The sequence below is a fragment of the Jannaschia sp. GRR-S6-38 genome, from assembly GCF_029853695.1.
Taxonomy (GTDB): Bacteria; Pseudomonadota; Alphaproteobacteria; order Rhodobacterales; family Rhodobacteraceae; genus Jannaschia; species Jannaschia ovalis.
In genome coordinates this window covers 2232676-3112332 of sequence record NZ_CP122537.1, presented here as the reverse complement: position 1 = coordinate 3112332, position 879657 = coordinate 2232676, and the positions used below count along the sequence as shown (strand labels likewise).

905 protein-coding genes, 20 tRNA genes, 2 other RNA genes and 8 pseudogenes (2 of these 935 cut by a window edge) are annotated in these 879657 nt (G+C 69.8%); 434 read left to right on the top strand and 501 right to left on the bottom strand.

Annotation, left to right across the window (positions count from 1 at the left end):
• Positions 1–1476, top strand: the 3' portion of a protein-coding gene (guaA, locus tag P8627_RS16025; protein ID WP_279965253.1) for a glutamine-hydrolyzing GMP synthase. The gene continues 99 nt to the left of window position 1, outside the view; 1476 of the gene's 1575 nt are visible here — the last part of the coding sequence; the start codon falls outside the window, past its left edge; it ends in the stop codon at positions 1474–1476.
• Positions 1477–1506: 30 nt separating this feature from the next.
• Here the strand turns inward: guaA and P8627_RS16020 are convergent, their stop codons facing one another.
• The 3 genes from P8627_RS16020 to P8627_RS16010 are packed head-to-tail and all read right to left on the bottom strand — an operon-like array spanning position 1507 to position 5166.
• Positions 1507–3072 (bottom strand): acyl-CoA dehydrogenase family protein, encoded by a 1566-nt coding sequence (locus tag P8627_RS16020; protein WP_279965252.1) that lies wholly within the window; start codon positions 3070–3072, stop codon positions 1507–1509.
• A 49-nt stretch (positions 3073–3121) separates the two neighbouring features.
• A complete protein-coding gene (locus P8627_RS16015; RefSeq protein ID WP_279965251.1) occupies positions 3122–3625 on the bottom strand; it encodes a GNAT family N-acetyltransferase in 504 nt (167 codons plus the stop codon).
• Positions 3622–5166: a helicase HerA-like domain-containing protein gene (locus P8627_RS16010; RefSeq protein ID WP_279965250.1), complete on the bottom strand. Its 1545-nt coding sequence runs from the start codon at positions 5164–5166 to the stop codon at positions 3622–3624. The genes P8627_RS16015 and P8627_RS16010 overlap by 4 nt, the downstream gene beginning before the upstream one ends.
• Before the next feature lie 393 nt (positions 5167–5559).
• Here P8627_RS16010 and P8627_RS16005 point away from each other — a divergent pair, with 393 nt between their 5' ends.
• On the top strand, positions 5560–6219 hold the full coding sequence (locus P8627_RS16005) for an invasion associated locus B family protein (RefSeq protein ID WP_279965249.1): 660 nt from the start codon (positions 5560–5562) through the stop codon (positions 6217–6219).
• Positions 6220–6289: 70 nt separating this feature from the next.
• Here P8627_RS16005 and P8627_RS16000 read toward each other — a convergent pair whose 3' ends face one another.
• The 4 genes from P8627_RS16000 to P8627_RS15985 are packed head-to-tail and all read right to left on the bottom strand — an operon-like array spanning position 6290 to position 10461.
• Complete coding sequence (locus tag P8627_RS16000; RefSeq protein WP_279965248.1) at positions 6290–7498, bottom strand: beta-ketoacyl-[acyl-carrier-protein] synthase family protein; 1209 nt, start codon at positions 7496–7498, stop codon at positions 6290–6292.
• A complete protein-coding gene (locus P8627_RS15995; protein ID WP_279965247.1) occupies positions 7495–7761 on the bottom strand; it encodes an acyl carrier protein in 267 nt (88 codons plus the stop codon). The genes P8627_RS16000 and P8627_RS15995 overlap by 4 nt, the downstream gene beginning before the upstream one ends.
• Positions 7754–8851 (bottom strand): UDP-3-O-(3-hydroxymyristoyl)glucosamine N-acyltransferase, encoded by a 1098-nt coding sequence (gene lpxD / locus P8627_RS15990; protein WP_279965246.1) that lies wholly within the window; start codon positions 8849–8851, stop codon positions 7754–7756. The genes P8627_RS15995 and lpxD overlap by 8 nt, the downstream gene beginning before the upstream one ends.
• A gap of 38 nt (positions 8852–8889) precedes the next feature.
• On the bottom strand, positions 8890–10461 hold the full coding sequence (locus tag P8627_RS15985) for a L,D-transpeptidase family protein (protein WP_279965245.1): 1572 nt from the start codon (positions 10459–10461) through the stop codon (positions 8890–8892).
• A gap of 284 nt (positions 10462–10745) precedes the next feature.
• Between P8627_RS15985 and P8627_RS15980 the strand changes: the two genes are divergently transcribed.
• Positions 10746–11312 (top strand): YcbK family protein, encoded by a 567-nt coding sequence (locus P8627_RS15980; RefSeq protein ID WP_279967501.1) that lies wholly within the window; start codon positions 10746–10748, stop codon positions 11310–11312.
• Between the two features lie 71 nt (positions 11313–11383).
• Here P8627_RS15980 and P8627_RS15975 read toward each other — a convergent pair whose 3' ends face one another.
• The 5 genes from P8627_RS15975 to ypfJ form a co-directional block, all read right to left on the bottom strand.
• Entirely contained in the window at positions 11384–12469 is a 1086-nt protein-coding gene (locus tag P8627_RS15975) for an ABC transporter ATP-binding protein (RefSeq protein ID WP_279965244.1), read from the bottom strand.
• 67 nt (positions 12470–12536) lie between these two features.
• On the bottom strand, positions 12537–12968 hold the full coding sequence (locus tag P8627_RS15970) for a hypothetical protein (RefSeq protein ID WP_279965243.1): 432 nt from the start codon (positions 12966–12968) through the stop codon (positions 12537–12539).
• A gap of 114 nt (positions 12969–13082) precedes the next feature.
• Positions 13083–17285: a Hint domain-containing protein gene (locus P8627_RS15965; protein ID WP_279965242.1), complete on the bottom strand. Its 4203-nt coding sequence runs from the start codon at positions 17283–17285 to the stop codon at positions 13083–13085.
• Between the two features lie 781 nt (positions 17286–18066).
• Positions 18067–18151, bottom strand: a tRNA-Leu gene (locus P8627_RS15960).
• 46 nt (positions 18152–18197) lie between these two features.
• The gene (ypfJ, locus tag P8627_RS15955) at positions 18198–19055 is read right to left on the bottom strand and encodes a KPN_02809 family neutral zinc metallopeptidase (protein ID WP_279965241.1); all 858 of its coding nucleotides are present in this window, start codon (positions 19053–19055) and stop codon (positions 18198–18200) included.
• 70 nt (positions 19056–19125) lie between these two features.
• Between ypfJ and P8627_RS15950 the strand changes: the two genes are divergently transcribed.
• Together P8627_RS15950 and P8627_RS15945 are read left to right on the top strand one after the other, a co-directional pair.
• Positions 19126–19704 (top strand): YqaA family protein, encoded by a 579-nt coding sequence (locus P8627_RS15950; protein WP_279965240.1) that lies wholly within the window; start codon positions 19126–19128, stop codon positions 19702–19704.
• On the top strand, positions 19701–20183 hold the full coding sequence (locus P8627_RS15945) for a disulfide bond formation protein B (protein ID WP_279965239.1): 483 nt from the start codon (positions 19701–19703) through the stop codon (positions 20181–20183). The genes P8627_RS15950 and P8627_RS15945 overlap by 4 nt, the downstream gene beginning before the upstream one ends.
• A gap of 37 nt (positions 20184–20220) precedes the next feature.
• On the opposite strand, the gene P8627_RS15940 is transcribed toward P8627_RS15945, so the two are convergent.
• Positions 20221–20487, bottom strand: a complete 267-nt coding sequence (locus P8627_RS15940; protein ID WP_279965238.1) for an usg protein — start codon at positions 20485–20487, stop codon at positions 20221–20223.
• 195 nt (positions 20488–20682) lie between these two features.
• Here P8627_RS15940 and gyrA point away from each other — a divergent pair, with 195 nt between their 5' ends.
• The 6 genes from gyrA (at position 20683) to gluQRS (ending at position 28087) form a co-directional block, all read left to right on the top strand.
• The gene (gyrA, locus tag P8627_RS15935; RefSeq protein WP_279965237.1) at positions 20683–23442 is read left to right on the top strand and encodes a DNA gyrase subunit A; all 2760 of its coding nucleotides are present in this window, start codon (positions 20683–20685) and stop codon (positions 23440–23442) included.
• A gap of 79 nt (positions 23443–23521) precedes the next feature.
• Positions 23522–24358 (top strand): LysR family transcriptional regulator, encoded by an 837-nt coding sequence (locus P8627_RS15930; RefSeq protein ID WP_279965236.1) that lies wholly within the window; start codon positions 23522–23524, stop codon positions 24356–24358.
• A gap of 57 nt (positions 24359–24415) precedes the next feature.
• Positions 24416–25249: a LysR family transcriptional regulator gene (locus P8627_RS15925; protein WP_279965235.1), complete on the top strand. Its 834-nt coding sequence runs from the start codon at positions 24416–24418 to the stop codon at positions 25247–25249.
• 45 nt (positions 25250–25294) lie between these two features.
• Positions 25295–26644: a methylenetetrahydrofolate--tRNA-(uracil(54)-C(5))-methyltransferase (FADH(2)-oxidizing) TrmFO gene (trmFO, locus tag P8627_RS15920; protein WP_279965234.1), complete on the top strand. Its 1350-nt coding sequence runs from the start codon at positions 25295–25297 to the stop codon at positions 26642–26644.
• Positions 26645–26648: 4 nt separating this feature from the next.
• Complete coding sequence (locus P8627_RS15915; protein ID WP_279965233.1) at positions 26649–27266, top strand: class I SAM-dependent DNA methyltransferase; 618 nt, start codon at positions 26649–26651, stop codon at positions 27264–27266.
• A complete protein-coding gene (gluQRS, locus tag P8627_RS15910) occupies positions 27263–28087 on the top strand; it encodes a tRNA glutamyl-Q(34) synthetase GluQRS (protein ID WP_279965232.1) in 825 nt (274 codons plus the stop codon). Before P8627_RS15915 ends, gluQRS begins: the two co-directional genes overlap by 4 nt.
• 7 nt (positions 28088–28094) lie before the next feature.
• On the opposite strand, the gene P8627_RS15905 is transcribed toward gluQRS, so the two are convergent.
• Positions 28095–28436 carry an SH3 domain-containing protein gene (locus P8627_RS15905; protein WP_279965231.1) on the bottom strand — a complete coding sequence of 114 codons (342 nt, stop codon included), beginning with the start codon at positions 28434–28436 and terminating at the stop codon, positions 28095–28097.
• Positions 28437–28515: 79 nt separating this feature from the next.
• Positions 28516–29679 (bottom strand): M20 aminoacylase family protein, encoded by a 1164-nt coding sequence (locus P8627_RS15900; protein WP_279965230.1) that lies wholly within the window; start codon positions 29677–29679, stop codon positions 28516–28518.
• 56 nt (positions 29680–29735) lie between these two features.
• Between P8627_RS15900 and mazG the strand changes: the two genes are divergently transcribed.
• From mazG to P8627_RS15845, 11 genes are all read left to right on the top strand, one after another.
• On the top strand, positions 29736–30557 hold the full coding sequence (gene mazG / locus P8627_RS15895; protein ID WP_279965229.1) for a nucleoside triphosphate pyrophosphohydrolase: 822 nt from the start codon (positions 29736–29738) through the stop codon (positions 30555–30557).
• 52 nt (positions 30558–30609) lie between these two features.
• Positions 30610–31623, top strand: coding sequence for an extracellular solute-binding protein (locus P8627_RS15890; protein ID WP_279965228.1), 1014 nt, complete (start codon positions 30610–30612; stop codon positions 31621–31623).
• Between the two features lie 144 nt (positions 31624–31767).
• The gene (locus P8627_RS15885; RefSeq protein ID WP_279965227.1) at positions 31768–32700 is read left to right on the top strand and encodes a nucleoside hydrolase; all 933 of its coding nucleotides are present in this window, start codon (positions 31768–31770) and stop codon (positions 32698–32700) included.
• 201 nt (positions 32701–32901) lie between these two features.
• Positions 32902–34290: a protein adenylyltransferase SelO gene (locus tag P8627_RS15880; protein ID WP_279965226.1), complete on the top strand. Its 1389-nt coding sequence runs from the start codon at positions 32902–32904 to the stop codon at positions 34288–34290.
• A gap of 36 nt (positions 34291–34326) precedes the next feature.
• Positions 34327–34737, top strand: coding sequence for a Fur family transcriptional regulator (locus P8627_RS15875; RefSeq protein WP_279965225.1), 411 nt, complete (start codon positions 34327–34329; stop codon positions 34735–34737).
• Between the two features lie 7 nt (positions 34738–34744).
• Positions 34745–35626, top strand: coding sequence for a DMT family transporter (locus tag P8627_RS15870; protein ID WP_279965224.1), 882 nt, complete (start codon positions 34745–34747; stop codon positions 35624–35626).
• Between the two features lie 44 nt (positions 35627–35670).
• On the top strand, positions 35671–36948 hold the full coding sequence (gene eno / locus P8627_RS15865) for a phosphopyruvate hydratase (protein WP_279965223.1): 1278 nt from the start codon (positions 35671–35673) through the stop codon (positions 36946–36948).
• 70 nt (positions 36949–37018) lie between these two features.
• Positions 37019–37897, top strand: a complete 879-nt coding sequence (locus P8627_RS15860) for a DMT family transporter (RefSeq protein WP_279965222.1) — start codon at positions 37019–37021, stop codon at positions 37895–37897.
• Positions 37894–38322 (top strand): cupin domain-containing protein, encoded by a 429-nt coding sequence (locus P8627_RS15855; protein WP_279965221.1) that lies wholly within the window; start codon positions 37894–37896, stop codon positions 38320–38322. The genes P8627_RS15860 and P8627_RS15855 overlap by 4 nt, the downstream gene beginning before the upstream one ends.
• A gap of 4 nt (positions 38323–38326) precedes the next feature.
• Positions 38327–39571, top strand: coding sequence for a cation:proton antiporter (locus tag P8627_RS15850; RefSeq protein WP_279965220.1), 1245 nt, complete (start codon positions 38327–38329; stop codon positions 39569–39571).
• 62 nt (positions 39572–39633) lie between these two features.
• The gene (locus P8627_RS15845) at positions 39634–40128 is read left to right on the top strand and encodes a hypothetical protein (RefSeq protein ID WP_279965219.1); all 495 of its coding nucleotides are present in this window, start codon (positions 39634–39636) and stop codon (positions 40126–40128) included.
• Here the strand turns inward: P8627_RS15845 and P8627_RS15840 are convergent.
• The 5 genes from P8627_RS15840 to P8627_RS15820 form a co-directional block, all read right to left on the bottom strand.
• Positions 40101–40706, bottom strand: coding sequence for an HNH endonuclease (locus P8627_RS15840; protein WP_279965218.1), 606 nt, complete (start codon positions 40704–40706; stop codon positions 40101–40103). The genes P8627_RS15845 and P8627_RS15840 overlap by 28 nt on opposite strands.
• Before the next feature lie 162 nt (positions 40707–40868).
• A complete protein-coding gene (locus P8627_RS15835) occupies positions 40869–41522 on the bottom strand; it encodes an alpha/beta hydrolase (protein WP_279967500.1) in 654 nt (217 codons plus the stop codon).
• Between the two features lie 2 nt (positions 41523–41524).
• Positions 41525–42145 (bottom strand): DNA-3-methyladenine glycosylase family protein, encoded by a 621-nt coding sequence (locus P8627_RS15830; RefSeq protein WP_279965217.1) that lies wholly within the window; start codon positions 42143–42145, stop codon positions 41525–41527.
• Positions 42123–42845 carry a precorrin-6A/cobalt-precorrin-6A reductase gene (locus tag P8627_RS15825; RefSeq protein WP_279965216.1) on the bottom strand — a complete coding sequence of 241 codons (723 nt, stop codon included), beginning with the start codon at positions 42843–42845 and terminating at the stop codon, positions 42123–42125. The genes P8627_RS15830 and P8627_RS15825 overlap by 23 nt, the downstream gene beginning before the upstream one ends.
• A complete protein-coding gene (locus P8627_RS15820; protein WP_279965215.1) occupies positions 42835–43860 on the bottom strand; it encodes a cobalt-precorrin-5B (C(1))-methyltransferase in 1026 nt (341 codons plus the stop codon). Before P8627_RS15820 ends, P8627_RS15825 begins: the two co-directional genes overlap by 11 nt.
• Before the next feature lie 85 nt (positions 43861–43945).
• On the opposite strand from P8627_RS15820, the gene cobA reads away from it, so the two are divergent.
• From cobA to P8627_RS15805, 3 genes are all read left to right on the top strand, one after another.
• Positions 43946–44791 (top strand): uroporphyrinogen-III C-methyltransferase, encoded by an 846-nt coding sequence (gene cobA, locus P8627_RS15815; RefSeq protein ID WP_279965214.1) that lies wholly within the window; start codon positions 43946–43948, stop codon positions 44789–44791.
• 97 nt (positions 44792–44888) lie between these two features.
• Positions 44889–46136, top strand: a complete 1248-nt coding sequence (locus P8627_RS15810) for a cobyrinate a,c-diamide synthase (protein WP_279965213.1) — start codon at positions 44889–44891, stop codon at positions 46134–46136.
• A 51-nt stretch (positions 46137–46187) separates the two neighbouring features.
• A complete protein-coding gene (locus tag P8627_RS15805; RefSeq protein ID WP_279965212.1) occupies positions 46188–47405 on the top strand; it encodes an MFS transporter in 1218 nt (405 codons plus the stop codon).
• A gap of 51 nt (positions 47406–47456) precedes the next feature.
• On the opposite strand, the gene P8627_RS15800 is transcribed toward P8627_RS15805, so the two are convergent.
• The 3 genes from P8627_RS15800 to P8627_RS15790 all read right to left on the bottom strand — a co-directional run bounded on the left by P8627_RS15800 (position 47457) and on the right by P8627_RS15790 (position 50616).
• The gene (locus tag P8627_RS15800; RefSeq protein WP_279967499.1) at positions 47457–48707 is read right to left on the bottom strand and encodes an ABC transporter permease subunit; all 1251 of its coding nucleotides are present in this window, start codon (positions 48705–48707) and stop codon (positions 47457–47459) included.
• 10 nt (positions 48708–48717) lie between these two features.
• Entirely contained in the window at positions 48718–49521 is an 804-nt protein-coding gene (locus P8627_RS15795; RefSeq protein WP_279965211.1) for a taurine ABC transporter ATP-binding protein, read from the bottom strand.
• A gap of 81 nt (positions 49522–49602) precedes the next feature.
• Positions 49603–50616: a taurine ABC transporter substrate-binding protein gene (locus P8627_RS15790; RefSeq protein WP_279965210.1), complete on the bottom strand. Its 1014-nt coding sequence runs from the start codon at positions 50614–50616 to the stop codon at positions 49603–49605.
• A 293-nt stretch (positions 50617–50909) separates the two neighbouring features.
• Between P8627_RS15790 and P8627_RS15785 the strand changes: the two genes are divergently transcribed.
• From P8627_RS15785 to P8627_RS15745, 9 genes are all read left to right on the top strand, one after another.
• On the top strand, positions 50910–51431 hold the full coding sequence (locus tag P8627_RS15785; protein ID WP_279967541.1) for a hypothetical protein: 522 nt from the start codon (positions 50910–50912) through the stop codon (positions 51429–51431).
• A 129-nt stretch (positions 51432–51560) separates the two neighbouring features.
• Entirely contained in the window at positions 51561–52955 is a 1395-nt protein-coding gene (locus tag P8627_RS15780; protein WP_279965209.1) for an aminotransferase family protein, read from the top strand.
• A 61-nt stretch (positions 52956–53016) separates the two neighbouring features.
• Entirely contained in the window at positions 53017–54483 is a 1467-nt protein-coding gene (gene pdxR / locus P8627_RS15775; RefSeq protein WP_279965208.1) for a MocR-like pyridoxine biosynthesis transcription factor PdxR, read from the top strand.
• Positions 54484–54522: 39 nt separating this feature from the next.
• Positions 54523–54771: a hypothetical protein gene (locus P8627_RS15770; RefSeq protein ID WP_279965207.1), complete on the top strand. Its 249-nt coding sequence runs from the start codon at positions 54523–54525 to the stop codon at positions 54769–54771.
• Positions 54772–54873: 102 nt separating this feature from the next.
• Positions 54874–56646, top strand: a complete 1773-nt coding sequence (gene xsc, locus P8627_RS15765; protein ID WP_279965206.1) for a sulfoacetaldehyde acetyltransferase — start codon at positions 54874–54876, stop codon at positions 56644–56646.
• Positions 56647–56671: 25 nt separating this feature from the next.
• Positions 56672–57781: an acetate/propionate family kinase gene (locus P8627_RS15760; protein WP_279965205.1), complete on the top strand. Its 1110-nt coding sequence runs from the start codon at positions 56672–56674 to the stop codon at positions 57779–57781.
• 79 nt (positions 57782–57860) lie between these two features.
• Positions 57861–60686 carry a molybdopterin oxidoreductase family protein gene (locus tag P8627_RS15755; protein ID WP_279965204.1) on the top strand — a complete coding sequence of 942 codons (2826 nt, stop codon included), beginning with the start codon at positions 57861–57863 and terminating at the stop codon, positions 60684–60686.
• Positions 60686–61477: a 4Fe-4S dicluster domain-containing protein gene (locus tag P8627_RS15750; RefSeq protein WP_279965203.1), complete on the top strand. Its 792-nt coding sequence runs from the start codon at positions 60686–60688 to the stop codon at positions 61475–61477. The genes P8627_RS15755 and P8627_RS15750 overlap by 1 nt, the downstream gene beginning before the upstream one ends.
• On the top strand, positions 61477–62382 hold the full coding sequence (locus P8627_RS15745; RefSeq protein WP_279965202.1) for a dimethyl sulfoxide reductase anchor subunit family protein: 906 nt from the start codon (positions 61477–61479) through the stop codon (positions 62380–62382). Before P8627_RS15750 ends, P8627_RS15745 begins: the two co-directional genes overlap by 1 nt.
• A gap of 4 nt (positions 62383–62386) precedes the next feature.
• Here P8627_RS15745 and P8627_RS15740 read toward each other — a convergent pair whose 3' ends face one another.
• The 6 genes from P8627_RS15740 to P8627_RS15715 form a co-directional block, all read right to left on the bottom strand.
• Positions 62387–63019 carry an ATP-binding cassette domain-containing protein gene (locus P8627_RS15740; protein ID WP_279965201.1) on the bottom strand — a complete coding sequence of 211 codons (633 nt, stop codon included), beginning with the start codon at positions 63017–63019 and terminating at the stop codon, positions 62387–62389.
• On the bottom strand, positions 63012–64676 hold the full coding sequence (locus P8627_RS15735) for an ABC transporter permease (protein ID WP_279965200.1): 1665 nt from the start codon (positions 64674–64676) through the stop codon (positions 63012–63014). The genes P8627_RS15740 and P8627_RS15735 overlap by 8 nt, the downstream gene beginning before the upstream one ends.
• Positions 64677–64686: 10 nt before the next feature.
• On the bottom strand, positions 64687–65886 hold the full coding sequence (locus P8627_RS15730) for an ABC transporter substrate-binding protein (RefSeq protein WP_279965199.1): 1200 nt from the start codon (positions 65884–65886) through the stop codon (positions 64687–64689).
• A gap of 6 nt (positions 65887–65892) precedes the next feature.
• Positions 65893–66498 carry a CDP-alcohol phosphatidyltransferase family protein gene (locus tag P8627_RS15725; RefSeq protein WP_279965198.1) on the bottom strand — a complete coding sequence of 202 codons (606 nt, stop codon included), beginning with the start codon at positions 66496–66498 and terminating at the stop codon, positions 65893–65895.
• An 85-nt stretch (positions 66499–66583) separates the two neighbouring features.
• On the bottom strand, positions 66584–67747 hold the full coding sequence (arsJ, locus tag P8627_RS15720) for an organoarsenical effux MFS transporter ArsJ (protein WP_279967498.1): 1164 nt from the start codon (positions 67745–67747) through the stop codon (positions 66584–66586).
• Between the two features lie 47 nt (positions 67748–67794).
• On the bottom strand, positions 67795–68784 hold the full coding sequence (locus tag P8627_RS15715; protein ID WP_279965197.1) for an ArsJ-associated glyceraldehyde-3-phosphate dehydrogenase: 990 nt from the start codon (positions 68782–68784) through the stop codon (positions 67795–67797).
• 102 nt (positions 68785–68886) lie between these two features.
• Here P8627_RS15715 and P8627_RS15710 point away from each other — a divergent pair.
• Positions 68887–68976 (top strand) — tRNA-Ser (locus tag P8627_RS15710).
• 84 nt (positions 68977–69060) lie between these two features.
• On the opposite strand, the gene P8627_RS15705 is transcribed toward P8627_RS15710, so the two are convergent.
• The 6 genes from P8627_RS15705 to P8627_RS15680 all read right to left on the bottom strand — a co-directional run bounded on the left by P8627_RS15705 (position 69061) and on the right by P8627_RS15680 (position 76476).
• Positions 69061–69753, bottom strand: coding sequence for a transglutaminase-like domain-containing protein (locus P8627_RS15705; protein ID WP_279965196.1), 693 nt, complete (start codon positions 69751–69753; stop codon positions 69061–69063).
• Between the two features lie 185 nt (positions 69754–69938).
• A complete protein-coding gene (locus P8627_RS15700) occupies positions 69939–70301 on the bottom strand; it encodes a response regulator (protein ID WP_279965195.1) in 363 nt (120 codons plus the stop codon).
• Positions 70302–70323: 22 nt separating this feature from the next.
• Positions 70324–72405: an ATP-binding protein gene (locus P8627_RS15695; protein ID WP_279965194.1), complete on the bottom strand. Its 2082-nt coding sequence runs from the start codon at positions 72403–72405 to the stop codon at positions 70324–70326.
• A gap of 36 nt (positions 72406–72441) precedes the next feature.
• Entirely contained in the window at positions 72442–73494 is a 1053-nt protein-coding gene (locus P8627_RS15690; protein WP_279965193.1) for an HlyD family secretion protein, read from the bottom strand.
• A 4-nt stretch (positions 73495–73498) separates the two neighbouring features.
• Positions 73499–74749, bottom strand: coding sequence for a glycosyltransferase family 2 protein (locus P8627_RS15685; RefSeq protein ID WP_279965192.1), 1251 nt, complete (start codon positions 74747–74749; stop codon positions 73499–73501).
• Positions 74746–76476, bottom strand: a complete 1731-nt coding sequence (locus P8627_RS15680) for a TackOD1 domain-containing metal-binding protein (protein ID WP_279965191.1) — start codon at positions 76474–76476, stop codon at positions 74746–74748. Before P8627_RS15680 ends, P8627_RS15685 begins: the two co-directional genes overlap by 4 nt.
• 127 nt (positions 76477–76603) lie before the next feature.
• Between P8627_RS15680 and P8627_RS15675 the strand changes: the two genes are divergently transcribed.
• The gene (locus P8627_RS15675; RefSeq protein WP_279965190.1) at positions 76604–76963 is read left to right on the top strand and encodes an Hpt domain-containing protein; all 360 of its coding nucleotides are present in this window, start codon (positions 76604–76606) and stop codon (positions 76961–76963) included.
• A gap of 45 nt (positions 76964–77008) precedes the next feature.
• On the opposite strand, the gene P8627_RS15670 is transcribed toward P8627_RS15675, so the two are convergent.
• The 15 genes from P8627_RS15670 to P8627_RS15600 form a co-directional block, all read right to left on the bottom strand.
• On the bottom strand, positions 77009–77644 hold the full coding sequence (locus tag P8627_RS15670) for a dienelactone hydrolase family protein (RefSeq protein ID WP_279965189.1): 636 nt from the start codon (positions 77642–77644) through the stop codon (positions 77009–77011).
• Positions 77645–77729: 85 nt separating this feature from the next.
• Positions 77730–78449, bottom strand: coding sequence for an alanyl-tRNA editing protein (locus tag P8627_RS15665; protein WP_279965188.1), 720 nt, complete (start codon positions 78447–78449; stop codon positions 77730–77732).
• Positions 78449–80770: a DUF3772 domain-containing protein gene (locus P8627_RS15660; protein ID WP_279965187.1), complete on the bottom strand. Its 2322-nt coding sequence runs from the start codon at positions 80768–80770 to the stop codon at positions 78449–78451. The genes P8627_RS15665 and P8627_RS15660 overlap by 1 nt, the downstream gene beginning before the upstream one ends.
• Positions 80767–81795, bottom strand: a complete 1029-nt coding sequence (locus P8627_RS15655; RefSeq protein ID WP_279965186.1) for a cysteine synthase A — start codon at positions 81793–81795, stop codon at positions 80767–80769. The genes P8627_RS15660 and P8627_RS15655 overlap by 4 nt, the downstream gene beginning before the upstream one ends.
• A gap of 55 nt (positions 81796–81850) precedes the next feature.
• Entirely contained in the window at positions 81851–82951 is a 1101-nt protein-coding gene (locus P8627_RS15650; protein ID WP_279965185.1) for an NUDIX domain-containing protein, read from the bottom strand.
• Positions 82948–83409: a TrgA family protein gene (locus P8627_RS15645; protein WP_279965184.1), complete on the bottom strand. Its 462-nt coding sequence runs from the start codon at positions 83407–83409 to the stop codon at positions 82948–82950. Before P8627_RS15645 ends, P8627_RS15650 begins: the two co-directional genes overlap by 4 nt.
• 12 nt (positions 83410–83421) lie before the next feature.
• Positions 83422–84633, bottom strand: a complete 1212-nt coding sequence (locus P8627_RS15640) for a cyclopropane-fatty-acyl-phospholipid synthase family protein (protein ID WP_279965183.1) — start codon at positions 84631–84633, stop codon at positions 83422–83424.
• Positions 84634–84712: 79 nt separating this feature from the next.
• On the bottom strand, positions 84713–86092 hold the full coding sequence (locus tag P8627_RS15635) for a cryptochrome/photolyase family protein (RefSeq protein WP_279965182.1): 1380 nt from the start codon (positions 86090–86092) through the stop codon (positions 84713–84715).
• A gap of 96 nt (positions 86093–86188) precedes the next feature.
• Positions 86189–87829 carry a BCCT family transporter gene (locus P8627_RS15630; protein ID WP_279965181.1) on the bottom strand — a complete coding sequence of 547 codons (1641 nt, stop codon included), beginning with the start codon at positions 87827–87829 and terminating at the stop codon, positions 86189–86191.
• Between the two features lie 49 nt (positions 87830–87878).
• On the bottom strand, positions 87879–88298 hold the full coding sequence (locus P8627_RS15625; protein ID WP_279965180.1) for a universal stress protein: 420 nt from the start codon (positions 88296–88298) through the stop codon (positions 87879–87881).
• Between the two features lie 191 nt (positions 88299–88489).
• Positions 88490–89470, bottom strand: a complete 981-nt coding sequence (acuI, locus tag P8627_RS15620) for an acryloyl-CoA reductase (protein ID WP_279967497.1) — start codon at positions 89468–89470, stop codon at positions 88490–88492.
• 16 nt (positions 89471–89486) lie between these two features.
• Positions 89487–90566, bottom strand: a complete 1080-nt coding sequence (locus P8627_RS15615) for a dimethylsulfoniopropionate demethylase (RefSeq protein WP_279965179.1) — start codon at positions 90564–90566, stop codon at positions 89487–89489.
• Positions 90563–91075 (bottom strand): DinB family protein, encoded by a 513-nt coding sequence (locus P8627_RS15610; RefSeq protein WP_279965178.1) that lies wholly within the window; start codon positions 91073–91075, stop codon positions 90563–90565. Before P8627_RS15610 ends, P8627_RS15615 begins: the two co-directional genes overlap by 4 nt.
• The gene (locus tag P8627_RS15605; RefSeq protein WP_279967495.1) at positions 91072–91716 is read right to left on the bottom strand and encodes a DUF1326 domain-containing protein; all 645 of its coding nucleotides are present in this window, start codon (positions 91714–91716) and stop codon (positions 91072–91074) included. The genes P8627_RS15610 and P8627_RS15605 overlap by 4 nt, the downstream gene beginning before the upstream one ends.
• A 35-nt stretch (positions 91717–91751) precedes the next feature.
• Complete coding sequence (locus tag P8627_RS15600) at positions 91752–92462, bottom strand: DUF2182 domain-containing protein (RefSeq protein WP_279965177.1); 711 nt, start codon at positions 92460–92462, stop codon at positions 91752–91754.
• Between the two features lie 203 nt (positions 92463–92665).
• On the opposite strand from P8627_RS15600, the gene P8627_RS15595 reads away from it, so the two are divergent.
• Positions 92666–93700: an ABC transporter substrate-binding protein gene (locus P8627_RS15595; RefSeq protein ID WP_279965176.1), complete on the top strand. Its 1035-nt coding sequence runs from the start codon at positions 92666–92668 to the stop codon at positions 93698–93700.
• A gap of 87 nt (positions 93701–93787) precedes the next feature.
• Here P8627_RS15595 and P8627_RS15590 read toward each other — a convergent pair whose 3' ends face one another.
• A complete protein-coding gene (locus P8627_RS15590; protein WP_279965175.1) occupies positions 93788–95191 on the bottom strand; it encodes a pilus assembly protein TadG-related protein in 1404 nt (467 codons plus the stop codon).
• Between the two features lie 4 nt (positions 95192–95195).
• On the bottom strand, positions 95196–95576 hold the full coding sequence (locus tag P8627_RS15585) for a TadE/TadG family type IV pilus assembly protein (RefSeq protein WP_279965174.1): 381 nt from the start codon (positions 95574–95576) through the stop codon (positions 95196–95198).
• Positions 95577–95741: 165 nt separating this feature from the next.
• On the opposite strand from P8627_RS15585, the gene P8627_RS15580 reads away from it, so the two are divergent.
• Entirely contained in the window at positions 95742–96095 is a 354-nt protein-coding gene (locus P8627_RS15580; RefSeq protein WP_279965173.1) for a DUF4345 family protein, read from the top strand.
• Positions 96096–96110: 15 nt separating this feature from the next.
• On the opposite strand, the gene P8627_RS15575 is transcribed toward P8627_RS15580, so the two are convergent.
• A complete protein-coding gene (locus P8627_RS15575; protein WP_279965172.1) occupies positions 96111–96941 on the bottom strand; it encodes a hypothetical protein in 831 nt (276 codons plus the stop codon).
• A 79-nt stretch (positions 96942–97020) separates the two neighbouring features.
• Between P8627_RS15575 and ssrA the strand changes: the two genes are divergently transcribed.
• Both ssrA and P8627_RS15565 read left to right on the top strand, forming a co-directional pair.
• Positions 97021–97374: a transfer-messenger RNA gene (ssrA, locus tag P8627_RS15570) on the top strand.
• A 103-nt stretch (positions 97375–97477) separates the two neighbouring features.
• A complete protein-coding gene (locus tag P8627_RS15565; RefSeq protein ID WP_279965171.1) occupies positions 97478–97996 on the top strand; it encodes an SspB family protein in 519 nt (172 codons plus the stop codon).
• Positions 97997–97999: 3 nt separating this feature from the next.
• Here the strand turns inward: P8627_RS15565 and P8627_RS15560 are convergent, their stop codons facing one another.
• Entirely contained in the window at positions 98000–98581 is a 582-nt protein-coding gene (locus tag P8627_RS15560) for a VPLPA-CTERM sorting domain-containing protein (protein ID WP_279965170.1), read from the bottom strand.
• 124 nt (positions 98582–98705) lie between these two features.
• Here P8627_RS15560 and fumC point away from each other — a divergent pair, with 124 nt between their 5' ends.
• Positions 98706–100271 (top strand): class II fumarate hydratase, encoded by a 1566-nt coding sequence (fumC, locus tag P8627_RS15555; protein ID WP_279965169.1) that lies wholly within the window; start codon positions 98706–98708, stop codon positions 100269–100271.
• Positions 100268–100498, top strand: coding sequence for a ribbon-helix-helix domain-containing protein (locus P8627_RS15550; protein ID WP_279965168.1), 231 nt, complete (start codon positions 100268–100270; stop codon positions 100496–100498). The genes fumC and P8627_RS15550 overlap by 4 nt, the downstream gene beginning before the upstream one ends.
• Before the next feature lie 33 nt (positions 100499–100531).
• Here the strand turns inward: P8627_RS15550 and P8627_RS15545 are convergent, their stop codons facing one another.
• The 3 genes from P8627_RS15545 to P8627_RS15535 are packed head-to-tail and all read right to left on the bottom strand — an operon-like array spanning position 100532 to position 103345.
• The gene (locus tag P8627_RS15545) at positions 100532–101653 is read right to left on the bottom strand and encodes a mechanosensitive ion channel family protein (protein ID WP_279965167.1); all 1122 of its coding nucleotides are present in this window, start codon (positions 101651–101653) and stop codon (positions 100532–100534) included.
• 37 nt (positions 101654–101690) lie between these two features.
• Positions 101691–102785: a 3-dehydroquinate synthase gene (gene aroB / locus P8627_RS15540; RefSeq protein ID WP_279965166.1), complete on the bottom strand. Its 1095-nt coding sequence runs from the start codon at positions 102783–102785 to the stop codon at positions 101691–101693.
• Positions 102782–103345 (bottom strand): shikimate kinase, encoded by a 564-nt coding sequence (locus tag P8627_RS15535; protein ID WP_279965165.1) that lies wholly within the window; start codon positions 103343–103345, stop codon positions 102782–102784. The genes aroB and P8627_RS15535 overlap by 4 nt, the downstream gene beginning before the upstream one ends.
• A gap of 94 nt (positions 103346–103439) precedes the next feature.
• Between P8627_RS15535 and P8627_RS15530 the strand changes: the two genes are divergently transcribed.
• Genes P8627_RS15530 through P8627_RS15510 form a run of 5 tightly spaced genes read left to right on the top strand, consistent with a single transcriptional unit; the run spans position 103440 to position 108060 of the window.
• The gene (locus tag P8627_RS15530) at positions 103440–103568 is read left to right on the top strand and encodes a hypothetical protein (protein WP_279965164.1); all 129 of its coding nucleotides are present in this window, start codon (positions 103440–103442) and stop codon (positions 103566–103568) included.
• Complete coding sequence (locus P8627_RS15525; RefSeq protein WP_279965163.1) at positions 103558–105063, top strand: hypothetical protein; 1506 nt, start codon at positions 103558–103560, stop codon at positions 105061–105063. The genes P8627_RS15530 and P8627_RS15525 overlap by 11 nt, the downstream gene beginning before the upstream one ends.
• Positions 105060–105980 (top strand): site-specific tyrosine recombinase XerD, encoded by a 921-nt coding sequence (locus tag P8627_RS15520; protein WP_279965162.1) that lies wholly within the window; start codon positions 105060–105062, stop codon positions 105978–105980. The genes P8627_RS15525 and P8627_RS15520 overlap by 4 nt, the downstream gene beginning before the upstream one ends.
• A 54-nt stretch (positions 105981–106034) precedes the next feature.
• A complete protein-coding gene (locus tag P8627_RS15515; RefSeq protein WP_279965161.1) occupies positions 106035–107348 on the top strand; it encodes an HlyC/CorC family transporter in 1314 nt (437 codons plus the stop codon).
• Positions 107349–107403: 55 nt separating this feature from the next.
• A complete protein-coding gene (locus P8627_RS15510; protein WP_279965160.1) occupies positions 107404–108060 on the top strand; it encodes a hypothetical protein in 657 nt (218 codons plus the stop codon).
• 7 nt (positions 108061–108067) lie between these two features.
• On the opposite strand, the gene P8627_RS15505 is transcribed toward P8627_RS15510, so the two are convergent.
• The 3 genes from P8627_RS15505 to P8627_RS15495 all read right to left on the bottom strand — a co-directional run bounded on the left by P8627_RS15505 (position 108068) and on the right by P8627_RS15495 (position 112183).
• On the bottom strand, positions 108068–109129 hold the full coding sequence (locus P8627_RS15505) for a DUF2235 domain-containing protein (protein ID WP_279965159.1): 1062 nt from the start codon (positions 109127–109129) through the stop codon (positions 108068–108070).
• Positions 109130–109133: 4 nt separating this feature from the next.
• Complete coding sequence (locus P8627_RS15500) at positions 109134–111431, bottom strand: xanthine dehydrogenase family protein molybdopterin-binding subunit (protein ID WP_279965158.1); 2298 nt, start codon at positions 111429–111431, stop codon at positions 109134–109136.
• A 95-nt stretch (positions 111432–111526) separates the two neighbouring features.
• Entirely contained in the window at positions 111527–112183 is a 657-nt protein-coding gene (locus tag P8627_RS15495; protein WP_279965157.1) for a TetR/AcrR family transcriptional regulator, read from the bottom strand.
• Positions 112184–112333: 150 nt separating this feature from the next.
• Between P8627_RS15495 and P8627_RS15490 the strand changes: the two genes are divergently transcribed.
• The 3 genes from P8627_RS15490 to P8627_RS15480 all read left to right on the top strand — a co-directional run bounded on the left by P8627_RS15490 (position 112334) and on the right by P8627_RS15480 (position 117324).
• A complete protein-coding gene (locus P8627_RS15490) occupies positions 112334–113119 on the top strand; it encodes a hypothetical protein (RefSeq protein ID WP_279965156.1) in 786 nt (261 codons plus the stop codon).
• Positions 113120–113209: 90 nt separating this feature from the next.
• Positions 113210–116323 carry a valine--tRNA ligase gene (locus tag P8627_RS15485; protein WP_279965155.1) on the top strand — a complete coding sequence of 1038 codons (3114 nt, stop codon included), beginning with the start codon at positions 113210–113212 and terminating at the stop codon, positions 116321–116323.
• An 11-nt stretch (positions 116324–116334) separates the two neighbouring features.
• A complete protein-coding gene (locus P8627_RS15480; RefSeq protein ID WP_279965154.1) occupies positions 116335–117324 on the top strand; it encodes a hypothetical protein in 990 nt (329 codons plus the stop codon).
• Positions 117325–117355: 31 nt separating this feature from the next.
• Here the strand turns inward: P8627_RS15480 and P8627_RS15475 are convergent, their stop codons facing one another.
• Complete coding sequence (locus P8627_RS15475; RefSeq protein ID WP_279965153.1) at positions 117356–118039, bottom strand: ArsR/SmtB family transcription factor; 684 nt, start codon at positions 118037–118039, stop codon at positions 117356–117358.
• 192 nt (positions 118040–118231) lie between these two features.
• Between P8627_RS15475 and P8627_RS15470 the strand changes: the two genes are divergently transcribed.
• The 8 genes from P8627_RS15470 (at position 118232) to P8627_RS15435 (ending at position 126653) form a co-directional block, all read left to right on the top strand.
• A complete protein-coding gene (locus P8627_RS15470; protein ID WP_279965152.1) occupies positions 118232–118870 on the top strand; it encodes an ATP-dependent Clp protease proteolytic subunit in 639 nt (212 codons plus the stop codon).
• Between the two features lie 217 nt (positions 118871–119087).
• Positions 119088–120353, top strand: a complete 1266-nt coding sequence (gene clpX, locus P8627_RS15465) for an ATP-dependent Clp protease ATP-binding subunit ClpX (protein ID WP_279965151.1) — start codon at positions 119088–119090, stop codon at positions 120351–120353.
• Positions 120354–120444: 91 nt separating this feature from the next.
• On the top strand, positions 120445–121650 hold the full coding sequence (locus tag P8627_RS15460) for an FAD-binding domain-containing protein (protein WP_279965150.1): 1206 nt from the start codon (positions 120445–120447) through the stop codon (positions 121648–121650).
• 102 nt (positions 121651–121752) lie between these two features.
• Entirely contained in the window at positions 121753–122883 is a 1131-nt protein-coding gene (locus P8627_RS15455) for an SPOR domain-containing protein (RefSeq protein WP_407932952.1), read from the top strand.
• 51 nt (positions 122884–122934) lie between these two features.
• Positions 122935–124095: a D-alanyl-D-alanine carboxypeptidase family protein gene (locus P8627_RS15450; RefSeq protein ID WP_279965149.1), complete on the top strand. Its 1161-nt coding sequence runs from the start codon at positions 122935–122937 to the stop codon at positions 124093–124095.
• 63 nt (positions 124096–124158) lie between these two features.
• Complete coding sequence (gene tmk, locus P8627_RS15445; protein WP_279965148.1) at positions 124159–124755, top strand: dTMP kinase; 597 nt, start codon at positions 124159–124161, stop codon at positions 124753–124755.
• The gene (locus tag P8627_RS15440) at positions 124752–125807 is read left to right on the top strand and encodes a DNA polymerase III subunit delta' (protein WP_279965147.1); all 1056 of its coding nucleotides are present in this window, start codon (positions 124752–124754) and stop codon (positions 125805–125807) included. Before tmk ends, P8627_RS15440 begins: the two co-directional genes overlap by 4 nt.
• A gap of 51 nt (positions 125808–125858) precedes the next feature.
• A complete protein-coding gene (locus tag P8627_RS15435; protein ID WP_279965146.1) occupies positions 125859–126653 on the top strand; it encodes a TatD family hydrolase in 795 nt (264 codons plus the stop codon).
• A gap of 9 nt (positions 126654–126662) precedes the next feature.
• Here the strand turns inward: P8627_RS15435 and P8627_RS15430 are convergent, their stop codons facing one another.
• Both P8627_RS15430 and P8627_RS15425 read right to left on the bottom strand, forming a co-directional pair.
• Positions 126663–126986, bottom strand: coding sequence for a lysozyme inhibitor LprI family protein (locus tag P8627_RS15430; protein ID WP_347882302.1), 324 nt, complete (start codon positions 126984–126986; stop codon positions 126663–126665).
• A gap of 113 nt (positions 126987–127099) precedes the next feature.
• Positions 127100–127378, bottom strand: a complete 279-nt coding sequence (locus P8627_RS15425; RefSeq protein ID WP_279965145.1) for a hypothetical protein — start codon at positions 127376–127378, stop codon at positions 127100–127102.
• Positions 127379–127512: 134 nt separating this feature from the next.
• On the opposite strand from P8627_RS15425, the gene pyrC reads away from it, so the two are divergent.
• From pyrC to P8627_RS15375, 10 genes are all read left to right on the top strand, one after another.
• Positions 127513–128523, top strand: a complete 1011-nt coding sequence (gene pyrC / locus P8627_RS15420; RefSeq protein ID WP_279965144.1) for a dihydroorotase — start codon at positions 127513–127515, stop codon at positions 128521–128523.
• A gap of 48 nt (positions 128524–128571) precedes the next feature.
• Positions 128572–129249, top strand: a complete 678-nt coding sequence (locus P8627_RS15415) for an orotate phosphoribosyltransferase (protein ID WP_279965143.1) — start codon at positions 128572–128574, stop codon at positions 129247–129249.
• A gap of 128 nt (positions 129250–129377) precedes the next feature.
• Entirely contained in the window at positions 129378–130856 is a 1479-nt protein-coding gene (locus P8627_RS15410; RefSeq protein ID WP_279965142.1) for a replicative DNA helicase, read from the top strand.
• Between the two features lie 51 nt (positions 130857–130907).
• Positions 130908–131957, top strand: coding sequence for an alanine racemase (gene alr / locus P8627_RS15405; RefSeq protein WP_279965141.1), 1050 nt, complete (start codon positions 130908–130910; stop codon positions 131955–131957).
• Positions 131958–132125: 168 nt separating this feature from the next.
• On the top strand, positions 132126–132908 hold the full coding sequence (locus tag P8627_RS15400; protein ID WP_279965140.1) for a DNA repair protein: 783 nt from the start codon (positions 132126–132128) through the stop codon (positions 132906–132908).
• Between the two features lie 77 nt (positions 132909–132985).
• On the top strand, positions 132986–134353 hold the full coding sequence (gene radA / locus P8627_RS15395; RefSeq protein ID WP_279965139.1) for a DNA repair protein RadA: 1368 nt from the start codon (positions 132986–132988) through the stop codon (positions 134351–134353).
• A gap of 20 nt (positions 134354–134373) precedes the next feature.
• Positions 134374–134937, top strand: a complete 564-nt coding sequence (locus tag P8627_RS15390) for a CvpA family protein (protein ID WP_279965138.1) — start codon at positions 134374–134376, stop codon at positions 134935–134937.
• A gap of 91 nt (positions 134938–135028) precedes the next feature.
• Positions 135029–136501 (top strand): amidophosphoribosyltransferase, encoded by a 1473-nt coding sequence (purF, locus tag P8627_RS15385; RefSeq protein ID WP_279965137.1) that lies wholly within the window; start codon positions 135029–135031, stop codon positions 136499–136501.
• 55 nt (positions 136502–136556) lie between these two features.
• Positions 136557–137021: a DUF1284 domain-containing protein gene (locus tag P8627_RS15380; RefSeq protein ID WP_279965136.1), complete on the top strand. Its 465-nt coding sequence runs from the start codon at positions 136557–136559 to the stop codon at positions 137019–137021.
• A gap of 35 nt (positions 137022–137056) precedes the next feature.
• On the top strand, positions 137057–138082 hold the full coding sequence (locus tag P8627_RS15375; protein ID WP_279965135.1) for a D-alanine--D-alanine ligase family protein: 1026 nt from the start codon (positions 137057–137059) through the stop codon (positions 138080–138082).
• Between the two features lie 4 nt (positions 138083–138086).
• Here the strand turns inward: P8627_RS15375 and P8627_RS15370 are convergent, their stop codons facing one another.
• Positions 138087–138674, bottom strand: coding sequence for a biotin transporter BioY (locus P8627_RS15370; RefSeq protein ID WP_279965134.1), 588 nt, complete (start codon positions 138672–138674; stop codon positions 138087–138089).
• Positions 138675–138782: 108 nt separating this feature from the next.
• Between P8627_RS15370 and P8627_RS15365 the strand changes: the two genes are divergently transcribed.
• On the top strand, positions 138783–139439 hold the full coding sequence (locus P8627_RS15365) for an SDR family NAD(P)-dependent oxidoreductase (RefSeq protein WP_279965133.1): 657 nt from the start codon (positions 138783–138785) through the stop codon (positions 139437–139439).
• On the opposite strand, the gene P8627_RS15360 is transcribed toward P8627_RS15365, so the two are convergent.
• From P8627_RS15360 to P8627_RS15350, 3 genes are read right to left on the bottom strand one after another with little or no spacing between them, the layout of a single operon-like run.
• Positions 139424–140092 carry a DUF2306 domain-containing protein gene (locus tag P8627_RS15360; RefSeq protein ID WP_279965132.1) on the bottom strand — a complete coding sequence of 223 codons (669 nt, stop codon included), beginning with the start codon at positions 140090–140092 and terminating at the stop codon, positions 139424–139426. The genes P8627_RS15365 and P8627_RS15360 overlap by 16 nt on opposite strands.
• Positions 140079–140492, bottom strand: coding sequence for a cell division protein ZapA (locus P8627_RS15355; protein WP_279965131.1), 414 nt, complete (start codon positions 140490–140492; stop codon positions 140079–140081). The genes P8627_RS15360 and P8627_RS15355 overlap by 14 nt, the downstream gene beginning before the upstream one ends.
• A complete protein-coding gene (locus tag P8627_RS15350) occupies positions 140485–140925 on the bottom strand; it encodes a hypothetical protein (protein WP_279965130.1) in 441 nt (146 codons plus the stop codon). The genes P8627_RS15355 and P8627_RS15350 overlap by 8 nt, the downstream gene beginning before the upstream one ends.
• A 150-nt stretch (positions 140926–141075) precedes the next feature.
• Here P8627_RS15350 and tkt point away from each other — a divergent pair, with 150 nt between their 5' ends.
• Positions 141076–143112 carry a transketolase gene (tkt, locus tag P8627_RS15345; protein WP_279965129.1) on the top strand — a complete coding sequence of 679 codons (2037 nt, stop codon included), beginning with the start codon at positions 141076–141078 and terminating at the stop codon, positions 143110–143112.
• A gap of 83 nt (positions 143113–143195) precedes the next feature.
• Here the strand turns inward: tkt and P8627_RS15340 are convergent, their stop codons facing one another.
• Both P8627_RS15340 and P8627_RS15335 read right to left on the bottom strand, forming a co-directional pair.
• Entirely contained in the window at positions 143196–144857 is a 1662-nt protein-coding gene (locus tag P8627_RS15340; protein WP_279965128.1) for an ABC transporter substrate-binding protein, read from the bottom strand.
• A 222-nt stretch (positions 144858–145079) separates the two neighbouring features.
• Positions 145080–146039 (bottom strand): DUF808 domain-containing protein, encoded by a 960-nt coding sequence (locus tag P8627_RS15335; RefSeq protein ID WP_279965127.1) that lies wholly within the window; start codon positions 146037–146039, stop codon positions 145080–145082.
• Positions 146040–146163: 124 nt separating this feature from the next.
• Between P8627_RS15335 and P8627_RS15330 the strand changes: the two genes are divergently transcribed.
• From P8627_RS15330 to P8627_RS15290, 9 genes are all read left to right on the top strand, one after another.
• Positions 146164–146307, top strand: a complete 144-nt coding sequence (locus tag P8627_RS15330) for a hypothetical protein (RefSeq protein ID WP_279965126.1) — start codon at positions 146164–146166, stop codon at positions 146305–146307.
• A 114-nt stretch (positions 146308–146421) separates the two neighbouring features.
• Complete coding sequence (gap, locus tag P8627_RS15325) at positions 146422–147423, top strand: type I glyceraldehyde-3-phosphate dehydrogenase (protein ID WP_279965125.1); 1002 nt, start codon at positions 146422–146424, stop codon at positions 147421–147423.
• Between the two features lie 60 nt (positions 147424–147483).
• Positions 147484–148665: a phosphoglycerate kinase gene (locus tag P8627_RS15320; RefSeq protein WP_279965124.1), complete on the top strand. Its 1182-nt coding sequence runs from the start codon at positions 147484–147486 to the stop codon at positions 148663–148665.
• Between the two features lie 74 nt (positions 148666–148739).
• Positions 148740–149633, top strand: a complete 894-nt coding sequence (locus P8627_RS15315) for a fructose bisphosphate aldolase (protein WP_279965123.1) — start codon at positions 148740–148742, stop codon at positions 149631–149633.
• Positions 149634–149712: 79 nt separating this feature from the next.
• Positions 149713–150015, top strand: coding sequence for an FtsB family cell division protein (locus P8627_RS15310; protein WP_279965122.1), 303 nt, complete (start codon positions 149713–149715; stop codon positions 150013–150015).
• Between the two features lie 106 nt (positions 150016–150121).
• Entirely contained in the window at positions 150122–151135 is a 1014-nt protein-coding gene (gene pdhA, locus P8627_RS15305) for a pyruvate dehydrogenase (acetyl-transferring) E1 component subunit alpha (protein WP_279965121.1), read from the top strand.
• Positions 151135–152526: a pyruvate dehydrogenase complex E1 component subunit beta gene (locus tag P8627_RS15300; RefSeq protein WP_279965120.1), complete on the top strand. Its 1392-nt coding sequence runs from the start codon at positions 151135–151137 to the stop codon at positions 152524–152526. Before pdhA ends, P8627_RS15300 begins: the two co-directional genes overlap by 1 nt.
• A 12-nt stretch (positions 152527–152538) precedes the next feature.
• Positions 152539–153897: a pyruvate dehydrogenase complex dihydrolipoamide acetyltransferase gene (locus P8627_RS15295; RefSeq protein ID WP_279965119.1), complete on the top strand. Its 1359-nt coding sequence runs from the start codon at positions 152539–152541 to the stop codon at positions 153895–153897.
• A gap of 69 nt (positions 153898–153966) precedes the next feature.
• Positions 153967–154383, top strand: a complete 417-nt coding sequence (locus tag P8627_RS15290) for a hypothetical protein (RefSeq protein ID WP_279965118.1) — start codon at positions 153967–153969, stop codon at positions 154381–154383.
• A 6-nt stretch (positions 154384–154389) separates the two neighbouring features.
• Here P8627_RS15290 and cysE read toward each other — a convergent pair whose 3' ends face one another.
• The 26 genes and pseudogenes from cysE to P8627_RS15160 all read right to left on the bottom strand — a co-directional run bounded on the left by cysE (position 154390) and on the right by P8627_RS15160 (position 177424).
• Positions 154390–155211, bottom strand: coding sequence for a serine O-acetyltransferase (gene cysE, locus P8627_RS15285; RefSeq protein ID WP_279965117.1), 822 nt, complete (start codon positions 155209–155211; stop codon positions 154390–154392).
• A gap of 63 nt (positions 155212–155274) precedes the next feature.
• A pseudogene (locus P8627_RS15280) lies at positions 155275–159166 on the bottom strand (baseplate multidomain protein megatron).
• An 18-nt stretch (positions 159167–159184) separates the two neighbouring features.
• Complete coding sequence (locus tag P8627_RS15275; RefSeq protein WP_279965116.1) at positions 159185–159619, bottom strand: C40 family peptidase; 435 nt, start codon at positions 159617–159619, stop codon at positions 159185–159187.
• Positions 159616–160485, bottom strand: a complete 870-nt coding sequence (locus P8627_RS15270) for a DUF2163 domain-containing protein (RefSeq protein ID WP_279965115.1) — start codon at positions 160483–160485, stop codon at positions 159616–159618. The genes P8627_RS15275 and P8627_RS15270 overlap by 4 nt, the downstream gene beginning before the upstream one ends.
• Positions 160482–161114 carry a DUF2460 domain-containing protein gene (locus P8627_RS15265; RefSeq protein ID WP_279965114.1) on the bottom strand — a complete coding sequence of 211 codons (633 nt, stop codon included), beginning with the start codon at positions 161112–161114 and terminating at the stop codon, positions 160482–160484. Before P8627_RS15265 ends, P8627_RS15270 begins: the two co-directional genes overlap by 4 nt.
• A 13-nt stretch (positions 161115–161127) precedes the next feature.
• Positions 161128–161772, bottom strand: coding sequence for a phage tail tape measure protein (locus P8627_RS15260; RefSeq protein WP_279965113.1), 645 nt, complete (start codon positions 161770–161772; stop codon positions 161128–161130).
• Positions 161759–161965 carry a rcc01693 family protein gene (locus tag P8627_RS15255; RefSeq protein ID WP_279965112.1) on the bottom strand — a complete coding sequence of 69 codons (207 nt, stop codon included), beginning with the start codon at positions 161963–161965 and terminating at the stop codon, positions 161759–161761. Before P8627_RS15255 ends, P8627_RS15260 begins: the two co-directional genes overlap by 14 nt.
• Positions 161962–162282, bottom strand: coding sequence for a gene transfer agent family protein (locus P8627_RS15250; RefSeq protein WP_279965111.1), 321 nt, complete (start codon positions 162280–162282; stop codon positions 161962–161964). The genes P8627_RS15255 and P8627_RS15250 overlap by 4 nt, the downstream gene beginning before the upstream one ends.
• A complete protein-coding gene (locus P8627_RS15245) occupies positions 162283–162696 on the bottom strand; it encodes a phage major tail protein, TP901-1 family (protein WP_279965110.1) in 414 nt (137 codons plus the stop codon).
• Positions 162697–162721: 25 nt separating this feature from the next.
• Positions 162722–163135, bottom strand: a complete 414-nt coding sequence (locus tag P8627_RS15240) for a DUF3168 domain-containing protein (RefSeq protein WP_279965109.1) — start codon at positions 163133–163135, stop codon at positions 162722–162724.
• Complete coding sequence (locus tag P8627_RS15235; RefSeq protein WP_279965108.1) at positions 163132–163473, bottom strand: head-tail adaptor protein; 342 nt, start codon at positions 163471–163473, stop codon at positions 163132–163134. The genes P8627_RS15240 and P8627_RS15235 overlap by 4 nt, the downstream gene beginning before the upstream one ends.
• Entirely contained in the window at positions 163470–164024 is a 555-nt protein-coding gene (locus P8627_RS15230; RefSeq protein WP_279965107.1) for a hypothetical protein, read from the bottom strand. Before P8627_RS15230 ends, P8627_RS15235 begins: the two co-directional genes overlap by 4 nt.
• A 155-nt stretch (positions 164025–164179) precedes the next feature.
• Positions 164180–165325 (bottom strand): phage major capsid protein, encoded by a 1146-nt coding sequence (locus P8627_RS15225; RefSeq protein WP_279965106.1) that lies wholly within the window; start codon positions 165323–165325, stop codon positions 164180–164182.
• 27 nt (positions 165326–165352) lie between these two features.
• The gene (locus tag P8627_RS15220) at positions 165353–165880 is read right to left on the bottom strand and encodes an HK97 family phage prohead protease (RefSeq protein WP_279965105.1); all 528 of its coding nucleotides are present in this window, start codon (positions 165878–165880) and stop codon (positions 165353–165355) included.
• An 11-nt stretch (positions 165881–165891) separates the two neighbouring features.
• Positions 165892–166125, bottom strand: a complete 234-nt coding sequence (locus tag P8627_RS15215) for a GTA head formation protein, RCAP_rcc01685 family (RefSeq protein ID WP_279965104.1) — start codon at positions 166123–166125, stop codon at positions 165892–165894.
• Entirely contained in the window at positions 166122–167267 is a 1146-nt protein-coding gene (locus P8627_RS15210) for a phage portal protein (protein WP_279965103.1), read from the bottom strand. The genes P8627_RS15215 and P8627_RS15210 overlap by 4 nt, the downstream gene beginning before the upstream one ends.
• Before the next feature lie 69 nt (positions 167268–167336).
• Positions 167337–168680 carry a DNA-packaging protein gene (locus P8627_RS15205; RefSeq protein ID WP_279965102.1) on the bottom strand — a complete coding sequence of 448 codons (1344 nt, stop codon included), beginning with the start codon at positions 168678–168680 and terminating at the stop codon, positions 167337–167339.
• Positions 168637–168963: a hypothetical protein gene (locus tag P8627_RS15200; protein WP_279965101.1), complete on the bottom strand. Its 327-nt coding sequence runs from the start codon at positions 168961–168963 to the stop codon at positions 168637–168639. Before P8627_RS15200 ends, P8627_RS15205 begins: the two co-directional genes overlap by 44 nt.
• 201 nt (positions 168964–169164) lie before the next feature.
• A complete protein-coding gene (gene mltG, locus P8627_RS15195; protein WP_279965100.1) occupies positions 169165–170328 on the bottom strand; it encodes an endolytic transglycosylase MltG in 1164 nt (387 codons plus the stop codon).
• Positions 170329–170348: 20 nt separating this feature from the next.
• Positions 170349–171605, bottom strand: a complete 1257-nt coding sequence (gene fabF, locus P8627_RS15190) for a beta-ketoacyl-ACP synthase II (RefSeq protein WP_279967490.1) — start codon at positions 171603–171605, stop codon at positions 170349–170351.
• 97 nt (positions 171606–171702) lie between these two features.
• Entirely contained in the window at positions 171703–172479 is a 777-nt protein-coding gene (locus tag P8627_RS15185) for an enoyl-CoA hydratase-related protein (protein WP_279965099.1), read from the bottom strand.
• Positions 172480–172548: 69 nt separating this feature from the next.
• Positions 172549–173016 (bottom strand): cytochrome c-type biogenesis protein, encoded by a 468-nt coding sequence (locus tag P8627_RS15180; protein WP_279965098.1) that lies wholly within the window; start codon positions 173014–173016, stop codon positions 172549–172551.
• Positions 173013–174986, bottom strand: a complete 1974-nt coding sequence (locus P8627_RS15175; protein WP_279965097.1) for a heme lyase CcmF/NrfE family subunit — start codon at positions 174984–174986, stop codon at positions 173013–173015. The genes P8627_RS15180 and P8627_RS15175 overlap by 4 nt, the downstream gene beginning before the upstream one ends.
• A gap of 63 nt (positions 174987–175049) precedes the next feature.
• Complete coding sequence (locus P8627_RS15170; RefSeq protein ID WP_407932951.1) at positions 175050–175547, bottom strand: holin family protein; 498 nt, start codon at positions 175545–175547, stop codon at positions 175050–175052.
• The gene (locus tag P8627_RS15165) at positions 175538–176149 is read right to left on the bottom strand and encodes a holin-associated N-acetylmuramidase (RefSeq protein ID WP_279965095.1); all 612 of its coding nucleotides are present in this window, start codon (positions 176147–176149) and stop codon (positions 175538–175540) included. The genes P8627_RS15170 and P8627_RS15165 overlap by 10 nt, the downstream gene beginning before the upstream one ends.
• A 63-nt stretch (positions 176150–176212) precedes the next feature.
• The gene (locus tag P8627_RS15160; RefSeq protein ID WP_279965094.1) at positions 176213–177424 is read right to left on the bottom strand and encodes a cytochrome b/b6 domain-containing protein; all 1212 of its coding nucleotides are present in this window, start codon (positions 177422–177424) and stop codon (positions 176213–176215) included.
• A 142-nt stretch (positions 177425–177566) separates the two neighbouring features.
• Between P8627_RS15160 and fabD the strand changes: the two genes are divergently transcribed.
• From fabD to P8627_RS15090, 14 genes are all read left to right on the top strand, one after another.
• Entirely contained in the window at positions 177567–178505 is a 939-nt protein-coding gene (gene fabD / locus P8627_RS15155; RefSeq protein ID WP_279965093.1) for an ACP S-malonyltransferase, read from the top strand.
• A 13-nt stretch (positions 178506–178518) separates the two neighbouring features.
• A complete protein-coding gene (gene fabG / locus P8627_RS15150; RefSeq protein ID WP_279965092.1) occupies positions 178519–179256 on the top strand; it encodes a 3-oxoacyl-ACP reductase FabG in 738 nt (245 codons plus the stop codon).
• 167 nt (positions 179257–179423) lie between these two features.
• On the top strand, positions 179424–179660 hold the full coding sequence (locus P8627_RS15145; RefSeq protein WP_279965091.1) for an acyl carrier protein: 237 nt from the start codon (positions 179424–179426) through the stop codon (positions 179658–179660).
• Between the two features lie 306 nt (positions 179661–179966).
• Positions 179967–180779, top strand: a complete 813-nt coding sequence (locus P8627_RS15140; RefSeq protein ID WP_279965090.1) for a glutamate racemase — start codon at positions 179967–179969, stop codon at positions 180777–180779.
• Positions 180779–181222 (top strand): cytochrome c maturation protein CcmE, encoded by a 444-nt coding sequence (gene ccmE / locus P8627_RS15135; protein ID WP_279965089.1) that lies wholly within the window; start codon positions 180779–180781, stop codon positions 181220–181222. The genes P8627_RS15140 and ccmE overlap by 1 nt, the downstream gene beginning before the upstream one ends.
• Positions 181223–181225: 3 nt before the next feature.
• A complete protein-coding gene (locus P8627_RS15130) occupies positions 181226–182113 on the top strand; it encodes a DMT family transporter (RefSeq protein WP_279965088.1) in 888 nt (295 codons plus the stop codon).
• A gap of 209 nt (positions 182114–182322) precedes the next feature.
• On the top strand, positions 182323–183519 hold the full coding sequence (locus tag P8627_RS15125; RefSeq protein WP_279965087.1) for an outer membrane protein transport protein: 1197 nt from the start codon (positions 182323–182325) through the stop codon (positions 183517–183519).
• A 111-nt stretch (positions 183520–183630) separates the two neighbouring features.
• Positions 183631–184548 (top strand): DMT family transporter, encoded by a 918-nt coding sequence (locus P8627_RS15120; RefSeq protein WP_279965086.1) that lies wholly within the window; start codon positions 183631–183633, stop codon positions 184546–184548.
• Positions 184545–185396, top strand: coding sequence for an ATPase (locus P8627_RS15115; protein WP_279965085.1), 852 nt, complete (start codon positions 184545–184547; stop codon positions 185394–185396). The genes P8627_RS15120 and P8627_RS15115 overlap by 4 nt, the downstream gene beginning before the upstream one ends.
• 30 nt (positions 185397–185426) lie before the next feature.
• The gene (locus tag P8627_RS15110; protein ID WP_279965084.1) at positions 185427–186341 is read left to right on the top strand and encodes a homoserine O-succinyltransferase; all 915 of its coding nucleotides are present in this window, start codon (positions 185427–185429) and stop codon (positions 186339–186341) included.
• Positions 186316–187314 carry an alpha/beta fold hydrolase gene (locus tag P8627_RS15105; protein WP_279965083.1) on the top strand — a complete coding sequence of 333 codons (999 nt, stop codon included), beginning with the start codon at positions 186316–186318 and terminating at the stop codon, positions 187312–187314. The genes P8627_RS15110 and P8627_RS15105 overlap by 26 nt, the downstream gene beginning before the upstream one ends.
• Before the next feature lie 57 nt (positions 187315–187371).
• Complete coding sequence (gene ppk2, locus P8627_RS15100; RefSeq protein WP_279965082.1) at positions 187372–188244, top strand: polyphosphate kinase 2; 873 nt, start codon at positions 187372–187374, stop codon at positions 188242–188244.
• The gene (locus P8627_RS15095; RefSeq protein WP_279965081.1) at positions 188237–188854 is read left to right on the top strand and encodes a TetR/AcrR family transcriptional regulator; all 618 of its coding nucleotides are present in this window, start codon (positions 188237–188239) and stop codon (positions 188852–188854) included. Before ppk2 ends, P8627_RS15095 begins: the two co-directional genes overlap by 8 nt.
• Positions 188855–189078: 224 nt before the next feature.
• Complete coding sequence (locus P8627_RS15090; RefSeq protein ID WP_279965080.1) at positions 189079–189411, top strand: hypothetical protein; 333 nt, start codon at positions 189079–189081, stop codon at positions 189409–189411.
• A 116-nt stretch (positions 189412–189527) separates the two neighbouring features.
• Here P8627_RS15090 and P8627_RS15085 read toward each other — a convergent pair whose 3' ends face one another.
• The gene (locus P8627_RS15085; protein WP_279965079.1) at positions 189528–190904 is read right to left on the bottom strand and encodes a M20/M25/M40 family metallo-hydrolase; all 1377 of its coding nucleotides are present in this window, start codon (positions 190902–190904) and stop codon (positions 189528–189530) included.
• A gap of 136 nt (positions 190905–191040) precedes the next feature.
• Here P8627_RS15085 and P8627_RS15080 point away from each other — a divergent pair, with 136 nt between their 5' ends.
• From P8627_RS15080 to ispG, 4 genes are all read left to right on the top strand, one after another.
• Complete coding sequence (locus tag P8627_RS15080; RefSeq protein ID WP_279965078.1) at positions 191041–191601, top strand: 5-aminolevulic acid synthase; 561 nt, start codon at positions 191041–191043, stop codon at positions 191599–191601.
• 77 nt (positions 191602–191678) lie between these two features.
• Complete coding sequence (hemA, locus tag P8627_RS15075) at positions 191679–192905, top strand: 5-aminolevulinate synthase (RefSeq protein ID WP_279965077.1); 1227 nt, start codon at positions 191679–191681, stop codon at positions 192903–192905.
• A gap of 133 nt (positions 192906–193038) precedes the next feature.
• Positions 193039–194364 (top strand): helix-turn-helix domain-containing protein, encoded by a 1326-nt coding sequence (locus tag P8627_RS15070; protein ID WP_279965076.1) that lies wholly within the window; start codon positions 193039–193041, stop codon positions 194362–194364.
• 75 nt (positions 194365–194439) lie between these two features.
• Entirely contained in the window at positions 194440–195573 is a 1134-nt protein-coding gene (gene ispG, locus P8627_RS15065; RefSeq protein ID WP_279965075.1) for a flavodoxin-dependent (E)-4-hydroxy-3-methylbut-2-enyl-diphosphate synthase, read from the top strand.
• Between the two features lie 296 nt (positions 195574–195869).
• Here ispG and P8627_RS15060 read toward each other — a convergent pair whose 3' ends face one another.
• The 14 genes and pseudogenes from P8627_RS15060 to P8627_RS14995 all read right to left on the bottom strand — a co-directional run bounded on the left by P8627_RS15060 (position 195870) and on the right by P8627_RS14995 (position 208719).
• Positions 195870–197162, bottom strand: a complete 1293-nt coding sequence (locus P8627_RS15060) for a branched-chain amino acid ABC transporter permease (protein WP_407932950.1) — start codon at positions 197160–197162, stop codon at positions 195870–195872.
• Positions 197159–198169: a branched-chain amino acid ABC transporter permease gene (locus P8627_RS15055; protein ID WP_279967486.1), complete on the bottom strand. Its 1011-nt coding sequence runs from the start codon at positions 198167–198169 to the stop codon at positions 197159–197161. The genes P8627_RS15060 and P8627_RS15055 overlap by 4 nt, the downstream gene beginning before the upstream one ends.
• 9 nt (positions 198170–198178) lie before the next feature.
• A pseudogene (locus tag P8627_RS15050) lies at positions 198179–199000 on the bottom strand (ABC transporter ATP-binding protein); the annotation flags it as partial.
• The gene (locus P8627_RS15045; protein ID WP_279965074.1) at positions 198997–199788 is read right to left on the bottom strand and encodes an ABC transporter ATP-binding protein; all 792 of its coding nucleotides are present in this window, start codon (positions 199786–199788) and stop codon (positions 198997–198999) included. The gene P8627_RS15045 and the pseudogene P8627_RS15050, both read right to left, overlap by 4 nt.
• A 69-nt stretch (positions 199789–199857) precedes the next feature.
• The gene (locus P8627_RS15040) at positions 199858–201048 is read right to left on the bottom strand and encodes an ABC transporter substrate-binding protein (RefSeq protein ID WP_279965073.1); all 1191 of its coding nucleotides are present in this window, start codon (positions 201046–201048) and stop codon (positions 199858–199860) included.
• Positions 201049–201154: 106 nt separating this feature from the next.
• The gene (locus tag P8627_RS15035; protein ID WP_279965072.1) at positions 201155–201982 is read right to left on the bottom strand and encodes an ATP-binding protein; all 828 of its coding nucleotides are present in this window, start codon (positions 201980–201982) and stop codon (positions 201155–201157) included.
• Complete coding sequence (gene tatC, locus P8627_RS15030) at positions 201979–202842, bottom strand: twin-arginine translocase subunit TatC (protein WP_279965071.1); 864 nt, start codon at positions 202840–202842, stop codon at positions 201979–201981. The genes P8627_RS15035 and tatC overlap by 4 nt, the downstream gene beginning before the upstream one ends.
• Positions 202839–203426 carry a Sec-independent protein translocase protein TatB gene (gene tatB / locus P8627_RS15025; protein WP_279965070.1) on the bottom strand — a complete coding sequence of 196 codons (588 nt, stop codon included), beginning with the start codon at positions 203424–203426 and terminating at the stop codon, positions 202839–202841. Before tatB ends, tatC begins: the two co-directional genes overlap by 4 nt.
• A 26-nt stretch (positions 203427–203452) precedes the next feature.
• Positions 203453–203689: a twin-arginine translocase TatA/TatE family subunit gene (locus tag P8627_RS15020; RefSeq protein ID WP_279965069.1), complete on the bottom strand. Its 237-nt coding sequence runs from the start codon at positions 203687–203689 to the stop codon at positions 203453–203455.
• Positions 203690–203747: 58 nt separating this feature from the next.
• Entirely contained in the window at positions 203748–205250 is a 1503-nt protein-coding gene (locus P8627_RS15015; RefSeq protein WP_279965068.1) for a flavin-containing monooxygenase, read from the bottom strand.
• Positions 205247–206416, bottom strand: a complete 1170-nt coding sequence (locus P8627_RS15010) for a peptidoglycan DD-metalloendopeptidase family protein (protein ID WP_279965067.1) — start codon at positions 206414–206416, stop codon at positions 205247–205249. The genes P8627_RS15015 and P8627_RS15010 overlap by 4 nt, the downstream gene beginning before the upstream one ends.
• Positions 206417–206454: 38 nt before the next feature.
• On the bottom strand, positions 206455–207093 hold the full coding sequence (locus P8627_RS15005; protein WP_279965066.1) for a protein-L-isoaspartate(D-aspartate) O-methyltransferase: 639 nt from the start codon (positions 207091–207093) through the stop codon (positions 206455–206457).
• Between the two features lie 3 nt (positions 207094–207096).
• Positions 207097–207891, bottom strand: coding sequence for a 5'/3'-nucleotidase SurE (gene surE, locus P8627_RS15000; protein ID WP_279965065.1), 795 nt, complete (start codon positions 207889–207891; stop codon positions 207097–207099).
• A gap of 42 nt (positions 207892–207933) precedes the next feature.
• Complete coding sequence (locus P8627_RS14995) at positions 207934–208719, bottom strand: enoyl-CoA hydratase (protein ID WP_279965064.1); 786 nt, start codon at positions 208717–208719, stop codon at positions 207934–207936.
• Between the two features lie 54 nt (positions 208720–208773).
• Here P8627_RS14995 and P8627_RS14990 point away from each other — a divergent pair, with 54 nt between their 5' ends.
• Entirely contained in the window at positions 208774–209205 is a 432-nt protein-coding gene (locus P8627_RS14990; protein WP_279965063.1) for a PaaI family thioesterase, read from the top strand.
• Positions 209206–209223: 18 nt separating this feature from the next.
• Here P8627_RS14990 and P8627_RS14985 read toward each other — a convergent pair whose 3' ends face one another.
• Positions 209224–209535: a hypothetical protein gene (locus tag P8627_RS14985; RefSeq protein WP_279965062.1), complete on the bottom strand. Its 312-nt coding sequence runs from the start codon at positions 209533–209535 to the stop codon at positions 209224–209226.
• Positions 209536–209651: 116 nt separating this feature from the next.
• Positions 209652–209870: a DUF1127 domain-containing protein gene (locus tag P8627_RS14980; protein ID WP_279965061.1), complete on the bottom strand. Its 219-nt coding sequence runs from the start codon at positions 209868–209870 to the stop codon at positions 209652–209654.
• A gap of 113 nt (positions 209871–209983) precedes the next feature.
• Between P8627_RS14980 and P8627_RS14975 the strand changes: the two genes are divergently transcribed.
• From P8627_RS14975 to P8627_RS14940, 8 genes are all read left to right on the top strand, one after another.
• Positions 209984–211372: an aminotransferase-like domain-containing protein gene (locus tag P8627_RS14975; protein WP_279965060.1), complete on the top strand. Its 1389-nt coding sequence runs from the start codon at positions 209984–209986 to the stop codon at positions 211370–211372.
• Between the two features lie 149 nt (positions 211373–211521).
• Positions 211522–211983 carry a 50S ribosomal protein L13 gene (gene rplM / locus P8627_RS14970; RefSeq protein ID WP_279965059.1) on the top strand — a complete coding sequence of 154 codons (462 nt, stop codon included), beginning with the start codon at positions 211522–211524 and terminating at the stop codon, positions 211981–211983.
• Between the two features lie 2 nt (positions 211984–211985).
• The gene (rpsI, locus tag P8627_RS14965) at positions 211986–212486 is read left to right on the top strand and encodes a 30S ribosomal protein S9 (protein WP_279965058.1); all 501 of its coding nucleotides are present in this window, start codon (positions 211986–211988) and stop codon (positions 212484–212486) included.
• A 214-nt stretch (positions 212487–212700) separates the two neighbouring features.
• Positions 212701–213012: a hypothetical protein gene (locus P8627_RS14960; RefSeq protein ID WP_279965057.1), complete on the top strand. Its 312-nt coding sequence runs from the start codon at positions 212701–212703 to the stop codon at positions 213010–213012.
• Between the two features lie 69 nt (positions 213013–213081).
• Positions 213082–213939, top strand: a complete 858-nt coding sequence (locus P8627_RS14955; protein WP_279965056.1) for an ABC transporter permease — start codon at positions 213082–213084, stop codon at positions 213937–213939.
• Positions 213939–214736 carry an ABC transporter permease gene (locus P8627_RS14950; RefSeq protein WP_279965055.1) on the top strand — a complete coding sequence of 266 codons (798 nt, stop codon included), beginning with the start codon at positions 213939–213941 and terminating at the stop codon, positions 214734–214736. The genes P8627_RS14955 and P8627_RS14950 overlap by 1 nt, the downstream gene beginning before the upstream one ends.
• Positions 214733–215806 carry an ABC transporter ATP-binding protein gene (locus tag P8627_RS14945; protein WP_279965054.1) on the top strand — a complete coding sequence of 358 codons (1074 nt, stop codon included), beginning with the start codon at positions 214733–214735 and terminating at the stop codon, positions 215804–215806. The genes P8627_RS14950 and P8627_RS14945 overlap by 4 nt, the downstream gene beginning before the upstream one ends.
• A gap of 13 nt (positions 215807–215819) precedes the next feature.
• The gene (locus tag P8627_RS14940; protein ID WP_279965053.1) at positions 215820–216281 is read left to right on the top strand and encodes an SH3 domain-containing protein; all 462 of its coding nucleotides are present in this window, start codon (positions 215820–215822) and stop codon (positions 216279–216281) included.
• Positions 216282–216288: 7 nt separating this feature from the next.
• On the opposite strand, the gene rnd is transcribed toward P8627_RS14940, so the two are convergent.
• From rnd to purM, 3 genes are read right to left on the bottom strand one after another with little or no spacing between them, the layout of a single operon-like run.
• Positions 216289–217446: a ribonuclease D gene (gene rnd, locus P8627_RS14935; protein WP_279967485.1), complete on the bottom strand. Its 1158-nt coding sequence runs from the start codon at positions 217444–217446 to the stop codon at positions 216289–216291.
• A 45-nt stretch (positions 217447–217491) separates the two neighbouring features.
• On the bottom strand, positions 217492–218097 hold the full coding sequence (gene purN / locus P8627_RS14930) for a phosphoribosylglycinamide formyltransferase (protein WP_279965052.1): 606 nt from the start codon (positions 218095–218097) through the stop codon (positions 217492–217494).
• Positions 218094–219143 (bottom strand): phosphoribosylformylglycinamidine cyclo-ligase, encoded by a 1050-nt coding sequence (gene purM / locus P8627_RS14925; protein WP_279965051.1) that lies wholly within the window; start codon positions 219141–219143, stop codon positions 218094–218096. Before purM ends, purN begins: the two co-directional genes overlap by 4 nt.
• Before the next feature lie 139 nt (positions 219144–219282).
• Here purM and P8627_RS14920 point away from each other — a divergent pair.
• Positions 219283–219359: transfer RNA gene (locus P8627_RS14920), tRNA-Ile, on the top strand.
• Positions 219360–219365: 6 nt separating this feature from the next.
• On the opposite strand, the gene P8627_RS14915 is transcribed toward P8627_RS14920, so the two are convergent.
• Positions 219366–220640 (bottom strand): ATP-binding protein, encoded by a 1275-nt coding sequence (locus tag P8627_RS14915; RefSeq protein ID WP_279965050.1) that lies wholly within the window; start codon positions 220638–220640, stop codon positions 219366–219368.
• Between P8627_RS14915 and P8627_RS14910 the strand changes: the two genes are divergently transcribed.
• The 5 genes from P8627_RS14910 to P8627_RS14890 all read left to right on the top strand — a co-directional run bounded on the left by P8627_RS14910 (position 220639) and on the right by P8627_RS14890 (position 222809).
• Positions 220639–221523, top strand: a complete 885-nt coding sequence (locus tag P8627_RS14910) for an MBL fold metallo-hydrolase (protein WP_279965049.1) — start codon at positions 220639–220641, stop codon at positions 221521–221523. The two genes, P8627_RS14915 and P8627_RS14910, sit on opposite strands and share 2 nt — an antisense overlap.
• Before the next feature lie 58 nt (positions 221524–221581).
• Positions 221582–221656, top strand: a tRNA-Asn gene (locus P8627_RS14905).
• A gap of 222 nt (positions 221657–221878) precedes the next feature.
• Positions 221879–221952, top strand: a tRNA-Gly gene (locus P8627_RS14900).
• 57 nt (positions 221953–222009) lie between these two features.
• Positions 222010–222327 carry a hypothetical protein gene (locus tag P8627_RS14895; protein WP_279965048.1) on the top strand — a complete coding sequence of 106 codons (318 nt, stop codon included), beginning with the start codon at positions 222010–222012 and terminating at the stop codon, positions 222325–222327.
• Positions 222324–222809, top strand: a complete 486-nt coding sequence (locus P8627_RS14890) for an acyl-CoA thioesterase (protein WP_279965047.1) — start codon at positions 222324–222326, stop codon at positions 222807–222809. Before P8627_RS14895 ends, P8627_RS14890 begins: the two co-directional genes overlap by 4 nt.
• A gap of 34 nt (positions 222810–222843) precedes the next feature.
• On the opposite strand, the gene pgi is transcribed toward P8627_RS14890, so the two are convergent.
• Genes pgi through P8627_RS14870 form a run of 4 tightly spaced genes read right to left on the bottom strand, consistent with a single transcriptional unit; the run spans position 222844 to position 227749 of the window.
• Positions 222844–224433: a glucose-6-phosphate isomerase gene (gene pgi, locus P8627_RS14885; RefSeq protein ID WP_279965046.1), complete on the bottom strand. Its 1590-nt coding sequence runs from the start codon at positions 224431–224433 to the stop codon at positions 222844–222846.
• An 11-nt stretch (positions 224434–224444) separates the two neighbouring features.
• The gene (gene pgl / locus P8627_RS14880; protein WP_279965045.1) at positions 224445–225116 is read right to left on the bottom strand and encodes a 6-phosphogluconolactonase; all 672 of its coding nucleotides are present in this window, start codon (positions 225114–225116) and stop codon (positions 224445–224447) included.
• Between the two features lie 14 nt (positions 225117–225130).
• Complete coding sequence (zwf, locus tag P8627_RS14875; protein WP_279965044.1) at positions 225131–226582, bottom strand: glucose-6-phosphate dehydrogenase; 1452 nt, start codon at positions 226580–226582, stop codon at positions 225131–225133.
• A gap of 18 nt (positions 226583–226600) precedes the next feature.
• Positions 226601–227749, bottom strand: coding sequence for an anhydro-N-acetylmuramic acid kinase (locus P8627_RS14870; RefSeq protein WP_279965043.1), 1149 nt, complete (start codon positions 227747–227749; stop codon positions 226601–226603).
• 64 nt (positions 227750–227813) lie between these two features.
• Here P8627_RS14870 and tyrS point away from each other — a divergent pair, with 64 nt between their 5' ends.
• Together tyrS and P8627_RS14860 are read left to right on the top strand one after the other, a co-directional pair.
• Positions 227814–229067, top strand: coding sequence for a tyrosine--tRNA ligase (tyrS, locus tag P8627_RS14865; protein WP_279965042.1), 1254 nt, complete (start codon positions 227814–227816; stop codon positions 229065–229067).
• Between the two features lie 78 nt (positions 229068–229145).
• Positions 229146–229337 carry a hypothetical protein gene (locus P8627_RS14860; protein WP_279965041.1) on the top strand — a complete coding sequence of 64 codons (192 nt, stop codon included), beginning with the start codon at positions 229146–229148 and terminating at the stop codon, positions 229335–229337.
• Between the two features lie 57 nt (positions 229338–229394).
• Here the strand turns inward: P8627_RS14860 and P8627_RS14855 are convergent, their stop codons facing one another.
• The 8 genes from P8627_RS14855 to P8627_RS14820 form a co-directional block, all read right to left on the bottom strand.
• A complete protein-coding gene (locus P8627_RS14855) occupies positions 229395–230348 on the bottom strand; it encodes a DUF3179 domain-containing protein (protein ID WP_279965040.1) in 954 nt (317 codons plus the stop codon).
• Between the two features lie 62 nt (positions 230349–230410).
• Entirely contained in the window at positions 230411–230962 is a 552-nt protein-coding gene (locus tag P8627_RS14850) for a peptidylprolyl isomerase (RefSeq protein WP_279965039.1), read from the bottom strand.
• Positions 230955–231455: a peptidylprolyl isomerase gene (locus P8627_RS14845; protein WP_279965038.1), complete on the bottom strand. Its 501-nt coding sequence runs from the start codon at positions 231453–231455 to the stop codon at positions 230955–230957. The genes P8627_RS14850 and P8627_RS14845 overlap by 8 nt, the downstream gene beginning before the upstream one ends.
• A 78-nt stretch (positions 231456–231533) precedes the next feature.
• Entirely contained in the window at positions 231534–232670 is a 1137-nt protein-coding gene (locus P8627_RS14840) for a sensor histidine kinase (protein WP_279965037.1), read from the bottom strand.
• Between the two features lie 138 nt (positions 232671–232808).
• Complete coding sequence (locus tag P8627_RS14835) at positions 232809–233219, bottom strand: hypothetical protein (RefSeq protein WP_279965036.1); 411 nt, start codon at positions 233217–233219, stop codon at positions 232809–232811.
• A gap of 198 nt (positions 233220–233417) precedes the next feature.
• Positions 233418–235775 carry a TRAP transporter large permease gene (locus P8627_RS14830; RefSeq protein ID WP_279965035.1) on the bottom strand — a complete coding sequence of 786 codons (2358 nt, stop codon included), beginning with the start codon at positions 235773–235775 and terminating at the stop codon, positions 233418–233420.
• Between the two features lie 111 nt (positions 235776–235886).
• Positions 235887–236804 (bottom strand): TRAP transporter small permease subunit, encoded by a 918-nt coding sequence (locus P8627_RS14825; RefSeq protein WP_279965034.1) that lies wholly within the window; start codon positions 236802–236804, stop codon positions 235887–235889.
• Positions 236805–236951: 147 nt separating this feature from the next.
• Positions 236952–238034, bottom strand: a complete 1083-nt coding sequence (locus P8627_RS14820; protein WP_279965033.1) for a TRAP transporter substrate-binding protein — start codon at positions 238032–238034, stop codon at positions 236952–236954.
• A gap of 173 nt (positions 238035–238207) precedes the next feature.
• Here P8627_RS14820 and P8627_RS14815 point away from each other — a divergent pair, with 173 nt between their 5' ends.
• Both P8627_RS14815 and P8627_RS14810 read left to right on the top strand, forming a co-directional pair.
• Complete coding sequence (locus tag P8627_RS14815) at positions 238208–239608, top strand: cache domain-containing protein (protein ID WP_279965032.1); 1401 nt, start codon at positions 238208–238210, stop codon at positions 239606–239608.
• A gap of 62 nt (positions 239609–239670) precedes the next feature.
• Positions 239671–240312, top strand: a complete 642-nt coding sequence (locus P8627_RS14810; RefSeq protein ID WP_279965031.1) for a response regulator transcription factor — start codon at positions 239671–239673, stop codon at positions 240310–240312.
• Positions 240313–240349: 37 nt separating this feature from the next.
• Here the strand turns inward: P8627_RS14810 and P8627_RS14805 are convergent, their stop codons facing one another.
• On the bottom strand, positions 240350–240946 hold the full coding sequence (locus P8627_RS14805; protein ID WP_407932949.1) for a lytic transglycosylase domain-containing protein: 597 nt from the start codon (positions 240944–240946) through the stop codon (positions 240350–240352).
• 213 nt (positions 240947–241159) lie between these two features.
• Between P8627_RS14805 and ssb the strand changes: the two genes are divergently transcribed.
• The 4 genes from ssb (at position 241160) to trpE (ending at position 246431) form a co-directional block, all read left to right on the top strand.
• Positions 241160–241666 (top strand): single-stranded DNA-binding protein, encoded by a 507-nt coding sequence (gene ssb, locus P8627_RS14800; RefSeq protein ID WP_279965030.1) that lies wholly within the window; start codon positions 241160–241162, stop codon positions 241664–241666.
• 130 nt (positions 241667–241796) lie between these two features.
• Entirely contained in the window at positions 241797–242996 is a 1200-nt protein-coding gene (locus P8627_RS14795; RefSeq protein ID WP_279965029.1) for an aminotransferase, read from the top strand.
• 74 nt (positions 242997–243070) lie between these two features.
• Positions 243071–244912, top strand: coding sequence for a peptidylprolyl isomerase (locus P8627_RS14790; RefSeq protein WP_279965028.1), 1842 nt, complete (start codon positions 243071–243073; stop codon positions 244910–244912).
• Between the two features lie 16 nt (positions 244913–244928).
• Positions 244929–246431, top strand: coding sequence for an anthranilate synthase component I (gene trpE / locus P8627_RS14785; protein WP_279965027.1), 1503 nt, complete (start codon positions 244929–244931; stop codon positions 246429–246431).
• A 48-nt stretch (positions 246432–246479) separates the two neighbouring features.
• Here the strand turns inward: trpE and P8627_RS14780 are convergent, their stop codons facing one another.
• From P8627_RS14780 to P8627_RS14770, 3 genes are read right to left on the bottom strand one after another with little or no spacing between them, the layout of a single operon-like run.
• Positions 246480–246938: a YaiI/YqxD family protein gene (locus P8627_RS14780; RefSeq protein WP_279965026.1), complete on the bottom strand. Its 459-nt coding sequence runs from the start codon at positions 246936–246938 to the stop codon at positions 246480–246482.
• The gene (locus P8627_RS14775) at positions 246935–247924 is read right to left on the bottom strand and encodes an aldose epimerase family protein (RefSeq protein WP_279965025.1); all 990 of its coding nucleotides are present in this window, start codon (positions 247922–247924) and stop codon (positions 246935–246937) included. The genes P8627_RS14780 and P8627_RS14775 overlap by 4 nt, the downstream gene beginning before the upstream one ends.
• Positions 247921–248637, bottom strand: coding sequence for an HpcH/HpaI aldolase family protein (locus P8627_RS14770; RefSeq protein WP_279965024.1), 717 nt, complete (start codon positions 248635–248637; stop codon positions 247921–247923). The genes P8627_RS14775 and P8627_RS14770 overlap by 4 nt, the downstream gene beginning before the upstream one ends.
• A gap of 116 nt (positions 248638–248753) precedes the next feature.
• Here P8627_RS14770 and P8627_RS14765 point away from each other — a divergent pair, with 116 nt between their 5' ends.
• From P8627_RS14765 to P8627_RS14755, 3 genes are all read left to right on the top strand, one after another.
• The gene (locus P8627_RS14765; protein ID WP_279965023.1) at positions 248754–249761 is read left to right on the top strand and encodes a C4-dicarboxylate TRAP transporter substrate-binding protein; all 1008 of its coding nucleotides are present in this window, start codon (positions 248754–248756) and stop codon (positions 249759–249761) included.
• A 125-nt stretch (positions 249762–249886) separates the two neighbouring features.
• Positions 249887–250552, top strand: a complete 666-nt coding sequence (locus tag P8627_RS14760; RefSeq protein ID WP_279965022.1) for a TRAP transporter small permease subunit — start codon at positions 249887–249889, stop codon at positions 250550–250552.
• Between the two features lie 10 nt (positions 250553–250562).
• Positions 250563–251960 carry a TRAP transporter large permease gene (locus P8627_RS14755; protein WP_279967483.1) on the top strand — a complete coding sequence of 466 codons (1398 nt, stop codon included), beginning with the start codon at positions 250563–250565 and terminating at the stop codon, positions 251958–251960.
• Here the strand turns inward: P8627_RS14755 and P8627_RS14750 are convergent.
• Positions 251957–252814 carry a LysR family transcriptional regulator gene (locus P8627_RS14750; protein WP_279965021.1) on the bottom strand — a complete coding sequence of 286 codons (858 nt, stop codon included), beginning with the start codon at positions 252812–252814 and terminating at the stop codon, positions 251957–251959. The two genes, P8627_RS14755 and P8627_RS14750, sit on opposite strands and share 4 nt — an antisense overlap.
• A gap of 95 nt (positions 252815–252909) precedes the next feature.
• Here P8627_RS14750 and P8627_RS14745 point away from each other — a divergent pair, with 95 nt between their 5' ends.
• From P8627_RS14745 to P8627_RS14735, 3 genes are all read left to right on the top strand, one after another.
• Positions 252910–253962, top strand: a complete 1053-nt coding sequence (locus P8627_RS14745) for a sodium-dependent bicarbonate transport family permease (protein WP_279965020.1) — start codon at positions 252910–252912, stop codon at positions 253960–253962.
• Positions 253963–254288: 326 nt separating this feature from the next.
• Positions 254289–254510, top strand: a complete 222-nt coding sequence (locus P8627_RS14740) for an EF-hand domain-containing protein (RefSeq protein ID WP_279965019.1) — start codon at positions 254289–254291, stop codon at positions 254508–254510.
• A 308-nt stretch (positions 254511–254818) separates the two neighbouring features.
• Complete coding sequence (locus tag P8627_RS14735; RefSeq protein WP_279965018.1) at positions 254819–256576, top strand: acetolactate synthase 3 large subunit; 1758 nt, start codon at positions 254819–254821, stop codon at positions 256574–256576.
• 3 nt (positions 256577–256579) lie between these two features.
• Here the strand turns inward: P8627_RS14735 and P8627_RS14730 are convergent, their stop codons facing one another.
• The 3 genes from P8627_RS14730 to P8627_RS14720 form a co-directional block, all read right to left on the bottom strand.
• Complete coding sequence (locus P8627_RS14730) at positions 256580–256903, bottom strand: hypothetical protein (RefSeq protein ID WP_279965017.1); 324 nt, start codon at positions 256901–256903, stop codon at positions 256580–256582.
• A gap of 78 nt (positions 256904–256981) precedes the next feature.
• Positions 256982–257362: an EF-hand domain-containing protein gene (locus tag P8627_RS14725; protein ID WP_279965016.1), complete on the bottom strand. Its 381-nt coding sequence runs from the start codon at positions 257360–257362 to the stop codon at positions 256982–256984.
• A gap of 274 nt (positions 257363–257636) precedes the next feature.
• Positions 257637–258056 carry an EF-hand domain-containing protein gene (locus P8627_RS14720; RefSeq protein ID WP_279965015.1) on the bottom strand — a complete coding sequence of 140 codons (420 nt, stop codon included), beginning with the start codon at positions 258054–258056 and terminating at the stop codon, positions 257637–257639.
• 164 nt (positions 258057–258220) lie between these two features.
• Between P8627_RS14720 and ilvN the strand changes: the two genes are divergently transcribed.
• From ilvN to P8627_RS14705, 3 genes are all read left to right on the top strand, one after another.
• Complete coding sequence (ilvN, locus tag P8627_RS14715) at positions 258221–258787, top strand: acetolactate synthase small subunit (protein WP_279965014.1); 567 nt, start codon at positions 258221–258223, stop codon at positions 258785–258787.
• 87 nt (positions 258788–258874) lie between these two features.
• Positions 258875–259993, top strand: coding sequence for an aromatic ring-hydroxylating oxygenase subunit alpha (locus P8627_RS14710; protein ID WP_279965013.1), 1119 nt, complete (start codon positions 258875–258877; stop codon positions 259991–259993).
• Positions 259990–260214, top strand: a complete 225-nt coding sequence (locus P8627_RS14705; RefSeq protein WP_279965012.1) for a hypothetical protein — start codon at positions 259990–259992, stop codon at positions 260212–260214. Before P8627_RS14710 ends, P8627_RS14705 begins: the two co-directional genes overlap by 4 nt.
• A 13-nt stretch (positions 260215–260227) precedes the next feature.
• Here the strand turns inward: P8627_RS14705 and coaD are convergent, their stop codons facing one another.
• The 4 genes from coaD to P8627_RS14685 are packed head-to-tail and all read right to left on the bottom strand — an operon-like array spanning position 260228 to position 262485.
• Positions 260228–260722 (bottom strand): pantetheine-phosphate adenylyltransferase, encoded by a 495-nt coding sequence (gene coaD, locus P8627_RS14700; RefSeq protein ID WP_279965011.1) that lies wholly within the window; start codon positions 260720–260722, stop codon positions 260228–260230.
• Positions 260723–260774: 52 nt separating this feature from the next.
• Positions 260775–261068, bottom strand: coding sequence for a hypothetical protein (locus P8627_RS14695; RefSeq protein WP_279965010.1), 294 nt, complete (start codon positions 261066–261068; stop codon positions 260775–260777).
• A gap of 37 nt (positions 261069–261105) precedes the next feature.
• Entirely contained in the window at positions 261106–261543 is a 438-nt protein-coding gene (locus P8627_RS14690) for a CBS domain-containing protein (RefSeq protein WP_279965008.1), read from the bottom strand.
• A 54-nt stretch (positions 261544–261597) separates the two neighbouring features.
• Entirely contained in the window at positions 261598–262485 is an 888-nt protein-coding gene (locus P8627_RS14685; RefSeq protein WP_279965006.1) for a LysR family transcriptional regulator, read from the bottom strand.
• 108 nt (positions 262486–262593) lie between these two features.
• On the opposite strand from P8627_RS14685, the gene P8627_RS14680 reads away from it, so the two are divergent.
• From P8627_RS14680 to mmsB, 7 genes are all read left to right on the top strand, one after another.
• Positions 262594–264090 carry a CoA-acylating methylmalonate-semialdehyde dehydrogenase gene (locus P8627_RS14680; RefSeq protein WP_279965004.1) on the top strand — a complete coding sequence of 499 codons (1497 nt, stop codon included), beginning with the start codon at positions 262594–262596 and terminating at the stop codon, positions 264088–264090.
• Positions 264091–264170: 80 nt separating this feature from the next.
• Positions 264171–264503 carry a cupredoxin domain-containing protein gene (locus tag P8627_RS14675; protein ID WP_279965003.1) on the top strand — a complete coding sequence of 111 codons (333 nt, stop codon included), beginning with the start codon at positions 264171–264173 and terminating at the stop codon, positions 264501–264503.
• A gap of 217 nt (positions 264504–264720) precedes the next feature.
• Positions 264721–265296: a L,D-transpeptidase gene (locus P8627_RS14670; protein ID WP_279965002.1), complete on the top strand. Its 576-nt coding sequence runs from the start codon at positions 264721–264723 to the stop codon at positions 265294–265296.
• A 78-nt stretch (positions 265297–265374) separates the two neighbouring features.
• Entirely contained in the window at positions 265375–266502 is a 1128-nt protein-coding gene (locus tag P8627_RS14665) for a carboxylate-amine ligase (protein ID WP_279965000.1), read from the top strand.
• Between the two features lie 104 nt (positions 266503–266606).
• Positions 266607–267746 carry an acyl-CoA dehydrogenase family protein gene (locus P8627_RS14660; protein WP_279964998.1) on the top strand — a complete coding sequence of 380 codons (1140 nt, stop codon included), beginning with the start codon at positions 266607–266609 and terminating at the stop codon, positions 267744–267746.
• A gap of 94 nt (positions 267747–267840) precedes the next feature.
• Positions 267841–268884, top strand: coding sequence for an enoyl-CoA hydratase/isomerase family protein (locus P8627_RS14655; RefSeq protein ID WP_279964996.1), 1044 nt, complete (start codon positions 267841–267843; stop codon positions 268882–268884).
• Positions 268881–269753, top strand: coding sequence for a 3-hydroxyisobutyrate dehydrogenase (gene mmsB / locus P8627_RS14650; protein WP_279964994.1), 873 nt, complete (start codon positions 268881–268883; stop codon positions 269751–269753). The genes P8627_RS14655 and mmsB overlap by 4 nt, the downstream gene beginning before the upstream one ends.
• A 99-nt stretch (positions 269754–269852) precedes the next feature.
• Here mmsB and P8627_RS14645 read toward each other — a convergent pair.
• The 4 genes from P8627_RS14645 to P8627_RS14630 all read right to left on the bottom strand — a co-directional run bounded on the left by P8627_RS14645 (position 269853) and on the right by P8627_RS14630 (position 271193).
• Positions 269853–269929, bottom strand: a tRNA-Asp gene (locus P8627_RS14645).
• A 29-nt stretch (positions 269930–269958) separates the two neighbouring features.
• Positions 269959–270035, bottom strand: a tRNA-Asp gene (locus tag P8627_RS14640).
• A 29-nt stretch (positions 270036–270064) separates the two neighbouring features.
• Positions 270065–270141: transfer RNA gene (locus tag P8627_RS14635), tRNA-Asp, on the bottom strand.
• Positions 270142–270254: 113 nt separating this feature from the next.
• On the bottom strand, positions 270255–271193 hold the full coding sequence (locus P8627_RS14630) for a pirin family protein (RefSeq protein WP_279964993.1): 939 nt from the start codon (positions 271191–271193) through the stop codon (positions 270255–270257).
• Between the two features lie 125 nt (positions 271194–271318).
• Between P8627_RS14630 and P8627_RS14625 the strand changes: the two genes are divergently transcribed.
• A complete protein-coding gene (locus P8627_RS14625) occupies positions 271319–272074 on the top strand; it encodes an SDR family NAD(P)-dependent oxidoreductase (protein ID WP_279964992.1) in 756 nt (251 codons plus the stop codon).
• A gap of 90 nt (positions 272075–272164) precedes the next feature.
• Here P8627_RS14625 and P8627_RS14620 read toward each other — a convergent pair.
• The 3 genes from P8627_RS14620 to P8627_RS14610 all read right to left on the bottom strand — a co-directional run bounded on the left by P8627_RS14620 (position 272165) and on the right by P8627_RS14610 (position 272914).
• Positions 272165–272240: transfer RNA gene (locus P8627_RS14620), tRNA-Val, on the bottom strand.
• Positions 272241–272292: 52 nt separating this feature from the next.
• Positions 272293–272814, bottom strand: a complete 522-nt coding sequence (locus P8627_RS14615; protein ID WP_279964991.1) for a histidine phosphatase family protein — start codon at positions 272812–272814, stop codon at positions 272293–272295.
• 25 nt (positions 272815–272839) lie between these two features.
• A tRNA-Val gene (locus tag P8627_RS14610) sits at positions 272840–272914 on the bottom strand.
• A 166-nt stretch (positions 272915–273080) separates the two neighbouring features.
• On the opposite strand from P8627_RS14610, the gene P8627_RS14605 reads away from it, so the two are divergent.
• On the top strand, positions 273081–275288 hold the full coding sequence (locus P8627_RS14605) for a fused MFS/spermidine synthase (protein ID WP_279964990.1): 2208 nt from the start codon (positions 273081–273083) through the stop codon (positions 275286–275288).
• A 61-nt stretch (positions 275289–275349) separates the two neighbouring features.
• Here P8627_RS14605 and P8627_RS14600 read toward each other — a convergent pair whose 3' ends face one another.
• The 4 genes from P8627_RS14600 to tgt form a co-directional block, all read right to left on the bottom strand.
• Complete coding sequence (locus tag P8627_RS14600) at positions 275350–275637, bottom strand: sll1863 family stress response protein (protein ID WP_279964988.1); 288 nt, start codon at positions 275635–275637, stop codon at positions 275350–275352.
• A gap of 185 nt (positions 275638–275822) precedes the next feature.
• Positions 275823–278222 (bottom strand): endopeptidase La, encoded by a 2400-nt coding sequence (gene lon / locus P8627_RS14595; protein WP_279964986.1) that lies wholly within the window; start codon positions 278220–278222, stop codon positions 275823–275825.
• Between the two features lie 226 nt (positions 278223–278448).
• A complete protein-coding gene (locus P8627_RS14590) occupies positions 278449–279099 on the bottom strand; it encodes a hypothetical protein (protein WP_279964985.1) in 651 nt (216 codons plus the stop codon).
• 218 nt (positions 279100–279317) lie between these two features.
• Positions 279318–280448 (bottom strand): tRNA guanosine(34) transglycosylase Tgt, encoded by a 1131-nt coding sequence (tgt, locus tag P8627_RS14585; RefSeq protein ID WP_279964983.1) that lies wholly within the window; start codon positions 280446–280448, stop codon positions 279318–279320.
• A 234-nt stretch (positions 280449–280682) separates the two neighbouring features.
• Between tgt and P8627_RS14580 the strand changes: the two genes are divergently transcribed.
• The 9 genes from P8627_RS14580 to P8627_RS14540 all read left to right on the top strand — a co-directional run bounded on the left by P8627_RS14580 (position 280683) and on the right by P8627_RS14540 (position 287626).
• Positions 280683–281423 (top strand): helix-turn-helix transcriptional regulator, encoded by a 741-nt coding sequence (locus P8627_RS14580; RefSeq protein ID WP_279964981.1) that lies wholly within the window; start codon positions 280683–280685, stop codon positions 281421–281423.
• Between the two features lie 234 nt (positions 281424–281657).
• Positions 281658–282365 carry an outer membrane protein gene (locus P8627_RS14575; RefSeq protein ID WP_279964979.1) on the top strand — a complete coding sequence of 236 codons (708 nt, stop codon included), beginning with the start codon at positions 281658–281660 and terminating at the stop codon, positions 282363–282365.
• Between the two features lie 94 nt (positions 282366–282459).
• The gene (locus P8627_RS14570; RefSeq protein ID WP_279964978.1) at positions 282460–282828 is read left to right on the top strand and encodes an SUF system Fe-S cluster assembly protein; all 369 of its coding nucleotides are present in this window, start codon (positions 282460–282462) and stop codon (positions 282826–282828) included.
• Positions 282829–283217: 389 nt separating this feature from the next.
• Complete coding sequence (locus P8627_RS14565; RefSeq protein ID WP_279967481.1) at positions 283218–284429, top strand: glycerophosphodiester phosphodiesterase family protein; 1212 nt, start codon at positions 283218–283220, stop codon at positions 284427–284429.
• A gap of 124 nt (positions 284430–284553) precedes the next feature.
• Complete coding sequence (locus P8627_RS14560; RefSeq protein WP_279964976.1) at positions 284554–285171, top strand: MarR family transcriptional regulator; 618 nt, start codon at positions 284554–284556, stop codon at positions 285169–285171.
• A 67-nt stretch (positions 285172–285238) separates the two neighbouring features.
• Positions 285239–285922 carry a DUF3307 domain-containing protein gene (locus tag P8627_RS14555; protein WP_279964975.1) on the top strand — a complete coding sequence of 228 codons (684 nt, stop codon included), beginning with the start codon at positions 285239–285241 and terminating at the stop codon, positions 285920–285922.
• Positions 285923–285971: 49 nt separating this feature from the next.
• A complete protein-coding gene (locus P8627_RS14550) occupies positions 285972–286340 on the top strand; it encodes a HesB/IscA family protein (protein ID WP_279964974.1) in 369 nt (122 codons plus the stop codon).
• Between the two features lie 38 nt (positions 286341–286378).
• Positions 286379–287104 (top strand): triose-phosphate isomerase, encoded by a 726-nt coding sequence (gene tpiA, locus P8627_RS14545; RefSeq protein WP_279964972.1) that lies wholly within the window; start codon positions 286379–286381, stop codon positions 287102–287104.
• 105 nt (positions 287105–287209) lie between these two features.
• Positions 287210–287626 (top strand): VOC family protein, encoded by a 417-nt coding sequence (locus tag P8627_RS14540; RefSeq protein ID WP_279964970.1) that lies wholly within the window; start codon positions 287210–287212, stop codon positions 287624–287626.
• Between the two features lie 84 nt (positions 287627–287710).
• On the opposite strand, the gene P8627_RS14535 is transcribed toward P8627_RS14540, so the two are convergent.
• The 5 genes from P8627_RS14535 to P8627_RS14515 all read right to left on the bottom strand — a co-directional run bounded on the left by P8627_RS14535 (position 287711) and on the right by P8627_RS14515 (position 294039).
• Positions 287711–289141 (bottom strand): TRAP transporter large permease, encoded by a 1431-nt coding sequence (locus P8627_RS14535; RefSeq protein ID WP_279964968.1) that lies wholly within the window; start codon positions 289139–289141, stop codon positions 287711–287713.
• A 3-nt stretch (positions 289142–289144) separates the two neighbouring features.
• Entirely contained in the window at positions 289145–289879 is a 735-nt protein-coding gene (locus tag P8627_RS14530) for a TRAP transporter small permease (protein ID WP_279964966.1), read from the bottom strand.
• A 73-nt stretch (positions 289880–289952) separates the two neighbouring features.
• Entirely contained in the window at positions 289953–290960 is a 1008-nt protein-coding gene (locus P8627_RS14525; protein WP_279964964.1) for a DctP family TRAP transporter solute-binding subunit, read from the bottom strand.
• Between the two features lie 206 nt (positions 290961–291166).
• Positions 291167–292375 carry a sigma-54-dependent transcriptional regulator gene (locus P8627_RS14520; protein WP_279964962.1) on the bottom strand — a complete coding sequence of 403 codons (1209 nt, stop codon included), beginning with the start codon at positions 292373–292375 and terminating at the stop codon, positions 291167–291169.
• Positions 292372–294039 carry an ATP-binding protein gene (locus P8627_RS14515; RefSeq protein ID WP_279964961.1) on the bottom strand — a complete coding sequence of 556 codons (1668 nt, stop codon included), beginning with the start codon at positions 294037–294039 and terminating at the stop codon, positions 292372–292374. The genes P8627_RS14520 and P8627_RS14515 overlap by 4 nt, the downstream gene beginning before the upstream one ends.
• A 78-nt stretch (positions 294040–294117) precedes the next feature.
• Here P8627_RS14515 and P8627_RS14510 point away from each other — a divergent pair, with 78 nt between their 5' ends.
• Positions 294118–295278: a cytochrome P450 gene (locus P8627_RS14510; RefSeq protein WP_279964960.1), complete on the top strand. Its 1161-nt coding sequence runs from the start codon at positions 294118–294120 to the stop codon at positions 295276–295278.
• A gap of 151 nt (positions 295279–295429) precedes the next feature.
• The gene (locus P8627_RS14505; protein ID WP_279964959.1) at positions 295430–295636 is read left to right on the top strand and encodes a YgaP family membrane protein; all 207 of its coding nucleotides are present in this window, start codon (positions 295430–295432) and stop codon (positions 295634–295636) included.
• A 75-nt stretch (positions 295637–295711) separates the two neighbouring features.
• Here P8627_RS14505 and uvrA read toward each other — a convergent pair whose 3' ends face one another.
• The 3 genes from uvrA to P8627_RS14490 all read right to left on the bottom strand — a co-directional run bounded on the left by uvrA (position 295712) and on the right by P8627_RS14490 (position 300692).
• Entirely contained in the window at positions 295712–298594 is a 2883-nt protein-coding gene (uvrA, locus tag P8627_RS14500; protein ID WP_279964958.1) for an excinuclease ABC subunit UvrA, read from the bottom strand.
• 94 nt (positions 298595–298688) lie between these two features.
• The gene (locus P8627_RS14495; RefSeq protein ID WP_279964956.1) at positions 298689–299840 is read right to left on the bottom strand and encodes an MFS transporter; all 1152 of its coding nucleotides are present in this window, start codon (positions 299838–299840) and stop codon (positions 298689–298691) included.
• 45 nt (positions 299841–299885) lie between these two features.
• Positions 299886–300692, bottom strand: a complete 807-nt coding sequence (locus tag P8627_RS14490) for a methyltransferase domain-containing protein (RefSeq protein ID WP_279964955.1) — start codon at positions 300690–300692, stop codon at positions 299886–299888.
• A 204-nt stretch (positions 300693–300896) separates the two neighbouring features.
• On the opposite strand from P8627_RS14490, the gene P8627_RS14485 reads away from it, so the two are divergent.
• The 3 genes from P8627_RS14485 to P8627_RS14475 all read left to right on the top strand — a co-directional run bounded on the left by P8627_RS14485 (position 300897) and on the right by P8627_RS14475 (position 302402).
• A complete protein-coding gene (locus P8627_RS14485) occupies positions 300897–301199 on the top strand; it encodes a hypothetical protein (RefSeq protein WP_279964954.1) in 303 nt (100 codons plus the stop codon).
• 121 nt (positions 301200–301320) lie between these two features.
• Positions 301321–301611, top strand: coding sequence for an antibiotic biosynthesis monooxygenase family protein (locus P8627_RS14480; protein ID WP_279964951.1), 291 nt, complete (start codon positions 301321–301323; stop codon positions 301609–301611).
• 122 nt (positions 301612–301733) lie between these two features.
• Entirely contained in the window at positions 301734–302402 is a 669-nt protein-coding gene (locus P8627_RS14475) for a hypothetical protein (protein WP_279964949.1), read from the top strand.
• 118 nt (positions 302403–302520) lie between these two features.
• Here P8627_RS14475 and lpdA read toward each other — a convergent pair whose 3' ends face one another.
• The 6 genes from lpdA to P8627_RS14445 all read right to left on the bottom strand — a co-directional run bounded on the left by lpdA (position 302521) and on the right by P8627_RS14445 (position 308473).
• Complete coding sequence (gene lpdA, locus P8627_RS14470; RefSeq protein WP_279964948.1) at positions 302521–303915, bottom strand: dihydrolipoyl dehydrogenase; 1395 nt, start codon at positions 303913–303915, stop codon at positions 302521–302523.
• A 136-nt stretch (positions 303916–304051) separates the two neighbouring features.
• A complete protein-coding gene (locus tag P8627_RS14465) occupies positions 304052–304258 on the bottom strand; it encodes a hypothetical protein (RefSeq protein ID WP_279964947.1) in 207 nt (68 codons plus the stop codon).
• Positions 304259–304321: 63 nt separating this feature from the next.
• Positions 304322–304894, bottom strand: a complete 573-nt coding sequence (locus P8627_RS14460) for a DUF924 family protein (protein ID WP_279964945.1) — start codon at positions 304892–304894, stop codon at positions 304322–304324.
• Positions 304895–304909: 15 nt separating this feature from the next.
• Entirely contained in the window at positions 304910–306196 is a 1287-nt protein-coding gene (locus P8627_RS14455; RefSeq protein ID WP_279964943.1) for an MFS transporter, read from the bottom strand.
• A gap of 141 nt (positions 306197–306337) precedes the next feature.
• Positions 306338–307285 carry an Acg family FMN-binding oxidoreductase gene (locus tag P8627_RS14450; RefSeq protein ID WP_279964941.1) on the bottom strand — a complete coding sequence of 316 codons (948 nt, stop codon included), beginning with the start codon at positions 307283–307285 and terminating at the stop codon, positions 306338–306340.
• A 465-nt stretch (positions 307286–307750) separates the two neighbouring features.
• Positions 307751–308473 carry a hypothetical protein gene (locus P8627_RS14445; protein WP_279964939.1) on the bottom strand — a complete coding sequence of 241 codons (723 nt, stop codon included), beginning with the start codon at positions 308471–308473 and terminating at the stop codon, positions 307751–307753.
• Between the two features lie 294 nt (positions 308474–308767).
• Between P8627_RS14445 and P8627_RS14440 the strand changes: the two genes are divergently transcribed.
• Positions 308768–309625, top strand: coding sequence for a PhzF family phenazine biosynthesis protein (locus tag P8627_RS14440; RefSeq protein ID WP_279964938.1), 858 nt, complete (start codon positions 308768–308770; stop codon positions 309623–309625).
• Positions 309626–309673: 48 nt separating this feature from the next.
• Here the strand turns inward: P8627_RS14440 and queA are convergent, their stop codons facing one another.
• Together queA and P8627_RS14430 are read right to left on the bottom strand one after the other, a co-directional pair.
• The gene (gene queA, locus P8627_RS14435; protein WP_279964937.1) at positions 309674–310726 is read right to left on the bottom strand and encodes a tRNA preQ1(34) S-adenosylmethionine ribosyltransferase-isomerase QueA; all 1053 of its coding nucleotides are present in this window, start codon (positions 310724–310726) and stop codon (positions 309674–309676) included.
• Between the two features lie 13 nt (positions 310727–310739).
• Positions 310740–314033, bottom strand: a complete 3294-nt coding sequence (locus tag P8627_RS14430) for an AsmA-like C-terminal region-containing protein (RefSeq protein ID WP_279964936.1) — start codon at positions 314031–314033, stop codon at positions 310740–310742.
• Positions 314034–314115: 82 nt separating this feature from the next.
• On the opposite strand from P8627_RS14430, the gene bcp reads away from it, so the two are divergent.
• The 5 genes from bcp to P8627_RS14405 all read left to right on the top strand — a co-directional run bounded on the left by bcp (position 314116) and on the right by P8627_RS14405 (position 318853).
• A complete protein-coding gene (bcp, locus tag P8627_RS14425; RefSeq protein ID WP_279964935.1) occupies positions 314116–314580 on the top strand; it encodes a thioredoxin-dependent thiol peroxidase in 465 nt (154 codons plus the stop codon).
• A gap of 14 nt (positions 314581–314594) precedes the next feature.
• Positions 314595–315386, top strand: coding sequence for a ferritin-like domain-containing protein (locus tag P8627_RS14420; protein WP_407932986.1), 792 nt, complete (start codon positions 314595–314597; stop codon positions 315384–315386).
• 207 nt (positions 315387–315593) lie between these two features.
• On the top strand, positions 315594–316922 hold the full coding sequence (locus P8627_RS14415; protein WP_279964932.1) for a M23 family metallopeptidase: 1329 nt from the start codon (positions 315594–315596) through the stop codon (positions 316920–316922).
• The gene (locus P8627_RS14410) at positions 316912–317469 is read left to right on the top strand and encodes a bactofilin family protein (RefSeq protein WP_279964931.1); all 558 of its coding nucleotides are present in this window, start codon (positions 316912–316914) and stop codon (positions 317467–317469) included. Before P8627_RS14415 ends, P8627_RS14410 begins: the two co-directional genes overlap by 11 nt.
• 7 nt (positions 317470–317476) lie before the next feature.
• A complete protein-coding gene (locus tag P8627_RS14405; protein ID WP_279964928.1) occupies positions 317477–318853 on the top strand; it encodes a glycosyltransferase in 1377 nt (458 codons plus the stop codon).
• Positions 318854–318887: 34 nt separating this feature from the next.
• On the opposite strand, the gene prfB is transcribed toward P8627_RS14405, so the two are convergent.
• The 4 genes from prfB to P8627_RS14385 form a co-directional block, all read right to left on the bottom strand.
• Positions 318888–320009 (bottom strand): peptide chain release factor 2, encoded by a 1122-nt coding sequence (gene prfB, locus P8627_RS14400; RefSeq protein ID WP_279964927.1) that lies wholly within the window; start codon positions 320007–320009, stop codon positions 318888–318890.
• A gap of 71 nt (positions 320010–320080) precedes the next feature.
• Positions 320081–322594 (bottom strand): penicillin-binding protein 1A, encoded by a 2514-nt coding sequence (locus P8627_RS14395; protein ID WP_279967479.1) that lies wholly within the window; start codon positions 322592–322594, stop codon positions 320081–320083.
• 199 nt (positions 322595–322793) lie between these two features.
• Complete coding sequence (locus P8627_RS14390; protein WP_279964926.1) at positions 322794–323960, bottom strand: N-acetylmuramoyl-L-alanine amidase family protein; 1167 nt, start codon at positions 323958–323960, stop codon at positions 322794–322796.
• A complete protein-coding gene (locus tag P8627_RS14385; RefSeq protein ID WP_279964925.1) occupies positions 323957–325120 on the bottom strand; it encodes a pyridoxal phosphate-dependent aminotransferase in 1164 nt (387 codons plus the stop codon). Before P8627_RS14385 ends, P8627_RS14390 begins: the two co-directional genes overlap by 4 nt.
• Before the next feature lie 88 nt (positions 325121–325208).
• Between P8627_RS14385 and P8627_RS14380 the strand changes: the two genes are divergently transcribed.
• On the top strand, positions 325209–326516 hold the full coding sequence (locus tag P8627_RS14380) for a M48 family metalloprotease (RefSeq protein WP_279964924.1): 1308 nt from the start codon (positions 325209–325211) through the stop codon (positions 326514–326516).
• Positions 326517–326592: 76 nt separating this feature from the next.
• On the opposite strand, the gene P8627_RS14375 is transcribed toward P8627_RS14380, so the two are convergent.
• The 8 genes from P8627_RS14375 to P8627_RS14340 all read right to left on the bottom strand — a co-directional run bounded on the left by P8627_RS14375 (position 326593) and on the right by P8627_RS14340 (position 338166).
• Positions 326593–329682, bottom strand: coding sequence for an Rne/Rng family ribonuclease (locus P8627_RS14375; protein ID WP_279964923.1), 3090 nt, complete (start codon positions 329680–329682; stop codon positions 326593–326595).
• A gap of 414 nt (positions 329683–330096) precedes the next feature.
• Positions 330097–330900 carry an endonuclease/exonuclease/phosphatase family protein gene (locus P8627_RS14370; protein WP_279964922.1) on the bottom strand — a complete coding sequence of 268 codons (804 nt, stop codon included), beginning with the start codon at positions 330898–330900 and terminating at the stop codon, positions 330097–330099.
• A gap of 7 nt (positions 330901–330907) precedes the next feature.
• The gene (locus P8627_RS14365; RefSeq protein WP_279964921.1) at positions 330908–332242 is read right to left on the bottom strand and encodes a sigma-54-dependent transcriptional regulator; all 1335 of its coding nucleotides are present in this window, start codon (positions 332240–332242) and stop codon (positions 330908–330910) included.
• A 147-nt stretch (positions 332243–332389) separates the two neighbouring features.
• The gene (locus P8627_RS14360; protein ID WP_407932948.1) at positions 332390–334189 is read right to left on the bottom strand and encodes a sensor histidine kinase; all 1800 of its coding nucleotides are present in this window, start codon (positions 334187–334189) and stop codon (positions 332390–332392) included.
• Positions 334190–334277: 88 nt separating this feature from the next.
• Positions 334278–334946 carry a phosphoribosylformylglycinamidine synthase subunit PurQ gene (gene purQ / locus P8627_RS14355; protein WP_279964920.1) on the bottom strand — a complete coding sequence of 223 codons (669 nt, stop codon included), beginning with the start codon at positions 334944–334946 and terminating at the stop codon, positions 334278–334280.
• A 134-nt stretch (positions 334947–335080) separates the two neighbouring features.
• The gene (locus P8627_RS14350; protein ID WP_279964919.1) at positions 335081–335659 is read right to left on the bottom strand and encodes a c-type cytochrome; all 579 of its coding nucleotides are present in this window, start codon (positions 335657–335659) and stop codon (positions 335081–335083) included.
• Entirely contained in the window at positions 335656–336825 is a 1170-nt protein-coding gene (locus P8627_RS14345; RefSeq protein WP_279967475.1) for a PQQ-dependent sugar dehydrogenase, read from the bottom strand. Before P8627_RS14345 ends, P8627_RS14350 begins: the two co-directional genes overlap by 4 nt.
• Positions 336826–337131: 306 nt before the next feature.
• Positions 337132–338166, bottom strand: coding sequence for an alcohol dehydrogenase catalytic domain-containing protein (locus P8627_RS14340; RefSeq protein ID WP_279964917.1), 1035 nt, complete (start codon positions 338164–338166; stop codon positions 337132–337134).
• Positions 338167–338300: 134 nt separating this feature from the next.
• On the opposite strand from P8627_RS14340, the gene P8627_RS14335 reads away from it, so the two are divergent.
• Both P8627_RS14335 and P8627_RS14330 read left to right on the top strand, forming a co-directional pair.
• Positions 338301–339332 (top strand): NADP-dependent oxidoreductase, encoded by a 1032-nt coding sequence (locus tag P8627_RS14335; protein WP_279964915.1) that lies wholly within the window; start codon positions 338301–338303, stop codon positions 339330–339332.
• A gap of 48 nt (positions 339333–339380) precedes the next feature.
• Complete coding sequence (locus P8627_RS14330) at positions 339381–339755, top strand: VOC family protein (protein WP_279964913.1); 375 nt, start codon at positions 339381–339383, stop codon at positions 339753–339755.
• Positions 339756–339770: 15 nt separating this feature from the next.
• On the opposite strand, the gene purS is transcribed toward P8627_RS14330, so the two are convergent.
• From purS to purC, 3 genes are all read right to left on the bottom strand, one after another.
• A complete protein-coding gene (purS, locus tag P8627_RS14325) occupies positions 339771–339998 on the bottom strand; it encodes a phosphoribosylformylglycinamidine synthase subunit PurS (RefSeq protein WP_279964911.1) in 228 nt (75 codons plus the stop codon).
• Between the two features lie 63 nt (positions 339999–340061).
• Positions 340062–340430, bottom strand: a complete 369-nt coding sequence (locus tag P8627_RS14320) for a hypothetical protein (RefSeq protein ID WP_279964909.1) — start codon at positions 340428–340430, stop codon at positions 340062–340064.
• A 101-nt stretch (positions 340431–340531) separates the two neighbouring features.
• Positions 340532–341293 carry a phosphoribosylaminoimidazolesuccinocarboxamide synthase gene (purC, locus tag P8627_RS14315; protein WP_279964907.1) on the bottom strand — a complete coding sequence of 254 codons (762 nt, stop codon included), beginning with the start codon at positions 341291–341293 and terminating at the stop codon, positions 340532–340534.
• A gap of 130 nt (positions 341294–341423) precedes the next feature.
• Between purC and P8627_RS14310 the strand changes: the two genes are divergently transcribed.
• Together P8627_RS14310 and bmt are read left to right on the top strand one after the other, a co-directional pair.
• Positions 341424–341744, top strand: a complete 321-nt coding sequence (locus P8627_RS14310; RefSeq protein WP_279964906.1) for a DUF1476 domain-containing protein — start codon at positions 341424–341426, stop codon at positions 341742–341744.
• A gap of 96 nt (positions 341745–341840) precedes the next feature.
• Positions 341841–342857 carry a betaine--homocysteine S-methyltransferase gene (gene bmt, locus P8627_RS14305; protein WP_279964905.1) on the top strand — a complete coding sequence of 339 codons (1017 nt, stop codon included), beginning with the start codon at positions 341841–341843 and terminating at the stop codon, positions 342855–342857.
• Positions 342858–342867: 10 nt separating this feature from the next.
• Here bmt and P8627_RS14300 read toward each other — a convergent pair whose 3' ends face one another.
• Positions 342868–343932, bottom strand: coding sequence for a PA0069 family radical SAM protein (locus P8627_RS14300; protein WP_279964904.1), 1065 nt, complete (start codon positions 343930–343932; stop codon positions 342868–342870).
• Positions 343933–344084: 152 nt separating this feature from the next.
• Between P8627_RS14300 and P8627_RS14295 the strand changes: the two genes are divergently transcribed.
• The 3 genes from P8627_RS14295 to P8627_RS14285 all read left to right on the top strand — a co-directional run bounded on the left by P8627_RS14295 (position 344085) and on the right by P8627_RS14285 (position 346100).
• Complete coding sequence (locus P8627_RS14295) at positions 344085–344786, top strand: corrinoid protein (protein ID WP_279964902.1); 702 nt, start codon at positions 344085–344087, stop codon at positions 344784–344786.
• Between the two features lie 87 nt (positions 344787–344873).
• Positions 344874–345497, top strand: a complete 624-nt coding sequence (locus P8627_RS14290) for a glutathione S-transferase family protein (RefSeq protein WP_279964901.1) — start codon at positions 344874–344876, stop codon at positions 345495–345497.
• 93 nt (positions 345498–345590) lie between these two features.
• A complete protein-coding gene (locus P8627_RS14285) occupies positions 345591–346100 on the top strand; it encodes a superoxide dismutase family protein (protein WP_279964900.1) in 510 nt (169 codons plus the stop codon).
• A 42-nt stretch (positions 346101–346142) separates the two neighbouring features.
• Here P8627_RS14285 and P8627_RS14280 read toward each other — a convergent pair whose 3' ends face one another.
• Positions 346143–346643: a gluconokinase gene (locus tag P8627_RS14280; protein ID WP_279964899.1), complete on the bottom strand. Its 501-nt coding sequence runs from the start codon at positions 346641–346643 to the stop codon at positions 346143–346145.
• Between the two features lie 112 nt (positions 346644–346755).
• On the opposite strand from P8627_RS14280, the gene P8627_RS14275 reads away from it, so the two are divergent.
• From P8627_RS14275 to grxD, 9 genes are all read left to right on the top strand, one after another.
• Positions 346756–346968 carry a hypothetical protein gene (locus P8627_RS14275; protein WP_279964897.1) on the top strand — a complete coding sequence of 71 codons (213 nt, stop codon included), beginning with the start codon at positions 346756–346758 and terminating at the stop codon, positions 346966–346968.
• Positions 346968–347288, top strand: a complete 321-nt coding sequence (locus tag P8627_RS14270; protein ID WP_279964896.1) for a YbjQ family protein — start codon at positions 346968–346970, stop codon at positions 347286–347288. The genes P8627_RS14275 and P8627_RS14270 overlap by 1 nt, the downstream gene beginning before the upstream one ends.
• A gap of 23 nt (positions 347289–347311) precedes the next feature.
• Entirely contained in the window at positions 347312–347968 is a 657-nt protein-coding gene (locus P8627_RS14265) for a DUF1638 domain-containing protein (protein WP_279964895.1), read from the top strand.
• Positions 347969–348024: 56 nt separating this feature from the next.
• Positions 348025–350199, top strand: coding sequence for a phosphoribosylformylglycinamidine synthase subunit PurL (gene purL / locus P8627_RS14260; RefSeq protein WP_279964894.1), 2175 nt, complete (start codon positions 348025–348027; stop codon positions 350197–350199).
• 800 nt (positions 350200–350999) lie between these two features.
• Positions 351000–351371 (top strand): DUF7668 domain-containing protein, encoded by a 372-nt coding sequence (locus P8627_RS14255; RefSeq protein WP_279964893.1) that lies wholly within the window; start codon positions 351000–351002, stop codon positions 351369–351371.
• A gap of 256 nt (positions 351372–351627) precedes the next feature.
• Positions 351628–351792 carry a hypothetical protein gene (locus P8627_RS14250; RefSeq protein ID WP_279964892.1) on the top strand — a complete coding sequence of 55 codons (165 nt, stop codon included), beginning with the start codon at positions 351628–351630 and terminating at the stop codon, positions 351790–351792.
• A 103-nt stretch (positions 351793–351895) separates the two neighbouring features.
• Positions 351896–352138 (top strand): BolA family transcriptional regulator, encoded by a 243-nt coding sequence (locus tag P8627_RS14245; protein WP_279964891.1) that lies wholly within the window; start codon positions 351896–351898, stop codon positions 352136–352138.
• Positions 352135–352392, top strand: a complete 258-nt coding sequence (locus P8627_RS14240; RefSeq protein WP_279964890.1) for a hypothetical protein — start codon at positions 352135–352137, stop codon at positions 352390–352392. The genes P8627_RS14245 and P8627_RS14240 overlap by 4 nt, the downstream gene beginning before the upstream one ends.
• Before the next feature lie 2 nt (positions 352393–352394).
• The gene (gene grxD / locus P8627_RS14235) at positions 352395–352766 is read left to right on the top strand and encodes a Grx4 family monothiol glutaredoxin (protein WP_279964889.1); all 372 of its coding nucleotides are present in this window, start codon (positions 352395–352397) and stop codon (positions 352764–352766) included.
• A 38-nt stretch (positions 352767–352804) separates the two neighbouring features.
• On the opposite strand, the gene P8627_RS14230 is transcribed toward grxD, so the two are convergent.
• From P8627_RS14230 to P8627_RS14215, 4 genes are all read right to left on the bottom strand, one after another.
• The gene (locus P8627_RS14230) at positions 352805–352960 is read right to left on the bottom strand and encodes a hypothetical protein (RefSeq protein ID WP_279964888.1); all 156 of its coding nucleotides are present in this window, start codon (positions 352958–352960) and stop codon (positions 352805–352807) included.
• A 197-nt stretch (positions 352961–353157) separates the two neighbouring features.
• A complete protein-coding gene (der, locus tag P8627_RS14225) occupies positions 353158–354612 on the bottom strand; it encodes a ribosome biogenesis GTPase Der (protein WP_279964887.1) in 1455 nt (484 codons plus the stop codon).
• Between the two features lie 111 nt (positions 354613–354723).
• The gene (locus P8627_RS14220) at positions 354724–356043 is read right to left on the bottom strand and encodes a PQQ-like beta-propeller repeat protein (protein WP_279964886.1); all 1320 of its coding nucleotides are present in this window, start codon (positions 356041–356043) and stop codon (positions 354724–354726) included.
• Between the two features lie 41 nt (positions 356044–356084).
• Complete coding sequence (locus P8627_RS14215) at positions 356085–356756, bottom strand: hypothetical protein (RefSeq protein ID WP_279964884.1); 672 nt, start codon at positions 356754–356756, stop codon at positions 356085–356087.
• A gap of 228 nt (positions 356757–356984) precedes the next feature.
• Between P8627_RS14215 and P8627_RS14210 the strand changes: the two genes are divergently transcribed.
• From P8627_RS14210 to P8627_RS14180, 7 genes are all read left to right on the top strand, one after another.
• Positions 356985–358301 (top strand): efflux RND transporter periplasmic adaptor subunit, encoded by a 1317-nt coding sequence (locus P8627_RS14210; RefSeq protein ID WP_279964883.1) that lies wholly within the window; start codon positions 356985–356987, stop codon positions 358299–358301.
• Complete coding sequence (locus tag P8627_RS14205) at positions 358298–362029, top strand: efflux RND transporter permease subunit (RefSeq protein ID WP_279964881.1); 3732 nt, start codon at positions 358298–358300, stop codon at positions 362027–362029. Before P8627_RS14210 ends, P8627_RS14205 begins: the two co-directional genes overlap by 4 nt.
• A 203-nt stretch (positions 362030–362232) precedes the next feature.
• The gene (locus P8627_RS14200; protein ID WP_279964880.1) at positions 362233–363114 is read left to right on the top strand and encodes a metal ABC transporter substrate-binding protein; all 882 of its coding nucleotides are present in this window, start codon (positions 362233–362235) and stop codon (positions 363112–363114) included.
• On the top strand, positions 363111–364031 hold the full coding sequence (locus tag P8627_RS14195; protein ID WP_279964879.1) for a manganese/iron ABC transporter ATP-binding protein: 921 nt from the start codon (positions 363111–363113) through the stop codon (positions 364029–364031). Before P8627_RS14200 ends, P8627_RS14195 begins: the two co-directional genes overlap by 4 nt.
• A gap of 12 nt (positions 364032–364043) precedes the next feature.
• Positions 364044–364883, top strand: a complete 840-nt coding sequence (locus P8627_RS14190; RefSeq protein ID WP_279964877.1) for a metal ABC transporter permease — start codon at positions 364044–364046, stop codon at positions 364881–364883.
• Positions 364880–365740, top strand: coding sequence for a metal ABC transporter permease (locus P8627_RS14185; RefSeq protein WP_279964875.1), 861 nt, complete (start codon positions 364880–364882; stop codon positions 365738–365740). Before P8627_RS14190 ends, P8627_RS14185 begins: the two co-directional genes overlap by 4 nt.
• Before the next feature lie 402 nt (positions 365741–366142).
• Positions 366143–366508, top strand: a complete 366-nt coding sequence (locus tag P8627_RS14180; RefSeq protein ID WP_279964873.1) for a TfoX/Sxy family protein — start codon at positions 366143–366145, stop codon at positions 366506–366508.
• Here P8627_RS14180 and P8627_RS14175 read toward each other — a convergent pair.
• The 7 genes from P8627_RS14175 to P8627_RS14145 form a co-directional block, all read right to left on the bottom strand.
• Entirely contained in the window at positions 366505–367386 is an 882-nt protein-coding gene (locus P8627_RS14175) for a hypothetical protein (RefSeq protein WP_279964871.1), read from the bottom strand. The genes P8627_RS14180 and P8627_RS14175 overlap by 4 nt on opposite strands.
• 79 nt (positions 367387–367465) lie before the next feature.
• A complete protein-coding gene (gene upp, locus P8627_RS14170; RefSeq protein WP_279964870.1) occupies positions 367466–368095 on the bottom strand; it encodes a uracil phosphoribosyltransferase in 630 nt (209 codons plus the stop codon).
• A complete protein-coding gene (locus P8627_RS14165; protein WP_279964869.1) occupies positions 368083–369066 on the bottom strand; it encodes an adenosine deaminase in 984 nt (327 codons plus the stop codon). Before P8627_RS14165 ends, upp begins: the two co-directional genes overlap by 13 nt.
• Positions 369063–370244 carry a phosphopentomutase gene (locus tag P8627_RS14160; protein ID WP_279964868.1) on the bottom strand — a complete coding sequence of 394 codons (1182 nt, stop codon included), beginning with the start codon at positions 370242–370244 and terminating at the stop codon, positions 369063–369065. Before P8627_RS14160 ends, P8627_RS14165 begins: the two co-directional genes overlap by 4 nt.
• Positions 370241–371557, bottom strand: coding sequence for a thymidine phosphorylase (locus P8627_RS14155; RefSeq protein ID WP_279964867.1), 1317 nt, complete (start codon positions 371555–371557; stop codon positions 370241–370243). Before P8627_RS14155 ends, P8627_RS14160 begins: the two co-directional genes overlap by 4 nt.
• Positions 371554–371943 (bottom strand): cytidine deaminase, encoded by a 390-nt coding sequence (locus P8627_RS14150; RefSeq protein ID WP_279964865.1) that lies wholly within the window; start codon positions 371941–371943, stop codon positions 371554–371556. The genes P8627_RS14155 and P8627_RS14150 overlap by 4 nt, the downstream gene beginning before the upstream one ends.
• A 167-nt stretch (positions 371944–372110) precedes the next feature.
• On the bottom strand, positions 372111–373037 hold the full coding sequence (locus tag P8627_RS14145; RefSeq protein WP_279964864.1) for an MBL fold metallo-hydrolase: 927 nt from the start codon (positions 373035–373037) through the stop codon (positions 372111–372113).
• Between the two features lie 129 nt (positions 373038–373166).
• On the opposite strand from P8627_RS14145, the gene gltX reads away from it, so the two are divergent.
• Complete coding sequence (gene gltX, locus P8627_RS14140) at positions 373167–374498, top strand: glutamate--tRNA ligase (RefSeq protein WP_279964862.1); 1332 nt, start codon at positions 373167–373169, stop codon at positions 374496–374498.
• 19 nt (positions 374499–374517) lie between these two features.
• On the opposite strand, the gene P8627_RS14135 is transcribed toward gltX, so the two are convergent.
• Entirely contained in the window at positions 374518–375183 is a 666-nt protein-coding gene (locus P8627_RS14135) for a hypothetical protein (protein ID WP_279964860.1), read from the bottom strand.
• Between the two features lie 236 nt (positions 375184–375419).
• On the opposite strand from P8627_RS14135, the gene P8627_RS14130 reads away from it, so the two are divergent.
• Positions 375420–376631, top strand: coding sequence for a bifunctional alpha/beta hydrolase/OsmC family protein (locus P8627_RS14130; RefSeq protein ID WP_279964858.1), 1212 nt, complete (start codon positions 375420–375422; stop codon positions 376629–376631).
• Positions 376632–376639: 8 nt separating this feature from the next.
• Here P8627_RS14130 and P8627_RS14125 read toward each other — a convergent pair whose 3' ends face one another.
• Both P8627_RS14125 and P8627_RS14120 read right to left on the bottom strand, forming a co-directional pair.
• Entirely contained in the window at positions 376640–378085 is a 1446-nt protein-coding gene (locus P8627_RS14125) for a hybrid sensor histidine kinase/response regulator (RefSeq protein WP_279964856.1), read from the bottom strand.
• Positions 378082–379974, bottom strand: a complete 1893-nt coding sequence (locus P8627_RS14120; RefSeq protein WP_279964854.1) for an AMP-binding protein — start codon at positions 379972–379974, stop codon at positions 378082–378084. The genes P8627_RS14125 and P8627_RS14120 overlap by 4 nt, the downstream gene beginning before the upstream one ends.
• 118 nt (positions 379975–380092) lie before the next feature.
• Between P8627_RS14120 and P8627_RS14115 the strand changes: the two genes are divergently transcribed.
• The 5 genes from P8627_RS14115 to nthA all read left to right on the top strand — a co-directional run bounded on the left by P8627_RS14115 (position 380093) and on the right by nthA (position 383379).
• Positions 380093–381454 carry a TrkH family potassium uptake protein gene (locus tag P8627_RS14115; protein WP_279964853.1) on the top strand — a complete coding sequence of 454 codons (1362 nt, stop codon included), beginning with the start codon at positions 380093–380095 and terminating at the stop codon, positions 381452–381454.
• An 82-nt stretch (positions 381455–381536) separates the two neighbouring features.
• Positions 381537–381968: a TIGR01244 family sulfur transferase gene (locus tag P8627_RS14110; RefSeq protein WP_279964851.1), complete on the top strand. Its 432-nt coding sequence runs from the start codon at positions 381537–381539 to the stop codon at positions 381966–381968.
• On the top strand, positions 381965–382318 hold the full coding sequence (locus P8627_RS17030) for a ScnB-like protein (RefSeq protein WP_347882278.1): 354 nt from the start codon (positions 381965–381967) through the stop codon (positions 382316–382318). Before P8627_RS14110 ends, P8627_RS17030 begins: the two co-directional genes overlap by 4 nt.
• A gap of 138 nt (positions 382319–382456) precedes the next feature.
• Entirely contained in the window at positions 382457–382735 is a 279-nt protein-coding gene (locus P8627_RS17025; RefSeq protein WP_347882277.1) for an SH3-like domain-containing protein, read from the top strand.
• Positions 382735–383379: a nitrile hydratase subunit alpha gene (nthA, locus tag P8627_RS14100; protein WP_279964848.1), complete on the top strand. Its 645-nt coding sequence runs from the start codon at positions 382735–382737 to the stop codon at positions 383377–383379. Before P8627_RS17025 ends, nthA begins: the two co-directional genes overlap by 1 nt.
• A gap of 135 nt (positions 383380–383514) precedes the next feature.
• Here nthA and P8627_RS14095 read toward each other — a convergent pair whose 3' ends face one another.
• Complete coding sequence (locus P8627_RS14095; protein ID WP_279964846.1) at positions 383515–383973, bottom strand: hypothetical protein; 459 nt, start codon at positions 383971–383973, stop codon at positions 383515–383517.
• Here P8627_RS14095 and P8627_RS14090 point away from each other — a divergent pair.
• Together P8627_RS14090 and P8627_RS14085 are read left to right on the top strand one after the other, a co-directional pair.
• On the top strand, positions 383953–384366 hold the full coding sequence (locus tag P8627_RS14090; protein WP_279964845.1) for a hypothetical protein: 414 nt from the start codon (positions 383953–383955) through the stop codon (positions 384364–384366). The genes P8627_RS14095 and P8627_RS14090 overlap by 21 nt on opposite strands.
• 95 nt (positions 384367–384461) lie before the next feature.
• Positions 384462–385283, top strand: coding sequence for an outer membrane protein (locus P8627_RS14085; RefSeq protein WP_279964844.1), 822 nt, complete (start codon positions 384462–384464; stop codon positions 385281–385283).
• Between the two features lie 21 nt (positions 385284–385304).
• Here the strand turns inward: P8627_RS14085 and P8627_RS14080 are convergent, their stop codons facing one another.
• The 5 genes from P8627_RS14080 to P8627_RS14060 form a co-directional block, all read right to left on the bottom strand.
• Positions 385305–386282 carry an ABC transporter permease gene (locus tag P8627_RS14080; protein WP_279964842.1) on the bottom strand — a complete coding sequence of 326 codons (978 nt, stop codon included), beginning with the start codon at positions 386280–386282 and terminating at the stop codon, positions 385305–385307.
• A gap of 6 nt (positions 386283–386288) precedes the next feature.
• Positions 386289–387296, bottom strand: a complete 1008-nt coding sequence (locus P8627_RS14075; protein ID WP_279964841.1) for an ABC transporter permease — start codon at positions 387294–387296, stop codon at positions 386289–386291.
• A 103-nt stretch (positions 387297–387399) separates the two neighbouring features.
• A complete protein-coding gene (locus tag P8627_RS14070) occupies positions 387400–389115 on the bottom strand; it encodes a peptide ABC transporter substrate-binding protein (protein WP_279964840.1) in 1716 nt (571 codons plus the stop codon).
• 91 nt (positions 389116–389206) lie between these two features.
• Complete coding sequence (locus P8627_RS14065) at positions 389207–390220, bottom strand: ABC transporter ATP-binding protein (protein WP_279964839.1); 1014 nt, start codon at positions 390218–390220, stop codon at positions 389207–389209.
• Entirely contained in the window at positions 390217–391251 is a 1035-nt protein-coding gene (locus P8627_RS14060; RefSeq protein WP_279964838.1) for an ABC transporter ATP-binding protein, read from the bottom strand. The genes P8627_RS14065 and P8627_RS14060 overlap by 4 nt, the downstream gene beginning before the upstream one ends.
• A gap of 195 nt (positions 391252–391446) precedes the next feature.
• Between P8627_RS14060 and argE the strand changes: the two genes are divergently transcribed.
• From argE to P8627_RS14045, 3 genes are all read left to right on the top strand, one after another.
• Positions 391447–392613, top strand: coding sequence for an acetylornithine deacetylase (gene argE, locus P8627_RS14055; protein ID WP_279964837.1), 1167 nt, complete (start codon positions 391447–391449; stop codon positions 392611–392613).
• A 130-nt stretch (positions 392614–392743) separates the two neighbouring features.
• Entirely contained in the window at positions 392744–393670 is a 927-nt protein-coding gene (locus tag P8627_RS14050; RefSeq protein WP_279964835.1) for a mechanosensitive ion channel family protein, read from the top strand.
• A gap of 55 nt (positions 393671–393725) precedes the next feature.
• A complete protein-coding gene (locus tag P8627_RS14045) occupies positions 393726–394886 on the top strand; it encodes a M20 aminoacylase family protein (protein ID WP_279964834.1) in 1161 nt (386 codons plus the stop codon).
• A gap of 48 nt (positions 394887–394934) precedes the next feature.
• On the opposite strand, the gene P8627_RS14040 is transcribed toward P8627_RS14045, so the two are convergent.
• Positions 394935–395513 carry a helix-turn-helix transcriptional regulator gene (locus tag P8627_RS14040; RefSeq protein ID WP_279964833.1) on the bottom strand — a complete coding sequence of 193 codons (579 nt, stop codon included), beginning with the start codon at positions 395511–395513 and terminating at the stop codon, positions 394935–394937.
• 608 nt (positions 395514–396121) lie between these two features.
• On the opposite strand from P8627_RS14040, the gene P8627_RS14035 reads away from it, so the two are divergent.
• Both P8627_RS14035 and P8627_RS14030 read left to right on the top strand, forming a co-directional pair.
• The gene (locus P8627_RS14035) at positions 396122–398062 is read left to right on the top strand and encodes a beta strand repeat-containing protein (protein ID WP_279964832.1); all 1941 of its coding nucleotides are present in this window, start codon (positions 396122–396124) and stop codon (positions 398060–398062) included.
• An 84-nt stretch (positions 398063–398146) separates the two neighbouring features.
• Positions 398147–399316 (top strand): hypothetical protein, encoded by a 1170-nt coding sequence (locus P8627_RS14030; protein ID WP_279964830.1) that lies wholly within the window; start codon positions 398147–398149, stop codon positions 399314–399316.
• Here the strand turns inward: P8627_RS14030 and P8627_RS14025 are convergent, their stop codons facing one another.
• The 7 genes from P8627_RS14025 to P8627_RS13995 form a co-directional block, all read right to left on the bottom strand.
• On the bottom strand, positions 399317–399760 hold the full coding sequence (locus P8627_RS14025) for a hypothetical protein (protein WP_279964829.1): 444 nt from the start codon (positions 399758–399760) through the stop codon (positions 399317–399319).
• Positions 399757–400062, bottom strand: coding sequence for a hypothetical protein (locus P8627_RS14020; RefSeq protein WP_279964828.1), 306 nt, complete (start codon positions 400060–400062; stop codon positions 399757–399759). The genes P8627_RS14025 and P8627_RS14020 overlap by 4 nt, the downstream gene beginning before the upstream one ends.
• Positions 399995–400654: a CsgG/HfaB family protein gene (locus tag P8627_RS14015; RefSeq protein WP_279964827.1), complete on the bottom strand. Its 660-nt coding sequence runs from the start codon at positions 400652–400654 to the stop codon at positions 399995–399997. The genes P8627_RS14020 and P8627_RS14015 overlap by 68 nt, the downstream gene beginning before the upstream one ends.
• Positions 400654–401073 (bottom strand): hypothetical protein, encoded by a 420-nt coding sequence (locus tag P8627_RS14010; RefSeq protein ID WP_279964826.1) that lies wholly within the window; start codon positions 401071–401073, stop codon positions 400654–400656. The genes P8627_RS14015 and P8627_RS14010 overlap by 1 nt, the downstream gene beginning before the upstream one ends.
• A gap of 291 nt (positions 401074–401364) precedes the next feature.
• On the bottom strand, positions 401365–402927 hold the full coding sequence (locus P8627_RS14005; protein ID WP_279964825.1) for an AMP-binding protein: 1563 nt from the start codon (positions 402925–402927) through the stop codon (positions 401365–401367).
• Positions 402927–403391 carry a hypothetical protein gene (locus P8627_RS14000; RefSeq protein WP_279964822.1) on the bottom strand — a complete coding sequence of 155 codons (465 nt, stop codon included), beginning with the start codon at positions 403389–403391 and terminating at the stop codon, positions 402927–402929. The genes P8627_RS14005 and P8627_RS14000 overlap by 1 nt, the downstream gene beginning before the upstream one ends.
• Before the next feature lie 71 nt (positions 403392–403462).
• Positions 403463–404356, bottom strand: coding sequence for an NAD-dependent epimerase/dehydratase family protein (locus P8627_RS13995; protein ID WP_279964821.1), 894 nt, complete (start codon positions 404354–404356; stop codon positions 403463–403465).
• Positions 404357–404475: 119 nt separating this feature from the next.
• On the opposite strand from P8627_RS13995, the gene moaA reads away from it, so the two are divergent.
• The 5 genes from moaA (at position 404476) to P8627_RS13970 (ending at position 407642) form a co-directional block, all read left to right on the top strand.
• Positions 404476–405477: a GTP 3',8-cyclase MoaA gene (gene moaA / locus P8627_RS13990; RefSeq protein ID WP_279964820.1), complete on the top strand. Its 1002-nt coding sequence runs from the start codon at positions 404476–404478 to the stop codon at positions 405475–405477.
• A gap of 502 nt (positions 405478–405979) precedes the next feature.
• Positions 405980–406351 carry a hypothetical protein gene (locus P8627_RS13985; RefSeq protein ID WP_347882276.1) on the top strand — a complete coding sequence of 124 codons (372 nt, stop codon included), beginning with the start codon at positions 405980–405982 and terminating at the stop codon, positions 406349–406351.
• Complete coding sequence (locus P8627_RS13980) at positions 406348–406803, top strand: SixA phosphatase family protein (RefSeq protein WP_279964819.1); 456 nt, start codon at positions 406348–406350, stop codon at positions 406801–406803. The genes P8627_RS13985 and P8627_RS13980 overlap by 4 nt, the downstream gene beginning before the upstream one ends.
• Positions 406804–406878: 75 nt before the next feature.
• Positions 406879–407400 (top strand): hydrolase, encoded by a 522-nt coding sequence (locus tag P8627_RS13975; RefSeq protein WP_279964817.1) that lies wholly within the window; start codon positions 406879–406881, stop codon positions 407398–407400.
• A gap of 14 nt (positions 407401–407414) precedes the next feature.
• Positions 407415–407642: a YdeI/OmpD-associated family protein gene (locus tag P8627_RS13970; RefSeq protein ID WP_279964816.1), complete on the top strand. Its 228-nt coding sequence runs from the start codon at positions 407415–407417 to the stop codon at positions 407640–407642.
• Here the strand turns inward: P8627_RS13970 and P8627_RS13965 are convergent.
• Positions 407639–407803 (bottom strand): hypothetical protein, encoded by a 165-nt coding sequence (locus tag P8627_RS13965; RefSeq protein WP_279964815.1) that lies wholly within the window; start codon positions 407801–407803, stop codon positions 407639–407641. The two genes, P8627_RS13970 and P8627_RS13965, sit on opposite strands and share 4 nt — an antisense overlap.
• 299 nt (positions 407804–408102) lie before the next feature.
• Here P8627_RS13965 and P8627_RS13960 point away from each other — a divergent pair, with 299 nt between their 5' ends.
• Positions 408103–409824 carry a helix-turn-helix domain-containing protein gene (locus P8627_RS13960; protein WP_279964813.1) on the top strand — a complete coding sequence of 574 codons (1722 nt, stop codon included), beginning with the start codon at positions 408103–408105 and terminating at the stop codon, positions 409822–409824.
• Between the two features lie 117 nt (positions 409825–409941).
• Here the strand turns inward: P8627_RS13960 and P8627_RS13955 are convergent, their stop codons facing one another.
• A complete protein-coding gene (locus tag P8627_RS13955) occupies positions 409942–410403 on the bottom strand; it encodes an Lrp/AsnC family transcriptional regulator (protein WP_279964812.1) in 462 nt (153 codons plus the stop codon).
• Positions 410404–410540: 137 nt separating this feature from the next.
• Here P8627_RS13955 and cysG point away from each other — a divergent pair, with 137 nt between their 5' ends.
• Genes cysG through P8627_RS13925 form a run of 6 tightly spaced genes read left to right on the top strand, consistent with a single transcriptional unit; the run spans position 410541 to position 415959 of the window.
• A complete protein-coding gene (gene cysG, locus P8627_RS13950; protein ID WP_279964811.1) occupies positions 410541–411923 on the top strand; it encodes a siroheme synthase CysG in 1383 nt (460 codons plus the stop codon).
• On the top strand, positions 411920–412243 hold the full coding sequence (locus tag P8627_RS13945; RefSeq protein WP_279964810.1) for a DUF2849 domain-containing protein: 324 nt from the start codon (positions 411920–411922) through the stop codon (positions 412241–412243). The genes cysG and P8627_RS13945 overlap by 4 nt, the downstream gene beginning before the upstream one ends.
• Position 412244: 1 nt before the next feature.
• Positions 412245–413897, top strand: a complete 1653-nt coding sequence (locus P8627_RS13940) for a nitrite/sulfite reductase (protein WP_279964809.1) — start codon at positions 412245–412247, stop codon at positions 413895–413897.
• On the top strand, positions 413887–414627 hold the full coding sequence (locus tag P8627_RS13935) for a phosphoadenylyl-sulfate reductase (protein WP_279964808.1): 741 nt from the start codon (positions 413887–413889) through the stop codon (positions 414625–414627). The genes P8627_RS13940 and P8627_RS13935 overlap by 11 nt, the downstream gene beginning before the upstream one ends.
• Positions 414628–414638: 11 nt before the next feature.
• Positions 414639–415064, top strand: a complete 426-nt coding sequence (locus tag P8627_RS13930) for a DUF934 domain-containing protein (protein ID WP_279964807.1) — start codon at positions 414639–414641, stop codon at positions 415062–415064.
• A 52-nt stretch (positions 415065–415116) separates the two neighbouring features.
• Entirely contained in the window at positions 415117–415959 is an 843-nt protein-coding gene (locus tag P8627_RS13925) for a ferredoxin--NADP reductase (protein WP_279964806.1), read from the top strand.
• A gap of 21 nt (positions 415960–415980) precedes the next feature.
• On the opposite strand, the gene P8627_RS13920 is transcribed toward P8627_RS13925, so the two are convergent.
• Together P8627_RS13920 and P8627_RS13915 are read right to left on the bottom strand one after the other, a co-directional pair.
• Positions 415981–416670 carry an RraA family protein gene (locus tag P8627_RS13920; protein ID WP_279964804.1) on the bottom strand — a complete coding sequence of 230 codons (690 nt, stop codon included), beginning with the start codon at positions 416668–416670 and terminating at the stop codon, positions 415981–415983.
• Positions 416671–416773: 103 nt separating this feature from the next.
• Positions 416774–417655 carry a hypothetical protein gene (locus tag P8627_RS13915; RefSeq protein ID WP_279964803.1) on the bottom strand — a complete coding sequence of 294 codons (882 nt, stop codon included), beginning with the start codon at positions 417653–417655 and terminating at the stop codon, positions 416774–416776.
• A 176-nt stretch (positions 417656–417831) separates the two neighbouring features.
• Between P8627_RS13915 and infC the strand changes: the two genes are divergently transcribed.
• On the top strand, positions 417832–418386 hold the full coding sequence (infC, locus tag P8627_RS13910) for a translation initiation factor IF-3 (RefSeq protein WP_456237546.1): 555 nt from the start codon (positions 417832–417834) through the stop codon (positions 418384–418386).
• 285 nt (positions 418387–418671) lie between these two features.
• Here infC and P8627_RS13905 read toward each other — a convergent pair whose 3' ends face one another.
• Complete coding sequence (locus P8627_RS13905; protein ID WP_279964802.1) at positions 418672–419709, bottom strand: permease; 1038 nt, start codon at positions 419707–419709, stop codon at positions 418672–418674.
• Between the two features lie 16 nt (positions 419710–419725).
• Entirely contained in the window at positions 419726–420043 is a 318-nt protein-coding gene (locus P8627_RS13900; RefSeq protein ID WP_279964801.1) for an ArsR/SmtB family transcription factor, read from the bottom strand.
• Positions 420044–420170: 127 nt separating this feature from the next.
• On the opposite strand from P8627_RS13900, the gene P8627_RS13895 reads away from it, so the two are divergent.
• On the top strand, positions 420171–420608 hold the full coding sequence (locus tag P8627_RS13895) for a lipocalin-like domain-containing protein (RefSeq protein ID WP_279964800.1): 438 nt from the start codon (positions 420171–420173) through the stop codon (positions 420606–420608).
• 86 nt (positions 420609–420694) lie between these two features.
• Here the strand turns inward: P8627_RS13895 and P8627_RS13890 are convergent, their stop codons facing one another.
• The 6 genes from P8627_RS13890 to P8627_RS13865 all read right to left on the bottom strand — a co-directional run bounded on the left by P8627_RS13890 (position 420695) and on the right by P8627_RS13865 (position 427027).
• A complete protein-coding gene (locus tag P8627_RS13890; protein WP_279964799.1) occupies positions 420695–421489 on the bottom strand; it encodes an FAD binding domain-containing protein in 795 nt (264 codons plus the stop codon).
• A 10-nt stretch (positions 421490–421499) separates the two neighbouring features.
• Positions 421500–423863 carry a xanthine dehydrogenase family protein molybdopterin-binding subunit gene (locus tag P8627_RS13885; protein ID WP_279964798.1) on the bottom strand — a complete coding sequence of 788 codons (2364 nt, stop codon included), beginning with the start codon at positions 423861–423863 and terminating at the stop codon, positions 421500–421502.
• A gap of 59 nt (positions 423864–423922) precedes the next feature.
• Positions 423923–424321 carry an MAPEG family protein gene (locus P8627_RS13880; protein WP_279964797.1) on the bottom strand — a complete coding sequence of 133 codons (399 nt, stop codon included), beginning with the start codon at positions 424319–424321 and terminating at the stop codon, positions 423923–423925.
• A 194-nt stretch (positions 424322–424515) separates the two neighbouring features.
• Positions 424516–425001: a (2Fe-2S)-binding protein gene (locus P8627_RS13875; protein ID WP_279964796.1), complete on the bottom strand. Its 486-nt coding sequence runs from the start codon at positions 424999–425001 to the stop codon at positions 424516–424518.
• Positions 425002–425057: 56 nt separating this feature from the next.
• Entirely contained in the window at positions 425058–426062 is a 1005-nt protein-coding gene (locus P8627_RS13870) for a molybdopterin-binding protein (protein WP_279964795.1), read from the bottom strand.
• Positions 426059–427027 carry an XdhC family protein gene (locus P8627_RS13865; RefSeq protein ID WP_279964793.1) on the bottom strand — a complete coding sequence of 323 codons (969 nt, stop codon included), beginning with the start codon at positions 427025–427027 and terminating at the stop codon, positions 426059–426061. Before P8627_RS13865 ends, P8627_RS13870 begins: the two co-directional genes overlap by 4 nt.
• Before the next feature lie 108 nt (positions 427028–427135).
• Between P8627_RS13865 and P8627_RS13860 the strand changes: the two genes are divergently transcribed.
• A complete protein-coding gene (locus P8627_RS13860; RefSeq protein ID WP_279964792.1) occupies positions 427136–427483 on the top strand; it encodes a hypothetical protein in 348 nt (115 codons plus the stop codon).
• A gap of 57 nt (positions 427484–427540) precedes the next feature.
• On the opposite strand, the gene P8627_RS13855 is transcribed toward P8627_RS13860, so the two are convergent.
• The 5 genes and pseudogenes from P8627_RS13855 to P8627_RS13835 all read right to left on the bottom strand — a co-directional run bounded on the left by P8627_RS13855 (position 427541) and on the right by P8627_RS13835 (position 432905).
• Positions 427541–429664: an OmpA family protein gene (locus tag P8627_RS13855; RefSeq protein WP_279964791.1), complete on the bottom strand. Its 2124-nt coding sequence runs from the start codon at positions 429662–429664 to the stop codon at positions 427541–427543.
• A 108-nt stretch (positions 429665–429772) separates the two neighbouring features.
• Positions 429773–431027: pseudogene (locus P8627_RS13850) on the bottom strand (vWA domain-containing protein).
• A gap of 3 nt (positions 431028–431030) precedes the next feature.
• On the bottom strand, positions 431031–431324 hold the full coding sequence (locus P8627_RS13845) for an Imm53 family immunity protein (protein ID WP_279964790.1): 294 nt from the start codon (positions 431322–431324) through the stop codon (positions 431031–431033).
• The gene (locus P8627_RS13840; RefSeq protein WP_279964788.1) at positions 431321–432208 is read right to left on the bottom strand and encodes an AAA family ATPase; all 888 of its coding nucleotides are present in this window, start codon (positions 432206–432208) and stop codon (positions 431321–431323) included. The genes P8627_RS13845 and P8627_RS13840 overlap by 4 nt, the downstream gene beginning before the upstream one ends.
• Before the next feature lie 112 nt (positions 432209–432320).
• Positions 432321–432905 (bottom strand): YceI family protein, encoded by a 585-nt coding sequence (locus P8627_RS13835; protein WP_279964787.1) that lies wholly within the window; start codon positions 432903–432905, stop codon positions 432321–432323.
• Between the two features lie 229 nt (positions 432906–433134).
• Here P8627_RS13835 and P8627_RS13830 point away from each other — a divergent pair, with 229 nt between their 5' ends.
• The 4 genes from P8627_RS13830 to rplI all read left to right on the top strand — a co-directional run bounded on the left by P8627_RS13830 (position 433135) and on the right by rplI (position 435129).
• Complete coding sequence (locus tag P8627_RS13830) at positions 433135–433671, top strand: PRC-barrel domain-containing protein (RefSeq protein ID WP_279964786.1); 537 nt, start codon at positions 433135–433137, stop codon at positions 433669–433671.
• Between the two features lie 215 nt (positions 433672–433886).
• Positions 433887–434240 (top strand): 30S ribosomal protein S6, encoded by a 354-nt coding sequence (gene rpsF / locus P8627_RS13825; RefSeq protein WP_279964785.1) that lies wholly within the window; start codon positions 433887–433889, stop codon positions 434238–434240.
• A gap of 12 nt (positions 434241–434252) precedes the next feature.
• Positions 434253–434480, top strand: coding sequence for a 30S ribosomal protein S18 (gene rpsR / locus P8627_RS13820; protein WP_279964784.1), 228 nt, complete (start codon positions 434253–434255; stop codon positions 434478–434480).
• Positions 434481–434490: 10 nt separating this feature from the next.
• Entirely contained in the window at positions 434491–435129 is a 639-nt protein-coding gene (gene rplI / locus P8627_RS13815; RefSeq protein ID WP_279964783.1) for a 50S ribosomal protein L9, read from the top strand.
• Positions 435130–435198: 69 nt separating this feature from the next.
• Here the strand turns inward: rplI and P8627_RS13810 are convergent, their stop codons facing one another.
• Positions 435199–436701 (bottom strand): malonate--CoA ligase, encoded by a 1503-nt coding sequence (locus tag P8627_RS13810; RefSeq protein ID WP_279964782.1) that lies wholly within the window; start codon positions 436699–436701, stop codon positions 435199–435201.
• A 168-nt stretch (positions 436702–436869) separates the two neighbouring features.
• On the opposite strand from P8627_RS13810, the gene P8627_RS13805 reads away from it, so the two are divergent.
• Positions 436870–438078 (top strand): PQQ-dependent sugar dehydrogenase, encoded by a 1209-nt coding sequence (locus P8627_RS13805; protein ID WP_279964781.1) that lies wholly within the window; start codon positions 436870–436872, stop codon positions 438076–438078.
• Between the two features lie 68 nt (positions 438079–438146).
• Here P8627_RS13805 and tig read toward each other — a convergent pair whose 3' ends face one another.
• The 4 genes from tig to P8627_RS13785 form a co-directional block, all read right to left on the bottom strand.
• Positions 438147–439472 (bottom strand): trigger factor, encoded by a 1326-nt coding sequence (gene tig, locus P8627_RS13800; RefSeq protein ID WP_279964780.1) that lies wholly within the window; start codon positions 439470–439472, stop codon positions 438147–438149.
• A gap of 604 nt (positions 439473–440076) precedes the next feature.
• A complete protein-coding gene (locus tag P8627_RS13795) occupies positions 440077–440574 on the bottom strand; it encodes a MarR family winged helix-turn-helix transcriptional regulator (protein WP_279964779.1) in 498 nt (165 codons plus the stop codon).
• Positions 440575–440658: 84 nt separating this feature from the next.
• A complete protein-coding gene (locus P8627_RS13790; RefSeq protein WP_279964778.1) occupies positions 440659–440919 on the bottom strand; it encodes an FAD assembly factor SdhE in 261 nt (86 codons plus the stop codon).
• The gene (locus P8627_RS13785) at positions 440916–441323 is read right to left on the bottom strand and encodes a helix-turn-helix domain-containing protein (protein ID WP_279964777.1); all 408 of its coding nucleotides are present in this window, start codon (positions 441321–441323) and stop codon (positions 440916–440918) included. Before P8627_RS13785 ends, P8627_RS13790 begins: the two co-directional genes overlap by 4 nt.
• Positions 441324–441396: 73 nt before the next feature.
• On the opposite strand from P8627_RS13785, the gene P8627_RS13780 reads away from it, so the two are divergent.
• Both P8627_RS13780 and P8627_RS13775 read left to right on the top strand, forming a co-directional pair.
• Positions 441397–442608, top strand: a complete 1212-nt coding sequence (locus P8627_RS13780; RefSeq protein WP_279964776.1) for a pyridoxal phosphate-dependent aminotransferase — start codon at positions 441397–441399, stop codon at positions 442606–442608.
• A gap of 2 nt (positions 442609–442610) precedes the next feature.
• The gene (locus P8627_RS13775; RefSeq protein ID WP_279964775.1) at positions 442611–443018 is read left to right on the top strand and encodes a hypothetical protein; all 408 of its coding nucleotides are present in this window, start codon (positions 442611–442613) and stop codon (positions 443016–443018) included.
• A gap of 22 nt (positions 443019–443040) precedes the next feature.
• Here the strand turns inward: P8627_RS13775 and P8627_RS13770 are convergent, their stop codons facing one another.
• On the bottom strand, positions 443041–443259 hold the full coding sequence (locus tag P8627_RS13770; RefSeq protein ID WP_279964774.1) for a hypothetical protein: 219 nt from the start codon (positions 443257–443259) through the stop codon (positions 443041–443043).
• 287 nt (positions 443260–443546) lie between these two features.
• On the opposite strand from P8627_RS13770, the gene xth reads away from it, so the two are divergent.
• Positions 443547–444329 carry an exodeoxyribonuclease III gene (gene xth / locus P8627_RS13765; RefSeq protein WP_279964773.1) on the top strand — a complete coding sequence of 261 codons (783 nt, stop codon included), beginning with the start codon at positions 443547–443549 and terminating at the stop codon, positions 444327–444329.
• A 42-nt stretch (positions 444330–444371) separates the two neighbouring features.
• Entirely contained in the window at positions 444372–445400 is a 1029-nt protein-coding gene (locus tag P8627_RS13760) for an aldo/keto reductase (protein WP_279964771.1), read from the top strand.
• 21 nt (positions 445401–445421) lie between these two features.
• On the opposite strand, the gene P8627_RS13755 is transcribed toward P8627_RS13760, so the two are convergent.
• The 4 genes from P8627_RS13755 to P8627_RS13745 form a co-directional block, all read right to left on the bottom strand.
• Positions 445422–445883, bottom strand: a complete 462-nt coding sequence (locus P8627_RS13755; RefSeq protein ID WP_279964770.1) for a DUF1499 domain-containing protein — start codon at positions 445881–445883, stop codon at positions 445422–445424.
• Between the two features lie 9 nt (positions 445884–445892).
• Positions 445893–446288, bottom strand: coding sequence for an MOFRL family protein (locus P8627_RS17020; protein ID WP_347882275.1), 396 nt, complete (start codon positions 446286–446288; stop codon positions 445893–445895).
• The gene (locus tag P8627_RS13750; protein ID WP_347882274.1) at positions 446255–447106 is read right to left on the bottom strand and encodes a glycerate-2-kinase family protein; all 852 of its coding nucleotides are present in this window, start codon (positions 447104–447106) and stop codon (positions 446255–446257) included. Before P8627_RS13750 ends, P8627_RS17020 begins: the two co-directional genes overlap by 34 nt.
• A gap of 70 nt (positions 447107–447176) precedes the next feature.
• Positions 447177–447261 (bottom strand) — tRNA-Leu (locus tag P8627_RS13745).
• Positions 447262–447393: 132 nt separating this feature from the next.
• Here P8627_RS13745 and P8627_RS13740 point away from each other — a divergent pair.
• The 3 genes from P8627_RS13740 (at position 447394) to P8627_RS13730 (ending at position 449019) form a co-directional block, all read left to right on the top strand.
• Positions 447394–447912: a Hint domain-containing protein gene (locus P8627_RS13740; RefSeq protein WP_279964769.1), complete on the top strand. Its 519-nt coding sequence runs from the start codon at positions 447394–447396 to the stop codon at positions 447910–447912.
• Between the two features lie 185 nt (positions 447913–448097).
• Entirely contained in the window at positions 448098–448595 is a 498-nt protein-coding gene (locus P8627_RS13735; protein WP_279964768.1) for a Hint domain-containing protein, read from the top strand.
• A 127-nt stretch (positions 448596–448722) separates the two neighbouring features.
• Positions 448723–449019 (top strand): hypothetical protein, encoded by a 297-nt coding sequence (locus tag P8627_RS13730; protein ID WP_279964767.1) that lies wholly within the window; start codon positions 448723–448725, stop codon positions 449017–449019.
• A 25-nt stretch (positions 449020–449044) separates the two neighbouring features.
• Here the strand turns inward: P8627_RS13730 and P8627_RS13725 are convergent, their stop codons facing one another.
• Positions 449045–450547: an NAD(P)H-hydrate dehydratase gene (locus P8627_RS13725; protein ID WP_279964766.1), complete on the bottom strand. Its 1503-nt coding sequence runs from the start codon at positions 450545–450547 to the stop codon at positions 449045–449047.
• A gap of 153 nt (positions 450548–450700) precedes the next feature.
• Here P8627_RS13725 and P8627_RS13720 point away from each other — a divergent pair, with 153 nt between their 5' ends.
• From P8627_RS13720 to aroQ, 6 genes are all read left to right on the top strand, one after another.
• Positions 450701–451039, top strand: a complete 339-nt coding sequence (locus tag P8627_RS13720) for a P-II family nitrogen regulator (protein ID WP_279964765.1) — start codon at positions 450701–450703, stop codon at positions 451037–451039.
• 40 nt (positions 451040–451079) lie between these two features.
• Positions 451080–452486, top strand: coding sequence for a type I glutamate--ammonia ligase (gene glnA / locus P8627_RS13715; protein WP_279964764.1), 1407 nt, complete (start codon positions 451080–451082; stop codon positions 452484–452486).
• Positions 452487–452611: 125 nt separating this feature from the next.
• Positions 452612–452989 (top strand): carboxymuconolactone decarboxylase family protein, encoded by a 378-nt coding sequence (locus P8627_RS13710; RefSeq protein ID WP_279964763.1) that lies wholly within the window; start codon positions 452612–452614, stop codon positions 452987–452989.
• Positions 452986–453702: a protocatechuate 3,4-dioxygenase subunit beta gene (gene pcaH / locus P8627_RS13705; RefSeq protein WP_279964761.1), complete on the top strand. Its 717-nt coding sequence runs from the start codon at positions 452986–452988 to the stop codon at positions 453700–453702. Before P8627_RS13710 ends, pcaH begins: the two co-directional genes overlap by 4 nt.
• Positions 453653–454255, top strand: coding sequence for a protocatechuate 3,4-dioxygenase subunit alpha (gene pcaG, locus P8627_RS13700; protein WP_279967470.1), 603 nt, complete (start codon positions 453653–453655; stop codon positions 454253–454255). Before pcaH ends, pcaG begins: the two co-directional genes overlap by 50 nt.
• Before the next feature lie 7 nt (positions 454256–454262).
• Entirely contained in the window at positions 454263–454676 is a 414-nt protein-coding gene (gene aroQ, locus P8627_RS13695; RefSeq protein ID WP_279964759.1) for a type II 3-dehydroquinate dehydratase, read from the top strand.
• Here the strand turns inward: aroQ and ccoS are convergent.
• The 4 genes from ccoS to ccoG are packed head-to-tail and all read right to left on the bottom strand — an operon-like array spanning position 454643 to position 459033.
• Positions 454643–454849: a cbb3-type cytochrome oxidase assembly protein CcoS gene (ccoS, locus tag P8627_RS13690; protein WP_279964758.1), complete on the bottom strand. Its 207-nt coding sequence runs from the start codon at positions 454847–454849 to the stop codon at positions 454643–454645. The genes aroQ and ccoS overlap by 34 nt on opposite strands.
• Positions 454846–456957 (bottom strand): heavy metal translocating P-type ATPase, encoded by a 2112-nt coding sequence (locus tag P8627_RS13685; protein WP_279964757.1) that lies wholly within the window; start codon positions 456955–456957, stop codon positions 454846–454848. The genes ccoS and P8627_RS13685 overlap by 4 nt, the downstream gene beginning before the upstream one ends.
• On the bottom strand, positions 456954–457427 hold the full coding sequence (locus P8627_RS13680; RefSeq protein ID WP_279964756.1) for a FixH family protein: 474 nt from the start codon (positions 457425–457427) through the stop codon (positions 456954–456956). The genes P8627_RS13685 and P8627_RS13680 overlap by 4 nt, the downstream gene beginning before the upstream one ends.
• Position 457428: 1 nt before the next feature.
• Positions 457429–459033 carry a cytochrome c oxidase accessory protein CcoG gene (ccoG, locus tag P8627_RS13675; protein WP_279964755.1) on the bottom strand — a complete coding sequence of 535 codons (1605 nt, stop codon included), beginning with the start codon at positions 459031–459033 and terminating at the stop codon, positions 457429–457431.
• Positions 459034–459173: 140 nt separating this feature from the next.
• Here ccoG and P8627_RS13670 point away from each other — a divergent pair, with 140 nt between their 5' ends.
• Positions 459174–459710, top strand: a complete 537-nt coding sequence (locus P8627_RS13670; protein ID WP_279964754.1) for a CBS domain-containing protein — start codon at positions 459174–459176, stop codon at positions 459708–459710.
• Positions 459711–459760: 50 nt separating this feature from the next.
• On the opposite strand, the gene ccoP is transcribed toward P8627_RS13670, so the two are convergent.
• The 5 genes from ccoP to fnrL all read right to left on the bottom strand — a co-directional run bounded on the left by ccoP (position 459761) and on the right by fnrL (position 464141).
• Positions 459761–460639 (bottom strand): cytochrome-c oxidase, cbb3-type subunit III, encoded by an 879-nt coding sequence (ccoP, locus tag P8627_RS13665; protein WP_279964753.1) that lies wholly within the window; start codon positions 460637–460639, stop codon positions 459761–459763.
• Positions 460632–460859, bottom strand: a complete 228-nt coding sequence (locus P8627_RS13660) for a cbb3-type cytochrome c oxidase subunit 3 (protein ID WP_279964751.1) — start codon at positions 460857–460859, stop codon at positions 460632–460634. Before P8627_RS13660 ends, ccoP begins: the two co-directional genes overlap by 8 nt.
• 11 nt (positions 460860–460870) lie before the next feature.
• Positions 460871–461707 carry a cytochrome-c oxidase, cbb3-type subunit II gene (gene ccoO / locus P8627_RS13655; protein WP_279964750.1) on the bottom strand — a complete coding sequence of 279 codons (837 nt, stop codon included), beginning with the start codon at positions 461705–461707 and terminating at the stop codon, positions 460871–460873.
• Between the two features lie 6 nt (positions 461708–461713).
• Positions 461714–463312, bottom strand: a complete 1599-nt coding sequence (ccoN, locus tag P8627_RS13650) for a cytochrome-c oxidase, cbb3-type subunit I (RefSeq protein WP_279964749.1) — start codon at positions 463310–463312, stop codon at positions 461714–461716.
• Between the two features lie 94 nt (positions 463313–463406).
• The gene (fnrL, locus tag P8627_RS13645) at positions 463407–464141 is read right to left on the bottom strand and encodes a transcriptional regulator FnrL (RefSeq protein ID WP_279964748.1); all 735 of its coding nucleotides are present in this window, start codon (positions 464139–464141) and stop codon (positions 463407–463409) included.
• Positions 464142–464210: 69 nt separating this feature from the next.
• Between fnrL and hemN the strand changes: the two genes are divergently transcribed.
• Both hemN and mnmH read left to right on the top strand, forming a co-directional pair.
• Positions 464211–465566 (top strand): oxygen-independent coproporphyrinogen III oxidase, encoded by a 1356-nt coding sequence (gene hemN, locus P8627_RS13640; protein ID WP_279964746.1) that lies wholly within the window; start codon positions 464211–464213, stop codon positions 465564–465566.
• Between the two features lie 45 nt (positions 465567–465611).
• Positions 465612–466655 carry a tRNA 2-selenouridine(34) synthase MnmH gene (mnmH, locus tag P8627_RS13635; protein ID WP_279964744.1) on the top strand — a complete coding sequence of 348 codons (1044 nt, stop codon included), beginning with the start codon at positions 465612–465614 and terminating at the stop codon, positions 466653–466655.
• On the opposite strand, the gene selD is transcribed toward mnmH, so the two are convergent.
• The 3 genes from selD to P8627_RS13620 all read right to left on the bottom strand — a co-directional run bounded on the left by selD (position 466652) and on the right by P8627_RS13620 (position 470700).
• The gene (selD, locus tag P8627_RS13630) at positions 466652–468826 is read right to left on the bottom strand and encodes a selenide, water dikinase SelD (protein WP_279964743.1); all 2175 of its coding nucleotides are present in this window, start codon (positions 468824–468826) and stop codon (positions 466652–466654) included. The genes mnmH and selD overlap by 4 nt on opposite strands.
• Before the next feature lie 42 nt (positions 468827–468868).
• Complete coding sequence (locus tag P8627_RS13625; protein ID WP_279964742.1) at positions 468869–469243, bottom strand: response regulator; 375 nt, start codon at positions 469241–469243, stop codon at positions 468869–468871.
• Between the two features lie 419 nt (positions 469244–469662).
• Positions 469663–470700, bottom strand: a complete 1038-nt coding sequence (locus P8627_RS13620) for a LacI family DNA-binding transcriptional regulator (RefSeq protein ID WP_279964741.1) — start codon at positions 470698–470700, stop codon at positions 469663–469665.
• 156 nt (positions 470701–470856) lie between these two features.
• Here P8627_RS13620 and P8627_RS13615 point away from each other — a divergent pair, with 156 nt between their 5' ends.
• From P8627_RS13615 to P8627_RS13585, 7 genes are all read left to right on the top strand, one after another.
• Positions 470857–471072: a hypothetical protein gene (locus P8627_RS13615; RefSeq protein WP_279964740.1), complete on the top strand. Its 216-nt coding sequence runs from the start codon at positions 470857–470859 to the stop codon at positions 471070–471072.
• The gene (locus tag P8627_RS13610) at positions 471072–472217 is read left to right on the top strand and encodes a TRAP transporter substrate-binding protein (RefSeq protein ID WP_279964739.1); all 1146 of its coding nucleotides are present in this window, start codon (positions 471072–471074) and stop codon (positions 472215–472217) included. Before P8627_RS13615 ends, P8627_RS13610 begins: the two co-directional genes overlap by 1 nt.
• A gap of 105 nt (positions 472218–472322) precedes the next feature.
• Positions 472323–472838 carry a TRAP transporter small permease gene (locus P8627_RS13605; RefSeq protein WP_279964738.1) on the top strand — a complete coding sequence of 172 codons (516 nt, stop codon included), beginning with the start codon at positions 472323–472325 and terminating at the stop codon, positions 472836–472838.
• A gap of 12 nt (positions 472839–472850) precedes the next feature.
• Positions 472851–474182, top strand: a complete 1332-nt coding sequence (locus P8627_RS13600; protein ID WP_279964737.1) for a TRAP transporter large permease — start codon at positions 472851–472853, stop codon at positions 474180–474182.
• Between the two features lie 12 nt (positions 474183–474194).
• Entirely contained in the window at positions 474195–475502 is a 1308-nt protein-coding gene (hisD, locus tag P8627_RS13595) for a histidinol dehydrogenase (protein WP_279964736.1), read from the top strand.
• A 1-nt stretch (position 475503) separates the two neighbouring features.
• The gene (locus P8627_RS13590; protein WP_279964735.1) at positions 475504–476268 is read left to right on the top strand and encodes an SDR family NAD(P)-dependent oxidoreductase; all 765 of its coding nucleotides are present in this window, start codon (positions 475504–475506) and stop codon (positions 476266–476268) included.
• Positions 476265–477242, top strand: a complete 978-nt coding sequence (locus P8627_RS13585) for a zinc-dependent alcohol dehydrogenase (protein WP_279964734.1) — start codon at positions 476265–476267, stop codon at positions 477240–477242. Before P8627_RS13590 ends, P8627_RS13585 begins: the two co-directional genes overlap by 4 nt.
• Here the strand turns inward: P8627_RS13585 and P8627_RS13580 are convergent.
• A complete protein-coding gene (locus P8627_RS13580) occupies positions 477239–478069 on the bottom strand; it encodes a BKACE family enzyme (protein ID WP_279964733.1) in 831 nt (276 codons plus the stop codon). The genes P8627_RS13585 and P8627_RS13580 overlap by 4 nt on opposite strands.
• Before the next feature lie 129 nt (positions 478070–478198).
• On the opposite strand from P8627_RS13580, the gene P8627_RS13575 reads away from it, so the two are divergent.
• From P8627_RS13575 to P8627_RS13565, 3 genes are read left to right on the top strand one after another with little or no spacing between them, the layout of a single operon-like run.
• A complete protein-coding gene (locus P8627_RS13575) occupies positions 478199–479173 on the top strand; it encodes a quinone oxidoreductase family protein (RefSeq protein WP_279964731.1) in 975 nt (324 codons plus the stop codon).
• Between the two features lie 53 nt (positions 479174–479226).
• Positions 479227–481260: an aspartate/glutamate racemase family protein gene (locus tag P8627_RS13570; RefSeq protein ID WP_279964730.1), complete on the top strand. Its 2034-nt coding sequence runs from the start codon at positions 479227–479229 to the stop codon at positions 481258–481260.
• Positions 481257–482183, top strand: coding sequence for a dihydrodipicolinate synthase family protein (locus P8627_RS13565; RefSeq protein WP_279964729.1), 927 nt, complete (start codon positions 481257–481259; stop codon positions 482181–482183). The genes P8627_RS13570 and P8627_RS13565 overlap by 4 nt, the downstream gene beginning before the upstream one ends.
• Before the next feature lie 127 nt (positions 482184–482310).
• Here P8627_RS13565 and P8627_RS13560 read toward each other — a convergent pair.
• The 3 genes from P8627_RS13560 to P8627_RS13550 form a co-directional block, all read right to left on the bottom strand.
• A tRNA-Gln gene (locus P8627_RS13560) sits at positions 482311–482385 on the bottom strand.
• Between the two features lie 71 nt (positions 482386–482456).
• Positions 482457–484610, bottom strand: coding sequence for a methylmalonyl-CoA mutase (gene scpA / locus P8627_RS13555; RefSeq protein ID WP_279964728.1), 2154 nt, complete (start codon positions 484608–484610; stop codon positions 482457–482459).
• Positions 484522–485514 carry a hypothetical protein gene (locus P8627_RS13550; protein ID WP_279964727.1) on the bottom strand — a complete coding sequence of 331 codons (993 nt, stop codon included), beginning with the start codon at positions 485512–485514 and terminating at the stop codon, positions 484522–484524. Before P8627_RS13550 ends, scpA begins: the two co-directional genes overlap by 89 nt.
• A gap of 166 nt (positions 485515–485680) precedes the next feature.
• Between P8627_RS13550 and P8627_RS13545 the strand changes: the two genes are divergently transcribed.
• On the top strand, positions 485681–486154 hold the full coding sequence (locus P8627_RS13545) for a DUF4174 domain-containing protein (RefSeq protein WP_279964725.1): 474 nt from the start codon (positions 485681–485683) through the stop codon (positions 486152–486154).
• A gap of 27 nt (positions 486155–486181) precedes the next feature.
• Here P8627_RS13545 and P8627_RS13540 read toward each other — a convergent pair whose 3' ends face one another.
• From P8627_RS13540 to P8627_RS13495, 10 genes are all read right to left on the bottom strand, one after another.
• Positions 486182–486382 carry a hypothetical protein gene (locus P8627_RS13540; protein WP_279964722.1) on the bottom strand — a complete coding sequence of 67 codons (201 nt, stop codon included), beginning with the start codon at positions 486380–486382 and terminating at the stop codon, positions 486182–486184.
• A gap of 177 nt (positions 486383–486559) precedes the next feature.
• Positions 486560–488557 carry an acetyl/propionyl/methylcrotonyl-CoA carboxylase subunit alpha gene (locus P8627_RS13535; RefSeq protein WP_279964720.1) on the bottom strand — a complete coding sequence of 666 codons (1998 nt, stop codon included), beginning with the start codon at positions 488555–488557 and terminating at the stop codon, positions 486560–486562.
• Between the two features lie 112 nt (positions 488558–488669).
• Complete coding sequence (locus P8627_RS13530) at positions 488670–488864, bottom strand: hypothetical protein (protein WP_279964719.1); 195 nt, start codon at positions 488862–488864, stop codon at positions 488670–488672.
• Between the two features lie 90 nt (positions 488865–488954).
• A complete protein-coding gene (locus P8627_RS13525) occupies positions 488955–489161 on the bottom strand; it encodes a hypothetical protein (protein WP_279964718.1) in 207 nt (68 codons plus the stop codon).
• Positions 489162–489474: 313 nt separating this feature from the next.
• Positions 489475–489864 (bottom strand): hypothetical protein, encoded by a 390-nt coding sequence (locus tag P8627_RS13520; RefSeq protein WP_279964717.1) that lies wholly within the window; start codon positions 489862–489864, stop codon positions 489475–489477.
• A 174-nt stretch (positions 489865–490038) separates the two neighbouring features.
• Positions 490039–490170, bottom strand: a complete 132-nt coding sequence (locus P8627_RS13515) for a hypothetical protein (protein WP_279964716.1) — start codon at positions 490168–490170, stop codon at positions 490039–490041.
• Between the two features lie 118 nt (positions 490171–490288).
• Entirely contained in the window at positions 490289–490678 is a 390-nt protein-coding gene (locus P8627_RS13510; protein ID WP_279964715.1) for a DUF6497 family protein, read from the bottom strand.
• Positions 490679–490686: 8 nt separating this feature from the next.
• Positions 490687–490950 carry a DUF7218 family protein gene (locus P8627_RS13505; protein WP_279964714.1) on the bottom strand — a complete coding sequence of 88 codons (264 nt, stop codon included), beginning with the start codon at positions 490948–490950 and terminating at the stop codon, positions 490687–490689.
• A gap of 57 nt (positions 490951–491007) precedes the next feature.
• Positions 491008–491778: a hypothetical protein gene (locus P8627_RS13500; protein WP_279964712.1), complete on the bottom strand. Its 771-nt coding sequence runs from the start codon at positions 491776–491778 to the stop codon at positions 491008–491010.
• A 16-nt stretch (positions 491779–491794) separates the two neighbouring features.
• A complete protein-coding gene (locus P8627_RS13495) occupies positions 491795–493327 on the bottom strand; it encodes an acyl-CoA carboxylase subunit beta (RefSeq protein WP_279964710.1) in 1533 nt (510 codons plus the stop codon).
• Positions 493328–493573: 246 nt separating this feature from the next.
• Between P8627_RS13495 and P8627_RS13490 the strand changes: the two genes are divergently transcribed.
• Together P8627_RS13490 and P8627_RS13485 are read left to right on the top strand one after the other, a co-directional pair.
• Complete coding sequence (locus tag P8627_RS13490) at positions 493574–494785, top strand: multidrug effflux MFS transporter (RefSeq protein WP_279964709.1); 1212 nt, start codon at positions 493574–493576, stop codon at positions 494783–494785.
• Positions 494786–494852: 67 nt separating this feature from the next.
• Positions 494853–495323, top strand: coding sequence for a CoxG family protein (locus P8627_RS13485; RefSeq protein WP_279964708.1), 471 nt, complete (start codon positions 494853–494855; stop codon positions 495321–495323).
• Between the two features lie 4 nt (positions 495324–495327).
• Here P8627_RS13485 and P8627_RS13480 read toward each other — a convergent pair whose 3' ends face one another.
• From P8627_RS13480 to P8627_RS13460, 5 genes are all read right to left on the bottom strand, one after another.
• Positions 495328–495984 carry a thermonuclease family protein gene (locus P8627_RS13480; RefSeq protein ID WP_279964706.1) on the bottom strand — a complete coding sequence of 219 codons (657 nt, stop codon included), beginning with the start codon at positions 495982–495984 and terminating at the stop codon, positions 495328–495330.
• A gap of 76 nt (positions 495985–496060) precedes the next feature.
• Complete coding sequence (locus P8627_RS13475) at positions 496061–496957, bottom strand: DMT family transporter (RefSeq protein ID WP_279964704.1); 897 nt, start codon at positions 496955–496957, stop codon at positions 496061–496063.
• Positions 496958–497015: 58 nt separating this feature from the next.
• Positions 497016–497615 carry a LysE/ArgO family amino acid transporter gene (locus tag P8627_RS13470; RefSeq protein ID WP_279964703.1) on the bottom strand — a complete coding sequence of 200 codons (600 nt, stop codon included), beginning with the start codon at positions 497613–497615 and terminating at the stop codon, positions 497016–497018.
• A gap of 49 nt (positions 497616–497664) precedes the next feature.
• Positions 497665–498336: a DUF998 domain-containing protein gene (locus P8627_RS13465; RefSeq protein WP_279964702.1), complete on the bottom strand. Its 672-nt coding sequence runs from the start codon at positions 498334–498336 to the stop codon at positions 497665–497667.
• 74 nt (positions 498337–498410) lie between these two features.
• Positions 498411–499151 (bottom strand): YebC/PmpR family DNA-binding transcriptional regulator, encoded by a 741-nt coding sequence (locus P8627_RS13460; protein ID WP_279964701.1) that lies wholly within the window; start codon positions 499149–499151, stop codon positions 498411–498413.
• A gap of 151 nt (positions 499152–499302) precedes the next feature.
• On the opposite strand from P8627_RS13460, the gene P8627_RS13455 reads away from it, so the two are divergent.
• From P8627_RS13455 to P8627_RS13445, 3 genes are all read left to right on the top strand, one after another.
• Complete coding sequence (locus tag P8627_RS13455) at positions 499303–501084, top strand: SLC13 family permease (RefSeq protein ID WP_279964700.1); 1782 nt, start codon at positions 499303–499305, stop codon at positions 501082–501084.
• A 175-nt stretch (positions 501085–501259) separates the two neighbouring features.
• On the top strand, positions 501260–502060 hold the full coding sequence (locus tag P8627_RS13450; RefSeq protein ID WP_279964699.1) for an MBL fold metallo-hydrolase: 801 nt from the start codon (positions 501260–501262) through the stop codon (positions 502058–502060).
• A gap of 14 nt (positions 502061–502074) precedes the next feature.
• Positions 502075–503001, top strand: coding sequence for an AEC family transporter (locus P8627_RS13445; protein ID WP_279964696.1), 927 nt, complete (start codon positions 502075–502077; stop codon positions 502999–503001).
• Here P8627_RS13445 and P8627_RS13440 read toward each other — a convergent pair.
• Both P8627_RS13440 and P8627_RS13435 read right to left on the bottom strand, forming a co-directional pair.
• Positions 502928–504040, bottom strand: a complete 1113-nt coding sequence (locus P8627_RS13440; protein WP_279964695.1) for an acyltransferase family protein — start codon at positions 504038–504040, stop codon at positions 502928–502930. The two genes, P8627_RS13445 and P8627_RS13440, sit on opposite strands and share 74 nt — an antisense overlap.
• Positions 504041–504158: 118 nt before the next feature.
• Positions 504159–505043 (bottom strand): transglycosylase SLT domain-containing protein, encoded by an 885-nt coding sequence (locus tag P8627_RS13435; RefSeq protein WP_279964694.1) that lies wholly within the window; start codon positions 505041–505043, stop codon positions 504159–504161.
• A gap of 276 nt (positions 505044–505319) precedes the next feature.
• Between P8627_RS13435 and gatB the strand changes: the two genes are divergently transcribed.
• Positions 505320–506834 (top strand): Asp-tRNA(Asn)/Glu-tRNA(Gln) amidotransferase subunit GatB, encoded by a 1515-nt coding sequence (gatB, locus tag P8627_RS13430; RefSeq protein WP_279964693.1) that lies wholly within the window; start codon positions 505320–505322, stop codon positions 506832–506834.
• A 104-nt stretch (positions 506835–506938) separates the two neighbouring features.
• Positions 506939–507850 carry an alpha/beta fold hydrolase gene (locus tag P8627_RS13425; protein ID WP_279964691.1) on the top strand — a complete coding sequence of 304 codons (912 nt, stop codon included), beginning with the start codon at positions 506939–506941 and terminating at the stop codon, positions 507848–507850.
• 39 nt (positions 507851–507889) lie between these two features.
• On the opposite strand, the gene P8627_RS13420 is transcribed toward P8627_RS13425, so the two are convergent.
• The gene (locus P8627_RS13420; RefSeq protein ID WP_279964690.1) at positions 507890–508150 is read right to left on the bottom strand and encodes a BolA family protein; all 261 of its coding nucleotides are present in this window, start codon (positions 508148–508150) and stop codon (positions 507890–507892) included.
• A gap of 79 nt (positions 508151–508229) precedes the next feature.
• Between P8627_RS13420 and P8627_RS13415 the strand changes: the two genes are divergently transcribed.
• Positions 508230–508838: a J domain-containing protein gene (locus P8627_RS13415; RefSeq protein ID WP_279964689.1), complete on the top strand. Its 609-nt coding sequence runs from the start codon at positions 508230–508232 to the stop codon at positions 508836–508838.
• Here the strand turns inward: P8627_RS13415 and P8627_RS13410 are convergent.
• The 4 genes from P8627_RS13410 to P8627_RS13395 form a co-directional block, all read right to left on the bottom strand.
• Positions 508831–510018 carry a DUF2235 domain-containing protein gene (locus P8627_RS13410; RefSeq protein ID WP_279964688.1) on the bottom strand — a complete coding sequence of 396 codons (1188 nt, stop codon included), beginning with the start codon at positions 510016–510018 and terminating at the stop codon, positions 508831–508833. The two genes, P8627_RS13415 and P8627_RS13410, sit on opposite strands and share 8 nt — an antisense overlap.
• Before the next feature lie 145 nt (positions 510019–510163).
• Positions 510164–510721 carry a fasciclin domain-containing protein gene (locus P8627_RS13405; protein WP_347882273.1) on the bottom strand — a complete coding sequence of 186 codons (558 nt, stop codon included), beginning with the start codon at positions 510719–510721 and terminating at the stop codon, positions 510164–510166.
• Between the two features lie 98 nt (positions 510722–510819).
• On the bottom strand, positions 510820–511494 hold the full coding sequence (locus P8627_RS13400; protein ID WP_279964686.1) for an anti-sigma factor: 675 nt from the start codon (positions 511492–511494) through the stop codon (positions 510820–510822).
• Entirely contained in the window at positions 511491–512045 is a 555-nt protein-coding gene (locus P8627_RS13395; protein WP_279964684.1) for a sigma-70 family RNA polymerase sigma factor, read from the bottom strand. Before P8627_RS13395 ends, P8627_RS13400 begins: the two co-directional genes overlap by 4 nt.
• A gap of 107 nt (positions 512046–512152) precedes the next feature.
• Between P8627_RS13395 and cobS the strand changes: the two genes are divergently transcribed.
• From cobS to P8627_RS13370, 5 genes are all read left to right on the top strand, one after another.
• Positions 512153–513139: a cobaltochelatase subunit CobS gene (gene cobS / locus P8627_RS13390; RefSeq protein ID WP_279964682.1), complete on the top strand. Its 987-nt coding sequence runs from the start codon at positions 512153–512155 to the stop codon at positions 513137–513139.
• 122 nt (positions 513140–513261) lie between these two features.
• Positions 513262–513654, top strand: coding sequence for a hypothetical protein (locus P8627_RS13385; protein WP_279964680.1), 393 nt, complete (start codon positions 513262–513264; stop codon positions 513652–513654).
• Between the two features lie 104 nt (positions 513655–513758).
• Positions 513759–515630 carry a cobaltochelatase subunit CobT gene (gene cobT, locus P8627_RS13380; RefSeq protein WP_279964679.1) on the top strand — a complete coding sequence of 624 codons (1872 nt, stop codon included), beginning with the start codon at positions 513759–513761 and terminating at the stop codon, positions 515628–515630.
• A 100-nt stretch (positions 515631–515730) separates the two neighbouring features.
• Positions 515731–517509, top strand: coding sequence for an aminopeptidase P family protein (locus P8627_RS13375; protein ID WP_279964677.1), 1779 nt, complete (start codon positions 515731–515733; stop codon positions 517507–517509).
• A 60-nt stretch (positions 517510–517569) separates the two neighbouring features.
• The gene (locus tag P8627_RS13370; RefSeq protein ID WP_279964676.1) at positions 517570–517911 is read left to right on the top strand and encodes a DUF427 domain-containing protein; all 342 of its coding nucleotides are present in this window, start codon (positions 517570–517572) and stop codon (positions 517909–517911) included.
• 6 nt (positions 517912–517917) lie between these two features.
• Here P8627_RS13370 and P8627_RS13365 read toward each other — a convergent pair whose 3' ends face one another.
• Positions 517918–519291, bottom strand: a complete 1374-nt coding sequence (locus tag P8627_RS13365) for an FAD-binding oxidoreductase (RefSeq protein WP_279964674.1) — start codon at positions 519289–519291, stop codon at positions 517918–517920.
• A 230-nt stretch (positions 519292–519521) separates the two neighbouring features.
• Here P8627_RS13365 and P8627_RS13360 point away from each other — a divergent pair, with 230 nt between their 5' ends.
• The 6 genes from P8627_RS13360 to P8627_RS13335 all read left to right on the top strand — a co-directional run bounded on the left by P8627_RS13360 (position 519522) and on the right by P8627_RS13335 (position 525968).
• Positions 519522–521162 carry a chloride channel protein gene (locus P8627_RS13360; RefSeq protein ID WP_279964673.1) on the top strand — a complete coding sequence of 547 codons (1641 nt, stop codon included), beginning with the start codon at positions 519522–519524 and terminating at the stop codon, positions 521160–521162.
• 100 nt (positions 521163–521262) lie between these two features.
• On the top strand, positions 521263–522165 hold the full coding sequence (locus P8627_RS13355; protein WP_279964672.1) for a LysR family transcriptional regulator: 903 nt from the start codon (positions 521263–521265) through the stop codon (positions 522163–522165).
• Positions 522166–522224: 59 nt separating this feature from the next.
• A complete protein-coding gene (locus P8627_RS13350; protein WP_279964669.1) occupies positions 522225–523046 on the top strand; it encodes a putative hydro-lyase in 822 nt (273 codons plus the stop codon).
• Positions 523047–523090: 44 nt separating this feature from the next.
• On the top strand, positions 523091–524119 hold the full coding sequence (locus tag P8627_RS13345; protein WP_279964667.1) for a TRAP transporter substrate-binding protein: 1029 nt from the start codon (positions 523091–523093) through the stop codon (positions 524117–524119).
• Positions 524120–524142: 23 nt separating this feature from the next.
• A complete protein-coding gene (locus P8627_RS13340) occupies positions 524143–524685 on the top strand; it encodes a TRAP transporter small permease subunit (protein WP_347882272.1) in 543 nt (180 codons plus the stop codon).
• Positions 524682–525968 (top strand): TRAP transporter large permease, encoded by a 1287-nt coding sequence (locus P8627_RS13335; RefSeq protein WP_279964665.1) that lies wholly within the window; start codon positions 524682–524684, stop codon positions 525966–525968. Before P8627_RS13340 ends, P8627_RS13335 begins: the two co-directional genes overlap by 4 nt.
• A 3-nt stretch (positions 525969–525971) precedes the next feature.
• Here the strand turns inward: P8627_RS13335 and P8627_RS13330 are convergent, their stop codons facing one another.
• The 15 genes and pseudogenes from P8627_RS13330 to P8627_RS13265 form a co-directional block, all read right to left on the bottom strand.
• Entirely contained in the window at positions 525972–527273 is a 1302-nt protein-coding gene (locus P8627_RS13330) for a TRAP transporter large permease (RefSeq protein WP_279964663.1), read from the bottom strand.
• Positions 527273–527794: a TRAP transporter small permease gene (locus P8627_RS13325; RefSeq protein ID WP_279964662.1), complete on the bottom strand. Its 522-nt coding sequence runs from the start codon at positions 527792–527794 to the stop codon at positions 527273–527275. Before P8627_RS13325 ends, P8627_RS13330 begins: the two co-directional genes overlap by 1 nt.
• 37 nt (positions 527795–527831) lie before the next feature.
• Positions 527832–528791 carry a TRAP transporter substrate-binding protein gene (locus tag P8627_RS13320; RefSeq protein ID WP_279964661.1) on the bottom strand — a complete coding sequence of 320 codons (960 nt, stop codon included), beginning with the start codon at positions 528789–528791 and terminating at the stop codon, positions 527832–527834.
• Positions 528792–528923: 132 nt separating this feature from the next.
• Positions 528924–528998: transfer RNA gene (locus tag P8627_RS13315), tRNA-Phe, on the bottom strand.
• Between the two features lie 88 nt (positions 528999–529086).
• On the bottom strand, positions 529087–529278 hold the full coding sequence (locus tag P8627_RS13310; RefSeq protein ID WP_279964660.1) for a DNA gyrase inhibitor YacG: 192 nt from the start codon (positions 529276–529278) through the stop codon (positions 529087–529089).
• Positions 529275–530288, bottom strand: coding sequence for a ribonuclease E/G (locus tag P8627_RS13305; protein WP_279964659.1), 1014 nt, complete (start codon positions 530286–530288; stop codon positions 529275–529277). The genes P8627_RS13310 and P8627_RS13305 overlap by 4 nt, the downstream gene beginning before the upstream one ends.
• A complete protein-coding gene (locus tag P8627_RS13300; RefSeq protein WP_279964657.1) occupies positions 530285–530851 on the bottom strand; it encodes a Maf family protein in 567 nt (188 codons plus the stop codon). Before P8627_RS13300 ends, P8627_RS13305 begins: the two co-directional genes overlap by 4 nt.
• The gene (gene infA, locus P8627_RS13295) at positions 530852–531070 is read right to left on the bottom strand and encodes a translation initiation factor IF-1 (RefSeq protein WP_007205486.1); all 219 of its coding nucleotides are present in this window, start codon (positions 531068–531070) and stop codon (positions 530852–530854) included.
• A gap of 69 nt (positions 531071–531139) precedes the next feature.
• Positions 531140–531595 (bottom strand): RHS domain-containing protein, encoded by a 456-nt coding sequence (locus P8627_RS13290; RefSeq protein WP_279964637.1) that lies wholly within the window; start codon positions 531593–531595, stop codon positions 531140–531142.
• A gap of 54 nt (positions 531596–531649) precedes the next feature.
• Positions 531650–531895: an Imm32 family immunity protein gene (locus P8627_RS13285; protein WP_279964636.1), complete on the bottom strand. Its 246-nt coding sequence runs from the start codon at positions 531893–531895 to the stop codon at positions 531650–531652.
• The gene (locus tag P8627_RS13280) at positions 531879–532613 is read right to left on the bottom strand and encodes an RHS repeat-associated core domain-containing protein (protein ID WP_279964635.1); all 735 of its coding nucleotides are present in this window, start codon (positions 532611–532613) and stop codon (positions 531879–531881) included. The genes P8627_RS13285 and P8627_RS13280 overlap by 17 nt, the downstream gene beginning before the upstream one ends.
• 166 nt (positions 532614–532779) lie before the next feature.
• Positions 532780–533190, bottom strand: coding sequence for a hypothetical protein (locus P8627_RS13275; RefSeq protein ID WP_279964634.1), 411 nt, complete (start codon positions 533188–533190; stop codon positions 532780–532782).
• Between the two features lie 2 nt (positions 533191–533192).
• Positions 533193–533798, bottom strand: a complete 606-nt coding sequence (locus P8627_RS17090; protein ID WP_407932937.1) for an RHS repeat-associated core domain-containing protein — start codon at positions 533796–533798, stop codon at positions 533193–533195.
• Positions 533799–533908: 110 nt separating this feature from the next.
• The gene (locus P8627_RS13270) at positions 533909–534289 is read right to left on the bottom strand and encodes an arsenate-mycothiol transferase ArsC (protein ID WP_279967469.1); all 381 of its coding nucleotides are present in this window, start codon (positions 534287–534289) and stop codon (positions 533909–533911) included.
• A 78-nt stretch (positions 534290–534367) separates the two neighbouring features.
• Positions 534368–534838 (bottom strand): annotated as a pseudogene (locus P8627_RS13265) (UPF0262 family protein); the annotation flags it as partial.
• Positions 534839–534932: 94 nt separating this feature from the next.
• On the opposite strand from P8627_RS13265, the gene P8627_RS13260 reads away from it, so the two are divergent.
• Both P8627_RS13260 and P8627_RS13255 read left to right on the top strand, forming a co-directional pair.
• Complete coding sequence (locus tag P8627_RS13260; RefSeq protein WP_279964632.1) at positions 534933–535841, top strand: BKACE family enzyme; 909 nt, start codon at positions 534933–534935, stop codon at positions 535839–535841.
• An 82-nt stretch (positions 535842–535923) separates the two neighbouring features.
• The gene (locus P8627_RS13255) at positions 535924–537261 is read left to right on the top strand and encodes a carnitine 3-dehydrogenase (RefSeq protein WP_279964631.1); all 1338 of its coding nucleotides are present in this window, start codon (positions 535924–535926) and stop codon (positions 537259–537261) included.
• Between the two features lie 3 nt (positions 537262–537264).
• Here the strand turns inward: P8627_RS13255 and hisD (P8627_RS13250) are convergent, their stop codons facing one another.
• From hisD (P8627_RS13250) to P8627_RS13235, 4 genes are read right to left on the bottom strand one after another with little or no spacing between them, the layout of a single operon-like run.
• The gene (gene hisD / locus P8627_RS13250; RefSeq protein WP_279964628.1) at positions 537265–538569 is read right to left on the bottom strand and encodes a histidinol dehydrogenase; all 1305 of its coding nucleotides are present in this window, start codon (positions 538567–538569) and stop codon (positions 537265–537267) included.
• Positions 538570–538626: 57 nt separating this feature from the next.
• On the bottom strand, positions 538627–539085 hold the full coding sequence (locus P8627_RS13245; protein WP_279964626.1) for a DUF2948 family protein: 459 nt from the start codon (positions 539083–539085) through the stop codon (positions 538627–538629).
• Positions 539078–540352, bottom strand: a complete 1275-nt coding sequence (murA, locus tag P8627_RS13240; RefSeq protein WP_279964625.1) for a UDP-N-acetylglucosamine 1-carboxyvinyltransferase — start codon at positions 540350–540352, stop codon at positions 539078–539080. Before murA ends, P8627_RS13245 begins: the two co-directional genes overlap by 8 nt.
• The gene (locus P8627_RS13235; RefSeq protein ID WP_279964623.1) at positions 540345–540503 is read right to left on the bottom strand and encodes a hypothetical protein; all 159 of its coding nucleotides are present in this window, start codon (positions 540501–540503) and stop codon (positions 540345–540347) included. Before P8627_RS13235 ends, murA begins: the two co-directional genes overlap by 8 nt.
• Positions 540504–540621: 118 nt before the next feature.
• On the opposite strand from P8627_RS13235, the gene P8627_RS13230 reads away from it, so the two are divergent.
• Positions 540622–540696: transfer RNA gene (locus P8627_RS13230), tRNA-Thr, on the top strand.
• A 132-nt stretch (positions 540697–540828) separates the two neighbouring features.
• Here P8627_RS13230 and P8627_RS13225 read toward each other — a convergent pair.
• Genes P8627_RS13225 through pgsB form a run of 3 tightly spaced genes read right to left on the bottom strand, consistent with a single transcriptional unit; the run spans position 540829 to position 544464 of the window.
• Complete coding sequence (locus P8627_RS13225; protein WP_279964622.1) at positions 540829–542094, bottom strand: HlyD family secretion protein; 1266 nt, start codon at positions 542092–542094, stop codon at positions 540829–540831.
• A 1-nt stretch (position 542095) separates the two neighbouring features.
• Entirely contained in the window at positions 542096–543223 is a 1128-nt protein-coding gene (locus P8627_RS13220) for a poly-gamma-glutamate biosynthesis protein PgsC/CapC (protein WP_279964621.1), read from the bottom strand.
• Positions 543223–544464, bottom strand: coding sequence for a poly-gamma-glutamate synthase PgsB (gene pgsB / locus P8627_RS13215; RefSeq protein ID WP_279964620.1), 1242 nt, complete (start codon positions 544462–544464; stop codon positions 543223–543225). Before pgsB ends, P8627_RS13220 begins: the two co-directional genes overlap by 1 nt.
• Positions 544465–544732: 268 nt before the next feature.
• On the opposite strand from pgsB, the gene P8627_RS13210 reads away from it, so the two are divergent.
• Entirely contained in the window at positions 544733–545107 is a 375-nt protein-coding gene (locus P8627_RS13210; protein WP_279964619.1) for a rhodanese-like domain-containing protein, read from the top strand.
• A gap of 3 nt (positions 545108–545110) precedes the next feature.
• On the opposite strand, the gene P8627_RS13205 is transcribed toward P8627_RS13210, so the two are convergent.
• Both P8627_RS13205 and dksA read right to left on the bottom strand, forming a co-directional pair.
• Positions 545111–546217 (bottom strand): FAD-dependent monooxygenase, encoded by a 1107-nt coding sequence (locus P8627_RS13205; protein WP_279964617.1) that lies wholly within the window; start codon positions 546215–546217, stop codon positions 545111–545113.
• Positions 546218–546268: 51 nt separating this feature from the next.
• Positions 546269–546691, bottom strand: a complete 423-nt coding sequence (gene dksA, locus P8627_RS13200; protein WP_279964615.1) for an RNA polymerase-binding protein DksA — start codon at positions 546689–546691, stop codon at positions 546269–546271.
• A gap of 188 nt (positions 546692–546879) precedes the next feature.
• Here dksA and P8627_RS13195 point away from each other — a divergent pair, with 188 nt between their 5' ends.
• From P8627_RS13195 to P8627_RS13180, 4 genes are all read left to right on the top strand, one after another.
• Complete coding sequence (locus tag P8627_RS13195) at positions 546880–547719, top strand: AAA family ATPase (protein WP_279964614.1); 840 nt, start codon at positions 546880–546882, stop codon at positions 547717–547719.
• A gap of 197 nt (positions 547720–547916) precedes the next feature.
• Complete coding sequence (locus P8627_RS13190; RefSeq protein WP_279964612.1) at positions 547917–549278, top strand: DUF2927 domain-containing protein; 1362 nt, start codon at positions 547917–547919, stop codon at positions 549276–549278.
• A 9-nt stretch (positions 549279–549287) separates the two neighbouring features.
• Positions 549288–549449 (top strand): hypothetical protein, encoded by a 162-nt coding sequence (locus tag P8627_RS13185; RefSeq protein ID WP_279964611.1) that lies wholly within the window; start codon positions 549288–549290, stop codon positions 549447–549449.
• A gap of 65 nt (positions 549450–549514) precedes the next feature.
• Positions 549515–550699 carry a vWA domain-containing protein gene (locus tag P8627_RS13180; protein WP_279964610.1) on the top strand — a complete coding sequence of 395 codons (1185 nt, stop codon included), beginning with the start codon at positions 549515–549517 and terminating at the stop codon, positions 550697–550699.
• Here P8627_RS13180 and P8627_RS13175 read toward each other — a convergent pair.
• Positions 550696–551187, bottom strand: a complete 492-nt coding sequence (locus P8627_RS13175) for a DUF421 domain-containing protein (RefSeq protein ID WP_279964609.1) — start codon at positions 551185–551187, stop codon at positions 550696–550698. The genes P8627_RS13180 and P8627_RS13175 overlap by 4 nt on opposite strands.
• Positions 551188–551264: 77 nt before the next feature.
• On the opposite strand from P8627_RS13175, the gene P8627_RS13170 reads away from it, so the two are divergent.
• From P8627_RS13170 to P8627_RS13160, 3 genes are all read left to right on the top strand, one after another.
• Positions 551265–551960, top strand: coding sequence for a M48 family metallopeptidase (locus P8627_RS13170; protein ID WP_279964608.1), 696 nt, complete (start codon positions 551265–551267; stop codon positions 551958–551960).
• Positions 551961–552005: 45 nt separating this feature from the next.
• Positions 552006–552869, top strand: coding sequence for a PfkB family carbohydrate kinase (locus P8627_RS13165; protein WP_279964607.1), 864 nt, complete (start codon positions 552006–552008; stop codon positions 552867–552869).
• Positions 552870–553072: 203 nt separating this feature from the next.
• Complete coding sequence (locus tag P8627_RS13160; RefSeq protein ID WP_279964606.1) at positions 553073–553783, top strand: DUF502 domain-containing protein; 711 nt, start codon at positions 553073–553075, stop codon at positions 553781–553783.
• Between the two features lie 52 nt (positions 553784–553835).
• On the opposite strand, the gene murD is transcribed toward P8627_RS13160, so the two are convergent.
• From murD to P8627_RS13100, 12 genes are all read right to left on the bottom strand, one after another.
• Positions 553836–555218 carry a UDP-N-acetylmuramoyl-L-alanine--D-glutamate ligase gene (murD, locus tag P8627_RS13155; protein ID WP_279964605.1) on the bottom strand — a complete coding sequence of 461 codons (1383 nt, stop codon included), beginning with the start codon at positions 555216–555218 and terminating at the stop codon, positions 553836–553838.
• Positions 555215–555424, bottom strand: a complete 210-nt coding sequence (locus tag P8627_RS13150) for a hypothetical protein (RefSeq protein WP_279964603.1) — start codon at positions 555422–555424, stop codon at positions 555215–555217. The genes murD and P8627_RS13150 overlap by 4 nt, the downstream gene beginning before the upstream one ends.
• Complete coding sequence (locus tag P8627_RS13145; protein ID WP_279964602.1) at positions 555421–555801, bottom strand: ACT domain-containing protein; 381 nt, start codon at positions 555799–555801, stop codon at positions 555421–555423. The genes P8627_RS13150 and P8627_RS13145 overlap by 4 nt, the downstream gene beginning before the upstream one ends.
• Entirely contained in the window at positions 555801–556883 is a 1083-nt protein-coding gene (gene mraY / locus P8627_RS13140) for a phospho-N-acetylmuramoyl-pentapeptide-transferase (RefSeq protein ID WP_279964601.1), read from the bottom strand. The genes P8627_RS13145 and mraY overlap by 1 nt, the downstream gene beginning before the upstream one ends.
• 13 nt (positions 556884–556896) lie before the next feature.
• Positions 556897–558276, bottom strand: a complete 1380-nt coding sequence (locus P8627_RS13135) for a UDP-N-acetylmuramoyl-tripeptide--D-alanyl-D-alanine ligase (protein WP_279964600.1) — start codon at positions 558274–558276, stop codon at positions 556897–556899.
• Positions 558273–559727, bottom strand: coding sequence for a UDP-N-acetylmuramoyl-L-alanyl-D-glutamate--2,6-diaminopimelate ligase (locus P8627_RS13130; RefSeq protein ID WP_279964598.1), 1455 nt, complete (start codon positions 559725–559727; stop codon positions 558273–558275). Before P8627_RS13130 ends, P8627_RS13135 begins: the two co-directional genes overlap by 4 nt.
• Positions 559728–559799: 72 nt before the next feature.
• Positions 559800–561596 (bottom strand): peptidoglycan D,D-transpeptidase FtsI family protein, encoded by a 1797-nt coding sequence (locus P8627_RS13125; RefSeq protein ID WP_279964597.1) that lies wholly within the window; start codon positions 561594–561596, stop codon positions 559800–559802.
• Positions 561593–562045: a cell division protein FtsL gene (ftsL, locus tag P8627_RS13120; RefSeq protein ID WP_279964595.1), complete on the bottom strand. Its 453-nt coding sequence runs from the start codon at positions 562043–562045 to the stop codon at positions 561593–561595. The genes P8627_RS13125 and ftsL overlap by 4 nt, the downstream gene beginning before the upstream one ends.
• Positions 562045–563016 carry a 16S rRNA (cytosine(1402)-N(4))-methyltransferase RsmH gene (gene rsmH / locus P8627_RS13115; RefSeq protein ID WP_279964594.1) on the bottom strand — a complete coding sequence of 324 codons (972 nt, stop codon included), beginning with the start codon at positions 563014–563016 and terminating at the stop codon, positions 562045–562047. The genes ftsL and rsmH overlap by 1 nt, the downstream gene beginning before the upstream one ends.
• Positions 563013–563522, bottom strand: a complete 510-nt coding sequence (locus P8627_RS13110) for a division/cell wall cluster transcriptional repressor MraZ (RefSeq protein ID WP_279964592.1) — start codon at positions 563520–563522, stop codon at positions 563013–563015. The genes rsmH and P8627_RS13110 overlap by 4 nt, the downstream gene beginning before the upstream one ends.
• 689 nt (positions 563523–564211) lie before the next feature.
• Positions 564212–565297, bottom strand: coding sequence for an Mrp/NBP35 family ATP-binding protein (locus P8627_RS13105; protein ID WP_279964591.1), 1086 nt, complete (start codon positions 565295–565297; stop codon positions 564212–564214).
• A 32-nt stretch (positions 565298–565329) separates the two neighbouring features.
• On the bottom strand, positions 565330–566526 hold the full coding sequence (locus P8627_RS13100; protein ID WP_279964589.1) for an MFS transporter: 1197 nt from the start codon (positions 566524–566526) through the stop codon (positions 565330–565332).
• 223 nt (positions 566527–566749) lie between these two features.
• Here P8627_RS13100 and P8627_RS13095 point away from each other — a divergent pair, with 223 nt between their 5' ends.
• Positions 566750–566980, top strand: coding sequence for a DUF1127 domain-containing protein (locus P8627_RS13095; RefSeq protein WP_279964588.1), 231 nt, complete (start codon positions 566750–566752; stop codon positions 566978–566980).
• 436 nt (positions 566981–567416) lie between these two features.
• Here P8627_RS13095 and P8627_RS13090 read toward each other — a convergent pair whose 3' ends face one another.
• Together P8627_RS13090 and P8627_RS13085 are read right to left on the bottom strand one after the other, a co-directional pair.
• Positions 567417–569837, bottom strand: a complete 2421-nt coding sequence (locus P8627_RS13090; protein WP_279964586.1) for an ATP-dependent helicase — start codon at positions 569835–569837, stop codon at positions 567417–567419.
• Positions 569838–569981: 144 nt separating this feature from the next.
• Positions 569982–570287, bottom strand: a complete 306-nt coding sequence (locus P8627_RS13085) for a hypothetical protein (protein ID WP_279964585.1) — start codon at positions 570285–570287, stop codon at positions 569982–569984.
• 142 nt (positions 570288–570429) lie between these two features.
• On the opposite strand from P8627_RS13085, the gene P8627_RS13080 reads away from it, so the two are divergent.
• The 3 genes from P8627_RS13080 to P8627_RS13070 all read left to right on the top strand — a co-directional run bounded on the left by P8627_RS13080 (position 570430) and on the right by P8627_RS13070 (position 575021).
• On the top strand, positions 570430–573870 hold the full coding sequence (locus P8627_RS13080; RefSeq protein WP_279964584.1) for a pyruvate carboxylase: 3441 nt from the start codon (positions 570430–570432) through the stop codon (positions 573868–573870).
• 159 nt (positions 573871–574029) lie between these two features.
• On the top strand, positions 574030–574800 hold the full coding sequence (locus P8627_RS13075; protein WP_279964583.1) for a hypothetical protein: 771 nt from the start codon (positions 574030–574032) through the stop codon (positions 574798–574800).
• 146 nt (positions 574801–574946) lie between these two features.
• Positions 574947–575021 (top strand) — tRNA-Gly (locus P8627_RS13070).
• A gap of 69 nt (positions 575022–575090) precedes the next feature.
• Here P8627_RS13070 and P8627_RS13065 read toward each other — a convergent pair.
• The gene (locus P8627_RS13065; protein WP_279964582.1) at positions 575091–577652 is read right to left on the bottom strand and encodes a Hint domain-containing protein; all 2562 of its coding nucleotides are present in this window, start codon (positions 577650–577652) and stop codon (positions 575091–575093) included.
• A 228-nt stretch (positions 577653–577880) separates the two neighbouring features.
• Between P8627_RS13065 and hisB the strand changes: the two genes are divergently transcribed.
• Both hisB and hisH read left to right on the top strand, forming a co-directional pair.
• A complete protein-coding gene (hisB, locus tag P8627_RS13060) occupies positions 577881–578468 on the top strand; it encodes an imidazoleglycerol-phosphate dehydratase HisB (RefSeq protein ID WP_279964581.1) in 588 nt (195 codons plus the stop codon).
• Position 578469: 1 nt separating this feature from the next.
• Entirely contained in the window at positions 578470–579108 is a 639-nt protein-coding gene (gene hisH, locus P8627_RS13055; protein ID WP_279964580.1) for an imidazole glycerol phosphate synthase subunit HisH, read from the top strand.
• Between the two features lie 138 nt (positions 579109–579246).
• Here the strand turns inward: hisH and P8627_RS13050 are convergent, their stop codons facing one another.
• Positions 579247–579636 carry a DUF2147 domain-containing protein gene (locus P8627_RS13050; protein WP_279964579.1) on the bottom strand — a complete coding sequence of 130 codons (390 nt, stop codon included), beginning with the start codon at positions 579634–579636 and terminating at the stop codon, positions 579247–579249.
• A 145-nt stretch (positions 579637–579781) separates the two neighbouring features.
• Between P8627_RS13050 and hisA the strand changes: the two genes are divergently transcribed.
• On the top strand, positions 579782–580501 hold the full coding sequence (hisA, locus tag P8627_RS13045) for a 1-(5-phosphoribosyl)-5-[(5-phosphoribosylamino)methylideneamino]imidazole-4-carboxamide isomerase (RefSeq protein ID WP_279964578.1): 720 nt from the start codon (positions 579782–579784) through the stop codon (positions 580499–580501).
• Positions 580502–580639: 138 nt separating this feature from the next.
• On the opposite strand, the pseudogene P8627_RS17085 reads toward hisA, so the two are convergent.
• The 3 genes and pseudogenes from P8627_RS17085 to P8627_RS13030 form a co-directional block, all read right to left on the bottom strand.
• A pseudogene (locus tag P8627_RS17085) lies at positions 580640–581296 on the bottom strand (sensor histidine kinase); the annotation flags it as partial.
• The gene (locus P8627_RS13035; protein ID WP_279964575.1) at positions 581182–581847 is read right to left on the bottom strand and encodes a GAF domain-containing protein; all 666 of its coding nucleotides are present in this window, start codon (positions 581845–581847) and stop codon (positions 581182–581184) included. The gene P8627_RS13035 and the pseudogene P8627_RS17085, both read right to left, overlap by 115 nt.
• 95 nt (positions 581848–581942) lie before the next feature.
• Positions 581943–582398, bottom strand: a complete 456-nt coding sequence (locus P8627_RS13030) for a DUF302 domain-containing protein (RefSeq protein WP_279964573.1) — start codon at positions 582396–582398, stop codon at positions 581943–581945.
• 99 nt (positions 582399–582497) lie between these two features.
• Between P8627_RS13030 and hisF the strand changes: the two genes are divergently transcribed.
• The 3 genes from hisF (at position 582498) to P8627_RS13015 (ending at position 584885) form a co-directional block, all read left to right on the top strand.
• Positions 582498–583262, top strand: coding sequence for an imidazole glycerol phosphate synthase subunit HisF (gene hisF / locus P8627_RS13025; RefSeq protein ID WP_279964572.1), 765 nt, complete (start codon positions 582498–582500; stop codon positions 583260–583262).
• A gap of 2 nt (positions 583263–583264) precedes the next feature.
• Entirely contained in the window at positions 583265–583579 is a 315-nt protein-coding gene (locus tag P8627_RS13020) for a phosphoribosyl-ATP diphosphatase (RefSeq protein ID WP_279964571.1), read from the top strand.
• Positions 583580–583793: 214 nt separating this feature from the next.
• Positions 583794–584885 carry a hypothetical protein gene (locus P8627_RS13015; protein ID WP_279964570.1) on the top strand — a complete coding sequence of 364 codons (1092 nt, stop codon included), beginning with the start codon at positions 583794–583796 and terminating at the stop codon, positions 584883–584885.
• Between the two features lie 53 nt (positions 584886–584938).
• On the opposite strand, the gene P8627_RS13010 is transcribed toward P8627_RS13015, so the two are convergent.
• The 3 genes from P8627_RS13010 to P8627_RS13000 all read right to left on the bottom strand — a co-directional run bounded on the left by P8627_RS13010 (position 584939) and on the right by P8627_RS13000 (position 586640).
• Positions 584939–585415 carry a CoA-binding protein gene (locus tag P8627_RS13010; RefSeq protein WP_279964569.1) on the bottom strand — a complete coding sequence of 159 codons (477 nt, stop codon included), beginning with the start codon at positions 585413–585415 and terminating at the stop codon, positions 584939–584941.
• 177 nt (positions 585416–585592) lie between these two features.
• On the bottom strand, positions 585593–585859 hold the full coding sequence (locus P8627_RS13005) for a hypothetical protein (RefSeq protein WP_279964568.1): 267 nt from the start codon (positions 585857–585859) through the stop codon (positions 585593–585595).
• Positions 585852–586640, bottom strand: a complete 789-nt coding sequence (locus P8627_RS13000) for a TrmH family RNA methyltransferase (RefSeq protein WP_279964567.1) — start codon at positions 586638–586640, stop codon at positions 585852–585854. Before P8627_RS13000 ends, P8627_RS13005 begins: the two co-directional genes overlap by 8 nt.
• A gap of 99 nt (positions 586641–586739) precedes the next feature.
• On the opposite strand from P8627_RS13000, the gene P8627_RS12995 reads away from it, so the two are divergent.
• Positions 586740–586823: transfer RNA gene (locus P8627_RS12995), tRNA-Tyr, on the top strand.
• A gap of 96 nt (positions 586824–586919) precedes the next feature.
• Positions 586920–587402 carry a hypothetical protein gene (locus P8627_RS12990; protein WP_279964566.1) on the top strand — a complete coding sequence of 161 codons (483 nt, stop codon included), beginning with the start codon at positions 586920–586922 and terminating at the stop codon, positions 587400–587402.
• Between the two features lie 19 nt (positions 587403–587421).
• Here the strand turns inward: P8627_RS12990 and P8627_RS12985 are convergent, their stop codons facing one another.
• The 5 genes from P8627_RS12985 to P8627_RS12965 form a co-directional block, all read right to left on the bottom strand.
• Positions 587422–587709, bottom strand: coding sequence for a DUF4387 family protein (locus tag P8627_RS12985; RefSeq protein ID WP_279964565.1), 288 nt, complete (start codon positions 587707–587709; stop codon positions 587422–587424).
• Entirely contained in the window at positions 587702–589042 is a 1341-nt protein-coding gene (locus P8627_RS12980; protein ID WP_279964564.1) for an acyclic terpene utilization AtuA family protein, read from the bottom strand. The genes P8627_RS12985 and P8627_RS12980 overlap by 8 nt, the downstream gene beginning before the upstream one ends.
• A gap of 154 nt (positions 589043–589196) precedes the next feature.
• The gene (locus P8627_RS12975; protein ID WP_279964563.1) at positions 589197–590717 is read right to left on the bottom strand and encodes a tripartite tricarboxylate transporter permease; all 1521 of its coding nucleotides are present in this window, start codon (positions 590715–590717) and stop codon (positions 589197–589199) included.
• Between the two features lies 1 nt (position 590718).
• Positions 590719–591171: a tripartite tricarboxylate transporter TctB family protein gene (locus tag P8627_RS12970; RefSeq protein WP_279964562.1), complete on the bottom strand. Its 453-nt coding sequence runs from the start codon at positions 591169–591171 to the stop codon at positions 590719–590721.
• Positions 591172–591232: 61 nt separating this feature from the next.
• Complete coding sequence (locus P8627_RS12965) at positions 591233–592192, bottom strand: Bug family tripartite tricarboxylate transporter substrate binding protein (protein WP_279964560.1); 960 nt, start codon at positions 592190–592192, stop codon at positions 591233–591235.
• Positions 592193–592341: 149 nt separating this feature from the next.
• Between P8627_RS12965 and P8627_RS12960 the strand changes: the two genes are divergently transcribed.
• Both P8627_RS12960 and P8627_RS12955 read left to right on the top strand, forming a co-directional pair.
• Positions 592342–593274 (top strand): TAXI family TRAP transporter solute-binding subunit, encoded by a 933-nt coding sequence (locus P8627_RS12960; protein WP_279967468.1) that lies wholly within the window; start codon positions 592342–592344, stop codon positions 593272–593274.
• Between the two features lie 51 nt (positions 593275–593325).
• Positions 593326–595125, top strand: coding sequence for a TRAP transporter permease (locus tag P8627_RS12955; protein ID WP_279964559.1), 1800 nt, complete (start codon positions 593326–593328; stop codon positions 595123–595125).
• Here P8627_RS12955 and P8627_RS12950 read toward each other — a convergent pair.
• From P8627_RS12950 to P8627_RS12935, 4 genes are all read right to left on the bottom strand, one after another.
• A complete protein-coding gene (locus P8627_RS12950) occupies positions 595107–596384 on the bottom strand; it encodes an AI-2E family transporter (RefSeq protein WP_279964558.1) in 1278 nt (425 codons plus the stop codon). The two genes, P8627_RS12955 and P8627_RS12950, sit on opposite strands and share 19 nt — an antisense overlap.
• Positions 596365–597357: a YihY/virulence factor BrkB family protein gene (locus tag P8627_RS12945; RefSeq protein ID WP_279964556.1), complete on the bottom strand. Its 993-nt coding sequence runs from the start codon at positions 597355–597357 to the stop codon at positions 596365–596367. Before P8627_RS12945 ends, P8627_RS12950 begins: the two co-directional genes overlap by 20 nt.
• A 66-nt stretch (positions 597358–597423) precedes the next feature.
• Positions 597424–598380, bottom strand: a complete 957-nt coding sequence (locus P8627_RS12940) for an endonuclease/exonuclease/phosphatase family protein (RefSeq protein WP_279964555.1) — start codon at positions 598378–598380, stop codon at positions 597424–597426.
• Positions 598377–598784, bottom strand: a complete 408-nt coding sequence (locus P8627_RS12935) for a DUF4112 domain-containing protein (protein WP_279964554.1) — start codon at positions 598782–598784, stop codon at positions 598377–598379. Before P8627_RS12935 ends, P8627_RS12940 begins: the two co-directional genes overlap by 4 nt.
• 154 nt (positions 598785–598938) lie before the next feature.
• Between P8627_RS12935 and P8627_RS12930 the strand changes: the two genes are divergently transcribed.
• Positions 598939–599676 (top strand): SDR family oxidoreductase, encoded by a 738-nt coding sequence (locus P8627_RS12930; protein ID WP_279964552.1) that lies wholly within the window; start codon positions 598939–598941, stop codon positions 599674–599676.
• Between the two features lie 3 nt (positions 599677–599679).
• On the opposite strand, the gene P8627_RS12925 is transcribed toward P8627_RS12930, so the two are convergent.
• Positions 599680–599811 carry a hypothetical protein gene (locus P8627_RS12925; RefSeq protein WP_279964551.1) on the bottom strand — a complete coding sequence of 44 codons (132 nt, stop codon included), beginning with the start codon at positions 599809–599811 and terminating at the stop codon, positions 599680–599682.
• A 155-nt stretch (positions 599812–599966) separates the two neighbouring features.
• Between P8627_RS12925 and P8627_RS12920 the strand changes: the two genes are divergently transcribed.
• Positions 599967–601325, top strand: coding sequence for an outer membrane protein (locus P8627_RS12920; protein WP_279964550.1), 1359 nt, complete (start codon positions 599967–599969; stop codon positions 601323–601325).
• 125 nt (positions 601326–601450) lie between these two features.
• Positions 601451–602026, top strand: coding sequence for a BBE domain-containing protein (locus P8627_RS12915; protein WP_279964548.1), 576 nt, complete (start codon positions 601451–601453; stop codon positions 602024–602026).
• 117 nt (positions 602027–602143) lie between these two features.
• On the opposite strand, the gene P8627_RS12910 is transcribed toward P8627_RS12915, so the two are convergent.
• Positions 602144–602219: transfer RNA gene (locus P8627_RS12910), tRNA-Thr, on the bottom strand.
• Between the two features lie 8 nt (positions 602220–602227).
• On the bottom strand, positions 602228–603886 hold the full coding sequence (locus P8627_RS12905; RefSeq protein ID WP_279964547.1) for an ABC transporter permease: 1659 nt from the start codon (positions 603884–603886) through the stop codon (positions 602228–602230).
• An 84-nt stretch (positions 603887–603970) separates the two neighbouring features.
• Between P8627_RS12905 and P8627_RS12900 the strand changes: the two genes are divergently transcribed.
• On the top strand, positions 603971–604846 hold the full coding sequence (locus P8627_RS12900; protein WP_279964545.1) for a hypothetical protein: 876 nt from the start codon (positions 603971–603973) through the stop codon (positions 604844–604846).
• Positions 604847–604880: 34 nt separating this feature from the next.
• Here P8627_RS12900 and P8627_RS12895 read toward each other — a convergent pair whose 3' ends face one another.
• The gene (locus tag P8627_RS12895) at positions 604881–605165 is read right to left on the bottom strand and encodes a DUF2312 domain-containing protein (protein WP_279964544.1); all 285 of its coding nucleotides are present in this window, start codon (positions 605163–605165) and stop codon (positions 604881–604883) included.
• A 79-nt stretch (positions 605166–605244) separates the two neighbouring features.
• Here P8627_RS12895 and P8627_RS12890 point away from each other — a divergent pair, with 79 nt between their 5' ends.
• A complete protein-coding gene (locus P8627_RS12890; RefSeq protein ID WP_279964543.1) occupies positions 605245–605460 on the top strand; it encodes a hypothetical protein in 216 nt (71 codons plus the stop codon).
• Positions 605461–605520: 60 nt separating this feature from the next.
• Here P8627_RS12890 and P8627_RS12885 read toward each other — a convergent pair whose 3' ends face one another.
• Together P8627_RS12885 and P8627_RS12880 are read right to left on the bottom strand one after the other, a co-directional pair.
• Positions 605521–606054, bottom strand: coding sequence for an ester cyclase (locus tag P8627_RS12885; RefSeq protein WP_279964542.1), 534 nt, complete (start codon positions 606052–606054; stop codon positions 605521–605523).
• A gap of 56 nt (positions 606055–606110) precedes the next feature.
• Positions 606111–607163 (bottom strand): ABC transporter ATP-binding protein, encoded by a 1053-nt coding sequence (locus tag P8627_RS12880; RefSeq protein ID WP_279964541.1) that lies wholly within the window; start codon positions 607161–607163, stop codon positions 606111–606113.
• A gap of 82 nt (positions 607164–607245) precedes the next feature.
• Here P8627_RS12880 and P8627_RS12875 point away from each other — a divergent pair, with 82 nt between their 5' ends.
• Positions 607246–608238, top strand: coding sequence for an ester cyclase (locus P8627_RS12875; RefSeq protein ID WP_279964540.1), 993 nt, complete (start codon positions 607246–607248; stop codon positions 608236–608238).
• On the opposite strand, the gene P8627_RS12870 is transcribed toward P8627_RS12875, so the two are convergent.
• Complete coding sequence (locus P8627_RS12870; RefSeq protein WP_279964539.1) at positions 608235–609242, bottom strand: phosphotransferase family protein; 1008 nt, start codon at positions 609240–609242, stop codon at positions 608235–608237. The two genes, P8627_RS12875 and P8627_RS12870, sit on opposite strands and share 4 nt — an antisense overlap.
• A gap of 59 nt (positions 609243–609301) precedes the next feature.
• On the opposite strand from P8627_RS12870, the gene P8627_RS12865 reads away from it, so the two are divergent.
• On the top strand, positions 609302–610540 hold the full coding sequence (locus tag P8627_RS12865) for an acyl-CoA dehydrogenase family protein (RefSeq protein WP_279964538.1): 1239 nt from the start codon (positions 609302–609304) through the stop codon (positions 610538–610540).
• Between the two features lie 170 nt (positions 610541–610710).
• Positions 610711–611058 (top strand): hypothetical protein, encoded by a 348-nt coding sequence (locus tag P8627_RS12860; RefSeq protein WP_279964537.1) that lies wholly within the window; start codon positions 610711–610713, stop codon positions 611056–611058.
• A gap of 154 nt (positions 611059–611212) precedes the next feature.
• On the opposite strand, the gene P8627_RS12855 is transcribed toward P8627_RS12860, so the two are convergent.
• The 3 genes from P8627_RS12855 to P8627_RS12845 all read right to left on the bottom strand — a co-directional run bounded on the left by P8627_RS12855 (position 611213) and on the right by P8627_RS12845 (position 614521).
• Complete coding sequence (locus tag P8627_RS12855; protein WP_279964536.1) at positions 611213–611437, bottom strand: 2TM domain-containing protein; 225 nt, start codon at positions 611435–611437, stop codon at positions 611213–611215.
• A gap of 184 nt (positions 611438–611621) precedes the next feature.
• Positions 611622–613910: an NADP-dependent malic enzyme gene (locus tag P8627_RS12850; RefSeq protein WP_279964535.1), complete on the bottom strand. Its 2289-nt coding sequence runs from the start codon at positions 613908–613910 to the stop codon at positions 611622–611624.
• A 119-nt stretch (positions 613911–614029) separates the two neighbouring features.
• Complete coding sequence (locus tag P8627_RS12845; RefSeq protein WP_279964534.1) at positions 614030–614521, bottom strand: hypothetical protein; 492 nt, start codon at positions 614519–614521, stop codon at positions 614030–614032.
• Positions 614522–614710: 189 nt separating this feature from the next.
• Between P8627_RS12845 and P8627_RS12840 the strand changes: the two genes are divergently transcribed.
• On the top strand, positions 614711–615604 hold the full coding sequence (locus P8627_RS12840; RefSeq protein ID WP_279964533.1) for a DMT family transporter: 894 nt from the start codon (positions 614711–614713) through the stop codon (positions 615602–615604).
• Between the two features lie 24 nt (positions 615605–615628).
• On the opposite strand, the gene P8627_RS12835 is transcribed toward P8627_RS12840, so the two are convergent.
• Positions 615629–616219, bottom strand: a complete 591-nt coding sequence (locus P8627_RS12835; RefSeq protein WP_279967467.1) for an NUDIX hydrolase — start codon at positions 616217–616219, stop codon at positions 615629–615631.
• A 44-nt stretch (positions 616220–616263) separates the two neighbouring features.
• Positions 616264–616680 (bottom strand): DUF983 domain-containing protein, encoded by a 417-nt coding sequence (locus P8627_RS12830; RefSeq protein ID WP_279964532.1) that lies wholly within the window; start codon positions 616678–616680, stop codon positions 616264–616266.
• Between the two features lie 150 nt (positions 616681–616830).
• On the opposite strand from P8627_RS12830, the gene P8627_RS12825 reads away from it, so the two are divergent.
• The 4 genes from P8627_RS12825 to P8627_RS12810 are packed head-to-tail and all read left to right on the top strand — an operon-like array spanning position 616831 to position 618665.
• Entirely contained in the window at positions 616831–617313 is a 483-nt protein-coding gene (locus tag P8627_RS12825) for an EF-hand domain-containing protein (protein ID WP_279964531.1), read from the top strand.
• 52 nt (positions 617314–617365) lie between these two features.
• Entirely contained in the window at positions 617366–617920 is a 555-nt protein-coding gene (locus P8627_RS12820) for a sigma-70 family RNA polymerase sigma factor (RefSeq protein WP_279964530.1), read from the top strand.
• Complete coding sequence (locus P8627_RS12815) at positions 617920–618228, top strand: hypothetical protein (RefSeq protein WP_279964529.1); 309 nt, start codon at positions 617920–617922, stop codon at positions 618226–618228. Before P8627_RS12820 ends, P8627_RS12815 begins: the two co-directional genes overlap by 1 nt.
• Positions 618225–618665: a periplasmic heavy metal sensor gene (locus P8627_RS12810; protein ID WP_279964528.1), complete on the top strand. Its 441-nt coding sequence runs from the start codon at positions 618225–618227 to the stop codon at positions 618663–618665. Before P8627_RS12815 ends, P8627_RS12810 begins: the two co-directional genes overlap by 4 nt.
• 5 nt (positions 618666–618670) lie before the next feature.
• Here P8627_RS12810 and P8627_RS12805 read toward each other — a convergent pair whose 3' ends face one another.
• Positions 618671–620059 (bottom strand): diguanylate cyclase, encoded by a 1389-nt coding sequence (locus tag P8627_RS12805; protein ID WP_279964527.1) that lies wholly within the window; start codon positions 620057–620059, stop codon positions 618671–618673.
• 92 nt (positions 620060–620151) lie between these two features.
• Here P8627_RS12805 and P8627_RS12800 point away from each other — a divergent pair, with 92 nt between their 5' ends.
• Positions 620152–620427 carry a DUF3572 domain-containing protein gene (locus P8627_RS12800; protein ID WP_279964525.1) on the top strand — a complete coding sequence of 92 codons (276 nt, stop codon included), beginning with the start codon at positions 620152–620154 and terminating at the stop codon, positions 620425–620427.
• Positions 620428–620458: 31 nt separating this feature from the next.
• On the opposite strand, the gene P8627_RS12795 is transcribed toward P8627_RS12800, so the two are convergent.
• Positions 620459–622207 carry an extracellular solute-binding protein gene (locus P8627_RS12795; RefSeq protein WP_279964523.1) on the bottom strand — a complete coding sequence of 583 codons (1749 nt, stop codon included), beginning with the start codon at positions 622205–622207 and terminating at the stop codon, positions 620459–620461.
• Between the two features lie 393 nt (positions 622208–622600).
• On the opposite strand from P8627_RS12795, the gene P8627_RS12790 reads away from it, so the two are divergent.
• The 5 genes from P8627_RS12790 to P8627_RS12770 all read left to right on the top strand — a co-directional run bounded on the left by P8627_RS12790 (position 622601) and on the right by P8627_RS12770 (position 625451).
• Positions 622601–623374 carry a 3-hydroxybutyrate dehydrogenase gene (locus P8627_RS12790; protein WP_279964522.1) on the top strand — a complete coding sequence of 258 codons (774 nt, stop codon included), beginning with the start codon at positions 622601–622603 and terminating at the stop codon, positions 623372–623374.
• Positions 623371–623646, top strand: coding sequence for a pentapeptide repeat-containing protein (locus P8627_RS12785; protein WP_279964521.1), 276 nt, complete (start codon positions 623371–623373; stop codon positions 623644–623646). Before P8627_RS12790 ends, P8627_RS12785 begins: the two co-directional genes overlap by 4 nt.
• On the top strand, positions 623639–624655 hold the full coding sequence (locus tag P8627_RS12780) for a patatin-like phospholipase family protein (protein WP_279964520.1): 1017 nt from the start codon (positions 623639–623641) through the stop codon (positions 624653–624655). Before P8627_RS12785 ends, P8627_RS12780 begins: the two co-directional genes overlap by 8 nt.
• Before the next feature lie 65 nt (positions 624656–624720).
• Positions 624721–625068: a hypothetical protein gene (locus tag P8627_RS12775; RefSeq protein ID WP_279964519.1), complete on the top strand. Its 348-nt coding sequence runs from the start codon at positions 624721–624723 to the stop codon at positions 625066–625068.
• Positions 625065–625451 (top strand): hypothetical protein, encoded by a 387-nt coding sequence (locus P8627_RS12770; protein WP_279964518.1) that lies wholly within the window; start codon positions 625065–625067, stop codon positions 625449–625451. The genes P8627_RS12775 and P8627_RS12770 overlap by 4 nt, the downstream gene beginning before the upstream one ends.
• A 54-nt stretch (positions 625452–625505) precedes the next feature.
• On the opposite strand, the gene P8627_RS12765 is transcribed toward P8627_RS12770, so the two are convergent.
• Entirely contained in the window at positions 625506–625793 is a 288-nt protein-coding gene (locus tag P8627_RS12765) for a DUF1330 domain-containing protein (protein WP_279964517.1), read from the bottom strand.
• Between the two features lie 104 nt (positions 625794–625897).
• Between P8627_RS12765 and P8627_RS12760 the strand changes: the two genes are divergently transcribed.
• Genes P8627_RS12760 through preA form a run of 5 tightly spaced genes read left to right on the top strand, consistent with a single transcriptional unit; the run spans position 625898 to position 630662 of the window.
• Complete coding sequence (locus P8627_RS12760) at positions 625898–627220, top strand: NAD(P)-dependent oxidoreductase (protein ID WP_279964515.1); 1323 nt, start codon at positions 625898–625900, stop codon at positions 627218–627220.
• A 42-nt stretch (positions 627221–627262) separates the two neighbouring features.
• Positions 627263–628099 (top strand): class I SAM-dependent methyltransferase, encoded by an 837-nt coding sequence (locus P8627_RS12755; protein WP_279964514.1) that lies wholly within the window; start codon positions 627263–627265, stop codon positions 628097–628099.
• Positions 628096–628545, top strand: a complete 450-nt coding sequence (locus P8627_RS12750) for a GFA family protein (protein ID WP_456237541.1) — start codon at positions 628096–628098, stop codon at positions 628543–628545. Before P8627_RS12755 ends, P8627_RS12750 begins: the two co-directional genes overlap by 4 nt.
• Positions 628538–629329, top strand: coding sequence for an Fpg/Nei family DNA glycosylase (locus P8627_RS12745; RefSeq protein ID WP_279964511.1), 792 nt, complete (start codon positions 628538–628540; stop codon positions 629327–629329). Before P8627_RS12750 ends, P8627_RS12745 begins: the two co-directional genes overlap by 8 nt.
• A gap of 31 nt (positions 629330–629360) precedes the next feature.
• Positions 629361–630662 (top strand): NAD-dependent dihydropyrimidine dehydrogenase subunit PreA, encoded by a 1302-nt coding sequence (gene preA, locus P8627_RS12740; protein ID WP_279964510.1) that lies wholly within the window; start codon positions 629361–629363, stop codon positions 630660–630662.
• A gap of 86 nt (positions 630663–630748) precedes the next feature.
• Here the strand turns inward: preA and P8627_RS12735 are convergent, their stop codons facing one another.
• Both P8627_RS12735 and P8627_RS12730 read right to left on the bottom strand, forming a co-directional pair.
• Positions 630749–631228, bottom strand: a complete 480-nt coding sequence (locus P8627_RS12735) for a hypothetical protein (RefSeq protein ID WP_279964509.1) — start codon at positions 631226–631228, stop codon at positions 630749–630751.
• 214 nt (positions 631229–631442) lie between these two features.
• The gene (locus tag P8627_RS12730; RefSeq protein ID WP_279964508.1) at positions 631443–632057 is read right to left on the bottom strand and encodes a TetR family transcriptional regulator C-terminal domain-containing protein; all 615 of its coding nucleotides are present in this window, start codon (positions 632055–632057) and stop codon (positions 631443–631445) included.
• A 142-nt stretch (positions 632058–632199) separates the two neighbouring features.
• Here P8627_RS12730 and P8627_RS12725 point away from each other — a divergent pair, with 142 nt between their 5' ends.
• The 15 genes from P8627_RS12725 to P8627_RS12655 all read left to right on the top strand — a co-directional run bounded on the left by P8627_RS12725 (position 632200) and on the right by P8627_RS12655 (position 642966).
• Positions 632200–633459: a Zn-dependent hydrolase gene (locus P8627_RS12725; RefSeq protein WP_279964507.1), complete on the top strand. Its 1260-nt coding sequence runs from the start codon at positions 632200–632202 to the stop codon at positions 633457–633459.
• The gene (locus P8627_RS12720; protein ID WP_279964506.1) at positions 633459–633653 is read left to right on the top strand and encodes a hypothetical protein; all 195 of its coding nucleotides are present in this window, start codon (positions 633459–633461) and stop codon (positions 633651–633653) included. Before P8627_RS12725 ends, P8627_RS12720 begins: the two co-directional genes overlap by 1 nt.
• The gene (locus P8627_RS12715) at positions 633650–633838 is read left to right on the top strand and encodes a hypothetical protein (protein ID WP_279964505.1); all 189 of its coding nucleotides are present in this window, start codon (positions 633650–633652) and stop codon (positions 633836–633838) included. Before P8627_RS12720 ends, P8627_RS12715 begins: the two co-directional genes overlap by 4 nt.
• Entirely contained in the window at positions 633835–634083 is a 249-nt protein-coding gene (locus tag P8627_RS12710; RefSeq protein WP_279964504.1) for a hypothetical protein, read from the top strand. Before P8627_RS12715 ends, P8627_RS12710 begins: the two co-directional genes overlap by 4 nt.
• 174 nt (positions 634084–634257) lie before the next feature.
• Positions 634258–635721 (top strand): dihydropyrimidinase, encoded by a 1464-nt coding sequence (gene hydA, locus P8627_RS12705; RefSeq protein ID WP_279964503.1) that lies wholly within the window; start codon positions 634258–634260, stop codon positions 635719–635721.
• Between the two features lie 573 nt (positions 635722–636294).
• Positions 636295–636720, top strand: coding sequence for a VOC family protein (locus P8627_RS12700; protein ID WP_279967466.1), 426 nt, complete (start codon positions 636295–636297; stop codon positions 636718–636720).
• Entirely contained in the window at positions 636717–637154 is a 438-nt protein-coding gene (locus P8627_RS12695; RefSeq protein ID WP_279964502.1) for a hypothetical protein, read from the top strand. The genes P8627_RS12700 and P8627_RS12695 overlap by 4 nt, the downstream gene beginning before the upstream one ends.
• Complete coding sequence (locus P8627_RS12690) at positions 637147–638058, top strand: dihydrodipicolinate synthase family protein (RefSeq protein ID WP_279964501.1); 912 nt, start codon at positions 637147–637149, stop codon at positions 638056–638058. Before P8627_RS12695 ends, P8627_RS12690 begins: the two co-directional genes overlap by 8 nt.
• A complete protein-coding gene (locus P8627_RS12685) occupies positions 638055–638828 on the top strand; it encodes an ABC transporter ATP-binding protein (RefSeq protein WP_279964500.1) in 774 nt (257 codons plus the stop codon). Before P8627_RS12690 ends, P8627_RS12685 begins: the two co-directional genes overlap by 4 nt.
• Positions 638825–638986 (top strand): hypothetical protein, encoded by a 162-nt coding sequence (locus tag P8627_RS12680; RefSeq protein ID WP_279964499.1) that lies wholly within the window; start codon positions 638825–638827, stop codon positions 638984–638986. The genes P8627_RS12685 and P8627_RS12680 overlap by 4 nt, the downstream gene beginning before the upstream one ends.
• Entirely contained in the window at positions 638983–639411 is a 429-nt protein-coding gene (locus tag P8627_RS12675) for a GNAT family N-acetyltransferase (RefSeq protein ID WP_279964498.1), read from the top strand. The genes P8627_RS12680 and P8627_RS12675 overlap by 4 nt, the downstream gene beginning before the upstream one ends.
• On the top strand, positions 639408–639833 hold the full coding sequence (locus tag P8627_RS12670) for a GNAT family N-acetyltransferase (protein WP_279964496.1): 426 nt from the start codon (positions 639408–639410) through the stop codon (positions 639831–639833). The genes P8627_RS12675 and P8627_RS12670 overlap by 4 nt, the downstream gene beginning before the upstream one ends.
• A 280-nt stretch (positions 639834–640113) precedes the next feature.
• Positions 640114–641112, top strand: coding sequence for an ABC transporter permease (locus tag P8627_RS12665; RefSeq protein ID WP_279964495.1), 999 nt, complete (start codon positions 640114–640116; stop codon positions 641110–641112).
• A complete protein-coding gene (locus tag P8627_RS12660) occupies positions 641109–641945 on the top strand; it encodes an ABC transporter permease (protein ID WP_279964494.1) in 837 nt (278 codons plus the stop codon). Before P8627_RS12665 ends, P8627_RS12660 begins: the two co-directional genes overlap by 4 nt.
• A 25-nt stretch (positions 641946–641970) precedes the next feature.
• Entirely contained in the window at positions 641971–642966 is a 996-nt protein-coding gene (locus P8627_RS12655; protein WP_279964493.1) for an ABC transporter substrate-binding protein, read from the top strand.
• Positions 642967–643325: 359 nt separating this feature from the next.
• On the opposite strand, the gene P8627_RS12650 is transcribed toward P8627_RS12655, so the two are convergent.
• The 4 genes from P8627_RS12650 to P8627_RS12635 all read right to left on the bottom strand — a co-directional run bounded on the left by P8627_RS12650 (position 643326) and on the right by P8627_RS12635 (position 649220).
• The gene (locus P8627_RS12650; protein ID WP_279964492.1) at positions 643326–643757 is read right to left on the bottom strand and encodes an ion channel; all 432 of its coding nucleotides are present in this window, start codon (positions 643755–643757) and stop codon (positions 643326–643328) included.
• Between the two features lie 22 nt (positions 643758–643779).
• Positions 643780–646752 (bottom strand): efflux RND transporter permease subunit, encoded by a 2973-nt coding sequence (locus P8627_RS12645; protein ID WP_279964491.1) that lies wholly within the window; start codon positions 646750–646752, stop codon positions 643780–643782.
• A 58-nt stretch (positions 646753–646810) separates the two neighbouring features.
• A complete protein-coding gene (locus P8627_RS12640) occupies positions 646811–647902 on the bottom strand; it encodes an efflux RND transporter periplasmic adaptor subunit (protein WP_279964490.1) in 1092 nt (363 codons plus the stop codon).
• A gap of 652 nt (positions 647903–648554) precedes the next feature.
• Positions 648555–649220 carry a sulfotransferase family protein gene (locus P8627_RS12635; protein ID WP_279964489.1) on the bottom strand — a complete coding sequence of 222 codons (666 nt, stop codon included), beginning with the start codon at positions 649218–649220 and terminating at the stop codon, positions 648555–648557.
• Positions 649221–649320: 100 nt separating this feature from the next.
• Here P8627_RS12635 and P8627_RS12630 point away from each other — a divergent pair, with 100 nt between their 5' ends.
• Positions 649321–650286 (top strand): LysR family transcriptional regulator, encoded by a 966-nt coding sequence (locus tag P8627_RS12630; RefSeq protein ID WP_279964488.1) that lies wholly within the window; start codon positions 649321–649323, stop codon positions 650284–650286.
• A 303-nt stretch (positions 650287–650589) separates the two neighbouring features.
• Positions 650590–651231 carry a sulfotransferase family protein gene (locus P8627_RS12625; RefSeq protein ID WP_279964487.1) on the top strand — a complete coding sequence of 214 codons (642 nt, stop codon included), beginning with the start codon at positions 650590–650592 and terminating at the stop codon, positions 651229–651231.
• Between the two features lie 51 nt (positions 651232–651282).
• Here the strand turns inward: P8627_RS12625 and P8627_RS12620 are convergent, their stop codons facing one another.
• Entirely contained in the window at positions 651283–652188 is a 906-nt protein-coding gene (locus tag P8627_RS12620) for a LysR family transcriptional regulator (protein ID WP_279964486.1), read from the bottom strand.
• 24 nt (positions 652189–652212) lie between these two features.
• A complete protein-coding gene (locus P8627_RS12615) occupies positions 652213–653169 on the bottom strand; it encodes a LysR family transcriptional regulator (RefSeq protein WP_279964485.1) in 957 nt (318 codons plus the stop codon).
• A 278-nt stretch (positions 653170–653447) separates the two neighbouring features.
• On the opposite strand from P8627_RS12615, the gene P8627_RS12610 reads away from it, so the two are divergent.
• The 5 genes from P8627_RS12610 to P8627_RS12590 all read left to right on the top strand — a co-directional run bounded on the left by P8627_RS12610 (position 653448) and on the right by P8627_RS12590 (position 657149).
• A complete protein-coding gene (locus tag P8627_RS12610; RefSeq protein ID WP_279964484.1) occupies positions 653448–654272 on the top strand; it encodes a class I SAM-dependent methyltransferase in 825 nt (274 codons plus the stop codon).
• A 72-nt stretch (positions 654273–654344) separates the two neighbouring features.
• Positions 654345–654794, top strand: coding sequence for a hypothetical protein (locus tag P8627_RS12605; protein WP_279964483.1), 450 nt, complete (start codon positions 654345–654347; stop codon positions 654792–654794).
• Between the two features lie 242 nt (positions 654795–655036).
• Positions 655037–655522, top strand: a complete 486-nt coding sequence (locus P8627_RS12600) for a hypothetical protein (RefSeq protein WP_279964482.1) — start codon at positions 655037–655039, stop codon at positions 655520–655522.
• A 10-nt stretch (positions 655523–655532) separates the two neighbouring features.
• A complete protein-coding gene (locus P8627_RS12595) occupies positions 655533–656189 on the top strand; it encodes a hypothetical protein (protein WP_279964481.1) in 657 nt (218 codons plus the stop codon).
• A 327-nt stretch (positions 656190–656516) separates the two neighbouring features.
• Positions 656517–657149: a tyrosine-type recombinase/integrase gene (locus P8627_RS12590; RefSeq protein WP_279967465.1), complete on the top strand. Its 633-nt coding sequence runs from the start codon at positions 656517–656519 to the stop codon at positions 657147–657149.
• A gap of 327 nt (positions 657150–657476) precedes the next feature.
• Here P8627_RS12590 and P8627_RS12585 read toward each other — a convergent pair whose 3' ends face one another.
• From P8627_RS12585 to P8627_RS12575, 3 genes are all read right to left on the bottom strand, one after another.
• Positions 657477–658037 (bottom strand): hypothetical protein, encoded by a 561-nt coding sequence (locus P8627_RS12585; RefSeq protein WP_279964480.1) that lies wholly within the window; start codon positions 658035–658037, stop codon positions 657477–657479.
• Between the two features lie 612 nt (positions 658038–658649).
• Positions 658650–659141: a hypothetical protein gene (locus P8627_RS12580; RefSeq protein WP_279964479.1), complete on the bottom strand. Its 492-nt coding sequence runs from the start codon at positions 659139–659141 to the stop codon at positions 658650–658652.
• A gap of 268 nt (positions 659142–659409) precedes the next feature.
• Positions 659410–659712, bottom strand: a complete 303-nt coding sequence (locus P8627_RS12575; protein WP_279964478.1) for a hypothetical protein — start codon at positions 659710–659712, stop codon at positions 659410–659412.
• Between the two features lie 649 nt (positions 659713–660361).
• Between P8627_RS12575 and P8627_RS12570 the strand changes: the two genes are divergently transcribed.
• Together P8627_RS12570 and P8627_RS12565 are read left to right on the top strand one after the other, a co-directional pair.
• Positions 660362–660997 carry a DUF5343 domain-containing protein gene (locus tag P8627_RS12570; RefSeq protein ID WP_279964477.1) on the top strand — a complete coding sequence of 212 codons (636 nt, stop codon included), beginning with the start codon at positions 660362–660364 and terminating at the stop codon, positions 660995–660997.
• A 189-nt stretch (positions 660998–661186) separates the two neighbouring features.
• Positions 661187–661594, top strand: coding sequence for a Swt1 family HEPN domain-containing protein (locus P8627_RS12565; protein ID WP_279964476.1), 408 nt, complete (start codon positions 661187–661189; stop codon positions 661592–661594).
• Positions 661595–661692: 98 nt separating this feature from the next.
• On the opposite strand, the gene P8627_RS12560 is transcribed toward P8627_RS12565, so the two are convergent.
• A complete protein-coding gene (locus tag P8627_RS12560) occupies positions 661693–662067 on the bottom strand; it encodes a hypothetical protein (protein WP_279964475.1) in 375 nt (124 codons plus the stop codon).
• 144 nt (positions 662068–662211) lie between these two features.
• A complete protein-coding gene (locus P8627_RS12555) occupies positions 662212–663087 on the bottom strand; it encodes an NAD(P)-dependent oxidoreductase (RefSeq protein ID WP_279964474.1) in 876 nt (291 codons plus the stop codon).
• 74 nt (positions 663088–663161) lie between these two features.
• Between P8627_RS12555 and P8627_RS12550 the strand changes: the two genes are divergently transcribed.
• Positions 663162–665621: a penicillin acylase family protein gene (locus P8627_RS12550; protein ID WP_279964473.1), complete on the top strand. Its 2460-nt coding sequence runs from the start codon at positions 663162–663164 to the stop codon at positions 665619–665621.
• A 57-nt stretch (positions 665622–665678) separates the two neighbouring features.
• Here the strand turns inward: P8627_RS12550 and P8627_RS12545 are convergent, their stop codons facing one another.
• From P8627_RS12545 to P8627_RS12505, 9 genes are all read right to left on the bottom strand, one after another.
• Positions 665679–666218 (bottom strand): RSP_2648 family PIN domain-containing protein, encoded by a 540-nt coding sequence (locus P8627_RS12545; protein WP_279964472.1) that lies wholly within the window; start codon positions 666216–666218, stop codon positions 665679–665681.
• A complete protein-coding gene (locus P8627_RS12540) occupies positions 666215–667408 on the bottom strand; it encodes an RSP_2647 family RNA methyltransferase (RefSeq protein ID WP_279964471.1) in 1194 nt (397 codons plus the stop codon). Before P8627_RS12540 ends, P8627_RS12545 begins: the two co-directional genes overlap by 4 nt.
• Positions 667409–667506: 98 nt before the next feature.
• Positions 667507–667638 (bottom strand): RSP_7527 family protein, encoded by a 132-nt coding sequence (locus P8627_RS12535; protein ID WP_279964470.1) that lies wholly within the window; start codon positions 667636–667638, stop codon positions 667507–667509.
• Positions 667639–667747: 109 nt separating this feature from the next.
• A complete protein-coding gene (locus P8627_RS12530) occupies positions 667748–668515 on the bottom strand; it encodes an HpcH/HpaI aldolase family protein (RefSeq protein ID WP_279964469.1) in 768 nt (255 codons plus the stop codon).
• A gap of 66 nt (positions 668516–668581) precedes the next feature.
• Entirely contained in the window at positions 668582–669886 is a 1305-nt protein-coding gene (locus P8627_RS12525; RefSeq protein WP_279964468.1) for a flagellar motor switch protein FliM, read from the bottom strand.
• Positions 669887–669957: 71 nt separating this feature from the next.
• Positions 669958–672612 carry a sensor histidine kinase gene (locus tag P8627_RS12520; protein WP_279964467.1) on the bottom strand — a complete coding sequence of 885 codons (2655 nt, stop codon included), beginning with the start codon at positions 672610–672612 and terminating at the stop codon, positions 669958–669960.
• The gene (locus P8627_RS12515) at positions 672609–672887 is read right to left on the bottom strand and encodes a hypothetical protein (protein ID WP_279964466.1); all 279 of its coding nucleotides are present in this window, start codon (positions 672885–672887) and stop codon (positions 672609–672611) included. Before P8627_RS12515 ends, P8627_RS12520 begins: the two co-directional genes overlap by 4 nt.
• Entirely contained in the window at positions 672884–673324 is a 441-nt protein-coding gene (locus P8627_RS12510) for a response regulator transcription factor (RefSeq protein WP_279964465.1), read from the bottom strand. Before P8627_RS12510 ends, P8627_RS12515 begins: the two co-directional genes overlap by 4 nt.
• Positions 673325–673342: 18 nt before the next feature.
• Positions 673343–674653, bottom strand: a complete 1311-nt coding sequence (locus P8627_RS12505) for a short-chain fatty acyl-CoA regulator family protein (RefSeq protein WP_279964464.1) — start codon at positions 674651–674653, stop codon at positions 673343–673345.
• Between the two features lie 247 nt (positions 674654–674900).
• On the opposite strand from P8627_RS12505, the gene P8627_RS12500 reads away from it, so the two are divergent.
• The 11 genes from P8627_RS12500 to aat all read left to right on the top strand — a co-directional run bounded on the left by P8627_RS12500 (position 674901) and on the right by aat (position 686037).
• A complete protein-coding gene (locus P8627_RS12500) occupies positions 674901–676277 on the top strand; it encodes a substrate-binding protein (protein ID WP_279964463.1) in 1377 nt (458 codons plus the stop codon).
• Positions 676278–676356: 79 nt separating this feature from the next.
• Positions 676357–677388, top strand: coding sequence for a branched-chain amino acid ABC transporter permease (locus P8627_RS12495; RefSeq protein WP_279964462.1), 1032 nt, complete (start codon positions 676357–676359; stop codon positions 677386–677388).
• A 4-nt stretch (positions 677389–677392) separates the two neighbouring features.
• The gene (locus tag P8627_RS12490) at positions 677393–678676 is read left to right on the top strand and encodes a branched-chain amino acid ABC transporter permease (RefSeq protein ID WP_279964461.1); all 1284 of its coding nucleotides are present in this window, start codon (positions 677393–677395) and stop codon (positions 678674–678676) included.
• Between the two features lie 5 nt (positions 678677–678681).
• Positions 678682–679443 (top strand): ABC transporter ATP-binding protein, encoded by a 762-nt coding sequence (locus P8627_RS12485; protein ID WP_279964460.1) that lies wholly within the window; start codon positions 678682–678684, stop codon positions 679441–679443.
• 13 nt (positions 679444–679456) lie between these two features.
• Positions 679457–680212 (top strand): ABC transporter ATP-binding protein, encoded by a 756-nt coding sequence (locus P8627_RS12480; protein ID WP_279964459.1) that lies wholly within the window; start codon positions 679457–679459, stop codon positions 680210–680212.
• A 76-nt stretch (positions 680213–680288) separates the two neighbouring features.
• A complete protein-coding gene (gene acs / locus P8627_RS12475; protein ID WP_279964458.1) occupies positions 680289–682244 on the top strand; it encodes an acetate--CoA ligase in 1956 nt (651 codons plus the stop codon).
• Positions 682245–682372: 128 nt separating this feature from the next.
• On the top strand, positions 682373–682789 hold the full coding sequence (locus P8627_RS12470; protein WP_279964457.1) for a hypothetical protein: 417 nt from the start codon (positions 682373–682375) through the stop codon (positions 682787–682789).
• 120 nt (positions 682790–682909) lie between these two features.
• Positions 682910–683326, top strand: coding sequence for a hypothetical protein (locus tag P8627_RS12465; RefSeq protein ID WP_279964456.1), 417 nt, complete (start codon positions 682910–682912; stop codon positions 683324–683326).
• Between the two features lie 111 nt (positions 683327–683437).
• Positions 683438–683929: an acetyl-CoA carboxylase biotin carboxyl carrier protein gene (gene accB / locus P8627_RS12460; protein WP_279964455.1), complete on the top strand. Its 492-nt coding sequence runs from the start codon at positions 683438–683440 to the stop codon at positions 683927–683929.
• A gap of 13 nt (positions 683930–683942) precedes the next feature.
• Positions 683943–685289: an acetyl-CoA carboxylase biotin carboxylase subunit gene (gene accC / locus P8627_RS12455; RefSeq protein WP_279964454.1), complete on the top strand. Its 1347-nt coding sequence runs from the start codon at positions 683943–683945 to the stop codon at positions 685287–685289.
• A gap of 100 nt (positions 685290–685389) precedes the next feature.
• Positions 685390–686037 carry a leucyl/phenylalanyl-tRNA--protein transferase gene (gene aat / locus P8627_RS12450; RefSeq protein ID WP_279964453.1) on the top strand — a complete coding sequence of 216 codons (648 nt, stop codon included), beginning with the start codon at positions 685390–685392 and terminating at the stop codon, positions 686035–686037.
• On the opposite strand, the gene P8627_RS12445 is transcribed toward aat, so the two are convergent.
• Positions 685995–686366, bottom strand: coding sequence for a DUF2155 domain-containing protein (locus tag P8627_RS12445; protein ID WP_279964452.1), 372 nt, complete (start codon positions 686364–686366; stop codon positions 685995–685997). The two genes, aat and P8627_RS12445, sit on opposite strands and share 43 nt — an antisense overlap.
• On the bottom strand, positions 686363–686740 hold the full coding sequence (locus P8627_RS12440) for an NADH:ubiquinone oxidoreductase subunit NDUFA12 (RefSeq protein ID WP_279964451.1): 378 nt from the start codon (positions 686738–686740) through the stop codon (positions 686363–686365). The genes P8627_RS12445 and P8627_RS12440 overlap by 4 nt, the downstream gene beginning before the upstream one ends.
• Before the next feature lie 178 nt (positions 686741–686918).
• On the opposite strand from P8627_RS12440, the gene P8627_RS12435 reads away from it, so the two are divergent.
• From P8627_RS12435 to P8627_RS12425, 3 genes are all read left to right on the top strand, one after another.
• Positions 686919–687431 (top strand): EF-hand domain-containing protein, encoded by a 513-nt coding sequence (locus P8627_RS12435; protein WP_279964450.1) that lies wholly within the window; start codon positions 686919–686921, stop codon positions 687429–687431.
• An 89-nt stretch (positions 687432–687520) separates the two neighbouring features.
• The gene (locus tag P8627_RS12430) at positions 687521–688828 is read left to right on the top strand and encodes an O-acetylhomoserine aminocarboxypropyltransferase/cysteine synthase family protein (protein ID WP_279964448.1); all 1308 of its coding nucleotides are present in this window, start codon (positions 687521–687523) and stop codon (positions 688826–688828) included.
• A 1238-nt stretch (positions 688829–690066) separates the two neighbouring features.
• A complete protein-coding gene (locus P8627_RS12425; RefSeq protein ID WP_279964447.1) occupies positions 690067–691413 on the top strand; it encodes a hypothetical protein in 1347 nt (448 codons plus the stop codon).
• Here P8627_RS12425 and P8627_RS12420 read toward each other — a convergent pair.
• The gene (locus P8627_RS12420; protein ID WP_279964444.1) at positions 691410–691754 is read right to left on the bottom strand and encodes an arsenate reductase family protein; all 345 of its coding nucleotides are present in this window, start codon (positions 691752–691754) and stop codon (positions 691410–691412) included. The two genes, P8627_RS12425 and P8627_RS12420, sit on opposite strands and share 4 nt — an antisense overlap.
• Positions 691755–691904: 150 nt before the next feature.
• Between P8627_RS12420 and P8627_RS12415 the strand changes: the two genes are divergently transcribed.
• Positions 691905–692114, top strand: a complete 210-nt coding sequence (locus tag P8627_RS12415; RefSeq protein WP_115383994.1) for a cold-shock protein — start codon at positions 691905–691907, stop codon at positions 692112–692114.
• Between the two features lie 109 nt (positions 692115–692223).
• Here the strand turns inward: P8627_RS12415 and P8627_RS12410 are convergent, their stop codons facing one another.
• The 5 genes from P8627_RS12410 to P8627_RS12390 form a co-directional block, all read right to left on the bottom strand.
• Positions 692224–692520, bottom strand: coding sequence for an antibiotic biosynthesis monooxygenase family protein (locus tag P8627_RS12410; RefSeq protein WP_279964442.1), 297 nt, complete (start codon positions 692518–692520; stop codon positions 692224–692226).
• Between the two features lie 147 nt (positions 692521–692667).
• On the bottom strand, positions 692668–694557 hold the full coding sequence (locus P8627_RS12405) for an acyl-CoA synthetase (RefSeq protein WP_279964441.1): 1890 nt from the start codon (positions 694555–694557) through the stop codon (positions 692668–692670).
• A gap of 105 nt (positions 694558–694662) precedes the next feature.
• Positions 694663–694881, bottom strand: a complete 219-nt coding sequence (locus P8627_RS12400; protein ID WP_279964440.1) for a GDCCVxC domain-containing (seleno)protein — start codon at positions 694879–694881, stop codon at positions 694663–694665.
• Positions 694845–695087, bottom strand: coding sequence for a mercury resistance system transport protein MerF (merF, locus tag P8627_RS12395; RefSeq protein ID WP_279964439.1), 243 nt, complete (start codon positions 695085–695087; stop codon positions 694845–694847). The genes P8627_RS12400 and merF overlap by 37 nt, the downstream gene beginning before the upstream one ends.
• A gap of 34 nt (positions 695088–695121) precedes the next feature.
• The gene (locus tag P8627_RS12390) at positions 695122–696903 is read right to left on the bottom strand and encodes an ABC transporter transmembrane domain-containing protein (protein WP_279964438.1); all 1782 of its coding nucleotides are present in this window, start codon (positions 696901–696903) and stop codon (positions 695122–695124) included.
• Positions 696904–697025: 122 nt separating this feature from the next.
• Between P8627_RS12390 and P8627_RS12385 the strand changes: the two genes are divergently transcribed.
• Entirely contained in the window at positions 697026–697199 is a 174-nt protein-coding gene (locus P8627_RS12385) for a hypothetical protein (RefSeq protein ID WP_279964437.1), read from the top strand.
• Positions 697200–697209: 10 nt separating this feature from the next.
• On the opposite strand, the gene P8627_RS12380 is transcribed toward P8627_RS12385, so the two are convergent.
• Positions 697210–697283, bottom strand: a tRNA-Gly gene (locus P8627_RS12380).
• 128 nt (positions 697284–697411) lie between these two features.
• On the opposite strand from P8627_RS12380, the gene gatC reads away from it, so the two are divergent.
• From gatC to P8627_RS12345, 7 genes are all read left to right on the top strand, one after another.
• Entirely contained in the window at positions 697412–697699 is a 288-nt protein-coding gene (gene gatC, locus P8627_RS12375) for an Asp-tRNA(Asn)/Glu-tRNA(Gln) amidotransferase subunit GatC (RefSeq protein WP_279964436.1), read from the top strand.
• Positions 697696–699174: an Asp-tRNA(Asn)/Glu-tRNA(Gln) amidotransferase subunit GatA gene (gatA, locus tag P8627_RS12370; protein ID WP_279964435.1), complete on the top strand. Its 1479-nt coding sequence runs from the start codon at positions 697696–697698 to the stop codon at positions 699172–699174. Before gatC ends, gatA begins: the two co-directional genes overlap by 4 nt.
• Before the next feature lie 32 nt (positions 699175–699206).
• Entirely contained in the window at positions 699207–700007 is an 801-nt protein-coding gene (locus P8627_RS12365; RefSeq protein ID WP_279964434.1) for a hypothetical protein, read from the top strand.
• Positions 700008–700084: 77 nt separating this feature from the next.
• The gene (locus P8627_RS12360) at positions 700085–700708 is read left to right on the top strand and encodes an N-acetylmuramoyl-L-alanine amidase (protein ID WP_279964432.1); all 624 of its coding nucleotides are present in this window, start codon (positions 700085–700087) and stop codon (positions 700706–700708) included.
• A gap of 12 nt (positions 700709–700720) precedes the next feature.
• Positions 700721–701091: RNase P RNA component class A (gene rnpB, locus P8627_RS12355), an RNA gene on the top strand.
• Between the two features lie 117 nt (positions 701092–701208).
• The gene (gene rpmG / locus P8627_RS12350) at positions 701209–701376 is read left to right on the top strand and encodes a 50S ribosomal protein L33 (protein WP_055661766.1); all 168 of its coding nucleotides are present in this window, start codon (positions 701209–701211) and stop codon (positions 701374–701376) included.
• Between the two features lie 98 nt (positions 701377–701474).
• On the top strand, positions 701475–701969 hold the full coding sequence (locus P8627_RS12345) for a GNAT family N-acetyltransferase (protein ID WP_279964431.1): 495 nt from the start codon (positions 701475–701477) through the stop codon (positions 701967–701969).
• Between the two features lie 54 nt (positions 701970–702023).
• Here P8627_RS12345 and aspS read toward each other — a convergent pair whose 3' ends face one another.
• The gene (gene aspS, locus P8627_RS12340; RefSeq protein WP_279964430.1) at positions 702024–703796 is read right to left on the bottom strand and encodes an aspartate--tRNA ligase; all 1773 of its coding nucleotides are present in this window, start codon (positions 703794–703796) and stop codon (positions 702024–702026) included.
• 89 nt (positions 703797–703885) lie between these two features.
• Positions 703886–704569, bottom strand: a complete 684-nt coding sequence (locus P8627_RS12335; RefSeq protein ID WP_279964429.1) for an HAD-IA family hydrolase — start codon at positions 704567–704569, stop codon at positions 703886–703888.
• A gap of 178 nt (positions 704570–704747) precedes the next feature.
• On the opposite strand from P8627_RS12335, the gene P8627_RS12330 reads away from it, so the two are divergent.
• The 4 genes from P8627_RS12330 to P8627_RS12315 all read left to right on the top strand — a co-directional run bounded on the left by P8627_RS12330 (position 704748) and on the right by P8627_RS12315 (position 711445).
• A complete protein-coding gene (locus tag P8627_RS12330; RefSeq protein WP_279964427.1) occupies positions 704748–705965 on the top strand; it encodes a cyclopropane-fatty-acyl-phospholipid synthase family protein in 1218 nt (405 codons plus the stop codon).
• A gap of 212 nt (positions 705966–706177) precedes the next feature.
• Positions 706178–709495 (top strand): carbamoyl-phosphate synthase large subunit, encoded by a 3318-nt coding sequence (gene carB / locus P8627_RS12325; RefSeq protein ID WP_279964426.1) that lies wholly within the window; start codon positions 706178–706180, stop codon positions 709493–709495.
• A 148-nt stretch (positions 709496–709643) separates the two neighbouring features.
• Positions 709644–710225 (top strand): DUF2726 domain-containing protein, encoded by a 582-nt coding sequence (locus tag P8627_RS12320; protein WP_279964425.1) that lies wholly within the window; start codon positions 709644–709646, stop codon positions 710223–710225.
• Between the two features lie 125 nt (positions 710226–710350).
• Positions 710351–711445, top strand: coding sequence for a beta-ketoacyl-ACP synthase III (locus P8627_RS12315; protein ID WP_279964424.1), 1095 nt, complete (start codon positions 710351–710353; stop codon positions 711443–711445).
• On the opposite strand, the gene P8627_RS12310 is transcribed toward P8627_RS12315, so the two are convergent.
• On the bottom strand, positions 711409–711867 hold the full coding sequence (locus P8627_RS12310) for a hypothetical protein (RefSeq protein ID WP_279964423.1): 459 nt from the start codon (positions 711865–711867) through the stop codon (positions 711409–711411). The two genes, P8627_RS12315 and P8627_RS12310, sit on opposite strands and share 37 nt — an antisense overlap.
• 92 nt (positions 711868–711959) lie before the next feature.
• Between P8627_RS12310 and P8627_RS12305 the strand changes: the two genes are divergently transcribed.
• Positions 711960–712562, top strand: coding sequence for a thymidine kinase (locus P8627_RS12305; protein ID WP_279964422.1), 603 nt, complete (start codon positions 711960–711962; stop codon positions 712560–712562).
• Positions 712563–712572: 10 nt separating this feature from the next.
• Here P8627_RS12305 and P8627_RS12300 read toward each other — a convergent pair whose 3' ends face one another.
• From P8627_RS12300 to P8627_RS12290, 3 genes are read right to left on the bottom strand one after another with little or no spacing between them, the layout of a single operon-like run.
• Positions 712573–713907, bottom strand: coding sequence for an 8-oxoguanine deaminase (locus tag P8627_RS12300; protein ID WP_279964421.1), 1335 nt, complete (start codon positions 713905–713907; stop codon positions 712573–712575).
• The gene (gene hisN, locus P8627_RS12295; protein WP_279964420.1) at positions 713900–714682 is read right to left on the bottom strand and encodes a histidinol-phosphatase; all 783 of its coding nucleotides are present in this window, start codon (positions 714680–714682) and stop codon (positions 713900–713902) included. The genes P8627_RS12300 and hisN overlap by 8 nt, the downstream gene beginning before the upstream one ends.
• Before the next feature lie 58 nt (positions 714683–714740).
• Positions 714741–715100 carry a helix-turn-helix domain-containing protein gene (locus P8627_RS12290; protein WP_279964419.1) on the bottom strand — a complete coding sequence of 120 codons (360 nt, stop codon included), beginning with the start codon at positions 715098–715100 and terminating at the stop codon, positions 714741–714743.
• A 154-nt stretch (positions 715101–715254) separates the two neighbouring features.
• Here P8627_RS12290 and P8627_RS12285 point away from each other — a divergent pair, with 154 nt between their 5' ends.
• Both P8627_RS12285 and P8627_RS12280 read left to right on the top strand, forming a co-directional pair.
• Complete coding sequence (locus P8627_RS12285; RefSeq protein ID WP_279964418.1) at positions 715255–716217, top strand: NADPH:quinone oxidoreductase family protein; 963 nt, start codon at positions 715255–715257, stop codon at positions 716215–716217.
• 191 nt (positions 716218–716408) lie between these two features.
• Positions 716409–717191, top strand: coding sequence for a Bax inhibitor-1/YccA family protein (locus tag P8627_RS12280; protein WP_279964417.1), 783 nt, complete (start codon positions 716409–716411; stop codon positions 717189–717191).
• Positions 717192–717246: 55 nt separating this feature from the next.
• Here P8627_RS12280 and P8627_RS12275 read toward each other — a convergent pair whose 3' ends face one another.
• The 8 genes from P8627_RS12275 to P8627_RS12240 form a co-directional block, all read right to left on the bottom strand.
• The gene (locus P8627_RS12275; protein ID WP_279964415.1) at positions 717247–717846 is read right to left on the bottom strand and encodes an alpha/beta hydrolase; all 600 of its coding nucleotides are present in this window, start codon (positions 717844–717846) and stop codon (positions 717247–717249) included.
• On the bottom strand, positions 717843–718757 hold the full coding sequence (locus tag P8627_RS12270) for a ring-cleaving dioxygenase (protein ID WP_279964414.1): 915 nt from the start codon (positions 718755–718757) through the stop codon (positions 717843–717845). The genes P8627_RS12275 and P8627_RS12270 overlap by 4 nt, the downstream gene beginning before the upstream one ends.
• A gap of 89 nt (positions 718758–718846) precedes the next feature.
• Positions 718847–720013: a rod shape-determining protein RodA gene (gene rodA, locus P8627_RS12265; protein WP_279964413.1), complete on the bottom strand. Its 1167-nt coding sequence runs from the start codon at positions 720011–720013 to the stop codon at positions 718847–718849.
• Entirely contained in the window at positions 720010–721953 is a 1944-nt protein-coding gene (gene mrdA / locus P8627_RS12260; RefSeq protein WP_279964411.1) for a penicillin-binding protein 2, read from the bottom strand. Before mrdA ends, rodA begins: the two co-directional genes overlap by 4 nt.
• Before the next feature lie 28 nt (positions 721954–721981).
• Positions 721982–722509, bottom strand: coding sequence for a rod shape-determining protein MreD (locus P8627_RS12255; protein WP_279964410.1), 528 nt, complete (start codon positions 722507–722509; stop codon positions 721982–721984).
• Between the two features lie 3 nt (positions 722510–722512).
• Positions 722513–723412 (bottom strand): rod shape-determining protein MreC, encoded by a 900-nt coding sequence (gene mreC, locus P8627_RS12250; protein WP_279964409.1) that lies wholly within the window; start codon positions 723410–723412, stop codon positions 722513–722515.
• Between the two features lie 17 nt (positions 723413–723429).
• The gene (locus P8627_RS12245; RefSeq protein ID WP_279964408.1) at positions 723430–724467 is read right to left on the bottom strand and encodes a rod shape-determining protein; all 1038 of its coding nucleotides are present in this window, start codon (positions 724465–724467) and stop codon (positions 723430–723432) included.
• 170 nt (positions 724468–724637) lie between these two features.
• Complete coding sequence (locus tag P8627_RS12240) at positions 724638–726233, bottom strand: 2-isopropylmalate synthase (protein WP_279964407.1); 1596 nt, start codon at positions 726231–726233, stop codon at positions 724638–724640.
• A gap of 197 nt (positions 726234–726430) precedes the next feature.
• Between P8627_RS12240 and P8627_RS12235 the strand changes: the two genes are divergently transcribed.
• From P8627_RS12235 to P8627_RS12220, 4 genes are all read left to right on the top strand, one after another.
• Positions 726431–727153, top strand: a complete 723-nt coding sequence (locus P8627_RS12235; RefSeq protein WP_279964406.1) for an SDR family oxidoreductase — start codon at positions 726431–726433, stop codon at positions 727151–727153.
• Positions 727143–727796, top strand: coding sequence for an SDR family NAD(P)-dependent oxidoreductase (locus P8627_RS12230; protein WP_279964404.1), 654 nt, complete (start codon positions 727143–727145; stop codon positions 727794–727796). Before P8627_RS12235 ends, P8627_RS12230 begins: the two co-directional genes overlap by 11 nt.
• Positions 727790–729322, top strand: a complete 1533-nt coding sequence (locus tag P8627_RS12225) for a cryptochrome/photolyase family protein (protein ID WP_279964403.1) — start codon at positions 727790–727792, stop codon at positions 729320–729322. The genes P8627_RS12230 and P8627_RS12225 overlap by 7 nt, the downstream gene beginning before the upstream one ends.
• A gap of 96 nt (positions 729323–729418) precedes the next feature.
• Entirely contained in the window at positions 729419–730033 is a 615-nt protein-coding gene (locus P8627_RS12220) for a hypothetical protein (RefSeq protein ID WP_279964402.1), read from the top strand.
• 12 nt (positions 730034–730045) lie between these two features.
• Here P8627_RS12220 and P8627_RS12215 read toward each other — a convergent pair whose 3' ends face one another.
• A complete protein-coding gene (locus P8627_RS12215) occupies positions 730046–731554 on the bottom strand; it encodes an MORN repeat-containing protein (protein ID WP_279964401.1) in 1509 nt (502 codons plus the stop codon).
• Positions 731555–731707: 153 nt separating this feature from the next.
• Between P8627_RS12215 and P8627_RS12210 the strand changes: the two genes are divergently transcribed.
• From P8627_RS12210 to P8627_RS12195, 4 genes are all read left to right on the top strand, one after another.
• Entirely contained in the window at positions 731708–733372 is a 1665-nt protein-coding gene (locus tag P8627_RS12210; RefSeq protein WP_279964400.1) for an NAD+ synthase, read from the top strand.
• 120 nt (positions 733373–733492) lie between these two features.
• The gene (locus P8627_RS12205; protein WP_279964399.1) at positions 733493–734422 is read left to right on the top strand and encodes a 2-hydroxyacid dehydrogenase; all 930 of its coding nucleotides are present in this window, start codon (positions 733493–733495) and stop codon (positions 734420–734422) included.
• Positions 734419–735522, top strand: a complete 1104-nt coding sequence (locus P8627_RS12200; protein ID WP_279964398.1) for a pyridoxal phosphate-dependent aminotransferase — start codon at positions 734419–734421, stop codon at positions 735520–735522. The genes P8627_RS12205 and P8627_RS12200 overlap by 4 nt, the downstream gene beginning before the upstream one ends.
• 48 nt (positions 735523–735570) lie before the next feature.
• Positions 735571–735807: a hypothetical protein gene (locus P8627_RS12195; RefSeq protein ID WP_279964396.1), complete on the top strand. Its 237-nt coding sequence runs from the start codon at positions 735571–735573 to the stop codon at positions 735805–735807.
• Between the two features lie 7 nt (positions 735808–735814).
• Here P8627_RS12195 and P8627_RS12190 read toward each other — a convergent pair whose 3' ends face one another.
• Together P8627_RS12190 and P8627_RS12185 are read right to left on the bottom strand one after the other, a co-directional pair.
• Positions 735815–736063: a hypothetical protein gene (locus P8627_RS12190; RefSeq protein WP_279964395.1), complete on the bottom strand. Its 249-nt coding sequence runs from the start codon at positions 736061–736063 to the stop codon at positions 735815–735817.
• 85 nt (positions 736064–736148) lie between these two features.
• Complete coding sequence (locus tag P8627_RS12185; protein WP_279964394.1) at positions 736149–737372, bottom strand: pyridoxal-phosphate-dependent aminotransferase family protein; 1224 nt, start codon at positions 737370–737372, stop codon at positions 736149–736151.
• A gap of 111 nt (positions 737373–737483) precedes the next feature.
• Between P8627_RS12185 and ygfZ the strand changes: the two genes are divergently transcribed.
• The 7 genes from ygfZ to P8627_RS12150 all read left to right on the top strand — a co-directional run bounded on the left by ygfZ (position 737484) and on the right by P8627_RS12150 (position 744559).
• Complete coding sequence (gene ygfZ / locus P8627_RS12180) at positions 737484–738206, top strand: CAF17-like 4Fe-4S cluster assembly/insertion protein YgfZ (RefSeq protein ID WP_279964393.1); 723 nt, start codon at positions 737484–737486, stop codon at positions 738204–738206.
• Between the two features lie 71 nt (positions 738207–738277).
• Positions 738278–740095, top strand: a complete 1818-nt coding sequence (locus tag P8627_RS12175) for a M3 family oligoendopeptidase (RefSeq protein WP_279964392.1) — start codon at positions 738278–738280, stop codon at positions 740093–740095.
• Positions 740092–741144, top strand: coding sequence for a zinc-binding dehydrogenase (locus tag P8627_RS12170; protein ID WP_279964391.1), 1053 nt, complete (start codon positions 740092–740094; stop codon positions 741142–741144). The genes P8627_RS12175 and P8627_RS12170 overlap by 4 nt, the downstream gene beginning before the upstream one ends.
• A gap of 62 nt (positions 741145–741206) precedes the next feature.
• A complete protein-coding gene (gene pth, locus P8627_RS12165) occupies positions 741207–741893 on the top strand; it encodes an aminoacyl-tRNA hydrolase (RefSeq protein ID WP_279964388.1) in 687 nt (228 codons plus the stop codon).
• A complete protein-coding gene (locus tag P8627_RS12160) occupies positions 741890–742909 on the top strand; it encodes a DUF2332 domain-containing protein (RefSeq protein ID WP_279964387.1) in 1020 nt (339 codons plus the stop codon). Before pth ends, P8627_RS12160 begins: the two co-directional genes overlap by 4 nt.
• A 58-nt stretch (positions 742910–742967) precedes the next feature.
• Positions 742968–744122, top strand: a complete 1155-nt coding sequence (locus P8627_RS12155; RefSeq protein ID WP_279964386.1) for a serine hydrolase domain-containing protein — start codon at positions 742968–742970, stop codon at positions 744120–744122.
• 50 nt (positions 744123–744172) lie between these two features.
• On the top strand, positions 744173–744559 hold the full coding sequence (locus tag P8627_RS12150) for a DUF2237 family protein (protein WP_279964385.1): 387 nt from the start codon (positions 744173–744175) through the stop codon (positions 744557–744559).
• A gap of 17 nt (positions 744560–744576) precedes the next feature.
• Here P8627_RS12150 and P8627_RS12145 read toward each other — a convergent pair whose 3' ends face one another.
• The 5 genes from P8627_RS12145 to trpB all read right to left on the bottom strand — a co-directional run bounded on the left by P8627_RS12145 (position 744577) and on the right by trpB (position 747945).
• On the bottom strand, positions 744577–745065 hold the full coding sequence (locus tag P8627_RS12145; protein ID WP_279964384.1) for a hypothetical protein: 489 nt from the start codon (positions 745063–745065) through the stop codon (positions 744577–744579).
• Between the two features lie 91 nt (positions 745066–745156).
• On the bottom strand, positions 745157–745633 hold the full coding sequence (locus tag P8627_RS12140) for a helix-turn-helix transcriptional regulator (RefSeq protein ID WP_279964382.1): 477 nt from the start codon (positions 745631–745633) through the stop codon (positions 745157–745159).
• Between the two features lie 33 nt (positions 745634–745666).
• Entirely contained in the window at positions 745667–746056 is a 390-nt protein-coding gene (locus tag P8627_RS12135) for a hypothetical protein (RefSeq protein ID WP_279964381.1), read from the bottom strand.
• A 69-nt stretch (positions 746057–746125) separates the two neighbouring features.
• Positions 746126–746584: a PepSY domain-containing protein gene (locus P8627_RS12130; RefSeq protein ID WP_279964380.1), complete on the bottom strand. Its 459-nt coding sequence runs from the start codon at positions 746582–746584 to the stop codon at positions 746126–746128.
• Between the two features lie 128 nt (positions 746585–746712).
• Positions 746713–747945, bottom strand: a complete 1233-nt coding sequence (trpB, locus tag P8627_RS12125; protein ID WP_279964379.1) for a tryptophan synthase subunit beta — start codon at positions 747943–747945, stop codon at positions 746713–746715.
• A gap of 265 nt (positions 747946–748210) precedes the next feature.
• On the opposite strand from trpB, the gene rpsA reads away from it, so the two are divergent.
• From rpsA to P8627_RS12105, 4 genes are all read left to right on the top strand, one after another.
• Positions 748211–749890 (top strand): 30S ribosomal protein S1, encoded by a 1680-nt coding sequence (gene rpsA, locus P8627_RS12120; protein ID WP_279964377.1) that lies wholly within the window; start codon positions 748211–748213, stop codon positions 749888–749890.
• 268 nt (positions 749891–750158) lie between these two features.
• Positions 750159–750443 (top strand): integration host factor subunit beta, encoded by a 285-nt coding sequence (gene ihfB / locus P8627_RS12115; RefSeq protein WP_279964376.1) that lies wholly within the window; start codon positions 750159–750161, stop codon positions 750441–750443.
• A gap of 60 nt (positions 750444–750503) precedes the next feature.
• Entirely contained in the window at positions 750504–750851 is a 348-nt protein-coding gene (locus tag P8627_RS12110; protein WP_279964375.1) for a LapA family protein, read from the top strand.
• A 19-nt stretch (positions 750852–750870) separates the two neighbouring features.
• Positions 750871–751536 carry a phosphoribosylanthranilate isomerase gene (locus P8627_RS12105; protein WP_279964374.1) on the top strand — a complete coding sequence of 222 codons (666 nt, stop codon included), beginning with the start codon at positions 750871–750873 and terminating at the stop codon, positions 751534–751536.
• A 4-nt stretch (positions 751537–751540) separates the two neighbouring features.
• Here P8627_RS12105 and P8627_RS12100 read toward each other — a convergent pair whose 3' ends face one another.
• The 5 genes from P8627_RS12100 to P8627_RS12080 all read right to left on the bottom strand — a co-directional run bounded on the left by P8627_RS12100 (position 751541) and on the right by P8627_RS12080 (position 755087).
• A complete protein-coding gene (locus P8627_RS12100) occupies positions 751541–752230 on the bottom strand; it encodes a dienelactone hydrolase family protein (protein WP_279964373.1) in 690 nt (229 codons plus the stop codon).
• Positions 752230–753435, bottom strand: a complete 1206-nt coding sequence (locus P8627_RS12095; RefSeq protein WP_279964372.1) for a DUF2130 domain-containing protein — start codon at positions 753433–753435, stop codon at positions 752230–752232. Before P8627_RS12095 ends, P8627_RS12100 begins: the two co-directional genes overlap by 1 nt.
• A 57-nt stretch (positions 753436–753492) precedes the next feature.
• Positions 753493–753996: a hypothetical protein gene (locus P8627_RS12090; protein ID WP_279964370.1), complete on the bottom strand. Its 504-nt coding sequence runs from the start codon at positions 753994–753996 to the stop codon at positions 753493–753495.
• Positions 753997–754074: 78 nt separating this feature from the next.
• Positions 754075–754689, bottom strand: coding sequence for a (d)CMP kinase (locus tag P8627_RS12085; RefSeq protein WP_279964369.1), 615 nt, complete (start codon positions 754687–754689; stop codon positions 754075–754077).
• Positions 754686–755087 (bottom strand): GFA family protein, encoded by a 402-nt coding sequence (locus P8627_RS12080; protein WP_279964368.1) that lies wholly within the window; start codon positions 755085–755087, stop codon positions 754686–754688. Before P8627_RS12080 ends, P8627_RS12085 begins: the two co-directional genes overlap by 4 nt.
• An 89-nt stretch (positions 755088–755176) precedes the next feature.
• Here P8627_RS12080 and P8627_RS12075 point away from each other — a divergent pair, with 89 nt between their 5' ends.
• Both P8627_RS12075 and P8627_RS12070 read left to right on the top strand, forming a co-directional pair.
• Entirely contained in the window at positions 755177–755722 is a 546-nt protein-coding gene (locus P8627_RS12075) for a P-loop NTPase family protein (protein ID WP_279964367.1), read from the top strand.
• Between the two features lie 75 nt (positions 755723–755797).
• A complete protein-coding gene (locus P8627_RS12070) occupies positions 755798–756265 on the top strand; it encodes a DUF1203 domain-containing protein (RefSeq protein ID WP_279964366.1) in 468 nt (155 codons plus the stop codon).
• A gap of 45 nt (positions 756266–756310) precedes the next feature.
• Here the strand turns inward: P8627_RS12070 and aroA are convergent, their stop codons facing one another.
• Positions 756311–757645, bottom strand: coding sequence for a 3-phosphoshikimate 1-carboxyvinyltransferase (gene aroA, locus P8627_RS12065; RefSeq protein WP_279964365.1), 1335 nt, complete (start codon positions 757643–757645; stop codon positions 756311–756313).
• A gap of 97 nt (positions 757646–757742) precedes the next feature.
• Between aroA and P8627_RS12060 the strand changes: the two genes are divergently transcribed.
• Complete coding sequence (locus P8627_RS12060; protein WP_279964363.1) at positions 757743–758786, top strand: MBL fold metallo-hydrolase; 1044 nt, start codon at positions 757743–757745, stop codon at positions 758784–758786.
• A gap of 34 nt (positions 758787–758820) precedes the next feature.
• Here P8627_RS12060 and trmB read toward each other — a convergent pair whose 3' ends face one another.
• From trmB to P8627_RS12040, 4 genes are all read right to left on the bottom strand, one after another.
• Positions 758821–759516 carry a tRNA (guanine(46)-N(7))-methyltransferase TrmB gene (trmB, locus tag P8627_RS12055; RefSeq protein WP_279964362.1) on the bottom strand — a complete coding sequence of 232 codons (696 nt, stop codon included), beginning with the start codon at positions 759514–759516 and terminating at the stop codon, positions 758821–758823.
• 72 nt (positions 759517–759588) lie between these two features.
• The gene (locus P8627_RS12050) at positions 759589–760662 is read right to left on the bottom strand and encodes a 5-(carboxyamino)imidazole ribonucleotide synthase (protein WP_279964361.1); all 1074 of its coding nucleotides are present in this window, start codon (positions 760660–760662) and stop codon (positions 759589–759591) included.
• A gap of 113 nt (positions 760663–760775) precedes the next feature.
• Complete coding sequence (gene purE, locus P8627_RS12045; RefSeq protein ID WP_279964360.1) at positions 760776–761264, bottom strand: 5-(carboxyamino)imidazole ribonucleotide mutase; 489 nt, start codon at positions 761262–761264, stop codon at positions 760776–760778.
• Positions 761265–761271: 7 nt separating this feature from the next.
• Positions 761272–761493 (bottom strand): YdcH family protein, encoded by a 222-nt coding sequence (locus P8627_RS12040; RefSeq protein ID WP_279964359.1) that lies wholly within the window; start codon positions 761491–761493, stop codon positions 761272–761274.
• Positions 761494–761663: 170 nt separating this feature from the next.
• Here P8627_RS12040 and P8627_RS12035 point away from each other — a divergent pair, with 170 nt between their 5' ends.
• Both P8627_RS12035 and P8627_RS12030 read left to right on the top strand, forming a co-directional pair.
• Positions 761664–762122, top strand: a complete 459-nt coding sequence (locus P8627_RS12035) for an Hsp20 family protein (RefSeq protein ID WP_279964358.1) — start codon at positions 761664–761666, stop codon at positions 762120–762122.
• Entirely contained in the window at positions 762119–762349 is a 231-nt protein-coding gene (locus tag P8627_RS12030) for a DUF1150 family protein (protein ID WP_279964357.1), read from the top strand. The genes P8627_RS12035 and P8627_RS12030 overlap by 4 nt, the downstream gene beginning before the upstream one ends.
• A gap of 72 nt (positions 762350–762421) precedes the next feature.
• Here the strand turns inward: P8627_RS12030 and P8627_RS12025 are convergent, their stop codons facing one another.
• The 4 genes and pseudogenes from P8627_RS12025 to trxB all read right to left on the bottom strand — a co-directional run bounded on the left by P8627_RS12025 (position 762422) and on the right by trxB (position 766191).
• Entirely contained in the window at positions 762422–762796 is a 375-nt protein-coding gene (locus P8627_RS12025) for a response regulator (RefSeq protein WP_279964356.1), read from the bottom strand.
• 248 nt (positions 762797–763044) lie between these two features.
• Positions 763045–764764 (bottom strand): annotated as a pseudogene (locus P8627_RS12020) (bifunctional sulfate adenylyltransferase/adenylylsulfate kinase).
• A gap of 114 nt (positions 764765–764878) precedes the next feature.
• A complete protein-coding gene (locus P8627_RS12015) occupies positions 764879–765175 on the bottom strand; it encodes a hypothetical protein (RefSeq protein ID WP_279964355.1) in 297 nt (98 codons plus the stop codon).
• Entirely contained in the window at positions 765172–766191 is a 1020-nt protein-coding gene (trxB, locus tag P8627_RS12010) for a thioredoxin-disulfide reductase (protein ID WP_279964354.1), read from the bottom strand. The genes P8627_RS12015 and trxB overlap by 4 nt, the downstream gene beginning before the upstream one ends.
• Before the next feature lie 187 nt (positions 766192–766378).
• Here trxB and P8627_RS12005 point away from each other — a divergent pair, with 187 nt between their 5' ends.
• Both P8627_RS12005 and P8627_RS12000 read left to right on the top strand, forming a co-directional pair.
• Positions 766379–766879, top strand: a complete 501-nt coding sequence (locus P8627_RS12005) for an Lrp/AsnC family transcriptional regulator (protein WP_279964353.1) — start codon at positions 766379–766381, stop codon at positions 766877–766879.
• A gap of 207 nt (positions 766880–767086) precedes the next feature.
• Positions 767087–767245 (top strand): hypothetical protein, encoded by a 159-nt coding sequence (locus P8627_RS12000; protein ID WP_279964351.1) that lies wholly within the window; start codon positions 767087–767089, stop codon positions 767243–767245.
• A 25-nt stretch (positions 767246–767270) separates the two neighbouring features.
• Here P8627_RS12000 and P8627_RS11995 read toward each other — a convergent pair.
• A pseudogene (locus P8627_RS11995) lies at positions 767271–768192 on the bottom strand (manganese-dependent inorganic pyrophosphatase).
• Positions 768193–768274: 82 nt separating this feature from the next.
• Here P8627_RS11995 and P8627_RS11990 point away from each other — a divergent pair.
• Positions 768275–768922, top strand: a complete 648-nt coding sequence (locus P8627_RS11990) for a DUF2161 domain-containing phosphodiesterase (RefSeq protein ID WP_279964350.1) — start codon at positions 768275–768277, stop codon at positions 768920–768922.
• 45 nt (positions 768923–768967) lie between these two features.
• Positions 768968–769816, top strand: coding sequence for a DMT family transporter (locus tag P8627_RS11985; RefSeq protein WP_279964349.1), 849 nt, complete (start codon positions 768968–768970; stop codon positions 769814–769816).
• Here P8627_RS11985 and P8627_RS11980 read toward each other — a convergent pair.
• Entirely contained in the window at positions 769786–770241 is a 456-nt protein-coding gene (locus tag P8627_RS11980; protein WP_279964348.1) for an NUDIX hydrolase, read from the bottom strand. The genes P8627_RS11985 and P8627_RS11980 overlap by 31 nt on opposite strands.
• A gap of 45 nt (positions 770242–770286) precedes the next feature.
• On the opposite strand from P8627_RS11980, the gene P8627_RS11975 reads away from it, so the two are divergent.
• On the top strand, positions 770287–771015 hold the full coding sequence (locus P8627_RS11975) for an esterase/lipase family protein (protein ID WP_279964347.1): 729 nt from the start codon (positions 770287–770289) through the stop codon (positions 771013–771015).
• Here P8627_RS11975 and P8627_RS11970 read toward each other — a convergent pair.
• Complete coding sequence (locus tag P8627_RS11970) at positions 771012–773171, bottom strand: tetratricopeptide repeat-containing sulfotransferase family protein (protein ID WP_279964346.1); 2160 nt, start codon at positions 773169–773171, stop codon at positions 771012–771014. The two genes, P8627_RS11975 and P8627_RS11970, sit on opposite strands and share 4 nt — an antisense overlap.
• A gap of 142 nt (positions 773172–773313) precedes the next feature.
• On the opposite strand from P8627_RS11970, the gene P8627_RS11965 reads away from it, so the two are divergent.
• Positions 773314–774072, top strand: a complete 759-nt coding sequence (locus tag P8627_RS11965; protein ID WP_279964345.1) for a Hint domain-containing protein — start codon at positions 773314–773316, stop codon at positions 774070–774072.
• A gap of 4 nt (positions 774073–774076) precedes the next feature.
• Here the strand turns inward: P8627_RS11965 and P8627_RS11960 are convergent, their stop codons facing one another.
• From P8627_RS11960 to P8627_RS11950, 3 genes are read right to left on the bottom strand one after another with little or no spacing between them, the layout of a single operon-like run.
• Positions 774077–774718, bottom strand: a complete 642-nt coding sequence (locus P8627_RS11960; RefSeq protein WP_279964344.1) for a DUF1523 family protein — start codon at positions 774716–774718, stop codon at positions 774077–774079.
• A gap of 9 nt (positions 774719–774727) precedes the next feature.
• Positions 774728–774994: a hypothetical protein gene (locus P8627_RS11955; RefSeq protein WP_279964343.1), complete on the bottom strand. Its 267-nt coding sequence runs from the start codon at positions 774992–774994 to the stop codon at positions 774728–774730.
• A 53-nt stretch (positions 774995–775047) separates the two neighbouring features.
• On the bottom strand, positions 775048–775359 hold the full coding sequence (locus P8627_RS11950) for a hypothetical protein (protein ID WP_279964342.1): 312 nt from the start codon (positions 775357–775359) through the stop codon (positions 775048–775050).
• 97 nt (positions 775360–775456) lie between these two features.
• Between P8627_RS11950 and P8627_RS11945 the strand changes: the two genes are divergently transcribed.
• Positions 775457–776725 carry an acetylornithine deacetylase/succinyl-diaminopimelate desuccinylase family protein gene (locus P8627_RS11945; RefSeq protein ID WP_279967464.1) on the top strand — a complete coding sequence of 423 codons (1269 nt, stop codon included), beginning with the start codon at positions 775457–775459 and terminating at the stop codon, positions 776723–776725.
• 4 nt (positions 776726–776729) lie between these two features.
• Here P8627_RS11945 and P8627_RS11940 read toward each other — a convergent pair whose 3' ends face one another.
• Both P8627_RS11940 and P8627_RS11935 read right to left on the bottom strand, forming a co-directional pair.
• A complete protein-coding gene (locus tag P8627_RS11940; RefSeq protein ID WP_279964341.1) occupies positions 776730–776948 on the bottom strand; it encodes a helix-turn-helix domain-containing protein in 219 nt (72 codons plus the stop codon).
• Positions 776948–777484, bottom strand: coding sequence for a DUF2975 domain-containing protein (locus P8627_RS11935; RefSeq protein WP_279964340.1), 537 nt, complete (start codon positions 777482–777484; stop codon positions 776948–776950). Before P8627_RS11935 ends, P8627_RS11940 begins: the two co-directional genes overlap by 1 nt.
• A 265-nt stretch (positions 777485–777749) precedes the next feature.
• Between P8627_RS11935 and P8627_RS11930 the strand changes: the two genes are divergently transcribed.
• The 7 genes from P8627_RS11930 (at position 777750) to P8627_RS11900 (ending at position 782740) form a co-directional block, all read left to right on the top strand.
• Positions 777750–778052 (top strand): hypothetical protein, encoded by a 303-nt coding sequence (locus tag P8627_RS11930; RefSeq protein WP_279964338.1) that lies wholly within the window; start codon positions 777750–777752, stop codon positions 778050–778052.
• Positions 778053–778077: 25 nt separating this feature from the next.
• Positions 778078–778716, top strand: coding sequence for an endonuclease III domain-containing protein (locus P8627_RS11925; RefSeq protein ID WP_279964337.1), 639 nt, complete (start codon positions 778078–778080; stop codon positions 778714–778716).
• Positions 778717–778773: 57 nt separating this feature from the next.
• Positions 778774–779217, top strand: coding sequence for a hypothetical protein (locus P8627_RS11920; protein ID WP_279964336.1), 444 nt, complete (start codon positions 778774–778776; stop codon positions 779215–779217).
• Positions 779214–779789: a hypothetical protein gene (locus P8627_RS11915; protein WP_279964334.1), complete on the top strand. Its 576-nt coding sequence runs from the start codon at positions 779214–779216 to the stop codon at positions 779787–779789. Before P8627_RS11920 ends, P8627_RS11915 begins: the two co-directional genes overlap by 4 nt.
• A complete protein-coding gene (locus P8627_RS11910; RefSeq protein WP_279964333.1) occupies positions 779789–780367 on the top strand; it encodes an SCO family protein in 579 nt (192 codons plus the stop codon). The genes P8627_RS11915 and P8627_RS11910 overlap by 1 nt, the downstream gene beginning before the upstream one ends.
• A gap of 76 nt (positions 780368–780443) precedes the next feature.
• The gene (locus P8627_RS11905; protein WP_279964332.1) at positions 780444–781901 is read left to right on the top strand and encodes an ABC transporter substrate-binding protein; all 1458 of its coding nucleotides are present in this window, start codon (positions 780444–780446) and stop codon (positions 781899–781901) included.
• A 131-nt stretch (positions 781902–782032) separates the two neighbouring features.
• Entirely contained in the window at positions 782033–782740 is a 708-nt protein-coding gene (locus P8627_RS11900) for a hypothetical protein (RefSeq protein WP_279964330.1), read from the top strand.
• Positions 782741–782758: 18 nt separating this feature from the next.
• On the opposite strand, the gene P8627_RS11895 is transcribed toward P8627_RS11900, so the two are convergent.
• On the bottom strand, positions 782759–783538 hold the full coding sequence (locus P8627_RS11895; protein ID WP_279964328.1) for an SDR family oxidoreductase: 780 nt from the start codon (positions 783536–783538) through the stop codon (positions 782759–782761).
• Positions 783539–783683: 145 nt separating this feature from the next.
• Between P8627_RS11895 and P8627_RS11890 the strand changes: the two genes are divergently transcribed.
• Positions 783684–784673, top strand: a complete 990-nt coding sequence (locus P8627_RS11890; protein WP_279964327.1) for a Hint domain-containing protein — start codon at positions 783684–783686, stop codon at positions 784671–784673.
• Between the two features lie 4 nt (positions 784674–784677).
• Here P8627_RS11890 and P8627_RS11885 read toward each other — a convergent pair whose 3' ends face one another.
• From P8627_RS11885 to P8627_RS11800, 18 genes are all read right to left on the bottom strand, one after another.
• Entirely contained in the window at positions 784678–785112 is a 435-nt protein-coding gene (locus tag P8627_RS11885) for a molybdenum cofactor biosynthesis protein MoaE (RefSeq protein ID WP_279967463.1), read from the bottom strand.
• An 8-nt stretch (positions 785113–785120) separates the two neighbouring features.
• The gene (gene moaD, locus P8627_RS11880; RefSeq protein ID WP_279967462.1) at positions 785121–785366 is read right to left on the bottom strand and encodes a molybdopterin converting factor subunit 1; all 246 of its coding nucleotides are present in this window, start codon (positions 785364–785366) and stop codon (positions 785121–785123) included.
• A 2-nt stretch (positions 785367–785368) separates the two neighbouring features.
• Positions 785369–786037 carry a CDP-diacylglycerol--glycerol-3-phosphate 3-phosphatidyltransferase gene (gene pgsA / locus P8627_RS11875; protein ID WP_279964326.1) on the bottom strand — a complete coding sequence of 223 codons (669 nt, stop codon included), beginning with the start codon at positions 786035–786037 and terminating at the stop codon, positions 785369–785371.
• Between the two features lie 42 nt (positions 786038–786079).
• Positions 786080–787945, bottom strand: a complete 1866-nt coding sequence (gene uvrC, locus P8627_RS11870; RefSeq protein ID WP_279964325.1) for an excinuclease ABC subunit UvrC — start codon at positions 787943–787945, stop codon at positions 786080–786082.
• A gap of 320 nt (positions 787946–788265) precedes the next feature.
• The gene (locus P8627_RS11865; RefSeq protein ID WP_279964324.1) at positions 788266–789036 is read right to left on the bottom strand and encodes an SDR family oxidoreductase; all 771 of its coding nucleotides are present in this window, start codon (positions 789034–789036) and stop codon (positions 788266–788268) included.
• Positions 789037–789046: 10 nt separating this feature from the next.
• The gene (locus tag P8627_RS11860; RefSeq protein WP_407932985.1) at positions 789047–789970 is read right to left on the bottom strand and encodes a calcium/sodium antiporter; all 924 of its coding nucleotides are present in this window, start codon (positions 789968–789970) and stop codon (positions 789047–789049) included.
• An 8-nt stretch (positions 789971–789978) separates the two neighbouring features.
• On the bottom strand, positions 789979–790140 hold the full coding sequence (locus P8627_RS11855) for a hypothetical protein (RefSeq protein ID WP_279964322.1): 162 nt from the start codon (positions 790138–790140) through the stop codon (positions 789979–789981).
• Positions 790141–790947, bottom strand: a complete 807-nt coding sequence (locus tag P8627_RS11850) for a S49 family peptidase (RefSeq protein WP_279964321.1) — start codon at positions 790945–790947, stop codon at positions 790141–790143.
• A gap of 1218 nt (positions 790948–792165) precedes the next feature.
• A complete protein-coding gene (locus P8627_RS11845) occupies positions 792166–793224 on the bottom strand; it encodes a flagellar basal body P-ring protein FlgI (RefSeq protein ID WP_279967461.1) in 1059 nt (352 codons plus the stop codon).
• Between the two features lie 65 nt (positions 793225–793289).
• Entirely contained in the window at positions 793290–794291 is a 1002-nt protein-coding gene (locus P8627_RS11840) for a flagellin (protein ID WP_279964320.1), read from the bottom strand.
• A 1-nt stretch (position 794292) separates the two neighbouring features.
• Entirely contained in the window at positions 794293–795723 is a 1431-nt protein-coding gene (locus P8627_RS11835; protein WP_279964319.1) for a FlgK family flagellar hook-associated protein, read from the bottom strand.
• A 19-nt stretch (positions 795724–795742) separates the two neighbouring features.
• Positions 795743–797044 (bottom strand): flagellar hook protein FlgE, encoded by a 1302-nt coding sequence (locus P8627_RS11830; RefSeq protein WP_279964318.1) that lies wholly within the window; start codon positions 797042–797044, stop codon positions 795743–795745.
• Between the two features lie 126 nt (positions 797045–797170).
• Entirely contained in the window at positions 797171–797962 is a 792-nt protein-coding gene (locus tag P8627_RS11825) for a flagellar motor protein MotB (RefSeq protein WP_279964317.1), read from the bottom strand.
• A 49-nt stretch (positions 797963–798011) separates the two neighbouring features.
• On the bottom strand, positions 798012–798557 hold the full coding sequence (locus tag P8627_RS11820) for a pyridoxamine 5'-phosphate oxidase family protein (protein ID WP_279964316.1): 546 nt from the start codon (positions 798555–798557) through the stop codon (positions 798012–798014).
• On the bottom strand, positions 798550–799566 hold the full coding sequence (locus P8627_RS11815; RefSeq protein WP_279964315.1) for a lipocalin-like domain-containing protein: 1017 nt from the start codon (positions 799564–799566) through the stop codon (positions 798550–798552). The genes P8627_RS11820 and P8627_RS11815 overlap by 8 nt, the downstream gene beginning before the upstream one ends.
• Positions 799556–801934, bottom strand: a complete 2379-nt coding sequence (locus P8627_RS11810; RefSeq protein WP_279964314.1) for an ABC transporter permease — start codon at positions 801932–801934, stop codon at positions 799556–799558. The genes P8627_RS11815 and P8627_RS11810 overlap by 11 nt, the downstream gene beginning before the upstream one ends.
• Positions 801931–802584, bottom strand: coding sequence for an ABC transporter ATP-binding protein (locus P8627_RS11805; protein ID WP_279964313.1), 654 nt, complete (start codon positions 802582–802584; stop codon positions 801931–801933). Before P8627_RS11805 ends, P8627_RS11810 begins: the two co-directional genes overlap by 4 nt.
• 72 nt (positions 802585–802656) lie before the next feature.
• Complete coding sequence (locus P8627_RS11800) at positions 802657–803391, bottom strand: proteasome-type protease (protein ID WP_279964312.1); 735 nt, start codon at positions 803389–803391, stop codon at positions 802657–802659.
• Between the two features lie 93 nt (positions 803392–803484).
• Here P8627_RS11800 and P8627_RS11795 point away from each other — a divergent pair, with 93 nt between their 5' ends.
• Positions 803485–804018: a 2'-5' RNA ligase family protein gene (locus P8627_RS11795; RefSeq protein ID WP_279964311.1), complete on the top strand. Its 534-nt coding sequence runs from the start codon at positions 803485–803487 to the stop codon at positions 804016–804018.
• On the opposite strand, the gene P8627_RS11790 is transcribed toward P8627_RS11795, so the two are convergent.
• From P8627_RS11790 to P8627_RS11755, 8 genes are all read right to left on the bottom strand, one after another.
• Positions 803984–804805: a transglutaminase family protein gene (locus tag P8627_RS11790; protein ID WP_279964310.1), complete on the bottom strand. Its 822-nt coding sequence runs from the start codon at positions 804803–804805 to the stop codon at positions 803984–803986. The genes P8627_RS11795 and P8627_RS11790 overlap by 35 nt on opposite strands.
• On the bottom strand, positions 804802–805743 hold the full coding sequence (locus P8627_RS11785) for an alpha-E domain-containing protein (protein ID WP_279964309.1): 942 nt from the start codon (positions 805741–805743) through the stop codon (positions 804802–804804). Before P8627_RS11785 ends, P8627_RS11790 begins: the two co-directional genes overlap by 4 nt.
• Positions 805743–807170, bottom strand: a complete 1428-nt coding sequence (locus P8627_RS11780) for a circularly permuted type 2 ATP-grasp protein (RefSeq protein WP_279964308.1) — start codon at positions 807168–807170, stop codon at positions 805743–805745. The genes P8627_RS11785 and P8627_RS11780 overlap by 1 nt, the downstream gene beginning before the upstream one ends.
• Before the next feature lie 184 nt (positions 807171–807354).
• Positions 807355–807525: a hypothetical protein gene (locus P8627_RS11775; protein WP_279964307.1), complete on the bottom strand. Its 171-nt coding sequence runs from the start codon at positions 807523–807525 to the stop codon at positions 807355–807357.
• A 91-nt stretch (positions 807526–807616) separates the two neighbouring features.
• A complete protein-coding gene (locus P8627_RS11770) occupies positions 807617–809206 on the bottom strand; it encodes a phospholipase D family protein (protein WP_279964306.1) in 1590 nt (529 codons plus the stop codon).
• Between the two features lies 1 nt (position 809207).
• Complete coding sequence (locus P8627_RS11765; protein WP_279964303.1) at positions 809208–810920, bottom strand: sensor histidine kinase; 1713 nt, start codon at positions 810918–810920, stop codon at positions 809208–809210.
• Complete coding sequence (locus tag P8627_RS11760) at positions 810921–811478, bottom strand: RNA polymerase sigma factor (protein WP_279964302.1); 558 nt, start codon at positions 811476–811478, stop codon at positions 810921–810923.
• Positions 811475–811672 carry a NepR family anti-sigma factor gene (locus tag P8627_RS11755; RefSeq protein ID WP_279964301.1) on the bottom strand — a complete coding sequence of 66 codons (198 nt, stop codon included), beginning with the start codon at positions 811670–811672 and terminating at the stop codon, positions 811475–811477. The genes P8627_RS11760 and P8627_RS11755 overlap by 4 nt, the downstream gene beginning before the upstream one ends.
• A gap of 113 nt (positions 811673–811785) precedes the next feature.
• Between P8627_RS11755 and P8627_RS11750 the strand changes: the two genes are divergently transcribed.
• Positions 811786–812577: a response regulator gene (locus tag P8627_RS11750; protein ID WP_279964300.1), complete on the top strand. Its 792-nt coding sequence runs from the start codon at positions 811786–811788 to the stop codon at positions 812575–812577.
• Positions 812578–812631: 54 nt separating this feature from the next.
• Here P8627_RS11750 and P8627_RS11745 read toward each other — a convergent pair whose 3' ends face one another.
• Positions 812632–812967, bottom strand: a complete 336-nt coding sequence (locus P8627_RS11745; protein WP_279964299.1) for a hypothetical protein — start codon at positions 812965–812967, stop codon at positions 812632–812634.
• 142 nt (positions 812968–813109) lie between these two features.
• Between P8627_RS11745 and P8627_RS11740 the strand changes: the two genes are divergently transcribed.
• A complete protein-coding gene (locus P8627_RS11740) occupies positions 813110–813784 on the top strand; it encodes a Crp/Fnr family transcriptional regulator (RefSeq protein ID WP_279964298.1) in 675 nt (224 codons plus the stop codon).
• Between the two features lie 4 nt (positions 813785–813788).
• On the opposite strand, the gene P8627_RS11735 is transcribed toward P8627_RS11740, so the two are convergent.
• Entirely contained in the window at positions 813789–814004 is a 216-nt protein-coding gene (locus P8627_RS11735; RefSeq protein ID WP_279964296.1) for a hypervirulence associated TUDOR domain-containing protein, read from the bottom strand.
• Positions 814005–814063: 59 nt separating this feature from the next.
• A complete protein-coding gene (locus P8627_RS11730; protein ID WP_279964295.1) occupies positions 814064–814933 on the bottom strand; it encodes a formate/nitrite transporter family protein in 870 nt (289 codons plus the stop codon).
• A gap of 101 nt (positions 814934–815034) precedes the next feature.
• On the opposite strand from P8627_RS11730, the gene P8627_RS11725 reads away from it, so the two are divergent.
• From P8627_RS11725 to P8627_RS11690, 8 genes are all read left to right on the top strand, one after another.
• Positions 815035–816240, top strand: a complete 1206-nt coding sequence (locus P8627_RS11725) for a DUF2254 domain-containing protein (protein ID WP_279964294.1) — start codon at positions 815035–815037, stop codon at positions 816238–816240.
• A 130-nt stretch (positions 816241–816370) separates the two neighbouring features.
• Positions 816371–818158, top strand: a complete 1788-nt coding sequence (locus tag P8627_RS11720; RefSeq protein ID WP_279964292.1) for an autotransporter assembly complex protein TamA — start codon at positions 816371–816373, stop codon at positions 818156–818158.
• The gene (locus P8627_RS11715; protein ID WP_279964291.1) at positions 818159–822757 is read left to right on the top strand and encodes a translocation/assembly module TamB domain-containing protein; all 4599 of its coding nucleotides are present in this window, start codon (positions 818159–818161) and stop codon (positions 822755–822757) included.
• A gap of 1 nt (position 822758) precedes the next feature.
• Complete coding sequence (locus P8627_RS11710; RefSeq protein ID WP_279964290.1) at positions 822759–823400, top strand: paraquat-inducible protein A; 642 nt, start codon at positions 822759–822761, stop codon at positions 823398–823400.
• Positions 823367–824014, top strand: a complete 648-nt coding sequence (locus P8627_RS11705) for a paraquat-inducible protein A (protein WP_279964289.1) — start codon at positions 823367–823369, stop codon at positions 824012–824014. Before P8627_RS11710 ends, P8627_RS11705 begins: the two co-directional genes overlap by 34 nt.
• 55 nt (positions 824015–824069) lie before the next feature.
• The gene (locus P8627_RS11700) at positions 824070–826451 is read left to right on the top strand and encodes an MlaD family protein (RefSeq protein ID WP_279964288.1); all 2382 of its coding nucleotides are present in this window, start codon (positions 824070–824072) and stop codon (positions 826449–826451) included.
• Between the two features lie 5 nt (positions 826452–826456).
• Positions 826457–826993 carry a PqiC family protein gene (locus P8627_RS11695; protein WP_279964287.1) on the top strand — a complete coding sequence of 179 codons (537 nt, stop codon included), beginning with the start codon at positions 826457–826459 and terminating at the stop codon, positions 826991–826993.
• A 70-nt stretch (positions 826994–827063) separates the two neighbouring features.
• On the top strand, positions 827064–827843 hold the full coding sequence (locus P8627_RS11690) for a histidine phosphatase family protein (RefSeq protein ID WP_279964286.1): 780 nt from the start codon (positions 827064–827066) through the stop codon (positions 827841–827843).
• A 46-nt stretch (positions 827844–827889) separates the two neighbouring features.
• Here the strand turns inward: P8627_RS11690 and P8627_RS11685 are convergent.
• The 4 genes from P8627_RS11685 to P8627_RS11670 all read right to left on the bottom strand — a co-directional run bounded on the left by P8627_RS11685 (position 827890) and on the right by P8627_RS11670 (position 831915).
• A tRNA-Thr gene (locus P8627_RS11685) sits at positions 827890–827965 on the bottom strand.
• A gap of 54 nt (positions 827966–828019) precedes the next feature.
• Positions 828020–829630: a heme biosynthesis protein HemY gene (locus tag P8627_RS11680; RefSeq protein ID WP_279964284.1), complete on the bottom strand. Its 1611-nt coding sequence runs from the start codon at positions 829628–829630 to the stop codon at positions 828020–828022.
• Between the two features lie 11 nt (positions 829631–829641).
• The gene (locus tag P8627_RS11675) at positions 829642–831150 is read right to left on the bottom strand and encodes a hypothetical protein (RefSeq protein ID WP_279964283.1); all 1509 of its coding nucleotides are present in this window, start codon (positions 831148–831150) and stop codon (positions 829642–829644) included.
• Positions 831151–831240: 90 nt separating this feature from the next.
• Positions 831241–831915 carry a uroporphyrinogen-III synthase gene (locus tag P8627_RS11670; RefSeq protein ID WP_279964282.1) on the bottom strand — a complete coding sequence of 225 codons (675 nt, stop codon included), beginning with the start codon at positions 831913–831915 and terminating at the stop codon, positions 831241–831243.
• A 55-nt stretch (positions 831916–831970) separates the two neighbouring features.
• Here P8627_RS11670 and tsaD point away from each other — a divergent pair, with 55 nt between their 5' ends.
• From tsaD to pyrF, 6 genes and pseudogenes are all read left to right on the top strand, one after another.
• Positions 831971–833056, top strand: a complete 1086-nt coding sequence (gene tsaD, locus P8627_RS11665; protein ID WP_279964281.1) for a tRNA (adenosine(37)-N6)-threonylcarbamoyltransferase complex transferase subunit TsaD — start codon at positions 831971–831973, stop codon at positions 833054–833056.
• The gene (locus P8627_RS11660) at positions 833053–834012 is read left to right on the top strand and encodes an NAD(P)H-dependent glycerol-3-phosphate dehydrogenase (RefSeq protein ID WP_279964280.1); all 960 of its coding nucleotides are present in this window, start codon (positions 833053–833055) and stop codon (positions 834010–834012) included. The genes tsaD and P8627_RS11660 overlap by 4 nt, the downstream gene beginning before the upstream one ends.
• Positions 834012–834287 (top strand): YciI family protein, encoded by a 276-nt coding sequence (locus tag P8627_RS11655; protein WP_279967460.1) that lies wholly within the window; start codon positions 834012–834014, stop codon positions 834285–834287. The genes P8627_RS11660 and P8627_RS11655 overlap by 1 nt, the downstream gene beginning before the upstream one ends.
• Positions 834284–834710: pseudogene (locus P8627_RS11650) on the top strand (EVE domain-containing protein). The gene P8627_RS11655 and the pseudogene P8627_RS11650 overlap by 4 nt, the downstream one beginning before the upstream one ends.
• 66 nt (positions 834711–834776) lie before the next feature.
• A complete protein-coding gene (locus P8627_RS11645) occupies positions 834777–834968 on the top strand; it encodes a hypothetical protein (RefSeq protein ID WP_279964279.1) in 192 nt (63 codons plus the stop codon).
• Between the two features lie 65 nt (positions 834969–835033).
• On the top strand, positions 835034–835717 hold the full coding sequence (gene pyrF / locus P8627_RS11640; protein ID WP_279964278.1) for an orotidine-5'-phosphate decarboxylase: 684 nt from the start codon (positions 835034–835036) through the stop codon (positions 835715–835717).
• 3 nt (positions 835718–835720) lie between these two features.
• Here pyrF and P8627_RS11635 read toward each other — a convergent pair whose 3' ends face one another.
• The 4 genes from P8627_RS11635 to P8627_RS11620 form a co-directional block, all read right to left on the bottom strand.
• Positions 835721–835933, bottom strand: a complete 213-nt coding sequence (locus P8627_RS11635; protein WP_279964277.1) for a hypothetical protein — start codon at positions 835931–835933, stop codon at positions 835721–835723.
• A 60-nt stretch (positions 835934–835993) separates the two neighbouring features.
• Positions 835994–836236 (bottom strand): hypothetical protein, encoded by a 243-nt coding sequence (locus P8627_RS11630; protein WP_279964276.1) that lies wholly within the window; start codon positions 836234–836236, stop codon positions 835994–835996.
• The gene (locus P8627_RS11625; protein ID WP_279964275.1) at positions 836233–836436 is read right to left on the bottom strand and encodes a hypothetical protein; all 204 of its coding nucleotides are present in this window, start codon (positions 836434–836436) and stop codon (positions 836233–836235) included. The genes P8627_RS11630 and P8627_RS11625 overlap by 4 nt, the downstream gene beginning before the upstream one ends.
• Positions 836437–836541: 105 nt before the next feature.
• Complete coding sequence (locus P8627_RS11620) at positions 836542–836772, bottom strand: hypothetical protein (RefSeq protein ID WP_279964274.1); 231 nt, start codon at positions 836770–836772, stop codon at positions 836542–836544.
• An 85-nt stretch (positions 836773–836857) separates the two neighbouring features.
• Here P8627_RS11620 and P8627_RS11615 point away from each other — a divergent pair, with 85 nt between their 5' ends.
• Complete coding sequence (locus P8627_RS11615; RefSeq protein ID WP_279964273.1) at positions 836858–838111, top strand: DNA polymerase IV; 1254 nt, start codon at positions 836858–836860, stop codon at positions 838109–838111.
• 13 nt (positions 838112–838124) lie between these two features.
• Here P8627_RS11615 and P8627_RS11610 read toward each other — a convergent pair whose 3' ends face one another.
• On the bottom strand, positions 838125–838982 hold the full coding sequence (locus P8627_RS11610) for an N-formylglutamate amidohydrolase (protein ID WP_279964272.1): 858 nt from the start codon (positions 838980–838982) through the stop codon (positions 838125–838127).
• Between the two features lie 144 nt (positions 838983–839126).
• Here P8627_RS11610 and P8627_RS11605 point away from each other — a divergent pair.
• From P8627_RS11605 to P8627_RS11595, 3 genes are all read left to right on the top strand, one after another.
• Positions 839127–839201, top strand: a tRNA-Val gene (locus P8627_RS11605).
• A 67-nt stretch (positions 839202–839268) separates the two neighbouring features.
• On the top strand, positions 839269–839394 hold the full coding sequence (gene ykgO / locus P8627_RS11600; RefSeq protein WP_028287243.1) for a type B 50S ribosomal protein L36: 126 nt from the start codon (positions 839269–839271) through the stop codon (positions 839392–839394).
• A gap of 70 nt (positions 839395–839464) precedes the next feature.
• The gene (locus P8627_RS11595; protein ID WP_279964268.1) at positions 839465–839995 is read left to right on the top strand and encodes an AAA family ATPase; all 531 of its coding nucleotides are present in this window, start codon (positions 839465–839467) and stop codon (positions 839993–839995) included.
• A 16-nt stretch (positions 839996–840011) separates the two neighbouring features.
• Here the strand turns inward: P8627_RS11595 and P8627_RS11590 are convergent, their stop codons facing one another.
• From P8627_RS11590 to yghX, 4 genes are all read right to left on the bottom strand, one after another.
• On the bottom strand, positions 840012–840674 hold the full coding sequence (locus P8627_RS11590) for a peroxiredoxin (protein WP_279964266.1): 663 nt from the start codon (positions 840672–840674) through the stop codon (positions 840012–840014).
• Positions 840675–840804: 130 nt separating this feature from the next.
• Entirely contained in the window at positions 840805–841476 is a 672-nt protein-coding gene (locus P8627_RS11585) for an RluA family pseudouridine synthase (RefSeq protein ID WP_279964264.1), read from the bottom strand.
• Positions 841477–841487: 11 nt separating this feature from the next.
• On the bottom strand, positions 841488–841688 hold the full coding sequence (locus P8627_RS11580) for a hypothetical protein (RefSeq protein ID WP_279964263.1): 201 nt from the start codon (positions 841686–841688) through the stop codon (positions 841488–841490).
• A 3-nt stretch (positions 841689–841691) separates the two neighbouring features.
• Positions 841692–842576 (bottom strand): YghX family hydrolase, encoded by an 885-nt coding sequence (gene yghX, locus P8627_RS11575; RefSeq protein ID WP_279964261.1) that lies wholly within the window; start codon positions 842574–842576, stop codon positions 841692–841694.
• A 96-nt stretch (positions 842577–842672) separates the two neighbouring features.
• Here yghX and P8627_RS11570 point away from each other — a divergent pair, with 96 nt between their 5' ends.
• Positions 842673–843146 (top strand): CreA family protein, encoded by a 474-nt coding sequence (locus P8627_RS11570; protein ID WP_279964259.1) that lies wholly within the window; start codon positions 842673–842675, stop codon positions 843144–843146.
• Here the strand turns inward: P8627_RS11570 and P8627_RS11565 are convergent.
• Positions 843138–843740, bottom strand: a complete 603-nt coding sequence (locus tag P8627_RS11565) for a LysE family translocator (RefSeq protein WP_279964258.1) — start codon at positions 843738–843740, stop codon at positions 843138–843140. The two genes, P8627_RS11570 and P8627_RS11565, sit on opposite strands and share 9 nt — an antisense overlap.
• A gap of 356 nt (positions 843741–844096) precedes the next feature.
• Here P8627_RS11565 and P8627_RS11560 point away from each other — a divergent pair, with 356 nt between their 5' ends.
• The 7 genes from P8627_RS11560 (at position 844097) to fdhF (ending at position 851945) form a co-directional block, all read left to right on the top strand.
• Complete coding sequence (locus P8627_RS11560; protein ID WP_279967459.1) at positions 844097–845329, top strand: NAD(P)/FAD-dependent oxidoreductase; 1233 nt, start codon at positions 844097–844099, stop codon at positions 845327–845329.
• Positions 845326–846090 carry a DUF1365 domain-containing protein gene (locus P8627_RS11555; protein WP_279964257.1) on the top strand — a complete coding sequence of 255 codons (765 nt, stop codon included), beginning with the start codon at positions 845326–845328 and terminating at the stop codon, positions 846088–846090. The genes P8627_RS11560 and P8627_RS11555 overlap by 4 nt, the downstream gene beginning before the upstream one ends.
• Positions 846087–847316, top strand: a complete 1230-nt coding sequence (locus P8627_RS11550; protein WP_279967458.1) for an MFS transporter — start codon at positions 846087–846089, stop codon at positions 847314–847316. Before P8627_RS11555 ends, P8627_RS11550 begins: the two co-directional genes overlap by 4 nt.
• Positions 847313–847885: a DUF3833 family protein gene (locus P8627_RS11545; RefSeq protein ID WP_347882270.1), complete on the top strand. Its 573-nt coding sequence runs from the start codon at positions 847313–847315 to the stop codon at positions 847883–847885. The genes P8627_RS11550 and P8627_RS11545 overlap by 4 nt, the downstream gene beginning before the upstream one ends.
• Positions 847878–848618 (top strand): SDR family NAD(P)-dependent oxidoreductase, encoded by a 741-nt coding sequence (locus tag P8627_RS11540; protein ID WP_279964255.1) that lies wholly within the window; start codon positions 847878–847880, stop codon positions 848616–848618. The genes P8627_RS11545 and P8627_RS11540 overlap by 8 nt, the downstream gene beginning before the upstream one ends.
• A 57-nt stretch (positions 848619–848675) precedes the next feature.
• The gene (locus tag P8627_RS11535) at positions 848676–849095 is read left to right on the top strand and encodes a cupin domain-containing protein (RefSeq protein WP_279964253.1); all 420 of its coding nucleotides are present in this window, start codon (positions 848676–848678) and stop codon (positions 849093–849095) included.
• Between the two features lie 90 nt (positions 849096–849185).
• Positions 849186–851945 (top strand): formate dehydrogenase subunit alpha, encoded by a 2760-nt coding sequence (gene fdhF / locus P8627_RS11530; RefSeq protein WP_279964252.1) that lies wholly within the window; start codon positions 849186–849188, stop codon positions 851943–851945.
• A 19-nt stretch (positions 851946–851964) separates the two neighbouring features.
• On the opposite strand, the gene P8627_RS11525 is transcribed toward fdhF, so the two are convergent.
• From P8627_RS11525 to P8627_RS11370, 32 genes are all read right to left on the bottom strand, one after another.
• Positions 851965–852441 carry a hypothetical protein gene (locus P8627_RS11525; protein WP_279964251.1) on the bottom strand — a complete coding sequence of 159 codons (477 nt, stop codon included), beginning with the start codon at positions 852439–852441 and terminating at the stop codon, positions 851965–851967.
• A 14-nt stretch (positions 852442–852455) separates the two neighbouring features.
• Positions 852456–854129, bottom strand: a complete 1674-nt coding sequence (locus P8627_RS11520) for a ribonuclease J (RefSeq protein ID WP_279964250.1) — start codon at positions 854127–854129, stop codon at positions 852456–852458.
• Positions 854130–854900, bottom strand: coding sequence for a type III pantothenate kinase (locus P8627_RS11515; protein ID WP_279964249.1), 771 nt, complete (start codon positions 854898–854900; stop codon positions 854130–854132).
• Complete coding sequence (locus P8627_RS11510; RefSeq protein WP_279964248.1) at positions 854891–855646, bottom strand: biotin--[acetyl-CoA-carboxylase] ligase; 756 nt, start codon at positions 855644–855646, stop codon at positions 854891–854893. The genes P8627_RS11515 and P8627_RS11510 overlap by 10 nt, the downstream gene beginning before the upstream one ends.
• Before the next feature lie 3 nt (positions 855647–855649).
• Positions 855650–857083: an NADH-quinone oxidoreductase subunit NuoN gene (nuoN, locus tag P8627_RS11505; RefSeq protein ID WP_279964247.1), complete on the bottom strand. Its 1434-nt coding sequence runs from the start codon at positions 857081–857083 to the stop codon at positions 855650–855652.
• A 10-nt stretch (positions 857084–857093) separates the two neighbouring features.
• Complete coding sequence (locus tag P8627_RS11500) at positions 857094–858641, bottom strand: NADH-quinone oxidoreductase subunit M (protein WP_279964246.1); 1548 nt, start codon at positions 858639–858641, stop codon at positions 857094–857096.
• 9 nt (positions 858642–858650) lie between these two features.
• The gene (gene nuoL / locus P8627_RS11495) at positions 858651–860720 is read right to left on the bottom strand and encodes an NADH-quinone oxidoreductase subunit L (RefSeq protein ID WP_279964245.1); all 2070 of its coding nucleotides are present in this window, start codon (positions 860718–860720) and stop codon (positions 858651–858653) included.
• Between the two features lie 4 nt (positions 860721–860724).
• Positions 860725–861030 (bottom strand): NADH-quinone oxidoreductase subunit NuoK, encoded by a 306-nt coding sequence (gene nuoK, locus P8627_RS11490; protein WP_092780793.1) that lies wholly within the window; start codon positions 861028–861030, stop codon positions 860725–860727.
• 142 nt (positions 861031–861172) lie between these two features.
• Positions 861173–861787: an NADH-quinone oxidoreductase subunit J gene (locus tag P8627_RS11485; RefSeq protein ID WP_279964244.1), complete on the bottom strand. Its 615-nt coding sequence runs from the start codon at positions 861785–861787 to the stop codon at positions 861173–861175.
• A complete protein-coding gene (locus P8627_RS11480; RefSeq protein WP_279964243.1) occupies positions 861784–862179 on the bottom strand; it encodes a carboxymuconolactone decarboxylase family protein in 396 nt (131 codons plus the stop codon). Before P8627_RS11480 ends, P8627_RS11485 begins: the two co-directional genes overlap by 4 nt.
• Complete coding sequence (gene nuoI, locus P8627_RS11475) at positions 862176–862670, bottom strand: NADH-quinone oxidoreductase subunit NuoI (protein ID WP_279964242.1); 495 nt, start codon at positions 862668–862670, stop codon at positions 862176–862178. The genes P8627_RS11480 and nuoI overlap by 4 nt, the downstream gene beginning before the upstream one ends.
• Complete coding sequence (gene nuoH, locus P8627_RS11470) at positions 862667–863713, bottom strand: NADH-quinone oxidoreductase subunit NuoH (RefSeq protein ID WP_279964241.1); 1047 nt, start codon at positions 863711–863713, stop codon at positions 862667–862669. The genes nuoI and nuoH overlap by 4 nt, the downstream gene beginning before the upstream one ends.
• Positions 863714–863722: 9 nt before the next feature.
• A complete protein-coding gene (locus P8627_RS11465; RefSeq protein ID WP_279964240.1) occupies positions 863723–864115 on the bottom strand; it encodes a hypothetical protein in 393 nt (130 codons plus the stop codon).
• Positions 864115–866127, bottom strand: a complete 2013-nt coding sequence (gene nuoG / locus P8627_RS11460) for an NADH-quinone oxidoreductase subunit NuoG (protein WP_279964239.1) — start codon at positions 866125–866127, stop codon at positions 864115–864117. The genes P8627_RS11465 and nuoG overlap by 1 nt, the downstream gene beginning before the upstream one ends.
• Before the next feature lie 78 nt (positions 866128–866205).
• The gene (locus P8627_RS11455) at positions 866206–866598 is read right to left on the bottom strand and encodes a DUF5333 domain-containing protein (protein ID WP_279964238.1); all 393 of its coding nucleotides are present in this window, start codon (positions 866596–866598) and stop codon (positions 866206–866208) included.
• Positions 866599–866705: 107 nt separating this feature from the next.
• Complete coding sequence (locus P8627_RS11450; protein ID WP_279964237.1) at positions 866706–867080, bottom strand: hypothetical protein; 375 nt, start codon at positions 867078–867080, stop codon at positions 866706–866708.
• A complete protein-coding gene (locus tag P8627_RS11445) occupies positions 867077–867466 on the bottom strand; it encodes a DUF5333 family protein (RefSeq protein WP_279964236.1) in 390 nt (129 codons plus the stop codon). The genes P8627_RS11450 and P8627_RS11445 overlap by 4 nt, the downstream gene beginning before the upstream one ends.
• Positions 867463–867876, bottom strand: a complete 414-nt coding sequence (locus tag P8627_RS11440; RefSeq protein ID WP_279964235.1) for an MAPEG family protein — start codon at positions 867874–867876, stop codon at positions 867463–867465. Before P8627_RS11440 ends, P8627_RS11445 begins: the two co-directional genes overlap by 4 nt.
• Before the next feature lie 115 nt (positions 867877–867991).
• Complete coding sequence (gene nuoF / locus P8627_RS11435) at positions 867992–869287, bottom strand: NADH-quinone oxidoreductase subunit NuoF (protein ID WP_279964234.1); 1296 nt, start codon at positions 869285–869287, stop codon at positions 867992–867994.
• 3 nt (positions 869288–869290) lie between these two features.
• On the bottom strand, positions 869291–869518 hold the full coding sequence (locus P8627_RS11430) for a DUF5337 family protein (protein WP_279964233.1): 228 nt from the start codon (positions 869516–869518) through the stop codon (positions 869291–869293).
• An 81-nt stretch (positions 869519–869599) separates the two neighbouring features.
• Positions 869600–870670: a hypothetical protein gene (locus tag P8627_RS11425; RefSeq protein WP_279964232.1), complete on the bottom strand. Its 1071-nt coding sequence runs from the start codon at positions 870668–870670 to the stop codon at positions 869600–869602.
• A gap of 42 nt (positions 870671–870712) precedes the next feature.
• Complete coding sequence (locus tag P8627_RS11420; RefSeq protein ID WP_279964231.1) at positions 870713–872029, bottom strand: NADH-quinone oxidoreductase subunit E; 1317 nt, start codon at positions 872027–872029, stop codon at positions 870713–870715.
• Positions 872030–872101: 72 nt separating this feature from the next.
• Positions 872102–873334, bottom strand: coding sequence for an NADH-quinone oxidoreductase subunit D (locus tag P8627_RS11415; RefSeq protein WP_279964229.1), 1233 nt, complete (start codon positions 873332–873334; stop codon positions 872102–872104).
• A gap of 10 nt (positions 873335–873344) precedes the next feature.
• Positions 873345–873734, bottom strand: a complete 390-nt coding sequence (locus tag P8627_RS11410; protein ID WP_279964228.1) for a nuclear transport factor 2 family protein — start codon at positions 873732–873734, stop codon at positions 873345–873347.
• Positions 873734–874339: an NADH-quinone oxidoreductase subunit C gene (locus P8627_RS11405; protein WP_279964227.1), complete on the bottom strand. Its 606-nt coding sequence runs from the start codon at positions 874337–874339 to the stop codon at positions 873734–873736. The genes P8627_RS11410 and P8627_RS11405 overlap by 1 nt, the downstream gene beginning before the upstream one ends.
• A gap of 11 nt (positions 874340–874350) precedes the next feature.
• On the bottom strand, positions 874351–874884 hold the full coding sequence (locus P8627_RS11400; protein ID WP_055084349.1) for a NuoB/complex I 20 kDa subunit family protein: 534 nt from the start codon (positions 874882–874884) through the stop codon (positions 874351–874353).
• Between the two features lie 201 nt (positions 874885–875085).
• Entirely contained in the window at positions 875086–875451 is a 366-nt protein-coding gene (locus P8627_RS11395) for an NADH-quinone oxidoreductase subunit A (RefSeq protein ID WP_279964226.1), read from the bottom strand.
• Positions 875452–875502: 51 nt separating this feature from the next.
• On the bottom strand, positions 875503–876153 hold the full coding sequence (locus tag P8627_RS11390) for an SH3 domain-containing protein (RefSeq protein WP_279964225.1): 651 nt from the start codon (positions 876151–876153) through the stop codon (positions 875503–875505).
• Between the two features lie 79 nt (positions 876154–876232).
• A complete protein-coding gene (locus P8627_RS11385; protein ID WP_279964224.1) occupies positions 876233–877357 on the bottom strand; it encodes a lytic murein transglycosylase in 1125 nt (374 codons plus the stop codon).
• 85 nt (positions 877358–877442) lie between these two features.
• On the bottom strand, positions 877443–878225 hold the full coding sequence (locus tag P8627_RS11380; RefSeq protein ID WP_279964223.1) for a crotonase/enoyl-CoA hydratase family protein: 783 nt from the start codon (positions 878223–878225) through the stop codon (positions 877443–877445).
• Positions 878222–879085: a hydroxymethylglutaryl-CoA lyase gene (locus P8627_RS11375; protein WP_279964222.1), complete on the bottom strand. Its 864-nt coding sequence runs from the start codon at positions 879083–879085 to the stop codon at positions 878222–878224. Before P8627_RS11375 ends, P8627_RS11380 begins: the two co-directional genes overlap by 4 nt.
• Positions 879082–879657 carry the 3' portion of a glutathione S-transferase family protein gene (locus P8627_RS11370; RefSeq protein WP_279964221.1) on the bottom strand. It continues 111 nt past the right edge of the window, so the window shows 576 of its 687 coding nt (coding positions 112–687); the start codon falls outside the window, past its right edge — the gene reads right to left on this strand; it ends in the stop codon at positions 879082–879084. The genes P8627_RS11375 and P8627_RS11370 overlap by 4 nt, the downstream gene beginning before the upstream one ends.

Below are 879657 nucleotides of genomic sequence, written 5' to 3'. Positions count from 1 at the left end.
TGCGAGATCTGGCCTTTCCAGCGCGTGACGCCGGAGAGCCTGCGCGAATTCGCCCCCCGCGCCGTCATCCTCTCGGGCGGCCCGGCCTCCGTGCCCGAGGCGGGCTCACCCCGCCCGCCGGCCGAGATCTTCGAGCTGGGCGTCCCGATCCTCGGGATCTGCTACGGCCAGCAGGTCATGCAGCAGATGCTGGGCGGTCGCGTCACGCGCGGCGAGGGTACCGCGGAGTTCGGGCGCGCCTGGGTGTCGCCCGAGGGCAAGCTCGACCTGCTGGAGGGCTGGTTCGACGGGCTGGAAGCCACGGGCCGCGAACAGGTCTGGATGAGCCATGGCGACCACGTCGCCGAACTCGCCCCCGGCTTCGAGGTGTTCGGCACCTCGCCCGGCGCGCCCTTCGCCATCACCGCCGACACGGCGCGCCATTTCTACGCCGTGCAATTCCACCCGGAGGTGCATCACACCCCAAAGGGCGCGCGGCTTTACGAGAACTTCATCCGCATCGCCGGGTTCGACGGCGACTGGACGATGGCGGGCTACCGCGAACAGGCCGTGCAGGCGATCCGCGACCAGGTGGGCGACGCCAAGGTGATCTGCGGGTTGTCGGGCGGCGTCGACAGCTCGGTCGCCGCGGTCCTGATCCACGAGGCGATCGGCGACCAGCTCACTTGCGTCTTCGTCGATCACGGCCTCCTGCGGCAGGGCGAGGCCGACGAGGTCGTGACCATGTTCCGCGACCATTACAACATGCCGCTGATCCATGCCGACGAGCGCGAGCTGTTCCTGGGCGAGCTGGAGGGCCAGTCCGACCCCGAGACGAAGCGCAAGATCATCGGCAAGCTTTTCATCGACGTGTTCCAGAAACACGCGGGCGAGGTCGGCGGCGCGAAGTTCCTCGCGCAGGGCACGCTCTATCCGGACGTGATCGAGTCGGTGTCCTTCAGCGGCGGGCCCTCGGTCACCATCAAGTCGCATCACAACGTGGGCGGCCTGCCCGAGAAGATGGGCCTGAAGCTCGTCGAGCCGCTGCGCGAGCTCTTCAAGGACGAGGTGCGCGCGCTGGGCCGCGAGCTGGGCCTGCCGCCCAGCTTCATCGGCCGCCACCCCTTCCCTGGCCCCGGCCTCGCCATCCGCTGCCCAGGCGAGATCACGCGCGAGAAGCTCGACATCCTGCGCCGCGCCGATGCCGTCTATATCGACCAGATCCGCCGGCACGGCCTCTATGACGAGATCTGGCAGGCCTTCGTCGCCATCCTGCCCGTCCGCACCGTGGGCGTCATGGGCGACGGCCGCACCTACGACTTCGCCTGCGCGCTGCGCGCGGTGACCAGCGTCGACGGCATGACGGCCGACTACTATCCATTCACTCACGAATTCCTCGGCGAGACGGCGACCCGGATCATCAACGAAGTTCCGGGCATCAACCGCGTCACCTACGACATCACCTCGAAGCCGCCGGGCACGATCGAATGGGAATGAGTCGGGTCTGAGCCCCGGCGACCTCCTCCCTCAGCCCAGCGCCGCCGCCGGCATCGCCCGCTCGATCAGCCGCTCGGTATGCGGCACCTCGGCCCCGCCATAGGCCAGACCGGTCCCGCCCAGCCGGGCGACGCAGAACGCCTCGAACACGGCCGGATCACCCTCCGACAGGGCCTCCGCCTGGAATCCCAGCGCCAGCCGTTCGGCGAAGCCGCGGGCATCGGCCTCGTCCGGCGCGTGGTCGAAGCCCGCGAGATGCGCATCCAGCGCCGGATGCAGACCGCGCAGGGCCGCGAACCGCTCCGCCACGGCGTCGGTCACGGCCGGATCCCGCAGCGCGCGCAGAAGGTCGAGCGCGATGACGTTGCCCGAACCCTCCCAGACCGCGTTGAGCGGCGCCGCCCGGAACAGCCGGCCCATCGGCGCCTCCTCGACATAGCCCGCGCCGCCATGCGCCTCGAGCGCCTCGTGCACCACGCCCACCTGCCGCTTGCAGACCCAGTATTTCGCCGCCGGCACCGCGACGCGGGCCAGCGGGTCCCCCGCATCCATCAGGGCCGCCCCCCGCAGCGACAGCGCCACCGCCGCCTCGACCTCGAGGCAGAGATCGGCCATCAGCACCCGCATCGCGGGTTGGTCGATCAGCCGGCGCTGGAAGGCCCGGCGATGCGCGACATGCCAGAGCGCCTCGCGCAGCGCCGCGCGCATCCCCCCGGCCGACCCCGCCACGCAATCGAGCCGCGTCTCGGCCACCATTGCGATGATCGTCGCGATGCCGCGCCCGGGCGGGCCGACGGCGATGGCGCGGGCGCCGTGATACTCGATCTCGGAGGAGGCGTTGGCCCGGTCGCCCATCTTGTCCTTCAGCCGCATGATGCGCATGCCCTGCGCCCGGCCCTCCGGCAGGACCCGCGGCACGAGGAAACAGGACAACCCCTCGGGGCCCTGGGCCAGCGTCAGGAACCCGTCCGACATCGGGGCCGAGCAGAACCATTTATGCCCGTCCAGCACCCACCAATCGCCATCGGGGCGCGCCGTCGTCGTGTTAGCCCGCACGTCCGAGCCGCCCTGCTTCTCGGTCATCGCCATGCCGAGCGTCAGGCCTTCCTTCTCGGGCGCGGGCAGGTGGCGCGGGTCGTAGCGCGCGGCGCGGACGCCCGCGGCCCAATCCTCCAGCCCCGCCGCCGCCAGCACCGGCATGGCGGCATGGGTCATCGACATCGGACAGACCACGCCCGCCTCGGCCTGGGTCATCAGGTAGAGCCGCGCGATATGGCCCGCCCGTCCCTCGCCCGTCCAGGCCGCGGCGGCGACGCGACCCGTCTCCAGCCCCAGCCCCATCAGCTCGTGATAGGCGGGGTGGAACTCGACCCGGTCGATCCGGTGGCCGTAGCGGTCATGGCTGTGCAGGACGGGCCGGTTCTCGTTGGCGAGCCGCGCCAGCTCTCGCGTCTCCGCCCGGCCCGCGGCATCCCCGAACGACGACAGGGCGGCGGGGTCGCCCCCGGCCCGCGCCAGCGCGTCGCACAAAGCGGCGTCGTCCGCCAGATCCAGGTCCGGCACGGGCGGCGGCTGGTTCGTGACCTCGTGGTTCATGCCGCCAAGCCTGCCCCCGCCGCGCGGATCGGGCAAGCGAAGCCTCGCGTCAGCGCCCCGCCACGCGGCTGCGCCGCTCCAGCATCACGACATCGCGCCATTGCCGCGCCATCGGCCCGTGCGACATGCGGCCCAGCCGCTTGCGCAGTCCCAGCCGCGCGAAGCCGCAGCGCTCGTGCAGGCGCAGGCTCGCGGTGTTCTCCGGAAAGATCTGCGCGACCAGCGTCCACCAGCCCGCCGCCTCGCTCTGGGTCACCAGCCGTTCCAGCAGGTGCCGCCCGATCCCCTGCCCCCCTGCCGCGGCCGCGACATAGGTGCTGACCTCGCCCACCCCCGCGTAGACCGCGCGGTCCGAGGTGGGCGAGATCCCGGCCCAGCCCAGCACCGCGCCGCCGCGCTCGGCGACCAGCGCCAGCGCGAAGGCGTCCTGGAAGCTGTCCCAGTCATGCGGCAGGTCGCGAAACGAGGCATGGCCGGTCGCCAGCCCCTCGGCATGGATCGCGCCGATCTCCATCCCGTCCCGCGGCCGCGGCGGGCGCAGCGTCACGCTCATCGCCCGCGAAACAGCCCGCCCAGCACGCCGCGCACCAGCGACCGGCCCGCCCGCGTGCCGAGCGAGCGCGCGAAGGACTTGGCGAAGGCCTCGCCCACGCTGTCGCCCCGCCCCGACCGGCGCGCGGTGGACCGCCCCACCCGCTCGCCCGAGTAGCGCCGCCCGGCGCGGTATTCCCGTTCCGCCGTCTCGGCCTCCGCCTCGGCGCGCTCGGCGGCCTCGGCCTCCTTCGCGGCGGTCTCGGCGCGCGCGGCCAGCACCTCGAACGCGCTCTCGCGGTCCACCTCCGCCTCGTATTTGCCGTCGATGCCGCTGCCGCCCAGCACGCGCCGCCGTTCGCCGGGCGTGATCGGGCCCAGCTGCGAGGCGGGCGGGCGGATCAGCGTGCGCTCGGCCACGCCGGGAATGCCCTTCCGCTCCAGGAGCGACGTCACGGCCTCGCCCACCCCGACCTCGCGAATCGCGTCCTCGATCTCGAAGCGCGGGTTCTCGCGGTAATTCTGCGCCGCCTGGCGCAGCGCGGTGCGGTCCTTGGCGGTGAAAGCGCGCAGCGCGTGCTGCACCCGGTTGCCCAGCTGGCCCAGGATATCCTCGGGGATGTCCTCGGGGTTCTGCGTCACGAAATAGACGCCCACCCCCTTGGAGCGGATCAGCCGGGCGACCTGCTCGACCTTGTCGACCAGCGCCTTCGGAGCGTCGTCGAAGAGCAGATGCGCCTCGTCGAAGAAGAAGACGAGCTTCGGCTTCTCCGGGTCGCCCACCTCGGGCAGCTCCTCGAAGAGCTCCGAGAGCAGCCACAGCAGGAAGGTCGCATAGAGGCGCGGCGAGCCCATCAGCCGGTCGGCGGCGAGGATGTTGACCATCCCGCGGCCGTCCGGATCGTGGCGGAACAGGTCGGCCAGCTCCAGCGCCGGCTCCCCGAAGAGCTGCGCGCCGCCCTGCCCCTCGAGCTGCAGCAGGCTGCGCTGGATCGCGCCCACGCTGGCGGTCGAGACGTTGCCGTAGCGCAGGCTCAGATCCTTGCGGTTCTCGCCCACCCAGACCAGCAGCGACTGCAGGTCCTTGAGATCCAGCAGCGCCAGCCCCTGCTCGTCGGCCACGCGGAAGGCGATGTTGAGTACGCCCTCCTGCGCGTCGGTCATCTCCATCAGCCGCGCCAGCAGAAGCGGCCCCATCTCGCTGATCGTTGTTCGGACCGGATGGCCCTGCTCGCCGTAAAGATCCCAGAAGGTCACCGGCGCCTCGCGATAGGCGAGGTGCAGCCCGATCTTGCCGGCCCGCTCCATGAAGGGGGCATGGAGCTTGTGCTCGGACGTGCCCGGCATCGCCATGCCCGACAGGTCGCCCTTCACGTCCGACAGGAAGACCGGCACACCCGCATCCGAGAAACCCTGCGCGAGGATCTGCAACGTGACCGTCTTGCCGGTTCCGGTGGCGCCCGCGATCAGCCCGTGGCGGTTGGCATAGTCCAGCCGCAGGTGCTGCGGCGTGCCGTAATCGGGGCCGCCGCCCCCGATGAAGATCCCCGTCGTGTCGTCCATGCCGTCCCCGTCCCGTTTACGCGGTGTTAATGCTCCGCACGGCATAACAGGTCGCACGGCGGCGCGTCACGCGCAGCCGTTCTTTCCCTCCCTGTCGACTGGCCGCGCGACGCTCCCGTCGCGCGGCCCTTTTCCGGCCGCGGACCGTGGGTCCGGGCCCGGAAAAAAGGGCGTTGACGGCTCGATGCGGCCTGCGTAGGGTCCCGCTCATATCAAGTCGGCCAGTCCGACGGGGAGAGAAAGAAGACGGAAAAGGACCTTCTCACGGGTCCTTTTCTGCGTTGGGGCTCCGCCTCGCTCCGGCCCGCGCAGGATCCCGCCATCTGCCCCCTGCACCCCGCCGCGCAGCCGTGCTAGAGCGGCGCAAATCATACCGACAGGAGTGATGCCGACATGATGGCCCTGCAACCGAACGCCACCCGTTTCGCGACGATCTTCGCCCTGACCGCCGCCCTCGCGATGCCCGCCCTCGCGCAGGACGAGGGCGCCCCCGCCGAGGCGCCCGCCGCCGAACAGCCCGCCCCGACCCCGGCCCCGGCCGCGCCGGGCGGTGGCCTGGCGACCGGTGAGGCGGTCGGCGCGGCCGGCGGCACCGGCCCCGAGATCTATGTCCGCGAGGAGCACGGCGCCTGGGAGGTCCGCTGCCTGCGCGCCCCCGAGGGCCAGACCGATCCCTGCCAGCTGTTCCAGCGGCTCGAGGATCAGAACGGCAACCCGACCGCGGATATCAACTTCTTCGACCTGCCCGATGGCAACGAGCTGGTCGCGGGCGCGACCGTTCTGACGCCGCTGCAGACGCTGCTGACCGCGCAGGTCCAGCTCAGCGTCGATGGCGGCCAGCCGCGCCGCTACCCGTTCAGCTTCTGCGACGCGCAGGGCTGCTACTCGCGCATGGGCTTCAACGCCGCCGATATCGAGGCGTTCAAGCGCGGCGCCAGCGCGACGCTGGTCGTCGTGCCGGCGCTGGCCCCCGATCAGCCGGCGCAGCTGACCATGTCGCTCTCGGGCTTCACCGCGGGCTACGCCGCCATCGAGGTCGCCAACCCCGAGTGACGCGCGGGGATACTTTCACAGGAAGGGCGCCCAGCGGGCGCCCTTTTGCGTGCCGCAGGGCGAATGCCGGTCAGACCGCTTTCAGCGCCAACACCGCGTTCATGCCCCCGAAGGCGAAGGCGTTGGAAAGGCAGGCCCGCACCGGGCTCCGGCGCGCCGTGTTCGGGACCACATCGAGGTCGCAAGCCGGGTCCGCCGCCTGCCAGTTCGCCGTCGGCGCGATCACGCCCTCGCGCAGCGCCATCAGGCAGGCCAGAAGCTCGATCGCGCCGGTCGCGCCGATGCAATGGCCGTGCATCGCCTTGGTCGAGCTGACCGCCAGCCGGTCGGCGGCGGGGCCGAAGACCTCCCGGATGGCCGCCGTCTCGACCCGGTCATTCGCCGTCGTCCCGGTGCCGTGGGCATTCACGTATCCGACATCCTCCGCGGCGAGGCCCGCGTCGCGCAACGCCCCCGCCATCGCCCGCGCCGCGCCGTCCTGCGCGGGCTGCACGATATCGGCGGCGTCCGACGACATGGCCGCGCCCGCGATTTCCGCCAGGATCTCGGCCCCGCGCGCGCGGGCGCGCTCGTAGTCCTCCAACACAAAGACCGCCGCGCCTTCGCCCTGCACCATGCCTGAGCGCGTGGCGCAGAAGGGCCGGCAGGTATCGCGCGACATGACGCGCAGCCCCTCCCAGGCCTTCACGCCGCCGAAACACAGCATCGCCTCGGCCCCGCCCGTCAGCATCACGTCGGCCTGCCCCGCCCGGATCGCCAGCGCCGCCTGGGCGATGGCGTGGTTCGACGAGGCGCAGGCCGAGGAGACCGTGAAGGACGGCCCCTTCAGCCCCCATTCCATCGACAGATGCGCGGCCGCGGCGGAGTTCATCAGCTTCGGCACGGTGAAGGGATGGACGCGGTTCTTCCCGGCCTCGTAGACGGCGCGGTAATTGTCGTCCTGGGTCTGCAACCCGCCGCCCGAGGTGCCCAGGATCACGCCGGCGCGCAGCGCGTCCCCTTCGCTCAAGCCCGGCGCGGCCTGCGCCATCGCCTCGCGCGCGGCCAGCACGGCGAATTGCGTGTAGCGGTCGAACAGCGTCAGCTGGCCCCGGTCGAAATGCGCGCCCGGGTCGAAGCCCTTCACCTGCGCGCCGATGCGGATGTCCAGCCGGTCAAGATCGCGCAGCTCCAGCGCCCCGATGGCCGAGCGCCCGTCCCGCATGGCCGTCAGCGTCGCGGGCACGTCGCGGCCCAGCGCGTTGACCGTCCCCGCGCCGGTCACGACGACGCGCCTCATCCGGCCTGCTCGGCCCTCAGCCGCGCCACGGCATCGACCACCGCCCCCACTGACGAGATGTCGAAGCCCGAGGCCTCGGGCGCGTTCGCGTTGAAGGGCACGCGGATGTCGAACGCCTCCTCGATCGCGAAGATCGCCTCGACCACGCCCATCGAGTCGATGCCGATCTCGCCGAGGCTCTGGTCGTCGGTGACGTCGGCTGGGTCGATCATCGCCTGCTCGGCCAGGATCGCGTGAACGCGTGCGCGGGTGTCGTCACTCATCGCGCTTGCCCGGCACCAGACCGGCCACGGTCTTGCGCAACTCGGCCACCTGCTCCGACAGGCGCGGCAGGCGGCGCAGCGCGCGGTACATCGCCATGTTGGTGTCCATCTTCGTGGCCGGGTAGCCCAGGATCACCTCGCCTGCCGCGACGCGGGTGAAGATCTTGGTGCCGCCGCCGGCCACCACGTCATTCCCGACCGTGATGTTGTCGTTGACGCCCACCTTCCCGGCCAGCACGACGCGGTCGCCGATGGTGCAGCCGCCGGCCACCCCGACCATCGAGCAGAACAGGCAGTCCTCGCCCACGACGTTGTTGTGTCCGATCATCACGAGGTTATCGATCTTGGTGCCCCGCCCGATCACGGTGTCGGCCACGGTGCCGCGGTCGATGGTGGTATTCGCCCCGATCTCGACATCGTCGCCGATGCGGACCGCGCCCAGCGAATGGATCCGTGTCCAAGCCTGTTCGCGGATATCACCCTGATCGCCCAAGGTCTTCCGAGCCCGCTCGACGCCCGACTCCTCGGGGGTGACGAAGCTGAACCCGTCGCCGCCGATCACGACGCCGGGCTGCGCGATGAACCGGTCGCCGATCACGACGCGCTCGCACAGCACCACGCGGGGCTGCAGCAGCGCATCATCGCCGATGACAACGCCGTCGCCGATGGCGCATCCCGCCCCGATCCGGGCATTCGCACCGATGCGCACATCGGCCCCGATCGTCACGAAGGGCCCGATCCGCGCGCCCGGGCCCAGCGCGGCGCTGGCATCGACGACCGCACTGGGGTGGACGCCCTCCGGCAGGCGCGGCCCGGGATCGAGGGCCGCCGTGATGCTGGCCATGGCCAGCCGCGCCCGCGGCACGAGCACCGCGCCCTTCAGCCCGAAGCCCTTCCAGTCGGCGCCATCCCACAGGATCGCCGCCCGCGCCTGGCCCGCGCGCAGCGCGTCGCCATAGGCGGGCGACATCGCCAGCGCCAGGTCGTCGGGCCCGGCCGCGTCCGGCTCGGCGGCGCGCGCGAAGCGGAGCGTGCCATCGCCCTCGACGGGACGGCCGAGCGTCTCGGCGATCTGCTGAAGCGTGAACATCTGGGCTCCTCCGGGGCGCGGCTGCCTCCGGGGGCGACTTAACTCCGCTCCGCGTCCAGTTCCACCCCGGCAGCGCGAAGCGCGTCGAGCACGCGTGCGTCGCGGCCATAGGGATCGCCGCGATAATTCACGCGCCCGGTGGGCGTCACCCAGGCCGACCAGTAGACGAGATGCACGCCGATCGGCTGCTCCAGGTTCACCCGCCGCTCGCGCCCGGCATTCAGGACGGCGCTGAAGTCGCCCACGGGGTCGGCGGTCTGCGGCGCGAGCAGGTGATAGGCCAGCTCGAGGGGGCGGGCCACGCGGACGCAGCCATGGCTGAAGGTCCGCAGGTCGCGCGCGAAGAGGCTGCGCGACGGCGTGTCGTGCAGGTAGATGTTGTAGCGGTTCGGGAACATGAACTTCACCCGCCCCAGCGCGTTCTTCGGCCCCGGCGGCTGCTTCAGGCTGAAGGGGAAGTTCGACGCGTTGTAGCGGCTGAAATCGATCAGCGCGCGGTTCACCGGGCCGTTGCGGCCATAGACCTGCAGGTGCCGCGCCCCGCCCCGGCGCAGGACGGGCAGGTATTCGTTGACGGTGATCGAGCGCGGGACGTTCCAGGTGGGATTGATGACCATATGGGTCATCGTGTCGCTGAACTCGGGCGTGCGGCGGTCGGGCGTGTCGGCACCGACCACGACGACGGTGTCGAAGGTGACCTTGCCGTCATCGACGACATAGGCGTGTTGCTCGGCCAGGTTCACCAGGATGTGGCGCGGCTCCAGTTCCTTGTTCATCCAGCGCTGGCGCTCGAGCCCGACGAGGATCTGGCCCATCCGGTCGGCCAGCGGCACGTTCACCGCGGCCAGCGTGGCCGCGCCTGCTTGGCCGTCGGGGCTGAGCCCGTGATCGATCTGGAAGGCGCGCACGGCGGCCTCCATCTCGGCGTCGTAGACAGCCACGGCCGAGCGACGCAGATAGCCCATGCGGATCAGCCGGTTGCGCAGCGCGATGACCGCCTCGCCCTGGTCGCCGGGTTCGAGCCCGCCGCCCGGCACCGCGTCGCCCCAGCCGCCCGCGGCGCGCGCCTCCTCCAGCCGCAGCTTCTCGCGCAGGAGGCGGGTATAGGCGGGTGATGTCGGCCAGAGGCCCTGCACGAAGGCGTAAGGGTCGCCCTCGGTGAAGGCGGTGATCTGCTCCAGCCAGTCGCGACGCGGCAGATCGACCACGATCCCACGATCCACCTGGCGCGGGTCCAGCACGCCCGAGCTCACGTCCTGGGCATAGCGCAGGAAGCGCCGCGTCATCTCGACTTCCAGCAGGCCGCGCTCGGACCCGGTGGCTGCGGCGGCGAATTCGGCGCGGATCGTCGCGGCGTCATAGCGGCCCTCGGGCAGCCCGTGATCATGAGCGGCGTCTAACGCCCAGAGGAAGGCCGCGCGCCGATGCTCGGCCCCCTCGCCCATCCAGATCGGGGCGAAATCGCGGGCGCGATAGAAGGCGGCGATCGATTCGTCTTCCGCGGCGGCCTGGGCCACCGCCTGCTTGAAGGGCGTGACCAGCGGTTTCGCGAAGGCGGGCGCGGTGGCCAGCAGCAGCGCCAGCACCGCGGCGGTCGGTCTGAGGATCATGATGCGGTCCTTCATGTCGGTCGCCGCAAGACGCTATCGCAGAAGTCCCTCAAGTCCATTCACCTTTTCCCAATCCTCGCGCTTTAGGCAGGCCTGCAACAGGTCGGAGATTGGTTTCCGAAAATCGTCCGATTGGCGGAAACCCGCCAAATCGTGCACCGCCCGGCAACCCGGATCGGGGAATCGCCAAACTTATGCCACATGAGGACCGTCACATGGGGATGAGACACCTGAGGCCGCGAAGACGGTCCAAGACGAATGGGGCAACAGTGGTACATCACGAAATGAAGGCGCGTGCGCCCGCTCTGACGCGGCGTGGACTCCTCGGTGCGTTCGCCGCGACGGCGGTCACGGCGGCACCGACCTACGCCAACGCGGTCGGGTTCCTGCGCGGCGCCGGCGACGTCCGCCGGCTCAGCATGCACAACGCCCGCACCGGCGAGAGCATGAACACGATCTACTGGATCGAGGGCGAGTATATCCGCGACGCGATGAACGAGATCAGCTTCTTCTTCCGCGACTGGCGTCGCAACGAGGTCAAGCCGATCGACAATCGCACGCTCGACATCATCGCCGCGACCCACAACCTCGTCGACGCGCGCGAGCCGTTCCTGCTGCTGTCGGGCTATCGCTCGCCGGCGACGAACGCGGCTCTGCGCAGCCGGTCGGGCGGGGTGGCGCGCAACTCGCTGCACCTCAAGGGTCAGGCCGCCGATCTGCGGCTCAGCTCCCGCTCGGTCAGCCAGGTGGCACGCGCCGCGGCCAGCTGCGGCGCGGGCGGGGTCGGAAAATATTCCGGCTCGAACTTCACCCATGTCGATTGCGGCCAGGTGCGCAGCTGGGGTCGCTGACCCGCGGCACCGCCCGACCGACCGATCGCCCGACGTGACCGCCGCCCCAGCCCCGGGGCGGCCGTCGGCGTTCAGGCGTGGGCTTTCTCGGGCTGCCGGAACACGAAGCAGCGGTCGCGGCGGATCGACAGCCACATGACCGTCCCGGCCCGCGGCAGGAAGACGGCCGGCACCGTCGCCGTCACCCGCGTCCGGCCGTCATCCATCACGAACTCGACCAGGCTCTCCTTGCCCATGAACCGCGCCCGCTCGACCGTGCCGCGCGCCGGCGTGCCCTCGGTCTCGGTCGGGCTCGGCCCGCGCCCGTTGCGGTCGAAATCCAGGCGGACATGCTGCGGGCGGAAGACGATGTCGACCATCGTGCCGTCGGCATGGCCGGGGGCCAGGAACTGCCCGAAGGGCGTATGCGTGAGCGCGCCGTTCACTTCGGCCGACAGCGTGTTGATATCGCTGAAGAAGGCCGCGGCCTCGCGGTCCACCGGCGCGTTGTAGATGTTGTAAGGCGCCGCGCGCTGCACGATCCGCCCGTCGCGCATCAGCGCGATCTCGTCGGCCATTCGCATCGCCTCGTCGGGCTCGTGCGTGACCAGAAGGACGGCCGTCCCCTCCTCCTTCAGAACGTTCAGCGTCGCGTCGCGGATGCCGTCGCGCAACCGGTTGTCGAGACCCGAGAAGGGCTCGTCCATCAGCATGATCCCCGGACGCGGCGCCAGGGCCCGCGCCAGGGCCACCCGCTGCTGCTCGCCGCCCGAGAGCTCGTGGGGATGCTTGCGCCCGTAGCCCGCGAGGTCGACGCGGATCAGAAGCTCCTCCACCCGCGCGTCCGAGACGCCGTCGCGCCGCAGCCCGAAGCCGATATTCTGCGCCACCGTCAGATGCGGGAACAGCGCGAAATCCTGAAACATCAGGCCGACGCCGCGATCCTCGGGCGGGATATGGACGTGATCGTCCGCCACGACCTTGCCGTTCAGCGTGACGGTCCCCGCATCCTGCCGGTCGACGCCCGCGATGATCCGCAGCGTCGTCGACTTGCCGCAGCCCGACGGGCCCAGAAGGCAGGTCACCTGCCCCGCCGCGACCGACAGATCGATCCCGTCGACCACGCGGCGGCCGCCCAAAATGCGGGTCAGCCCCTCTGCCTTAAGCCGTGGGATCATGCGCGGCGAATATCCGAGTGTTACAGTCGGGATCGGTTAGCAGCCGCGCGACCGGGGGTCCACCCGGTCAGAGAACCTCGCCGGTCTGCTTCTCCTGCCGGGCGTAGAGATAGATCAGGAAGGACAAGAGCAGCACCAGACCGATCGACACCCAGGGCAGCCAGCCCCCGCCCACCAGCGCGATGACGCTCGGCTCGGCCACGAAGACCATCCAGGCGCAGAGCACGACCAGCGACAGGAACGCGAAGGCCAGCATCCAGACCGCGGCCCGCAGATGCGCCAGCAGGCTCAGCGCCCCGATCAGCGCCAGCGTCGCGTGCAGACCCCAGAGGCCGTGGACCCAGTCGGGCAGCGTCGTCAGGAACGCGATCTGGTCGGCGGGATACATCTCCAGCCAGCCGTCGATCAGCCCGTAGGAGATCATCACGTATTCGGCCATGCCCAGCAGGCCGTAAAGCAGGGCGATGAACCCCATGACGTAGAAATGCATGCGCCGCATGTCCGCTCCCTCGAAATCGATCTTGCCCGGTTAGCACGGATCGGCGGGGTGGCAAACGCGAAGGGAGCGCGGTCGCCCGCGCCCCCCGGCCGCCCCCTTACGGCTCCTTGCGCGTCAGCCGCGCAGGAGCTCGGCCTCCCTGCGTTTCAGCATCCGCCGCGCGGCGGCATAGGCCGCGCGCCCTTCCGCGTCGCGCAGGTCGGGGAAGATCGCGAAGATCTCCTCGCGCTGCGCGGCGCCCAGCCCCTTGAGGCTGTGATCGCCGGGCTGGAAGCTCTCGGTCCAGGCGCCGTTCGACAGGATCACCTCGTGATTGTCGAACATCACGTGGATGTAGCTAATGTCCTCGGCCTCGGCCCGCGTGATGCCGGGCCGGCCGACGAGATGCTTGGCCGCCACCAGGACCTCGCGCTCGTCGAAATAGAGCATCGTCTCGTCATTAGCGATCAGCACCCGGTGCTGCGGCGAGACCGTCATGTCGCGCTCGGGCAGGCCGTGGCCCAGCGCGCCGGCGGCGATCCGAACGGCGCGCAGCGCGCCGTTCGCGGCCATCTCGGCGCGCGTCAGGTCGCGGCGGCCCGTCCAGCGGACCACTTGGATCCCGTTGTCGCGGGTGATGACGCGGTCGCCCGGCTCCAGCGCCTCCACCGGCACCTCGCCGCGCGGCGTCGCGATCAGCGTGCCGGGCGTGAAGCAGGGGATGACGGTCTCGATATTCTCGAAGCGGGCCGTCTCGCCCGTGCGGTTGCCGTCCCCGTCGAGGAAGAAGACGACGCCGTTCTCGGCATTGTCGGCATCCTTCTCGATCTCGGCATCGATGCCGGTGAGGTCCAGCGTGTCCTGGTCCACGCCGCCCTCGCCGCCGTCGATGAAATCGCCGGCGCTTGCGCCCAGAAACAGGTCCTGGTCGTCGCCGCCGAAGGCTTCGTCGGCGCCCGCGCCCGAGACGATCGTGTCCATCCCCGCGCCGCCGAGGATCGAGTCGGCCCCCGCCCCGCCCAGCAGGCTGTCATCGCCCGCGCCGCCGTCGATCGTGTCCTCGTCGATGCCGCCGTCGATCGTGTCGTCGCCCTCGCCGCCCAGGATCGAATCGTCGTCGTCCTGCCCGAAGATCAGGTCGTTGCCGACCCCGCCATCGATCACGTCGCGGCCATTGTCGGGCACGAGGTCGATATCGTCGGGGATATTCAGCGGATCGAGCGCGGGATCGCCCCCCAGACCGCCGTAGATCGTGTCGTTCCCCGACCCGCCGAAGATCGTGTCCGACCCCTCGCCGCCGATGATGCTGTCATTGCCGTCATCGCCGAAGACGAGGTCGCGGTCGAAGCCCGCGTCGATCGTGTCGCGGCCCGAGCCGCCGTTGATCGTATCGTCGTCGTCGCCCGTCGTGATGAAATCGCTGCCGCCCCGGGCCTCGACGTAATCGCGGTCGTCATCGGGGTCATCATCGCCCGCGAAGAGGCCCGGATAGCCCAGGTCGGGCCGGCCGGTGATCCCGGCATCGATCGTGTCGTTGCCGCCATTGCCGGTGATGAAATCGTTGCCGGCCCCGCCGATGATCGAATCGTCGCCGAAGCCCGACAGCAGCGTGTCGTCGCCATCGCCCCCGTCAAGCGTGTCTTTCCCGTCCTTGCCGGTGATCAGGTCGTCGCCCGCGCCGCCCAGCAGCGAATCGTCGCCCGCGCCGCCGCGCAGCGTGTCGTCGCCGGCCTCGCCCTCCAGCGTGTCGTTGCCGCCCCCGCCCAGAAGCGAGTCGTCGCCCGCACCGCCCAAGACCGAGTCGTCGCCCTCGCCCGCATCGACCTCGTCATCGCCCGCGCCCGCGAGGACGGTATCGTCGCCGCCCTTGGCCAGGATGATGTCGTCGTCGCCCACCTCGCCGGGCAGGAGCGCGTCGCCCGCATCGACGAAATCGCCGTTCGGATCGCCGTCATAGGCGGCGTCGATCAGATCGCCGCCTTCGGTGCCCTCGACGATGCCGTCGCGCGGATCGACGCCGCCGATCACCGTCTCGATATTGACGAAGCGTGCGGTCTCGCCCGTGGGCGTGCCGTCATCGCCCAGGAAGATGACCGTCCCGCTTTCCGCGCCGGGCGCGTCTAGCTCGAACGTCGCATTGGCGCCGGTTAGGTCGAGCGTGTCGAAATCGTCGCCGCCCTCGCCGCCGTCGATCACGTCGCCGGGCGTGACGTTGATGAAGCTGTCGCGGTCGTCGCCGCCCGACATCTCGTCGGCCCCGGCCCCACCATCCAGCGTGTCGTCCCCCGCCTCGCCGAAGATCGTGTCGAGGCCCGCGCCGCCCAGCAGGCTGTCCGCGCCCGACCCGGCCGGATCAGGCTCGTAGCCGATGACGGGCGAGAAGAAGATATCGGTGATGTTGATGCCCGAGTCGTTCGCGCCGTCCTGGTCATGCGTGATCTCGATCCGCGCGACCGGGCCTGCGATCGCGACCGTGGTCGAATAGGCGTCGGAGCTGTCGGGCGCGTAGCCGCCCTTGCTGTCGATCGTGCTGCCGGTGACGCTGACGCCGCTGCCGCCCTCCAGCGTGACGGGAAGCTCCTGGCCGAACTCGTCATAGGCGCGGACGGTGACGACGCCGTCGCCGTCCACATCGTTGATGTTGAAGGACACGTCGCAGACCGGCTGCGAGAAGGCGACGCGGTAGGCGCCCGCCTCCTCCGGGCTGGACAGCACCGATTCGAAGGACGCGTCGGCATCGACGGCCTCGGGCCCCGACTGGATCCCCGTGACGTTCTGGGCCGAGGCCTCGAACGCGTTCACGACATCGCCCGTCTCGCGGGTCGTGGTGAAGCTGACCTCGACGGTGCCGGTGTTCTGCGCGGCCGTCTCGACCGCGACGCCGTCGCCGTAGCCCGGGACCTGCGCCCAGTTGAAGCTCTCGCGCGGGCCGCAGATCGGGGCGCCGCGTTCGCCGCCCGTGTCGCCATAGATCAGATCGTCGCCATCGCCGCCCGCGACGGTGTCGTCGCCCGCGCCGCCCGACAGCGTATCGTCGCCCGTGCCGCCCGCGATCTCGTCCGCGCCGGCCTCGCCCAGCACCTCGTCGGCCCCGGCCCCGGCATCGACCGTATCGTCGCCCGCGCCGGCCGAGACGAGGTCGTCGCCCGCGCCCGCAAGGACCGAATCGTCGCCGCCCTTGGCCAGGATGATGTCGTCGTCGCCGACCTCGCCGGGCAGCAGCGCGTCGCCCGCATCGACGAAATCGCCGTTCGGATCGCCGTCATAGGCGGCATCGATCACGTCCGCGCCCTCGGTGCCCTCGACGATGCCGTCGGGCTGCGGCGGGACGAAAGGGTCGAAGACGATCTTCTCGATATCCTCGAATGTGGCCGTCTTCCCGGTGCGGATGCCGGATTCGTCGAGGAAGAAGATCGTACCGTCCTCGTCCTCCGTGTCCGGTGCGTATTCGATCTCGACCCGCAGGCCGGTCAGGTCGAGCGTGTCGAAGTCGGAGGCCGCGCCCGAGCCCGAGCCGCTGCCCGAGCCCGACCCGCCCGACAGGCGCGAGCCGCCGTCGATATGGTCGCCATGCGTCGCGCCGAGGATCAGGTCGTCGTCATTGCCGGCATCGATCGTGTCGGCCCCGTCGCCGCCCGTGATCGTGTCCGCGCCGTCCCCGCCGAAGACGATGTCGTCGCCGGCCGCGGACTTGACGATATCGTCGCCGGCCCCGGCATAGACGAGGTCGTCGTCGCCCACGGTCCCCATCACGCCCTGCGCGTCGTTCGCATCGATCCGGTCGCCCTGCGCATCGATATAGGCGAGGTCGATCACGTCGTCCTGGTCGGTGCCGTCGACGATGCCGTCGCCGCCCGCCGCTGGGGCGGTGAAGGAAAGGTTGTCTACCGCGCCCGAGCCGCAGAGCTCGACGACCATGAAGGCGACCTCGTCGACATTCATGTGCAGGACGGTCTGCCCGTTATCGGCGGTCTGCGCGTGGAACGTGTCGATAAGGTTGCCATGCGCGTCGTAGAGCTTCACCGACGCGCCCTCCTCGATGTCGAGGAAGGTCAGCGAATGCACCGTCGCGGGGGCGTCGAAGGCGAATTTGAACTGCGCCCCGCCCGCGTTGTCGTCGGGATCGGTGCTGTCGCCATCCTCGGAGGCGATCAGGACGCCGCCGAGATTCGAGCTGGCGAGGTCGCTGTCGCCGCCCGTCGGATGGGCGGTGTCGAAGATCATCGCGGGGCGGTGCGGGTCGAGGCTGCTGATCGTTACGCCCTGGGCGCTGTATTGGCCGTCGATCACCGTTCCGGCGGGGAGATCGTTGAAATCGATAAGGGTCTTCTCGGTCATCACCAATCTCTCCTCATGCCGCGCCGTAACATTCGGGCCGCGCGGCGAACGGGCCCTCGATCCGTTCCGGGCCGGGCCCCACGGCCGCCGCGCCTGGGGCGCGGGCGGTTGGACCGGGGCTGTCGGTCATCCACAGGGATGATTCCTCCGTCAGGTCCCGGTCAGGGGCCCGATCGTGGAGCGATGGCTGAAGGTTCTGGGATCGGCGGGCGCAGTCGGTCGGCGGCCTGGGGCATGCCATGCGCGTGAAACCCGTCCGGTCGGACGGCCCGCGACAGGCCCGTGACGGACCCGCGCAGTCGCGCATGTTCGGCATCCCCCCGGACGCTTTCTTCGTGCGGCCGCCCCCGTGGCCAGCAGACATCACCCCCCAGTCGGGTGTAGCCGGACACTAGCGAATTCCCGCCGACGGGCAAACGGAATTGCGGCGGAAAAACGGTCGCGACGGGGCGCCGGGCGCCGCTCGCGCCGCATTTACCGTGACTCGTGCCACATTTCAGCCGCATTCTGTTGACGATTCGGAAACGGCTGCCCCCCAATGCAAACCACATCCGGGTCGTGCATGGATGCACTTTCGGCGCCGCGCCCCTCCCCCCGGGGCGCGGCGTCGCTTGTTTCGATCGTTTCGAAATCGGCAAAGATACTGTGGCCGGATTGCGACGGGTAAGGATGCTGTGTTTCGCAAGGCCGAACGATGGCGGGGCGGGTCATTGGGACGCCGCGGCGAACGATCCCGCGGACGGGGTGCGATCGTCTCCGATCGCGCGTCGATGCTGCCGGATGGTACCCGTGGCCGGACTCGAACCGGCAAGCCTCGCGGCGGCGGATTTTGAATCCGCTGCGTCTACCAATTCCGCCACACGGGCAGCCCCAGCGGCCTAGCCCCCTGCCCCGCCGCCGTCAATCGGGCCGCTAGAGCCGGGTCGCCGAGAATGTGTCGCAGTCGCGCAGATCGCCCGATCTCAGCCCGCGCATGAACCAGCGCGCGCGCTGTTCGCTGGTGCCGTGCGTGTAGGTGTGCGGCCGCGGCGGGCGGCCCGCGGCGCCCTCCAGGCGGTCGTCGCCGATCTCGCGCGCGGCATTCACCGCCTCGGCGATGTCGCCCGGCTCCAGCGTGCCGAAGCGCGCCTGCGCCGCGCGCGCCCAGATCCCGGCGTAGCAATCGGCCTGCAGCTCGATGCGGACCGAGATGGCGTTGGCCTGCACCTGGCCCGATTGCGCGCGGAGCGCGTTGGCTTGGCCGAGGATGCCCAGCTCGTTCTGGATGTGATGGGCGATCTCGTGGGCGACCACATAGGCGGCGGCGAAATCGCCCGTGGCGCCGAACCGCTGGGCCAGCGTCGTGAAGTAGGCCGTGTCGAGATAGGCCTTCCGGTCGGCCGGGCAGTAGAAGGGCCCCGTCGCGCCGGACGCTCCGCCGCAGGGGCTGGAGGTCACGCCGGAAAACAGCACGAGCGTGGCCGGGTCGTAGCGCTCGCCCAGCTGGCGGCGGAAGATCTCTGTCCAGATCTCTTCGGTATCGGCCAGGACGACCGAGACGAACTCGCCCTCCGCGCGCTCGGCCTCGGACAGCGGGCGCGACTCGACCGCCCCGCCGCCCCCGCCGCCCGACAGGAGCGGCGAGACGTCGACGCCGAAGACCCAGCCGATCAGCAGCACCGCGAGCAGGCCAAGCGCGCCCGCGCCGCCGACGCGGCCCGTGGTCCCCGCCCCGCGCCGTCCGCGGCGGTCCTCGATATTGGCGCTGCCGCGCCGGCCTTTCCAGCGCATGGCCGCGCCCTCCGGTTGATCTGTCCCAATCTGGCTTGACCCGGCCGGGGTTCCAAGGAAAACGCAATCCATGTTGCGCCGCCTCTATGACTGGACCCTGCACTGGGCGGGGCATCGCCACGCGATCTGGGTGCTGGCCGCGATCAGCTTCATCGAATCCTCGGTCTTCCCGATCCCGCCCGATGTGTTGCTGATCCCGATGGTGCTGGCCGCGCCGCAGCGCGCCTTCTGGATCGCGCTGGTCTGCACGGTCTCCAGCGTGGCGGGTGCGCTGCTGGGCTACGGCATCGGCTATTTCGCCTGGGAGGCGCTGGGCGAGCCGATCCTGACGGCGCTGGGCAAGGCCGACAGCTTCGACGGCTTCCGCGACCGCTACAACGCCTGGGGCGCCTGGGCCGTGCTGATCGCCGGGATCACGCCCTTCCCCTTCAAGGTCATCACCATCCTGTCGGGCACGACCGGGCTGTCGCTCCCGGTCTTCGTGGTCTCCTCCATCGTGGCGCGGGGGCTGCGCTTCTTCATCGTCGCGGGGCTTCTGTGGAAATTCGGCCCGCCGATGCGGGACTTCATCGAACGCCGTCTCGGGCTTATGTTCAGCCTAGCCCTTGCCGCGCTTCTGGGCGGCTTCGTCGCGCTGAGGTACCTATGACCCGACTGATCGCGCTGGCCACGATGGGCCATATCGGACTTCTGGGCGGGGCCTTCCTGTTCCAGCTCGCGGGCTACGCGCCCTGCGCGATGTGCCTTTGGCAGCGCTGGCCGCATGCCGCGGCGATCGTCTTCGGCGTGATGGCGCTGGGCGGGCTGGCGCCGCGGGCGATGGCGGGGCTGGGCGCGCTGGCGGCGGCGACGACCTCGGGGCTCGGCGCTTTCCATGCGGGGGTCGAGCAGGGCTGGTGGGAGGGCCCCTCCTCCTGCACCGGGACGGGCGATCTGGGCGGCATGACCGGCGGCGATCTCCTGGCGACCGACATTCCCGAGGCGCTGGTTTTGTGCGACGACATTGTCTGGCAACTGGGCCTGACCATGGCGGGCTGGAACGCCGTGCTGTCGGCGGGTCTGGCCGGGATCTGGCTTCTGGCCGCGCTGCGCGCCCCCGCGGCGGAGCGATTGCCAACTGGCAATTAGTCGTTACGTTTGTGTTAATTGCGCGGCGCTGGCCGGCTCAGTGCAGCTTGAACTCGCCCACCACGTTGCGCCATTCGCCGGGCGAGATCATCTTGCGGTGGCTGAAGCGGACCGAGTGCAGCGGCCCCTCGATCTCCTCGCCCCAGAACTCGATGAACTTGAACAGCCTTGGATGGTCCGGGGCGAGGTCGTAATCCTGCCAGATGAAGGTGTTCAGGACATGCGGATGGTCGGGCATGTGGTAGAACATCTCGGCCACCGTCAGCCCGTATCCCTTCAGCATCAGCTCGGTTTCGTTACCCATTCTGACCCCTTTCACACGTCCCCCCTGGCGGAAATTGTGCCACGGATCGCGGGTCACGCAACGAAAACAAATCGTTGGCCACCGTGAAGGCCGGCTGCCATGCCTTTTGGCAACACGGCGTTGAGCCCATATCGAGGGGGTGATAGAAGCGCGGCTGACTACATATAGAACCCGGAACGCCGGGCGGAGACCGCGATGAGCGATACGCCAGAGACCCCCGAGAACGACGACGATCAGCCCGTCCACCGCGAGCCGATGGCCCATGACGGGCCGAAGATCTCGATCGTCGACGAGATGCGGACCTCCTTCATCGATTACGCGATGTCGGTGATCGTCAGCCGGGCCATCCCGGATCTGCGCGACGGGCTGAAGCCCGTGCACCGCCGCATCCTCTACGCGATGAGCGAGACCGGGAACACGCATGACAAGCCCTATCGCAAATCGGCCCGGCCGGTCGGCGACGTGATGGGCAAGTACCACCCGCATGGCGACTCGGCGATTTACGAAGCGCTGGTGCGGATGGCGCAGGATTTCTCGATGTCGCTGCCGCTGCTCGACGGGCAGGGCAATTTCGGCTCGATGGACGGCGATAACGCGGCCGCCATGCGCTACACCGAAGTGCGGATGGACAAGCCCGCCGGCGCGCTCTTGGCCGATATCGACAAGGACACGGTCGATTTCGCGCCCAATTACGACGGCAAGGACCGCGAGCCCACCGTCCTGCCCGCCCGCTTCCCCAACATGCTGGTCAACGGCGCGGGCGGCATCGCCGTCGGCATGGCCACCAACATCCCGCCGCACAACCTGGGCGAGGTGATCGACGCCTGCCTCGCGCTGATCGAGAACCCCGACCTGTCGTCGGAGGACCTGATCGACTACGTGCCCGGGCCCGACTTCCCGACCGGCGGTCTGATCCTCGGCCGCTCGGGCATCCGGAAGGCGTATCTTGAGGGTCGCGGCAGCGTGATCCTGCGCGCCAAGACCCGGGTCGAGGAGATCCGCAAGGACCGCTACGCCATCGTGGTCGACGAGATCCCCTACCAGGTCAACAAGGCCACCATGGTCGAGCGCATCGCCGAGGCCGCCAAGGAAAAGCGGATCGAGGGCATCAGCCACGTGCAGGACGAATCCGACCGCGTCGGCGTCCGTGTGGTGATCGAGCTGAAGCGCGACGCGACGGCCGAGGTCGTCCTGAACCAGCTCTTCCGCTTCACGCCGATGCAGACCTCGTTCGCCTGCAACATGCTGGCGCTGAACGGCGGCCGGCCCGAGCAGCTGACCCTGCGCGGCTTCCTCACCGCGTTCCTGTCCTTCCGCGAGGATGTCGTTGCCCGGCGCACGGCCTTCCTGCTGCGCGAGGCGCGCGACCGCAGCCACGTGCTCTGCGGCCTGGCCGTCGCGGTGAGCAACGTGGACGAGGTCGTGGCGACGATCCGCGCCTCCGAGGACGCCGCCGACGCCCGCGCCAAGCTGATGGAGCGGCGCTGGCCCGCGCAGGACATCGCCGATTACATCCGCCTGATCGACGACCCGACCCACACGATCAACGATGACGGCACCTACAACCTGTCCGAGCGGCAGGCCCGTGCGATCCTCGAGCTGCGGCTGCAGCGCCTGACGCAGATCGGCGTGAAGGAGGTCACCGACGAGCTCCAGTCGCTGGCCGAGAAGATCAAGGACTACCTCGACATCCTGGGAAGCCGCGCGCGGATCCTGGCGATCATCTCGGACGAGCTGCGCGAGGTGCGCGAGCAATTCGCCGTGGATCGCCGCACCGAGATCACCGACTGGTCCGGCGATATGGAAGACGAGGACCTGATCGAGCGCGAGGACATGGTCGTGACGATCACCCAATCGGGCTATGCCAAGCGCACCCCCCTGGCCGATTTCCGCGCTCAGAAGCGCGGCGGCAAGGGGACCGCGGGGATGGCCACCAAGGAAGAGGATGTTGTCACGACCCTCTTCGTGGCCAACACGCACACGCCCCTTCTGTTCTTCACGACCGACGGCATGGTGTACAAGCTCAAGACCTGGCGCCTGCCGCAGGGCGGGCGCACGGCGAAGGGCAAGGCGCTGGTGAACCTGCTGCCGATCCAGCCGGGCACCGGGATCGCCGCGATCCTGCCCATCGACCGCGACGAGGATCACTGGGACGAGCTGCAGGTCGTCTTCGCCACCGATCACGGAACCGTCCGGCGCAACGCGCTGTCGGATTTCGCCAATGTCATGCGCAACGGCAAGATCGCCATGAAGTTCGAGGGCGAGAGCGAGGGCTGGACCCTGATCAACGCGCGGATCGCGTCGAATGACGACGACGTGATGCTGGTTACCCGTTCGGGCCGCGCGATCCGCTTCCCGGCGACCGCTGTGCGGGTCTTCAACTCGCGCGCGTCGGTTGGCGTGCGCGGCATCCGGCTGGGCAAGGACGACGCCGTGGTTTCGATGGCCGTGATCCGCCATTTCGAGGCGACCTCCGACGAGCGCGCGGCCTATCTGAAGATGCGCCGCGCCATGGCGGGCCTCGCCGACGACGCCGAGATGGAGAGCGACGAGGAGGGCGACGCCAACGCCGCTCTGCCGCAGGAGCGCTATGCCGAGATGTCGGCGGCCGAGGACCTGATCGTCACGCTGACCGAAGCCGGGACCGGCAAGCTCAGCTCGTCGCATGACTACCCGGTCCGCGGGCGCGGCGGTATGGGCGTGAACGCGCAGGACAAGGCGGCGCGCGGCGGGCCCATCGTCGCGGCCTTCCCGGTCGAACCCGACGACCAACTGATGCTGGCCACCTCGACCGGCCATTCGATCCGAACGCCGGTCGACGGAATCAGCTTCCGCTCGCGCTCCGCAGGTGGGGTGAAGGTCTTCAACACGCGGAAGGGCGAGCGTGTGGTCTCCGTCGCACGGATCGCGGATCAGGGCGCGGAATCAGAGCCTTCGGAAGACGCAGCGGGTTGACCTGAGGCCGGTTTGCGCCTTTGCAATGGCGCGTGTGCGCTTACGGATCCGATTTTGCGTCCTTGCGGAGTCGCCGGACATGACGATCGAGAATTGGGACGATCTGAAATACGTGCTCGCCGTGCAGCGGCACGGCACGATGTCCGCGGCCGCGCGGTTCCTGACGACCAACGTCGCGACCGTCTCGCGGCGGATCGACCGGATCACGCAAGAACTGGGCCGTCCGCTCTTCGAGAAGCGCGGCAAGAGCCTCGTGGGGACCCCCGCGGCGCGCCGGCTGGCCGATCTGGCCGAGGCGATCGACCAGCGCCTGCGCGCCGAACTGGCGCAGCTGCATAGCGGCGCGACGGCCGCGCCGGTGACCCTCGAGATCGCGGCGCCGCCCGCGGTCCACACCCATTACATCCTGCCGCGCATCGGCGACCTCATGGCCACGCTGCCCTCGGTGTCACTGACCCTGACGGACAAGGCTTTCGCGCAAGGCCTGGGCGAGGCCGATCTGCAGATCCGGCTGGGCCGGCCCGAAGGCGGGCGCCTGCGCGCGCGCAAGTTCCGCGACGTGCCCTTCCGCGTCTATCATCGCAAGGACCGGCCGCTGAACGGCGACTGGGTGACCCTGACCCACCGCTATCCCGGCAGCGACATCCTGCGCAGCATCTATCCCGAGGCCCGCGCGGAGCCGCGCCTGCGCGTCGAGGATCTGCGCCTCGTCCACCGGATGGTGCAGGAGACGGGGCTCGCGGGGTTCCTGCCGGGTTTCCTGATCGAGCCGGGCGACGGGCTGGTGGCCGCAGAGCTGCCCGACAACCTGCGGGTGTTCGAGCTGTGGATCGCCTATCACGAGACGCGCCATGGCGACCCGCTGCTGCGCTCGGTGGTGGACTGGTTCTGCGAACCCGCCGCCGCGGCCGCGTGACGCGCCGCGAAGGATGACGCCGCGCCCCGCGGGGGCGCAACAGAACGGGAGCCGGCGATGGCCTTGGACAATTGGGACGACCTGCGCTTCGTGCTGGCGATGACCCGCCACGGCACAATGTCTGCGGCGGCGCGCTTTCTCGACACCAATGTCGCCACCGTGTCGCGGCGGATCGACCGGATCAGCCAGGAGATCGGCCTGCCGCTCTTCGAGAAGCGCGGCAGCGCCTTCGTGGCCACCGCCGCGGCGAAACGGCTGGCCGAGATCGCGGAGGGCATCGACCACCGGCTGCGCGGCGAGCTGCCGGCGCTTGCGACCGAGACCGCGTCCGAACCGGTCCTGATGGAGGTCGCGGCCCCGCCCGCGGTGCATTTCCACTACGTGATGCCGCACACGGCCGAGCTGTCATCGCGGCTGCCCAACGTGCGCCTGACCCTCACCGAGAAGGTCTTCGCCCAGGGCCTGGGCGAGGCCGACATCCAGATCCGCGTGGGCCGGCCCGAGGGCGGCCGCCTGAAGGCGCGGAAGTTCCGCGACTACGCGCTCTGCGTCTTCCATGGCAAGGATCACAGGCTCAACGGCGACTGGATCGGCCTGTCGCATCGCTACCCAGATGCCGACATGCTCCGTGACGTGTATCGCGACGCCAATTCCGACCCGAATTACCGGGTCGAGGAGATGCCGATGGTCCTCGACATGGTGCGGGCCACGGGCATGCCCGGGATGCTGCCCGATTTCATGGTGCTTCCGGAGCACGGCCTCGTCCGCGCCGACCTGCCGGACAACGCGATCCCGGGCGAGCTGTGGATCGCCTATCACGAGACGCGGCATGGCGACGCGACGCTGCGCGCGCTGGTCGACTGGTTCTGCGAAAGCGCCGAAGCGTCCTGAGCCCAGCCCTTTCGTCACCTGCGCGAAGGGCGTATTGAGGCCACCATGACAGACAGATTGCACATCGTGGGCGGCGGCATGGCCGGGTCCGAGGCCGCGTGGCAGGCGGCGCAGGCGGGCGTGCCCGTCACCATCCACGAAATGCGCCCGAAGGTCGGGACCTTCGCGCATCGCACCGGGTCGCTGGCCGAGATGGTCTGCTCGAACTCCTTCCGCTCCGACGATGACGAGCAGAACGCCGTGGGCCTTTTGCATTGGGAAATGCGCGCCGCGGGCGGGCTGATCATGGAGATGGCCGATGCCCACCGCCTGCCCGCGGGCGGGGCGCTGGCCGTCGATCGCGACCCCTTCGCCGAGGCCGTCACCGCGCGGCTGCGGGCCCATCCCCTGATCGAGGTGGTGGGCGAAGAGGTCACCGCCCTGCCCGATGCGGGCCACTGGATCATCGCGACCGGGCCGCTGACGGGCTCGGGCCTGGCGCAGGCCATCGCCGCCGAGGCCGGGCAGGACAGCTTGGCCTTCTTCGACGCCATCGCCCCCATCGTGCATGCCGACACGATCGACATGTCGGTGGCCTGGCGCCAGTCGCGCTACGACAAGGGCGAGACGGAAGACGAGCGCACCGCCTATATCAATTGCCCGATGACGAAGGCCGAATACGAGGCCTTCATCGACGCGCTGCTCGCCGCCGACAAAACCGAGTTCAAGCCGGGCGAGACCGCCGGCTATTTCGACGGCTGCCTGCCCATCGAGGTCATGGCCGAGCGCGGGCGCGAGACGCTGCGCTTCGGGCCGATGAAGCCGGTGGGCCTGACCAACCCGCACAATCCGACCGAGAAGGCCTATGCCGTGGTGCAGCTGCGCCGCGACAACGCGCTGGGCACGCTCTACAACATCGTGGGCTTCCAGACCAAGATGACGTACGGCGCGCAGAAGTCTGTTTTCGCGATGATTCCCGGGTTGCAGGATGCCAGTTTCGCGCGGTTGGGCGGGATCCACCGCAACACCTTCATCAACTCGCCCACGCTGCTGGACGCGCAGATGCGGCTGCGCTCGAAGCCGCATATCCGCTTCGCGGGCCAGATCACCGGGGTCGAGGGCTATGTCGAGTCGGCCGCGATGGGCCTGCTGGCCGGCCGGATGGCCGCGGCCGAGATGCGGGGCCACGCCCTGCCCCCAGTGCCGCAGACGACCGCGATGGGCGCGCTGGTCACCCACATCACCGGCGGCGCGGAGGCCAAGACCTTCCAGCCGATGAACGTCAATTTCGGGCTGTTCCCACCGGTCGACGCGCGTGGCGGCCGGCGCAACCGGGCGGCGCGCTACAAGCTTTATACCGACCGGGCCAAGGCCGACTGGACGGGCTGGCTGGGCTTGCGCGAAGCGGCGGAGTGAGGCGATGAGCGATCCGAAGATGCCCGAGGGCCTGTGGCAGCCCCGCTCCGTCGAGGAGACGATGGAGATCTACGCCGATTGGGCCACGCGCTACGACGCCGACCTGATCGCCGCCGGCTACGCCACGCCCGCGCGCGTCGCCGCCGCCTTGGCCGCGCAGCTCTCCGACCGGGCCGCGCCGGTGCTGGATTTCGGCTGCGGCACGGGGCTGTCGGGCATGGCGCTGGCCGAGGCGGGCTTCACCACGCTGGACGGGATCGACGTGTCGGCCGAAATGCTGGAACAGGCGCGCGCCAAGGGCGTCTACCGCGACCTGACGCTGGGAACACCGGGCGCGGTGCCCGAGGCCCGCGCCTACGCAGCGGTGGTCGCGACGGGCGTCATCAGCACGGGCGCGGCCCCGGCCGGGGTGCTCGATGACGTGCTGGCGGGCATGGCTGCGGGCGCGCTGCTGGCGCTGAGTTTCAACGAGGCGGCCCTGCGCGAGCGGTCCTATTTGCAGGCGCTGACCGATGCGCAGCTCGACGGCCGCGTGCTGCTGCTCTCGGCCGAACACGGGCCCCACGTGCCCACGAAGGACGGCGCGCGCAGCTCGACGGTCTACGTCCTGCGGCGGACGTGACGCGCACGCGTTTCGCGCCCTCGCCCACCGGGCCGCTGCATCTGGGCCATGCCTGGGCCGCGCTGGTCGCCGCCGATCACGGGCGGATGCTGCTGCGGATCGAGGATATCGACCAGGCGCGCGCCCGCCCCGAATGGGAGGCCGCGATCTATGACGACCTGCGCTGGCTCGGCCTCGACTGGCCGGAGCCGGTGATGCGCCAGTCCGAGCGGATGGCGGCCTATGGCGCGGCGCTGGACCGGCTCTGGGCGCGCGGGCTGCTCTATCCGTGCAGTTGCAATCGGCGCGACATCCTCCAGGCCGCCGCGGCCCCGCAGGAGGGCGCGCCGCTGCTGGGCCCGGACGGCGTGGTCTATCCCGGAACCTGTCGCGGCGCCTCGCGCGCGGGGCCGCGGCCCGCGGGCGTTGCGCTGCGCCTCGACGCGGCCGCGCTGGGCAATCTGCGCTGGACCGAGCGGGGCGCGTCGCGCGGGATGGATGGCGCGACCTTCCGCCGGACGATCGGCGATCCAGTGCTCGCGCGGCGCGACATGGGCACGTCGTATCACCTGGCCGTGGTGGTCGACGACGCGGCGCAGGCCATTGACCTCGTGACACGCGGCGAGGATCTGGCCGAGGCGACGCCGATCCATGTCGCGCTGCAGGGCCTGCTGGGCCTGCCGACGCCCGATTACCTGCATCACGACCTCGTCCGCGACGCGGCGGGCAAGCGGCTGGCCAAGCGCGACGACGCGCGCAGCCTCGCCAGCTACCGCGCCGCGGGCTGGACGGCCGACGCGCTGATCGCGCGGCTGCGGGAGAGCCGGATCGCGCCGGACTGAGACGCGGTCAGGGGATCCAGTTCCCGATCCAGTTGCCATGCGCCCAACCCTTGCGGTCGTCGCGATAGACGAGGCCGACCCAAGGCCCCTGCTGGGTGATGCCCATCACCCGGTCGCCATTCACGAGCTTATCGATCATCCGGAAATCCGAGCCCGGCCCGCTGCGCACCGCGAGGAAGCCGTCGCCGTTCGGATCGAGCCCCATCACCGTGCCGACGGAGTAGCAGGCCGCCTGTTCCTGCGACTGGTCGCAGTCGATCACGATGGGCACGTCGAGCTGCTGGGCCCGCAGGGCGGGCGCGGCGAGGATGGTGGCGCACAGGAAAGCGGACAGCGAAAGGCGGCGCATCGGCGAACTCCCGGAGACTGGTTAAACGCGGCGGGCCGGGATCCGTGGCCCGCGCGCCAGCCTAGCATGCGCGCCCGATTCACCCCACCGGTTGCGCCGTCTCCACCAGCCGGGCGAAGAAGCTCGCCCCGATGGGCGCGATGCGGTCGTTGAAGTCGTATTCCGGGTGGTGCAGCCCCGCCCCCTCGCCCGCGCCGAGGAACAGGTAAGCGCCCGGGCGGGCCTGCAGCATGTAGGCGAAATCCTCCGCGCCCATCTCGCGCATGACGTCCGGATCGACCTTGCCGTCGCCCACCACGTCGCGCGCCACGTCGGCGGCGAAACCCGCGCGGTCCGGGTCGTTGATCGTGGGCGGGTAGCCGCGGTCGTAGTGGAGCTCGACCTCGACATCGTAGGTGGCCGCGATCCCGTCCCCGATGGCGCGGATGCGCCGTTCGGCCATGTCGCGCACCGCGTCGTCGAAGGTACGGACCGTGCCCGACAGAAGCGCCTCGGCCGGGACCACATTATTGGCCGAGCCCGCATGGATCTGGGTGATCGACAGGACGAGGTCGTCGGTGGCGCGGTGGTTGCGGCTGACGACCGTCTGGAGCGCATGGCCGAGGCCCAGCGCCGCGACGACCGGGTCGCGCGTCTCGTGCGGCAGGGCGGCGTGGCCGCCAAGCCCGCGGATCGTGAAGTTGAACTCGTCCACCGAGGCCAGAAGCGGGCCCGGGTTGACGAAGAATTCGCCCTCGGGCCGGCCGGGCGCGTTGTGGATGCCGAAGACCTGGCCGATGCCGAACCGGTCCAACACGCCTTCCTGCACCATGACCTCGCCGCCGCCGCCGGATTCCTCGGCCGGTTGGAAGATCAGCGCGACGCGGCCCGAGAAGTTGCGCGTCTCGGCGAGGTATTTCGCGGCGCCCAGCAGCATCGTCGTGTGCCCGTCATGGCCGCAGGCATGCATCTTGCCCGGCGTCTCGGAGGCGTGCTCCGCGCCCGTCGCCTCGGGGATGGGCAGCGCGTCCATGTCGGCGCGCAGCCCGATGGTCGGGCCGTCGCCCCGGCCCTCGATGATGGCGACGATGCCGGAGGTCGCGATCCCCTCGTGGATCTCGTCCACGCCGAATTCGCGCAGCTTGCGCGCCACGAAGCCCGAGGTCTTCGGCAGGTCGAATTGCAGCTCCGGGTTGCGGTGCAGCCAGCGGCGCCAATCCTGCATCTCGGGTTGCATGGCGGCGATCGAGTTGATGACGGGCATGGCTTGTCCTCCGGCTGGGCTTCGGCCCACATGACGGCAACGGAAGGGGCTTCGCAATGGACGACATCTGCAGGACACCGGGCGGCGGCCTGCCGCGGCTCCTGGCGATCATGGCGCGGCTGCGCGATCCGGAAACGGGCTGCCCTTGGGATATCGAGCAGGATTTCGCCTCCATCGCGCCCTACACGATCGAGGAAGCCTACGAGGTGGCCGACGCGATCGAGCGCGACGCGTGGGACGAGATGGAGGGCGAGCTGGGCGATCTGCTGCTGCAGGTCGTCTACCACGCCCAAATGGGCGAGGAGGAGGGCCGCTTCGACTTCCACTCCATCGCCGAGCGCGTGGCGCAGAAGATGGTGGACCGGCATCCGCATATCTGGGGCGACGCCTCGCGTGAGAAATCGGCCGAACAGCAGATCGCCGATTGGGAGGCCGCCAAGGCGAAGGAACGCGCGGGCCGGCGCACGCTGGACGGGGTGGCGCTGGGCCTGCCGGCCCTGCTGCGCGCGGTGAAGCTGCAGAACCGCGCGGCGCGGGTCGGGTTCGACTGGCCCGAGACCACCGCGGTGCTGGACAAGCTGCGCGAGGAGGCCGCCGAGCTGGTCGAGGCGCGCGACCGGCTGGGCCCGGCCGCGCTGGCCGAGGAGATGGGCGACATGCTCTTCGTCATGGCCAACCTCGCGCGCCATCTGGGCGTCGACCCCGAAGAAGCGCTGCGCGGTGCCAACGCCAAGTTCACCCGTCGCTTCGCCGAGATCGAGGACGCGCTGGCCCGGCTCGGCCGCAGCCCGGCGGAAAGCGACCTAGCCGAGATGGACGCGCTCTGGGACGCGGCGAAGGCACGCGAAAAAATGTCCGACAAGAAAAGTCGGGATTGACCTGACAAAAAGACTCGGAAATATCGGGGTCACCAACAGAACGGAGGCCCGAATGCTTCGCACGTCCATCCTCGCCACCACCGCCCTGACGCTGGCCGCCCCCGCGCTCGCGGGCGAGGTCAATGTCTATTCCTATCGCCAGCCCGAGCTGATCCAGCCGCTCGTCGACGGCTTCGAGGCCGCGACCGGCCACACCGCCAACGTCGTCTATATCGACAAGGGCATCACCGAGCGGCTGGTCGCCGAGGGCCCGCGCTCGCCCGCCGACCTGGTCTTCACCGTCGACATCTCGCGCCTGGCCGAGGCCAAGGAGGCGGGGGTGACGCAGGCGGTCGAAAGCGAGGTGCTGAACGCCAACATCCCCGACGCGCTGCGCGACGATGACGGCCATTGGTACGGGCTGACCACTCGCGCGCGCATCGTCTATGCCAGCAAGGACCGCGTGGCGCCGGGCGAGGTGACCACCTACGAGGACCTGGCCGACCCGAAATGGCAGGACCGGATCTGCACCCGCTCGGGCACGCATGTCTACACGATCGGCCTGATCTCGGCGATGATCGAGCATAACGGCGTCGAGGCGACCCGCGACTGGCTGGAAGGCGTGAAGGCCAATCTCGCCAAGGCGCCCGAGGGCAACGACCGCGCGCAGGTCAAGTCGATCTGGGCCGGCGAATGCGACATCAGCCTGGGCAACACCTATTACATGGGCGCCATGCTGAACGACCCCGAGCAGGAAGCCTGGGCCAATTCGGTCCGCATCGCCTTCCCGAGTTTCGCCGATGGCGAAGGCACGCATGTAAACATCTCGGGCGTGGCGATGGTCGAGGGCGCGGCGAACCGCGAGGAGGCGCTGGCCTTCATGGAGTATCTCTCCTCGCCCGAGGCGCAGTCCATCTATGCCGACGTGGTCTACGAGTATCCCGCCTCGCCCGAGGTGGCGCCCTCGGATCTCGTCGCGGGCTGGGGCGAGCTGGCGGCCGACACGACCGACCTGACCGCCATCGCCTCGCACCGCGCCGAGGCGCTGAAGCTGGTCGAGGAGGTCGATTTCGACGCCGGCAGCTAAGGTCCGCGCGAAAGGGCCGCGCCGGCGGGGCCCGGTCCCGCGAACGGGCGGCGCTTCGGCGCGCTCCGGGCGACCGGGGCGCGCCATCCGCATTCGGCGGCGCGCGCTCTGGACATTCGCGCGCCCGTGGTCAGGTTGGCGGCCATGACGCGCAAGATCATCATCGACACCGATCCCGGCCAGGACGACGCCGTCGCCATCCTGCTGGCGCTGGCCTCACCCGAGCTGGATGTGCTGGGCCTGACCGCCGTCGCGGGCAATGTGCCGCTCGACCTGACCGCCCGGAACGCGCGAATCGTCTGCGAGCTGGCCGGGCGGAGCGATATCCCGGTCTTCGCGGGCTGCGACCGGCCGATCGCGCGCGATCTGGTCACCGCCGAGCACGTGCATGGCAAGACCGGGCTGGACGGGGCCGAGCTGCCCGACCCGGCGATGGCCCTGCAGGACGCCCATGCCGTCGACTGGATCATCGAGACGCTGCGCGCCGAGGCGCCGGGCGCGGTCACGCTCTGCCCGCTTGGCCCGCTCACCAATATCGCGACCGCGCTGGCCCGCGCCCCCGACATCGCGGGCCGGATCGACCGCATCGTGCTGATGGGCGGTGCCTATTTTGAGGTGGGCAACATCACGCCCGCGGCCGAGTTCAACATCTTCGTCGACCCCGAGGCGGCGCGGGCCGTATTTCGATCGGGCGTGCCGCTGACCGTCCTGCCGCTCGACGCCACCCACAAGGCGCTGACGACGCGGGCGCGCAACGCGGGCTTCGCCGCGGCGGGCCGCGTGGGCGAGGTCGTCGCGGGCTGGACCGGCTTCTTCGAGCGCTTCGACCGGGAGAAATACGGCTCCGAGGGCGCGCCGCTGCACGATCCCTGCGTGATCGCCTGGCTGCTGAACCCGGATCTGTTCAAGGGCCGCGAGGTCAATGTGGAAGTCGAGGTCGAGAGCCCGCTGACCCGGGGCATGACCGTCGCCGACTGGTGGCGCGTGACCGACCGGGCCGCCAATGCGCTGTTCATCGGGGATGTGGACGCCGACGGGTTCTACGCGATGCTGACCGAGCGGATCGCGCGGTTGTGAGATCGCGCCGTCGGCGCGCGTCCGCCGTGAGTATTTTCGGACCCGTGATTGACGGGGCCCACGTTAACCTTAACGCGCCGCCAGGGGCATCACGGGTCTGCAAATACTCAGGTCCCGTCCCCGGCGGTCTGCGCGCCGTCCCGGACGGGTCGCATCGCGCGCGGTCGCGCTTACATGACATAGTGAGAGACAGGAGCCGCGATGTTCGCCTTCGACAATAGCTACGCCCGCCTGCCCGCGCGCTTCTACACGAAGATGGCGCCCACGCCCGTGGCCGCGCCCGGCTGGATCGCGCTGAACGAAGGCCTCGCGCGCGAGATGGGGCTCGACCCCGAGGCGCTGCGCGTGGCGCCGGAGGTCTTCGCGGGCAACCGCGTGCCCGAGGGGGCGGTGCCGCTGGCGCAGCTCTATGCCGGGCATCAGTTCGGCGGCTGGTCGCCGCAACTGGGCGACGGGCGCGCGATCCTGCTGGGCGAGCACGTGGCGGACGGGCGGCGCTGGGACGTCGCGCTGAAGGGCTCGGGGCCCACGCCCTACAGCCGGATGGGCGACGGGCGCGCGGCGATCGGGCCGGTGATCCGCGAATATCTCGTCTCTGAGGCGATGCACGCGCTGGGCGTGCCCACCACCCGCGCGCTGGCCGCCGTCACGACGGGCGAGACGGTGCTGCGGCAGGAGGGCCCCCTGCCCGGCGCGGTGCTGACCCGCGTGGCCGCCAGCCATATCCGCGTGGGCACCTTCCAGGTCTTCGCCGCGCGCGACGACACCGAAGCGCTGGGGTCCCTGCTGGACCACGCCATCGCCCGCCACGCGCCGGGCGCCGACGGACCGATGGGCCTGTTGCGCGCGGTGATGGAAAAGCAGGCGAGGCTCGTCGCGCAATGGATGGGCCTGGGCTTCGTGCACGGCGTGATGAACACCGACAACATGACGATCTCGGGCGAGACCATCGATTACGGGCCCTGCGCCTACATGGAGGCCTATCACCCCGACACCGTCTTCAGCTCGATCGACCAGTTCGGGCGCTATGCCTGGTCAAAGCAGCCCGACATCGCGCTGTGGAACCTCGCGCAGCTGGCCACGGCGCTGCTGCCGCTGATGGGCGCGCGCGAGGCTGCCGTGGCGGAGGCGACGGAGGTGCTGGAGGGGTTCCGCGACCTCTATACCGCCGCTTGGGAGGACGTCATGTCCGCGAAGATCGGGCTGCGCGACATGGAGCTTGCGATGGAGCTGCTGGCGATCCTGGCCGAGGGACAGGGCGATTTCACCAACAGCTTCCGCGCGCTCAGCGTCGATCCGGGCGCGGCGCGCGACCAGGTCCTGAACCGCGGCCGCTTCGACGACTGGTTTGCGCGCTGGCGGGCCCGCGGGCCGGATTTCGATGCGATGGCCCAGGCCAACCCCGCGCTGATCCCGCGCAACCACCAGGTCGAGGCCGCCATCGCCGCCGCCGAGACGGGCGACCTGGCGCCGTTCCACGCGCTGGGCGCCCAGCTTGCGGATCCCTGGCACGAGACTGAGGCCAACGCCCCCTACCGCGTCCCCGCCACGCCCGCGGAGCGCGTGACGCGAACCTTTTGCGGGACCTGATTGCCCCCGGCTGCCGCGCGTCCTAGACCCGGTCGCATGACGACGCCCAGCATCATCGAGCGCTGCGAGGCCGCCGGATTGCGCCTGACCGGCCAGCGCAGGATCGTGGCGCAGGTGCTGGAGGATTCGCCCGATCACCCGGATGTCGAGGCGATCCACGCCCGCGCGGCCGCGCGCGACGCCTCGATCTCGGTGGCCACGGTCTATCGCACCGTGAACCTGTTCGAGGAGGCGGGCATCCTGGAGCGGCGCGAGTTCGGCGACGGGCGCGCCCGCTGGGAGGATGCCGAGCGTGAGCATCACGACCACCTGATCGACATGCAGACCGGCGAGGTGATCGAGTTCGTCGATCCCGAGATCGAGGCCCTGCAGGAGCGGATCGCCGAGCGGCTGGGCTACGAGCTGCGCGGCCACCGGCTGGAGCTGTTCGGCGTGCGCCGCAAGTGAGCCGGCGATGAGCGACACGCTGCGCGGCGCGGCCCTGATGGTCGTGGCGATGGCTTGCTTCGCGGTCGAGGACGCGCTGATCAAGGGGCTGACGGCGACCCTGCCGGCGACCCAGATCATCTGGATGCTGGGCCTCGGCGGGGCGCTGGCCTTCGCGGCCTGGCTGGCGGCGACGGGCCGGGGTGTCTGGTCGGCGCAATACCTGCATCGCACGGTGCTCATGCGGTCGGGCTGCGAGGTGTTCGGCACGCTCTGCTTCGTCTCGGCGCTCGCGCTCATCCCGCTCGCACTGGCCTCGGCGGTGATCCAGGCGACGCCCCTCGTGGTCGCGATGGGGGCCGCGCTGTTTCTCGGCGCGCCCGTCGGCTGGCGGCGCTGGGCGGCTATCGCGGTGGGCTTCGCGGGCGTGATGCTGATCATCCGGCCCGGGGCCGCGGGGGTCGAGCCGGGCGTGCTGCTGGCGGTGGGCGGCATGCTGGGCCTTGCCGCGCGCGACCTGGTGACCCGCACGATGCCCGGCGCGGTGTCGGGGCCGCGCCTGTCGCTCCACGCCTTCGCGGCGCTGGTGCCCACGGGGCTCGCGCTGCAACTGCTGCTGGCCGCGCCCTTCGTCATGCCCTCGGGCGCGGAGATCGGCATCCTCGCGATCGGCGTCGCCATAGGCATGGGCGCCTACCTGACCATCGTCGCGGCGACGCGGATGGGCGATATCGCGGTGATCTCCTCGTTCCGCTATTCGCGAATGCTCTTCGCGCTGCTGCTGGGCGTGACCTTCTTCGGCGAGCGCCCGGACGCGGCGACGCTGGCGGGCGTGACGATCGTGATCGCCTCGGGGCTCTATACCCTGATCCGCGAGGCGCGGCTGCGGCGGGCGGCTTCCCAAGCGTGAGGCCGCGCGCTAGACGAGGCGCAATCAATTCCCCGGAGGCCGCCATGTTCACCATCACCGACATCCACGCGCGCGAGATCCTCGACAGCCGCGGCAACCCGACGGTCGAGGTGGACGTCACGCTGGAGGACGGCTCGATGGGCCGCGCGGCGGTGCCCTCGGGGGCCTCGACGGGCGCCTACGAGGCGGTGGAGATGCGCGACGGCGACAAGGGGCGCTACAAGGGCAAGGGCGTGCGCGAGGCGGTCGAGGCCGTCAACGGCGAGATCATGGGCACGATCACCGGCTTCGACGCCACCGAGCAGCAGGCCATCGACGCCGTGATGATCGAGATGGACGGCACGCCCAACAAGTCGCGGCTGGGCGCGAATGCCATCCTCGGCGTGTCGCTGGCCGTCGCCAAGGCCGCGGCCGAGGCCAGCGCGCTGCCGCTCTATCGCTATGTGGGCGGCACTTCGGCGCGCATGTTGCCGGTGCCAATGATGAACATCGTCAATGGCGGCGAGCATGCCGACAACCCGATCGACATCCAGGAATTCATGATCATGCCCGTCTCGGCGGACAACCTGGCCGAGGCGGTCCGCATGGGCTCGGAGGTGTTCCACACGCTCAAGGGCGAGCTCTCAGCGGCCGGGCTGTCGACGGGCCTGGGCGACGAGGGCGGCTTCGCGCCCAACCTCTCGGGCACGCGCGACGCGCTGGATTTCGTGCTGAAGGCGGTCGAGAAGGCCGGCTACCAGCCGGGCGAGGATATCTGGCTGGCGCTGGATTGCGCGGCCACGGAATACTTCAAGGACGGCGCCTATCACCTTGAAGGCGAAGGCAAGGTCCTCAGTTCCGACGAGAATGTGGACTACCTGACCGCGCTGGTGCGCGACTATCCGATCCTGTCGATCGAGGACGGCATGTCCGAGGATGACTGGGAAGGCTGGGTCGCGCTGACCGAGGCGCTGGGCGACCAGGTCCAGCTCGTGGGCGACGACCTTTTCGTGACCAACCCGGCGCGCCTGGCCGACGGGATCGAGAAGGGCGCGGCCAACTCGCTCCTGGTGAAGGTCAACCAGATCGGCACCCTCTCCGAGACGCTGGAGGCCGTGGATCTCGCGCATCGCAACCGCATGACCTGCGTGATGTCGCATCGCTCGGGCGAGACCGAGGACGCGACCATCGCCGATCTCGCGGTCGCCACGAATTGCGGGCAGATCAAGACCGGGTCGCTGGCGCGCTCGGACCGGGTGGCCAAGTACAACCAGCTGATCCGCATCGAGGAGATGCTGGGCGAGACGGCGCTCTATGCCGGGCGCTCGATCCTGCGGGGATGAGGCGCTGACCGCATCCGGGCGCAGCCGGGCCGCCGCGCCCTCCCCCGCTGTCGCGCCCCTGGCGGAGGGCATGGGGCGGCTGGACCGGCCGGCGCTGGGCATGGTCCTGATGCTGGGCTTTTGCGCCACCGCGCCCTTCTCGGACGCGATGGGCAAGATCGCCGCGCAGGACTTCCCGATCCTGCAACTGGTCGCGATCCGCTTCGTCGTGCAGGCCGCGATCCTGGTGCCGCTGGTCTGGGTGCTCGGGCAATCCTGGCGGATGTCGCGGTTGGGCTGGGGCCTGACCTTGACGCGGACGCTTCTGCAGATCGCGGGCATCTGGCTGATGACCAAGGGCCTGACCTACCTGCCGCTGGCCGATGCCATCGCCATCGCCTTCGTGATGCCCTTCATCCTGCTGCTGATGGGCCACTGGATCCTGGGCGAAACGGTGGGCCCGCGGCGGATGGCGGCTTGCGCGGTGGGCTTCGTCGGCACGCTGATGGTGATGCAGCCCTCCTTCCGGGAGGTCGGCTGGGCCGTCCTCTACCCGCTGGCCGTGGCCTTCGTCTTCGCCGCCTTCATGCTGGTCACCCGCCGCCTGTCGGCCGAGGCCGAGCCGATGCCGATGCAGGCGACCTCGGGGCTGATGGCCCTGGCGGGCCTCGCGGCCGTCTACCTCCTCCTGCCCGATGCCGGGCCGTTCGCGCTGCGTCCCGTCGCGGGCCACCTGCCCATCCTGCTGGCGATGGGCATCGCGGGGACCTGCGCGCATCTGCTGATGACCTGGTCGCTGCGCTTCGCCCCTTCGGCCACGCTCGCGCCGATGCAATATCTCGAGATCCCGATGGCCGCGCTGATCGGGCTGGCGATCTTCGGCGACTGGCCCAACGGGCTGGCGCTGGCGGGGATCGGCGTGACCGTGGCAACCGGGCTCTACATCCTCTGGCGCGGGAGGGCCGCATGACCGCCGACGACATCATCGCCATGCTGGGGCTCGCGCCGCATCCCGTGGGCGGCTGGTACCGCCAGACCTTCGCCTCCGACGCGCCCGGGAGCGACCGGCCCGCCGCCACCGCGATCCATTTCCTGCTCAAGGAGGGCGAGGCCAGCCACTGGCACCGCGTGGATGCCGACGAGATGTGGTTCTGGCATTCCGGCGCACCGCTGGTCCTGTCGGTCTCGCCCGACGATCTGGGCCCGGCCCGGGCCCTCGTCCTCGGCCCCGATCTCGAGCGGCAGGCGCTGCAGGGCTTCGTCCCCGCGGGCCACTGGCAGGCCGCGCGCACGACCGGCGCCTGGACGCTGGTCAGCTGCGCCGTGGCGCCGGGCTTCCGCTTCGACGGGTTCGAGCTTGCCGCGCCGGGCTTCGACATCCCGCCGGGGCCTTGAGCGCATGGACCTTCTCGCCCTCGCCTCCCTCCTCCTGGTGCTCGCCGCCGGCTTCGGCGCAGTGAACGCGCTGGTGCTGCGCCTGCCCTCGGCCATCGGAATCCTGGTCGTGGCCCTGGCCGCCTCCTTCGCGATCATGGTGCTTGATATTCTCCTGCCGGGCCTCGGGGTCGCCGGCGAAGTCCGCACCGTCGTCCTGGAGTTCGAATTCTCGGAGACGCTGCTCGAGGGGATGCTGGGCCTTCTGCTCTTCGCGGGCGCGCTGCATGTGAAGCTGGCCGATCTCAAGCGCGAATGGCCGCTCGTCCTGCTGATGGCGACGATCGGGGTGGCGCTGTCGACCGCTATCGCCGGGGTGGGCTTTTCCTGGATCACCGGCGCGCCGCTGCTGATCGCGCTGGTCTTCGGGGCGCTGATCTCGCCCACCGACCCGGTCGCCGTGCTGGGCGTGCTGCGCGCGGCGAAACTGCCCAAGACGCTGGAGACCAAGATCGCGGGCGAATCGCTCTTCAACGACGGCGTGGGCTATGTCGTCTTCCTGGTACTGGTCGGGCTGGCCTATCCCGCGGGCGACGATCATGGCCGGGGGCTCTCGGGCGCGGCGACCCTGTTCGCGCAGGAGGCGTTCGGCGGCGCCGCGCTGGGGGCGGCGCTCGGCTTCGTGGCCTTCCGCGTCATGCGCCGCATCGACGACCCGCCGATCGAGGTGCTGATCACGCTGGCCCTGGCCTTCGGCGGCTACCAGCTCAGCCTCTGGCTGCATGTCTCGGCCCCGATCATGGCGGTGGTGGCCGGGCTGCTGATCGGCGATGTCGGCACGAAATACGGGATGTCCAAGGCGACCCGCGCCCATGTCGACACGTTCTGGACGCTGATCGACGAGATCCTAAACGCCGTCCTCTTCCTGCTGATCGGCGTCGAGGTCTTCGCCGTGGCCTTCGACGCGAGCTACCTCCTGGCCGGTCTCGCCGCGATCCTGCTGCACCTGCTGGCGCGCTTCGCCGCCGTGATCGTGCCGGTCACGCTGCTGCGTCCCTTCGGGCGCGATTTCGAGGCCGGGCTGACGCGGATCATGACCTGGGGCGGGCTGAAGGGCGGCATCTCGGTCGCGCTGGTCCTGTCGCTGCCGGAGGGCGAATGGACGCCGGTGATGCTGACCGCGACCTATATGGTCGTGCTGTTCTCGATCATCGTGCAGGGCCTGACGGTCGCGCCGCTGGCCGCGCGGTTGAACGGCACGGGATCGTGACGACGGATCGCCCGGCGCGGCGCTAGAATAGTCGGGCCCGTCCCCGCAGGAGTTCCCCGCCGATGTCCCTGTCCGCCGCCACGACGGCGCCGCTCTCGCGCCGGCTCAGCCTGGTTCTGTTGCGCGTCACGACCGGCTTCCTGCTCATCTGGTTCGGGCTCGACAAGATCGTGTCGGGCTCCGCCCCGCTCTTCGTCCGCCGCGCGTTTGAGCTCTCGGACGGCGCGGCGGCGACGATCGGCCTGCTGACCGGCGGGGCCGAGGTCGCGATCGGCGGGCTCTGCGTGCTGGGGCTGTTCCGTTCGGTGGCGCTGCCGTTGCAGGCCGTCATCAACGGCATCACGGCCGCCGGGGTCTGGTGGGCGATCGTCGATCCGTTCCGGTGGTGGGTGACGGGCGTGGACCGGATCGTGTTCAACAGCCACGTCTTCTATCCGACCAGCATCACCTTCGCGGCCTGCCTGCTGCTCATCGCATTCCGGGCCGAGGATCGCTTCGCGCTCGACACGCTGCGCGCGGGCGCGCGGCGTCAGGCCTCCAGTTCGGCATCCCAGTAGAGGAAGTCCATCCAGCTTTCGTGCAGGTAGTTTGGCGGGAATTTCCGGCCCATGTTCATCAGCTCGCCCGGGCCCGGCTGGCGCGGCGGCTTGCGCAGGTGGAAGCCCACCTGCTTGAGCGAGCGCGACCCCTTCCTGAGGTTGCAACGCCCGCAGGCGGCGACGACGTTTTCCCAGCTGGTGATCCCGCCCCGCGCGCGCGGCACGACATGGTCGAAGGTCAGGTCGCCCTTCGAGCCGCAATACTGGCAGCAGAACTCGTCGCGAAGGAACAGGTTGAACCGCGTGAAGGCCACGCGCTTCTGCGGGGCGACGTAATCCTTCAGCACCACGACGGAGGGGATGCGGATCGTCATCGAGGGCGAGCGCACCACCTCCTCGTATTCGCTGACGATGGTCACGCGGTCGAGGAAGGCCGCCTTCACCGCGTCCTGCCACGGCCAGAGCGACAGCGGGTAATAGCTGAGCGGACGGTAATCGGCGTTCAGCACCAGGGCGGGGAAATGCTTCAGCCCCGCCGGGTCGCGCGTGAACTCGGTCCGGAAATCGGTCTGGTCGGCTTCGGTCAAGGCGTTCATCCGGTCGCTTCCCTGATCGGAGAGCGGCCCGCCCGGCCCTCGGGCGCGCGGCCCTCTAAGCCGGACTATATATGGGGAAGGACCGCAGGCAAGCCTCAAGATGCTGCCGGGCGAAGGCGGGTGAAAGCCGGTGGCGGCGCGGCCCGCCGCGCCGGGCGCCGCTCAGGTCTCGATCCCGAAGACGTCGCGCAGGAAGGCCAGCGCGACCTGCAGCCCGTCGGGCGCGATGCCGTGGCCGGTGCCCTTCATCACATGGGCATAGACCTGCTCGAACCCCGCGGCCTCCAGCGCCTCGGCGGCATGGGGCAGCGACTGGACCGGCACGACCTCGTCCTGGTCGCCATGCACGAGCAGGACGGGCGGTTTGGTCGCGGCCTCCTCGGTCAGCTCCTCGGGCTTGAGCAACCGCCCCGAGAAGCAGACGAGGCCGGCATAGCCGGGTGTGCTGCGCGGGCCGACATGCAGCGCCATCATCGTGCCCTGGCTGAAGCCGAAGAGCACCGTCTCGGCCTGCGAGACGCCCTCGGCCGCCATGACCTCGTCCAGCCAGGCGGTCAGGTCGGCGACCGCGCGGTCCATCCCCTGCTCCGCCGCCTCCTCGGAGGAGCCGTCGATCCAGGGGATCGGGAACCACTGAAACCCGCCGGGCAGACCGGGCAGCGCCTCGGGCGCATCGGGCGACAGGAAGGCCGTGTCGGGCAGATGCGGCATCAGCGGATCGGCGAGCCCGATCAGGTCGGCGGCATTGGCGCCGTAGCCGTGCAGGAACACCACCAGCCGCTTGGGCGCCTCCGGCCCCCGCCGTTCATGTCTCAGCGTCACGCGATGCCCTCCCGTTCCTTGGCCACGCGGTAGTAGGACCACAAAAGCCGCGCCGCAACCGCACGCCAGGGCGACCAGGCCTCGGCCATCTCGCGCAGCGCGCGCTCCTTCGGGCGGTCGGGCAGCTCGAACAGGATACGGGCCGATTCCTGCAGCGCCAGATCGTTGGGCGCGAAGACATCGGCATGGCCCAGCGAGAACATGGCGTAGATCTCGGCCGTCCAGCGCCCGATCCCGGGCACCTCGACCAGCGTGGCGACGACCTCCTCGGTGGGCGCGTCGCGCAGGGCGTCGAAATCGATCCCCGCTTCCGCCAGCGCCCGCAGGTAGCGGACCTTCTGGCGGCTGAGCCCGCAGGCGCGCATCGCCTCGTCTTCGAGCCGCAGCGCGGTCTCGGGCTCGTGCAGCCCCGCCGCCTCGCAGCGCGCGAGGATGGCGCGCGCGGCGGCGACGCTGACCTGCTGGCTGACGATGGCGTTCAGAAGCGCCGGATAGCCGTCGCCGCGCCGCCGCAGCGGCAGCGGGCCCGTCACCTCGAGTGCGCGGGCGAAGCGCGGCTCGGCCGCGGCCAGCCACTCGGCCCCGCGGGCGACGTCAGCCTCGGTCTCGATCCGCATGCCGGCGGAGGAAGGCGAGGGCGTGGTCGATGTCATGCGTCTCCTCTCCCCCCGGCGGGGGCGGTCTGTCGATCAGGTGGACGGCTACCCCGAGCGTGTCGGCCGCGTCCAGCTTCGCGCGGTCGCCGCCCGCGTTCTTGGCGACGAGATGGGTGATCGCGTGCTCGCGCATGAGCGCCGTCTCGGCGGCGATGGCGCCGGGCAGCCCGGTGAGCCACGTCACGCCCGGCTGCGCGGGCGCCGGATCGACGCGCCGGCAGATCAGGTGCAGCCCGCGGCCGAGGAATGGCGCGACCGATCCCGGCCCAGTGGCCAGTAACACGCGCGCGCCGGCCGGCAGGGCGGCGGCGCAGCGCGCCGCGTCGGGATGCGCGGTCCAATGCGGTGCAAGGGGCCAGGGCGGGCGGGAGAGCCGCAAATAGGGCGTTCCGGTCTCGGCGCAGAGCCGCACGGCCCGCGCCGTCATCGCCTGCGCGAAGGGATGGGTCGCATCCAGCACCGCCCGCGCCGCGCCCAGCGCCGCGCGGAAACCGTCCTCGCCGCCGAAGCCGCCGACGCGCGTGGGCACGCCCAGATCGGCGGGTGCGGCGGTGCGCCCGGCCAGCGAGGCCAGAACCGGCAGCCCGGCGGCGCGCGCCAGCACCGCCCGCGCCTCGCGCGTTCCGGCCAGCACGAGGACGTGGCCGCGCTCAGCCGGCATGGGCCAGCACGGTGCCCGCCCGGTCGATCACGACCACGTCGACCTCGGCGTCGATCACCTCGCGGATGCGGGCGCGGGCGCGTGCGGCCACGATGGGGGCCAGCCCGGGCGCGCGGGTAACGGCCTCGAGCGCGGTGTTGCAGCCCGTCAGATCCTGGCCCGCCCAGTCCGAGAGCGCGGCGAAATCCACCTGGCTGCGGGCCGAATGCAGGTCCATCGCGCCCTGCGCCAGCTTCGTCAGCTTGCCGATCCCGCCGCCCACGGTGACGCGCGGGATCGGGTGCCGGGCGAGGTATTTCAGCATCCCGCCCGCGAAATCGCCCATGTCCAGCATCGCGTGGTCGGGCAGCCCGTGCAGCGCCTGGACCACCCGCTCGGAGGTGGCGCCGGTGCAGCCCGCGACATGGGTCAGCCCACTCGCGCGGGCCACGTCCACGCCCCGGTGGATCGACGCGATCCAGGCCGCGCAGGAGAACGGCCGGACGATCCCCGTCGTCCCGAGGATCGACAGCCCGCCCGCGATGCCCAGCCGGGGATTCCAGGTGCGCTCCGCGATTTCGGCCCCGCCGGGGATGCTGACGGTGATCTCGATATCGGGGCGGCGCGCGTGCCGGGCGGCGACCTCGGCCACGATCTCGTCCATCATGGCGCGCGGGACCGGGTTGATCGCGGGCTCGCCCACCGCGATGGGCAGGCCGGGCTTGGTCACGCGCCCCACCCCTTCGCCCGCGCGGAACAGGACGCCGCCAGCGGAGGCCGCGACCCGCACGCGGATCGTCGCGCCATGGGTCACGTCGGGGTCGTCGCCCGCGTCCTTGATCACCCCCGCCTCGGCCCAGCCGTCGCCAACCGCGCCGCCCACGACCGCGAATTCGGGCGTCTCGCCCTTCGGCAGCGTGATCGAGACCCGCTCCGGCACGCCCGCGCCCCACAGCCCTTCGAGCGCCGCCTTGCAGGCGGCGGTGGCGCAGGCGCCGGTGGTCCATCCCCGGCGGAGCTTCGGTGTCTCGCCCATGCGCCAAGCCATGCCACGGCGCCCGGGCGCCGCCAATGGTCGCGCGCCGTCTTTCCACGCGCGCCGCGGGGTGGCATGGAGGGGCATGACCGATCTCCCGTCCTCCCATGACTGGCCCCGGATGCAGCCCGGCTGGGTCTGGCTGTGCGGGGCGGGTCCGGGCGACCCGGGGCTTCTGACGCTGCACGCGCTCAACGCGCTGCGGCAGGCCGACGTCATCGTCTACGACGCGCTGGTTGGCGAGGCGGTGCTGGACTGGGCGCCGCAGGCCGAGCTGATCTATGCCGGCAAGCGGGGCGGCAAGCCGTCGGCCAAGCAGCGCGACATCTCGCTGCGCCTGGTCGAGCTGGCGCGGGCCGGGCGCCGGGTGCTGCGCCTGAAGGGCGGCGATCCCTTCGTCTTCGGCCGCGGCGGCGAGGAGGCCCAGACCCTGGTGCAGCACGGCGTGCCGATCCGCATCGTGCCAGGCATCACCGCGGGGATCGCCGGGCTGGCCTATGCGGGCATCCCGGTGACCCATCGCGACGTGAACCAGTCGGTCACCTTCGTCACGGGCCACGATGCCAGCGGCAACGCCCCCGCCGCGCTCGACTGGGCGGGGATCGCGCGGGGCAGCCAGGTCATCGTAATCTACATGGGCATGAAGCATATCGGCCAGATCGCCGCCCGGCTGATCGAGGCCGGGCGCGCGCCCTCCGAGCCGGTCGCCGTCACCACGACCGCGACGCTGGAGGGCCAGCGCACCATCGAGACGACGCTCGCGCGGGTCGAGGCCGATATCGCCGCGGCGGGGCTGGAGCCGCCCGCGATCATCTGCGTGGGCCTCGCGGTGGCGCTGCGCCAGGCGCTGGACTGGCAGGCGCAGGCCCGCGGCGAGGGCCCGCGCGACACCGACCCGCTGGATCGGCGCCGTCCGGCGGAAAGCGCGTGACCCGCGGCCCGCGCCCCGCGCGCCGGTCGATCCATGAATCCGCTGCCGCGCGGCGCGACCTGTCGCCGCCGCATCGCGCCGCATCCGGAGGCCGATCATGCCGGGCCTGATCCTCGCCGCCCCGAGCTCCGGCGCGGGCAAGACGACCGTGACGCTGGGCCTTCTGCGCGCCTTCCGGGACCGGGGCGAAGCGGTCCGGGGCGCGAAATCCGGACCCGACTATATCGACCCCCGCTTTCACGAGGCCGCCTGCGGCGCGCCCTGCCCCAATCTCGATGCCTGGGCGATGACGCCCGAGGCCATCGCGGGCCTCGCCGCCGGGCCGGGCCTTCTGCTGATCGAGGGCGCGATGGGCCTTTTCGACGGCGCGCCGCCCGCGGGCCGCGGGTCGGTGGCCGATCTCTCGCGGATGCTGGACCTGCCGGTGGTGCTGGTGGTCGACGCGGCTCGGATGGCCCAGTCCATCGGCCCGCTGGTCGCGGGGTTCGCGGGGCACGATCCGCGGGTTCGGGTCGCGGGCGTCATCCTGAACCGGGTGGGGTCCGACCGGCACGAAACGATGCTGCGCGCCGCCTGCCCCCTGCCCGTCCTCGGCGCCGTTCCGCGCGACCCGGGCCTCGCCGCGCCCGCGCGCCATCTGGGGCTGGTCCCGGCGGGCGAGCGGCCCGATCTCAACGCCTATCTCGCCCATGCCGGCGCCACCATGGCGCGCGATGTCGACCTAGAAGCGCTGGCGGCGCTCGCCGCCCCCCTGCCCGAGGCGGCGCCGCCCGTCTTCGCCCCGCCGGCGCAGCGCATCGCAATCGCCCGCGACGCCGCCTTCGCCTTCGCCTATCCGCATCTCTTGGACGGCTGGCGCCGCGCGGGGGCGGAGATCGTCGCTTTCGCCCCGCTGGAGGACGAACCCGCCCCGGAGGCCGATCTCGTCTACCTGCCCGGCGGCTATCCCGAGCTTCATGCCGGGCGCATCGCCGCCGCCGGGCGCTTCCTCGCCTCGCTCAAGGACCGTCCCGTCTTCGGCGAATGCGGCGGCTACATGGTGATGGGCGACGGGCTGGTGGATGCCGAGGGCACCCGTCACGCGATGGCGGGGCTTCTGCGGCTGGAGACCAGCTTCGCCGAACGCCGGCTGCACCTGGGCTATCGCCATCTGCACGCGTTGCACGGCCCGTTCGCGGGGCATTGGGCGGGGCACGAATTCCATTACGCCACGACGCTGCGCGCCGATGGCCCGCCGCTTTTCGAGGCCGCGGATGCCGAGGGCGTGGCGCTGCCGGCGATGGGCCTGCGCGACGGCGCGGCCATGGGGTCCTTCGCGCATCTGATCGCGCCGGAGGCGATGTAGCGGCACAAAGCCGCTCTGGTCCGGGCGCGCGCCGCGGGCTAGACGATCCGCATGACGGCCATCCCCGACACCCCGCTCGCGGACACCCGCGCCAAGCGCAACGTCGCCGTACTTGTCGCCGCGCAGGCGATCCTCGGCGCGCAGCTTCCGGCGAATTTCGTCGTGGGCGGGCTGGCCGGCATGACGCTCGCGCCCACGCCGCTGCTGGCGACGCTGCCGATCAGCCTGATCGTCTTCGGTTCGATGACGACGGCGCCCTGGATCAGCCCGCTGATGCAGGCGAAGGGCCGCCGCTTCGGCTTCGTGCTGGGCGCCCTGGCGGGGGCCTGCGGTGCGGCGCTGTCGGTGACGGGGCTTCTGTTCTCCAGCTTCCTGGTCTTCCTGGCCGGCGCTTTTCTCACCGGCATCTTCATGTCGACGCTGGGCTTCTACCGCTTCGCGGCGACCGACACGGCCTCGGACGCGTTCCGGCCCAAGGCGATCAGCTACGTGATGGCGGGCGGGCTGATCTCGGCCTTCATCGGGCCGCAGATCGTCAAATGGACCGCGGATGCCACGGTGATCCCGTTCCTCTACACCTATGGCGCGGTGATCGTGCTGAATCTGCTGGGCCTGTGGCTGTTCTTCCTGCTCGACATCCCGAAGCCGCCCAAGCCCGCCCATGACGCGCCGCGCGGGCGCACGCGGCTGGAGCTTCTGCGCGAGCCGGCGATCGTCGTGTCGGTGATCTGCGCGATGGTCAGCTACGCGCTGATGAACCTGGTGATGACCTCGACGCCGCTGGCCGTCGTGGGCTGCGGCTTCGCCACGGCGAACGCGGCCGATATCGTCTCGGCCCACGTCATCGCGATGTACGCGCCCAGCTTCTTCACCGGCCACCTCATCGCGCGGTTCGGCACGACGCGGATCATCGGCGCGGGCCTTCTGGCGCTGGCCGCGGCGGGCGGCGTCGCGCTGACGGGGGTCGAGCTGGTGAATTTCTACGGCGCGCTGATCCTGCTGGGGCTCGGCTGGAATTTCGGCTTCATCGGCGCGACCGCCATGCTGACCGCCAATCACCGCCCCGAGGAGCGGGGGACCGTGCAGGGCCTGAACGACCTGATGGTCTTCGGGATGGTCACGCTGGCCTCGCTGTCCTCGGGCGGGCTGATGGGCTCGGCCGGCGATGCGGTGTCGGGCTGGACGGCGGTGAACCTCGCCATGCTGCCCTTCCTGACGCTGGCCGGCGCCGCGCTCATCTCGCTGAAGCTGCGCACGCGGGAGGCCTGACCGGGCGGGCGGGAGCTTCGCCGCCCAGCCGAGGCTACAAGGCCGGCCCGCTCAGCTCCGCCCCTTCCACGGGACCAGCCAGTTCTCGGCCTTGCGCATCAGGATATCGATGCCGTAGCCGATCAGGCCGATCAGGATGATGCCCATCAGCACGATATAGGTCTGCTGGAACTTGGACGCGGCGATGATCATCATGCCCGCCCCCTTCTGCGCGGCGACCAGCTCGGCGGCGACCACCGTGCCCCAGCACACTCCCATCGCCACCCGCGCGCCGGTGAAGATCTCGGGCAGCGAGTTGGGGATGATGACGTGGCGCAGGATCTGCCACTTGGAGGCGCCCAGCGAATAGGCCGCGTGGACCTTGGTGATGTTCACCCCCGACACGCCCGCCCGCGCGGCGATCGCCATGATCCAGAGCGCGGCGAGGAACAGGAGCACGATCTTGCCCGTCTCCCAGATGCCGAACCAGATGATGACCAGCGGGATCAGCGCCAGCGGCGGCACCGGGCGCATGAATTCGACGATCGGGTCGAACCAGCCGCGGAACCAGCCCGAGAGGCCCATCGCATAGCCCAGCGGGATGCCGACGGCGGCCCCGATGGCAAAGCCCACCAGAACGCGGATCAGCGACCAGCCCAGATGCTCGGCCAGGGTGAAGTTCTGGTAGCCGTCCGAGGCGATCTCGATGAAGGCGGCGACGACCTCCTCGGGGGCGGGCAGCCAGATCGACTCCATCTGCAGGCCCGTCGCGGGCGCGACGTTGAGCGAGCCGCGCGGTGTCATCGTCACCGAGGCGCGCTCGACCTGCACGGTCTGGCCCGGCGCGATGGGCTGGCCCTCGACGGCCACGACTTCGACGCCTTCGCCGTCGTTGCGCGTGACGCGGAACAGCTCGGACCGGTAGGCCCCGATCAGGCCCGCGTCGTTCTTGGCGAAGCCGTCGCCCTCGGGGATCTGTGGCGCTTCGACATCCGCCCCGACCTCGTGGACGATGAAGGTGACCATCGCGTCGTCGGTCGCGCCGCCGGCATCCTGCGCCGTGTAGGTGAAGCTCGACTCGCCCGTGAAGGCCCCGGGCACGTGGATTGGCGCCCATCGCGAGCCCGTGAAGGCCCCCCAGAGCAGGAAGATCACCACGACCGAGATGATCGAGGCGGCGCGGTTGGGGCGCACGGCGGTCTCGTCGCCGAAAGTTACCGTCTTGAGCGCCGTGAAATCCCGGGGCTTGCGGTTGCGCGTGGCGAAGCCCACCGCGACCATCGAGGCGATGAAGAGCGCGACATAGAGGGCGAGAAGGATCAGTCCGGTCATGTCAGGCGTTCTCCGTCCGGCCCATGATCTCTTCTTCCATCTCCCAGATCATCGACAGGATCTCCTCGCGGCGTTGGCCGAATTCGGGCATCTTCTTCACCTCGCGCAGATCCGCGCCGACCCCGGCCTCGGCGAAGGGCAGGCGGTATTCGCGGTGGATGCGGCCGGGCCGCGGGGCCATGACGATGAGCCGCTCGCCCAGAAGCAGCGCCTCCTCGACGGAGTGGGTGATCAGGATGACGGTCTTGCCGGTCTCCTTCCAGAGCCGCAGCACCAGGCCTTGCATCTTCTCGCGCGTCAGCGCGTCGAGCGCGCCCAGCGGCTCGTCCATCAGGATCACGTCGGGATCGTTGGCGAGGCAGCGCGCCAGCGCCACGCGCTGCTGCATCCCGCCCGACAGCTCGTAGATGGCCTTATCCTTGAAATCCTTCAGCCCCGTGATCTCGAGCAGGTGATCGGAATTGGCGCGCCGTTCCGAGGCGGGGGTGCCCTTCATGCGCGGGCCGAACTCGACATTCTCGCGCACGCTCATCCATTCGAAGAGGGCGCCTTGCTGGAACACCATGCCACGCTCGGCATCGGGCCCCTTCACTTCGTGCCCGTTCAGCACGATCCGCCCCTCGGTCGGCGCGAGGAAGCCCGCCACGATGTTGAGAAGGGTGGTCTTGCCGCAGCCCGACGGCCCCAGCACGCTCATCAGCTCGCCCGCCTTCAGATCCAGCGAGACGTCCTGAAGCGCCTGCACGAAACTGCCATTGGGCAGGTCGAACCGCATCGAGATGTTCTCGATCGACAATCCCGTCATGGGCGGGCTCCGTTTCTCGTTGGTCTGTCCGTCCCGGGGGATCCGGGGGCGGCGCACCGCCCCCGGGGCATGGTCATCGGGTCACATGGCCTGCGCGGTGGAAAGCGGGCCGGTATCGACCGCGTTCTCGTAGGTATCCAGCGCCTCGGGGATCGAGCCGGCCTCGGTGAAGACGCCCGCGACGCCCTTCATGAAGTTCTGCGCGCCGCCGCCGAGCCACTTCTCGGTCAGCTGCTCCTCGACCGAGGGGAAGACGAAGGTCGCCATCGTGTCGCGGGTCGCCTGCTCGTCCATGCCCGCATCCTGCGCGATCACCGGGATCATCGCCTCGGCCTCGGGGCCGCCGGCGTTCCAGGTGGCGTTGGCCTCGGCCGTCACTTCCAGGAATTTGGCCAGCAGGTCCGGGTTCTCGGCCACGAAATCGGCCGGCGCCGAGGTCACGTCGAAGACCAGGATGCCCAGCTCTTCCTTCTCGGCGCCGGTCAGCAGAACGTTGCCATGCTCCTTCATGCGGCGCAGCGCCCCGCCCCAGCCGCAGGCCATGTCGAGCGAGCCCTGCGCCAGCGCCGCGGCGCCCTCGGCGGGGGCCATGTCCACGACCTCCATGGTCGAGATGTCGACGCCGAAATGGTTCATCTGGCTCAGGAAGCCGTAATGCGCCGCGGTGCCGATCGGCACGGCCACGCGCTTGCCGGCGAGGTCGGACGCGGTGTCCTTGTCGATCTCGAGCGCGGAGGCGACGACGCAATTGTCGTTGTCGGAATAGCTGACGGCCACGTCCACGGCCTTCAGGTCCTGCCCGGCAGAGGTCGCGACGACGAAGGGCGGCACGCCCTGACTTACGGCGATCTGCACGTCGCCCGAGGCCATCGCGGCGGACATCGCGGTGCCGGTGTCGAAGGCCACCCAATTGATGTCGACGCCCATCTCCTCTTCGTAGGTGCCCGCGACCTTTGCGGCCTGGAACGGCATCGGCCATTCGAGGAAATAGGCGACGGTGATCTCGGTCATATGCGCGTCGGGCAGCGCGCTCTGGGCGCCGGTCAGCGCGGTCAGGGCGGCGGTCGCGCCCAGCAGTTTCGATTTCAGGGTCATGATGACGTCTCCCGGTTGGTGTTCGGCTTTGGACGGCATCGATGCGGCCATCCTTGGCGCGGTCGCAGCCATGGGCGCGCGATCACGCAGGGGAAGCCTAGGCGGGGGCGAAGCGATCTGACAACCGACCGGGGGTTCTGGACTTAACACGCGGGGGCCTCTGGCCTCATTCCCGTGGGCGCGGATCGGCGCGTATTAACCTTAACGTCAAGAAAACGCCGCCTTTCCCGCCGTTCTTCCGCCCGATGCCCTTCCCAGGAGCGATGCCACCATTCATCAAAAGGCCTGCCGAAATGCCCGATCCCATCCAGCCCTCCTTCCTCGAAGCCGAATCCGGCGCCGTCACCGTCGACTGGGTCGTGCTGACCGCCGCCCTCGTGGGCCTCGGCCTCGCCGTGATGGGCGTCGTCTCGACCGGCGTGCAGGACGTCTCGGGCGACATGCAGAGCCAGCTGGAAGCCGACGACATCATCGCGACGTCGTTCGGCGCCATCGCCGATGCCGCGGGCTCGGCCTACTCCGCCTTCAACCAGCTGCACTACGACGGCCAATACAGCGGCCTGATGACCTATGCGGATGGCGTCGGCGGCGCCTACGCCTTCTCGGACGCGGACGTCCTGGCTTTCGTCGCCAGCGGCGCGGCCGACGCCGCCGAGGCCCTCAGCTCGGGCAATCAATCCCTGGCGCAGGAATACATCGACTACGCCGCGGCCTCCCGCGACGTCGCCGTCGCGCGCGGCATCGAAATCCCGGAGGAGCACGCGACGATTGATGCGACCATCGCCGCCTATCACGAGGCCTACCCTGAAGGCTGATCCCTTCCATATCTGGCCATAGGGCCAGCCCCGCGCTGGCCCTATCCGCCCCTTGCAATCCATGTGCTTATCCGGCGATCGTAAACGACACGCGCCCGCGCGGCGCGACCGCGCCCCGGAGGTTGCATCATGGATCACCTGACCCCCAACGACATGTCCGCCGTGGTCGAGGCCGACCGCGCGCATATCTGGCACCACCTGATGCCGCACAAATCGCTCGAGACGACCGATCCCCGGATCATCGTCGAGGGCAAGGGCATGCGCGTCTGGGACCAGCACGGCAAGGAACATCTCGACGCCGTCTCGGGCGGGGTCTGGACGGTCAACGTGGGCTACGGGCGCGAAAGCATCGCCAACGCCGTGCGCGACCAGCTGGTGAAGATGAACTTTTTTGCGCAGACGCTGGGCTCGATCCCCGGCTCGCGCTTCGCCGAGCGGCTGATCGCCAAGATGCCGGGCATGAGCCGCGTCTTCTATGCAAATTCGGGCTCCGAGGCGAACGAGAAGGCGTTCAAGATGATCCGCCAGATCAGCCATCGGCAGCATGGCGGGCGGAAGTGGAAGATCCTCTACCGCGAGCGCGACTATCACGGCACGACCATCGCCAACCTCTCCGCCGGCGGACAGGACGAGCGCAACGCGCAATACGGGCCCTTCACGCCAGGCTTCGTGCGGGTGCCGCATTGCCTGGAATACCGTGCCTCCGACCAGGGATGGGGGGACCTGTCGGGCGAGGATTACGGCCGCCGCGCCGCCGACGCCATCGAGGAGGTCATCCTCGCCGAAGGTCCCGACACCGTCGGCGCGCTCTGCCTCGAGCCGATCACGGCCGGCGGCGGCGTGATCGTGCCGCCCCCGGGCTACTGGGAGCGGGTGGCCGAGATCGTGAAGAAATACGACCTGCTGCTGCATATCGACGAGGTCGTCTGCGGCGTGGGCCGCACCGGCGAATGGTTCGGCTACCAGCATTACGGCATCCAGCCCGATTTCGTGACCATGGCGAAGGGCGTCGCCTCGGGCTACGCGGCGATCTCCTGCATGGTGACGACCGAGGCCGTGTTCGAGATGTTCAAGGATAAGCCCGACGACCACCTGGGCTATTTCCGCGACGTCTCGACCTTCGGCGGCTGCACCGCGGGCCCGGCGGCGGCGCTGGAGAACATGGCGATCATCGAGCGCGAGGACCTGCTGGCCAATTGCGCCGCGATGGGCGAACGGCTGGTGGGCAATCTCGAGGCCCTTTCCGAGAAACACGCGGTGATCGGCCAGGTGCGCGGCAAGGGGCTTTTCGCAGGCGCCGAGCTCGTCTCCGACCGGGCCGCGAAGACGCCGGCCGACGAGGCGAAGGTGAAGGCCGTCGTCGCGGATTGCATGCAGCAGGGCGTCGTGATCGGCGCCTCGAACCGCTCCCTCCCCGGCTTCAACAACACGCTCCTGTTCAGCCCGGCGCTGATCGCCACGGCGGACGATATCGACGCGATCACCGCCTCGGTCGATGCCGCGCTGGGCCGCGTCTTCGGCTGACGGCCCTTGCACCAACGCGGGAATGGGATAAGTCCAGGCTGAGCCGCCGATAGGTCCAGCCATGCCCATTCCCGTCGAGACCTTCCAGCTCGATCCCGCGCATCCCGGCACCCTGCAGCGCCAGCTGCAGGAGCTGGTGACCGCCGGCATCCTGTCGGGACGGCTGCGGCCCGGCGACCGCATGCCCTCGACCCGCGGGCTGGCCCGGCATCTGGGCATCAGCCGCATCACCGTGACGCTGGCCTATACCGAGCTCGTCGCGGGCGACTACCTGACGGCGCGAGGCCGCTCGGGCTATTTCGTGTCCGAGACCGCGCCGCAGCCGCCGGTCTTCCCCGACCCGCCCGAGCCGGTGCCGAGCCAGGTCGACTGGACCCGCGCCATCGGCCAGCGCTTTCCCGAGGCGCCCGTCCTGTCGCGCCCGGAGGATTGGCGCCGCTACCGCTACCCGTTCATCTACGGCCAGACCGATCCGCGGCTCTTCGATCATTCCTCCTGGCGGCGCTGCGCGTTGCAGGCGCTGGGCGCGCGGGATTTCGAGGTCCTGACGGCCGACAGCTACGGGCGCGACGACCCGCAGCTTCTGGACCAGATCACCCGCCAGATCCTGCCGCGCCGCGGCATCCGGGCCGAGCCCGGCCAGGTTTTGGTTACGATGGGGGCGCAGAACGCGCTCTGGATCGTGGCGCAGATCCTGCTGACGCAGCGGCGCAACGCGGTGATGGAGCATCCCTGCTATCCCGCGCTGCGCGAGGTGCTGCACCTGTCGCGCTGCAACACCGCCGCCGTCGAGGTCGACGCGCAGGGCCTGCCGCCCGATGCCGTGCCGGCCGGGACCGACGTCCTGTTCGTGACGCCGTCGCATCACTGCCCCACCTCCGCGACGATGCCGCTGGAGCGACGGCGCGCCTTGCTGGAGCGGGCCGAGCGCGACGATTTCATCGTCGTCGAGGACGATTACGAGTTCGAGCTGGCCTTCGCCGCCTCGCCCGCGCCGGCGCTCAAATCCCTCGATACCGGCGGGCGCGTGGTCTATATCGGCAGCTTTGCCAAATCGCTCTTCCCCGGTCTGCGGCTGGGCTACATGGTCGCACCCGAGCCGCTGATCCGCGAGGCGCGGACGCTGCGGTCGCTGATCCTGCGCCACGTGCCCGGGCACACGCAGCGCGCCGCCGCCTATTTCCTGGCGCAAGGCCATTACGACGCGCAGGTCCAGAAGATGGCGCGCGCCTATCGCGACCGCCGTTCCGTGACCGAGGCCGCCATCGCCGAGCACGGGCTAAGCCTCGCCGGGGCGAGCAATTTCGGCGGCTCCTCCTTCTGGATGCGCGCGCCCGACGGCGTGCGATCCGACGAATTGGCGGCGCGGCTGCGCGAGCGGCAGGTCCTGATCGAGCCGGCCGGCGCCTTCTTCGGGCCGGGGCGAGATCCGGGCACGCATTACCGGCTGGCCTATTCCTCCATCGCCAGCCCCGACATTCCCGAGGGCATCCGCCGCATCGCCGAGGCCGGGGCGGAAATGCGCTGACCCGCTTGCCGGCATGAGGCGGGCCGCTACCTCCCCGACATGACACCGAAGCCCCATCAATTCTGGCTCGACGCGCTGGCCGCAGGCCTGATCCTCGCGACCGCCGAAGTCTGCGCGCTGGTCTGGTTCGACATCGGCCGGCTGGGCTCGCTCTTCGCGACGGTAGAGGGCGGGCAGATCGCGCTCTGGGTGCTGTGGGTCGCGCTGGTCTCGGTGATGACGCCGGCGGCGGCGGCGACGCGGCTTCTGGCGATCCGCGACCGCAATCACGATCCCGACCGCGACTGACGCTCGGGCAGGACTGGCCCTAAGACCGCGTTGCGTCTGGCCCTACGCGCGCATCTCCGGCAAGACTACCGAAGCGGCGAAGCCGCCAGGGGAGGACGCGCCATGAAGATGACCACCGAGGAAGCCTTCGTCAAAACGCTGCAGCGTCACGGGATCCGTCACGCCTTCGGCATCATCGGCTCGGCCATGATGCCGATCTCCGACATCTTCCCCTCCGCCGGCATCACCTTCTGGGACGCCGCGCATGAGGGCTCGGCCGGGTTCATGGCCGACGGCTACACCCGCGCCACCGGCGAGATGTCGATGATGATCGCCCAGAACGGCCCCGGCATCACCAATTTCGTGACCGCGGTGAAGACCGCCTACTGGAACCACACCCCGCTCCTGCTGGTCACGCCGCAGGCCGCCAACAAGACCATCGGCCAGGGCGGCTTCCAGGAGGTCGAGCAGATGAAGCTGTTCGAGGACATGGTCGCCTACCAGGAGGAGGTGCGCGACCCGTCCCGCATCGCCGAGGTGCTGGCGCGCGTGATCTCGAAGGCCAAGCGCCTTTCGGGGCCCGCGCAGATCAACGTGCCGCGCGATTTCTGGACCCAGGTCGTCGATATCGAGATCCCCGACCCGATCGAATTCGAGGTCTCGCCCGGCGGCGAAAACAGCGTGAAGACCGCCGCGCAACTGATTGATAGTGCGAAGAACCCAGTCATCCTGAACGGTGCGGGCGTGGTGCTGTCCGAGAGCGGGATCGCCGCCTCGATGGCGCTGGCCGAGCGGCTCGATGCGCCGGTCTGCGTCGGCTATCAGCACAACGACGCCTTCCCCGGCACCCACCCGCTTTTTGCCGGCCCGCTGGGCTATAACGGCTCGAAGGCGGCGATGGAGCTGATCCGCGACGCCGATGTCGTCCTGGCGCTCGGGACCCGGCTGAACCCCTTCTCGACCTTGCCGGGCTACGGGATGGATTACTGGCCGGCGGATGCGAAGATCATCCAGGTCGACATCAACCCCGACCGGATCGGGCTGACGAAGAAGGTCACCGTCGGCATCGTCGGCGACGCGGCCAAGGTCGCGCATGGCATCCTCGCGAACCTGTCCGACCATGCCGGCGACCACGAGCGCCAGGCGCGCCGCGACCGGATCGGGCAGGTGAAATCGGCCTGGAAGCAGCAGCTCGCCTCAATGGATCACGAGGAGGACGATCCCGGCACTACCTGGAACGAGCGCGCCCGCGCCGCCAAGCCCGACTGGATGAGCCCGCGCATGGCGTGGCGCGCGATCCAGTCCGCCCTGCCGCGCGAGGCGATCATCTCCAGCGACATCGGCAACAACTGCGCCATCGGGAACGCCTATCCCGATTTCGACGCGGGCCGGAAATATCTTGCCCCCGGCCTCTTCGGGCCCTGCGGCTACGGCCTGCCCTCGATCGTGGGCGCCAAGATCGGGCAGCCGGACGTGCCGGTCGTGGGCTTCGCGGGCGACGGCGCCTTCGGCATCGCGGTGACCGAACTGACCGCGATCGGCCGCGAGGAATGGCCCGCGATCACGCAGGTCGTGTTCCGCAACTACCAATGGGGCGCCGAGAAGCGGAACTCGACGCTCTGGTTCGACGACAATTTCGTGGGCACCGAGCTCGACACCAAGGTGAGCTATGCCGGCATCGCGCAGGCCTGCGGCCTGAAGGGCGTGCAGGTCCGCACCATGGAGGAGACGACCGAGGCGCTGCGCGAGGCGATCCGCGCGCAGATGCAGGACAACACGACCACGCTGATCGAGGTCATGCTCAACCAGGAGCTGGGCGAGCCCTTCCGCCGCGACGCGATGAAGAAGCCGGTGCGCGTGGCCGGCGTGGCGGCGGCGGACATGGCGGCGGAGTGATCCCGGAGGCCGCGGGACTTGCGCCATGATGCTGGTCGTCAATGCCGGCTCCAGCAGCGTGAAGTTCGCGCTCTACGATGCTGATCTGAAAGACATCCTCTCCGGCAGCGTCACGGAGATCGGCGGCGCGGCCCGGCTGCGGGTCGGCCCGGAGGAGGCCGCCGCGGCGGCGCCGGACCATGACGGCGCGATCGCCCTGATCCTCGACGTGCTGGCGGTGCGCGGCCATGGCCCCGACCGCCTGACCGCCGCCGCGCATCGCGTCGTGCATGGCGGCGACCGCTTCACCGGCACGGTCCGCGTCACGCCCGAGATCATCGACGGCATCGCGGCCTGCATCCCGTTGGCGCCGCTCCACAACCCGCACAACTTGGCCGCGATCCGCGCGCTCGGGTCGCTAGCCCCCGATCTGCCGCAGGTCGCGGGCTTCGACACGGCCTTCCACGCCACCCAGCCCGAGGTCGAGCGGATCTACGCCATTCCCGCGGAGGATCGCGCGCGCGGGCTGCGCCGCTACGGCTTCCACGGGATCAGCTATGCCGGGCTGGTCGACAGCCTGCGTGCGGCGGGCCGCCTGCCCCGGCGCCTCCTGGCGCTGCATCTGGGCAACGGCGCCTCGGCTTGCGCGATCCGCGACGGGGCGTCGGTGGCGACGACGATGGGCTATTCGCCGACCTCGGGCCTGACGATGGGCACGCGCTCGGGCGATATCGACCCGATGGCGGTGCTCGAACTGGCGCGCGTCCACGGCATCGACGGCGCGGCCGCGCGGCTCAATCGCGGCGCGGGCCTCCTGTCGCTGGGCGGCGCGTCGGACATGCGCGCGCTGGCCGCCCGCAAGGACCCCGCGGCCCGGCTGGCCCGCGCGCATTTCACCCATGCCTGCATCCGCCACGCCGGCGCGCTTATCGCGGCGATGGGCGGGCTGGACGCCGTGGCCTTCACCGGGGGCATCGGCGAGAACGATGCCGGGCTGCGCCGCGCGATCCTCGACGGGCTGCGCTGGACGGGCCTCGTCCCCGGCGGCGCGCCGCCCGCGCTGCACGCGCCCGAAAGCCCCGTCGCCGCCTGGATCGTCCCGGCCGAGGAGGAGCGCACGCTCGCCCGCGACGCGCGCGCCCTGCTGGCGTCTTGAATCCGGCCCCGCGACATCCCCGGCCCTTGCAAGCGCTTTCATGGGCTGGTTCTGTGATCCCGGGACCGGGGAGGACGCCATGAACCAGCCGAAGGTGAACCTGCATCCGAAGGTGGGTGACGAGGTCCGCAAGACGACCTGCTACATGTGCGCCTGCCGCTGCGGGATCGACGTCCACGTCAAGACCGATGGCGGGCGCGACCGCGTCGCCTATATCGAGGGCAATCGCGACCACCCGGTCAATCGCGGCGTGCTCTGCGCGAAGGGCTCTGCGGGCATCATGCAGCACAACGCCCCCGCCCGGCTGCGCGCGCCGCTCAAGCGCGTGGGCGAGCGCGGCGAGGGCAAGTTCGAGGAGATCTCCTGGGACGAGGCCTACGAGATCGCGGCCTCCTGGCTCAGGCCGATCCGCGAGACCGATCCGTCGAAGCTCGCCTTCTTCACCGGCCGCGACCAATCGCAGAGCTTCACCTCCTGGTGGGCGCAGGCCTTCGGGACGCCCAATTACGCCGCGCATGGCGGCTTCTGCTCGGTCAACATGGCGGCGGGCGGCATCTACACGATGGGCGGCGCCTTCTGGGAATTCGGTCAGCCCGACTGGGAGCGCACCAAGCTCTTCATCCTGTTCGGCGTGGCCGAGGATCACGACAGCAACCCGATCAAGATGGGCATCGGCCGGATGAAGGGCCATGGCGGCCGTGTCGTCGGCGTGAACCCCGTGCGCTCGGGCTACAATGCGGTGGCCGACGACTGGTTCGGCGTGACGCCGGGCACCGACGGGCTGCTGATCCTGAGCCTGGTGCATTGCCTGCTGAAGGCCGGCAAGATCGACCTCGACTACCTCGCGCAGTTCACCGACGCGCCGGTGCTGATCGACGCGCGGCCCGGCCCGACCGAGGGCCTGCCGCTGAAGGATGATGACGGCCACGCGCTGGTCTGGTGCCGCAAGGAGAACCGGCCCCGCTGCTACGATGCCGAGGACGTGGAGCCCGCGCTCAACGGCGCGTGGGAGCAGGACGGCGTCACCCACCGCACGGTGTTCCACCACCTCGCCCACAAGTACCTGACCCCCGAATACGCGCCCGAGGCCGTGGCCGAGCGCACCGGCATCCCCGCCGGCCGGATCCACGCCCTGGCCGCCGCGATCGCGCGCGTCGCCTTCGACGAGGCGATCGAGCTGCAGCAGGAATGGACCGATTTCCGCGGCCGCGTGCACAAGACGATGACCGGCCGCCCGGTCAGCTTCCACGCGATGCGGGGCATCTCGGCCCATGCCAACGGCTTCCAGACCTGCCGCGCGCTGCACCTGCTGCAGATCCTGATCGGCTCGGTCGAGACGCCGGGCGGCTTCCGCTTCAAGCCGCCCTACCCCAAGCCCGCCACCGCCCATCCCAAGCCGCATTGCAAGGTGACGCCCGGCGCGCCGCTGGACGGCCCGCATCTGGGCTTCGTGCACGGCCCCGACGACCTGTGCCTGCGCGAGGACGGCAGCCCCGCGCGCATCGACAAGGCCTTCACCTGGGAAAACCCGATGTCGGCCCACGGGATGATGCACATGGTCATCTCGAACGCCCATGCGGGCGATCCCTACGAGATCGACACGCTGCTCCTCTACATGGCGAACATGGCGTGGAACTCGTCGATGAACACGTCCGGCACGATGAAGATGCTGGCCGACAAGAAGCCCGACGGCTCCTACGTCATCCCGCATATCATCTATTCCGACGCCTATTCCTCCGAGACGGTCGCCTTTGCCGACCTCGTCCTGCCCGACACGACCTATCTGGAGCGGCATGACTGCATCTCGCTGCTCGACCGCCCGATCTGCGAGGCGGAGGCGGCGGCGGATGCGATCCGCTGGCCGGTGGTCGAACCCGACCGCGACGTGAAGGGCTTCCAGACCGCGCTGATCGAGCTGGGCGCGAAGCTGGGCCTGCCGGGCTTCGTGACCGAGGACGGCAGCCAGAAATTCGCGGATTACGCCGATTACATGGTCAACCATGAGCGCCGGCCCGGGGTCGGCCCGCTGATGGGCTGGCGCGGCAATGGCGAGGAGACCGGGCGCGGCGCGCCCAACCCCGCGCAGCTCGACCGCTACATCGCGAATGGCGGCTATTGCGTGGCCCACATCCCGGACGCGGCGCAGTTCTATAAGCCGTGGAACCGCGCCTACCAGGATTGGGCCGTCGAGCTCGGCCTCTACGACAAGGCCGCGCCCTACATCTTCACGCTTTGGTGCGAGCCGCTGCGCCGCTTCCAGCTGGCCGCCGAGGGCCATGGCGACCGCCAGCCGCCCGACCACCTGCGCGCCCGCATCAAAGCGACGATGGATCCGTTGCCGATCTGGTGGGACCCGACCGCGGCGCATGGCGGCGACGGCAAATACACGATCACCGCGCTGACGCAGCGTCCGGCCGCGATGTATCACAGCTGGGGCTCGCAGAACGCCTGGCTGCGCCAGATCCACGGGCGCAACCCGCTCTACCTGCCGACGAACCTGTGGGAGGCGCATGGCTTCACCGATGACGACTGGGCCCGCGTGACCTCGCCCCATGGCGAGATCGTGGTGCCGGTCGCGCATATGCCCGCGCTCAACGCCAACACGGTCTGGACCTGGAACGCCATCGGCAAGCGCAAGGGCGCCTGGGCGCTGCGTGACGATGCGCCCGAGACCGAGAAGGGCTTCCTGCTGAACCACCTGATCCACGAGCTTCTGCCGCCCAAGGCGGACGGGATGCGATGGTCGAATTCGGATCCGATCACCGGCCAGGCAGCCTGGTTCGACCTGAAGGTCGCGATCGAGAAGGTCGCGCCGCCCGCCGACGGGCGCGCCCGGCCCGATACGGGGCGGCAGGCCAGCCCGGTGGGCGAAGGCCCCGACGACCTGCGCTGGGAGGTGACGTGATGACCACGCTTCCCGCATCCACCGAGCGCAGCCTCGGCCTCGTCATCGACCTCGACACCTGCGTCGGCTGTCACGCATGCGTCACCGCCTGCAAGGGCTGGAACACGCAGAATTACGGCGCACCGCTATCGGACCAGGATGCCTATGGCGACGCCTCGGGCACGTTCCTGAATCGCATCCACTCCTTCCAGGTCACGCCCGACGCGCAGCCCATCTCGGACGTGGTGCCGCCGCGGCTGGCGCAGACGGTGCATTTCCCGAAATCCTGCCTGCATTGCGAGGACGCGCCCTGCGTCACGGTCTGCCCCACCGGCGCCAGCTACAAGCGCGTCGAGGACGGGATCGTGCTGGTGAACGAGGATGCCTGCATGGGCTGCGGCCTCTGCGCCTGGGCCTGTCCCTACGGCGCGCGCGAAGTGGACGAGGCGGCGGGCGTGATGAAGAAATGCACGCTCTGCGTCGACCGCATCTACAACGAGAACATCCCCGAGACCGAGCGTCAGCCCGCCTGCGTGCGCACCTGCCCGGCGGGTGCGCGGCATTTCGGGGACCTGTCCGATCCCGACAGCGATGTGAGCCGGCTTGTCGCCGCGCGCGGTGGCGTCGACCTGATGCCTGAGCAGGGCACCGTCCCGGTCAACAAGTACCTGCCGCCCCGCCCCAAGGACACTATCGCCGCGCCCGAGATGACGGATGAGGGCGAGGACGTTCTCGCGCCCTTCCTCGCGCCGGTGGCCGAGACGCCGCAGGGCTTTCTCGGCTGGCTCGACCGCACGCTGGAGAAAATCTGATGCATCCCGCGCCATCCGTCATCATCTTCTCCTCGCTCTCGGGCGCGGGTTTCGGCCTCCTCGTATTCCTCGGGCTGGGCCTGCCGACCGTCACCGGCTGGGTCGCCTTCGTCTTCTACGCGATCGCCTATCTGTTGTCGGTAGGCGGGCTGCTGGCGGCGGCGGCGCATCTGAAGAACCCGAAGAACGGCTACAAGAGCTTCCGCGAATGGCGCTCCTCCTGGCTCTCGCGCGAGGCGTGGGCGGCCGTCGCGGCGCTTCTGGTTATGGCGGTCTACGCGGGGGCCCAGGTCTTCGCGGGGGTCACGCTGGCGCCGCTGGGCTGGCTCGGCGCGGCGCTGTCGCTGGTCACGGTCTTCACAACCTCGATGATCTACACCCAGCTCCGGACCGTGCCGCGCTGGAACCAGTGGGGCACGCCGGTCCTGTTCCTATTGGCGGCGCTCGCGGGGGGCGCGCTTCTGTCGGGCAACCCGAATGCCGCAGGGCTCCTGCTGCTGGCTGCCGGGGCCGCGCAGCTTTGGCATTGGTGGAAGGGCGACCGGCGCTTCGCCGAGGCGGGCACGACGATGCGCACGGCGACGCGGCTGAAGGGCCAAGTTTCGCTGTGGGAAAAGCCGCATACCGGCGAGAACTACCTGACCCGCGAGATGGTCTATCAGGTCGGGCGCCGCCACGCGCTGAAGCTGCGCGTCATCGCCATCCTCGCGATGGCGGCGATCCCCGCGGCGCTGACGGTGATCCCGATGCATCACGGCACGGCGGCGCTGGCGATCCTGCTGCATCTGGGCGGGGTCCTCACCTCGCGCTGGCTGTTCTTCGCGGAGGCCGAGCACGTGGTCGGGCTCTATTACGGCGCGCATGGCAACCTGCTCGCCAATTCGGCGGAGCGGTCGCTGGCCTGACGGCTCAGCCCAGCCGCACCGCCGCGCCGCCTGCCGCCGCCGCGTCCGCCGCGTCATGGGTGACCAGCAGGACCGGCACGCCCGCCGCGCGGGCCGCGTCGAAGACGAGCTTGCGCATCCGCGCGCGCAGCTCGGCATCGAGCTTGCCGAAGGGCTCGTCCAGCAGGAGCGCCCGCGGCCGCGACAGCAGCACCCGCATCAGCGCCACCCGCGCCGCCTGCCCGCCCGACAGCGTCGCCGGATCGCGCGGGCCGTAACCCTCCAGCCCGATGCGGGCCAGCGCCGCCTCGACCGCCGCGCGCCGCTCGGCCCGGGTGCCGCCGCGGGGCAGACCGAAGGCGAGGTTTGCGGCCACGTCGAAATGCGGAAAGAGCAGCGGGTCCTGGTAGAGAAGGCCGACATGGCGCGCCTCGGGCGGCAGGCCCGCAAGGTCGCGCCCGTCCAGCGCCGCGCGCCCGGTCGCGGTGAAGGGCGCGCGCAGGTCGCCCATCACGAAGGCCAGCAGGGTCGACTTGCCGACGCCCGAGGGGCCCATGATCGTGAGCACCTCGCCGGGCGGCACATGGGCCGAGACGTGCAGCAGCTCCGCGCCGCCCTTGGCGATGCGCACCTCGTCCAGCGTCAGCCCCTCAGCCATGCCGCATCCCCCTGCGGTCGCGGAACCAGATCGCGGGCAGGGCCAGCGCGAAGGCAAAGGGCAGAAGCGCCGCCGCCCCCTGCCCCAGGCCCCAGACGCCGATCGCGCGGCGGTCGCCGCCGGCCGCCAGGGCGACGGCCTCGGTCGCCAGCGTGTCGATCCGGCCGCCGCCCAGCAGCAGCGTCGGCAGGTACTGCCCGACCGAGACCGCGATCCCGACCGCCGCCGCCACCAGCAGCGGCGCGGCCAGCATCGGCAGGCGCAGCCGCCAGAGAACCCGGTCGGGCCCGGCCCCCAGCCCCGCCGCGACCCGCGCCAGCCGGCCGTCCCAGGCGCGGAACGGACCCGACAGCGACAGGAAGACGTAAGGCAGCACGAAGACGACATGGCCGGTCAGCACCATCGCCCATTCCCAGCCCGTGCCCGCGAGCGCCGGGATCAGCTGGAGCCCGGGCAAGAAGGCCACCTGCGGCACCAGAAGCGGCAGGTAGAGCAGCCAGAGCGCGCGCTGCCCGACCGTCAGCCCGAAGCGGTGCTCGGCCTCGAGGCAGCCGATCACCAGCAGGAGCGAGACGCCCGTCGCCGTCAGCGCGATGACCATCGTGTCGCCCGCCGTGGCCAGCATCTCGGGCCCGAAGCGCGCCCAGCTGCGCGCGGTCAGGCCCTCGGGCGCGAGGGCCGGGAAGCGCCACCGCGCGGCCACCGACCAGACCGCCAGCGCCGCCATTCCGAGCAGCACCGCCAGCGCCGACAGAAGGCCCAGCCCGAAGCCCGCGGCGCGGGCCGGAGCCTCCGGCAGGCCGCGCCCCGACCAGACCCAGCGGCGGCCGACTCGCGCGACCAGCCGCTCGCCCGCCCGCCAGGCGGCCAGCACCGAAAGCGTCGCGACCAGCTGCACCAGGGCGCCCGCGGCGGCGGTAGCGCGCAGGCCCAGATCCGGGTCCAGCATCCACCGCGTGACCTGCACCGACAGCGTGGGCGGCGTGTTCGGCCCGAGGATCACCGCCACGTCGACATTGGTCATGCCGTAGACCAGCACCACCAGCACTGGCAACCGCACCTGGGCATAGACGCCGGGGAAGACCGCCTTCAGCCAGCCCGCGACCCGGCCCGCGCCGAGGCTGCGCGCGACGCGCAGGCGGCCCGGCGGGATCTGCGCCTGCGCGGCCAGCATCATCAGGACGAGAAAGGGCAGCTCCTTTGCGATCAGCCCGGCGGTGAGGCTGAGCCCCCAGCGGTCCTGCAGGATCAGCAGGTCCGGCGGCACGTCCCAGCCCAGCGCGAGGGCCGGCAGGCGCATCAGCCAGCCTGAGGGCGCAATGAGGAAGGCGAGGCCGAGCGCCGCGGCGGCATGCGGCACGGCCAGCAGCGGCGAGAGCAGGCGTTCGAGCCAACCGAAGGTGCGCGTCCCGTGCCAGCCCGCGAAGATCAGCGCGGCGACGCCCAGCGCGCCCAGTGTCGACAGCACGCCGCTCAGGACCGAGACGGCCAGCGCCCGCGGCAGGCCCGGCCAGTCCAGCACGTCGCGCCACGGCGCCAGCGACGCACCCGGCCCCGGCAGGCCCAGCCCGAAAGCCGGGAGCAGCGTGCCCGCCAGCCCCAGGAGGACCGGCCCGGCGAGGACCAGCGCCGTCAGGAGCGGCAGCGGGCGCAGCATGGCGGCGGCGCTACTGCGCGACCCCGTAGCGCGCCACCCAGTCGGCGGCGAGGCGCTCGGCCCAGCTCGGATGCGGCTCGGGCTGGGCCTGGCCCAGCTCGGCCGGGCTCAGCGTCGCGGGGCCGAGATCGAGCGCCGCGAAGGCCGCGCGGCCCTCCTCCGACAGCTTGTCCATGGCCAGGACGGTGCCGTAACCCAGCACGTCGGGATCCTGCGCGCGAAGCTGCGCCGCGGGCGACAGGATGATGTTGGCCACCACCATCGCGCCCTCCTTGGCGGCCGAGTTGTAGGGAATGGCCAGGAAGCTCGCATTGCCCAGCGTGCCCTTCGTCAGGACCGTGGTGCGCGCCGTCTCGGGCAATTCGTAATTGGCGATCGCGGTCGAGGCTTCGCCCGGCGAGAAGCTGATCGCGAGGTCGATCTCGCCGTCGTTCATCAATTGCAGTTGCCGCGGCCCGGTCTGCGGATAGGCCCGCCCCTGACGCCAGAGCGTCGGCGTCAGCGCGTCCATGAAGGCCCAGAAGGGCGCGGTGACGATCTCGTAATCCGCGCCCACCGGCTCCTGCAGCACGCTGGGGTCGGCCAGGAGGTCGATCAGCATCTGCTTGAGGAAGGTCGTGCCGAGGAAATCGGGCGGCTGCGGGAAGGTAAAGCGGCCCGGGTTCTGGGTCGCGAAGTTCAGGATCTCCTGCGCGCTGTCGGGCGGGTCGGGCAGCCGCGCGCTGTCGTAGATGAAGACGACCTGCGCCATGGCCCAGGGGCTCTCGTAACCCTCGGTCGGCACGGTGAAATCGGTGGTGACGGTCTTGCCCTCGACATCGACCAGCGACCAGTTCGGCAGATCCTCGGCCCAGGGCCCGAAGAGCAGCTCGGCCTCCTTCATCGCGGCGAAATTGGCGCCGTTGATCCAGATGAGATCGACCGAGCCGTCATCGTCGTTGCCGGCCTGTTTCTCGGCCAGCACCGCGCCCACCGCGTCGGCGGTGTCCGACAGCTTCACATGCTCGAGCGTGACGCCCTGGGCCGCCGCCTGTTCGCCCACCCAGGCGATGAAGTCGTTGGTCGTCGTCGACCCGCCCCAGGCGTGCCAGTAGACGGTCTGGCCGTCGGCGGCGGCGGTGACGGCGTCCCAGTCGGAGGGATCGGTCTGCGCGGCCGCGGGAAGGGCCAGCGCGGCGGTCAGGGCGGCGGTCAGAAGCTGTCGGGTCATGGTCTCTCAGTCGGTCAGGATGAAGCGGGCGTTCAGGATGCGGGCGGTCGCCGTCCACAGGCAGAGCGCGCCGAAGCCCCAGGCGAGCGGCGCGAAATACTGCGGCAGAAGGCAAAGCAGGCAGAAGAAGATGATGGTCTCGGTGCCCTCCAGCAGGCCCGCGCTGTAATAGAGCGACTTGGCCCCGCGCGCGGTCGTGTCCAGCCCGCGCTTGCCCGCCATCACGGCGAAGCCCAGGAAGCTGGTGCCGTTGACGTAGAAGGTCAGCAGCAGGAAGGCCGCGGGCAGCGCATTGGCGGGATCGGCCAGCGCGAAGGCGAAGGGGACGGCGCCGTAGAAGATGAAATCCGCCCAGATATCCAGGTATCCGCCGAAATCGGTCTTGCGGGTGGCGCGCGCCACCGCCCCGTCGAGCCCGTCCATCAGGCGCGAGGCGAGCAGCGGGATCAGCGCCCAGCCCGGCGCGCCCAGCGCGATCACCAGCGCCGAGAGCAGGCCCAGCGCGAGGCCCAGCAACGTCACGGCATTGGCCGATGCCCCCCGCGCGGCGAGCGCGTGGCCCAGCCGGTTGAGCGGCGGATCGATCAGGCGGCGGGCGGCGGGGTCGAGCATCGGGAGCCTTCGGCTGGGTCTGGGGCCCTGCCTGCCGCGAAGGGCGCGGGGGGCAAGGCACAACGGTGTGAGCCCGGCCCCGGGTCTAGGCCGCGTCCGGCGCGCGTATGCCGCGAAGCGTGCCGACGACCCCGCCCGAGACCAGCAGCAGCGCCGCCGAAACCGCCAGCGCCAGCGGCAGGCCCCCCGCCATGTAGGTCAGCCCCGAAAGGACCGTGCCCAGCAGGCGCCCGCCGGCATTGGCCATGTAGTAGAAGCCCACATCCATCGTCACCCGCCCGGCCCCGGCGTAGTCGAGAATGAGGAAGCTGTGCAGCGCTGAGTTCACGGCGAAGGCCGCGCCGAAGACCATCAGCCCGGCCAGGACGGGCCAGGCGGCCTCCGGCAGGCTCAGCACCAGTGCGGCGAGCGCCGCGGGCACCGCGGCCAGCGCCAGCACCCAGCCCGTCGCCGCGCCCGCGCTGCCATCCCGGATGAGCCGCGGGGTCAGCGCCTGCACCGCGCCGTAGCCGATGATCCAGAGCGCCATGAACCCGCCCACTAAGAAGAACGCGTCCCCCGCCCCCATCGTCCGCGACAGCAGGTCGTGCAGCCAGATCGGCAGCGCCACGACGAACCAGACGTCGCGCGCCGCAAACAGGAATAGCCGCGCGAGGCTGAGCCGGTTGACCCGCCCGTCCCGCGCGAAGATCTGCGCGAATTTCGCGCCCTTCACCTTCGCCGACAGCCCCTCCGGCAGGGCCAGCACCACCGCGAGCAGGATCGCGGCCAGCCCGGCGGCCATGATCCAGAGCGCGGGGCCGAAGCCCACCGTCGCCAGAAGCCCCGCCCCGAGGAAAAAGCCCGCGCCCTTCACCGCGTTTTTCGAACCGGTCAGCACGGCCACCCAGCGGAACAGGCCCCGGCCCTCGGGCGCGAGCAGCTTGACGGCGGATTTCGCGGCCGTCTTGGACAGGTCCTTGGCCACGCCCGACGCGCCCTGCACCGCCATCACGAACAGGACCGAGGCCCTGACGCTCCAGCCCGGGTCGAGCCGCGTCAGCGCGACCAGCGCCGCGACCTGGAGCGCAAGCCCCGCCTTCAGCGTCAGCGCCAGCCCGAACCGCGTGCCCAGCCAGCCCGCCACGAGGTTCGTCGCGATCCCCGCGACCTCGTAGAGCAGAAAAAGCCAGGCCAACTGCAGCGGCGTGAAGCCCAGCTCGTGGAAATGCAGCAGCACCAGCATCCGCAGCGCGCCGTCGGTCAGCATGAAGGCCCAGTAGGCCGCGGTGACCGCCGCGTATCCGCGCAACGACGTCACGCCGCGATCATGCGCACGATATCGGCCAGCCGCACGGCGTAGCCGAATTCGTTGTCGTACCAGGCGCAGAGCTTCAGATGCGTGCCCTGCACCACGCGCGTCGACAGCGCGTCGATGACGGCCGAGCGCCGGTCGCCGCGGTAATCGGTCGAGACGAGCGGGCGGTCCTCGATTCCCAGGATGCCCGCCATCGGCCCGGCCTCAGCGGCGCGGAAGGCGGCGTGGACCGCGTCCGCGGTGACCGGCCGCGCCATCTCGAAGGCGCAATCGGTCAGCGACGCGTTGAGCAGCGGCACGCGCACGGCGTGGCCGGTCAGCCGGCCCTCGAGCTCCGGAAAGATCGCCATGATCGCCCGGGCCGAGCCCGTCGTGGTCGGGATCAGGTTCTGCAGGGCCGAGCGCGCGCGCCGTGGGTCCTTGTGCGGGCGGTCGACGATGGTCTGCGTGTTGGTCACGTCGTGGATCGTCGTGAAGCTGCCATGCCGCATGCCGAATTCCGACATCAGCACCGAGATGACCGGCGCCAGGCAATTCGTCGTGCAGGAGGCGGCGGTGACGATCCGCTGGCTGCCGTCGAAGGCGTCCTGGTTGACCCCGTAGACCAGGTTCAACCCGTCCGCGACGGGCACAGGCGCCGAGACGACGACATGGGCCACGCGCTCCGCCAGCGGGGCCAGCGCCGCGGCCGTCTTGAAGCGTCCGGTGCAGTCGATCACCAGGTCGACCCGGTCGAGCGGCAGATCCTCGAGCCGGGCGTGGGCCGTCAGCGGCAGCCTGGTGTCACCGATGGCCAGCGTGTCGCCTTCAGCCCGCACGTCCCGCGGCCAGCGGCCGTGGACCGAGTCGACTTCCAGCAGCAGCGCATGCTGCGCGGCGTCGCCCGCCACGTCGTTCAGGCCCACGATCTCGACGCTATTCGGATGGTCCAGCAGCTCGCGCAGCACCAGCTTGCCGATCCGCCCCAGCCCGTTGAGGAATACCTTCATCCCGCGCCCCCTCGTGTCCCGCATCACGCCAGCTAGGCCGCGCGTGTAACCGTTCCATGACGCTTCCCAACCGCGCTGCCCCCGTGTAGTCCGAGCGCGCCCGGGGGTGTGGCCGAGCGGTCGAAGGCACCGGTCTTGAAAACCGGCAGGCGGGAAACCGTCTCGTGGGTTCGAATCCCACCGCCCCCGCCATCGAACGCGACTGGGACCGACTCCGAATGCCTGCGATACGCCGGGCGCGGTCGGATGACCGACCTTCGCTCCGGGCCCGCGGCTCTAGGCGGGAGCAGTCAGACGAAGGGCGCGGACCCGCTTGTTGATCCGTCCGATCATCAGCCGATAGGCCATGAGCCTCAGCAATCCGGGGCGGTTCCGGTAATGTGGGCTTGCGTAGTAGTCGGCGGGATCGTCCCATGTTCCATTGTCGCGCGTGACGGCGTCCATCTGCTGAAACGCCTCGTGATCGAGGTTCAGATCGGCGCTCGCCTCGCCATCCCCCAGCGCCAGCGAGTAGCCCGTCTGCCAGCCGCGGCTCCGCAACGCCCGCTTCGCCGCATGGAAGAGCGGAAGATCGTTGATGAACGTGTCGATCCGTCGCCAGCGGCCCTCGAGTTCGACCTCGATCCAGGAATGCGAGAGCTCCTCGGGCAGGAGCCGGTAGGCCAGCCCCGTGAAGAAGCCTTTCTGGATGTCCTTGCGGATCAGCGAGAAATGGATGCGCGCCGGGATCCCGCAAGTCTTGCAGAGCGCAAGGAGCAGCGTCGCCTTGGTGTTGCATTGCCCGTAGCCCAGCCGCAGCGTCTCCGACGCCGCCACGAGGTCGCCGCCGGGCGGAAAGCCGAAGGCGATGTCGTCGCGAACGAAGGGGAACAGGCGCTCCAGCTTTTCGCGCGCCGTCACCGCGCCGCGCGTCAGGGACGCGGCCCTCTCGCGGACGGTGCTCGTCTCGAAATCTGCGAGGTTCTCCATGCGGGAATGAAGGCATGTCGGCGCGTCGCGTCCTTGATCCATCTCAACGGTCGGGGGCACCGAGGAGTCTGCACGACACATGGAGGCACACGCATGTCTTCGGTGTCGCGATCGTCCCATCCCGGTCCGGGCCTTCCCGCCACCATCCGGCGACGCGCGCGACGCGCCGGACGGTCGGGGCCGCGTCAGCCCATCATCGCATGGACATCCGCCGACAGCGCCATCGGGTCGAAGGGTTTCTCCAGCACGCCCCGCGCGTCGAGCGCCATCAGCTCGGCCTTGGTCTCGGCGCGCGCGGCGGCGGTCATGAAGATCACGGGGATGCTCCGCATCGCCGCGCAGCCGTTCATCCGCGTCTTCAGCTCCGGGCCCGACATGCCCGGCATCATCACGTCGAGAAGGACGAGGTCGGGCGCGGCGGCGGCGATCCGGTCCAGCGCCGCCTCGCCGGAGGGCACGGAGTCCACGATCGTGTCGCCGCCCATCTCGAGCGCCAGCTTCACGATCTCGCGGATGTCGGGCTCGTCGTCCACATGCAGGATGTTCATGCCATGCCTCCTGTTCTCCCGGTCAGGCCACCGCCCGGGCGCGGCCGGGGCGGACGGATTCGATGGCGGCGAGCACGGCCGCGACGACCTCGCCCTCCGGCACGCGCGATTTCGTCATCACGCGCGCCCGCCGCGTCGTCGCCTCGGCATCCACCTCGAAGGCCGAGAAGACGATCACCGGGATCCGGGCGGGGATCCGGTTGAGGAAATTCGTCGCCATCCCGTCGGGCAGGTCGAGATCCAGGAGCAGCACGTCCACGCATTCGCGGCGGAAGACGGCCTCGGCCTCCTCCAGCGTGCGGGCGGCGCTGATCCGCACGGTGCTGTCGATCCGCGAGCGGATGATCTGTTGCAGGGAGTCGTCATCCTCGACATAGAGCAGATGCGGCACCCAACCCTCGGTCGCGCCGCGGGGCGTCCGGAGCGGCGCATCATCGGCCGCCGGCGGGGCGGCGGCGCAGGGCAGCGCGACGTGGAAGGTCGTCCCCGCCCCCTCGACCGTGTCGAACCATATGCGGCCCGACATGGCCTCGACCAGGCTCCGCGCGATGCTCAACCCCAGGCCGGTCCCCCCGGTGCTGCGATTATGCGCCGATTGCGCCTGCCGGAACCGGTCGAACACGTGCTCGTGGAAATCGGCCGGGATGCCCGGGCCGGCATCGGCGACGGAGATGCGGATCTCGGACCCGACGACCCGACTCGTGACCGTCACGCGGCTGTCGGGCGGCGCGAATTTCAGCGCGTTGGAAAGCAGGTTCTCGAAGACCAGCGCCAGCCGGGTGTCGTCGATCAGGGCCGCGGCCTGCGGGGCCTCGTCCTCGAAATGGACGGCGATCCGCTTGCCGGGCGCGAATTCCGACACCGCGGTGATCGCGGCCTCGACGACCGGGCGGATCGGCCCGGTTTCCAGGACCAGCTCCATCTGCCCGGCCTGGATCTTCTGCGAATCGAGGATCTCGTTCACCAGATCGACCAGCCGTTCGGCGTTGCGGTTCGCGATGCGCAGCATGTTCTCGACGGGCCCGGGCAGAGGCGGGTCCTTGCTGTTGAGCGCCAGTCCGAGCGCGCCGCGGATCGAGGTCAGCGGCGTGCGCAATTCGTGGCTGACGACGGAGACGAAATCGTCCTTCATCTGATCGGCTTCGCGCTGCGCGGTGATGTCGATGATGGTGCCGTCCCAGACCAGCGCGTCGTGGACATCGCGACGCCCCCCGGCGTCGAGGCGCAGCCAGCGCGGCCCGTCGGGATGCGCATAGGCAAGGTCCAGAGGCCAATTCGCCTCCGCGTCGGGATCGGCCAGCCGGGCCCGCAGATCGGCCTGGTCGAGCTCGGGGAACAGGGTGAAGAGCGTCCGCCCCTCGCCCATCATCGTCTCCGGCGGGCGGCCGAGGATTCGTTCGGCCGCCGCCGACAGATAGGTGAAGCGCGGAAGGCCCGACGCGTCCTGCACGAGCTGGAAGAACACCGCCGGCGCGTTCTTCGCGATGGCGTTGATCTGCGCCTGTTTCTCGCTGCGGTGCAGGATCGCGATCTCGCGTTCGCGGTCACGGACCAGAAGCGCCCCGACCAGCATCACCACCAGGAAATTCGTCGGCATCGACAGCGCATTCGACATCAGGAAGACCGACCATGAGGCCTTCGACACGAAGAGAAGGACGACCACGGGCGTCACGCTCGCCACCGCCGCCGCCAGCCTGACATGCCGGTTGGTGATGCGCCTGCGGCCGCCGCGATGGACCCAGAGCCAGAGCGCCAGCGTCGCGGCCCCCGTCCCGAAGATGTAGATCGCCCCCGGAACGGCCCCCATCCCGCCCTGCGCCAGTCGGAACCCCGCCAGCGCAGCGGAGGTGATGATCAGGCTGATCGGGCCGCCGAAGAGCCCCGATAGCGTGACGACGGCGGCGCGCGGATCGGTGCGTATTCCGGGCACCAGCTCCACCCCGCCCGCCATCACGACGAGGCCGACCGTCGCGAAGACCGCCCCCAGGAGCGCGTCGCGCAGGACGCGGCGACGTTCGAACTGTCCGCGGATCGCGGTGATGAGCAGAACGGGAAGCAGCATCACCGATCCGGTCTGGATCAGGTCGAGAAACAGCGAGAACATCGTCGGTCCTTTCGGCGTGGCGGGCTGGCCGCCGGATCAGGAAGGGGTTTCCGGGCTGCCGGGCGGCTCGGAGCCGCGCCGGTCCAGCCAGGCCGCGATGCGGCCGTCGGAGCGGATGCGAACGGTCGAGCGGGTCGGGAAGACGCCGTCGGGGATGGAGATCCGGGCCAGCTGCCGGCGTTCGCGGGCGCGGAAGCTGTTGTGGAATTCGTCGGGGACCGAGGCGGAGACCGGCAGGATCGCCTCGATCGTCCCCGCGACCGTGGTCTTGCCCGCCGCGACCCGGACCGCCTGCCCCGGCTTGAGGTCGAACAGATAGACGCGCGGCAGATAGGCCAGGACGTATTGCGACCCCGAGAGGACGGCGGCGATGGGCTCGCCCGGGCTGAAGACCTGCCCCGCCGAGGGGATGACCTCGTCGATGATGCCGGCCCGGGGCGCCCGCTGCAGCCCCTCGTCGTAATGGCTGCGCAGCCGCGTCACGGCGGCATGGGCCATTCCGGAGGCGCGGCTCACCGCGGCGATCTCCTCCTCGAGCCCGGCCGAGATCGCGGCCAGGCGCCCGAACTCCATGCGGGCCTCGTCGCGGCGGGTGTCGACCTCCTCGCGCTGGGTGGCGGTGATCAGGCCCTCGCGTGCCGGTCCCTCCAGACGGTCGGCGGCCGCGTCGAGACGGGTCAGGCGGTCGCGCGCGATGGGCAGCAGCCGGTCGGCGACGCGCATCTCGCGCGCCAGGGCGGCGCGGCGGCGGTCCAGCTCGGCGCCGCGGACGGCCAGATCGGCCAGCCGGTCCAGCACCGAGGTCGACTCGGCCCGCAAAAGGACATCGCCCGCCGCGACCCGCTGGCCGGGGCGGACGCGGATATCGGTGACGCGCACGGTGGAGGTCGCCGCGATCATGCTGCGGTCGCGCAGCACCAGCCCATCGGCGCGCAGGACCACGCGGTCGCCCAGGGCATAGTCGAGAAGAAGCAGCGCGAAGCCGGCCAGCAGAACGAGATAGATCGCGCGGTCCCAGGCGCGGCGTTGGACGCGCGTCTCGGTGCGATGGCTGTCGGGGCGCGGGCGCCGCTTGAGCTTGGCGATCATGCGCTCACTCCCGCACCCGGTGGACCTTGTCGGGCACGTAGCTGTCCGCATAGGAGGCGTGAAAAATCCACTCTTCCGCATAGGCGGCGAGGCGGACGAAGCGCATGAACAGGCCGTTGAACAGGCTGTAGCCCGGCAAATCCGCGAAGAGCCGCCAGGCCCCGCTGCCCGGGCTGAGCGCCGCGGCCATCGCCAGCACCGCGGCATCGAGGCCCAGCAGTCCGATCTGTGCTGCCAGCAGGATGGTCCAGGCCCCCGTCCCGTAGATCGAGACGAGCCAGGCCAAGTAGACCGGCAACGCGATCGCGGCGACGACGTTGAAGAGCAGGAACTCGACCTCGTTGAAGAGCCCGCTCAGCCGGAAGCGGTTCGAGAACGGGTTCATGAGGCCCCGATGCTTGCGATAGCGCAGCCTGATCGCGTCGCGCTCCCAGCGGAAGCGCTGGCGCACCAGCGCCCGCAGCGTGGCGGGCACGTCGGTGTAGCAGATCGCCGCGGCCGCGAAGCGGATGGCCCAGCCGCGCTGCCGAAGCCGCAGCGTCAGGTCCAGATCCTCGCCGCCGCCGGCATCGAGCCCCCCGGCCGCCAGGTAGGCGTCGCGCCGGAACGCACCGAACGCCCCCGACACGCAGGAGACCTGCCCGATCCGGTCGGCGGCCTGCCGGCCCAGCGAGATCGAGGTCAGGTACTCGATGGCCTGGAACCGGGTGACGAGGCCGTGGGTCCGGTTGCGCGGGCGAATGCAGCCGCAGACCGCGCCCACGGCCGGGTCGTTGAAGGGGCGGACCAGTTCGCGCAGGGCGTGGCGGTCGAAGCTGCAGTCGCTGTCGACATTCACCAGGATGTCGCCGGTGCAGCTGCGCGCGGCCATGTTGACGCCCGCCGACTTGCCCGAGCGCAGGTCCGTGGCGTGCGCCTCGTCGATGAGACCGCGCCGCAGCATGTCGCGCATGACACCCTGCATCGCGTCGCTGGAGCCGTCGCTGACGACGACGATCTGGTCGGGCGGGCGGCTCTGTTCGCGCAGCGCGGCCACGCAGCGCTCGATCGTCTCCGCCTCGCAATGGCCGGCGATCATCACGCTGAGTGCGCCCTCGAATTCGGGATGGGGGCGCGGCCGGGGCAGGATCGTGATGGTGGCGAAGAGCAGCAGGTAGCGCGGCATCTCGATGACCACGACGAACCAGAAGAGCGCGAAGAGCGTCTCGCCGCTCTGCGCGCCGAGGAAGTCGATCGCCAGGCCGAGCTCGCTCATCGGGCCAGATCCTCGGGGCCGAAGACCCGGACGGTGCTGCCCAGATCGAAACGGATGTCGCGATCGGCGCGCGCGCGGGCCGCCTCCAGCCGGCGCTCCGCCGCATCGGTGTCCTTTCCCGCCAGCAGCGCATAGTCGTCGTTGCGCCCCGTCGCGCAGACGCTGCCCTCGCCCAGCGCCTCGCGGAGCGAGGAGAGCCACAGGCGCCGCGCCTCGGCCACTTGCCGCGCGCCCTGCGTCTCCTGCAGCTCGAAGAGGCGGTCATGCGCGATCCGGGCGAGCGCGAAGGGGGTCCGGTGCTCGTTCCAGGCGCTGGCCGCGCGGTTCAGGGCCACGATCATGTCGAGGGGCAGGTCCGAGAAGCGGAACATCGCGCGCTGGCGGCCGAGCCCGGCATGGCCGGAGCGGAGATAACCGGCGCCGCGATCGGTGATCTGCGCCGCGGTCACGTCGCGCACCCGCGCCGCGTCGGTGCGGCACCGGGCGTCGCAATCGGCGCAGACGAAGCCGACCTCGGGCTCCGAAGTCGCGCCGTCGCAGGCGTGGCAGATGACCAGCTGGCCCGGCCGGTCGTAATCCTGTCCGAAATGCGCGAGCCGGCGGCGGCATTTCGGGCAGATCAGTTCCGAGCCCTGGGCGAATTCGCGCTCGACGCCCTGATGGGCGCAGCGGAAATGGTGCAGGTAGCTTTCCTCGCCCAGATGCGCGGAGCCGCAGGACGGGCATTCCTCGCGCGCGATGAGGCGGGCCGAACCGCAGGCCTGGCACTGGTGGATGCGCTCGAAGAAGGATCGACGCACCAGCTCGTCACCCTCCAGCCGGGCGAGCGCGGCATCGACGGACGCATCCGGCATCAGCGCGTTCCAGGCGACGAGCGACGGGCGCGCGCCGTCCCGCTTCGGCACCAGGCTGCCGCCCGCCACGTGCATCCGCGCTAAAAGCCGGTCGCCCGGATCCTCGGCCAGCAGGAAATCGGGATGCAGCGCGCCGCGGCGGGCATGAAACGCCTCGACCAGTTCGTGCATCGCCTCGACGGCCTTGGGGCCCGCCCGGGTCAGGTCGAGATCGGCGGCGGCGCCCAGCTCTCCGGTGTCGTCGAGGACGGGCAGCAGATGCGCCCCCGGGATCGCCCACAGGCCTTCGAGGTCCTGCGCCGTCTCGACCAACACGGCGTCGATCCCGGCCAGGCCCGGCGTCAGCGCGCCGCGCGCGCGCAGCGGCCAATGCAGGAGGGCGAAGGGCAGATCGGCGATCTCGTCCCGTCGCGGGGTGGCGCGGACGGCGGCGGGGGCCGGCAGGTCCAGACGGGGGATCGGGCTTTCGACCAGCTTGCAGACCGCGTCGATATCCAGCGGCTTCGGCACGACCCGGTCGAAGACCTCGCAATCGCTCGCATCGTTGAGCAGGCCGCGGACATCGCCGGTGATCGCGATGAAAGCCGGCGACGGCCCGCCGGGATGGTTTTCGCGGTAGCGTCGCACCACCTCGATCCCGGTGATGTCGGGCAGGTGGAAATCGGACAGGACGACGTCGAAATCCTCGTCCTGCAGCGCCTCGAGCGCGGAGAGCCCGTCCGCGGCGCAGCTGACCCGGTGCCCGGCCTGGCTGAGCACGAGGGTCACGAGCTCCGTCGTGACCGAGCTGTCCTCGACGAGGAGGACGCGCCGGGCCTTCGGGCCCGGCAGCGACGCCTCGTCCGGTGTTATCGCGTCGGCGTTTCCGTCCATTCCCCGTCACCCAGCCTCAGGCGGGGCTCTAGGGGCCAGGCGTTAAGGTCGGGTGAAGCCGCGCCTTCACCGAAGCTTAACGGCGGGCTGGTCTACGAGGTGCGATCCGATGCCGGGAAGGCGCGCCGTGAACCGACAGATCATCGAATTGGTGGAGCGTCATTGCGACACCCTGCGCGTCGAATTCGCGGCGGTCGAGGACGCCTTCGCGGAGCTCGGGCGCGGCGCGGAGACGGGGGCGTTGGACCGGCTGGTCGCCGCCACGCACAAGATCAAGGGCAGCAGCGGGACGCTGGGCTTCGCGGAGATCTCGGCGCGGGCGGCCCGCTACGAGCACGCGCTGCGCGACGCGGTTGCGGCGGCGCCCTTCGGGTCCGATCCGCACGCGTTCCGCGCCCTGCATGACGGGTTGGCCCGCGCCGTGGCCGAGATTCACCCCGCGCAATCGACGCTCCATGCGCGGTTCAGCCAGACGGGGACGGGGTGAGGCACCCGCCCGGTCGTCGCAGGGCGGCGGCGCCAGGGCGTTAGATCAGGCTCCAGCTCCCGGCCCGAGTGCGGCGCGCAGAAACGCCGCGTCGCGTCGCAAGGCCAGCCGCGCCGCCTCGGACCGATAGTCCGCGGGGCGGGCGCTTTCGGCGAACCAATGGCCGGTGTCGGGATAGTCGAAAGCGCGGTAAGGGCGGCCCGCCGCCGCGATCGCCCGCTCCATCCGCTGCCGCGCCGCCGGGCGGACCCAGGGGTCCTCGGCCGCGAAATGTGCGAGGAAGCGCGCCGTCGAGCGCCCGAAATCCCCGCCCCGCGCGGCGTAGTAGAGGATCGCGGCAGACAGGTCGTATTCCGCCCGCTGCGCCAGCCAGACCGCCCAATGCCCGCCCATCGAGAAGCCGGCGACCGCCAGCCCGGCGCCCGGTGCCGCATGGCGCAGATCCGTCAGACAGGCCTCCAGCCGGCGGTAGATCGGCACCCGGCGCGGGGCCGCCCGCAAGGCCCGGGCCGCCGCCTGCGTCCGCGCAGTCCGGCCATCGAAGAGATCGGCCAGCCCGACCACGAAGCCCTGCCGCGCCAGCGCCGCCCCGTAGTCGCGAAACGAATCCGTCAGCCCCCACCAGGAGTGGATGACGAGGACGGCCCCCAGGGCCGTGCCGTCGGGTGCGATCCGCTCCATCGCCTCCCTCCCTCGGGGTCGATGCATGGGGCCATCATAGCGAAGGGCCGAAATCGGCCAAGGAACGCCGGGTGCGCGCCGCGCCCTACCCGCCCAGCACCAGCGAGATGCGGCGGTTGGATTTGCCCTTGTTCTCGATCTTGCCCACCCGCACCGCGCCGATTTCCGCGGTCGAGCGGACATGCGTGCCGCCGCAGGGCTGCAGGTCGACTGGCGTCTCGTCCGCGCCGATGCGCACCAGCCGGATCCGGCCCGCGCCCCGGGGCGGCTGGACCGACAGCGTCTTCACGAGGCCCGGATTGGCGTCGAGCTCAGCCTCGGTGATCCAGCTTTCGGTGACGGGGTGATCCGCGGCGATCAGGCTGTTCAGTCGGGCCTGGATGTATTCCCGGTCGTGGACGATTTCGGGCATGTCGAAATCCAGCCGCGACTTCTCCGCGCCGATCTGCCCGCCGGTGACCGGCAGGGGCACGACGACCGACAGAAGGTGCAGCGCGGTGTGCATCCGCATGAAGCGGTGGCGGCGGTCCCAGTCGAGCCGTGTCTCGAGCGTCGCGCCGACCGGCGGCAGGGGCGCGGCCTCGGCGGGGACCAGCACGATGGCATCGCCCTCGCCCTTCACGGCGCCCGCGATCTCGGCGCGCCCGCCGGCCCAGCGGATCACGCCGCTGTCGCCCGGCTGCCCGCCGCCCTTGGCGTAGAAGATCGTCCGGTCGCAGACCACGCCGCCTTCGGGCGTGACGGCGGTCACCACGGCCTCGGCGGTCTTGAGATAGGGGTCGGTGCGGAACAGCGCTTCGGTCATCAGGCCTCCGGGGCGGGTCGCAGGGTCTCGGGGTTGCGCAGCCAGACGTCGCGCTGCGCGAAGGGGATCTCGATGCCCTCCTCGCGGAAGCGCTCGGCGATGGCGTGGTTCAGCTCGGTCCGGGTCGCGACGATGAACAGGATGTCGCGCAGCACCACGCGCATCTGGAAATCCAGGCTGTCGGCGCCAAACCCCTCGAAGCTGATGACCGGCGGCGGGTTCAGCACCACCATCGGATGCGCCTCGGCGATCTCCCGCAGGACGGCCTCGACTCGGCGTGTGTCGGTGCCGTAGGCCACACCCACGGGGATGATCAGCCGCCCCGAGGAATTGCCCAGCGTGTAATTCGTCACCACGCCCGAGATCAGGTCGGCATTCGGGATGATCACGTCCTGGCGGTCGAAGGTCTCGATCCGGGTCGAGCGGACCGAGATCTGACGCACGAAGCCGTTCATTCCGTTCACGTTTATCCAGTCGCCCAGCTTGATGGGGCGCTCGATCAGCAGGATGATCCCCGAGACGAAGTTCTGCACCACGGTCTGCAGGCCGAAGCCCACGCCGACCGACAGGGCGCCCGCGACGATGGCCAGCCCGCCGAGGTTGATGCCCGCGGTCGTGATCGCGAGGAGCGCGGCCAGCGTGATGCCGAGATAGCCAGTGCCCGACAGGATCGCGTTGGTTCCGCCGGTGTCGAGCCGCGTCTTGGGCAGGACCGAGCGGCGCAGCACGCCCTTCACCATCCGCGTGATCAGGTAGCCGATCACGAAGACGATGATGAAGGTCAGGAAGCTGCCGGGCGAGATCTGCGTCTCGCCCAGCCGGAAGCCGCGCAGGAAGGTCTCCCACCATTCGCCCAGCGTGGAGGGCCGCACGCCCCAGATCAGGGCCAGGACCGGCACCGCGGCCACGGCCAGCGCGAAGCCCACCAGCGTGGGCGCCAGGGCGTCGGTCGCGGCCTCGCGGCGGCGGGTCAGCACGGCCCAGGCGTCGAAGATCGCGGTCTGCAACGTGCCGATCAGCGCCAGCAGGGCCAGCGTCAGAAGCGTGGACCACATCAGAACCGTGCCCAGATTGACGAAGCCCAGCCCCGTCGCGACCGGCGCGACGAGACCCACCAGCAGCATCAGCCGGGCGAGCAGTTGCAGCGGGCCCAGCCAGAAGCTGTCATCCTCGGGGCCGGCGGCGAGCTGGCGGCTTTCGGCGAGGATCAACTGGCCCAGTCGCAGCAGCGTCAGCCCCGCTGCGACCATCAGCGCGAATTGCAGCACGCCCGCGACATCCGCCAGAAGATCGCTGGCGTAGACCGCGAGCGAGAGCGCCAGAACGATGCCCAGCGTGACGGCGTGGACGCGCCCCTCGCGGCGGCGGCGGGCGGGGATCGGCAGGAGCGTGACCGAGGCGTCGCGTTCGGGGAAAGCCTGCAGCGACAGCCAATGGGCGCCGAAGATCAGAAGGCCCGCCGCGGGCAACAGCCATTCCGCCGTTTCCAGCCACAGCCCGCCGGTGCCCAGAAGGCGCAGGATCTGGGCCACCACGCCCAGGCCCACGACCGGAAGGATCGCCCGCGCCAGCGAGATGGCGAGGAGGCCCAGCCGGGCCGGCGGGCTCTCCTGCTCGTGGCGAGCCACGCGATCGCGCAGATGGCCCAGCCAGACGCGCGAGCGCCAGAGCAGCAGCACGGCGGCGAAGACCAGAATGCCCAGCTGCACGCCCCGGCCCATCCAGGCGGCGCGTTCGGTCGGCGTCGCGAAGGGCTCGGCCAGGTCGGTGCCCAGGTCGGTCAGCACCTCGCCGCCCCGGCGCAGGGCGGGCGGCCAGAGCACCGGGTTGATGGGCGGCGCATCCTGGCGCAACAGGTCTTCGGTCCGGGCCTCGGAGATCAGCGCGTCGGTCTCTGCGATCAACCCGTCGGCCGCGGTGAAATTGGCCTGCGCCTCGCGCACCGGGATGAGCAGCTCGTCGAGCTGCGCGGTCAGGTCCTCGCGTTGCGCGGCGAGCTCGGGCGCCTCGGTCTCGCCCTCGGGCGGCGGCTCGCCCAGCGAGGCCAACTGCCCGCGCAGCGTTTCGATGCGCGCGGAATTGACCTGCTGTGCCTCGGCGAAACGCGCGCGGGCCCGGACCAGCTCGGCGCGCAGCGACTCCAGCGCCTCGGGCGAGGCGCGCGCCGCCTCCAGCACCTCGACGGCGCGGGCGTTGAGCGCGGCCCATTCGTCCGCGAGCGCAGTCTCGCCCGGGCCCGGGTCCGGGGCCGCGGCCTCCTGCGCCAACCCCGGCAGGGCCAGCGCCAGGACCAGCAGGAGCGCGGCGAGGGCGCGGGTCATTCGAAGACCGAGGGGACCTCGCGCCCGGGCCCGTCCAGCCAGTCGGGCACGGGCAGGTTCTTCGAACGCAGGAACTCGGGGTTGTAGATCTTGGACTGGTAGCGCGTGCCGTAGTCGCACAGGATCGTCACGATCGTGTGGCCGGGCCCGAGATGCCGGGCCATCTTGACCGCGCCGCCGATATTGACGCCGGTCGAGCCGCCCATGCAGAGCCCTTCCGCCTTCAGCAGGTCGAAGACGATGGGCAGCGCCTCCTGGTCGGTGACCTGGCAGGCGAAATCGGGCGTGAACCCTTCGAGATTGGCGGTGATGCGCCCCTGGCCGATGCCCTCGGAGACCGAGTCGCCCTCGGCTTTCAGCGCGCCCTCGGCGTAGAAATTGTAGAGCGCCGACCCCATCGGATCGGCGATGCCGCATTTCACGCCCTTGGGCTGCAGCACCTGCGCCACGCCCGCGGCCGTCCCGCCCGATCCGACGGCGCAGATGAAGCCGTCGACCTTGCCGTCCGTGTCGGTCCAGATCTCTGGCGCGGTGCTTTCGACATGGGCCTGCCGGTTAGCCACGTTGTCGAACTGGTTGGCCCAGATCGCGCCGTTGGGCTCGGTCCGGTTCAGCGCCTCGGCCAGCCGGCCGGAATAGCGCACGTAGTTGTTGGGATCGCGGTAGGGCTTGGCGGGCACCTGCACCAGCGTGGCGCCGGCGAGGCGCAGCATGTCCTTCTTCTCCTCGGACTGGGTCTCGGGGATGACGATGACGGTGCGAAAGCCCAGCGCCGCGCCGACCAGCGACAGCCCGATCCCGGTATTGCCCGCGGTGCCCTCGACGATGGTGCCGCCGGGCTTGAGCGTGCCGCGCTTGATCGCGTCGCGGATGATCCAGAGCGCGGCGCGGTCCTTCACCGACTGGCCAGGGTTCATGAACTCCGCCTTGCCGAGGATCTCGCAGCCGGTCTCCTCCGAGACGGCGTTGAGCCGGATCAAGGGCGTGTTGCCGATGGCGTCGACGAGGTTCTGGTGGATGGTCACGGCGGCGCCCCCTTCGGCATGTTCCGCCTTGGTCTAGTGCCCGGCCCGCCCGGCTTCAACCGGCGCGCAGCCGCTCGCGGTTCAGCGCGAGCCATTGCGCGCTGGCGACCAGCGGCGCGTTCGCCGCCTCGCCCGAGGGGATCATCGCCAGCAGATCGTCCAGCGCCAGGAGATGCAGGCGCAGGTCCTCGTGCTCCGCGTCGAGCCCGCCCAGCCCCGCCGCGCCGTCGGGCAGGTCGCAGGTCACGACGTAGCTGTGCAGGAGCTGCGCCAGCACGCCGGGGCTGGGGTAGTAGCGGGCCACGAAATGCAGCGCCTCGGGCGGGGCGCGCAGGCCTGCCTCCTCCTCCAGCTCGCGCAGCGCGCAGGCCTCGGGCCCCTCGCCGGCGTCGATCATCCCGGCGACCGGCTCGATCATCCAGGGTTGCGGATCGCCGTTGGCGAGCGCCCCCATGCGCACCTGCTCGACCACCAGAACGCGGTCGCGGACCGGGTCGTAGGGCAGGACCGTCGCCGCGTCCGTGGTCGTCGCCACCGTCCGCGTCAGCGGCCCCGAGCGGCTGCCGTCGAAGCGCGGATGGTCGATGCGCCATTCCTCGATCCCGGTGAAGCCGTCATGGGGATGGCGGCGGCCCAGCACCTCGATGTCATCGACGGTGAAGCTCGGGCCGGTCGTCACCGGGCGGCGCGTGCCGCGCACCCGCAGCGTGCCGTCGGCGCGAGCGTGGATCATGCCGCGTCGGGCGGCCAGGTCGGTCTGGCTGACACGACCGAGGCCGCGCATCACCTCCGCCGCGGCGAGCCGGGTGCGCGCGCCATGCGCGGCGATCCACGCGTCGAGATCCCAGCCCTCGCCCGCCCCCGCGTCATCGGCGCGGTAGACCAGCGCGGGCTCGGCCCCCACGGTCACGGCCTCGGGGGCGTAGTCGAAGGCGGTTTCATACCAATCGAGGCGGGCCCGCGGCCCCGCGTCCAGCGGCTCGGTCAGAAGCCCCGTGCAGGACCCGCCCTCCACCAGCACCGGCCAGTCGCCGCGCGCCGCGCGCTCGACGGACCAGCCGGTCAGGGTCGCGGGGGTGCAGGCGACGGGCCGCCCCGCCACCTCGGTCAGCAGGGTCTGCCAGCGCAATGTGCCGAACAGGAAGTAGCGGCTCACCGCGTCACGCGGCCGACGATCCCCGCCAGGAGGCCGACCACCGCGCTGCCCGCGAAGAGCGTGGCCAGCACGATCGGATGGGCGGCGAGCTGGAAATCCTTCAGCGCGTATTCCATCCACGCCTCGGCGGCGAGCCCGACCTCGGTGTATTTCGAGCTCAGCGACTCCTCCAGCGTGGCGGCCGCCGAATGCAGCGCCAGCGTGAGGATCAGCATGATGACGGCCGCGCCCACGCCCGCCGTGATGACATAGGCGATGCGGTTGCCGCGCCCGGTCTGCCCGGTCGCGGCCTTGCCGATGTATTTCCAGCCCACGATCAGCCCGCCCAGCGCCAGAACCTCGCGCATCCGGCCGACGGTTTGCCCCTCGGGCAACGAATGGCGCACGACCATCTCGCCCACCCACCAGCACAGGGCGGCGAACAGGATGGCACTGACGAGTTTCGCGGGGGTGGGCATGGGTCCGTCTCCTCAGGCGGGCTTTCTCACGGTCATCTGCACCACGTCGCAGAGCCCGTATTCGAAGGCGCCCGCGGTGCTGGTCAGGTAGAGGTTCCACATCCGGCGGAAGCGGTCGTCGAAGCCCATCGGCGCGATCTCGGACCAGCGCGCGTTGAACCGGTCGAACCAGCGGCGCAGCGTGATCGAGTAGCCTTCGGCGAGGCTCAGGCTGTCGCCCTCCTCCAGCCCGGCGCGCGCGACCTCCTCGGACAGCTTCTTCGGCGCGGGCAGCATGCCGCCCGGGAAGATGTATTTCTGGATGAAGTCGATCGAGGTCGAATAGCTCTCCCAGCGGCGGTCGGGCACGGTGATGATCTGCAACGAGGCGGATCGCCCGGGCCGCAGCCGGTCGCGCAGCGTGGCGAAATAGGTGGGCCAGTATTTCTGGCCCACCGCCTCGAACATCTCGATCGAGGCGATGCCGTCATAGGTACCGGTCTCGTCGCGGTAATCCTGCAGCTTCAGCTCGACGCGGTCGGACAGGCCCGCCTTCTCGATGCGCGCGCGCGCATAGGCCAGCTGCTCGCGGCTCAGGGTCAGGCCCGTCACGCGCAGCCCGCGCGTGCCCGCGGCATATTCCGCGAAGCCCCCCCATCCGCATCCGATCTCCAGCACGTGGTCGCCTTCCTTCACGTCCATACGGTCGACAATCGAGGCATATTTGGCGATTTGGGCGTTTTCGAGGCTTTCCTGGCCGGTCGGATACAGCCCCGCCGAATAGGTCATCGTCTCGTCCAGCCACGCGCCGTAGAAGGCGTTCCCCAGGTCGTAATGCGCGGCGATGTTGCGCCGGGCCTGCTGCCGCGAGTTGCGCCGCAGCCAGAAGCGTAGCTTCTCGACGAACTGCACGAGCTTCGCGCCGGTGAAGCCCTGGATGATCCGGTCGCCTTCCTTGCTGATCCAGTCGAACACGGCCTGCAGGTCGGGCGTGTCCCATTGCCCGTCCATGTAGCTTTCCATGAAGCCCACGTCGCCGTCGCGCAGAAGCCGCCCGAACACCGCCGGATCGCGGATCTCGATCTCGGCCATCGGGCCCGGCGCCGCGCCTTGCTGACGGAACCGCCGCCCGTCGGGCAGGATGACGTCCAGCCGCCCGCTCTGCGCGCCCCCGGCGATGGCGAAGGCCATGCGGAAGAAGCGGGGCAGGTTGCGCTGTCCCTGTGTCGTCGTGAGTGCAGTCATCGAGTCCCCCGGATTTCGCGCGGGACAAGACCATCCCCCGCGCCTCGCAGCAAGATACGGGCCGCAGCCCGGTTCGGTTTCAGTCCTTGAAGTCGCGATAGGCGTCGAGCGCCCGCTCGCGGCCTTCCTTCAGCCCGACGATGGGCGCGGGCCGCGGGTCGTCCGGCGACAGGCCCCAGCTCTCCGGGATCGCGGCATAGAAGTCGTCGGATTGCAGCCAGCGATCGCGGTATTCGTGCCTGGGGTCGAATTTCTCGCCCTGCGTCTCGGGATTGAAGACGCGGAAGAAGGGCGTGGCGTCGGGGCCCGAGCCCGCGCTCCACTGCCAGCCCATCGCGTTCGAGGCCGGATCCCAGTCGACCAGCGTGTCCGCGAACCAGTCGCAGCCGACGCGCCAATGCGTCATCAGGTGCTTCGTGAGCAGCGAGGCGACGAGCATCCGGGCACGGTTATGCATCCGTCCGGTGACGTAGAGCTCGCGCATGGCGGCATCGACCACGTCGATGCCGGTCTGCCCGCGCCGCCAGGCCTCGGCGTCCGGATTGTCGTCGCGCCAGGGGAAGCCGTCCCACTCCTCGCGCCAGTTCTCGGTCGTCAGGCGCGGCGTGTGATAGGCGAGATGGTGGGCGAAATCGCGCCAGACCAGTTCCGACAGGAAGGTCTCCGCGCCCTTCGAGCCGTCCTGCAGGGCGCGCTGGCCCGCGTGCCAGCAGGACCGGGCCGAGATCTCGCCCCAAGTCAGGTTTTCCGACAGCCCCGAGGTGCCGTTGACGGCCAGCTTGTCACGGGCGCTGTCATAGGCGTCGATCCGGTCGGCCACGAAGGCCGACAGGCGCGAGCGGGCCGAGGTTTCGCCCACCACGACATGCTTGGCGACGATCTCGGCCCCGCGCCGCATCGCGCGGCCCAGCTCCCAATCGGCCAGAACGTCGCTCTCGGGCCAGGATGACGGCGTGGCGAGCGCCGACGGGGCGGAGAGCGTGTCGCCCACCTCGCGGCCGCGGACGTTCTTCCAGAACGGCGTGTAGACCTTGTAGAACCCGCCCGATCCGGTCTCGACGGTCCAAGGCTCGAAAAGGACGTGGCCGTGATGCGACCGCGCCTCCAGCCCGTCCTCGCGCAGCGCTTCCTTCACCTCGGTGTCGCGGGCGCGCTCGTCGGGCACGTAGAGGCGGTTCCAGGTCACCGTCTCGGCGCCGGTCTCCTGAACCAGCGCGCGCAGCACCTCCAGCGCGCGGCCCTGCCGCAGGATCAGCCGGCTGCCGATCCCCTCCAGCCGCTCGGCCAGCGCCTCGAGGCCCAGGCCCAGCCGCCAGGTCGGCGCGGCGCCCCAGCCCTCGACCACCTCGTCGCGGATGAAGACGGGGATCACGGGCCGGCCCTGTTCGGCCGCCCATGCCAGGGCCGGGTTGTCGCTCAGCCGGAAATCCCGGCGCATCCAGAGAATGATCGGTGCCATGGTGCGCAACCTAAGCGGGGGCCGGCCCGGGGCAACGGCCCGGAACGCGATCGGGGGCCCGAAGGCCCCCGATCCGTGGCGCGCGCGGCGGTCGCATCACGCCTTGGCGCGCTCGTCCTGCAGCCCGCGGAAGATGCACCAGCACATCACCAGCAGCACCAGCGTGAACAGAAGGCCCGTCGAGATCACCATCGACTGCAGCGCCGCGAGGCCCCCGCCGATCAGCAGCGCGACGGCCACCGCGCCCTCGAAGATGCACCAGAACACCCGCTGGGGCATCGGCGCGTCGACCTTGCCGCCGGCGGTGATGGTGTCGATCACCAGCGAGCCCGAGTCCGACGAGGTCACGAAGAACACGATCACCAGGATGATCCCGATGAAGGAGGTGATCGAGGCCAGCGGCAGCGGATCCAGCATCCGGAAGAGCTGCAGCGGCAGGTCCGCGTCCTGCGCGCCCGTGTAGCCCTCGGTCAGCACCTGGTTGATCGCCGTGCCGCCGAAGATCGACATCCACATCACGCAGACCAGCGAGGGGATCAGCAGCACGCAGATGACGAATTCGCGCACCGTGCGGCCTCGGCTGACGCGGGCGATGAACATGCCCACGAAGGGGGACCAGCTGATCCACCACGCCCAGTAGAAGGCCGTCCAGCCCTGGCTGAAGTTCACGTCCTCGCGGCCGAAGGGATTGGCCAGCGCGGGCATGAACTGGAAATATGCCAGCAGGCTGTCCCAGAAGAAGGACAGCAGGAAGGCGGTCGGCCCGACGACCAGCACGAAAAGCGCCAGCAGACCGGCGAGCCCCATGTTGATCTCGGACAGCACCTTCACGCCGCCGTCGAGGCCCCGCATGACCGAGACCAGCGCCACGGCGGTGATGACGGTGATCAGGACCACTTCGGTCGTGTTGCCGATGGGCACGCCGAACAGCTCGTTGAGGCCAGCATTGGCCTGCGTGGCGCCGAAGCCCAGCGAGGTGGCGAGACCGAACAGCGTCGCGAAGACCGCGATGATGTCGATCACGTGGCCCGGCCAGCCCCAGATGCGCTCGCCCAAGAGCGGGTAGAAGGCCGAGCGAATGGTCAGCGGAAGGCCCTTGTTGAAGGTAAACAGCGCCAGCGCCAGCGCGACGGTGGCGTAGATCGCCCAGGGGTGCAGGCCCCAGTGGTAGATCGTTGCGGCCATGCCGAGCCGGATCGAGCCTTGCTGGTCGTCCAGCGCGCCGGTCAACGGCGCCCAGTCGGTGCGCAGGTCGCCTTCCGCCGTGGTGCCGCCGAAGGCGGTCGAAAAATGGCTCAACGGCTCGGACACGCCGTAGAACATCAGCCCGATGCCCATGCCCGCCGCGAACAGCATCGCGAACCAGCCGAGATAGGTGTAGTCCGGCACCGCGTCCGAGCCGCCCAGGCGAACCGAGCCGAAGGGCGTCACGATCAGCAGGAGCGCGAAGATCACGACCAGGTCGGCCGATCCGATCAGGAACCAGTCGAAATTCTTCGTGGTGAAGCTGAACATGGCCGAGAAGACCGACGCCGCCTGTTCGGGCAGCGCCAGCGTGTAGAAGACGAAGGCCACGATCGCGGCGGCCGAGATCGGGAAGACCGGGTTGTGGATGTCGAACTTGGCGCGCAGGAGCGAGCCTTCGACATTGTCCTGGCCGATCTCGTAATCGGTCTCGATGCCGGCGACGGTGCCCTCCGGCTCGGGTATCCCGTGTTGCTGGGTTGCGTCTGCCATCTCTGTCTCTCCTGTCGGTCGTTCGTATTCGGTCTTCCGTCTCATCCCGTCAGTGATCGCGGACGACGAAGACCGATGCTTTCGAATGCGCGGCGACCTTGCCGCCGTTCGAGGGCCAGAAATACTCGGCCAGCCCCGGCGGGTGGGATGCCATGACCACGACGTCGGCCTGCAGCTCCTCGGCGGCGTGCAAGAGCCCGTCATCGACCTCGGCGGTGGGGTCCGGGACGACGATCATATGGGCATCGGCCTCGATCCCGTGGCTCTTCGCCTGCGCCTCGGCGAAGGCCTTGAGCTTGGCCTCGAATTCCTTGGGCGTATGCGCCAGCTTGCCGGGCGTGTTGGCGGTGACCGAGACGAAGGTGACGGTCCCCCCGGCCATCCGCGCCAGCGCCGCCGCCACGTCGATGGACTTCCCCAGCTTGTCGACATGTCCCAGGTCGACCGGTGTCATGATCCGTTTGAACATCGTTGCCCCCTCGTTCTTTTCTCGTTCGGTCGCATGCGAAAGCCGCGCCGCGGCTGCGGGGCCAGGCCTGCGCCCGGCAAGCCTAACACGGTCATCACCGAGGGCAAAACGAACGGTTCGGGAAGGACGGGGGCCGGATTTCGACCCCGGGCCGCCGGTTTCACGCGGCGGCCCGGGGCGCGGAAGCAGGGTCAGGCGTTGACGTCGACGACGACGCGGCCGCGCACCCGGCCCTTCAGGATGTCCGCGCCCAGCTTGGGCAGATCGGCGAGCGTCGCCTCGGTCACCATGCCTTCGAGCTTGTCCATCGGCAGAAGCTCCGCCAGCCGCTTCCAGGCGCGGACGCGGTTGTCGTAGGGCTGCATCACGCTGTCGATGCCGAGAAGGTTCACGCCGCGCAGCAGGAAGGGGATGACCGTCGCGGGCAGGTTCGCCCCGCCCGCAAGCCCGACCGCCGCGACCGAGGCGCCGTATTCCATCTGCCCCAGCAGCCGGGCCAGCATCGGGCCGCCGACGGCGTCGACGCAGCCGCCCCAGGTCTCGCTTTCCAGCGGACGCTTGACCGTCTCGGCCAGCTCGGCGCGGGGCACGATCTGCGTGGCGCCGAGCCCGCGCAGATACTCCTCCTGCTCGGGCCGGCCGGTCACCGCGGCGACCTCCTTGCCCAGTGCGGCGAGGAGCGCCACGGCCACCGAACCCACGCCGCCCGCGGCCCCGGTGACCAGCGCGGGGCCGGCCTTGATCCCGTGATCCTCCAGCGCCTGCACGGCCAGCATCGCGGTGAAGCCCGCCGTGCCCACCGCCATCGCCTGCCGCGTGGTCAGCCCGTCGGGCAGCGGCACCAGCCAGTCGGCGCGCACCCGGGCCTTCTGACTGTAGCCGCCCCAATGCGCCTCGCCCACGCGCCAGCCGGTCAGCACGACCTTGTCGCCGGGCGCGTAGCGATCGTCCGAGGAGGTCTCGACCGTGCCGGCGAAATCGATGCCCGGCACATGCGGATACTTGCGGACCAGCCCGCCGCCCGGCCCGATGCAGAGCCCGTCCTTGTAGTTCACCGTCGAATATTCGACCGCGACCGTGACCTCGGTCTCGGGCAGGTCGTCCAGCGTCAGATCCTTGACCGCCGCGTGGGTGCCGTCATCGTCCTTCTCGACCACCAGTGCCTTGAACATCATCTCGCAATCCCCCTCATCTCCAGAATTTCTCTCGCAACACCGCCTTGCGCGGGCCGTCCTGCGTGCGCACCTCAACGGTCTCGCCCGCGTTCCAGCGGCGGTCCACCATGCCGATGGCCACGCCGCAGCCGAACTCCAGCGACCAGGCCGCCGAGGTGACGACCCCGATCCGCGTGTCGCCCAGCATGATCGGCCAGAGCCGGTCGCAAGACGGCACCGGGCCGGCCATCTCGACCGCCATCAGGCGCCGGTTCGACACGTGGTCGCGCAAGGCGGGTCCGCCGATGCAATCATACACCTGCACGTATTTGTCCAAACCCACCTCGAAGGGCGTGTCCAGATCGGTCATGTCGTTGCCGTAGCTGAGCATGCCGCCCTCGATGCGCTCGACCAGGTTCGGACAGCCCGCGCGCACGTCGAGGTCGCGCCCCGCCTCGAACAGCGCATCCCAGAGCGGCATGGCGTCGGCCTGCCGCTCGACATAGATCTCGAACCCGCCCTGCTTGGAATAGCCCGTGCGGCTGACGATCATCTCGGTGCCGTTGAAGGCGAAGCGCCCGTAACGGAAGAAGCGCAACTTGCGCACCGCCTCGCCGAAGACCCGCCCCGCCAGCTCGTCGGCCAGCGGGCCCTGCACGGCCAGCGGCTGCACGTCGGCCTCGAAGACCTGCACGCCGTAGCCGCCCGCCTCGGCCATGCCCTCGATCCAGAGGCGCAGCTCGCCATCGGCCACGCTGACCCACCAGGTGTCGGGCCGCGGCTTCAGCGCGACGGGGTCGTTCAGCATGCCCCCGTCGTGATTGCAGATCGGCACGTAGGCGCATTGGTCCAGCTGAAGCTGCGACAGGTCGCGCGGGGTCAGGCGCTGCATCAGGGTGTCGGCATCGGGGCCGGTGATCTCGACCTGACGTTCGCAGGCCACGTCCCAGACCTGCACCGCGCGCTTGAGATGCGCCGCGTCCACATCCGTGCCGGCGAAGGCGGCCGGCAGCATCATCCGGTTGTAGACCGTGTAGGCCGTGCACCCGGCCCGGTCGACGGCATCGGTCCACCAGGTGCGGCGGACACGGTTGGATCGGGCGAGCGCCGTCACGCGTCCTCCGGCATGAAGATGAGGTCGGTGGCCTCGGTCGCAGCGCCCGCCGCGGTCAGCATCGCGTGATTCTGCCCGCGGTGATGCGTCTGGTGATTGAAGAAATGCGTGTAAAGCACGGGCTTGGGCTTCGTGACCTCGCGGCCCAGAACGCCCGACCACCAGGCGACCTCGCCCGTGCAGTCGGTCATCGCCTCGGCCCAGGCCCGGATCGCCGCATCCGTCTCGCGCCGCGCGGACGCCCATTCGCCCACATTCGCGGTCATCCCGGTCCCGCCGTCCGTGTAAATCTCGGGCATGGCACCGTCCGAGAGCCGCGACATCCAGACCCGGTCGCCCCAGAGCACATGGTTCGCCGTCCCGAGGATCGAGCCGAAGAACGCGCCCCGGTCACGCTTGGCCTCGCCCTCGGGCAGGCCCGCCATCGCCTCGGCCATCCAGCCGTTCTGCCAGGCGTTGTAGCCCGCCATCATCCGCACCCAGTCGGGCGTGATCGGCGCTGCGCTCATTTCGGCACCTCGGGCCCGGACCAGTCGATCTGGCAGATCTCGGCGGATCGGCCCTCGAAATCCCAGACCCGGCCGAAGGCGCGGACGCGGCCCTTGGTGGCGGTGGCGACGGTGATATCGGCGCCCATCCAGTATTCGGTATTGGTGGCCACGATGTCCTTCTCGGGGTCCTTGCCCTGCACCGGCACGATCTCGCCCTGGATCTTCTTGCCGACCATCAGGCGGCGGGTCTTGCCCTCGTTCTCGTAGGTGATCTTGGCGCGCTCGGCACCCAGGAACTCCGAGACGAGCAGCTTGAACAGCCCCGTCGTGCCCTTGGCGCGGCCCGAGAAGATCTCGATCAGGCCCAGATATCCGGCCTGGTCGGCGCGGTCGTCGATGAAGGCCGCGGCCTTCCAGTTGCCACGCGCCATCAGGCCCGGGATCTCGAGCAGAAGGCCCACGTTCAGCCCCGACAGGTCGCTGTCGCCGTAATGCCCCTCGTCGATGCGGATCCCCGACCAGGCCTGGCAATAGCCCTCGGTCGGCGCGTGCTTGCCCAGTGAGACCACGCAGGGGCAGAAGACCGTGCAGTTGCAGTTCAGGATCAGCTCGCCCTTGATGGCCCAGGGCGTGCGCCCCCCGCCGGCGGCGGGCGACATGCGGCTGGACACCACGGGGGCGGGGATCTTCACGTTCATAGGATTCCTCCGGTCAGGTAACCCGCCCCGGCCAGACAGCCGAGCGCGATGGCGCGGGGCACGAGGACCCCGCGGGACAATTTTTCGGCCGTCATCAGCAGCGTGGCCAGCGCCATGAAGCCCAGCGACATCGCGCCGCCGATCAGCCCCAGCGCCATCAGCGCCCAGCAGCAGCCCAGGCAGGTCGCGCCCAGGCGCAGGCCCATGCGCCAAGGCCCCTCGGCCCAATGCGACATGAAGAAGGTCAGCGGCCGGCGGCACTTGCTGAGGCAGGCTTCCTTGAGCGTCGAGACTTGGTAGCCCGCCGCCAGCACCAGGAGCGCCGGCGCCAACGCCGGATGCGCCAGACCGCCCGCCCGCGCGAGCGCCAGCTGCAGCGCGGCCGCGGCCAGCGCGAAGCCGACCCAAACCGCGGCGTAGCCCGCGACAAGCGCGACGCCGCCCCCGGTGCCGTGGGCATCGGCGACCTCGTCATGGGTGGCGAAGGCCGGAAGCGCGGTGGGCAGCATCATCGCCGCCGACATCAGCAGCCACATCGCCGCGAGGCCCGGCAGCCCCGCCGCCTCGGGCGCGGTCAGGCAGAGGTCGCGCAGGGCGTGGCCCCAATCCACCGGGGTCGAGATCGCCCAGACGCCCGTCCAGGCCGCGATCAGCCCGGCATAGAGCGCCAGCCAATGCGGCGCGGTCATGCGTGACAGATGCCTCACCGCACCTCCCCAGGCTCCCGGTCGATCCGGAAAACAGCACTGTCAGGATTTCGCGCGCGGGGCAATCCGTCCGGACGCCATGCCGCGGCCCCGGATCGCGGGCCCTCGGACGACGAGTTCCGGCCGCGCGCGACCCCGCTTGCCGCCCGACGCGACTGCTCCTAGCTTCCGCGCCAAGAAACGATCCAACACGGGAGTTCACCATGACCATCAAGACCGCCCTCTGGGCCGGCACCGCAGCGCTGTTCGCGCTGCCTGCCGCCGCGCAGGACCTGACCGTCTTCGACTACGCGGGATTCGAGGATCCCGCCTTCCATTCCACCTATGTCGCGGCGCGCGGCGGCTCGCCGGAATTCGCCTTCTTCGGCGACGAGGAGGAGGCCTTCCAGAAGCTCTCCTCCGGCTTCCGGTCGGACGTGACCCATATCTGCGCGGGCAGCGTGCCGAAATTCGTCGAATCCGGCCTGCTGGAGCCCTGGGACACCGCGCGCATCGCGAATTGGGAAAACCTCAACACCGACCTGACCGGCCAGCAGGTCGCGGGCGAAGGCGAGGTCTATTTCCTGCCCATCGATTACGGCTCCACCGCCATCGCCTACAATTCCGAGGAGGTGCCCGCCGAGGACGTGGCCTCGCTCGACGTGTTCCTGGACCCGAAATACCAGGGCCGCATGGCGATCCCGGACAACGTGGACGACGCCTACGCGCTGGCCTATCTCGCGACCGGCACGACCAACTGGCAGGACGCCACCGAGGCGCAGTTCCAGGCCGCCTCGGACTGGCTGCGGCAGGTGCATCCGAACCTGCGGACCTATTGGGTCGATCCGGGCGAGCTGTCGCAGCTTCTGGCCTCGGGCGAGGTGCTGGTGAGCTGGGCGTGGAACGAGACGCTGCCGACCATGGTCGAGGAGGGCTTCCCCATCGGCTTCCAGCGCGAGGCGGCGGAAGGCTCGTCGCTGTGGCTCTGCGGCTACGTGAACATGGCCGAGGGTCCGGGCTCCGAGGATGCCGCCTATGACTACGTGAACGCCATGCTCGACGCGAGCGCGACGCAGCCGCTACTCGACTCGGGCTACGGCCAGGCGAACGCGGTGGCGATGGCCGACCAGGGCGAGGAGGCGCTGACCGCCTCGGGGCTCGGCCAGATCGACGCGCCGGTCCTCGCGCAATTGCCGATGGATGGCGAGCTGCGCCAGAAGCAGGCCGAAGAGTTCGAGCGCATCAAGGCCGGCTTCTGACCCGCGCCCGCCGGGGCGCAACTGATGAAACGCAAAGCCCCCGCCGGCGCGAACCGGCGGGGGCCTTACTTTGCGCGTCGCGCCGCGTCAGCGAAGCAGGCGCGCCGGCGTCAGCCCCGCGACCGGGCCCGAGGGATCCTCGGTCAGCTCGTAGGGCTGGGGGATCGGAAAGTGGGTCTGCAGCGGGTCGGGGCAGACGGTCATATTGTTCGATCCGCGGATCTTGATGTCGTTTCCGGCCTCCAGATAGAGCCCGCCATCGACCTGCAGATCGCCTGTCGTGTCCATCACCGGCGAGGCGGTGACCACGCCGTTGAGATTGGCGCTGCCGCGCCATTTCACCGAGACTGGCGAGAGGATGTAGCTGTCGAAGGCGCCCGTGCTGCAGAAGCCCGGCGCACCGATGGTCGAGCTGCCCATCACGTCCACGGCCTGTTCGGCCAGCGCGTAGATCGTCCGGATGTCGGAATTGCTGCCGCCCATCTGCATCGTGCCGCGGACGATGAAGGCGACGTTGCTCAGGTCGATGCCGTTCTTCACCTTCATGCCGTGATTGACGAGGTAGATGGTGTTCGGCGCGATCTCGCTTTGCTTCTTCACCTGCCACCACCAATCGTCGACCTTGCGGATCGTCATCGGCCCGCCCGTCGACGAGATGCTCGCCGGGATCAGCGGGCCCTGGTAGGTCGCGCCGTCCGGCATCGCCCAGAGGGTCGACCAGGTGTCCACGAAGGTCTGCGCGATGACCGGCAGGATCTCGGTGTCCATATGCGCCTCGACCTTGATCTCCTCCAGCGGGTCGGAGCCGCCGCGCAGCGTCGTGATCGAAATGCTGTCGAGGCTCGGGGCCGAGACCTTCGCCCCGCTCGCGATCAGGTTGTTGTTGCTGGCCGAGGCGCCGGTGGTGCCGTGCAGGCAGACCGGGCCCACCAGCTCGGCGTTTCCGACCAGCTCGGAAAAGCCTTCCGAGATCACCGTGATGTTGCCGCAGGTGTGCAGGGGCGAGGGCACGGCCGTGGGCGGCGCGATCGCCTCGGCGATGGAGAAGGTGTTCAGATCCATGTCGTCCTGGCCGACCATGCCCAGCAGCGCCATGCGGATCGGGTTGCCCCGCGCCACGCTTCGCTGACCGTCCACCTTCACGGCAGTCGGGCTGACCTCGTCGATGACGAAGAAGCCGCTGTCGGAGTCGAAATGGCCGAAGGACACGTCGGTCGCGTTGATGACCGAGCCGTGCATGCCGGAGTCGAGGTTCATCCCGCCGATCTGCACCGCGGCCGCACGTGCCGCAGGCACGTCGTCGAGGCGCTGCGCCGCCGCCAGCGCGGCGGCATCGGTGGCCGAACGGACCTGGTTCTTGACGCGCCAGCTATTGGCCCCGTCCACTGCGATCCCGCCGATTACCAACATGCCCAGCAGCCAGTAGAGGCCGTGGATTGTCGCGGCGCCGTCGTCGCGGCTCAGGAAACGGGTGAGGATGGAATGGGGCATGGTTTCAAACCTCGCTGGCCATGACGACGCGGCCTTCCATGGTGCGCCCCGTCAGGAAGGCGCGCCCGAAGATCAGAACGTCGGAGAATTCGACCGAGACCGTCGCAGTGACGTAGGTCCCGTCATTGACGACATCGAGCGTGTAGTCGCCGGGGCTCGTGAAGCGGCCCAGAAGCGCGGGCGTCTCGGCCTCGGTCAGCGACCCGGTCGCCACCGCGCGCGCCACGTCGCGGGACACGTCGTAGAGCTGCGCGTGCTTGTAGAGAAGGACGGAGGTGTCCGCCGACACCATGAGCATCAGCGTCATGGCGATCATCCAGATGGAGTATTCGACGGACATCGCGCCCGTCTCGTCCCGTGCCCATCTGCTGAAGAATTGTTTCATCTGCCCACTCTTGCGACTCATCGACGAAGCTAAATTCGCCCGGCAATGCGTCGCAGTCCGGAGCGCAAAGGCGACATCATTTGGGCAATCGCGGCTTTGCGGCGTCGCCGGCCCCGCCGATCGGTCTAACTGGACGCGAAATCGAAACAGTCCGGAGACACCGCCATGGACCTCGTCACGATCCTCAACATCCTCATCGCCGCGCTCTCGATCGGCTTCGGCGCGGCGGGCTGGCTGGCGCCCGGCTACACGATGAAGACGCTCGACCTGGCGGATGGCGGCTCGACCATGGGGACGTCCGAGACGCGCGCCGCCTCGGGTGCGCTCTTCGTGTCGGCGGGGATCGGCGCGATGCTGCTGGGAAGCCCCGCGGGCTACGCCATGCTGGGCTTCATCTGGGCGGGCGGCGGTGTGGGCCGGCTCACGTCGCTGATCGTGGACGGGCAGACGCCGCTGAAGTGGAAATTCTTCGCCGCCGAGGCGGTGATCGGCGGGCTGGGCATCGCGATCAACATCTGAGCGGGCGCGCCCGGCCTAAGGCCCGGCGAAGAGCCCGTCCGCGATGGCCATCCCCAACCGCAGGATGGCGGCGGCGAGCCCTTCCTCGGAGGGCCCGCCCGCGTCGATCGGCGACGGATCGTAGCCCAGGTCCGCCTGGTTGAAGGCGAAGCCGAGCGCGCCCAGCCCCATGACCGGCTCGCCGGGCCTGAAATCGGACCAGTCCTCGCCCTCGGCCGAACTGTATTGGCCCAGCACATGGTTGATGGCCGCGAAGGCGTCCTGCGGGGTCTGCACGGCAGGGCCGAAGCGGATCCCGAAGAGCACGGTCCCCCTGCGGTCGAACAGGTAGAGCTGCGCGTCGCGCTCGACCTCGCCGTTGATCGTCCGCTCCATCGCGAAATAGACGGCTGGCTTGAAGAAATCGACGGTGAAGGGCAGCAGCATCTTGTCGAGCGACATCTCGAGATCCGCGTGCCGCGCGGACATCGAGATCGCGTGACGGACCTGCTGGATCTCGCTCATCGTCTTCAGTTCGGCCGCCCAGACCGGATCCCAGGTCAAGTCCCCGATCCAGCCCGTCCGTTGCGGCTGCAGGATGGCCATCAGCTCGATCTGATCGCTCAGACCGGTCAGGAAGACCTCGATCCCGTCGCAGCTGTTCCACCGCCGTTCGATCGCCACATGCTGGCAGGCCGGCCCGTATTCGAGGCGCTGCAGCGCGCGGCTGTCCGCCCGCGCGAGGATCGTCCCCTGCGACAGCGTGATGGTCCCGTCGGGCTGTTCGGGATCGAGCGGAAGGGCGTCGCCCCCGGCGTGAGCGGTCGTGGCGCAGAGGCAGAGAACAAGGGCGGCGAGACGGTTCATGCGAAGGCTCCGGATCGTTTCGATCCGAAACCTGCCGACCGGATGCGGCGAAAACATGGAGACGCCCCAGCCTCCGTCGCATCTTGATCCCGAGGGCCGCAGCGCCTACCTTTCATCCTGTTCGGGCAACCGGACTATGGCGATAAACGCGCCCGTAATAAGCGGATCGGACCCGGGGGCGGTACCCGGCGGCTCCACCAGACACCCTCGTTGGGGGACCATGGGGCCGAAACAGGATCGACGGACGTCTAAAGGGGATAGCTTTCGCTCGGTGAGATACCACCGTTATCGGTTCACAATGTACAGTTGCCAACGACAACCGTGCTCCGGTGGCGATGGCCGCGTAAGCGGTCGGAACTACCGAAACTTTAAGCCCTTGCGCCTAGCAGCGTAAGGCGGGGTTCGCAGGCACCTGGCAACAGAAGCCTGCATTTCCCCTCCCTCCCGGCGACGCGGTGCCCTGCGCCAATTGCGGACTTGTTCCCTGCCCCGGCCTCTGGTCTATCATCGAGATAGCTTAGGCCCGGAGGACGCGGATGTCCGACACGCCCGACACGATCGACTACGGCACGATGATGCACGACGCGATGCGCGGGCTGATCGCGCGGGTCCTGCGGCGCGTCGCGCGCGATGGGCTTCCGGGCGAGCATCATTTCTTCATCTCCTTCGACACCAACCATCCGGGCGTGCAGGTGGCCGACTGGCTGCGCGAGCGTTACCCCGAGGACATGACCATCGTGCTGCAGCACTGGTACGAGGGGCTGGAGGTGCGCGAGGACGATTTCTCCGTCACGCTGAATTTCGGCGACCATCCCGAGCCGCTGATCATTCCCTTCGACGCGCTTCGCACCTTCGTCGACCCCTCGGTCGAGTTCGGGCTGCGCTTCGAGCGGCGCGACGATGACGACCTGTCCGAGATCGATGCGGATGCGCTGGACGGCGAGGCGGAGGCCCCCTTCGCCGAGATCGATCCCGATGGCGACGATGACGCCAAGGACGGCAAGGGCGAACGCCGAGAGGCCGAAATCGTCAGCTTGGACCGGTTCCGGAAATAGGTTTCAGGCGGTGGCGGCGCGCCGGCGCTGGCGCCAGCCCAGCCCGCCGAGGCCGCCCAACGCAGCCAGCAGCATCCAGACGCCCGCCGGAAGCGGCACCGCGATCAGCGGATTGCCCGGCCGCGTGACCAGCCCGCCGATCACCGCGTTCTGTCCGGCCTTGTCGAAGATCAGGTCGCCCGCCCCCGCCCACAGGACCCAGAGGCCCTGCCGGTAGGTCCGCTTGCCGCTGGTCAGCGTGAAGGGCACGCCGCCGGGATCGACCCGGTCGAATTCGTTGAGAAGGGGCGAGAGCTCGGCGATGTGCCGGCCCGCATAGATGCCCAGGACCGTCTGGTCGGTGAAGCTGTCGAACAGGGCGGTGTCGATCTGGTCCCCGAAGGCGGAGTCGCGCAGCGTGATCAGACCCAGCCGGTTGCCGCCCACGTTGTAGACGAGCGGGTCCTGGCCGCGCTCCGGAACGTCGATTTGCCCGTCCCACGGGTTCAGAAGCGCCGCCTGCGCGGGCAGCGCGACGGCGGCCAGCACGACGCAGGCGACGAACAGGCGCAAGACGCGCGCGAGATATGGGCGGGAATCGGTCATGTGCACGGGCGTCTGGATGACACCCAAAGATGGCATCATGTTGACGGCGCGGGGCCCGGATGGACGCAGCCGCGCACCTTCGCTACACCGCTGCCGACCCCTGCCCGAGCCTTTGGAGCGCCGCATGACCGAGACCCGTACCGAGACCGACAGCTTCGGCCCGCTCGAGGTCCCCGCCGACAAGTACTGGGGCGCTCAGACCCAGCGCTCGATCCTGAATTTCCCCATCGGCTGGGAACGCCAGCCGGTGCCGATCATCCGCGCGCTCGGCGTGGTCAAGAAGGCCGCTGCCGCCGTCAACGAGGGCTTCGGCGACCTGGACAGCCCGCGCGCCAAGGCCATCGCGCAGGCGGCCTCCGAGGTGATCGAGGGCAAGTTCGACGACAATTTTCCGCTGGTCGTCTGGCAGACGGGCTCGGGCACGCAATCGAACATGAACGCCAACGAGGTCATCGCCAATCGCGCGATCGAGATCATGGGCGGCACGCTGGGATCGAAGGACCCGGTCCATCCCAACGATCACTGCAATATGGGCCAGTCCTCGAACGACACCTTCCCGACCGCGATGCACGTGGCCATCGGCATGGTGGCCCGCGACACGCTCCTGCCCGGGCTGCGCAAGCTGCACCAGGCGCTGGCGGCCAAGTCCGACGAATTCAAGGACATCATCAAGATCGGCCGCACGCATACGCAGGACGCGACGCCGCTGACGCTGGGCCAGGAATTCGGCGGCTATGCCCACCAGGTCGCCAAGGGGATCGAGCGGGTCGAGGCCTGCCTACCCGACATCTACGAGCTTGCGCAGGGCGGCACGGCGGTGGGCACCGGGCTCAACACCCGCAAGGGCTTCGCTGAGAAGGTCGCCGCCGAGATCGCGACCATCACCGACCTGCCCTTCGTTACCGCGCCCAACAAGTTCGAGGCGCTGGCCGCGCATGACGCGATGGTCATGTTCTCGGGCGCGCTGAAGACCGTGGCGGCGAGCCTCTTCAAGATCGCCAACGACATGCGGCTCCTAGGCTCGGGGCCGCGCTCGGGCCTGGGCGAATTGATCCTGCCGGAGAACGAGCCCGGCTCGTCGATCATGCCGGGCAAGGTGAACCCGACCCAGGCCGAGGCGCTGACCATGGTCTGCGCCCATGTCATGGGCAACGACGCCGCCGTGGGCTTCGCCGGCAGCCAGGGCCATTTCGAGCTGAACGTCTACAACCCGATGATGAGCTACAACGTCCTGCAGAGCATGCAGCTTCTGGGCGACGCGGCCGGCAGCTTCACCGACAACATGGTGCGCGGCACGCAAGCCAACGTGGAACGCATCGATAAGCTGATGAAGGAGAGCCTGATGCTGGTCACCGCGCTCGCCCCCACCATCGGCTATGACAACGCCACCAAGGTCGCCAAGACCGCGCATAAGAACGGCACGACCCTGCGCGAAGAGGCGATCAATCTGGGGCTGGTGGATGCCGAGACCTTCGACCGCGTCGTCCGCCCCGAGGACATGATTGGCCCGGAAATGACCGGGAAGGTCGTCAACCTGAAGGCCGCCCGGAAGGCCCGCGCCCGCGACGAGGCCCGCGCCGCGGCCGACGCCAATGCCGCGCGGCACGGGCGCAGCAAGGCCGAGCGCCTTCGCGCGGCGGCGGAGGAGGACAAGGCGGCGCGCGACCACGAAGGCCACAAGCGCGAATGACCGATGCCCGGCCCCGCAAACGCTCGCTGACGCTGCACGGCCATCGCACCTCCGTCTCGATGGAGGAGGCCTTCTGGACCGCCTTCGTCGAGATGGCCCGCGCCGAGGGCCTGTCGATCAACGCGCTGGCCGCCCGCATCGACCGCGAGCGCGGCGTCTCGGCCGGGCTGGCCTCGGCGATCCGGGTGGCGGTGCTGCGCCACGCGCAATCGCTGTCGAGGGACTGACCCGGGCCCGGCGGCCGGGGGTCGCCGTATCCCCTAGCGCGCCGCCGGGTCCGGTCCGCCATCCATCGCCCAGGGGTCGCGCATCGCCACCTCCCCGCGCAGACGCGGCAGGCTCTCGGGATGCGCCTCCTGAAGCCAGGCGAGCACCTTCTCGCGCACCTCGCAGCGCAGGTTCCAGTTGGTGGGCGAATCCTTCGACGACATCAGCGCGCGCAGGTGCATCGTGTCCTTGTCGGTGTCCACAACCTGCAAGACCTTCACTTGGCCGTCCCAATGCGGGCTGTCGGCGATGGTGCGCTCGACGACCTGCCGCATCTCCTCGACCGGCATCGTGTAATCGACATACCAGAAGACCGAGCCCATGATCGACGCGCTCTCCCGCGTCCAGTTCTGGAAGGGCTTCTCGATGAAATAGCTCAGCGGCACGACCAGCCGGCGCCAGTCCCAGATGCGGACGACAACATAGGTGGCATAGATCTCCTCGATCCAGCCCCACTCGCCCTCGACGATCACCACGTCCTCCAGCCGGATCGGCTGGGTCAGCGCGATCTGGATCCCCGCGATCAGGTTGGCCAGCACCGGCCGGGCCGCGAAGCCCAGCACCAGCCCCGCCGCCCCCGCCGAGGCGAAGAGCGACACGCCGTATTCGCGCACCCCCTCGAAGGTGATCAGCACCGCCCCCGCCGTCAGGATCACCGTGACGATGGTCACCGCGCGCTTCAGGATCCGAAGCTGCGTCAGGTACTTGCGGGCCATCAGGTTGTCGGCCTCGTCCAGCCGGTGGGTCCGCATCGCGCGCGCCGCCAGGATGTCCGAGGCGATCAGGACGAACCAGCCGACCAGCACGATGATCGCGATCAGGGCGCCGTGTTCGAGGAAACCCACCACCTGCGGCGGAAGCCGCGTCGCCTGCACCGAAAGCCCGATCGCGACGAGGATCGAGACCAGCCGCAGGGGCCGCCGGGCGCGCGTCAGGAACCGGGCCCAGAGGCTCTCGACGCCCCGAAGCCGGCGCAGGATGATCCGGAAGGCGAGCCCGTGGATCAGCAGCGCCAGCGCGATGGCGAGCGCGACGATCGTCAGCGGTTCGACGAAGGCGGGCAGGCCGCCGAGCACGTCGTCGATCCGGTCCAGGGCGGTGTAGACGGGTTCCATGGTGCTGCAACGCAGCGAAGGCCGGGATCGTTGCGCCTCAGCGCGCGGCGTCCAGCGTCTCGATCACGGCCTCGGGCGGCACGTCCGAGGTCACGAAGGCCGCGCCGATGTCGCGGGCCAGCACGAAGCGCAGTTTGCCAGCCACCACCTTCTTGTCCTGCCCCATCAGCTCCAGCAGCGCGGCCGCGTCCGGCAGGTCGCCGGGAATGTCCGACAGCCGCCGCGTCATGCCCATGGCTTGCAGATGCGCGCGCAGCCGGCTCGGCGCCTCCTGCGGGCACAGGCCCAGCCGCGCCGACAGATCGAAGGCCAGCGCGCAGCCCAGCGCCACCCCCTCGCCATGCAGCAGGCGGTCGGAATAGCCCGTCGCCGCCTCCAGCGCATGACAGAAGGTGTGGCCGAGGTTCAGAAGCGCGCGGTCGCCCTGCTCGGTCTCGTCGCGCGCGACGATCGCCGCTTTCATCTCGACCGAGCGGCGCACGGCGCGGGCGCGCAGCTCCGGGTCGGCGGCCAGGTCCGGGCCGTGCGCCTCCAGCCAGGCGAAGAACTCGGCATCGCCCAGCAGCCCGTATTTCACCACCTCGCCATAGCCCGCGCGGAAGTCGCGCGGGGCCATCGTCTCCAGCACGTCGACATCGGCCAGCACCAGGCTCGGCTGGTGAAACGCGCCCACGAGGTTCTTGCCGTGCCGCGTGTTGATCCCGGTCTTGCCGCCCACCGAGCTGTCGACCTGCGCCAGAAGCGAGGTCGGCACCTGCACGAAGCGCACGCCGCGCCGAAGTATCGCCGCGGCGAAGCCCGCCAGGTCGCCGATCACGCCACCGCCCAGCGCCACCACGACGTCGCCGCGCTCGCAGCGCTGGTCCAGCAGCCATTCGACCGCGCGCTGCAGGTTGGCCCAGTCCTTGGTGCCCTCGCCCGGCTCCAGTTCAAGCGCGGGCGCCGCGATCTCGCCCAGCCCCGCGCGCAAGTCGTCGAGATGCAGCCCGGCCACCCGGCTCTCGGTCAGTACGAAGACGCGCGGCCGCGACAGCAGCGGCGCGATCATCGCGCCCGCCCGCGGCAGCAGCCCGCGGCCGACATGCACGTCATAGGCGCGCGCGCCCAGCTCGACCCGGACCGGCGCGCTCATGTCACGACGCCCGCGCGGCGCAGCGCGCGCAGGACCCGGTCCACCATCTGCGCGATGGAGAAGGCCGGATCCGCCTCGACCACCAGCTCGGCTTGGGCATAGGACGGCTCGCGCTCGGCCAGCAGGCGGATCAGGGTGGCCTTCGGGTCGTCGGTGAGCAGAAGCGGCCGCGTCGTCTTGTGGCGCACCCGGTTCCACAGAAGCTCCGCATCGGCCTTCAGCCAGACCGACAGGCCCGCCGCGGCGATGGCGGCGCGGTTCTCGGGGCGCAGGAAGGCCCCGCCGCCGGTGGACAGCACGCCTGGCCCCTCGGCCAGCAGGCGTTTCAGCACCTCGGTCTCGCGGCGGCGGAAGAAGGCCTCGCCGTCGCGCGCGAAGATCTCGGGGATGGACATGCGGGCGGCGGTCTCCATCGCGGCATCGGTGTCGCGGAAGGGCACGCCCAGCCGTTCGGCCAGCGCCGTGCCCACGGCGGTCTTGCCGCACCCCATCATGCCCACCAGCACGACCGGCCGCGTCAAGCCGGCCTCGGCCGCGCTTGGCATGTTCTCGCCCATCATGCCGATCGCCCCCTCTCCCGGGCCTGCCCTCACTGCGATTGCCAACTATAGAGCGACCCGCCAGAATGGAAGCAACGACAACAGGCAGGCAGGCATGTTCCGATTTCTGAAGTATCTTCTGATCCTCGCTGTCATCGGGGCGATCGGCCTGTTGGGCTATTCCTACCTGATGGAGCCCGAGACCGCGCCGCGAAGCGACCGGATCGAGATCGATGCGGGCTAGCGCCGCGGCGCTGGCGCTGATCCTCGCCGCGCCGGCTCCCGCGCAGGAGGCCCCGGCCTCGGCGATCCCCTGGCTGTCCGACAGCCTCGCGAATCGCGGCGCCGCCCCGCGCGCCGACGAGCCGGAGGCGACGCCGCTGACGCAGACCGACGTCACCGTCTCCTCGCTCGCGGGCACGCGCCGCGACGCCGTTGGGCTGCTGCCGGTCGCGCTGACCGGCCTGCCGCGCGAAACCTTCGCGGGCTCCGACCCCGCCCGGCTCGAGGCGCTGCTGCGCGCCCAGCCCGGCGGCGCGTTGCCCGCGATCCGCGAACTGGTCCTGATGCTGCTCTTGGCCGAGCTCGACGGGCCGCGCGCCGCCGCCGATCCCGATCGGCTGTTCCTAGCGCGCATCGACGCGCTTCTCGAGATGGGCGCGCTGGACCAGGCGCAGGCGCTGCTCGAACGCGCGGGCGCCACTGATCCGGCCGCGTTCCGGCGCTGGTGGGACACCTCGCTCCTGACCGGCTTCGACACCCGCGCCTGCGACGCGATGGCGGCCAATCCCGGCGTCGCCCCGACCCTGCCCGCGCGCATCTTCTGCCTGGTGCGCGGCGGCGACTACCCGGCGGCGCTTCTGACGCTGGACACCGGGCGCGCCATCGGCGCCATCTCGGCGGAGGAGGACCTGCTGCTGGCGCAGTTCCTCGACCCCGAGCTTTTCGAGGGCGAACCGCCACCCCCCGCCCCGCGCCCGATGACGCCCTTGGCCTTCCGCCTGCTCGACGGGATCGGCGAGACGCCTGCCACGCGCGACCTGCCGCTGGCCTTCGCAGCCGCCGACCTGCGCCCTACGACCGGCTGGAAGGCGCAGATCGAGGCGGCGGAGCGGCTGGTCCGCGCCGGCACGCTCGACCCCAATCGGCTGCTCGCGCTCTATACCGAGCGGCGGCCCGCGGCCTCGGGCGGGGTCTGGGACCGCGCGGCGGCGATCCAGCGCCTCGATACCGCGCTGCTCTCGGGCGAGACGGACAAGGTCGCGGACGCGCTGCCCGAGGCGATGGCGCGGATGCGCGACGCGGGGCTTCTGGTGGCCTTCGCCGAGCTCTACGGCGCGCGGCTCGCCCGGCTGGACCTGCCGCGGGAGGCGGCGGCGCTGGCGCTGCGCGCGGGGCTTCTGTCGGAAAGCTACGAAGCCGCCGCCCGCGGCGCGGCGCCCGCCGATCCGCGCGACGCCTTCGCCGCCGCCATCGCCCGGGGCGAGATGCCCTCTCCCCCGCCGGGTGTCCTGCCCGCCGCCATCGCCGACGGCCTGACCGGCGACCCGCCCGGAGACCTGTCGCGCCTGGTGGCCGAAGACCGGCTGGGCGAGGCGCTCTTGCGGACCGCCCTGATGCTGGAGGACGGCCCCGGCTCCGACCCGCAGGACATCGCCGACGCGCTGGCCTTCCTGCGCTCCATCGGGCTGATCGACACGGCCCGCCGCGCGGCGCTGCAACTGCTCTTGCTGGCATGAGCTGGATCGACCGCTTTCTCGAGGCGCAGGCCGCCGAACGGGGCGCGGCGCTGAATTCGCTCCTGGCCTATCGCCGCGACCTCGAGGATTTCGCCGCCCATCTGGGCGCGCGCGGCCTCGACCTGGCCGGGGCCGGCCGCGGCGATATCGAGGGCTATCTCGTCGCCTGCGAGGCCGAGGGCCTGGCCGCCGCCACGCGCGCCCGGCGGCTCTCGGCCATTCGTGGCCTCTATCGCTTCGCCCATGAGGAGGGGCTGCGCGCCGACGATCCCGCGATCCGCATCAGCGGGCCCGCCAAGCCCAAGGCGCTGCCCAAGACGCTGTCGCCCGAGCAGGTGAACGCGCTGCTCGATGCCGCCGAGGCGATGGGCAAATCCGAGGCCGAGCGGCTCCGCGACACCTGCCTGATGCAGCTTCTATACGCGACGGGCATGCGCGTGACCGAACTGGTCGGCCTGCCCGTCACCGCCGCGCGCGGCGATCCCCGGATGCTGCTGGTGCGCGGCAAGGGCGGCAAGGAACGGCTGGTCCCGCTCTCGCCGCCCGCCCGCAACGCGCTGCGCGCCTGGCTCGCGCAGCGCGACGCCGAGGCCGAGGCCGCGCGCGTCGAGACGGGGGCCCCGCCCTCGCCGCATCTCTTCCCGTCGCGCGGCAAGGCCGGCCACCTGACGCGGGTCTGGTTCCACAGCCGCATCAAGGCGCTGGCGGCCCATGCCGGGATCGACCCGGCGCGCGTCAGCCCTCACGTGCTGCGCCACGCCTTCGCCACGCATCTTCTGTCCGGCGGCGCCGACCTGCGCGCGATCCAGGCGATGCTGGGCCATGCCGACATCTCGACCACCGAGATCTACACCCATGTGCTCGAGTCGCGGCTGCGCGATCTGGTGCTGACGCATCACCCCTTGGCCGAGCGCTGATCGCCGCCGCAGCCGCCGCTTGAACGCGTCCCGCCGCGCCCCCATAACGCGCGGATGGAAAACACACTGATGACGATGGGCTGGGGCACCGCGCTGGGGATCGCCGGCGCGATCCTGTTCCTTCTGGCCATGTCCGCCTTCTTTTCGGGCTCCGAGACGGCGCTCACCGCCGCGTCCCGCGCCAAGCTGCGCAGCCAGGCCGACAAGGGTCAGGCCGGCGCCGCCCGCGCGCTCATGGTGACCGAGGATAACGAGCGGCTGATCGGCTCGGTGCTTCTGGGCAACAACATCGTCAACATCCTCGCGGCCTCGCTCGCGACCGCGCTCTTCACCGCGATCTTCGGCGAAGGCGGCGTCGCTGTGGCGACACTGGTGATGACCGCGCTGGTCCTGATCTTCGCCGAGGTTCTGCCCAAGACCTACGCCATCTCGAACCCCGAGATGGCCGCCTCGCGCGTGGCGCCCGTGATCGCCGTGGTGATCCGCGTCTTCAGCCCCGTGGTCGGCGCCGTGCGCGCGCTGGTCCGCGCGATCCTGCGCGTCTTCGGCGTCGATATCGACCCCGATGCCGACATCATGTCCGCGCATGAGGAAATCGTCGGCGCAATCACGCTGGGCCATACCGAGGGCGGCGTCGAGAAGGAGGACCGCGACCGCCTGCTGGGCGCGCTCGATCTGGGCGAGCGCTTCGTGGAGGAGATCATGCTCCACCGCTCGGGCATCGAGATGGTCGATGTCGACAGCCCCCCGGCCGAGATCCTCGACCAGTGCCTGAACTCGCGCCACACCCGCCTGCCCGTCTACCGCGAGGAGCCGGAGAACATCATCGGCGTCGTCCACGCCAAGGACCTGCTGCGCGCCATCGACCGGCTGGTGCGCGGCGATGGCGGCGGCATCGAGGCGCTGAAGGATTTCCGCCTGCAGGACGTGATGATGGAGCCCTATTTCGTCCCCGAGACGACGACGCTCGACGACCAGATGCGCGAATTCCTCAAGCGGCACACGCATTTCGCGCTCGTGGTGGACGAATACGGCGCGCTGCAGGGCTTGATAACACTCGAGGACATCCTCGAGGAGATCGTGGGCGAGATTACCGACGAGTACGACCAACCGGAGGAGCCGCTTCTGACGCCCGATGCCGACGGCACCTACCTGATCGACGGGGCCATGACGATCCGCGACCTCAACCGCGCGACCGACTGGAGCCTGCCCGACGAGGAGGCGAACACCGTGGCGGGGCTCGTCATCCACGAGGCGCAGACCATCCCCACGCAGGGCCAGGTCTTCAGCTTCCACGGCTTCCGCTTCGAAGTCGCGGGGCGCGAGGCGAACCGGATCACCCAGCTCAGGATCCGTCCGCTGGGCTGACGGTCGGGGTGGCGCGTGTTACGCTGCGTCATCTCCTCCCGACCGCAGGCCGCCCATGCCCCCATCGCTCCGCCGTCTCGCCGCGCTCGCCCTGACGCTCGGCCTCGCCGCCCCCGCGCTCGCGCAGGAATACGTCCCCCCGGGCCCGAATGACGGGGCCGCGGCCGCCCAGCCCGCGACCGGGGACGCGCCCGAAATCGCAACCGCGGATCCCGTGTCCGATCCGCCCGAGCCCGATGCGGCATCCGGCGGGCCCGACGCCACCACGCCCGGCAACGGCCCCGGCGACGCCCCCGTCTTCGTCACCGAGACCCGCACGGGCGACCCGTTCGGCCTGTTGCCCGACATGGGCGCGGAGTTCGCGCCCTCGGCCGAGACTCGCGCTGCAATCGACCGCTACATCCTCGAGCAGTATCGCGGCGCGATCCTCGAACAGCGTCACCGCAACGCCGTCTTTACCTGGCACCGCGCCTCGTCGCAGATCATCTTCGTGATGGTGCTGGTCGTCGTCGCCGCCGGGCTGGGCTTCTCCTGGCTGCAATTCAAGCGCGGCGCCGAGGACGGGGCGGCGCCCGAGACCACGAGCTTCGAGGCGTCGCAGAGCGGGCTGAAGCTGTCCTCGCCCGTGCTCGGCGTCATCATCCTCGCGATGTCGCTGGTGTTCTTCTATCTCTACCTGGTGCACGTCTACCCGGTGCGCGTGCTGAACTAGGCGCGGATCACCCTGTCTCGGCGGGGACGGCGGCGACCGCATGGGGCGGGTTCCACAGCCGCAGCCCGTTCGCCTTGGGGTGCCCGAAGGCGGTGGGATGCAGCGCCTCGCTGTCGTCGATGCCGGTCGTGCGCCGCCCGCGCGTCACGAAGATCCAGCCCAGCCCGCGCCAGTTCCCCGCCGAAGGCGCGTCCCGGCGATGCGGAAAGCGGCCGCGCCAATTCGCCGGCAGCTCCAGCCCAACCGATTCCAGCCGCTCCAGCATCCAGACCAGCGGCACGTTGGCCAGCGGCCGCGCCGCGTCGTAGCCGTAGAGCTGCCCGCCCAGATCGCCATGCGTGCCGCGGAACCATAGTTGCTCGACCGTCGCGGTGCGGGTGCCATGCGTGCGCCAGCGGTCGAGCTTGTAGGCGCGCCGGGTCTCGTCCAGCGCCATGGCGTGGAATCCCCAGCCGACGCTCTGGCCCAGCCGGTGCGAGCGGAAGGCGTGGACCTGTGGAAAGAGCCGCCACAGGATCGGCCAGCGGATGCCCACCGCCTGCACCGTGTCGAACACCCCCACCGCGGTGATCCGCGCCCGCGGGTGGCAGAGCCGCGCGGCGAAGCTGCGCGACGCGGCGCGGGTCGGGTCCTCGCGGTAGTGGTGATAGGCCTCCCAGACGGTGTCGTCATTGACATGCTCGGGCTGCAAAAGCCCCACCCGGTCGATCATCCCCGACAGCGCCCGCGCCGCGTAGGCCCCGCGCGAATAGCCCAACAGGAAGACCCGGTCGCCGGGCAGGTAGCTGGTGGCGAGCCAGGCATAGGCGCGGCGGATCTGCGCGTTGATGCCGACGCCGGCCATCAGCTCGGGCAGCGCGCGCCAGCCGCGCCAGCCGATCCCCGGCTCGTAATGCAGGCAATGCGCGCCCTGCGCCTCCAGCATCTTGAAGATCAGCCCGATCGACGTCTCGCGCCCCGGCTCGACCGAACTGAGCGTGCCGTCCAAGAGGATCACATGAGTCCGCGCGGACGGGACGGGGCGGTCGACCGCCGCCTTCCGCCCCAGTCCGCGCAGCCAGTTCAGCACGCGCTCACTCCGCCGCGATGGCGCTTTCGGCCTGCTGCAGCATCGACCAGACGCGCGCGGGGGTGAACGGCATGTCCACCTCGCGGATGCCCACGGGCCAGAGCGCGTCGAGCGCGGCATTGGCCACCGCCGCCATCGCGCCCACGGTTCCCGCTTCGCCGCAGCCCTTCATGCCCAGCACGTTCTGCGTCGAGGGCACCGGTTCCGAATAGAAGGCGATCATCGGCAGGCCCACGGCGCGCGGCATGCCGTAATCCATGAAGCTCGCCGTCAGAAGCTGGCCGTCCTCGTCGTAGACCACGTGCTCGGACACGGCCTGGCCGATGCCCTGCGCCACGCCGCCATGGACCTGACCCTCGGCCAGCATCGGGTTCATCAGGTTCCCGAAATCATCGACGACGGTGTATTTCACGACCTCCAGGTTGCCGGTCGCGCGGTCGATCTCGACCTCGCAGAGATGCGCGCCGTTGGGATAGGAGCGCCCGGGCAGCGTCGTCGTCTCGCGCGTCTTCAGAAGGTCGGTCCGCCCCGCAGCGCGCGCCTTCGCGGCCGCCTCCAGCACGGTCATCACCACGTTTGAACCGGGCGAGCGGAACTGCCCGTCCTCGAAGGCGACCTCCGCCACCTGCAGCGTCTCGGCGACGAAGGGGGTGAATTTCTCGACCACCTTCTCGGCGGTGGCGCGGTTCGCGGTGCCTTGCGTCGTCACCGAGCGCGAGCCACCGGTGCCGCCGCCCTTGGCGATCCGGTCGCTGTCGCCCTGCACGATGTCGATCATGTCGGCGTCGACGCCCAGATCGGTGGCGAGGAACTGGCGATAGACCGTCTCGTGCCCCTGCCCGTTCGACTGCGTGCCGACATAGAGCGACACGCGCCCGTCCTCGGTGAACTCGATCTCGGCGGTCTCGGACGGGTCGCCCAGGATCGACTCGATGTAGTAGCAGAGCCCCAGCCCGCGCAGCTTGCCTGCCGCCGCGCCGGCATCGCGGCGCGCCGCGAACCCGTCGACATCGGCCTCGGCCATCGCGCGGCTCAGCACGCGGTCGAAATCGCCCACGTCATAGGTCTCGCCCATCGCGGTCGCGTAGGGAAACTGATCGGGCCGGATGAAGGATTTCCGGCGCAGCTCGAACCGGTCCACGCCCAGCTCTTTGGCGGCGAAATCCATCGCGCGTTCCAGGATGAAGATCGCCTCGGGGCGGCCCGCGCCGCGATAGGCGTCGACCTGGGTGGTATTGGTGAAGACCCCCTTCGAGCGCATATAGCAGGCCTGCACGTCATAGACGCCGGGCATCACCTTCGAGAACAGCTCTGACTGGATGTTCTGCGCATAGCCGGAATTGTAGGCGCCCATATTGGCCACGTTGGTCGAGCGGTAGGCCACCAGCTTGAGGTTCTCGTCGAAACCCAGCTCGGCCGTCTGCACCAGATCGCGGCCGGCATTGTCCGACAGCATCGCCTCGGAGCGGTCGCTCATCCAGCGCACCGGGCGGTCCAGCTTGCGCGCCGCATGGGCGACCAGGAACATCTCCGGATAGCCCATCGCCTTCATGCCGAAGCCGCCCCCCACATCCGGGTTGGTGACCCGCACGTCGGCTTCCTTCAGACCCAGCGTGGTGGCGAGCTGGCGCTTCGGCCCCCAGACGCCCTGCCCGTTCACGCAGACATGCAGACGGCCGTCTTCGATCTCCGCCCAGGCGCCGCGCGGCTCCAGTGAGGCGCAGATGATGCGGTTGTCCTGCGCGGTCAGGCGCACGACCTTGTGGGCGGTGTTCAGCGCGGCCTCGGTCGCGTCGGCATCGCCCTTCTCCCAATCATAGGCCAGGTTGCCCGGCGCCTCGGGATGGATCTCGGGCCCGCCCTCGGCCACGTCGACCTTCACGGGCAGCTCGTCGATATCGAGCTCGATCAGCTCGGCGGCGTCGCGCGCCGCCTCCAGCGTGTCGGCCACCACGAAGGCGACCGGCTCGCCCACGAAGCGCACGCGCCCATTGGCCAGAAGCGGCCGTGTCGGCGTGGCGCCCTTGGTGCCGTCGCGATTTTCCGCCGGCGTGGTCGAGATGTGGTTCTTCACGCCATCGGCCTCGATCCGCGCGGCGGTGAGCACCAGGTGGACGCCCGGCGCGGCCTCGGCCTCGGACACGTCCAGCGTCGCGATCTCGCCATGCGCGACCTGCGAGCGCAGCACATAGGCCCGCAAGGCCCCCGCCGGCGCGCGGTCGTCGACATAGGAGCCGCCCCCCGTCAGCAGGCGCGGATCCTCGGCGCGGCGGTTCGATTGGCTCAGGCCGAACTTTTCCATGACAGTCTCCGGGAGGGTTTGCAGTCGCGCCGGACCTTAGCGAGGCGGGCTCTGCTGTCCAGAGTGGCGAATTGTCCGGAGCCGGGTGTCGCGGCTCAGGACGGGCCGGCCGCCTCGTCCTCGGAGGCGGGCGGCAGGACACGCGTCATCAGCGCGATGATCGCCCGTTCGCGCGCCGGCCGCTCCAGATCGCCCAGGCTGTGCATCCGCCCCGAGGCCAGAAGATCCGCGATCCCGTGGATCATTCCCCAGCAGGCCCAGATATCGGGCTGCACCGCCTCGACCTCGCGCCGGGCCAGCGCGGCGACCCGCGCGGTCATCGAGCCATAGGCCGCCCCGCCCGCGCGCTCCAGCTCCGGCGCGGCGTGATCGGGCCGGTCGGAGGAGAAGCACAGCCGGAACAGCGCCGTGTGCTCGCGCGCGAAATCGACATAGGCCAGCCCGTAGGCCAGTAGCTCCCCACGAAGGTCGCCCTCAGGCACGCCCACCGCCCGGGCGTCCTGCATCGCCACCAGCCGGTCGAAGCCGCGCGCCGCGAGCGCCGTCAGGAGCCCGCCCGCGTCCTTGAAGTGATGCGCGGGGGCGGCGTGGCTGACCCCGGCGCGCGCGGCGACCTTGCGAAGCGAGAAGCCTTCGACCCCCCGCTCCGACAGCTCTGCCTCGGCGGCGTCCAGAAGCGCGGCGCGCAGGTCGCCGTGGTGATAGGCGCGCGGCGGCGCGGTGGTTTGATCGGGGGTCGTCGGTGCGGTCATGGGCCCCTCTTACCGCCGAAACCTGACAGCGTCAAAATTATTTCTTGACGCTGCAAAGATCTCGCACCCACCCTCTCCTAGTCATCGTCAAGATCGGCCACGAGAATCCCCGTCCTCGGCCCGCCGCCCTGATCGAAAGGAGACCCCCGCATGACCGTCGCCACCTTCACCCCCCACCCGCCGACCCAGCGCCTGACCGAGGATGCGCCACTGCTGGCCCGCGCCGGCGCGTTTCTCCTGCTTCTCTGCCTGCCCCTCATGCTCGTGTCGCTGACCGACACCCGCCTCGCCGACGGCACGATCGCCGGGCGCAATCCGCTCGAGACGGCCGCCGCGCTTGGGCTCTACCTGTTGACGCTGGCCTGGTCGGCGCGCTTCCTGCCGCCGCGCCTGCGGCACGCGGGCTGGATGCGGCGGCTCGACCGGATCGTGGTCGCCGCCGCGGCCGCCGAATTCGCCTGGGTCGCATCCGTCGCGGCGCTGGGCCTCCGCGCGCAGGCCGACGCCGCCGCTCCGATCGTCGCCGCGATCGCGCCGGCCATGGGCCTTCTCGCCCTCGTCCTGACCTCCGGCGCGTTGATCCGGGGCGCGCTACTGCTGCGCCATGGCTGGGGCGAGATCGAGCGCGCCGCCGGCTGGGCCTTCGTCGCCACTTTCGTCCTGACTGTGCCCATCGCGATGGCGCTCTCCGCCGCCCCGGTCGAGGGCCCGGGCCTGCCGCCCTTCGGCTGGACGCTGATGCCGGGCGACCTGCGCCCCGCGCATCTCGCCGCCTTCCACGCGATGCAGATCGTGCCGCTCGCCGCGCTGGCGCTCTCGGCGCTGGGCCGGCTGCCCTACGGCACCGGCGCCGCGATGACGGCCCTCTGGTCGGCGGCCACGCTGGCCCTCGCGGCCTACGGGATGGGCTGGACCGGGCTGCCCCCGCTGCTCTGAAGGGTTTCCCTTGGCCCACCATAAGGCTATCCGGGCGCGCGACACATGCCGCGCGCCCGCCCCGGCGCGCGCCCCGGACGGAGCCGCCCGATGACCATGAACAAGACCTTCAACGCGGCCGAGGCCGAGGCCCGCATCCGCGCCGCCTGGAGCGAGGCCCGCTGCTTCGCCGCCGGCGCGAACGCTAAGCCCGGCAAGCCAACCTTCTCGATCCTGATCCCGCCGCCCAACGTCACCGGCAGCCTGCATATGGGCCACGCCTTCAACAACACGCTGCAGGACATCCTGACGCGCTGGCACCGGATGCGCGGCTTCGACACGCTCTGGCAGCCGGGCACCGATCACGCAGGCATCGCCACGCAGATGGTCACCGAACGCGAAATGGCCGCCAACCAGGAGCCGTCGCGCACCGAGATGGGCCGCGACGTCTTCCTCGACCGCGTCTGGCAGCAGAAGCGCAAATCCCGCGGCAACATCCGCGAACAGCTCGAACGGCTGGGCGCGTCCGCGGATTGGGACCGCGAGGCCTTCACCATGGCCGGCGCACCCGGCGATATCGACGGCACCCCGGGCGGACAGAACTTCCACGACGCGGTCATCAAGGTCTTCGTCGAGATGTACGAGAAGGGGCTGATCTATCGCGGCAAGCGGCTGGTCAATTGGGACCCGCATTTCGAGACCGCGATCTCGGATCTCGAGGTCGAGAATGTCGAGACCCCGGGCCACATGTGGCACTTCAAATACCCGCTCGCCGGCGGCGAGACCTATGAATATGTCGAGCGCGACGAAGACGGGAACGTCCTCTTCACCGAGACCCGCGACTGGATCTCCATCGCCACGACGCGGCCCGAGACGATGCTGGGCGACGGCGCGGTCGCGGTCCATCCGTCGGACGAGCGCTACGCGCCCATCGTCGGCAAGCTCTGCGAGATCCCGGTCGGGCCCAAGGCCCATCGCCGGCAGATCCCGATCATCACCGACGAGTATCCGGATCCCGATTTCGGCTCGGGTGCGGTCAAGATCACCGGCGCGCACGACTTCAACGACTACGCGGTTGCCAAGCGCAACGAGATCCCCTGCTACCGGCTGATGGACACGACCGGCGCGATGCGCGACGACGGCGCGCCTTATGCGCAGGCCGCGAAGACGGCGGCACAGCTGCGCGACCATTCCATCGGCATGAGCGAGGGTGAGATCGACGCGATCAACCTCGTCCCCGATCACCTGCGCGGGCTCGACCGCTTCGAGGCGCGCATGCGCGTCGTTGCGGAGATCACTGTCGAAGGCCTGGCCGTCATGGTCCCCGAGACCGATCCGCGGCTGGGCGCGGCCAAGCGCACGCCGCTCGCGCCCGAGGAAGGCGGCGAGACGCGCACGTCCGAGTTGGTCCCGCTGGTCGAGGCCAAGCCCATCATGCAGCCCTATGGCGATCGCTCGAAGGTCGTGATCGAGCCGATGCTGACCGACCAGTGGTTCGTCGCCACCGACAAGATCGTCCAGCCCGCCATCGACGCCGTTGGTGACGGCACCGTGAGGATCATGCCGGAGGCCGACCGCAAGGTCTATTTCCACTGGCTCGAGAATATCGAGCCCTGGTGCATCTCGCGCCAGCTCTGGTGGGGCCACCAGGTTCCGGTCTGGTACACGCTGGATCCGGACGGCGATTCCGACTGGCTGCCGATCTGCGCGCCCTCGGAGGCGGAGGCGCTGCGCCACCTGCGGCTGATCCACGGCGAGGATGCCGATATCCGCTTCGTCGATGACGAGGACGCGGCGCTGGAGGTTCTGGGCCACGATCTCGAGGGGCTGAACACCCGCACCGAGGGCAAGATCCGCCAGAAACAGGGGCCGCAGATCATCCCCGCCTTCCGCGACCCGGACGTCCTCGACACCTGGTTCTCGTCAGGGCTCTGGCCGCTCGGCACGCTGGGCTGGCCCGAGCAGACCGAGGCGCTGGAGAAATACTACCCCACATCCGTCCTCGTCACCGGCTTCGACATCCTGTTCTTCTGGGTCGCCCGGATGATGATGATGCAGCTCGCCGTCACCGATGACAGCCTGCCCGTCGAACGGCGCGTCCCCTTCCGCGATGTCTATGTCCATGCGCTCGTCCGCGACGAGAAAGGCAAGAAGATGTCGAAATCGCTGGGCAACGTGCTGGACCCCTTGGACCTGATCGACGAGTTTGGCGCCGATGCGGTCCGCTTCACGCTGGCCGCCATGGCGGCGATGGGGCGCGACCTGAAGCTCTCGACCGACCGGATCGCGGGTTACCGCAATTTCGGCACCAAGCTCTGGAACGCGGTGCGCTTCGCCGAGATGAACGGCGTGACCTTCGGGGCGACGTCCGCCCCCGCCGCGCCCGGGAACATGACCGAGACCCTCAATCGCTGGATCGTGGGCGAGACCGCGCGGACCCGCGCCGAGGTCGATGCCGCACTCGCCGCTTACCGTTTCGACGAGGCCGCGGGCGCGCTCTACCGCTTCGTCTGGAACGTGGTTTGCGACTGGTATGTCGAGTTCTCCAAGCCGCTCCTGCAGACCGAGGGCCCCGCGACGGCCGAAACCCGCGCCACCATGGCCTGGGTCCTGGAGCAATGCATGACGCTGCTGCACCCGTTCATGCCATTCGTCACCGAGGAGCTGTGGCAGGTCACCGGCCATGACGGGATGCTGGTCCATGGCGACTGGCCCGAGGCGCTGGAGCCCGCGGAGGCCGTCGATGCGGAGGCGGAATCCGAGATCCGCTGGCTCATCGCCTTCATCGAGGCGGTGCGCTCGGCGCGCGCGCAGATGAACGTGCCCGCGGGCGCGACGATCCCGGTCGTCGCCGTCGAATGGTCCGACACGGCGCGGCAGGCGGCCGAGGCGAACATGGCGCTGATCCAGCGCCTCGCCCGGATCGACGGCATCACCGAGGGCGCGGCGCCGAAAGGGGCGATCGCCGTCACCGCCGGTGCCGACCGCTTCGCCCTGCCGCTGGGCGACGTCATAGACGTGGCCGCCGAGCGCGCGCGGCTCGAGAAGCAGGCCGCCAAGCTCGACAAGGAGATCAAGGGGCTGCAGGGCCGGGCCGAGAACCCGAACTTCGCCGCCTCCGCCCCGCCCGAGGTGGTCGAGGAGACGCGCGCCAATCTCGACGCCCGCCGCTCGGAACGGGCCGCCCTGCAACGCGCGCTGGACAGCCTCGCCGAACTCGGGTGACGCTTCGCCCCATGCGCTGCAACATCCTGATCGTCGCACAGAAGGGCCGCCTCACGCATGAGGCGGCCCTCTTCGCCGCGACGCTGCGCCATAGCGCGCCCTCTTGGGCCGGCCGCCTGATCGTGGCGGAGCCGCAGCCCGGCCCGCGCTGGCCCGACGATCCGCGCATCCCCGCCGGGCCGCAGCGCGACCTGCTGGAGGAACTCGGTGCCGAGATTACGCCCTTCGAGACCTGCCATTTCGGCAGCAGCTACCCGCAGGGCAACAAGATCGAGGCGCTGGCCGCGATGCCCGAGGGGCCATTCGTGTTCTTCGACACCGACACCGTCATCACCAGCGAGCTGGCCGATCTGGAGATCGACTTCACCCGGCCCGCCGCCTCGATGAAGCGCGAGGGGACCTGGCCCGAAATCGAGATCTACGGCCCCGGCTACAACGCGATCTGGGGCGCGCTACACGCGCGGCGCGGCGGGCGGCTGGAGGACACGCTGGACCTGTCCTGGCCCGACGAGCACTGGCGGCGCTATCTCTATTTCAACGCGGGCTGGTTCTTTGGCGCCGACCCGGCCGCCTTCCACCGCGCCTTCCGCGACGCCGCGCTGATGGTCCGCGACGATCCGCCCGAGGAGATCCTCTGCCAGACGCTCGACCCCTGGCTCGACCAGGTGGCGCTGCCGCTGGCCATCCACGAACTCGGCGGCGGACGGCCCGGCGGCGCGGGCGGCATCGCCGACGGCGTGTTCGACGGCAGCCACAGCTACCACTACCGCTTCATGCCGCTGATGTACGCCACGGCGCCCGACCACGTGATCGCGGCCGTGACAGCGGCGACCGCGCCCAACCGGATCAAGAAGGTGCTGAAGGACCACGAGCCCTTCAAGCGCTTCCTCTACCAGCCCAAGGGCGCGAAGGCGCGAGCGCTGTTCGACCGCGACGACCTGCCCCGCAAGGAACAGGCGATCCGCAATAGGCTCAAGCGCGAAGGCCTCTGGGTTCGTTAGATCAGGGCCTTACAGGGCAATCTTCAAGCGGTCAGAAATTCGACAGGCTGGCCCGCGCGGCGGCGCCGTAGCGCTCCAGCACCAGCTCGGGCACCGTGCCCGCATCCGCCCCGCCCCAGTCGAAGACCACGCGACAGCCCTCCGGATCGGGCGTGAAGCGGACGGTCAGGCGGGTCCGCAGGCCGAGGCGCCAGTCGAGTACCAGCCGCTCGGGCGGCTGCGCCGTGTCGATCGCGGCCCAATCGAGCTGCGCGCCGTCGAAAGCCGTCTCGCGCAGCCGGTCGCCCACGCGGATCACCGCCTGCGGCAAAGCGCCCGCGCGCAGCGCCGAATAGCTGAGCTCGGCCACCGGCCACCAGATCGCGATGTCGTCGAGAAAGAGCCGCCACGCCTCCTCGGGCGTAAGCCGTACGGTCAGCGCGTGGATCTCGTCGTCGAGGCCCTCGGGCGCCAGCGCGCCCAGCCACTCGGTCAGGGGCTGCGCGCCGCCGGGCGCCAGCGCGTAGAGATGCCGCGTGCCCTGCGCCTCCATCGTCACGAGCCCCGCATCGAGCAACACTTTGAGATGCTGGGACACGGCCGGCCGCGTGACCGGCAGCGGCTCGGCGATCAGCGCGACGGGCAGCGCGCCGCCGCGCAACCGGTCGAGCACCGCGCGGCGGGTCGGGTCGGCCAGGGCTGTCAGGATGGCGCCGGCGCGCGTCAGGTCGGTCATGCCCGACGCTAGCCACGGCGCAGAATCGCGGTCAATCATGGCTGCGGGGCAGCGCGGCAACGGGCGTTCCCCCGCCCAGACGCGCCGGGCCGGGCCGCGCCCGAACGCGCGCTTGAAGCCCCCCGCCCCCGGGCATAGGTTCCGGCCCTGAGGCCGCGCGCAAGGCGCGGCAGCCGAGGCAAGGGACAGCAGATGCACGATCCAGTCGACCATTTTCAGAACAACCTCGTCCCGATGGTGGTCGAGCAGACCAGCCGGGGCGAGCGCGCCTACGACATCTTCTCGCGCCTGCTGAAGGAGCGGATCGTCTTCGTGAACGGCCCCGTCCATGACGGGATGAGCCAGCTCGTCGTGGCGCAGCTGCTGCACCTGGAGGCGGAGAACCCGTCGAAGGAAATCAGCATGTATATCAACTCGCCCGGCGGCGTGGTGACGAGCGGGCTGAGCATCTACGACACGATGCAATACATCCGCCCCGCCGTCTCGACGCTGGTCGTGGGCCAGGCCGCCTCGATGGGCTCGGTCCTGTCGGTGGCCGGCGAGAAGGGCATGCGCTTCTCGCTGCCCAACAGCCGGATCATGGTCCACCAGCCCTCGGGCGGCTACCAGGGCCAGGCCACGGATATCCTGATCCACGCCCGCGAGACCGAGAAGATCCGCAAGCAGCTCTACGACATCTACGTCAAGCACACCGGCAACGATTACGAAGAGGTCGAGAAGACGCTCGAGCGCGACCGCTTCATGTCGCCGCAGGAAGCCAAGGACTGGGGCCATATCGACGAGATCGTCGAGAGCCGCGCCGAGGCCGCCGAAGCCGTCAAGGACAGCTGATCGGCCCGGGGGCGCAGGCCGCGCCCGGCACCCTTGCCGGGCGGGCCAAACCCCTGATGCCGATGGGCGACGCGCCCCTGCGGAACCCGCGGATTTTGGCATTGTGGCCCGCCGGGATGATCCCTAGGCTCGGGTCAAGCGACTGGACGACACGCGCGGGGACCGCTCCGCCGACGACCGTTTCGGGCAGCACGGTCAGGGCCAAGGAGGCACGACGATGGCCAATTCCACCTCAGGCGACAGCAAGAACACGCTGTATTGCAGCTTCTGCGGGAAGTCTCAGCACGAGGTCCGCAAGCTGATCGCCGGACCCACGGTGTTCATCTGCGACGAATGCGTCGAGCTGTGCATGGACATCATCCGCGAGGAGACGAAGGCCGCGGGCCTGAAGTCGACCGACGGCACGCCCACCCCGCGCGAGATCTGCCAGGTTCTGGACGACTACGTGATCGGGCAGGAACACGCCAAGCGCGTCCTCTCGGTCGCGGTGCACAACCATTACAAGCGGCTCGACCATTCCGGGAAATCGGACATCGAGTTGGCCAAGTCGAACATCCTGCTGATCGGGCCCACGGGCTGCGGCAAGACGCTGCTGGCGCAGACGCTGGCGCGCATCCTCGACGTGCCCTTCACCATGGCCGACGCGACCACGCTGACCGAGGCTGGCTATGTGGGCGAGGATGTCGAGAACATCATCCTGAAGCTGCTGCAGGCGTCGGAATACAATGTCGAGCGCGCGCAGCGCGGCATCGTCTATATCGACGAGGTCGATAAGATCACCCGCAAGTCCGACAACCCCTCGATCACCCGCGACGTGTCGGGCGAGGGCGTGCAGCAGGCGCTTCTGAAGATCATGGAGGGCACCGTGGCCTCCGTGCCGCCGCAGGGCGGGCGCAAGCATCCGCAGCAGGAATTCCTGCAGGTCGACACCACGAACATCCTCTTCGTCTGCGGCGGCGCCTTCGCGGGGCTCGACAAGATCATCGCGCAGCGCGGCAAAGGCTCCTCCATGGGCTTCGGCGCCGAGGTCCGCGCCCCTGACGAGAAGACGGTGGGCGAATTCTTCAAGGATCTGGAACCCGAGGATCTGCTGAAGTTCGGCCTGATCCCGGAATTCGTCGGCCGCCTGCCCGTCATCGCCACCCTGACCGATCTGGATCAGGAGGCGCTGGTGATCATCCTGACCCAGCCCAAGAACGCGCTGGTCAAGCAGTATCAACGGCTCTTCGAACTCGAGAACGTGGCGCTGACCTTCACCGACGACGCGCTGCAGGCGATCGCCAAGCGCGCGATCGAGCGCAAGACCGGTGCGCGCGGCTTGCGGTCGATCATGGAGGACATCCTGCTCGACACCATGTTCGAACTGCCGGGCATGGAGACCGTCGAGGAGGTCGTCGTGAACGAGGAGGCGGTGCGCCGCGAGGTGAAGCCGCTGCTCATCCATTCCGAGGAAAAGACCAAGGAGCCGGCCTCCGCCGGCTGACCTTCCCGCCCGAGACCTGCGACGGCCCGCCCCACCCGGCGGGCCGTTCTCGTCTCTGGCCCCCGCTCGGGCCCGCGCTAGGTCGCGGGCGATGAAGGACACTCTCCCCGCCGACCCGACATTCACCCCGACGCGCGAGGCCGGCCTGGACCGGCTGGAGGCCTTCCTGCCGCGCGCGGGCAGGACCTATGCCGCCGAGCGCAACCACGATCGGCCGGGCCATGACAACGTTTCGACCCTGTCGCCCTGGCTGCGCCACCGGGCCCTGACCGAGGCGGAGGTCGCGGGCGCGGTGCTCGAACGCTTCGCCCCCGCGACGGCCGAGAAGTTCCTCTCCGAGGTGGTCTGGCGGACCTATTTCAAGGGCCATCTGGAACGCCGCCCGGGCCTCTGGGACCAGTATCGCCGCGCCGTCCGCGCGGGCCAGGACCGGCTCGCGACCGAGAGCGGGATGCGCAAGGGCTGGGAAGCCGCCTGCGAGGGCCGCACCGGGATCGCGCCCTTTGACGACTGGGCGGCGGAGCTGGCGCGCACGGGCTATCTGCACAACCACGCGCGGATGTGGTTCGCTTCGATCTGGATCCACACGTTGGGCCTGCCCTGGGCGCTGGGCGCGGATTTCTTCATCCGCCACCTTCTGGACGGCGACCCGGCGTCGAACACGCTGTCCTGGCGCTGGGTCGCGGGGCTGCACACCAACGGCAAGCCCTACCGCGCCCGCGCCTCAAACATCGCGAAATACACCGACGACCGCTACGACGCCCGCACACTGGGCCACCAGCTCGCGACCGAGGCCCCGATCCCCGACGCCCCGCCCGCGCCCGAGCCGGGCCCGACGCCCGAAGGCGACAGCCTGCCCGCATCGGGCCGGATCGGGCTCCTGCTGCACGAAGACGACCTGCATCCCGATTTCCTGCTGGCCCGCGGGCTGGAGCCTGCCGACGTGGCCGTGCTGATCCAGCCGCAGGGCCGCTCGCCGCTGACCGTCGCCACGCAGGTGCGCGACTTCACCCGCGCGCTGGCCGAGGATGCCGCCACGCGGCTGGACGGCACCGGCCCGGTCACCGACGACCCGGCCGAGATCGCGGCCTGGGCGAAGGGCTTCGACCATCTCGTCGCGCCCCACCTGCCTACCGGCCCTGTGCGCGACGCGCTGGCGGGCACCGAGCTCGCCCCGCTTCAGCCGCTGCGCGACTGGGACGCGGCGGCCTGGCCGCACGCCCATGCCGGCTACTTCAAGGTGAAGACCAAGATGCCCGACATCTTCGAGGCGATCGCCGCCGATACCGGGGCCTGAAACCACGGGCTTCACAGATTCGCCAAGCTGCGCTAGGGTCATGCCACGGCAGGTTCGATCAACGGACCGCCGGGGCATGAGCAGAGCACGGGGCGCAGGACAGTGCGACAGGCAACCATCGGGGCGCGCGCGCCCGTTTCCACCTACCGTTATCTCTCCGGCGCGGCGTTGATCGCGCTTCTGGCAGGCTGCCAGGCGGGGCCCTTGGCCAATGCGGGCAGCGACGCCACGCGGGCCGCGCCCGTCGGCAGTTCGGTCCAGCTGATCGAACGCGACGTCGAGGCGCCGGAGGTCTTCCAGACCACCGACCGCGCGCTCTGGGATGGCCGGCCCAGCCTGGGCGGCGTTTGGGTCGCCGCACCCGACGTGACCGATCCCGAACGGGTCATCATCCGCAACGAGGAGAACGGCCGCTTCGTCATCGGCGCGCTGTTCAAGCGCGAACGCGCCAATCCCGGCCCGGTGCTGCAGCTCTCCTCGGACGCGGCCGCCGCGCTGGGCGTTCTGGCCGGTGCGCCGACGACGCTGGATATCGTGGCGCTGCGCCGCGAGGAGGTGCCGGACCCCGTGGCCGCGCCCGCCGTCTCCGCGCCCGAGCTGGCCGAGGCCGCGCCCGCCCCGCAGGAAGAGATCGTGCAGACCGCCGCCGCCCCCGAACCGCAGCCGGAACTCGACGAGGCCGAGGCGATCGTTTCGACCGCGATGGCCGCGCTCGACGCCTCCGATGCCGACGCTGACGTCGCCGCGGAGCCGCCGATGATCGAGCCCGCCGCGATGCCCGAACGGCCGCGCGGCAATTTCTTCGGCCGCCTTTTCGGCGGCAACCAGCGCCGCGCCGCGCGCGACACCGCGCCCGCGGTCGACCCGGTGCCATCCGGGTTGATCCCGGACGGGACGGAGACGCCGGTGGCCACCGCCGCCGCGCCCAGCGTCGCGACCACGCCGCTGGCCACCACCGCCTCGGGCACGCCCACGCGCGCCCCCGCCCCCGTCGCGGGGCTGGACCAGGCCTATGTCCAGATCGGCATCTTCTCGGTCGAGGAGAATGCCCGCAACACCGCCACCGCCCTGTCGGGTGCGGGCGTGCTGCCCACCGTGGTCGAGGAGCAGAGCAGCGGGCGCACCTTCTGGCGCGTCATCGTCGGCCCCGCGACCAGCGCGGGCGACCGGGCGGCGGTTATCCGCAAGGCGAAGGATCTGGGCTTCACCGACGCTTTCGCCGTCCGAAGCTAAGTCCCATATCGTCCGCAACCCGGACCGAAACGACCTATCGGAGAAGCTGAAATGCTCCGCCCCTTGATCGCCGCCCTGATCCTCGCCGCGCCGGCAGCGGCACAGGAGTTCTCCACGACCGCGGGCTCGGCCTTCGTGATCGACCACAACACCGGCACGGTGCTTCTGGAGAAGAACGCCGAGGTGCCGCTGCCGCCCGCCTCCATGTCCAAACTGATGACGCTCAACATGGTGTTCGAAGCGCTCGAGGACGGCCGGCTGTCGCTCGAGACCGAGCTTCCGGTCTCGCAGAGCGCGGCGAGCTATGGCGGCTCGACCATGTTCCTCGACCCGCGCGACCGGGTCAGCGTCGAGGACCTGATCCGCGGCGTGGTCGTGCTGTCGGGCAACGACGCGACCGCCGTTCTGGCCGAGGCGCTCAGCCCCGACGGGACCGAGGACGGCTTCTCGCAGATGATGACCGAGCGGGCGCGCGAGCTGGGGATGGAGAATTCCGTCTTCCGCAACTCGAACGGCTGGCCCGCGCCGGGTCACGTGATGTCGATGGAAGACCTGGCGATCCTGGCCGAGCGGCTGATCACCGAGTTCCCGCAATACTACCCTTATTTCGCCGAGACCGAGTTCGCCTTCGACGGCCGCTCGCCCTCGAACCGCTTCAACCGCAACCCGCTTCTGCGCCTCAATATCGGGGCCGACGGGCTGAAGACGGGACACACGCAGGAGGCGGGCTACGGGCTGGTCGGGTCGGCCGTGCAGGGCGACCGCCGCGTGACCTTCGTCATCTCCGGGATGGAGAGCGAGCGCGCCCGCGCCGAGGAGAGCGAGCGCATCGTCAATTGGGCGTTCCGGCAATATGCCGAGCACGAGCTGTTTTCCAACGGGCCCGGCCCGGTGATGGAGGCCGAGGTCTTCATGGGACAGGCCGCGACCGTGCCGCTGGTGCCGGCCGAGCCGGTGACCTGGCTCCTGCCGGTGACCGGACGCCAGCCCGTGCAGGGCGAGATCACCTATGACGGCCCGATCGCCGCCCCCATCGCGGCCGGCGACCCGGTCGCCACGCTGACGCTGAGCCATCCGGGCCTGCCGCCGCGCGAGGTGCAGCTCGTCGCCGCCGCCGACGTGGCCCGTGCGGGCCCGCTTCGCCGCATCCAGATCGCGGGCTCGCGCGTGGCGGGCGACGTGCTGGGCTCGGCCATGTCGCGGTTCGAGTGATCGGCGGCCGCGCGAGGCGACGCCCCGTTCCCCCCGGCTGCGGCCCCTGCTAAGCGGGCGGGCATGTTCATCTCGCTCGAAGGCATCGACGGCTCCGGCAAGAGCACGCAGGCACGCCTGCTGGCCGAACGCCTGCGCGATCGGGGCCACGAGGTCGTCCTGACCCGCGAGCCGGGCGGCAGCGACGGGGCCGAGGCGATCCGCCGCCTGCTGGTCGAGGGCGACCCTGACCGCTGGTCGGCGGAAACCGAGATCCTGCTTTTCAACGCGGCCCGCCGCGACCACCTGGAACGCACGATCCGGCCCGCGCTGGAACGCGGCGCCTGGGTCGTCACCGACCGCTTCGCCGATTCGACCCGCGTCTACCAGGGCGCCACGCGCGGCGAGCTGCGCGGCCTCGTGGACCGGCTGCACGAGCTGGTCATCGGCCGCGAGCCCGACCGCACCATTGTCATCGACATGGATCCCGCCGCCGCGCTCAAGCGCGGGCTGGCACGCGGCTCGGGCGAGGACCGGTTCGAGGAATTCGGGCTGGGCTTCCAGGAGAAGCTGCGCGCCGGGTTCCTGGCGCTGGCGCGCGACTTTCCCGAGCGGGTCCGCGTCGTCGACGGCATGGCCGATGCCGAGATCGTCGCCGCGCGGGTCGCGGAGGCGCTGTGAGCGCGGCCGACGCCCTGCCCGAGCCCGACCGCGCGGGCGACGCGCCGCATCCGCGCGAGACGGAGCGGCTCTTCGGTCAGGAGGCGGCGGAGGCGGCCTTTCTCGAGGCGTGGAACGGCGGGCGCATGCATCACGGCTGGCTGCTGACGGGCCCGCGCGGGGTGGGCAAGGCGACGCTGGCCTGGCGGATCGCGCGCTTCCTGCTCTGCGACCCGCCGGCACAGACCGACAGCCTCGATCCGCCGCCCGACCACCCGGCCCTGCCCCGCATCCGCGCCCTGTCCGAGCCGGGGCTGATGCTGCTGCGCCGGGCTTGGGACGAGAAGAAGAAACGCCTTCAGGCCCAAATCACCGTCGAGGAGGCGCGCAAGCTGGGTGGCTTCTTCGCCATGTCGTCGGGCGGTCGGCGCGTCGTGATCGTCGATGCCGCCGACGAGCTGAACCCCAACGCCGCGAACGCCATCCTGAAGCTTCTGGAGGAGCCGCCGGCGCAGGCGACGCTCCTGCTGGTCAGCCACCAGCCGGCGCGGCTTCTGCCGACGATCCGGTCGCGCTGCCGGGTGCTGCGGCTGGCCCCCCTGCCCCATGACGCGCTGGTGGCGGCGATCGCGCAGGCCGGCGGCGACCCGGCCGGGGCGGAGCTGGCCGAGGGGTCTGTCGGCGCGGCGCTCGCGCTGGCCGAAGGCGGGGCCGAGATCTACGCGGAACTGACCGCCCTCTTCGCCCGCGCTCCGATGGACCGGGCCCGGGCCCGCAAGCTGGCGGAAAGCTGCGCCGGCCGCGCCGGGACGGACCGGTTGCAGATGGTCCTCGATGCCGTAGACCGCCTGCTCTACCGCGCGGCGCGCGCGGGCTTGCTGGGGCCGGGCGACGGCGCCGAGGCCGAGGTGCTGGCGCGCCTGTCGCCCCACGATGCCGCCGCGCGCGACTGGGCGCGGCTCGCGCAGGAGATCGGCGACCGCGCCGGCCACGCCCGCGCCGTCAACGTGGACCCGGTCGCCATCGTCTGGGACGCCCTGGCCCGGATCGACGCGCAGGCGCGCAAGACCTGACCCGGCGCGTCCGACTTGCACGCGCCCGTCCTGCGGCCTAGCTGCGCCGCCATGGAACCGCGCATCACCGACAGCCACTGCCATCTCGATTTCCCGCAATTCGAGGGCGAGCTTCCCGACCTCCTGGACCGCGCCGCCGCCGCCGGCGTGCACCGCATGGTCACCATCTGCACCAAGCTGCGGCAGGCCGACCAGGTCCGCGCGCTGGCCGAGGCGCATGCCCCCGTCTTCTGGGCCGCCGGCACCCATCCCATGTCCGCCGCCGACGAGCCGCTGGCCTCCGTCGAGGCGCTGGAGACGCTGGCCGCGCATCCCAAAATGGTCGGCATCGGCGAGACCGGGCTCGACTATCACTACACCGCCGACAGCAAGGACCTGCAGCAGGAGAGCCTGCGCATCCATATTGAGGCCGCCCGCCGCACGAAGCTGCCGCTGATCATCCACGCGCGGGACGCCGATGACGACATGGCGCGCATCCTCACCGAGGAGCACGGCGCCGGGGCCTTCGGCTGCTTGATGCATTGCTTCAGCTCGGGGCCCGCACTGGCCGAGGCGGCGCTGGGCCTCGGCTTCTACCTGTCGATGTCGGGGATCGCCGCCTTCCCGAAGAGCGGCGCCCTGCGCGACATCTTCTCGGCCGCGCCGCTCGACCGCATCCTGGTCGAGACCGACGCGCCCTATCTCGCGCCCCCGCCTCATCGCGGCAAGCGCAACGAGCCGGGCTTCGTCGCGCATACCGCCCGCAGGGGCGCCGAGATCTTCGGGATGGATTATGCCGATTTCGCCGCGGCGACGGAGCGGAATTTCGAGCGGCTGTTCTGGAAGACGGTCCCGTCGGGCGCCTAGGCGCCGGGCCTATTCCATCCCGAAGCGCTGCAGATCCGCGATCCGGGCCTGCGTCAGCCGCAGCAGGCAGATCGCCCCGACCGTTCGCTGGGCCGGATCGCCCGCCGCCAGCATCGCCTCGGCCGCGCAGGCGGCGTCGCGATAGGGCTCCCAGGCGTCCTGCGCGGCCTGGAGCGCTTCGACCGTTGTGAGCGGCGTCTCGATCCCCGCACGGGCATTCTCGCCATCCATGACCCGCGCGCGCGTCAGGGCGAGCCGGAAGACCTCGTCCAGTTCGGCATCCGCTACCCGCCACGCCTCTTCGGCGCAGGCGTTGAGTTCCGGCTGCGTCAGGTCGGGGGCGCGGCAATCGACCTGCGGGTCGCCCTCGTCCTGGGCGCGACCGGCGAGCGCCAGGCAGGACAGGCCCGCCGCGAGACCCGCCGCGCGCAGGATCGCCGCGCCGCTCAGGGCTCGCCCCGCTGGATGCGCGTCCAGAGCCGCTTGCCGAAGAGGCCCACCAGCGCGCCGAAGGCGAGCATGAAGGCCGACGAATCGACGCCCAGGATCGCGCAGACCACCGCAGCCAGCATCAGGATGACCAGAAGCGCGGCCAGGTCGAACTCGTGATCCGAGATCGGCATGTCTCCAAGCCAAATGCTTTCGGCCCAGTCCTTCAGCACCTTCTCGGCGCGCGGGACGGCCAGCCCGGCGAGGATGCCGACGATGAGGTTGATCAGGATCATGGGCGGACCCTCCTTGCTGCGGGCTATGGTCGAGCGCCCCGACAATCGCCCAGCGCCGGGCCCCGCGCAATGGGTGGGCGCGTTCGAAGGCCCGGGCGCTGGTCAAGGGCGCGGGGGCGCGCTAGGCGATGCGCATGGACCGCCTGACCATCCGACGCCCCGACGACTGGCACTTGCATCTGCGCGACGGCGAGATGCTGAAGCTGGTCGCGCCCGAAAGCCGTCATTTCGCCCGCGCCATCATCATGCCCAACCTCGTGCCGCCGGTGGTGACCGGCGCGCAGGCCGCCGCCTATCGCGACCGCGTCTGCGAGGCGGGCTTCGCCGGGCCGCTGATGACGCTCTACCTGACCGAGACGACGGATCCCGCCGACGTGGTCGCCGCGCATCGCGACGGGATCGTCACGGCGGTGAAGCTCTATCCCGCGGGGGCCACGACGAACTCAGCCTCCGGCGTGCGCGATTTCGAGAAGGTGCGCCCGGTGCTGGCCGCGATGGAGGCGGCGGGCGTGCCGCTCTGCATCCATGGCGAGACGACGGATGGCGACGTCTTCGACCGCGAGGCGGCCTTCCTCGACCGCACGCTCGCCCCGCTGCGCGCGGCCCACCCCGCGCTGAAGATCACGCTGGAGCATGTCACGACCGCCGAGGCCGTGGCCTTCGTGCGCGAGCACGACAACATCGCCGCGACCATGACCGTCCAGCACCTGATGGCGAACCGAACCGACATGCTGTCCCACGGGATGCGGCCGCATTTCTACTGCCTGCCGATCCTCAAGCGCGACACGCACCAGGCGGCGCTGCGGGCCGCGGCCACCAGCGGCGAGGCGAAGTTCTTCCTGGGCACCGACAGCGCGCCGCACCCGACCCACGCCAAGGAGGCGACCTGCTGCGCCGCCGGCTGCTTCACCGCGCCCCATGCGCTCCCCTGCCTCGCCCATGTGTTCGAGGAGGAGGCCGCGCTGGACCGGCTTGAGGGTTTCACCTCGCTGCACGGGCCCGCCCATTACGGCCTTCCGGTCAACGAGGACAGGATCACGCTGGAGAAGGGCGCGCCCCTCGACCTGCCCGCACGGATCGAGGGCCATGGCCAGACCGTCACGCTGTTCGATCCGGGCCACCCGCTTCGCTGGCATGTCCGCTAGACCCGATCTTTCGGCCGAAAGATCGGCCCCCATCCCCGAGAGACGCCCATGATCCCCACCGCCTTTCCCCCGCCCGAGGAAATCGCCCGCCTGACCGCCCGCGCGCTTCTGGAGGTGAAAGCGGTGCATTTCAACGCGCGCGAGCCCTTCACCCTGGCCTCGGGCCTGCCCAGCCCGACCTATATCGATTGCCGGCGCCTGATCTCCTTCCCGCGCATCCGATCCGCGCTGATGGATTTCCTCGCCGTGACGGTGATGCGCGAGGCGGGATTCGAGGCCTTCGACAACGTCGCGGGCGGCGAGACGGCGGGCATTCCCTTCGCGGCTCTGGTGGCCGAGCGGCTGGGCCTGCCGATGACCTATGTGCGCAAGAAGCCGAAGGGCTACGGCCGCAACGCGCGGATCGAGGGCGCGATGACCGAGGGCCAGCGCGTCCTGCTGATCGAGGACATGACCACCGATGGCGGCTCGAAGCTGAGCTTCGTCGACGCGATCCGCGAGACGGGCGCGAGTTGCGCACATACGGGCGTGATCTTCAGCTACGGCATCTTCCCCGAAATCACGAAGACGCTGGGCGATCATGGCGTCGCGCTGCACGCCCTCGCCACCTGGTGGGACGTCCTGGCCGAGGCGAAGGCGCAGGGTCACTTCGACGCGGAGACGCTCGCCGGGGTCGAGGCGTTCCTGAACGATCCGCGCGGCTGGCAAGAGAAGCATTCCAAATAATTTCCGACGGTTACGCATCGTTCTTCATCCGGATCCGATCCGCTCACAATCTGTCCACAGCTTTCCTCCACGTTGCCCGACGCGCCCGCGCGGGTTAGGAGGAAGCCGGGCAAGAGCGGGGCAGACAGATGAACAGCGTGGCGCGACTCGATCAGGGTTCACCGGCGGCGGCGGAAGACGCGCTGCCGCACAATATCGAGGCCGAACAGCAGCTTCTCGGCGCGATCCTGACCAATAACGACCTGTTCGACACGGCCTCGAATCTGATCCGGTCGGAGCATTTCTTCGATCCCGTCCATGCCCGGCTCTACGATCTCTGCGCCGCGATGATCCAGCGCAACGCGCTGGCCTCGCCGGTGACGCTGAAGGCCTATCTGGAGGAGGACGAGGGCCTGAAGGCGCTGGGCGGGCCGGCCTATCTGGTGACACTCGCCGCCTCGGCCATCGCGGCTTACGCGGTTCGGGACTATGCGCAGCTGATCTACGACCTCGCAATCCGCCGCGAGTTGATCGGGCTGGGAAGGGATATCGCGGCGCAAGCCTGCGACGTGACGGTGGAGCGCCAGCCGGCCGACCAGATCGTCGAAGCCGAGACGCGGCTTTATTCGCTGGCCGAACAGGGCAAGACCGAGCGCGGCTTCATCCCCTTCCTGAAGGCCATCAAGGAAGCCGTCGACGTCGCCAACGCCGCCTATCAGCGCGATGGCGGGCTCGCCGGGATCTCGACCGGACTCGTCGATCTGGACAAGAAGCTGGGCGGGCTGCACCGCTCGGACCTGCTGATCCTGGCCGGGCGGCCGTCGATGGGAAAGACCTCGCTGGCAACCAACATCGCCTTCAACATCGCCAAAGCCTATCGCCGCGGCATCACCCATGACGGGCGCGAAGGCGCGGTCGAGGGCGGCGTCGTCGGCTTCTACAGCCTGGAGATGTCGGCCGAGCAGCTGGCCGCGCGCGTCCTGTCGGAGGCCGCCGAGGTGCCCAGCGAGCAGATCCGCAAGGGCGACATGACCGAGGCCGAGTTCCGCCGCTTCGTCGAGGCGGCGAAGGCGCTTGAAGCCTGCCCGCTCTATATCGACGACACGCCGGCGCTGCCGATCGCGCAGCTCGCCGCGCGCGCCCGGCGGCAGAAGCGGACGCATGGGCTGGACCTGCTGATCGTCGATTATTTGCAGCTGGTGAAGGCGCCGGGCTTCGGCGAGAACCGCGTCAACGAGGTCTCGGCGATCACTCAGGGCCTGAAGGCCATCGCCAAGGAGCTGCAGATCCCCGTCGTGGCCCTGTCCCAGCTGTCGCGCCAGGTCGAGAACCGGGAGGACAAGCGCCCGCAACTGTCGGACCTGCGCGAGTCGGGCTCGATCGAGCAGGATGCCGACGTGGTGATGTTCGTCTATCGCGAGGAATATTACAAAGAGCGCGAGAAGCCCGGCGAGCACCAGCTCGACAAGATGGCCGACTGGCAGGCCGCGATGGAGGCCGTCCACGGCAAGGCCGAGGTCATCATCGGCAAGCAGCGCCACGGCCCCATCGGCACGGTCGACCTGAGCTTCGAGGGGCGCTTCACGCGGTTCGGCAACCTGGTCAAGCCGTGGCAGGGGGAGCGCTGAGGCCGCGCGCGCTCGCTTGACGCCGCTTCCCCCCGCGCCCATCAGGCCGCAATGCCGACCGGTTCCCTCCATATCGACCTCGAAGCCATCGCCGCCAATTGGCGCGCGCTCGACGGCCGCTCCGCCGCCAGCTGCGAGACCGGCGCCTGCGTGAAGGCCGATGCCTACGGGCTGGGCGTGGCGCAGGTCGCGCCGCGGCTCTTCAAGGCGGGCTGTCGGGCCTTCTTCGTCGCCACCGCGCAGGAGGGGCTGGAGCTGCGCCGCGTGCTGGGGCCCGAGCCGCGCATCTACGTCTTCTACGGCCACATGGTCGGGGACACGGCCACGATCGAACGCGCGGATCTGGTGCCGATGCTCTGCTCCATCGAGCAGATCGCCCGCCAGCTCGAGGCGCTGCCGAAGAAGCCCTTCGGCCTCCAGCTCGACACCGGCATGAACCGGCTGGGGCTGAAGATGGCGGATTGGGCCGCCGTGGCCGAGCTGGCGCTGCGCGCGCGGCCGGTGCTGATCATGTCGCACCTGGCCTCGGCTGACGACCCCGACAGCGACCAGAGCGCCGCGCAGCTCAAGCGCTTCCACGAGATGACCGACGGCGTCTCGGTGCCGCGCAGCCTGGCGGCCACCGGCGGCACGCTTCTAGGCTCGCCCTATCATTTCGACATGACCCGGCCCGGGATCGGCCTCTATGGCGGCCTGCCCTATGCCGCGGCCGAGCCGGTCGTGTCGCTCGACCTGCCGGTGATCACCTGCTTCGACGTCCCCGCGGGCGAGCCGGTGGGCTACAACGCCACCTGGACCGCGAAGTCCGACACCCGCATCGCCACCGTCGCGGGCGGCTATGCGGACGGGTTGCACCGCGCGCTGTCGCCGGGGGTGGAGGTCATGGCCGGCCCCGTCCCCTGCCCCGTCGTGGGACGCGTCTCGATGGATCTGCTGACCGTCGATATCGGCCATCTCGACCGCGACCCCGAGACGCTGCGCGTGCTCGACCCGCATCGCGGCGTGGACCACCTGGCCGAAGCCGCCGGATCCATCGGCTACGAGATGCTCACCTCGCTCGGCGCGCGCTACCGGCGCAGCTATCGGGACGGAACGTCCTGACAAGACGGGGCCTTTTTCGGCCCAGCCTGTCAGGTGAATCCGCCGGATTCGCGAATTCGGGGTGAAACAAATTAATAATTCGTTGCGTTTGATGAGCGGATTTCTGCTAAGCTGAACATTCGAGCAGCCAAGAAACCCGATGATCGATTGCCAGACGGGGGTTCGGCTATGAACAAACAGTATTATTCCGTCGCCGTTGCGACCAACGTTCTGCAACAGCTATGCACCCTACTTCTCGTGGTGGCGACGCTGGGCCTCGCCGCCGCGACCGGCGCCGCGTTCGGTGGCCTGCTGCCTTGGATCGAGCTGCCCATCGCCATCGGGGGCGAACGCATCGTCAATGGCGGCATGATCGTCCAGATCGGCCTGACCGGCCTTCTGCTGGTCCTGATGGGCTTCCTGCCCAGCAACGCCCGCGTCCGCCGGTTCGAGCTGACGAATCGCGATTTCCACCTCTCGATGGAGGATGTCGCCCACGCCTATGAATACGTCCACCGCGCCGACCGCGAGGGGACCTTCCAGCTCAGCCGCGAATTCGACGCCATGCGCGAGCGGTTGGAATGGATGCGCGCCAATCCCGACCTGGCGGAGCTGGAGCATGACGTGCTCCAGGTCGCCGCGCAGATGAGCGTGGAGAGCCACGAGCTGGCCGAGATCTATTCCGACGAGAAGGTCGAGCGCGCGCGCTCCTTCCTGCGCCAGCGTCAGGCCGAGGTGGAGGACTACCGTCAGCGCATCTCGATGGCGCAGGCCACCGTGAAGGAGATCAAGCGCTGGATGCAGGCCGTCTCGGTCGAGGAAGGCATGGCCGAGAAGCAGCTCGACCGCCTGCGCAAGGACCTCGCCGAACTCACCGACGCGCTCAAGCTCACCGGACACGACCGTAAGGCCAATGTCGTCGGCATGAAGCGCCGCGACGGCGGCGACAAGCTGGCCCACCCGGCGGAGTGATCCGCCCGGCCCCAGGCCGCGCGCCCTGACGGCGCGCGGCCCTTGCGCCATCCGCCCGGATGGACCAAACAGCGAACATGGCCAAGCCCGTCACCCAGTTCGCCTGCACCGATTGCGGTGCGATCCACAAGAAATGGACCGGGCGCTGCGACAATTGCGGCGCGTGGAATACGATCCAGGAGGAGGTCCCGCTCAGCCAGGGCCCCTCGCGGAAGGCACTGGGCACCGCCAAGGGCCGCCGCGTCGCCCTGACCGATCTGCAGACCGAGGAGGCACCTCCGCCGCGCACCCTGTCGGGGCTGGGCGAGCTGGACCGCGTGCTGGGCGGCGGCCTGGTGCCGGCCTCGGCCACGCTGGTGGGCGGCGACCCGGGCATCGGCAAGTCCACGCTCCTGCTGCAGGCCGCCGCCGCCTTCGCGCGTGAGGGGCAGCCCGTCATCTACGTCTCGGGCGAGGAGGCCACGGCGCAGGTGCGGATGCGCGCCCAGCGGCTGGGCCTCGGCGACAGCCCCGTCAAGCTCGCGGCCGAAACCAACCTGCGCGACGTGCTGACGACGCTCGAGGCCGAGCGCCCGGCGCTCGCCATCGTCGATTCGATCCAGACCATGTGGGTGGACACCGTCGAAAGCGCGCCCGGCTCGGTCGCCCAAGTCCGCGCCTGCGCGCAGGAGCTGACGCAATTCGCCAAGCGCTTCGGCACCGCCGTCGTCCTGGTGGGCCATGTCACCAAGGAGGGCCAGATCGCGGGGCCCCGCGTGGTCGAGCACATGGTGGATACCGTGCTCTATTTCGAGGGCGAGCGCGGCCACCAGTTCCGCATCCTGCGCGCCGTCAAGAACCGCTTCGGCCCCGCCGACGAGATCGGCGTCTTCGAAATGACGGGCGGCGGGCTGGCCGAGGTGGCGAACCCCTCGGCGCTGTTCCTGGGGGACCGCGACGCGCCCGCGCCCGGCTCGGTCGTCTTCGCGGGGATCGAGGGGACGCGCCCCGTGCTGGTCGAGATCCAGGCCCTGGTCGCGCCCTCGCAACTGGCGCAGCCGCGCCGGGCGGTGGTGGGATGGGACGGCTCGCGCCTGTCGATGATCCTTGCCGTGCTCGAGGCGCGGACCGGGATCAGCTTCGCGGGGCTCGACGTCTATCTCAACGTGGCCGGCGGGATCCGCATCTCCGAACCGGCCGCCGACCTCGCCGTGGCCTGCGCGCTTCTGTCGGCGCGCGAAGATGCCGGCGTGCCGCCCGAGACGGTGGTCTTTGGCGAGTTGTCGCTGTCGGGCGCGCTGCGCCCCGTCGCGCAGGCGGAAAACCGGTTGAAAGAGGCCGCCAAACTTGGTTTTACCGCCGCGATGGCCCCCAGGGGCTGCAAGACCGGGGATGCGGGCGGGATCGCCTTGCGGCTTCTGCCGGACCTCGCGACCCTCGTGGGCGAGGTGTTCGGCGCGGGCTGACCCCCACACGAGGGACGCTTATGGACGGTTTCACCTGGGTGGACGGCGCGGTCGCGGCCGTGATCGTCATCTCCGCGATCTTGGCCTATTCCCGCGGCTTGCTGCGCGAGACGATGGCGATCCTTGGCTGGGTCGCCGCGGCGGTGCTGGCCTTCACCTTCGCCGGCGCGGCCGAGCCCCTGGTGCGCGAGATCCCCTATGTCGGCGACTTCCTGGGCGATAGCTGCGAGCTGTCGGTGATCGGGGCCTTCGCGCTGGTCTTCATCGTCTCGCTTCTGATCGTGTCCTTCTTCACCCCGCTTCTGTCCTCGGCCGTGCGCCATTCGGCGCTGGGGCCGTTCGATCAGGGGCTGGGCTTCCTCTTCGGCGTGCTGCGCGGCGTGCTGCTGATCGCGGTGGCCTTCGTGGTCTATGACCGCGTGATCGTGAACGAGGGCATCGCCGCGGTCGAGGACAGCCGGTCGGCCACGATCTTCGGTCGCGCCAAGGGCAATATCGAGGAGCAGATCCCCGAGGACGCGCCCGGCTGGATCCTGACCCGCTACGAGGCGCTGGTCGGCGAGTGCTTCGGACCCGAGGCCTGAATCTCGGACCGATCCGTTCGGGGCCCCGTGACACTGCCGCCCGCTTCGCCTATCTGGGCCTGAGTTGCAGCCCCCGCGAAAGGGACCCGCGATGAGCCTCTGGCGCAGCCACCCCTTCGAGCCGTCCGAGGACGGCGACAAGCTGAAGGAGGAATGTGGCATCTTCGGCGTGATCGGCGTCTCCGAGGCGGCGAATTTCACCGCGCTGGGCCTGCACGCGCTGCAGCATCGCGGCCAGGAGGCCGGCGGCATCGTCGTCCACGATGCCGAGCACGGCTTCAACTCGGTCCGCCGCTTCGGCTATGTGCGCGACAGCTTCACCAGCCAGACGGTGATGGACGCCCTGCCCGGCACGCTGGCCATCGGCCATGTCCGCTATTCCACCGCCGGCTCGAAGGGCCAGACCGCAATCCGCGACGTGCAGCCCTTCTTCGGCGAATTCGCCATGGGCGGCGCGGCCATCGCGCATAACGGCAACATCACCAACGCTGACGCGCTGCGCCGCGAGCTGATCGAGCGCGGCTCGATCTTCCAGTCCTCGTCGGACAGCGAATGCATCATCCACCTCATGGCCCGCAGCCTGCAGCGCAACATCCCCGAGCGGATGAAGGACGCGCTGCGCCGGGTGGAGGGCGCCTTCAGCGTCGTCGCGATGACGCGCACCAAGCTGATCGGCGTGCGCGATCCGCTGGGCGTGCGGCCGCTGGTGCTGGGCAAGGTGGCCGATGGCTGGGTCCTGGCGTCGGAGACCTGCGCGCTCGACATCATCGGGGCCGAGTTCCTGCGCGAGGTGGAGCCGGGCGAGATGGTCGTGATCTCGCCCGAGGGCCTGACCTCGCATCGCCCGTTCGAGCAGAAGCGCCCGCGCTTCTGCATCTTCGAGCATGTCTATTTCAGCCGCCCCGATTCGATCCTGGGCGGCCGGTCGGTCTATTCCACCCGCGAGGCGATCGGCCGCGAACTGGCCAAGGAAGCGCCGGTCGATGCCGATCTCGTCTGCCCGGTCCCCGATTCCGGAACCCCCGCCGCGATCGGCTACGGGCTGGAGTCGGGCATCCCCTACGCGATGGGGATCATCCGCAACCAGTATATGGGCCGGACCTTCATCGAGCCGACCGAGTCGATCCGGAACATGGGCGTGCGGCTGAAGCTGAATGTGAACCGGGCGCTGGTGCGCGGCAAGCGGATCATCCTGGTCGACGACAGCGTCGTGCGCGGCACCACCAGCCGCAAGATCAAGGAGATGATCCTCGATGCCGGCGCGGCCGAGGTGCATTTCCGCATCGCCTCGCCGCCGACGGCATGGCCCTGTTTCTATGGCGTCGACACGCCCGAGCGCGAGAAGCTGCTGGCCGCCACCATGACCGAGGAGGAGATGCGCGAGCATCTGGGCGTGGACAGCCTGCGCTTCATCTCGCTCGACGGGCTCTACCGCGCGGTGGGCGAGGCGGGCGGCCGCGATCCGGACGCGCCGCAATATTGCGACGCCTGTTTTTCGGGCGAGTATCCGGTCGAGCCCTCGGACCAGCTGGAAAAGGGGTTTCGGCTGAAGGCAGCCGAATAAGCGCCGCCACAAGCCTTCGATTGCCAGACCTGCCCCGCCCGGCCACCCTGCCTCGATGAGCTTGCGGCTGCGTCCCCATCACGTGCTTTGCGCGATCGGCTTCGAGGGCCGGGGATACGATGACGCCTTCACCTCCAACATGGCCCGGATCGTGATGGGCGGATTGCGCGCGCCCGACGGCCCCCGCACCGAGATCCTGATCACCGGACAGGCCGACGCCCTCTGCGCGCCCTGCCCCAACCGCGACGGCCTGGGCTGCACGAAACAGGCGACCGTCTCGGCGCTCGACCGGCAGCACGCGGCGGCGCTGCGGATTGCGCCGGGGGACCGGCTGACCTGGGGCGCGTGCCTCGAGCGCGTGCTCGACCATGTCGCGCCGGGCGACCTGTCGCGGATCTGCGACGGCTGCCAATGGCTCGAGCTCGGCATCTGCGAACGCGCGCTGGCCCGGCTGCATGCCGAGGCCGCGGGCGGCGGGGGCGGAACTGCCCGCGCTCGACCCGCCGGGCGCGCGGGCTAACTCTCCGGCACGAAACCTTTTCCGGAGGGCTGCCGATGCGGGTCCTGCATGTCGCCGGCGCGACCACGACGCGGTTCTACCGCGACCTGTCCCTCACCTATCAGCGCAATGTCGTCCGACCGAAAGGCGTGCGCACGGCGCTGATGACCGTCGAGCCGGACGGCCGGATCGGATGGGATGGGCGCGACCTGCCGCGCTCCGCCGCGTTGGAGCTGGCGGCGGGGTTCGACCTCGTGGTGCCGCACATGTTCTGCAAGCCGGGGATGACGGCGTGGCGGTCGCTTTTCGAGACGGTGCTGGACGTGCCGGTGGTGGGTCCGCCGCTGGCCGCGACGGTCACCGCGACCTCGAAGCTCGCCACCAAGGCGCTGGCCCGCGAGGCCGGGCTGCGCACCGCCGCGTCGGAGCGGCTGATCCCCGGCGCCCCGGTCCCGCGGATGGACCTGCCCGTGGTCGTCAAGCCCGACAGCGAGGACAATTCGCTGGGCCTGACGCTGGTGCGCGACGCGGCCGACCTGCCGGCCGCCATCGCCCACGCCCTGGCCCATGACGAGGTCGCGCTGGCCGAAGCTTTCATCCCGGGCCGCGAGGTGCGCGTCGGCGTGATCGAGGACCCCGTGCCCCGCGTGCTGCCGGTGCTGGAATACCATGTCAGCGACGCCCACCCGATCCGCGAACGCGCCGACAAGGTCGCCCTGGACGAGGGCGGCGCCGTCACCATGGGCGCGTGGGAGCGGCCGAGCCTCGCGACGACCTGCCCGGCCGAGCTGGCGCCCGGCCTGCACGGCGCGCTGGCGGAGGCGGCGCTGACGATGCATGCGGCGCTGGGCTCGCGGGATTACTCGCTCTTCGACTTCCGCATCCATGCCGAGACCGGCCAGCCCTACTTGCTGGAGGCCTGCAGCTTCTGGACCTTCACGCCCGTCAGCGTGATCAGCCGGATGCTGGAGGCCGAGGGGTCGGACCTGGAGGCCGTCGCGCTGCGCATCTGGGCGCGGGCGGCGGCGCGCAAACAGAAAGGGCCGCGCCAGCCCGGCACGGCCCCCTTGCTCGTGTCCTGACGGATCAGGCGTCGCGCTTCGACAGCACGCGCATCCCGCCCGAGACGATCAGCGCGGCCAGCACGGCCTTGACGGCGTCGCCCAGAAGGAAGGGCAGCATGAAGCCCGCAACGACCTTGTCGAAGGTCAGCCCGGCCCAGCCGGCCTCGATCCCGGCAAGCTGCGCCACGCCCAGCGGCCAGGCGAGACCCGGCAGGTAGAGCAGCGCCGAGGCCGCCAGCGCCACCGCAGACAGCTTGACCGGGCCGGTCAGCCCGCGATCGGTGGCGAGCCCGGCGAGCCAGGCCATGCCGACGAAGCCCAGGAGGAAGCCCGCGGTCGGGCCCGCGAAGGCGGCGGCGTTGCCGAAATTCGACAGGACCGGCGCGCCCAGCGCCGCCTGGCCCAGCCAGGCGAGCACGGTCAGCGCGCCCAGACGCGACCCCATCGCGAAGCCCACGAACAGCACGGCCAGCGTCTGCAGCGTCATCGGCACCGGGAAGAACGGCACGGAGATCTGGCTGGCCGCGGTCAGCAGCAGCGTCCCTGCCAGGACCAGCCCGATCTGCTTGGTGGCATTCATCGGCCCCAGGGCCTTGGCGGTCAGGGTCATTGCGACCTCCTGTTGATCAAAATCAGTCCCGACCTTTTCCGCGCGCCCGGGCGCGCCGTCAAGGTGGCCCGCCTTGATGCGACGCGCGCGACGTGGCACGGGGCGGGCATGAGCATACCCGAACTCGCCCTCGTCACCGGCGCATCGCGCGGCCTCGGCGCCGCCATCGCCGAGCATCTGGCCGCGCAAGGCTGCCACGTCCTCGCCGTCGCCCGCACGCAGGGCGGGCTGGAGGAACTGGACGACCGCATCAAGGCCGCGGGCGGTCAGGCGACGCTGGCCCCGATGGACATCACCGATGCGGGCGCGATGCAGCATCTCTGCCGCTCGATCTACGACCGCTGGGGCAAGCTGCCGCTCTGGGTGCACACGGCGGTGCATGCCCCCCCGCTCAGCCCCGCGAGCATGGTGGCCGAGAAGGACATGGCGAAGGCGCTGGACGTGAACGTGACCGCGCTCTCGCGGCTCATCCCCTATGTCGCGCCGTTGCTGCGGGCGGCGGGCGGCGGCACGGCGGTGTTCTTCGACGACGACCGCCCGCTTCAATTCGCCGCCGCCTACGGCGCGACCAAGGCGGCGCAGCGCGCGATGATCGGGGCCTGGCAAGCCGAGGCGACCACGCCCGACGCGCCGACGCTGCACCTGCTGACGCCCCGGCCCATGCCCACCGCGCTGCGCGCGCGGTTCCACCCGGGCGAGGATCGCGCCAACCTGGCCGATCCGAAGGCCGAGGCGGCGCGGCTGATGGATCAGGTCCTGGCCTGAACGGCCCGCGGGCGCAGCAGCTCGTAAGCCAGCAGATAGGGCAGGAAGAAGGCCCAGACGTTGACGCGGTCGAAGGCCCCCGAGAAATCGGGCGCCATCCCGACCTCGCCCACCGCCGTCACCCAGATCCCGTAATGCAACCGGTAGATCCAGGAGGCGACGGCCAGGATCACCAGTCGTCCGGCCCAGACCGGATGCTCCGGCGCCCGCGCCCGGGCGCTGCGCCAGGTCATCACCGCCGCGCCCAGCAGCAGAAACCCGTAAAGCGAGAAGGCCGCCGTCATGTCGGGCCCGCCGATCGTGCCCTGCGCGGCGATATAGACTAGCCCGCCCAGCCCCGTCAGGACCGCCAGCACGGCGACCGCCCGCCCGTTCCAGCGATGCAGCCGGCGCCAGCGCGCCCGCCCGGCGGTCAGAAGCTGCAGCGGGGCGAGCCCCGTCAGCGCGCCGCCCAGCGCCATATGCGCGTAGATCGCCAAGTCCGCGGCGGGCCCACCCGACAGGAAGCGCGAGGCGGCGCGCTCGTCCGGATCGCCGAAATCGAGGCCCCGCCCCACCGCATAAAGGACGAAGGGCAGGACCAGGAGGATCAGAAGCAGCGTCGCCGCGGGGCCCGCGATGCGACGCCAGCGCACGCGCTCAGGCGAGTTCACCGGCCTCCGCGGCCATCTTCTCGGCCTGTGCCGCCAGCGCCTCCAGCCGGTCGATGGCCGATTGCGGCACCGTCTCGCGGACGACTTCCTTCTCGACTTCGCGGACGATCTCGACCGGCTCGGGCGCCGCGCGGCTCTGCATCTCGTCGATGAGCTGGGTCTGCTGCGACAGGCGCCGGTCCAGCGCGCGCAGCTCCTCGTCGGCGGAAATCGTCTTGTCGGCCAGCATCAGCCCGGCCATCAGGAGCATCCGGTCCTGCGTCAGCCGCCCGCCCGCCTGGCCCAGCGCCTGCGCCTCGCGGTCCAGAAGCTCGGCCGCCGCCTTCAGGTAGCCTTCCTCGCCATCCTGGCAGGCGACGGTGAAGGCGCGGCCTCCGATTTCGATGGTCATGTCAGGCATTGGAGGCCTCCAGCATCGGTTCCAGCTCGGCCAGGAGGGCCTGCATCTCGGCCAGGTCCATGGCGCGCGCGGCGCGCAGCGCCTCGTTCTCGGCCTGGAGCGAGGCGTCCGCCGCGCCCGGCGCCTGGGCACGCAGATCGGCGCTCGCGGCCTGCATCGCCTCGAGGGCCGCGCGCATTCGCACGCCGTCGGCCTCGCCCGGGGCGGGCCCGGCCGCCTTGGCGTCCTGCGCCTTCAGCGCTTCCTCCAGCTCGACCACGCGGGCCCTGAGGCTTTCGGCCTCTGCCCGGGCGGCCTCGGCCTCCTCCTGGGCTTTCTGCCGCGCCGCGTCATCGGACGCCCGCGCCTTCGCCGCCGCCAGCGCTTTCGCGGTGGCGCCCAGCGCCGCCTCGATCCGCGCGATCTGGCTGTCCAGTTCCGCCTGTTTTTCCATTTCTCCTGCCCCTCTGCCCGGGTTCGCGCACAGGGGACCGCAATCCGCGCGCCTTGTCAAAGCCAAGCCCGCCCGTGCTTGCGAACCCGCGCGAGCCTGCTAAAGGCAGTGCCGAAGCCAGCCGGCAGGGCCCTAGCGACGGAGACCACGATGAGCGACGCCACCACCAGCCCCGATCTCGACGCGCTGCGCGCCGCCAACCCCGAACACTGGCGCCGCGCCGCCGCGATCCGGACGCTGACGCTGGACGCCGTGGCCGCCGCCAATTCCGGCCATTCAGGCATGCCGATGGGCATGGCGGATGTCGCCACCGTCCTGTTCGAGAAGCACCTGAAATTCGACGCGAGCCGCCCCGACTGGCCCGATCGCGACCGCTTCGTGCTGTCGGCGGGCCACGGCTCGATGCTGCTCTATTCGCTGCTCTATCTCACTGGCTATCCCGAGATGACGCTCGAGCAGATCCGCAACTTCCGCCAGCTGGGCGCGATCACGGCGGGCCATCCCGAATACGGCCACGCGCCGGGGATCGAGACCACGACCGGCCCGCTGGGCCAGGGCATCGCCACCGCGGTCGGCATGGCCATCGCGGAGGAGATCCAGCGCGCCCGCTTCGGCCGCAAGATCGTCGATCACCACACCTGGGTCATCGCGGGCGATGGCTGCCTGATGGAGGGCGTCAGCCACGAGGCCATCGCGCTGGCCGGCAAGCTGGAGCTGTCGCATCTGATCGTCCTGTGGGACGACAACGGGATCACCATCGACGGCAAGGTCTCGATCGCCGACGTCACCGACCAGAAGCAGCGCTTCAAGGCCGCGGGCTGGGACGTGCTCGAGGTCGATGGCCACGATCCGCAAGCGATCGACGCCGCGCTGACCGACGCCAAGAAGGGCAAGAAGCCCACGATGGTCGCCTGCAAGACGCATATCGCCATCGGCTCCTCGGCGCAGGATACCTCGAAGGGGCATGGCGCGCTGACCGATCCCGAGCTGATCTCGGCCACCAAGCGGGCCTATGGCTGGGAGCACGCGCCCTTCGAGATCCCCGAGGACCTGAAGGCCGAATGGGAAGCGATCGGCGCCCGCGGCGCCGAGGCGCGCGCCGAATGGGAGGTCCGCTTCGCCGAGCTGGGCCGCGGCAAGAAGGACCATTTCGAGCGTGCCCTGCGCCGCGAGGCGCCGAAGAAGCTGTCGGCCACGATCAAGGCGCTCAAGCGCCAGCTGGCCGAAAGCCAGCCCAAGGTCGCCACGCGCAAATCCTCCGAGATGGTGCTCGAGGTCGTGAACCCGATCATGCCCGAGACGGTGGGCGGCTCGGCCGACCTGACGGGCTCGAACAACACGCTGACCGAGGATCTGGGCGTCTTCGGCCCCGAAAACCGCGATGGCCGGTACATCTATTACGGCATCCGCGAGCACGGCATGGCCGCCGCGCTGAACGGGCTGGCCCTGCATGGCGGCGTGCGCCCCTATGGCGGCACCTTCTTCGCCTTCACCGATTACGCCCGCCCCGCGATGCGGCTGGCGGCGCTGATGGGCATCCCGTCGACCTTCGTGATGACCCACGACTCGATCGGGCTGGGCGAGGACGGGCCGACGCACCAGCCGGTCGAGCATCTGGCGATCTGTCGCGCGACGCCCAACACCAACGTCTTCCGGCCCTGCGACACGGCCGAGACCGCCGAGGCCTGGGAGCTGGCGCTGACCGCGACCGAGACGCCGTCGGTCCTCGTGTTGTCGCGGCAGTCGATGCCGACCCAGCGCAAGGAGTTCTCGAACAAGAACCTCGTCGCGCAGGGCGCCTATGTCCTGGCCGATGCCGACGGCAAGCGCATGGCGATCCTGATGGCCACGGGCTCGGAGGTCGACGTGGCGATGAAGGCCCGCGACCTGCTGCAGCAGGACGGGATCGGCACGCGCGTCGTCTCGATGCCCTCCTGGGAGCTGTTCGAGGCGCAGGACGAGAAATACCGCAAGAAGGTCCTGCCCGCGGGCCCCGTCCGGGTGGCCGTCGAGGCGGGCGCGCGCATGGGCTGGGATCGCTGGCTCTTCGGCGAGCGCGGCAAGCGCGACAAGGGCGCCTTCGTGGGGATGGAGGGCTACGGCGCCTCGGCCCCCGCCGAGGAGCTGTTCGCCCATTTCGGCATCACGCCGGAAGCCGTGGCCAAGGCAGTCCGCGACCTGATCTGAGATCAGACGCGAAGCCGCCCGCGGGCGGCCGGGCCCGTCATGAATGAGCGGCCGCGCCCGTCAGGGGCGCGGCCGTTTCGCGTTCAGGCCGCCCAGCCCAGCTTGTAGACGTGGATCTCGAAGGTCGGGTGCATCTCGGCGCCCACCACCTCGGGCTTGGCGTGGCGGTAGGTCGAGCGCCAGTACGGCTGGATGATGACGCCCTCGTCCTGCATGATCTTCTGGATCCGGGCCATGACCTCGCGCCGGGCATCCGCATCCGCGATGGCCAGCGCCTCGGTCAGGGCGGCGTCGAACTCGGGGTTCGAGAAGCCACTCTCGTTCCAGGGCTCGCCCGAGCGATAGGCCAGCGCCAGGACCTGCACGCCCAGCGGACGCTGCGCCCAGTCGGTGGTCGAGAACGGGTACTTGGTCCAGTCGTTCCAGAAGGTCGACCCCGGCAGCACCGTGCGCGTGACGTTGAAGCCCGCGTCGCGCAGCTGGCCCGCGATGGCGTCGGAGGTGTTGCGCCGCCAGTCGTCGTCGATCGAGGTCAGCTCGAACTCGTAATCCTGCATCCCGGCCTCGGTCATCAGCGCCATCGCGCCTTCGGGGTCGAAGACCGGCGGATCGAGCTGCGCGTATTCCGGATGGATCGGGCAGACATGGTGGTTCTCGGCCACCGTGCCCTGATCGGAATAGCCCAGCGACAGGCAGACCGCGTTGTCGACGGCCATGGCCAGCGCCCGGCGGACGCGGACATCGGCATAGGGCAGCTCGCCATTCACCTCGGCGGTCTGGTTCGGCCGCGCGCAGACGGTGTTGGCGGTGATCGCCTCCGACTTGGTCCAGCCGATCGCGTCGAGGATCTCGACGAAATCGCCCAGGGACTCGTAGAGCATGTCGACCTCGTCGGCATCGGCGGCCGCGGTGATTGCGGCCTTGTCGGTGCCGAAATCGATATATTCGATCCGGTCGAGCGCCGGGCGCCCGAACACCGCCTCGCCCCACCACTGGTGATCCTCGTTGCGCACCAGGACGGCCTTCACGCCCACGTCGAACTGCTCGGGCAGGTAGGGGCCGGTGCCCTTGGCGGTCAGCGGGTCGCCCGCGAAATCCTGCGCGACGACCGCGGCCGGGTAGTCCGAGAACCCGGCGATAAGCGTGATGTCGGGATTGTTCAGGGTCAGCGCGACGGTCATGTCATCCACGACCTCGATCGCGCCGTCGCGGGCCACGCCCGTCTCCTCGTCGATCAGCGAGGTCATGCGGCTGGCCATCGAGTTGCCCTCGACATCCTTCTCGCACCAGCGCGCGATATTGAAGGCCACGTCCTGCGCCGTGAAGGGCGTGCCGTCGCTCCAGGTGACGCCGGGGCGGACGTTCAGGATATAGCCCGTCGCGTCCTCGTTGACGGTCCAGTCCTCCAGCAGGATGCCGCGGATGCTGCCGTCGGCATTGTATTCCACGAGGTATTCCAGCCAGCCGCGCGAGAAGTTCGACATCTGCGGCCAGTCATAGGTGCGCGGATCGCGCATCGCCTTGACGGTGCTTTCGATGCGCAGCGTGCCGCCGTCCTGCATGTGCCCGGCGGCGCGCGCGGGAGCGGGCAGGCCGATCAGGCCGTAGGCGCCCGCCGCGCTGACGCCCAGCGCGGTGGCGCGGGTCAGGAATTCGCGGCGCGACAAGGTGCCGGCGTCGACCTCGGCGGCATAGGCGCGGGCGGCGGGGTGGATGGCGGTCGTGTCGTCATGGCAGTTCGGCATCAATCAAATCTCCGGGTCGGACATGGCAACGCGGATGCGGTCGGCATCGAAACGTCACCGGGAAAATGGCGGGAGGGATGCGGCGAGGGAACTCCGGGTCACCGGGCCCTTCGAACGGGGGCCCAAATCGCAGCCCCCTCAGCGTGGCAGTCGAAGCGACCGGGCGTCAAGGGCCGCCCCGGGGGCATGGCTGCGACATTCCCGCCGGATTCCCGGCGGCGTTCAATGCGCCGCGGCGTCGTCCGTCTTGCCCAAGAGCTTCAGGCCCTGCGCGATCACCGGCATCAGGAGCAGGCCCAGCGCGACACCGAGGATGCCGTCGAGAAGCGCGGTCACCGCCCATTCGATCGTCGCGTTGCCCTGCCCCAACGCGACGGCCGCGCCCTTGATAAGATCGTAAGGCGGATGGAAGCCCATCTCGTGCAGGGCGTGGACGACGATGTTGCCGCCCACCCAGAGCATCGCGGCCGTGCCGACCACGGTCAGGCCGGTCATGAAGCCCGGCATACCCCGCACCACGGCCGCACCCAGCTTGCGCCCGAAGGCGGTGCGGCCGCTATCGGCGAGGTGCAGGCCCACGTCGTCGGCCTTCACGATGATCGCCACCGCGCCGTAGACCGCGGCCGTGATCACGATCGCGATCACCGCCAGGACGGCGGCCTTGAAGACTACGCTGCCCGCAGGGTCGATCGCGGAAAGCGCGATTGTCATGATCTCGGCCGAGAGGATGAAATCGGTCTTGATCGCACCCTTGACGCGCTGCTCCTCCAGATGGGCGGCGTCGAGGGGCGTGTGCGCGGGGTCCTTGATCTTGGCCAGGGTGTCGTGCGGCACGAGCCAGTGCCAGACCTTCTCGGCCCCCTCGTAACAGAGATAGAGCCCGCCCAGGATCAGGAGCGGCGGGATAAGCCAGGGAGCGAATTGCGACAGCAGCAGCGCGACCGGCAGCAGGATGATGAGCTTGTTGAAGGCCGAGGCCCGCGCGATCTTCCAGACGATGGGCAGCTCGCGCGCGGCGGCGAAGCCGTCGACATATTTCGGCGTGACCGCCGCGTCGTCGATCACCGCGCCCGCCGCCTTCGTCCCGGCCTTCGCCGCCTGCCCCACGATGTCGTCGAGGCTGGTGGAGGCGACCTTGGCGATGGCCGCCACGTCGTCGAGTAGTGCCAGAAGTCCGCTCATGGATGCCTCGCCGCTGCGTCCCGGCACGATCTAGCCCTCGGCGGGCGGCGTCAACGGCACATCGGGGGCGCAGGGGGGCCATCGGGCGGGTGACAGCGCGCGGCCGCCGCGCCAAAAGGGGGCCATGACCAACCCGATCGCGCTTGCCCTGGGACTCATCGTTCTGGCCGTCTTCGCCGCCGACGCGGCCTTCAACGGCGCGATGCTGCTCACCTTTCTGGGCCAGCAGCTGATCCGCGTGACCGAATGGGTGGCCTTCTGGCGCTGACGGCGCGGCGCCGGGCAGTTGTGGCCGCCCCGCGCGGCATGGTAGCGCCGGAACCGATGACGGCGGCCCCCGGTTGCCGACACGAGACGACGCACAGCCAACCCGGAGGAACGCATGGTCAAGGTAGCAATCAATGGCTTCGGCCGCATCGGCCGCAACGTGCTGCGCAGCATCGTCGAGTCGGGCCGCACCGATATCGAAGTGGTCGCGATCAACGATCTGGGCCCGGTCGAGACCAATGCCCATCTGCTGCAATATGACAGCGTCCACGGCCGCTTCCCCGCCCCCGTCACCACCGGCGACGACTGGATCGACGTGGGCCGCGGGCGGATGCGCGTCACCGCCGAGCGCAACCCCGCCGACCTGCCCTGGTCGGACGTCGACATCGTGATGGAATGCACCGGCATCTTCACCTCGAAGGAGAAGTGCCAGGCGCATCTGGAGAACGGCTCCTCGCGCGTGCTGATCTCGGCGCCGGGCACGGATGCCGACAAGACCATCGTCTACGGCGTGAACCACGACACGCTGACCTCCGACGACCTGATCGTGTCGAACGCGTCCTGCACCACGAACTGCCTGACGCCGGTCGCGCATGTGCTGCACAACGCCATCGGGATCGAGCGCGGGTTCATGACCACGATCCACAGCTATACCGGCGACCAGCCCACGCTCGACACGATGCACAAGGATCTCTACCGCGCGCGCGCCGCGGCGCTCAGCATGATCCCGACCTCGACGGGCGCGGCCAAGGCCGTGGGCCTGGTGATGCCGGAGCTCAACGGCAAGCTCGACGGCGTGGCGATCCGGGTGCCGACGCCCAATGTCTCGGTCGTCGACCTGACCTTCACCGCGGCGCGCGACACGTCGGTGGACGAGATCAACGACGCGATCCGCGCGGCCGCGGACGGTCCGATGAAGGGCATCCTCGGCTATACCGACGAGAAGCTGGTCTCGTCGGATTTCAACCACGATCCGCATTCCTCGATCTTCCATCTCGACCAGACCAAGGTGATGGATGGCGGAAAGATGTGCCGGATCCTGTCGTGGTACGATAACGAGTGGGGCTTCTCGAACCGCATGGCGGACACTGCCGTGGCGATGGGCAAGCTGATTTGAGTCTCACGAGACGGGGGCCCTGCGGGGCCCCTTTCTTTACCTGTCGGGGGAGCTTGCCGAATGGCCTTCAAGACGATCGACGACATGGATCTGGCGGGCAAGACCGTGCTCTGCCGGGTCGATATCAACGTGCCGGTCGAGGACGGGCGCATCACCGACACCACGCGGATCGACCGGGTGATCCCGACGATCCGCGACCTGAGCGCGGGCGGGGCCAAGGTGGTGCTTCTGGCGCATTTCGGCCGGCCGAAGGGCAAGGTCGTCCCCGAGATGTCGCTGCGCCAGATCGTGCCGGCGCTGTCGGCGGCGCTGGGCCGCGAGGTGGCCTTCGCCGATGGCGGCTATGGTGCGGCGGTCGCGGCGCTTCCGCAGGACGGCGTGATCCTGTTCGAGAATGTCCGCTTCAATCCGGGCGAGGAGAAGGATGACGAGGGCTTCGCCGGGCGCCTGGCCGCGATCGGCGATCTCTATTGCAACGACGCCTTCAGCGCGGCGCATCGGGCGCATGCCACGACCCACGCGCTGGCGCGCCTGCTGCCCGCCTTCGCGGGCCGGCTGATGGAGGCCGAACTCAAGGCGCTGCAGGCGGCGCTGGGCGACCCGAAGCCGCCCGTCGCCGCCGTGGTCGGTGGGGCCAAGGTCTCGACCAAGCTGGCGCTGCTGGGCAACCTCGTGACGCGGGTCCAGCACCTGATCATCGGCGGGGGCATGGCGAACACCTTCCTGGCCGCGCAGGGCTACGACGTGGCGAAATCGCTTTGCGAGCACGAGTTGCTGGACGAGGCCCGCGCGATCGCCGCCAAGGCCGGGAAGGCCGGCTGCGCGATCCTGCTGCCCCGCGACGTGGTGGTGGCCGAGGAGTTCCGCGCCGACCCGCCGGTGAAGACGGTGAAGGTCGAGGACGTGCCCGCGGGCTGGATGATCCTCGACGCCGGGCCGGATTCGGTCGCGCATATGAACGAGGTGCTGGACGGCTCCGCCACGCTCGTCTGGAACGGCCCGCTGGGCGCGTTCGAGATGACGCCCTTCGATGCCGCCACCACCGCCGCCGCGCGCCACGCCGCGCAATTGACGAAGGCCGGCAAGCTGGTCTCGGTCGCGGGCGGCGGCGACACGGTGGCCGCGCTGAACCATGCGGGCGTGGCCGATGATTTCAGCTATGTCTCGACCGCGGGCGGTGCGTTCCTGGAATGGATGGAAGGCAAGACCCTGCCCGGCGTCGCAGCGCTGGAGGGCCGCTAGCGCCAACAGGATGGACGGACCCGCGCCGGGCCCGTAATCACGGGACACACGCGAGACCTCAGGAGGGAAGACCCATGCCGCAGACCGATCAAGCCGCCAAGATCCGGGCCGGACAGGGCTTCATCGCCGCACTCGACCAGTCGGGCGGATCGACGCCCAAGGCGCTGCGGCTCTACGGCGTCGAGGAGGATGCCTACTCCTCCGAGAAGGAAATGTTCGACCGCATCCACGAGATGCGCACCCGCATCGTCACCGCCCCCGCCTTCACCGGCGAGAAGATCATCGGCGCCATCCTGTTCGAGCAGACCATGGACCGCGACTTCGAGGGCAAGCCCGCCGCCGAGTACCTGTGGAAGGAACGCGGGGTCGTCCCGTTCCTCAAGATCGACAAGGGCCTGGAGAAGGAGGACCGCGGCGTCCAGATGATGAAGGACATCCCGGGGCTGGACGACACGCTGAAGCGCGCGAAGGCCAAGGGCATCTTCGGCACCAAGGAACGCTCGGTCATCGACGCGGCCAATCCCGACGGGATCCACGCGATCGTCGCCCAGCAGTTCGAACTGGGCGAGCAGGTGCTGTCGCACGACCTGGTCCCGATCCTCGAGCCGGAGGTGACGATCTCGATCCAAGAGAAGGCCGAGGCCGAGGGCATTCTGCGCGAGGCGATCTTGCGCCATCTCGACCATGTGCCCTCGGGCCAGGAGATCATGCTCAAGCTGACGCTGCCGGAGACGCCGAATTTCTACCAGGCGCTGGTCGATCATCCCAAGGTGATGCGCGTCGTTGCCCTGTCGGGCGGCTATTCCCGCGAGGAGGCCAATGCCCGCCTGTCGCAGAACCGCGGCGTCGTCGCGAGCTTCAGCCGCGCGCTGACCGAGGGCCTGTCGGCTCAGCAGAGCGACGACGAGTTCAACGCCACCATCGCGGCGACGATCGACTCGATTTACAACGCCTCGATCGCCGGCTGAGACGGGGGATTCACAGGGCCGCGCCCCTGTGCCATGGTGCCGCCAATCGCCCCGCCAGAGGGCAGCAGAGGCACGGCAGATGACGGCACCACGCAGACGTTCGGCGGGCTACGGCCTGATCCTCCCCATCGCGCTTCTGGGCTTCGCGGGCTATTTCGTCTTCGCCGCCGTGCAGGGCGAGTACGGCGTGTTCCGCCGGGTCGAACTGGAGGCCGAGCGCGAGCTTCTGCAGGCCGAGCTTGCGCTTCTGGACGCGCAGGCCGACCGGATGCGCGACCGCACGCACCGGCTCTCCGACGACTATCTGGATCTCGATCTGCTGGACGAGCGCGCGCGTCTCGTCCTGGGCATGGCGCGGCCGGACGAGATCATCGTCGAGTGACCGCACGCCGCGACGCGGCGTCGGATTCCCCTCTTCACCCTCCGGCGCGGTTCGGCTAGCTGATGGTTTAACGTTGAACGATCCGGGACCGGAGGACCGATCTGCCATGGCCACACGCACCAGGAAGGCAAAGCCCAACGTGTCGAAGGACGACCTCCTTCAATACTACCGCGACATGCTTCTGATCCGCCGCTTCGAGGAGAAGGCCGGCCAGCTCTACGGGATGGGCCTGATCGGCGGCTTCTGCCACCTCTATATCGGGCAGGAAGCGGTGGTCGTCGGGCTGGAAGCCGCCGCCAAGGAGGGCGACAAGCGCGTCACCTCGTATCGCGATCACGGCCACATGCTGGCCTGCGGCATGGACCCCAAGGGCGTCATGGCCGAGCTGACGGGCCGCGAGGGCGGCTACTCCAAGGGCAAGGGCGGCTCGATGCACATGTTCTCCAAGGAGAAGCATTTCTACGGCGGCCACGGCATCGTCGCGGCCCAGGTGCCGATCGGCGCGGGCCTCGCCTTCGCCGACAAGTACAAGGGCAACGACAACGTCACCTTCACCTATTTCGGCGACGGCGCGGCCAACCAGGGCCAGGTCTACGAGACCTACAACATGGCCGAGCTGTGGGACCTGCCCTGCATCTTCGTGATCGAGAACAACCAATATGCCATGGGCACCTCGACCAAGCGGTCGACCAAGTCGCCCAGCTATTGGGAGCGCGGCGCGGCCTACGGGATCGAAGGCGAGGAAGTCGACGGCATGGACGTGCTGGCGGTGAAGGATGCGGGCATGCGCGCGGTGGAATACTGCCGCTCCGGCAAGGGTCCCTACATCCTCGAGATCAAAACCTACCGCTATCGCGGCCACTCGATGTCGGACCCGGCCAAGTACCGCACCCGCGACGAGGTCCAGAAGATGCGCGAGGAGCGCGACGCCATCGAGATGGTCCGCAAGATGCTGCTGACCGGCGATCACGCCACCGAGGACGACCTCAAGGGCATCGACAAGGAGATCAAGGACATCGTCAACGACGCCGCGGAATTCGCCAAGGAGAGCCCGGAGCCTGCACTCGAGGAGCTCTGGACCGATATCTATGCCAAGGAAATCCCGCAGGAGGCCGTGTAATGGCGACCGAGATCCTGATGCCCGCCCTCTCGCCCACCATGGAGGAGGGCACGCTGGCCAAGTGGCTCGTCAAGGAAGGTGACACCGTCGCCTCGGGCGACATCCTGGCCGAGATCGAGACCGACAAGGCGACGATGGAATTCGAGGCCGTCGACGAAGGCACGATCGGCAAGATCCTGATCGAAGAGGGCACCGAGGGGGTGAAGGTCAACTCGCCCATCGCCGTGCTGCTCGAGGAAGGCGAGGATGCCTCGGCCGCCGAGAGCGCCTCGTCGTCCAGCACGCCCATGCCCGAGCCGCTCGCCGACGAGCAGGGCCGGGCCGATCCCGCGCCCGCCGCCACGGCCGCGCCCGCGCAGGTGGAGGCACCGAAATCCAACGCCTCGCCCGACTGGCCCGAGGGCACCGAGCTGGTGCAGCAGACCGTCCGCGAGGCGCTTCGCGACGCCATGGCCGAGGAGATGCGCCGCGACGAGGGCGTGTTCCTGATGGGCGAGGAGGTGGCCGAGTACCAGGGCGCCTACAAGATCAGCCAGGGCCTTCTGGACGAATTCGGCGCCAAGCGCGTCATCGACACGCCCATCACCGAACACGGCTTCACCGGCATCGGCGTCGGCGCGGCCTTCGGCGGGCTCAAGCCCATCGTCGAGTTCATGACCTTCAACTTCGCCATGCAGGCGATCGACCAGATCATCAACTCCGCGGCCAAGACGCTCTACATGTCGGGCGGCCAGATGGGGGCGCCGATGGTGTTCCGCGGCCCCAATGGCGCCGCGGCCCGCGTGGGCGCCCAGCACAGCCAGGATTACGCGGCGTGGTACGCCTCGATCCCCGGCCTCAAGGTCGTGCAGCCCTATTCCGCCTCGGATGCGAAGGGTCTGCTGAAATCGGCGATCCGCGACCCAAACCCGGTGATCTTCCTCGAGAACGAGATCCTCTACGGCAAGACCTTCGACGTGCCCAAGCTGGACGATTTCACCGTCCCCTTCGGCAAAGCGCGGATCTGGCGGGAGGGGTCGGACTGCACCATCGTCAGCTGGGGCATCGGCATGACCTACGCGCTGGAAGCGGCGGAGCGTCTGGCCGGCGACGGCATCGACTGCGAGGTGATCGACCTGCGGACCCTGCGGCCCGTGGATTACGACACGGTGCTCGCCTCGGTCCACAAGACCAATCGCTGCGTCCTGGTCGAGGAAGGCTTCCCGGTCGCCAGCTTCAGCGACCACATGGCCTCGACCATCATGCAGCGCGCATTCGACCATCTCGACGCGCCGGTCGTGACCTGCACGGGCAAGGACGTGCCGATGCCCTATGCCGCCAATCTCGAGAAGCTGGCGCTGGTGACCACCGACGAGGTGGTCGAGGCCATCCGCAACGTGACCTACAAGTAAGGGGCAAGCACCATGGCAACCGAGATCCTGATGCCCGCCCTCTCCCCCACGATGGAGGAAGGCACACTGGCGAAATGGCTGGTGAAGGAAGGCGACACCGTCGCCTCCGGCGACCTGCTGGCCGAGATCGAGACCGACAAGGCGACGATGGAATTCGAGGCCGTCGACGAGGGCACGATCGGCAAGATCCTCGTCGCGGAGGGCACCGAGAACGTGAAGGTGAACTCGCCCATCGCCGTGCTGCTGGAAGAAGGCGAAGATGCCTCGGCCGCCGAGGCCGTGGCGTCGGACGGCTCGTCGCATGCCGCGCCCGCCCAGCCCACGCCCGACACCGAGCCGGCGAAGGGCTATGGCCGCGAAACCGAAACGGGCGAGCAGAAATCCGGCGCGGCCCCCGCGCCGGCACCTGCTCCGAGCGGCGGCGACGGACAGCGCATCTTCGCCACGCCCGTCGCGCGCCGGATCGCCAAGGACAAGGGCCTGGACCTGAGCCAGATCAAGGGCTCCGGCCCGCGCGGTCGGATCGTGAAGGCCGATGTCGAGGCCGCGAAGCCCGGCGCCCAGGCAGCCCCCGCCGCGAAGGCCGAGGAGGCGCCGAAAGCCGCCGCGACCGGGGGCCAGAAGCCGCCCATGCCCACCGGCATGGCCGCCGAGGCCGTGGCCAAGATGTACGAGGGCCGCGAATTCGAGGAGATGAAGCTCGACGGGATGCGCAAGACGATCGCCGCGCGCCTGACCGAGGCCAAGCAGACGATCCCGCATTTCTACCTGCGCCGCGAGATCAGGCTGGATGCGCTCTTGAAGTTCCGCAGCCAGCTCAACAAGCAGCTCGAGGCCCGGGGCGTGAAGCTCTCGGTCAACGACTTCATCATCAAGGCGGGCGCCATCGCGCTCCAGCAGGTGCCCGACGCGAATGCCGTCTGGGCGGGCGACAGGATCCTGAAATTGAAGCCGTCCGATGTGGCCGTCGCCGTCGCCATCGAGGGCGGGCTCTTCACGCCCGTCCTGAAGGACGCGCATCTGAAGTCGCTCTCGGCGCTCTCGGCCGAGATGAAGGACCTCGCGACCCGCGCCCGCGACCGCAAGCTCGCACCGCATGAATACCAGGGCGGCAGCTTCGCGATCTCCAATCTGGGGATGTTTGGAATCGACAATTTCGACGCCGTCATCAACCCGCCCCATGGCTCGATCCTCGCGGTCGGCGCAGGCGTGAAGAAGCCCGTGATCGGCGCCGATGGCGAAGTGACCGCCGCCACGGTGATGTCGGTGACGCTCAGCGTGGATCACCGGGTGATCGACGGCGCGCTCGGAGCGGACTTCCTCAAGGCACTAGCCGAGAACCTCGAGAACCCGATCACGATGCTGGCCTGACGGCGACTGGGGGCGGCACAGGCGGGCTGCCCCCTTGCCGATCCTGCGCGGCGCGTTAGGACAGAGCACATGCGCAACCTGATCCCCCTTGCCGTCATCACGCCCCTGCTGGCCTGCAGTCCCGTCACGGACGAAATCGCGTTCGAGGACGCCGAGACGCCGGGTGCGGCCTTCGTCGGCGGCACGACCTATGTCTGCGACACGGGCGAGGCGATCCGCACGCAGAGTCGCGGCGGCAGCATCGTCATCGCCCTCGATAACGGCAATGCCCTGACCCTTCCGCGCGTCTCCGGTTTCGGGGCGGGCACGACCTACGCGGCCGATGGATGGGTCTGGGTGGTGCGCGGCGAAAGCGCGATCCTGACGCAGCAGGGCGGGCAATCGAATTGCGACGTAGCCTCGCAGGAGGAATACGACGCGGCGTTCGAGCGGCGCCAAGCCCTGCCGCCCGGTCCGCCCGTCGCGGGGTTCAATCCGAACGCCTGACCGGCGCTACTGGTCGGGCCCGGGCCGCAGGCCGATGAGCTGATCCATCATGACCGAGGGCTGCGCGCAGCCCGCCTCTCCCACGACGCGCGCCGGCACGCCCGCCACGGTCTTCATCGGCGGCACCTCTTCCAGGACGACCGACCCAGCGGCGATGCGGCTGCAATGCCCGACGCGGATATTGCCGAGCACCTTGGCGCCCGCCCCGATCAGGACACCGTCCTCGATCTTCGGATGACGGTCGTCATCCTCCTTGCCCGTGCCGCCCAGCGTCACGGAATGCAGCATAGAGACGTTGTCGCCCACGACCGCCGTCTCACCGATCACGATGGAATGGGCGTGATCGATCATGATCCCCCGCCCGACGCGGGCATTGGGGTGAATATCGACGCCGAAGATCTCGCTCACGCGCATCTGGACGAAATAGGCCAGATCCTTGCGCCCCTGCGTCCAGAGCCAGTGCCCGATCCGATAGGCCTGGATCGCCTGGAAGCCCTTGAAGAACAGAAGCGGCTGAATGAACCGATGGCAGGCCGGATCGCGCTCGAACACGGCGACGATATCGGCCCGCGCCGATTGCGTGATCTCCGGATCGGCGGCCAGGGCCGTGTCCGCCAATTCGCGCAAAAGCTGCTCGCTCATCTCCGACGACGCCAGCTTCTGCGCGAAGCGGTATGCCAACGCGGACTCGAGCGAGGAATGATGCAGGATCGTGTCATGCACCAGCCCGCCCAGAAGCGGCTCGACGCGCAGCAGGTCGCGCGCCTCGGTCAGGGTCTGGTCCCAGACGAAATCGACCGCCTGAACCGTGTTACGCGTGGCGACCATGGCAGGCCCTCCTGTGCCAGTCCGCCAGACCTAGTCCGATGATGCCATCGATTCAATCTTTGGTCATGTCACGATCAGATCCGCGCCGCGCCCCGGACCGACCTCGTCGGAGATCTGCGCCACCGTGAACCGGAGCCCCTCATTCGCGCGAAGACCGGCCCATCGGGCCGCCGTGGCGCGCCATTCCGGCGCCACGACCTGCTCTTCCAGCAGGATCGCGCCGCCCCCGTCGAAGAGGCGCACGAGATACCGCTCCCGCGCTTCCTCCAGCGGCACGTCGCCCGCGCCCCAACCCTCCGTGATCGCGCGCGTCCGGCGGATCCAGCTCAATCGCGCCCCGGCATCTACCTCCAGGCGAAGGTGCACGGGCGCATAGGGTTTCAACCCTTCACCCAGGACCGTCACCTCTTCATGAATATAGCTTTCATGATCCACCGGGAAGCGCGCGGGCCCGGCGCGGTAGTGCCGCGCCAGCCCCAGCGCATCGCGGGGCAGCTCGATCTGCTGCGGTCCACCATCCAGGATCACGACCTGGCTTCCGATCGGCCAGGGATCGCGCATCAGCGGCTCCGTCCCCCGCTGCCCCCGGAGCCGCCCCCGCAATGCCCACAGGTCCGGGCCGATCAACACCGCCTCGCGAAACTGGAACAGCTCCCAGCCATTGACCGACCCGTCGCCGATGGCGGTCGCATTCGCCCCCGCCAGAACCGCCGTCTCGCTGACCGTCGATAGCGCCGCACCGGCGAGGCGCAGATGCAGCTCCGGCCCCTCGTCCCAGACGGCCGGCCGCGCCCGCTCGAGCACGGTCTCGGTCCGCCCCACGCGGCTCGGCGCGTCGATCACGCGGTTAAGCCGGTAATCCGCGTCCTCGACACCGGAATGCAGCGCCACGCTCCCCGGCCAGGGACGCGCGGCGACGGCGACATAGGGCGCGTGGACGGTGCTTTCGGCCGTCAGGCGTGGAAGATCCATGAATATCGGATCGACCGGCAAAGGCGCGAGCGGTCGGATCCGCCCCGATCCGTCCTCCACCGCATCGCTCGCCTCGTAGAGGCCGCGTTCGGTGCGGATCGCCTCGACCTTGCGCGCACCGCGATCCTCGATGCGGTCCACGCGCCACAGATCGGGTCCCCCGTCCAGCCGCAGCAGATCGCCGACCTCGATCTCCCGGCGCGAGGGCGACAGGCGCAAAGTCAGGCTGTCGCGCGCGACGCGGCTCTCGCTCAGGAAGCGTTCGGCGAGCGCATGCCCCTCGCCGCGCGTCAGCGCCAGCGGCAGCTCCGTCTCGGTGACGGGCACCTGACGTGCGCCGGCCTGCGTCGCGTCGCCCACGCGCACCTCGAAATCCCCGGCCGCATCCATATGCGTCACCCGCACGCGGCCGGCCGTCTCCGCCTCCGGCGCGCGCTGCAGGCTCAGCACCGCATCCTCGCCCTCCCGGACGAGGCCCGTGCTGTCGATGTCCCGCGCCGGCGCAAGCGCCCGCATCGAGAAGACCACGCAGCCCCCCGCCTCCCGCGCCTCGACGCCATGCGCCAGCATCAGCGGCTGAAGATTGGCGCGACCGTTCTGTACGTCGCTCATCGTGTAGCCGCGCAGGACGCCGTGAACGCCCGAGACGTCGACCCGCGTTACCCCTGCCTGCGCGCAAAGCGCCTTGAGGACCGAGGCCAGCGGCAAGGCCGCCGATCGCCCCGAGATCCAGTGCCCGCGCGGATAGTTCTCCGCGTCGGTCCAGAAATCGGAAAGCTCTGGAAATGCCGGCCAAGGCCGCGTGTCCCACGCCCAGGCCAAACTGCCCGCAAGATCGATCATCGGCCGGCCGTCGAACGACGAGGTCGGATTGTTCGCGGCCTTGCGCCAATAATCCAGCGTGGCCCGCAGGTACTGCATCTGCATCGCATCGTCCCGCCGGCCGTCCGAGGCATAGGGTAACTCAGACTCGGACGATTTCGGATCGAGGAACTTGTTGGGCTGGTTCGCGCCCTTGTCGATCGCGGCGCAGCCGTATTCCGTAAAGCGGATCGGCTTCGACTGCGGCACCCAGGCCGTCGGCTCGGTCTGCCGCTGCCCGTCCAGCCGTTCGAAATGCGGCTTCGACCAGAAGCTCCGCAGATCCTTGAACCGCCAGACCCATGGCTCGCCATGTGCCCCATCGGTGATCGGGACACGACGCTGCGCGGCGCGCGCCTCGGGCGTCGGGTAATACCAGTCGTAGCCCTCCCCACCCTCGATCCCCGCCTGCAGGTAATCCAGCGAATGGCTCGGCCCGCGATCGGCGTCCAGGTGCTCCGTCCCATCGCGCCAGTCCGACAGCGGCATGTAATTGTCGATGCCAATGAAATCGATGTTCTCGTCGGCCCAGAGCGGGTCGAGATGGAAATGCCGGTCGCCGGTATCGGCGGGCTGGTAGCCGGAATACTCCGTCCAGTCGGCCGCGTAGCTGATCTTCGCATCGGGCAGGATCGCACGCACCTCGGCCGCCAGCTCGACCAGCGCCGCTACTGCAGGAAAGCCGCCATTCGCGCCGCGGATCTGCGTCAGGGCACGCATTTCCGACCCTATGCAGAAGGCCTCGACCCCTCCGGCCAGCGCGCAGAGATGCGCGTAATGTAGGATGAAGCGGCGATAGCGCGGCTCGTCGGGCCCGTTGACCCGTCCCCCGGATGTCGCGAAATCGGCGGCCGAAGCGCCGCCGAAGAACGCTGCGACCTGGGCATCGGCCGCGACGGCCCCGTCGGCGCTCCCGGCCGTGCCGGGGGCCAGGTCGGTCGTGATCCGCCCCCGCCAGGGCAGCGCCGCCTGCTCGTCTCCGCCCCAGGGATCCGGCAGCCCGTTGCCGGCCAGCTGGTCCATCAGGATGAAGGGGTAGAAGGTCACCGCAAGGCCCGCCGCCTTCGACGCGCGGATCGCCTCGATGACCGATGCGTCCGCGGGCGTCCCGCCATAGACGGGCCGCCCCTCGAGGCGTGGCACCGCACCCGCCTGGTTTCGGTTCAGCCCCGCGACCCGCCAAGGCATGGGGTGGCCCTCCGACTCCACCTGCTCAACCCGTGGCCGGATCTCGCAGGCCCCGCAGCGCAGGTCGTTCCCAAACCACGACACGACCAGGGAGACCGATCGCAGGTTCGGCAACTCCTCCGTCAGATCGCGCAGCGTCACCGCGAAATCCGCCGCGCCTTGGTCGGTGTTGACGTTGGCCGAGTCCTTCTCGCCGCCGCCATGCCGGTAATGCACCTGGGTCGTCGCAAGCGCGTATTCCCCGGTGCCTGGAACCAGCGCCACGCCCTCGATCAGCTCCGCCGCCGGAGGGACCTCCCCCTCCGCATCGACGGATCGCACGACCTCGAAGGACAGAGCCGGGATGCGGCTTCCGAAGGGCGTCAGGTCCATGTTCTCGATGACGACATAGGCCGTCCCGCGATAGGCCGGCGCGTTCCCCGCGCCCTCGATCGCCTCGATCAGCGCATCGGCAAGCTGCTCCTCCGAGCCGTCATGTACCCGCATTTGGATCGAATCCCGCGGGATCTCGCGGCCGTCCGCCCAGACACGGCCGACCCGTCTCGATCGGCCCCTCGCACAGGGCGAGGGCCAGCGAGACGGTATAATTGATCTGCGTGCTCGTCGGTGACGACGGGGCCCCCTTGCCGCCGCCGCCGCCCGTCGTGCTGCGATGCTCCAGGAAGTTCGACGCCCAGATCACCTGCCCGCCGACCCGCACACGCCCCAGCAGGCGCGGGATCGGCGCGCCTTCCGAGGCGCCGTTGAGGCGGAAGCGGTCGACCCGCCCGTGCTCGACCGCCTCGGACCCGCCGCCCATCAGCGACTGATCCAGCACCCGCCCCACGGTCGCCCCTACCGCGCGCCCGATCACGGCGGCGCTGACGCCCAGTATCGAGCCGCCGATCGACCCGCCCACAGCGGCGCCCACGGCGCCCAATATCAATGTCGCCATGCTCGCAGCCTCGCAGCGTCAGGAAGTCGGAAAGATGAACCGCGCCACGATCCGGCGGCGCCACGGGTCGGAGAGCGGACTCTCGACCACGCCATGGCCCGAATAGGCGTGGACGAACGCGGCGTCGCCGGGCGGCGCGGCCGTGAGGATGCCCAGATGCTTGGCCACCCCGGCGTCGCGCATCCGGAAGAGCAGGACCTGACCCGCCGCATACGGATCCTCGAAGGGAACCGGATGAAGCCAGTCGTGACCGGCACGCATCAGGACCTCGTCACGCTGCGGCTCGGCCCAGTCGGCCGTGTAGGGCGGCGGGACGACCGGCTCGGCCCCGACCGTCTCGCGCCAGACGCCGCGGATCAGGCCCAGGCAATCCGCGCCCGCCCCGCGGGCCGACGCCTGATGCAGATAGGGCGTCCCGATCCAGCCGCGGGCTGCGGCGACCACGGCGTTCATCGCCGGCCTCCATCATTCGCACGGTCCGCGTTCGGATAGGCCATGAGCCAGTCCTCGCCCGGCACATGGGGGAAGCCGCGGAAATTCGTCAGGTTGTCGAACTTGAAGCGGCAGGTCTCGCGCCGCTTGTCGCAGCCGGCCTCGATGCGCAGGAGATCGCCCGCAACCGGCACCGCGCGCAGCGCGGACCACAGCGTCAACTCCCGCCGCCCCGCGCGAATGCGGTCCAGCTTGATGCGCTCCGACTGCCCTTCCGCCGGCCCATTTAGAACCGTCACGAGACCGCGTTCGAACCACTTGGGCGCGTAATCGCGAAGCTCCGGAACCGCGAGCACCCCGGCCTCCCCGGTCTCCGTCAGCGCGACCTCGACGGCGAAAAGCGGCCCGAGCACGACTCCGCAGCGGCCGTCGCCCAGAACGGCGTCGCAGCGCGACTGGAACACCCTGCCCTGCACCTCGTTCAGCCGCTCCGAAAGCCCGCGCAACTCGGCCGAGAAGGCACCGTCGCCCCAGCTGATTTCCCCCAGGTTCCCTCGAAACAGGATCTCGAAGGCCGAGCTGTCGGTCCAATCGACCAGATAGGCCGTTACCTCGGCCGCGTCCCATTTGCCCGCGCGGATGTCCTCGGCCCGGATCGCGTCCGAACTCAGCGCCCCCATCGCCTCGGCATTATCGACCGCCAGGCCCGTCGATCGGCTGATCTCGCCCCCAGTCAGGCCCGTCGCCGCGACGCATAGGACGGCGTCGACCTCAAGGTCGCGATCGTGATCGGTGAAGCCCAGAACCAACCCATCCGCCCGCCGCACGATCCACGCCCGACTGACCGTGCTGGCGCCGGTCGCCAGCGCCGCCCGCAGCGCGTTCATGCGCGCACCTCGATGACCGGCACGTCCGGCACCTCGCCCGCGTTGAAGGTCTCGACCGAAACCTGGATGAAGTCGGTGTCGAAACGCACCGGCACATCGAAGGCGAACCCCGCCTGCACGACCGCGCCCGGCTCCGGGGCGACGGCGAAGACGACCGCGCCCGTTGCCGGGTCGACGGTGTAGTGGACGGTCTCCTGCAACTCGTCATCGGACAACCCGACCCGCACGCTGCCCTCGACCGGTTTGGTGATGGGCCGCGCATAGGTCTCGGCGCCCGAGCGATAGGTCTTGGCGAGCGGAAACACCGTTCGCATCCCGTCCCCGGTTCCGATGACCTGGTCGTCGAAGCGCACCCCCTCGGACGGGACGCCGGACGTGAAATCCGCCCAGTCCTTCCAGCGAAACCCGTGCAGCCGCCCCCCGCGCGCCTCGAAAAACGCCAGCAATTCCGCGACATCGTCGAGCGAGCGCATGCCGACCCCCGCGTCGTAGCGACGCCGCGAATGGGCCCAGGGCGTGTTTCGTTCCTCGTGGCCATTGGCCAGCGTCACGATCTCGGTGCGCCGCTCCGGCCCGCCGAGCGAGCCGCGCGACAGGCGCGCGGGAAAGCGGATCTCGTGGAAGGACATGGGGCAGCGCTCCTCAGCGGTTGCGGTTGCCGCGCGACAGCGCGCGGGACATCTCGGCCGCGACCTGGCTCCGCGATCGGCGGAAGCTCTGCGCGTCGGTTGTCGAGATGTTCATGTTGACGGTGACCGATCCGCGCCCGCCCTGCGCCGCGACGCCCAGGCGACCGTCGGGGCCGCGCGCCAGTGGCATGATCGCCTCGGGGCCGGCCTCGCCCATCAGGCCCGTGCCGCCCCGCATCGGGAAGGTCGTTGGGCCGCTCACGATCCCGCCGGTCGCGAAAGGCATGACGCGGCCCTGCGCGAAACTTGCGCCATCGGCGAAGGGCATCAGGTTCGACAGTCCGCCCGCGAGAGCGCCGCCCAGGGCCTGGCTGATCGGCTTCATGGCGGTGTTGTACGTCGCGTTCACCATCTGCCGCGCGAGGCCGGATAGGGCGTCCGAGAGCTTCAGACCGTCGAAGACCACGCCATCGAAGGCGCGCTTCAGGCTGCCGCCGAAGCTGCGCGACAGGCCCTGCACTTCGCGGCTGGTGTGATGGACCTGCCCCTCCAGCGTGCCCAGCTCGGCGGTGAAGCGCGCAACCACCGTGCCCGCTCCGGCCAACCGGGCTTCCAGCGCGTCCAGCGCGTCGGCATCCGTCTCGTCACGATCCATCATCGTCCTCCATTCGATCCGGGAAGCGCGCGGCCAGTTCTTCCAGCCCCGTGCGATCCATCGGCATCCGCCCGCTCCCCTGCCCCAGCAGGAAGGCCAGCTCGGCGGGGGTCAGCGCCCAGAAATCGGCGGGCCGCAGGCCCAAACCCCGCATCCCCGCCTGCATCAGCACGGGCCAGTCGAACCGCTCGCTCATTCCGGCAGCGCGAAGGATCGGCGCAGCAGCGTCGCGGCCACCCGCGTCGCCTCCACCGGCCCCCCTTCGATCTCCGCCGAGAGCAGCGCCGCCGCATCGCCGGCCCAACCCCCGCCGCGCAAACCCGCCAGCAGAAGCCGGGCCAGGTCGCGCGCGGTGAAGGCACCGGTCTCGAACCGGTCGACCAGCGCGACCAGGCTGTCGGCCTCCATCGCCGCCTCCAGCTCCGCCAATGCGCCGAGCGTCAGCTTCAGCACGTGGCGCCGGCCGTCCAGCACCAGGGCGGCCTCGCCCGCCCAGGGGTTGCCCTCGCCCATTCAGAGCGCCGTGAAGGTCAGCTCGCCCGCCGAGGCCAGCGCGATCTCGTAGGTCGCCTCGCCATCATGCGTGCCGCCGTATTCCAGCGACGTGATCTGGAACGGTCCCTCTACGATCCCGAAATCCGGAATGATGACCTGAAAGCCAGGAACCTCGCCATCGAAGAACAGCTGCCGCGCCCGCGCATCGGTCGCCGCATCGCGGAAGATGCCCGAGCCCGAGACCTGCGCCGACTTCACGCCGCCGCCCCCCAGAAGCTCGCGCCAGCCGCCCGCACTCTCGGTCGAGGTCACGTCGATGCTGCCCGCGTTGAAGGTCAGACGCGTCGCCCGCAGGCCTGCCAGCGTGCTGAACACGCCCGTCCCGTCCAGATCGACCTTCAGCAGAAGGTCCTTGCCGCTTTGAACACTCATATCTGTCTCCTGAGATTTCGGGCCGTCACGCGGCCGGGTCGTCCAGACGCGCGCGGAAGGTCAGATCTATGCGACGGGTGCCTTCGCCCTCGTCGCGCCGGGCGCGCGCGCGCAGCAGGCTCATGCCGACCAGCCGCCCGCGCGGCAGCGGCAAGTCGGCATCGGTCAGCAGATCCGAGATCCGCGCTGCCGCCCGCTTGGCACCGGCATAGCCCTGGGCCTGGCTCACCACGCTGATCTCGACATCGTGCAGCGCCACGCGTCCCGAGCTGTCTCCCCGGCCCCGCACGCGCTCCTGACCCAGCGCCACGAACAGCTCCGGTGCCACGCCCGGCACCGCGTCGTAGATCGCGCCCGACACCATCGCGACGAGCGCGGCATCGCCCGCCAGCCGCTCGTAGAGCGCGGTCTGCAGGCCCTCGGCCATCGCGTAGCTCATGGCAGGTCCTCCGCGCCCGGCGTCTCGGCAGCGAGGATCGTCAGATACATGTCATCCCCGTCGTGAACCGCCTCGACCTCGTAGACGCGAGCGCCGTCCCGTAGCCGGTGCCCGGCCTCCGGGCGCGTGGCGTGGCCTTGCGGAATGGCATGGGTCCGGAGGCGAACCCGCAGCCGCGGGTCGCGCCCGAATTCCGTCGGCCGCAGCGCGCCGGAGCGCATCCGGATCGCCGCCCAGAACGCGCCCCGCGCCTCCCAGGACGTCACGCGCCCGCCCGTGCCGTCCGGCAGGCTGACCGGCGCGAAATGCTCCAGCCGGCGATTGAACTGATGGCTCATCCGCGCGCCCCCAGTCGCAGATCGCGTTCCGGCGCGATCAGCGCCGCGGCACGGCGCGACGCCGCCTCGGCATCGCCGCTGTCCAGGCCCTCGGCCAGCAGCAGCACGGCCTGCGCCGCGCCCTCGGGAAGGTCGTCCCAGCCGCCATATCCCGCGCGCAGCACGAACCGCAGCCGCGCGCCCTCGGGCACGGGACGGACCAGCGAGACGATGCTGCAATGCGCCTCCGCCCGCAGGGTTGCCACCTCCAGCATCTCGGGCGCGCCCGCATCCAGCCGCTTGACCGACAGCACCTCCCGGACCGGCGCCAGCATCAGCGGGCAATCCCGCCCCCCGCCGACGATCCGCTCCATGACGGCCCCGCGCAGTAGAAGGCTCTTGGCGAGGCGCGCCTCGATATCGGCGATGGCGGCGCGAAGGCGCGCCTGCAGGCGCGCCTCCTGCCCTGGAACGGTGGCATAGCCCTCCGGCAGCCGCATCTGACGGGCGAGCTGCGCCACGGGCAGGTCCGCATCCGCGATCCTGTCTCTTTCCAGCTTGATGGTTGCCACGAGGCACCTCCGTTCGAGTTCGGAACTTTCTTCAGGGCGGACCGCCACGCCACGCGTGCGGACCAGACCGGAGACGCAACGGCCCACCCCCCCGGACCGCCTAGGGCGGCCGCGGGCTGTCGGGGCCGCCCCCGGTCTGGGCGGCCCTCAGCCGCTCAGACGGTCGAGAACTTCAGCAGCTTGATCGCCGCAAAATCCGTCACGTCGCCGCCCACGCGCTTGGTCGCGTAGAAGAGCACATGCGGCTTGGCGCTGAAGGGATCGCGCAGCACGCGCAGATCCGGTCGCTCGGCGACGGTGTAGCCGGCGGCGAAATCGCCGAAGGCGATGGCGGTCTGGCCCACGCCGATATCGGGCATGTCCTCCGCGATCAGCACCGGATAGCCCATCAGCTGCGCGGGCTGCCCCGCCGCCAGGCTGTCGGTCCACAGGAAGCGGCCGTCGGCATCCTTCATCTTGCGCACGGCGCCCGCGGTCTTCGAATTCATCACGAAGCTCGCATTGGCGCGGTATTTCGCACCCAGCGCATAGACCAAGTCCACGATCACGTCGGTCGCGGTGTTCGGGGTGAAATCCCCCTCGCTGCCCGAGGCGACATAGCCCAGCTGGCCCCAGACCCAGTCGACCTCCGCGACGTGCCCGTAGCTCAGGAAGCCCTTCGGTTTGTCCAGGCCGTCGCCGCCGATGAAGGCCGCGGCCTCGGCGGTCGCGAACTTGTCGGCGATCCGGCCCGCCAGCCAGCCCTCGATATCGAAGGCCGCGTCGTCGAGCAGGCGCTGGCTGGCCTTCGGCATGGCCGACAGCTCGTGCAGCGGGATCGAGATGCGATCGAAGATCGGCGTGTCGGTCTCGGTCGCCGCACCGGTCTCGGTGGCCCAGCCCGCGCCCATCTCGGTGCGATCGACCAGCACGTCGAAGGACGTCGCCTCGACATTGACCACGCTCGCGATCGCCCGGATCGACGCCGCGCCGGTCAGGACGGCCTTCACCGTCTCCGCGGTCTGCGGATCGACGAGATACCCGCCCTCGGCGCTGACGGCGGTGCTCATCGCCTTGCCTTCCAGCGTCAGCGCGCGCAGCCCGTCATCGTCGCCGGAGCGCAGATAGACATCCATCGCCTTCTGATGGGGGGCGCCGTCGCGCTCCTGGGTTTCCAGCGGCGGGCGTTGGGACTTGTAGGACATGGTCAGGCGCTCTTCCTGTTGCTGCATCCGTTCGGTGATCTTCTGGCGGAAGCCCTTGAAGTCGCTGACCAGACCGGCCAGCGCCTCCGTGACTTCCCCGACGCCGTCATGGTTCATCGGTCTCTCCTTTGATGATCGGCGGCGTCAGGCGCGCGCCAGGTCGTCCCGCGCGGCCCGGATGGCCCGCGCCAGGTCGCGCAGGGGGTCTGCCTTGGCCCCCACCCGCGCACTGGGCAGCATCGGGAAGGTCACCAGCGACACCTCCCAAAGCTCCAGTTCCTTCAGGAGCCTTCGCCCCTTTTCGTCCCGCCCGGCGCGCCGGACGGTGTATCCGATGCTCAGCCCGTCCAGCGCGCCGGCATCGATCAGCGCCGCGGCTTCCCGGGCGCGGCTCACGCCGTCCAGCAGCCGCCCCGAAACCCGAAGCCCGCGCTCGTCCTCGCGCACCTCGTCCCACACGCCGATGACCTGCGCCGGATCGTGCTGCCACAGCATCTTGACGCTGTGCCCCTCGGTCCCGATCCGGGCCAGGCTGTCGCAGAAGGCGCCCGGCGCGACGATGTCGCGGCCCGTGTCTTCCACCCCGAAGAACGAGGCGTAGCCCGTGATCCGGGCACCCTCTTCCAGCCGCACGGAGCCATCCCCACGCGCGAATTTGCGTTCCAGATCCATACGGACCCCCTCTAGAGTGACAAAAGTATCCGGACGGCCTGCGCCAGAACGGCGCCCACCACGCCCATCACCGCCAGCCAGAGGCGGCGCTCCAGGCGTTCCAGCATCCCCTCGATCTGCCGCAGCCGGAATTCGAGCCCGTCCCAGCGCTCCGCGAAGACGCGCTCGTTGGCCTCGATCCGGGCCGTGGCCGCGTCGAACGGATCGTAGAGAAAGCGCGAACCGCCGCTGCGCGGCGCGCTCATGCGTCGAGCGGCGGAAGACCCAGCATCCGTCGCTTCTCGTCCGCCGTCAGGAAATCGGCCCCGGCGATGCGGTTCCACTCGGCATCCCGCTCGGCCTGCAACGCCGGCACCCGGTCGCGGTCGGGCCCCAGGGTCACCGCCTCGCCCGAATGCTGGCTCAGCCAATGCGCCAGCGCTTCGCAGACCTTCCCGACCAGCGGCAGCACCGTCAGCCGGTAGAAGGCGCGATTGGCCTCCACGTAATTGGCGTAGGTCGCGTCGCCCGGAATGCCCAGCATCATGGGCGGCACGCCGAAGGACATGGCGATCTCGCGCGCGGCGGCCTCCTTCGTCTTCTGGAACTCCATGTCCGAAGGGCTGAACCCCATCGGCTTCCAGTCCAGGCCGCCGTCCAGCAGCATCGGCCGCCCCGCGTTCCGTGCGCCCTGGTGATAGGCCTCCATCTCCGCCGACAGCCGCTCGAACTGGTCGGGCGTCAGCCCCTCGCCCATGTTGACGATCGCGCCCGATGGCCGCGCGGCATTGTCGAGCAGCCCCTTCGACCAGCGCGACGCCGCATTGTGGACATCCACCGCAGTGGCGGCCGCCTGCATCGGGCTCAGCCCGTAATGGTCGTCCTGCGGATGGAAGGACCGGACGTGGCAGATCGGGCTGATCTCACCCACGTGGAAGCGATGCTTGCGCCCGCCCACCGCGTAATCATAGGCCACCGGCCAGCCATCCGTCCCCGGCACGACCGACACCCGGTCCGAACGCAGCACGTGCATCTCCACCGGCAGGCCGCCCGGCCCCACGGCTTCGACGAAGGCGTTCCCCGTCAGCAGCAGCTGGCCGAACAGCGCCTCCAGCCATTCCGACCGCCCCTGCGCCGCATTGGGACGCGCCAGCAGCTCCGCCACCGGATGGACCTCGACGCGCCCATCTCGATCGGCGATCGCCAGCGGCACCGCCGCCGCCGCTTCCGCGATCAGCTTCACCGCCCGGAACCCGACCGGGTTCCCGGTGAAGCCCAGGCGCGTCATCGAAGTCACGTCGCGTGGCGACCAAACGGCTCGGCCCGCAAGGCCCATAGCCGCCACGCGACCCGTGGCCGAGGCTTTCGCCTCCGGAGCCACGTTTATCTTCCTGCCAATTCCAAACATCGCGCGTCAGTCCCTCGCCGTCGAAAGAAAAAGGGGGCCGAGCGGCCCCCATCGTCGGTGTCCCGGCCGTCAAAGCGCCCGCATTCGCGGCTCGCTCCGGCTGCGCGCCGGATCCAGCACCGCCTCCCAGATCGCCCAGACCGCCGCATCCAGCCGATCCGGCGAACCGGCGCCGGCGAACCCGCTGCGGGTCATCCGGCACATCTGGTCCTCCAGCTTGTCGAGACCGCGCAGATGCCGGACCCGCCCCTGTTCGTAGAGCGCGGCGACTGGCTCGGCCCGCGCGCCCTTGCCCTCGCGCGCCGAGACCTTGCGATAGCTCACCAGCGGCGCGACCTGCCGCAGCACCGCCTCGATCATGTCGCCGCCCTGGTTGCCCTCGGCCACGACCCGGTCCGCGTTCCAGCGGGCATAGGCATCCGCGACCGCCTCGGCCCATTCGACCGGCGACGCGCCGCTCACCGTGGCATCCTCCAGGACCCATGCGCGCCAATCGCCCGGCGCGCCCTTGGTGACGACGCCCACGACGGCGATCCCCGTCTCGTCGGACCCCGACTTGGACGTGACCGCCGGGTCGACGCCCACCACGACCCGGTCGAAGACCGGCCATTTGTCGGTTCGGCAGGCATCCAGCTGCGCTGCCGACCAGAAAGCGCCCTCCACGTCGTCCAGAAGCACGCCGTCCAGCTCCTGCCGGCCCATCCGCGTCCCGCCGAACCGTTGCGTGACCTGCTCCAGGAAACTGTTGGCCAGGTTCGCGCGATTGGCCCGGGTCGGGGCGTGCGTCCGGCTGGTCGTCGGGTCCTCGAGCAACCGCTTCAGCACCGGTACATTGCGCGGCGTCGTCGTCACCACGACGCGCGGATCGTCCCCCAGCCGCATGCAGAACTGGAGCATGTCCCAGGTCTCCTCGGCCCGCGGCCATTTCGCGAGCTCATCCACCCAGGCCGCGTCGAATTGCGGCCCGCGAAGCGCCTCCGGATCATTGGCCGAAAACGCCTGCGCCTCAGCGCCGTTGGGCCAAATCAGCTTGCGCTGGCTCGCCTTCCAGACCGGCCGCCGATCCGGGGGAGAGCACGCCCGGATGCCGCTCTCCCCCTCCACCATCACGTCGCGCACCTGGTCATAGGTCTCGCCGACCAGCGCGATCCGCCGACAGCGGCCGGGCTGGAGCGACCGGCCACCTTCCGCGACGGACCGGACCCACTCAGCGCCGGCCCGGGTCTTGCCCGCGCCGCGCCCGCCCAGCACGACCCAGCTTCGCCAATCACCCTCGGGCGGCAGCTGATGGTCCAGGGCCCAGAACTCGAACAGATACGGCAAGGCCGCCAACTCGTTCGCGTCCAGGCCCGCGATGAAGGCCGCCTGCTCAGCCTCGCTCTCGGATGCGAGCCAGGCGGCACCCGATCTCAAGTCGTGCGGCTTCGAGGTCCAGCTCGTCTCCGCCTCGTTCGATACGTCTCGCATCGGTGAGTTTTCCTTCCTGTTCCATTGCCAGGACCACGGCCTTCGACAGCTCGCGTTGGAGCTTCAGGATATCCTCCAGATCGAGATCGGCGCCGGGCGCCGCTTCGGCAAACTGCTGCGCCTTGAGATCGAGGATCTCATGGACGACGGCCACGCTCCGCAGGGCGGCAGCGACACGTCGGCGCGCCATGTCCGAACAGGACTCTTCGCCGCCTCTTTCATCTTCCATGAACAAGCTCCGTGCAGGTTAGGGCTCATGGTCCGCACGTCAGCCGAAACGAGAAAGGCGGCTCCGGGATCTGTCCCGTCGCCGCCTCGCCCATTTCTTCCAGCTTGCAGGAAATGTCATTCGGAGCGTTCGGTGGGTCAATGCCCTAAAACGCGAAAAGTTCGTCAGAAGTGCAAAAGCGCTTTCGAGACGACCGAAACCTCAATCGGAGCCCGTGGCCTCCCGCGCCGCTTCGATCGCCCGCCACTCGGCCACGTTGGCGTTGTGCTCGGCCAGCGTCTCGGCGAAGGCGTGCCCGCCGGTACCGTCCGCCACGAAGAACAGGAAGGCCGTCTCCTCGGGGTCCAGCGCCGCGCGGATCGCCTCGGGGCCGGGATTCGCGATCGGCGTCGGCGGCAGCCCATCGATGACATAGGTGTTGTAGGGCGTCGCCTCCCGCAATTCGCTCGCCCGGATACCGCGGCCCAGCGGCCCCTGCCCATCCGTGATCCCGTAGATAACCGTCGGGTCGGTCTGCAGCCGCATCCCCTGCTCCAGCCGGTTGGTGAACACCGCCGCCACCCTACGCCGCTCCTCGGGGACGCCGGTCTCCTTCTCGACGATCGAGGCCAGGATCAGCGCCTCCTCGGGGCTCTCGAGCGGCAGGCCCGGCGCGCGGGCGGCCCAGGCATCGGCCAGGATGCGCTCCTGCGCCACGCGCATCCGTTGCACCAGCTCACCGACCTCGGAGCCGCGCGCGACCTCGTAGGTATCAGGCGCCAGCGCGCCCTCCGGCGGCACCGCCGCCACCTCTCCGATCAGGAACTCCGCGCCCTTCAGGCCCTCGATCACCTCCCAGGAGGTTAGACCCGGCGCGACCGACACGCGCCAGGTGATGGGCACGCCCCGCTCCATCAGGGCCGTGTAATCCTCCGGCACCGCGTCGCCCGGCGCGAAGGTCGCGATCTCCACGACCTCTTCCTGGCCCGGCAGACGCTCCCGCACCCGGATTTCCGGGCCTTGCGAGCGGATGACGTAGGTCACCGTGTAGGGGAAGACCGAGGGCCCGCCCGCCGTCACGATCTCGAGCACCTCGGGCATCGAGGCCCCGGGGGGGATCTCGTAGGTCCCGAATTTCAGGTCGTCGTAGCGCTCGGTATAGCTGGCGCCGATCCGGAAGATGCTGCCGTTCGACACGATCCCCGCCTCGGCCAGCCGGTCGCTGACGCTGCGCATCGACGCGCCGCGCGGCACCTCGAAGAACACGGCTTCCTCAAGCGGCCCCGGCGCCGACCAGCGGGATTGACCCAGCCCGATCAGCGCGGCGAGACAGGCGATGGCGACCACGGCCAGCGTCAGCACGTTGGCGGCAATATGCTTCCACATGAAAGACTTGCACCCCGAAGTTAAGACGGCTTCTTCATTACGACGGAAGCGTTGGTACCCCCGAACCCGAACGAATTCGACAGCGCCACGTCGATCCGGCGCGTCTCGGCGGCCTTCGGCGCAAGCGACAGCTTCGGCTCCACCGCCGGCTCGTCCAGGTTCAACGTAGGCGGCGCCACCTGGTCGCGCAGCGCGAGGATGCAGAAGATCGCCTCCACCGCGCCCGCGGCGCCCAGCAGATGCCCGATCGCCGATTTGGTCGAGGACATCGTCGCCTTCGCCGCATGATCGCCCATCATCCGCTCCACCGCCGACAGCTCGATCGTGTCGGCCATGGTCGACGTGCCATGCGCGTTGATGTAATCGACATCGCCCGGTTCCAGCCCGGCGCTCTTCAGGGCCGCGCGCATCGACCGCTCGCCGCCCTCGCCATCCTCGGACGGCGCGGTGATGTGATAGGCATCGCCGGACAGCCCGTAACCCGCGATCTCGGCATAGATCGTCGCGCCGCGAGCGCGGGCGTGCTCGTATTCCTCCAGGACCACGACGCCGGCGCCCTCGCCCATGACGAACCCGTCGCGATCCTTCGAATACGGCCGGCTGGCCTTGACCGGATCGTCGCCCCACTTGGTCGACAGCGCCTTGCAGGCGTTGAATCCGGCGATCCCGATCTCGCTGATCGGGCTTTCCGCGCCGCCCGCGACCATGACATCCGCGTCGCCCAGCGCGATCAGCCGGCTGGCGTCCCCGATGGCATGCGCGCCGGTCGAGCAGGCGGTCACCACCGAATGGTTCGGCCCCTTGAACCCGTAGCGGATCGACACCTGCCCCGAGGCGAGGTTGATCAGCGCCGACGGGATGAAGAACGGCGACACGCGCCGCGGCCCTCGCTCCTTCAGCGTGATCGCCGTCTCGGCGATAGTGGACAGCCCGCCGATGCCCGAGCCGATCATCACGCCGGTGCGCAGCTTCCCCTCTTCGCCCGGCGTCCAGCCGGAATCCTTCACCGCCTGGTCCGCCGCGGCCATCGCGTAGAGAATGAAATCGTCGACCTTGCGCTGCTCCTTAGGCTCCATCCAGTCGTCGGGATTGAACGTGCCGTCCGAGCCGTCGCCCCGCGGGATCTCGCAGGCATAGGTCGTCGCCAAATGCGAGGCGTCGAACCGCGTGATCGGACCCGCGCCGGACTGCCCGTCCAGCAGGCGCCGCCACGTCTCCTCGACGCCGCAGGCCAGCGGCGTCACCATTCCCAGTCCCGTCACGACGACGCGGCGCATCTGCATCGGCCCTACCCCACCTTCTGCTTCGCGCGCCTGATACGACGCGGCGCGGCACCGGGGCAAGCGATTGGCCCCGCCTGCCGCGAAACCCGGCTCAGCGGCCTTCGAACTTGGCGGGCCGCTTCTCGAGGAACGCCAGCACGCCCTCCTGGAAGTCGCGGCTCTTGCCGGCCTCGCCCTGCAGCTTGGCCTCCAGCGCCAATTGCTGGTCCAGCGAGTTCTCGAACGACCCGCGGATGGCGCGCTTCACGTTACGATAGGCGACCGAGGGCCCGTTCGCGAGATGCCGGGCCCGTTCGGCCCAATGCTCGGCGAAGGCGTCGTCGGGCACGGCTTCCCAGATCATGCCCCAGTCGCTGGCCTGCTGCGCCTTGATCGGCTCGGCGAACAGCGCCGCACCCATCGCCTTCGCCGTGCCCATCTGGCGCGGCAGCCAATAGGTCCCGCCGGCATCCGGGATCAGCCCGATCCGCGTGAAGGCCTGCAGGAACACGGCCGACTCGGCCGCAATCACGACGTCGGCCGCCAGGGCAAGATTCGCTCCCGCGCCCGCCGCCGGGCCGTTCACCGCGCTGATCGTCGGGATGGCACAGTCGAAAATCGCGCGAAGCATCGGCTCGTACTCGTCGCGAAGGGTCCGTTCGAGATTGAGGTTGCCGACATTCGCCCGGTCGCCCAGATCCTGCCCCGAGCAAAAGGCGCGCCCCTCGCCGGTCATCACCAGAACGCGTGCCGAGCCCTCGGACTCGCGCACCGCATGCAGGATCTCGGCCCGCATCTGCGTGTTCAGCGCGTTCATCTTGTCCGGGCGGTTCAGCGTCAGCGTGGCCACGCCCTCGCGGAGGCTCAGGCGGATCGTCTCGTAGTCCATGTCGGGGCTCCCTCGCGTGATCCGCGCGACCCTAGCAGAGCCGCCCGGCGAGGGAAGCGCTACACGGCGTCAGCGCGCCTCGTCATGGGTCTGCGGGTCGAGAAGCGCATTGAGCCGCGCCTCTTCCTCGTCGCTCAGGCCCTCGGCGGCGCTCCCGCGGCGCTGGCGCCTCACGTGAAGGACTGCAAGCCCGCCGCCCAGCAGCAAAAGCGCCAGCGGCGCACCCCATAGGATGAGGGTCGAGCCCGTCGCAGGCGGCTCCAAGAGAACGTATTCGCCGTAGCGATCGACGAGATAGGCGATCACCTCCGCGTCGCTGTCGCCCGCCACCAGCCGCTCGCGCACCAAAAGGCGCAGGTCTCGCGCCAGCTCGGCATTGCTCTCGTCGATCGACTCGTTGCGGCAGACGAGGCAGCGAAGCCCCTTGGAAAGCTCGCGCGCGCGCTCCTCCAGAACCGGATCGGCCAGAACCTCGTCGGGCTGCACCGCCCAGGCCGGCGACGCCGCCAGCATCAGGGCGAGGATCAGCGCCTTCATTCGGCGGGCAGCCCGGCGGGCACCTTCTTGCGCTTGGCGCCGGCGGCCACGCGGTAACGGCGGTCCGAAAGCGAGATCAGCCCGCCCAGCGCCATGATGATCGCACCGCCCCAGATCCAGTTCGCGAAGGGCTTGATATAGACCCGGACCGCGAAGCCGCCGCCCTGCTGGGCGTCGCCGATCACGGCATAGACGTCGCGGGTGAAGCCGTTATCGATCCCGGCCTCGGTCGTCGGCATCTGCGCGACCGGATAGATCCGCTTCTCGGCGGGAAGGATGCCGATGTCGCGCCCGTCCTCGTAGACATGCATCTGCGCCAACGTGGAGATGTAATTCGGCCCCTGCACGCGGCTGACGTCCTCCAGCACGATCTCGTATTTGCCCAGCAACATGCGGTCGCCCACGTCGAGCACCTCGATCTTTTCGAGCTGCCACGCCGTCAGCGCCGCGACGCCGAAGATGGTGATCCCGAGGCCGCCATGCGCCAGCGCCTTGCCCCAGTCGGCACGCGGCAGGCGCGTCAGGCGTCCAAGCCGGGCGCGCAAGTCGCCGCGCCCCGTCCGCGAGGCCAGGTCCACCCCGGCCACCACCACCAGCCAGACGCCCAGGGCGACGCCCAGCGGCCCGCCCAGGCTGCGCCCGGTCTGCAGCGCCCAGGTCAACCCCGCCAGCGCCAGCGCCAGAACCGCAACCGGCACCATCTTGCGCAGCCCGTCCCACCGGCCGCGCTTCCACGGCAGGATCGATCCCAGCGGCAGGACGATGGCCAGCGCGATCACGAAGGGCGTGAAGGCCGCGTTGAAGAAGGGCGGGCCGACCGAGAGCTTTCGGTCGAAGGCCATCTCGGCCACCAGCGGCCAGATGGTGCCGATAAAAACCACGAAGCAGGACACGGCCAGCAGCAGGTTGTTGACGACGAGGGCCGACTCGCGACTGACGACGCCGAAGACGCCCTTGGCCTCCAGCGCCTGCGCGCGGAACGCGTAGAGAAGCAGCGCGCCGCCGGTGAAGACGCCGAGGATCAACAGGATGAAGACGCCCCGCTCCGGATCGTTGGCGAAGGCGTGGACGCTCGTCAGGACGCCCGAGCGGACGATGAAAGTGCCGATCAGCGAGAAGCCGAAGGCCAGGATCGCCAGCAGGATCGTCCAGCTCTTCAGGGCCTCGCGCTTCTCGACGACGATCGCCGAATGCAGCAGCGCGGCGGCGATAAGCCAGGGCATGAAGCTCGCGTTCTCGACCGGATCCCAGAACCAGAACCCGCCCCAGCCGAGCTCGTAATAGGCCCACCACGACCCCAACGCGATGCCGATGGTCAGGAACAGCCAGGCCGCCAGCGTCCAGGGACGCACCCAACGCCCCCAAGCGGCATCCACGCGGCCCTCGATCAGCGCGGCAACGGCGAAGCTGAACGCCATGCTGAGGCCGACATAGCCGAGGTAGAGGAAGGGCGGATGGAAGGCGAGGCCCGGATCCTGCAGCAGCGGGTTCAGGTCTTCGCCGTTGAACGGCGGGACGGCCAGCCGCTCGAACGGGTTCGAGGTGAACAGGATGAAGGCGTAGAAGGCCACGCCCACGCTGGCCTGCACCGCCAGCACGCGGGCCTTCAGCGTCGCGGGCAGCTGCCCGCCGAACCAGGCCGCCGCCGCACCGAACAGCGCCAGGATCAGCACCCAAAGCAGCAGCGAGCCCTCGTGGTTACCCCAGACGCCCGTGACCTTGTAGAGCAACGGCTTGTCGGTGTGCGAATTGAGCGTGACCAGCTTCAGCGAGAAATCCGAGGTCACGAAGGCGTAGGTCAGCGCCGCGAAGGAGAAGCCCACCAGCAGCACCTGAACTGTCGCCGCGGGCGATGCGACGGCCATCCAGCCCGTCCAACGGCGCCATGCGCCGATCATCGGAACGACCATCTGGACGATGGCCACGGCGAAAGCGGTGATGAGGGCGAAATGCCCGAGCTCTACGATCATGCTTCTTCTATAAGCGCCCGCCGCCGCCGGGCCAATGGGGCGCGGCGGCGGGTCACAGCGTCGTCAGCCGTCGCCCGCGCGCCACTCGTCCAGCGCAGCGTTCCGTTCGGCGGCATTGCCGTCCTCGACATGCCAGGCGGAGCTGTTGGGCTCGGGCAGGACGGCGCGCGCCACGCGCCCCGCGCGGACGTAATGCAGCTCCCGCGCGCCGAAATAAAAGCCCACAATCGCGCCCAGAAGCCACCAGAGCGGGTCGGGAACCAGTTCCAGCCCCTGCATCCGCGCCGCGAAGGGCAAGGGCTCGGCCATCGCGTAGACGAACATCCCCAGCGTCCCCAGCGCCAGCAGCGGCCGCGGCAGCCGGTTCAACCCGTCCACGAAGCGATCGAAGCGGCCCCGCCGCTCCAGCGCGAATTCCGCCTCCAGCTGCGCCAGCGCGGCCCGATGCGCTTCGTGATTGAGCGCCTGCCCCTCGGTTCGGTTCGGCACCAGCACCTCCGTCAGGCTCTGCGCCGCACGACCCAAGGTCGCCACCGCACCCATCTTCGCCATCATCCCCATGTCTTCGTCCTTTCGCGGTGCTCTACGTCGCTTAGGTGGAACCGCGGCGCGAGGAATTCCTCGGCCCGCGTAATCCACCCGCCCTTTCCGCCGTCCCGCCGCCGCGCGTATTTGCGCGACGAGGGCCGCCGGTCGGCCAGGTCGTAGTAATAGTTGCGCCGGGCGATCCCGTAGGCGTCGGCGATATGTCCGGGCGCGTCCGCGGCCGCCGCCCGTGCCGCCCGCGCGGTCTTCGGGCCGATCCGGCCGTCCACCGCGACCGCGTGGCCCATGCGGCCCAGCATGCGCTGCAGGATTCGCACGGCATTCGCGCCCGCGTTCACGTACATGTCGAAGACCGTGGCATGCAGCGCCTCGGGCAGCTGCTCGATCCGCACGCGGCGGAAATAGTGATCGACGAAGATCTCGACCGCCTGGTCCTTCGTGATCCGCCGGACGTCGGACACACCGACGACGCCATCCCCGTCGAGATCGAGGCCGAGCCGGCGCATCGTGTGAATGGTCACCCCGTGCTTGGTGGCACCGCCGGGGTCGTCGGGATCGTTCACGTATCCGCCTTCTCGCGCGACGATCTCTTCCGCGATGGATCGAACCGAGGGCATATGGGCCCCTCCCGTGCTGTTGCTGCGAGCCCGGGAGGGTTTGGTCGAACGGTTAAGCGGGGATTACCCGTCGCGCAGCGCGATCAGCGCGACATCGATCGTGACGCCGAAACCCACATTCGTCTCGTCCGGATAGGCCGCGCCCATCCCGAAATCGCGCCGATCCAGCGCGACCTGGCCCGCCATCGTCGCGCGGTCGCCGTCGATCTGCAGCGTGAAGGGCAGGACCAGCGGGATCTCCACGCCACGCAATCCGAAAGTTCCATCGGCCACATAGCCGTCCCCCTCGGCCCGGATCACGGCGTCGAAGCGAGCGGTCGGGAACCCCGCGGCGTCCAGGAACTCCGGCCCCGTGGCCTGGGTCGTGACCGATCCGAGCGTTAGCGACCCCGTCCCGATCACCGCCTCGACCGTCCCCAGCGTGCCGTCGGCCCGCGGCGTCTCGTCGAAATCGATCGCCGCCTGCCAGTCCGCGAAGCGCCCCGTCACCGGTGCGCCCATCTGCGTCACGGTGATCGAAAGCGTTCCCTCCTCGACGGTCCAGTTCGCCCGGGCCGTGGTCTCGGCCGCGATCTGCGGCGCCGCCGGGGCACCCGCGGGCACGAGCGCCAGGCCGACCGCGAGCGTCGCGCCCCAGACGCCCAGCGCCGCGACGAGCGGAAGGACGTGCCGCCCCGACGCGGGCAGCGGCCCGGGATCGGCCCCGCGCCACATCCGCGCCAGCGTCAGGTCGCGATCGACGAAGACGTGCTTCAACGCCCCAACGACATGCAACAGAACCGCCGCGACCAGCACCTTGACGAAGGTCGTGTGCAGCGTCGCCAAGGTCTTGGCCAGCTCCGGATCGACCGGCACGAAGGGCAGGCCCTGCCCGAAGGGCCACCAGATCGGCGCAAAGCCCGTGGTTGCGGCATGTTCCGCCCAGCCCAGCGCCGGGACCAGCAGTAGCGACCCGTACAGCAACCAGTGCACGGTCGCGGCCAGCAGCGTCTCGGCCCGCCGCTTGGGATGCATCGGGCGGGGGCGCGGCTGAGCCAACGCCCAGCCGATCCGGGCCAGCGCGACGAAGAAGATCGTGACGCCCACCGTCTTGTGGAAGCTGAAGAGCCAGGCCTTCCGCGCCAATTCCGCATCCGTCGCGAACGGCGCGTCATGGGCCAGCTTGCCCAGTGCGACGGCCAGCACGATGCCGATCGCGATCGCCCAGTGAAAGGCGCGCTCGACCCAGCCATAAGTGGCTTCGGTATTCGTTGCGGCGCTGTGCGTTGCGGTCATCTCGGGGCCTCCGTGGGGGTTGCCCCTGTCTTATCCCGCCGCGCGCGGTTGGAAAGCGCGCCCGCGCACAGACGCCGTGCAGGGTTCACAGCACCCGCCACCGCCGCTAGACCGGCCCACACGGAGTTCGAGGGAGGCCCGCATGACCCGCGCATTCGTCTTTCCGGGCCAGGGGGCCCAGACCATCGGCATGGGGCGGGAGCTGGCCGATGCCTATCCCGCCGCGCGCGACGTGTTCGACGCCGTCGACACCGCGCTGGGCGAGGATCTGTCGGGGCTGATCTGGAACGGCGACGCCGACACGCTCACGCTGACCCGCAACGCGCAACCCGCGCTGATGGCGACCTCCATCGCCGCGCTGCGCGCGCTGGAGGCCGAGCGCGTCTCGGTCAAGGACCACGCCGCCTTCGTGGCCGGGCACTCGCTGGGCGAATATTCCGCGCTCGTCGCCGCCGGCGCACTGGACCTCGGCGACGCGGCCCGGCTGCTGCGCACGAGGGGCGAGGCGATGCAGTCGGCCGTCCCCGTGGGCGAAGGCGCCATGGCGGCGCTTCTGGGCCTGGGCCTCGAGGAGGCGCGCAAGATCGCGCGCGAGGCCGCCCAGGGACAGGTCTGCGAGGCGGCCAACGACAACGATCCCACGCAGGTCGTGATCTCGGGCCACAGGGACGCGGTCGAGCGGGCGCTGCCCATCGCCAAGGACCACGGCGCCAAGCGGGCCATGCTGCTGCCCGTCTCCGCCCCGTTTCACTGCAAGCTGATGGAACCCGCGGCGCGCGCGATGGCCGAGGCGCTGGACGACGTGCATATCGAAGACCCCGTCCTGCCCGTCATCGCGAACGTGACCGCCGCGCCGGTCTACGACGCGCGCGACATCCGGACCCTGCTGGTCGACCAGGTCTGCGGCGCCGTGCGCTGGCGCGAGAGCGTCCTGCGCATGGCCGACGAGGGCGTGACCGAGATCTGGGAAATCGGCGCGGGCAAGGCCCTGTCGGGCATGATCCGCCGCATCGACAAGTCCCTCGCCACGCGCGCCATCGGCCTGCCCGCCGAGGTGGCCGAGGCGGCGCAATCGCTTTAAGGAAGGCTCGCAAATGTTCGATCTCACGGGAAAAAGCGCACTCGTCACCGGCGCGTCGGGGGGCATCGGCGCGGCCATCGCGCGCGCGCTGCACGAGGCCGGCGCGACCGTCGGTCTCTCCGGCACCCGCGAAGCGCCGCTGCAGGACCTCGCCGCCGAACTGGGCGATCGCGCCCATGTCCTGCCCTGCAACCTCTCCGACCCGGAGGCCGTCGCCGCCCTGCCAAAGCAGGCCACGGAGGCAATGGGCGCGGTCGACATCCTGATCAACAATGCCGGCATCACGCGCGACAACCTGTTCATGCGGATGTCGGACGAGGAATGGCAGTCGGTCTTAGACGTGAACCTGACCGCGGCCTTCAAGCTCTCGAAGGGCGTGATGCGCGGCATGATGAAGGCCCGCTGGGGCCGCATCGTGAACATCTCCTCGATCGTCGGCGCGACCGGCAATCCGGGCCAGGCCAACTACGCCGCCTCCAAGGCCGGCATGGTCGGCATGGCCAAGTCGCTGGCCTACGAGGTCGCGTCGCGGGGGATCACGGTGAACGCCGTCGCCCCGGGCTTCATCGCCACCGCGATGACGGACAAGCTCAACGACGAGCAGAAGGCCAAGATCGACGCCCAGATCCCGACCGGCCGCATGGGCACACCCGAGGAGATCGCGGCGGCGACGCTCTACCTCGCCAGCCCGGAAGCCGCATACGTCACCGGCACGGTCCTGCACGTCAATGGCGGCATGGCCATGCTCTGAGCCGCCAAGGACAAAGGATTTGCCATCGCCGCACCCCATGATATAGGCGCTGCACATCGCGCGGGGGGCCTTCGGGCGCCCCGGGGCCTGACCCGCTCGGGCAACCCGGCATGGGGTTTTCACATGCAAATATGTCCCCGAACGGGACGACGAAACGAGGTAGAGACATGAGCGACAACGTCGAGGAGCGCGTCCGCAAGAAAGTCGTGGAACATCTGGGCGTCGAAGAAGAGAAGGTGACCGAGAACGCCTCCTTCATCGATGATCTGGGCGCTGATTCGCTCGACACGGTCGAGCTGGTCATGGCCTTCGAGGAAGAATTCGGGATCGAGATCCCCGACGACGCCGCCGAGTCCATCCAGACGTTCGGCGACGCGGTGACCTTCATCAAGGCCAACACCTGAGCGATCCGCTCGAACCCATGCAGTGAAGGCGCCCCGACGGGCGCCTTTTTTCTTGCCGGTGCGCGCCCGAGCGCCCTGGCCGAGACCTCGCCCGCGACCGCGACCCCTCCCTCGGATCCGTATCGGCCGATGGCCAAGCTCGTCCCGCCGATCCGGGCCAACCGCGATTTCCCGCCCCAGATACGACGCCCTCCACCTCCGCGCCGCCCCGCCGCGCGACGTCCGCGCCGGCCTTTCGCGACCCGACCGATGGACGCCGTGCCCCCGCGCCCTTATGTGACGAATGCCAAGCCACGGAGGGCGCGAATGAGCGTCGGCATCTTCGATAGCGGATTGGGCGGCCTGACGGTGTGGGACGCGGTCACGCGCCGCCTGCCCGACCTGCCGGTGACCTATTTCGCCGACAGCGCCCATGCGCCCTACGGCGTGCGCACCAGCGAGGATATCCACGGCCTGACCCGCGACGCCGTCGAGGATCTCTGGTTCAAGAAGGGCTGCGATCTGGTCGTGCTCGCCTGCAACACCGCCTCCGCCGCCGCGCTGCGCCGGATGCAGGAGGCGGGCGTTCCCGACGGCAAGCGCGTCCTTGGGGTCTTCGTGCCCCTGATCGAAGCCCTGACCGAGCGGAACTGGGGCGACAACTCTCCCCCGCGCGAGGTTGCCGTCAGCCAGGTCGCGCTCTTCGCCACGCCCGCCACCGTCGCCTCCCGCGCCTTCCAGCGCGAATTGGCCTTCCGCGCCATCGGCGTCGATGTCGAGGCGCAAGCCTGCGGGGGCGTGGTCGACGCGATCGAGGATGGCGACATGATCCTGGCCGAGGCGCTGGTCCGCTCCCATGTCGACGCGCTGCAGCGCAAGATGCCTCAGCCCGATGCCGCGATCCTCGGCTGCACGCATTACCCGCTGGTGCAGGAGGCCTTCCAGAAGGCCCTCGGGCCCGGCGTGAAAGTGTTCAGCCAGGCCGATATCGTCGCCGAGAGCCTCGCCGACTACCTCGCCCGCCGCCCGGCCATGTCGGAGGGCGGGCAAAACCGCATGTTCACCACCGGCGACCCGGAGCGCGTCTCGGCGCGCGCCACGCAATTCCTGCGTCGCCCCCTGCAATTCGAGGCCGCCTGATGCGCTCTCTCAAGAAGACCCGCCGGATCCAGATCATCGCCATCGCCGCCGTCGCGCTGGCCGGGTCCGCCGCCCTGATCGGCTACGGCTTTAAGGACGGGATCAACTTCTTCCGCTCCCCCTCGCAGATCGCCGAAGCGCCGCCCCCGCCCAGCGAGGTGTTCCGCATCGGCGGGCTGGTCGAAGACGGCACGCTGATCCGCGGCGAGGGGACGCTGATCAGCTTCTCCGTCACCGATGGCGGGGCCTCCGTGCCGGTGACCTATGACGGCGTGCTGCCCGATCTCTTCGGAGAGGGCGAAGGCATGGTCGGAACGGGCAGCTATGTCGACGGCACCTTCGTCGCGACCGAGATCCTCGCCCGCCACGACGAGACCTATATGCCAAAGGAGGTCATCGACGCGCTGAAGGAACAGGGTGTCTACCGCGATAGCGACGGCTGAGCCTTGAGCGTCGCCGCCGCCCAGGCGCCCTCGCGGGCGGACACGCTGCGCGCCTGCCTGTGGATGCTGGGCTCGATCGCGTCCTTCACCTCGATGGCCGTCGCGGGCCGCGCCGTCTCCCTGCAGCTCGATACGTTCGAGATCATGCTCTACCGCTCGGTCGTGGGCGTAATCGTCGTGCTGTCGCTCGCGACGCTGACGGGGTCGATCCGGACCGTGACGACGCGCGACCTGCCGCTGCAGATCGGTCGCAACATCGCGCATTTCACGGGCCAGAACCTGTGGTTCCTCGCGATCACGATGGTCCCGCTGGCGCAGGTCTTCGCGCTGGAATTTACCTCGCCGCTCTGGGTGCTCCTGCTGGCGCCGCTCCTGCTGGGCGAACGGGTGCGCACGGCGCAATACCTCGTCGCGGCCATCGGCTTCGGCGGCGTGCTGCTGGTCGCGCGGCCCTTCGACGGCAGCGTGCATCCCGGCCTGATCTGGGCCGGTCTCGCCGCGCTGGCCTTCGCGGTCACGAACCTCCTGACGCGGCGCCTGACCCGCTCGCAAACGGTGACCGGCATCCTGTTCTGGCTGACCTTGCTGCAACTGGTCTTCGGGTTGATCTGCGCGGGCTTCGACGGGGATATCGCGCTGCCCGACGCCGCCGCCCTGCCTTGGACGGTGCTGATCGGCATCGCCGGGCTCACCGCGCATTTCTGCCTGACGAACGCCCTGCGCCTCGCGCCGGCCTCGACGATCATGCCCGTCGATTTCGCCCGCCTTCCCATCGTCGCCGTGATCGGCGCGGCCTTCTACGCCGAGCCCCTCGACCCCCTCGTCCTGCTCGGGGGTGCGGTGGTCTTCGTCGCCGCATGGGCGAATCTGCGCATCGCCGACCGGTCGTAGGCGGCTTACCAAGCCGCAAGATTGTTGCCGTCGCGCAACGCGGGATCGCTCGGAAAGATCGATTCAGTTCGTGACGTAGGGTCCGATTTGATTTGCGATTTTTCATAATTCATGGCTGCCGCCCAGTTGCCGTATGCGCCCGGAGGGGGGTGCCGGCCGGGCCGGGCGCGCAGAGCCGCCGCGGTCCGTTTCAGGGAAGAGGGACAGACATGAATCGTTTCGCACTCGCCGCCGCCGCGACGATCGCCGCCACCGCATCCGCGCAGGCCGGTGGTCTGGATCGGTCGGGGCAGAGCATCCTGGCGCTGTTCGACGCGCCGGACACCGGGGCCGCAACGTTGAGCTGGGTGAATCCCAGTGTTACCGGCTCGGACACGGCCGCGCCGACCGGCGCAACCTATGATGTTGGCAACAGCTACAGCCAGGTGAGCCTGAGCTTCGCCAACGAGATCAACGACCGTGTCAGCTACGCGGTGATCGTCGATCAGCCCTTCGGCGCCGACATCTTCTACAACGCTACGCCCCAGACGTCCCTTCTGGGCGGCACCAAGGCCGATCTCGGAGCAGAAGCCGTGACCGTCCTCGGCAAGTACCAGTTCTCCGACCGCGTCAGCGCCTACGGTGGCGTTCGCGTGCAGCGTGCCGGTGGCGAGGTCGCCTTGAACGGACAGGCTTACGCACAGGCGATCGGGACGGCGCTCGAGGGCCGTGGCATCGGCACGGCCGGCCCGAACGCGGCCGACCTTCTCACGCCGAACGGCGCTGGGTTCACCGGCTACGACGTGCAGATTGACGAGAGCTGGGGTGCCGGTCTCGTGATCGGTGCGGCGTACGAAATCCCCGAGATCGCGCTTCGGCTCGCCGTGACCTACAACTCCAAGGTGACCCACAGCGGCGACTCGGTCGAGCGCTTCAGTGTGGCGGCCCTCGGAGACGGCGCGCCCCTGGCTGGCCAGTACTCCTTCCAGACTCCGCAATCCATCAACATCGACTTCCAGACCGGCATCAATCCGAAAACGCTGGTCCTCGCTTCGCTGCGCTGGACCGAGTGGGGCGACTTCGATGTCGTGCCGCAGAACCTGAACGCGGACCTCGCGAATATCGACGACGTCTACCGTTGGAGTGTCGGCGTGGCCCGTCGCTTCTCGGACGAGTTCGTCGGGCTCGCCTCGGTGACCTACGAGAAGGACAACGGCAGCGCGACCGTCTCGCCGCTCGGACCGACCGACGGCCAGATCGGCGTGAACCTTGGCGCCCGCTACGACCGCGGCAATCTCGCTGTCTCCGGCGGCATCAACTATACCGAGGTGGGCGATGCCTTCGCCGGCGTCGGCGGAAACCCTGTCGCGCTCTTTAGCGACAACAGCGTCGTCGGTGTCGGCTTCAAGGTCGCCTACAAGTTCTGATCCCTCCCGGATCGCGACGGAACGCCCCGCCCTCACCGGCGGGGCGTTTTCGGTTGCGGCTTCCGCATCTTCCGGGTCGCGGGGCGGGGCGGGCGCGGCTAGACCGGCGCGATGACGAGCCGCGACATGACCCTGCGCGCCTGGGCCGAGATGGGGCTCCTCGCCCTGATCTGGGGCGCGAGCTTCCTGTCGATCCGCGTGGCGCTGGACGAATTGCCCTTCGTGACCCTCGTCGCGTGGCGCGTGGCGCCGGCGGCGCTGGTCCTCTGGGCGCTCGTCCTGATCCGCGGCCTTTCCCTGCCCCGCACCCCGCGAGTCTGGGCCGCGCTTCTGGTCATGGGCCTGCTCAACAACGTCATCCCCTTCAGCCTAATGGCCTGGGGCCAGCAATTCATCGAGACCGGGCTCACGGCGATACTGAACGCCGGCACGGCCATCTTCGGCGTCGCCGCCGCGGCGATCTTCCTGGCCGACGAGCGGCTGACACCCCGCCGGACGATCGGCGTGGCGCTGGGCTTCCTCGGCGTCGCGACCGCCATCGGGCTTCGCGAGCTCCTGGCGCTCGACCTGCGCTCGCTGGCGCAGCTTGCGGTCGTCGGCGGCACGGTCAGCTATGCGCTGGCCGGCGTCTGGGCCCGCAAGCAGCTCGCGGGCCTCGCGCCGCAGGTGCAGGCGGCGGGCATGCTGACCGGCTCCACCCTGGTCATGGTGCCCGCCGCGCTCCTGATCGACGGCCCGGCCCTGCCCGCGCTCCCCGCGACCTGGGCGGCCATCGGCTATGTCTCGATCGTGGCGACGGCCCTGGCCTACCTGCTCTACTTCCGCGTCCTCGCCATGGCGGGCAGCGGGAACCTGATGCTGGTGACGCTGCTGGTCGCGCCGGTCGCGATCCTGCTGGGCGCGGGTCTGCGCGGCGAGACCCTCGCGCCCTCGGTCTATGCGGGCTTCGCGCTGCTGGCCCTGGGGCTCGCGGTGCTGGACGGGCGGATATTGCACAGGCTGCGCGGCAGGGCTACGCCGGGGCCATGATCTACGACACTCCCGACGCCTGGCGCCGCGCGCCCGACAAGCGCGTGACCTTTTTCGGCATGTCCGGGCTCGGCAAGACGCATCTGGCGCAGATCCTGCGCGCCCAGGGCGACTGGTTCCACTACTCGATCGATTACCGCATCGGCACCGCCTATATGGGCGAATACATCAACGACGAGCTCAAGCGCCACGCGATGACCGTGCCCTATCTGGCCCGGCTCCTGCGCTCCGACAGCATCCATGTCGGCGCGAACATGTCGTTCAGCAATCTCAGCCCGCTCTCGACCTATCTGGGCAAGCCGGGCGACCCCGCGAAGGGCGGGCTTCCGATCGAGGAATACGCCCGCCGGCAGGCGCTGCACGAACGGGCCGAGATCAACGCCCTGCTCGACACGCCCGCCTTCATCACCCGCGCACGCGAGATCTACGGCTACGGCAATTTCGTCTGCGACACCGGCGGCTCGATCGTCGAGGTGGTCGATCCCGACGATCCCGACGACCAGGTCATGGCCACGCTCGCCCGGCACACCCTGCCCGTCTGGATCGAGGGGCGCCCCGACCACGCCGACACCCTGATCGCGCGCTTCACCCGCGATCCGAAGCCGATGTGCTACCGCCCGGGCTTCCTGCAACACCATTGGGACCGGATCGGCGGACCCGACACCGATCCTGACAGCTTCATGCGCGAGACCTATGCCGCCGCGATCGAGGCGCGCGAGCCGCGCTACGCGAAGATGGCGCGCTGGGGGGTCAAGGTCTCCTCGGCGGACGTGGAGCAGGTCCGCGACGCCGACGATGTGGTCGCGCTCGTGGCCGAGGCCATTGCGCGTCACCGCGCGGGGACCTAACTCAACCCTCCCGCGCAACCGGAGGCTTCGATGCCCATCACCCTGCCCCGCGACCTGCCCGCTTTCGGCATCCTCGAGCAGGAGGGCGTCATGGTCATGGGCGATGACGCGGCCACGCGGCAGGACATCCGCCCGCTCCGGATTGCGCTCTTGAACCTGATGCCGCTGAAGATCACGACCGAGACGCAATTCGCCCGGCTGATCGGCGCCACGCCCCTGCAGATCGACCTGACGCTCGTCCGCATGTCCGAGCACCAGTCCCGGAACACCGCCCCCGAGCACATGGAGGCGTTCTATCGCCCATTCCAGGACGTGAAGGAGGAGCGCTTCGACGGGCTGTTGATCACCGGCTCGCCCATCGAGCATCTGGATTACGAGCAGGTCACCTATTGGGACGAGCTGCGCGAGGTCATGGATTGGACCCAGACCAACGTGCACCACACCTTCGGCGTCTGCTGGGGCGGCATGGCGATGGCGTGGCATTTCCACGGGGTGCCCAAACACATCCTCGACCAGAAGGCTTTCGGCTGCTTCCGCGTGAACAACGAGGCCCCCGCCTCGCCCTATCTGCGGGGCTTCTCGGACGATTGCGTCATCCCGGTCTCGCGCTGGACCGAGCTTCGCCGCGACGAGGTCGAGGCCGCGGGAATGACGGTCCTTCTGGGATCCGAGGAAACCGGCCCCTGCCTGATCGAGGACGCGGCGCACCGCACGCTCACGATCATGAACCATTTCGAATACGACAGCGAAACGCTCAAGCGCGAATACGACCGCGATATCGCCGCGGGGGTGCCGATCAACGTGCCCGGAAACTACTACCCGGGCGACGACCCGACCCAGCGCCCGCTCAACCGCTGGCGAAGCCACGCGCATCTTCTATATGGCAACTGGATCAACCAGATTTACCAGACGACGCCCTATGACCTTGCCGAGATCGGCCGCTAAGGGCGGCCTCGCCGCCTTCCTGGCCACCGGCGCGGGCCTTGCCGTCCATCGCCTCGCCGCCCGCCGCGAGGCCGAGTGGGAGGCGCGCTGGCAGCCGACGGGGCGCTTCATCGATGTCGACGGCACCCGCGTGCATGTCCATGTCGAGGGCGAGGGCCCCGACCTCGTGCTCATCCACGGCGCGGGCGGCAACATGCGGGATTTCACCTTCTCGCTGATGCCGCGGCTGGCGCGGACGCACAGGGTCATCGCGATCGATCGGCCGGGCATGGGCTATACCGGTCGCACCCGTCCCGAATATGTCGAGGCCTTCTCCACCGAGGCCGAAACCCCGCGCGAGCAGGCCGACCTGATGGTCCGCGCCGCGCGGCAGCTGGGCGCCGAACGGCCCGTCGTGCTGGGTCACAGCTTCGGCGGCACGATCGCGCTGGCCTGGGCCTGCTACTTCCCCGATAGCGTGGCGGCGCTGGTCCTGCTGGGGGCCGCATCGAACCGCTGGAAGGGCGGGCTCGGCCCCACCTACGAGGTGAATGGCACGCCCGTGGGCGGCGCGGCCGTGGTGCCCATGCTCACCGCCTTCGGCCCGCAGTCCAAGCTGCGGTCGATCGTGCGGCAGACCTTCCATCCCAACGCGATGCCCGAGGGATATGCCGATCACCTCGGCGCCGAACTGACGCTGCGCCGCGACGCGCTGCGGGCCAATGCGCGGCAGGTCAACAACCTCAAGCCACACATCATCGCGATGGAGGGGATCTACCCGTCGCTCACCCTGCCGATCGAGCGCATCCACGGCGCCGCCGACCGGACCGTGCCGTTCGACATCCACGCGGCCCCCTTCCAGGACATGGTCCCGCACACCAACCTGCTGCGGCTCGAAGGGGTCGGGCACATGCCCCATCACGTCGCCGAGGATGAGACCGCCGCCGCCGTCGATCGCGCCGTGGCGGCCGCGCGCGACGTCTCCATCGCCTGAAGGGCTGGCCCCGCGCCGCCCGCGCGGCCTATACCTGCCCTCCAGGAGGTTCCGCCCATGTCCAAGCCCTTCGACGGCGCCATCACCCGCTTCTACGAGGAGGAGGCGCCGGAGGAGATCCGCGCGGCCATCCGCGAGGGCGCCAAGAAGGACATCCTCGCCGAAGGCTACCCCTACGACCGCCGCATGGATCGCGATGACTACGAAGCCGCACTCGAAGCGTTGCAGATCGAGCTGGCCAAGGCGCAGTCCTGGATCCGCGACGCCGGCGCGCGCGTGGCCGTCGTCTTCGAGGGGCGCGACGCGGCCGGCAAGGGCGGAACGGTCAAGCGCGTGCGCGAGAACCTCAATCCCCGCATCGTCCGCACTGTGGCCCTCTCGAAACCCAGCGAGGCCGAGCGGGGCCAATGGTACTTCCAGCGCTATATCGACCATCTGCCGACGGCGGGCGAAATGGTCCTGTTCGACCGCTCCTGGTACAATCGCGGCGTCGTCGAGAAGGTCTTCGGCTTCTGCACCGACCCACAGCGCGAAGCCTTCTTCGCGCAGGCCCCCCGCTTCGAGGAGATGCTGGTCGAGGACGGGGTGATCCTCGTGAAGCTCTGGCTGAATGTCGGCCGGGCCGAACAGCTGCGCCGCTTCCTCGCGCGCGAAAGCGACCCGCTGAAGCAATGGAAGCTCAGCTCGATCGACGTGAAGGGCCTGTCGCGCTGGGACGCCTACACCGAGGCGATCGGCGAGACCTTCGCGCGCACCCATACCGACGTCGCCCCCTGGACGATCGTGCGCTCCGACGACAAGCGGCGGGCGCGCGTCGCGGCGATCCGGACCATCCTGTCGCGCATCCCTTACGCGGGCCGGGATGCCAGCGTGCTCGACATCGATCCGCAGGTGGCGGGCGGCCCGGAGCTGTGGCTGAACGGTGCCTAAACGCGGCTACCATCACGGCAACCTGCGACAGGCGCTGGTCGAAGCCGCGCTCGCGCTCATCGAGGAGAAGGGCCCGACCGGCTTCACCCTCTCGGAGGCGGCGAAGCAGGCGGGCGTGACGCCCGCGGCGGTCTATCGCCATTTCGAAGGCCGCGAGGACCTGATTATCGAATGCGCCCTGCAGGGCCATGCGATCTTCGGCGACCTGATGGAATACGCCTACGAAAGCGGCCAGCCCTCCGCCCTGGCGGCCTTCGAGGCGACGGGCCGTGCCTATCTCGCCTTCGCGCGCAAATATCCCGGGCATTACATGGCGATGTTCGAAAGCGGCCTCAGCCGGCACGCCACGCCCGAATTGTCGCGCGCCGTCGCCCGCTCGCGCGGGGTGCTCGAGAAGGCCGCAGAGGAACTGTCCCAGCATATCCCCGAAGACCGGCGCCCGCCCGCAACGATGTTCTCCAGCCATATCTGGGCCTTGTCGCACGGCGTGGTCGAGCTCTTCGCGCGCGGCAATCCCGGCGGAAACATCCCCTTCCCGCCCGAAGACCTGCTGGAGGCCGGGATCGGAATCTATTTGCGCGGCCTCGGCCTCGTGGCGCCGGATCGCTGACCTGCCGCCGCCCCGGCCGGACCGACCAAATGTCTGAATTCGGTGCAGGATGGCCCGCCGGGCTGTGCGGCGGCGCGCGCTCTTTCCCCGCGATCCGGACCCGCGCGATCCGCATAATCGGAAGTCTCAGGTCATTGCAGTTCGGCAGGGGTACCGCCCCTGCGACGTCCGGATCGGGCCGCCTGTCGGGCTGCGCAACCGAAAGGACCGAGACCATGAAGCCGATGACACCTGTCCTGATCTTCTCCGCGGCGGTGGCGCTGACCGCCCCGGCGGCGGCGCAGGTCGCCCCCGGGTTCGGCGCCGCGCTGGACCATTTCAACATCTCCCGCGAACTGGGCGACAAGGTTCTTCCCTCGACCAATGGCGAGCCGGTGCGCTGGATCCCCTCGCAGACACCCGAGGTGGCCCGCGTCCTGAAGCATTTCAACGAGACCGCCGACACGCCGAACCAAGAGATCGGAACCGGGCCGCATGTCACCGTCGTGTCCGGTCGGCCGGCCTATGGCGAGAAGATCTTCATGCGCATCTGGGCCGAGCGGGAAGAGGACCGCTGAGGCCCGACACATCCGGGGGCCGCGCCGGTCTCACCCCCTGAGCCGATGTCCCCGCGGCGTCCCGGTCTCTCGGCCCCGCGCGACCGATCCGCCGGGGCCGCCTTTTCCGCGATCGTTCAGGCCAGCCGCGACAGGATCCGCGCCCAGCTCCGCGTTCCCTTATGGAAGCTCGCGAGGTCGTATTTCTCGTTGGGCGAATGGATCTGGTCATCGGCCCGCGCCCAGCCCGTCAGGAGCGAGTCCATGCCGAGAGCCGTCTGGAAATAGCCCGCGATCGGGATCGAGCCGCCGCCGCCCACGAAGGCCGCCCGCTCGTTCCACTCCTCCGACAATGCCTCCCGGGCCGCGCCGAAGATCGGGTGATCCGTCTTCATCCGCGACGCCGGCGACGCGCCGTGATCCACGAAGCGAACACGGCAATCAGGCGGGATCTGCGCGATTACCCAATCCCGGAAGGCCGCACGAAGGCGCAGCGGGTCCTGCCCGCCGACCAGCCGGAAGCTGACCTTGGCGCGCGCCTCGGCCGGCAGCACCGTCTTCATGCCTTCGCCCGTGTAGCCCGCGTTGACGCCATTGATCTCGGCCGTGGGGCGCGACCAGAGCATCTCCAGCGGATGGCGGCCCGCCTCTCCCGCCGGATGGCTCAGCCCGACGCTGCCCAGAAAGCGCTCGGCGCTGAAGCCCAGGCCCTTCCATTCCGCCAGAGTCTCGGCGCTAACCTCGCCCACGCCGTCGTAGAACCCAGGCACCTGCACCCGGCCCGTCTCGTCATGCAGCCGCCCGAGGATGCGCGTCAGGACCCGCGCGGGATTCATCGCCACACCACCGTAGCCGCCGGAATGCAGGTCCCGCTCCGGCCCGGTGATCACGATCTCTTCGCCCAAGAGGCCGCGCAGCGAGGTCACGATGGCGGGGACCCGGCTGTCGAAAAGCGCCGTGTCGCAGATCAGGGCGAACTCCGCGCGCAGCTCGTCGGCATTCTCGCGCAGGAACGGCACCAGCGACGGCGATCCCGACTCCTCCTCGCCTTCCAGCAGAACCGTGATCCGGCAGGGCAGCGCGCCGGTCTCGGCCTTCCAGGCCCGGCAGGCCTCGAGGAAGGTCATGAGCTGGCCCTTGTCGTCCGACGCCCCGCGCGCCCGGATGACGGGGCCCCGCGCGGTCTGCTCGATCGCCGGATCGAAGGGGTCGCGGTTCCACAGGGCCAGCGGATCGACGGGCTGCACGTCGTAATGGCCGTAGAACAGCACGTGCCGTCCGCCCTCGCCGCCATGGCCCACCACCATGGGACGGCCCGCCGTCGCCCGCCGCGAGGCCTCGAACCCCAGATCGGTCAATTCGGCCACCAACCAATCGGCCGCGGTCTCGCAATCGTCGGCATGGGCCGGATCGGTCGAGATCGAGGGAATGCGCAGAAGCTCCATCAGGCGGTCGAGCGCCTGCGGCTGGGCGGCGTCGATGCGGTCGAGCACGGCGGGAAGCGGATCGGGCATGTCGAGACCTCGGCTTCGGGGATCGCGCAGAGCCTGCGCACCGTGGCGCGCCGCTGTCCAGCCCACGCCCGTGGCTCTGGGCAAGGCCGGTGACGCGCGCTAGCAAGACACCCATTCGTTGAGGAGTGTTCCGACCGTGATCCGCTTTGCCTTTTTCGCCCTCGCCCTCGCCATGCCCGCCGCCGCCCAGCAGGTCCCCGACCGCGCCGCGGCCGAACGGGAGCTCTTCGGCGCACGCAATTCCGATCTCGTCATCCTGCGCCAGCCCTTCCTGTCCGACACGGATCTGGCAACGCTGCAGCAGATGCCGAAACTCGCGCAGCTGACCTATTACGGCGCGCTGGCCGCCGCCCCGTCGGAGGGGCTGCAATCCGAAGCCACGCGCGGCGCGTTCAACTACCATTCCATCGCGGCCGCCCGCGCCGCCGCCCTGCGCGATTGCGACCGGGCGCGTGCCGCCGGCGCCGCCTGCGCCATCGTCGCCGAAATCCGCCCCCGACGGTTCCGCGACGGGCGTTCCCTGACGCTGAGCCAGGCCGCGACGCGGGCCCTGACGGGGCGCGACTGGCGCCGGGCGGGCCGCGACGCGGCGCTGGCGATCAGCCCGTCCTCGGGTGCCTGGGGCCTGGGCGCCGGGCCCGCGGCGGCCATCGCCGCCTGCGGGGTCGCGGATTGCACGCTCGCGGTGGCCGATTAGGGCAGACGCGACAATCTGGAGCCTGTAAAATGGATGTCGTGCGGCCTATCTGCCCCGGACGGAAAAAGGAAAGATCGATGACGGATTACGCTGCCGGGCTCGACCGCGCATTGCAGGCGCTGCACGAAGAAGGCCGCTACCGCACCTTCATCGATATCGAACGCCGGCGCGGGCAGTTCCCGAATGCGGTCTGGAACCGGCCCGACGGGACCGAGACCGAGATCACCGTCTGGTGCGGCAACGATTACCTCGGCATGGGCCAACATCCCGCCGTCCTCGAGGCGATGCACGAGGCGCTGGACGCGACGGGCGCGGGCTCGGGCGGGACGCGCAACATCTCGGGCACGACGGTCCATCACAAGCGGCTGGAGGCGGAACTGGCCGACTTGCACGGCAAGGAAGCCGCGCTGGTCTTCACCTCGGCCTATATCGCCAACGACGCGACGCTCAGCACCCTGCCCAAGCTGTTTCCCGGTCTCATCATCTATTCCGACGCGCTCAACCACGCCTCGATGATCGAGGGCGTGCGCCGCAACGGCGGCGCCAAGCGTATCTTCCGCCACAACGACGTGGCGCACCTGCGCGAGCTTCTGGAAGCCGACGACCCCGACGCGCCCAAGCTGATCGCTTTCGAGTCGATCTATTCGATGGACGGAGATTTCGGCCCGATCGGGGCGATCTGCGACCTGGCCGAGGAATTCGGCGCCTTGACCTATATCGACGAGGTCCACGCCGTGGGCATGTACGGTCCCCGCGGCGCCGGCGTGGCGGAGCGCGACCGGCTGATGCACCGGCTCGACATCATCAACGGGACGCTGGCCAAGGCCTATGGCGTCATGGGCGGCTACATCGCCGCTTCGGCCAAGATGTGCGACGCCATCCGCAGCTACGCGCCGGGCTTCATATTCACGACGTCGCTGCCGCCCGCCGTCGCCGCGGGCGCCGCCGCCTCGGTCGCCCATCTCAAGCACGACCAGGGCCTGCGCGACCTACACCAGGAACGCGCGGCGGTGCTGAAGCTGCGGCTGCGCGGCCTGGGCCTTCCGATCATCGACCACGGCAGCCACATCGTCCCGGTCCATGTCGGCGACCCGGTCAAATGCAAGATGATTTCGGACCGGCTTTTGTCGGATCACGGCGTCTACGTGCAGCCGATCAACTTCCCCACCGTGCCGCGCGGCACCGAGCGGCTGCGCTTCACGCCCTCGCCCGTGCACAGCCCGAAGATGATCGACGGGCTTGTTAACGCAATGGATGATCTTTGGTCCCATTGTGCGCTGAATCGTGCGCAAGCCGCTGGATGAGTTTGCCGTGCATTGCGGCTCAGATGGTGGTAGTCTAGCCCCGGCAGTGGGGTCCGGCTGGGGAGCTGGGCTTCGATAATCGGGACGGGAATGCGCTCGGTAGAGGCGCATCCACAGACACGGGGCAGGCCATATGTTCGGCCGGAAATCGAAGTTTCTTTCCAAGGCGGTAAGCCCCGAGCGGGGCTATGACAGCTACGACCTGCGGCTCGGCGACGAGATGCGGGGCGAACGTGCGACGATGGGCAAATCGCTGCTCGACGTGCAGCGCGAGCTTCGCATCAAGGCCAGCTACATCGCGGCCATCGAGAACAGCGACCTCTCGGCCTTCGACTCGCTCAGTTTCGTCGCAGGCTACGTGCGCAGCTACGCCCGCTATCTCGAGATGGATCCCGAGATCGTCTTCGCCCGCTTCTGCGAGGAATCGGGCTTCGGCGGCGTCAACACGCTGCGCCCGATGGAATCGGAGGTTTCGCGCCGCACCGCGCTCGGCCCCGACCTGACGGCCCCCGGCCCCGGCATGGCGCTGAAGACGCGCAAGCCGCAGCCGGCCCTCGACCCGCTCCTGGGGGCGGGAAACCCTTTCGCCAACAAGGCCACGCCGGTCTTCGCCGGGTTCGAGCCGGGCGCGCTGGGTAGTCTCGCGGTGCTGGCGATGCTGATCGGCGGGCTGGGCTATGGCGGCTGGACCGTCGTGCAGGAAATCCAGCGCGTGCAGATCGCCCCGGTCGAACAGGCGCCCGAACTGGTGGCCGAGCTCGATCCGCTGGAATCCGCGCGGCCCCAGCTCGACGCACCCGAGGGCGCGGGCATCTCCGCCCCGGCCGAAGACGCGCTGGCGCGCCTCTACCGTCCGCAGGCGCTCGACGCACCGATCCTGACCGCGCGCGACGCACCGATCTCCACGATTTCGCCCGGCACCGTCGGCGCGCTGGCCTCGGCCGAGCCCTCGGGCCTCGCGGGTCCCGACGCCGAAGCCTTGGGGCCGCAGATGGCCACGGGCGTCGACTTCGCGATCCAGACCGCGCTGGCCAGCCTCGACGAGGCCGAAGCCACAGCGGACGCCGAAGCGGAAATCGGTCCCGACACGCCGCGCGTCCTGGCCGATGCGCCCGACGCCGTCGTGCTCTTCGCCGTGCGTGCCGCCTGGGTTCGCGTCCGTTCCGGCGAGGGCGATACGCTCTTCGAGAAGATCCTCGAGCCGGGCGAGACCTACGAGGTGCCCGTGGCCGCCGCGTCGCCGACGCTTCGGACCGGCAATTCCGGCGCACTCTACTTCTCGCTGGACGGCCAGACCTACGGCCCCGTCGCCCCCGGCCCGCAGGTCGTATCCGGCATCGAGCTGGCCGCCAACGCGGTCCGCGAGGGCTACACGATCGCCGACCTGGAGACCGATGGCGACCTCGCGCGAGTCGTGGCCGAGTTGCAATCCCCCGCCGAGGCGACCGCCACCGAGTAAGGCGCCCCGACGCGGTTGCGCCGCGCCGTGACCGGGCCTAGCTATCGGGTGACACCCCGTCCGCGAGGCCCATCCATGTCGCTCCACGCGATCCGCCCCTGGCGTCAGATCGACCGCCGCCCCAGCCGCAAGATCATGGTGGGCAACGTGCCCGTGGGCGGCGACGCCCCGATCAGCGTGCAGACCATGACCAACACCCTGACAACCGACGTGGCGGGCACCGTGGCGCAGGTGCAGGCCGCCGCGGAGGCCGGCGCCGACATCGTCCGCGTGTCGGTGCCCGACGAGGCCTCGTCGAAGGCCCTGAAGGAGATCGTGGCCGAGAGCCCGGTCCCGATCGTCGCCGATATCCACTTCCACTATCGCCGCGGGATCGAGGCCGCCGAGGCCGGCGCCGCCTGCCTGCGGATCAACCCCGGCAATATCGGCAAGCCCGATCGCGTGCGCGAGGTCATCGCCGCCGCCCGCGATCACGGCTGCTCCATGCGCATCGGCGTCAACGCGGGCTCGCTGGAGAAGCACCTGCTCGACAAATACGGCGAGCCCTGCCCCGACGCGATGATCGAGAGCGGCCTCGACCACATCCGCATCCTCGAGGACAACGATTTCCACGAGTACAAGATCAGCTGCAAGGCGTCCGACGTCTTCATGGCCGCCGCCGCCTATCAGGGCCTGGCCGAGCAGACCGACGCGCCGATCCATCTCGGGATCACGGAAGCCGGCGGCCTGATGTCGGGCACGATCAAATCGGCGATCGGCCTGGGCAACCTTCTTTGGATGGGCATCGGCGACACGATCCGCGTCAGCCTCTCGGCCGATCCCGTCGAGGAGGTCCGCGTCGGCTACGAGATCCTCAAATCGCTGGGCCTGCGCCACCGCGGCGTGAACATCATCTCCTGCCCGTCCTGTGCGCGGCAGGGCTTCGACGTGATCAAGACCGTCGAGGCGCTGGAGGAGCGGTTGGCCCATATCAAGACGCCCATGAGCCTGTCGATCATCGGCTGCGTCGTAAACGGCCCCGGCGAGGCGCTGATGACCGATGTCGGCTTCACCGGCGGCGGCAACGGGGCCGGCATGGTGTATCTGGCCGGCCAGCAGAGCCACAAGCTCGGCAATGACGGCATGATCGAACACATCGTCGAGCAGGTCGAGAAGAAGGCCGCCGAGATCGAGTCGCGCGACGCGGCGGAGCAGACCGCGGCCGAATGACGGATGCCGAGGCCGGGGGACGCTTCGCTCCCCCGGACACCCTCGAGGATATTTGCAGGCCAAAGAGGGCCCGTCATCCTTCCTTAACCATCGGCGATCGAACTGGATGCACGGTACAGCCGGGGACGGCGATGACCGTGGCCGAAGACGCGCCCCGGTGCCATGCTCGTCGGGGCGTGCGCATCTTCGGTCCCGAAATATCCCCGCTGGAGGCGCGGCACCTCGGCCCCGCCGAACCGAGCGCAGGCGCCGGACGTCGCGGCCGCAGGCGGGGGTCCGGGGGGCGCCCCACGGCCCTACCGTTCCGGAAGCAGCCCCCGGGGCGAGAAGCGCAGGACCAGCAGCAGGATCACCCCCATGGTCAGCAGCCGCATATGCGCCACCGACTCGATCAGGTGACCTTTCAGCCAGCTCCCATCGGCCATCCCCGCGGTGATCGCGCTCATGGCCAGCGCGCCCAGCGGCTCGACCTGGACCCAGAGCCACCAGACGAGGAAGCCGCCCAGGACGGCGCCGAAATTGTTGCCGGACCCGCCGACGATCACCATCACCCAGATCAGGAAGGTGTAGCGCAGCGGCTGGTACGTCCCCGGCGTGAGCTGCCCGTCGAGCGTCGTCATCATCGCGCCCGCCAGCCCGCAGACGGCGCTGCCGAGGATGAAGACCTGCAGATGCCGCGCGGTGACGTCCTTGCCCATCGCCTCGGCGGCGACCTCATTGTCGCGGATCGCGCGCATCATCCGGCCCCAGGGCGAGGCCAGCGCGGCCTGCGCCAGCCACAGAAGTCCGAGCAGGATCACGAGGAAGAGCCCGGCATAGGCGAGCTTCACGAAGATGGTCGAGCCCGTGACCGGGTCGAAGCCCCAGGCGATCATCCGGTCGACGAAGGCGGGATCGTTCTGCAGGTCGATCTCGTAGGGGACGGGACGCGGCACGCCGATGACGTTCTTCACGCCCCGTGCCAGCCAATCCTCGTTCTTCAGGATCGCGATGATGATCTCGGCGATGCCCAGCGTCGCGATGGCCAGGTAGTCGGAGCGCAGGCCCAGCGCCGTCTTGCCGATCAGCCAGGCCGCGCCCGCCGCCAGCAAGCCGCCGACCGGCCAGCCCAGCAGGACCGGCAGGCCCAACCCGCCGATATTGCCGGTGCTGGCCGCCTCGATGGCCTCGATGGCCGCCACGCCCGGATCGAGCAGCGCGCGGTAGAGGAAAAAGCCCACCACGAGGATCGCCACGACCGACAGCCCCCGCGCCGTCTTGAGCCGCCGCCAGGCGAAGATGGCCGCCGCGATGGTGAGCGCCCCGAGGATCAACGCGCCCACGACGCGCAGGCCGCCGGCGGCAATATGCTCCGGGTTGGGCGGCATCGAGACCAGAACGGCCCCGAGGCCGCCCAGCGCCACGAACCCCATGACCCCCACATTGAAGAGGCCCGCATAGCCCCACTGCATGTTCACGCCGAGCGCCATGATCGCGCTGACGAGCCCCATGTTGAGGATCGTCAGCGACACGTTCCAGGATTGCACGATCCCGGTGCCGACGAAGAGCAGCACCACGAAGGCGAAGAGAAGCGTCGCGCGCATGGTCATACCGATTTCCCCGCGAAGAGGCCCGTCGGCCGGAAGAGAAGGACGATCAGCAGGATCACGAAGCTGACCGCGAACTTGTAGTCGGTGGACAGAAGCTGGACGAGCCCGTCGGGCTCCAGCGTCTCGGGCAGGGCGTAGCCCAGCACCTTCTTGAGCGGATAGGTGATCGTCACCTCGGCGAAGGCGATCACGAAGCCGCCCGCGATGGCGCCCAGCGGCGAGCCCAGCCCGCCCACGATCGCCGCCGCGAAGATCGGCAGCAGAAGCTGGAAATAGGTGAAGGGCTTGAACGACTTGTCGAGCCCGTAGAGCGTGCCCGCGATGGTGGCGAGGCCCGCCACGATCAGCCAGGTGATGACCACGACCCGCTCGGGGTTGATGCCCGACAGGAGCGCCAGATCCTCGTTGTCGGAATAGGCGCGCATCGACTTTCCCGTCCGCGTCTTGTTCAGGAACCAGAACAGCAGTGCCACCACGATCACCGCGACGACCACCGTGATCGCCTGCGTCGACCGGATGGCCAGACCCTCGTCCAGCCCCGTCATCTCGCGGAAGTCGCGGGCCGAGATCAGGAAGCGGGCGCCGTCGGCGAAGCGCTGGTCATCGGGTCCGATCACGAATCGCGTCAGGCCGTTATAGATGAACATCACGCCCAGGGAGGCGATCACGAAGGTGACCGGCACCGCCTTCTTCGCCCGGTAGAAGCGATAGACCACGCGGTCGGTGAACAGCAGCAGCGCCGCCGCCACCGCGATCCCGACCGGCAGGGCCAGCAGGGCCGTGGGCAGCGGCCCGAAGCTGACGCCCGCCGCCTGCAGGCCCCAGGTCGTCAGGATCACGGCCGTCGTGCCGAAGGCCATCGTGTCGCCATGCGCGAAGTTGGAAAAGCGCAGGATGCCGTAGATCAGCGTCACCCCCAGCGCCCCCAGCGCAAGCTGCGCGCCGTAGGCCGTCGCGGGCACCAGGACGAAATTCGCGAAGGTCACCAGCGCGTTGAGCGGTTCCATGGTCTCAGCCCCCAGGAAGCTGCGGCGGACCTGCTCGTCCGCGAGGAGTTCCTTGCCCGTGCCGGTATGCGCGTTGCGCCCCTGCACCAGCACGTAGCCGCGATCGGCGATCTCCAGCGCCTGGCGGGCGTTCTGCTCGACCATCAGGATCGGGATGCCGGTTCGGCTGACCTCGATGATGCGATCGAAAAGCTCGTCCATCACGATGGGCGAGACACCCGCCGTCGGCTCGTCCAGCATCAGGACCTTCGGCTTGGTCATCAGCGCGCGGCCCACGGCGACCTGTTGGCGCTGGCCGCCCGACAGCTCGCCCGCGGGCTGGCGGCGCTTTTCCTTCAGGATCGGGAACAGTTCGTAGACCTGGGCCATCGTCTCGCTGAAATCGTCGCGGCGGATGAAGGCGCCCATCTCGAGATTTTCCTCGACCGTCATCGAGGTGAAGATGTTCGAGGTCTGGGGCACGAAGCCCATGCCGCGGCCGACGCGGTCCTGCGGGCTGAGCTCCGAGATATCCTCGCCATCCAGCCGCACCGCGCCCTTCCGCAGGTTCAGCATGCCGAAGACGGCCTTCATGGCCGTCGACTTGCCCGCGCCATTGGGGCCCACGATCACCGCGATCTCGCCCGGGTCCACAGCGATGGTGCAGTCGTGAAGAATATCCGCGCCACTGCCGTAGCCGCCGGTCATGCCGTCGCCCACCAGGAAGGCCTGGGTGATGTCGGGCCGGGCATCGGCGCCCGCGGCCACCCCCTGCCCCATCGTCCCCGTGCCGGCCTTGGTGATCGAGCGGTCCTTGTTGCCGCGATCCTCCTGCCAGGTGTTCTTGCTCATGCCCCGGTCTCCGCCAGCTGGTCCTTGTTCTTCAGCCCGGTGCCCAGATAGGCCTCGATCACCTGCTCATTGGCCTTGATCTCGTCCAGGCTGCCCTCGGCCAGCACGTGCCCCTCGGCCATGCAGATGACCGGGTCGCAGATGCGGCCGATGAAATCCATGTCGTGCTCGATGACGACGAAGGTGTAGCCGCGCTCCTTGTTGAGGCGCAGGATCGCGTCGCCGATGGTGTTGAGAAGCGTGCGGTTCACGCCGGCGCCCACCTCGTCGAGGAAGACGATCTTGGCGTCCACCATCATCGTGCGGCCCAGCTCCAGCAGCTTCTTCTGACCGCCCGACAGGTTGCCCGCCTTCTCGTCGGCCAGATGCGCAATCGTCAGGAAATCCAGCACCTCGTCGGCCCTCGCGGCCAGGCGGCGCTCCTCCTCGGCGATGGCGCGGCGCTTGAACCAGGTGTTCCAGAGCTGCTCGCCCGCCTGCTCGCCCGGGACCATCATCAGGTTCTCGCGCACCGTCATCGAGCTGAATTCATGTGCGATCTGGAAGGTCCGCAGAAGACCCATGTGGAACAGGTCGTGGGGCGGGAGGCCGGTGATGTCCCGGCCGGCCATGGTCACCCGGCCGGAGGTCGGCTTCAGAACGCCGGCGATCACGTTGAACAGCGTCGTCTTGCCCGCGCCGTTGGGACCGATCAGCCCGGTGATCGAGCCTTCCTTGATCTTCAGCGTGGCCCCGTCGACGGCCCGGAAACCGCCGAAATGGCGATGGAGGTCATGAACCTCGATCATTCCCCGTCCCCCTTACTGGAACGGCCCCGGCAATGTGCCGGGGCCGTCCGATTGCCGTTCGGCCGCCGCTCAGCGGTAGCCGGTCACCACCAGCTCGCCGCCTTCGATGGCGATCTCGCGATAGTTGCCGGCCGACTCGCCGGGGCCGATCAGCTCGACCGCCGAGGCGCCGACATAATCGACATCGCCGCCATCCGCGATGATCTGCAGGCCGCGGGCCAAATCGCCGGGCAGAATCTCCTCGCCGGGGGCGTTGGCCACGTGCATCACGTGCTCCTTGTAGGCCGCCGGATCGGTCGATCCCGCCGCCTGCATGGCCAGCATGATCAGGGCCGCGGCGTCATAGGCCTCGGCCGAGAAGGGCGAGGTGCCGTCATAGCCGGCCTCGGACGCCATGTCCTGGTAGCGCTGGGCGCCGGGGCTGTCGGTGCCCGGATTGGCGCCGTAGGAGCCGTCGATCTCGGAGCCGAAATTGTCGATCAGCGCCTGGCTGACCATGCCGTCGGGGAAGTAGAACGTGTCGAAGGCGCCCGAATCCAGCGCCGCGCGCACGATGCCCGAGCCGCCCTGGTCCACGTAGCCCGCAACGACCAGCACTTCGCCGCCCGCCGCCGACAGCGCGCCGACTTCGGCCGAGTAGTCGGCCTTGCCGTCCTCATGCGCCGCCGAGATGGTCACGGTGCCGCCGGCATCGGTGAATTCCTTCTCGATCGCGTCGGCCAGACCCTTGCCGTAGTCGTTGTTGGTGTAGGTCAGCGCGATTTCCTGGACGCCCTTCTCCTGAAGGATGTTGGTCACGATGACGCCCTGGCGGGCATCCGACGGCGAGGTGCGGAAGAACAGGCCGTCATCCTCGGCCGTGGTCAGGCCCGGGCTGGTGGCCGAGGGCGAGACCATCACGACGCCGTTGGGCAGCGCGACATTCTGCAGAATCGAGCCCGTGACGCCCGAGCAATCGGCGCCCACGATGCCCGCGACGCCGTCCGAGGTCACCAGACGCTCGGCGGCGGAGGTCGCGGCCGCGGCGTCGACGCAGGTCGAGTCGCCCCGGACCGGCTCGATCGCCGTGCCGTCGAGCAGCGTGCCCGCCTCGGTCACCTCGGTCATGGCCATCTCGGCGCCTTGCGCCATGCCCGGCGCCAGCGATTCAAGCGGGCCGGTGAAGCCCAGGATCACGCCCAGCTTGACCGGCGAATGCGCATCGGCGAAGGCCGCGGTCGTGACGAGGGTCGCGGCCGAGGCCAGCAGAAACTTCTTCATGGTTATCTCCCTGTTGGCGGCCCCTTCGCGGAGCCTTTCCGACGCGAACCCTATGCCGCGCGATTTGCGTTGAAAAGGCCGATCCGGACCCGCCCGGTGGAAACAATCACACCCGGACGCCGCGGCGCCCCGCAAGGTCGGTGAAGAACTGCCAGGCCACCCGGCCCGACCGCGACCCGCGCGTCGCCTGCCACTCCACCGCCTCGGCGCGCAGCTCCGCGTCGGAGATGGGGATCCCGTATGCGTCGCAATAGCCGCGGATCATCGCGAGATAGGCGTCCTGATCGCAGGGGTGGAACCCGAGCCACAGCCCGAAGCGATCCGAGAGCGAGACCTTCTCCTCGACCGCCTCGGCCGGGCTGATCGCGCTGGAGCGTTCGTTCTCGATCATGTCGCGCGGCATCAGGTGGCGACGGTTCGAGGTCGCGTAGAACACCACGTTGTCCGGCCGACCGGCCACGCCGCCATCGAGCACCGCCTTGAGCGATTTGTAGGCCGCGTCGTCATGGCTGAAGCTCAGGTCGTCGCAGTAGAGCACGAAGCGGTGCGACGTCCGGGCCAGCATGGCCAGAAGCCGGCCGACGGTGTGGATATCCTCGCGCTGAAGCTCGACCAGCTTCAGCCCGGTCGCCTCAAGTTCACCATGCACGGCCTTGACGAGGCTCGACTTTCCCATTCCCCGCGCGCCCCAGAGAAGCGCGTTGTTGGCCGGCAGGCCGTCGGCGAACCGGCGCGTGTTGTCCAGAAGCGTGTCGCGCGCGCGATCGATGCCCACCAGCAGGTGCAGCGGCACGCGATTGACCCGCGCCACCGGCTCCAGCCGGTCGGGCTCGGTGTCCCAGACGAAGGCGGAGGCGGACCAGTCCGGCGGGGGCGCGGGGGCCGGCGCGAGGCGGTCCAGCGCGGCGGCGATGCGCGAGAGCTCGTCGCTCAAAGCGTCTCGTCCTCGTCCAGCACCCCCTCGGCGCGCAGGCGCTTCTCGCGGCGTCGTTCCACGACGCGCACGAGCTGGATCGACACTTCGTAAAGACCGTAGACCACCACGAAGAGGATCACCTGGGTGATCACGTCGGGCGGCGTGACCAGCGCGGCCAGCACAAGGATGCCCACGACGGCGTATTTGCGGACGTTGCCCAGCCCCTCGGCGGAGACGAGGCCGGCCATGCCCATCAGCGTCAGCAAAACCGGAAGCTGGAAGCACAGGCCGAAGGCGAAGATGAATTTCAGCGACAGGTCCAGCGACTCGCGCACCGAGCCGAGGAAGACCGTGCGCAGTTCCTGGTTCTCGACGACGCCCACCGGCTCCTGCCCCGACAGGATGTTCACGAGCGCCGGGATCGCGTCCGAGAAGCCGATGAAGAAGTTCATCGCCAGCGGCGTGACCACGTAATGCGCAAAGGCCGCGCCCAGAAGGAACAGGGCGGGCGAGGCGACGATGAAGGGCAGGAAGGCGTTCTTCTCGGAGCGGTAGAGCCCGGGCGCCACGAAGCGCCAGAGCTGATGCGCGATCACCGGGAAGCTGAGACCGATGCCGAAGATCACCGAGATCCGGATCAGGACGAAGAACTTCTCCTGCGGGGCGGTGAAGATCAACTGCGGGCTCTCGCCCCGCGCGCGCAGCACCTCGGCGATGGGCTGGGCGAGGAAGTTCAGGATCGGCTCGGCCACGGTGAAGCAGGCGATCATCGCGATCAGGAAAGCGATGACGGAGCGGATCAGGCGCGTGCGCAGCTCCGCGAGATGTTCGATCAGGGGGGCGGAGCTGTCCTCGATCTCGTCGTTTTCGGCGCTCATGCCTCGGCGTCTTTCTTGGGCGCGGCCTTCTTCGCCGGCGCCTTCTTCTTGGCGGCGGGCTTGGCGGCGGCCTTCTTCGCGGCGGGCTTCCGGGCCGCCGTCTTGCGCGGCGGCGCGGGCTTGGCGGCGGCGGGCTCCGGCGCTTCGGGATCGGGTCGCAGCCCCGGCTCCTCGCTCAGCTCGGCGGCCTCGACGGCCTCGCGGGCGCGACGTTCCTCGGCCATGCGGGCGGCGTTCTCGGCGATCTTCTTCTTGGCCTCGGCGCGCTTCTCGGCAAGGTCGCGCGTGGCCGGGCCGGTCGTCTCGTCGGGCTCCCAGGGCTTCAGGCCCTTGGTGGCCTCGCGCACCTTGTCCATCCCGAACTTCTTGGGATTGGCTATCTTCTTCAGGTCGCCCGCGATATCGCCCACGCCGCTCTCGTCGGCCGCGTCGTTCATCGCGGTCTGGAAGTCGCGCGCCATCCGGCGCGCCTTGCCGGTGAACTCGCCGAGCGTGCGGAACATGCGCGGCAGATCCTTCGGACCCACCACGATCAGCGCGACGACTCCGATGACGAGCAGTTCGCTCCAGCCGATATCAAGCATGTTGGCGCGTCCCGGCCCGAGCTGCCTCAGACCTTCTTCTGGTCGGTCTCGGCTTCCGGGGTCACGTCGCGCGCGGCGGTGCCGTCGGCCAGCGTCTTATCCTCGTCCTCGTCGTCCTTGGAGCCGTCGCTGACGCCCTTCTTGAAGGCAGTGATGCCCTTGCCGACCTCGCCCATCAGAGACGAGATCTTGCCGCGGCCGAACAGCACCAGCACGACGACGGCGATGAGTAGAAGGCCGGGAAGGCCGATATTGTTGAGCATGGTAAGTCTCCCGCGTGGGGCCGCGTCTGGAGCGACCCGTCTTGTCCCAAGCCTCTACTTACGCGCGGCGCGGGGGAGTTGAAAGAACCCTCGCGGGATTTTGCGCGGCCTCGGCCCCCGGCGCGCGCCCGAAGCGCATGTGATCGGTCACCGGTCCGCCCGCGATCAGCCGCCGATCGGCGACGTAGTTCTGCAGCATCCGCCAGGGCGCGCGATCGGTCTGCTGCGGGATGATGTCGCGGGCGCGCTCCAGGTAGCCCGAAGACAGCTCGAAGGTCGTGAGGGCCCGGGCGCTTTCGGGCGGGGCCTCCGGCACGGCCCAGTCCCAGCCCTCCGCCTCCATGTGGTCGAGAAGGCGCCGCGTGTAGCGCGCAATCAGCTCGCATTTCAGCGTCCAGGAGGCGTTGATGTAGCCCAGCGCGACCGAGAGGTTGGGCAGCCCGGAATACATCACCCCCTTATAGGCGAAATGGTCGTGCATGTTGACCGGCACGCCATCCATCGAGATCGCCGCGCCGCCCGCGACCTGCACCTTCAACCCGGTCGCCGCCACGACGATATCGGCCGGCAGATGGCCGCCGGAGGCCAGGCACAGCCCGGCGGCGTCGAACCGGTCGATCCCGTCCGTCACGATCGAAGCATCCCCGGCCTTCAGCGCCGCGAAGAAATCGCCGTCGGGCACGAGGCAGAGCCGCTGTTCCCAGGGGGCGTAGCGCGGCGTTAGCGCGGCCTCGTCCGCGCCTGGGCCTATGGCCTTCATCGCACCCTTCCGGATCAGGCCCGCGACCTTATTCGGGGCCTTCTGCGCCAGTTGGTAGAAGGCCATCGTCAGCAGGATGTTCTTCCAACGCGTCACCGCGTGGCCCCATCGGTCGCCCAGCAAGCGCCGCAGCGCGTTGGCGACGGCGTCCGACGCGGGCATCGCCATGATATGGGTGGGCGAGCGCTGCAGCATCGTGACATGGGCGGCGCGCTTGGCCAGCTCCGGCACCAGCGTCACGGCGGTCGCGCCCGAGCCGATCACGACGACGCGCTTGCCGGTCCAGTCCAGATCCTCGGGCCAGGCCTGCGGATGGATGATCGGCCCGGCGAACTCGGCCTCGCCCGGCCAGTCCGGCCGGTGCCCGCCCGCGTAGTCGTAGTAGCCGGTACAGATCGAGAGCCAGCGCGCGGCGATGGTCCGGGTGCCCCCGGGCGTGTCGACGGTCACGATCCAGCGGGCGCGGGCGCTGTTCCAATCGGCCGCGACCATCCGGTGCCGGTAGCGGATCAGGCGGTCGATCCCGGTCTCGCGGGCGGTTTCGTGGATGTAGGACAGGATCGCGGGCCCGTCGGCGATGGCCTTCTCGCTGGTCCACGGGCGAAAGCCGTAGCCCAACGTCGCCATGTCCGAGTCGGAGCGCACGCCCGGATAGCGGAACAGGTCCCACGTTCCGCCCATCGACTCCCGCGCCTCGAGGATCGCGACCGAACGGTCGGGCCGCCCCTGCCGCAGGTGGTAGGCGGCACAGATCCCGGAGAGCCCCGCCCCGACGACGAGGGCGTCGAGCTCCTCGGTCACCGGAGCAGCGGCGCCGGGTCCACCGCGTCGAAGCCGCGCCGGACCTCGAAATGCAGGAAGGACGGATCGCCACCGCCGACCGAGGCGATGCGCTGACCCGCGCTGACGCTGTCGCCCTTCTCGACGGTGATGTCCTTGATGTTGGCGTAGACCGTCAGCAGACCCTCGGCATGGCGCAGCACCAGGATCGGCACCTGGTCGGTGTCGCGGGTGATCGCGGCGACCGTGCCCGCGGCGGCGGCGGCGACGGCGCTGCCCTCGGCGGCACGGAAGTCGATCCCCTCGTTGCGCGCCGAGAACCCGCGCAGCACCTCACCCGAGACGGGACGGCGCAGCCGGCTGGGCGCAGCCTCGGCGGGCGCGGTTGCGGTGACGGGCTCGGCGGCCGGCGGCGGCGCGCTGGCCGCGGTGCGGAACTGGTCGAGATTGGGGCTTTCGGGCAGGACCTCGGCCTCGACCGTCTCGGGCAGGGCCGACGCGGCCGAGGGCGGCACGGGCGTCGGGCTGCCCTGCCCCGGCTGCGCGACCTGCGCGGCGCCATCCACGCCGACGACCAGCGGGATCAGCAGGTACTGCCCCTCGCGGACGGTCAGGTCGCTGTCGAGACCGTTCCATTCCGCCAGCGAGGCCGGCGATACGCCGTAGAGCCGCGCGATGGAAAAGGCCGTCTCGCCGCGGGCGACGCGGTGGCGCACCGGCTCCTGGCCGCCCTGCACGGCGACCGGGGCGCGGCCCGGACGGCCATCGGCGCGGTCGATCGCGGCACCGGCGATCTGCGTGATGTCGGGCCGCCCGGCCCCGCTGCCGGGCGTCACCCGGCGCGGCAGCGCGAGGACCGCGTCGCGGTTCAGCGGGTCGGTTGGGCTCAGCCCGTTGAAGCTGGCCAGCTCGCCCGCCGGAAAGCCGATCCGCTGGGCGACGCTCACCACCGTGTCGCCGCTGCGCGCGACGGCCACCTGGTAATTCGGATAGGTGATCAGCCCGTTCGCGTCGGGCCGGGGCCGCTCGGCGGGAAGTTGCCGGATCGCGGGCGAGGTGTTGAGCGTGTCGTCCCCGCCGCGAAGATCGAAGTCGAGATTGCCGGATTGGAATTCCGAGCAACCGGCGACCAGCGCCGCACCCATAAGCAGACCCGCCCAGCGGGTTCGCATGCCTGTCACGGACATTTCCGTCCCTCCGTCTGCCCCAAAGGCGGACACGCCCTTCAGTCGTGTTCCACCCCTTCCACCAAAGGCACGAAGCGCACCAGCGGTAAAAGTTCGTCATACTCGAAGCCGTCCGGCCCGCGCGTCACCTTGATCAGCGTCTGCACGGCGTCCGACACCCCAACGGGCAACACCATGCTACCGCCAACCCGCAACTGTGCCAACAGGGGGCCGGGCGGATCCTCGGCGGCCGCGGTAACGATGATGCGGTCGAAGGGCGCCTGCTCGGGCAGGCCGCGGCTACCGTCGCCTGTGATCTGCGTGACGTTGGGCAGGCCCATCGCCTCGTGGATGGCGCGCGCCTTGGCCGCAAGCGCGCGATGCCGCTCGACCGTGTAGACCCGGCGCGCCAGCTTCGACAGGATCGCGGCCTGGTAGCCCGTGCCGGTCCCCACCTCGAGCACCTTATCGCGCGGCTGCACATCCAGCGCCTGCGTCATGCGCCCGACGATCGACGGCTGGCTGACGGTCTGGCCCGACGCGATCGGCAGCGGCACGTCCTCGTAGGCGCGCTCCGCGAAGGTCTCGGACACGAAGGCCGCCCGGTCGACCGATTCCATCGCTTCCAACACGCGCTTGTCCGACACCCCCCGAGTCCGGAGCGTCACGAGAAAGCGCATGGTCTGTTCTGGCGTCATGGCTCAGCCGGCATAGTCCGGGAAGGCGTCGCGCAACTGGCCGAGCGCGTCGCGGCAAGTCAGGTCGCAGCGCATCGGCGTGACCGAGATCCAGCCTTCCACATTCGCGCGGACATCGGTGCCGGGCGCGGTCTTTTCGCCCTGGGCCGAGCCCGAGATCCACAGGTACTTGCGCCCCGAAGGTGCGGTTTGCGGCGTGACGCCCATCCGCCCGTCGCCGCGATAGCCCTGCGCCACGGCGGCGACGCCGCGGACGTTGCGCGCCGCCACGGGCGGGAAATTGACGTTGTAGAAGAGCTTGTAGCTCTCGCCGCCCCAGGGCGCGGCCGCGACCAGCCGGCGGACCGTGTCGGCGCCGTGGTCGCGCGCGGCCTCGAACGGATCGTCCAGCTCGACGTTATGCGGCCCGTAGAACTGCGACAGCGCGATGCCGGGCACACCCTGCAGCGCGGCCTCCATCGCGGCGCCGATCGTGCCGGAGTAGATGGTGTTCTCGCCTGCGTTATTGCCCCGGTTCACACCCGAGAGCACGAGGTCGACCTCGCCCTCGACCAGCTCGCCCAGGCCCGCCAGGACGCAATCGGCCGGGCTGCCCTCCAGCGCAAAGCGCCGGGGCCCGATCTTCGAGATCATCGAGGGCTTCACGTAATTGATGCAATGCGCCACCCCCGACTGCTCGAAGGCGGGGGCGACGGTCCAAACCTCGCCGTCCTCGCCCGCGACTTCCTCGGCAATGGCCTGCAGGGTCATCAGGCCCGGCGCACCGATCCCGTCGTCATTGGTGATGAGTATCCGCATATCCGCTCCCGGGGTGATCTGCCCCCGCTTAAGGAAGGCGGCTCACTGCGTCCAGCGCGGCGGGCGCTTTTCCAGGAAGGCGGCCATGCCTTCGTCGGTATCGGGCTCCGCCAGGTTCGCGACCATGGCGTCGCGGGTCAGCGCATAGGCCTCGTCGAGCGGCCGCTCCAGCTGCGCATAGAAGGCGCCCTTGCCGATGCGGACGGCGGCGGCCAGCTTGGCGGCCACGGTCTCGGCCAGCTCGCGCGTCTCGGCCGCCAGCCGGTCCGCGGGGACGGCGCGGTTGACCAGTCCCGCCTCCACCGCCTCGGCGGCGCTCAGGAAGCCGCCGGTCGTCAGCATCTCCATCGCGCGCTTCCGCGGCACGTTGCGCGACAGCGCGACCATCGGGGTGGAGCAGAACAGCCCGATATTGACGCCGTTCACGCCGAACCGCGCATCATCGGCCGCGATGGCCATGTCGCAGGTGGCCACGAGCTGGCAGCCCGCGGCGGTGGCCAGCGCGTGCACCTCGGCGATCACCGGCTGCGGCAGGTCGCGAATGCGGGTCATGACGCCCGTGCAGCGGTCGAACAGGTCGGCGAAACTCGCTGCGCCGCCATCCGGCGCCTGCCGCATCGCCTGCATCTCGCGCAGGTTGTGCCCGGCACAGAAGGCGCGCCCCTTCGCGCGCAGGATCACCGCGCGGGCATCGCTCGCGGCAATGTCGTCCAGCGCCGCGGCAAGCGCGGCGAGCATCGCGTCCGAGAGCGAGTTCAGCGTGTCCGGATCGGCCAGCGTCAGCGTGGCGATCCCGGCTTCGTCGTGACGTTCCAGAATGTCGGGCATGGACGCATCTCCCCTGCTGCCGCAAGAAAGGTGCGCGGAATCGGGGGGATTGCAATGTCGAAGATCGAGACGCCACGGATGGACGCCGCCGCGCTGGAGGCGTTCCTGACCGAGCATTTCCCGCAGGTTCACGCCGATTTCACGGTCGAGCGCGTCGACCCGGTCGGCATCCGGGTGCGCCTGAAGGTGGCCGATCGCCACCTTCGGCCGGGCGGGACGATCTCGGGGCCGTCGATGTTCGCGCTGGCGGATGTGGCGATCTATCTCGCGATTTTGTCGCGCATCGGGCCGGTGGCGCTGGCGGTGACGACGAATTGCTCGATCGACTTCATGCGCAAACCCGAGGCGGGGGTGGACCTTATCTGCGACGCGCGGCTTCTGAAGCTGGGGCGCGTTCTGGCGGTGGGCGATTGCATCCTGCATTCCGAGGGGTCGGAGGCGGCGGTCGCGCGCGCCTCGCTCACCTATTCGATCCCGCCGCGCTGACGCCTCGGACCGGGCACCTCAGACCGGTCGACAGCGCAGGGCCGCGATCTGCGCGGCCGCGACGTCCTGGAACAGGATCAGGCCGTCATCGGTCGCGCCGGTCGAATTGGCCAGCGCTCCGCCGTCTTCGCCGATGGCGAGGCAGAAGGTCGGGTCGCGCTCGCCCATCGTCGCGGCATCGACGGTGCAGGCGACGGCGCCCTCGGCCGTCTCGGTGCATTGGACGATGGCGACCGCATCGACGGCCGCGGGATCATCCGCGACATGCCCCGCGGCCGGTGCGAGGGTGGGCAGGACGACGAGGGCGAGGGTCAGGGGCAAGCGTGTCATGGCGGGTTCTCCGGTGTTGCGAAGGTCCAACCCGCGTCCCGCCTGCCGGGTTCACCGCAAAAAAAAGTGGCCGGGCGCCTCGCGGCGGCCCGGCCCAGGGGGAAGAGTTCGGAAGATCAGGCGCGCCAGAAGGGCTTCCGCGCCTCGATCTGCGCCGCGCGCCGCGTGACGCCCAGATCGCTCAGCCGCGCGTCGTCGAGACCCGCCAGCACCGCGCGGGCGCGGGCCCGCTCGTCCCAGCGCAGCAGGACGGCGAAGCCTGCGCCGAGGAGCGCGCGGGGGCCGGTCAGGGGGCGGAGGGAAATCTGGCTATGGTCGAATGCGGGGGCTGCCATGGGACGATCCTTTCGAGGGCGAGACCTTCTGTCTTGTTTCGGTACAATCACCGGACTACGGTAACGATCCATAGATACAATCGGCCCAAGGCGCGTTCCAGAGATACATTGTCATGGATACAAGATCGGACCATCCCCTCTTCGCGATCCGCTTCGAGGACGATCCGCGCGCCAAATACGTGGTGCTGGAGGCGGCGATCCGGGCGGCGATCGCGCGGGGTGAGTTGGCGCCCGGCGATCGGCTACCGCCGGTGCGCGACCTGGCCTGGCGCATCGGCGTGACGCCGGGCACCGTCGCACGGGTCTACCGCGCCATGACACAGGGCGGCGTGCTCGACGCGGCGGTGGGCCGGGGCACCTTCGTCGCCGCCCCCGACCGCCCCGTCCGCGGCCTGGCCGAGATCGAGGTCGCGGGCACGGTCAACATGCGCACCTCCCAGGTCATGGATGTGGGCCAGGCTGCGCTGATCGCCGAGGTCATGGCCGATCTGGGCCCGAATCCCGATGGCTATGGCACCTACCCCGTACGGGACAGCGACCGGGGCCTGCGCGAGGCCCTGTCGCGCTGGCTCGACGACACGAATTGCCAGCCGATCGCCGCGGATGACATGGTGCTGACGCTGGGGGCGCAGCACGGGATGGTGGTGCTGTTCCAGGCCCTGCTGACCGGCCCTCGCCCGGTCGTGCTGACCGAGGCGCTGTGCTATCCGGGCTTCCGCCACGCCGCCGCGCTGGTCCATGCCGATCTGCGCGGCCTGCCCTATGACGCCGAGGGGGTACTGCCCGATGCGCTGGAGCGGGCGGCGGTGCAGACCGGGGCGCAGATATTCGCCACCTCGGCGGAGGCGCACAATCCTACGACCATCCGCACCAGCCCCGCCCGCCGCGCCGAAATCGTATCCCTCTGCGAGAGGTACAATATCCAGATCCTCGACGATGACTGCTTCGCCTGCGTGCCGGTCGCGCCGACCTATCGCGACCTCGCGCCGGACCGGACCTGGATGACGACATCGCTGTCCAAGACGATCAGCCCGGCGCTGCGCATGGGCATGATCGGCCCCGCGCGCGGACAGGCCGACCGCGTGGTCACCGCCTCGCAGCAGCAGTTCTTCGGCCTGCCCCGCCCGCAATGCGACCTGGTGCAGGCGCTGATCGAAACCGGCACCGCAAAGCGCATCCTCACCGACGTCATGCGGCTGCAGGCCGACCGCGTGGCGCGCACCCGCGCGGCGCTGGCCGGCTACGACCTGAGCGCGCGCGACGACCTGCCCTTCGCCTGGCTGCGCCTGCCCCGCGGCTGGCGCGCGTCGAGCTTCCTGCGCGCGGCCGAGGCCGAGAACGTGATGCTGAAGGCTGCCGACGAATTCGCCCTCGTCGACGGGCAGGCCCCGAACGCGGTGCGCATCGCGCTGAACGGCACGCTGAGCGACGCGCGATTCGACGCCGCGCTGTCCACGCTGGCCCGCCTGCTCGCCAACCCGCCGCAGGAACTGGATACCTGATCTGGGGTAAAATTACACCCCAAATGCAAACCACTGATTTACAATCGAAACCTGCGGCTGCGTGCCATTGACCCCGCCGCGGCAGCCTATATAAGCCGCTCGATCCGGGGCGCCTGCCCCACCGTCATTCACATTCGATAGGGCAAGGCATGAAAACCTTCACCATGACCCCCGACCAGATCGAAAAGAAGTGGATCCTGATCGACGCCGAAGGCATCGTTCTGGGCCGCCTCGCCTCGATCATCGCCACGCGCCTGCGCGGCAAGCACAAGCCCACCTTCACGCCGTCCATGGACATGGGCGACAACGTGATCGTCATCAACGCCGACAAGGTGCAGATCACCGGCCAGAAGCGCTTCAAGCCGAACTACTGGCACACCGGCCATCCCGGCGGCATCAAGTCGCGCACCACGCAGCAGATCCTCGAGGGCAAGCACCCCGAGCGCGTCGTGATGCAGGCCGTTAAGCGCATGCTGCCCGGCAACAAGCTGTCGCGCCAGCTGATGACCAACCTTCGCGTCTACGCCGCCGCCGACCATCCGCACGAGGCGCAGTCGCCCGAGGTGCTGGACGTCCGCGCGATGAACCCCAAGAACACCCGGAGCGCTTGATCATGGCCGAGCAACTGAACTCCCTCGAAGACCTCAAGGGCGCCGTCGACACCTCCGCCGCCGAAGGCGAGGTCCTCGTCGACACCGCCATCCCGCGCGAACCCGTCCGCGACGAGCTGGGCCGCTCCTACGCGACCGGCAAGCGCAAGGACGCGGTCGCCCGCGTCTGGATCAAGCCGGGCTCCGGCAAGGTCACGGTCAACGGCAAGGATATCAACGATTACTTCGCCCGCCCCGTGCTGCAGATGATCCTGAAGCAGCCCTTCGAGATCACCGACCGCGAAGGCCAGTTCGACGTCATGGCCACCGTCAAGGGCGGCGGCCTGTCGGGACAGGCGGGCGCCGTGAAGCACGGTGTGTCCAAGGCGCTGCAGCTCTACGAGCCCGAGCTTCGCGGCGCGCTGAAGGCCGCCGGCTTCCTGACCCGCGACAGCCGCGTGGTTGAGCGCAAGAAGTATGGCCGCGCCAAGGCCCGCAAGAGCTTCCAGTTCTCCAAGCGCTGATCGCTGGAGGCTTGGTTTCGGAAAGGCCCGCGCACCCCGCGCGGGCCTTTCTCGTTTCGGGCAGTCGCTATCCGGGCCCGGGGCCGCGAAGACATCCCCCGTGCGCGCCGGGCGGCGGGATCCGGACATGCCCGAAACGGGCGCCATCCGCCGAGATCGCGCCGCGGGCGACGCCGTGCTTGCCCCGGCGCCCGGTTTCCGCTGCCCTCCCCCCATGCGCGGAACCCTCTTCACACGCCTCGTCCTCTTCCTCGTCGCCTGCTGCGGCTGGGGCGTCCTGTTTTTCGGCGGCTGGATCGCTTGGCGCGGGCTCTTCCGCTTCGCCGCCGACCCGGTGCTGATGGGCACCGGCGGCGGGCTGGCGGTCGGCGGGTTGCTGGTCGTGGCGCTCAGCCTGGCGGCGCTGATCCAGCTGCGCACGGCCGCCACGGTGCAGGCCATCCTCGAACGGCTGGAGCGGATGGATGCGCCGCGGCGACCCGCGCGCGCCCTCGGCCCCACCCTTTCGGCCCGACGCGACCCGTGACGCGCGGGCGGCGCTTGCAAGCCCCGCGGCTTTGGTCTTTCGTGGCCCGAACTTCGCCGGGGGCGCCCTTTGGATCAGGACACGAAACGCGGGCTGACGCTGATCGCGCCGCCCTTCCTCTACGCGATCGCGCTTCTGGCCGGGCCGCTGGCCGCGATCCTGCTCTTCAGCTTCTGGACGCAGGACTACCTGACCATCGACCGCACGCTGACGCTGAGCAATTACCGCGAGGCGCTGGTCGATCCGATCTATCGCACGATCATGTTCCGCTCGCTCTGGATCAGCGGCGCGGTGACGCTGATCACAGTGATCCTGGCCTTTCCGGTCGCCTATTTCGTCAGCTTCCACGTCCGGCCCGACGCCAAATCGCTCTGGCTGTTCCTGATCACCATCCCGTTCTGGACCAGCTACCTTCTGCGGATCTTCCTGTGGAAGGTGATCCTCGGTTATAACGGCGTGCTCAATTCCTCGCTGACCGGCCTCGGGCTGATCGACGAGCCGCTGACCTTCATCCTCTACAACGCCAATGCCGTGATCATCACGCTCAGCCACGCCTTCGCACCCTTCGCGATCCTGCCGATCTTCGTCGCGCTGGAAAAGATCGACCGCTCCCTGCTCGAGGCCTCGCGCGATCTGGGCGAGACGGCGATCACCACCTTCTTCCGCGTGACCCTGCCGCTGGCCGCGCCCGGCGTGGTCGCGGCGCTGCTGATCGTCTTCATCCCGACCGTGGGCGACTACGTCACGCCCGCGCAGGTGGGCGGGCCGGGCGGGCTGATGATCGCCAACATGATCCAGACGCAGTTCCTGGGCCTCAACAACGCGCCGATGGGCGCCACGCTGGCGGTGATCGCGATGGCGCTGGTGACCCTGATCGCGCTGGCTACGGTCTGGCTGGCGCGGCGGCTGGCCGGGGGCCGCGCCTGATGCTGCGGGCCTATGTCTACGGCTTCCTCGCGTTCCTCTACGCGCCGATCCTGCTCCTGCCGCTCTTCGCCTTCAACGACGGCACGGTCATCGCCTTCCCGCTGGACGGCTTCACGCTGCGCTGGTTCGCCGAGCTTCGCACCAATGCCGAGCTGCACAACGCGCTCTTCAACTCGCTCTGGGTGGCGGCCGTCGCCGCGGCTCTCGCGGTGCTGCTGGGGCTGGCGGCGGCGCGGGCGAATGTGCGCTACCGCTTCCCCGGCAAGACACCGGCGCTGGGGCTGATCATGCTCCCGCTCGTCCTGCCCGAGATCATCGTGGCGACGTCGCTCCTGGTGGTCGCGGTCCGCTTCTTCGGCTGGGACCTGTCGCTCTGGACGGTCGTGGCGGCGCATGTGCTGATCTGCACGCCCTTCGCCATCGCGATCCTGAACGCCAGCTTCCAGGCGCTCGACCCGGCGCTGGAGGAGGCGGCCGTGGACCTCGGATGCTCGCGCTTCGAGACCTTCCGCCTGATCACCCTGCCGCTGGTGATGCCCGGCATCGTCGCGGCCCTGCTGATCAGCTTCACCATTTCGCTCGACGAGTTCATCATCGCCTTCTTCCTGACCGGGTCCGAGCCCACCCTGCCCGTCTACATCTGGTCGCTGCTGCGCTTTCCGCGGCAAATCCCGGTGGTGATGGCGCTGGGCACGATCCTGGTCATCATCTCGATCCTGATCCTGACGCTGGCCGAGTGGAACCGCCGCCGCGGTCTCGCCCGGGCGGGCGTCAAGGACAGCGGAGGGTTCCTGTGACAGATCCCCTGATCCGCCTGCGCGGCATCCAGAAGCACTATGGCGACTACCACGCGCTGCGCGGCATCGATCTCGATATCGGGCGCGGGGAGTTCTTCTCGCTGCTGGGGCCGTCGGGCTGCGGCAAGACCACGCTGCTGCGGGTCATTGCCGGCTTCGAGGACGTGACCGAGGGCACGGTGGCCATCGGCGGCAGCGACATGACGCGCCTTTCGCCCAACAAGCGCCCGACCAACATGGTGTTTCAGTCCTACGCCATCTTCCCGCATCTGAGCGTGGCGCAGAACGTGGCCTTCGGGTTGCGGAAGCGGTCCGATCTGAACAACGAGGCGCGCGAGACGCTGGTCGAGGATGCGCTCGACATGGTCGGGCTCGACGGCTATGGCGCGCGCGCGGCGCATGCGCTGTCGGGCGGACAGCGGCAGCGCGTGGCGCTGGCCCGCGCGCTGATCCTCCGGCCCAAGGTCCTCCTGCTGGACGAGCCGCTCAGCGCCCTCGACAAGAAGATGCGCGAGCAGATGCAGGTCGAGCTGATCCGCCTGCAGCGCCATGTCGGCATCACCTTCATCCTCGTCACCCATGACCAGGAAGAGGCGCTGGTCATGTCGGACCGCATCGCCGTCATGTTCGAGGGCGAGATCGCGCAGCTGGCCGAGGCGGAAGCGCTCTATCGCCGGCCCATCGACCGCCGCGTGGCCGAGTTCATCGGCGTGATGAACTTCCTGCCCGCCCGGGCCAATGGCGACACGGTCGAGGTCGCGGGGCTGGGCCGGATGGCGCTGTCGGAGCTGCAATCGCAGGCCACGACGCATGGCGACCCGGTCGCGGGTTTCCGCCCCGAGACGGCGACGCTGCTCTTCGACGGGCAGTCGCATGACGGCCGCGTGGCCGAGGGCGCCATTGCCGAGGTCGTCTATTACGGCGACATGACCTATTACGACGTGACGCTGGACGGGGCGGATCGCCCGGTGCGCATCTCGATGCGCAACGTGTTCGGCCGTCCCGTGCTGGAGATCGGCGCGCGGGCCCGCGTCGCCTGGTCCCCCGGCGCGGTCACCCTCTTCCGCTAGACGAAAGGTCCCCATGCGCCGTATCGCCCTCGCTCTCGTACTGACGCTCCTGCCGGCCCTGGCCGCGGCGCAGACGCTCTACGTGAAGCCCAGCGACGCGGGCTATCTGAACCTGCGCGCCGGGCCGGGCACGATGCACGCGGTCCTCCTCCGCATGCCCGTGGGCCAGCGCGTCGCCGTGTTGGAGGAGCTCGGCCGATGGGCCCGCGTGCGCCTTCCTTCGGGCGAGGAAGGCTGGGCCTCGGTCGAATTGCTGGAACAGGGGGACCGGCCCGCGGGCGACGTGATGTTCGTCGACGTGACCGGGGTTGGGTTCCTGAACCTGCGCGCGGGTCCCGGCACCCGTTTCGACATCATCCGCCGCATGCAGCCCGGCGACAGCGTGGCCACGCTGGAGACGCGCGGCGACTGGCTGCGCGTGCGCCATGCCTCGGGCGACACGGGCTGGGCGCATGGCGATTACCTGACGCGCTAGGCGCGGCCTAGAGCTCGACGATCTTCACGTCGTGGCCCTGGCAGGCCAGCGCGATCTCCCCCTCGCAGAGCCGCAGCGCGTCGCGGCCGAACACCTCGCCCCGCCAGCCGCTGCGCCAGTCGCCCTCGCGCGTGCCCGACGCGATGTCGTCGAGATCGGAGGCCGTCGCGATCAGTTTCTGGGCGACGCCCGCCCGCTCGGCCTTGGCCTTCAGCAACACTCGTAACAGGTCGGCCAGCGCGCCATTGATCTGGTCGCGCGCCTTCTGGCGCGGCGGCTCGGGCAGGCGTTCTTTCGGAACCTCCAGCCCCTGCGCGACCGCGTGCAGGATCCCCTCGGCGATCGACCCCTTCCGCGCCTCCCGCAGAAGCAGCCGGGCCTTGCCCAGCTCGCCGATATCCCGGGGCTTCATCGCGGTCAGCTCCAGCAGGGCATCGTCCTTGAAGACGCGCGTGCGCGGGATGTTGTGGGCCTGCGCGTATTCCTCGCGGAAGGCGGCCAGTTCGCGCGCGATCGCCAGGTAGCGCGGGCTGGGATTTCGGGTCTTCAGCCGCTTGTAGGCCTCGCGCGGCTCGGTCCGGTAGGTCGCCGGATCGCGCAGCACGTCCATCTCCTCCTCGACCCAGGCGGTGCGGTCGGTCCGCTCCAGCTCGGTGGCGAGATGTTCGTAGATCACGCGCAGATGCGTCACGTCGGCCAGCGCATATTTCTTCTGCGCGTCCGAAAGCGGCCGGCGCGACCAGTCGGTGAAGCGCGAGGACTTGTCGACCTGGCCCTTGGCGACCTTCCGGACCAGCGTCTCGTAGCCCACCTGCTCGCCGAAGCCGCAGACCATCGCGGCCACCTGCGTGTCGAAAAGCGGCGCGGGGATCGTGTCGCCCTCGATGGCGAAGATCTCGAGATCCTGGCGGGCGGCGTGGAAGACCTTCACCACGCCCGGGTCGCGGAAGAGATCGTAGAGCGGCCCGAGATCGAGCCCTTCGGCCAGCGGATCGACCAGCACGGCATCCGTCTCGCCATCGCCGGGAAAGGCCAGCTGGACGAGGCAGAGCTTCGAATAATAGGTCCGTTCGCGCAGGAATTCGGTATCGACGGTCACGTAGGGCGCACGGGCAGCGATTTCGCAGAAGGCAGCCAGCGCGGCGGTATCGGTCAGCGTCGTGATCTGGGAGTCGGGAATGGTGTCCACCCTTTTCGGCTTTGGCCCGGTCTAGGTCATTCCGTCGGGCGGGGGAAGGTCGATGCGGGTCCGGTCGCCCGAGGCGAAGCGGCGCAGGACCGCCGGGTAGAGGCGATGCTCCTGCTGCAGCACGCGCGCGGCCAGGCGCTCGGGCGTGTCGTCCGGCCGGACGGGGACGCGGGCTTGGCCGAGGATCGGCCCGTCATCCAGCGCGGCGGTCACCTCGTGGACGGTGCAGCCGGCCTCCCGGTCGCCCGCCGCCAGCGCGCGGGCATGGGTGTCGAGGCCGCGGTATTTCGGCAGGAGCGAGGGATGGATGTTCAGCATACGGCCCTGCCAGCGCGCGACGAAGGGCGCGGTCAGGACGCGCATGAACCCCGCGAGCGCTAGGATATCGGGGGCGGCGGCTTCGAGCTTTTCCTGCAGCGCCGCCTCGAACCCGGCCCGATCGGCGAAGCCGCGATGATCCACGGCGGCAGTCGGGATCCCCAGCGCGGCGGCCCGCGCCAACCCCGCCGCACCCGGGTCGTTGGACGCGACCAGCACGGGACGCGCGGGGTGATCGCCGGTCATGCACTCGACAAGCCGCAGCATGTTCGAGCCGCCGCCCGAGATCAGGATGGCCACGCGTTTCACCAGCGCAGCTCGCCCTCGTAGCGCACGCCCGCGCCCGCCGTGACGGTGCCGATGCGCGACACGCGCTCGCCCGCCTGCGCCAGCCCCGCCGCCAGTGCGTCGGCGCGCTCCGCGGCACAGATCACGACCATGCCGATCCCGCAATTGAAGGTCTTGAGCATCTCGGAGGTCGCCACGCCGCCCGCGCTCGCCAGCCAGCCGAAGACGGGATCGGGCGTCCAGCTGCCGAGCGCGATCGTCGCGCCCAGACCGTCGGGCAGCACGCGGGGCAGGTTCTCGGTCAGGCCGCCGCCGGTGATATGCGCCAGCGCGTGCACGCCGCCCGCCCGGATCGCGTCCAGCACCGGCCGCACGTAGAGCCGCGTGGGCGCGAGCAGCGCCGCGCCCAGCGCGCCGTCGACGAAGGGCGCCGGGTCCTGCCAGCCGAGCCCCGCATGTTCGGCCACGCGCCGCACCAGGCTGAAGCCGTTGGAATGCACGCCGTCCGAGGCGAGGCCCAGCAGCACGTCGCCCTCGGCGACGCCATCCGGAAGCGCCGCGCCCCGTTCCATCGCGCCCACCGCGAAGCCCGCAAGGTCGAAATCGCCCTTCGCGTACATGCCCGGCATCTCCGCCGTCTCGCCGCCGATCAGCGCGCAGCCGGACGCGGTGCAGCCCGCGGCGATGCCCTCGATCACCCGTGCGGCGTCCTCGGTCTCCAGCTTGCCGGTGGCGAAATAGTCGAGGAAGAACAACGGCTCCGCGCCTTGGCAGACGAGGTCGTTGACGCACATCGCGACCAGATCGATGCCCACGCCGTCGACCTGCCCCGTATCGATGGCCAGCCGCAGCTTGGTGCCCACGCCATCTGTGGCCGCGACCAGAACGGGATCCGCGAAGCCCGCGGCCTTCAGATCGAACAGCGCGCCGAACCCGCCGAGGCCCGCCATCGTGCCCGGTCGTTCCGTCGCGCGGGCGGCGGGCTTGATGCGGTCCACCAGCGCGTTGCCCGCGTCGATATCCACGCCCGCTTGGGCGTAGGTCAGGCCGGTCTTCTCGTCGCTCATGACGCTCCCCCGTGGCTTCTGCGCGACCTAGCAGGCGGGCCACGGCGCGACAATCGCCCGCGCGCGCCGTCGCGTGACGCGGCGCATGCGGCCCACCCGGTCTTGACCGGCGGGGCCCGTCTGGTACCGCTGGCGGCGGGGGCCTGTAGCTCAATTGGTTAGAGCAGAGCGCTCATAACGCTTTGGTTGCAGGTTCGAGTCCTGCCGGGCCTACCATCGCCCCTAGCGCGGGATCACGATCTCGGCCTTCAGCCCGCCCATCTCGGACTGGCCCAGCCGCAGGGTCCCGCCATGCGCGCGCGCCACGTCACGCACGATGCTGAGGCCTAGCCCGACATTGCCCCGCGTGTTGCTGCGCGCGCCGTCCAGGCGGGCGAAGGGCCGCACCGCATCGGCGCGCTCGGCCTCCGGGATGCCGGGGCCGTCATCCTCCACCGCGATGACCAGCGCCGCGTCGCTGCCGCTGACCCGCACCCGCGCCCGCTCGCCGTAGCTGAGCGCGTTGTTGACGAGATTGGCGACCGCGCGTTTGAGCCCCTCGCGATAGAGCGGGACCTCCAGCGATCGGCCCTCGACCGGAACCCCGCGGCCCGGGGCGGCCATCTCGACCGCCTCGCGCACGACCGCGAGCGCATCGGCGGCCGCGCGCGTCTCGGTCGCCTCGTCGCGCGCGAAATCGAGGAAGGTGTCGATGATCCGCTCCATCGCCTCGACGTCGCGGGCCAGGGCGGCGGCCTCCTCGCCCTCCATCATCGACAGTTCCAGCTTCATCCGCGTGAGCGGCGTGCGCAGGTCATGGCTGACGCCCGACAGAAGCAGCGTCCGCTGCTCGATATGCCGTTCGATCCGCGCCCGCATCGCCAGGAAGGCGGTGCCCGCCGCCCGCACCTCGGTCGCGCCCGAGGGCCAGTATTCGGCGGGCTGACCGCGTCCGAACGCCTCCGCTGCGCGCGCCAGCCGGCGGATCGGGCGGATCTGGCCGCGCATGAACAGGAAGCTGATCAGCGTCATCAGAAGCGCCACGCCCGCCATCAGGACGAGAAGCTGGTGCGGGTTCGAGGCCGAGACGTTCGAGCGCGCGAACCGCATTCCGGTCCCGTCGGCGAAGCCCAGCGCGACCGTCTTGCGCATGGCCACCGTGTCCACGGCGACGAGATCGGGGAAGATCTGCTGCAGCCGCTCGCGCATCGCCCGCGCCGAGAGGTCCCAGATCCGGATCCGGCTTTCCGCCGGCGGCGCGGTCAGCGAGATGCCCAGGGGGACGGCCAGATCCGCGCGGTCGCGCACCAGCGCGATCTCACGCGCCATGTTGGTCGTCATCTGGACGGTGACGTCCTCGTAATGGCGTTGCAGGAACATCACCGCGACCGCTAGGTTCAGCGTCACGATCGGGACGATGAGGATCAGCGCCGCGCGGGCGTAGAAGCTGCGCGGCAGCCAGCGGCGCGACAGGCTGCGCCGCGTGGGGCCCGACGAGGTGGCGGAGGAACCGGACATGGGCGAGACCTATCCCGCGCCGGGGCCGGACGGAAGCGGCCTGCGCGCCGTACTGGCGCCGAATCCCTCGCCGATGACGCAGGCGGGCACGAATAGTTGGATCCTGGGCCAGCGGGACGTGGCCGTGATCGACCCCGGCCCGGCCGATCCCGCGCATTTGGCGGCGCTGTTGCGCGCGGTGGACGACCGCCCGCTGACGGCGATCCTCGTGACGCATTCGCACCTGGATCATTCGCCCGCCGCGCGCCCGCTGGCCGAGGCGACGGGCGCCCCTGTCCTGGCCTTCGGGCCGTCCGAGGCAGGGCGCACGCCGGCCATGGCCGCCCTCAGGGGCGTCGCCGGTGGCGAAGGCGTCGATCCCGACTTCCGCCCGGATCGCGCCCTGTCCGATGGCGAGGAGATCGCGGGCGCGGGCTGGTCGCTGCGCGCCCATTGGACGCCGGGCCACATGGCGAACCACATGGCCTTCGAATGGATCGAGGCCGAAACCGTCTTCACCGGGGACACGGTGATGGGCTGGGCATCGACCCTGATCTCGCCGCCGGACGGCGATCTGGGGCAATTCATGGAGAGCCTCGACCGGCTCGCCGGGCTCGGGGCGCGCCGCTTCCTTCCGGGCCACGGCGCCGCGGTGGATGACCCCGCCGCGCGCTGCCGCGACCTGCGCCGTCACCGTGAGGCGCGGAGCCGCGCGCTTCTGGCCGCGATGGACCGCCCGGTGACGATCCCCGCGCTTGTCGCCCGCGTCTACGCCGACACGCCGCCTGCGCTGCACCCCGCCGCCGCGCGCAACGTGCTGGCCCATCTGATCGAGCTCGCCCGGTCCGGCCATGTCGCCGCCACGCCCGGCCTCGCGCCCGACGCGACGTGGCGACGGCTCTAAAATCTGCGCCCGCCCCCTTGCGCGACGCGCCCGCCTTGGCTAATCCCCGCCTCGGTGTTCCGGCGTAGCTCAGCGGTAGAGCAGTTGACTGTTAATCAATTGGTCGTAGGTTCGATCCCTACCGCCGGAGCCACCTCAAATCCCTGATTGGACAGGGCCTCGACCGGGCGTCTTCTGCCGGCCCCGGCGGGCTGACCGTTCACCTCTCCAGCGATCAAACCGCGATGGCCGATCGTCCCGGGACGGGGTCCGGCGCGCCCGAAACCGCTTGTCAGCATCTGCGGCCGGGGCTAATCAGGCCGGTGACGTCGGCCCTCTCGACCGTACGCCGCGGCGTCGCGACGGGGTCGGCTGCGCGGGTATGGTGAAAAGGTATCACGCGAGCTTCCCAAGCTTAAGTTACGGGTTCGATTCCCGTTACCCGCTCCACCCCGTTTCTCGCGCCGGACGCTTGCCGGACCGCGCCGCCGGTTTAGCTCCGCAGCCATGAAACAGATCCTGCTTCCCCTCCTCCTGATCGCTGCGCCGCTTCCGGCCGCGGCGCAGGCCTATTCCGAATTCCTCGTCGTGCGCTGCAACGCCAAGACCGGCGGCAGCAGCTTCACCACCAGCCTCGAGGTCCATTTCCCCGGCCGTGACGAGATCGTCCATGTCGTGGGCGAAGAGGGCCTCACCGACGAGATCGCCTATGACGGCCCGCAGGCGGTCGCCTGGGTCCGGTCGCTCTATCCCGAGCAGACCGCCGGCGCCGAGGCCTATTACGACAATGCCTGCGGCTACGAGCAGGGGCAGGACGACGATTGAGCGACCCGCCCTTTCTGACCCCGCTTACCGGTGAGGCGCTGCGGGCCGCCGGCGTGCCCGCGCCTTTCGCCTTCGGCCAGGCCGACCGCGTGCGGTTTCGCGAGCTCGACGTGCTCGATCACGTGAACAACGCGGCGTATCTGACGTGGTTCGAAAGCTTTCGCATCGCCTACATGCGCGCCTACGGCATCAGCAGCGGTCCGCAGGCGGGCGAACGGCCGGTGCTGGTCCTGAAATCGGTGGGCGTCGATTATCACGCGCCGCTCTATCTCGACGACGTCTATGTCGTGGCGGGCCGGACGCGCGCCTTCCGCAACACCTCCTGGACGATGGAATACGGCGTCTTCCGGGACGGGGCGCACTGCGCCTCGGGACATGCGGTGATCGTGCTGGTGGAGCCCGACTTCGTCACCCGGAAGCGGCTTCCGGCGCATTACATCGAGGCGTTTCGGGACCGGGACGGCGCAGAATTTGAAGGCTAGAGCAACGACATTTCAATTGCTTGCGCGGTGATCTTCATCCGCGCCAGCCCAGCAACCGATCGAGCAGCGCGCGGGTCGAGGCATCCTTGCCGGACGCGTCCGCCCCCTCGACCAGCGGCCCGAGCGACGTGGCGAGCTCCTTGCCCAGCTCCACCCCCCATTGATCGAAGCTGTTGATGCCCAGCATGACCCCTTCGACGAAGACGCGGTGCTCGTAGAGCGCGACGATGCCGCCCAGAACCGCCGGCGTGAGCTTGGGATAGACCAGCGTCGTCGACGGACGGTTGCCTTCGAAGACGCGGTGCGCGGCCTGGCGCTCCAGCTCGGCGCCGTCGAATTTGCCTGCGATCTTCGCCTTCGCCTCGGCTAGGTCGCGCCCCTTCAGAAGCGCCTCGGACTGGGCCAGGCAATTGGCCATCAGCAGGCGTTGATGATGGTCGAGTTCCGGCTCGTGCCCCTCGGCGGCGACCATGAACTCGCAGGGCACGGGCGTCCGGCCCTGGTGGATCAGCTGGTAGAAGGCGTGCTGCCCGTTCGTGCCCGGCTCGCCCCAGACGACCGGACCCGCGGGGCCGGGCAGCGTCTCGCCCGCCATCGTGACGCCCTTGCCGTTGCTCTCCATCTCGAGCTGCTGGAGATAGGCGGGCAAGCGCGCGAGCCGATTGTCATACGGCAGCACGGCGCGGGTGGGCAGGCCGCAAACCTGGTGGTGCCAGATGCCGACCAGGGCCAGCAGGGCGGGCATGTTGCGGTCCAGCGGGGCCTCGCGGAAATGCGTGTCCATCTCGCGCGCGCCGCGCAGGAAGGCGTCGAAATCGCCCGGCCCGATCGCGATCATCAGCGACAGCCCGATCGGCCCCCACATCGAGTAGCGCCCGCCGACCCAATCCTCGAACCCGAAGACGCGCGACGGGTCGATCCCGAATTCCGAGGTCTTCTCCACCGCCGAGGACAGCGCTGCGAATTGCGCCGCCGGGTCGTCCACCGCGCCGGCCATCCAGTCGCGCGCCGTCTGCGCGTTGGTCATCGTCTCGATGGTGGTGAAGGTCTTGGAGGCGACGATCACGAGGGTCGTGCCGGGATCGAGCGACTTGGCGGTCTCGGCCCAGTCGGCGCCGTCGACATTCGACACGAAATGGCAGCGTGGCCCGTCATGGTACGGCGCGAGCGCCAGCGTCGCCATGGCGGGGCCGAGATCGGATCCGCCGATGCCGATATTGACGACATCCGTGATGCGCCCGCCCTGCCCCGCGAAAGCGCCTGATCGGACATCCTGCGCAAAGCCGCGCATCCGCTCCAGCGTGTCGCGCACGCCGGGCATCACGTCCTGCCCGTCGACCATGACCGGCGCCTCGCCGCGCAGGGCGGTGTGCAGGACGGCGCGGCCCTCGGTCTCGTTGATCGGCGCACCGGTGAGCATCGCGTCGCGGCGCGCGGGCACGGTTTCCGCCATCGAAACGAGTGTTTCCAACGCGTTTACAGTCAGCGCCGTCTTAGACGCATCGAACAGGAACGGGCCGATTTCGAGCCGCAGACAGGCGTTTCGCTTGTCGTCCTTCAACAACTCGCCGATCCGCGCGCCGCGATGGGCCTTCAGCGTCTCGATGCCGGTCCAGAACTCCATGATGCTCTCCTTCAGGGGGCCCAATGGACGGTCGCGTCGCGCAGGAAGGCCGCGATCGGCGCCGTCAGCGGATCGCGTTTCCGGGCCCGCTCCAACGCCTCGCGCTTCGCATCGCCCATGATCAGGACATGCGTCTCCATCGCGCCGGCCAGAACGCGCCGCGTCAGCGTCACGCGCGGCTCGCCCGCGCCCTCGGCCCGCATCGCCATCAGGATCGGCGCATCGTCGGCCATGGCGTCCGCCAGACGGTCGGCGCCGGGAAAGAGGCTGGCGGTGTGCATGTCCTCGCCCATGCCGAGAAGCAGAAGCGAGATCGGAAGCTCGGCCTCGAAGGCGGGGGCGAGATCGGGGATGCCCGCTTCGGGCGTTTCGGCGTCGTTGACCAGCGGCACGTGGACGGCCGCCGCCGCGCGGTCGGTCAGGAGCGTGCGCTTCAGGAGCGCGGTGTTCGAGCGCGCGTGATCCTCGGGGACCCACCGTTCGTCGTTGAGGAAGACATGCACGCGGCCCCAATCCAGATCGACACCCGAGAGCGTCGAGAAAGTCTCGCCCGGCGAGCTGCCGCCGGGAACGCAGAAGCTGGCCCGCTCGTGCACCAGCAGGCAGTTCTTCAGCGCCGAAGCCAGCTCGTCGGCCAGCCCCATCGCCAGCATCTCGCGGTCGGGATAGGTCTTGAGTTCCATCGCAGCCCCCCTTCTCAGATATCCAGGTCGCGCCACCGCCGATTGTCGCGATGCATCAGCATCAGCGCCTCTTCCGGTCCCGAGGTCCCGGGCGCGTAGCCATGCGGGCGGTCGCGCTTCTCGGTCCAGGCCTCGATGATCGGATCGGTCCAGGCCCAGGCGGCCTCGACCTCGTCACCGCGCATGAACAGCGTCTGGTTGCCCCGGATCACGTCCATGATCAGGCGCTCGTAAGCGTCGGGGATTTCGTCGCCCCCGTCCAGCGCATCCGCGAAGGTCATGTCCAGCGGCACGTTGATCAGCCGCATCCCGCCCGGCCCCGGCTCCTTGATGGTGACTGACATGTCGATCCCCTCGTCGGGCTGCAGCCGGATCGTGAGGGCATTGGCCTGGCTTCCGTTGTCGCGCTCGAAGATCGAATGCGGCGTCTCCTTGAACTGGATGACGATCTCGCTGACGCGCCGCGACATGCGCTTGCCGGTGCGCAGGTAGAAGGGCGTGTGCTTCCAGCGCCAGTTCGAGATGCCGACCTTCAGCGCGATGAAGCTCTCGGTCAGGCTGTCCTCGTTCTCGGCCTCCTCGCGGTAGGAGGGATGGCCGTCGCCTTCCTTGTACTGCCCGCGCACGACGTCGCTGAGCGGCAGGGGGTCGAGCGCGCGGATCACCTTCAGCTTCTCGTCGCGCAGCATATCGGCGTCGTAGCGGTTCGGCGGCTCCATCGCCGTCAGGCACAGAAGCTGCATCAGGTGGTTCTGCACCATGTCCCGCATCGCGCCGGACTTGTCGTAATAGCTGCCCCGCCCGGCGACACCGACCGTCTCGGCGACGGTGATCTGCACGTGGTCGATATAGCGCTCGTTCCAGAGCGGCTCGAACAGCACGTTGGCGAAGCGGACCGCCATCAGGTTCTGCACCGTCTCCTTCCCGAGGAAGTGGTCGATGCGATAGATCTGGTGCTCGTCGAAACTGGCCGCGAGCTCCGCGTTCAGCTTCCGCGCGGTCTCCAGATCGGTCCCGAAGGGCTTCTCGACCACGAGGCGTGAATTCTCGCAGGCGATGCCGTGCTCGCGCAGCTTTTTGGCCAGCGGGCCGAAGATCCCGGGCGCGACCGAGAAATAGAACGCCTTGCAGACCTCGTCGCGCACGCTGTCATGCAGCTCCTTCCAGCCTGCATCGCCCATCGCATCGACGGCGATATAGCTGCAGCGCTCGCAGAAGGCGTCGATCACCTCGGGCTTGCGCTTGGGCTTGGAGACGAACTCCGCGATCGCCTCGCGCACTTCCTTGCGGAAGGCCTCGTCGTCGAGCTCGGAGCGCGCGGCGCCGATGACGCGCGCGCCCTCGGGCATCTGGCCGGCGAGGAAGCGGCGGTAGAGCGAGGGAATGATCTTGCGCTTCGCGAGGTCGCCCGTGGCGCCGAAAAGGATCAGATCGAAATCGTCGACGGGAATCGTGCGGGAGACCATTGGTCGCTCCTGTTATCGCTAACGGGCCCTCGCTAGCCGCGCATTCGGGCCGTGTCTAGCACTCGTGGGGAGGCGGTCCGCAACCCCCTCCGGCCGGCTGACCTGCCCGCCCCCGACGGCGGCCTTCACGCCGGTCGTGCCGGGGAAGCTGGTGGGCAGCCCGCGCAGCACCCGCGCGGCCAGGAAGGCGAAGGCCTGGGCCTCCAGCATGTCGCCGTCGAGGCCGACCGCCTCGACCGGGGCGACATCGCAGGGCAGCTCCGCAAGCGCCGCCATGATCGCCGGGTTGCGCCGCCCGCCGCCGGTGACCAGCAGGCGTGCGGGCATGGCCGGGCATTGGTCCAGCGCGTGGCGGACCGTGGCCGCGATCACGGCGACCCAGGTCGCGGCGGCGTGGCTGGGCAGCAGCGCGTCAATCTCGGCGCCCGCGGCTCTCCAGGCGTCGCGGTCGAGCGATTTGGGCGGAACGCGGAAGAAATAGGGGTGACGCAGGAAGGCGGCGACGAGATCCGCGCGCGCTTCGCCCTCGCGGGCCAGGGCCCCGTCGCGGTCGAAGGGCTGGCCCAGCCAGTCCAGGCACAGATCGTCGATCGGCGCGTTGGCGGGCCCGGTATCGAAAGCCAGGAGCGCGCCGTCCTCCTCCATCGGTTTCGCGGTATCGACCCAGGTCAGGTTGCCGACGCCGCCGAGATTGAGGAAGGCCAGCGGCACGTCGGCCCCGACATGGCGCGCGCAGGCGTGGTGGAAGGCCGGCGCGAGCGGCGCGCCCTCGCCGCCGAGCTGCACGTCCGCGCCGCGGAAATCCCAGACCACCGGCGCGCCCAGCACTTCGGCCAGCACCCCGCCATCGCCCGCCTGGTGGGTGCGCCGGTTCGCGGGATCATGCGCCAGCGTCTGGCCGTGGAAGCCCACAAGCTCGGGCGTCTCGAAGCGCGACAGCAGTCGGGCATGGGCCGTTTCGACCACCTCGGCGGCCGCCGCGACGGGCGCGTCGCCCGGCCAGGCGCCCAGCGCGGCGCGGATCGTGGCGCGCTCGTCCGCGTCGTAGGCCCGGTAATCGGAGGCCCCGAACCGGTCGATACTCTCGCCGTCGGTCCACAGCTCCGCCGCGTCCACCCCGTCGAGGGACGTGCCCGACATCGCGCCTAGCACTCGGATCGGCTGCATCTCCCTTCCCCTCGCCTGCCGCCCGCGCTAAGCGGAACGACACCAGAAATGCACCGGAAGCCCCATGACCTACCACCCCAAATCAGACTTCCTCGCCGCGATCTCGGAACGCGGCTTCGTGGCGGACTGCACGGATCTGGAAGGCCTGGACGACCGCTTCCGCAGCCAGGTGGTGACCGGCTATATCGGCTTCGACCTGACGGCGACCTCGCTGCATATCGGGAACCTCGTCCAGATCATGTTGCTGCGCTGGATGCAGAAGACCGGGCACCGCCCGATCACGCTGATGGGCGGCGGCACGACGAAGGTCGGGGACCCGTCCGGCAAGGACGAGATGCGCAAGATCCTCTCGGTCGAACAGATCGAGGCCAACGCGGCCGGCATCCGGCAGGTCTTCTCGCGCTACATCTCCTACGGGGACGGACCGACCGACAGCCCGCTGGTGAACAATGCCGAATGGCTGGACCGGCTGGGCTACATCGATTTCCTGCGCGACATCGGCAAGCATTTCACGATCAACCGCCTTCTCGCCTTCGACAGCGTGAAGTCGCGCCTCGACCGAGAACAGGCGCTGTCCTTCATCGAATTCAACTACATGCTGCTGCAGGCCTACGACTTCCTCGAACTCTATCGCCGCCACGGCTGCATCCTGCAGATGGGCGGGTCGGACCAGTGGGGCAACATCGTCTCGGGGGCCGACCTGATCCGCCGCGTCGAGGGGGTTCAGGCCTTCGGCCTGACGACGCCGCTGGTGACCCGGTCCGACGGCAAGAAGATGGGCAAATCCGCCGAGGGGGCCGTCTGGCTGAACGAGGACATGATGACCGCCTATGCCTTCTGGCAGTGGTGGCGGAACGTGGACGATGCCGATGTCACCAAGTTCCTGAAGATGTTCACCGAGCTGCCCATCGATGAATGCCAACGGCTGGGCGCGCTGCGGGGGTCCGAGATCAACGACGCCAAGATCGTGCTGGCCAACGAGGTGACGACCCTGCTGCACGGGCCCGCCGTCGCCGAGGCCGCCGAGGCGACCGCGCGCGAGACCTTCGAGAAGGGCGGCGCGGGTGCGGACCTGCCCACGGTGACGCTTCTCGACGACGAGGTGAAGAACGGCATTTCGATCGTCCAGCTGATCCTGCGCGCGGGGCTCGCGAAATCCGGCAAGGAAGCCAAGCGGCTGATCGCCGAGGGCGGGGCCCGCATGAACGACGAGCCGCTGGAGGATGCGGGCCTGATCCTCGATGCCGGCGCGCTGGCCGTGCCGATGAAGCTCTCGGCGGGGCGCAAGCGCCACGCGCTGGTGAAACTGGAAAATTGATGGGAACCTGCGGGCGGCCAGCCCCGTTGTTAAACTGACCACAAATCTGTAACCGCACATCCAGACTGGAGGATTGCCATGAGCGCCCCCGACACCGATCTCAAGAAGCAGGAAAAGCGGCATTTCGGTCCGCTGCTCGGAATCTCCGCCGGGCTCGTCCTCGCCATCGTTCTGATCGGCGCCTTCGTCTTCACGCAGGTCTCCCCGCCCGAGGGCGAGGAGGCCGAGTCCGTCGAGACCGCGCCCGCCGCGACCGTCGAAAGCGACTGAGTTCACCCTCTCGCAGCGAATGCAGGCCGCCCCGACCGGGCGGCCTTTTTCGTGGCCTCAGTCCAGCATCCATTCGCCGTCCGGATGGAAGGCGTGGAAGGCGAAGGCGAACATCAGGTCATGGGGGACGTCACGCCCCTGCCCGTCCCGGACGCGGATATGCCCGATGTCCCGCCCCTCCGCGATGCGGCCGGTGTCGAGGGGCGAGGCCATGCCCGACCGCCAGTCGAGCGTGACGCCCGCCTCGGTGATGCGGCCCGCCTGCGCGAGGCGGGCCATCGGCCAGGCCCGGGTGCCGACGCGCACGATCCGGGCCATCGGATCGATCCCGTGCGGCGGCGCGTCGCCCCGGTAGAGGAAGGGCCAGTCCGAGCGGTCGTAGCCGCGATAGGGGTTGCGCCCGTAGTCCCGCGGCAGATCCGGCTCGGCCATCACGCGCCCGCGCGGGTTGCGCTCGCGGAAGGCCGCGAAGGGCTCCATCCAGCTCGCAAGCTGCCCGAGCCGCGTGCCGGTGTGTCGTCCCACGATCCCCTCGCCCACGGCCTGCTGCCACCAGCTTTCGGTTTCGCGGTCATACATCACCATGTCCGAGCGGCGCAGCTTGCCGGTGACGCCGAAGCTCAGCACCGCGCCGTCGACGCGCCGGTCGAAGGTGATCGCGGAATTGCAGAGCGGACAGAAGGTGACGGCCACAGGCACGCCGCCCACCATGTCGTTCACGATCTCATGCCAGGTCAGGTAGCGGATCGGATAGGCCCGCGGCGCGGCGCCGTCGATCTCGAGCGCGATGACGGGCTCGGCCGGGTCAAGCGCGGCTTCGGACACCGCGATGAATTCCGGCGCGTCGAGCGCGGGGATGCCGTCGCGCCCCGGCCCGCCCGAGATGATCTCGATGAACGGGACGGAAGACGTGGTGAAATCGGTCAGCGGGAATTCGTGGCGCCAAAAGGCCGGATCGGCGGCGACGGGCGGCGCGATCAGCAGCAGAGCGGCGAGAAGCAGACGGATCATATCCGCAGCCTAACCCATCAGGGCGATCCGGGCCCCTCACACTCGCGAGAGGCCCGCCGGGTTCATTCGGTGACGCGGACGGCTTCCATCACGTCGGGCTGCCCGGTCACGGCGCCGTTGCGGCCCTCGCCGCGCTTGATGGCGTCGACGATATCCATGCCGTCCGTGACCGCGCCCACGATCGTGTACTGGCCGTTCAGATGCGGCGCCGGCGCGAACATGATGAAGAACTGGCTGTTGGCCGAGTTCGGATCCGCCGAGCGCGCCATGCCGATCACGCCGCGCGCGAAATCGAGATCCGAGAACTCGGCACCCAAGTCGGGCCGATCGCTGCCGCCGGTGCCCGCGAGCGACATGTTCCCGCCGATCCGGCCGTGCTGCACGTCGCCGGTCTGCGCCATGAAGCCGTCGATCACGCGGTGGAAGACGACGCCGTCATAGGCGCCCGACTGGGCCAGGGCGGTGATCTGCTCGACATGGTTCGGGGCCACGTCCTCGAACAGGTCCACCGTGACCGTGCCGTTCGCCTCGCCCGCGACATCGATCTCCAGCCCGGCGGCGAGCGCCGGGCTCGCGACCAGCGCCGCGACGGCCGCCAGCGCGATCTTACGCATCGGCGGCCACCTTGACCGAGATCATCTTGTCGGGATCCGCAGGCGGCTCGCCCCGGGTGATCTTATCGACATGCTCCATGCCTTGGATCACGCGGCCGTAGACCGTGTACTGGCGGTTCAGGAAATGGTTGTCGGCGAAGTTGATGAAGAACTGGCTGTTGGCCGAGTCGGGGTTCTGCGACCGGGCCGCGCCCAGCGTGCCCCGGTCATGCGGCACGCCCGAGAATTCGGCCTTCAGGTCCGGCTTGTCGGAGCCGCCGGTGCCGGCGCGGCCGGTATTGCCGCCGTCCTTGCCGTGCTGCACGTCGCCCGTCTGCGCCATGAAGCCCTCGATCACCCGGTGGAAGATCACGCCGTCATAGGCGCCCTCGCGGGCCAGCTCCTTCATGCGCTCGGCATGGCCGGGCGCGACGTCGGGCAGCAGCTCGATGACGACCTCGCCGTCCTTCAGCTCGATGATGACGGTGTTCTCGGGGTCCTTGATATCGGCCATGCGATCCTCGTTCGGTGTCGTTTCGATCTGCGACATAGGACGACCGGGCGGCGAGGGAAAGCGCTCCGGCCCCGGGGGTCACCCCTTCGGCCGATCTTCGGCGCCGAGAAGCCCACGCGCGTCGGCGCCCGCCCGGGCGCCATCCGCGTCCGCGAGCACGCGCGTCCCGTCCGCCTCAAGGCTGGTGTCGAGCACATTGTCGAAGTCCAGCGTGATGACGGTGCCAGAGCCGGTCGAGATGACATTGACCTCGCCGCCCAGCTGCTGGGCCAACCCACGCACGATGCGCGCGCCCAGATTGCCTTCCTCCGGCCAGTTCGTGTCGCCCATACCGACCCCGTCATCGCTGATCTGCAGGCGGACTCGGTCGCCGCCCATCTGCTTGAGCGAGACGTCGACGACCCCTTCGATCCGTCCGTCAAAGGCGTGTTGCAGGGTGTTCGACACGACCTCGGAGGTGAGAAGGCCCAGCTGCGCGGCCCGTTCGGTCCGCATGTAGACCGGGTCGCTGTCGACATTGACGCGCACGTTGCGCCGCCCGTCCAGCGCCCCGACCGTCGCCGCGACCCGGCTGACATAGCTGCCGGCCGAGACCACGTCATATCGCCGTTCGCGCCGTCCCTGCGGCGGATGCGAGAATTCGTCGTAGAGCAACGCCAACGCCTCGACCCGGCGGGCCAGCAGACCATAGCCGCCCTTGCCCGACGTTTCGTCCCGCGATTGCATCCGGATCATCGAGGCGACCATCTGCAGGTGGTTCTTCACCCGATGCTGCATCTCGGACAGCTGGTCGTCGAACCGCTCCACCGGCACGTCGGCGGCGGGCCTCTCCTCCAGCACCTGGGTCTGGATGCCGACGAACGCGAAGAGCTGGCCCTCTTCGTCGTTGACCGGCGCGATCATCAGCCGGTTGAGGAACGACTCGCCGGTCACGCGGTAGTTGCGGATCGTGACCGTCGTGGCCTCACGCGCCGCGATGGCCCGCGCAAGCTCGCGCACGGCGTCTTGGTCGCGGTCGTCATTCTGCAGGAACCGACAATTGCGCCCCACACAGGCGCTGTAGGCGTAGCCGGTCAATTGCTCGAAGGCGCGATTGACGTAGACGATAGGATTGTCGACGCGGTTGGGGTCGGTCAGCACCATCGAGAGCGGCAGTTCGGCCAGGATGTTCTTCCCGGCTTCAAGGTAGATATTGCGGCTGATTTGGCTGTCCATCCGGTCCCGTGCCCATCGTGCGATTATGTCGCCTGACAATCGGTCCTTCGAGAGACGGGCACAAGTGCGGGGAGAACGGGAGGGCGAAAGGTCGCGCGTCCGGTGCGCCGCAGTGGCGGGCCCGGCGCGCGACCGGTTTCAGGGCCGCAGCATCCCGTTGCCGTCCCGGGCCGAGCGCGCGCGCTGTCCGTCGAAGCGCGAGAAGGGCAGATTGGCGTCGGCCGCGTCGTCGCGGCGCATCGCGCGGAACAGAACCGGCGTGCAGGCGAAGACGATCGCCAGCGCGACGACGACCGAGCTCCAGCCGACCAGCGTCGCCACGGCCACGGCGCTCATGACGAGGCCCGCGGAGGTCACGAAGAAAGACTGCAGCCGCAGGCCCAGGAGGATCGCCAGCGCCGCGTTCACGATCCAGATCGCGTAGGCCACGGCGACCCCGTCCGAGTGCAGGTAGGAGCCGATGGCACTGCGCACCGTGTCTTGGCCCTGGACCGCCGCATCGACGATGGCCGCCTGGCTGGCGAGCAGAACCACCGCCGCGAGTGCCAATCGGGACCCCACATATCCAACCCGTTTCCAACGCATCGTCCTGAACCCTTCTGGTTTGCTCTTTGTCGCAAGCTGCGGGGCTACCGTGTCGGATTCGGGGCATTTTCGCCCAACTCGCGCCGCATTTACCGGAGGGTGCCCTTGCACGAATCTGCTTTTTCGAAAACGAAAGGGGCCCGCGCGGGGCCCCGTTCGCGGTCAGTTGTTCGGCAGAAGGCTTGGGACGATCGTCACGATCGACGGGAAGAGCCAGAGGATCCCGAGACCCACCACCTGGATCAGGACGAAGGGGATCACGCCGCGGTAGATATGCCCGGTCGTCACCTCCTTCGGCGCCACCCCGCGGAGGTAGAACAGCGCGAAGCCGAAAGGCGGCGTCAGAAACGACGTCTGCAGGTTCACCGCGATCATGATCGTCACCCATTTCGGATCGAAGGTGCCGCCGTAGATGACGGGGCCGACGATCGGGATGACGATGTAGATGATCTCCAGGAAGTCGAGCACGAAGCCCAGGATGAACAGCACCAGCATGACGATCAGGAAGACCTTCAGCTCGCTGTCGAAGCTCTGCAGGAACTGCTGGATGTAGTGCTCGCCCCCGAAGGAGATCAGCACGAGGTTGAGGAGCTGCGAGCCGATCAGGATGGTGAAGACCATCGAGGTGACCTTCGCCGTCTCGCGCACCACCGGCCCGAGCACGCCCGTCCGCAGAAGCACCCAGCAGGCATAGAGCAAGCCGAGGAAGGCCGCGTGATACGCGATCTGCGCGATGGCCATCGCGATCACGTCGCCCGTGGTCGTCGTCTCCAGCCCCATGCGCAGGTCGAAATTGATCCCGAAGAGCATCATGATGACCAGCGCCAGCGTCGCCAGCAGGATCGTCCCGCCGGAGCGGCCCTCCTCCTGCAGCTTGCGGTAGGCGGCCAGCATGATCGCGCCGCCCGCGCCCAGCGCGGCCGCGGGCGTGGGGTTGGTGATGCCGCCGAGGATCGAGCCCAGCACCGCGACGATCAGCACCAGCGGCGGGAAGACCACGCGCAGCAGCTCGTTCTGCGCCAGCCGCCCGAAGGCCGGAGCCACGCCCCAGAGCGTGACCGCCAGCGGGATTGCCATCAGCACGAAGGTCGCGCCGGGCGAGGTGTCGGGGGCGATCAGCGTCCAGTCCACGAGGAAGGCCAGCGCGACGCCCCCCGCCCCGATCACAATCGGGCGCGGATCGGCCAGCGGGTTGATGCCGCGGGCGACCGACAGGACCAGCGCCAGCCCGATGAACAGGACGGCGACGCCCGTGCCGATGGGCGCGGCATCGGCGATGGCGGCGGCCTCGGCGGCGGCCAGCTCCTCGTCGCTCAGCTGGCGCGCCAATTCCACGCCGCCCGCGTCGTCGATCGCGGATTGCTCGGCCAGCGCTTGGTCCCAGGCCTCCTGCCCGTGAAGCTCGATCATCGCCTCGGCGCATTGCGGCGAGACATTGGTGCGCAGCGAGGCCGTGTCGCCGGCCTGCGAGAAGCTGGAGACGATGGTTGACTGGCCGCCGATGACGTTGAGCTGGCCCAGCGCCACCGCGCCGAAGATTAGCGCGGCGGGCACGCCCAGGAACCAGGTCAGCGCGTCGTTGCGGGTCACCACCGAGCCGCGGCCGCCTTCCAGCTGCACCGCGGGGGCCTTCGACGGATTGAGCAGCGCGAAGCCGAACGCATAGGCACCGTAGAGGAAGGCCAGGAAGATCCCCGGCAGCAGCGCCGCCTGGAACAGGGTGCCGACCGAGACCACGGCCGGCTCGCCCAGATAGGTCAGCGCGTCCGAGCAGCCGACCAGCGCGGCGCGGTTCTCCTGCGCGGTGGAATAGATGTCGCCCGCCAGCGTGCCCAGCAGCACGATCACGATGGACGGTGGGATGATCTGCCCCAGCGTCCCGCTCGCCGCGATCACGCCGGTGGCCAACTGCGGCGAGTAGCCGTTGCGCAGCATCGTCGGCAGCGCCAGCAGCCCCATGGTCACGACCGTCGCGCCCACGATCCCGGTCGAGGCCGCGAGGAAGGCGCCCACGATCACGATCGACACGGCCAGGCCGCCGGGCAGCGGGCCGAAGACCCGCGCCATGGTGGTCAGCAGGTCATTTGCGATCTTCGAGCGCTCCAGCGTGATGCCCATCATCACGAACATCAGCACCGCCAGCAGCGTCTCGATCGAGGCGCCGGCGATCACCCGCTCGTTCATGCGGTTGACGATGAAGCTGAGGTTGCGGTCGAGCGCCAGTTCCCAGCCCCCGGGGAACAGCGCCTCCTCGACGCGCGGCAGCTCCGGGAAGCGGAAGGTCGAGATCGCGTCGCGCGCAATGCCTTCCGCGATGAGCGCGGCATATTCCGGCGAGGCGGTGTCGATGGCCTGGTGGATCAGGATGCCCGCGCTGTCGAGCGCGGCGATGATCGCGAAGCTGATGACGCCGGCGCCCGCGATGGCGAAGGCGACCGGAAAGCCCGACATGATCCCGCCGAAGAGGCAGAGGAACACGATGATCAGGCCGATCTCGACCCCGTCCAGTCCGAAAAGCATCTCTCGTCCCCTCGTGTCGGTCCCGCGCCTCTGAGGGGCGTCGTCGACCGGAATATCTTGGCGTCGCGGCCCGCGCCGTGACGGTGCGCCGCCCGCGGCGGGCGGCGCGGATCAGTGGATCTCGGCCACCCTCTCGGCGTCCTCGTCGCCCAGGATGTCTCGGTCGAGATACCGCCCGGCGCTGATTTCGCCCTCGCGGTATTCGAGCCAGGAGCGCCAGAAGAAGACCAGCGCCTGGAAGAAGGCCGTGGCGGCAAATAGCAGGATCAGAACCTTGAACAGGAAATAGGCGTCGAAGCCGTTGGGGCTGAAGCCGATGGTTTCGACATTCCAGCGCACGGCCCGCGCCTTCAGCAGAAGCCGGTCCAGCGGATCGGAGGCCGAGGTCGCCGGCGTGATCATCGAGCGCCAGAAGAAGAACCACGAGAAGAGCCAGATCAGCACCAGCGACGGCACCATGAATAGAAGGCTGCCCGCCATGTCGATCGCGCGCTTGGCGCGGTGGCCGACCGCCGAATAGACGAGGTCGACGCGCACATGTCCGCCCTGGATGAAGGTCCAGCTTACGCAGAGGCAGACGATGATTGCGTTATAGAGCTTCAGCTCTTCCGAGTACCACGACAGGTCGCGGGTGAAGGTCGTGCCGAAGGGCCCGATCGAGATGTCGCCTACGCGGAAGATGCGCTGCAGGAACACGATCATGATCTGCTGCAGCACCATCAGAAGCCCCGCCCAGGCAGCGATCCGGCCGATCCAGTTCAACGTGAATTCCGAGCCGCGCACGACCGACCACAAGAACCGGCGCGAGAACCAGCCGGCCAGCGTGATGACGAGGAACAACGCGAGGATGACGAAGAAGAACTCGGCCGAGGCGCCGTAATAGATGAACCGCATCAGCGATTCCTTGTCCTCGGTGGTCTCCCACGAGGTCAGCCACGCCAGCCAGGAGCCGGGATTGAAGATCGCAACGGCCAGGTTCCAGAAGGCCATGGCGAGGTTCGTGAAGAACCAGACGATCGCGTCGAGCATTGCGCCCCCCCGTTGGCCGCATGCCGGGGCCCCTTCCCCGGGATGCGGGATGGCCCGCCCCGGATCGGGACGGACCTGCAGTATTGGCCATGGCGCGGCGCATGCCAACGCCTTGTTGGGCGGGCCGCCGGAGCGGCCCGCGGGCCGTCAGCCCATCACGCGGTCGCGCTGGCTGCGGTAGGCGCCTTCCGAGCGGGTCAGCCAGTTCGACGAGGCGCGCATGCTTTCCATGGCACTGTCGTGGATCCGCTTGAACAGCTCGTCGCCCATGTTCTCGTCGAGAACCTCGCGCGAGGCGGTGCCCATCGCGTCCCAGACCGAGTCGGGGAATTCGCGAACGGTCACGCCGCCCGACTGCAGACGCTGCAGCGCGGTGCCGTTCTCGGTCAGGAATTGCGCCAGGTTCCACTGGTGCGCTTCCGCCGAGGCGATCTCGATGATCTTCTGCTGCGCGGGCGTCAGGCTCTCGAAGACGTCGCGGTTCGTGGCCACCGAAAGACCGGCACCCGGCTCGTGGAAGCCCGCGGTGTAGTAGGTCTTGGTGATCTCCTGGAAGCCGGCCTTCTCGTCGGCCCAGGGCCCGATCCACTCGGTCCCGTCGATCGCGCCGGAGGCCAGCGCCTGGTACACTTCCGAGCCGGGCAGGTTCTGGACGGAGGCGCCCATCTTGCCCAGCGCCTGGCCGCCGAGGCCCGGCATGCGGAACTTGAGGCCCTGGAAGTCCTCGGGCGAGGAGATCTCCTGGCGGTACCAGCCGCCGGCCTGCGCGCCGGTGTTGCCGCCCAGGAAGGATTTCAGGCCGAAGATCTGGCCCAGCTCGTCATGCAGCTCCATGCCGCCGGCATGGTAGTACCAGTTGGCCAGCTCCTGCGCGGTCATGCCGAAGGGCACCGCGGTGAAGAAGGCATAGCCCGGGTGCTGACCCACGAAGTAGTAGTCAGCCCCGTGGTACATGTCGGCCTGGCCCGAGGTGACGGCGTCGAACACCTCGAAGGCGCCGACCAGCTCGCCCGCGGCCTTCAGATCGACCGTGAGCTGGCCGTCCGACATGGCGGTGATGCTGTCGGCGACGCGCTGCGCGCTGTCATGCACGCCGGCGAGGCCGCGGCCCCAGGTCGTGACCATCGTGAGCGTGCGGTTGCCCTGCGCATAGGCGGGTGCGGCCAGCGCGGCGGCACCGGCGGCGGCGCCACCGATGGTGGATTTCGTCAGGAATGAACGGCGGTCCATATGGATCCCTCCCCTGGATTCTATGGTATCTCCACGCCCTCCCGGCGCGGCGACGGCCCCCTTTTCGGGGCGTGGCGCGACACTAGGGAAGCGGAAGGCGGAGTCAAATACCCGAAAACACGTAGAGGCCCCCCACTGGCGCGGCCCATGGCCATGCGGTCTAATGCACGCCCATGCGCCTGCCCCGCCTCACCTATGGCCGCCGCCTCCTGCTTCTGGCCTCGCTGCCGCTGATCCTCGCTGTCAGCGCGATCGCCGCCATGGTCGCGATCCAGTCCGAGCGCACCGCGGCGCGCGAAATCGCCGCGCTCGAGGCCACGATGATCGATGCCAAGCGGCGCGAATTGCGCAACTACGTCCAGCTGGCGCGCACCGCCTTCATCACCATCTACGGCAACGCCGCCCCCGACGACAACGAGGCCAAGCTGCGGGTGACGCAGATCCTGTCGGCCATGCTCTACGGCACGGACGGGTTCTTCTTCGTCTACGACTATGACGGCCGGAACCTCGTGGCGCCGCGCCAGACCTGGCTCATCGGGCGCGACTGGTCGGGGATGGAGGACGCGAACGGCATGGAGGTCACCGACCGGCTGATCGAACTGGCCCGGCAGGGGTCGGGCTATCACCAATATGAATGGCGCAAGCCGTCATCGGGGCAGGAAGCGACGATCCTAAGCTACGTGATCGGCCTGCAGGACTGGCGCTGGGCGATCGGGACGGGCGTCTTTCTGGACGATGTGCTGGCGCAGACCGCCATCGCCCGCGCCGAGCTGCGCGAGCGGGTGCGCAGCCAGTTCCTCTGGATCGGCGCCATCGCCGCCGCGGCGCTGCTGGGCGTCTTCGCCTCGGGCTTCCTGATCACCGTGCGCGAGCGGCGGCTGGCTGATGCCAAGCTGAAGGCGCTGACCCAGCGCGTGCTCGACACGCAGGAGGAGGAGCGCGGCCGCGTCGCGCGCGAGCTGCACGACTCGATCAGCCAGCTTCTCGTGGGCATCCGCTACAAGCTGGAACTGGCGCGCCGCCTGGCCGCCAGGGGCGACGCCAAGGCCGAGGAAGCGCTGGACGGCGCCATCGCCGGGCTCCAGGGCGCGCTGGGCGAGGTCCGCCGGATCAGCCACGACCTGCGCCCGGGTGTGCTGGACGATCTGGGCCTCGGCCCCGCGCTCAAGACCCTCTGCGAAGGGTTCGAGCAGCGCACCGGCATTCCCGTGGCCTTCCGCACCGTGGTCTTCCGCAACCGCCTCGATATCGAGGCGAAGACCGCGCTCTACCGCATCGCGCAGGAAGCGCTGACCAATATCGAGCGCCATGCCGGGGCCAGCGGCGTCTCGGTCGCGCTGTTCGGCCATCGCCGCGGCGCGACCTTGCGGATCGAGGATGACGGCCGCGGGATGGAGCGAGCGGGCCAGGGCCTCGGCCTTCGCAACATGGCCGAACGGATCGAACAGCTCGACGGCACGCTGACCATCGCGCCGGGCGCGGGCGGGCGCGGCACGGTGGTCGAGGCGGTCGTGCCGCTGAGCCATCTGCTGTCGCCCGAACCCGACCGGCCGCTGCGCCACGCGGCGGAGTGAGCGGCCGCCCGGGCCCGCCCGCTCTTGCGCCAGACGGGGCTTGGCCCTAAGCCCGGGGCGCCATGGACCGGCCGATCCGCATCCTCATCGTCGATGATCACCCGATGGTCGCCGACGGAATCCGCGCCCTGCTGGAGACCTTCGACGATCTCGAAGTCGTCGGCACCCTGCATGACGGCCGCGAGGCGATCGACCGCGCCGGGGAACTGGCGCCCGACGTCATCCTTCTCGACCTCAACATGCCGCGCATGGACGGCCTTTCGGCGACCGAGATTCTGCGCGAGAGCCATCCAGACGTCGCCGTCCTGATCCTGTCGATGCACGACGCGCCCGAATACGTGGCCACCGCCCTGCGCCACGGCGCGGCGGGCTACTGCCTCAAGGACCAGCCGACCGAGGAGATCCGCCGCGCGATCGACGTCGTGCTGGCCGGCGAGCGCTATCTCTGCCCCGGCGCCGAAAGCGCGCTGGAGCCGACGGCCGACGGCACCGAGCCGCTGACCTCACGCGAGCAGGCGATCCTTCTGCTGGTGGCGCAGGGACGCTCGAACAAGGCGGTGGCGCATGATCTCGATATCTCGGTCCGGACGGTCGAGACGCATCGCAAGAACATCAAGCGCAAGCTGGGCATCTCCACGACCGCCGGGCTGACGCGCTACGCGCTGGAACATGGCGTGCTGCAGGGGACGGGGTTCCGGGGCTGAGGCGCGCCCGCGTTGCGGCCGCTGCGGATCGGCCCCGTCAGCCCCGGCCCATGATGGCGCGCACGTAGTTCCGGGTCTCGCGATAGGGCGGGATGCCGCCATGCTTCTCCACCGCGCCGGGCCCGGCATTGTAGGCGGCGAGCGCAAGGCGCCAGGACCCGAACTTGCGATACTGCATGGACAGATACCGCGCCCCGCCCTCGAGATTCTGCTTGGGATCGGACGGGTTCACGCCGAGCGATCGCGCCGTCTGCGGCATCAGTTGCGCGAGGCCCAGCGCGCCCTTGTGGCTGCGCGCCCGCGGGTTCCAGCCCGATTCCTGTCGGATCAGCCGCAGGAACAGGTCCTCGGGGATGCCGTGGCGGCGAGCCGCGGCGCGGGCGTCGCCCAGATAGGCCGAGCGCTGCGAGCCGTTGTAGCGCGGGATGGTCTCGCGGCCGGGAATCGCTGCGGGCTGCCGCGTCACCGGGATCAGCCGGCTGGAGCCCGCGTATTGCGTGGACAGGCGCCGGTCCATCACGGCGGTCTGGTTTTCGAAAAGCGTCGCGCGCGATCGCGACGAGAAGGTCTGCGCTTCGGCAATCGATGTCAGACCCAGCGCCGCGGCAACCGCGGCCAGAAACAGCATACGCATCGGACGTCCCTCGCATCCTCACCCGCGCGCCGCCCGATTATGGCGGAGGGCGTCCGCGCCGGGCGCCACGGTAGCCGAGCTTGCGGCATCCGCCAACCCTCGCGGTGGCGGCGATGGCGGTGCCCGCCCCCCTTTCGCCCCCCGGGCTTCAGGCTTAGTTAACCACACCGGTGCTCAGGTGCCGGCAGATTCGAGACAGACGGAGTGGGCGGCATGGCCGGAAGCGTGAACAAGGTGATCCTGATCGGCAATCTGGGCCGCGACCCGGAGGTGCGGACCTTCGGCAATGGCGGGAAGGTGTGCAATCTGCGCATCGCCACCTCCGAGAGCTGGCGCGACAAGAACTCGGGCGAGCGCAAGGAAAAGACCGAGTGGCACTCCGTCGCGATCTTCTCCGAGCCGCTGGTCCGCGTGGCCGAGCAATACCTGAAAAAGGGCTCGAAGATCTATGTCGAGGGCCAGCTCGAGACCCGCAAATGGCAGGACCAGTCCGGCAATGACCGCTACTCGACCGAGGTCGTGCTGCGGCCCTACCGCTCCGAGCTGACGATGCTGGACGGCCGCGGCGAAGGCGGCGGCGGAGGCGGCGGCTACGACGATCGCGGCAGCTCGGGCGGCGGCGGCTATGGCGGCGGTGGCGGCCAGAATGGCGGCGGCTTCGGCGGCGGCACGGGCGGCGCCGGCGGCGGATCCGACATGGATGACGAGATTCCGTTCTGAGGCCAGTCCACCCGAGACACCAGGCGCCCGCTTCGGCGGGCGCTTTGCGTTCGGGCGCCGTGCAGATCGCAGCCGCCCGCCAACCCGCTCCGATCTTGCCCCCCGACCGCGCGCGCCCTACCCCTGCGCCATGAGCCAGCACATCAACCCCGCCCTCGCCGCCACCGACGCCCCGCCCGTGATGGAGGCGCGCCGCTGGATCGAGGGCGCGTCCTTCCCGGCGGACCGGCCGCTGCTGAACCTCAGCCAGGCGGCCCCCGCCGACCCGCCGCCCGAGCCCATGCTCCGCGCGATGGCCGAGATCGTGCTGACCGATCCCGCCGCGCATCTCTACGGCCCCGTCCTCGGCCTGCCCGAGCTGCGCGACCGCGTCGCCACGGATTGGAGCGCGGCCTATGGCGGCGACATCCACGCGGGGCAGGTCGCGATCACCTCGGGCTGCAACGAGGCCTTCGCCGCCGCCATCGCCACGCTGGCGGCGAAGGGCGACAACGTGATCCTGCCCACGCCCTTCTATTTCAACCACAAGATGTGGCTCGACATGGAGGGCATCGGGACCCGCCTGCTGGAAACCGGCTCCGACCTGCTGCCCGACCCGGACGAAGCCGCCGCGCTGATCGATCCGCGCACGCGGGCCATCGTGCTCGTCAGCCCGAACAATCCGGGCGGCGTCGAATACCCGGCCGAGACGCTCGCCGCCTTCCGTGATCTCGCCCGCGCGCGCGGCCTCGCGCTGATCGTGGACGAGACCTACCGCGATTTCGACGCGCGCGACGGCGCCCCCCACGCCCTCTTCGCCGATCCCGCCTGGGACGACGTGCTGATCCAGCTCTACTCCTTCTCCAAGGCCTACCGCCTGACCGGCCACCGCGTCGGCGCGATCCTCGCCGCGCCGTCGCGGCTGCGCGAGGTCGAGAAATGGCTCGACACGGTGACGATCTGCCCGAACGGCATCGGCCAGCGCGCGGCGCTCTGGGGGATGGAAAACCTGCGTGACTGGCTGGCCGGTGAACGCGCCGAGATCCTGGCCCGGCGCGCCGCGATGCGCGCGGGCTTCGCCGGGCTTAGCGAATGGCGGCTGCAGGGCTGCGGCGCCTATTTCGCCTATGTCGCGCATCCGTTCGACGCCGCCTCGGACACGGTCTGCCGCAAGCTCGTCGATCGCGCGGCGCTGCTGACGCTGCCGGGCACGATGTTCGGGCCCCGGCGCGATGCGGGCGGATCTGGCCGGGCCGAAGCGACGCTTCGCATCGCCTTCGCCAATGCCGACACGGACGGGATCGCCATGCTGTTCGACCGGTTGCGGGAGGTCACGCGGAGCGGGCTCTGACCGGGCCCCGTCCCCCGCTTGTGCCCCGCCCCTGCCGCGCCTAGACAGGCGCCCGACGCAACCCGGGGAGCGCCATGGCCGAGGAACGCCGCAAGAAGAAGTCGAACGCCGTCGTCTGGGCGGTGCTGGCCCTGCTGATCCTCGCATTGGGCGGTTTCGGCATCGGCAGCTTCGGCGGCTCGCTGTCGTCGGTGGCCGAGGTCGGGGACCGCGAGATCACGGTCGAGGATTACGGCCGCGCGCTGCAGAACGAACAGGCGCGGCTGGCGCAGCAGACCGGCCAGAACCTGACGATGGCGCAGCTTCAGACCTTCGGCATCGACCGCGCCGTGATGGAGCGGCTGCTGGCCGAGCAGGCGCTGGCCTGGGAGGCGGGGCAGATGGGCCTGTCCGTGGGCGATGCCGAGGTGGCCGAGCGCATCCGCGCGACCCCGGCCTTCGGCGGGCTCGACGGCGGCTTCGACCGCGACGGCTATGCCTTCGCGCTGCGCAATGCGGGGCTGAGCGAGGCGGAATACGAGGCCCGCGTGCGCGACGACGTCGCGACCGAGCTTCTGCAGGCCGCCGTCCTGGGCGGGACCGAGAGCCCCGAGGCCCGTGTCGACGCGCTGGTCGCCTGGCTGGCCGAGACCCGCGACGCGACGCTCGCCACCGTGACCGTGGCCGACCTGCCCGCGGGCATCACCGCCCCCACCGAGGCGGATCTGCAGGCCTTCTACGAGGAGAACCTGACCCGCTTCGAGACGCCCGAGCGGCGCGAGATCACCTATGCCTGGATCACGCCGGACCTGCTGGTCGACGCGATCGAGCCCGACGAGACCGCCCTGCGCGAACTCTACGAGGCGCGCGCCGACGAATACCGCCAGCCCGCCCGCGTGCTGGCCGAACGGCTGGCCTTTCCCGATGCCGCGGCCGCCGAGGCCGCCCGCGCCGCGATCGCGGCCGGCGAGACCGATTTCGACGCGCTGGTCGCCGAGCGCGGCCTGACGCTCGACGATGTGGACCAGGGCGAGATCGCCGCCGACGATGTCGATGCCCCCGTCGCCGAGGCGCTGTTCGGGCTCGAGGATCCGGGCGTCGTCGGGCCGGTCGAGACGCTGCTCGGCCCCACGCTCTTCCGCGTCTACGCCATTCTCGACCCGACCGAGGTGCCCTTCGAGGAGGCGCGCGACGACCTGGCCGCCGAGTTCGCCGCCGATGCCGCCCGCCGCCGCATCGACGCCGCCCGCGACGAGATCGACGATCTGCTGGCCGGCGGCGCGACGCTGGAGGAGCTGGCCGCCGAGACGGATCTGCAACTGGGCAGCATCGGCTTCGACGAGACCGTGATCGACGGCATCGCCGGCTACGACGAATTCCGTGCCGCCGCGCTGGACGTCACCGAGGGCGACTTCCCCGAGCTGGAAACCCTGTCGGATGGCGGCCTTTTCGCGCTGCGCCTGGACGGCGTGACCCCGCCCGCCACCCCGCCGCTGGCCGATATCCGCGACGCAGTCGAGGCCGCCTGGCAGGCCGACACGCTGCGCCGCCGCCTTTCGGAGCGCGCCGAGGAGCTGGCCGCAGCGGCGGAGCTGCCCGGCACGCCCGAGACGCTGGCGGGGCTGGGGCGCGACGCGCGCCTCGAAGGCACGCCCCCCGCCCTGCTGGACGCGCTGTTCGAGGCCGAGCCGGAGGCCGTCTTCGCCGTCGAGGGCGGTGCCGACGCCGCCTATGTCGTCCGCCTCGATGCGGTGAACGAGGCCGACCTGTCCGATCCCGAGACGGCCGAGCTGCGCGAGGCGCTGATCGCCAGCCAGCGCCAGGAGATCGCGACCGATCTCTTCTCGCTCTACGGCCGCGCCGTGCAGGCGCGGGCGGGCTTCACCGTCGACCAGCAGGCCGTTCAGGCCGTGCAGGCCCAGCTTCTGGGCCAGTAGGAAAGCGCGTGACGCCGTGATCGCCCCCGACTTCGCCAGCTTCGAGGCCGCGTTCGAGACCGGCGCGAACCAGGTTCTCTGGACCCGGCTGCCCGCCGATCTGGACACGCCGGTCAGCCTGATGCTGAAGCTCGCCGAGGCGCAGCCCTTCTCCTTCATGCTGGAATCGGTGACCGGCGGCGAGGTGCGGGGACGCTACTCGATCGTCGGCATGAAGCCCGACCTGATCTGGGAATGCCGCAGCGAGACCAGCCGCGTGAACCGGGCCGCGCGCTGGGACCCGGAGGCCTGGGAGGATGCGGGCGCGCCACTGGAGGCGATCCGGGCGCTGCTCGACGAAAGCCGCATCGACCTGCCGGCGGACCTGCCCGCGGCCAGCGCCGGGCTCTTCGGCTATCTGGGCTACGACATGATCCGGCTGGTCGAGCGCCTGCCCGACGTGAACCCCGATCCGCTGGGCCTGCCCGACGCGGTGCTGATGCGGCCTTCGGTCGTCGCGGTGCTGGACGGGGTGAAGGGCGAGGTCATCCTCGTCGCGCCCGCCTGGGCCGCGGGCGGCGGCTCGGCGCGCGCGGCCTATGCACAGGCGGCCGAGCGGCTGCAGGACGCGCTGTCCAGCCTCAGCCGCGCGGTGACCGAGCCGCGCGACATGGCCGAGCCCTTCGCGCTGGCCGAGCCGGTCAGCCATTTCCCCAAGCCCGCCTTCCTCGACGCCGTCGCCCGTGCGAAGGAGTACATCGCGGCGGGCGACATCTTCCAGGTCGTGCCCTCGCAGCGCTGGAGCTACGACTTCCCGCTGCCACCCTTCGCGCTCTACCGCGCGCTGCGGCGCACGAATCCCTCGCCCTTCATGTTCCATTTCGACCTCGGCGGCTTCCAGATCGTCGGCGCGTCCCCCGAGATCCTGGTCCGCGTCTTCGGCGACGAGGTCACGCTGCGCCCCATGGCCGGCACCCGCCGGCGCGGGGCCACGCCGGAGGAGGACCGCGCGCTCGAGGCCGATCTGCTGGCCGACGAGAAAGAGCGCGCCGAGCACCTGATGCTGCTCGATCTGGGCCGCAACGACGTGGCCCGCGTCTCGCGCCCCGGGACGGTCAGCCCGACCGAGACCTTCGTGGTCGAACGCTACAGCCACGTGATGCATATCGTCTCGAACGTGACCGGTCGGCTCAGCCCCGATCAGGACGCGCTTTCGGCGCTGCTGGCGGGTCTGCCGGCTGGCACCGTCTCGGGGGCGCCGAAGGTCCGCGCGATGCAGATCATCGACGAGCTGGAGCCCCTGAAGCGCGGCGTCTACGCAGGCGGGGTCGGTTATTTCTCGTCCAATGGCGACATGGACATGTGCATCGCGCTCCGGACCGGGGTGCTGAAGGACGGCCAATTGCACGTGCAGGCGGGCGCCGGGATCGTGCATGACAGCGACCCCGAAAGCGAATGGCAGGAATGCGTGAACAAGTCTCGCGCACTCAAGCTCGCCGCCTCGGAGGCCGGGCGCTTCGTGGGGCGCGGCAACCGCTAGGCGCGAAGAGGGGCACCGCACCACAACGTCTTTGCCGCCCGAGGAGACTCAGCCCCTCGCGATCCGGGTCAGGATTCGGTCCAGCGCGTTCTTGAAGGCGGCGCGGTCGCGCGGGCCGAAGGGCCGCTGGCCGCCGCCCTGCCCGCCGGTCATCCCCTCCATCCCCGGACGCAGCTCGGCCATCAGGTCGCGGGTGGCCACGGTCTCGCCGATGGAGCGCTCGGTGAATTCGCGCCCGCGCGGATCGAGCGCTGCGCCGCCCGCTTTGATGACGCGCTCGGCCAGCAGGATGTCGGCGGTGACCGTGACGGTGCCCGGCCGCGCGACCTCGGCGATGGCGTCGTCGGCGGCGTCGAACCCCTCGCCCGCGACATAGAGCTTGATCAGCGGATGCGTCGTCAGCCGCAGGAAGCTGCCCGCCACGAAGATCGCTTGCATGTTGCGGCGGATCGCGACCTCGGTGATCTCCGGCTTCACCGGGCAGGCATCGGCATCGACGAGGATCATGCGAAATGCTCCGGCGCGAAGGGCACCTCCCGCGCGCCCGCGGTCGTGGCGAGGTGCAGGACGCCGTCGCCGGGCGTGACGGAGGTGATCTCGTGGCGGCCGGCGAGGCGCAGGATCGCGTGGGGGATCAGGTGGCGGCCAGGCGGCAGGACCAGCGGGACGCCCTCCGCCGCCAGCCGCGTGTCGCCCGACAGCGCCGCGGCGAAGCCGTCCGCGCCCGCGCAGGCGGCGTCCTCGATGCCCAGAATCCCGGTCTGCCCCAGCCACGGTGCGACCTGCCGCGCCCCGTTCGAGATCCACAGGCAGGTCAGCGGCAATTGCTCGGCGCGCTTGAGGATCAGGATCGTGTCCGCCTCCGCGACGCGCTCCAGCGCCGTCCAGGCGAGGCCCGGGGCCGCCTCGACCAGCGCGACGAAATCCTCGCAAGGCGCGGCGGGATAGTCGCGCAGGTCGCGGCCGTCGAAGCGGTAATCCTCGGTCCGCGCGGCGCGCGGGAAGGCCGCCCCCTCATCCGCGTCGAAGGTCAGCGCCGCGCGCTTGGGCGAGCAGCGGATTCGCCCGCCGCCGGACAGGTGGATCACCGGGTGATGCGCGAAGCTGCAGGGCGCGTCGAGCTCCAGCAGATGGGTCTGGTAGAGCGCCGGGTGCCCGTCGCGCAGCGCCAGCCGCGCCTCGACCCGGCCGCGCGACAGCCGCCGTCGCGCGGTCAGCGCGGAGGGCCCCGCCCGGGTGACCCGCCAGGGTGCATTGGCCGCCAGCCCGTGCGGCGGCCCGCCATCGGCGTCGTCGCGGCCGAAGGGGGCGCAGACGAAGCTGCCGCCCAGCCGCCGGTCGACCCACGGGATCGCCGCGTCGGACTGCACCGCCGGGTCGTCCCGCCAGGGCGCGGCCCAGAGGACCGACGCGCCGTCGATCGTCAGCTCCGGAAGGTGCCCCGATCCCGGCTCGAAGACCGCATGCGCGCCGCGCGCCGAGAGTCGGATCACGGCAGCAGCGCCCGGAGCCCGGACATCAGGACCATCCCGTCCGATCCCATCGCGACGACATTGGCCCCGGCCGCGATCCAGCGCGCGGGCTCGGCGGCGAAGATTCCCGCGGCCCGGCCGCTGGCGCGGATGCGCGCTATGGCATCCTCCAGCGCGGCATGGACCGCCGGATCGGCGGGGGTGGTTCCCATGTCGGCGGCCAGATCGGCGGGCCCGAGGAAGACGCAATCGACGCCCTCGACCGCGCAGATCGCGTCCAGATCGGCAAGCGCAGCGCGGCTTTCGGCCTGCACCCAGACCGAGATTTCGGCATTCGCCCGCGCAGGATAGCCCGGATCGGCGCCGTACATCGCCGCCCGCGCAACGAAGGCACCCATGCCGCGGATGCCTTCGGGCGGATAGCGGCAGGCGGCGACCGCGGCGCGGGCCTGGGCCGCATCGTCCACCATCGGCACGAGGATCGCGCGTGCGCCCAGGTCCAGCGCCTGCTTGACCACCCAGGCCTCGCCCATCGGCACCCGCACCACGGCGTCGGGCGCGGCGATCAGGCGGCGGCGGATGTCGCCCGGGTCCCAGGGCCCGTGCTCGCCGTCGAGGACCAGCCAGTCGAACCCCGCGGCCGCGGCGATCTCGGCCGCCTCGGGCCCCGGCAGGTTCTGCCAGAGCCCGCGCAGCACCTCGCCCGAGGCGAGCCGATCCTTCAGCGCTGTCATGGCCCCGGCGTGGCACGACAGGGCAATCCTCGCAAGGCTTGCCGCCCCGCGGCCCCTGCCCTAGCCTGCCCGGCACAGACGCGGGGAGGGAGCCCCGCGCACAGGGAGAAGATACGATGAAGATACTCACGACGACCTCCGTCGCCGTCCTCACGCTGGCCTTCGCCGGAGAGGCGCTGGCCGTGGAATGGAACGCCTCGCTCTGGGGAACGCGCCGCGCCTTCACCGAGCATGTCGAGAAGCTGTCCGAGCTGGTCGCCGAACGCTCCGGTGGGGAATTCACCATCGACGTGAATTATGGCGGGTTGTCGAACAACCGCGAGAACCTCGACGGGATCTCGATCGGCGCCTTCGAGATGGCGCAGTTCTGCGCGGGCTATCACCGCGACAAGAATCGCGCGATCACCGTGCTTGAGCTGCCCTTCCTCGGGGTCGAGACCCTGGAGCAGGAAACGGCGGTCAGCCACACGATCTACGAGCATCCGGCCGTGGCCGCGGAGATGGCCCAGTGGAACGCGCGGATGCTGATGACCAGCCCCATGCCGCAATACAACATCGTCGGCACCGGCGAGCCGCGCGACGAGGTGGCCGAGTTCGACGGGATGCGCGTGCGCGCCACCGGCGGCATCGGCGACATGTTCGCGAGCGTCGGCGCGGTCCCGACCTCGGTCACGTCCTCGGAGGCCTACAACGCCATGGAATCCGGCGTCGTCGACTCCGTCGCCTTCGCCCAGCACGCGCATCTGTCCTTCGGCACGATCGACATCGCCGACTGGTGGACCGAGAACCTGAACCCCGGCACCGTGAACTGCCCGGTCGTGGTCAATATCGACGCCTATAACGCGCTGTCGGACGAGCATCGGGCGATCCTCGACGAAGCGGTGCAGGACTCGATCGACTACTACCTGGAGAACTACGCAGAGCTGCTGGAAGGCTGGGAAGCCACCCTGGCCGAGAAGGGCGTGCAAAAGGTCACCGTGGCCGAGGCCGAGATCGCCAAGCTGCGCGCGGGCGCCGACCCCATCCACCAGGCGTGGATCGAGGAGGCGAATGCCAACGGCCTGCCGGGTCAGGAACTCTACGACCTGACGATGCAGGCCATCGCCGACAACGCACCGGACTGAGACGGAGGCGGGACGCGCCTGCCCGAGGAGGCGTCCCGCACCCGCCTGATCCAATTCCCACCAGGCGTCCCGGAGGGATCCGGGGCGCCGCGAAGGAAAGACGCGCCCGTGCGCGGTGAGGGGCCATGTCGACACCATCTTCCGTCCTGACGGACGACAGCCGCCTGTCCCGCATCGACCGCGCGCTTCTGCGGCTCGAAGCCTTCCTGAACCTCATGTCGGGCGTGGTCATCTTCGCGCTGGTCCTGCTGGCCATCGCCAACGTCCTCTTGCGCAAGTTCCTCAACGCCCCGGTGCCCGGCTATATCGACTGGACCGAGCAATTCATGGCCGTCTTCGCCTTCCTGGGCCTCGCCTATGTCCAACGCGAGGGCGGGCATATCCGCATGGACCTTCTGGTCAGCAAGCTGCGCGGCCGGGTGCTGTGGCTCTTCGAATTCCTGTCGGTGATCTTCATGCTTCTGGTCGTCACCGCGCTGATCTACGGCACGTGGTTCCATTTCCTGCGCAGCTTCGACTGGAACGCGCCGAACTGGTCGTCGGACAGCTCAATCGACATCGCGCTGCCGCTCTGGCCGGCGAAGCTGGCCGTGCCGGTCGCCTTCGCGATCCTCTGGCTGCGCCTCGCGATCCAGATCTGGGCCTATGGCCGCGGGCTGCGGACCGGGGGCGAGGCCATCGTCGCCGTGCCCCTGCCCGAGGACCCGGCGGAGCAGGCCAGCAAGGAGGCCGCCTCGGTCGGCGTGATCGCCGCAGGCGACGACCTATACGGGGGCAGCCGCCGTGGATGACCTGATCGACATGCGCGCCCTGCTCGACGGGGTCGAGATCTTCACCCTGTCGCTGTGGCTGTCGGGCCTGCTTCTGGTGCTGGTGCTGATCGGCGTGCGCGTGGCCTTCGCGGCGGCCTTCATCGGCTTCGTCGGGCTGTGCCTGTTCTTCATGCAGAAGCAGGGCTTCGACCGCGGCCTCGTCACCGCCGCCAAGCTGGCGGGCCAGGTGCCGCACTCGAAATCGACGACCTACGCGCTCAGCCTGATCCCGACCTTCATCCTGATCGGCTATCTCGCTTATTACGCGGGGCTGACGCAGTACCTGTTCGAGGCCGCCAAGCGCTGGATCGGCTGGACGCCCGGGGGGCTCGGCGTGGCGACGGTCTTCGCAACCGCGGGCTTCGCCGCCGTCTCGGGCGCCTCGGTGGCGACCTCGGCGGTCTTCGCGCGCATCGCCATCCCCGAGATGCTGAAGCTGGGCTACGACAAGCGCTTCGCGGCCGGCGTCGTGGCGGCGGGCGGCACGCTCGCCTCGCTGATCCCGCCCTCCGCCATCCTCGTGATCTACGCGATCATCGTCGAGCAATCGGTGGGCAAGCTGCTGCTCGCGGGCTTCCTTCCTGGGCTGGTCTCGGCGCTGATCTACGCGGGGCTGGTGATCGGGCTCGCGCGCATCCGCCCCTCGCTCGGGCCCGCGGTGACGGGCTTCACCTGGCGCCAGCGCTTCGCGTCGCTGCCCGGCGCGATGCCGATCCTGCTCGTGGTCTTCATCATCGTCTACTCGATCTATTTCGGCTGGGCGACGCCCACCGAGGCGGGCGCGCTGGGCGCGGGCGTCGTGCTGGCCATGGCGCTCTGGCAGGGGATGCGCTGGCGCGACCTGCAGGGCGCGCTGATGGAGGCCGCCAAACTGACCGTGATGATCTTCGCGATGATCTGGGGCGTGCTGATCTACGTGCGCTTCCTGGGCTTCGCCAAGCTGCCCGACGCCTTCGCCGATTTCATCACCTCGCTCGACATGGGGCCCTACTGGATCCTGCTGATGATCCTGGGCGCCTACGTAATCCTCGGCATGTTCATGGACGCGATCGGGATGCTGATCCTGACCCTGCCGATCACCTTCCCCGCCGTCATGGCGCTCAACGGCGGCGTCGGCGCCGAACCGGGCGCGCTCGGCATGACGAACGAGGAGGCGGCGATCTGGTTCGGGATCATCGTGGTGAAGATGGCCGAGCTCTGTTTGATCACGCCGCCCATCGGGCTGAACTGCTTCGTCGTGGCGGGCGTGGCGCAGGACGCGAAGATGGACATCTCGGTGCAGGACGTCTTCCGCGGCGCCTCGCCCTTCTTCGTGGCCGATGTCGCGACGGTGGCCGTGCTGATCGCCTTCCCGGGCATCGTGCTCTGGCTTCCGGGGCTGCTCTAGCCGCCGAGCAGGTCCGCCAGCGCCGGATGCGGAAAGCGCCGCCGGATCGTGACCGCGTAGAACGGGATGCGGATCGCCAGGTCGTAGGGCGCCGAGGCCACGCGCCCCGAGGCGATCTCGTCGGCCAGGACGACCGCCGGGGCGACGGCCAGCCCCGCGCCCTCGCGCGCCAACAGGCGCACCATCGCCATGTCGTCCACATCCGCCGCGATGCGCGGACGCACGTCGAGCCGCGCGAACAGCGCTTCCGCCTGGGCGCGGATCGCCGCATCGGTCGGAAGGATCAGCGGCTCGCCGGCCAGGAGGCCCCGCAGGTCACCGTGGCGCAGGCGTTCGGGCACGCCGTGCAGGCCCACGGCCTGCTCATCCACGCGCGCGGCCGTCAGCCCCTCCTCGGCGGTGGCGGGCAGTTCGGTGGTCAGCACCACGTCCAGCGCCAGGGCGCGCAGGCCGTCGAGCAGCACGGCGGTCGAGCCGGAGCGCAATTCGATCTCCCAGCGCCCGTCCTCGAGCGCGGGCCGCAGGAAGCGCATCTGGAAGTTGCGCGACAGCGTCGATTGCGAGCCCACGCGCAGCGGCGCCGCGCGCCCCTGTTCACGCAGACTGGCCAGCAGCTCCTCGCCCGTCCCGAAGATCCGCGCGGCGTGGTCCAGCGCGATCCGCCCCGCCTCGGTCAGGGTCAGCGTCCGGCCCGTCCGGTCGAACAGCTCGTGGCCCAGCCGCGCCTCGAGCTGGCGGATCTGCGTCGATAGCGCCGATTGCGACACGTTCAGCCGCTCCGCCGCGCGCCCCAGATGCCCCTCCGTCGCGACCTCGTGGAAATAGCGCAGGTGATGGTAGTTCAGACGGTTCATAGTTCCATTTTATAGAACGTTCTGCCGCGATAGTTGTATTTTTCTTTTGCCCTGCCGCCGGCCATATCCCCGGGACATCCATCCGGAGAGGCATCATGGACATCCTGCTCGGCATCGCCGCCACCATTCTCGAACAGCTGCAGAAGCCGACGCTGGCCTTCCTGATCGCGGGCATGGTCCTCGCGGCGGCGGGCAGCAAGCTGGCGGTGCCCGACCCGGCCTACAAGCTGATCGTGATGCTGCTTCTGCTGAAGGTCGGGCTCAGCGCCGGCATCTCGGTGCGCGAGGCGGATCTCGTGGCGCTCGCGGTCCCGGCCCTACTCGCCGCGGCGGTGGGCATTGCCATCGTGCTGCTGGGCGCCGGTTCGCTCGCGCGGCTGCGGGGCGTCGGCCGCGAGGACGCGCTGGCCACCGCGGGCCTCTTCGGCGCGGTCTCGGCCTCGACGCTGGCTGCCGGCATGGCGATGCTGGACGATGCCGGGATCGCATCCGAAGGCTTCATCGGCGCGCTCTATCCCTTCATGGACGTGGCCGCGCTGGTCACCGCGATCGTGATCGCGAAGCTCGGCATGGCGCGGAACGCGGCCGCGGCGGGCGCTGCGGGCGGCACCATGGCGCTGGGCGGCGGCCCGCGGTTGGGCGGGGTCGAGAAGGGCCTCGTCCCGGGCATCCTGGCCGAGACGGCGCGCAGCCCCGCGATCTCGGCGCTTCTGGCGGGCATCGGCATCGGCCTCTTCGCGCGGCCGGACGCGGTCTTCGACAGCTTCTACGAGCCGCTCTTCCGGGGCCTCTTGTCGATCCTGATGCTGGTCATGGGGATGGAGGCCTGGGCGCGGCTGAGCGAGATGCGCCGCGTCGCCCATGCCTATCTCGCCTACGGCCTGCTGGCCCCGCTGGTGCACGGGCTCCTAGGGCTGGGCGCGGGAGTCGCCGCCCATCATCTGACGGGCTTCAGCGAGGGCGGCATCGTGCTGCTGGCGGTGATGGCGGCCTCGTCCTCGGACATCTCGGGCCCGCCCACCATGCGCGGCGCGCTGCCCGGGGCGAACCCCTCGGCCTATGTCGGCACCTCGACCGGACTCGGCACGCCCGTCGCGATCCTCGCCATCCCGCTCTGGATCGCGCTGGCCGGATGGGCGGTGGGCTGACCGGACGGCAGCGCCGGCCGGCCGATTTTCGCGGCCCGGCATCGCGTAACTGGCGCCGGGCCGCCGATTTTTCCGGCCCGGCGCCGGCGCCGATTGCGGCGAAGCCCTGCCCAAGACGGCGGCCGCCGCCGGACGGTTTCCGCGCGGCGCTTCCGGGCGGCCCTTGACCGGCCATCCGGCGCCGACCGGCACCCCCGGAAGACGCGGAGCGGCGCCCGGAACGGCCCCCGCGGCCGCCGGGCCTGTCCCGTGACGCGGCTTCCGCTTTGCTGGACGGCAGGCGGGCCACGACGCCCGCCGGCAAACCGAAACCAGGGAGTTACGTTATGAAAACGCTCACCAAGATCTGCGCCGCGGCGCTTCTGACGGCGGCCCCGGCCTGGGCCCAGGACGCCGATGGCGACGGGATGGTCACGATGGAGGAACTCGTGGCCCAGTACCCCGACGTGACCGGCGAGATGTTCGCCAGCATGGACACCGATGGCGACGGTGCCCTGAACGAAGACGAGATCGCCGCGGCCGTCGAGGCGGGAATGCTTCCCTCGTGACCGCCTCGGCCCGGGCGCAGCCGCGCCCGGGCCTCTTGCGCCACGCCCCCGGCCCGCCGCGACCAGACGCCGCGCCCCGCGCAATAAACGACAAGAAATCGCCGCAGACGTGCAACTTTCTCCAGCGGGCTGGTTGACCCCCCCGTCCCCATCGGTATGGATGATTCCCGAACGGAGTGGATGATGAACCTATCTCTCGTAGTCATTGGGCCAGGGTGCATGGGTCGCGAATAGCGGCAGCCATATCGGCAACCATGCGCCCCCGGAGCTGACCCCTCCGGGGGTTTTTCGTGGAAAGGGACGGACGGATGAGCAGCAAGCAGATGACCGGCGCGCAGATGGTCGTGAAGGCGCTCAAGGATCAGGGCGTCGACACGGTGTTCGGCTATCCCGGCGGCGCCGTGCTGCCGATCTATGACGAGATCTTCCAGCAGAACGATATCCGCCATTTCCTCGTGCGCCACGAGCAGGCCGCCGTGCACGCCGCCGAGGGCTATGCCCGCTCGACCGGCAAGATCGGCGTCGCGCTGGTGACCTCGGGCCCCGGCGCGACCAACGCGGTGACCGGGCTGACCGACGCGCTGATGGATTCGATCCCGATCCTCGTGCTGTCGGGCCAGGTCCCGACCTTCATGATCGGCTCCGACGCCTTCCAGGAGGCCGATACCGTCGGCATCACCCGCCCCTGCACCAAGCACAATTGGCTGGTGAAGGAGACCGACCGCCTGGCCCCGGTCCTGCACGAGGCCTTCCACGTCGCCCAGAGCGGGCGGCCGGGCCCGGTGCTGGTCGACATCCCGAAGGACGTGCAATTCGCCTCCGGGCAATATGTCGGGCCGAAGCAGATCAAGACCTCGCATTACCAGCCGCGCATGAAGGGCGACGCGGAGGCGATCGAGCAGATGGTCGAGGCCATCGAGACCGCCGAGCGCCCGGTCTTCTATACCGGCGGCGGCGTCATCAATTCCGGCCCCGCCGCGAGCCAGCTCCTGCGCGAACTGGTCGAGGCCACGGGCTTTCCCATCACCTCCACGCTGATGGGCCTCGGCGCCTATCCCGCCTCGGGCGACAAGTGGCTGGGGATGCTCGGGATGCACGGCCTCTACGAGGCCAACATGGCCATGCATGGCTGCGACCTGATGCTGAATATCGGCGCGCGCTTCGACGACCGGATCACCGGGCGTCTGGACGCGTTTAGCCCGCTCTCGACCAAGGTCCATGTCGATATCGACCCCAGCAGCATCAACAAGGTGGTCAAGGCCGACATCCCGATCCTAGGCGATGTGGGCCATGTTTTGGAGGACGCGCTGCGCGTCTGGAAGGCGCGCGGCCGCAAGGTCAACCGCGAGGCGCTGCAGAAATGGTGGGCCCAGATCGAGCAGTGGAAGACCGTCGACTGCCTGGCCTTCACGCAGGACGGCCCGAACATCCGGCCCCAGTACGCCGTCGCCCGGCTCGAGGCGCTGACCAAGGGGCATGACCGCTACATCTGCACCGAGGTCGGCCAGCACCAGATGTGGGCCGCGCAATATCTCGGCTTCGAGGACCCGAACCGCTGGATGACCTCCGGGGGGCTCGGCACCATGGGCTACGGCCAGCCGGCCGCGATGGGGGTGCAGGTCGCGCACCCGGATGCGCTCGTCATCAATGTCGCGGGCGAGGCCTCCTGGCTGATGAACATGCAGGAGATGGGCACGATGGTGCAGTATCGCCTGCCGGTGAAGCAGTTCATCCTCAACAACGAACGGCTCGGCATGGTCCGCCAGTGGCAGGAGCTTCTGCACGGCGAGCGCTATAGCCAGTCCTGGTCCGAGGCGCTGCCCGATTTCGTCAAGCTGGCCGAGGCCTTCGGTGCCAAGGGCATCCAGTGCGCCGACCCCGCCGACCTGGATGACGCGATCATGGAGATGATCGAGCATGACGGCCCGGTCGTGTTCGACTGTCTCGTCGAGAAGCACGAGAACTGCTTCCCGATGATCCCCTCGGGCAAGGCGCATAACGAGATGCTGCTCGCCAATGCCGAGACGCAAGGCGCCATCACCGCGACGGGCGCGGTGCTGGTCTAGGGCTCACTCCAGGACGTAGGTGCCGGCCTCGGCGAGGCCGGTCATCGTCGCCAGCTCCGTCTGCTCCAGCACGCCGGAATCGTCGCCGTCCCATCCGGCCCAGAGCGACTGGCTGATCTCGACGATGCTCCAGGTGCCGCTCTGGTCCATGTCCCAGGCCTCCGGCAGGTCGAACCCGTCGATGTCGCCGGCTTCGAACTGGCCGTCGCCGTCGCGGTCGAGCTCCTGCAGCGGGGACAGCATGGCCCAGCCCAAAACCGTTTGGGCCGAAGCGGGGGCGGCGAGCGCAAGGGCGAGCGCGGCGTTCAGGGCAAGGCGTGTCGTCATGGCGGATCTCCATTTTTCCTGATCCGCCAGCTAGGGCGGGGCGGCGGCCCAGCCAGACGCCGCCCCGCCCCCACGCGCCTATTGCGACAGCATGCCGCCGGTCGCGAGATCGGCGTCGATCATCGCCATCTCGCTCGCCTCGATCGCGCCGCTGCCATCGGTATCGTAGCGGTTGAAGAGCAGGGCGTTGTATTCCGTGCTGTCCACGCCGCCATCGCCGTTGAGGTCCATGTTGACCCATTCGCCGACCTCGGCCGGCCCCGCGGTCCATTCCGCCTCGTCCAGAAGGGCGTCGCCATCGGTGTCGAAGCCGCCATGCGTGCCCATCGCGCCGAAACCCGCGTTGAATTCCTCGGGGCTCAGCGCGCCGGAGCCGTCCATGTCCCAGGCCCCATGGCCCATCGCGAAAGCTCCGGTGGTCGCCGCAAGCAAGGCGGCGGTGGTCAATATCCGTGTCATGTCATCTCTCCTGTCGAACCCCCGGGCGCGTGGCCCGGGCCATGGGGCGGTTCTGCGCCGCGGCGGCCCGCCGCTCCACCCGGGGGCGCGGCCCGGCGCCCGATCCGCCGTCGATCCGCGCAAGGCGGGCGGAAAGCAGCGCAAAGGATGCACGGATCGCCGCCGGGCCCGCGCTTGACAGGCGGCGGCGTGCCGACGGAGGGCGGAACGCGAAAGGGGCGGCCCGTAGGACCGCCCCCGAACATCCGCGCCAGGCGCGACGTTCTGCGAGATATCACTCGCTGCGCTGGAAATAGCCGTCGTAATCGGTCGTCAGCACGGTGAACTCGTCCCCGTCGATGAAGCCCGAGTCGTCGGCGTCGTAGATCGACAGGACACCCTCGGCGAGTTCCTCCTCGTCGATCATGCCGTCGGCGTTGATGTCGAAATTGGTCTCGACCTCGGGATTGACCTCGGCCAGACGCGCGGTCACGGGACCGAAAGCGGCCTCGTACTCCTCCATCGACAGCATGCCGTCATTGTCCGTGTCGAACCGCGCGACGGTGAAGTTGTCGTTGAATAGGTTGCGATACTCGGCGCCGGTCAGCTGGCCGTCGCCATCGACGTCGTAGCTCATCATGACCATCTGGGCCGAGGCGGGCGCGGCCAGCATCATGGCGATGGCGGCGGCGGTGAGACGTGCAGGGGTCTTCATGTGTAAACTCCTGAGGTAATTGCAGGTTTCCCGCGGCGGCGCGTCCGCCGCGGACATGGTGAAAACGACGATCCCCCCGGTGCGGGTTCCAAATTTCTCGCGGCGCTTTCCAAGCGCGGCGAAATTCGGCAAGAAACCGCGAGGCCGCCCCAAGGAGAGACCCGATGTCGCCGCTCAAGCTCAAGAAGGGCTCCACCAGCCATTCCGCCTACAACCTGCGCCCGACCTTCTCGGACGTGCAGGAGCGGCACACCATCGCCGTGCTCGTCGACAACGAAGCCGGCGTCCTGGCCCGCGTGATCGGCCTCTTCTCGGGGCGCGGCTACAATATCGAAAGCCTCACCGTGGCCGAGGTCGACCACGAGGGGCACACCTCGCGCATCACCATCGTCACCACGGGCACCCCGCAGGTGATCGAGCAGATCAAGGCGCAGCTGGGCCGGATCGTGCCGGTCCACGACGTCCACGACCTGACCGTCGAGGGCCCGGCGGTCGAGCGCGAGCTGGCGCTCTTCAAGGTGCACGGGACCGGCGACAAGCGGATCGAGGCGCTGCGCCTGGCCGAGATCTTCCGCGCCAACGTCGTCGACAGCACGCTCGACAGCTTCGTCTTCGAGATCACTGGCGACGTGGGCAAGATCGACGCCTTCGCCGATCTGATGCGCCCGATCGGCCTGGTCGAGATGGCGCGCACCGGGGTCGCCGCCCTGTCGCGCGGCAGCACCGCCTGATCGCGCCGCGGGCGCGTCGCTCGTGGACAAGACAGCCCCGAGCCGGGCCTTCCACCCTTCTGGTGACGGAACGGGAGGAGTGGGCCCATGAAGGATATCGACGCGCTCGCCGCCGTGCGCCAGCCGATCGGGCGGGCGAGCGGTCTGCCCAATGCCCATTACACCGACGCCCAGACGATCCGCGCCGAGACGGCGGCGATCCTGCACGGAAGCTGGGCCGGGATCGGCGTCGCCGCGCAGGTGCCGCAGAACGGCGACGCCGTGCCCATCGATTTCGCGGGCGCGCCGCTCCTTCTGCTGCGCGACCGCGCGGGCCGGGTCCGCGTCTTCCAGAACGTCTGCCGCCACCGCGGCATGATCCTCGTCTCCGAGCCGCGCCGCATTGAGGGCGCGATCCGCTGCCCCTACCATTCCTGGTGCTACTCGACCGAGGGCCGCCTGGTCGCCACGCCCCATGTCGGCGGGCCGGGCCGCAACAGCGACGCCCGGATCGACCGCGACGGGCTGGGCCTGATCGAGGTCGCCGCCCATGTCTGGCGCGACGTGGTCTTCGTCAATCTCGACGGCACCGCCCCGCCCTTCCCGGAGGTCCACGCCGCCGCCATCGCCCGCTGGGCGGAATTCGACCAGCCGCTGCACCATGACGGCCGCGATTTCGAGCTGGCCGTCGCCTGCAACTGGAAGCTCGCCGTCGAGAATTACTGCGAAAGCTATCACCTGCCCTGGATCCATCCCGGGCTGAACGCCTATTCGCGGCTCGAGGACCATTACCATATCGAAGGCGACGGCTTCTCGGGCCAGGGCACGTCGGTCTACCGCCAGCTCACCGACGGCGCGACGCGCTTTCCGGATTTCGACGGGTTGCCTGCGAAATGGGACCGGGCGGCTGAGTATCTCAGCCTGTTTCCCAACGTGCTGCTGGGCACGCATCGCGACCATGCCTTCGCGATCGTCCTGATGCCCGACGGGCCCGACCGGACGCGCGAGCAGGTGCATTTCTACTATGCCACACCCGATCCGGATGTCGCGCTCGCCGACCGGAACGCGGCGCAATGGCGTGCGGTTTTCGAGGAGGATCTGTTCGTGGTCGAGGGGATGCAGCGCGGCCGCGCGGCCCCGGGCTTCGACGGCGGACGCTTCAGCCCGGCCATGGACGGCCCCACCCACGCCTTCCACGATTGGGTGGCGGCCAAGCTGGGCGCATGAGGGACGCGAGCCCCGACGCCCGCCTCGATGCCGCCCTGCTGGCGGCGCATGAGGCGGGCGACGGCGCGCGCCTGATCGGCCTCTACGCGCAGGCCGCCGAGCGGGCGGACGCACCGGCCCGGCCCTTCTTCCTGACGCAGGCCTGGGTCCACGCGCTCGAAGCCGGGGACACGCGCGCCGAGGCGCTGGCCGCGAAGCTGCGCGCGATGGGCCGCCTCTGACCGCGCGATGGGCCTAACGCGCGAACTTGCGCATCAGCGCGTCGCGCACCGGGGGCGTGACGAATTTCGACACGTCGCCGCCCAGCCGCGCGATCTCCTTCACCAGCTTCGAGGCGATGGCCTGGTGCTCGGTATCGGCCATCAGGAAGACGGTCTCGATCTCGTCGTTCAGCTTGCGGTTCATGCCGACCATCTGAAACTCGTATTCGAAATCCGCCACCGCGCGCAGGCCGCGCACGATCACCTGCGCGCCCACGTCCACGGCGCAGTCGATCAGCAGGTTCTCGAACGGGTGGGCGACGATCTCGGTGCCGGTCCGCTTGCACCAGTGCCGCGCCTCGGCGGTGACCATCTCGACGCGCTCCTCCAGCGTGAAGAGCGGGCTCTTGTCGCGGTTGATCGCCACGCCGATGACCAGTCGGTCGACCAGCCGGCAGGCCCGCTCGATGATGTCGATATGGCCGTTCGTGATCGGATCGAACGTGCCCGGATAGAGCCCGATGCGCATGGGTGCCCCCGCAAGATTGTTGCGTCCTGCGTGGCACGGCCCCGCCCGCGGATCAACCGGCCTTGCCGCGCCAGCGCAGGCTCCGCCGGTTCAGCGCGTCCAGATCGGCCCGCCCCGCCAGCACCGCCTCGCCCAGCGCCACGGCGCGGGCCAGCACGTCGTCGGGGGCATGGGCATAGGCGGGGCGCCTGGGGATCGCGTCGTACCAGACGCCGCCGGTCGCGTGATCCAGCAGGATGCGCTGGAAGCAATGGTTCAGATGCACGGGCCAGCCGGGCCCCGCCGCCTCGGGCAGGTCGCGGTTCGTCAGCTGCTTCCAGCGGTCCTCCAGCGCGGCGCGGTCCATGGCGCCGAAGATGGGGCCGCGCGAGCGGGCGTCCAGATCAGGTATGGCCGCCGATCATCTGCTCCAGCGCGTCCTTCTCCATCGAGACCTCCGACAGCCGCGCCTTGACCACGTCGCCCAGCGAGATCAGCCCGACCAGCAGCCCGTCCTCCTCCACCGGCATGTGGCGGAAGCGTCCGGCGGTCATGCGGGTCAGGATCTCCTGAGCGTCGTCGCCCGGGCGGCAGGTCTGCACGTCCGAGGTCATCAACTCGGAGACTTTGCGGTCCATCATCGCGCCGCCCTGGCGGCCCATCTCGCGGACGATGTCGCGCTCCGACAGGATCCCCGCGGCGCGGCGCCCGTCCTTCGACACCACCAGCGCACCGATCTTGCGCGCGCCCAGCTCGGCCACCGCATCGGCGATGGTGGCCTGCGGATCGATGGTCAACACGCCGGTATTGGCCTTCGAGGCGAGGATTTGCGTCACGAACATGGGGCCACCTCCATCTGGCTTGTCCCGCCAGCGTCCGCGCGACGCCGCGTCAAGTCAAGCGGCGGCTGCCCGCGCCTCCAGCCGGGCGATCTCGACGCGGATGCGCTCGGCCAGCAGGTCGGCCACCGCATCGAAGGGCGCGCCGGTCGTGTCGGCATGGCGCACCAGGTGGAAGGCCCGGCTGAGCCCCGCCTCGGGCAGCACCGGGACCACGGCCGGGTCGGCGGCGCGCATGAAGTCGTGGACCACGCCCACCCCGGCCCCGGCACGGATCAGCGCCCATTGCAGGTTGGCTGAGTTCGAGGCGAGATCCGGCGCGCCCAGCCCCAGCTCGCCCAGATGGTCCAGATCGGGGTCGAAGATCATGTCCGGGATATATCCCACCCGGTCCGCGTCCCGCAGGCTGTCGCGCGTCACCGGCCCGTGCGCGGCCAGCCAGTCGCGATGCGCCGCGAGCCCGAGCCGGTAGTCGCAGATGCGCCGCACGATCAGCCGCCCCGCCGCGGGCGCAGAGACGGTGATCGCCATATCCGCCTCGCGCCGCGACAGGTCCAGCAGCCGCGGCAACGCGACGATGTCGAAGGCGAGGTCGGGATGGTCGCGGCGCAGGCCCGCGCAGACCTGCGGCAGGACGTGGCTGCCGATGCCGTCCGGCGCGCCGATCCGGACCCGGCCGGCCAGCTTCGCGGGCCCCGACAGCGCCGCGCGGCCCGCGCGGGCCCCTGCCTCCATCGCCTCGGCATGCGGCATCAGCCCCTGCCCCGCCCCAGTCAGCGCATAGCCCTGCGGCGATTTCACGAAGAGCGCCGCGCCCGCCGCGGCCTCCAGCCGTCGCACCCGGCGGCTCAGCGTGGCGGGATCCAGCCGCAGCCCACGCGCCGCCTCGGTCAGGCTGCCCGCGCGCGCGACGCTCAGGAAAATTCGCAGGTCGTCCCAGTCCATACGCCCATACGTACCGACAAAACCGCAAGACGGTCCAGCGGGATCGTCTCTGTTTCCGCCGCCATCCAGCGCGTAACCTCCGCGGCGGATGCTTTCTGGGAGGATGCCATGCAACAGATCGGACATTGGATCGACGGCGCGGAGGCCGCGGGCGCGGGCCGCCGCGCGGATGTCTTCAACCCCGCCACTGGCGAGGTGCAGGCGCAGGTCGCGCTTGCCTCTAAGGACGAGCTCGACCGCGCGGTCGCCATCGCCGAGGCGGCCCAGCCCGCCTGGGCCGCGACCAACCCGCAGCGCCGCGCTCGCGTGCTGATGAAATTCGTCGACCTGCTGAACCGCGACATGGACAAGCTGGCCGAGGCGCTGTCGCGCGAGCACGGCAAGACCCTGCCCGATGCCGCCGGCGACGTGCAGCGGGGCCTCGAAGTCGTCGAGTTCTGCATCGGCGCGCCGCATCATCTGAAGGGCGAGTTCACCGACAGCGCGGGCCCCGGCATCGACATGTATTCCATGCGCCAGCCGCTGGGCGTCACCGCGGGCATAACGCCCTTCAACTTCCCCGCCATGATCCCGATGTGGATGTTCGCGCCCGCCATCGCCTGCGGCAACGCCTTCATCCTGAAGCCCTCCGAGCGCGACCCGTCGGTGCCGCTGATGCTGGCCGCGCTGATGGAGGAGGCGGGCCTGCCCAAGGGCATCCTGCAGGTCGTGAACGGCGACAAGGAAGCGGTGGACGCGATCCTCGACCACCCGGTCATCCAGTCGGTGGGCTTCGTCGGCTCCACCCCAATCGCCGCCTATATCTACGAGCGCGCCTCCGCGAACGGCAAGCGCGCGCAATGCTTCGGCGGCGCGAAGAACCACATGATCATCATGCCCGATGCCGACATGGACCAGGCCGCCGACGCGCTGGTCGGCGCGGGCTACGGTGCGGCGGGCGAGCGCTGCATGGCGATCTCGGTCGCCGTGCCCGTGGGCGAGGAGACCGCCGACCGCCTGATCGAGAAGCTGGTCCCGCGCGTCGAGGCGCTGAAGGTCGGCCCTTACACCGCCGGCAACGACGTCGATTTCGGCCCCGTGGTGACGGCCGCGGCGAAGGAGAACATCCACCGCCTGATCCAGTCCGGCATCGACGCGGGCGCCGAGCTCGTCGTCAACGGGCGCGACTTCAAGATGCAGGGTTACGAGGACGGCTTCTTCGTGGGCGCGCATCTGTTCGACCGCGTGACGAAGGACATGGAGATCTACCAGAAGGAGATCTTCGGCCCCGTACTCTCCTGCGTGCGCGCGCAGACCTACGAGGAGGCGCTGGGCCTCGCCATGGACCACGAATACGGCAACGGCACCGCGATCTTCACCCGCGACGGAGACGCCGCGCGCGACTTCGCCAAGCGCGTGAACGTGGGCATGGTGGGCGTCAACGTGCCGATCCCGGTGCCGCTGGCCTACCACACCTTCGGCGGCTGGAAGAAATCCATGTTCGGCGATCTCAACCAGCATGGCCCCGATGCCTTCCGCTTCTACACCCGCACCAAGACGGTCACCGCGCGCTGGCCCTCGGGCATCAAGGAAGGCGGCGAGTTCTCGATCCCCGTGATGGAGTAGGTCACGATCGCGTGGCGGCGGTTGATCGGTCGCGGCGGGAAGAGGAGGATGACGCCGGGCAACCGGAAAGGATCCCTCCCATGACACTCACCCGCCGCAACGTTTTGACCGCCGCCGCCGCTCTGCCGCTGGCCGCGACGATGGCGACCCGGGCCCGGGCCGCCAGCCATGAAGTCACGATCCGGAATTTTCGCTTCACCCCCGCCACGCTGGCCGTCGCCCCCGGCGACACGGTGACCTTCACCAATCGCGACGGCGCGCTGCACAGCGCGACCTCGACGCAGGCGGGCCTCTTCGACACCGGCGCGCTTCAGGCGGGGCAATCCGCCTTGGTGACCGTCGATTTCCGCGGGGATGCCGCGTATTTCTGCAAGTTCCACCCGCGCATGACCGGCAGCCTGTCCTCGAGTTGATCCGGCCCCCCGACGGCGCGTCGGGGCTCCGGCCAGTCACTCCCGGCGCGGAACGGGCGCGATGCCGGCCCAAGCGGAACGACTAAGGCGGGCGGCGGAGGCGCGGCCCGTCGGCGGGGCGGCGCCGACGTCCCCGCCCGCGAAGATGTGAACGGCGCGGCCCTTCCACGACGGGCGCGTCGCTGCTAGCAGAGCGAAAATTTCGGAGCAGTAACCGATGACCCACAGCACACGCCGAAACCTCATGCTGGGCGCCGCCGCGGCGCTCGCCGCCCCCGCGCTCGCCCGTCCGGCCCTCGCGCAATTCGCGCCGATCGGGCAGGACATCGCCCGCCGCAACACCTCCAGCTTCGAGATGATCGACTGGCGCGAGCATTTCGACGGGCTGGGGAAGGCCACCATCATCTGCGACACCAACAGCCGCGCGCTGCATTTCTGGTCGGGCGACGGCTCGGATTACCGTCTCTACCCGACCTCCGTGCCGATGTCGGACGAGCTGACCCGTCGCGGCTATACAGAGATCGTGCGCAAGAAGGTCGGCCCGACTTGGACCCCCACCGCCGCCATGCGCGAGCGCGACCCCACGCTGCCCGATTTCATGGAGGCCGGACCCGGCAACCCGCTGGGCACGCATGCCATGTATCTCAGCTGGCCCGCCTACCTGATCCACGGCACGCATGACACGCGCAAGATCGGTCGCCGGTCCTCCTCGGGCTGCATCGGCCTTTACAACGAGAAGATCGCCGAGCTCTTCGCGCTGACGCCCATCGGCACGCAGGTCCGCGTGATCTAACCCACGGTGCGCGGCGGAATTGACGCTTGCCGCCGCCGCGTGAATGGCCATCCTGCTCCCTCCAAGAGGGGGAGCGCGATGTCCGAGCCTGACTTCACCATCGGGATCGAGGAGGAATACCTCCTCGTCGACCCCGAAACCGGCGCGCTGGTCGAGGCGCCCGACGCGCTGATGGAGGCGGCGTCCGACCGGCTGGGCAGCCAAGTCAGCCCCGAATTCCTGCAATGCCAGATCGAGGTCGGCACCGGCGTCTGCGCGAATGTGGGCGAGGCGCGCGACGATCTCAAACGCCTGCGCGCCACGGTGGCCGAGCTGGCGGGCCAGCACGGGCTCGCCCCCATCGCCGCCTCCTGCCACCCGTTCTCGGACTGGCGCGACCAGCATTTCACCCCGAAGGACCGCTACCGCGAACTCGCCCGCGACCTGCAGGCCGTGGCCGAGCGGATGCTGATCTGCGGCATGCATGTCCATGTCGGCATCGTCGACGAGGAGACCCGCATCGACCTGATGGCGCAATTCGCCTATTTCCTGCCCCACCTGCTGGCGCTCTCGGCCTCCTCGCCCTTCTGGCAGGGCGACGAGACCGGGCTCGACAGCTACCGCCTGACGGTCTTCGACAACATGCCCCGCACCGGGCTGCCGCCGACGCTGTCCAACTGGTCGGATTGGCGCCGCTCGGTCGAGACGCTGGTCGAGCTGGGCGTGATCGAGGACGGCACGAAGATCTGGTGGGACCTGCGCCCCTCGGACAATTTCCCGACCGTCGAGACGCGGATCTGCGACGTCTCTCCGCGGCTCGAGACCACGCTGACGCTGGCCGCGCTGGTGCAGGCGACGATGCGGCGGCTCTGGCGGCTGCGGCAGGCGAACCAGCGCTGGCGCGTCTACGACCGGTTCCTGATCGACGAGAACCGCTGGCGCGCGATGCGCCACGGCGTGCGCGGCGGGCTGATCGATTTCGGCCGCCGGCAGATCGTCCCACTGCCCGATCTCGTCGAGGAATGGCTGGAGCTAATCGCCGAGGATGCCGAGGCGCTGGGCTGCACCGCCGAGGTGGCCCGCGCCCGCGACATCGCCCGCGGCGGCAACGCCGCCGACCGCCAGCGCGAGATCTTCGAGGCCGCGCGCGCGGACGGCGCGGACAAGACCGATGCCGGCCGCGCAGTCGTGGCCCATCTGGTCGAGACCTTCGGCGCCGATCTCTAGCGCTGCGGCGCCGCGCCGCCGCGGCCGCATCCGCCTTTGACAGGGCCGCCCCCGCGGCGCTAATTGAACGGGTGTTCAAATCAGGTCACGGGAGGGACCGGGTGATGGATTTCGCACTTTCCGAGGAAAGCCAGGCCATCTTCGACATGGCCCGCGATGTCGGCCGGTCCGAAATCGCGCCCCATGCCCGCGACTGGGAAGCGGCAGGCGACATCCCCAAGGCGCTCTGGCCCAAGCTGGCCGAGCTGGGCTTCGGCGGGCTCTACGTCTCCGAGGCGTCGGGCGGCGCGGGGCTCAGCCGCCTCGACGCCACCCTGGTCTTCGAGGCGCTGAGCCAGGCCTGCCCCTCGACCGCCGCCTTCCTGTCGATCCACAACATGTGCGCCAAGATGATCGACGGCTTCGGCTCGGAGGAGCTGAAGGCGAAATACCTGCCCAAGGCGCTGACCTGCGAGACCTTCTTCTCCTATTGCCTGACCGAGCCCGGCTCGGGCTCCGACGCGGCGGCGCTGAAGACCCGGGCGGTCAAGACCAACGACGCCTGGCGGCTGACCGGCACCAAGGCCTTCATCTCGGGCGGCGGCTATTCGGACGCCTATATCGTCATGGCCCGCTCGGGCGACGCGGGTCCCAAGGGCATCAGCGCCTTCGTGGTCGAGGACGGCGCGGAGGGCCTGTCCTTCGGCGGGCTCGAGGACAAGATGGGCTGGCGGGCGCAGCCCACCCGGCAGGTCCAGTTCGACGACTGCCCCACGCCGCTGGGCAACCTCCTGGGCGAAGACGGCCACGGCTTCCGCTACGCCATGGCCGGGCTCGACGGCGGCCGCCTCAACATCGCGGCCTGCTCCTTGGGCGCCGCGCAACAGGCGCTGGACCAGACGGTCGATTACGTGCGCGAACGCAAGGCCTTCGGCCAGAGCCTCGCCGAGTTCCAGAACACCCAGTTCCGCCTCGCCGAGATGGAGATCGAGCTGCAGGCCGCGCGCACCTTCCTGCGCCAGGCGGCGTGGAAGCTCGACAAGGGCGCGCCGGACGCGACCAAGTTCTGCGCCATGGCCAAGAAATTCGTCACCGAGGCCGGGTCCGAGGTCGTCGACGGCTGCCTGCAGCTGCATGGCGGCTACGGCTATCTCGGCGATTACGGGATCGAGAAGCTGGTGCGCGACCTGCGGGTGCACCAGATCCTCGAGGGCACCAACGAGATCATGCGCCTGATCGTGGCGCGGCAGATGCTGGCGGCGTGAGCCGTCTCGGCGCGTCTTCGCCGCGCCGACCCGCCGGGGGGCGCCGCCCCCCGGGCCCCCCGAAGTATTTCCGGACCCATGATGAGGCTGGGCCATGAGTTCCGAGATCGACATCCGCATCGAGGGCCGTGCGGGCCGCATCACGCTGAACCGGCCCGACGTGCTGAACGCGCTGAGCTGGGAGATGTGCCTCGCCATCGAGGCCGCGCTGGACGCCTGGCGCGACGACGCGGCGGTCGCGCTGGTGCTGATCGATGGCGCGCCGGGCCGCGCCTTCTGCGCCGGCGGCGACATCGCCCAGATGCACCGCGCCGGGACCGAGGGGCGCTACGATTACGGCCGGCGCTTCTGGGCGGACGAATACCGGATGAACGCCAAGCTCTTCCATTTCCCGAAGCCCGTGGTGACCTTCCTGCACGGCTTCACCATGGGCGGCGGCGTGGGCGTGGGCTGCCACGGGTCGCACCGGATCGTGGACGCGATCTCGCGCATCGCCATGCCGGAATGCGGCATCGGGCTGGTGCCCGACGTGGGCGGCTCGCTGATCCTGGCCCGCGCGCCGGGGCGGCTAGGCGAGTATCTCGCGGCGACAGGCGCGCGGATGGGCCCGGGCGACGCGATCCATGCGGGCTTCGCCGACTATTTCGTGCCCGAGGGCTGGGACGCGCTGAAGGCCCGGCTGATCGAGACGGGCGCGCCCGCGGCGGTGGATGCGGCGGCCTCCGCGCCGCCGGAGGCCCCCTTGGCCGCCGCGCGGACCCAGATCGACACGCTCTTCGCGGGCGACACGCTGGGCGATATCTGGCGCGCGCTGCAGGGCGCCGAAGGCGCGCTGGCCGAAGAGGCACGCGCCGCGCTCGCACGCAATTCGCCCCTCTCGATGGCCTGCGCCGTCGAGATGCTGCACCGGCTGGGCGACGATCCCACGATCGAGCAGGCGCTGGGCCTCGAATACCGCTTTACCTTCCGCGCGCTGGAACATGCCGATTTCGTCGAGGGCATCCGCGCGCAGATCATCGACAAGGACCGCAGCCCGCGCTGGCGGCATTCCGGCCCCGACGCCGTGCCACCGCTCGACGTGTCGCGCATGCTGATGCCGCTGGGGCCCGACGCCCTGCAACTGGAGGAGACGCCATGAAGGTCGCATTCATCGGATTGGGCAACATGGGCGCGCCCATGGCCCGCAACCTCGCCCGCGCGGGCCACGCGGTCACCGGCTACGACACCGCCGCCCCCGCGCCCGAGGGCGTGACCCCGGCCGACAGCGCCGCCGCGGCGGTGGACGGGGCGGAGGTGGTCGTCACCATGCTGCCCAATGGCGAGATCCTGCGCGCCGTCGCCGAGGAGGTGATCCCGGCGATGGCGGAGGGCGCGACGCTTCTCGATTGCTCGACCGTCGACGTGGCCTCCGCCCGCGCCGTTGCCGCGATGGCCGAGGCCCGCGGTCTGGGCGCGCTCGACGCGCCGGTCTCGGGCGGGATCGGCGGCGCGGATGCGGGGACGCTGACCTTCATGGTGGGCGGCACGGCGGCGGCGCTGGCGGCGGCCGCGCCGCTGCTCGACGTGATGGGCGGGCGCACCGTGCATTGCGGGCCGGCGGGCAACGGGCAGGCGGCGAAGATCTGCAACAACATGATCCTCGGCGCGACGATGGTCGCCACCTGCGAGGCCTTCGCGCTGGCCGACAAGCTGGGGCTCGATCGGCAGGCGATGTTCGACGTCGTCTCGACCTCGTCGGGGTCCAGCTGGTCGATGAACACCTATTGTCCCGCGCCGGGCGTGGGTCCGAAATCGCCCGCCGACAACGACTACACACCCGGCTTCGCGGCCGATCTGATGCTCAAGGACCTGCGGCTGAGCCAGCAGGCGGCGGAGGCGGTCGACTGCCCCACGCCGATGGGCGCCGCGGCGACGCGCGAATACGCCGCCTTCGTGGAGCATGAGGACGGCAGGGGTCGGGATTTCAGCGCGATGCTGCCGCGCTTGAACGCGAGGGGCCGCGGCTGAGCGCACTGAAACAGGCACCCTGCCCGGTGGTCCGGCGCTCCGGCAGCGCCAGCCGCGGTCGGCGAGCCCGGAGGGCGTTCGTGCAAGGATGGAAATTAGTGGCGCGGTTGACGGGGCTCGAACCCGCGACCCCCGGCGTGACAGGCCGGTACTCTAACCAACTGAGCTACAACCGCGCATCGGACGGGAGGTTTGGGCAAGCGAGTGGCGCGGTTGACGGGGCTCGAACCCGCGACCCCCGGCGTGACAGGCCGGTACTCTAACCAACTGAGCTACAACCGCGCATCGGACGGGAGGTTTGGGCAAGCGAGTGGCGCGGTTGACGGGGCTCGAACCCGCGACCCCCGGCGTGACAGGCCGGTACTCTAACCAACTGAGCTACAACCGCGCAGCTTGCCCGCCGTTCCCGGCGTGAGCGGGGGTGTAAGGCCGCGATCCGGGCGCGTCAAGCGGCCCCGGACGGGATTGTCGCAGGCCGCCCGGCCGGCCCCGCGCGGCGCCTTACCGGTCCGGCAGCGGGATATGCTCCGCATCGTCGCCGGGCGGGAGCTGGAACCGGCCATGCCGCCAGTCGCCCGCGCGCCAGGCCTCCTTCGCGGCGTCGATCCGGTCCTGCGAGGAGGCGACGAAATTCCACCAGATGAAGCGCGGCCCCTCCAGGGTGTCGCCGCCGAGCAGCATCACCCGCGCCCCCGCCGCCCCCGCCTTCAGCGACAGCCGGTCGCCGGGGCGGAAGACCATCATCCGCCCGGCCTCGAAGGTCTCGCCGGCGATGGCGACCTCGCCCTCGACGACATAGACGCCCCGGTCCTCGTGATTGTCGGGCAGCGGGATCGCCGCGTGCGGCTGCAGCACGGCATCGGCGTAGAACATCGCGGAGGCCGTCTCCACCGGCGCCCGCGCGCCCCAGGCCTCGCCCAGGATCAACCGCACCGCCTTGCCCTCGCCGTCGAGCATCGGCAGCGCATCGGCCGGCGCATGTTCGAAGGCCGGCGCGCGATCCTCGTGATCCTTGGGCAGCGCCACCCATGTCTGGATCCCGAAGAAGGGCATCGGGTCGGTCTGCGTCGCGTCGTCGGTGCGCTCGGAATGGGTGATGCCATGCCCCGCGACCATCCAGTTTACGGCCCCGGGCTCGATCCAGGCATCCGTGCCCAGGCTGTCGCGATGATGCATCCGGCCGCGGAACAGATAGGAGATTGTGGCCAGCCCGATATGGGGATGCGGCCGCACGTCCATACCACGCGACGGCAGGAATTCCGCCGGTCCCATCTGGTCGAAGAAGATGAAGGGGCCGACCATCCGGCGCGCGGGTGCGGGCAGCGCGCGGCGCACCTCGAAGCCGCCCAGGTCGCGGGCGCGGGGCACGATGACGGTCTCGATGGCGTCGACCTCGTCGCCCATGGGGCAATGCGGGTCCAGCGCGGGGTTCCAGCTCATGGCGTCTCCTTTCCGGCACCGATGCTAGGCCCATCGCCCGCGCCGCGCATCCCCGCATCGGCGCACGGGACTTGCGCGGACCGACCGCTGCCGCCAGACCGGGCGGGGATGCGAGGGAGGACAGGGTGGAGAAGACGGCGATCGTGACGGGCGCGGCCCGCGGCATCGGGCTGGCGACGGCGAAACTGTTCCTGGCCGAGGGCCGCCAGGTGGCGCTGGTCGATATCGACGAAGAGGAGCTGGCCCGCGCCGCTGCGGCGCTGGGCGACGAGCGCGCCCATGCCTTGCCCTGCGACATCGCCGATCCCGACGCCGTGGCCCGACTGGTCGGCACGGTCGAGGCCGCGCTGGGCCGGGTCGACGCGCTGGTCAACAATGCGGGCATCGCCGATTTCGGACCGCTCGACGCGCATGATTTCGAGCGCTGGCGCGCGGTCATGGCCGTCAATCTCGACGGCACCTTCCTGATGAGCCAGGCCTTCCTGCCCGCGCTGAAGGCCACACGCGGCGCCATCGTGAACATCGCCTCGATCAGCGCGCTGCGGGCCTCGACGCTGCGCGTGGCCTACGGCACCTCCAAGGCCGGGGTCGCCCATCTGACCCAGCAGCAGGCCGTCGAGCTGGGCGAATACGGCATCCGCGTGAATTGCGTCTGCCCCGGCCCGGTGCGCACCAAGCTGGCTATGGCCGTGCACACCCAGGAGATCATCGACGCCTATCACGACGCCATCCCGCTCTGCCGCTACGGTCAGGAGCGGGAGATCGCGGAGGCGATCCTCTGGCTCTGCTCGGACAAGGCCAGCTTCGTGACCGGCCAGCGGCTGGCTGTCGATGGCGGGTTCGAGGCGGCGGGCATCGGCCTTCCGGCCCTGCGCGCCTGAAGGGCGCCGGTCGCGCTCTAGCTTGCGAAGGGCTGAGCCTCGAAACGGGGGCCTGGCCGCCCCGGCGGCAGGCGTCCGCGGCGGGGGTCGTGGTGGGTGGTGAGGGGCTCGAACCCCCGACATCCTCGGTGTAAACGAGACGCTCTACCAACTGAGCTAACCACCCGGAACCCGAGCGCGGCCTAGCCCAAGCCGGCCGGCGTCGCAAGCGCGCGGCCTCAGCGCAGGATGCGCTCGACCCCGTCGCGGGTGTGGATGACGACGCCCTGCGGCTCGGCCAGCGCGTCCCAGTCGGCGCCCCCCAGAAGCCGCGCGCGCAGCGCCATGCCAAGCACGCCGTGGGTGACCAGGATCGCGCGCGCCGGCAGGTCCTCCAGCAGCGACGCGACCCGGGCTTCAAGCGCCGCCCGGCTCTCGCCGCCCGGGGCCGCGAATTTCCAGTCGACGCCGGATCCCGCGGGCAGCTCGGCCATCAGCAGGCCCTGCCAATCGCCCAGCCCGATCTCGGCCAGCCGCGGCTCGATCCGCCCCGAGAGCCCTGCCAGCGCCGCCGTCGCCCGCGCCCGGCCGCGGGGGCTGACGAAGACGGGAGCGGCGATGCCATGGGCGCGCAGGATCGCCCCCTGCCGCGCCGCCTGCACGCGGCCAAGCGGCGTCAGGCGCGAGTCCAGCGTGCCCTGGAGGCGACGCTCCAGGTTCCACTCGGTCTGGCCGTGGCGCAGGATGAAATACTCGGGCATCGCATCCGCGCGGTCGGGAAGGGAATGGTGGGTGATGAGGGATTTGAACCCCCGACATCTTCGATGTGAACGAAGCGCTCTACCACTGAGCTAATCACCCGACGGGCGCCCGGATAGCGCAGGCCGCACCCCCTCGCAAGAGGCATCGAACCCCGCCGCATCGCGGCCATCGATCCCCGAGATTCCGCATATGCGCCACAATCGGGTCGGATTGTCCTGCCAACGGGAACGATGACACAAACCCGTTTCTCGTGAGGCCGCCCCCGATGACCGACGCCAGCTCCGCCGCCCCGATCGCCGCGCCGAAATCCCGGCGCCTGCCGGCGGCGGCGATCTTCACGCTGACGATCTTCCTCAGCGCGAGCCTCCTGTTCCTCGTCCAGCCGCTCTTCGCGAAGCTGGTCCTGCCGCTCCTGGGCGGCGCGCCGGCCGTCTGGACCACGGCCATGCTGTTCTTCCAGACGGTGCTGATCGGCGGCTATCTCTATGCCCACCTCCTGGTGCGCTACGTGCCGCAACGCGGCCAGCTCGCCATCCATCTGTGCATCTGGGGCGCGGCGTTGATCTTTCTGCCGCTCTCGGTCCCCGCGGGCTGGACGCCCGAGCCGGGCGGCTCGCTGCCCTGGCAGACCCTGATGCTCTTCGCGGCGGGGGTGGGGGTGCCCTTCGCGATGCTCTCGGCCAACGCGCCGCTGATCCAGGCCTGGTACGCGCGCAGCGACGGGCCATCGGCCGACGACCCCTATTTCCTCTATGCCGCCTCGAATGCCGGATCGCTGATCTCGCTCCTGGCCTTCCCGCTCCTCGCCGAGCCCTTCCTCGGCGGCTCGGCCACCGGTCTCGTCTGGTCGGCGGGCTTCGTCCTTCTGGGCGGCATGGTGCTGGCCTCGGGCCTCCTGGTCCGTCGCACTGCGCCGGCGCGCGCCGCGACGGCCGAGGCGGCGGCCCCAGCCGCGCCCATCGATCTCAAGCGCGTGGCGCTTTGGCTGGGGCTGGCCTTCGTGCCCTCCTCGACCATGCTGGTGGTGACGACCAAGATCAGCATCGACCTGGGCTCGATCCCGCTGGTCTGGGCGGTGCCGCTCTCGCTCTACATCCTCACCTTCGTGCTGACCTTCACCAACCGGCCGCTGATCTCGGACCGGGCGATCGACAGCCTGTTCATCGTCGGCCTCGCGATCCTCGCCTTCCTGTCCAACCGCCTGATGGTCAAGAGCTTCTCGCCGCTGGGCGCGGTGCTGCTCTGCCTGGCGCTGTTCTTCATCGCGATGAAGGCGCATCGCGCGCTCTACAAGGCGCGGCCCGAGGCGGCGCGGCTGACGGTCTTCTACGTCGTCATGTCAGTGGGCGGCGCGCTGGGCGGGCTATTCAACTCGCTGCTTGCGCCCGCGCTCTTCGACACGCTGCTCGAGATCCCGCTGACCGTGATCGCGGTCTCCCTGCTGGTGCTGGGCGGCCCGATCATCCGCGCGCCGCGCGCCGCCACCTGGGGCATCACGATCGCCGCCCTGGCGCTCGCGCTCGCGACCAACCGGCCAGATGGTGTGCAGGCCGATCGCGCGATGGATTTCATCCTCGCCGCAGTGGTCCTGCTGGGGCTCTGGTTCGGGCGGCGGATGCCGCTCTCGATCCCGGTGGCCGTCACCGCCCTCGCCGTCGGCACCGCGATCATCGGCAACGGATCGGCCCCGATCCTGCAGGATCGCAGCTTCTTCGGCGCCCATGTGGTGCGCGACGCGAACGGCCTGCGGCTCTACACCAACGGCACCACGATCCACGGCATGCAATGGACGGGCGACGAAGGCCGCCTGATCCCGCGCTCCTACTACCACCCGCGCAGCCCGATGGCGCAGATGGTGACCGACCCCGGCCTGCCCGCAGATGCGCGCATCGGTGTGGTGGGCCTCGGGATCGGCGCGCTGGCCTGCTACGCGGAGCCCGGCCAGAGCTGGGATTTCTACGAGATCGACGCCGAGGTCATCCGCATCGCCACCGATCGCGACCTCTTCACCTTCATGCCCGACTGCGCCCCCGACGCGCCGATCCACCTGGGCGACGCCCGGCTGGTGCTGGAGCGTCAGGCGATGCAATTCGACGTGCTCGTCCTCGACGCCTACAGCTCGGACTCGGTGCCCGTGCACCTGCTCACGGCCGAGGCAATGGCGATCTATCTCGACCGTCTCGCCCCCGAGGGCCGGCTCGTCTTCCACATCTCGAACCGCTATTACGACCTGCTGCCGCCGCTCAGCCGGCTGGCGCGGGACGCGGGGCTGCAGGTCGCCTACCGCGAGGCGACGGTCGAGCCGGGCATCGACGTGGCCGGCGCGAATGGCAGCCAGGTCGCGGTGATGTCGCGCAACGCCGCCTCCATCGCCGAGCTGGCCGCGCGGGACGGCTGGGTGGCCGTGCCGCATGCGGCCGGCGCCGCCTGGACCGACGACCACGCGAACTTGCTGGGCGCGATCGAACGCTGAGCCCCGGCCCGTCGCGACGGATCCTCCGGCGCCTTCGGGCGCCGGGGGCCGCGCGCGCGCGTTACTTGAAGCGCCCCATCGCGGTGCGGAAAGCCGATTGCATGTCGTCCCACGACTTCTCGAACCCGGCGCGCAGGTCGTCCCAGGCCTGATCGCCGGCCTTCTCCATCTTCTTGACCTGCACCTCGGCCTCGTCGCGGCGCTTGCGCATCTCGGCGAGGTTGGTCTCGAACCGCGTCTTCGCCTCGGCCTCGGCCTCGCGCATCCGGGCCTGCATCTTCTCGATCTCCGCATTCCAGTCCCGGACCTGCGTCCGGGCCTTCTCGAGATATTCCTCGCGGGTCATCATGGCGCGTCCCTCTCCTGCGTTGCGTTGGTGACATGCATACACGCTAGGGATCGGATCGCGAACCGCCTTGATGCCCGTCAACGGATCGCGCCGGCGGCCCGGTCCGGCCGATCCGCGCCGACCGGTCACGAAAAACGGGCGCGCCCCGAAGGACGCGCCCGCATTCCCTGCGATCAAGCGGCCGGTCAGTGCGCCGTGGCGCCCTGACCCGTATCCTCCTTCGCCTTGGATGCCAGCGCGGCGGCCTCCTCGGCGGCCTCGTCCCATTCGATGGGCTCGGGCTCCCGGACGAGGGCCATCTTCAGCACGTCCGAGACATGCTTCACCGGCACGATCTCCAGGCCGTTCTTCACGCTGTCGGGCAGCTCGGCGAGGTCTTTCTCGTTTTCCTCGGGGATCAGCACGGTGGTGATCCCGCCGCGCAGTGCGGCCAGCAGCTTCTCCTTCAGCCCGCCGATCGGCATGGCATTGCCCCGCAGGCTGACCTCGCCGGTCATGGCGATGTCGCGGCGCACCGGGATGCGGGTCAGGACCGACACGATCGAGGTCACCATGGCCAGACCCGCGGAGGGCCCGTCCTTCGGCGTGGCCCCGTCGGGCACGTGGACGTGGATGTCCATCGTGTCGAAGCGGGGCGGCTTCACCCCGATCTTCGGCGCGATCGAGCGCACGTAGCTCGAGGCGGCGTCGATCGATTCCTTCATCACGTCGCCCAGCTTGCCGGTGGTCTTCATCCGGCCCTTGCCGGGCAGGCGCAGCGCCTCGATCTGCAGAAGGTCGCCGCCCACCGAGGTATAGGCCAGCCCGGTCACGACGCCGACCTGGTCCTCCTGCTCGGCCAGCCCGTAGCGGTATTTCGGCACGCCGAGGTAGTCGTCCAGATTGTCGGCCGTGACGCGGATCGCGTCCTCCTTCTTGCCCACGATCCGGGTGACCGCCTTCCGCGCGACCTTGGCGATCTCGCGCTCCAGGTTCCGCACGCCGGCCTCGCGGGTATAGACCCGGACCATCGCCGTCAGCGCGTCGTCGCTGATCTCGAATTCGCCCTTGCGCAGCCCGTGACCCTTGATCTGCTTGGGCAGCAGGTGCTGCTTGGCGATCTCGACCTTCTCCTCCTCCGTGTAGCCGGCGAGGCTGATGATCTCCATCCGGTCCAGAAGCGGGCCGGGCATGTTGTAGGAGTTCGCGGTCGTCAGGAACATCACGTTCGACAGGTCGTATTCGACCTCGAGATAGTGATCGACGAAGGTCGCGTTCTGCTCGGGGTCCAGCACCTCCAGCATGGCCGAAGCCGGGTCGCCGCGGAAATCCTGTCCCATCTTGTCGATCTCGTCGAGCAGGATGAGCGGGTTCGTGGTCTTCGCCTTTTTCAGCGCCTGGATGATCTTGCCCGGCATCGAGCCGATATAGGTCCGGCGGTGGCCGCGGATCTCGGACTCGTCGCGCACGCCGCCCAGCGAGATGCGGATGAACTCGCGCCCGGTGGCCTTGGCCACCGACTTGCCCAAGCTGGTCTTGCCGACGCCCGGCGGGCCGACGAGGCACAGGATCGGGCCGCGCAGCTTGGTCGAGCGCGCCTGCACGGCAAGGTACTCGACGATCCGCTCCTTGACCTTCTCAAGCCCGTAATGGTCGCGGTCGAGAACCTCCTGCGCGCGGGTGATGTCCTTCTTGACGCGGGATTTCGTGCCCCAAGGGATCGCCAGCAGCCAGTCGAGATAGTTGCGCACCACCGTGGCCTCGGCGGACATCGGCGACATGTTCTTCAGCTTCTTGAGCTCGGCCTCGGCCTTCTCGCGCGCTTCCTTCGAGAACTTGGTCTCGGCGATGCGCTTCTCCAGCTCGGCCACTTCGTTCTGGCCGTCCTCGCCGTCGCCCAGCTCCTTCTGGATCGCCTTCATCTGCTCGTTGAGATAGTACTCGCGCTGCGTGCGCTCCATCTGCGACTTCACGCGGGACTTGATGCGCTTTTCCACCTGCAGCACGCTCATCTCGCCCTGCATCAGGCCATAGACCTTCTCCAGCCGCTCCGAGACGGTCAGCACTTCCAGCAGTTCCTGCTTCTGCGCGACCTCGATGCCCAGGTGACCCGAAACCAGATCGACCAGCTTGGCCGCGTCGCGCGACTCGGCCACGGCGCCCAGCGCCTCTTCGGGGATGTTCTTCTTGACCTTAGCGTAACGCTCGAACTCCTCGGCGACCGAGCGCATCAGCGCCTCGCTCGTAGCAGCGTCGCCCGGCTCCTCGATCAGGCCCTCGGCCTCGGCCTCGAAGAAGCTCTCGTTCTCCAGGAATTTCGTGATCTTCACGCGGCGCCGGCCCTCGACCAGCACCTTCACGGTGCCGTCGGGCAGCTTGAGAAGCTGCAGCACGTTGGCCAGCACGCCGACGCGGTAGATGCCCTCGGAGTCGGGCTCGTCGGCGGAGGGATCGATCTGCGAGGACAGCAGGATCTGCTTGTCGTCCTGCATCACCTCCTCCAGCGCGCGGACCGACTTCTCGCGGCCCACGAAGAGCGGGACGATCATGTGCGGAAACACCACGATGTCGCGCAACGGCAGGACGGGGTGGGTGGAATGGGTCATATGCTCGTTTCCTTTCGCAAAGGTCCCGTGCCCCGGTCGCGGCGGCGTCTGGAACCTTCCGTGTCGGACCCACAGGTGGGGTCGCGGCGCGGCGGCGTCAATGCGCGGGGTGTTCCCGTCTTGTCCCGCCAGTCTGGCGACGGCGCAAGGCGCGTGCAAGCGAAACCCCGAACGCGACGACGCCGCCCGTTGCGGGGCGGCGTCGGAGCGTCCGGACCTGGGGGGGTTACTGCCGGACGAAGCTCACGAAACGGGCGATGGAGATCGTTTGCCCGTTGGGCGCCACGAGATCCATCGTGTGCGCCCCATAGGCCTCCTGCTCGCTCAGGATGTAGAGATAGAGATCGAAATCGCCGACCCCCTCGGGCAGGTTGATCGGCCCCTGCGCCCGCAGCCGCGGCAGATTGCCGGCGGCGCAGTCGAGCGGCATCGTGTTCGCGGTATCGTAAAGGATCTCGTGACCGGGGAACTGCACCGCGCCATCGACGGTGAAGGGCCATAGCTCGCCCTTGTAGAACTGCAGCGGAACCGTCTCGGGCAGCGGCGCGCCGGTGATCACGATCCCCTGGCCCGACTGGCGGAACACCTCGATCTGGGTGATCTCCTCGTCGGTCAGGTCGTATTGCATGCTGCCTTCGGTGGCGGTGCCCACGCCGTTCGTCATCACCCAGTCGCCCATCATCAGCTCGCCGAGAACGGCGTCCCACTTCGATTGGGGGATCTCGCAGAGATCGAGCGCCTTCGCGGGCAGGCGGTTCGACAGCGTGTTCTCGATCGCGCTGATCGTCGCGCGGTCGATCTGGGACAGCTGCGCGGCGGCGGGCTGGGCAAGCATCGCCGCGAAGGCGAGGCCGGTGACGATAAGGGGGCGGAACATGGCAGATCCTCGGGCTCGGAAGCGTTGCGGCTTGATCGCTCGACACTAGACGCAGCCGGCCGGCCGATCAGCGAAAAGCGCCCTAACCGGGCCCGGATCGCGAAATGACCCCGCCGCCGTCACGCCGCCGCCCACGCGCCGTCAGGCCCGCGCCACATTCCGGGCCGCGCGCCTCGAAGCGGCCATGTTGCGGACCACCCCGCGCGCAGCCGGACGAATCACGGGTGCGGGATGTCGCCCTCGGCGCGCGCCGCGTGGAACTCCGCCTGCCAGGCGTCGAAGCGCCCCTCCGCGATCGCCCCGCGCATTCCGGCCATCAGGTCCTGATAGAACTGCAGATTGTGCCAGGTCATCAGCATCGAGCCGATGATCTCCTTGGCGCGGCTGACATGGTGCAGATAGGCGCGCGAGTAGTTGCGACAGGCCGGGCAGCCGCAGGCCGCGTCCAGCGGGCGCGGATCGTCGGCATGGCGCGCGTTGCGGATATTGACTACGCCGTGCCGCGTGAAGGCCTGCCCCGTGCGGCCCGACCGGGTCGGCAGCACGCAATCCATCATGTCCACGCCCCGCGCCACCGCGCCCACGATGTCGTCGGGCTTGCCCACCCCCATCAGGTAGCGCGGCCGGTCGGCGGGCAGTTGCTCGGGCGCGTAATCGAGGCAGTCGAACATCGCCGCCTGCCCTTCGCCCACCGCGAGGCCGCCGATGGCGTAGCCATGAAAGCCGATCGCGCGCAGCCGCTCGGCGCTCTCGGCGCGCAGGTCGCGCTCCAGCCCGCCCTGCTGGATGCCGAACAGCGCGTGGCCCGGCCGGTCCCCGAAGGCCGCCTTCGACCGCGCCGCCCAATCCATCGAGAGCCGCATCGAGGCCGCGATCCGGTCCCGGTCGGCGGGCAGGCTGGGACATTCGTCGAAGCACATCACGATGTCGGAGCCCAGGAGCCGCTGGATCTCCATCGACCGCTCCGGCGTCAGCCGGTGCTTCGAGCCGTCGATATGGCTCTTGAAGGTCACCCCATCCGCGTCGAGCTTCCGCAGCGCGCCGAGGCTCATCACCTGGAAGCCGCCGCTATCGGTCAGGATCGGGCGGTCCCAGTTCATGAAGCCGTGCAGCCCGCCCAGACGGTCGATGCGCTCGGCCGTGGGTCGCAGCATCAGGTGATAGGTGTTGCCCAGCAGGATGTCCGCGCCAGTCGCGCGCACCGATTCCGGCAGCATCCCCTTCACGGTTCCCGCCGTGCCCACCGGCATGAAGGCCGGCGTGCGGATCTCGCCGCGCGGGGTCGTGATCCGGCCGGTGCGCGCGCGCCCGTCACTCGCCTCGAGCGCGAAATCGAATGCTGCGGTCATCTGGTCAGATCCTCGGGAAGCGGTCGGCGCGCCGCTTAGCACGCGATCCCGGGACCCGAAAGCGGAGCGGGGCCGAGCGCCGAATGGGCGCCGGCCCCGGTCCATGGCGGCTGAAACCTTGCCGCCGGGTAAACAAAGGACTTGTTACAACACAATGAAAAATAGCAAAGTCTTGCCGATCGGTCCCCCCCTACGGACGTAGGGGGACCGGTCAGGGAATGGGACGGACACTGCATGCTGCTGGCCAAGGCCCGCGAAATCGAGACTCTCGATACGATCGAGGCTGTCTGGCGCGCAACCGTGGCAGCGCTGGGCGCCGAGGGCGTGACGACCGTGCTCTATCTCAGCTCCGATGCCGCGCGCACGGATGTGCGGATGCTCACGACGACGCCGGCGATCCATGACGGCCACGCCCCCGCCACCGACCCGTTCCTCGAGCATTGCTGCGCCAGCTACGAGATCACGCGCACCGGCGCGGCCTTCCTCCAGGAGCACGACTACCTGCCGGAAGCCGCCCGCGCCTTCATCCGCGCCGCCCGCGATCACGGCTTCAGCAGCGGGCTCGGCATCCCGATGCGCCTCGTGGGCTCGCCGCGCTTCGGCGGCTTCAACCTCGGCACCCCGCTCGACCGGGCCTGTTTCGAAGCCGCGATCCTGCCCCGGCGCGAGGAATTCCGCCTGCTCTGCCTGATCGCGCATCGCCGGCTCGAGGAGCTGGGCTTCCCCGCGCCGGAGCCCGCCGCAACGCCCGGGTTCCGCGACCTGCTCGTCGCCCCCGAGATGGCCCGGCTCGACGGGCTTTCCCCGCGCGAGCGCGAGGTGATCTGGCTGCAGGCCCAGGGCCTGCCCCGGAAGGAGGTGGCGCGGCTCTGCGGCATCTCTCCGCACACGGTCGCCGAATACGCCTCGAACGCCTACCGCAAGCTCGGCGTCCGCAACCGGACCGAGGCCGCGCGGATCGTCTTCGGCGCCTGAGACGCCCCGCGCCGCGGGGCCCCGGCGGGAAGGCGCTCATCCAGTGGCGGCAGCCGCCGCTTCTGTTGCGGAATTACAATGATCACGACAACTTACCGTGGCGATGCAACCGATGCCGAGTCTCGGCGCGTTCCCTCTTCGGTTATACGGCCGGTAGGCGCGTATTGGACATTTCACCGAGCTCCGCGCATCGGCCTGCCATTTGAAACGACACCAGTCCTGAAAGGACGAGATATGAAAAAGACGAACCTCCTTGCCACGGCCGCCCTGCTGACGACGACCGCGCTGCCCGTGATGGCCGCCGGCATCGAGCCGGTCGTGGTCGAAACCGCCCCCGCCGCGCCGATCGTCGTCGCGCCGATTTACAGCTGGTCGGGCGCCTATGTTGGCGGCGGACTGAGCTTCCTGAACGCCAACGTGGACGCGGCTCGCGCCGACTTCGACGGCGACACCGACGATACATCGCTCGATGCCGACGACACCGCTACTCTGGCGTCGCTGAACGCGCTCGACGGCGACGGCCCGACCTTCGGCCTGCGCGCCGGTTACGACTATGCCTTCGCCAACGGCTTCGTCCTCGGTGGCCGCCTCGACTATGACTTCGCCGATATCGATCTCGGAACGGCCACGATTTTCGATGACGGCAGTGCCACGAGCACCGATGTTGCCGTCACCATCGAGAATGTCCTTCGTGTCGGTCTTCGCGGCGGCTTCGCTTTCGGCCCGAACCTGGTCTACGGCATCGGCGGTTACACACGCGCCGACACCGACACGATCGGCGACGGCGACGGCTACTTCGCCGGTATTGGTGGCGAGCGCTTCGTAACGCAAAACATCACGGTCGGCGCCGAAGTGCTCTACCACGAGTTCGACGATTTCGACGTCCCCGGTGTCGAAGTCGACGCCACCACCATCGGTCTGAACGTCAACTACCGCTTCTGATCGACCGAAGGCGGCGCCCTTGCGGCGCCGCCTTGCCCCTCGGGGCCGCATTGCTTATCTTTTCGGTCGACAATTCCTCCAGACGGGAAGTGACATGACCGAGACGACCTCCGCCGATCGCCTCGAAGGCGCGCCGCTAATCGCGCCGTCGACCACGGACCACCCGCTACACGAGGCGGTGGTCGATGCCTGTCGCTCGGTCTTCGACCCCGAAATTCCGGTCAATATCTACGATCTCGGCCTCGTCTACACGATCGAGCTCAACGCCGAGAACGAGGCCCATGTGGTGATGACCCTCACCGCGCCCGGCTGCCCCGTCGCGGGCGAAATGCCGGGCTGGGTGGCCGATGCCGTCTCCTCGGTTCCCGGCATCAAGACCGTCGATGTCGACCTCACCTGGGAGCCGCCCTGGGGCATGGAGATGATGTCCGACGAGGCGCGGCTGGAACTGGGCTTCATGTGAGACGCCCCGCGGAGGGAAGCGCGCCGGTCCGGCCCGCGTTGGCTGACCCTGTCCGGTTTTTCGACCCGCGTCGCAGGCGCGATTTGCGCAGGATCTGACGACCGAGTCCCCTCCCCACGCCCCGACCGGGGCCGAACTCTTCGCCCGGCAGGTCTCCTCCGTCCTCGACCGCAGCGCGGGCTCGCCGCGCGACTCCGCGCCGATATCGCGAAAATGAAAGCGGAGTCCGGCCGACGCCTCTTTCCCGACGCCGCGGCCACGGATGCCGCCGGATGCAAATCCGTCCCGAGGATTGCCTTTCATACGCCCGTCACGGATCGTTCACGGGTATGTTACGGCAGGCGGCCATCCGGCCGTCACCGTCGCGTTCCAAGGGAGACACGAAGATGATGATCCGATCCGCACTCGCACTGGGCCTGATGACCGGCTCCGCGCTGGCCGATGCCCATGCCGCCGCCGACGCGCTGACCTACGGCCCCCGCCCCGCCTGGCTGGTGGGCCAGATGGAGGACGGCCCGCTCAAGCAGAAGCTGCAATCCTGCCTCGGCCAGACGCCCCAGCGCACCGCCTTCTCGATCGGGCATCGCGGCGCACCGCTGCAATTCCCCGAGCACACCGTCGAATCGAATGTCGCCGCCGTGCAGCAGGGCGCGGGCGTGCTGGAATGCGACGTCACCTTCACCGCCGATCACGAGCTGGTCTGCCGCCACGCGCAGAACGACCTGCACACGACGACCAACATCGTCGTCACCGATCTGGGCGCCAAGTGCACCACGCCCTTCCAGCCCGCCGCGGGCGAGGAGGACGCGACCGCCGAATGCCGCACCTCGGACCTGACCCTGGCCGAGTTCAAGACGCTCGAGCCCAAGATGGACGCCTCCGACGGCTCCGCCACCACGGCCGAGGCCTATCTGGGCGGCACCGCCGATTACCGCACCGATCTCTACGTGCCGGGCGCGACGCTGATGACTCATGCCGAGTCGATCGCGCTTTTCGACGCGATGGGCGCCGATTTCACCCCCGAGCTGAAATCGCCCTCCGTCGAGATGCCGCATGAGGGCTTCAGCCAGCAGGATTACGCGCAGAAGCTGATCGACGAGTACAAGGCCGCCGGCATCGACCCGTCGCGCGTCTGGGCGCAGTCGTTCAACCTCGACGACGTGCTCTACTGGATCGAGAACGAGCCCGAGTTCGGCGCTCAGGCGGTCTACCTGATGGACGAGTACGACATCGAGGGCTACTCGCCGATGGACCGCGCCACCTGGCCCAACACCATGGCGGAGCTGAAGGGCATGGGCGTGAACGTCATCGCGCCGCCGCTCTGGATGCTGGTCACGGTCGAGGACGGCCAGATCGTGCCCTCCGCGCTGGCCAATGCCGCCAACGAGGCCGATCTGCAGATTATCACCTGGACGCTCGAGCGCTCGGGCCCGCTGGGCGGCGGCGGCGGCTGGTACTACCAGTCGATCGAGGAGGTGACCGACAATGACGGCGTGGCCTTCGAGCTTCTGGACGTGCTGGCGCAGGATGTGGGCGTGATCGGGGTCTTCTCCGACTGGCCCGCCACGGTCACTTATTATGCCAATTGCATGGGGCTGTGATCCGCAGCTTTCTGTGACGCGAACTCCGCCCCTCGGGGCAAATCGGGCGGGCCGGCGACGGCCCGCCCTTTTCGTCCGGGCCCCCGCGCGGCATGGTCGCGCGGGGCAGGCTTCGAGGCGCGGCATGGATGACAGGGCGGTTCTGATCGGCGATTTCGTCCGCTCGCGCGGCGCGGGGGCGGACGCGCTCGCCGCGGGCTTCGATCGGCTCGGGACCGCCGCGGCCGAGATCGCCCGCTGGCAGGCGGCCGATCCGCGCCTGACACGCTTTCGCGGCGACGGCTGGCAGATGCTGCTGATCCGCCCCGCCCTCGCGCTGCGCGCCGCGCTCCTGGTCCGCGCCGACCTGCGCGCCGCCGACCTGCCGCCCACGCGCATCGCCATCGGCCTCGGCCCCGTGGCCTTCGAGGGCAGCGCGGATCTCTCCGATGCCGACGGCCCCGCCTTCCACCGCGCGGGCGCCGCGCTCGACGCCATGCCGCGCGGCCGCCAGCTCGCGCTGGCCGCCGAGGGCGCCCTGCCGCTGCTGCCCGCGGCCGCGATCCTTCTCGACGCCCTCTCCGAACGCTGGACCGTGGCGCAGGCCGAGGCGGTCGCCCTCTCGCTGCCGCCCGACGCCCCGCGCCAGACCGACCTCGCCGACCGGCTCGGCATCCGCCAGCAGAGCCTCGCCGACCGGCTCGACGCCGCGGGCTTCCCCGCGATCCGCGCCGCGCTGGACACGATCGAGGCCGGCGCATGACCCGGCCTGTTCCCATTCTTACAGGTCAAAAAGCCTGTAAAACGTCTCACAGGTCCCGGACCCTGTCATGACCCCGCTCGCCGACCCCGCCACGCTTGCCACCCTCACCGCGCTGCTGTTGGCGCATCTGCTGGCCGATCACGTGTTCCAGACCGGCTGGATGGTCGCCAACAAGACCCGCCCGCATGTCTTCGCGCTGCATATCGCGGTGGTCTTCGCGCTGACCGCGCTGGCGCTGGGCGGAGCCTGGGAAGCGGCGGGGCTGCTGGCGGCCGCCCATGCGGCGATCGACCTCGCCAAGCTCGCCCTGCCCGACCGGCTCTGGTCCTACCTGGCCGACCAGGCGCTGCATCTCGCCACGCTGGTCGCCGCCGCCCTGCTGCTGCCCGGCACGCCCGCCCTGCCGCTGGCCTGGCTGCCCTCGGCCCTCATCGCGACGGGCTTCCTCCTGGCGACCCTGCCCGCCGCCCCGGCGATCCGCCTGCTGATGGCGCCCTATGGCGCGGGCGCGCCCACCGGCACGCTGCCCGGCGCGGGCCGCCTGATCGGCCTGCTGGAGCGGTCGCTGATCCTGCTTCTCGTCATCATCGGCCAGCCCGCCGGGATCGGCTTCCTGATCGCCGCCAAGTCGGTCCTGCGCTTCGAGGCCGCCTCCGAGGCGCGCAAGGCCGAATACGTCATCATCGGCACGCTCGCCTCCTTCGGATGGGCGCTGGCGGTGGCCGTGGCGCTGACGCGGCTCACCCCTTGAGGCCCGGGCCCGCTGCCCTTACCTTTAAGCCCAAGCAGGAGTTCGCCCCATGTTCGCCATCCCCGGCCAATCCCCCGTCACCGTCACGCCCGCCGCGGCCAAGCAGATCGCGCGCCTGATGACCAAGCAGGACGCCGCGGGGCTGCGCATCGGCGTCAAGAAGGGCGGCTGCGCGGGCATGGAATACACCATGGACTACGTGGCCGAGGTCGAGCCCAATGACGAGGTCGTGGAGGTCGAGGGCGGCGCCCGCGTGATCATCGCGCCCATGGCGCAGATGTTCCTCTTCGGGACCGAGATCGACTACGAGACTTCGCTGCTCGAGGCGGGCTTCAAGTTCCGCAATCCCAACGTCGTCGACGCCTGCGGCTGCGGCGAGTCGATCAAGTTCGACGAGACGCTGGGCACGCCGTCCTGATCTGCTAGACCCTCCCCCGAGACGAACAGGAGGGTCCCATGCCGCAGAAGATCGCCGCCGGAAACTGGAAGATGAACGGCACCCGCGCCGCCCTGGACGAGGCGCGGGCCACCGCCGCCGGCGCGCCGGACGGCGTGCTGACGCTGATCTGCCCTCCCGCCACGCTGCTGCCTCTGATGCCCGCGGGGCTGGCCAAGGGCGGCCAGGCCTGCCACCCCGCCGCCTCGGGCGCGCATACCGGCGACATCGCCGCGCCGATGCTGGCCGATGCGGGCGCGACCCATTGCCTGGCCGGCCATAGCGAGCGGCGCCAGGACCATGGCGAAACCGATGCCGACGTGGCCGCGCAGGTCTCGGCCATCTGGTCGGCGGGCCTGACCGCGATCCTCTGCATCGGCGAGACGCTGGCAGAGCGCGAGGCCGGGCGCACACTCGACGTGCTGTTCTCCCAGCTGGAGGGTTCGCTCCCCGAAGGCGCGACCGCCGCCAACACCGTCATCGCCTACGAACCCGTCTGGGCCATCGGCACCGGCAAGGTCGCCAGCCCCGAGCAGGTGGACGAGGTCCATGACGCCCTGCGCGGCCGTCTGATCGACAAGCTGGCCGAGGGCGGCGAGATCGCGCTGCTCTATGGCGGCTCGGTCAAGGCGGGGAACGCCGCCGAGCTCTTCGCACTGGAGAACGTCAATGGCGGCCTCGTCGGCGGCGCCAGCCTGACAGCGGACGACTTCCTGCCCATCGCGCGCGCGCTGGCGGAAAGCTGACGCGCGCCCGGTGTCAGGCACCTCGGGCAAACGGGCGCGGGCCGGACGGACGGGCCCGCGCTATGACCCGGAGACGAACCCGGCAGCCGGAGAGACCCCCGACCCATGATCGCCTATGTCACGGTCGGCGCGGATGACATCGCGCGCGCGAAACGGTTCTACGCGGCCCTCCTGCCGCCCCTCGGCTACGCGCTGACGGAGGGGCCCGAGGGGCTCAGCTACGTCCTGCCCGCGCCACCGGGCCCGTTCCCCGCCCCGCCGGATTTCTACGTCAAACCGACCTTCGACGGGCGCCCGGCCTCGGCCGGCAACGGGGCGATGGTCGCGTTCGAGGCGCGCAGCCAGCGGCAGGTCCGCGAGCTGCATGCCGCCGCGGTCGCCGCCGGTGGCTCCGACGAGGGCCGGCCCGGCTTCCGGGCCGCCTACGGCCCGCAATTCTACGTGGGCTATCTGCGCGATCCGCAGGGCAACAAGATCGCGCTCTTCTCCAGCGATCCGGGCGAGCCGGGACGCGACGCCTAGCGCCGGCCGGTCAGCGGTCTTCAAGGAAAACGGCGCCCGGTTTCCCGGACGCCGTCCCATCGCGTCTCGGCCGCAGCCCGCGCCCTACCTGATGATCACCTCCGGCCCCATCACCGAGGTGGGCAGCCAGAGCGAGATCGCCGGGATGTAGGTGATCATGATCAGGAAGACGAACAGCACCGCCAGGAACGGCAGCGCCGCCTTCACGACCGCCATCATCGACATGCCCGCCACGCCCGAGGTGACGAAGAGGTTCAGCCCCACCGGCGGCGTGATCATGCCGATCTCCATGTTCACCACCATGATGATGCCCAGGTGGATCGGGTCGATCCCGAGCTCGATCGCGATCGGGAACACCAGCGGCGCGACGATGACCAGAAGGCCCGACGGCTCCATGAACTGGCCCCCGATCAGCAGGATCACGTTGACCACGATCAGGAAGGTGATCGGCCCCAGCCCCGCGCCCAGCATCGCGTTGGCGATGGCCTGCGGGATCTGCTCGTCGGTCAGCACGTGCTTCAGGATCAGCGCGTTGGCGATGATGAACATCAACATGATGGTCAGCTTGCCCGCCTCCAGCAGCGTATTGCGCGTGTCGCGGTGGAAAAACGCCGTCAGCAGCGTATGCGGATTGCGCATCAGCGACCGGGGCGTCCCCTCCACCGGCCCGGCCACTGCCGCGCCCACCGATTGGGCGGGGCGCGGGGCCAGCGGGCCGATGTCGCGATAGACGAACATCGCCACCACGAAGGCGTAGACCGAGGCCACCGCCGCGGCCTCCGTCGGGGTGAAGATCGCGCCGGTCACGCCCGGCACTCCGTAGATGCCGACCATGATGATGACGATCAGCATCAGGCCCCAGAAGGCGTCGCGAAAGCTCGCGCCCACTTCGCCCCAGCCCGCGAACTCGCCCGAAGGCATGTTCCTGATGCGCGCGAAGATGTAGATCGTGACCATCAGCATCCCCCCGGCCAAGAGGCCCGGGATGACGCCCGCAAGGAACATCCGGCCGACCGACACGTCGGTGGCCGAGGCATAGACCACCATCACGATCGAGGGCGGGATCAGGATGCCCAGCGTGCCCGCGTTGCAGATAACGCCCGCGGCGAATTCCTTGGAGTAGCCCGCCTGCTTCATCGCCGCGATGACGATCGTGCCGATGGCGACCACGGTCGCCGGGGACGAGCCCGACAGGGCGGCGAACATCATGCAGGCGAAGACGCCCGCGATGGCCAGCCCGCCGCGCAGATGGCCCACGCAGGCGATCGAGAAGCGGATGATCCGCCGCGCCACGCCGCCCGTGGACATGAAGCTCGAGGCCAGGATGAAGAACGGGATCGCCAGCAGCGTGTAATGCCCGGCCATCGCCTGGTAGAAGCTCGCCGCGATCGAGCCCAGCGAGGTATCCGAGAAGGCCAGCTGGAAGACGATCGAGCTGAACCCCAGCGCGACCGCGATCGGGACCCCGACCAGAAGCAGGCCAATGATCATCGTGAAGAGAAGGACGACTTCCATGGCTCAGCTCCTGCGCGCGGGCGGCAGCTGCCCGTCATAGAGTTCGGCGGTGTCTTCGCCGGCATAGTGGTGTGACGCGGCCTCATCGACGGCATCCTCGACCTCGTGGCTGACGATGAGGCTCTCGCGCTCGCCCTTCACGATGGCGATGAAGGCCTGCACGACCCGGAACAGGATCAGGGCCGAGCCCAGGGGCAGGATGAAATAGGGGATCACCCGGGGCATCTTCTCGTATGCCTCGCCCTGGTTGATCAGCGGCTCCAGCCAGCCGAACAGCCAGCGCATCGGCGGGACCTGGTCGGTGACGTACCAAGCCTGCTCGCGCGTCTCCTCGAAGCCGGTGGGGAACCACGTCCCGCTGGTACGGTCGAGCGCGGCATAGGGCGCCCAGTAATCCCACGCCCCCTTCAGCATCAGCAGCGCGTAGGCGATGGTCACCACCCCCGCGAGCAGCGCGCAGATCCGTTTGCCGCGCGTGGGCAGCACGTTGGTCAGCGCGTCGACGCCCAGATGCGAGGTGATCTTGAAGGCGTAGCTGACGCCGAAGATCACCAGCCACGCGAAGAGGATGAGGATGACCTCGAGCGACCAGATGAGCGAGCTGTTGAAGACGTATCGCAGCACGACGGCCACGAAGGTCAGCAAGGTCATCAGGCCCAGCAGGACGGCGATGGCCGTCTCCTCGAACGAATGCACGTAGCGGCCCCAACGGCCCTTCGGCTCATATCGTGTCGACATGGGCACCCCCCTCCCTATGGCGTCCGGGCCGCGCGATGGCGGCCCGGAACGGTAGCATCTGAATGCGAACCTGTCAGTTCGAGAAGGTCATCGCGGCGTCGATGTTCTCCTGACCGATCGACTCGGCGAACTGCGCCCAGACCGGCTTCATCGCTTCGACCCAGGCGGTCCGCTGCTCGGGCGTGAGCTGGCGCACTTCGCCGCCGGCATCGACGATGGCCTGCTTGGCCGCCTCGTTGACGTTGGTCGACTCGGTGTTCCGGGCCACGGTCACCTCGTCGAGGATCGTCAGGAACTGGTCGCGCACGTCGGCGTCCAGGCTGTCGAGCCAATCCACCGAGGTCACGACGAGGTAGTCGATGATGCCGTGGTTGGTCTCGGTGATGCCGTCCTGCACCTCGAAGAACTTCTGGCCGTAGATGTTGGACCAGGTGTTCTCCTGCCCGTCGACGACCCCGGTCTGCAGCGCGCCGTAGACTTCGGCGAAGGCCATGGGCTGCGGCGAGACGCCGATCGCTTCCATCTGCGCGACGATCACGTCCGAAGGCTGGACGCGGAACTTCAGGCCCGCGGCATCCCCGGGCATCATCAGCGGCTTGTTGGCCGACATTTGCTTCATGCCGTTATGCCAGAAGCCCAGGCCCTGAAGGCCGCGACGCTGCATCGAGTCGAGCAGGGCCTGACCGGCCTCGGACGCCTGGAACGCGTCGACCGCGGCGATGTCCTCGAACAGGAAGGGCAGGTCGAACAGCTGGAAGCCCTTGGTGAAGGGCTCGAACAGCGACAGCGACGGCGCGGCCAGCTGGATGTCGCCCTGCAGCATCGCCTCGAGCGCCTTCTCGTCGGTGTAGAGCGTGGAGTTCGGGAAGACCTCCATGCACATCGTGCCGTCCATCTCGGCGTTCACGCGCTCCTGCAGCAGGCTGGCGGCGATGCCCTTGGGGTGACGGTCGGTATTGGTCACGTGCGAGAACTTGACGACGATCTCGCCGTCGTCGCAGCCGCCATGGGCGTCGGCGAAGGCGGCCCCGGCGGGGATGGTCAGCGCCAGCGCGGTGGCGGCGGTGGTCAGGTACTTCATGGATATCCTCCCTTTCGTGCCCTCCTCTAGGACACGTTGCGACGCGACGTTACGGCCTGCGCGGGGCGCGTAAAGCGGCAAAATCGACCCAGAGGTTTTCTCTGCCCCTCAGGTGTTTGCGCGATGTCCTTCACGTTCGGGCGCGGGCTTGTGCGGAAATCCGCACGCTCCCGGCCGCCGGCCTGTGCGGAAATCCGCACATATCCTCACTCGTCGCGGTAGTCCTCGGGCTTCAGCCCGTGCCGCGCCAGCTTGTCGTAGAAGGTCTTGCGCGGCAGATCGAGGTCGCGCGCCGCGGCACTCGCCTGCCCGCCATGGCGCTCCAGCGTCTCCACCAGGATCGAGCGTTCCACCGCGCGCATCCGCTCCGCCAGCCCCGCGCGCGGCGTGCCGGTCCGCTCCTCCAGCCCCATCGCGTAGCGCATCGCGTGGTTCATCAGCGCCCGCGCGTTGCCGCGCCATTCCCCCGCCATCAGCCGCGCCTGCATCTCGGGCGGGACCGTCGGCACCGGGATATCCGCCTGCTCGCAGGCCGAGGCCAGGTAATGCGCAAACAGGACCGGGATGTCGCCCGGCCGGTCGCGCAGCGACGGAATATGCACGCGCAGCCCCTCCAGACGGTAGAACAGGTCCGGCTCCAGCACGTCCAGCAGCGTCGCGGGATCGCGATTGGTCGCGGCCAGCAGGCGCGCGCCCTCCTCCTCGGGCAGGCGATGCTGCAGCCCGCGCGGCAGCGCCTCCACATGGTCGAGAAACAGGCTGCCCCCCTCAGCCAGCCGCAGCGCCTCCTCCAGGCTCGCGGCGTCCAGCGCCGGCGCGGCGCGCTTGACGAAGGGCCCGCCGGCGCGCGCGGACAGCAGATGGATCACCTCCGCCACCTTCGACGTCCCCGTGCCCGGCTCGCCATGGATCAGAACCGGCCCCGCCGCGCGCCCGACCGCGCGCACCGTGTCGCGCAGCGCCTGCGACTGGGGCGAGGTACCGCGCAGGATCCGCGCCGCCGCGTCCCCGCCCTCCTGCGCACCCCGCGCGCGCCGCGCCTCCAGCGTCGCGCGCCGCAGGCTCAGCGCGCGGCGCACCGTATCGACCAGCGCGTCCGGGTCGCAGGGCTTCTCCAGGAAAGCGAAGGCCCCCTCCGACATGCCGCGCACCGCCGAGGGCACATCGCCCTCGCCGGTCAGCAGGATCACCGGCAGGTCCGGATCGACCCGCCGCGCCACGCCCAGCAGGTGGAAGCCGTCGCGCCCGGGCATCCGCACATCCGACAGCACCACGCCCGCCAGATCGCGCGTCAGCCGCGGCTCGGCGGCCAGGAAGCTGCCCGCCTGCACCACCGACAGATCGGCCAGCTCCAGCGTCTGGCACAGCGCCTCGCGGACATGCGCGTCATCCTCGATCAGCAGTACGTCGCTCACCCCGCCGCCTCCGCCGCGATGGGCGGCAGGGTCACGGTGAACTCCGCCCCCGTGCCCGTGTTGCGCCCGCGGATCGTGCCGCCGAAGCCCGAGACGATGCCGTAGCTGATCGACAGGCCCAGCCCCAGCCCGGCGCCGACCTCCTTGGTGGTGTAGAACGGGTCGAAGACATGCTCGGGACTGTCGAGGCCGGGCCCCGTGTCGCGCACCGTGATCCGCGGCGGATCGGCCTCCAGCGCGATCTCCAGCAGGCGGGTCTCGCGCTCGGCCATCGCGTCCACGGCATTCGAGATCAGGTTCACCAGCACCTGCCCCAGCCGCACCTCGCCGCCCATCGCCCGAACCGGCCCGGGCGCCAGGTCCAGCCGCGTCTCGATCCCGGCCTCGCGGCGGCGCGTCTCGGTGATCTCCAGCGCGGCCTCGATCACCGCGCTCAGATCGGTCTCGACCGCCGGCTCGGGCTCGGCCCGGGCGAAGGCGCGCAGGTTGCGGATGATGCGGCCCGCGCGATGCGCCAGCATTCCGATCTTGGCCAGGTTGTCGGCCGCCGCCTCCGTCCGCCCGCGTTCCAGGAAAGTCGCGCCGTTCTGCGCGAAGCTGCGGATCGCCATCAGCGGCTGGTTCAGCTCGTGGCTGATGCCCGCCGACATCTGCCCCAGCGCCGACAGCTTGCCCGCCTGCACCAGCTCCGATTGCGCGCGCTTGAGCGCCGCCTCCGCCTCGCGCCGCTCGCCGATCTCGGCGGTCAGTTGGCGGTTCGCGGCCTGCAGGTCGCGCGTGCGCCGCGCCACCCGATCCTCCAGCGCGGCATTGTCCCGCGCCAGCCGCCGCCGCCGCTCCCACAGCACCGCGAGCAGCGCGCCCAGCACCAGAAGCCCCGCCCCCGCGGCCAGCGCCCGCGCCTGCGCCAGCTGCTTGGCCGGCGCGATGTCGAGCAGCAGCTCGGCCAGCAGGTCCAGCGTCGGCAGCGGCAACTCCAGATGCAGCGCGTGATCGGGGACGTAGCGCCCGGCATCGACGCGGCGGATATCGAAGCCCTGGATCGGCGTCAGCTCCTGCCGCGGCGGCCCGCCCAGCAGCTCCTCGCGGTTCGACACCACCACGTCGCCCGCCGCGTCGGTGAAATAGATGGCCTGCGGCTCGCCCCGCCAGCCGCTCTCGATGCCCGAGAGCGAGCGCGTGACCGCCACCGCCCCCGTCACCTTGCCCGACGGCCCGAAGACCGGCGCCGCATGGGTCACCGCGCGCCCCTCCGGCGCGGGCCCGAACCCCAGCGCGCCCTGCCCCGCGCGGTCGAGCCAGGACGCGCCTGCGACGGGCGCCAGCCGACCCGTGGCCGCCGCCACCACCGTGCCATCGCGCTGCAGCAGCAGGATGTCCGACGCCCCCGCCCGGTCGGCAAAGCCGCGCAGCGCCGCGCCCGCCTGGTCGAGATCGCCCTCGCCCGACAGCCAGGCCCGCGCCCGCGGGTCGGCCGCCAGCAGAACCGCCAGGTCGCGCGACCGCTGCAGCTCCAGCATCAGCCGGTCGGCGGCCAGGCTCAGGTCCGAGCGGCCCTTGGCCTCCAGCTGCGCCAGCGCCTGGCCCAGCGTGACCCACCAGACCAGCCCCGCCAGCAGGGCCGCGCCCAGCAGCGTGGCGATGGGAAGAAGCGCGCGCGACATGCCGGCAGTGATACCGGCGGGGCCGCGCGGGCGGCAAGCCGTCTTGACCGACCCGCCCGCGCCGGGCACCCCGCGCCCATGCAGCGGCTCCGCCAATCCCCGACCGATCCCGGCTTCGTGCAGGATCCCTATCCCTTCTATGACCGGCTGCGCGCCGCGGGCCCGCTCGCCATCTGGGAGGATTACGCCATGCCCGGCGCCGCCGGGCGGGATACGGTCGATGCGCTGCTGCGCGACCGCCGCTTCGGGCGCGAGGATCCGTTCCCGCCAGACCGCCCCGCGCACCAGGCCGGCTTCTGGGCGGTCGAAGACCATTCCATGCTTGAGCTGGAGCCGCCGCGCCACACCCGCCTGCGCGCCCAGGTGCTGCGTGCCTTCACCTCGCGCCGCATCGCCGCGATGGGCCCCGAGATCCGCGCCCTCGCACACCAGCTGATCGACGCCATGCCCGCGGGCCCCTTCGACCTGCTCGAGGCCTTCGCGCGGCCCTTCCCGGTCCGCGTCATCGCGCGCCTGCTCGGCGTGCCCGAGGCCGATGCACCGCATCTCCTGCGCTGGTCGAACGCGATGGTCGGCATGTACCAGGCCCGCCGCAGCCACGCCGACGAGGTCGCCGCCGCCGAGGCCGCCACCGAATTCACCGCCTACCTGTCCGACATCCTCGACGCGCCCCGGCCGGGCGGCCTGATCGCCCGGCTGGCCGAAGTCGCCGCCGAAGGCACGCTCAGCCGGGCGGAGGTCAACGCCACCTGCATCCTGCTTCTGAACGCGGGCCACGAGGCGACGGTCCACACGCTGGGCAACGGCGTCGCGGGGCTCTGCGCGGCGGGGCTCTGGGGCGCGCCGGTGACCGAAGCGCTGGTCGAGGAGGTGCTGCGCCACGACCCGCCGCTGCACATGTTCACCCGCTACGCGCTAGAGGATGTCGCGGCCTTCGGCCACCGCTTCGCGCGCGGCGACCGGGTCGGCTTGCTGCTCGCGGGCGCGAATCGCGACCCCGCCGCCTATCCCGACCCCGCCCGCTTCGACCCCGCCCGCTTCCCCGACGCGCCCCCGCCGGTCAGCTTCGGGGCCGGGCTGCATTTCTGCCTCGGCGCGCCGCTCGCGCGGCTCGAGCTGCTGGAAGGCCTGCGCGCCCTGACCGCGCGCCTACCCGGCCTGCGCGTGGTCGAGCCGCCGCGCTACGCCGATATCTACCATTTCCATGGGTTGAACCGGCTGATCGTCGCGCGGGACTAAGGGCGAAACCCGGCGGTGAACCGGCGCTCAGCGCGGGCGGAGGCCGCCGAAATCGCGCGCGGCCCACGCCCCGGCTTGATCCACGTCATGGCCGGCCCCGCGCGGCTGCGGCATCGTCATTCCGTATTCACCGCTTATCGGAGGCTTCGAGATGCTTACCAAGAACATGGGCCAGACCGACCGGACGCTGCGCACGGTGATCGGCGTGGTCCTTCTGATCCTCGCCATCGTCTCGCTCTCGGGCGCCTGGGCCTGGCTGTCCGGGCTGGTCGGCGTGGTCCTGCTGGCGACGGCGGCGACCGGCTACTGCCCGCCCTACGCGCTCCTCGGCATCAGCACCCGCAAATCGCATAGCTGACGCCGAAGCGCCGGCCACCGCGCTCCCGGTCCGGGGCGGGCGAAGGGGGCAGCCCCCCTTGCCCGATGCCCCGGCCTATTCCGCCGCGATCCGGCGGCCGGCCAGCAGCGGCTTGAGATAGCGCCCCGTGTGGCTCGCCTCGACCTCGGCGATCTCCTCGGGCGTGCCGGTGGCCACGATCTCGCCGCCGCCATCGCCGCCCTCGGGGCCGATATCGATCACGTGGTCCGCCGTCTTCACCACGTCGAGATTGTGCTCGATCACCACGACCGAATTGCCCTGGTCGACAATCTCGTGCAGCACCTCCAGAAGCTTTCGCACATCCTCGAAATGCAGCCCCGTCGTCGGCTCATCGAGGATGTAGAGCGTGCGCCCCGTGGAGCGCTTCGACAGCTCCTTCGACAGCTTCACGCGCTGCGCCTCACCGCCCGACAGCGTCGTCGCCTGCTGGCCCACCTTGATATAGCCCAGCCCCACGCGCATCAGCGCGTCCATCTTCTCGCGGATCGTGGGCACCGCCTTGAAGAAGGCCTGCGCATCCTCGACCGTCATGTCCAGCACGTCGGCGATGGACTTGCCCTTGAAGCGGATCTCCAGCGTCTCGCGGTTGTAGCGCTTACCCTTGCAGGTCTCGCACTCGACATAGACGTCGGGCAGGAAGTGCATCTCGATCTTGATCACCCCGTCGCCCTGGCAGGCCTCGCAGCGGCCGCCCTTGACGTTGAAGCTGAAGCGCCCGGGCTTGTAGCCGCGGGCCTTCGACTCGGGCAGACCGGCGAACCAGTCGCGGATCGGGGTGAAGGCCCCGACATAGGTCGCGGGGTTCGACCGCGGCGTGCGCCCGATGGGCCGCTGGTCGATATCGATCACCTTGTCGAGATGCTCCAGCCCCTTGACCGTCTCGCAGGGCGCGGGCGTCTGGCGCGCGCCGTTCAGCTTCATCGAGGCCGTCTTGAACAGCGTCTCGATGGTCAGCGTGGACTTGCCGCCGCCCGACACGCCCGTCACGGCCACGAACTTGCCCAGCGGGTAGTCGGCCGTCACGCCCTTGAGGTTGTTGCCGGTCGCGCCGACCACGGTGACCTTCTTGCGGTTGCCCTTGCGCCGCTGCGCCGGCACCGCGATCTCGCGCCGCCCGGCCAAGTAGTCGCCGGTCACGCTCGCGGGGTTCGCCTCCAGCTGACCCGGCGTGCCATGGGCCACGACCGTGCCGCCATGCACCCCGGCCCCGGGGCCGATATCGTAGACGTAATCGGCCTCGCGGATGGCCTCCTCGTCATGCTCGACCACGATCACCGTATTGCCCTGGTCGCGCAGGTTCTTGAGCGTGGTCAGCAGCCGGTCGTTGTCGCGCTGGTGCAGCCCGATGCTGGGCTCGTCGAGCACGTAGAGCACCCCGGTTAGGCCCGAGCCGATCTGGCTCGCCAGCCGGATCCGCTGGCTCTCGCCGCCCGACAGGGTCCCGGCGTTCCGGCTCAGCGTCAGGTATTGCAGCCCGACATTGTTCAGGAATCCCAGCCGCTCGCGGATCTCCTTGAGGATGGCGCGCGCGATCTCGTTGTTCTGCTTCGACAGCTGGCCCGGCACCGCCTCGCACCAGCGCAGGGCTTCCGCGATGGACATCTGCACGACCTGGCCCACGTGCAACCGCGCATCCGTTGGCCCGTCCGCGGGGCCGATCTTCACCGCCAGCGCCTCGGGGCGCAGCCGGAACCCGCCGCAGGCGCCGCAGGGGCGATTGTTCTGGTAGCGCTCGAACTCCTCGCGGACCCAGGCGCTGTCGGTCTCGCGGTAGCGGCGCTGCATGTTCGGGATCACGCCCTCGAAGACGCGGCTCACCTCGTAGACGCGGCCCCCCTCGTCGTAGCGGAACTTGATCTTCTCCTCGCCCGAGCCGCGCAGGAACACCTGCTGGACCTCCTCGGGCAGGTCCTTCCAGGCCGCCTTCTGGTCGAAGCCGTAATGCTTGGCGATCGCCGCGATGGTCTGGGTGAAATAGGGCGACTTGGTCTTGGCCCAGGGCGCGATCGCGCCCTTCTGCAGGCTCAGCGTGACATCCGGCACGACCAGCCGCTCGTCGAAGAACAGCTCCGCCCCCAGCCCGTCGCAGACCGGGCAGGCCCCGAAGGGCGCGTTGAAGGAAAACAGCCGCGGCTCGATCTCGGGGATGGTGAAGCCCGAGACCGGGCAGGCGAATTTCTCGGAGAAGGTAAACCGCTCGGGCTCCCCCTCCTTCGGCGCGGTCTCGAGGATGGCGATGCCGTCGGCCAGGTCCAGCGCGGTTCGGAAGCTGTCGGCCAGCCGCGTCTCCAGCCCCTCGCGCACCACGATGCGGTCCACCACCACGTCGATGTCGTGGCGGAATTTCTTGTCGAGCTCGGGCGGCGTGTCGAGGTCGTGGAATTCGCCGTCCACCTTCACCCGCTGGAAACCCTGCTTGCGCAGCTCCAGCATCTCCTTGCGGTACTCGCCCTTGCGGTCGCGCACGATGGGCGCCAGCAGATAGCCGCGCGTCCCCTCCGCCATCGCCATCACACGGTCGACCATGTCCTGCACCTGCTGGGCGGTGATCGGCTCGCCGGTGGCGGGCGAATAGGGCGTGCCCGCACGGGCATAGAGCAGGCGCATGTAGTCGTAGATCTCGGTCACCGTGCCGACGGTCGAGCGCGGGTTCTTCGAGGTCGTCTTCTGCTCGATCGAGATCGCGGGGCTCAGCCCCGAGATGTGATCCACGTCGGGCTTTTGCATCATGTCGAGGAACTGGCGTGCATAGGCCGACAGGCTCTCGACATAGCGGCGCTGGCCCTCGGCATAGATCGTGTCGAAGGCCAAGCTCGACTTGCCCGATCCCGACAGCCCGGTGATCACGACAAGCTGGTCGCGCGGGATATCGACGTCGATCCCCTTGAGATTGTGCTCGCGCGCGCCGCGCACCTCGATGAACTTCTGCTCGGCCATGCCAGCCCCCGAAACCTGCCAAACCCGTTACCTAGGGGGCGCGCGCCATCATGCAATCCGCTTCGACGCCGCGTCCCGCCCCGGCGGAGAACGTTCAGCGAACGTCTACCACATCGCCATCGACGGTGCCAGCCGCCCGCCGCCCCGCCCAGCTGCCCAGCCCCAGGCCCAGCAGCGCGGCGGCGACGCCCGTCCAGATCACCGCCTCGATCCCGAAGGCGGCCCAGATCGCGGCCAGCACGGGCGTGCCGCTGACCGTGCCCAAGTTGCCCAGCTGCGCAATGGCGCCGGTGGCGCGGGCGCGGTCGCCCGGATCGGCGTTCAGCGCGGGGATCGCGGCGAAGCTCGCCCCCGGGATCAGCCCCATCGCGGCGAAGGCGAAGGGCAGCGCGCCGGGCACGCCCGCCATCTCGGCCATGAGCCCCAGCGCGGTTCCCACGAATCCCGACGCAGCCACCTTCCACGGCACGAAGCGGCGGCAGAGCGCGCCGCCCAGCAGCGTCGTGACCAGCGTGAAGATCGGCAGGCTCGCCGCCAGCCCCGGCCGGTCCAGCCCGGGCGGCAGGATCGCGATCAGCGCCACAAAGAGGAACGTGTAGCACACGAAGCCAAGCCCCGGCGCCACCGTCCGCATCCGCGCGTAGATCGCGCGATGCGTGGCCACCGGGTTTAGCGAGACGCGCGTCCGCGGGATCCGCGGCACCATCGGCCAGAGCGGTACCGCCAGCGCCAGCAGCGCCGCACCGTGCAGCGCGAAGAGAAGCGGCAGCCCGCCGACCGCCAGGATCGCCGGGAAGATCACCGCCGAAATCGCCAGCGACGCCCCGAAGAACAGCGCCCAGAGGCCCATCACCACCGGCCGGTCCCGGTCATCGGCCGCCGCCGCCATCAGCGCGGGCCCGGCCACCACCAGCGCAAGATGCGCGAAGCCCTCGACCGCGCGGCTGGCCACGAACCACCAATAGCCCGGCATGAAGGCCTGGATCAGCGACATCGCTCCGCCCAGCAGCAGCCCGCCCAGGAAGGTGCGGCCCGGTCCCAGCCCGGCCGTCACCCCGCCCGCCATCGCGCCCAGCGCCAGCCCCATCAGCCCGACCAGCGACACCAGCGGCGCGATCTGCGGCAGCGGCCGCCCGAAGGCCGCCGCCGTCTCCGGTAGGGTCAGGGCGATCTTGCCGAACTGCGCCGCGGCCAGCAGCCCGGCGAGGAAGATCAGGGCGACGAGGCCCCAGCGCGTGCGGTCCATGCCTCCCCTTGCCAGAAGGCCGGCGCGCCCGCCAGCCGCGCCGCCCTAGCGCACCGAGATCACCGTCGCGAAGGGCTGGAAGCCGTAAAGCCGGCCCTCGGCGATCCGCCGGTCGTGCTCGGCCACGAGCGCGTCGGCGAGGTCCTGGCCGATCAGCCCCATCTCGACCATGCGCCGCCCGCCCAGGCCCACCCATGTCATCGCGCCCTGCCCCTCGGCGATCACCCGCGGGTCGATCCGCAGGGGCCCGGGCTTGAAATCCGCCTCGCGCAGAAGGTCGCGCAGCCGCGCCACCAGATGCGCGTCGGTCACGAAGTAATGTGCGAAGAACTCCGCGCAGGCCTGCAGCGGATCGCCCGGCCCGCTCGACAGCGAGGTCTTGGCGAAATCCGCGTCGCAGACCACCAGCCGCCCGCCCGATTTCAGCACCCGCGCCGCCTCGCGCAGCAGGATCGTCGGGTCGGGCACGTGGCTCAGGACGGTGTGCATCACCAGGTTGTCGACGCTGCGCGCCTTGAACGGCAGGCCCGCCCCGTCGGCCACCTCGAAGGCCAGGTTCGGCAGGTCCCGCGCCAGCTCGCGTCCCGCAGCCAGCAGGGCCGGCGACGGATCGGTCGCGACCACCCGCCCCGACCCGGCCCGCGCCGCCATCGCCCGCGCGATCGCGCCCGTGCCCGCGCCCACCTCGACATGCAGCCCGTCCCCAGGCCAGTCCAGCGCGTCCAGATAGGCCGTGACGATGCGCTGCATCGCGGGCTCCGCCGCCCGCGCCTCCAGCGCCCGGATCACCGCGTCCACGAACGCCTCGCCGGCATTCTCCACATCGCCGAACGGATCGCCTTCCCGCGCCATGCCGGCCCCCTTTTTCCCATGTCCCGGCGGCCACCCTAGCACAGGGATCGCCGCCTCGCGCGGGCCCGTCCCCTGCAGCCGGAAATGGCCGACGCCGCGCGCCCCCGCGCACCGACCGGCCGCCCGGGCCGCTTTCATGCTAGGATCGCGCCAGCGGTTCGGCCGCTTCGGCACGCGCCGCCGCATTTTTGGGAGGGAATGTCGATGATCGCCAGGATTACCACCTTCAAGTTCAAGAAGGACAAGCGCGCGGCCGCCATCAAGACGATGGAGAAGCTCAAGCCCCAGATCATGGGGCTGCCCGGCATGGCGCATTTCATCAACGCCATCGACGAGGAGGGGCACGGCTACGTCGTCTCGCTCGTCAAGGACCGCAAGACGTCCGAGCAGAGCCGCGAGAAGGTCTCCGAGCTCTGGTCGCAATTCGCGGAATATCTCGAGGGCAAGCCCGAACCCAGGACCTATGACGTGGTGGCCGATTGGCAGACAGCGGCCGCGCACGCCTGAGGCATTTGCCCCGGGATGGAGAAGGGGGCGCCCCGGCGTCCCCTTCGCTTTTTCGGGCCGGGAATTCGGCGGTTCAACCGCGCCGGGCGATCTGTTTTGCTGTCGCGAAAGGAGACCTATCGTGATCACCCGCATCTACCGCGTCCGCATCAAGCCAGACCTGCGCGAGGCCTTCGAGCCCCTGTTCCGGACCGTCGCCCGTGCCTCGGTGACGCAGTATCCGGGGTGCCGTGAGGTGACGGTGGGCGGGCCGTCGGAGGCGGATCCGGACGAATACGCCATGATCTCGGTCTGGGACAGCGCGGAAAGCCTGAGCGAATTCGCGGGTGCGGACTGGACCGTCGCGCATATTCCGGACGGCATGGAAAAGTTCGTCGAGGCCTGCTGGGTCCATCACTTCCACCACATGTGACCCGCCCCCCGGCCGCATGACCCGGGTCCCGGACCCGCTCAGCCCCGCGACAGGGCAAATTTCTGCCATCTTGCGCGGATATCCTCCGCCCCTCGCGCAGCAATCGAGGGGCAGCGCCCGGAATGTTCGACGAGGGAGCGAAACTCACCCTGTTCGCCATCGGCCTGGCCGCGCTGTTCGTCACGCTCGTTGGCGAGAAATACGCGCCGCCCCCCGAAATCGCGACCGCGGTGAACACCGCGCGGCTCCCGTCACTCCCGCTCAGGGCGGAGCCGGACGGCGCGCCCGCGCAGACGGCCGTCAAGGCGATGCGGGTCGGATTGGCCGAGGGGTTCGAGGCGCGTCTCCTGCATGGCTACGTCATCGAGGGGCGCGTCGTGACCCGCCGCGAGTTCCGCTACGACGCGACGAGCCCGGTCTCTCCGCTCGACCTCGGGATCGTCTGGGGCGATCTGGCCCGCCCCGGCGGCACCGACGCAATCGAATTCCGCACCGCGCCGCGCGCCGTCTGGGCCATCACGCCGCCCGACGCCGCCCTGCCCGCCAACTGGTCGGAGCAGGTCACCAACAACCACCTGATCCCGGCGAACCAGGCGGTGAGCGATGCACTGATGGCGATCGAGGTCGGAGCGCAAGTCCGGCTGCGCGGCTATCTGGTCGAGGTCACCGGCGATCGCATCTCGACCTGGAGCTCCTCGACGCGGCGCGACGACAGCACGATCGTCGGCGGCTGCGAGATCATCCTCGTGACCGATGTCGAAATCCTGCCGGACGGCGAAACGGCCGCCTGACAGGCGCCGGGCGGCCGCCGCGCGTCCCACCGTCCGCCGGCCCGCAAAACGCGAAAGGGCGGCTCGCGCCGCCCCGTCCCGTCCAGTCCCGTCCGGCCCCCGGAATCGGGGGTGGTGCTCAGAAGTGGATCGCGCGCCCGTCCGCGTCGAGCACGCTCTCGTGCATCATCTCCGACAGGGTCGGGTGCGGGAAGACGGTATGCGCCAGGTCCTCCTCGGTGGTCTCCAGCTGGCGGCCGACCACGTAGCCCTGGATCAGCTCGGTCACCTCGGCGCCGATCATATGCGCACCCAGCAACTCGCCGGTCTTCTTGTCGAAGACCGTCTTCACCATGCCCTCGGGCTCGCCCAGCGCGATGGCCTTGCCGTTGCCGATGAAGGGGAAATGCCCGACCTTGATGTCGTGCCCAGCCTCCTTGGCCTGCGCCTCGGTCAGCCCGACGCTCGCGACCTGCGGATGGCAATAGGTGCAGCCCGCGATGCTCTCGGGGCGCACCGGGTGCACGTCGTTCCGGCCCGCGATCAGCTCGGCCACCATCACGCCCTCGTGGCTGGCCTTATGCGCCAGCCAGGGCGCGCCGGCGATGTCGCCGATCGCATAGAGACCCTCGACCCCGGTGCGGCAGTATTCGTCGGTGACGACATGGCTGCGCTCGATCTTCACGCCGGCCTCTTCCAGTCCCAGCCCCTCGACATTGCCGACGATACCGACGGCCGAGATCACGGTGTCGAACTCGTGCGTCTCCGACTTGCCCTTCGATTCGATGGTGGCGATCACCTTGTCGGCCTTGCGGTCCAGCTCCTTGACGATGGCCTTCTGCAGGATCGTCATCTTCTGCTTCTCGAACTGCTTCTTGGCGAAGTTCGAGATCTCCTCGTCCTCGACCGGCAGGATGCGGTCCATCACCTCGACCACCGTCGTCTCGGCGCCCAGCGTGTTGTAGAAGCTGGCGAATTCGATCCCGATCGCACCCGAGCCGATGACGAGCAGCTTCTTGGGCATATGCGGCGGCTGCAGCGCGTGCTTGTAGTTCCAGACCCGCTTGCCGTCCGCCTCCAGCCCCGGAAGGTTGCGCGCCCGCGCCCCGGTGGCGACGACGATGTTGGGCGCCGTCAGCTCCTCGGTGCCCTTGTCGGTCGTGACCGAGACGCGGCCCTTCCCGGCCAGCTTCGCCTCGCCCATGATGCTGGTGACCTTGTTCTTCTTGAACAGGTGCCCGATGCCCGAGCTCAACTGCTTGGCCACACCGCGCGAGCGCTTGACCACCGCGTCGAGGTCGTAATCGATCCCCTCGGCCTTCAGCCCGAACTCCTTGGCGCGGTGCATCAGGTGGAACACCTCCGACGAGCGCAGCATCGCCTTGGTCGGGATGCAGCCCCAGTTCAGGCAGATCCCGCCCAGATGCTCGCGCTCGATGCAGGCGACCGTCAGGCCCAGCTGCGCGGCGCGGATGGCGGCGACATAGCCGCCGGGGCCGGCGCCGATCACGATCATGTCGAATGATTTGGCCATTCTGACGTCCTCCGGGGAAATTCGTTCAGCCTTGAACTACCCGGCGCATGACGCGGGGAAAAGGGGGCCGTGCGAAAAGGCCGCTCTGCGCGCCGCGCATGGCGCGGGATCGGACGCGCCGGCGCGCCCCCGGGGCTCAGCCCTGCGGCGGATGGATCGCGCGCCAGCGCACCCAGCCGAAAAACATCAGCATCGCGCCCGCCAGCGCCACGAAATAACCCGCGGGCACCACCCAGATCGGCAGATCGACCAGCCCGGCCACGCCGTGCAGCCCCAGTCCCAGCAGGATCATCGCCATCGAGGCCCAGGCCAGGCGCGAGCGGGCGAGGTAATTCGGTCCCATGTCGTCCTCCTTCGCTGTCGTCGTGATGAAGACGATAGGGCGCGCCCCGGCCCCGGCCAATTCTCAGCCGTCCTGGAACGCGCGCAGCAGCGCCCCGTAGCCGCCCTCGTCCATGAAGGCGCGCTCCTCGGGCGTGCTGGCCCGGCCCAGCGCCTCGTTGCGGAACGGGAATCGGCCGAACCGCGCAATGATCTCGCGGTGGACCCGCGCGTGCAGCAGCGTCTCGGGCGCCTCCATCCGTTCCCCGATCAGCGCCACCGCGCGGTCCTGATCGGCCATGTCCTCGGAATGCTCGAAGGGCAGGAAGAAGAACTGCCGCGGCGAGGGATCGATCTGCTGGTCCAGATCCGCCGCCACGCTGCGCGCCGCCACCGCACGGGCCAGCGGGTCGGTGGCGAAGGCCCGGGCGTCGTCCCGGTGGATGTTGCGCGAGAACTGGTCGGTCAGGATCAGGAAGGCCAGCGCACCCCGCGCCGTGTGGATCCAGTCGAAGAGCGCCCCGTCCCGCGCCGCCTCCCAGGCGGACAGGAAGCGCGCGCGGATTTCGGCGTCGAGCGCCGCGCCGCCCTTGTACCAGTCGGCCGGGGATTTCTCCTCCAGCCAGAACCGCAGCACGTCCTCGGGATCATGCGCCATCGGATCCTCCTCCCCTCATGCGGCCTTGCCGCTGCCTGCCTCCGCGTCCTCGACATGGGCGGCGTCCCATTCCTCCTCCCACTCCTCGACGACCGAGCCGATCGTGACATAGGTCGTCCCCAGCGGCGAGACCGCGACATAGCCCGCGCTCTCGTCGACCACGCCCTCCGGGTTCTGCACCATCCGCCAGATGCCGTAGCCCCCGAGCGCCAGCATCAACGCCCCGATGAACAGGAAGAACCCCTCCGGCCCGACCGCGCCCATCAGCCAGCCGGTCAGGATCGGCCCGCCGATCGCGCCCAGTCCGTTGATGAACAGAAGCCGCGCCGAGGCGGCGGCCATGTCCTCGGGCGTCAGGTAGTCGTTCGTATAGGCCAGCAGGATCGAGTAGAGCGGGTTCGCCATCCCCCCCACCAGGAAGGCCGCGACCAGCAGCGCCGGGTACCCGCCCAGCCCGCTGAAGCCCAGCAGGCAGCCCAGCGCCGCAATCCCCGCGCCCGCGATCACCAGCCTGCGCCGGTCGTAGCGATCCGAGGCCCAGCCCATCGGGTACTGCACCAGCATGCCCCCGGTGTAGATCGCCGACACGAAGAGAGCGATCTGCCCCGCCGTCAGGTCGGCCAGCGCGCCGAACACGCCCGCCATCCCGAACATCCCCGAGAACACGCCGCCCAGCAGGAAGATCCCCACGCAGCCCAAAGGCGAGACGCGGAAGATCTCGCGGAAAGACATCGGCTTGGCGGTCTCGAAGGGCGGCACCGGCGTGGCCGACAGAAGGATCGGCGCGAAGCTCAGCGACACCAGCACCGAGACCAGCACGAACAGCCCGTATTGCGACGCGTCGCCCAGCGCGAAGAAGCCCTGCGCCGCCACGATCCCCACCATCTGCGCGATCAGGTAGAGCGACAGCGCCCGGCCCCGCGTCTCGTTGGTGGTGGTGTTGTTCAGCCAGCTCTCGGCGACGATGTAGATGCCGCAGAAACAGAACCCGAGCAGAAGCCGCAGCCCGGTCCAGGCGATCGGATCGGTCAGCGCGGGATACAGGATCAGCCCGGCCGAGGCGAAGCTGCCCAGCGCCGCGAAGACCCGCACATGGCCCACGCGCTGGATCATGTGCGGCACCGATTGCGACCCCAGCAGGAAGCCCGCGAAATAGGCCGACATCACCACCGACATCCAGCCGGTCGAGAAGCCTTCGATCTGGCCCCGCACACCCAGCAGCGTGCCCTGCATGCCGTTGCCGACCATCAGCAGGGCCACGCCCAGAAGCAGCGCCCACGAATTCCGGATCACGATGAACATGGGCGGCCTCGATTCGCGCGTATGGGTTCGGCCCGCGCCTACGCCCGGGGCCGCCATGCGTCCATCCCGAATGCGAAGTCGATTGTCGCAAAGCCGCGCGCGCGCAAATCGCGCCCCTCGGGGCCCCGAGGGACGCGGTGCTCAGCCCGTCATCACCGCGGCGAGCGGCCGGCGCGGCGCGGGCGGCAGGATCGCCTTCTGCCGGCCGATCCGCAGCAGGATCTGCGGCGCGCCCTCCCCGCCGCACAGCGCCGCCAGCCGCGGCCGCAGCGCCGGCAGCTGCACCGGCTGGTTCAGGTAGGATGCCTGCAGCCCCGCCGCCGCCGCCACCAGCAACAGTCGCTGCAAGGCCTGTCCCGCGGCCAGCCGGTCGGCGGGCCCGTCGGCGTCCGTGCCCAGCACCGCCAGCACCGGCGCCCGCAGGGCCAGCGCGCGATCCTTCGCGCCCACCCGGCCGCCCAGGTCCAGCCGCCGCACCACCGCCCGCGCCACGGGCACCGCCGGCGCGGGCAGGCTCAGCCCGTCGCCCTCCCGCTTGGGATGCATCCAGCGGGCCAGCTCGTCCCGCCAGGCCGGATCGCGCCATTGCGCGGCGTCGCCCTCGGCCACCAGTTCCGCGATGCTGCTGCGCTGCGCCGCGTCGCCGATGATCGCGAGCCGCGCGCCCTCGGCCTCCGCCGCGCGGACCAGCGCGGCGACGTCGCCCTCGGCGACCGCCCCGGCGGCGAAGGGCCCGCGATGGGTGCGCCGCCCGGCGATCGCCGGGGCGAGCGCGGCCAGCGCGGGATCCGGCGGCCCCGCGAAGCCGATCCCGGCCAGAAGCTCCGGGTCCGCGGCGTCGGGAAAGGCCCGGACCTGGCAGCCCAGGCCCGCCGCCGCCGCCGCGGCGCGCAGGTTGAACAGCGCGCAGCCGCAGCTGATGACCAATTCCCGATCCTCGGGGTCGTTCACCGGCAGGGTGCGGTCCCCGTCCGCCCGCAGGCGCAGCTCCGTGCCGGCGATCTCGAACAGCCAGGGCTGGGTGTTGTGGCTCGACGGCGCCAGCACCGCCTGCGCGATCAGCTCTTCCAGGATGGCGCGGTCGGGCATCTCGGGCACTCCGGGCGGCGCGGCGGTGAAGGGGCGCAGCGCCGGATCGGCCGGCGCCGCGCCCCGCGTGTCGGCTGGGTCGCGGGTGCTCCCCCCAGGCGCCCCCCGGGCCCGTGCCGTCACAGCCCCACGCTCTCGCGATCCGGCCCGGCGCGCATTGATGCCTGTCAAGGGCGGCGTGGGCCCGCTCCGCCCCTCCGGCACTCATCCCCGCGGAGAGCGGACAGCGCGGTGCGGCCGCCAGCAGCAACAGCGGCTGCAAAGCCTGTCCCGCGGCCAGCCGGTCGGCTGGCCCGTAGGCGTCCATGCCCGGCACCGCGAGCACCAGAGCCCGCAGGGTTGAGGCACAAGTCTGAGACCGGCTCATTCAAAGTTTCAGAGGGGACGCTTGGGAAACTGGTCCGAGACACCAATCACACTCTGGACGGACTCTTTCAACAAGCTCCAGATCGCCCGCGTAGCCCTTCAATTTGGCGCTACACTTCTTTCATTGCGACGCTGCGTGATCTGCGCTTCATAGCCTCTAAGAAAGGCCGCGCGCTGCGGGCAGTCCTCAAGAATCGAGAGTTGAATTGCGCAATAGAGTGACTGGATTGCCAAACTCAGTTCCGGCAAATCGGCACGCCCCTCTTTGAAGAGGTCGCCTCTAACTCTATGAAGCATTCTGACTTCTTCATTTGCATCGTTGGACATCAGGGTTCCCTTGAAGTACCTCTTTCTCTTTTCTCCGTTGGTTTGATTTCCGGGAAAGGCGCTTATAATCGCCTCAAAGGCGACCCACAGAAGGATGAAGGCTTCTTCTGGGAAACGTTGCGATAATGCTTTGTCTATCAAAATGTGTGCCTCGTCGGGGATGCGTCTAATTTTCGCCTCTTCAATCGGTGGATCGCCAAACAAATTGAGCGCTTGTGTGTCAAAGAACGATGCATATGCGGGGTCAGAGACCCATCTATTTTCGGATCTGCCCTCATCCGACCGCCAAAATAAGCACGCCTCCCTTGCGGCAGGAATTCCAAATGTCATTCTCAGGAGGTTTGCCGCACTCAGCATCCTGACACGCCCAAGATCACGTTCTTGAGCCGTTAGAAATCGAGCGGTAATCTTAAGAAACGTAGAATTTTCGGGAACGGCTATTTCCGAGAGGCTTGAGACTGGACGCCCCTCGGGGCCATAGGTGAGGAAAAACATCCTTCGGAGTGCCGATAGGCCAGATGGGCAGCACATCGAAACTTCCAAAGCGCCATAGCCATGGCCTCTGAGAATAGTTTGCATGCGATCGAGTTGACTGGGAGGGAAAGCCGAGCTCCAGAGCACTTCCGAAACGAATGAGGCAGACCCCGATTCTCTAACGTCACCCGACATATCGCACCCCTTCAAGGCCCGTTGATGCCAAAAGCTTAGACAACATACGGATTGTCAATATGCGTATATCTGGCCGAAAGAAGCAGGCCAGCTTTAGGAACGGTTCGGAAAGGATCGCCCATGGAAATCCAGCGCCTCTCCGCCTTCGCCGATGCCGGACGCGGCGGGAACCCGGCCGGCGTCGTCATCGGCGACGCCCTGCCCCCGCCGGCCGAGATGCAGCGCATCGCCGCCGAGATCGGCTATTCCGAAACCGCCTTCGCCGCGCCCGACGGCGCGGGCGGCTGGACCGTGCGCTACTACGCGCCCGCCGCTGGAGTGGCCTTCTGCGGCCACGCCACCATCGCGCTGGGCGTGGCGCTCGGCCGCCGCGCGGGGCCGGGCCGCTTTCCGCTCGCGCTGCGCGACGCCGCGATCTCGGTCGAGGCGACGCGCGACGGCGCGGATTGGCGCGCTGCGCTGACCTCGCCGCCGACGCGCTCCGCTCCGCTCGACCCCGGGCTGCGCGACCGGCTGCTGGCGCTGTTCGATCTGACGGCCGGGGATCTCGACCCCCGCCTGCCGCCGCGCCTGGCCGAGGCGGGCGAGCGCCACGCGATCCTCGCGCTGCGCGACCGCGCCCGGCTCGCGGCGATGGCCTACCCGTTCTACGCGGGCCAGGCGCTGATGCGGGACGCGCGGCTGACCACGATCTCGCTCCTGCAGATCGAGACCCCGCGGCTGATCCATTCCCGCAACGCCTTCGCCATCGGCGGCGTGGTCGAGGACCCGGCCAACGGCGCCGCCGCCGCGGCGCTGGGCGGCGCGCTGGTCGATCTCGACTGGGACGGGCTCCGCGAAGGCGGCGCGTTCACCGTGCTGCAGGGGGCCGATATGGGCGCCCCCTCGCGGCTGGAGGTGACGGTGACCGGCACCCAAGGCGACCCGGTCACCGTGGCCGGCGCGGTGCGCGATATCGCGGAAGGGGATGTCGAATGACGTCCGACACGGATCACCCGCAGATCACCCGCAGATCATCCACGGATTTCACCCCTCCGGCAGCAGCAGCGAGGCATCGCCGTAGCTGAAGAACCGGTAGCGGTTCTCGACCGCATGGGCATAGGCCGCCAGCATCCGCTCGCGCCCCATCAACGCGCTGACCAGCATCAGCAATGTGCTCTGCGGTAGGTGGAAATTCGTGATCAATCCGTCGGTTACGCGGAACTCGAAACCCGGGTAGATGAAGATATCCGTCTCGCCCCGGAACGGCGCGATGGTCCCGTCCCGCGCCGCGCTCTCGATCAGCCGCAGCGCGGTCGTCCCCACTGGGATCACCCGCCCCCCGTCGGCCCGGGTTTTCGCAATGTCTTCCGCAGCTTGCGCGGTGACCTCGCCCCATTCCGCATGCATCTTGTGGGTGGTTACGTCCTCCACCTTCACCGGCAGGAACGTCCCCGCCCCGACATGCAGCGTCACCTCGGTGAACTCCACGCCCCGCGCCCGCAACGCCTCCAGCAGGGACGCGTCGAAATGCAAGCTCGCCGTCGGCGCCGCGACCGCCCCGGAATGGCGCGCCCAGATGGTCTGGTAGTCATCGCGATCGGCCGCATCGGGCTTGCGTTTGGCGGCGATATAGGGCGGCAGGGGCATCTCGCCCGCGACTTGAAGAACGGCGTCCAAGTCCTTGCCGCTGCTGTCGAACTGTAGCGCCACCTCGGTCTCGTCCTTGCCTAGGACCCGCGCCGTCAGCCCGGCGGCGAACTCGATCCGGTCGCCTTCGCGCAGCTTGCGCAAGGGCTTGCCCAGCGCCCGCCAGGACCCGTCCGGCAGCGCCTGCGTCAGGGTGAATTCGCAAGCCGCCCGGCCCGAGCCGTCGCGCGTCTCGCGCGCCCGCTCGCCCGAGAGCCGCGCGGGGATCACCTTGGTGTCGTTCAGCACCAGCCGGTCGCCCGGCCGCAGCCAGTCCGGCAGGTCCGACACCCGCGCATCGGTCAGCCCCGAAGGCCGCACCACGAGCATACGCGCCGAGGATCGGGGCCGCGCGGGACGGGTCGCGATCAGGTCCTCGGGCAGGGTGAAATCGAAATCGCTCAGCTTCATGCCGCCGCCCCTATCAGGTGGGCGGGGCCCGGCGGAAGATGTCGCGGAACACGCCCGGCGTCAGGATCGAGAGCGGGTTGACCGAGACCTGCGGATCCGCCGCCGGGCCGGTCAACCGGTAGGTGAAGCCGAAGAGCCCCTCGTCGCGCCGCGCAAACAGCGCGCCGAACAGCCCGTTCACCAGGTAGATCGGCGAGATTACGCCCTGCATGTCCATCCGCTTGGCGGCGAGGTCGAACACCCCGTCGGCGGTGATCGACATCGACGGCCCGACGGCACTGGCCCGACGCACGACGATGTCGCTGGGCCGCAGGGTGAAATCGCTCTCGACGGTCTGGAAGACGAGACCTTCGCCGCCTAGCTGCTCGAGGATGCCCACGACCGACAGCGCCTGCAGGAGCGAGGCCAGCGCGGGCGCGTCGCGGACCCGCAGGTCGCTGCCGCGCAGCGCGCCGGCATAGACGCCCGTCTGACCCGTGGGCCGCAGCGTCATCGTCAGCGCGCCGCCGCGGGCATCCTGGAAGAGCCCCGCCGAGCGCAGCACGCCGCCGCCGTCGCCGGTGCGGATCTGCACGGCGCTGCCATCCCCCTGCGGCGCCAGCACGCCCTCGACCGGCGTGCCGCCATTGACGCGGGCGGTGAACTCGCCCGCCCCGCCGCGCAGCCGCGCCCGCATATCGGTGAGCGCGATGCCTTCGGTCACCTGCAGCCGGTCCAGCACGATCTCGAGCGGCGCGGGATCGCCGCCGCCCCCGCCTCCGGTGGAGAGCAGCGCGCGCCGCAGGTCGGCCGCGCCGCCCCGGATGGCGACCGCGGGCGACCGGCCCGCGCCGCGCCCCGTCAGGACCAGCGGCCCGGTAAAGAACCCGGTCCGAACCCGGTCGAACGCCGCCCGCTCGAGCCCGCCGCCTTGGCGCAGGACGATGCGGCCCGCGGCCTCCAGCCCCGGCGCGTCGAGCGCGATGCGCGTCACCTCGGGCGTGGCGCCCAGCGTGGCCTCCAGCGCGAATTCCGCCGCACGGCCGGCGGGCTTCGACCAGGCGATGGCCGGCAGTCCCACCGAAAGCCCCGAAAGATCCGACCGCAGGCTCAGCTGCGGCGGCGCGCCCCGCGGAAGCGCGACCTCGACCTGCGCCGCGGTCGCGCCGTCCAGCGCGATCGCGCCCACCGAGATGCCGAGCCGCGCCAGGCCCTCGGGCGTCAGCGTCGCGCGCCCGGCCAGCCGTCCGGGCTCCGGCAGGGGCTGCGGCGGAGGCGGCGGCGCGTTCGGGTCGATCGCGTCTTCGGAGGGCGGCGGCAGCACCTGCCACCAGCGCCCGTCGAAGGGCACCCCGTCCAGCGTCGCCTGGCCCGTGATCTCGACCAGCCCCGGGACGGCGCGCAGCGCCAGCGCCTCGGCGGCGAGGCTGCGGTTCGGGACCAGCGTGGTGCTTTCGACGCCGGTCAGGCGGGCCGCGACCTCGTAGACGATATCGGCCGGCGCGTTGCCGGGCCGCAGCGGCAGCGACACCGAGACGGTCGCCGTCGCCGCCCCCGAAACCAGGTCGCGCGTCCGGTCCAGCCGCGACAGCAGCCGGAAGGGGCGGTTGTCCATCAGGTCCAGAACGTCCCCCATCGCGCCCGCGGCCACCAGCGACAGCTCGCCCCGCGGCGGGCGCTGGCGGGCGTCGGGGATGACGAAGCGCGTGCCGGCGAGGTCGATGCGCCCGGGTGCCACGCCTTCGGGCGTCGACGGGCCCCGGCCCGGCACGGTGCCCGCGTCCAGCCGGATCGAGAAGCGGTCGCCGTCGAGCTGCGCCGCGCCGGCCGCGCCCTCGCCCGGCGGCATGAAGCGCATGTAGCGGAAGGTGCCGTCGGCGAAGGTGAAGCTGCCCAGCACCTCGGGCGCGGCGCCGGGCGCCAGCCGCAACGCCGCGACCACGTCCCGCGCCGTGCCGCCCAGCAGGTTCGTGTCGAACCAGCGCTGTGCCTGCGGCTGCACCTCGCGCGGCCAGAGCGCCTTGAGATCCTCGACCGGCATCTGCGGCACCGCGACGCGCAGCGCGCCCTCCAGCCCCTCGGGCCGGAAGCGCAGCCGGCCGGAGGCCCGCGCCGTGGCCGAGGGGCCGGTGACCATCGCCTGCCCGACCCGCAGCGCCAGCGGCGCCTGGGTCAGCCGCGCCTCGATCAGGCCTTCGTCGAAGGCCACGCGGCGGTCGAACATGCCCTCGGGGTCGAAGACCGTCTCGCCGAGCCGGAGCTGCACCTGCACTGGACCGACCAGCCCGTCCTCGAGCAGGATCTGCCCCGTCGCCGCGAGCGCCAGGTCATCGGAGGAGGCCGCGACCTCTTCGAGCGCGATCCGGCCCGAGCCGGGCTGCCAGGCGAAGCCGAGCCGCGCGCGGTCCAGCGCGAAGCGGGGCCGGCCGGTGAGCTGGGCCTCCGACAGCTGGACCTGGCCGCGCAGCGGGCCGGGCACGCCGTCCTCGGACAGGGTCATGGCCGCGCTGGTCGATAGGGTGCCACGGCCCAGCGACAGGGCAGGCACGTTCGGCAGCGCCTCGGCCAAGCGGCCGACCGGCAGCCCGACCAACGCGAAGCGCGCCATCGCCCCCTCGCCCGGCACCCGCCGCTCCAGCGTCGCGGTGAGCCGCGCCGCGCCCCCGCCGGAGAGCGGCAGCTCGGTCACCAGGTCCAGCGCGGCCGCCTGCCCGGCCCGGCGCATCACCAGCGAGCCGTTCTCGATCTGCTGGGAAAGCCCGGTGACGGCATCCGACAGGTCCAGCCGGACGCCGTCGATGCGCAGCTCGTCCAGCGCGGCCACGGCGGGCGCGGACAAGACCGCGTCGATGCTCTCCAACGCGCCGGCCCAGCTGTCGGGCAAGCCGCCGCCGCCCCCGCCGAGCCCGAGGTTGAGCCGGCCCTCCGCGTCGCGGGCCACGCGCAGCGACAGCCCCTCGACCCCGATCCGGGTGGGGCGCAGCCGGCCCGCGGCCAGCGCCCGCGCGTCCAGTTCGACCCGCGCGTCGGGCAGGCGCAGCAGCGTCGCACCGTCGCGCGCGAGTTCCGCCCCGCGCAGCCGCAGCCCGAGCGCCAGAGCCCCAGTGTCGAAATCGAGCGAAACGCCGCCCAGCGTCAGCGCGGTCGGCGCCAGCCCCGCGCCCAGCCGCGCCTCGGCCCGCGCCACAACCCAGGCCGGCAGATCGACCGGCCCGCGGGTCAGCCGCCAGCCCGCGGTGGCCAGCGCGGCGACCAGCAGGACCAGCACGACCCCCGTCGCCCGGCGAAGCGGACGGCGGCGGCGGGGGGGCGTCAGGTCATCTGTCATGGGCGGCTCGCAGGATCGCGCCATCTTGACCATCGGGGGGACGGGTTCCAAGTCCTCTCGCGACAACCGACAGGAGAGTGCCATGCCCGACATCCAGCCCGGCCAGGAGGCCCCCGACTTCACCCTGCCCACCAATGGCGGCGGCGAGGTCAGTCTGCGCGACATGCGCGGCAAGCAGGTGGTGCTGTATTTCTACCCGCGCGACGACACGCCGGGCTGCACCAAGGAGGCGATCGCCTTCACCGAGCATCTCGACGCCTTCCGCGAGGCGGGCGCGGAGATCGTCGGCATCTCGAAGGATACCGTCGCCAAGCACGACAAGTTCGCCGCCAAGCACGAGCTGGGCGTGACGCTGGCCTCGGACGCGGAAGGCTCGGTCTGCGAGGATTACGGCGTCTGGGTCGAGAAGAACATGTACGGCAAGAAGAGCATGGGGATCGAACGCGCGACCTTCCTGATCGCGGCCGACGGGACGGTGAAGCAGGTCTGGCGCAAGGTGAAGGTGCCCGGCCATGCGGAGGCGGTGCTGGAAGCCGCGCGCGCGTGACGCCGCTGGCGCAGATGGCAGTGGAGGTGCTGACCACCGCCGATGCGCGCGCCAAGACCGCGCTCAGCCGCCGCTACGCCGCCGCCTGGCAGGCCGCGCGAGCCGAGGGCGCCCTGCCCGAGATCGGCACGGCCGATCCGCCCGACCGTCCCGCCCGGCCCGCGCGGCCGGAGCTGAAGCACCCGCGCGACGTGCCGCGCCGCAAGCCCGGCACGCCCGAGGGGCGGATCGCGCTGCTGCATGCCGTGGCGCATATCGAGCTGAACGCCGTCGACCTGCATTGGGACGTGATCGCGCGGTTCGCCCATGTGCCCATGCCACCGGGATTCTTCGACGACTGGGTGCGCGCCGCCGACGAGGAATCGAAGCATTGGGGCCTGATGGCGGAATGCCTCGAGGCGGCCGGGTCGCATTACGGCGCGCTGGCCGCGCATGCCGGCATGTGGCGCGCCGCCGAGGAGACGGCGGGCGACCTATTGGCCCGGTTGGCCGTGGTGCCGATGGTGCTGGAGGCGCGCGGGCTCGACGTGACGCCGGGCATGATCGAGATCTTCCGCAAGGCCGGGGCCGACGACGCCGTTGCCGCGCTGGAGACGATCTATGCCGAGGAGGTGAGCCATGTCGCCTACGGCTCGAAATGGTTTCACTTCTTGTGCGGGCGCCACGATCTCGATCCCAAGGACGTGTTCCACGATCTGGTCCGGCGCTATTTCCACGGCCCCCTCAAGCCGCCCTTCAACGAGGAGAAGCGCGCCGAGGCCGGCCTGCCGCCCGATTTCTACTGGCCGCTGAGCGAGACGGGCTGACCGCGCCGATGCGTTACGGCGCGGCGCCGAACCGGCGGGTTTCTGCCACTTCGGGCGCCGGAAGGGCTGCGACGCCGTGCCGTGGTTGCGGCAATGCAACAGCGTGAATAGAAAACCGCGAAATGCGCATCGGGAAAACCGATCCAGGGGAACGGAACACGCCGCCGCCGCAACAGCGGCCCGGCGCCACAGACGGGGGAGACGGGAGTGAAGCAACGCCTGTCCGATAGACTGAACGCGCGTCTCGAACGCCATTTGCCCGAACAACGCCTCTTCCTGAAATCCGACGACGGAACCCGCTTCGTACGAATGCGGCCCGTGACGCAGTTCGCGATCCTGGGCGGCGGCGCGCTGGCGCTGGGCTGGATGGTCGTGGTGACCTCCTTCTTCCTGATCGGGGCCGTCACCTCGGGCTCGACCCGCGACCAGGCCGAGCGCGCGCAGCTGGCCTACGAGACCAGGCTGCAGGCGCTCTCGGACGAGCGCGACGCGCGCACCCGCGAGGCCGAGCAGGCGTTGGAGCGCTTCTATGCCGCGCTCGAGGAAGTCTCGAAGATGCAGGGCGAGCTTCTGGAGAGCGAGCAGCGCGTGCGCGAGCTCGAGACCGGGATCGAGGTCATCCAGCGCACGCTGCGCCGCACCGTGGCCGAGCGCGACGCCGCCCGCGCCGAGACCGAGGCCGCCCTGGCCCGGCTGGACAACGCACCCGAGGCCGCCGCCCGCGCCGAACGGCTGGCCGCCGACGCGCAGGCCACCGCCTCGGCGCTGGCCGAGGTGCTGGACGCCACGGCGCTGGAGCGCGACGAGGCGGTCGTCGTGGCCCGCGGCGCCGATGCCGAGATCGACCGGATGGAGGCGATGGCCGAGCTGGTCGCCGACCGCAACGACCGCATCTTCGCGCGGCTCGAGGAAGCCGTGCAGGTTTCGCTGGAGCCGCTGGAGAAAGTCTTCGAGCGCTCCGGCATCTCGCCCGATGCGATCCTCGACACGGTGCGCCGCGGCTATTCCGGCCAGGGCGGCCCGCTGGAGCCGCTGGTCCTGTCGACGCGCGGCGAGCCCGCGAGCGAGGACCTGGACACGCAGCGCGCCAACCGGCTGCTCAACCGGCTGGAGGAGGTCGAACTCTACCGCATCGCCGCCGAGAGCCTGCCGCTGGCGCATCCCGTCCCGGGCCCGCATCGCCGCACCTCGGGCTTCGGGCCGCGCTGGGGCCGGATGCATTCGGGGATGGATTTCGCCGGGCCGCGCGGATCGGAGATTCGCGCGACGGCGGAAGGCGTGGTCACCCATGCCGGCTGGCTCTCGGGCTACGGCAAGCTGGTGAAGATCCGGCATCCGCTGGGTTTCGAGACGCGCTATGCGCATCTTAACTCCATATCCGTGCGGACCGGCCAAAGGGTCTCGCGCGGGGAACGCATCGGTGGTATGGGGACCACCGGACGCTCGACCGGCGTGCATCTGCACTACGAGATCCGCCGCGGCGGGCAAGCCCTGAACCCAGTCACCTTCATAAACGCAGGTCAGGATGTTTTCTAAATCCAAGCTGAACCAGCCCGGCGGCGACGCCGAAAAGCCCAACGCGCCGCAAGGCGGAACCGCGCCGGCGGCGCCGCCCTCCAAGCCTGCCGGGCTCGAGCTCGGGGCCGGATCGCAGGCGATGAAGCCCAAGGTCCCGCCCTCCTCGCTCTCGGCCGATCTGGTCGTGAAGGGCGATCTGAAGACCTCCGGCGACATCCAGATCGAGGGTGAGGTCGAGGGCAACATCCAGGCCCATCTGCTGACCGTCGGCGAAGGCGCCACCGTCCGCGGCGAGGTGATCGCCGACGACATCGTCGTCAACGGCCGCGTCGTCGGCCGCGTGCGCGGCCTGAAGGTGCGCCTGACTTCGACCGCCCGGGTCGAGGGCGACATCATCCACAAGACCATCGCCATCGAGAGCGGCGCGCATTTCGAAGGCGCGGTGCAGCGGCAGGACGACCCGCTGGGCCAGGCCGGCAAGCCCCGGTCGCCGCAGGCGCAGGCGCAGGCCGCCTCCGCCAGCGGCCAGTCGGCCCCGGCCAAGCCCGAGCCCAGCAAGTCCTGATCCGGACATGAGCGACGACATGCGGACCCCGCCCCTTCCGAGGGGCGGGGTTTCGCGTCTTCCGGGGCTGGAGGGCCGCATCCCCGACGGCACGCGCGCGGCCGTCGTGCTGACCACGATCGGCTCGCTCGGCGATCTCTATCCGGTGCTGTCGCTCGCCCGCGCGCTGGAGGTACTGGGCGTCGAAGCGCGGCTCGCGCTCTCGCCCGAGGATTGCGACATGGCGCGGCGCTGGGGGCTCCTGGCGACGCCCGTCGGGCCCAGCCAAGCGGAGGTCTGCGCCGCGCTTGGGGTGACCCGCGACGAGGTGGCGGCGCAGATCCTGCACGATCCGGGGCCGCTGATCTCGAAGGTGGCGATCCCGATGCTGCCCGAGATGGTCGAGGCGCTGCGCCCGCTCTGCGTCGATGCGGCGGCGGTGACGGGCACGACCTTCGCGCTGAACGCGCCGCTGGCCGCCGAGCTGGCGGGCAAGCCCTATGTCCCGCTGACCCTGCAGCCCATGCTCACTCTCTCGGCGCTGGACCCGCCCCGGGCGCGCGGCTTCGGGCTGGCCGTGCGTGCGCCGCAAGGGGCCGTGGCGCGGGCCTGGAACCGCGCGCTGATGACGGCCGGGCGCGGGGTCCTGACATTGCGCCACCGGCGCGGGCTGAACCGGGTGCGCGCTGGGATGGGCCTGCCGCGCTTCGACGGCACGCCGCTTCTGGACCATGCGGGCGATGTGCCGCTGCGGCTCGGCCACTGGTCGGAGCGCTTCGCGCCCCTGCCCGCCGACGCCCATCCGGACCTGCGCCTGACCGGCTTTCCGCCCCCGCCCGTGGGCGATCTGCCCGACGCGCTGGCGGCGTTTCTCGATGCCGGGCCCGCGCCGCTGGTGGTGACGCTGGGCAGCATCGCCCAGGGGCTGAACGGACCGGATTTCTGGCAGGAGGCGGTGGCGATGGCGCGCGCCATGGGCCTGCGCGCGGTGCTGCTGCATGGCGCGGCGGAGGTACCGGGCGGCCCCGACCTCATGGCCCTGCCCTACGCGCCGCACGCGCCGCTCTTCCCGCGCGCGGCGGCGATCCTGCACCATGGCGGCATGGGCACCAGCGCCGAGGCGCTGCGATCGGGGCGGCCACAACTGGTGGTGCCGGTGGGCGGTGATCAGCCCGACAACGCGGCGCGGCTGGCCGATCTGGGCGTGGCCGTCACGCTGTCGCGGAAGAATTTCGATGCCGAGGCCGGCGAGGCGGCGCTGACCGGGTTGCTCAGCCGGTTCGACTATCCCGGAGCGGCCGAACTGGGCGAGGAGATCGCCGCCGAGGACGGCGCGGCCACGGGCGCCGCGCTGATCGCGGGGATCATGCGCCTGCCGCAGCGCGAGGGACTGCGCGTGGTGTGACGGGTGTCAGGCGTAGATCGTCCGGCCCGGGCCGTCACTCGGCCACGGCATCCGCCCGGCTCTTGCCGCTGGCGTTGGAGGCCAGGACCGACGCCATGATCGCGTCGAGATCGCCGTCCAGCACGCCCGACGTGTCCGAGGTCTCGTAGCCTGTCCGCAGGTCCTTCACCATCTGGTATGGCTGCAGCACGTAGGAGCGGATCTGGTTGCCCCAGCCGGCATCGCCCTTGGCCTCGTGCGCGGCGTTGATCTCGGCGTTCCGGCGGTCCAGCTCCATCTGGTAGAGGCGCGATTTCAGCGCCTTCATCGCGATATCGCGGTTCTGGTGCTGCGACTTCTCGGACGAGGTGACCACGATGCCGGTCGGGATATGCGTGATGCGCACCGCCGAGTCGGTGGTGTTCACGTGCTGGCCGCCCGCGCCCGAGCTGCGATAGGTGTCGATGCGGATCTCGTTCGGGGCCACGTCGATATCGATATTGTCGTCGACGACCGGGTAGACCCAGACCGAGGCGAAGCTCGTCTCGCGCGTGCCCTTGCCGAAGGGCGAGATGCGCACCAGCCGGTGCACGCCCGACTCCGACTTGAGCCAGCCATAGGCGTTCTTGCCGCTGATCTTGTAGGAGGCCGACTTGATCCCGGCCTCGCCGCCCATCTCCTGCGCCTGAAGCTCGACGTCGAAGCCGCGCTTGTTGGCCCAGCGGACATACATGCGCTGCAGCATCTCGGCCCAGTCGCAGGCCTCGGTGCCGCCGGCGCCTGCGTTGATCTCGAGGAAGGTGTCGTTGCCGTCCGCCTCGCCGTCGAGCAGCGCCTCGAGCTCCTTCTCCGCGGCCTTGTCGACGAGGCGCGCGATGGCGGCCTCGGCCTCGGCGACGACCTCGGTGTCGTCCTCGGCCTCGCCCAGCTCGATCATCTCGACATTGTCGCTGGTGTCGCGCTCCAGCGTCGTGATGCTCTCCATCGCGTCCATCAGGCCTTGCCGGTCGCGCATCAGCTTCTGCGCGCGCGCCGGATCGTCCCACAGCGTGGGATCCTCGATCATCGCGTTGAATTCTTCCAGCCGGTGGGGCGCGGTTTCCCAGTCGAGGCGCCGCTTGAGCAGCGCGATCGACTTGCCGATCGCCTCGACGTTGTTCTGGACTTCTGCGCGCATGATGCCTCCGCGGGTTTGGGCCGGAGGTAACCCCTGCGCGGGCGGGCGACAAGGTGCGCGGGGGCCGCGCCCTAGTAGAGCCCGCCCGAACTGAGCGACCCGAAGGTGGCGCGTTCCGGCACGACCACGGTGCGGCCCGTCGAGGTCTGGACCTGCGTGCTGCCGCCGCCCTCCTCCTCGCCCTCGCCGCGCCCGAAGAGCGGCAGATCGCCCGCCATGGCGAAGCCACCATCGATGATCAGCCCGCTGCCCAGGCCCGAGAACGGATCCTCGCCGTCGCGGAAATACTCGGCCACGACATGCTCGCCAGTGCTGCTCTCGGGCAGGACCGCGCCGCTGTAGCGGTCGATCTTCACGAAATGCCCGCCCTCCGGCACCTCGAAGGGACCGCCGCCGTATTTCTCGATCGCCTCCTCCATGAAGGCCTGGAAGACCGGGCCGCACATGCCGCCGCCCGATGCGCCGGACCCCATGCTGCGGGGCCGGTCGTAGCCGATGTAGCAGCCGGCGACGATCTGGCTGGAGAAGCCGATGAACCATACGTCCTTGGAGTCGTTCGTCGTGCCCGTCTTGCCGGCGATCGGAACCGGCAGGTTGACGGTGCGCGAGGCGGTGCCCCGCTCGACCACGCCGGTCATCATCGAGGTCAGCTGATAGGCCGTGATCGGATCCATCACCCGCTCGCGGTTCGACACGATGCGCGGCCCGAAGCCGTCGGTCAGCGAGGCGAACTGCTCGCAATCGGCGCAGTCGCGCTTGTCGTGCTGGTAGACCGTGCGGCCGTAGCGGTCCTGGATGCGGTCGACCAGCGTCGGCTCCACCCGCTCGCCGCCATTGGCGAACATCGCGTAGGCGGCGACCATCTTGTAGAGCGTCGATTCCTGCGAGCCGAGCGAGTTGGCCAGAAGCCGATCCATCCGGTCATAGACCCCGAAGCGCTCCGCGTAGCTGCCCACGACGCCCATGCCGACATCCTGCGCCAGGCGGACGGTCATCAGGTTCCGCGACCGCTCGATCCCGGTGCGCAGCGGCGAGGGGCCGTAGAACCGGTTCGACGCGTTGGTCGGGCGCCAGATCTCGCCGTTGCCCTGGTCGATCTCGATGGGCGCATCCACGACGATGGTGTTGGGCTGATAGCCCGAGTCGAGCGCTGCGGCGTAGACGAAGGGCTTGAAGCTGGATCCGGGCTGCCGCGTCGCCTGGGTGGCGCGGTTGAAGACCGAGTGCTGGTAGCTGAAGCCGCCCTGCATCGCGATCACACGGCCCGTGTTGACGTCCATCGCCATGAAGCCGCCCTGCACTTCGGGCACCTGGCGCAGGGTCCAGCCCGCATCGCCCTCGGTCCGGCGGGTATGGACCACGTCGCCGGGCTCGAAATTCTCGAAGAAGTCGCCGCGCATCCAGGAAATGTCGTCGCGCGGGATCGCGACGGTGCCGTCCACGTCCTCGACCCCGAGGGTCAGGCTCTGCTCGGCCACGTCGAGCACCACGGCGGGGTGCCAGCGTCCGCCGAGGTCGATGTCGCGGGCCACGTCGGCGCCGCTCAGCGCGTCGCGCCAGGCGGCCTCCTCGGCCAGCGTCTCGGCCGGGAGCGTCTTGCCGGTGCCGCGCCAGATACCGCGGCTGCGGTCGAAGCTCTCCAGCGCGTCACGCAGCGCGCGCGCGGCGACGGATTGCATCTCGGCATCGACGGTGGCGCGGACGGTGAAGCCTTGCGTGAAGAATTCCTCCTCGCCGAAATCGCGGGTCAACTGGCGGCGGATCTCGTCGGTGAAATAGTCGCGCGGCGGCAGCTGCGCGCGGAAGGGCGGGTAATGGCCCGACTGCACCGTCAGAAGCGGCGCGAGCTGCGCGCGCTCCATCTCGGCGCGGGTGATGTAGCCGTTCTCCCACATCTCGCGCAGCACGAAGTTGCGCCGGTCGATCGCGCGCTCGACCTGGCGGACGGGGTGATAATCCGAGGGCGCCTTGGGCAGGATCGCCAGGTAAGCGGCCTCCTCCAGCGTCAGGTCGGCCAGCGGCTTGTTGAAATAGGTCTGCGCGGCGGCGGCCACGCCGTAGCTGTTCTGCCCGAGAAAGATCTCGTTCATGTAAAGCTCGAGAATGTCCTCCTTCGACAGCGTCTCCTCGATGCGCGAGGCGAGGATGATCTCCTTCACCTTGCGCTCGGCGGAGCGGTCCGAGGACAGAAGGAAGTTCTTCATCACCTGCTGCGTGATCGTCGAGGCGCCGCGCAGCCGCCCGCCGCGGGCCGCGGTCACGGCGGCGGCGACCATGCCCATCGGGTCGTAGCCCGCGTGGCGGTAGAAGTTCTTGTCCTCCGCCGAGATGAAGGCCTGCTTGACCAGATCCGGGATCTCGTCAGCGGGGGCGAAGAGGCGCCGCTCCTGCGCGAACTCGTCCATCAGGCGACCCTCGCCGGAATAGATCCGGCTGATCGTGGGCGGCGTGTAGGAGGCAAGCTGTTCGTGGTTGGGCAGGTCGCGGCCATACATCCACAGGATCGCGCCCACCGTCAGCGCGGCCGCGATGATGCCAAGCGTCACCGCCGAGAACACCGCGCCGACCGTCGCCAGAACGAACATGAAAAGCCCGTTCAGCGCGCGCCACGCCCAGCCGCCGGTCGCCTTCATCACGTTGACTGCCATGTCGGAATTCCCTGCCATTCGGGCCCCGTATACGCGCGGGCCCGGGCCGGGTCAAAGCGCGCCGGGGCCTGCGGGCAGGTCCCCGCGCAGCGATGACGCGGCGTCCGCATCACATGGGCGTGAGGGTCGCGCGGGCCTAGCGGCGCAGGCGCAGGGCCTCGGCGGCATCGGCCACGGCCCAGGCCTCGATCCCGCGGGCGATCGCGGTCGCCATGCGCGCGCGCCAGTCGGGCGAGAGCAGGTTCTGCAGATCGCCCTCGTCGGACATGAAGCCCAGTTCTAGCAGGACCGACGGGATATCGGGCGCCTTAAGCACGGTGAATTCCGCCCCGAGCCGCGGGCGCGTGTGCAGATTGAGCCCCGCGGCGCCGATCCCCGCGACCAGCGCGTCGGCCAGGGCGTCGGCGCGGGGCGCGGTCTCGGCGCGGGCGAGGTCGATCAGGACCTGCGCGATCTCGTCGCCGCGATCCTCCAGCTCGACGCCCAAGAGCAGATCGCCCCGCCCCTGCCGCGCGGCCAGTTCGGCCGCGATGCCCTCGCCGGTCTCGGCGTCGAGCGTGTAGACGCTGGCGCCATCCGCGCCGCCGCCGTCCAGCGCGTCGGCATGGAGCGAGATCATCAGGTCGGCCCCCGCCGCCCGCGCGACGGCGGAGCGCCCGCGCAGACCCACGAACTCGTCGCTCTCGCGCGTCAGGACCACGACATGCCCCTCGCGGCGCAGCACCTCGGCCAGCTCGCGCGCGAAGCGGAGCATCAGCACCGCCTCGGTCGTGCCGCCGCGCTCCGCGCCCGGGTCGATGCCGCCATGCCCGGGGTCGAGCGCCACGACCAGCGGGCGGTCGCCGGTCTGGCGGGGACGCGCGGGGGTTTCGACGGCCTGCGGCACGCGATCCCAGCCGCGCTCGATCAGCGGGCCGGGCGCGCCCTCGCCCGCCTCGGCGCGCACGTGGATGATCGCACCGATCTCGCCCGTCTCCATCCAGGCCCGGTCGATCCGCGCGGGCCCGTCCAGCGACAGCACCAGCCGCGACCAGCCCGGCGCGACGCGGCCGGTGGCCACGCCCTCGGTGGCGGGCAGCCCGGACCAGTCGATCTCGGACGTGTCGAGGATCAGCCGCCAGGGCGCGTCCTTCAGGAAGACCCGCCAGGGCACCGGCTGGCTGAGCGCGATCTCCAGCGCCGCGCCGCGCCGGCCTGCCTCGATCTCGGCGGCGGTGACCTGCGCGCGGGCGGTGAAATCCTGCGCCTGCGCCGGCAGCGCGAGCGCGACGGCCAGCAGGGTCGCGCGAAGCAGAGGGATCATCGCCGCCCCATGAACCGCTCCAGCCGGACCAGCCCCTCGGCGATGTCGGCCGTGGCGCGCGCGTAGCTGAAGCGCAGCGTCCCGGCCCCGCGCCCGGGGTCGAAATCCAGCCCCGGCGTGACCGCGACCCCAGCCTCGTCGAGAATCCGGGCGGCGAAGCCGAGGCTGTCATCGGTCAGGCCCGAGACATCGGCGTAGACGTAGAACGCCCCGTCCGGCGGCGCGATCCGGTCGAAGCCCGCGCGGGGCAGGCCGTCCAGCATCAGGCGGCGGTTCTCGGCATAGATTTCGAGATTGGCGCGCAGCTCGGCCTCGGCATCCATGGCGTGCAGCGCGGCCACCTGGCTGGCATGGGGTGCGCAGATGAACATGTTCTGCGCCAGCCGCTCGATGGTGCGGATATGGGCCTCGGGCACGACCATCCAGCCGATCCGCCAGCCGGTCATGCTGAAATATTTCGAGAAGGAGTTGATGACGTAGACGTCGTCCGACACCTCAAGCGCGCTGACGGCGCGGCCCTCGTACTGGATGCCGTGATAGATCTCGTCGCTGACGAAGGCCGTCCCGTTCGCCGCGCAGGCCGCGATCAGCGCGGCGAGCGCGGGCTTGTCGAGCATCGTGCCCGTGGGATTGGCCGGCGAGGCGACGATCAGCCCGGCGAGGTCGGGCGGCAATTCACGCGCGACCGGCTGGAAGCGGTTCTCGGCCTGCGTCTCGATGCCGACCGCCTCCAGCGACAGCGCGCGCAGAATCTGCCGGTAGGAGGGATAGCCCGGCAGCCCAAGCCCCACCTTCTCGCCCGCGTCGAACAGCGCGGTGAAGGCCAAGAGGAACGCCGCCGACGAGCCGGCGGTCACCACCACGCGCTCGGGGTCGAGCTCGAGGCCGTACCAGTCGCGGTAGAGCCGTGCGATCCGGGCGCGCAGCTCGGGCAGGCCCAGCGCGACGGTATAGCCCAGCGGCCCCGCCTGCATCGCCGCCACCAGCCCATCGCGCGCGGCCTGGGGGGCGGGCGTGCCGGGCTGACCCACTTCCATGTGGATGATCGAGCGGCCCGCCGCTTCCGCCCGGCGCGCGCGTTCCATCACGTCCATCACGATGAACGGGTCGACCTGGCTGCGGTCCGAGACCCGGACCGACACCTGACTTGCGCCCGACATGCGCCTCTCCATACTGCCCGGGCCGAGCAATGGCCCGCGCGCCGGGGGCGCGTCAATGCGGCCCGCCGCCATGCCGAGGGAGACGCCGATGATCCGCCTGCTTTCCGCGACGCTGGTCCTGGCCTGGACGCTGGCGATGGCCGCCCTGCCCGCCCGCGCGCAGGGACTGATCCGCGACGCGGAGATCGAATACGCGCTGCGCCAGGTCGCGGCGCCGATCTTCCGCGCGGCCGGCCTGCCCGCTTCCACCCGCATCTACCTGATCGACGACGACCAGATGAACGCCTTCGTCGGCGATGCCCGGTCGATTTTCATCCATTCAGGCCTGCTGATGCGGCTGGAGACGGTGGACCAGGTGCAGGCCGTGCTGGCGCACGAGGCCGCGCATATCGTCAACGGCCACCTGACGCGGCGCCCGGCGGCGGCGCGTTCGGCGGCGAATGTCGCGAAGATGGGCCTCCTGCTGGGCGCGGCGGCGGCGGCGGCCGCGGGCCCGCGCGCGGGCTTCGGGCTCGCGGTCGGCACGGCCTCGTCGGCGCAGCGCAGCCTCTTCGCGCATACCCGCGCCGAGGAAAGCAGCGCCGACCAATCCTCGCTACGCTTCATGGCGGCGGCCGGGGCCGATCCGAACGCGGCACTCGAGGTTCTGGAGATCTTCCGCGGCCAGGAGCTTCTGTCGGTGGGCCGGCAGGACCCCTATGCCCGCACCCACCCGCTGACCCGCGACCGGCTGCGCGCGGTCGAGGGCTTCGCCGCGGCCTATCCGGCACAGCCGCGACCGCCCGGGGCGGTGGATTACTGGCACGCCCGGGCGCGCGGCAAGCTGTCGGCCTTCCTGCGGGCGCCGCGCTGGACGCTGAGCCGGGTGCGCGGCGCGCAGGACGAGGTGGCGGTCCTGCGCCGCGCCATCGCGCATCACCGGCAGGCCGATGCGGCCCGCGCGCTGGCGGGGATCGACAGCCTGATCCGCGCGCGCGGATCCGACCCTTATTACCACGAGCTGAAGGGCCAGTTCCTGCTGGAAAGCGGCCGGGCCGGCGCGGCGGTCGCGAGCTATGCCCGCGCCGCCGAACTGGCCCCGCGCGAGGGCTTGATCCAGGCCGGGCTGGGCCGCGCGTTGATGGCGACGGGCCGCTTCTCGGAGGCGCTGCCGGTGCTGGAGCGGGCGCGCTCCCGCGATCCTTTCGATCCCCGGATGCTGCGCGACCTCGCGACCGCCCATGCGCGGCTCGGCCAGCCCGGCCTCGCCTCGGTGGCGGCGGCGGAGCGCTACGCCGTGCTGGGCCGGATGGAGGATGCCGGGATCCATGCCGAGCGCGCCTCGGCGCAATTGCCGCGCGGCTCGGCGGGCTGGCTCAGGGCGCAGGACATCCTCGCCGTCGCCCCCCGGCGCTGAGCGCGCGCCGGGGCCTCTCTGAAACGACGAACGCCGGCCCATGAGGGGGCCGGCGTCCGGGATCGTCAGGGCGCTGTCAGGTGCCGAAGGACCACCAACCGCGCCGCTTGGGCTTGGCCTCGCCCTCCTCGGCGGCGGTCTCCGCCTCCGGTTCGGGCGCGGGCTGAGGCTCCGGCTCAGGCTCCGGCTCGGGCGCCGCCTCCGCCGCGGCGTCGGCCGCCTCCTGCACCGGCTCGGAGGGCGCGGGCGCCTTGGCGCGGACGCGTGTCTTGCGCTTCGGCTTCTGCGCGGCCTCGGGAGCCGCCGGGGCCTCCGCCTCGGCGGGCGCCGCCTCGGCTACGGGCGCATCCACGGCCTCGGCCATCTCGGGCTGCGCCTCGGACGGGCTCTCGACCTCGGGCGCGGGCGCCTTCTTCCGCGAGCGGCTGCGCGAGCGGGATTTCGGCTTCTCGCCCTCCTCGGCCTGCGGCACGTCGGGCGCGTCGGCCTGCGTGGTCTCGGGCACGGCGTCCTGCGGCGGCATCTCGGGTGCGGCGACCTCGTCCGGCCGGGGCTCGCCCGCCTCGGAGGCGGCCTGGCCCTGATCGGCGCTTTCGCCCGCCTCGGCATTGCCGTTCTCGTCGCCCTTCTTGCGACGCCGCGAACGGCGGCGGCGCTTCTTCTTGCCGCTACCTTCACCATTTTCGCCGTTTTCGCCGGACTCGGACCGGCCGCGGCCCCGGGCCTCGCCCTCGTCGCGGTCGTCGGACGCCTCCTCGGCCTCCGCCTCGACGATATCGTCCTCGTCCTCGTCCTCTTCGGGCGTCCAGGAGGTGTCCATCCCGACCACGGTCGCCGCCGGTTTCGGCACGACCCGCGTGGCGGTCTTGAACTTCTCCATGTGGAAGTCGGGCGCCACCAGCGACGGGTCGGCGGTCACGCGGACGGCCATGTCGTAGCGCGCCTCGATCTGCGCCAGATGCTCGCGCTTCTCGTTCATCAGGTAGTTGCAGATATCGACCGGCAGCTTGAGCAGCACCTCGCGCGACCGCTTGCGCGTCCCCTCCTCCTCAAGCGCGCGCAAAATGCCGAGCGCGACCGAATCGTCGGACCGGATCAGCCCCGTGCCCTGGCAATGCGGGCAGGCCTGCGTCGTGGCCTCCAGCATGCCCGGCCGCAGCCGCTGGCGCGACATCTCCAGAAGGCCGAAGCCCGAGATGCGGCCGACCTGGATGCGGGCGCGGTCGTGCTTGAGCGCGTCCTTCAGCCGCTTCTCGACGGCGGCGTTGTTCTTGCGCTCGTCCATGTCGATGAAGTCGATGACGATCAGCCCCGCGAGATCGCGCAGCTTGGCCTGGCGGGCGACCTCCTCGGCGGCCTCCAGGTTGGTCTTGACCGCGGTGTCCTCGATCGAGCCTTCCTTCGTCGACTTGCCCGAGTTCACGTCGATGGCGACCAGCGCCTCGGTGATGCCGATGACGATGTAGCCGCCCGATTTCAGCTGGACGGTCGGGTTGAACATCCCCGCGAGGTAGGATTCGACCCCGTATTTCGCGAAGAGCGGCAGCCCGCCGCCGTCATGCAGCTTCACGTTCTTGGCGTGGGAGGGCATGATCAGCTTCATGTAGGCCTTGGCCTCGCGGTAGCCGGCCTCGCCGTCCACGATCACCTCGTCGATGTCGCGGCTGTAATAGTCGCGGATCGAGCGGTGGATCAGGTTGCCTTCCTCGTAGATCGGCGCGGGCGCGATGGATTTGAGCGTGAGCTCGCGCACCTGCTCCCATTGCCGCTGGAGGTATTCGTAGTCGCGCTTGATCTCGGTCTTGGTGCGCTTGGCGCCCGCCGTGCGCACGATCAGGCCCGCGCCCTGCGGCACGTCGATCTCGGAGGCGATCTCCTTGAGCTTCTTGCGATCGGCCGCATTGGTGATCTTGCGGCTGATCCCGCCGCCCCGCGCCGTGTTCGGCATCAGCACGCAGTAACGGCCCGCGAGGCTGAGATAGGTGGTCAGCGCGGCGCCCTTGTTGCCGCGCTCCTCCTTGACGACCTGCACGAGCATGATCTGGCGGACCTTCACGACCTCCTGGATCTTGTACTTGCGCGGGCGCGGCTTGCGCGCCGGGCGGATCTCCTCAGGCTCGTCGTCATCGGCGACGGTCTCGACGCTGTCATCCTTCTCGTCGGCAGCCTTCTTGTGCCCGCGCGAGCGGGACCGGCTGCGCGACTTGCGCTTGGGCTTCTCGTCGCTGTCGTCGGAGCCTTCCACCGCCGCGTCGGTTGCCGCGTCGGAGTCCTCCCCGGCATCGTCGGCCGCGTCGGCATCGACGGTTTCCATGCCCTTGGGGTCGGGGCGGGCCTCGGCCTGCGACGCGCCGTCCTCGTCGGTGGTCTCGGGGGCCGGATCGGCATCCGGCTGGGCCTCCGCCTCGGAGGCGCCTTCGGCGGGCTCCGGTGCGTCGTCCTCGCCGCGGGTCTCGTCCTCGAGGCCCGCGCTCTCCGCGATCGTCCGGTTCGGGCCGTCCGTGGCATCCGCCTCGGGCGCATCCGCCTCGGACCCTTCTTCCGGAGCCGCGCTTTCGGCGGCCTCGGACAGTTCGGGACCGGTGCCGGTCACGACGGCCGGGCCTTCCTCGGCCTCCTCCGCAGCCACAGCCTCGGCGGCGGGCGCCTCGCCCTCATCGCCGTTCGACCCGGCGTCGTCCGCTTGGCGCTCGTCACCCGTGTCGGCCTTCTTGCGCGACCGGGACCGGCTGCGCGAGCGGCTGCGGGACTTCTTGGGCGCCTCCTCGGCCGCGGCCTCGGGCGCCTCGTCGATGCTGTCCTCGTCGGACTCGTCCTCTCCGCGCGCGGCGCGTGCCTTGTCATCCGCGGCCTCGTCGGCGGCGGCCTGCGCCTCGGCATAGGCGCGCTCCTCGGCCAGGATCGCGTCGCGATCGGCCTTGGGGATCTGGTAGTAATCGGGATGGATTTCCGAGAAGGCGAGGAAGCCGTGCCGGTTTCCGCCGTAATCGACGAAGGCGGCCTGGAGCGACGGCTCCACCCGAGTGACCTTCGCCAGATAGATGTTGCCCGCAAGCTGCCGCTTGTTCAGGCTCTCGAAGTCAAACTCCTCGACCTTGTTCCCGTCTGCCACCACGACCCGGGTCTCCTCCGGGTGGGTGGCGTCGATCAGCATTTTCTTCGCCATTGTGCTTTCCGCAGGTCACGTGACCACGCCCCCCGGGGGGGCCAGCCTTCGTGCCTGTCTAGATGGGGCGAGCGCAGTCAGCAGCGCTTCGGTGCGGGCTTGCCGCATCCGGTTCGTCGCTGTCTCGACCTGCGTCATCGCGGCTCTCATTCCGACCCGTGCGCCGGGGCTTGGCCTCCGGGCGCGGATCCGCTTAAAGGCCCGGACCTCGGGTCGCGGGCGTCTCTCCGTCCGCGGACTTGGGCCGCGCGGACGCAAACTTTCCCCGATGCGCGGGCCGAATCGAGGCGCCGATGATGCACGGGAAAGAATCTCAACCGGTCCCTACGCCCGAGCGTCCGGGGGCAGGACCGTGTCACCTATCTGTGACAAATGGCGCGCGGTTGCAATGGCGGATACGGGCGGCGGCGGGGATCAGGCCGCCAGCTCCAGGATCAGGGGGCGGTGATCCGACAGCACCGGCGTGGCCGGAACGGCAAAGCCCCGAACGCGGCCGGAATCCGAGACGAGACAGTAATTCGCATGCCGCTCGGGCTTGGTGTAAAGGCGTGTGCGCGTATCCGCGTGGCCCCGCCCGGTCACCAGATCGACCAGCCCTTCGGCGCGCAGGGCCGCGAAGGTCGCGCTGTCCGGCCGAAGGTTCAGGTCCCCCGCGACGACGCGACAGGCCCCGCCCGCGTCGAAGGCCCGAAGATGGGCGACGAGCGCGGCCGTCTGCGCCGCGCGTTCCGGCGTATCGCCCTTGCCCCGCGGATCGCGCAGGCCGTGCAAATGCGTGACCGCGACCGGGCGGCCCGCGCCCTCGACTCGCAGCGACTGCACCGCCCGGGGCACCGGCTCGGACCCCCAGCCCTCGGCGCGAAACGCCCCGTGGACGAAGCCCTGCAGGCGGGCGGTCACGGCGAGACCCGGCGCGACCCAGGCGGCGATGCCATGCTCGGAGCGGTGCATCCGGCCGTCCGCATCCCGCAACGGCCCCCGCGCCGCCGGTGCGAAGGCGGCCTGCCAGCCGGCCAGCCGCGCCGAGACATCGCCGAACAGATCCGCGCGCTGATCGAGGTGGCGATAGGCGTCGCCATAGACCAGCCAGTCCGGCCCCGGTTCCAGCCGGCGCGTGACCTCCTGCAGGCAAAGCATGTCGAACTCGGCGCGTTCGACCCAATCCGACAAGGCGTCCCAGACCGCGCCGCCCCAGGCGTTCAGACTGACGACGCGCATCCCGCGCTCAGAGGTAGTTCGACCGGCTCAGCCCGTATTTCGCCATCTTCTCGTTCAGGGTCCGGCGGGGGAGCGACAACTCCTCCATCACGCCCGCGATCGAGCCGCGATGCCGGCGCATCGTGTTGTCGATCAGCATCCGCTCGAAGGCCTCGACATATTCCTTGAGCGGCTTGCCTTCGGTCGTGACCTGCACCGTCTCGCCCTGCTCCTGCGTGTCCGACATCAGGAGCGAAGAGATCGAGCCGGTGCCGCGGCGCTGCTGCAGGACCGCGCGCTCGGCGAGGTTGATGAGCTGGCGCACGTTGCCCGGCCAGGGCGCCTGCAAGAGCTGCGCGGCCTCCTGCGCGGAAAGCTGGGGCGGGGTGGCGCCGTATTCCTCGCCGAAGCTCTCGGCGAAATGGGTGAACAGCGTCAGCACGTCCTCGCCGCGATTGCGCAGCGGCGGCAGAACCAGTTTCATCGCGGCGAGGCGATAGAACAGGTCGGGCCGCAGCGAGTCCTCGAGGGTCTTCTCGGGATCCGAGCCGTTGTGGATCGCCACAATGCGCGTCTCGGCCGGCGTGCCTTGGTCGTTGATGAAGGTCAGAAGCCGCGCCTGCAGGGCAAGCGGCAGCGCCTCGATATCCTCGAGCACCAGCGTGCCGCCGCGGGCCTCCTCCACCAGGGGCAGACCGCCCTCGGTGACGGGGCCGAACAGCTTGGCGCCCAGCTCCTCCTCGCCCAGCGCCGCGCAGGAGGTCAGCGCGAAGGTCTTGCCCTGCCGCGGCCCGACCGCGTGCAGCGCGTGGGCCACGAGGGTCTTGCCGGTGCCCGTCTCGCCGTCGATCAACACATGCGTGTCGGCCTGGCCCAGGTCGAGGATGTCCTCGCGCAGCCGCTCCATCGCGGGGCTCGTCCCGATCAGCTTGCGCATCAGGACCGTGCCGTCCGACAGCTCGCGGCGCAGCGCGCGGTTATCGAGCGTCAGCTTGCGCGCCTGGCTGGCGCGGCGGGCGAGTTCGGTCAGCCGGTCGGGATTGAACGGCTTCTCCATGAAGTCGTAGGCGCCCAGCTGCATCGCCTCGACGGCCATCGGCACGTCGCCATGACCGGTGATCATGATGACCGGAAGGCCGCTATCGGCGCTCATCAGCCGCTTGAGGAAGACCATGCCGTCCATGCCGGGCATGCGGATGTCGCTGATCACCACGCCCGGGTAGTCGGGCCCGATCTTCTTGAGCGCCTCCTCGGCGGAGCCATAGGTCTCGGTCGCGAATCCCGACAGGGCCAGCCACTGGCTGATCGACTGCCGCATGTCCTGCTCGTCATCGACGATCGCGATCCTGGTCTGTTCGGCCATGAGGCCTCCTTTGGTCAGCGGCGGCTATCGCCTCGCTCCCTGATATCTACGTGGCCTGCCGCATGTGCAAAGCCCCGCGGCGCGGGGCGGCCCGGAGGAGCGAAAGGGCGCGCATGGGCCCGGCGCGGGCGGTGCCGGCGGCGGCGGTCATTCCGCCGCTTCGATCGCCCCGCGGTCGCCCTTTCCTTCGCCCAGCGCCGGCAGGCGCACCTCGAAGACGGCCCCGCCGGACTGCCCGTTGCGCGCCGTCAGCCGCCCGCCCAGATCGGCCACGATCCCCGAGGAAATCGCGAGGCCCAGCCCCACCCCCTCGCCCGGCTTCTTGGTGGTGAAGAACGGCTCGAAGAGCTGGTCTGGATCGTCGAGGCCATGGCCCGTGTCTCGAACCGCCAGCACGACCTCGTCGCCCACGGTCAGCAGGATGTCGAGTTCGCGGCTCGTCTGCCCCTTCATCGCGTCCAGCGCGTTGCGCACGAGGTTGATGATGACCTGCTCGAGCCGAAGCCGATCGGCCAGGACCGGCGCGGGATGATCCGGCAGATGCTGGCTCAGCCGCACCTTCTCCTGCCGAAGCTGCGGCTCCATCAGTGTCAGGGCCGAGGATACGGCGTCGCGGACGTCGACGCGCTCGAAGGCCTCGCCGCCCTTGCGGGCATAGGACTTCAGCTGCCGCGTGATCGCGCCCATCCGCTCGATCAGGTCGTCGATGCGCTGGAAGGAGGACAGCGCCTCGTCGGCGCGCCGCCGCTGCAGCAGAAGCCGCGCGCCGGCGAGATAGGTCTTCATCGCCGCGAGCGGCTGGTTGAGCTCGTGGCTGACCGCCGCCGACATCTCGCCCAGCGCCGCCAGTTTCGAGCTCTGCGCAAGGCTCTGCTCGGTCTCCTTGAGCTCCTCCTGCACGCGTTTGCGTTCCGCGACCTCGCGGGTCAGCCGGTCGTTCAGGCGGCGCAACTCGACCGACTCACGCTGGAACAGCAGCGAGCGCAGCTGCGAACGGCGGTTGAGCAGGTAGAAGCCCAGCGCCAGCAGGAGCGCGAAGCCCATGATGATCAGCGCCAGCACGCCGTTGACCCGTTCGCGCACCGATTCGTAGCTCGTGAAGCTGACCAGCCGCCAGCCGCGGAACGGCACCCGCGTCTCGAGTTGCATCAGCGAGGCGCCGGTGAAGAACCCTTCCTCGATATCCGGGCCGAAGGCGCCGGCGGAGGCCAGCGCGCGTTGCAGCGCGGAGGGCACCGAGGTCGCCTCCAGCGCTTCGGACAGCGGCTTGCCGCGCCAGCGCGGCTCGGTCGAGAGGATGACACTGCCGCCCGCGTCGGTCACCGCAACGGCCGCCGTGGTCCCGCGCCAGCGGCTCTCGAACTGGGCGAGGTCGACCTCGACCTGCAGCACGCCCAGCTGGCGGGGCCCGTCCTGGACGGTGCGGCTGAAGCTGGCCTCGAAGATTCCCGCCTCGTTGGGCGCGAGCGTGAAGACCGTGTCGGTGGTGTCCACGGCCTCGGTGAAGAAGGGCGTCGCGCCGTAATCGGTGCCCAGCTCCTTGCGGTCGGTCGCGGCGACGACCCGGCCGTCCATGTCGAGAAGGCGGATCGAGGCCGCGCCGATCTCGTCGACATAGGAGATGAGGCGCTGCGAGCTGGCCGAATAGTCGCGCGCATTGAGCGCCGCGATCAGCGTCGGGTCGCGCGCCAGCAGCAGCGGCACGACCGAGTTGCGCTGCAGCTCCGACAGGATCGCCCCGGCATAGAGCGACTGGCGCAGCTCGGCGCGCTGCCGTGTCGTCTCGACCAGCCGTTCGGTCAGCAGGGTGTTGGCGACCCAGATGGCGGCCAGCGCGGCCATCAGGACCAGCACGATGACGATGCGGACGGTCCAGCTGAGCCCGGGCATCACCCGTTCGCCGGGCACCGCGGGGTCGAGATTGTCGTGACGAGGGCGCCGGAACATTCCCCTGCCCTACACCTTCGGGGGCGGTCCGCTCAAGCGTGGCGCCCCGCGATGGGCGGGCCGCCGCGCGACGGGACCCGGACCACGGTCACGCCGCGACGAGCGCCTCGGCCAGTCCGCGGAACAGCGCGGCGCCGTCGGTGCCGCCATGGGCGGGCTCGCAGGCGCGCTCGGGATGGGGCATCATGCCCAGCACCCGGCGGTTGGGCGACAGGATGCCGGCGATGTCGTCCATCGCCCCGTTGGGCGTGTCGGCGTAGCGAAAGGCCACCAGCCCCTCGCCCGTCAGCCGCGCCAGGGTCTCGGGATCGGCGGTGTAGTTGCCGTCGTGATGGGCGATCGGGATGTCAATGATCTGGCCGGGCGCGTAGTTGCGGGTGAAGGCGCTCTCGGTCTCCTCAACGCGAAGCTGGACGGTGCGGCAGATATATTTGATCTGCGCGTTGCGCAGTAGCGCGCCCGGCAGCATCCCCGCCTCGGTCAGGATCTGGAAGCCGTTGCAGGGCGCGAAGACATAGCCGCCGCGGTCGGCATGCGCCTTCATCGCCGCCGCGACGGGCGAGCGCGCGGCGATCGCGCCGCAGCGCAGGTAGTCGCCGTAGGAAAACCCGCCCGGCACGCCCAGCACATCCGTGCCCTCGGGCAGTGCGGTTTCCTTGTGCCAGACCATCTGCGTCTCGAAGCCCGCGAGGCGGAAGGCCTCGGCCAGGTCGCGGTCGCAATTCGAGCCGGGGAAGACGAGGATGGCGGCTTTCATGGGCGGCTCCCGTAGGGCGGTGGCGATGGCCGCGCTGTCCCATATTTCGGGGCGGAGTTCCAGCGCGCGTTGGCGCGGGGCGCCCGGGAGAAACCCGATGGCCGGTCACCGATGGGAGCGCTGCCGGGGGGCGCCTAATCGGGCGGCGTGATCTCCAGCTCGACGGCGGCGTACCAGTCCGATACGGCGCGGATCTCCGCGTCGCTCATCCCGGCGGCGATCTCGGACATGATCGCGTGCTCGCGCTTGCCCATCCGGAACGCCTTGAGCTGGGTGTCGATGTAGATCGTCACCTCCCCGGCGAGGTTCGGCGCATCCAGAAGCACCGAGATACCGTCGGCGCCGTGACAGGACACGCAGGCCGCAGGGGCTTCGTCCTCGGACACGCCGGCCGGCAGCGTGGCCGTCGCGCGATGGGACGCATACCAGGCCGCGACATCCGAGATCTGCTGGGCGCTCAGGCCGGCGGTCACGATGGTCATCATCTCGTGTTCGCGGGCGCCGGTCTTGAAGGCCATGAGTTGCGCCTCGAGATAGTCCTTCGGTTCGCCGCCGATATGCGGGGCGATCGGGATCTGCGCGTAGCCGTCGAGCCCGTGGCAGGTGCGGCACATATTCGCCACCTTGCGCCCCTCGGCCGGATCGTCCGCCGCGGCCGGGCTGACCCCGGCGAGCGCAAGCCCGCCGAGGATCGTGATGGTCGCCAGCCTCATTCGGTGGCGGTCGGGTTGTAGGCGATGCGCCAGATGGCCCCGGCGAAGTCGTCGGAGACCAGCATCGAGCCGTCGGGCAGGAAGGCCACGTCCATCGGACGGCCGCGATACTCACCCGTCTCCTCGTTGAGCCAGCCTTCGGCGAAGACCTCGGCGCCCGCAGCGTTGCCTTCCTCGTCGAGCGCGGTGAACATCACCCGCGCGCCGACCGGCGTCGTGCGGTTCCACGACCCGTGCTGCGCCCAGAAGATGCCGCCCCGATACTCCTCCGGGAAGCTGGAGCCGCGGTAGAAGCTCATCCCGAGATCGGCCGCGTGGGCGGTGAGTTCGAGCTGCGGTTCGACGAAGCTCACGCCCTCGGGCCGGGGCACGTCCTTGTATTCGGGGATCTCGACCCGCGAATTCGTCCAGGGAAAGCCGAAATGCTGGCCGGCCGCGGTCTGGCGGTTCAGCTCGCCCGGCGGGATGTCGTCGCCCATGCCGTCGACCTGGTTGTCGGTCCACCAGAGCTCGCCCGTGGCCGGGTTGAAGTCGTGACCCACCGAATTGCGGACCCCGCGGGTATAGACCTCGCGGCCCGACCCGTCGCGCTCCATCCGGATGATGCCGCCGATGCCCAGCTCGTCGTACAGCTCGACCTTCTCGACCGGCTGGACGTTGTGGGGCTGGCCCAGCGAGATGTAGAGCATGTTGTCGGGCCCGACCCGGCAGACGCGCGCCGAGTGGTTGAAGCTTTCCTCCTCGGGCGGGATCAGCTGTCCTTGCGGCACGATCTCGGCCACGGCTGGGTCCGGTCCCTCGAAGAAGAACTCGGCCGCCGGGAACATCAGGACACGGTTGCGCTCGGCGATGAACAGGAAGCCGTCGGGCGAGAAACAGGGGCCGTTCGGGATGTCGAAGGTGATCGAGGGTGCGAAATCCTTGACCTCGTCGGCGACGCGGTTGCGGTCGCGGTCGACGACCGACCAGACCTTTTCCTTGCGGGTGCCGACGAAGGTGACCGTGCCCTGCGGTGCCACCGCCATGGAGCGCGCGTCGGGGACGACGGCGTAGAGACTGACCTCGAAGCCCTCGGGCACTTCGATATGCTGCACGATCTCCCGCAGCGCTTCGGCGCGTTCGTCGTCCTGGGCGACGAAGGTGAATTGCGCATCCGTCGCCTGCATGTTGGTCAGCTTTTCCAGGTTGTCCTGGGCCACGGCCGGCGCAGCCAGAACGGTGCTCGCGAGGAACCCCGCGATAAGACCTCTTCCAATCATTTCGATCCTCCCATTTTCCGAAGTCGCGCGGCGTGGGGATGCCGTTGCGTCTTCAAAAGGCAGGATAATCCCGATTCGCGGGATCGGACGGGAATTTGTTTGACCCGGCGGAAACTGGCCGATCTGCCGGCCCGTCCGGCCCGGGTGGCTTGACCTGCCGGCGACGGCCCATTCGCGAAGGACGGTGCGCGGGGCCTGCGCGCGCCCGGCGCGCTAGCGCGCGAAATCCGTCACCACCGCCACGCCCGGGGATGTCGGGCCATTGAAGGCCGCGAGCTCGTCCGAGACATCCGACAGCGCCACCTCGCGCGCGATCAGCGGCGCCATGTCGACCTTGCCCGAGGTGATCAGTCCCAGAAGCGACGGGTAGCGCCAGGACGGCATTCCGCGCGTGCCGTATAGCGCGAGGTTGCCCTGGTAGACCGCGCTCATGTCGACATCCATCCGCGCCGTGTGGCCCACGGGCATGCCCACCTGCACGTGCCGCCCGCGCGGGCGCAGGCAGCGCAGCGAGCCGTTGACCGTGGCCGGGATGCCCAGCGCCTCGACCGAGACATGCGCGCCGCCGCCGGTGATTTCGCGGATCCGGTCGACCGTGTCCTCGCCGGCCATCACGGCGGCGTCCATGCCGAGGCCCAACGCGTGGTCCAGCTTTTCCTGCACGATATCGACCACCACGACCCGCGCACCCATCGCCCGCCCCAGCAGCGCCGTCGACAGACCGATGCCGCCGGTGCCGTGGACGGCCAGCCATTCGCCGGCCGCCAGCGCCGCGCGCCCGGTCAACGCGTGCCAGGCGGTCGTCACCCGGCAGCCGAGGCCGGCGGCGACGGTGGGCGACAGCCCCTCGGGCAGGCGCGCGAGATTGTGGTCGCGCGGCACCGCGACGTATTCGGCGAAGGCCCCCGGCTCCAGGAAGCCCGGCAGGCGCTGGTCAAGACAGGTGTTCTGGTGGCCCGAGCGGCATTCCGGGCAGGTGCCGCAGGCGAGGATGAAGGGCGCGACGAGCCGGTCGCCGACGCCGTATTGCGCGTCCGGTCCGGCCGAGACGACCTCGCCGCAATATTCGTGCCCGCCGATCTGCCCCGGCTTCACGCGCGGATGCTCGCCCACCCAGCCGTGCCAGTCCGACCGGCAGACGCCGCAGGCGATCACCTTCAGCACGACGCCGTCGCGCGGGGTCTCCGGCTCGGCCACGTCCTCGATCGAAAGCGGGGCGTTGTATTCCCTCAGAACGGCTGCACGCATCTGACCTTCTCCCCCGGGCTCGCGTCGGGGCGATCCTGACCCGAGCGGGACGCGAGGGAAAGCGGCTTCGCGCGGCGGGGGCGGATTGACCTCGGCGCGCGGGGCCTCACCATCGCGCGCGAAGGAGACGCCCCATGCCCCAGACCGAAGACACCAATCGCCGCATCGTCCTGGCCCAGCGCCCCAGGGGCGAGCCCGACGCGAACACCCTGCGCCTCGAAACCGGGCCGGTGCCCGAACCGGGCGCGGGCAAGATGCTGCTGCGCACCGTGTTCCTGTCGCTGGACCCCTACATGCGCGGGCGGATGAACGACGCGAAGAGCTACGCCGAACCGGTCGCGATCGGCGGCGTGATGACCGGGCAGGTCGTGGCCGAGGTCGTGACGTCCGATCTCGACGGCTTCGCCGTGGGCGACATGGTGCTGGCGGGCAGCGGCTGGCAGGACTGGGCGGTGTCGGATGGCGCGGGCGTCCTGAACCTCGGCGCCGCGCCCGAAAACCCGTCCTGGGCGCTGGGCATCCTCGGCATGCCGGGCTTCACGGCCCATGCCGGCCTTCTGAACATCGGCGAGCCGAAATCCGGCGAGACGCTGGTCGTGGGCGCGGCCACCGGGCCCGTCGGCGCGACGGTGGGGCAGATCGCGAAGATCAAGGGCTGCCGTGTCGTCGGCGTCGCGGGCGGGCCCGAGAAATGCGCCCATGCGGTGGACAAGCTGGGCTTCGACGCCTGCATCGACCACCGGGCCGAAGACTTCGAGGCGCAGCTCGCCGCCGCCTGCCCCGACGGCGTCGACATCTACTGGGAAAACGTCGGCGGCCGCACGCTCTACGCGGCGCTTCCGCTCCTCAACGCCTTCGCCCGGGTCCCGGTCTGCGGGGTCGCGGCATGGTACAACCTCGCCGGGCTGCCCGAGGGTCCCGACCGCGGCCCGCAGATCCTGTCGACGATCCTGCGGATGAAGGTGAAGATGCAGGGCTTCATCATCTTCGACAATTTCGGACCCGAGGATTACGCCGTCTTCGCCCGCGACATGCGCGGCTGGCTGGCCGAAGGGCGCGTCACCTATACCGAGCAGGTCGTCGACGGGCTGGAGGCCGCGCCCGGCGCGCTGAACGACCTTCTGGCGGGGCGCAGTTTCGGCAAGATGGTCGTGCGCGTCGGCTGACGCCCGATCCGTGCTAGGCTGCCCCCGCAACAGCAGAAGGGGGCGGCCATGGCACTCGGCGCCTTTTCCATGAGCCTGAACGTGAAGGACCTCGCCGCGTCGATCGCGTTCTACGAGACGCTCGGCTTCGAGGTGGCGGGCGATTATTCGGACCAGGGCTGGGCGATCCTGCGCGACGGGTCGACCACGCTGGGCCTGTTCGGCGGGCACATCCAGACCAATTGCCTGACCTTCAATCCGGGCTGGACGCAAGACGCCCAGCCGGTCGAGGGCGCGTGGGAGGACGTGCGCGCGATCCAAGCGCGGCTCAAGGCGGCCGGGATCGAGCTGACGTCGGAATGCGATCCGGAACGCGAAGGACCGGCGCATATCGCGCTGACCGATCCGGACGGCAACGCGATCCTGATCGACCAGCACCGCTAGGCCCCTCGGGGCCCGTCACATCTCGATGCGGTAGCTTTCGATGACCGTGTTCGCGAGAAGCTTCTCGCACATCTGGCGGACCTGCTCCTCGGTCGTGCCCTCGGCCAGGTCCAGCTCGATCAGCTTGCCCTGCCGGACCCGGTCGACCCCTTCGAAGCCCAGCGCGCCCAGCGCGTGGCGCACCGCCTCGCCCTGCGGGTCGAGCACGCCGTCCTTCAACATCACCTCTACCCGAACGATCATCCGCGCGCTCCTTCAGCCGCTTCCCGCCCGGTCGCTAGCGCCAGCCCGGCCGGGGTGCAAGCGTCAGAGCCGCTCGCTGACCTCGGCGCACCAGCCCGTGCAGATCCAGCCCAGGCGGCTCGCGACGGTGGCGGCGATGGTCTCGAGCCGGTCGAAATCGGCCGCCCAGGGGCTGGCCTCGACCGAGAGGATCATGTCGCCCTCCACCCCCGAGACGGGCCGGGGCGGCATCGGGACGAGGCCGAGTTCGCCCAGGTCGTCGCGCAACTGATCGGGCCGGGCGGCGAAGAGGCGGCGCTGCTTGAAGCCGAAATCGACCCGGCGCGCCGAGAGGCCGTCATCGCCCTGCGCCAGCAGAAGCCGGCGCGACACGTCATTGGCCGTCACCACATCGGGTGCGGCGCCTTCCTGCAAGTCGCGTATCTGAAGCATCGCGCGGCGGCTCCGTCCTGGTTCGGGGACGATGCTGACCCGGCGACGAAGGCGTCAGCGGGGCGCGATTAGGGAATCTCTTGGGACGGCCGGGCCCCGCCTCAGTTGATGAGATGCGGTTTCGTGACCGGCGCGGAATTGGTGGGCAGCACGCCCAGGCGCCGCGCGACCTCGGTATAGGCGTCGGCAAGCGAACCGAGATCGCGGCGGAAGACATCCTTGTCGAGCTTCTTGCCCGTCTCGATATCCCACAGCCGACAGCTGTCCGGGCTGATCTCGTCGGCGAGGATCAGGCGCTGGAAATCGTTGTCCCAGACGCGGCCGACCTCGATCTTGAAGTCGACCAGCTTGATGCCGACGGCCAGCATGCAGCCCGACATGAAGTCGTTCACCCGCAGCGCCAGCGCGACGATGTCGTCGAGATCCTGCTGCTGGGCCCAGCCGAAGGCGATGATGTGCTCCTCGGCCACCAGCGGGTCGCCCAGCTTGTCGTCCTTGTAGCAGAACTCGATGATCGGGCGCGGCAGCGGCGTGCCCTCCTCGATACCGAGGCGGGTCGAGAGCGAGCCGGCGGCGACGTTGCGCACGATGATCTCGAGCGGGATGATCTCCACCGCGCGGATCAGCTGCTCGCGCATGTTGAGCCGCTTGATGAAATGAGTGGGCACGCCGATCTGGCCGAGCCCCGTCATGAAGAACTCCGACAGGCGGTTGTTCAGGACCCCCTTGCCGTCGATCACATCCCGCTTCTCGGCGTTGAAGGCGGTGGCGTCGTCCTTGAAATACTGGACGAGCGTGCCCGGTTCCGGGCCCTCGTACAGGATCTTGGCCTTGCCTTCGTAGACCTTCTTGCGACGGGCCATGATGTCCTCGGGGAAAGGGTGCGTGTTTAGGGCACATAGGCGCTTCGCCCAGCGCCCGCAAGCGAAGCGGCTTGCCGCCCGTGCTTTGCATCCGCATATGGAAGCCAGCCACATGCGAAGGAGGGTTCCCATGTCCGACAGCTTCAAAGACCGCGAAAAGGGCTTCGAGAACAAATACGCCCACGATGCCGAGCTGCAGTTCAAGGTCGAGGCGCGCCGCAACCGCCTGCTGGGCGAATGGGCCGCCGATCTTCTGGGCAAGGAGGGCGAGGAGAAGGCCGCCTATGCCAAGGAGGTCGTGAAGGCCGATTTCGAAGAGGCCGGCGACGACGACGTTCGGCGCAAGGTCGAGGGCGACTTGGGCGAGAAGGTCCCCGCCGCCGAGATCCGCGCGAAGATGGACGCGCTGATGAAGGTCGCCAAGGAACAGGTGATGAAAGAGATGGACTGAGGGTCCGCGCCTCAACTCCAACTTGCATCCAATTCGTTTGCGCCGCCGCGCGCGGGCTGTCATGGCCCGCGGCGAGACGCGACGCGAGGACCCGCCATGCCCGATGCCCTGACCCGCCTGCTATCCGCGCGCGACTGGCTCATGGCCGACGGCGCGACGGGGACGACGCTGTTCAACATGGGGCTCGGGTCCGGCGACGCCCCCGAGTTCTGGAACGACACCCGGCAGAACGACATCCGCACCCTCTACTCCGGGGCGGTGGATGCCGGGTCGGACATCTTCCTGACGAACACCTTCGGCGCCAACGCCGCGCGGCTGAAGCTGCATGACGGGGCCGACCGGGCGCGCGAGCTGGCGCGCAAGGGCGCCGAGATCGGACGCGAGATCGCCGATGCCGCGGGCCGCCCCGTGGTCGTCGCGGGCTCGATGGGCCCGACCGGCGAGATCATGGAGCCGATGGGACCGCTGAGCCATGCCAGCGCCGTCGAGATCTTCCACGAGCAGGCCGAGGGCCTGAAGGAAGGCGGGGCCGACGTGCTCTGGGTCGAGACGATCTCGGCCCCGGAGGAGCTGAAGGCGGCGGCCGAGGCCGCGGCCCTGGCCGACATGCCCTGGTGCGTGACCATGAGCTTCGACACCGCGGGGCGGACGATGATGGGCACCACCTCCGAGGCGATGACCCGGCTGATCGGAAAGCTCGCGCACAAGCCGCTGGCCTATGGCGCCAATTGCGGGGTCGGCGCCTCCGACCTGATCCGCACCGTGATGGGCTTCGGCAAGACCGACCGCCCGCTGATCGCCAAGGGCAACGCGGGCATCCCAAAATACCAGGACGGGCATATCCACTACAACGGCACGCCCGCCCTGATGGCCGAATACGCGGTGATGGCGCGCGACGCGGGCGCCACGATCATCGGCGGCTGCTGCGGCACCACGCCCGAGCATCTTCGCGCCATGCGCGCCGCGCTCGAGACGCGGCCCCGCTCCGACCCGCCCTCGCTGGAGGCGGTGGCCGCGGCGCTGGGCGGCTTCTCCTCGGACAGCGACGGCACGGATGGCCGCGCGCCGACGCGCGACCGGTCGCAAAGCCGCCGGCGCCGCGCGCGGACCTGAGCCGGACCGCTCAGAACAGCGCCAGCTGATCCCCCGCGCGGGCGGGCACGCGGAACCGGTCACAGCGGAGGGGCGGCAGCCGTTCGGCCAGCCCGAGCGACCGGCAGGCGCGGCGGAAGCGGTCCTGCAGAAGCTGCGCCTGCACCCCCTGCCCCCGCATCCGCCTGCCGAAACCCGCATCGTAGAGCTTGCCGCCGTGGAACTCGCGGATCTTGTTCAGGACGCGCCGCGCGCGGTCGGGGACATGCGCGGCCAGCCATTCCTCGAACAGCGGCGCGACCTCCAAGGGCAGGCGCAGCGGGATCATGCTGGCGGCCTGCGCGCCGGCGTCGCGCGCCGCCGCGAGGATCGCCTCGACCTCGTGATCGGTCAGGCCGGGGATGGTGGGCGAGACCATGACCCGCACCGTAACGCCCGCCGCGGCCAGCCGCTCGATCGCCTTCAGGCGGCGCGAAGGCACCGGCACCCGCGGCTCGAGCTTGCGGGCCAGCGCGTCGTCAAGCGTGGTCACCGAGATGCCGACGCGGCACAGCTCCGGCCCCATCTCGGTCAGGATGTCGATATCGCGCTCGATCAGCGTCCCCTTGGTGGTGATCGCGGTCGGGTGGCGATGGTCGCGTAGCACCTCGAGCAGGCCGCGCATGATGCCGCGCTTGGCCTCGATCGGCTGGTAGGGATCGGTATTGGTGCCCAGCGCCATCATCTTCGGCACGTAGCCCTTCGCACCCAGCTCGCGCGCCAGCGCCTCGGGCGCGTTGGGCCGCGCGATCAGCTTGGTCTCGAAATCGAGGCCGGGCGATAGGCCCAGCCAGGCATGGGTCGGCCGCGCGAAGCAGTAGATGCAGCCATGCTCGCAGCCGCGATAGGGGTTCACCGACCGGTCGAAGCCCAGATCGGGCGAGCGGTTGGTCGAGATCACCCGCCGCGCAACCTCCTCGCGCACCTCGGTCGCGGCCCGGGGCGCATAGGCCACGTCGCGCTCCTGCCCCTCGAAGCGGCCCGCGCGGTTCGACAGCGCGCCCCGCGCGGCGACCGGCGTGGCACCGTCCAGCCATTGCGGCGCGTCATGTCCCATTGCAACTCCCGTTCGGAAACGAGAACATAAATAGAACATCGCGACAAAACGCGCAACATGAGTCGCGCCGCAACTTCCGCTTGTCGCATTTCGCTTTGTCAAAGCCGCCGCCACGTCTCATCTGGGGAGAAACCCCGCGGAGGCTTGGCCCCATGTCCGACGAAGACGACGATATCGTCCTGAGCGAGCTGGATGACGAGGAACTCGTCAACCAGATGTTCGACGACCTCTACGATGGCCTCCGCGAGGAGATCGAGGAGGGGGTGAACATCCTTCTGGAACGCGGCTGGGCGCCTTACGACATTCTGACCAAGGCGCTGGTCGGGGGCATGACCATCGTCGGCAACGACTTCCGCGACGGGATCCTCTTCGTGCCCGAGGTGCTGCTGGCCGCGAACGCGATGAAGGGCGGCATGGCGATCCTCAAGCCGCTGCTGGCCGAGACCGGCGCGCCGCGCGTGGGCAAGATGGTGATCGGCACGGTGAAGGGCGACATCCACGACATCGGCAAGAACCTCGTCTCGATGATGATGGAGGGCGCGGGCTTCGAGGTGGTGGACCTGGGCATCAACAATGCGGTCGAGAAATACCTCGCCGCGCTGGAGGCCGAGAAGCCCGACATCCTCGGCATGTCGGCGCTGCTGACCACGACGATGCCCTACATGAAGGTCGTGATCGACACGATGAAGGAACAGGGGATCCGCGACGACTACATCGTGCTGGTGGGCGGCGCGCCGCTCAACGAGGAATTCGGCCGGGCGATCGGCGCGGACGCCTACTGCCGCGACGCCGCCGTGGCCGTCGAGACCGCCAAGAGCTTCGTCGCCCGCCGCCACAACCAGATGAGCGCCTGACGAAGATCGCGGCCCGGTCCCGGACCGGGCTTCCCCCCGGCCCGCCCCGCATGCATGGTCGCGCCACCGCAACCGGGGGATCCGTCCATGACCGTCAAGCTCTACCTCGTGCCCGGCACCGTCGCGCTGGCCAGCCATGCCGCGCTGGAGGAAGCCGGCGCCGATTACGACCTGCACTGGCTGCGCTTCTCGAAGAACGAGCATGTCGCGCCGGACTACCTGGCGATCAATCCCAAAGCCCGCGTCCCCGCGCTCGAGACGCCCCACGGCATCCTGACCGAGACGCCCGCGACGCTGGAATGGATCGCCACGACCTGGCCCGAGGCCGGGCTGATGCCCTCCGACCCGTGGCAGGCCGCCCGCGCGCGCGAGGCGATGAGCTATCTCGCCTCGACGGTCCATGTGAACCACGCGCACAAGATGCGCGGCAGCCGCTGGACGCAGGACGCGGCCGCGCAGAAGGCGATGGCCGCCGAGGTGCCGCGCACCATGGGCGAATGCGCCGCCTATCTCGAGAGCCGGCTGGAGGACGACTGGATCTGCGACGCCTTCTCGGTCGCGGACCTGCACCTGTGGGTGATCAGCCGCTGGCTCGACGGCGACGGCGTGCCGCTCGCCGACTATCCGAAGCTCCACGCGCTGAGCGACCGCGTCGCCGCGCGCCCGGCCGTGGCCCGCGTCGCCGCCGAACACGCCCGGCACGAACGCTAGCGCCCGCGCGCGCCCCGCGCCTTCGCACTGGCCGCACGCGCCCCCGGCCCTAGCTCGCTGAGGCGACACGCAGCCTCAGCGAAAGGACAGCCCATGCGCTTCGCCCTCCCCCTTCTCCTCGCCAGCACTCTCGCCGCGCCCGCCTTCGCCGACGCCCATGTCGGCCCGCGCGTTACCGGGGCCCTCGTCGATGCCGACGGGACCCAGATTGGCTCCGTCTCGATCTTCGAGACCGCCAGCGGCATCGTCCGCGTCAACGTGCAGGCGATCGGCCAGACGCCCGGCGCGCATGGTGTCCACCTGCACGAGACCGGCGAATGCGAGGGCGATTTCACCTCCGCGGGCGGCCATATCGCGGGCGACGCGATGCACGGGCTGGTCGAAGGCGGGAACCATCCCGGCGACCTGCCCAACGCGTTCGTGGGCGAGGACGGCGAGCTTTCGATGGAGGCCTTCAAGGCGAACCTGTCGGTGGACGAGCACCTGATCGATGCCGATGGCGCGGCGCTGATCATCCATTCGGGGCCCGACGATTACGAAAGCCAGCCCGCGGGCGATGCCGGATCGCGCGTGGCCTGCGCGGTGCTGGAAGAGGCGGGCTGAGTTACCAGCCGAACCGTGGGCCGGGGGAGAGACCCCGGCCCATCAGTCCGCGCCGAGCTTCTTGACGATGGCCGCCGCCAGCTCCGCCGGCGCCTTGCGGAGATCGGCCTCGACCGCATCCTCGTCCGGGCGCGGCGGCTCCAGCGTGGCGAGCTGGCTGTCGAGCAGCGACAGCGGCATGAAATGCCCCGTCCGCCGCTTCATCCGCTCCGCGATCACCGATTTCGGCCCGGTCAGGTGCACGAAGCGCACCGCGCCGGCCGCGTCGCGGATGCGGTCGCGATAGGCGCGCTTGAGCGCCGAGCAGGCGATCACGACCGTGCCCTCGGTCGCGGCCAGCGCCTCGCCCACGCTGTCGAGCCAGGGCCAGCGGTCGGCATCTTCCAGCGGAATACCCTTCGCCATCTTGGCGACATTGGCGGGCGGGTGCAGGTCGTCGCCGTCGATGAACCGCCCGTCCAGCCGCGCGGCCAGGCGCTGGCCGACCTCGGTCTTGCCGGTGGAGGTCACGCCCATCACCACCAGTTTCAGATCATCCGCCATCCGCCGCCTCCCGCTCCGGCGTTGAGGCTGGCGCGCGGCGCCCCCAAGTCAACCGATGGACCTGCGCGCGCAACCGGCGCATGATCCGACGCCAGAGAACCGGAGCCCGCCCATGCCCCTCGACCGCCTCGTCCTGATCCTCGTCATCGTGGTCGTCGCCGCGGCCGCGACCGTCTGGCTCGGCGCGGTGATCGCCGCCAGCTTCGCCTGGGAGGGCGGGCTGGCCCTGCTGATCCCTGCGGCGCTGGTCGCCTATGTCGTCTTCCGCGTCGTCGCCGACCGGTTGGGCAATTCCGAAGACGACAAATACGACAGGATGGACTGATGGAGACCATCATCACCACCACCGACACGGTCCCCGGCCGCGAGATCGCGCATTGCATCGGCCTCGTGAAGGGCTCGACCGTGCGGGCCAAGCATATCGGCTCGGACATCGTGGCGGGGCTGCGCAACCTCGTGGGCGGCGAGGTGAAGGAATACGCCTCGCTGCTGGCGGGCGCGCGCGAGCAGGCCATCGACAGGATGCTGTCGGAGGCCCGGACGATGGGCGCCGATGCCGTCGTCGGCATGCGGCTGGAAACCTCGACCATCACCCAGGCGGCGTCCGAGGTCGTAGCCTACGGCACGGCGGTGAAGCTGAAGTGAGACGCGGCGGCCGGGCGGCGCGGATGGCGGCCCAAATGCCGCCCTCGGCCGGCGAGCCGCCCAGCGACGCCGCCCTGACGGAACGGGGGCTGGCGGCGCGCGGCGCGGGCCGCGTCCTGGTCATTGCCTGCGGCGCCCTCGCCCACGAGATCCTCGCCATCCGCGACGCGAACGGGCTCGACCATCTCGACCTGCATTGCCTTCCCGCGATCCTGCACAACCACCCCGACCGCATCGCGCCAGCCGTCGACGCGGCCCTGTCGGCGCGGGCGCGCGGCTATGACCGCGTCTTCCTCGCCTATGCCGATTGCGGCACCGGCGGCGCGCTGGCGGAGCTCTGCGCGCGGCACGGGATCGAGATGATCGCGGGTCCGCATTGCTATGCCTTCTTCGAGGGCGTCGCGGCCTTCGCGGCGCGCGACGAGATCGACGCCTTCTACCTGACCGATTTCCTGGCCCGCCAGTTCGACGCCTTCGTGACGCGCCCCCTCGGCCTCGACCGCCATCCCGAGCTTCGGGACAGCTATTTCGGCCATTACCGCAAGCTGGTCTACCTCGCGCAGACCGACGACCCGGACCTGACCGCGCGGGCAGAGGCCGCCGCCGCGGCGCTGGACCTCGCCTTCGAGCGGCGCGCGACGGGCTATGGCGACCTTCCGGGCGCCTTGGCCCGCGCCTGATCTTTCCCCGGCCCGCGCCCCGCGCTAGACGGTCCCCGCAACCGGAGCCGCGCCCCATGTCAGACCCTGCCCTCACGCCCGAGCTGATCGCCGCCCATGGCCTGAAGCCGGACGAATACGATCGCATCCTCGAGATCATGGGCCGCGAGCCCAGCTTCACCGAGCTCGGCATCTTCTCGGCCATGTGGAACGAGCATTGCTCCTACAAATCGTCGAAGAAATGGCTTCGTACCCTGCCCACCAAGGGGCCGCAGGTGATCTGCGGGCCGGGCGAGAACGCGGGCGTGGTCGATATCGGCGCCGGGGCGGACGGCACCCGGCAGGCCGTCGTCTTCAAGATGGAGAGCCACAACCACCCCTCCTATATCGAGCCCTACCAGGGCGCCGCGACCGGCGTGGGCGGCATCCTGCGCGACGTCTTCACCATGGGCGCGCGGCCCGTGGCGGCGATGAACGCGCTGAGCTTCGGGGAGCCGTCGCATCCCAAGACCCGCCAGCTCGTCCACGGCGTGGTCGAGGGCGTCGGCGGCTACGGCAACTGCTTCGGCGTGCCGACCGTGGGCGGCGAAGTGCGCTTTCACGCCAGCTACAACGGCAACTGCCTCGTGAACGCCTTCGCGGCGGGCATCGCGGATGCGGACGCGATCTTCTACTCCGCCGCCTCGGGCGTGGGCCGGCCGGTCGTCTATCTGGGAGCCAAGACGGGCCGCGACGGCGTGGGCGGCGCGACCATGGCCTCGGCCGAATTCGACGACACGATCGACGAGAAGCGCCCGACCGTGCAGGTCGGCGACCCCTTCACCGAGAAGCGGCTGATGGAGGCCTGCCTCGAGCTGATGGCCACCGGCGCCGTCGTCTCGATCCAGGACATGGGCGCCGCCGGGCTGACCTGCTCGGCCGTCGAGATGGGCGACAAGGGCGGCCTCGGCATCCGGCTGGACCTCGACCGCGTGCCGGTGCGCGAGGAGGCGATGACCGCCTACGAGATGATGCTGTCGGAGAGCCAGGAGCGGATGCTCATGGTGCTGGATCCGGAGAAGGAAGACGCGGCCCGCGCCGTCTTCGAGAAATGGGACCTCGACTTCGCCATCGTGGGCGAGACCATCGCCGAGGACCGCTTCATCATCGTCCATAGCGGCGAGACGAAGGCCGATCTGCCCCTCTCGACCCTGGCCTCCAGCGCGCCGGAATACGACCGCCCCTGGGAGCCCGCGCCTGCCCCCGCGCCCCTGGGCGACGTGCCCGCGGTCGACGGCATCGACGGGCTGCGCAGCCTTCTGGGCAGTGCCAATTACTGCGCCCGCGACTGGGTGATCGAGCAATACGACACGCAGGTCATGGCCGACACGATCGTCCCGCCCGCCCACGATGGCGGCGTGATCCGCGTCCACGGCACCGACAAGGCGCTGGCCTTCACCGCCGACGTGACGCCACGCTACGTCAAGGCCAACCCGCGCCAGGGCGGCCGGCAGGCCGTGGCCGAGGCCTATCGCAACCTCGTCGCCCGCGGCGCGCGGCCGCTCGCGGCGACCGACAACCTCAATTTCGGCAATCCCGAGAAGCCCGCCATCATGGGCCAGCTCGTCGAGGCGATCGGCGGCATCGGCGAGGCTTGCCTCGCGCTCGACATGCCCATCGTGTCGGGCAATGTGAGCCTCTACAACGAGACCGACGGCACCGGGATCGACCCGACCCCCACCATCGGCGCCGTGGGCCTGATCGACGCGCTGGAGCATCGCATCGCCGGCCGGGCGGACGTGCGGATGCTCGCGCTGCTGCTGGGCGGCGAGGGCACGCATCTGGGCCGCTCCGCCCTGCTGGCCGAACATCTCGGCCGCGCGGAGGGCGACGCGCCGCATGTCGACTTGGAAGCCGAGCGCGTCCATGGCGAGTTCATCCTCGCCAACCGCGCCTGGATCACCGCCTGCACCGACCTCTCCGATGGCGGCCTGGCGCTCGCCGCCTTCACGCTGGCCGAGGCGGGCGGCGTGGGCGTGACGCTCGATGTGGACACGACCGAAGGCCTCTTCGGCGAGGACCAGGGCCGCTACCTGCTGGCCTGCACCTTCGACTGCGCCGAGGCCCTGATGGTCGCCGCCGGCCAGGCCGGCGTGACCCTGACGATGGTCGGCCAATTCGGCGGCGACACCGTCAAGCTGGGCCGATCGGAGGCCCCGCTGGAGGGCTTGTCGGCGCTGTATCGCGGGCGGTTCGGGGAGCTGTTCGGCTGAGGGCCGCGCCTGAGCCCTAGCGGCGGCGTGCACGTCTCGACCGGCGACATGTTCGACCTGCGCTTCCCGGGGCAATGGATCCAGGCCGAGGGCCGGCTGCACCAGGACTGGATGCGGGACTACGACCCAACGACGGGGCGGGATATCTAGGCCGACCCGCTGGGGCTGGTGGATGGGGCCAGTGTGTACGGGTATGCGCTGTAGAGCCCGATGCGGTGGACCGACCCGTAGGGGGAGTTCATCCCGCTCCTCCTCCTCGGATACTCCGTCTACTCGGCGATCAACGCCGCCGCCGAGGCCTATGACGAGTTCTGCTACTCCGACGATGGCTTGATAGGCGCTGAAACGGCTTGGCTTCTGCTGGACGTCGCCCCGGGCGGGCTTGGAAGGGCTGCTAAGCTTGGCGTTCGCGGCATGCGAATGGCTCCTAATGCCGTCGGGCGAAGCACCCTGGTAGACTCCTACCGAAGTCTGCGAGCGGCGGGAGAAAGAGACGCTCATCATGTCATCCAGCATGCGGCTGTCAGAGATCTTCCTGGGTACTCCAGATATGATGCACCCGCCTTGTGCCTCGACGGACCGGCAAGCATTGTAGCCACTCCTCATCATGTAACTCGGATAGTTCAGAGACAGGCTGGCGGTGGAACCTACGCTGCTGAGAGAAGAATTGGTTATAAGGCTCTGCGGCGAGCCGGTATGAATCGTGCGGACGCACGACAAGCTATTATTGAGGCCGATCATTACTTCCGGTGGATCGGCGTCACAGCATTGACGCGCACAAGGAGGCCAAGTGACCGCCAATGATACAGGCTGACGAGTACGAAAAGATACTTCGTACGGCGGAAAGAATAGTGCAGCTGATTGGAACAGATCAGCTCGATGAGCTTTCACTCCTGCAATCTGGAACAAGACTCAAGCCCGAGGCTTTCCGAAGAGTGATGGCAGAACACGGGAAGACATTCGTTTTCGACCAATCCCGCTCAGTCTTACCGATTGAGAATGCAGTCGTGGTTGATGGCAGCAGTCCAACCCGATATGCAGTGGATATTCCGCTTCAAACGAGAGAAGAGGGTAGGTCCGATCTTGAAGTGCGGGCAACTTTTTTCTTGGCTATGAACGAGAGGGATCCTGAAATTCTTGGTTTCGAAATTGACGATATCCTTATATCCTAATCATACCTGAGCACCTTGTGATATTCAAATTGAGGAATCAGATTGCTCTGTCTGAGGCCAATTTGTGAAGCCGCGTTGCCAATCAGAAGGATGAATTGAGAGTTCGCTGGCTCTGCTAAGCAAAGACTGACTCACTATCTACTCGATCCACGATCTCGACGGCGACCGGATCGTAGGCACGAGAATGCCGCCCCGGCGGGCACGAATCCTTTCCTGCGCGAAAATGTCTTGATTGACGGGACAGTGGTAGCGGTCGTTGAGGGGGCGCGCGGTCCATCACGTCCGCACCGACCATATCGGCCGGCCGGTCTTCGCTACGGACGACGGCGGCCTCGTCGTCTGGGAGGCGAGCTATCTGCCCTTTTGCGGCGTGCACGTCTCGACCGGCGACACCCTCGACCTGCGCCTCTCCGGCGCGTGATCCTGACCCAAGAGCGGCCTGCACCGGCCCGGTGCGCCGCCTCCCCCGCCTTGCCCCCGCGCGCCGGGGCGCCTAGCTAGTCGGGAGAAGACGGAGGACCGACATGGCGATGCAGGCGCGCGAGATCGAGGAGCTGATCCGCGAGAGCTTCCCGGACGCGAAGATCACCATCACCGATCTCGCGGGCGACGGGAACCATTACGCCGCCGAGGTCGTGGACGAGAGCTTCCGCGGCCAATCCCGGGTGGCCCAGCAGCGTGCCGTCTATGCCGCGCTCCGGGGCAAGATGGACGGCAAGGCGGGCGAGCTGCACGCACTGGCGCTGACCACGCGGGTGCCGGAGTGAACCTCTTCGCCGTCACCCTCTGCGGCCTGATCGTCGCGATCCTGGTGCTTCGCGCCCTCTGGGTGCTGCGCCAAGAGGCCCGCCAGCCCCATGGCGGCCGCCCCCGCGGCATCGCGCCAGGGGAGGGCTACGAGGAGATCGTGAGCGATTACAGCACCGGGGCGGGCGGCGGCAGCCGACTCGTCACCCGAGTGCCCCGCGATCCGCAGGAATATGCGCGCGTCTTCGTGCCGCGCCGGAACAAGGAGAAATGACCATGACCGAGACGACCGACGCGAAGGCCCGGATCGACGAGACCGTGAAGGCCAATGACGTGGTGCTGTTCATGAAGGGCACCAAGGCCATGCCGCAATGCGGCTTCTCGAGCCGCGTTGCCGGCGTGCTGAACTACATGCAGGTCGACTACCAGGACGTGAACGTGCTGGCCGATGACGGCATCCGGCAGGGCATCAAGGATTACTCCGACTGGCCCACGATCCCGCAGCTCTACGTGAAGGGCGAATTCGTCGGCGGCTGCGATATCATCACCGAGATGACGCTCTCGGGCGAGCTCGACACGATGCTGGCCGACAAGGGCATCGCCTTCGACAAGGACGCCGCCGAGAAGATCCGCGAAGCCAACGCCTGAGCGGGCGGCGGTGCGCCGGGTTCAGCGGCGCGCTGGCCTCAGCGGCGCTCTTCCTCCGCGATCAGCGCGAGGCGGTCCCAAGTCAGCATGACGCGCATCGTGGCCAGCGTGACGCCGACCAGCGCCGCGGTCAGCAGGACCACGTCGACGGAGAGCGCTCCGTCCTCGCGGCGCAGGAAAGTCTCAAGATCCATCGTTAACACTCCTGTGGCAGACAGCATGCGACGGTAGACCGAACGGACATGGCCGCATTGTGATGCGAAGCCGGCACGGGCGTGACGATCCTGCGGAATGCGGCGGTGTTCGCGTGTCGTGACGTAGCGGCAGATCGTCGGACCGCCGCCCCGGCCCCGCCGGGAAATCGCCGGAAGTGGCGCGCCGGACGCCCGGTTCAGTCCTTGCGGCGCCCCTCGACATGCTTGCGCAGGCGCGATGCCTGCGGGCGCTTGCGGCCCTTGTAAGGGTTCGCGTCGCCCTGCCCGCGCAGATGCAGCCGGATCGGCGTGCCAGGCATGTCGAAATCCTCGCGCAGCCCGTTGACCAGATAGCGAGTATAGGCATCGGGCACCGCGTCGGGATGCGAGCACATCACCACGAAGCCCGGCGGGCGCGTTTTGACCTGCGTCATGTAGCGCATCTTGATGCGGCGGCCCTGCGGCGCGGGGGGCGGGTGCTGCTCCAGCATCCCGGTGAGCCAGCGGTTCAGCGCCGCCGTCGGCACTCGGCGGTTCCAGACCTCGTGGGCGCGCAGGATCGCGTCATGCAGCCGGTCGAGCCCGCGCCCAGTCTTGGCCGACACGGTGACCAGCGGCGCGCCGCGCAGCTGCGGCAGCAGCCGCTCGAAGGCTTCCTTGAGTTGGGCCAGTTTCTCCTGCCGGTGCTCCTCCAGGTCCCATTTGTTGACCGCGACCACCACGGCGCGCCCCTCGCGCGAGGCGAGGTCGGCGATGCGCAGGTCCTGGCTCTCGAAGGGGATCTCGGCATCGAGCAGCACGACCACGACCTCGGCGAATTTGACGGCGCGCAGCCCGTCCGAGACCGACAGCTTCTCCAGCTTCTCCTGTACCTTGGCGCGCTTGCGCATCCCGGCGGTGTCGAAAAGCCGCGTGGGCGTGCCCTGCCAGTCGAAGCCCAGCGCGATCGAGTCGCGGGTGATACCCGCCTCCGGGCCGGTCAGCAGGCGCTCCTCGCCGATGATCCTGTTGATGAGGGTGGATTTCCCGGCATTCGGGCGCCCCACCACGGCGATCTTCAGCGGGCGTTTGGCGGTCGGGGCCCAATCCTCCTCCGCGCCCGGATCCGCCTCGTCGATCTCGACCTCGGCCTCGGCCTCCTCGGAGGGCTCGGCCGCCTTCAGCTCGATCAGCGGGCGCAGCGCGGCGGCGAGATCCGCCATGCCCTCGCCATGCTCGGCCGACAGGCCGATCACGTCGCCCAGGCCTAGCGAGAAGGCCTCGAACATGCCGGCCTCGCCCAGCCGCCCCTCGGCCTTGTTGGCCGCCAGCAGGACCGGGCGACCGCCGCGGCGCAGGATATCGGCGAAGGTCTCGTCGGCGGGCGTCACGCCCACCCGCGCGTCAATCACGAAGAGCGCGGCATCCGCCATCGCGACCGCCCGCTCCGTCAGGCGGCGCATGCGGCCCTGCAGGCTGTCATCGGTGACCTCCTCCAGCCCGGCGGTGTCGATGACGGTGAATTTCAGGTCTCCCAGTCGCGCCTGCCCCTCGCGCAGGTCGCGCGTCACGCCGGGCTGGTCGTCGACCAGCGCCAGCCGCTTGCCGACCAGGCGGTTGAAGAGAGTGGACTTGCCCACGTTGGGCCGTCCGACGATGGCGAGGGTGAACATGGGGTGCGTCCTGACTGTCAGGCGCGCGGGTTAGCGCAATCCGCGTCGCGGGGCCAGTGGGCGGATCGCGGGGGCCGCCCGCCCCTCCGGCGCCGTCAGCCGCGCGGCGGGTCAGCGGTAGGCGTGCAGCCGCCCGTTGCGCCCCACCACGAAGAGCGCGTCGCCGAAGACGATCGGTCGCGAGGCGGCGCCGCCGGGGATCTCGACCAGCCCGGCCAGCGCGCCGGTCGCCGGATCGAAGCCGCGCAGCGCCCCGTCGGAGGACGCGACCCAGAGGCGCCCGCCGGCCAGAACGGGGCCGTAATGCGCGTAGACGCCCTGCCGCCGCTGCAGCCGCGAATTGCGATAGAAGGGCAGGTCCTGCCGCCACAGCACCTCGCCCGTCGCCGCGTCCAGCCGCAGAAGCTGCGCGCGGTCCGAGACCGCGAAGACCGAGCCGCCCTTGACCGCGACGGGGCTCACCGCGCCCTCGGTCACGGTCCAGACCCGCTCGCCCGAGCTGGCGGTGACGGCGATCATGCGTCCCGCCGTCGTCCCGGCATAGATCACGCCATCCGACACGACCGGGTCGCCCGTGATGTCGCCCACGTCGTTATAGGCCACGCCCGCCCGCTCGCCCGAAACCGAGGCGCCCCAGACCCGCAGGCCCGACTGGCGCAGCGCGGCCAGCAGCTCGCCCGAGCCGAAGGGGAAGATCACCGCCCGCTCGGTCAGCGCCGGCGCGGGGGCGCGGGCCATCACCGATTGCGCGGGCGAGGCGGCCAGCTCCCACTGGATCCGTCCGGTTTCGGCGTCGAGCGCCCAGGCCCGGTTGTCGCGGCTGACCAGATAGACCAGCCCGCCCGCCGCCTTGGGCGTCGTGATAGGCGCGTCGAGGCGCTGCGACCAGCGCTCCGCCCCCGAAACCGGGTCGAGCGCGTAGAGCTCGCCGAAGCCCGTCGCCGCGAACAGCGTGCCACCCACCACCGCGAGCCCGCCGCCCGACGCGTCGCTCGCGCGTTCGAAGCCGGGCACCAGGCTGCGCGACCAGACCGTCGCGCCGCCGGTATTGGTGGCCGTGACGCGCGCCTGCGCGTCGAGCGTGTAGATCAGCGCGCCGTCCGAGACCGGATCCGCCGTGATGCGCTGGCGCCGCGAGTCGCCCGCGCCGATATCTGCGGAGAATTGCAGCACCGGCTGGGCCGAGAGGGTTGCATGGGCGGGGTCGTTCGCCGCGTTGCCCACGCGCATCGGCCAGTCGGCCAGCCGGCGCGGGGCCGGCAGCGCGATGCCCAGCGCCTCGGGCGCAGGGGCCTCGCTGGCGGAGGCGATGACGCCGATGCCGCGATCCTCGCGCACCGCGACGCGTTCGCCGGGCAGGATGACCTCGCGATCGCCGCAGGCCGACAGAGCGAAGGCCCCGACCAGCACTGCCGCCGTGATGGATCTCATGAACCTGGCCCCCCGTCCCTGGCTTTGCGGCGCGGCCGGTCTCAGGCCGGCTCGGGCGACGCGCCCAGCGCCACAATCAACTGGCGAGCGCGGCGGCGCAAGGGTTCCGTCGCCTCGGCATCCTCGGTCAGAAGGCGCAGAAGCGTGATCGCCGTGGCCGTATCGCCCGCCTCCAGCGCCGCGATCGCCTGCAGCTCCAGCGCCAGGGGGCGGTAGGGCGCGCCGGGCGCGGCCAGCTCCTCCAGCAGGATCGCGTCCTGCGCGGCCTCGCCCGTGCCGCCGGCCAGCAGCGCCTTGATGAGCGCGAGTTGGCGGTAGCTCGAATCCAGATCGGGCGTCTCGGCCAGCGCGACCAGGCGCGCACGCGCGGCCGCCGCCTCGGGGCTGTCCAGCGTCTCGACCCCGGCCAGCTCGGCCGCGGCGGTCAGAAGCGTCAGCACGGCCTGTTGCGGCGCGTCGGCGGGCGCGATCGCGGCCAGCGCCTCCATCCGCGCGGCGGGCTCCGGCTCGGTCAGCGCGGCCAGGAGCGCGTCGCCGAAGGCCTGCGCCCGCGCCTCGGACTGGCTGCGCTGCCATTCCGTCCAGGCGGCGCCGCCGACCAGCAAGATCACCGCCAGGATCGCCACCCAGCCCCAGCGGCGCAGCAACGCGTAAAGCCTGTCGCGGCGGACCTCCTCGGTGACCTCGTCGATGAAGCTCTCGGGATTGGACATGACGGCGCGGCCCCTGTTTCCTCGCGCCGCCGTCCTAGCGCAGCGACCCGCGGGGGCCAAGCGGGAATGGTCCCGCCCCGCCGCCGTGCGCTGACGCACAAATATGTTGCAGACCGCTGAATCCGACGCCGAGCCCCTTGTCGTGGGGGCAGCCGCGACCTAAAAACTGAACCAATTGGTTTACTCTGCCATACCGGCAGAAATTTCGATCCGCCCGAAAGGCTCGCCATGCGCCTCCTTCCCCTCGTGACGGCCGTGCTCGTCGCCATCGCCCTGTTCTTCCTCGTGCTGCAGCGCGAGGCGCTCCTCGATTTCGCGCGCGGCACCACCGGTGATGCGCCCGGCACCGCCGCGCCCGCGGACGAGACCGCGCCCGAGATCCCGGTCGCCATCGCCACCGAGGAAGCCGCCGAGGATCGCGCCCCGGTCCGCGTCGTGGCCCTGCGCTCTACCGCGCGGGACGTTCCCGACGCGGTGCTGGTGCGCGGCCAGTCCGAGGCCGCGCGCGAGGTGACCGTCGCCGCCGAAACCACCGGCACCGTCGTCTCCGAGCCGATCCGCAAGGGCGCATTCGTCGAGGCGGGCCAGATGCTGTGCGAGTTGGACCCCGGCACCCGCCAGGCCGCCCTGTCCGAGGCCGAGTCGCGGCTGGCCGAGGCCCTGGCGCGCCTGCCCGAAGCCGAGGCGCGCGTCCCCGAGGCCGCCGCCCGCCTGGCCGAGGCCGAGGCCCGGCTGGAGGAAGCCCGCATCAACCAGAACGCCGCCTCGCGCCTGTCCGAGGACGGCTTCGCCTCCGAAACCCGCGTGGCCAACGCCGCCGCCATCCTGCGCGCCGCCGAGGCCGGGATCGGAACCGCCGAAACCGGGCTTGAATCGGTGCGCGCGGGGATCGAGTCGGCCCGCGCCGCCATCCGCTCGGCCGAGGCGCAGGTCGAGCGCGCCGAGCGCGAGATCGCGAATCTCAGCATCGAGGCGCCCTTCGCCGGCCTGCTAGAGACCGACACGGCCGAACTGGGCACCCTGCTCCAGCCTGGATCGCCCTGCGCGACCGTCGTGCAACTGGACCCGCTGCGTCTTGTGGGCTTCCTGCCCGAGGCGCAGGTCGACCGTGTGAAGGTCGGCGCCCGCGCCGGCGCGCGGCTGGCCTCGGGCGCCGAGGTCACGGGCGAGGTCACCTTCCTCAGCCGCGCCGCCGACGACATGACCCGGACCTTCCGCGTCGAAGTCACGGTGCCGAATGCCGACCTGACCATCCGCGACGGCCAGACCGCCGAGATCCTGATCGAGACCGACGCGACCGAGGCGCATCTGATTCCCGCCTCCGCGCTGACCCTCAACGACGAGGGCGAGCTGGGCCTGCGGATCGTCGCCGACGGCATCGTCGCCTTCCAGCCCGCGACGCTGGTGCGCGACACGGTGGACGGCGTTCTGCTCTCGGGCCTGCCGCCGCAGGTCGACGTGATCACCGTCGGGCAGGAATACGTGACCGAAGGCGTGCCCGTTCGTGTTACATTCGCCGATGACAGCCCCGAGGTGACGCAATGACCGGCATCATAGACTGGGCCGCCAACCGCGCGCGGATGGTCCTGGCCTTCGTCGTGCTCTCCGTGGTGGCAGGCGCGGTGGCCTATATCTCGCTCCCCAAGGAGGGCGAGCCCGATATCGACATCCCCGGCATCTTCGTGTCGGTCCCCTTCCCCGGCATCAGCGCCTCGGATTCCGAGAAGCTGCTGGTCAAGCCGATGGAGACCGAGCTCAAGGAGGTCGACGGCCTCAAGGAAATGACCGCCACCGCCTCCGAGGGCTTCGCGGGCATCTTCCTGGAGTTCGAGTTCGGCTGGGACAAATCCGCCACCATCGCCGATGTGCGCGACAAGATGAACAATGCCGAGGCCGACTTCCCTGCCGGTGCCGAGCAGTACATCATCGACGAGATCAACTTCTCCGAGTTTCCGATCCTCATCGTTTCGCTGTCGGGCGACGCGCCGGAGCGCACGCTCCTGCGGCTCGCGGGTGATTTGCAGGACCGGCTGGAAGGCATGCCCGCCATTCTCGAGGCCGGGCTCGCCGGGCACCGCGACGAGATGGTCGAGGTGCTGATCGATCCGCTGGCGCTGGAAGCCTACAACGTCACCGCGGGCGAGTTGGTGAACGTGGTCACGCAGAACAACCTGCTGGTCGCCACGGGCTCGGTCGAGACCGCCTCGGGTGCCTTCCCCGTCAAGATCCCCGGTAGCTTCGAGACCACGCAGGACGTCTACGAGCTGCCCGTGAAGACCGATGGCGACCGCGTCATCACGCTGGGCGACCTGGCGCAGATCAACCTCACCTTCGAGGATCGCGAGGGCACCGCGCGCTACAACGGCGACACCACCGTCGCGCTGCAGGTGGTCAAGCGGAAGGGCTTCAACATCATCGACACGGCCGCCGATGTGCGCGCCGAGATCGATGCGCAGACCGCGACCTGGCCCGAGGAGCTGCGACAGGCCGTCGAGGTTCGCATCACGCTCGACCAGTCGCGCACCGTGCGCTCCATGGTCAGCCAGCTCGAAGGCTCTGTCCTGACGGCCATCGCGCTGGTGATGATCGTCGTGCTGGCGGCACTCGGCACCCGGTCCGCGCTCCTCGTGGGCTTCGCGATCCCGACCTCCTTCCTGCTCAGCTTCGCGCTGATGGCCGTGCTGGGGATCACCATTTCGAACATCGTGATGTTCGGCCTGATCCTCGCCGTCGGCATGCTCGTCGACGGGGCCATCGTTGTGGTCGAATACGCCGACAAGCGCATCTCGGAAGGCGCGGGCCCGATGCACGCCTATACGGAAGCGGCCAAGCGCATGTTCTGGCCCGTCGTGTCCTCCACGGCGACGACGCTCTGCGCCTTCCTCCCGATGCTCTTCTGGCCGGGCGTGCCGGGCGAGTTCATGGGGATGCTGCCGGTCACGCTGATTTTCGTGCTCTCGGCCTCGCTGATCGTGGCGCTGGTCTACCTGCCAGTGCTGGGCGGCGTCGCGGGCCGCGTCAGCCGTATGTTCGAGCGCGGTGCCAACGCGCTGCGCGCCAGCCTCCCCTGGATCGTGCGCGCGGCGCTGGCCGCGGCCTCCGCCTGGCTGATGATCGTCGCGATCCTGCAGACGCTGAACCCGGCCCTCCTGCTGCCGCAGGCGCCCCCGGGGCTGCTGGGCTCGCTGCCGGGCGCGATCCTGTTCCTCGTCGCGGCGGCCGCGCTTTCGACGACGCTGGGCTCGGTCAAGTTCGAGCGCCGCGCGCGGCGCGTGCGCTCGGGCTATCGCCGGTCGCTCTTCGGGCAGTTCGTGAACCTGATCGTCGGCAACCCGATCGGCCCGATCGTCGCGGTGGGCGCGGTGGGCTTCGCCGTCATCACAACCTTCAGCTACTTCGCCGCCAACAATAATGGAGTCGAGTTCTTCGTCGAAAGCGAGCTCGAGCAGGCCAATATCTACGTCCGCGCCCGCGGCAATCTCTCGCTCGACGAGAAGGATGCGCTCCTGCGCGAGGCCGAAGAGATCGTTCTCGCCACGCCCGGCATCGAATCGGCCTTCGCCTTCGCCGGCGATGGCGGGCTGAATTCCGGCGGTCCGGGCGCTGCGGGCGGCCCCGCCGACACGATCGGCCAGATCCAGATCGAGATGGTCCCCTGGGAAGACCGCCCGACGGTCAGCGCCCCGTGGTTCGACATCTTCGGCTTCACCGTGAACGGCGATTTCGTCGATCCGGCCTTCGACGGCGACGCCATCGCCGACGACCTGCTGGCGCGCCTGCGCGAATTGCCGGGCGTCAAGGTCGACCTCTCGGCTAACGATCGCGGCCCCGCGCAGGGCAAGCCCGTCCACCTGCGCCTGACCGGCGAGAACTGGCTGGAACTCCAGGCCGCGACGGCCGAGGCGGTCGATCTCTTCGCCGCGACCCCGGCGATCATCGATATCGAGGACACGCTGCCCTTGCCCGGCATCGACTGGGAAATCGACGTCGACGTCGAAAAGGCCGGCCGGTTCGGCGCGGATGTCGCGACCGTGGGCGCGATGGTCCAGCTGGTCACGCGCGGCATCCTGCTCGACACGATGCGCGTCCCCTCCTCCGACGAGGAGATCGAGATCCGCGTCCGCCTGCCCGAGGAGGACCGCGTCCTGTCGACGCTCGACAACCTCAAGGTCCGCACCGCCGACGGGCTGGTGCCGCTGGCGAATTTCATCACCCGCCAGCCGGTCCCGCAGCTCGCGCAGATCGACCGCAGCGATGGCACGCGCTTCTTCGACGTCAAGGCCGACGTGGCCCCCGGCATGGTCAAGCTGGTGGACGCGGACGGCGTCACGCAGGCCGTGGTCCCCGAGGCCGAGGCCGAGGGCTCCGATCTGACCGCGATCCCGGTCACCGCCAACGAACGCATCGGCGTCCTGACCGAGGCGCTGGAAGCGGGCGGCATCCTGCCCGAATCCGTGAGCTGGGAATGGACCGGCGACCAGGAAGAACAGGCCGAGAGCCAGGCCTTCCTGGGCCAGGCCTTCATCGGCGCGCTGGGCCTGATGTTCGTGATCCTGCTGGCGCAGTTCAACTCGATCTACAACTCGGTGCTGGTGCTGCTGGCCGTGGTCCTCTCCACCACGGGCGTGCTGATCGGCATGCTGGTCATGGGCCAGCCCTTCTCGATCATCATGACCGGCACCGGCATCGTCGCGCTGGCGGGGATCGTGGTGAACAACAACATCGTGTTGATCGACACCTACCAGGAATACTCCCGCTACATGCCGCGGATCGAGGCGATCACCCGCACCGCCGAGGACCGGATCCGCCCGGTGCTGCTGACGACGCTGACCACGATGGCAGGCCTCGCACCGATGATGTTCGGCCTGTCGCTCAACTTCATCGGCGGCGGCTATTCGATCGGCTCGCCCACCGCCTTGTGGTGGATCCAGCTTGCGACCGCGGTTGTCTGGGGCTTGGGCATTGCGACGGTGCTGACGCTTCTGTTCACGCCGGCGATGCTGGCCGCCCGGGTCTGGGTCGCCGTCTATGCCCGCGGGCTGGGCCGGCTTCTGGGTCGCCTGGGCTTCGGCCGCGGCCACCGGGCCGCCGAGGACTGGGCGCTGCGCCGCGAGGCCCGCCGCGTCCGCGCGCCGACCCTGCTCTGGGCCGACGCGGAGGGGGACGGCGCGCTCGTCCCCGCGCAAGAGGCCCCGCGCCCCGTCGTCCTGCCCGAGGATGCCGACACGCCCGACCGCGGCCGACCGCAGCCCCCGCTGCGCGCGGCCGAGTGATCCGCGCTCAGCGGCCGGCCTAGCGCGTCCCTGCCCACGCCCCCAACCGGGGCGCGGGTCCATCACGCCGGTGTCCCGAATCCCCGCCCCGCGACCCCCGGTCCGCCCGGCGCCGGGACCGGAACTCTGCCGGCCGCCCTTGAACTCGCCTCAGTTGCGAATAATTCTCATTCTAGTACCTTCACCGAAATACCGGAGCCACGATGCGTTTCCTGACGACCCTGGCCTTGGCCCTGTCTCTCGCCCTGCCCGCCGCCGCGCAGACGGATCGCCTGAAGGTCGCCACCACCTTCACCGTCATCGCCGACATGGCCCGCAACGTCGCGGGCGACGCGGCCGATGTGGTCTCGATCACCAAGCCGGGGGCCGAGATCCACGGCTACCAGCCCACGCCGCAAGACATCATCCGCGCCCGCGACGCCGACCTGATCCTGTGGAACGGTCTGAACCTCGAGCTCTGGTTCGAGCAGTTCTTCCGCAACCTGGGCGAGATCCCGCAGGCCGTCGTCTCCGACGGCATCGAGCCGCTGGGCATCAGCCAGGGGCCCTATACCGGCAAGCCGAACCCGCATGGCTGGATGGGTCTGGAACCGGCGCTCCTCTATGTCGACAACATCGCCGCGGCGCTGTCAGAGCAGGATCCCGACAACGCCGCGACCTACGCGGCCAATGCCGCCGCCTACAAGGACCGGATCACCGCCACCATCGCCCCCCTGCGCGACGCCATCCGCGCCCTGCCCGAGGACCGGCGCTGGCTGGTGTCGTCGGAAGGCGCGTTCAGCTACCTGGCGCGCGACTACGACCTGAAGGAGCTCTATCTCTGGCCGATCAATGCCGACCAGCAGGGCACGCCGCAGCAGGTCCGCGCGGTGATCGACGCGGTGCGGGAGAACGACATCCCGGTCGTCTTCTCGGAATCGACCGTCTCGGCCGACCCCGCCCAACAGGTCGCCCGCGAGACCGGCGCGCGCTATGGCGGCGCGCTCTATGTCGACAGCCTGTCGGATGCGGACGGCCCGGTGCCGACCTATCTCGACCTGCTGCGCGTCACCTCCGAGACGATCCTGCAAGGCCTGAGCGAATGATCGCGCTCGACACCGGCCGCCCCGATGCGACCCATCCCGACACCGCCCGCCCCGGCGGCCCCGCGGGGATCGCCCCCGAGGCCGAAGGCGCGGGCATCGACGCCGAGGGGCTGACCGTCAGCTATCCGGGCGGCGTGGTCGCGCTGCGCGACGCGACCTTCCGGCTGCCGACCGGAACCATCGCGGGTCTCGTCGGCGTCAACGGCGCGGGCAAATCCACGCTTTTCAAGGCGTTGATGGGCTTTCTGCCCGCGCGCGCCGGCTCGGTCACCCTGCTGGGCCTGCCCGTGGCCGAGGCGCTGCGCCGCAACCTCGTGGCATATGTCCCGCAGGCCGAAGAGGTCGACTGGTCCTTTCCCGTGCTCGTGCGCGACGTGGTGATGATGGGCCGCTACGGCCATATGGGCTTCCTGCGCCGCCCCTCCCCCGCGGACAACGCCGCCGTGGACGCCGCACTGGCGCGCCTCGACATGACCGAATATGCCGACCGCCAGATCGGTCAGCTTTCCGGCGGCCAGAAGAAGCGCGTCTTCCTCGCCCGCGCGCTGGCGCAGGACGGCCGCGTCATCCTGCTCGACGAGCCCTTCACCGGCGTGGACGTGAAGACCGAGGACGCCATCGTCCGCCTGCTGGGCGAGATGCGCGACGAGGGCCGGGTGATGCTGGTCTCCACCCACAATCTCGGCAGCGTCCCGCAATTCTGCGACCGGACCGTCTTCGTGAAGGGCACCGTGCTGGCCTATGGGCCCACCGACGAGATCTTCACCCACGAGAACCTGCGCCGCGCCTTCGGCGGCGTGCTGCGCCGCTACGATCTCGGCGGCGAGGAGCTGCACGAGGACGAGGACACGCGCCGCGTGACCGTCCTGACCGATGACGAGCGGCCCTTCGTCATCTACGGCGACCAGGATGACTGAGACATCCGGGCCATGAGCGCGCTGCTGGAGCCTTTCGCCTACGGCTACATGGTCAACGCGATCTGGGTCTCGGCGCTGGTCGGCGGGACCTGCGCCTTCCTGTCGGCCTATCTGATGCTGAAGGGCTGGAGCCTGATCGGCGACGCGCTGTCCCATTCGGTCGTGCCAGGCGTGGCCGGCGCCTACATGCTGGGCCTGCCCTTCGCGCTGGGCGCCTTCCTGTCGGGCGGGCTCGCGGCGGCGGCGATGCTTCTGCTGACCGAACGCTCGGGGCTCAAGACCGACACGATCATCGGGGTGATCTTCACCGGCTTCTTCGGCCTGGGCCTCTTCATGGCGTCACTCTCGCCCGCCTCGGTCGACCTGCAGACCATCGTGCTGGGCAATATTCTGGCAATCACGCCCTACGACACGGCGCAGGTGGTGCTGATCTCGGTCGTGACGCTGACCGTCCTTCTGCTGAAATGGCGCGACCTCGTGGTGGTCTTCTTCGACGAGGCGCATGCCCGCGCCATCGGGCTGAACCCGCGCTTCTGGAAGGCGGTGCTCTTCGCGCTGCTCTCGGCCTGCGCGGTGGCGGCGATGCAGACCGTCGGCGCCTTCCTCGTGGTCGCCATGGTCGTGACGCCCGGCGCCACGGCCTATCTTCTGACCGACCGCTTCGGCACGCTCCTGGTGCTCGCGGTCGCCGTGGGCGTGCTGTCCTGCGCGCTGGGGGCCTATCTGAGCTACTTCATCGACGGCGCCACGGGCGGCGTGATCGTGGTGCTGCAGACGTTGGCCTTCGCGGCGGCCTTCGTCTTCGCGCCCGTCCACGGCCAACTCGCCCAGCGGCGGAGGACGCGCGCGTGATCGACACGATCCTCCTGCCCTTTCAGCTGCCCTTCCTGCGCGACGCCATGCTGGCCGCGCTGCTGGTCGCGCTGCCCTGCGGGCTGCTTTCGGCCTTCCTCGTCCTCAAGGGCTGGAGCCTGATCGGCGACGCCATCAGCCACGCGGTCCTGCCGGGCGTGGTCGTGGCCTATGTGGTGGGCCTGCCGCTGATCGCCGGGGCCTTCGTGGCGGGCATGGGGTCGGCCCTGCTGACCGGCTGGCTCGACACCCGCTCGCGGATCAAACGCGACACGCTGATGGGCGTGGTCTTCGCGGGCATGTTCGCGCTGGGGCTGGTGCTGGTGACCTGGGTCGAATCGGACGTGCATCTCGACCACATCCTCTTCGGCAACCTGCTGGGCGTGGACCGGACCGAGCTCTGGACCGCCGGGATCATCGCCGCGCTGATCACCACCGTCATGGCGCTGCGCTGGCGGGATTTCCTGCTCCACGCCTTCGACGCCACGCAGGCCCGCGCCGCGGGCTTGCGCGTGGGCTGGCTGCAGAACGGCCTGCTCGCAATGATCTCGGCCGCGGTCGTGGCGGCACTGGGCGCGGTGGGCATCATCCTCGTCATTGCGCTGCTGGTCACGCCCGGCGCGATCGGCTTCCTGCTCGCGCGCAGCTTCGGGGCGATGCTCCTCGTCTCAACCGGCGTGGCCTGCCTTTCGGCGGTCGCCGGGCTCTACCTCTCGATCGCGCTCGACACCGCGCCGGCGGCCTCGATCGTGGTCGTCCTGACGGGGCTTTTCCTGCTCGCGCTGGGGTGGAAGCGGCGCGGCGACCGGCGTGCTGAAAACATGGAAAGGCCGCCCAAAACGGGGGCAGCGCGATAATCGCTGAAGTTGCCCACCCGGGCGATTTCGCGACATTTCATGACTTTCTGGCCCCGGAGCCGAAATTTCTGCAACTGCATCATTGACCACGCCGCAGCGCAGCTTAATGTCGGAGTCACGAGATGCGGGACCTCTCCTCCTCCCTGGTTTCGCAGATCGCGTGAAAGGCGCGGCCCCGTCTTCCTCCTCCCTGGACGGGGCCGCATTTCCGCCGCAATCCCGCCCATCCCGCTGCACCGTTTCATGAAACGCTACAATCACCCTCCCACCCGAAGGTGATTGTCATGATCCACCCGACCCCCACCAAGCCCGCCGCCCCCGCGAGCCCCGCCGGGCGCAAGCCCCGGCCCTCCACGCCCGTGCGCTTCACGGACTGGGCCTCCATCTGAGGCCACCCACGGAATGGCGGGACCCACGCCGATCTCGGCCCTTCCGAATCTCGGACCGGCGATGGAGCAGGCCTTCGCCCGCGCCGACATCCATAGCGCCGAAGCGTTGCGCGCGCTCGGCACCGATGCCGCCTATGCGCGCCTGCTGGCCCACGGCCACCGCGCGCATTTCATCGCATACTACGTGATCGAGATGGCGCTGCAGGGCCGCCCCTGGAACGATTGTAAAGGCGAGGAGAAATCCGCGCTGCGTCTGCGCTTCGACCGCATCAAGGCCGCCGCGACGCCGTCGCCGCGTGCCGATATCGACCGCTTCTTCGACGAAATCGGCCTGATCGACCCCGACCCGCGCGATCCCGGCCGGTCGGAGCCCGACTAGCGCGTGACGTAGATCACGCGCTTGAGCCGCCGCGGCACCGTGTTCGTCCAGATCGCCTGCGTCTGGTAGTCGCCCTGCAACGTCTGCGGACCGCGATTGGGATTGAGCCGCCCGTCATCCAGCACCCGCTTATACCCCGCCGGCGGCGCGCCGGTATCGAAGGTCGTCGTCGCCGCAGGCACCACAACCGTGCCCCCGACGCGGCGGCGCGGGCTGGGCGTCGCCGGATCGACGCGCACCGCCCCCGCGGGCGGCGTGACCGCCACGATCCGCGGTGCGAGCGGCGAAGGCTGCGCGGGCGCGGTCACGACGACCGGCCCGGCGCCCCCGGCAGCCGCCAGCGCGGCGGCGCATTCTGGCGCACCGCGCAGATAGCGCTCCGACAAAGGCGAGGCGCCGCATCCCGGCGGCAGCGCACGGCCGGAGGGCGGGGCAATGACGGGCTGCGGGACGGGCCGCGGCGCCGCGGGGCGCACCGCCGCCTGCGCGCGCACGGGCGGCGCCGCGCGCACAGGCGCAGGCGCGGCGACGACGCGGGCGGGCGCCGGGGCGGGCACGCGCCGGATCACGGGCTCGGCGGCCTGGACCGGCGGTGCGGCCACGGGGGCCGCCCCCGCCGCACGGATCGAAGGCGTCTGGCCGCAGACGACGCTGCGATCGCGGTTCACCCGCGGCACCCAGCGGACCTGACCGCCCAGGCCGGCCCGGATGAAGACGCAGCCCCGGCTGTCGACATATTGCGCGCCCTCGAAATCGGCGGGCGGCAATTCGGCCGGCGTCTGCGTGTTCTGCAACGTGCGCGTCTGCGCAACGGCCGCCACGGGGGTCAGCATCAGCGCCGCGGCGAGACACAGGATGGCGGTGGTCGGCGAACGCATGGCGGATCCTCCCCAGGAACGCGCCCACCCTGCCCGCCGCCCGCGCGGCTGGCAAGCGCGGGGCGCCGGCGCGCGGGCGCTATTTGGTGCCGAACATCCGGTCGCCCGCGTCGCCCAGCCCCGGCACGATATAGCCCTTCTCGTTGAGCTTCTCGTCCACTGCCGCCGTCACGATCGGCACGTCGGGATGCGCGGCTTTCATCCGCGCGATCCCCTCGGGCGCGGCCAGCAGGCACAGGAAGCGGATATCCGTGGCGCCGGCCTCCTTCAGAAGGTCGATCGCCGCCGCCGAGCTGTTGCCCGTCGCCAGCATCGGGTCGACCGCGATCACCAGCCGCTCGCCCAGCATCTCGGGCACCTTGAAGTAATACTGCACCGGCTGCAGCGTCGCCTCGTCGCGATAGAGCCCGACGAAGCCCACGCGGGCCGACGGCACGAGTTCGAGGATCCCGTCCAGAAGGCCGTTCCCCGCCCGCAGGATCGAGACCAGCGCCAGCTTCCGCCCCGCCAGGACCGGCGCGTCCATCGCCTGCAGCGGCGTCTCGATGCGCTTCATCTCCATCGGCAACTCGCGCGTGACCTCGTAGGCCAGAAGCTGGCTGATCTCGCGCAGGAGCTGGCGGAACACGGCGGTCGGCGTATCCTTCTCGCGCATCAGCGTTAGCTTGTGCTGCACCAGCGGGTGGGTGACGACGGTCAGATGGTCCATGAGGCAGTGTCCAGTTGCTTGTGGAGCGCGGCGCGGGTCTCCGCGTCGCAGAAGGCGGCATCGGCGGCGGTGCGCGCGATGTCGCGGAAATGCTCGCCCTGCCAGTCGAAGACGCGATGCAGCGCCTCGTATTCCTCGGTCATGGTCGTGTGGAAGAAGGGCGGGTCGTCGGTCGACACGGTCACCGCGACGCCACGGCCTCGCATCTTTTCAATCGGATGCGCATCGATCTTCGCGTAGACGCCCAGCGCCACGTTCGAGGCGGGGCAGACCTCCAGCACCACGCCCTCGCGGGCCAGCCGCTCGACCAGCGCGGGGTCCTCGATCGCGCGCACGCCATGCCCGACCCGGGTCACGCGCAGATCGTCCAGCACGTCGCGCACGCTGTCGGGCCCGCCGAACTCGCCCGCATGGGCCGTCAGGCCCAGCCCCGCCTCGCGCGCACAATCGAAGGCCCAGACGAAGTCGCGCGGCTTGCCGATCGCTTCGTTGCCGGCGATGCCGAAGCCGGTGACGAAGGCCCCGGCGGTCTCGGCGGCGCAGCGGGCGGTCTCGCGCGCGAGGTCCGGGCCGAAATGCCGGATGCAGGTCACGACGCCGCGCATCGCGATCCCGTCCACGGTCTCGGCCGCCTCGCGGATCGCGTGCAGGTAGTCCCGCCACGCCTCGAGGTCGCGGCCGCCGCAGAAATCGGGGCTGAGGAAGGCTTCGGTATAGATGACGCCTTCGTCGCGCGACCGCTCCAGCACCTCGCGCGTCAGGCGGGCGTAATCCTCGGGCCGCGTCAGCACCGCGGTGGCCCGCTCATAGACTTGAAGGAAGCCCGGGAAGTCATTGTAATCATACGCACCGGACGCGCCGAAGACGCCGTCGAGGCGCAGCTTCTTCTCGCCCGCAAGCCGGCGGACGAACTCCGGCGGCGCGGCGCCCTCCAGATGCAGGTGCAGCTCCAGCTTGGGCAGATGCCTCACAGAAAGCTCCTCCCGGGGCCGACCGGATCGATGCCCAGATGCGCGCAGATCGAGGCGGCGACATCGGCGAAGGCGACCAGCCCCGCCTCGCCCGGCCCGACTCCGGCACAGAGCACCGGCACCCGTTCGCGCGTGTGGTCGTTGCCGCGCCAGGTCGGGTCGTTGCCGTGATCGGCGGTCAGGATCATCAGGTCGCCGGGGCGCAGCGCCGCGAGGATCGGGCCGATCGCCGCGTCGAACCATTCCAGATGCCCGGCATAGCCTGCCGGATCGCGGCGATGGCCGAAATTCGAGTCGAACTCGACGAAATTCGCGAAGGTCAGCGAGCCGTCGGGCATCTCCGCCACCGACTGCGCCAGGTGCTCCATCAACGCCGCGTCCGAACCCTTCACCGCGCTGTCGATGCCCCGCATCGAGAAGATATCGCCGATCTTGCCGATGGCATGCACGCGCCCGCCCGCGCCCTGCACCGCGTCGCAAAGCGTCGGCGCGGGCGGCGCGATGGCGAAATCCTTGCGGTTCGCCGTCCGCGTCCAGGTGCCGTCGGCCCCCACGAAGGGCCGCGCGATCACCCGCCCGACCTTCATCGCGTGCAGCTCCGGCGCCAGGTCCGCGCAGAGATCGAGCAGCCGCTGCAGCCCAAAGACCTCCTCATGCGCGGCGATCTGGAAGACGCTGTCGACGGAGGTGTAACAGATCGGCCAACCCGTCCGCAGATGCGCCTCGGCCTCCTCCTCGATGATGAGCGTGCCCGAGGCGTGGCGATTGCCGAGGATGCCCTCGGTCCCCGCCGCCGCGCAGACCTTGGCGACCAGCTCGGGCGAGAAGCAGGGGTCGGTTTCCGGGAAATAGTGCCAGTCCCAGGGCACCGGCAGGCCCGCCAGCTCCCAATGGCCCGAGGGGGTGTCCTTGCCGCGGCTCACTTCGGTCGCCGCGCCCCAGCGCCCCGCGGGGTCCGCCTCCAGCCCCGGCGCCGCCGCGTCCGACGCCAGCCGGATCGCCGCACCCAGCCCCAGATTATTGAGATTTGGTAAACGAACCGGGCCTTCAGGCCGCTTTGTCGCGCAGAATTGTGCGATATGGGCAAGCGTGTTCGCGCCGGCATCGCCGAATTCGCCCGCATCCGGGGCCCCGCCGCAGCCGACCGAGTCCAGCACGACCAGGAAGGCGCGGCTCATCGGATCGTCTCCTGCACCAGGGGCGGGGGCGTCACCGCGCCCTCGGCCATCTCCATCGCCTCGGCCACGCGGATGGCGGCGGCCTGCGCGCTGTCGCTGTCCTTGGCATGGACCCGCGCCAGCGGCTGGCCCTGCGTCACCACCGCGCCGAGTTGCGCGATATGGCTCAGGCCCACGGCCAGGTCGATGCGGTCGTCCTCGCGCCGCCGCCCGCCGCCCAGATCCACCACGATCTCGCCCAGCGCGCGGGCGTCGATCGCGCGCAGGACGCCGGGGCGGTCGGCATGCAGCTCGGCCACGACGGGCGCGGCCGGCAGGCGGTCGCGCCAGCGCTCGGGAAAGTCGCTCGGTCCGCCTTGCGCTTCGACCATGCGGCCGAAGACCTCGACCGCGGCGCCCGAATGCAGCGCCGCGCGGACGCGCCCGGCCCCGTCGGCCGCGTCCTCGGCGATGCCGCCCAGCGCCAGCGCCTCGCCGCCCAGTGCCTCGGTCAGCGCGACCAGGCGCGCCGAGGCCCGGCCTTCGGGCTCGGTCAGCGCCTCCATCGCCGTGATCACCTCGAGCGCGTTGCCTGCGCTGGTCGCGGCCGGCTGGCTCATGTCGGTCAGGATGGCCGAGGTCATGACGCCGTTGGCCTGCGCCGTCTCGACCAGCGCCCGGGCCAGCCGCCGCGCCGCCTCGGGATCGGCCAGGAACGCGCCCGAGCCGGTCTTGACGTCGAGCACCAGCGCCTCGGGACCCTCGGCCAGCTTCTTCGACAGGATCGAGGCGACGATCAGGTCGAGGCTCTCGACCGTGCCGGTCACGTCGCGCACCGCGTAGAGGCGCCTGTCGGCCGGCGCGATGTCGCCCGTCGCCCCGACGATGGCGCAGCCGACGCGGCGGACCACGTCCTGGAACTCATCGGTCTGCATCTCGATCCGCAGGCCCGGGATCGCGGCCATTTTGTCCAGCGTCCCGCCGGTATGGCCCAGCCCCCGGCCCGAGATCATCGGCACGAAGGCACCGCAGGCCGCCAGCGCCGGCGCGAGGATCAGCGAGACGCAATCGCCCACCCCACCGGTGGAATGCTTGTCGAGCACCGGGCCCGGCAGGTCCCATTGCAGCACCTCGCCGCCGTCGCGCATCGCGCGGGTCAGCGCGGCGCGGCCTTCCGGTGAGAGCGGCGCATGGCAGATCCCCATCGCGAAGGCCCCGGCCTGGGCGTCGGAGATGGACCCGTCGGCCAGCCCCGCCGCGAAGGCCGCCAGCGCGTCGGGCGCGGGGGCGAGGCCCTTGCGTAGCCCCGCCAGGATGTCGCGCGGGAAGCTCACGGCAGGTGGCTCGCGTCGAAGGCGCCGGGAAGCAGCTCGGCGATGGTGGTGACCCGCTCGTCCCCGCCGGTCGTGGCCATGGTGACGGCGACATCCCCCGTCCCGAACTCCGCCAACTTCTGGCGGCAGCCGCCGCAGGGCGAGACCGGCGCGGGCGCGTCTCCGACCACATAGACCTCGGCCAGCCGGGTTTCGCCTGCCGCGACCATCGCCGCGATGGCCCCGGCCTCGGCGCAGGTGCCTTCCGGATAGGCGACGTTCTCGACATTGCAGCCCACGAAGACCGCGCCCGAGGCGGTCCGCAGGGCCGCGCCGACCTTGAAGCCGGAATAAGGGGCATGGGCGTTCTCGCGCACGGCGAGGGCGGCTTGGCGCAGGTCGGTCATGGGCGGGCCTCCGGGTGGTGCCCCCTGCTAGTCCCCGCATGGCGGCAAGCGCAAGGCGGGAGACGGAGGCGCCCGCCCGTCATCCGCCGGCCCTCGGGCTCCCGAGTGGGCCGACGGGGCCCGGTTGCGCGGAGAGGCGAGGGACCGGATGGCCCCTCGCCCGTTCCTCACAGCATCAGCTGGTAGCTTTCGGGCGTCCAGTGAAAGCCGGTGTCGCGCGCCTCGACGAAGCCCATGGCCGGGAACGGCATATGGTAGCCCAGCATCGGCATCCGCTCGGCGGCGAGCATCCCCAGCACGCGGCGGCGGGTCTCGGCGGCGGCGGCCTTGTCCATGTCGAAGCGGACCTCCCAGTCGGGATAGGCCAGCGACCAAACATAGTGGTTCGTCATGTCCGCCGTGATCAGCAGCGACGCGTCGCCCGAGTTCAGCATGTAGCCCATCATGCCGGGCGTATGCCCGAACATCGCCATCGCGGTGATGCCCGGGGCCAGCTCCGCGCCGTCGCCGATGAGCGTGAACTGGTCGCGCAGCGAGGCCACGTTGGCCTCGAAGCTGTCGCCCCCGGCTTCGGACCAATGCGCCATCTCAGCCTCCCCGGTGATGTGCTCGGCATTGGCGAAGGTGGGCGCGCCGTCGGTCAGAAGCCCGCCGATATGGTCGCCATGCATGTGGGTGATGACAACATGGGTCACCTCATCGGCGGTGGCGCCGGCCTCGGACATCGCCTCCATCAGCCCGGCGGAATTCAGGCCGGTGTCGAACAGGATGACGTTCTCGCCCGCGCGCACCAGCGTGGGGGTGAAGAAGAACTGCGACTTGTCGACGGGCAGGAAGGCCTTCTGCGACACCTCGGCGAAAGTTTCCGCATCGACATTCATGCCGAAGGTCTCCTGCTGGTCGCCCTCGCGCGAGGCGGTGCCCGCCAGCAGCGCGGTGACGGTCAGATCGCCGACCTTGGCGCCGCGTGCCTTGGGTTGGGTGGGCCCAGTGGCGGCATGCGCGGCGGCGCGTGCGGCGCTGGCGGGCAACAGGGCGGCGGCGGGGATCGCGGCGGCGGCGGTCAGCGCGGCGCGGCGGGTCATATTGGTCATGTCGTCGGAACTCCCGTGTTGACGATGCCACTTGAGCTAGGACGGCCCGCCCCCCCGTCGAGATCCGTCCGAGGCTGGACAACACCCCGCCCCGGTGACAACACCCCTGCGCGTAAAGGAGCCCGTCCCATGCCGTCCACCGACACCGTCACCCGCTTCGCCCCGTCGCCCACCGGCCATATCCACGTGGGCAACCTGCGGACGGCGCTGATGAACTGGCTGATCGCGCGCAAGGCCGGCGGCACCTTCATCCTGCGCCTCGACGACACCGATCCCGAGCGCTCGCGCGAGGAATATGTCGACGCGATCCGCGAGGATCTCGAATGGCTGGGCCTCGACTGGGACCGCGAGGAGCGGCAGTCCGCCCGGCTCGACCGCTACGCCGCCGCCGCCGATGCCATGCGCGCCGCGGGCCGTCTGTACGAGGCGTTCGAGACGCCGACCGAGCTCGACCTCAAGCGCAAGAAGCAGCTCAACATGGGCCGCCCGCCGGTCTATGACCGCGCCGCGTTGGACCTCTCCGAGGCCGAGCGCGACCGCCTGCGCGCCGAGCGCGGCGGCCATTGGCGCTTCAAGCTCGACCATGAGCGCATCGAATGGAGCGACGGGATCTTGGGCGACCTGTCGATCGACGCGGCCAGCGTCAGCGACCCGGTGCTGATCCGGGGCGACGGGCAGGTGCTCTACACGCTGGCCTCGGTCGTGGACGACACCGAGATGGGCGTGACCCATGTCGTGCGCGGCTCCGACCATGTGACCAACACCGCCACTCAGATCCAGATCATGGCCGCGCTGGGCCACGGCCATCCCGCCTTCGCCCATCACTCGCTGCTGACCGGCCCGCAGGGCGAGGCGCTCTCGAAGCGGCTCGGCACGCTCAGCCTGCGCGATTTGCGCGCGCAGGGGATCGAGCCCATGGCGCTGCTGAGCCTGATGGCGCGGATCGGCTCCTCGCAGCCCGTTGAGCTGCGCGCGACCCCGCAGGAGCTGATCGAGAGCTTCGATCTCGCGCATTTCAGCTCCGCGCCGACCAAGTTCGACCTCCGCGACCTGCGCCCGCTCACCGCTCACCACCTGCAGACCCTGCCGCTCGCCGCGGTCCGCGACGAGGTGGCCGCGGCCGGCGTGCCCGCCGATCTGGCCGAGCGCTTCTGGAACGTGGTGCGCGACAACATCGACACCCGCGCCGAGATCGCCGCCTGGTGGGCGCTGCTGCGCGACGGCGCGCAGCCCGATCTGCCCGAGGAGGATCGCGAATTTGTGGGCGAGGCGCTGGCGCTGCTGCCCGATCCGCCCTTCACGGATGCGACCTGGGGCGAATGGACCGGCGCCGTGAAGGCCAAGACCGGCCGCAAGGGCAAGGCGCTGTTCAAGCCGCTGCGCCTGGCGGTCACCGGCCGCGACACCGGCCCCGACATGGGCGATCTGATGCCCCTGATGCAGACCCGCCCGCGCCTCTGACCGCGCCCGACGGCCGGGATCAGCCCATGCGCTGCATCCCGTCGCGCCGCGCCTGCGGCCCGGTCTCGGTCGCAGCCTTCACGCGGGTCATCGCGTAGGCGAAGGTCGTGCCGGGCCCGAGCGGCAGGATCGGCGCATCGGCGCCCCGCCCCGCCCGCAGCGCCAGCTCCGTTCCCGCGACATGCAGGTCCATCGGCCCGAGCGGCCCCGTGGGCAGCCTGTCGGCGAGCTCCGCCGCGGCGATGCTCCAGGTCTCGGTCACGACATGCAGCCCGCATTCCGGCGCGCTCGTCCGCGCCCGGGCCTCCGCCGCCGGGGCGGCCAGCCGCGTCGCGAAGGCGTCCTGCGGCACGGTCAGGCGCAACAGCTTCAGCCGCGCGCGCCGCGCCTCGTTCAGATCGAAAGGCCGCACGCCAGACCCGCCGCAGGTCAGCACGCCCAGCGCGCCGAAGACGCCCATCTCGGCATGGCTGATCGTGTCCCAGTCGAGGTCGTATTTCCGGGCGACGATCCCGCTCGCGATCACCTGCCGCGCGCCCACCGCGCCGTCGGGCGCCAGCCAGACCTGCGGACCCACCGGGTCCATCCGCAGCCCGTAGCTTCCCAGCCGGATGCGATAGGCCAGCCCTCTGTGGTACAGGTGCGGCCCGCAGCGGACGGCGCGTTCGGTGATCTCGATCGGCATGGCAGACTCCCCACGAAACTGGAAACGACAGGGCGGACCCACAGGGACCCGCCGGATCGCCCGCCCCGGGTCCGTTGCCCCCCTCGGCCCCGGTGCGGACCCCGCAACCCTGCCCGCCGCGGATGGCCCGGACCAGTCAGGGATTCCCTACTCGCGGCGTCTCACCATGCGGTGATGCGGGTTGCCCGGTCCCGCCCCGCGCCCCATCCTCCGCGTCACGCCTGAAGGAGCCGCCGATGCCCACCGAACGTTTCACCTTTCCCGGCCATGACGGCTCGGACCTCGCCGCGCGGCTCGACCTGCCCGAGGGTCCGGTGCTCGCCACCGCGCTGCTGGCGCATTGCTTCACCTGCGGAAAGGACATCCCCGCCGCCCGCCGCATCGCCGCCCGGCTGGCCGGGCTGGGCATCGCGGTGCTGCGCTTCGACTTCACGGGCCTCGGCCATTCGGATGGCGAGTTCGAGAACACCTCCTTCAGCTCCAACGCCGCCGACCTCGTGGCGGCGGCCGAGGCGCTGGCGGCGCGGGACATGGCCCCGGGCCTCCTGATCGGGCATTCGCTGGGCGGCGCGGCGGTGCTGCGCGCGGCGGGCGAAATCCCGTCGGTGAAAGCCGTCGCGACCATCGGCGCGCCCTTCGATCCGGGCCACGTCACCCATAATTTTGCGGGCCAGCTCGACGAAATCGCGCGCGAAGGTGCGGCCGAGGTCCGGCTGGGCGGCCATTCCGTCCGCATCGGGCAGGGCTTCGTCGAGGACGTAGCCGGCGCCGGGCTCGAGGCGCGCATCGCCGCGCTCGCCCCCGCGCTCCTGATCCTGCACGCGCCCCGCGACGAGGTCGTGGGCATCGACAACGCCACCCGCATCTTCACCGCCGCCAGGCACCCCAAGAGCTTCGTGACGCTGGACGATGCCGATCACCTCGTCACCCGCCCCGCCGATGCCGAATACGCCGCCGAGGTGATCGGGGCCTGGGTCGCGCGCTACCTGCCTCTGCGCCGCCCCGCGCCGCCGCCCGGAGCGCCCGAGGGCGTCACCCGCATCTCCGAAGTCGACGCCGCGGGCTTCGCGCAGGACGTCTTCGCCGGCGCCCGCCACCATCTCGTCGCCGACGAGCCGAAATCCTATGGCGGCACCGATCGTGGGTTGACGCCCTACCAGCTTCTGGCCGCGGGACTCGGCGCCTGCACCTCGATGACGATCCGGATGTATGCGCGCCGCAAGGGCTGGCCGCTCGACCATGTGAGCGTCGATATCAGCCACGACCGGATGCACGCGCAGGACGCACCCTCCGGCGGGGCCGAGCGGATCGACCGCTTCCACCGCGCCATCGCGCTGACCGGCGATCTCGACGACGCGCAGCGCGCGCGCCTGCTGGAGATCGCCGACAAATGCCCGGTGCACCGCACGCTGGAGGCGGGCGCGCGGGTCGAGACCGTCCTGGTCTGACACGGCGCTCAGCCCGCGGCGTCGAGCTCCGCTCGCAAGTCGGAGAGCCGGCCCAGGCAGACCTTGCCCGCGATCTGCACCGCCTCGGCCCCGCCGTCATCGGCCAGGCGGTTGAGCCGCCGCGCGGCTTCCTGCGTGGGCAGCGCGCCGACCGCACCCACCAGCGACAGAAGGACATGCGTCTGCGCCGCGATCTCGTCACGCCGGCCCGCGGCCAGCGCCCGGCCGAGCTCACGCTCGACCCGTTCGAGATCGGCGCGCAGCCCGGCCAGCAGCGCCGCCGCGTGGTCGGGGCCGGCGGCGTGCATCAGCTCCGACAGGGTCACGGCCGAGAGCGGCGCGGCGCGCTCGGGCCTCCAATTCGACGGGTCCGGCGCCGCGCTCAGGAAATGCGCGAGGCTGCGCGCGAAGCTCTCGATCCCCGGCAGCGGCTTCGGGATGGTGCCATCGGCCCCCGCCTCGCGGATCGCCTCGGCGCTGTCCTCCAGCCCGTGGGCCGTGATCGCAACCATCGAGGTCGGCGGCGCCACCCCCCAGGCCTGCCGCAGTCGTTCCGAGCGCAGCACCTCCAGCCCGCCCAGCACCGGCATCTCGATATCGATCAACGCGAGGTCGAAGCGCTCCCGCGACAGCCAGTTCAGCGCCTCGATCCCGTCCCGCGCCGTCTCGCATTCCGCGCCCAGCCGCGAGATCATGCCCGCGAGCAGCGTCCGCACCGTCAGGCTGTCATCGGCCACCAAGATCCGCGCGCCGCGCAGGTCGGGCAGCGCGGCATCCGCGGCGCTGTCCCGCTCCCAGACCGCGCGCGGCACGCTCAGCGCCACCTCCGCGCCGCCCTCGGGGCGATTTCGCAGCGCGATCCGGCCGCCCAGCGCCTCGGCATGGGCGGCCGCGATCTGCAGCCCCATGCCCGTCCCCCGCCCCGGCCCGGCGGCCGCATCGACCTGGAACGGATCGTCGAGCAGGGCCTGCGGAAAGCCCGGCCCCGCGTCGGTCACGCGGATCGACAGCTGCCCGTCGCCATCAATCCCGGCGCCCAGGGTAATCGTCCCGCCGGGCGCGTGGCGCAGCGCGTTGCCCATCAGATTGGCCACCACCCGGCGCAGGTGCAGCCCGTTTAGCCGCACCACCTGCGGCAGGTCCTCGGAGCGGTCGAGCCGCACGCGCGTGCCCATCGGCGCGGCCGCCCCGTGCCAGCGCCGCAGCTCGGCGTCCAGAAAGCGCGGCAGGTTCAGGTTGCCGAGGCTCGCCGCCGCGTCCTCCGGCCCGCCGGTCAGGAGCGTCTCGACCAGCCGCGCCAGCAATTCCGAGGCCGACTGTATACGGTCCAGCTGGCCCCGCACCGCCTCCGGCAGCGGCGTCCCCTCGATCAGCCTTAAGCCCCCGATCACGTCCGACATCGCGGCCCGGATGTCATGGGCCAGCAGATCCCGGCTGTCGGGGTCCCGCGTCATGACCCGCCAGCGTAGCCCATCGGGCGCAGCGCATCCGCGATCTCGCCCAGGATGGCCGGATCGTCGATCGTGGCCGGCGTCTTGACCGTCTCGCCATCGGCGATTTTGGCCATCGTCGCCCGCAGAATCTTGCCCGAGCGGGTCTTCGGCAGCCGGTCGACGACCACGGCCAGCTTGAAGGCCGCGACCGGGCCGATCTTCTCGCGCACGAGCCCGACGCATTCGCGCGCGATCTCGTCATGCGGACGGTCCACCCCCTTGGTCAGGCAGACGAAGCCCAGCGGCAATTGCCCCTTCAGCGGATCCGCGACGCCGATCACGGCGCATTCGGCCACGTCGGGATGGCCCGCCAGGACCTCCTCCATCGCGCCGGTGGACAGGCGGTGGCCCGCGACGTTGATGACGTCGTCGGTGCGCGCCATGATCCACAGGTAGCCGTCCGCGTCGATCATCCCGGCATCCCCGGTCTCGTAGAAGCCCGGGAAGGTCTCGAGATAGCTTTTGCGGAACCGCGCCTCCGCGTGCCAGAGCGTCGGCAGCGTCCCCGGCGGCAGCGGCAGCTTGACCGCGATCGCGCCCAGCGTGTCCGGCGCCACCTCGTGGCCCGCATCGTCCAGAACGCGCACGTCCCAGCCCGGCATCGGCACGGAGGGCGAGCCGATCTTCACCGGCAACCGCTCCAGCCCCACCGGGTTGGCGGCGATGGCCCAGCCGGTCTCGGTCTGCCACCAATGGTCGATGACCGACTTGCCGGTGCGCGCCTTGATCCATTCGATCGTGTCGGGATCGGCCCGCTCGCCGGCGAGGAAGATGTTGCGCAGCCCCGACAGGTCGTGCCCCGCCATGAGCTTGCCCTCCGGGTCGTCGCGCTTGACCGCGCGGAAAGCCGTGGGCGCGGTGAAGAAATTGGCCACCTTGTGATCGGCCATCACCCGCCAGAAGGTCGAAGCGTCGGGCGTGCCCACGGGCTTGCCCTCGAACACCACGCTCGTGCAGCCGTGGATCAGCGGCGCATAGGCGATATAGCTGTGACCAACGACCCAGCCCACATCCGAGGCCGCCCAGAACACCTCGCCGGGCTTCGTGTCGTAGATGTTCTCCATCGTCCAGTCGAGCGCGACCAGGTGCCCGCCCGTGGGCCGCACCACGCCCTTCGGCGCCCCCGTCGTCCCGGAGGTGTAGAGGATGTAGGCCGGGTGATCGCCCGCCACCGGCACGCATTCCGCGGGCGCGGCCCCGGCCAGCGCCTCGGCCCAGTCGACGTCCCGCGGGCCCATCTCGGCCCGCGCCTGCGCGCGCTGGAAGATGATCGCGAACTCGGGCTTGTGCGACGCCTTCTCCAGCGCGGCGTCGAGCAGCGGCTTGTAGGCCACCACCCGCCCCGGCTCGATCCCGCAGGAGCCCGCGATCACCGCCTTGGGCTGGGCGTCGTCGATGCGCACGGCCAGCTCGTTGGCCGCGAAGCCGCCGAAGACGACCGAATGGATCGCGCCGATGCGCGTGCAGGCCAGCATGGCCACCACCGCCTCGGGCACCATCGGCATGTAGATCACGACCCGGTCGCCCTTGGTCACGCCCCGCGCCGCCAGCGCGCCGGCCAGCCGCGCGGTCAGGTCCTGCAGCTCGCCGTAGGTGATGCGGGTGACGCTGTCGGTGACGGGGCTGTCATGGATCAGCGCGACCCGGTCGCCATGCCCGGCCGCGACATGGCGGTCGGCGGCGTTGTGGCAGGTGTTCACCATCCCGTCCGAGAACCATTCCGGCACGGGCCCGCCACGGTCCTTCAGCGCGACGCTCGGCGCGCGGTGCCAGTCGATGGCTTCCGCCTTCTCCATCCAGAATCCCTCCGGATCGGCTTTCGCCCGCTCCCATTCCGCTTTCCAGCCCATCTCGCCCCTCCCGGTTCGTCCGCCAATCCCTAGCGGCGGCGCGTCGATCGTTGCAAGAGACAGGGAACCCGCCGCGGCAATCGGAGGTTGATCCAGGCCCAACAGCGACGGGGTTTCGATGTCCGATCCGATCCTGCCCCGCACCGGCCTGAAGGCTTGGGCCCGGTGGCGCGCCGTCCTGGGCCGCAGCTCGCCCCCGAAGTTGCTTCTGATGGGTTATCTCAGCTACATGGTGCTGGGCTGGGTCCTGCTCTGCCTGCCCTTCGCGCAGGCCGTGCCGGTGGGCGTGCTCGACGCGCTCTTCATCGCGACCTCGGCGGTGTCGACCACCGGGCTCGTGACCGTCGACCCGGGCACCAGTTTCACCTTCTTCGGCGAGCTCGTCATCCTGGTCCTCATCCAGATGGGGGCGCTCGGCTACATGACCATCGGCTCCTTCGTGTCGCTGCATCTCGCCGACCGCTTCGACCGGCTGCGGACCGAGACGACGCGCAAGGCGTTCAACCTGCCCGACAGCATCGACCCCCGCCAGTTTCTGAAATCGGTCGTGATCTTCACCCTGCTGGTCGAGGTGGCGGGGGCCGCGGCGCTCTATGCGATGTTCTCGGCGGCCGGGCAGGACGACGCGCTCTGGTCCGCGGTGTTCCATTCCGTCTCGGCCTTCGCCACGGCGGGCTTCTCGCTCAATTCCAACAGTTTTGAGGGCTATGCCGACCATGCCGGCGTGACGCTGGTGATCTCGGCGCTGTCGATCCTGGGCGCGATGGGCTTTCTCATCGTGGTGGATTTCTGGCGCACGCTGACCGGGCGCGGCCGCTATCTCGGCTTCACCTCCAAGGTGATCTGGCGGATCACGCTCAGCTTCCTCGTGATCGGCACCGCGATCCTCTTCGTGGCCGAGCCGGGCTACCAGGCGCTGCCGCCCTCCGAGCGGCTGCTGGCCGCCTTCTTCCAGGTCATGACCGCCTCGACCACGGTGGGGTTCAACACCACGCCGATCGGGTCGCTCGCGCCCGCGATCATCCTGGTGCTGTTCTTCCTGATGATCGTCGGCGCCTCGCCCGCGGGCACCGGCGGCGGCCTCAAGACCACCAGCTTCGCCGCGCTGCTCGGGCTGGTGCGCTCGACCCTGAAGGGGCGCGAACGGGTGCGCTTCTTCAAGCGCGAGATCCCGCCCGAACGCCTACAGACCGCCACCGCCTCGCTGGCCTTCTACGCGGGGCTGCTGCTGGTGGCGGGGTTCCTGCTCCTGCTGACCGATCCCGCCCAGCCCTTCGACCGCGTCCTCTTCGAGGTGGTCTCGGCGATGGGCACTGTGGGCCTGAGCATGGGCATCACGGGCGAGCTGAGCGAGCTGGGCAAGCTCATCGTGATCGTGCTGATGACCGCCGGCCGCGTCGGCATCCTGACCTTCGGGATGGCGCTGGCCAGCCATGACGAAAGCCGCGACGAGGAGGCCGACAACGACCTCGTGCTCTGATCCGCGGCAGGGCCTCCCTTTACCTCGCCCGGCCCGCTGGGCATGGTCGGGCTCACCCGCCCCAGCCCGAGGACCGCCGCCCATGGATCTCCGCCCGCTCGACGACACCACCTTCGTCGCCCCCCAGCTGGAGCCCGAGGAGATGGCGGCGCTCGCCGCCGAGGGCGTCACCGCCGTGATCTGCAACCGCCCCGATGCCGAGGTGCCGCCCAGCCACCAGGCCGCCGCGATGCAGACGGCCGCCGAGGCGGCGGGGCTCGCCTTCACCTTCAACCCCGTCGCCATGCCGAACCTGACCCTCGACGCGGTCGAGGAGCAGGCCGACGCCATCGACGGGGCAGGCGGCAAGGTCGTCGCCTATTGCGCCTCGGGCACGCGGTCGGCGGTGCTCTGGGCGCTGGCCATGGCCGGCCGGATGCCGCCCGAGCAGATCCTCGCCGCGACCGAGGCCGCGGGCTTCCCGCTGGGCGGGCTGCGCAGCCAGCTCGACGCGCTGGCGGCGCGGCAGGCATGAGCGCGCCGCGCGATCCGGCCCGCCGCTGGCACGACATGGGCGGCCAGCTTGCAGGCCCGGTGCCGGGTGCCGAGCATGATTTCGCCCTGTGGGAAAAGCGCGTCGACGCGCTGGTCATCCTCGCCGGCCTCAAGGGCGTCTTCACCGTCGACGGCCTGCGCCGGGTGCTCGAAGACATGGGCGAGGAGGCCTTCGAGACCATGAGCTACTACGAACGCTGGGTCGCCGCGCTCAACCAGAACCTGCTGGAACAGGGCGTCTACTCTGTGGCCGAGCTGGCCGCGAAGCTGGCCGAGGTGCAGGCACGGGGCGACAGCTACGGCGCGGCGGTGGATGCGGGCGGTGGTTGAGGCGCTACGATACCGCGGCCCCGCGTCGGCGCGGGACGCCGGGCCAGCGCCGGGTCGGGGACCAGCGCTGGCACGGCGCGCCTACGGCCCTCGTTCCGTGCCTCGTCGGCTGTCAACTCAGCACATCGGGCCCCGTCCGTGACCACCCCCCTCGCCCCCGGTACCCGCGTCAGCGTCCGCGCCTGGACCCCGCCCGGCCATGTACGCACGCCCCGCTACCTGCGCGGTCGCGCGGGCGAGGTGGCGCGCGTGCTGGGCCCCTTCCCGAACCCCGAGCAGCTGGCCTACGGCCAACCCGCCGAGCCGCAACACCTCTACCGCGTCCGCTTCCGCCTCGGCGACCTGTTCGACGCCGCCGACCGCCCCGAGGACACGCTGGAAGCCGAGATCTACGCCCATTGGCTGGAGCCCGCCTGATGCCCCACGACCATCACGACCATGACCCCCTCAGCCCCTCGGGCCACCCCTACCGCCCCGACCAGGACGGGCCCCTGACCTATTGGCAGGCGCTCGAGATCGCCGCGCGCGAGCTGATGATCGAGAAGGGCGTGGTCACCGCCGCCGAGATCGCCGCGCAGGTCGACGCGATGGATGCCCGCTCGCCCGCCGACGGCGCCCGGCTGGTCGCGCGCGCCTGGACCGACCCGGCCTTCCGGCGGCGGCTGCTCGACGACGCGCCCGCCGCCTGCGCCGAGATGGGGCTCGAGATCGGGCCCCTCCGCCTCATCGCGCTGGAGAACACCGACAGGCTCCACAACGTCGTCGTCTGCACGCTCTGCTCCTGCTACCCGCGGAACCTGCTCGGCCTGCCGCCCGATTGGTACAAGAGCCGCGAATACCGCTCGCGCACCGTGCGCGAGCCGCGCGCCGTGCTGCGCGAATTCGGCGTGCTCCTGCCCGAGGGCACGGAGCTCCGCGTCCACGACTCGACCGCCGACATGCGCTACGTCGTGATCCCCCGCCGCCCCGAAGGGAGCGAAGGGCTGGACGAGGCCGCGCTCGCGGCCCTCGTCACCCGCGACTCGATGATCGGCACCGGGCTCGCCCGCCCACCCCGGTGAGGCGCGGCACAGCGGGAAGCCGCGCGCCGCGAAGTATATTCGCGAGGATTGACGCATATCAAAACTTGAATGTGTTTCCTCGCTAGACCTTCTGGAACATTTAACCAGGAGGATCGAATGACATTCGGCACATCCCTAAAATCCACCATTCTCGGGTGCTCCACCCTCGCCCTTGCGGCGGCGATTTCGTCGGCACCCAACCTTCCCGCCGACCTTCAGTTGGTCGGCGTCGCCCATGCGCAGCAGGGCGGTCAAGGCGGCCAAGGCGGCTAGGGAGGTCAGGGCGGCGGGGGCCATTCCAGCGGCAGCTCGGAAGAGGAGCACGACGACGGTGATCACGGCGGCGGGCCGGGCAGCGCCCAGGGCAACCAGGGCGGTCAGGGCCAGGGCAGCCAGGGGCAGCAGGCCGGCCAAGGCAACCAGGGCGGCCAGGGATCCGGACAGGGCGGCCCGGGCGAGGACTCGGACAGCAAGGGCCCCCAGGCCGGCGGCCCGTCCGAGGCCGGCAGCGGCGGCGTCCGGCCGCCATGGGCGCAGGAAGGCATCCCCGAGGTCGAACTCGGCCGCCTGAACGTGGCCCGGTCTCCCGGTCACGTCCTGGATCGCGCCTATGCAGAGGCGCTGTCGAGCTTCACCGCCGAATATGCGGCTTTCTACGATCTCAGCCTCAACGAGATGCTCGACGCGCTGGCCAACGATTGGGACAATCTCACCATCATCGACTCGCCGTTGCAGAACCTCGCGCTCCTGAAGGACGCGATGGACGGCAGTTCCGTGCTGAACACCCTTCCCCAGGTCAACACGCCGAACGAGACGCTGATGGCGGTCTTTCTCGGGGTGGCCTCGGACAAGACCGTGCCGATCAGCGAGGACACCGTCAGGGCGCTGTCGATCATCCTGGAGCGCCCGCTCACCGACGCGCAGATCGCGTCCCTGGCCGTCAGCGCGGAAGCCGTCCGGATCGCGGTCCTCACCGGCCAAGGCTGACAGAGCGGCCCTGCCTTGCAGACGAACGGCGCCCCCCGGGTCTCGACCGGGGGCGCCGTCAGCGAAAAACGACAGAAATTCGGAAGACAAGGGACATGACCCCCATGCGCAAATCCACGATCTCCGCGGAGCTGCTTGCGACGCTCCTGCTGACACCCGCCGCGGCGACCGCCCAATCGAGCGGAAGCGGCGAGGGCGGCAGCCTGTTCGGCGTCAGCGCCGAACCCGTCTCCTTCGGCCCCTATATCCGGGCCGAGATCGGCGTGACCCGATCCTCGTTCGACGATGCGACCTTCCTGCCGCCCGGCGCGGCGGACCCGCGCATCTTCTTCGATCTCGGCGACGATACCGGGGGCTTCGCCTCGGTCGCCGTCGGGTACGATTGGCAGAACGGCTGGCGCGGGGATGTGGGTCTGTTCGTCCTCGGGTCGCGGGACGCATCGGGCCCCTGGGTCTCGACCGCCCCCCCGACCCCCGGCCCCCATGCCGATATCGACAGGGCGCGCGTCACGTCGCGTGCAGTCATGGCCAGCGTCTACTATTCCCCGTTCCAGGCCCAGGGCCGGGATCGCCGGGTGCAGCCCTATGTCACCGCGGGCCTCGGCGTCACGCGCAACAAGATGGACAATTGGCGGCGGAGCAACCCCGCCTCCGCCCAGCCGATCCGGACCTTCGCCGGCGCCTCGGAAACCGATCTCGCGTTTCACGTGGGCTTCGGTCTGGCGGCGCGGATCAGCAAGCCGGGCCAGCGGCCCATCTTCCTCGACATGTCCTATCGCCATTTCGACTTCGGGTCGGTCTCCGGCGGAACGCAGCCGATCGATTTCGGAGCGAGCGAGCCGCGGGAGGGTCTGAATTTCGACGTCGAGGACGACGTCCTGTCGATCGGCATCCGGATCCCGTTGCAGAGGCTCTGAGCCGGCTCGGACCCCGCGCGTTCAGCGTCCGCGGATGCGCGGGTCCAGCGCGTCGCGCAGGCCGTCGCCCACGTAGTTGATCGACAGCACCACCAGGCTGATCGCCAGGCCGGGCCAGAAGACCCGCTCGGGGTATTGCTGCAGATATGGCACGCCGTCGTTCAGAAGCCGGCCCCAGGTCGGGAAATCGGGCGGAAAGCCCAGGCCCAGGAAGCTCAGCGCGCTCTCGGTGATGATCGCGGTGGCGATGCCCAGCGTGGCCGAGACCATGATCGGGCTCAGCACGTTGGGCAGCACGTGGCGGGTGATGATCCGCCGCGAGGGCGTCCCGATCGAGCGCGCGGCCAGCACGAATTCGCGCTCCTTCAGCGCCAGAACGTCGCCGCGCACGATCCGCGCGGTCTGCATCCAGGAGGTGATCCCGATGGCCGAGACGATCAGGATGAAGATCCCCGTCTCCACCCCGAAGGCCGCGGTCAGCGGCTCGCGGAACAAAAGCACCATCACGAGCAGAAGCGGCAGAAGCGGCAGCGCCAGGAACAGGTCCGTCAGCCGCATCAGCACGCCGTCGAGCCGCCGGAAATAGCCCGCCAGAACCCCCACCAGCGTCCCCAGCAGCAGCGAAAGCGCCATCGCCGTCATGCCCACGGCCAGCGACACCTGCCCGCCCGCGATCATCCGCGCGAAGATGTCCCGGCCCAGCTGGTCGGTGCCGAAGGGATGGCCCCAGCCGGGGCCCTGGTTGCGTTCGCGGATATTGGTCTTGGTCGGATCGACGTCCCACAGATAGGGGCCGAGCAGCACCAGCGCGACGATGGCGATGAAGATGCCCGCCCCGAACAGCGCACCCTTATGGGTGCGGAACTGCTCCCAAACGTCCCACCACTGGCTGCGCGCGGGCTTGGACAGCACGGGCGCGGCGGCGGGCAGCGCGGCCGAGGCGGCGGTGACGGCGGCCTCCTGGCCGGAGGCGGTGACGGGATCGCGGGCGTCGGTCATGGGGCCTCAATCATAGCGGATGCGCGGATCGAGAATGCCGTAGAGCACATCCGCGATCAGGTTGAAGAGGACGATCAGCACGGCGAAGATGAAGGTGAGCGTCTGCACCATCGGCAGGTCGTTGGCCTGCAGCGCGGTGATCAGAAGCTGGCCGATGCCGTTCACCTTGAAGACCTGCTCGGTGATGATCGCGCCGCCAAAGACCTGCGGGATGCCTAGCGCGATCACCGTCACCACCGGGATCATCGAGTTGCGCAGCACGTGGACCAGCACCACCGTCCGCTCGCGCAGGCCTTTGGCGCGCGCCGTGCGCACGTAATCCTGCCCGAGATTGTCCAGCATCGAGGCGCGCATGAAGCGGCTCAGCTGCGAGGTGATCTGCAGCGCCAGGATCATCACCGGCAGGAACATCTGCCAGATCTGCTGCTTCAGCGCCGCCCAGCTGTCGACCACCAGCGTGGTGTCGTAGATCGACGGGAACCAGCGCAGCTGTACCGCAAAGATGATGATGACCAGCACGCCCGAGAAGAAGGGCGGGACGGAGAAGCCCACCATCGTCACGAAGGTGCCGGCCTGGTCGAAGAAGCTGTATTGCCGGTAGGCCGAGTAGATCCCCACCGGGATCGCGATGGCAATGGCCACCAGGTAGGCGGTGCCCACGACCCAGAGCGTCTGCGGGATGCGCTCGGCGATGGTGGCGAAGACGGGGGCGCGGTTCTGCCAGCTGATGATGCGCAGCTGGCCCTCGGCGAAGCCCGTGCCGAACATCGCGTCCACGACGTTGAGCGGCTCGATCCAGAAGAACTGGACGATCCATTTCCAGAACCGGATCGGGGCCGGCTCGCCCAGGCCCAGCGCCTGGCGCATCTGCTCCTTGACCTCCGACGGCACCGTCAGCGGCACGTTCGCCATCGGGTCGCCAGGGGCCAGCTCGAGCAGGAGGAAGATCATCAATGCGATGAACAGAAGCGTCGGGATCGCGAAGAGCAATCGTCTGATCGTGAAGGTCAGCATGCGCGGCGTCTCGGCTCAGGGCATCGGGGGTGGGGGGGACCGGCGGGGCATGCCGCCGGACCCGGTTTTCGGCCGGGCGGGGATCACCCCGCCCGGAGGGGCATCAGTTGCCGGTGCGGTACCAGTCGGCGATGTTCCACAGCTCGCTGTCCCAGACGTTCAGCTTGATGCCGCCCAGGTCGTTGGCATGGGCCGAGAGGCGGCCGCGATGCACCAGCGGGATCATCCCGCCGTTCTGGACGATCATGTCGTTGAGCTCCTTGCCGATGCGCTGGCGCTCCGACAGGTCGGCGGTCTGCGCCAGTTCGTTCCAGAGCGCGTCGTACTCCTCCATGCAGAAGCGCGAGATGTTCTCGCCCTGCCACTGCGTGGCCGGGGTCGGCGCCTTGTCGCACAGCCCGTTGCCCAGATAGGCCTGCGGGTCGGTGCCGTTGAAGGTGTTGGCGTACATCTCGACGTCGGCATAGAACTTCTGGAAGGTGTCGGGCGACCCCGCATCCCCGCCGAAGAACACGCTGGCGTTGATGTTGCGCAGCTCGACCGCGAAGCCGATCTCCTCCCACCATTCCTTGATCAGCGCCTGGAAGTCCTGGCGGACGGCGTTGGTCGAGGTCTGATAGAGGACGCGCAGCTCCACGCCGTCCTTCTCGCGCACGCCGTCACCGTTCGAGTCGACCCAGCCGGCCTCCTCGAGCATGGCCTTGGCGCCCTCCAGGTCCTGCGTGTCGCAGGTCATCGAGGTCGACGAGAAGGCTTCCGGCGCCGGCACCCAGTTGCAGGTCACGCGGCCGGCCTGGCCATAGCCGATCTCGACCAGGAGCGGCCGGTCGATCGCCATGGACATCGCGTTGTAGACCGCCGGGTCGCCCAGGAACGGGTGCGGCCTGACGACCGAACGCTCCTCGGGGGGCAGCGCCGGGTCGGGGTTGGTGTTGTTGAGCATGATGCGCTCGACCAGCGGGCCGAAGCCCGCGACCGGCGTGCCCAGCCCGCCCGACTCCATCTGCGCGATCACCTCGGGCGCCAGCTGCAGGTTCCAGGCATAGTCGAACTCGCCCGTCTGCATCACCGCGCGGCCCGCGGCCTCGGCGTCGCCGCCGCCCTTGAAGTTGACGCTCGCGAAGGCCGGCTTGCCCGCCTCGCGGTAGTTCGGGTTGGCCGAGAACGAGATCACGTCATTGGTGCGGAACTCGTCCACGACGAAGGGCCCGGTGCCGATCGGGTTGAAGTTCTGATCGGTGCAGGTCGAGGCCGCGGCGCCCACGCAATCGGCGAATTGCGCCGCCTGCAGGATCGGGCTCTCGCCGCCCACGAAGGCCGTGTAGGGATAGGGGTTCGGCTCGGCGAAGGTGACCACCACGGTCAGGTCGTCGGGCGTCTCGACGCTCTCGATGCCCTCGAACTTGGTGATCTGCGCGCAGCCGCCCTCGGGATTGGTGCAGTACTCATAGGTGAATTTCACATCCGCCGAGGTGAAGGGCGTGCCGTCCGACCAGACGAGGCCGGGCGTGATCTTCCAGGTGATCTGCTTCAGGTCCTCGGTGATGCCCCCGTTCTCGACGGTGGGGATCTCCTCCGCCAGCCAGGGCTGGATCGTGCCGGTCTCGTCGAAGCGCGCCAGCGGCTCGACGACCAGCGAGGCGGCCTCGACATCCTTGGTGCCGCCCGACAGGAACGGGTTCAGCGTGGACGGGGCCTGCCAGTAGATGATGTTCACCTGGCCGTCGCGCCCGCGCTCGCCCTCATGGGCGTCGGCCAGGGCCATCGGCGCAAGGGCGAAGCTCGCGGCCGCGCAGAGCAGGGCTGACTTCGTGTTCATGGGGTCTCTCCTTGTTGGATGCTCGTCGTCCTCGTGTCCCGCGCGCTCTTGCGGCGCGTCGGTCGCCGATCCTCGTGCGAAGATCGGAATCTCATGCGGCACCCTCCGCGGCCATCTGGTCGGCCAGCTCCGGATCGTGCAGGTGGCAGGCGGCCCAATGGCCTGGCGTCACTTCCCGGAATGCGGGGTCGATACGGCGGCACAAATCGGTCGCGCGCGGGCAGCGGGTGCGGAAATTGCAGCCCTCGGGCGGGTTCGCGGGGCTGGGCACGTCGCCCTGCAACACGATCCGCTCGCGCTTGCGGCCCGCCTGGGCGGGGTCCGGCTCGGGCACCGCCGACAGGAGCGCCTGCGTATAGGGATGCAGCGGCGCCTCGTAGAGCGGGTCGCGCGGCGCCAGTTCCACCACCTTGCCCAGATACATCACCGCCACGCGGTCGGCGATGTGGCGCACCATCGACAGGTCGTGGCTGATGAAGAGATAGGTCAGCCCCAGCTCGTCCTGCAGCTCCTCCAGCAGGTTCACCACCTGCGCCTGGATCGAGACGTCGAGCGCCGCGATGGGCTCGTCGCAGACGATGAATTTGGGCTTGAGCGCCAGCGCGCGGGCGATCCCGATCCGCTGGCGCTGTCCGCCCGAGAATTCGTGCGGGTAGCGGTTGATGAAGGCCCGGTTCAGCCCGACCTGGTCCATCAGCACCTCGACCCGGGCCTGCTTGTCGGCCCGCGACATGCCCGAATGCTCGTCCAGCGGCTCGCCGATGATCGAGCCCACGGTCATCCGCGGGTTGAGCGAGGCCTGCGGGTCCTGGAACACCATCTGCATCGTCGGACGGATGCGGCGCAGCGACATCTGGTCCTCGGACCCGATGGCCCGCCCGTCGATGACGATCTCGCCATCGGTGATGTCGTAGAGCCGCAGCACGGCGCGTCCGCAGGTAGACTTGCCGCAGCCCGACTCGCCCACCAGCCCCAGCGTCTCGCCTTCCAGGATCGAGAAGCTGACCCCGTCCACCGCCTTCACCGCACCGACCTGGCGCCGCAGGAGCCCCGCATAGATCGGGAAATGCATCTTCAGGTCGCGCACCTCGACGAGCGGCTTCATGCGGCGTCCTTCCCGGTCTTGGCCAGCGGGTGGAAACAGGCCGCGTCATGCTCGGGGCCAACGATCTCGCGCGCCGGGTTCTCGACGTGACAGCGGTCGAAGGCCAGCGGGCAACGGTCGCGGAACGGGCAGGCCGTCGGCGCCGCGCCCAGGATCGGCGGCTGCCCCTCGATCACCTGCAGCTTGGCCGCCCGCTCGCCCGTCACCGACGGGATCGTCTTGAGAAGCGCGCGGGTATAGGGATGCCGCGGATCGTTGAAGAGCGGATGCACCGGCGCCTGCTCGACGATCTGCCCACCATACATCACCAGTACCCGGTCGGCGATGCCCGCGACCACGCCCAGATCATGGGTGATCCAGATGATCGCCATGCCGAGCTTGGCGCGCAGATCCTCCACGATCTCCAGAATCTGCGCCTGGATCGTGACGTCCAGCGCGGTCGTCGGCTCGTCGGCGATCAGGACCTTCGGGTCGCAGGCCAGCGCGATGGCGATCATCACGCGCTGGCGCATACCGCCGGAAAACTGGTGCGGATAATCGTCGAGCCGGCCGGCCGCGCCGGGGATGCCGACCAGCTCCAGAAGCTCAATCGACCGCGCCCGCGCCTGCTTGCGGTTCATGCCCATGTGCCGGCGAAGCGGTTCGGCGATCTGGAACCCCACCGTGAAGACCGGGTTGAGCGAGGTCATCGGGTCCTGGAAGATGAAGCCAACCTCGCCGCCCCGCACCTCGCGCAGCCGCGACGGCGTGACCTTCAGCAGGTCCTCTCCATCCAGCAGGACCTCGCCTTCGCGCACTTCGGCGGGCGGGCTGGGCAGCAGGCCGATCAGCGACATCATCGTCACCGACTTGCCCGAACCGGACTCGCCTACGACGCCCAAAAGTTCGCCGGGCTTCACTTCGAAACTGACCGAGTTGACGGCGTGGACCTCGCCGCCGCGGGTCCCGAACACGGTGCGCAGCCCGCGCACCTCCAATACGTTTCGAGCCGCGCTCTCCTGCGGCCCCGTGCGGTCAGCGCCGTCCGGCATCCCCCGCTCCCCGTTGCGTCTCGATGCCGGGATCTTGCGTGTCCCGGCTTGCCGCCGATCACGGTAGCAGATGATCGCAGTCCCGCAAGCGGCTTGCCGGGCCCCGCCCCCGGGTGCCGTGGCGTCGCCCTCGGATCGGGCGCGGCGCTTGACCTTCGCCGCGCGGATACGCATCCCGCGAAGAGGAGGTGCCCCATGGCCCAGCCCCTTTCCGCCCGGCAGATCCTCGATCGTCTCGTCGCCTTCCCGACCGTCAGCCGCGACTCGAACCTCGATTTGATCGACTGGGTCGAGGGTTATCTCGCCGATTTCGGCGTCACCGCGCGCCGCGTCCCCGACCCCACCGGCCGCAAGGCCGCGCTCTACGCCAATGTCGGGCCGGAGGTGGAGGGCGGCGTGGTCCTGTCGGGCCATACCGACGTCGTGCCGGTCGACGGGCAGGACTGGCATTTCGAGCCCTTCGCCGTGACCGAGCGGGACGGCCGCCTCTATGGCCGCGGCACCTGCGACATGAAGGGCTTCGACGCGCTGGCGCTCGCCATGGTGCCCTACGCGCTCTCCCGCAAACTCGAACGCCCCCTGCAGATCGCGCTTTCCTACGACGAGGAGGTCGGCTGCATCGGCGCGCCCCCGATGATCGACGACATGGCCGCCCACCTGCCCCGCGCCGGCGCCGCCATCATCGGCGAGCCGACGATGCTGCGCCCGGTCACCGGCCACAACGCCTCGGTGATCTACGACATCCACGTGCACGGCTTCGAGGTGCACAGCTCGAAGCTCCCCGAGGGCGTGTCGGCCATCCACGAGGCGGGGCGCATCCTCGGATGGGTCAACGACCGCAACGCGGCGATCCAGACCGAGACGCCCGATCCCGTCTCCGCCGCCTTCGACCCGCCCTTCACCACCGTCCATGTCGGCATGATCCAAGGCGGGACGGCGCATAACATCACCGCGAAGGACTGCACCTTCAAGCTGGGCTTCCGCGTCCCGGCGGGCGACCGCGTCGACCGGCACGCGGATGCGCTCGAGGCCTTCCTTGCCGATCTCGACGCCGCGCTGCGCGCCCGCCACACGCAGGCCGGCGTCACCTTCCGGCGCGGCAACGCCGTGCCCGCCCTGCGCCCCGAGGGCGCCGCGGGCCGCGCCGAGGCGCTGATCCGCCGCCTGACCGGCGATAACGGCACCCATGTCGTCACCTACGGCACCGAGGCCGGCCAGTTTCAGGATCGCGGCTATTCCGCCGTGGTCTGCGGCCCGGGCGACATCGCCCAGGCGCACCAGCCCGACGAATGGATCGCCAAGGCCCAGTTCGAGGCGGGCGAGGCGCTGCTGCGCAAGGTCGTGGACACGCTCGCCGCCTGACCCGCACCGCCCGCGGGCGATGGGCGGCGCCCCCTTCCCCTGCCAGGTCACAGGCGCGGCTCCCGGAGCAGTGCGGAACCCCCGGCCCGCCCCGCCCGTTCCCTCCGCGCACAACCAGGGCGAGACGCGCATGGAACAGGACACCGACCCGCAGGGCGCCACCGGCTTCGATCAGGTCACCGCCGACACCTCCCTGATCTTCGCCAAGCTCGACAGCTGGCTCGAAGGCTTCTTCCGCCTGCTGCCCAATCTCGCCGTGGCCCTCGTGGTCGCGCTGCTCTTCGTCGCCGCCGGCGCCACGATCGGCTGGGCCGTCAGTCGCACCGCCGCCAGCCGCGGGCGCAACTCGCTGGGCTCGGTCCTGGGCTCGATCCTGCGTTGGCTGGTCGCCATCGCGGGGCTGCTCATCGCCTTCACGATCGTCGTGCCCTCGTTGCGGCTGGGCGATCTCGTGGCCGGGCTCGGCATCGGCTCGGTCGCGATCGGCTTCGCCTTCAAGGACATCCTGCAGAACCTCTTCGCGGGCCTGCTGATCCTCTTCCGCCAGCCCTTCCGCACCGGCGACCAGATCGTCACCGGCAACGGCTACGAGGGCACGGTCGAAGAGATCGAGATGCGCGCCACCCTGATCCGCACCTATGACGGCCGCCGCGTCGTGATCCCCAACGCACAGGTCTATACCGACGCGATTACCGTCAACACGGCCTTCGAGACGCGCCGCTCGGAATACGATTTCGGCATCCATTACGACGCCGATACCGGCCAGGCGATCGACGTGGCGGTGCAGGCCGCGCGGGGCGTCGACGGCGTCTTGGCCGACCCCGCCCCCGAAGCGCTCTCGACCAACCTGGGCGATTTCGCGAAATCCGTGCGCCTGCGCTGGTGGACCGCCTCGACCCAGGCCGAGGTGGTGCATACCCGCTCGGCCGTGATGCTGGCCGTCGAGCGCGCCTTCGCCGATGCGGGCATCGCCATCCCCTTCCCCACGCAGACGCTGCATCTCGGCGGATCCCTGGAAACCGAGGCCCCCGCCCGGCGGCAAGAGGCCGCCGAGTGACCCCCTTGCCCTCCCGATCCCCGCGCGACAGGCTGCGCCCCCGAAGGAGACCCCCATGCCCGTCAAGAACCGCTTCGCCGAACTTCAGCCCGAAATCGCCGCCTGGCGCCGCGACCTGCACGAGAACCCCGAGATCCTCTTCGACACCCACCGCACCTCGAAACTGGTGGCCGACAGGCTGCGCGAATTCGGCTGCGACGAGGTGGTCGAGGGCATCGGCCGGACCGGCGTCGTCGGCGTGATCCGCGGCAAGCAGGAGAGCGAGCGGGTGATCGGGCTGCGCGCCGACATGGACGCGCTGCCGATCCACGAGCAGACCGGCGCCGAATGGGCCTCGAAGACGCCCGGCGCGATGCATGCCTGCGGCCATGACGGCCACACCGCCATGCTGCTGGGCGCCGCGCGCTACCTCACCGAGACGCGCAACTTCGCCGGCACCGTCGTGGTGATCTTCCAGCCCGCCGAGGAAGGCGGCGGCGGCGGCAAGGAGATGTGCGACGATGGCATGATGGACCGCTGGAACATCCAGGAGGTCTACGGCATGCACAACTGGCCCGGCCGCCCCGTGGGCAGCTTCGCGATCCGCCCCGGCGCCTTCTTCGCCGCCACCGACGTGTTCGAGATCGAGCTCGAGGGCCGCGGCGGCCACGCTGCCAAGCCGCACGAGACGGTCGACACGGGCGTGATGGCCGCCCACCTGATCACCGCGCTGCAGACCATCGCCGCGCGCAACGCCGACCCGGTGGACCAGATCGTGGTTTCCGTCACCTCGATGGAATCCTCCTCCAAGGCCTTCAACGTGATCCCCCAGCGCGTGACGCTGAAGGGTACCGTCCGCACCATGTCCCCAGGGATGCGCGACTTGGCCGAAACGCGCATCGGCCAGATCGCGACCGGCATCGCCACTACCTTCGGGGGCACCGCCGCCGTCGACTACCAGCGCAACTACCCCGTCATGGTGAACCACGAGGAGCAGACCGAATTCGCCGCCGAGGTGGCGCGCGCGGTCTCGGGCGATTGCGCCGACGCGCCGCTGGTCATGGGCGGCGAGGATTTCGCCTTCATGCTGGAGGAACGCCCCGGCGCCTATATCCTGGTGGGCAACGGCGACACCGCCCCGGTCCACCACCCGGAATACGACTTCACCGACGAGGCCATCCCCGCCGGCTGTTCCTGGTGGGCCGAGATCGTGGAACGCCGGATGCCGGCCGCCTGAGCCCCGGCGCGCGGGCCCCGGACACCCGGGGCGCGCACACCTGTCTCTTCAGGTCGCCGAGGTGGATCGCCCGGCCGCCCCGCCCTGCACATAGCGCAGGATCGCCGCGCGCCCGGTCAGGCCGAGCTTGCGGCAGGCGCGCGCCTTGTAGGTCTCCGCGGACTTGTCGCTGATCCCAAGCCGCCCGCCGATCTCCTTCAGCGTCAGGCCGTGGCCGTAAAGCGCGATGGTCTGGCGCTCGCGCTCGCTCAGCGACGGCTTGCGCCGCACCTCTTCGAGGACGCCGGCCACCGCGGCGCTCAGGCCGGTGACATCCATCCCGGGATGCACCATGCGGCACACCGCCGGACGCGCCTCGAAGAGGGCGGTCTTGGAGCCCAACAGGATCACATGCGCCTCCGGGTCGTCGAGCAGCGCGTCGACCCAGTCCGGCAGCGGATCGGGCCCGTCGAGATCGACGAGCCAGAGATCCGCCAGCGGACGCGCGGCCTCGCCCGCCGCCGCGCGCACGGTCAGACCGAGCGAGCAGGCGACGTAGCCGATATCGACGGCCACTTCGGTCGAGGATGTGATGTAGGTGAGGACCAGGGCCGACCGGTTCGATCGGCTCTGGGGGTGGACACTCATAAATCCGGAAACTGGCAACTCGAACCCCTCCAAGACCAGCGCCGCAAAATCGGCGACGCCAAATCCAAACGCAAACCACGCACAAATTCCGCGCGACTGCTCGAGGGTCCTCAGTGTAACGGTCGTCTGTTCTGTCGAAGGCCTTCTCCGAAGCCTTCGATCATCGTCGCCCAAATCCGGCCGCTTTTCAACTTCCCTTAGGTAAGGAAAACCTTACCTGCTGAGAACATTTAACAAAATCTTAACGCGGCGCGGAATTTTTCCGCAGGCGGCAAACAGCCTTATCCACAAGGCCGAACCCCCCCTTTCCTGACAAGCGACCGGACAGGCTGTCAGGTTTTACCCGACTTTCCCGGGCCTTACGGCGGTGTCACCGATTGTGGCGTTCCTGTGACCTGGGGGGGTCGCGAGTAAGGCGCACTGGAACGGGCGATTCGTAGGGATCGCTTCGTCCTCTTGGCTGAGTTCGAGCCGGGCACCGCGGCGTCTTTGTGTGTTTTCCGACCTCTCCATTCACGGGTCGCGCGCCGGCGCGTTTGCCCGTGTCGGCGTCCTCGAAACGACCCCGAGTGCCAATTTCGGCGGGGCTCACAGAAGGACGGTTCCACATGAAGAAGTTCTTGACCACAACGGCCATCGCCAGCGCGCTCGCCTTCCCGGCGGCGGCGGACGATACCGATATCGACCAGACGATTTCCGCGTTGCAGACGGCGCTCAACTCGATCCTCATCAACTTCGATGGGACCGGGGTGTCGCAGGCCGCGACCAATGCCGCCAACCTGATCAACTACACCACCGACGATCTGGACGACGTGAACCAGACCGCCGGCCCGATCGCCCAGATCGGCATCAACAGCCTGATCTCGACGGAAGGCGGCTTCGACGACGTCGAACAAACGGGCGTCAACGTGGTGAACTCCTTCCAGGCTCCGGAAGTCGAGGATCTCAACCAGTCTCTCGTCTTGGGCCTTCAGACGGCCACGAACAGCATCGAGGCCGCGACCGGCACCAACATGTCGGTCCAGAACGCCACCAACGCCGCCAACGTCGCCACCGTCGACGTCGACATCGAGAATGACCTGACGCAGACGGTCCTCTTCGCGGCACAGTCGGCCTCGAATGCCATCGACACAGGCGGCGATATTACCGACGCCACGCAGGCCGCGACGAACGTCGCCAACAGCGCCACCGTCGGCGATGATGTCAGCGACGACGTTGCGCAGACGGCGCTCCTTTTCGGCCAGACCGCAACAAACGAGCTCGACGCGACCTTCAACATCAACGTGTTCGACCAAGATGCGATCAATGCCGTGAACCTACTCGAGACCGTCGATGACGCCTCCGATTTCGTTGATCAGATTGCCGGGGGCGTCACCCAGACGGCCAGCAACGACGCCTTCGCCTTCTTCGGCAACATCTCCGCCGGGGCGCAGGATGCCGTGAACGTGGCCAACTCGGTGACGATCGGCGACGATATCAGCGACGACCTCACGCAGTTGTTCGACTCCGGGTCTCAGGCGGCCACCAACGTCGCGGATGCGGTCTTCAGCATCTCCGACACGCCGCAGACCGCCACCAATGCCGCAAACCTCGCCAGCTTCAGCGAAGTCGGCGGCTTCATCAGCCAGACCTTCGTCGACTCGACGCAGACCGCCACCAACGACCTGCTTCTGGTCATCGGCACGGCCACCGGCTCCAACCAGGCCGCGACCAACGTGGCCAACAGCCTGACCGGGCTCGCCGATGACGTGATCGTCGATGAGGCGGAGCAGATCGTCGAGGATGCGACCCAGGTCGCGTCGAACACGGTCGCGGGCTCGCCCATCGGCAACCCGAACCAGAATATCAGCGTGACCGGCGTCAGCGGGATGACTCAGACCGCCACCAACGCCGCCAACATCGCCGATATCGGCACGATCGAGGACGAGCTGCTGCAAAGCATCTCGGGCACCGGTCAGCTCGCCACGAACGTGGTGGAAGACGTCGACCCGGCCTCCGGCGGCATCAGCGACCTGACCCAGGCCGCGACCAACGTCGCCAACTCGGTCGAGGTCGACGAGGTCGAGGAAGACCTGTTCGGACCCGATGAGCTCATCCAGACCGCCGACATGTCCGGCCCGCTCAACGGCCAGGCTGCCCTCAACTTCGTTGAGTTCGGCATCGACGGCGTCACCGACGTGAGCCAGACGGCCACCAACGCGGTCAACCTGGCGACCATCGGCGAGATGAACTCGACCATGAGCCAGACCGTCACCGGCGGTGCGCAGCTCGCGCTGAACCTGGTGAACTACGCCGGCAGCACGGCGCCGGGCGACCCGCTCGGCTTCGACTCCGCGGGCACGGTCACCAACCTGACCCAGACCGCCGTCAACGCCGGCAACCTGCTCACCGTTGGCAGCCTGGCCGACATCGTGGGCGCCCAGGAAGTCACGCAGACCTTCTCGGGCCTCCAGGTGGCCGGCAACGGTCTCTACGACGCCGACACGATCAACTCGGTCACGCAGGCGGCGACCAACGTTGCCAACTCGATCAGCAACCCGACGCCCTGATCGACGGCCGACGAGAACTGGGGTGGCGGTCCGCCGCCACCCTCCCCGAAACCCCCAGACCGGTGTCCTGCCATGCGGCGATTGTTGACAGTCCTGAGCGTCCTCGTCCTCGTCCTCTCGACCCCCGCCGTCGCGCAAGGGACCGAGCCCGGGGGGGACAACGTCGTCTCCAACCAGGTCTTCCTGGGGACGCAGGAAGGCGAGAACACCGTCGTCACCAACGGTCCCGGCATCCTCAACGGCCCGATCGACAGCGACGAGGCGGACGCGTTGCTCGACGATTTCGTCGAGATGGGCGGCGAGCTGCTCGGCCCCGCGCCCAGCATCGACAATGTCGACCAGTCCATCCTGAACGCCGCCAACCTGCTGCTGTCGCGCGGCACCAACCTCGCCAGCGCGACTCAGGTCATGCAGGGCAGCCAGACCGCGCGCAATCTCATCGACGAGCAGGGCGCGGGCGTCGTCGGCACCAGCACCCAGACCGGCGAGAACATCGCCAACGTCATCATCGCCACCCGCGTCGACGAGATCCGGCAGTCCTTCGGCCCCGACGCCATGCAGGAGGTGTTCAACACGCTCCGCGCCGACAGCCAGTCCGGCGGGACGATCACTCAGATCGGCCGCAACACAGCCAACATCGTCATGGCCGAGATCTCGATCGGTAGCGGCGAGCAGCTTTTCCCCGAAGGCACCGTCCAGCGGGTCGAAAACCTCGTTGATTTCGTCCAGGTCGGATCGAACGGCGGCCATATCGACCAGCGCGGCACCAATATCGGCAACGTGCTGATGGCCGACGAGGTCCACAACGTGCACCGCGTCTTCGACGGCGAACAGATCGTCAACAACGTGGTCAGCTCGGCCGACGGCCAGACGCCCGGCTCGGTCAACCAAGAAGGCCTCAACATCGCAAATTTCGTCTCGGCGCGCGTCGTCTCTGGCCTGACCCAGACCTCGAACGGCACCCAGACCGTCACCAACTCGCTCGAAGGGGCGACGCTTGCCGATTACGAGGCCGGGCTCGTGCCAGGCTGGACGCAATCGACCACCAACATCGTCAACCTGCTCGACATCCGCGGCGGCGGCAGCCCGATGCCGGCGACCAGCACCGGCCCCTCGGGCGAGACGGTCACCAACGGCAACCCGAACGCGAACATGCCGGTCAGCGCGACGCAGAACGCCAATCAGCAGCAGAACTTCTCGGGCGGCAACGGCAACCACATGCAGATCGGCAACGCGGCCTCGGTCCGCTACTGATCAGAAGGTCAGCTCCGAACAGGATTGCGACGCGCACCACGGCCCCGCCTTGATCCGCGGGGCGTCGGGCCATTCGGCGGGCTTGCTCTGCTGGTAATCCACCGCCTGCCCGCCATAGGCCAGCGCGCTACGCTGCAGCCGCTCGGTGCAGATCGACGCGGCCTGCGGGCGCACCAGCCGGTAGACGATCCGCTCCATCGCGGCGTTGCGGTCGCGCGGCTCGGGCAACTCCAGGAAGTCAAAGAACTCCGCGATCTCCTCAGAATCGGCCAGCGGCGATCCCGGCAGCACCTCCTCGCAGGTCGCCGCCAGCGCGCGATACGCGACCATGGCTTCCAGAAAGGGCGTCGGGTCATAGGGCGGCTCGGCGGTCTGCGCCGGCGCGCCGCCCGCCGCAACCGACAGGACCAGTGCAAAAGCCGTCAGGGGTCGGGGCGATGTCACGGCTCGTCCCGCGCCGCGACGACCAGCGTGTCCTGCCCGCGCTGCGCGGCCAGCCGCGCGCCCGGCAGCAGGCCGTCGCAGGGCCCCGAATAGCCCACGGTGTCCGAGACGATGGAATAGGCGGCCTCGGCCAGCATCCAGCGCAGCCCAGCATGCAGCCCTTCCTGGCTGCGCGAGCCGATGCGCACGTCGAAGAGCTCGTCGTCGAAGAAGCGGAAGACCGACCCGAAGACCTCACGGCCCACGGCCTGCTTGGCATAGGAGTCGGCCAGCAGGATCTCGGAGGACCGCGTGTCGGTCACCCGGATATCGGCGGCCACGGTCAGCGCGAAGGTGCGCCGCCCCCCCCACGCCGAAGAACGACCCTTCACCGCCGCGCGAGAAGGTGTTGAAATCGAGTTGGGTGATCGCGCCGTCGATCACGATATCCGAGCCGCGCAGCGCGCCGCGCTCGATCGGGCGATAGGGCAGCGTCTCGCCCTCCACCACGACCGTGCGGCCGTCGCCCAGGACCTGCTCGCGGGCGCGAGCGATCTCGAACTCGGTCACGGCGGTGTTGACGCGGTTGACCTGCCGCACCCCGGCACGCGACAGCGAGGTGACCAGCATGCCGGCCACGTCACGGGGCACGAAGCCACCGACCTCGTCGACCTCGATCTTCTGGGTCAGGTCGGTGATCTGGTGGACCGCGAAGATCCGGCCGCTGCGCTGCACCTGCGGCGTCTGCGACAGGCATTCCAGCGCCGCGTCGGCCGGCGTCGCGGTGACGACCGGGATGGTGCCGTTATAGGTGGCGAAGGGCACGCCGAACTGCGGCGGCAAGGTCAATTGCCCACAGCCCGAGAGCCCGAGCGCGCAGGCCAGCGCGGCGGCACGTCGCAGCGCGATCCGCATCACTCGCCCTCCACCGGAATCGCGAAGAGTGCGGAGGACGCCTCTTCCATCAGCATGGTGCTCATCGGGGCGGTGCTGCCGCTGCCGCCGAAGGTATTCGTCGAGCCGTTATCCGATTCCTGGATGGTCTGGTCGCCGGTATTGTCCTGGGTGACCGAAATCGTGTTGTCGCCATTCCCGGTGATCGTCACGCTCAGCGAATTGCCGGTCTGGCCGCTTGGGGCCTGTCCTCCGGACAATGCGGTGTCCCGCTCGAAGACCTTGAAATTGAGCCGGGTCTGTTCGCCCATCAAAAGGACCTGCCGCTCGGACGGGCTACGGAACGAGAAGGGGCGGCTTTCACCCTGGCCATTGGCCCAAGCCGCACCGCCCGCCGTCGAAACGGCAAGGCTCACGGCGATCAGAAGCGCCTGTTTCACATCACTACTCCTCGCTGCGACGGCCGGCGCGGATGCGCCTTTGCCGTCCGAACGATCACTGCCTCACACCCTGTCTGCGCAAGGCGCCTCACACCCTGTCTGCGCAAGGCTCCGTCCCGAGGATGCCCCAAGGTCATTTTATTGAAAGATATTTTGTGGAAATCTCTCGAATTGTTGCGTCTCCGCCCAAAATAGCGGGAATTCCCCCTCCAATTCTGGCGAAAACATGGCAATTCGGCCAGTTTCGACGGGATCCGGGATCGGCGCCTCCGCGAATCGGATCCCGCCCCCTCAGCTCTCCCGCAGGCTGCGGCGCTGGATCTTGCCCGTCGCGGTCATCGGCAGGGCCGCGACGAAGCGCACCGCGCGGGGCGCCATATGCGGCGACAGCCGCGCCTTGACCCAGGCGACCAGCTCCGCCTCCAGCCCCGCCGTCTCGCCCTCGGGCACCACGAAGGCGGTCACCGCCTCGCCGCGGTCGGGGTCCGGCAGGCCCACCACCGCGGCCATCACCACGCGCGGATGCGCCGTCAGGCAGGTCTCGATCTCGGTGGGTCCGATCCGGTAGCCGGCCGAGGTGATCACGTCGTCGTCGCGGCTGACATAGGTGATCGTCCCGCCCGACCCCAGCCGGCCCAGATCTCCCGTGCGCAGCCAGCCGGCCCGCCACTTCGCCGCCGTCTGCTCGGGCTTCATCCAGTAGCGCAGGAAGGTCGCGGGCGAGCCGCGGGTGCAGATCTCGCCGGTCTCGCCCTCGCCCACGGGCCGGCCCGCGGCGTCCTGCAGCTCGATCTCGACCCCCGGCACCGCGCGGCCCAGCGTCCCGGGGACCACGTCCTGCGTGCCGGCGCAGGCCGCCATGACCAGGTTGCACTCGGTCTGGCCGTAGATCTCGTTGATGGGCACCCCCAGCGCCTCGCGCCCCCAGTCCAGAAGCCCCGCGCCCAGCGCCTCGCCGCCCGACATCACCGCGCGCAGGGCCAAGCCGTCGGGCGCCTCCGTCCGGCGCAGCATCTTCAGCGCGGTCGGCGGCAGGAAGGCCGCGGTCACCCGCTCGGCCACCATCAGCTCCCAGGCCGCCGCCGGCTCGAACTTGGCGAAGCGCCTCGCCACCAGCGGCACGCCGTAGAACAGGCAGGGCATGGCCAGGTCCATCAGCCCGCCGATCCAGGCCCAGTCCGCCGGCGTCCAGCCCACGTCGCCCGGCCGCGGGAACCCCTCCAGCGCGGTCTCCACGCAGGGCAGATGCCCCCAGAGAAAGCGATGCGCGTGCAGCACCCCCTTGGGCGTGCCCGTGGTGCCCGAGGTGTAGATCATCATCGCCGGGTCCTCGGCGGCGGTGTCGGCGCACTCCACCGGATCGCCCAGCCAATCCGCCAGCCGCGCCACGTCCACGCGATGGGCCAGCGCCGGCAGGTCCAGCCCGTCCAGCTTGCCCAGCCCGTCGGCATCCGCGATCACCGCCACCGCGCCCGAGTCGCGCAGCCGGTAATCCAGCGCCTCCGGCCCGAACAGCGCGAACAGCGGCAGCGCCACCGCCCCCAGCTTCATCGCCGCCAGATGCGCCACCATCACCTCGGCGCGCTGCGGCAGCAGGATGGCCACCCGGTCGCCCGGCCCCACGCCCCGCGCCGCGAGCCCGCCCGCCAGACGGTCGGAGGCGTCTTTCAGCCGGCCGTAACGCCAGACGTCGCGCCCCGCCGACAGGTCCACGATCGCCACGCGCTCCGGGTCCTCGGCGGCCCAGTCGTCGCAACAGGCCCGCGCGATGTTGAACCGCGCCGGGATGTCCCAGGCGAAATCCGCGCGCATCTCGTCCCAGGGCGCCAGCCGGGCGATCACGCGGCGGCGCATCACCGCGCCGCCAGCGTCACCGTGTGCAGGCCCGTCAGCGGCAGGCCCAGCGCGCGCAGCGCGGCGAGCGAGATCTGCGCCCCGCCATCCGAGCCCAGCGGCCGCAGCGTCACCGCAATGCCGTCGCCCCCGCCGGTGCGCACCAGCCCCGGCCGCTCCGCGTCGACCAGCGCCGTCTTCACCCACAGCCCCGGATCGGCCGGATCGCCCAGCGCCACCGTCGCCTGGCCCAGCGGCCCCGCCGCGGGCGCGGCGGCGGCCTCGGCGCGGGCGGCGGCCTTCTCCGCCTCGGACACGGTGTCGAGCGCGGCCGCCGAAGTGGTGACGCCCCGCGCGGGCACCGGCGCCGCGACGGGCGCGGGTGCCGGCGCCACCTCGGCGTGCGCCTCCGGGGCCGGGCCGCGAAGCTGGGCGCAGGCGGCCGACAGCGCGACGAGGGTCAGCAAGGGGACGAAACGCGCCATGATGTCTCCGAAAGCGGGGGCTCCGCCGTGAACCTAGAAGCGCCCCGCCCCGGGGTCCAGCCGCGCCCGCCTCACGTCTCCATCCCCAGCGCCGCGCGCCAGCCGTGCCGCGGCGCGAAGCCCACCATCGCGCGCGCCTTGTCGATCGCATAGAAGGTCTCGGTCGGCCCCATCTCGCGCCGCACCGGCACCCCCTCGTAGAACCGCCGCCGCACCTCGGCAGTGTCGATCCCGACCGACAGGTCCGGGTTCGCCACGTTGAACACCTCGTAGCCCAGCCCGTCCGTCCGCAGGCAGCACTCCACCATGTGGCCCAGGTCGCGCGCGTCGATATAGGCGAAGATGTTGCGCCGGCGCAGGCCCGGATCCTCCAGGTAGGCGGGGAAATCCCGCGCGTATTCATGCGGTTCGATGACGTTGTTGATGCGCAGCCCGTAGATATCCGTCCCCGACCGCGCCTGGAAGCTGCGCGCGGTCGCCTCGTTCGCGACCTTCGACATCGCATAGCTGTCATGGGGCACGGTGGGGTGATCCTCGTCCACCGGCAGGTAATCGGGCGTCACCTCGCCCTGTGCGAAGCAGATGCCGTAGGTTGTCTCGGAGGAGGCGAAGACGATCTTCGGAATGCCCAGCTTCACCGCCGCCTCGATGACGTTGTAGGTCGACAGCACGTTGACGCGGAAGGTCTCGTTGTCGGGCACCATCAGGATGCGGGGCACGGCCGCGAAATGCACCACCGCGTCGTAGCGGGGCACCTCCGGCCCCTCCAGCTCGTCGAAATCGGCCAGCGCGCTCAGCGCGTTGAAGACCTGCCCGCTCTCGGTCAGCTCGACCTGCAGGTCGGGCACGCCCGGCATCTCCAGCGGCACGCGGTCGGCATTGACGACCTTATGCCCGGCCTCGACGAGGTGGCGCACCGCGTGGCGCCCGGCCTTGCCCGACCCGCCGGTGAAGAAAATCCGCATGATCCGTCCCCTGTCCTGCCGCCTCCGCAGGATAGGCGCCGCGCCGCCCGCGGCAACCGGTCCCGCGCCCCGGGGCGGTCGCGCTTGTGCCCACCCGGGGCGAGGCATAGCTTCGGGACATGAATGCTCCGCTGATCGATCCCTTTGCCCGCGCCATCGACTACCTCCGGGTGTCGGTGACCGATCGCTGCGACTTCCGCTGCACCTATTGCATGGCGGAGCACATGACCTTCCTGCCCAAGCGCGACCTGCTGACGCTGGAGGAGCTCGACCGTCTCTGCTCGGCCTTCGTGCGAATGGGCGTGCGAAAGCTGCGCATCACCGGGGGCGAGCCGCTGGTCCGCAAGGGCATCATGACCTTCTTCGAAGCCATGTCGCGCCATCTGGGCGACGGGCTGGACGAGTTGACGCTGACCACCAACGGCAGCCAGCTCGAACGCTTCGCCCAGCCGCTCTGGGACGCGGGCGTGCGCCGCGTGAACGTCTCGCTCGACACGCTCGATCCCGAGAAGTTCCGCGCCATCACCCGCTGGGGGTCGCTCGACAAGGTGCTGCGCGGCATCCGCGCCGCGCAGGCTGTGGGCATGCGCGTCAAGATCAACACGGTCGCGCTCAAGGGCTTCAACGACGCGGAGCTCTTCGACCTGCTCGCCTGGGCCGCGTCCGAGGATCTGGACCTCACCTTCATCGAGGTCATGCCCATGGGCGACATGGGCGAGGTGCAGCGCCTCGACCAGTACTGGCCGCTCAAGGACCTGCGCGCCCGCCTGGCCGAGCGCTTCACGCTCAGCGAACTGCCCTACCGCACCGGCGGCCCGGCCCGCTATTTCGCGCTGGAGGAGACCGGCCAGCGCCTCGGCTTCATCACGCCGCTGACGCATAATTTCTGCGAGAGCTGCAACCGCGTGCGCCTCACCTGCACGGGCGAGCTCTACATGTGCCTGGGCCAGGAGGACATGGCCGACCTCCGCGCACCCCTTCGCGCCTCCGAGGCCGACGCGCCCCTCGAAGCCGCCATCCGCGCCGCCATCGCCCGCAAGCCCAAGGGCCACGATTTCGACTATTCCCGCAACCAGGTCGAAGGCCAGGTCTCCCGCCACATGAGCCACACGGGTGGGTAAGGAGAGGTCCGACCCACAGGGTCGGATCGATCTCTCCAGTGGAGAGATCGAAGGGACGAACGCACGGTCCGCGAGGACCGGGCCGGAGGAAACGGGATCCGACCGACAGACCCCAACGGACCTCGCCAATGACGAGGCTCACCCGTCAACCGCCCAACCCGCCCCGACCGTTCCCGCGGGCAGCCCATCCGACCCACCCCGCGGCGCCCCGCCCCCCTCACGCCCCCCGACCCTCGCCGACCTCGAGACCGCCGCCACGGCCCGCGGCCTCCTCGTCCTCGGCGGCTTCGCCCCCGATCCCGCGCGCCCCGCCGACCGCGACCTGCCGCAAGGCACGGGCACGCTCCTCCTCCTCGGCCCCGATCCCGCGCGATTCTGGCCGCTGCTGCAGGCGGCCCCCGAGGCGCAGGGCCCCGACCCGGTCGACCGCTGGTCCGCTCGCGTCATCGGCGCCTGGGCCGCGGATCTGGGTGCCACCGCGCTCTTTCCCTTCGGCGAACCCGTGCAGCCCTTCATCTCCTGGGCGCTCGCGACCGGGCGGTGCCACATCTCGCCCGCGGCCCTCCTGGTCCACGACGCGCTGGGCCTGATGGTCAGCTTCCGCGGCGCGCTCGCCCTGCCCTTCGCGCTCGACCTGCCGCCCGCACCGCCCTCGCCCTGCGACGGCTGCCCCGCGCCCTGCCTCGACGCCTGCCCGGTCGGCGCGCTCGGCCCCGGCTACGACCTAGCGGCCTGCCACGGCTGGCTCGACGACCCGAGGAACGACTGCATGGCCCGGGGCTGCGCCGCCCGCCGCGCTTGCCCGGTCTCGCCGCCACGCCCCGACGCGCAGGCCGCCCACCACATGGCCGCTTTCCACAAGGAGCATCCATGAAGCTGATCTTCCTGCGCCACGCCCATGCCAAGCATGGCGGCGTCGATTTCGACCGCCCGCTCAAGCGCGCCGGCCACGACGAGGCCGCCCGCCTCGGCCAATGGCTGCGCGCCCAGGACCACGTGCCGACCCGCATCCTCTGCTCCGCCGCGCGCCGCACCCGCGAGACCGCCGCGGCGCTGGACCTGCCGGCGGCCGAGATCGCCTATCGCGACGATCTCTACGGCGCCACCGCCACCAAGATCGACACCCTCGCCACCCCCGCCCCGGGCGAGACGCTGATGATCGTCGCCCACAATCCCGGCATCTGCGAGGCCGCCCATGCCGCGCTGCGCCGCCCGCCCGACCATCTGCGCTTCGCCGCCTTCCCGCCCTGCGCCTGCCTCGTCGTCGATGCGGCCGACGGGCTGCCCGGCCGCTGCCTCGCCTTCGTCGTGCCCGGCGATTTCTGACCCCCGGCCGCCGCCCGCCTGACCGAAATCAAGGCGCGCCCGCCGCCCAAATGCGATCTTGACCCTCTCGACCGCATGGAGGGTCCGATGCAGACCAACACGCTTCCGCGCTACGACGACAGCGTCAATCCGACCGGCTGCTGCCCGCGCTTCGACCCCACCGATTGGGACGGGCGCACGCTGGTCTTCGAAGACAAGCCGTTCCTGCGCGCCACCACGCGCAGCGTGATGCACATCCCCGTCGACATGGGCCGCGTCTTCAGCCGCGTGCAGGCGAAGATCGAGGCCGAGGACGCCTATGATCCCGACGACTACATCGTGCTCAGCCGCGACCTGTCGCCCTGGAAGGGCGAGCATCTCTTCGCCGTGCCGCGCCCCGTCCCGGGCGAGGAGATGGTGACGCTCACCGGCCGCTACCTCACCCGCGTGTTCGAGGGGCCCTACCGCAACGCCCCGCATTGGATCGAGACGCTGCGCGACATCGCCAAGGCGAAGGGGGCGACACGGGACGAGACCTGGGTCTTCTACACGACCTGCCCGAAATGCGCCCGCGCCTATGGCCGCAACTACGTCGTGGGCCTCGTCCGGATCGACTGAGGCGGCCGAGCCCGATGCGCCGCCCCGCCCACCCGATGCCCGACGACATCCGCGCCGCGCTCGACCGCGCGGGCCTGACGGCGCGCTACGCCGCCCGCCCCTGGTACCAGCGCAACGACTATCTCGGCTGGATCGCCCGCGCCAAACGCCCCGAAACCCGCGAACGGCGCCTCGCCCAGATGCTCGACGAGCTGGCGGCGGGGGATCGCTACATGAAGATGGCGTGGCGCGGGCGGGGTTAGTGCGCCTGCACGACCAGCGCGACATAGCAGGCCGTCGCGATCTGGCTGACGGTGGCCTTGTCGATCAGGCCCAGGCACCCCGCACCATAGGCCAGGGCCAGCCCCGCATAGGTCGCCCGGTGCGTCCAGACGGCCCGCTTGATCCGTTCGATCGTCTTCATTCCTTCGGTCCTCTCATTCGGTTGAGAGGGGCCCCGCCGCGGGTCCGCCGCGGCCTCAGCTGATATGGTCAATATGGCCAAGGCCTTGCGAGCCGGAGAGCGATCCGGTTTGCTGAAAGCTGCCTGCGGATCGGCAGGAAGTTTCATCGGGTTTCACCTTGCGCGCGGATCGCCTCAGCCTGCACCCGCCCGGTCGCCCAGACCGGGCAGCCCCCGACCGCCCCCACGGGCGGGGGCTCTGCCCCCACCCTCGGCCGGGGGCCGCCCTGCGTCCTCCGGCGCGACGGGTCTGACACGCGATGCCGACGCCCGAGCTTCAGGCCTTCGGCAAGGCCGTCCGCGCCGCGCGGGTCAAGAACGGCCAGACGCTCGCCCAGCTGGCGGGCGACATCTGGGGCGACGAAAGCCGCAAGGGCTATCTCAGCCAGGTCGAGAACGGGAAGCGCAGACTTTCGCCGCTGACCATCGCGAAGATCGCCGAGCAGCTGGCCATCGACGGCCCCGTCCTCGACCGCGCGCTCGGTCTCGACCTGCCCGCCGAAGATACGCCCACTCCGCTTGACGCGCAGGCGGGCGCGATGCTGGACCGCGCCGGGGACGTGGCCGCCCGCCTCAAGCTCGCCGAAAGCCTCGTCATCTCCCTGGCTTACCGCTTCGCGGAAACGAACCCGACCGATCTGGAAGGCGCCATCGCCGGGCTGGAACAGGCGCTCGCCGCCGCGCAGCGCCTGGCCGAACAGGGCAGCCGCCCCTCCAACCATCCCGATTTCATCGACGACGTCTTCGCCGAGGTCGCGCGCCTCAACGCCGAGGCCCGCGAAGACGACGCTGCCGACGCCTTCGAGGCCGCGCTGGCCCGCGAGGCGGAAGAAAGCGCCGCCCGCCAGCAGAAACTCCTGCGCGGTCTTGCCGATCAGCACATCCTGCGCGGCGACGCGGCGGGGCTGGTCGCCGTGCAGGAACGCTTGCTGCGGCTGGACGGGCTGACGGGCACCGACCTCTACCACGCGCTGCGGGATTGGGGCATCGAACGCTATCGCGACGGCGAACGCCAAGGCGTCCAATTCGACTTGCACGTGGCTGCGGCCTCCTTCGAGGCCTGCACGCCCTTGGCGCCGGACGACGAAAGGCGCGGCTGGTCGATGAATGACCTCGGCAACGCGCTCCAGCTTCTCGGCATGCGCGGCGACGACGCGGCCCTGCGGGACGCCGTCACCACCCATCGCGCCGCGCTCGAGGTCCGCACCCGCGACGCCCTGCCGATGGACTGGGCCATGACCCAGAACAACCTCGGCAACGCGCTCCTGACCCTCGGCGAACGCGGCGACGACGCGGCCCTGCGGGACGCCGTCACGGCCTATCGCGCCGCATTGGAAGTCCGCACCCGCGGCGCCCTGCCGGTGGCCTGGGCCGAGACCCAGAACAACCTCGGCACCGCGCTCCTGACCCTCGGAGAACGCGGTGACGACGCGGCACTGCGGGACGCCGTCACCGCCTTTCGCGCTGCGCTGGAGGTCCACACCCGCGACGCCCTGCCGGTGGACTGGGCCATGACCCAGAATAACCTCGGCAATGCGCTCCAAACCCTCGGCCAACGCGGCGACGACGCAGCCCTACACGAGGCCGTCGCCGCCTATCGCGCCGCGCTGGAGGTCCACACCCGCGACGCCCTGCCGGTGGACTGGGCCATGACCCAACACAACATCGGCAACGCGCTCCGGACCCTCGGCCAACGCGGCCACGACGCGGCCTTGCGGGACGCCATCACCGCCTACCGCGCCGCGCTGGAGGTTCACACCCGCGACGCCCTGCCGGTGCATTGGGCGATGACGCGGGAGACCATGACGCTTTGCTTCGAAGCTCTTGCGCAGGCCCATCCGAGCGCGGCCCGCGCGCATCTGCGCGACGGACTGACCGCCGTCGAGGATGCGCTGACGATCTATACGTCGGACCAGATGCCGCATTATTTCGACAGGGCCACCCGCCTGCGCGACCGCATCCGCGCCGCGCTCGATCCCTGAGCGCCGCGCCGCGCAACCCCCGATCGTGTCGGACGCGGATCACCCGTGGATCACTCGCGGATCACCCATGACAGTCATCCGCCGAAACGGGACCGTTTCCCGCCCGCTCCGTGATCGTCAGACCGGCAGCGCGGTGCTGGCCTTCAGCTCCTCCATCGACAGAAGCGCCGTGACGTTGAACACCCGCACCTCCGAGATCAGCGCCTGGTAGAAGTCGTCATAGGCCTTCGCGTTCGCCACGCGGACCTTCAGGATGTAGTCGATCTCGCCCGCAAGCCGGTGCGCCTCCTGCACCTCGGGGCGGGCCTTCAGGGCGGCGAGGAAGCGCTTCTGCCAGTCCGCCTCGTGCTCCGAGGTGCGGATCAGGACGAAGAAACAGGCTTCCAGGCCAAGGGCTTCCGGGTCGACGATCACCGTCGAGGGCCCGATCACCCCCGCCTCGCGCAGCTTGCGGACCCGGTTCCAGACCGGGGTCTTCGACGAGCCCACCTGCCGCGCGATCTCGTCCAGCGACTGCCCGGCATCCGCCTGCAGCGCACGGAGGATCTTCCGATCCAGCTCGTCCATCCGGACACCCATCCTCGCCCCTTCCCCGTTCTGGAATACCGTTCCCGCACCGCGCCATATCCCGCCGGATCGTCCTTGTTCTGCCCCACCCCCTGCCCGAATGCCAGAACGATGTTCTATATTACGCAAAGCCTGCAAGGACCCGTGCCATGAACCATTTCCCCATCTTCCTCGCCCTCGAGGGCCGCCGCGTCCTGGTCTCGGGCGGGGGCGACGCGGCGGTGGCGAAGCTGCGGCTGCTGCTCAAGACCACGGCGCGGATCACCGTCGTGGCGGAGGATCCCGCGCCCGAGATCGCCGCCTGGGCCGCCGAAGGGCGCCTGACCCTGATCCGCCGCGCGCAGGAGCCGGGCGACGCGCTCTGCTGCGTGATCGCCTATGGCGCGCATGAGGATGCGGAGGCCGATGGCCGCGCGCTGCGGCTGGCCGCGGCCGACGGGGCGATCGTCAACATCGTCGACGACCTCGCCCGGTCGCAATTCATTACGCCCGCCATCGTCGACCGCGATCCGGTCGTGGTCGCCATCGGGACCGAGGGCGCGGCTCCGGTTCTGGCGCGAAAGATCAAGGCCGAGCTCGAGGCACGGCTCTCGCCCGCCACGGGCCTGCTGGCGCGGGTGGCCAAGACCTTCCGCAAGACCGCCGACGCGCTTCCGATGGGCGCCGTCCGCCGTCGCTTCTGGGCCGAGTATTACGACGAAGCCGGCCACCGTGCGGCCGCCGATGGTGAGGACGCGATCCGCGCAACGCTTCACGAGCTGCTGGATACCCACCTGAAGGCAGACGACCGGCCCGGCCATGTCGACCTCGTCGGCGCCGGCCCCGGTGATCCGGAACTCCTGACCCTGAAGGCGCGCAACGCGCTCGACCGGGCGGACGTGGTGATCCACGACCGGCTGGTCGCGCCCGAGATCCTGGAGCTCGCCCGCCGCGAGGCCACGATCATCGAGGCCGGGAAGGAAGGCTTCGGGCCCGCCATGGCGCAGGACGCCATCAACGCGCTGATGGTCGAGCATGCCCGCGCGGGCGCGCATGTCGTCCGGCTGAAATCCGGCGATCCCACGGTCTTCGGCCGCCTCGACGAGGAGATCGAGGCGCTGGACCAAGCGGGCATCGGCTGGTCCATTCTGCCGGGCATCACCGCCGCCTCTGCCGCCGTGGCCTCGATCGGGCAGAGCCTGACGAAGCGCGGCCGCAACGGCGCGGCCCGGCTGCTGACCGGCCACGACATGAAGGGCTTCGCCGAGCAGGACTGGGCCCAGCTCGCCCGCCCGGGCGAGGTCGCCGCGATCTACATGGGCAAGCGCGCCGCGCGCTGGATGCAAGGCCGGCTGATGATGCACGGCGCCGCGCCCGTGACCCCCGTCACGCTGGTCGAGAACGCCTCGCGCGCCGATCAGCGCATTCGCGCCGCCACGCTCGCCACCCTGCCCGACGCCGTGGCCGAGGCCGCGGGCCCGGTCGTCATCCTGCTGGGCCTCGCGCCGCGCAGGGCCGGCGAAGCCATCCTCAACAGGGAGATCGCGCTATGACCCGTCGTCCTTTCACGCCCAAGGTCGTCACCGCCAACCGCCTGCTGCAGGGCGACGTGGTCTACCTGTCGCCCAGCGACGAATGGGTGACCGACCATGCCGAGGCCGAGCTGATCGAGGACGAGGCCATCGCGCAGCTGCGCCTTCTGGACGCCGAGCGGCAGATGAAGATCGTTGTCGGCGCCTATCTGGCCGACGCGCGCCCCGGCCCCCGCGGCCCCGAGCCCGTCCATTTCCGCGAGGCGTTCCGCGCGCGCGGCCCCTCCAACTACGCCCATGGCAAGCAGGCCGATGCGGCCCGCAAGGCGGAGACGACCTGACATGTATCACTACGACGAATTCGACCGCGCCTTCCTCGACGAGCGCAACGCGCAGTTCCGCGCCCAAGTGGAGCGCCGCATCGACGGCAGCCTGACCGAGGACGAGTTCAAGCCGCTGCGGCTGATGAACGGCGTCTACCTGCAGCTGCATGCCTACATGCTGCGGGTCGCGATCCCCTACGGCACGCTGTCGAGCGCGCAGATGCGGGTGCTGGCCGAGCTGGCGGAGCGGTGGGACAAGGGCTACGGCCATTTCACCACGCGCCAGAACATCCAGTACAACTGGCCCAAGCTGCGCGACATTCCCGACATGCTGGACCGACTGGCCGATGTCGGGCTGCACGCGATCCAGACCAGCGGCAACACGATCCGCAACGTGACCGCCGATCACTTTGCCGGCGCGGCGGCCGACGAGGTGGCGGATCCGCGGCCTTATGCAGAGCTTCTTCGGCAATGGTCCACCGACCACCCGGAATTCCAGTTCCTGCCGCGCAAGTTCAAGATCGCCGTGACCGGGGCCGAGGCCGACCGCGCCGTGATCCGCGCCCATGATATCGGGCTGCAACTGGTCAAGCGCGACGGCGAGATCGGCTTCCGCGTGCTGATCGGCGGCGGCCTGGGGCGCACGCCGATGCTGGGCAAGGTGGTCCGCAACTTCCTGCCCGAGGCCGATCTGCTGCCCTATTGCGAGGCGATCGTGTCGGTCTACAACCGCCTCGGCCGGCGCGACAACAAGTACAAGGCGCGCATCAAGATCACCGTCCACGAGACCGGGATCGACGAGATGCGCGCGCAGATCGAGGACCGGTTCGCCGCGCTGCGCCCGCTCTTCGACGGGTCGGACATGGACCGGCTGGACGCGATCCGCGCGCAGTTCGCCCCGCCCGATTTCGTCGCCGGTCCGGCCGAAATCGACCTCGACGATCCGGTGCTGCGCAGCTTCGTCGACACCAATGTCGCGCCCCACGCCCGCGCCGACCACGCGATCGTCACCGTCTCGCTCAAGGCGCATGGGGCCACGCCGGGCGACGCCACGGCGGCGCAGATGCGCGCGCTGGCCGACCTGGCCGAGCGCTTCGCCTATGGCGAGCTGCGCATCAGCCACGAGCAGAACGTGATCCTGCCCCATGTGCCCCGGGCCTTCCTGCCCGCGCTGCAGGCCGGGCTGAAGGCGGCCGGGCTCGCCACCGCGAATGTAGGCCTCGCCTCCGACATCATCGCCTGCCCGGGCATGGATTACTGCGCGCTGGCCACCGCCCGCTCAATCCCCGTCGCGCAGGCCATCGCGACCCGCATCGACGCGCTGAAGATCGAGCACGAGGTGGGCCACCTGAAGATCAAGATCTCGGGCTGCATCAATGCCTGCGGGCACCACCATGTCGGGCATATCGGCATCCTCGGGCTCGACCGCGCGGGGGTGGAGAACTACCAGATCACGCTGGGCGGCGACGGCACCGAGGCGGCGGCCATCGGCGAGCGGGCCGGCCCCGGCTTCGCCTATGACGAGATCGTGCCCGCCATCGAGCGCCTGATCCTCGCCTATCTCGACCGGCGCGAGAACGCGTCCGAGACCTTCCTCGACGCCTATCGCCGGCTGGGCCCCGCGCCCTTCAAGGCCGCCCTTTACCCGCAGGAGGCCCGGGATGCCGCTTGATACCCATGCCGTTCTGACCGCGCGCGCCGAGGCGCTGAACGCGGCCTATGCCAACCATTCCGCCTTCGCCGTCATGTCCCGCGCGCTGGACGATGCGGCGGTGGGCCCGGTGGCCCTGGTCTCGTCCTTCGGGGCGGAATCGGTCGTGCTGCTGCATATGCTGTCGGTCATGGACCGGGCGCGCCCGGTCTTGTTCCTCGAGACGGGAATGCTGTTTCCCGAGACGCTGGCCTATCAGCGGCAGGTGGCCGAGCGGTTGGGCCTCTCCGACGTGCGGGTGGTCCGGCCCGACAGCACCGATCTCTTCGACGCCGACGCCGAGGGCGACCTGCATGGCCGCGATCCCGACGCCTGCTGCACGATCCGCAAGACCAAGCCGCTGGAGCTGGCGCTGCAGACGTTTGACGCCTGGATCACCGGGCGCAAGCGCTTCCAGGGCGGATCGCGCGCCGCGCTGCCCTTCTTCGAGGCCGAGGCCGGCAAGCTCAAGATCAACCCGCTGGCGCATTGGCGACCCGCGGACGTGGCCGACTACATCGAAAACAACCGTCTGCCCCGCCATCCGCTGGTCGCGCAGGGCTTCCCCAGCCTCGGCTGCGCGCCCTGCACCTCCAAGGTCGCGCCGGGCGAGGACCCGCGCGCAGGCCGCTGGCGGGGCCGCGAGAAGACGGAATGCGGCATCCATTTCGCCGGCGGCCGCGCGCTGCCCGGCGCGGTGGTGGCAGGATAAGGACGACCGACATGCCCATCGTCACCGATACCGGCTTCCGGGCCGACGATCTCGACCACGGCTTCACCGCCCCCGACGCGCTGCCCGCGAACGGGCCGATCGCCATCGACCTCGGCCCCGATGCCGATCTCGCCCCCGTGCTGGCGCGGCTGGGCGACGCGACCGCGATCCGCGTGGCCTTTCCCAGCTTCGCCGATGGCCGCGGCTTTACCATCGCGCGGCAATTACGCCGCGCGGGCTTCACCGGGCGCCTGCGCGCCGCGGGCCACGTGCTGGCCGACCAATACGCCATGGCGCGGCGCGCGGGCTTCGACGAGGTCGAGATCGACGACGCGCTCGCCGCCCGCCAGCCCGAGGACCAGTGGCGCGCCCGCGCCGACTGGCGCGCGCATGACTACCAGGCGCGCCTCGGCCGCCGCCCCGACGCCGCCGCCTAGAAATCCGAACCCCGAACGCCTAGAGGTGCGGGCGACGCCCGCAATCGAAGACATGACGCATATGAACGCCCCCCAGAACGCCACCGCGCAGCCCGTGCTGCCCGATGCCCAGACGGTCACGCAGGTCACCCATTGGACCAACAAGCTGTTCTCGTTCCGCGTGACGCGCCCGGCGAGCCTGCGCTTCCGCTCGGGCGAATTCGTGATGATCGGCCTGATGGGCGATCCGGACCCGAAGACGGGCCGCCAGAAGCCGATCCTGCGGGCCTATTCCATCGCCTCGCCCGCCTGGGACGACGAGTTGGAATTCTACTCGATCAAGGTCCAGGACGGCCCGCTGACCTCGCGGCTTCAGCATATCGAGCCGGGCGACCAGATCATCCTGCGCCCCAAGCCCGTGGGCACGCTGGTCCATGACGCGCTCTTGCCCGGCAAGCGGCTTTGGTTCTTCGCCACCGGCACCGGCATCGCGCCCTTCGCTTCGCTGCTGCGCGAGCCGGAGACCTGGGAGAATTACGACGAGGTCATCCTGACCCATACCTGCCGCCAGGTGGCCGAGCTGGAATACGGCCGCCAGCTGATCGACGCGCTGCGCGAGGACGAGCTGATCGGTGAGCTGATCGGCGACAAGCTGAAATATTATCCCACCACGACGCGGGAGGAGAGCCCGGTCATGGGCCGGATCACCGACAAGCTGCGCGACGGCTCGGCCCTTCGCGACCTGGGCGTCGACACCATCGGGCCCGAGACCGACCGCGCGATGGTCTGCGGCTCGCTGGATTTCAACCTCGAGATCAAGGAGATCCTCGAAGGCTTCGGGCTTGAGGAAGGCGCCAATTCGGAGCCCAAGCACTACGTGGTCGAAAAGGCCTTCGTCGGCGAAGGCGCGAATTGAGAGGACGGGTCGGGCCGCGGCCTAGACCCACTGCACCCCGTCGCCCGAATCGAGCATCGCCCGGATCAGGCCGGGCTCGTGACGCCCCGCGGCCACCTCGGCATCCATGGCGTGCTCGGCCTGCGCCACGACGTCGAGCGCGGCGATGACGCGGTCCAGCATGTCGAAGGGTACGACGACCACGCCGTCGCAATCGGCCAGCACCACATCGCCCTGCGCGACCCGCACACCACCCACCTGCGCCGGCAGGCCCAGCGTCGCGGGGCCGTGCGAGACGGGGGAATTCGGCGTCAGCCCCGTGGCCCAGACCGGCAGGCCGACCGCCTGCACCCCCTCCAGATCGCGCATCGGGCCGTCGGTCACGAAGCCGGCCGCGCCGCGGTTCTTCAGCATGCCCAGCACCCGGTCACCCGCGGCGGCGCAGCCCTGGAAGCCCTGCGTCTCGGCCACGACGATATCGCCCGCTTCGGCGAAAGCGACCGCCGCCAGCGTCCCGAGCAGGTCGCCCGGCCGGTTGCCCGCGACCAGGGCGGGACCGCAGGCGCGGTCGGGCAGACCGGGCAGCGGCGCGATCCCTGCCGCCATCGCGCCCGCCCCGCCCATCGCGTCGACGACGAAGCCCGTCGGATGCGCGGCGATGGCGGCGACCTGATCGGCCGCGGGTCGGCGCAGGTCCCGTGCGATGCGCAGCGGCGCGGGTTCCTCGATCATGGCAAATCCTCCCGCGGGGGAGCTTCGATGACGCGGTTTTCGGGCGCAAACGAAAAAGGGCCGCGCGTCACCGCGCGGCCCCGTCGTCGCGATCGGCGCGACCTTATTGCTGCGGCAGCAGGCGGGTGCGGAGCTGGTCCAGCACGCCTTCGACCATTTCCGGATTGTCGGCGGCCTGCTCGACCACGCTGCTGAGCGTCGTCTTGACGACCATGCCCAGATCCGTCGTCTCGATATAGGCGAGCACGGTCTCGGCATCGAAGCCTTCCGGGGTCAGCAGCGTGTCCAGCGTCGTCGTCTCGCCATCGGCGGTCTCGATGGTGACCGTGCCGTCGGCCTCGGTGGTCGTGGTCAGGCCCGGCTCGATGGATTGCAGCGCGGCGGCGGCTTCGCCGGCGGCGCCTTCCACGGCCTCGGCCGCTTCGCCGGCGGCTTCCGCGGTCGCGGCGACGGCGCCCTCGGCCGCCTCCTCGGTGGCCTCCGCAGCCTCGGCGGCGGTCTCCGCGGTGGCAGCGGCGGCGCCCTCGACGGCTTCCTCGGTCGCCTCGGCGGCGTCAGCGGCGGTCTCCGCGGTAGCGGCGGCAGCGCCTTCGACGGCCTCTTCGGTCGCCTCAGCGGCCTCGGCGGCTTCCTCGGCTGTCGCGGCGGCGGCGCCCTCGACGGCCTCCTCGGTCGCGGCGGCGGCGTCTTCGGCCTCCTCGACCAGCGCGGCGGAGCCTTCGGAGACGTCCTCGGCCAGCTCCTCGGTCACGGCGGCGCTTTCGTCGACCGCGCCCTCGACGACCTCTTCGGCATTGGCGATCGGCTCGGCGTCGGCATCGACGTCGACCTCGAGCTCGCCCTCGGCGGTCACCTCTTCGGTGGTCAGCGGCGCATCGACGGGCGCGTCGGCGGTCTGGGTGCCATCGACCATGCGGTCGATCGCGATCCAGCCCAACACGGCGACGACCAGGACGGCGAGGCCTACGATCAGGTTGCGGGACATTGCGAATCTCCTATCGGATGTGCGTGTGGCGCTCGCCCCTTAGGCGCAACGCGGACACAACCTCAATGCGCGATCGACCGACCGGGTTCCCCTTGCAGGATCGCGCCGTCGCTTCGTCTTGAAGCGGCCAGACGCACAGGCTACCTTTCAGCCCTCATTCGAAACGTCCCGAAAGGATTACGACCATCGCCCGCAGACCCCACAACGCGCCGCCCACGCGCGACACCGGCCCCCGCATCAATGACCGCATCCGCGCCGTCGAGATCCGCCTGATCGGCGCCGACGGCGAAAATGTCGGCGTCGTCAGCCCGTCCCGCGCCCGCGAGATGGCCGAGGAGGCAGGTCTCGACCTCGTCGAGATCAGCCCGAACGCGAACCCGCCGGTCTGCAAGATCATGGATTTCGGCAAGTATAAGTACGAGACCCAGAAAAAAGAGGCCGAGGCCCGCAAGAAGCAGAAGACGATCGAGGTGAAGGAGGTGAAGTTCCGCCCCAACACCGACACGCATGACTACGACGTCAAGATGCGCAACGTGATGAGATTCCTGGAAAACGGCGACAAGGTGAAGGTCACCCTGCGCTTCCGCGGCCGCGAGATGGCGCACCAGAACCTGGGCCGCGAGCTGCTGGAGCGGGTGGCCGAGGACACCAAGGAAATCGGCAAGGTCGAGAACTTCCCGAGGATGGAAGGCCGCCAGATGGTGATGATGATCGGACCCTCCGCCCGCTGAGGGCGGTCCCGACCCGATGACAGCAGAAACCCCGGCCTTGCGCCGGGGTTTCGCGTTCTCGGGGCCGCCGCGAACCCCATGGGGACAAAAGGGCCCCGGCGGCTGCGGTCGGCCGGCCGTCGCTTGGGTTCGGCGGCCGGTCGCGGCACCGCCTTAACATGGGTCGGGAACCGCGCGTTCCGATCCTGCGCCGGCCGGGAGGGCGGCATCGGCCGGGATCGGCCGATCCGTCGGCCATGCGGCGCCGATGGGCCCCTGGCCCCCGGCGCCGCCCGACCCGATCGCTCAGGCCAGAAGACTGAAGGCCAGCCCCGCCGCGACCGACCCGGCGAGCGCCAGCGCGAGGTAGAGCGCGAAGACCGGCGGCCGCGCCAGCGCCCAGACCGCGATTGCGGCGGGCAGCGAGCTGACGCCGCCGGCCACGAGGAACGCGAGGCCCGCGCCGGGCGACATGCCCTGCTCGACCAGCCCGCCCACCAGCGGCAGCGCGGCATAGCCGTTCAGATAGGCCGGTACGCCGACCAGGGCGGCCAGCAGGACCGTGCCCGCCCCCGACCCGCCGAGCCATCCCGTGATCGTCTCGGCCGGGACGTATGCCAGCATCAGGCTCTCGAGCACGAAGGCGAGGGTCAGCCACTTGAGCAGGAACAGCGTGACCGAGACGGCCTCGCGGCGGAACCGCGCGCGGCGCTCACCCTCCTGCCAGAAGCGCCAGACCACCGGCTTCGGCGCGCGCAGCTTCGCGCCGCCGCAGCCGCCATTGCCGATGCCTTCGCGCAGCGGGTTCGACAGCGCCCCGCCCCGGCCCAGCGCCATCACCACATAGCCGCCCAGAAGGCCCAGCCCGATCGCGGCGGCGGTCTTGGCCAGCGCGAATTCCAGCCCCATGACGCCCCATGTCAGCATGAACATCGACGGGTCCATCACAGGCGAGGCCAGCCAGAAGGCCATCACCGCGCTCAGCGGCACGCCCATGGCCAGCAGCGCCGCGACCAGCGGGATCACCCCGCAGGAGCAGAAGGGCGACAGCGCCCCCACCAGCGCGGCGAAGACCACCATCATCACGGGCGCGCCCGAGAAGGCGCGCGCGATCAGGTTGTCGGCGCCCGTGGCCGAGGCATAGGCGGCCACGGCGATCGAGAGCAGAAGGAAGGGCGCGGTGCCGGCCAGGGCCTCCGCCGTGAAGACCAGCGAGGCCGTGCCCTGCGCGGGCCGGACCAGGAAGAGCACCGCCAGGATCGCGGCGGAGGCGAGCCAGACGCGCTGCCGCGAGAGGCCCTGCCAGAGGCGCGGGCGCGAAAGGGCGTGGGTGATGTCGGCCATGGAAAGCTCCTTTGTCTCAGGCAGCGTCGGTTTCGGTCAGGGCGACGCCGGTGCAGCATTCGGCGCTCAGGAAGCCCAGGAGCGCGGTCATCCGGTCGAACTCGGCGCAGCAACGGACCTCGCGGCCCGCGCGGGTCTGCGCCACCAGCCCGGCCAGAACCAGCGCACGGAGGTGATGGGCGAGCGTCGAAGGGGCCAGGCCCTCGTGCTCGGCGATGTCGCCCACGCGAAGGCCCTCGGGCCCCGCGCGCACCAGGAGCCGGAAGACCGAAAGCCGGGCCTCGTGCCCGAGGGCGGCGAGGGCCGTGGCGGCGGAAGGGGTGTCATAAGCCATGGCGAATCTATATAACCGGAAATCCGGTTGTGTCGAGTCTTTATGCACCGGGGACGGCCCGCTGGCGCGTTTTGCGGGGAGATGGCATCCTGCGCGCAATGGGACGGGACCCGGGGGGCTAGGCGGAATGGCGACGCGAGACGCCCTGATCGGATCCTGGCGGATGCAGGCCTGGACGCGCCGCTCGGTGGCGACGGGCGAGGTCACCGACGCGCTGGGGCCGGATCCCATCGGCTATATCGCCTATCACGCCGATGGCCGTATGATGGCCACCGTGTTCCGGCGCGACCGCCCGCCGCCCCGGCCCGCAGGCTGGTCTGAGGCACAGAAGGCCGGGCTCTTCGACGATATGCTGGCCTATGTCGCCTCCTATACGCTGGAGGAGGACCGCGTGCTGCACCATGTTGATGGCGCCTGGAACCCGAACTGGCAGGGCATCCTGTCCCGCCCCTTCACGCTCGACGGCGACCGGCTGGTCATCAGCGGCGCGCCCGGCATCGATCCGGCGACGGGCGAGGAGGTGGTCTACCGGATGGAATTCACGAAGGTCGGCGCCGACGGCTGAGGCGATAGCCTGCGGCACGCGTGCCGCCAACGAAAAGGGGCGGGATGACCCCGCCCCCCATCTTCGATTGTCGCGGGCCCGAAGGCTCAGGCCGCGTGCTTCACCGCCCGGGCGGTCATGACCTTCACCAGATGCGCACGGTAGGCGCCGTCGCCATGCAGGTCCGAGATCATCGAACCGGCATCCGGCGTCGCCAGCCCCGCGATCGCATCGGCCGAGAAGTTGCGCGACAGCGCCTCCTCGGCCTCGGTCCAGCGGAACACGCCGTCCGACGAGGCCCCGGTGATCGCCACCCGCACCCCGTCCGAGAACTTGGCGACGAAGGCCGCGACCAGCGGGAAGCGCGAGGCGGGCTGGATGAACTTCTCGTAGCAAGCGACCTCGGGCACCGGGAATTTCACCTCGGTGACGATCTCGCCTTCGTCCAGCGCGGTGGTGAACATACCCTGGAAATAGTCATCCGCCGCGATCTCGCGCGCGTTGGTGACCACGGTGGCGTTCGAGGCCAGCACGCCCGCCGGGTAGCAGGCCGAGGGGTCGTTGTTGGCGAGGCTGCCGCCGATCGTGCCGCGCGCGCGGACGGCCGGGTCGCCGATCCGGCCCGCCAGCGAGGCCAACGCCGGATAGCTCTCGGCGCATTCGCGCGCGACCTGCGCGTGGGTCGTGCCCCCGCCGATGCAGACGCGACCGTCATCGTCGATGCAGACGCCCTTGATCTCCTCGACGCCCGAAAGCGCGACCAGCTTGTCCATCTGCGCCAGCCGCGCCTTCATCGTGGGCAGCAGCGTCTGACCGCCGCCCAGCGCCTGCGCGTCCTCGTCCTTCAGGGCCGTGACGGCGTCCTGCAGGGTCGCGGGTTTCACCAGTTCGAAATTGTACATGTCTCTCTCCTCAGCCCTGCATCGCCGACCAGACCCGCGAAGGGGTCAGCGGCATGTCGATATGCGCCACCTTGTGCCCGCCCGACTGCAGCGCGTCGATCACGGCGTTCACGATCGAAGGCGGCGAGCCGATGGCCCCAGCCTCGCCGCAGCCCTTCACGCCCAGCGGATTGTGGGTGCAGGGCGTCTGGCAGGAATGGTCCACCTGGAACATCGGCAGGTCCGACGAGCGCGGCATGGAATAGTCCATGTAGCTGGCCGAAAGAAGCTGGCCGTCCTCGTCATAGGCGCAATTCTCGAGCAGCGCCTGGCCGATCCCCTGCGCCAGCCCGCCATGGACCTGGCCCTCGACGATCATCGGATTGACCACGTTGCCGAAATCGTCGGCGGCGGCGAAGGACAGCACCTCGACCCGGCCGGTCTCGGGATCGACCTCGACCTCGCAGGCATAGGCGCCCGCCGGGTAGGTGAAGTTGTTGGGATCGTAGAAGGCCGTCTCCTCCAGCCCTGGCTCGATATCCTCGAGCGGGTAGTTGTGGGGCACGTAGGCCGCGAGCGTCACGTCGCCCCAGGCCACCGACTTGTCGGTGCCCGCGACGGTGAACTTGCCGTCCTTGAGCTCGATATCGCCCTCCGAGGCCTCCATCAGGTGGGCCGCGATCTTCTTGGCCTTGGCGATGATCTTCTCGGTCGCGCGCACCATGGCCGAGCCGCCCACCGCGAGGCTGCGCGACCCGTAGGTGCCCATCCCCATCGGCGTGTTGGCGGTGTCGCCATGCACGATCTCGATCTGGTCCTCGTTGATGCCGATCATGTCGGCCACGACCTGGGCGAAGCTGGTCTCGTGCCCCTGCCCGTGGCTGTGCGAGCCCGTCATCACGACCAGCCCGCCGGTCGCGTTGACCCGCACCGTCGCGCTCTCGTAGAGACCCGCGCGCGCGCCGAGCTGCCCCACCAGCGAGGAGGGCGCGATGCCGCAAGCCTCGATATAGGAGTTGAGGCCCAGACCCCGAAGCTTGCCGCGGCTTTCGCTCTCCTTGCGGCGGGCCTCGAACCCGTCGCGGTCGATCATCTCGAGCAGCCGGTCCATCGTCGCGTTGTAGTCGCCGGTGTCGTATTCGACGGCCACGGGCGTGGCGTAGGGGAACTCGGTCACGAAGTTCTGCCGCCGGAGCGCGACCGGGTCGACGCCCAGCTCGCGCGCGGCCATGTCGATCACGCGCTCCAGCTGGAAGGTCGCCTCGGGCCGGCCGGCGCCGCGATAGGCGTCGACGGGCACGGTGTTGGTGAAGACGGCCTTCACGTTCACGTAGATCAGCGGCGTCTTGTAATTGCCCGCCATCAGCGTGCCGTGCAGCCAGGTCGGCACCGAGGGCGCGAATGTCGAAAGATAGGCGCCCATGTTGGCGTGGGTCTCAGTCCGGATGGCGGTGAAATTGTTGTCGGCGTCCAGCGCCAGCTCGATCTTGGTGACATGGTCGCGGCCATGGGCGTCCGACATGAACGCCTCCGAGCGCGAGGCGGTCCATTTCACCGGCCGGCCGAGCGCCTTGGCGGCGAAGGTGCAGAAGGCTTCCTCGGCGTAGTGGAAGATCTTGGTGCCGAAGCCGCCGCCCACATCCGGGGCCACGACGCGCAGCTTGTGCTCGGGGATGCCCAGCACGAAGGCGCCCATCAGCAGGCGGATGACGTGCGGGTTCTGCGAGGTGGTGTAGAGCGTGCTGGAATCGTCGTGCTGGGCATAGTCGCCCACCGCCACGCGCGGCTCCATCGGGTTGGCGACGAGGCGGTTGTTCACCAGCTCCAGCGTGGTGACATGCGCGGCCTCGGCGATAGCCTTGTCCACGGCCTCGCGGTTCTCCTCGACGAAGCCCCAGTCGTAGCAGAGATTGTCGTTGAGATCGTCATGGACCTTCGGTGCGCCCTCGGCGAGCGCCTTCTTCATGTCGATGACGGCGGGCAGGTCCTCGATATCGACCACGATCGCTTCGGCGGCGTCGCGGGCCTGTTCGCGCGTCTCGGCCACGACGGCGGCGATCGGGTCGCCCACGTGCCGCACTTTGCCCTCGGCGAGGATCGGGTGCTTGGGCTCCTGCATCGGGTTGCCCTGCCGGTCGGTGATCTGCCAGCCGCACGGGATGCCGCCGACGGCGTCAAAATCGGCAGCGGTGAAGACGCGGATCACGCCCTCCATGGCTTCCGCGGCCGAGGCGTCGATCCCCTTGATCCGGCCATGGGCCACGTCCGAGCGCAGGAAGGCCACGTGGGCCTGTCCGGCCACGTTGATGTCGTCGGTGTAGCGACCCTTCCCCGTCAGGAAGCGCACGTCCTCGCGCCGCTTGGGGCTGGCGCCGATTCCGGTGTCTTTGGGCATCTGTCTTTCCTCCCAGAAGTCGACCCGTCGGGCGGGCCGTTATGCCGTGGCGGGGCGCGCTAACCTCCCGTGATGAGCGCGATCCCCAGGATGAGCTGGCAGACCACGCCGCCAGCGAAGAGAAGCGTCCGCACGACCGGGATGCCGGCGGTGTAGACGACGAAATGCGCGAGCCGCAGCCAGAAATAGGCCGCCGCGGCCAGCGCCGTCAGCGCGGTGCCCGCCCCGGTCAGGGCGACGCCCAGTGCCAACGGCGCGAAGACGACCAGATTTTCGACCGCATTGCGATGCGCCCATTGCGCGCGCTGCGCCCAGTCGGCGGCGCCCACCTCGTCGCCCTTGCGCCGGGTCAGCGCGCCGACGAGGCCGCGCTCGCCGATGAAGGACAGGATGTAGGGCACCCAGAGCAGGCCCGTCATCACGGCCGTGGCCGCCATCCAGAAAAGCTCGGGCGCCATCTGCCGCTACCTCCGCCCGGGCGCGAGGCCCGAGGGCGCGGGGGCGCCGGGCCGGATTGGCAGGATGATCAGCATGGTCGGTTCTCCCTTCGGCGGCCCCGGGGCCACCCGGTCGTCCAGAAGGGGACGCGGCTCCTCCCTCCGCGTCCCCGAGGAGGCGGGGGCCGGACGCCCCCGCCCCCTGTCCTGCAAATCTATTCGGCCGCGACGGGCTCCACCGTCTGGCCCGAGGCCGCCATCACCGCCTTGACGATGTTGTGGTAGCCCGTGCAGCGGCAGATATTGCCCTCGAGGTAATGGCGCACCTCGGCCTCGGTCGGCTTCGGGTTCTCGTCCAGCAGCGCCGCCGCGGACATCACCATGCCCGGCGTGCAGAAGCCGCATTGCAGCCCGTGGTAATCCTGGAAGGCCTGCTGCACGCGGCCCAGCGTGCCGTCGGCATTGGCCATGCCCTCGATCGTCCGGACCTCGGCGCCCTCCAGCTCCTGCGCCAGGACCGAGCAGGCCTTGACCGGCGCGCCGTTGACGTGGACGACGCAGGCGCCGCACTGGCTGGTGTCGCAACCGACATGGGTGCCCGTCAGGCGCAGCCCCTCGCGCAGCCAGTCGACCAGCAGGGTGCGGCCCTCGGCTTCGGCGCTGCGGCTCTTGCCGTTCACCGTCATCGTGACTTTCGTCATGTTTTCCTCCCTCTCTTGCAGGCAGGAAAGCAGATGGGCGCGCGGCTGGGAAGCGTCTATTTCGCCGCGTCGCCCCGCGGTTGCGCGCGCCTGCGCCGTTCGCGCGGTTGGGGTCGGGTCGGGATCTCCTTGAGCAGACCGCCCACCCCCATCGCCGCGATCTCGGCATCGCCGACGGGCACGCCGCAGGCCACGCGCTCCAGCACCCAGTCGGCACCGTTGAGCGCGGGCGACCGCGCGCAGCCCGGCAGGCCGATCACCTCCGCCCCGTCCAGCGTGCCCAGAAACAGCAGGTTGCCCGGATCGACCGGCATGCCGAAGCGGGTCAGCCGCCCGCCCGCCGCCACCAGCGCCGCCGGTCCCACGTCGCGGATATCCGAGGTCGCCGAGGCGGTCAGCACCAGCCGCAGCGGCGCGCGGCATCCGGCCAGCGCGGCCCGCAGGGTCTCGGCCGTATGGGGCACGCGGTGGATGGCATAGGCGATCCCCAGCCGGTCCAGCCGCATCGCGACGGCCTCGGCCCCGTCCGCCGCACCGTCGAGCTCGGTCACGATCAGGTCGGCCCGCGGCACGACCGGCCGGGCGAGCGACAGCGCCCCCCGTCCCGCGGCGCAGGCCCGATCCAGCGCGGCCCCGTCCACGGCGTAGGCGATGATCTTCACCGTCGCGGCCATCATGCCCGCGGTCACGCGCTGCCATTCCGGCAGGGTCGCCACCGTGATCGTCGGGTCGACCGCGTTCGCCGCTGCGATCTTCTCCGCATCGACGCGCAGGATGCCCGGCCCCTCCGCATGCAGGTTGGCCCGTCCGGTGAAGGCCTCGCGCAGCTCCAGCCCGTCGCCGCAGATCGCGGCGGCCAGGCGCGCGGCGGCCGGGTTCTCGCCCACGTCGCCCGGCTCCAGCCGGGCGGCGATCACCTCGGACAGGCCGGCCGCCCGCAGCCGCGCCACCGCCCCTGCGTCGAGGACCGTGCCCTTGCGCAGCCGCCCCTCCGGCGTGGCGACGGAATGCGCCAGCACCGCACCCTCCGCCTCGGCCAGCGGGGTCGGTCCGAATTTCATGGCTTCCGCAGCGCCTGCGTCATCGCGGCCAGGATCGCCACGGCGATCTCGCCGGGGCTTTGCGCCCCGATGTCGAGCCCCACCGGCGCGTCGATCCGCGCGATGGCCTCGGGCGAGAGCCCCGTCTCCTGCAACCGGGCGACGCGCTTGGCATGGGTGCGGGTCGAGCCCAGCGCGCCCACGTAGAAGGCCGGGCTGTCCAGCGCGATCCGCAGCGCGGGGTCGTCGAGCTTGGGGTCATGGGTCAGCAGCACCACCGCCGAGCGCGCGTCGGGCGCAAAGGCTGCCATGGCCTCGTCGGGCCAGTCATGGACCAGCCGCGTCTCCGGGAAGCGGTCGGCCGACGCGAAGGCCTCGCGCGGGTCGATCACCATCGGCGCATAACCCGCGAGCCGCGCCATCGGCACCAGCGCCTGCGCAATATGCACCCCGCCCACGACGGCCAGCCGCAGGGGCGGCGCGTGAAGGGTCACGAAGGTCCGGCCATCGGGCTCGAAGCCCGAGCGGTCCTCGCGCAGGCGGGCGCCCAGGTCGGACGCGTCGATCAGGGCGGTCGCCCCGTCCTCGACATTCGCGGCCTGTCCGACCGCCTCGTGGCGCACGCGCCGCGCGACCAGCTCCTCCAGCAGCTCGGGCGGCAGCGTCCCGCCCACGGGCTCGAGCAGGATGCGGATCGTGCCGCCGCAGGCCAGGCCCACGGCGAAAGCCTCGTCGTCGCTGACGCCGTATTCCAGCACGCGGTGCTTGCGGTCGCCCATCGCGTCCAGCGCCTCGGCCACAACGGCGCCCTCGACGCAGCCGCCCGAAACCGAACCGACGAGCTCGGCATCCTCCGAGATCGCGAGCTGACTGCCGCGCGGACGCGGCGCGCTGCCCCAGGTCTCGATCACCGTGGCCAGCGCCGCGCCCTTTCCGGCGCGGTGCCATTCCAGCGCGGCGCGCGGCGCATCGTCGAGTCGCTGCATGGATCACCTCCGGCCCGAAGGGTGCGGCCGGTGCGCGGCGGGTTCAAGGGCGAACCGCCGCGGCCCCCACCGCGTTACGCTGGGCCCATGCCGACACAGGAGAGTACAATGGCCGTCAAGCTGAACGATGCGGGGCTGCAGCATGCCCGCGAGCTGATCGACGCGAACCACTACGTCAAAGACAGCGACTGGGGCGAGGTGCAGCCCGGCCCGGACGCGGAGAACGCCAAAATCGACCGCGACGGCTACGATGGGTTCGGCGAATGGCACCTGGCAATCGACACGGAGGAGAGCGAGGGGACCAAGGGCCGCTTCAAGTTCGTCTTCGGCGATTTCGACCGACTGCACCGCAGCGCGCTGATCGCCTGCAAGCAGCGCGCGGGCGAATGGGGCTACGACGACGTGCTCGCCGCCGCGGACGACCTGCTGGCGAAGATCCCCGATCCGAACGCCTGAACGACGAACGGCCCGCCCCCTTCCGGGGACGGGCCGCGTCGTGAGAGGTCCCGCGCGTCAGTTGGCGGCGGCGGTCTGCAGCAGGTTGGTGATGCGGCGCACCGTGGCGCGGCGGTTGGCCCGCTCGTCGCCCTGCGTGTTCACCTTCAGGAACCGCTCGCCATAGCCCTGGACGACCATGTTCTCGACGGGGACGCCGAAATACTCGTTCAGCGCCAGCGCCAGCGTCTCCGCGCGGCGGTCCGAGAGGGCGAGGTTGTAGGCCGCGTCGCCCACCGCATCCGTGTGACCCTCGACGAGGAAGACCTCGCGCGGGTTGTCGCGGATGGCATCCAGCACCTCGCGGGCGAGACCGGTCAGGTTCTCCGCCTGCTCGGGCGCAATGGCCGCGGAGCCGGAGGCGAAGGTGACCGTGTCCACCTCGAAGGCCGGCGCCAGGGCGCGCACCTCGGCGATGTTGCGCACCTGCGCGAGGCTGAAGCGGCGATCCAGTTCGGCCTCGCGCGCCAGGGCGGCGCGCAGGGCGTCGTCGGTTCCGGTGCGGGTCGAGGGCGTCACGATCGGGGCCGGCGGCAGGGTCGCGACGTCGACCGGCTCGAAGGCGGCCGTGTCGTCGATCAGGATCACCTCGGAGCCGTCCGGCTGGATCAGAGTGCGGCGCAGGACGCGAAGCGAAGCGTCGCGCACGGTCACGACACGGCTGCCATCCTCGCGCGAGACGATGGTACGGGTCGAGCCGTCGTTGAAGGTCTCGGTCCGCACGTTCGAGCCGGCCTGACGCAGCAGCGCGTCATCGTCCTTGAGGACCTGCAGGGCGCCGTCGTCGCGCTGCACCACGACACGGTCGCCCGAGTTCGAGACGACGCGGGCGCGGTTGTTGAGGATCGTGCCGACGGCCAGGACGCCGAGGGCGCCCAGCGCGAATTTCTCGGCATTGCTGAGGCCCGACTCCTCCTGCGCGGCGGGGGCGGTGACCACGGCGCGGGTCGCGAAGTCTTCGTCCGAGGTGCGGACGTCTTCGGCGGTGAGCGTCTGCTCCTGCACGGCGACGCCCTCCTGCGGCTCCTCCTCCATCGGCGCGGCGGCGGCCGCGGCCGTGGTGGCGGCGGACCCCTCCTCCTCCGGGATGTCGAGCGCGCCCAGTGCGGCGGCGACGTCGGAGCGGGCCTCTTCCTGCTCGGCGGTCAGCTCGGGCTCGGGCTGGGCCGCGATCTCCTCGGCGATGGCGCTTTCGAGAACCGTCTCAACATCGGCCGCTTCCGGCGCCTCGGCGGTCTCGGGCGCGGCCGGGGCGGCGGGTTCGACCGCGGGCTCCTCGGTCGCGACCTCCTCGGCGGGCACGACGACCGGATCGGCGGCGGGCTCCTCGGCGATCTCCTCGACGGCCTGGTCGACCGGCTCGTCGGAGACGATCACGGCCTCCTCGGTTTCGGTCTCGGTGGCGAGGGGCGCCTCGGTGGCCATGTCGGCATCGGTCTCGGGCGCGGCCTCGGCCTCGGTGGCGACTTCGGCCTCCGGTTCGGCTTCGGCTTCGACGTCGGCCTCGGTGGCGACCTCGGCCTCCGGTTCGGCCTCGGCTTCGGCGGCTGGCGCCTCCTCCGCTTCTTCCTCGAGTGCTTCCCGCAGCGCCTCGGCGCCGTCCTCGACGCCGTCCTGCAGGAGCGTGGTCGCCGGATCGACAACGCCGTCATCGGCATTCTCGGCGCCCTCGATCAGCTGTTCGGCCGAGGTGTCAGGCAGGTTCTCGGTGACGCTTTCGATCACGGCCGAGTCGGCCCCGGCGGTGACGCCCGTCTGGGTCGCGACCTCGCCGTCGGAATCCTCGGGCACGAGGTCGGCGCCGACGCCGCCCTCGGTCTGGCCGGTGGCGATGGGCTCTTCGGGGGCGGGCTGGTCGAGGCCCAGCGTCTCCTCGACCTCGTCACCCGCGCCGGCGGCGCGGCCTTCGCCGGCGCCGGTGAAGCGCTGGATCCGCAGATCCTCCTCCGTAGCTTCGATCCCGGCCGCGGCCAGCGCGCCGACATAGCATTCGAGTTGCGAGGGCGGGTTGTTGAACTCGGCCACGCAATCGGCGGCGATCTGGTCGCGCGCGGCATCCTGCGCGAAGGCGGGCACCAAGGGCGGCAGGACCAGCGCGGCGCTGGCGACGAGAGCGGTGGTCGAACGGAAGGAACGGCGCATCGAGGCCTCCTGAAGGTGTGTGCGATTGCCCGGACAAACCCACGGTTCGAAGCGATGTTCCAGTCGCGGGGTGCGTTATCGGATAGCGCGGGCCCCGCGATGGGCGGGCTATCGCCTAGCCGCGGCGTCGCGCAGCCGCGCCAAGTCGCCCGGATCGTCGGGCCGCGACAGGACGGCGGCCAGATCCTCAAGCGCGGCGATCGAATGGCCCGCGCGGAAGGCGTCGACATGGGGCAGGAGCGCCCGGATTCCGGCGGCCTTGGGGGCGAAGCCGTCGAATCGCAAAAGCGGGTTGAGCCAGATGACGCGCCGAGCGCTCAGGTGCAGGCGACGCGCCTCGAAGGCCAGCCGGTCCGGGTCGCCGCGGTCCAGCCCGTCGGTGACCAGTAGCACGATGGCCCCCTGCCCCAGCACGCGGCGCGACCAGTCGCGGTTGAAGGCGTGCAGCGCGTCGCCGATCTCGCGTCCCGCCCTCCCAGTCCTGCGCCTCGGCCCCGGCGGCGGCCAGCGCGGCATCGACGTCGCGGGTCCGCAGGTGGCGCGTGATGTTGGTGAGCCGCGTGCCGAATGTGAAGCCGTGGACCTGTGCCCAGCCCTGCCCCTCGCGGTTGGCCACGGCGTGCAGGAAATGCAGCAGCGCGCGCGAATAGGCGGACATCGAGCCCGAGATGTCGCAAAGCGCCACCAGGTTCGGCCAGCGGGTCCGGGGCCGCGCGCGGCGCAGCGTCATGAGCTCGCCCTTGCGCAAGGCGGCCCGCAGCGTCGCGCGGCGGTCGATGCGGCCGCGCGGACTGCCCTCGGACCGGCGGCTGGGCAGCGGGTCGACGGGCAGCCTGAGCCGCGCAAGCATGCGCTTCGCTTCGGCCATCTCGGCATTCGACATCTGCTCGAAATCGAGGGTGCGGAGGCGTTCCCGGCCCGAGGCGGTGGCGGAGGCGTCGATCTCCAGCTCCTCGGCGGGCTCGGCCGTCTCGCCCTCGGGCTCGGGCAGTTGCGCCTGGTCGAGCAGCGCCTCGGCGGCGCGTTTCTCGGCCGGCTTCGCGCGCCGCTCCTCCTGCACGCCGCGCACGGTGGGCGTGAGCAGCCCCATCATGTGCTCCAGGTAGCGCGGGTCGCGCCAGTAGAGACGGAAGAGCTGCGCGAAGGTCGCGCGATGTTCGGGGCGCTGGACGAAGACCGAGTGCAGCGTGTGGAAGAAATCGGTGCGGTCGGTGAAGCCCGCGGCGGCCACCGCGCGCGCCGCCAGCAGGACCCGGTCCGCCCCCGCCGGCACGCCCGCCCGGCGCAGGGCGGCGGCGAAATGCGCGATATTGCCCGCGAGCTTGGGGTCGTCGGGCAGGTCGAGGGGGGCGATCTCGGACATCGGTCAGCCGGCCGGCGCGCCAGCGAGGAAACGATCGACGCGGTCCAGCATCTGCCGTTCGCGCCCGGGTGCTGCGAAGGCGACCAGCTTCCGATCGCGGATCATCATGCTCACCCCCGGTTCGTCTTCCTCCTGCGTCAGCGGGCGATCCGCCTCCGGCCGCAGGGCAGGCTCGGTCGCAATATCGACCGTGACCTGGAGGCCGGGATTGTCGCAGCTTTCGATGGTGAAGCCGTAGCGATGCTCCCACGCCCCATCGCAGCGCGCCGCGTACCAGCGCAGCAGGCCCTCGATCACGCCAGCTCCGCCCGCACCTCGTCGAGGATGCGCTTGGCCTCCGAGCCCTGCAGCTTCTGGATGTCGTCCTGATATTTCAGCAGCGCGCCCAGCGTGTCGGCGATGACCTCGGGGCTGAGCTCGATCATGTCGAGCGCCAGCAGGCATTTCGCCCAATCGAGCGTCTCGGCCACGCCCGGTTTCTTGAACAGGTCCTCGGTGCGCAGCGCCTGGACGAAGGCCACGACCTCGCGGCTGAGCGCCTCCGTCGCTTCCGGCGCGCGCGCGGCGAGGATCTCCATCTCGCGATCATGGGTCGGATAGTCGACCCAGTGGTAGAGGCAGCGGCGCTTGAGCGCGTCATGCACCTCGCGCGTGCGGTTCGAGGTCAGGATGACGATCGGCGGCTCGGGCGCCTTGACGGTCCCGGTCTCGGGGATCGTGACCTGATAGTCGGACAGCGCCTCCAGCAGAAAGGCCTCGAAGGGCGCGTCGGTGCGGTCGATCTCGTCGATGAGCAGGACCGGCGGCCCGGCCGGGTCGGGGCGCATCGCCTCGAGAAGCGGGCGGGCGATGAGGAACTGGTCCGAGAACAGGTCCGGCGGCGCCTCGTGCGTGACCTCGGCGCGGCGGATCGCGACCATCTGGGCGGCGAAGTTCCATTCGTAGACGGCCGAGGCCGCGTCCAGCCCCTCGTAGCATTGCAGCCGGATCAGCCGGCGCCCGAGGCTGGCGGCGATGGCCTTGGCGATCTCGGTCTTGCCGGTCCCCGCCTCGCCCTCGAGGAAGAGGGGGCGTTGTAGCTTGAGCGCGAGGAACACGACCGTCGCGAGCGCGCGGCCGCAGACGTAGTTCTGTCGGGCCAGCGCGGCCTGGACGTCGTCGATGCTTTCCATGCCGGGCATGGGGCATGAGCGGTGGGTCGGGGTCAAGCGGAGCCCGCCCCCACGAAAAAGGGGCCGCCCCGTCTCCGGGACGACCCCTCGGGCCCGCGGTGCGGCGCGCGGGCCTAGGCCGTCACGACTCGTTGGCGCTGTCCTTGCCGGCTTCGATCGAGATGAAGACCTCGACCTCGTCCGAGACGAAGGGCGCGAACATGCCGGCGTCGAAATCCGAGCGCAGCAGGGTCGTCGTCGCATCGAAGCCCAGCCAGGGCTTGTTCTCCATCGGGTGATCGGCCTGCTGGTTCAGCGTGGTGTCGAGCACGACGGATTTCGTGATTCCGTTCAGCGTCAGGTCGCCGGTGATGAGCGCGGTATTCTCGCCCGTCACCTCGATGCCGGTCGAGTTGAAGGTCACCGTCTCGTTGGCGGCGGCGTCGAGGAAGTCCGGCGACGTGAAATGCGCGTCCCGCTGTTCCCAGCCGGTGAACATCATCGTGACCGGCATCGAGACCTGGACCGAGGACGCGGCGGGGTTCTCGGCGTCGAACAGGATCTCGCCCTCGAAGCCGGAGAACATGCCGTAGGTCGTCGAGAACCCGAGGTGGTTGTAGTTGAAGACGATCTGGCTGTGGCTCGGGTCGAGGCTGTAGGCCTCGGGCGCGGCGAGCGCGGGCGCGGCGGCAAGAATGGCGGCGGCGGTCAGGCTGGTTCGGAACATTGGCGTCCTCCGTGTTGAGACGGGAGGAAAGATCGTCCGATCCGCGGCCGAGGAAAGATCGCTGCGCCAACAGAAGCTGTGCGCCGTCGCACCGATTGCGCGGATTTGTCGCCCACTTCTGCGTCACGGCGCCGCATTGCCCCTCGCGAAAAAGTCCCCCGGCGGTCCGGAACAAACCGCCGGGGGGGCTGCGTTTCGGTGGCACCTGCAAACAAGGAGGAGACATTTTATGCTCCGTATTCTGACCACTACCGCCTTTGCCGCCCTGATCGCGACCCCGGTTTTCGCGACCTCGCACGTGTCGTCGGAAGGCGACGGCACCATGGGCGAGAGCGACACGACCGCCGCGATGACCGACAGCGGCTCGGATGCCGCGATGGACGACACCGCGACGGCCAACATGGACGAGCTGATCCGCACCCGCGACATCACCGGCGGGCCGATCTACTCGGTCGCCGCCGCCTATGACGAAGGCAGCTGGATGTCCGGGGACACCATGGCCTACGGCTACGAGAACATGGGCTACGGCACCGACTACGCGCAGATCGGCGAGATCGAGGACATCGTGCTCGACATGTCCGGCCAGATGATCGGCATCGTCGCCGAGATCGGCGGCTTCCTCGATATCGGCGACAAGCACGTGATGCTGCCGGTCGAGGACGTGCGCCTCGTGGCCGTCGACGACGCGACCTACAGCTTCGTGACGCGCAAGACCGAGGAAGAGCTGGAAGCGCTCCCCGCGGTGGACGAAGCCTGGTTCGACTGAGCCCGGCGAGAAATGCGACGAAAGGGGGCCTTCGCGGCCCCCTTTTTTCGTCGTCAGCCATGATGTCCGGCCCGATGTCCGGCCGCGCTTGCGCCGGGGCGCGAAATCGCTATACCCCGCCCATCCCGCCAATCGCTTGTCTGCGTGGCCTCTCGTGTCCGGGCGGCGGGTTCCAGTCCGGGCTATGAAACACGCGCTAGAAAACAGGAGCACACATGCCGCTCTACGAGCATGTCATGATCGCGCGTCAGGATCTGTCCAACGCGCAAGCCGAAGGCCTTGTCGAACATTTCAGCACCGTCCTCGCGGATAACGGCGGCACCGTCGTCGAGAGCGAGTACTGGGGCGTCAAGACGATGGCCTACAAGATCAACAAGAACCGCAAGGGCCATTACGCCTTCCTGCGCACCGACGCCCCGTCGGATGCCGTGCAGGAGATGGAGCGCCTCGCCCGCCTGCATGACGACGTCATGCGCGTGCTGACCGTCAAGGTCGACGCCCACGAGGAAGGCCCCTCGATCCAGATGCAGAAGCGCGACGAGCGGGATACCCGCCGCGAACGTCGATAAGGAGACCGGACAATGGCTGCGAAACCCTTCTTCCGCCGTCGCAAGACCGATCCCTTCGAGGGCCCGAACGCCCCCAAGATCGACTACAAGGACACTCGTCTGCTGCAGCGCTACGTCAGCGAGCGCGGCAAGATCGTGCCCGCGCGCATCACCGCCGTCTCGGCCAAGAACCAGCGCCGCCTCGCCAAGGCGATCAAGCGCGCGCGGTTCCTGGCCCTGCTGCCCTACGCCGTGAAGTGAGGAGAGCATCATGCAACTGATCCTTCTGGAACGCGTGGCCAAGCTCGGCCAGATGGGCGACGTCGTCGACGTCAAGCCCGGCTATGCCCGCAACTTCCTGCTGCCGCAGGGCAAGGCGCTGACCGCGTCCGAGGCGAACATCGCCGCCTTCGAGGGCCGCAAGTCGCAACTCGAAGCCGACAACCTGGAGTCGAAGAAGGAGGCCGACGCGATGGCCGCCCGCCTCGACGGCCAGCAGTTCGTCATCATCCGCCAGGCCTCCGACTCCGGCTCGCTCTACGGCTCGGTCACCACGCGTGACGCCGCCGAGGCCGCGACCGAGGCGGGCTTCACGCTGGATCGCCGCCAGGTGGCCCTGCAGAACCCGATCAAGGAACTGGGCCTGCACAGCGTCACGGTCGTGCTGCACCCCGAGGTCGAGCTCGAGATCGAACTGAACGTCGCCCGCTCGCCCGAAGAGGCCGAGCTTCAGGCTGCCGGCAAGTCGATCCAGGAACTGGCCGCCGAGGAAGAGGCCGCCGCCGAGTTCGAGATCGCCGAGCTGTTCGACGATATCGGCTCCGCCGCGAACGATCTGGGCGACGAGGACACGGGCCCCGTGGAGACGCCCGAGAGCGAAGGCTCCGACGAGGAGCAGCCGCAGAGCTGATCGCGCGTCGCGACCAGACGACAGGAAAGGGCCGCCCCGATCGGGCGGCCCTTTTCGTTGCGGCCCCGATCAGCGCAGGCGCGACGCGAAGCGCTCGCGCAGGACGTTCTTCTTTACCTTCCCCATCGTATTGCGCGGCAGGGCATCGGCGATCTCGTAATGCGCCGGATGCTTGAACCGCGCCAGCCGCGCGCCGACCACGGCACGCACGGCGTCGAGATCCGGAAGCCCCTCCGCGGACGGCACGAGGACGGCGACCGGCGCTTCCCCGAAATCGGGATGCGGGACGCCCACCACGGCCGATTCCAGCACGCCAGCGCAGTCGTCCAGGATGGCCTCCACCTCCTTGGGATAGATGTTGAAGCCGCCCGAGATGATCAGGTCCTTCGCACGCCCGACGATGGTGACGTAGCCGTCGCCATCCCGCTGGCCCAGATCGCCGGTGGTGAACCAGCCGTCGGGCGACAGCTCCTCGGCGGTCTTGTCGGGCATGTTCCAATAGCCCTGGAAGACGTTCGGCCCCCGTACCTCGATCATCCCGGTCTCGCCCGTGGCCACGGGCGCGCCATCCGCGACGATCCGCAATTCCACGCCCGGCAGCGGCGGGCCGACCGTCCCCGCCCGCCGGTCGCCGTCATAGGGGTTCGACGTGTTCATGTTCGTCTCGGTCATGCCGTAGCGTTCGAGGATGCGATGCCCCGTGCGGGCCTCGAACGCGCGATGCGTCTCGGCCAGGAGCGGCGCGGAGCCCGACACGAAGAGCCGCATCTGCCCCGCCAGCGCCCGGTCGAAACGGGCATCGTCCAGAAGGCGCGTGTAGAAGGTCGGCACCCCCATCATCGCCGTGGCCCGCGGCAGGTGGACGAGCATCGCGTCGCGGTCGAATTTCGGCAGAAGGATCATCGCGCCGCCCGCGACCAGGGTGACATTCGTCGCGACGAAGAGGCCATGCGTGTGAAAGATCGGCAGCGCGTGCAGCAGCACGTCGTCTGCGGTGAAGCGCCAAGCCTCGGCCAGGACCCGCGCGTTCGACAGCAGGTTGTCCTGCGACAGCATCGCCCCCTTCGACCGCCCCGTCGTGCCCGAGGTGTAGAGCAGCGCCGCGAGATCGCTCCCTTGACGGACGGCGGGTTCATGTACGGCCGGGGCCTGGGCCGCGGCCTCGGCCAGCGTCCCGCGGCCATCCGCCGACAGCGTGTCGAGACCCGCGCCGCAGCGCGCGGCGATCGGCGCGCTGGCCTCCGCCCGCGCCGGGTCGCAGATCAGCAGCCGCGCACCGCTGTCGGATACGAAATAGGCGACCTCCTCGCCGGTATAGGCCGGATTCAGCGGCAGGAAGACGACGCCTGCGCGGATGCAGGCGAAGACGAGCGCCAGCGCCTCGGCGGATTTCTCGACCTGCAGCGCCAGCCGGTCGCCGGGATGCAATCCCCGCGCGCCCAGAGCATTGGCGAAGCGCGCGGTCATCCGCTCGAAGACGCGATAGGAGATCGTCCGGCCATCGGGCAGGTGCAGGAAGACCGCATCCCGCGCGGCGTGGCGTCCGACAAGGGCATCATGGAGCGGGTTCATGGCATCGATCCTGCGGCGGCGCCGGCGGGCCCGCCGGCAGGGCGGACGTTGCCCCGATTGGGCCGAGGCGGACAATCCCCAAACCGGACCTCGGCCGCCGTCGCATGACAGCCGCCCGCGACGCCCTAGCTTTCCGTCTATCGCAACGATTTCCGGAGCCTGCATTCCATGCGAACCCTCACATTGCCGATCCTCGCCGCGCTGCTGCCCATGGCGGCCGCCGCCCAGACCCACAGCTGGGGCGAACGCAACACCGACTTCCCGCCGGTCTTTCCCGAGCAGTTCCGCGCGCCGCTGACCGATTCCGGCGTCGCGCTGAAGACCGAAGTTTTGGCCGGCGACCTCGTCCACCCCTGGGGCATCGCGACCCTGCCCGACGGCCAGGGCTGGCTGGTGACCGAGCGCGCGGGCCGGATGCGCCATATCGCGCCCGACGGCACCGTCTCGGACCCGGTCGCCGGCACGCCCGACGTCCTGGCCGAGAGCCAGGGCGGCCTGCTCGACGTGGCGCTCGGGCCGACCTTCGCCGAGGATCGCGTGATCTACGTCACCTATGCCAAGCCCGTCGAGGGCGGCAGCGCGACGGCGGCGGCGAAGATGGTGCTGGCCGAGGATCTGGCCTCCGTCTCGGAGGTGCAGGACATCTTCGTGCAGGAGCCGGCCTCGCCCACGCCGATGCATTACGGCAGCCGGATCGTCTTCCTGCCCGACGGCACCGCGGCCATCACAACCGGCGAGCACAGCCGCGACGAGGAGCGGCCCTTCGCCCAGGATCTCGACAAGACCTATGGCAAGGTGGTGCGCGTCAATCTCGACGGCACCACGCCCACGGACAATCCCTATGTTGGGCAGGAGGGCGTGATCGACACGATCTGGTCCTACGGCCATCGCAACATCCAGGGCGCGGCGCTCGACGCGGAGGGCACGCTCTGGACGATCGAGCACGGGCCACAGGGCGGCGACGAGCTCAACCGGCCCGAGCCGGGCGCAAATTACGGCTGGCCGGTGATCTCCTACGGCAAGCGCTACGATTTCCGCGAGGCCGATCCGGGCGGGCCGATCGGTATCGGCCAGGCCGTGGAGGAGGGCATGGAGCAGCCAGTCTATTTCTGGGATCCGGTCATCGCGCCGGGCGGCATGGCCTTCCATTCCGGCGAGACCTTCGCGGACTGGAACGGCGACATCCTGTCGAGCTCGCTCCGGCCCGGCGGCGTCGTGCGCCTGTCGCTCAACGACGCGGGCCTCGTCGTCGAGGAGGAGCGGCTGCTGATGGATCTGGGCCGCGTCCGCGACGTCGAGATCCAGCCCGATGGCAGCTTCATCGTGCTGACCGATTTCGAAGACGGCGAAGTGATCCACGTGACCCCGGCCGACTGAACCGGGGCCCGAGACGCGAAAGGGGCGCCCGCGGGCGCCCCTTTTTTATGGCCTGACGGCGGCGACGTTCAGACGTCTTCGAGCTTCTCCAGCTCGGCCTGCAGCTCGTCCTTGCTGATCGGCTTGTCCGTCACCTTGGCGCGGTCGAGGATCAGGTCGATCACCTTGTCCTCGAAAAGCGGCGCACGGATCTGCTGCTGCGCCTGCTGGTTCTGCTGGATGAACTGGAAGAACTCGCGCTCCTGGCCCGGGTATTGGCGGGCCTGAGTCATGATCGCCTGGGTCATCTCGGCATCGGTGACCTGCACCTCTTCCTTCTGGCCCAGCTCGGCCAGCAGCAGGCCCAGGCGCACGCGGCGCTCGGCCAGCTTCATGTGCTCCTCGTTCGGCTCGATCTTGTCGTGGTCGTGGCCCTGCACCTCGGGGTGCTCCTCGTGCCAGAGCTGGTGCGCGATCTGCTGGGCCTCGGCCTCGACGAGGCTCGGGGGCAGGTCGAAGGTGACCAGCTCGTCGAGCTTGTCGAGAAGCTGGCGCTTCACGATCTGGCGCGCGGCGCCCTGGTACTCGGCGCCCAGGCGCTCCTTGATCTGGCCCTTCAGCCCCTCGAGATCCTCGGCACCGAACTGCTTGGCCATCTCGTCGTCGATCTTGGCGTCGGCCGGCTTCTTCACTTCCTTGATGGTGCAGTCGAAGGTCGCGGCCTTCCCGGCCAGGTGCTCGGCCTGGTATTCCTCGGGGAAGGAGACCTCGACGGCCTTCTCCTCGCCGGCCTTCACGCCGACGAGCTGCTCCTCGAAGCCGGGGATGAAGGAGTTCGAACCCAGCACCAGCGGGTAATCCTCGGCCGCGCCGCCCTCGAAGGGCTCGCCATCGACCTTGCCGACGAAATCCATCACGACCTGGTCGCCATCCTTGGCCGCGCCCTTCTTGGTCTCGAAGGTCTGCGCGTTCTTGGCGAGGCTCTCGAGCGCGTCCTGCACGTCGGCCTCGGCGGGCTCGACGACCGGGCGTTCGATGGCGACGCCGGAGAAATCGACATCCGGCACGTCGGGCAGCGCCTCGTAGGACATGGCGACCTCGACATCGTCGCCGGGCTTCCAGTCCTCGTTGGTCATCTCGACCTTCGGCTGCATGGCCGGGCGGTCGCCCGACTCCTCGAAATGCTTCGTCATGGCGCCGTCGATGCTTTCCTGCATCGCCTCGCCCATCAGGCGGTCGCCGAACTGCTTGCGCAGAAGCGCCATCGGCACCTTGCCCTTGCGGAAGCCCTTCATCTCGATCCCGGGCTGCGCCTCGGTCAGCTTCTCGTGGACCTTGGCGTCGAGATCGGCGGCGGGAACCTTGATGGTGTAGCCGCGCTTGAGGCCGTCGTTCAGGGTCTCGGTCACCTGCATGGGATCATCCTTGTCTGTCTGGCCGGCGCCGCCCGCGTCAGGGCCGCGCCCGCATATGCGAGAACCCCGCGCCCAAGGGCGGGGTGGAAATTCGTGCGCCTGTCTATGGACGGCCCGGAGGGGGCGCAAGCGGATTCCCGGCCCCGGCCCGGGCTCGGCCCCGCGCGGCCGGGGAGGCCCCGCCGGGCGGGCGGGCACCAGGCCGGAAGCGTGCCATGCCGCGCGGTCCGATGGGGTCCGGGGACGCGACTGCTTCGAACCGTCGCGGGGGTGGTCTGGGCGGCGGAAGCGCCGTCCCGCCCGGTCCGTTTTCCGCGAAAGCGCCCTCGATACCGCAGCACTGCCGCCCCGGCGCCGCGCGATCCCTCATGTCCGGCCCGCGTCTGTCAAACGCGCGATCCCCAGTGCGAACACGGCGTGAGGCATTCCTGGAAGTTTTGGGGCCTTCCGGCGGCCATCGGCACGCGCATCGCCAGTATGCGCGCCCGGCCCCGGTGCCACAGCCGTCACATCACGATCCCGCCCTAATGCATCGCACGCGCACCGGCCTTTCAGGAGCGACGCGGGAACCGGCTGGCCCGAAGGGACCCTGCCCGGCCAGCCGCTAGTAGATGTAACGGATCTGTTCGGCCCAGTAGCGTTCCACCCGGCGCAGGGTGGACACGATCTCGATCAGGCCCGCGTCGGAGAGCACGCCGGTGTGCCGGATCCCCTCGGCATGGCGCGAGAAGAGCTCCGCCACCGCGTCGCGCACCTCGCGTCCCTTGGCCGTCAGCCGCACGCGCACGGCGCGGCGGTCGATCTCGCAGCGCTCGTGATGCATGTAGCCCATCTCGACCAGCTTCTTGAGATTGTAGCTTACATTCGAGCCCTGGTAGTAGCCGCGGGTCTTCAGCTCGCCCGCGGTGACCTCGTTGTCGCCGATATTGAACAGCAGCAGGCCCTGCACGGCGTTGATCTCGAGGAGGCCCAACCGCTCGAACTCGTCCTTGATGACGTCGAGCAGCAGGCGGTGCAGCCGCTCGACGAGGGTGAGCGCGTCGAGATAGCCGGACATGAAATCCGGCGTGCTTCGGGGCGTGAATTTTTCGAGGCGGCTCATGGCGGTCTTTCCGGCTGCTCTGCTTGGCTCCGGGTCATGCCGTCAATTCGCGAATTTTCCGTTAAGACTCGGCCCGGACCGCCGTCATTGCGCAGTCCCGGGAACGCGATGCGCCAATTCCCGGATCAGCGGCGCGAAACGCGGCGGGGGGGCGGCCTGCCCGGTCACCCAGGCGAAGAGATCCTGGTCGTTCTCGCCCAGCAACGCCTCGAAGAGATCGAGCCCCTCCGCGCTCAGCCCGGCGAGGCGGTCATTCGCGTAACCGCCGAGGATCAGGTCCATTTCCTTGATGCCGCGCCGCCAGGCACGGATCCGCATGCGCTTGACGCGGGGCTCTTCGGTCATGCCTCGTCTCCGAGCCGGCTGCGCAGCCGGCCTTCCAGCAGCGCAAGGCGGTCGGTGAGGCGGGCCGCCTCCCGGCGCAGGCGCGCGACCTCGCCCAGAAGCTCGTCATCGGTCTGCTCGGTCGAGAGCGTGACCGCCGGGCCCTCGCCGGTGCCCGTCATCAACCAGACGAGCGACACGTTCAGCACGCCCGACAGCATCGACACGCGGTTGGCGCGCGGCTCGGCGCGGTCCTCCTCCCAGGCGCGGATGGTCTTGAGCTTCACCCCGAGATTCTCGGCCAGTTGCGCCTGCGTGTACCCCGCCGCGGTCCGCGCCCCCGAAAGCCGGTCCCCGAAGGTCGTCAGGTCCGGATGGTACCAATCCCGTTCCAGTGCTGCGGTGTCGGCATGCTCGTCGCTCATCTCGCGGCTCCTTGATCGCAGGTCGGGGGCACCCTAGGACGAGGGCACCTGCCCTGCCAACCGGAGCGTCCCCATGTCTGACTCGGCTTTCCTGTCCGAAACCCTAGCCCGGGTGAAGCCCTCGCCCACCATTGCCGTCACGAACATGGCGCGCGAGCTGAAAGCGCAGGGGCGCGACGTGATCGGGCTGGGCGCGGGCGAGCCGGATTTCGACACGCCGCAGAACATCAAGGACGCCGCCGTCGCGGCCATCGCGGCGGGCAAGACGAAATACACCGCCGTCGACGGTATCCCCGAGCTGAAGCAGGCGATCTGCGACAAGTTCAAGCGTGACAACGGGCTGGATTACACGCCGGCGCAGGTCAGCGTGGGCACGGGCGGCAAGCAGATCCTCTACAACGCGCTGATGGCGACGCTCAATCCCGGCGACGAGGTGGTGATCCCGGCGCCCTACTGGGTCAGCTATCCGGACATGGTCCTTCTGGCCGGCGGCACGCCGGTGCCGGTCGAGGCCGGGATCGAGACGGGCTTCAAGCTGACCCCCGAGGCGCTGGAGGCGGCGATCACGCCGAAGACCAAGTGGTTCATCTTCAACTCGCCCTCGAACCCGACGGGCGCCGGCTACACCGCGCAGGAGCTCAAGGCGCTGACCAACGTGCTGCTGGATCATCCGCATGTCTGGGTGATGACCGACGACATGTACGAGCATCTCGTCTTCGACGATTTCCGCTTTGCCACGCCCGCCGAGGTCGAGCCGCGGCTCTATAACCGCACGCTGACCTGCAACGGGGTCTCCAAGGCCTATGCGATGACCGGCTGGCGGATCGGCTATGCCGCGGGGCCCGAGAAGCTGATCGCCGCGATGCGCAAGGTGCAGTCGCAATCGACCTCGAACCCGTGCTCGATCAGCCAATGGGCCGCGGTCGAGGCGCTGAACGGGCCGCAGGACTTCCTGGAGCCCAACAACGCGCTCTTCAAGCGCCGCCGCGACCTCGTGGTCGCGGGGCTCAATGCCTGTCCCGGCCTCGATTGCCCGGTGCCGGAAGGGGCGTTCTACGTCTATCCCTCGATCGCGGGCTGCATCGGCAAGACCAGCGCCGGCGGCACGAAGATCGACGATGACGAGACCTTCGCGAAGGCGCTGCTGGAGGAAGAGGGCGTGGCTGTCGTCTTCGGCGCGGCCTTCGGTCTGAGCCCGCATTTCCGCGTCAGCTACGCCACGTCAGAAGACCAGCTGAGCGCGGCCTGCGACCGCATCAAGCGCTTCTGCGAGGGGCTGAGCTGAGCATGGCGACGAAGAGCGGTCTGCCCCCCTACTACTTCCGCGTGAAGGAGAACGGGGCGCTGGTCTTCCGGGTCGACACCGAGAACCGGCAGCGGCGGCTCGAGCTCGACCAGATCGCGACGGTCAACGTCAACAACGGTCAGGTGAAGCCGCAGGGCGACACGGCGCTGACGCCCGCGGACGAGGCCGCGATTGCGGAGTGGATGGAGGCGCGCCGCGCCGAACTGGCCGCGCGCGACCTCGACGACATCCTGCGCACCGTCGATCACCTCAACCTGACCGCCCACTGGGCGCAGGCCCGCGCGACCGAGGCGCAGCTCGACGCGGTGACCGACCGGCTGCTCCTCGCGATGCACGACCTGCGGACGGTGCTGGTGCGGAAACGGGCGGACCGGGTCCTCGAGGACTGACGGCCCACCCGCGCTCCGGCGCTTAGCGGGACGGGGAGCAGCCGCCGAGATCGTCGCAGAACACGCCGGCCAGACCACCGATGATCGCGCCGCGGTCGCCGTTGCCGTTTACCGCCTTTGCGGCGCCGTAGCCCACGGCCGCGCCGACGAGGCCGCGCTCCACGTCGCTGTCGATGAAGCCGCCGGGGGCGCAGGCGGAAAGTAGGGCGGCGGACAGGGCGAGGGGCAGGATCTTTTTCATGTTCGGGTCTCCGGGATTGCCGGTCTTGGCCGGCGAGGAATGATGGGGCGCCGCGGGTCGCGGCCACCGGCACGAAAGATGCGAGGCTTGACGCTCACGCGCCCCGCAGCCGGTCGATGCCATCTGGGGCGGGCCGGGCCCGATATGCGATTTCCGGCGGGCCCGGCCCGCGTGCCATCGTCTTGCGGCGGAATGCTATCGGATGACATCGCTCGTCCCGGGCGGGCGCCGGTCGGCCCCGCGCCTTCCGCGTGACTCTGCCGCGCGGCTGCCCTAAGCCCGGCGCCATGAAAATCGCGACGTTCAACATCAACGGAATCAAGGCCCGCGCCGAGACGGTCGCCGCCTGGCTGCGCGACGAAGCCCCCGACGTGGCCGTGCTGCAGGAGATCAAGTCGACCGACGAGGCCTTCCCGCGCGAGCTGATCGAGGATGAAGGCTACGAGCTGCACACCCACGGGCAGAAGGGCTTCAACGGCGTGGCGCTGCTGTCGAAGACGCCGCTCGAGGACGTGACGCGCGGCCTGCCGGGCGACGACGCGGACGAGCAGGCGCGCTATATCGAGGGCACGGTGATCGGCGCGACGGGCGCGGTGCGGATCTGCGGGCTCTACCTGCCCAACGGCAACCCGGCGCCGGGGCCGAAATACGACTACAAGCTGGGCTGGATGGCCCGGCTGGAGGCGCGGGCGAAGGAATTGCTCGCCGCCGAGGAGCCGTTTCTGATGACCGGTGATTTCAACGTCATCCCCGAGGATCGCGACGCCCATCGCCCCGAGGCCTGGCGCAAGGACGCGCTGGCCCTGCCGCAAAGCCGCGAGGCGTTCCGCCGGATCGAGTGGCTGGGCCTGACCGAGGCGTTCCGCGCCCGCAACCAGCAGCCGGGCCAATACAGCTTCTGGGACTACCAGGGTGGGGCCTGGAATCGCGGCGACGGCATCCGGATCGACCATTTCCTGCTCTCGCCCGCCGTGGCCGACCGGATGACCGATTGCACCATCCAGGCCGAGATGCGCGGGCGCGAAAAGCCGTCCGACCACGTCCCGGTCTGGCTGACGCTCGACATCTGAGCCGCGCGCCGCGGCGCCGCAATTTCACGAAGGACATTCGACATGCGCACCGTCCCCCTCGGCCGCGACGACACCATCTCCGAGATCATGCTGGGCACGATGACCTTCGGCACGCAGACGCCGGAGGCCGACGCCCATGCCCAGATCGACATGGCGATCGACGCCGGCGTGACCTGGCTCGACACCGCCGAGATGTACCCGGTCAACCCGGTGCGCGCCGAGACCATCGGCCAGACCGAGGAGATCGTGGGCCGGTGGATCGCGCAGGGCGGGCGCGGCCGAATCCGCATCGCCACGAAGCACACCGGCGAGGGCAGCCACCCCCGCGACGGCGCCGACATCACCCCCGAGAGCATTCCGCGCGCCATCGAGGGTAGCCTCGAGCGGCTGCAATCCGAGACCATCGACCTCTACCAATTCCACTGGCCCAACCGCGACAATTATTGCTTCCGGCGCTATTGGGGCTACCGGCCCTCGGGCGACCGGGCGGCGATCGTCCAGAACCTCGCCGACTGCGTCGGCGCGCTGGAGCGCGAGATCGCGCGCGGCACGATCCGCGCCTTCGGGCCGTCGAACGATTCCTGCTGGGGCATGGACCAGTTCCTGCGCCTGGCGGGCGACGGACCGGCGCGGCCGGTGTCGCTTCAGAACGACTATTCCCTGCTGCAGCGGCAGGCGGATACCGACCTGACCGAAATGATGGTCTACGAAGAGGTCACGATGCTGGCCTATTCGCCGCTCGCCGCGGGGCTGCTGACCGGCAAGTATCAGAACGGCGCGGTGCCCGAGGGGTCGCGCAAAACGATCAACAGTGACCTCGGCGGACGCTGGACCGACCGGGTGGAGCCGGCGGTCGCCGCCTATCTGGAGCTCGCGCGGGCGCATGGCATCGACCCGGTCCACATGGCGCTGGCCTGGCTGCAGACGCGGCCCTTCGCCTGTTCGGCCATCCTGGGTGCGACGACGTCCGAGCAACTGGCGCCTGCGCTGAAGGCGCAGGATCTCGTACTGTCCGACGACCTGGTGACCGCGATCGACGCGACCCACAAGGCGCATCCCCTGCCCTATTGAGCCCGGGCCGGGCCGGCGCGGCTAGCCCGCGCTCGCGCCCAGCTTGTCGAGCCAGCGCTCCACGCGGGCGCGGTTCACGCCCATGTCGGACACGCCGAAGCGCGAGCGGCTCCAGATCAGCAGCCGCGCGCCGTCGCCATCGGGCTCGACCTTGACCGAAATCGCGTCGGGCCAGCCGATCAGGCGGGAGCGCTGGACATAGGTCACGAAGCCCTCGTCCAGCGAGCCGGCGATCGCCTCGGTGCCCGGCTCGCCCAGCGCGATCGCGTCGAGCTCGGTCGCGACGACCAGTGGCGCGCGGTCGAGGCGCACGGGCTCCATGTCGCCCCCGGGGGCCACGCGGAATTCATTCGGGTTGCCGGTGCTGGCGCCCGAAGCGGGATCGATATGCCAGCGGGCGGCCGGCATGGGTGCGGCGCGGACGCCGATGGCTGCGGCGACGGGCAGGCCCAGCGCCAGCGCGAGAAAGGTGCGTTTGATCATGTCGCGTATCTAGCCCGCCAAACGCGGCGCACCAAGGCCCACCCGCAGGATCTGAAGATCGGCGACATTCGTGCCCGTGGGCCCGGTGATCAGCAGATCTCCGGCGGCCCGGAGCGCGGGATAGCTGTCGTTGCGCGCGAGCATCGCCTCCACGTCCAGCCCTGCCGCCGCGATGCGCGCCAGCGTGCCGTCATCGACGATCGCGCCCGCCGCATCGGTGGGCCCGTCGCGCCCGTCGGTGCCGCCCGACAAGAACGCCCAAGGCGCGCCCAGATCGCGCAGGGCCAGCGCGACGCGCAGCGCCAGTTCCTGGTTGCGGCCGCCGCGCCCCTCGCCGCGCAGGACCACCGTCGTCTCCCCGCCCCAGAGCGTCAGCCCCGGCCCGCCGCGGGCCGCCTTCGCCACGCGGGCCGCCGCCGCGGCCACGTCGCCCTCCAGCGGCACGGGATCGACCCGCGCCTCGGGCGCCGCCGCCGCCATCGCCTCCAGCGACAAGGCGTTCGACCCGACCAGCCGGGTCTCGACCGGGGTGTCGGTGCGGGCCTCGCCGCGGCCAGCGCCTGGCGACAGCTCTCCGGGATCCGCATCCAGAGGCCCGCCTCCTCGAGCAGGCGGCGCGCCGCGGCCGGGTCGCCCAGCGGCGGCACAACCGGACCCGACGCGATGGCGGCGAGGTCGTCGCCCACCACGTCCGACAGGATCAGCGCCGTGGCCTCCGCCGGCGCGATGGCGCGCGCGAGCCCCCCGCCCTTCAGCCGGCTCAGGTTCTGGCGCACCAAGTTCATCGCCCGGATGTCGAGGCCCGCGCCGAGCAGCAGGCGCGACACTTCCGCCTTCTCGGCCAGCGTCACGCCCGGCAAGGGCGCGACCGCCAGCGCGGAGCCGCCGCCGGATATGAGGACGAGCGCGCGCTGCCCCGCGCCCAGCGCCTCGGCCGCGGCCAGCAGCGCCGCGCCGCCTTCCGCCGAGCCCGCATCGGGGATCGGATGCCCGCCCGCGATGACGCGTGCGCCGAGCAGCTCCGCCGCGTTCTCGGGATTGGTTACGACGATGCAGGGCGTGCCCGGAAACCGCGCGAGCGCGGGGCGCGCCATCGCGATCGCGGCCTTGCCCAGCGCCAGGATCAGGTCCGGCGCCGCGCCGGGCAGCGCAGCCGTCACCGCGGGACCCGGCATGGCCCGGGCCACCCCGGCCTCGAAGATCTCGCGCAGCCCGTCGCGCATGGCGCCCCTCCGTCGGGTCGACCGGGCGAGCCGCCGGGCTGCCCGAATTTCGCCCGGATCGCGTGGAGAGTGGTGCGGGTGAAGGGACTCGAACCCCCACGCCTCGCGGCGCCAGAACCTAAATCTGGTGCGTCTACCAGTTCCGCCACACCCGCTCCGGGGGCTGCTCTAGCATTCCGTCCGCCGACCCGGAAGGCCCCGAAGAGTCCCCGCGTCCGTCAAGATCGTGCCGCAATTGACGCGCACAGGTGAGAGACTGCCGACGAACCAGCCACGGGATCACTGCCATGACCGTCCAGCTCCGCAAGAACGCAGATCAGCTTGTCGCCGCCGCCACCACCGTCTCGCACGGCGCGGCCAACGACACGCTCAAGGGCGGGATCGCCCGTGGCACCGTGATTCTGACGATGAAGGGCGAGGTGCCGGTCGAGGCGCTGACGGCGGGCGACCGCGTCATCACCCGCGAGCGCGGCATGGCCGTTATCCGCGGCATCGAGACCGTCGAGGGCCCCGCCTGCACCATCCGCACCGACAGCCTGGGCCTCGCCCGGCCGGAGCGCGACACCACCGTCGCCGCCGACCAGCACGTCGCCGTGCGCGACTGGCGCGCCGAGGTCCTGTTCGACGCCGGCGCGGCCCTGGTCCCCGCGCGGCGCCTGTGCGACGGCAAGCAGATCGCGGCCTTTGGCGAGGCCGAGTTCTTCCGCCTGCGCTTCGACACGCCGCTGACGGTCTATGCCAACGGTCTGGAGACGCCCACGGGCCGCACCGAGACCGGCGTGATCGAGATCCTCGACGGCGACTGAACGCGCCGAGACGACTCGCTTCGGATCGAAGCCCGGGCCCGCCGCCCGGGCTTTTTCATGGCCGCGTTAACGATTTCGCAACAATTGCTGTGCCAGCGTCGGACCTCTTCGGAAATGCCGTGCAACGCGACTGGGCGGGAGTTAGCGTCGTGACACGAGAAGCGAAAAATCGCGCGAGCAGTGACATGCCCACCTTCTTCCAGCCGGCGTCCCCGCCCGGGGTCCCCGTGTTGCGCGGGCATTCCCTGCGCCACGCCCTGCTTGCGGGCAGCCGCGTCCTGACCGCCACGGGCGAACGCCATGTCGAAACGCTGAAGCCGGGCGACCGCGTCATCACGCGCGACCGGGGTATGGTCCGGATCCGCGCGCTGCGCCGCAGCCCGGTCCGACCCGGCTGCGCGATGGTGCTGATCCCGGCGGGCGCGATGGGGCGCGGACGGCCGGAGCGGGATGTGACCCTGCCCGCCGACCAGCCCGTCGTCCTGCGCGACTGGCGCGCCCGTACGCTGTTCGGCGCGAAGGAGGCGCGGGTCGCCGCCATCCGTCTGGTCGACGGGGGCGTGATCCGCCGCGTTACCGGCGACGCGGCCGTCGCCTGGGCGCTGGTCCTCGACCGCCCGGCCGCGATCTATGCCGATGGGCTGGAACTGGTCACCGGAGCCCTCGACGCGCTGGACGCGTGACCCGCCGGGCCGCCGGCCTGTCTCCCCAGATCGAAGCCGGTCACATCTTCCGCCGCGCCTCTGGCGGGCGGCGAACGGATGCGACACTCTCAAAGGGAAGGCCGTGGGATGGGCGGAGCGACGGGACATGGACGAGGATCGCGACGTCATCCGGATCACGGCGGTCCTGCGCCAGGCCGCGGATGCGCTTCTGGCGGCGACGGACGGGGATGCGGATGAGGCGGTGGGGCTCGCGCGCTTCAACGCCGAGCGAGACGATCATGAGACCGCGCGCGAGTTCCGGTTCGCGCAGGATCTCCTTCATCTCTGCATGCGCCGCGCGCTGGCTGCGCATGGCGATCGGCCGCTGATCGAGGTGATCGACACCGGCCCGCCGCCGCCGGAGCGGCGCATCCTCTACGAACTCGAGATCCCGACGGAGTAACGGCCCGCGCGCGGCCGGATCGCGGTCAGGTCCCGTGGGCGAGCGCGCGCAGGACGGATGGCAGCGCCTCGGGGAGGTCTTCGGCGATCAGGCCGGGCCCGAAGACGCGCGCGGCCTCGACATGGAGCCAAGCCGCCCGGCAGGCCGCGTCGAACGGCGCGGTCCCGCGCGCGAGCAGGCCCGCGATCAGCCCCGCCAGCACGTCCCCCGCCCCCGCCGTCGCCAGTTGCGGCGTGGCGCGGTCGTAGGCGGCGGCGTGGACGGCGACCGTCCCGTCCGGCGCGGCGATGATCGTGTCCGGCCCCTTCAACAGGACCGTCGCGCCCGCCCGGGACGCGGCCTCGCGGGCGGCGTCGATGCGCGACCAGAGCGGCCCCTGCGCCGCCGGAGCCCGCAGGCGCTCGGCCAGGTCGGGAAACAGGCGCGCGAATTCGCCGTCATGTGGCGTCAGCACGCAATTCGCGTGGAGCGGCCCGAAGGGTGCATCGCGCGCGGCGAGGACCGTCAGCGCGTCGGCATCGAGGACGCAGCCCCGCCCCGCCGCCAGAGCCGCATCGACCAACCCTGCCGCGCGGTCGCCCGTGCCGAGACCCGGCCCAAGGCAGAGCGCGTTGAAGCGCGCGTCCCGCAAGAGCTCCGCCAGCGCCGCGCCGTCATCCACCCGACGCAGCATCACCGCCATGGACTGGGCCGCGCATTCCAGCATCGCGGATCCCGGCGCGCCCAGCGTCACGAGGCCCGCGCCCACGCGCAGCGCCGCGCGGGCGGCCAGCCGCGCCGCGCCGGTGTGGCCGAACCCGCCGGTCAGGACCAGCGCGTGGCCATCGTCGTATTTGTGGCCGCCGCCCTTCAGCAGCGCCGCCGCGTGGGGCGGGCCGACCAGCTTGGCCGCGGCGCCGCTCAGATCGAGCCCCAGATCCACCAGCCGCACCTGCCCGCAGAGCGCCGGCCCCTCGGCCAGCGCGTGCCCCGCCTTCCACGCGCCGAAGCTGACGGTCAGATCGGCGCGCACCGCCTGCCCCGGCGCGAAGACGCGCCCGCTATCCGCGTCGAGCCCGCTGGGCACGTCCAGCGCCAGAACGCGCGGCCCGGCGCGGCTGGCCGCGAAAAGCGCCTCAAGGCCCTCGGGGGCCCGCGCGAGCCCGGTGCCGAAGACCGCATCGACCAAAAGATCCGCCCCCTGGACCCGCAGCTCCGAGAGCGGCCGCGGCGGCCCGCCCCAGCGGGCCCGCATCCCCGCCGCGTCGCCGCCGGCGCGCGGGGTGCCCAGCGCGAAGACCGTCACGTCCCAGCCGCGCTGCGCCAGAAGCCGCGCGACGACATAGCCGTCGCCCCCGTTATTGCCTGGCCCGCAGGCCAGGACGGCGCGCCCCGGCCGGGCGGCGAGGTCCGGCCAGGCCGCCTCCATCGCCGCGACGGCGCCGGTTCCGGCCCGCTCCATCAGCTCCGCCCCGGTGGCGGCGCCCGACTCGAAATGGGCGGCCTCGATGGCGCGCATCCGGGCAGCGGTGAAGAGCGATCCGTCCATGATTTCCTCTACTGCACAAAAAATCGGCACGATGCCGCATTTCGCGCCAGCGGCGCCGAAACCCGGCGCGCAGGCCGCGCTCTCTCAGGCTATGCGATTGTGGGCCGGGGTCCAGCCTGCCACGCACGGCACCGACGCTCGGGAGGGATTGCGATGAAGAAGATCGAGGCCATCATCAAACCGTTCAAGCTGGACGAGGTGAAGGAAGCCCTTCAGGACATCGGCATCCAGGGCCTGTCGGTCACCGAGGTGAAGGGCTTCGGTCGCCAGAAGGGTCATACCGAGCTCTATCGCGGCGCCGAATATGTCGTCGATTTCCTGCCCAAGGTGAAGATCGAGGTCGTGCTGACCGACGACCTCGTCGAGGGGGCCATCGACGCGATCGTGCAGGCGGCGAAGACCGACAAGATCGGCGACGGCAAGATCTTCGTCTCGCCCGTCGAGCAGGCCATTCGCATCCGCACCGGCGAGACCGGCGAAGACGCGATCTGACCACACGAAACCACCGGACAACTCAAGGAAGGGGAACCCCATGAGCAAGGACGCGGTCCTCAAGCAGATCAAGGACGAGGACGTCGAATATGTCGACATCCGCTTCACCGACCCGCGCGGCAAGCTGCAGCACGTCACGGTGATGTCGGACCAGGTCGATGCCGACTTCCTCGACGAAGGCTTCATGTTCGACGGCTCGTCGATCGCGGGCTGGAAGGGGATCGAGGCCTCGGACATGAAGCTCATGCCCGACACCGAAAGCGCCTATATCGATCCGTTCTACGCCGAGAAGACGCTCTGTCTGCATTGCTCGGTCGTCGAGCCCGACACCGGCGAGCCCTATAATCGCGACCCTCGCGGCACCGCGCAGCTGGCCGAGGCCTACCTGAAGTCCTCGGGCATCGGCGACGCGGCCTATTTCGGCCCCGAGGCCGAGTTTTTCCTGTTCGACGACGTCCGCTTCTCGAACAAGATGAACAAGGTGAGCTTCGAGGTCGATGCCGCCGACGCCGCCTGGAACACCGATTCCGAATACGAGATGGGCAACATGGGCCACCGGCCCGGCGTCAAGGGCGGCTACTTCCCCGTGAACCCGACCGACGCTGCCCAGGACCTGCGCTCCGAGATGCTCTCGACGATGAAGCGCATCGGCATGAACGTCGACAAGCACCACCACGAGGTGGCGTCCTGCCAGCATGAGCTGGGCCTGATCTTCAGCTCGCTGACCAAGCAGGCCGACGAGCTGCAGAAGTACAAATACGTGATCCACAACGTGGCCCACGCCTACGGGAAATCGGCCACCTTCATGCCCAAGCCCATCGCGGGCGACAACGGCACCGGCATGCACGTGAACATGTCGATCTGGAAGGACGGCAAGCCGCTCTTTGCGGGCGACCAGTACGCCGACCTGTCGATGGAGGCGCTGTATTTCATCGGCGGCATCCTGAAGCATGCGAAGGCGCTCAATGCCTTCACCAACCCGGCCACCAACTCCTACAAGCGCCTGATCCCGGGCTTCGAGGCGCCGGTCCTGCGCGCCTACTCGGCCCGCAACCGCTCGGGCTGCGTGCGGATCCCGTGGACGGAGAGCCCCAAGGCCAAGCGCGTCGAGGCCCGCTTCCCGGACCCGGCCGCCAACCCCTACCTCGCCTTCTCGGCGCTGCTGATGGCCGGCCTCGACGGCATCCAGAACAAGATCCACCCCGGCGATCCGTCGGACAAGGATCTCTACGACCTGCCGCCGGAAGAGCTGGCCTCGATCCCGACGGTCTGCGGGAGCCTGCGCGAGGCGCTGGAGGAGCTGGAGAAGGACCACGAGTTCCTGCTGGCCGGCGACGTGTTCACCCGCGACCAGATCGAGGGCTACATGGCGCTGAAGTGGGACGAGGTCTACGCCTACGAGCACACGCCGCACCCGATCGAATACCAGCTCTACTATAGCTGCTGATCGGCCGGTGGGCGCCCCAGGGGGCCCACCCGAATGGCGAATGGATCGGGGCGGCCTTCGGGCCGCCCCGCTTCGTTTCGGCACGCACCTTGCCAGCCCCCGCCGCTGCGGCCATCCTGCCGCCCATGACCGATGAACGCAGAGAGCGCGGCGAGCGCCGCCGCAGGGAGGTTCTGGGCGACGCCCATGTGGACCGCTCGCAGGCTGATCCCGCGGGGCTCGATGCGAAATTCGTTGACCTGACCACGGCCTCGGCCTGGGGCACGGTCTGGGCCTCCGACGCGCTGCCCTTGCGCGAACGCTCGATGATCACGCTCGCCATCCTGGCCGCGACGGCGTCGTGGGAGGAGTTCGAGTTGCACCTGCGCGCCACCGCCAATACCGGCGCGACGCCCGGCGACATCGTCGAGGTCGTGCAGCATGTGGGCATCTATGCCGGCATCCCGCGCGCCAACACGGCCATCAAGATCGCCAAGCGCATCCTCGCGGAGATGGAGGGGTGAGCGAGCCACCGGGCGGGCTGATCCCGCGGGCCCGCGGCCTGCACCCGCCCGCGCTTTCGCCCGACTATCGCACCACGGTCCTGCGGTCGCCGCGGCTCGCGCCGATATCCTTCTCCTCGACCCCGTCCGAGGAGACCGGCCCGGTCTTCGGCCATGACCTGATCGGCGAGACCGATGCCGATCTGATCAACAATTTCGGGCCCGGGAATGCCATCGGCGAGCGGATCATCGTCATGGGCACCCTGCGCGACGAGACGGGCCGTCCCGTCCCCGACGCGCTGATCGAGGTGTGGCAGGCCAATGCGGGCGGCCGCTACCGCCACGCTAAGGACGGCTATCTCGCCCCGCTCGACCCGGGCTTCGGCGGCTGCGGGCGCTGCATGACGGATGCCGAGGGCGCCTTCGCCTTCCGGACCGTACGGCCCGGTCCCTATCCCTGGCCCAACGGCGTGAACGACTGGCGGCCCGCGCATATCCATTTCAGCGTCTTCGGCCATGCCTTCGGGCAGCGCCTGGTCACGCAGATGTATTTCGAGGGCGACCCGCATATCCCGCTCTGCCCCATCGTGCGGTCGATCCCCGACCCGGCGGCCATCGACCGGCTGACCGCGCGGCTGGACATGGCGGCGACGATCCCGATGGATGCCCGCGCCTGGCGCTTCGATATCACCCTGCGCGGCCGCCGCGCGACCCCGTTCGAGGGGCGGCCATGAGGAGTCGGCCAGCCAGACCGCGGGCCCTTACGTCCATATCGGCCTCGCCCCCAACGCCGCGGGCATTCCGATGTTCGGCGGCCGCGACTTCGGGGCCGCGATGATCGCGGGCGACCCGGCGGGCCCGCGGATCGTGCTGACGTGCCGCGTCCTCGACGGCACCGGCGCGCCCCTGCGCGACGCGATGCTGGAAATCTGGCAGGCCGATGCGGAGGGACACATCCCGCCGCGCGATCCCGGTCTCGCCGGCTGGGCGCGGCGGGCCTGCGACGCCGAGACCGGCCTCTGGCGGCTGGAGACGGTCCGGCCCGGCCCGGTCGCCGGTCAGGCCCCGCATATCACGGTGATGATCTTCGCCCGCGGCATCAATCTCGCCCTGCACACGCGGATCTATTTCGAGGGCGAGGAGGCCAATGCTGCCGATCCCCTGCTCAACCGCATCGACCCGCCAGAGCGGCGCGCGACCCTGATGGCACAGCCAGGCGCCGACGGCGGCTGGCATCTGGACATTCGGCTGCAGGGCGTCGACGAGACGGTGTTCCTGGACGTCTGAGGCCCCCATGAAGATCCTGATCCTGAACGGCCCGAACCTGAACCTGCTCGGCACCCGCGAGCCGCATATCTACGGCGCCGACACGCTGACCGATGTCGAGGCGTCCTGCCGGGCGATGGACCTGGCCGAGCTCGATTTCCGACAGTCGAACCACGAGGGCATCCTGATCGACTGGATCCAGGAAGCCCGCGGCCATACCGATGCCATCGTCATCAACCCCGGCGGCTTCAGCCATACATCGGTGGCGATCCTCGATGCGCTCAACGCCTTCGAAGGCCGCGTGGTCGAGGTGCATGTCTCGAACATCCACAAGCGCGAGGCCTTCCGGCACCATTCCTATGTCAGCCACCGGGCCGACGCGGTGATCGCGGGGCTGGGCGTCGAGGGCTACCGCGCCGCGCTGCGCTGGCTCGCCGGCTGATCCTCGGCGGCGTCGTCGTCGCCCGGCGCGTCGTCATCGTCGTCGATCAGGATGCGCGCCGCCGCGCCTTCGAGGTCTTCGTATTGCCCCGACCGCATCGTCCAGATGCAGGCGACGAGGCCGAGACCGCCGAGAAACAGCGAGATCGGGATGAGGAAGACGAGGATGCTCATGCGCGCCTCATGGCGTTCAGGACGACGGTGATCGACGAGGCCGACATGGCCAGCGCCGCGATGAGCGGGGTGGCCAGCCCCGCCAGCGCAAGCGGCACGGCCACCAGGTTATAGGCCAGAGCCAGGCCGAAATTCTGGCCCATCCGGCGCACGGCGCCCCGCGCCTCGGCCGTCAGGCGCGGCACGACGGCGAGATCCTCGGCCAGAAGGACCGCATCCGCCACGCTCCGCGCGGCATCGAGCGCGCGGCCGGGGGCCAGCGAGGCATGGGCGGCGGCCAGCGCGGCCGTGTCGTTGATCCCGTCGCCCAGCACCAGGACCCGGTGCCCGGCATCCGCGAGTTCGTCCACCATCGCGGCCTTCTCCTCGGGGCCAAGCCCGGCGGCGAAGGGCACATCGCCCAGCCGCGCGGCGATGCGGGCGGCGCGGTCGGGCGTGTCGCCGGTCACGATGCGCAGCGCGTAGCCCTGCGCGCGCAGCCCCGCGACCATCTCGGCCGCGCCGGGGCGCAGCGTCTCGCCCGCGTCGATGGTCAGCTCGCGCGACCCGATGCGCAGGACGGTGCCCGCCGCGCCCCGGCCCAGGAAGACGGGCGTGCCCTGCCACAGGGCCGAGACGCCCTGGCCCGGAACCTCGCGCAGGTCCTCCAGATCGGCGGGCGGCGCGGTCAGGCGCTCGGCCAGCGCCCGGGCGACGGGATGGTCGGAGGCCTGCGCCAGGGCGCGCGCGATGCCCGCCGCCTCGGGCTCCAGGCCCGCGCCATCGGCCACCGGCATTGTCAGCGTGCCGGTCTTGTCCAGCAGGATGGTATCGACCTCGGCCAGACGCTCCAGCGCGGTCGCATTCTTCAGAAGCACGCCCTGCCGAAACAGACGCCCGGCGACGCTGGCATTGACCGCCGGAACCGCGAGCGCCAGCGCGCAGGGGCAGGTGATGATCAGGACCGCCGTCGCGATGCCCACGGCCAGACGCAGATCGCCCGCGGCCCACCACCAGCCCGCGAAGGCCGCGAAGGCCAGCAGGTGCACGACCGGCGCGTAGGCGGCGGCGGCGCGGTCGGCCAGCGCGGTGTAGCGGTGGCGACCGGCCTCGGCCGTCTCGACCAGCGCGGCGAGGCGGCGCAGGGTGCTGTCCTCGGCCCGCGCGGTGGCGCGCAGGCGCAGGGGGCGGTCGAGTACCGCCTCGCCGGCGCTGACCGGCCCCCCGGCGGGCAGCTCGACCGGGCGGCTTTCGCCCGTCAGCGCCGAGCGATCCAGCCGCGCGGCATCCAGCGCGATCCCGTCCACCGGCGCGCGCGCGCCCGCTGACAGCGCGATGACGTCGCCCGGTGCGATCTCGGCCACGGCGACGGAGCGGCGGGTGTCGCCCTCGATCCGCGTCGCGCGGGGCAGTTCCAGCGCCGTCAGGTCGGCCGCGGCGGAGCGGGCGGCCACCCGCGTGCGGTGGTCGAGATAGCGGCCCACCAGCAGGAAGAAGGTCAGCGACAGCGCGGCCTCGAACCAGGCGACATGGCCGTCCGCCGCCGTCTCGGCCAGCGAGACGCCGCAGGCGAGGCAGATGGCCAGCGCGATGGGCACGTCCATGTTCAGCCGCCCGGCCCGCAGCGCGCCCCAGGCCGAGGCGGCGAAGGGCTGCGCGGCGAAGGCCAGCGCCGGCAGCGCGATGGCGGCCGAGATCCAGTGGAAGAGGCCGCGCGTCGCCTCGGCCGCGCCGGCCCAGACCGCGACGGAGAGCACCATCACGTTCATCATCGCGAAACCCGCCACCGCGATCCGCGCCAGCAGCGCCCGGCCCGCTGCGTCGCCACCCGACTGCGCCAGCGCCGCCTCGTCCAGCTCATGCGCCTCGAACCCCGCGCCCTCCAGCGCGGCGAGCGGGCCCGCGGCGCCCAGCCCCGGGGCCGTCACCACCCGCACCCGGCGGCGCCCCAGATTGACCCGCGCCTCGCGCACGCCCGGCGTCGCGGCGAGCGTGCGCTCGACCCCGGCGATGCAGGCGGCCGAATGGATGGCGGGCAGCGACAGGAACAGCACTTCGCCGCCGGCATCGGCGGCGATCGCATCCTGCGGCAGCGCCGCGCAGGCGGGACAGGCGGCGAGCGCGCTCATCCGCCGATATGGATCGGGATGCGGCGGCGGAAGGGCGTGCCGTCGGGCGCGCGCAGATCGACGCGCAGGTTCCAGTTGCCGGGCGCGAGGTCGACCGGCGCGACCCAGGCCGCGCCGTCCCAGGCGAAGGCGGGGACGCGATCATCGGCGACATGGGTGGCGCGGCCCAGCGTGGCCGAGACGATCTCGGGGCGCACCGCCGCGCCGTTGGCGCCGGTGATGGCCAGGCGGAGCGCGGAGGCCTCGACCGCGGCCCCGACATCCCAGCCCAGCGCGTCCTGCGCCGCGCGGTCGGCATCGAAATGCTGCGAGGCGATATAGGCGCTGTCGGTCTCCAGCCCCGGGAAGGTGCGCACCGCGTTCACGGCCAGCGCGACATTCACCGCGATGATGATCGCGAAGCCCCCGACGAAGAGGCCCAGCACGTGCCAGCCGGTCAGCTGGCGGGATTTTTCGAGTGACGCGGCCATGTCAGCCCTCCCGTCCGTTGAAGATCGTGTCGCGCCAGGCGCGCTCGCCCGACGCCAGGTCCTCGACCCAGAAGCGCAGGTCGCTGCGCGCCGCCTGCGCCGCGGCATCGTCGGGCCGGGCGATCACGTAGACGCGCTGCAGCAGGGTGGAGTCGGCGGGCACCTCGACCGTCAGGTCGTCCTCGCCTTCCAGCGCGATGCGCAGGGTCGAGTCGGAGACGAGCGAGAGGTGGAATTCCCGCGGCTCGCCGTTCTTGTTGCGCAGCCGGATGTCGTAGGCATTCCGGATCGCGCCGTCCGACAGCGTCACGAAGGTCGGATTGCGAACCGGCGCGACCGTCATCTCGATATCCGAGCGGATGAAGAGCGCGAAGAGCAGCCCGACGCCGATCGCCGCCCAGAGGATGGTGTAGACGATCGTGCGCGGCCGGAAGACATGCTTCCAGACCGGCTTGGGCTGCCAGTCGCGCGCGGCGGGCATGGTGAAGGGCTGCGCGGCGGCCAGCGGCGCGGGCGCGGCCTGCCCCGGGGCGCGGGCGATCGCGGCCTGCGGATCGGCGTCCAGCGCGGCGCGGGCGGCGGCGGTCGGTCCGGGCACGCCGGTTTGGGCGCCGCCCGCGCCCGCCTCGGTCCCCATCGGGCGAACCGGCGCGTGTTCGCCCGGCGCCACCGGAGGCCGATCGTCGAGCGCGAGATAGTCGATCAGCCCCCGCGGCTTGCCGATCTTCTCCATCACGTCGTCGCAGGCATCTATGCAGAGCGCGCAGGTGATGCACTCCATCTGCTGGCCCTCGCGGATGTCGATGCCCATCGGGCAGACATTCACGCAGGCCATGCAGTCGATGCAGTCGCCCTCGCGGTTCTCGTGCTTCTTGCCGCGCGGCTCGCCCCGCCAGTCGCGGTAGCCCACGGTCAGCGTGCCCTCGTCCATCATCGCGCCCTGGATGCGCGGCCAGGGGCACATGTAGATGCAGATCTGCTCGCGCATGAAGCCGCCGAAGACGAAGGTCGTGGCGGTCAGGATCGCGATCGTCAGGTAGGCGGCGGGATGCGCCTGCCCGGTCACGAGGTCGCGCGCCAGGGTCGGCGCGTCGGCGAAGTAGAACACCCAGGCCCCGCCGGTGGCGACCGCGATCAGCAGCCAGGCGGTCCATTTCGTCACCCGCAGGCGCCATTTGCGGGCGTCCCACTTGGCCTTCCACAGCCGGACGCGGGCGTTGCGGTCGCCCTCGATCCAGCGTTCCACGAGGATGAAGAGGTCGGTCCAGACCGTCTGCGGGCAGGCATAGCCGCACCAGACCCGGCCCAGCGCCGAGGTGAAGAGGAAGAGCCCCAGCCCCGCCATGATGAGAAGCCCGGCCACGAAATAGAATTCATGCGGCCAGATCTCGATCCAGAAGAAGTAGAAGCGCCGTCCCGCCAGGTCGACCAGCACCGCCTGGTCGGGCAGGTTCGGCCCCCGGTCCCAGCGGATCCAGGGCACCAGGTAGTAGATCCCCAGCGTGATCCCCATGATCCACCACTTCAGCCGCCGGAAGAATCCGGTGACGCGGCGCGGGAAGATCGGCACCTGCGCGGCGAAGAGGGGGGCGGCTTTTTCGGTCATGAGAGGCGTGATCCGGTCTGTCTCGATCCTGCCATCGCAGGCCGCGGGGCGGGCAACCTTGATCTGCGTCAAGCACTGCCGCTTTGACGTGGCGTCGCAGGCTTCTACCTCAGTTGGACACCGCAAGGAGACAGACACACATGGCCAGTACCGATCGCACCGGCGGCCGCCTGATGGACAGGCCCGAATATGCCGCCAAGCCGAAGCCGCTGACCCGCGGCCCCGACACCACCGTGACCGAGGCGGTCGCGGCGATGTCGGACAAGAATTACGGCTGCGTGATCGTGACGGATGCCGAGGAGAGGGTCATCGGCGTCGTCACCGAACGCGACATCATGAACAAGGTCGTGGGCCGCGGCCTCGACGCGAAGACCACCACGCTGTCCGAGATCATGACGGCCGAGCCGCGACTGGCGAAGGAGACCGACGACATGCTGCACTGGCTGCGCATGATGTCGAACGAGCGGTTCCGCCGCCTGCCGGTCGTGGACGACGAGGGCCGCGCCAAGGCCGTGTTCACGCAGGGCGATTTCGTTAGCTACACCTGGCCCGACCTGATGGGGCAGATGGGTTCGATCCTGAAGGCGCAGGCCGTGGGCAATTTCCACTACCTGCTGATCGGCGGCGCGATCGTCGTGTACGTGCTGGCCATGATCGTGGTGATGATGGCGCTCTGACGCGAACGGGCGGCCCCCAAGGAGGCCGCCCATCCCAAGCAGAGCACTCGTTACTCCACCTGCCGCTCGCCGCCGCCCAATCCATGGACATAGGCGGCAACCGCGCGGACCTGCGCTTCGCCGAGGCGTTCACCCCACGGCGGCATGATGCCGAACCGGGAGTAGCGAATGGTCTCCTCCAGATCCTCGGCCGATCCGCCATAGAGCCAGATCGCGTCCGTCAGGTTCGGCGCGCCGAGTTCGCGGTCGCCCAGGCCCATATCGCCGTGGCAGGCCGCGCAATTGTCGGCATAGAGCACCTCGCCCTCGGGGCTGATCGCTTCGGTGAGGCCGCCCATGTTGCGCACATGCGTGACCAGAGACGCGATCTCCTCGTCCTCGAGGATGTCGCCGAAGGCCGGCATTTCCGACCAGCGGGCGTCGGGATCGGCCTCGTTCCGGATGCCGTGGCGGACGGTGTAGGCGATATCCTCGATCTGCCCGCCCCAGAGCCAGGCGTCGTCGAGCAGGTTCGGGTACCCCGCCGCCTGCACGCCTGCGGCGCCGCGCCCGTGGCATTGCGAGCAGTTGTTGGCGAAGACCGATGCGCCGGCGCGCACGGCGTAATCGTGCAGCGCCTCGTTCCGCTCCAGCACGGCCAGGTCGATCTCGACCAAGCTGTCGCGCAGCTCCGCGGTGGTCAGGTTCACGGTCTCGATATCGGCCGCGACATTGGCCCGGGTGGACCAGTTCAGGACCCCCGCCGTCGCGCCGGACACGAGCGGCCAGGCCGGGAAGAGGATCGTGTAGATGATCCCCCAGACGACCGTGGCGTAAAAGGTCCAGAGCCACCAGCGCGGCAGCGGCGTGTTCAGCTCCTCGATCCCGTCCCAGGTGTGGCCGGTCGTCTCGATGCCGGTTTCCTTGTCGATCTTCTTCTCGTCAGCCATGGCTGGGGCCTTTCGTGAAATCGGGGGCGGCGCAGTTGCAATCGGCGCAGGTCCTGTCGCAGCCCAGCTCGTCGTGGCGGAAGGGTGCTGCGGCGGCATCGTCGTGCAGCGGCCGCGAGCCGGGCCGGAAGGCCCAAGCGATCACGCCCAGGAAGAACAGCGTCAGCGCCAGGAGCACCCAGCTATCCGCCAGTTGGCGCAGGAAGGTGTAGGTTTCCATCGTCTCCTCCCTCAGCGGCTGGCCACGGGCGTGAAGGTCGAAAAATCGACCAGCGTGCCCAGCATCTGCAGATAGGCGATCAGCGCATCCATCTCGGTCACCGCGTCCAGCCCGTCGAAATTGCGGACCTGCGCGCCGGGATAGCGTTCGACCAGGGCGTCCCAGTCGCTGTCGGGATCGGCCTGCGCCAGGAAATCGGCGCGCGCCTCGGCGATCATCTCGTCGTCGTAGGGCACGCCCACGAAGCGATGCACCGCCATCTCCTCGCCGATATACGCGCCGTCGAGCGGCGTATCGGCCAGGAAGGCGTATTTCGGCATCACCGATTCCGGCACCACGCTTTGCGGGTCCATCAGGTGGTCGACATGCCATTCGTCGGAATACCGGCCGCCGACCCGTGCGAGGTCCGGCCCCGTGCGCTTGGAGCCCCATTGGAACGGGTGGTCGTACATCGACTCGGCCGCCAGCGAGTAGTGGCCGTAGCGCTCCACCTCGTCGCGCATCGGGCGGATCATCTGGCTATGGCAGACGTAGCAGCCCTCGCGGATGTAGATGTTACGCCCCTCCAGCTCGAGCGGCGAGTAGGGCCGCATTCCCTCCACCTTCTCGATCGTGTTCTCGAGGTAGAAGAGCGGGGCGATCTCGACCACGCCACCGACGGTCACCACCAGGAAGCTGGCCACCAGCAGCAGCGTCGCGTTGCGCTCCAGCCGCTGATGGAAGGTGATCGTCTCGGTCTCGGGGGGCAGCTCGTTGGGAAGCTTGCCCTCCTTGGCCCCCTCGCCCGCGGTGACGACCTTGGGGTCGTCCTTGGGGTCGTAGTTCGGGTCTCGCGGATCCTTGGTCATGATCGTTCACTCCGCAGGGGTTGCGATGGTGGCGGCGGTGGGCTGGCGGATGGTCATCCACATGTTCCAGACCATCACCAGCGCGCCGGCCAGGTAGAGGACGCCGCCCAGACCGCGCACCACGTACATCGGGAACTTGGCGTCGACGGTGTCGGCGAAGGCGTTGACGAGGAAGCCGTTGGCATCGACCTCGCGCCACATCAGGCCCTCCATGATCCCCGTGACCCACATCGAGGCCGCGTAGAGGACGATCCCCACGGTCGCGAGCCAGAAGTGGACGTTGATCGCGCCGACCGAGTACATCCGCGCCCGGCCCCAGAGCTTCGGCACCAGGAAGTAGATCGCGCCGAAGGTGATCAGGCCGTTCCAGCCCAGCGCACCGGAATGCACGTGGCCGATGGTCCAGTCGGTGTAGTGGCTCAGCGAGTTGACCGCCCGGATCGACATCATCGGGCCTTCGAAGGTGCTCATCCCGTAGAAGGCGAGCGAGGCCACGAACATGCGGATGATCGGGTCGGTGCGGATCTTGTCCCAGGCGCCCTGCAGGGTCATCAGGCCGTTGATCATTCCGCCCCAGCTGGGCATCCACAGGATCACCGAGAACACCATGCCCAGCGTCGCGGCCCAGTCGGGAAGCGCCGTGTAATGCAGGTGGTGCGGGCCCGCCCAGATATACAGGAAGATCAGCGCCCAGAAGTGGATGATGCTCAGCTTGTAGGAATAGACCGGGCGGCCGGCCTGCTTGGGGACGAAGTAGTACATCATCCCCAGGAAGCCCGCGGTCAGGAAGAAGCCCACCGCGTTATGGCCGTACCACCACTGGGTCATCGCGTCCTGCACGCCGGCGAAGACCTGCACGCTCTTCGAGCCCCAGATCGAGACCGGGATCGACAGGTTGTTGACCACGTGCAGCATCGCGACGGTCACGATGAAGGCCAGCAGGAACCAGTTGGCGACGTAGATGTGCCGTTCCTTGCGGGTCATCAGCGTGCCCATGAAGACCACGAGATACGCGACCCAGACGATGGTCAGCCAGATGTCGACGTACCATTCGGGCTCGGCGTATTCCTTCGACTGGGTGGCCCCCAGCAGGTAGCCGGTGGCCGCCAGCACGATGAACAGGTTGTAGCCCCAGAACACGAACCACGCGAGATTGCCGCCCCAGAGCCGCGCGCCGCAGGTGCGCTGCACGATGTAGAAGGAGGTCGCGATCAGCGCGTTGCCCCCGAAGGCGAAGATCACCGCGCTGGTGTGCAGCGGGCGCAGGCGTCCGAAATTGGTGAAGGGCTGGCCCCAGTCCCAGTTGAGCGCCGGAAAGGCCAGCTGGAAGGCGATATAGGTGCCCACCAGGAAGCCCGCGACGCCCCAGAAGGCGGTGGCGATGACGCCGTAGCGGACCGGCCCGTCCATGTAGCCCGTCGCGGGGCGCGGGGCCGAGATCGGCGCCTCCTCCATGCCGCGCAGGATCCACAGGAACATGCCGCCCGCGATCAGCATGATGATGACGGCGTGGACCATATAGGCCAGGTCGCGCGCCCAATTCGCGGCGATCGCGGCGAAGAGGGCGATGAGCCCCAGCGCGATCAGTTTCAAATAATCGGACATCTGCCGTCCCTTTCCCGGTCTTCTCCGGGTTCGGGAATGGCAGCAGCGCTTCCCAGCCGCTTTGACTCAGGTCAAGCAGCCGGGCGACGTGGGGTCAGGAGATGACGGAGCCGTCGAAATCCTCGCCGGCCTCGCCGGCCAGCGCGAAAAGATCGCCGCATTCGATGCCGCGATTGCCCTGCAAAGTGATGACGCCATCCTTGCGCAGCGCGGTGATCTGGCGGCTGACCGTCTCGATCGTCAGGCCCAGATAGGCGGCCATCGCCTCGCGCGAGAGCGGCAGCTCGGCATGCGCCCCGCCCGCGGTGTCCAGCGTCGACCGGCGCAGCACGATCAGCAGAAGCGAGGCGACCTTCTCGCGCGCGGTCTTGCGGCCCAGAAGCAGCATCCACTCGCGCGCGGCATCCAGCTCGTCGAGCGACATCTCCAGGAGACGCTCGCGAATATGCGGCATCTCGGCCAGCAAGGCTTGGAACGGCTCGCGCCGGAACATGCACAGCGTCAGGTCCGTCGCGGCCACGACCTCGTAGGGTGCGGTCGCGCGCCCCGGCCGGCCGATGAAATCCGAGGGCATCAGAAGGCCCACCATCTGCGTGCGCCCATCCTCCAGCGACCGGGTCAGCGTAGCGCATCCGGCAACGACCGAGGCGGCGAAATCCAGCGCCTCGCCTTCCATCACGACGGTCTCGCCCGCCTTCCAGGACCGGTAGGCCTTGATGGTGTCCAGATGGGCCAGCTCGTCCGCGTCGCACTTGGCGCAGACCGCACGATGGCGGATGGGGCAGCGTTCGCATTGGACGCGCCCGATCTGGGGGACGTGGACGATCATGCGCGCAATTAAACCATGCGGTTGATTTGCATCAAGGGCGCGTTTGGCCATCGGCGACATGGTCGCAGCATGATCGACCGCGCCTTCCTTCGCCGTCACGGCCTCTTCGACGCCCGGACGCCCCGCTACACCAGCTATCCGCCGGCGCCGCATTTCTCGCGCGCGGTTGGGCCCGACCGGATGCGCGACTGGCTGGGCGCGGTGCCCGAGGGCTCCGATATCTCGCTCTACGTGCATATTCCCTTCTGCCGGCGGCTGTGCTGGTTCTGCGCCTGCCGGACCCAGGGCACGCTGACGGATGCGCCGCTCCGGCCCTATCTGGACGCGCTCAAGACCGAGATCGCGACGGTCGCGGACGCCATGCCGCCGGTCCGGGCGGCGCGGCTGCATCTCGGCGGCGGGACGCCGACGATCCTGCCCGCGCCAATGCTGCGCGAGCTGGGCGCTGCGCTGGCCGAACGGTTTCCGCTGGCGCCCGGCGCCGAGGTTTCGGTCGAGCTCGACCCGACGATGCTGGACGACGACCGGCTCGACGCGCTGGCCGAGATGGGCCTCAACCGCGCCAGCATCGGCGTGCAGGATTTCGCTCCCGCCGTGCAGGAGGCGATCGGCCGCGTCCAGACGGTCGAGCAGACCCGCGCGGCGGTCGACGGGCTGCGGGTGCGCAGCGTCTCGCGGCTCAATCTCGACCTGCTCTACGGCCTGCCGCACCAGACGGAGGCGAGCCTTCTGCGCACGCTCGAGGCGGCGCTGGCCCTCGATCCCGACCGGATCGCCTTTTTCGGCTACGCCCATGTGCCCTGGGCCTCGCGGCGGCAGGTGATGATCCCCGCCGACGCGCTGCCCTCGCCCGAGGCCCGGCTTGATCTCTTCGAGGCAGCCTCCGAGCGGCTGGCCCGCGCGGGCTTCGTCGCGCTGGGGATCGACCATTTCGCCAAGCCCGACGATCCGCTGGCCCGCGCCGCGTCCGAGCGACGGCTGCGCCGCAACTTCCAGGGCTATACCGATGACGGCGCGCCGGTCCTGATCGGGCTCGGCGCCTCGGCCATCTCGTCGCTGCCGCAGGGCTACGCCCAGAACGCGCCCGCGACGGCGGCCTGGCAGGCCGCCGCGGGCGAAGGACGGCTCGCCACCCTGCGCGGCCACGCGCTCACCGCATCGGACCGGCTGGAGGCCGCGGCCATCGAGGCGCTTCTGTGCGACTTCGCGATCGCGCCGCTGCGCATCGCCCAGCGGGCCGGCGTCTCGCCCTCGCGGGCCGGCGTGCTGGTCGCGACGCTTGCGGCCGCGGTGCCGGATCTGGTCCGGCTGAGCGGGTCGGGCGAGCTGCGCCTGATCGACGAGGCCAAGCCCCTCGCCCGGGTCGTCGCCGCGCGGATCGACGGCTACCGCGCCGAGGCGGGGCGCCACAGCCTCGCCGTCTGAGCGCATGGATTGACCTTCGCGCGCGGCTGGGGCCTTTGTCGCGCGATGGCCCGGACACTCACCTCACCGCTGCTCGACGCGCTGCCCTTCGACGACGTAATCGACGTGCGTTCGCCCTCGGAATTCGCCGAGGATCACATCCCCGGCGCCCTCAACCTCCCCGTCCTCGACGACGCGGAACGCGCCAAGGTCGGCACGATCTACACCCGCCAGGACCGCTTCCTCGCCCGCCGCATCGGCGCGGCGCTAGTCGCGCGCAACGCCGCCCGGCACCTCGAAGAGGCGCTGGCCGATCGCGGCGGCGGCTGGCGGCCGCTCGTCTATTGCTGGCGCGGCGGCCAGCGCTCGGGCGCCTTCGCGACGATCCTGGGACAGGTCGGCTGGCGGGCCGAGACGATCGAGGGCGGCTACCGCGCCTATCGGCGGCTGGTGAAGCGGGCGCTCTATGACGCGCCCTTCGCGAACCGCCTGATCCTGATCGACGGCGGCACCGGGACGGGCAAGACCCAGCTTCTGGACCATCTCGGGACGCTCGGGGCGCAGGTCGTCGACCTCGAAGGCCTCGCGGCGCATCGGGGCTCGAATTTCGGCGCGCTGGAGGTGCCGCAGCCGTCGCAGAAGATGTTCGAGTCGCGCCTCCTGCCCGAACTGGCCCGGCTCGATCCCGACCGCCCGGTCTTCATGGAGGCCGAAAGCAACGCGATCGGCGACATCCTGATCCCGCCCGCGCTCTGGAAGGCGATGGGCACCGCCGAGGTCGTTCGGCTGGAAGCCCCCCTGCCCGCCCGCGCGCGGTTCCTGACGACGACCTATCCGGACCTCACCGCCGACCCGCACCTCCTGGCCAGCCGGATCGACGCGCTGCGCCCCTACCAGCCGCGCGAGCGGATCGAGGACTGGCACGCCCTGGCCGCGGAAGAACGCTTCGCCGCGCTGGCCGAGGGGCTGATCGCGCATCATTACGATCCGCGCTACGGCCGGACCACGCGCGAGGGGCGCCGCGTGATCGGGGAGGTCACGCTGACCGACCTCTCCGAAGGCGACCGCGCGCGCGCCGCCGCCGAGGTGCTGGCCATCGCCGGGGGCTAGGCGCAGCGGATGCGCGGGCCGCCATCGGTGACGGTCCCGATCCGCGCCGCCTCATGGCCCGCCGCGCGCAGGCGCGCGACCAGATCCGCGGCAGCCCCGGGCGCGACGGCGGCAAGCAGGCCGCCCGCCGTCTGCGGATCGTGGAGCAGCGTCAGCGCCGCGCCCGCGCCGCCCTCGACCGGCGCCCCGCGCCGATTTGCGGCATGCAGGACCGAGGCGTGGCCGGCCTCCGCCATCTCGGCCGCGCCAGCATAGAGCGGCACGGCGTCGAGCGCGATCTCGGCCCCCACGCCGCTCGCCCGGCAGATCGCCATCAGGTGCCCGGCCAGACCGAAGCCCGTCACGTCGGTCATCGCATGCGCACCCGAAAGCACCGCCGCCGCGTCGCCCTGCGGGCGCGCCATCGCGTGCAGCATGGCCATCACGTGCCGGCCATTCGCAGCCCCCGCCATCTCGGCGGCCAGCAGCGTGCCGACCCCGATCGGCCGGGTCAGGATCAGCGCGTCGCCCGGCCGGGCGCCGTCAAGGCCGATCGGCGGCCCCTCGCACAACCCGGTCAGGGACAGCCCAAGCGTCGTCTCGGCCCCCATGGTCGAATGGCCGCCGACCAGCTCCCCGCCCGCGTCGCGCAGCACCTCGGACATGGCGCCGAGGATGTCGGCCAGCGTGCGCGCCTGCAGCGCCTCGGACATGCGCGGCAGGACGACCGAGGCCAGCCCGGCCTGCGGCGCGGCGCCCATCGCCCAGATGTCGCCCAGCGCGTGGACCGTCGCGATCCGCGCCATCAGCACCGGATCGCCGGTGAAGGCGCGCAGGTGGTCGGTGGTCAGGACCTGACGCGCGTCGCCGGTGGCCAGGATCGCCGCGTCGTCGCCGGGCCGCGACAGCACGTCCTGGCGCACCGGCGGCGGCAGGCGCAGAAGCGCCGCGGCCAGCGCGTCGCCGGTGATCTTCGAGCCGCAGCCAGCGCAAAGCGGCTTGGCCCGCGCGTCCTGTCCCGCGGCGGCCACCTTCGGCGCGGCCGGGGGCGTCATCGCCGGCAGGTCCGTCAGCCGTTTCATGAAGGCCCGGTCGATATGGTCCTTCCAGCGCCAGACGAGCGGCCCCGCCGGCGCGATCCCCGCGCGCGACAGCTGCGGCTGCTCGGCCAGCGCGGCCTGCGCCCCGAGCGAGATAAGCTTCAGGTAGCCCTTCTGCGGCCGGAAGGGCCTGAGGCCCCGCTCCGCCAGGGCGGCGCGCAGGTTGTCATGCAGGACCGGGGCCGCGCGAACGGCGTAGACCCCCGCCTTGGGACGCGGCGAATGGGTGAGCAGCGCGCAATCGCCCGCCGCAAAGAGATCGTCGCGCCCCTCGACCCGCAGCATCCGGTCGACCCGGATGAAGCCGTCCTCCTGCGGCAGCGGGGTATCCGCCACCCAGCGATGCGGCCGCGCGCCGGCGGCACCCAGCGTGAAATCGGCGGGGATCGTCTCGCCATCGGCCAGGACCACGTGGTCCGCGGCGACCCGCGCGACGGAGACGCCGGGGCGGAAGGCCACGCCCAGATCGCGCATCGCCCGCTGCAGCCGCGCGGCAACCCGGTCGCCCACGCCGCCGATGGTCGCGCCGGCCTCCAGGATCGTCACCGCGGGGCTCCGGGCGCGCAACGCATGGGCCATCGCCAGCGCCAGCTCGACCCCCGCGACGCCGCCGCCGATCACCGCGATGCGCGGCGCGTCCTCGGCCGCAAGTGCCCGGTCGCGAAAGCCGCGCCACGCGCGGGCGAAGCGGTCGAGCGGCTTGGCCGGCACGGCGTGTTCGGCGAAGCCCGGAAGGTCCGGCATCTCGCCCGTGATCCCGATATCGATGGAGGCCACATCATAGGCGAGCTGCCGGTCGCCCAGGTCCAGCATCCGCGCCTCCGGATCGATGTCGCGCACCGCGCCGTCGATCAGCGCCGCACCGGCGAAGCGCGCCAGGCGGACGAGGTCGATATCGAGCTCGTCGCGGGTGTAATGCCCCGCGACATGGCCCGGCAGCATGCCCGTATAGGGCGCCGTCGGTCCGGGATTGATCACGGTGAGCCGCGCGCCGGGCAACGGGTCCATGCCCCAGCGGCGCAGGACGAGGGCATGGGCATGGCCCCCGCCGATCAGGACGAGGTCGCGGGTCAGGGGAAGGTCGGGCGTCATCGCGCCGGTCTAGCGGAGGCCTGCGCGCCCCGCCAGCGGCGCTCAGCCCCGGGGGCCGGTGGCCAGGAGCGTGTCGACCATCCGCGTCAATTCGCGGGCGCTGAACGGCTTCGCCAGCCGCACGGCATCCGGCAGCCCCTTGGGAAGGGCGCCGGTCTCGTCGGTATAGGCCGACAGGAACATGAAGGGTCGGTCGAGCTCGCGCAAGCGGTGGGCGACCGGGGCGCTGGTGCGGCCCTCGCCCAGATTGACGTCGAGCACCGCGATACGGGGCGGGTCGCGCTCGATCTCCGCGAGCGCGGTTTCGGCCGAGGCGTGGACGCTGATCCGGCGATGGCCCGCGCCCTGCAGGGTCATCTCGATATCGACGGCGATCAGGGCCTCGTCCTCGACGATGAGAATGTCGCTTGCCGCCATCCGTCGCCCCCTTTTCTCGCCTTGCTGTTGACATCCCGCGGAATTCGCCCGGGCAGAGCGGCCGCGTGGCAGGACGGCGTTCTCGCACGTAGTTTGGCTTCGGGACGGGCCCTCGGCAAGAGGCTGCCGAGGCGAGCGGCGGATCCGGCCCCACGGACCCCTGCGCGGGCCGCTCGCCATGGCTCGAAATCCGGGGCGAGGCGCGCCGGCTCAACGAAGCTTCTGATTTCAAATGATTTCTTCGGATGGGAGTGCGCGATCGCCTCGAACCCGCCCAGAACCTCGTGCGCGGATCGTCGCCGACCGAGGTGGCCGGACGCGCCCGGAAGAGGATGCGCGGACCCTCGGATTGGCCTTGTGGCGGCAACGGTGACCTCCGACCACGGTCGCGCACCGACGCGCCCGAGACGCCCCGGATGTCAGGGCGCCGGACCCAGCGTGTCGCGCAACCGCAGCTCCGTTCCCAAGTCGATCGCCGGGGGCGGGCGCTCGCCCCGGACGAGGGCCACGAGGATCTGCGCGGCACGACGGCCCATCTCGCGATGCGGCACGTGGACGGTGGTCAGCGCGGGCGTGGCCACCATCGCGAGTTCGATATCGTCGAAGCCGGTGATCGAGACATTGCCCGGAACCGAAAGGCCCGCCGCCTTCGCAGCCCGGAGCGCGCCGACCGCGAGCACGTCGTTGCCGCAAAGGACCGCCGTCGGCTTCGGGCGGGACTGCATCACCGCGTCGAAGGCCGCGGCGCCGGTGTCGATGCCGTATTCGGTCTCGACGACCTGCAGCGCGTCCTCGGGCAGGCCCGCCGCGGCGAGCGCGCGCCGGGCGCCCACGATCCGCTCGGACGCGCGATCATTCGCCGCCGAATGCGCCGAGATGAAGCCCAGATGCCGGTGCCCCAGCGCCAGGACCTCCTCGGTCAAACGCTCCATCGCGGCGGCATTGTCGAAGCCGATGGCGGGCTGCGGGCGGCCGCGGTCATAGGCCCAGGCGACGAGCGCCGGCGTCCGCCGCGCCTCGAGGAAATCCCAGACCGCCGGATCGCGGTGATAGCCGATCAGCAGGATGCCGTCGGCCCCGCGCGCGGTCAGGTTGCGGATCTGCTCGGCCTCCAGCTTCTCCTGGTAGCCTGAGGACGCGATGAGCAGCGTGAACCCCTGCCGGCCGAGCTCCTCCTGGAAGGCCTGGATGCCGCGGGCGAAGATCGCGTTCTCGATCGTCGGGATGACCGCGCCGATCGTGTTGGTGCGCTTGGCCGCCAGCGCGCGGGCGCCGAAATTCGGAGCATAGCCCAGCGTCGCCACGGCCTCGAGCACGCGCTCGCGCGTCCGGGCGTTGACGCGGTCGGGATCGTTGAGACAGCGCGAGACGGTGGCCGTGGACACACCGGCATGCCGCGCCACGTCGGCGAGCGTCGGCAGGCGCGCAGCGCCGGTTCTGTCGGCCTCGATGTCCATGGCGCGCGTCGCGTCGTCCTCCCGGCCGCTCCCCCGGCGGTAGATCACAGTTTGGCGTGTCGGGCGAGCCATGCAACCTTAACGAAAGCTTGCCTGAAAAAATGTAAGCGCTTACCATCCTAACGAATCGGACCGTCGCGACTGGGAGGGCGCTTGATGGCACTGATCCTCGCGGGCCTCTTGCTGGCCGGCTTCATCGTCAACGTCGTGCTCGGCTCCGTCGCCGGAGACGCCCCCCTGGGGGTCGTGGCCGAGGCGTTGCTGCTGTTCGCCGCCTCGATCTGCTTCACCGTGGCCATCCTCAAGCGGGAGGCCGTGGCGAAGGAGAAGGGTACGCTCAAACCGCCACCACCATCTCAGGGAGGACTATGATGGATAAGACACGTAAGGAGCTGACGGACGCATCGCGCCGCAACTTCCTCAAGCTGACAAGCGCGGGGGGCTTCACCGCCGCGATGGTGGCGGGAGCCGCCGGCATGCTGTGGTCCGACGCCGCGGTCGCGCAGACCGCCGCCGAGGAGCGCGAGCGCGAAGCCGCCGCCGAGCACACGATGACGGTGGCCACGGCCTATGTCCTCGGCGCCTCGCGCAGCTATCCGATCATGCAGCTCGACCTGAAGGAAAACATCCAGAACGCCACGAACGGCAAGATCTACGTCCGTCTCGCCCCCGGCGGGCAGCTCGGCGCCGGCGGGGCGCTCGTGCAGGCGGTGCAGGGCGGCACGATCCAGTGCGCGCAGCACTCGATCTCGAACTTCGCGCCCTTCGCGGCGGTCGTCGACCTGATCAACCTGCCCTATTTCTGCGGCTCGAATCAGCGTTTCACCAACCTCGTCGACTCCGACACCTGGAAAGAGGTCGTGCATCCCAAGGTCGAGGCCGCGGGCTTCAAGGTCCTGTCCTACGTCAATATCGACCCGCGCGTCGTCGCGGTGCGCCAGGGCGGCAATGCCGTGCTGACCCCGGGCGATCTGGCGGGCGTGAAGTTCCGCGTGCCGGGCTCGGAGATGCTGCAGCAATACTACCGCATGGTCGGCGCCAACCCGACCCCGGTGGCCTGGGGCGAGACGCCGTCGGCGATCAAGCAGGGCGTGGCCGACGCGCTCGACCCGTCGGTGGGCGCGCTCTACGTCTTCGGCTTCAAGGACATCCTGAGCCACGTGACCTTCACCCAGGCCGTGCCGGACAGTCAGGTCTATTCGGTCAACCTGGAGTGGTTCAATTCGATGCCCGCCGATGTGCAGGAAGGCATCGAGTTCGCCGGCGAGATGACCCGCCAGCAGAACCTCGCCAAGGTCCCGGCGGCCCGCGCCTACGCGATGTCGGAGCTGTCGAAGGCCGGCGTCCAGTTCCACACGCTGAGCGACGACCAGCTTGCCGAATGGCAGGAAACCGGCGGCTATCAGCGCGACGAATGGACCGCGTTCAAGACCGACCTCGCCGGATCGATGGACGCCTTCGCGCAGCTGGAGGAGGCGGCCAACACGATGGGCCGCTACTACGTCCACGACGCCTGACCCGTTCGGGGGCGCCCGCCCGGCGCCCCCGTTCCCGAACCCGCAGGATCACCGGCCCCGCGCCGGATGGCGGCGCGCGCCCGCGCGACCGCAGGGAGAACGCGCATGTCACGAACCTGGAAAGCCATCGACCAGAACGGGGAGCGTTGGCTCCTTCTGACCTTCTACATCATGCTGGTCGGCACGATGTTCATCGAGGTCGTGCGGCGGGAGCTGTTCTCCTATTCCTCGATCTGGGGCGAGGAAATCGTCCGCTACTCGTTCATCTACCTCGCCTGGATCGGCGCCGCGGCGGCGGTCAAGGAGCGCGGCCATATCCGCATCGACGTGCTGATGCAGTATGTCGGGCCGCGGGTGAAGGCGCTGCTCTACATCCTAGGCGATATCGTCATGTTCGCCGTCGCGGCCGTGGCGCTCTACTGGTCCTTCGAGACGGTGCTGGTCTCGGCCAAGTTCGGATCCGTGACGCACGGCCTCCGCATCAGCCAGGTCTGGTTCCTGATGGCGGTGCCCTTCGGGTTCGGCCTCGTGATGCTGCGCCTGATCCAGTCCTTCCTGCGCGATGTGCGCGACCTTCGTGACGGCCGGCCCGTCTACGAAGGCGACAAGCTGTTCGACTGAGGGGGGCGCGCGATGCTCTGGCAACAACTCCAGAACCAGACGGTCATCCTCGGCTGGGATTTCTACGGCCCGGTGATCCTGTTCGTCGTGCTGGTGGCGCTGGCCATCCCGGTCTGGGCCGCCATCGGCGCGGCCGCGATCCTGATGCTGGTCATCTCGGGCGCCCTGCCCCTCAGCCTCGTGGGCGAGAGCCTGTTTCACGGCATCGACCATTTCGCGCTGACCGCGGTGCCGCTCTTCATCCTGACCGGCGACGTGCTGGTGCGCACCGGCCTCAGCCGCAAGTTCCTCGACGTGGCCGAAGCGCTGACCTGCTGGGCCAAGGGCGGCTTCGGCTCGGCCACGGTGCTGGTCTGCGGCATGTTCGCGGCGATCTCGGGCTCGGACGCGGCGGGCGCCGCCGCGGTGGGCCGCATGACGATCGACCGCCTGGTCGAGAGCGGCTATCCCCGCCCCTATGCCTGCGCGCTGGTCGCGGCGGGTGCCTGTACCGGCATCCTGATCCCGCCCTCGATCGCCTATATCATTATCGGCCTCGTGCTGGGCATCTCGGCCTCGACCCTGTTCCTGGCCGCCGTCATCCCCGGCATCGCCATCCTCGTGTCGATCCTGGTCACCAACATCGTGATGAACCGTCTGAACCTCTGGGAAGGCGGCGGGATCATGACGACCTCGGAATGGGCAGCGAACCTGTGGAAGGCGCTCAAGTCCGGCTGGTACGCCTTCATCGTGCCCGGCATCATCTTCTACGGCATCTTCTCGGGTCGGCTGACGCCGACCGAGGCAGGCGCCGTCGCGGTGGTCGTCACCATCGCGATGGGCTTCGGGCTCAAGACGCTCAGCCTGTCGGACTTCCCCGCGATGCTCGTCAGCTCGGCCAAGGTGAACGGCGTGATCCTTCCGATCATCGCCTTCTCGCTGCCGCTCGCGCAGGCGCTGGCGATCCTGGGCGTGCCGCAGGGCTTCGTCGGCGCGGTGACCTCGCTCACCGAGGACCCGACGCTGCTGATCCTGCTGATGGTCGCGATCCTGATCGCCGCCGGCTGCGTGATGGAGACGACGCCCAACATCGTGATCCTCGCGCCCATCCTGAAGCCCTTGGCCGACAATATCGGCATGAACGAGATCCAGTTCTGCATCATGATGATCACCGCGCTGGGCGTGGGCTTCATCACGCCGCCGCTGGGCCTGAACCTCTTCGTGGTCTCGGGGATCACGGGCGAGTCGATCCTCAAGATCGCCTATCGCGCCATCCCCTTCGTGTTCTTCATGTTGGCCGTGACGCTGCTGATCGCGCTCTATCCGCCGATCTCGACGACACTGCTTCCTGAAATCTACCAGTAGGAGCCTAGTCAAATGGCACGGGAATACCTCAAGAAAGCCGATCTGACGCCGGCCAGCGGCGCCTCCGATGTCAGCGCCATCGTCCAGGGCATCCTCGACGACATCGAGGCGGGCGGGGACGCCAAGGCGCTAGAATACGCCGCCAAGTTCGACCGCTACGAGGGCAATGTCGTCCTGACCGAGGCCGAGATCGCGGCCGCCGCCGCGCAGGTGCCCGAGAAGGTGAAGAAGGACATCCAGTTCAGCCACGCCAACGTGAAGCGCTTCGCCGAGGCGCAGAAGGCCACGATCGAGGATTTCGAGACCGAGGTGATCCCCGGCCTGATCGCCGGCCAGAAGACCATCCCCGTCGAGGCGGCGGGCTGCTACGTGCCCGGCGGGCGCTACAGCCACATCGCCTCGGCGATCATGACGGTGACCACCGCCAAGGTGGCGGGCTGCGCGAATATCGTCGCCTGTTCCCCCCCGCGCCCCGGCGTGGGCGTCGCGCCCGCGATCATCTACGCAGCGCATCTCTGCGGCGCCGACAAGATCGTCGCGATGGGCGGCGTGCAGGGCGTCGCGGCGATGACCTTCGGCCTGTTCGGCCTGCCCAAGGCCAATATCCTCGTGGGCCCGGGCAACCAGTTCGTGGCCGAGGCCAAGCGCATCCTCTTCGGACGCGTCGGCATCGACATGTTCGCGGGCCCGACCGACAGCCTGATCCTCGCCGACAAGACAGCCGATCCGGAGATCGTGGCCGCCGACCTCGTGGGCCAGGCCGAGCATGGCTATAACTCGCCCGTCTGGCTCGTCACCGACGACCGCGCGCTGGCCGAGACCGTGATGAAGCGGGTGCCCGAGCTGATCGCCGACTTGCCCGAGCTCAACGGCGACAACGCCGCCAAAGCCTGGCGCGACTATGCCGAAGTCATCCTCTGCGCCGATCGCGAGGAGATGGCCGCGACCTCCGACGACTACGCGCCCGAGCACCTGACCGTGCAGGCCGAGGATCTCGACTGGTGGCTCGACCGGCTGACCTGCTACGGCTCGCTCTTCTTGGGCGAGGAGACCACGGTGGCCTTCGGCGACAAGGCGTCGGGCACGAACCACGTGCTGCCCACCTCGCGCGCGGCGACCTATACGGGCGGGCTGTCGGTCCACAAATACATGAAGATCGTGACCTGGCAGCGCGCCACCCGTGACGGCGCCCGCCCGATCGCCGAAGCGACGGCCCGCATCTCGCGCCTCGAGGGGATGGAAGGCCATGCGCGGACCGCCGACATCCGGCTGCGCAAATACTTCCCGGAGGTCAATTTCGACCTGAGCGTCGAGGGCTGACATGGCCGCATCCGACAGGCCGGGTCCCGATCTGACCGGTCATGTCGCGCTGGTGACCGGGGCCTCCTCGGGTCTCGGCCGCCGCGCCGCCATCGCGCTCGTCCGCGCGGGCGCGCAGGTCGTGGCCGTCGCCCGCCGCATCGAGGCGCTGGCGGATCTGGCGAGCGAGGCGGACGGCGCCGTCGCCCCGCTGCCCTTCGACCTGGCCCGTCGCGACGCCCTGCCCGAGCTGGCGCGCGCCGCGGCCGAGCCCTTCGGGGCGCCCGACATCCTGGTGCACGCCGCCGGCATCAACACGCGCGAGCCCGCCGACGCTGTGACGCCCGAGGGCTGGGACGTCACGCTCGGCCTGAACCTCGCCGTGCCCTTCTTCCTGAGCCAGGCCTGTGCGCCCGCGATGAAGGAAAAAGGCTGGGGCCGGATCGTCAATTTCGCCTCGCTGCAAAGCACCCGCGCCTTTCCCGGCGGGCTGGCCTATGGCGCCTCGAAGGGCGGGATCGCCCAGCTGACCCGCGCGATGGCCGAAGCCTGGTCCCCGCATGGCATCAACTGCAACGCCATCGGCCCCGGCTTCTTCCGCACCGAGCTGACGCAGGCCGTCTTCGCCGACCCGGAGCGCGCCGCGCGCAACGCCGCGCAGACCTGCATCGGCCGCAACGGCGAGCCGGAGGATCTCGACGGGCCGCTGCTCTTTCTGTGCTCGGACATGGCGCGATACGTGACCGGGCAGGTCCTGATGGTCGACGGGGGGTTCACCGCGAAATGAAGGCGCTCGTCTATACCGGCCCGGAATCGCTCGAATTCCGCGAAACGCCCGACCCCCAGCCGCCCGAAGGCCACCACCTGGTGCGGATCGAGAGCGTCGGCATCTGCGGGTCGGACATGCATGCCTTCCTGGGCCACGACCCCCGCCGTCCGGCGCCGCTGATCCTGGGCCACGAGGGCGCGGGCACGGTCATGGGCGGGCCGATGGACGGCACCCGCGTGACGATCAACCCGCTCGTCACCTGCGGCAGCTGCGACGCCTGCCGCACGGGGCGCGAGAACCTCTGCGCCGACCGCCAGATCATCTCCATGCCGCCGCGCGAAGGGGCCTTCGCGGAATTCGTCGCGATGCCCGAGGCGAACCTGATCCCCGTCCCGGACGATGTGCCGCTCGGCAAGGCCGCGCTGGCCGAGCCCATCGCCTGCGGCTGGCACGCCGTGCGAATTGGCCTGGGGCTGCCGGGCGGGGCGCGCGACGCGCTCGTCATCGGCGGCGGCGCCATCGGCGTGGGCGCCGCGCTCAGCCTCAGCGCGCAAGGCGTCGACCGGGTCACGCTGGTCGAGCCGAACCCGCTGCGCCGCGAGACGCTCGCCGCGCATCTCGACGCGCAGATCGCCGCGCCCGAGACGGTGACCGACCTGCAATTCGACATGGTCGTCGACGGCGTGGGCTACGACGCCACCCGCGCGACCGCCGCGGCGCTGACCCGTCCGGGCGGGGCGATCCTGCATATCGGGCTGGGCGGCGGCGCCGCCGGCCTCGATATTCGCCGCCTCACGCTGCAGGAAATCGCCTTCATCGGCACCTATACCTACACCGCGCAGGATTTCCGCGACACGGCGCAGGCGATTTTCGACGGGCGGCTTGGCACGCTCGACTGGACCGAGACGCGGCCCCTGTCGGACGGCGCACGCGCCTTCGCCGATATCCGCGCGGGCCGCGTGGCGATGCCGAAGATCGTGCTGGAGCCCTAGGCCGGGCGCAGGCCCAGCATCTTGCGCGCCTCCGCGGGCGTGGCGACGGGTCGCTCGAACCGCTCGCAGATTTCGACTGTCCGCGCGACCAGCGCCGCGTTCGACGGCGCCAGCCGCTCGCGATCCAGCCGCACGTTATCCTCGAGCCCCGTCCGCGCATGCCCGCCCGCCGCGATCGCCCATTCGTTCAGCTCGAGCTGGTGCCGCCCGATCCCCGCCGCGCACCATTCGCTGCCGGGCAGAACGCGCGCGACCGTCTCGACATAGAAGTCGAAAACCCGCCGGTCGGCGGGCATCGCGTTCTTCACGCCCATCACGAATTGCACATAGGCCGGGGCCTTCAGCCGCCCGTCGCCCTGCATCTTCGCGGCCTGCAGCAGATGGCTCAGGTCGAAGCATTCGATCTCGGGCTTGATGTCGTGGATCATCATCTCGCCCGCCAGCCAGTCCACCAGGTCGGGCGGGTTCTCGTAGACGCGGGTCGGGAAGTTGTTCGACCCGACGCTGAGCGAGGCCATGTCGGGCCGCAGCGGCAGCATCCCGCCCCGCTCGCGCCCGGCCCCCGAGCGCCCGCCGGTCGAGAACTGGATGATCATGCCGGGACAGTGGCGTTCCAGCCCCTCCTTCAGGCGCGCGAATTTCTCGGGGTCCGAGGACGGCGTCTCGTCATCGTTGCGCACATGCGCATGGCAGATCGCGGCCCCGGCCTCGAAGGCCGCCTGCGTGCTTTCGATCTGCTGGGCGACGGTGATCGGAACGGCCGGGTTGTCGGCCGTCCGCGGCACGGAGCCGGTGATGGCGACGCAGATGATGCAGGGGTTGGACATGGGCGCTCCGATGCGGATCTTCGCCGCAGGATGGCCCCGCCGCGCGCCCGCGCGCAAGCGGATGCGACGCGCCGTTCCCCTCGGCCGCGCAGGGGCTATAGTCGCGGCAAAGCCGAGGGAGGACGCATCATGGCACGCACCATCATCATCGAGGAGGCCGGGGGTCCGGAACAACTGAAGCTGGTCGACCGGCCCGTCGGCGATCCGGGGCCCGGCGAAATCCGCGTCCGGCATCGAGCCTGCGGGCTGAACTTCATCGACGTCTATCAGCGCACGGGCCTCTATCCGCTGGAGCTGCCGCATCCGCTGGGGATGGAGGCCGCGGGCGAGGTCGTCGCCATCGGCGCGGGCGTCGACCACCTGAAGCCCGGGGACCGCGTCGCCTATGCCGCGATGCCGCCGGGCGCCTATTGCGACGAGCGCGTGATGCCCGCGGCACAGGTCTGCCCCCTGCCCGACGCGATCGATTACGAGACCGCCGCCGCGGTGATGCTGCAGGGACTGACGGTCGAATACCTGTTCCACCGCATCACCGAGCTGAAAGCGGGCGACCGCGTCCTGTTCCACGCCGCCGCCGGCGGCGTCGGGCTGATCGCCTGCCAATGGGCCCGGTCCGAGGGGATCGAGCTGATCGGCACGGCCGGGACGGACGAGAAATGCGCCCTGGCCCGCGAGCATGGCGCGGCGCATTGCATTAATTACCGCGACGCCGATTTCGTCGCGAAGGTGAAGGAGATCACGGACGGCGCGGGCGTCGATGTCGTGATGGACGGCGTGGGCAAGGACACGTTCGACGGCTCGCTCGACTGCCTGCGGCCGCTGGGCTTCATGATCTCCTTCGGCAACGCCTCGGGCCCGGTGCCGCCGGTCGACCTGCTGAAACTGGCCAGCAAGGGCTCGCTCAAGCTGACCCGCGCGACGCTCTTCACCTTCCTCGCCGATTTCGACCGCTGCCAGGCGATGGCGCGGCACCTCTTCGAAAAGGTCGCCTCCGGCGCCGTCGTGCCCCGCATCGGGCAGCGCTTCCCGCTCGAGAAGGTCGACGACGCGCATCGCGCGCTCGAGGCGCGGCAGACGACCGGCTCGACGATCCTGACGCTGTGACCGCCGCGGAGGGCCTTTCGCCCGCGTCGGGGCGGCACGCCGCGGGGCGGAGCATGCGGATCGACGTGCTCAATCCCAATGCCTCGCAGGCCGTCACCGCCGCGATGGCCGAGGGCCTGCACGCCCTGCCCGTCGCGTCGCGCCACGCGATCCGCTGTTCCGAGCTCGCCGATGCGCCGCCCGGGATCGAGACGGACGCCCATGTCGCGGAGGTCGCGCCGATGGTCGCGGCCTTCGCCGCCCGGAGCAGGGCGGACGCGCTTGTCGTGGCCTGTTTCTCCGATCCCGGCGTCGGCGCGGCGCGGGCCGCGACGGCGATCCCGGTCATCGGGATCGCGGAGGCCGCCTACCTGCTGGCCCTGCAGCTCGCGCCGCGGTTCGGTGTCGTCTCGCTGGGCCCCAGCTCCATCGCGCGCCACGTCGCGCAGATCGAACGCCTTGGCCTCGCGTCCCGCCTCGCGGGCGATCGCGCGGTGGGCATGACGGTGGCTGAGGGCCACGGCCCGGACGCGCTGTCGCGGGTCGAACCCGTCGCCCGGGCGCTGGTCGACCGGGACGGTGCCGGGGTGGTCATCCTGGGATGCGCCGGGCTGGGCGGGCTGCGCGCGGATCTGCAGGACCGGCTCGGCATCCCGGTGATCGACCCGGTGCAGGCCGGCGTCGCCGCGGCCGCGAGCCTGCTCGAGATGGGCTACGGGGGGCGCCCGATGACCGACCGGCTGATCTGCGGAACGATCGTCACGCCGGACGGGGTGCGGCCCGGCGGCTGGATCGCCGTGGAGGGCGAGCGCATCGCCGCGACCGGCACCGGCCCCCGCCCCCGCGCGGCGGAGATCGACGATCACCGCGACGCGCTTCTGCTGCCGGGCGTGGTGGACGGCCAGACCCATGCGACGAGCGCCAAGGGGCTGGCGGGCATCGCCGAGACGACGCGCGGGGCGGTGGCGGGCGGCGTGACCACGCTGGTGGACATGCCCTATGACAATCCGGCCCCCCTGGACCGTAGCGAACGCTTCGACGCCAAGGCCCGGGCCATCGCGGAGCACGCCCATGCCGACATGGCGCTTTACGGGACCGCCACCGCCGAGACCGGGACCGCGAACCTTCACGACCTGATTGCGCGCGGCGTTGTGGCCTTCAAGATCAGCGCCTTCGAAAGCGACCCAACCCGCTTCCCCCGCATCTCCGCCGACCTGACGCTGGACCTGCTGGAGGCGCTGGCCCCCACCGACCTGCCGCTCGGCCTGCACAACGAGGATCAGGAGATCGTGCGCGCCCGGATCGCCCGCGCCCGTGCCGCCGGGGCCGAGGGGATCGCCGCGCATGCGACCGCCCGCCCCGAGGCGGCCGAGCTGTCGGCCACTGCCGCCTTTCACGCCCTCGGCCTCGCCACGGGCGCCCATACCCATGCCGTCCACCTGACGACCGGCACCGGCTTCGCGCTGACCCGCGCGCTGGCCGGCGTGGCGCCGCGCGCGACGGGCGAGCTCTGCGTGCATTACCTCTGGTTCGACGCCGCCACCGACGGCGCGGCGCTGGGCGCGCGGATGAAGGTGAACCCGCCGATCCGCCCCGGCGCGATCGACGGTCTCTGGCGGGCGATCGAGGCGGGCGAGGTCGCCTTCGTCTCCTCCGACCATTCCTCCTGGCCGATCGAAGGCAAGCTGACCGCCTCGATCTTCGATGCGGGCGCGGGCGTGCCGGGGGTCGAGACGCTCCTGCCCGCCTTCTACACCGCCGCCGTCCGGCGCGCTCCCGACCAGGCCGCCGCCCTGACCGCGCGGATGCTGAGCGACGCGCCCGCGCGCTTCTTCGGGATCGACGACCGCAAGGGCCGGTTGGCCACCGGCCGCGACGCCGATATCGCGGTGCTGGAACCGGGCCGCTTAACCTGGGACGAGGCGCAAGCCCATGACGGGCTGGCCTGGTCGCCCTTCCACGGGCGCGACTTCGCGGGCCGGGTGCGCGCGACCTATCTGCGCGGCCGGCCGGTCTGGGACGGCCAGACCGTGTCGAACGCGCCGGGCGCGGGCCGGCTGGTGAGACGCAACACGGCGGGCTGGTTCGCCCGGGAGGACGAGGCATGAGCAAACTGACCGAGGCGGCAAACGGGGTCTACGTGATCTCGGTGACGCCCTTCGACGAGACGGGCGCGATCGACTGGGACAGCCTCGACCGCGTCACCGACCGCTACCTGGAGGCCGGCGCGGACGGGCTGACCATCCTCGGGATGATGGGCGAGGCCCCGAAGATGACCGCCGACGAGGCCGCGGAGATCGTCGCGCGCGTCATCGCGCGGGCGGGTGGCGTGCCGGTGGTCGTGGGCGTCTCGGCGCCCGGGCTCGCCGCGTTGAAGGGCCTCGGGCTCAAGGCCATGGACACCGGCGCCGCGGGCGTGATGGTCGCGCCGCCCGGCAGCCTGCGCACCGACGCCCAGATCCGCGGCTACTACGCCATGGTGTGCGAGGCGCTGGGCCGCGACGTGCCCGTGGTGCTGCAGGATTTCCCGCTGGTGACCGGAGTGCAGATCAGCGACGAGGCGCTGGGCGCGATCATCGACGACTGCCCCTCGGTCGTGATGCTCAAGCACGAGGACTGGCCCGGCCTCGCCAAGATCAGCCGGCTGCGCGCGGCCGAGGCCGGCGGCCGGCGGCATATCTCGGTCCTCTGCGGCAACGGCGGCTCCTTCCTGCCGGAGGAGATGGCCCGCGGCGCGGATGGCGCGATGACCGGCTTCGCCTATCCCGAGATGATGGTCGAGGTGGTGCGCGCCATGAACGCGGGCGAGACGGCGCGCGCGCATGACGTGTTCGACGCCTACCTGCCGCTTATCCGCTACGAGACGCAGCCGGGCCTTGGCCTCGCCGTGCGCAAGCACGCGCTCTGGCGCCGCGGCTGGATCGCGTCGCCGGCGCTGCGCAAGCCGGGGGCCGGGCTCGACCGGGAGACCGCCGCCGAGGTCGACCGCCTGATCGACCGCCAGGCGCGGCGTCTGGAGGAGATCGGCTGACCCCCGACGCGCCCGGGCCCCGGATCCGCGCGTCGCGGGCGCCCCACGGCCGCGCCCGGGCCCCGCGCGGAGGCACGGCGCCCACGCGCGGCGGCGGGCCCGATGCGGGACGCGAAAGATGGGAAATTGGCTGGGGTGGTAGGATTCGAACCTACGGTACACGGTACCAAAAACCGCTGCCTTACCGCTTGGCTACACCCCAACCGTGGGCGCGGGGATAAGCGAGGGGCGCTTGGGTCGCAAGCCCAAAATCGCCCCCCGCAAGCCCCGCTTTCAGCCCCGCGCGGCGCGGATCAGCTTGAGGATATCGCGTGCGGCGGCGGGGATGTTCGTGCCCGGCCCGAAGATCGCGGCGACGCCGGCTTTCTTGAGGAAATCGTAATCCTGCTGCGGGATCACCCCGCCGCAGATCACGATGATCTCGCCCGCATCCATCCCCCGGAGCGCGTCGATCAGCTTCGGCGCCAGCGTCCGGTGCCCGGCCGCCTGGCTCGAGATGCCGATCACGTGGACATCGTTGTCCACCGCGTCCTGCGCGGCCTCCTCGGGCGTCTGGAAGAGCGGGCCCACATCCACATCGAAGCCGATATCGGCGAAGGCCGTGGCGATGACCTTGGCGCCGCGGTCATGGCCGTCCTGGCCCATCTTGACCACCAGCATCCGCGGCCGCCGCCCCTCGGCCTCGGCGAACTCCTCGACATCGGCCTGGATCGCCGCGAAATCGTCGTCGCCCTCGTAGGCGGCGCCATAGACCCCGGCCAATGTCTTCACCTCGGCGCGGTGGCGGCCGAACACCGTCTCCATCGCGTCCGAAATCTCGCCCACCGTGGCGCGCTGGCGGGCCGCCTCGACGGCGGCCTCCAGCAGGTTGCCGCCCTCGCCCGCCCGGCGCGTGACCTCGGCCAGCGCGGCGTCGCAGGCGGCCTGGTCGCGGCTCGCGCGGATCCGCCCCAGCCGGGCGACCTGCGCCTCGCGCACCTTGTCGTTGTCGATATCGAGGATGTCGATCGGATCCTCGGTCTCGCGGCGATACTTGTTCACGCCGACGATAACGTCCTCGCCGCGGTCGATCTTGGCCTGCCGCGTCGCCGCGGACTCCTCGATCCGCAGCTTGGGCATCCCCGAGGCGACGGCCTTGGTCATGCCGCCCATCGCCTCGACCTCCTCGATCAGCGTCCAGGCCGCCTCGGCCAGGTCATGGGTCAGCTTCTCGACGTAATAGCTGCCCGCCAGCGGATCGACGACATTGGTGACGCCCGTCTCCTCCTGCAGGATCAGCTGGGTGTTGCGCGCGATGCGCGACGAGTTCTCGGTGGGCAGCGCGATGGCCTCGTCGAAGCTATTGGTGTGCAGCGATTGCGTCCCGCCCAGCACGGCGGCCAGCGCCTCATAGGCGGTGCGGACGACATTGTTGTAGGGGTCCTGCTCCTGAAGCGACACGCCCGAGGTCTGGCAATGGGTCCGCAGCATCGAGGATTTCGGGTTCTTCGGCTCGAATTCCGACATGATGCGATGCCAGAGCAGCCGCGCGGCGCGCAGCTTGGCGGCTTCCATGAAGAAGTTCATGCCGATCGCGAAGAAAAAGCTCAGCCGGCCGGCGAAGCGGTCCACATCCATGCCGCGCGCGATGGCCGCGCGGACATATTCGCGCCCGTCGGCCAGCGTGAAGGCCAGCTCCTGCACCAGGTCGGCGCCGGCTTCCTGCATGTGGTATCCTGAGATCGAGATCGAGTTGAAGCGCGGCATCTCTTCGGCGGTGTATTCGATGATATCCGCGACGATCCGCATCGAGGGCTCGGGTGGATAGATATAGGTGTTGCGGACCATGAACTCCTTCAGGATGTCGTTCTGGATGGTCCCCGAAAGCTGCGCGCGGTCGACGCCCTGCTCCTCGCCGGCGACGATGAAATTGGCCAGGGTCGGGATCACCGCGCCGTTCATCGTCATGGAAACGCTGATCTTTTCCAGCGGAATGCCGTCGAAGAGGATCTTCATGTCCTCGACCGAGTCGATGGCCACCCCCGCCTTGCCCACGTCGCCCACGACGCGCGGATGGTCGCTGTCATAGCCGCGATGGGTGGCCAGGTCGAAGGCCACCGACACGCCCTGCTGCCCGCCGGCCAGCGCACGGCGGTAGAAGGCGTTCGATTCCTCGGCCGTGGAGAAGCCCGCATATTGGCGGATCGTCCAGGGTCGGCCGGCATACATCGTGGCTTTGACCCCGCGCAGATAGGGCGCCTCGCCCGGGATGGCGTCCAGGTGGTCGAGCCCCTCCAGGTCGTCGCGTGTATAGAGCGGCTGGACGTCGATCCCTTCCAGCGTCCGCCAGGTCAGGTCCTCAGGCGCGCGGCCCCTCAACTCGCCCGCAGCCAGGCTCGTCCAACGGTCGCGGGGCCCATGCCGGGTATCGTCGCTGTCGGCGGTCATGGGTGGCTTCCTCCCTCTGGCCCGTGCGGGCGTCTTCATGCGCCCCGTCTATATACGTGGCCAGACCGTCCGCGCCATCACGAAGCCACGTCACCTCGGCGGCGTGGCGTGCGTCGAGCGCGGCGCCCAGATCCGGCGGGAACGGGGCATAGCGGCCGCCGCGTTCGGGCAGCGGCGTCATGCAGCCCTCCGCGCGCAGCCGCGCCCGCAGCGCCCCGAGCGGAAGGGCGGCGTTGAGCGGTCGCACGGGACCCGGCCGCGGCGGCCGCCCCGTGAGTGCGGCGAAAGCCTCGACGGGCTTTTGGCCGATCCCCTCAAATTCCCACACCGCGACCTCGGCCCCCGGAAACACGCGGGCCACGTCCTCGATCACCTGCCGCCATCCCCGCCGCGCGGATGCGATCGCCTCCAGCGTGGCGCGGTCGGGCGGGGCGAAGCCGCGGGTCATCAGGAAGGCGAAGGCGCTGGTCCACCAGGCCGCGGGCGAGCGGATGGCGAGGCAGACGCGGTCGATGCCCGGGACGGCGCGGGCCAGCCGCTCCAGCCGCGGGGCGGCCGAGGGGTAGAGCCGCGCCATCAGGAGATTCTCGCGCAAGCCCCCAAGCGCGTTCTCCTCCGACAGAACGAGGCGCGTTAGGCCCAGCGCCGCCATCTCGCTGCGCAGCATCGCGACCCGGCCCGCGGCACGATGGGCCGCACGGTCCCGCGAGGCCGCCTGGCGTCCGGGATCGCCCAGCACACCGGTCAGCAGCCCCGCCCGGGTGCGGCGCGGCGTCCAGACGGCGACCCCCGCGCGCGCCAGCGGCGCCGCATCGCGTTCCAGCAGGTGCTGCAGGCTGCTCGTGGCGGTGCGGTGGGCGCCCAGGTGCAAGGTGACGGGCGGATCTCGGGTCAGGTGCGGCATCGGGTCTCCGGGCGGGCTGTCTGCGGTCGCGAAAGCCCTAGGATCCGATGCCTTCCGATAGGATTAAGCAGCCATTTCACGACGAATTGCCTCATTCCCGCGACGCACCCTTCGCGCCGCCGCTTCCCCGACCTATATCGGAAGGAACGGAAGGGCACGGAACGAGATGACGATACAGAGTTTCCTATCTGGCATCGCTGCGGCGCTGGCGCTGGTCGGCGCAGCTTTCGCGGCGGACACGCCATCGGTCGCGGAGCGCTGGGAGGCCGACAAGTCGCATTATTTCGACGCGGCGGAGGTCGATCTGGAGGAGCTTCTCTACATCGCCCGCCCGGTCGTGGTCTTCGCGAACTCCCCGCGCGACCCCGCCTTCATCGAGCAGCTGGAGGAGATCGAGTCCGAGATCGACCGGCTGGTCGAGCGCGACGTGATCGTCGTCCTCGACACCGATCCGCGAAACCGCTCGGCCCTGCGAGAGCAGCTGCGCCCCCGCGGCTTCATGCTGGTGCTGATCGGCAAGGATGGTCAGGTGAAGCTGCGCAAGCCGCTGCCCTGGACGGTCCGCGAACTCTCGCGCTCGATCGACAAGATGCCGATGCGCCGCCGCGAGATGCGCGAGAACCCCTCCGGCGAAGGCTGAACGGCCCGCGCGCCCGCTGATTACTCCTCAGAGGCCGCGGAACACCGTCCGCGTGCCGTCCTGGTCGCCCAGGCTGTCGATCAGCTTTCGCCCGTCGGCCGTGGGCTCGCCCTTGTCGTCGAGCCATCCGCGCCGCCGCGCCTTCGCCTCCGGCGCGTTCGTGGCGCCGCCGACATTGGCGGCGAAGGCCAGGATGCGGTCGCGGATCTCGTTAGGCTCGGCTGTCATGGTCGGCTCCGTGGCGGTCATTCGGGAAGGTTCCGCCGGGCAACCTAGCGCGCCCCCGCAGAAGGAAAGCCGGCGACGATGCCGAACGCGTGATGATCCCGGCCCCCGGCCACGCGCCGAACCATCTGTAAAGCCCGCGAAAAACCGGCGCGCCGGGCCGGTCCCGACGCCGCCGGATCACTCGAATTCGAGGATCACGTCATCCACCGCCAGGCTGTCCCCGGGCCCCGCATTGACCTTCGCGACGACGCCCTTGCGCTCGGCGCGCAGGATGTTCTCCATCTTCATCGCCTCGACCACCGCCAGGGCCTGGCCCTCCTGGACCTCGTCGCCCTCGGCCACGTCGACCCGCACGATCAGGCCCGGCATCGGGCAGAGCAGCAGCTTCGAGGTGTCGGCGGCCTGCTTTTCGGGCATCAGCGCCGCGAGCTCGGCCTGGCGCGGCGTGCGGACATGGACGCGCATGTCGGCGCCGCGCGTCCGGATGCGGAAGCCCTGCGTGATCTTGCCCACCTTCAGCACGACGACCTCGCCGCCGACCGAAACGCGCGCCAGCTGGTCGCCCGGCGTCCAGTCCGACTCGACGCGCAGGGTCTCCTCCCCGATGGTGACGTCCGCCCCGCCCCTGTCGGCCGCGATCCGGGTCTCGAAGCGCAGGCCGTTCAGCGTGACGATCCAGTCCGCCCCGACCTTGCGTTCGTGATTGTCCATCCGACCCGAGACGCGGGTGCGCCGGATCTCGGCCACGCGGTGCATGGCCGCGCAGGCGGCCGCGATGCGGCGCAGATGGTCCTCGGGCAGGCTGACACCCTGGAAGCCGTCGGGGAATTCCTCGGCGATGAAGGCCGTGGTCATCTCGCCCGCGACGAATTTCGGATGGTCCATCACCGCCGACAGGAAGGGCAGGTTGTGGCCGATCCCCTCGACCTCGAACCCGTCCAGCGCGTCGCGCATCGCGGCGATGGCCGTGCCGCGATCGGGCGCCCAGGTGCAGAGCTTGGCGATCATCGGGTCGTAGAACATGCTGATTTCGCCGCCCTCGAAGACGCCGGTGTCGTTGCGGACGACGCGCTCGGGCCCCGAGACCTCCTCGGGCGGGCGGTAGCGGGTCAGCCGGCCGATCGACGGCAGGAAGCCGCGATAGGGATCCTCGGCATAGAGCCGGCTCTCCATGGCCCAACCATCGAGCTTGATGTCGTCCTGCGTCAGCGCCAGCCGCTCGCCATTCGCCACGCGGATCATCTGCTCGACCAGATCGACGCCGGTGATCAGCTCGGTCACCGGGTGCTCGACCTGCAGGCGGGTGTTCATCTCCAGGAAGTAGAAATTGCGCTCGCCATCGACGATGAACTCGACCGTGCCCGCGCTGGCATAGCCCACGGCATGGGCCAGCGCGAGCGCCTGCTCGCCCATCGCCCGGCGCGTCGCCTCGTCCAGGAAAGGCGACGGCGCCTCCTCGACGACCTTCTGGTTGCGCCGCTGGATCGAGCATTCGCGCTCGCCCAGATAGACGCCGTTGCCGTGCTGGTCGCAGAGCACCTGGATCTCGATATGGCGCGGCTGGGTGACGAATTTCTCGATGAACATGCGGTCGTCGCCGAAGCTCGACGCCGCCTCGTTCTTCGACGCCTGGAAGCCTTCGCGCACCTCGTCGGCGCTCCAGGCGATGCGCATGCCCTTGCCGCCGCCGCCGGCGCTGGCCTTCAGCATGACCGGGAAGCCGATCTCCTCCGAGATCTTCAGCGCCTCGTCGGCATCGGCGATCAGGCCCATATGGCCGGGCACGGTCGAGACTCCGGCCTCGGCCGCGATCTTCTTCGAGGTGATCTTGTCGCCCATCGCCTCGATCGCGCCCTTGGGCGGGCCAATGAAGGCCACGTCCGCGGCCTCCAGCGCCTCGGCGAATTTCGGATTCTCGGACAGGAAGCCATAGCCCGGATGCACCGCCTGCGCGCCCGACTGGCGGATCGCCTCCATGACCTTCTCGATCACGATATAGGACTGGTTGGCGGGCGGCGGGCCGATATGCACCGCCTCGTCGGCCATGCGCACATGCAGCGCGTCGCGGTCAGCGTCGGAATAGACCGCCACCGTCTTGATGCCCATCCGGCGGGCCGTCTTGATGACCCGGCAGGCGATCTCGCCGCGATTGGCGATCAGGATCTTGTCGAACATTTCATCCCCCTGTCCCGGTCTTTGCGCCGGTCAAACGAAAAAAGGGGCCGCCCCGTCAAGCGACAGGGCGACCCCATGATGGTGCGATGCGGCCCCGAACCGGGGCCCGGTGTCAGAAGTCGTTGGCCAACGCGCCGGCCGCGGCGCCGATTGCGCCGCCGGCGACGCAGTTGCCGTCTTCGATGATTTCGCCGGCCGCACAGCCGATCGCGCCGCCGATGGCCGCGCGCTCCAGGTCGGAACCGGCATAGCAGCCGGCCAGAAGCGTGAGCAGGGCCGCGGCCGGGATGAGAAGGGTACGGTGCATGTCGTGTCTCCGAGTTTTATGCGCGTCTTCAACGCGCGGTTGACCCCCGCGGTTGCATCGGGAGAAGGCCGCGCCGCGCCGGGTTCACGCTCAGCGCGTGAAATCCGCCAGATCGTCGGCCAGCGCGCCGCCTGCCGCACCGATGAGTGCGCCACCGGCCACGTTCTTGTCCAGTGCGGCGGCGCCCAGCCCGCCGATGAGAGCGCCGGCGCCCGCGCGTTCGACATCGGTGCCGTAACAGCCGGAAAGGGCCAGCGCGGCGACGATGCCGGCGGCCCGAAGGGGAATCTTGACCATGGAACTGCTCCTACCTCGTGGTCTTCTTTTTGTTTTGTCGCGTCGCCGTCTCCCGCCCCGATCCGTGTCGCGCCGCCCTGCAGGGCGCTTGCGGAAAAGGGTCCGGACGATGGGTCGACCTTGCGGCCTGTCCATCGCCCGGGAGGGGAAGGGGTACGGTTCCACTCGCATCCTTCGGTTCGCTCCCCGAGGGGACGCGTCTCCACCGGACACCCTTTCACGATGCGGCGCTGGACCCGATCCGCATAACGCGAAGTCGCCGCGATGCCGCGATCGGCGGAGCCTTGCCCAGCGGCGCGGCGCCGTGGCGAATTCATGCCCAATCCGGATCCTCCGGATCGTCCGGAAGGCCCGCATCCGCCTCGAAGGCTTCGGGAAAGGACGCGCGGGCCTGTGTCTCGTCCACCCGCAACAGCGCGTCGTAGCTGGCCGGGTCGAAGGGATCCTCGGCCGCGACGACCTCGCGCCCGAACAGCCAGGACAGCCGTCCCGCATCGAGATTGCCACGCTCGAACGGCGCGTCGCCGAAATGCGCCCAGAGGGCCGCGAGGAAGGCGGTGTCGGCGGCCCGGTCGGCGGGCCTGCGGTCGCGGAACCGCTCGCGCTTGGTGATCGGCGTGACCCCGCGGGGATTGGCGCGGCGGATGGTGAACTGGAAATCCGTCCCCGGCAGCCGGCCCGGGAAACCGCGATGCTTCAGCATGGGCGCGCTCCACGGCATGCCCGGGCAGCGAAGTCGAACGCGTTGCGGAAGGGAGAAAAGGGCCCCGACCCCCATCGGGTCACGGGCGGGTGCGCCCCGGACGCGACGCCATAGCGCCCAAGCCCGGTGGCGGGGTGCAGCGGGGCGCGCGCCAACACGCGCCCCGGCGCGAAATCAGAACTTGCTGGAAACCGGGTCGACGGTGACCGGCTCGACGATGACGACTTCTTCCTCGGCGGGCGCGCCGCAGGCGGCGACGGCAGCGGTGAGGCCGAGAACGGCAACGGTCTTGATGAGCTTACGCATGAATATCTCCTGTCGGTGTTGCGGAGGACTCGGTGCAACGTGGCATGTCCCCTCGGGAGGCAACGATGCCCCAAGGGTAAGGGTTCCGGCAAGCAGAAGACGCCGTTGCGTAAACGCATCAGTAATTCTCCGCCTCGCATGTGCCGTTCTCGACCCGGTAGAGGCCGAAATACTGCGTCGCCTCGGGGTCGGTCGCGCCGCGGGGCACGGGCCTGTCCATCAGCGTCACCACGATGCTGTCGGAGCGCGCATAGGGCAGCGCGGCGACCGGAAGGCCGTGGGTCTCGCACAGCCAGTCCATGTCGTCGCGCGCCCGATCGTAATCGACGCTTCCGCCGTCCCGCGCCACCGCCGGGGCGATGAAGCGCAGGATGGCCTGCGTCCCCTGCCCGTCCACGCGCTCCCACAGCACCTGCCAGAGCACCACCGCCTGGCCCGAGGGCACGCCCTGCGCGGCGGCCGGCCCGCCGAGCCCGAGGCCGAGCGCCAAGCCGAGCGCCGAACCCATTGCGCGGCTCAGTGGTTTCGCAGGGCCTCGATCAGCGCGTCCTTGTCCATGTCCGAGCGGCCCTCGATCCCGATCTCCTGCGCCCGCGCATAGAGATCGTCCTTTGTCCATTCCTCGTAGGGCGGCGCCTTGCCGCCCTTGTGCCCCGGGTCCTGGCTGTCGGATGCCTGCGCATTGGCGATCCGGGCGGCCTTCTCCTTCGAGGCGCCGTCCTCGCGCAGCGCCTGATAGGTCTCGTCGTCCTTGATCGACGGTCCGTGGTCCTTGCTCATGCTTCGCTCCTCCTGAGCCACCGAACGGTCGGACGCCGGGCCGGGTTCCCGCGCCGCTCATGCCGCGGCCTTCCGCGCCATCAGGCGCAGGTGGCTCGCGCCGCGCCCGATCTGCTCGACCGGCCCGACGGCTTCCAGCGCGCCGCGCTCCTGCGCCGCGACCCGGGTCCGCACGTCGAGGATCAGCGCCCCGCCGCACGCGATCTGCCGCGCGTAGAAATCCGCGTAGGTCGCCGCCGGGTAGTGAAATCCGCAAGACAGCATCGAAAGCGCGACATCGACCGGCGCGACCGCGTCCAGATCGTCCGTCTGCGGGTTCACGGTCTCGATCCTGTCGCCCGGAACGCCGTTGGCCTCGAGGAAGGCGCGCGCGCCGGCCAGCGAGGCATAGGCCGCGCCGGTATCGGCGAAGCCGAAATGGCGCGCCTCGTCGTCCGCCTCGGTGTCGATCAGGACCAGGCGCGCCCCGAAATCGCGATGGGCGAAAAGGTCGGCCATGGCGTAGCCGCAGCCGATATCGGCGATCGAACCCGGCCGCATTCGCACGAGCGCGTGCAGCATCTCGCGGTATTCCAGCCAAGCCACCGCCGCCGCACGCCGTGCCAGTTCCTCGCCCCGGCGTTGGACAATCGCCTCCAGCGCGGCGCCGTCGCCCTTCGTCCAGGCCCGGATGATCCGGCCCGGCCGGGCCTCGTCCCAGAGGATCTCGGAGCGCTGCAGGATCAGGTTCACGTGATCGGCCGGCCCGAACATCGACAGGTCGAGATCCCAGATCTCGGCGGTCCGGCAGCAATCCTCGATCGCGTCAGGTGTCAGAGGCCGGCCCATCGCGCCCTCTCCGATCTCACAGCGGGATCGTGTCGTGCTTCCGCCAGGGCCGGTCCTGCCGCTTGCTGCGCAAGGACGCGAAGGCCCGCGCGATCCGCTTTCGGGTGGCGCGCGGCTGGATCACCTCGTCGATGAAGCCCTTCTCGGCGGCGACGAAGGGGTTGGCGAAGCGGTCCTCGTAATCCTTGGTGCGCGCCGCGATCTTGTCGGGATCGCCCAGCTCCGAGCGGTACAGGATCTCGACCGCGCCCTTGGCGCCCATCACCGCGATCTCGGCCGACGGCCAGGCATAGTTGAAATCGCCCTTCAGATGCTTGGACGCCATGACGTCATAGGCCCCGCCATAGGCCTTGCGGGTGATGACCGTGACCTTGGGCACCGTCGCCTCGCCATAGGCGAACAGCAGCTTCGCGCCGTGCTTGATGACGCCGCCGAATTCCTGGCTCGTCCCCGGCAGGAAGCCCGGCACGTCCACCAGCGTCAGGAGCGGGATCGAATAGGCGTCGCAGAAGCGCACGAATTGCGCGGCCTTGCGCGAGCTGTCGATGTCCAGGCACCCCGCCAGCACCATCGGCTGGTTGGCCACCACGCCGACGGTCCGCCCCTCGATCCGGATGAAGCCGGTCAGGATGTTCTTGGCGTAGTCGGGCTTGATCTCGAAGAAATCCCCCTCGTCGGCCAGCTTCACGATCAGCTCGGCCATGTCGTAGGGCGCGTTCGGATTGTCGGGGATCAGCGTGTCGAGGCTTTCCTCGATGCGCTCGGGGTCGTCGAAGAAGGGCCGCACGGGCGGCACCTCCCGGTTCGACAGGGGCAGGAAATCGATCAGCCGCCGCACTTCGGCCAGCGCCTCGACATCGTTCTCGAAGGCCAGGTCCGCGACACCGGATTTCTTGGTGTGGGTCGTGGCGCCCCCCAGGTCCTCGGCGGTGACGATCTCGTTGGTCACGGTCTTCACCACGTCGGGGCCGGTCACGAACATGTAGGACGTGTCGCGCACCATCAGGATGAAGTCGGTCATCGCGGGCGAATAGACCGCGCCGCCCGCGCAGGGCCCCATGATGACGCTGATCTGCGGGATGACGCCGCTCGCGTCGATATTGCGCTGGAAGACCTCGGCATATCCGGCCAGCGAGGCGACGCCTTCCTGGATGCGCGCGCCGCCCGAGTCGTTGAGCCCGATCACCGGCGCGCCGTTCTGCAGCGCCATGTCCTGGATCTTGCAGATCTTCTGGGCGTGGGTTTCCGACAGCGAGCCGCCGAAGACGGTGAAATCCTGGCTGAAGACATAGACCAGCCGCCCGTTGATCGTGCCCCAGCCGGTGACCACGCCGTCGCCCGAGGGGCGGTCCTCGGCCATGCCGAAATCGGTGGCGCGGTGGGCGACGAACATGTCGAACTCCTCGAACGAGCCGTCGTCGAGCAGAAGCTCGATGCGCTCGCGCGCGGTGAGCTTGCCCTTGGCGTGCTGGGCCGCGATCCGCCGCTCGCCCCCGCCCATCCGGGCATGTTCGCGCCGCGCCTCGAGCTGTTCGAGAATGTCCTTCATGGTCCGCCCTCCCGTCTTGCGCCCCGTTCCTACGCCCCGCATGCGGCCCGAGGGAAGTCCGAAAGGGGATAATCCGCCCGATCCCGCCCCCGAGGCGCGCCCGGCCGGACGCCGCCGCCCGGTCGACGAAGGCGGGTCCGGCGCTATGTTTCGGGGTCGGCCCGGCCGCCGATGCCATTCCTGCACAGGCGCCTGTGCAGCGTCGCGGGGTTGGCCGAACGCATCGGAAAGGCATATCGCGATACTATGGCGGTCACGACAGACATCCCCCGCGCGCGGCGCAGCCCTCCGCACATCCTGACGCTCGTCGCGCTGGTCGGGCTGTCGACGCTCGCCATGAACGTGTTCCTGCCCTCGCTGCCGGCGATGGCGGACTGGTTCGCGGCCGATTACGCGATGATCCAGCTCTCGGTCGGGCTCTATCTCGGGGTGAACGCGGTCCTGCAGCTCTTCGTCGGCCCGATCTCGGACCGGTTCGGCCGGCGGCCCGTGATCCTCGCGGGGCTCGTGCTGTTCATGCTGGCCACGCTGGGCTGCCTCTGGGCCGAGACGATCGAGACCTTCCTCGCCTTCCGCATGGCGCAGGCCGCCATCGTCGTCGCCATGGTCCTCAGCCGCGCCGTCGTGCGCGACCTCTACCCGCAGGACAAGGCCGCCTCGATGCTGGGCTACGTCACCATGGGCATGTCCGTCGTGCCGATGGTCGGCCCCGCGATCGGCGGCGTACTCGAGGGCTATTTCGGCTGGCAGGCCAATTTCTGGCTGCTGCTCGCCGCGGGCGGCGCGCTCTGGCTCCTGACCTATATCGACCTGGGCGAGACCGCGCCCCGCACCGGCGGCAGCTTCCGCGACCAGGCCAAGCAATATCCCGAGCTTCTGACCTCGCGGCGCTTCTGGGGCTATTGCGCCTCCTCGGCCTTCGCCTCGGGCGCCTTCTTCGCCTATCTGGGCGGCGCGCCCTTCGTCGGCGCGCAGGTTTTCCGCATGGATCCCGCCACGCTGGGCGTCTTCTTCGGCGCCCCCGCGCTCGGCTATCTCGTCGGCAACGGCATCTCGGGGCGCTATTCGCAGCGCTTCGGCATCGACCGGATGATCCTCTGGGGCGCGGTGGGCCAGGTCTCGGGGCTCGGGCTGCTGCTGGTCCTGACGCTCATGGGCTACACCTCGCATTGGCTGTTCTTCGGATTCATGACCTTCGTTGGCCTCGGCAACGGGCTCGTCATCCCCAACGCGACGGCCGGGATGCTGTCGGTGCGGCCGCATCTGGCCGGCACGGCCTCCGGCCTGGGCGGCGCGATGATGATCGGCGGCGGCGCCGCGCTCTCGGCGCTCGCGGGCTGGCTTCTGGGCTTCGGCGGCGGGGCGCTGCCGCTGGTCGCGCTGATGGTCGCCTCGGGCTCGGCCAGCGTCACCGCCACCGTGCTGACCATCCGCCGCAACCGGCAGCTCGCCGCCTGAGCCTTCCGCTTGCCGCGCGCGCCGTTTGTCTGCGAAGACTGGTGCGACGCGCCCGAGGGAGGACATCATGGAACTGACCGGCACCCGCATCATCGCCGCGCCGCGCGAAACCGTCTGGGCGCGGCTCAACGACGCCGAGACGCTGAAGGCCTGCATTCCCGGCTGCGAGGAGCTGACCGGATCGCCGGAAGAGGGCTTCCAGGCGACGGTCAAGCAGAAGGTCGGCCCGGTGAAGGCCACCTTCAAGGGCGAGGTCACGGTCTCCGACGCCAACCCGCCCGAAAGCTACCGCATCGCCGGGGAAGGCAAGGGCGGCGTCGCGGGCTTCGCCAAGGGCGGGGCGAACGTGACGCTGGCCGAGGTGCCCGAAGGGACCGAGCTCAGCTATGCCGTGGACGCCAAAGTCGGCGGCAAGATCGCGCAACTGGGCTCGCGCCTGATCGACAGCTTCGCCGCCAAGATGGCCGACGCCTTCTTCGAGAACTTCAAGGACGAGGTCGAGGGCACCGCGGTCAGCCCGCAGGACCTGGTCACCTGAGCGCCTAGCCGCCCGCGCGCCGCCACCCGGCCGCGCGGGCCTCGGCTTCCGAGCAGAACCACCGCTCGCCCCGGCGCGTGTCGATCCTCGTGCGCCCGTAGGCGCGGTCGCCCGGCATGTGGTAGAGCCGCCCATTGTCCGAGATATTGTCCTTGATCGGGCATTGGCCCGGCCCCGGAGCGCGGGCGGCGGCCCGCTCGGCCCGCAACGCGGCGCGCCATTCGGCGGGGTCCTGCATCTCGTAGGCCCAGAGCCCGCGCGCCATCAGCACGGCCTCCTTCTCCTGCTCGCGATAGGCCGGGTCGTCGCGATAGGTCCGGGCGACGCCCAGCCGGACGAGCTCGGCATTGATCTCCGTGCCGTCCACGCGGCAGGTCGCCAGCGCCCGGCCGTAGCGGTCGGTTTCGTGCACCCGGCACACTGCCTGCCGCCCGCCATAGAGCCGCCGCGCCGCATCCGTCGCCATCTCGCCGCAGGCCAGGATGCGCGCGCCGTCCCGGCAGGTCTGCCCCGCCTCGGGCGCATCGATGCCGATCAGCCGGATATTGACCGGCGCGCCGATATCGATCGTGTCGGCATCGACGACGCGGACCGGGCCCGACAGAACCTCCGCCGCGGCGGGCAGGGCCATGCAAAGGAGGAGTGAACAGAGCTTGAACATATCCGGTACAAACCGGACGATTCGCGCGCGGGCAATCCGAAATCCTAAGAATGCGTTAATGCAGAAATGCGGTGTGTCAGTATTTCGCCGCGCCCGAGGGCGGCGTGATCTGCCGTTTCAGCCGGCTCTCGCGCCAGGCGATGAAGCTGACCGAGGCGATGATGATCGCGGCGCCCAGGATGACGAACCCGTCGGGCGGCTCGTCGAACAGCGCCCAGCCCAGCAGCACCGCCCAGACCATCTGCAGGAAGGTCACCGGCTGGGTGACCGAGATCGGCGCGGCCGCGAAGGCGCGCGTCATCGCGTAATGGCCCGCCGTCGCGAAGAAGGCGACCGCGAACATCCAGCCCAGGTCGGCCGGCGTGGGCGTCACCCAGACCGCAGCCGCGAAGGGCGCCAGCCCCAGCGTCACCGTCACCGACAGCATCGCCACCACCATGCCCGCCGAATACCGGTCCGACAGCGGCTTCGCCAGGAGGTAGGACGCGCCGAACAGCATCGCGGTTCCCAGCATCGCGAGATGCCCGGTCTCGACCTCGCGGAAGCCCGGCCGCAGGATCACCACCACGCCCAGCAGCGCCGCGATCACCGCCATGATCCGCCGCGCGGCCAGCCGCTCGCCCAGGAAGATCGCGGCGCCCAGCGTCACGTAGACCGGGTTGAGGTAGTTCATCGCCGTCACCTCGGCGATCGGGATCTGCGTCATCGCGTAGAACCACATCATCACCGCCAGCGTGTGCGCCGCGCCCCGCCCCGCGAAGAGCCCCAGGTCGCGCCGCGTCAGCCGCGCGGCCAGCAGCGAGCGGGCCAGCGGCAGCAGGAAGACGAGGCCCAGCAGGTATCGCAGGAAGGCCGCCTCGGCGGCGGGCAGGTCCTGCGCGGCGTGCTTGACCACGGCCGTCACCGCGATGAAGCAGAGCCCCGTCGCGATCATCCACAGGATGCCTTGCAGCGGGCGGGACGGCGTCGTCATGCCGTCTCTCTGCGCCGGGCCGCCGCGGAGGGCAAGCGACCGCCCGGCAAAGGCGCCGTTACGCGGGGCTCAGGATCAGGCCCGCGGCGATGGCCCACATGACCAGCGCCACGCCCGCATCCAGCACCCGCCACGCCCCGGGCCGTGCAAACAGCGGCCGCAGCAGGCGCGCCCCGAGGGCCAGCGCGAAGAAGAAGACGAAGGACGCGGTCACGGCCCCCAGCCCGAAGACGCGCGGCGCCGCCGCCTGGGTCGATATCGAGCCCAGCAGGACCAGCGTGTCGAGATAGACATGCGGGTTGAGCCAGGTCAGCGCGAGGCAGGTCAGCACCGCGCGCCGGAGCCCGCCCGCACCCCCCGCCGCCTCCAGCGCTTGCCCGCCGCGCCAGGCCGACCACGCCGCCCGCGCGCCATAGACCAGCAGGAACGCCGCCCCGCCCCAGCGGAAGGCCGGCACCAGCCAGGGCAGGACACCGACCAGCGCGCCGATGCCCGCGACCCCCGCCGCGATCAGGAGCGCATCCGACAGCGCGCAGGTCAGCGCCACGGCCAGCACATGCTCGCCGCGCAGCCCCTGCCGCAGCACGAAGGCGTTCTGCGCGCCGATGGCGAGGATGAGCGAGAACCCGAGCCCGAAGCCCGACAGGAAGGAGGTCATGGACGCATCTCGCCCCCGCCGCACCCCCGCCGCAAGCCGAAGCCGCCCCTCAGCCCGAGGGCGAACGGTCCGAGGCCTCGATCGCCCGGGCCCGCCCCAGCAGCGTCAGCGCAATGGCCAGCACGAACATGGCCGTCAGAAGCCCCAGCACCCGCTCGTAGAGCCCGTCCCAGGCGTCGTCCATGAAGAAGAAGACCGGCGCCATCGGCACCCACAGCACCGTCGCCGCGCGACACGCCAGCCGCAGCCGCCCCGAGATCGCCCCCGCCCCCTGCGACATCGCCCAGGGGATGACCGCGAAGGCGAGGCCCAGCGCATAGACCAGGTAGACATGGATCACCGCGCCGTCCCGGTCGGCATCGCCGTATTCGTTGCGCGCGCCCACCAGAAACACGACCTGCGCGGTGAAAATCAGCCCGAAGATCCCCGTGGTCCAGCCGCGCCCGCCCAGATGCGCATGGGCCGCGCCCACGGCGCAGGCGATCAGCGCGGCGGAATAGGCATAGATCCCGGTATCCACGATCCACTCGTAAGGCCCCGCACCCAGATCGCTGATCGTGTCGGCGATCCAGTCGTGGTTCGGCACCACGAAATCCGCCACCAGGATCGACAGTGCGAAGAGCACCGTCCCCGCGATGGCGAGCCAGCCGGTCCCGCGCAGGATATGCGGATGCTCCGCCAGCGGGTCGCCGGGGCGTTCGGGGATGTCGCGGGGATCCATCGGGGCCTTTCCCGCGGGGGCAGTGTCCGCCGCGTGCCGCCCCAACCCGTCGAGCGTCGCGGCGGTTCCGGCGCTCAGAGCTGCGCCATCACCTCGTCGCTCGCCTCGAAATTGGCGGTGACGGCCTGGACGTCGTCATCGTCCTCCAGCGCGTCGATCAGCTTCATCAGGGCCTGCATCCCCTCGAGGTCCAGCTCGGTCGTGGTCTGCGGCCGCCAGACCAGTTTGGTCGATTCCGCCTCGCCCAGGCTCTCCTCCAGCGCGGTCGAGACGGCGTTCAGGTCGCTGTCGGCGCACCAGATGACATGGGCGTCCGCGTCGGATTCGACGTCCTCGGCCCCGGCCTCGATCGCGGCCATCATCACGTCATCCTCGGACCCGGCGGCGGCCGGGTAGACGACCTGCCCCTTGCGGTCGAACATGAACCCGACCGAGCCCGTCTCGCCCAGGTTCCCGCCGTTCTTCGAGAAGGTCGAGCGCACCGAGGAGGCGGTGCGGTTGCGGTTGTCGGTCATCGCCTCGACGATGATCGCCACGCCGTTCGGGCCATAGCCCTCGTAGCGGATCTCGTCGTAATTCTCGGCATCGCCGCCCGTCGCCTTGGCGATGGCGCGCTCGATATTGTCCTTGGGCATGGATTGCGACTTGGCCTCCTTCACGGCCAGCCGCAGGCGCGGGTTCTTGTCGGGATCGGGGTCGCCCATCTTGGCGGCCACGGTGATTTCCTTCGACAGGCGCGAAAAGAGCTTCGCGCGCAGCTTGTCCTGCCGCCCCTTGCGGTGCTGGATGTTCGCCCATTTCGAATGGCCCGCCATGGGTGTCGCTCCGGTCTTATCTGGTATCGGCGCGCGTATAGCGCCCCGCCCCCGGCTTCCGCAATCCCGGCATGGGCGCGGCGCGGTTTGTCCTTCGGCCCACGCCCCGGCCGCGCTACAGATCTCCTGAGGCAATTCGAGAACCCGTCCGATGACCACCGACCAGATGATCCTCTTCGCCCTTTTCGGCGCGGTCTTCGCGATGCTGCTCTGGGGCCGGTTCCGCTACGACCTCGTGGCCTTCACCGCCCTTCTTCTGGGCGTGATGCTGGGCGTCGTCCCGAAGGCGGACGCCTTCTCGGGCTTCGGCCATCCCGCCACGATCATCGTGGCCCTGGTGCTGATCGTCTCGGCGGGGCTGGTGCGCTCGGGCGCGGTGCTGCTGATCACGCGCCATCTCGTCGACAGCAGCCGCGGCCTCTTGGCCCATATCGCGGTGATGGGCGGCATCGGCGCGGTGCTCTCGGCCTTCATGAACAACGTGGCGGCGCTGGCGCTCCTGATGCCGGTCGACATGGCGACCGCGCGCAAGGCGGGACGCGCGCCGGGGATCACGCTGATGCCGCTCAGCTTCGCGACGATCCTGGGCGGGATGATCACGCTGATCGGCACGCCGCCCAACATCATCATCGCGGGCATCCGCCGCGACCAGCTGGGCGAAAGCTTCTCGATGTTCGACTTCGCCCCCGTGGGCGCCGTCACCGCCGCGGCGGGGCTCGTCTTCGTCGCCGCCATCGGCTGGCGCCTCATTCCCGCACCCGAGCGCGGCGCGCAGGCCGGGATCGGGCCCGAGGACATGGCCGATTACGTGGCCGAACTGACCGTGCCGGAGGGCAGCAAGCTGGTCGGCACCACGCTGGGCGACCTGCAACCCGCCGCCGACGAGGCGGGCGCGCATCTCATGGGGCTGATCCGCGGGGGGCGGCGGCTCTACGGCTCGGCCCGGAGCGTGGTACTCGAGCCCGGCGACGCCATCGTGCTCGAGGCCGCACCCGACGCGCTGGACGAGTTCCGCGCCGGCGAGGGCCTCGATTTCTCCGACGAACGGCGCATGACGCTGCTCGACGCGGCCGAACACGGCCTGTCGCTGATCGAGGTCGTCGTCCCGGAAACCAGCCGCATCCGCGGCCGCACCTCGGAGGCCATCGGCCTCGCCTCGCGGCACCGGTCCGTGCTGCTGGGCATCTCGCGCCGGGGCCGGCGGATCACCGACCGGCTGCGCCGCACCGAAGTCGAAGCCGGCGACATCCTGCTTCTTCTCATGCCCTCGGACATGGCCGATGACGTGATCAGCTGGCTGGGCGTGCTGCCCCTGGCCGACCGCGGCCTCGCCGTGACCGAGAACCGCAAGATCTGGCCCGCTGTCGGCATCTTCGCCGCCGCGGTCGCCGCGGCCAGCTTCGGGCTCGTGGACCTGACCGTCGCGCTGGGCGGGGTCGTCGCGCTCTACGCCGTGTCCCGGATCGTGCCCCTGGCCGAGCTCTACGACCATGTCGAATGGCCGGTCGTCGTGCTGCTGGGCTCGATGATCCCGCTGGGCGCCGCGCTCCAGACCTCCGGCGGGACCGAGCTGATCGCGGGCTGGCTGACCGCCCTGACCGAGGGGCGGCCCGCCTGGGTCGCGCTCCTGGTGCTGATGGTCGTGACGATGACCCTGTCCGACGTGCTCAACAACACCGCCACCGCCATCGTCGCGGCCCCGGTCGGCATCGCGATGGCGGCCGATCTGGGCGTCTCGCCCGACCCGTTCCTGATGGCCGTGGCCGTCGCCGCCTCCTGCGCCTTCCTCACGCCGATCGGGCACAAGAACAACACGCTGGTGCTCGGCCCCGGCGGCTACCGCTTCGGCGATTACTGGCGGATGGGCCTGCCGCTCGAGGCGCTGGTCATCGCCGTCTCCGTGCCGACGATCCTCGTCGTCTGGCCACTCTGAGCCCGCGCCTCCACCGTCCCTGCCCGCGCCCCGCTCCCACCGGCACGATGTCATTTCACGTCCGACACGGATCACCCGCAGATCACCCGTGGATCACCCACGAAATCCGCGGCCCCCGGACGCCCCGCCGCGCCGGCCCCTTGCCCCCGCCGCCCTGCCGTCGCATGAGACGCGCATGGCCCTCTTGCGCTTCACCATTCTCGGCTGCGGCTCGTCCGGCGGGGTGCCGCGACTGGGCGGAAACTGGGGCGATTGCGATCCCGCCAACCCGAAAAACGCGCGCCGCCGCTGCTCGCTCCTGGTCGAGCGGATCACCGAAGCCGGCACCACCCGGGTCCTCGTCGACACCTCGCCCGACATGCGGGCGCAGCTTCTCGACGCGGGCATCGGCCATCTCGACGGGGTGGTCTGGACGCATCAGCACGCCGACCATGTCCACGGGCTCGACGACCTGCGGATGATTGTCTTCAACCGTCGGAAAATGCTGGACATCTGGGCCGACGACGCGACCTTCGAGGCGCTGGAGCGGCGCTTCGGCTATGCCTTCGAGACGCCGCCGGGCTCCAGCTATCCGCCGATCCTGAACCGCCACCGTCTGGACGGCCCCGTGAGCATCGACGGCCCCGGTGGGCGGCTCAGCGTGCTGCCGATCCAGGTGGACCACGGCGATATCGACGCGCTCGGCCTGCGCTTCGGCGATCTCGTCTACATGCCCGATGTTAACGCCATCCCCGAGCAGGCCGAATGGCTGCTCTCGGGGCTGAAGGTCTGGATCCTCGACGCGCTGCGGCGCACGCCCCATCCCTCGCATCTGAGCCTCGCGGAGTCGCTGCAATGGCTGGAACGGATGAAACCCGAGCGCGGCATCCTGACCAACATGCATGTCGACCTCGACTGGGCCACGGTCGATGCCGAGACGCCCGAGACGATCACCCCCGCCTGGGACGGCATGGTGATCGAGCTGCCCGATGACTGAGACCGCGCGCCGTCATGCTTGACGTACTCGCGGTCACCCTGCCGGTCTTCCTGATCATCGGCGCGGGCTACCTGGCCGTCTGGCGCAATCTCTTCAGCCAGGCGCAGGTCGACGGGCTGATGGTCTTCACCCAGAGCTTCGCGATCCCCTGCCTGCTGTTCCTCGCGATCGCGCGGCTCGACCTCGGGCAGGGCTTCGACTGGCGGCTTCTGACCAGCTACTACTCGGGCTCGATCCTCTGCTTCGCGGCCGGCATCCTGGGCGCGCGCCTCTGGCTCAAGCGCGGGATCGAGGATGCGGTGGCGATCGGGTTCGCCGCCATGTTCGCCAACACCGTGCTGCTGGGCCTGCCCATCGCGGAACGGGCCTATGGCGTGGACAGCCTGACGCCGAACTTCGCGATCATCGCGGTGCACGCGGCGTTTTGCTACCTGCTGGGCACCACCGCGATGGAGATCGCGCGCGCCGGCGGCGGCGGAATGCTGGGCGGGATGCGCTCGGTCGGGCGCGCGATGGCGCGCAACTCGCTGATGATCGGTGTGGGGCTGGGGCTCGCCGTCAACCTGTCGGGGCTGCCTCTGCCCGGCCCGGTGGACGAGGCCGTCGGTCTGATCGCCAGCGCCGCCCTGCCCGCCGCCCTGTTCGGGCTGGGCGGCGTCCTCGTGCAGTACCGCCCCGAAGGCGACGCGCGCGGCATCGCGCTGGTCTGCGCGCTCTCGCTGGTCGTCCATCCCGCCTGGACCTTCGCCGCCGGGTCCCTGCTGGGCCTGAGCCAGGGCCAGCTGCGCGGCGCCGTGGTGACGGCCGCGATGGCGCCCGGCGTGAACGCCTATCTCTTCGCGGCGATCCACGGCCGCGCGGTACGGATCAGCGCCTCGGCGGTTCTGATCGGAACGGCGGCCTCGGTGGTGACGGCCTCGGGCTGGCTGCTGCTGCTCTGAACGCGGCGGCGAGACGGTCCTTCCGGGCCAACGCGGGCCGCTCGATCGCATGCCAGCAGATCACGGCCAGCGGCAGGGTGATCAGGGCCGCCACCGCGGCGTTGTCGAGCGGTGTCATCGGCCCGGCCCAATGCAACAGCGCCTGCTGCACTGGGAAGGCGATGATGTAGACGCCGTAGGAATAGTCCCCCAGCCTGTTCCAGCCCCGGATCGCACCCCCCGGCCGAAACGCCAAGAGCGCGGCGCCGTAGCCCAGCGCCAACGCCAGCGTCTCGGCGGCCAACGGACTTCCGCGCAGGAACCAAGCCAGGGCCAGGAACGCCGCGCCCACGTCCCAGCGCAGGACGATCCGGTCCCGCCAGGCCCAAGCGGCCATGCCGAGGGCAAAGGGAAAGGCCAGAAGGCGCAGGGCCGCCAGCTTTTGGGGCAGCGCGGGCGCGACCAGCGCCCCCAAGGCGTAGAGGATGGCGAAGACCGTCAGCGCCACCGTCAGGCGGCGCCGGTCCCCCACAAGGCCCAGCAGGCCCAGCGCCAGCACGGCGCCGTAGCAGGCGACCTCGTGCACCAGCGTCCAAAGCGAGCCGTTCACCGCGCCGGGATAGGGGGCGTCCATCAAGACGCCCGGCAGCGGATATTGCAGGAAGGCCAAGGACAGATTTCGCAGCGGATAGGTCCAGGTCGCGGGGTCTGTGACATAGTCGGCCAGCGGCATGTCCGTCATCACCGGGCCCAGCCCGAACGCGGTCAGCAAAACAACCACCGCCAGCGCGGGGAAGAGCCTTGCGATCCGGGCGGCGAGGAAGGCGGCCGCGTCCGGTCGGCGCGCCCAGCTTCCGGCGATCAGAAAGCCCGAAAGGACGAAGAACACCGTCACCGCCATCGTCGCGAGCGACGTGCCCCACAGCGCCGCCACCGGCGGCAGGGCATCGGGCCCCCGCGCGATCGGCCAGGCATGGCTGAACAGCACCGCGAGCGCCGCCAGAAGGCGGATCAGGTTGAGATTGTTGTCGCGCCCGTCGGACGCGGGTCCAAGGACCATCGGGATGCCCCTTCCGGTTCACCCCCCCAGAAGGTTTCGTCTGGCACCACGCCGCCCATGCTGTCTAGTGCGCGCGCGGCAGCGTCGGGCGTGTGTGGCCCATCGGTCGCGGCTGCGGTCAGCTTTCGCTTCCGGGGGTCGCGCGTTCAGCGAAGGCGTCGAGGAGCGGCAGGATCTGCTTGTCCAGCTCCCAGGCGACGAAGAGCGGGATCAGCTCGGCCTCGCCGGCGGGCTCGCCCAGCCAGTCGGGGCGCTCGAGCGGGCGCGCGGATTTGTGCAGCCCGTTGCAAAATGGCTGGCGCGAGAGCCAGGCGCGCATGTCCTCGCGCTTGTTGCGCGAATGGAACGGGCCCCAATCGGCGGCCACGCCCCGCATGCCCTGGCTGACGACGCCGTCGCGCGGGACGGTGCGGTTCATGATGCGGACGGCGCAGGACATGTTGAGCGCGCCATCCTTCAGCGCCTCGCCCGACCGCGCGCGGCAGCCGTATCCGCGCGCGGTCGCGGGCAGGATCTGGACCAGACCGTACCAGAGCCCGCCGCCGCCGACGGCGGTCGGCCGCCAGGTGCTTTCGTGCTTGGCCAGCGTCGACAGAAGCCCCGCCCAGAACGCCTTGCGCCCCCAGCGGTCGGCTTCGGGATAGGCGGGGCACCAGGTCTCGATGTCGCGAGGCACGGTGTCGATCAGACGCCGGCCATGACTGTCGAGGGCGCGCATCGCGGCGCGGGTCCATTGCTCCGAGCCGCGGACATGGTCCCAGCGCAGGTCGGGCAGTTCCTCGACGATGACGCGCGGCCGAAGCCCGGGCCGGGCCGAAAGCGCGGGCGCGTAATCCGAAACGGGCGGCAGCTCCGGCGTGGCCGCATAACCCATGGTGCTGCCGACGGTCGTCAGCGCGCGCACGGCGGGCCGCTCCTCGGCCAGCGCGGCCGAAGCCGTGCAGACCAGCGCAGCCGTGGCCAGCGCGCGGACCCCGCCCGTCAATCGATTCGCAAGTCCCATCTCACCCCCGCGGATCACCCGCATCGTCTCTCGCAGCCCAGAGCTAGGTTTCCCGACCGTCCGGGCAACTAGCAGTGGTAGCGCCGGGACCCGACCGGTCGTCCCGGCCCGCAGTCCGGGTGATCCGGCGCGCGATCGGGCTAGCAGATCTAGCGGTTTTCGCCAAACGCCCGGGCCCCGTCGCACCCGAAACCGGCGCCGCGGCGCCGCCCGCCGCGCCGCTTGCCCCCGCATGGCGCGCGCCGTAAACCCGCCCCGTCCAGCCCGGAGGCCGCCATGCTCGACCTGACTTACGAGACCCCCAAGCCCAAGGTGATCGCGGGCGAGACGGATGACTGGGAACTGGTCATCGGGATGGAGGTCCATGCCCAGGTCTCGTCCAACGCGAAGCTGTTCTCGGGCGCCTCGACCCGGTTCGGGGCCGAGCCCAATTCCAACGTAGCCTTCGTCGATGCCGGCATGCCCGGCATGCTGCCCGTCATCAACGAATTCTGCATCGCGCAGGCAGTGCGCACGGGGCTGGGCCTGAAGGCCGAGATCAACCTGATGTCGGCCTTCGACCGGAAGAACTACTTCTATCCGGACCTGCCGCAGGGCTACCAGATCAGCCAGCTCTACCACCCGATCGTGGGCGAGGGCGAAGTGCTGGTCGAGATGGGCGACGGCACCGCGCGGGTCGTGCGGATCGAGCGCATCCATCTGGAACAGGACGCGGGCAAGTCGATCCACGACATGGATCCGTCCATGTCCTTCGTGGATCTCAACCGCACCGGCGTCGCGCTGATGGAGATCGTCAGTCGCCCCGACATCCGCGGCCCCGAGGAGGCCGCCGCCTACGTCACCAAGCTGCGCCAGATCATGCGCTATCTCGGCACCTGCGACGGCAACATGCAGAACGGAAGCCTGCGGGCGGATGTCAACGTCTCGGTCTGCCGGCCCGGCGCCTACGAGAAATATCAGGAGACGCAGGATTTTGCGCATCTGGGCACGCGCTGCGAGATCAAGAACATGAACTCGCTGCGCTTCATCCAGGCGGCCATCGACTACGAGGCCCGCCGCCAGATCGTACTGCTGGAGCGCGGCGCGAGCGTCACGCAGGAGACGCGCCTCTATGATCCCGACAAGGGCGAGACGCGGTCGATGCGCTCCAAGGAGGAGGCGCATGACTACCGCTATTTCCCCGATCCCGACCTTCTGCCGCTGGAGATCGAGCAGGCCTGGATCGACGATATCGCCGCCCATCTGCCCGAATTGCCCGACGCCAAGAAGGCGCGGTTCATCGGCGAGTTCGGCCTGTCGGATTACGACGCCTCGGTGCTGACCGCGGACACGACCTCGGCCGCGTTCTTCGAGCGGGTCGTCGCCGCCTCGGGCAACGGCAAGGCCAGCGCGAACTGGGTCATCAACGACCTGTTCGGCCGGCTGAAGAAGAACGAGACGGATATCGAGGCCTCGCCCGTTTCGCCCGAACAGCTGGGCGCGATCATCAGGCTGATCGAGACGGGCGACATCTCGGGCAAGATCGCCAAGGACCTGTTCGAGATCGTCTATGTCGAGGGCGGCGACCCCGCCGAGATCGTCGCGTCCCGCGGCATGAAGCAGGTCACCGACACCGGTGCTATCGAGGCGGCCGTGGACGAGATCATCGCCGCCAATCCCGCGCAGGTCGAGAAGGCGCAGGCCAACCCGAAGCTCGCCGGCTGGTTCGTGGGCCAGGTGATGAAGGCGACGGGCGGCAAGGCCAATCCGAAGGCGGTGAACGAGATCGTGACGGCCAAGCTGGGTCTCTGACGGGCAAGGCGGTTCGCCCGGACACCGGGTCCGGATCGACGCCGGGCTAGGTCGCGAAGTCGGATCACGGTATCCTCTGGCCACGCCCGAGCCGGGATCCGACCATGCTGATTTTCACGCGCCGCGCGCTCCACCGGGGCAAGTTCACCGACAACGCCGCCTCGCTGACCCGCTATGGCGCGCCTCGCCGGGCGGGCAATGCCTGGCGATTGAAGCAGCTGAGCGAGGCGCAGTGGCACAGCGCGATCGATGCCGAATCCGGTGACGGCACGATCCTGCTCTACATCCACGGCTACAACACCACCCAGTCGGGCCTCTTCCGGCGGCTCGCCCGCATCGAGGCGGGACTGCGTGCCGAGGGCTTCCGCGGCGCGGTGGTGGGCTACGACTGGCCGAGCCTCGGCAAACCCTTGAGCTATTCGAGCGACCGGACCATGGCCAAGGCCATCGCCCGCTACCTGGTCGAGGACGGCATCTGGCCGCTTCTGGCCCGCACGCCGCGGCCCCGACTGCACCTGATGGCGCATTCCATGGGCTGCTACGTCACGCTGAAGGCGCTGGCGCAGTTCGGGGACGGGACCGGGTCGCGGCGCTGGCTGCGCGAGGTCGCCTTCACCGCCTGCGACGTGGATCACAACCTGATGCGAAAGGGCGCGGTCGGGACGCTCCTGCTCAACAACCGCGCGCTTCGCTTCACGCATTACTACAACCCGCTCGACGAGGTGCTCGCCGTGCCCGGCCGGATCATCAATGGCGGGCGCCGGCGCTCGGGTCGGCTGGGCATGATCGGGCCGCGCTATCCCAGCCATTGGGACGTGAGCTGCCAGGCCCAGTTCCGCCGCGACGCCAAGGGCACCGCCGGCAGCGATTTCGAGAACATGCTGCTGTCGCATTCCTGGTGGTTCGACAATCCGGGCTTCCTCAAGGACCTCGCCGCGACGCTGGACGGGGCGGACGCGGCGACGCTTGCGACGCGCCAGCGCCTTTCGAACGGGGATCAGCGGCTTCTGACCTGACGGCCCCGCGCGGCGGAGTGACGCGGCGCGCCCGGCGCGTCAGTCGCCTTCCGACAGCTCCATCGACAGGGCGTGGATGCGGCCCATCACCTCGCCCAGCGCGGCATGCACCATGCGGTGGCGGGCGACGCGGCCTTGCCCGGCAAAGGCTTGCGAGACGATCACGACATGCCAGTGGCTTTCGCCGGAGCCGTCATCGCCCGCATGTCCGGCATGGCGATGGCTCTCGTTTCGGACGTCCAGACGGCTGGGCTGGAACGCGGTTTCCAGCCGCTCCCGGATGGTGGCTTCCATCGTCATCGCTTTTCCCCCGTCAAGGTCTTTCATCCGGCTGCGCAATGACTAAACTCTGCCGCCTCAGGCCGGAAGGGGGCGTTTGATGAGCAAGAACGATCCATTCAACTTCGACATGCGCGTCTCCACCGCCAAGAAGCGCAATCCCCGCGGGCGGCGCGGGATGTCGGGCGCGGTCGAGACCTCCACGCGCGTGTGCGATCACGACGGGTGCGAGGAAGGCGGCAAGTACCGCGCGCCGAAGTCGCGCGACACGACCGAAGACTATTACTGGTTCTGCAAGGAGCACGTGCGCGAATACAACGCCAAGTGGTCGTTCTTCGACGGCGCGACCGAGGCCGAGATCGCGGCGCAGGAAGCCCGCGACCAGAAGACCCGTCCCTTCCGCAAGACCGTCGAGGAACGCGCCTGGGCGCGCCTCGGCATCGAGGACGCACATCAGGTCCTGGGCGGCAACGCCACGCGGAATCCCGGACGCAGCGCCGGACGCCGCCTTCCGCCCACCGAGCGCAAGGCGCTCGATATCCTCGAGGGCAAGGACGACTGGACCAAGGTCGAGATCCGGAAGGCCTACAAGGGGCTGATCAAGGTGCTGCACCCGGACATGAACGGCGGCGACCGCAGCCAGGAGGAGCAGCTGGCCGAGGTCGTCTGGGCCTGGGATCAGCTCAAGGACAGCCGCAACTTCAAGTGACGTCCCCCGCCTGCGCGTCGCGCCAGGCCGCGAGATCGGTCTCCAGATGCGCGAGGCTGCCGGGCCGGTAGGACGTCCACTCCTCGTGGGCGAAGGCCCACCGCTCCTTCACCGTGGGATGCAGCTGGTCGATCTCGGCAGGCCCCGGCCGGTCGCGGCCCAGCGCCCGCAGGATTGCGGCGCCAAGGCCGCCCTTGGGTTCGGGGCTGTTGGTGAGCGGGCCGAGCGGGTCGCGCACGGCCTCGATCCGCGCCTGCGCGCCAGGGTCGAAGGCCAGCCCCTGCGCGGCCGCGCCGTCCATGATCCAGTCCAGCGCGATGGCGCTGGTCGCCTCGATCGGCCCGCCGCCGCCGACGCCGCCGTGATCCCCCAGGAAATGCGTCTCGCGATAGGGCGGATCGGCGGGGTCGTGGCCCGCGTTGCGCGTCTGCAGGTTCGCCCAAAGCGTCGGCTCGTATTCGCGCCGCCGCTCGTCCAGCGCGACCGCGTGGCGGGCGGCGCGGACCATCGAGCTGAGCGTCGCGTCGTGGAAGGCGTGGCGGCGGTTGAGCAACCGCCCGATGGCGAAGCGCGACGGGATGCCCAGCGCGCCCACCGTGTCCCAGACTCCGAGATAGGCGATCCGCAGCAGATGCGGCATGGACCGCCCGGCGGCGCGGGCGGCGGCCTCGTAGATCTCGGCGTCTTTGGGATGCGTCATGACGTAGGGCGAGACCTCCAGCCGGAAGTCGCGGCTCGCCGGCGTGCGCGGATGGGTGTCGGGCTCGCGCGAGCGGTAGCGCGCGATCACCCGCGGGAGCAGGTCCAGCGACGATCGGCTCAGAAGGCCCGTCGCCCGGATCATGCCGACCAGCGACCGGGCCGTGTAGGCGCCGCGCGAGAAGCCGAAGACGAAGATCTCGTCGCCGGGCTCGTAGAGGAAGACGAGGTCGGTATAGGCCTCGACGACATTCGCCATCAGGCCCAACCCCAGCGCGCCGCCCAGAAGCCGGTCGACCCGGCGGCCCATCGCCGTCACCCCGCGCCGGCCCGACCCCACGCCCGGCACGTAGACCGGCACCTGGGGCACGTCGTCGGAATCGACCGGCCTCAGCGCTGCCGCCAACCGCACCACGTTGGTCGGATGGTCGGAGGCGGCATGGTTCCACGTGCCGTCGCAGAGGATGACGATGCGTTTCATATCCGCGCGAGCATGGCACGGGACGGGCCGCATGAGAACGCCCCCTCCGGACAGGGCGGAGGGGGCGCAATCGGACGCCGATCGGGTCTGGAGCCGGACCGACGCCCGCCGGTCGCCGCCCGGGGGCGGCCGACGCCGGGTTCGGTCAGGACGCCGGCAGCATCACGCGGTCGATGACGTGGATCACGCCGTTGAGTTGGCGCACATCGGCGATGGTGATCCGGCCCGCGCGGCCATTCTCGTCGGTCAGGACGAGCCCGTCGGCGCCGATCTCGGCGCGCAGCTCGCAACCGCCCATCGTCGAAAGCCGGGCCTGCCCGCCGCCGGCCGCGATCAGGCGCGTCATGGCTTGCGTCATCACGTCCGCGGCCACGACATGGCAGGTCAGCACGCGCCCGAGCTGGCCGCGGTTCTCGGGGCGCATCAGCGCGGCGAGGCTCGCATCGCTGATCCGCCCGAAGGCGGCGTCGGTCGGCGCGAAGACGGTGTACGGCCCGCGCGAGGACAGCGTGGGGACCAAGCCCGCAGCCTCGACCGCGGCGACCAGGACCTCGTGATCCGCCGAGTTGACGGCGTTTCCGACGATGGTCTTCTCGGGCGACATTGGCGCGCCCCCGACGATGGGCAGCGCCTCCTGCGCGGAACCGGCTTGGGCGGACAGCATTGCCAGGGCGGCGAGGGCGGCCGCGATACGCGTCTTCATCATGGATCTCCCTTGGGCGTTGCGGACCCGACCGGCCCGATCACCGCGAAGACACGACGCTTGGAGGGCGGAGTTTCAGGCCGCCCGGGCGCGCGGCCTCACGTCTCCGTGAGCGCCCCGGCGGCCAGGACATCGCCGGTCGGCGCCCCGGTCGGGGACCCACCCGGCGGCTCGTCGGAGACGGCGAGGATCGTGCCGGGCGCGGGCGGCGCGGCGAGCGTCACGGTCAGCGGTCCGGTTTCCGGCAAGAGGCCCAGCGAGACCGGCGCGGCCTCGCCCGCGATCAGCCAGAGCTCCAGCGCGCGGCCCGGGCGCGCCGTGCCGGCCAGCCGCTCGACCGTCAGGGTGTCGCCGGTGACGGACGCGGCAAATCGAAGCGCCGCGCCTTCGGCCTCGCCGTCGGTGGCCATCTCGGCATCGAGCGCCGGGGCGGGCGCGCGCAGCTGCGGCTGGACCGCGAGCAGCGCCAGAACGAAGGCGGCGACGGGCACGCCGAAGAGCGCGAGCCATTTCGCGACCGCGGCCCGGCGTCGCACCGGGAAGAGCCGCGCGGCGATCGCCGCCTCGAGACGTGGCGGCGGCTCCACCGGGCGGGCCCGAAGGAGCGGCGACAGCGACGCCTCCCAATCCGCGTGCAAGTCGCGCAGCGCCGGCTCGCGCGCCAGCCGGTCCTCGACCGCGCGCGCCGCTTCGGGCGAGAGGAGGCCCAGCACGTACTCGCCGACCAGGACGCGGTCGTCCTCCTCGGGGGTCGGGGGGCCCGTCTCGCTCACGTCCCGCGCTCCAGGCAGGCGCGCAGGGCGATCAGGCTCCGGCGCAGCCAGGTCCGCATCGTGTTGAGCGGCACGTCGAACCGCCCGGCCAGCTCGGCATAGGTCTCGCCTTCCAGATAGGCACGGCGCACGGCCTCGGCCCGGCGCGGGTCGAGCTCGCCGAGGCAGCCCGCGACGGCGCGCGCCTCGCCCTGGGCGATCGCCCGCGCCTCGGGTCCCGGGCCCGTGTCGGCGAGCCGGTCCTCCTCGGGCATCGCGCCGTCCTCGGCCCGCCGGCGCCGCGCGCGCAGCCGGTCGATGCAGTGATTGCGCGCGACCGCTGCCATCCAGGTGATCGGGCTGAGTCCGTTCGCGCGGTAGCTGCCCGCGCCGTTCCAGATCTTGACGTAGATGTCCTGCAACGCGTCCTCGGCCTCCCCGCGATTGCCCAAGACACGCAGACAGAGGCCGAACAGTTTCGCCGAGGTCGCGGCATAGAGCGGGGCGAAAGCGTCGCGGTCGCCCAGCGCCGCGGAGGCCAGCCAGCGCTCGATCTGGTCGCGTGTCGCCACGTTTCTCCCCCGCCTGCGCAGGGCTTCGGCAGCGGCCCTGCCTTTCCCTTGCGGCCCGGCCCCTTATGTTGCAAGCCCACGCACGGCTGCAAGGAGACGCTCACAACATGGCGGATGGAAGCATGGATATCGACGTGAAGCCCACCCGCGAGATCTCGGTCCGCGAGACCTTCGGGATCGACACCGACATGACGGTCAAGGGGTTCGAGGAACCGAGCGAGCGCACGCCCGAGATCGATCCGACCTACAAGTTCGACCCCGACACGACGCTGGCGATCCTGGCGGGCTTCGGCTGGAACCGGCGGGTGATGATCCAAGGCTATCACGGCACCGGCAAGTCGACCCATATCGAGCAGGTCGCGGCCCGCCTGAACTGGCCCTGCGTGCGCGTGAACCTCGACAGCCACATCAGCCGGATCGACCTGATCGGCAAGGACGCCATCAAGCTCAAGGACGGCGTGCAGGTCACCGAGTTCCACGAAGGCATCCTGCCCTGGGCCCTGCGCAATCCGGTCGCCATCGTCTTCGACGAATACGATGCCGGCCGCGCGGACGTGATGTTCGTGATCCAGCGCGTGCTGGAGCATGACGGCAAGCTGACGCTGATGGACCAGAACGAGATCCTGACGCCGCATCCCTATTTCCGCCTCTTCGCGACGGCGAACACGGTGGGCCTGGGCGACACGACGGGTCTTTATCACGGCACCCAGCAGATCAACCAGGCGCAGATGGACCGCTGGTCGATGGTCGCGACGCTGAACTATCTCAGCCACGATGCCGAGGCCGCGATCGTCCTGGCCAAGCAGCCGCATTACAATACCGAGAAGGGCCGCCAGACGGTCAACCGGATGGTCACCGTGGCCGACCTGACGCGCACGGCCTTCATGAACGGGGACCTGTCGACGGTGATGTCGCCCCGGACGGTAATCGCGTGGGCGCAGAACGCCGAGATCTTCCGCGACGTGGGCTATGCCTTCCGGCTGACCTTCCTGAACAAGTGCGACGAGCTGGAGCGCCAGACCGTCGCCGAGTTCTACCAGCGCTGCTTCGACGAGGAACTGCCCGAGAGTGCCGCGACGCTGTCGCTGGGCTGAGCCCCTCCACCCGCAATCGCGCCTCTCGCTGAGATCTGACGCCGTGGCCTGACGGCGTCATTCCGGCGCATTTTACTTTTTGCCCTCTTGGTAGGCGTAATTGCGCCTGCCATGCTCGAAATATGGGCATTGTGCGAACGCTCCTGGCGCTGCTGATCGCCGTCCCGGCCGGCGCCACCTCCGCCTCCGCGGCCGCCGCGCCGATCGGGGACCCGCTGCCATTCTTCGCCGCCTGCACGGGGCGCCTGTCGGCCGAGATGGAGTTCCAGTGGCTGACCGGGGATCCGGATGCCGCGCGAACCGAGGCGCTGCGCCGGGCGATGATCGACATCCTCGAAGCGCTGACGCCCGCGGAACAGGCGCCCGGCATCATGCACCGGCGCGTCGCCGCAAAGGCCGCGCACGCGGCGCTGCTGGCCACCGCGGTCTTCGGGCCGGACCCCCGCGCCTCCGAGGCCGCCGCCGATCGCGCCCGCGAATTGCGAGACGGCTGCATCGGCGCGCTGCTCAGCTAGGGCCGTTCGCGCCGAGCGCGGGATCGCCGCGTCGCGCTGCGCCCCTGCGGATCGCAATGCCAGAAGCCATTGCACCCGGTCGGCGAGGGCTTAGGTTGCGGGACATGAGCAAGCTCAGCGACAACCCCGCCGATCCGTTCAAGAAGGCTCTGGCCGAGGCGACCAAGACGCTCGCCGACGATCCGGAGCTGGCGGTCACCTTCTCCGTCGACCCGCCGGGCCAGACGAACGACTCCGTGCGCCTGCCGCAGGTGTCGCGCCGAATGACGCGCGAGGAGGTGCTGCTCGCGCGCGGCACGGCGGATGCCTACGCGCTGCGCCATCGCCACCACGACTCCGCCGTCAACGCCCGGTACCTGCCGCAAGGCAACATGGCGCGCGAGCTCTACGACGCGATGGAAACCGCCCGCTGCGAGGCGGTGGGCGCCCGCGACATGCCGGGCACGGCGGGCAATATCGACGCCAAGATCGGCGTCGAGACGGCGCGGAAAGGCTACGGCGAGATCACCGACAAGGCGCAGGCCCCGCTGGCCGCCGCCGCCGGCTACTGGATCCGGCAGGCGGCGACGGGCCGCCCGCTGCCGCGCGGGGCCGAGAACGTGCTCGAGCTCTGGCGCGGCTTCATCGAGGAGGCGACGGGCGACCGGCTCGAGAACCTGCAGGACGTGCTGGGCGACCAGCAGGCCTTCGCGCGCCTGTCCCGGCAGCTCATCGAGGACCTGGGCTACGGCGACCAGCTCGGTGACGACCCCGATGCCGAGGATGACGAGGACGAGGACGGCCAGACCGAGGACGAGGAGCAGCAGCCCGACTCGACCGGCGAGGATGACGACCAGGAACAGGATGACGAGGCCACGCCCGAGCAGAGCCAGGAAAGCCAGGACGACGCGGCCCAGGCCGATGTCTCGATGGACGACATGGCCGATCAGGAGGCCGGCGAAGAGGCGCAGATGCCCGACGCCGACGAGGCGATGGAGCCGCCCGCCCCGCCGCCCGTCTCGGATGCCGATCCGAACTACACCGTGTTCACCACCCAGTTCGACGAGATCGTGGGCGCCGAAGACCTGGCCGAGCCCGCCGAACTGGAGCGGCTGCGCGCCTATCTCGACCAGCAGCTCGAGCCGCTGAAGGGCGCCGTCTCGCGGCTGGCCAACAAGCTGCAGCGCCGGTTGCAGGCCCAGCAGAACCGCTCCTGGGAGTTCGACCTCGAGGAGGGCATCCTCGATGCCGGGCGGCTGGCCCGCGTGGTGGCCAACCCGACCACCCCGCTCAGCTTCAAGATGGAGCGCGACACCGAGTTTCGCGACACCTGCGTGACGCTGCTTCTGGACAATTCCGGCTCGATGAGGGGCCGGCCGATTTCGATCGCGGCGATCTGTGCCGACGTGCTGGCCCGCACGCTGGAGCGCTGCGGCGTAAAGGTCGAGATCCTGGGCTTCACCACCCGCGCCTGGAAGGGCGGCGCGTCGCGCGAGGCGTGGTTGAAGGAAGGCCGGCCGCAGGCGCCGGGCCGGCTCAACGATCTGCGCCACATCATCTACAAGTCAGCCGATGCGCCCTGGCGCCGGGTGCGGCCCAATCTGGGGCTGATGATGAAGGAAGGGCTCCTGAAGGAGAATATCGACGGCGAGGCGCTGGAATGGGCGCATCGCCGGATGCTGGGCCGCCCCGAGGCGCGCAAGATCCTGATGGTGATCTCGGACGGCGCGCCGGTCGATGATTCCACGCTGTCGGTGAACCCCGCAAATTATCTCGAAAAACATCTCCGTGACGTGATCGCCATGGTCGAGAAGCGCCGCGCCGTCGAGCTTCTGGCCATCGGCATCGGCCATGACGTGACGCGCTATTACGACCGCGCGGTCACGATCACCGATGTCGAACAGCTGGCCGGCGCGATGACCGAGCAGCTCGCCGCGCTGTTCGACTCCGATCCGCGGGCCCGCGCCCGGGTGATGGGGATGCGCCGCGCCTCCTGACCGCGAAGCGGTGACGCCGGTGCGGGCATCCCTCGCGGCCCCTGCCCCGGTTGCCCCCCTCGGGCGCGGTGTCTAGGCAGGCGGAGAGGAGAGCCGCCGCATGTTCCAGAGCTTCGACGTCACCGCCCGCCCCGAGGTCGCGCCGCCGCGCGTCGCGAAGCTGCGGGCCTGGCTGGCCGCGCATGAGCTCGACGCCTTTCTCGTGCCCCGCGCGGATGCCCACCAGGGCGAGTATGTCGCGCCCTGCGACGAGCGGCTGGCCTGGATCACGGGGTTCACCGGATCGGCGGGCCTCGCTGTGATCGGGCGGGACCGGGCCGCGGTCTTCACCGACGGGCGCTACACCGTACAGATCCGCGCGCAGACCGATCCCGCGACCTTCGAGATCCGCAAATGGCCCGGCGAGACGGTGGCCGCCTGGCTGGGCGAACGCTTGCCCAAAGGCGCGCGTGTCGGCTTCGATCCCATGCTGCACACCGTCCGCGAGATCGAGAAGCTGCGCGCGGTCGACGGCGTCGAGCTTGTGCCCGCGCAGAATGGCGTGGACGCCGTCTGGGACGATCGGCCCCCGCGCCCGCGCGAGCCGGTCACCGCCTATCCGACGGAATTGGCCGGAAAGGGCGACGAAACGAAGCGCGCGGAGATCGCGGCCGCCCTTCGCGATGCCGGCGCGAAATCCGCGGTCGTGACGCAACCCGACGCGATCTGCTGGCTGCTGAACATCCGCGGCAGCGATATCGCCCGCTCGCCGCTGGTGCTGGCCTTCGCGGTTGTGCATGCGGACGGATCGGTCGAGCTGTTCTCGGACCCCGCGAAATTCGACGGCCTCGGGCCGGACCCGGCGATCACCTTGCACGAATGGGACGCGTTCGCGGATCGGTTGCGCGCGCTGGATGGTCCGGTCCTGATCGACCCGGCCACCGCCCCCTGGGCCGTGGCCGATGCGCTGGGCGACCGCGCCCTGCAGGGCACCGATCCCATCGCCCTGCCCAAGGCCCGGAAATCCGAGGCCGAGATCGCCGCCACGACCGAGGCGCATCTGCGCGACGGCGCGGCGATGGTCCGCTTCCTGCGCTGGCTGGACGAGGCGCGCCCGGATGCGGCGACCGAGATCGACGTGGTCCGCCAGCTCGAATGGTTCCGCCGCGACACCAACGCCCTGCGCGAGATCAGCTTCGAGACCATCGCGGGCTCCGGTCCGCACGGCGCGATCGTGCATTACCGCGTCAACAAGGAGACGAACCGCAAGCTCGATACCGACAGCGTGCTGCTCGTCGACTCGGGCGGGCAATATATCGACGGAACTACGGACATCACGCGGACCGTGCCGCTGGGGTTCCCGCCCGCGGATATCGCCCACGCCTTCACCCGCGTCCTGCAGGGGATGATCGCGGTCAGTCGCGCTCGCTTTCCCGTGGGCGTCGCCGGCGCGCATCTGGACGCGCTGGCCCGCGCCCCGCTCTGGGCCGAGCATCGCGATTACGATCACGGGACCGGCCACGGCGTCGGCGTCTATCTCGGGGTTCACGAGGGGCCGGCGCGGATCAGCCGGGTCAGCACGATCCCGCTGGAGGCCGGCATGATCCTGTCAAACGAGCCCGGCTACTATCGCGAGGGCGAATACGGGATCCGGATCGAGAACCTGATCGTCGTCCGCCCGGCCGAGCCGTTGCCCGGCGGCGATCCCGAGCGCGAGATGCTGCGCTTCGACACGCTGACATGGGTTCCGATCGACCGCCGCCTGATCGTCGCGGCCCTCCTGTCGCCGGACGAGCGCACCTGGCTCGACGCCTATCACGCCGGCGTTCTGGAGAGACTGGCGCCGCGTCTGGCGGGGCCGGACCTCGACTGGCTGACCCGGATGTGCGCGCCGATCTGACGCTTCCCCCGCCCGCGCCCAGCGGATAGGGTCGGGCTTCAATTCGAGGGAGAATCCGACATGGCCCATATCCGCGTGACGCCCGCCGAGGGCGTCTGGACCGTGCGCTCCGATGACGGCGTCATCGTCGAAAGCCGCAACGCCAAGATCCTCAACGAGGGCGACATGCCCTTCGTGGTCTATTTCCCGCGCGACGACATCGCGCTGGCGCTGTTCGAGCGCTCGTCGAAATCCACCCATTGCCCGCACAAGGGCGATGCGAGCTACTTCTCCTATGTCGGGCAATCGGCGCGGATCGCCGATGTCGCGTGGAGCTACGAGGACGTGACGAACCCGGACGCCAAGGATGTCGAGGCGCATCTCGCCTTCGACGCGGGCAAGGTGACCGTGGAGCGCGTCTGACGCCGGTCAGTTCTGCCGGATCACCTTGCCGGGGTTCATGATGCCCTCGGGGTCCAGCGCCCGCTTGATCTGGCCCATCACGCCCCAGGCCGCGCCGTGCTCGGCCTCCATCAGGTGCAGTTTGCCGAGCCCCACGCCATGCTCGCCCGTAGCGGTCCCGCCGAGCGCCAGCGCATGCGCGACCATCGCGTCCGACAGCCGCTTGGCGCAGGCGATCTCGGCCGGGTCGTCGCGATCGACCAGCAGGATTGCGTGGTAGTTGCCGTCCCCCACGTGGCCGAGGATCGGACCCGCCAGCGGTGAGGCCGCGATCTCGGCCTCGGCCTGCCCGATCGCCTCGCCCAGCCGGGTGACGGGCACGCAGACATCGGTGACGATGGCGGTGGCGCCCGGGCGCGAGGCAAGGATCGTGTGATAGGCGCGGTGACGCATGGACCAGAGGCGGGTGCGCTCCTCGGGGCGCGTGGCCCAGCGGTAGTCGCTGCCGCCATGCTCCGCCGCGAGCTCGCCGAAGCGCGCCGCCTCGTCGGCCACGCCCGCCCCGGAGCCATGGAATTCCAGCAGAAGATGCGGCGTCTCGGGCAGGCCGGCGGCGTCGGCAGCGTTCAGGATCGCGACCGTCGCGCGGTCGACATACTCGATCCGCGCGGGCGCGAGGCCCATCTGCATCGCCTCGGTCACCGCCGATATGGCGGCATCGGTGGTCCGGAAGCCGCAGACCGCCGCCGAAATCGCCTCGGGGATCGGATGCAGGCGCAGGGTCAGCTCGGTGATCAGCCCCAGCGTCCCCTCGGACCCGACGAAGAGCGCGGTCAGGTCGTAGCCCGCCGACGATTTCCGCGCCCGCGTCCCCGTCCGGATCGTGCGGCCGTCGGGCAGCACCAATTCCAGCCCGCGGACATTGTCGCGCATCGTGCCGTAGCGCACCGCGGTGGTACCGGAGGCGCGGGTCGAGGCCATGCCGCCCAGCGACGCGTTGGCGCCGGGATCGACCGGGAACATCAGCCCCGTCGCGCGCAGCTCCGCGTTGAGGGCTTCGCGCGTGACGCCGGGCTGCACGCGGACCAGCATGTCGCCCTCCATCACCTCCAGCACGGCGGCCATATCGCGGAAATTCACCGTCAGCCCGCCGCGCGGCGCTTGGGCGTGGCCCTCCAGCCCGGTGCCGGTGCCCCATCCGATGACCGGCACGCCGTGGCGCGCGCAGATGCCGACGATCCGCGCCACCTCGTCCGCGTCCTTCGGATAGGCCACCGCGTCGGGCGGCATCGGCGCGTGCCAGGTCTCGGACCGTCCGTGCAGGTCCCGCTCGCTCCGGCCCGTCGCCAGGCGGTCGCCCAGCAGGTCGCGCAGCGCCTTCGTCGCGGCCGCCTCGATCATCGCGAGCCCTCCTCGGGGCGACGATGGCGATTGCCGGGGCCGAGGGCAAGCCGTCCCCCTTCCGCCGCTCTGATCCTTGTCCTAAGGTTACGCGGCGCGCGACGTTTCACCGCCTCCGACTTCCCCGCCGCACGCCAACCCGCCGGAATGGCGCAGGACCGCAACCCGATGGCCCGACCTTGAGCGACGCCCCCCACCCCGCACGGAGCCCGCGCAGACGCGCGTCCCTGATGGCGGCGGGCGCGCGGAGCTGGGCGGTGCTGCGCGAGAAGGGGCCCAGCCAGATCCAGTTCTGGTTCATCGCGCTCGCCATCGGGATCGCCTCGGGCTACGCGGCCGTGGCCTTCATGCTGGGCATCGAGCATCTGCAGACCTTCCTCTACGGCACGGACGATCCCCAGCGCCTGCACAGCTTCGCGGCGAGCCTGCCGTGGTTCTGGGTCCTGATCCTGCCGGCGATGGGCGGTCTCGTGGTGGGCGCGATACTGACGCGGTTCACCCCCGATGCCCGCGTCCGCGGGGTGGCCGAGGTGATCGAGGCTTCCGCCATGAAGGAGGGCCGAGTCGAGCGCCGCGCGGGGCTTGCCTCCATCGCGTCCTCGCTCATCACCCTGTCCTCGGGCGGCTCCTCGGGGCGGGAGGGGCCGGTCGTCCATATGTGCGGGATGATCGCGGGCTGGGTGTCGAACCGGCTCAACGCCGACGGCATTACGGGCCGTGAATTGCTGGGCTGCGCCGTGGCAGCCGGCGTGGCCGCAAGCTTCAACGCACCGCTGGCCGGCGCGCTCTTCGCGCTGGAGGTGGTGCTGCGCCATTTCGCGGTCCACGCCATCGCGCCCATCGCGATCTCCGCCGCCGCGGGCTCGGTCATCAGCCGCATCCATTTCGGCGACGTGACCGAGTTCGAGCTGCCGCAGGACGGCGTGCTGGCCTTCTACGTGGAGCTTCCGGCCTTCATCCTGCTGGGGCTCACCTGCGGGCTGGTGGCCTTCGTGCTGATGCGCTCGATCTTCATGGCCGAGGATGTGGCGACGCGCGTGCAGGCGCGGTTCCGGATCCCGGCGATGCTGCGGCCGGCGGCAGCGGGGCTGATGCTGGGCGCGATGGCGATCTTCTTCCCCCATATCATCGGCGTCGGCTACGAGACGACCAGCATGGCGCTGTCGGGCGATCTGCTCCTGCAGGAGGCGATCGTCTTCGCCGTGCTGAAGGTCGTCGCCTGCTCGGTGACGATGGGCGGCCGCATGGGCGGCGGCGTCTTCTCGCCCGCGCTGATGGTCGGCGCGCTGACCGGGCTGGCCTTCGGGCTGATCGCCACCGCCTTCCTGCCGGCTATCTCCGGCTCCGACACGCTCTACGCCCTTGCGGGCATGGGGGCGGTGGCCGCGGCGGTGCTGGGGGCGCCGATCTCGACCACGCTGATCGTGCTGGAGCTGACCGGCGACTGGCAGACCGGCCTCGCCGTCATGGTCGCGGTCTCGATCGCCACCGCGCTCGCCTCGCGGCTGGTCGATCGCAGCTTCTTCCTGACGCAGCTCGAACGCCGCGGCATCCATCTCGCCGCGGGGCCGCAGCGCTACCTGCTGGCGATGTACAAGGTGTCGAGCGTGATGAAGGCGCTCGACCATCCGAAGGCCCCGGCCGAGGACCGGGTGCGGCGCGCCGTCAACGAGGGCCTGTTCGTCGCGCCGGGCGACACGCTGGAGGCGGCGATGCCGCTTTTCGAGAAGTCGGGCAGCGATTTCGTGGCCGTGATCCGCCTCGATGAGAGTTCCGAGCAGCCGCAGGTGCTCGGCGTGCTGCTGCATGTCGATGCGCTGCGGGTCTTCAATCGCGCGCTGGCGGCGACGGCGGCCGAGGAACACTCCTGAGGTTCAGGAAATCTGACCCTAGATCGCATCGGCCGGGCGACTGGACCGAAGCGGCCATCGCGCAATAGCGTTTCCCGATCGCTGCACGGGAATTCCGCACATGACGCTCGATCAGCTCCGCGCCTTTCTCTGGACCGCGCGGCTGGGCGGGGTTCGCAAGGCGGCCCGGCGCCTGAACCTGTCGCAGCCGGCCATCTCGACCCGGATCGCGACGCTGGAGGCGGAATTGAAGCGCCCGCTCTTCGACCGGCTGCCGGGACGGCTGCAGCTGACGCGGCAGGGCCGGATGCTGCTGACCTATGCCGAGCAGATGCTTTTCGTCGAGGACGCGATCCGCGCGAACGTGGCCGATCCGAGCGAGGCCGAGGGGCTGTTCCGCGTCGGCGCCTCCGAGACCATCGCCCAGAGCTGGCTGCCCGATTTCCTGCAGGCGCTCAGCGCGCGTTATCCCCGGGTCACGCTGGACCTGACGGTCGACATCTCGATCGACCTGCGCGCCGCGCTCCTCGACCGCCGCCTCGATCTCGCCTTCCTGATGGGCCCGGTCTCGGACTTCTCGGTCGAGAACGCCGCGCTGCCGCAATTCGAGCTGCAATGGTTCAAATCCGCCGCGATGGGGCCGGTCGACCTCGCCCACGTGCCCGTCATCTCCTATTCGCGGCAGACGCGCCCCTACCGCGAACTGGCCGAGACGCTGGCGCGGCGGCACGGGCCGGGCGTGCGGATCTACGCCTCCGCCTCGCTGTCGGCGGCGCTGCAGATGATCGCGGCGGGCGTGGCCGTGGGCCCCTACCCGCCCGACCTCGCGCGGCCGTTGGTCGAGGCCGGCCGCATCGTACCCTTCGATGCCGGCTTCCAGCCCGAGCCGCTCGTCTTCACCGCCTCCTGGCTGGCCGAGCCGCGCAGCCACCTGATCGAGACCGGCGCGCGACTGGCGCAGGAGGTGGCGGAGGGTTGGGCGTCCGGGCGATCCGAATCCGCGATCACTGCCGATCCGAAATGACAATTTGAGCGGATGCCGCCGCCATGCCAGAGGTGTCTTGACCTTGGGGGAGGTTGCCGATGCTCAACACCAAACCCGATCACGCAACGCTGGCCAAGCTGTCGGCCGCCGAGGTGCGCGCCGCGATCCGGCGCGGCGACTGGGACCGCCACACGGCTGGCTTGGCGGCGGGCAAGCTGCAATGCAATCTCGCGATCCTGCCCGAGGCGCATGCGCTCGATTTCCTGCGCTTCTGCCAGCGCAATCCCAAGCCCTGCCCGGTCGTCGGCGTCTCCGATACCGGCGATCCGATACTGCCGACGCTGGGCCGCGACATCGACATCCGCAGCGACGTACCCCGCTACCGCGTGTTTCGCGACGGCGAGATGACGGAGGAGGTCACCGATATCGCCGACCTGTGGCGTGATGATCTGGTGACGGTGGCGCTCGGCTGTTCCTTCACCTTCGAGAACGCGCTGATGCGGGCCGGCATCCCCGTCCGCCATGTCGAGCTGGACCGCACCGTGCCGATGTTCAATTCCGATATCGAGCTCGTGCCCGCGGGCCCCTTCCACGGCAAGATGGTCGTGACCATGCGCCCGATCCCCGAAGACAGCGTCGAGGATGCCTGGCGCATCAGCGCCCGCTTCCCGCAGGCCCATGGCGCGCCGCTGGGCCGGGGCGATCCGGCGGGGTTCGGCATCGCCGATCTCGACGCCCCGGATTACGGCGAAGCGGTGCCCGTCCACCCGGGCGAGGTGCCCGTCTACTGGGCTTGCGGCGTCACGCCCCAGAACGTCCTGCGCGCCGCGCGCCTGCCCTTCTGCATCACCCACGCCCCCGGTCACATGCTGATCGCCGACGTGGCCGAGGATGCCGCAACCACGGTCCTGCAACCGTGACCCCCAAGCGAAAAACAAGACCGATCCAACAAGGAGAGACACCCATGAAACGGACCATGATCCTTCTGGCGAGCACCGCGGCCCTGACCGCGCCGGCGGGCGCCGAAACCCTCAGCGTGGTCGGCAGCTGGTCCAGCCTGCCGCTGCACAACGCCTACGAGGCCCCCTACTGGACCGAGGCGATGCCCGCCGCCGTGCCTGGGATGGAGGTCGAACTGACCACGCATAACCAGATGAACCTCGGCCTGGGCGACGTCTATCCGCTGCTGGGACAGGGCGTGTACGACGTGGCGATGACCGTGGCCGATTACGCCGTGGCCGATGCGCCCGAGCTCGAGGGGCTGGACGTGCCGCTGATCGCGCTGACCGCCGACGAGGCGCGCGCCATGGTCGAGGCGGCGAAGCCCATGGTTGCCGATATCTTCCGCGACCGGTTCAACGCCGAGATGCTGGCCATCGCGCCCTACCCGCCGCAGGTCGTCTTCTGCAACGCCGAGATCGGCGGCCTGGACGACATGCAGGGCCTCAAGGTCCGCGCCTCGGGCCGGATGACGGCCAAGCTGCTGGAGGCGCTGGGCGCCGAGGGCGTCAATGTCTCCTTCGCGGAGGTGCCGGGCGCGCTTCAGAACGGCGTCGTCGATTGCGCAGTGACGGGCGCGGGCTCGGGCTACTCGGCGGGCTGGTGGGAGGTGTCCACCCATCTGCTGCCGCTGCCGCTGGGCGGCTGGGACTCGGTGGTCACGGCGATGAACCTCGACAAGTGGAACAGCCTCGACGCCGAGACGCAGACCGCCCTGCGGGCCTCGATCGCCGCCGATTTCGAGGACCCGGCCTGGGCCTCGGCGCAGGACGCGCTGGTCAACGACATCGCCTGCCTCACCGGCAACGGCGAATGCCCCGCGGGCGACGCCCGTGGCATGGTGCTGGTCGAGGCCTCGGACGCGGATTTCGCCCGGGCCCGCGAGATCCTGGTGACTGAAGTTTTGCCCGAATGGGCCGAACGCGCGGGCGGTGACTGGGCCCAGCGCTGGAACGACAGCGTGGGTGCGGTCACCGGCGTCAGCATCGAGTGAACGAAAGGGCCGGCGCAATGGAGATGATCTGGATCGACCGGCTGCGCCGGCTCAACCGCGGCATCGCCCTTCTGACGGGGCTGATGCTGCTGGCCTGCGCGGGGTTCGTGCTGCTGGATATCACCATGCGCCGGCTCGGCGGCTCGCTGGGCGGCACCGAGGAGATCGCGGGCTACGCGATGGCCATCGGGACCGCCTGGGGCATGGCCTATACGCTGCTCGAGCTGGGCCATGTCCGCATCGACCTTCTGCGGGCGCGCGGCACGACGCTGGTGCGCGCGCTGGCCGACATCTTCTCGATGGTGGTCCTGACCGCCACCGTCACTTTCATCGCGGTCCAGGCCTGGCCGGTCGTGGCGCGCTCGCTGGCCAATTCCAGCCGGGCGAACACCCCGCTCGAGACGCCGCTCGCCTGGGTTCAGGTGCCTTGGTTCGCGGGCTGGGTCTGGTTCGCGACGGTCTCGGCGGTGCTGACCCTGCTGGCCTTGTCGATGGTCCTGCGCGGCCGCGCGGGGGAGACCGAGGCCGCCATCGGCGCCTTCGCGGAAGTGGATACGCTGCAATGATCGGCGCCGTCGCCGCGGGTCTGCTGGGCCTTCTCGCGCTGTCGATCCCGGTGGGGATCGTGCTGTTCCTGCTGGGCTTCGGGGTGGATGCCTTCTTCTCGGCCTTTCCGCTGTCGCGGGGCCTGGGCAACATGGTCTGGTCGTCCTCGAACTCGGCCACGCTGATCGCCATCCCCTTCTTCGTCCTGCTGGGCGAGGTGCTGGTCCGATCCGGGGTCGCCACGCGCACCTATGCGGCGCTCGACCGCTGGGTTAGCTGGCTGCCGGGCGGGCTGGTCCATGCCAATATCGCGACCGCCACGATGTTCTCGGCCACCTCGGGCTCCTCGGTCGCGACGGCGGCGACGGTCGCCACGGTGGCGATGCCGCAGGCCGAGAAGCTGGGCTACGACCCCAAGCTCTTTTCCGGGGCGATCGCGGCGGGGGGCACGCTGGGGATCATGATCCCGCCCTCGATCAACCTGATCGTCTACGGCTTCCTCACCCAGACCTCGATCCCGCGGCTGTTCCTGGCGGGGCTGGTGCCCGGCCTGCTGCTGGCGCTGGCCTTCATGGCGGCGACGGTCGCGATCTGCGTGGTCCGGCCGGGCCTGGGCGGCGTGCGCCGGACCTTTCCCTTCGCGCAGATGCTGCGCGCGCTCTTGGATCTGGGGCCGATCATCCTGCTTTTCGGCCTGATCGTCGGCTCGATCTATCGCGGTTGGGCCACCCCCACCGAGGCCGCCGCCGTCGGCGTCGCGGGCGCCTTCGTGATCGCCGCGCTTTTCGGCGGGATCAACTGGCAGATGCTGCGCGAGAGCCTTCTGGGCACGGTCAAGATCACCGCGATGATCATGCTGATCGTGATCGGCGCGTCCTTCCTGAACTTTACGCTGGCCTCCGCCGGTCTCGGGCGCGAGATCAACGCCTTCATGGACGGGTTGGGGCTGGGGCCGCTGGGCACGATCCTGGTGATCGTCGTCCTCTATATCGTGCTGGGCTTCTTCATCGAGACGCTGTCGCTGATGGTCGTCACAATCCCGATCATCGTGCCGCTGGTCGTTTCGCAGGACTACGACCCGATCTGGTTCGGGATCCTGATGATCGTGCTGATCGAGATGGCGCTCATCACGCCGCCCGTGGGCCTGAACCTCTATGTCGTGCAAGGCGCGCGGAAATCGGGCTCGCTCAACGAGGTGATGCTGGGGACGATCCCTTACGTCCTCATCATGCTGGCGATGGCCTTCCTGCTGATCGCCGCGCCGGGGCTCGCGACCTGGCTGCCCGACCAGCTGGCGCAGTAGGGCTCAGTTCCCCATCGCCCCCGGCAGTGCGGTGACGATGCCGGGGAAGATCGTGATCAGCGCCACGCCGAGCAGGAGGATCAGGAAGAACGGGAAGGCCGCCTTCGCGATGCGCAGGATGTCGATGCCCGTCAGCCCCTGGATGACGAAGAGGTTGAAGCCCACGGGCGGGGTGATCTGGCTCATCTCGACGACGATCACGAGGTAGATGCCGAACCAGAGCGGGTCGATCCCCACCGCCTGCACCATCGGCAGGATGATCGAGGTGGTCAGGACGACGACCGAGATCCCGTCGAGGAAGCAGCCCAGCACGATGAAGAACACGGTCAGCACCGCCAGCAGCGCGAAGGGTGACAGCCCCATCTCGCCGATCCAGGCGGCCAGCGCGCGCGGGATGCCGGTGAAGCCCATCGCCACCGACAGGAAGGCCGCCCCCAGCAGGATGAAAGCGATCATGGCGCTGGTCCGCGTCGCGGCCATCATCGCCTGCCCCAGCAGGGCCCAGCTGAAGCCGCCCGTCGCGAAGGCCAGGATCACCGCCAGCACGACGCCCAGCGCCGCCGCGTCCGTGGGCGAGGCGAGCCCGGTATAGATCGAGCCGATCACCCCCAGGATCAGCGCCGCCACTGGGATCAGGCTGCGCGAGGCCTTGAGCCGCTGAAGATAGGGCAACCGATCGCCCCTCGGGGGGATCAGGTCCGGGTCCATCCAGGCCCGGAGCGCGACATAGCCCGAGAACAGCGCGACCAGCATAAGCCCCGGCAGGATGCCCGCCACGAACAGCCGCGCGATGCTCTGCTCGGTCGCCACGCCGTAGACGATCAGGATGATCGAGGGCGGGATCAGCAGGCCCAGCGTGGCCGATCCGGCCAGCGTCCCGATGACGAGGCCCTGCGGATAGCCGCGGCCTTCCAGCTCGGGCACCGACATGCGCCCGATCGTGGCCGCCGTCGCCGCCGACGATCCCGAGACGGCGGCGAAGATCGCGCAGCCCAGCACGTTGACATGCAGAAGCCGCCCTGGGAGGCGGCCCAGCCAGGGGGCCAGCCCGCTGAACATGTCCTGGCTCAGCCGGGACCGCAGCAGGACCTCGCCCATCAGGATGAAGAGCGGCAGGGCCGCCAGCGACCAGCTATGCGAATGCCCCCAGAAGGTGGTGGCCAGCACGAGGCCCGCCGGCGCGTTCGAGAAGGCCAGAAGCCCCACCAACGCCACCCCGGCCAGGGCCAGCGCCACCCAGACGCCCGCGGCGAGAAAGGCGAAGAGCAGGATCAGCAGGACGAGGCCCGTCAGGATCAGGTCCATCAGGCTTCCTCTCCGCCGCCCAGCACCGGCTCGCGCGCGGCCCAGGTCTCGAAGAGGCTGTGGATCAGCGAGACCGTCAACAGCCCGAGCCCCGTCACCATGAAGAGCTGCGGCAGCCAGAGCGGGACCGGGACGATCCCCGGCGAGACGTCGCCGAACGCGATGCTCTCCTGCACCAGCAGGAACGCATAGCCCGTCGCGAAGCCCACGAACCCCGTCGCGAGGGCAATCACGAAGAGCTCGACCGCCAGGCGCAGGCTGCGCGGCAGCAGCCGCGTCACGAGGTTCACGCGCACATGCCCCCCGGTGCGCAAGGTCCAGGGCAGCGCGAGGAAGGTCGCGCCGGCCAGCAGGAATCCCGCGAAATCCGCATAGGACGGGATCGTCGTGGGAAGCGGCAGGCCGATCCGGCTGCCCGCGTTCAGGAGGACCTGCGCCGCGATCAGAAGGCAGATCGCGCCGATGCAGGCGGCCGCGGCGATCGCGGCGGCGCGGTAGAGCGCGTCGAGGATGCGGGCCATGGGCTTGGCGGGGGCGCCGGGGCGCCCCCGCGCGTCCTTACTGGTTGAAGGTCTCGAGGATCTGCTTGGCCTCGTCGGAGGCCGAGGCGTTCCAGGTCTCCAGCATCTGCGCGCCGAAGCCCTGCAGATCCGCGACCAGCTGCTCGGAGGGCGCGTAGACCGTGATGCCGTTCGCGGCGAGCTCCTCGGTCTTCGAGCTCGTCTCCTCCATCGAGAGCTGCCAGCCGCGCGCCTCGGCCCGCGCCGCCGCTTCGAGGATCGCCTTCTGCGCCGCTTCGTCGAGGCGCAGGAAGGCCCGCTCGTTCACGACGACGATGTTCTTGGGCAGCCAGGCGTCCACCTGGCCGTAATGGGTCACGAAATCCCAGGCCGAGGAGGACACGCCGGTCGAGGGGGACGTCATCATCGCCTCGACCTGGCCCGTCGCGAAGGCCTGCGGGATGTCGGGCGCCTCGACCTGCACGGGCGCGGCGCCGGCCAGGCCCGCGAATTCCTCGAGCTGGGCGTTATAGGCGCGGAAGCGCAGCCCCTCGAGATCGGAGGCCGCCGTGACCTCGCCATTGGTGTAGAGACCCTGCGCGGGCCAGGGCACGGCGTAGAGCGGGCGCAGCCCCTGCTCGGCCAGAAGCTCGGTGATGACCGGCATCTGCGCATCCCAGAGCGCCCGCGCCTGCTCGTAGGAGGTGGCGACGAAGGGCTGGCTGTCGAGGCCGAAGGCCGCGTCCTCGTTCGAGAGGCGCGACAGCAGGAACTCCCCGATCGGGACCTGCCCCGACCGGACGGCGTTCTTGATCTCGGCATGCGGAAAGAGCGATCCCGCCGAATGCACCGTGATATCGAGCGCGCCCTCGGTGGCGCCGCGGATGTCCTCGGCGAATTCGATGATGTTGGCGGTGTGGAACACGCTGTCGCCATAGGGCGTCGGCATGTCCCAGGATTGTGCCGCGGCCGGCAGCGCGGTGACGGCGGCGAGGGCGGCGCCCAGAAGCAGTTTCATGATCCAATCTCCCGTTGGTTCGGTCCCGTTCTGCGCCGCAGCCTACAGCAGGCGGGGACGATGACCAGAGCCCAGGCCACGCCGACGCTAGGCCGGAGCCCGCGCGAACCTAGCAGCGAGTGGGAGTTGTAGTGGTGCCCGGGGGCGGAATCGAACCACCGACACGAGGATTTTCAATCCACTGCTCTACCCCTGAGCTACCCAGGCACCGGGTGCGACGGGCGGGCCGTCGCGGGGTGGCGATCACTTAGGACAGGGCCGGAGGGGAGGCAAGACCGAAATCCGGCCCGGTGGCTCAATGGCGGCGCGGGGTGTCCTCGGCCTCGCGCAGGATCTCGTCCAGCGCCTCCTCGGCATCCTCGGGGCGGGTCGAAGGGACAGCATAGCTGCCGTTCAGCCACTTGCCGAGATCCACGTCGGCGCAGCGGCGCGAGCAGAACGGGCGGTAGGCCGCGACGGCGGGCTTTTCACAGATCGGGCAGGTCACAGCAATTCCTCCAGCGGGCGGCGTTCGCGGCGGCGCGTCAGCTCGGCATGGCCGAGCGGCGTCCACCCGATGAAACTGGTCTCGACCGGGTCGGATTTGAAGGCCCCGCGCAGCGCCGCCTCGAAGGTCTGCCGGTCGCGCTTCGGCATCGGGGCGAGGTCGAGCACGATCTGGCCGCCCAGCCCCCGCAGGCGCAGCTGGCGCGGCAGCTCCCGGACCAGCGCGAGATTGGCCTTCAAACCGCCCGCGCCGCCCTCTGGCGTGTTCACGTCGACGGCGACCAGCGCGCGGGTGCGCTCGATGAAGGCGGTGGCCGCGCCGAGCGAGACCTCCGGCCGGCGGAACGCGTCGAGCTGGTCCAGCACGCCCGCCCAGTCGTCGGAGGGTGCGGCATCGGCCCATTCCCGCCAGGCCAGATCATGCGCGTCGGGCGCATCGAGCAGCAATTCGGGCTCGTGGCCCGGATCGCCCAGCACCTTCACCGCGAGGTCCCAGGTCGCCGCCAGATCCTCGGCCACGGCCTCGGCCTCGGCGCCGTCGCAGGCCGAGCGCAGGATCACGCCCAGCCCCTCGGCCGCGGGAAGATCGGCCAGCGTCTCATGCGCGATTTCCAGCAGCCTGTCGCGCTCCGCCTCGTCTTTCAGGGCGCGGGCGACGTTCACGCCGGGCGCGCCGGGGGTGACGATGCAGTAGCGCGACTTGAAGAGCACCCGGTCAGTCACCGGCACGGCCTTGCCCGCCTCGGCCGCCCCCGAGACCTGGACCAGCAGCGACTGGCCCGGCTCCAACCCGCGGGCGTTGCGGTGGAAGCCCGTCAGGCCGCCGCCCAGCTTCATGAACATGCCGCCCTGCCCCTTCACGGGCCGGTCGCACGTGGCTCGGAAGATGGCGCCGGGGCCCGGCCGGTCGTCATTCGCGTCGATCAGCAGGTCGTCGAGCAGCCCGCCCACGAGCCGTGCGGCGGCGGCGCGTTCGCCGAATTGGCCCAGGACCATTTGCACGTCGTTCATGTCCAGATCTCCAGCCCCGCGGCCTGCAACAGGTTGGCCGTCTCGTGCAGCGGCAGGCCGATGATTGCGGAATGGCTGCCCTCGATCCACGCCACGAGGGCCGCGGCGGGCCCCTGGATGGCGTATCCGCCGGCCTTGCCCCGCCAGTCGCCGGTGGCGAGGTAGCCCGCGATCTCAGCCTCCGAGAGCTGCTTCAGCCGGACCGTGCTGACCGAGGTGCGGAACCAGCGCCGGTCATCGCGGCGGACGGCCAGCGCCGTGATGACCTTGTGGCGACGCCCCGACAATAGCCGCAGGAAGGCCGCAGCATCTTCGGCATCTTCGGGCTTGCCGAGAATCCGGCGCCCGACGGCCACCGTCGTGTCGGCGCAGAGGACGATATCCTCCGGCCCGGCCGCGACGGCATCGAGCTTGGCGGCGGTGATGCGTTCGCAATAGGCGCGCGGCAATTCGGCCCCGCGCGGGGTCTCGTCGACCTCGGGCGGGCGCACGGCGTCGGGCACGACGCCGATCTGCGCCAGCAGCTCCAACCGCCGGGGCGAGCCGGAGCCCAGGACGAACACTTACTTGAAGCGGTAGTTGATGCGGCCCTTGGTCAGGTCGTAGGGCGTCATCTCGACCTGGACCTTGTCGCCCGCGAGGACGCGAATGCGGTTCTTGCGCATCTTGCCTGCCGTATGCGCGATGATCTCATGGCCGTTCTCGAGTTCGACCCGGAATGTCGCGTTCGGCAGGAGTTCCTTCACGACGCCGGGGAATTCGAGAAGCTCTTCCTTGGCCATGATCTCTCCTGTGTTCTCGCCGCAGGGTCGCGGCCGGATGCGGGTAGATGGTCCCAAACCGGCGAAAGTTCAAGGGGCAATGCGCCGGTCTGCGCCGCACCGCGGCACGGCTGCGCGCGGGCCAGGCGCTAGGTAGGCATTCGGGAAATGTCCCGTCGTTGGGTCGTCGTCCCGCATCCAATTCTGATTCAGCCCGCTCTCGGCCTGGAACCACTGCCCGGGGAGGCGAAGGTCGAGCGTGTCGCCGGTCGAGACGTGGACGCCGCCGAAGGGCAGGTAGCGCGCCTCCCAGACCACGAGACCATTGTCGTCCGTGGCGAAGACCGGGCGGCCAATGTGGTCGGTGCGGACGTGATAGACTGCGCCCCCCTCGACCACCGCCACCACGGTCCCGTCCATCCAGACGTATTCGCGCAGGAGCGTATGCGTTCCCGCCAGCGCATCGACCTCGTATTCCGCGATCCGGTTGCCATCGAGGTCGTGGACCGAGTGGATCGTCCGCTGAACTGTGATCAGGCGGCGCACCACCTGCTGGCCCAAATGGAAGAGCTAGGTCCACTTCAGCTCCTTGGACGCTCATCAATCCCAGAAGTGGATTGTCACCGAAGGGATGAGATGAGAACTATCATTCTGTTTCTCTTCGGTAAGTTCTGATCCCCCCCAGCTAGGAACCATCAAGTGTTCGTGATCTTTCGATCTCTCTACATGGTCCAAGGCTTGTCGAAGTTTCTGGAGGCCTACAGCATCGAAATGAATGTGTAGTTCATGACCTTGATCACCTACACCGACCTCAAAAGTCAAAACGTATTCATCTTGTTGGGCCATGAAGGCGATCTCCTATCGGGTACTTTCTCTTCTTCAAACTGGTGCTGCCAATCCTGTTTACATCGACGTGGGGATATTCAATACCTCGTCTGTAGTTTCCCCCGGGATCGATGCGGTAGGATCGCCCCGTGTTTCTATTCACGTAGCCGCCCTGCCCTTGCATTGGATTAGTGCCCCTGAGCTCAAACCCTTTTAACCGGAACATGGTGTCAATTTCTTTTGGCGATTTACCATAAAATGGGTTGCCCCCTAAACCCCGGCGGTGAACGCCCAGACCCGCATCTCCGAACCGCATCCCGCGAACGCCAAGCTTGGCGGCTCTTCCAAGCCCGCCTGGGGCGACGTCAAGCAGAAGCCAAGCCGTTTCAGCGCCTATCAAGCCATCGTCGGAGTAGCAGAACTCGTCATAGGCCTCGGCGGCGGCGTTGATCGCCGAGTAGACGGAGTATCCGAGGAGGAGGAGCGGAATGAACTCCCCCGTCGGATCCGTCGACCGCATCGGGCTCTGCAGCGCATAGCCATACACGCTCGCCCCATCCACCAGCCCCAGCGGGTCGGCCTGGATGTACCGCCCCGTGGTCGGGTCGTAGTCCCGCATCCAGTTCTGGTGCAGGCCGCTCTCGGCCTGGAACCACTGGCCCGGGAAGCGCAGGTCGAGCGTGCCGCCGGTCGAGACGTGGGCGCCGCCGAGGGCCAGGTAGCGCGCCTCCCAAACCACGAGACCACTATCGTCAGTTGCAAAAACCGAACGATATGGTCGGTGTAGACGGATAGACCACGCAGCCGCTGATGAACTAGGTGGCCATCCGCAGTTCCTTAGGCTGCTTCGGTAGCTTTCGGCGGTCCTTAGGCTGGGAGCGACGCCGATGGCTAAGAGGAGAGCATCAATAGCCGAAGAAGCGCCGCTCCCTGATCCGATGGACTCGCCCCTCCTTGAATTCGATTTCGAAAGTATGAGTGCCCGGAAAAGGGAGCCCTAGGAAGGTGTCTACATCCTGGCCGATGACCCAGAAGTCTGCCGTCCCGTTCAGGCGAACAAAGTCAGAATTACTTACGACCTTCTTTTCAGGATACTGGATCAGTTGGCCATCTGTAACATAGGTCGGCCCTGTGGCAGCTGCACTGATCCGCGCGTCCTCATTCGTGACAGTGACTTCAAGCACCTTCTCCGGCGTCGACCCAATCGCGTAGGGGCCTGCCTGGCCGAAACGATGCGTCCAGGATAGGCCCGTCGCATACAGGACGGGAACGGAGAGCATCGCTAAGACGGCTACGAATAGGGTAATCCACTTCATCGCTACCAGTCCCCGTAACGGCGAAGTTCACCGTATTTCTGGGCTTGCGCGCCTAGGTCTGTCACGAGCCCACCCGACATCTGAATGACATTTTCTGCGGCGGTATTCGAGTTTGGACCCAGCACGGCGTTGTACCTTCCCCGCCTGAAGCGATTCCCGTTCGTAATTACGAGATCGTCGAAATCCCTTATGGATGTTCCTTCAGGCGGCCTAACACCCACAATTGTTGTTCCGCGCCCGCGACTGTCAATGACGGTACCGAGAAAAAGGGCTCGGTCCCGCTGATAGGCCGGCGTCGTACCTTCCAGATCGAAAGCGCGATCACCTGCGGCGAGGGAAAACTGGCCGGTGATCGGACCTCGGTCGCCGTCCTGAAGGCACTGATCCCCGGGGTCATCGTCCGTGACAAATACAGCACAGTGCCGACCTCGCGGCAGATAGCCAAGAGCACCGTCGAGTGGCCGGCACATTCCCCAGACCGCCTCCCCCTTCGGATCCGTCCACCGCATCGGGCTCTGCAGCGCATACCCATACACGCTCGCCCCATCCAGCAGCCCCAGCGGGTCCGCCTGCACGTACCGCCCCGTCGTCGGGTCGTAATCCCGCATCTAGATCCGGCGCAGCCCGCTCTTGGCCTGGTACCCCTGCCCCGGGAAGCGCAGGTCGAGCGTGTCGCCGGTCGCGACGTGGACGCCGCCACCTGGACGGCTCGCGCCCCTCAGCCGAACCGGTCCTTCAGCCGCGCCATGATCTGGTCGCGGCTCTGGCGGTAGCTGGCGAGCTTGGCGTCGCGCGTCTCGCCCAGGCCCGTCGGGTCCATGATCGGCCAGTATTCGACCTCGATATGGGCGTGCCGCGCCAGTTCCTGCGCCATGCGCTGCGAGGCGGGGGAGAGCGCGACGATCAGGTCGAACCCCTCGAGGTCGTCGCCCCATTCCTGCATCTCGTCGAAGCTGCGCGAGCGATGGCGCGAGAGCTCCACGCCCAGCTCCTCGCAGACGGCGATGGCGAAGCCGTCGATCTCGAGATCATTCCGCACGCCCGCCGATTGCACGTAGATGTCGTGGCCGTGCAGCTTCTTCATCAGCCCCTCGGCCATCGGCGACCGCACCGCATTGTGATCGCAGCAGAACAGGACCGATTGCGGCTGCCTGCGCTTGTCGCCCGCCACGCTCAGCCCCCCGAAATGCAGCACGCAGATCAGCGTGAAGAGCCGTCGGGCCGTGTCGGTATCGATCTCGGCCTTGCCCTTCAGCCGCTCCTGCAGAAGCCGCGCGCCCTCGTTGTGGATGCCGCGCCGCGCCATGTCGATGGCCTCGATCTGGCTGGGCGGCAGCTTCTTGACCGCGTCGAAATAGGCCTCGCAGATCTGCCAGTAATCCTTCACCACCTGCCGGAACGGCCCGAGGCTCAGATGGAATTCGCCCGCCCGGTCGCCGGCCTCGGTCGCGATGTCGAAGACCAGCCGCCGCTCGCGAATGGCGAGGGCCAGGCGGTAGGGCCCCGCGGGCGCGGCATCGGCGACGAGGCCGAAGCTGTTGTCCTCCAGCAGGTCGAAAATGGCGACGGCGCGCTCCTGTTCGATCTCCGGCGTGGGCGTGGGCAGGCCGTGATCGTCGATTTCGACATGGCAGAGGCGATTGGTCATGGCCGGCAGATATGACCGCTTTCGCATCCGCCGCCAAGACGGGGTGACGCCGCCCGGGCGCTTGCGCTAGCGATGCCCGGGAGGGAGGATCGCGATGCCGCTTGCCATGAACCGAGAGGTCTTCGTGACCTGCGCCGTCACGGGCTCCGGCCAGACGCAAGACCGCAGCCGGCACGTCCCCCGCACGCCCGACTCCATCGCCGCGGATTGCATCGCCGCGGCGCGGGCCGGGGCCGCCGTCGCCCATGTCCATGTGCGCGACCCGGAGAGCGGCGCGCCGTCGCGCGACCCGGCGCTTTACCGCGCGGTGGTCGAACGGGTGCGCGCCGCCGAGACGGATGTCGTGCTGAACCTGACCGCCGGCATGGGCGGCGACCTGGTCCTGGGTCCGCCCGACACGCCCCTGCCCCCGGCCGGGGGCACCGACATGATCGGCGCCGAGGCGCGGCTGGCGCATGTCGCCGACTGCCGCCCCGAGATCTGCACGCTGGATTGCGGCACGATGAACTTCTCGGAAAACGACTACGTCATGACCAACACGCCGGGCATGCTGCGCGACATGGCGGCCCGGATCCGCGACCTGGGCGTCCGGCCCGAGGTCGAGTGCTTCGACACCGGGCATCTCTGGTTCGCCAGTGAGCTCGCGCGCGAGGGGCTGCTCGACGATCCGGCCCTGGTCCAGCTCTGCATGGGCGTGCCGTGGGGGGCGCCGAACGACCTTTCCACGCTGCTGGCCATGGTGGGCGCGGTGCCGGAGGGCTGGACCTGGTCCGCCTTCTCGCTGGGACGCGACCAGATGGCCTATGTCGCCGCGGCCGCGCTGGCGGGCGGGAACGTGCGCGTCGGGCTGGAGGACAACCTGATGCTGGACCGCGGCGTGCTGGCGACGAACGCGCAGCTCGTGGAGCGGGCCGTTGGCATCTTGCGCGCAATGGGCTGCCGGATCCTGTCGCCCGGGGAGGTGCGCAACCGGTTGGGTCTGGAAAAGAGGATGCCGCGCTGACGCGCGACGGCGCCGCTGGGGCCGAGGGGAGCTGCCCCTCGCGCTCCCCGAAGTATTTCGGGCCAGAGGAAGAGGTTTGAGCATGAAGGCTGCAATACTTGGCGGTGGGGTGATTGGCGGCGGCTGGGCCGCGCGATTCCTGCTGAATGGCTGGGACGTCGCGGTCTTCGATCCGGCGCCCGGGGCGGCCGCGGCCCTGAGCGAGGTGCTCGACGGCGCGCGCCGCGCGCTGCCGATGCTCTACGACCGGGCGCTTCCCGTCGAAGGCCGCTTGCAGGTCGCCGCCACGCTCGAGGCGGCCGTCTCGGGGGCCGACTGGGTGCAGGAGAGCGTGCCGGAGCGGTTGGCACTGAAGCACGAGGTGCTGGGCGCGGCCTGCCGGGTCGCGAAAGATGCCGCGGTCGTCGCCTCCTCGACCTCGGGCTTCAAGCCGTCGGATCTCAACGCCGCCGGCGCGCGTGCCATCGTGGCCCACCCGTTCAACCCGGTTTATCTGCTGCCGCTGGTCGAACTCGTCGGGCCCGACACCGCCCGCGCCGCCGAGATCCTGCGCGAATTGGGGATGTTTCCCCTCGAGATCGGGGCCGAGATCGATGCCCATATCGCCGACCGCCTGCTCGAGGCCGTCTGGCGCGAGGCGCTCTGGCTGGTGCGCGACGGCATCGCCACGACCGCGCAGATCGACGAGGCGATCCGCATGGGCTTCGGTCTGCGCTGGGCGCAGATGGGGCTGTTCGAGACCTATCGCATCGCGGGCGGGCCCGCGGGCATAGCGCATTTCCTGCGGCAGTTCGGACCGGCGTTGAAATGGCCCTGGACGCGGCTCATGGACGTGCCGGAGCTCGACGCGGCGCTCGTCGATCGGATCGCCACGCAATCGGACGCGCAATCGGGTCACCTTTCCCTGCGCGAATTGGAGCGTCGGCGCGACGACGCGCTGGTGACGATCCTGCGCGGGCTGCGGCGCCGCGGACAGGGCGCGGGCGAAGTCGTCGCGGCCCATGAGGCGCGGCTGCCCGCCCCCGAGGGCGGCCTGAGCGTCCGCCGCCGGGTGCCGGTCACCTGGACCGACTGGAACGGGCACATGAACGAGGGCCGCTACGGGCAGGTCTTTTCGGACGCGGCCGACGCCGTGATGGCTCGCTGCGGCGCGATGCCCGGCGACGGGGACGGATGGTCCTTCTTCACGGTCGAGACGACGATCCGCTACCTGGCGGAAACCCATGCAGGCGACCCGATCGAGGTCGCGACGGAGGTGGTTGAGGCGGCGGGCAAGAAGCTGCGGCTGCGCCACCGGATGACGCGCGAGGGCTCCCCGCTGGCCGAATGCGACCAGCTTCTGCTGCATGTCGAGTTGGACACGCGCCGCTCCGCCCCGATGCCCGAGGCCATGGCCGCGCGGCTGCGCGATTTCGGCTGAGGCTCAGCCTTGGTTCAGCCGGTCCAGCCGGGCCTGCACGCTGATGCCATGCGCCTCGAGCGACTCCGATCCGGCCAGCGTCACGGCGGCCGGACCCACCGCCTTCAGCGCCTCTGGCGTCATCCGCGCCATGGTCGTCCGCTTGAGAAAATCGAGAACCGAAAGCCCCGAGGAGAACCGCGCCGAGCGCGCGGTGGGCAGCACGTGGTTCGGCCCGCCGACATAATCGCCGATGGCCTCGGGCGTCCATTGGCCCAGGAAGATCGCACCCGCGTGGGTGATCTTCGCGGCCAGCGCATCGGGATCGGCCACGGCCAGTTCCAGGTGCTCCGGCGCGATGCGGTTCGCCAGCGCCGCCGCCTCGTCCAGGTCGCGAACCGTGACGACGGCCCCGAAATCGCGCCAGGACGCGCCGGCGATGTCGCGCCGCGCCAGTGTCTCCAGCCGGGTCGTGACGGCCTCGGCCACGCGCGCGCCGAAACCCGCGTCATCGGTGATCAGGATCGACTGGGCGCTCGCGTCATGCTCGGCCTGGCTCAGCAGGTCGACGGCGATCCAGTCGGGGTCGTTCTGCCCATCGGCGATCACCAGGATCTCGGACGGCCCCGCGATCATGTCGATCCCCACGCGCCCGAAGACGCGGCGCTTGGCGGCGGCCACGAAGGCATTGCCGGGGCCGGTGATCTTGTCGACGGGGGCGATCGTCTCGGTGCCGTAGGCCATCGCGGCCACCGCCTGCGCGCCCCCGATGCGGTAGATCTCCGACACGCCCGACAGCCGCGCGGCCAGCAGGACCAGCGGGTTCAGCACGCCGTCGGGGCTGGGCACGCACATCACCAGGCGCGTCACGCCCGCGACCCGCGCGGGGACCGCGTTCATCAGCACCGAAGACGGGTAGCTCGCAAGACCGCCCGGCACGTAGAGCCCCGCCGCGTCCACCGGGCCCCAGCGCCAGCCCAGCGTCGCGCCGGCGGCGTCCGTCCAGGACGCATCCTCGGGCAACTGGCGTTCGTGATAGGCGCGGATGCGCTCGGCCGCCTGTTCCAGCGCCGCGCGCTCGGCCGCCGGCACCTGCGCCACGGCGGCATCGACCTCCGCCTCCGACACGGCCAGCCGGTCGGGCGTCAATTCCAGGCGGTCGAACCGCGCGGTCAGGTCGATGACCGCGGCATCGCCACGCGCGCGCACATCCGCGATGATCGCGGCGACCGCGTCGTCCACATCGACCGAGTCCTCGCGCTTCATCGTCAGGAGCGCGGCGAAGCGGCTCTCGAAATCGGCATCCGAAGAAGTCAGGAATTGCGGCATCGGGTCAGGTCTTCCTTGTGAAAGCGCTCCGGGGGGCCGGAGCCCGGGCACGGCCCGTCAGGCGTCGTGATCGGGGGCCTTCCCCGAGGGCGCGCCATAGGGCCGGGTCACGTCGCGCAGGGTCAGGTCGAGGCAGTCGCAATCGAGCTCGACCACGCCGTCGCCGGAAAACGTCAGCCGCAGCTTACCGTCGGCATCGGTCCCCGGCTCCCATTCCAGCGCCAGCAGCGACAGGATCGTGTCGGCATCGCCCGGAACCACCCCCTGCCCGCGCACGTGGCGAACCTCGGTCACGGTGAGGACGGTCTGCACCCGCTCGGGACGACGGGTGCCGTGCTCCCAGCGGAAGCGGTTGAGCAGCATTGCGAAGCGCCCCGGCCCCTTCTGCCAGCGCATCTCGTTCGCGGGCAGGACGGCGTCCTGGCACAGCGCCGAGACGACCTGCAGGTCCTCCGGATCGGTCGCCCAGAGGCGCAGCGGCGCGCCGTCGGCGTCGTGGAACCGCGCGTCAACCATCTTCCTTGATCCTCTCGATCGTCGCGCCCACGCCGCGCAGTTTGGCGACGACATGCTCGTAGCCGCGATCGAGGTGGTAGACGCGGCTGACGGTGGTCTGTCCCTCGGCGGCCAGCCCCGCGAGGATCAAGCTCACGCTCGCGCGCAGGTCGGTCGCCATCACCGGCGCGCCCTTCAGGCGCTCGACCCCGGTCACCGTGGCCGTGCCGCCATGAACCTCGATCTGCGCGCCCATCCGGGTCAGCTCGGGCGCGTGCATGAAGCGGTTCTCGAAGATCTTCTCCTCGAGCACGCTGGTGCCGTCGGCGGTGCAGAGCAGCGCCATCATCTGCGCCTGCAGATCGGTCGGGAAGCCGGGAAACGGCTCGGTCTCGACATCGACAGCCCGGATCGGGCCGTTGGCGCGGCGCACGGTCAGGCCCTCCGGCGTCTCGGTGACCGCGGCTCCGGCGGCCTCGATCTTGTCGCAGAAGGCCGAAAGCAGCGCGCGCCTGCCGCCGAGACAGGTCACCTCGCCGCCCGCGATCAGCGGCGCCAGCATGTAGGTGCCCAGCTCGATCCGGTCGGTGACGACCCGGTGGGTCGCGCCATGCAGCCGGTCGACGCCCTCGATGGTCAGCGTCGCCGTCCCCTCGCCCTCGATCCGCGCGCCCATCGCCTTGAGACAGCGGACGAGATCCGTGATCTCCGGCTCTTGGGCGGCGTTCTTAAGGACGGTCGTGCCGCGGGCCAGCGTGGCCGCCATCAGCGCGTTCTCGGTCGCGCCGACCGAGACGAAGGGGAACGCGAAGGTTCCGCCCCGCAAGCCGCCCGCGGGCGTGGTCGCGTGGACATAGCCGTCGCGCAGCTCCAGCTGGGCGCCCATCGCCTCTAGCGCCTTGAGGTGCAAATCGACCGGCCGCGCGCCGATGGCGCAGCCCCCGGGCAGCGACACCACCGCCGAGCCGTGCCGCGCCAGCAATGGGCCCAGCACTAGGATCGAGGCGCGCATCTTGCGGACGATGTCGTAATCGGCCCGCGCGCCGTTCAGCGCGTGGCTCGACAGCGCGAGCACCAGCCCGTCCGACAGCGCCGAGACCTCGCAGCCCAGCGATTGCAGCAAGGTGGACATGGTGCGGATGTCTGACAGCCGCGGCGCATTGGTCAGGGTCAGCGGCTCGTCCGACAGAAGCGTCACCGGCATCAGCGTCAGGCAGGCGTTCTTCGCGCCCGCGATCGGGATCGACCCCTGAAGCGGGCCGCCGCCGGTGACGATGATGCTATCCATTCCGCTCGTCCTTCCGCTCGCCGTCGCCCTTTGGCCGAGGGGGCGCCTCCTCCTCCGCGCGGGCGCGCTTCTGGGCCTTGCGCCGCGCCATGTTGGCCTTCAGCGCGGCCTTCAGCCGGTCCTCGCGGGTGGGTGTGCCATCCTTGCCCATGGGCGATCCTGTCGTCTCGCGCCCGCATAGCGAAAGCCCGCGGCAGGGTCCAGCGGAGGCGGTCAGAGAAGGGGTTGCACGGCCCCGCCGTTCGGTCTAATCGCCCCACCACATGGCCGCTGCTGTAGCTCAGAGGTAGAGCACTCCCTTGGTAAGGGAGAGGTCGAGAGTTCAATTCTCTCCAGCAGCACCATGATTTCCCACGATTTTTACATCCACCGCATCGGGCCGAACGGGATCCCTCGCCCGGTCGATCGCTACCCCTGTGCCGGGTCGGGACAGGGTGCCGCGGATGGCGGACGGCCCCGGGCCGGGAGGCTTTGCCTCACCCGCTCCCGGCCTCCGCCGTCTCGAAGCTCCAGCCGTCGAGAAGCTCGCCCAGCCGCGACAAAAGCTCCATCGCGGGGCCGCCCGACCCGCTCCCCGACCCATCGGTCGCGATGCGGACGCGGCCGGACATGCCGGGCAGCAGCGCCGCGCGCAGTGCGGGGGTCGGATCGAAGGACACCTGAACGGCGAAGCGGGATTCCTCCGGCAGAAGCGGCGAGACCGGCTGGCCGGGGAGCAGCTGTTCCTGCCCATCCTCGGCCACGAGGATGCGGTGAACCACCCCCTCGAATTTCTGCCCGTCGAGCGCGTCGATCTCGATCCGGGCCGCGTCGCCGACCGCGATCCGGCTGACCTGGTCTTCCGAGACCCAGGCCCGCATCCAGACGCGATCCGTGTTCCAGATCGAGACGATCGTATCGTTCGGCCGCACCGAGGCCCCGGCGCGTGCGGCGACGTTCACGACGACCCCCGCCTCCTTCGCGTCGATCTCGGTCCTGGCCAGGGCCGCTTCGACCCGCGTCCGCTCGGCCCGGGCCTCGGCAATCCGGGCGCGCAGCACGTCGCGTTCCGCGGCGCGCAGGGCGTCGCGCGCGGCGCGGGCCCGCGTCTCGCCCAGGGCGGCCTGCGCCTCGGCCAGCTCTGCCACGCGGCGGGCCAGCAGCGCCGCGGCGGCCCGGTCGTCCTTACGGATCTCCTCGAGATCGGCCGCGGCCACGAGCCCACGGTCGGCGAGTGCGCCCTGCCGCGCCAGCGCGTCCCCCGCACGGGCCCGCTCGGCGAGGGCGGCGTCACGGCGCGCCTCCGCAGCCGCGATGGCGGCGCGGGCCTGCTCCAGATCGCTGTCGAGGATCGCGCGGGCCACGTCGTCGGCCACTTCCGCGCGCCGCAACTCGGCCCGGAGCCGGGCGATATCGGCCTCGGAGGCGCGCAGCAGGGCCGCGATCTCGGCGTCCTCCAGGACGGCGACGATCTCGCCCGCGGCCACCGCGTCGCCCAAGCCCACGCGCAGCTCGGCGATGCGGCCATCCTCGGCGATGCCGACATGCGTGACCGCGCCGTGCACGAAGGCCTCGTCGAGCGCGACCGCATCTCGCTCAGGCAAGTCCGGGCTCATCGTCATCAGCAGCGCCGTCGCCCCGAGCACGAGCCCGGCGATCGTCAGCACGACCTTCGACATCGAAAACCGGGCCTTGCGGCTGCCGGTCTTGGCCTTCGCCGGGTCATCCGGCTTCGATCCCTCATTCTCGGTCTGCTCGGACATCTCAGGTCCCTCCTTTGACTGTTTCATTCGGTTTCGCGCCCGGGATCAGCGCGCGCAGATGCGCCGGGCGCAATGCCAGCACCGCCGCGCCCAGGGCGAAGATCACAAGAAGCGGTGCGACCACCTCGAGACGCTGCCGCGTGACCGCCTCGATCAGCAGAAGCGTCCCGGTCAGCGTGAAGCTGATGCTCAGGAAGACGCCCAGGGCGACGCGCCCGATGCCGGCCTGGTCGGCGTCATGCGCGATCAGCCCGGTCAGCAGGACGCCCAGCACCGAGAGCGAGGGGGTGATCGCCGAGATCGTCTCGCCCGCGAAATAGAGCTCGCTGACGCGGAAGGTGACCCAGGACAGGCATGCGCCGACGAGCATATGCGCGGCGAAGCGACGCCGCCCGAAGAGGATGCAGACCGGGTCCAGCACCATCCGCACGATCAGGAGCGTCATGCCCGCCGCGATCGCGAAGCGCAGCAGTTCCACCGGCTGGAGGATCATGAGCGTCAGGAACGCCCCGCCGAGGAACCCGCCGCAGCGCAGCCCGTGCAGGCGCACCAGCCCGAGCCAGGCGATCAGGCTGAGGAAGACCAGAAGCGGCAGGAACACGAGGTCGACCGGGAAGACGTCCATGACCGGGCTGGTCTCCAGCCGGCCGAGGTCGGGGAAGACGAAGATAAGCGCCACCACGGCCACGGTCACCACGGCGGTCGTCAGCCCGATATTCACGGTGGTCTTGGCGATGCCGTGGCGCGAGAAGTCATGCGCGATCAGGCCCGGCACGACATAGCCCACGCCGCGCAGGAACGGCGAGCTGTCCTGCACTCCCATCTGCGCGATCAACGTCGCGTCGAGCGCGAGATGGATCGCGGACGAGCAGACGATCGTCAGGCTGAACTTGGCCGAGGCCGGCAGGATGGTCAGCCGCGCCAAGCCCTTGTGGATCGCCAGGTAGCTGGCCAGCGCGACCAGGAAGACGGCGGGCAGGACAATCGGCTGGAAGATCGCGAAGGCCAGGTAGCCGGGCACCGCGATCCCGCCCGTGGTCAGATGGCGCCGTTCGTAGAACAGGATCGAGACGGTGATGCCCAGCACAAAGGCGAACCGCACCAGATCGGGATGGTAGTATTGCGCCATCACGCGGCGCTCCGCAGCGGGGCCTCGGCCTCGCCGCTCCAGACGTGGTCGTCGTCCTCGAGCGTGGCGCGCAGGCGCGTGGCGTCCGCGGTATGGATATTGGCAAGGCCCACCAGCACGGCCGAGCCGCCATCCGTCACCTGATCGAGGATATCACGCGGCGTCGGGTCCTTCGGAAGCTTCAGCAGGCGCGCATTCTTCAGGCCGGCCTTGCGCACGGCGTCCCGGAGCGTGTCCAGGTTCTCGCCGGCTAGGAAGACGCGGTCCGCCGTCTCCGCGCCGGCCACCATCTCGGCGAATTCGAGGGTCCGGTCCTCGCGATCGGCGCGATTGTTGAGCACGAGGATCAGCTCCCCGCGCCCCTCGGCCCAGCCGGCCACGCGGTCGAGATTGGCTTGCGCGCTTTCGACGTCGTTCACGCCGAAGAGGTCGATCCAGTAGAGATCGCGGTCCTCGACCCGGTGGTGGAACAGCTTCGAGGCCCCCGGATCCGGCCGGGCCTTCCGCATCCCGCGTAGCGCGACGTCCCGGGGCACGCCATGGCGCTCCGCCACGGCAAGAGCCAAGGCGACGTTCTCGGGGAAGCTGAGCGGATCGAAGCCGGCCATCTCCGCGTCGGAGACATCGCCGGCGGCGACGGCGACGAGATGCCCGTCCCGGGCCGCGACGGCCTCGGACAGCACGGCGCGAAGCTCGGCCCGGCCTTCCGCCGTGAAGAGCGGCGCGGCGCGCGGGGCGGTGTTCGACAGCGAACTGGCGATATCGGTCAGGCGGTAGCCCAGTTGCCCGATATGGTCGCGACGGACATTGGCGATGATGCCGTCGGTCGCGCGGATCATCCGCCGCTCGGAGACGCGCTGGTACTCGGGCTCCAGCGCCATGCATTCGATCACGAAGGCCTGCGTTTGCGGATCGATCGCGCGGCGCAGGATGTCGATCTGCTCGATGATCGTGGGGGCCCCGGTCCGGGCGATCGTCTCCTCGCGGCCGTCGGGGCGGATCAGGCGCGTGGCGCTGCCGGTCGTCTTGGCGACCGTCCGGATGCCGCCTTCGCGCAGGGCGCCGGCGATGTAGCGCACGATGGTCGACTTGCCGCGGATCCCGTTCACGTGAACGCGGATCGGCACGCGACGCAGCAACGCCTCGTGGCGGCGCGTCTGGACGATCCAATACGCCAGCATGCAGGCCGCGCAGGCGCAGGCCAGGATCAGCGGTCCCCAATTCTGCATCGCTTCGTTCACGCGCGTCTCCATTCCCGGGCCGAGCTCTGCCTTCGCCCCCGGGGGGCGTCGCGGTTCGAACTCGGCGTGAAGTCCTGGCTTCGACCACGGCAGCGCGACGGCTTTTCGCCGAAAATGTGGCTTTCCGATCAAGAAAGAGTGACGGTATCCATCGGATTTTTCTCAGAATTCCGGGAACCTTTTGCCGGGTCGCCGCATGCGCGGCGCGGGCCCGTCTTGCCATGCCCCGCGCCCGCGCCAGCTTTGTGCTGACACCAAGGAGAGCATGATGAAATCCGCCAAAGACTATCTCGAAGCCGCGAATGCCGTCGTCACCCGCATCCCATCCGAGGACGCCGTTGCCCGGCATGGCGGCGACGCGCTTTTCGTGGACGTGCGCGACAGCTCGGACATCGCGAAGACCGGAACGATCGCCGGAGCGCTTCGCGTGCCGCGCGGCTTCATGGAATTCGCGGCCGACCCGGAAAGCCCCTACCACAACCCCGCTCTGACGAAGGGCGCGAAGCTGCACCTCGTCTGCGGGGCGGGCGGTCAGGCGGCGCTGGCCGGCAAGACGCTGCAAGACATGGGCTTCGCCGACGTCACCAATATCGGCGGGATCGGCGATTGGCAGAAGGCCGGTGGCCCGATGGAAGAGGCCTGAGCCTCAGCCGCCCGTCACGTCATGCTCGTAGAGCCAGGCGTAGCGGGCGGCCATCGCCTGCGGGCGAACCCGGTCGGCGAGACGCAGGGCGGCATGGGCGGCACGCGCCTTGATGCCGGACAGATGGTAATTCGCGGCATTGGCCTTCGCCGCGTCCAGCGCGCGCGCGACCCGGGGGCGTCGCCCTGCCTCCCAGCGTTCCGGGTCGTCGAGACCCTGCGCCAGCGTCCACGCATCCTCGAGCGCGAGATTCGCGCCCTGCGCGAGGAAGGGCAGCGTCGGATGCGCGGCATCGCCGATCAGCGTGACCGGCCCGCGGCTCCAGCGCGGCGTCAGCCCGTGATCCATGAGCCCCCAGACATGGACCTGCTCAACCCGGTCCAGCACCTGCCGGATCGGGTCGGCGTAATCCGCGAAGGCCGCGCGCAGCCGACCCGGATCGTCGGGCTGTGACCAGCCCGCGGCGGTCCATTCCGCCCGCTCCTCGACGGCGACGATGTTGAGGCTCCGCCCGTCGCGCAGCGGGTAGCAGACCAGATGCCGGCCCGGGCCGACATGGATCTGCGCCTCGCGCGGCCAGTCCTCTACTGGAACGATGGCCCGCCACGCCACCTGCCCGGTGAAACGCGCCGCGTGATCGGGCGCGACGAAGGTCCGCGACGGGCCGCGCGCGCCATCGGCGCCGACCAGGCGGCGGAACGGCACGGTGATCCCGCCGCCGCGATGCAGGGACGCGGCCTCGACGGCCTCGACATGGATGCCGGTGAGGACCGGGATGCCGGCGGCCCGGACGGCCTCGGCCAGGGCCGCGATCAGATCGGCGCGGTGGACCAGTCGGAACCCGGGCCCCAACGGCATGCGGATCAGCCGCCGCCCCGTTCGCCCGTCGATGAGGTGGACCGCTTCGCTCTCCAGCGCGCGGGGACGCACCCCCAGCGCATTCAGGACGCGCCCGCCATTCGGGGCGATCTGCAGGCCCGCGCCGATTTCGGTCAGGGCGGGCGCCTGTTCGAGAACCTGAACGGAGCGGCCGGTGCGCGCGCAGGCCAGGGCGCAAGCCAGACCGGCAATCCCCGCGCCGAGGATCGTGACCTCGGGTCCGTCGATCATTCACGCCTCCCGAAGCACAAGGGGCGCGGCCCGGCCACGCCCCGTTCGGGATCAGTCGTCGCGATGCACCCGTTCGCGCCGCTCGTGACGTTCCTGCGCCTCGAGCGACATCGTCGCGATCGGACGCGCGTCAAGCCGCTTCAGCGAGATCGGGTCGCCCGTCTTCTCGCAATAGCCGTACTCGCCCTCGTCGATCCGGCGCAGGGCCGAGTCGATCTTGGCGATCAGCTTGCGCTGACGGTCCCGCGTGCGCAGCTCGAGCGCGCGATCGGTCTCTTCGCTGGCGCGGTCCGCGATGTCGGGAATGTTGCGGGCCGCATCCTGCAATCCCTCGATCGTGCGCTCTGTCTCGTCGAGAAGGTCGGCTTTCCAGGCCAGCAGCTTGCGACGGAAGTACTCCGTCTGCCGCTCGTTCATGAAAGGCTCGTCTTCGGCTGGCGTGTAATCGGTTGGTAGAAAGGATTCAGCTTTCATTGGGTCGTCGCTCCCCTCGGGCCGGTCCCGCTGCAGGTATCGATCCCAGTTCGAACCACGGGCCGGATTCTGTATGGCGGCGATTACATGACGTTACAGGACTTGTCACGCCCTTCCATGACGCCCGGTTGCCGCCCGGGCACCGAATGATACGGTCCGGCCCAGATAAGCGACGAGGCGGGCAGGACATGCGGTTCCAAGGCACGAAACAATACGTTTCCACAGAGGATCTTACCGTTGCGGTAAATGCCGCGATCACGCTGCAGCGCCCGCTTCTGGTGAAGGGCGAGCCCGGTACCGGAAAGACCGAGCTCGCGCGGCAGGTTGCCGCGGCGCTGGGCACCGAGATGATCGAGTGGTCGGTCAAGTCCACCACGCGGGCGCAGCAGGGGCTCTACGAATACGATGCCGTAAGCCGCCTGCGCGATAGCCAGCTGGGCGACGCGCGCGTCCACGACGTCCGAAACTACATTCGCAAGGGCAAGCTCTGGCAGGCCTTCGAGGCCGACAAGCGCGTCGTCCTGCTGATCGACGAGATCGACAAGGCCGATATCGAGTTCCCGAACGACCTGTTGCAGGAGCTCGACCGGATGGAGTTCCACGTCTACGAGACGGGCGAGACCATCGCCGCCCGGCAGCGCCCGATCGTCATCATCACTTCCAACAACGAGAAGGAGCTGCCCGACGCCTTCCTGCGGCGCTGCTTCTTCCACTATATCCGCTTCCCGGACATGGAGACGCTGAAGGCCATCGTCGAGGTCCACCACCCCGGCATCCAGCCCCAGCTTCTGACCACCGCGCTGACGCAGTTCTACACGATCCGCGACCAGCAGGGCCTGAAGAAAAAGCCCTCGACCTCCGAGGTGCTGGACTGGCTGAAACTGCTTCTGGCCGAGGATCTGAGCGCCGAGGACCTGAAAGCGGAGGCCGGCTCGGCCCTGCCCAAGCTGCACGGCGCGCTTCTGAAGAACGAGGCCGACGTGCATCTCTTCGAGCGGCTGGCCTTCATGGCGCGCGGCGGCCGCTGACGGCGGCCCCCGGGGGCGGCAAGCTTCTGCCAGCCGTCCCGCATCCCCCAGAACGCCTCTGGCCTCCGCCCCATTCCTGCCGCAATGCATCGGCAGGCTGGGGACAATCACGACGCCGAACGGGTGCGGATCATGGGCAGCGAGACAATCCATCCTCACGGATCGCGCAGCCGCGCCCATTCGGGCCCGGCGGCCTGATGCTGCGCGCCGCGATCCTGTCGACCGCCCTGGCGCTCGCCTCCTGCGCCCCGGCGGGGACGACCCCGCAGGCCACGCGCGCGACCGTGGCCAGCGTCACCGACGCGCTTCCCGCGCCGCGCCGCTTCGCGGGGCCGCCGCGCCTGAACATGCCCACGCCGCGCAACGACCAGCTCGCGCGCGATTTCATGGCCCTCAGCTTCCAGCTCGAAACCGGCCGCGCCCTGCCCGTCTTCACCCGCTTCGAGGGCCCGATCACCGTCGCGCTCGAAGGCGCCCCCCCCGCGACGCTGAGCGCCGATCTCGACGACCTCATCGGGCGCCTGCGCGCCGAGGCGGGGATCGACATCGCCCGCGCCAAGCCCGGCGAGATGGGGTCGATCACCGTCACCGCCCTGCCCCGCGCGCAGTTGCAGCGTTACGTGCCCGGCGCCGCCTGTTTCGTGGTGCCCCGCGTCGCGGGCTGGAAGGACTACCTCGCCAAGCGCCTCGGGCCCGCGACCGACTGGACGACGCTGCAGACCCGCGACCGTGCCAGCGTCTTCCTGCCCGCCGACGTCTCCCCGCAGGAGATCCGCGACTGCCTGCACGAGGAGATCGCGCAGGCGCTGGGCCCGCTCAACGATCTCTACCGGCTGCCCTGGTCGGTCTTCAACGACGACAACACACATGTCGTCCTGACCCCCTTCGACATGCTGATCCTGCGCGCGACCTACGATCCCGCGCTGCGCTCCGGCATAGGCCAGGACGAGGTGGCCCGGCGGATCCCGGAGATCCTCGCGCGGATCAATCCGGGCGGCCGCCGCACCGGGCCGCGCGTGGTCGAGTCCTCGGGCGACTGGGTCGAGGCGGTGCGCGGCGCGCTGAACCCGCGCGGCTCCGACCGTGCGCGCGTCGCGCGGGCCAAGGACGCCGTCGCCTTTGCCCGCCACGCCGGCTGGTCGGACGAGCGGCTGGCCTTCTCCTATCTCGCGCTGGGCCGGGCCACGCTGGCCAGCGACACCGAAAGCGCCATCGCGGCCTTCCTCGAAGCGGGCAGCCGCTACCGCGCACTGACCGGAGACAGCATCCATTCCGCGCAGGTCGCCCTGCAGCTCGGCGCCTTCGCGCTGTCCTCGGGCCAAACCGATGCCGCGCTCTCGCTGCTCGACGGTGCGATCCCGGCGGCCGACGGCGCGCAGAACGCCTCGCTGCTGGCCACGCTGCTTCTTCTGCGCGCCGAGGCGACCGAGATGCAGGGCGCCCGCGCCGAAGCCGCGCGGATCCGCCGCGAAGGCCTTGCCTGGGGCCGCTATGCCTGGGGCGACGAGATGCTCGCCATGCGCGCGGGCGAGGTTGCGGGTCTCGGCCCCGGCGCATAGATCGCTCCCATGCTTCCGATCCTCACCGCACTCGCCGGCGCCGTCCTTGGCGCGCTCGCCGCCCGCCGCCGCAAGGGATCGGGCTTCGACATCGCCCAATGGGCCGCCGTCTGGGCGATCATCGGCGGGCTTCTGGGCCTGGTCGTGCTGATCCTCCTCGCACGTCTGTGACGCAGGCCGGACAGGCGGCGCGATCCGCCCTCGCCGTCGCCGCCCCGGCCCGCTAGAACGCCCCCATGTTCCTGCGCTTCTTCCAGACCCTGCGCGAGGCCGGCGTCCCCGTCTCCCTGCGCGAGCATTTGACCTTCCTCGAAGGCCTCTCAGCCGATCTGGTCCTCTACGATGTCGAGGGCTTCTATTACCTCGCCCGTGCGGCGCTGGTGAAGGACGAGCGCCATATCGACCGCTTCGACCGCGCCTTCGCCGCCAGTTTCGAGGGGATCGAGAATATCTCGCTACAGGACGTGCTCGAGGCCGTCGACCTGCCCGCCGACTGGCTCGAGAAACAGGCCGAGAAGCATCTCACCCCCGAGGAACGCGCCGAGATCGAGGCGCTGGGCGGGTTCGACAAGCTGATGGAGACGCTCAAGCAGCGCCTGAAGGAGCAGCAGGGCCGCCACCAGGGCGGCTCGAAATGGATCGGCACCGCCGGCACCTCGCCCTTCGGCGCCTATGGCTACAACCCGGAAGGCGTGCGCATCGGGCAGGACGAAAGCCGCCACCAGCGCGCCGTGAAGGTCTGGGACAAGCGCGAGTTCCGCAATCTCGACGACAGCGTCGAGCTGGGCACCCGCAACATCAAGGTGGCGCTCAAGCGGCTCCGGAATTGGGCGCGCGAGGGCGCCGCCGAGGAGCTGGATCTCGACGGCACCATCCGCTCGACCGCCAAGGCGGGCTATCTCGACGTCCAGACCCGGCCCGAGCGGCGCAACGCCGTGAAGGTGCTGCTGTTTCTGGACATCGGCGGCTCGATGGATCCCTACGTGAAGGTGCTGGAGGAGCTGTTCTCCGCCGCGCGCTCGGAATTCCGCACGCTGGAGCATTTCTACTTCCACAACTGCCTTTACGAGGGCGTCTGGAAGGACAATCGCCGACGCTGGGACGCGGTGATGCCGACGCACGAGGTGCTCAACACCTATGGGCCCGACTATCGCTGCATCTTCGTGGGCGACGCCTCGATGTCGCCCTACGAGATCGCCTATGCGGGCGGCGCCAACGAGCATTGGAACGCCGAGCCTGGTCAGGTCTGGCTGGAGCGCGCGCGTGCGCAATGGCCGTCGAACCTCTGGATCAACCCGCTGCCGCAGACCCATTGGCCGCACACGCATTCCGTCCGGATGATCCGCGAGATCTTCGAGGACCGGATGGTGCCGATGACGCTGGAAGGTCTGACGGCGGGGATGAAGCTGCTGACGCGCTAGTCGCGCACGCCATCCAGCAGCAGATCCCCGTCCAGCCGGTCGCCGTGCAGGACGCTGACATCGCCCGTCGTCTCCAGCACCACGGCGCGGATCTCGGAGCGGTTCATCACGTTCGCCTCGCGCAGCTTGGCGCGCAGTTCGGGCAGGGTCACGCGCGCCCGGGCCATGTTGTTGCTCAGCACCTCGCCGTCGCGCATCAGCAGGATCGGATCGTTGTCCGTCGCCCGCTGCAGGATCGGCCAGCGCGCCCGCGTCCAGCCGATCAACCACTGCACCGCGAACAGCGCGCCCATCCCCAGCACGCCCTGCGTGAGCCCGGTCGAAGGGCTGACGACGGTCGCGGCCAAGACCGAGCCGAAGGCCACGGTGACCGCGAAGTCGTAGGACGACATCTTGGAGAAGGCCCGCAGGCCGGCCAGCCGGACGAACAGCACCATCACGGGCACCATCACGGCCGCATCGACGAAATAGGTCATCCAGTCCGGCATGGCGCCACCCCCGCCTGATTGACGCAGGCCGGGCCCGAACGGTTCCCCTGCGGCCTTCGAAACCCCATATCATTCTCATGTTGAAGCTTCCCGCCCTCCTTCTCGCCATCGGCTACGGCGTCGTCCTGTGGGTCTTCTCGGCCTGGCGGCTGAAGAAGCAGATGGACGCGACCTCGACGCCGCTGGCCGATCCGCGCCTCGAGCCGGTCTTCGACCGCATGGCCAAGGTGCTGGAGGTCGAGCGCATCCGCGTCCATGTCCACGAGGTCGACCCCGTCAACGGCCTCGCCGCGCCCGATGGCCGCATCTTCCTGACCCGGGGCTTCCTGCGGAAATTCGAGGCGGGCGAGGTCTCGGCCGAAGAAATGGCCTCGGTCGTCGCGCATGAGCTGGGCCATGTGGCGCTGGGCCACGCGCGCCGGCGGTTGATCGACTTCTCGGGGCAGAACGCCATCCGCGTGGCGCTGGCGGGTGTGCTGGGCCGGATCATCCCGGGCGTCGGCGCGATCATCGCCAACGCGGTGGCCTCGCTGGTCGCCGCGCGGCTGTCGCGGCAGGACGAATATGAGGCCGACGCGTATGCCAGCGCGTTGCTGGTGAAGGCGGGGATCGGGACGGCGCCGCAGAAGAGCCTGTTTGAGAAGCTCGGCCGGCTCACGGGGCTCGGCGGCGCGGGCGCGCCCGCCTGGCTGATGAGCCACCCCAAGACCGAGGACCGCATCGCCGCCATCGAGACGCTGGAAGCCCGCTGGGGCGTCGAGGACAAGCGCTAGGCCGCCGGCCTTGCCCCGCCCCGGCGGCTCGGCCATCAACGCGCCATGACGCCCGACATCCTCTGCATCGGCTCCGTCCTCTGGGACATCATCGGCCGCTCCGACGTCCATATGGAGCGCGGCTCCGACGTGGGCGGCCATATCCGCCGCCATCCCGGCGGCGTCGCGCTCAATATCGCGATGGCCGCCCGCGCCTACGGTATGACGCCCGCGCTCCTGTCCTGCGTGGGCCGCGATGCCGAGGGCGACGAGCTGGTCGCCGCGCTGTCGCGGCTGGGGCTCATCACCGACACGCTCTACCGCTCCGAGGACCTGCCCACGGATGTCTACATGGCCGTCGAGGGCGCGAACGGCCTGATCGCGGCCATCGCCGACGCGCATTCGCTGGAACGGGTCGGCGACAAGATCCTGCGCCCGCTCGACGCGCTGGGTTTCGACGGTCCCATCGCGCTCGACGGCAACCTGACCGAGGACCTGCTGGCCCGCATCGCCGCCGATCCGCGCTTCGCGCAAGCCGATCTGCGCCTCGCCCCCGCCTCGCCCGGCAAGGCGGACCGGCTGATGCCGTTCCTCGGCCACGGCTCCGCGACGCTCTACGTCAATCTCGAGGAGGCGGGCCTGCTGCTCCACGCGCCCCAACCCAACGCCCCGGCCGCGGCCGAGGCGCTGCGCGCGCGGGGCCTGCACCGCGCGCTGGTCACCGACGGGCCGCGGATGGCGGCTTGCGTCCATCCCGGCGGGCTGGTCGCGCGCCGCCCGCGCGCGGTCATGGTGACCCGCGTCACCGGCGCGGGCGACACCTTCATGGCCGCACATATCGCCGCCGAGGTGCAGGGCGCGGATCCCGAGACCGCGCTGGAGCGCGCGCTCGAGGCCGCCGCCATCTACGTCTCGAGCGACAGCTACTGAGCTCCGACCGGGCCACGCGGGACCCGACCGATGCGGGTCCCGGGGGCGCGCGCGCCGGTCTGCGAGACGCGGAATGCCCGACCTGACGGCAGAGGCGCCCGAACCCAGCCGAAGCGGAATGCATCGCCCGCACCGGGCGCGTTGTCCGCTTGTTCCCGCCCCGCGCCGCGCCTATGTCGAACGCGGCCCGAAAGCGAGTACCGATGCAGCTAGGCGACGAAATCACTCCCCGCCCGCCCCGCGCGGGCATCCTGACCCGGATCCGGAACAACTTCCTGACCGGCCTCATCGTGATCGCGCCCATCGGGCTGACCTTCTGGCTGATCTGGTCGGTGATCGGCTGGATCGACGGCTGGGTGCTGCCCTTCGTGCCGCAGCGCTACCGCCCGGATATCTGGCTTCTCCAGCAGTTCGATATCGACGTCGACATCCGCGGGATCGGGGTGGCGTTCTTCCTGATCTTCACGCTGATGGTCGGCTGGCTCGCCAAGGGCCTGATCGGCCGGTCGATCCTGCGCTGGGCCGAGAACGTCGTCCAGACCATGCCGATTGTACGCTCGGTCTATGGCGGGGTGAAGCAGATCGCCGAGACGATCCTCGCGCAGGACCAATCCAGCTTCGAGACGGCCTGCCTCGTCGAGTATCCGCGCAAGGGGATCTGGGCCATCGCCTTCGTCTCGACCTCGGCCAAGGGCGAGATCGCGGCGCGGGCGGACCAGTCGATGGTCTCGGTCTTCTTGCCCACGACGCCCAACCCGACCTCGGGATTCCTGCTTTTCGTGCCGGCCGAGGATATCGTCGCGCTCGACATGTCGGTCGAGGACGCGGCGAAGCTGGTGATCTCCGCCGGCCTCGTCTACCCGGCGAGCCAGGTGCCCGAAAAGCTGCCCGAGGGCGCGACCGTCCTGCGCTAGGAGTTGGGGCCCGCGGGCCCTTGCCGGCCTGGCGTTCCGCCGCCTGCGCGCCCTATTCCAGCGCTGCGACCCGCGCCGCGAAATCCTCGCCGCGCCGCTCGAAATTGTCGTATTGGTCGAAGCTCGCCGCTGCGGGGGCCAGCAGCACCGTCTCGCCGGCCTGCGCCTCGGCCGCCGCGCGTGCGACCGCCGTCGCCATGTCGCCGCAGACCTCGGCCTCCACGCCCGGACCCAGCGCCACGGCGAAAGCGCCCGCCTCGCGCCCGATCACATAGGCCTTCACCACGTGGCCATAATGCGCGGCGAGCGCGTCGAGGCCGCCCTCCTTCTGCAACCCGCCGCAGATCCAGCGGATCGCCGGGAAGGCCGCCAGCGCCTGCGCCGCGGCATCGACATTCGTGGCCTTCGAGTCGTTCACGAACCGGACGCCACTCCGCTCGGCCACGACCTGGCTGCGATGCGGCAGCCCGGGATAGGAGCGCAGCCCCGCCTCGATCTCGCGCGGGGCGAGGCCCAGGCTGCGCGCCGCGGCCCAGGCGCAGCAGGCGTTCTGATGATTGTGCCGTCCCGACAGACCGGGGATGTCGCGCAGATCGACCGAGGCCACCTGCCGCCCCTTCCGGGTCTCGGCCAGCCAGCCCTTTCGCGCGGTGACCTGCCAGCCCGGCGTCTCCAGCTTGGCCGTCGAGACGCGGATAACGCGGTCGTCGCCCTGCGCCTCCTGCAACTGCCCGGCGAGGAAGCGGCCCTCGGGCTCGTCCACGCCGATCACCGTGCGGTCCGGCCCGCCTTCGGCGAAGAGCCGGCGCTTGGCCGCGAAATAGCCGCCCAGCCCGGCATGCCGGTCCAGGTGATCGGGCGAAAGGTTCGTGAAGACGGCCACGTCGGGCGTCAGCGAGCGGGCCAGCTCAGTCTGATAGCTCGACAGCTCCAGCACGATCACGTCGCCCTCGCCCGGCGGGTCGAGATCCAGCACGCCGCGCCCGATATTGCCCGCCAGATGCGCCCGGCGCCCGGCCTGCGTCAGCACGTGATGCAGCAGCGCCGAAGTCGTGGATTTGCCGTTCGAGCCGGTGATCGCCACCACCCGCGGCGCCTCGCCGTTCCAGCCCAACGAGCGGAAGAAGAGCCCGATATCGTTGTCGACGGCGACGCCGGCCGCCAAAGCCGCGGCGATGGCCGGATGCGGCGCGGGATAGAGATGCGGGATACCGGGCGAGGTCACGAGACAGGCCACCCCCTCGAAGGCGCCCGCCCGCGTCAGGTCGCGCGTCTCGAACCCCTCCGCTTCCGCCGCCTCGCGCCCGCGCGCGCCGTCGTCCCAGGCGAGGACCGTCGCGCCGCCCGCGCGCAGCGCCCGCGCGGCGGTCAGGCCGGACCGGCCAAGCCCCAGCACCGCGACCGTCGCGCCGTCGAAGCCGCGCACCGGGATCATTCCGCACCCTCGCGCGCCATCTGCCAGCCGAAGCGGCGCAGCTCCGCCCAGCCCGATGTGCCCTGCGGCGCCTCCAGCCCCGCCTGCGCGGCGCGCCAGCCTTCCGAGACCGGCCAGGCCAGGATCAGGGCGCCGGCGAAGAACGCCACGGCGCCGTAGCGGGCGCCCTTCTCGGACAGCGACAGGGGGTTGCGCGGCGCGCTCATGCCGCGCCCGCCGACAGCGCGCGCAGGATGCGCAGCGCGCGCGCCGCGTCGCGGGCCGGGACGAAGGCGTGATCGTGATGGTGCCCTGCGACCATGTTGCAGGCGATGCCCTCCGCGGCTAGCGCGCCGGCCACGGCGGCGGTCAGGCCGACGCCCTCCAGATCCGAGTGAACGTTTAGCGTGATCCGCCGCATCCGGGGGGCGTCGGACGGCCCCAGATCGGCGGGCAGGATGGCGGAGAGCCCCTCGGCCTCTGCGATGGTCGCGACGGCGCGCGCCCGCGCCTCCGGGGACGGATCGGTGGCGAAGACCCAGTCGCCGGGCAAAAGCTCGGGCGCCATGCCGGCCACCATCGCATCCCGCCCCGTCACCCGCATCAGCGCACCTTCAGCGTGGCCAGCCCGATCAGCGCCAGGATCAGCGCGATGATCCAGAAGCGGATCACCACCTGCGGTTCGGCCCAGCCCTTCTTCTCGAAATGGTGGTGGATCGGCGCCATCAGGAAGACCCGGCGCCCGGTGGATTTGAAATACAGCACCTGGATGATGACCGACAGCGCCTCGACCACGAAGAGACCGCCGATGATCGCCCAGACCAGCTCGTGCTTGGTGACGACCGCGATGGTGCCCAGCGCGCCGCCCAGGGCCAGCGAGCCGGTATCGCCCATGAAGACCGCCGCGGGCGGCGCGTTGTACCACAGGAAGCCCAGGCCGCCGCCGATCAGCCCCGCGCAGAAGATCAGAAGCTCGCCCGTCCCCGGCACGTAATGGACGCCCAGATATTCGGTGAAGTCGGTGCGGCCCACGGCATAGGCGATCACGCCCAGCGTTCCCGCGGCGATCATCACCGGCATGATCGCCAGCCCGTCGAGCCCGTCGGTCAGGTTCACCGCATTGGCGGAGCCCACGATCACCACCATCACGAAGGGGATGTAGAACCACGCCATGTTGACCAGCACGTCGGCATAGACCGGGAAGGCGAGCTGTCCCTCGAGCTCCGGCGGGTGCGCCCAGATCGCGACCGCGCCCGCGACGCCCGCGATCACGAAGCCCAGCGCCAGTCGCACGCGGCCCGGCACGCCCTTGTGGTTGCCCGCCCTGACCTTGGCGTAATCGTCCACGAAGCCGATCGCGCCGAAGCAGATCGTCACGCCCAGCACCAGCCAGGTATAGGGATTGTCCAGCCGCCCGAAGAGCAGCGTCGCCACCGTCACCGCGCCCAGGATCAGCACGCCGCCCATCGTGGGCGTGCCCGCCTTGGCGAAATGCGTCTCGGGCCCGTCCGAGCGGATCGGTTGGCCCTTGCCCTGCCGCTTGCGCAGCAGGTTGATCAGCGGCCGCCCGAAGATGAAGCCGAAGACCAGCGCCGCGAAGAAGGCCAGCCCCGCCCGCACGGTGATGTAGCGGAACAGGTTGAAGACGTCGCCGCCATCCGAGAATTGGGTGAGCCAGTAGAGCATTCGCGGTCCTTCCTCAGTCGCGCCCGAGCGCGCGCAGCCCGTCGACCAGCATGGCCATCTTCATCGAGAGCGATCCCTTCACCAGGATCGCGTCGCCGGGTCGCACCATGTCGCGCAGATGCGCCGCCATCTTCGACGCGTCCTCGGCATGATGGCCGCGCCGGTCGGCCTCGAGCGCATCGTGCAGCCCGCGCATCAGCGGCCCGACCGTGTGCACGCAGTCGAGCGCGTCCATTGCCGGATGCGCCGCCAGCGCGCGGTGCAGCTCGGGCCCCGTCGGTCCCAGCTCGCGCATGTCGCCCAGGATGGCGATGCGGCGGGCACGGCGCGGCACGTCGGTGGCGGCCAGCAGGTCGAGGGCGGCGCCGACCGAGGCCGGGTTCGCGTTGTAGGCGTCGTCGATCAGGTCGACCGGCGGCTGGTCGGGATGGAGCCGCAGGGCATGGCGCTTGCCACGCCCCTCGGGCGGAGTCCAGTCGGCCAGCCGCAGCGCGGCCAGCGCCACGTCGCCGCCCGCCGCGTGGATCGCGGCCAGCACGGCGATTGCGTTCAGCGCGAAATGCGCGCCCGGCGCCCCGATCCGGAAGACGATCTCGCCCAGCGGGGTTTCGGCCCGGCAGGTCGTGCCGTCGGCGCCCGCGTTGGTCTCGACGAGGCACCAATCGGCCTCGGCCGTCCGCCCGAAGGACAGCGTGCCCCGCTCGCCCAGGATGTGCGACGTGTCCAGATCGGCGTTCCAGATCGCCGTGCCCCCCGGCGGGAGGCCCGCGAAGATCGACGCCTTCTCGCGCGCGATGCCCGGCACGCCGTCGCCGAAGGCCTCCAGGTGGACGGGGCCCACATTGGTGACCATCGCCACGTCGGGCGCGGCCTGCGTCGCCAGGGGCAGGATCTCGCCGGGGTGGTTCATCCCGATCTCGATCACCGCGAAATCGGCATCGGCGGGAAGGCCGGCCAGCGTCAGCGGCACACCCCAATGATTGTTGTAGCTGCGGATCGCGGCATGGACGCGGCCCTGCCCCGCGAGACAGTGGCGCAGCATCTCCTTGGTGGAGGTCTTGCCCACCGATCCGGTGACCGCGATCACCTTCGCGCGGCTGCGCGCGCGGCCCGCGCGGCCCAGCGCCTCCAGCGCCGCCTGCACGTCGCGCACGACCAGAAGCGGCGCGTCCTCCTGCAGGCCGTCGGGCACGTGCGAGACCAGCGCCGCCCCGGCTCCGGCGTCGAGCGCGGCGGCGACGAAATCGTGCCCGTCCCGCGCGGCCTTCAGCGCGACGAACAGATCACCCCGCGCGATGGCGCGGCTGTCGATGGAGAGGCCCGTGACCGCCCAGTCGCCCCGCGCGGTGCCCCCGGTGGCGATGGCCGCCTCATGCGCCGACCAGAGCGTCATGCCTCGCGCCCCTCGAGGGCCGCGACCGAGAGCGAGGCCTGCTCCACATCGTCGAAGGGCAGCACCATGTCGCCCACGGTCTGGCCGGTCTCGTGCCCCTTGCCCATGACCAGAAGCGCGTCGCCCGGCTCCAGCATGCCCGCGCCGCGCAGGATCGCCTCGGCCCGGTCGCCCACCTCCATCGCGCCGGGCGCGCCCGCCAGCACCGCCGCCCGGATCGCGGCCGGATCCTCCGAGCGCGGATTGTCGTCGGTCACGATGACCCGGTCGGCATTCTCGGCCGCCGCGCGCCCCATCAGCGGGCGCTTGCCGCGGTCGCGGTCGCCACCCGCGCCGACGATGGCGACGATCCGGCCCATGACATGCGGGCGCAGCGCCGTTAGCGCGGTCGAGATTGCGTCCGGCGTATGCGCGTAATCGACGAAGACTGCCGCGCCGTTCTCGCGCGTGGCGGCCAACTGCATCCGGCCACGGACATTGCGCAGGCGCGGCAGCGCCGCGAAGACCGCGTCCGGCGCCTCGCCCGAGGCGATCACCAGCCCCGCGGCCAAGAGGGCGTTCGCCGCCTGGAAGCCGCCGATCAGCTCCAGCCGGGCCGAGACCGCGCGATCCTGCCAGCGGAACAGCACGTCCTGCCCCGTTGCGTCGAAACGCTGACCGGTCAGGCGCAGCCGCGCCATCTCGGCCCGGCCCACGCCGATCACCTCCTGCCCGCGATCCGCGCAGCGCGCGGCGAGGTCCGGGCCCAGGGGATCGTCGAGATTGATCACCGCCACCCCGTCGCCGGGCAGCAACCGGTCGAACAGCCCGGCCTTGGCCTCGAAATAGGCCTCCATCGTGCCGTGATAGTCGAGATGGTCCTGGGTGAGATTGGTGAAGCCCGCCGCGGCAAGGCGCACCGCCTCCAGCCGGCGCTGGTCCAGCCCATGCGACGAGGCCTCCATCGCGGCATGGGTGATCCCGAAGGCGGCCATCTCGGCCAGCAGCGCGTGCAGCGTGATGGGCTCGGGCGTGGTGTGCCCGGCGGGCGCGTGGAAGGCGCCCTCGACCCCGGTTGTGCCGATATTGGCCGCCGGCAGGCCCAGCGCCTCCCAGAGCTGGCGCGTGAAGCTCGCCACGCTGGTCTTGCCGTTGGTGCCGGTGACCGCGACCATCGTCGCGGGCTGCGCGCCCGCCATCAGCGCGGCGGCGAAGGCCAGCGCGGCGCGCGGATCCTCGACCACGATGGCGGTCGCGCCCTCGGGCAGGATGGCCGCGCCCGGCCGGTCGGTCAGCACCGCCACGGCGCCGCGCGCCAGCGCGTCGGCCGCGAAGCGCGCGCCATGCGTGACCGCACCCGGCAGCGCCGCGAACAGGTCGCCGGGCCGGACCTTGCGGTTGTCCACCGCGAGCCCCGTCACCGTCAGCCCCGCAGGCCCGGTCAGTCCCAGTTCCGATAGCGTCTTGCCCATCGCGCCCCTGCTTCGCGGCGTCTGTCGTTTCTTCGCGCCCCGGGGATTACCCCGCCCGGCGCGCGGCGTCCATCAGCGCGCGGCCGCCTGTGTCAGATATGACCCGAAGGCATCGCGATCGGGGTCGAAATCGGGCCGCAGCCCGAGCAGCGGCGCGACGCGGCCGACGATCTCGGCAGCGACGGGCACCGCCGTCCAGCCCGCGGTGCGCCGCCGCTCGCCCGCCGCCTCGATCTCGGGCTCGTCCAGCGTGACGACGATGACGTAATCGGGATCGTTGGCCGGGAAGACCCCCGCGAAGGTCGTAATCACTTTGTCGTCCCAATAGCCGCCGGTGTGCTTGGGCTTGTCCGCCGTCCCCGTCTTGCCGCCGACCTGGTAGCCCGCCACTTCGCCCATCGAGGCGGTGCCGTCCATCACCACCTGCCGCAGCATGTGCCGCGCCTCGGCCGAGACGCGCCGCGAGACGACGCGCGGGCCGGGCGGCGGGGGCGTGTCCAGCGCCAGAAGTGTGGGCTGCACCCGCGTGCCGCCGTTCAGCAGCGTTCCGTAAGCCGCGGCCAGGTGCATGGGCGAGGCCGACAGCCCGTGGCCGTAGCTGACCGTCGCGGTCGTGATGTCCGGCCAGCGCGTCGGGACCAGCGGGCGGGCGCCGGGCGCCTCGGTCAGCTCCAGCGGGGTCGCCTCGAAGAAGCCCAGCGACTCCAGGAAGCTGCGCTGCCGCGCCGCGCCGATATCGAGCGCCATCCGCGCCGTGCCGCGGTTCGAGCTCTTGACCATGACGTCGGTCACCGACAGCCGCGGGCCGTAGTCGCGGAAATCCCCGATCGGGTGGTTGTTGACCCGCAGCGGCCCCGAGGTGTCGATCATCGTGCCGGCATTGGTCAGCCCCAGCTCGAGCGATTGCGCGGCGGTGAAGATCTTGAAGGTCGAGCCCAGCTCGTACACGCCCTGGACGGCGCGGTTGAAGAGCGGACTTTCCGCGGGGTCGCCCTCGGTCGCAGGCGCTGGCCGGTCGTTCGGGTCGAAATCGGGCAGGCTCGCCAGCGCGACGACCTCGCCGGTGCGCGCATCCATCAAGATCGCCGAGGCGCCTTTGGCGTTCATCAGCTTCATGCCCGCCGCCAGCACCCGCTCGGTCGCGGTCTGCACCGGCAGATCCAGCGAAAGCCGCAGCGGCGCGCCTTCCTGCGTCGGGTCGCGCAAATAGTCGTCGAACACGGCCTCGACCCCGGCCACGCCCTTGATCTCGGCGGCACGGACATCCTGCTCGCCGTAGCGCGCGCCGCCCAGCACATGCGCGCCCAAGGGCCCGTTCGGATAGAGCCGCATCTCGCGCTGACCGAAGAGCAGGCCCGGCTCGCCCAGGTCGTGGACGGCCTGCTGCTGCTCGGGCGAGATATTGCCGCGAAGCCAGTAGAACTTTGAGCCCGATGTGAAGCGCCGCACCCAGGTCTCGGCCTTCATGTCCGGGAAGATCCGGGCGAGCCCCTCCGCCGCGGCCTCCGGATCCACCATCAGATGCGGCTGGGCGTAGAGCGCCGTGGCCGTCACGTTGGTCGCCAGCACGCGGCCCGCGCGGTCGGTGATATCCGCCCGGCCCGACACGATGCCCGCCCCCGACCACGCCCCGGTCGCGGGCTCGCGCGCCTCCGACGCCGAGATCGCGCCCATCTTCGCGCCGATCACGGCAAAGCCCAGCACGAAACAGGCGGCGGTAAATTTCAGCCGTCGCTCGGCCCGCTGGCGCACGCGTTCCGGCGCCTCGCGCGGGGCCTGCGCCGTCGCGGCGCGGGGCCGCGGGACGGCAGGGGCGACGGGGCGGAACGGGTCGGTCGGGACCGGGCGGGCGCGGCGACGGAAGATCACGGCAACTGCTCCCCGTCATCGGCCAGCGTGGGCGGGGCGATCAGCCGGGGCGCGGTATCGGCGCCGTAGCGATGGTTCATGATGATGACCTCGCCGAGCTTCTCCTCCAGCGCCGCGCCATCGCCCCAGATCGCCGGCAGAACCGGCGGCGCGGGCGGCTCGGGCAGCGGATAGGCGACCTGATCGACCAGCGCGAAATGCTCCGACGCCAGCGGCATCAGGCCCAGGCTCTCGAAATTCATCTCGGCCAGGGCCGCCAGACGGTCGGGGCGGTTCAGATAGGCCCATTCCGCGCGCAGCATCGACAGCTCCTGGTGGCGGGCGCCGATCTCGCGCTTGAGCTGCGCCACCTCGCGTTCGGTGGCGCGGGTCTCGTAGCCCTCGCGATAGGCCCAGAAGGCCAGCGCGACGAAGGCCACGATCGACAGGGTATAGAGCAGCCCCCGCATCAGAGCCCCTCCACCGGATCCGGCAGCCCCAGCGCGCGGCGCGACACCTCGCCGGCCGGCGCATCGGTGCGCCGCGCCAGCCGCAGCCGGGCCGAGCGCGCGCGCGGATTGTTCGCGACCTCCTCGGGCGAGGGCGCGACGGCCTTGCCCACGGTGACGAAGGCCGGCGCGCGGGCCTCGCGCTCCGGTGCGTGCCGGCTGCCGCCGCCGCCGGCATCGCTGCGCGCGGCCAGGAAGCGCTTCACGGCGCGATCCTCGACCGAATGGAAGCTGACCACGGCCAGCCAGCCGCCGGGCTTCAGCGCGCGCTCGGCGGCCGAAAGCCCGCGGGCCAGTTCTCCGAACTCGTCGTTCACCGCGATCCGGATGGCCTGGAAGCTGCGCGTGGCCGGATGCGACTGGCCGGGCTTCGGGCGCGGCAGGTTCGCGGCGACCGTCTCGGCCAGATCCAGCGTCGTCTCGAAGCGCGCCGTGGCGCGGCGGCGCACGATGGCGCGGGCGATGCGGCGGGCCGCGCGCTCCTCGCCGTAGCGGAAGAGGATGTCGGCCAGCTGCCCCTCGGGCGCGTTGTTCACGAGGTCGGCCGCGGTGGGCCCCTCGTCGCCCATGCGCATGTCCAGCGGCCCGTCGCGCATGAAACTGAAGCCGCGATCCGGCCGATCCAGCTGCATCGAACTGACGCCGAGGTCGAGCACGACCCCGTCGAGGTCCGTGGCGACCTCGTCCATCTCGGAAAACACACCCTTCACAAGCTCAACCCGCTCGTCCGCCCATTCCCGCGCCATCTGGTGAGCCAGCGGATCGCGGTCGAGACCGATCACCCGGTCCGCACCCGCGTCCAGCAGCCCCCGCGTGTATCCGCCGGCGCCCATGGTGCCATCCAACCAGACGCCGCGAACCGGGGCCACACGTTCCAGAATCGCGTCCAGCAAAACGGGGACATGTGGCCGCCCGGACTCACTTTCGGTCATGACGGGTCGGCGGCCGGGGCCTGCGGCAGAAGCCGGGTGATCGCGTAGCCCTCGGGCAGCTCGGACAGGCGCGACTTCAGCGGGTTGGCGGCGATCTCGGGGACCTGCGGCGACAGGATGCGGAACGTCCGGCCCTTCGACGCGAAGGTCGCCTCGTCCTGGATGCCCACCTGCTCGCGCAGCGACTTGGACAGCACCAGCCGCCCCGAGTCGTCCAGCGTCAGCGTGTCGACATAGGTGTAGAAGTAATCCTCCAGCACCTCGCGATCGGGATGGCCGTCGGGCAGCATCTCGATCTTGGCATCCATCTCCTGCATCGCGGCAACCGAATAGCAGGTCAGCCACGGGTTGCGGGTGTCGCCGTAGAGGACGTGGACGCGGGCGTTCGTGCCGGGGTCGCGGTCGGGATCGGAGGCGTCGAGCACACGACGGAAATCGGCCGGGATCGAGACCCGGCCCTTGCCGTCCACCTTGTGGGTGCTGGTGCCTCGAAAGCGCTGCGTCACCCGATCCTCGCATCCGTCGGGAGGCGTCGCGCTCCCGTCATGGTTGTTCGCCCCCGGAACGGGAAAAGGCGGATCGGGTGTCTGCCAATACCCGATCCGCCTTGGGGTCCCGTCTCCGGGCGTCCTCGGCGCGCTGTCACCTGGGGGGATGTCTGCCACGGCGCGCCTGGGATCTTTCAGTCGTCAGAGACGTAGGGGGTTGCCTGTTATCTGCCTGCCTCGTCGTTGCGGGAGTGTGAGATCTTCGTCTCGTTTCCACCCTGTGCTCTGTGGGATGATTGATGGCACAAGCCCGGCGGTCTGAAAACCCACTTTGTCCCACTCTGCGCCACCAAAGTTATCCACAGCATGTGTGTAAACCTGGGGAAAAGCCGAATTTACTACCATATCTTGTATTAGGCGGAAATTTGCCACGTATTTGTGGGATCAGGGCGGTCGGGAAAAAACTTCGTCACGCGCCGCCCCCCTGTGGCGGGCAACCCACAGGCAAGCGCGAAGCGGATGGCGGGCCGGGCCTTGCATGCAAGGCGCCCCGGCACCCCGTGCCCAAGTTTTCAGCACCCTTGTCGAATCGCGCGGCAGACGGCGCGACCCGGCGCCTACCGGCGAATCGAGCGGCCCCGCCGCAACCCGGAAGGAGCGGTGGCGGCGGGTGGCATGCGGGGCCGTCCCGGGGCCGCGATGGCCCGTCAGCCCATCCCGCCGTCGATCAACCGCCGCGCGAGTGCTCCGAACGCGTCGGCCATGGCGCCCTCCCCTCCCGCGACCGGCGTCCCGCCATCGCCGGCGAGCCGCGTCTCCAGATCGATGGGCAGCGCGCCGAGAAAGGGCAGGCCCAGTTTCTCGGCTTCGGCGGCGACGCCGCCATGGCCGAAGATATGCGCCTCGTGCCCGCATTCGGGGCAGTGATACACGCTCATGTTCTCCACCAGCCCGAGGACCGGCGTCTTCAGCGTGGCGAACATGTCGAGCGCCTTGCGCGCGTCCAGAAGCGCCACGTCCTGCGGGGTCGAGACCACGATGGCGCCCGTCACCACCGCCTTGGTGCAAAGCGTCAGCTGCACGTCGCCCGTGCCCGGCGGCAGATCGACGATCAGCGCGTCCAGCCGGTCGCCCCCGGTATGGTGCGTCCAATCCACCTGCCCCAGCATCTGCTGCAGCGCGCCCATCAGCATCGGCCCGCGCCAGACGACGGCCTTGGCCTCGTCCAGCATCAGCCCGATCGACATCATCGTCACGCCATGCGCCTGAAGCGGCAGGATCGTCTTGCCGTCGGGCGAGGCAGGGCGCTGCGACAGGCCCATCATCCGCGGCTGGCTGGGCCCGTAGATATCGGCATCGAGCAGCCCGATCTTCCGCCCCTGCCGGGCCAGCGCCACGGCGAGGTTCGCGGCCAGCGTGGATTTGCCCACGCCTCCCTTGCCGCTGGCGATGGCGATGACGCGGTCGACGCCGGGCACGCGTTTCGGCCCGTCCTGCGGCTTGGGATGGCCGCCGACCTTCAGCGCGGGCGGCGCCTTTTGCTCGGTCGGCGCGGTCAGCACGGCCTGCACCGACGCGACGCCCGGCAGCCGTTCGACCGCGGCCTGCGCCGCGGCGCGCAGCGGCTCCATCTGGCGGGCGATCTCGGCCGAGGGCGCCTCGATCACGAAGCTCACCGCGCCGTCGTCGCGCACCGTCAGGGCGCGGATCATGTCCTTCGAGATCAGGTCGCCGCCGGTGGGCACGGCGATCCGGGCCAGGGCCGCCTTCACCTCGTCGCGCGTGATCGCCATGTGCTCGTCCCCCGTGGCCGCCTGCTGGAGCGTTACGTGGCGGCCCGGCGGCGGGATGGCAAGGCCAGCGGCAGCGACAGCGCCGCGCCGGCGAGGCCCGCGGCGGCCAGGACGGCCGGCAGACCGAAGGGCCCGGCCAGCCAGCCCAGCATGCCCGAGCCCAGGGCCACCGCGCCGATCCCGACCACGACCCAGAGCGACATGACCCGTCCGCGCAGATCGTCCGGCAGGTCCTGCTGCACCGCCGCCTGGAAGCTGATGCCGCAGAAGGTCGAGGCGAAGCCCAGCACGGCGGTCCAGCCCAGCGCGGCGGCCCAGCTCTCCGACCAGCCCAGCGCGGCCAGCGCGGCGATGCCGCCCACCAGCGCCGCGCGCGCCGACGGCGCGATCCCCGTGCCGCGCCCAGCCCCCGCGGTCTTGCCCAGCGCCGCCAGCAGCGCGCCGCCCCCCGCCGCCGCGGTCAGCAGGCCCAGCCCCTCGGCCCCGCGGGCATGCACGCCCTCGGCCATCACCGGCAGAAGCTCCAGGTAGCCGCGAACCAGTACCGCCATCGCGGCCGTCAGCACCAGCGCCTGGCGCGCCACCGGCGTCGCCGCGATATAGCGGAGCGCGCCCGCGATGGCCGTCGCGATCCCTTCGTGCGCCCGTCCCGCCGGCAAGTCGCGCGGATCCATCCAGCGGATCGCCACCAGCATCGGCAGGTACAGCGCCGCCGAGACCCACAGCGTCGTCACCGCGCCGAAGCTCGCGATGGCGAGCCCGGTCAGGACCGGCGCGACCAGCCGCGCGAGGTTGAAGTTCAGCGCCGAGAGCGCAACCACGGACGGCACCTCGGCCCGGGGGACCAGGCGGGGCCCCAGCGACATGCGCACCGGGTGATGCGCCGAGGTCACCACCCCGATCGCCAGCGCCAACACCGCCAGACCGACCTTGCCCAGCCCCGGCCCGCCCGCCAGCGCGGCGGCCAGCGCCAAGAGCGCGGCCATCGTCCCGCTGGTCCACATCAGCGCGCGGCGGATATCGGCGCGATCGACCAGCACGCCGAAAACCGGGCCCGAGACCAGCATCGGCGCCAGCCCCAGCGCCGCGATCAACCCGACGAAGGGCGCCGAGCCCGAGATCTCCCAGGCGAGCCAGCCCAGCGTGACGCGCTGCGCCCAGAGCGCCTGCACCAGCGGTACGGCCGCGAGGAAATAGGCCCGGAAGCCGGTATGGGAGAGCGCGCTCATGTCCCGCCAAGATGGAGCGCGGCGCCCCTTGGGCCAGTGACCCGGCGTCCGGCAAGGGCGGTGACGCGAGGAAACATATGCGCTTGCTGCATGGCAGCATTGCCGTCCCGGGCGTTGTGCATACGCAGCAATCGCCCCATCTCTCCCTCAACGAAGCGGCAAACGGACAATCCGGTCCGACGCCGAGAGCGGGCCAAGCCGGTCCGCAAGGAAAGGAAGACAAATGGCCACCACGACGTACAACACGACCACCACCGCGATCGCCTCGACCCTGAAGGACCGCGTCGCCGCCCGCATCGCGCTGGCGCGCACCCAGTGGCAGCAGTATCGCACCTTCCGCACCACCATCGCCGAGCTGTCGCGCCTGTCGAATCGCGATCTCGCCGATCTGGGGATCGCCCGCGGCGATATCCACTGGCTCGCGATGGAAGCCGCCTACGGCAAATCCGCCTGAGGCATCACCCATTCCCGGCATCGCGCGTCCTCCCTCGCGCGGTGACGGGTCTCGCGGCGGCAATCTCCTCCCTGATCTGACCGCCGCACCCCATCCCGGTTCCCCACTCCTCCCAATTCGGGGGACCGGATCGGCTGGCCCCGCCTCCCCGGGGTCGGCGAACGGCAAGGCCTCGGCGATCCTCCGCCCTCCCTCGGAGGGTCGCCGGGCCGACGCCGCCGGGCTTCACCTCGCATAGGCGAGAAAGTTCGGAACCGACCGGACGCCGCGGCGTTCGGAAGCAAGTTCCGCCGACGCGCACTCCTCCCTCCAAAGCGCGCGCGGGACCTTGGCGGCGCCTCTCCCTCCCCGGGGCGACCGCCCGAGACAGAAGCGACGGCGCCCTCCTCCCCTCGGCGTCGTCGCTTTTTTCTTTTTGGGGATCCGGAGACGCGGCCTAGAACGGCACCTCGCCCGCCTGCGCGGCGGGCACCAGGAAGCGGCCCACGATCTTCTTCGTGCCCGCCTTGTCGAAGGCCACCTCCAGCTTGTCGCCTTCGATCCCGGTCACGTCGCCATAGCCGAATTTCGTGTGGAAGACCCGATCGCCTTCGCCGAAGGCCGAGACGGCGCTCGCGTCGATCGTCAGGTTCTTGGCTTCCGTCGGCTGCCGGATCGGACGGCTCGCATTGGCCTGCAGCCGCCGCCAGCCGGGCGAGTTGTAGACATCGGCCTTCGACGCCTTGTCCTGCAGGTTGCTCTCGACCCCGCCCGACATCGCGCTCTGCTGCGCGGCCGCCATGCCCGTGGCGCCGAATCCGCCGCCATAAAGGCCCGGCGGCGTCAGCACCTCGACATGGGCCTCGGGCAGCTCGTCGATGAAGCGCGAGGGCAGCGCCGACTGCCACTGGCCGTAGACGCGCCGATTGGCGGCGAAGCTGATGGTGCAGAGCTCCTCGGCCCGGGTGATGCCGACATAGGCCAGCCGGCGCTCCTCCTCGAGCCCCTTGACGCCGCTTTCGTCCATCGACCGCTGGGACGGGAACAGCCCGTCTTCCCAGCCCGGCAGGAACACGACCGGAAACTCCAGCCCCTTCGCCGCATGCAGGGTCATCAGCGTGATCTTCGGCTCCTCGGCCTGCGTCTCGTTGTCCATGATCAGCGCGACATGCTCGAGGAAGCCCTGCAGGTTCTCAAAGCCCTCCAGCGCCTTGACCAGTTCCTTGAGATTTTCGAGCCGGCCCGGCGCCTCGGGCGTCTTCTCGTTCTGCCAAAAGGCGGTGTAGCCGCTCTCGTCGAGGATCTCCTCCGCCAGCCGGATATGGTCGCGGCCGTCCAGCATCTCGGCGCGCCAGCGGTCCAGCCCGTCGACCAGTTCGCCCAGCGCCTTGCCGCCCTTGCCCCCGATGGTCTTCGAGCGCACGCAGAGCCGCGCGCCCTCCAGAAGCGACACGCCGTTTGCGCGCGCCATCACCTGGATCGTCTGCTGGGCCTTGTCGCCCAGGCCCCGCTTCGGCGTGTTCACGATCCGCTCGAAGGCGAGATCGTCCTCGGGCGAGACGACCAGCCGGAAATAGGCCATCGCGTCGCGGATCTCGAGCCGCTCGTAGAAGCGCGGCCCGCCGATCACGCGATAGGGCAGCCCGATGGTCAGGAAGCGGTCCTCGAAGGCGCGCATCTGGTGAGCGGCGCGCACGAGGATCGCCATATCGTCCAGGCTGTAGGGATCGAGCCCGCGCGTGCCGCGCTGCATCGCCTCGGCCTCTTCGCCGATCCAGCGGGCTTCCTCGTCGCCGTCCCAATGGCCGATCAGGCGGACCTTCTCGCCCTCCTCGGCCTCGGTCCAGAGCGTCTTCCCCAGCCGCCCCTTGTTGCCGGCGATCACGCCCGAGGCGGCGCCGAGGATATGGGGCGTGGAGCGGTAGTTCTGCTCCAGCCGGATCACTTCGGCCCCTTCGAAATCGGTCTCGAAGCGCAGGATGTTGCCGACCTCGGCCCCGCGCCAGCCATAGATCGACTGGTCGTCGTCGCCCACGCAGCAGATATTCTTGTGCCCGCCCGCCAGCAGCCGCAGCCACAGGTACTGCGCGACATTGGTGTCCTGGTATTCGTCGACCAGGATGTAGCGGAACCAGCGGCGATACTGGGCGAGCACGTCGTCATTCGCCTGCAGGATGTCGATCACGTGCAGCAGCAGATCGCCGAAATCGCAGGCGTTCAGCACCAGCAGGCGGTCCTGGTATTCGCGGTAGAGCGCGACGCCTTTGCCGTCGAAGGCCTGCGCTTCGTGGGCGGGGATCTTGTCGGGCGTCCAGGCGCGGTTCTTCCAGTGGTCGATGATCCCCGCCAGCTGCCGCGGCGGCCAGCGCTTCTCATCGATGCCGGCGGCCTGGATCAGCTGTTTGAGCAGGCGCAGCTGGTCATCGGTATCGAGGATCGTAAAGTTCGACTTCAGGTGGATCTCGCGCAACTCGCCGCCCTGCGGAACCTGCCGCGCGATCAGTTCGGCATGGCGGCGCAGCAGCTTGACGCAGATCGCGTGGAACGTGCCCAGCCAGGGCATGCCCTCGACCGCCTCGCCCATCATCCGGCCCAGCCGCTCGCGCATCTCGCGCGCGGCCTTGTTGGTAAAGGTCACCGCCAGGATCTCGTTCGGCCGCGCCTTTCCTTGCGCCAGCAGATGCGCGATCCGCGCGGTCAGGGCCCGGGTCTTGCCGGTGCCCGCCCCCGCCAGCATCAGGACCGGTCCGTCCAGCGTCTGCACCGCCTGCATCTGCGCCGGGTTCAGCCCCTCGAGATAGGGCATGGGCCGCGCCGCCATGGCGCGCGCCGACAGGCTGGCGGCCTGCATCGCGTCGGAATCGTCGAAATGCGTCATGGCCGACAGATAGACGCTGGCGGGGATGTTGGGAAGTCCGTGTTCGCCTTGCGTTCCAGCCAAAAGCGGAACGCGGCGATCGGGCGCGTATGTCGGAAGGGCGGCGGACCGGCGCGTGGCCGGCCCGCCTTCGTCGTCGGATAATCAGCCGTCGTCCGAGCCGTCGTCCATGTCGGCGCGATCCGCCTCGTAGCCGGAATATTCCTCGTCATTCATCGCACCGTCGCGGTCGCGGTCGTAGCGGCGGAACTCACCGGCGCGGAATTCCTCATCCGAGACGTCGCCGCTGCCATCAGTATCGTAATCGCGAAAGCGCAGCCCGCCCTCGGCTTCGCCGAATTCGACATCGCTCAGCATCCCGTCGCCATCCCCGTCATAGTCGCCCATCTCCGCGAAGGCGGGAGCGGTCGTCATCAGAAGGGCGGCAATCGTCGTCGTGAGCTTGGTCATCTGAATTTCCTTTCGAGTTGCGCCCGACAAACGTGACAGCCGACCCGATCGTTCCGACCCGCAGCCCGGCCACATACCCAGTCGCCGCCATTGCCGCGGCGCAGCGCGGGCGTTACGAAACCGTCACAGACGGAGAGATGCCATGGCCGAGTTCCAGAAGATCCTGATCGCCAATCGCGGCGAGATCGCCATCCGGGTGATGCGCGCCGCCAACGAGATGGGCAAACGCACCGTCGCCGTCTATGCCGAGGAGGACAAGCTGGGCCTGCACCGCTTCAAGGCGGACGAGGCCTACAAGATCGGCGAGGGTCTGGGCCCGGTCGCCGCCTATCTGTCGATCCCCGAGATCATCCGCGTCGCCAAGGAATGCGGCGCCGACGCGATCCATCCGGGATACGGTCTGCTCTCCGAGAATCCCGAATTCGTCGATGCCTGCACCGAGGCCGGTATCACCTTCATCGGCCCCCGGGCCGAGACGATGCGAAAGCTGGGCGACAAGGCCAGCGCACGCAAGGTCGCGATCGAGGCCGGCGTGCCCGTCATCCCCGCCACCGAGGTGCTGGGCGACGACATGGACGCCATCCGCAAGGAGGCCGCCGAGATCGGCTACCCGCTGATGCTGAAGGCCAGCTGGGGCGGCGGCGGGCGCGGCATGCGCCCGATCGAGAGCGAAGACGAGCTTGAGGAGAAGGTGCTGGAAGGCCGCCGCGAGGCCGAGGCCGCCTTCGGCAACGGCGAGGGCTATCTGGAGAAGATGATCCAGCGCGCCCGCCACGTCGAGGTGCAGATCCTCGGCGACACGCATGGCAACATCTACCACCTCTACGAGCGCGACTGCTCGGTCCAGCGCCGCAACCAGAAGGTCGTCGAACGCGCCCCCGCCCCCTACCTCTCCGACACCCAGCGCGAACATATCTGCGCGCTGGGCAAGAAGATCTGCGAGCACGTGAACTACGAATGCGCGGGCACGGTCGAGTTCCTGATGGATATGGATTCAGGCGAATTCTACTTCATCGAGGTCAATCCCCGCGTCCAGGTCGAGCACACCGTCACCGAGGAGGTGACCGGCATCGACATCGTGCAGGCCCAGATCAAGATCGCCGAGGGCAAGTCGCTGACCGAGGCCACGGGCGTCGCCAGCCAGTATGACGTCAAGCTGGACGGCCACGCGCTGCAGACCCGCGTGACGACCGAGGACCCGGCCAACAACTTCATCCCCGATTACGGCCGCATCACCACCTACCGCTCGGCCACGGGCATGGGTATCCGGCTCGACGGCGGCACCGCCTATTCGGGCGCGGTCATCACCCGCTATTACGACAGCCTTCTGACCAAGGTGACCGCCTGGGCGCCCACGCCCGAGGCCGCGATCCGCCGCATGGACCGGGCCCTGCGCGAATTCCGCATCCGCGGCGTGTCGACCAACATCGCCTTCGTCGAGAACCTGCTGAAGCACCCGACCTTCCTGTCGAACGAATACACCACCAAGTTCATCGACGAGACGCCGGAGCTGTTCGACTTCAAGCCGCGCCGCGACCGCGCCACGAAGATCCTGACCTACATCGCCGACATCTCGGTCAACGGGCATCCCGAGACCGAGGGCCGCCCCCGCCCGCCCGCCGACACCCGCGCCCCGGTCGTGCCCGCGCTGATGGCCGAGACGCCGCCGCCGGGCTCGAAGACGCTTCTCGAGGAGAAGGGCCCCAAGGCCGTCGCCGAATGGATGCTGGGCGAGAAGCGCCTGCTCCTGACCGACACGACCATGCGCGACGGGCACCAGTCGCTGCTGGCGACGCGGATGCGCTCGATCGACATGGTCCGCGTCGCACCCGCCTATGCCGCCAACATGCCGCAGCTCTTCTCGATGGAATGCTGGGGCGGGGCGACCTTCGACGTGGCGTACCGCTTCCTGCAGGAATGCCCGTGGCAACGCCTGCGCGACCTGCGCGCGGCGATGCCCAACCTGCTCACTCAGATGCTGCTCCGCGCCTCGAATGGCGTGGGCTACACCAACTATCCCGACAACGTGGTCCAGAGCTTCGTGGCCCAGGCCGCCGAGACCGGCATCGACGTGTTCCGCGTTTTCGACAGCCTGAACTGGGTCGAGAACATGCGCGTCGCGATGGACGCCGTGCTCGAGACCGGGCGGATCTGCGAGGGCACGGTCTGCTATACCGGCGACATCCTCGATCCCGACCGGGCCAAGTACGACCTGAAATACTATGTCGGCATGGCCCGGCAGCTGGAGGATGCGGGCGCGCATGTGCTGGGCCTCAAGGACATGGCGGGCCTTCTGAAGCCCGCCGCGGCGCGCGTCCTCATAAAGGCCCTGAAGGAGGAGACGGGCCTGCCCGTGCATTTCCACACCCATGACACCGCGGGCATCGCCTCGGCCACGATCCTCGCCGCCGCCGAGGCGGGCGTCGACGCGGCCGATGTCGCGATGGACAGCCTGTCGGGCAATACCAGCCAGGCCACCTTCGGCACCATCGTCGAGGCGCTCAAGGGCTCCGAGCGCGACACCGGCATCGACATGACCGCGCTGCGCCGCATCGACGAATACTGGGACGCCGTCCGCGCCCAGTATCTCGCCTTCGAGAGCGGCATGCAGGCCCCCTCCTCCGAGGTCTATCTGCACGAGATGCCGGGCGGCCAGTTCACCAACCTCAAGGCACAGGCCCGCTCCATGGGCCTCGAGGAGCGCTGGCACGAGGTGGCGCAGATGTACGCTGATGTGAACGTCATGTTCGGCGATATCGTGAAGGTCACGCCTTCCTCGAAGGTGGTGGGCGACATGGCGCTGATGATGGTCGCGCAGGGCCTGACCGTCGATCAGGTGCTCGCGCCGAAATCCGATGTCAGCTTCCCGGACTCGGTGATCGACATGCTGAAGGGCAACCTGGGCCAGCCCCCAGGCGGCTGGCCGAAGGACCTGCAGAAGAAGGTCCTCAAGGGCGACAAGCCCCTGACCGACCGCCCGGGCAAGCACCTGAAGCCCGTCGATCTCGAGGGGGTGCGCGCCGAGATCGCCGCCAAGCTCGACCAGGAGATCGACGACGAGGATCTCAACGGCTACCTGATGTATCCCAAGGTCTTCACCGACTACGCCGAGCGCCACCAGATCTACGGCCCCGTCCGCGCCCTGCCGACGCCCGTCTTCTTCTACGGCATGAACCAAGGCGACGAGATCGAGGCCGAGATCGACCCCGGCAAGACGCTGGAGATCCGCTGCGTGGCCTTCGGCGAGACCCATGAGGACGGCGACGCGCGCGTCTTCTTCGAGCTGAACGGCCAGCCCCGCGTCATACGCGTGCCCGATCGCAAGGTCACCGGGGCCGCCGCCAAGCGCCCCAAGGCCGAGCCGGGCAATGCCGACCATGTCGGCGCACCGATGCCGGGCGTCGTCGCCTCGGTGGCGGCGCAGGTCGGCGCCAAGGTGCGCAAGGGCGACCTTCTGCTGACCATCGAGGCGATGAAGATGGAAACCGGCCTGCATGCCGACCGCGACGCCACGGTCGCGGCCGTCCATGTCGCACCGGGTGCCCAGATCGACGCGAAGGACCTCTTGGTGGAGCTGGGCTGAGGCCCGCTCCGTTTCGCCCCCGGGAACAGTCTCCCCCGGATCGGCCGCATGTTGCGCGAACCGGGGGCCCAACGCCCAGATCTCGCCCGCGAATGACCACGGTTCCGTCAGGGATGCCCGCTAAATTGCTTGGAATTCCTGTCTGTCCGAGTGGTTCACATGTCTGTATTCACGCCCCATCTTCGCCGCTTCCGCGCGGATCAGCGCGGCGCGATCTCCGTCGACTACGTCGTCATCACCGCGCTCGCGATGGGCGTGGCGGTCGCCGCGAGCGAGGAGATCATGAGCGGCATGGGCTTCCTCGCCGCGACCGTCGATTCCGAGCTTTCGGGCTCCGAGGTCGATTCCGGAACCATGCTGTCCTACCGCGATGGCTTCGACAATGGCGCGGGCGACTGGCTGGGGGCCGAGGCGACCGAGGTCTTCGGCGTGGGTAAGGTCCTGGGGCCGATCCCCGGCAGCAATGGCGAAATCTCCGTCTCGCGCAGCTTCGCCATCGACCCGAGTGCCGAATATGCCGAGCTCAGCTTCGATCTCCTGGCCTTCGACGGGCTGCAGGGCGAAAGCGGCTATGTCTACGTGAACGGTCAGGCGGTCGGCTACGTGACCAGCCTTCTGGGCGAGACAGTCATCACCCCGATCGAGACCGCGGGTATTCAGCTGACGGGCGCGGTGATCGACAACGCGGTCGAACTGGGCGGCGCCTCGATCAACCGCGAGGACTCGCTCGACAGCCGCTCCAGCCTGCAGATCCGCGTCGCCGACCCGGGCGCGGAGCTGGTCTTCGGCTTCGGCTCGGATGCGGCCGGCGACGTCAATACCGGCAGCTTCGCGCTGGACAATTTCCGCGTGACCGGCCTCCTGGACCCCGACGCCGCGACCGTCGCGCAAGTGCCCGTGGATAACGGCCAAACCGGCACCAACGGCTGATCGGCGAACCGCGCCGGCCCGGCCCCGAATCGCGCGGGGCGGGTGTGCCGCGCATTCCGCCATCCGGGCCCAGAACCGGGCCGCAGGCCGCGTTTTTCCGCTTGCACCGGACCCGGCCATTTCCTATCTGACCATCACCGAAGCGGGCGGGCGTAGCTCAGGGGTAGAGCATTACCTTGCCAAGGTAAGGGTCGTGAGTTCGAATCTCATCGCCCGCTCCAATTCGGACAATGCGAAAGCCCCCGGCCAGCGATGGCCGGGGGCTTTCGCGTTTTCGAAGGCGTCAGGAGTCAGGCGGCCAGCAGGCGCGACAGGCCGGGTTTGATCACCGGGCGCGCGGTCGGGCCATAGGCGGCCAGGTCGGCGCGCAGCTCGGGACGGTTCTCGAACAGGCGCGCACGGTCCCCATCCGCGACGTATTCCAGGCCCCAAGCCGCCGGCAGGAAGGTCTCGGCCTCCGCGCCCTCGGCGAAGATCACCGCGTGATGGGGGGTCAGCAAATGGAAATAGTTCACCGGCCCCGTGCCCTCCTGCACGACGCCCGCGCCGTCGACCAACGCCTTGGCCGGGACCAGGACCTCCTCCTCGCCGAAGAGAAGCTGCGCCCGCCAGCCGCTGACGAGGATGCGATGCTGCGGAGAGACGCGCAGCGCCCGCGCGTTGCCGATCGTGCCAGGCGCGAAGCGCACCGGCGCCTGCGTGCGATCGGCCAGGATGTTGCGCGCGCCGACCCAGTCGAGCGGCTGCGGCCCTGCATCGCGCGTCAGGACGAGGTCGCCCTCGCGCAGCGTCTCGATCGCGCGCGCGCCGCGCGGCGTGTCGATCAGCGTGCCCCGCGCGAAGCAGATCACGCTTTCGATCTCGTTGAAGGTGACGGTCGTCCCGTCGCTCAGAAGCGCGGTGCCCGACAGCCCGCCATTGGCGTCGTCGGTGTTGGTATAGGTGATCCCGCCGCTGACCCAGAGGCCGTTCAGGTCCAGCGTGTCGCCGCCCGTCTCGCCCGTCTCGCCGCCGGTGACGGTCAGGTTGCCGCCGCCGGTCCGGGTCGGGTCGATCAGAAACAGATCGTCGCCATCGCCCCCCGTCGCGGTATCCGCATCGCCGACGATCAGCGTGTCGTTGCCCGCGCCGCCTGCCAGCGTGTCCGCGCCGTTGCCCCCGTCGAGGCTGTCATCGCCATCGCCGCCCGACAGGCTGTCACCGCCCCCGCCGCCCAGCAGCGTGTCCGAACCCGCACCGCCGTTCAGCGTGTCCGCACCGGCGCCGCCTTCCAGGCTGTCATTGTCGTCCCCGCCATCCAGGCTGTCGGCACCGTCGCCGCCCTGCAGCAGGTCGTCGCCGGCCCCGCCGGACAGCGTGTCGGCCTCAGCGCCCCCGTCCAGAGTATCCGCCCCAGCGCCGCCCAGCAGCGTGTCCTGGCCCAGCCCGCCCGACAGGCTGTCGGGGCCGTCGCCGCCGTCGAGGCTGTCATTGCCGGCCTCACCCTCAAGCGTGTCGGCGCCGATCCCGCCTTCCAGTGTGTCTGCGCCGTCGCCGCCCAGGATGCTGTCGTCGCCCTCCTGGCCCTGCAGGCTGTCGTCGCCGCCATCGCCATCGATCGTGTCGTTGCCCGTGCCGCCCAGCACCGTGTCGTCGTCGGAGCCGGCGAAAACGCTGTCATTGCCCGCGCCCGCGTCGATCAGGTCGGCATTGCCCTGGCTCGTGACGACGTCGAAATTGATATCCGAGAAGAAGACCGCTTGCTGCGTGTTCCCGCCGTTGTCGTAGTCGACGACGACGCGCTCGACCGGGCCGGAGATCGTCACCAGGATCGCGCCCGCCGCCTGGTTGGGCTGGTCGCTGTCGTTGAGCAGCGCGGTGACCGTGTTGCCCGAGACGGAATCGTTGCCCAGAATCTGGATATCGACAGCGACGGGGTTTCCCTGCGCGTCGAAGGCGTCGATCGTCAGGATGTCCTGGAAGTTGTTCGCACCGTTCACGACCGAGTCGATATCGGTCACGACGAACTGGACGTTATGGACCTCGGTCGACTTGCCGCCGCCCGCGACCGCGTCAAAATCGATCGTCAGCGTGGTGTTCGTCGCGTTGCCGTTGGCGAAAAAACGCGCCGACGATCCCGTCGGAAACCCGGTGCCCGGCGGCGAATAGATCGGATCGGGGTTGCCGTCGCCATTGCCGTCGTAATTGGCGAGGAAGGTCGAGCCCGCGGGCAGGCTCGAGGTGATCGTGACGTCCACGCCTGCGACCGTCTGGGTGGCCCCCGCCGCGAGGTTCTGATTGTTTCCGTAATCCGACCAGTTGAACGTGCCCTGCTCGGTGGGCGAGGTCATCAGGTCGTTGTTGTCGACCTTGTCGCCATTCGGGTCGCCCTCGTAGTCGCGATCGATGACGTCGTCGCCCGAGGTGCCCAGCACCGTCCCGTCATTATAATCGGCGTAGTCGAACTGGGTATTCTGGCTGGTCTGAGGACTACCGTCGAACTGGACGACTTCGTATTCGCGGCCTTCGACCAAGGGTTGCGACGACAATGTGTAGAAGGCCCCCGTGCCGCCGGGATTGACCTGCACGACGCGGATCGACTCGCCCGTGATCGTGTCGCGGAGTTCCCAGAACCGTTCCGCCTGAATCGTGACGTCGGTCCCGTTGAAGCCCGGCATGTCGAAATCGGCTCGCGCCGTCTCGGACCGGTTGCCGTCGGTGAGCGCGAGCTCCTCGCCGCCGGTGCCATTGTCGAACACCGTGACCGATCCGTCCGTCGCACCCCCGCCGGTCCACGTGACGAAATCGCCCGCGTTTCGCGAAAGGATCGCGTCGGGATTCGCGTCGTAAAGACCTAGGACATACGTCGGCATTGGTTAACTACACTGCTCAGTCCGCTTTTCCGTTCTTGCGCGGATGCGGTTCTATAGCCGAACTTCCGCCGAATTCTGTCAAGATTGTGACAAACTGTTCGTTTCGTCACGTCCGATCCACAACCGGGGCGAGAATGCCACGCGCGTCGCTAGCGCGTCCCGCGCTGCCCCTTTCGTACCGCGCCCCCGCGGCCTAAGAGACCGGGGCACAATTCGGGAGCGCAGCCCATGCGGCAGGCCACCATCACCCGCAAGACGGCCGAGACCGACATCTCGGTGACGCTCGATCTCGACGGGACCGGGCGCTACGACAACGCGACCGGCGTCGGGTTCTTCGACCACATGCTGGACCAGCTCGCGCGGCATGCGCTGATCGACCTGACGGTGCGCTGCCACGGCGACACCCATATCGACGACCACCACACGGTCGAGGACGTGGGCATCGCGCTGGGCCAGGCGCTGACCCGGGCCATGGGCGACAAGCGCGGCATCCGGCGCTACGGCGCGTGCCTTCTGCCGATGGACGACGCGCTGGTGCGCGCCGCGCTGGACCTGTCGGGGCGGCCCTATCTGTGCTGGAACGTCCCGATGACGGCCCCCGCGATCAAGGGCTTCGACACCGAGCTGGTGCGCGAATTCTTCCAGGCTTTCGCCACCCATGGCGGCATCACGCTGCATGTCGACGGGCTGCGCGGCATCAACGCGCATCACATCGCTGAGGCGGCCTTCAAATCGGTCGCCCGCGCGCTGCGCGACGCGCTCGAGACCGATCCGCGCAAGGCCGATGCCATTCCCTCGACCAAGGGAACGCTGTGACGTGACCACCGTCCTCGTCGATTACGACAGCGGCAACCTGCATTCCGCGCAGAAGGCCTTCGAACGCATGGCGCGCGAGACGGATGCCGGTCCGGTCCTCGTCTCCTCGCGCCCCGAGGATGTCGCCCGCGCCGACCGCGTGGTCCTGCCCGGCGACGGCGCCTTCCCCGCCTGCCGCCGCGGACTGCAGGGCTTCGCGGGGCTGGAAGACGCGCTGATCGAGGCCGTCGAGACCCGCGCCGTGCCCTTCCTCGGCATTTGCGTCGGCATGCAGATGCTGGCCACGAAAGGCCTCGAATACGAGGAGGTCGCGGGCTTCGGCTGGGTGCCCGGCACGGTCGAGCGCATCGCGCCGTCGGATCCCGCGCTCAAGATCCCGCATATGGGCTGGAACGACCTCGTGCTGACCGGATCGCATCCGATCCTCGACGGCATCGCCACGGGCGATCACGCCTATTTCGTCCATTCCTACCAGATGCGGGTGGCCGACGCCGCCGACCGGCTGGCCCATGTCGATTACGGCGGCCCGGTCACCGCCATCGTCGCGCGCGGCAACGTGGCCGGCACGCAGTTCCACCCCGAGAAAAGCCAGCGCACCGGCCTGCGGCTCATCGCCAACTTCCTGCGCTGGAGACCCTGAGGGTTTCGGACCGCCGGTGCGGTCCGATCCGCCGGGGGCGCCGACGCCAGACCCACGGGCTCGTTGCGGCCGCCGGAAGTCCGGTCGCGAAAACGGCCCGCGCGGGGCGGGCCGTTCCTCGAAGATCGAGGGTCAGATTTACTGAACCTTCACCCAGTTCTGGCGGGCGCAGAACAGGCCGCCGGCGACGCAGCCGCGCAGCGCCATCTGGTTGCCGTTCAGCTGGATCTTGCCGAGATAGACCTTGTCGTTCGACGGGCGCCAGACGCGGCCCTCATAGGCGCCGTCGCCCTGCGCGGCCATGTTGCGGACGATCTGCTTGCCCTTGTTGGGGCTCTCGTACTCGCCCGAGGCGTTGAAGGTCCGGCTGATCGTGCCGCAGTAATTGCCGCCGCAGGGCGCGATGGTCACATAGGCGAAGCTGCCGTCATCGGGCTCGGTCTGCCAGACGCCCTCGATCGGGTCGGCGGCATGGGCGGCGCCGGCGAGGCCCGCGGCGGCGATCAGGGTCAGAAAGAAGCGTTTCATGTCAGGTCCCTCCCTAGGAAACTGGGCCGGACCCTGACGTGGCGACAGCGAAACTGGCAAGCGTGACGTTTCGGCACGGACTTCCGTTCGCCGCCCGATTGCGGCATGGCGGGCGCGACCCGAGGCCCGGCAGGGAGCGCCGACCATGATCCTCTACCCCGCGATCGACCTGAAGGACGGACAGGCCGTGCGGCTGGTCCATGGCGAGATGGACAGCGCCACGGTCTTCAATGACGACCCGGCGGCGCAGGCCCGCGCCTTCGCGGATGCGGGCTGCGAATGGATTCACCTCGTCGATCTGAACGGCGCCTTCGCGGGCCGGCCCGTCAACGCCGCCGCGGTCGAGGCGATCCTCGCCGCGATCGACCGCCCGGCCCAGCTGGGCGGCGGCATCCGCGACATGGCCACGATCGAGGCCTGGCTGCGCAAGGGCCTGGCCCGGGTGATCCTGGGCACCGTCGCCGTCGAGGACCCGGATCTGGTCCGCGACGCGGCCCGCGCCTTCCCCGGCCAGGTCGCCGTCGGGATCGACGCGCGCGGCGGGCGCGTGGCCACCAAGGGCTGGGCGGAGGAGACCGGCGTGACGGCTCCCGACCTCGCCCGCCGCTTCGAGGACGCGGGCGTGGCGGCCATCGTCTATACCGATATCGATCGCGACGGCGCGATGGGCGGGCCCAATGTGGACGCGACCGCGGCGCTGGCCCGCGCCGTGGACATCCCCGTCATCGCCTCGGGCGGCGTGTCTTCGCTGGCGGATCTGCAGGCGCTGGCGGCCACCGGCGTGATCGCGGGCGCGATCTCGGGCCGGGCGCTCTATGACGACGCGATCGATCTGGCCGAGGCGTTGGCCGCGCTGAAGGGCTGAGCGCGCCCGACCCCCCCGGGGGTCAGGACGGGTCGGCCGCCCGCCAGGCCGGCAGGACGATCTCGGCCACCGTCCATCCGCTTCGCGCGCGAGCGTCAGCTCGCCACCGTGAAGCTCCACGATGCGCCGGCTCGTCGTGAGCCCCAGACCCAGCCCGCCCTGCGTGCCCCGGTTCGCCAGATCGCCCCCAACCCGGAACGCCTCCAGAAGCGCCGCGATCTCGCCCTCCTCCAGAACGCCGTCGTCGCGGATCGCGAAGCGCGTCACGCCATCCGCCTCGCGCGTGAGGTCGAGGCGCAGCTCGTGGCCCCCGTGGCCGATCGCGTTCATGACGAGCCCGGTCAGCGCCACCTCCAGCATCGGCCGGTCGGCGCAGAGCGGGACGGCCGCCTCCGGCAGCGCGGCCACGACCGTCTTGCCACCCTCCACCGCCGCCGCGCGCGCCGAGGCCGCGAGGTCGCGCATCAGTGCACCGGCGTCGAAATCCGCCTCGTTGAGCTGCCGCTCGCCCGTCGCGAGGTCGCTGTAGTTGAGGATGCTCTCGAGAATATCGCGCAGCGACTCGCCCGCCCGCGTGACCGAGGCGAGGATCGCCGCCTCCGGATCGGCGTCGATCCGGCTCTGCAGGATGCGCGCATAGCCTAGGATGACCGTGAGCGGGGTCCGCAGCTCGTGATTGATCAGCGTGAGGAAGTCGGAATGCGCCCGGGCGAGGCATCGGCGGGGCCCGGCGCGTCGGGCTGGCGGCGCGGCGTCACCTCGCGCGGCGTCACTGCCCGCGATGGCACCGCGCAAGCGCCAGTCCTCTCCCCCGGCACCTCATCCGCGCCGTCGAGATGCGCCGCGGGCGGTGGCGGATCCCCGCCCTCCAGGATCTCGGCCGCCTGCCGGGCCAGCGCGCGCATCCGGTCCATCACCGCCGGCGAGGGGGCGTCGCGGGGCGCGTAATCGAGGGCGCAGAGGCTGCCCACCCGGAAGCCCGAGCGCAGCACGATCGGCGTGCCGGCGTAGAAGCGGACATGGGGCGGATTGACGACGACGGGATGGGTGCGAAAGCGCGGCGTCTCATGCGTGTCCGGGATGACGAGGTCGCGGTCGCTCAGGATCACATGGGCACAGATCAAATAGTCCCGCGCCGTCTGCCGCTGGGGAAAGCCGCTGCGCCCGGAGAAGACCTGCCGGTCGGTATCCACGAGGCTGACGAGACCCGTGGGGCAGCCGGTCACCCGGCGCACCTCCGCCGCGAGCGCGTCGAGCCGCGGATCGCCGCCTTCGACCAGCCCGCAAGTCTGGTCGAGCGCGGCCTGCCGCGCCGCTTCGTTGCTTGGAACCGGAAAACTCGGCATCGCGCCCTCGCCCGCCCTAGTGGGGCGGCCTCTAGGCGGCGGAGCTTAAGGGAGGTTTAAGGCCCGGATTTCATCCGCGGCGTTACGCGGGCCGCTCACTCGCGCGCGGCGGCCTCGGTGGCGAAGCGCTCCAGGGCGCCGGCGATCCGGCCCCGCGCCTCCAGCTCGGGCGTGATCTCCAGCCCGCCGAGCATCGCGTCCAGATCCTCCCAGACGATGACCGACCCGCCGTCGCTGGCATGGACCAGAACGCGCAGCGGCAGATGCAGCCCCGCGCGCAGATCCTGCTGCATCACCGGCGTCCCAAGCCGCGGGTTGCCGAAGATCAGAAGCTGCGCCTCCGGCAGCTCCATCTCGACCGAGGCGGCGCCGCCCGAATGGTCGACGCGGGCGAAGACCGTCGCGCCGGCGTCGCGGACCGCGGCCTCCAGCCGGTCCATCGTCTCGGCCACCGGCCGGGGCGAGAGCATGCTATTGTAGTCGTCTTCGATCGATCGTGCCGCGGCGGGCGCGGCGGCGAGGGTCAGGGCGAGACAGGCGGCACGGAACATGGGGCGTTCTCCGATGGGTTGCGCTCGAAGGAAACGTCCCCGCACCCCCGCGCGTTCCGTGGCCTTGCAAGCGGGCCCCGGACGGGCCAAACCCCGCCCATGCTGAAGACCCGCATCATCCCTTGCCTCGACGTGGCCGACGGGCGCGTGGTGAAGGGCGTCAATTTCGTCGATCTGCGCGACGCGGGCGACCCCGTCGACGCGGCCCGCGCCTATGACGCGGCGGGCGCGGACGAGCTGTGTTTTCTAGACATCCACGCCACGCATGAAAACCGCGGCACCATGTATGACCTCGCCACCCGCACGGCCGAGGCCTGCTTCATGCCGCTCACCATCGGCGGCGGCGTGCGTACAGTCGAGGATGTGCGCAACCTGCTGCTCGCGGGTGCCGACAAGGTCAGCTTCAACTCCGCCGCCGTGGCCGACCCGGACGTGCTCAGCCGCGCCGCCGACCGCTTCGGCAGCCAGTGCATCGTCTGCGCCATCGACGCGAAGACCGTGGCCGGCGGCCGGTGGGAGATCTTCACCCATGGCGGCCGCAAGCCCGCCGGCATCGACGCGGTCGAGTTCGCGGCTCTGGTGGCCGAAAAGGGCGCGGGCGAGATCCTGCTGACCTCGATGGACCGCGATGGCACGCGCGCGGGCTTCAACCTGCCGCTGACCCGCGCGATCAGCGACGCGGTCCCGGTGCCGGTGATCGCGAGCGGCGGGGTCGGCACGCTGGACCACTTGGTCGAGGGCGTGACCGAGGGTGGCGCCAGCGCCGTGCTCGCCGCCTCGATCTTCCATTTCGGCCATTTCACCATCGCCGAGGCCAAGGCCCACATGGCCGCCGCCGGCATTCCCGTCCGCCTGGAGGATTGACGATGCACACGCTCGACGCCCTGTGGCAGACCATCCAGGCCCGCCGCGACGCCGATCCCGACGAGAGCTGGACCGCCAAGCTGATCGCCCGCGGCCCCGAGAAATGCGCCGAGAAATTCGGCGAGGAGGCCATCGAGACGGTGATCGAGGCCGTGCGCGGCGACCGCGCGCGGCTAGCCGAGGAAGGCGCCGATCTACTGTATCATTTTTGCGTCATGCTGGCCGCCGCGGATGTCGATCTGGCCGAGGTGATGGCGCGTCTCGAAGCGCGAACCGGCCGCTCCGGAATCACCGAGAAAGCGAGCCGCGCGGACTGAGCGACGGCGTCCCCCGACGCCCCGCCCCGAACAATGCGCCGCGGGCGGGCCGGAAGACGGATCACGATTTCGAGCGGGAAAACCGGAACTTGGACGGCGGTTCCGGGTTAGGTGCAAGACGGCGCTCCGGGTGCGGAACCATTGCGCCGCCTTGCATGTTTCCGTGACGGCCAACCTGCAAACAGGCCGCCACGTCAACGCTCAGGAGACTAAGATGAAAACCCTTCTTGCGTCCACCGCGATCGCGCTGGGCTGTGTCGGCATGTCCCACGCGGCTTCGCACGAAATGGCGGGGCAACTCTTCGTCGAGCGGGTCGAGACGCAGGCCCTCCGCGCCTCCGACCTGATGGGCAAGCGCATTTACGCCAGCGGGACGGAGATCGACCCGAGCGCAGGTCTCTCCGACGACTGGAACGACATCGGCGCGGTCGAGGACGTGATCCTCGGCGACGCGGGCGGCATCGACATGATCGTCACCGAGATCGGCGGCTTCCTGGGACTGGGCGAGCGCGAGGTGGCGCTGGACCTGGATCAGGTGACCCTCGTCCCCAGCCCCGAGGCCGCCGGCGGCTTCGTCCTCGTCCTCCAGGGCACTCGCTCCGAAATCGAGAACGCACCCGCTTTCGACGACGACTTTCCCTCGGGCCGCACCGCCGCGGTCCGCGCGATCGGCAACGAAGGCTCGGGCATGACGACGATGGACTCGCCCAATATCGAGACGGTGACCGCCGGCGGCTCGACCGAGCGGCTGTCCGACGGCTTGGCGGAAGGCGTCGGCACCGACACCCGGCCGCTCGACGACGGAACCGTCGTCAACAACCCGCAGACACCCGCAACCGCGGTGATCGCGGATGGCGAGGTCGAGGCGGAAGCGCCCTCGACCGACATGATCGACAGCGGCGGCGATGCGGCTGGCTCCGACGGTAACGCGGCGCAAGATGACGCAAGCGGCCCGCAGACCTTCATCCCGGGCCTCGAATTCGCGAAGACCGCCCCGATGATCGAGCGTGAGGGCTACAGCCCCCTGATGCAGAACACGCTGCGCCTGCCCGAACTGGCGGGCGTGCCGGTCTTCGACACCAACGACACCGCGATCGGCGATATCAGCTATGCCTTCGTCCCCGGCACCCGCGACAGCGAGCAGGCGGTCGTCGTCGTCTCGATCGGCGGGTTCCTCGGGATCGGCGATCACGAGGTCGCCATGCGGGCCGAGTCGATGACCTTCGTCGACGGGCCGGACGGGATTGTCGCCTATGTCGACGCGACCCGCGAGGAGCTGGAGACGCTGCCCGAATACGAGGGCTGAGACGGCCCCGACGGCCCTATGAACGGCGCGCCGACCGGCGCGCCGTTTCGCGTTCAGTCGAGCTTGGAGCTGATCCGCCCCGTCGCGAAGCCGCCCATCCGCAATTCGCTGTGCAGCCGCTGGTATTCGATCTTCGGGCAGCGGTTCTCGATGAAGGTGACGCCGGCCTCCGCGCACATCGCCCGCGCCTCGGCGCTGATCACCCCGATCTGCAACCAGACGCAACGCAGCTGCGGCAGGACGCGCAGCCCCTCCGCGACGATCGCGGGCACGGCCTCGGGGCGGCGGAAGATGTCCAGCACCTCCACCGGCTCGTCGATCTCGGACAGGTCCGCCCGCACGGTCGCCCCGAACAGCTCCGTGCCCGCATGGCCGGGATTGACCGGCACCACCCGGAAGCCCCGCAGCGACAGGTAACGCGCCACGTAATGGCTGGGCCGCACCGGGTTGGGCGACACGCCCACGCAGGCGAAGGGCCGCGGCGGCGTCAGGATCTCGCGCAGGAGCGCGTCGGAGGGGCCATCGGTCATGGCGCGCAGGAGACGCGAAAAAAAGGCCCGCGGCAATGAAGACGCGGGCCGAGGTACGGAACGAGGGACAGTGAACAGAAGGCGGCGGTTCCGGAGCCACCCTCCACAGACACGTAGGAAACTGCCCTCGCCCCGGAAAGTTCCGATCACGAAATCGTTTTTTCGCGGCCGGAGGGATCAGTCAAAGATGTCCTCGACCTCGTCCCAGATTTCGGCGGCGATCTTCTGCCAGAGCGGCCGTTTCGGCTTCTTTTTCTTCGCCTTGCGCGGGCGGGCCGGCGCCGTGTTGACGACGGGCCGCGGGCGCGGTGTCTTGAGGGGCTTCATCACGTGCAGCGGCGCCCCGCAAGAGCCGCAGGCCAATTCGTGACCGCCATGCGCGGTATTCCGCAACACGGTCCGGCGGCTGCAATAGCAGCAGGTCGCGATCTTCGGTTCAGCCATCCCGTCCCTCCCGCAACGCATAGAGCGCCACCGCCGCCGCGTTCGACACGTTGAGCGACCCGAACCCGCCCGCAGGGTCGATGCGCACCATCCGGTCGCACAGGCTCCGCGTCCGCTCGCGCAGGCCGGGTCCCTCGGCGCCCAGCACGATCGCCGCGGGCCGGTCGCGCAGATCGGCCGCGGCCGCGCCCAGCGTCTCGGGCGCGTCGCCATCCATGCCGATGCAGAGATAGCCCAGCGCCTTCAGCCGCTCCAGCGCGTCGCCCAGGTTGCCGAGCCGCAGATAGGGTTGCCGTTCCAGCGCCCCCGAGGCGGTCTTGGCCAGCGCCCCGGTCTCGGGCGGGGAATGGCGCGCCGGCGCGATGACCGCGCGGGCGCCGAACACCTCGGCCGAGCGCAGGATCGCGCCCACGTTATGCGGGTCCGTCACCCGATCCAGCGCCACGACCAGCGGCGCGCCCTGTCCGGGCCGCGCCACGTCCTCCAGCCGTCCCCAGTCGAGCGCGCGCACCTCCAGCGCGGCCCCCTGGTGCACGCTGCCGGGATCGATCGGCACGTCGAACTTGCGCGGATCCACGATCTCGGGCGTCATCCCCGAGGCCGGCACCGCCTCGCCCAGCCGGTCGGCGGCGTTCTTCGTCAGCACCAGCCGCAACCGCTCGCGCATCGGGTTCGACAGCGCGTCGCGCACCGCGTGCAGGCCGAACAGCCAGATCGTCGCCTGCGCCGCCGCGCGGCGGTCCCGCTCCTTCTCGACGACCCATTTCGGCTTCTGCGCCATGCGTTTTCTCCCGGCTGAAGCTGCGCTTATGGCCCGCGTCGGACGGCGTCACAACACCGCTTGACCCCATCCGGGCGGGCGTTTATCCGGGCCCCCGTTGGGCGACAGGCCGCAAGGTGTGGCAGGGGACTGTAACTCCCTCGCGGAGACGCACGCCTGGTTCGATTCCAGGGTCGCCCACCACTCTCCTCCCGGAAAGGTTCAAATCCGCGCGTTTCGCGCTTGGGTTGTGCCTGCCCTCGGCGCTAGGGTCCCCCTGGGAACCAGGGGAGAGGAACCATGATCCGACATATCTTCGCAGCCACGCTTCTGGCGCTCGGCGGGGCCTCCGCGGCCGCCGCCTGCCCGGATTGGCAGCTCAACGGCCAGACCGGGCGCTACTCGGGCGCCGACCTGTACCAGCCGCGCTATTTCGAGATCGTCGCCGGCGGCGATTTCAGCCTCACGCGCAACTGCCCGCAGATCTACCGGCAGCTGCGCTCGGACAAGGGCGAGGGGTTCTTCCCGCAGGCCCCCGACTTCACCATCGAGACGCCCGGCATGAAGGGCTACCGGCTCGAGATCGCGGTGGTCAGCGACTGCGACAGCGCGCTGCTCGTCAACACGCCGGCGGGCAACTGGTATTACGACGATGACGACAACGGCAATCTCGACGCGATGATCTCGCTCACCTCGCCCTCGTCGGGCATTCTCGACATCTGGGTCGGCACGCATGACGGCGCCTATTGCGACGCGCAGCTGCGGCTCGAGACGTTCAACTAGGCCGCGGACCGGCTGGGCGTCACTCGACCACCATCCCGGTCAGCAGATGGGCGAAACCCGCGCCGTGCATGTCGCGGTCGCGCAGGCTGCCCTGCACCTCGGGACGCGGCAGGCTCAGCTTGACGACCTGCAGATCCGGCAAATCGAAGCGCTTCACCCCCGCCGATCCCAGCCGGGCCGCGAAGGCCGCGGTCGGGATCGCCGCCACCCGCGCATAGCTGCCAGGCTCGCAGAACAGGTCGATCGTCAGCCAGAACGGTCCCGCGTTCTTCGAGCGGATGCGCGCCAGGTCGCCCAGTTCAGCCATCGACCACCTCCAGCCGGAAGGCCGCCATCGGGTCGTCCAGCGCCAGCACGTGATGAAGCACGAAGGCGTATTGCGGGCCCAGGTCGCATTCGGGCGGCGAGAACGGGAAGGCGAAGGTCGGCATCGGCTCCTCGGGGGTCAGCGGGTGGTGCAGCAGAAGCGGATTGACCAGCTTCGCCACCTCGCGCGCGGCCTCGGGCGTGTCGGCCACGATCTGCGCCATCACGCCGATCTCGTCGGGCACGGCCCGCCCGGGCTCCGCCGCGCCCAGCGTCGCGTCGCGCCCGATCCGCCGCAGCTCCAGGTCGTAGCCCTGCCCGGGCATCCGCGCCGCGATCCGGGCCCGCGCGCGGGCCTCCAGCGAGGCGCACCATGCGTCGATCCCGGCCACGTAGCGCGGGTCGCGGATCAGCACGAGGCTCATCACGCCGTGCCCCGCCATCCGCGCGGCCTCCAGCTTAACGGTATAGGGACCCGGGATCCATTCGCTTCCCTCGACCCGCACCGCGCGGCCCTGCGGGCCGTAGGTGGCGGCGGAGGTGTCTAGCCGGCCGCCCGGCTCATGCAGCACGACGGGATCGGCGTTTTCGTAGAGAAGGTGCGCCGCGACCGTGCGCGGCGTGGCCCGGCTGGCTTCGGCCATGGGCGTGACAGTGAAGCCGGTAGCGTCGAACAGAAGCTCGATCACCCCCGTATCGGGATGCGTGCAGCAGAGCGCGCCGCATTCGCCGACCTTCGCCCCGTGCCAGGCCGCGCCCGCATGGCAGCCCCGCGCCAGCGGTAGCGCCGCCAGGATCGCCGTGTCCGTCGCCCGCCCGCAGATCACGATATCGGCCCCGGTCGCCAGCGCGGCCTGCACCTGCTCGGCCCCGGCCAGCGCGACGATATTGGTGCAGTCGGCCAGCATCTCCGGCCCCACCTCCGGCGCGCCGGGCAGCGGCGTCACGCGGTCCCAGGCGGCGGCCAGCCCGGCCGCGTCCTGGTCGGAGTAGAGCAGTGCGATCTTCGCCTGCCGTCCGGCGCGCGCGAGGTGGTCGCGCGTGATCTCCAGCATCCAGTCCACCGCCGCCCCCGCGCCGCATGTGCCCGCCGTGCCGATCACCAGCGGGCAGCCCGCGCGATGCGCCGCGTCGATCAGCGTACCCCACTCGCCCGCGATCTGCGCGCGGGCGTATTTGCTGACGCCGCGCCCCAGATAGGACGGCCCGCTATCGGTCGAGCCGCCGTCGATGGCGATCAGGTCCGGGCCCCGCGCCAGCCCCGCCTCCAGCGCATCGGCATCCCAGCCCAGCCCCAACGCACCGGCGGGCACGAGGATGCGGACGGGGGTCATCTCGCCTCGCCCGACGGGAACCGTCGGGCAGCGCCCGCACCGCCCCCCCGGGGCGGGCGCTCTTCAACGGGTTCACGTCGCATGACGCTCGCGCCTGTGACGACCGGCGCGGGTCGCGGCAAAGCCCCGGCGGTCCGGGCGCAGCCCTCGCGCCTCAATCCCGCGGCAGCGCATGGTCCGGCACCTCGGGCTTGCGGATGATCCGCCGCAGGAAGAGCGGCGCCACGAAGCCTAGCACCGCCGCCGTCCAGAGCCCGATCGAGATCCCCGAGGAGAACAGGAAGGTCACATCCCCGTCCGACAGGATCATCGCGCGGCGCAGGTTGTCCTCCATCGCGTTGCCCAGAAGGATCCCCAGGATCACCGGCACGGTCGGGATGTCGAGCTTGCGGAACAGCCAGCCCATCGCCCCGAAGCCGATCATCAGGAGCAGGTCGAAATAGCTGCCCGTCAGCGAATAGATCCCCACGAAGCTGACCATCATCACCCCCGGCAGCAGAAGCTGCGGCGGCACGGTCAGCACCTTCACGAAGACCTTCACCAGCGGCACGTTCATCGCGAGCAGCACGAAATTGGCGATCAGCAGCGAGGCGATCAGGCCCCAGACGACCTCAGGCCGGTCGGCGAAGAGCGTCGGGCCCGGCGTGATGTTCAGCGTCATCAGCACCGCCAACAGCACCGCCGTCGTCCCCGATCCAGGCACCCCCAGCGTCAGCATCGGCACCAGCGCCCCGCCCGCGGCCGAGTTGTTGCCCGCCTCGGGCGCCGCCACGCCCTTCGCGACCCCGGTCCCGAAGCCGCCTTTGTCGCCGGCGATGGATTTCTCCATCATGTAGGTCAGGAAGCTGCCCAGCGACGCGCCCGCCCCCGGCAGGACGCCCGCCACGAAGCCCAGCGCCGACGAGCGCAGCATCGTCCAGCGCACCGCCCAGATCTCGCGCCAGGGGACGGTGACCTTGTCCAGCTTCACGCCCAGCGCGGTGTTCTTGCCGTGGCTCTCGATGAAAACGAAGACCTCGGACACCGCGAAGAGGCCGACGATCGCGACCAGGAAGTCGACGCCGTCGAACAGGTGCAGATTGCCGCCGGTGAAGCGCGGCAGGCCGGTCTGGTTGTCCAGCCCGATCATTGCGATCCCCAGCCCGATGGCCGAGGCCAGCGCCGCCTTGGCCTGGTTCTTCGACGCGATGCCCCCCAGCGTCGAGAAGGCCAGCAGGTAGAGCGCGAAATACTCCGCCGGACCGAAGAGATAGGCCACCCGCGCCAGCATCGGAGCGATCAGCAGCAGCGCGATCGTCGCCAGCAGCGCGCCCACGAAGCTCGCCACGCCCGAAATCACCAGCGCGTCCCCGGCCCGCCCGTTGCGCGCCATGGGATAGCCGTCGAGGCAGGTCATCATCGCGGGCTCGTCGCCCGGGATGTTGAGCAGGATCGAGCTGATCCGCCCGCCATACATCGCGCCGTAATAGACCGCCGTCAGCAGGACCAGCGCAGCGGTGGCGTCGAGCCCCATCGAGAAGGTGATCGGGATCAGGAGCGCCACGCCGTTCGACGGGCCGAGCCCCGGCAGCGCGCCCACGATGGTCCCGATGAAGCAGCCCAGGATCGCCAGCATCAGCGTCCAGGGGCTCAGCGCGACCGAGAAGCCCAGCGCCAGGTTCGACAGGATATCCATCTCAGGACAGCCCCGCCGGAAGCGCCGACAGCCCCAAGCCCAGCACGAAGCGGAACAGCGCGAACAGCCCCAGCGACAGGCCCAGCCCCGCCAGCAGGGCGTAGCGTGGGCGCGCGTCGATCTGGTAGCTCAGCACCCCCGCCGCGATCGCGGTCGGGATCAGGAAGCCCAGCGGCTTGAGCGCATAGGCATAGCCCACCAGCACCCCCACCGCGACGGCCAGCGCCCCCCAGGTCCGGGCGCGCGGCCAGTCCGGGTCGGCATCGGGCTTCAGCACCATCACCGCACCGCAGATCGCGCAGACTCCGGCCACCAGCAGCGGGAAGGTCTTCGACCCCACCGGGTCCGACATGAAGCCCGTGCGCAGCTGCATCGCCGCCGCCGCATAGGCCACCGCCCCCAGAAGGACGGCGACTCCGAAGATGCGGTCGCCCTTGCCGTGGCCCAAATCCATGCGCGTCCCTCCCCCGGAAAGCGGACGGGCCGGCCGTCGCAGGCCGGCCCGTCCCATCACGTCACTCGATGATGCCGATCTCGCGGCTCAGCGCCTGAACATCGGCGATGTTCTGGTCGATGAAAGCCTGGAAGTCGTCGCCCACGACGGTGAAGGGCGCGAGGCCGTTGGCCTCCATCGCTTCCTGCCATTCGGCGCTGTCGGCCACCGCCTGCAGCTTGTCGGCCCATTCCTGGAAGCGCGCATCCGAGATGTCCTTCGGGACATAGAGCCCGCGCCAGTTCACCGCGACCACGTCGTAGCCCTGCTCCTTGGCGGTCGGGATGTCCTCGAAGCCCGGCACGCGCTCCTCCGTCAGCACGGCCAGCACGCGCACGTCGCCCGACTCGATGAAGCCCACGACCTCGGACATGTCGCCGGTCATGCCCTGGGTGAAGCCGCCCACCGTCTGAGTGATCGCATCCGCGCCGCCATCGACGCCGATATACTTGATCTGGCGCACGTCCTCGACGCCCGCCTCCTGCGCGAGCTGCAGCACCTTCAGGTGGTCGAAGCCGCCCGCGGCCGAGCCGCCGGCGAAGGCGACCGATCCCGGATCCGCCTTCATCGCGTCTAGCATCGCGCCCAGATCGGCGAATTCACTGTCCGCGCCCACGACGATCACGCCCGGATCGGCGCCGATGGCGCCCACGAAGCGGACCTGGTCGGCCGTCGCGCCGCCATAGGCGTCCTGCGCCAGCCGCGTCGCGGTGGCCTGGCTCGCCGCGATGATCAGGTCGGCATCGTCGCCACGCTCGTTGACGACCGACTGGAAGGCCAGGCCGCCGCCGCCGCCGGCCATGTTGGTGACCTGCACCGGCTGATCGACCGCGCCGATATCGTACATGATCTTGCCGATCTGGCGGCAGGTGAAGTCCCAGCCGCCGCCGGGGTTTGCGGGCGCGATGCATTCGGCCGCTGAGGCCGCGCCGCCCACGAGGATTCCGGCGCCGACGATCAGCGCCTTGAAGCGATAGGTCATGTTGTCCTCCCATGTCCGGCCCCGTCTCCCGCGGGGCCGCCGCCCCCACGGTAGCAAGCGGGCCCCGTCGCGCAACCGCTTTCACCCGGCTTGACACGCGCGGCGCGTCCGTCACCCTCGCGCCCGAGACCATGGGAGGATGAGAGATGATGACGTTCCGGACCACGCTGGCCGCGCTGACCCTGGCGGCCCTGGCCCTGCCCGCCGCCGCGCAGGAGCGGGTGACCTACAAGTCGGCCAAGGCCGGTTCCAGCTACTACCAGATGGGCGTGCAGCTCTCCGAGGCGCTGGACGGCGCCGCCGACATGACCATCGAGGAGAGCCAGGGCTCGGTCCAGAACGTGATGGAGGTCCGCGCCCGCGGCGCCGATTACGTCTTCACGTCGCCGCCGGGCCTGATCGCCGCCGCGCAGAACGCCGCCGGCCCCTTCGACGGCAAGGGCGACCCGGCCTTCGACGGCATCCGCGCGCTCTTCCCGATCCCCTCACTGACGATGCATTTCGTCGTCTCCGAAGAGAGCGGGATCAACAGTTTCGCGGATATGGCGGGCAAGACGATCCTGCTCGGCTCCGGCAGCTTCGGCGCCCGCGAGGGCGAGAAATATCTCGGTCTCTTCGGCGTGGCCGACGCGGTGGACATCGCCGACGCGGAACTGTCGAACGCCGTCGCCGCGCTCAAGAACGGCCAGATCGACGGCTTCGTGACCGCGGGCTCCTACCCCGCGCCCAACGTGATCGAAGCCGCCGCCTCGACCGGCGTGCGCGTGCTGTCGCTGTCGGACGAGCAGGTCGAACAGACCGGCCGCACCCGCCTCGTGATCCCCGCCGGGACCTATGCGGGGCAGGACGCCGATGTCGTGACCACCTCGCTGCCGGTCGTGGCCTACGCGACCGCGGCGATGTCCGAAGACACGGCCTACGCCCTGACCCGCGCCTATTGGGAGAACAAGGACGCGCTGGGCGGGGCCGCCGCCTGGTGGAACGGCGTCGCGCCCGAGATGATCGGCGCCGTCACCACGCAGATCCACCCGGGGGCCGCGCGCTACTACCGCGAAATCGGCGTCGCCCTCCCCGAGAGCTGAGCGCTGCGGGGCGCGCCCGGCCCGGCGCGCGCCCCCGGCCGCGGCCCGCCCATGACCCTCGTCGTCCCCGTCGCGCCCGCCCCCGGGATCGCCGCGCGCCCGCTCTGGGTGGCGCTGGGCGCGCTGACGATCGCTGCGCATCTGGGGCTCATCCTCTACGGGCTCGTCCCGAACCTCGTGGCGCGCCCGCTGCACATGGCGCTGATCCTGCCCTGGGTCTTCGCCCTGCCCGCCGCCACCGCCGGGGCCCGCGCGCGCGGCTGGGCGCTGGCGGGCGCGGGCATCGCCGCCTGCCTCTGGATCGCCTGGAACCATGCCGCCCTGCGCGACCAGTACGGCTTCCTCGAAGGCCCGGGCCAGATCGCGCTGGCGGCCTTCCTGCTGCTGCTCGCGCTTGAGGGCGCGCGGCGCATGATCGGCTGGCCCCTGCCGCTCGTGGCGGCCGCGACGCTGGCCTACGGGCTGCTGGGCCAGCACATCCCCGGCAGTTTCGGCCATTCCGGCACGCCCCTGGCCAGCTTCCTCGGCACGCTCACCATCGCCGAGGGCGGGCTCTGGGGCTCGCTCACCGGGGTCTCGGTGGGCGTGGTCGCGGTCTTCGTGATCTTCGGCGCGGTGCTCAACGCGGGCGAGGCGGGCGCGGGGTTCATGAACCTCGCCGCCGCCGCCGCGGGCCGCCTGAAGGGCGGCGCGGCGAAGGTCTCGGTCCTGTCCTCGGCGCTCTTCGGCTCGATCTCGGGCTCGGCCTCGGCCAACGTGGCCTCCACCGGCGCGGTCACGCTGCCTACGATGACGCGGCTGGGCTACCCGCGCAGGCTGGCCGGCGCGGTCGAGGCGGTGGCCTCCTCGGGCGGGCAGATCATGCCGCCCCTGATGGGCGCGGGCGCCTTCGTCATGGTCGAGCTGACGGGCGTGCCCTACACCGGCATCATGGCCGCGGCCTTCCTGCCCGCGATCCTCTATTTCTGGGCCGTCTGGGTCGGCATCGACGGCTACGCCGCGCGTTTCGCCCTGCGCGGCCTCGCGCCCGAGGAACGGCCCGCCCGCCGCGACGTGATCGTCACCTCGGGCTTCTTCCTGATCCCCTTCACGATCCTGCTGACGATGATGTTCGCCGCAGGCTTCACCCCGCAATACGCCGCCGTCGCCGCCATCGCCGCGGGGTTCGGGCTCCTGGCCTTCGACGCCGAGGGCCCGGCCCTGCCCCGCCTGCCCGCGCGCCTGGCCGAGGCCTGCGTCACCGCCGGGCGGCAGGTGGCGATGATCGCGGCGATCATCCTCTGCGCCTCGATCGTGATCGGCGTGCTCGGCATCACCGGTCTCGGCGTCAAGCTGACCTCGGCCATCCTCGCGGGCGGGGGCGGCACGCTCTGGGGCGCGCTGATCCTGACCGCGCTGGCCTGCCTTCTGCTGGGGATGGAGGTGCCGACCACCGCCGCCTACGTGATCTGCGTCTCGGTCGCGGGCCCCGCCCTGATCGAGCTTGGCCTTGCGCCGCTGCAGGCGCATCTCTTCGTCTTCTGGTTCGCGCTCCTGTCGACGATCACCCCGCCGGTCTGCGGCGCGGTCTTCATCGCCGCGGGGATGGTGGGCGAGAACTGGCTGCGCGTCGCGCTGACCGCGATGGCGCTGGGCCTCGGGCTCTACCTGATCCCGCTGGGCATGATCGCCAACCCGCAGGTGATCGGGCTGGCCGCGCGGCCGGGCGCGGCGCTTCTGGCCTTCGCGGTGATGGCGCTGGGCCTCGCGCTGGTCAGCCGCGCCGTGGTCGGCCGCGGCCATCCCGCGCTGCGGCTGGTCCTCGGCGGGGCCGGCCTCGCGCTGCTGCTGGGTCAGTCCGCCCTGGCCTGACCGCGCGCCTCGCCAGGGATGAACCCTTCCGCGTCGCCGAGGAACAGGCCGATCTTGCGGAATTTCGGGATCGCGTCGCAGATCACCTTGATCACGATCAGAAGCGGCACCGCCACCACCATGCCCATGACCGACCAGGTCCAGGCGAAGAACGCGACTGACAGGAACACCATGACCACGTTCAGCCGCAGCCGCTGGCCCACCAGCGACGGCGTCACAAGCTGCCCCTCGAAGGCCGTCAGCCCGTAATAGGTGGCGAAGACGCCCAGGCCCGCCCAGGGGTCGGCGAAGGCGACATAGGCGATCACCCCCGCGATCAGCGAGCCGATCACCGCCCCCACGAAGGGGATGAAGTTGAGCAGCGTGGCCATCAGCCCGATCAGCCACGGGCTCGGGACGCCCCACCACCACATCGCGATGCCGATGCAGACGCCGAGGCCGATGTTGATCAGCGTGATCGCGCCCAGGTAGTTGCCCAGCCGCGCCTCGATGGTGCGCACGGTCTGCACGGTCTTCTTCTTGTCCTCGAACCGGTCGGCCACGCGCACGGCCTTCTGGATGAACAGGTCGCCCGAGGCGGTCAGGAAGAACAGAAGGCAGATCGCGAAGACGACCTGGCTCAGCAGGCCGGGCGCGACGGTGAAGACGGTGGTGGCGATCCCCGCATCCGAGACGACCTCGACCTGCATCGGCCGGGTGGCGCCCGCCTCGCTAAGCGCCTCCTCGGTGGCCTCCGCGGCGGCCGAGAAGGCCTCGAACGGGCCGCCCGGGCCCGTCAGCTGCCCCATCAGCCGCGTCAGCAAGCCGGGAATGTCGGTCACGAATTCCTGGATCGGGGTCGCCAGCATCATGCCGCCGAAGACCAGAACCCCCGCGATCACGATGGTGAAGATCGCCGCCGCGACGGGCGCCGGCAGACCCACGCGCGCCAACCCGCGGCGCGGCGCGTTGAGGATGAAATAGCCCAGGATCGCGCTGGTCACCGGGATCAGGAAATCCGAGGCGAAAATCAGGCCCTGGATCAGCAGAAGGACGAAGATGCCGGTGATCGGCACCGCGAGCGGGTGGCGCTGCGCGCGCGCCGCCTCGGCGGCCACGGCCCGGTCATGCGCGGTGGCGCCCGTCGGGGCCGGGACGGCCTCCGCGGCGGCCATATCGGGCGCCCCCGGGTCCGTGCCCCGCGCGACCAACCCCTCCGCTTGGGCCTGCGAGCCATGCGGCTCGGCCAGGGTGGCGGGGTTATTGCGCGGGGCCGACATTGTCGGCTTTCACGGCGCCGCGATGGCCCATCGGCTCGCGGATCCCGGTCGTCGTGTCGCGCGCGGTCTGCGCCTCGATCTCGGAATTCAGCTCCGCGCCCAGAAGGATGACGACAGCCGAGATCCACATCCACAGCAGCATCACCACGACCCCCGCGATCGAGCCGAAAGTTTCGTTGTAGGAGCCGAAATTCGACACGTAGACCGAGAAGCCGATCGACGCGATCAGCCACAGCAGCGCGGCGATCAGCGTGCCCGGCGCGAGCCAGCGGATCTTGGCGGTCTCCCGATCGGGCCCGTAGCGGTAGAGCACGCCCAGCCCGAAGATCACGAGGAGCGCGAGCGGGATGTATTTCACCCATTGGATCAGGCGCTCGACCCACGGGGCGAAGGCCACGAAGGACAGCACAATCGGCACCACGACGATCAGAACCGCCGCGACCAGGACGCCCAGGATGATCAGCACCGTCATCAGGATCGTCAGCGCTTTCAGCTTCACGAAGCTGCGCGTCTCCTTCTCGTCATAGGCGAAGTTGATGCCCTCGATCAGGCTGCCCACCCCGGCTGAGGCCGACCAGAGCGCGATGCCCAGGCCCAGCACCAGGCCCAGCGTCAGCCCGCCCTGCTGGCTGCCCGCGACCTCGGTCGCCTGCGCCATCAGGATCTCGCTCACATCCGAGGGCACGACCGCCGTGACGCCTTCCAGCGCCGAGACCAGCTCCTGCGGCTCGTAGAGAAGCCCGGTGATCGACATCAGCGCGGTGATCGCCGGAAAGACCGCCAGCAGCCCGTAGAAGGCCACCCCGGCGGCGATCAGCAGCACGTGGTCCTTGCTCACTTGTCCCGCGACGCGGAGGGCAATATCCTTCCAGCCCCGCGCCGGGATGCCTTGCGGATGGGTCGCGTCGCGGCCGCGGCCCGGCTGGGCCTCGGCGATCTCGGCGGCGGTAGCGTGGCGCGGCGGCTCGGCCATGTGCGGGAATTCTCCGGATCTCGGGATCGTGCGACCAAACAACGCAAGGCGGGCGATGGCGGTTCCTCAGCCGTCGGGCGCGAGACGCAGGATCAGCGGCAGGTGGTCCGAGCCGACATCCGGCCCCAGCCGGAATTCCTCCAGCACGACGTCCTCGGTCACCAGCGCCTGGTCCAGCGGGAAACTCAGCATCAGGCTGTCCGGGTCGAAGCTGTTGAGCAGGCCGCGCCCCTCGCGCGGATCCAGAAGCCCGCCCAGATCGCGGAAGCGCTGCGCGGCCCGCGACCAGGGGACGTCGTTGAAATCTCCCACCGCCAGCGCCGCCGCGTCGCCGCGCCGGGCCAGCTCGGCCGCGCGCTCGATCTGGCGGTCTCGCTGCTGGCCGTCGGTCCGCGGCACCGGCGGGCGCGGGTGGATCGCGGTGATCTCCAGCGGGCCGGAGCCGGTCTCGACCGTGGCGATGGCGAAGGGCGCCTCCTGGCCTTCCAGCGTGACCGTCTCGACCCCGGTGGCGGGCAGCCGGGTGGCGAGGATCAGGCCGTAGCGGTCCTCGGTGATCGAGCGGGCCTGCGTCGGATAGCCCGCCAGCGTCCCCTCCAGCGCCGCGGCCCAGTCCGCATTCGTCTCCATCAGCACCAGCACGTCCGGATCGACCGCCGCGATCAGCTCGCGCGTGGCGGCGAAGTCGCGGTTCGATTGCAGCACGTTGAACGACAGCACCGTCACCCCGTCATCCGCCTCCCGCATCGCCACCGCCTCGCCCGCCCCGGCCGCGTAGGGCCGCAGCCACGCCCCCTGCCACATGACCACGCCGATCATCCCCACGGCCACGATCCAGCGGCCCGCGCCGCGCAGCGCGAAGGCCAGCGGCAGGGTCAGCGCGGCGAGCACCAGGATATGGACCCGAGGGAATTCCCAGGCGCGCACCCACCAGAAGGTCGCCTCCCAGAGCGGCAGGAGCGTCACCGCCATGAGGGCCAGGGCGAAGGCGCCGATCAGCAGGCGCAAAGCGACGCCGATCATCGGGCCACCTCCGCATCCGCGGGCAGCCCGAAATGCGCCCGCAGAAGCGCCACGTTGCGCCGATTGGCCTTGATGCCCACGTCGAACAGGTCGCCCACGACCGGGATCGAGCCCAAGATCCAGTCCACCCCGGTGTTCAGCGCCATCCGCGCCTTCAGCCCCGCCGGCGCGCCCATCCGGTGCGCCTCCAGCCAGATCCAGGCGGCGGGGACCAGCGTGGCGACGTCGCCCACGCCCGGCACCAGCCCGATGATCGAATCCCAGCCGAAGCGGATCCGCGTGCCCGGCAGGCGGAACCGGCTGTCGAGCTGGACGGCCAGCCGCTCCAGCCGGGCGAGGCGCGCGGCATGGTCGGCGGGCGGCGGGGCGGGGCGCGCGGGGGCGGCGGTTCGGGAGCTTTCCATGCCAACCCTACGCGGCGGGGTGTCGCAGGGTTCCGGCCCATCGGCCCGGCCCCGTTCCAACAGCCCCGCCCGCGCGCGCCCATCCACGTGGCCCCGCCCGCCCATTGCCCCCGGCCCCCCCCCGGCCTAGCGTCGCGCCAAAGGGGAGGACGCCATGGTCGCAGGCATCGAGGGGCAGGTCGCGGTGGTCACCGGCGGCGCGCAGGGCATCGGGCTGGCGGTGCTGCGCCGGCTCAAGGCGGCGGGCGCGCGGCTGGCCAGCTGGGACGCGAACCCGGCCGAGAACACCAAGATGGCCGCCGCCGAGGGCGTGCTGGCCGTCGATTGCGACATCGCGGATTACGCGGCCGTCGAGGCCGCGCTCGCCCGCACGACCGAGGCGCTGGGCCCGCCCGCGATCCTCGTGAACTCGGCCGGGATCGCCGGGCCCAACATGCCCGTGGCCGAATACGACCCGGCCACCTTCGCCCGGATCGTCGCGATCAACCTGAACGGCACCTTCCACACCAACCGCGCCGTCGTGCCCGGCATGGTCGCGGCGGGCTACGGCCGCATCCTCAACATCGCCTCCATCGCCGGGAAGGAGGGCAACCCGAATGCCTGCGCCTATTCCGCCTCCAAGGCCGGCGTGATCGGCTTCACCAAGTCGCTCGGCAAGGAACTGGCCGGCCACGACATCGCCGTGAACTGCGTCACCCCCGCCGCCGCCCGCACCCCGATCTTCGACCAGATGAGCCAGGAGCATATCGACTACATGCTCTCCAAGATCCCCCGGAACCGCTTCCTCGAGGTCGAGGAGGCCGCCGAGATGATCGCCTGGTCCGTCTCGCCGGCCAACAGCTTCACCACCGGCGCCGTCTTCGACCTCTCGGGCGGACGGGCGACCTATTAGCGCTCAGGACGCGACGCGGGCCGCCGCGGCGAAGGGGCTCAGACCCAGCCAGTCCTGCATGCTGGCCGCGAGGCCCGGGTCGCCGTCGAACGCGATCCGGTCGCGCGGTCCGGCCAGGGTCCATCGGGCTTCCAAAGTTCGCTTGTGGACTGGCACCCGGTGACCGGCCGCCGGTCAAGTTACTTAAATGCAACGCCGGCACCGTTGCAGGCATGGCGTTAATAAAAATGCGTTCCCGCTGACGAGCCCCCGCCTTACCCAGTGTAAGGACTGAACTGTTGGGGAATGGTATGCAGTATCTCAAGACTATGGCAGGCGCCGCGATCGGCGCCATCGGATTCGCGGGTGCCAGCGGCGCAGCCGGGATACCTTCCGAGCTGCCAGCCGATACGATGGTCATCTCGGCGGCTCCCGTATCCTGGTCTGGCCCCTACGCAGGTGCCAACCTGGGCTTTGGCGGTTTTGGCACCGGCGTTACAGACCTCGCGGATGACATGTTCGACGGCGAGGGTGCCGAAATGAACTTGTTCGGCGATGACTTCTTCGGCGGCGTGCAGGCCGGTTTCAACATGTCGTCCGGGCGTCTGGTTTATGGCGTGGAAGTCGATATCCAAGGGACCGGTTTCGACGAAACCGGATTCATGGACGGCGACGATCATCGCGCGGCCGCATCCTGGAACTGGTTCGCGACCCTCCGCGGTCGTGCGGGTGTCAGCGTCGATAACAGCCTGCTCTACGTGACCGGTGGTTTGGCCTATGTCGACGCAGACTATTGCGGTTCGGATGGCGATTGCACGACCGACGGAGACGACCAGCTCGCTTTCACCGACGGTCGCCTCGGTTACGCGGTCGGCGCGGGGGTCGAGACCAAGCTTTCCGGAAACCTTTCGATGAAGGCCGAATACCTCTACATCGACGTACCCGAGTTCCAGAAGCCGTACGACGACGACGAAGTCGCCTCTTTCGCGACGCAGGCGCATCTCTTCCGCCTCGGCCTGAACTATCATTTCGGTCAACCAAGCACGAGCCTTGCGGCGTCTTCGGTATCCTTCCAAGGCGGCTACGTGAGTGCGTTTGGATCCTTCGGAGGAGCAGGCACCGGCGTGATTGACCTTGACGGCGACATGTTCGATGGCTCCGGCAAAGACGAAGCCGAAATGAATGTCTTCGGAAATGGCCTCGGCTTCGGCATCGGCGGCGGCTACGATTTCGATCGCGGCGATTACGTCCTCGGTATCGTCGCGGACATTCAGGGCTTCTCCTATGGCGAGTCTAGCGGTATCGACGAAGACCACTTGGCGTCCGGCGCCTGGAACTGGATTGCCACCGTCCGGGGACGCGCCGGACGCAAGTTCGGAAAGTCGCTTCTCTACGGAACGGCGGGTATTGCCGCGATCAACGCCGATTTCTGCGGTGCTGACGGAAGCTGCATTACCGACGGCGACGAAGATCTCGCCTTCGATAAAACCGTCACTGGCTATACCGCGGGCTTCGGCGTCGAGACGCAACTTTCCTCGAAGATCTCGCTGCAAGGCGAATATCTGTATCTCGATGGTGACGATTTCACCGAGGCTTACGACGACGATCAGTTCGCCAATTTCCGCACGAGCGGTCATCTGTTCCGGGCGGGGCTGAATTACCGCTTCTGACACGGAGTCAACAGCGTCCTTGAGCAGCGGCTTCGCGATGCGGAGCCGCTGCTTTTCCTTTAAGGATCGGGACTGCCAGCTTCCGTCCCGAAGTCCTGATCTTCGCCGCCCGCTACGCCGGCGACATGGCCGAGGGCGAGAACGCGATGGCCGAACTCCGCGGCCTGGGCTCGCCCATCGCCGACGTGATCTCGCCCCATCCGTTCACCGGCTGGCAGGCGGCTTTCGACCCGCTGCTCGCGCCCGGCGCGCGCAACTACTGGAAGAGCCACGACTTCAGGGAGCTGGACGACGCGGCGATCGACGCCATCCTCGACGCGGTGGCGGACCTGCCCGACCCGGCCTGCGAGATCTTCATCGCCCATGTCGGCGGCGCCATGGCCCGGGTCGCTCACGACGCCACCGCCTTCCCGCAGCGCGACGCGCATTTCACGATGAACGTCCACACGCGCTGGACCGATCCGGGGCTCGACGACAGCTGCATCAGCTGGGCCCGTGACCTCTACGAGCGCGTCGGACCCTTCGCGGCGGCCAGCGTTTACGTCAATTTCGTCCCCGGCGACGATCCCGGCCGCCTGGCCGAGGCCTATGGCGGCAACATGGAGCGCCTGCGCCTCGTCAAGGCGCGCTACGACCCCGAGAACCGCTTCCTCGTGAACCACAATATCGAGCCGGCGACAGAACCGGTCGCCGCGGAGTGACGACACCCGGCGCGCGCTCCTATGCGCGTGCCGAACCCCGTCCGACACGGATCACCCGCAGATCACCCGTGGATCATACGTGAAATTCCGCACAGACCGCGGCCATCTGGATGAGAATGGTGCCCCCACACGGACTCGAACCGCGGACCTACTGATTACAAATCAGTTGCTCTACCAGCTGAGCTATAGGGGCGCCGCTCTTCACCTAGCCGCGTCGGCGCGGGCCAGCAAGAGGACGGCGACGAGGCCCACCGCGGTGATCACCAGCGCCGCCGGCGCCGCCTGGGCCAGCCGCTCCAGGGACGCCTGGTCGTGGACCCGCGTGGCCAGCGTGTCGAAGCCGAAGGGCCGCAAGAGCAACGTCGCGGGCAGCTCCTTCACGGCATCAACGAAGACCAGGAGCAGCGCCATCGCCACCGAGCCGCGCATCAGCGGCAGGTGCACGGCCCGCAACGTTCCCAGCGGCCCCCGCCCCAGCGAGCGCGCCGCCATCGGCAGCGCCGGCGGGATGCGGCCCAGCGCGGCATCGGCGGCGCCCTGCCCGATCGCGAAGAACCGCACCGTGTAGGCATAGACCAGCGCGGCCATGCTGCCCGTCAGCAGAAGGCCCGGGTCGCGCCCGGTCAGCGCCAGGATCCCGTCGGCCACGCGGTTGTCCAGCGCCGCCAGCGGGATCAGCACGCCCAGCCCCAGCACCGCCCCCGGCGCGGCATAGCCCACGGTCGTCACCGGCAGCAGCAGCCGCGGCAGGGTCCGGCCGGTCATGCGCACGCCGTAGACCATGAAGAGCGCGAGCCCCACGGTCACCAGCGCCGCGACGCCCGCGACGGCCACCGTGTTCCACACCGCCGCCGCCAGCCCGGGGGCCAGCCATCCGTCTGCGGCCACCACCGCGTGCCAGCCCATGACCGAGACCGGGAAGACGAAGCCCAGAAGCACCGGCGCCGCGCAGGCCGCCGCCGCCGCCACCGCCGTCCGCCCGCGCAGGCGGGTCCGGGTCACGGGCCGCTGCGCGCGCGGCGCCTGCCAGAACCGGCGGCGCCGGCGCGAGGCGCGCTCCAGCGCGATCAGGGCCGCGACCAGCAACAGGATCACGCAGGCGATCTGCGCCGCGCCGCCGGCATTGCCGCCCGACAGCCAGACCGAGAAGATGCCCGTCGTCAGCGTCTGCACACCGAAGAAATCGACCACGCCGAAATCGTTGACCGCCTCCATCATCACCACCGCCGTGCCCGCCGCGATAGCTGGGCGCGCGAGCGGCAGCCCCACGCGGGCGAAGCGCGCCCAGGGCCCCGCGCCCAGCGCACGGGCGACCTCGAATCCCGCGCCCGACTGCTCGGAGAAGGCGGCGCGGGCCAGCAGGTAGACATAGGGGTAAAGCGACAGCCCGATCACCAGGATCGCCGCGGGCAGCGAGCGGATGTCGGGAAAGGCGTAATCCGCCGCGCTCCGCCAGCCGAAGGCGGCGCGCAGCGCGGTCTGCACGGGCCCCGCGTAGTCGAGGAAATCGACCAACGCGTAAGCCCCCACATAGGCCGGGATGGCGAGCGGCATCAGCAGCGCCCAGGCCAGCACGCGGCGGCCGGGAAAGTCGTGCATCGCCACCAGCCAGGCCGTGCCCGTGCCCACCACCGCGGCCAGCGCCCCGGTGCCCGCCATCAGGATCAGCGTCGTCGTCAGGTAGCGCGGCAGGACCGTGGCCATCAGGTGCGGCCAGATGTTCTCGGTCGGGTTCACCGCCAGCCAGCCGACGGCCAGGATCGGCACCAGCACCAGCGCCGCGATCACCGCCGCGCCCACCGACCAGAGGTCGGGGCGGCGCAGCGACAGGCCGCGAACCTGAGCGTTTCCGTCGGACATGGCAACGCGCCTAGTCCATTGCCGTTTGCCTGTCCAGCGGCCCGCCGCTAGGGTCCGCCGCGGGGACGGAAGGGACGGCACGCTTTGGACATCGCCATTCATCTCGGGGCGCATTGCACCGACGAGGATCTGATCGCGAAGACGCTGGGCCGCAACGCCGCCGCGCTGGCGAAGGCCGGCGTCGTCGTCGCGCCGTCGGGACGGATGCGGCCGGCCATCCGCAAGGCGCTGCAGGCCCGCGGCGGCAGCCTCGTGCCCGGCGCCGCCGATGGGCTGATTGGCGAGATGCTGGGCGGGATGCCCGACCCCGCCCCGAACCGGATCGTTCTGAGCTACGAGGGGTTTCTCGGCGTCTATGCCAAGGTGCTGGGCGGCGACGCGCTTTACGGTGATGCGGGCACGCGGGCCGAGGGGCTGCGCGACCTCTTCCCGGGCCAGGACGTCCGGTTCTACCTCGCGATGCGGAACCCGGCGACCTTCATCCCCGCGCTCTTCCGTGCCTCCTCGGTCGAGGATTTCGAGAGCTTCATCGCCGGGCAGGATCTCGCCGCGCTGTGCTGGTCCGAGCCGATCGAGGCGATCCGCGCGGCCTGCCCGGACGTGCCGCTGACGGTCTGGTGCAACGAGGACCTGCCGCTGATCTGGCCCGACCTGCTGCGCGCCGTCGCGGGGGTGTCGGGCGAGCTGAAGGGCGAGGACGCGATCCTGCGGCAGATCATGACGCCCGCGGGCTTCGCCCGGCTGGAGGTCTATCTGCGCGACAACCCGACGCGCGATCTCGCGACCCGGCGCAAGGTGGCCACGGCCTTCCTGCGCAAATATGTCGACGAGACCAAGATCGACGAGGAGATCGCCCTGCCCGGCTGGTCGGAGGAGATGATCGCCGGGCTGACCGCGCTCTACGAGCAGGATCTCGACCGCATTCGCGGCCGCGCCGACGTCACCTTTCTCCAGCCCTGAGACGCGCCCGCCGGGCGGGCGCGCGGACGGGCCGTCAGCTCATGCCCAGCGCTTCCTTGTACATCTCGAGGATGGCCTCCTCCTCGGCGATGTCGTCGGGCTCGCGCTTGCGCAGCGCGATGACCTTGCGCATCACCTTGGTGTCGTAGCCGCGGCCCTTGGCCTCGGCATAGACCTCCTTCACCTGCTCGGCGATGTCCTTCTTTTCCTGTTCCAGCCGCTCCACGCGCTCGACGAACTGGCGCAGTTCGTCCGCGGTCACGCGGTAGGTGTCGGCGGGGCCCGTGTCGCCGTCGTCCACGACCTTGAGATCGGCCATCGTCGCTGCTCCTCTTGTCCTGTTGGAAGCACTTCGGTAGCGCCGGGCGCAGGGCGATGCAACGAGAGGGTTTTGCGACATGGCGGCACTGGTCTGGATCGGCGCGGCGCTGACGGTCGCGGGGCTGGCGGCGCTTCTGGCCTGCATCGTGGTGGCCGCGCGCGCCCGGCGCGAGGGGCTGGAAGGCGCGGCGATGGAGGCGCGGCTGCGCAAGCTCGTCGCGTGGAACCTCGGCGCGCTGGCGCTCTCGGGCATCGGGCTAATGATGGTCGTGGCGGGGCTGTTCCTCGGCTGAGGGCCCGGCGGCCGCGACCCCGCGCCGGCCGGGCGCGGCCACGCCGGCGCTCGCCGCGTCCTACCCCTCCGGCACCTCCGGCGGCGTCTTCTCGCCCCGGTCGAAGGCCTCCCAGCCCTCGCCGTCGAACACGTCCACGCCCAGCTGCGCCAGCACATGCGGGAAGTCGACCATCACCCAATTGTCGACGATCTTGCCGTCCACGACCTTCCAGAAATCCATGTAGCGGATCTCGACCCGCTTGCCGGTCGGCGCGATCCCCATGAACGGCCCGCGATGCGTTGCCTCCTGCCGCCCGAAGGCCGCGGCCCATTCGCCCATGTAGAGCCGCGCCTCGTCGATGCAGACCTTGTCGCCGAAGGCCGCCTGGAAGGGCTGCTGCCAGTTCCGCTGGAACTCTCGCAGGCCGCGCTTGGTGCCGCAGCCCCGGTTGCCCATCCAGCGGAAGCTCTCCGAGAAGAACTCGCCGATATCGGCGATGCGGTGGTCGTTCAGACCGTCCACCATGCCCTCGATCACGGCCCGTGTGGCCTCGGTCTTCGACAGGTCCGTATCGCGGGTAAGCGCGGCCTGTTCGGGGCGGCTGCCTTTCATGGGGACCTCCGGTTGCCGGTGTGGATCGAGCGGCGCGCGGCGCGGCCGGGCGGGGCTCAGCGCGCGAGCCGCTCGCCGGATTTCGCGTCGAACAGGTGGCAGATCGCGGCGGGCACATGCGCGGAGAAGGGCGCGCGGATGTGGGTGCGGAACTCCTTCGGGGCCTTCACCGCGAGCAGCGCGCCGCCCGCGCGCATCGTGACCATGGTCGAATCGCCCAGCAGCTCCATCGAATAGACCGGCGCCTGCACCTCGCCCGCCCCGTCCTCGGCCAGCCCGGCATCCTCGGCGCGAAAGCCGCAGACGACCGGGCCCTTCACGCCCTCGAAGCCCGGGATCTCGACCCCGGCCGCGTGGAAGGTGCCGTCCACCACCTCGCCCTCCATCAGGTTCATCGCCGGGCTGCCGATGAAGCCCGCGACGAAGGTGTTGGCGGGGTTGTCGTAGATGTCGGTGGGCGTGCCGACCTGCTGGACGACGCCCTGCTTCATCACCACCACCCGGTCGGCCAGCGTCATCGCCTCGATCTGGTCATGGGTGACGTAGATCGTCGTCACCTGCAGCTCGTGGCTCAGGTTCTTGATCTGCGCCCGTGTCGAGACGCGCAGCTTGGCGTCCAGGTTCGACAGGGGCTCGTCCATCAGGAAGACCTTGGGCGTGCGCACGATGGCGCGGGCCAGGGCCACGCGCTGGCGCTGTCCGCCCGAGAGCGCGGCGGGCTTACGGTCGAGGAAGGGCACCAGCTCGACCATCTCGGCGGCGCGCTGCACGCGCGCCTCGTGCTCGGCCTCGGGCACCTTCCGGACCTTCAGCGGGAAGCGGATGTTCTCCCAGACGTTCATGTTGGGGTAGAGCCCGTAGGACTGGAACACCATCGCCACGTCGCGGTCCTTCGGGTCGAGATCGTTGACCCGCCGCCCGTCGATCACGATGTCGCCCGAGGTCGGATCTTCCAGCCCCGCGATCATCCGCATCGTCGTGGTCTTGCCGCAGCCCGAGGGGCCCAGCAGCACCAGGAACTCGCGATCCGCGATATCGAGGTCGAAGGCCTCGACGCCGACGAAATCGCCCCAGCGCTTGGTCACCTGCTTGAGCTGGATGCCGGCCATGTCGCCTCCGTGATTTCAGCCACCCTAGACAGCCGGCGCGGCCTGCGGCAAGCCATTTGCAATCGTATGCAGGGGCCCCGCCATGACCGATGCCGACGAAGGCTTCCGCCGCAGCGCGTGGCAGGTGCTGGCGCGCTGGACGGCCGGAGAGGACGTGCTGGCCGCCGACCTGGCCGCCGAGGCGGCGGCGCCTTTCGGGAGGCTGGACGCGGCGGGCCTCGGCCGGCTGACGGCCGAGCTGCGCCGCGCCCTGCCCGATCTCGAGCGCCGTGACGACATCTTCCTCGCGGGCGCGAACCATCCCGACGACCGCTGGCAGGCCCCGCGCCCGCCGCGCGTCGTGGCCTGCCTCGGCAGCTATCTCGGCACCTTCCGCGAGCCCTTCGCGGGCATCCCGCCCACCGGCGGCGTCGTCACCCTGCCCTTCGGCGAGGCGCATGCGATCGAGGACGGCCGCATCCGGGCCTCCTGGCTGATCTGGGATCTGCCCGCGCTGATGCGGCAGGCCGGGTGCTGGCCGATGTCGCCGCCCCTGGGCGCCCCCGGCCACTGGCCCGGCCCGCGCGGCGGCGGCGGCGTGCGGCTGGCGCCTTCGCCCGAGACCGGCGCGCTGGCGAGCGTGCTCGAGATGCATGCGGTGATGAACGCCTTCGACGGCGGCGATATCGCGACAATCGACATGCGCCACTGGCATCCCGACTTCACCTATTGGGCGGGCGGCAATATCGGCGCCTGTCGCGGCGTGGCGGGCTTCCGCGCCCATCACCAGGTCCCCTATCGCCGCGCCTTCCGGAAGGCGCAGGGCGCGGGCCATTTCGCGCGCCTCTCGGACGGCCCCTTCGCGATGACCGGGGGCGACGTGGCCGTCACCCATGACGGCGCCGATTACATGGGACTGCCGGCGACGGGCCGGGCGATGCGCTTCCGGGTGATGGATTTCTACCGCTTCGGGTCGGACGGGCTGATCGCCGAGAACTGGCTGCCCAACGACACGATCGGGCTGATGGCGCAGATGGGCGTCGACGTGATGGCGCGGATGCGCCACCTGACCGGTCAGCCGCGACTGACGCTCTAGCGCCGCCGCCGGAACCGCTGGCCCAGTTCGACCAGCTCGGGCACGAGCCGCCCATAGGCGCGCCCGCTCTCCGGGTTCGACGCGTTGCCCGCCTCGGCCCGCGCGCCCACGCCCGCGAGGATCGCCGCCAGCCGATAGGCCGAGAGCGCCAGCCACGCGTTCCAGTCCGACACTCCGTCGATCCCCCGCCGCGCGCAGTAGCGGGCGACGTAACCGGCATCGGAGGGCAGCCCCAGCGCCGCGCGGTCCACCCCGCCCAGCCCCTTCAGCGGCCCGTCATGCGGCAGGTGCCACTGCATCACCTGATAGGCCAGATCGGCGGTCGGATGGCCCAGCGTCGAGAGCTCCCAGTCCAGAAGCCCGATCACCCGGGGCTCGGTCGGATGGAAGATCATGTTGTCGAGGCGGAAATCGCCATGGACCAGCGCGGGCGCCGCATCCGCGGGGTCGCAATCGGCCAGCCAGTCGCCCAGGTCGACCAGCTCCGGGTCCGGATCCTCGACCGAGGCGGCATAGGCGCGCGTCCAGACCGCGAGCTGGCGGTGGAAATAGCCCTCGGCCCGCCCGTAATCGTCCAGGCCCAGCGCCGCCGGGTCGAGCCCCCCAAGCGTCGCCAGCACCGCGTTCATCGCGTCGTAGATCGCGGCCCGGTCCGCGACCTCGGGCAGGGTCGGGTCCCAGAAGATCCGCCCCTCCACATGCGCCATCAGGTAGAAGGGGCGGCCCAGCGGGTTCGCCTCCTCGATCAGCGCGTGCATCCGCGGGACCGGCACGGGCGTGTCGGCCAGCGCCGCCATCACGCGGTATTCCCGCTCGATCATATGCGCCTTGGGCAGCAGCTTGCCCGGCGGCTTGGCGCGCAGCACCAGCGGCGCGCCCTCGGTCGTCAGGGCCCAGGTCGGGTTGCTCTGCCCCGTCCCGAAGCGGCGGCCGCCGGTGATGCGCGGCAGGTCGGGGCAGCGCGCGGCGATGAAGTCGAACAGCTCGGGGGACAGGTCATCCATCCGCGCAGGGTTGCGGATGCCCGCCCCCTCCGCAAGTGTGCCCGCGAGGAGGATCGCCGATGGACCTGCAGGCAAGCGAGCGCGGCCGCGAATTGCGCGACGCGGTGGCGGCGATGGTGCGCGACCGCATTGCGCCGCTGGATGCCGAGTACCACGCCGAGACCGGCACGGGCGGCGACCGCTGGCGGCACGGCCCCCGCCAATCCGAGATCCTCGAGACGCTGAAGGCCGAGGCCCGCGACCGCGGCCTGTGGAATCTCTGGCAGACGCACCTGGACGGGGGCCCCGGCATCAACACCGTCGATTACGCCTGGATCGCCGAGGAGATGGGCAAGTCCTGGCTCGCCCCCGAGGTCTTCAACTGCAACGCGCCCGACACCGGCAACATGGAGGTCTTCGCCCGCTACGGCACGCCCGAGATGCAGGACCGCTGGCTGAAGCCGCTGATGGCGGGCGAGATCCGCTCCGCCTACCTGATGACCGAACCGTCGGTGGCGTCGTCGGACGCGACGAATATCCGGCTCGAATGCCGCCGCGACGGTGATCACTGGATCCTCAACGGTGAGAAATGGTGGGCCACCGGGGCGGGCGATCCGCGCTGCGCCGTGCATATCGTGCTGGCGCGCACCGATCCCGACGGCCCGCGCCACCAGTCGCATTCCATGCTGGTCGTGCCCACCGCCGCGCCGGGCATCGAGATCCTGCGCGGCATGCAGGTCTTCGGGGACTATGAGGCGCCGCATGGCCACATGCATATCCGCTACACCGATGTCCGCGTGCCCGCCGACGCGATGCTGCTGGGCGAGGGCCGCGGCTTCGAGATCGCACAGGGCCGGCTGGGACCCGGCCGCATCCATCACTGCATGCGCGCCATCGGCATGGCGGAAAAGGCACTGACGCTGGCCGTCGAGCGGGGCCATGCCCGCCAGGCCTTCGGCCGGGAGCTCCTGGAGCTCGGCGGCAATGCCGAGCGCGTGGCCGAGGCGCGCATGATGATCGACGCCGCGCGGCTTTCGACCCTGCGCGCCGCCGCCGAGATGGACGCCGCCCATCATGAGACCGGCGACATGAAGCGCGCCGCCCCCGCCATCAGCCAGGCCAAGGTGCTGGTCCCCCGCGTCGCGCAGGAGGTCTGCGACATGGCGATCCAGCTCCATGGCGGGATGGGGGTCAGCCAGGACACCGAATTGGCGCGCCTCTACGGCCATATCCGCACCCTGCGCCTGGTGGACGGCCCCGACGCGGTGCATCTGCGCACCGTCTACCGGGCCGAGATGAAGGCGCGGGGCCTGCGGTAGCGAACGCCCCCGCCGCGGCGCCTCACGACCCGCCGACCCGATTCTCACGGTTTTGGCACCCCTAGATGCGCCCGGCGCCTCCGCCCCTATATCTGGTGTATATCGACCATCATGTCGCCGGGGTCGCAGGCCTCGCCATCTCCGACCCCGCAACCGGGAAGGAGAAGATCATGTGGAAACGACTCATCAGCCTCAGCCTGACATTCGGCCTGGCCGCGGTGGCCCCGCCCGCGCTGGCGCAAGCCGCCTGCGGGCGGCACGACACCATCGCCGGCAAACTCACCTCCATCTACGCGGAAACCGTGATCGGACGTGGGCTTCAGAATGAGACCCGCCTCTACGAGGTCTGGCGCTCGGCCGAGAGCGGCAGCTGGACGATCCTGATGCTGCGGCCCGACGGCACCGCCTGCGTGATGGCCAGCGGCACCGCCTGGACCGATGCCGAACCGGAAACGCCCGCGGCCACGCCCGCGCGCGCCGACACGGCCGAATACGGCGCGCCGCCGCCTCACCGCTGATGCGCCCGCGGCGCGCCGGGCTCAAATCCCGTTTGCCCGCGCGTTCCATAAAATCCGCGTGGGACCCGCCGCATCGGTCGAGATGAAAACCAGAACGTCCGCGCCCCCCCCCCATCTGGCCGCGACGCAAGAGGCGGGCGCGGGGCCGCCGCCCTCAGGACCGCGTGCCGGGCTTGCCCATTTCCTTCTCGATCATCTCCTCGCTGACAGCGAAGCGACGTGGAAACACGAAGACACCCAGCGCATGCAGCGCGACGGCGATCCCCCATCCCAGCATCGGCCAGTGAAACCACAGCACACCGGAGAAGGTGAGGAAGTTGATCGCCATCAGGAGGACGATGATCCCGGCATAGACCGTCAGATGCGCGTAGAAGCCCATCCTGGCTTCGACGCGCGCCCTGGCAGAGCGATAGGCTTCTGACCTCTCCATCGCGCGTCTCCCCGGATCGCCTGACCCCAAATATCTGCCACGGAAGCGGGGCCGCTGCATTGACGGGGGTCAACGCCTCCCCGCGCGTCGCGGCGCCAAACTCCCCCGCTCGGCGCACCGGCGGGCGCGTCCGTCACCCGTAATGCGTCACCGGCGTGCCCGCGAGGGCCGAGACGTTCAGCAGCCCGCGGGCGGTGATCGAAGGGGTCACGATATGGGCCTTGTTGCCCATGCCCATCAGCAGCGGGCCGACCTCCAGCCCGTTCGCGCGCGCCTTGAGGATGTTGCGCGTGGCGCCCGCCGCGTCGGTCGAGGCGAAGACCAGCACGTTGGCGGCGCCCTCCATCCGGCCGTGGGGCATGAAGCGCGCACGCAGTTCGGGGTCGAGCGCGGCATCGGCGTTCATCTCGCCCTCGTATTCGAAATCCAGCGCCATGCCGTCGAGCCGCGCCAGTGCCTCGCGCATGGTCCGCCCGCTCTCGCTGTCGAGATTGCCGAATTGCGAGGCCGAGCAGAGCGCGATCTTCGGCTGCACCCCGAAGCGCCGCACGTGGCGCGCGCAGGCCAGCACCGTCTCGGTCACCTGCTCCGGCGTGGGCCGCGCGTGGACATGGGTGTCGGCGATGAAGAGCGGCCCGTCCTCGAGGATCATCAGGCTGAGCGCGCCCACCGGGTGCAGGCCATTATGCCCCAGGATCTCGGTCACGTAGCGCAGGTGCCAGAGGAACTGTCCAAAGGTGCCGCAGATCAGGCTGTCGGCCTCGTCGCGGTTCACCATCACGGCGGCGATGGCGGTCGTGTTGGTGCGCATGATCGCGCGGGCCAGGTCGGGCGGCACGCCCTGCCGCGCCATCAGCCGGTGGTAGGTCTCCCAATAGTCGCGGTAGCGCGGATCGCTCTCTGGGTTCACGATCTCGACGTTGCGCCCCGGCTCGATGGTCAGCCCGGCGCGCAGCACGCGGGTGTGGATCACCTCCGGGCGCCCGATCAGGATCGGGATGTCGGTCGTCTCCTCCATAATGGCCTGCGCGGCGCGCAGTACGCGCTCGTCCTCGCCCTCGGCGAAGACGATCCGCCGCTCGGCCTGCGCCGCGGCGGCGAAGACCGGCCGCATGATCAGCGCCGAGCGGAAGACCGACGCGTCGAGCCGCGCCTTGTAGGCCTTCAGATCCGCGATCGGCCGGCGCGCCACGCCCGATTCCATGGCGGCCTTGGCCACGGCGCTCGCCACCACGCCCATCAGCCGCGGGTCGAAGGGCTTTGGGATCAGGTAGTCGGGCCCGAAGGTCAGCTGCTCCTCGCGATAGGCGGCGGCGGCCTCGGCGCTGGTCGTGGCCCGCGCCAGCGCGGCGATGCCCTCGACGCAGCCGATCTTCATCGCCTCGTTGATCTCGGTCGCGCCCACGTCCAGCGCGCCCCGGAAGATGAAGGGAAAGCACAGCACGTTGTTGACCTGGTTGGGGTGGTCCGACCGCCCCGTGGCGATGATCGCGTCGGGCGCGGTTGCCTTGGCCAGGTCGAAGGCGATCTCGGGATTGGGATTGGCCAGCGCGAAGATGATGGGCGTCTCGGCCATCTTCGCGACCATCTCGGGCTTCAGGACGCCCGGCCCGGAGAGGCCGAGGAACAGATCCGCCCCCGCGATCACGTCATCGAGGCTGCGCGGGCCGCCGGGCTGGGCGAAGGCGGCCTTCTGCTCGGTCATGTCCTCGGTCCGGCCCTCGTGGACGAGACCCGCGAGGTCGCACAGGAACACGTTCTCGCGCTTCACCCCCAGCGTCAGGAGCATGTTGAGACAGGCGATCCCCGCCGCGCCGCCGCCGGTGGAGACGACCTTGATGTCCGCCCAGTCGCGGTTCGTCAGCTTGAGCGCGTTGAGCGCCGCCGCCCCGACGACGATGGCGGTGCCGTGCTGGTCGTCGTGGAAGACGGGGATGTTCATGCGCTCGCGGCAGATGCGCTCGACCGTGAAGCAGTCGGGCGCCTTGATGTCCTCGAGGTTGATCGCCCCGAAGGTCGGCTCCATCGCGCAGACGATCTCGGCCAGCTTCTCGGGGTCGCTCTCGTCGAGCTCGATGTCGAAGCAGTCGATATTGGCGAATTTCTTGAACAGGACCGCCTTGCCCTCCATCACCGGCTTGGAGGCCAGCGCGCCGATATTGCCCAGCCCCAACACGGCCGAGCCGTTGGTGACGACCGCCACCAGGTTGCCGCGGGCGGTGTAATCGGCGGCGGTTTCCGGGTCGGCATGGATGGCCGAGGAGGCCTCGGCCACGCCCGGCGAATAGGCGCGGGCCAGGTCGCGGCCATTGGCCAGCGGCTTCGTCGCCCGGATCTCCAGCTTTCCGGGCTTCGGATACTGGTGATAGTCCAGCGCCGCCTGCCGCAGCGCGGCCTGCGCGTCGTCGGTGCGATCGCTCATGGGGTCCTCCGCCTCTCCTCGCGGCAAGCTCTAGCACCCGCGGGTCGCAGGCCGCCAGCCGGGATCGGGCAGCGTGCCGCAGGCCATGCCGAGCTTGGCGATCGCCCGAAGGCCGGTCGTCAGGTGTTTCGCAGGGCGGGCGGGACCAGTTCCTCTTCGGGCATGGTCAGGCGCCGGCTCTCGGCGATGCACAGAAGGATCTGGTTGCGGGTGAAGGCCGGCCCCGCGATCATCCGGAAATCTCGGGCATTGGCCAGGTAGAGCCCGACGCCCGAGATGACCTCGCGATCCGTGAGGGCAAAGCTCTCCCGCAGGTACCAGGCGAAGATCTGGGGCTCGGTCAGGTCCAGCAGCAGCGCGTGATCGGCGGCCCAGCCGTCGGGACAGACCGCCTCGTCGAACTCTGCCGCGATCACCGCGCGGCGCAAGGCGGCCTCGGTGTCGATGATCGGCGGCAGCGTCGCCTGCGCCATGGTCACGCCCAGGGCCGTCGCCATGCCCCCCAGCCCGACCATCAGGCTGGCGCTTTCCAGCCGCGCCACGCCGCCCATCCCGAGCGGCCGCCCGCGCAGCAGGTCGCGGAGGCGGAGGGCGGCTCGGGTCAATGGCATTGCGGCGGAACTCCGGTCGAATTGCGTCGAACTTCGCACGGATTTGTGGCGCAAATGTGGCAGCCTTGCCCAGCTTGGTTTCCCGGCCGCGGCGTATCGGCGGGGCCGGTGGCGATTGTCGACGCCCCCGCGCCGATCGGCGCGCTTTCGCGCTGGCCAGCGTGAATCGCCCCGTGCCAGATGCGTGCCATGTCCCTCTGGCTCGCCGCCACGCTTTTCGCCTCCGCCGTGCAGGCCCTCCGCTTCCTTCTGCAGAAGCGGCTGGCGCAGGCCGGCCTGTCGGCCGCGGGCTCGACCCTGGCCCGCTTCGTCTGGGCCCCGCCGGTCCTGGCGCTGGCGCTCTGGGCCTGGTCGCGGGGCACGGGGACGGCGCTGCCCGCGATCACCGAAGGGTTCTGGAGCTTCGCCATCGCCGGCGCCGCCTCGCAGATCCTCGCAACCATGTGCGTCGTGGCGCTGTTCGCGCATCGCAATTTCGCGGTCGGCATCGCCTTCTCGAAGACGACCGTTCTGATGACCGTCGCCGCGGGTTATCTCGTGCTGGGCGAGGCGGTCACCTGGGCCGCCTTTGGCGCCATGGCGCTGGGCTTCGTGGGTGTGCTGCTCTTGTCAGTGCCCGCCGATGGCGGCTGGCGGCTCGCCAACACGGCCAGCCTGCTGGGCCTCGCCTCGGGCGCCTTCTTCACCGTCTCGGCCATCGGCTATCGGGGCGCCTCGCTCGCCGTGGCCTCCGACCTGCCGATCCTGCGCGCGGCGGTGACGCTGACGCTGGTCACCGTGCTCCAGACCGCGATGCTGGCCGCCTGGATGGCCTGGCGCGAGCGGGCGATGCTGCGCGCGGTGTTCACGCGCTGGCGGGTGACGATGCTGGTGGGCGCGACCTCGGTGGCGGGCTCGCTGGGCTGGTTCACCGCCTACACGCTGCAGACCGCGGCTTATGTGAATGCCGTGGGCCAGGTCGAGCTGGTGCTGTCGGTGCTGATCTCCTGGTTCGTGCTGGGCGAGCGGCAGACCGTGCGCGAAAGCGCCGGCATCCTTCTGGTCGGGGTCAGCGTCGTGGGGCTGATCCTGCTCACCGCCTGAGCCCACCTGCCCGGCCCGCCGGTGTCACAGCCGGTGGAACACGCTCGTCTCGCCCGAATTGTCGAAGAACGGCACGCCCGCGGCCTCCGCTCCCTCGGCGATGGCGGCCACCTCGGCCAGAACCACCTCGGTGATGAAGGGCATGTCGAGGCTGCGCGCCTCGGCCAGCGGCACCCAGTGCAGGTGGCTCAACTCGTCCTCGGCGGCCTCGAAATCGTCCGGATCGGAGGCCAGCGCCGCGGCGGGGGCCAGGAAGAACCGCGCGTCGAAGCGGCGGGGCCGGCCCGGCGGCGTGATCGCCCGGAACACGAAGCGCAGCGGATGGGCGTCGGGCGCGCGATCGGCGAAGCCCGGCCAGGCGCAGCCCGGCCCGGGCCCCGCGATCACCTGGCCCGTCTCCTCCGCCAGCTCGCGCAGCGCGGCGCCGGCCAGTGCCTCGGGCGCCGTCCGCGCCCGCCGCGCGAGCGCGGCACGCACCGGGTCGGCCAGCGGCCGGGCGAAGGCCACATCCGCATCGCCCGCATCCACGGCCCCGCCGGGAAAGACGTATTTCGAGGGCATGAAGGCCGCCTTCGCGCCCCGCTGTCCCATCAGGACCGACGGCCCCTGCGCCATCTCTCGCAACACGATCACGGTCGCCGCGTCGCGGATCGGCGCGGTCACGCGGCCTCGTCCTGCGGGGCGGCGTCGCGGCCGAAGCCATGCATCCGGGCCGCCCATTGCACGCCCACGATCAGCCCCTTCAGCCGCGGCAGGAACCACAGCGACAGCACCACGGCGGCCACGCCGAAGATCGCCATGAAGGTCCAGGGCCCGGGCTCGTAGGCCACGAAGACCCAGAGCATCGCGGGGCCGATGATGTGGCCCACGATCAACAGCGTCAGATAGGGCGGGCCGTCATCGGCGCGGTGGTGATGAAGCGCCTCGCCGCAATGCGGGCATTCGCGCCGCACCTTGAGGTAGCCGTCCATCAGCGCACCCTCGCCGCAATTCGGGCAGCGGCGGCGCCAGCCGCGCCAGACGGCGCGCTTCATCTCGCGGTCGGGCTGGGGGGATCCGGAAATCATATCGCTCATGGCCCTCTATCTAGCCGCGCCCGCGCGAATGTCACCGCCCGGCGCGCGCCCGGCGAAAACCCCGCGACGGAAATCCCGGCCCCGCCCGTGAAAGGCAGGAGCGCGCCGCAGATGACCGGCCGCCACTGCAACCGAACCCGGAGACACCCGATGACCCGATCCCTCACCCTCGCCCTGCTGGCCGCCGCCACGGCCCTGACCCTCGCCCCCGCCGCGCAGGCCCGGGACGGCGGCCCCCGCCCCGCCTTCTCGGAGGTCGACGCCGATGGCGACGGCGCCGTGACCCCGGCCGAGCTGCAGGCCTTCGCCCGGACCCGCGCCGCCGCGCGCTTCGCCGCCGCCGATACCGATGGCGACGGCACGCTCAGCCCCGCCGAGATGCAGGCCCGCGCCGACGACCGCCGCGCCGAGCGGATCGCGCGCATGATCGAGCGCGCCGACAGCGACGGCGACGGCGCGCTCAGCCTCTCCGAGTTGACGGCCGCGCGGGAAGATCGCCAAGGTCGCCGCGCGGATCGCGGCGCGCGCATGTTCGAGCGCGCCGATGCTGATGGCAGTGGCGGGATCAGCGCCGCGGAATGGGCCGCGCTGCCCGAGCGTCGCGGCGGCCGGCACGGCGGCGGGCGCAACTGAGACGCGCGATGCGGGCGGCGCGCCCGCCCGCATCGGACCGCATGGGGGCCGGATGGATGGAACCGACGAAGATGCCGCGTTGCTGGCCCGCCTCGCCCGGGGCGACGACCGCGCGGCCGCTCTGTTGCTCGACCGGCTGGGGCCGCGGCTGATGGGCTTCGCACTGCGCATGACCGGCGGCGATGCCGCCGCCGCCGAGGACATCGTGCAGGAGGCGTTCCTGCGCCTCTGGCAGAAGGCGGCCGGCTGGGATGCGGGCGGCGCGGCGCGGGTCTCGACCTGGCTCGGACGGGTGGCCGCGAACCTCGCCATCGACCGCCAGCGCAAGGCCGCGCGTCTGACCGGGCTCGACTCCGAGGACGATCCGCCCGACCCCGGGCCCTCCGCGCTCGCGGGGATGATGGCACGCGAACGGGCCGCGGCGCTCGACGCGGCGCTGGCCGCGCTGCCCGACCGTCAGCGCCAGGCGGTGGTGCTGCGCCATGTCGAGGGCTATTCCAACCCCGACATCGCCGCGATGATGGGCTGCGGGGTCGAGGCCGTGGAAAGCCTGACCGCGCGCGGCAAGCGGCGGCTGGCGCAGATGCTGGGCGAGGAGGACCGATGATGAGCGACGATATCGAGACACGGCTGGCCGCCCTGCGCGACGCCCCCGCCCCTATGCCCCGCGAATTGCGGGCGCGCATCCTGGCCGAGGCCGCGCGCCGCCCGAAGCCCGGCTCATCGGCGGCCCCCGGGCCGCGCTGGGGTCTCTGGTCGGGCCTCGCCGGCCTGCCCGCCGCGGCGCTGGCCGGGCTCTGGCTGGGCCTGTCGCAACCCGCGCTGGTCTGGGACGCCCTGCCCGGGCTGACCGCCCCGGATGCGGTGCTGGAGGACGTGTTCGACACCGCGCTCCTGGCCGAGGACGCCGCATGAGCCCGCGCGCGCTCAAGATCGCGCTGGCCCTGTCGCTGGCGGTCAACCTGCTGGTCCTGGGCGCCGTGGCGGGCGCCCTGATCGCGGGCGGCCCGCCCGGCCGCGATGGCGGCCCGCGCACCGAAATGGGGGCGCTGACCCGCGGGCTCGACGGCCCGGCCAGGCGCGACCTGGCCCGCACCCTGCGCCGCGACCCGCAGGTGCGCGAGGGCCGCCAGCGCCTGCGCGAGGCCGCCGCGGCGACCCGCGCCGCGCTCACCGCCGATCCCTTCGACCGCGAAGCGCTGCGCGACGCGATGCGCGACCGGCAGACGGCGCTGGCGCTGATGGGAGAGCGGGGGGCCGAGGCCTTCGCCAACGCGGTGGCGGAACTGTCGCCCGAAGCGCGCGCCGCGCTGGCCGCGCGCATGACCCGGCGCGGCGCGCCGCGCGACTGACCGCGCTACTCGGCCGCGATCACCCGGTTCCGGCCGTCGTTCTTGGCGGCGTAGAGCGCGCGGTCCACGCGGTCCATCACCTCGGTGCCGGCATTCTCGCGATCGGCGAGCATGGCGACGCCCAGCGACATGGTCACGCTCAGCTCGCGCCCGTCGGGCAGGCGCACGCGGGTGTCGGCGATGGTCTGGCGCAGCCGCTCGGCCACCGCGCGGACCTGCTCGACCCCGGCATCGGGCAGCACGGCCAGGAACTCCTCGCCGCCGATCCGGCAGACCAGGTCCTCGCCGCGCAGGCTCTCGCTCAGCACGCGCGCGATCTGCGACAGCACCCGGTCGCCCGCGGGATGGCCATGGGTGTCGTTGACCTGCTTGAAGTGGTCGATATCCATCAGGATCACGCCCGCGCGGATGCCCTGCGCCTGGCAGCGCAGCGCAACGCGCTCGAGATGGTGCAGCCCGTAGCGGCGATTGTGGAGCCCGGTCAGCGGGTCGATCACCGCCAGCTTCAGCCCGGTGTCCAGCGTGTCGCGCATCCGGTCGGCACGACGCTTGCGGGCCAGCTGGGTGCGCACCCGCATGGCGATCTCGTCGATCGAGAACGGATGGTAGCTCACATCCGACGCGCCGAGATCCAGCGCCGTCGCCGCGCGTTCGCTGTCGCCCGCTGGCAGCAGCACGATGAAGGCCGCGTGCCGCGTCGCGTGGCGCGAGCGCAGCTCGCTCATCAGTCGCAACCCGTCATTGCGCGCGCCCATGTCGGCATCGATCAGGAACAGGTCCGGCGCGTCGCCCCGGTCGAGCGCCAGCGCCGCGTCCCGGCCGATCACGGCCACCGTCTCGCGGAAGAGCGGGCGCAGCCGGTCGCGCTGCCGCAGGAGCCAGCCCGCATCGGGCCCGCCGATCAGCGCGATGCGGCCCTCGGCCGGGACGGGCCGGGTGGCGAAGCCCGCCTGCGCGCTCTCGCCGAAGCCGCCGCCCGTCATCTCCAGCAGTGCGCCGCGCGCCTCGTATTCGCGCTCCTCGTCGCGCGAGCGCAGCAGCGAGCGGACCCGCGCCAGGAGCGCGATCTCGTCCACCGGCTTCGACAGGAAATCGTCGGCCCCCGAGGACAGCCCCGCCATCCGCGCCTCGGCATCGTCCACCGCGGTCACCAGGATCACCGGGATGGCCGTGGTCGCCGGGTCGGCGCGCAGCGCGCGGCAGGTCTCGGCCCCGTTCAGGCCCGGCATCACCATGTCCATGATGACAATGTCGATGCCCCCGGCCCGCGCGACCTCGAGCGCCTCGATCCCGCTGGAGGCGCAGACCACGTCGTAGCGCGCCGCGGAGAGCTTGACCTTCATCACGATGCGGTTGGTCGCGACATCGTCTACGATGAGGATCCGCCCTGCCATGCCCGCCACTCACGATAATTACTTGTCCGGTCACCTTCATTAAGGAGATCGAAAGTTAATAAACCGTTTCTACCGGCAGGAGGGCCCCGGACATGACCCAGGATCAGGCGGAAATCGTCGCGTTGCGCGCGCTGGGCTGGCTGGCCGAGGCCGAGCTTCTCGACGCCTTCCAGAGCAGCACCGGGGCAGACCGCGACAGCATCCGCGCGGCGGCGCAAGACCCTGATTTCCTTGGCGCCGTGCTCGATTTCGTGCTGATGCGCGACGACTGGGTCGAACAGGCCTGCACCGCGCAGTCGCTACCCTATGAGGGGCTGCTCGCGGCCCGCGCGGCGCTGCCCGGCGGAAACCTGCCGCATTGGACCTGACGGGCCCGCCCGGGGGCGGGCCAATCGTTAATCATTCGGGCGCGAACCACCACAGATCGGGCTGGAACCCGATCCAGTCGCCGTAGATCGGCAGCCGGTCGGCCGCATAGGTCAGCCGCGCGTCATGGGCGATCCAGCTCACCGGGTTGTGCCAGATCGGCACGACGTAGCGCCCCGCCGTCAGCACCCGGTCCAGCGCGCGCACCGCGGCGACGTAGTCGTCCTGCGTCCCGGCGCCCAGCATCGCCTCGATCATCGCGACGATGGCGGGGTTGTCGGCACCCATCATGTTGCGGCTGCCCGGCGTCTCGACCCCGTCGGGGCCCCAATAGGCGAGCTGCTCGTTGCCGGGGCTCAGCGACAGGCCCCAGCGATACCAGGTCATGTCGAAATCATAGGCGTTCTGGCGCTCCTTGAACTGCGCGCCGTCCACCGTGGCGACGGCGGTCGCGATGCCCAGCCGCTTCAGCGCCTCGACATAGATGTCGACGATCGACTGCACCTCCGAGGAGCCCTGCTCCAGCAGGATCTCGATCTCCACCGGCCCCTCGGGCCCGGTCAGCACGCCGTCCTCCACCGTCAGCCCCGCCTCCTGCAGAAGCCGCGTCGCGGTCCGCAGCCCGCGGCGGTTGGCCACCTCGCCATTCGTCACCGGCAGCTCGTAGCCCTCCAGCGTCCCGGGCAGCAGGTCGTCGGCATGCGGCGCCAGCAGCTCGGCCACGCGCCCCTCGGCCGGCCCCGGCTGCAAACCCAGCGGCGAGTTGGCGTAATAGCTCGTGATCCGCGGCTGGGCGCCGCCATTGATGACGCCGTTGACGTATTCGAAGTTGAAGGCCTGGATCAGCGCCTCGCGCACGCGCCAGTCGTCGAAGGGCGCGCGGCGGGTGTTCATCACCAACCCGACCATGCCGGTGGGCCGCTGATGCGGGACTTCGGACAGCGTCACCGACCCCTCGCGCACCGCCGGGAAGTCGTAGTCTCGCGCCCATTTCGCGGCATTGGTCTCGCGCATGGTCGACAGCTCGCCCGCCTTGAAGGCCTCGAAATGCGCGGTGGCGTCGCCGAAGAACTCCATCCGGATCACGTCGACATTATTGGTGCCGCGCCGGAACGGCAGGTCGGCGCCCCAGTAATCGGGGTCGCGGGTCAGCTCGACGAAGCGGCCGGGGTCGTAATCGGTGATCTGGTAGGGGGCCGAGGTCATCGGGATCGTGTCCGTCCCCGACTGGAAGAAGGCGTCCTCGTCGCCCTCGAACTGCGCCTTCTGCAGGATCGGGCGCATGCCCAGCACCATCAGAAGCTCGCGATCGGGCGCGTCGATGGTGAAGCGCACGCCGCGCTCGCCCACCGCTTCCACATCGGTGACCTTCAGGAAGGACGCGCGATAGCGCCCGTTCGCGCCCTCCCGGCCCAGGATCTCGTGCGACCAGATCACGTCCGCGGCGGTCACCGGGCTGCCATCGGCGAAGCGTGCCTCGGGGTGCAGCGTATAGGTGACCTGCGTCGCGTCGTCGGACACCTCGACCCGCTCGGCCAAAAGCCCGTAGAGCGTGAACGGCTCGCCATAGGACCGGCCCATCAGCGACTCGTAGGCCAGGAAGCGCAGCTGCCAGGGCACCCGGCCCTGCTGGATGTGCGGGTTGAGGCTGTCGAAGCTGCCCACCTGCCCGTCCACGAAGCGCCCGCCCTTGGGCGCGTCGGGATTCACATGCGGCAGGTGCGAAAAGCCCGGCGGCAGCGCGGGCGCGCCGTAGAGCGCGATTCCGTGGCCGTCGGCCATTGCCGGCGCGGCCAGGGATGCGATGATGAAGGCCGCGATTCGCGCCCCGCCTCCGGCCTTCGGCTGGCCCCGGCGACCTGCGCCGCGATGGAAACGATTGGTCAGCATGGTCTCGATTGGCCCCCGAATGTCTGTTCTGCTTGGCCCGGATCCTAGACTGCCCCTTTTCCCCTTGAAAGTTTTCTCTTGGACTCTGCCGGCCCAGCGACTATAAAAGGGGCACTGCTCGATAGGTTTCTTGCCTGTATGAAACCTGCCTCAATGACTTGACGCCCGCCTTGTGCGGGCGTTTTTTTTCGCGGGTTTACGGCGGGTTTATGCCGAGCCGGCTTCCCTTCGCACATGCAGCATCTATGCTGCTGGCCGGATCGCAACGGCCCAGGAGGCAGTCCCATGTCCGTCGAAGGCAAGACCGCTATCGTCACCGGCTCGAACTCCGGCATCGGCCTGGGCATTGCGCGGAGTTTCGCCGAGGCCGGGATGAAGGTCGTCCTGAACTCCTACACCGACGATGCGGCGGATCACGACCTCGCCGCCGACCTGTCGAAGGAGTTCGGCACCGAGGTCCGCTATATCGGCGCCGACCTGTCGAAGGGCGCCGAAGCGCGGCGGCTGGTGACCGAGGCCGGCGCCTGCGACGTGCTGGTCAACAACGCGGGCATCCAGCATGTCGCCGCGATCGAGGACTTCCCCGAGGCGAAATGGGACGCGATCATCGCGATCAACATGTCCTCGGCCTTCCACACGACCGCGGTGGCGGTCCCGATGATGCGCAAGGCCGGCTGGGGCCGGGTCATCAACCTCGCCTCCGCCCACGGCCTGACCGCCTCGCCCTACAAATCCGCCTATGTCGCCGCCAAGCACGGCGTGGTCGGCCTGACCAAGGTCGTCGCGCTCGAGACGGCCGAGGACCCGATCACCGCCAACGCCATCTGCCCCGGCTACGTGATGACGCCGCTGGTCGAGAAGCAGATCCCCGACACGATGCAGAAATACGACCTCGACCGCGAGACGGCGATCCGCGACGTGCTGCTGGCGCGCCAGCCCTCGAAGGAATTCGCCACCACCGGCCAGCTCGGCGGCACGGCGCTGTTTCTCTGCTCGGACCACGCGGCGCAGATCACCGGCACCACGATCAGCGTCGATGGCGGCTGGACCGCGCTATGAGCGACCAGAGCTTCCGCAACGCCGCCCTCGGCGAGGTCTCCTTCGACGATTGCGCCATCGGCGGGCTCAGCCTCAGCGATGTCAGCATCGGGGCGCTCGAGCTGCGCAACGCCAGCGTGGCGGGCATCTCGATCCGCGACGCGAATCTTTCGGGCGGCCGCGTCCGGGACTGCAATCTCAGCGGTCTCGCCATCAGCGACTGCAACCTCGCGGGCATGACGATCGACGGCATCCCGGTCGCCGATCTGCTGGCGAAATGGCGCGATGGCTGAGCCCAAGCCCATCAACCTCGCGCTGCAGGGCGGCGGCGCGCATGGCGCCTTCACCTGGGGCGTGCTCGACACGCTGCTCGCCGATGACCGGATCGAGATCGCCGCGATCTCGGGCACCTCCGCCGGGGCGCTCAACGGCGCCGCCGTGAAGGCCGGGCTGGTCCATGGCTCGCGCGCGGCGGCCCGCGAGAATCTCGAATGGCTCTGGACCCAGGTCGGCGCCGTCACCGACGACCGCCTGACCCCGTGGTTCGACGCCGTCTCGCCGATGGCCGTCAGCGCGCTGATCGAGGCCTCGCCCGGCTACCAGATCTCCGAGGGGATCAGCCGCGCCATCTCGCCCTACATGCGCCCCGACAGCGCGGCCCTGTCGCTGCGCCGCATCGTCGCGCGCTTCCATTACGACGAGGTCTGCGCCGCCGACGGCCCCGAATTCACCATCTGCGCCACCAATGTCCGCACCGGCAAGATCCGCCTCTTCCGGGGCACCGACATCACCACCGACGCGATCATGGCCTCGGCCTGCCTGCCCACGCTCTTCCCGGCCGTCGAGATCGACGGCGAGGCCTATTGGGACGGCGGCTATACCGGCAACCCCGCCCTCTACCCGCTGTTCGAGCGGCACCTGCCCCGCGACATCCTCGTGGTGAACATCAACCCGCTGGAGCGGCCGGGCGTGCCGCGCACCGCGGCCGAGATCCAGAACCGTATCAACGAGATCAGCTTCAACACCTCGCTCCTGCGCGAGCTGCGCGCCATCGCCTTCGTGCAGCGGCTGGTCCGCACCGGCACCCTGCCCGAGGGCGCGATGAAGGACGTGCTGGTCCACATGATCGCCGATGACGCGCTGATGCGGCAGCTCTCGGTGGCCACCAAGGTCTGGCCCAACGCGGCCGTGTTGCACCAGCTGCGCGATGCCGGCCGCCGCGCGGCGGAAGGGTTCCTCGACCGCGATCTCGACCGCGTCGGCGTCGAATCCACGATCGACCTCGCGGCGATGTTCGGCTGAGACGCGGAACCCGCCCCCGGATGTGCTAGTTTCAGGACGAGACGCACAACCCGAGGAGACCGCAGATGAGCCGCGAACAGTTCCAGACCGACTGGCGTCCCTTCGCCGCCGGGCTGATGACCCGCTACCCCGAGCTGACCGATGGCGACCTGGCCGAGGCCGACGGCTCCACCGCCCGGCTGGCCAAGATCATCGCCGAAAAGCAGGGCACCGCGCCCGAGGACGCGCAGCAGCGCCTGCACGAGTTCCTGGGCGGCCCGATGCCCGCCGATGCCTATGCCGACCCGACGCGCGACAACATGGCCGCCCGCGACAGCGGCGATTACGTCGCCGATGGCGAGGACGCGCTGGCCGATGACCGCCGCTTCGGCGACGACCACACGCCGGACACGCCGATGGGGCGGAAGCAATGAGCGCCCGCGCGGCCCTGGCCGCCGCCGCCCTCGCGCTGGCCCTGCCGCAAGCGGCCTTGGCGCATGAGCGTCCCGGCCAGCGGCTGACCTACGACCCGCCGATCTTCTGGCTCGACGCGCCCAATATCAGCCGGCAGGGCAATGGGCGCGTGCGTCTGGTCTCGTTCGACGCCGACACCCGCGCGGCGCTGACGGTCAACCAGTACGACCTCTGGCAGCAGGCCTATCGTCGCAGCCTCGCGCGGCGCGCCTTCCACGGGCCGGTCAATCACCACGCCACGGCCCGCGCCCGCCAGGACGCGTTCCGCGCGGTGCTCGCCGCCTATCCGGAGCTGACCGTGCCCGGCTTCGCCACCACGCCGATCCAGGCCGGGCGGGACTGAGCCGGCCCCGCGCCGGGCGCGTCCCGGCGCGACGCCATCGAACGGGCATGCGCCTCAGACGCCCTCCAGCAGCATAATCTGCGCCTCGCCCGCGCCGACGCGATGTTCGCGCGCTGCCTGGTATTCGGGCGAGTCGTAGCAGGCCTGCGCCGCCTCCAGGCTGCCGAACTCGATCACCACGTTGCGCGGACGGCTCTCGCCCTCCAAGCCGACGACGCGGCCGCCCCGCGCCAGCACCCGCGCGCCATGTTTCGCGAAGGCCTCCGTCGCCCCCTTGGCATAGAGCGCGTAGGGATCCGGGTCCGTCACCGTGACATGGGCGATCCAGTAGGCCTTGGGCATCGTTTCTCTCCTGCTGAAATTTTACCAGTTGATAAAAAATCCACCCGTGGCACTCTGTCGAGGAAAATCGCCCCAACCGGGGCTTGCGACGGCGGAGAGACATTATGGGCGAGGCGATGCGGCTGGACGGGATCAGGGCGGGACGGCTGGGCCCGGAGGAGCTGGCCCGCAATTTCGACGACCTGCATCCGCGCTTCGCCCCGCACGAGGCGCGGGTGGCCGCCGACCGCTGCTATTTCTGCTATGACGCGCCCTGCGTGACCGCCTGCCCCACCGCCATCGACATCCCGCTCTTCATCCGCCAGATCCAGGCCGACCAGCCCGAAAGCGCGGCCCAGACGATCTTCGAGCAGAACATCCTGGGCGGCATGTGCGCCCGGGTCTGCCCAGTCGAGACGCTCTGCCAGGAGGCCTGCGTGCGCGAGGAGGCCGAGGGCAAGCCGGTCGAGATCGGCCGCCTGCAGCGCTACGCCACCGACAGCATGATGGCGGCGGGCACCCATCCCTTCACGCGCGCGCCCGAAACCGGCCGGACCGTCGCCGTCGTCGGCGCCGGCCCCGCGGGCCTCGCCGCCGCGCACCGCCTCGCCCTGCACGGCCATGCCGTCACGGTCTTCGAAGCCCGTACCAAGCCCGGCGGGCTCAACGAATACGGCATCGCCCAGTACAAGACCCCGAACGGCTTCGCGCAGGCCGAGGTGGACTGGCTCCTGAAGATCGGCGGCATCACCATCGAGACCGGCCGCGCCATCGGCCAGGACCTGACCCTGCAGGCGCTGCGCGCCGATTTCGACGCCGTCTTCCTCGGGATCGGGCTGGGCGGCGTCGGCGCGCTGGGCCTCGAGGGCGAGGAGCTGCAGGGCACCGAGAACGCCGTCGACTTCATCGCCGCCCTGCGCCAGCAGGACGACCTGACCCAGCTTCCCGTCGGCCGCCACGTGGTGGTGATCGGCGGCGGCATGACCGCGGTGGACGCCGCCGTCCAGTCCAAGCTTCTGGGCGCCGAGACCGTCACCATCGCCTATCGCCGCGGCCGCGAGCGCATGCCCGCCTCGCGCTGGGAACAGGATCTCGCCGCCAGCCACGGCGTGCGGCTGATGTTCGGGGTGATCCCGCACGCGCTGCATGGCGACGGCCGCCTGCGCGAGGTCGAGTTGGCCTATGTCGGCGACGACATGGCGCCCACCGGCGAGACGACGCGCCTGCAGGCCGACCAGCTCTTCCGCGCCATCGGCCAGAAACTGGTCGCGGTCGAGGGGCTGGAGCTCGCCGGCGGCAAGATCGCCGTGACCGGCGCCGGCCGCACCTCGCTCGACGGGGTCTGGGCCGGCGGCGATTGCGCGGCGGGCGGCGAGGACCTGACGGTGACCGCCGTGGCCGAGGGCCGCGACGCCGCCGAGGACATCCACGCCGCCCTGACGGCGTGATGTGCTAGGATGGGGGCCTATTCCGCCATTTGGGAGGCTGCGATGACACTTCAGGACGAAGTCGCGCGGCACTACACGACAGCCGGTCTGCTCGACCGGATCGATGCCGCGCTCAAGCAGGCCGGGGCCGACCCCGCCCACCCCACCTTCGACGACCTCAGCCCGGTGGACGAGTTCCACACCGGCGGGATCGAGGCCACGACCCACCTGATCGACCAGCTCGAGATCTCCTCCGACAGCATCGTGGTCGATCTGGGCTGCGGGCTGGGCGGCACCGCCCGCCACATCGTCCACCGCTACGGCGCCACCGTGCACGGCGTCGACCTGACCCGCGCCTTCGTCGAGGTGGGCCGCGTGCTCAACGACAGGCTGGGCCTGGGCGAGCGGATCACGCTGGAGGTCGGGGACGCGACCGATCCGCCCTTCGCCGATGCCAGCGCCGATCTCGTCGTGATGATGCATGTCGGCATGAACGTGGCCGACAAGCCCGCCATCTTCGCGCAGGCCGCCCGCCTCCTGCGCCCCGGCGGGCGCTTCGCGCTCTTCGACGTGATGCGCGACGAGGGCGACGAGCCGCTGGTCTTCCCCCTGCCCTGGTCGGGCGAGCCCGCGATCAGCCATGTCGAGCCGCCGTCGGTCTACCGGCGCGCCGCCCAGACCGCCGGCTTCGAGGAGATGCACGAGGCGCGGCGCCGCGCCTTCGCGCTCGATTTCTTCGCGCGGCTTCGCGAGCGGATCGCCGCCGCCGGCCCGCCGCCCCTCGGGATCCACCTGCTGATGGGCGACACGGCGAGCGAGAAGATCGCGAATTACGTGGCCAATGTCGAAGCCCACCGGATCGCGCCGATCGAGATGATCTTCCGCAAGGGGGCCGCGTGACGCCGCCCCCGACGCGCGTCGGGGAATGCCGCTGCGGCCGCGTGCGCCTGCGGGCCACGGCGGCGCCGCTCATCACCTCGGCCTGCCATTGCCGGGGCTGCCAGCGCATGACTGCCAGCGCCTTCTTGCTGTCCGCGCTCCTGCCCTCGGACGCGTTCGAGGTCGCGGGCGCGACCCGGATCGGCGGCCTGCACGGCCCCGAGCAACACCACCACCATTGCGACCACTGCTGCAGCTGGCTCTTCACCCGGATCGAGGGGATGCCCGAGTTCGTCAATCTGCGCGCGACGATGTTCGACGCGCCCGACTGGTGCGTGCCCTTCCTCGAGACGGCCCGCGACGAGGCGCTGCCCTGGGTCGCGACCCCCGCGATCCGCAGCTTCGGGGGCCTGCCGCCGGCGGATCTCTATCCCGAACTCATGGCGGAGTTCGCCGCCCATGCCTGAGCTGCCCGAGGTCGAGGCCCTGCGCCGCCGCATCGAGGTCCGCGCGCTCAACCGCACCATCCTCGCGGTGACGCCCGGCAACGACGTGACCCATATCGAGCTGCCCTCCGCCGAGGAGCGCGCCCGCCTCGAAGGCCACCAGTTCACCGAGGCCCGGCGCCACGGCAAATATCTCTTCGCGGGCTCCGCCTCGGGCCCTTGGATGATGCTGCACATGGGCATGGCGGGCTCGATCCGCGTGCTCGACACCGACGAGCCGCAGGCCGATTTCATCCGCCTCACCGTCGATTTCGAGGGCCCCCGCCGGCTGACCTTCCGCGACCCGCGCAAATTCGGCTGGGTTCGGGTAATCGACGACCCCGACGCCGTGATCGCCGACCACGACCTCGGCCCCGACGCGCTGAGCATCGGCGAAGCGGGCTTCGCCGACCGCGTCGGCACCTGCCGGGGCGCGGTGAAATCGGCGCTTCTCGACCAGGGCAAGCTGGCCGGCATCGGCAATCTCTGGGCCGACGAGGCGCTCTACCAGGCGGGCATCCATCCCGAGGCGCGCGCCGCGGACCTCTCCGAGGAGGCCGTCGCCCGCCTGCACCGCACCGCGATCCGCGTGCTGCAATCGGTCTGCGACACCGACGCCACCTATTCCGAACTGCCCGACGCCTGGCTCATTCACCGCCGCGAAGCGGGCCGCGCCTGCACGCGCTGCGACGGCGCCATCGACAAGATCAAGGTGGGCGGACGCACGTCCTACCACTGTCCCGACCACCAGGACCGCGCCGCCTGAGGCGCCCGACCGACCGACCGAGGAGACCCAAATGGCCGACCTGACCTCCGACTTCCTGGGCATAAAGTCCCCGAACCCGTTCTGGCTGGCCTCCGCGCCGCCGACCGACAAGGAATACAACGTCCGCCGCGCCTTCGAGGCCGGCTGGGGCGGCGTCGTCTGGAAGACGCTGGGCGCCGAGGGTCCACCCGTCGTCAACGTCAACGGCCCCCGCTACGGCGCGGTCTACGGCGCCGATCGCCGCCTGCTGGGCCTCAACAATATCGAGCTCATCACCGACCGCCCGCTCGAGGTGAACCTGCGCGAGATGAAGGTCGTCAAGCGCGACTATCCCGACCGCGCGCTCATCGCCTCGATCATGGTCCCCTGCGAGGAGGAGGCCTGGGCTGCCATCCTCCCCCGGGTCGAGGAGACCGGCGCCGACGGGATCGAGCTGAATTTCGGCTGCCCCCACGGGATGAGCGAGCGGGGCATGGGCTCCGCCGTGGGCCAGGTGCCCGAATATATCGAAATGGTCGCGCGCTGGTGCAAGCAATACTCCCGCATGCCCGTCATCGTGAAGCTGACGCCCAACATCACCGATATCCGCAAGCCCGCCGCGGCGGCCAAGCGCGGCGGCGCGGACGCGGTCAGCCTGATCAACACGATCAACTCGATCACCTCGGTCGATCTCGACGATTTCGCGCCCGAGCCCACCATCGACGGCAAGGGCAGCCATGGCGGCTATTGCGGCCCGGCGGTCAAACCCATCGCGCTGTCGATGGTCTCCGAGATCGCGCGCCACGAGGAAACCGCCGGCATGCCGATCTCGGGCATCGGCGGCGTCACCACCTGGCGCGACGCGGCCGAGTTCATGGCGCTGGGCGCCGGCAACGTGCAGGTCTGCACCGCCGCCATGACCTACGGCTTCGGCATCATCAAGGAGATGACTGCCGGCCTGTCGCGCTATCTCGACGAGAAGGGCATGACGATGGACGACCTCGTGGGCCGCGCCGTCCCGAACGTGACCGACTGGAAGTATCTCAACCTCAACTACGTCACCAAGGCGCGGATCGACCCCGATCTCTGCATCAAATGCGGCCGCTGCTACGCCGCCTGCGAGGACACCTCGCACCAAGCCATCGCCATGAAGCCCGGCCGGGTCTTCGAGGTGATCGACGCCGAATGCGTGGCCTGCAACCTCTGCGTCGATGTCTGCCCGGTCGAGGATTGCATCACCATGGAACGCCTCGCCCCCGGCACCACCGACCCGCGCACCGGCAAGGTCGTCGAGGAGGAATACGCCAACTGGACGACGCATCCCAACAACCCGGCGGCGCAGGCGGCGGAGTGAGGGGGCGGCACGCCCTCGACTGACCATGAAACCGGGGCGGCCGCGCGAAACGGCCGTCCCGGTCCATCCTCAGGCCAACGCCACCCTCAGGGCAACATCACCTTGCCGATTACGCTGTTGGCGCTCTCGCCCGTGTCGGGGTTCGCCAGCGACGAGAAGGTGCCCTCGCCGCTCGCGTCCATCCATTTGCCCGTTCCGCCCGACACGGACCAGCTGCCGGTGACAGCTCCGTCGGCGGCCATGGCCTCCGGGGTCCACTGCATGCTCACCATGTCCCCATCGGCATCGGTATAGAGGCACCGTCCGCCGCCGGTCACGGCCGCGCCCTTGACCTCCATCGCGCCGAAGCACGGACCGGTCATCCCGTTCATCGGGTTGTCCGGATCGTCGATCTCGAAGCCGCTATAAGCGGTCTTCAGTTCCATCAGCATGTGCCCGTCGGCAACCATGTGAACGGTGTTCTCCGTCATGCCGTAGCCGGTGCCCGAGAAGGTCATCTCGTCGGCAAAGGCCGCCGACATCGCGAGAAGCCCACAGGCGCCGAAAAAGCAGGTCCGAATGTACATATCTCTGTCCTCCCAAATCCGCCAACGCAGAAGTTGACGCTACGTCAACATACACGCGAACCGCCTCCGGCCCCAGCGCTCCCGAGCGGCGGGGGCGATGCGTCTGAAAGCCTTCGCGAATTTCGATCGCGGCCGCGCCGCGGATCGGCGCGCGACCCGCCCGTCCGCGTCGATGCTCGACGTCGGGCCCCCGGTGGGCCCCGCCGGCCGCCCCTCACCCCACCGCCAGCACCCGGCGGAAATGCAGCTCCAGCTCGCGCTCGGCCTCGGCCCAGGGGTCGCGCGCCTCGCCCAGCACGGCGCGCACCTGCACCTCGAAATCCGCGTAATGCTGCGTCAGCGCCCAGATCGAGACGATCAGGTGATGCGGGTCCGACGGCGCGAGCCGCCCCGCCGCCATCCAGCCCCCGATCACCGCGGCGCGGTCGTCGACCAGCCACCGCAGCCCGCCCGACAGCGCCGGGCCGATATGCTCCGCCCCGCGCAGCACCTCGCCCGCAAACAGCCGGCTCTCGCGGGGGTAGTCGCGCGCCAGGTGCAGCTTGCGGCGCACATAGCCCAGCATCTCGTCCAGCGGCTCGCCCGCCGGATCGAGCGCGCGCAGCGGGTCCAGCCAGGCATCCAGCAGCCGGTCCAGAAGCGCCACGTAGATCGCCTCCTTCGAGGCGAAATAATACAGCATGTTGGGCTTCGACAGCCCCGCCGCCTGCGCCAACCCGTCCAGCGTCGCGCCCCGGAACCCCTCGGAGGAGAAGACCTCCAGCCCCGCCTCCAGGATGCGGGCGCGGTTCTCGCGCTGGATGCGGGTCCGTCCCTGATCGTTCGCCATCCGCCCGCCTCGCGTGCCTGCACCGGCCCGATCGCCGCTTTGCCGGGCAGCCCGCCGCGCCCGTCCGGCACGGCCATTGACTGACCCCTTCTCCGTGATAGCGTCGGTTTTACCAGACGGTCAAATCTTCGAGGGGGACGGGATGACGGCAGCCAGCGGCCAGAACATGGCGGTCAACGCCGAGCGGCTGTGGGACAGCCTGATGGAGATGGCCAAGATCGGCCCCGGCGTGGCCGGCGGCAACAACCGCCAGACCCTGACCGATGCCGATGCCGAGGGCCGCGCCCTGTTCCAGAAATGGTGCGAAGAGGCCGGCTGCAGCATGGGCGTCGACCGGATCGGCAACATGTTCGCCACCCGCCCCGGCACCGATCCCGACGCCGCCCCCGTCTATGTCGGCTCCCATCTCGACACCCAGCCTACGGGCGGCAAATACGACGGCGTCCTGGGCGTGCTGGGCGGGTTGGAGCTCGTGCGCACGCTCAACGACCTGGGCGTCAAGACGAAGCACCCCATCGTGGTCACCAACTGGACCAACGAGGAGGGCACCCGCTTCGCCCCCGCCATGCTGGCTTCGGGCGTCTTCGCCGGCGTGCACAGCCAGGACTGGGCCGAGGACAAGACCGACGCGGAGGGCAAACGCTTCGGCGACGAGCTCGACCGCATCGGCTGGCGCGGCGACGAGGAGGTGGGCGCGCGCAAGGATCACATGCACGCCTTCTTCGAGCTGCATATCGAGCAGGGCCCGATCCTCGAGACCGAGGGCCGGGACATCGGTGTCGTCACCCATGGCCAGGGCCTGAGCTGGACGCAGGTGACGGTGACCGGCAAGGAAAGCCACACCGGCTCGACCCCGATGCCGATGCGCAAGAACGCAGGCCTCGCCATGGCCCGCATCCTCGAGGAGGTCGAGACCATCGCCCTGTCGCACGCTCCCCACGCGGTGGGCGCGGCGGGCCATATCGAGGTGCATCCGAATTCCCGCAACGTGATCCCGGGCCGCGCCATCTTCACCGTCGATTTCCGCTCGCCCGATCTCGCGGTGATCCAGGACATGGAGGCCAAGCTCGCCGCGGCCGCCCGCCGGATCTGCGACGCGATGGGGATGGAGGTCGAACTCGAGAAGGTCGGCGGCTTCGACCCGGTCGCCTTCGACGCGAATTGCGTGAACGCCGTGCGCGACGCGGCCGAGCGGCTGGGCTATTCCCACATGAACATCATCTCGGGCGCCGGACACGACGCCTGCTGGATCAACCGCGTGGCGCCCACCGCAATGATCATGTGCCCCTGCGTCGACGGCCTCAGCCACAACGAGGCCGAGGAGATCACCAAGGACTGGGCCCGCGCCGGCGCCGATGTCCTGCTGCACGCCGTGGTGGAGACCGCCGAGGTCGTCGCCTGATGCCCCGATGGACGCGACGGGCCCTGATCTTCGCCGCGGCCTTCTTCGCCTTCAACGTGCTGCTGAACCTGTCGCGCGCCGACGGCCTGACCGGCCCGTCGCTCGCCGCCACCGCGATCAGCACGGTGCTCTTCACGATCCTCTTCGTGCTCGCCACGCTGCTGATCGACCGGTTCCGGAACCGGGGCCGATGATCGCCCGCATCGCCCTGCGCAGCGCTGTCTTCGCCGCCGTCGCCTTCTTCACCGTGCTGGCGGTGGATGGCTGGGCGGCGGGCGGGGTCACGCCGCGCATCCTGACCCGCGCGGTCACGGTCGCGGCCATCGGATCGGCGGTCTATGCTGCGATCCGAGCTCTCATCGCATGGGTCAAGACATGAAACCGATCGCCGCCCTCCTCCTCCCCCTTCCGCTCCTGGCCTGCGTGCCCGCCGCCTCCGGCCCGGTGCCCGATCCGCAGGACTACCGCGTCTCCGACGCGCCGGTCCCCTTCGCCGTCCAGCGCCTCCTGCCGCGCGGCGTGGGCGTGGCCGACGTGCGCGTCGCCGACAATTGCTACGGCTACGCCTACCAGGGCGTGATCTACCCCGTCCTGATCCCTCGCGGCACGCAATACTGCATCTGACCGGAGCGCCCGATGACCCCGGAAACCCGTCTCACCCTCGCCGCGATCGCCACCCTGCCGGTCGTCCCCGCCGCGCCGGCCGCGCCCGGCGCGCGATCAGGGCCGTGACCGGCCGTGTCTCCCCGGGCTTCGGCGCCCGCCTCGCAACCCCCCAGCCTTAGAACGGAGGCTCTCATGTCCAAGGTCATCAAGAACGGCACCATCGTCACCGCCGACCGCCAGTGGAAGGCCGACATCCTGATCGAGGGCGAGACCATCGCCGAGATCGGCGAAAACCTTTCTGGCGACGAGACCATCGACGCCTCCGACGCCTACGTCATCCCGGGCGGCATCGACCCGCACACGCATCTGGAAATGCCCTTCATGGGCACCACCGCCGCCGAGACCTTTGAATCCGGCACCTTCGCCGCCGCCGCGGGCGGGACCACCATGCTGGTCGATTTCTGCCTGCCGGGCGAGGACGGATCGCTCCTGAGCGCCATCGACGACTGGGACCGCAAGTCGAAGGACCAGATCTGCACCGACATCTCCTACCACATGGCGATCACCGGCTGGTCCGAGACGATCTTCGACGAGATGGAGAAGGTCGTGCGCGAGCGCGGCATCAATACGTTCAAGCATTTCATGGCCTACAAGGGCGCGCTGATGATCGAGGACGACGAGATGTTCGCCTCGTTTCGGCGCTGCGCCGAGCTGGGCGCCCTGCCGCTGGTCCATGCCGAGAACGGCAATGTCGTGGCCGCCCTGCAGGAAAAATACATGGCCGAGGGGATCACCGGCCCCGAGGGCCACGCCTATTCCCGCCCCCCGGAGGTCGAGGGCGAGGCCGCCAACCGCGCCATCATGATCGCCGACGCCGCCGGCACGCCGCTCTACATCGTCCACGTCTCCTGCGAGCAGGCCCACGAAGCCATCCGCCGCGCCCGCCAGAAGGGGATGCGCGTCTATGGCGAGCCGCTGATCCAGCACCTGACGCTCGACGAGACCGAGTATTTCGACAAGGACTGGCAATATGCCGCCAGGCGAGTCATGTCCCCGCCCTTCCGCGACAAGGCCCACCAGGACAGCCTCTGGGCCGGGCTCGCCTCCGGGTCGCTGCAGGTCGTCGCCACCGACCACGCCGCCTTCTCGGACGAGCAGAAGCGCATGGGCGTGGACGATTTCACCCGCATCCCCAACGGCACCGGCGGGCTGGAGGAGCGGATGGCCATGCTCTGGACCAAGGGCGTCGAGACCGGCCGCCTGACACCCGAGGAATTCGTCGCCGTCACCTCGACCAACATCGCCAAGATCCTGAACATCTACCCGATGAAGGGCGGCCTCAACGTCGGCGGCCATGCCGACGTGGTGGTCTGGGACCCGTCGATTCAGCGCACCGTCTCGGTCAGCACCCAGAAATCGATCATCGACTACAACGTCTTCGACGGCATGCATCTCGGCGCCGCCCCCCGATACACGCTGAGCCGCGGCGAGGTCGTCTGGGCCCACGGCCAGAACTCCCAGCCCCGCCCCGGCCGCGGCAAGTTCGTGCGCCGCCCGGCCTATCCTTCGGCGGCGAAGGCGCTGTCGAAATGGAAGGCGCTCAACACCCCGCGCAAGATCGAGCGCGATCCGCTGAACATTCCGGCGGGGGTTTAGAGCAGCCTTGGCGATGTCGGATGGAGCGGAGAAGGCGCCGTGGTAATTCTAGGCGAAATTTCTCTGGGCTCGATTTTCGGGGGCGTTCTTGGCGCAACCGCTGTCCTCTTGATGCGACGCTATTTTGCCCTCCGCGACAAGACTGCAGCGAGAGAAGACTCCCAACGCTCCTATTCCCTCGAGCTTCATAGGCACTTCAACTCTCCTGCCGTACTGAAATCCCGGCGCGACGCAAATAGCGTCATGCAAGAAACCTTCGGAAAGTCCTATCAAGATATTCTCTCCGAATATGAAGATGAGTCCTACGCAGATTGCGTCTGGGATATCATAAGGGAATATCAATATCTCGCGATAGCAATCGAAGAAGATGCGGTCAACAAGCCGCTTGTAGCAAAATACTTCGTAGAATTATTTTGCTACTGGTATCCGTATTTGAAAAAATTCTTGAGTGGTCAGAATTTCGAAGCCGCACGGCACTTAGAAGACCTCCATGAATTCTTTGCAAACGATCCGGCGACGGAAAAGACCTACACCCGGCTTACCATTCAGCAAGAACAATATCGGGAAGCTACGATCTCCCGTCGCAAATCTCTTGTCAGGGGCATCCTCGAAACCGCCCTCTACGCAGGCGACCTCGACGCCGCCAAACGCTTCTACGGCGAGACCCTCGGCCTCGAACAGACCGCCGAGGCGCCCGGCCGCCATGTCTTCTTCCGCTGCGGCCGGGGCGTGCTTCTGATCTTCGACCCCGCCGCCACCGCCCGCCCCCCGGAGCCCGAGGCGCCACCCGTCCCGCCGCATGGCGCCACCGGCCCCGGCCATGTCTGCTTCCGCGCCGAGGCGCCCGAGCTCGACGCCTGGCGCGACCGCTTCGAAGCCGCGGGCATCGCGATCGAGGCCGATTTCGCCTGGCCCAACGGCGCCCGCTCGCTCTATGTCCGCGATCCTGCAGGCAACAGCGTCGAATTCGCCGAGGCCAGGCTCTGGGACCCCGAATGACCCCCGACGCCCTCCTCGCCTCCCGCCGCGCCACCGCGCTGGCCCTTGCCGCGCTGACCTATGCCAACGCGGTCCTCACCTATTTCGCCCTCACACGGGGCGAGTCCGCCACGCTCGGCGCCGCGCTGGGCAAGCTCGTCGACTCGCTGCCCTGGCTCCTGCCCGTCGCCACGCCGCTCGCCATCCTCTTCGCGCTGGCGCTGGCGCCGCCCGCCCGCCGCGCCTTCGCCGCCGCGCGCCCGCGCGGCCGCATCCCGGCCCTGGCCGCCGCCATCGCGGCCTTCCTGCTGCCCGCCGCATTCCTGACCGAGGCCGCGCTCGCGCTGCGCGACGGCTGGAACTGGCCGCGCCTCGCGCTCCAGCTCGCCTGCGGCGCGGGCCTCGCCGCCGCCGCCGCCGCCCTCCTCGACTGGAAGACCCAAGCCGATGCCTAACCCCGCCGCGCCCTTCACCGGCCTCTCGGCCTTCCCGGTCACGCCGACCGACGGCGCGGGCCGGGTGGCGACCGACCGGCTGCAGGCCCTCGTCGCGCGGATCGCCGAAACGAAGCCGGACTCGATCGGGGTGCTCGGCTCCACCGGCGGCTATGTCTATCTCGACCGCGCCGAACGCGCCCGCGCCGCCGCCGCCGCCGTCGCGGCCGCCAACGGCATCCCCGTCCTCTGCGGCATCGGCGCGCTGACCACCCGCGAGGTGCTGGCCCACGCCGAGGACGCGGCCCGGGCGGGGGCCGCGGGCCTGCTGCTCGCCCCCGTCGCCTATCTGCCGCTGACCGAGGCCGAGGTGGGGACCCTCGTCGCCGACACCGCCGCCGCGACGGAGCGGCCGATCTGCCTCTACAACAATCCGACGACCACCGGCTTCACCTTCTCCGAGCGCCTCATCGCCGAGCTCAGCCGGACCCCCGGCGTCGCCGCCGTCAAGAACCCGGCCCCGGCGGATGGCGATGTCGCGGGACAGCTCGCGCGGCTCCGCGCCGCTTGCGCGCCCGGCTTCGCGCTGGGCTATTCCGGAGACGCCACCATCGCCCGCGCGCTCGCCGCCGGGACGGATGCGTGGTACTCCGTCCTGGCCGGCACCCTGCCCGAGCTCGCCGCCGCCCTCTGGGCCGCGCGCGAAGATGCCGCGGCCCGCGCGGCGCTGGACGCCCGACTCGCGCCCCTCTGGGACCTCGCGCGTCGCCATGGCATGATCCGCCTCGCCCACGCGGCGGTCGACCGGCTGGGCCTCGGCCCGGCGCCCCTGCCCCGCCCGCTCCTGCCGCTGCCACTGGCGGCGGCCGGGCGCCTCGCCCAGGCGCTCGCCGCGATCACGAGACCCGACAAGGAACCGGCATGACCGTCATCTCCGCCCGATCCCTCGACCTCACTTTCCAGACCGGCGACGGCCCGGTCCATGCCCTCAAGGACGTGACGCTCGACGTGACCGAGGGCGAGTTCGTCTCCTTCATCGGCCCCTCGGGCTGCGGCAAGACCACCTTCCTGCGCTGCGTCGCCGCCCTCGAACGGCCCACCGGCGGCACGCTCACCGTGAACGGCATGGCCCCCGACGCCGCCCGGAAAGCGCGCGCTTACGGATACGTCTTCCAGGCCGCGGGCCTCTATCCCTGGCGCACCATCGGCCGCAACGTCTCCCTGCCGCTCGAGATCATGGGCTACCCCCGGGCCGAGCGCGAGGCGCGCATGGCCCGCGTCCTCGAACTGGTCGAGCTCGACCAGTTCGCCGGCAAATATCCCTGGCAGCTCTCGGGCGGCATGCAGCAGCGCGCCTCGATCGCCCGCGCGCTCGCCTTCGACGCGCCGATCCTCCTGATGGACGAGCCTTTCGGCGCGCTCGACGAGATCGTGCGTGACCGCCTCAACGAGGAACTCCTCTCGCTCTGGCGGCGGACCAACAAGACCACGCTCTTCGTCACCCACTCGATCCCCGAAGCGGTCTATCTCTCGACCAAGATCGTCGTCATGTCCCCCCGCCCGGGCCGCATCACCGACGTGATCGACAGCCCGCTGCCGGCCGAGCGCCCGCTCGACATCCGCGACACGCCCGAATTCCTCGCCGTCGCCCACCGCGTCCGCGAGGGCCTGCGCGAGGGGATGGAGGCCGCATGACCTGGCCCACCCTCGCCGACATCCTGGCCATCGCCGTGGCGCTCTGGTTCCTGCTGGCGCCGCGCTTCGACGCGATGGTGAACCCGCTGACCGGCACGCTGGCGGGCTTCGTGATCCTGTCCTCGCTCTGGCGTATCTGGAAGCGGAGGGGCGCATGACCCTCCCGATCCGCCGCGCCACGGCCGCGGACGCGCCCGCCTGCGCGGCCATCCTGAACGACTGGATCGACGCGACCCCCTGGATGCCGCGCATCCATTCGCACGGCGACGTCATCCGCCATTACCGCGACCGGGTCCTGCCGAAGGCCACCGTGATGGTCGCCGGGACGGATGCCGTCTGCGGCTTCGTGGCCGCCGACGGGCCCCTGGTGACGGCGCTCTATCTCGCCCCCGACGCGCGCGGCCGGGGGCTGGGCGCCGGGTTGCTGGACGCGGTCCGCGACGGGTCGCAGCGCCTCTGGACCTTCGTCGCGAACGCCCCCGCGCGGCGCTTCTACTACCGGCTGGGTTTCGCCGAGATCGCCCGCAGCGACGGCGCGAACGAAGAAGGCCTGCCCGACATCCTTCTGGAGCGCGGGCCATGAGGATCCGCCGCGCCACCGCCGAAGACGCGCCCGCCTGCGCCGCCATCGTCGCGGACTGGATCGCCGCGACCGCCTGGATGGAAGCGGGGCCCGCGCGCGACGCGCTGGAGACCGCGATGCGCGACGGCATCCCGAAGCGCGAAGCCTGGATCGCCGAGGCCGGGGACGCGGTTGCGGGTTACCTGTCGATGCGCCTGGAGGCGGCGCATATCGTCGGGCTCTATGCCCGCGCGCCCGGGCACGGCGCGGGGCGCGCGCTGCTCGATCACGTCAAGCGCGGCCGCGACCGGCTGCAACTCAACAGCCACGCGCCGAACCACGCGGCCCATCGCTTCTACGCGCGCGAGGGGTTTCGCATCGTCGCGCGCGACCTTGAGGGGGATGACGGCGGGCCCGAGATCCGGATGGAGTGGACCCGATGAGCCCCGCCCGCGAGCCCGCCGCGAAGGATACGGGGAGGCCATGCCGCCCCCCCGCATCACGGGTCACGGCCATCGGCTCTCCAGCCTGTACCGCGCGTCCAAGCTGCCCCGCCCAGGGTGAAAAAAGCGTAAACGCCGCGCCGCGCCGCGATTTGCGCCTGAGTATTTCCGGACCCGTGATGTCAGGGCGCCATCCATTAACCTTAACGCGCGCCCGCCGCATCACGGATCGGCAAATACGCGTGGCGCCCCGCGCGCCCCATCCGCGACGGAGGACGCGATGAGCGACGCGCCCCTCTCCGCCCCCGGCGCCGCGATCGGCCGGTCGGGCCGCGTGGGCCTGATCGTTCGCGGGCTGGCCGCCAAGGCCGTCCCCGTGGCCACGGTGGTCGCCGCGCTCATCGCGCTCTGGTACCTGGCCTGCATCCCGATGAACGCCCGGCAATCGCTTCTGGAAGCCGAACGCGCGGGCATCGCGGTCACCCCCGCCACCGCCGCCGAGCGGCGCGAGAGCGGCGGGCTGTCGCTCGCGCTCGCCAATCCGGGCGAAGCCGCGGCCCGCGCCTTCGCGCAGGAACGCCCGCGCCTGCCCGCGCCCCATCAGGTCGTGGCCGAGCTCTGGGACACCACGGTGGGCCAGAAGATCACCTCCCGGCGCAGCCTCGTCTTCCACGCGGGCATCACGCTCGGCCCGACGCTGCTGGGCTTCGCCTTCGGCAGCGCGCTGGGGATCCTCCTGGCCATCGGCATCGTCCATAGCCGCGTCATGGACCTGTCGGTCATGCCCTGGGCCATCGCCTCGCAGACCATCCCGATCCTCGCCATCGCGCCGATGATCATCGTCGTGCTGAACTCGGTCGGGGTGCAGGGCCTCGTGCCCAAGGCGATCATCTCGGCCTACCTGTCCTTCTTCCCGGTTACTGTCGGCATGGTGAAGGGCCTGCGCGCACCCGCGCCCTCCGATCTCGACCTGATGCGCACCTGGAACGCCTCCGGCCTGCGCACCCTCGTCTCGCTGCGCCTGCCCGCCTCGCTGCCCTATCTCTTCGCCTCGCTGAAGATCGCCGTGGCCGCGGCCCTCGTCGGCGCGATCATCGGGGAGCTTCCCACCGGCGCCGTCCGCGGCCTGGGCGCGCGGCTGCTCGCGGGCAGCTATTACGGCCAGACGGTACAGATCTGGTCGGCGCTCTTCGGCGCGGCCATCGTCGCCGCTGCGCTCGTGGCGGCCATCGCGCTTCTCGAACGGGTCACGCTGCGCCGCATGGGGCTCGCGCGATGAGCGGCGTCCTGATCCTCGGCACCTGGGCCGCGCTCTGGGGTCTGAACGTCTGGCTGGCCGGGCGCTCCGCCGCGCGCTGGGCCGCGCCCGTCCTCTTCGGCCTGACCCTCCTCGTCCTGTGGGAGCTCACCGTCCGCCTCTTCGACGTGCCGACCGTCATCCTGCCCGCCCCCAGCCAGATCGCCACCGCCATCGCCGCCAACGGCCCCGTTCTCTGGGCCGATTTCGTGCAGACCGTGCTGAAGGGCGCGCTGACCGGCTGGCTGATCGGCTGCGGCGCGGCCATCGCCACGGCGCTCCTCGTCGCGCGCTCCGACTTCCTGCGCCGCGGCCTGCTGCCGGTGGGAAATTTCGTCGCCGCCCTGCCCATCGTCGGCACCGCGCCCATCCTCGTGATGTGGTTCGGATTCGGCTGGGAATCGAAGGCCGCCGTGGTCGTGGTGATGGTGTTCTTCCCGGTCCTCGTGAACACCGTGGCGGGCCTCGCGGACAACCAGCCCATGCAGCGCGACCTGATGCGCACCTACGGCGCCACTCCCGGCCAGGAGCTGCGCTACCTGCGCATCCAGTCGGCCCTGCCCTTCGTCTTCAACGGCCTCAAGATCGCGACCACCCTCGCCCTGATCGGCGCCATCGTCGCGGAATTCTTCGGCAGCCCCACCCTCGGCATGGGCTTCCGCATCTCCACCGAGGTCGGCCGCTTGAACCTGCCCATGGTCTGGGCCTCCATCGTCGTCGCCGCCGTCGCGGGCTCGCTCAGCTACGGGCTCATCGCGGCATTGGAAAAGCGGATGACCTTCTGGCATCCATCACAGAGAGCGCGCCGCCAGTAAGCGCGCCAACCACAGGGAGACCACCATGAAACACCTCATCGCATCCGCCGCCATCGCGCTCGGCCTCGCCGGGCCGGCCCTCGCCGACGCCCATGCCGACAATTCCGTCACGCTCCAGCTGCAATGGGTCACCCAGGCCCAGTTCGCGGGCTATTACGTCGCCCTCGAGAAGGGCTTCTACGAGGAGGAGGGGCTCGAGGTCACCATCCTCCCCGGCGGCCCCGACATCGCGCCGCCCCAGGTGCTCGCCGGTGGCGGCGCCGACGCCATGCTCAACTGGATGCCCTCGGCCCTCTCGGCCCGCGAAAAGGGCCTGCCGGTCGTCAACATCGCCCAGCCCTTCAAGACCTCGGGCCTCATGCTCACCTGCTGGAAGGACACCGGCATCGAGGGCCCGCAGGATTTCCGCGGCAAGACCATCGGTGTCTGGTTCTTCGGCAACGAATACCCCTTCCTCTCCTGGATGAGCCAGGAGGGCATCCCCACCGATGGCGGCGAGGACGGGGTGACCGTGCTCAAGCAGGGCTTCAACGTCGACCCGCTCCTGCAGCGCCAGGCCGACTGCATCTCGACCATGACCTATAACGAATACGGCCAGGTGCTGGATGCGGGCGTCACCGAGGACGAGCTCGTGACCTTCAAATACGAGGATATGGGCGTCGCCACGCTCGAGGACGGCATCTACGTGCTGGAGGAGAACCTCGAGGACCCGGCCTTCCGCGACAAGATGGTCAAGTTCGTGCGCGCCTCGATGGCCGGCTGGAAATACGCCGAGGAGAACCCCGAGGAGGCCGCGGAGATCGTGCTCGAATACGACGAGACCGGCGCCCAGACCGAGGCCCACCAGAAGCGCATGATGGAGGAGATCGCCAAGCTCACCGCGGGCTCCGACGGATCGCTCGACGAGGCCGATTTCCAGCGCACCGTCGACACGCTGCTGGCCGGCGGCTCCGACCCGGTCATCACCCAGCAGCCCGAGGGCGCCTGGACCTCCGACATTACGGACGAGGCGCTGAACTGAGGGTTGGGTTCCTCCGGAACGCGAAGGGCGGCCCCCGGGCCGCCCTTTTTCCGTTCCGCCTCTTGGGTCGCTTACCACCCGAAGCGGACATTCACGTTGTCTGGCGCCACCGCATTTTAGCCTGCACCGAAGCCGCCCTTCGCCGAGGGACAGCGGTGCTGCATTGCGGCTCCTCATTCTTGACCGACGATGCTTCACAAAGCGAGCAAACGTGGCGGCCTGCGAGTACGGATGAACGAAAGGGTCTGGACACAAGATGCCAGGGCAACGATGGGCTGATATCTCGCCTCTCACGGGAGAGATGCTTCCGAACGAGCCTGATTTCGATCGCGGAGGCCCCTGTACGGCAGGCGCTTCAGTCACTCCTTTCGCGCCGCATTCAACGCGTTGCTGAACACGCCGACAAGAAATGCCGTCGTAAGGCCGAACATCAGGATACCCGTGACGGAGGCCATCGCGCCGAAGACCCTGAACCCTTCGGACAGGGTCACGTCGCCGTAGCCAAGCGTGGTGTAGGTGACGAGGGCGAAATAGATAGGCGGTTCGCGGCCCGTCAGGGCCCCAGTGAGCCAGACGGCGATGGCCCAGAGGTAAATCTGCACCGTGTGCGACGCGAGGAAGACGGCGAAGAGGCCGCCAGTCACCTTGAAGAAACGGCGGGGTGACGGTTGCGCCACAAACGGCCTGGCGTGGCGGAGATAGCTTAGCGCCCGCGCGGCCACGGCCAGATGCATTAGCGCACAGAGGATCAGCAGCGCGCCGCCGAGCGCGATCTGGAGAACGATCGCCATCAGGTTGCCCGGATCGGACGCGTCATGCCGAGCTGCGGAAGAGAAGCCGGTAGACCGGCGGCACGAAGATCAGCGTCAGCGGCGAGGCCAGCAGGAGCCCGCCGATCATGAGCGTGGCCATCGGCTCGAACAGCGCGCCGCCCATCAGCGCCATGGGGACAAGCCCCAGAACTGTGGTGACCGAGGTCAGCAGAACCGGGCTCATCCGCTTCCTGGCGGCCTCGACAACGGCGTCGTCTAGGGGGAGCGTCCGGCGTTCGATGTCTATCTGATCGATAAGGACGATGGCGTTGTTGATAATGATCCCCATCAGCGAGATCAGCCCCAGAATCGCGAAGAACGAAAGCGGCTGGCCGGTAAGGCCAAGCGCGATGGGCGCGCCGATCAGGATCAGCGGGATCGTCAGGAACGTGAGCGCCACGCGGCGGAACGAGTTGAACTGGAAGGTCAGCGCCAGGATCATCACGACCAAGGCCAGCGGCATCCCCGCGATTAGATCAGCGTTCGCCTCGGCCGCATCCGCGCTTTCGCCGCCGATCTCGGCGCTGTATCCGGGCCCAAGGTCCAGCGCGGTCAGTGTCGGCGCGATGATGGCCTCAACTTCCGCAGCAGAAAGTGTGCCGCTCTTGGCGCTGACAGTGATCTGGCGGACCTGGTCCTGGCGGCGCAGTTGCGACAGCTCCAGCCGGGGGACGAACCGCGCCACCTGGTCGAGCGAAACGAGGCCGCGTTCGGTGGGGATCGAAAGGTTGGCAAGGTCTTCGATGCTGTCGCGAAAGACCTCCTCGGCGCGCACGACGATGGGGATCTGATCGTCGCCATCGCGCAGGACTGACACGGACGTGCCCGAAAAGTACGCCGCCATCACGTTGGAGATATCCGAGGAGGTGACGCCCAGTTGGCGCACGCGATCCTGCTGGATATCGATGCTGATGGTGATCGTCTTGTTGCCCCAATCGTTCTGGTTGAGGATGAGGCCAGGCACGGCATCGAAGCCCGCCTCTACCCGTTTTGCCGCGTCGAGCAATGTGTCGGCATCGGGGCCGGTGATCTGTATCTCGACAATGCCCGACTCGCTGCCGCCCATGGAGAGCCTTGTAACGCGGGCGCGGATGGCAGGGGCGCTCTCGCGCAGGTAGCGGCGAGTGCGGTCAGCGGCAGCGACGGCACCGTCGAAATCCCTCGTGCCGACCAGAAGGAAGGCGCTGGAGGGGCTGGCATCCGCGGGCGCAAGCGCGAGGTAGAAGCGGGGGCCGCCATGGCCCACGAAAAGGGTCGTGTCGGTGACCTCGGGGTTCGCGTCCGAATCGCGCAGCCACGCGTCGACGGCCAGGCTCTCATCACGAGTGGCCGAAAGCGCGCTGCCTTTCTGTAGGTCGAGATAGACGAGAAACTCGGCGCGTTCGGACAGCGGAAACATCTCGGATCTGAGGGCGCCGAACTGCGTGATCCCCAGAGCGACCAGCGCGTAGCTTGCGGCCAAGATCGGCAGGCCCAGCGGCAGAATGCGCCGGATCAGCGCGCCATAGGCGCGGATCAGCCGGCTTTCGCCCGCGCCCTCTGCAGGCTTCGGCCGCAGGATCGACGCGGCGATGAATGGCAGGATGTAGTGGGCCGAGAGCCAGGAGCCTACCAACATCAGCGCCACGACCGCGCCAAGCGAAAACGCGAACTCGCCCGTCGTTCCGTCGAGGATCATCATCGGCAGGAAGGCCGAGACGGTGGTGATGGAGGCGACGGCCAAAGGGACGAAGAACTGTCCCCCGGCGGCAACGGCGGCGACCTTGGGCTCCGTCCCTGCGCGGATGCGGCTGTTGATGTCCTCGACGACTACGAGGCCGTTATCGACCAGAAGGCCCAGCGAGATGATGACTGCGGCGATGGAGATCTGCTGCAGATCGATGCCGAGCCGTGCCATCCCGAGCAGCGCGAAGGTGACCGTGAAAGGCACGATGCTGGCGATCACAAGGGCGGGGCGGAGGCCGAGGAAGAGAAGCATCACCACCAGCACGACCGCGAAAGTCTGCGCGACATTCGACAGCGCGCCGTTGATCGATTGGGTAACGGCGGTTTCCTGGAAGGTCGATATGTTGAAGCTGATCCCGATGGGTTGCGCCGTCTCTAGCCTTGCGATCTCGGCGCGCAGGGTTCGGCCCAGCTTCTGGATGTCGCGGTCATCGGCCATCTCGATACTGACCAGAACCGCCGGATCGCCGTTGAAATAGACGGGCCGGACGGCCGGGTCGACATGGCCCCGGCGGGGCGTCAGCACATCGCGCAGGCGGATCACGTCGCCCGAGGGAAGCTGGGTCAGGACCGCGCCCACATCCGCGATCCCATCAAGATCGCCGTTCGCTTCGAGGACGATGGTCGTGCCGTCGGCGTCGATCTGGCCCGCCGGGAGGATGACATTCTGGTCGCGCAGGTCCTGCAGAAGCCGGGGGATCTGCACGCCCACAGCGGCGAGGCGACGGGCGTCGACTTCGAGCCAGATGCGTTCCTCCTGCTGGCCCGAAAGCGTCACCTTCGTCACCCCATCGACCGCGTAGAGACCGGCCTGCAGATCTTCGGCGGCCCTCGCGATCTCGGCCATCGAGAACCCGTCGCCCGTGACGGCCACGGTCGCCACGGCTACATCTCCGTAATTGGTGTTCACGAAGGGGCCGCGCGTACCCTCCGGCATCTCGCGCGCAGCCTGCTCGATGCGCGTGCGGATATCGGTGAAGACCTGATCCAGCTCGCCCGCTGGCACCCGGTCGGCCACGACGACGTTCAATTGGGCAGAGCCGGTCATGATCAGGGTGGAGATCTCGTCCACCTCCCCGATCTCGCGGGCCGCGCGTTCCAGCGGGATCGCAATCAGGTCCTCGACGCGCTCAGGCGCCATGCCAGCGAACTGGGCCGAGACGATGACGGTGCGGATGGTGATGGCCGGGTTTTCGCGCTTGGGAAGGCTGATATAGGCCAGCGTCCCGATCACGAGCAGCCCGACCATGACCAGCAGCGTCAGCCGGGACTTCTCGACACCGAAGCGAGTGAGCCAGTCCATGCCGTCACTCGCCCGGACCGAGGAGCCTTACCTCCTGTCCGTCCCTCAGAAACGAAACCCCCGCCGCGGCCACGCGATCGCCCGGCACCAGTCCGTCCAGCACTACAACCCGGTTCTCCCGGATGCCGTTCACAGTCACGTCGCGCCGCTGCACGGTCGAAGTGTTTGGGTCGTAGACATAAACGCCCATCCGGCCCCCGTCCGGCCCCGCATGCCCGTCGCGGATGACGGCGCTCAGCGGCAGCGGATAGCCCTCTCGCACCGGTGCGGGCAGGTCGATGGCTGCCTCGACGGCCATGCCGGCCTTGAGGACCGGGTCGCTTTCGCGCAATTCCAGAACGACGGGAAAGCTCGACACCGCGTCCGCGCGGGAGCCGATCTCCGACACGAAGGCCCCAAGCACCAGACCGGGGCGATCAGCAAGCCGCACCCTCGCAGGCGTACCGACGACCAGTTGCCCGACGACGTCGAAACTCACAGAGAAAGAGACCTCGAAGCCGTCCGCCGGATAGATCGTGACGACCGGGCTGCCGACACCCACCGTCGCGAAAGACGCGACCTCGACCGCATTGATGATCCCGTCGAACGGGGCCACAAGCTCGGCGGCCGTGAGAGCTTCCCGCGCGGTTTCAAGCGACTTTTCCGCCCGGACAAGCTGCGCATCGGCGGCGTCTGCCTGCAGTTGCGCCTCTTCTACAACGACCCGCGTGACCGTCCCGCTTTCCAGAAGTGCCAGTTGCCGCGCGAGCGTATCCCGCGCGTTCGTCGCGTTCGCTCGTGCCTCGTTCAGCGCGGCCTCTGCGGACGCGACCTGCAATTCAAGGGTCGTCGGATCGAGGCGCGCGATCACCTCGCCCCGCGTCACGCGCTGTCCGATAGACAGGTCGATCTCTTCCAGCCGACCTCCAGTCTCGAACGACAGCACTGTGAGTTCGGGCGGCTCCAGCACCGCCGGAAAACGCCGCGTGGCGACCCTCGCGGGCTCCTCCACCAGAAAGCTTTTCATGCCGCGCACCGGCGTCTCCGGTGTGGGGGCGTCCTCGCGACATCCAAGAACGGGGAGGATGAGGATCAGGAAGGCAAATGCTGGTTTCATCGATACGCCCAGGCAAAGTTCCAGCCGGAGGCGAGCCGTCCGCGTCCGTAATGCCTGGCGCCACAGCGTCGCCCGCTACTAAGTTAACAGAAAAGACCTGCGATACGAAACAACCCTGCGGCGGGGCGGCGGCAGGAGGGATCGGTCCAGACAGGTCGGCATCGATCGCCCGGCTGGTACCAGATGCCTGCAAGGCGAAGGGGTTTTGTTCGGAACGTGGCAAACTGAAGATCGACCATCAGCAGAACGGAAGTCGGGATTTCCACCTACGCTTGCCCTGCCCTCGGCAGACTATTGGCGCCGGCGTTCATCCCGACCATCCAACGGCCCAAACCGGCCATCCGTGACTTGCGTTGCAAACGCCCTGCATTGGTCCACTTCGGACCTTCGGGCCGCGTTCCGCGGGCGGTTTATCCTCGCCGCGTCGGGTGCCAGACAACTCCGGCCGGCGTCCAGGGTGCAGGCGGAGTTGCTCAGTCGATCCATCGCGTGAACGCGGAAGCGCGCGTTGGCCACAGGGCCAAGATCAGAGGCGAGGCCGGATCATGTCGGGCACCGTCGTTCTTTGGGGGCCGCGTCGGCCGGAGCCGCGCGCAACGGCCCCTCGAACCGGGCTATGCTGGCGTTCGGGTCCTGCGACCCGACCAGTCCGTCAGTTCGTCGCGGCTTTGGCCTGACGTTTCGGCATCTCCGGTTCGCCGCCGAAATGCGCCCAGAACTCGTCGCGGGCGTGGGTGCGCGGGAACGGCATGTCCGGGACGGGCACATCAAGGAAACGGCAAAGGGGTTCCCAGCCGTCGGCGACGTTGAAGACAAGGAGCCGGTCGGCGGGGATGATCTCGCGCACGCGGGCGTTGTTCGCGCGGTAGCCGGCGATGGCGCTGTCCCGGTCCGTGAAATCGCCGAACGCGCGCGGCAGGACGCCCACCTTCATGGTTCCGAAGATTTCTGCAAATTCGGGCGGCAGCGCGAGAGTGTCCATCACGGCGAAGAATTTGCCGATGGTGCCGTTGAAGCTGGCCCACCAGTCTTCTTCGGGGCGTTCGGTGTGGATCACCTTCGCTTCGGGGAAGGCGATGGAGGCTTCCTGCCAGACCGATGCGCCAGGCCAGTCGACCTGCGATCCATAGCCTGCATAGACCTCGGCCCAATCGACATTCTGACCGGCGAAGATCGCCTTCCAGTGGGCGAGCTGTTCGGGATGGGACATCACTTCGGTCATATGATGGGTTGGGCCGAAGCCGAGCGTCCCCAGGGCCTGTTTCATCGTCATCGTGCCGGTGCGGCCGTAGCCGGAGCCGATTACCTTGAGGGTCATCGCACCATTCCTTGTGATCGGATGTTTGGTGTTGCGCTCCGGAGCGTCTTCCTTGTCTCATGCAAAGCGCCTCTCGGGAAACGAAACGATTTCATCGCCCATGAGCGAGATTCAACTCCACCGGATCGACTTGAACCTGCTCGTCACCTTCGAGGCGTTGATGGAGGAGAGCACGCTGGCCGCAGCAGCCGACCGGCTGTCGATAACGCCGTCGGCGGTGAGCCATGCGCTCGGGCGGCTGAGGACACAGCTAAACGACCCGCTTCTGGTGCGGGTCGGCGGGCGGATGCAGCCGAGCCCATATGCGCTCGAGTTGATCGAGGACGTGCGCCCCGTTCTGCGTGGCCTGCGTCGAATGCTTGCACCGCGCAATCCGTTCGATCCGGCGACCAGCGACCGGGTGTTCCGGATCATGATGTCGTCGTTTCCATCGCTCGTCGCCGCAGTCTTGGCTCATGCCCGGACGGAGGCGCCCGGAGTGACGATCGAATGGCTGAACGTGAGCGCGCAAGTCTACGATGCAGTGGCCGACGGGCTGATCGACGTTGCACATGTGGGCGGGGATCTGCGGTTGCCGGAGGGACTCGATGGGCGGGAGATGGAACCGTTCACCTGGTACAGCTTCGCGCGCGCGGATCATCCGGCGCTGGATAATTGGGGGCCGGAGGCGTGGGCGCGATGGCCGCATCTGCAGGTCAAGATCGACACCAACGCCCTGAGCCCCGTCGATGCGCGCAAGGACGATCCGGGGACCACTCGGCGCATCGGCGCGAAAATCGGGGAATTCGCGGCTGTGGGAATGGTGCTTTCCGAGACCGACTTGCTGACGACCCTGCCTTCCATGCTGATGGCGAGCCAGATGGAGCTGCACAACCTTCGCGCGATGCGCCCTGTGGTGACGCCGGAACGGTTTCCGGTGCGCTTCGTATGGTCGTCACGGCTGAGCCGCGATCCCGGCAGCCTATGGCTCCGATCCCTGCTGATGGACACATACGAAACAGTCCAAGCAGAGGCCAATTCCCGGGTCGAGGCACAATTGCTCGAACGCTCCGCACGACCGGCCTGATCGAACGGGTCACGCCCCTCGTCTTCTCGATTGGGTTCAGCCCCTGGTTCGCTTCCGGGGTCGCGGACTCGATCCGCCGCGGTCACGGCCTGCGGCGCGCGGTGGGGTCGAGGAATTCTGCAATCGCTTTTTGCGATCTTGTGCGGCGCGGACGGAGTGCCCTTGCTTTAGCTTGATCGCATCGCTGAAACGATCGGCCATGCACGATGGGCAAGAGTTGGCTGGGGAAGTTCCCCAGTCGCACACTCCCTTGCGGCCTCCGACCGGCGATCTTGAAACGCAAGAAACGCATTGGAGATCAGAATGTCCCTCAAGATCATCGGAACCGGCATGAGCCGCACCGGCACCCTGTCCACGAAGACAGCCCTCGAAACGCTGGGCTTCGGCCCCTGCCACCACATGATGGAACTCTTCGCCAACCCTGCCCAAGTCGAAATCTGGGCCGAGGTCGCGCGCTGCGAGCCCGTGGACTGGGAGGCAGTCTTCGCGGGCTACACCTCGCAGGTCGACTTTCCCGGCGGCCGCGTCTGGCAGCAAACGATCGAGGTCTTCCCCGAGGCTAAGGTTCTGCACAACGAACGGCCCGAAGAGGAGTGGTGGGCGAGCTTCAGCAAGACCGTGCTGAAGGTCTGGGCCAACCACGCGCGGCTGACACGGAACATGCCGCCTCACGTTCAGGACATCTTTGTCAAGCTCACGCCTTTCTATATCGACGACACCTTCGGCGGAATTCCCGACAAGGAAATGGCGCTTGCGGCCTATCGCCGAAACAACCGGCTGGTGCGCGAGCTTGTCCCCGACGAGCGGTTGCTCGTCTTTACGCCGTCGGACGGCTGGGCGTCGCTTTGCGACTTCCTTGACGTGCCGGTGCCGGACCAGCCGTTTCCGCGCAGCAACGGCCGCGACGAGTTCTGGGACAATTTTGAGGAAGAGCCGGTCGGCTGAGACCTGATCGAACCCTGCGGCGGCCTTGGGTGGGGGCCGCCGCGCCCTTGGTCAGGCCGCCGCCCCGAGCCCGCTGAGCGCCGGGCCGCGTGTCTTCAGGAAGGTGACGAGGGCATCTAGAACCGCGCGGACCTTGGCCGAACCGCGGGCGGACTCGTGGTAGAGTACCCAGCTGTCCATCTGGTCGAACGGCTCGGCAAACACGCGCACGAGGGTCGGGCAGGTATCGCCTACCGCGCAGAACAATGGGCCGATCCCGCCGCCCTGTTCGATGATGACCCGCGCGGAGTCGGAATTCTCGACCCGCGTTGCCGGGCGGTCGGGGTCGGCGAATTGTTCCACCCAGCCGAAGGCGCGCGCATGCAGGAGCGGCGCGTTGTAGCGCACGAGCGGGTGCTCGCGCAGATCTTCCGGTGCTCCGGGCCGTCCGACCCGCGCGAGGTAGTCGGCCGAAGCATAAAGACAGCTGCCCCAGGTAAAGCTATGCGCGATCACAAGGCCCGGGTCTTTTGGCGGGATCGTCCGCACCGCGATATCCGCGTCGCCTTTCGACAGATCGACGCCAGAGATCGAACTCATCAGGTCGACATGAAGGCCGGGATGGGCCTCCGTTACCTCGCCCACAAGGGGGCGCAGGACATGCGCGGCCGTCGGCACGCAGGCGATGCGGACCGTGCCCACAGCGGCTTGCCGCATCGACCGCACATTCAGCGTGGTTGTGCTGACGGTCGTCTCCATGGCCTCGGCGGCCTTCAGGACCGCCAGCCCCTCGGGCGTGAAGCGGAACGCGCCGCCGCCGCGAACGATCAGGACCGCGTCGAAGACCTCCTCTGCCGCGGCCAGACGGCGGCTGACGGTCGAGGCGTCGACACCGAGGAGCCGCGACGCACCAGTCACGGACCCGCCCTTATCGAGGGCCAGGATGATGCGGAAATCGCTCCAGTTCGGTTCGGTCATGGCGGTTCCTTACATGGTGCGCTTTCATGCGCCGAGCGGAATGGCGACCGCTTGCATCTGCGCGGTAACATCGGCCTCGTGGTCCCGATAGGCCGCGATCACTGTCTCCCGCAGCCAGACATTGCCGGGATCGGTCGCGCTGCGCGCCGACCATGCGAACCGCATCGGAAAATCCTTCGGCGCGGCGACCGGCTCGAGCGGCTGCAGGTCGTAGCGTTTCCAGATCTCCTGCATCGCGATGCTCGGCTGCGTCGTGATGAGATCAGTTTGCGCGAGCACCGGACCGACGAGCGGGAAATCATGCACCTTGCCGCCCAGGGTTCGCGGTCGGTTCATCACCCGGTGCTCCTTTTCGATCGGCGTCCCGCCGGTGTCCTCCACGGCGACCTGAAGGTAGCGGTACCGCCCGGCCATTTCGGCGCTCCAGCTCCGGGCGGCCGGGTGACCGCGCCGCACGAAGCTGAAGAAGGTGATCGGCGCAAGATCGACCGACTGGATCCCGTCCACCAGATGTGCCGGGCCGCCCACATGCAGCAGGTCGATCAGCCCGTCGACAAGATCGTTCTGGTTGGTCGGTTTGATCCTGACCCATTCCACCATGGCGCCCGGCGCCGCGTCCCCGATCTGCGCAGTGACCTGCGCGATGAACGCGGGCATGGAGTGCAGCCCGATCCGAAACACGCGATCGGTGGTCGCCGGATCGAAGGGCTCGGCCGGCTCCAGCGCGCGGCGCAGGCTGCGTAGGATCGGCGCCATCTCACCCGCCAGCACCAGCGCCCGCGGTGTCGGCTGCATCTTTCCTCCGACACGCACGAAGAGCGGATCGTCGAACTGCGATCGCATTCGGCCGAGGGCGTGACTGACAGCGGATGGCGTCAGATGCAGACGGTCCGCCGCGCCGGCGACGCTGCCTTCCTCGATCAGCGCTTCGAAGGTCGAGAGAAGATTGAGATCGATTTTGTGTAACTGAATCTGGCTCATGCCGGCCTGAAATCGTTTCGCTGGACTGCATCGAGCCTGCGGCAGATGCTGTGTTCATGTCCAATGGAAAGCATCGACTGACCTGCGATACTCCGGCAAGAAACTGAATTTATACGCTTTTCACAGAAACGAGCCTGACAGAGCTGCTCTGCGGCAATGTGGCAGTCAAAGACCAAGGCCCTGAATTTCATTCCCGGCGGCGGCCGATCCGCGGAGCCCACAACCGGCGCCGAATGGAGAGGTTTGCCCCGCCCGGGCCACCTGAGGGAGAAAGATCGATGACAGTTATCGAGAGACCGGGAGCCGCGGCACACGCGCTCAGCGGAGACGCCAATGGCCGGATCTGGGGCGCACGCGCAGCCGATTGGGCCCTTATCCAAGAACAGCAATGCGCCGCCGGCTACCATGCGGTTTTCGACAAGGTGCCCGTCGGCTCCGAAACGCGGCTGCTCGACGCGGGCTGCGGGGCCGGCTTGGCTATGCGTCTGGCCGCGGATCTTGGCGCGGAGGTTGCCGGGATCGACGCTTCGGCCGGGCTGCTCGAAGTCGCCCGCGACCGTCTTCCCGGCGCACGCGTGGAACAGGGCGACTTGGAGGCTATGCCTTTCGAGGATGACAGCTTCGATGTCGTGACCGGCTTCAATTCCTTCCAGTTCGCCGCCGATCCCGTCGCCGCCTTGCAGGAGGCGCGCCGCGTCACGAAGCCGGGCGGCAAGGTGTTCATCATGACCTGGGGCGAGCCCGGCAGCATGGAGGTCACGGCGCTTGTCGCCGCGCTGAAGCCTCTGCTGCCGCCGATGCCGGCGAATGCCTCCGGTCCGTTCGCGCTGTCCGAACCGGGCAAGCTCGAAGAGCTTGCCGCGCGCGCCGGCTTGACTCCGCGCGAGGCTTTCGACGTCGACTCCCCTTGGACCTATCCGGACCTCGTCACGGCGCAGAAGGGGCTCGGCTCGTCGGGCGTCGCGTTCAAGGCAGCGGAAGCCAGTGGACAGGCGGCCCTCGACGCAGCGCATGAAGCGGCGCTCGCGCCCTTTGTCCAGCCGGACGGAGGGTACCGCATCGGCGCGACCTTCCGCATCCTCATGGCAGAAAAGGCCCGCTGAGACCGCCCCGGGACGGTTCGAAGAAGGCCGTCCCGGGCCCAGGCGCTTTGTCCATCCACAAGGAGCAGACCCATGAACACGATCCTGAAGACTCTGTCCGTTGCAGCCATTTCCGGCCTGGCCTCGGCGCATGCCGCAACAGCCGAAGTTTCCGAACACTTCATCATTCACGAGTTGAGGCAGACGCCGCAGGAGGCTGCCACGCTGATCCGAGATTTCATCGCGATGAGCGACGACTGGTCGCTCAATGGCGAATTCGAAATGATGGGCGGCGCGGCCGTCGGCATGAAGATCTGCTTCAACGCCATGCGCGGCTACGTGGCTCAAGCAGGATTGCACAACCTGGCCATGATGCCCTGCGGCAATATCGCGTTCTACGAGGAGGAAGGTCAGTCATATCTGACAATGCTCGATGTGGGCTACATGACGACGCTTTCGCCGCATCCCGCTCTTGAAGAGGGCGTTACCCTGGCGCGTCCGGCCTATGCCGGCATGTTCTCAGAAGTCCTCGGGGTCGAATGAGACAGACAGCCGCCCAAGGCGCGCAAGTGCAAGGGCGGGTCAGGGCCCAAGCGGCAGGTCGGATCATCGCCGGAATGATAAAACGGGCATGCATGATCCGACCTGCTCATCCTTCGCTCGAAGCCGGTGCTGGCAACTTGAATGCGCAATTTTCGTTTTGTCTGTGGCCACACCGTGCAATAGCGTGAGGACGTCACCTGCCCTCGACAGACGTCAAATTCAGACATCCGATGGAGATCGTCATGACCCAGATCCTTCAAGTGGTCGCAATCGGGCTCGCGACGCTCGGCACGGGGGCCGCAACGATGTCGGTGATGAACGAGGACATTCCCGACCTGCAGGTGCCCGAAGGCGCATGGTCATCGAGCGGCGCGCTGGACGGCCGGGCCTTCGTGGTTCTGGGCTCCGACATTGAAAGCGGTGCAGTCCTCGAGGACGAACTGTTGTTCCGCGATGGGACCTTCCAGTCGGTTGACTGCCAGAACTATTGTGATTTCGGCTGGTCTGATTACCGGACCAAGGTCATCGACGACGTGATCCATTTCACGGCAACCACCATTTGTCCTGATGCACCGCACACGGTGGTGTTCTACGGCCAGGTCGTCGGCGATACGATCACGCTTGAAGGAACATGGACGACCCGCCGCTGGTACTGGACCAACCAGATCGCGCTCGAGGCGTCGGGCACGGCCACCGATTTCGACGCCGCGATCGCCGTTTCCGGCTGAGATCCGCGCCATGCGCCCGGCAGATCCTTCGCTGGGCGGTATCGTTTTTCGCGTCGCCATCCTTGTCGCCGTACTGGTGCTGGCCAGTTGGGGCGCACACATCGTCCGCGACGCGCTGAATCTGCAGATCCGACCCGATAACGAACAGCAGGTTCACCGCATGATCATGCTCGGCTCGGCAGCCTATATCGGGCTGCTGGCGCTTCCCTTCGTTCCGGGAGCCGAGATCGGGCTGGCCATGCTCGCGGCCTTCGGCGCGGCCATCGCTCCGCTGATATATATCTGCACTGTGGCGTCCATGATCCTCGCCTACACGGCGGGGCGGTTCCTGCCCATCGACCTGTTGCGGCGGGTCCTGTCGGCCATTCGGATGCACCGGGCCGCGGACCTCGTCGCCCGGGCCGCGCCCCTGTCGGGCGACGATCGTCTTGCGATGCTGCTGGACGGGCAGTCGGCGCGCGCGCTGCGGCTTGCGATCCGCTATCGTTATCTCGCGCTTGCTCTGGCTGTGAACACGCCCGGGAATTCGGTCATCGGCGGCGGGGGTGGTATCATGCTCATGGCGGGCCTCAGCGGCATCTTTTCGCCGCTCGCGACCGTCGCGACAATCGCGCTTGCCGTCTCTCCGGTGCCGCTGGCGATGGTACTCTTCGGATTGCGGTTCTGACGCGAGCGGCGTGCCGCGCTGGAGCCTCGGCTCGCGAGGCCAGAGACGCAGCAGGGTCTGGAGCCGATTGGTAGGTGATCCGATGCGCCCTTAGCCAGCAGGATTGCGATGCGCAGCCCGTTCGCTACCGAAGCCAAAGATCGCGGCTCGCCCACAATGCCGAATGCTATGCGACGGCGCGGCGACCGCTCTGGGCTCAAAGCCGTAATGCGGCGGTGCGGCAGGCTTGGCCCGCCGTGATCCCACCGCAGCGCGGCGGATCTGGTACGTTCGGCCGTCGGCATGATGCTGAAGACGTGGCGGGCGTGGTGGATCGGAGGAACCGTCTTGCCGACTACAAACCTGCCAGCCATCCGCGCCTGCCGTCCCGCTTGGAACAAAGGCCGCATCGTTGGTCAGAAGCGTCCGCTCGAGCCAAAGCATGTATGGGCGATCCGGGTCCGCCTCGAGATCGCTCAGCGGACCCATGAGCTTGCTCTCTTCAATCTCGCGATCGACAGCAAGTTGCGAGGATGCGACCTGGTGAAAATGCAGGTCATTGACGTGTATGCGGCCGGACAGGTCAAACACCGCGCTTCGATCGTCCAGAGCAAAACCCAGAGGCCGGTCAGCTTCGAAATCACCGAGGGGACGCGAAAAGCCATCGCGACTTGGCTCGAAACTCCGCTGATGGTCGGGTCGGAGCATCTCTGGCCGGGGCGCTTTCACGAACGCCGGCATATTTCGACAAGGCAATACGCCCGCCTCGTGCAGGACTGGGTGACCTCCATTGGTCTCGAGCCAAGCGCCTACGGCACCCATTCGATGCGTCGGACCAAGGTGGCGCAGATATATCGCAAGACTGGCAACCTCCGCGCGGTGCAGCTCCTGCTCGGCTATACGAAGATGGATAGCGCGGTGCGCTACCTCGGCGTCGAGCTCGAAGATGCGCTCGCCATCGCGGAAGCGGTGGAGCTCTGAGATATCGGGCCGGTCGGTAGTGGCCGGCCCCAAGCTGCCACTGGGCCTTCGCCGCCGCGTGGTCGGGCTTCGCGACGGCCGTTGCAATGATCGTGACAACGACAATCCCTTCCGGCGTCGAGATCCAACCGAGCGCGATGAGGATCGTGGCCATCGCCAGCGCAAGGCTCATAACGCCAATTGCAGCCGATCGAGTAACGCAGGCGAGAAGCAGGACCAGCGCCGCATCGGTGGTCCAGATGAGATAGGCGATCCGGCACATCGGAAACCGCCCTAGATAGATGCAGCTGTTCCACCTGATGCAGGTTTGGCGATATTGGGTATCCCTCAGCAGCTGATCTGCTGAGGAATGCAATCAATCGGTGACGACATGCGTCGCGCCTGCCGCTGCAACTTCCCCGCAATACCGGCGCGCCGGCGAAGGCCGGCGAGCCGGCGCAGACGAGCTATGCGGATGAGGTCGTCCGCGATATTGCGCCGCGCCACGACCGTGTCGAAACGCGAGAAGGGCATAGCAGCTCCGGTTGATCGGGACGAAACGGTCGCCTTCAAGACGAACGGCATACAGGCGGCGACAATGGCCACAGCCGCGAAGACCGAGCTCCAGCCGACCAGCGTTGCGACGGACGAAGCGCTCATGCTCATTCCGACGGCCGTGAGGAAGAAGGATTGGAGGCGCAGGCCCAGGAGAATGACCAACGCGGCGTTCACGATCCAGATCGCGTAGGCGACCACGACAGCGTCCGGATTGGTATAGGAGCCGAAGACATCGGCGATGCTGTCGAAACCGTAGGCTTCCGCACCGACCATGGCGAAGTGTGTCCCTGCGAGGATCGCCGCGGCAAGCGCAAGGCGCGATCCGTAGTGAACTACTTGTTCCAGTCGCATGATGACGGTCCTCTTTGGATCTCCGATGCATGCATCACGCGCCGGGACTCCGGCCAAACGAGGGCAAACGTGCCCAAATCCGGACATAAGCACCTGAGGGCGCTCTTGCGAAAATGCAAAGATCTACAGAGTTTTACATGCATCTTACATGAACGCGCCGACGCGCGCCTCGGTTCGGGCGCGTCCCAAATGGAACCAGTCTGCTCCGTAGCGACGGAAAAGACACCCGACCGCGCGAGCGGCCGGGCGAGAGCAAATGCTCATTTGCCTTTGGGGGGCGTGTTGCTACCCGTGGCGTGACCTCGCGTCAGATCTGTCTGATGGTCAAGGTGACTGCACGGGCCGACGCCGACGTCCGGCAGCTTCCCGCTTGATCCATCATGGGCTTGCGCGGTGGCCAGTTGCCTGACGCATCCGGACAGCGGGGCTGCGAACTCCTACAGGCCAAAAAATCGCCTTGCCTCTTTCGTCGGAGCGAGGCGCTGAGACTCCGGTGATCCGCGCGGCCCATGAGGGCTCTGCGCAGGATCCTGGTGATGCCGCCGGCAAGGTTGTTACCAAGAGCCTTGTGCCAGCCGTTCAAGCGCCCCATCGTCAGGACGGATTGAGCGGTCATGTTAGGCACCCTTGACCCCCGACCTCCGGCCGCTTCGACCGAGCCTCGTTCTGAAGATCTCGCGTGCCGGTCAATGCCTGCTCGACCTCGGCTATGTCGACGGTCCGGACGATCCCCTGCTTCGCTTGCCAGTGATCGATGACGGACGGAATGAGCAGAGCCGAGACGGCCATCACGATGGCAAGGCCAGTCGGTGTCGAGATCACGCCCAGCACCACGAAAAGCGCAGCGGCGGCGAGAATGAAGCCGACAGTGGCAAGCGCAATGGACTGGATGCGGAGAGCGAAGCAGATGACGAGGGCGGCGTTCACCGACCAGACGGCGTAGGCGATCGTCGTCCAGCCGCTTTCGAACAGCTTCGCGGCCGTATCGATGAGCGCCAGATGTCCGGACAAGGCGGATGCCAGCAGAAGGGCTTGCATACCGAATAGCAACAACGCCGCCATTACGAAGCTGAGAGCGATAGACAGAATGTTCACGGTCTTCATTGGACTGGTTCCTTGCGATCTTCGCCCCCAGGCTCCGACGCGGAACGCGACATACGAGAAACATCTCTTGCTCGTAGATCGCATTGCACGGTGAGAAGCCGACGAGCCCGGTCGCTCCTGCCGAAACGCATGGCATAGTCTGCCAGCGCAGCCTCGAGGGCCTCGACACGCACTTTCAGGTCGTTCGACTCCATCGGCGCTCTCCCATTCTCGAGAGCTACGTTCAAATGGTTAACGAGCTGTTAATGGCCCTGTTGAAACGCGCAGTTCAGCCCGGGACCGGCTCGCAGAGCACAACGTCCTGACCGGCCCTCGCTTCCGCGGTGCGAAGTACACAGTCGGTTGCGGCAATACGGCCCTTGGCCTGGTCGAGCGACGCGTCGAGCGCCAAGAGGATCCGAGCGATGTCGGCCATATTCTCCGCTTCGAGTTCGGAGCGCGGCACAGGACGGCGCGATTCAGCGGGGACCGGCGGAACCAGCAGTTTCGTCCGCGTCACCACCTGAGGCCCCTCTCTCGCGCAGGCGGCCAAGAAGGGCATCGAGGGCCGGGTCAACAGGATCTGTCGCATCGGCACGGTCCTCGATTTCGCGAACGAATTTGCTGGCCTGTTTCCAGCGCGCCTCGGCAGCCCGGGCCGCACGATCGGCCAGGACCGCGGCGGCGCGTCGCCCCGGTCATCACCCAGCAGCCCCGAGGGCGCCTGGACCTCCGACATCACGGACGAGGCGCTGAACTGAGGGTTGGGTTCCTCCGAGACGGGAAGGGCGGCCCCAGGGCCGCCCTTTTTCGTCTCACCCCGCGCCCTCCGCGCCGCATCCCCCCGTGCCCGTCATCCTCGGGCTTGACCCGAGGATCTCCCGCCGCCTGTCATCGCGTCGCCAAGCCGGGCCAACGCCGGCCCGTGGGGAGGCGCCCGGCCCCCGCCGCATTCGCGCTTTATGGCGAAGAACACCGCCCCGCGCCCCGCTTCGTGCAGGATGGCAGAACGCCGCCCCGCCGGAACGGGCCGGCGCTGGCCCGGCGCCTTCGGCGCGCATCGGGCCGGCATCGGATCGGATCGACTCGAAAAATCTTGGAGAGGCGTTGATAGAGATCCATGCTCCCCAAGAAAGAACTCGCGTTCAGTCATCCATGTTCTTGTTTCGAAAGGCAATTCATTGTATCGGATCATAACAGGCCAATTTTGGCGTTTTCTTTAGAACAGGATGCGAGAACCTATGGGCTCCAAGCTACCGTACCTGCCAACTCCGGGGACAATTCCAAAGGTACTTGATAAAATCGTAGAAGCCAGGGTACCTGATCGCTTCACTCTGGACTTTCTCGGAACTAAATTAGGCTTCAAGGGCGGAAACGCCAGACCAATCATACCATTTCTGAAAAGACTCGGCTTTCTAAGAGATGACGGATCAACAACTGAGATTTACACGCGATTCCGAATGGAAAGCGAACGAGGCAAGGCCATGGCGGAGGCGATGCAAACAGGCTTCTCTGAGATATTCGAGCGAAATGAATATGCTTATGACCTGGACCGAAAGAACCTCAAGGACCTTGTCTATTCGATAACTGGAGCTGAAAAGGGCAATTCTGCTTCCGAGTGCATCGTGAGCTCGTTCATGAATCTTCTTGATTACGCGGACTTTGAATCCGAAGACGAAGAAGGATCCAAGCCACTTGAAGACGACGGCTCAAAGCAGATAGAGCGCGTCTATGAAGGAGAGAGGCAGGAAAATCACTACCGCAGTGACCGAACTCTCAGTCTTGGCTACAACATCAATATCAACCTTCCTGAAACGACGAACGTCGATGTTTACAATGCTATTTTTGAGGCAATAGACAAGAAGCTCATCAAATAAATGGACCATCGAGCACGATACTTCTGCCTTAATAATCTTTCGATTGAGTCGTCCATCCGTACCACGCAGCGAAAACTGGGTATGGATCTGGGCCCATCCCACAGGGATTCACAGGAAAAAGACAGCCTAGATTCAGATACAATTTACTACCCTCAATTCTCTGGCCGAATACGGGCTGAAGCTGAACGAATGGCTCAGAACTACGTGCTGTTTTACAGTCTAGAGAACGCAATGCGAGATCTCATTCATGACGTGCTTTCGGACTCCGCAGGAGAGGGATGGTGGGACACTGCTGGCATTGTTCCGGACAGGGTCCGAGAAAACGCAACAAACAATCGCACGAAGGAGGAAGGGACTGGCGTAACTCTTCGCTCGGATAGGATGCTCGACTACACAAACTTCGGCGAACTCGGAGAGATTATAAAAGTTAATTGGGAGCACTTTCAGGCAATATTTATTGATAAGAGAGCCGTCGAAAGAATCATCGCAAACCTCAACACTCTGAGAGCGTCAATTGCTCATTGTACGGCCCTCTCAGAAGACGAAGAAACCCGCCTTCACTTGTCTTTAAGAGATTGGTTCCGGCAGCAGGCTTAGCGAAAGAAACGCGTGGGTCTATGCAAGCATCACGAACTTTCGGGTCGGGCAAAATCGCGGCTCAAGAGTTTGTGGAATCGTATTCATAGCAAGACCCCTCACTCCCCCGGATCCCACAACCGGTCCACCACCTCCCGGACCTCGGGCTTCGCCCGGCCCTTGAATTTCCGGCGGTATTCCTCGACCAGGTCCTCGCCCGCCAGCAGCCCCGCCACCCGGGCGCGGACGAAGGCGCCGAGCACGATGTTCATGCGCGGGCCCATGCCCGGGCCCATCGACTTGAACAGCCGGTAGACGTCCTCGTCGACATAGAGGCTCACCTTCCGGCGCTTCCCCGTCCGCCCCTTCCAGACGTCCTCCCATTCCGACGGCACGTAGCTCTCGCGGGTGAGCGTATACGCCATGTCGAACTGGAAGCGCTCCATCAGTCCGACCAGTTCCGACAATGCGCGGCTCTTCAGCTTCGCGGTCATGCGTCTGCCCCTTCGTCAACCAGGTGAAGGGGGCAGCCTCGGCCCGAACGGTTAACGGGGGCTTGCGTCAAATCACGTCCGACGGAAATCACCCGCAGATCACCCGTGGATCACCCACGAATTCGGCCGCCTTGCGGGGGCCCCTTAATCCGCCAGCTTCTGCAGCCGCGCCATCAGGCTCGACGTGTCCCAGCGCCCCCCGCCCATGGCCTGCACGTCCTTGTAGAACTGGTCCACCAGCGCCGTTCCGGGCAAGGGCGCGCCCACCGTCTCGGCCTCCGCCAGGCAGATCGCCAGGTCCTTGCGCATCCAGTCCACCGCGAAGCCGTGCTCGTACTCCCCGGCCAGCATCGTCTTGTTTCTGTTGACCATTTGCCAGCTCCCGGCCGCGCCGCCCTGGATCACGTCGACCACCGCCTCGCCGTCCAGCCCCGCCTTCTGCGCGAACAGAAGCCCTTCGCTCAGCCCCTGCAACAGCCCCGCGATGCAGATCTGGTTCACCATCTTCGTGAGCTGCCCCGCGCCCACCTCGCCCATCCGCCGCGCCTGCTTGGCATAGGCCGCCATCACCGGCTCAACCCGCTGATAATCCTCGGCCTTTCCCCCGCACATGATCACCAGCTGCCCGTTCTCCGCCCCCGCCTGACCGCCTGAGACCGGCGCGTCCACATAGCTGATTTCCTTGGCTTTCGCGGCCTCGGCCAGCTCGCGGGTCACGCCCGCGCTGACGGTCGTGTGGTCCAGGAACACCGACCCCGCCGCCATCCCCGCGAAGGCCCCGTCCTCGCCCAGGCAGACCGAACGCAGGTCGTCGTCATTGCCCACGCAGGCCGCCACGATCTCGCAGCCCTCGGCCGCCGCGCGCGGGGTCGGCGCGTGGCCGCCGCCATGCTGCGCTGCCCAGGCCTCGGCCTTGGCGGCGGTGCGGTTGAAGACGGTCACGTCGTGGCCCGCCTTCGCCAGATGTCCCGCCATCGGGGCACCCATCACGCCCATCCCCAGAAATGCCAGCTTCGCCATCACCACCTCCCTTTGCATGTGCCGCTCCCGGGGGTTAGACCGCCCGCCGGGAACCGGGTCAACAGGATGGGCAAATGGAGCGGCTGTTCCGATGGAGCTTCCGCGTCGTCGCGGGGGCGCTGGTGCTGGCGGGGCTGGCGGTCGTCGCGGCGCTGTGGCTCGCCTCGCGCAGCCTGCCCGATTACGACCGGACCGAGACGGTGCGCGGCGCGGCCGCCCCGGTCGAGATCGTCCGCAACACCCACAACGTTCCCCATATCTTCGGAAGCTCCGATGCCGACGTGTTCTTCGGGCTGGGCTATGCCCATGCGCAGGACCGGCTCTGGCAGATGACGATGCTGCGGCGCACCGCGCAGGGGCGCCTGTCGGAGCTGTTCGGCCGCCGCACGCTGCGCACCGACGAATTGCTGCGCCGTCTCGGCCTCTACCGCGCGGCATCGGCCAGCGTGGCCGTGCAGGACCCGGAGACGCTGGCCATGCTCGAGGCCTATGCCGCGGGCGTGAACGCGCGGATCGAGGTCATCAACCGCGACGCCTCGGGCCGGGGTGCGCCGGAATTCTTCCTGTTCTCGCCGTCGATCGCGCCCTGGCAGCCCGCCGACTCGATCGCGGTGGCCAAGCTGATGGCGCTGCAGCTCTCCGGCCATGTCGCCGAAGAGGTGCTGCGCGCCCGCGCGTCGCTGGTGCTGCCCGACGACCGCCTGCCCGACCTGCATCCCGACATCCCGGGTCCCGGCACGGTCAAGCTCGCGGGGATGCGCGATCTCTTCCCCGGGCTCGCGGTCCGGCACGCCACCGCGACGCCGCGCCCGGATCTCTGGCCGGTTCCGCCGCGCCACCTCGCCGGCGCCTCCAACGCCTTCGCCATCGCCCCCGACCGCGCGGCGGCGGGCGGGGCGCTGCTGGCCAACGACCCGCATATGGGGCTCGCGGCGCCGACGGTCTGGTATCTCGCCCGGCTGGAGCTGGAGACCGGCGGCGTGATCGGCGGCACGATCCCGGGCATGCCCGTCGTTATGGCCGGCCGCAGCGCGCGGCTGGGTTGGGGGCTGACCTCGACCTATCTCGACGACCAGGACGTTCTGATCGAACAGCTCGATCCCGAGGATTCCACGCGCTACCGCACGCCCGACGGCTGGGCCACATTCGAGACCGAACGCTCCATCGTCACCATCAAGGACGAGGCGCCGGTGACGCTGACGCTGCGCCGCACGGTCAACGGCCCGGTCCTGACCGGAAGCCAGTTCGACCTCGGCACGGTGACGCCCCGCGGGCATGTCGCCGCGCTCGCCTGGACGGCGCTCTCGGCCGAGGACACGTCGCTGCGCACATGGCTCGAACTGATGCGCGCCGGCACACTGGACGCGGCGCTGGCCGCCGCGGCGCATTACGTGGCGCCGGCGCAGAACCTGACCGTGACCGACGGTCGCCGGATCGCCATGCAGGTAATGGGCCGCCAGCCCGACCGCGACGCCGCGCACCAGTCGCAGGGCCGCATTCCCGCACCGGGCTGGATCGCGGCAAACCGCTGGACAGGGCTGAAGCCTTTCGACGCCAATCCCGTCTGGATCGACCCCGAGGGCGGGATGTTGGGCAACACCAACAACAAGCTGGTCGACCGCCCCTTCCCCGATCACGTCAGCCATTACTGGGGCGACAGCCAGCGCGTGCAGCGCATGACCCGGCTGCTCTCCCAGCGCGAGGTCCACACCCGCGAGAGCCTGATCGAGGCGCAGCTCGACACCGTGTCGGTCACCGCGCGGGCGCTGCTGCCGCTGGTCGGCCGCGACCTGTGGTTTACCGGCGAGGCCGCGCCCGCCGGCACGCCCGAACGCCGGCGCCAGATCGCGCTGGACCTGCTGGCCGCCTGGAACGGCGAGATGTCCGAGCACCTGCCCGAGCCGCTGATCTACGCCGCCTGGATGCGCGCCCTGCAGGAGCGGCTGATCCGCGACGACCTGGGTCCGCTGGCGGATCAATACGACCATGTCGAGCCGCTCTTCATCGAGCGGGTCTATCGCGACATCGACGGGGCTGGCGCCTGGTGCGACGTGATACAGTCCACCGCGCAGGAAAGCTGCACGGACCTGGCGCGGCAGGCGCTGGACGATGCGCTGCAATCGCTGGAGGAGCGCTACGGCGCGCGTCTCGAAGGCTGGCGCTGGGGCGATGCCCACGAGGCGCGCCACGACCATCCGGTGCTGGGCGACATCCCCTTCGTCGGCGCGGTGGTCAACATCCGGCAAAGCACCTCGGGCGGCGACAACACGCTGCAGCGCGGGCGAACCTCGGGCGAGCTGCCCGACCCCTTTGCCAGTGTTCACGCCGCCACCTATCGCGGCGTCTACGATTTCGCCGATCCCGAAAGCAGCGTCTTCATCACCTCGACGGGACAATCGGGCCATCCGCTGTCGCGCCATTACGACGATCTGGGCGAGCTCTGGCGGCGTGGCGAGTACATTCCGATGACGCTCGACCCCGAGCTGGCCCGCGCGGGGGCCGTGGGCATCACGCGGCTGGTGCCGGAAGGCTGAAGGCGGGCGCATCGGCGCTCCTGCGTCGTCCGAAGTGCAACCGGGAGCGGATCGGCCCTAGCCCGCCAGCGCCTTCCCGAGCCGCGGCAGCTTGGCGCGCTTCATCAGCGCCCGGATCTCGTGGCGCTCGCCCGACAGCCGCTCCGCCTCGGCGCGCACGGCCTCGGCCACGCCGCCGACCGTCTCGGGCGCGTCGAGCCACAGCTCCATCAGGAAGGCATCCGGCGCGATGGCGGCCAGGCCCTCGCCCGCGACCTCGCGGCGCGGGAAATCGCGCAGGTTCAGGGTGACCAGCCGGTCCGCGCCGGCATCCGATGCCGCGGCCAGCACGTGCACGTCGTTCGGATCGGGCAGCCAGAGGCGGGCCTCCGTCGCCCCGCCGGGCTGCACCTCCGCCCCCGGCCAGGCGGCGCGCAAGGCCGCGATCTCGCCGCGGGCCACGGCCTCGCCGCCCGGCAGCTTCGCCGCCGCCCGCGCCCATTCCTCCAGCACGCGGGGCGACCAGAGCGGGCGGTAGAGCCCCGCCCGCGCCACGCCCATCAGCACCTCCCGAAGCACCGTGGGATAGAGCACGCAGGCGTCGAGAAAGGCCTTCAATCGAGCATCCGGAAGGTCAGCGCCTTGAGATAGCCGCTCTCGGCCAGCTGCGGATGGACCGGGTGGTCCGGCCCGGCGAAGCCCGTGTGGATCAGTTGCGCCTCGCGCCCGGCGCGCCCGATGCCGCGGATCGAGGCGGCACGGAACTTCGACAGCTCGGCGGCGTGGCTGCAGGAACACAGCGTCAGGTAGCCGCCCGCCTCGACCAGCGGCGCGGCCAGCCGGGCCACCCGCTCATAGGCGCGCAGCCCGGCGGTCAGGGCGGGCTTGGCCGGCGCGAAGGCGGGCGGGTCGGCCACGACCACGCCGAAGCGCGCGCCCTCCGCGCCCAGCGCGGCCATCGTGTCGAAGGCGTCGCCGCGCCGGGTTTCGAATTCCTCCGACCGGCCCATCGCCGCGGCGCCCTTCGCGGCCAGTTCCAGCGCAGGGGCCGAGCCGTCGACGGCCAGCGCGCGGGCCGCCCCGCCGGCCAGCGCCGCGAGCCCGAAACCGCCCACATGGGCGAAGACATCGAGCACCGTGGCATCGCGCGCCAGCCCGGCCACGAAGGCGTGGTTCGGCCGCTGGTCGTAGAAGAGGCCGGTCTTCTGCCCGCCCGTCAGGTCGGCGAAATAGATCGCGCCGTTCATCTCGACGGCCACCGACGCGTCCAGCCCGCCGCGCAGCCAGCGCGTCTCGCCGTCGAGCCCCTCGGCCCCACGCGCCCGGCCGGTCGCGTTGAGCAGGACATGCGCCAGCCCGAGCTCGGTCAGCGCGTCGGCGAAGGCCTCGCTCCGCGCGTCGGCCCAGGCGGCGTTGGGCTGGATCACACAGGCCTCCCCGAAGCGGTCGATGACGACGCCGGGCAGCCCGTCAGCCTCGGCATGGACGAGGCGGTAGAAGGGCGCGGGATAGAGCCGCTTGCGATGCGCGAGCGCGCGGCCGAGCCGCGCCGCGATCCAGGCGCCGTCGATCGTGGCGCCTGGGTCGCGGTCCAGCACGCGGGCGGCGATGCGGCTTTCCATCGTGGCGGCGACCGCGGCCAGGGGGTTGCGCTCGGCATCCTCCAGCACGGCAATCGTGCCGGGCGGAATGGCGCGGCTGCGGCGGTCGGCGACGATGTCGTCGGCGAAGACCCAAGGATGGCCATGGCGGATGCGGCGGGCATCGGCCTTGGGCTTGAGGCGGAGGACGGGGCGTGTGTCGGTCATGACCCCGCCTCTAGTCGCGGGGGCGGACAAGCGAAAGGCCCCCGGGTCGCGGGGGCCTTCGCCGGGCAGGTCGTCCCGGGCGGGATCCTGCTTGGGGCTCAGACGGGGGCGGCGCGGCGCGCGGGACGGCGACGGAACCGAGCCACCAGCGCGGCGGCAGCGTTGCGGATATAGGCGGCGCGCAGCGCGCGGGCCTGGCGTTCGATCTCGATGTGGCGGAACTCGTTCATCGGTTCTCTCCGGTTCGTTTCGGTCACCACAGGAGCTATGCCGCGATGCAGCGGATGACCAATGCAGCCGCCGCAAGGCCCCGTTGCGCCCGGCGGGACGCTGGGCGCGTCACTCGAGCGCGGCGATGCCCTCGGCCACGGCGCGCGCGCCCTGCAGCATCCAGCCATGTTCGGAGGCCACAACGAAGATCCGGAAGCCCCGCGGCGCCCAGGCCCGGGCCGTCTCGGCATCCGGCACCCAGGTGGCGTAGGCCTTGCCCGCGGCACGGCAGGCCGCGCCCACGCGGTCCATCGCGGCGCGCAGGTCGTCATTGTCGAGGCTGCGGTGGCCGTATCCCACGCTGAGATCGGCGGGCCCGATGAACAGCCCGTCGATGCCCGGGACCGCGGCGATGGCCTCGCAGGCCTCGACGCCTTCCGGCTCCTCGATCTGGGCCAGCACGACGGTTTCGGCGGGCGAGCGGTCCAGCACCTCGCCCATCGGGTGGGCGGTGTAGCCCGCCCAGCGGGTCGAGCCCGCATAGCCGCGGCCGCCATGGCCGAACCGCGCGGCGCGGGCGATGGCCTGCGCCTTCTCGACGCTGTCGACATGGGGCACGACGATGCCGGTCGCGCCCATGTCCATCACGTCGAGGATGCGCGCGGGCGTGCCGTCGGGGATGCGAACGAGGACGGGGAAATCGCGGGCCCGCGCGACGGCGAGGCAGGGGTCGATCGCGGCGCGGTCGAAGGGCGCGTGTTCGGCGTCGATGCAGACGAAGTCGAGCCCCGACATCATCAGGATCTCCATCGTCACGTGGCTGGGGGTCTTCATGAAGGTCCCCGCCAGCGCGTTGCCCGCGCGCATCCGGCTGAGCAGTCCCGTGGCCTCGGTCATGTCGCATCCCCCCTGCGGTGATGCGATCTTGGTTTCAGAGGGGCGCGGCGCAGGCAAGCCCGGCATTCAGCCGGAGGGCGGCTCCGGAAGGTCGGCGGTCGCAGGGGCCTCCGGCAGATCGGCCGTGGCGGGCAGGTCGGCCAGGGACGGAAGGTCGGGCAGGGACGGAAGGTCGGGCAGGTCCGGCAGCTCGGGCAGGTCCGGCAGCGCCCCGGGCGCGGCCAAGGGCGCCGGGCCGCCGCCAGGGCCCGCATCGGGTAAGGCTGGCATCGGCGGCGTCGGCTCGGGTGTCGCGCGGGCTGTGCGGTCGGTGGCTGGGGCGGCCATCGCGGGGACCGCGCCGAAGCCGTCGTCATCTGCCGCAGGCTCGGCCGCGCCGCTGCCGGCGAGGCGCGGCTGGCCGGGAAGCGCGCTCAGCTTGACGGCGCGGCGCCCGTTCAACTGGCCCAGCCGCCCGGACAGCACCGCGTCGCGCGGCAGGCGCGTCCGCCCGGGCAGGGTCACGCCCGAGGCGCCGCCATGCAGGATCACCTGCGACAGCGCAGCGGGGTCGAGCGGCAGCACCTGCCCCTCCTCCAGCGCAAGGAGCCGTTGCACCGGAAGCCGCAGCGGCGGCAGCACCGCCTGCAGCCGGACGGGGGCGCCCGGCATGACCTCGTCGCGCGCGCCCTGCCAATCGGCGGGCGCGCCGCCCGCCTTGGGCTCCGCCCCGCCTTCCGGCGCCGGGCCGCCCAGTGGCAGGATCAGCGCGAGCGTCGCCTCGCGCATGCCGTCGCCCAGCGACAGAGCGAGGTCGATGCGCAGCATCCGGGGTGCCGCCAACAGGGTGGCCAGCGGGTCGGGGCCGGCCACGAAGCTGCCGGCGCGCAGGCGGCCCGGGACGGGCGTGGTGCCGCCCGCGGGCGCGAGGCGCGCGACCTGGTCGAGCAGGGCGCGCGCGAAGGGCTGCGCCAGCGCGGCGTCGATCCGCGTGGGCCGCCGGGGCGCGCGGCCCGGCCCGTCGACCCGGCCGATCGTCTGCACCTCGATCAGCGCGTCGACCAGTGCGGGAGCGAAGACCAGCGCGCCGGTCGAAGCGGCCAGAACCTCGGCATCCAGCGCGGCCAGCGACGCGCTGTCATGGCCCGGCGGATCGACGAGCAGGCCCAGCGCATTCGGGTCGAACCCTTCCAGCACGGCGGCGCCTTCCAGGCGTTGCGCCTCCCGGTCTCGCACCGACAGCCCCAGCCCGGTCATCGTGTCGCCCACACGCAGCATCGCCGTGGACAGCGCGCGGACCAGATCCGGCGCGTCGCCCGCGGGCGAGGTCCCGGCCGGGGGGCGGGCGCCCGCCATGCGGCGCAGGATCGGAAGGGCGGTCTCGGGCGACATGGGTTCTCGGGCAGACTCAGACCCACCCTTCCTCGCGGCAAAGGGTTAACAATCCCTCTCGCCGCGCGGGGTCATTCGGCGGCGCGGCGGGGCGCCTCGGCCCGCGGCAGCCGTACGCGGAAGGCCGCGCCGTCCTGTCCGGGCAGGTAGTCGATCGCGCCGCCCAGCCGGGTCATTACCTCGCGGCAGATGGCGAGCCCCAGCCCCGCGCTGCCCGCCGCGGCCTGGTCGCTGAGCCGGGCGAATTTCTCGAAGATGACGGCCCGGTCGCGGGCGCCGATGCCCGCGCCGTTGTCGACGAAATCCACCTCGACCGCGCCGCGCACGGCGCGCGCCCCGATCCGCAGGGCGGGCGCATCGGCATCGCAATATTTCGCCGCGTTGGTGATGATGTTGATGAAGACCTGCGCCAGGCGGTCGGGATCGGTCTCGATCTCGAAGGCCTCGGCCTCCGGGTCGCGCTGGATCTCGAGCGCGCCAGTGCCCGCGGCGGTGACCGCGCGGTCGAGCACCGTGCGCAGCGAGGTCCGGCTGGGGCTGAGCTGGACCTGCCCGCTTTCCAGAACCGAGAGGTCGAGAAGGTCGTCGAGCAGCCGGGTTAGCCGCTGGCTCTCCTCGAGGATGATGCCCGCGTAGCGTTCGCGCTCGTCCTCGCCCAGGCCCGGGTCGCGCAGGATCTCGGAGAAGGCGCGGATCGAGGTCATCGGCGTGCGCAGCTCGTGGCTGACCTGGCTCAGGAAGGCGTCCTTCTGCACGCCCAGCGCCGTCAGCTTGTCATTGGCCTCGCGCAGCTCGCGCATGGTGCGCGACAGCTCGGCCGACTGGGCCTCGAGGCGGCTGGAATATTCCATGATCTGCGCGGTCTCGTCGGCCACGGCCATCAGGTCCTCGACCGACATGGCGGCGTCGCCGGTGATCCCGGTCACCATCGCATGCGCGGTCGCCGCGCCGACCGAGCCGGAGAGCCGCCGTTCCAGCCGGTCCAGAAGCTCGGGCGTGGCCTCGGGCAGTTCGCCCGGCCGGCCCTGCCGCGCCGCCTCGCCGGCGAAGAGCGCCTGCGCCTCGGCCGCGCCAAGGATGCGCTGCGTCATGATCAGCAGCTCCTCGGCCCCCGCGGTGCCGCCGCGGCGGGTCCGGGGGGCGACCGTCCGGTCGAAGACCTGCACGAAGCGCGGCGCCTGGAGCTGCTCGAGCGCGGTGGGCGTGGTCGCCAGCGACACGCCGCAGAAGGCGAAGACGTTGAGGCCCAGCGAGAGCACGAGCGCGGCGACCAGCGGGTCGCCCATCAGCGACAGCATCGCCTCGGGCGCGAGCCACCAGATGCCGAGCGGCGCGTCAAGCGGGCCCAGCAGGACCGGCAGCAGCATCACCCAGGCCCAGACGGCAAACCCGGTGGCCACGCCCGCCAGCGCGCCCCAGCGCGTCGCCCCGGTCCAGAACAGGCCGAAGATCAGGGCGGGCAGGATCTGCGCCACGCCCACGAAGCTGATCAGGCCGATCGAGGCCAGCGCCGCCGTCCCGCCGGTGACGCGGAAATAGGCGTAGCCCATCGCCAGCACGGCCAGGATCGACACCCGCCGCGCGCGCAGCACGACATCGCGCACATCGCCCGAGATCGTCGCCCGCCCCTGCCCCTGCAGCGCGAGCCAGGCGGGCATCACGACGTGGTTCGACAGCATCGTCGCCAGCGCGACCGAGGCCACGATGACCATCGAGGTAGCCGAGGAAAAGCCGCCCAGGAAGGCGAAGAGCGCGAGCCCGTCGCGCCCTTCGGCCAGCGGCAGGGTCAGGACAAAGAGATCCGGGTTCGACCCCTCGGGCATCCGGGCGAGGCCGGTGACCGCGATGGGTACGACGAAGATCGAGATCGCGAGCAGATAGGCCGGGAAGGCCCAGGAGGCGGTGACGAGATGGCGTTCGTCGGAATTCTCGACCACCAGCACCTGGAACATGCGGGGCAGGCAGATCACGGCCGCGCCCGAGACGAAGATCAGAGCGGCCCAGCGCCCCGGCGGGGCGGTCCAGTCGCTCAGCGGCGAGGCGGCGATGGCCGGGCCGATCGCCCCCGGCCCGCCATTGAGCGTCCAGACGACGAAGACGCCCACCGCCAGCAGCGCGGCCAGCTTGACCACGGCCTCGACGGCGATGGCCGAGACGATGCCGTCGTGACGCTCGCCGATATCGAGCTTGCGGGTGCCGAAGAGGATGGTGAAGACGGCGAGCCCGGCGGCGACCCAGAAGGCCAGCCCCGTCAGCTCGGTGGCCTCGGTGCCGGGGCGCGCGAAGACCCCGAAGCTGAGCGTCACGGATTGCAGCTGGAGCGCGATATACGGGGTCGTGCCGATCACGGCGAGCAGCGTCACCAGCACCGCGAGCGGGTTCGACTTGCCGTAGCGCGAGGAGAGGATGTCGGCAATCGAGGTGATCCGCTCCGCCCGGCCGATCCGCACCAGCTTGCGCAGCACCCACCACCAGCCGATGAAGACCAGCGTCGGCCCCAGATAGATCGTCACGAATTCCAGCCCCGAGCGCGCGGCGTAGCCCACCGCGCCGTAGAAGGTCCAGGCGGTGCAATAGACCGACAGCGACAGGGTGTAGACCACGGGCCCGCGCAGGAAGGGCAGCCGGTCGCGCGCCGAGAGCCGTTCGGCGAAGAAGGCCACAAGGAAGAGGAAGGCCGCGTAGCCCGCCGAGACCGCGATCAGCAGGTTCAGTGTCAGCGTCACGGCGCGTCGTCCGGGGGCGGGGCGCTGGCGATCAGGAGCCGCCCGATCCAGAAGCTGAGACCAATCAGGCAGGCCCAGGCGCCAAAGAGATAGAGCAGCCAGGGCGCCGTCGCCCCTTCGGCCGCCGGCCCGCCCGAGAGTGCGAGATCGGGCAAAAGCAGCAGCGCCACGCCGAAGAAGGGCAGAAGGCGCGCGGCATCGGCGGCCCGGGCGCGGCGGCGCGCCCGGCGCTGCGCGCGCGGCACGTCGCGCGGCGCGCGCTCCGGCGGGCTCACGTCGCGGCTTGGGCGGAGATCGCCAATTCGCGCACCGCCGCCAACAGGTCCTGGTTCGAGAAGGGCTTGGTCATGAACCGCGTCACGCCCAGCGCCTCGGCCCGCTCGCGATCCTTGGCCTGACCCTTGGCCGTCAGCATCAGGACCGGCAGCCCGGGATCGATCTCCGCGCGCGTGCCCTCGCGAATGCCGGCAAGGATGTCGAAGCCGGACTTGCCGGGCAGCATCACGTCCAGCACCACGACGTCCCAGGGCGCGCGCGCCACGGCGTCGAGCGCCGTGACCCCGTCCGAATGGGTCGACACGCGCCAGCCGTCACGCTGCAGGATGAAGGCGATGGCGGTGGCGATGTTGGGCTCGTCCTCGACCAAGAGGACGCGGCCCGGCGGAGCGGGCGCGGCGGGGTCCGGCGATGTGGCGGTGCTGTTATCGGTCATGGCCGGCCTCCCCTCCGGTCACGTCGCGGCAGTGTCGCCGCCGCCGGTCGCGCTGTCCAGACCCGTCTCCGACAGGCGGAGGATCGAGGGCTCGCGCCGTGCCGCGCAGCCGGCGCGCGGGCAGGTCCGGCAGCCGGGACCGACCGGCCGGGCGGCCGCACTGGCGCCCGCGCGGGTCAGCAGCATCGTGGCGCGCATCACGGGCGCCGCCCCGAAGGACGCGGGCGCGAGCGGCTGGGCCACGGCATGCGCGCGCCAGCCCGCGCCGTCGGGGGTCTCGATCGTCTCGACCAGCGGGCGGCCCGGCTGGGCGAGCGCGGCATAGACCGGCCAGAGCGGGCAGCCCGCCCCCATCACGGGGAGCGGAAAACCCGCCACCGGCTTGCGCCGCACCAGCGCGCCCGAGGCGTCGATGACCACGAGGCCGCGCCCCGGATCGGTCAGGCCCATGCGCCGCAGGATCAGCGCGAGATCGCCCTCCGCGCCCGGGATCAGGTCGGAGGGATCGGCCGCCGCCTCGACCCGGGCGCGCGGCAGGCGGGCGGCGTCGGCGGCATCGGCGGCGAGGATCGCCTCGGCGATGGCCCGCGCCTCGGGGTCGTCCAGCTCGGCGACGAGCCCGGGAATGGCGGCGGCGCCCTCCCGTTCCAGCGCATCGAAGCGATGGCCATGCGCGTCGAGGAAGCGCGACACGATCTCGGCCGGCAGGAGCCGGGCCGCGCCGCGCCCGGCCTCGCGGTCGAAATAGCTGACCACGGCCTCGGCGCCCTGGGCCAGGCGGCGGCTCTCGCTGTCGAGATTGACGTGGAAGCGGCCCAGCCAGTTGCGGTCGATCTCGGGTGTCTGCGCGAGGATGGAGGCGGTGGAGCGGATCGACGAGACGGTCGAGAGCAGCTCGTGCAGCGCCTCGGCCAGGGCCGGATCGTGGGTCAACCGGTCCGAGAGAGCCTCGATCATCCGGGCCTGCCCCGCCAGCGCCTCGGCCTGGTGCGCCAGAAGACCGGCCCAGCGGGGATGGCGGCGCGCCAGCTCGGCGGCCTCGTCCAGCGCCTCGGCCTCGAGGCCGTGCGCCGCGCCCGCCTCGCGCAGCGCGCCGACCAGCGGGGCGTCCCCGTCCTCGGACAGCGCCGCGCGGTCGACGCCAAGCGCGTCGGCAAGCTTGCCCAGAAGGCCGCCGCCGATGGCGCGGCGGTTATGCTCGATGAGGTTGAGATAGGAGGGCGAGATCCCCGCCGCCGCGGCGAGGTCGACCTGCTTGATGCCGGCGGCGAGCCTGCGGTCGCGCAAGCGGCTGCCCGTGGGCGCGGGGCGGCTGGGCGCGCGCCCCATCTAAGCGCCTGACTCCACGGGGCTTGCTGCGGCCGCGAAGCCGGTTTTGCCGCGCGTGCGCGAAAACGATTTTACAGATCGGCGGGCCATCCTGTCATTTCGTTTACAAAAAAACGTCGCGTCCCGGAAGGCTTGTTGCGCGATTTTCACTCTATCCCCGATACTGGCGAGGATCGGTCAAAGCGACCGGATCGCCCCGCATGCCTTGGGAGATGTGTGCGGGACTTTTTCAATAGGGAGGGTCTCCATGACCAAATCGAACTTCACCCGTCGCGGCGTGATGAAGACCGGTGCCGCCACCGGCGCCGGCCTCGCACTGCCGACGATCTTCACCGGCGCGGCCTGGGCCGATGCGCATACCGGCTTCACCAACGCGCCGCAGGGCGACAGCGTGACCCTGGGCTTCAACGTGCCCCAGTCCGGTCCCTATGCCGACGAGGGCGCCGATGAGCTGCGCGCCTTCCAGCTGGCGGTCGAGCACCTCAACGGCGAGGGCGACGGCGGCATGCTGCAGACCTTCTCCTCGAAGGTGCTGGACGGCACCGGCATCATGGGCAAGCGCGTCGAGTACGTGTCCGGCGACACCCAGACGAAATCCGACGCCGCGCGCGCCTCGGCCCGCTCGATGATCGAGAAAGACGGCGCGATCATGGTCTCCGGCGGCTCGTCCTCGGGCGTGGCCGTGGCCGTGCAGGCGCTCTGCCAGGAAGCCGGCGTCATCTTCATGGCCGGCCTGACCCATGCCAACGACACGACCGGCAAGGACAAGAAGGCCAACGGCTTCCGCCACTTCTTCAACTCCTACATGTCGGGCGCCGCGCTCGCGCCGATCCTGGCCGCGCAATACGGCAACGACCGCAAGGCCTATCACCTGACGGCCGACTACAACTGGGGCTACACCACCGAGCAGGCGGTCCGTGAATCCACGGAAGCGCTGGGCTGGGAGACGGTGAACACCGTTCTGACCCCGCTGACGCAGACGGACTTCTCGTCCTACATCGCGCCGGTCCTGCAGTCGGATGCCGACATCCTCGTTCTGAACCACTACGGCGGCAACATGGTCAACTCGCTGACCAACGCCGTGCAGTTCGGCCTGCGCGCCCGCGAAGTGAACGGCAAGCAGTTCGAGATCGTCGTGCCGCTCTACTCGGAGCTGATGGCGCGCGGCGCGGGCGAGAACATCGCCGGCATCCTGGGCTCGCAGAACTGGGACTGGAAACTCGAGAACCAGCTGGGCGACCGCTACTCGGGCACCAACGCCTTCGTGCAGAGCTTCGGCACCAAGTACGGCTTCCCGCCGAGCCAGGCCGCGCATACCTGCTACGTGCAGACGCTGCTCTATGCCGACGCGGTCACCCGCGCGGGCTCGTTCAACCCCTGCGCGGTGGTCGAAGCCCTGGAGGGCTACGAGTTCGACGGCCTGGGCAACGGTCCGACCCTCTACCGGGCCGACGATCACCAGTGCTTCAAGGACGTGGTCGTGGTGCGCGGCAAGGAGAACCCGGAGAACGAGTTCGACCTGGTGGAGATCGTCGAGGTCACGCCGGCCGATCAGGTCACCTACGCGCCCGATCATCCGCAATTCGCCGGCGGTTCGCTGGGCGACTGCAACCCGGGCGCCTGACGCCCCTCGCCGCCGCGCCCGGGCCGGGCGCGGCGGCTTTCCCTGCAACGACCGATAGAACGCACCGGGGGCCGCCGCCATGGAAGCCATCATCCTTCAAGTCCTGAACGGGCTGGACAAGGGCAGTGCCTACGCGCTGATTGCCCTCGGCCTGACCCTGATCTTCGGCACGCTGGGGGTGGTCAATTTCGCCCACGGCGCGCTGTTCATGCTGGGCGCGTTCTGCGCCGTCACCTTCTCGAACCTGCTGCAGGTGTCCCACACCGTCGCGGTCGAGGGGCAGACCGACTTCCTGGGGAACCCGCTCACGCGCGAGGTTCCCTACATCTTCGACATCTTCGGCGAGACCGCGGGCTCGGCCATCATCGACTGGGCCGTGCCGCTGTCGATCCTCTTCGCCATCCCGGTCATGATCGGCATCGGCGTCGCGATGGAGCGCGGTCTGATCCGCCACTTCTACAAGCGCCCCCATGCCGACCAGATCCTGGTGACCTTCGGCCTGGCGATCGTGCTGCAGGAGATCATCAAGTATTTCTACGGCGCGAACCCGATCCCGACGCCCGCCCCCGACGCCTTCGTCGGCTCGTTCGACTTCGGCGTGCTGCTGGGCTTCGATCCGGGCGGCATCGTCTATCCCTACTGGCGCCTGATCTACTTCCTGTTCGCTGCCGTCATCATCGCGGGCGTCTTCGCCTTCCTGCAGTTCACCACCTTCGGGATGGTCGTCCGCGCGGGCATGGCCGATCGCGAGACGGTGACGCTGCTGGGCATCGACATCGACAAGCGCTTCACGATCATGTTCGGCATCGCCGCCGCGGTCGCGGGATTGGCGGGCGTGATGTACACGCCGATCAACTCGCCAAACTACCACATGGGCATGGACTTCCTCGTCCTCAGCTTCGTCGTGGTCGTCGTGGGCGGCATGGGCAGCCTTCCGGGCGCGGTTCTGGCGGGCTTCCTGCTGGGCATCATCGAGGCCTTCGCGTCCATGACCGAGGTGCTCGACGTGCTGCCGGGCATCAACCAGATCATCATCTACCTCGTGGCCATCATCGTGCTGCTGACCCGTCCCCGTGGCCTGATGGGCCGCAAGGGCGTGATGGAGGACTAATCCAATGACCGATCAGACCCAACAGGCCCCCGCGGGCAACATCCCCGCCCCCCAGACGCGCCGCGAGACGGCGGGCGGGGCGCTGGGCCTCGGCCGCAAGGACTTCACGCTGCTCATCCTCGTGGCCGTCCTGACGCTGCTGGCGCCCTTCATCCTCAACCCCTTCCCGGAAGGCAGCGCGCTGGCGCAGTTCAACGCGGGCTATCCCGACCTGATGCAGCGCTTCGTGATCTTCGGAATCTTCGCAATCGGCTTCAACATCCTGTTCGGCCTGACCGGCTACCTGTCCTTCGGCCACGCGGCCTTCCTGGGCGTGGGCAGCTACGCGGGCATCTGGATGATGAAGCTGCTGACGCTGAACGTCATCCCGGCCATCGTCGCCTCGGTGGTGGTCGCGGGCCTCTTCAGCCTCCTGGTGGGCTTCATCTCGCTGCGGCGCTCGGGGATCTACTTCTCGATCCTGACGCTGGCCTTCGCGATGATGTCTTACGCGCTCGCCTATTCGGTGCTGACGCCGATTACCGGCGGTGAGACCGGGCTGCAGCTGAAGTATTTCGACCCGCGCATCCTCGACGGCGACCTGGCCCCGGGCGTCACCCCGCGCGCCAGTCTCTTCGGGCTGGACATGCAGGCCAGCTACGAGCTGTCGATCGGGTCGTGGCTCTTCACCTTCAACGCGGGCTACTACATCGCGGGCATCGTGATGCTGCTGGCCTTCTACCTGTCGATCCGGCTGTTCCGCTCGCCCTTCGGGATGATGCTGCGCGCGGTCAAGTCGAACCAGAACCGCCTGAACTACACCGGGATCAGCCCCAAGCCCTACACGCTGGCGGCCTTCGTCATCTCGGGCATGTATGCCGGTCTTGCCGGCGGGCTGCTAGTGGCGATGGACACGCAGGTCGGCGCGGAGCGGATGTTCTGGACGGCCTCGGGCGAGGTGGTGCTGATGACCATCCTCGGCGGCGCGGGCACGCTGATCGGCCCGGTTCTGGGCGCGGGCTTCATCAAGTACTTCGAGAACATCGTCTCGAAGATCAACAAGGCCACGCTCGAGGGCTGGTTCAGCTTCATGCCCGACGGGCTGCAGGATTTCGTTGTCGCCGTAATCTACCCCTTCGTGGGCAAGGGCTGGCACTTGACGCTGGGCCTGCTGTTCATGGCCGTCGTCATCTTCCTGCCCGGCGGCCTGGTCCAGGGCGGCCAGAAGCTGGCCACGGTGTTCCGCCGTGACCGCAAGAGCGCGAGCGTCGAGAGCGACGCGGCAGAGCAACGCCAGGCGGGGGAGTGAGCGTCATGGGCATTCTCGAAGTCAAGAACGTGGGCAAGCGCTTCGGCGGTCTCCAGGCCCTCTCGGACGTCAATCTCAGCGTGGCCGAACAGACCGTCCACGCGATCATCGGGCCCAACGGCGCGGGCAAGTCCACGCTGCTGAACTGCCTGGTGGGCAAGCTGATCCCGGACACCGGATCGGTCAGCTTCGAGGGGCAGTCCGTGCTGGGGCGCAAGCCGCACGAGATCAACCAAATGGGTATCTCCCGGGTGTTCCAGACGCCCGAGATCTTCGGCGACCTCACGGTCATGGAGAACATGATGATCCCGTGTCTGGCCCGGCGCGACGGCGCCTTCGCGCTGCACGCCTACACCTCGCTGATGCGCGACCGCGAGATCGTCGAGCGGGCCGAGCATATGCTCGAGGACATGAACATGGCCGACAAGCGCCACATGCACGCGGCCTCGATGTCGCGCGGCGACAAGCGGCGTCTCGAGATCGGGATGTGCCTGGCGCAGGAGCCGCGGCTTCTGCTGCTCGACGAGCCGACCGCGGGCATGGCGCGGGCCGACACCAATAACACCATCGACCTGCTCAAGCAGATCAAGGCGTCGCGCCCGATCACCATCGCCATCATCGAGCACGACATGCACGTCGTGTTCAGCCTGGCGGAACGGATCACGGTGCTGGCCCAAGGCACGCCCCTGGTCGAGGACACGCCCGAGAACATCAAGGGACACCCCAAGGTGCGCGAAGCGTATCTGGGCGAGTCCTCCGGCCACTGAGGGAGGACCGAACATGAACGTCAAACCCGACTTTTCCCGCGAGGGAAACAAGGCGGCCACCGCGCCGGCCTATTTCTCGGTCCACGACATCCACGCCTATTACGGCGAGAGCTACATCGTCCAAGGCGTCAGCTTCAACGTGCACGAGGGCGAGATCCTCGCGCTTCTGGGCCGCAACGGCGCGGGCAAGACCTCGACGCTGCGGACCTGCGCGCGGCTGGGCAACCCCGAGCTCAAGCGCGGCGAGATCTGGCTCGACCACCAGCCGCTCCACAAGATGAGCGCGCATGAGGCCAGCCAGTCGGGCCTGGGCCTGGTGCCCGAGGACCGGCGGATCATCCCCGGCCTGACGGTCGAGGAGAACCTCAAGCTGGCGCAGATCGCGCCGCCCGTCGGCTGGTCGCTGGAGCGTCTATACGAGCTGTTCCCCCGGCTGGGCGAACGGCGCAAGCAGGAGGGCGTGACGCTTTCGGGCGGCGAGCAGCAGATGCTGGCCATCGCGCGCTCGCTGGCGCGCGACGTGAAGCTGCTGCTTCTGGACGAGCCATACGAGGGTCTCGCCCCGGTCATCGTCGACGAGATCGAGCGCACGCTGGTCGAGATCAAGAAGCTGGGCATGACCACGATCCTGGTCGAGCAGAACGCGGTCCGCGCGCTGGAGCTTTCCGACCGCGCGGTCATCCTCGACACCGGCGGCGTCGTCTTCGACGGCACCGCGGCCGAGGTTCTGGGCGATGCCGCCCTGCGCGCCGAGTACCTCGCCATCTGACCCGAAACCCGAAATCGCGGGGGCGACCGCGCCCCCGCGCCCGCGCTCCGGGACGGGAGCGAAGGAGGAGATTCCCATGCTGGACGACCACGACAAGATCTATCCCCCATCCCCCGAAATGGCCGGCAAGGCCTGGGCGGACCGGGCGAAATACGACGCGATGTACAAGGCCAGCGTCGAGGACCCCGAGGGGTTCTGGGCGGAGCACGGCAAGCGCGTCGACTGGATCAAGCCCTTCACGAAGGTTAAGAACACCTCCTTCGCGCCGGGCAACATCTCGATCAAGTGGTTCGAGGACGGGACCCTGAACGTCGCCGCCAACTGCATCGACCGCCATCTCGCGACGCGCGGCGACCAGACCGCCATCATCTGGGAGCCCGACGACCCGGAGGCCGATGCGCAGCACATCTCCTACCGCCAGCTGCACGCGCATGTCTGCAAGATGGGCAACGTCCTGAAGGGCATGGGCGTGGGCAAAGGCGACCGCGTCGTGATCTACATGCCGATGATCCCGCAAGCGGCCTACGCGATGCTGGCCTGCGCGCGGATCGGGGCGATCCACTCGATCGTCTTCGCGGGCTTCTCGCCCGACGCGCTGGCCGCGCGGGTGACGGGCTGTGACGCCAAGGTCGTGATCACCGCCGACGAGGCGCCGCGCGGCGGCCGCAACACGCCGCTGAAGGCCAATGCCGACACCGCCTTCGCGAAGATCGCGGCGGGGCCGAAGATGCTGGTCGTCAAGCGCACCGGCGGCGACATCACGATGCAGGACGGCCGCGATTTCTGGCTGCACGAGCTGGAAGCCGAGGCGTCCAACGATTGCGCGCCCGAGGAAATGGGCGCGGAGGATCCGCTCTTCATCCTCTACACCTCCGGCTCGACCGGGCAGCCCAAGGGCGTGGTGCACACGACGGGCGGCTATCTCGTCTTCACGGCGATGACCCACCAATACGTCTTCGACTACAAGGACGGCGAGGTGTTCTGGTGCACCGCCGACGTGGGCTGGGTCACCGGGCACAGCTACATCGTCTACGGGCCGCTGGCGAACGGCGCGACGACCCTGATGTTCGAAGGCGTGCCGACCTATCCGGATGCCGGCCGCTTCTGGGACGTCTGCGACCGCCACAAGGTCGCGCAGTTCTACACCGCCCCCACCGCCATCCGCGCGCTGATGGGCCAGGGCAAGCAGTGGGTCGAGAAGCACGACCTGTCGAGCCTGCGCATCCTCGGCACGGTGGGCGAGCCCATCAACCCCGAGGCCTGGAACTGGTATAACGACGTGGTCGGTGGCGGCCGCTGCCCCATCGTCGACACTTGGTGGCAGACCGAGACCGGCGGCCACCTTCTCACGCCGCTGCCCGGCGCCATCCCGACGAAGCCCGGCTCGGCCACGCTGCCGTTCTTCGGCGTCCAGCCGGTCGTGCTGGAGCCCACCACGGGCGAGGAGATCACCACGGTCGAGGCCGAGGGCGTGCTCTGCATCAAGGACAGCTGGCCCGCGCAGATGCGGACCGTCTGGGGCGATCACGAGCGGTTCGAGAAGACCTATTTCTCGGACTACAAGAACTACTACTTCTCCGGCGACGGCTGCCGCCGCGACAAGGACGGCTATTACTGGATCACGGGCCGCGTCGACGACGTGATCAACGTCTCGGGCCACCGGATGGGGACGGCGGAAGTCGAAAGCGCGCTGGTCGCGCATCCCAAGGTCGCCGAGGCGGCGGTCGTGGGTTACCCGCACGAGGTGAAGGGCCAGGGCATCTATGCCTACGTGACGCTGATGGGCGGCGACGAGCCGTCCGAGGAGCTGCGCAAGGAGCTGGAGACCTGGGTCCGCAAGGAGATCGGGCCGATCGCCAAGCCCGACTGCATCCAGTGGGCGCCGGGCCTGCCGAAGACGCGTTCGGGCAAGATCATGCGCCGCATCCTGCGCAAGATCGCCGAGAACGATTACGGCGCGCTGGGCGACACCTCGACCCTGGCCGATCCGGCGGTGGTCGACGACCTGATCGCGAACCGCATGAACCGCTGAACGCGACCGGCGTGCGCCCCTCCGAAGGGCGCGCGCCGTTTACCTTCCGGGGCGGATCTTGTGGCCCGGGCGGTCCCTGGCGGCTAGGTCCCGGCCGCGGGTGGGGGCCTGCAGCCGAGGAGACCGCCATGCTGGCCCCGATCACCACGACCGCCTTTCCCGCCCCGAACCCCGAGTCCGAGGATGCCGATCCGCAGGAGGATACCGGAGCGTCTGAGTCCCGACCGGAGGCGGAGAGCCCGTCCGAACCGACCCCCGGGCCGACCGTCGAAGAAGGCGTGACGGCTACGCCCGCCGCCGATACCCCCGGGAGAACCGTCCCCGTCACGCCGGAGCCCGCGGCGGCCGGGAGCGAGGCGCAGGACGCGCTGACCCTCGACCTCGCCCGGCGGATCGCGGTCGAGACGCGCGAGGACATTCTCGACGCGATCCGCATCGACGCGGTGGAGGTGGCCGACGCCCGAACCCGGCAGGCCGAGACCGCGCTGGAGATCCTGCGCGACGCCGGCGAGCCCGAGGCGGCGCAGCTCGACACCACGCTCTGAGGCCGCGCCTCGGGCGGGGCGATTAACCAAGCCTCGCGAAATATGGCCGAATCGCGGCGCCGATCTGGCATTATCCCCGGAGCATGCGCTCCCGGAGGATTGCCAGAGATAGGTGACGCCATGACTGTCTATTCCGCCCTTCCCGCCCTGCCGGCGGGGCTTGTCCCGTCCTCGCCCGGCCCGGCCACGCCGCCCGAGATCGCCGCCCCAGTCGCGGTGGCGCCCGCCGCGCCCGGCGGCGAAGGCCGGCCCGCCGGGGACGGCGCATCCGGCCGCGATGGCCGCGACGGCGCCGCTGCGCGGGCCGCTCGCAGCGCGGGCACGGCCGATGCCACCGATCGCCCGTCGGGCAACTCACCCGAGGCGCGGGGCGTGGACCGGCTGCGCGCCGCCGCGCGCCAGGCCGTCTCCGATGCCGCCAAGGCGCGCGAGGCGATGTTGGCGATCATGGGCCCCCCGCCCTATCCGCCCGGCGCCGCGACCTTCATGCTGTCGGTCAGCGTGGCCGAATTGCGCGCCGCGATGTTGCCCGCCTGAGACCGTCGCGCGGGCCTTCCGGCAACCGCCACGTCCCCCCGACACGACGCTGACGCTTCCCCTCGCGCCCGCAAGCGGGTAAAGCCCGGAAAACAGGCAGCGAGGACGGCAATGACCAAAAACCACGACAGCGACGTCGCCTTCATCAAGGCCCTAGCAGAGCTTCTGCGGGAAAACGACCTGTCCGAGCTGGAGGTCAGCCGCGAATACGGCGAGGACGATGCGCTGAACGTCCGCGTCGCCCGGCAGATGGCGGCCCCGCCCGCCCCGCCGCAAGCCGCGCCGATCCAGGTCAACGCCCCGCAGACCAGCGCGCCGGCCCCCGCCGCCCCCCCCGCCGCCGCGACCGAGGAAGACCCCGCGCTCGATCCCGGCGCGGTCACCTCGCCGATGGTGGGCACCGCCTATCTCGCCTCCGAGCCCGGACAGGCGCCCTTCGTCCAGGTCGGCGACCAGGTCTCCGAGGGCCAGACGCTGCTGATCGTCGAGGCGATGAAGACCATGAACCAGATCCCCAGCCCGCGATCCGGGAAGGTGAAGCGGATCCTGGTCGAGGACGGCGCCCCCGTCGAATACGGTGCCCCCCTCGTGATCCTCGGCTGAGGGGGCGAGGCCGATGTTCCGCAAGATCCTGATCGCCAATCGCGGCGAGATCGCCCTCCGCGTCGTGCGTGCCGCGCGCGAAATGGGCGTGGCCACCGTCGCCGTTCATTCCACCGCCGATGCCGACGCGATGCATGTCCGCATGGCCGACGAGTCGATCTGCATCGGCCCGGCGTCGAGCACCCAATCCTACCTGTCGATCCCCGCCATCGTCTCGGCCTGCGAAATCACCGGCGCCGAGGCGATCCATCCCGGCTACGGCTTCCTGTCCGAGAACGCGGCCTTCGTGCAGGTGCTGGAAGATCACGGCATCACCTTCATCGGCCCCTCGGCCGAGCATATCCGCATCATGGGCGACAAGATCACCGCAAAGGACACGATGAAGGCGCTGGGCGTGCCCTGCGTGCCCGGCTCCGAAGGCGGCGTGCCCGATCTCGAGGCGGCGCGCCGCGTGGGGGCGGAGGCGGGCTATCCGGTCATCGTCAAGGCCACGGCCGGCGGCGGCGGGCGCGGCATGAAGCTCGCCCGGTCGGAGGCCGAGCTGGAGACCGCCTTCCGCACCGCCCGCTCGGAGGCGAAGGCCGCCTTCGGCAATGACGAGGTCTATATCGAGAAATATCTCGGCACGCCCCGCCATATCGAGGTGCAGGTCTTCGGCGACGGCAAGGGCCGCGCCGTGCATCTGGGCGAGCGCGATTGTTCCCTGCAGCGCCGCCACCAGAAGGTCTTCGAGGAGGCTCCCGGCCCCGCCATCACCCCCGAGCAGCGCGCCGAGATCGGCGCCACCTGCGCCGAGGCCGTGGCCCGGATCGGCTATTCCGGCGCCGGGACGATCGAGTTCCTCTATGAGAACGGCGAATTCTTCTTCATCGAGATGAACACCCGCCTGCAGGTCGAACACCCCGTGACCGAGGCGATCTTCGGCGTCGACCTCGTGCGCGAGCAGATCCGCGTCGCCGCGGGCCACGAGATGTCGTTCCGGCAGGAGGATCTGCAGATCAACGGCCACGCCATCGAGGTACGCCTGAACGCCGAGAAGCTGCCCAACTTCTCGCCCTCCCCCGGGACGATCACGCAATATCACGCGCCGGGCGGTCTGGGCGTGCGGATGGATTCGGCGCTTTATGACGGCTATCGCATCCCGCCCTATTACGACTCGCTCATCGGGAAGCTGATCGTGCATGGCCGCGATCGGGACGAGGCGCTGGCGCGGCTCAACCGCTCGCTGGGCGAGCTGATCATCGACGGCATCGACACGACGATCCCGCTCTTCCGCGATCTCGTGGCAGATCCGGATGTCCAGGCGGGCGACTACACGATCCACTGGCTCGAAACCTGGCTGGAGCGGAACCTGGGCTGACCCGCCCGGGGCCAGGTCTGCGCCCGCAAACGTGCGAATTGCGCGCCGACGGATCGTCCTCCGTCTTTTCCGCGGGTCGCCCAGCGCTTAGCTTGACGGCATGCCGCACGATCCCTTCGCCAAGATCGACGCCCGCCACGTGCTGATGGCCTATGACCACGGCGTCTTCCCGATGGCCGAGGGGCGCGACGATCCGCTGATCTTCTTCGTCGATCCCGAGCGGCGGGGCGTGATGCCGCTCGACGGGTTCCGCATGTCCCGCAGCCTCGCCAAGGTGATCCGGCGCGGGCGTTTCGAGGTCACGCTGAACCAGGATTTCGCCGGGGTGGTCGCGGGCTGCGCCGATCGCGACGAGACCTGGATCAGCCCGCGCATCGCCGCGATCTACCAGGAGCTGCACGCGGCGGGCTGGGCGCATTCGATCGAGGTCCGGCGCGACGGCGAACTCGTCGGCGGTCTTTACGGCGTCACGAAGGGCGCGGCGTTCTTCGGGGAGTCGATGTTCTCGGCCGCGCGCGACGCGTCGAAAGTGGCGATGGCCTATACCGTCGCGCTGCTGCGGCGGCAGGGTTTCGTGCTCTTCGACACCCAGTTCCTGACCGAGCATCTCGCCTCGCTCGGCGCGATCGAGATCCCGCGGGAGGCCTACCGGGCGCAGCTGCGCAAGGCGCTGATGCGCGAGGCCGTCCTGGAAGGGCCGATGCCTCAGTCGGAGGAGGTGATGCAGCTCAGGAGCCAGACGTCGTAGCGGCGATGCTCCAGCGCGTTGAGCGCGGGCGACGAGGCGACCATCCAGCCGGCGAAGAGCTCCTCCACCGCGCGGGCATCGACGATGCGGATCAGGCCGAACGCGTCGCCCGACCGGTTCGCGACCGGATAGCGGCATTCGTGAAGCGTGACCTGAAGGGGGCCGTAGGCCATCGTCTGGCCGGTCTCCATCTCGACATCGATGACCTCACCCGAAACCTTGTCGAGCGTGCGCAGGACCGCACCGACTCCGTCGCCGGTCGGGACGGCCTGCGCGAAGGCCGAACTCGCCATCAGCGCCAGGCCCGCGGCCGCAAGCGCGCGGATCATTCGGGATTCCACGCCTCGTAATCGGATTGCGGCGTCACGTCGCCACGGCGCAGCGACCCCTGGCGCAGGAAGGCGCCCTCGGAACCGGTGAGGTTCGGGTGATGCGGCTTCTCCCACGACTTATGCGCGATCGGCGCCTCGGTCGGCGGCTTCGGGAAGGTGAAATGCAGCCAGCCATACCAGTCGGGGACGACGCGCGTGGCGTCGTTGTCGCCCGCGTAGATCACCCAGCGGCGGGTGTCGTCGGCGTTGCGGTAATAGACGTTGCCGTCCTCGTCCTCGCCGACCCACGTGCCGAAGCGGCGGGTCCAGAGGCTGGTCCCGATGCTGGTTCCGTCCCACCATGTCACGAGGCGCTTGAGCAGTCCGGCCATGGGTGTCGTCCTTCGGCGTCGCAGATCAGCCTTCCGTCTACACCGCCGCCTGCGGGGGTCAAGGGTGGCGCCCCGCGGTGCGCCTGCGGCGGCGAAGCTGTGCGCGCATGCGCGGCATTGCCGGGTACAAAATCGAACCGAACGGTTTAGATTAGCCGGGTAACCGAAAGGACCCGCCATGGCTTTGTTTCGTGCCCTCCCCGCCGCCGCCCTTCTCGTCGCGCTGGCCCTGCCCGCCGCCGCGCAGACGGTGAATATCGCCGCGCCCGCCTCCGCCACCGTGGATGCCGCCCGCTCGGTGGTGCAGGACTGGGCGCGCGTCCTCGACGCCGATCGCGACGGGCGGATCGACGCGGACGAGATGGCAGCGGGCGCGGCGACGGTCTTCGCCTCGCTGGATGTCGACGGCTCGGGCGACGTGACCCGCGCCGAGATGACGGGCTGGGAACACGGCTTCGGCGCGATGGCCGCCCATCGCGGCCGGGCGCAGGCCTTCGAGACGGCGATGGGAATCGTCTTCGACCTGCATGATCGCAACGATGACGGCCGCGTCAGCCGCGCCGAGTTCATGGCCGCGACAGAGGCCGACATGCGCGTCGCCGACGGCGATGGCGACGGCGCGCTCAGCTTCGCGGAATTCTACCGCGACTTCCTGTTCAACGTCGCGCTGCGGACCGCGCTCCGGGGCTGAGGCATCCCTTCGCCGTCGCGCGCGATGGCCACTGGCCGCGCCCCGGCGGGCCCTGTATCCTGCGCGCCAACGGCAAGGAGGGACCCCCCATGACCGAAACACGCCAATACGGCTTCGACACGCTGCAAATCCATGCGGGCGCCCGCCCGGACCCCGCGACGGGCGCCCGGCAGACCCCGATCTATCAGACCACCGCCTATGTCTTCCGCGACGCCGAACATGCGGCGGCGCTGTTCAACCTGCAGGAAGTGGGCTTCATCTATTCGCGCCTGACCAACCCGACGGTCGCCGTGCTGCAGGAACGCATCGCCACGCTGGAAGGCGGCGTCGGCGCGGTCTGCTGCTCTTCGGGGCACGCGGCGCAGATCATGGCGCTGTTCCCGCTGATGCAGCCGGGCTGCAACGTCGTCGCCTCGACCCGGCTCTACGGCGGGACGGTCACGCAGTTCAGCCAGACCATCAAGCGCTTCGGCTGGTCGGCCAAGTTCGTCGATTTCGACGATCCGCAGGCGGTGGCCGATGCCATCGACGACGACACCCGCGCCGTCTTCGGCGAGGTGATCGCCAATCCCGGCGGCTGGATCATGGATATCGACGCCATCGCCAAGGTGGCCGATGCCGCGGGCCTGCCGCTGATCATCGACAACACGACCGCGACCCCCTACCTCGTCCGGCCGATCGACCACGGCGCGACGCTGGTGGTGCATTCGACCACGAAGTACCTGACCGGCAACGGCACCGTCACCGGCGGCTGCGTCGTCGACTCGGGCAATTTCGACTGGTCGGCCTCGGGCAAGTTCCCGTCGCTCTCGGAAGCCGAGCCCGCCTATCACGGGCTGAAGTTCCACGAGACCTTCGGCAACCTCGCCTTCACCTTCCACGGCATCGCCGTGGGGCTGCGCGATCTGGGCATGACCCTGAACCCGCAGGCGGCGCATTACACGCTGATGGGGATCGAGACGCTGAGCCTTCGGATGGACCGGCACGTGAAGAACGCCGAGACGGTCGCCGGCTGGCTGGAGCAGCACCCCGCCGTGGCTGAGGTCACCTATGCGGGCCTGCCCTCCTCGCCCTACGCGGACCGGGCCAAGGCGGTCTGCCCCCGCGGCGCGGGCGGGTTGTTCACCTTCCGGCTCAAGGGCGGGTACGACGCCTGCGTGAAGTTCGTCGACTCGGTCGAGATCTTCAGCCATGTCGCCAATCTCGGCGACACGCGCAGCCTGGTGATCCACTCCGCCTCGACCACGCACCGGCAGCTCTCGCCCGAGCAGCAGACCGCGGCGGGTGCCGGACCGGACGTCGTTCGCGTCTCGATCGGGATCGAGGATGCCGACGACCTGATCGCCGATCTGGACCAGGCGCTGGCCAAGGCCGCGCCCTCGATGGCCGCCGAGTAAACCCTTCCGGGCCGCGCCTTTCCCGGCGCGGCCCTTTCCATCGGGCGGCAAGCTGCCCTAGACTCGGGGCAGCCGGACGCCGCCCCCCGCAGGGGCGCGCGCAGCCGCGCCAGGGCCGGAGCGCATGACGCCAGAAATCGCACTCGACCTCTCGCTGGACGGCATCGCCGTCCTCTCGCGTGCGCCCGACGGCGGATGGTGGCGCGAGGGCGTGGTCATGCTCGACGCGCCGGACATGGCCGACCAGATGGCCCGGATGCGTGACCGCGCCGAGCGCCGCGTCGGCGCGGACTTCACGTCGATCCTGATCCTGCCCGACAGCCAGCTTCTCTACAGCTCGCTGGAACGCGACGACCGCAAGCCGGTCGACACGATCCGCGCCCTCCTGAAGGGGAGGACGCCCTACCCGGTCGAGGATCTGACCTTCGACTGGCGCGAACAGGGACACCGGCTGCAGGTCGCCGTCGTCGCGAAGGAGACGCTGCTCGAAGCCGAGACCTTCGCCAGCGATTTCGGCTTTCGCCCCGTGGCGGCGGTGGCCAACCCGGACGATCCGGTCTTTCCGGGCATCGCGAAATTCGGCCCCACCAGCATCGCGCCGGACCTCTTGAACGGCGAGACGCTGGAGCTGGACCTGGAGGACGGCTTCCGGATCACCGCCGCCCCGCCCCTGCCCGAGCCGGAGCCCGTAGTCGAAGTGGCACCGCAAGCGACGCCCGACCCGGCCACCGCGGCGGAGCCCGACGTGGCGGCGGAGGCCCCCGCCAAACCGAAGGAGGCTGCCGCCGACGATCGCGCATCCGGCGCCGAGCCGCAGATCGCCGCGCCGACCGGCGGCACGGATACTGCCAAGGCCGAACCCGTCTTCGCCCATCGGGCGCCCAGGAAGAAGGAAGCCGAGGCGCCGTCCTTCTCGACCCGGCGACGGGGCGAGGAGGCCGAGGCACCTGGCCCCGCGGGCCGCATCGCGCCGCGTCTTTCCGCGCCCGCGGTCAAGCCGGGGCCGGAGCCTGCGAAGGACGCCGGCAAGACGCCGGAGCCGGCGCCGCCCAAGGCTAAGCCGGATCCCAGCCCGCCGGAACCGGCCACCGACGTGGCCCCGGGCCCGATCAGCGTCCTGCGCGACCGCGTGGCCACGGTCGTGCCCGACGCGGAGGCCGAGAAGCGGCGAGATCGAGGAGGAGCAGGCACTGTCCCTGCCCGGGCTGCAGCGCGAACAGGCCGCGCAGCCGCGCAAGGTGCGCAAGCTCGGTCTCTACCTGACGATCGGGCTGCTCCTGCTTCTGGCGCTCATCGGCCTCGTCGCGGGGCTGACCGGATCCGAGCCCGAGAGGGTGACCGACCCCGATCCCGCCGAACCCGCCGTCGCGGGGCTGGCCGCGCCCGCGGCCGAAGACGCGCCCACGGAGGCCGATCTCGCCGCGCTCCTGCCCCCGCCCATGACCGAGGCCTCGCCCCTGCCCGACATCGCCGCCCCGCCGCTGCCGCTGCCGGGCGCGACGCCCGAGGAGATCGCCGAGGACGCGGATCCCGAGTCCGACACGCCGCCGGATGCCGACGGCGCGCCGATCGAGTCCTTTGCCGCGCGCGGCAGTTTCGCGGCCCCGCCGCCGCCCGCGGCGCCGGAGCCGGGGACGTCCGAGGAGATCTACCTCGCGTCGATCGACCCGGTGGTGGTTAACGAGGACGCCGTCTCGCTGAGCGCGGTGGCGCCGCCCACGGACGGGTTCTCGCCGCAGACCCTGCCCGCGCCGCCCGGGACGGAATTCGAGACCACAGCGGAGGGACTGGTCGTGCCAACGCCCGACGGGACGCTCGCGCCGGGGGGCTATACCCTCGTGCTCGGGCGGCCCGACGTTATGCCGGCGCCGCGCCCCGCCGCGGAAGCCGCCGCCAGCCAGTCCAACGCGCGCCTCGCCGCCGATGCCGCGTTGCGCCGCGTCCGGCCGAGCCCCCGGCCCGAGGATGCCGCCGAACAGATCGAGCGGCAGAGCTTCGGCGGGCTGACCCGCGCCGAGATCACCCGCGTGAAGCCCAGCCCGCGCCCGACGCGGATCGCCGCCCTCGCGGAGCGCGCCGTGGCCGAGACGGCGCGGCAGGACGCCGCCGCCGAGGCCGCCGCGGTGGCGGCCTCCGCCTCGCTGGCCTCGCAGCGCGAGACGGTGGTCGCGCCCGAAGGCCCTGTTTCGGACCTGGCCCTCGCCGCCAGCGAACGGCCCCGCACGCGGCCCCGCACCGTCGAGCGCGCCGCCGCCCGCATCGTCACGCAGCGCCGGGAACGGGCCAGCGCGGCGCCCGCGCCCGCGCGCCAGGCGAGCGGGTCACAGACCATCCGCTCGGCCGGGGGATCGGTGTCGCGCGCGGCGACCGAGGACAACGTGATCCGCCTCAACCGGATCAACCTGATCGGCGTCTACGGGCGGCCCTCGGCGCGGCGCGCGCTGGTCCGGCTGGCCAATGGCCGCTACGTCAAGGTCGAGGTGGGCGACCGGCTGGACCGGGGCCGGGTCGTGGCCATCGGCGACGCGGAGCTCGTGTACCAGAAGGGCGGGCGCAACGTGGCGCTGCGCATGCCCAACGCCTAGAGCCCCAGCGCGTCCCGCGTCTGCGGCGTCCAGCCGAGATGCAGCGCGTCGCCGTCGGAAATCACCGGGCGCTTGATTAGCGCCGGATGCGCGACCATCAGCGCGACCGGGTCGCCCGCGCGCTCCGCCTCCGACAGGCCGCGCCAGGTGGTCGAGCGGGTGTTGAGAAGGCCCGCGCCCAGCACCTCGTGCCAGCGAGAGACCTGCGCCCGGTCCGGCGGGTCGTCGCGCAGGTCGCGAAAGGCGACGTCATGCCCGGCGTCGCGCAGCGACTTCAGCGCCTTGCGGCATGTATCGCACGCCTTCAAACCGTGCAGTATCAGCGATTTCTGTCTGGTCATTGAGCACTCCCGCCGCTTCCCCTTGACGTTTTCATCGGCTTGCTTACCGAGGAATCGTGTTCGACGGTCGCCGGCTTTGGCGCCGGGTTTGCCCTCGTCCACCACGCCGTCGCGATGTTGCGGGCGGGACGATACTAAGGAGACACGGTCATGGCCACTGGCACCGTGAAATGGTTCAATACCACCAAAGGTTACGGCTTCATTGCCCCCGACGACGGCGGGAAGGACATCTTCGTCCATATCTCGGCGGTCGAGCGGGCCGGATTGACGGGCCTCCGCGACAATCAAAAGGTCGAGTTCGAGATGCGCGAAGGCCGCGACGGCCGCTCCAGCGCGTCGGATCTCGTCGCGCTGGACTGAGCCTCCAGCGCTAGAATACGGCCCGCGCCGTAGGCGGGGCCGACCCCTGGACGCCCGCGAAAGTGGGCGTCTTTCATTTTCGGCCCCCGCCCGGCAGCCGGTCCGGACCTCAGCCGTCGACCAGTTCGTAATGCCGGATGCTTCGCGACTCGATCAGGTCCGCCTCGGCCGGATCGATATGCGGACTGGCGTAATCCTCGCCGACGAAGGCCTTCAGCGCCGAGAGATCCCTCCAGACCATCACGAAGCTGAATTCGCGCGGGCTGTCGGGCCGCGCGGCGCCGGGTAGGAGCTGCACGACGCCCTCGGTGCCCTTCATCAGCGGGATGGCCGTTTCGCGGAAGAAGCGTTCGAACGCCGCTTCCTTGCCGGGTTTCGTCACCACCTGGAATATTCGCATGATCATCGGTTCGGCCTCCCTCGGATCCGGGATTGGGGCGCGACGCGCGCGGGCCGATCCTACCGCAGACAGCACGGATCGCGGCGGGCCGAATGAAAAAGGCCCGGCCCGCGAACTGCGGGCCGGGCCTTCGGCCTCACGGCATCTCGCCGATCAGGCGGCCCATTCCCAGGGGCGGGTGTAGTTTCCGAGCACGGCGACCACGTCGCTCTCCTCGACCTCGCCGGTCTTCTCGATCCGGGCGACGAGGCCGCGCTTCTTGTCCTCGATCACTTCCGAGACATGGGCCGGGACGCCGGCATCGGCCAGCGCGGCGTCGTAGACGCGCGTGATCGCGCGGCGGCGCAGGTCGGGCTTGAAGACCTTGCCGACAGCAGTCTTGGGCAGCTCGTCGAGGATCTCGACATGCTTGGGACGGGCGGCCCGTTCGTGGACATGGCCGTCGCAGTATTTGACCAGCTCCTCGGGCGTCGCGTTCGCGCCCTGGACCAGCTCGACATAGGCGCAGGGCAACTCGCCCGCGAAGGCGTCGGGCTGGCCGATCGCGCCCGCCATGGCGACGGCGGGATGGCCGGCCAGCGCCTCCTCGATCTCGGCGGGGTCGATGTTGTGACCGCCGCGGATGATCAGGTCCTTCGCGCGACCGGTGATCCAGAGATAGCCATCCGCATCCATCCGGCCCAGGTCGCCGGTGCGCAGGTATTTGTCGAAATGGTAGAGGTTCGTGTTCTTGTCGGCCTCGGTATAGGTCCGGCCGGCATAGACGCCGGGGTTCGAGACGCAGATCTCGCCCACCTCGTCCACGGCGCATTCGACCGGGCCGTCGCCCCTCTCGGTCAGAATCTTCACGTCGCAATGCATAAAGGGGATGCCGACCGAGCCGATCTTCTTCTCGCCATCGACCGGGTTGCAGGACACGAGGCAGGTCGCCTCGGTCAGGCCGTAGCCCTCGACCACGGTAACGCCGGTGTCGCGCTCGAACCGCTTGAAGAGCTCGACCGGCAGCGGCGAGGAGCCGGAGAACGCCGTCTTGATCGTCGAGATATCGGCATCGACCGGGCGCTGCATCATCGCCGACATGGCGGTGGGCACGGTGATCAGGAAGGTGATCTTCCAGCGCTCGATCAGCTTCCAGATATTGTCGAACACGCCCTCGCCCCGGTAGCCCTGCGGCGTGGGGAAGACGACATGCGCGCCGGACGCGATCGCGGCCATCAGGATGACGTGGCAGGCGAAGACGTGGAACAGCGGCAGCGGGCACATGATGTTGTCCTGCTCGGAGAAGAGCAGGCGGTGCCCGACCCAGCCGTTATAGACCATGCCGGAATACTTGTGCTGCGCGACCTTGGGCATGCCGGTCGTGCCGCCGGTGTGAAAATAGGCCGCGACGCGATCCTCGGTGGCATCCGCGAAGGTCAGCTTGTCCGCGTCCTGCTTGGCGCATTCCTTCGTCCAGTCGAGGACGCGGGCCTTGTGCTTGACCTCGACCTTCGGCCGCACGAGCGGGACGATCAGCTTCTTGAGGCCGGTGAGGTAGCGGTGCAGGTCGACCTCGAGCACCGTCTCGACATTGGGCGCGAGCCGGACGGCCTCGGCCACCTTCTGCGCGACGTCGGTCTTGGGAAAGGCCCGCAGCGTGACCACGACCTTGGCCTTGGTCTCGCGCAGGATGGCGCCGATCTGTTCGGGTTCCAGCAGCGGGTTGATCGGGTTGGCGATCCCCGCCACCGCGCCGCCGATCAGGACGGCCGCCGTTTCCTGACAGTTGGGCAGCACGTAGGCGACAGCGTCGGTCTCGGTGACGCCGAGGCTGCGGAACAGGTTCGCGGCCTGCGTGACCTTGCCGTGGAATTGCTTCCAGGTCAGCGTCTCGGCGGGGTCGTTCGGGCCCGAGAACAGCTGGTAGCTGATCGCCGGGCGCTGCCCGTGCGTCGCGGCCGTCTTCGACAGAAGCTCGTAGAGCGTGGTGGCGGGTTGCGCCTGTTCCCACGGCTCGGCGGCCTGAATATCCAGAATATCCTGCTTGTTGGCGAATGAGGCCATCGCGGTCGTCCCTCCCTGATCCTCCGGGACTCCCCGCCCGGTCGTTCGCGCGGCAATGTGAACGGCGCGTCAATCGGGCGCAAGCGGGACGCTGCGGCGGATCGGTCAGCAGCAGCCGTCTTCGCCCGTCTGGATCGGCGGACAGGGCACCGAGCCGTAGGAGCAGAAGACGCAGCAATCCCCCGGCCGCGGTCGCAGCCGCGCCCCGCAACCCGGGCATTCGTGGAAGAAAAGACAGCAATCCGTCGGCATGACCTCGTCCGAGGCATGGCCGCATTCGGGGCAGGTCAGCCGCGAGACGAGGATCGGGTCCGACGTCGCCATAGCGCATATCCGGTCAGCAGAAGGAATAGGCCCAGAAGCGGCAAGAGCACCGCGTCACGCCACAGGACGGGGACCAGCAGGCCCAGACCCAGCGCCGAGAGCGTCGCGGGCAGTAGCGGCGTGACGCAGCACAGCGCCAGAAGCGTCGTCCCGGCGGCCCCGGTGATGAGCATGCGATCGGCCATGCGCGCACCGTAGCGGGCCACCGGCGGGGCGTCACGCCACGAGCACGTGAAGCCGCTATTCCGCCGCCATCCCGTCGGTGAATTGCAGCCGCGCCAGCCGGGCATAGAGCCCGCCCTGCGCGACCAGCGCGTCATGCGTGCCCTGCGCGACGATGCCGCCATCCTGCATCACCACGATGCGGCCGGCCTTCTTCACCGTGGCGAGCCGATGGGCGACGATGATCGTCGTGCGCCCCTCGGCCAGGAGCGCCACGGCATCCTGCACCGCGCGCTCGCTTTCGGCGTCCAGCGCCGAGGTCGCCTCGTCCAGCAACAGGACCGGCGCGTCGCGCAAGATGGCGCGGGCGATGGCGATGCGCTGCTTCTGGCCGCCCGACAGCATCACGCCGCGCTCGCCCACATAGGTGTCGTAGCCCTGCGGCAGCGCCGTCAGGAAATCATGCGCAGCGGCGGCGCGGGCGGCGGCCTCGACCTGCGCGTCGTTGGCGTCGGGATTGCCGAAGCGGATGTTGTCGCGCGCCGAGGCGGCGAAGATCACCGGATCCTGCGGCACCAGCGCCATGCGGCCGCGGAACGCGTCGCGATCCATATCGCGCAGATCGGTGCCGCCCAGCGTCACGCGCCCCTCGTCGGGATCGTAGAAGCGCTGCAGAAGCTGGATCATCGTCGACTTGCCCGCGCCCGAAGGCCCGACCAGCGCCACCGTCTCGCCCGGGGCCACGTCGAGCGACACGCCATTGAGCGCGGCGATCTCGGGCCGGGTCGGGTAGCGGAAGGTGACGTTCTCGAAGGCGATGGCCTCGCCCGCCGGCAGGGGCCGCGACGCGGCCGGGTCCCGCACGTCGTCCTCGACCTCCAGCAGTTCGACCAGCCGCTCGGTCGCGCCCGCGGCGCGCTGCAGCTCGCCCCAGATCTCCGACAGCGCCGCGACGGAGCCCGCGACCATGATCGCGTAGATGAGGAACTGGATGAGCTCGCCGATGGACATCACGTCGGCGCGGACATCGCGCGCCCCGATCCACAGCACGCCGACGATCCCCGCGAAGGTCAGCAGGATGACGATCACGGTCATGACCGCGCGGACCCGGATGCGCGTGCGCGCCGCGCGGAAGCTCTTCTCGGTGACGTCGTCGAAGCGCCGGCTGGCCTCGCCCTCGAAGGTATAGGCCTGGACCGTCTGCGCCGAGAGCAGCCATTCCGAGGCGCGCCCGGAGCTTTCGGCGATCCAGTCCTGGTTCTCCCGGCTCAGGGTCCGGAGCCGCCGGCCTAGCACGATGATCGGCACGATCACCGCCGGCACGATCAGCAGCACCAGCCCCGACAGCTTCGGCGCCGTCCAGAGCATCAGCGCCAGGCCGCCCGCGAAGATCAGCACGTTGCGCAGCGCGACCGAAACCGAGGAGCCGATGACCGAGAGCAGAAGCGTCGTGTCCGTCGTGATCCGGCTGAGAACCTCGCCGGTCAGGATCCCGTCGTAGAAATTGGGGCTCATCCGGATCATCCGGCCGAAGACGGCCTTCCGGATATCGGCCACCACGCGCTCGCCCAGCCGGGTCACGAGGTAGTAGCGCAGGCCCGTGCCCACCGCGAGCAGCGCGGCGATCACCAGCGCGGCGGCGAAATACTGGTCCAGAAGCTCCGCCTCGCCGGTCTGGAAGCCGTCCACGACGCGGCGCACGGCCAGCGGCAGGACCAGCGAGACGCAAGCCGTCAGGACCAGCGCGGCCAGCGCGGCGGCCACCATGCCGATATGCGGCCGGAAGAACGGCGCGAGCGACCGCAGGCTTCCGATCCGCTTCGATCCCGTACGGTCCGCTTCCTTGGCGATCTCGACCATGTGCCCTCCGGATTGGCGGGTTCGGGGTATCCGCGCCGGCCCCGGGGCGCAAGAACGACGCCGCGCCGCAGGGCTTGACCGGCCGGGCGACCCGCACCACCGTGACGCGAAAGAGGTGCGCGATGTACAACCCGATCGACGTGACGGCGATGGTCTTCTACGGGCTCGTCTGCATGGTTCTGGCCGGCTACGTGCCCGCCACGCAGCGGCGCGGCACCCGCCTGGCCATCGGCGCGGGCGTCGGCATGGTGGCCGCGGTCCTGCTCAACCTGCTGCGCGCGCCGCTGGGGATCTGATCGGAAGGATTGGAGCGGGCGACGGGAATCGAACCCGTATCATCAGCTTGGAAGGCTGAGGTCTTACCATTACACAACGCCCGCGTCGTGCAGGCTTCAAATAGGCCGCGTGCGGGGGGCGATGCAAGGGGCGGGACGGCCCGGGCGGCGGATATTGAACCCGGCGCGCCCTGCCGATAGACCGCCCCGGAACCGACCGAGAGGGCCGCCCCATGTCCATCGACACCGAGACCGCGCGACGCATCGCGCATCTGGCGCGCATCGCCGTGCCCGAGGAGCGCCTGCCCGCGCTGGCGGGGGAGTTCAACGCGATCCTGGGCTTCATCGAGCAGCTCCAGGAAGTCGATGTCGAGGGCGTCGAGCCTATGGTTTCGGTCACGCCCATGCGCCTGAAGCGGCGCGAGGACGTGGTCACGGACGGCAAGCAGCAGGCCGCGGTGCTCGCCAACGCGCCCGACGCGCGCGAGGGCTTCTTCGCCGTGCCGAAGGTGGTCGAATGAACCTCACCGAGCTGACCATCGCGGGCGCGCGCGACGCGCTCCGGGCGGGCGAGACGACGGCGCAGGCGCTGACCGAGGCGCATCTGGAAGCGGTCGCGGAAGCCGGCGCGCTCAACGCCTTCGTCCACCACACGCCCGAGATCGCGCGCGCGCAGGCCGAGCACGCCGACGCCCGCATCCGCCGCGGCGACGCGCCCGACATGTGCGGCATCCCGATCGGGGTGAAGGACCTGTTTTGCACGCGCGGCGTGCCCAGCCAGGCCGGCTCGCGCATTCTCGAAGGCTTCAAGCCGGAATACGAGTCGACCATCACCGACAAGCTGTTCCAGGACGGCGCGGTCATGCTGGGCAAGCTCAACATGGACGAGTTCGCGATGGGCTCGTCGAACGAGACCAGCACCTACGGCGATGCGGTGAACCCGTGGCGGGCGGGCAATTCCGACGCGAGCCTTACGCCCGGCGGCTCCTCCGGCGGCTCGGCGGCGGCGGTGGCGGCGCGGCTGTGCCTGGGCGCGCTGGGCACCGATACCGGCGGCTCGATCCGCCAGCCGGCGGCCTTCACCGGCATCACCGGGATCAAGCCGACCTACGGGCGCTGCTCGCGCTGGGGCGTGGTGGCCTTCGCCTCCTCGCTCGACCAGGCGGGTCCGATGACGCGCTCGGTGCGCGACGCCGCGATCTTCCTGCGCGCCATGTCGGGGCATGATCCGAAGGATTCGACCTCCGCCGATCTGGCGGTGCCGGATTTCGAGGCCATGCTGACCGGCGACGTGAAGGGCCAGGTCATCGGCATCCCGCGCGAATACCGCATCGACGGCATGCCCGAAGAGATCGAGACGCTCTGGGCCCGCGGCATCGAGATGCTGCGGGACGCGGGCGCCGAGATCCGCGACATCTCGCTGCCGCACACGAAATACGCCCTGCCGGCCTATTACGTGATCGCGCCAGCCGAGGCCTCCTCCAACCTCGCGCGCTACGACGGGGTCCGCTTCGGCCATCGCGCGAAGCTGGGCCAGGGCGACGGCATCACCGAGATGTACGAGAAGACCCGCGCGGAAGGCTTCGGCGACGAGGTGCAGCGCCGCGTGATGGTGGGCACCTACGTGCTCTCGGCGGGGTTCTACGACGCCTATTACAACCGCGCGCGCCGGGTGCGGACGCTGATCAAGAAGGATTTCGAGGATGCCTTCGCCGCGGGGGTCGACGCCATCCTGACGCCCGCCACGCCCTCCTCGGCCTTCGAGTTGGGCGCGAACTTCACGCCGATCCAGATGTATCTCAACGACGTGTTCACCGTGACGGTGAACCTCGCCGGGCTGCCGGGCGTCGCGGTGCCCGCGGGCCTCGACAAGCGGGGGCTGCCGATGGGACTCCAGCTGATCGGCAAGCCCTGGGCGGAAGGCGAATTGCTCAATGTCGCTTCCGCCGTCGAGGAACGGGCGGGTTTCGTGGATCGCCCCGCGAAGTGGTGGTAGGGTTCGGTCAAAAGAACCGAGCGAGGCAGGTCATGCGTATCCCATCCCTGATCGGGGCCGGTCTGGCCCTGACGCTTCTCGCGGCTTGCGAGCCGCCGGTCCCCGAAAGCGCGCCGCGCGGCGCCGGGTTCGAGACGCCCGCGCAATATGCCGCCCGCCGCGAGGCCATGCTGCGCGGAACGCCGGCGCCGCTTCGGCCCGAACAGACCGTGCTGCCGCCCACGACGCCGCCCGCCAGCGAAGCCCAGCAGATCGCGAGCGCGACGCGGGCGGTGCTGCAGCCGGGGACCGCGCCGGCCCGGCCGCCGGCGAGCCAGCCGATCTCGATCGCGCCCGCGCAGGTCCCGCCCGCGCAGGTCGCCGCCGCCGCGCCGGCGCCGCTTCCTCCGGCGGCCACGGCCCCGGCGGGCACCTCCGCGCCGCTGGATCTCGACCGCGACAACCCGAATATCAGCCGCGAACAGGATTTCGCCGCCGTCTCGGCCGCCCGCTCGATCGAGGACGACGCCGCGCGCGTGCGCGCCGCGCGGCAGCAATACCAGATCGTCCGCCCGACGCAGTTGCAGCGCCCCGAGGATGGCCGGCCCAATATCGTCGCCTATGCGATCAACCAGGCGCAGCCGGTCGGCACGCGGGCCTTCAGCCGCAATCCCCTTTCCTCCGCCCGCCGCGCCGAGGCGCGCTGTCAGGGCTACCGCACCGCCGATATCGCGCAGGAGGATTTCCTCGCCGCCGGCGGGCCGGAGCGGGACCGGCTGGGTCTCGACCCGGACGGCGACGGCAATGCCTGCGGTTGGGATCCGGCGACGTTCCGCGCGCTCGTCCAGAACTGATCCGCGTGCAGATCCAGGACCGGCCAAGTCCGAATCACGGACCCCGCCGGGGCGGCTCGACCACGCCCGACCTCGTGATGCTGCATTACACCGCCATGACCGGCGGGCCGGAACCGGCGCTGAAGCGGCTTCGCCTGCCCGAGACGGAGGTCTCCTGCCATTACCTCGTGGGCGAGGATGGATCCGTCTTCCGCCTGGTCGACGACGACCGCCGCGCCTGGCACGCGGGCGCCGGGCGCTGGGGCGCCTCGGACGATCTCAATTCGCGCTCGCTGGGGATCGAGCTCTCCAATGACGGGGCCTCGCCCTTCACCGCCGCACAGATGGACGCGCTCGAGGCGCTCCTGGCTCTCCTGCTCGACCGGCACGGGATCGCGCCGAGGGGCGTGATCGGCCATTCCGACGCGGCCCCCGGCCGCAAGATCGACCCCGGCCCGCGCTTCGACTGGCGGCGGCTGGCGCTGCTCGGCCTGTCGATCTGGCCCGAACCGCGCGGGGCGCCGGAGCCCGATCCCGCCCGTTTCTGCGCCGACGTGGCGCGCGCGGGCTGGACGGCCGACGTACCCCTCGACGTGCTGCTCGGCGCGGTGCGCCTGCGTGTCCGCCCTTGGGCCCGCGGCCCGCTCGACGCGACCGATATGGGGCTTGCCGCGGATCTCGCGCGGCGCTTTCCCGTTGACGCGGACCGGAACGCTTCATAGCTCCCCCTCCATGCGGGGCGCCGGGCGGCCGCGCGCGGGGTGCAAGCCCTGCGGGAGGAAAGTCCGGACTCCACGAAGCGACGGTGCCGGGTAATGCCCGGGCGGCGCAAGCCGACGGAAAGCGCCACAGAGAAGAAACCGCCTCGGGTCCGCCCGGGGCAAGGGTGAAACGGTGGGGTAAGAGCCCACCGGGGGGGCGGCAACGTCCCCCGCACGGCAAGCCCCACCGGGAGCAATGCCGAATAGGGGCCGCAGACGGGGTGCTTCGCCTCGCGGTCCGGGTTGGCAGCTTCAGGTTCCGCGGCAACGCGGGATCGAGATGAATGGTCGCCCATCCGGGCTCGCCCGGGGGACAGAATCCGGCTTACAGGCGCCCCGCATATCGCCTCGCCGCCTCGCTTGACAGCACGGCCCGAGCGGCTAGAAGGCGGCTTCCGGATTGAACGGGGCGGCGCGCGGAACTCGCGGACCAAAGACCCGACCGACGCAGGAGACATACGATGGCGAAGCCCACCACGATCAAGATCCGGCTGAATTCCTCGGCCGGGACCGGCCACTTCTACGTGACCAAGAAGAACGCCCGCACGATGACCGAGAAGATGGTCGTGCGGAAGTTCGACCCCGTCGCGCGCAAGCACGTCGAGTACAAAGAAGGCAAAATTAAGTAAGGTTAATTCTGCCTTAACCGATGCCGGACTATTGAGAGGCCGGGCGGACTGCCATCCGCCCGGCCTTTCTTCAATTCTGGCATCGGAGTCTGCTAACTATGGGTATCTACATACGACCGGCCGGTCTCGCTGACCGGCCGCTGATCGACGGCCTGCTTTCTGCGGTCTATCCCCGGCTGCTTCTCGACGATTACGACGGCCACGCGGTGAACGCGATCCTGCCCCTGCTCGATCGCGCGAACCCCAAGCTGTTGGAATCGGGAAGTTATTACATGCTGTTCGAACGGCTGGAGCTGGTCGCGGTGGGCGGCTGGACGGCCACCGCGCCGGGCGAGGACTGCCCCGAGGGGACGGGCCATGTGCGCCATGTCGCGACCCATCCCGACCACCTCAAGAAGGGCCATGCCTCGCGCCTGATGCGGCATATCCGCGACAAGGCGCGCGCGGGGGGTGTGCGGAGGCTGGACTGCCTGTCCTCGCTCAACGCGCGGCCCTTCTACGCGCGGCAGGGATTCGACGATCATGGCATTGATGAGGCACCGATCGCGCCGGGAATCACCTTCCCGGTGGTGCGCATGGCCGCGGCCATCTGATCGCGCGCGCCGCACTCCGGGTCCCGGCCTCCGCCGGGGCCCGGAGCATCGGCGTCACTCGGTCGGCATCTTCCGCAATCCGAGCTCGGCCAGCTGTCCGGGCAGCGGCTCGGACGGCGCGCCCATCATCAGGTCCTCGGCGCGCTGATTCATCGGGAAGAGGATGACTTCCCGAATATTCGCCTCGTCGGCCAGCAGCATCACGATCCGATCGATCCCGGCCGCGCAGCCGCCATGCGGGGGCGCGCCGTATTGGAACGCCTTGACCATGCCGCCGAAGCGCTTGCGGACCTCGTCCTCGCCGTAGCCCGCGATCTCGAAGGCGCGGAACATGATCTCGGGGCGGTGGTTCCGGATCGCGCCGGAAACCAGCTCGTAGCCGTTGCAGGCCAGGTCGTACTGGTAGCCCAGCACCTCGAGCGGATCGCCCTTCAGCGCGTCCATCCCGCCCTGCGGCATGGAGAAGGGATTGTGCGAGAAGTCGATCGTCCCGTCGTCATCCTTCTCGTAGAGCGGGAAATCGACGATCCAGGCGAAGGCGAAGCGGTCCTTGTCGATGAGGCCCAGCTCGTCGCCGATCACCGTGCGCGCCCGGCCCGCGACGGCCTCGAACTCGGAGGCACGGCCGCCCAGGAAGAAGGCCGCGTCGCCGACGCCGAGGCCTAGCTGCTGCCGGATCGCCTCGGTCCGCTCGGGCCCGATATTCTTGGCCAGCGGGCCGGCGGCTTCCATGCCATCCGCCCCCTCGCGCCAGAAAATGTAGCCCATACCGGGCAGCCCCTGCTCCTGCGCGAACTTGTTCATGCGGTCGCAGAACTTGCGCGACCCGCCCGTCGGCGCGGGAATGGCGCGGATCTCGGTGCCGTCCTTCTCCAGGAGGCTCGCGAAGATCGCGAAGCCCGAGCCGCGGAAATGCTCGGACACGTCCTGCATCTCGATCGGGTTGCGCAGGTCCGGCTTGTCGGTGCCGTATTTCAACGCGGCCTCGCGGAAAGAGATCTGCGGCCAGTCGGCATCGACCTTGCGGCCGTTGCCGAACTCCTCGAACAGCCCGGTAATCACCGGCTGGATGCTGTCGAACACATCCTGCTGGGTGACGAAGCTCATCTCCATGTCGAGCTGGTAGAAATCGGTCGGGCTGCGGTCGGCGCGCGGGTCCTCGTCGCGGAAGCAGGGTGCGATCTGGAAATACTTGTCGAAGCCCGAGACCATCAGAAGCTGCTTGAACTGCTGTGGCGCCTGCGGCAGCGCGTAGACCTTGCCGGGATGCAGGCGCGACGGGACGATGAAGTCGCGCGCGCCTTCGGGCGAGGAGGCGGTGATGATCGGGGTCTGGAACTCGTTGAAGCCCTGGTCCCACATCCGGTTGCGCAGGCTGCGCACGACGTCGGAGCGCAGGATCATGTTCCGCTGCATCGCCTCGCGCCGCAGGTCGAGGAAGCGGTAGCGCAGCCGCGTCTCCTCGGGATACTCCTGATCGCCGAAGACCTGCAGCGGCAGCTCGTTGGCGCGGCCCAGCACCTCGATGTCGCGCACGAAGACCTCGATCTCGCCGGTGCGGATCTTCGGGTTCACCAGCGCATCGTCGCGCTTCTTCACCTCGCCGTCGATGCGGATGCACCATTCGGACCGGACTGCCTCGACCTCGGCGAAGACCGGGCTGTCGGGATCGGCCAGCATCTGCGTCATGCCGTAATGGTCGCGCAGGTCGATGAAGAGCACGCCGCCGTGATCGCGGACGCGATGGACCCAACCCGAGAGGCGGACGGTCTCGCCCACGTTGCTGGCGTCGAGGCCGGCACAGCTATGGGTGCGGAAGGGGTGCATGGATGTCTCCGGGGTCGGGGGGTCTGCGTGTCGCACGCGATCAACACGGGCCCGCCCGGGGTGTCAACCTCGCCCGCCGCGGCGCGGGCTCACTCCGCGGCCAGTTCCGGCTGGTCGAGCCCGATGGCGGCGGGGCGCAGATGGCAGGTGACGGTGACGCCCAGCGGAAAGACCCGGTCGCGCATCGCCTCGCCCGGGAAGGCCAGCACGTCGAGGCCCGCGGCGCGCGCGGACATCGCCCCCTCGGGCGTGTCCTCGATCGCGACGGCATCGGCGGGCCGCAGCGCGAAGGCCGCGATCGCGCGCGCGTAACGGTCCGGCGCGGGGCGCGGCGTGGCGACGGTTTCGCCCGCGCCGATCCAGTCGAACGCGTCCGGGCCCAGATGCGGCGCAAGGCCACCGATGACGATGTCGACGAGCGCAGGCTCGGCATCCGAGATCAGGACCACCCGGATGCCCGCGGCCCGGGCCGCCCAGATGGTGTCGAGCACGCCGGGACGGGGGGCCGGCGCCTGGCGGGCGAGGATGAGGCGCAAATGCGCGAGGGCCCGCGAATAGAGCGCATCGGTATCGACCGGATCCCCCGTCGCGGCGGCAAAGTTGGCCATCCGCGCCCGCCCGCCGGGGATCTTGAGCATGTGGTGAAAGCTGTCGCGGTCCCAGACCCATTCGAGATCCGCCTCGGCGAAGGCGAAATTGTAGGCCCGCCGCTGAAACTCGGAAATCTCGGCGATTGCGCCGAGCGAACCGAAGAAGACAGCGTCGATCGTCATGGGTTCCCGTGGCCCCGCGCGATATCGATTTTTTCTCCTAACGCGGCCATTCGTCCAAGGTTCCCGTCGGTTGCAAAACTGACGTGGCACGGCACTCAAGGGTTGCGCGGCGCGGCTCGACTGCGCTTTCCTGTCAGCGGCGGAAATTCCGGCCGCCGAGTCTGGGTGGGTCTTGCCGATGTGGAAGACGATCGTCCTGCAAACGCTCAGTCGCCTCGTGAAGCGAGGTCGGCTCGAGGTGACACTGCCCGATGGCAGCCGGCATGAATTCGGCGAGGGCACGAACGGGCCCGACGTCGCGCTGCGCCTGACGGACCCGGCGCGGCTGCGCCATCTCGTGCAGGATCCCGAGCTCGCCTTGGGCGAGGCCTATATGGACGGGACCCTGGTGATCGAGCGCGGCGACCTGCGCCAGATGCTGACGCTCTTCGCGATCAATGGCGGCCGCGACGCCCTGCCGCCACTTCTGGCGGCCGGCTACGCGGCGCGGTTCCGGGCCCGGCGCTTCGCGCAGGCCAACGGGCTGAACCGCGCGCGGGCCAACGTCGCCCATCACTACGATCTGGGCGACGATTTCTACGAGCTCTTCCTCGACGCGGATTGGCAGTATTCCTGCGCCTATTTCGCGCGGGAGGGCATGACGCTTGAGGAGGCGCAGGCTGCCAAGAAGGCGCATATCGCGCGCAAGCTGCTGATCCAGCCGGGCATGCGGGTGCTCGATATCGGCTGCGGCTGGGGCGGAATGGCGCTGACGCTGGCGCGCGATTTCGGCGCGCAGGTCACCGGCGTCACGCTGTCGGAGAACCAGAAGGCCCGCGCCGAGGCCCGCGCCGCCGCAGCCGGGCTGTCCGACCGCATCGACATCCGGCTGCAGGACTACCGCACGCTGGACGAGCGCTTCGACCGGATCGTGTCGGTCGGGATGCTGGAGCATGTCGGCGCGCCGAATTACGGCACCTATTTCAACAAAGTCGAGGACCTGCTGGATCCGGACGGCATCGCGCTGATCCACACGATCGGGCGTTGCGGCCCGCCGACCACGACCTCGACCTGGCTGGCGAAGTACATCTTCCCGGGCGGCTACAACCCTTCGCTGTCGGAACTGGCCGGCGGGATCGAGACGACGGATCTCTGGCAGGCCGATATCGAGGTTTGGCGCGGCCACTACGCCGAGACGCTGCGGCGTTGGCAGAAACGGTTCGAGGCCAATCTCGATCGCGTGCGCGAGATGTATGACGACCGATTCATCCGGATGTGGCGCTATTACCTCACCGGGGCGGAGGTCAGCTTCGACGCCTACAAGCACGTGGTCTTCCAGATGCAGCTCACCCGGAGGCGCGACACCGTCCCGAACACCCGCGATTACCTCTACGCGCAGAAGGCCGCCGCCGAGTAGCGGCTGACCGGCGTAAGCGACCCGGTCAGCCGCGGCGCGGCTCCTGTCCGCGACCGTCCGATACCGCCGGCGGCGCAGGTCCGGCGCGCGAGTCCGCGCCCACGGGTGCGATCGGCCCCTGCGGGTTCTCCCGGCCCCGCTCGGTCGCCCTTGCCTCCCCGCGCGCCGCCCCTTAGACCGCCGTCAATTTGCCGCGCATGAGGGGACGGGCCATGCCCAAACGGACCGACATCCAGTCGATCATGATCATCGGTGCGGGCCCCATCGTCATCGGCCAGGCCTGCGAGTTCGACTATTCCGGCGCGCAGGCGTGCAAGGCGCTGCGCGAGGAAGGCTACCGCGTCATCCTCGTCAATTCGAACCCGGCGACGATCATGACCGATCCGGGCCTGGCCGACGCCACCTATATCGAACCGATCACCCCCGACGTCGTCGCCTCGATCATCGAAAAGGAACGGCCCGATGCGCTGCTGCCCACGATGGGCGGGCAGACCGGGTTGAACACCGCGCTGGCGCTCGATGACCGTGGCGTGCTCGAGAAATTCGGCGTCGAGCTGATCGGCGCCAAACGCGCCGCCATCGAGATGGCCGAGGACCGCAAGCTCTTCCGCGAGGCGATGGACCGGCTGGGCATCGAGAACCCGAAGGCCACCATCGTCGCCGCGCCCAAGAAGGGCGAGGGTCACGACATCGCCGCCGGCATGGCCGAGGCGATGGGCGCGCTGGAGGAGGTCGGCCTGCCCGCGATCATCCGCCCCGCCTACACGTTGGGCGGCACCGGCGGCGGCGTGGCCTATAACCGCGCCGATTACGAGCGGATCTGCCGCTCGGGGCTCGAAGCCTCGCCCGTGGCGCAGATCCTCATCGACGAAAGCCTGCTCGGCTGGAAGGAATACGAGATGGAGGTGGTCCGCGACCGTGCGGATAACGCCATCATCGTCTGTTCGATCGAGAACGTGGACCCGATGGGCGTCCATACCGGCGACTCGATCACCGTCGCGCCCGCGCTGACGCTGACGGACAAGGAATACCAGATGATGCGCACGCACTCGATCAACGTGCTGCGCGAGATCGGGGTCGAGACCGGCGGCTCGAACGTGCAATGGGCCGTGAACCCCGCCGATGGGCGGATGGTCGTGATCGAGATGAATCCGCGCGTGTCGCGCTCCTCGGCGCTGGCCTCGAAGGCCACGGGCTTCCCCATCGCGAAGATCGCCGCGAAGCTCGCGGTGGGCTACACCCTCGACGAGCTCGACAACGACATCACCCGCGTCACCCCGGCGAGCTTCGAGCCGACGATCGACTACGTTGTCACCAAGATTCCGCGGTTCGCCTTCGAGAAGTTCCCCGGCGCCGAGCCGCTTCTGACCACGGCGATGAAATCGGTGGGCGAGGCGATGGCCATCGGCCGCACGATCCACGAATCGATGCAGAAGGCGCTGGCCTCGATGGAGACCGGGCTGACCGGCTTCGACGAGGTCGCGCTGCCCGACGACCCGGCCGCGATCAAGGCCGAGCTGTCGCGCGCCACGCCCGACCGGCTGCGGGTCATCGCGCAGGCGATGCGCCAAGGGCTGTCGGATGTCGACATCAACGCGATCACCCATTTCGACCCGTGGTTCCTGGCTCGCATCCGCGAGATCGTGGAGGCGGAGGCCGTGGTCCGCGCCGAGGGCCTGCCCACCGATGCCGACGGGCTGCGCCGCCTCAAGGCGATGGGCTTCTCCGATGCGCGGCTGGCCAAGCTGACCGGCCGGACCGAGGCCGATATCCGCGCCGCGCGCGTGGCCGAAGGCGTCGTCGCCCAGTTCAAGCGCATCGACACCTGCGCCGCCGAATTCGAGGCGCAGACGCCTTACATGTACTCCACCTACGAGACGCCCGTGATGGGCGAGGCGGAATGCGAAAGCCGGCCCACGGATGCGAAGAAGGTCGTCATCTTGGGCGGCGGCCCGAACCGGATCGGCCAGGGGATCGAGTTCGACTATTGCTGCTGCCACGCCTGCTTCGCGCTGTCGGATGCCGGCTTCGAGACCATCATGGTCAACTGCAACCCCGAGACCGTCTCGACCGATTACGACACCTCCGACCGGCTCTATTTCGAACCGCTGACCTTCGAGCACGTGATGGAGATCCTGCGCGTCGAGCAGGAACGCGGCACGCTGCACGGCGTCATCGTCCAGTTCGGCGGGCAGACGCCCTTGAAGATCGCGGGCGCGCTGCACGAGGCGGGCATCCCGATCCTCGGCACCTCGCCCGACGCGATCGACCTGGCCGAAGATCGCGAGCGCTTCGCGGCGCTGGTGGAACGGCTGGGGCTGAAGCAGCCGCGCAACGCCATCGCGACCACCGATGCCGAGGCCCGCGCTCGCGCCGAGGAACTGGGCTATCCGCTGGTGATCCGTCCTTCCTACGTGCTGGGCGGCCGCGCGATGGAGATCGTCCGCGACACCGCGCAGCTGGAGCGCTACGTCCGCGACGCCGTCGTCGTGTCGGGCGACAGCCCGGTGCTTCTCGACAGCTACCTTTCCGGCGCGATCGAGGTCGATGTGGACGCGCTCTCGGATGGCGAGACCGTCCATGTCGCGGGGATCATGCAGCATATCGAGGAAGCGGGCGTGCATTCGGGCGACAGCGCCTGCTGCCTGCCGCCGCACACGCTGTCGCGCGACGTGATCGCCACGATCCGCGAACAGACCGAGGCGCTGGCGAAGGCGCTGCGCGTCGTCGGCCTGATGAACGTGCAATTCGCCGTGAAGGACGAGGAGGTTTACCTGATCGAGGTGAACCCCCGCGCCTCGCGCACCGTGCCCTTCGTCGCCAAGGCGGTGGACTCGGCCATCGCCTCGATCGCCGCGCGCCTGATGGCGGGCGAGCCGATGTCGAACTTCCCCGTCCGCGCGCCCTACCCCGCCGATGCCACGATCGACCACGTGCCGATGGGCGACGTGATGACACTCGCGCATCCCGACACGCCCTGGTTCTCGGTCAAGGAGGCGGTGCTTCCCTTCGCGCGCTTCCCCGGCGTGGACACGCTTCTCGGCCCCGAGATGCGCTCGACCGGCGAGGTGATGGGTTGGGACCGCAGCTTCGCGCGCGCTTTCCTGAAGGCGCAGATGGGCGCGGGCGTGGTCCTGCCCGAGAAGGGCACCGTCTTCCTGTCGATCAAGGATGCCGACAAGACCGACCAGCTGATCGAGACGGCATCGCTGCTGCGCGAGATGGGTTTCTCGATCCTCGCGACCTCCGGCACGGCGGCCTTCCTGTCGCAGCACGGCATCTCGTCGCGCCACGTCAACAAGGCCTACGAGGGCGGGCGCACTGTCGTCGACGTGATGAAGGATGGCGAGGTCGTGCTGGTGATGAACACCACTGAGGGCGCGCAGGCGGTCGAGGACAGCCGCTCGATGCGCAACGTGGCCCTGATGGACCGAATCCCCTATTACACGACGCTGGCCGGGTCCCACGCCGCCGCGCTCGCGATGCGCGCCCGGGACGAAGGCGCGGTCGAGGTGCGCTCGCTGCAGTAGATTCGACCTCCGATCGGAAACGGTCCCTGCGCGACGGCGACGCTGTTTCGATCGCGGAAATTCGGGCCCACGAATGGCCCCGTTTCGGGCCTGTAACGGCCTTAGGCGCCCCACAGCTTGGTAAACGAGCTTTCACGGGAGAATCTCAATGGACCCTGCCAGCCTTTCGCTCATCGCCATCAGCGCATCCGGCGTCGCATTGCGCCGCTACGCCGAACTGTCCAATAACGAGATCCCGGATTTCCCGGGCCATCGCATCGACGGCCGCCCGCGCCAGTCCGTGATCGTCCGCCTCAAGGAAACCAAGGTGACGCTTCGCCCGCTGATCGACGCGGGACGCGAGGCGATCGCCAAGCGGCTCGCCCGCTTCGCTTCCGTCCGCGGCTTCCGGCTGAACGCCCAGGTCTCGCTGGCCGCGCTCTTCTCGGTTGAGGACGCGCCGGATGTCGAGGCCGAGCTGCGCCGCCGCCGGGTCGATTTCGTCATCGCCGATGATGCCGGCCTTCCGGTCTGCGGCGTGACCGTGGTGCGCGGCCGCGGGCCGTCCTACCGCGACAGCGTCTGCCACCAGGCCTTCGCCGCGGCCGGCCTGCCACTGGTGACCATGTCGCTGGCCGCCAGCTGGGCCGAGAATCGCGCCCGCCTGGCCGCGGTGGTCGACAGCGATCCGCCCGCCGCCAACATCGCGGCGCCGGTCTGCATCGACGACGTCCAGCCCCTCTACGCCTGAGCGCCGCCGCCGCGTCACCGCGGCGGCCGCCAACTTGACCTCCCGCAGCGGGGACGGCACTTGTGTCGGACCCCGCCGCCGCTCGCGCGGCCGCTCCCGCCAGCGCGACAGCAAGGAGGCCCGATATGGCCGCGATCATCACCGGATCGGGCGTCTACACGCCCTCGCAGGTCATCACCAACGACGAGCTCGTCGCGGCCTTCAACGCCTATGCCGACCGCCGCAACGCCGAGGGTGCCGAGCCCCCGATCCCGCATTCCAGCGCCGATTTCATCCGCTCCGCCTCGGGCATCGAACAGCGGCACGTGCTGGACAAGACGGGCGTGCTCGACTCCGCGCGCATGTTTCCCAGCCTGCCCGGCCGCAGCGACGAGCAGCCGGGCTATATGGCCGAGATGGCGGTCGAGGCCTGCACCGACGCGCTGGCCATGGCCGGGATCGAGGCCGGCCAGATCGACGCGGTGATCTGCGCGGCCTCGAACCACGAACGCGCCTATCCGGCCATCGCCATCGAGATCCAGCAGCTGCTGGGCACGGGCGGGTTCGGCTTCGACATGAACGTGGCCTGTTCCTCGGCCACCTTCGGCATCCAGGCGGCGGCGGACATGATCCGCTCGGGCTCGATCAAGCGGGCCATTGTCACCTGCCCCGAGATCTGCTCGGCCCATCTCGAATGGCGCGACCGGGACTGCCATTTCATCTTCGGCGATGTCTGCACCGCGCTGGTGCTGGAGGACGAGTCGGTCGCGAAAGCCGGCGGGTTCCGCATCGACTCGACGCGCTGTGCGACGCAGTTCTCCAACAATATCCGCAACAATGACGGCTTCCTGCGGCGCACCCATGACCAGATGGAAGACCGCCGCGACATGCAGTTCATGCAGAACGGCCGGAAGGTCTTCAAGGAAGTGCTGCCGATGGTCTCGGCCCATATCGGCAGTCACATGGCAGATGAGGGGATTGCCGCGGACGCGCTGAAGCGGCTCTGGCTGCACCAGGCCAATAAGGCGATGAACGATTTCATCGGCCGCAAGGTGCTGGGCCGGGTGCCGGAGCCTGCGGAACAGCCCAACATCCTGCAGGACTACGCCAACACCTCCTCGGCCGGTTCGATCATCGCCTTCGCCAAGCACTCCGCAGACCTCGTCCCCGGCGATCGCGGGCTGATCTGCAGCTTCGGGGCGGGCTACTCGGTCGGATCGGTCGTCGTAACGCGGGTCTGAACCAGGCTCTGCTCCAGCGCGACCAGCTCGGCCTGCAGGCCGCGCAGCTTGGCCAGCGTCGCGCGCCCCTCCGGCCCGTCCAGCCCGCCATTCATCATCAGCCGTCCAAGCTCGGTGAAGACCGTGTTCGACCGCGCGGCGACCGCCTCGGGCGTCAGATTGGCCGCGTGGGCCTGCGGCACCAGCGCCATCCCGGCCCGCTGCGCGAGGTAGCGGGTCACGATGGGGATTCCCGCCGCCGATTCCAGCGCGGCGAGGACATCGACGGGGATGAACCGCTTCGCGTGCTCCTCGTGCTGCGAATAATAGCGGCCCAGTGTGGCTTTCGATCGGCCCGTGACCGCGCAGCTCGCCTCGACGCCCACGGCCTTGACCAGTGCCTCGGTCTGCCGCTTCAAGTCCTCACCCAATGTCGAAGTCATCGCGCGTCCTCCGCGACCTAACCTAGCGTCAACCCGGCGCGCTGCCAACGCAGGCGCTTGCGGGCGGGCCCGGTGAGCGGCAAGACCGGCATATGGCGAAGCTCTACTACCACTACTCCACGATGAATGCGGGCAAGAGCACGCTGCTCCTGCAGGCCAGTTACAACTACATCGAGCGCGGCATGGAGACCTACCTGCTGACCGCGAATTTCGACGATCGCGCGGGCACCGGGCGCATCGCCAGCCGCATCGGCATCGAGGCCGCCGCCGATACCTATGCCGCCGGAACGGATCTCTACGCGATGATCGAGACGCGCCTGCGGGCCGGGCCCTGCGCCTGCGTCCTGGTCGACGAGGCGCAATGGCTGAGCCGCGAGCAGGTCTGGCAGCTTGCCCGCGCGGTGGACGACCTCGGCGTGCCGATCATGGCCTACGGGCTGCGCGTCGATTTCCGGGGCGAGCTGTTCCCCGGCTCCGCCGCGCTTCTGGCGCTGGCCGACGAGATGCGCGAGGTGCGCACGATCTGCTGGTGCGGACGCAAGGCCACCATGGTGATCCGGCAGGATGCGGAGGGCCGCGCGCTGACCGAGGGCGCGCAGGTCGAGGTGGGCGGCAACGAGCGCTACGTGTCGCTCTGCCGGCGGCATTTCCGCGAGGCGACGGGCGACCGCGTGCCGCCCGAAATGCCGGTCTAGGACTGCCTCTCTAGTCCAGAAGCGCGCGCAGCAGCTCCTCGGCCCGCGCAACGAGGCGGGGCAGATCCAGCGTGGTGATCCGCCCGTCGCGGACGACCTGACGGCCCTCGACGAAGAGGTCGCGCACGCGGCGCGGCCCGGCGAGCAGTAGCGCCGCGCGGTCCCAGCTCCCCGCCGCCTCGACGCCCCGCATGTCCCAGACGGCGATGTCGGCGCGCATCCCCGGCCGCAGGATGCCGATATCGTCGCGCCCGAGCACCGTCGCGCCCCCGCGCGTGGCCACCCGCAGCGCCTCGACCGGCGACATGGCATCCGCCCCGCGCGACACGCGTTGCAGGAGCATCGCCTGCCGCGCTTCCTCCACGAGGCTTCCGGCATCGTTGCTCGCCGATCCGTCGACGCCCAGCCCGACCGGCACGCCGGCATCCAGCATCGCGCGCAGCGGCGCGATGCCCGAGCCCAGCCGGCAGTTCGAGCAGGGGCAATGCGCCACCCCGGTGCGCGTGCGCGCGAAGAGGTCGATCTCGGCCGCGTCCAGCTCGACGCAATGCGCGTGCCAGACATCCGCGCCGGTCCATCCCAGATCCTCGGCATATTGCCCGGGGCGGCAGCCGAAATTCGCCTCGGAATAGGCCACGTCCTCGGCGTTCTCGGCCAGATGGGTGTGCAGCCGCACCCCCTTGTCGCGCGCCAGCAGGGCGGTGTCGCGCATCAGGTCGCGGCTGACGGAGAAGGGCGAGCAGGGCGCGAGGCCGATGCGGCACATCGATCCCGGGGCGGGATCGTGGAAGGCGTCGACGACGCGGATGCAGTCTTCGAGGATCGCGGCCTCGCCCTCGACCAGCGCGTCGGGCGGAAGGCCCCCCGCGCTCTCTCCGATCGACATGGAGCCGCGGGTGGGATGGAAGCGCAGCCCGGTCTCGGCGGCGGCGTGGATCGTATCCTCCAGCCGAACGCCGTTGGGATAGAGATAGAGATGGTCCGAGGATGTCGTGCAGCCCGACAGCGCCAGTTCGGCCAGCCCGATCTGGGTGGCGACTTGGACGTGGTCCGGCGTGAACCGCGCCCAGATCGGGTAGAGCGTCTTGAGCCAGCCGAAGAGCAGCGCGTTCTGCCCGGCGGGCACGGCCCGGGTCAGGACCTGGTAGAGGTGGTGATGCGTGTTGACGAGGCCCGGCGTCACGAGGCAGCCCGCGGCTTCGACGACATCCCCCGTGGTGCTCAATCCGGTCCCCATCGCGGCGATCACCCCGTCGCGGATTAGGATGTCGCGCGCGGCGCTCTCGTCGGCGGCGTCCTCCATCGCAAGCACGCGCTCGGCGCCGCGGAGGAGCAGCTCAGCCATTCAGAAGATCCATCGCGGCGGCGTGCAGTTCGGGCGTCGCTGCGGCCAGGGCGGTGCCGCCGTCATGTGCCGGGCCACCCTGCCAGTCGGTCACGATCCCGCCGGCGGCCTCGATGACGGCGATGGGGGCACAGATATCATAGGCCTGCAGACCCGCCTCGATCACCAGATCGACATGGCCCGCTGCCAGAAGCGCGTAGGCGTAGCAATCCATCCCGTATCGCGTCAGCCGGCAGGCGCGCGCGACGCGGTGGAAGGCGGCGGCCTCGGCCTCTGTCCCGACCTCCGGGAAAGTGGTCAGGATCGTGGCCTCCGCCAACTCGGTCGTCCCGCGCACACCCAAGGCGCGCGCCGCGTCTCCGCGCGTCCACGCGGCCACGCCCGGGCCGCCCGCGAAGCGCTCGCCCGTGAACGGCTGGTCGATCAGGCCGAGCCGGGGGCCGCCGGCATCGCACAGCGCGATCAACACGCCCCAGGTCGGCATCCCCGAGATGAAGGCTCGCGTCCCGTCGATCGGGTCCAGAACCCAGGTCCAGCGGCTGGTCCCGGCGACCGTCGCGGCCTCCTCGCCCAGGATGCCGTCATCGGGCCGCGTCTCCGCCAGGATGGCGCGCATCGCGGCCTCGGCCTCGCGGTCGGCCGCGGTGACGGGGTCGAAATCGGAGCGTTTGCTGTCGATGCGCAGCTCGGTGCGAAAATGGCGCAGCGTCACGTCCCGGGCGGCGTCGGCCATCCGCTCCGCGATCCCGCGAAATTCGGTGAAATCGTCGTCCATGCCGCCTCCGCCCCTGCGCCAATCGGGTCGCATGGGGCTCGCGGCTGGGTCAAGCGCCTCAGGCGGCGTGGTCGGACATCACGCGCGCCAGGTCGAACAGGCGGCGACGTTGCGCCTCGGGCATGGCGTAATAGGCGCGGACGAGGTCGAGCGCTTCCTTGTCGGCCAGCAAGTCGCGGTCGCCGTTGCCGGTCGGCCCGTCCGACAGGCCCTCGAAGAAATGGCCGACCTCGACATCCATGGCCGTCGCGATCTCCCAGAGGCGCGAAGCGGAGACGCGATTCATGCCGGTCTCGTATTTCTGGATCTGCTGGAACTTGATGCCGACCTTCTCGGCCAGTTGCTGCTGGGTCATCCCGACCATCCAGCGCCGCTGGCGGATGCGCTGGCCCACATGCACGTCGACGGGATGTTTCATGGCGCCCTCCTGTGTGTCCGTAACACGATGACGAACGCGCGCCGTCGCCTGATCGTTCACCGGAAAAGCGAAAGTCACCATGCGTCATCGCGTCCCGCGGTTGCGCCGGGCCGCCGGGCGGGGCAGCAGAAGGGCACCCGCGAAGGAGGTTTCGATGCGCGCCTATCTCGTCACGTCCCACGACACGCCCCCCGAAGTGACGGAGGTCGCGGACCCCGTCCCCGGCCCGGGCGAGGTCGCGCTGGCGATCGAGGCCTGCGCGCTGAACTTCGCGGATTTGTTGATGATCAAGGGGAGCTACCAGGACACGCCCGCCCTGCCCTTCGCGCCCGGAATGGAGGTCTGCGGGACCGTGACCGCGCGGGGGCCGGGCGTGAACGCGCCCGCGATCGGCACGCGCGTCGCCGTCTTCGGCGGTGCGGGGGGCTTGGCCGAGATGGGCTGCTTCCCGGCCGAGCGCTGCGTCCCGGTGCCCGAGGGCATGCCCTCGGACATCGCGGCGGCCTTTATCGTGGCCTATTCGACCAGCCATGTCGCGTTGACCCACAAGGCGCGCCTGAAGCCCGGCGAGCGGCTGGTGGTGCTGGGCGCGGCTGGCGGCGTGGGCCTGACGGCCGTCGAGCTGGGCGCCAAGATGGGGGCCGAGGTCGTGGCCGTCGCGCGCGGGGCGGAGAAGCTGGACCTGGCCCGCGACCGCGGTGCCGCACATGTCATCGACGCCGAGGATCCCGACCTGCGGGGCACGATCAAGGCGCTGGGCGGGGCCGATGTGGTCTATGACGCGGTGGGCGGCGACGCCTTCAAGGCGGCGTTCCGGGCGACGAACGCGGATGCGCGGATCCTTGTGATCGGCTTCGCCTCGGGCGAGGTTCCGCAGGTCAAGGCGAACCACCTGCTGGTCAAGAATGTCGACCTTCTGGGCATGTACTGGGGCGGCTACCTGCGGTCGAAGCCGCTTGTCATCACCGACAGCATCGCCACCCTGTTCCAGATGTACGGCCGCGGCGAATTGCGCCCGCATGTCAGCCATCGGCTGCCGCTCGACCGGGTGGCCGAGGGGCTCGAATTGATGCGCGCGCGGCGTTCCACCGGGAAGGTCGTGATCGAAATGCGCTGAGCCCAGCTGCGCCGGATTGACGCGGCTTGGGCAACGATGCGCCGCCATCCGCCCGTTCGATAGCTAAAATCAATCGAAACCGGGCGTTTGGATCGGTCTAGCATCTTGAATTGCGGGCGGAACCTCCCGATATTTCGACGCGAGGGACGGCATTCGGCCGTTCCAATGGTTTCACCCCTTGGAGGAGTTCCATGGCACAATTCGACGCTCTGCGGACCGGCTCTGTCTCAGGCGCACGCGCCGCCGAGATCGATCAGGGCCTCCGCGCCCACATGAACAAGGTCTACGGCACGATGTCCGTGGGCATGCTCATCACCTTCGCGGCCGCCTGGGCCATCTCGGGCCTGTCGGTCACGACCGATCCGAACCTCGCCGCCGCGCAGCTCAACGCCGACACCTACCTGACGCAGACCGGCTACGCGATCTACGCCTCGCCGCTGCGCTGGGTCATCATGTTCGCGCCGCTGATCTTCGTCTTCGGCTTCTCGGCCATGATCAACCGCATGTCGGCGGCCACCGCGCAGGTCGTGTTCTACGCCTTCGCCGCGGTGATGGGCCTGTCGCTCAGCTCGATCTTCCTGGTGTTCACCGGCGTGTCGATCATCCAGACCTTCCTGGTTACCGCCATCGCCTTCGCGGGTCTCAGCCTCTACGGCTACACGACCAAGAAGGACCTCAGCGCGATGGGGACGTTCCTGATCATGGGCGTGATCGGTCTGATTGTGGCGATGATCGTGAACATCTTCCTCGCCTCCTCGGCGCTGGCCTTCGCGATCTCGGCGATCGGCGTGCTGATCTTCGCGGGCCTAACGGCCTACGACACGCAGTCGATCAAGAACGAGTACGTGGCCCACGCCGCCCATGGCGACACGGAGTGGCTGGGCAAGTCGGCGATCATGGGCGCGCTGCGCCTCTATCTCGACTTCATCAACATGTTCATGTTCCTGCTGCAGTTCCTCGGCAATCGCGAGTGATCGCAGGCACATGACGACGGATCGGGCCGCACCTTCGGGTGCGGCCCTTTTTCGTTCAGAGCGTCGCCAGGATCTCGCGCGCGGCAGCCAGCCCGTCCGGCATCGGCTGATGGCCGGGGCCGGGATGCGCGATGAACCGCGCCTCGGCCCCGAGGCCGGCCAGCACCTCGGCGCTGATCCGGGCGCGGACGAGCGGGATATGCGGATCGGCCTCGTGGCAGGTGACCAACGCGCGCAGCCCCGTCAGGTCGGTGTCGTAATCCATGCGCTTCTCGCGGTGGCCATGGATCTCGCCGGGCGCGTCCCCGGTGCCGACCAGCCCGCCGGACAGCCCGATCACCGCGCCGAGCCCCGCTCCCTGCCGCGCCGCGTATTCCAGCGCGAGGCAGGCGCCCTGGCTGAACCCCAGAACCGCCACCCGGTCCCGCGGCAGACCGAGACCCTCGACCGCGCGCTCCACGGTCGCGAGACCCGCCGCCAGCGGCGCCTCCATCCGCGCCATCGGCGCCAGGAAGCTGGTCGGCCACCAGCTTTGTCCCGGCGCCTCGGGCGCGGCCAGCTTGAGCCCGCCCGCGCCCAGAAGCGGCACGAGCGCCATGATGTCCCGGGCCGAACTGCCGCGGCCGTGCAGCAGGACCAGCCCGGCGCCGCTCATGCGGTGATCCGGGGCAGCACGGCCTCGATCCGGTCGCGGATGGGCTCGTATTTCTCCGGCAGCTTCAGCGCCTCGCCGAGGCTTTCCAGCGGCTCGTCGCGGGTGAAGCCCGGCGGGTCGGTCGCGATCTCGAACAGCGCGCCGCCCGGTTCGCGGAAGTAGATCGCGTTGAAGTATTGTCGGTCGATCACCGGCGTCACCTGCATCCCAGCGGCGATCATCCGGTCGCGCCAGTCGAGCTGGTCGGCATCGTCCCGCGCGCGGAAGGCCACGTGGTGGATCGAGCCCGCGCCCTGCTGGCCGCGCCGCGCGCCGTCCCGGCGGTAGAGATCCACCACCGTCCCGCGCGCGTCGCCCGGCGCCTTCAGGCGCAGCCGCTCCGCGCCGTCCGCGGCCTCATGACCCGCCTCTGCGTAGCCCATGTGATCGACCATCAGGCGCTGCGTCGGCCCCAGATCGTCCAGCCAGAGCGTGGTAGAATGGAACCCGCCCTCGGCCGGGCCGTGATCGCCGGGCTCGGCGATCAGTTCCACGGCGGCGCCATCGGGGTCGGTCACCGTCACGACCGGCTGACCGAAACGCTCCTGCGGGTCGGAGAGGGTCGCTCCCTGCGCGCGCAGCGCCGCCACGTGGTCGTCGAACACCGCGGCGCCGACCGAGTAACCATAGGCCGAAGCCATGCCGCTGCCCGGCGTGCCGGGACGGGCGCCGACGAAAGGAAAGAAGGTCAGGATCGTGCCGGGATCGGCTGTCCGGTTGCCGTAATAGAGGTGGTAGGTCCCGGGATCGTCGAAATTCACGGTCTTCTTCACCAGGCGCTGATCCAGCAGCTTGGTGAAGAAGTCGACATTCGCCTGCGGCGGCCCGCTGATCGCGGTGACGTGGTGCAGGCCGGTGATGTGCTTGGTCATGATCTTCTCCGTCCTTTCGGGTCCAGATAGCGCGCGGGTCCCGCGGCGGAATGCCGATCCGCGCACAGCCCCGGTTCGGAGACGCGGGCCTAGCGGCGCAGCAGCCGCCCCTCGCCCGCCGCGCGGGGCCGGTGGACATGCGCCGATTGCACGATCCCGAAGGCCAGCATCAGCACCAGCATGGCCGAACCGCCATAGCTGACCAGCGGCAGCGGGACGCCGACGACGGGCGCGAGGCCCATCACCATCGACATGTTGACCGCGAAGAACAGGAAGAACGCCACCGCGATCCCCAGCGTGACGAGCGAAGCGAAGCGGTCCTTCGTCCGCAGCGCCGTTGCCACGCAGAAGGCGATGATCAGCATGTAGAGCACCAGAAGCGACAGGCCGCCGAGGAAGCCGAACTCCTCCGCGAGCGTCGTGAAGATGAAGTCGGTGTGCTTCTCGGGCAGGAAGTTCAGCCGCGCCTGGGTGCCCTGCATGAAGCCCTTGCCTGTCCAACCCCCCGATCCCAGCGCGATCTTCGACTGGGTGATGTGATAGCCCGCGCCCAGCGGGTCGCTTTCGGGGTCGAGGAAGGTGTCGATCCGCCGGAACTGGTAGTCCTTGATGAGCTGCCAGTCGGTGCCGCGCGATTGCAGGACGGTGGTGACCAGCCCGACCCCGGCGGCGATCACGGTCGCGAAATAGGCCCAGTGCACGCCGGCGAGGAACATCACGGCCCCGCCGCCGGTGATCAGCAGGATCGAGGTGCCGAGATCGGGCTGCTTGATGACCAGGAAGACCGGGACGAGGATGATGATCACCGGCAGGATCACCCAGAGCGGCCGGCTGACCTTGGTGACGGGCAGCCAGTCGTAATAGGCCGCCAGCATCATCACCAGCGTCACCTTCATCAGCTCGGAGGGTTGCAGCCGCATGAAGCCGATATCGATCCAGCGCTGCGCCCCGCCGCCCGTCGCGCCGACAAGCTCCACCGCGAGGAGCAGGGCGAGCGTCATCGCATAGGCCAGGGCCGAGACGTTGCGCCAGAACCAGATCGGCACCATCGCCACCGTGAACATCACGCCGAGGCCCAGCACGAAGCGCTGCATCTGCGGCTCGGCCCAGCGCCAGTCGCCGCCGGCCACCGAATAGAGCACCAGGAACCCCAGCGCCGAGACGGCGGAGACCAGAAGCACCAGCGCCCAGTTGAGCGCCAGCACCTTCTGCATCCCCTGCGGGACGCGGGCGATATTGTATTCGAGATAGCTCATGCCTCGGAGGTGCCCGAGGGGCGGGCATTCAGGCGCGGATCGAGCCGGAGCGAGGAGAGCATCTCCTCGATCTCGCCGCGCTGGCCGGTGGGATAGGCCTCGACCGGGGGGATGCCGCCATGCAGCGCATAGAGCATGATGTCGCGCGCGACCGGCGCCGCCGCCCGCGAGCCGCCGCCGCCATGCTCGACCACGACCGAGACGGCATAGCGCGGGTCGTCCCAGGGCGCGTAGCCCACGAACAGCGCGTGGTCGCGCCGCTCCCAGGGCAGGTCCTCGTTGCGGAAGACGCCGCGGGCGCGTTCGGCGGCGGTGATGTTGCGGACCTGGCTGGTGCCGGTCTTGCCGGCCCATTTCAGCCCGGCGAGGTCGAACTTGGACCGCCCGGCCGTGCCGCCGCGCGCGTTGACGACCTGGTACATCCCGTCGCGCGCCGCCTCCAGAAGGCTGCGTGAGATCTCGAGCGGGCCATTGACGCCTGAGGGTCGCGCGACGCCGTCGACCGACCGCACCAGCCGGGGGCTGATGTCGAGCCCCGAGGCGATCCGCGCCGTCATCACCGCCAGTTGCAGCGGCGACGCCAGGACGAAGCCCTGCCCGATCGAGGCGTTCAGGCTGTCGCCGACCATCCAGGCCTCGCCGCGGCGAGTCTGTTTCCAGTCGCGGTCGGGGACCAGCCCCTCGGAGATCGAGGTCATCTCGATATCATGGGCCTGGCCCAGGCCGAGCTTGCGCGCCGTCGCGGCGATCCGGTCGATGCCGGCGCGCTGGGCCAGCTCGTAGTAATAGACGTCGCAGCTTTCGCGCAGCGACTTGGCCAGGTCGACCTGGCCGTGCCCGCCCCGCTTCCAGCAGTGGAAACGCCGGCTCGAGACGGTGGTGTGACCGGGGCAGTAGACCGTCTCGCCCGAACCGATCACGCCGGCCTCCAGCGCGGCCAGCAGCGTGACCATCTTGAAGGTCGAGCCCGGCGGATAGAGCCCCTGGACGATCTTGTTGTGAAGCGGCCGGTGGTCGTTGTCGCGCAGCGCGGCGTAATCGGGCACCGAGATGCCCGAGACGAAGAGGTTCGGGTCGTAGCTGGGCGAGGAGACGGCGGCCAGGATATCGCCGTTGCGGGTGTCCATCACGACGGCCGACGCGCTTTCGGTGCCCAGCCGCGCCTGGGTGAAGTTCTGCAGCCCCGCGTCGATTGTCAGCTGCACGTCCTGGCCGGCCTGGCCCTCGGTCCGGCCGAGCTCGCGCATGATGCGGCCGGCGGCGTTCTGCTCGACGCGACGCGATCCCGCGCGACCGCGCAGCGCGCCCTCCAGCACCTTCTCGGCGCCGATCTTGCCGATCTGGAATTGCGGCGTCTGCAGCAGCGGATCGGGCGTCTCGGCCTCGGCGATATCCTTCTCGGAGACCCGGCCGACATAGCCCACGACATGGGCGTAATCCTGCCCCATCGGGTAGACGCGGCTGAGCCCAACCTCGGGGGTGATGCCCGGTAGCGAGGGCATGTTGATCGCGACCGCGGACAGCTCCTCCCAGCTCAGCCGGTCGGCCAGCGTGACGGCCTGGTGGGGGCGACGATCCATCTCGCGCAGGGCGCGCTGCAGCATGTCCTCGTCCAGCCGCACGAGGCCGCGCAGTGCGGTGACGACGCGGTCCACGTCATCGGCATCCTCGCGGATCATCGACACGCGGTAGATCTGCTCGTTGCCGGCCAGGGTGACGCCGTTGCGGTCGAGTATCAGACCGCGCGCCGGGGCCAGCAGGCGCACCTTGATGCGGTTCTCCTCGGCCAGGAGCAGGAACTCGTCGGCCTGATCGACCTGCAGGTGCCGCATCCGGGCCAGAAGCAGCCCGCCGAAGCCCAGCTGGGCGCCGCCCATGACGAGCGCGCGGCGCGTGATCCGGCGGGATGACAGCGTGATGTCCTGGGGATTGCGCTTCATGTGGTCGGTCCAGAAAGGCGCCCTGGGATCAGGCGCGGGTGCCGAGGCTGTCCATCTCGCCGGGGGCGAGACGTCTCACCCCGATCATTTGCGAGAATACGGCGATCGGGGGGTAGAACACAATCGTCGCAAGGGCATGCAAGGCGGTCCCGAGAAGCGGGCCCGGCTCGGCGAAAAGCAGCACGAGCGTCAGGTGGTTGGCCGTGAAGACCACGACGATGCAGCCCGAGACCACGCCCACCTCGGACCAGAAGGGCAGCGCCTCGGCGTGATCGACGCGGCGGCGCAGGTATTCGGAGGCCAGAAGCACCGTCAGCGTCCAGAGCCCGAGCGGCCGCATGAGCATGACGTCGTCGAGCAGCAGCATCACGACGATCAGCCAGACCGGGACGTAATCGGGCCGCCGCAGAACCCAGGCGAAGATCAGGCAGACGGTCAGCTCGGGGCCCGGCACGCCGCCCTCGCCCGGCCCGAAGGGCAGAAGGGCGAAGAACAGGATGGCCGAGGCGAGGAGCGCGAAGACCAGCCGGTAGAGCCAGACGCGGCGGGCCGCCATGGCTCAGCCCTCCTCGGGCGGGGGCGGGCCCTGCATGGCGCCGCCCGGGGGCACCAGCAGATCGCCCGTGGTCCCGATGCCCGGGGCCTGCCGCGTGCGCAGGACGCGCAGATATTCCAGCCGGCTGGTATCGGCGGCCAGCCGCACCCGCAGCCGTCCGTCGGCGCCGCGCACGACCTGCCCGACCAGAAGGTCCGGCGGGAAGACCCCGCCATCGCCCGAGGTGACGATCCGGTCGCCGGCCTGCACGTCGTCGGCATTCTCGACGAAATCGAGCGCGGGCGCCGGGGTCGTGTCGCCGGCCAGGATCGCGCGCTTGCCCGAGGGCTGGATGGTCACCGGGATGCGGCTGTTGCCGTCGGTCAGAAGGATCACCCGTGCCGTCCGCTCGCCCACGCCCGCGATGCGGCCGACCAGCCCCAGCCCGTCCATCGCCGCCCAGCCGTCGCGGATGCCGTCGGCCGCGCCGATATTGAGCAGGACGGAGCGGCGGAAGGGCGAGCCGCTATCGGTCAACACGACGCCGGTGACATAGGTTAGCTCGGGGCTGAGCTGCACCTTGTTGAGATCGAGAAGGCGCGCATTCTCCTGCTCCAGCTGGATCGCCGCCTCGCGCCAGGCCTTCATCTGCTGCAATTCGCGGCGCAATTCGCGGTTCTGTTCGTAGACGCGGGCGTAGCCCTCGAAATCCTCGACCAGACGGCCCGCCCAGGTGATCGGCGCAAGCGCCCATTCGAAGCTCGGCACGACGCGATCGACCAGCCCCGCGCGGATCCGTTCGGCCCGCGGGTTGTCGATCCGCCAAAGCAGGATCAGCCCGACCAGGATCGCGCAGATGATGGCCAGGAAGAGCCGCCGCAGCGGTCTGCCGTAGATATCTTCGCCGGGACGGGTGCGCGCCATGCGGCCTCCCCTCGGGTTCAGCTATCGTAGTCGATCACATGGCTGAGCTGGCGCTCGTATTCCAGCGCCTTGCCGGTGCCCAGCGCCACGCAGTTGAGGCTTTCGTCGGCGACCGAGATGCTGAGGCCCGTCTGCTCGCGCAGCGCAAGGTCCAGCTCGCCCAGCAGCGCGCCGCCGCCCGTCAGCATGACGCCGCGATCGACGATGTCCGCGGCGAGGTCCGGCGGGGTCGATTCCAGGGCGGTCATCACCGCCTCGCAGATCTGCTGCACCGGCTCCGCCAGCGCCTCGGCGACCTGCGCCTGGCTGACCTCGGTCTCTTTCGGAACGCCGTTGAGCAGGTCGCGGCCGCGGATCTGCATGACCTCGCCGCGCCCGTCCTCGGGCATCCGCGCCGTGCCGATTTCCTTCTTGATCCGCTCGGCGGTGGATTCGCCCACCAGCAGGTTCTGGTGCCGCCGCAGATACGAGATCAGCGCCTCGTCCATCCGGTCGCCGCCGACCCGGACCGAGCGCGCATAGACGATGTCGGCAAGGCTCAGGACCGCGACCTCGGTCGTGCCGCCGCCGATATCGACGACCATGCTGCCCGTCGGATCGGTGATCGGCATGCCGGCCCCGATGGCCGCCGCGATGGGCTCGGCGATCAGACCGGCTTTGCGGGCGCCCGCGCCCAGAACCGACTGGCGGATCGCGCGCTTCTCGACCGGGGTCGCGCCGTGGGGCACGCAGACGATGATCTTGGGCTTGGTGAAGGTCGAGCGCCGGTGAACCTTGCGGATGAAGTGCTTGATCATCTCTTCGGCGGTGTCGAAATCGGCGATGACGCCCTCGCGCATCGGGCGGATCGCCTCGATGGATCCGGGGGTGCGACCCAGCATCAGCTTGGCGTCCTCGCCCACGGCGAGGACCTCCTTGCGGCCGTTCTTCATGTGGTAGGCGACCACCGAGGGCTCGTTGAGCACGATGCCCTTGCCCTTCACGTAAACCAGCGTGTTGGCCGTGCCCAGGTCGATGGCCATGTCGCTGCTGAAAAGCGAACCGAAGATAGACATGCGCGTCCCCCAAAACGTACCTCCCCCGTCGCCGCCACGCGGGGGGTTTGCAGGCGTTTAGCGGGTTTGCGGGGGCAGGGTCCAGTGGGCGCGTGCGACGGTTGCGCGAAGCTCCGCCGGAAAGACACACCCGGACCGCCGCCCCGCCCGCCCGGCCGGGCGCGGTCCGGTCAGCCGGCGTCCTTGTAGCTGATCTCCCGCGCGTCGCGGCCGGTCTTCTCGCGACGCATCAGCAGCCGGTTGAGCGCGTTGACATAGGCGCGAACGCTGGCGACGACGGTGTCGGTATCGGCCGACTGGCCCGAGACGATGCGCCCGTCCTCCTCCATCCGCACGGTCACAGTGGCCTGCGCGTCGGTGCCCTCGGTCACCGCGGAGACCTGGTAGAGCTGCAGCCGCGCGCGGTGCGGGACCAGCGCCTTCACGGCGTTGAAGGCCGCGTCGACGGGGCCGTCGCCGGTCGCCTCGGACGACTTCTTCTCGCCGTCGATCACCAGCGTCAGCTCGGCCTCCTGCGGGCACTCGGTGCCGCAGACGACGCGCAGCCGCTCGACCTTGATGCGGTCCTCGCCGGTGCGCTCCTCGTCCTGCATCAGCGCGATCAGGTCGTCGTCGTAGATCTCCTTCTTGCGGTCGGCCAGCGCCTTGAACCGTACGAAGACATCGGCGAGCTGATTGTCGGCCAGCGTATAGCCCAGCTCCTTCATCTTCGAGCGCAGCGCGGCCCGGCCCGAATGCTTGCCCATGACCAGCGAGGTCTCGCTGAGGCCCACATCCTCGGGGCGCATGATCTCGAAGGTCTCGGCGTTCTTCAGCATCCCGTCCTGGTGGATGCCGCTCTCGTGGGCGAAGGCGTTCTTGCCGACGATCGCCTTGTTGAACTGGACCGGGAAGCCCGAGACGGCGGCCACGCGGCGCGAGAGCGCCATCAGCTTGGTCGTGTCCACGCCGGTGGTGAAGGGCATGATGTCGTGGCGCACCTTCAGGGCCATCACGACCTCCTCCAGCGCGGTGTTGCCCGCCCGCTCGCCCAGCCCGTTGATCGTGCATTCGATCTGCCGCGCGCCGCCCTCGACCGCGGCCAGCGCATTGGCCGTCGCCATCCCGAGGTCGTTGTGACAATGCGTGGCGAAGACCACCTCGCCCGCGCCCGGCACCTCGGCGATCAGGCGGCGGATCAGCGCGGCGCTCTCGTTCGGGGCGGTGTAGCCGACCGTGTCGGGGATGTTGATCGTCGTGGCGCCGGCCTTGATCGCGATCTCGACCGCGCGCGCCAGGTAATCCCATTCGGTCCGCGTCGCGTCCATCGGCGACCACTGCACGTTGTCGCAGAGGTTGCGGGCATGGGTGACCGTCTCGTGGATCCGCTCGGCCATCTCGTCGCGGGTCAGGTTCGGGATGGCGCGGTGCAGGGGCGAGGTGCCGATGAAGGTGTGGATGCGGGGCGATTTCGCATGGCGCACCGCCTCCCAGCAGCGGTCGATATCCTTGAAATTCGCCCGCGCCAGCCCGCAGATCGTGGCGCGGTCGGCATTTTTCGCGATCTCCGACACGGCGGCGAAATCGCCGTCCGAGGCGATGGGAAAGCCCGCCTCGATGATGTCGACGCCCATCTCGTCGAGCATGGAGGCGATCTCCAGCTTCTCGTCATGGGTCATCGTCGCGCCGGGCGATTGCTCGCCGTCGCGCAGGGTCGTGTCGAAGATGACCACGCGGTTCTCGTCCGCCCGGGGCGATACGTGGGATTTGTCGGTGGGTTGGGTCATGGCTCGGCTCCTGTATCTGCTGGTTGTCCTTCGGCGCGTGGTCCCTCCCGAGCGGTCGCGCCGGATGGCACGCTCAGGAGCGGATAAGCAGAAGGTCCAGGATCAGGGCCGTGGTCATGGCGCGAATGATACGGATTCGCGCGCGGGTGTGAAGCGCTTTCTTGACCGCCCACTCGGCCGCCATAGCTGGCCCGGTCATGGAGATCCAAACCAAGACGGCGCTTGTGACCGGCGCGGGCGGGCTGATCGGCGGCGGCATCATCGACCATCTTCTCGCCCGCGGCTGGCGCGTCGCCGCGCTGGACGTCGCCGGGCTCGAGGCGCTGGCCGCGCCCGCCGGCGGCGACTTGCTGCGCGTCGAGGCGGATGTCGCCGACGAGGACGCCGTCGCCCGGGCCACGCGCGAGGTGGGCGACTGGGGCGGCGACCTGGATCTTCTGGTGAACAATGCCGGGATGGCGGGCGCGGTGTCGGGGCCGGTCGAGATGCTGGACCGCGCCGGCTGGGACCGGCGGCTCGCGGTCAACCTGACCGGGCCATTCTTGATGGCCAAGCATTTCGCGCCCGCCCTGCGCGCGGCGCGGGGCTGCATCGTCAACATCACCTCGACCCGCGCCCACATGTCCGAGCCCGATTGCGAAAGCTACGCGGCCTCCAAGGGCGGGCTTCTGGCGCTGACCCACGCGCTGGCGGTCAGCCTCGGGCCCGAGCTGCGGGTGAACGCCGTGGCGCCGGGCTGGATCGCGGCTGCGGATGCCGACCTCAGCGACGCCGACCATGCCCAGCACCCTGCGGGCCGCGTCGGCACACCGCAGGACGTGGCCGAGGCGGTGGCCTACCTCGCCGAGGCCGGCTTTCTGACGGGCCAGGAAATCGTCCTCGACGGGGGCATGACGCGGAAGATGATCTATGTCGAATAATGCACTCGTGATCGGCGCTTCGGGCGGGATCGGCGCGGCGCTGGCCGAGAGATTGGCGCGCGACTACGCCGTAACGCGGCTCAGCCGCAGCGCGGACGGCCTGGACGTGACCGACCCCGCTTCGATCGAGCGCGTGCTGGGCGCGGTGGAGGGGCCCTTCGCGGTGGTCTTCGTGGCCTCCGGCATCCTCGCGCCGCCGGGCCACGCCCCCGAAAAGGCGCTCGACGCGATCGACGCCGAGGCGATGGCGCGCACGATGGCGGTCAATGCCATCGGCCCCGCGCTGGTGTTGAAGGCGCTGGTGGGCAAGCTCGCGCCAGGCGCCCGGATCGGCGTGCTGACCGCGCGCGTGGGCTCCATCGGCGACAACGGCATGGGCGGCTGGTACAGCTACCGCGCCTCGAAGGCCGCGGCCAACCAGATCACGCACGGCGCCGCGATCGAACTGGGCCGCAAGGACAAGCAATCGGTCGTCGTCGCGCTGCATCCCGGCACCGTCGAGACATCCTTCACCGAAGGCTACAAGGCCAAGAAACTGTCGCCCGAGGACGCGGCCGACAAGCTGGTCGGCGTGCTGATGGGGCTCGACCCGGCGCAGTCGGGCGGGTTCTTCGATTATGCCGCGAAGCCCATCGAATGGTGACGCCCCGGCTGATCCTGGTGCTGGGCGACCAGCTGTCCGACGATCTCAGCGCGCTGCGGCAGGGCGACCCGGACCGCGACGTGGTTGTCATGGCCGAGGTGCAGGCCGAGACGGATTACGTCCCGCACCATCCCAAGAAGATCGCCTTCCTCTTCGCCGCGATGCGCAAGCATGCCGCGCATCTGCGCGCCGCGGGCTGGACGGTGCGCTACACGACGCTGGACGATCCCGAAAACACGCAATCCATCCCGGGCGAACTGCTCCGCGCCGCAGACGCCACCGGCGCGACCGAGGTGATCGCGACGGAACCGGGCGAGTTCCGCCTGATCTCCGCGCTGGAGGACGCGCCCGTCCCGGTCTCGCTGCTGCCGGACGACCGCTTCTTGGCCAGCCATGCCGAGTTCGAGGACTGGGCCGAGGGCCGCAAGGAGCTGCGGATGGAGTGGTTCTACCGCGACATGCGCCGCAAGACGGGGCTCCTGATGGAGGGCGACAAGCCCGTGGGCGGCAAGTGGAACTACGATGCCGAGAACCGCAAATCGCCGCCCAAGGGCCTTTCGGGGCCCGGTCCGCTGCGCTTCGAGCCCGACGAGACGGTGCAGGAGGTGCTGGCGCTGGTGCGCGAGCGCTTCGGCAACCGCTACGGCAGCCTCGACGACTTCTGGTTCGCCACGGATCGGAACGGCGCGCTCGAGGCGCTGGAGCATTTCGTCGCCCACAGCCTGCCCGGCTTCGGCGACTACCAGGACGCGATGGTGACCGGGCAGCCCTTCCTCTACCACGCGCTTCTCGGCCTCTACCTCAATGCCGGGCTGCTGGGCTGGCGCGAGACCTGCGAAGCGGCGGAGGCGGCCTATGAGGCGGGCGATGCGCCGCTGAACGCGGTCGAGGGGTTCATCCGCCAGATCATCGGCTGGCGCGAATACATCCGCGGCATCTATTTCCGCGAGGGACCCGACTACGTGACCCGCAACGCGCTGGGGGCGACCCGCGACTTGCCGGAATTCTACTGGACCGCGGATACCGACATGCGCTGCCTGCGCGAATGCATCTCGACCACGATGGCCGAGGCCTATGCCCACCACATCCAGCGCCTGATGGTAACGGGCAATTTCGCCCTTCTGGCGGGGCTCGACCCCCATCAGGTCCATGAATGGTATCTCGTGGTCTATGCCGACGCCTATGAATGGGTCGAAAGCCCGAACGTCATCGGGATGAGCCAGTTCGCCGATGGCGGCATCGTGGGGTCCAAGCCCTACGTGTCGGGGGGCAACTACATCAACAAGATGTCGGATTACTGCAAGCATTGCGACTACGCGGTCTCGAAGAAGACCGGCGAGGGCGCCTGCCCGTTCAACCTGCTTTACTGGCACTTTCTGAACCGCCACCGCGAGCGGTTCGGATCGAACCCGCGCATGGCGCAGATGTATCGGACCTGGGACCGTATGGACGAGGCGCGCCGCAAGACGGTGATCGCCGAGGGCGACGCCATCCTTGCGCGGCTGGACGCGGGCGCGCGTCTCTGACCGCGACAAGACCCCCGATTTTCCCCGGCCCCGCCCCAATTCGGCCAATTCGACCGGTCAGTTTCGAGAAAGACCCGATGCACCGAGGGACTCGACATGCAACTCGACCGCCTGATGGCCAAGACGATGACGCGGCTGGTGAAAACCGGCCTGAGCGTAAAGCGCCGCCCCGCGGAGCCGGCCCCGGCCGGTGCCGAGGCCCCCGCCCTGCGCGGATCGGGCAGCTGGGCCAATGACTGGCCGGGCGCGCGCTCGGCCGTGGAACGTGCGAAATCGCTGGCGCGTCCCGGACGGTCCCGCAAATCGGCCAAGTCGACCGCGCCCGACACGATCCCCGAGGGCACCATCCGCCAGCACCCGCTGATGTCGACCCGCGACGTGAAGCTGCACAACTGGATCGCTGACCGGCTGGAGGCCGAGGCGCCGTGGTGCACGTTGCACGCAGGCGTCGCGCTGAAGGGGTTCCTGACCTCCGACCTGACGCGGCCGGGCTACGACCCGCTGGCGGGCATGGTGGCCGATCTGGCCATCGTCGACAGCCACGGCCATGTCGCATCGGTCCTGCTGCGCGAGAACACCGCCGATCCGGCGCATCACCTGCTGCTGCTGGACGCGCTGATGGATGCCGACATCCCGATCGTCGACATCCAGCCGCGCCCGTCGCTAAGCGCGCTCTGGGCGGAGATCTCGGCCACCCTGCCCGAGGCCTGACGCCGGGCGGCCTCAGCCGTCGCTCTCGGCCTCGGTTGCAGCCTCCGCTTCGGTCTCGGCTTCGGGCTCCGCCGCGGCCGGGGCTTCCTCCGGCGCGGGCTCGCCATCCGCAGGCTCCGCGTCCGGCTCCGGCGCCACCTCCCGCTCGGCCAGCGCGCCGCCTTCCCAGCGGCCCGCCTCGACCTCGCCCGTGGCATAGCGCATCGTCCCCGGCCCCTGCCGGCGTCCCGCGACGAAGCTGCCTTCGTAGACATCGCCATTGGCATAGGTCGCGACGCCCTCGCCCTCGATCTCGCCGTCGTTCCAGCCGCCGGTATAGGTGAAGCCGTCGGCCATCGTGATGACGCCCTGCCCCTCGCGCTGGCCGCGCACGAAGCCGCCCTCGTAGACGGTGCCGTCGGCATAGGTCGCGCGGCCCTCGCCATGGCGCAGCCCCTCGGCCCAGTCGCCCTCGTAGCGGTAGCCGTCGGTGAAGGTCATGACGCCGTAGCCGTGGTTCTGGGCGTTCACGAACTCGCCCTCGTAGACCAGCCCGTTGGGATAGACCGCGCGGCCCATACCCTGGATCACGCCTTCCTCCCAGTCGCCCTCGTAGGTCGCGCCGTCGGTATAGGTGATCTTGCCCTCGCCATCGGCCAGATCGTTCTCGAACTCGCCCACATAGACCGAGCCGTCGGGATACTGGACCTCGCCCACGCCCTCGATCCGGCCCTCGACCCAGCCGCCGGTATAGATATAGCCGTCCGCGCCCCGGAATTCGCCCTGGCCGTGGCGGCGGTCGTTGCGGAACTCGCCCTCGTAGACATCGCCATTGGCATAGGTCACGCGGCCCTGCCCCTCGCGGCGGCCATCGACGAGCATGCCGTCATAGACGTCGCCATTGGGTTGGGTCAGCAGACCCTGCCCGTTGATCTGACCGTCGGCCCAGGCGCCGGTATAGCTCAGCCCGTCCGGCGTCCGGAGCGTGCCCTGCCCCGAGCGGACATTGCCCGCCATCCCGCCCTCGTAGGTCGAGCCGTCCGGATAGGTGATCCGCCCTTCGCCGTCCTTCATGCCCTCGGACCAACCGCCTTCGTAGCGGTAGCCGTTCGGGCTCTCCATCACGCCCTGCCCATCATGGAGCGCGTTGACGAAGCCGCCGGAATAGCGCGTGCCGTTGGCGTAATCGGCCACGCCCTCGCCCTCGATCCGGCCCTCGACCCATTCGCCGGTATACGTCCCGCCATCGGCGAAGGTGATCGTACCCTGCCCCTCGGGCTTGCCGGCGACGAATTCGCCCTCGTAGACCGAGCCGTCGGGGAACTCCGCGCGGCCCTGCCCACGGATCTCGCCCTCGACCCATTCGCCGGTATAGACGTAGCCCGAGGGCAGCGTGTAGGTGCCGGTGCCGTGCTGCTTGCCGTCCTTGAACGTGCCCTCGTAGACGCCGCCGCCCTCGTATTGCTTGGTGATGACGTCCTGCGCCGCCGCCGGCGCCGCCGCCAGCGCCGCGCAGAGCGCGAAAATCCTGCGTCCGTTCATGTCTGCACCGCCCCCGGGTTCCCTCGCCCGCGAAGCTAGGCGGTCAACGCGGGGTCTGCAACGGGTGCGGCGGGGCGGCACGGGCTTCGGCGCTTCCCCCCGAGGGCCCCGCGCGCTAGGTCACCCCCCGACCCGCCGGACGAAAGACCTTCCATGCCCGACCGCTTCCGCCTGACCCTGGCCCAGTGCAATCCCGTCCTGGGCGACCTGGACGGCAATGCCGACCGCGCCCGCGCGGCCTGGGCCGAGGGCCGCGCGGCCGGCGCGCAGATGGTCGCGCTGCCCGAGATGTTCCTGACCGGCTACCAGCCGCAGGACCTGGTGCGGAAGCCCGCCTTCGTGGCCCATGCGCGCGAGGTGCTGAACGCGCTGATCGCCGATTGCGCGGACGGCCCGGCGCTGGGCATCGGCGTGCCGCTCTGGCCCGTGGGCGCCGAGAAGCCCTATAACGCCTATGTCGTGGCCGAGGGCGGCGAGGTCCGGGCCGAGATCGTCAAGCACCACCTCCCCAACTACAAGATCTTCGACGAGAAGCGCCATTTCGAGAGCGGCGACGTCTCGGGGCCCTACACGGTGGGCGGCGTGCGGCTGGGCACGCCGATCTGCGAGGATGCCTGGTTCGAGGACGTGGCCGAGACGCTGGCCGAGACCGGGGCCGAGATCCTGCTGGTGCCCAACGGCTCGCCCTATTTCCGCGGCAAGCAGGACGTCCGGTACGGCCACATGGTCGGGCGCACGGTCGAGACGGGCCTGCCGCTGTGCTATCTCAACCTCGTCGGCGGGCAGGACGACCAGGTCTTCGACGGGGCGAGCTTCGTTCTGAACCCGCATGGCGAACTGACCCACCACCTTCCCAGCTTCGCCGAAGCGATCGTGCATGTCGATTTCGAGCGCGGCCCCGAGGGCTGGCGCGCCGTGAAGGGCGACCTCGTCACGCAGCCCGACGGCCCCGGCGCCGATTACCGCGCGATGGTTCTGGGCCTGCGCGACTACATGGGGAAGGTGGGCTTCCGCGAGGCGCTGCTGGGCCTCTCGGGCGGCGTGGACTCGGCCATCGTCGCCGCCATCGCCGCCGATGCGATCGGGCCCGAGAACCTGCGCTGCTTCATGCTCCCCTCCGAATACACCTCCGAGCACAGCCTGGAAGACGCGCGCGGCGTGGCCGAGCGGCTGGGATGCCGCCTCGACGACCTGCCGATCACGCCGGTCCGCGACGCGGTCACGGGCACGCTGGCCGAGCTCTTCGCGGGCCGCGAACCCGACCTGACCGAGGAGAACATCCAGTCCCGCATCCGCGGCCTGCTGATGATGGCGCTCAGCAACAAGTTCGGCGCGATGCTTCTGACCACCGGCAACAAGTCCGAGGTCGCGGTGGGCTATGCCACGATCTACGGCGACATGGTCGGCGGCTACAATCCGGTGAAGGATCTCTACAAGACCGACCTGTTCGAGGTCTGCCGCTGGCGCAACGCCAACCACGACCCGATGTTCAAGGGCCCCGCGGGCGAGGTGATGCCCGCGCGCGTGATCGACAAGCCGCCCTCGGCCGAGCTGCGCGCCGACCAGAAGGACGAGGACAGCCTGCCGGCCTATCCGGTGCTGGACGACATTCTGAAGCGCCTGATCGACGCCGAGCAGTCGATCGCCGAGGTGGTCGCGGCCGGCCATGACCGCGAGGTGGTCCGCCATGTCGAACGGCTGATCTACCAGTCGGAATACAAGCGCTTCCAATCCGCGCCGGGCGCGCGCCTGTCGCAACGCGCCTTCTGGCTGGACCGCCGCTATCCCATCGTGAACCGCTGGCGCGACCCGTCCTGAACCGCGCCGCCGGTCGGCGTCGCGGACGGGTGGCCAGCTACCCGGGGCTTTCCGGCCGGATGAGCACGCGCGCGGTTTCGCCCTTGGCGGCGGGCGCGCCGCCATGGCATCCCGCCCGGCATGACACGCATCCTCTTCGCCGCATCGCCCGAACGCTGGTCGGACTATCGCGACGTGCTGCCCGCCGCCCTCGAGGCGCGCGGGGTGGCGCACGAGATCCTCACGCTGGCGGACGCGCCGGATCCGGCCAGCGTGGATTGGGTGGTCTATGCCCCGAGCTCTGCCCTTCAGGATTTCACGCCCTACACGCGGCTCAAGGGCGTCCTGAACCTCTGGGCCGGGGTCGAGGATGTCGAGGGCAACCGCAGCCTCACCGCGCCGCTGGCCCGGATGGTCGATGACGCGCTGACGCAGGGGATGGTCGAGTGGGTGACGGGGCATGTCCTGCGCCACCATCTCGGCATCGACGCGCATCTTCGCGGCGCGGGCTGGGACCCGACCCCGCCGCCGCTGGCCGCCGACCGGCCGGTCGCGATCCTGGGGCTGGGCGTGCTGGGCGCGGCCTGCGCGCGGGCGCTGGCGGGCCTGGGCTTCCCGGTGACCGGCTGGTCGCGCGGCCCGAAGGAGATCGAGGGCGTCACCGCGCTGACCGGCGCGAACGGGCTGCGCCGGGCGCTTTCGGGGGCCGAGATCGTGGTGCTGCTGGTGCCGCATGCCCGCGCCACCGAGAACCTGATGGATGCCGAGCGGCTGGGCTGGATGCGCGACGGGGCCGTCCTGCTCAATCCCGGGCGCGGCGCGCTGATCGACGACGAGGCGCTGCTGGCCGCGCTGGACCGGCTGGGCCACGCGACGCTCGACACGTTCCGGCAGGAGCCGCTGCCCGAGGATCACCCCTTCTGGGCGCATCCGAAGGTCACGGTCACGCCGCATATCGCCTCCGCCACGCGGCCCGCGAGCGCGGCGCATGTCATCGCCGAGAACATCCGCCGCGGCGAGGCCGGCGAGCCGCTTCTACATCTGGTGGACCGCCGGGAGGCGCTCGCATGACCCATCGCCTGACCGATCTCGCCGCCGGCCTGCCGGCCTCCGTCCCCTTCGTGGGACCCGAGGCGCAGGAACGCGCCCGCGGCGCGCCCTTCGCCGCCCGGCTGGGCGCCAACGAGTCGCCCTTCGGCCCCTCGCCCCGCGCCATCGCCGCGATCGAGGCCGCCGCGGCCGAGGCTTGGATGTATGGCGACCCGGAATGCCACGACCTGCGCCACGCGCTGGCCGCCCATCACGCCGTCCCGCCCGAGGCGATCGTCACCGGCGAGGGCATCGACGGCCTGCTGGGCTTCCTCGTCCGGCTGCTGGTCGCGCCCGGCGACGCGGTGGTCACCTCGGCCGGCGCCTACCCGACCTTCAACTACCACGTGGCGGGCTTCGGCGGCGTGATCCACGCGGTGCCCTATGACGGCGATCACGAGGATCCCGACGCGCTTGCGGCCCGCGCGGCGGAGGTCGACGCGAAGCTTGTCTACCTCGCCAACCCGGACAATCCGATGGGCAGCCATCACGACGCAGGGCGGATCGCGCGGATGCTCGACGCGCTGCCGGACGGCACACTCCTTTGCCTCGACGAGGCCTATGCCGACCTCGCCCCCGCGGCCGCGATCCCGCCGCTCGACCCCTCGGACGGGCGCGTGATCCGGATGCGGACCTTTTCCAAGGCGCATGGGCTGGCCGGGCTGCGCGTGGGCTATGCCATCGGCCATCCCGAGTTGATCCGCGCCTTCGAGAAGGTGCGCAACCATTTCGGGCTGGGCCGCGTGGCGCAGGCCGGCGCGCTGGGCGCGCTGTCCGACCCGGACTGGCTGCTCGAGGTGCAGGCCCGCGTGGCGCAATCGCGCGACCGGCTGGCCGCCATCGCCACGGCGAACGGGCTGACGCCGCTGCCCTCGGCCACCAATTTCGTGACGATGGATTGCGGGCGCGACGGGGCCTTCGCCCGCCGCGTCATGGCCGGCCTGATCGAACGGGGCATCTTCGTGCGCATGCCGGGCGTCGCCCCGCTCGATCGCTGCATCCGCGTCTCCTGCGGGACGCAGGCCGACATGGACGCCTTCGGCGCCGCCCTGCCCCCCGCGCTGGACGCCGCGAATTCGTGACCTGACAGAAAGGATTTTCCCGCTAATCTCTGCCGCAGGAGGTGTGCCATGGATGATCGAAAGCTTGGCCGTGTCGAAGACTATACCGGCGCCTTCCTCGGGATGGCCTACCTGATCCTCGTGTTCGGGCTGGTCACGGTCTGGGGCATCTGGGGCTATGCCGTGGCGCTTCTGATCTGCGCCGTCCTGCATGTCGCGATCCGACGCTTCGGGGCCTACCGGGCGCGGGTCGAGGCGGAGTGGGAGGCCCGGGTCGCCGCCGCGCTCGACCGCGCGCGCCGCTGAGGCGCGATCAGGGCGTCAGGCGCCGCTTCCAGGTCAGATCGTCCAGAGCGCCGAGCGGGTCGCGATCCGCGGCGGCGTTCATGACCGATCCGGCATCGTCGGGGACGGATGCCACCGAGCTCTGGGTCTTCGTCGATGCGATATCCTGCCCCAGCAGGACCGACGCCACCACCGGGGACCAGAGCAGGCCCATCGCGGCGCAGGCCAGCAGGAAATAGCCCGCGGGCGTGTTGAGATGTCCGATCGTGCGTCGCATGCGCCGCCCCGTTCGCGCGGGCCCGTTCGCGTCCCGCACCTGACGGGCTAGCCCGCGAATCCGGCGCGGATTTGACGAAATGGCGTCAACGTCCGGCCATGACCTCGGCCGCCGCCGCCAGCGCCCCGGAGCCATGGGGCAGCTCCAGCGCCTTCAGCCCGGCTTCGATCGCCCCCAGCGTGCCCATCATCGAATGAGCCGAGACGTGGCCCATGTGGCCCACGCGGAAGAAGCCGTCCCATTCCGGCGATCCTGGCGGCGCCATGCCCAGGCCGATGCCAAGCGTCAGGCCGGCCTGATGCTCGACCCACTCGCGCAGCCGCGTCCCCTGCTCCGGCAGCCGGACCGAGGTCACGGCGTTCGAGCGATGCGCGGGATCGCGGACGTTCAGCTCCATCCCGCCGGGCGCTTCCCACGCCTCGAAGGCCGCGTGCAGCGCGCGGGCCAGCACCGCGTGGCGCGCCCAGACGTTCTCGATGCCTTCCTCGTGGACGATCATGTCCAGCGCCTCGCGCAGGCCGTAGAGGTGATGCGTCGGCCCGGTGCCGTAGAAGTAGCGAAAATAGACTTCCGGCGCCGTGCGCGGGCGCCAGTCCCAGTAGCCGGTCACGCAGTCGGCGCGCTCGCGGGCGCGGTCGGCGCGGTCGTTGTAGAAGACGAAGGCCATGCCCGCGGGCGTCATCAGGCCCTTCTGGCAGCCCGCGATCATCACGTCGGCGCCCCAGTCGTCCATCTCGAAGCGATCGCAGCCGAGGCTCGCCATGCAATCGGCCTGCAGGAGCGCCGGATGCCCGGCCGCGTCCATCTCGGCGCGGATCGCGGCGATGTCGGAGCGGATCGAGGAGGAGGTGTCCACGTGGACGGCGAGGACGGAGCGGATCTCGTGGTTCGTGTCCTCGCGCAGGCGCTGGCCGATGGCGGCGGGGTCCATCGCGACGCGATTGCCGAAGTCGAGATATTCCACCCGCAGGCCGAGCCCTTCGGCCATCGCGCCCCAGCCATCCGCGAAGGTGCCGGTGCGCGGGATCAGGACCAGGTCGCCGCGGGAATGGGTGTTCGCGAGGCAGGCTTCCCAGACCGCGTGGCCGTTGCCGATATAGATCGTCGCCTGATGTTCGGTCCGGGCCACCGCCTTGAGGTCGGGGATCAGCGAATGCGTCAGGTCGACCAGCGGCCCGTGATAGATGTTGGGCGACGGCCGGTGCATCGCGCGCAGCACCCGCTCGGGGATGATCGACGGCCCCGGGATCGCCAGCGTCTGCGGCCCGTGCGAGAGGTTGGGGACGGTTTCGATCCTGTCGTCGCGCATGGTGCCAAGCCCTTCCGTCCCGCCGCTCGTCTGCCCCGTCGGTTACGCCCCGTCGCCCGGGGGGTCAATCAGGGCTTGGCAGCGCCCCCCGCGCGGCCCATCTCGGAGGGCATGACACGCACCGTTCTCCGCATCACCGGTCCCGACCGGGAGAAGTTCCTGCACGGCCTGCTGACCCGCGACGTGCCCGAGACCGGGCTGGGCTATGCCGCGCTGCTCAATCCGCAGGGCAAGTACCTTGCCGATTTCCTGTGCTTTCGCGACGGCGAAGCGATCTGCCTCGACATCGCCGCGGATCTCGCGCCGCAGGTCGCGCAGCGGCTGGGCATATACAAGCTGCGCGCCGATGTCGCGATCGAGGCGAGCGGTATGACCGTCGGGCTCGGCCTGGGTCAGCCGCCCGAGGGGGCGATGACCGATCCGCGCCCCGGAATGGGCTGGCGGCTCTACGGCGGCACCTGCGATGGCGGCGTCGACTGGGACGCGGTCCGGGTCGAGAACCTGGTCCCCGAGACCGGCATCGAGCTGATCCCGAACGAGAGCTATATCCTCGAAATGGGGTTCGAGCGCCTCGGCGGCGTCGACTTCAAGAAGGGCTGCTATGTCGGCCAGGAAGTGACGGCGCGCATGAAGCACAAGACCGAGCTGCGCAAAGGCCTGGCCCGCGTGACCGGGCGCGGCCTGACCCCCGGGGCCGAGATCACCGCGTCGGGCCGCCCCGCCGGGACCGTCCACACCGTCGCCGGCGACCGGGCGCTCGCCTATATCCGCTTCGACCGGGCCGAGGAGATGGAGGCCGGCGGCGTGCCCCTGATGCTCGACGCCCGCGCCTGATCACGCGCCCGACCGTTTGCGCCCCGGGCCCCGCGCCCCTATCCCGAACCAAACCATCCCAGAGGACCGCCATGACCCTGCTTTTCGACGCCAATGCCACCCCGGGCGGAGAGCCGCTCGGCGACCTGCCCGAATGGAACCTCGACGACCTCTATACGGGCGAGGATGCGCCGGAGCTCGCCCGTGACCTGGAATGGCTGGAGCGTGAATGCGCGGCCTACGCGGCCGATTACGAGGGCAAGCTGGCGGATCTCAACGCGGCGGAGATGCTGCGCGCCATCGAGCGGAACGAGAAGATCGACGAGGTCGCGGGTCGCATCATGTCCTTCGCCGGCCTGCGCTACTACCAGATCACGACCGATGGCGGCCGCGCCAAATTCATGTCCGACATGCAGGACAAGATCACGACCTTCACCACGCCGCTGGTTTTCTTCTCGCTGGAGTTCAACCGCATCCCGGACGCGGCCTACGAGGCGCTGATGGCGGCGAATGCCGATCTCGCGCGCTACCGTCCGGCGCTCGACCGGCTCCGGGCGATGAAGCCCTACCAGCTCTCCGACGAGCTGGAGAAGTTTCTCCATGACACCTCGACCGTCGGCGCCTCGGCCTGGAACAAGCTCTTCGACGAGACCATCGCCGGGCTGACCTTCGATGTCGAAGGCGAGGATAAACCCCTCGGGATCGAGTCCACGCTCAACTTCCTGACCGATCCGGAGCGGCCGCGCCGCGAGGCCGGCGCCCGCGCGCTGGCCGATGTCTTCGGGCGCAACACCCGCACCTTCGCCCGCGTCCACAACACGCTGGCCAAGGAAAAGGAGATCACCGACCGCTGGCGCGGCCTGCCGACGCCGCAATCGGCGCGGCACATCTCGAACCACGTGGAGCCAGAGGTCGTGCAGGCGCTGCGCGACGCGGTGGTCGCGGCCTATCCGCGGCTGTCGCATCGCTACTACAAGCTGAAGGCCAAGTGGCTCGGCCTCGACACGCTGCAGGTCTGGGACCGCAACGCGCCACTGCCGATGGAGGAAAAGCGCACCATCGCATGGGACGAGGCGCGCAAGACGGTGATGGAAGCCTATGCCGGCTTCTCGCCCGAGATGGCCAAGCTGGCCGAGCCGTTCTTCGACAAGGGCTGGATCGATGCCGGCGTGAAGCCCGGCAAGGCGCCGGGGGCCTTCGCCCATCCGACGGTGACGACGGTGCATCCTTACGTGATGCTGAACTATCTCGGCAAACCGCGCGACGTGATGACCCTCGCGCATGAGCTGGGCCACGGCGTTCACCAGGTGCTGGCCGCGCCCCAGGGCGAGATGCTGGCCGACGCGCCGCTCACCCTGGCCGAGACGGCCTCCGTCTTCGGCGAGATGCTGACCTTCCGCGCCATGCTCGACGGCGCGAAGGACGACGCCCAGCGCAAGGTGATGCTGGCCGGCAAGGTCGAGGACATGATCAACACGGTGGTCCGCCAGATCGCCTTCTACGATTTCGAGTGCAAGCTGCACGCGGCACGGCGCGAAGGCGAGCTGACGCCCGACGATATCGACGCGTTGTGGATGTCGGTGCAGGCCGAGAGCCTGGGCCCGGTCTTCGACTTCATGGAGGGCTACGAGCACTTCTGGGCCTATATCCCCCATTTCGTGCACTCGCCCTTCTACGTCTACGCCTACGCCTTCGGCGACGGCCTGGTGAACGCGCTCTACGCCGCCTACGAGGACGCGCCCGAGGGCTTCCAGGACAAGTATTTCGAGATGCTCCGCGCCGGAGGCACCAAGCACCACAAGGAGCTTCTGGCGCCCTTCGGCCTCGACGCCTCGGACCCGGCCTTCTGGGACAAGGGGCTGGGCATGATCGAGGGCTTCATCGACCAGCTCGAAGCCATGGAGGCATGACCCTTCCCGCGACCATGTCCGGCTGGCTCCTGACCGGTCATGGCGGGCCCGAAATGCTGGACTGGCGCACGGATCTGCCGGTCCCGCAGCCGGGGCCGGGCGAGGTCCTGATCCGGGTCCTCGCGTCGTCGGTCAACAACACCGACATCAACACGCGGATCGGCTGGTACTCGAAATCGGTGCGCGGCGCGACCGCCGGGGCGCGCACCGCCGCCGATGACGGCGGCTGGGCGGGCGCGCTCGACTTCCCGCGCATCCAGGGCGCGGATTGCTGCGGGCGGATCGTCGGCACCGGCGAGGGCGTGGATGCGGGCCGGATCGGCGAACGGGTCGTGTGCCGCGCGATGTATCGCCCCGAGGGCGGCGGCCCCTTCGGCATCGCGACCTATGGCTCGGAGCGGGATGGCAGCTTCGCCGAATACGCCGTCGCGCGCGCCAAGGACGCGATCGCGGTGCGCGACCCGGCGATCCCCGATGCGGCGCTGGGCGTGCTGCCCTGCGCCTACACGACCGGCGAAGCGATGCTGGAGCGGGTGGGCCTTGGGGCCGAGCGGGTGCTCGTCACCGGCGCCTCGGGCGGCGTGGGGCTGGCGGCGGTTCAGCTCGCCCGGTTGCGCGGTGCGACTGTCACCGCCGTCGCGGGCGACGGAAAGGCCGCGGCGGTGCGCGATGCGGGCGCCACCGAGGTGATCGGGCGCGACGATCCCTTTCCGGCCGAGCAGGACGTCGTCGTCGATCTGGTCGCTGGCCCGCGCTGGCCCGCGCTTCTGGCGGCGCTCGGCCCGGGCGGGCGCTATGTCGCGTCGGGCGCGATCGCGGGGCCGATCGTCGAGCTCGATATCCGCGACCTCTATCTCCGGGATCTGACGCTGATGGGCAGCACCTCGCAGCCCGACGCGATCCTGCCGCGCCTCGTCGCCTACATGGAGGCCGGCCGGCTTTCGCCCGTCATCGCCCGGAACTTCGAGCTGCGCGATCTGCCCGCCGCGCAGGCGGCCTTCGAAGCCAAGGACCACGTCGGAAAGATCGCGCTCCGCGTCGCGGCCTGAGCGCGGGCCTTGCATCATGGGTCCCGAAATACTCAAATCCCCTATCTCGGAAGGAATCTGCCATGCAGCTCTGGGTGGGCCTGGGCAATCCGGGCGGCAAATACGCGGGCAACCGGCACAATATTGGGTTCATGGCGCTGGATCGCATCGCCGCGGACCACGGGGCCACGCCGTGGCGCACGAAGTTCCAGGCCGATCTCGCCGAGGTCCGGTTCGGCTCCGAGAAGGTCTGGCTGCTGAAACCGGGCACCTTCATGAACCTCTCGGGCCAGTCCGTGGGCGAGGCGATGCGCTTCCACAAGCTGGAACCGGGCGACGTCACCGTCTTCCACGACGAGCTCGATCTCGCGCCGGGCAAGGTGCGGCTCAAGCAGGGGGGCGGGCATGCCGGGCATAACGGGCTGCGCTCCATCCACCAGCATATCGGGCCCGATTACGCGCGCGTCCGCCTCGGGATCGGGCATCCGGGCCACAAGGATCGCGTCTCGGGATACGTCCTGTCGGATTTCGCGAAGGGCGAGGCCGAGATGCTGGACGACCTGCTGCGCGGCATCGCCGAGGGCGCACCGAAGCTGGCCCAGGGCGATGGCGGGGGCTTCCTGAACGCGATCGCCCTGCGCACCGCGCCCGCACGGTCCTCGAGGACTCCGAAAACCCCGCCCGAGGCGCCGAGGGCGACCGAGCCCCGGCCGGAGCCCGTGGAGAAGGCCCTCTCGCCCCTGCAGCGCCTCGCGGCGCGGTTCCGGTGAGGCTGACCGAGGCCTTCCGGGACCAGGCGGTCCATTGCGAGGGTCTCGGCTCGCCCTTCATGGCGCAGCTGATGCGCGTGCTCGCCGATCACCTGACCGCCGATCACGGCCATGTCTCCGAGAAGCTCTTCGCCTGGCCCGGTGACGTGAGCCCGCGCGGCGCCTCGCTACCGCTGCGGATCGCCGGCGGACTGCACGCGATGCAGCTGCGCGGCTATTCCCCGCTCGACACGGTCTATCCGCCGATGGAGGTGGATGACGACGCGCTCTGGTCGGCGGTCTCGGACGCGCTCCATGCGGGCGCGGCCTTCCTGATGGAATTCGTCGACGCCCCGCCGCAGACCAACGAGCTGCGCCGCGCCGCGACCTTCCGCGCCGCGGGCCACTGGCTGACGGCCCGATACGGCCTGCCGCTGGAGCTCTGCGAGCTGGGCGCCTCGGCCGGGCTGAACCTGAACTGGGACCAGTATGCGCTGCGCGCCGGGGATGCCGTCTTCGGCCCCGACCCGGCTGTCCTGACGCTCTCGCCCGAATGGCGGGGTCCCTTGCCGGCCGCGGTCGAGCCGGAGGTCTCAGCCCGCAGCGGCGTCGATCTCGCCCCGCTGTCCCCCGTCTCGGACCGTCTGCGACTGCTGGCCTATCTCTGGCCCGACCAGCCGGACCGCCGGGCCCTGACCCTCGCCGCGCTAACCCTGCCACCCGCCCCCGTCGATGCGGGCGACGCCGCGGATTGGCTGGAGGCCCTGGCCCCCCATGCGCCGGGCACCTGCCGGATGATCTGCAACTCGGTCGCCTGGCAGTATTTCCCGCGCATGGTGCAGGTCCGCGCCCGCGCCGCAATCGACCGGCTGGGGGACGCGGCGACGCCCGATGCGCCGCTCGCGCATTTCGCGATGGAAGCCGACGGCGCGACGCCCGGCGCGGGGCTGCGGGTGACCACCTGGCCCGGAGGGCGGACGCTCGATGCCGGGCGGACGGATTTCCACGGGCGCTGGATCGACTGGCGTCTGACGTAGCGGCAGCGCTGGACGCGGCGCGCCCGGCATGGTGATTTCCGCGCCGGGAGGATCGGGCATGTGGCATTGGCTGAAACGCATCGGTATCGCGCTTCTGGCGCTGGTCGTGCTGGCCGGCGGCGCGGCGGTCTGGAAACGCGAGGAGATCGGGCGGCTCATGGCCGTGAACTCGCTCTTCGCGCCCGAGAAGATCGTCGCGAATTTCTCGAACATGGACCTTGCCTTCCTGAACCTGCCCCTGACCGAGGGTCCGGGCGCCCCGCTGCCCCGCGGCGCCGATATCCCCCTGCCCGACGGCGCCGAGGCCTGGATCGCCGAGCGCGACATCACCGCGCTGATCGTCCTGCATGACGGCGCGGTCACGCATGAGAGCTACCACCTCGGGACCGGGCCGGACGACCTTCGGATCAGCTGGTCGGTGGCCAAGTCCTTCCTGTCGCTGCTGACTGGCATCCTGGTCGCGGACGGCGCGCTGACGCTGGACGACGCGGTGACCGACCACGCCCCGGACCTCGCCGGGACCGCCTATGACGGGGCCACGGTCGAGGACGTGCTGCAGATGGAAAGCGGCGTGGCCTTCGACGAGGATTATTTCGACCCCGACAGCGACATCAACCGGATGGGGCGCGTGATCGCGCTGGGCGGCGCGCTGGATGCCTTCACCGCCGAGCTGCAGGAGCGCGTCCGCGGCCCGGGCGAGGCGATGCAATACGTCTCGATCGACACGCATGTCCTGGGCATGGTGCTGCGCGGCGCGACGGGCCGGTCCATTCCCGACCTGATGGCCGAGAAGCTGGCCCGGCCGATGGGCCTTGGCCCCGCCTATTACGTCACCGATGGGGTCGGCGCGGCCTTCGTCCTGGGCGGGCTCAACATGGCGACGCGCGACTACGCCCGCATGGGGCTGCTGGTCGAGCAGATGGGCCGGATCGGCGGCAAGCAGGTCGTACCCGCCGATTGGGTCGCGAAATCCACCCTGCCCTCGGCCCGGACCGCGCCCGGCAAGATGCGCTACGGCTACCAGTGGTGGATGCCCCGCGACGCGAAGCGCGGCGAGGTGATGGCGCAAGGCGTCTACGGCCAGTTCGTCTATATCGACCGGACCCGCGACGTGGTCATCGCGGTCAACGGCGCCGATCTCGGCTTCCGCCGGGACGGCGTGTCGGAGGCCAATATCGAGATGTTCCGCCGCATCGCCGCCGCGCAGCGCTGACAGGTGCGCGGGACGGGCTAGGTTGTGGCGTAACCGACGCGGAGGACGACATGACCCAGACCCATCCCGGACAGGCGGCCTCGCGCAATGTTCTGGGCGAGACGCTGCAGCCCTGCTCGACCGACCCGATGACCGGCTTCTTTCGCGACGGATGCTGCAACACCGGGCCGATGGATAGCGGTCAGCACACGGTCTGCGCGGTGATGACGGCGGAGTTCCTGGCGCATTCGAAATACCTGGGCAACGATCTCAGCACGCCGCGTCCGGAATTCGCCTTCCCGGGCCTCAAGCCCGGCGACCGCTGGTGTCTTTGCGCCGCGCGGTTCCTGCAGGCGCATGAGGAAGGCGTCGCGCCGCGGGTCGCTCTGTCGGCCACGCATGAGCGGGCGCTGGACGTGGTGCCGGAAGACATCCTGCGGCACCACGCATTGTCGTGAACTGACGGGCGGCCGGCTCAGCCCTTCTTGCCGTTGCCGTTGCCGCCGCCGTTCCCTCCGCCATTGCCGCCGCCGTTTCCGCCGCCATTGCCGCCGCCGCGATTGCCGCCATTGCCACGACCGGCGGACGGATTCCGCTCGGCCCGGGCGGCCTCGCGCTCGGCGCGGCGTTCGGCATTGCGGAGATGACGCTCCAGCGCGTTCTCGATCCCCTTAAGCCCCGGATGCGCGGACGCGGCCGCGCCATCCTCGCCGAATTCGCCCTCGACGGCCAGCTTGCCGGAGAACTTGTCGTAGACGACCAGCAGCGACTCGGTGCCCTTCGTCAGCGTGTACTCGGTCGAGGTTATCCGGTCGCGGATGCTGACCTGCTCGAAGCCCTCCTCGGCCGCCATTTCGACGACCTCTTCGGTCACGATGTCCCCGGTCGTCTCCTGCGCCATGGCGGGGCCTGTGGCCAGCGCGAGCGCGGCGAGAAGGCTCAGTCGGGTCGGTGTCTTGGGCATTCGGTTTCCTTTCCTTGCTCCGCGCAAGACGCCGCAAGACTCTGCCCGAATTGTGTCATCGCGGTGGAAACCTCGTGCAACGGACCGGGGCTCAGGGGCGCGCCTCCATCAGATCCTCCACGAACAGGCTGACGAGCTGTGCGCGGCTCGACACACCGGCCTTGCGGTAGATCGCGGCGCTCTGCGCCTTCACCGTGCCCTCGGAGGTGCCGCGCAGCCGCGCGATATCGCTCAGCGCCTGACCCTTCAGCGCGAAAAGCGCGACGTCGCGCTCGGCGGGCGTCAGGCCCCAATCCTCGAAGCGCGTCTCGACCAGTTCCATGAAGGCCCCCGACGCGGCCTCGAAGCGCTGCTCGGCCTTCCTGCGGCGGCGTTCGGACTGACGCAGCGCCAGCGCGCCGAGGATCGTGCCGAGCACGAGCCCGACCGCCGCGCCGATCTCGATCAATTCGCGCACGCTCCAGGCCAGCGGCACGGCGCGCAGCCCCAGCACGCCCACGAGGATGTCGGACACGAAGACCGCGGCACAGGCGGCCTGCACGGTGACGAGGCCGAGGAGGATCAGCATGTTCCGCCTCATCGACCGGGGCGGTCCGTGCCGTCAGTCATCCGAGCCGTCGTCGGAGCCGTCATCCGAGCCATCGTCAGAGCCGTCATCCGAAGCGTCTTCGCCGCCCCCGGCGCCGTCATCGCTGTCATCTTCGCGGCCGCGACCGTCGCCGTCGGCACGGCGCACGCGGCGCAGGTAGTCGCGCAGCAACTCGCCGGTGCGGGGGTCGATGACGATCTCGCGCAGGCGGTCCTCGTCGCGCGCGACGATCCGGATCCGGCCCAGCAGCGTGCGCCCGATCGTGATCTCGTCGTAGCCCTCCGCCTGCAGCTGGTCGACGAATCCCTGCGAGACCTGCGCATGCGCCTGCGGGCCCAGGGTCAGGGCGAGGGTCAGCACCCCCGCCCGAACGGCGCGCGACAGGCCGGGCTTCATCGCCACGGCCCCACGCGTCCGAGGGGGGCGGACGGGCCGCCCCCCGATCCGGCGGCGCGCCGGACCCGTCGCGGATCAGTCGTCGCTCGAGTCGTCATCCGAGCCGTCATCGCCGCCGCTGTCGTCGCTTCCGTCATCGCTGTCATCATCGCTTGCGTCGTCGTCGCTGTCATCCTCGCTCGCGTCGTCGCTGGCATCGTCGCTCATGTCGTCGAGCTCGTTGCCACCCGCATCGAGGAAATCGCGCGACGCGTTGCCGATCTCGATGCCCTCGAGGCCCAGCTCGGAGGCGTCGGCCTGTCCCAGCTCCTGCTTGAGGATCGAGCCGGTCGTGTTGTCGTAGATGACCTCCAGCCGCGATGCGCCGTCCAGCGCCTCGACCTTGGTCTGCGTCAGGCCGTTCTCGATCTCGATATACTCGTAGCCCTTGGACTCGAGATCGGCGATGATCTGGTCGTTGAAGCTCTGGGCCCAGGCGGGGGCGCCCGCGAACAGCCCGATCATGCCGGCGAGGGGGAGGGTCGTCTTGATCATGTTGCGCTCCTGGTTTCGCGTTCGAAGTGAAGCGACGAAAGCGCAGGACCGCCCGCCGGTCCATCGGCGAGCGGTTTAGCCCGGCCATTCAAACCCCTGTGCAGGCGATCTAAACCCCGGTTGATGGATCAGATCGCGCCGGACATGTCCCAGCCCAGCGCCTTGGCGACGGTGAAGATGTCCTTGTCGCCGCGACCGCACATGTTCATGCAGATGATGTGATCGGACGGCAGGTCCGGCGCGATCTTCATGACATGGGCCAGCGCGTGGCTCGGCTCGAGCGCGGGGATGATCCCCTCCATCTCGCAGCAGAGCTGAAACGCCTCCAAAGCCTCGGTATCGGTGATCCAAACATATTCGGCCCGCCCGGTATCGTGCAGCCAGGAATGCTCCGGACCGATTCCCGGATAGTCGAGCCCCGCGGAGATCGAGAAGCCTTCGAGGATCTGGCCGTCATCGTCCTGCAGAAGATAGGTTCGGTTGCCGTGCAGCACGCCCGGCCGTCCGCCGGTGAGCGAGGCGCAATGCTCCATCTTCTCGTTCACGCCCTTGCCGCCCGCCTCGACGCCGATGATGCGGACCTCCGTGTCGTCGAGAAACGGGTAGAACAGGCCCATCGCGTTCGACCCGCCGCCGATCGCGGCGATGATCGTGTCGGGCAGCCGGCCCTCGGCCTCCTGGAGCTGCGCCTTGGCCTCCTTGCCGATGATCGCCTGGAAGTCGCGAACCATCGCCGGATAGGGATGCGGCCCCGCCACCGTGCCGATGCAGTAGAAGGTATCCGCCACGTTGGTCACCCAGTCGCGCAGCGCGTCGTTCATCGCATCCTTCAGCGTGCCGCGCCCCGAGGTGACGGGAATGACCTCCGCCCCCAGCAGCTTCATGCGGAACACGTTGGGCGCCTGCCGCTCGACGTCATGGGCGCCCATGTAGACCACGCATTTCAGACCGAACTTGGCGCAGACGGTGGCGGTGGCCACGCCGTGCTGGCCCGCGCCCGTCTCGGCGATGATCCGCGTCTTGCCCATGCGACGGGCGAGGATGATCTGGCCCAGCACGTTGTTGATCTTGTGCGCGCCCGTGTGGTTCAGCTCGTCGCGTTTGAGATAGATCTTGGCGCCGCCCAGCCGTTCGGTCAGGCGCTCGGCGAAATACATCGGGCTGGGACGGCCCACGTAATGCGTCCAGAGATCGTGCATCTCGGCCCAGAAGCTGTCGTCGGTCTTTGCGTGCTCGTATTGCCGCTCGAGCTCGAGGATCAGCGGCATCAGCGTCTCGGAGACGAAGCGCCCGCCGAAATCGCCGAAGCGGCCGTTCTCGTCGGGGCCGGTCATGAAGCTGTTGAGAAGATCGTCGGGCATGGTCGCTCCCCCGGTTGCGCGAGGCACGGTCTATCGAGGCCCGCCCGGCGCGGCAACGGGCGATGCGTCGCGGGCCGGGCTCCGCCGACCGGGGCGGTTTCGCTTGCGGATCGGGCGCATTTCCCATAATCCACGCGCGTCATCCGACAGCGCGATCCGGATTGCGGCCCATGCCGCGCCCGCCCGCTTTCACCCGACCAACCCAAAGACCGGCGGAGACAACCGCACGGCCAGTCAAATGCAAAGATAGGAAACCAACCGCCACATGGCACAGAACGCATCCATGGAGGAATTCGAGGCCCTCCTTAACGAAAGCCTCGAAATCGACACGCCGTCCGAAGGCAGCGTCGTCAAGGGCAAGGTCATCGCCATCGAGGCGGGCCAGGCCATCATCGATGTCGGCTACAAGATGGAAGGCCGCGTCGATCTGAAGGAATTCGCACAGCCCGGTGAAGCGCCCGAGATCGAAGTGGGCGACGAGGTCGAGGTCTACCTGCGCAACGTCGAGAACGCGCGCGGCGAAGCCGTCATCAGCCACGAGATGGCCCGCCGCGAGGCCGCCTGGGACCGCCTGGAAGAAGCCTACGGCAAGGAAGAGCGCGTCGAAGGCGCTATCTTCGGCCGCGTCAAAGGCGGCTTCACCGTCGATCTCGGCGGCGCCGTGGCCTTCCTGCCCGGCAGCCAGGTCGATGTCCGCCCCGTGCGCGACGCGGGCCCCTTGATGGGTCTCAAGCAGCCCTTCCAGATCCTCAAGATGGATCGCCGCCGCGGCAACATCGTCGTCTCGCGCCGCGCCATCCTGGAAGAGAGCCGCGCTGAACAGCGCGCCGAGGTCATCTCGAACCTGGCCGAGGGTCAGAATGTCGACGGCGTGGTCAAGAACATCACCGAATACGGTGCGTTCGTCGACCTGGGCGGCGTCGACGGCCTGCTGCACGTCACCGACATGGCCTGGCGCCGGGTCAACGACCCGCGCGAGATCCTGTCGATCGGCGAGACGGTCAAGGTGCAGGTCATCAAGATCAACAAGGAAACCCACCGTATCAGCCTCGGCATGAAGCAGCTGCAGGATGATCCGTGGGATACCGTGATCGCCAAGTATCCGCTGGATTCGGTGCATACCGGCCGCGTCACCAACATCACCGATTACGGCGCCTTCGTGGAACTGGAGCCGGGGGTCGAGGGGCTGGTCCACGTCTCCGAGATGTCCTGGACCAAGAAGAACGTTCATCCCGGCAAGATCGTCTCCACCTCGCAGGAAGTGGAAGTCATGGTGCTGGAGATCGACACCGCCAAGCGTCGCGTGTCGCTGGGCCTCAAGCAGACCATGCGCAACCCGTGGGAGGTCTTTGCCGAGACCCATCCCGAGGGCACGCAGGTCGAGGGCGAGGTCAAGAACATCACCGAGTTCGGCCTCTTCGTGGGTCTGCCCGGCGATATCGACGGCATGGTTCACCTGTCGGACCTGACCTGGGAAGGCCGGGGCGAGGACGTCATCGGCGACTATCGCAAGGGCGATATCGTCAAGGCGGTCGTCTCCGAGGTCGACACCGAGAAGGAGCGGATCTCGCTCTCGATCAAGGCGGCCGACGGCGATCCCTATGCGGAAGCCATCGGCGGCGTGAAGCGCGGCTCGATCATCACCGTCGAGGTGACGAAGATCGAGGATGGCGGCATCGAGGTGGAGTATGAGGGTATGAAATCCTTCATCCGCCGCTCCGACCTGGCCCGCGACCGCGCCGACCAGCGCCCCGAGCGCTTCCAGCCCGGTGACAAGATCGACGTTCGCGTGACCAACGTGAACGCGAAGGATCGCCGTCTGGGCCTGTCGATCAAGGCGCGCGAAATCGCCGAAGAGAAGGAAGCCGTCGAGCAATTCGGCTCCTCCGATTCGGGCGCGTCGCTGGGCGACATCCTTGGCGCGGCGCTCAAGGGCGACGAGTAAGCCTCAGCGCCATCCCGACGACATGCGAAAGGGGCCCCTCGGGGCCCCTTTCCGCTTACGTTGGGTCGATTCCCCGACTGATCGCTATGTCATCCGACATGCATTTCGCAGAGTTTGCGAGCCGGTTTTCCGGAGAATTCCACCCGAGGCGGCGATTTTCGCAGCGATTTCCGTCTGATCCCTTTTCGAAATGCGCATTTGCGCGTTATAGCAGGACACACCTGCTTCGAAGACGTCCGCGAAGCGACGCCGCAGGGAGGGGATGGACATGATACGATCGGAACTGATCCAGAAAGTGGCGGATGAGAATCCGCATCTCTATCAGCGCGACGTCGAGAAGATCGTCTCGACGATCTTCGACGAGATCACCGGGGCGCTCGCCTCGGGCGATCGCGTGGAGCTGCGCGGCTTCGGCGCCTTTTCCGTCAAGCAGCGCGACGCCCGCGTGGGCCGCAATCCGCGCACCGGCGAACCCGTCCAGGTCGAGGAGAAACACGTGCCGTTCTTCAAGGCCGGCAAGCTTCTGCGCGACCGTCTGAACGACAAGGCCTGATCCGGGCCGGCAGCGCGTGCGATCTGGACAGCACGGCGGGGCCCGGCTAGGTCGGATGGCATGACGTTCCTGCGCTATCTCTTCCTGGGCCTGCTGGCCTTCGTTCTGCTGGTCCTGGCGCTTGCCAATCGGCAGATGGTTACCCTGCGGCTGGTGCCCGAGGGTCTGTCGGACTTCGTGGGCTTCGGCACCGGGCCGACGCTGCCGATGTTCGTGGTCATCCTGCTCTCCGTCGCGATCGGCCTGCTGATCGGCTTCACCTGGGAATGGCTGCGCGAGCACAAGCACCGCGCCGAGGCCCGTGCCGAGCGGGCCAAGAAGGAACGTCTCGAGAAAGAGCTGGCCCGGACCCGCGCGACGGCCTCCGACGAGGACGAGGTTCTGGCGCTTCTCGACGGCCCGCGCTGACCGCGATGGATCCCACCCGATGCTGCGCGTGACCCGGCCCGCCGGCGACGTCCGCGCCAAAATCTGCGGGCTCAGGCAGGCGGCCGATGTCGCGGCCTGCGCCGAGGCCGGCGCCGCCTATATGGGGCTCGTCTTCTTTCCGAAATCGCCGCGGCATGTCGAGATCGACGCGGCCCGGGCGCTGGCGCTGGCCGCGCCGGTGGGGCTGGCCAAAGTCGCCCTCGTGGTGGATGCCGACGACGCGGCGCTCGACGCGATCACCCAAGCGGTGCCGCTCGACATGCTGCAGCTTCACGGTGCCGAGACTCCCGAGCGCGTCGCCGAGATCCGCACGCGCTTCGGCCTGCCGGTGATGAAGGCCGTGGGGCTGCGCGACGCGGGCGACCTGCCCGCGATCATCGACTACGAAGCTGTGGCCGACCAGATCCTGGTCGACGCCAAGCCGCCCGAAGGCGCCGAGCTGCCGGGCGGCAACGGGGTGGGGTTCGACTGGCGCCTGATCGCGGGCCGCGACTGGGCCAAGCCCTGGATGCTGGCCGGCGGCCTGACCCCCGAAAACGTGGCCGAGGCCGTGCGCCTGACCGGGGCGCGGCAGGTCGACGTCTCCTCCGGCGTCGAGAGCGCCCCCGGCGTCAAGGACCCCGCGAAGATCGCAACCTTCTGCGCGGCGCTCGCGACGGCCTGACGCCTCAGCCCATCAGCTTCTCGGCCAGGAAAGCCTCCACCGCCGCCCAGGTCCGGCGCGCCGACGCCTCCTGATAGCCCATGCCGCCGCCATCGCCGGGCAGCGCGGGATTGGTGAAGGCATGTCCCGTCTGCCCGAAGGCCAGCGCGTGCCAATCGGGCGAGTGGTCCTCCAGCTCGGCGGCCAGGGCTTCGAATTCGGCGGGCTTCGCCAGCGGATCGTTCCAACCGTGGCACAGCAGGACCGGCGGCATCGCGCGCGTCGCGAAATCCGGTCGGTCGTAAACGCCGTGGATCGACACGGCCGCGTCCAGATGCCCGGCGCGGCCGAGGTCCAGCACGGCCTTCGCGCCGAAGCAGAACCCCATCGCGCCCACCCGCCCGTCGGCCCAGCCGCGAACCGTCTGCAACGCGGCCTCGCTCCGGCGCAGCAGCGCGGCGCGGTCGTTCTGCAAGGGGGCCATGGCCTCGCCCGCCTCCTCCATGCTGTCGGTGGTCCAGCCGTCGCCGTAATAATCCGCCCCCAGCACGGCATAGCCCATCGCCGCAAAGCGGTCGCATTGCGCCATCTCGAATTCGCGCAGCCCCATGAAGGCCGGCACGACCAGAACCGCCGCGCCGTTCGGGCTGTCAGGCATGGCGCGATAGCCGCGCAGCGTCCTGCCGTCGCCTTCGTAATCGAACCGTTCGCCCATCACTCGCCCTCCTCCAGAAGTTGCGGCTCCAGCGCCTCGATCTCGGCGATGGCCGCGCCCGCGATGCCGCGCACGTCGCCATACATGCCCATCATCGCCTCGATCGCCTTGTCGAGCTGCTTCTCGCGCATCGCCCATTGCGCCGTCATCTGTTTCTTCTCGCGGCGCAGCGCGTCCTGCATAGCCTCGAAGGGCTCGACCACGGCCTCGATCCGGCCGCGAAACTGCGGCCCGGTCAGGTAGTCGTACAGCATCTGCGTCTTCGTCGCCTGCCCCTCGCGCGCGCCCTTGGCCTCGGCCATCTTCGTCAGGCCCTCGCGCAGCGCGTGGGCCAGCGGCACGGCGAAGCGCGGCGCGCAGACCCAGACCCCGTCGACAAGAGCGAAGTTCTCGGCCCCCTCGGGCCGCGCCTCGGACACCAGGACGGCCACGTCGGCGCCCGCCCCGCGCATGTCGTCGCGCAGCTTGGGCAGCCAATCCTTGGACCAGTTCGCGGCGCGCTTCGACTCCCAGATGATCGTGCCCGCCCCGGACACGCGCTGCAGGCAATCGGCCCCGCGGACCCCCTTCCCCACCGGCTCGATCGCGTCGGCGGGGAAGGCGCGACCCAACTGGTCCTCGAGCACGATCTCCGCCGCCTCGCCCTGCCGCTGCTGGCTGCCTTGTTCGATCTTGCGGTTGAGCATGTCGATCTGGCGGCGCAGCACGTCCATCTGCTGGTCCTTCTCAGCGAGCTTCAGCGCCTGCGCCGCCTGCGCGGCCTGCAGCCGCTCGGCCGCCAGCGCCTCGGCTTCGGCGGCGAGCTTCTTGCGGGCGATCTCGGTGGCGGCGGCGACCTGTTTCTGGATCTCCAGATCCATCTCGCGCTCGCGCTCGCGCAGCTGCGCCTCGCGGCGCAGGGCCTCGGCCTGCGCCTTCTGCGCCTCGGCCAACTTGGCCTCGCGCGCTAGGCCTTGCCGCTTCAGCTCCGCCATCTCGGCATCGCGGGCCTGCGCGGCCTCCTGCAGCTCGGCCAGACGCGCCGCCTGCGCCGCTTCCGCAGCCGCGGCGGCGGCGGTCTCGATCGCCTGCTTCTGCGCAGCCAGCGCCTGTTTCTGACGCGCCTCGGCCTCGACGCGGGTCCGCTCCAAGAGCGGGCCGGCCAGGGATTCGGTCAGGGGCACGTCGGCCCCGCAATCGGGGCATGTAATCTTGGGGTCGCTCATGCGCGGCAGGCTGCCCCAGCCCGACCAGCGAAACAAGAGGAGAACATGGGCCGGGCGTCAGAGGTCGCGGCCACGCTCCTGCAGGCGGTCGAGAAGCTTGCGCTGCTCGTCCCGGCTGTCGCCGCGCCCGAACTGCAGCGCGCCCGAGCTGTAGAGCGTGCCGTAGGTCAGGGCCGCGTTCACCGTCTGCCCGATCCCGTCGATCAGCTGCGGCCCGGACAAGGCGCCTAGCGGATGCAGGTAGACGGCCCAGAGCCGCCCCTCAGCCACGGCGTAGCGCGCGTCGAGCGCGCTGTCGAAATTGGCCTGAAGCATGCGCAGAAGCTCCGCCTCCGACAGCCCGTCGATCAGCCGGATGGGCACCATCGCCCGCATCCGGTCGGCCCGCGCATCGGTGACGATCAGCACCGGCACGTCCTCGACAGTGAAGCGAAAGGCCCCGCCGGCCCGCTCCATATCCGGGTCGAGCGCCAGCAGGATCGTCTCCATCCGGTCGAGCGTCATCTGCTGCGCCTGCGCGGGCGCGGCGAGGAGAAGCAGGATGGCGAGGATACGCAGCATGGGCCGGGCCTCCGGTCGGAGCCCCAGCCTAGGCCGCGGGCGCCCGCACGGCCAAGACACGAGGCGGTGAAGCCGGGCCTAGCCCGCGGGCAGACGCGCCTTGACCAGCGCCAGCGCCGCCTCCAGCGCCGCCTCGACGCTCATCTCGGAGGTGTCCAGCACCACCGCGTCCTCCGCCGCGGCCAGGGGCGCGTCGGCGCGGTTCGTGTCGCGGGCGTCCCGCGCCTTCACATCCGCGAGGACGGCGTCTCGCGTGCAGGTGGGATCGCTCTGGACGAGTTCGAGATAGCGCCGTTCGGCCCGAACCTCGGGCGTGGCGGTGACGAAGAGCTTGGCCTCCGCTTCCGGGCAGATGACGGTGCCGATATCGCGCCCGTCGAGCACCGCGCCGCCCTCGCGGCGGGCGATGCGGCGCTGGAACTCCAGAAGCGCCGCACGCACCTCGGGGATCGCGGCCACGCGACTGGCGGCCTGCGCGACGGGCGCGCTGCGCAGCCCCTCGGCATGCAGATCCTCGGGCCGCAGGGCGCGCGCGGCGGCGATGGCCTCGCCCCCCGCGAGGACCTTGGCGCCGACCGCGCGGTAGAGAAGCCCGGTGTCGAGATGCGCGAAGTCGAAGCGATGCGCCAGCGCGCGCCCGATCGTGCCCTTCCCCGACGCAGCCGGCCCGTCGATCGCCACGGTGAAGATCATGCCTCCATCTCCGGCCCCGACCGCCCGGCGACCCAGCGCGGCAGCCCGTCGCCCAGCCGGTAGTAGTCGCCCGCATCGGCGCAAAAGACATGGCCGTCCATCGCGAGCCCCGTCGGCGCATCCAGCGTGCCCGCCATCAGATAGGCGAGCCCATCCCCCTCCTCCCAGATCAGGGACGAGCCACAGGTGCCGCAAAACCCCCGCCGCGCGCCGGGCGAGGCGGCGTACCACGTCAACGCGCCGGTCAGGCGCAGCGCGTCCCAGGGCACCGGCAGCGCGGCGACGTGATGGCCGGTCCATTTGCGGCATTGCGTGCAGTGGCAACCGGTCACCGGTCCCATCTCTTGATCGGTCTCGTAGCGGATGGCCCCGCAAAGGCAGCTTCCGGTCCGGGTCATGGCGTCGTCTCCCCTGGCTGCCCTTCTGCTAGCCGGACGCGACGGGCGCGTCCACTTGACCGCGGCGCCGCCGGCGCGAGGATCGGGACATGCGGCGCGTGATGATCATCGGCCAGCCCGGGTCCGGCAAATCGACCTTCGCCCGCGCGATGGGCGCGCTGACCTTCTTGCCCGTCTACCATGTCGACCGCATCCACTGGCAATCGGGCTGGATCGCGCGCCCGCGCGCCGAGACGACGCGTCTCTGCGCGGCGATCGAAGCCAAGCCCGCCTGGATCTTCGAGGGCGGGCATTCCGCCACCTGGCACAACCGGCTGGCGCGGGCGGACACGCTGATCTGGCTGGACCTGCCGGTCGGCGCGCGGCTGGGGCGCATCGCGCGGCGAACGGTGCGATGGTGGGGCCGGACCCGCCCCGACCTGCCCGATGGCTGCCCAGAGCAGATGAGCCTGGCGTTCTGGCGCTATGTCTGGCGGACCCGCGCGACCGGCCGGGCGCGCTGCGCAGAGCTCATGGCCCGGGCGGGGCCCGGCCACGCGATCCATCACCTAGAGGGTGCGCGCGCCGCGCGGTCCTATCTCGCGGCGCTGCGTCGGGCGGTGGCGGTCGGCAACCTCGGGATCCCACATCGCTGACGGTTGCGCAGGATCCGGGTCGCGCGGGCCGGAGGCCGGCGCGACGATCAGCGGACCACGAACGAGGACCCCGCCATGGCCTTCCGGATCCATCCGCTGCCCGCTGCGCCCTTCGCCGATCTCTTCGTGCTCGAGGACGGCGCGCTTGCCGCGCGCAATGCCCGCCGCGTCACCGTGACCGAAAAACCCGGCGCCCCCTGCCGCATCAGCCTGGAAGATGCCGAGCCGGGCGAGGACGTGCTGCTGGTGAACCACATGCATCTGGACGCCGCGTCGCCCTACCGCGCCTGCCACGCGATCTACGTGCGCCGCGGCGTCGCCCCCGCCCGACCCGCGCGCGGCGCGGTGCCCGACAGCATCGCGTCGCGCTATCTGGCGCTTCGCGCGCTCGATGCCGATGGCATGATCCGCGACGCCGCGCTGACGCCCGGGGCCGAGGCCGCCGAAACCCTCGAGCGGTTCCTGTCCGACCCGATGGTCGAGCAGGTCCACATCTACTACGCCGCCCGCGGCTGCTACGCCGCACGCGCCACGCGGGCCTGAGGGCGGGGCGTCACCGCGCCGGCGATCCGTCGAACGCGCGCGGGATCAGGAGAAGGTCGCACCCAGCGCGGTCATCAGGTCCCGGAAGATCGGGAAGCTGGTAGCGATGGGGCCGGCATCGTCGACCGTCACCGGCTTCTGCGAGGCCATCCCGAGGATCAGGAAGGACATGGCGATCCGGTGGTCGAGATGCGTGGCCGCGGTGATGCCGCCGGTCACGCCGCCGGGGCCGCGGCCCTCCACCTTCCACCAGTCGGCGCCGTCGCGCACGGTGACCCCGGCGTCGCGGAGGCCGGTGGCCATCGCGTCGATCCGGTCGCTCTCCTTGACGCGCAGCTCCTTGACGCCGCGCATCACGGTCGTGCCCTCGGCATTCGCCGCCACGACCGAGAGGATCGGATATTCGTCGATCATCGAGGCTGCGCGCTCGGGCGGCACCTCAATCCCCTTCATCGCGGGCGAGAAGCGGGCGCGCAGGTCGGCCACGGGCTCGCCGCCCTCCTCGCGCGCGTTCTCGTAGGTCAGGTCCGCACCCATGTCGCGCAGCGTCTCGAACAGGCCCGCGCGGGTGGGGTTAAGCCCGATATTCGGCACCAGCACATCCGAGCCGGGCACGATCAGCGCCGCGCAGACCGGGAAGGCCGCGCTGGACGGGTCGCGGGGCACGACGATGGTCTGCGGCCGCAGCTCCGGCTGACCGGTCAGGGCGATGACGCGGCCCTCGGATGTGTCCTCGACCGTGATCTCGGCGCCGAAGCCGCGCAGCATCCGCTCGGAATGGTCGCGCGTCGCCTCGCGCTCGATCACCACGGTCTCGCCCGGCGCGTTCAGCCCCGCCAGAAGCACCGCCGACTTCACCTGCGCCGACGGCACGGGCGTGACGTAGCGCACCGGGACCGGCTCGGCCGCGCCGACGACGGTCATCGGCAGCCGCCCGCCCGAGCGGCCATAGGCCCGCGCGCCGAACAGCGCCAGCGGGTCGGTCACGCGCGCCATGGGGCGCGAGCGCAGGCTCGCGTCGCCGGTATAGGTCACGGCGAAGCCATGGGTGGCGGCGGCCCCCATCAGAAGCCGGACGCCGGTGCCCGAATTGCCGCAATCGATGACGTCCTCGGGCTCGGCCAGGCCGCCGGTGCCGACGCCGTGGATCACCCAGGTGTCGCCCTGCTTCTCGACCTGCGCGCCGAAGGCTCGCATCGCGCGCCCGGTGTCGAGCACGTCCTGGCCCTCTAGAAGACCGGTCACCCGGGTCTCGCCCACCGTCATCGCGCCGAGGATCAGGCTGCGGTGGCTGATCGACTTGTCGCCCGGCACATGCGCCGTGCCCGTCAGCGGGCCCGCGGCGGCGGCGGTCAGGGGGGTGGCGGGGCCGTGGCTCATGGCGCTCTCCGGGGCGTGGTGCGCGCAGGGCATAGACCGGGGCGCCGGGCACGTCCACCGGGCTGTGCAGCGGACGTCCGGGCGCTAAGACGTGGGCATGAGACGTCGCACCTTCCTCGGCCTCGGCGCCCTTCTGGGCATCGGAGCCTGTACCGTTCGCGAGGCCAAGATGGGCAACCGCTACTACGCCGGGCCCCCGTCGGATCATTTCGACGGCACCGAGTTCTTCAACCCCGGCGGCCAGCCGCCGCGCGGCTTCCGCGACCTGCTGCGCTGGCAGATCGCGGGCGACAAGGCCGACTGGCCGGACCGGGTGGGCATCACCCAGGAGAAGCCGGCCGAACGGGTGACGGATCTCCGCGTCACCATGGTGGGTCATGCCACCGTGCTGATCCAGGTCGCGGGGCTGAACCTGCTGACCGATCCGGTCTGGTCACGGCGCGCCAGTCCCTTCAGCTTCGCCGGTCCCGCGCGGGTCACCGCGCCCGGAGTGGCCTTCGCCGACCTGCCGCCGATCGACGCCGTGCTGATGAGCCACAATCACTACGACCACATGGACATCGCCACGCTGCGCCGGCTGCACGAGCGGTTCGCGATGCCCGTGCTGACGCCCCTGGGCAACGACACGATCATGCGCGAGGGCGTGTCCGGGCTCGACGCGCGGGCCGGCGACTGGGGCGAGGTGCTGGCCGTCGACGGCGCGCGGATCCGCCTGCTGCCCTGCCACCACTGGAGCGCGCGGGGCGCGAACGACCGGCGCCACGCGCTCTGGGCCAGCTTCGCGATTGAGACGGCGGCGGGCAAGATCCTGCATATCGGCGACACCGGATTCGACGAAGGCCGGCCCTATGCGGCGGCGGCGGCGCACGGGCCCTTCCGCCTGGCCATCCTGCCCATCGGCGCCTACGCGCCGCGCTGGTTCATGCGGTTCCAGCACCAGAACCCCGAGGAGGCCGTCGCGGGCATGGAGATCGCCGGCGCGCGGCACGTGCTGGCGCATCACTGGGGCACCTTCCAGCTGACCGACGAGGCCCGGGAGGAGCCGCCGGAGCGGCTGCGCGCGGCGCTCGATGCCAAGGGCATCGCCGCGCAGCGGTTCCGCGCGATCCCGCCCGGCGCGGCCTGGGACGTGCCCGCCTAGCGCGCGGCCAGACGCGGTCCGCAGATCCCGGGCGTCAGCCGCGCCGGAAGGTCAGGTAATGCGGGGTGCGGCCTTCGCGGATCGCCTTGGCTTCGTAGCGGGTGCGCGTCCAGTCGGACCAGGGTTCGCGCCAGTCGGCGGGACCCTCGGCCGTCCAGGTGAAGCCGTGGCGGGGCACCTGTTCGAGCGTCTGGCGCACATAATCGGGAATGTCGGTCGCGACGCGCAGCTCGGCCCCCGGGCGCATCACGCGGGCCAAGGGCTCCAGATGCTCGGGCGTGACGAAGCGGCGGCGGTGGTGGCGCGCCTTGGGCCAGGGATCGGGATAGAGCAGGAAGGCCCGGGCAATGCCGGCCTCGGGCAGCACGTCCATCAGGTCGCGCGCATCGCCGGGATGGATGCGGACATTGTCCACCTGCGACTCCCGCAGCTTCGCCAGGAGCTTGGCGACGCCGTCGATATAGGGCTCCGCGCCGATGATGCCGGCCTGCGGGTTCCGTGCGGCCTGGTGGATCATGTGCTCGCCGCCGCCGAAGCCGATCTCCAGCCAGGTCTCGCGGCCTGGAAACAGCGCGTCGAGATCCAGGGGCGTGCGGTCGGGATTGGCGTCCCAGTCGACGGGTCCCGGCGAATAATCCGAGAGGTCGGCCTCGAGCAGGCGGGCGTGGCCGGGCTTCAGATGCTTGCCCTTGCGGCGGCCGTAGAAGTTGCGGTGCGGGCGTTCGGTCATCGGTCGGGGCCGTTTCGTGGGGTCCGGGATCGTGCCCGAAGACCGCGTTTCACGCCCCGGGGCAAGACCGTCTCAGCGTCGGATGCGGTTGACGTGGCCCATCTTGCGGCCCGGGCGGGTCTCGGCCTTGCCGTAGAGATGGATCTGCGTGTCGGGCGCGGCGAGCAGCTCCGGCAGCCGGTCCATGTCGTCGCCGATCAGGTTTTCCATCACCACGTCGACATGGCGCTTGCCGTCGCCCAGCGGCAGGCCGGCCACGGCGCGGATATGCTGCTCGAACTGGTCGACCGCGCAACCCGCCTGCGTCCAGTGGCCCGAATTGTGCACCCGCGGCGCGATCTCGTTCACGAGAAGGCCCGCCGGCGTCACGAAGAGCTCGACCCCCAGCACGCCCACATAGTCGAGCGCGTTGAGGATGCGGCCGGCCAGCAGCGCGGCATCGGTGCGCAGCGCGGGCGAGAGTTCGGCGGGGATGGTGGTGGTTCGCAGGATGCCGCCCTGGTGGACGTTCTCGCCGGGGTCGAAACAGACGACCTCGCCCGAGAGCCCGCGCGCGGCGATGACCGAGACCTCGCGCTCGAAGGCGACGAAGCCTTCCAGGATCGCGTCGGTGCCGGCCATGGCGGCATAGGCGTCGGCGGCCTCGGCCGGATCGACGATGCGCACCTGCCCCTTGCCGTCATAGCCGAGCCGCCGGGTCTTCAAGATCGCAGGGGTGCCCAGCTCCTCGAGCGCGGCCTGCAGCATCGGCAGGTCGGGCACGTCGCGGAACGGCGCGGTGGCGAGGCCGAGGCCCTGCAGGAAGGTCTTCTCGGTCAGCCGGTCCTGGCTGACGGCGAGCGCGTCGAGACCCGGCCGGATCGGCACCGTCTCGGCCAGCAGGTCCAGCGCGGTGGCGGGGACGTTCTCGAATTCGAAGGTGATCACGTCGACATCGGCGGCGAAGGCGCGCAGCGCGGCCTCGTCCGCATAGGGGGCCTGGGTGAGCGCATGGGCCACCTGGCCCGCGGGCGCGGCGCCCGGCTCGTAGATATGCGTCAGGTAGCCCAGCCGGCTGGCTGCGACCGATAGCATCCGGCCGAGCTGTCCGCCGCCGAGGATGCCGATGGTCGATCCGGGGGGCAGCGGCGTGGAACGGTCGGACATCGGGGACCCCTTCGGGCTTGCGGTGGCGGGCGGGAGCGAGGGGCCGGCCCCTCGCGCTCCCCGGAGTATTGAAGGACCCGTGATGGGGAAAGGGGGTGCGGCGGGCGGCGAGCCTATTCCGGCGTCTCGGGGATCGAGGCGGAGAGCGCCGCGCGCCAGTCGTCGAGCCGCTGCGCCAGTGCCGCATCGGACAGCGCGAGGATGCCCGCCGCCATCAGCCCGGCATTGGCCGCGCCCGCCGCACCGATGGCCATTGTGGCGACCGGGAAGCCACGGGGCATCTGCACGATGGAGTAGAGCGAATCGACCCCGGACAGTGCCTTGGTCTGCACCGGCACGCCGATCACCGGCAGCCGCGTCTTCGACGCCATCATGCCGGGCAGATGCGCCGCGCCGCCCGCGCCGGCGATGATGACCTTGAGCCCGCGATCCGCGGCGCCGCGCCCGTATTCCCAGAGCCGGTCGGGCGTGCGGTGGGCCGAGACGATGCGCGCCTCGTGGGGCACGTGCAGCGCGTCGAGGATCTCGGCGGCGGCCTGCATGGTGGCCCAGTCGGATTGCGAGCCCATGATCAGGCCCACGGCGGGGGTGGCGTCGGTCATGGCGATCTCAGGCGATGATGTCGGGGGTCAGCTCGTCCTCGATCCGCGCGATGCGGTCCTTAAGGCTGAGTTTCTGCAGTTTCAGCCGCTTGATCAGCAGCATGTCCGGCGCGGGACGCTCCTCGACCGCCTGGATGGCCGCGTCGAGATCGCGGTGATCCTGGCGCAGCACCTCCAGCTTCACGCGCAGCACGTCCTCATGCGTCATCTGGTCGGGGGGCTTGGTCATCCGGCGCGCGGTCCCAGGTCGGTGCGGGTCTGGCCGGGTCCTACACCGTCCGCGGGCGTCAAGCCAATGGTCTTGCAGCCCGGCCGGCCCGACCCCACATCTTGTGTATCCCCCGATGCCGCTCACGGGTCGGGGTCCATATCGGATCGCTTGAGGACGAGGACCCGACCATGACCAAGCCGACCTTCGGCACGCATCCCTTCCTGCTGGGCTTCGACCAGCTCGAACGGCTGGTGGAGCGCACCGCGCGCACCGGCAACGACGGCTACCCGCCCTACAACATCGAACAGACGGGCGAGAGCGGGTTTCGCATCACGCTCGCCGTGGCGGGCTTCTCGGACGAGGACCTGTCGATCACGCTGAAAGACCGCCAGCTGGTGATCCGGGGCCGCAGCCGCGAAGAGGAGGGCCGCACCTACCTGCATCGCGGCATCGCCTCGCGGCAGTTCCAGCGCGCCTTCGTGCTGGCCGAGGGCGTCGAGGTGGCGGGTGCGACACTGGAGACCGGGCTTCTGCATGTCGATCTGCAACGATCGCAGCCCCAGAACGTTGTCCAGACGATCCGCATCGAAACCGGCCGCGCCAGCCCCGCCCGGCGCGCCCCGACCCGCGAAAGGAACGACCGATGACCCTTCAGGAGATGATGAACGGCAAGACGGGCTCGCTGGTCTACGTGCGGAAGGTCGATATCGAGGACCTCCCCGACGCCGTGGCCGAGGAGGCGCGCGAGGGCGGGCTGGACGAGCTCTACGCGCTGCACCGCGCCGATGGCGAGCAGGTGGCGCTGGTGGGCGACCGCGGCCTGGCCTTCTCGCTGGCGCGGCAGAACGATCTGGAGCCGGTCAGCGTGCACTGACGGACTCTTCCATGCTCGGACGAAACAAGGCGCCCCGCGGGGCGCCTTTTTCATTTTCAGGTCTTTGGAGGCTCAGGTCGCGGGCTGCCCTTTCCGGCGGACCATGCGGGCGAGCATCGGACCGAAGCTGTCGACATCGGCCGGTTTGGGCAGAACCTTGACTTCTTCCCCGTAGCGACGGCGCAGCGTGTCGAGATCCGCGCGGCCGGTGTGGAAGATGAACGGGACGCCTTGCTCCTTCAGGCGGTCGGCCAGCGGGAAGACCGGTTCGCCGCAGAGATCGACATCAAGCACGGCGGCGTCGGCCGCGTCGCAATCGGCGAGAGCCGAAGAGACGGAGGAATAGGGCCCGACGATATCGGCGCCGTGGTCTTCCAGTGTCATGGAGACCTCCATCGCGAGGAGCGCTTCGTCCTCCACGATCAGGATATTCAGGTCGTTCAGCATCTTGCGGTCCAGCGGCGCGCGGCGCCGATCCCTCTGTTTCTGTCTGCGGCCGGCCGGGTCTGGTCGGCGGCCCTCGTGCGGGTTGGGGACCCAGATGGCCCCGGCGGAGAACCGCCCATTCGGTATTGCAACACAAAAATGCTTCCAGAGTTCCGCGCGACGCAACGGAAAAGCGTAACCGCAGCATGAATGCGGCATCGCGGCGGAATCAGGGATATGGCGAAGGCGGCGGATCGGGCCCTGGCGGGTCAGGCCTTGATGAGCCCCATCGCCTCGAGCTTGAGCAGGACCTGCTGGGCGCAGTTGTCGACCTCGAACCCCTCGGTGTCCACGACCAGTTCGGCCGCCACGGGGGCCTCGTAGGGATCGGAGATGCCTGTGAATTCGGGGATCTTGCCCTCGCGCGCGAGCTTGTAGAGGCCCTTGCGGTCGCGGCGCTCGCATTCCTCGAGCGAGGTGGCGACATGGACTTCGACGAAGGCGCCATAGTCCTCGACCATCTCGCGCACCGCGCGGCGGGTCGCGGTGTAGGGGGCGATCGGCGCGCAGATGGCGATGCCGCCGTTCTTGGTTATCTCGGAGGCGACATAGCCAATGCGGCGGATGTTGATGTCGCGATGCTCCTTCGAGAAGCCCAGCTCGCTCGACAGGTGCTTGCGGACCACGTCGCCGTCGAGAAGCGTGACGGGTCGGCCGCCCATCTCCATCAGCTTGACCATGATCGCGTTGGCGATGGTCGACTTGCCCGATCCCGAAAGGCCGGTGAAGAAGACGGTGAAGCCCTGCTGCGAGCGCGGCGGCGAGGTGCGGCGCAGTTCGGCCACGACCTCGGGGAAGGAGAACCATTCCGGGATCTCGAGCCCCTCGCGCAGGCGGCGGCGCAGCTCGGTGCCCGAGATATTGAGGATGGTGACGGCGTCGCGGTCCTCGATCTCGTCTGCGGGCTCGTATTGGGCGCGCTCCTGCACGTAGACCATGTGCTTGAAGTCGACCATCTCGAGGCCGATCTCGTCCTCGTGCTTCCAGGAACAGCTCCTGCGCGTCGTAGGGGCCGTAGAAATCCTCGCCGTGGCTGTTCTTGCCGGGACCCGCGTGGTCGCGGCCGACGATCATATGCGTGCAGCCGTGGTTGCGGCGGATGATGCCGTGCCAGACCGCCTCGCGCGGGCCGGCCATGCGCATCGCGAGGTTCAGGAGCGACATCGTGGTGGTCGAGGCGGGATACTTGTCCTGCACCGCCTCGTAGCAGCGCACGCGGGTGAAGTGATCGACATCGCCGGGCTTGGTCATGCCGACGACCGGGTGGATCAGCAGGTTGGCCTGCGCCTCGCGCGCGGCGCGGAAGGTCAGCTCCTGGTGCGCGCGGTGCAGCGGGTTGCGCGTCTGGAAGGCGACGATGCGGCGCCAGCCCAGCTTGCGAAAGTAGGCGCGCAGCTCGTTGGGCGTGTCGCGGCGCGAGCGGAAATCGTAATGCACCGGCGGCTGGATGCCGGTGATGGCACCACCCAAATAGACCGGGCCGGCGACGTTATGCAGGTAGTTCACCGCCGGATGCGCCAGGTCGTCGGCGCCGTAGACGCTCGCGGCCTCGCGCGCCTTGTCGGGGCTCCACTTGTCGGTGATCGACAGGATGGCGAGGATCACGCCCTCGGCATCGCGCAGCGCGATGTCCTGGCCTTCCTCGATGGTGGCGGCGAATTTCTCGGACACGTCGAGGGTGATCGGCATCGGCCAGAGCGTGCCGTCCGCGAGCCGCATCTCCTCGACCACGCGGTCGTAATCGGCCTGGCCCAGGAAGCCCTTGAGCGGGTTGAACCCGCCGTTCATCAGAAGCTCCAGATCGCAGACCTGGCGGGGCGTCATGTCCCAGCTGGGCAGCTCCGCCGCCTCGTGCTTGAGCTTTTGCGCGCTCTCATAGCTGACGAAAAGCTCGGGGATCGGCGCAAGGTTCGGGGCGCTATAGGACATCGGTCAAATCCTTGGGGCGGGCAATGCGGGTCCCTGCGCGTCTCGCCCCTCAATCTGACGATTTCAAGACATATCGGCGCGTTCGGCGCCCCGGGCGGCGGGGTTCGGCCGCGATCAGGTCAGGTAGGGCGCGAAGCAGGCCGCCTGGTCGGCATCCACGGGCCCCCGCCCGGTGACGACGGCCAGCGCGGCGGCGGCGCGGGCGTCGGACGGGTCGCGCGCCAGCGCGGCGCGCAGCGGGGCCGGGTCGCCTTGGCGGATCGCGTCGACGAGCGGCCCGTCGCGCACCGGATCGGGCGCGGGACAGACCCCGCCATCCGAGGCCGACATGCGCGCCACCGCGGGCGCGTCGGCGGCACCGCCGCAGCCCGCGAGCGACGCGATGGCCAGCAGGGCCGCCGCGCGCCTCATTCGGCGGGCTCGTCCACCGGCGCGCCGTAGCCGCCGATCGGTCCTTGCGACTGGTCCTGCTCGATCTCGCTGTCGAGGCCGTGCTCGGCGAGGAAGCGCTCGGCCTCCAGCGCGGCCATGCAGCCCATTCCGGCGCTGGTCACCGCCTGCCGGTAGATGTGGTCGGTCAGGTCGCCCGCGGCGAAGACGCCGGGGATGCTGGTCGCCGTCGAGTCGGGCTTGGTCACCACGTAGCCGCCATTGTGCAGCTCCAGCCAGTCGGTCACCAACTCGGACGCGGGCGCGTGGCCGATGGCGACGAAGAAGCCATGGACGGCGATCTCGCGCGGGGCGCCGGTCTCGCGATGCTTGAGGCGCAGCCCCTCGACGCCGCGCGGCTGGTCGGAGCCCAGCACCTCGTCGACCTCGTGATCCCAGATCACCTCGATCTTGGGGTTCTTGAACAGCCGGTCCTGCAGGATCTTCTCGGCGCGCAGGCTGTCGCGGCGGTGGATCAGCGTGACCTTGGAGGCGAAATTGGTCAGGAACAGCGCCTCCTCGACGGCGGTGTTGCCGCCGCCCACGACCGCGACCTCCTTGCCGCGGTAGAAGAAGCCGTCGCAGGTCGCGCAGGCCGAGACGCCGAAGCCCTTGAAATGTTCCTCGCTTGGCAGGCCCAGCCATTTCGCCTGCGCCCCGGTGGCGAGGATCAGCGCGTCGCAGCTATAGATCGTGCCCGACTCGCCTTTGGCGGTGAAGGGCCGCTTCGAGAGATCGAGCGCGGCGATGTGGTCGCCCACGATCTCGGTGCCGACGGCCTTCGCATGGGCCTCCATCCGGACCATCAGGTCGGGGCCCTGGACCTCGGTATCGCCGGGCCAGTTCTCGACCTCGGTGGTGATGGTGAGCTGGCCGCCCGGCTGGATACCCTGCACGAGGACCGGCTCCAGCATGGCGCGGCTGGCATAGACGGCGGCGGTGTAGCCGGCGGGCCCCGAGCCGATGATCAGGACCTTCGAATGGCGCGTGTCGGACATGGGATCCCTCCTGCTCTGGGGTTCCGATATAGGGGGCGCGACGGGGCGAGGGAAACCCCCGCAAAGGCCGGCCCGGGCGCGGCGGATCGCGCGATGCTCGCGCAAGATTGCTGCGCTATTGCGAAACAATCTTGCGCTCGGGGCGCCGTCATGAAACAAATCCGCACCCGACCAGCGCGAGGTTTCCATGCCGGCCAGCAAGCTCGACCCGATCGACCGCCAGATTCTCTCCGAATTGCAGGCCGACGGGCGGATGACGAATGTCGAGCTGGCCCGCCGGGTCGGGATCAGCGCGCCGCCCTGCCTGCGCCGCGTGCGCGCGCTCGAGGAACAGGGCCTGATCCAAGGCTATCATGCCGATGTGAACGCCCGCGCGCTTGGCTTCGAGGTGCAGGTCTTCGCGATGGTCTCGCTCGCCCGGCAGTCGGAAAGCGACCTGTCGGCCTTCGAGACGCGCTGCCGCGAATGGCCGCTGGTCCGTGAATGCCACATGCTCAACGGCGAGATCGATTTCATCCTGAAATGCGTGGCCCCCGACTTGTCGACCTTTCAGTCCTTCCTGACGGGCGAGCTGACGGCGGCCGACAACGTGGCCTCGGTCAAGACGTCGCTGGTGATCCGCGGCGCGAAGGACGTGCCGGGGGTGCCCTTCGACGTGCTCGAGGCGCGGCTGGCCCGGGAGGCCTGAGTCGCGCCGGGCAGGTTTGGCTCGCGCAGGATTCGGCCGGACAGGCGTGGGCGGCACCGGCTTTGGCGCCGCAGGGGAAACGGTTCCTTCGAATTTGTCTAAACGTCACCGGACCGGCGCGTATGGGGCATGGGCCGTGCCCTGATCATGACACATTACTGAGGCAATTATGCCTGAAATGCCCGTCACTGCTTTCAGGAGTCTGCGATGAACATCTGCGTTACGATCGGCGGCATTCCCCGCTGCACGACGACCTTCCTGCGCAACATCCACGACCATGGCGGTGTGGGAACCGAGGTCTTCGTCGCGCTGACCCTCCTCTTCATTGCGACGATCGGTCTCTTCGTCTTCCGCAACCCGGGCTGATCGCCCGGGCGCGTGGGGGCGCGTCTCACATCTTCAGTACGGGGATGATCTGCTTCTTGCGGCTCATCACCCCCGGCAGGACGACGCGGTCGGCGGTGACCGCGACGCCGAAGCTGGCCTCGGCCAGCCGGCGCACGATGTCGTTCTGCACCAGCAGCGTCGCTTCCTCGTTGAGGATGTCGACGACGAAGAGGAGGACGTGGTCGACCCCGTCCTCGGCCGCGACCCCGGGCATCGCCGCCATCAGCGCCTCGGCGCGGGCCAGCACCATCTCGGGGGCCGTCGTCTCCAGCACGGAGACCCGGAACTTGACGCCCTCGACCTCGTAGGCCTTCGAGATCCATGCGCAGAAGCTCCGCCTCGGAGAAGGCGGAGACGTCGGACTTCGCGGCGAACATCCGGCCCGCCAGCTCGCCGATATCGACGCCAAGGTCACCGGCCAAGCGCTCGGCTACGGCGCGGTCGTGATCGGTGGTGGTGGGCGAGCGGAATTCGAGCGTGTCCGACAGGATCGCCGTCAGCATGGCCCCGCGGATGCCTTCCGGCGCGGTCGAGACCGCCTGCCCCATAAGGTCGTACATGATGGTCGCGGTGCAGGCCATCGGCCGGATGGTGATGTCGATCGGGCCCTTCGTCTCCAGCCCGCCGGCGAGCTTGTGATGGTCGATGATCTGGCGGATGTCGGCGCCGCCGATGCCCTCGGGCAGCTCGGCGGGATTGTTGGTGTCGACCACGACGACGGCCTGCCCCTCGGCCACGTCCGCGACGATCTCGGGGCGGTCGAGGCCCCAGCGCTCCAGCATGAAGGCGGCCTCGGTGTTGGGCTCGCCCAGCAGGACGGGCCGGGCGTCCTGGCCCAGAACCTCGGTCATGTACCAGGCCCAGACGATGGGGCTTGCCGTCGAGTCGGTGTCGGGGGACTTGTGGCCGAAGACGAGGGTGGTCATGGGGCGTTCCGTGCTTGAGTAGGGATCGGGGCGGCCCTTAGCCTGAGCGGCGGGCAATGTCACGGGGACGTCACGGGGACCCATGCGCGAGACCGATCTCTACCCGCCGGTGAAGGCGCTTCTGGAGGCCCAGGGCTACGCCGTGAAGGGCGAGATCGGCGCGGCCGACGTGGTCGCGCTGCGCGGCGCGGAGCCGCCGGTGATCGTCGAGCTGAAGACCGGCTTTAGCCTGGCGCTGATCCACCAGGGGATCGCCCGGCAGGCGGTGACGCCGCATGTCTACCTGGCCGTGCCGGACCCCGCGGGGCGGCGCGGGCTGGTCGCGCTGCGCGCCAACCTCAAGCTCGCCCGGCGGCTGGCGCTGGGCGTGCTGACCGTGCGGCTGCGCGACGGGCATGTGACCGCGCATTGCGACCCCGGCCCCTTCCGCCCGCGCCTGACCGCCAAGCCGCGCGAGCGGCTGCTGCGGGCCTTCGCCGCTCGCGGCCCCGACAGCGAGGCGGGCGGCGGGCCGGCGCGCGCGGGGCGGATCACCGCCTATCGCCGCGACGCGATCACGCTGGCCGCCCATCTGGCACGGGCGGGCCCCTGCCGGGGCCGGGACGCGCGGGATGCCACCGGGGTGCCGCAGGCGACGCGCATCCTGCGCGACAACCATTACGGCTGGTTCGAGCGGACGGGGCCGGGCGTCTATGCGCTGAGCGTGGCGGGGCGCGCGGCGCTGGACTGATCGCCGCGATTGCGCCCCGCCCGCGGAGCGGTCACGAAGGCGGCCATGTCGACCGTCCTCCTGACCGCGCTGGCGATGACGCTGCTGGCCGCGAATTCCCTTCTGACCCGGGCGGGGGTTCTGGACGGCACCGATCCGCTCGCCTTCGCCGCGATCCGTGTCGGCGCGGGCGCGCTGGTCCTCTGGGCGCTGGCCGCGCGGCGCGGAATCGGGCTGCGCGGCGCGCGGCGCTGGGGCGCGGCGATCGCGCTGGTGGTCTATCTGCTTGGGTTCAGCCTGGCCTATCGCAGCCTCGACGCGGGCCTCGGCGCGCTGATCCTGTTCGCGACGGTGCAGCTGGGGCTCTTCGCAACGGGCCTCGCGCGCGGCGAGGGCGCGGGGCCCGCGCGGCTCGCGGGCATGGGTCTCGCGCTCGCAGGGCTGGTCTGGCTGCTGGCACCGGGCGCTGGCCCCGCGGCCCCGGTGGATGTCGCGCTGATGATCGTCGCCGGGCTGGGCTGGGCCGCCTACAGCTTCGCCGGCAAATACGAGCCGCGCCCGCTGGCCGGGACGGCGGGGAACTTCCTGCTGGCCGCGGGGCTTTTCGCGCTGGCCGCGCCGCTCTGGTGGGGCGCGCCGGTCACGGCTGCCGGCGCCGGGCTGGCCGCCGCCTCGGGCGCGGTGGCGTCGGGGCTGGGCTATGCGCTCCTCTTCCGCGTTCTGCCCCGCATGGGGCTAGCGACGGCCGGGCTGGCGCAGCTCTCGGTGCCGGTGATCGCGATGCTGGGCGGCGCGCTGCTCCTGGCCGAGATCCCCTCGCCCCGCGCGCTCGCCGCCGCGCTGCTGGTCCTGGCGGGCATCGCCCTGGCGACCGGCGCGGGCGCTCAGCGCACGATGCGCTCCAACGGGTCGTAACGGGGGGCGCCCCCGTCCTCCCAGGCCACCGCGGGCAGCGAGAGCGGCCGGAACTGCAGCGCCACCATCTCGTCGCGGGCGACCCAGCGGCGGCGGGTGACGATGCCTTCCGGATCCTGCCAATCGGCGTCGAGTTCGCCGCGCCGCAGACGGCACCGGAAGAACACCTCGACCTGGTGCCAGTCGCGTTCGGGATCGTGGAACTCGTTGACCAGACAGGGCGCGTCGACGCGCACCTCCAGACCCGTTTCCTCGCGCACCTCGCGAACCAGCGTTGCGGGCAGGCCCTCATGCGCCTCCGCTCCGCCGCCCGGCGCGCACCAGAGCGCGCTGTCCACCTCGGGCGGATAGGCGTTGACCAGCAGGAGCCGGTCGCGATGGACCAGCACGGCGCGCGCGGCGAGGCGGATGGGGCGGGACGGCATGCGCCCCTCCTAGCCCGCGCCCCGGCGGCGCACTAGATGGATGGGATGATTCGTCTCGCCCTCGCCCTTCTCGCCCTCGCCCTGCCCGCCTCGGCGCAGACCCAGCCGGAATGCGTGGTCCTGCTACACGGCCTGGCGCGCAGCGACGCGTCGCTCCTGGTGATGGAGGAGGCGCTGCGCGCCGAGGGCTACCAGGTCGTGAACCGCGACTATCCCTCGACCGAGGGGGATATCCCCACGCTCGCCCGCGCCGCCATCCCGCGGTCGATTGCCGAATGCGAGGGCGCGCCGCAGATCCATTTCGTGACGCATTCCATGGGTGGCATCCTGCTGCGCCAGTGGCGCGCCTCGCAGACCCACGAGCGGCTGGGCCGCACGGTGATGCTGGCGCCGCCGAACCAGGGCTCGGAGCTGGTCGATGCGCTGGGCGACCTGGCGCCGTTCGCATGGATGAACGGCCCCGCCGGCATGCAGCTCGGAACCGCCGGCCTGCCCGCGGAGCTGGGTCCCGTCTGGCCCGGCGTGGGCGTGATCGCGGGCACGCGCAGCCTGTCGCCGATCTATTCGGCGATCCTGCCGGGCGAGGATGACGGCAAGGTCTCGGTCGCATCGACCAAGGTCGCGGGGATGGACGATTTCATCGCCCTTCCGGTCACGCATACCTTCATCATGAACTCGCCCCTCGTGATCGGCGAGGTGCTGGCCTTCCTGCGGACGGGCCGGTTCGACCCCGATCTCGACCTGGGCGACGTGATCGATACCTTCACCGACTAGCCGGCGATCTCGGCCTCCTCGGGCGGAAGCAGGCCGCGCTTCTCCAGCGCCTCGATCAGCGGCTTCAGATGCGCCTCGTGCTTGCGCCAGCCGCCCTGCGACGTCTTGTAGAGCGGCTGCCGCACCTGCGCGAAGCTGAGCGTCTTCACCTTCTCCGCCTTCTCGTGGAAGGACAGGACCGCCGGATCCCATTCCAGCTCGCAGAACTCCAAAAGCGCACGGGCCTGGCCCTCGGGATCGGCCAGAAGCGCCTCGTAATGGATCTCGTGGAAGGCGCCGGCCGGCAGGACGTCGCGCCAGAAATCGACGGCGCGGCGGAACATGCCGTAATTCTCGGCGATGCCCTCCCACGAGGCCGCGAAGCGCTGCGTACCATCGCGGAAATGGTTGCGCCATTGCGACAGGCCGGAGTCCCGCGGGTCGCGGTGGACGACCACGATCTTCGATTTGGGCAGGATCTCGCGGACCAGTCCCAGCGCCTGGAAGGTCGAGATCGACTTGTCGGTGATCCGGCGGGTTTCCTCCGGAGCGTTGATCGCCGCGCGGGCCGCCAGATCATAGGCGTTGCCCGCGTCCGTGAGCTCGCCCGAACTTGCCGGGACGCCCGCGGCGAGGCTTTTCTCCAGCTCGGTTGTGACCGGTCCCAGAACCCCCAGCTCGCCGCCCGCGACGACCGCCGGATGCGTCGAGATGATGGTCTCGACGAGGGTGGTGCCCGAGCGCGGCACGCCCGTGACGAAGATCGGCGCCGCTTCGGAGGCGCTGGTGGCGCCCGCGGCGACCGAAGCCTTCAGCGTGTTCCATTGCGGTCCGAACCGGCGGCTCAGGGTCATCCTGCGGTGTTCGGGATTGTCCGGGAAGGCCTTGTCCATCGAGGCGTTGGCCTGCTCGAGGTGGTGGAACGAGACGGCCGGGTCCGCCTTCTCGAAGACGCGGCCCAGCGCGTAATGCAGGAGCCGACGATCGGCTTCCGGCAGGTCGGGCAGCTCCAGCGTGCGTTGCATCTGGCCGACCACCTCGTCATCGGGCGAGAGCCGCGCGCCGTAGGCGAGGGCCCGGTAGCTGGCGCCGCTCTTCGGGCTGAGCCTGATCGCCGCGCGGTAGCCGGCCTCGGCCTCCTCGCGCCGCCCGAGCACCTGGCAGAGCGACGCGCGCGCCGCATGCGCCTCCGCGTTCTCGGGATCGGCGGCCAGCAGGCGGTCGTAGATGGCGAGCGCCTCCAGGTCGCGCCCCGCGCCGGCGAGGGCCTGGGCGATCGAGATGTCCCGGCCCGGCGCGTCCGGGGCGCGGCGTTCCGCCAGCGCCAGCGCGTCGCCCGGACGGCCGCTTTCCGTCGCGGCCTCGATGGCGAGGCGCAGCACGACGTCGCGGTCGGGCTGCAACTCGAGGATGCGGTCGATGATCGGCACGGCTTTTCGGTGCTGGTTCGCCTTCTCCAGCGTGCGCACGTAGATGAGCTGCGCATCGGCGTCGGCCGGCGCGGTGTGGGCGGCGCGGCGCGCCTCGGCCACGGCCTCGAGCGTCTCGCCCCCGAGGGCCAGCGCGCGGACCAGCGCGAGGCGCAGATCGTTGGCATAAGGCTCCAGTTTCAGGCCGCGGCGGAACGCGTCGCAGGCCTGCGGGCCGCAGCCCATATCCATGCGCGCCTGACCCAGCATGCCCCAGATCACCGCACCCTGCCCGCGCTTGAGGATCGCCGTGGCCAGCCGTTCGATCCCCGCGAAATCGCGCTTGGCGCCCAGTTGGGCGAGGGTCTGAAGCTCGGCCTTGGTCGCGGCGCCGGTGCCGATCGCACGGGGCCCCGTGCCGGAGGCCGCGCCCTGGATCATCTGGACCAGCGCCGCGGGCAGGCCCTCCCGCTTGGCGCGCTTGACGACGGCGCCGCCGCGGCGCTTGCGGCTTTCGAAGATCGCCAGCTCGATCCAGATCACGGCCTGTCTCGGCGCGAGCTCCAGCGCGCGGTCGAAGGCGCTGCGGGCGGGAAAATCCTCGTCGAGCTCGGCATTGGCGCGAGCGAGCTGCAGCCAGTATTCGGGATCGTCCGGGTTGCTGTCGCGATAGGGTTCGAGAACCGAGGCGGCGGCGCGGGGCGCTTCCAGTTCCATGGCCTGGCGGGCCTGAACGAGCGTCTGGGACAGGGGAGGCAATGCGGTCATGCGAGGCGCTTAGCACGGCCCGGATGCGAGGTGAACGGGGACGGGAAACCCTTTGTTTCGATCCGCGCGGTTGATCGCGAGGGCCCGATCGGCGGATAAGGTCAGGCGCGGTGGGGGCCGCCATTGCCAGGACGACCTCGTCATGACTGCTTATCAGCGGCTTCCGTCCGCCCCCTACAGCCCCGTCCCCGACGGCGCCCATGCGCGCGCGGACGCCGATGTCCCGACCATTTCCTTCGAGCTGGCCTGGCTCGATCACCGCGGCGTGGCGCAGTGGGACCGACGGCGGCTGCCGGACACGCCGGAACTGGCGGGGGCGGTGGCCAGCCTGGCGCGCGGGGCGATCCTGCGCGGCGCGAACGGCCCGATCGCGATCGAGGATCTGATGCCCGGCGACCGCGTCGCCACGCGCGGCGGCGGCACGGCGCAGATCGACTGGATCGGCACCCGCAGCTTCGGGCCGCAGGGCGAGCGTCCGCTGTTCTACCGCGTCGCGGCCCACGCGCTGGGCGCGGCGGGACCCGAGACGGATGTCCTTTTGGGCGCCCAGGCACATGTGCTGATCGCCAACAAGACCTGTCACGAACTGGTCGGCAGCCCGATGGCCTTCGCCCCGATCGCCGCCTTCGAGGACGGCCATTCGATCGCCCCGGTCGTGCCGCCGGGCGAGGTGTCGGTCTACGGCATCGCCTGCGCCGGTCAGGAGGCCGTGCTGGTCTCGGGTATGCCGGTCGAAAGCTATCACCCGGCCCGGGCCACCGGGCGGGCGCTGAACCGCGCGGTCCTGGCCTCGATGGCGCAGCTTTTCCCGCAGATCGGACAAGGCGCGGGCTTCGGCCCGCCGCGCATTCCCTATCTCAGCCTGGCCGAGGCGCAGGGCCTGTCGCTGCGCAGACTCTGATCGGTCAGCCGCCGAAGAACCCGCCGAAGAAGCGCCGGATCCCGCGCCGCTTGCGCGACACCGCCTCGCCCGCGTCGTCCCACGCCTCGCCCGCATCCTCGAGCAGCGGGTCGATCCGGTTGCGGCGGAAGCGCCGGATGCGGACGCCGACGCCCCAGGCCAGCGCGGCCAGCAGGGTCAGTACCACGATATTGAACCACGGGATGAGCCGCACGTCCGGCCCATCCACGACCCGCACGCCGACGGCATTGGGAAAGATCGACAGGAATTCGGATCGCCAGCCGTAATGCGTCAGCGCCACCCAGACCGGATCGCCGGAGGTGGACACCAGGTCGCGCGCCTCGGTCTGCAGGTTCGAGCTGTCGAGCTTGAAATAGGGCGGCCAGCCCCAGCCCGTGTCCTCGTTGCGGTAAACCGAGGGGCGACCACTGGGGCGCACCGCCTCGATGAAGCGCACGTCGCGGTTCACCGCGCCCGCGCTGCCGGCGTCCGGTGCGGCCCAGAAGATCGAGTTCTCGCCGAAATCGACGCGGCGGACATCGGTGTTCACGATCCGCACGATGTCGCGGTCGGGCAGCGTGTAATGCAGGAAGCCCGCGACGATGGCGAGGACCAGGACGGTCGGGATCCATTTGAGCCAGCGCATGCGGGAGCCTCAGGCGTAATTGACGTAATAGACGAGCCCGACCACCACCGTGATCGGGATCACGTAGACGCCCCAGATCAACTTGCGGCGCAGGCTGCCCTGGTAGTCGCGCAATCCGTTGGCCACGTAGGTGTGCTGCGGCAGGGGCGGGCGCTCGGCCTCCCATTCGGCCTCCAGACGGTCCTTCTCGCCCGCGCGCAGATACAGGACCAGCGCCCAGTAGATCACCGTAAGCGCGATCAGCAGCATCACCGTCAGTCGCAATAGCGCAAGCATCGTCTCTCCCTCTTCGCGCGCAGCCTAGCGGCTCGGGCGCGGGGCCGCGACCCTCACCATGTCGCCCGCGTCCAGTGCCGCGGGCGGTTGGCCAGCGACAGCACCATGACCGGCGCCCAGACAAGCGCGCTGCGCGCGGCCAGAAGCGCGAAATACCACGGCGCCTCGGCCCAGACCGCCGCCCGCGCCGGTCCATAGGCCAGCGCGAAGAGCCCGCCCGCCAGCACCAGAAGCACAACGGCCGAGATCGCGCCATTGGCCACGAGCCAGCCCGCGCCCTCCGGCAGGACGCGCGAGACGGCCCAGGGGACGGCCCAGCCAAGGCCGCCGAGCAGGACGAGCGGCAGGATCACGGTCACCAACATGTCCCCGCAGATAGGCATGCCCCTGCCCCCGCGCCAGACCGGGCTGGCCCCGCGCCCGCTTTCGCCCCATCAAGGCGGCACGGATGACGGAGGGGCCATGGACCGGCTGATGCAGGAGATCGAGCGCCGCGAGGGCGACCTGGTCGCGCTGACCCAGGCGCTGGTCAGGATCCCGACGCTGAACCCGCCGGGCCGGCATTACCGCGAAATCTGCGACCTCGTGGGCCAGCGCCTCGGCGGGCGCGGCTGGGAGGTGCAGATGGTCCGCGCCGAGGGCGCGCTTGGCGATTCGGACTGCTATCCGCGCTGGAACGTGATTTGCCGGCTGGAGGGCACGCGCCCGGGCGAATGCGTTCATTTCAACTCGCATCACGACGTCGTCGCGGTGGGCGAGGGCTGGACGCGCGACCCCTTCGGCGGCGAGCTGGCCGAGGGCCGTGTCTGGGGCCGCGGAGCCTGCGACATGAAGGGCGGGCTCGCCACCTCAATCGTCGCGGCCGAAGCCTTCGCGCGGCTGCGCCCGGATTTCCGCGGCGCCATCGAGATCAGCGCCACGGCGGACGAGGAATCGGGCGGCTTCGGCGGCGTGGCGCATCTGGCGGAGCAGGGCTTCTTTGACCCCGCGCGGGTGCAGCACGTCATCATCCCCGAACCGCTCAACAAGGACCGCATCTGCCTGGGCCATCGCGGTGTCTGGTGGGCCGAGATCGAGACCAAGGGCCGGATCGCGCATGGCTCGATGCCGTTCCTCGGCGATTGCGCGGTCCGTCACATGGGCGCCGTCATCGACGAGATGGAGCGCACGCTCTTCCCGCTGCTGGCCGGCCGCCGCACCGCGATGCCGGTGGTGCCCGAGGGCGCGCGGCAATCGACGCTGAACCTCAACGCCATCCATGGCGGCGAGCCGGTGCAGGAGGCGGGCTATACCGGCCTGCCCTCGGCCTGCGTGCCCGACCGCTGCGTGCTGACCATCGACCGCCGGTTCCTGGCCGAGGAAGACATCGCCGCGGTGAAATCGGAAGTGACCGCGATGATGGAGCGGGTGCGCGCGGCGCGGCCCGGCTTCCGCTACGAGATCCGCGACCTCTTCGAGGTCATGCCGTCGATGACCGCCGAGGACGCGCCGGTGGTGCGCACCGTGCAGGACGCCGTGCAGCGCGTGATGGGCCGAAGCGCCGAATTCGTCGTCAGCCCCGGCACCTACGACCAGAAGCATATCGACCGGATCGGGCGGCTGAAGAATTGCATCGCCTACGGGCCGGGCATCCTGGACCTCGCGCATCAGCCGGACGAATGGATTGGCGTGCAGGACATGGTCGAGGCCGGGCAGGTCATGGCGCTGTCGCTTGAGACGCTTCTGGGGTGAAGCGCTAGGGTCGCACCTCGTCGGGGTGCCATTCCAGAAGGTCGCCGGGCTGGCAGTCGAGCGCTTCGCAGATGGCGGCGAGCGTGGCGAAACGCACCCCCTTCACCTTGCCGGATTTCAGCAGCGACAGGTTAGCTTCGGTGATGCCCACGCGCGCGGCGAGGTCGCGGCCGCTCATCTTGCGGCGCGCCATCATCACGTCCAGCGTCACGGTAATGGCCATCAGACGAAGGCCGCGTTCTCGCGCGCGAGGCGGCCCGCCTCCTCCAGCACGCGGCCCAGCGTCAGGAGCAGGAGACCGCCGCCGAAGACCCAGAGATCGGCCGAGGACAGCTCGATCGCGACCGAGCCGCGGCCTTGCGACCACCCCACCAGCAGGTCGAAGCCGGGCCGCGCCAGAAAGCCCAGCGCCGCCGCCCAGAGCAGGGCGTGGCCCGCGCGGGCGAGGTGGCGCGCGGCGGCGGGCTCGAACACCCGGCCGCGCAGGAAGGCGGTGCTCAGGCGGAACAGCGCGGTGGCGGCGACGAGCGGCGGGACCAGCAGCGCGAGGGCGAGCGCGATCGCCGCCCAGCGCAAGCGGCCGTCGGGCAGATGCGCGAGGGGCCAGCCATCGCCCAGCGACACGACGAGCTCGGGCCGGGCCAGCAGGATCGCGGCGAGGGCCACGAGCGTCAGGGCCATCACCGCGCAGATCGCCTGCAGGGCGCGGACGAGCGCGCGGGTGTTGCCGGAGAGACGATGCGGATCGGATCGCGACATTGCCGGGCCCCCATTGCTTTCTGTAAAACAATAACGAATCGTTCTTTTACAGGAAACCTATCATGCGCCTTCTCGGCTGTCTCGTTCTCGCGCTGGTGACCGCCTGCACCGCCCCGCGCGAGGAGGCGGCCCGGCGTCTTGACCCGCGCGCCGCCGACTGGGCGGGCCTGCGCGTCTTCCTGACCCTGCCCGCGGGGCTAACCCCCGCGCCCGGGATGCCCGTGCTGGCGGCACGGGTCCGCTCGGCCGTGCCCCGCCCCGCAGCGTGGTCGCGCCGCTCGTCCCGGTGCCCGATCCGCGCGGCGACGATGCCTTCGCCATCGCCCGCGCCGCTCTGTCGGATCTGCGCGGGATCGCGGAGAGCATCGCCGCGGCGCGGGGGCCGGGCACGGCTGCGGTGACGATCCGGATCGAGACCTGCGGCACCGGGACGGCCGGGGCGGCGGACGGGTTTTCGGTCGCGCTGGCGGCACCGTCAGACGCCCGACCGCTTCCCCTGGTCCGGTCGGGCGCGGCGGCATCCGCCGCGGTGCAACTGCGCCCGGGCGCGGACGCCGCCTGTCCCTGAGCCCCGCGCGCCCTACCCTCGCCCCATGCTGGATGCGCCCGAGATCCTCGAGATGATGACACGGCTGCGCGCCGCCTATCCGGATGCGCGCCTGCCGCGGTCGAAGGGCGGGCGCGATCCGTTCCGCTCGGTCGTGTCCTGCATGCTTTCGGCGCAATCGCTCGACCGGAACACCGCCGCGGCCTCCAAAGCGCTCTTCGCGCTGGCCGACACGCCGGAGGGCATCCTGGCGCTGGAGGACGCGCAGATCGTGGCGGCGATCAAGCCCTGCGGGCTCTACAACGTGAAGGCGCGCAATCTGCGCAAGATGTGCCGGGCGATGCTTGACGAGCATGGCGGCACCGTCCCGCGCGATCGCAAGGGCCTGATGAGCCTGCCCGGCGTGGGCCGCAAATGCGCCGATATCGTGCTGAGTTTCACCTTCGGCGAGGCCGTGGTGGCCGTCGACACCCATGTCCACCGCGTCTGCAACCGCACGGGCCTCGCGCAGGGCCGGACCGAGGCGCAGACCGCCGCGTCGCTGGAGGACCGGATCCCCGACGCGTTCCGCCGCGACGGACACCTTCTGATCCTGACCCATGGCAAGCGCGTCTGCCGCGCGCGCAGCCCCCGCTGCGACGAATGCATCCTCGCAGATCTCTGCGAAACGCTCCGCGAAACGTGAATTGCGCAAAGCGGGCGACGCAGCGTCAACTGGCCCCGACCCAACCCGGAGGCCCCCATGCGAACCGCCCTTGCCCTCATCCTCCTGGCCGCGCCGCTGCAGGCGCAGGCGCAGGAGCGCGCGCAGATCACCGGCGAAGTGATCGACACCTGGTGCTATTTCTCGGGCGTGATGGGCGGGCCCGACGCGGTCGTCGGATCGGCGCATCACACCTGCGCGCTCTGGTGCAGCGCGGGCGGCATCCCGGTGGGGCTGCTGGCGCCGGACGGCACGGTCTACATGGTGCTGAAGATGGAAGGCGACGCGGTCTCGGCGGGTGGCGACACGAACCTGCATATCGCGTCGCACACGATCGAGGCCGACGGCATGGTCTATCGCCGCGACGGCATGAACTACATCGTCGTCGAGACGATCACCGCCGACCGCGACATCGTGAACGCCACGCACGAGGATTTCGGGGTGATCCCCGGCTTCGCCATTCCCGAGGAGGCGGCGCAATGATCCGGTCCCTTCCTTCCGTCGCGGCGCTCGCCGCCATCGCGCTGGCCCTGCCCGCCGCGGCGCAGGATTTCTCCGAAGGGTCGGAGGCCCGGGAATGGGGTCTCTATGCCGAGACGCCCGCCCGCTTCACCGCCGAGGTGATCGACCCGCTTTGCGAGCTGACCGGTGATTGCACCGAAGCCTGCGGTGGGGGCGCGCGGCAGGTCGTGCTGCGACGGCTGGCCGACGATGCCTGGGTCTTTCCGCTGAAGAACGGCCAGCCCGCCTTCAACGGTGCGGTGGCCGATGTGCAGCCCTATTGCGGGCAGACGGTCGAGGTGGACGGCCTCTTGATCGACGATCCCGAGATCGGCGCGACCAGCGTGTACCTCGTCCAGCGCATCCGCCCCGAGGGCGGCGAATGGCGGCGCGCGAACCTCTGGACCGACGACTGGGCGGCGAAGCATCCCGAGGCGGCGGGCGATGGCCCGTGGTTCCGGCGCGACCCGCGCGTGCTCTCGGAGATCGAGCGCGAGGGCTATCTGGGCCTCGGCGCCGAGGCCGATGCCGCCTTCATCGCGGACTGGTTCTGATGCGGCTCGCGCTGGCCTTCGCGGCCCTGGCCCTGCCCGCCGCCGCGCAGCAGGCGACAGTGGAGGCCGCCCTGCCCGACACCGCCTTCCCCACCGATTTCGGCGGCGAATACGCGCTGGTGGACCATCACGGCCAGCCCCGCGACCACACCGATCCGGACGGCCGCATCCAGCTCATCTTCTTCGGCTACGCCAATTGCCAGGCGATCTGCACGGTGGCGCTGCCGATCATGGCCGAGATGACGGCGGCACTGGCTGCGAACGGCATTGCGGTCGCGCCGCTGGTCATCACCGTCGATCCCGCGCGCGACACCGTCGAGACGATGGGCCCCGCGCTGGCGCGGCATGCGCCGGGCCTGACCGGCCTGACGGGGTCCGAGGCGGAGCTGGCCCGCGCCCGCGCCGCCTTCCATGTCGAACGCACGGCCCTGTTCGAGGAACCGCTGGGCGGCACGGTCTATGCCCATGGCTCGCATATCTTCGTGATGGATGGCGATGGCGGCTTCCTGACGCTGCTGCCCCCGATCCTGTCGACCGAGCGCATGGTCGAGATCGTCGCGGGCTACGCCGCCGGCTGATCCCTGCCGCAGCGGCCCGCTTGCCCCTCGCATGGCCCGCGCCCTATCGTGGCGCGACCACCGGGAGGGAGACCCCATGCTCATCAGATCCACCGCCGCCCTTCTGCTGACGGCCGGCACCGCGCTGGCCCAGCAGACCGACATCACCATCGGAATGGTGCTGGAGCCGCCGAACCTCGACCCCACAGGCGGCGCGGCCGCGGCGATCGACGAGGTCGTCTATGCCAATGTCTTCGAGGGCCTGACCCGCTTCGGCCCCGACGGTGCGATCCTGCCGGCACTCGCGACCGGCTGGGAGGTGTCCGAGGACGGCACCGTCTGGACCTTCACTCTGCAGGAGGGCGTGACCTTCCATGACGGCACGGCGATGGATGCCGAGGACGTGGTCTTCAGCCTCGACCGCGCGCGGGCCGAGGACTCGACGAACGCGCAGAAGGCGCTGTTCGAGCAGATCGAGAGCGTCGAGGCCGTCGATCCGGCGACCGTCCGCATCACGCTCTCGGCGCCGGTGGGCAACCTGCCCTTCAACCTGGCCTGGGGCGACGCGGTGATCGTCGCGCCCGAGAGCGCCGACACCAACGCCACGGATCCCGTGGGCACCGGCCCCTTCACCTTCGCGACCTGGGTGCAGGGCGACCGGGTCGAGCTGGTCCGCAACCCCGATTACTGGGGCGAGGCGCCGGCGCTGGAGCAGGCGACCTTCAAGTTCATCGCCGACCCGAACGCCGCCTTCTCGGCGCTGATGGCGGGCGACGTGGACGCCTTCCCGAACTTCCCCGCCCCCGAGACGCTCTCCGCATTCGAGGGCGATCCGCGCTTCGAGGTGATCGTGGGCTCGACCGAGGGCGAGACGATCCTCGCCATGAACAACCAGACGCTGAGCGATCCGCTGGTACGCGAGGCGATCAGCCACGCCATCGACCGCGAGGCGATCATCGACGGCGCCATGTTCGGCTACGGCACGCCCATCGGCACGCATTTCGCGCCGCACAATCCCGACTATGTCGACCTGACCGCTAAGTCGGCCTTCGACCCCGAGCGCGCCCGCGACCTGCTGGCGGAGGCCGGTGCGACCGACCTGACGCTGCGCCTGATGCTGCCGCCGCCCAGCTACGCCCGCCGCGGCGGCGAGATCATCGCCAGCCAGCTGCGCGAGGTCGGGATCGCGACCGAGATCCAGAACCTCGAATGGGCGCAATGGCTGGAGCAGGTCTTCCGCGGCAAGGATTTCGACCTGACCATCGTCAGCCATACCGAGCCCGCCGACATCAACATCTACGCGCGGCCCGACTATTACTTCCAATACGACAACCCCGCCTTCCAGGCCCTGATGGACGAACTGGCCGTCACCACCAATGCCGAGCAGCGCAGCGCCCTGCTGCGCCAGGCGCAGGAGACGATCGCCGAGGATTACGTCAACGCCTACCTGTTCCAGCTGGCCAAGACCGGCGTCGCCAACGCCGCGATCGAGGGGCTGTGGGAGAACTCGCCCACCCAGGCCAACGACCTGACCGCGGTGCGCTGGACCGAGTGACGGCTCCGGCCCACGCCTGACGCCCGACGCCGGCCCCCATCGGGCCGGCGTCTTGCGTATCACGCCCCGGGGTTTCCCGGCCCCGCCCTTGTGGTAGCTGGGACGGAAACGCAATTCCGGGACCCGCTCCGATGCCCCTTCGCGCCCTTCTCGTGCTGATCGCCACGCTGGCCTTCGCCGTCTCGCCGGTCTTCGTGCCGGGTTTCGGCGGCTACGAGCCCGCGCAATTCCCCAATCCGATCGAAGCGCCGGTGGTCCAGCCCGCGGGCTACGCCTTCTCGATCTGGGGGGTGATCTATCTCTGGCTTCTGGTCTCGGCGGGCTTCGGCCTCTGGAAGCGGCGGGCCGACCCGGCCTGGGATGCCACCCGCCTGCCGCTGATCGTCAGCCTCGGCGTCGGCGCGGGCTGGCTGGCGGTGGCCGTGGCCTCGCCGATCTGGGCGACGGTGCTGATCTGGGTGATGCTGGGCGGTGCGCTCTGGGCTCTGTCCGAGACGCCGCAGAAGGACCTGTGGCTCCTGCGCGCGCCGATCGGGCTCTATGCCGGCTGGCTGACGGCGGCGTCGGCGGTGTCGATCGGGCTCATCGCGGCGGGCTGGTCCTGGCCGCCGCTGGGCGAGACGGGCTGGGCCTTCGTCGCGCTGGGGGCCGGGCTCGCCATCGCGGCGGCGATGTTGCGGCGCAAGGCGTCGCTCTTCTACGGCGTCGCGCTGGTCTGGGCGCTGGTCGCGGTCTTCGTGCAGAACGGGCCGACCGCGCTGGGCGTCTTCGCCGCGGCTTCGGCGCTGGGCGTCGCGGGCCTGACGCTTCTGCGGCTGCGGCGCGCGCGGCGGGGCTGAACCGCCGCGCGCGGCCCGTCACATCGTGATGTTGGTCGCGCCGCCATCGGCGAGCAGGTTCTGCCCCACGATGAAGCCCGCATGCACCGAGCAGAGGAAGGCGCAGGCCGCGCCGAATTCCTCGGAGGTGCCGTAGCGCCGGACAGGGATGGTCGCCGCGCGCCGGGCGCGGGCTTCCTCGATGCTGATCCCCTCGCGCTCCGCCACCGGCCCGTCCAGCGCGTTGGCGCGATCCGTGGCGTGGATGCCGGGCAGGAGATTGTTGATCGTCACGCCCTGGGCCGCGACCTGCCGCGCGGTGCCCGCGACATAGCCCGTGAGCCCCGTGCGCGCGGCGTTCGACAGGCCCAGCGCCGGGATCGGGGCGCGGACGCTCTGCGAGGTGATGTTGACGACCCGGCCCCAGCCGCGATCCATCATCGCGGGCAGGCAGGCCTTCATCAGCGCAATGGGCGTCAGCATGTTGGCATCCAGCGCGGCGATGAAATCCTCACGGTCCCAGTCGGACCAGAGGCCCGGGGGCGGGCCGCCCGCATTGGTGACCAGAATGTCGGGCGATCCGGCGACGGCGAGGACGCGGTCGCGGCCCGACTCGCTGGTGATATCGGCGGCGACGGGGGTCACGTCGACCCCGTGGTCGCGGCGCAGCGCCTCGGCCGTTTGCTCCAGCGCCTCGGCGCCGCGCGCGTTCAGCACGAGGTCGCAGCCCGCGGCCGCCAGCGCCTCGGCACAGCCGCGGCCCAGACCTTTCGACGAAGCGCAGACCAGCGCCCGCTTGCCCTTGATACCCAGATCCATGCGTCTCTCCCTGTTCGATCTGCGCCCCGGCCTAGCATCGCCCGCGGCGCTTCACACGGGGGCAATCGGCGGCGTCGCCGAATTTGCGCGCGCAGGCCATCGCCGGGCCCTGTTTTCGCCGCGCCGAATGGCTAGATCAGGGCGCATGTCCGACCCCGCCTCCCTGTCCCGGCTGAGCCGCTGCGCCGTCTACCCGGCCGCGGCCCTGCGCGTCGAGACGGGGGCGCTGATGGGCGATCCCATCGGCGCGGTGGAGGACGTGGTGGCGGGCGACATCTACACGCTGTCCGACGCCGCCGGCGCGCGCGAACTGGTGCTGGCACGCCACGGCGGCGCGATTGTCGTGGCCCCCGGCAGTTCGGTCGGCCGGGCCGGCCAGCCGGTCGCGGCGCTGGCGCGGCACCAGATCATGGGCGAGCGGGGCGTGACGGTCGAGGTGCTGGTTCTGGACCTCGCGGGCGAGCGCCTGGCGCTGCCGCTCGGGCCCCTTTCGCCGGGCGATGAATACACGCTGATCGCCACCGCGGCGGTCGCGGGCGAACTGGCCGCCGTCGCGCAGGTCAGCTTCACGCGCGGGACGCGCATCACCATGAGCGACGGCGCGCAGGTGCCCGTCGAGAGGCTCAAGCCCGGCGACCGCGTGCTGACGCGCGATCACGGTGTGCAGCCGATCCGCTGGACCGGGCGGCAGACGGTGCGCGCCGAGGGGCTGTCGGCGCCGGTCGTCATCGCGGCGGGCGCCCTCAACAACGCCGAGGAGCTGGTGCTCTCGCCCGATCACCGTCTCTTCATCTACCAGCGCGAAGACCGCATCGGTGCGGGCCGGGCCGAGCTGCTGGTGCGCGCGCGCCATCTCGTGAACGGAGACACGATCCGCCGGGCGCCGGGCGGGCATGTGGATTACTTCCACCTGCTCTTCGACGCGCATGAGATCATCTACGCCGAATGCATTCCGGCGGAATCGCTGCTGGTCGCGCCGGAAGTGCTGGCCGGGCTGGGCGAGGACCTTGCGGGCGACGTCACGCGACGGATGGCGGGACGCAGCCACCGCCCGCATCACGGCGTGGAGCCCACGGCCGCCGATCTGGACGGGCTGGACGCGGCGATGCTGCTGGGGCGCGGGCCGGCACGCTGACGCCTCACCAGCGCGTGAGCGCATCCTCGTCGCGGGTCGCGGCCTCGACCCATTCCGCGCCCTCGGACGTGACCTCCTTCTTCCAGAAGGGGGCGCGGGATTTGAGGTAATCCATCAGGAATTCGGCCGCCGCGAAGGCCGCGGCGCGGTGGCGCGCGGCGGTGGCGACCATCATGATCCGGGCGCCGGGGGCGAGCGTGCCGTGGCGGTGGACGATCGTCGCGCCGGTCAGGTCCCAGCGCTTCACGGCCTGATCCGCCATGTCCGTCAGCGCGCGTTCGGTCATGCCCGGGTAATGCTCGATCTCCATGTGCCGCAGCCCGCCCTCGACGTCGCGGACGCGGCCCGTGAAGGTCACGACGGCGCCCGCCTGCCCGGCCTCCAGCCGCGCGGCCTCGGCCCCGAGGTCGTAATCGGCTTCGGAGACGACGACCCGGATCATCGCGCTCAGCCCCCGGTCATCGGCGGGAAGAAGGCGATTTCCGCAGCCCCGCCCAGCGGCGTGTCCAGCGGCACCAGCTCCTGGTCGCGGGCCGCGCGCACGGCGCTCATGTCAGCGAAGGCGGCGGCGTGGCGGTCGTCGCGGGCCCGCAGCTCGGCCACGAGATCGGCGATGGTCGCGGCCTCGGTTTCGACCGTCTCGGCGCCCTGGCCGATGCGTTCGCGCAGCCATGCGAAATAGAGAACCCGCACCGTCATGCCGGCTTGTCCCCCAGATAGGGCTTGGCCTTGGCGAAGTAATCCCAGCCGGTGACCGCCGTCAGCCCCGCCGCGACCCACAAAAGCGCCACGCCGATCGCGAAGGTCACCGCCTCGCCCTGCACCAGGGCCAGAAGCCCGACCTCATCGGGCGTCGCGCCGGTCATGATCGAGTCGATCATCGCCATGTCCATGCCTTCCGTCCGCTCGAGGAAGGCGTGCTCGAACACGCCGGCGGCGAACAGGACCGCGATGGCGATCATCTGGGCGGTGGTCTTCCACTTGGCGAGCTTGGTGACCGAGAGGAGCCCGGCCGTGGAGCCCAGGAATTCGCGCAGCCCGCTGACGAAGACCTCGCGGAACAGGATCACCGTGGCGGGCAGCAGGATCCAGGGGTTCATGCCCGAGAAGCCGGTAATGACCAGAAGCGCGATCACAACCATCGCCTTGTCGGCGATCGGGTCGAGCATCGCGCCGAAGCGGCTTTCCTGCTGCCATTCCCGCGCGAGGTAGCCGTCGAACCAGTCGGTGATGGCCGCCGTCACGAACAGGACCAGCGCGAACCAGTCCGCCCAGGGCCGCGCGAAGAACAGGAACATGATCGCCACGCCCGGCGCCGCCAGAAGGCGCAGGACCGTCAGAATGTTGGGCACGTTCCACGTCATGTCTGGCCTTCTAGCGCGGCTTGCCCGCCCCCACCAGACGGATCACCCGCGCTCGTGGAAGTGCCGGTGGATCGTCTCGGCCAGCGCGTCGCTGATCCCGTCCACCGCCTTGAGGTCGGAAAGGGCCGCGCGGCCGACCGCCTTGGCCGAGCCGAAATGCTGCAGGAGCGCGCGTTTGCGCGTGGCCCCCACCCCCGGCACGTCGTCCAGCGGATTGGCCACCAGCGCCTTGGCGCGCTTGGCGCGGTGGGTGCCGATGGCGAAGCGGTGCGCCTCGTCGCGCAGGCGCTGGATGAAGTAGAGCACGGGGTCGTTGCGCTGCAGCGCGAAGGGACGCTGGCCGGTGCGGTGGAACTCCTCCTTGCCGTGGTCGCGGTCGACGCCCTTGGCGACACCCACCATGGCCACGTCCTCGACGCCGAGCTCGCGCAGGATCTGGCGCACTGCGCTGACCTGCCCCGCGCCCCCGTCGATCAGCAAAAGATCGGGCCACAGGTCGGATTTCCGCTCCGGATCCTCCTTCAGCAGGCGCTTGAAACGGCGGGTCAGCACCTCCTTCATCATTCCGAAATCGTCGCCGGGGGTCAGCTCCTCCGAGCGGATATTGAACTTGCGGTATTGCGATTTCTCGTAGCCCTCGGGCCCCGAGACGATCATCGCGCCGACCGCGTGGCTGCCCTGGATATGGCTGTTGTCGTAGACCTCGATCCGGCGGGGCGGCTCGGGCAGGTCGAAGGCGGCGGCCACGCCGTCCAGAAGCCGGGCCTGCGTGGCGCTTTCCGACATCTTGCGGCCGAGGCTCTCGCGCGCGTTGCGGACGGCGCCCTGCACCAGCTCGTGCTTCTCGCCCCGCTGCGGGACCAGAAGCTGCACGCGGCGGCCGGCACGTTCGGACAGCGCCTCGACCATCAGGTCGCCTTCCTCGACGCCATGCGACAGCAGAAGGCAGCGCGGCGGCTCCTTGCCGTCGTAGAACTGGCCGAGAAACCCCTCCATCACCTCGGTCGGGCTCATGTCCTCGGCCACGCGGGGATAGAAGTCGCGATTGCCCCAGTTCTGGTTGGCGCGGATGAAGAAGACTTGGATGCAGGCCTGCCCGCCTTCCATGTGCAACCCGATCACGTCGGCCTCGGGCACGCCTTGCGGGTTCACGCCCTGCGCCGACTGCACGTTTGTCATCGCCTTGATCCGGTCGCGCAGCGCGGCGGCGCGCTCGAACTCCATCGCCTCCGCGGCGGCGTTCATCTCCTGGGCCAGCTTCTCCTGGATCGAGGTCGTCTCGCCGCGCAGGAACCGCTCGGCATCCCTGACCGAGGCGCGGTAATCCTCGGGCGTGATGAAGCCCACGCAAGGCGCGCTGCAGCGTTTGATCTGGTAGTTCAGGCAGGGCCGGGTGCGGCCCTCGAAATCGCTGTCCGAGCAGTTGCGCAGCAGAAACACCCGCTGCAGCTGGTTGAGCACGCGGTTCACCGCGCCCGCGCTGGCGAAGGGGCCGAAATACTGCCCTTGCCCCTTGCGCCCGCGATGCTTGCGGATCTGCGGGAAGGCGTGGCCGGTCGTGACCTCGATATTCGGGAAGGATTTGTCGTCGCGCAGCAGCACGTTGTAGCGCGGCTTGAGCTGCTTGATGAGGTTCTGCTCCAGGAGCAGCGCCTCGAGCTCGGTCGCGGTGGTCAGCACCATCATCGACGCCGTCTCGGCGATCATGCGCCGGATCCGCGGGCTGTGGCCCTGCAGCCGGGTGTAATTGGCCACCCGGTTCTTCAGGCTGCGCGCCTTGCCGACGTAGAGAACCCGGTTTTCCGCATCGAGCATCCGATAGACGCCCGGGCTGCCATCGAGCGTCCGCAGGAAACGCTTGATGACATCGGGGCCGGTCGGCTTGTCGGTTTTCGCGGTCTGGCTCATCGGCGTCTGATTCTCGTCTCGGGCTGCATCGGATCGGAGAGGGGTTCAAGGGGAGGCGCGGTTTCCACGGCGCCCCCGAGGCATTGTGGATAAAGGTGGGAGCGGAATCGCGAGGCCCCTGCCGGAAAAGGCGGTCGACACGAAACCGTTACATAAGGCCGCGCCGGCCGCTGATCCATATCCCATTGAAAACCTTGGATAGAAAATATTATCTGCGTCCCGGCAACAAACTTTTCCTTTGTCGGCGGCGGGTTACGCAGTGCCGGCCCGGCAGGTGGAGAAATTTCTCCGGCGGACGTTGCGTCAGCGCATCAGGCCGGTCACTCGACCCCCAGCACGTCGGGCGTCTGCCAGCCCAGATGCTGGCCCCCATCGACGCAGATCAGCTGCCCCGTCACGGCCTTCGCCTCCAGCAGGTAGCGCAGCGCGGCGCAGATATCCTCGGCATCCGCGCCCCTCTGCAGGACGGTCGCGGCGCGCTGCGCGGCGAAATGGTCTGCGGATTGCCGGGCACCGCGCAAGGTCGGGCCGGGCCCGATGGCATTGACCCGGATCGCGGGCGCCAGCGCCTGCGCCGCGGTCTGCGTGAAGGTCCAGAGCGCGGATTTCGCCAGCGTGTACGTCATGAATTCCGGCGTCAGCTTGCGGACGCGCTGATCGATCAGGTTGATCACGTTGGCGCTGGCCCGCGGCTCGCCGTCGTCGCCCGCCGCCGGCGCCTGCTCCGCGAAGGCCTGCGTCAGGATGAAGGGCGCCCGCAGGTTGGACCGGAAATGCCGCTCCCAGCTCTCGCGCGTGGCGCTGGCGATATCGTCATGCTCGAAGATCGAGGCGTTGTTGATCAGCAGGTCCAGCGGGCCGCCCAGCGCTTCGGCCGCCCGCCCGACCAGCGCCTCGGCCTGATCGAGATCCAGAAGGTCGGCTTGCAGCGGCACACCCCGGCGGCCATGCGCGGCGATGCGGTCTGCGACCGCCCCCGCGCCGGCGGCGCTGGTCGCGTAATGCAGCGCCACGTCATAGCCCGCGCGGCCCAGCTCCTCCGCCATGGCGGCGCCCAGCCGCCCGCCCGCGCCCGTGACCAGTGCTCTCATCGCGTCGCCCTCATGTCAGCGCCCAGACGAGATAGCCGCCATAGAGCGCGCTGAGCGCCACGCCCCAGCGCCGCGTGATGTCGCGGGCCATGAAGACGAACGGGATCAGCAGGAGCGTCGCCGCCAGCATGACCCAGAGGTCCTTGTGAAGGAACGCCGCGTCGACGGGAACGGGCCCGACCAGAACGGCCACGCCCATGATCCCCAGCAGGTTAAATAGATTCGAGCCGATCACGTTGCCCAGCGCCACGTCCGCATGCCGGCGCAGTGCGGCCATCACCGTCGTCGCAAGCTCGGGCAGCGAGGTGCCGATGGCGACCAGCGTCAGGCCGATCACCGTCTCCGAGACGCCCAGCACCCGCGCGATCGAGGTCGCGCCATCGACCAGCAGGTTCGCGCCCAGCGGCAGGCCCACGAGGCCGAGCACGAGATAGACCGAAAGCCGCTTGCCCGACATGCCGGGTTCCGCCCCCTCCAGCTCGACCTCCTCCCCGCGCGAGGCGAGGAAGGTCGCGGCAAGGATGCCGGCCAGCACCAGGAGCAGCACGATCCCATGCCACCAGACCAGCTGGCCCGACAGGCAGAAGGCGATGAAGAGAAAGCTCGCCGCCAGCATATAGAGGTAGTCCCGCCGCGTGTCGTGCGACGCCGTGTGCAGCGTCGCGATCAGCGCCGGGATACCCAGGACCAGCAGCACGTTCGCGGTGTTCGACCCCACGACATTGCCCAGCGCCAGACCGGGCGCGCCGTCCAGAATCGCCTGGATCGAGACGAGAAGTTCGGGCGCCGAGGTGCCGAAGGCCACGACGGTCAGGCTGACCACCAGTGCCGGAAGGCCCAGCCGCAGCGCCAGGTTGACCGCGCCCTTCACCAGCGCGTCGCCCGCGAAGATCAGGATCACCAGGCCCGTGGCGACCAGCAGCAGATCGAACAGCACGCGGCTCAGCCCTTCCCGCAGGGGCAGGGCCCGCGCCCGGCGCGCGGCGCGCCGCAGGCGGAGCAGCGGCGGCGCGTCAGCCGGGCGGCGCCGGGAAAGCGCAGGCGTCCGAACATGGCCAGAACGCCCATGCCGATCAGGAAGAGGGTGACGATCTTGACGATCATTCAGAGACCGAACCGCGCCCAGGCGGCGCGATCCTCGACCGCCCCGATCGCCTCGTCCAACACGCCGGGAATGAGCCGGGCCATGAAGGGTCGCCGCTGCGCGAAGACGCGGAACCGGGTCTTATCGCCGAACAGCTCCTTCATCTTGGGCACGAGATGGCCAACCCCGTCGACGAGACCGGCCGCGACCGCCTCCTCGCCCACGAAGATCTCGCCGGTGAAGAGGTCGCGGCTGCCGTCCAGCCGATCGCCGCGCCGGGCGCGGACATGCGCCTTGAAGCTGTCATGGATGCGGGCCTGCAGCTCTTTCAGTCGGGTGACGTCGCGGGCGCGCTCCGGCCGGAACGGGTCGAGGATCGACTTGTCCTCGCCCGCCGTGTGCACGCGCCGCTCGATGCCGTAACGCGCGAGCAGTTCATGGAAGCCGAACCCGGCCGAGATGACGCCGATGGAGCCGGTGATCGAGCTGTGATCGACCCAGATCTCGTCCGCCGCGGCAGCCAGCCAGTAGCCGCCCGAAGCCGCGACATCCTCGACGAAGGCATGGACCGGCATCTCGAGCTCGTCGGCGAGCCGGCGGATATGGCTGCCGATCAGCGCCGATTGGACGGGCGAGCCGCCGGGCGAATTGATCGCCAGCGCCACCGCCTGCGGCTTGCCGCGCCGGAAGGCCCGCTCGATCACCGGGGCCAGCCCGGCATGCGCCAGCGTCCCGCGGGCGCCGTTCGCCGCGATGATGCCGGTGAGCCGCAGGACGGAGACCCGCGGCGGGCGTTCGCGGAACGGAAGGGACAGTGTCTCGAGCATGGTTGGGATCTATGGCACCGGAGGGCCCCGGACAAGGCGGCGCGGTGCGGCCCTGGCGGTCCCGCCGACCGGCTGCCGACGGGCACGGGGCGATGCGACTGGACCCGGCCGCGAGCGAGGCAGCCGGCAGGGCACCGAGGCGCCGGTTCTCGTAAGCGGCCCTATGGCGGAGCGCGGCGGCGGATCAGGTCCCGGAACGAGCCCGGACCCTACGCCGAAAGCCGACCCTGGCGCCGGGCGATGCGGACGTCCGGAACGCGGGGTGACCGGGCGCGGGCCAGCCAACCTGAGCCGAAACGCGGCAAGACCGTCGGATCGAATGGCCCAAAAGGCCGGCGCAGTCTCGTCGGCTGCGCACCGGGCCGCGCGTCCCGAAACGCGCCGGGTCACGCCTGGTCACGCCTGGTCACGCGGGACGTGACATCGTCCAAAGCGTCCCTCCGATCTGCGCCCGGTTATCCGCCCCGATGGCGGAAACGCGGGCGACGTATCATGAAAGGCAGCTCCCAGCTTGCGCCCGGTTATCTGGCCCGATGGCGGAAGCGAGGCGGCGCAACGCGTTGCGCCTGGCACTGCGCCCCAATCGCACGGGATCGCATTTCAGCGATTCGGGACAAGTTGCTCAACGCGGGCCTTGAAGGCTTCTTTGGCCGACCGTGTTTTTGACTGATCTGCTCCGGCTGCGGCTGCGGCTGCGGCTGCGGCCCGATCGGCTTCGAAGGGCAGGCGCAAGCCCCAAAGCGCCCAGGGCTGTCAGGATCGCCCATAATCGGAGGTCCGTTCGATCACGCAAGTATCGCATCGATAAAGCGCGCATCGGAGCGTGTCCGAAGAGATCAGCGTGCCGAGAGGACCTTTCGTGAGACCGCGCCTTTGCGCCCACTCCGCCGCGCCCTGTCGGCCGAGCGCACCGATCACCGCGACGTCGTGCGAAACCCTTCGAGGTTCGCCCGTGCCCGAACTGGATGCCGCGGCCTGCAGGGCTTCCGTCAGGCGGCGCGCCCGATGTGGTGGCCGGTCTCCAGGCGATGCACCGTCAAGCCTATCCCGGCAACCCCCAGACTGCCGACCTTCGCTTAAGGCAGATTTCGCGTGGCAGAAGGAGTGGCCCTTATCACTCCACTCGCGCGGCGCTTGGCGGCGCCCCTCGGCTTCGGGCACGGTGCCGGCCCGGCCGGGTCGAGTTGAGCCGAGAGGCGGTGCCGAGCAGGTCAGCGCCTAGCGCACCACGAATTCGGCATGCAGGGCGCCCGCCGCCTTGATCGACTTCAGGATGTCGATCATGTCGCGGGCCGAAACGCCCAGCGCGTTGAGCCCCGCGATCACGTCCGACAGGGTCGTGCCGCCTTCGACGAGGGCGAGGCCCGGGCCTGGCTCCTCCTGCAGGGCGACGCCGGTGCGCGGGACGGCGACGGTCTCGCCTTCGCTGAAGGGGTTGGGCTGTACGACGATCGGCGCCTCCTCGATCCGCAAGGTCAGGTTGTTCTGCGACACCGCAACTTGCGAGATGCGGACGTCGCGGCCCATCACGATCGTGCCGGACGCCTGGTCGACCACGACCCGCGCGCGATGCTCGGGCTGGACGGCGATGTTCTCGATCGCGCTGAGCGCATGCGCCGGCGAGGGGCGACCCGTCCGCGCGATGTCGACGAGGATCGTGCCCGCGTCTAGCATGCGCGCGACACCGCGCCCGAGCCCCGCGTTGACCGCCGCCTCGACCCGGGCGGCGGTGGTGAAATCGGGCTCGCGCAGGGCCAGCCGGATCTGGGTCATCTGCGTGAAATCGAAATCCACCTCCCGTTCGACCCGCCCGCCGGCCGGGACGACGCCGGCGGTGGGCACGCCCTCGATCACCGTGGCGGCTTCGCCCGTGGCAGAAACGCCGCCCGAAATCACGGTACCCTGCGCGACGGCATAGACCTCGCCATCGGCCGCGGTCAGCGGCGTCATCACCAGCGTGCCGCCCAGCAGGCTGTCGGCATCGCCGATGGCCGAGACGGTGACGTCGATGCGCCCGCCGCTGCGGGCGAAGGGCGGCAGCGCGGCGGTGACGATCACCGATGCGACATTTCGCGGCCGGAACTGCTCGCCCGTGACGTTGACGCCCAGCCGCTCGAGGATGTTTTGCATGATCTCCTCGGTATAGGGGGCGTTGCGCAGCCCATCGCCGGTGCCGTTCAGCCCGACGACCAGCCCGTACCCCACCAGGTCGTTGCCGCGCACGCCATCGAACTCGGCCAGATCCTTGATCCGGACCGATTGCGCCGCCGCAACCATCGGCAGCCAGAGCGCCAGCAGAAGGACAAGCCAGACGCGCGCCCCGCGTCGGCGCCCCGGCGCCGTCACCGCAAGTACCCGGTCAGCGTCAGGCGGGCGCGGCGCGCGGTGATGGCATAGATCGATTCGAGGCGCGTCATCTCGGCCTGAAGCCGCGTCGCCGTCTCGTAGGAATCGGCGGCGGTGCTCTCGGACAATGACCGCTCCAGCGCCGAGGCCTCGCGATCGAGCGCGCCGCGTGCATCGGCGATGCGCGCCTCGACCGTGCCGATCCGCGCGCGCATCTCGGTCAATCCGCCGGCGGTCGTGGACATCCGCTCCGCGAGATCGCGCGCGAGCGCGGCACGGTCCGCAGGCGCTGCGGCGGCGGCCGCCTCGGGGAGAAGAGCCAGGAGGGCTGCGTCGCGCAGCGCCGCGCGCAGCGCCGGCTCGTCCAGATCGACCGCGATCGGGATGGCGCGACCTTGGCCCGTCGGGAAGGCCACGGCATCGACCGGGAAATCGGCGAGGTGATCGGTTTCGAACGTGCCGCCGGGCGCGAAAAAATCGTCGAACGCCAGGAGCAGCGCGTCGGGATCGAGCGCCCCGGCCGCGATGGGACGCAGCGCGGCCAGCAAATCGTCGGGGGCCCCGAGCGGCGCGCCGTCCGGATCGCCGTTTCCGAAGAGCGCCCGCCCCCCCTGCTGGCCGTTCAATGCTGCCATCATGTCGCGCAGGCTGCCCTCGGCCTCGGTGGCCAGGGGGCCGATCGCAGTTGGCGCGGCCTGGCCCAGCGCCGAGATCGCGCGGGTGAAAAGGTCGGCGGAGCGGTCGGCGACGAAGCCCGCCGCCAGCTGCATCCGCCCCGTCCAATCGGCCGCGTTGGAAAGCGCCACGCGCCGCGCTTCGGCCGTTCCGAAATCATGGGCGGCGCGCGCCAGAGCGGAAAAGTCGCTCCGCAGGGCGCGTCCCAGATCTGCGCGCCGTCCGCTTCCGAGTTCGGCCGATAGCCGGTCGATCCGGGCGCGGGTGGCGCGCCCGGGATCGGCGATGACGGGCGGCGGGGTCCATGCGTGGGTCAGGTCCATCTCAGATCTCCGTCAGGCGCTGGATCATGTCGCCCACGACCTGGATCACGCGGGCATTGGCGGCATAGGCCTGCTCGACCTCGATCAGGCGTTGCATTTCGGCGTCGATATCGACGGCGCCGCCGTCCTTTCGCGCGGCCAGGTCGGCGGCCTGAACCTGGCGGGTTTCGGTCGCGTCCTCGGCGCGAAGCCGGTCGGCCGAGACGGCCGAGCGCAGCGTGGCGGCCAGGTCCACGAACCCGAGGCTGCGCCCCGTCAGGCCGGTCGTCGCGGGCGCCTGCGGGCTGCGCAGCGCGGCTCCGAGGCGCAGGAGCTGGTCGGACCGACCGGCCGGGCCGGGAAGCGCGGCGCCCAGCCCTTCGCGTAGCCGCCAATGGGTCGCGGGATCCTCGGGATCAAGCAGCGGGTTCAGTGCCATCCGTCCCGCGAGGCCGGCCAGTGCGGCCGGATCGAAGGCGGCGCCGGCATCGGTGAAGAGCCCCGGCTGGCCGACGCCCAGTGTGGGGTCGACCGCGGGCTGGGCGAAGCGCGACACGAGCTCGGCGGCGAAGGCGTCGAGCCGCGCACCGGCGCGCGGGGCGGTGTCGTCGCGCAGCATGAAGAGCGCCTCGAGCCCGCCGCCCGCGATCCGGCTGCGGTCGTCGCCGCGGATCATCTCGCGCCCGTCGATCGTAAGGCCGGAGAGACCGGCCCCGAGCTCCATCTCGGGTGTGACCAGCGCGCGGGCGCTGAACTCGATCCGCGCGGGCCGCGCATCGAGGAGCATGACGCCACCGCGGCTGACCAGCGCGACCGCGCCGCCCTCGCGCGGCAGGGTGCGCAGGGGGATCTGCAGCGAGATCCGGTCGATCAGCAGGTCGCGGCGATCGAGCAGATCGGCGGCATCGCCGCCGCGATTGCCCAGACGCATGATATCGGCATTTAGGCGCGCGACGGCTTCGAGATCGGTGTTGAGCCGGATGACCGTGTCCTCGATGGTCGTCTCGGCGGTCGAACGCTCCGCCGCCACGAGGCGACCGAGGGCGTTGACCTCGGCGGTGAGCGCGTCGGCGTCGCGCAGCGCGCTTTCGAGAAAGCTGGCCGCGCTCGGGTTGCCGGCCGCCTGGACCAGCGCCGCGTCGAGCCGGGCGAGCCGGTCCTGCAGCGTGCCCGGGCGATCGGGATCGCCCAGGGCCGCGTCCAGCCGTAGCTGGAAGTCGCGGTCCCGCTCGGCGGCCGCGGCGCCCGCCTGCGCATCGCGGCGCATCTGCGCGAGCCCGGGGTCGCGGACGCGGCGGATGGTGAGGTCGCGGCCCGCGGGGCCGGGCACGGCCTCGCGCAGCAGGTAGCCGGGGCGATCGGCGCCGGCGACGTTTCCCGAGAGCGTCTCGGCCCGGCGGGAAGCGGCGCCGAGGCCCGAGACCGCGTTGTTGAGGGAGCTGGAAAGGCTCATCTGCGATCACTCCCCGCCGTCAGCGCTTGATGTTGGTGGTTTCCTGCAGCATCTCGTCGACGGTCTGGATGACCTTCGCGTTCGAGCTGTAGGCGCGTTGCGTCTGGATGAGCTGGGTCAATTCGCCCGCGACATCGGTTGTGCTCTCCTCCCGCGCGAAACCGACCATGGCCCCGACCGGCCCTTCGCCCGCGTTCCACAGGTAGAACGGCCCGCTTTCCAGTGAGAGGTCGTAGGTCTGGTTCGGCAGCGATTTCAGGCCGTTCGGGTTGGGCACGTCGACCACGGGGATCTGGAAGAGCGCCTTGGTGAATCCGGTGTCGTAGAGCGCGCTGAGCAGGCCCTTCTCGTCCACCTCGATCGTGGTGAGATTGCCGACGGGCGAGCCGTTCTTGGTGATCGACAGCGGCGCGAAGACGTCGGAGAGCTGCGACAGGCCCTTCGCCTCGAGCGGGCGGCCGATATCGATATCGATCGGGCCGCCCAGCGCGGCGATGGTGATCAGCCCGGTCGCGGGATCGTAGCTGCCCGCCGAAAGCGGGGTGACCGTGTCGATCGTGCCGCCGTTTTGGCGCGTGTCGTCGAACAGGACGGTGAATTCGCCCACGACGATGCCGCCCTGTCCCTGGTCGCGGATCTCGACCGTCCATTCGTTGCTGCTGCCGCTGGCGGGGATGTTCGGCGTGAAGGCGATGTCAAGCGTCTCGGCCTGGCCGAGGCTGCCGAAATATTCCAGCGACAATTCGCGCGGGTCGCCGCTCGATCCGGCGGCGGTGTCCGTGGCGGGCAGGTTCACGCCCAGGAGCACGTTGGTCGTCGGGTCGCCCTCGTAGGTGTTGGTGTCGACGCGGACCGGCTGCAGGCCGCCGGGCGTGTCGCGCGGGAAGTTCGGCACGACGCCGTCATTCGTCGCGGGCCAACCCAGAAGGACGAGTCCGCTTTCGGTGCGCAGCACCCCGTCGGCATCGGGCCGGAACGAGCCGGTGCTGGTCAGCAGCATCTCGGGCGTGGTGCCGTCTTCGAGGATGGCCGAGCTGCGCGTCACGGGCAGCATGCCGCGCCCGGAGACGGCGAGGTCGGTGGCGTTGTTGGTGGTGACCAGCGTGCCGCGCTGGTCGATCATGCGCCCGGTCGTCACGCGCACGCCGCCCGCGGAATAGGAGCCCTTGCTCTGATCGAGGACGAGGGAGTGGAAATCCGCGATCGCGCGCTTGTAGCCGAAGGTGGCGGAGTTTGCGATATTGTCCGAGATCGTGGCCAGCCGGCTGGCATTGACGTTCAGACCGGTGACCCCGGCATTGAGGGAGGAAGAGATCGTCATCGGCGGTCCTTTCGGGTTCTCGGGCGGGGGCCTTTCGGCCCTGCTGTCGGGGGCCACGTTTGCGCCCAAGGTCTTAAGGTGCGGTTCACGCGGCCCGATCCGCCGCGCGCGGTCGCCCGCCGGCGGTCAGCGGCCGCCGCGTAGAAGCGTCAGCTCGACCCGATTGTTTCGGGGCGACAAGGGGTTGGCAGCCGCCGGCCGGCGGTCGGCATGCCCCGTCAGGCGCGCGATGCGCCGGTCGGCGACCCCGATCTCGGGCAGGATGAGCCGCATCGCATCCGCCCGCGCGGCCGAGCGCGACCAGGCCCGCGGCTCGCGGGTGACGACGGGTTCGGCGGCGGTGTGGGCGTCAATGGCCAGCGCGTTGCGGCGATTCGCGACCTCGGGCGCGACGGAGGCCAGGAGCCCGCGCAGAAGCGGGCTGGGGCGATTATCCTCGAAAAGCGGGCGGTCGGGCAGGTCGAAGAACTCGATCACCAGCCCCTCGTCGGAGAGGCGCACGGTGACATGCCGCAGCTGTTCCTCGTCCAAGAGGCTGTCGCCGCCCTTGCCCAGAAGCGCCGCCTCGACGGCGCGGAACTCCGCCTCCTCCAAGGTCGTGCCGTGAGTCGCGGACGAGGTGATGCCGCCGCGGCCGACCTGCACCAGGGCGGCATCGGCCATCATCGAGGTGCCGCCCATCGCGCCGTCGCCGCCGCCCGAGGCGCGGCTGATCGCGACGGTCGGGCTGAAGTAATCGGCGAGGCCCTTGCGCTGCTTCTCGGTCGTCGCGTTCAGCAGCCACATCAGCATGAAGAAGGCCATCATCGCGGTCACGAAATCGGCATAGGCGACCTTCCAGGCGCCGCCGTGATGGCCGCCGCCGCTGACCTTCTTGATCTTCTTGATGATGATGGGTCGCGCGTTTTCGCCTGGCATGGCCGGTCCTCCGGCCCGCAGGACTAGCGCGGTCGGGATGAACGCGGGGTTACGGCGCGACCCATTGCCCGGTGCCGTCGGCCGCGAAATGCGCGCGGCGATGCGGATCATGGGCCAGGCTGACGGCATCCATGCCACGCACCCGCCCCGACAGGGCGACGAAGCGCGCCCGGTCCGGCGTGCGGGTCACGGTCTCGGGGGCGGCGACAGGCGTGCCGGGCGCGGGATCGGTGCCGTAGTTCAGGCGCGGCGTTTCGGGGATGCGGTCCCAGCGGGCGGGATCGGCGGGGATCAGATCCATCTCCAGCTGGACGCGCAATTGCAGCTGCGCCGCCGCGTCCCAGAACAGGAGCGTGGCGCGCGGATCGCGGCGCAGCGCCGCGACCTTGGCGGTGCGCAGGTCGGAATGGACCTCCAGACGGCGGGCGGCGCGGTCCGCTGCGCGGTTGCCGACCATGCGCGCCTCCGGGCCCTCCGCCCCGGCGGTGGCCAGCGCGACGAAGCGAAACGGGTCCGACGCGTCCGCCGCCCCCCGCGCGAGGCGCGCCCAGAGATGGTCGAGCAGCGTGTCGAGCGCGTCCCAAGGGTCACTCATAGCCCGTCATCTCCAGATAGCCGGTGGCGGCGTGGCTACCGGTCGCGGTCACCGGCCCCTCCCAATAGGGAAACAGCGTCGCCTGCCAGCTGTCGGGGTTCACCGCCGCGACCTCCAGGTCGACGCCTTCGGCGGCCAAGCGCAGGCGCCAGCGGACGGGGATCTCGCGGTCGGCGACCTGCGCCGTCTCCAGCGGCTCGAGCGCGATCGCGTCCGGCCCGTAAGGCGTCAGCATCCCGTCGGGCGCGATCCAGGAGGCATAGGCATAGGGCGAGCCGCCGCGCAGGCGGAAGGCCATCAGCTTGTGGCCGTCCTCGAGATGCAGCGAGAACCAGTCCCAGCCCTCCTGGTCGCCCTCGAGGGGCTGCGAGGACCATTCGCGGTCGAGCCAGCCCCGGCCGGTGACCGCGACGAGCCCGGAGGGCAGATCGAGTTGCCCTTCAACCTCGTAGAAGGGCTGCGAGTAGTAGTAGCTCGCCTGCCCCGTCGGCGATTTGACCGAAAAGCCGTCCTGCCCGTGGAAGACCAGCGGCCCCTCGGCGGTGAAATCCAGCGCGTAGCCGGCCGCCTCGCCCGCAGCCGTCAGGCGCAGCCGGTCGAGCGACGAACCTTCCAGCCGCCAGTCGTCGATCCAGGCGGCGAAGGGATCGGCCTCGACCCCGGCCTGGCCGATGCCGCCGCGGGCCAGCCGCTCGCCCGAATAATGCGCCTCGGGCGTGGTGACGCCCAGATGGCCCATCCAGACCTGCGGCCCCTCGGGGGTGAGCGCGGAGCGGAAGAGCGTCCACTGCATGCCGTAGCGCTGCCCGTCCGCGCCTTCCAGCGAAGCGGTCAGGTACCACCATTCGATGCGGTAGTCGGGATGCGCGCCGTGATCCGCGGGGAAGCTGAAGGTCGGGTCGGGCGTGGGCAGGGCGAAGCCCTCCGCCCCCTGGCCCAGCCCGGCGAAGCCCTGCGCGGCGGCCTGGACCGGCAGCCAGAGTGCGAGAAGAAGGATCCTAGCGCTCATGTGCGAAGACCTGGACCAGCCGGGCGGGCGGGATGCGCCAGAGGCGAAGGGCCGGCAGCGCCGCGGCCAGCCCTGCCGCCACCAGCGCCCAGAGCGCGAGCGCCGCCCAGCCCGCCGGATCGGGCAAGAGCGGCAAGCGCCAGCCGAAGGCCTGCACGTTGACCACCGCCAGCAGGACCCAGGCCAGCGCGATGCCCACCGGGATCGCCAGCGCCGCGGTGAAGGCGGCGAGGATCAGCGCCCGGATCAGGTCGGCGCGCGCCAGCCGCCCGCGGGTCAGGCCCAGCGCCCAGACCGGCGCGACCTGCGGCAGGCGCATCGTCCCGAGCGTCGTGAGCGACGCCCAGAGCGCGAAGCCCGCCACGCCGAGCGTCAGCACGTTGAGCGCCGCCGTCACCGCGAAGGTCTGCTCGAAGACGCGCAGCGAGAAGGCCTTCACGCCGGCCTGATCGACCAGCCGGTCGGACGGCAGGTCGAAGCGCGCGGCGAGCTCGTCCATCAGCGGCTGCAACTCCGCCGGCGGGACGCGCACGGCGAAGCGCAGGCGCGGCGCCTCGGGAAAGAGCGCGTCGAAGACCGGCAGGCCCAGGATCGCCTGGCCGCGCGGGTTGCCGTAATCGGAATAGACCCCGAGGATCTCGCGCGCGCCCGCCGCGCCCAGATCGACGCGGTCGCCGGACCAGAGCCCCTCGCGCCGGGCGAGCTGTTCGTTGACCAGCGCCCCCTCGCCCGCCGCCAGCCGGTCCCAGAGGCCGGGCAGCCCGTCGAGGATGGGCCAGTTCTCGCGGTATGTCGGATGATCGGCGACGCCGAAGACCTCGCCCGGCGCACCGGCCAGCGTCGTCTCGACCGAGACGATGGGCAGGATCGCCTCGGCGCGCGGGTCCAGCCATTCGCGGATCGCCACGGCCTCCTCGGCGTCGGCGGCCGTCACGTAGAGCTCCGCCGCCAGCCGCTGGTCCAGCCAGCCTGTGAAGGTCGCCCGGAAGCTGCCGACCATCGTGCCCACGCCGATATTGGCCGACAGCGCCAGGAGCAGCGCCATCAGCGCGAGCGACAGGCCCGGCAATTGCTGGCGCGCATCGGCCCAGAGCCATTGCGCCACCGGCCGCGTCGCCAGACGCGCGCCGGCATCGAGCGCCAGGGCCAGGATCGGCGGCAGCAGAAGCGCGGCGCCCAGCAAGAGCGCGCCGAGGCAGAGAAAGCCCGCCACGAGCCCGCTGCCCAGCGCGCCGATGCCCGCCGCGGCGACCAGAAGCGCCGCGCCCCCCGCCGCCTGCCGCTTCAAGGTCGCGGCGCGGGCGCGGGCCCAGGCGCGCGGCATGGCCGGGGCGAGGACCGGCAGGCGGGCCAGTTGCCAGAGGCTCTGCCCCCCGGCGATGACCAGCCCCGCCCCCGCCATGGCGAAGCCCGACAGCCACCACGCGGGCGAGAGCGTCAGGGACCCCGCGACACCCGCGCCGTAGAGACCCGAGAGCGTCGCGGCCACGCCGGGCAGGAGCGCCGCGGCGACCGCGTAGCCCAGGAGGATCCCCAGCGCGCCCGAGACCAGCGTGAAGACCAGAAGCTCCAGCGCGACCAGGATCGACAGGCGCCGCGCGGGCAGGCCCAGCGCGCGCAGGGTGCGGAAGAGCGGACGGCGCTGCTCGAAGGCGAGGCCGATGGCGGAATGCACGATGAACAGGCCGACGGCGAAGGCCAACAGGCCGAAGGCCGTCAGGTTGAGGTGGAAGCTGTCGGTCAGGCGCGCGACGTCGCCCTGCGCCTCGGGCGCGACGATGCGGGTCCCGGGGATGAGATCGGTCAGCGGCGGGGCGCCCTCGGCCGCACCGAGGATCAGGAGGTGGTCGATGCCCTGCGTCCCGAGGATGGTCTGCGCGGTTGCGATATCGGCGAGCACGAGGCCCGGGCCCAGCGCCTCCAGCGCGACGGCGCGGGGCGCGCCCTCGGGCAGGCGGGCGATCGCGTCGGGATTGGCGAAGATGAGCTCGCCGGTCAGGAACCCCGTCAGGTCCCCCGCGCCGGTCAGGTCGGGCAGCGTGCCGTCCTGCGGCGCGGTGAAGGGGTCGATGCCGATGAGGCGCAGCGTGGTGCGCGGAAAGCGCGCCTCGATCACCGGCGTGACGGGCCAGCCCGCGCGCCGCGCGGCGGCGAAATCGGCGAGCGTCAGCGGCCCTTCCAGCCGGGGCCTCGCCTGTTCGCCCAGGGTCGCCGCCGCCTGGTCGTAGCTGAGCCGCGCCTGCGCGTTGATCGCCTGCACCCCGGTCCAGAGCCCGGTGGCCAGCGCCAGCCCCACGACCAGCGTCAGCACTTGCAGCGGGTGCCGCCGCCAATGCGAGGCCAGCGCCTGGAGGCCCGCGCGCGTCACGCGACCTGCCCCAGATGCAGGTGCAGCCGCGCGTCGAGCATGGCGGCCAGCCGCTCCGAATGGGTGACCATCAGCAGCCCGGCCCCGCTTTCGCGCGCAAGGTCGCGCATCAGACCCATCATCGTGTCCCCCGTTGCCTCGTCGAGATTGCCGGTCGGCTCGTCCGCGAGGATCAGCTTCGGCCGCGCCAGGAGGGTCCGCCCGATCGCCACGCGCTGCTGCTGCCCGCCCGAGAGCTGTTCGGGATAGCGGCTCATGTGCTCGGCCAGGCCCAGCCGCCCGGCCAGCGCCGCGACGTCGCCGGGATCGCGGCCGGCGAGGCGGGCGTGGAAGGACAGGTTGTCGCCGACCGACAGCGAGGGGATCAGGTTGAATTGCTGGAAAATCAGCCCGACGGCGTCGCGGCGCAGCGCAGCGCGCCCGGCCTCGTCCATCTGCGAGACGTCTTTTCCGGTGATCTCGATCGTGCCCGCATCTGCCGCGTCGAGCCCGGCGATCAGATGCAGGAGCGTCGACTTGCCGGACCCGCTTTCGCCCGTCAGCGCCAGCGTGCGCCCGGCTTCCAGCCCGAAGGACACGCCGCGCAGCACGGGCTGCGGCCCGTCCGCCGTCGGGTAGGACTTCTCGACATTTCGGACATTCAGCAGCATCGGGCCTCCGCGCGGTCCTCGGAGGGTAGGCGCGGCGGCCGCGGCTTCAACCGCGGCGCGCCGCCGCCCGCATCAGAGCGTCACGTCCGGCAGCGAATGGAAGGCCGTGCGCAGCGCGTCCGACCAGCCGTCGGAGATGGCCGCGAAATCGCTATCCGTCTCTTCGATCCGGCGGGACTTGCCGAGCATCAGGCTGTCGCCCTCGTAGATCTGCAGATCGAGCGGCGCGCCCACCGAGAGGTTCGCGCGGATGGTCGAGTCGAAGCTGACCATCAGAAGCTTCACCGCCTGCTCGAAGGGCATCTCGGGATCGTAGGCGCGCACCAGGATCGGGCGGCCGTATTTCGTCTCGCCGATCTGGAAGAACGGCGTGTCGATCTGCGCCTCGACGAAATTGCCCTCAGGATAGATCATGTAGAGCCGCGGCGGCGAGCCGGCGACCTGGCCGCCGAAGATCATCGTGGCGTTGAAGGTCGTGCTGGCCGCCTGCGGGCCGCCATGCGTCTGCTCCAGGATGACCTCGCGCAGGGTCTGGCCGATCAGGCGCGCGGCCTGGAACATCGACGGCGCCGTCAGAAGCGACGGGCTGCGGTCGTTCGGCGCGAGGTTGCGCTCGTCCAGCAGGCTGACCACCGCTTGCGTCGTGGCGAGGTTGCCCGCCGTCATCAGCACCATCGCCCGCTCGCCGGGCACCTCCCAGGTGTGCAGCTTGCGATAGGTGGAGATGTTGTCGACCCCGGCATTGGTCCGGGTGTCGGAGAGGAAGACGAGGCCGCGATTGAGCTGCAGGCCGACGCAATAGGTCATGTGGGTGGGTCCGATCGATGCTGGCGCAGACTTGGCACGCGGGCCCGGGCGCTTCAATGGGGAACGCGGGCCGGGCCGCGGCGTTCCGGTGGCATGTCCGCGCCGCTGATCGTCACGCTCGAAGCCGACCCCGCCTCGCAGGCGCGCTTCGCCGCAGCCCGGACGCGGTGGTTTCCGGCCGCGCGGAACGTCGTTCCGGCGCATGTGACGCTGTTCCATCAGCTCCCCGGCCTCGACGCGCCGGAGGCCGCGCTGCGCCTTCACGAAATCGCGCGCGAGACCGCGCCGCTGCCCTTCGCGGTGGCCGGGATCATGCCGCTCGGCCGTGGCTGCGCCTACCGGCTGGAGCTGCCGGGCGGCACGGCGCTGCGCGACCGCGTGGGCCGCGGGATCGACCGGAAGCCGCAGGATCGCGGAAGGTTGCGCGCGCATGTCACGATCCAGAACAAGGTCGCCCGCGACGTGGCGGCGGTGACGCTGCAGGCGGTCCAGGCGGGATTCGTGCCCTGGGACGGGCGGATCGACGCGCTGCGCCTCTGGCGCTATCAGGGCGGACCCTGGGAGGCGGCGGGTCGGTTCGCGCTTGCGGGCGCTACTGCTGCTGGTTCTGGATCGCCCGGACCGTGACCTCGACCGTCATGCGCTCGTCGCCATTGCCCTGCCGCAACCCGATCACCGGCGCGGCCTCGTCGTAGTCGCGCCCGGTGGCGACGCGGACATAGCGGTCGTCCGGCGAAATCCCGTTCGAGATGTCGAAGCCGACCCAGCCCAGACCGTCGATATGCGCCTCGGCCCAGGCATGGGTGGCGTCCTGCTCCTCGCGGTCGTCCATCTTCAGATAGCCCGACACGTAGCGCGCCGGCCGGTCCAGCAGCCGGGCGCAGGTCACGAAGATATGCGCATGGTCCTGGCAGACGCCGGTGCCGTTCGCGACCGCCTCCTCGGCGGTCATGCCGACATCGCTGCTGCCGGTAGCGTAGGCGACGGTGTCGCGGATCGCTTCGGAGAGCGCGTGCATCTGCTGGAGCTGGTCCTCCATCTCGCGCAGGTCGCGCACGAGGCCCAGCGTGCCGGGGCCGCGGCGGGTCCGGTCGGTCGGCCTCAGGAACATCCACAACGGCATGTAGCCGCCGTGCTGGCCCAGCACGCCGCCCAGATCCTCCATCTCGACCTCGCCCTCGGCGACGATGCGGACCTCGGTGCGCCCGGGATCGATCGAGACGAGCTGGACGCGGTTGTTGTTGGCGTCGTCGAATTCGACCTGGATCTGGCCGCCCTCGACGCGGGTGTCCCAGGACAGGATCTTCTGGTCGTCGCGATGCTTCGGCGTCAGGCGCAATTGCTGCAGCCCGTAGCTCACCGGCCCACCCCAGTGGTAGGACGTGACGTGGCGGATGGCGAGGCGTCGGGTCATTCCACGAACCTGTAATCGCGCTCGATCTGGGCCGCGAGGCCGGAGTTGAGCGTCAGGAAGTCCTGGAGGAACTCGTGCAGTCCCTCCTCGAAGATGGATTCGATCGTGGCGCGTTCGAGCTTGCGGCAGATGTCGTCGGACAGGTCGTGGCAGGGCATCCGCACGCCGTGATCGCGCTGCAGATACTCGAGATTGCCGCCGATCTTGTTGTAGCAGAAGGCCAGGCTGCGCGGCATCCGCCCGTCCAGGATCAGGAAGCGGGCGATGTCGCCGGGCCCGCGGGTGCGGCCATGGACCATGCGGAACGCGCCTTCGGCCGAAACCGAGCGCAGGATCGTCTCCCATTGCGCGTTGTCGAGCCGCGAGCCGATCCCGGCCGAGGTCGGCAGCAGCACGTAGTATTTCACGTCGAGCAGCCGCGCGGTGGCGTCGGCGCGCTCCAGAAAGGTCCCGAGCCGGGCGAAATCGTAGATCTCGTTGCGCAGCATCGTGCCGTGCAGCGTGCCGCGCACGAAGGCCGAACGCTGGCGCACGACGCCAAGCACATGCGGCAGGCGCTTGGTGGTGACCTTGCGCGCCAGCTCGTCGCGCAGCGTCATCCAGCATTCGTTGACCGCTTCCCAGACCTCGCGGGTCAGCGCCGTGCGCACCATGCGCGCATTCATCCGCGCCATTTCGATGCAGTTCATCACCGACGAAGAATTGCCCTCGGCGCGCAGCAGCCAATCGGTGACCGCCTCGGCCGAAACCTCGTCATGTTCGGCTTCGAAACCCTGGCGCGCGCCGGCGGTCTCCAGCACCGAGAGCCACTCGTTCTCGGCGCGGTCGGGACGCGTCAGCGCGATGCGCTGGCCCGTCTCGACCAGCCGCGCGATGTTCTCGGACCGCTCCAGGTAGCGGAACATCCACAGAAGGCCGCCTGCCGTCTTGCCCAGCATCACTCGTCCTCCAGCACCCAGGTGTCCTTGGTGCCTCCGCCCTGCGAGGAATTCACCACCAGCGACCCCTTCTTGAGCGCCACGCGCGTCAGCCCGCCCGGCGTGATCTCGACCCCGTCGGGCGAGACGAGAACGAAGGGCCGCAGATCCACGTGGCGCGGCGCCAGGCCGTTCTTGACGAAGATCGGCACCGTCGAGAGCGCGAGCGTCGGCTGGGCGATGTAATTGCCGGGCCGGGCCTCCAGCTTCTTGCGGAATTCGCGGATGTCCTTCTTCGACGCGGTCGGCCCGATCAGCATGCCGTAGCCGCCCGAGCCGTGGACCTCCTTCACGACCAGCTCCTCGAGATTGTCGAGCACATGGCCGAGGCTGTCGGGATCCGAGCAGCGCCAGGTAGGCACGTTTTCCAGCATCGGTTTCTCGCCGGTGTAGAACTCCACGATCTCGGGCATGTAGCTGTAGATCGCCTTGTCGTCGGCCACGCCGGTGCCCGGCGCGTTGGCGATGGTGATGCCGCCCGCACGATAGACGTCGAAGATGCCGGGCACGCCCAGCATGGAATCCGGATTGAAGTTCAACGGATCGAGGAAATCGTCGTCCACGCGGCGGTAGAGCACGTCGATCGGCTGGTAGCCGCGGGTCGTCCGCATCGCGACGCGCCCGTCCACCACCCGCAGATCGTGCCCCTCGACCAGCTCCACGCCCATCTCGTCGGCGAGGAAGCTGTGCTCGTAATAGGCGGAGTTGTGGATGCCGGGCGTCAGCACGGCCACCGTCGGCTCGCCCGAACAGGCGGGCGGGGCGCAGGCGGCGAGGCTGGAATGCAGGCGCTGCGGATACTGGCTGACGCGCTGGACGCGGTTCTGCTGGAACAGCTCGGGGAACATGTTCAGCATCGTCTCGCGGTTTTCCAGCATGTAGCTGACGCCGGACGGCGTGCGGGCGTTGTCCTCCAGCACGTAGAACTGGTCGGGGCCCGTCCGCACCAGGTCGATGCCGACGATATGGGTATAGACGCCGCCCGGCGGCTCGACCCCGATCATCTGCGGCAGATAGGCGTCGTTGCGGGCCAGCATCTCGTAGGGCAGCCGGCCGGCGCGGATGATCTCCTGGCGGTGGTGGATATCGTGCAGGAAGGCGTTGAGCGCGCGGACGCGCTGCTCGATGCCTTTCGACAAGCGCTTCCATTCGCGCGCGGCGATGATGCGCGGAACGATGTCGAAGGGGATCAGCCGCTCGCCCGCCTCCGCGTCGCCGTAGACGTTGAACGTGATGCCGGTCAGCCGGAACACCGCCTCGGCCTCGCGCGCCTTGGCGCGCAGGTCGCCGGCGCTCTCCGCCGAAAACCAGCGCTCGAAGGCCTCGTAGGCCTCGCGGACGCGTCCGTCGGGGAAACGCATCTCGTCGAAATTGGTCGCATCGCTCATGGCCGGGACGATGGGCGGTTTCGCGGGAAAGCGCAAACGGGTTGCGGGCGTCACCCACACGAAGCCGTCAAGCGCCTGACAAGATGGCGAAAGTCGCGATGGTTGCGCATGAAAAAAGGGCTCCGACCATCTGGCGGAGCCCTCTATCTATCGTGCGACCGGACCCGGCCGCGGCACGCTGGCGTCAGAGACGCTCGTCGATCTTGCCCGTCGGGCCGTCCTTGGCCAGGGCCGATTTCGGCGCGTCGGGATCGTGACGCTCCTCCTCGACCTTCGAGCGCGAGCGGATGGCGAAGATGATGACCAGGCCCAGCGTCGCGAGGGCCAGTGCGGGGATCAGGAATTCGGTACTCATGGCAGTCTCCTGTTATTCACCGGGTCAACGGACCACGGGGCCGGGCCGTTCCGGCCTGCGGCGATTCCGCGCGATCGGCGGGCGGCGCGGCTCAGACCATCTCGTCGGGGACCGCCGGCAGGTCGCGCCCGAACCGCTTGGCCGGCGCGGTCAGGTAGGGGACGAGAAAGCCCACCCGCTCGTCGGGATGGGCGCGGGCATTGACCAGCGCCTGCCGCTGCCAAGCCCGGACCGTGCGGTCGGGATCGATCAGCGCGCCGTCCTCCGTCAGGTCGGTCCCTAGCCAGTTGCGCAAGCACCGGTCGCGCAGGCGCCGCACCGTCGCGGGATCGCGGAGCGGGATCGCGAGCTCGGTGTCCCAGCGCAGGCTCCGGCCGTTCAGGTTCGCGCTGCCGACGATCGCGACCCGCGCATCGATCACGCAGACCTTCGCATGGACGTAGATCATCGGCGCGCCGTGCAGCACCGACCGGCCGCCACCCTGCGCGACCTCGGGCTGGACCGGGGCGCCGACGAAGAGCCGCCCGCGGAAGGCGCGGCGCAGCTTGCGGATGCAGGACGCCTGGAGGAATTCGCCGAAACGCGCGTCGCTGCGCGTGGTGCCCTGGAAGGCCACGTCCTCGGGGGCGGCGGGCAGGATCAGCATCAGCTCCAGCCCTGGGGCCGCGGCGGCGCGCGCCGCCAGCGCGCGGGCGATGCGCCGGTCCCGCAGGTACTGCGTCTCGATATAGATCAGGCGCTCGGCCTGCGCGATCTCCGCCAGAAGCACGGCCTCGATCTCGCGCCGGACGGGATTGGGCGCCAGGATCGACGGGCGGCCCTTGGGCTTGGCCGACAGGGTGCGCAGCACCCGTCCGTCCAGATCGCTCGCCTCACGGTCGCCGCCGATCACGTCGCCCAGCTCGCCCAGATGGGTGGCGACGGCGGCAGCCCGGTCGGCGTCGCGCACGAGGATCTGGATGTCGTGCCAGGTCTCCTCGGACCGCTCGACATGGTCCGGCGTGTCCCAGCGCCGCTCGTTCAGGTCGAGCCCTCCGATATAGAGCCATTCGCCATCGATCACTGCCGTCTTCTGGTGATGCGTCACCGGCCAGAGCGACGGCAGCGGCCAGACGCGGGGACGCAGCCGCCCGCCGGTCCGCGCCAGCAGGGAGGCGAAATGCGGATGCCGGGCGAGGAAGCGCGACAGGGACCGGTCGCCCTTGCGCTGGACCTCGCGCAGGCGGCCGTCCATCAGCCCGTGCACCCGCGGCCAGAGCGCGAGTTTCGCCACCACCCCGACCGCGGCCGGGTGCAGCGAGGCCGTCACTTCGATCCGCGCGTCCGGCCCGGCCAGTTCGGCCAACGCGGCGGCCATGCGCATCGAGCGCCAGGTCAGCCCATGCAACTCGGTCGCGACGATGGGGTCGAAATCCGACAGGACCAGGCGGAAGGATACGCCCTCGCGCAGCTTGTGCAGGATCAGGTCGAACCAGTCCTCGCCCAGCGAGCGGGCCTGCTCGCTGCGCAGCCGGGTCGAGAAATCGAAGATCCGGAAACCCGCGACGATCTCGCGCGTCGCGCCGAGCACCACGCGCTCGAAGGCGGGATAGGCCTCGGCGGCGGTGATGAAGAGGTCGATATCGGCATCCGCGGGACCGTCTCGGGCCGGCGGGGCTTCGGGGCGGGCGCGCCAACCCATCTCAATAGTCCCGCGTCTCGGCCTCGAAGGACCGGATCGGGAAGATGATGCGGACGCGGTAGCTGTCGCCCTCCACGCCCATGTCGAGCGAGCCGGAGAGCTGGCTCTCGAAGGCGCGGATGAGCTGCGCGCCGAGGCCCTGCGACGGGCTCGCCGTGCGCTCGGACCCGAGCGTCGAGACGACGGTCAGGCAGCCTTCCTCCTCGGAGGTGCGCGTCAGCTCCAGCCGAATGCGCCCGACGCCGGTGGCATCGACCCCGGCGAAGCGCGCGGCGTTGGTCACCGCCTCGCTGCACAGCATGCTGAGGGGCACGGCCTGGTCGGGGAAAAGCTGGATGCTCTCGGCCTCGCATTCCAGCCGCAACGTGGCGGCGCGATCGGACATCGCGACGAGCTGGTTGGCCAGTTCGCAGACGAGGACGCCCGCGTCGATGCGGTTCATGTCCGAGGAGCGGTAGAGCGTGCGATGCACCGAGGCCAACGTCAGCACCCGCTCCTGCAGGCGGCGCAGCGTCGTGCGCGTCTCCTCCGAGCTGCTCTTGCGCATCTGCATGTTCATGATCGAGGTGATCAGCTGCAGGTTGTTCTTCACCCGGTGGTGCACTTCCTTCAGCAGGACGTTCTTCTCATGGAGGTTGTTCTCCAGCCGCGCCTCGTCCTGCAGGATGGCATGGGCCATCTCGCGGAAATCGGTCTCGATCCGGGCTAGATCGGCGCCCGCCTTGGCCAGAACCGGCTTGCCGATCAGGCGGCGCGTGCGCGCGAAGGTCCGCATCTGGCGCGACAGGCCGCGGATGTGGCGGATGATCAGCCGGTCCAGCGCGACAAAGGCCACGAAGAGCGTGGCCAGCCACATCATTATGGGCAAAAGCGAGGTCGCCAGAAGCCGCTGCAGCCCCGTCGCCACCAGCGCATACTGCGGCCAGGTCGTCATCGCGTAGGCCACGCCGGGGACCAGCGGCACGACGGCGAAGGCGCGCGTGATGCCATCCCCGTCGGGCCCGGCGAAGACCTGCGCCGGCCCGTCGGACAGCGCCGCGAGCGAGACGTCGCGCGGCAGGGCGGCGCGGATGGCGTCCGGCGGGGTCGAGCTGGTCAGCACCTCGCCGCGCGCGTTGAAGGTCAGAAGCGCCAGCGGATCCTCGGTCGGCAGTTCGCCGGCCGGGGCGGCAAGGCTACGTTTCGGCACCCCGAGGGAGATCGCGCCGACCACCGTGCCGCCGTCGTCGCGAACCGGCTCGGAGATGATGACCACCGGTTCGGGCACGTTCTCGGTCTTGGCATTGAGGATGGAAGGAAACGACGCGCCGCGCGGCAGCTCCAGCGCTTCGGGCAAGGGCCCCGCGGCATCGTCGCGCGCGGCGGCGCAGACAACCTTGCCCTCGGCATCGGTCACGAGAACGAAAAGATAGCTTTGCGCCTGCCGGAGCATGCGCTCGATCCGCGCCTCGCAACGTCCCACGTCCTCGTTGCCGAGCAGAAGGGAGGCGCCGAGGGCGCGTGCGGCGCCGAACCCGCGCTGGGCCACCGCCTGCAAGGGATTGGCGGCGCGTTCGGTGATCAGCAGAAGGGCGAGGCGACGCTCGCCCGCGACCTGCTCGGCCACGCGGTTCGATTGCCAAACGGCAATCGACCCCAGCGGCAACAGCGCGAGCGACAGAAGCGCAAGAACCCGGAGCGTCAGGCTGCGACCGCCGAACGTCAGCTGTCGCATTTACATGTTGCCGTTATGCGCCGAAGCCACCACAGCCATCGTGGCCGAGTCCGTCAGTTCGAAGGCCTCGTCATCGGACATCTGCATCAATTCGACCAACTTGGCGCGGCCGCGATTGACCCGACTCTTGATCGTGCCGACCGCGACCCCGCAGGTCGCCGCCGCCTCTTCATAGGCGAACCCCGACGCCCCGACGAGCACCAGCGCCTCGCGCTGCTCCTCGGGAAGCTTGGCGAAGGCCACCTCGAAATCCATCATGTTGAGGCGCCCGTCATGATCGGGCTTGCGCGACAGGCTGGCCGTGATCGCGCCGTCGGTGTCCGGCACCTCGCGCTTGGCCTTGCGGCGGTTCGAGTAATAGGTATTGCGCAGGATCGTGAAGAGCCAGGCGCGCATGTTCGTGCCGGCCTGGAACTTGTCGAGATTGGACCAGGCCTTGACCAGGCTGTCCTGCACCATGTCGTCGGCCAGCGCCGCGTTCCGCGTCAAGGAGACGGCGAAGGCGCGCATGGCGGGAAGGTGCTCGACCAACTCGTCCCGGGGATCGGGATGGCTCATTCGTCGTTCCCTTCCGGGCCGTGCTCATCATCGGTATCGCTGGAAGGCACTTCGCCGGCCTGCAACTGGGCAAGCAACTTCGCGAAACGGTCAGGAACGTCTTCGGACAGGACGGAATCGTATACGCGACGAAGGTTCTGATCGATCAGATCAGCCTTCGCGTCATCCTTGCCGTGATCGTCGTTCTGAACCATCTGCATCCCAACCCCGAATGTGTTTTTTTCATAACGGGTCCGGAACAGAACGTCATGTCGTGCGGTTTGTTCCGCAGAAAAGCTTCAAGACTTTCGGAACCGTGGGGGATCACATGGACGCGACCACCGAGATCAGCAAGGCCCTGCCTTACCTTCGCCGCTACGCGCGGGCCATGACCGGCGCGCAGACGAGCGGGGACAATTACGCCGCCGCCACGTTGGAGGCGATCCTGTCCGACCGCTCGGCGCTCGAGGGGACGAGTTCGGTGAAGGTCGCGCTCTTCAAGACGTTTCACGGGATCTGGTCGAGCTCTGGCGCGACCGTCGAAGCCGAGGAAGACGGCCCGCGCCGCCGCGCGCAGGACCACCTATCCCGCCTGACGCCGAACACCCGCGAGGCGCTTCTGCTGCACACCGTCGAGGAGTTCAGCTTCGCGGAGGTCGGCGAGATCATGCAGATCCCCGAAACCGAAGCCGAAGAGCTCGTCGGGATCGCGCGCCAGGAGATGGCGGATGCGGTGGCCGGCAAGGTCATGATCATCGAGGACGAGTCGATCATCGCGATGGATATCGAGGCGCTGGTCACGGAGATGGGTCACCGGGTCACCGGCATCGCCCGCACCCATCGCGAGGCGGTCGAGCTGGCGCGCGCCGAGATGCCGGACCTGATCCTGGCCGACATCCAGCTCGCCGACAATTCCAGCGGCATCGAGGCCGTCAACGAGGTGATGACCGATCTGGGCCGTTGCCCGGTCATCTTCATCACCGCCTTCCCCGAGCGCCTGCTGTCGGGCGAGCGCAAGGAGCCGGCCTTCATGATCGCCAAGCCCTATACGCAGGAGCAGGTCCGCTCGGCCGTCAGCCAGGCGATGTTCTTTTCCTCGACCGAGACCCTGACGACCTGAGCGGCACCCCGCGCGGCACTCTCTATCGTCCCGATCTGCCGGTCCACCGCGCGCTCAGACGAGTGCGCGGGCGATCGCGTTGAGGAAGTCGGTCTCGCTGAACGGGTTGTCGAGAAAGACCCAGTGCATTGAAACCTCTTGTCGTGGCACGTCCCCGACGATGACAACGCGCCCGCCCGACTCGAGGAATTGCGAGACGTTCTCGGCCTGCGCGATCTGCTCGTAGGGGCGCGAGGTGATGAAGACCCCGCCCGACCACGCGGGGCGCAGCGGCTCCAGCGCCGCGACGTCGGGCACCTGCATGACTTCCACATCCGGCTCGCTGTTGCGGATCAGCTCGATCATGTCGAGCGCCACGAGCTCGTTATCGGCATCGATGACGTATTTCACGGCGCGACTCCGGTCAGGGTGCGCACCTCATGGAACATTGCGGGCGAGACGGCATTAAACTGTGACATAGCCGAAGCGAGGAATATCGATGGTCACGCGTTGCGAGAGTTGCCCGCTTCGGAGTCAGCCCCTGTTCCAGGAAATGTCCGACCAGGAAGTGCAGAGCACGCAACGGTTCAAGGTCGGCGAGATGACCGTCGAGCCGGGCACGCCGATCCTGACCGAGGGCGCACATTCCGCGCAGCTCTTCACGGTGCTGGAAGGCATGGGCCTGCGGATGAAGCTTCTGGAGAATGGCAGCCGGCAGGTGACGAGCTTCGTCTTTCCCGGCGACCTGATCGGCCTGCAGGCCGCTGTCATGGGCGAGATGAGCCACACCGTCGAGGCGCGGACGCATATGACGCTCTGCGTGTTCGATCGCGCGATGCTGTGGGATTTCTTCAAGAACGCGCCGTCGCGCAGCTACGACCTGATCTGGATCGGCGCCTCGGAGGAGCATTTCCTAGGCGAGGCGCTGGCCACGGTGGGTCAGCGCAACGCCGAGCAGGCCGTCGCCTGGGCGCTGGTGAGACTCTGGGGCCGGGCCTCGGGGCTGCACCTGGTCGGCGAGAACGGGATGCAGTTGCCCTATCGCCAGCAGGACCTGGCCGACAGTCTGGGCCTGTCGCTGGTGCATACGAACAAGACGCTGGCCAAGTTCCGGGAACGTCAGCTCGCCGTCTGGCGCGACGGCATGCTGCAGATCAACGACCTGGAGACCCTCGCGCGGATCGGCCTGACGGAACCGGACGGCGAGAGGCGCCGCCCGCTTCTCTGACGCGTCAGGCCTGTTTCAGCTCGCTCTGGCTCTTCAGGACGCGTCTGCCATCCTCCTGCTCGATCAGGAAGGCGGGGTCGTCATGGCTGGCATCGCGCGTGACCTCGTTGCCGTCGATCGTGCGCGTCACCTTCTCCTCGAAGCGTTCCTTGGCCTCGCCCTCGCCGGTGCCGTTGCCCCAGTCCCACTTCACCTTGTCGCCGACATTGATCCTCGACATCGCGCCATCTCCTTCGTTTGCAGTGATGGCCCAACCGGATAAACGCGGGCGGGGTTCCCTCAGCGCAGCGGGCGGCGGTGCAGCTCGTCCTTGACCTGGCCATGCGTCAGCAGCGTGAAGATGACGGTGCCGCCCACGATGTTGCCGGCGAGAACGGGGATGAAGAAGGTCCGCAGCCCTTCCCAGAAGCCCAGCTGATCGGTCCAGAACATCCAGCCCCATTCGACCGACCCGGCGACGACATGGGTGAAGTCGCCGGCCGCGATGAGCCAGGTGAAGACCATGATGATGGCGAAGGCGCCGTTCTGGCGCTGCGGCAGCATCCAGACGAGCGCCGCGACGATCACGCCCGCTGGGATGGCGCGGAAGAAGGCCACGTCGGGCGCAAACCCCGTCGCGTGAGCCGACAGACTGTCGAGGGCGGGGCGGATGTCGCCCGGGATCGCGTCGGTCAACGCAAAGAGCGCCGAGACCGCGAAGGCGCCCACGACATTGGAGGCCAGCACGAGGATCCACAGCCGAATCATGCCGCCGAAGATCCGCAAGCCCGGCTCGGCGATCACCGGAAGCACGGTGGTGATCGTGTTCTCGGTGAAAAGCTGCATCCGGCCCATGATCACGACGATGAAGCCCAGCGAGTAGCCGAGATTCTCGATCAGGTAGGAATACGGGCTCTCGGGCAGGTAGGTGCGGAAGATCGCTTCGCCGAGGACCGAGAGCGAGATCATCAGGCCGGCGGCGATGCCGGAATAGACGAGGCTGCGCAGCGGACGGGTGAGCTCCTCCTCGCCGTCGCGGCGGATAACTTCGTAGAGGAGCTTCGGCGCGAGCTTACCGGCATCCTCGATGGCCTCCTGCTCGCGTTCTTCCTCCGCGTCCTCCTCCTGCCGGGTCCGGGGACGCAGCCCGATGCTCTCGCGCAAAGTCATGATGGCGGTCCCTTCCACTGGCGGTTGTGCCCGGATGCAACCGACATAGCCCGGGTTGCGTTCCGGTAAACCTTCACCAGCCGCGCGAGCGTCCCGCCCCGATGTCCCCATTCAAGCAATTCGCGCGGCTGCGGAAGATCGTCCAGGACGTGCGCGCCAGCTACTGGTTCATTCCCGGCTGCCTGGTCGTGATCTCCGCCCTGGTCGCGTGGATCGCGCATTTCGCGGGCGAGGACGTGACCGATGCCCTGCCGCTGCCGGTTGCACTGTCGCAGATCTCGACGGAGGGGGCGCGGTCGCTTCTGGCGACGATCGCGGGGTCCATCGCCGGGATCACGGGGGTCATGTTCTCGCTGACGCTGGTCGCGGTGACCCATGCGGCGGGGCAGTACGGGCCCCGGCTCATCGGGAATTTCATGCGCGACCGGGGAAACCAGTGGTCGCTCGGCATTCTGATCTCGGTCTTTGTCTACGCGATCATCACGCTGGCGCTCGTCTCCTCGGGCGAGGAACAGGTCGCGCGGCTGTCGGTCGTGCTGGCGCTCGTGCTGGCGCTTCTCGGGGTCTGCACGATGATCTTCTTCGTCCACCACGTGCCCGAGACGGTGAACGTGGCCAACATCGCCGCGCAGCTCGGACGGCGCTTCGACGTGATGCTGCGCGACCAGATCACGGATCGCGAGGCGCCGGGCGTCGAAAGCCCGGTTCCCGATCGCGAACCGGACCAACGGCTGCGCTTTCCCGAGTCCGGCTATATCCAGGCGGTCAATTACGACCGAATCGCGGAACTGGCCGAGGAATGCGACCTGGTCTTGTTGTTCCGGGCGACGCCGGGCGATTTCGTCACGCCCACCCTGCCCTTCGTCGACATCTGGGGAACCGGACTGTCCGACGAGGCGCGCGAGGCGGTGCTGGAGGCGGTGGCGATCGGCACCGAAAAGACCGAGATGCAGACCGTGACCTTCGTCGCCGATCAGCTGGTCGAGATGGCGGCGCTCGCGCTCAGCCCCGGGGTCAACGACCCGTTCACCGCGATCAATTGCCTCAACTGGCTGTCCGCGGGCCTCGGCACGGCGCTGGCCCATGACGGCGGGCTGCGGCCGCATCCGCCGGGGCGGCTGCACGGGACCGCGCTGACCTTCGACACGCTCTACGCCCACACTTTCCCGGCCGCGATGCCCTACGTGATTGCCGACGCGATGGCCCGGGCGGCCGCGATCGCGCTGCTGACCGATCTGATGGCGATCGAGAGCGGGCTCGACCGCCGCCCGGTGCTGCGCGATCTGCGGCGCCTGCGGGCCGCGTGATTTGGGTGGGCCCGTCCCGGCTTCCCGCTACCATATCGCCGTGGGCCTTGTTAGACGGGGCCGGAAGGGCGCTTGCCACGTCCGCACCCGCGTCGCGCGCGGACCTGCAACCACCGGGATGGGGACGCCCGTGAAGTCGATACAGATCATCACCGCCGCCTTGGCCATATGGCTGATCGTGAGCTTCGGCGCGCAGGCCGCGACGCTGCGCTTCGCACTGCCCGAGGACGAGGACCTTGCGGACAGCCTGCAGGCCGCGTCGCTTCTGGCCGAGACGGTGACCGATCCCGAGGCGCGCCGCCTCGATATCGTAGCCGCCGCGCAGGCCGATTACCGGCGGCTTCTCGCCGTCATGTTCGAGAACGGCTATTTCGGGCCCGTCATCTCCATCCAGATAGACGGGACGGAGGCGGCGGCCCTGCCGGTCGTTTCGGGCAACGGCGCGGTCGAGAGCGTCACCGTTACGGTCCAGCCGGGCCCGCGCTTCCTGTTCCGCCGGGCCGAGATCGCGCCGGTGCCGCCCGGGACCGCGATCCCCGAGGGCTTCGCCGCCGGCCGCCCCGCGGGCACCGACATCCTGCGCGAGACGACCGCGGCGGGGATCGGGGCCTGGCGCGCGCGCGGCCACGCAAAGGCCGAGCTGGCCGCGCAGGAGATCGTGGCGATCCACCCCGAGAACCGTCTCGACGCGGTCCTGACGCTCGCGCCCGGCCCCCGGCTGCGCTACGGGCCGGTCGTCGTCGCGGGCGCGGAGCGGGTGCGCGAGACGCGGATCTCGCGTATCGCCGACCTGCGCGAGGGCCGCGTCTTCGACCCCGAGGAGATCGACGACGCCGCCCAGCGCCTGCAGCGCACCGGCGCCTTCAACTCGGTCGCCATCGTCGAGGCCGAGGCGATCGGGCCGGGCGACACGCTGCCGCTGACGATCCAGGTGGCCGAGCGCCTGCCGCGCCGCTTCGGCGTGGGGGCGGAGCTGTCCAGCATCGACGGGCTCAGCCTGTCGGCCTTCTGGTTGCATCGCAACCTGACCGGCAATGCCGACAGCTTTCGCGTCGAGGGCGATATCGAAGGCATCGGCGGCGGCACGGGCGGCGAGGACTACATCCTGTCCTTCGCCTACAACCGTCCCGCGACCTTCAACGCCGAAACCGATCTTTACGCCAACGCCTTCATCGAAAGCCTCGACCAGCCGAATTTCACCGCCGAGCGGGCGGGCGTCGAGGTCGGCGCGCGCCGGATCGTCAGCGACGAATTCAGCTATTCCTACGGCGTCGCCTATGAGCGGTCGCGCGTGACCGACGCCTTCGGCGAGCGCAACTTCTCGATCCTCTCCCTGCCGCTCGAGGCCGAATACGATCGCCGTGACCAGGATCTCGATCCGACCAACGGCTACTACATCGAGGCCTCGGTCGAGCCGTTCAACGGCTTCGAGACGGCGGGCGCGGGGCTGCGCTTCCTGGGCGATTTCCGCGGCTACCAGGGGTTCGGCGGGGAGCGTCGCACGGTGATCGCCGCGCGGCTGCAACTGGGCACGGTCGTCGGGCCCGCGATCGACGAGGTGCCGTCCACGGACCTGTTTTTCTCGGGCGGCGGCGGCACGGTGCGCGGCCAGGAGTTCCAGTCGCTCGGCGTGACCCTGCCCTCGGGCCAGATCGTCGGCGGCAAGTCCTTCGCGGGCTTCTCGGCCGAGCTGCGGCAAAGCGTGACCGACACGATCGGCGTCGTGGGCTTCTACGACGTCGGCATGGTCAGCGCGAATTCGGACTGGTCGGATGGCGAGACGCATTCCGGCGCGGGGATCGGGCTGCGCTACGACACCGGCATCGGGCCGATCCGCTTGGACCTCGGCTTCCCCGTCTCGGGGCCGGACGACCAGACCGGTTTCGCCATCTATATCGGCATCGGGCAGGCCTTCTGAATGACCAGACGCCTCCTCCCCCTCGCCTTCGTCGCCCTCACCGTCCCCGCGCTCGCGCAGGATAGCGACGCGGAGCGCGACCGCGGCTTCCTGACCGGGCTGATCGAGGACAACCTCTCCGCGCCCGGCCTGTCGGTGCGCATCGACGGGTTCGAGGGCGCGCTGTCGTCGCGCGCCTCGCTGGACCGGCTGGCCGTCTCCGATGACGAGGGCACCTGGCTCGTGCTCGAGGACGTGGTGCTGGAATGGAATCGTTCCGCGCTGCTGCGCGGGCGGCTGGAGGTCGAGGAGCTGTCGGCCGGGCTGATCTCGGTCGCGCGCGCGCCGCTGCCGCCCCAGGGGGTCGAGGCGCTGCCGGATGCGGGCGCCTCGGGCTTCTCGCTGCCCGACCTGCCGGTGTCGGTCGACATCCAGCAATTGCGCGCCGACCGGATCGAACTGGGTGCCCCGCTCCTGGGCGAGGCGGTGGCGCTGACGCTGGATGCGGGCGCCCGGCTCGCCGACGGCTCGGGCGAGCTTCGCCTCGATGCCGAGCGGCTCGACGGCCAGCGCGGCAGCTACGACATCACGGCCAGCTACGCCGCCGACACGCAGGACCTCTCGCTCGATCTCACCGTGTCCGAGGGCCAGGGCGGGCTGGTCGCGACGCTGGCCTCCCTGCCCGGCCAGCCGGCGATCGACCTGAGGGTCGAAGGCGCCGGCCCGCTCGACGATTTCGAGGCGCGCATCGCGCTGGCCTCGGACGGGGCCGAGCGGCTGGGCGGCACGGTCACGCTGACCGGCATCGAGGAGGGCCGCCGCTTCGCCGTCGATCTGGGCGGCGACGTCACGACCCTGTTCGCGCCACGCTACCAGCCCTTCTTCGGCCCCGATGTGCAGCTCGCGGCCGAGGGCGTGCAGCGCACCGACGGCGTGCTGGCGCTGCAGCGCCTCGCCATCGACACCGCGGCGCTGACCGTGGATGGCGAGGCCGAGCTCGGCGCCGATGGCTGGCCCACCTTCCTGGACCTCGCGGTGGTGGTGCAATCGGCCGACGGCACGCCGGTCTTGCTGCCCAGCGCCGCGAATAGCCAGCTGGGCGAGGCCCGGCTGACACTCGACCACGACGCGTCGGTGTCCGACAACTGGACCTTGGACCTCACCGCCCGCGACTACCGCCAGCCCGATATCCAGATCGGCGCGGTCGAGCTGACGGCCGACGGCATCCTCAGCCGCAGCGACGGCACGGTCGAGCGGGCCACGGCGCAGGTCGCCGCCGCGCTTCAGGGGCTCGGCTTCGCGGATCCCGCGCTGGCCGATGCGGTGGGTCCGCGCGCGACGCTCGACACGGATGTGGAATGGAACGCGGGCCAGCCGGTCCGGATCAGCGACCTCTCGCTTGAGGGCGCGGCCTATGCACTGGCGGGCCTCGTGGAGATCGGTGCGCCCGCGGCCCCGGAGGATGCGACCGCGCCCGAGGCCGAGGACGGGCCCGGAACCGGGCTGCCGATCCGGCTCGACCTCGCGCTCGATCACGACCGTTTGGCGGCGTTCGCCGCGCTGGCGGGGCTCGACCTGTCGGGCACCGCGCGGGCCGAATTGCGAGGCACGCTCGACCCGTTGGCCGGCACGTTCGACCTCGACCTCGGGGCGGTGACGGAGGCGCTGGGCCTCGGCATCGCGCAGGCCGACGCGCTGCTGACCGGGCAGACGACCCTCTCCATCGCGACCCGCCGCACGGTCGACGGCACCTTCGTCGACGCGCTGCGGCTGTCGAACGACCAGCTGACCGCCTCGGGCGCCGCCGCGCTGCTGGCCGAGGAGGCCGCGCCGCGCCTGCAGGGCCAGGTCAGCCGCGCGAATTTCGAGGCGCGCATCGCCGACGGCACGCTGATCGACCCGCGGCTCGACGGCGCCACCGAGCTGGCGGCGAACGTGACGCAGGACGATGCGGGTGCGTGGCAGGGCACGGTCGATGCGGTCGCCCCCGAGGGCGTCACCGTCGCGGCCAGCGGGACGCTGACCGGCGAGACCCCCGCCGTCGATTTCGCCGCAAACGTTCCCGATCTGTCGGCCTTCGCCGAGGGCGTTCCGGGCGCCTTGGCGCTGACCGGAACCGCGTCCGCCCGGAACGGGACCTGGACGCTCGACGCGCAAGCGGCGGGGCCATGGGACCTGACGGCCTCGGTCTCGGGGCCCGTGACCGGCCCCACGCCCGAGATCGCCTTAGAGGCGCGGCTGCCCGAGCTGTCCGCGCCGGTGCCGGCCCTGGCCGACTTCGAGGCGCTGCAGGGCGCGGTCGAGCTGTCGGGCACGCTGGGCCAGATCGGCGGCGTCTGGTCGCTGGATGCAAATGCCGCGGCGCCCGCCGGCATCACGTTGCGCGTGCGCGGCCCGCTGACCGGCGACGCGGCCCCGAATATCGAGTTCGCGGGCACCGTCCCCGAGGTCTCGGACCTCGTCCCGGCGGTCGAGGGCCGTCTGGATATCGAGGGCGCGCTGTTTCGCGACGGCGAGGATTTCGCCGCCCGCCTGCGCGCCTCGGGGCCCTATGACGCGGTGGTGACCGCGAACACGATCCTGACCGCACAGCCCCTGGCAGTGGATTTCACCGCCGATATCCCGAGCCTGCAACCGCTGGCCCCGGTGCCCGGCGGCCTGTCGGTCGAGGGCCGCGCCGTGCAGACACCGTCGGGCTTCCGGATCGACCTGGACGGGACCGGGCCCTATGCCGCGACGCTGGACGTGGGCGTCGACCTCGTGGACGGGGTGCCGTCGATCACCGCGACGGGTCAGATCCCCGACAGCGCGGCGCTGGCCCCGCAATTGCGCGGCCCGCTCGACTACGCGGCCGAAGCCACGCAGACCGAGGCCGGCTGGCGCGTCGATGCCGCGGTCGAGGGCGCGCAGGGTCTGTCGGCGCAGGTCGAGGGCCTGGCCACCGGTCCGGGCATGGATCTGGCCTTCCGCATCGGGGCGGCGAATGTCGCGCCCTTCGCGCCGGGCCTGTCGGGACCGCTCGACGCGTCCGGGCGCCTCTTCATGCAGGACGAGACCCTCGCCATCGACCTCGACGCGGGCGGCCCGCTGGGCGCGACCCTGACCGTGGACGGCACGCTGGCGGGCGGCGGCGCGCAGGCGCGGTTCGACCTGCGCGTGCCCGATATCGCGCCGCTCGTGCCCGACATCTCCGGCCCGCTCAACGTCGCGGGGACGGTGGAGCAGCAGGGCGAGGCCTATGTGCTGGACGTCGCGCTGACCGGCCCGGCGGGCACGCAGGCCAGCATCGGCGGCTCGGCACGCACGGATGGCACGCTCGACCTCGATGTCACCGGCTCCGCGCCGCTGGGCCTGGCGAATGCCGTGCTGGAGCCGCGCCGCCTGGCCGGGACGGCCCGGTTCGACATCGCCGTGGACGGGCCGCCGGGGCTGGAGGCCGTGAGCGGCACGATCACCACCTCGGGCGCGACGCTCTCGCTGCCCACGCTGCGCAACTCGCTGGAGGGGATCGACGCGACGATCACGCTGGGGAATGGCCGCGCGGTGATCGAGGCGGCGGCCGGGCTGGGCACCGGCGGGCGGATCACGGTGAGCGGACCGGTCCAGCTTTCGGCGCCCTTCGACGCGGCGCTGGGCGTGCAGTTCGACGTGACGCTGGTCGATCCCAGCCTCTATTCGGCGGAGGTCTCGGGCAATGTCTCGGTCGACGGGCCGCTGACCGGCGGCGCGCTGATCGCGGGCACGATCAATATCGACGGGGCCGAGATCGCGGTCCCCTCCTCCGGGCTGACGGCGGTGGGCGACCTGCCCCCGATCGAGCATCTGGGCGCGACCCGCCCGGTGCAGCGCACGCTGGCGCGGGCGGGGCAGGACGCCGCCTCGCGCCGCGAGGCCGCCGCCGCCGCGGCCGCGCCCTCGGGCCCGCCCTTCCGACTGGATCTGACGGTGAACGCGCCGGGCCGGATCTTCGTACGCGGCCGCGGGCTCGATGCGGAGCTGGGCGGGCGGCTGACGCTGACGGGCACCGCCGACAACCCGGTGACCGCCGGCGGGTTCGAGCTGGTGCGCGGCCGGCTCGACATCCTGCAGCAGCGCTTCGATCTCGACGAGGGGCGCATCACCTTCCAGGGCAGCCTCGTGCCCTTCATCCGCCTCGTCGCGGTGACCGACACCGACGCGATCACCGCCTCGATCGTCATCGAGGGTCCCGCCGACGACATCCAGGTGCGCTTCGAGTCGACCCCGGACGTGCCGCAGGAGGAAATTCTCGCCCAGATCTTCTTCGGCCGCGACCTGAGCCAGCTCTCGCCCCTCCAGGCGCTGCAACTGGCGAATTCGGTGGCCGTCCTGGCCGGACGCGGACAGGGCGGTCTGCTCGACCGGCTGCGCGGTACCGCCGGGCTGGACGATCTGGACATCACCACAAGCGACGACGGCAGCGTCGCGGTCCGGGCGGGCAAGTACCTCTCCGACAACATCTATACCGACGTGCAGGTCGGGCAGAATGGCGATGCCGAGGTGTCGCTGAACCTCGACCTGTCGCCCAGCCTGACGGTGCGCGGCTCGGCCGGAGCGACAGGGGACACCTCGGTCGGGATCTTCTTCGAGAGGGATTACTGACATGGCCGCGGCCCCCGCCGCCGACACCCGGCTGGACGAGCTGGTCTGCTGCCCGGTCTGCGACGCCCTGCACGAGCTGGGCGAGGTCCCCGCGGACACGCGGATGCGCTGCGTGCGCTGCGGCACGGTCATCGCCGTGGACCGGCCCGAGGCGATCCGGCGCATCGTCGTGCTGGCGGCGACGGCGTTGGTGCTGATGACGATCGTGGTCTTCTACCCGTTCCTGGAGTTGCGGACCGGCATGTTCGTCAGCCGCGCCTCGGTCTTCGACACGGTGATGAGCTTCGCGCAGGGCATCATGGCGCCGCTGTCGATCGCCGTGGCGATCTTCGTCATCGTCCTGCCCGTCGCGCGCCTCGGCCTGCTGATTTGGGCGTTGGGCCCTCTGTCGGTCGAACGCGAGCCCTGGCCGGGTGCGGCCTTCGCGCTGCGATGGGCCGAGACCCTGAAGCCTTGGGCGATGGCCGAGATTTTCATGGTCGGCGTCGCGGTCGCGCTGGTAAAGCTGGCCGATCTCGCGACCCTTTCGATGGGACCGGCGTTCTGGTCATTCACCGCCATCGTGGTCATCACCGCGATCAAAGACACTCAGATGAGCAAGCATTCGATATGGTCGGCGCTGGATCGGGCACGGAAAAGCTGAAAGCCTGGACGGCGCGCGACGCGGGGCTCGTGGGCTGCCGCCACTGCACCCGTGTCTCGCCCATCGGGACCGAGACCTGCCCGCGCTGCGGCGGCGGCCTGACCAGCCGGGACCCGACCAGCCTGCAGCGGGTCTGGGCCTGGGCCGTGGTCGGGCTGCTCTTCTACATCCCGGCCAATCTCTACCCGATGCTGATCACCTCGACGCTGGGCCGTCCGCAGGAGGCGACGATCGTGGGCGGCGTGATCGAGCTGGCGCAATACGGCGCCTGGGGCGTGGCGGCGATCGTTTTTTTCGCCTCGGTGATGATCCCCGTGGGCAAGTTCATCGCCATCGGCTATCTCGCCTGGATCGTCCGCAAGCCGCACGGGCATTCGCCGAAGCAGCTTCTGCATCTCTTCGAAGTGGTGGAATGGATCGGCCGCTGGTCGATGATCGACGTCTTCGTCGTCGCGATCCTCGTCGCGCTGGTGCAATTCGATCTGCTGGCGACTATCAATCCGGGAATCGCCGCGGTCTGCTTCGCCTTATCCGTCGTTTTCACAATGCTTTCCGCGCTCAGCTTCGACAGCCGGGCGCTCTGGGACCAGATCGAGACCCTTGCCGATGAGTGACGCCCCCGACCGCCCGCACGAACCCCGATCCGAACCGCGACGGTCGTCGCGGCGCGTGATCTCGGCCGTCTGGCTGGTGCCGATCGTCGCGGTGCTGATCGCGCTCGCCATCGCCTATCAGAGCTGGTCGAACCGCGGCGTGCTGATCGCCATCGCCTTCCCGGACGCCTCGGGCGTCGAGGTGGGCCAGACCGGGCTGCGCTACCGCGAGGTGACGGTGGGCCTGGTCGAGGATGTGGGCTTCTCGGCGGACCTGACGAACGTCAATGTCTACGTGCGCGTCAACAAGGACATCGCCCCCTTCCTCGACGAGAGCGCGAGCTTCTGGATCGTCCAACCCGAGGTCACCAGCCGTGGCGTCGAGGGGCTGAACACGATCCTCTCGGGCACCTATATCGAGGGGACCTGGGACAGCCAGATCGGCGAGGCCCGGACCGCCTTCGTGGGCGACGAGCGCGCGCCCATCGTGCCGCCGGGCGAGGAAGGCACCGCCATCGTGCTGCGCGCCAAGGACAGCTCGCGCCTCGGGCCCGGCGCGCCGATCCTCTATCGCGGGATCGAGGTGGGCGAGGTCGCCGCCCCGCGCCTGTCGCCTGACGGCAGCGAGGTGCGTGTCGATGCCTTCGTGCGCGCGCCCTACGACCGGCAATTGTCCACCTCGACGCGGTTCTGGGACGCCTCGGGCGTCTCGGCCACGCTGGGGACCGGCGGGGTGGAGCTCCGGATCGGCTCGATCGCGTCGATCATCGAGGGCGGCCTGAATTTCGACACGCTGATCTCGGGCGGCCGGCCCATCGGCACCGGGCATATCTACAACATCTTCGCCGACGAGGACGCCGCGCGCGCCTCGATCTACGAGGATCCGGACACCCGCTCCGTCGCCATCGCGGCGCTGTTCCCCTCGGCCGTCTCGGGCCTGACGGAGGGCGCGCCCGTGCGCTTCCGGGGCCTGCGCGTGGGCGCGGTCAGCCAGATCAGCGGCTTCATCCGGTCCGACGACGCGGACCAGCAGGTGCAGCTTCTGGCCGTGCTCCAGTTGCAGCCGGGGCGCATGGGTCTGGCGGATGATTTCAACGATATCCAGGCGCTCGACTTCATCGGCGAGCTCGTCGGGGACGGACTGCGCGCGCAGCTCGCATCGACCTCGATCTTCGGCGGAGACCTCGTGGTCGAGTTGGTCAACGTGCCCGAGGCCGAGCCCGCCCGCCTGCAGATCGGCATCACCGACAACCCTCTGATCCCGACGGTCGAGGCCGAGACCGGCAGCCTGACCGCCACCGCCGAGAGCGTGCTGGGCCGCATCAACGACCTTCCCATCGAGGAGCTTCTGGTCTCGGCAACGGACCTTCTGGAGAATCTCAATCGCATCGCCGGCTCCGAGGAGACACGGGCCCTGCCGGGCGAGGTGCTGGCGCTGGTCGAGGATGGGCAGGGGCTGGTGCGCGACGGGCGCAACCTGATCAGCTCGCCGCAGGTCGCCTCGGTGCTGGCCGATATCGAGAGCGTGGCGGACGATCTGCGCGACGTCGTGGACCGGGTTTCGGTCGATGGCGGGACGCTCGACCAGATCACCGAGACGCTGGGCGCCGCCTCGGAGGCCGCGGCCAATATCGCGCGCGGCACGGCCGATCTGGACCGCCTCGCGGGGACCGCGCAGAGCGTGGCCGAGAACGTCGCCGCGCTGACCGCGTCCGAAGATACGCAGGCGCTGCCGGGCCTCGCGCGCGAGACGTTGCAGGAAGGCCGCGACTTGCTGGCCGCGCCCGAGCTCGACGCGCTCCTGACCGATCTGGCCGCGGTATCGACCGACATCCGGGCGATCACCACCCAGTTGGCCGCCGAGGAGGCGGGCCGGCGTCTGACCGAGGCGCTGGACGCCGCCGCCGCCGCCGCGACAAGCCTCGCCGACGGCACCGCCAACCTGCCCGAGCTGTCGCAGAGCGCCGAGCGCGTGCTGGCGCAGGCCGAGACGCTGGGCACGAGCCTGACCGAGCTCTCCGAGAAGGCCAACGCCCTGGCGCTGGACGAGCTGGTGAACGCCACGACGGACCTGATGCAGACCGCCGACGCCTTCCTGTCCTCCGACGAGGCCGACGACGTGCCGGTCGTGCTGGTCGACACGCTGGAGGAGTTGCGCCGAACCATCGAGACGATCCGCACGGGCGGGACGCTCGACAATCTCAACACCACGCTGCGCTCCGCCGCAGGCGCCGCCGACAGCATTCGCGAGACGTCGCAGGACCTGCCCGCGCTGGTGGCCGAGCTGCGCCGCCTGACCGGCAATGCCAGCGACGTGCTGCGGACCTACGGCTCCGACAGCCGCATTAACACGGAGCTCTTCGCCGCGCTGCGCGCCGCGACCCGCGCCGCCGAGGATGTCAGCTCGCTGTCGCGGACGATCGAACGCAATCCCAATTCCCTGCTTCTCGGACGGTGACCCCCATGCGCCTGCCCCTCGCCCTGACCCTGCTGCTGGCCGCGTGCGGACAGACCGCCTACTTCGCGCCGCCGCCCGCCACCTCGGCGTTGCGGGTAAACGCGCGCGCCGACAGCGTCGTGGTGGCCGAGGTCTCGATCCCCGAATACGCGATCAACCAGGAGATCCCGATCCAGCAGGCCGACGGCTCGCTGACCACGGATACCGACCGACTCTGGGCCGATCTGCCCGATCGCGCGCTTGCGGGCAGTCTGGCGCGCCACCTCAACCAGATCACCGACGCGCAGGTCGCAGTCGAGCCCTGGCCGCTGCGCGGATTTCCCGATATCGAGCTGTCGATCTTCGTCGAGGACATGATCGTGCAGGTGGGCGGCAATCTGCGCTTCTCCGGGACCTATGCGCTGGGCCGGGAGGACGGGCCGGGCAGCATCGAACCCTTCTCGGTGGTGGTTCCGGTGCCGGGCGAAGGCTACCAGGCGATCATCGCGGCCCACGAGGCGGCCTGGCTGCTTCTGGCCGAGGAAATCGCGCGAAAATTATAAGCGGATCGTGAACGGGACTTTGGGCACGGACCCGCTAAGTCATGATTCGAAGCGATTTGAGAGTTCCGAGATGATCCGTTCCGCCCTCCTTGCCGTCGCACTGGCCTTTCCCGCCCTCCCGGCCGTGGCGCAATCCACCGACTCGCAGGTCGACGTGGATATCGCCGGCGTGATCCAGCAGATCAGCTCGAATACCGGCGAGATGATGATGGTCATGCCCGGCGCCGCCGCCGGAAAGGAAGTGACCGAGGTGCTGCGCTTCGAGCCGTGGCAGATGCTCGACGATCTGTTCCGCGACGATATCGTCTTCCTGATGCGCCACGGACCGACCGATTGGTCGAAGCGCGACGCCACGAATGTCGCCCCCGGCGATTGCGCCAACCAGCGCGTGATGACCGATGTGGGCAAGCGTCAGATGTACGAGCTGGGCGCCCTGATGGTGGCCAACGAGCTCAAGCCCGGCCGGATCCTGGTCAGCGAATGGTGCCGCAACCAGCAGACGCTGGATGCGATGCGCGACGGGATGGCGATGGTCGATGACGCGGCGCTGGACGACGTCTCCATCGAGACCATCCCCGACCTGAACCTGCTTCTGTCCCTGCAGGGGGCTCCCAACGTCACGGGCCTGCGCGAAATCATCTCGAACTGGGATGGCGGCGACGGACAAGGACCGATGCTGGTGATCTCGCATTTCACCAACATCCAGGAACTCACCGAATTCTCGGTGTACGAGGGCGAGATGTTGGTGATCGATCCCAAGCGCAACAACCGGGTCCTGGGCTATGTGCGCCTGCGCTCCGCCTCGCCGGATATCGGGCATTTCGACGAGAGCGTCGTCCAGAACTACTGATCCGGGGGACGATCACGGCCCGGACCTTCGGGCCTCGGGCGGTGTCTGGTGCCGCTGAAGGGACTCGAACCCCCGACCCCATCATTACGAATGACGTGCTCTACCAGCTGAGCTACAGCGGCACCGTGGCGGCGTCCTAGCAGGCGCCCGGGGCCGTTTCCAGCCCCGAAATCGCCTCACATCCGCGACGTACCACCGGTGGTCGGAACCTCGTCCTGCGGCGCCGGCGGGCTCTTGCCGGCGGGCAGGGTCACGGGCTCCTCGGCGTCGCGTGTCGTGCCCACGACATCCGGGTTGACCGGACCGCGCGCGGGCGTCTCGGCCGTCTCGGGCCCGTCGATCTCGGGCTCGGACCGCGGCGCGGTGGCGGCGTCGGGGTCGGGGTCGACCGGGCGCATCTTCTCCTCGGGCCCGCCGATCAGAAGCGGCAGCATGTCGGTGGAGAGCGCGGCCGTGGCCGACATGCCCTTGCGCGGCTCGGTCCAGCCGAGGCTGTCGAACGCCTCGCAATGCGTGCAGACCGGGATCCACTGGCCATGCACGGTTCCGCAATTGTCGCAGACCCATTGCGGCCCGCGCGAGGCGCCCAGCGCCTTGGCCAGCCAGCCGCGCACCACCGCCTCCGAGGCGCCCTCGCCGCGCTCGATCGCGGCCATCAGCGACAGCGACCGGGCGGAGGGATGGGTCTCGTAGAGCGTGCCGAGCGCGCGCCGCGCGGCGGGGAAATCCTCGGCCGCGAGATGCAGCTCGGCCTCCAGCATCTTCGTCCCGGGCGCGGCCGGGTCGAGCTTCAGGAACGGCTGGAACCGCTTGATCCGCGCGGCGGGGGTCTCGTCCGGTTCGATCTCGGCGAAGGCGGCGGCGAGGTCGGGGTGATGCGTGGTCTGCCACGCGGCCTTCAAGACCTTGGCGGCGCGGCGCTTCTCGCCCGCCTCGACATGCATCCGCGCGGCCAGGACGGCAGCGGGCACGAGTTCCGGCGAGAGACGATTGGCCTCCAGCGCCTCGGCGCGGGCCTTGTCGCCATTGCCCTGCGCCAGCTGGTCGCGCGCATCGGCGAGGCTCAGCACCGCCTCGCGGCGCTTGTAGACATCCTTGGGCAGCGCACCCGATTTCAGCTTGGCCGTCAGGACCTTGCGCGCGCCGTCCCAGTTCTCGTCGCGGGCCTGCAGGCGCAGCAGCGTGTCCTGCGTCTCGACATGGCGCGGCTTCAGCGCGAAGGCCTTCTCGGCCAGCTTCATGGCGGTGGCGGTGTCGCCCTCCTCGAGCTTCTGGCGCATCAGGCCGCGCACGCCGACGAAGCGCGTCTTGTCGTGCTTGACCAGTTCCTTCCAGGCGGTGCGGGCGCGGTCCTTCTCGCCCGCCGCCTCGGCGGCCTGGGCGACGACCAGCGTCGTCACTTCGGGCCGGTTGAGGTACTTCTCCGCCTTCTGCGCCTTGGTCGCCGCCTCGCGCGACTCGCCCGCGGCCAGCGCGATGAGCGAGTCCGACAGCGCCTCGTAGCCCTTCCGCTCGCGGTTGCGGTCGAAATAACGCCCGATCGCGGTGTCGTCGCCATTGATGAAGCGCAGCGTGGCGATCAGCAGCCCGGCCAGCTTGAAGACGACCCAAAGGACCAGCATCAGGACCAGAAGGCCCAGCACGACGACCAGCGGCGGCAGCACGTATTCCGCGCCCGCGAAGGTGACCAGCACCTCGCCCGAGAGCGACAGCAGCCATTGCGCGCCGAAGGCCAGCGCGATCACGAGACCGACGAAGAGGAGGATCTTGAACAGCGACCAGAGCATCTATCGTATCCTCACCCGTCCTGGAGGTAATCTTGCAGCGCCGCCTTGGCGTCGCGTCGCGTCTCGACCCGTGCGACCCAGTCGGCCAGCACCGCTTGCGCCCCGTCGGGCAGCGCCGCGATCTCGGAGAGGGCCGCGTCGAGCTCGCCCGCCCGCACCGCGGCTTCCGCCCGGCTGAGCACGGCGTCGGGATCGTCGCCCTCGCGCGGCTCGAGCGAGCGCGCGTTGAAGAGCGAGCCCAGCGCGCCCGACAGCCCCTCCGTCGCCTGCCCGGCCCGCGCGGCGCGCAGCGCCTCGCGGGCGAGCGGCGGAAAGGCTGCGACCAGGTCGCCCTGCGTGGCCACGCCCTCGGCGGCCGGGTCGGCCAGCGCGGCGGGCACGTCGGCCAGCAGCGCCAGCGGCTCGGCATAGGCCGCACCAGAATCGAGCGCGATGCGGACCTGGTTGATCGCCGCCTCGCGGGCCAGCGCCTCGGCCTCGTCCTCGGCGGCCAGCGCCTCGCTTTCGACCTGCGCGATCTCTTCGGACAGAGCGTCGATGCGGGCATTCAGATCCGTCTGCAGCCCCGTCAGCGTGCCCTCGAAGCCGCCGACGGTTCCGTCCAGCGCGGTAACCTCGTCGCGGAGCGTGTCCAGCCCGGCCGAGAGGGCGTCCAGATCGGATCGCAGCGCCGTAACGTCCGCCGAGGCGGCGTCTTCGCCCACGGCGGCCGTCGAGGCGCCCGCGGCGGGCCCGGGCGCGGGCGCGTCCGACAGGGCGGCAACGCGGTCCTCCAGGACGTCCACCCGGTCGGCCAGCGCCGCCTGCGCCTCGCTCAGCGGCGCAAGATCCGCCGCCGCGCCCGGGGTCGCCTGCGCCTGGCGCAGGGCGGCCAGTTCGGTCTCTAGCGCGTCGATCCGGGCGGGATCGACGGCCTCGGCCGGGGCGTCGGGCGGCATCACGAAGGTCGGGATGGCGTAGCCGATCGCGCCGGCCAGAAGCCCGCCGAGGAGTAGCGGCACGAAGCCGGGCCCGCGTGACGCGGCCACCTGCGGCGGCGGCGCCGCGACGGCGGTGCTTTGCGGCGCGCTGGAAGCCGTTTCCGGCTGCACCTCGGACGCGTCCGCCTCCGGGGGCGGCGTGTCGTCCGCGCCTTCCGTGGCGGGCGCGCTCTCGGAGGTGTCGCTCCCGGTCGGCGTCTCGGTGGCGTCCGATCCCATCAACATCGGGTCCGCCGTCACCGGCGCGCCCTCGTCAGGGGCGGTTTCGCCGGGCGCGGAAATCTCGCCGGACAGAATCTCGGCCTCGACCGGGGATCCGTCGCCGGCCCCCGCCTCGGCCTCCGTCGCGGCGGGATCGGGCGCCTTGCCCTTTCCGGCCTCGGGTCCTGCGGCATCCTCGGCCTTCGATCCGGCGGCATCGGTCGCGGTCTCGCCGCCCGCAGCGTCGGAGACGATCTCGGCATCCTCGACCGCATGCCCTTCGGCGCCGGTCTTCTCCGCGTCCCCGCGGCCCGTGCTCTTCGTCGTCTTGCGCGCCACCAGGGGATCCTCCGGCTTGGTGCGATCGCGCGGCCCGTCCGGGGTCCCGCGTGTCCATCGGGATACACCTAGACCGTCACCCCGGCCCCCTCAACCGCCGTTTCGGTCGAGCACCTCCCGGATCGCCGCCAGCATCGCCGGGCCGTCCGGCGCGCACGCCACCGCGTCGGGCGGGACCGGCGCGGCCGCGGCCACCGCCCGGCTGAGACAGACCAGCCGCAGATTGCCCCGCGCCTCGGGGGGGACAGCGTCGCCGAAAAGCGCGGCGCTGCGCGGCGAGTAGAGCGGCACCAGCACGGGCCCCGCCCGCAGGAGCGCCAGCGCCTCCGCGCTCAGCGCCAGCGGCGTCTGCCGGTAGATCACGGCGTCGCTGGCCGGGATGCCCCGCGCCCGGAGGTCGCCCGCGAGATCGCCGCGCTGCACCTCGCCCCGCAGATGGAGGAGCGGCCCGGTTCCCACGGGCACCTCGCGCGCCAGCGTCGCGGCGTCGGGCGCCGTGGCGCGCACCGAGAGCCCGGCCGCGCGCGCCGCCTCTGCCGTCCCGGGGCCGACCACCCAGGCGGCGCGCCCGGGCCCGCCGCCCAGCGCGACATAGGCCGCCACCGCGTTGCGTGAGCTCAGCAGAAGATCCGGCAGATCGGCCGGCAGCGCCCCGAACGGCGCCACCTCGATCAGCGGCGAGATCACGATCCGCTCGCCCGCCAGATGCGCGGCGACCTCGCGCGAGGCCGCGTCGGGGCGGGTCAGCAGGATCGGCAGGCGCATTGTTCCCTCGGGCCGCGGGGCTTAGGTGAGGGCGCAGGTTGGACGGGCGGCGACGATGGCACAAGAGACGACGATCCTGGGGCTCGAGAGCTCCTGCGACGACACCGCCGCCGCGGTCATCCGCCGCGCTGCGGACGGGACGGGGACGATCCTGTCCAATGTCGTGCTGCGCCAGGACGCGCTGCATGCCGAATTCGGCGGCATCGTCCCCGAGATCGCCGCCCGCGCCCATGCCGAGAAGATCGACCTCGCCGTCGAACGCGCGCTGGCGGAGGCGGGCCTCGGCCTGGGCGACTGTGACGCGATCGCGGTGACGGCGGGGCCCGGGCTGATCGGGGGCGTGCTGGCCGGCGTCATGTGCGCCAAGGGCCTGGCGGCGGCGACCGGCCTGCCGCTGATCGGCGTGAACCATCTCGCCGGCCATGCGCTCACCCCGCGGCTGACCGACGGCGCGGATTTTCCCTATCTGATGCTGCTGGTCTCGGGGGGGCATTGCCAATTCCTGCGCGTCGACGGCCCTGACGCCTTCGGGCGGCTCGGCGGGACGATCGACGACGCGCCGGGCGAGGCCTTCGACAAGGTCGCGCGTCTGCTGGGCCTGCCTCAGCCGGGCGGGCCCGCGGTCGAGGCGGAGGCGGCGTCGGGCGATCCGCAGGCCGTCCGCCTGCCGCGCCCGCTTCTGGACCGCGCGGGTTGCGATCTGAGCTTCTCGGGGCTGAAAACGGCCGTTCTGCGCGCGCGCGACGCCGCCGTGGGCGAACATGGCGGGCTGCCCCGGCAGATGCGCGCCGATCTCTGCGCGTCATTCCAGGCGGCGGTGCGCGACGTGCTGGCCGAAAAATCACGGCGCGCCTTGGCGGCGGCGGGCGACGTCACCGCCTTCGCCGTCGCGGGCGGCGTCGCGGCGAACCGGTCCCTGCGCGAAGCGTTGCGGGCCGTCGCCGGGGAGGCGGCCCTTCCCTTCCTTGCCCCGCCGCTCGCGCTTTGCACCGACAACGCGGCGATGATCGCCTGGGCGGGGGCCGAGGCGCTCCTGGCCGGCCGTCGCGACGACCTGACCCTGGCGGCCCGGCCGCGCTGGCCGCTGGACGATGCCGCCCGGCCGATGCTGGGCTCGGGCAAGCGGGGGGCGAAGGCGTGAGCGGGCCGATCGGCATCGTCGGCGCCGGCGCCTTCGGCACGGCCCTCGCGTTCGCGCTGGGCCGGGCCGGCGCCGCGGTGACCCTCTGGGGCCGGGACGCCATGGTGATGGGGGACGCCGCGCGGAGCCGCGTTCTGCCGCGCCTGCCCGACGCGCCCCTGCCGGCTCCGGTCACGCCCACGGCCGATCCGGCCGCGCTGTCGGACTGCGAGACGGTCCTGCTGGCCGTGCCGATGCAGACGCTGACCGGCGTGCTGGCGGCGCTGGCCCTGACGCCGCGCCACACGGTCGCCGCCTGCAAGGGCGTGGACCTGGCGACCGGGCGCGGGCCGACGGCGCTGATCGCCGCGGCCTGGCCCGATACGGTGCCGGCGATCCTGTCCGGGCCCAGCTTCGCCGCAGATATCGCGCGCGGCCTGCCCACCGCGCTGGTGCTGGGCTGCAGCGACGACGCCATCGGGGCGGCGCTGCAGACGCGGCTCTCCACCCGCGCGCTGCGGCTCTACCGTGCCACCGATGTCGCAGGCGTCGAGCTGGGCGGCGCAATGAAGAACGTGATCGCCATCGCCTGCGGCGCCGCCATCGGCGCGGGGCTGGGCGATTCGGCCCGCGCGGCGCTGATGACCCGCGGCATGGCCGAGATGATGCGGCTGGCCGAGGCGCTCGGCGCCCGGCGCGAGACGCTGATGGGGCTGAGCGGGCTGGGCGATCTCGCGTTGACCTGCGCCTCGCCGCAATCGCGCAACTTCGCCCTGGGCCTCGCCATCGGCGGCGCGGGCGAATGGCCCCGGGAAACGACCGAGGGCGTCGCCACCGCGCGCGCGGCGCTCGACCTCGGGCGGGCGCATGGCGTCGAGTTGCCCGTCACCCGCGCGACCGCCGGGCTTGTGGCGGGCGAGATCACGGTGAAGGATGCGATGGAGGAGCTGCTGTCCCGAGACCTGAGGCGAGAATGATGCTGCACGCGCTGATCTGCACCGACAAGCCGGACCATCTGGAGGTTCGCACGGCCAATCGCGAGGCGCATTTGGCGCATCTGCGCGCCGACCCGCATGTGCGGCAGGCCGGGCCCTTCGTCGACGCGACGGGCGCGATGTGCGGCTCACTCATCATCTTCGAGACCGGGGACCGCGCCCATGTCGAGGCCTTCGCCGCCGCCGATCCCTACGCGCGGGCCGGCCTGTTCGAAGACGTTCGGATCGAGGCCTGGAACCGGGTGATCGACGCGTGAGGTACTGGCTCTTCAAGTCGGAACCCTCCGTCTGGTCCTGGGACGACCAGGTCGCGAAGGGCGCGGCCGGCGAGGAATGGGACGGGGTCCGCAACTACCAGGCGCGCAACATCATGCGCGAGATGGCGGTGGGCGACCGAGGCTTCTTCTATCACAGCCAGGACGCGAAAGCGGTGGTCGGCATCGTCGAGATCTGCGCCGAGGCGCATCCAGACAGCACGACCGAGGACGACCGCTGGGAATGCGTCGACATCCGGGCCCGCGCGCCCTTCGCGCGACCGGTCACCCTGGCCGAGATCAAGGCCGATCCGGAGCTGTCTGACATGGTCCTGGTGCGCAACAGCAGGCTGTCGGTCCAGCCCGTGAGCGAAAAAGAATGGAAGCAGAATCTGCGCGTTGGGCGAAACCGACCCGGAGGGGTGAAACCGATCCTTTTGACGCTGCGTTAATCGGTCTCAAGCCATGCTTCGGGCAACGGGGAGCCCTGCCATGACCGAACCGCGTATCATCCGCATCGAAGGCGTCCGCTTCGAAGTCCTCGACGCCTGCTTCGAAGGCGTCGTGATCTGCCGCGAGGCGAACGGGGTGCTGACCCGCCGCCGCCTCGCCGTTCCGGGCGATCCGTCCTGGACCCATTCGCAGGCCGTTCGCGCGCTTAAGCGGCAGGTCCACGCGACCTGACGGCGCTGGACAGGCGCAATCGCCTCCAATAGGCCCCGGGCGGACCGCTTCCGGAGGCCTTTTTCATGTCCGATGACCGCCTGATCGTCGCGCTCGACGTTCCCGATGCCCTGTCCGGCCTCGAGCTGGCCGAGGGCCTGGGCGACGCGGTCTCCTTCTACAAGATCGGGCTGGGGATGCTCACGGGGGGCGGGCTGGCGCTTGCGCGGGAGCTGAAGGACGATCACGGCAAGCGCATCTTCCTCGACATGAAGCTCTTCGATATCGGCGCGACGGTCGAGGCGGCGGTCCGCGGGCTGTCGCGCTTCGATCTGGATTTCCTGACCGTTCACGGCGACCCGCATGTCGTCGACGCGGCCGCTCAGGCCAAGGGCGACATGAAGATCCTCGCCGTGACCATCCTGACCTCGCTCGACCGCGCCGATCTCGACGCGGCGCTGATCCGACCGGGCGATGTCGCGGATCTGGTGGTCGAGCGCGCGGCCCGCGCCTTCGTCGCCGGCGCCGACGGCGTGATCGCCTCGCCGCGCGAGGCGGCCGCGATCCGCGCCCTGCCGGAAGCGGCGGGCAAGCTGATCGTTACGCCGGGCGTCCGGCCCGCCGGTGCGGCCCGGGGCGACCAGAAGCGCACCGAAACACCCGCCGCGGCCATCGCGGCGGGTGCGGATCACATCGTCGTCGGGCGCCCCGTGCACCAGGCCCCCGATCCGCGCGCGGCGGCGCAGGCTATCCTGGCGGAATTGGGCTGAGCGTCAGTCGCCGCTCGTCAGGCCGGTCCCGTCGCTTTCGGGCACGGTGATCTGGAATTCGGTATCCGCCGCCGGGCCCTCATCCGTCAGGATGAAGAGGTTGGGCAGGACGAAGACGGCCAGCAGCCCGCCGAAGACGATCGCGACGGCCAGGCCGATGAAGTATTTCGTCTTGCTCTGATCGGGGACGGGTGCGTCGGACGGTTCATGGGTCATGTCGATTCCTTTCGGCCCGCGCGCCAAGCGCGCCGGGCATCTGGTTGTGGTCTTGGCGGCTCAGTTCCCGAGGCCGTCGCCCGCGTCGTTCAGGATGACGGGCGCGTCGTCGGGCGTCTCGGGCGCCTCGTCGGCCAGGAAGATCGCGAAGCCGAGGATGGTGACGACTAGGACCAGCAGGAAGATAAGGCCGATCCGCGCGCGCGACGATTTCGGCGCCACGTCGTCGCGGGTCAGTGACTCGTGCCCGGGGGCTGGGCCCGTCGCGTTGCCTTGCTTCTTCTCGGTTCCGGTCACGGTCATTGGTCGGTCTCCGCGGCGGGCGCGGCCTCCTCGGGGGCGGGCGTCTCGCCCGGGATCAGCATGAACACGACGAAGAGCAGGATTACGAAGGCCAACGCAGTCAGCAACATCCGGCGGCCCGCGCTGCTGCGCGGCACCTCGACGGCGCTGCGGGCCGAGCCCGAGGGCGGTGTCGCATCATGGCGAGGTTCGTCGGCCATGACATATCCTCCTGGTTTTGCGTATACGCTGGGGAAACCCGAAAGCCCCCCGCCGCGGTTCCACGCGCACGGGACAGGGCGGCGAAACGCCGCCTTTGGCGCGCGTCAGTGACCGGCGTCGAGATCCTTGCCCGCCACCTTCTCCGCGACGACCGGGCTGCCGTTCGTCTCGGCGACGGCGCCTTCGGGGGCTCCGGTGAAGTAGAACCATGTCGCGCCGGCGGCCAGAACCGCCCCAAGCAAGAGCCAGTAGGCGGACGCGCCCGCCTCGCGAACCGCGGCCGCGGGGGCTGCGGGTTCGCGCAGCGTCTTGGTCGCTTGTGTCACATCCGTCATCTGGTTTTCCTCGGTAAGGACGCTGCTCAATGTCTGGCACCGCGAACGGTTCCCTCCCGACCCGGCCGCTCATAGATTTGTGACCATGCCCGCGCTTTGCCGCCACTGCCTCGCGACCTTCGAGGAGGCCCGCCGCTGCCCGACCTGCGGCAGCCCCCGCGTCACGCGGCATGCGGAGCTTTTCGAGCTGTCCATAGCACATATGGACTGCGACGCCTTCTACGCCTCCGTCGAAAAGCGCGACCGGCCCGAACTGGCCGACAAGCCGGTGATCATCGGCGGCGGGCGGCGCGGCGTGGTCTCGACGTGCTGTTATGTCGCGCGCATCCGGGGCGTGCGCTCGGCCATGCCGATGTTCAAGGCGCTGCAGCTCTGCCCCGACGCGGTGGTCATCAAGGGGCGCATGTCGCTCTATGTCGAGGTGAGCCGGCAGGTGCGCGCGATGATGGAGGAGCTGACCCCCGCCATCGAGCCACTGTCGCTGGACGAGGCGTTTCTCGATCTCACCGGCACGGCGCGGCTGCACGGCGCGCCGCCCGCGGTCATGCTGGCCGGGCTGGTCCGGCGGATGCAGGACGAGCTGGGCATCACCGGGTCCATCGGCCTCAGCCACAACAAGTTCCTGGCCAAGATCGCCTCGGATCTCGACAAGCCGCGCGGCTTCTCGGTGATCGGCAAGGCCGAGACCGAGAGCTTCCTCGCCGACAAACCGGTGGGCATCATCTGGGGCGTGGGCCTGGTCGGCCAGGAGGCGCTGAAACGCGCGGGGATCGAGACCATCGCCGATCTCCGCCGTTGGGATCGCGCCGATCTCGGCCGCCGGTTCGGGTCGATGGGCGACCGGCTCTGGCATCTGGCGCGCGGGCAGGACCGCCGCCGCGTCAGCGCCCACCGCCCCGTGAAGTCGATCTCGAAGGAGACGACGTTTTCCGAGAACACCGACGACCCGGATATCCTGGACGGGCATCTCTGGCGCCTGGCCGAGCAGGTCTCGGACCGCGCGAAGGCCAAGAACGTCGCGGGCCGGGTGGTGACGATGAAGCTGAAGCGCGCCGATTTCACCACCATCACGCGCCGCCACGCCCTGTCCGAGCCCACGCAGATGGCCGACCGCATCTACCGCGAGGCGCGGGGCCTGTTCGACGCTCTTTACCGGCGCGGCTCGGCACGGCTGATCGGGGTGGGCATCTCGGACCTGGTTCCGGCGGACATGGCCGACCGGGCGGGCGACCTGCTGGATCCGGGCGCGTCCCGCCGCGCGGGGGCGGAACGGGCCACCGACGCGATCCGGGCGCGATTCGGAAGCGACGCGATCAAGAAGGGCCGGGCCCTGCGATGACGCCCCGCGCGGGCTACTCGGCGGCGAGGTCCTGCGCGCCGCGCGTCGCGACGCTGAAGCGCGAGAGCGCCTCGGTCATCAGCCGCTTCACGTTGTCGAATTCCGGCGAGGGGCGAAGCGCCGCCTCGTCCATGTAGAGCGCGCGGTCGATCTCGATCTGGATGACGTGCCACCCGGTCTGCGGCTTGCCGTAGGCCCGCGCGATGTAGGCGCCGGCGAAGGGCGCGTTGCGCGCGACGCGGAAGCCCAGCTCGGCGAAGATCGACTCCAGATGGTCGACCAGCTCGGCGCCGGCCGACGCGCCGAACCGGTCGCCCAGCACGATCTCGGGCGCGCGGCCGCGCGGGGCCGAGGATTCGATCGCCTCGTGCGGCATGGAGTGGCAGTCGAGCAGGATCGCGCGGCCGAACCGGTCCGATGCCTCGCCCATCAGCGCGGCGAGCTGGTCGTGATAGGGATGCCAGACGCGGTCGATGCGCGCCTGCGCCTCGGCCCGGTCGATCTTGCCCGAATAGATGGCTCGGCCCTGCGCCACGACCCGCGGGATCACCCCCAGGCCCGACGCGATGCGCGGGTTCGTCACGCCGCGGGGCAGCCCCTGGATCACGCCGGGGTCCAGCTCGTCGGGGGCGCGATTGAGATCGAGAAAGGCGCGCGGCATCTCGGCGGCCAGGAGCGCCATGCCAAGATCGGGCGCGCGGTCCATCAGAAGGTCGACGAAGGCGTCCTCGGAGGACCGGATGCGCGCGGCGTCGAGGACGGTGGCCGTCAGGAACTCCCAGTCGTAGACGCGGCCGGAATGCGGGCTGGCCACCACGACGGGCGCGCGCTGGACCGCGGGTCGAACGAGTCGGAATGGGGGTCGGGACATGTGCGGATCCGGCTGTGATTGCGGCGAGGATAGAGCCTCGGGAATTCGGTCGAAAGCCCCCTTGCACGCTTGTGTGAAAGACACTATCCACCGCGCACCAATGCGCCGGGGCGTCGGGGAGTTCCTTTCCGTCATGGCGCAACGGGGCGATTAGCTCAGCGGTAGAGCACTTCGTTGACATCGAAGGGGTCACTGGTTCGATCCCAGTATCGCCCACCATCCACCGCCCCGACGGGGCAGATTTTCACCCGGGGCGTCACCCCCGCACGCATCAGAGGAGCCGGACATGAAGGTTCGCAATTCCCTCCGGTCGCTCAAGAGCCGCCACCGCGACTGCCGTGTCGTGCGCCGCAAGGGCCGGGTCTATGTGATCAACAAGACGCAGCGCCGCTTCAAGGCCCGACAGGGCTGAAGCCATCGCGCGCAGGATCGGAAGGGCCGTGCCGCGAGGCGCGGCCTTTTTCGTTGCACCGGGGTCGATCATGATCATCCACCTGAACGGCCGCCCAGGGGTCGGCAAGCTCACGATCGGACGGCGTGTCGCCGAGCGGATCGGCGGGCGGCTTCTCGACAATCACAGCCTCTACAACGTGGCATTCGCCTTGACCGATATCGGCTCGGATCTCTGTCAGCAGACGTTCGAGGAGATCCGCGCCATCGCCTTCGCCCGCATCCTCGACCTGCCTCCGGCGACACCCGTCATCCTGACCGACAGCCTCTTCACCGACTCGGACCGGGCTCAGACGGCATGGGACGCCGTCCTAGGCTTGGCGCGGACGCGCGGCGGGCCGTACCTCATCGTCGTCCTCGACTGCGCGCAAAGCGAGAACGAGCGTCGTCTCCGGTCCCCGGAACGGATGGGCAAACGCAAGCCGATGGACGGGACCTTCCTGCGTCCCGACCGCTACGACCGGGACCCCATCGCACGTGGCGGCGACCGCGTCCTGCGTCTCGACACGACCGACCTGACCGCCGCGGAGGCGGCGGACAGGATCGTCGAATGGATCGGCTGAAGCCGGATCCGGGCGCTCACGCGGCGGAGGACGGGTCCTTCGTCATGCGCAGGTAGGGGAAATGCGTCGTGAACTCCCCGAACTTCGCCTTGGCATCCGCGTCCGAGACGGTGGCCGGGATCACCACGTCGCGGCCCTGTTCCCAATTGGCGGGCATCGCGATGCCGTGCTTGGCGGCGGCCTGCAACGCGTCCACGGCGCGCAGGATCTCGGCGAAGTTGCGGCCCACATTCATCGGGTAGGTCATGGAGAGCTTCAGCTGCTTGTCCGGCCCGATGATGTAGACCGACCGCACCGTCGCCGTGTCGTTGGGCGTGCGCCCGTCGGGCAGGTAGGCGTCGGCGGGCAGCATGTCGTAGGCCTTCGACACCTCAAGTCCCTCATCGGCGATGATCGGAAAGCCGGCCTTGGCCCCGCCGAAGGTCTCGATGTCGGCTTTCCACTTCTTGTGGTCCTCGACCCCGTCGACCGAGATGCCGATCACCTTCACGCCGCGCTTCTCCCATTCGTCGGCCAGTTGGGCGACGGCGCCGAACTCGGTGGTGCAGACGGGGGTGAAGTCCTTCGGATGGCTGAACAGGATGGCCCAGCTGTCGCCGATCCAGTCGTGGAACTTGATCGGGCCTTCGCTGGTCTCGGCCTCGAAATCGGGAACGGTCTGGTTGATGCGCAGGCTCATGACGGCCTCCTCTCGGTTGCGTTGCCCCTGAGGTAGTGCCGCGCGGGCCCGGCGTGAAGCATGCGCCGACTAAACGGGAGGCTTTTCCGGGGGCCGCGCGCGGCGGGAACGCCCGTTTCGGCGCGCATCCTCAGAAGGGACAGGGCGCTTCGAGGCGCATCATCCGGCCCTCGATCGGGTGCTCGAACTTCAGCCCTTCGGCATGCAGCATCATCCGGGGAAAGTCGCGCGCGGGGCCCTCGGCATAGAACGGATCGCCCAGGATCGGATGCCCCAGCGCCTTCATGTGGACACGCAGCTGATGGCTGCGGCCGGTGCGCGGGAACAGCGCCATCCGGGTGGTGCCGTCCTCGATCGCGATGCGCTTCCACTCGGTGACCGAGGGTTTGCCGATCTCGTGGTTCACATGCTGCAGCGGCCGGTTCGGCCAATCCACGATCAGCGGCAGATCCACCACGCCCTCGACGCCCGGAACTTCGCCCCAGACGCGGGCGATGTAGCGCTTCTTGACGCGCTTCGTCTCGAAGAGCCGGCCCATCTTGCGCTGCGCCGCCTTGGTCAGCGCGAAGACCATGATGCCGGAGGTGTCCCGGTCCAGCCGGTGGCACAGAAGCACCTCCGGCCAGTCCTCGGCCAGCCGCGCGATCAGGCAGTCGGCCAGATCCGCCCCCCGTCCCGGGACCGAGAGCAGGCCATGCGGCTTGTCGACCACCAGGAGATGCGCGTCCTCGTGGATCACCGGGATGGGCCCGCTCGGCGGGTCGTAGGGGGTGGAGGGCCCGGGGGCCGTGGCGTGGGTCATGCTGCGAGCCCCTAGCCCCGCCCGCGCCAGAGCCGCAAGCCCGCCCAGATCGCGGTGCCGCCGAAGAACAGCGAGGAGAGGCCCACGACCTCGACGGCCGCGATGCCGCCCACGCCGTTCAGCGCGACGGCCACGCCCACCAGGGCAAGCCCGGCGAGCGAAGCCAGAAGGTAGAACCAGGTTTCCTTCCGCGTGGGGCCGAACCTGTTCATCTCTCAGGCAAGATAGACGCGGAACCAGGCGATGGTGGCCTCCCACGCGGCCTCCGCCGCCTCGGCGTCGTAGCGGGGCGTCGTGTCGTTGTGGAAGCCGTGGTTCACGTCGGGCCAGATCCGCGCCTCGTAGATCTTGTCGTTCGCCTCGAGCGCGCGCTGCATCTCGGGCCAGCCGGCATTGATCCGGCTGTCGAGCGCCGCGAATTGCAGCAGGAGCGGCGCCTGGATCTTCGGCACATCCGCCGCGGCGGCCTGGCGGCCGTAGAAGGGCACGCCGGCATCGAGTTCGGGATAGGCCACAGCCAGCGCGTTCACCACGCCGCCGCCGTAGCAAAAGCCCGTCGCGCCGACCTTGCCGTTCGTGCCGTCCAGCGCCTTGAGATATTCGAACCCCGCGAAGAAGTCGTTCATCAGCTTCTCGCCATCGACCTGCCGCTGCAGCGTCCGGCCCTCGTCGTCATTGCCGGGATAGCCGCCGACGCTGGTCAGCCCGTCGGGCGCCAGCGCGATGAAGCCCGCCTTGGCGACCCGCCGCGCGACGTCGCGGATATAGGGGTTCAGGCCCCGGTTCTCGTGCACGACCAGCACCGCGGCGGGGGTTTCGACGCCGACGGGACGCACGAGATAGCCGTTCACTGATCCGTGCCCGTTCGGGCTGTCATAGGTGATATCCTCGCCCATGATGTCGGCATCGTCGGGCGCCACCTGCTGGGCCAGCGCGTAATCGGGCGAGAGCGTCTGGAGCAGCGCGAGCGCCGTCACGCCGCCGACCGCCCATTTCCCGGCGCGGTCGAGAAATTCGCGCTTGGAGATATGGCCATGCGCATAGAAGTCGTAGAGATCGAGCAGTTCCTGGTCGAAATCCTTCGCGGTCATGCGGGTCATGCGGGCTCCCTCCCATGGGTGATGACGGTGCGGAAGGTAGCGCAGTTTCGCGGGCCGGGAAGGGAACACGCCACCGCAACGCGAGGTTGAGTCACCATGAAAAACCCCATTCACAGCATCGCCGCCCTCCTGGCCCTCGCCCTGCCCGCCGCCGCCGAACAGGTGGGCGAGGTCGGTGTGGACTGGGTCGGCAACGACATCATCATCGAGGCCATTTCCGATCCCAAGGTCGACGGCGTCACCTGCCACGTCGCCTATTTCGACCGCTCGCTGATCGACCGGCTGAGCCAAGGCAACTGGTTCGAGGACCCGTCCAACGCCTCGATCGCCTGCCGACAGACCGGGCCGATCCGCATCGGCGATATCGATCGCAGCGAGGATGGCGAGCAGGTCTTCCGCGAGAGCCGCTCGATCATCCTGAAGACGCTGCGCATCAAGCGCATCTTCGACGAGGCGAACCAGACGCTGATCTATCTCGCCCACGCGCAGGAGCTGACGGAAGGCTCCGCCAAGATGTCGATCTCGACCGTGCCCCTCTACAATGCCGAGCTGGCCGCGCCGTCAGAGTAGCGCCAGCGCCGCGCCGTAGCCGATGAAGCACAGCGCCAGCCCGCGCCGCAGCGCGCGGCTGGCGACGACGCCCAGCGCCCGGCGGCCCAGCCAGGCGCCCAGCGCGCACCAGGTAGTGTAGCTGGCCGCCGTCAGCGTCAGCGCGGTGGGCACGATCGCCCCCATTTGCGACGCGATCGGCACATCCGGGGCCACGAAGGCGGTGAAGGCCGCGAAATAGCCCGCCAGCGACTTGGCGTTGAAGGTGGCGATGGCGAAGGCGCGCAGGAAGATATGCTGGACGGGCGGCGCGGTCTGCGCGACCGGATCGCCGGCGCGCAGCCAGGCGCGCACCCCCAGCGCGACCAGAAGCGCCGCGCCCACCAGCTTCAGCGCGCCGTAGAGGCCCGGCGCGGCAACCAGCAGCGCCGTGACGCCCGAAGCGGCCAAGGTCAGGAATAGCGCAGCCTGGGAGAGGATCGCCGCGACGCACCAGAGCGCGCGCCGGAACCCCGCGCCCCAGGCCGTCAGGATGCAGTTGACGGCATTCGGCCCGGGCGAGGTGACGAAGACGGCCCAGAACCCGGCGAAGACCAGCCAGTCGGCGAGGCTCACCCGGCCGCGTCCGGACGCAGGCCCCACGAGCGCGGGGCGAGCCGCCCGTCGGGCCGCGCGGTATCGCAGGTGGTCCTGGGCGGCACGGGGCCCTCCGGGTCTGGGGTGAGGCGCTTCTGCCACGGTTCGGACCGGGGCCCGCGCGAATATCCCCCGACTGTGTTTTTGCTTCAAGCGCGAGTCGGATTACGTATGTCTGGCAAGAGCGGGGAATGACCGCGGCGCGTCCCGCGCCCGACCGCCGCCCGACGCCAGTTCGAACCAACCGCAGCCAACGGACCTCTCCCATCTTGAGCACCTTCTCCCCCAGCGCGCCGCGCCGCCGCGTCGCGGTGATCGGCGGCGGCATCAGCGGCATGGCCGCGGCGCACGCGCTCTGCACCGATCACGACGTCACCTTGTTCGAGGCGGCCCCCCGCCTCGGCGGCCATGCCCGCACGATCACGGCCGGCAAGCGCGGCGACCAGCCGGTCGATACCGGCTTCATCGTCTACAACCGCGTGAACTACCCGAACCTCGTCGGCCTCTTCGAGGCGCTCGACGTGCCGGTCGAGGAATCCGACATGTCCTTCGCCGCCTCGCTGGATGGCGGGCGGATCGAGTACAGTCTGCAGACGCTGGACACGCTCTTCGCGCAACGCCGCAACGCGCTGCGGCCGCCTTTCCTGCGGATGGTGCGCGACGTCCTGCGCTTCAACGCCCGCGCCGCCGACGCGGCGAACGATCCCGACCAGCCGCTGCGCGATTTCGTCACGAAGATGGGTCTGGGGCAGGAGTTCCGCGACTGGTATCTCGGGCCGATCTCGGGGGCGATCTGGTCCACGCCAAGCCAGGACGTGATGGATTTCCCGGCGCAGGCGATGGTGCGCTTCTTCGAAAACCACGCCCTCCTGTCCCATACCGGCCAGCACCAGTGGTACACGGTCTCCGGCGGCTCGGTCGAATACGTCCGCAGGCTCGAGGCGCATCTGCGCGGCGCCGGCGTGACGATCCGTACCGGCGCGCCGGTCGCCTCGGTCCGCCGCCTGCCCGCGCGGGTCGAGATCCGGGCCGAGGGCGCGGAGGTCGAGGCGTTCGACGACGTCGTCCTCGCCACGCATTCCGACGACTCGCTGCGCCTGCTGGCGGATGCCGACGCGCAGGAGACGGGCCTGCTGCGCCATATCCGCTACCAGGACAATCACGCGATCCTGCATGCCGACCCCGGCGCGATGCCGAAGCGGCGCAAGGTCTGGGCCGCCTGGAACTACCGCGAGGAGCCGGGCAATGCTCGCGGGCAGTTGGGCCTGACCTACTGGATGAACCGGCTGCAGAACATTCCCGAGGATGACCCCCTCTTCGTCACGCTGAACGCCACTACGGCGATCCGCGAGGAGTTGATCTACGACCAAAAGACCTTCCGCCACCCGGTCTACGACCTTGAGATGATGGCCGCGGTCGAGGGGGTGCGCGCGATGAACGGGCACCGCAACACGTGGTTCTGCGGCGCCTGGATGCGCAACGGCTTCCACGAGGACGGCTTCGCCAGCGCGGTCGAGGCGGTCGCCGCGATGCGCGCGCGCCGACCGCAGGGGATCGCGGCGGCGTGAGCCACGCGCCCCAGCATATCCCGGGCCGCACCTTCCATGGCCGCCGCGGCGAAGGCGTCGAGAACGCCTTCTCCTACGGCGTCGACTACGTCCTGCTGGAGCCCGCGGCGCCGGGCCCGTTGCCGCGGCTTTTCGGGTATAACCGTTTCGCCCTCGCGAGCCTGCGCGACCGCGACCATGGCGGTCCGCCGGGCCGCGGGCGGGGTACGGCCTGGGTGCGCGACGTGCTGGCCGAAGCGCTGCCGGATTTCGCGCCGGGGCGCATCCTGCTGCTGGCGCAGCCCCGGGTGCTGGGCCACGTCTTTAACCCCGTCAGCTTCTGGCTGATCCATGGCGCGGACGACGCGCTCCGCGTGGTCATCGCCGAGGTCACCAACACCTATGGCGACCGGCATTCCTATCTCTGCCATGCCGACGACCTGTCGCCCATCGCCGCCGGAACGAGCCTGAAGGCGAAGAAGCTGATGCATGTCTCGCCCTTCCAGCCGGTCGAGGGCGGGTATGTCTTCAACTTCGACATCGCCGCCGACCGCATCGCCATCCGCATCGATTACCGCGTCGGCAACGGGCGGCTTTTGGCCACGCTGACCGGCCCGCGTCGGCCGCTCACCAATCGCGGCCTCATCGGCGCCGCGCTGCGCCGCCCCTTCGGCACCCGCCGCGTGCTTGCGCTGATCCACTGGCAGGCGCTGCGGCTCTGGTGGAAGGGCGCGCGCTTCCGCAACCGGCCCGAGCCGCCGGCCTCCGAGGTGTCCCGCTGACCGCCGCCGCCGCATCGGGCCTGCCTCGCTATGCGGGCTTCGCGGCGCTTCTGGCGGCGGCCGGGCTGCCGATCTACATCCACGCGCCCAAGTTCTACGTCGACAGCTACGGCGTCACGCTGGCGCAGTTGTCGCTCGCGCTCTTCGCGCTGCGGCTGATCGACGTGGTGCAGGATCCGGCGCTGGGCCGGCTGGCCGAGGCGACGCGGCGGCACCGCGCGGCGATGGTCTGGGGCGCGGGCGCGATAATGGCGGCGGCGATGGTCGCGCTTTTCGCGCTGCCGCCCGCCCTGCCCCCGGTCTTGTGGTTCGCGCTGTCGCTGGCGGCGCTGTTCTCGGCCTTTTCCTTCCTGACGATCTGCTTCTACGCGCAGGGCGTGGCCAAGGCCTCGGCGATGGGCGGCGGGCATGTGCGACTGGCCAGCTGGCGCGAGACGGGGGCGCTGACCGGCGTGTGCCTGGCCGCGATCCTGCCCACGGCGCTGGCCTTCAGCGGCGCGCCGTTCGCCTGGTATGCGGGCCTGTTCGTCGTGCTGACGGCGGCCGTGCTGATCGCGATGCGCGGCGAGTGGTCGGCGCGCGGCGACGCCCCCGCGTCGAATGGCCTGCGCGCGGTGCTGGGCGACCGGCCCGCGCGGCGGATGCTGATCCTGGCGCTGGTGAACGCGACGCCCGTGGCCGTGACCTCGACGCTGTTTCTGTTCTTCGTGACCGAGCGCCTGCAGGCGCCGGGCACCGAGGGTCCGCTGCTTCTGGTCTTCTTCCTGTCCGCCGCGCTGGCCGCGCCGCTCTGGGGACGGGCGGCGCAGCGCTTCGGCGCGCGCCACGCGCTGATGGCGGCGATGGGGCTGGCGATCGTCAGCTTCGCCTTCGCGCTGGGCCTCGGCAGCGGCGACACCTGGGCCTTCGCCGCGATCTGCGTGGCGACCGGCGCGGCGGTGGGCGCGGACCTGACGCTCCTGCCCGCGATGTTCGCCCGCCGGCTGGAGACGGTGGCCCCCAGCGCGGCTGACGGGTTCGGACTGTGGTCCTTCGTCAACAAGGTCACGCTGGCCTTTGCGGCCATCGCGCTCCTGCCCGCGCTGGAAGCCGCAGGGCTCGCCCCGGGAACGGAAAGCCCGGAAGCGGCATTGTTCCTGCTCACCGCCCTTTACGCAGGCCTGCCGCTGGTTCTGAAGCTCGTGGCGCTGGGCCTGCTCGCCCGCATCGACCCGGAGGTCGCATGATGGACCCGTTCCTGTTCGTGCTCGCCGGCGCCATCGCGACCCTCGCGGTGGTCTGGGCCGTCCGGCGCGCCTTCGCCTTCGCCGGGCAGGAAGCGCAGGATTACGTGCACCTGCTGCCGGAGCTGGACCTGCAGAAACACCTGACGGGCCGGCTGGTCTGCCGCGGCATGATCTTCGGGCCGACCGGCCGCGTCACCTCGCGCTTCACCGCGACGATGGAGATGAGCTGGGACGGGCCCAAGGGCTCGATGGTCGAGCATTTCCTTTACGATGACGGCACGGTGCAGGACCGGGTCTGGCTGATCCAGCTCCACGAGGATGGGCGCGTCGAGACCGAGGCCACCGACGTTCTGGGCCACGGCACCGGGCGCATCATGGGCAACGCGCTGGGCCTGCGCTACGCGATCCAGCTTCCGCCCGAGAACGGCAGCCACGTGCTGCAGGCGGTGGACTGGATGTATCTGCAGGAGGACGGAACCATCCTGAACCGCAGCCAATTCCGAAAGTTCGGCATCAAGGTGGCCGAGCTCTTTGCCGTGATCCGGCCGATGGGAGACGACGATGCGTGACTGGAATGGCAAGCGTTACTGGTTGGTCGGCGCCTCCGAGGGGCTGGGCGCGGCGCTCGCGAAGAAGCTTTCGGCCGCCGGAGCGGAGGTGATCCTCTCGGCGCGCTCGGAAGACCGGCTGAAGGACCTCGTCGCCGAGATGCCGGGCAAGGCCCAGGCGGTCGCCTGCGACGTGGCGGATCCGGCCTCGGTCGCGGCGGCGGCGAAGGCCGCGGGCGATGTGGACGGCGTGGTCTTCCTCGCCGGGGTCTACTGGCCGCTGCCCGCGCAGGACTGGGACGCCGAGAAGATCGAGGCGATGCTCGACGTGAACCTGACCGGGGCGGCGCGCGTCGTGGGCGCGGTGATCGGCGACATGGTCGAGCGCGACGCCGGCCATATCGTGCTGACCGGCTCGCTCTCGGGCTTCCGCGGCCTGCCGGGCGCCACGGGCTATGGCGCGTCCAAGGCCGGGATCATGGCGCTGGCCGAGGGCATGTATGCCGACCTTCGCAAGACCGGCGTGACCGTCCAGGTCGCCAATCCGGGCTTCATCCGCACCCGGCTGACCGACAAGAACGAGTTCGACATGCCCTTCCTGATGGAGCCCGAGGAGGCCGCGCAGGAGATGTTCGAGCTGATGTGCTCGGACGATTTCAAGCGCAGCTTCCCGACGGTCTTCTCCTGGCTGTTCCGCGGCGGGCAATTCCTGCCGGACTGGCTCTGGTATCCGATCTTCTCGAAGAAGGGCTGAGGAACCGGGCGCTGGGCCGGCCGTTCCTCCCGCGACCCCGATCGCAGGAGACCGCCCATGCCGCAGCAGACCTTCTGGCACGTCCATGTCGTGGACGGCGAAAGCCGGCAGACCCGCCGGGCCCTGGCAGGCTTCGAGACCGAGAGCATGGGCGGCGACGCCGATCCGCAAAACAACCTGCACATGGACGGGGCGCGTCACGTCATCGTCGCGGTCATGCCCGCGGGGATGGAGGGCGAATGGCACGAGAACCCGGCACCGCAATGGATCGTGCCGCTTTCGGGCCGCTGGTGGGTCGAGACGATGGACGGCACGCGGGTCGAGATGGGCCCGGGCGAGATCTCCTTCGGCGGCGACCAGGGCACCACGGACGGCCGCGGCCACCGGTCGGGCGTGGTGGGCGCCGCCGATTGCCACCTGCTGATCGTGCAGTTCGACACCGTGCCGCAGGCGGTGCGCGACGCCGCGCCCGCCTGACCGGCGCGTCGTTTCCCCGCATCCCCCCGTCGCGCTGAACCTTTCCCCTGGCGGCCCCGGCGCTTAACCTGCGGCCAAAGGGGAACGACCATGCCCGACACCATCCGCTTCACGCTCGACGGCCAGCCCGTCGAGGCCGCGCCCGGTCAGACGATCTGGGAGGTCGCGAACGGTCGCGGCCTGGTCATCCCGCATCTCTGCCACAAGCCCGCGCCGGGCTATCGCCCGGACGGCAATTGCCGCGCCTGCATGGTCGAGATCGAGGGCGAGCGCACGCTGGCCGCCTCCTGCATCCGCACGCCCGAGGACGGCATGGTCGTCACCACCGACAGCGCCCGGGCCCGGGGCGCGCGGAAGATGGTGATCGAGATGCTGCTGGCCGACCAGCCGGAGCGCGCGGTCGCCCATGACCGCTCCGCCCATCTGTGGGACATGGCCGAGGCCTCGGGCGTCGCGACCAGCCGCCTGCCCACGCTCGAGGCGGGGCGCATCCCACTTCTGGACGACAGCCATGTGGCGATGCGCGTCAATCTCGACGCCTGCATCCAGTGCGGCCTCTGCGTGCGCGCCTGCCGCGAGGTCCAGGTCAACGACGTGATCGGCATGGCCGGGCGCGGGCACGACACCTATCCGGTCTTCGATTTCGACGACCCGATGGGCGAGTCGACCTGTGTGGCGTGCGGCGAATGCGTCCAGGCCTGCCCGACCGGTGCACTGATGCCCGCGACGATGATCGACGACGCGCAGGTCGGCGACGACCGCGCCTTCGATGCCGAGACCCGCTCGATCTGCCCGTTCTGCGGCGTGGGCTGCCAGGTCTCGATCAAGACGCGCGGCGACCGCGTGGTGAAGGTCGATGGCGTCAACGGCCCCGCCAACGAGGGCCGGCTCTGCGTCAAGGGCCGCTTCGGCTTCGACTACATCCACCACCCCCACCGCCTGACGAAGCCGCTGATCCGGCGCGAGGGCGCGCCCGCGAAGGGCCTGAACGTCGATCCCGGCGACTGGTCTTCGGTCTTCCGTGAGGCGAGCTGGGAGGAGGCGCTGGACGCCGCCGCCGGCGGTCTGAAGGGTCGCGGGCGCGAAGTGGCAGGCTTCGGCTCGGCCAAGTGCTCGAACGAGGAAGCCTATCTCTTCCAGAAATTCATCCGGCAGGGCTTCGGCCACAATAATGTCGATCACTGCACCCGGCTCTGCCACGCCTCGTCGGTCGCGGCATTGCTGGAAAACGTCGGCTCAGGCGCGGTGACGGCCACCTTCAACGAGATCGAGAACGCCGATTGCGCCATCGTCATCGGCGCCAATCCGGTCGAGAACCACCCCGTCGCCGCCACTTATTTCAAGCAGTTCGCCAAGCGCGGCGGCAAGCTGATCGTCATGGATCCGCGCGGGCAGGCGCTCAAGCGGCACGCGACGCATATGCTGCAATTCCGCCCGGGCGCGGATGTCGCGCTTCTGAACGCGATCATGCATGTCATCGCCGAGGAAGGGCTGGTCGACCGGCAATATGTCGAGGCGATGACCGAGAACTGGGATGCCCAGCGCGACCACCTGAAAGGCTTCGCCCCCGAGACGGTCGAGGGGCTGACCGGCATCGACGCGGCCACGATCCGCGCCGTGGCGCGCGATTTCGCGCGGGCCAAGGCGGGCATGATCTTCTGGGGCATGGGGATCAGCCAGCATGTCCACGGCACCGACAATTCCCGCTGCCTGATCTCGCTGGCGCTGATGTGCGGCCAAGTCGGCCGGCCCGGCACCGGGCTGCATCCGCTGCGCGGTCAGAACAACGTCCAGGGCGCCTCGGATGCGGGGCTGATCCCGATGTTCCTGCCCGATTACGCCAGCGTCACGTCGGACGAGGTGCGCGCACGCTACGCCGAACTCTGGGGCGCCGAGCCGCTGGCCGAAAAGGGCCTGACGGTCACCGAGATCATGGACGCCGTCCATGCGGGCGACATCCGCGCGATGTATATCTTGGGCGAGAACCCGGCCATGTCGGACCCCGATGTCGACCACGCGCGCGCGGCGCTGGCGGCGCTGGACCACCTCGTGGTGCAGGACATCTTCCTGACCGAGACGGCCAATTACGCCGACGTCATCCTGCCCGCCTCGGCCTTCTACGAGAAGGCGGGCACGGTCACGAACACCAATCGGCAGGTCCAGATGGGCCGGCCCGCCCTGCCGCCGCCGGGCGAGGCGCGCGCGGATTGGTGGATCACGGCCGAGCTGGCGAAGCGGTGCGGGCTCGACTGGCGCTACACCCATCCGCGCGAGGTCTTCGCCGAGATGAAGCAGGTCATGCCGTCGCTCGACAACATCACCTGGGAGCGGCTGGAGGCCGAGGACGCCGTCACCTACCCGTCGCTGTCCGAGACCGATCCGGGCCAGGCCATCGTCTTCGGCGACGCCTTCCCGCGCGAGAACGGCCGCGCGCGCTTCACCCCCGCGGCGGTCATCCCGCCCGACGAGACGCCGGATGCCGAATACCCGATGATCCTGACGACGGGCCGCCAGCTCGAGCATTGGCACACCGGGTCGATGACGCGCCGGGCCAGCGTTCTGGACGCGGTCGAGCCCGAGGCCAATTGCTCGCTGCATCCCGCGACCCTGCGGCGGCTGGGCGTGCCTGCGGGCGGCCATGTGCGGCTGACGACGCGGCGCGGGACGGTGACGCTGATGGCGCGGGCCGACCGGGCGGTGGCGCCGGACATGGTCTTCCTGCCCTTCGCCTTCGTCGAGGCGGCGGCGAACCTTCTGACCAACCCGGCGCTGGATCCTTACGGCAAGATCCCCGAGTTCAAGTTCTCCGCCGTGCGGGTCGAGGCGGCCGAGGCCGTCGCGGCGGAGTGAGGCGCCGCCGCCCCGGCGCTCAGAAGTCGAAGGCCAGCGAGAAATTCACCACGGCCTCCACGTCCTCGCCATAGGGCAGGACGCTCAGCCGGTAGGCCACGCCGTTGCGGCGATAGGATCCGGTCAGCGCGGCGACCGGCAGATAGTCCCCGAAGGTGGGGATGTCGTATTTCCGCTCGACGATCTCGGAGAGCTCCGCGTAGCGGGCGATCCCCACGCTGGCGCCCAGCCGGATCTCGCCGCCGCCGAGCTCCGCCACGCCCGTCGAGAGGCCGACCACCGCGATCGGCGAGACCTCCTCGTAGGAATTGAAGAAGACGCCGCCCTCGACATGCCACTCGGTCGACCCCGTCCCGACCGGCCAGCGGTAGCCGTAAGTCAGGCCGGGATTGAAGTCGTTATAGGCGTCGCTCCCGATATGCTGCGAGCCGACGAACACGCCCAGATAGCGCTGGCCCGCCGAGGCCGGGGCGGCGGCCAGGACCGCCAGCGTCAAGGCCGCCGCGCGCATCATTCCGCCGTCAGCCGGGTGATGAGGACGGTGACCTCGGGCCGCTTGCCGATCTCGTCCTGCGCGACCTTGCGGATGCCCTTGGTGATCATGTCCTCCAGCTTCTCGTCATCGCCCGCCGTGCGGGTGTCGATCCGGCCCAGCTGCATCGCGAGATGCTCCTCCATCAGGGACGCCAGCGCCTGGCCGGAGCGGGTCAGCTCGGGCAGGCCGCGCAGGTCGACCCAGGTGTCTTCCAGCACCTCGTCGTCGTCATCGACCATCACCGCCACGACGACATGGCCGTTCAGCGCGATGCGCACGCGGTCGCGGATCACGCCGTCGAACTGTCCCACCAGGATCGAGCCGTCGAGATAGGTGCGCCCGGTCTCGACATGATCGACGACCCGGGGCTGGTTGCCGGCGAGGTCCAGCATCGTGCCGTTGGGCGCGACGACGCCCAGACGGCCCAGCCGGTCGGCCAGCTTGGCATGTTCGCGAAGGTGGCGATGCTCGCCATGCATCGGGATCACGATCTGCGGATCGACGATGCCCTGCACGATCTCGAGGTCCGGGCGGTTGGCATGGCCCGAGACGTGGTAGAGCCCGTCATCGTCGGTCACGACGTCGACGCCCATCTCCGAGAAGTCGTTCATCACCCGGGCCACGTCCTTCTCGTTGCCGGGGATGGTCTTGGACGAGAACAGGAAGGTGTCGCCCTCGGCCAGCTCGATCCCGAAATACTTGCCGCGCGCCAGCTGCGCGGAGGCGGCGCGCCGCTCGCCCTGGCTGCCGGTCACGATCAGCATCAGGTTCTCGCGCGGGATCGACGCCGCGTCCTCGGGGCTGACGGTCCTCGGGAAGTCCTTGAGCAGGCCCTCCTCGACGGCGGCCTCGGTCATGCGGCGCATCGCCCGGCCCATCAGGCAGATCGAGCGGCCCGCCGCCTTCCCCGCCTCGGCCAATGACTGCAGGCGCGCCACGTTCGAGGCGAAGGTGGTGGCCACGAACATGCCCTTGGCCGACGCCACGAGCGGCTTGAGGTTCGGCGCGACCTCGGCCTCGGAGCGGCCCTCGTGCTTGGAGAAGACATTGGTCGAGTCGCAGACCAGCGCGCGCACGCCGGGCTTCGCGGCCTCGGCCCAGAGATCGGCGTCGAAGGGCTCGCCCACCACGGGCGAGCGGTCGATCTTGAAGTCACCCGAATGGATCACCCGCCCCGCCGGCGTGTCGATCACCAGCGCCGAGCTTTCCGGGATCGAGTGCGACACGGGAAGGAAGCCCACCTGGAAGGGCCCCGCCGCGATCATCTCGGGGAAAGGCTTGGCGATGCGGATGGCGTCGGGATTCTGCCCCTTCTCGGTCAGCTTGCGGCGCGCGAGGTTCGCGGTGAAGCGGCGCGCATGGACCGGGGCGTCGAGAAACGGCAGCAGGTGGCCGACGCCGCCCAGGTGATCCTCGTGCCCGTGGGTGATGAAGATCGCCTCGAGCCGCTCGGCGCGTTCGCGCAGCCAGGAGATGTCGGGCAGGATCACGTCCACCCCGGGGGTCGAATCCATGTCCGGGAAGGCGATGCCCAGATCCACGAGGATCAGCCGCTCCTTTCCCTCGGGGCCGAAGCCATAGACATAGGCGTTCATGCCGATTTCGCCCGCGCCCCCCAGGGGGAGGTAGATGAGCCGGTCGCGTGCCATTCAGTGTTCCTTGTTGAATGCGTGGATGACGGTCAGGCCGTGCATCGTGAGATCGTCCTCGTAGGCGTCGAACAGATCGGCCGCCTGCTGGAAGAGCGGGGCCAGTCCCCCTGTCGCGACGACCTTCATGGGCCGGTCGCGTTCCGCCCGGATCCGGGCGCAGATTTCGCGGATGAGGCCCACATAGCCCCAGAAGATGCCCGACTGCATGCAGGCGACGGTGTTGGTTCCGATGACCTTCTGCGGCTGGGTGATATCGACATGCGGCAGCGCCGCGGCGGCCATGTGCAGCGCTTCGAGCGAGAGGTTCACGCCCGGCGCGATCACGCCGCCGATATAGGCCCCGTCCCTGGCCACCACGTCGAAGGTGGTCGCGGTGCCGAAATCGACCACGATCAGGTCGCCGCCATGCCGGTCCCAGCCGCCCACCGTGTTGACCAGCCGGTCCGGCCCGACCTGCGTGCCGGCATCGACGCGCACGTCGACGGGCAGCTTGGTCTCGGGCTTGCCGACGACCAGCGGGCGGCAGTCGAAGTAACGGTCGCAGAGGACACGCAGGTTGAAGACAACGCGCGGCACGGTCGAGGAGACGATGCATTCGTCGATCGTCACGTCGACATTCTGCAGGTTCATCGAGGTCCGCAGCCAGGTGTAATACTCGTCCGCCGTGCTGGCGTGGTTCGTCGCGCGGCGCCACGAATTCACGAAGCGCACGCCGTCCCAGATAGCAAAGACGGTGTTGGTGTTGCCGCAATCGATGGTCAGGAGCATGGGGCCTCCGCGAAGAAGATGTCGGCGGCGGCGATGCGGCGCGGGCCGTTCGCCGTGACGAGGATCAGGCAGCCCTCGCCATCCACATCCGCGAAGCGGCCGGTCACGGTCTCGCCCGGCAGGCGCGCGGTGATCTCCTCGCCCAGGCGCGCGGCATCGGCCATCCAGTCCGCGCGGATCGCGGGGAAGCCCGCCGCCCGGAACTGCGCCTCGCGCGCCGCGAAGGCGGGAGCCAGCGCGTCGAGAAAGGCCTCGGGCGCGATCGTCGGCCCGCCGACCTCGGGCAGGCTTACGGGCGGCACGGCGCGGGCCTCCAGCGTCGCGGGGTCGGGCGCATGGACGAGATTCACGCCGATGCCGAGGATCAGGAGGCCCGGCGCCGGGCTCTCCAGCAGGATGCCGGCGAGCTTGCGCTCCCGCAGCAGGACGTCATTGGGCCATTTGAGCGACAGCCCGGTCACGCCCAGCCCGCGCAGCGCGTCCCGGAGGGCCAGCGCGGCGACGAAGCTGCGCAGGGCCATCGCCGCCGGGCCGTCGCCCGGGCGCCAGACCAGCGAGGCCGCGAAATTGCCGATGGGGCAGTCCCAGGCCCGCCCGCGCCGTCCGCGCGCGGCGGTCTGGCGATGGGCGAGGATCCAGGTCGCCTGTTCGGGCGCGCGGCGCGCGGCCTCGGCCGAGGTGCTGTCGACTTCCGACAGCACGATCCGCGCGACCCCCTCGGGCCAGTCCGCCCCGGGGGCCGGCACGATCTAGTTGACCAGTGTCAGCGCAGCGGCCGCCGCCACGCCTTCGAGGCCGAACATGTTCACCACGCCCACGACCATGATCGCCGCCGCACCGGCCAGCGCGATCCATTGCACCGTGGGGATGGTCCCGTCGAGCGGGGCCTCGGCCTCGCCGAAATACATGTAGTAGACGATCCGCAGGTAGTAGAAGGCCCCGATGACCGAGGCGATCACGCCCAGGACGGCCAGCCAGACCAGCCCCGCATCCACCGCCGCCGTCAGCACGTAGTACTTGGCGAAGAAGCCCACCATCGGCGGGATGCCGGCGAGGCTGAACATCAGCACGAGCAGCGCCAGCGCCGCGCCCGGCCGGTCGCGCGAGAGCTGGTTGAGCGAGGCGATGTCTGTCACCTCGCGCCCGTCGCGCGTCATGGCGAGGATGAAGGCGAAGGTGCCGATATTCATCACCACGTAGATCGCCATGTAGAGCAGCATCGCCTCCACGCCGCCGGCGGTCCCGGCGGCGAGGCCCATCAGCGCGTAACCCATATGGGCGATCGAGGAATAGGCCATCAGCCGCTTGATGTCGCGCTGCCCGATTGCGGCGATCGCGCCCAGGAACATCGACAGCACCGACAGCAGCGCCACGATCTGCTGCCAGTCGCCCACCGCGCCGCCGAAGGCGTCATGCGTGACCCGGGCGAACATGCCCATCGCCGCGACCTTGGGCGCGGTGGCGAAGAAGGCGGTGACCGGGGTCGGCGCCCCCTCGTAGACATCGGGCGTCCACATGTGGAACGGCGCGGCCGAGACCTTGAAGGCCAGGCCCGAGAGCATGAAGACCAGGCCGAAGAGCAGGCCCAGCGCCAGCTCGCCATCCGCCGCGGCAGCGACGACGCCCGCGAATTCGGTCGTGCCTGTATAGCCGTAGGTCAGCGAGATGCCGTAGAGCAGCAGGCCCGAGCTGAGCGCGCCCAGCACGAAGTATTTCAGCCCCGCCTCGGTCGATTTCACGCTGTCGCGCCGCATCGAGGCGGCCACGTAGAGCGAGAGCGACTGCAGCTCGAGCCCCATGTAGAGCGTCAGAAGGTTGCCCGCCGAGACCATGATCATCATGCCGATCACCGCCAGCGTGATCAGCAGCGGGTATTCGAACTTGTCGAGCTGGTGACGCGCCATCCAGTCCTGGCTCATCAGCAGGACGGTCGCGGCCGAGAGCAGGATCGTGATCTGCGCGAAGCGGCTGAAGCCGTCCTTCACGATCATGTCAGAGAAGCCGGTCCCGACCTCCGAGGACACGCCGATCCAGAAGGCCACAGCCACCATAACGGCGGCGGTGGCCCAGGTCAGCGGGCGGGTCAGCTCGTCCTTCGTGGTGTAGACGGCCGCCAGCAGCGCGGCCATCGCGAAGACGGCCAGCACGATCTCCGGCAGGATCAGGGTCAGGTCGGCGCTCATGGCAAGCCTCTTATTGATCGGCCCCGGCGACCGCGTTCTGCAACGCGATCTCGGCCGTGGCGATGTCGTAATTGGCGACCAGCTCGGCCACGGTGGGGCCGATGATGTCGGTCACGAGGGCGGGATAGACGCCCAGAAGAATGGTGAACAGCACGAGCGGGGCGAAGATCGCCTTCTCGCGCGCGGTCAGGTCCTTAATGGTGCGCAGGCTCTCCTTGATCAGGTCGCCGAAGACGACCCGGCGATAGAGCCACAGCGCGTAACCCGCCGACAGGATCACGCCCGAGCAGGCGAAGACCGCGACCCAGGTGTTGACCTGGAAGACGCCCATCAGGGTCAGGAACTCGCCCACGAAGCCCGAGGTGCCGGGCAGGCCGACATTGGCCATCGTGAACAGCATGAAGATCAGCGCATAGGCCGGCATCCGGTTCACCAGCCCGCCATAAGCGGTGATGTCGCGGGTGTGCATCCGGTCGTAGATCACGCCCACGCAGAGGAAGAGCGCGCCCGAGATGAAGCCGTGGCTCAGCATCTGGAAGATCGCGCCGTCCACGCCCTGCTGGTTGGCCGCGAAGATGCCCATGGTCACGAAGCCCATATGCGCGACCGAGGAATAGGCGATCAGCTTCTTCATGTCCTCCTGCACCATCGCGACGAGCGAGGTGTAGACGATGGCGATGGCCGACAGCCACAGGACCAGCGGGCCCAGCACCTCGGAGCCCACGGGGAACATCGGCAGCGAGAAGCGCAGGAAGCCGTAGCCGCCCATCTTCAGCAGGATCGCCGCCAGCACGACCGAGCCCGCGGTGGGCGCCTGGACGTGGGCGTCGGGCAGCCAGGTGTGCACCGGCCACATCGGCATCTTGACCGCGAAGCTGGCAAAGAAGGCGAGCCACAGAAGCGTCTGCATCCCGCCCACGATGTTGACGCCCAGCACGTTCAGCGGCGCGAAGGAGAACTCATGCGCGAGAAGCGTCGGGATGTCGGTGGTGCCCGCTTCCAGATACATGGCGATCATCGCCACCAGCATCAGGACCGAGCCCAGAAGCGTGTAGAGGAAGAACTTGAACGACGCGTAGATACGGTCCTTGCCGCCCCAGATCCCGATGATCAGGAACATCGGGATCAGGCCCGCCTCGAAGAACAGGTAGAACAGGATCAGGTCCAGCGCGACGAAGACGCCGATCATCAGCGTCTCGAGCAGCAGGAAGGCGACCATGTAATCCTTCACCCGGTGCGTCACGTCCCAGCAGGACGCGATCACGATGGGCATCAGGAAGGTCGTCAGCATCACGAAGAGGACCGAGATCCCGTCCACGCCCATCTTGTAGGTCAGGCCCGCGATCCAGGCGCGCTCCTCGACGAACTGGAAGCCGGTGTTCTCGGGCTCGAACCCGGCCAGCAGGAACAGCGAGACGATGAAGGTGAAGCCCGTCGCGCCCAGCGCCAGCCACTTGGCGTTGCGCTGCGCGGCCGCGTCGTCGCCGCGCAGGAACAGCGCGAGGATCAGCGCCGCGATCAGGGGCGTGAAGGTGATGATGGAAAGCAGGTTGTCCATGGATCCGTCTCAGCTCCCCGACGCGATGGTCATCCAGGTGATCAGGACAACGATCCCGATCACCATCGCGAAGGCGTAATGGAAGAGGTATCCCGACTGCGCCCGGTTCAGCGCGCGGGTGAAGAACGGCACCGCGCCCATCGCCACGCCGTTGATCGTGCCGTCGATGGCGTTGCCGTCGCCCCGCCGCCAGAAGAAGCGGCCGATCGCCTTGGCGCCCTTCACGAAGACCGCGTCGTAGATCTCGTCGAAATACCACTTGTTGAGGAGGAAGCGGTAGAGCGGGGCCAGGTTCTCGGCCCATTGCCGCGGCAGGCTGGGCATGCGGATGTAGAATATCCACGCCGTGAACAGGCCCAGCAGCATCGCCACGAAGGGCGAGACCTTGACCCATTTCGGCACCTCGTGGGCGTCGTGGATCACGTGGTTCTCGGGGCCGATGAAGATCGCGCCCTCGCCCGGCACCTGTTCCGGACGCTCGCCGTATTCGCCCTCGCCCGCGTCCTCGCCATGCCCGTCCTCGACCAGCGGCGCGCCGTGATCGACGGCGGCGTGCTGGCTGATGCCGAAATAGCGATCGACCTGCGCCTGGCTGCCGAAGAACGGCCCGTAGAACACCATGCCCGCGAAGACCGAGCCCACCGCCAGCGCGGCCAGCGGGATGGTCATGACGGCCGGGCTCTCATGCGCGTGCTCATGGGTGTGCTTGTCGCCGCGCGGCTTGCCGAAGAAGGTCAAAAACATCAGCCGCCAGCTGTAGAAGCTGGTGAAGGCCGCTGCGATCACCAGGGCCCAGAAGGCGCCCTGGCTGCCGATGAAGGCGGTCTCGATCACCGCGTCCTTCGACAGGAAGCCCGCGAAGCCGATATGGGTCAGCGGGATGCCGACGCCGGTGATGGCCAGCGTGCCGACCATCATCGCCCAGAAGGTGTAGGGGATCTTGGTGCGCAGCCCGCCGTAGTTCCGCATGTCCTGCTCGTGATGCATCGCGTGGATGACCGAGCCCGCGCCGAGGAACAGCATCGCCTTGAAGAAGGCGTGGGTGAAGAGGTGGAACATCGCGACCGAATAGGCGCCCACCCCCGCGGCCACGAACATGTAGCCCAGCTGCGACATGGTCGAATAGGCGATCACGCGCTTGATGTCGTTCTGCACCAGCCCGATCGTCGCCGCCACGAAGGCCGATGCCGCGCCCACCGCGACGACGATGCCCGCCGCCGTCGGCGCGTATTCGATCAGCGGCGACATGCGGCAGACCAGGAACACGCCCGCCGTCACCATCGTGGCGGCATGGATCAGCGCCGAGACGGGGGTCGGGCCCTCCATCGCGTCGGGCAGCCAGGTGTGCAGGAAGAGCTGCGCCGATTTGCCCATCGCGCCGATGAAGATCAGGAAGGCCAGCAGGTTCGCCGCGTTCCACTCGGTCCACAGGAACGAGATCGTCATCTCCGCGATCTCGGGCGTCATCGCGAAGATCGTCGGCAGGTCGATCGAGTCGGTCAGGTAGAACAGCCCGAAGATGCCCAGCAGGAAGCCGAAATCGCCGACCCGGTTGACGATGAAGGCCTTCATCGCCGCGGCCCCGGCCGAGGGCTTGCGCCAGTAGAACCCGATCAGCAGGTAGGAGGCGACGCCCACGCCTTCCCAGCCGAAGAAGAGCTGCAGCAGGTTGTTCGCCGTCACCAGCGCCAGCATCGCGAAGGTGAAGAAGGACAGGTAGGCGAAGAAGCGCGGCTTGTAGGTCTCGCCCTCGCGCCATTGCGGGTCGTGATCCATGTAGCCGAAGGAATACAGGTGCACGAGCGCCGAGACCGTCGTGATCACCACCAGCATGACCGCGGTCAGCCGGTCCATCCGGATCTCCCAGTCGGTCAGCAGGCTGCCGCTTTCGATCCAGCGCATGATCTGGACGACCTCGGTCGTGCCGTCATGGGTCAGGAACACGATCCAGGACAGCAGCATCGACAGGAACAGAAGGCCCGTCGACGTGACCAGCGCGGCCGTCTCGCCGATGAACTTCCAGCCGAAGCCGCAGATCAGCGCGCCGACCAACGGCGCGAAGAGGATGATCGTCTCCATCGGCTCAGCCCTTCATCACGTTGACGTCTTCGACGTCGATGGTGCCGCGGTTGCGGAAGAAGCACACGAGGATCGCCAGGCCGATGGCGGCCTCGGCGGCGGCCACGGTCAGCACGAACAGCGTGAAGACCTGCCCCGTCAGATCGCCCAGGAAGCCGGAGAAGGCGACGAAGTTGATGTTCACCGCCAGCAGCATCAGCTCGATCGACATCAGGATGATGATGACGTTCTTCCGGTTCAGGAAGATGCCGAAGATGCCGATGACGAACAGCGCCGCCGCCACGGTCAGGTAATGTTCCAGTCCGATCATTCGCGTCCCTTCCGTCGGGGCGTCTTGCCCGGCCCCGTTTCGTCGTTCCGTGTCCCGCTCAGATGAACGAGTAGCCGCCCAGCAGGATGATCAGCAGGACGATGATGATGATGATTGTGGTGCGGGACATGGCCCTTCCCCTCTACAGGCCCTGACCGGGCTTCACGTCGGTGACCTTCATCGCCTTGGCCGGATCGCGCCACATCTGGTGCAGCACGTTCTGGCGCTTGACGTCCTTCCGGTGGCGCAGCGTCAGGGCGATGGCCCCGATCATCGCGACCAGCAGGATCAGCCCGGCGAGCTGGAACATCAGGAAATAGTCGTCATAGAGGATCAGGCCCAGCGCGGCGGTGTTCAGCTCGGCCGTCGGGATCACGCTGCGCAGGTTCTCGGCCACGACGACGCCCTCGGCCACTTCCCAGACGCCGTAGGCGATGACCAGCTGCATCAGCAGCACGATCCCGATCAGCCCGGCCAGCGGCACGTATTTGGCCATCTCGGCCTTCAGCTCGGCGAAGTCGATATCGAGCATCATCACCACGAAGAGGAACAGCACCGCGACCGCGCCGACATAGACGATGACCAAGAGCATCGCGACGAATTCTGCGCCGATCAGAACGAACAGGCCCGCCGTCGACAGGAAGGTCAGGATCAGCCACAGCACCGAATGGACCGGGTTGCGCGACACCACGGTCATCAGCCCGCCCGAGACGGTCAGGACGGCGAAGAGGTAGAAGGCGAAATCCAGAACGCTCATGCCTCGTCCTCCAGAACCTCGTTGGCGAGGGTCATCGCCTTGTTCATCGCCGGCAGCCCGCCGAACAGGCCCATCAGGCCGATCGTCTCGGCGATCTCCTGCTTGGTCGCGCCCTGCTCGACCGCCTGGCGGACGGTCAGGCGGACCTGCGCCTCGGCCTGCGCGCCCAGTACCGTCAGGCCGGCCAGCGTCAGCAGCATCTTGGTCTTGGCGTCCAGGCCCTCGGGATTCAGCCCCTTGCCCATGAACTGCTCCATGACCTCGCCGGGCATCGTCGGCCACAGCTTTTCGAAGCCCTGCGGCGTGAAGCTCTCGAGCGCAGGGTTCACGGCCTTCGCCATGTCCTGCATGTGGCTCATCCAGAGCTCGAAGGGGTTCTTCGCGTCGCTCATCGGTAGGGCGCGTCCAGCTCGATGTTCTTGGCGATCAGCGCTTCCCAGCGCTCGCCATTCGCCAGGAGCTTCTCCTTGTCGTAGAACATCTCCTCGCGGGTCTCGGTCGCGAACTCGAAATTCGGACCCTCCACGATCGCATCCACCGGGCAGGCCTCCTGGCAGAAGCCGCAATAGATGCATTTCGTCATGTCGATGTCGTAGCGCGTCGTGCGGCGCGAGCCGTCCTCGCGCGGTTCGGCATCGATGGTGATGGCCTGCGCCGGGCAGATCGCCTCGCAGAGCTTGCACGCGATGCAGCGCTCCTCGCCGTTGGGATATCGGCGCAGGGCGTGCTCGCCGCGGAAGCGGGGCGACAGCGGGCCCTTCTCGTGCGGATAATTCAGCGTGACCTTGGGCGCGAAGAAATACTTCAGCCCCAGCTTCATGCCCTGCCACATATCGGCCAGCAGGAAATACTTGACCGAACGGTTCCAGTCGATCTGCGTCATCCCATCACCCCCATGTCGGAGAAGCGTGCCCAGAAGCCCCCGAGCACCTCGAATTTCGCCAGGAACGCCACGATCACGACCCAGGCCAGCGAGAAAGGCAGGAACACCTTCCAGCCCAGTCGCATCAGCTGGTCGTAGCGGTAGCGCGGCACGATCGCCTTCACCATCGCGAAGAGGAAGAAGAAGAACGCCATCTTCGCGACCATCCAGAGCGGCCCGTCCGGCAGGAAGGGCACGGGCGACAGCCAGCCGCCGAAGAACAGCAGGCTGATCAGCGCGCACATCAGGAAGATCGCGATGTACTCGCCCGCCATGAACAGAAGGAAGGGCGTCGAGGAGTACTCGACCTGGTAGCCCGCGACCAATTCCGACTCCGCCTCCGGCAGGTCGAAGGGCGGACGGTTCGTCTCGGCCAGCGCCGAGATGAAGAACAGGAACACCATCGGCAGGTGCGGCAGCCAGTACCAACCGAAGAAGCCCCAGCCGGTGTCCTGCGCGCGCACGATGTCGCCGAAATTGAGCGAGCCCGTCGACAGGATCACCCCGATGATGATCAGGCCGATCGACACCTCGTAGGAAATCATCTGCGCGGCCGAGCGCAAGCTCCCGAGGAAGGGGTATTTCGAGTTCGAGGCCCAGCCGCCCATGATCACGCCGTAGACCTCGAGCGACGAGACGGCGAAGACGTAGAGGATGGCCACGTTGATATCGGCCAGGACCCAGGTGTCCGAGAACGGGATCACCGCCCAGGCGATCACCGCCAGCACGAAGCTGATGAGCGGGGCCAGCAGGAAGACCGTGCGGTCGGCACCGGCGGGGATGACGATTTCCTTGACCACGTATTTCAGCGCGTCGGCCACGGTCTGCAGCAGGCCGAACACGCCCACGACATTGGGCCCGCGCCGCATCTGCACCGCCGCCCAGACCTTGCGGTCGCCATAGACCAGGAACAGCAGCGAGATCATCACGAAGGCGATCACCGCGAGGCACTGCGCCAGGATCGTCAGGCCGATGCCCGCCGGTGATGCCAGAAACTCTGCCATGTCACGTCCTCATACGGTCGGGATGCCCCGTTCGCGGCAGTTCTCAACCGCCACTTCGGCATCAATCGTTCTCAGTCCCCGGGGGACCGCCGGCGACACGGTGTAAATCGCATCCGCGCGCCAAACGCCACCCTCTTCGCTCACGTTTGTCCGCACCTGGCGCGCAAATCCGAAGCCCCGGATCAGCGCGTATTGCGCCGCGGCGCATTCGGCATAGTCCAGCACATCCTGCCCGTCCCGCGCGCCGGCCATGGCGACCCGGAACTCGACCAGATCGCCCTCGAGCAGCCGCGTCTCGACCCCGCGATACTCGGGCCGGAAGACCTCGACCACGGGCCGCTCCTCGGCCTGGCAGGCGGCCAGCGCGAGGCCGGCCAGAAGCGCCGCACCGGGCGCGCGCATCACTCCGCCGCGATGGGCTGCGGGTCGCGGCCGGCGGCGATCTGCGACAGTTCCGCCATCAGCTGCGAGGCCCGCGCGATCGGGTTGGTCAGGTAGAAATCGCCCAGCGCCGCCTCGAAGGCCCCGGTGCCCAGCTTGGGGACCTCGCCCAGCGGCTGCGGCTTGTTCTCCGGCACGGCGTCGATCTCGGCCAGTTCCGGCGCGGTCTCGATCAGCCCGCGGCGCAGCTGCGCCAGCGTGTCGAAGGGCAGCTGGTAGCCCGCCTCCGCCGACAGAGCCCGCAGGATCGCCCAGTTCTCCTTCGCCTCGCCGGGCGCGAAGCCCGAGCGCAGCGCTAGTTGCGGGCGCCCTTCGGTGTTGACGAACAGGCCCTGCTCCTCGGTCCAGGCGGCGCTCGGCAGGATGATGTCGGCACGATGCGCGCCGCGGTCGCCATGGCTGCCCTGGTAGATCACGAAGGGCCCGGCGGGGATCTCGATCTCGTCGGCCCCGAGATTGTAGATCGCCTCCGCCTCCAGCGCCTCGGCGATGCCGCCCGCACAGGTCGCGCCCGCGTCCATCGCGCCGACGCGGCCCGCGGCGGTGTGCAGCACCAGAAGCCCCGCACCCATCGCGTCGGCCAGTGCGCGGGCATTGGCCAGCACATCCGCGCCGTCCGCACCGCGCAGCGCGCCCATGCCGACGATCACCAGCGCGGGGACGTCGCTTTCTTCGGCCTGCGCCACGAGCTCGAACAGCGCCTCGCGGCCCTCGCCCAGATGCGCGTAGTCATAGGTCAGGTCGGCGCCCTGCCCGATCACCGAGACGTCGGCGCCGCGCAGCCAGGCCTTGCGGATGCGCGCGTTGAGCACGGGCGCCTCCACCGCGGGGTTGGTGCCGATCAGGACGATGCGGCGGGCGGCGTCGATATCCTCGATCGCGGCGGTGCCGACATAGCCCGCCCGGTCGCCCGCGGGCAGCTTCGCGCCGTCGGTGCGGCATTCGGTGACCCCGCCCATCGCGTCCATCAGCTTGCGCAGCGCGAAGGCGGCCTCGACCGGGGCCAGGTCGCCCACGAGGCCCGCCAGCTTGCGGTCCTTCATCGCGGCGGCCGCGGCATCCAGCGCCTCGGGCCAGCTCGCCGGGCGCAGCTTGCCGTTCTCGCGGATATAGGGCCGGTCCAACCGCTGGCGGCGCAGCCCGTCCCACACGAAGCGGGTCTTGTCGCTGATCCATTCCTCGTTGGTGCCGTCATGGTTGCGCGGCAGGATGCGCATCACTTCGCGGCCCTTCGTATCGACGCGGATCGAGGCGCCCTGCGCGTCCATCACGTCCACCGTCTCGGTCTTCGTCAGCTCCCAGGGGCGGGCGGTGAAGGCATAGGGCTTCGAGACCAGCGCGCCCACCGGGCACAGGTCGATGATGTTGCCCTGCAGGTTCGATTTCAGCGTCTCGCCCAGATAGGACGTGATCTCGCTATCCTCGCCGCGGCCGATCTGGCCCATCTGGGTGATGCCCGCGACCTCGGTGGTGAAGCGGACGCAGCGGGTGCAGGAGATGCAGCGCGTCATATGCGTTTCGACCAGCGGGCCGAGATCCAGGTCCACCGCGGCGCGCTTGGGCTCGCGGTAGCGCGAGAAATCGACGCCATAGGCCATCGCCTGGTCCTGCAGGTCGCATTCGCCGCCCTGGTCGCAGATCGGGCAGTCGAGCGGGTGGTTGATGAGCAGGAACTCCATCACCCCCTCGCGGGCCTTCTTGACCATCGGGCTGTTGGTCTTGACCACCGGCGGCTCGCCATCCTTGCCGGGGCGCAGGTCGCGGACCTGCATCGCGCAGGAGGCGGCGGGCTTCGGCGGGCCGCCCACGACCTCGACCAGGCACATCCGGCAATTGCCGGCGATCGACAGCCGTTCGTGATAGCAGAAGCGCGGAATCTCGATTCCGGCCTGCTCGCAGGCCTGGATCAGCGTCATCTCCGGCGGGACCTCGACTTCGGTCCCGTCGATCACGATCTTCTTGAGGTCGGCCATGGCAGGTCGCTCCGCGTTCGTCCTTCGGGATGGGTTCTAGCCCCCCCGACGGGCGGTGACCAGAACCGCGGCCCACGTTTATCGCGGGCTCAGCAGACGACCTATTTGCGTGTCCTTCGCGACCTGTTCCACCCCGACGCGGCAATGGGCCGCGACGTCGCCGGGGCCCGCGCCAAGACGCGCCAGCCGCTCGCGCGCGATCGCCTCCAGCCGGTCCTTCGCGGCATCGTCGTCGATGAAGGCATCCACCTCGGCGGCCGAATAGCCGAGGTCCCGCGCCGCCGCCTTCAGCGCCAGCAGGTAGCGCAGCCCGCGAAAGGTGCGCGCGTCGATGTTGGGGCAGATTTCGCTGATCTCGTAGGCGATGCCGACATTGATCAGGCCTTCGGTGATGCGGGGCTCCTGCTCAAGCCCGGCCAGCGCGGGCGAGGCGGCGAGGATCAGGGCGGCGGCGAGCGGGCGAAGGGACATGCAGGCGTCTCCGGGGTCGGGCTGGGATGGCCCGTCACATGGGTCCGCCCGCCCCCGTCATTCAATAGCGCGGGCCCGTCACCGCACGTCGCGGCGGGTCCGTGCCGTCAGCGCGTGATGCAGCGCCCGGTCAGGACCAGCGCGCCCGACTCGTCCAGCGCCACCTCCTCGACGGGCCGGTCGGGGCCCAGCGCCCAATCGATATCCGAGCCGCCGAACCGCGTGATACAATATTCCACCGCGCGGACCCGACCGGCCTCCAGCGCGCCCGAGAGCGAGCGCCCGGCGCTGCGCGTGGCCGTCGCGAAGCTGCGCGCATCCTCGGATGTCGCGCTGACGCGGGTGCGGAACCGCACGCCGTCCACCTCGTTGGACGCGCCGCGGAACCCGCCCCGGAAGGGGCCGGAATCGCCCGAGGACAGGCTGCCCAGCGTGCCGCAGCCCGCCAGGCCCAGCATTGCGATCAGCATCAGGGTTCTCATTGCGCGACCTCCACGATCAGGGTTCCGAGGGCGGTCTCCTCGGCAATCTCGGCCGCGCCCGCGGCGCAGACCGCGGCTTCGGGCGCGCCCTGCTCCAGCGCGTGCTTCTGCACGAAGGCGGCCTGCAGGGTCGCGATGGCATCCGATGGATCCGCCATCCGGTCGGCCAGGTTCTCGGGGGTGAAGCCGTCCTCGGTCAGCCGCGCGAGCGTCGCGTCGGTCAGCCGCGCGATGGCGATGGGATCGACCGACAGCGTCTGGCAGCTCAGGGCCAGGACCTGCGCGGTCGAGCTGAGGAAGGCAGCCTCGACGAAGTAATCCGGTGCGGGCACCGCCTCCTGCGCGGCGGCGGGCGCGGCCAGCAGGATCAGCGCGGCGGCCCTCATGCGGCGAAGGCCCCGGCCAGCGCGATCAGCGCCAGCCCGATCACGCAGAGGAACCCCAGCGTCCATGTGGCCGAGCGCAGCCATTGCACCTCGGTCCCGATATGCACCGCCGCCGTCGCGATCCGCGCCACGAGGAAGAGCGTGGCGAGAAGATTCACCCAGAACGGTGCGCCGCCCGTCAGCATCGCCGCCACGGCCGCCGCGACGAAGGCGCCCGACGTCTCGATCGCGTTCTGGAAGGCGCGGTGGCGCCGATAGGCCGGGTCGGAATAGTCCCGCACCGGCAGGCCCCCGGCGCTGCGCGCCCGGGCCTTGCCGACCGTCGACACGCCCGCGAGGCCGAGCTGCAAAAGCGCCCAGAGCGCGAGCGCGGCCAGCGTATGCGCGTAGGGGGCGAAAAACTCTGTCATCAAATGCGTCCCGTCATACATGCGCCGTCAGGGACGCCTGTCCGGCCCGAAGCGGGCCGGTTGGCCTATGACATAGGGGAAGCCGGCCCGGCAGGGCAAGCCGGGCGGCGCGCGATCACTCGGCGGCGACGGCGCTGACGCGCCCGGTGCGCTTGTGCTTGATCCGGTCCTCGATCTCGTCGCGGAAATGCCGGATCAGGCCCTGGATCGGCCAGGCCGCGGCATCGCCCAGCGCGCAGATCGTGTGCCCCTCGACCTGCTTGGTGACGTCGAGCAGCATGTCGATCTCCTCGACCTCCGCCTCGCCCTTTACCAGCCGGTCCATGACGCGCATCATCCAGCCCGTCCCCTCGCGGCAAGGCGTGCACTGGCCGCAGCTCTCGTGCTTGTAGAACGCGCTCAGCCGCCAGATCGCCTTGATGATGTCGGTTGAGTTATCCATCACGATCACCGCCGCGGTGCCCAGACCCGATTTCTGCTCGCGCAGATAGTCGAAATCCATGATCGCGTCGCGCATGTCGCGCCCGGGGATCATCGGCACCGACGACCCGCCGGGGATGACCGCCTTGAGATTGTCCCAGCCGCCGCGGATGCCCCCGCAATGCGTCTCGATCAGGTCCTCGAAGCTGATCGACATCGCCTCCTCGACGACGCAGGGCTTGTTCACGTGGCCCGAGATGGCGAATAGCTTGGTGCCGGAGTTGTTCGGCCGCCCGAAGCCCGCGAACCATTCCGCCCCGCGGCGCAGGATGGTCGGCACGACCGCGATGCTCTCGACGTTGTTCACGGTGGTGGGGCAGCCGTAAAGCCCCGCGCCCGCCGGGAAGGGCGGCTTCATGCGCGGCATGCCCTTCTTGCCTTCCAGGCTCTCGATCAGGGCGGTTTCCTCGCCGCAGATATAGGCGCCTGCGCCATGGGTCAGGTAGAGGTCGAAATCCCAGCCCGATTTGGCGGCGTTCTTGCCCAGAAGCCCGGCCTCGTAGGCCTCGTCGATGGCGTTCTGCAAGGCTTCCTTCTCGCGGATATATTCGCCTCGGATGTAGATGTAGCAGGCATGCGCGCCCATCGCGAAGCTGGCGATCAGCGCCCCCTCGATCAGGGTGTGCGGATCGTGGCGCATGATCTCGCGATCCTTGCAGGTGCCCGGCTCGGATTCGTCGGCGTTGATGACCAGATAGGCGGGCCGCCCGTCGGACTCCTTGGGCATGAATGACCACTTGAGGCCGGTCGGGAAGCCCGCGCCGCCGCGGCCGCGCAGGCCGCTGGCCTTCATGATCTCGACGATCCTGTCGCGACCCAGCCCGATCAGGTCTTTGGTCCCGTCCCACTGCCCGCGCGCCATCGCGCCCTTCAGCGAGCGGTCGGCCATGCCGTAGATGTTGGTGAAGATCCGGTCGCGATCCTGCAGCATCGTTCAATCCTCCTTGCGGCGCATCCGCCAGACGCCCACGAGCAAAATAAGGGCCCAGGCCAGCACGGCCAACGCGGCAATGTCGATCAGGCCCATAAGTCGCACCGGCAGGCCGAAATAGGCGCCCAGCGCCTGCATCGGCACCCAGATGACGAAGGTGCCGATGATCAGCATCGCGACGCGCCGCTGGCGGCGCGCGATCTCGGCGGTCGTGTCGGAGGGCCCGGTCATGTCGCGCTCCTTCAACAGCCCGCGCGGGAGGAGGTCAAGCCGCGCCGACCCCGCCCGCGCGGAAGTGACCCGGGGGCCGCGTCAGTAGACGCCGCCCTTGTCGACCCGCTTCGAGAACTCCGTGCCCTCGCCCGTGGCCAGCTTCGAGGCCTGGCTGACCCAGTCGTCGCGCCGCACGCGGCCCTTGAAGCCCTCCAGGTGCTGGTCGACCCAGCTGATTTCCGCGTCGCTCCAGCCGGCGATCTGGTCGAAATGATAGAAACCCAGCTTGTGCAGCAGCGTCTCGAGCTTCGGGCCGACGCCCTTGATCTTCTTCAGGTCGTCCGCGCCGCCGGCCCGGGGGCCGTCCAGCGTCTGGGGCTTGGTGCCGACGCTCTCATTGGCCGCGGGCATCCCGCCGCCGCCCGCATCGCCCTTGGCCGCGGCGGGCGCGCTGGCATCGGCGGCCGGGGCCGGCGCGACCTCGTTGTAGCTCTGCGCGGCCTTGGTGGCGCTCGGCGCCGGGCCGCCCGCCGCCCCGCCATCGGCGGCGGTCGCGGTCTCGTTGCGGCTGACGCGCGGCTTGTCGGCGCTGCTGGCGGGCGGCTCGGGCGAGACGACCTTGCCATGGACGGGCGTCGGGTTCTCCTGCGGCGTCGGGTTGGCGGTCGCGCCCACGGGCCGGGCCACGGCCGGATCGTCGGCATTGACCGGCGCGGGCGACGGGATGCGCGTGGCGGGCGCGGCCTCGGCCATGGCCATCTGCCCCTGCTTGGAGGCCGCCGAGAGCTTCACCTCCGGATCGCTGCGCACATCCGAGATGATCGAGCGCGGGATCTCGGTGCGGTGCGGCGACGGCGCGTTGACGTTGCGCGGCGCCAGCGGGCGCGCGGCCTGGCCGGGCGTGCCGGGCGCGTCGGCCTTCGCCAGATCGGCGGTCGGCGCCTGCGTGCCCGATGCACCGCGCGGCGCCGCTTGCGGGCGCGAGATCGAGACCGTCAGGATGCCGCCGAGCACGACGGCCACCACGAGGCCCGCGAAGATCGCCTGCAGCAAGGTCCAGCCGCCGAAGGCCAGCAGCAGCGCGAAGATGACGGCACCGGCCAGAAAGGCGACGCCCCATGCGATCGCCGTGCTTTCGAGGGTTCCGATCGGTCGGATCTGGTTGCTCATGTCTCAACTCCCTGACTCGCAGGACGACGAGACGGCACCCTGCTACTTCTTGCGCGAGGAGAACTCCGTTTCCCCTCCGTCAGCGAGCACTTTAGCCTGTTTCACCCATTCGTCACGTGTCACGCGCCCTTTGAAGCCCACCAGGTTCGCGTCGACCCAGGCGATTTCGGCCTCGGACCAGGCCGCGATCTGGTCGAAATTCCAAAAGCCCATGTCGTTGCACAGCTTTTCGAGCTTGGGGCCGATGCCCTTGATCTTCGTCAGGTCGTCGGCCTGGCCGTCCTTGGGCGCGCTGCGCGCGGTGGGCTTGCGAGCCGCGCTCGGGGTGGCCAGCGACTCGGCGGCGGTCTGCTCGCCCTGGGGCTCGCCGTCGAGATCCATGTTGGCGGGCTCGGTCGTGGCGCCCATCGGCTTGCCGATATCCGGCGCCGGGTGGCCCTCGGGCGCGTCGATCACCGTGCCCTCCTCGGGCTTGGCGGCGGCCACGGCGTCGCTGCCGCGCACATTCGCCATCCCGTCCGAGGCGTCGCCGCGATCGCGCGGCGCGGCCGGCTCATCGGCGACGCGGCCGCCCTGCTTGCCATCGGGCCCCTGCGGCCCCAGCAGCGGATCGCGTGCGGCGGCCGCCGGGTCGGGATCGGCTGCCTCGGCCCCTTGCCACGGCGCGAGGAAGGGCACCTCGGTGCCGTCGATCCGCTTGACCGTATCGCCGATCGCGGTGGCCAGCGCGACGGAGGCGTTGGCGTCATGCGCCTTCGCCCCGGCCGCCTCGGTCAGCGCGGTCGCCCCGCCCGCCGGCTCGGACGCGAAGCGCCCGATCGCGGAGCCGGGGGTCGGCACCTCGCCCGCCCGGAAGCGGTCGATCATCTCCGACAGCCCCTCGGCGGTCAGGTCCTCGTAGTAATCCTTGCCGATCTGGGCCATCGGCGCGTTGGAACAGGCGCCCAGGCACTCGACCTCCTCCCAGCTCAGCTTGCCGTCCTCGGAGATCTCGTGCGGACGCTTGGCGATCTTCTCCTTGCAGACCCCGACCAGGTCCTCGGCGCCGCAGATCATGCAGGACGTCGTGCCGCAGATCTGGATATGCGCGACCGAGCCCACGGGCTGGAGCTGGAACATGAAGTAGAAGGTCGCCACCTCGAGCGCGCGGATATAGGCCATGCCGAGCATCTCGGCGATGTGCTCGATGGCGGGCCGGGTCAGCCAACCCTCCTGCTCCTGCGCGCGCCACAGCAGCGCGATGATCGCGCTGGCCTGACGCCCCTCGGGGTATTTCGTCAGCTGCGCCTCCGCCCAGCGCTGGTTCTCGGGCGTGAAGGCGAAACTCTCGGGCTGGTCTTTGTAGAGGCGGCGGAGCATGGGGTCGGGTCCTTCGGTCCAAGGCCGGGCGTCTCCGCCCGGTCCGGTTCGTCAGTTGGGAATGGGCGCGCCCTAGCGGTCGATCTCGCCGAAGACCACGTCCAGCGTGCCGATGATGGCGGCCACGTCGGCCAGCTGGTGGCCCTTCGAGATGTGGTCCATCGCCTGCAGGTGCAGGTAGCCCGGCGCGCGGAGCTTGGCGCGATAGGGTTTGTTGGTCCCGTCCGAGACCATGTAGACGCCGAACTCGCCCTTGGGATTCTCGGCGGCGGCATAGACCTCGCCCGCGGGGACGTGGAACCCCTCGGTGTAGAGCTTGAAGTGATGGATCAGGCTTTCCATCGAGGTCTTCATCTCGCCGCGCTTGGGCGGGGTCATCTTGCCCCGCGCCAGGATGTCGCCGCGGCCCTCGGGCTCGCGCAGCTTGGCGATGGCCTGCTTCATGATCGACAGCGACTGGCGCATCTCCTCCATCCGGACGAGGTAGCGGTCGTAGCAATCGCCGTTCACGCCGGTGGGGATTTGGAACTCGAACTCATCGTAGCACTCGTAGGGCTGCGCGCGCCGTAGGTCCCAGGCCAGGCCCGAGCCGCGGGCCATCACGCCCGAGAAGCCCCAGTCCATCACCTCCTGCTCGGAGACGACGGCGATATCGACATTGCGCTGCTTGAAGATCCGGTTCTCGGTCAGCAGCCCGTCGATATCGGCCAGCACGGCCGGGAAGGTGTCGGTCCAGGTCTCGATATCGTCGATCAGATCGTCGGGCAGGTCCTGATGCACGCCGCCGGGGCGGCAATAGGCCATGTGCATCCGGCCCCCGCTCGCGCGCTCGCAGAAGACCATCAGCTTCTCGCGCTCCTCGAAGCCCCAGAGCGGCGGCGTCAGCGCGCCCACGTCCATGGCCTGCGTGGTGACGTTCAGGATGTGGCTCAGGATGCGCCCGATCTCGGCATAGAGCACGCGGATCAGCTGCGCGCGGCGCGGCACCTCGGTGCCGGTCAGCTTCTCGATCGCCATGCACCAGACATGCTCCTGGTTGAACGGCGCGACATAGTCGAGCCGGTCCAGATAGGGCAGGTTCTGCAGGTAGGTGCGGCTCTCCATCAGCTTCTCGGTCCCGCGATGCAGCAGGCCGATATGCGGGTCACAGCGCTCCACGATCTCGCCGTCGAGCTCCAAGACCAAGCGCAGCACGCCGTGGGCCGCCGGGTGCTGCGGGCCGAAATTGATGTTGAAGTTGCGGATCTGCTGCTCGCCGGTCAGGGCGTCTTCGTAGCCGCGCGGGTTCAGGTCGCCGTCCATCATGTCAGTCTCCTCAACCGTTCTGCGCCGAAGGGCCCATCGTGCGGAACACCTTGGTCAGCAATTTCCACTGGCCGCCCGTGCGAACGAAGCCCAGATGGTCTTCGTAGCGCCGCGGCGGCACGTCGACCCAGAGATGGACCCGCGCGATCTGGTCGCCCGCGACGTCGATGTCCAGGATCTCGCGCGAGACCTCGCCCGGGAAGGCCCGCCGGGCCCGGACCCGTTCGAGATAGGCCGCCTTGTCCCACGCGTTCTCGCCGCCATCTTCAGTGATCTCGGTCATCGTGAACCGGTCGTGGCACATCGCTTCGAACACCTCGGGGCGCGCGAAATGGACGCCTTCGCAATAGGTCTCCGCCAGGTCGCGGATCGCGGCCTCCGAGGACAGGGTAGCCTCCATCACTTGGCCTCGCCCTTCTCGTCGCCGGGCAGCACGTAATCGGCGCCCTCCCACGGGGACATGAAGTCGAATTGCCGGTATTCCTGCGTCAGCTTGACCGGCTCGTAGACCACGCGCTTCTGCACCTCGTCATAGCGCAGCTCGGTATAGCCCGTGGTCGGAAAGTCCTTGCGCAGCGGATAGCCGCGGAAGCCGTAATCCGTCAGGATCCGCCGCAGGTCGGGATGGCCCGAGAACAGGATCCCGAACATGTCGAACACCTCGCGCTCGAACCAGTTGGCGGCGGGGAAGATCCCGGTGATCGAGGGGACCATCTCCTCCTCGCGGATGAACGCCTTCAGGCGGATCCGCTGGTTCCGGTACATCGACAGGAAATGGTAGACGACGCAGAAACGCCGGTCGTCGCCCGGGTAATCGATCGCGGTGATGTCGACCAGCGAACTGAAGCGGCACTGCTCGTCGGTCTTCAGAAACTCGACCAGCTCTGGAATGTCGGAGGCGGTCGTCTCCAGCGTCAGCTCGCCCAGCGTGATCGCGTGGCCCGACAGCAGATCGCCCTGCCGCATCTCGATATGGGCGGCCAGCTCCTGAAGTTGCTCGTCCATCGCGACCACCCTCATCGCACCAGCGTCCCGGTCCGGCGGATCTTCCGCTGCAATTGCAGCAACCCGTAGAGCAGCGCCTCCGCCGTCGGCGGGCAACCGGGCACGTAGAGATCGACCGGCACGATCCGGTCGCAGCCGCGCACCACCGAGTAGCTGTAATGGTAATACCCGCCGCCATTGGCGCAGGAGCCCATCGACAGCACGTAACGCGGCTCGGGCATCTGATCGTAGACCTTGCGCAGCGCCGGGGCCATCTTGTTGGTCAGCGTGCCCGCGACGATCATCAGGTCCGACTGGCGCGGGGAAGCGCGGGGCGCGGTGCCGAAGCGCTCCATGTCGTAACGCGGCATGGCGGTGTGCATCATCTCGACCGCGCAGCAGGCCAGCCCGAAGGTCATCCAGTGCAGCGAGCCGGTGCGCGCCCAGTTGATGATGTCCTCGGTCGAGGTCAGCAGGAAGCCCTTGTCCTGCAGCTCGCGGTTCAGAAGCTGCGTCGCATGCTCCTTGTCGCCGCCAGCGGTGTTCAATCCGGTCTGCACGCCCATGGGCCAAGCTCCGTTTCGGCAGGTCGCAGCGGGCGGTCCAGTGCCCGTCGCGTCGGTCTGCGGTCTATCGCGCGCCCCTTGGGGGGTCAACGCGGCCTCGCTGGTTATCTAGGGGCGCGACGGATCGTAGCTGTCGGGGCCTCATCCGGGCCCGCCGCCCCAAGGGCCGGGACCGGGTGACGCGGACCGCGCGGGACGGCGTCACTCCCAGTCTAGCGCGCCCTTCTTCCACTCGTAGGCGAAGCCCACGGTCAGAACCGTCAGGAAGACCATCATCGACCAGAAGGCCGCGTCCGACAGTCCCGCGAAGCTGACGGCCCAGGGGAACAGGAAGGCGATTTCCAGGTCGAAGATGATGAACAGAATCGCCACCAGATAGAAGCGCACGTCGAACTTCATCCGCGCGTCGTCGAAGGCGTTGAAGCCGCATTCATAGGCCGAGACCTTCTCGGGATCGGGCGCACGCACCGCGATGATCGCCGCGGCCAGGATCAGCACAAGGCCCAGCCCGATGGCGACGCCCATGAACATCAGGATGGGCAGGTATTCGCGCAGCATGTCGTCCATGGAAGCCTCCGGGTCCGGTCGCTTGCCTTCTAGGCCGCGGCCGGGTTGCGGTCAACGCAGCGACAGGCGCTCGAGCCCGATCAGCGTCGTCTTGACCCATCCCGTCCCGCCGCCCGAAGCGGCGACGCGGCACCATTGCTCGGACGGGATGCAGACCTCGATCAGCACCGCCGCCCCGGGGTCGAGCCGGCCCACCACGTCGTAATCGGTCCCGGGGCCCGCCCGCAGGTTGACAACCCCCGGGGTGACGTTGCGCATCGGCGCGGTGGTGGACAGCAGGAGCGGCGGCCGCGCCCCCGCGATCGGCGGCAGCCCGATCCGCCCGCCGAGATCGGGCAGACGCGGCGCGATCGGCTCGACCCGGGGAGCGATCGGCTCGACCCGGGGCGCGGCCGGGCGGTCCGGCAGGGGCGTCACCGTGACGTCCGGCACCGGGTCCGGGGGCACCGCGAGGCGCGCGGTCATGATGTCGGTATCGACCCAGCCATAGCGCAGGTCCGTCGAGACGAGGCACCAGCGCCCCTGCAGGTCGCAGCGCCCCAGGTCCAGCACCTCGCCCGGCGCGACCCGCCCGATCCGCGGAAAGGCCGGCCCCGGCCCCGCGCGCATCTCCACCGCCGCGCCGCTGTCGTTGCGGATCGGCTCCGCGGCCGCGGGCGCGGCCAGCGCGCAGGCGAGCAAGGCGAGGATCGTCGGGCGCATGGGGGCCTCCGGGTCGTCGGGCATGCCGCCTCGTCGCGCGGGACGCGCGCGCAAGGCGATGACCGGGCATGGGTATCGCCTAGCGCAACCGCTCCAGCAGAGCGAGGCTGGGCCGCCCGTCGGGCTCGAGCCCGTTGCGGCGCTGATAGGCAGCGATGGCGGCCCGGCTGTTCGGGCCGATCACCCCGTCATCCCCGCCGGTGTCGTAGCCCGCGGCCGTCAGACGACGCTGCAGCTCGACCCGCTGCGCCTTCACCATGCCGTTCGCATCGGGCCCGAAGCCCTGCCGCAAGGGCCCGCCCCCGGCGATCCGGTCGGCCAGGTGCCCGACGCCCAGCGCATAGGCGTCGGAATTGTTGTAGCGCTTGATGACGCGGAAATTGGGCCCGGTGCGGAAGCTCGGCCCGCCCCGGTCCGGAGTCAGGTTGCCGGCCGGGTCCTCGACCGCCCAGGACGCGCCCCGCTGCCAGCCCGCCCCGGCCAGGTAGGACGCCGCCGAGGCCAGCGCGTCGGTGGGATCGTCGCTCCAGATGTCGCGGCGCCCGTCGCCGTCGAAATCGACCGCCGATTGCAGGTAGCTGGTGGGGATGAACTGCGTGTGCCCCATCGCGCCGGCCCAGCTTCCGACCATGCGCGCGGGCGTCACGTCCCCCGCCTGCAGGATGCGCAGCGCGGCCAGCAGCTGGCTTTCGAAGAACGCGCCCCGGCGGCCGTCATAGGCCAGGGTCGAGACCGCGCTGATCGTCGGGATGTCGCCGCGGCGCTGGCCGAAATTGCTCTCCACGCCCCAGATCGCGCAGACGATCTCGGCGGGCACGCCGTAGCGCGCCGCGATGGCCTCAAGCGTCGCGCGGCGCTGCGCGAAGGCGGCGCGCCCGGCCTGTACCTTGGCCTCCGGGGCGACGATGTTGAGGTAATCCTCGAAGCTGCGCTTGAACTCTGTCTGGTTGCGATCGCGCTGCACCACGCCGGGCACGAAGCCCTGCCCGCGGAAGGCCGCGGTGATCACGTCGCTGCGGATGCCCTGCCCCGCGGCGCGCCCCTGGAAGCCCTCGACCCAGCTCGACCAGCCGGCCGTGGCGCGCGGGATCAGGTCGGGATCGGCGGCGCGCGACGCCGGACGGCCCGAGGTGGGAGGCGCATCCGCGCAGGCCGAGATCGGCAGGCAGAGCGCGCTGAGCGTGAAGAGACGACGGGTGAGCATGGCCTGCAAATCCTTCTGACGAGGAGATTTGCGCCACGATGACCGCAGGCCGCGGCATCGGCAAGGGAGGCTCTGCAGGCGCGCGTCACTCCGCCCAGCGCGGCTTGCGCTTCTCGAAGAAGGCGCCGACGCCCTCGGCCGCCTCGTCGCCCTCCCAGCGCGCGACCAGCGCGGCGATCGAGGCTTCGATGGCCGCCTCGTCGATCGCCGGCCCCAGCCGCCGCGCCAGCCGCTTGGCCTCGGCCACCGCGCCCGGCGCGCAGGCGAGGTAGGGCGCGACCTCGGCCTCGACCGCCGCGTCCAACTCATCGGCGGGGACGGACCGCGCCAAGATCCCCAGATCGACCGCTTCGGCGGCGTCGAAGCGGCGCGAGGACATGAAGACGCGGCGCGCGCGCCCATCGCCCATCCGCGCGATCACATAGGGCCCGATCGTCGCCGGGATCAGGCCCAACCGCGTCTCGGTCAGCCCCAGAAGCGCGCCCTCGGCCCCGATCGCCACGTCGCAGATGCAGGCCAGCCCGACGCCGCCGCCGAAAGCGTTGCCCTGCACCCGCCCGATCACCGGCAGCGGCAGCTCGTTCCAGGCGCGCAGCATTTGCGCCAGCCGCCGGCCCTCAGCCGCCCGCGTCGCGGCATCGGCGTCGAATTGCGCGCGCATCCAGTTCAGGTCGCCGCCGGCGCAGAAGGACCGCCCCGCGCCGGTCAGGACCACCACCCGCGCATCGCCCGCCCCCAATTCCCGCGCCAGCGCGGTCAGCTCGTCCATCATCGCGGCGTTCATCGCGTTGTGGACCTCCTCGCGCGCCAGCCGCACCGTCACCACCCCGCGCCCGTCGCGCGTGACGTCCAGCGTCTCCCAGCTCATGCCGCATCCCCCCTTCGCATCGCCTGCGCCATCCGGCCCGCCTTCGCGACGGCCTCCGGGTCGAGCCCGGTGACGAAGCCCCGCGCCTCCAAATGCGCCAGCACCGCCTCGGTCGCCACGTTGCCCGCCGCGCCCGGCGCATAGGGACAGCCGCCCAAACCGCCCACGGCGGCATCGAAGACCCGCAGCCCCCGCGCCAGCGCGACATCGACGTTGCCCAGCGCCCGCCCGGCGGTGTCGTGGAAATGCCCGGCCAGCCGGTCGGCCGGCACCTCCTCCAGCACGGCGTCGAGCATCGCGTCCACCGCCTCGGGCGTGCCGCGCCCGATCGTGTCGCCCAGGCTGATTTCGTAGCAGCCGAAATCGCGCAGCGCCGCGACGACCCGCGCCACGTCCGCGGGCGGCACCACCCCATCGAAGGGGCAATCGGTCACGCAGGAGACGTAACCCCGCACCGGCATCCCGTCGGCCCGCGCCGCCGCGACCACGGGGTCGAAGCGCGCGAGGCTCTCGGCGATGGTCGCGTTGAGATTGGCCTTCGAGAAGCCCTCCGACGCGCTGGCGAAGATCGCCACCTCGTCGGCACCCGCCGCGCGCGCGCCCTCGTAGCCCCGCAGGTTCGGCGTCAGCGCGGCATAGCGCACGCCCGGCGCGCGTTCGATGCCCGCCAGCACCTCGGCCCCGTCGGCCATCTGCGGCACCCATTTCGGGCTGACGAAGCTCGCCACCTCGATCCGCCGGAACCCGGCACGGCTCAGCGCGTCGACCAGCGCGATCTTCTCGGCCGCCGGGATCATGCGCCTCTCGTTCTGCAGCCCGTCGCGCGGGCCCACCTCGAAGATCTCGGCGCGCGCGCTCATGCCCCGTCCTCCGGGATGGGATAGAAGTCGCGGTCGTAGAAGGCCGCGTCCCCGTCCCTGGCCTGCGCGGCGCGGAAGGCCGGCCGCGCTTCCAGCCGGGCGCGATAGGCCAGCAGGCGGGGAAACCCGTCCATCGGCACGAAGCGCGGCGCGGCCCAGAGGTTGAAGCCCAGCATGACATCCGCCGCCGAGAATTCGCCCAGCAGATGCTCGCGTTCGCCCAGAAGCGCGTCAAGCGCCTGCAGCGTGCCCCGCAGCCGGGCGGTCGTGATCTTCAGCACCGGCGCGGACGGCTTCGCGGGGGGGCGCAGGAAGACGTGGCTGAGATTCAGGTTCTCGATCAGCGAGGCCTGCGTCTCGGCGAAATGGATGCATTGCAGGTAGCGCGCACGCTCGGGGTCGCCCGGCATCCGCGCCAGCCCCGCCTCGTCCCGCGTCTCGGCGAGGAATTCGACGATGGCCCCGCTCTCGAAGATCGCCTGTCCGTCGATCTCCAGCGCGGGCACGCGGCCCGCGGGCGCCAGCGTCAGATAGGCCGGATCGCGCAGGCTGCCGTCACCGATCGCGTAGCG

What these genes read in the sequence shown, in the direction of transcription:
- P8627_RS16020 (WP_279965252.1), bottom strand. Translation starts at nt 3,072, where the DNA reads ATGAACCACGAGGTCACGAACCAGCCGCCGCCCGTGCCGGACCTGGAT.
- P8627_RS16015 (WP_279965251.1), bottom strand. Translation starts at nt 3,625, where the DNA reads ATGAGCGTGACGCTGCGCCCGCCGCGGCCGCGGGACGGGATGGAGATC.
- P8627_RS16010 (WP_279965250.1), bottom strand. Translation starts at nt 5,166, where the DNA reads ATGGACGACACGACGGGGATCTTCATCGGGGGCGGCGGCCCCGATTAC.
- P8627_RS16005 (WP_279965249.1), top strand. Translation starts at nt 5,560, where the DNA reads ATGATGGCCCTGCAACCGAACGCCACCCGTTTCGCGACGATCTTCGCC.
- P8627_RS16000 (WP_279965248.1), bottom strand. Translation starts at nt 7,498, where the DNA reads ATGAGGCGCGTCGTCGTGACCGGCGCGGGGACGGTCAACGCGCTGGGC.
- P8627_RS15995 (WP_279965247.1), bottom strand. Translation starts at nt 7,761, where the DNA reads ATGAGTGACGACACCCGCGCACGCGTTCACGCGATCCTGGCCGAGCAG.
- lpxD (WP_279965246.1), bottom strand. Translation starts at nt 8,851, where the DNA reads ATGTTCACGCTTCAGCAGATCGCCGAGACGCTCGGCCGTCCCGTCGAG.
- P8627_RS15985 (WP_279965245.1), bottom strand. Translation starts at nt 10,461, where the DNA reads ATGATCCTCAGACCGACCGCCGCGGTGCTGGCGCTGCTGCTGGCCACC.
- P8627_RS15980 (WP_279967501.1), top strand. Translation starts at nt 10,746, where the DNA reads ATGAAGGCGCGTGCGCCCGCTCTGACGCGGCGTGGACTCCTCGGTGCG.
- P8627_RS15975 (WP_279965244.1), bottom strand. Translation starts at nt 12,469, where the DNA reads ATGATCCCACGGCTTAAGGCAGAGGGGCTGACCCGCATTTTGGGCGGC.
- P8627_RS15970 (WP_279965243.1), bottom strand. Translation starts at nt 12,968, where the DNA reads ATGCGGCGCATGCATTTCTACGTCATGGGGTTCATCGCCCTGCTTTAC.
- P8627_RS15965 (WP_279965242.1), bottom strand. Translation starts at nt 17,285, where the DNA reads ATGACCGAGAAGACCCTTATCGATTTCAACGATCTCCCCGCCGGAACG.
- ypfJ (WP_279965241.1), bottom strand. Translation starts at nt 19,055, where the DNA reads ATGCGCTGGAAAGGCCGGCGCGGCAGCGCCAATATCGAGGACCGCCGC.
- P8627_RS15950 (WP_279965240.1), top strand. Translation starts at nt 19,126, where the DNA reads ATGTTGCGCCGCCTCTATGACTGGACCCTGCACTGGGCGGGGCATCGC.
- P8627_RS15945 (WP_279965239.1), top strand. Translation starts at nt 19,701, where the DNA reads ATGACCCGACTGATCGCGCTGGCCACGATGGGCCATATCGGACTTCTG.
- P8627_RS15940 (WP_279965238.1), bottom strand. Translation starts at nt 20,487, where the DNA reads ATGGGTAACGAAACCGAGCTGATGCTGAAGGGATACGGGCTGACGGTG.
- gyrA (WP_279965237.1), top strand. Translation starts at nt 20,683, where the DNA reads ATGAGCGATACGCCAGAGACCCCCGAGAACGACGACGATCAGCCCGTC.
- P8627_RS15930 (WP_279965236.1), top strand. Translation starts at nt 23,522, where the DNA reads ATGACGATCGAGAATTGGGACGATCTGAAATACGTGCTCGCCGTGCAG.
- P8627_RS15925 (WP_279965235.1), top strand. Translation starts at nt 24,416, where the DNA reads ATGGCCTTGGACAATTGGGACGACCTGCGCTTCGTGCTGGCGATGACC.
- trmFO (WP_279965234.1), top strand. Translation starts at nt 25,295, where the DNA reads ATGACAGACAGATTGCACATCGTGGGCGGCGGCATGGCCGGGTCCGAG.
- P8627_RS15915 (WP_279965233.1), top strand. Translation starts at nt 26,649, where the DNA reads ATGAGCGATCCGAAGATGCCCGAGGGCCTGTGGCAGCCCCGCTCCGTC.
- P8627_RS15905 (WP_279965231.1), bottom strand. Translation starts at nt 28,436, where the DNA reads ATGCGCCGCCTTTCGCTGTCCGCTTTCCTGTGCGCCACCATCCTCGCC.
- P8627_RS15900 (WP_279965230.1), bottom strand. Translation starts at nt 29,679, where the DNA reads ATGCCCGTCATCAACTCGATCGCCGCCATGCAACCCGAGATGCAGGAT.
- mazG (WP_279965229.1), top strand. Translation starts at nt 29,736, where the DNA reads ATGGACGACATCTGCAGGACACCGGGCGGCGGCCTGCCGCGGCTCCTG.
- P8627_RS15890 (WP_279965228.1), top strand. Translation starts at nt 30,610, where the DNA reads ATGCTTCGCACGTCCATCCTCGCCACCACCGCCCTGACGCTGGCCGCC.
- P8627_RS15885 (WP_279965227.1), top strand. Translation starts at nt 31,768, where the DNA reads ATGACGCGCAAGATCATCATCGACACCGATCCCGGCCAGGACGACGCC.
- P8627_RS15880 (WP_279965226.1), top strand. Translation starts at nt 32,902, where the DNA reads ATGTTCGCCTTCGACAATAGCTACGCCCGCCTGCCCGCGCGCTTCTAC.
- P8627_RS15875 (WP_279965225.1), top strand. Translation starts at nt 34,327, where the DNA reads ATGACGACGCCCAGCATCATCGAGCGCTGCGAGGCCGCCGGATTGCGC.
- P8627_RS15870 (WP_279965224.1), top strand. Translation starts at nt 34,745, where the DNA reads ATGAGCGACACGCTGCGCGGCGCGGCCCTGATGGTCGTGGCGATGGCT.
- eno (WP_279965223.1), top strand. Translation starts at nt 35,671, where the DNA reads ATGTTCACCATCACCGACATCCACGCGCGCGAGATCCTCGACAGCCGC.
- P8627_RS15860 (WP_279965222.1), top strand. Translation starts at nt 37,019, where the DNA reads ATGGGGCGGCTGGACCGGCCGGCGCTGGGCATGGTCCTGATGCTGGGC.
- P8627_RS15855 (WP_279965221.1), top strand. Translation starts at nt 37,894, where the DNA reads ATGACCGCCGACGACATCATCGCCATGCTGGGGCTCGCGCCGCATCCC.
- P8627_RS15850 (WP_279965220.1), top strand. Translation starts at nt 38,327, where the DNA reads ATGGACCTTCTCGCCCTCGCCTCCCTCCTCCTGGTGCTCGCCGCCGGC.
- P8627_RS15845 (WP_279965219.1), top strand. Translation starts at nt 39,634, where the DNA reads ATGTCCCTGTCCGCCGCCACGACGGCGCCGCTCTCGCGCCGGCTCAGC.
- P8627_RS15840 (WP_279965218.1), bottom strand. Translation starts at nt 40,706, where the DNA reads ATGAACGCCTTGACCGAAGCCGACCAGACCGATTTCCGGACCGAGTTC.
- P8627_RS15830 (WP_279965217.1), bottom strand. Translation starts at nt 42,145, where the DNA reads ATGCGGATCGAGACCGAGGCTGACGTCGCCCGCGGGGCCGAGTGGCTG.
- P8627_RS15825 (WP_279965216.1), bottom strand. Translation starts at nt 42,845, where the DNA reads ATGCCGGCTGAGCGCGGCCACGTCCTCGTGCTGGCCGGAACGCGCGAG.
- P8627_RS15820 (WP_279965215.1), bottom strand. Translation starts at nt 43,860, where the DNA reads ATGGGCGAGACACCGAAGCTCCGCCGGGGATGGACCACCGGCGCCTGC.
- cobA (WP_279965214.1), top strand. Translation starts at nt 43,946, where the DNA reads ATGACCGATCTCCCGTCCTCCCATGACTGGCCCCGGATGCAGCCCGGC.
- P8627_RS15810 (WP_279965213.1), top strand. Translation starts at nt 44,889, where the DNA reads ATGCCGGGCCTGATCCTCGCCGCCCCGAGCTCCGGCGCGGGCAAGACG.
- P8627_RS15805 (WP_279965212.1), top strand. Translation starts at nt 46,188, where the DNA reads ATGACGGCCATCCCCGACACCCCGCTCGCGGACACCCGCGCCAAGCGC.
- P8627_RS15795 (WP_279965211.1), bottom strand. Translation starts at nt 49,521, where the DNA reads ATGACGGGATTGTCGATCGAGAACATCTCGATGCGGTTCGACCTGCCC.
- P8627_RS15790 (WP_279965210.1), bottom strand. Translation starts at nt 50,616, where the DNA reads ATGACCCTGAAATCGAAACTGCTGGGCGCGACCGCCGCCCTGACCGCG.
- P8627_RS15785 (WP_279967541.1), top strand. Translation starts at nt 50,910, where the DNA reads ATGCCCGATCCCATCCAGCCCTCCTTCCTCGAAGCCGAATCCGGCGCC.
- P8627_RS15780 (WP_279965209.1), top strand. Translation starts at nt 51,561, where the DNA reads ATGGATCACCTGACCCCCAACGACATGTCCGCCGTGGTCGAGGCCGAC.
- pdxR (WP_279965208.1), top strand. Translation starts at nt 53,017, where the DNA reads ATGCCCATTCCCGTCGAGACCTTCCAGCTCGATCCCGCGCATCCCGGC.
- P8627_RS15770 (WP_279965207.1), top strand. Translation starts at nt 54,523, where the DNA reads ATGACACCGAAGCCCCATCAATTCTGGCTCGACGCGCTGGCCGCAGGC.
- xsc (WP_279965206.1), top strand. Translation starts at nt 54,874, where the DNA reads ATGAAGATGACCACCGAGGAAGCCTTCGTCAAAACGCTGCAGCGTCAC.
- P8627_RS15760 (WP_279965205.1), top strand. Translation starts at nt 56,672, where the DNA reads ATGATGCTGGTCGTCAATGCCGGCTCCAGCAGCGTGAAGTTCGCGCTC.
- P8627_RS15755 (WP_279965204.1), top strand. Translation starts at nt 57,861, where the DNA reads ATGAACCAGCCGAAGGTGAACCTGCATCCGAAGGTGGGTGACGAGGTC.
- P8627_RS15750 (WP_279965203.1), top strand. Translation starts at nt 60,686, where the DNA reads ATGACCACGCTTCCCGCATCCACCGAGCGCAGCCTCGGCCTCGTCATC.
- P8627_RS15745 (WP_279965202.1), top strand. Translation starts at nt 61,477, where the DNA reads ATGCATCCCGCGCCATCCGTCATCATCTTCTCCTCGCTCTCGGGCGCG.
- P8627_RS15740 (WP_279965201.1), bottom strand. Translation starts at nt 63,019, where the DNA reads ATGGCTGAGGGGCTGACGCTGGACGAGGTGCGCATCGCCAAGGGCGGC.
- P8627_RS15735 (WP_279965200.1), bottom strand. Translation starts at nt 64,676, where the DNA reads ATGCTGCGCCCGCTGCCGCTCCTGACGGCGCTGGTCCTCGCCGGGCCG.
- P8627_RS15730 (WP_279965199.1), bottom strand. Translation starts at nt 65,886, where the DNA reads ATGACCCGACAGCTTCTGACCGCCGCCCTGACCGCCGCGCTGGCCCTT.
- P8627_RS15725 (WP_279965198.1), bottom strand. Translation starts at nt 66,498, where the DNA reads ATGCTCGACCCCGCCGCCCGCCGCCTGATCGATCCGCCGCTCAACCGG.
- arsJ (WP_279967498.1), bottom strand. Translation starts at nt 67,747, where the DNA reads ATGCTGACCGACGGCGCGCTGCGGATGCTGGTGCTGCTGCATTTCCAC.
- P8627_RS15715 (WP_279965197.1), bottom strand. Translation starts at nt 68,784, where the DNA reads ATGAAGGTATTCCTCAACGGGCTGGGGCGGATCGGCAAGCTGGTGCTG.
- P8627_RS15705 (WP_279965196.1), bottom strand. Translation starts at nt 69,753, where the DNA reads ATGGAGAACCTCGCAGATTTCGAGACGAGCACCGTCCGCGAGAGGGCC.
- P8627_RS15700 (WP_279965195.1), bottom strand. Translation starts at nt 70,301, where the DNA reads ATGAACATCCTGCATGTGGACGACGAGCCCGACATCCGCGAGATCGTG.
- P8627_RS15695 (WP_279965194.1), bottom strand. Translation starts at nt 72,405, where the DNA reads ATGTTCTCGCTGTTTCTCGACCTGATCCAGACCGGATCGGTGATGCTG.
- P8627_RS15690 (WP_279965193.1), bottom strand. Translation starts at nt 73,494, where the DNA reads ATGATCGCCAAGCTCAAGCGGCGCCCGCGCCCCGACAGCCATCGCACC.
- P8627_RS15685 (WP_279965192.1), bottom strand. Translation starts at nt 74,749, where the DNA reads ATGAGCGAGCTCGGCCTGGCGATCGACTTCCTCGGCGCGCAGAGCGGC.
- P8627_RS15680 (WP_279965191.1), bottom strand. Translation starts at nt 76,476, where the DNA reads ATGGACGGAAACGCCGACGCGATAACACCGGACGAGGCGTCGCTGCCG.
- P8627_RS15670 (WP_279965189.1), bottom strand. Translation starts at nt 77,644, where the DNA reads ATGGAGCGGATCGCACCCGACGGCACGGCCCTGGGGGCCGTCCTCGTC.
- P8627_RS15665 (WP_279965188.1), bottom strand. Translation starts at nt 78,449, where the DNA reads ATGACCGAAGCGCTGTTCCGCACCGACCCCTATCTCAAGACCGCCGAG.
- P8627_RS15660 (WP_279965187.1), bottom strand. Translation starts at nt 80,770, where the DNA reads ATGACCCGCGCCCTCGCCGCGCTCCTGCTGGTCCTGGCGCTGGCCCTG.
- P8627_RS15645 (WP_279965184.1), bottom strand. Translation starts at nt 83,409, where the DNA reads ATGCCCACCCCCGCGAAACTCGTCAGTGCCATCCTGTTCGCCGCCCTG.
- P8627_RS15640 (WP_279965183.1), bottom strand. Translation starts at nt 84,633, where the DNA reads ATGACTGCACTCACGACGACACAGGGACAGCGCAACCTGCCCCGCTTC.
- P8627_RS15635 (WP_279965182.1), bottom strand. Translation starts at nt 86,092, where the DNA reads ATGGCACCGATCATTCTCTGGATGCGCCGGGATTTCCGGCTGAGCGAC.
- P8627_RS15630 (WP_279965181.1), bottom strand. Translation starts at nt 87,829, where the DNA reads ATGGCAGACGCAACCCAGCAACACGGGATACCCGAGCCGGAGGGCACC.
- P8627_RS15625 (WP_279965180.1), bottom strand. Translation starts at nt 88,298, where the DNA reads ATGTTCAAACGGATCATGACACCGGTCGACCTGGGACATGTCGACAAG.
- acuI (WP_279967497.1), bottom strand. Translation starts at nt 89,470, where the DNA reads ATGTTCAAGGCACTGGTGGTCGAGAAGGACGATGACGGCACCCACGCG.
- P8627_RS15610 (WP_279965178.1), bottom strand. Translation starts at nt 91,075, where the DNA reads ATGAGCGCAGCGCCGATCACGCCCGACTGGGTGCGGATGATGGCGGGC.
- P8627_RS15605 (WP_279967495.1), bottom strand. Translation starts at nt 91,716, where the DNA reads ATGTCGCCCGCCGCCGGCGGGGGGCGCACGCCCTGGGCCATCAAGGGC.
- P8627_RS15595 (WP_279965176.1), top strand. Translation starts at nt 92,666, where the DNA reads ATGACCATCAAGACCGCCCTCTGGGCCGGCACCGCAGCGCTGTTCGCG.
- P8627_RS15590 (WP_279965175.1), bottom strand. Translation starts at nt 95,191, where the DNA reads ATGCCCCATTCCATCCTCACCCGTTTCCTGAGCCGCGACGACGGCGCC.
- P8627_RS15585 (WP_279965174.1), bottom strand. Translation starts at nt 95,576, where the DNA reads ATGAAACAATTCTTCAGCAGATGGGCACGGGACGAGACGGGCGCGATG.
- P8627_RS15580 (WP_279965173.1), top strand. Translation starts at nt 95,742, where the DNA reads ATGGACCTCGTCACGATCCTCAACATCCTCATCGCCGCGCTCTCGATC.
- P8627_RS15575 (WP_279965172.1), bottom strand. Translation starts at nt 96,941, where the DNA reads ATGAACCGTCTCGCCGCCCTTGTTCTCTGCCTCTGCGCCACGACCGCT.
- P8627_RS15565 (WP_279965171.1), top strand. Translation starts at nt 97,478, where the DNA reads ATGTCCGACACGCCCGACACGATCGACTACGGCACGATGATGCACGAC.
- P8627_RS15560 (WP_279965170.1), bottom strand. Translation starts at nt 98,581, where the DNA reads ATGACCGATTCCCGCCCATATCTCGCGCGCGTCTTGCGCCTGTTCGTC.
- fumC (WP_279965169.1), top strand. Translation starts at nt 98,706, where the DNA reads ATGACCGAGACCCGTACCGAGACCGACAGCTTCGGCCCGCTCGAGGTC.
- P8627_RS15550 (WP_279965168.1), top strand. Translation starts at nt 100,268, where the DNA reads ATGACCGATGCCCGGCCCCGCAAACGCTCGCTGACGCTGCACGGCCAT.
- P8627_RS15545 (WP_279965167.1), bottom strand. Translation starts at nt 101,653, where the DNA reads ATGGAACCCGTCTACACCGCCCTGGACCGGATCGACGACGTGCTCGGC.
- aroB (WP_279965166.1), bottom strand. Translation starts at nt 102,785, where the DNA reads ATGAGCGCGCCGGTCCGGGTCGAGCTGGGCGCGCGCGCCTATGACGTG.
- P8627_RS15535 (WP_279965165.1), bottom strand. Translation starts at nt 103,345, where the DNA reads ATGATGGGCGAGAACATGCCAAGCGCGGCCGAGGCCGGCTTGACGCGG.
- P8627_RS15530 (WP_279965164.1), top strand. Translation starts at nt 103,440, where the DNA reads ATGTTCCGATTTCTGAAGTATCTTCTGATCCTCGCTGTCATCGGGGCG.
- P8627_RS15525 (WP_279965163.1), top strand. Translation starts at nt 103,558, where the DNA reads ATGCGGGCTAGCGCCGCGGCGCTGGCGCTGATCCTCGCCGCGCCGGCT.
- P8627_RS15520 (WP_279965162.1), top strand. Translation starts at nt 105,060, where the DNA reads ATGAGCTGGATCGACCGCTTTCTCGAGGCGCAGGCCGCCGAACGGGGC.
- P8627_RS15515 (WP_279965161.1), top strand. Translation starts at nt 106,035, where the DNA reads ATGGAAAACACACTGATGACGATGGGCTGGGGCACCGCGCTGGGGATC.
- P8627_RS15510 (WP_279965160.1), top strand. Translation starts at nt 107,404, where the DNA reads ATGCCCCCATCGCTCCGCCGTCTCGCCGCGCTCGCCCTGACGCTCGGC.
- P8627_RS15500 (WP_279965158.1), bottom strand. Translation starts at nt 111,431, where the DNA reads ATGGAAAAGTTCGGCCTGAGCCAATCGAACCGCCGCGCCGAGGATCCG.
- P8627_RS15495 (WP_279965157.1), bottom strand. Translation starts at nt 112,183, where the DNA reads ATGACCGCACCGACGACCCCCGATCAAACCACCGCGCCGCCGCGCGCC.
- P8627_RS15490 (WP_279965156.1), top strand. Translation starts at nt 112,334, where the DNA reads ATGACCGTCGCCACCTTCACCCCCCACCCGCCGACCCAGCGCCTGACC.
- P8627_RS15485 (WP_279965155.1), top strand. Translation starts at nt 113,210, where the DNA reads ATGACCATGAACAAGACCTTCAACGCGGCCGAGGCCGAGGCCCGCATC.
- P8627_RS15480 (WP_279965154.1), top strand. Translation starts at nt 116,335, where the DNA reads ATGCGCTGCAACATCCTGATCGTCGCACAGAAGGGCCGCCTCACGCAT.
- P8627_RS15475 (WP_279965153.1), bottom strand. Translation starts at nt 118,039, where the DNA reads ATGACCGACCTGACGCGCGCCGGCGCCATCCTGACAGCCCTGGCCGAC.
- P8627_RS15470 (WP_279965152.1), top strand. Translation starts at nt 118,232, where the DNA reads ATGCACGATCCAGTCGACCATTTTCAGAACAACCTCGTCCCGATGGTG.
- clpX (WP_279965151.1), top strand. Translation starts at nt 119,088, where the DNA reads ATGGCCAATTCCACCTCAGGCGACAGCAAGAACACGCTGTATTGCAGC.
- P8627_RS15460 (WP_279965150.1), top strand. Translation starts at nt 120,445, where the DNA reads ATGAAGGACACTCTCCCCGCCGACCCGACATTCACCCCGACGCGCGAG.
- P8627_RS15450 (WP_279965149.1), top strand. Translation starts at nt 122,935, where the DNA reads ATGCTCCGCCCCTTGATCGCCGCCCTGATCCTCGCCGCGCCGGCAGCG.
- tmk (WP_279965148.1), top strand. Translation starts at nt 124,159, where the DNA reads ATGTTCATCTCGCTCGAAGGCATCGACGGCTCCGGCAAGAGCACGCAG.
- P8627_RS15435 (WP_279965146.1), top strand. Translation starts at nt 125,859, where the DNA reads ATGGAACCGCGCATCACCGACAGCCACTGCCATCTCGATTTCCCGCAA.
- P8627_RS15425 (WP_279965145.1), bottom strand. Translation starts at nt 127,378, where the DNA reads ATGATCCTGATCAACCTCATCGTCGGCATCCTCGCCGGGCTGGCCGTC.
- pyrC (WP_279965144.1), top strand. Translation starts at nt 127,513, where the DNA reads ATGGACCGCCTGACCATCCGACGCCCCGACGACTGGCACTTGCATCTG.
- P8627_RS15415 (WP_279965143.1), top strand. Translation starts at nt 128,572, where the DNA reads ATGATCCCCACCGCCTTTCCCCCGCCCGAGGAAATCGCCCGCCTGACC.
- P8627_RS15410 (WP_279965142.1), top strand. Translation starts at nt 129,378, where the DNA reads ATGAACAGCGTGGCGCGACTCGATCAGGGTTCACCGGCGGCGGCGGAA.
- alr (WP_279965141.1), top strand. Translation starts at nt 130,908, where the DNA reads ATGCCGACCGGTTCCCTCCATATCGACCTCGAAGCCATCGCCGCCAAT.
- P8627_RS15400 (WP_279965140.1), top strand. Translation starts at nt 132,126, where the DNA reads ATGAACAAACAGTATTATTCCGTCGCCGTTGCGACCAACGTTCTGCAA.
- radA (WP_279965139.1), top strand. Translation starts at nt 132,986, where the DNA reads ATGGCCAAGCCCGTCACCCAGTTCGCCTGCACCGATTGCGGTGCGATC.
- P8627_RS15390 (WP_279965138.1), top strand. Translation starts at nt 134,374, where the DNA reads ATGGACGGTTTCACCTGGGTGGACGGCGCGGTCGCGGCCGTGATCGTC.
- purF (WP_279965137.1), top strand. Translation starts at nt 135,029, where the DNA reads ATGAGCCTCTGGCGCAGCCACCCCTTCGAGCCGTCCGAGGACGGCGAC.
- P8627_RS15380 (WP_279965136.1), top strand. Translation starts at nt 136,557, where the DNA reads ATGAGCTTGCGGCTGCGTCCCCATCACGTGCTTTGCGCGATCGGCTTC.
- P8627_RS15375 (WP_279965135.1), top strand. Translation starts at nt 137,057, where the DNA reads ATGCGGGTCCTGCATGTCGCCGGCGCGACCACGACGCGGTTCTACCGC.
- P8627_RS15370 (WP_279965134.1), bottom strand. Translation starts at nt 138,674, where the DNA reads ATGACCCTGACCGCCAAGGCCCTGGGGCCGATGAATGCCACCAAGCAG.
- P8627_RS15365 (WP_279965133.1), top strand. Translation starts at nt 138,783, where the DNA reads ATGAGCATACCCGAACTCGCCCTCGTCACCGGCGCATCGCGCGGCCTC.
- P8627_RS15355 (WP_279965131.1), bottom strand. Translation starts at nt 140,492, where the DNA reads ATGCCTGACATGACCATCGAAATCGGAGGCCGCGCCTTCACCGTCGCC.
- P8627_RS15350 (WP_279965130.1), bottom strand. Translation starts at nt 140,925, where the DNA reads ATGGAAAAACAGGCGGAACTGGACAGCCAGATCGCGCGGATCGAGGCG.
- tkt (WP_279965129.1), top strand. Translation starts at nt 141,076, where the DNA reads ATGAGCGACGCCACCACCAGCCCCGATCTCGACGCGCTGCGCGCCGCC.
- P8627_RS15340 (WP_279965128.1), bottom strand. Translation starts at nt 144,857, where the DNA reads ATGCCGAACTGCCATGACGACACGACCGCCATCCACCCCGCCGCCCGC.
- P8627_RS15335 (WP_279965127.1), bottom strand. Translation starts at nt 146,039, where the DNA reads ATGAGCGGACTTCTGGCACTACTCGACGACGTGGCGGCCATCGCCAAG.
- P8627_RS15330 (WP_279965126.1), top strand. Translation starts at nt 146,164, where the DNA reads ATGACCAACCCGATCGCGCTTGCCCTGGGACTCATCGTTCTGGCCGTC.
- gap (WP_279965125.1), top strand. Translation starts at nt 146,422, where the DNA reads ATGGTCAAGGTAGCAATCAATGGCTTCGGCCGCATCGGCCGCAACGTG.
- P8627_RS15320 (WP_279965124.1), top strand. Translation starts at nt 147,484, where the DNA reads ATGGCCTTCAAGACGATCGACGACATGGATCTGGCGGGCAAGACCGTG.
- P8627_RS15315 (WP_279965123.1), top strand. Translation starts at nt 148,740, where the DNA reads ATGCCGCAGACCGATCAAGCCGCCAAGATCCGGGCCGGACAGGGCTTC.
- P8627_RS15310 (WP_279965122.1), top strand. Translation starts at nt 149,713, where the DNA reads ATGACGGCACCACGCAGACGTTCGGCGGGCTACGGCCTGATCCTCCCC.
- pdhA (WP_279965121.1), top strand. Translation starts at nt 150,122, where the DNA reads ATGGCCACACGCACCAGGAAGGCAAAGCCCAACGTGTCGAAGGACGAC.
- P8627_RS15300 (WP_279965120.1), top strand. Translation starts at nt 151,135, where the DNA reads ATGGCGACCGAGATCCTGATGCCCGCCCTCTCGCCCACCATGGAGGAG.
- P8627_RS15295 (WP_279965119.1), top strand. Translation starts at nt 152,539, where the DNA reads ATGGCAACCGAGATCCTGATGCCCGCCCTCTCCCCCACGATGGAGGAA.
- P8627_RS15290 (WP_279965118.1), top strand. Translation starts at nt 153,967, where the DNA reads ATGCGCAACCTGATCCCCCTTGCCGTCATCACGCCCCTGCTGGCCTGC.
- cysE (WP_279965117.1), bottom strand. Translation starts at nt 155,211, where the DNA reads ATGGTCGCCACGCGTAACACGGTTCAGGCGGTCGATTTCGTCTGGGAC.
- P8627_RS15275 (WP_279965116.1), bottom strand. Translation starts at nt 159,619, where the DNA reads ATGAACGCCGTGGTCGCCGCAGCCCGCGGCTGGATCGGGACGCCCTAT.
- P8627_RS15270 (WP_279965115.1), bottom strand. Translation starts at nt 160,485, where the DNA reads ATGAACGCGCTGCGGGCGGCGCTGGCGACCGGCGCCAGCACGGTCAGT.
- P8627_RS15265 (WP_279965114.1), bottom strand. Translation starts at nt 161,114, where the DNA reads ATGTCCTTCCACGAGATCCGCTTTCCCGCGCGCCTGTCGCGCGGCTCG.
- P8627_RS15260 (WP_279965113.1), bottom strand. Translation starts at nt 161,772, where the DNA reads ATGATGGATCGTGACGAGACGGATGCCGACGCGCTGGACGCGCTGGAA.
- P8627_RS15255 (WP_279965112.1), bottom strand. Translation starts at nt 161,965, where the DNA reads ATGAGCGAGCGGTTCGACTGGCCCGTGCTGATGCAGGCGGGGATGCGG.
- P8627_RS15250 (WP_279965111.1), bottom strand. Translation starts at nt 162,282, where the DNA reads ATGGGCGAGGGCAACCCCTGGGCGGGCGAGGCCGCCCTGGTGCTGGAC.
- P8627_RS15245 (WP_279965110.1), bottom strand. Translation starts at nt 162,696, where the DNA reads ATGAGTGTTCAAAGCGGCAAGGACCTTCTGCTGAAGGTCGATCTGGAC.
- P8627_RS15240 (WP_279965109.1), bottom strand. Translation starts at nt 163,135, where the DNA reads ATGAGCTACGCGATGGCCGAGGGCCTGCAGACCGCGCTCTACGAGCGG.
- P8627_RS15235 (WP_279965108.1), bottom strand. Translation starts at nt 163,473, where the DNA reads ATGAGCCATCAGTTCAATCGCCGGCTGGAGCATTTCGCGCCGGTCAGC.
- P8627_RS15225 (WP_279965106.1), bottom strand. Translation starts at nt 165,325, where the DNA reads ATGAACCATGACGGCGTCGGGGAAGTCACGGAGGCGCTGGCCGGTCTG.
- P8627_RS15220 (WP_279965105.1), bottom strand. Translation starts at nt 165,880, where the DNA reads ATGGATCTGGAACGCAAATTCGCGCGTGGGGATGGCTCCGTGCGGCTG.
- P8627_RS15215 (WP_279965104.1), bottom strand. Translation starts at nt 166,125, where the DNA reads ATGAGCGCGCCGCGCAGCGGCGGTTCGCGCTTTCTCTACGATCCGTTC.
- P8627_RS15210 (WP_279965103.1), bottom strand. Translation starts at nt 167,267, where the DNA reads ATGTTTGGAATTGGCAGGAAGATAAACGTGGCTCCGGAGGCGAAAGCC.
- P8627_RS15200 (WP_279965101.1), bottom strand. Translation starts at nt 168,963, where the DNA reads ATGGAAGATGAAAGAGGCGGCGAAGAGTCCTGTTCGGACATGGCGCGC.
- mltG (WP_279965100.1), bottom strand. Translation starts at nt 170,328, where the DNA reads ATGTGGAAGCATATTGCCGCCAACGTGCTGACGCTGGCCGTGGTCGCC.
- fabF (WP_279967490.1), bottom strand. Translation starts at nt 171,605, where the DNA reads ATGCGCCGCGTCGTCGTGACGGGACTGGGAATGGTGACGCCGCTGGCC.
- P8627_RS15185 (WP_279965099.1), bottom strand. Translation starts at nt 172,479, where the DNA reads ATGGACTACGAGACGATCCGCCTGAGCCTCCGCGAGGGCGTGGCCACG.
- P8627_RS15180 (WP_279965098.1), bottom strand. Translation starts at nt 173,016, where the DNA reads ATGAAGGCGCTGATCCTCGCCCTGATGCTGGCGGCGTCGCCGGCCTGG.
- P8627_RS15175 (WP_279965097.1), bottom strand. Translation starts at nt 174,986, where the DNA reads ATGATCGTAGAGCTCGGGCATTTCGCCCTCATCACCGCTTTCGCCGTG.
- P8627_RS15170 (WP_407932951.1), bottom strand. Translation starts at nt 175,547, where the DNA reads ATGGGGATGATGGCGAAGATGGGTGCGGTGGCGACCTTGGGTCGTGCG.
- P8627_RS15165 (WP_279965095.1), bottom strand. Translation starts at nt 176,149, where the DNA reads ATGCCCTCGGTTCGATCCATCGCGGAAGAGATCGTCGCGCGAGAAGGC.
- P8627_RS15160 (WP_279965094.1), bottom strand. Translation starts at nt 177,424, where the DNA reads ATGACCGCAACGCACAGCGCCGCAACGAATACCGAAGCCACTTATGGC.
- fabD (WP_279965093.1), top strand. Translation starts at nt 177,567, where the DNA reads ATGACCCGCGCATTCGTCTTTCCGGGCCAGGGGGCCCAGACCATCGGC.
- fabG (WP_279965092.1), top strand. Translation starts at nt 178,519, where the DNA reads ATGTTCGATCTCACGGGAAAAAGCGCACTCGTCACCGGCGCGTCGGGG.
- P8627_RS15145 (WP_279965091.1), top strand. Translation starts at nt 179,424, where the DNA reads ATGAGCGACAACGTCGAGGAGCGCGTCCGCAAGAAAGTCGTGGAACAT.
- P8627_RS15140 (WP_279965090.1), top strand. Translation starts at nt 179,967, where the DNA reads ATGAGCGTCGGCATCTTCGATAGCGGATTGGGCGGCCTGACGGTGTGG.
- ccmE (WP_279965089.1), top strand. Translation starts at nt 180,779, where the DNA reads ATGCGCTCTCTCAAGAAGACCCGCCGGATCCAGATCATCGCCATCGCC.
- P8627_RS15125 (WP_279965087.1), top strand. Translation starts at nt 182,323, where the DNA reads ATGAATCGTTTCGCACTCGCCGCCGCCGCGACGATCGCCGCCACCGCA.
- P8627_RS15120 (WP_279965086.1), top strand. Translation starts at nt 183,631, where the DNA reads ATGACGAGCCGCGACATGACCCTGCGCGCCTGGGCCGAGATGGGGCTC.
- P8627_RS15115 (WP_279965085.1), top strand. Translation starts at nt 184,545, where the DNA reads ATGATCTACGACACTCCCGACGCCTGGCGCCGCGCGCCCGACAAGCGC.
- P8627_RS15110 (WP_279965084.1), top strand. Translation starts at nt 185,427, where the DNA reads ATGCCCATCACCCTGCCCCGCGACCTGCCCGCTTTCGGCATCCTCGAG.
- P8627_RS15105 (WP_279965083.1), top strand. Translation starts at nt 186,316, where the DNA reads ATGACCTTGCCGAGATCGGCCGCTAAGGGCGGCCTCGCCGCCTTCCTG.
- ppk2 (WP_279965082.1), top strand. Translation starts at nt 187,372, where the DNA reads ATGTCCAAGCCCTTCGACGGCGCCATCACCCGCTTCTACGAGGAGGAG.
- P8627_RS15090 (WP_279965080.1), top strand. Translation starts at nt 189,079, where the DNA reads ATGACACCTGTCCTGATCTTCTCCGCGGCGGTGGCGCTGACCGCCCCG.
- P8627_RS15085 (WP_279965079.1), bottom strand. Translation starts at nt 190,904, where the DNA reads ATGCCCGATCCGCTTCCCGCCGTGCTCGACCGCATCGACGCCGCCCAG.
- hemA (WP_279965077.1), top strand. Translation starts at nt 191,679, where the DNA reads ATGACGGATTACGCTGCCGGGCTCGACCGCGCATTGCAGGCGCTGCAC.
- P8627_RS15070 (WP_279965076.1), top strand. Translation starts at nt 193,039, where the DNA reads ATGTTCGGCCGGAAATCGAAGTTTCTTTCCAAGGCGGTAAGCCCCGAG.
- ispG (WP_279965075.1), top strand. Translation starts at nt 194,440, where the DNA reads ATGTCGCTCCACGCGATCCGCCCCTGGCGTCAGATCGACCGCCGCCCC.
- P8627_RS15060 (WP_407932950.1), bottom strand. Translation starts at nt 197,162, where the DNA reads ATGACCATGCGCGCGACGCTTCTCTTCGCCTTCGTGGTGCTGCTCTTC.
- P8627_RS15055 (WP_279967486.1), bottom strand. Translation starts at nt 198,169, where the DNA reads ATGGAACCGCTCAACGCGCTGGTGACCTTCGCGAATTTCGTCCTGGTG.
- P8627_RS15045 (WP_279965074.1), bottom strand. Translation starts at nt 199,788, where the DNA reads ATGATCGAGGTTCATGACCTCCATCGCCATTTCGGCGGTTTCCGGGCC.
- P8627_RS15040 (WP_279965073.1), bottom strand. Translation starts at nt 201,048, where the DNA reads ATGAAGAAGTTTCTGCTGGCCTCGGCCGCGACCCTCGTCACGACCGCG.
- tatC (WP_279965071.1), bottom strand. Translation starts at nt 202,842, where the DNA reads ATGAGCGCCGAAAACGACGAGATCGAGGACAGCTCCGCCCCCCTGATC.
- tatB (WP_279965070.1), bottom strand. Translation starts at nt 203,426, where the DNA reads ATGCTTGATATCGGCTGGAGCGAACTGCTCGTCATCGGAGTCGTCGCG.
- P8627_RS15020 (WP_279965069.1), bottom strand. Translation starts at nt 203,689, where the DNA reads ATGCTCAACAATATCGGCCTTCCCGGCCTTCTACTCATCGCCGTCGTC.
- P8627_RS15010 (WP_279965067.1), bottom strand. Translation starts at nt 206,416, where the DNA reads ATGTCCGTGACAGGCATGCGAACCCGCTGGGCGGGTCTGCTTATGGGT.
- P8627_RS15005 (WP_279965066.1), bottom strand. Translation starts at nt 207,093, where the DNA reads ATGACGCCAGAACAGACCATGCGCTTTCTCGTGACGCTCCGGACTCGG.
- surE (WP_279965065.1), bottom strand. Translation starts at nt 207,891, where the DNA reads ATGCGGATACTCATCACCAATGACGACGGGATCGGTGCGCCGGGCCTG.
- P8627_RS14995 (WP_279965064.1), bottom strand. Translation starts at nt 208,719, where the DNA reads ATGCCCGACATTCTGGAACGTCACGACGAAGCCGGGATCGCCACGCTG.
- P8627_RS14990 (WP_279965063.1), top strand. Translation starts at nt 208,774, where the DNA reads ATGTCGAAGATCGAGACGCCACGGATGGACGCCGCCGCGCTGGAGGCG.
- P8627_RS14985 (WP_279965062.1), bottom strand. Translation starts at nt 209,535, where the DNA reads ATGACACGCTTGCCCCTGACCCTCGCCCTCGTCGTCCTGCCCACCCTC.
- P8627_RS14980 (WP_279965061.1), bottom strand. Translation starts at nt 209,870, where the DNA reads ATGGCAGCCCCCGCATTCGACCATAGCCAGATTTCCCTCCGCCCCCTG.
- P8627_RS14975 (WP_279965060.1), top strand. Translation starts at nt 209,984, where the DNA reads ATGGATACAAGATCGGACCATCCCCTCTTCGCGATCCGCTTCGAGGAC.
- rplM (WP_279965059.1), top strand. Translation starts at nt 211,522, where the DNA reads ATGAAAACCTTCACCATGACCCCCGACCAGATCGAAAAGAAGTGGATC.
- rpsI (WP_279965058.1), top strand. Translation starts at nt 211,986, where the DNA reads ATGGCCGAGCAACTGAACTCCCTCGAAGACCTCAAGGGCGCCGTCGAC.
- P8627_RS14960 (WP_279965057.1), top strand. Translation starts at nt 212,701, where the DNA reads ATGCGCGGAACCCTCTTCACACGCCTCGTCCTCTTCCTCGTCGCCTGC.
- P8627_RS14950 (WP_279965055.1), top strand. Translation starts at nt 213,939, where the DNA reads ATGCTGCGGGCCTATGTCTACGGCTTCCTCGCGTTCCTCTACGCGCCG.
- P8627_RS14940 (WP_279965053.1), top strand. Translation starts at nt 215,820, where the DNA reads ATGCGCCGTATCGCCCTCGCTCTCGTACTGACGCTCCTGCCGGCCCTG.
- purM (WP_279965051.1), bottom strand. Translation starts at nt 219,143, where the DNA reads ATGAGCGACGAGAAGACCGGCCTGACCTACGCCCAAGCGGGCGTGGAT.
- P8627_RS14910 (WP_279965049.1), top strand. Translation starts at nt 220,639, where the DNA reads ATGGGCGAGACCTATCCCGCGCCGGGGCCGGACGGAAGCGGCCTGCGC.
- P8627_RS14915 (WP_279965050.1), bottom strand. Translation starts at nt 220,640, where the DNA reads ATGTCCGGTTCCTCCGCCACCTCGTCGGGCCCCACGCGGCGCAGCCTG.
- P8627_RS14895 (WP_279965048.1), top strand. Translation starts at nt 222,010, where the DNA reads ATGAAACAGATCCTGCTTCCCCTCCTCCTGATCGCTGCGCCGCTTCCG.
- pgi (WP_279965046.1), bottom strand. Translation starts at nt 224,433, where the DNA reads ATGGAGTTCTGGACCGGCATCGAGACGCTGAAGGCCCATCGCGGCGCG.
- pgl (WP_279965045.1), bottom strand. Translation starts at nt 225,116, where the DNA reads ATGGAACTCAAGACCTATCCCGACCGCGAGATGCTGGCGATGGGGCTG.
- zwf (WP_279965044.1), bottom strand. Translation starts at nt 226,582, where the DNA reads ATGGTCTCCCGCACGATTCCCGTCGACGATTTCGATCTGATCCTTTTC.
- P8627_RS14870 (WP_279965043.1), bottom strand. Translation starts at nt 227,749, where the DNA reads ATGCAGCCGATCCGAGTGCTAGGCGCGATGTCGGGCACGTCCCTCGAC.
- tyrS (WP_279965042.1), top strand. Translation starts at nt 227,814, where the DNA reads ATGACCTACCACCCCAAATCAGACTTCCTCGCCGCGATCTCGGAACGC.
- P8627_RS14860 (WP_279965041.1), top strand. Translation starts at nt 229,146, where the DNA reads ATGAGCGCCCCCGACACCGATCTCAAGAAGCAGGAAAAGCGGCATTTC.
- P8627_RS14855 (WP_279965040.1), bottom strand. Translation starts at nt 230,348, where the DNA reads ATGATCCGTCTGCTTCTCGCCGCTCTGCTGCTGATCGCGCCGCCCGTC.
- P8627_RS14850 (WP_279965039.1), bottom strand. Translation starts at nt 230,962, where the DNA reads ATGCGTAAGATCGCGCTGGCGGCCGTCGCGGCGCTGGTCGCGAGCCCG.
- P8627_RS14845 (WP_279965038.1), bottom strand. Translation starts at nt 231,455, where the DNA reads ATGGCCGATATCAAGGACCCCGAGAACACCGTCATCATCGAGCTGAAG.
- P8627_RS14840 (WP_279965037.1), bottom strand. Translation starts at nt 232,670, where the DNA reads ATGGACAGCCAAATCAGCCGCAATATCTACCTTGAAGCCGGGAAGAAC.
- P8627_RS14830 (WP_279965035.1), bottom strand. Translation starts at nt 235,775, where the DNA reads ATGCTTTTCGGACTGGACGGGGTCGAGATCGGCCTGATCATCGTGTTC.
- P8627_RS14825 (WP_279965034.1), bottom strand. Translation starts at nt 236,804, where the DNA reads ATGCTCGACGCGATCGTCTGGTTCTTCACGAACCTCGCCATGGCCTTC.
- P8627_RS14820 (WP_279965033.1), bottom strand. Translation starts at nt 238,034, where the DNA reads ATGGACCGCCGTTCATTCCTGACGAAATCCACCATCGGTGGCGCCGCC.
- P8627_RS14815 (WP_279965032.1), top strand. Translation starts at nt 238,208, where the DNA reads ATGCGCCTGCCCCGCCTCACCTATGGCCGCCGCCTCCTGCTTCTGGCC.
- P8627_RS14810 (WP_279965031.1), top strand. Translation starts at nt 239,671, where the DNA reads ATGGACCGGCCGATCCGCATCCTCATCGTCGATGATCACCCGATGGTC.
- P8627_RS14805 (WP_407932949.1), bottom strand. Translation starts at nt 240,946, where the DNA reads ATGCGTATGCTGTTTCTGGCCGCGGTTGCCGCGGCGCTGGGTCTGACA.
- ssb (WP_279965030.1), top strand. Translation starts at nt 241,160, where the DNA reads ATGGCCGGAAGCGTGAACAAGGTGATCCTGATCGGCAATCTGGGCCGC.
- P8627_RS14795 (WP_279965029.1), top strand. Translation starts at nt 241,797, where the DNA reads ATGAGCCAGCACATCAACCCCGCCCTCGCCGCCACCGACGCCCCGCCC.
- P8627_RS14790 (WP_279965028.1), top strand. Translation starts at nt 243,071, where the DNA reads ATGGCCGAGGAACGCCGCAAGAAGAAGTCGAACGCCGTCGTCTGGGCG.
- P8627_RS14780 (WP_279965026.1), bottom strand. Translation starts at nt 246,938, where the DNA reads ATGATCCTCGTCGATGCCGATGCCTGCCCGGTGAAGCCGGAGATCACC.
- P8627_RS14770 (WP_279965024.1), bottom strand. Translation starts at nt 248,637, where the DNA reads ATGACAGCGCTGAAGGATCGGCTCGCCTCGGGCGAGGTGCTGCGCGGG.
- P8627_RS14765 (WP_279965023.1), top strand. Translation starts at nt 248,754, where the DNA reads ATGAAGATACTCACGACGACCTCCGTCGCCGTCCTCACGCTGGCCTTC.
- P8627_RS14760 (WP_279965022.1), top strand. Translation starts at nt 249,887, where the DNA reads ATGTCGACACCATCTTCCGTCCTGACGGACGACAGCCGCCTGTCCCGC.
- P8627_RS14755 (WP_279967483.1), top strand. Translation starts at nt 250,563, where the DNA reads ATGCGCGCCCTGCTCGACGGGGTCGAGATCTTCACCCTGTCGCTGTGG.
- P8627_RS14750 (WP_279965021.1), bottom strand. Translation starts at nt 252,814, where the DNA reads ATGAACCGTCTGAACTACCATCACCTGCGCTATTTCCACGAGGTCGCG.
- P8627_RS14745 (WP_279965020.1), top strand. Translation starts at nt 252,910, where the DNA reads ATGGACATCCTGCTCGGCATCGCCGCCACCATTCTCGAACAGCTGCAG.
- P8627_RS14740 (WP_279965019.1), top strand. Translation starts at nt 254,289, where the DNA reads ATGAAAACGCTCACCAAGATCTGCGCCGCGGCGCTTCTGACGGCGGCC.
- P8627_RS14735 (WP_279965018.1), top strand. Translation starts at nt 254,819, where the DNA reads ATGAGCAGCAAGCAGATGACCGGCGCGCAGATGGTCGTGAAGGCGCTC.
- P8627_RS14730 (WP_279965017.1), bottom strand. Translation starts at nt 256,903, where the DNA reads ATGACGACACGCCTTGCCCTGAACGCCGCGCTCGCCCTTGCGCTCGCC.
- P8627_RS14725 (WP_279965016.1), bottom strand. Translation starts at nt 257,362, where the DNA reads ATGACACGGATATTGACCACCGCCGCCTTGCTTGCGGCGACCACCGGA.
- P8627_RS14720 (WP_279965015.1), bottom strand. Translation starts at nt 258,056, where the DNA reads ATGAAGACCCCTGCACGTCTCACCGCCGCCGCCATCGCCATGATGCTG.
- ilvN (WP_279965014.1), top strand. Translation starts at nt 258,221, where the DNA reads ATGTCGCCGCTCAAGCTCAAGAAGGGCTCCACCAGCCATTCCGCCTAC.
- P8627_RS14710 (WP_279965013.1), top strand. Translation starts at nt 258,875, where the DNA reads ATGAAGGATATCGACGCGCTCGCCGCCGTGCGCCAGCCGATCGGGCGG.
- P8627_RS14705 (WP_279965012.1), top strand. Translation starts at nt 259,990, where the DNA reads ATGAGGGACGCGAGCCCCGACGCCCGCCTCGATGCCGCCCTGCTGGCG.
- coaD (WP_279965011.1), bottom strand. Translation starts at nt 260,722, where the DNA reads ATGCGCATCGGGCTCTATCCGGGCACGTTCGATCCGATCACGAACGGC.
- P8627_RS14695 (WP_279965010.1), bottom strand. Translation starts at nt 261,068, where the DNA reads ATGGACCGCGCCGCGCTGGAGGACCGCTGGAAGCAGCTGACGAACCGC.
- P8627_RS14690 (WP_279965008.1), bottom strand. Translation starts at nt 261,543, where the DNA reads ATGTTCGTGACGCAAATCCTCGCCTCGAAGGCCAATACCGGCGTGTTG.
- P8627_RS14685 (WP_279965006.1), bottom strand. Translation starts at nt 262,485, where the DNA reads ATGGACTGGGACGACCTGCGAATTTTCCTGAGCGTCGCGCGCGCGGGC.
- P8627_RS14680 (WP_279965004.1), top strand. Translation starts at nt 262,594, where the DNA reads ATGCAACAGATCGGACATTGGATCGACGGCGCGGAGGCCGCGGGCGCG.
- P8627_RS14675 (WP_279965003.1), top strand. Translation starts at nt 264,171, where the DNA reads ATGACACTCACCCGCCGCAACGTTTTGACCGCCGCCGCCGCTCTGCCG.
- P8627_RS14670 (WP_279965002.1), top strand. Translation starts at nt 264,721, where the DNA reads ATGACCCACAGCACACGCCGAAACCTCATGCTGGGCGCCGCCGCGGCG.
- P8627_RS14665 (WP_279965000.1), top strand. Translation starts at nt 265,375, where the DNA reads ATGTCCGAGCCTGACTTCACCATCGGGATCGAGGAGGAATACCTCCTC.
- P8627_RS14660 (WP_279964998.1), top strand. Translation starts at nt 266,607, where the DNA reads ATGGATTTCGCACTTTCCGAGGAAAGCCAGGCCATCTTCGACATGGCC.
- P8627_RS14655 (WP_279964996.1), top strand. Translation starts at nt 267,841, where the DNA reads ATGAGTTCCGAGATCGACATCCGCATCGAGGGCCGTGCGGGCCGCATC.
- mmsB (WP_279964994.1), top strand. Translation starts at nt 268,881, where the DNA reads ATGAAGGTCGCATTCATCGGATTGGGCAACATGGGCGCGCCCATGGCC.
- P8627_RS14630 (WP_279964993.1), bottom strand. Translation starts at nt 271,193, where the DNA reads ATGAGCTGGAACCCCGCGCTGGACCCGCATTGCCCCATGGGCGACGAG.
- P8627_RS14615 (WP_279964991.1), bottom strand. Translation starts at nt 272,814, where the DNA reads ATGCCCGAGTATTTCATCCTGCGCCACGGCCAGACCGAGTGGAACCTG.
- P8627_RS14605 (WP_279964990.1), top strand. Translation starts at nt 273,081, where the DNA reads ATGACCGACGCCAGCTCCGCCGCCCCGATCGCCGCGCCGAAATCCCGG.
- P8627_RS14600 (WP_279964988.1), bottom strand. Translation starts at nt 275,637, where the DNA reads ATGATGACCCGCGAGGAATATCTCGAGAAGGCCCGGACGCAGGTCCGG.
- lon (WP_279964986.1), bottom strand. Translation starts at nt 278,222, where the DNA reads ATGACCCATTCCACCCACCCCGTCCTGCCGTTGCGCGACATCGTGGTG.
- P8627_RS14590 (WP_279964985.1), bottom strand. Translation starts at nt 279,099, where the DNA reads ATGTTCCGCCCCCTTATCGTCACCGGCCTCGCCTTCGCGGCGATGCTT.
- tgt (WP_279964983.1), bottom strand. Translation starts at nt 280,448, where the DNA reads ATGACCGCAGCATTCGATTTCGCGCTCGAGGCGAGTGACGGGCGCGCG.
- P8627_RS14580 (WP_279964981.1), top strand. Translation starts at nt 280,683, where the DNA reads ATGCTGCTGGCCAAGGCCCGCGAAATCGAGACTCTCGATACGATCGAG.
- P8627_RS14575 (WP_279964979.1), top strand. Translation starts at nt 281,658, where the DNA reads ATGAAAAAGACGAACCTCCTTGCCACGGCCGCCCTGCTGACGACGACC.
- P8627_RS14570 (WP_279964978.1), top strand. Translation starts at nt 282,460, where the DNA reads ATGACCGAGACGACCTCCGCCGATCGCCTCGAAGGCGCGCCGCTAATC.
- P8627_RS14565 (WP_279967481.1), top strand. Translation starts at nt 283,218, where the DNA reads ATGATCCGATCCGCACTCGCACTGGGCCTGATGACCGGCTCCGCGCTG.
- P8627_RS14560 (WP_279964976.1), top strand. Translation starts at nt 284,554, where the DNA reads ATGGATGACAGGGCGGTTCTGATCGGCGATTTCGTCCGCTCGCGCGGC.
- P8627_RS14555 (WP_279964975.1), top strand. Translation starts at nt 285,239, where the DNA reads ATGACCCCGCTCGCCGACCCCGCCACGCTTGCCACCCTCACCGCGCTG.
- P8627_RS14550 (WP_279964974.1), top strand. Translation starts at nt 285,972, where the DNA reads ATGTTCGCCATCCCCGGCCAATCCCCCGTCACCGTCACGCCCGCCGCG.
- tpiA (WP_279964972.1), top strand. Translation starts at nt 286,379, where the DNA reads ATGCCGCAGAAGATCGCCGCCGGAAACTGGAAGATGAACGGCACCCGC.
- P8627_RS14540 (WP_279964970.1), top strand. Translation starts at nt 287,210, where the DNA reads ATGATCGCCTATGTCACGGTCGGCGCGGATGACATCGCGCGCGCGAAA.
- P8627_RS14535 (WP_279964968.1), bottom strand. Translation starts at nt 289,141, where the DNA reads ATGGAAGTCGTCCTTCTCTTCACGATGATCATTGGCCTGCTTCTGGTC.
- P8627_RS14530 (WP_279964966.1), bottom strand. Translation starts at nt 289,879, where the DNA reads ATGTCGACACGATATGAGCCGAAGGGCCGTTGGGGCCGCTACGTGCAT.
- P8627_RS14525 (WP_279964964.1), bottom strand. Translation starts at nt 290,960, where the DNA reads ATGAAGTACCTGACCACCGCCGCCACCGCGCTGGCGCTGACCATCCCC.
- P8627_RS14515 (WP_279964961.1), bottom strand. Translation starts at nt 294,039, where the DNA reads ATGTCGCGCGCGCTTCTTCCCATCGCCACGCTGCTGGGCGCGGCCCTG.
- P8627_RS14510 (WP_279964960.1), top strand. Translation starts at nt 294,118, where the DNA reads ATGCAGCGGCTCCGCCAATCCCCGACCGATCCCGGCTTCGTGCAGGAT.
- P8627_RS14505 (WP_279964959.1), top strand. Translation starts at nt 295,430, where the DNA reads ATGCTTACCAAGAACATGGGCCAGACCGACCGGACGCTGCGCACGGTG.
- uvrA (WP_279964958.1), bottom strand. Translation starts at nt 298,594, where the DNA reads ATGGCCGAGCAGAAGTTCATCGAGGTGCGCGGCGCGCGCGAGCACAAT.
- P8627_RS14495 (WP_279964956.1), bottom strand. Translation starts at nt 299,840, where the DNA reads ATGGACCGCACGCGCTGGGGCCTCGTCGCCCTGATCTTCCTCGCCGGG.
- P8627_RS14490 (WP_279964955.1), bottom strand. Translation starts at nt 300,692, where the DNA reads ATGGCGCGGGAAGGCGATCCGTTCGGCGATGTGGAGAATGCCGGCGAG.
- P8627_RS14485 (WP_279964954.1), top strand. Translation starts at nt 300,897, where the DNA reads ATGATCGCCAGGATTACCACCTTCAAGTTCAAGAAGGACAAGCGCGCG.
- P8627_RS14475 (WP_279964949.1), top strand. Translation starts at nt 301,734, where the DNA reads ATGTTCGACGAGGGAGCGAAACTCACCCTGTTCGCCATCGGCCTGGCC.
- lpdA (WP_279964948.1), bottom strand. Translation starts at nt 303,915, where the DNA reads ATGGCCAAATCATTCGACATGATCGTGATCGGCGCCGGCCCCGGCGGC.
- P8627_RS14465 (WP_279964947.1), bottom strand. Translation starts at nt 304,258, where the DNA reads ATGGGACCGAATTACCTCGCCCGCTCGCGCCTGGCCTGGGCCTCGATG.
- P8627_RS14460 (WP_279964945.1), bottom strand. Translation starts at nt 304,894, where the DNA reads ATGGCGCATGATCCCGAGGACGTGCTGCGGTTCTGGCTGGAGGAGAAA.
- P8627_RS14455 (WP_279964943.1), bottom strand. Translation starts at nt 306,196, where the DNA reads ATGTTCATCGTGATCCGGAATTCGTGGGCGCTGCTTCTGGGCGTGGCC.
- P8627_RS14450 (WP_279964941.1), bottom strand. Translation starts at nt 307,285, where the DNA reads ATGCCCGACCGCGCCATCCTGGAAGAGCTGATCGCGCAGGCGGTGCTG.
- P8627_RS14445 (WP_279964939.1), bottom strand. Translation starts at nt 308,473, where the DNA reads ATGTTTTTCCTCACCTATGGCCCCGAGGGGCGTCCAGTCTCAAGCCTC.
- P8627_RS14440 (WP_279964938.1), top strand. Translation starts at nt 308,768, where the DNA reads ATGGAAATCCAGCGCCTCTCCGCCTTCGCCGATGCCGGACGCGGCGGG.
- queA (WP_279964937.1), bottom strand. Translation starts at nt 310,726, where the DNA reads ATGAAGCTGAGCGATTTCGATTTCACCCTGCCCGAGGACCTGATCGCG.
- P8627_RS14430 (WP_279964936.1), bottom strand. Translation starts at nt 314,033, where the DNA reads ATGACAGATGACCTGACGCCCCCCCGCCGCCGCCGTCCGCTTCGCCGG.
- bcp (WP_279964935.1), top strand. Translation starts at nt 314,116, where the DNA reads ATGCCCGACATCCAGCCCGGCCAGGAGGCCCCCGACTTCACCCTGCCC.
- P8627_RS14420 (WP_407932986.1), top strand. Translation starts at nt 314,595, where the DNA reads ATGGCAGTGGAGGTGCTGACCACCGCCGATGCGCGCGCCAAGACCGCG.
- P8627_RS14410 (WP_279964931.1), top strand. Translation starts at nt 316,912, where the DNA reads ATGTTTTCTAAATCCAAGCTGAACCAGCCCGGCGGCGACGCCGAAAAG.
- P8627_RS14405 (WP_279964928.1), top strand. Translation starts at nt 317,477, where the DNA reads ATGAGCGACGACATGCGGACCCCGCCCCTTCCGAGGGGCGGGGTTTCG.
- prfB (WP_279964927.1), bottom strand. Translation starts at nt 320,009, where the DNA reads ATGCGCGCAGAAGTCCAGAACAACGTCGAGGCGATCGGCAAGTCGATC.
- P8627_RS14395 (WP_279967479.1), bottom strand. Translation starts at nt 322,594, where the DNA reads ATGTTCGTTCTGGCGACGGTCGGCGCGGTGTTCTCGGCGGTGACGCTT.
- P8627_RS14390 (WP_279964926.1), bottom strand. Translation starts at nt 323,960, where the DNA reads ATGATCCCTCTGCTTCGCGCGACCCTGCTGGCCGTCGCGCTCGCGCTG.
- P8627_RS14385 (WP_279964925.1), bottom strand. Translation starts at nt 325,120, where the DNA reads ATGTCGGGCGCAAGTCAGGTGTCGGTCCGGGTCTCGGACCGCAGCCAG.
- P8627_RS14380 (WP_279964924.1), top strand. Translation starts at nt 325,209, where the DNA reads ATGATCCGCCTGCTTTCCGCGACGCTGGTCCTGGCCTGGACGCTGGCG.
- P8627_RS14375 (WP_279964923.1), bottom strand. Translation starts at nt 329,682, where the DNA reads ATGGCGAAGAAAATGCTGATCGACGCCACCCACCCGGAGGAGACCCGG.
- P8627_RS14370 (WP_279964922.1), bottom strand. Translation starts at nt 330,900, where the DNA reads ATGCGCGTCGTCAGTCTGAACGCCTGGGGCGGCGCGGTCTGGGACGCC.
- P8627_RS14365 (WP_279964921.1), bottom strand. Translation starts at nt 332,242, where the DNA reads ATGGCCGAACAGACCAGGATCGCGATCGTCGATGACGAGCAGGACATG.
- P8627_RS14360 (WP_407932948.1), bottom strand. Translation starts at nt 334,189, where the DNA reads ATGTTCCGGCGCCCTCGTCACGACAATCTCGACCCCGCGGTGCCCGGC.
- purQ (WP_279964920.1), bottom strand. Translation starts at nt 334,946, where the DNA reads ATGAAAGCCGCCATCCTCGTCTTCCCCGGCTCGAATTGCGACCGCGAC.
- P8627_RS14350 (WP_279964919.1), bottom strand. Translation starts at nt 335,659, where the DNA reads ATGAGGCTGGCGACCATCACGATCCTCGGCGGGCTTGCGCTCGCCGGG.
- P8627_RS14345 (WP_279967475.1), bottom strand. Translation starts at nt 336,825, where the DNA reads ATGCAGGCGACGGATGCGCAATTCACCTTCGTCGCCCAGGACGACGAA.
- P8627_RS14340 (WP_279964917.1), bottom strand. Translation starts at nt 338,166, where the DNA reads ATGCGTGCAGCCGTTCTGAGGGAATACAACGCCCCGCTTTCGATCGAG.
- P8627_RS14335 (WP_279964915.1), top strand. Translation starts at nt 338,301, where the DNA reads ATGCCCCAGACCGAAGACACCAATCGCCGCATCGTCCTGGCCCAGCGC.
- P8627_RS14330 (WP_279964913.1), top strand. Translation starts at nt 339,381, where the DNA reads ATGGCACTCGGCGCCTTTTCCATGAGCCTGAACGTGAAGGACCTCGCC.
- purS (WP_279964911.1), bottom strand. Translation starts at nt 339,998, where the DNA reads ATGATCGTTCGGGTAGAGGTGATGTTGAAGGACGGCGTGCTCGACCCG.
- P8627_RS14320 (WP_279964909.1), bottom strand. Translation starts at nt 340,430, where the DNA reads ATGCTTCAGATACGCGACTTGCAGGAAGGCGCCGCACCCGATGTGGTG.
- purC (WP_279964907.1), bottom strand. Translation starts at nt 341,293, where the DNA reads ATGGCCCGTCGCAAGAAGGTCTACGAAGGCAAGGCCAAGATCCTGTAC.
- P8627_RS14310 (WP_279964906.1), top strand. Translation starts at nt 341,424, where the DNA reads ATGTCCGACAGCTTCAAAGACCGCGAAAAGGGCTTCGAGAACAAATAC.
- bmt (WP_279964905.1), top strand. Translation starts at nt 341,841, where the DNA reads ATGCCCGATGCCCTGACCCGCCTGCTATCCGCGCGCGACTGGCTCATG.
- P8627_RS14300 (WP_279964904.1), bottom strand. Translation starts at nt 343,932, where the DNA reads ATGGGACATGACGCGCCGCAATGGCTGGACGGTGCCACGCCGGTCGCC.
- P8627_RS14295 (WP_279964902.1), top strand. Translation starts at nt 344,085, where the DNA reads ATGTCCGACGAAGACGACGATATCGTCCTGAGCGAGCTGGATGACGAG.
- P8627_RS14290 (WP_279964901.1), top strand. Translation starts at nt 344,874, where the DNA reads ATGACCGTCAAGCTCTACCTCGTGCCCGGCACCGTCGCGCTGGCCAGC.
- P8627_RS14285 (WP_279964900.1), top strand. Translation starts at nt 345,591, where the DNA reads ATGCGCTTCGCCCTCCCCCTTCTCCTCGCCAGCACTCTCGCCGCGCCC.
- P8627_RS14280 (WP_279964899.1), bottom strand. Translation starts at nt 346,643, where the DNA reads ATGGCGGATGATCTGAAACTGGTGGTGATGGGCGTGACCTCCACCGGC.
- P8627_RS14275 (WP_279964897.1), top strand. Translation starts at nt 346,756, where the DNA reads ATGCCCCTCGACCGCCTCGTCCTGATCCTCGTCATCGTGGTCGTCGCC.
- P8627_RS14270 (WP_279964896.1), top strand. Translation starts at nt 346,968, where the DNA reads ATGGAGACCATCATCACCACCACCGACACGGTCCCCGGCCGCGAGATC.
- P8627_RS14265 (WP_279964895.1), top strand. Translation starts at nt 347,312, where the DNA reads ATGGCGGCCCAAATGCCGCCCTCGGCCGGCGAGCCGCCCAGCGACGCC.
- purL (WP_279964894.1), top strand. Translation starts at nt 348,025, where the DNA reads ATGTCAGACCCTGCCCTCACGCCCGAGCTGATCGCCGCCCATGGCCTG.
- P8627_RS14255 (WP_279964893.1), top strand. Translation starts at nt 351,000, where the DNA reads ATGATACAGGCTGACGAGTACGAAAAGATACTTCGTACGGCGGAAAGA.
- P8627_RS14245 (WP_279964891.1), top strand. Translation starts at nt 351,896, where the DNA reads ATGGCGATGCAGGCGCGCGAGATCGAGGAGCTGATCCGCGAGAGCTTC.
- grxD (WP_279964889.1), top strand. Translation starts at nt 352,395, where the DNA reads ATGACCGAGACGACCGACGCGAAGGCCCGGATCGACGAGACCGTGAAG.
- P8627_RS14230 (WP_279964888.1), bottom strand. Translation starts at nt 352,960, where the DNA reads ATGGATCTTGAGACTTTCCTGCGCCGCGAGGACGGAGCGCTCTCCGTC.
- der (WP_279964887.1), bottom strand. Translation starts at nt 354,612, where the DNA reads ATGTTCACCCTCGCCATCGTCGGACGGCCCAACGTGGGCAAGTCCACT.
- P8627_RS14220 (WP_279964886.1), bottom strand. Translation starts at nt 356,043, where the DNA reads ATGAGATCCATCACGGCGGCAGTGCTGGTCGGGGCCTTCGCTCTGTCG.
- P8627_RS14215 (WP_279964884.1), bottom strand. Translation starts at nt 356,756, where the DNA reads ATGTCCAATCCCGAGAGCTTCATCGACGAGGTCACCGAGGAGGTCCGC.
- P8627_RS14210 (WP_279964883.1), top strand. Translation starts at nt 356,985, where the DNA reads ATGCGCCTCCTTCCCCTCGTGACGGCCGTGCTCGTCGCCATCGCCCTG.
- P8627_RS14205 (WP_279964881.1), top strand. Translation starts at nt 358,298, where the DNA reads ATGACCGGCATCATAGACTGGGCCGCCAACCGCGCGCGGATGGTCCTG.
- P8627_RS14200 (WP_279964880.1), top strand. Translation starts at nt 362,233, where the DNA reads ATGCGTTTCCTGACGACCCTGGCCTTGGCCCTGTCTCTCGCCCTGCCC.
- P8627_RS14195 (WP_279964879.1), top strand. Translation starts at nt 363,111, where the DNA reads ATGATCGCGCTCGACACCGGCCGCCCCGATGCGACCCATCCCGACACC.
- P8627_RS14190 (WP_279964877.1), top strand. Translation starts at nt 364,044, where the DNA reads ATGAGCGCGCTGCTGGAGCCTTTCGCCTACGGCTACATGGTCAACGCG.
- P8627_RS14180 (WP_279964873.1), top strand. Translation starts at nt 366,143, where the DNA reads ATGGCGGGACCCACGCCGATCTCGGCCCTTCCGAATCTCGGACCGGCG.
- P8627_RS14175 (WP_279964871.1), bottom strand. Translation starts at nt 367,386, where the DNA reads ATGCGTTCGCCGACCACCGCCATCCTGTGTCTCGCCGCGGCGCTGATG.
- upp (WP_279964870.1), bottom strand. Translation starts at nt 368,095, where the DNA reads ATGGACCATCTGACCGTCGTCACCCACCCGCTGGTGCAGCACAAGCTA.
- P8627_RS14160 (WP_279964868.1), bottom strand. Translation starts at nt 370,244, where the DNA reads ATGAGCCGCGCCTTCCTGGTCGTGCTGGACTCGGTCGGCTGCGGCGGG.
- P8627_RS14150 (WP_279964865.1), bottom strand. Translation starts at nt 371,943, where the DNA reads ATGACCGACCTGCGCCAAGCCGCCCTCGCCGTGCGCGAGAACGCCCAT.
- P8627_RS14145 (WP_279964864.1), bottom strand. Translation starts at nt 373,037, where the DNA reads ATGACCAATATGACCCGCCGCGCCGCGCTGACCGCCGCCGCCGCGATC.
- gltX (WP_279964862.1), top strand. Translation starts at nt 373,167, where the DNA reads ATGCCGTCCACCGACACCGTCACCCGCTTCGCCCCGTCGCCCACCGGC.
- P8627_RS14135 (WP_279964860.1), bottom strand. Translation starts at nt 375,183, where the DNA reads ATGCCGATCGAGATCACCGAACGCGCCGTCCGCTGCGGGCCGCACCTG.
- P8627_RS14130 (WP_279964858.1), top strand. Translation starts at nt 375,420, where the DNA reads ATGCCCACCGAACGTTTCACCTTTCCCGGCCATGACGGCTCGGACCTC.
- P8627_RS14125 (WP_279964856.1), bottom strand. Translation starts at nt 378,085, where the DNA reads ATGACGCGGGACCCCGACAGCCGGGATCTGCTGGCCCATGACATCCGG.
- P8627_RS14120 (WP_279964854.1), bottom strand. Translation starts at nt 379,974, where the DNA reads ATGGGCTGGAAAGCGGAATGGGAGCGGGCGAAAGCCGATCCGGAGGGA.
- P8627_RS14115 (WP_279964853.1), top strand. Translation starts at nt 380,093, where the DNA reads ATGTCCGATCCGATCCTGCCCCGCACCGGCCTGAAGGCTTGGGCCCGG.
- P8627_RS14110 (WP_279964851.1), top strand. Translation starts at nt 381,537, where the DNA reads ATGGATCTCCGCCCGCTCGACGACACCACCTTCGTCGCCCCCCAGCTG.
- P8627_RS17030 (WP_347882278.1), top strand. Translation starts at nt 381,965, where the DNA reads ATGAGCGCGCCGCGCGATCCGGCCCGCCGCTGGCACGACATGGGCGGC.
- nthA (WP_279964848.1), top strand. Translation starts at nt 382,735, where the DNA reads ATGCCCCACGACCATCACGACCATGACCCCCTCAGCCCCTCGGGCCAC.
- P8627_RS14085 (WP_279964844.1), top strand. Translation starts at nt 384,462, where the DNA reads ATGACCCCCATGCGCAAATCCACGATCTCCGCGGAGCTGCTTGCGACG.
- P8627_RS14080 (WP_279964842.1), bottom strand. Translation starts at nt 386,282, where the DNA reads ATGACCGACGCCCGCGATCCCGTCACCGCCTCCGGCCAGGAGGCCGCC.
- P8627_RS14075 (WP_279964841.1), bottom strand. Translation starts at nt 387,296, where the DNA reads ATGCTGACCTTCACGATCAGACGATTGCTCTTCGCGATCCCGACGCTT.
- P8627_RS14070 (WP_279964840.1), bottom strand. Translation starts at nt 389,115, where the DNA reads ATGAACACGAAGTCAGCCCTGCTCTGCGCGGCCGCGAGCTTCGCCCTT.
- P8627_RS14065 (WP_279964839.1), bottom strand. Translation starts at nt 390,220, where the DNA reads ATGAAGCCGCTCGTCGAGGTGCGCGACCTGAAGATGCATTTCCCGATC.
- P8627_RS14060 (WP_279964838.1), bottom strand. Translation starts at nt 391,251, where the DNA reads ATGCCGGACGGCGCTGACCGCACGGGGCCGCAGGAGAGCGCGGCTCGA.
- argE (WP_279964837.1), top strand. Translation starts at nt 391,447, where the DNA reads ATGGCCCAGCCCCTTTCCGCCCGGCAGATCCTCGATCGTCTCGTCGCC.
- P8627_RS14050 (WP_279964835.1), top strand. Translation starts at nt 392,744, where the DNA reads ATGGAACAGGACACCGACCCGCAGGGCGCCACCGGCTTCGATCAGGTC.
- P8627_RS14045 (WP_279964834.1), top strand. Translation starts at nt 393,726, where the DNA reads ATGCCCGTCAAGAACCGCTTCGCCGAACTTCAGCCCGAAATCGCCGCC.
- P8627_RS14040 (WP_279964833.1), bottom strand. Translation starts at nt 395,513, where the DNA reads ATGAGTGTCCACCCCCAGAGCCGATCGAACCGGTCGGCCCTGGTCCTC.
- P8627_RS14035 (WP_279964832.1), top strand. Translation starts at nt 396,122, where the DNA reads ATGAAGAAGTTCTTGACCACAACGGCCATCGCCAGCGCGCTCGCCTTC.
- P8627_RS14015 (WP_279964827.1), bottom strand. Translation starts at nt 400,654, where the DNA reads ATGCGGATCGCGCTGCGACGTGCCGCCGCGCTGGCCTGCGCGCTCGGG.
- P8627_RS14005 (WP_279964825.1), bottom strand. Translation starts at nt 402,927, where the DNA reads ATGCGCCGCCGCGTGATCGCCCGGCTGGCGCCCTGGGACGAGATGCGC.
- P8627_RS14000 (WP_279964822.1), bottom strand. Translation starts at nt 403,391, where the DNA reads ATGGCGCGTTTCGTCCCCTTGCTGACCCTCGTCGCGCTGTCGGCCGCC.
- P8627_RS13995 (WP_279964821.1), bottom strand. Translation starts at nt 404,356, where the DNA reads ATGCGGATTTTCTTCACCGGCGGGTCGGGCAAGGCCGGGCGCCACGCG.
- moaA (WP_279964820.1), top strand. Translation starts at nt 404,476, where the DNA reads ATGAATGCTCCGCTGATCGATCCCTTTGCCCGCGCCATCGACTACCTC.
- P8627_RS13980 (WP_279964819.1), top strand. Translation starts at nt 406,348, where the DNA reads ATGAAGCTGATCTTCCTGCGCCACGCCCATGCCAAGCATGGCGGCGTC.
- P8627_RS13975 (WP_279964817.1), top strand. Translation starts at nt 406,879, where the DNA reads ATGGAGGGTCCGATGCAGACCAACACGCTTCCGCGCTACGACGACAGC.
- P8627_RS13970 (WP_279964816.1), top strand. Translation starts at nt 407,415, where the DNA reads ATGCGCCGCCCCGCCCACCCGATGCCCGACGACATCCGCGCCGCGCTC.
- P8627_RS13965 (WP_279964815.1), bottom strand. Translation starts at nt 407,803, where the DNA reads ATGAAGACGATCGAACGGATCAAGCGGGCCGTCTGGACGCACCGGGCG.
- P8627_RS13960 (WP_279964813.1), top strand. Translation starts at nt 408,103, where the DNA reads ATGCCGACGCCCGAGCTTCAGGCCTTCGGCAAGGCCGTCCGCGCCGCG.
- P8627_RS13955 (WP_279964812.1), bottom strand. Translation starts at nt 410,403, where the DNA reads ATGGGTGTCCGGATGGACGAGCTGGATCGGAAGATCCTCCGTGCGCTG.
- cysG (WP_279964811.1), top strand. Translation starts at nt 410,541, where the DNA reads ATGAACCATTTCCCCATCTTCCTCGCCCTCGAGGGCCGCCGCGTCCTG.
- P8627_RS13945 (WP_279964810.1), top strand. Translation starts at nt 411,920, where the DNA reads ATGACCCGTCGTCCTTTCACGCCCAAGGTCGTCACCGCCAACCGCCTG.
- P8627_RS13940 (WP_279964809.1), top strand. Translation starts at nt 412,245, where the DNA reads ATGTATCACTACGACGAATTCGACCGCGCCTTCCTCGACGAGCGCAAC.
- P8627_RS13935 (WP_279964808.1), top strand. Translation starts at nt 413,887, where the DNA reads ATGCCGCTTGATACCCATGCCGTTCTGACCGCGCGCGCCGAGGCGCTG.
- P8627_RS13930 (WP_279964807.1), top strand. Translation starts at nt 414,639, where the DNA reads ATGCCCATCGTCACCGATACCGGCTTCCGGGCCGACGATCTCGACCAC.
- P8627_RS13925 (WP_279964806.1), top strand. Translation starts at nt 415,117, where the DNA reads ATGACGCATATGAACGCCCCCCAGAACGCCACCGCGCAGCCCGTGCTG.
- P8627_RS13920 (WP_279964804.1), bottom strand. Translation starts at nt 416,670, where the DNA reads ATGATCGAGGAACCCGCGCCGCTGCGCATCGCACGGGACCTGCGCCGA.
- P8627_RS13915 (WP_279964803.1), bottom strand. Translation starts at nt 417,655, where the DNA reads ATGTCCCGCAACCTGATCGTAGGCCTCGCCGTCCTGGTCGTCGCCGTG.
- P8627_RS13905 (WP_279964802.1), bottom strand. Translation starts at nt 419,709, where the DNA reads ATGGCCGACATCACCCACGCCCTTTCGCGCCCGCGCCTCTGGCAGGGC.
- P8627_RS13900 (WP_279964801.1), bottom strand. Translation starts at nt 420,043, where the DNA reads ATGGCTTATGACACCCCTTCCGCCGCCACGGCCCTCGCCGCCCTCGGG.
- P8627_RS13895 (WP_279964800.1), top strand. Translation starts at nt 420,171, where the DNA reads ATGGCGACGCGAGACGCCCTGATCGGATCCTGGCGGATGCAGGCCTGG.
- P8627_RS13890 (WP_279964799.1), bottom strand. Translation starts at nt 421,489, where the DNA reads ATGTACAATTTCGAACTGGTGAAACCCGCGACCCTGCAGGACGCCGTC.
- P8627_RS13885 (WP_279964798.1), bottom strand. Translation starts at nt 423,863, where the DNA reads ATGCCCAAAGACACCGGAATCGGCGCCAGCCCCAAGCGGCGCGAGGAC.
- P8627_RS13880 (WP_279964797.1), bottom strand. Translation starts at nt 424,321, where the DNA reads ATGGCGCCCGAGCTTTTCTGGATGGCGGCCACGGCCGTGATGACGGGC.
- P8627_RS13875 (WP_279964796.1), bottom strand. Translation starts at nt 425,001, where the DNA reads ATGACGAAAGTCACGATGACGGTGAACGGCAAGAGCCGCAGCGCCGAA.
- P8627_RS13870 (WP_279964795.1), bottom strand. Translation starts at nt 426,062, where the DNA reads ATGAAATTCGGACCGACCCCGCTGGCCGAGGCGGAGGGTGCGGTGCTG.
- P8627_RS13865 (WP_279964793.1), bottom strand. Translation starts at nt 427,027, where the DNA reads ATGCAGCGACTCGACGATGCGCCGCGCGCCGCGCTGGAATGGCACCGC.
- P8627_RS13860 (WP_279964792.1), top strand. Translation starts at nt 427,136, where the DNA reads ATGGCCGTCAAGCTGAACGATGCGGGGCTGCAGCATGCCCGCGAGCTG.
- P8627_RS13855 (WP_279964791.1), bottom strand. Translation starts at nt 429,664, where the DNA reads ATGCGCCGTTCCTTCCGTTCGACCACCGCTCTCGTCGCCAGCGCCGCG.
- P8627_RS13840 (WP_279964788.1), bottom strand. Translation starts at nt 432,208, where the DNA reads ATGCCCGGCATGGAAAGCATCGACGACGTCCAGGCCGCGCTGGCCCGA.
- P8627_RS13835 (WP_279964787.1), bottom strand. Translation starts at nt 432,905, where the DNA reads ATGTTCCGAACCAGCCTGACCGCCGCCGCCATTCTTGCCGCCGCGCCC.
- P8627_RS13830 (WP_279964786.1), top strand. Translation starts at nt 433,135, where the DNA reads ATGCTCCGTATTCTGACCACTACCGCCTTTGCCGCCCTGATCGCGACC.
- rpsF (WP_279964785.1), top strand. Translation starts at nt 433,887, where the DNA reads ATGCCGCTCTACGAGCATGTCATGATCGCGCGTCAGGATCTGTCCAAC.
- rpsR (WP_279964784.1), top strand. Translation starts at nt 434,253, where the DNA reads ATGGCTGCGAAACCCTTCTTCCGCCGTCGCAAGACCGATCCCTTCGAG.
- rplI (WP_279964783.1), top strand. Translation starts at nt 434,491, where the DNA reads ATGCAACTGATCCTTCTGGAACGCGTGGCCAAGCTCGGCCAGATGGGC.
- P8627_RS13810 (WP_279964782.1), bottom strand. Translation starts at nt 436,701, where the DNA reads ATGAACCCGCTCCATGATGCCCTTGTCGGACGCCACGCCGCGCGGGAT.
- P8627_RS13805 (WP_279964781.1), top strand. Translation starts at nt 436,870, where the DNA reads ATGCGAACCCTCACATTGCCGATCCTCGCCGCGCTGCTGCCCATGGCG.
- tig (WP_279964780.1), bottom strand. Translation starts at nt 439,472, where the DNA reads ATGCAGGTGACCGAGACCCTGAACGACGGCCTCAAGCGCGGCTACACC.
- P8627_RS13795 (WP_279964779.1), bottom strand. Translation starts at nt 440,574, where the DNA reads ATGAGCCGCCTCGAAAAATTCACGCCCCGAAGCACGCCGGATTTCATG.
- P8627_RS13790 (WP_279964778.1), bottom strand. Translation starts at nt 440,919, where the DNA reads ATGACCGAAGAGCCCCGCGTCAAGCGCATGCGGATCCGTGCCTGGCGG.
- P8627_RS13785 (WP_279964777.1), bottom strand. Translation starts at nt 441,323, where the DNA reads ATGAGCGACGAGCATGCCGACACCGCAGCACTGGAACGGGATTGGTAC.
- P8627_RS13780 (WP_279964776.1), top strand. Translation starts at nt 441,397, where the DNA reads ATGTCTGACTCGGCTTTCCTGTCCGAAACCCTAGCCCGGGTGAAGCCC.
- P8627_RS13775 (WP_279964775.1), top strand. Translation starts at nt 442,611, where the DNA reads ATGGCGACGAAGAGCGGTCTGCCCCCCTACTACTTCCGCGTGAAGGAG.
- P8627_RS13770 (WP_279964774.1), bottom strand. Translation starts at nt 443,259, where the DNA reads ATGAAAAAGATCCTGCCCCTCGCCCTGTCCGCCGCCCTACTTTCCGCC.
- xth (WP_279964773.1), top strand. Translation starts at nt 443,547, where the DNA reads ATGAAAATCGCGACGTTCAACATCAACGGAATCAAGGCCCGCGCCGAG.
- P8627_RS13760 (WP_279964771.1), top strand. Translation starts at nt 444,372, where the DNA reads ATGCGCACCGTCCCCCTCGGCCGCGACGACACCATCTCCGAGATCATG.
- P8627_RS13755 (WP_279964770.1), bottom strand. Translation starts at nt 445,883, where the DNA reads ATGATCAAACGCACCTTTCTCGCGCTGGCGCTGGGCCTGCCCGTCGCC.
- P8627_RS13750 (WP_347882274.1), bottom strand. Translation starts at nt 447,106, where the DNA reads ATGCGCGACGGGCTGCGCGAGATCTTCGAGGCCGGGGTGGCCCGGGCC.
- P8627_RS13740 (WP_279964769.1), top strand. Translation starts at nt 447,394, where the DNA reads ATGACCGTCCAGCTCCGCAAGAACGCAGATCAGCTTGTCGCCGCCGCC.
- P8627_RS13735 (WP_279964768.1), top strand. Translation starts at nt 448,098, where the DNA reads ATGCCCACCTTCTTCCAGCCGGCGTCCCCGCCCGGGGTCCCCGTGTTG.
- P8627_RS13730 (WP_279964767.1), top strand. Translation starts at nt 448,723, where the DNA reads ATGGACGAGGATCGCGACGTCATCCGGATCACGGCGGTCCTGCGCCAG.
- P8627_RS13725 (WP_279964766.1), bottom strand. Translation starts at nt 450,547, where the DNA reads ATGGACGGATCGCTCTTCACCGCTGCCCGGATGCGCGCCATCGAGGCC.
- P8627_RS13720 (WP_279964765.1), top strand. Translation starts at nt 450,701, where the DNA reads ATGAAGAAGATCGAGGCCATCATCAAACCGTTCAAGCTGGACGAGGTG.
- glnA (WP_279964764.1), top strand. Translation starts at nt 451,080, where the DNA reads ATGAGCAAGGACGCGGTCCTCAAGCAGATCAAGGACGAGGACGTCGAA.
- P8627_RS13710 (WP_279964763.1), top strand. Translation starts at nt 452,612, where the DNA reads ATGACCGATGAACGCAGAGAGCGCGGCGAGCGCCGCCGCAGGGAGGTT.
- aroQ (WP_279964759.1), top strand. Translation starts at nt 454,263, where the DNA reads ATGAAGATCCTGATCCTGAACGGCCCGAACCTGAACCTGCTCGGCACC.
- ccoS (WP_279964758.1), bottom strand. Translation starts at nt 454,849, where the DNA reads ATGAGCATCCTCGTCTTCCTCATCCCGATCTCGCTGTTTCTCGGCGGT.
- P8627_RS13685 (WP_279964757.1), bottom strand. Translation starts at nt 456,957, where the DNA reads ATGAGCGCGCTCGCCGCCTGTCCCGCCTGCGCGGCGCTGCCGCAGGAT.
- P8627_RS13680 (WP_279964756.1), bottom strand. Translation starts at nt 457,427, where the DNA reads ATGGCCGCGTCACTCGAAAAATCCCGCCAGCTGACCGGCTGGCACGTG.
- ccoG (WP_279964755.1), bottom strand. Translation starts at nt 459,033, where the DNA reads ATGACCGAAAAAGCCGCCCCCCTCTTCGCCGCGCAGGTGCCGATCTTC.
- P8627_RS13670 (WP_279964754.1), top strand. Translation starts at nt 459,174, where the DNA reads ATGGCCAGTACCGATCGCACCGGCGGCCGCCTGATGGACAGGCCCGAA.
- ccoP (WP_279964753.1), bottom strand. Translation starts at nt 460,639, where the DNA reads ATGGCTGACGAGAAGAAGATCGACAAGGAAACCGGCATCGAGACGACC.
- P8627_RS13660 (WP_279964751.1), bottom strand. Translation starts at nt 460,859, where the DNA reads ATGGAAACCTACACCTTCCTGCGCCAACTGGCGGATAGCTGGGTGCTC.
- ccoO (WP_279964750.1), bottom strand. Translation starts at nt 461,707, where the DNA reads ATGACCAAGGATCCGCGAGACCCGAACTACGACCCCAAGGACGACCCC.
- ccoN (WP_279964749.1), bottom strand. Translation starts at nt 463,312, where the DNA reads ATGTCCGATTATTTGAAACTGATCGCGCTGGGGCTCATCGCCCTCTTC.
- fnrL (WP_279964748.1), bottom strand. Translation starts at nt 464,141, where the DNA reads ATGATCGTCCACGTCCCCCAGATCGGGCGCGTCCAATGCGAACGCTGC.
- hemN (WP_279964746.1), top strand. Translation starts at nt 464,211, where the DNA reads ATGATCGACCGCGCCTTCCTTCGCCGTCACGGCCTCTTCGACGCCCGG.
- mnmH (WP_279964744.1), top strand. Translation starts at nt 465,612, where the DNA reads ATGGCCCGGACACTCACCTCACCGCTGCTCGACGCGCTGCCCTTCGAC.
- selD (WP_279964743.1), bottom strand. Translation starts at nt 468,826, where the DNA reads ATGACGCCCGACCTTCCCCTGACCCGCGACCTCGTCCTGATCGGCGGG.
- P8627_RS13625 (WP_279964742.1), bottom strand. Translation starts at nt 469,243, where the DNA reads ATGGCGGCAAGCGACATTCTCATCGTCGAGGACGAGGCCCTGATCGCC.
- P8627_RS13620 (WP_279964741.1), bottom strand. Translation starts at nt 470,700, where the DNA reads ATGGACATCGAGGCCGACAGAACCGGCGCTGCGCGCCTGCCGACGCTC.
- P8627_RS13615 (WP_279964740.1), top strand. Translation starts at nt 470,857, where the DNA reads ATGGCACTGATCCTCGCGGGCCTCTTGCTGGCCGGCTTCATCGTCAAC.
- P8627_RS13610 (WP_279964739.1), top strand. Translation starts at nt 471,072, where the DNA reads ATGGATAAGACACGTAAGGAGCTGACGGACGCATCGCGCCGCAACTTC.
- P8627_RS13605 (WP_279964738.1), top strand. Translation starts at nt 472,323, where the DNA reads ATGTCACGAACCTGGAAAGCCATCGACCAGAACGGGGAGCGTTGGCTC.
- P8627_RS13600 (WP_279964737.1), top strand. Translation starts at nt 472,851, where the DNA reads ATGCTCTGGCAACAACTCCAGAACCAGACGGTCATCCTCGGCTGGGAT.
- hisD (WP_279964736.1), top strand. Translation starts at nt 474,195, where the DNA reads ATGGCACGGGAATACCTCAAGAAAGCCGATCTGACGCCGGCCAGCGGC.
- P8627_RS13590 (WP_279964735.1), top strand. Translation starts at nt 475,504, where the DNA reads ATGGCCGCATCCGACAGGCCGGGTCCCGATCTGACCGGTCATGTCGCG.
- P8627_RS13585 (WP_279964734.1), top strand. Translation starts at nt 476,265, where the DNA reads ATGAAGGCGCTCGTCTATACCGGCCCGGAATCGCTCGAATTCCGCGAA.
- P8627_RS13580 (WP_279964733.1), bottom strand. Translation starts at nt 478,069, where the DNA reads ATGTCCAACCCCTGCATCATCTGCGTCGCCATCACCGGCTCCGTGCCG.
- P8627_RS13575 (WP_279964731.1), top strand. Translation starts at nt 478,199, where the DNA reads ATGGCACGCACCATCATCATCGAGGAGGCCGGGGGTCCGGAACAACTG.
- P8627_RS13570 (WP_279964730.1), top strand. Translation starts at nt 479,227, where the DNA reads ATGCGGATCGACGTGCTCAATCCCAATGCCTCGCAGGCCGTCACCGCC.
- P8627_RS13565 (WP_279964729.1), top strand. Translation starts at nt 481,257, where the DNA reads ATGAGCAAACTGACCGAGGCGGCAAACGGGGTCTACGTGATCTCGGTG.
- scpA (WP_279964728.1), bottom strand. Translation starts at nt 484,610, where the DNA reads ATGACCGCCGACAGCGACGATACCCGGCATGGGCCCCGCGACCGTTGG.
- P8627_RS13550 (WP_279964727.1), bottom strand. Translation starts at nt 485,514, where the DNA reads ATGCCGCACCTGACCCGAGATCCGCCCGTCACCTTGCACCTGGGCGCC.
- P8627_RS13545 (WP_279964725.1), top strand. Translation starts at nt 485,681, where the DNA reads ATGACGATACAGAGTTTCCTATCTGGCATCGCTGCGGCGCTGGCGCTG.
- P8627_RS13540 (WP_279964722.1), bottom strand. Translation starts at nt 486,382, where the DNA reads ATGACAGCCGAGCCTAACGAGATCCGCGACCGCATCCTGGCCTTCGCC.
- P8627_RS13535 (WP_279964720.1), bottom strand. Translation starts at nt 488,557, where the DNA reads ATGTTCGACAAGATCCTGATCGCCAATCGCGGCGAGATCGCCTGCCGG.
- P8627_RS13530 (WP_279964719.1), bottom strand. Translation starts at nt 488,864, where the DNA reads ATGCACCGTACCCTTCTCATCCCGGCCGCGGCCCTGCTCACGCTTCTG.
- P8627_RS13525 (WP_279964718.1), bottom strand. Translation starts at nt 489,161, where the DNA reads ATGGTCAAGATTCCCCTTCGGGCCGCCGGCATCGTCGCCGCGCTGGCC.
- P8627_RS13520 (WP_279964717.1), bottom strand. Translation starts at nt 489,864, where the DNA reads ATGCTGAAGCATCGCGGTTTCCCGGGCCGGCTGCCGGGGACGGATTTC.
- P8627_RS13515 (WP_279964716.1), bottom strand. Translation starts at nt 490,170, where the DNA reads ATGCGTAAGCTCATCAAGACCGTTGCCGTTCTCGGCCTCACCGCTGCC.
- P8627_RS13510 (WP_279964715.1), bottom strand. Translation starts at nt 490,678, where the DNA reads ATGGGTTCGGCGCTCGGCTTGGCGCTCGGCCTCGGGCTCGGCGGGCCG.
- P8627_RS13505 (WP_279964714.1), bottom strand. Translation starts at nt 490,950, where the DNA reads ATGAGCAAGGACCACGGACCGTCGATCAAGGACGACGAGACCTATCAG.
- P8627_RS13500 (WP_279964712.1), bottom strand. Translation starts at nt 491,778, where the DNA reads ATGGGCCGGCCTCTGACACCTGACGCGATCGAGGATTGCTGCCGGACC.
- P8627_RS13495 (WP_279964710.1), bottom strand. Translation starts at nt 493,327, where the DNA reads ATGAAGGACATTCTCGAACAGCTCGAGGCGCGGCGCGAACATGCCCGG.
- P8627_RS13490 (WP_279964709.1), top strand. Translation starts at nt 493,574, where the DNA reads ATGGCGGTCACGACAGACATCCCCCGCGCGCGGCGCAGCCCTCCGCAC.
- P8627_RS13485 (WP_279964708.1), top strand. Translation starts at nt 494,853, where the DNA reads ATGGAACTGACCGGCACCCGCATCATCGCCGCGCCGCGCGAAACCGTC.
- P8627_RS13480 (WP_279964706.1), bottom strand. Translation starts at nt 495,984, where the DNA reads ATGTTCAAGCTCTGTTCACTCCTCCTTTGCATGGCCCTGCCCGCCGCG.
- P8627_RS13475 (WP_279964704.1), bottom strand. Translation starts at nt 496,957, where the DNA reads ATGACGACGCCGTCCCGCCCGCTGCAAGGCATCCTGTGGATGATCGCG.
- P8627_RS13470 (WP_279964703.1), bottom strand. Translation starts at nt 497,615, where the DNA reads ATGACCTCCTTCCTGTCGGGCTTCGGGCTCGGGTTCTCGCTCATCCTC.
- P8627_RS13465 (WP_279964702.1), bottom strand. Translation starts at nt 498,336, where the DNA reads ATGGATCCCCGCGACATCCCCGAACGCCCCGGCGACCCGCTGGCGGAG.
- P8627_RS13460 (WP_279964701.1), bottom strand. Translation starts at nt 499,151, where the DNA reads ATGGCGGGCCATTCGAAATGGGCGAACATCCAGCACCGCAAGGGGCGG.
- P8627_RS13455 (WP_279964700.1), top strand. Translation starts at nt 499,303, where the DNA reads ATGACCACCGACCAGATGATCCTCTTCGCCCTTTTCGGCGCGGTCTTC.
- P8627_RS13450 (WP_279964699.1), top strand. Translation starts at nt 501,260, where the DNA reads ATGGCCCTCTTGCGCTTCACCATTCTCGGCTGCGGCTCGTCCGGCGGG.
- P8627_RS13445 (WP_279964696.1), top strand. Translation starts at nt 502,075, where the DNA reads ATGCTTGACGTACTCGCGGTCACCCTGCCGGTCTTCCTGATCATCGGC.
- P8627_RS13440 (WP_279964695.1), bottom strand. Translation starts at nt 504,040, where the DNA reads ATGGTCCTTGGACCCGCGTCCGACGGGCGCGACAACAATCTCAACCTG.
- P8627_RS13435 (WP_279964694.1), bottom strand. Translation starts at nt 505,043, where the DNA reads ATGGGACTTGCGAATCGATTGACGGGCGGGGTCCGCGCGCTGGCCACG.
- gatB (WP_279964693.1), top strand. Translation starts at nt 505,320, where the DNA reads ATGCTCGACCTGACTTACGAGACCCCCAAGCCCAAGGTGATCGCGGGC.
- P8627_RS13425 (WP_279964691.1), top strand. Translation starts at nt 506,939, where the DNA reads ATGCTGATTTTCACGCGCCGCGCGCTCCACCGGGGCAAGTTCACCGAC.
- P8627_RS13420 (WP_279964690.1), bottom strand. Translation starts at nt 508,150, where the DNA reads ATGACGATGGAAGCCACCATCCGGGAGCGGCTGGAAACCGCGTTCCAG.
- P8627_RS13415 (WP_279964689.1), top strand. Translation starts at nt 508,230, where the DNA reads ATGAGCAAGAACGATCCATTCAACTTCGACATGCGCGTCTCCACCGCC.
- P8627_RS13410 (WP_279964688.1), bottom strand. Translation starts at nt 510,018, where the DNA reads ATGAAACGCATCGTCATCCTCTGCGACGGCACGTGGAACCATGCCGCC.
- P8627_RS13405 (WP_347882273.1), bottom strand. Translation starts at nt 510,721, where the DNA reads ATGAAGACGCGTATCGCGGCCGCCCTCGCCGCCCTGGCAATGCTGTCC.
- cobS (WP_279964682.1), top strand. Translation starts at nt 512,153, where the DNA reads ATGGCGGATGGAAGCATGGATATCGACGTGAAGCCCACCCGCGAGATC.
- P8627_RS13385 (WP_279964680.1), top strand. Translation starts at nt 513,262, where the DNA reads ATGGGCATTGTGCGAACGCTCCTGGCGCTGCTGATCGCCGTCCCGGCC.
- cobT (WP_279964679.1), top strand. Translation starts at nt 513,759, where the DNA reads ATGAGCAAGCTCAGCGACAACCCCGCCGATCCGTTCAAGAAGGCTCTG.
- P8627_RS13375 (WP_279964677.1), top strand. Translation starts at nt 515,731, where the DNA reads ATGTTCCAGAGCTTCGACGTCACCGCCCGCCCCGAGGTCGCGCCGCCG.
- P8627_RS13370 (WP_279964676.1), top strand. Translation starts at nt 517,570, where the DNA reads ATGGCCCATATCCGCGTGACGCCCGCCGAGGGCGTCTGGACCGTGCGC.
- P8627_RS13365 (WP_279964674.1), bottom strand. Translation starts at nt 519,291, where the DNA reads ATGATCGAGGCGGCCGCGACGAAGGCGCTGCGCGACCTGCTGGGCGAC.
- P8627_RS13360 (WP_279964673.1), top strand. Translation starts at nt 519,522, where the DNA reads ATGGCGGCGGGCGCGCGGAGCTGGGCGGTGCTGCGCGAGAAGGGGCCC.
- P8627_RS13355 (WP_279964672.1), top strand. Translation starts at nt 521,263, where the DNA reads ATGACGCTCGATCAGCTCCGCGCCTTTCTCTGGACCGCGCGGCTGGGC.
- P8627_RS13350 (WP_279964669.1), top strand. Translation starts at nt 522,225, where the DNA reads ATGCTCAACACCAAACCCGATCACGCAACGCTGGCCAAGCTGTCGGCC.
- P8627_RS13345 (WP_279964667.1), top strand. Translation starts at nt 523,091, where the DNA reads ATGAAACGGACCATGATCCTTCTGGCGAGCACCGCGGCCCTGACCGCG.
- P8627_RS13340 (WP_347882272.1), top strand. Translation starts at nt 524,143, where the DNA reads ATGATCTGGATCGACCGGCTGCGCCGGCTCAACCGCGGCATCGCCCTT.
- P8627_RS13335 (WP_279964665.1), top strand. Translation starts at nt 524,682, where the DNA reads ATGATCGGCGCCGTCGCCGCGGGTCTGCTGGGCCTTCTCGCGCTGTCG.
- P8627_RS13330 (WP_279964663.1), bottom strand. Translation starts at nt 527,273, where the DNA reads ATGGACCTGATCCTGACGGGCCTCGTCCTGCTGATCCTGCTCTTCGCC.
- P8627_RS13325 (WP_279964662.1), bottom strand. Translation starts at nt 527,794, where the DNA reads ATGGCCCGCATCCTCGACGCGCTCTACCGCGCCGCCGCGATCGCCGCG.
- P8627_RS13320 (WP_279964661.1), bottom strand. Translation starts at nt 528,791, where the DNA reads ATGAAACTGCTTCTGGGCGCCGCCCTCGCCGCCGTCACCGCGCTGCCG.
- P8627_RS13305 (WP_279964659.1), bottom strand. Translation starts at nt 530,288, where the DNA reads ATGAACGACGTGCAAATGGTCCTGGGCCAATTCGGCGAACGCGCCGCC.
- infA (WP_007205486.1), bottom strand. Translation starts at nt 531,070, where the DNA reads ATGGCCAAGGAAGAGCTTCTCGAATTCCCCGGCGTCGTGAAGGAACTC.
- P8627_RS13285 (WP_279964636.1), bottom strand. Translation starts at nt 531,895, where the DNA reads ATGGCCCAACAAGATGAATACGTTTTGACTTTTGAGGTCGGTGTAGGT.
- P8627_RS13275 (WP_279964634.1), bottom strand. Translation starts at nt 533,190, where the DNA reads ATGAAGTGGATTACCCTATTCGTAGCCGTCTTAGCGATGCTCTCCGTT.
- P8627_RS17090 (WP_407932937.1), bottom strand. Translation starts at nt 533,798, where the DNA reads ATGCGGGATTACGACCCGACGACGGGGCGGTACGTGCAGGCGGACCCG.
- P8627_RS13270 (WP_279967469.1), bottom strand. Translation starts at nt 534,289, where the DNA reads ATGGCCGAGGGGCTGATGAAGAAGCTGCACGGCCACGACATCTACGTG.
- P8627_RS13260 (WP_279964632.1), top strand. Translation starts at nt 534,933, where the DNA reads ATGCCGCTTGCCATGAACCGAGAGGTCTTCGTGACCTGCGCCGTCACG.
- P8627_RS13255 (WP_279964631.1), top strand. Translation starts at nt 535,924, where the DNA reads ATGAAGGCTGCAATACTTGGCGGTGGGGTGATTGGCGGCGGCTGGGCC.
- hisD (WP_279964628.1), bottom strand. Translation starts at nt 538,569, where the DNA reads ATGCCGCAATTCCTGACTTCTTCGGATGCCGATTTCGAGAGCCGCTTC.
- P8627_RS13245 (WP_279964626.1), bottom strand. Translation starts at nt 539,085, where the DNA reads ATGGTTGACGCGCGGTTCCACGACGCCGACGGCGCGCCGCTGCGCCTC.
- murA (WP_279964625.1), bottom strand. Translation starts at nt 540,352, where the DNA reads ATGGATAGCATCATCGTCACCGGCGGCGGCCCGCTTCAGGGGTCGATC.
- P8627_RS13235 (WP_279964623.1), bottom strand. Translation starts at nt 540,503, where the DNA reads ATGGGCAAGGATGGCACACCCACCCGCGAGGACCGGCTGAAGGCCGCG.
- P8627_RS13225 (WP_279964622.1), bottom strand. Translation starts at nt 542,094, where the DNA reads ATGTCCGAGCAGACCGAGAATGAGGGATCGAAGCCGGATGACCCGGCG.
- P8627_RS13220 (WP_279964621.1), bottom strand. Translation starts at nt 543,223, where the DNA reads ATGGCGCAATACTACCATCCCGATCTGGTGCGGTTCGCCTTTGTGCTG.
- P8627_RS13210 (WP_279964619.1), top strand. Translation starts at nt 544,733, where the DNA reads ATGAAATCCGCCAAAGACTATCTCGAAGCCGCGAATGCCGTCGTCACC.
- P8627_RS13205 (WP_279964617.1), bottom strand. Translation starts at nt 546,217, where the DNA reads ATGATCGACGGACCCGAGGTCACGATCCTCGGCGCGGGGATTGCCGGT.
- dksA (WP_279964615.1), bottom strand. Translation starts at nt 546,691, where the DNA reads ATGAAAGCTGAATCCTTTCTACCAACCGATTACACGCCAGCCGAAGAC.
- P8627_RS13195 (WP_279964614.1), top strand. Translation starts at nt 546,880, where the DNA reads ATGCGGTTCCAAGGCACGAAACAATACGTTTCCACAGAGGATCTTACC.
- P8627_RS13190 (WP_279964612.1), top strand. Translation starts at nt 547,917, where the DNA reads ATGCTGCGCGCCGCGATCCTGTCGACCGCCCTGGCGCTCGCCTCCTGC.
- P8627_RS13185 (WP_279964611.1), top strand. Translation starts at nt 549,288, where the DNA reads ATGCTTCCGATCCTCACCGCACTCGCCGGCGCCGTCCTTGGCGCGCTC.
- P8627_RS13180 (WP_279964610.1), top strand. Translation starts at nt 549,515, where the DNA reads ATGTTCCTGCGCTTCTTCCAGACCCTGCGCGAGGCCGGCGTCCCCGTC.
- P8627_RS13175 (WP_279964609.1), bottom strand. Translation starts at nt 551,187, where the DNA reads ATGCCGGACTGGATGACCTATTTCGTCGATGCGGCCGTGATGGTGCCC.
- P8627_RS13170 (WP_279964608.1), top strand. Translation starts at nt 551,265, where the DNA reads ATGTTGAAGCTTCCCGCCCTCCTTCTCGCCATCGGCTACGGCGTCGTC.
- P8627_RS13165 (WP_279964607.1), top strand. Translation starts at nt 552,006, where the DNA reads ATGACGCCCGACATCCTCTGCATCGGCTCCGTCCTCTGGGACATCATC.
- P8627_RS13160 (WP_279964606.1), top strand. Translation starts at nt 553,073, where the DNA reads ATGCAGCTAGGCGACGAAATCACTCCCCGCCCGCCCCGCGCGGGCATC.
- murD (WP_279964605.1), bottom strand. Translation starts at nt 555,218, where the DNA reads ATGATCCCGGTGCGCGGCTTCGACGGCGCGACGGTCGCGGTGCTGGGG.
- P8627_RS13150 (WP_279964603.1), bottom strand. Translation starts at nt 555,424, where the DNA reads ATGAGCGCGCCGCGCAACCCCCTGTCGCTGTCCGAGAAGGGCGCCCGC.
- P8627_RS13145 (WP_279964602.1), bottom strand. Translation starts at nt 555,801, where the DNA reads ATGCGGGTGACGGGGCGGGATGCGATGGTGGCCGGCATGGCGCCCGAG.
- mraY (WP_279964601.1), bottom strand. Translation starts at nt 556,883, where the DNA reads ATGCTCTACTGGCTCACCCAATTCTCGGATGGCGGCGACGTCTTCAAC.
- P8627_RS13135 (WP_279964600.1), bottom strand. Translation starts at nt 558,276, where the DNA reads ATGACGCTCTGGTCGGCGCATGAGGCGGCCATCGCCACCGGGGGCACC.
- P8627_RS13130 (WP_279964598.1), bottom strand. Translation starts at nt 559,727, where the DNA reads ATGGGCAAGACGCTATCGGAACTGGGACTGACCGGGCCTGCGGGGCTG.
- ftsL (WP_279964595.1), bottom strand. Translation starts at nt 562,045, where the DNA reads ATGCGGGGGCTGCTCTATACCCTGTCGATCGTGGCCTTCGTCGCGCTG.
- rsmH (WP_279964594.1), bottom strand. Translation starts at nt 563,016, where the DNA reads ATGACCGAAAGTGAGTCCGGGCGGCCACATGTCCCCGTTTTGCTGGAC.
- P8627_RS13105 (WP_279964591.1), bottom strand. Translation starts at nt 565,297, where the DNA reads ATGGCGATCACGCGCGACGAGGTGAAGGCGGCCCTGGCCCGGATCGCC.
- P8627_RS13100 (WP_279964589.1), bottom strand. Translation starts at nt 566,526, where the DNA reads ATGAGCGCGCTCTCCCATACCGGCTTCCGGGCCTATTTCCTCGCGGCC.
- P8627_RS13095 (WP_279964588.1), top strand. Translation starts at nt 566,750, where the DNA reads ATGGCCACCACGACGTACAACACGACCACCACCGCGATCGCCTCGACC.
- P8627_RS13090 (WP_279964586.1), bottom strand. Translation starts at nt 569,837, where the DNA reads ATGACGCATTTCGACGATTCCGACGCGATGCAGGCCGCCAGCCTGTCG.
- P8627_RS13085 (WP_279964585.1), bottom strand. Translation starts at nt 570,287, where the DNA reads ATGACCAAGCTCACGACGACGATTGCCGCCCTTCTGATGACGACCGCT.
- P8627_RS13080 (WP_279964584.1), top strand. Translation starts at nt 570,430, where the DNA reads ATGGCCGAGTTCCAGAAGATCCTGATCGCCAATCGCGGCGAGATCGCC.
- P8627_RS13075 (WP_279964583.1), top strand. Translation starts at nt 574,030, where the DNA reads ATGTCTGTATTCACGCCCCATCTTCGCCGCTTCCGCGCGGATCAGCGC.
- P8627_RS13065 (WP_279964582.1), bottom strand. Translation starts at nt 577,652, where the DNA reads ATGCCGACGTATGTCCTAGGTCTTTACGACGCGAATCCCGACGCGATC.
- hisB (WP_279964581.1), top strand. Translation starts at nt 577,881, where the DNA reads ATGCGGCAGGCCACCATCACCCGCAAGACGGCCGAGACCGACATCTCG.
- P8627_RS13050 (WP_279964579.1), bottom strand. Translation starts at nt 579,636, where the DNA reads ATGAAACGCTTCTTTCTGACCCTGATCGCCGCCGCGGGCCTCGCCGGC.
- hisA (WP_279964578.1), top strand. Translation starts at nt 579,782, where the DNA reads ATGATCCTCTACCCCGCGATCGACCTGAAGGACGGACAGGCCGTGCGG.
- P8627_RS13035 (WP_279964575.1), bottom strand. Translation starts at nt 581,847, where the DNA reads ATGCCGAGTTTTCCGGTTCCAAGCAACGAAGCGGCGCGGCAGGCCGCG.
- P8627_RS13030 (WP_279964573.1), bottom strand. Translation starts at nt 582,398, where the DNA reads ATGTTCCGTGCCGCCTGTCTCGCCCTGACCCTCGCCGCCGCGCCCGCC.
- hisF (WP_279964572.1), top strand. Translation starts at nt 582,498, where the DNA reads ATGCTGAAGACCCGCATCATCCCTTGCCTCGACGTGGCCGACGGGCGC.
- P8627_RS13020 (WP_279964571.1), top strand. Translation starts at nt 583,265, where the DNA reads ATGCACACGCTCGACGCCCTGTGGCAGACCATCCAGGCCCGCCGCGAC.
- P8627_RS13015 (WP_279964570.1), top strand. Translation starts at nt 583,794, where the DNA reads ATGAAAACCCTTCTTGCGTCCACCGCGATCGCGCTGGGCTGTGTCGGC.
- P8627_RS13010 (WP_279964569.1), bottom strand. Translation starts at nt 585,415, where the DNA reads ATGACCGATGGCCCCTCCGACGCGCTCCTGCGCGAGATCCTGACGCCG.
- P8627_RS13005 (WP_279964568.1), bottom strand. Translation starts at nt 585,859, where the DNA reads ATGGCTGAACCGAAGATCGCGACCTGCTGCTATTGCAGCCGCCGGACC.
- P8627_RS13000 (WP_279964567.1), bottom strand. Translation starts at nt 586,640, where the DNA reads ATGGCGCAGAAGCCGAAATGGGTCGTCGAGAAGGAGCGGGACCGCCGC.
- P8627_RS12990 (WP_279964566.1), top strand. Translation starts at nt 586,920, where the DNA reads ATGATCCGACATATCTTCGCAGCCACGCTTCTGGCGCTCGGCGGGGCC.
- P8627_RS12985 (WP_279964565.1), bottom strand. Translation starts at nt 587,709, where the DNA reads ATGGCTGAACTGGGCGACCTGGCGCGCATCCGCTCGAAGAACGCGGGA.
- P8627_RS12980 (WP_279964564.1), bottom strand. Translation starts at nt 589,042, where the DNA reads ATGACCCCCGTCCGCATCCTCGTGCCCGCCGGTGCGTTGGGGCTGGGC.
- P8627_RS12975 (WP_279964563.1), bottom strand. Translation starts at nt 590,717, where the DNA reads ATGGATATCCTGTCGAACCTGGCGCTGGGCTTCTCGGTCGCGCTGAGC.
- P8627_RS12970 (WP_279964562.1), bottom strand. Translation starts at nt 591,171, where the DNA reads ATGGATTTGGGCCACGGCAAGGGCGACCGCATCTTCGGAGTCGCCGTC.
- P8627_RS12965 (WP_279964560.1), bottom strand. Translation starts at nt 592,192, where the DNA reads ATGACCTATCGCTTCAAGGCGCTGATCGTCGGCGCCGGAATCCTCGTG.
- P8627_RS12960 (WP_279967468.1), top strand. Translation starts at nt 592,342, where the DNA reads ATGACGTTCCGGACCACGCTGGCCGCGCTGACCCTGGCGGCCCTGGCC.
- P8627_RS12955 (WP_279964559.1), top strand. Translation starts at nt 593,326, where the DNA reads ATGACCCTCGTCGTCCCCGTCGCGCCCGCCCCCGGGATCGCCGCGCGC.
- P8627_RS12950 (WP_279964558.1), bottom strand. Translation starts at nt 596,384, where the DNA reads ATGTCGGCCCCGCGCAATAACCCCGCCACCCTGGCCGAGCCGCATGGC.
- P8627_RS12945 (WP_279964556.1), bottom strand. Translation starts at nt 597,357, where the DNA reads ATGGCCGAGCCGCCGCGCCACGCTACCGCCGCCGAGATCGCCGAGGCC.
- P8627_RS12940 (WP_279964555.1), bottom strand. Translation starts at nt 598,380, where the DNA reads ATGATCGGCGTCGCTTTGCGCCTGCTGATCGGCGCCTTCGCCCTGGCC.
- P8627_RS12935 (WP_279964554.1), bottom strand. Translation starts at nt 598,784, where the DNA reads ATGGAAAGCTCCCGAACCGCCGCCCCCGCGCGCCCCGCCCCGCCGCCC.
- P8627_RS12930 (WP_279964552.1), top strand. Translation starts at nt 598,939, where the DNA reads ATGGTCGCAGGCATCGAGGGGCAGGTCGCGGTGGTCACCGGCGGCGCG.
- P8627_RS12920 (WP_279964550.1), top strand. Translation starts at nt 599,967, where the DNA reads ATGCAGTATCTCAAGACTATGGCAGGCGCCGCGATCGGCGCCATCGGA.
- P8627_RS12915 (WP_279964548.1), top strand. Translation starts at nt 601,451, where the DNA reads ATGGCCGAGGGCGAGAACGCGATGGCCGAACTCCGCGGCCTGGGCTCG.
- P8627_RS12905 (WP_279964547.1), bottom strand. Translation starts at nt 603,886, where the DNA reads ATGTCCGACGGAAACGCTCAGGTTCGCGGCCTGTCGCTGCGCCGCCCC.
- P8627_RS12895 (WP_279964544.1), bottom strand. Translation starts at nt 605,165, where the DNA reads ATGGCCGATCTCAAGGTCGTGGACGACGGCGACACGGGCCCCGCCGAC.
- P8627_RS12890 (WP_279964543.1), top strand. Translation starts at nt 605,245, where the DNA reads ATGGCGGCACTGGTCTGGATCGGCGCGGCGCTGACGGTCGCGGGGCTG.
- P8627_RS12885 (WP_279964542.1), bottom strand. Translation starts at nt 606,054, where the DNA reads ATGAAAGGCAGCCGCCCCGAACAGGCCGCGCTTACCCGCGATACGGAC.
- P8627_RS12880 (WP_279964541.1), bottom strand. Translation starts at nt 607,163, where the DNA reads ATGGCCGGCATCCAGCTCAAGCAGGTGACCAAGCGCTGGGGCGATTTC.
- P8627_RS12875 (WP_279964540.1), top strand. Translation starts at nt 607,246, where the DNA reads ATGACCGATGCCGACGAAGGCTTCCGCCGCAGCGCGTGGCAGGTGCTG.
- P8627_RS12870 (WP_279964539.1), bottom strand. Translation starts at nt 609,242, where the DNA reads ATGGATGACCTGTCCCCCGAGCTGTTCGACTTCATCGCCGCGCGCTGC.
- P8627_RS12865 (WP_279964538.1), top strand. Translation starts at nt 609,302, where the DNA reads ATGGACCTGCAGGCAAGCGAGCGCGGCCGCGAATTGCGCGACGCGGTG.
- P8627_RS12860 (WP_279964537.1), top strand. Translation starts at nt 610,711, where the DNA reads ATGTGGAAACGACTCATCAGCCTCAGCCTGACATTCGGCCTGGCCGCG.
- P8627_RS12855 (WP_279964536.1), bottom strand. Translation starts at nt 611,437, where the DNA reads ATGGGCTTCTACGCGCATCTGACGGTCTATGCCGGGATCATCGTCCTC.
- P8627_RS12850 (WP_279964535.1), bottom strand. Translation starts at nt 613,910, where the DNA reads ATGAGCGATCGCACCGACGACGCGCAGGCCGCGCTGCGGCAGGCGGCG.
- P8627_RS12845 (WP_279964534.1), bottom strand. Translation starts at nt 614,521, where the DNA reads ATGCCATTGACCCGAGCCGCCCTCCGCCTCCGCGACCTGCTGCGCGGG.
- P8627_RS12840 (WP_279964533.1), top strand. Translation starts at nt 614,711, where the DNA reads ATGTCCCTCTGGCTCGCCGCCACGCTTTTCGCCTCCGCCGTGCAGGCC.
- P8627_RS12835 (WP_279967467.1), bottom strand. Translation starts at nt 616,219, where the DNA reads ATGGCGCAGGGGCCGTCGGTCCTGATGGGACAGCGGGGCGCGAAGGCG.
- P8627_RS12830 (WP_279964532.1), bottom strand. Translation starts at nt 616,680, where the DNA reads ATGAGCGATATGATTTCCGGATCCCCCCAGCCCGACCGCGAGATGAAG.
- P8627_RS12825 (WP_279964531.1), top strand. Translation starts at nt 616,831, where the DNA reads ATGACCCGATCCCTCACCCTCGCCCTGCTGGCCGCCGCCACGGCCCTG.
- P8627_RS12820 (WP_279964530.1), top strand. Translation starts at nt 617,366, where the DNA reads ATGGATGGAACCGACGAAGATGCCGCGTTGCTGGCCCGCCTCGCCCGG.
- P8627_RS12815 (WP_279964529.1), top strand. Translation starts at nt 617,920, where the DNA reads ATGAGCGACGATATCGAGACACGGCTGGCCGCCCTGCGCGACGCCCCC.
- P8627_RS12810 (WP_279964528.1), top strand. Translation starts at nt 618,225, where the DNA reads ATGAGCCCGCGCGCGCTCAAGATCGCGCTGGCCCTGTCGCTGGCGGTC.
- P8627_RS12805 (WP_279964527.1), bottom strand. Translation starts at nt 620,059, where the DNA reads ATGGCAGGGCGGATCCTCATCGTAGACGATGTCGCGACCAACCGCATC.
- P8627_RS12800 (WP_279964525.1), top strand. Translation starts at nt 620,152, where the DNA reads ATGACCCAGGATCAGGCGGAAATCGTCGCGTTGCGCGCGCTGGGCTGG.
- P8627_RS12795 (WP_279964523.1), bottom strand. Translation starts at nt 622,207, where the DNA reads ATGGCCGACGGCCACGGAATCGCGCTCTACGGCGCGCCCGCGCTGCCG.
- P8627_RS12790 (WP_279964522.1), top strand. Translation starts at nt 622,601, where the DNA reads ATGTCCGTCGAAGGCAAGACCGCTATCGTCACCGGCTCGAACTCCGGC.
- P8627_RS12785 (WP_279964521.1), top strand. Translation starts at nt 623,371, where the DNA reads ATGAGCGACCAGAGCTTCCGCAACGCCGCCCTCGGCGAGGTCTCCTTC.
- P8627_RS12780 (WP_279964520.1), top strand. Translation starts at nt 623,639, where the DNA reads ATGGCTGAGCCCAAGCCCATCAACCTCGCGCTGCAGGGCGGCGGCGCG.
- P8627_RS12775 (WP_279964519.1), top strand. Translation starts at nt 624,721, where the DNA reads ATGAGCCGCGAACAGTTCCAGACCGACTGGCGTCCCTTCGCCGCCGGG.
- P8627_RS12770 (WP_279964518.1), top strand. Translation starts at nt 625,065, where the DNA reads ATGAGCGCCCGCGCGGCCCTGGCCGCCGCCGCCCTCGCGCTGGCCCTG.
- P8627_RS12765 (WP_279964517.1), bottom strand. Translation starts at nt 625,793, where the DNA reads ATGCCCAAGGCCTACTGGATCGCCCATGTCACGGTGACGGACCCGGAT.
- P8627_RS12760 (WP_279964515.1), top strand. Translation starts at nt 625,898, where the DNA reads ATGGGCGAGGCGATGCGGCTGGACGGGATCAGGGCGGGACGGCTGGGC.
- P8627_RS12755 (WP_279964514.1), top strand. Translation starts at nt 627,263, where the DNA reads ATGACACTTCAGGACGAAGTCGCGCGGCACTACACGACAGCCGGTCTG.
- P8627_RS12745 (WP_279964511.1), top strand. Translation starts at nt 628,538, where the DNA reads ATGCCTGAGCTGCCCGAGGTCGAGGCCCTGCGCCGCCGCATCGAGGTC.
- preA (WP_279964510.1), top strand. Translation starts at nt 629,361, where the DNA reads ATGGCCGACCTGACCTCCGACTTCCTGGGCATAAAGTCCCCGAACCCG.
- P8627_RS12735 (WP_279964509.1), bottom strand. Translation starts at nt 631,228, where the DNA reads ATGTACATTCGGACCTGCTTTTTCGGCGCCTGTGGGCTTCTCGCGATG.
- P8627_RS12730 (WP_279964508.1), bottom strand. Translation starts at nt 632,057, where the DNA reads ATGGCGAACGATCAGGGACGGACCCGCATCCAGCGCGAGAACCGCGCC.
- P8627_RS12725 (WP_279964507.1), top strand. Translation starts at nt 632,200, where the DNA reads ATGACGGCAGCCAGCGGCCAGAACATGGCGGTCAACGCCGAGCGGCTG.
- P8627_RS12720 (WP_279964506.1), top strand. Translation starts at nt 633,459, where the DNA reads ATGCCCCGATGGACGCGACGGGCCCTGATCTTCGCCGCGGCCTTCTTC.
- P8627_RS12715 (WP_279964505.1), top strand. Translation starts at nt 633,650, where the DNA reads ATGATCGCCCGCATCGCCCTGCGCAGCGCTGTCTTCGCCGCCGTCGCC.
- P8627_RS12710 (WP_279964504.1), top strand. Translation starts at nt 633,835, where the DNA reads ATGAAACCGATCGCCGCCCTCCTCCTCCCCCTTCCGCTCCTGGCCTGC.
- hydA (WP_279964503.1), top strand. Translation starts at nt 634,258, where the DNA reads ATGTCCAAGGTCATCAAGAACGGCACCATCGTCACCGCCGACCGCCAG.
- P8627_RS12695 (WP_279964502.1), top strand. Translation starts at nt 636,717, where the DNA reads ATGACCCCCGACGCCCTCCTCGCCTCCCGCCGCGCCACCGCGCTGGCC.
- P8627_RS12690 (WP_279964501.1), top strand. Translation starts at nt 637,147, where the DNA reads ATGCCTAACCCCGCCGCGCCCTTCACCGGCCTCTCGGCCTTCCCGGTC.
- P8627_RS12685 (WP_279964500.1), top strand. Translation starts at nt 638,055, where the DNA reads ATGACCGTCATCTCCGCCCGATCCCTCGACCTCACTTTCCAGACCGGC.
- P8627_RS12680 (WP_279964499.1), top strand. Translation starts at nt 638,825, where the DNA reads ATGACCTGGCCCACCCTCGCCGACATCCTGGCCATCGCCGTGGCGCTC.
- P8627_RS12675 (WP_279964498.1), top strand. Translation starts at nt 638,983, where the DNA reads ATGACCCTCCCGATCCGCCGCGCCACGGCCGCGGACGCGCCCGCCTGC.
- P8627_RS12670 (WP_279964496.1), top strand. Translation starts at nt 639,408, where the DNA reads ATGAGGATCCGCCGCGCCACCGCCGAAGACGCGCCCGCCTGCGCCGCC.
- P8627_RS12665 (WP_279964495.1), top strand. Translation starts at nt 640,114, where the DNA reads ATGAGCGACGCGCCCCTCTCCGCCCCCGGCGCCGCGATCGGCCGGTCG.
- P8627_RS12660 (WP_279964494.1), top strand. Translation starts at nt 641,109, where the DNA reads ATGAGCGGCGTCCTGATCCTCGGCACCTGGGCCGCGCTCTGGGGTCTG.
- P8627_RS12655 (WP_279964493.1), top strand. Translation starts at nt 641,971, where the DNA reads ATGAAACACCTCATCGCATCCGCCGCCATCGCGCTCGGCCTCGCCGGG.
- P8627_RS12650 (WP_279964492.1), bottom strand. Translation starts at nt 643,757, where the DNA reads ATGGCGATCGTTCTCCAGATCGCGCTCGGCGGCGCGCTGCTGATCCTC.
- P8627_RS12645 (WP_279964491.1), bottom strand. Translation starts at nt 646,752, where the DNA reads ATGGTCGGGCTGCTCGTGATCGGGACGCTGGCCTATATCAGCCTTCCC.
- P8627_RS12640 (WP_279964490.1), bottom strand. Translation starts at nt 647,902, where the DNA reads ATGAAACCAGCATTTGCCTTCCTGATCCTCATCCTCCCCGTTCTTGGA.
- P8627_RS12635 (WP_279964489.1), bottom strand. Translation starts at nt 649,220, where the DNA reads ATGACCCTCAAGGTAATCGGCTCCGGCTACGGCCGCACCGGCACGATG.
- P8627_RS12630 (WP_279964488.1), top strand. Translation starts at nt 649,321, where the DNA reads ATGAGCGAGATTCAACTCCACCGGATCGACTTGAACCTGCTCGTCACC.
- P8627_RS12625 (WP_279964487.1), top strand. Translation starts at nt 650,590, where the DNA reads ATGTCCCTCAAGATCATCGGAACCGGCATGAGCCGCACCGGCACCCTG.
- P8627_RS12620 (WP_279964486.1), bottom strand. Translation starts at nt 652,188, where the DNA reads ATGACCGAACCGAACTGGAGCGATTTCCGCATCATCCTGGCCCTCGAT.
- P8627_RS12615 (WP_279964485.1), bottom strand. Translation starts at nt 653,169, where the DNA reads ATGAGCCAGATTCAGTTACACAAAATCGATCTCAATCTTCTCTCGACC.
- P8627_RS12610 (WP_279964484.1), top strand. Translation starts at nt 653,448, where the DNA reads ATGACAGTTATCGAGAGACCGGGAGCCGCGGCACACGCGCTCAGCGGA.
- P8627_RS12605 (WP_279964483.1), top strand. Translation starts at nt 654,345, where the DNA reads ATGAACACGATCCTGAAGACTCTGTCCGTTGCAGCCATTTCCGGCCTG.
- P8627_RS12600 (WP_279964482.1), top strand. Translation starts at nt 655,037, where the DNA reads ATGACCCAGATCCTTCAAGTGGTCGCAATCGGGCTCGCGACGCTCGGC.
- P8627_RS12595 (WP_279964481.1), top strand. Translation starts at nt 655,533, where the DNA reads ATGCGCCCGGCAGATCCTTCGCTGGGCGGTATCGTTTTTCGCGTCGCC.
- P8627_RS12585 (WP_279964480.1), bottom strand. Translation starts at nt 658,037, where the DNA reads ATGCGACTGGAACAAGTAGTTCACTACGGATCGCGCCTTGCGCTTGCC.
- P8627_RS12580 (WP_279964479.1), bottom strand. Translation starts at nt 659,141, where the DNA reads ATGAAGACCGTGAACATTCTGTCTATCGCTCTCAGCTTCGTAATGGCG.
- P8627_RS12575 (WP_279964478.1), bottom strand. Translation starts at nt 659,712, where the DNA reads ATGCGACAGATCCTGTTGACCCGGCCCTCGATGCCCTTCTTGGCCGCC.
- P8627_RS12570 (WP_279964477.1), top strand. Translation starts at nt 660,362, where the DNA reads ATGGGCTCCAAGCTACCGTACCTGCCAACTCCGGGGACAATTCCAAAG.
- P8627_RS12565 (WP_279964476.1), top strand. Translation starts at nt 661,187, where the DNA reads ATGGCTCAGAACTACGTGCTGTTTTACAGTCTAGAGAACGCAATGCGA.
- P8627_RS12560 (WP_279964475.1), bottom strand. Translation starts at nt 662,067, where the DNA reads ATGACCGCGAAGCTGAAGAGCCGCGCATTGTCGGAACTGGTCGGACTG.
- P8627_RS12555 (WP_279964474.1), bottom strand. Translation starts at nt 663,087, where the DNA reads ATGGCGAAGCTGGCATTTCTGGGGATGGGCGTGATGGGTGCCCCGATG.
- P8627_RS12550 (WP_279964473.1), top strand. Translation starts at nt 663,162, where the DNA reads ATGGAGCGGCTGTTCCGATGGAGCTTCCGCGTCGTCGCGGGGGCGCTG.
- P8627_RS12540 (WP_279964471.1), bottom strand. Translation starts at nt 667,408, where the DNA reads ATGACCGACACACGCCCCGTCCTCCGCCTCAAGCCCAAGGCCGATGCC.
- P8627_RS12535 (WP_279964470.1), bottom strand. Translation starts at nt 667,638, where the DNA reads ATGAACGAGTTCCGCCACATCGAGATCGAACGCCAGGCCCGCGCGCTG.
- P8627_RS12530 (WP_279964469.1), bottom strand. Translation starts at nt 668,515, where the DNA reads ATGACCGAGGCCACGGGACTGCTCAGCCGGATGCGCGCGGGCAACGCG.
- P8627_RS12525 (WP_279964468.1), bottom strand. Translation starts at nt 669,886, where the DNA reads ATGTCGCCCGAGACCGCCCTTCCGATCCTGCGCCGCATGGCGGGCGCC.
- P8627_RS12510 (WP_279964465.1), bottom strand. Translation starts at nt 673,324, where the DNA reads ATGACCGATAACAGCACCGCCACATCGCCGGACCCCGCCGCGCCCGCT.
- P8627_RS12505 (WP_279964464.1), bottom strand. Translation starts at nt 674,653, where the DNA reads ATGGGGCGCGCGCCCAGCCGCCCCGCGCCCACGGGCAGCCGCTTGCGC.
- P8627_RS12500 (WP_279964463.1), top strand. Translation starts at nt 674,901, where the DNA reads ATGACCAAATCGAACTTCACCCGTCGCGGCGTGATGAAGACCGGTGCC.
- P8627_RS12495 (WP_279964462.1), top strand. Translation starts at nt 676,357, where the DNA reads ATGGAAGCCATCATCCTTCAAGTCCTGAACGGGCTGGACAAGGGCAGT.
- P8627_RS12490 (WP_279964461.1), top strand. Translation starts at nt 677,393, where the DNA reads ATGACCGATCAGACCCAACAGGCCCCCGCGGGCAACATCCCCGCCCCC.
- P8627_RS12485 (WP_279964460.1), top strand. Translation starts at nt 678,682, where the DNA reads ATGGGCATTCTCGAAGTCAAGAACGTGGGCAAGCGCTTCGGCGGTCTC.
- P8627_RS12480 (WP_279964459.1), top strand. Translation starts at nt 679,457, where the DNA reads ATGAACGTCAAACCCGACTTTTCCCGCGAGGGAAACAAGGCGGCCACC.
- acs (WP_279964458.1), top strand. Translation starts at nt 680,289, where the DNA reads ATGCTGGACGACCACGACAAGATCTATCCCCCATCCCCCGAAATGGCC.
- P8627_RS12470 (WP_279964457.1), top strand. Translation starts at nt 682,373, where the DNA reads ATGCTGGCCCCGATCACCACGACCGCCTTTCCCGCCCCGAACCCCGAG.
- P8627_RS12465 (WP_279964456.1), top strand. Translation starts at nt 682,910, where the DNA reads ATGACTGTCTATTCCGCCCTTCCCGCCCTGCCGGCGGGGCTTGTCCCG.
- accB (WP_279964455.1), top strand. Translation starts at nt 683,438, where the DNA reads ATGACCAAAAACCACGACAGCGACGTCGCCTTCATCAAGGCCCTAGCA.
- accC (WP_279964454.1), top strand. Translation starts at nt 683,943, where the DNA reads ATGTTCCGCAAGATCCTGATCGCCAATCGCGGCGAGATCGCCCTCCGC.
- aat (WP_279964453.1), top strand. Translation starts at nt 685,390, where the DNA reads ATGCCGCACGATCCCTTCGCCAAGATCGACGCCCGCCACGTGCTGATG.
- P8627_RS12445 (WP_279964452.1), bottom strand. Translation starts at nt 686,366, where the DNA reads ATGATCCGCGCGCTTGCGGCCGCGGGCCTGGCGCTGATGGCGAGTTCG.
- P8627_RS12440 (WP_279964451.1), bottom strand. Translation starts at nt 686,740, where the DNA reads ATGGCCGGACTGCTCAAGCGCCTCGTGACATGGTGGGACGGAACCAGC.
- P8627_RS12435 (WP_279964450.1), top strand. Translation starts at nt 686,919, where the DNA reads ATGGCTTTGTTTCGTGCCCTCCCCGCCGCCGCCCTTCTCGTCGCGCTG.
- P8627_RS12430 (WP_279964448.1), top strand. Translation starts at nt 687,521, where the DNA reads ATGACCGAAACACGCCAATACGGCTTCGACACGCTGCAAATCCATGCG.
- P8627_RS12420 (WP_279964444.1), bottom strand. Translation starts at nt 691,754, where the DNA reads ATGACCAGACAGAAATCGCTGATACTGCACGGTTTGAAGGCGTGCGAT.
- P8627_RS12415 (WP_115383994.1), top strand. Translation starts at nt 691,905, where the DNA reads ATGGCCACTGGCACCGTGAAATGGTTCAATACCACCAAAGGTTACGGC.
- P8627_RS12410 (WP_279964442.1), bottom strand. Translation starts at nt 692,520, where the DNA reads ATGATCATGCGAATATTCCAGGTGGTGACGAAACCCGGCAAGGAAGCG.
- P8627_RS12405 (WP_279964441.1), bottom strand. Translation starts at nt 694,557, where the DNA reads ATGGCCTCATTCGCCAACAAGCAGGATATTCTGGATATTCAGGCCGCC.
- P8627_RS12400 (WP_279964440.1), bottom strand. Translation starts at nt 694,881, where the DNA reads ATGGCGACGTCGGACCCGATCCTCGTCTCGCGGCTGACCTGCCCCGAA.
- P8627_RS12390 (WP_279964438.1), bottom strand. Translation starts at nt 696,903, where the DNA reads ATGGTCGAGATCGCCAAGGAAGCGGACCGTACGGGATCGAAGCGGATC.
- P8627_RS12385 (WP_279964437.1), top strand. Translation starts at nt 697,026, where the DNA reads ATGTACAACCCGATCGACGTGACGGCGATGGTCTTCTACGGGCTCGTC.
- gatC (WP_279964436.1), top strand. Translation starts at nt 697,412, where the DNA reads ATGTCCATCGACACCGAGACCGCGCGACGCATCGCGCATCTGGCGCGC.
- gatA (WP_279964435.1), top strand. Translation starts at nt 697,696, where the DNA reads ATGAACCTCACCGAGCTGACCATCGCGGGCGCGCGCGACGCGCTCCGG.
- P8627_RS12365 (WP_279964434.1), top strand. Translation starts at nt 699,207, where the DNA reads ATGCGTATCCCATCCCTGATCGGGGCCGGTCTGGCCCTGACGCTTCTC.
- P8627_RS12360 (WP_279964432.1), top strand. Translation starts at nt 700,085, where the DNA reads ATGCTGCATTACACCGCCATGACCGGCGGGCCGGAACCGGCGCTGAAG.
- rpmG (WP_055661766.1), top strand. Translation starts at nt 701,209, where the DNA reads ATGGCGAAGCCCACCACGATCAAGATCCGGCTGAATTCCTCGGCCGGG.
- P8627_RS12345 (WP_279964431.1), top strand. Translation starts at nt 701,475, where the DNA reads ATGGGTATCTACATACGACCGGCCGGTCTCGCTGACCGGCCGCTGATC.
- aspS (WP_279964430.1), bottom strand. Translation starts at nt 703,796, where the DNA reads ATGCACCCCTTCCGCACCCATAGCTGTGCCGGCCTCGACGCCAGCAAC.
- P8627_RS12335 (WP_279964429.1), bottom strand. Translation starts at nt 704,569, where the DNA reads ATGACGATCGACGCTGTCTTCTTCGGTTCGCTCGGCGCAATCGCCGAG.
- P8627_RS12330 (WP_279964427.1), top strand. Translation starts at nt 704,748, where the DNA reads ATGTGGAAGACGATCGTCCTGCAAACGCTCAGTCGCCTCGTGAAGCGA.
- carB (WP_279964426.1), top strand. Translation starts at nt 706,178, where the DNA reads ATGCCCAAACGGACCGACATCCAGTCGATCATGATCATCGGTGCGGGC.
- P8627_RS12320 (WP_279964425.1), top strand. Translation starts at nt 709,644, where the DNA reads ATGGACCCTGCCAGCCTTTCGCTCATCGCCATCAGCGCATCCGGCGTC.
- P8627_RS12315 (WP_279964424.1), top strand. Translation starts at nt 710,351, where the DNA reads ATGGCCGCGATCATCACCGGATCGGGCGTCTACACGCCCTCGCAGGTC.
- P8627_RS12310 (WP_279964423.1), bottom strand. Translation starts at nt 711,867, where the DNA reads ATGACTTCGACATTGGGTGAGGACTTGAAGCGGCAGACCGAGGCACTG.
- P8627_RS12305 (WP_279964422.1), top strand. Translation starts at nt 711,960, where the DNA reads ATGGCGAAGCTCTACTACCACTACTCCACGATGAATGCGGGCAAGAGC.
- P8627_RS12300 (WP_279964421.1), bottom strand. Translation starts at nt 713,907, where the DNA reads ATGGCTGAGCTGCTCCTCCGCGGCGCCGAGCGCGTGCTTGCGATGGAG.
- hisN (WP_279964420.1), bottom strand. Translation starts at nt 714,682, where the DNA reads ATGGACGACGATTTCACCGAATTTCGCGGGATCGCGGAGCGGATGGCC.
- P8627_RS12290 (WP_279964419.1), bottom strand. Translation starts at nt 715,100, where the DNA reads ATGAAACATCCCGTCGACGTGCATGTGGGCCAGCGCATCCGCCAGCGG.
- P8627_RS12285 (WP_279964418.1), top strand. Translation starts at nt 715,255, where the DNA reads ATGCGCGCCTATCTCGTCACGTCCCACGACACGCCCCCCGAAGTGACG.
- P8627_RS12280 (WP_279964417.1), top strand. Translation starts at nt 716,409, where the DNA reads ATGGCACAATTCGACGCTCTGCGGACCGGCTCTGTCTCAGGCGCACGC.
- P8627_RS12275 (WP_279964415.1), bottom strand. Translation starts at nt 717,846, where the DNA reads ATGAGCGGCGCCGGGCTGGTCCTGCTGCACGGCCGCGGCAGTTCGGCC.
- P8627_RS12270 (WP_279964414.1), bottom strand. Translation starts at nt 718,757, where the DNA reads ATGACCAAGCACATCACCGGCCTGCACCACGTCACCGCGATCAGCGGG.
- rodA (WP_279964413.1), bottom strand. Translation starts at nt 720,013, where the DNA reads ATGAGCTATCTCGAATACAATATCGCCCGCGTCCCGCAGGGGATGCAG.
- mrdA (WP_279964411.1), bottom strand. Translation starts at nt 721,953, where the DNA reads ATGAAGCGCAATCCCCAGGACATCACGCTGTCATCCCGCCGGATCACG.
- P8627_RS12255 (WP_279964410.1), bottom strand. Translation starts at nt 722,509, where the DNA reads ATGGCGGCCCGCCGCGTCTGGCTCTACCGGCTGGTCTTCGCGCTCCTC.
- mreC (WP_279964409.1), bottom strand. Translation starts at nt 723,412, where the DNA reads ATGGCGCGCACCCGTCCCGGCGAAGATATCTACGGCAGACCGCTGCGG.
- P8627_RS12245 (WP_279964408.1), bottom strand. Translation starts at nt 724,467, where the DNA reads ATGTCTATCTTCGGTTCGCTTTTCAGCAGCGACATGGCCATCGACCTG.
- P8627_RS12240 (WP_279964407.1), bottom strand. Translation starts at nt 726,233, where the DNA reads ATGACCCAACCCACCGACAAATCCCACGTATCGCCCCGGGCGGACGAG.
- P8627_RS12235 (WP_279964406.1), top strand. Translation starts at nt 726,431, where the DNA reads ATGGAGATCCAAACCAAGACGGCGCTTGTGACCGGCGCGGGCGGGCTG.
- P8627_RS12230 (WP_279964404.1), top strand. Translation starts at nt 727,143, where the DNA reads ATGTCGAATAATGCACTCGTGATCGGCGCTTCGGGCGGGATCGGCGCG.
- P8627_RS12225 (WP_279964403.1), top strand. Translation starts at nt 727,790, where the DNA reads ATGGTGACGCCCCGGCTGATCCTGGTGCTGGGCGACCAGCTGTCCGAC.
- P8627_RS12220 (WP_279964402.1), top strand. Translation starts at nt 729,419, where the DNA reads ATGCAACTCGACCGCCTGATGGCCAAGACGATGACGCGGCTGGTGAAA.
- P8627_RS12215 (WP_279964401.1), bottom strand. Translation starts at nt 731,554, where the DNA reads ATGAACGGACGCAGGATTTTCGCGCTCTGCGCGGCGCTGGCGGCGGCG.
- P8627_RS12210 (WP_279964400.1), top strand. Translation starts at nt 731,708, where the DNA reads ATGCCCGACCGCTTCCGCCTGACCCTGGCCCAGTGCAATCCCGTCCTG.
- P8627_RS12205 (WP_279964399.1), top strand. Translation starts at nt 733,493, where the DNA reads ATGACACGCATCCTCTTCGCCGCATCGCCCGAACGCTGGTCGGACTAT.
- P8627_RS12200 (WP_279964398.1), top strand. Translation starts at nt 734,419, where the DNA reads ATGACCCATCGCCTGACCGATCTCGCCGCCGGCCTGCCGGCCTCCGTC.
- P8627_RS12195 (WP_279964396.1), top strand. Translation starts at nt 735,571, where the DNA reads ATGGATGATCGAAAGCTTGGCCGTGTCGAAGACTATACCGGCGCCTTC.
- P8627_RS12190 (WP_279964395.1), bottom strand. Translation starts at nt 736,063, where the DNA reads ATGCGACGCACGATCGGACATCTCAACACGCCCGCGGGCTATTTCCTG.
- P8627_RS12185 (WP_279964394.1), bottom strand. Translation starts at nt 737,372, where the DNA reads ATGCGCGACGACAGGATCGAAACCGTCCCCAACCTCTCGCACGGGCCG.
- ygfZ (WP_279964393.1), top strand. Translation starts at nt 737,484, where the DNA reads ATGACACGCACCGTTCTCCGCATCACCGGTCCCGACCGGGAGAAGTTC.
- P8627_RS12175 (WP_279964392.1), top strand. Translation starts at nt 738,278, where the DNA reads ATGACCCTGCTTTTCGACGCCAATGCCACCCCGGGCGGAGAGCCGCTC.
- P8627_RS12170 (WP_279964391.1), top strand. Translation starts at nt 740,092, where the DNA reads ATGACCCTTCCCGCGACCATGTCCGGCTGGCTCCTGACCGGTCATGGC.
- pth (WP_279964388.1), top strand. Translation starts at nt 741,207, where the DNA reads ATGCAGCTCTGGGTGGGCCTGGGCAATCCGGGCGGCAAATACGCGGGC.
- P8627_RS12155 (WP_279964386.1), top strand. Translation starts at nt 742,968, where the DNA reads ATGTGGCATTGGCTGAAACGCATCGGTATCGCGCTTCTGGCGCTGGTC.
- P8627_RS12150 (WP_279964385.1), top strand. Translation starts at nt 744,173, where the DNA reads ATGACCCAGACCCATCCCGGACAGGCGGCCTCGCGCAATGTTCTGGGC.
- P8627_RS12145 (WP_279964384.1), bottom strand. Translation starts at nt 745,065, where the DNA reads ATGCCCAAGACACCGACCCGACTGAGCCTTCTCGCCGCGCTCGCGCTG.
- P8627_RS12140 (WP_279964382.1), bottom strand. Translation starts at nt 745,633, where the DNA reads ATGCTGATCCTCCTCGGCCTCGTCACCGTGCAGGCCGCCTGTGCCGCG.
- P8627_RS12130 (WP_279964380.1), bottom strand. Translation starts at nt 746,584, where the DNA reads ATGATCAAGACGACCCTCCCCCTCGCCGGCATGATCGGGCTGTTCGCG.
- trpB (WP_279964379.1), bottom strand. Translation starts at nt 747,945, where the DNA reads ATGCCCGACGATCTTCTCAACAGCTTCATGACCGGCCCCGACGAGAAC.
- rpsA (WP_279964377.1), top strand. Translation starts at nt 748,211, where the DNA reads ATGGCACAGAACGCATCCATGGAGGAATTCGAGGCCCTCCTTAACGAA.
- ihfB (WP_279964376.1), top strand. Translation starts at nt 750,159, where the DNA reads ATGATACGATCGGAACTGATCCAGAAAGTGGCGGATGAGAATCCGCAT.
- P8627_RS12110 (WP_279964375.1), top strand. Translation starts at nt 750,504, where the DNA reads ATGACGTTCCTGCGCTATCTCTTCCTGGGCCTGCTGGCCTTCGTTCTG.
- P8627_RS12105 (WP_279964374.1), top strand. Translation starts at nt 750,871, where the DNA reads ATGCTGCGCGTGACCCGGCCCGCCGGCGACGTCCGCGCCAAAATCTGC.
- P8627_RS12100 (WP_279964373.1), bottom strand. Translation starts at nt 752,230, where the DNA reads ATGGGCGAACGGTTCGATTACGAAGGCGACGGCAGGACGCTGCGCGGC.
- P8627_RS12095 (WP_279964372.1), bottom strand. Translation starts at nt 753,435, where the DNA reads ATGAGCGACCCCAAGATTACATGCCCCGATTGCGGGGCCGACGTGCCC.
- P8627_RS12090 (WP_279964370.1), bottom strand. Translation starts at nt 753,996, where the DNA reads ATGCTGCGTATCCTCGCCATCCTGCTTCTCCTCGCCGCGCCCGCGCAG.
- P8627_RS12085 (WP_279964369.1), bottom strand. Translation starts at nt 754,689, where the DNA reads ATGATCTTCACCGTGGCGATCGACGGGCCGGCTGCGTCGGGGAAGGGC.
- P8627_RS12080 (WP_279964368.1), bottom strand. Translation starts at nt 755,087, where the DNA reads ATGACCCGGACCGGAAGCTGCCTTTGCGGGGCCATCCGCTACGAGACC.
- P8627_RS12075 (WP_279964367.1), top strand. Translation starts at nt 755,177, where the DNA reads ATGCGGCGCGTGATGATCATCGGCCAGCCCGGGTCCGGCAAATCGACC.
- P8627_RS12070 (WP_279964366.1), top strand. Translation starts at nt 755,798, where the DNA reads ATGGCCTTCCGGATCCATCCGCTGCCCGCTGCGCCCTTCGCCGATCTC.
- aroA (WP_279964365.1), bottom strand. Translation starts at nt 757,645, where the DNA reads ATGAGCCACGGCCCCGCCACCCCCCTGACCGCCGCCGCCGCGGGCCCG.
- P8627_RS12060 (WP_279964363.1), top strand. Translation starts at nt 757,743, where the DNA reads ATGAGACGTCGCACCTTCCTCGGCCTCGGCGCCCTTCTGGGCATCGGA.
- trmB (WP_279964362.1), bottom strand. Translation starts at nt 759,516, where the DNA reads ATGACCGAACGCCCGCACCGCAACTTCTACGGCCGCCGCAAGGGCAAG.
- P8627_RS12050 (WP_279964361.1), bottom strand. Translation starts at nt 760,662, where the DNA reads ATGTCCGACCGTTCCACGCCGCTGCCCCCCGGATCGACCATCGGCATC.
- purE (WP_279964360.1), bottom strand. Translation starts at nt 761,264, where the DNA reads ATGACCGACGCCACCCCCGCCGTGGGCCTGATCATGGGCTCGCAATCC.
- P8627_RS12040 (WP_279964359.1), bottom strand. Translation starts at nt 761,493, where the DNA reads ATGACCAAGCCCCCCGACCAGATGACGCATGAGGACGTGCTGCGCGTG.
- P8627_RS12035 (WP_279964358.1), top strand. Translation starts at nt 761,664, where the DNA reads ATGACCAAGCCGACCTTCGGCACGCATCCCTTCCTGCTGGGCTTCGAC.
- P8627_RS12030 (WP_279964357.1), top strand. Translation starts at nt 762,119, where the DNA reads ATGACCCTTCAGGAGATGATGAACGGCAAGACGGGCTCGCTGGTCTAC.
- P8627_RS12025 (WP_279964356.1), bottom strand. Translation starts at nt 762,796, where the DNA reads ATGCTGAACGACCTGAATATCCTGATCGTGGAGGACGAAGCGCTCCTC.
- P8627_RS12015 (WP_279964355.1), bottom strand. Translation starts at nt 765,175, where the DNA reads ATGAGGCGCGCGGCGGCCCTGCTGGCCATCGCGTCGCTCGCGGGCTGC.
- trxB (WP_279964354.1), bottom strand. Translation starts at nt 766,191, where the DNA reads ATGTCCGACACGCGCCATTCGAAGGTCCTGATCATCGGCTCGGGGCCC.
- P8627_RS12005 (WP_279964353.1), top strand. Translation starts at nt 766,379, where the DNA reads ATGCCGGCCAGCAAGCTCGACCCGATCGACCGCCAGATTCTCTCCGAA.
- P8627_RS12000 (WP_279964351.1), top strand. Translation starts at nt 767,087, where the DNA reads ATGAACATCTGCGTTACGATCGGCGGCATTCCCCGCTGCACGACGACC.
- P8627_RS11990 (WP_279964350.1), top strand. Translation starts at nt 768,275, where the DNA reads ATGCGCGAGACCGATCTCTACCCGCCGGTGAAGGCGCTTCTGGAGGCC.
- P8627_RS11985 (WP_279964349.1), top strand. Translation starts at nt 768,968, where the DNA reads ATGTCGACCGTCCTCCTGACCGCGCTGGCGATGACGCTGCTGGCCGCG.
- P8627_RS11980 (WP_279964348.1), bottom strand. Translation starts at nt 770,241, where the DNA reads ATGCCGTCCCGCCCCATCCGCCTCGCCGCGCGCGCCGTGCTGGTCCAT.
- P8627_RS11975 (WP_279964347.1), top strand. Translation starts at nt 770,287, where the DNA reads ATGATTCGTCTCGCCCTCGCCCTTCTCGCCCTCGCCCTGCCCGCCTCG.
- P8627_RS11970 (WP_279964346.1), bottom strand. Translation starts at nt 773,171, where the DNA reads ATGACCGCATTGCCTCCCCTGTCCCAGACGCTCGTTCAGGCCCGCCAG.
- P8627_RS11965 (WP_279964345.1), top strand. Translation starts at nt 773,314, where the DNA reads ATGACTGCTTATCAGCGGCTTCCGTCCGCCCCCTACAGCCCCGTCCCC.
- P8627_RS11960 (WP_279964344.1), bottom strand. Translation starts at nt 774,718, where the DNA reads ATGCGCTGGCTCAAATGGATCCCGACCGTCCTGGTCCTCGCCATCGTC.
- P8627_RS11955 (WP_279964343.1), bottom strand. Translation starts at nt 774,994, where the DNA reads ATGCTTGCGCTATTGCGACTGACGGTGATGCTGCTGATCGCGCTTACG.
- P8627_RS11950 (WP_279964342.1), bottom strand. Translation starts at nt 775,359, where the DNA reads ATGTTGGTGACCGTGATCCTGCCGCTCGTCCTGCTCGGCGGCCTTGGC.
- P8627_RS11945 (WP_279967464.1), top strand. Translation starts at nt 775,457, where the DNA reads ATGGACCGGCTGATGCAGGAGATCGAGCGCCGCGAGGGCGACCTGGTC.
- P8627_RS11940 (WP_279964341.1), bottom strand. Translation starts at nt 776,948, where the DNA reads ATGGCCATTACCGTGACGCTGGACGTGATGATGGCGCGCCGCAAGATG.
- P8627_RS11935 (WP_279964340.1), bottom strand. Translation starts at nt 777,484, where the DNA reads ATGTCGCGATCCGATCCGCATCGTCTCTCCGGCAACACCCGCGCGCTC.
- P8627_RS11925 (WP_279964337.1), top strand. Translation starts at nt 778,078, where the DNA reads ATGCTGGATGCGCCCGAGATCCTCGAGATGATGACACGGCTGCGCGCC.
- P8627_RS11920 (WP_279964336.1), top strand. Translation starts at nt 778,774, where the DNA reads ATGCGAACCGCCCTTGCCCTCATCCTCCTGGCCGCGCCGCTGCAGGCG.
- P8627_RS11915 (WP_279964334.1), top strand. Translation starts at nt 779,214, where the DNA reads ATGATCCGGTCCCTTCCTTCCGTCGCGGCGCTCGCCGCCATCGCGCTG.
- P8627_RS11910 (WP_279964333.1), top strand. Translation starts at nt 779,789, where the DNA reads ATGCGGCTCGCGCTGGCCTTCGCGGCCCTGGCCCTGCCCGCCGCCGCG.
- P8627_RS11905 (WP_279964332.1), top strand. Translation starts at nt 780,444, where the DNA reads ATGCTCATCAGATCCACCGCCGCCCTTCTGCTGACGGCCGGCACCGCG.
- P8627_RS11900 (WP_279964330.1), top strand. Translation starts at nt 782,033, where the DNA reads ATGCCCCTTCGCGCCCTTCTCGTGCTGATCGCCACGCTGGCCTTCGCC.
- P8627_RS11895 (WP_279964328.1), bottom strand. Translation starts at nt 783,538, where the DNA reads ATGGATCTGGGTATCAAGGGCAAGCGGGCGCTGGTCTGCGCTTCGTCG.
- P8627_RS11890 (WP_279964327.1), top strand. Translation starts at nt 783,684, where the DNA reads ATGTCCGACCCCGCCTCCCTGTCCCGGCTGAGCCGCTGCGCCGTCTAC.
- pgsA (WP_279964326.1), bottom strand. Translation starts at nt 786,037, where the DNA reads ATGACGTGGAACGTGCCCAACATTCTGACGGTCCTGCGCCTTCTGGCG.
- uvrC (WP_279964325.1), bottom strand. Translation starts at nt 787,945, where the DNA reads ATGAGCCAGACCGCGAAAACCGACAAGCCGACCGGCCCCGATGTCATC.
- P8627_RS11865 (WP_279964324.1), bottom strand. Translation starts at nt 789,036, where the DNA reads ATGAGAGCACTGGTCACGGGCGCGGGCGGGCGGCTGGGCGCCGCCATG.
- P8627_RS11855 (WP_279964322.1), bottom strand. Translation starts at nt 790,140, where the DNA reads ATGATCGTCAAGATCGTCACCCTCTTCCTGATCGGCATGGGCGTTCTG.
- P8627_RS11850 (WP_279964321.1), bottom strand. Translation starts at nt 790,947, where the DNA reads ATGCTCGAGACACTGTCCCTTCCGTTCCGCGAACGCCCGCCGCGGGTC.
- P8627_RS11845 (WP_279967461.1), bottom strand. Translation starts at nt 793,224, where the DNA reads ATGGTTGCGGCGGCGCAATCGGTCCGGATCAAGGATCTGGCCGAGTTC.
- P8627_RS11840 (WP_279964320.1), bottom strand. Translation starts at nt 794,291, where the DNA reads ATGGACCTGACCCACGCATGGACCCCGCCGCCCGTCATCGCCGATCCC.
- P8627_RS11835 (WP_279964319.1), bottom strand. Translation starts at nt 795,723, where the DNA reads ATGAGCCTTTCCAGCTCCCTCAACAACGCGGTCTCGGGCCTCGGCGCC.
- P8627_RS11830 (WP_279964318.1), bottom strand. Translation starts at nt 797,044, where the DNA reads ATGACGATCTCTTCCTCCCTCAATGCCGGGGTCACCGGTCTGAACGTC.
- P8627_RS11825 (WP_279964317.1), bottom strand. Translation starts at nt 797,962, where the DNA reads ATGCCAGGCGAAAACGCGCGACCCATCATCATCAAGAAGATCAAGAAG.
- P8627_RS11820 (WP_279964316.1), bottom strand. Translation starts at nt 798,557, where the DNA reads ATGAGTGACCCTTGGGACGCGCTCGACACGCTGCTCGACCATCTCTGG.
- P8627_RS11815 (WP_279964315.1), bottom strand. Translation starts at nt 799,566, where the DNA reads ATGAGCGCTAGGATCCTTCTTCTCGCACTCTGGCTGCCGGTCCAGGCC.
- P8627_RS11805 (WP_279964313.1), bottom strand. Translation starts at nt 802,584, where the DNA reads ATGCTGCTGAATGTCCGAAATGTCGAGAAGTCCTACCCGACGGCGGAC.
- P8627_RS11800 (WP_279964312.1), bottom strand. Translation starts at nt 803,391, where the DNA reads ATGACCTATTGCGTCGGCCTGCAGCTCAATCGCGGCCTCGTCTTCCTC.
- P8627_RS11795 (WP_279964311.1), top strand. Translation starts at nt 803,485, where the DNA reads ATGTCCGCGCCGCTGATCGTCACGCTCGAAGCCGACCCCGCCTCGCAG.
- P8627_RS11790 (WP_279964310.1), bottom strand. Translation starts at nt 804,805, where the DNA reads ATGACCCGACGCCTCGCCATCCGCCACGTCACGTCCTACCACTGGGGT.
- P8627_RS11785 (WP_279964309.1), bottom strand. Translation starts at nt 805,743, where the DNA reads ATGCTGGGCAAGACGGCAGGCGGCCTTCTGTGGATGTTCCGCTACCTG.
- P8627_RS11780 (WP_279964308.1), bottom strand. Translation starts at nt 807,170, where the DNA reads ATGAGCGATGCGACCAATTTCGACGAGATGCGTTTCCCCGACGGACGC.
- P8627_RS11775 (WP_279964307.1), bottom strand. Translation starts at nt 807,525, where the DNA reads ATGAGTACCGAATTCCTGATCCCCGCACTGGCCCTCGCGACGCTGGGC.
- P8627_RS11770 (WP_279964306.1), bottom strand. Translation starts at nt 809,206, where the DNA reads ATGGGTTGGCGCGCCCGCCCCGAAGCCCCGCCGGCCCGAGACGGTCCC.
- P8627_RS11765 (WP_279964303.1), bottom strand. Translation starts at nt 810,920, where the DNA reads ATGCGACAGCTGACGTTCGGCGGTCGCAGCCTGACGCTCCGGGTTCTT.
- P8627_RS11760 (WP_279964302.1), bottom strand. Translation starts at nt 811,478, where the DNA reads ATGAGCCATCCCGATCCCCGGGACGAGTTGGTCGAGCACCTTCCCGCC.
- P8627_RS11755 (WP_279964301.1), bottom strand. Translation starts at nt 811,672, where the DNA reads ATGGTTCAGAACGACGATCACGGCAAGGATGACGCGAAGGCTGATCTG.
- P8627_RS11750 (WP_279964300.1), top strand. Translation starts at nt 811,786, where the DNA reads ATGGACGCGACCACCGAGATCAGCAAGGCCCTGCCTTACCTTCGCCGC.
- P8627_RS11740 (WP_279964298.1), top strand. Translation starts at nt 813,110, where the DNA reads ATGTCCGACCAGGAAGTGCAGAGCACGCAACGGTTCAAGGTCGGCGAG.
- P8627_RS11735 (WP_279964296.1), bottom strand. Translation starts at nt 814,004, where the DNA reads ATGTCGAGGATCAATGTCGGCGACAAGGTGAAGTGGGACTGGGGCAAC.
- P8627_RS11730 (WP_279964295.1), bottom strand. Translation starts at nt 814,933, where the DNA reads ATGACTTTGCGCGAGAGCATCGGGCTGCGTCCCCGGACCCGGCAGGAG.
- P8627_RS11725 (WP_279964294.1), top strand. Translation starts at nt 815,035, where the DNA reads ATGTCCCCATTCAAGCAATTCGCGCGGCTGCGGAAGATCGTCCAGGAC.
- P8627_RS11715 (WP_279964291.1), top strand. Translation starts at nt 818,159, where the DNA reads ATGACCAGACGCCTCCTCCCCCTCGCCTTCGTCGCCCTCACCGTCCCC.
- P8627_RS11710 (WP_279964290.1), top strand. Translation starts at nt 822,759, where the DNA reads ATGGCCGCGGCCCCCGCCGCCGACACCCGGCTGGACGAGCTGGTCTGC.
- P8627_RS11705 (WP_279964289.1), top strand. Translation starts at nt 823,367, where the DNA reads ATGGTCGGCGCTGGATCGGGCACGGAAAAGCTGAAAGCCTGGACGGCG.
- P8627_RS11695 (WP_279964287.1), top strand. Translation starts at nt 826,457, where the DNA reads ATGCGCCTGCCCCTCGCCCTGACCCTGCTGCTGGCCGCGTGCGGACAG.
- P8627_RS11690 (WP_279964286.1), top strand. Translation starts at nt 827,064, where the DNA reads ATGATCCGTTCCGCCCTCCTTGCCGTCGCACTGGCCTTTCCCGCCCTC.
- P8627_RS11680 (WP_279964284.1), bottom strand. Translation starts at nt 829,630, where the DNA reads ATGCTCTGGTCGCTGTTCAAGATCCTCCTCTTCGTCGGTCTCGTGATC.
- P8627_RS11670 (WP_279964282.1), bottom strand. Translation starts at nt 831,915, where the DNA reads ATGCGCCTGCCGATCCTGCTGACCCGCCCCGACGCGGCCTCGCGCGAG.
- tsaD (WP_279964281.1), top strand. Translation starts at nt 831,971, where the DNA reads ATGGCACAAGAGACGACGATCCTGGGGCTCGAGAGCTCCTGCGACGAC.
- P8627_RS11655 (WP_279967460.1), top strand. Translation starts at nt 834,012, where the DNA reads ATGCTGCACGCGCTGATCTGCACCGACAAGCCGGACCATCTGGAGGTT.
- P8627_RS11645 (WP_279964279.1), top strand. Translation starts at nt 834,777, where the DNA reads ATGACCGAACCGCGTATCATCCGCATCGAAGGCGTCCGCTTCGAAGTC.
- pyrF (WP_279964278.1), top strand. Translation starts at nt 835,034, where the DNA reads ATGTCCGATGACCGCCTGATCGTCGCGCTCGACGTTCCCGATGCCCTG.
- P8627_RS11635 (WP_279964277.1), bottom strand. Translation starts at nt 835,933, where the DNA reads ATGACCCATGAACCGTCCGACGCACCCGTCCCCGATCAGAGCAAGACG.
- P8627_RS11630 (WP_279964276.1), bottom strand. Translation starts at nt 836,236, where the DNA reads ATGACCGTGACCGGAACCGAGAAGAAGCAAGGCAACGCGACGGGCCCA.
- P8627_RS11625 (WP_279964275.1), bottom strand. Translation starts at nt 836,436, where the DNA reads ATGGCCGACGAACCTCGCCATGATGCGACACCGCCCTCGGGCTCGGCC.
- P8627_RS11620 (WP_279964274.1), bottom strand. Translation starts at nt 836,772, where the DNA reads ATGACGGATGTGACACAAGCGACCAAGACGCTGCGCGAACCCGCAGCC.
- P8627_RS11615 (WP_279964273.1), top strand. Translation starts at nt 836,858, where the DNA reads ATGCCCGCGCTTTGCCGCCACTGCCTCGCGACCTTCGAGGAGGCCCGC.
- P8627_RS11610 (WP_279964272.1), bottom strand. Translation starts at nt 838,982, where the DNA reads ATGTCCCGACCCCCATTCCGACTCGTTCGACCCGCGGTCCAGCGCGCG.
- ykgO (WP_028287243.1), top strand. Translation starts at nt 839,269, where the DNA reads ATGAAGGTTCGCAATTCCCTCCGGTCGCTCAAGAGCCGCCACCGCGAC.
- P8627_RS11595 (WP_279964268.1), top strand. Translation starts at nt 839,465, where the DNA reads ATGATCATCCACCTGAACGGCCGCCCAGGGGTCGGCAAGCTCACGATC.
- P8627_RS11590 (WP_279964266.1), bottom strand. Translation starts at nt 840,674, where the DNA reads ATGAGCCTGCGCATCAACCAGACCGTTCCCGATTTCGAGGCCGAGACC.
- P8627_RS11585 (WP_279964264.1), bottom strand. Translation starts at nt 841,476, where the DNA reads ATGACCCACGCCACGGCCCCCGGGCCCTCCACCCCCTACGACCCGCCG.
- P8627_RS11580 (WP_279964263.1), bottom strand. Translation starts at nt 841,688, where the DNA reads ATGAACAGGTTCGGCCCCACGCGGAAGGAAACCTGGTTCTACCTTCTG.
- yghX (WP_279964261.1), bottom strand. Translation starts at nt 842,576, where the DNA reads ATGACCCGCATGACCGCGAAGGATTTCGACCAGGAACTGCTCGATCTC.
- P8627_RS11570 (WP_279964259.1), top strand. Translation starts at nt 842,673, where the DNA reads ATGAAAAACCCCATTCACAGCATCGCCGCCCTCCTGGCCCTCGCCCTG.
- P8627_RS11560 (WP_279967459.1), top strand. Translation starts at nt 844,097, where the DNA reads ATGGCCGCGGCGCACGCGCTCTGCACCGATCACGACGTCACCTTGTTC.
- P8627_RS11545 (WP_347882270.1), top strand. Translation starts at nt 847,313, where the DNA reads ATGATGGACCCGTTCCTGTTCGTGCTCGCCGGCGCCATCGCGACCCTC.
- P8627_RS11540 (WP_279964255.1), top strand. Translation starts at nt 847,878, where the DNA reads ATGCGTGACTGGAATGGCAAGCGTTACTGGTTGGTCGGCGCCTCCGAG.
- P8627_RS11535 (WP_279964253.1), top strand. Translation starts at nt 848,676, where the DNA reads ATGCCGCAGCAGACCTTCTGGCACGTCCATGTCGTGGACGGCGAAAGC.
- fdhF (WP_279964252.1), top strand. Translation starts at nt 849,186, where the DNA reads ATGCCCGACACCATCCGCTTCACGCTCGACGGCCAGCCCGTCGAGGCC.
- P8627_RS11520 (WP_279964250.1), bottom strand. Translation starts at nt 854,129, where the DNA reads ATGGCACGCGACCGGCTCATCTACCTCCCCCTGGGGGGCGCGGGCGAA.
- P8627_RS11515 (WP_279964249.1), bottom strand. Translation starts at nt 854,900, where the DNA reads ATGCTCCTGACCATCGATTGCGGCAACACCAACACCGTCTTTGCTATC.
- nuoN (WP_279964247.1), bottom strand. Translation starts at nt 857,083, where the DNA reads ATGAGCGCCGACCTGACCCTGATCCTGCCGGAGATCGTGCTGGCCGTC.
- P8627_RS11500 (WP_279964246.1), bottom strand. Translation starts at nt 858,641, where the DNA reads ATGGACAACCTGCTTTCCATCATCACCTTCACGCCCCTGATCGCGGCG.
- nuoL (WP_279964245.1), bottom strand. Translation starts at nt 860,720, where the DNA reads ATGGAGACGATCATCCTCTTCGCGCCGTTGGTCGGCGCGCTGATCTGC.
- nuoK (WP_092780793.1), bottom strand. Translation starts at nt 861,030, where the DNA reads ATGATCGGACTGGAACATTACCTGACCGTGGCGGCGGCGCTGTTCGTC.
- P8627_RS11485 (WP_279964244.1), bottom strand. Translation starts at nt 861,787, where the DNA reads ATGAGCGTTCTGGATTTCGCCTTCTACCTCTTCGCCGTCCTGACCGTC.
- P8627_RS11480 (WP_279964243.1), bottom strand. Translation starts at nt 862,179, where the DNA reads ATGAGCGACGCGAAGAACCCCTTCGAGCTCTGGATGAGCCACATGCAG.
- nuoI (WP_279964242.1), bottom strand. Translation starts at nt 862,670, where the DNA reads ATGACGCAGATCGACTGGAACCGTTCGGTCAAGTATTTCCTGCTGGCC.
- nuoH (WP_279964241.1), bottom strand. Translation starts at nt 863,713, where the DNA reads ATGGCAGAGTTTCTGGCATCACCGGCGGGCATCGGCCTGACGATCCTG.
- P8627_RS11465 (WP_279964240.1), bottom strand. Translation starts at nt 864,115, where the DNA reads ATGCGCGCGCCCGGTGCGGCGCTTCTGGCCGGCCTCGCGCTGGCCGCC.
- nuoG (WP_279964239.1), bottom strand. Translation starts at nt 866,127, where the DNA reads ATGGCCGACCTCAAGAAGATCGTGATCGACGGGACCGAAGTCGAGGTC.
- P8627_RS11455 (WP_279964238.1), bottom strand. Translation starts at nt 866,598, where the DNA reads ATGTCCCTTCGCCCGCTCGCCGCCGCCCTGATCCTCGCCGCCTCGCCC.
- P8627_RS11450 (WP_279964237.1), bottom strand. Translation starts at nt 867,080, where the DNA reads ATGAGAACCCTGATGCTGATCGCAATGCTGGGCCTGGCGGGCTGCGGC.
- P8627_RS11445 (WP_279964236.1), bottom strand. Translation starts at nt 867,466, where the DNA reads ATGAGGGCCGCCGCGCTGATCCTGCTGGCCGCGCCCGCCGCCGCGCAG.
- P8627_RS11440 (WP_279964235.1), bottom strand. Translation starts at nt 867,876, where the DNA reads ATGACAGAGTTTTTCGCCCCCTACGCGCATACGCTGGCCGCGCTCGCG.
- nuoF (WP_279964234.1), bottom strand. Translation starts at nt 869,287, where the DNA reads ATGCTGCAGGATCGCGACCGGATCTTCACCAACATCTACGGCATGGCC.
- P8627_RS11430 (WP_279964233.1), bottom strand. Translation starts at nt 869,518, where the DNA reads ATGACCGGGCCCTCCGACACGACCGCCGAGATCGCGCGCCGCCAGCGG.
- P8627_RS11425 (WP_279964232.1), bottom strand. Translation starts at nt 870,670, where the DNA reads ATGAGCAACCAGATCCGACCGATCGGAACCCTCGAAAGCACGGCGATC.
- P8627_RS11420 (WP_279964231.1), bottom strand. Translation starts at nt 872,029, where the DNA reads ATGCTCCGCCGCCTCTACAAAGACCAGCCCGAGAGTTTCGCCTTCACG.
- P8627_RS11415 (WP_279964229.1), bottom strand. Translation starts at nt 873,334, where the DNA reads ATGATGGACGGCGACCTGAACCCGCGCGGCTACGAAGACGCCCTGACC.
- P8627_RS11410 (WP_279964228.1), bottom strand. Translation starts at nt 873,734, where the DNA reads ATGGAGGCTACCCTGTCCTCGGAGGCCGCGATCCGCGACCTGGCGGAG.
- P8627_RS11405 (WP_279964227.1), bottom strand. Translation starts at nt 874,339, where the DNA reads ATGGACGAGCAACTTCAGGAGCTGGCCGCCCATATCGAGATGCGGCAG.
- P8627_RS11400 (WP_055084349.1), bottom strand. Translation starts at nt 874,884, where the DNA reads ATGGGCGTGCAGACCGGATTGAACACCGCTGGCGGCGACAAGGAGCAT.
- P8627_RS11395 (WP_279964226.1), bottom strand. Translation starts at nt 875,451, where the DNA reads ATGGACGACATGCTGCGCGAATACCTGCCCATCCTGATGTTCATGGGC.
- P8627_RS11390 (WP_279964225.1), bottom strand. Translation starts at nt 876,153, where the DNA reads ATGCGCCCGACGATCCTCGCCTTGCTCGCCTGCGCGCTGGCCGCGCCC.
- P8627_RS11385 (WP_279964224.1), bottom strand. Translation starts at nt 877,357, where the DNA reads ATGCTCACCCGTCGTCTCTTCACGCTCAGCGCGCTCTGCCTGCCGATC.
- P8627_RS11380 (WP_279964223.1), bottom strand. Translation starts at nt 878,225, where the DNA reads ATGAGCTGGGAGACGCTGGACGTCACGCGCGACGGGCGCGGGGTGGTG.
- P8627_RS11375 (WP_279964222.1), bottom strand. Translation starts at nt 879,085, where the DNA reads ATGAGCGCGCGCGCCGAGATCTTCGAGGTGGGCCCGCGCGACGGGCTG.